Origin of the sequence: Brevibacterium sp. LE-L (assembly GCF_050214925.1) — a bacterium.
Lineage (GTDB): Bacteria > Actinomycetota > Actinomycetes > Actinomycetales > Brevibacteriaceae > Brevibacterium.
Genome location: NZ_CP189759.1, coordinates 3,208,047 through 4,130,792, shown reverse-complemented (window position 1 = coordinate 4,130,792; position 922,746 = coordinate 3,208,047). Strand labels below are relative to the sequence as shown.

Here is a 922,746-nt window from a genome sequence, read left to right as displayed (position 1 = left end):
GTGCTCGCATAGTGCGATTGCGCGGTCGTGATCACGCTATCGTCGTCGCAGTGCATGAGGACACTGAGGCAGTCGGCCGAGCAAAATCGGACTATTCCGAAGCTGATCTCGTGCTCGATACGGTTTCGAAGCTCCTGCGAGCATTCGAAGGATTCGAGTCGTTCACGATCAGCAATCGCAAAGAGGAATCGGCTCGACTGCTGAGAGATCTTGAGGCAGGAGTCTCTCCTGGTCGCGAATCCGTGATGTGGCGGGCGCTGGAAGATTTCGGATTCGTCAGCTACGAGCCGATCAGGGCTGTCAGAATTCGAACCGATGTGGAAGAGCCGGGCGGACGACGGAGAGCACCGTCGCCGGGAAAGGGCATGATCGTCAAAGACTCAGGTTATGTCAGTTCGGTGATCGAACACACGGCATTGTGCTTGACTGACTTCGACATTGTGGAGCAGTTCGATTCCGACAGCCTGATCGGAGTCGGCATCTCCGGGCCCTTCACTGCACTCAGCCAAGTGCCGGAGATGCTGCAGACCGCTGACGTTGCTCTGGCCTCCGCGCGAGACTCGAAGTTCATCTTCGTCGACGAGATGCGTCCGATCGAATGGGCGGCGGCTCGGATGAACTCGCGATTCGACCGGCGACTCGTCGAGCGCTTCCTACAGCCGATCTCAGACAGCAGCGAGGCGTGGGCGACCGTGACGACATATATACGATGCGGTGCAGTCATTGCCGAAGCGGCGAAGCAGCTCCAGGTACACGAAAACACGGTCCGATACCGACTGAGCCAGATCGAGAAGTCACTCGGCGCCAGACTGAGCGACCCGAGGACCATCGCCGAGGTGGTCCTTGCGCTCCGCTGCCGGGAGGCGGACGACGCCGTGCCGACAGACTCTCCGCGGCGATCTGGTGCCGTACGCTGAGACCATGCCCCGCCACCTGCTGACTTCGACCCCGCCGGACCCCTCCCCCCGCCGAGGCGGCCCCACCGGTGACGACGCAAATGGCGCGGTCAGGGCTGCCGCCCCCGAAGGCGCGCCCAACCGCCGTCCCGTCCGCGGCCGCAGGCCCCTCATCGTCCTCTTCGCAGCCCTGCTCGTCGCCTGGGTCGGCGTCGCCGGAATCGGTGGGCCGTACTTCGGCAAGATCTCCGAGGTGGCGACGAATGACCGCTCCACATTCCTGCCCGAATCGGCCGAGTCGACTCAGGCACAGGCGATCATCGACGATTTCAGCGATGATGATGCCGTTCCTGCGATCGTCGTCCTGGAGAACAGCAGCGGAGTCAGCGACGATGACTCGGCAGCGCTGAAGGATCTGGCGACGCAGCTCGATGATGAGGGTCTGCTCGCCGCCGAGGCCTCACCGGTCATCCCGTCGGAGGACGGAGATGCGCTCGAACTCATCCTTCCCGTGTCCTCGGATACGACTGCCGACGATGTCGAAGACATCCGCGCTGCCATCAGCGACACCATGGCCACAGGTGACAGTGGCAGCAGCGTCTCCGTCCACGTCACCGGGCCGGCCGGTTTTGCGGCTGACCTCTCCGAAGCCTTCGCCGGCATCGACGGCATCCTCCTGATCGTCGCGCTCATCGCCGTCTTCGTCATCCTCATCATCGTCTACCGTTCACCGCTGCTGCCGGTGATCGTCCTCTTCACCTCGGTGGCGGCACTGTCGGCCTCGATCTTCGTCATCTGGCACCTCGCCGATGCCGGCATCCTCCTCGTCAACGGCCAGGTCCAAGGGATCCTGTTCATCCTCGTCGTCGGCGCCACCACCGACTACTCCCTCCTCGTCGTCTCCCGCTTCCGCGACGTGCTCCTGACCGAACGCGACAGACTCAGAGCCGGATTGGCGGCGCTCAAGGGCGTGCTCGAGCCGATCGCGGCTTCGGGCGGGACCGTCATCGCCGGCCTTCTCGTCCTGCTCCTGACCGACCTGGCCTCGACGCGGGCGCTCGGTCCCGTGGCGGCGATCGGCATCCTCGTGGCGATGTGCGCGGCACTGACCTTCCTGCCCGCCGCCCTGATCATCATCGGCCGGGCCGTCTTCTGGCCGTTCCTGCCGAAGGTCGGCCCGGCCAGCGCTGGCGCGAAGCCCGGTCTGTGGTCACGCATCGCCGAGGTGGTCGCCAAGCGTCCGCGCGTGATCTGGATCGGTCTCGTCATTCTCCTCGCCCTGCCCCTGATCGCCTTCCCGCAGTTCAAGGCCTCCGGTGTGGCGCAGAGCGACTTCGTCCTCGGCGAATCCGAGGCCCGCGACGGCCAGGACGTCCTCGCCGAACATTTCCCCGGCGGCTCCGGTTCGCCGACTCAGATCGTCGTGGCCGAAGACCAGCTCGAGGACGCCGCGCAGGCCGTCGGCCGCCTCGGCGGGGTCGAATCGATGACCGTCGTCGCCAACGACGCCCCGAGCGGGACCGTCGCCATCGACGACGAAGGCACTCTCCAGGCGCCCCAGGGCGGGGGAGGGCCGGACGCGGCCGAGGCACCGCAGTCGTCCCCACCGGCACCCACCGAGGTGGACGGGCAGGTTCTGCTCGAGGTCACGCTCACCGATGCGGCCGACTCACTCGCCGCCGAGGACACCGTCACCTCGATCCGCGACGCCGTCCATGACGTCGACGCCGACGCCCTCGTGGGAGGGGAGACCGCCGTCGACCTCGACACGAACACCACCGCCGAGGCGGACCGGGCCCTGGCGATCCCGCTCATCCTGCTCGTCATCACCGTCATCCTCATCCTGCTGCTGAGGTCTCTGCTGGCCCCGCTGCTGCTTGTGGCGCTGACGGTGTTGTCCTTCGGCACGGCACTCGGCGTCTCTGCGCTGGTCTTCAACCACCTCATCGGCTTCGACGGCGCCGACCCTTCGGTGCCGCTCTACGCGTTCGTGTTCCTCGTGGCGCTGGGCATCGACTACAACATCTTCCTCATGTCCCGGGTGCGGGAGGAATCCCTGCGGTTCGGCACTCGCAAGGGCGTGCTCTCCGGACTCGTGGCGACCGGTGGGGTGATCACCTCGGCGGGGATCGTGCTTGCCGCGACGTTCGCAGCCCTTGCAGTCATCCCGGTGATGTTCCTCTTCCAGCTCGCCTTCATCGTCACCTTCGGTGTCCTCCTCGATGCGATCCTTGTGAGGTCTCTGGTTGTTCCGGCACTCGTCCACGACATCGGCCGCAATGTCTGGTGGCCGTGGAGGAAGCGGATCCCGCGGGACTGATCGGAGTTTCAGGGGCAGACCGGAGTCTGTGGGGCTGGGTAGCGGCCTGATGCGAAAAATGAGAGCGGAGGTGAGGTGGCAATACGATACCCCCGGCTCGTGATGAGTGGTCGTGGGGAGACCGTTCTCATCCGTGCTTGCCGGGGGTACGTAGGGGATACTCCGGTACTCCGACGAGGGGATCGTCGACGTGGCCCACGATCCGGGGCCGGGCACACTATTGAACTACGGTTTTGTTGACGGCGCAACAAATGTGCCGGGCGACACGTCAAAGGAACTTCGCATACGGATAGACAGGCTGATGGAAGACACGACCCCCGTAAGCAGCATGATCAGGAAGAACGGTCCGATAAAGATCGCGACCTGGCGTCTGATGATGGAGAAGCATCAAGATTTCATGCTCCGGTTCGAACATGAGTTCCGGACTCGTCACGGTCTGAGTGCCAACGAATTCGACGTGCTCATCAACGCTCGGTCCGTGTCCCGAGTGCGGCACCGCGATCTGCTGCGCAGCCTGGTGATCAGCCGCAGTGCACTCAGCCGGTTGCTTGGCAAGCTCGAGGCCCGTGGGCTCGTGGCGCAGGAGCCTGATCCAGGGGACCACCGCGGGGTCCTCGTCGCCCTCACCGAGGCGGGAGTGAAGCTCTGCGATGAAGCGGCGGAGACGAACGCCGAGATCATCTTCGCCGGATTTGCCGGAGTCACCGACGCCGAGGCGGAGGAGATCTTCCTGCTCGTATCAAAGGTCAGCCCGGTCGGGTAGGGGCGGGTTTCGGGAGCGAGCTCTCAAGAGCGCGGCCTCGGCATTCTGAGCGACATTATCCGTGTATGAGTTTCGGGAAGGCACGGATGTGAATTTCTTCCGGTGACAGGGCAGTCTCACCCCTCCGTTATCTGGTAGTCACAACATCGGTGATCCTCTAGGGTGGTTAACGGAGCATTCGTTCAAATGGCTGTCAGATCATGCTCAGGTTTCAAAGGAGAACACCATGAGGAATACCATTCGTCGGTCCAAACTGTTTACCGTTGCCGCTGGTGTAGCGGCATTGGCTCTGATCACGTCCGCGTGTGGTGGCGGTGGCGGCAGAGGCAGTGAAGAAGGTGAGGAGAGCGCCGACTTCATCACTATCGCCACGGGCGGTTCGTCGGGCGTCTACTACCAGGTCGGTGCGACGATGTCCGAACTGTTGGCGGATGAACTCGGCGCCGATACTTCGGTTCAGTCAACCGGAGCCTCGGTCGAGAACCTCACTCTGATTCAGGACGGCGGAGCGGAACTGGCATTCACTCAAGGTGACGCCGTGGACCAGGCGCTGAAGGGCGAAGGTGCGTTCGAGGGTAAGAAAATCGATTCGCTGCCGGTTGTCGCGAACCTCTACGACCAGTACGTGCAGCTCATCACCGTCGAGGGGTCGGGCATCGAATCCGTCGAAGATATCAAGGGCAAGGCGGTCTCCGTCGGAGACCAGAATTCCGGTGTGGAACTCAACGCCCGCACTGTCGTCGATGCCTACGATCTCAGCTACGACGACTTCAAGCCGGACTACCTGCCATATGCCGAAGCCATCGATCAGATGCGCAATGGCCAGCTGGACGCAGCATTCGTCACCAGCGGACTGCCGAACTCGGCGGTGACCGACCTGGCCACGAGCGACAAGGTCAAGATTATTCCATTCGACGGAGACGGACGCGACAAGCTTCTGTCTGAGCATGACTACTTCGGTGAGGGCGAAGTTCCCGCCGGAACATACGGTGACAACGAAAAGGCTGCGACGCTGACGATCCCGAATCTACTCGTCGTCAGCCCGTCGCTCAGCGACGATGCGGTCTATGACATCACCAAGACTCTGTTCGACAACCTCGACACGATTCAGGGCTCACACAATGCGGCCAAGGACATCACGGTGGAGAACGCCCAGGACGTCGCGGTCGGAGAGTTCGCCTCCGGAGCGAAGAAGTATTTTGACGAACAGGGTTGACAGATCAGGTCCCTGACACGTCGGTCCGCTGTCACTTTGTCGACAGCTGTGGGGCTGGGCATCGTTGTTCCTGCAGCGGTGTCCGGTCCGTCTCCGGCACGCCTGGTCATTCGCGAGCAGGCCGCAGGCCGAACGGTGTTCCGGTCTGTTCCGATCACCGAACATGACGAGGTCGCCATGACCTGGATGCATTCTGTCGACAAGACCCCGTGGTGGGAGTACTACCGCGCTGTCGGCAATGAACTCGTCCTCGAAAGAACCGAACTTGCGCTCATGGGAGCCGGGGCGCCGTTCGAGGCGCCGCGGACCGAGATCGTCGGAGACATGATCAGACTTTCAGGGATGAACGAACATTTTTCTGCCGTGCGCTGGATCCATTCGCATCGGGTCCATCACCGAATCTATCTCAATGACCAGCTGGTCCTGCCCACTCAGGCCATCGACCACCACATTCATGTGGAAATGATTGTGATCGGAGAACCAATGCCATGACGAACGATCAGCGCCACGAAGAGCTTCCTGCTGAGGCGTCTCCCGAAACGATTGAGAAATACGATCGAGAGTCCCGGACGCGCGAGGTCTGGTCGACACGTTGGGGCACTCCGCTGACGATCTTCGCGGTGGGGCTTTCGCTCTACCAGATCTATTACGCTCTCTTCGGTGGTCCTCCGACGCTTGTGCACCGCGGAATACACGTCGGTGCGATCCTCGTGCTCTGCTTCGCCCTGCAACGATTTCGAATCGGCGAGCAACGCAAGACCCCGCCTTGGTTCGACTGGCTGTTCATCGCCGGATCTATCTCCATCGCCGTCTATCTGGGCATCGCCTTTCAGAAGCTCGCAGTCAGCGGCGGTCGCTTCGACACCATCGACATCATCTTTTCTGTCATCTGTCTGGTGCTCGTGCTGGAGGCGGCTCGACGAGTCACCGGGCCTCTGTTGCCGATTTTGGCCATCATTTTCATCTTCTATGACTACTACGGGCGGTCGATGCCCGGTTTGTTCCGTCACCGCGGTTACGACCTCGACCGGATCGTCACCTTCATGTATGAGTCGACCGAGGGCATCTTTTCGACTGCAATCGGGGTGTCGTCAACCTACATCTTTCTTTTCATTCTCTTCGGCGCCGTTCTCCAGAAGTCGGGAATGGGCCAGTTTTTCAACGACATCGCCCTTGCGCTGGCAGGGCAGTCGCGTGGTGGTCCGGCGAAAGTCGCTGTCTTGGCCTCGGGATTCCTCGGCTCGATCAATGGGTCGGCGATTGCCAATGTCGTAACGACCGGTGCCTTCACAATTCCGATGATGAAGCGGGTCGGTTACCACCGAAACTTCGCCGGAGCAGTCGAATCGGCAGCCTCGGTCGGTGGGCAGATCATGCCTCCGATTATGGGTGCCGCCGCATTCATCATGGCCGAGACGCTCGGGGTTCCCTATACCGAAATCGTGCTCATCGCGATCATTCCCGCGGTCCTCTACTATCTCGCGATCCTCATCCAAGTCCACCTGCGCGCGACCAACCAGGGTCTGCGCGGCATCAGTCGGGAGAACCTGCCTGCTGTGATGGAAGTGATGAAGGAGCGCGGTCATCTGTTGCTTCCACTGCTGTTCCTGCTCTACATGCTCTTCTTCTCTGGAACGACGATTCTGTTCGCGGCAGTGACGACGATCTTTGTCACGATCATGGCGGCCATGGTTCGCAAGACCACCAGGATGTCACTCAAAGACATCGTCTTGGCTCTTCGGGACGGAGCGACGACGGCTGTCTCGGTAGCGGTCGCATGTGCATGCGTCGGAATCATCGTCGGTGTCGCCACCCAGACCGGGTTCGGGGTCAAACTGGCTGGAACCATCGTGACTATCGGTGGGGGCTTCCTTCTGCCGACGCTGCTGATGACAGCTGTCGCCTGCATCATTCTGGGAATGGGACTTCCGAGCATACCTGCCTACATCATCGTGGCTACTATGGCGGCACCCGCACTGGTGCAGCTCGACGTGCCACCTCTGGCTGCGCACCTGTTCGTCTTCTACTTCGGGCTCTTCGCCAACATCACTCCTCCTGTCGCCCTCGCGGCCTTTGCCGCTGCTGGCCTGTCTGGAGGGAGCCCGATGCGGACCGGCTTCCTGGCAATGCGCCTGGCCCTGGGCGGGATCATTGTTCCGTTCGTGTTCGTCTATCAGCCCGAGCTGCTGATGCTGAGCGGCACGGCTTGGGACACCGTTCGTGCCACGACCATCCTGCTCATCGGTGTCGTTCTCATGGCGGTCGCGGCTGAAGGACATTTCCTTGTACCGTTGCCCATCTGGCTGCGTCTGGTCGTCGTTGTGGGCGCGATCGGCCTGGTGACACCGAACTATCTGCTCGATATCGTCGGCGCGGGACTGGCCGTATTCGCGTTGATCGTCGCGATGATGATGGCCAAAAGCCAAGGCAAGCTTGCCTGGCGGGAGATCTGAAGCCGAGCGGTCAACGGTGCCTTGTCGACTGATCGGCCACGTGCGATCGCCCCTCCCCGCACTTATGGAAGACGACTACGATGAGGCCATGAGCAACGTGGAGACCCGTCCGCAACAGGTTGTCTGCAAGGCCGGCGGCCTGCCCGGCCCCGCGTGTGACCAGCAGGGACGTTCCCCAGTCGAGATCATCACCTCCCGCGACGTGCCGCTGGGCGGGCCGCGGGCGATGACCGTGCGCCGGACTCTGCCGCAGCGTCAGCGCTCCCTCATCGGCCCCTGGTGCTTCGTCGACCATTACGGCCCGGCCGATGTTTCGGTCACCGGCGGCATGGATGTCGCACCGCACCCGCACACCGGTCTGCAGACCGTGAGCTGGCTGTTCGAGGGCGCCATCGAGCACATCGATTCCGGCGGCAACGTCGGCCTCGTCCTGCCCGGCGAGGTCAACCTCATGACCGCTGGGGCCGGAATCTGCCATTCGGAGGTTTCGACCGACGAGACAACGATCCTCCACGGAGTGCAGCTGTGGCTCGCCCTGCCCGAGTCCTCGCGGCACCAACCGGAACGCGAGTTCGAGCACTATGAGCCCGAACCGGTGGCCTTCGATGGCGGTGGGATGCTCGTCTTCCTCGGCAGCCTGTGGGGAACTGCTTCACCGGTGCACACGCATTCGCCGCTGCTCGGTGCCGAGATCCGCCTCGATGCCGGGGCGAGCATCGACCTGCCCGTCGATCCGGGCTTCGAACACGGTCTCCTCGTCGACTCCGGGGACATCGCCTTAGAAAATGTCGACCTGCCGGCCGCCGCGATCGGCTACACGGGCCTCGGCGTCGATGAGCTGCGCATCGCCAACCGCAGCGACGAACCCGCCAGGCTCCTCCTCATCGGCGGCGAACCGTTCACCGAGGAGATCGTCATGTGGTGGAACTTCGTGGGCCGCACTCATGAGGAGATCGCCGCATACCGTGAGGAGTGGCAGGCCGAGGGCGACCGCTTCGGCACGGTCGAAGGCTATGTCGGCAAGGGCGGGCCCGGTCAGAACGCCGAAGGCATGGGGCGACTGCCCGCCCCGACGCTGCCCGCCGTGACGATCAACGCACGGAGGAACCCCCCGCCCCAGGTTCAGGGCGGGCCAGAGGATTGATCGCCGGGGAATAAGTCCGCACCGAGATCTGTCCTACACGGTGAAAGCCGTGTCCGCATCAGCATCCTAAGGAGCTCTCACCATGTCGAAGTCATTCCAGGACAAGACCGGCGCCGAGGTGGCCGTCACCTTCAATGAGACTGGCCGGTCCTACGACATCGCCGTCGCCGACGGCACGGTTGCCGGGCGTGCGCATTTCCTGCCCGGTCCCGAGGCCGAGATCGAACGCATCTTCTACCACACCGTCGTCGACGAGGAGTTCGGCGGTCGCGGACTGTCGAAGATCCTCGTCGCCGAGGCGCTCGATGATTCCCGTGAACGCGGGGTCACGGTGGTTCCGGTCTGTCCGCTCTTCGTCAAGAAGCTGCAGGAGACCGGCGACGACTATGCGGCGCAGGGCGGGAAGCACCGCAGTGCCACCGGTGCCGATCTCGACATCGTCAAGCGACAGGCGTGAGTGAGGGTATGGGCAACGCAAGTCGACCGTTCATCGACAAGATCCACCCGGAGAACTACAAAGCGCTGGCCCAGGCGGCCGCTTCCTCGCGGCAGGCCTCACGGGCGGCAGGACTGGATGACGGGCTGATCGAACTCGTCAACACGCGGGTCTCGCAGATCAACGGCTGCCGGACGTGCCTGAGCATTCATGCTCCGGCCGCCAGGAAGGCCGGGGTCGACCAGCTCAAGCTCGACGTGCTGCCCAGCTGGCATGAGGCCGAGATCTTCAGCGATGAGGAGTTTGCCGCGCTCACCCTGGCCGAATCCCTGACCGTGCTCGACAAGACCGCCGACCGTGATGCGATCGCCGCCGAGGTAGCTCAGCACCTGACGACGGAGCAGATCTCGGCGATCGAGTGGTCGGTCATCCTCATCAACGCGTTCAACCGCATCTCGATCGCCAGTGACCACCCGGTGTTCGGAGCCAAGCAGGGCTGAGACTCTGCGGAGACCGGCGGGCGTACGGGCCGGTGGCCGCAGCCTCCGGCAGTGATCTGTGCTCTACCCGATGCAGTCGGGGTGCAGGCGCGTTTCTGAGGGTCAGATTTCTCCAGTGAAATGCACCGTGAAGTAGTCATCCGAGGACCCCACGGTATAGGTGGCTGTCGCGGTGCTAGCGCCCTTCGGCATCTTGATGAGCAGCCTCACTGTTGCTTTCTGTCCGCGTCCGATCTGGCCGAAGAAGGGTTCGTCCTGGCTGCCGTCAAATACCTGCTCAGCCGATCCTTTGTCAGTAGTGATTGAGTCAAGGGTGCTGCTGTCGGCATTGAAAATGCTGTCTCCATTGTTCTCGATCATGATCTCGAGAATGTGAACCTTGACTCCGGGCTCCGTCCCGGTCTCATCGAGAGTCTTCGTTTCATTGATTCGAGCCGCCACCACGAGGTCCTCAACCTTGAGTTCCTCGCCGAAGTTGACTTCCACCGAACCGGATTGGATTGGAACCTCGCCCGGTTCTCCGTCTTCGAATTCTCCGTCTTGAAACTGAGCTGCCTCGGGTTGCGCTGTGACTGTGACGGTTTCGCGAGGCTCAGGTTCTTCGCTTCCGCAGGCCGTTAGGGTAAGGGCTCCGATCAGGCTCAGCCCGAGTGCAAACTTCTTCATGTTAGTTATTGTATTTTCAACAAAATGTGCAGGCTGACGAATCTGTTAACAGATTCATAACGTCTTGTTGCCACGGTTGCGTATGTTTTCTAAAAGTAGATCGCATCAGCAGTATCTAGGTCGGGAGCAAGCACTGAAGATAGTCAGTTGATGATCTCTTTGTCGTCGTCCTCGCGGATCGCGGCGAGCCGCTCGCGCCACATCTGCAGTTCCTGCGGACTCAGCCGCTTCCATTCGGGGACCTCACGGACGATTCGCAGCGGTCCGGTGCTGCGGTAAGAGCGGGTGGGGTTGCCCGGGAACTTCTTGTCCATGACGTTCGGGTCATCGACGAACTCGCCGAGGGGCTCGACCTCGTAGACGTGCGGTGATCCGGAGTTCAGCGCGGCCACCTCGGCGGCGAGCCCCGCCCCGTCGACAAGTGAGGTGAAGTAGATGTGGTTCATCGTCACTTCTGGCCGGTAGTTTGACGCGTATCCTGCGGTGAGCAGGTCACCGGGTTGGAGGGCGGCACGCGTGCCGTGGAAGAACGGTCCGTCATCGAGTGTTCCGGTCATGGCGTCGAATATACGCGCGAAGACTGCGGATCTCCTTCAGAATCGGCGACTAGAATGGGCCTTGAGCAAGCGGTTGATGATGAGCGTTGCGACAAAGGTGCTTCCCGGGTGTTGAGACTTCTGTCCCGGGATGCGGCAACCTCGGCCATACTCTCCTGAGCGAACGATGCCCCGAGTGAACGATTCCGGTGGCGTCGTCGACGTACCCACGTGAAGGAGCCCACCCCGCCTATGTCCGCCGATATGACGTCGCAGACGGATAACGCCGCCTCGGCGCCGAAGTCACTGACCGGACGCCTCCGACTGATCGGGCCGGGCATCGTCTTGGCCTTGGCCAGCGTCGGTGCTTCGGACATGATCACGACGATGAACTCCGGTGCCGAGTACGGACTGGCGCTCATCTGGGTCTTCACGGTCGGCATCATCCTCAAGTTCGTCCTCTCCGAGGCGGTCGCTCGCATGCAGATGAGCGGTGACCGGTCGCTGCTGTCCCACCTCACCGGGTTCGGCGGGCGGACTTTTCCGGCGCTCTTCCTCATCGCCGAGCTGCTCGTCGGGCTCTTCTTTGGGGCCGGCGTCGTCGCGGTGACGACGAACATCCTGCAGGCGATCTTCCCGGTCCTGCCGTTCTGGCCGACCGCGATCGTCGTCCTCGCCTCGGCGGCGGTGCTCGTGGGCATCGGCCGCTACGGGATCGTGGAAAAGGCGATGATGGGATTCGGCATCATCATGTTCTTCGGAATCCTGGCGTTGGCGATCTCCATATTCCAGGGGCAGGACGCTCAAGAGGTCGCGGTGGCGACGGTCGTGCCGACGTTCCCGAACACCTCGATCATCACGGTGATGTCGCTCATCGGCGGGGTCGGGGGAGCGACGGGCATCCTCGCCTACTCGTTCTGGATTCGGGAGAAGGCCTGGCGCACTCCTGACTGGAAGCCCGTCGTGCGTCTCGATCTGTTCATCAGCTACGGGCTCGTCTTCGTCTTCGCCGTGGCGATGAGCGCCGTCGGCGCCTTCATCCTCTACGGTCAGGGCTTCACGATCTCTGACAACGATGCGCTCTTCGCGATCGCCGACAACCTCGTCGGGCGAATCGGGGCGACGGGGCGGATGATCTTCCTCGTCAGCTTCCTCGCCGTGGTGTACACGAGTGTGCTCGGCGGGTTCTCGGGCATCGCGTATGTCACTGCCGACTGCATCCGCGTGCTGCGTCGCTACCCGCATCAGGACGAACCGGCGCACGAGATGTCGGCGAAGTCGGTCGAGTTCCGCGGGGCGCTGGTCTACCTCTCGATCGCCACGCTGGTCATCATGAGCCTCGGTAAACCGGTGACCCTCGTCCTTGTGTATGCGGCGATCAGTGCCTTCATCCTGCCGGTGCTCGCGCTCGCCCTGCTTGTCATCCTCAACCGGTCATCGGTGCCGGCCGAACTGCGCAACACCCCGTGGTCGAACGTGCTGCTGGGCGTGTGCCTGGCGCTGTTCGGGTTCCTCGCCGCTCTGCAGGTGCAGGAGTCGGTGATGGGGTTGGTGGGGTAGGAATACCCGCATCCGACAATTGTCGGGTGAGTTCTCGAAAAGCACGACAGTCTGGCGGTAGTGCCGAAGAGTCGGGGTCGGCATACTTGGTGGCATGACACAACGACGGTCACGATTCGACGCGGAGCTCGCCGCGAGTCTGTCCGTCATCGGCGGGGTCTTCCCGCCCACCATCACCCCCTCGCTCATCGAGTTCATGCGGATCTCCTATGCGTCGGAGCCGCTTGCCGAGATCCTCAGCGGTCGTCGGGTCGAGCATTCTGAACATGAGGTGCCCGGCCACCTCGGCGAGGACATCACCGTATCCGTCTTCAGACGACCCGGTGATACTGGCCGGCGACCGACGATCGTCTACGCCCACTCCGGTGGTTTGATGTTCGGCGATCGCTTCAGCGCGCTCAGTCTCAACCTCGACTGGGTCGAGCGAATCGGTGCGGTCCTCATCTGTCCGGAATACCGTCTGGCCCCCGAATTTCAAGACCCCTATGCGCGCGAGGACATGTACGCTTCGCTCCTGTGGACGGCGGAGAACTCAGATGCCCTCGGAGTCGATCCTGCCCGACTCATCGTCGCCGGAGCCAGCTCCGGTGGAGGACTGGCCGCCGGAATGGCGCTGGCGGCCCGCGATCGGAGAGGGCCGAGGCTCAAAGGCCAGCTGCTCATCTATCCGATGCTCGACGATCGCGGCATCACGCCGTCGACCGAGCAGTTCGACGGCGTCGGCGTCTGGGACCGAGTGAGCAACGAGACCGGATGGCAGGCGATGCTCGGCGATGGCTATCGCACCGAGGAAGTCTCTCCCTATATCGCACCATCGCGTGCCGGGGATCTCTCCGGTCTTCCACCCGCCTACATCGATGTGGGCTCGGCCGAGATCTTCCGGGACGAAGCCGTGGCCTATGCATCCGCTCTGTGGAACAACGGCAGCGAAGCAGAGTTGCACGTCTGGCCCGGAGGCTTCCACGCGTTCGACATCTTCGCCGCCCATACTCGCCTTGCGCAAGGAATGATCAACACCCGAATGGCCTGGATTGAAAAGCTCCTGGCCGACTGACCGAAAGGAACATCATGTCCGAGAACACAGCTGTCAATGACGCAGTTGTCCGCGTGGCTGCCAAGGCGGTCGAAAGCGGTGGAGTGCCCGGCGTCGTCGCCGGGGTGACGACCGACAGGGAAACGATCAGTCTGACAGCGGCAGGCGTTCGCTCCCTTGACGATCCGCAGCCGATGACCACGGACTCCGTGTTCATGATCTTCTCCACGACGAAGGCACTGACCGGCACCGTGGCACTGCAGCTGGTTGAGTCAGGTGAGCTTGACCTTGACGCACCGGCGAAAGAATATGCACCGGGACTGAACGACGTGCAGGTGATCGACGGCTTCGACGAAGGTGGAGAGCCGATCCTCCGGGCCCCCGCCAGCGAGCTGACGACCAAGCAGCTGCTGCTGCACACAGCCGGCTTCGGCTACGACTTCTTCAACGAGAAGTACGAGCGTCTCGCCCATGAACATGGTCAGCCGAGCATCGTCACCTCAACGCGAAAGGCTCTGGAGACACCCCTGCTGTTCGATCCCGGCACCCAATGGGAGTACGGGTCGAACATGGACTGGGTCGGCCAAGTCATCGAAGGGATCACCGGGTCGACTCTGGGAGAAGCCATGCAGGCCCGAGTCCTCGACCCGTTGGGCATGAAAGACAGTGCCTTCCGGCCGAGTCCGTCGATGCGAGAGCGCCAGGCGACGATGCACCAACGCACCGATGGCGAACTCGCAGCGACAGACTTCATGCTGCCCGACCCCGAGGTGGAGATGGGAGGTCATGGGCTCTTCTCGACCGTCGATGACTATCTGAAGTTCATCAGGATGTGGCTCAATGATGGATCAGCCGACGACGGCACCGTCGTCCTCCGACCGGAGACGGTGGACCTGGCCACGCAGAACCACCTCGGCGATCTTCGGGTGAAACTGCTGCCCGGAGTCATTCCGAGTCTGTCCAATGATGCGGAGTTCTTCCCGGGCATGCCGAAGACCTGGGGGTATACGTTCATGCTCAACGAGGAGGACGCCCCGACCGGACGACCGGCGGGTTCCGCGGCATGGGCAGGTCTTGCCAACCTCTACTACTGGTTCGACCGGCAGAACAGGATCGGCGGGTACTGGGCCACGCAGATCTTCCCCTTCGCCGACCCAGATTCCGTCGGTGGGTACCTCGAGATGGAGACGGCGGTCTACGATGCTTTGAAAGGCTGATTCGCGTTACGACGCGAATCACGACCTCGGTCGGCACTCGTCGACCGACCGGCGGGCGAGTAAGGAGGTGATGACGTGCAAGAGCTGCTCGGCAGGATTGCCAAGCTTGATCCCGAAGCGAGTCTCGGCCTGCGCGTCATCGCCTGCTTCGACGAACTCATGGTCGGCGAGGTCAATTCGCATGCCCTCGCCTCCGCGGCCGCGGCTCTGGCCGGCTGCCCGGCCGGCTTTTGCAGTGGGGATCGGACCAGACAGCTGCGAGTCGATCCGGGCGGAGTCTCGATTCCGGGAGCCCGACCCGCCGAGGTGGTTGCGCTCTCACTGCCGAACGAATCGGAAGTCTGGCTTGAACGAGAGGGTACTGCCCTGCCGAACGACGATCTCATCCTCGAACGGTTCGGTCTGGCTATCGGCGTAAGGTTCGGTCTCGAGCGGCAGCAGCTGGAGGTACCCCGGGACGTAGCGCTCGCCCTCGACTCTGCCGCAACGACCGCAGACCGGAGCGCTGCAGCTGCTCGCCTGGGGCTGATGCCCGGATCCGGATACCGGGTCCTCGTGGCTCCGCTGTTCGCAGTCTTCGACACACGACCGGTCGGCCCCACGGATGTCATCACCAGTGAGCATGGCACCTTGCAGGTGGTCATCGTGGCTGACCACGCCGAGGATATCGCAGTGTCACCGGCCGGACTGGGTCCGGTCGGGCCGATCGGAGAACTGCCGCGGTCACTTCGGGCGGCCGTGGTGGCACTACGGCTCAGCCGCCCGCCCGAGGAGGGGCTCGTGCGAGCAGAGAACTTCGGCGGACTCGTCGAATTGCTCGCCGAATCTTCGGAGGCGACCGACCCGGACGCTGCGCGGATCGACGAGATCATGGACTCGCCATGGGCGGAGTCCACGGTGCGTGTGCTCCTCGAGGCACCGACGATCAGACAGGCGGCCCGCGACCTCGGTCTCCATCACAGCACGGTGCAGAGCCGGGCCGAACAGATCGAACGCTGCCTCGGCTACGACCCTCTTGCGGGTTACAACCGCACCAGGTTGGGCATCAGCGTGCTCCGGTGGCGGCTGCGCAATTCCCGAGTGCTCGAATTGCCCGGCCCCGTGGGTTGAACTTGATTTCCGTTGGTCACACTTACTGCTGGAGCTGATCCAGGTCATCACGTTGCCGGGTTGGCGGCGGTTATTTGGATCCATCGCGGACGGCGGGCAGAGAAGACTGTTATTCATAACTACAAAAATAAGTATCGATTGCTATGATTTCAGTAACTAATGGTGAGAGCTCGCCGACGAGATCGACCGTGCGCCCGTGCTGATGGTGCGGGATGTGCAGAGACGAGCGAGCCCTCGCTCCGCGCTCGCCGGGAGGCGGCGCCTTCAACGTCCTGGGAGAGGGAAGCCCCGCATGGCAGTCAGCAGCGAAGAGCAGATGATGATCGACCTGGTGGCCGAGTTCATCGACGAGCAGGTCAAACCCACCGTCAACAGAGTCGAACATGCCAACGAGTACCCCGAATCGTGGATCGAGACGATGAAGGACATGGGCATCTACGGGCTCGCGATCGACGAACCCTGGGGGATGGGCAAGGTCTCGACCGAAGCCTATGCCCTCATCACCCAGGAACTCGCCCGCGGCTGGATGTCCCTGGCCGGGGCGATGGGCGGACACACCGTCGTCGCGAAGCTCATCCAGGAATACGGCACGACCGAGCAGAAGGACAACTACCTGCCGCGTATGGCCACCGGCGAGCTGCGGGCGACGATGGCATTGACCGAGCCCGGCGGGGGCTCGGACCTGCAGGCCATGCGCACTCATGCGGACAAAGACGGTGATGACTACGTCATCAACGGTTCGAAGACGTGGATCACGAATGCTCGGAAGTCCGACCTCATCGCCCTGCTGTGCAAGACCGACCCGAATGCCGAACCGCGACATAAGGGCTCTTCCGGTTTCAGAGTGCGTAGCAGGGTCTCTGCACCCAGTGTGTCGGTGATGAATGAGAGGCGGGCCTTGGGTGATGATGGAAATTCTCCAAGATCCCTCACACCCAAGGCCCTGCCATGCAATCTACCTCCTCAGCCCAGTCGTGTCCTGTAGCCGATGTCATCTGCCGCACCCTCGAACTCGGCATCCACATCACCGGCGCGCACATCACCGATGACGACGTCACCGTCATCGAAGCCACACCACGAGAACCGGCGGGATTCTGCCCTGACTGCGGGGCGGAAGGACGACTGCGTGATCACGTCATCCGTCACCTGACAGACGTTCCCATCACCGGCCACCCGACCCGTTTGCACGTACGACTGCCGCGTTATCAGTGCGTTCACCCCCAGTGCCGGCGTTCGATCTTCCAGCACCCACTCGAAGCCGCCGAGCCCGGGGCGAAGACCACGAAACGCGCCACGACCTGGATCCTCAAACGCCTCATCCACGATCAGATGAGCATCCAAGCGATCAGCAAGGCACTCGGACTCGGCTGGGACCTCGTCAACCACTTGGCCATCAACGCGGCGAAGTCGCTGGTCTATGCAGATCCTGACCATCTGTCGGGCGTCCGGGTCCTGGGCATCGATGAGCACTGCTGGAAACACGTGCGCGGACAAGGCGAAGACTCTTTCGCGACGATCTTCGTCGACCTGACCCCGCTCATCGACGGAACCGGTCGAGCACGTCTGCTGGATGTGAAAGCGGGACGCTCCGCCAGAGTCGTGACCACATGGCTGAACGAGCGCTCCCCAGCATTCCGTGCCGGAGTCGAAGTCGTCACGATGGACGGGTTCGCCGGCTACCACACGGCGACTATGGAGTCGCTGCCGGAATCGACGCCGGTGATGGACCCGTTCCACGTCGTGCAGCTGGCCGGGCAGAAGCTCACTGCCTGCAGGCAACGCTTGCAGCAACAGATCCATGGACATCGTGGCCGGAAGAAGGATCTCCTGTACCGGGGGCGACGGACTCTGCTGACCCGCCGATCCCTGCTGAACAAGCGGGCAACAGACCGGCTGGAGCGGTTGTGGGCCGAGCATGATGACCACGTCGCGTTGGAAGTGACGTACCTGGTCTACCAGGACGTCATCGATGCGTACGAGCATCCCGATCGGAAGACGGGCAGGCGTCTCATGCAGGCAGTGATCGAGAGTCTGCGCAGAGGCCTGCCGAAAGGGCTTGAGGAGCTTGCTCAGCTGGGGAGGACGTTGTGGCGGAAGCAGGCTCAGGTGCTGGCGTTCTTCGACCGTGGAGGTGCGTCGAATGGGCCGGTCGAAGCGATCAACGGACGCCTCGAGCATCTGCGGGGCATTGGTCTGGGCTTCAGGAACTTCGAGCACTACGTGCTGCGCTGTCTGCTCCACTCCGGGCAGCTATCGGCCCGGGTCAACGCACTCTGAAACCGGAAGAGCCGACATAAGGGCATCTCCATCATCCTCGTCGAGAAGAATGAGGGCTTCACCGTCTCCCAGGATCTCTCGAAGCTCGGATACAAGGGTGTTGAGACCTGCGAGCTGAACTTCGAGAACCTCCGCCAACCGCAGGCCCAGCTGCTCGGCGAGACTGAGGGTGTTGGGTTCAAGCAGATGATGAAGGGCCTCGAGATCGGCCGCATCCAGGTCGCATCACGGTCGCTCGGCGTCGCGCAGGCGGCACTCGATGACGCGGTGAAGTACTCTCAGGAGCGCGAGTCGATGGGCAAGCCGATCTGGAAGCACCAGTCGGTGGGTAATAAGCTCGCCACCATGGCCACGAAGCTCGAGGCTGCTCGTCAGCTTGTCCTCTACGCGGCCCGCACTTACGACTCGGGATCGCGTGTCGACATGGAGGCCGGAATGGCGAAGCTCTACGCCTCGGAGATGGCCGCCGAGGTGGCTCTCGACGCCATCCGCGTCCATGGCGGTTACGGATATTCCACCGAGTACGACGTCGAGCGCTACTATCGTGACGCACCGCTGATGATCGTCGGTGAGGGCACAAACGAGATCCAGATGAACGTCATCGCCAAGCAGCTCATCGGTCGCAATAAGATCTGAGATCACGCAGAGTTCGTAGGGGTGGCGAGGCTGTTGAGTGCGACGAGGCACGAAGGAGGACGCTTTGATGAGTGACGCGATCAATCTGCAGGACTGGGTGGGGCGGACGTCGACGGTTGAAGAAGTCGCGTCGGGGGAGAGTGCCGCACGATTGGCATCTTTGCTCGGCCGCCATGGCATTGACGAGGAAGCACCCTTGTTTCCTCTCGGGCACTGGCTGCACTTCTCCGAAGACGATGTGCCGATGAGCGAGCTCGGCGCCGATGGGCACGTCGAAATTGGCGGATTCATGCCGCCGGTGCCGTTGCCTCGTCGAATGTGGGCCGGCAGTGACCTGACATTCCATGCCCCGATCCTGCCTGGGCAGGTGCTTCGGCGGACGACTACGATCGAGTCCGTGACGGAGAAGGTCGGCAGTACCGGGCCGTTGTGTTTTGTGGTGCTCAAGCATGAGATTGCTGCGGATGGGGTCTTGGCGACGACGGACCGGCACACGATCGTCTACCGTCAGGCCGCCTCGGCGGCGGGAACGGCTGCGGAGGCGCCGCGGGCTGATTCGCCGGTGCCTGCGGGCTGGGACTGGTCGGAGTCGGTGAGGCCGAATGAGGTGATGCTGTTCCGGTATTCGGCGTTGACGTTCAACTCCCACCGCATCCACTACGACTATCCCTATGTCACGGCTGTCGAAGGGTATTCGGGCTTGGTGACGCATGGCCCGTTGACGGCGACACTGCTGCTGGATGCGTTCATGTCCACCCACGCCGAGGCGGCCGTGACCAGTTATCGGTTCACCGCGAAATCCCCGTTGTTCGCCGGAGAACAGATCCACCTCGTCGGTCGGCAAACCGACGCCGGTGTTCACGAGCTGAAGGCGATTGCCCCTGATGAGAAGGTTGCGATCGCAGCGACTGTGAGTAGCGAGGAGAACTAGGAAACATTGATGCCAGCCGCTAGCTGATTGGCGTGAGCACGAGATTTCGCACACGACCGATTGCGTGAGCCCCACGATAAGGTGCCCGCCCTCCCCGGTACGCGTTGGTCGGTTAGTCTGTTGTCGAGGTCTCCGGGTTTGTCGCGGCGCTTTAGGGCGATGGGCTTAAGCAGTTGAGTGCCGCCGTTATTCGTATCAACCCACTCAGCGGCAACACCGATGCCTACCAGTGGCCGATCAGTGACGACGGCAAGAGCATCTGTTGGGCGATTCTGAATCAGGGCAAACGTTCGGCCACGTTTGATTTCAAGTCTGAGGAGGCGCAACAAGAACGTGACCGATTTCGTCGCCGAGGTGGGCACGTTGATCACGAGTCTGCACGGAGCGGGCTGGGCGAGACGAAGGGGCTTTCTAAGTAGCTTGCGACGAACGAGCCGTTGTTAGACGTCGATCGGCCGACGAAGGACGGCCGGCTCGAGTTTCGGGAAGCAAATTGAAGTTGGGTCACACCTGTGGTTCGCGGCGCGCTAGGCCGCCGAGACTGCTGTTGCGGTCGGTCATGCGTGTGTTTTTCAAGGAGAGAGCTCCAGACCTTAAGGAGTTGGTGAACTCTGATCCTAGGTGCTGGCAAGGGAACCCGTTGTTCCTGCAGACCGGCCAGCAGAAAGTTGGAACTGTGATGGCAATCCCGATGCAGTTGCGGTTAGTCTGCGGCTGCATCAGTTTCCGCTCTGAGACTAGGTGAGGATACGGAGACCGTTTTGGCGTATGGCCCGTGGCCTGGTGTTGAGCAAGTTCTCGGGTCGAATGATGAAAGCGCACTTGACTGCGAGAAAATGATTCGAGGGCGGACCGGTCGTTATTGTGACAAAGTGAGTGAGAAGATCCCTTTTCATGATCCGACCGGAAACTGGAAATGACACAGAACTCTGAAGACCTCCGCGGTTCTTCCGGTCGGATCATATGCTCGGGAGAACCTTTTGACGGAAGTCGACGGTTTCATTCTCCAGGGTGAGGGGCAGGGATGTATTCTGCCATGTTAGGCATGACATATTCGTACTCAACGCCTGCAAAACTGTCGAGCAAGGCCTCGAAGATGATGCGTGCGCCTTCGACTGGCACCGCCATCCCGATTTGTTTTCGAACGGATTCTTTTGTTCCGTGGAATGCGAAGGTGTCAGGAAAAGTTTGAAGGCGAGCTCGTTCACGGTTAGTCAAAGCGCGAGGCTCCGCCCAATGATAGATGTGTGTACCGCCTCCACCAGAGCCTGTAACTGTGTATGAGGGCTTGGACGGATCGAGGCGTCGGTAGATCGATGAAAGTTTGGTTTTAGTCTTGATCTGCAAATGTTCCGGCACTTCTGCGTGCCAAGCGTTGCCGCCTGGAGGTATATAACCAAGACGCTCCACAACTGTATTCGACTGCCGTGTTGGTTCCTGGTTGGCAGCCCAATCCGGGATGTTCGCCAAGGCGGTTTCCGCGCTGACGTCGTAGCCAGCGTATCTACCGGGGCTCGGCACTTTGAACTCGACGTCGAGTTCCTTTCTGATGCCGATGACGATCATTCTGTGTCTCGCCTGCGGAACGCCGTATTGTTCAAAACGGTAATAGTGAGGAAAAATTCGATAGCCAGCTTCAACCATGTCGCCAAAAATTTGGCGTAATGCTACCCCGCCATCGGCACGGATTCCACCTACATTCTCGGCCAGAAACCAGTCAGGTGAGAAGCGCTTCAGCGCCTTGATTCCGTAAGTGTAAAGCGGGCCGAATGTACCATCAAATCCTTTTCGTTCTCCTACCTGACTGAAATCATTGCAGGGGAAGCCAAACGCGAGGCCGTCGATCCCACCAAGTTCTCCCAGCACGCCATAGTCCAGTGTGCGAATGTCATGGTGAACTACAGAATCGTGTTCAGGGTCATCGCAGATGTTCTGCGCGTATGTTCGGCATGTATCTAAGTCATAGTCTGTCGCCCACTGGTGTTCAATCGCGTAGCCGGGACGCATGGCTAGCTTTGCGGCAAGCCCTAGCCCTCCTGGGCCAGAGAACAGCTCTCCGAGGCGAAAGGTCTTGGTCGCGACCTCTTCCCGCTGTGAGGCGGCCTGCTCTGAATTGGTCTGTGTAGCCGGTGCAATCGTCATATCTCCAAGACTACGCTCAGCCACTGACATAAGCAGCTTCGCAGCGCGGCTGCCTAGGATTCGAGTAAGTCTGAGACATCCTGCGGCGTGATTTGTCTTCCGCACGACCATAGTTTCCGTAGGTCGTCGTGATTGAGGTTGCTTTCAGGGTAATGGGTGATCAGTCTCAGCCACGATTCCATGGAGATGCCTGAGCCGTTGACCCCTGAAGCTTTGATCACCTTTCTGAGATTGGGTTCGAAACTCGGCGCGAAATCCCCTGAGATATACATGAAGAACTTGAGTGGCGCCCCGTGGCTCACATCGACACGAGCCGGAATATAGTTGGTCTGCATTCGCAGCTGGTGGTCCGATTCGAGACGGTATGAAGGGTAAGCCTTCGTGTCGATGATGCCCGACCAGTCCTGATTCCAAACTTCTACGTCCGGCACTTTTCCGGTCTGCCCGATGTGGTTTGCCTCTAGATCGAAGATGGTGCGGAATACTTCTGCCGTTGCTTTCTCAAATTCGATTGCCTCGTCGGTTCCGGAGAAGGCCATTTGTCGGTAACGGTCGAGGAACTGGTTGAGACCCTGTTGAGGGGTTTTGATGAGCGTATTCAACGCGGAGCTGACGCTCTTCTCATCCAGTCCGGTATTGTTGACGACCGCACTGATGAGGCTCGGAGTAACTTGTGTAACTATCTTGGTCTGATACAGATGGCTGAGAGCGTGTGATACCAAACCAAACGTTTTGTCTCGTTGCGCTGCTTTTCGCACTGATCCAATGGCTCTATTGTCGCGCACTTTGTTTGGAGGTAGTCCGTAGCTGCGCTGATATGCGGCAGCCGCCTGCATTCGGTCGAATTCGCCATCAGGTTCAAGCCAGTCGAGCTTCCCAATGGGTGCTCCAAGCTTGAGGATCTCTGCGTCGATCTCTTCGAGCCGGGACTCGCTGATCGCGGTCACAGTCTTTGCTGAAGCGCCAACATCCTCGCCATTGATCGCCTGCGCATACCCTGTAAACCGCATCCATAACGCAATGGTGTTTCCGACATCTCTGGCTTTGCCCCCTGAAGCAAGCAGATCGTCTACGCACTTGTCGGACCCCCACATTCCTTGCCAATCCGATGGAAGACCACTGCGTCCAGACGTGCGAAATTCCTTGATCCTGTCTGCAATGCGGTTTGATTCTGAATCGGAATGCCGTTCTGCATAGCAGGCAACGCAAGTGGCGATTTCCTCATCAGTGAGGTAGCCGCCGAGATCGTCGCGGCGTAGGAGCTTCAACAACAGAATGAACGGTCGAAGACGGAACCGTCGATCGATATTCACCCTAGTTGCAATGCTGTACGCCGAGGGGAACTGGTAGGTAAGGATCTGTTTGCGAAGGATTGGCAAGGCATCTTCCTGATCCACGATGGCCTGACCAGCAAGAGTAAGGTGAACTTCCTGCTCCGATTGCGCGCTGTCGTTATGATAAAAGAACATCCCCAGGGAGTAGAGCAATGAGGCGTGAGTTCGACCCCCTCCGCCGCCGCGCCCCTTTACCCGATCTGTGTAATTGCCGCCGCGTTTTGCCTGAACAAAATCCAGCTTGGTTTCGTATTCGATGTGCTTATCGCGATTGCCAGTCCATTGCTCACCGGAAGCAACTGAGGCGAACACCTGCAAGGACTTTGGGATGCTGGTCAATTTTCGATGGGGACGGGTAACCCACCAATACTGTTTCGCGGCCAAGGTGGCGTGCCTCCTCAAATTTCCTTGCTCGTACATTGGCAAGTCTATCTCCGGTGCATCCTGGTAAGGGCGGTGTGTCGACATCAGATGTGTAAGCAGATCGAATCTGTGAAGTATGAGTAGCAGTCAGGGCGGAGCGTTCGAGACTCTTAACCTTGATCCACCGTCCGGGGCTTCCTGGCGCAGCACTGTCAATGTAGTTGATGTGTGGTCGTCAGCGGGCATGGCAAAGGACCAGCCCACTCGTCTGGTACTTCCACTGACTGTTTCCTCATCGGGCCCTGCAGGGCGACTCGTGCATGGTCTCAACTCCTGCTTACGGACTCGATGCCGTCGCCCATAACCGCGACCACTGGGCCTGCCATGGCCACGATCTCGGGAGATGAATAATCAGCTTCCGTCCTGTGCTGGCCAGCCGTGCCGGAATCGCAATAATCTTTCTCAGCAGAGTCTGCATTCGCACCATTCCCATCCCCGCGGCTCGGGCGGCAGCCCGAGCAAGATTGAACGCGATGACGGCGTAGGCGAGCCAGGCCTGGTTGGCCACAAACTTCCCCGACGGCATATGCGCCAACGGTCCCTGCTTGAGTTCAGCGATGACTTGCTCGACGATCGCGTGACCGCGATGCCGCCGATCAGCCTCCACCGTCGACAGGTCACTGTTGGTGATGAATGCGTGATGCCGCCACGTGGCAAACAGTGCTTCCTGCGAGTCGGGTTTGACCTTGACTCTGCGCACCACCAGTCGACACTTCACTCGCTCATTCTTCGGACGAGACGCGAACGCGGTGAACGAGCCCACTTCGGCGACTTCGGCGTCAGAGACCCATTGGCCGGTCTCGTCGTCATAGATCGCTTGCGGGTAGGAAATCGGCTCCCACTCATTCTCGCCGATGCCGCTGATCGCTGCAGTCACGGTCTTCCACTGCGGAATCGTGTACGACCACCAGGCCCCGGCCTGTTCGGCTGCGGTGATATTGACTCGCTGGCAGAAAGCAGCATCAGCACGAATGAGGACTCGTCGACCCGGGGCCATTCGGGAGATGGTGTTCAGTCCGCGGGCCAGGTGCCAGTCTGCGTGACCTCCGGAGCGAATATTGCCTCGCCGCAACTGAGATTCCAGCACTATCGGGGCCGACTGGTTCGTGCTGGCCGTGATCAGCAGTGCGTTCAGTCCCCTCACTCCGGAGTAGCCGAACGCGGCGGCTTGTTTCTGATATCCGTGGACACCACGAATGGTGTCGTCCATGTCGACCATGATCGGCCCATCACCTGCAGGGATCATCGTCGGCAGACGCCCCAATAGTTCTCGGTTCGTCTTCGCGATCTGGAGGACGTGGCCGTGAGTGAATGAACGCAGGAACGTACCCATCGTCGATGGTGCACGAACGGGCCCGATGAGACTTGGTGTAGCTCCGGCCCGTAGAAGGTCGAGATCATCAATGGAGTCTGCTCCTGCCAGCATTCCCGCGATGATCGTTCGGGACTTCACCAGATGGTTCGGTGATGCCACCGTCATCGTCGATAACGACTGGCTCAATCCGGCGTGTTCGGCAAGTTCGAGTACTGGTGCCAGACCGGCTGCGGAAACGAGGTTGGGTTCGTCGAAGATGGGTTTGCGGGTGTGAGAGACTGTCACTTGCGAGGTGTCCTTCTGACGCGTGGAGTTAGTGGCTTCAGCACTACTATTTTCCCACGTCAGAGGGGCATTTCCTATTCACGGGGCAAGTATGAGACACCGCTGGAACGGTGGATCAGGGCTTAAGCCGCAATCCAGCCATTTGGAGGTTCGGGTGTTTCGCACAATGGCAAACCGTGCCTGTGTCTCATGCCCCGTGACTTTGTAACTGGTCTTGTGCGACAAATCTTGATCTGAGAACCAGCAGAAGTGGTGGACTGCGCGCTTATATTTCCTCAGACGTCAGTCAGTCCGGCAATCGTCGAAGTTGTCTTCGGTGAGGGGTCTGCGGGCTCCGTGGCAATCGGTCGCGTGAGCATAGTGTCGGTTCTGCTGCATGGGTTCAGTTCGTTATCTTTCTGGTCGGCACAGTGTCTGTGGTTCACGATACGGTGAGAGGAATCGCCGGACGATCGGAGCCGGTAGATCAGCCTGCGGTGTTCGATCACCTGCGGCTTCGGAAGAAGTCGTTCTATAGGAGTAGCAATGACCAAAGAGCCTTCGCCCGTTGAAATCATCTTCAACAGCTTTCTTCAGAAGATGTCTCGTGAAGATGCCAGAAAGAAGACGAAGGTCTCGCTTGAAGCACTTCCCGGAATCGAAGACGAATTAGATGCCTTGGAGCGAGAGCACAAAGAAGAAGTCCTGACGCGGACCAAGCTGACGGAAGTCGGCACAGCGCGGCGGAGGGACCTTCGTGAGATCGGATGGTATTCGGGCGCCCCAGACGACGGCCTCTGGGCGGAGCTTCGTGAACGGATGCTTACGGGGGGTCTTGCCGGAGCCGTCGAGTCCATCGATCGCTCGACTGAAGAGATCGTTGCTTCTTTGGCCGAGCCTCGTGTAGAGAAGGACAGTCGGCTGGGGCTTGTCATCGGAAATGTTCAGTCAGGCAAAACGGCAAACTACTCTGCGGTCATAGCCAAAGCGCTGGACAGTGGTTATAAATTCGTCCTTGTCTTGTCCGGCGTTCACAACAATCTGCGAAAGCAGACTCAGGTACGTCTTGACCGAGATCTCGGAGTGTTCGAAGACAGGCAGTCTTGGTATCGATTGACGGATCCTGACGGCGACTTCGGCGACGCCCACACTGGAAACGCCAGCTCGATCGTTGCGAACCACGGTCGAGTTCTCGCGGTCGTGAAGAAGAACAGCCACAGGCTCAGAAAGGTCTTGGAGTTTCTTGCCAGTTTGGATGAAAGTACGAAGCGCGACACTCCTTTTCTCGTCATCGACGACGAATCGGACCAAGCGACTCCTGATGCTTCCGCGAAGATCGGCGACGAGCCTACCGCGATCAATCGCCTGATGCGACAGATCTGGGGTGAGGTTCGAAACGGTACATATGTGGGCTATACAGCCACTCCCTTTGCGAATGTGTTCATGGATCCTAATGTGCCTGAGACTTCGTTGCAGGAGCTCTACCCCCGGGACTTCATCCATGTGATGCCGACACCTTCGAACTATTTCGGGGCCGAGCGGATATTCGGTCTACATGACGTCGCAGATGAGGAGCGTGACGCTGAGCTTCCGGATGTTGTTCGGGCAATCTCCAGAGAAGAAGTCAGGGAACTTGTGCCCAGCGGAAGGAACATTGAAGGGTTTCGACCTAACGTCACGAAATCGCTTGGCGAAGCGATCCGATGGTTCATCGTCGCATGCGCTGTGCGGCGTGTCCGCGGGCAGCAGAAGAAGCATTCAACGATGTTGGTCCACACAACTCCGCGAACTGACCCGCACTTCGCAACGCGTGATGCCGTCGAGGAGTTTCTCGCGCCCCTGCGTAGGGCTTCTCTGAATGGTGATGTCGAAGGGTTCAAAGAGGTTTTCGAAAATGAGATCAACAGGGCGGCATGGCTGTATGACGGTGATGGATTGGCTCCAACTTGGCCCCGGGTGAGTGATGAGATTCCGAATGTGCTTCGGTATCTGCAGACGGTCGTGGACAACGGCCGAGAGGAAGATAGTGAACGGCTCTCATACTCTCATGAGCCCCAGACTGTGATCGTAATTGGTGGAAGCACCTTGTCGCGGGGCCTGACGCTTGAAGGTTTGTTCGTCTCGTACTTCACACGGACCTCTAACACGTACGACACGTTGTTGCAGATGGGGCGGTGGTTTGGGTACCGGGCAGGCTACGAAGATCTCCAACGCATTTGGGTGAGCCCGAGACTGGATGAAGACTACAGATTCTTGGCCACAGTTGAGGCCGATCTGCGAAGCGAGATCGCCCGAATGACTCAGGCGGGCATGACTCCAGCAGAGATCGGGGTCCGTGTGCGGTTGCACCCGGGAAGATTGCAGGTCACAAGTTCGGCGAAACAGAAGCATGCGCTGGAGGCTGAGGTCGATTTCGAAGGTTACAGACTTCAGACGACGCTCTTCGACTTCTCAAGCAACGACGCGGCCTTGGCCAATGTGAAGTTGACCGAGAATCTTCTGCGACAGATCCAGCCTTTCAGATCGCAGGAGGCACCAACCCTGTTCGAGGATGTTCCGCTGGAAGAGCTGCGGCCGTTTTTCGAAGAGTTCGAAATCCATGAGAACTATCGAAACGTCTTTTCGGATGCGATCAAATGGTCGAGCGAGAAGCTTCCGGACAAGCGATGGAATGTTGTTGTGCCTAGCGAGGGCAGGGGAGACGAACGGCTGAAGGTAGGAGAGCAGGTGGTCGGTTCGATACGGCGTGCGCCGATCGGCACCGAGACCGAAACATTGAAGAGCACAAAAGAGATCAACATTCGGGCGCTGATGTCTGGAAGGGACGTTATTCTCGACCTTCGACTTCAGGGCCGACTTCCGCAGAACAAGACTCTGGCCCAACTCAACAACGAAGCTCAATATGATTGGCGGAAGAACAGAGCAGGAGGCGACGGCCGAGGTCTGCTGGTGCTCTATCCGATCAGTCGTCACTCGGCCACATCTTCGGCAGATCGTATGTCTATGGATTCTGCGCTCCGTGCAATCGACCCGGTTCTCGTCGAAGAGGGGCAACCTCCGATTTTGGGCATGGCACTTGTAGCACCCTTCGACTCTGAAGAACGGCTTCAATCCAAGGGAAGCACTATTGCTGTGCGACCGATCTTCGACGATGCGGAGGATTTCGATGAGCCGATTGCAAGTGACACTGAGCGGGACTATCGGGGTGACTCATGAGCTCGGCTAAGAAGTTTTTCGAGGAGGCGATGCTAGACGGGGCTCCTTTGGTCTCGGGCGAAGCTTTTGTTGTGGTCGCCGATTCTTCTGGAACGCGACGTACCTGGTTGGGTTATCAAGAAGGTCAGTTTGCTGCCGCCTACTTCGAGATCGGCAGTGCGCGTAACATCAGCTTTTCGGTCAGCCAGGTGATCAGCGTGCAGGACGTTGAAGTCAACGACGACGAGACCGCTATCCGGTCGCATGCTTTGAAAGTTGTCTGCCACGAACCACGGCTGGACAATGTCTTCTTTGTTTTCATTGACGAAGTTCGTGCTGCGATCGGTGACGAGGCCGACGTGGTAGATGTTGTGCAATCGGCCGCTTCAGACTGGCGTCACCTCCTCCAGGTCGCGATGACGGAGTTGTCCGAGCCGGCTGCGGCCGGCATCTATGGGGAGCTTCGCTTTCTTGAAAGTGCTGTCGAGAGACTCGGTCCGACGGCAGCCGAGACTTGGCAACGGACCTCTCAAGACATGCACGACTTCACGGGCGATTCTGCAAGAGTGGAAGTGAAGACCTCGGCTTTTCAGGATAGATCAGCGGTTACCGTGCACGGGCTTCGGCAACTTGAGCCTCCGGTTAGTGGTACTTTGACTCTCGCAGTGGCTGAGATTCAAAGGCATGGAACAGACTCGCTTGATCAAGCGGCTGAACGGCTTAGGGAGCTGGGGGTCGATCGCGCAATTCTGACCAAGAAGCTTCGCGACGCTGGGTACGTCGAGGGAATGCCGGGTTCCGACGAATTCACTTTCAGCTTGCGATCTTGGCGTTTTTGGGAGATCGATGGGCAATCGCTTGTGCTTAACCGCTCGGCTGTAAGCGAAGCTGTAGCCGACGCAGTGTCGTCGCTCTCGTACGCGCTGAATCTTGGGTCCCTGGGGGAGTCCTCAATTAATTTCGACTATTCACGGCTGCGTTCCACTCGGAGGAGTGAGGTATGACGCTTTCTTCGCTCAAAAGATATTCAAAACCTCGCGGTGCAGGGGACCAGACGAGTGGCGGCCGCGGCAAACTCCTGCGAGCGACCAGCGCGCTTTCGCGGCTTGAGCTTCTGGTGAGAGAAACTCTGCAGAACTCGTGGGACGCCCGAGATGAGGAGTGGACTCCAGCCTATGGCGTGCGGGTCTATCGCATGGACCAGGCAGTCAGACAGATCCTACGAGGGCATGTCTTCACTGACCTCCCTGATTCGCTTGCCGACCTCTCCGACTGCCTTCATGCTCCTGATGTTCACGCGATCGAGATCTTCGATCGCGGAACTGTTGGGTTGAACGGTCCATTTCGTGCGTCTGAAGTCGCAAGAGACGGGGAAGAAAACAACTTCAATTCGTTCGTCTTCGACATCGGCACGACGAAGGCAACAGGACAGTCCGGAGGGACCTTCGGATTCGGAAAGACTGCAAGTTTCGAAATTTCCAATGCACACAGCGTTGTCTACTGGTCTCGATGCCGGACACAAGATGGCGATGTCGAGCATCGTCTGATCGCATGTTCACTACATAATCCGTATGAAGAGGGCAACGCACGTTTCACCGGAGCTCATTGGTGGGGCGATCCAGATGATGACGACATCGTCCCGATCCGCGGTGAAGAGGCGGCCACGCTCGGCGAGCAGATCTTTCGAACCCATTTCGGCGATACAGATGATGGCGATCCGGAGACTGGGACATCAATTCTCATTTTGGACCCGGTGATCACCATCGGCGTCGAAGACGGACTCGCCGAACGAGTGCCTGTGCGCACTGACGAACAGTCCGAGGTTCTGCTCCAACAGATTTCGGATGCTTTGGCCCATAGTGCTTGGCCCAAAGTCGTTCCGAGCGGTGAAGAGGTGCAGCCGATGATTGTCCAACTGTACGAGAACTGGACAGAACGGCCAGTCGTAGACGCCATACTGGCCCAGTATGGTCACTTCGCCTCGGGGCTCAACTCGGTGCGGAACGAGCAGGGACAGCTCGAGGAAGGATACTCGACTGCTCTCCCGCTCGGAACTGTGAGGTCGCAGTGCTTGCCGATCGTTTTGCGCCCCCGGGGTGCAATGGTCTCTTTGCGAAGCGAGCTGTTCGGCGGACGACAGGACGATACTGTCGGCCACCTATTTCTCATCGAGAGCGCTGAGACCTCGACGGAGGTTGACAGAGGAGCGCCCAAAGATGTGCTCTGCACCATGCGGTCTGAAGCCGAGCTCGTCGTCAACTACGATCCCGTGCTCGAAGCTGAGGGCGGCCTCCTGCAATGGCACGGAGTCTTCAAGCCGACACCGGAATGTGACCGGCACTTCGCTGCTTCAGAACCCCCGACCCATGATCGGTGGACACCTGATGCGGCTGAAAGCGAAGCATCGCGCTATGTGGTCAGAAGGACACTTGAACAGATCCGAACGAAGACTAAGAAGTTCCTGAGCGAAAACAGAATAAGCGCACCCGCTCAAGAGCAGTCGGTGAGGAAGGTCGCTTTGGGCCTGCGCAGCTTTGTTCCCCTGGGACTCCCTCAAGAGGAGGATGCAACCCGAAATTCACCCCGTCGACGAGCTCGTCGATCGGGCGGACCGAAGAAGGGGAACAAGACGGAAGCGACGATTCTTAACTCGACGCCATTGCCGGACGGCGGAGGACAGGTACTCGACGTGTTCCCTACCAGTCGTAACGGAGAATCAGTACGCCTTCGGGCTGATGTTTTCGCAATCACCTCCGATGGAAGGATGGCGCTCGACGATGATGAACTCACTGTCAGCTGGCGTTCAGGGGGAACTCTGCGGGAAATCGGCAAGGACTGCATCGCTCAGTCGGGGGTCGAAGTTGAACTGAGGTTGGAGACTCGGACGCCGGCCGCGCTGGAGATCGACCTCAAGACAGAGGCGGGCGCATGACCAAACAGCTTCTCTATCCTTTTCCCCGAATCCCGACGCAAGACCTCGAATGGGGAGAATGGGCTATCCGAATCAACGGTGTTCAGGTCTCTGAGACATCAATCGCAGATGAATGGGATGCGAATTCAGAACTCGTCCTCGGTGTATCCGTTCGTGTGAGAACAGATTCGTTCAGCCGCCTGGACGTTGGGAATCCGGTGCTGACGCTGACTGCAACCTGTCCAAGCACGGCATTCGTGACGTACGCCGAGGCAGAATTCCGTGCTGAAACATCGACAGCGGGTGCTGGCGCCGAGGTGCGGATCGCCGGTGCAGAAGTATCCCAGATATTAGTGGTTCGGCCTGAGATCATCGGTGATGATCAATCAGAGGCTTGGCTCCGCAGGAGAATCCTCGCTGAAGGTCCGTCGTTGCGACTTCCGCTTGATACAGAGCTTGACGGTTTTCCGACATCAAGCTATTCATTCACGCAACGGGGTATGCCAGACGCGCCCTGGCGCATAGTCGTTTCTGCCGACGGTTTGGAAGCTCCGTTCGCCCATTCGATACGGCTGGAGCTCAACGAAGACTACGCGCCGGTTCGAAAGCTGATCGCAGGACAGCCGGAGCCCCATCTCGCTCGCGAGCTCGACGCCACGATCGTCCGAGTTCTGGTTGGCACCGCGGCTCGACTGTCGTCGGGGTCAAGTGGGGAGCAGTCACCAGACAGCGTTGCGGCTGAATTTCCTGATTCGATTGCGGCCGCTGCACAGCGGGCAGCACAACAGTATCTGCACCTTTCACTGACGGCGGCGGTGAAATCATATCGACTCACGCCTGAGAAACATGAGTATGAAGTCGCCAACGGCACAAGACTATTCAAGGACTGACAATGTTAGGAACTGTACTCTACCCGCGGGTTGATGCGAAAGATGCGCATAGACTGCAGAGCGAGTTCATTTCGCGTCTTGACGCGAAGATCGAATTCAGCGATTCGGACCTCGACGCTGCGTTGAGCAGTCCGCGAGCTTTTCCTCCGACTGGTGGACGCCGGATCAGCGAAGCCGAACTGAGAGATCTTCGTCGGTCGTGCCTCGACGGGCTTGCTGATGCCTCGGCTAGCAATGATGTGGCTAAGACGTCATCATTCGACCTCGCCGTCGGCAGAGTTCTGCACCAAGCAGGTAAACAATCGTTTGGGGAGTTCGGTGATCCATATGTGTGGGATTTTCTGACCCTGATACTGTTGCCGGATCTTGCAGCGAAACGACTGGCGATGGGGAGTGCATCCGTCGGCAGTGGATCCTCTTTGGCGAAACGAGTCACCGGTGGCGACCGGAGGCATGTTTTCCAACGGCTGTGGAAGCGCTGGCTCATCTTTGGCCCCGACATCGTGGAGTCCGGGAAACTCACCGAAGATGACTACGTTGCGACGATAGAACGTCTTATCACCAACCGCCCCCGGCTCGCCCGAGTGGTGGCCGAGGCGATAATGGCATCAGACTACTCGGGCTCTGACCGGCGTGAGTATTCCCGCGTATTCATGCGCAAACTGCAACAGACATCTGGACTGGTCCAGATCCGTGACGATGATGAAGTCTATCTGCGGAATGTCGTCGAGGCTGTTCATAGTCAAACCGTTGATTTTCTTAACCTTGCAGAAACGAGCGGAAACCAATTCCGGCTGTTCGGTTAGAAGGGGGCCGAAATGGGTGGTACGTCCTGGGCGTCCTCTGACCATGCGCGACGAACGATGCGCGCCAACAAGCGCAGAGACACCAAACCTGAGTTGGCTCTGCGCTCGATTCTTCATGCTCGTGGTCTGCGGTTTCGGGTCGACACGTCGCCAGTGAAGGGTATACGCACACGAGCCGATATCGTCTTCTCCAAAGCCAAAGTTGCTGTGTTCGTCGATGGGTGCTTCTGGCACGGCTGTCCTGAGCACTTCATCATGCCGAAGACAAACACTGATTACTGGTCAGCGAAGATCGGCCGGAATAGAGACCGCGATGAGGCTTCTGATATTGCTCTTGCTGCCGTGGGTTGGAAACCGATCCGGGTCTGGGAACACGAGGACCCTGCCGCAGCAGCGGATCTGGTGGAATCGGAGTGGAGAGAAAAAGTACGAGGACGCGGACCCAAGGAGTGATCTGAACTCCGCCTCTGGCACGATCGCCGCTTATCGGCGCGTTCGACTCTTCTATAGATCCAGCGCTTCCCACGCGAACGTTGCCAGCCAGTGCGAGGACATGTACTCGTCCGAGACTGCGGCTTCAAGTCCCGAAGCCATGAGCACTTCGACTCGGGTGAGCATGCCCTTCGCCTGAGCCATGAGGTCGTCATCGCCCGTGTGCCTGGCTGTCTGTTCGAGCTTTGGTGCCAACCGCATCAGTGATGCCGCGACGGACAGTCCTAGCCCGTAGAGATGACTCTGTTGTCCGTCGGTGGGGTCAAGGACCTCGACCGGGGTGAGCGCCGGTGACTCGGGGGTGAGGTCGGCGAGGAAGACCGGCAGCCATTTGGCGAGTTCGTCATCGGTCAGCAGCTCAGCCATAAGATCGGCTTCGCACAGACCGGGAGACAAGAAATCGTGGCCGCTGCGCTCCTGGTGGAAGTTCCAGGTCCGGTCCTCGGCATAGAAGCGCCGAGTTGCGCCGGCGATGGCGTCGACGACATCGTGCCGTTCTTCGGCACGTGCGCCGACGAGGATGCGGCGCAGAGCGAACGCGGTATTCGAGTGCACGCCGTGCCGCACCGGTTCGGCGACCTTCGGCAGCCATTCGAGCACCAGCTCGAACACGGCATCGGCCAGCACTTGGGTGTTCTCCCCCAGGCCCTGCAGCTCAGGGGAATTACTGGCGTGGAGGACACGGTTGAGTTCGATTGCCCAAGCCCATCCATATGGGCGCTCCCAGCTCGGATTGGAGCGGAGGAAGTCCGCCTCGGCGAGCATATTGTCCTCGCTGAGGTGGGCATCGAGGACCTCGACGGCCTCGGTGCACCACGATGCTGCACGCCCCGCCTCGGTGTCTAGGAGGGAGACCAGCAGGTAGTGCATGTGCACGCTCGAGTGCCAGTCATAGGAGTTTGCGAATGCCGGATTCTTCTCGACCGCGGGGACGATGTCAGCGAGGCTGTGGGCCGTGTGGTGGGCTGCGAAAGGGTACTCACGGGTGATGTTGGCCAGGGCCACCTCGGCGAAAGGGTGGACGAACTGTTTTGGAGAGGTCATGGAGGTCTTTCCTCGATCTGTCGTTTGAAGGCACCGGCAGCCACCGGGCCCCACACAACGATTCTGTCATCCCAACCCTGCAGGTCTCTGAAACCGGATCAGCTCAGACGAATGGTGTCTTGGCCGTCCTCGGCGATCTCATGCACCCGATGGCGGCGCAGCCGCTCGAGCAGCCAAGTCTCCACCGAACCGAAACGCCGGCCACGATGCCAGATGAGGTCGACAGAGACGAGCCAATCAGTGAACGGATAGGCATCGAGTCGGAGTTCGACCAGTTCGCCGGAAGCGATCTCTGCCAAGACGAGCTGCCGGGGCAGAGTCGCCCAGCCGAGACCAGATCTGGCAAGTGCCGTGAGAGCCTCGTAGGAATCGGTGTGCCATGTCTGTGTCGACTGCAGGTATTCGCTCGTCGGCAGTGCGCTCGAGTGCGAGATGTAGGCGAGATGCCGGTAGCCGCGCAGCTCATCGAAGCTGGGAGTGGGAATCCGAGCAAGCGGGTGATCCCGATGCGCCACGTGGGTCATGAGGAGCTTGCCCATCTGATGGAAGCCGAGCGCATCAGGGTATTCGGGAAGGAGGAAAGCGATCCCGAGTTCCGCCTCATCGGCTAACACCAGCCGACTCGCGTCGCCGCGGTCAGGATTCCTGATGATGAGGTCGGTGTGCGGAAACGCCTCAGCGAATTCATCGAGCACCGGCATGATCTGCTGTGGGGGAATGCCCACGGCGAGTGTGATGCTCGCGGCCTGATCATCGGCGAGGGCGTCCCCGTGCCGCTCGAACGTCACAGCGCGGTCGTAGAGTGCGCGGGCCTCCAGGAGCAGGGCCTGACCGGCTTCGGTGAGCGTCGGTACGCGGGTGCTGCGGTCGAAGAGTTCGACATCGAGCGAGATCTCGAGATAGGCGATTGCTGAGCTGATCGTCGACTGGGTCCGCCCGAGGGCCCGCGCCGCTGCCGAGAAGGAACCGTGCTCGACAGTGAGCACGAAGGCTTCCACTTGTTCCAGGCTGAGTCGCATCATCCTAATTTATCGAATGGATCGATGGAAACTCATTTCTTCTATCGGCGTCAGCGCAATACTGTCGCACGTGTTCCCTCACTGAACAATGAAAGCAGGTGCACCATGAAACTCGCGGTCAACGATGTTCGCGTCGCCGTGGTCGACCCGGTCGATGAGATCCTGCCCGTACGGTCGATGCTGACGCTGGGTCTCCAACACGTTCTTGTCATCTACGCCGGCGTCGTGGCAGTTCCTCTGATCCTAGGCGGAGCGCTGGGGTTGGAGCAGCCGCAGATCGTCATCCTGATCAACTGCAACCTCATCATCGGCGGCCTGGCGACTCTGCTCCAGACTCTCGGGATCTGGAGGTTCGGTGCACGGCTGCCGCTGATCCAGGGAGCCTCGTTCATCGCCCTGGCACCGATGCTGCAGATCGGCACCGAGTACAGCATTCAGCATGTCTTCGGCGCAGTCATGATCGCGGGCCTCTTGGCGATCGGCCTGGCGCCCCTGTTTTCCCGCCTGCTCCGCTTCTTCCCACGGGTCGTCATCGGATGCCTCATCACCACGGTCGGAATCTCGCTCATGCCTGCGGCCGCCGGATGGCTCGGCGGCGGTGAAGGCAGCAACTCATTCGGTGCCCCCAAACATCTGCTCATCGGCTTGCTCACCGTGGTAGTCACCGTAGTTGTTTATGTGTGCTTCAAAGGCCTGATGAGCAGCCTGTCGGTCCTCATCGGAATGTCGGTCGGTACCGTTGCGGCGATGTTCTTCGGACTGAGCGACTTCAGCGGAATCTCCGACGCCGCATGGGTCGGCATCGCCGTGCCGATGAGCTTCGGCATCCCCCAGTTCGACCTCGTACCGATTCTCATCATGACCCTGGCGATGATCGTCATCATGGCAGAGACCACGGGAAACACCTTGGCGATCGGACGGATGGTCGACACACCCATCACCACCCGCCGCCTCGGAAACGCCTTCCGCGGCGAGGGCCTGGCAACGATGCTCAGTGCGATCTTCAACGGATTCCCCCTCAACGCGTTCAGCCAGAACACCGGCCTCATCGCCATGACACGGGTGCGGAGCCGTTACGTCGTCGCAGTCGCGGGCATGATCATGGTGGTCATGGGGCTGATCCCGAAGGCCGGTGCGATCGTTGCCGCCATCCCTCCCGCTGTCCTCGGGGGAGGCGCGATCGTCATGTTCGGAATGACGACTGCCGCGGGAATCCAAGAACTGGCCCGAGTGAAGTACGAAGGCACACACAATTCCCTCATCGTGGCGATCTCGCTGAGCGTGGGCGTGCTGCCGATGGCGATGCCTTCGCTGTTGGACTCCATCGAAGGCCCACTGTCACTGATCCTGGAAAGCGGCATCTTCCTCTGCGCCATCGTCGCTGTGCTGCTCAACGCGCTCATCAACAGAACAACCCCTAATGAGAACAATGAAGAAATGGATAGAGATATGACACAGACCCAGTCGGCAGCCACCGCCAGCGAAGCAGACCTCGACCAGCTGCGGAACGCCATCGCGCTGGCTGAAGACGCGAAGAACCGTGGCCGGCACCCCTTCGCCTCCACCGTCGTCGCAGCCGACGGGACGGTGCTGGCGTCCGCAGGAAACAACTCGATGCCACCCGAAGGCGACCCCACTCAGCACGCTGAACTGCGAGCCGCGGCCGAGGCGGCACGGCAGTACACTCCCGAGCAGCTGGCCGGGGCGACCCTGTACACCAGTGCCGAACCCTGCGTGATGTGCACCGGTGCCGTGTATTGGACGGGCATCGGCCGGATCGTCTACGCGCTCTCGGAGCATCGTCTGCTTGAGCTGACCGGCGACGACCCTGAGAATCCGACTTTCGACCTGCCCTGCCGCGAGGTGCTCTCCCGCGGGCAGCGGGAGATCGAAGTGCTCGGACCGCTGCTGGAGGACGAAGCCGCGGCCGCTCACGCGGGATTCTGGACCCGCAGGACGAACTGAGCTCGAAACGAAAGGGGGAGGCAGCACGGACTGCCTCCCCCCTCCGACGGTCCCGGCAGCATACATGACAGGCGAATCCTGCCACTGGATCAGAGACTAGGCTGAGGGAGAGCGCAGCGGATCGGACAACATGAGGCAGGTGGGTGACGGCGAAATCTCCTCACGTGTTCGGCAAGACGGATGATGACCACACCCGCTGCGAGCACTATGCGACAGAGCTTGATATCGACGTGGTCTGCTTCTAGTGCTGTGACAAGTACTACCCATGCCATCCGTGCCACGCCGAATGCGCCGACCACCCGGCGCAGCGGTGGCTCCGAGAGCAATTGAGTCAACCGGGATTCTTTGCGAAATGTGCTGGACCCAGCTGAAGATTGAGATCTGCCGGGCTGCGAACGGTTGTGGTGAACGGCAGACCTAGTGCGCGGACTGACGCATCAAAGTTTCGGCTTGGAGTTTCCCAACCTTTCGCGACGCTTTCGATGCCAGGTATTTCATCACCAGCGCGGTCATCATTGGATGAGCCGGGCGGGCAACGATGGCTCGATTCAGTCCGAATTCGAGAAGCCTTTTTTGCGATACCCGAGAGCAGCCGCCAACTCCGAAATCGTGATTCTTCCACTCGTGCAGAGCGGACAATCTGAAATTCAGACAGAGGGCATCCAGAACCACTATTGGAACCCTGGAAGCCCGCTCATTAGGCTCGAAGTACCGCTTCCACTAGCGGGTAGGCATAGCCGTCGAACGCAGATAGCTGTTTTCACATTCTGCTCGCCCAAGCCCCAACATGCCAAGGAAGTCATGTCTGAAATCAAGAGTCCTAACCCTGCAGAACCCACCGAACTGACTGCGGAGAATGCCGTACATACGTCCGAAGGCAAGCAACCGATAGGCCTCCTGACTCTCTCCTCCATCGAGATGTGGGAGCGCTTCAGCTTCTACGGATTGCAGGTCATCCTCGCTTACTACATCTATTACACGGCAGCCGACGGAGGCCTGGGACTGTCGGAAGGCGAAGCCTTGGCGATCACCGGCGCCTATGGTGGTGCCGTCTATCTTGGTCAGCCGGTCGGAGCATGGTTTGCCGATCGGCTCGTTCCGGCACGCACCATGGTCATGGTCGGCGGAATCGTCATCATGGCTGGTCACATCACTTTAGCGACGATTCCCGGTCTGGCCGGCCTCATCATCGGACTCGCCCTCATCACCATCGGAACGGGCGCCCTGACCCCGAACGTTTACACCCTGGTCGGTCGACTGTATAAAGAGCACTCGCCTCGTCGAGATTCCGGCTATGCGATCTTCTACACCGGCATCCTCGTCGGAGCGCTCGTCGGGCCTCTGGCCACAGGCTTCCTCCAGGCCGAATTCGGGTTCCACTACGGCTTCGGCGCCGCTGCCGTCGGCATGCTCATCGGTCTCGCCACCTATTTCCTCGGTCGTAATACAGTGCCGCAAGAAGCTCGCGTGGTTCCCAACCCGATCGCTTCATCCGGGAAGTGGAAAGCCGCTGGGGTGGGCATTGCGCTCGTGGCTTTAGTCGCCGTCATGGTGAGTACGGGTGTGCTGACCACCGGCAACCTCAACAATTACGTCCTGGCGACGATCTGTATCGTCAGCATCGCGTATTTTCTCGTCATGCTGCGCTCGAAGAAGGTGACCCCCGAGGAACACAAGCGGGTCAAAGCCTTCATTCCACTCTTCATCACCGGCACCGTCTTCTGGACGATGATCCTTCAGCTCTTCACCACATTCGCCGTATACGCAGATACCCGGGTCACGCTGACGATCGGCAGCTACTCTATGCCAGCCGCCTACATCAGCACTTTCGAAGTCATCGCTGGAATCATCTCCGGTCCGCTCATCGCCGCTTATGGGCAGAAAGTTGCCGGACGTCCGAACCGCGCTGTGCCGAGCACCTGTTCGAAGCTCGGCCTCGGCTTCCTCATGATGACGTTGACCTTCGCACTCTTCGCGGTCTATCCGATGATGTTCGACGGTCGAATCCCACTCATCCCCGTGATCGTCGGCATGATCGCCATGGGCGTCACCGAGGTGATGTACGCCCCGATTGGGTTGTCGGCAGCATCCCAACTCTCTCCCCAAGCGTTCAACGCCCAGATGATGGCGTTGTGGGGGCTGACGACAGCCGCGGGCGCCAGCCTCTCGGGATTCATGGGCCAACTCTACGGAGGCATGAGTGAAGTTGCGTTCTTCGGCCTGATGACCGGAATCAGCCTCGCCACGGCGCTCGTCCTCTACAGTCTTCGACGACCGCTGCGCGCGCTCGGACTCAAGTGACTCGACGTCGACCACGAAGACGATTCAACGCACAAACTTCCTGACCGCACCAACCGACAGCGAAAACGAAGGAGCGTCCGTGCCGAGTGCCGATCGCATCTACACAGGCGGAAACATCCACACGGTTGATTCCGAAAATCCGACCACCGATTCCGTAGCGATTGCCGACGGGCGGATCATCGCCCTCGGCGCCGCCGCTTGCGACCGAGTGGCCGACGCCGATACAGAAATGGTCGACCTGAACGGTCGGACGATGATGCCCGCCTTCCATGATGCGCACGCTCACCCGGTGCTCGGCGGAATCAACCTCGTCCATTGCAACCTCGACGATATCCACGGGTACCGGTCCTATCTTGAACGCATCGCCGAATACGCGCGTCATCATCCCGACGAGGATTGGATCATCGGCGCCGGCTGGTACGGTGACGTCTTTGACGGAGGGTTCCCCCACCGTAACGACCTTGATTCCGTCATCTCTGATCGGCCCGCGGTCTTCGACAGTCACGATGCTCACGGCTGCTGGGTGAACACGCGAGCACTCGAAGCAGCGGGCATCGACAGCGAAACACCGGACCCCGACGGTGGTCGGATCGTCAGGGACGAATCAGGCGAACCCACCGGCCTGCTCTTCGAGACTGCGGCAGACCTCGTCAAGAGTCTGCTGCCGCCGACCACTTCGACTGATGTGGAGCAGGCACTGGTCAGTGCCCAGGACTACTTCCACTCCCTGGGGATTGTCGGGTGGCAGGACGCAGGAGTCGGAGTGCTCACCGGGTCCTCGGTCGACACCTACCCTCCTTATCTGTCGATGGCCGAAGCAGTCGCATTCGACAGCAAAGTCACCGCGGCGCTCTGGTGGGATCGGGACGTGCCGTACGTCGAGCAGATCGAGACGCTCAAGGAGCGTCGAGACGTGCTCCGGCGGGTCGAGGGTGATCGGGCGTCTGGGGGCGTACAAGTCACCGTTGTGAAGATCATGCTCGACGGGGTCTGTGAGAACCTCACCGGAGCTCTCAAACGCTCCTACCGTGGCCACGATCATGAACACGGGCTGCTCATGTTCACAGCTGATGAACTCAACGAGATCACTCGTGGAGCTGAGGAGCATGGTTTCGACATCCATATCCATGCTGTGGGCGACGAGGCCCTCAAGCTTGCAGTCGATGCGTTGACTCAGGACGGTGGGCCAGCGTCGGGACGTCGACATCAGATCGCTCATCTGGACATTGCCGACCCTGAGGACCTCGCCAGAATGGCTTCCAGTGGACTGATCGCCAACGTCCAGCCGCTATGGGCCCGTCGAGATTCTGTTCTCGTCGAGACCAAACTCCCGCTTCTTCACGATGACCAGCAGGCTCACCACTTCACATTCGCAACAATGAGAGACGCCGGCGTCCGTCTTGCGTTCGGCAGCGACTGGCCGGTCTCGAGCCCTGACCCGATCTGGGGAATCCACGTCGCGGTGAACAGGACAGCGCCACCGGCTGACCCACACGGGCAGGACGAGGTGGCTCAGAACGAACCGCTGCTGCCGGGAGAGGAGATTGGCGTCGCCGAGGCGCTTCGAGCGTATACGCTCGAAGCCGCTCGTGCCAACAGCTATGAAGACGTCTCCGGAAGCATCGAAGTGGGCAAATCGGCAGACTTCGTCATCCTCGATTCCGATCCGTTTGAGGTTGAACAACGTCAGCTGGGTGACATCAGGGTCGAGGCGACGATCTCGGCAGGAAAAGTGGTCTATCAAAACGAGTGAGGTTCAGTAGACCGAGGTTGTCGCTGGGAAGACGAGAGTTCGACGTGGTCGAACCGTCGTTATAGGAAGGGGCCTCTTTCGCTCACGAAGGTTTCTGGACCGGCAGGAAGGGCTGATCGGGCAAACGAAAGGAGGGGCAGCGTCCGCTGCCCCTCCTTCGCGGTACTCTGGTGTGGACTTGCAATGCGGCTTTCCAGCCACAGTGCGCGGCTAGGGTCTGCTGCGCCGGCCTCCTGCCGGTCCAGCCGTCGGAAGGAAGATGAGCGTTGAACGGGTGTCCCCAGGTCTACGGCAAGACCGTCGACGAACGCACGCGGTGCGTCCACTACGCCACCGAACTCGACATCATTGCGATCCGTTTTCGTTGCTGTGACCGGTACTTTCCGTGCCACCTCTGCCACGCGGAGGCCGCCGATCACCCCGCCCAGCAGTGGCCGCGCGAACAGTGGGACCAGCCCGCGATCCTCTGTGGGAACTGCTGGACCGAACTGACGATCACCGCCTACAAAGCAACTGACGAGTGCCCAAAATGCGCCGCGGCGTTTAATCCACGCTGCGCGGCGCATTCGGATCTCTACTTCGCCGGCCAGTGAAGCAACCGGCCAGTGAAGCAACTGCTCAGTGAAGGAACTGCATCACCACGATCATTGCAGCCATCCCCCAGCAGTCGAGCGAGACCAGAGGGCGCCTGCGGACGATCTCGTGGACGGCGCAGACCACCAAAAGCACAGCGAGGACGACGACGGCCACAGTGAGGAATGAGCTGATGAGCGACATGTCACCGGCATGATGCCCATGCCCGCTGGCATGGCCCGAATCGTCCATGTGTGCCCCGTGGTTGAGGACCTGCCACGCCATGACCGGATAGGTGATGGCGGAGAGGACCGCGGCCGTCGGGCCCGAATGAGAATCTGCCCGTGACACGCAGCGGTCTGGCACGGTCGATGACCGAAGACCACGGTCGTCCTCGGGCTCCGAGGGGCCGCCCGCACCGCTCATGACGAGTGCGGGGGACGACCGCCTCGGCGAGGGAGCCCCTGACGACGATCGCAGGAAGATGGCCAGGCAGAGCCCGACGATGAGCAGCGCCCCCGACCAGATCACCGGCGGAGCAACGGCGGTATAGGCCAGGTCGACCATGGCGAGGGCCATCACCGCGGCCGCCATGATGGCCGGCAGCCCCTTCGCAGCGACGGCACCGGTCAGGCACAGTGCTCCCGAGGCGACCATGAGGAAGGACGCGAGGCTGCTCATCGTCCGCGCCCGTCAGTCGCACTCACACGAATGTCCGCTGGCGTCCGTACCGCAGTGGGCCGACTTCGGGCGCGGCACGTCGAGCGCGGGGTTGCGGTCGAAGAAGCCGTAGGGCTTCATGGTGAACCCGAGCCTGTCGACGGGCATGATCGGCCAATCCTCAGGTCGCGGGAAGTGCGTCATCGCGAACGACGCCCACACAACGATGTCGTCACCATCGACCGGACGCTGTTGCTCGACCCACTGCGTGATCGTGCCGTTGCCCGGATTCTGGTTGGGGTAGGTACCCGACGGGAACCGTTCGTCCGCGTCGAAATGCGTCAGCCACATGTGCTTCGCCCCGAAACCGGCGCGCTTCGAAATAGACGACCCCTCGGCAGCCATCATCGTCGGCTCATCGGGCACGCGCAGCTCGTATCCGACGGGGAAGCCGTGCCGGTTCGTCTTCTCCGGATTGATGATGTGCCAGACCCGTCCGGTCTCACCATCGGCTGTCCGTCCGCCCTCGGCGGTGAGCCGGGTGAGCTTTCGGGTGAAGGCGTTGCCGTAGGGATTGTCCTCTCCGAAGGGCACACGCACGGCTTCCTGCTCATCGACGGCGTTGGCGATGCCGTCGACCTGCATGTCCAGACGTGCACAGAACATGTGCTGGTGGAAGGGCATGCCCAGCCCCTCGTCGCCGAGTGGAGATGACCAGCGCTGACGCTGCGCCTCGTCACCGTAGGCGGCGGTGTAGACGATGCCGGTGGCCTTGCACTCGAGTTCGATCGTGCCGTCGAGGTAGAGGTACCAGTAGAAGCCGTAGTCGTAGTTGCCGACGGTGATGAAGAAGGAGATGACGAGACGGCGGTTGCGGCGCACGTCGACGGCTCCGGTGAATTCGTCGGTGTGCTTGTACAGGATGCCTGCATCCTCTTCATGGATGCAGATGGCGTTCGTGATCGTGTGCGCATGCCCCTGGTCGTCGGCGAGCACCGCATCCGAGTAATGGATCTCACCGAGGCAGTCGCAGCCGAGTTCGAGCGAGTTCGTGTTCTTGCCCATCGAGTACTCGCCGGCGTCGAAGTAGTTCTGCCAGAAGCGCACCGGGCTCGGGTCGCCGTAGGGTACGACCATCTCCGCCACGGAAGCGCGGTAGACGATGGGGCGGCGCTCGCCCTCGTCATCGAAGCTGATCTGGTGGAGGACCAGTCCTTCGACCGGATCGAAACCGAGGCGAACCTGCCACTTCTCCCAATCGAGGACGTCACCGTCGACGGTGAAGCTCGCTCCCTCGGGCTGCGTGATCTCGATGGGTTTCTGCGTCGTCCGCGGTTCGGGCAGCCAGGAGTCGAGGTGGTAATCGAAGCGTTCCTGGGGCACGGGGACGATATCGGTGTCGACGACCTCGACCACCTCACCGGTGTTGAGGTCGAGATAGGCCACGAGGCCCTCGAGAGGGTGGGCCCATGCGTTGTCCTGCGGATCCGATTGGATGAAGGATGAACCGCGCACCAATCGCCGCCCGGCCTCACCGGGAATATCGAAGCATCCTGCCGAAAGAGCGCAGATGCGCACGGTCTCGACATCGGTGATGCCGCGAGCCTCGACGGCAGCCCGCCACGTCGCGTCGTTGCGGATCATCTGCTCGGCTTCTTCATACTCGGTCATCGTGATCGGCGCCTGGCCCTCGGAGGCGACGTCGAGCACACGGGCGAGTAGGACCTTGCGCTCGGTCAGCGACACGAGAACCTCTGTCTGCTCCTCGGTGCCGCGGTTGATGAGGAGTGAGCGCACACGCCGGTCGAGGCCTGTTGCGCCCGAAAGAACATCGCGCTTGTCCGGTTCGACGAGTCCGACGAGAGCGAAGAGCGTCTGCTCGCTCACGTGACCCGCGTCGACGATGATCGAGCGGTTGAGTTCGATCTCTTCGGAGGTCAGGCGATCGAGCGGGTGGGTGGTCCCAATGCCGGTGGCAGTCGGTGTCATTGCAGTCATGGGTCTCACATGCCTTTCTGTGTGTCGAGTTTGCTGTCGAGCGGAGCGTCGAGTTCATCGAGCAGATCTTGAGGATCGGCCGGAGTCGGTCGGAACACGCGAATCCGGTGCCCACGGACGTATCCGAAGAGTGCGAGTGCAGCGAGTGCGCCGAGGGTGCCGAGAGTCAGCGCCGTGAATGGTCCCTGGGCGACGCCCCATTCGTCGAGGAAGTCGTAGTCGAGGCCGAAGAGCCTCTCCAGGGTGCCTGGGAAGATTGCGACCCAGGATCCGAGGAGAACCCAGAGGAACGCGATGCCGCCGAGGACGGTGAATCCGACATTGCCGACGGGCACTCGGAATGGGCGTTCGATGCCGGGATGCTTCCATCTCAGTTTGACGGCTGCGGGAATGATGAGCAGGTAGCTGAGCAGGAATGTCGAGATGGAGATCGAGAGTACGACTCCGAACAGCGCCCCGGCATCACCGCTCAGCTGCATGGCCGCAATGAGGAAGACCGTGGCGACGGTGCCGGAGAGCAGATTCACGTTGACCGGGGTGCCCAGGTTGCGGGAGATCTTGCCGAAGAACCCTCCGAAGAACGCACCGTCAGCGGCGGTCAGTGCCTGCATCCGGTCGCTCATGATCATCCACGCCGCGCCTTGAGAGGCGAGGATGATGACGAACATCAGCGCCGCGAGCACGACCATGACCTTGGATGCCGGACCGTAGACGGCGAACACCGTCTGTACGGCGTCGAGGAGCCCGCCGATGCCGGTGATGGTCTGGGTCGGCAGCACGAGCAGCATAGCCAGTACCGGCAGGATGTAGCACAGCGCGGAGACGAAGCCAGAACGGGCGATGGCGACGGGAATGTCGTGCTTCGGGTTCTTCATTTCGTCCGAGGCGCTGTTCGAGGCCTCGAATCCGAGGTAGGAGAAGAGCAGCAGCGGCACCAGCCCGAGGAAGCCGCCGAGGCTCGGACTGAAGTCCGAAAGGTGGAGGGGTTGAACGCCGTGTTGGACGGCGTAGATGATCGTGGTGAACAGGAAGAAGGCGATGAAGACGACTTTGAGCACGCCGCCGAGCGTGGGCAGCCACTTCGCTTTCGCCAGCGACAGAATCGCCGCGATCACGGTGATCCAGATGAACACGATCTTGAACGTCCAGTCGACGATCGAGCCTGCTTCGATCGGGCTGATGAATTGGTTCCATGTGCTGGTGGCGAGGAAGGCCATCGAACCGCCGACCCACACGGGCTGGGTGACCCAGCTGAGGATCGAGGCGATCGCGCCGAAGGGGCGACCGAAGGCCTGGCGGACCCAGATGTAGGCGCCGCCCTCACCGACGAATGTGCTTCCGGTCTCGGCGAAGATGAGCGCGTAGGGCACGAGGAAGAAGATCGCGAGCACTAAGGTCCAGGTGAAGGTTTCGGCACCGAACCCTGCAGTTTCGGCGAGGACTTCGATGCTCAAGACCGCCGACATGACGATGAGCACGATGTCGAATCGGCCGAGCGTCTTCTTCAGATGTTGCTTCTGTTCGTCCGCATATGCGGTTGTGCGTTCAAGTGAAGACACCATCCACCTCCTTGTGAGTGGGTGTCCGATAAAGTTCTTTGAGTTACACCCTAAAGAATTGCATGGACGGTCGCCGATTGACAGAGGTGCGGCCATACCGATCCGCGTTTGCCTGCATCACTTCAGGAGATAATGTCAGTATGGCGAGACCGAAGAATCAAGCGGGCCGTCGGGCACAACTGGTGCAGGCGGCGAAGAAGGCGATCGCAGAACGTGGACTCAACGGTCTGCGCGCGATCGATGTGGCTGCCCACTCGGAGGTCGGTGCCGGATCTGTGGCGTACTACTATCCCGACCTCGGCGATTTGGTGCGCGAGGTGCACGAAGATGCGGTGTCGCGTTTCTACTGGAACCGTCGCGGCCAGAGCGCGGAGGGGGAGTCACCGCAGCTCAAGTTGGCTCAGGTGATCCGCAGCGGCATTCCCGTTTCCTCCGCAGACATCGATTTCCAGGTCCTCAATGAGCTGCATACGCATGCCTTCAGGGACAGCTTTCACGCCGGGCTCATGGCCGAGCTCTACCGACTTGAGGTCTCCCTCTATGCCTCGGTGCTCACCGAGGGCGTCGAGGCCGGGGCCTTCACGATGACGTTGCCCGTGGACACGGCGGCGAGCAACCTCGTGGCCCTCGAAGACGCTTACGGTCTGCATTTCATGGGCGGAACCCCGCTCGACGCCGAAGATATCTTTGGGCTCATCGTCGCAAATGCCGAGGTGCTCACCGGGTGCCGATTGGCAGAGACGACAATGGCGCGGTGAACCGGCGGCCTCAGTGTTGCAGCCGGTTCACCGCGCCGACGAGGTGCTTCAGCGCGAGAGCACAGTGATTCGTCGAGGCGACTTCACCCCCACTGCATCCAAGTGGTCTTGAAATCCGAGTAGTTCTCCAGGGCATGGACAGACAGGTCACGGCCGAAGCCGGACTGTTTGAACCCGCCGAAAGGCGTCGTGAATCCCAAGGCGTCGACGGTGTTGACCGAAACGGTCCCGGCGACCAAGCGTGAGGACACACGATGTGCCCGGGCCATGCTGCCTGTCCACAGGGCCGCAGCGAGTCCGTACGGAGTTTCGTTCGCCTTCGTGATGGCCTCCTCCTCGGTGTCGAAGGGAGTGACGAGCGCGACGGGGCCGAAGATCTCGTGACTGTGCAGACGATGGTCGGCAGGCAGGTCGGTGACGATCGTCGGATCGACGAACGTGCGGCGGCCATTGATGGCAGGGCGGTTTCCGCCCTGGGCGATGGTGCCGTCGGCGCGGGCCTGTTCGATGCATTCCCACACCTCGTCGGCATGCCGTTCGGACACGAGAGACCCGATCGCCGTGGCGGGGTCGAGCGGGTCTCCGGGCTGGAAGTCCTCGGCTGCATCCTCAAGCAGGTGGAGGAACTCCTCGTAGACGGGGCGTTCGACGAAGATCCGTGAGGTGGCCGAGCAGACTTCTCCCTGGTTGTAGAAGATGCCGAAGGCCGCCTTTCGTGCGGCGGCGGTCAGATCGTCGGTGTCGGCAAAGACGAGGTTCGCGCTTTTGCCCCCGGCTTCGAGGGCCAGGCGCTTCATGTTCGACTCCCCGGCATAGACCTGCAGCTGCTTGGCGACCTCGGTGGACCCGGTGAAACCGAGCATGTCGACGTCTATGTGCCGGCCCAGCGCTTCCCCGACGACCGAGCCGCGCCCGGGCACGACGTTGAGAATGCCGGCGGGCAACCCCGCCTCGGCAGCGATTTCGGCCAGCAACAGGACCGAATGCGAGGCTTCGACCGGCGGTTTGACGACCAGCGCATTGCCGGCTGCCAGCGCCGGGGCTATCTTCCACGTCGCGATCTCGAGAGGATAGTTCCACGGCACGATGACCCCGACGACTCCGAGGGGCTCGCGCGTGACGAGCGCCGTCGATCCGGTAGGTGTCACGGGGATCTCGTCGCTGAGCTTCTCGATCGCCTCACCGTAGAAGCGGAAGAGTGCGGCGGCTCCCGGTGCGTCGATCGTCGAGGATTCTCCGATCGGCTTGCCCATGTCGAGGGTGTCGAGGAGGGCGAACTCGTCCGACCGCGCTTCGATGAGTTCGGCCAGGCGAAGCAGCACCTCACGACGATGCGTCGCCGAGGCGTGCGACCAGTCACCGGTCTCGAAGGCGGTGCGAGCACTTGTCACGGCCGCATCGACATCAGTGGCATCGCCGAGGTGGAGCTGTGAGATCACCTCGCCTGTGGCCGGATTCGTCTTCGCGTGGGTCTGTCCTGAGCGGGCGTCGACTCGTCGCCCGTCGATGACGGGCCGTCCGTCGATGGTCAGTGCCGCGGCCGCGGCCTGCCACTGCGCCAGTGTGGACGGTCGGGGCGTGGTGTCGGCGAGAGTTGCTGTCATGGAGGGTCTCCTTCGGGATGTGAAACAGGGAAGCTGGCGATCAAATGGGCAGCGGTCAGCGGTCGCCGGTCGGCTCGACGTGAGCTGGTGCGGGCGTTTCTGTGATGGTCGCTGCGTCGGCAGCCTGAGTGGAGGGGGACTCTTCGAGGTCGTCGGAGCGCAGCAGGTCGATGCCGCGGGTCTCGGGCAGGGATGCGACGGTGACGATGCCGATGATGCCGACAACGGCGAGGAACCAGCCGGGGCTCAGAGTGCTGCCGGTGGAATCGATGAGCCAAGTGAGGATATAGGGCGCGGTGCCCGCGAAGAGCGCAGCGGTGAGAGCGTAGGCGATGGACAGGCCGGTCTGCCTAGTTCGTGTCGGGAAGAGCTCGACGACAGTGGCGGCGTGGGTGCCGAGGATGATCGCGAGGATGAAGGCGAGTCCGAAAGTCGAGACGAACGACGCCCAGGGGTAGTCGGCACCCATGAGCAGGAACAGCGGAACCGAGAACACCGTGAGTGCGATCGCCGCGGTCATGAGCACAGGCTTGCGTCCGAATCGATCCGAGGCGAGACCCGCCAGCGGGACGATGACAAGGCCGAGTGCCGAGGCCAGGGTCGACAGCAGCGCTGCCCGTCCGGGTTCGATGCCGACCGCGGTTTCCTGATAGGTGAGCAGGTAGACGAGGACGACGTAGAAGGTGACGTTCATGAACGTCTCCATCCCGCAGGTCTGGAGGAACTGTTTGGGGTTGCGCTTGAACACCTCGCGCAGGGGAGCCTCGGCGACGGTCTCCATCTTCTGCAGGGCCGCGAATTCCGGGGTGTCCTCGATCCGGCGGCGAATGTAGAGGCCGATGAAGCCCAAGGGCACGGTGATGAGGAACGGGATCCTCCAGCCCCAGGCGTTGACCTGGTCGGGGGTGAGCGCCTGGTTGAGAGCGAAGACGACGAAAGAAGCCAGCAGGAACCCGGCCAGGGAGCCGACTTCGAGCCAGCTGCAGCCGAAGCCACGACGTCTGCGCGGTGAGAACTCGCCGAGGAAGGCCGCCGCGCTCCCGAACTCTCCGCCGGCGGCCAAACCTTGCACGATGCGAGTGACGATGAGAAGGATCGGCGCGAGTACGCCGATGGTTCCGTAGGTCGGGAGCACCCCGAGCACGAGCGTTGACAGGGCCATGGCGAGGATGACCAGCGATAGGGTGTGCTTGCGGCCGAGTTTGTCGCCGAGGCGGCCGAAGATGATCGCACCGATCGGCCGGACGAGGAATGATACGGCGAAGACCGCGAAGGTGGCGAGCAGGCCCGCGGTGCTGTCCTCCTCGGGGAAGAAGATCGCCGCGATCGTCGTGGCCATATAGGCGTAGACCGCCCAGTCGAACCAGTGGACGAGGACGCCGATCGAACCGGCGACCACGCTCTTGCGCAGGCCCTTCTGATAAGCCAGCCCATCGGTGGCCCGTGTGTCACCTGACATGTCCGAATCCTCCTTTGGAATCGTGGTGCGCTGAGTGAGTGCGCTCAGGCTCGTTGGATGCTCACGTCGGTGGCGGTCCACGCCAGAGCGGTGGCGCCGTCAATGAGCGTCTGTTCGGCCACGTCGCCGACACAGGACTCCGCGAATGCGGCCTGATGGTTGCTCGCTTCGCCGCCGACGCCGATATAGGGGTGGATGGCGTCGACGATCTGAGAGACGTTGCCCATGTCCGTCGAGGCGCGGTTCATCGTCGCGGCGACGGGGTCGACGTCGAAGTCCCGGCCCAGTGCCACGGCATTGGCCCGGTAGTGCTCGAGGGCGTCCTCGTCGGTGCGCATCTCCGAGTAGCGTCGGCTCTCCGGAGTGATCGTGAGTTCGGCGCCAGTGGCCAATGCTCCGGCCTCAAAGCAGTTGGTGACCTTCTCTTCGAGGGCCAGCAGCTCGTCCGTCGTCTCGGCGCGCACGTACCAGCGGCCCTCGGTCCTGGCCGGAATCGCGTTCGGAGCCTCGCCCCCGTTCGTCATCACCCCGTGCACCCTGGTTGTCTTCGGCAGCTGCTGACGCAGCAGGCCGAGTGCCATCTGGGCGACCAGGAAGGCGTCATTGGCATTGACGCCGCGTTCGGGATAGGCGGCCGCATGGGCGGCGCGTCCGGTGTATTCGATATGCCAGTGGGTGACTGCGAAGGGTTCCGCCTCGGCGACGTCGACGGGGGACGGGTGGGCCATGAGAGCGAAGTCGAGTTCGGTGAAGGCGCCGCGGTCGAGCAGCTCGATCTTGCCGCCGCCGCCCTCTTCGGCCGGGGTCCCGATGACCTCGACCGTGATGCCGAGCTCTGCTGCGACCTCGGCGAGGCCGATCGCTCCACCGACGCTCATCGCGGCGATGAGATTGTGGCCGCAGGCATGGCCGAGTCCCGGCAGGGCGTCGTATTCGGCGAGGAAGCCGATGGTGAACTCGCCCGATCCGAACGTCGCGCGGAAAGCGGTGTCGAGTCCGAGGTAGGGGTGCTCGACGGTGAAGCCGTGTTCGGCCAGGACGCCGGCGACGGCGGCCGAAGAGCGGAACTCCTCCCAGCCGAGTTCGGGGTCGTCATGAAGGGAGTTCGACAAGTCGACCAGTCGTGGTGCCACCTGCCCGATGCGGGCCTGCACTCGCGTCTTGTGCGCCGCGGTCGCTTCGGAGGGTTCGAGTCCCTCAGCAGCCTCGAGGTCGGTTTCGGTTGTTGAGTGATTCATCGGTCGTCTCCGGGAACACCGTAGGAAGGTGAAGCGGCGGGATCGAGGCCACGGGTGATGTAGTCGTCGCGCTGGGGCATCCAGATCTCGAGAAGGCGGCCCAACTGTCCGATCGGATCCTCATCGGTCCAATCGACGCGCAGGTCGGTGACTCTCCAGCCGGAGCCGTTGACCACGGAGAGACCGGCCGAGTGGACGGGCCCGGCTTCGCCGCCGGCGGCCATGGCGGCTTCGAACGCGGCGAAGAGCCGCTCTTCGAGGCGGCCGGTGGCAGACAGGGCGGTCTCGACGAAAGCGTCGAGGACATCGAGGTCGGCGAGCATATTGCCCCCGGCCACGGCGTTGGTCTCAGCGCGGGCGCCGAAGATGCCGAGTGCCTGCGCTCCGGAGTGTGCGGCGGTGTTCCCAGCCGCGTCGATGACAAGGAGCTGCCGGTAGTCGATCGCGATCGGATCGGCGGCGGCGACGACGGTGTCGAGGGCCGACTGCGCATTTCTGCCGGCGGCCATCTCATCGAGGATCGCCGGGCCCAAGCGAGGGTCGGTGATGTTCTGGGAGTTCACCCCGCCGACGCCGTCGGTGAGACTGATGCATCGGGCGGCAACGGCCGGAGACGACGAGGAGATCGCGGAGCCGAACTCCCCGGTCTCGGGATCATGGAGGAGGAGAGAGAAGGTCACGAGGTCACCTCGGCAGTGGAATTCGCGGCGGAGGCGTCGCTGATGACCGCGGTGGCGTCGATTTCGACGAGCCACTCGGGACGCGCCAGTGCCTGGACGACGATGCCGGTCGAAACGGGGAAGACGCCTTTCAGCCACTTGCCCATCGTGCGGTAGACGTCCTCACGGTAGCGGGGGTCGATGATGTAAACGGTGACCTTGACGATGTCAGCGAGACTGCTGCCTGCCTCATCGAGGAGCATCGCGATATTCGACATTGCCTTCTCGGTCTGCGCGGTGACATCGCCGATGCCCACCGATTCTCTGGTGTCGAGGTCCTGGCCGATCTGCCCGCGCAGGTAGACGACGCCGCCGGCGACCACGGCTTGACAGAGATCGTTGTCGAGATTCTGCTCCGGATAGGTGTCCTTGGTATTGAACATTCTCAGTCGTGTGTGCGTCGGCTCTGCCATGTCGGCGTCTCCTCGTCGAGTGAAGCGGTCGTTGTCTGCCACCCATTCTCGAGACATTCCATTCATCTGTGAAATAGTTATAATTTAGTCAGAGCATCTATAAAACAGATTCTTCATCGCAGGGAGCCGCAATGGTGCAGAGATTCTCGATCACGCTCACTCAGCTGTCGTACTTCGCCGAATGTGCGAAGACACTGAATATGACAGAGGCCAGCCAGGAGCTCCATATCGCGCAGTCGGCGGTATCGACGGCGATCAATCAGCTGGAGAGGGCTCTCGGCGCTCCGCTTTTCGTGCGACAGCACTCGAAGGGTCTCGTTCTCACCTCGGCCGGCGAAAGCCTGCTTCACGAGACCCGGGAGATCTTCGGTCGGATCACTGATGCCGTCGATTCGATTCAGGCCGGGCAGCGCGAAGTGCGCGGAACCATCGTCATCGCCTGCTTCCAGACGATCGCTCCCTTTTTGCTGCCGCAGCTGCTCCAGCGGCTGGGCGAGCGCCACCCCGAGCTGAGTGTCGAGGTCGTCGAGGGCGATCACGAGGAGAGCATCGACGCGCTGCGCAGCGGCCGAGTCGAACTCGCGCTCAACTACGACCTCACCGAATCTGACGGAATCCGCGCCGAGATCGTCGGGGAGGCCCGACCACACGTCATCGTCGGCACCGACCATCGCTTGGCAAGGCGAAAGAAGGTTTCACTGAGCGAGCTCGCTGAGGATTCGTTCGTCGTCCTCGACCTGCCCGACAGCCGCGAGTACTTCCTCAACATGCTGCGCTTGGCTGGAATCACTCCGCATGTGCGCTACCGCAGTTCGAGCTACGAGACCGTGCGCTCGATGGTCGCCATGGGCCTCGGCTTTTCCATTCTCAATCAGAGACCGCAGATCAGACAGACCTACACGGGGGAGCGGACGACGATCCTCGAGATCTCCGATCCCGTACCGACACTCCATGTGGCCGTGTCGACCCTGGCCCGCTCCGCACGAACGGCGAAGGCCGCGGCCGTGGCGGATATCGTCCGCGAGATCCTCGCCGAGGTGGCTCCCGAGTAAGCCGAAAGGCGGCGTCGAGTAGGGCGTTCTGTGGGGCGAAAACCAATGTTGTCGATGCCTCGAAGTGATCGATGATTGAACACTACATCTATTCATAAGATGTAGTGGACCGTGAAGAACTATTGGCAATGCCACTTCCACCTGCGGTTTGCTGGATGGCGTCAGGGCAACGTTGAAGTTGTGCCCGCCAGCAACGAAGCACATGCCGCAGCAATGCGGCACCGACGGAAGGGTGTCCATGTCGAACACAGCCGCAGAATCCACCGAAGTCGTCGTCATCGGCGGCGGCCAGGCCGGGGTCGCGATGAGCGAGCATCTTGATCAGCGGGGAGTGGACCATATCGTTCTTGAACGCGATCGGATCGCCGAGGCCTGGCGCTCTCGCCGATGGGACTCCCTCGTCGCCAACGGTCCGGCCTGGCATGATCGTTTTCCCACGCAGGAGTTCGCGCACACTGACCCTGACGGCTTCGCCACGAAGGAACAGGTTGCCGAGTATTTCCAGACTCTCGTGGAGGCTAAAAACCTGCCGGTGCGCACCGGGGTCACCGCCACCTCGGTGACGGAGAACGCGGGGTCCCGTGGCTTCCGCGTGACCACCGATGCCGGAGCCATCGACGCAGATTACGTCGTCGCCGCCACCGGTCCGTTCCAGACCCCGCGGCTTCCCGACATCATCCCCGCCGAGGCAGGACTGACGCAGATCCACTCGAACTCCTATAAGAACCCTGAACAGCTCGATGAAGGCGGTGTCCTCGTCGTCGGCGCTGGATCTTCGGGCGTGCAGATCGCCGCTGAAATCCAGCGCTCGGGGCGGCCGGTCCACCTCGCCGTCGGTCCCCACGACCGTCCGCCGCGTGCCTACCGCAACCGGGACTTCTGCTGGTGGCTCGGCGTGTTGGGCAAGTGGGACATGGCCACACCACCGGCCGGTGCCGAGCATGTCACGATCGCCGTCAGCGGCGCCCAAGGCGGACACACCGTGGATTTCCGCGATCTTGCTGACTCGGGCATCACCTTGCTCGGCCGGGCGAACGCCTATTCCGACGGAAAGCTGCATATCGGAGCTGATCTGCAGAGGAACATCGCGCGCGGGGACGAGAGCTACCTGTCGCTGCTGCGTGAGGCCGACGAGTACATCGAACGCAATGGGCTCGATCTGCCGCCGGAGCCCGAGGCACACGAGTTCGGCCCCGAACCGGACTGTGTCAGTGACCCGATCCTCGAGCTCGACCTCGCCGCCGTAGGCATCCGCACTGTGATCTGGGCGACTGGCTTCGGTGTCGACTATTCCTGGCTCGAGGTCCCTGGCGTGCTCGACGCACGCGGATACCCCGTGCAGCAGCGCGGAGTGACACCGGTCCCCGGCATGTACTTCCTCGGACTTCCCTGGCTTTCCCGGCGTGGATCGAGCTTCATCTGGGGCGTGTGGCACGATGCGAAGTATCTTGCCGACCAGATCGGCATCCAACGGATGTATCGCGACTACGCACCCGTGACCTCCCCGCTCGCAGCGGCAGCGTCCTGACCCGTTGGACCGTCTGATCCTTGAATGTGAGAGTCTGAAAACACTATGACTGAGTCGAACGCCTCCGCAGATCCCAATACCGCCTCTCTTCCCCTGACCTCGCCGACTGTGACGAACCAGAACCTCCCCACCCGCACCGAGACCGACTCGATCGGCAGCCTCGAGATCCCCGACACCGCGTATTGGGGCGTGCATACGGCTCGGGCGAATGAGAACTTCCCCATCGCGCGCCGTCCCGTCTCCGTCTACCCGGACTTCGTCCGCGCCTTCGCCTGCGTCAAGCAGGCCGCGGCCCGCGCAAATGCGGAGATCGGAGCGCTCGATGATCAGCGCGCAAACCTCATCGATGCCGCTTGTGAGGAGATCAAGTCAGGCAGACTCCACGACCAGTTCGCCGTCGGTGTCATCCAGGGCGGAGCCGGCACGTCGACGAACATGAACGCCAACGAGGTCATCACGAACCGCGCCCTGGAGATCGCGGGCCGGGCCAAGGGCGACTACGCGTTCATCCACCCGAATGACCACACGAACCACAGCCAGTCGACGAACGACACCTACCCGACGGCGATCAAGATCGCGCTCGCCTTCTCCCTGCAGAACCTGCTGAGCGAACTCACCCTCCTCGCCGATGCCTTCGCCGCGAAGGGCCGCGAGTTCTCCCATATCGTCAAGGTCGGCCGCACCCAGCTCCAGGATGCGGTGCCGATGACACTCGGCCAGGAATTCAACGCCTTCGCCACGACCCTGCGCGAAGACGTCCAGCGTCTCGAGGAAGCCGTCGCCCTCCTCGGCGAGGTGAACATGGGCGCCACCGCGATCGGCACCTCGATCAACGCTCCGGTCGGGTACAAGGAAGCGGTCATCAAGCATCTGCGTGAGATCACCGAGCTCGACCTGGTCACGGCCGGTGACCTCGTCGAATCGACCTCCGACACCGGCGTGTTCATCACCTTCTCCGGGGCGCTCAAGCGCAGCGCACTGAAGATGTCGAAGATCGCCAATGACCTGCGGCTGCTGTCCTCGGGACCGCAGGCCGGCATCGGCGAGATCAACCTGCCGGCCCGGCAGGCCGGGTCGTCGATCATGCCCGGCAAGGTCAATCCCGTCATCCCCGAGGCGGTCTCCCAGGTCGCGTACTCCGTGGCCGGCGCCGATGTCACCGTGTCCATGGCGGTTGAGGCCGGTCAGCTGCAGCTCAACGCCTTCGAACCGATCATCGCCCACTCCCTGTTCCAGTCGATCACGTGGCTCGAGCGCGCCTGCCAGACCTTCCGCACCAACTGCGTCAACGGCATCACCGCCAACGAGGCGGAGCTCGAGGACACCGTCGACCGGTCGGTCACCGTCATCACCGCACTCGCACCCGTCCTCGGCTACACTCAGGCCGCCCAGCTGGCGAAGCAGGCACTGGCGACGAATGAGCCGATCTCCGACCTCGTCGTCGAGCGCGGACTGCTCGACCGTTCTCAGCTCGGCGAGATCCTCCAACCCGAACGGCTGACGGGGCTGAGCACCGATCACAACGTGACCACGGACCCCGACTCCGCCGAGGCGGTCCCGCGCGACGAGATGACCGGAGAGCTTCCGACGGTGGCCGACCCCGAGGGGTGAGCAGAGCCAGAGCCCTGCCGTATCTGTTCAGAGGAGCTGGCGCAGAACGTAGGGCAGGATTCCGCCATGGACGTAGTAGACCTCCTCGGCGGGGGTGTCGACGCGGACCTTCGCGGTGAACTCCACGCTCCCGTCGCCTTCGCCGGCGCGCACGGTGACCGCGTCGGGGAGGGTATCCCGACCTTCGAGCCCGGTGATCGAGAACACCTCGTCGCCGGTGAGCCCGAGGCTCTCAGCCGATTCGCCGTCGTTGAACTGCAGCGGCAGGACACCCATTCCGATGAGGTTCGAGCGGTGGATGCGCTCGAAGGACTCCGCGAGCACCGCTTTGACCCCCAGCAGGGTGGTGCCTTTGGCGGCCCAATCGCGTGACGAACCCGAACCGTATTCGGCACCGGCGATGACGAGCAGGGGGACCTGCTCGTCGAGGTAGCGCTGAGAGGCCTCGAAGATGCTCATCTCCTCCCCGTCGGGCAGGTGCCTGGTGACACCGCCCTCGGTGCCGGGAGCCAGCTGATTGCGCAGCCGCACGTTGGCGAAGGTTCCGCGCACCATCACATCGTGATTGCCGCGCCGCGAACCATAGGAGTTGAAATCCGTCGGTTCGATCCCCTGCTCGCGCAGGAAGCGTCCTGCCGGTGAGGTGGGGCTGATCGTTCCGGCCGGGGAGATGTGGTCGGTGGTCACCGAATCGCCGAGGAGGGCCAGCACCCGGGCACCGGTGATGCGGAATTTGTCAAGGTGAATGAGACCAACGGGAGTTAGGCGGCTGGTTGCTCGACCAGTTGGTGGTCGTTGTCGTTCGTGCTCTCGACGGGCTTGTTGATCCAAGCAGCCGCAGGGAGGTCGAGGACCTTCGGGGGTGCGTTCGTGGCGAACCGCTGAGGATGAGCCGCCCGGGCCGCGGCGAGGACGTCAGCGCGTTCATCGGCCTTGGCCGCTGCGAGTCCGTAGTGGACATCGGCCGGCGTATGCAGACCGAGTCCCTGGTGGTGATGTTCATGGTTATACCAGGACACGAACTCGTCGATGAACCCTCGCGCCCCAGCCAAAGACCCGAATCGTTCGGGAAAGACCGGCGCATACTTCAACGTTTTAAACCACGCTTCGGAATAGGGATTGTCGTTGGAGACCTTCGGCCGCGAATGCGATCTGGTCACGTGAAGATCGGCCAGCAGTGTAGCCACGGACTTCGACGTCATCGACGTGCCCCGATCGGCATGGACCACCTGGGGGATGCCGTGGATACCGAACACCTCGGCCATCATCTCCTCGGCCAACGGTCCGGACTCACGCGCATGGACATGAGCACCAACGATGTAGCGGGAGTAGATATCGATCATCACATAGGCGTCGTAGTACACACCCCGGGTCGGTCCGGCCAACTTGGTGATGTCCCACGTATACACCTGTCCCGGCCCGTCAGCGACCAGTTCCGGCACCGCTCGGGCAGGATGCCTGGCCTGCCGTCGACGCTCTCTGACCTGGGCGTTGTCGGCCAGGATCCGATACATCGTCGAGATCGAGCAGAGGTAGACGCCCCGGTCGAGGAGCGTGGCGAAGACCTGCATCGGAGTGGAATCGACGAACTCAGCACTGTTGAGCACGGCCAGCACATGCGCTCGTTCAGTGCAGTCGAGCCGGTTGGCCGGGACCACCTCCCGCGCTACAGGCGGGCCTGAACGTCTGCGGCGGCGTGCCGCGGTCGACCGCGCGATACCGGTCAGCCCGGCTGCAGCCCGGGTACTCGAGCCGTGGACGGTCAGCTCGGTGTAGGCGTTCATCAGCGCTTCTTCCGCCTGGACTCGGTATCCGCGCTCTTGGAGGTCTCTTCCAAGAGCGCGCGTGCTTTTCCCATGATTTCCAATGCCGTCTCCGTGCGGTCCAAACGCTGCTGGGTCTGCTCGAGCTCGCGGCGCAACCGGGCAATCTCAGCCTGATCCTTGTTCGGCTTCCCGACCGCCTGACCGGGCTTCTTTCCCTCCAAGACACCGGCATCGCGCAGTCTGCGCCATTCGGTGATCAACGAGGAATACAGACCCTCACGACGCAGGTAAGCCCCTCCCTGCTGCTGCCTGCAGGCTTCTTCATAAGCGGTCAGGTGGGCGAGTTTCTGGTCGGGGGTGAAAGTGCGTCGGCGTGGACCATCAGAGCGCGGGTACGGAGGGTTCATGGTTCCATCATCGCTGACCGGAGTTGATGATGGGCAGAGAGTCGAGATACTCATCGTGATTGTTCCTGATCTCGCCCTGCGAAGGCGGACTTGCTATGAACCGGTGGACTCAACTCACCCTGACACGCAGGGATGTCATGGGCGGTATCGGGCTCAGCTGACATACCGTCGAAGTAGGGCGGACGGCGGACATAGGAGGAGTCCGGGTTCCACGCGAACTTGTCGCCGGCAGGCACGTCCATGCCCCGCCAGTTCTCGTCACCGGTGAAGACGTCCGAATACCCGGAGGTGAACATCTCGGCCTCGAGGCTCTCATCGACGACCTTCTTGATCTCAGCGGTGGTCGGCCAGATATCGCGCAGGAACACCTCCCGTCCGTCCTCGCCGACCCCGAGCGCCTCGGTGAGCAGGTCGGTGTGCATGCTCCCGGCGAGCGCATAGGCGATGACCAAGGGCGGAGAGGCGAGGAAGTTCATCTTCACCTCGGGGTGGATGCGCCCCTCGAAGTTGCGGTTGCCCGAGAGCACCGCAGACACGTTGAGGTCGTTGTCGTTGACCGCCTGACTCACTGCCGGAATCAGCGGGCCGGAGTTGCCGATGCACGTCGTGCAACCGTACCCGATGAGTCCGAAGCCCAGCTGATCGAGGTACTGGGTCAGGTCGGCCCGGTCGAAGTAGTCGGTGACGACCCTTGAGCCCGGGGCCAGGGTCGTTTTGACCCACGGTTTCGGCCGCAGCCCGCGTTCGACGGCCTTCTTGGCCAGCAGCCCGGCGCCGATCATCACCGAAGGGTTCGATGTGTTCGTGCACGAGGTGATCGCCGCGATCACGACATCACCGTGGTCGACGATCGCCGGGATGTCGTTGATGACGACATCGGCCGGATCGCTGGGCCACCCGAGTCGGGCGTTCGCGGTCAGCTGCGCGCGGTCGACGTGACGCGGAGGCTCATCGGGGACCGACGACGGTGAGACCGAGATCGGGTCGCTGGCGGGGAAGGAATCGGCAGAGGCATCATCGACCCCGCCGGGACGGACGGTCGACTTCTTCTGCTCGCCGGCGAGGAGGCCGAGCACGGTCGCGGGGGCGTCGCCGAGCTCGATGCGGTCCTGGGGCCGCTTCGGTCCCGCGATCGACGAGGTGACGGTGGCCAGGTCCAATTCGACGACCTGGGAGTATTCGGCAGGCTGGTCGGGGTCGTGCCAGAGCCCCTGCTCCTTGGCATAGGCGGCGACGAGGTCGATCTGCTCGGGAGCACGGCCGGTCAGTCGCAGATACTCCAGCGTCTCCTCGTCGATGGGGAAGATCGCGCAGGTGGCACCGTATTCGGGACTCATATTGCCCAGGGTGGCGCGGTTGGCCAAGGGAATGTTCGCCACGCCGGGCCCGAAGAATTCGACGAACTTTCCGACGACTCCCGTCTGACGCAGCAGCTGAGCCACAGTGAGGACGAGATCGGTGGCCGTCGTCCCCTCGGGCAGCTGGCCGGTCAGCTTGAGCCCGACGACCTCGGGGATGAGCATGCTCATCGGCTGGCCGAGCATGGCAGCCTCGGCTTCGATGCCGCCGACACCCCAGCCGAGCACGCCGAGGCCGTTGACCATGGGAGTGTGCGAATCCGTGCCCACGAGGGTGTCCGGATAGGCCTGAGGCAGGCCGTCGGCGGTCTCGCGGGTGAACACGACCCGGGAAAGGTATTCGAGGTTTACCTGGTGGCAGATGCCGGTGTCCGGTGGGACGACGAGGAAGTCCGTGAACGACTCCTGTGCCCAGCGCAGCAGCTGATAGCGCTCCTGGTTGCGTTCGAACTCCTTCTGCGCATTGATTCCGAAGGCATCCGAACGGGCGAAGACATCGGCGATGACCGAGTGGTCGATGACGAGTTCGGCGGGGATGAGCGGGTTGATCTTCTTCGGATCGCCCCCGAGCTCGGTGATCGCATCGCGCATGGCCACGAGGTCGACGACGCAGGGCACACCGGTGAAGTCCTGCATGAGCACTCGCGCCGGGGTGTACTGGATCTCGTGCTCGCCGACATCCGCAGGAGTCCAGTCGCGCAGGGCTGCGATCTGTTCGGCGGTGACCAGACGGCCGTCCTCACTGCGCAGGAGGTTCTCCAGCAGCACTTTGAGGCTGTAGGGCAGTCGCTGGGACCCTTCGATGCGGTCGAGCCGGTGGATCTCGTAGGTCTTTTCGCCCACTGTCAGCTGGTCTCGGGTGTTGAAGCTGTTGGAAGTCATGATCGGCCTTTCCGAATGGACGCACAGCGAATGAGTCGCGGGGTCATCCGAACAGATGCCGATCGGAATGGTGCCGACGTTGAGCACCAGTGCGGCCTCCATGCAGGCGGCCCGTTATCGACAGCATAGGCACGGGTGTGCTCAGAACTCCAGAGGTGATGGAGAAAGCCGTCGGCTCATCTGCGCCGAGGCGACCGCCCTCACGCCTTGCGGCTCCGCTGGCTCGCTTCGGTCAACTCGACATAGGCCAGGTGCTGGTCTGCCGAATAGCAGATGATCTTGCCCTTGTGGTTCTTGGTTCGTCGGAGAATCTTCGCCTCGGCGAGTTCGACGAGGGCGCGGTGGGCAGCCGCCCGAGTCACTCCGTGCTCGACCGAGACCGACTCGATGGTGATCACGGGTTCTCGTGCCAAGCTGTCGAGGATTTTCAGGATGACGGAACCGGTCCTCGGCCGAGCCGGTGACTTGCCGATCGCTCGGCGATGCTCGATGAGGTCCGTGCGAACCGTCTGGTCGAGTGCCTCGATATCCTCGGCGAGGAGGACGGCGCTTGCGGCGGCGGCTTCGACCGCCTCGGCGAAGGAGATGACCCAGTGGTCGAGATCGGCTGGGGCCTGACGATAGGCCGTGAGCCCACCGATATAGGTAGTCGTGTCAGAAGCGAAGACAGTGCTGATCGGCACGAGCACAGTGCGGAGGGCATCGGCGCGTTTGAGGACGGTGTGGACGAGCGCTCGCCCGGTTCGACCGTTTCCGTCGATGAACGGATGGATCGTCTCGAACTGAGCATGGGCGATGGCCGCACGAATGACGGGATTTCCCTCGGTAGCTGAGACGAATTCGGCGAGGTTCGCAACGAGCCGTTTCACCTCGGCGGCCGGAGGCGGGACGAAATCGGCGCGCAGAGGACTGTTTCCGGGGCCGCCGACCCAATTCTGGGTCGTCCGCAGTCCGGGCTCGAGCCGGGGCTCGATCGAGTGCTGCAGCTCTTCGATGTCACGGACCGTGATCGCTCGTGAGGGGTCAGCGATCTCATCGATCGCGTTCTCAGTGGCTCTCACATTGGCGATGACATCGAGTGCGACCCGGTCGCCGTGTTGGAGTCGTTCGGCGATCGCCAGCTTCTTCGGACTGAGGCGGTTGCCTTCGATCCACGATGAGGAGATGCTCTCGGACCGGATGAGCAGATGGTTGAGATAGCTGCTGCCCGAGGACCTGATCCGTTCATCGAGGCGGGCCAGCACGACGACTGCTTCCTCGGCTGCGCGCTGTGCTTCGGCACCGAGTGTGGGGAGAGCGGAGGAGAGCTCATCGGGCACATAGGCGTGGAATGTGCCTGAGGCTCTGTCCTTTCTGCTCAGCCCCGCGGGGTTCGGAGGACTCCAGTGGCATTCGACGCTGTAGGGCATGGGCGGGCCTTCTGTCGGGTGGGCCCCACGGTGAGAAATGGGCTCGTATATTTACTTTAGTCCATCTAAAGTAAATATTCACCCGTCCAGCAGCCCCCGGATGTCCTCGGCCGTGACGGTCTGGCTGAACGCCTGCCCACTGGGCCCGCGGCCCTCGAAGGTGCCGGAATCGGACATGAGGGAGTCGAAGAGTTCGGCCTTGCGTTTCTGCAGGGCCAGCACCTTCTCTTCGATCGTGCCCTCGGCGACGTAGCGGTAGACCATGACGGACTTCGTCTGCCCGATCCGGTGGGCTCGGTCGATCGCCTGGTTCTCGGTCGCGGGGTTCCACCACGGATCCATGAGGAAGACGTAGTCCGCCTCGGTGAGGTTGAGCCCGAAGCCGCCTGCCTTGAGGCTGATGAGGAAGACGGGGGCCTCACCGGACCGGAACGACTCGACCACGGCCCCTCGATTCCGGGTCGACCCGTCGAGGACGACATGGGGCACACCGCGGCGCTCGAGGACCGCGGCGACCTGGTCGAGGAACGAGGTGAACTGGCTGAACACGATCGACCGGTGCCCCTCGGCGATGACATCATCGAGCCGGTCCATCAGCGCCGTCAGCTTGCTCGAGGGCACCTCGGCGTGTTCGGCGTCGACGATGCTCGGGTCCAGGGCGAGCATCCGCAGCAGGGTGAGCGAACGGAAGACGATGAACCGCTGCTTGTCGTAGTCGCTGTCGATGAAGCCGAGGATCTTCTTCCGCTCCTTCTGCAGGATCCGGTCGTAGAGCTTCCGGTGCGCGGAATTGAGCTCGACGGTGATGACCTGCTCCTGCTTCTCCGGCAGATCCGCGGCCACCAGATCCTTCGTCCGGCGAATCATGAACGGTCGGATGCGTCGCTGCAACCGCTGCATCCGTCCCGGGTTCTCGCCGCTTTCGATGGGGCGGACGTATTCCTCGTCGAAGCGGTGCGGGCTCGGGAACAGTCCTGGTGCGGTGATGGAAAACAGCGACCACACATCGCGCAGCGAGTTCTCCATGGGGGTGCCGGTCAGGGCCAGACGGAACGGTGTCCGCACGGACTTCGCCGCCTGATGGGTCAGGGCCGTGCTGTTCTTGACGAACTGGGCCTCATCGAGGACGAGCCCGGCCCACTCGAGGCGAGAGATCGGGTCCTCGTCGAGGCGCAGCATCGCATAGGACATGACGACGATATCGGCACCGTCGACGACCTCGTCCAGCGGTGTCCGTCTCTTCTTCGTCGACTCCGCGATGACGCGAACATCGAGGTCAGGGGTGAAGGCGGCAGCCTCCTTGACCCAGTTGTCGACCACCGAGGTGGGGGCGACGACGAGGAACGGTGCCCTCGCCTGACCGGTGCCGGCCACGGTATCGCCGGCGTGCGCGGTATCGCCCGCGGGCGTAGTTTCGCGGGCAGCCGTGCGGCCGGCCTTCACATGGGCGATGAGAGCCAGCGTCTGCAGCGTCTTGCCCAGCCCCATATCGTCGGCGAGGATCCCGCCGAGGCGGCACCGGTAGAGCAGCGCCAACCACCGGAATCCCTGCACCTGATAGGGACGCAGCCTCGCCCCGCCCAGTTCGGGCACCTCGGTGGCCGGCAGCTGGTCGAGATCGGCCAGCGCCTGTGCGGACTCTCGCCAGGTCAGAGCCGGCTCGGACTCGTCGGCGACGTCCTCGAAGTCCGACCACAGGCCCACGTGCATCCGTGAGATCTTCGGTGTCTCGGGTTCCCATTCGGGGATGAGGTCCGCCTCGGCGAGCAGGGCCTTGAGTTTGTCGAAGACCGGTTTGCTCAGCGACAGGAAGGTGTCATCGGGGAGTTTGAGCTTCTTCGCGCCCCTGGCCAGTGCCTTGTACAGCTTGACGAAGGGGACCGGGTGCCCGTCGACGCTGATCTGGAAGCCGAGGTCGAACCAGTCGTTCTTCTCCGACTCCACCGAGGTGATTGTGACGTTCGGCTCCCCGCCGAGCTCCCGGTAGGGCTGCTTCTTCCCGCGGGTGATGACCTTGAGATGCTCGATCTCCTCGAGTCCGGGCAGCACGTTGACGACGAAGTCGGCGGTATCGGCATCGTCGAGCGCGGTGTCGACGACCTCCGTCAGCCGGGACCCTTCCTCGTGGGTGTCGGCCAGGACCCGTGCGACCGCAGAGAGCACTTCGGCTTCATGCTCGAGGTCGCGCCGGTCGTCCCGCTCCCACGCAGAGGCTGTTCGCGCCGGTGTCGTCTGTGTCGAGGTCGCCGATGCCGAAGCGGTCGGTGCCGAGTGCGGCGGTGAAACGGTCGGCAGCTTCGCGCGGGAAATGACCGGCAGGGTGCGTCGGGGTCCCGAGTACTCCCAGTACCAGCGCAGGTCGAGCCTGTCGCCGGCGCCGAAGGTGAGGAAGAGGACGAGGCGGGGCTGCCGGTAGGCCGGGAAAGTCACGGTGTCGTCGGTGCTGACCACCTCGGCGCTGGTGCGCAGCTGCGGATAGTACTCTTCGAAGAACTCCTCGGCCTCGGAATCGGGAATGGTGATCGGGCCGGCGGCTCTGAACACCGGCAGGGCTGACTCCCTGGTCGGCTTCTCCGCCGGAGCGAGAGTCACGGTGAAGCCCGAGGCCACATCGATGCCGAAGAAGCCATGCGTCCAGATCGGTTTGATCAGACCCGGAGTGAACTCGCGTTCGTCAATCGTCGCCCGCGGCTGGACGCGCAGCTGGCCCTGAGCACGCCTGATGTCGACGACGGCTTTCGCCACCCGCCCGATGCGCACGTCCATGCCCTGGTTAATGCCGACGAATTCGATGCCGAGCTGTGCACCCCGGTCGAAGTGCTCCCACAGCAGCGGGGTATGGAAATCGCCGAGGTGGTACGGCGCTCCGTCGGGCGTGAAGTCGGTCCTGTCCCGGGTGCGCAGGCCCGCAAGCTGGGTGAACCATTCCTGGTGGCGAGCGTCGATATTGTGCTGCCGGGCCATCCGATCGATGGTGCGCCAGGTCAGCGACTTCTTCACCCAGTTGCCGGATTCGCTGAGCAGCAGCGGCCGGATGGCCAGGGACGGGTTCGTGCCGGGGGAGACAGTGGCGCGTTCGAGCAGCACCGAGTGCTGGGGTTCGAACCAGGTGCGGGGGACGACCTCGACGAGCTCGAAGCCCAGGGACACGGGAGTATGCTCCTGCGGGGCCGCCTCGGCGAGTGGGGCGAAGGCCTCACGCCAGTCGGCGGGGGCGGCCGAGGCCGGGGGAGTGGTCTGTCGGGTTTCGGGCACGAGGCCATCTTCTCACTCGAGGCTGACTTGGGAGCTAAGGAACGAGAACGCCGCGGCCCTGGATCCGCCCCTGCCTGAGGTCATCGAAGGCGGTGAGTGCGTCGTCGAGCGAATAGCGTGTGACCTCGAGTGCGATCTTGTCCTGTTGGGCGAGAGCGATCGCCTCGCGTGCTTCGGAGCGGGTGCCGCCGTAGGCTCGTTCGATGTTCACACACCAGGGCAGGTCAGCGCCGTTGGAGGCCTCGTAGTCGAAGGAGCCTCCGCCGAGGCCGACGAAGCGGATTGCGCCCCCTCCGCGCACAACGCCGATGGCGATGTCCACGGTCGGTTGGACGCCGACGAAGTCGAGGACGACATCGGCGCCGATTCCATCTGTGAGCTCCAGGATCTTATCGGCTGCCTCGGCGTCGGACCTGATCGCGGTGGCACCGTGCTCGGCGGCGAAGGAGAGCTTCTCGTCATCGGTGTCGAGAGCGATGATGCGGGATCCGGTGATCGCCATGAGGATCTGCAGACCCACATGGCCCAGGCCGCCGAGACCGAGGATGACGGCGGTCGCGTCGCCGGTGAGGCGGTCGCGGACGGAGTTGATCGCATGCAGCGGAGTCAGGGCCGCATCGGCCAGCGGTGCAGCATCGACGGGGTCGAGATCGCCGAGGGGGCCGATGTGGTGAGAGCTGACGGCGATGTAGTCGGCCATGCCGCCGTCGACACCGATTCCCGGTGAGATCGGGCCCGTAGGGCTGCGACCGGTGATGACCTCGCATTGGTTGTCTCTGCCGGCGAGGCACTCGCGACATTTCCCGCACGAACGCATGAGTGAAACGAGCACAGGGTCTCCGAGGCTCCACCCGGTGACGTTCTCACCGATTTCAGCGATCGTTCCGGAGACCTCATGGCCGAGTGTGAAACCGATCAACGGACTGTCGTCTCCGGTTCCGATGATGGAGATGTCGGAATGGCAGAGGCCAGCCCCTGAGACTTTGAGGAGGACCTCGTCCGAAGCGATCTGCGGGACCGGCTTCTCCTGAAGTTCGACGGTGTCGTTCCTGACAAACGTCACTGCGCGCATTGTCGTGGCCATTGCTGTCCACCTTCCTGGCGGTGTCGGATGATGGTGCCTCTTCGCAGGCTACTCCATGGAAGGAACGGGTCGGCGAGGGTGGGACAGCGGTTGCAGGGGCCGGGACCAAGGGGGAATGGAGGAATGACTCGTTGCTCACGTCTGCGGATTGTCCGTTGCCGTTGAGTTCGGTCGTCAATAGGGTGGCCGCGAGAGCACAGAGAAGGAGCGAAAGCGATGAAGGCAGTTCGGTACTACGGCAAGGAAGACATCCGCATCGACGAGGTCGAGGAGCCGAAGACCCGACCGGGAACCGTGAAGATCGCGCCGGCCTTCAACGGCATCTGCGGAAGCGATCTCCACCTCTACCAGGACGGTCCGATCCGTCCTGCTCCGAGTGGTGAGGAAGCGCATCCCCTCTCCGGTGAGACCCTGCCAGTGGTCTTCGGACACGAATTCTCCGGAGTGATCGAAGACATCGGAGATGGAGTCGAAGGACTGGAGATCGGTGACTCCGTCGTCGTTGAGCCGCTCATGGTTGACGGCACATGCCCGGCATGTCGCCGTGGTGCCTACAATCTGTGCGAACAGATGGGATTCATCGGCATCTCCGGACGGGGCGGGGGCCTGAGCGAACACATCGTCGTCGAATCGCAGTGGGTCCACCCCGTCGGTGATATGCCGCTGGACCAGGCGGCGCTGATCGAACCACTGGCCGTGTCCCTGCACGGGGTCAAGCAGACTGCTGCTGCCGAGGGGCAGATTGCCGTTGTCGGCGGAGCCGGCCCCATCGGGCTCCTCGTCTCCGCCGTTCTCAAGGCCAAGGGGCTGACCACCATCGTCAGTGAAGTATCACAGGCTCGCCGTGCCAAGGCTCTGGAGTCGGGGGCAGCGGACGTCGTGATCGATCCGACGACCGAGAACCTCGGCGAGGTCGTGTCGGAACAGACTTCCGGTGCAATGGCTGATCTGGCTTTCGACGCGGCCGGCGCGCCGGCCGTGGTCGGCCAGCTGCTCGACGTGCTTGGCGCCACCGGCCGTCTTCAGGTCCTCGCCATCCACGGTGCGCCCGTCGAAGTGGACATCACTGATCAGCTGATGATGCAGGACCGCACGCTCGGCGCGAGTGTCGGTTACGCTCATGACCACGCCGAGGCGATCGACCTCGTTCGCTCCGGCAAGATTGACCTCGCCCCGTTCGTCACCTCGAAGATCCTTGCCGAGGACATCATCAGCGACGGGTTCGACCGGCTCACGAACAGCCAGGACGAGGTGAAGATTCTCGTCTCGATGAGCTGAATCTGATTGCCTCCGGGCGATCGCGGCTCATTGAGCGGTGCCCGCGTCTGGTCGATCCAAGTCGCTGGACTCGTCAGAATCGACTTGGATCGACCATCGCCTACGGCTGAGACTCAGTCCTCGGAGACCGCGGCAGCCAGATTGCCCAGTGAGGTTTCGAGGTCGTCCTCGCCGACGAGAGGGAAGCTGACCTGCTTCAGTACGTGCTTGTCGGTGACCGAGCTCCAGTCGTAGGTGACGGAGACGTCCGTCGAGTGACGGCCCTGCGGAATGAGCTCCCAGACCCACTCCCAGCCGGGTGGTTCCTCACCGGCCGGAGCGGTCTTCCAGGCCAGGAGTTTGTTCTCTTCGTAGCCGACGACGTGGTTCTCGGTCTTGTAGTCCCCACCCATCGGTTCGGAGTGCATGTTCATGGTGAACACTTGGCCGACGGCTGTGATGCGATCGGTCTTGTCATCGGAGACCACCATGTTCGAACCGTCGATGGCCGCGTGGCGCTCCGGGTTCGAGAGCACGTTGAAGATGTCCTCCGGCGCAGCATCGATCGTTCTGGAAGCGCTGACGTTCATCTCTGCCATGATCTTCACCTTTCATCAGGTGGTCGCGTGTGTGCCAGGGCGAATCGGCCGACCCGCCCTGTCGGGCCACGCTATACCCTCAGCCGGAATGCAGACAGGGGGTGCGGAATCGACAGCCAGCCGTGATCACCGAGCCGCCGAGTTACAGTGAAGGATGCCCGAATCTCCCGAGCTGTCGCCCACGGGTGACGAACGATGGCTGATCGTCAACGGCCGCCGGTGGCGCAGAACCGATCCCGAGCTGGATCAGAACGTGGTCGATGAGCTCAAGAGCCACCTCGGCGCGGCAAGGAATGCGGTGCGGACCGCGAAGAAGTCAGGCTCGGAGGGCGATCTCGCCGATGCCCGGCAGCGCGTGAACGTGGCCAAACACGGTCTGGGTGAACGTGGTGACTACTGGTGGCAGATGAGCCTCGCCGACAGACGCCAACGCGCAGAAGCGGCACTCGAGGAGCTGCGCTGACCAACACCGCTGACTAGCACCATCAGGTCATCTGAGCACTATCGGGTCAGCTGATCAGCGAGATCTTCGAAGTCCTCGGCGACGACGTCCCATGGTCCCTCCGGAACGAGGTCGACTGTCTGCCCAGGTCCGTGCTCGGTCGGACGGCGAACGAAAGCCGTGCGCAGACCAACCCGTGCCGCGGCGGCGAGGTCACTGTTGTGGGCGGCGACCATCATCACCTGTTCGGGGTCGAGTCCGAGGATCTCTGCCGTGCGCAGATAGGCGGCCGGGTCGGGTTTGTAGGCGGCGGCCACCTCGGCGCCGAGGATGGCGTCCCATGGCAGCCCTGCGCGTTTGGCCACGTCGAGGGCCAGTCGCACATTGGCGTTCGACAGCGGTGCGATGATGTGGCGTTGCTTGAGGCGAGCCAGTCCGGCGACCGCATCGGGCCAGGGATCGAGGCGATGCCAGCAGAGATTCACCTCCTCGAGGACGTCGTCGGAGATCGCACGCGGATCGACTCCGAATCGTTCGATGACAGTCTCGAGGTTCTCCCGATGGAGGACATCTAAGCGCACGAAGGGCCGACTGCCGCTGCGGACCCGCTCCATCGACGGCTGGTACTCAGCACGCCAGAGGTCCGCGAATTCGTGCGGATCTGCTTCGGACAGATACTCGTCGAGGAACGGTTCGACGCCGCTCGCCACGCTGGTTCGCCAGTCGACGACCGTGCCGAACATATCGAAGACCAGCGCCTCGACTGCGCCCAGATCAGCAACCATGCCTTCACACTATTCCGCTGACCACCGATCGCCAATACATCACACGTCAGGGCACGGGTGCAGATTCGGCAGCAACGACGTCATCGGCCGGACGGCGAATTCATCGGAACGTGACTTCACCCATGTACTTCTCACCAGGGCGAACCGTCCAGCACTGCGTCTTCACGATCACTTTCCCCCAGCTTTTGTAGAACAGCGCCCTCAAAGCTGAGCCCTGCTCGCATTTGGCCAGGGTCGGATAATAGCTGTAGGTCGCCTTGTTGCCCTCGGCATGAGCGGCGGTTGCCCCGAACACACTCATCGTTGCCAGCATCAGCGAAGCCGCTCCTATACCGATCACTCTCTTTGCACGCATCCGTCCTCCTCATGCAGTAACCGAGTTCCGGTCGTTCACCGGCGTCGGTTCTCACTCTAGATTCGCGGACCACCCAGGTGAGTCGGCCCGTGTTTCAGCTTGGCTACGGGCTGTGTCGAAGCCGCCACGTACAATGAGCGGTGATGGATGACACCGGATCGACGAAATCGCATACTCCCTCTCCGGCCGTGCTGGCAGCGCTGCTCTATCTTGCCGACCGAGCAGTGCCGACCGGCTCCGACGCAGCCGGGTCGAGTGCTGTTGCGTCGACTCAGGACATCACAGACCGTGACAGGGAGATGCTCGATGCGGTCGAGGGGGCTCTGGAGTCCCAGCTGCCCGACGCACCGCAGCTCGTGAGGTCAGCCCTCGCCGAGGTGGACGCTGCAATCCGATCCGTCCGCGCCCGGGCTGAGGCCCCGAGCCTGTCAGCATCGAAATATGATGCTCTGCGCTCCGAGGTGCTCGACCAACTCAGAGCGCGCTCGAGCAAGGGCGCGGCCGTGTGGCCGCCGACGAGCCAGACGGCCGTGCAGCGGTTCGGTTCTTGGAACGAAGCTCTCAAAGCCGCGGGCCTGGCGACGAACCGACTCGGCCGAGCGAAGGGCCAGCTGCGCTTCGACGCGGAGGCCTATGACAAGGCGATGTCCGTCTTCGTCGCCGACTGCGAATCCCGCGGAATCACGGCCACCTACAAGGCTTACACCGAGTACGCCGCCGAACATAAAGGTGAAGTTCCTTCCGCAGCCGCTGTGCGCAAGTTCTACGGTTCCTGGAACACCGCGCTCGCCGCGGTCGGGTGAGACTGAGCGGCCAGGTGGGCCGCTCCGATCCGTCTCATTTCAGCCCGGGCACGGTCTGCCTTCAAACGTCGCGCCAGCAGGGGCTGACGCCTCTCATATCACCGAAGAAGACGTCCTCCCTTGATGACGCTGTGGATGGCGTTGCCAGGATCGCCCAAGGCAGTGACGTCGTCCAAGGGGTTCGCGTTGAGTATCAAGAGGTCCGCGAACGCCCCCGGAGCCACAACTCCCAGCTCTCCCTTCCGCGTGAGCAGTTCTGCTGCCGTCGTCGTTGCTGACCGCAGCACCTGCTGTGAAGTTTGGACTTTCGCCCGAATGGCGAACTCCTGACTCTGATGAGGCTGCATTCCGCCCAGCAGATCGGAGCCGTACGCGATCTTGACATTGTGCTCAGTCGCCAGTTTCAACGCATCGAGGCCCGCGTACAGCACGTCGTCGATCTTCGCTTGGCTTGCCTCTGGCAGACCGAATTGAGCTCCGTCCTGCTTCAGACGCTCATATGTCACGAGTGTCGGAACGAGGAACGCACTCTTCTCGAGGAGGAGCTGGACGCTTCGCTGGTCGATCAGATTCCCGTGCTCGATGGACCGCACTCCCAGTTCGAGGCCGCGGTTGACCGACCTGGCGGTGTAGGCATGACCGAGAACATAGCGATTCGCTGCGGAGGCCTCTTCCACCGCCGCTCGAATCTCCTCATCTGAGAACTGAGTTGAGTCGACGCGGTCAGTCGGAGAAGCCACTCCGCCGGAGAGCATGATTTTGACGTGGTCGGCACCGGTGCGCAGGTTCTCCCGGGCGGCTTTCCTCACCGCGTCGGCTCCATCGCAGACGATGCCGATATTCGGGCAGCACATGTGCGTGTCCATGACGTGCGTGCCGGGACCCCGCATGTCTGCGTGGCCTCCGGTCTGGGACAGAGCCTTGCCGCCGAAGAAGAGACGTGGTGCGGGGAAGAGGTTTTCCTGTGCCGCTGCTGAAAGCCCGTAGTCGGCTCCGCCTGCGTCTCGGACGGTCGTGAAACCGCGGCTGAGCATATCGCCCATCAGACGCGCAGCCTGAGCACCCAGGTAGTACGGTGACTGATCACCTAGATTGCCCAAATTCGCTGTTGCAGCGAGGACATGGACGTGTGCGTCGATCAGCCCGGGGGACACGATTCTGCCTTCAGCATCGAAGCTCTGCGATCCGGCTGACACATTGTGGCCTCCGACCTCACTGACTCTCTCGCCGTTGATCGTCACCGTCGTCGGCTCGGAAACAGTGCCCGTCTCCACGTCGAGGACCCGTGCGTTGGTGACCGTATTGATTCCGACATCGAGCTGCATACCGTGTCTCCTTCATTGGATCCGCTTAGGATGATGGGCCTAGGCTAGACGCAATGCAACGTTCTTTGCAAAGGGAGTTCAGACTGTGACCAGCTTCTCCGAGTGGATCGCCGCCCTTCGATCGAATGCGCGACTGACGCCGTCGACGCAGGCGGTGCTCGCTGTCATCGACTCAGCGCCGGACGAAGCCGCGTACAGTTCCGCCCAAGCCATCGCGGACATGGCGCAGGTGAATGTCGCGACCGTCGTTCGCGCTGCCCAGTCGCTGGGCTATTCCGGGTGGCCAACGTTCTCTGCGGACATCCGCACCCGGTATCTGGCATCGCTGAGTTCACGCAATCTCTATCTGCACAACAAGGGGCAGGGTCTTCTCGCCACGTCTCTCGACAAAGACATCGAGATGCTCGAGCGGATGCGTGGAGAATTGGACGAAGACGCTTTGGCGCGGATGGCTGAGCGCATCATCGCGTCGGAGAACACCGGGGTGTTTGCGACCGGATCCTATGCCGCTCCGGGTCTGCAGCTGTCGCACGTGGCGCAGATGCTCGGCTTTCGAGTGCGGTTGCATTCAGGGTCAGTGACGGCGATGGTCAATGAAGCCAGCCTGCTGACCTCTGCTGACTGCTTCCTCGCGATCACGGTGTGGAAGTCCTCCCGGGCGGTCGTCCAGCTGGCGGAGGCTGCCCGTGAGCAGGGCGCGAAAGTGCTTGTCATTGCTGATCGTCGAACTGCCCTGACCGATATGTCTGATGAGTATGTTCTGGTGCCCGCCGAATCATCGGAGCTGATATCGTCCTTGGTCTGCGTCACAAGTGCAGTCCAATACCTGCTGGCGTGCCTTGCGCGACACGATGAGCAGCGAACTCAGGCCAAGCTGGGGCGAATCGATGACCTGTGGGGAGCAACCGGCGCAATCGCCGACGATTGAGTCGGTTGCAAAATTTATTGCATTCCGGGTGGGGTATCGGCGAGAATCGTGCTCAGCGCATTTGTGCTCCACGACACAAGGGATACCTATGAACCTCACATTCGTCATCGTCCTCGTCGCCTATGTGGCGCTGATGGTAGGCATCGCCGCCTGGTTCGGGCGAGCATCGGCCATGAAGGACGGGGAAGACTTCGTTCTCGCGGGGAAGTCTCTGCCGACATGGGTGCTTGCCGGGACTCTATTGGCGACCTTCGTCGGATCCGGCTCCATCATCGGGGGAGCGAACTTCATCTTCAGCAACGGCCCATTGGCGGGCATTCTGTTCTTCGCAGGTACGTTCTGCGGGATCATCGTTCTGTACTTCATCGCCCCACAGGTGCGGAAGAACGGCTTCCGCACCGTCCCCGAGCTGTTCGAGTCCAAGTTCGGGCGACCCGTTCGGGTGGCGGGTACAGTCATCATCCTCGTGGCCTTCGTCGGAATCACCGCGTACCAGTTCACCGGTGCCGGCTATATTCTCACTCTGATCACTCCCCTCAGCACGACACAGGCGACCGTTGTCGCGACAGTCCTCATCACCTTCCTGTCCCTGTCTGGTGGGCTGAAGTCCGTGGCCTGGACTGACTTCCTCTCGGCAGTCCTCATTGTGATCTCGCTGCTCGGAGCACTCATCTGGGTCTTCACACAAGACCTGGGCGGCATCGGCAGCTACGTCGACCGCCTGGATCCAGCGTTCAAATCATTCACCGGAGTTCTCACTCCATGGCAGATTCTGGGCTACTTCCTCCCGCTCTTCCTCCTGATCCTCGGCGATCAGAATATGCATCAGCGTCTTGCGGCAGCCCGGTCGCCCAAAGTCGCTCGCAATGCCACCATTCTGTTCTTCATCGGAGCTGCACTGATCGTTGCTCCGATCATCTTCCTGGCTTCCGGATCCTCCATCCTCATGCCGGAGATCAACCCGGACATGGCCATCCTCGCACTGGCAGAAGGCGAGTTCACGCCGGCCGGGATCGGGGCTGTGCTGCTTGTTGCGGCACTGGCGCTCATCGTGACCACGGGTTCGTCTTACCTGCTCACCTGCTCTGGAAACGTCGTCTATGATCTCGTGTTCATCAAGAACAAGGCTCGTGGAGATTCGAGGACCGGGGTTCTAGTCGGGCGGGTCTCGGTACTCGCTATCGCTGTCTTGGGATTCATCATGGTCCAGTTCTTCGAATCGGTGCTCGAGCTCCAGATGTATGCCTACACGATGTACGGCGCTGCCATCACTCCAGCGGTTCTGGCCGCTCTGTTCTGGAAGCGAGTGACCGCCGCCGGTGCTCTTTCGTCGATGATCGCAGGTGGAGTGGTGACAGTTCTCTGGGAAGTCAGTGGCAGATCCGCCGACATCAACTCCGTCATCCCGGCGCTGCCTGCGGCTGTGCTGGTGCTCATCGTCGTCAGCCTCGTGACCAAGCCGTTCTCGGGCAAGCCCGCGGACTCCGCTGACAGCGTGTCCGCTGGCGGTGCCTGAACACAACTTCACACCGACTCAATGCAGGAGATCGAGAGTCTCTGCCTGCTCGCAGCTTGTGGGCAACAGCGGAATATCGAGCCGGGGTCCGGAGGCACCGCGCTCGCCGCGGTGAAATGAGCGATTTTCGTCAAGTCCATCGGCACCGACTGCATCCGTGCTAGCGTAAATTCTCGAGAATGACGGAGCCGTCGGTATCGGCGACTGCGCCGGATACCGACGAGGGAAAGTCTTCCATTGTGAATTCGCGCAAGCTCAGCAAGGCCATCGCCGGTGCGGCTCTCTGCGTTCTGGCTGTGACGGGATGTTCCTCGTCGCCGGGCGACGGGTCGAAGGACAAGAACTCCTCTGCTCAGGGTGGTGGCAAGGACGCCGCGAAGGCCGGCGTCGAGAAGGTCGACCCCAACGATGTCATCGTCAAGCAGGACGTCAAGGTTCCCGGGTCGAACGAAGACAAGGTGACGGTCGCCATCCACTCGCTCGAAGTCGAGGGGAAGACACAGACCCTGACCTTGGTCGTCACACCGCACTTCCAGAGTGTGGAAGACGATGCTGCGATCAGCATCTATGACGCATGGGGTGAGAACGGGTTCGCCCCGCAGCTCATCGATACGGACAATCTCAAGGTCTATTCGCCGATCTCCGACACCTACGATGAGTGGACCTCGGATTCGGTCTTCACCGAGACGACGAACAATCAGCCGGTGACCGCGTGGGCGGTCTTCAAAGCTCCGGAGAACGACATCGACTCCGTCGATATCCGGCTGCAGGAATCATGGCCCAAGTTCACCGACGTTCCGATCACGGAGTCGTGATGAGGCTGGTCAGGCGGGGGCGTTGGACGTCCGCCTTCGGCGTGGTCACGGTCGGTGTCATGCTCGGCTCCGGTGTCGCAATCACGGCCGGCCCCGGTGCCGGAACAGCCTCCGAGGCGGAGGTGACCTCGCCTGCGGATCTGCCCGAGCCGAAAAAGGAGCAGCTGGATAAGTCTGTCCAGCGATGGGAGCCGGGCAGCGTCAAGGAGTGGAGCAGCGCCGAATCCGTCACCCCGCTGGTGACGAACAAGAAGGAAGGTGAGGACGCGGTCATCACTCTGGCCAGCGACATCCTCTTCGACTTCAACAGTGCCGAGATCTCCGATAAAGCCAAGAAGGCGATCACGCAGACCGTCGAGGGCGTGCCCGACGGTGCGAAGGTCACCGTAGCCGGTTATACGGACTCGGTCGGCGACGGGGCTGCGAACAAAAAGCTGTCGAAGAAGCGGGCGCAGGCCGTAGCCGATGTCATCAAGGACGGGTCCGCGGACCTCGAGCTCACGGTCGAAGGCCATGGTGAAGAAGACCCGGTGGCGAAGAACTCGACGAAGGACGGCGACAACCCGAAGGGTCGGGCGAAGAACCGACGCGTCGAGGTCAGCTACGACGACAGCTGACCGGCAGGGCCGAAGCCTCACCGAAATCGGCAAGGACCCTCACCGCCCGGCGGCGAACGCCTCCAGCCGGTCGCATGCCGTGTTGATGTCGTCATCGGAGACCGAGAACGTCAGCCGCAGGTAGCCCTCGCCGGCCGGGCCGAACGCAGATCCGGGAATGGTGGCGAGCTTGTGGTCTTCGAGCAGTCTCGTCGCCAGTTCCCAGGAGCCCAGGCCCCAGTCGCGGACACTGACGAAGGCGTAGAACGTGGCTTCCGGGCGGATCATGCTCAGCCCGTCGATGCCGTTGATGCGTCTGCTCATCAGATCCCGGCGGCGGGCGTAGGAAGCCACCATCCTCTCGACATCGGTCTGCGGTCCCTCGAGAGCGGCGACCGCAGCCTCCTGGACGAAGCCGGGCAGGCTCGAAGTCAGACCCTCCTGCAGCAGTGCCATGGGGGCAATGTAGTCGGTTGCGCCGATGACGAAACCGCACCGCCAGCCGGTCATCGCATAGGTCTTCGAGAAACTGCCGATGGCGAGGAACCGATCGAACCCGGGACGCACCTCGGCGATGGAGGTGAACTTCGCGTCGTCGAAGACCATCTCGTCGTACACCTCATCGGAGATCACCGTGAATCCGTGCTCATCGGCGAGGTCGGCGATCTGCTCGATGTCGCAGCGGTCCATGACCGACCCCAGCGGGTTCGAGGGGCTGTTGATGATCACGGCCGCGGTCTTGTCGCTGATGGCCGCGCGAACATCCTCGGCGCGCAGCTTGAATCCTTCGGATTCGCGGACGGGAACGGACACGGCCACCCCGCCGAGGCGGTGCACCTGACCCATGTAGTTCGGGAAGCTGGGGTCGGGGATGATCACCTCCTGACCTGGGGAGACAGTGACGTCGAGGGCGAAGGTCAGGGCTTCCATCGCGCCGAAGGAGACCATGACGTTCTCGGGTTCGACGGTGCGAGACCAGCGAGTCGAATACTTGCGAGCCAGGGCGCGACGCAGTTCGGGGATGCCGGCATTGGCGACGTAGCGGGTGTTGTCGTTCTCGATGGCCCTGATCCCCGCGGCCTTGATGTGCTCGGGCGTGTTGAAGTCCGGTTCTCCGACGGTGAGCTTGAGGGCGTCGGGATGGTCGAGGGCGAGGTTGAACATCTTGCGGATGCTCGAGGCCGGGTAGCTCGCGGCCATCGGGGAGATGCGGGAGGAGGTGTCGGTCATGGAGTGGTCCCTTCTACGTCGACTCTCATGCGTCGACGCGGCCGGCGGCGTCCTGTTCGTGCGGTTGTTCGGACAGCTACTCGTGCAACCCGGCAAGCCGCGAGCCGAACTGGGCGAGCAGGCTCGTCTTCTTCGCGCTCGTCGCGGTTTCCCACGCATCGGCGACGCCGAAGAGCTTGTACATCGAGCGTATCCCCAGCCAGCGGATCGGTTCGGGCTCCCACTGTCCGGAGAAATGATCGTTCCACGGCAGCCCGGTCAGCGGAGTCGCAGCACCGGACGCCCGGTCGAGCAGCGTCTTCGCGGCCAGATGCGTGGCCGTCACCCCGTGCCCGGCATAACCGCGCGCCACCCCGATGCGCTGGGCGGGATCGAAGAAGATCCCGGCACACCAGTCCCGAGTCACCCCGAGCGCCCCGCGCCAGGCGTGGGCGATGTCGAACTCGAGGTCCGGGAAGAGCGAGGACAGGCGCCCGGCCAGCAGGTCGACCACCTCGGCGGGGACTTCGCCGTCGCCGGGCAGCCCGGAACCGAAGGCATAGGGTGCCCCGCGCCCGCCGAGCGCGATCCGACCATCGGCGGTGCGTTGGGCGTAGATGAAGGTGTGCGCGGTGTCGCCGAGGCATTCCCGGCCCTGCCAGCCGATCGACTCCCACGCCTTCGCCGGCAGCGGTTCGGTCGCGATCATCGAGGAGAAGACCGGGATCACCTGCCGTCCCTGCAGGCCGGGCAGGTCCCCGGTGACGGTGTCCGAGTAGCCCTCGAGACAGACGAAGATCGTCTCCCCGCGCACCGGCCCCCGGTTGGTCGCCACCGTTCCCTTCCCGATATGACTCGCCGAGGTGGCTTCACAGATGGTCACGCCCTGCTGCCGAAGGGTGTGGGCGAGTCCGCGGGTGAGCAGTGCCGGGTCGATGGCCGCGGTGCCGGGGAAGAAGATGCTGCCCTGGGCGCCGTCGACGTTGATGCGATTCCGGGTCGCTTCGGCGTCGAGGAACTGCATGTCCTCGGGCCCGTAGCCGAACTGCGCATTGCCCTCGAAGAGTGCGTGCAGGCGCGACATCCCGGCCTCGGACTGGGCGATGTCGATATGTCCTCCGTGGACCTGGTGGGCGTCGATGCCCTCGGTCTCGCAGACGGCGAGGACCTCATCGACGGAGTCGAAGAGTGCGGACTGGAAGGACCGGACGCTCGAGACTCCGTCGAGTCCGGCCGAACCGACCGGGCCGGTGGGGTCGTTCCGCAGGGCGCGATCAACCGCCTCGGCGTACTTGGCCCGGTTGCCGGGGAGCAGGGTGGACAGCCAGCCGCCGTTGCGGCCCGAGGCGCCGTAGCCGATGTGCTTGGCCTCGAGGATCGTGATCGACCAGTCCGGGTGAGTCTGCCGGGCATAGTAGGCCGACCACAGGCCGGTCAGGCCGCCGCCGACGATGACGAGATCCTGTTTCTCGCTCGGCAGCGGGGTGGGGTTGATGGGAGCGGCGGGGGACTGGGCCAGCCAGTGCGATGCTTCACCATTGAAGTAGGACATGGATCAACTCCTGAAGACGAGACGCGCATGAGGCGGGTCTACGGAAACAGTTCTATCCCACGTCGGCCACGAAGTAAACAGTTGTCAGCGAATGTATCGTCTGCTGAAACCGGCGAGGTTCGGTGCTGATTGCGCGGAATGGTTCGCTTCCTCGGGCGGAGTCTGGCTACACTGATCGCATGAGTGCAATGGAGCCGATCGACACCCATGATCTTCCCCTCAGCCACGAACCCATCGAGACCTGGCAGGACCTGCCAGCGGCCGCCTCGGCGGGGCCTCGCGACGATGAGGGCGGGAGGACTGCGACGACGGGATTCGCCGAACTCGGCACCATCGGCGGGGCGGACTTCGGACTGTGGGAGATGAGCGCCGGGGCCATGCGCGATGTCGAAGGCGATGAGGTCTTCCTCGTCATCTCCGGCACCGGGCGCATCGAATTCGATGAACCACGGCGCGAACCGATCCATTTGGCGCCGGGTTCGCTGGTCCGCCTCGACGAGGGGATGACCACCCGCTGGTACGTCGACGAAGCGCCCTTGCGGAAGCTGTTCATCGCTCCGCACGAAGACTGAGCCAGTTACCCGAGCTTGGGTCGAAGACCGGGTTAGACTCGACAGACAGTCGGCCTTGGGTGAAGGGATCAATGATGATCGACCTGTCCTTTCCGCGCGATCTCGTGATGATCGGCGCGGTGTTCGGCCTCGCCGCGTTCATCTGGTCAGGATGGGCGCAGGAGGCTCCGCCCGATCGAGTCGTCTTCCGGATCCTCCTCGGCGGACTCTCAGCAGCCGGACTCGGCCTGGCGGTGCCGAGCATCTTCCTGGCCATCGGCCATTGGTCGGAACCGAGTGCGATCGCCACGGGCACGACTGCGTTCACGATCTATATCGTCGTGGTTTGGGCAGAGATCATCGCAGCCGCCGTCCTCAGCTTCTTCGCCGTCCGTTCCGGCCACGCCGAGGCGGTCGCCCCACTCATCCTCGCGATCGTCGGCATCCACTTCTTCGCGCTCGCCGTCGTCTTCGCCCAGCCGGTCCTCCATCTCGCGGGAGCGCTCATCACGATCATCGCAATCGCGGCGTACTTCATTCCGCGCAGCCTCGGCGCGCCGAGCTTCTGGTGCGGTGTCCTCGGTGCCCCGGTGCTGTTGGCCATCGGACTGTGGTGCCTATTGGCTGGGCGTGCAGCTCTGGCCGTGGACTGATCGATCGGACTGGCAGCCGGGGGACTAGCTGCCGGCCGGGGGACTGGACGCCGGGCTGTCGACCCGGCTGGCTAGTGGTCTGGCCCTTCGCCGTGCGGTCGACCCGACTGCAGGCGGGCCTGGCGACCGATCGTGCCCTGCGGCTGACCACCGCTGACATTCCGGCTCGCGGTGTTCTATCGTGTGTGAAGCGAGGGATGTTCTGCGTGCTCAAGGGCGCCGGAACCTCAGCCCGCAGTCGCTGCGGTCACGCTCTCGTTCTGCCCGACCCGATGAAGGAGCCGACAATGAAGACCGCTCAACGCCTGGACAACCTCGGCACCGAGACCGCGTTCCGCGTGGCCCAAGCCGCCGCCGAGTGGAAGGCGCGCGGAAACGAGGTCTTTCCGTTCCACCTCGGCGATCTCAATTTCCCCCTGGCCGGGCATATCGTCGAGGCGCTCGAGCAGGCCATCCGGGACGGCAAGACCGGCTACTGCCCCGGACCGGGCATTCCCGAGCTGAGAGAGGCGCTCGCCGATGACATCGGTGCTCGGCGCGGCATGAACATCGACCCCGCCGAGGTGGTTGTCACCACCGGAGGCAAGCCCGTGATCACGAAATTCCTCCAGGCCGTGATGGACCCTGGCGAGAGCGTGCTCTATCCGAACCCCGGATTCCCGATCTACGAATCCCAGATCAACTACCTCGGCGGCACCGCCTTGCCGTATCGGTATGTGCCCACCGAGACCGGGTTCGCCATCGACCTCGACCATCTGCGGGCATCGATCGACGAGACCACCACGGCCATCATCTACAACGACCTGCAGAATCCGATCTCAGCCGAATCGACGGCAGAAGAACGAGAGGCCGTGGCTGCGATCGCGCAGGAATTCGACCTGTGGGTGCTCTCCGATGAGGCCTATTTCGAGATGCGCTATCGGGGCAAGTCCCAGTCGATTGCGGCTCTGCCGGGGATGGCCGAGCGCACCGTCATCCTCTACACCTTCTCGAAGAAATACGCGATGACGGGATCGCGACTCGGCTGTGCGGTGGCTCCGAAGACCGTCGCCGAGGCGATCTCGACGATGAACACGAACGACGAATCCTGCACGAACCAGTATGTGCAGTGGGCGGGCATCGCCGCTCTGCGCGGACCGCAGGCTCCGGTGGGGCAGATGCTGGAGGTGCTGCGCAAGCGTCGGGACGCCACCTGTCGCATCATCAATGAGATCCCCGGCATGAGCACGGCGACGCCCGGCTCGACGTTCTACGTCTTCCCCGACGTCACCGAGGCGATGGCGGCCAAGGGGATCGCCACCCTGGCCGACTTCTCCACCGAGGCGCTGCACAACACGGGAGTCTCGTTCTGCACTCGCGAGCATTTCGGCGCACCGCAGCCGGGCGAGGACCGATCCTATATCCGGCTGGCCTACTCGGGCATCGACGAAGCCGCGATCATCACCGGCCTCGGTCGCCTCAAGGAGTGGATCGAGGCCTGAGCCGGGCGGGGAGCCGCCTCGGCGAGGGCGTGGGTCAGTCCTCGGCCGGCTGCGGTTCGCGTCCTTCGATGTACGGCGACTTCTCGGGTTCGGGGTGGCGCTTCCACTGGATGAGCATGATCACCAAGCCCAGGGCCACAGCACCGATCGCGCCCCACACGTTCGTGCGCAGGCCGAGGATGACGAAGCTCGGGTCGAGGCGGATGGACTCCCAGACGATGCGGCCGGCGCCGTACCACATGAGGTAGACGGCGAACAGGCGTCCCCATTGGAAGAAGAGATGCCGGCTGAGGTAGAGCAGGGCGAGCGCGCCGAGGCTGTTCCAGATGACCTCGTAGAGGAACGTTGGGTGGAAGAGCGTGTCGGCAGGGGTGCCCGGTGGGATGGCCGGGTTGCCTGGGGCGATCTCGAGGCCCCAGGGCAGGGTGGTCGGCAGGCCGAAGAGCTCCTGGTTGAACCAGTTGCCGAACCGCCCGCAGGCCTGAGCGAGGATGAGACCCGGTGCCAGCGCATCGAGCAATGTGGTGAGTCTGAGGCCGAGCCTGCGGCACATGATCCATGCGCCGAGGGTGCCGCCGATGAGGGAGCCGAAGATCGCGATTCCGCCCTCCCAGATCGCCCACACGGACCCGGGTTCGAAGGGGTTCCACGGGTTGCGGCCGGGACCGAAATAGTCCGTGTAGTGCGTGATCACGTGGTAGATGCGGGCGAAGACGATGGCCATGGGCACGGCCAGGGTCGCGATATCGAGCACCTGCCAGTCCTCGACTCCGCGCTTGGTCAGCCGACGGTTTGTCAGCACGATTGCGATGATGATGCCGACGAGGATGCACAGCGCGTAGAAGTGGATCGTCAGCGGGCCCAGTTGGAAGCTCGAGATGCTCGGGCTCGGGATCGCCGCCGAGATGTCGTGCGGAAGCGAGGCCACGCCGGAAGTGAGTGGGGCAGAGTGCATGGGGCCAGTCTATTTGCGGTGGCTGAGAATCCGGTATTCGTCGCGCTCATCGGCGTACGGGTCTGGCCTATGGGGCTGCATACCTCGGTCCGGGCACGGGCATGGGCACGGACACGGGCACGGACACGGGCACGGGCACGGGCATGAGTCGGCATAAGTCTATGGGGCTGAAAACCTCGACCTGGGCACAGCTGTGCCCTCTGTACCCAGGAGCCAGCTAATCGTCGAAGAGGCCTTCGATGATCTCGTCGGTGATGAAGCGCGAGTGCAGGACCAGTGCTCGAGAGGGATCGACGCTTTCCGGAGGCTGCCAGGCAGGGCGTCCATCGGTGAGCATGACCATCTGCCAATCAGAGCGGTCCATGAGGTGGTGGTGGAACGAGCAGAGAAGGCACAGGTTGTTGATGTCGGTGCGGCCACCGTCGCTGTGGGGAACCACATGATTCACGTCGCACCATCCGGCTGGTGCGTCGCAGCCGGGGAAGACACAGCCACGGTCTCGAGCGGTGATGATCGCCGTCTGCTTCTTGTTGGCGAAACGGTTCTCCGTGCGAACTTCCACGCTTTTGGCAGTTTCATCCATCAGGTGGAAGAAGACTGTGCCGTTGAGGCCGCGCCGGACGAGATCGTTCATGGGGAAACGTGCGCCCGAGCCTGTGGTGGCTTCGCCGATCTTGTTTGCGACGTCGGATGCCTTGGCTGTGACGACCAGCGCGTAGGGCGAGCCCTTCTGGGCCTCCTTCATGCTGATACGACCGATGAGCGTGGCGAAACGCTCATAGATCCAGTTCCTCGCGGTCGGCTGCTCGCTGACGAGATTGACTGTCGAACCGTCCTGACGGACGCCATAGCCACCTGGGAGTGACGTCGCTCCTGCCGCGGGATTCTGCTCGGGCCCGTCTCCGCGGTAGGCCTCGAACACGGCCCACGGCGGAGCATCGAAGCGATCGCCGGTGAGCACGGCGTCGACCGGTTCGAATCGTTCCTCTCCGGGAGCTTGGCCGAGCCCGCCGTTCGGAATGAACGGGACATCGGCAGCGACGTCGGTTTCGGCGCCGGCCTCCTCGGTCTCGGGAGTGGTGTTCATGTTCGTGTTTGTCGAGTCCGCGCCGGTGTGGCGCGCGGACTCGATGCGAGAGGTCAAGAGTCCGTGGAGTTCGGACCCGGCCACCGGGTCGAGCACACCCTCGAGCTTCCAATCGCCGTTTCGTTTGGGGCGTGCGGTGACGAAGTACGCCGACCGTTCCCTGGCGTCCAAGGGCTCGGCCCCATCAGGGTCGATCCGCACCAGCATCTGCCGAAAGATTTCGCGAAGCTCATTGACTGTCACAGCCGCCGCGTACTTGACGAGGTCGGCTTCCACCTTGTCTTTCGTCGCCTGATCGACCCATGCGGGAAGTGCATTGAGGCATTCTTCGAGAGTTGTGATGTGTTCGGTCGACAGAGTCCCGCGGTGGAACTGCTCGGCCACCAAGGGATATTCGGGTTCGAGGCGCTGGCCGTCGAGAGTGACCCGACCCCCGAGCTTCTCGGCGAGCCTGGCTCGACGATTGGCTTCGCGTCCGGTCAGGTTGAGGCGGTTCTGAATGAGGTCCTTGGGCGACTTCGCGCCACTGTCCTTCGGCGTGCCGACCCGTTCATAGACCGACAGAGCCAGAGTGGACAGAGATTCACTGAGTCGACGAAGCGCCTCGGCCCCGTCGATGACATGCAGCGCCTCATCCGGGCCCATTGGGCGGTCGAAGGTGCGCAGCGCCTCGTCCAGATCGGTCAGCGAGGCGATGGCGTCCGTGATCTCGGGTGCACAATTGACCAGATCGCTCCACGTGGAATCAGGCAGCAGCGGGTGGCGTGACGCCGGCCGCTGGAGACCCAATTTCGCTGCGAGGGCCTCCGGGCTGAGTGAAGCTGTGACTCCGTCTACAGCCGAGTCGTCCCAGACCGGCTTTTCGGCGGTCTCTGCAGCTTCGGTTTCCGACGCTTCAGCTTTCGCCTCGTCATGCTGCGTCTCTCCGAGCTTTGCATTGTCGCCCCCCGCGGGCGCGCCCCACGCGTCCCATGCATCATCCTCCCAGGCAGGAGCATCCTCGGCGAGGTCCGGGCTAGGTTCCCGAGATGGCGAAACGTCGTCGGCGGTCTCTTCCCAAGCAGGTACCTCGTCGCTCGGGTCGACAGCAGGTTGCTGGGCGGAGGCGATGCTCTCGGAGTCTTCTGTCCATGCGGGGACATCGGCGTCCTCTTCTGCAGCGACGCCAGCGTCGGTGGTGACCGGCTCAAGCGGCTCAGTGGGGACGGGGTCGAGGGCATCGAACACCTCGGCGAAAGGATGACCTGTGAGATCGAGACCGGCCGCTTTGAGCTGCTCTTTCAGGGACGAGAGGTCCTGGGTGGGGTTGCTCCGATCGGATTTCGGCCTCCTGCTCGCGCCGCCGCGCGAGTCGGAATCAGCGCGGCGGGCGCGCCGATCTGACTTACGTCGTTTGCGATCGGGAGTGTAGGTCACTGGTCCGAGTTCCGTTCTCCATTGAAGGTCTCTTTCTCAAATTATAGTCATCTGTCGAGTGGAAAGCAATAGAAGATTCGAAATAGATTTGATTGCAGAGAATAGATTCGATGATGTTCGAATAAATCCGAATTGGGATAGTGGCCTCGATTCTTGGGTGATGATGAGGAGCCGCTTGTCGACCGAGTAAAGGCTGACAATAGTCGCCGGCGATGACATGGCAGCGGGAAATCGGGAGCCCTGGCTCGTCGGCCGACGGGTCGTGTCGAAGCTCGGCGGGTCGGCCGACGGGTTGCGTCGAAGTTCGACCGGTCGGCCAGCGGGTTGCGTCGAAGTTCGGCGCAACGGTGGGAAGATGAGGGACTATGGCACTCGATTTCACGCTCGTGCAGCTGCGGTACTTCCAGGAAGTTGCACGTCGGGAGAACATGACCATGGCGGCGAAGCACCTTAACGTCACCCAATCGGCGATCTCGACGGCGATGGCTCAGCTCGAGCGGACCATCGGCCTCGACCTGTTCATCCGGCAGCGGAATCGCTCCGTCGTCCTGTCGCCGGCGGGAAAACGATTCCTCGCCGAGGTGACCGGATTCCTCGAGGCGTCCGATGCTCTCGGAGAAGCCGCGCAGGGTTTGTCCCGGTCGCTGAGCGGGCGACTGACCGTCGGGGTCTTCTCGCCGATCGCTCCGACTCGGCTGCCGCTCATCCACGACGAATTCGAGAAGCGCTACCCGGAAGTGCGGGTCAACTACCTTGAAGCCGATCTGGAAGAGCTGCAGCGGGCCGTCACCGCCGGAGACTGCGACCTCGCTCTGACCTATACGCTCGGACCGACGGATCGCTTCGACTCCTTCCTCATCAACGTCGTCGAACCACATGCGCTCGTGTCCCGGGATCATCCCCTCGCCCGGGGCGGGAAGCCGAAGCCGGTGCACCTGCGCGAGCTGGCCGAGGAGGACTACATCCAACTCGACCTGCCGTTCACCAGGCAGTACTACGACGAGCTGTTCCGCATCGCGGGGGTGGTGCCGAAGATCCGGCACTCGTTCTCCGGCTATGAGACGGTGCGGTCATTCGTGGCGATGGGGCACGGGTACTCACTGCTCAGCCAGAGTGTCTCCTCCGGCACCTATATCGGGTCGAAGGCCGTCGACGTGCCGCTCCTCGACGATTTCCCGAACATCGACTCTGCACTCATCTGGCCCAAGGAGCTGCGGCTGAGCCGGCGGGCCCGTGCCTTCTGCGAGCTGGCGAAGGACATCCTCGGTCCGCCAGGGGAGTGAGCGTCGGGCACGGGCGCGAGTGAGTCTTTCATGGATTGAGTTGATGACTGCGTTCAGCATTATCTGTTGGACTGATGTGATGGGGGCCGCAACAATGGAGGCCGGGCATCACGGCGGCAGGTGGTGTCTGCGCCCACCAGCGTGACAGAGCACGTGACAGAGCAAAGGAGCTTCGATGTCCATACCCACCACAGGTGAGGAGCGTACACCCGCTGCTCGAACACGACCGACGAAGAAGTCCTCGGGCATGCAGAAGAAGGTGCTCGTCGGCGGCAGCATCGGCCAGTTCGTCGAGTTCTACGACTTCACGCTCTACGGTCTTTCGGCTGTCATCCTCTCCGAATACTTCTTCCCGCAGGGTGACCGCGTCACCGGACTGCTCGTCATCTTCGCGACTTTCGGCGTCGCCTTCGTCATGCGTCCGCTCGGCGGTCTGTTCTTCGGTGCGCTCGGCGACAAGGTCGGCCGGCGCAAGACCCTGACCATCACGATCTTCCTCGTCGGTATCTGCACCGCCCTGATCGGCGTTCTGCCCGGCTTCGACCAGATCGGTTGGTTCGCTCCCATTCTGCTCATCCTCGCTCGTCTGGGCCAGGGTTTCTCTGCCGGCGGCGAATCCGTGGGCGGACCGTCTTTCGTCTACGAACACGCCCCTGTATCCAAGCGAGGCCTGTGGATCAACATCACTCTGGCCGCCACGGCGCTGCCTTCGGTCATGGCCGGCGGCCTTATTCTTCTGCTCTCGACCATGATGAGCGACGCCTCCTTCGACTCCTGGGGCTGGCGCCTGCCGTTCCTGCTCGCCCTGCCGCTGTCGGCAGTCGGGCTGTGGATCCGAGCGAAGACCGACGAATCCGAACTGTTCAAGAAGACGGCCGCCGAGCGACCCAAGGAATTCAGCCCGATCCGTGACTCGTTCCGGGAGAACTGGGTGGGCATGCTTCAGGTGTTCTTCGTCCTCGGCGTGACCGCACTCGGCTTCTATATGCTGTCCGCATACTTCGTCACCTACATCCAGACCACGGGCGACCTCAGCCGAGAACAGTCTTTGCTGACGAATGCCATCGCTATGGCCAGCTACACGATCTTCCTGCCGATCGCCGGGGCCATCGGCGACCGGGTCGGCCGCAAGCCCATGCTCGTCGTCGGTTCGATCCTCCTCGCCGTGGTGTCCGTACCGGCCTTCGGTCTCGTGACCAGCGGACACATGGGCCTCGCGTTCCTCGGACAGACGATCTTCGTGCTCGCCCTGTGCTGCTACGGCGGAGGCTGCTACACGTTCTTCTGCGAGCGCTTCTCGACGAAGACGCGGTTCACCTCGGCGGCCATCAGCTACAACATCTCCTATGCCGTGCTCGGCGGAACCGCCCCGTTCGTGGGCACCTGGCTCGTCGACATCACCGGCGTGAACACCGCGCCCGGCTTCTACATGGCCGCGTGCGCTGCCGTGTGCCTCGTGCTCATCGTCGTGACCCGCCTGCCCGAGACACGAGGGCGGTTGGGATGAGTGGGCGGCAAGCAGGTTGCGCATCTTTGCCCATCGGAGCCGGGGCCCTCGCAGCATCCGAGCCGGTGCGTCCAGGCAGGTGCGCTGGGCCGTGAGGTTTCACCCGCCGCACATCAGGTTTCGTGCACTCCGGCATCACGTTTCGTGCGCTCGGGCATCAGGTTTCGTGCACTCAGACCTACTTTTCGTACTGACCGTCAGTTCGCGTCATGATGAAATGAACGAAATCTGAATATGAACAGCAGGCACGACGCCTCACCTCGGGCCGCACCCTGGCGGCGCTCGACTTCCGGGTCGGTGCTGTCGGCGCTCGGCATCCGGCCCACGTGCTGACAACGCCCGGCAGCCGGGCCGCACCCTGGCGGCGTTCGGCCCCCACGCGGCCCACGGCCCACGTGCTGGCAACGCTCGGCAGCCGGGCCGCACCCCGGCGGCGTTCGGCCCCGCTACGCCCGCGGCCCCCGGGCCCCCCGTACCCCACCGTCCACCTCTTCTCCCAGAGAAAGCGATCTGCAATGAACCAACAGGCAGCCACCTCTTCCGACGCCGCCTTCCTCTCCGCCTTCCACCACGTCGCGACGATCGGCGCCACGGACAACAGCGGCGTCGACCGGCAGGCGCTGACGCCTGAGGACAAACAGACGCGTGACTGGATGCGCGAATGGGCAGTGGCCCACGGCTTCGAGGTCCGCGTCGATGCGATCGGCAACATGTTCGCCTGTCTCCAGCTCGTCCCCGACGACGCCGCCGGGCAGAACGACGAAACCCTCGCCGAGGCGACTTCCCCCGCCACCACTGACACCACCCCCACCGGTACCACACCCACCGGCACCAACCCCGCCAAAGCAACCCCCACCGACACCGCCCCCTACGTCCTCATCGGCTCCCATCTCGATTCGCAGCCGCTCGGCGGGCGTTTCGATGGCGCCTACGGTGTCATCGCCGGCCTCTTCGCGGCCCTGCGCGTGAAGGAGCAGTTCGCCGAATCCGGTCTCCAGCCCACGTTCAATCTCGCCGTCGTCAACTGGTTCAACGAGGAGGGCGGTCGCTTCGCCCCGTCCATCATGGGCAGCTCCGTCTACGCCGGCCTCTTCGACCTCGACGAGATGCTCGCCGTCACCGACCTCGACGGCACCTCAGTCTCAGAGGCACTGACCGCCATCGGCTATGCCGGCACCGACACCCCGCCCGAGGCGATCTCCTACGCCGAGATCCACATCGAACAGGGACGCATCTTGGAACGCGAGGCCACGGACATCGGCGTCGTCGAAGCCAGCTGGTACACACAGAAACTCGACATCGATGTCCTCGGCGAACAGTCCCACACGGGAGCGACCGCCATGGCCGACCGGCACGACGCTCTCGTCGCCGCCGCGAAGGTCGTTCTCGCCGTCGCCGAAGTCGTCGACGAGTTCGAAGAAGAGGCCCTCGTGTCGTCGGTCGGCCAACACGTCGTCGAACCGAACTCGCCGATCGTCGTACCGCGCCGTGTCCACATGGTCGCCGACCTCCGCTCCTCCGACCCGACCATCGTGCAGGCAGCCCGGGACTCACTGAAGAAGCAGATCGCCGAGATCGCCCGTGCCCACGACATCACCATCAATGTCGAGGACTTCGACATCCGCGACAAACGTCGATTCCCGACCGAAGGCGTCGAACTCGCCGAGAAGGCCGTGGCCAACGAGGGCCTGAGCATCCGCCGCCTCGAAACCATGGCCGGCCACGACTCCGTGGCGATGAACCACCGCGTGCCCGCAGTGATGATGTTCGTGCCCAGTGTCGACGGCGTCTCCCACTGCGAACGTGAGTTCACCACCGACGACGACATGCTCCGCGGTGTCCGCGTGCTCGCCTCCGTGGCCGGTGAGCTCGTCCACGGCGAACTCGCCGAGGTCTGCGACGGTGCCGTTTGGGTCGGATCCTCCGTCGCCGAGGTGCGCGCATGACCCGCGACGAGATCCGCACAGATTCGGCGATGCCCACCTCGACGTCGCCCGCCTCCACCGCGCCCTGGGCGCTCACCGCCGCCGAGGCGCTCGACCGGTTCCGCACGAAGCAGCTCTCCCCGGTCGAGTACCTCGAATCCCTCATCGGCCGCATCACCGCGGAAGATGAGCGCATCAATGCGGTCACCGAAGTCGTCGAGGAGGCGGTCACCTCGGCGCGGGAGGCCGAGGCGTTCTATGCGAACGCCACGGCAGACGAACTCGCCGAGGCGGCCGCCGACCGTCCCCTGCTCGGACTGCCCGTGATCGCCAAGGAGAAGCACGCCCTGGCCGGGCGCGGCCTGACGCAGGGGCTCCTCCACGAACGCGAGACCATCGCCGAGGCGGACGCCGCGATCATCCGTCGCATCCGTCGAGCCGGCGGCTACGTCCATGCCCGCGCGACCTCCCCGGAGTTCAGCTGCGCAACGATCACGCACTCACCGATGTGGGGTGTCACCCGCAACCCGTGGAACCCGGACCTCTCACCCGGCGGGTCTTCGGGCGGATCGGGTGCCGCGCTCGCCGCCGGGTTCGCGCCCCTGGCCACCGCCTCCGATATCGCCGGATCGACGAGGCTACCGGCCGCCTTCACCGGTACCGTCGGGTTCAAGGCCCCGTACGGTCGGGTCCCCGGTGCCCAGCCTCTGGCTGCCGACTGGTACCGCGGGGACGGGCCGATGGCGCGCACCGTCGCGGACACCGCTCTGCTGGCCCGGGTCATGGTCGGCCTCGACGCGAGCGATCACGCGACGATCGATTCAATCGGATTCCTCGCCGACTTCGACCCCGCCGAGGCGGCCGATCGACTCCGCGGACGCAGGGTCGCGCTGTGTGTGCGTTTGGGGGACTTCCCCGTCGGGAAGGACATTGAGGCGAATACCCGCGCGGTCGCCTCGGCGCTGGAGTCCGCAGGAGCCGTCGTCGAGGAGATCGAACTGCCGTGGACGTCTGAGCGGATCTTCGAGACCGCGTTCACGCACTTCGGGAACCTGCTGGCGCCGGCCATGCGCGCGGCGACCCGCGGCCACGAGGACACCCTGGCCGACTACACGCTGCGATTCATGGGCGACGCCGAGGCGGTCGCGGCGCGTCGCACTCAGTATGAGGGGCTGGCGATGGAAGCGCAGATCCAGGCGGAACTGGCATCTGCGATGGACGGATTCGATGTGCTGCTGGCTCCCACCTCGGCGGTGGCGGGATTGGCGGCCGACGGCAGCTACCTCGACGGGATCACGATCGGCGCGGACGGCGTCGGCCGGGAGGCCGCGGGAACAGGTGAGAGCGCAACCGCCGGGAACGGTGGGGCGGCCGGTTTCGCCGGGAACGGAGGGGCAGCCGGGAACGGAAGCGCCGCCGAAAGCGGTGGGAACAGTGGGAGGACGGGCGACGGTGTGCGCCTCGATCATTACTGGCAGGCGCACATGACGATGCCGTTCAACATCTGCAACCGGGTGCCGATCGTGGGTGTGCCCACGGGCATGGCTGACTGCGGCATCCCGACCGGCGTCCAGGTCATCGCCCACCCCTTCGATGACACCCGCGCCTTCGAGGTCGCCGCCGCGATCGAACAGCTGATGCCGTGGACGGGTCTGGCGCCGGAGTGACGGTGCGCGGCTGACCTGGTGGCAGGGATCGTCAGCCTGGTCATCGTGTATGGCTTCGACCCGTTGGGGTCCGGTGCGGTGGTCGGTGATGTGAGCTCGGCGAACGTGATGTGAATGTCGCCGAGGCGGCCCACCCCGGTGGGATGGACCGCCTCGGTGGGTGAGCCCATCCCCGGAGGGATGAGCCGCCTCGGCGAGGTGGGAGGTCACAGCCTCCAGCAGCTGTCGAGGGGAGCCTTGCCCGCGAACGTGCGACTGGTGAAAGTTTCGACGCGGGGCAGCGAGGCGATGTAGCCGCCGACGTGTGTGGGGCCCAGATTGTCCTCGAATGCCACCTTGTGGCCGGCGCGGCACCAGGTCGAGGCGAGCTCCTTGCCCTGTTCGAACGGGATGACGTCATCGAGGCGGCTGTGGTTGACCAGCAGCGGGACATCGGGCACGGGGGCCTTGCCCAAGCGCTGCCTGTCGGCAATGTCCATGAATTTCTCCTCGACGATCTCCTGGAGGGATCTGCCGTCCTTCGTCAGCGACTTCGAATCCGTGAACGCCGTCGAGAGCAGCGCCTCGACGGTGCACTGATTCGATGTTTCGGCGACCGTCTCCTGTCCCTTCTCGTTGAGGAATTCTGACAGATCGATGTCGGCCTGCGCGGCGAACGTGTCGACTCCGTACAGCGCGAATGCCGTATAGACGCTCGAGAGGCCGGACACGGTCTCGTACAGGTCCGTCGGAACTGCGCCCGCCGAGGCGGAGGCGACGTTGAGTTCGGGAGCCCATTCCTTCTGGAGCTCCAGGGCAGCAGTCGTGGCGTGACCGCCCTGCGAATAGCCGCGCAGCTGCAGCTGGGTCTTCTCATCGATCTCGCTGCCCTCGACCTGCTGGACGGCGCGCGCCGCATCGAGCACCGAGCGACCCTCCTCGGTGCGGTTGAGGTAGTGATGGGTACCTTCCGTGCCGAGCCCCAGATAGTCGACGACGATGACGGGATGCTTCGCGGCCAGGGCCGAGGCGACGGAGATGCCCTCGTACTCGGTGCCCATGCCCATCTGTCGGCTGGGGGCGCACTTGTCGGCGATGCCCTGAGTGCCCGGGGAGATGACGACGGCATCGTCTGCGGGGCCGCTCGCACCCTTCGGCGTGAGCAGGGTGGCGGTGGCGGCTCGCGCAGTGCCCTGCTCGTCGGTGGTCTTGTACATGAACGTCGTCGTCTTCGCGCTGTGCTTGATGAGTTTGACGGGGTCGAGGTAGAAGTCCGATTCGGCCTGCTTGACCACGGCGCCGTCCTCGTCCGGTAGCTCGTCCGGCGTTTCGTAGAAGTCTTCGGGGACACCATTCGCGGGGAGATCCTCCAGCGCCGCGGCGTATTCGACGTCGGCGGTGGTGAGCGCGTCGGACTTGTCGACGGCGGCCTTGGCCTGCTGGACGCTGACGCCTTGGGGCACGTTGCTCCGGTTCAGCGAATCGGAGTCCTCGGCCTGTCGGTCTTCGACGAGGTCCTTGGCCTCCTGCTCCGTCTGCGGTGCGAGCGACTCTGCGCTGGCGGGTGCTGCTGCAGTGCCCAGGGTCAGTGCCAGACCGGTGACTGCTGCGGTGCTCAGGACGGCGAAGCGCCGTGAGGGGGTGAGCGTTCTGTGACGAGACGTGCTCATACGTGTAGTCCTCTTCTGTCGTTTCTCTCGGCATTGAGCGTGCGCGGACAGTGGTTGCGTCACTGACCGCAGCAACGAGGGTGACGTCGGCGCGGTCGTCAGTAGTGCGGGGCCCGCATGGTGACGGACATCACGATCCTACTCGATAGTAGAACTTATCAGTAACTTACGGATTCGAACGCTGTTGTCGCGCGTGTGGAGGATCTCGGGTGGTGAGTGTGAAGGTCGGGAACGTCGAGATCGCGTTCCCGGCCTTCACGCCGCTTGACCCGGGGGTGCTTGGCTAGGGGCCGCTTGACCTGGGGCCGCTTGGCCCGGGACCGGGGCCCAAGTCCTCAGCTGAGCCTCGCCTCGGCCCCCTCGACCTCCGGGTAGATCGTCTCCTCGGGTGCGACTCCGTGGTTGCGGATGAGGACGTAGTAGAGCACGAAAGTCACCACGATGCCCACGAGCCAGGAGATGTCCGCACCGCCGAGCTTGGCGACGAGTGGGCCGGTGTAGAAGGACTGGGCGAGGAATGGAATCTGAATGAGCACGCCGACGCCGTAGGCCAGCAGTGCGCGCCAGTTCCATTCTCCGTAGCGGCCGCGGCGGTCGTAGAACGCCGGGATGTCGAAGCGGTCCTTCGAGATGAGGTAGTAGTCGGTGAGGTTGATGATGCTCCAGGGGGTGAAGACCATGAGCAGCGTGAGGACGAAGTTCTTGAAGTTCGCGAGGAAGTCCGCCGAGGCGAGCAGTGCCACGAGCACGGTGAGAGTGACGATGCCGACGACGAAGACCGCGCGCGTCCACCGGCGGATGTTCGTCTTGTTGCCGAAGGAGGTGAGGATCGTCAGCGTGCACATGAAAGCGCCGTAGGCGTTGAGCGTGTTGACGGTGAGCTTGCCGAGCAGGATGACGATGAAGATGAGCAGGGCGAAGACGCCCCCGCCGACGATGTCGCCGACATAGGCGACCTGGTTCTCGACGAACTCATTGCCGGTCTCCGTCATCGCAGCCGCACCGATGAGCGCTCCGAGCGTCATCGACCACTGCGAGCCGATGACAGAACCGCCGAAGGTGAACCAGAAGGTCTTCGATGCCGGGGTCGAGCGCGGCAGGTAGCGCGAGTAGTCGGCGACGTAGGGGCCGTAGGTCAGCTGCCAGCCCACGGACAGAGCGATCGCGGAGAGGAAGGCGGGGAAGGCGAACGAGGAATTTGAGATCAGTCCGGGGACGTCAACCTGAGTGATCACGCAGTACGTGATGAACAGGAATCCGAGCAGGCCCGTGACCGACGAGATCCGCCCGAGCACGTGGATGTACTTGTATCCGAGCAGGGCTACCAGGGCGGTGAGCGCGCCGAAGATGACGAGGCCGATCCACGGGGTCTGCGCGCCGATGATGAGGTTGACGGCCTGACCGGACAGCACCGCGCCGGTCGAGGCGAAGCCGATGTACATGAGCACGACGAGCACGAGCGGGATGATCGCGCCGATGATGCCGAACTGTGCCCGCGAGGAGATCATCTGCGGCAGACCCAGCTGCGGCCCCTGCGCCGAGTGCAGAGCCATGACGATGCCGCCGATGATGTTGCCGATGAGCAGGCCGATGATGGCCCAGAGTGCATCGGCGCCGAAGACCACGGCCAGAGCCCCGTCGACGATGGCGGTGATCTGAGTGTTCGCACCGAACCACAGGGTGAACTGGGAACGTGGCGTTCCGTGACGCTCGGCGTCAGGCACCATCTCGATGGATCGCTTCTCGATCCCCGAATTCGACGTACCGGCCATGAGTTTCTCCTTTGAAAGATGAACAGAAACAGTGTGGCACCCAGGTGCGCGGTGCTACGAGGCCCGATTCACGCTTTCTGTCCGATATTTCGGAAACACTCCGGCCGGCCGTCGAGGCAGACTCTGGCTGGCAAGCGGGGCGGAACCTGGCGGGCCGGCGGGGCAGAACCCGGCCGGCGGGCGAGGCAGACTCTGGCCGGCCGGCGGGGCAGAGTCTTCCTCGCCCGCCGTCGAGGCGGGCTCCGGCCAGCTGACAAGGCAGGCTCTGGCTGGCCGATGAGTCAGACGACGGCTCTGCGGTGCTCTGTCAGTCCGGTCCGCCGGAGCGGACTGCCGGCGCGTGTCGCGCCGAGGCGGGTTCCAGACGATTCATCCGGAAATTCGTCACCCGCGTCAAGGTGTTGCCTGCGTTTCGCAGCCGAGAACTGCGCTTCACGACCGAGAGGTGTGTTTCGCAACCGAGAACTGCGCTTCACGACCGAGTGCCGCGCGCCTCGGACGGCAGTGGGGCCGGAAGCCACGCAGATGCGGTTTCCGGCCCCACTGTCCGAGGTCGTTCAGAGACTCGGTTCGGCTCAGGCAGAGACGCGTTCGAAGACCGCGGCCATGCCCTGACCTCCGCCGATGCACATGGTCTCGACGCCGAAGCGCGACTCGCGGCGGTCCATCTCCCGCAGCAGGGTCGCGAGGATGCGGCCTCCGGTGGCGCCGACGGGGTGGCCGAGCGAGATGCCCGAGCCGTTGACGTTGAGGCGCTCGGCGAAATCGGTTTCCGTGAGCTTCCATTCGCTCGTGCAGGCAAGCACCTGGGCGGCAAAGGCCTCGTTGAGTTCGATGAGATCGATGTCGGCCAGGTCGAGCTCCGCGCGCTCGAGAGCCTTGGCGGTGGCCGGCACCGGGCCGATGCCCATCGTCTTCGGCGGCACTCCGGCCACGGCCCAGCTGCGCATGCGAGCGAAGACCCGCAGCCCCAGCTCGGCAGCCTTCGACGCGGTGGTGACGATGCACATCGCCGCTCCGTCGTTCTGACCCGAAGCGTTGCCTGCGGTCACCGTGGCCCCATCGTCGAGCTTCGCGCGCAGGGGAGTGAGCTTCGCGAGCTTCTCCACCGTCGATCCGGGACGGATGTGCTCATCCGTGGTGATGACCTGTTCCGGGGTCTTGCGGGTAGCCGGCAGGGTGATCGGCACGATCTCCTCGGCGAACTTCCCCTCTTCCGTCGCCGAGGTGGCCCGACGATGCGATTCCACGGCGTAGGCGTCCTGGTCCTCCCGGGAGATGCCGTATTCACGGCGCAGATTCTCCGCGGTTTCGATCATGCCGCCGGGCACCGGGTAGTCCGTGCCGCCGGCGGTGAGGCGGCCGCGGGCGAGGCTGTCCTTGAGCTCCACGTTGCCGCCCTTGACGCCCCAGCGGATCTCCTCATTGTAGAACGGTGCACGGCTCATCGACTCGGTGCCGCCGGCGATGACGAGATCGGCGAAGCCGGCCGAGATCATCGCATGCGCATCGGCGATCGCCTGCAGGCCGGAGCCGCAGCGGCGGTCGACCTGGCGGCCGGCAACGGTGATCGGCAGTCCGGCGTCGAGGGCGATGACGCGGCCGATCGCCGGAGTCTCCATGTGCGGGTAGCAGTTGCCGAGGACGACATCGTCGATGACCTCACCGGGCAGGGAGGTCTTCTCGAGCAGGGCGGTGAGCACCTGCCGGCCGAGTTCCTCATGCGGCACGTTCTTGAACTGTCCGCCGAAACCGCCCACGGGGGAGCGGAGGGGTTCGCAGATGACGATGTCTTCAGACACTTCGGTCTCCCTTGGATTTCGATCGAGCCGTCCCGCCTGGACGGCGAGTCGTCGACACATTCGGCATCACTACCGAATCTGATATCAATACGTTCTGATTTATGAACATATCCGAATGGATTGAGACTGACAAGGGTCTGTCTCAATGAATGAGTGCGAAGCGGGCCGGCTCAGCGGGCGGTCGGGAGGACCGCCTCGGCGACATCGAGGACGGTATCGAGCGCGGCATCCCGGTGGTCGAGGCGGTGGGCGAGGAAGAGCTGAGTCGCTTCCTGCGGGAGGTTGAGCGGCACGGCGGAGATCCGCGAATCGTATCCTGCGGCGACGGAGTCATAGGTGATCGTGATGCCCATTCCGGCTGCGACGAGGGCGGAGATCGACTGAGAGTCCGGGGCCTCCTGGATGATGTGGGGGTTGAAGCCGGCGTCGAGGCACAGGCGCATGGCGGTCTCGCGCAGGTTTGAGTTCGGCCGGGCCGGCAGCAGGATGAAGGGCTCGTCGGCGAGTTCGTCGACGTCGATGGTCTTCCGCTTGGCCAGGCGGTGGGTGTTCGGCATAGCCACGCAGGGGTGTTCGATCGCCACGGGGCGTCCGGCGATGAGGGGTGGGCGCTTCCGCCAGCGGACGAGCGCGAGGTCGAGGGTGCCGTCCATGATCCGCTCGAGGCCCTCGTCGGCGTAGACGGTCGACTCGAGGTGGAAGGTGATGCCCGGATTGCGTTCGTGTGAGGCCGTGACGAGGGTGGCAGCGAGGTCGCGGGAAGACGGATGGGAGTAGCCGAAGCGCACGCGGCCGACCTCGCCGCTGGAGGAGCGATGGACGGATTCGATGGCGGCCTGCTGGGTGGCGAGCATGTGCTTGGCCGGCTCGAGCAGGGCCTCGCCGGCTGGGGAGAGGCTGACCGAGCGGGTGGTGCGCTGGAACAGGGAGGCGCCGAGTTCGGTCTCGAGGGTCCGGATCGTCCGGCTCAGGGGCGGCTGGGCCATGCCGAGGCGTTCGGCGGCGCGGCCGAAGTGGAGTTCCTCGGCGACGGCGACGAAGGCGCGGATCTGCTGCAGCTCCATGAGTTCTCCCCTATCAGGCGGCCCCGCTGTGCGAATGCCCTCATTATTGCATGAATAAGCAATAATCGAGAGGAAATTTTTAAGAAATGGTATTTGCCGCGGGTCATCGCGTGCTGCGTCGGCATCGCAGTCACGGCGACGCTCGAGGAGTTCTCCCACCCTATCCCGTCCGCCGTCGAGAGCCTGAGCGGCTCAGCGTCTGACGCCGTAGCGCAGGTAGACGACCTGCGAAGCGAAAATGCGTGAGTCGAGGAGTTCAAGAGGCGAGTGCCGACCGTGGTGAGCGAAGAATGGGGTGCCGCCGCCGACGAGGACCGGGTAGAGGCGGATCCGGTATTCGTCGATGAGGTCGAGATCGGCTGCCGCGGCCGCCAGCCCGGCCCCGCCGATGCCGATCTCACCGTCGGGATGCTCAGTGCGCAGGCGAGCGACCGCCTCGGCGAGTGTTTCGGTGGCGAGTTCCGTGGTGCCGACGACCTCGGCCAGTGTGGTCGAGAAGACGAGCTTCGGCAGGGCGCGCCACAGACGGCCGAACCCTGCCTCGGCGAAGTCGAGCTCGGGGTCGCGGTCCGCGGTCTCCCAATAGACCATCGTCTCGTAGAGTCGGCGGCCGAGCAGATGGACGCTCAGGCCACGGACCTCGTCCATGGCCAGCGCGAAGACCTCCTCGTCGGGCACGGACCAGTCGAACCGGTCTGCGCCATCGACGATGTATCCGTCGAGCGAGGTGGACAGGGAGTAGACGACGCGGCTCATCGGGGACCTTCTTTCGTGGAGGTGGGCTGGAATGGCTCGGGTCGTGCGGGAACGACGGCTTGCCTCGGGTCGTGAAAGAACGACGGCTTGCCTTGGGTCGTGCGGGAACGACGGCTTGCCTCGGTGCGGGTGCGGGTGCGGGTGCGGGTGCCGGCGCCGGAGTCGGTGCGGGCGTGGGGCCGAGGCGAGCCGCGGAGGCCGGACGCGGGTGGGTTCAGTGTGAGCCTCGGAGGTCGGATGCGCCAGAGGTATCCGAAATATCGGACAGAACTTGGTCCGGACCACTACCGCAATCCTGTCCGGTCGTCAGAATGGATGGTGTAGTCAGAGCCGACAGCGCAGGGGAGTCCGCACCTCGGCGCGACGGCGAAGCGGCAGCCAAGCATCCGCCTCGTCGGACACAGCGACAAGGAGAATCCCATGACCACCAAGCCGTCGTTCACCCAACATGATCCGAGCCGCGTCATCCGCGCCGACCGCGGGACCGAGATCACCGCGAAGTCCTGGCAGACCGAAGCGCCCAAGCGCATGCTCATGAACAACCTCGACCCCGAGGTCGCCGAACGTCCCGAAGACCTCGTCGTCTACGGCGGCACCGGCCGGGCGGCTCGCTCCTGGGAGGCCTACGACGCGATCGTGCGCACCCTCGACGACCTCGAGGACGACGAGACCCTCCTCATCCAGTCCGGCAAGCCCGTCGGCGTCATGCGCACCCACGAATGGGCCCCGCGCGTGCTCATCGCCAACTCCAACCTCGTCGGCGACTGGGCGAACTGGGAACACTTCCGCGAGCTCGAAGCAGAAGGTCTGATGATGTACGGGCAGATGACCGCCGGTTCCTGGATCTACATCGCCACCCAAGGCATCCTCCAGGGCACCTACGAGACCTTCGGCGCCATCGCCCGCAAACGCTTCGACGGAACGCTGGCCGGAACCCTGACCATCACCGCCGGCTGCGGCGGCATGGGCGGTGCCCAGCCCCTGTCCGTGACCCTCAACGGCGGTGCCTGCCTCATCATCGACGTCGACAAGACCCGCCTCGACCGCCGCCGGTCCAAGCGCTACCTTGACGAGGTCGAAACCGACCTCGACACCGCCCTGGCCAAGGTCATCGAAGCGAAGAAGAACAAGCAGGCCCTGTCCGTCGGACTCGTCGGCAACGCCGCCGAGATCCTCCCGACGATCCTCGACCGCCCCGAGGCCGCCGAAGTCGACATCGTCACCGACCAGACCTCAGCCCACGACCCCCTGTCCTACCTGCCCGTGGGCGTGAGCGTCGATGACTGGAGCGATGAGGCCGAACAGGACGCAGAGAAGTTCACCCTCCGCGCCGAGGAGTCCATGGCCAAGCACGTGCGTGCCATGGTCGAATTCCAGGACCGCGGCGCCGAGGTCTTCGACTACGGCAACTCGATCCGCGACGAGGCCCGCAAGGCCGGCTACGACCGCGCCTTCGAATTCCCCGGCTTCGTCCCGGCCTACATCCGCCCGCTCTTCTGCGAAGGGCTCGGACCCTTCCGCTGGGTGGCACTGTCCGGCGACCCGAAGGACATCGAGGTCACCGACGCCGCGCTCAAGGAGCTCTTCCCCGACAACGAACACCTCCACACCTGGCTCGATGCCGCCAACGAGTATGTCGAGTTCGAGGGCCTGCCCGCCCGCATCTGCTGGCTCGGATACAAGGAGCGCCACCAGGCCGGGCTGCTGTTCAACCGGCTCGTCGCCGAAGGCAAGATCTCGGCCCCGATCGTCATCGGTCGTGACCACCTCGACTCCGGATCGGTCGCCAGCCCCTACCGCGAGACCGAATCCATGCTCGATGGCACGGACGCCGTGGCCGACTGGCCGCTGCTCAACGCCCTGGTCAACACCGCCTCCGGTGCCACCTGGGTGTCCATCCACCACGGCGGCGGAGTCGGCATCGGCCGCTCCATCCACGCCGGCCAGGTCTCCGTGGCCGACGGCACCGAACTGGCCGCCCAGAAGCTGTCGCGCCTGCTCACCAACGACCCGGGCATGGGCGTCATCCGCCACGTCGACGCCGGCTACGACCGCGCCGCCGAGGTGGCCGAAGACCGCGGTCAGCGCGTGCCGATGATCCCCGAACTGGATCAGCGCGACGAGGAATCCGCCGCGCAGTAAGCAGCCCCGCCGCGCCGGACGCTGAATAGCCCAGAAAAAGGTGAGTAGCCCAGGTTTGAAACTGGGCTATCCACCTTTTTCTGGGCTGAAGCGGGGATCAGCGCCGCCGAGGGGCCTTTGTGAACCGGGCTCTGGGCTGATGGGCGCCGGAGCCGTACACCCTATTCGTCGAGGAAGAGGTCGAGTTCGAGGTCATCGGGGCCGTGACCGACAGAGCCGGGCCGCGACGGATCATGTGCATAGACGGACAGGTCCGTGATGCCCCGAGCCTGCAGCACCTCGTCGTCGATGAAGAAGTTGCCCGTGACCTCACGCGGGTCTGCGGTGAGGATCGTCCATGCGGCCTCGGCCATGATCTCGGGCTTGCGGCTGCGTGCCATGAGCTGTTCGCCGCCGAGGAGGTTGTTCACCGCCGCTGTCGCGATCGTCGTCCTCGGCCACAGACTGTTGGCCGCGACTCCCTCCTCGCGCAGCTCTTCGGCCAGCCCGAGCGTGACCATCGACATTCCGTACTTCGCCATCGTGTAGCCCAGGTGCTTGCCTGCCCATGCCGGATTGAGGTTGAGCGGCGGAGACAGCGTGAGCACATGTGCGGCATCCGAGGCCTTGAGGTGTGGGATAGCGGTCTTGGCCAGCAGGAATGAACCGCGTGAGTTGATCGAGTTCATGAGATCGAACTTCTTCATCGACAGATCCTCGGTCGAGGACAGGTCGATGGCGCTGGCGTTGTTGACGACGATGTCGATCCCGCCGAAGGTCTCCGCGGTCTGCGCGACCGCCTCGGCGACGGATTCCTCGCTGCGGACATCGCCGACGATCGGCAGGGCACGTCCACCGGCCGCCTCGATCTCCTCTGCTGCCGTAAAGACGGTGCCCTCGAGCTTCGGATGAGGTTCCGCGGTCTTCGCCAAGAGCGCCACGTTCGCGCCGTCCCGTGCCGCGCGCAGCGCGATCGCCAGGCCGATCCCACGGCTGCCGCCGCTCATGAGGAGGGTTCTGCCTGCAAGCGTGCGTTCCGGGACGGCCGCAGATTCGCGGCCCTCGGTGAGTCTGAAGTCAGTGGTCATTGCGTCTCCTTGAGTGATTGTTTTGCGGCCAGATAGCCGCACATTCCATGTGCGCCCGGGCCCGGAGGCACCGCGGCCGAGCACAGGTATATCCCTGACCGACCGCCGCTCGGTGCGCTGAGTCGGTAGGGGCTGAACCCAGGTGTCGGACCGAGCACCAACTGTAGAGGGTCCTTGCGGCCGGTGAGGATGTCACCGCCGACGAAGTTCGCATTGAGTGATTCGATCGCAGTGGTCCCGCGAGGCGTCACCGCGAGGATCCGATCTCGGCATCCAGGGGCGAAGCGTTCGATCTGGGCGAGGATCGACTCGGTGGCGTCTCCTGTAAAGCCCTGTGGCACGTGCGCATAGCAGTCGATCGGAACGAGTGAACCCTTCCCACGTCCGGGGTCCGCAAGATGTTGCTGGGCGAGGAGGACGAATGGCTTCTCAGGCATCCGACCTTTGGAAGTCTCGCTCTCCGCGAACGCCGTCTCCTCGTATGACCCTGAGAGATGGACGGTTCCGGCACCCCGGGACGGTTCGTAGGTCCACGGGATCCCGCCGTCCACGGCCAGTGCGAGTTTGAACGCGGCCGGCCCGTTCTTCCACCGTTCCAAACTCCGCACCGCACGCACCGGCAGTGAGTTGCCCGCGATGCGGGCCGCCTCAGCGGGGCCGGTGTTGAGCATGAGCACATCCGGGTTGCCCAAATCCCGAACGTCCTCGACCCTTCGTCCGGTCTCAACCCGTCCGCCAAGGGACAGAAGGAGCGACTCCATTGCCGAGGTGATCCGACCCGATCCGCCGACCGCCACCGGCCAGCCGAAGTAGTGAGCGGCCGAGGCAAGAGACGTGCCGATCGCCGAAGAGAGCGGCGCGTTGAAGGGGCCGAAGGTGTGCGCTGCGACTCCCGACCATAGGGCACGGGCCTCCTCGGTGCGGAAGTACCTCGCAACGGCGGCCGCGGGCAGTGCCGCCCGCGCGCCCAACATCGCAAGATGGAAAGGGTGCCGGGGCAGATGGATGAGGGACTGGAGGAACTCGTCGGCAACCGTCGGCATGCGCGAAGCCACGGGCGAGAAGAACGTCCGGTATCGCTGGGCATCGGCACCGAGGGTGCGTGAGGTCTCCACCACGGATCGCACGGCGCTGGCTCCGCGACCGTCATCGAGCGGGTGCGCGAACTCGACTTCCGTGTGAGCCCAGTGAAGACCGTGCTGTTCCAGTGGGAATACGCGAGCAAACTCCGAGGCCAGTCCGAAGGGATGGTGGCTCGAGCAGTCGTCGTGCACAAGACCAGGAAGGGTGAGTTCGGAGCTGCGAGCGCCGCCCCCCACGTGATCATCTGCCTCGTACACAGTGACCGAGACGTCGGCAGCGGCCAGGGTGATGGCCGCCGCCAGTCCGTTCGGTCCACTGCCGATCACAGCAGCGGTCGTCATTCTCGGGCTCCTCGTCTAGTCACGCTCGGCGGCGTCCTGCAGGGCCGACTCCGTGGTGAGGTCGTGACGCTTCGCCGCAGACTCGGGTTTCTGGGCACCCGCGGATTGCGGAGCAGATTCCATTGAAGACACCGCGGCCCGGGAGGCTGAAGTGTAGTGCGGATCCCTCCACGTCACGTTGAGCGGAATCGGTCCGTTGGGAAGCCACGGCTGCTCCTTGACGCAGTCGGCAACGTTCCAGGTACCACGTTCCACGATACCCACGGCCGCGTCAATGACCATGTAGTTCTGAGTCGACTTGTGGATCGGCTGTGACTCAACCCAGGCGACGACGAACTCGCCGGGCTCGAACTGGCAGCGACGCTGGAGTTCGGCGATGAGGTGGTGGTTATGGAGGTGACCGTCACCGAAGTTGAAGCCCAACAGCGAGTTGCAGGAGAACTCCGCCTCACGGATCGTGGCCCGATCGACGTCGTTGACGTGATGGTGCAGAAGAGAGAACAGTCCGCGACCCTGACTGTGCATCGATCGCCAGCCCGCGGTCTGCAGCATCGTGATCTCCGCCGCCACTCGCGGGAACCCCATCTCCTGCAGCTGGTCGACCTGGTTCTTCGTCGGACGATTCACGGCATGCAGCTTGTCCTCGGCACCGGGTTGGAAGGCCCAGAGCGCCGAGGCCCAGTTGCCCGCATACTGTCGCATCGACGGGGTGAAGGCGACGAGGTCCGGGCGAAAATTGCCGAGCACGGGGAAGAAGAACAGACAGGCCACGGTGGCGACGATGAGCCATGGAGAGCTCGCATCGCCCAGCCCATAGCCGTCCCCATTGGGGTGGCCGAGGAAGAGGAACCCCGCGATGTACATGAATAGCAGATTCCATTCCAGGGGCACCGCCAAAGGGAAGGTGCTCGTGATGAACCCGTGGAAGAGGATCATCAGCAGTGTCCCGGCGAGGGCCAGGGTCCAATCCGTCGAGAGGAGGAGGACAAGCGGAGTGACGATCTCGACGAGAGTGCCGAGGATGTGCCCGATGCCGGAGGCCAGATGGGACGGCCTGACATCGTGGGGGTAGTTGCGATAGTGCAGACGCCTGATCGCCTTGCCCGGGATGATCGGCGCATTCGAGATCATCGGCGGGATCACGAAGGAGAAGTGCTTGCCGATCTTTGAGACTCCGGCCCCCACCCAGACGGAGAAGATGAGCAGCTTGAGCATGATGATCATGTCGACGAGACCGTTGCCGAGGAAGGGAACCAGCCCGAAGATGAGAACGGCGGGTCCGTACTGTTCGGCACGGGCGGCGATGAAGATCACCTTGTCGCGCAGTCCCATGATAACGAGTAGCACGAGTGGTACGAACATCAGCGGCGGGCTGATCAGGTTCCCGAGGTCCTCGGGAGAGCCGGCGGCCACGGTCGATCCGGTGGCCCCCGGCAGAATGATCGGGACGAAGAGCGCAACGAGCAGCAGCGCATAGAGGACCACATCGAATACTGTGCGGTTGAATCCGTTGGTTCCTGGAACCTTCCCGGGCCACGGAGGCATGCGGATGGTGCCGGGCCGCAGCCAGAACAGGCAACCACCCGTCATCGGCTTGAACTTCCCGGCCAAAGGCCCCCACGAACCGGCCACGCCGATGGTCTCAAGCAGGAAAGTCCAGAGCACGAGCTTCTGGAACACGATCGGCTCGTTCCACCACTGAGCCACCTGCCACGGGGCGCCGACGCCCGAGGTGAGCGTGGCCAGGGTGACGCCGATGCCGATGTAGAGAACGGCGAGCTTGAGGATGTAGATGATGTGGAACAGTTTAGGTGAGCCGAACCCGCAGTCGACCCAGTGGAGGACGACGGCCCTGATTCTCTCCGAGAGGGGGAGGGATTCGAATGTCTCAGCATCAACCGGAGGGGCATCCGGAGTTGTGAGTCCCATGTCGCTTCCTTTCACAGGCAGGTGCCCGACTCCGATGTCGAGCAAGTGGACCTGGAATCACCCTAGGGAGGATGTGTCTTGGATCCCATGGATACTCAGCCGAAGCTCCGCGAAGAATTTGTACTCCCGATACAACATGGTCCTTCACCCAGAAGCTCCGTGTGGCGAATGTCCCTCGGGCGGGTATCAGCGTGGACAGGGAGCCCCTTTCGCGTGTTTCCCTCTGTGGTGCTCGGCCACAGCCCAGGTGAGGCTGCCGCCTGTCAGCCCTCGGTTCCATAGAGATAATGGTGAGCATGCAAAGCGGACTCGATGTTCAAGCGGTTCTCTGTCAGACTCACTCCGAGGGCCGCCTCGGCCATCTCGACCCGGTACCGGATTGAGTTCTTGTGCATGGTCATCGAGGCCGCTGTCGCCGTGTAGCTGAGCTCATGGCGCAGAAAGGCCGAGAGAGTGTTCCGGTGGCGGGCATTCGCCTCGGTGTCATCGGCCAGCGGACCGAGCACCGATCTCACCCACACTCGAGCAGCCTCGACGTCCTGGGCCAGCAACGAGGTAACGGCCATACCCCGGTCGTCGTGTGATCTCAGCTCAGCGGGAGCGCGCCCGGCGATGCAGACGCGCTGCACGCGTTCTGCTTCCTGATGGGAGAGGCGAAAACCGGCGGACAAGGCGTGCGCGGAGCCGATCGCCAGATGGATCGAGCCCGACGGCGGCACACGCTGGCGAAGAGAGTTGTCGTAATCCCAGTCGGTCGGCACAGGGATCCACCCCCAGGCGGTGTCCTGGTCCCGGCCGATGATGAGGCAGGTACGCTGGGAGCCGAGCGCGCCAGCAAGGTCTCTGATGGCTGTGGTGAACCGATCCAGCTGACCGTTCGCGTCGGGGGCCGAGTGGTGGGTCCATGCGATGACTGCGACATGACGACCGCCGAGGCTGTAGGCGAGGATCCGCTCGGCCGCCGCGACGTCGATGTTCTCCCCGGCGATGATGCGTCTGACCTGGGTCTCCCTGGCCGTTGTGCGATTGGCCAGCCAGGATTCCCGTTCCTGCTCGTAGAGTTCAGCGACCTTCTGCGAAATCCAGTCGATGTACTCCGAAACCTCGTCGACGAGGTGCTGGAAAACCGCAGAGACGAGCTCCGCCGGCAGCTCCTCGTCCTCGATGACGAAATCGTAGGCGCTCTGGAGCATTCTCTGCTGCCCCAGACGATAGGCCCTGACCAGTGCATTGACGGAGATTCCGCGTTGGGCTAGCCGTCTGGCGTATTCAAACGCGGCGGTCGGCGGTTCCAAGTTGTCCGAGGAGATGCCGTGCTGAAGCGCGTGGAGGATCGTTTCGACATTGCCCTCGATGCTTGCACTGAGGAGATCGAGGAGAGCCGGTTCGGCACCGAGCTCGGTGATCTTCGTCGCCAGATAGTCGTAGACCCGTCGTGTGAGCTCGGGAATGTGCGGGGTCATGCCCGCAGCGATCCGCGACGCGTGGGTCCGCACCTCCGTGGTGGAGCTGTCGGCTTTCAGCCCGTCATTGGGCGGCCAGAGCAGATGATCGACCATGTCTGCACAGTACCGCCGATTGAGGCCCGTGGGGACGGCCGAGTCGACGAAAGCGCGAGCCGTGTTTGTATCTTTGACCGAAATGGCGATGGTGATTTGGTTACCGTGCCCAGTGAACGTGCGTCAACGCGTGGCTAGTGTGAGGCCATGATGACTTCGAATCCTGTCCCCATCGACGCGGAATCCTCCACCTATCCCGTCGCCGAGGTGATGGGGCTGCCCCTTGCTCGTGCCCGAACCAACCCCCACGGACCATGCCTCAGCTGGCCCGGAGGCAGTTTCGACAATGCTGAGTTCGCCGCCGCTGTCGCGGCCACAACCCACATACTGCGCTCGCGGTTCGGAATCGGTCGCGGTTCGGTGGTTGGTGTGTTGCTGCGCAATGTCCCCGAAATCATCACCACGATGTTCGCCACCTGGTCTCTCGGCGCCGGTCTCACTCCGATCAACCCTGCGCTCACTGACGACGAGGTGGTCTTCCAGCTCGACGACTCCGGCTGTGCCCTGCTCGTGGGGGACTCCCGCGCCGAGGCGCTCGCCAGAGGATGCGGGATCGGCTGCCTTCCGGTGACCGACGGCTGCTTCCGCGGTGACATGGAGCCCTGCGCTGGCGTCTCTTCGCACTGCCTCGATGACGTCCGGGATGACGACGTGGCGCTCATCGTCTACACCTCGGGGACGACGGGCAAGCCGAAGGGATGCGTTCTGGAGCAGTCGAACATCGCTGCCATGGTCTGGTCGATCTTGAATGGTCTCGACTTCGGTGAGAACGCCCGCAGCCTGCTGGTTCTCCCGCTCTTCCACTGCAACGGCCTGCTCGCGGGGACGGTCTCACCTCTCATGCTCGGCGGCAGCGTGCATATGATCCCGAAGTTCGATCCCGAGTCATTTTGGGACGTCGTGGAGGAAGAGCGCCCCACCTATTTCTCTGCTGTGCCGACGATCTTCTCGATCCTCGAGGCGACGACGACTCGGAATGTCGACTCGAGTTCTCTGCGCTTCGTCATCTGCGGTGCCGCCCCGATGTCCCCGGACGCGATCACCCGGTTCGAGACTCGTTTCGATGTCGACATGGTCGAGGGTTACGGTCTCTCGGAGTGCTCGGTGTGCGCCACGATCAACCGAAACGATGGTACGAGCAAGCCGGGAACCGTCGGGCCAGCACTGCCAGGAGTGAGCGTGGGAATCACCGATCCTCACGATCGACTGCTCGAACCTGGGGATGTCGGAGAGGTCGTGATCGCTGGGCGGACGGTGATGCGCGGGTACCTCGGCCGACCGGAGGCCACCGCCGAAGTGCTCAAGAACGGGTGGCTGCACACCGGGGACGTCGGATACCTCGATGAGGACGGCTTCCTCGTCCTCGTCGATCGGATCAAGGATCTCATCATTCGCGGCGGAGAGAACATCTATCCCAAGGAGATCGAGGATGCGCTCTTCGAACATCCTCAGGTTCTCGAGGCAGCGGTGGTCGGAAGCCCCGATGACACCTACGGGGAGATCCCCGTGGCTCATGTGGCTCTGCGTGAAGGAGCCGTCAATCGTGCAGAGACCCTGCGAGCCTTCCTCGAACCGCGGCTTGCGCGCTACAAACTCCCGGCGGAGATCCATATCCACGCAGGTCTTCCGAAGAACTCCGTGGGCAAGATCGTCAAGGGTCAGCTGCGAGAGAGCTGAGCGGTCGAGAACGAAGATCGTCCACGCCTGACGCCCGAGCGCTCTGAGCGCCCAATCACCATCTGTCCGAAATATCAGACAAATTCTTCCTGACCCGGTTCTGCCATACGCCGCGGCAGTTCATACTGAGGATGAACCATTCTCAACCGTTAAGGATCTTGTCGTGCAGCTCATCACGGGGATCAGCGAATTGGTCGTCAACGACCTCGACTCCCTCGGAGAACTCAGCGTCATCACCGACGCCGCCCTGCTCATCGACGACGGCCGAGTCGTCTGGTCCGGACCGTCCGCTGAGGCGGACACTGCGGTGGAGAACCATCGCGGTGAAGAACCGTCACCAGGTGTCAACGACGACGATATCGTCAACGGGGAAGTCACCTCGGCGAGTGATCTCGCGGGACTCGAGACCGTCGACCTCGGCGGTAAAGCCGTGATCCCCGGCTTCGTCGACAGCCACAACCACCTCGTCTTCGCCGGTGACCGCTCCGAGGAATTCGCCGCACGCATGGCCGGGCAGAAGTATTCGGCCGGCGGCATCGCGACTACGGTCGCCGCGACCCGGGCCGCCAGCGACGAGGAGCTCGAGGCCAACCTCGTCCACCTGATGGAGCAGGCGACTCGGCAGGGCACGACGACGTTCGAGATCAAGTCCGGGTACGGGCTGAGCCTCGACGATGAGATCCGTGCCCTGGACATCATCAACCGGCACACCGAGGAAACCACGCTCATCGCCGCCCATGTGGTCCCGCCGGAGTACAAGGACAACCCCGAGGGCTACGTCGACCTCGTCATCGACGAGATCATCCCGGCGGCCGCGGACAAAGCGAAATGGATCGACGTCTTCTGCGAGAAGGGAGCCTTCACCGAGGACCAGACCCGCCGCATCATCGACGCCGGCAAGGCCGCAGGCATGAAGCCGCGGCTGCACGCCAACCAACTCACCGAGGGCGGAGCGCTCAAACTCGGCGCCGAACTCGGCTGCGTCTCCGTCGACCATGCGACCTTCGCCTCGGACTCCGATCTCGCCGTCCTCGCCGAGGCGGGAACCGTCGTCACCCTGCTGCCGAGCATCGAATTCTCCACCCGTCAGCCATACCCCGATGCCCGCCGCTACGTCGAGGCCGGTGTGCGGCTCGCCATCGCCACCGACTGCAACCCGGGCTCAGGGTTCTCCAACAGCGTGCCCTTCGCGATCGCCATCGGTGTGCGCGATATGCACTTCACCGTCGAGCAGGCGGTGTGGGCGGCGACCGCGGGTGGGGCCCACGCTCTGCAGCGTTCCGATGTCGGCCACCTCGGCGTCGGAGCCCGCGCCGATCTGGCGATCCTCGACGCACCCAGCTATCGGCACCTGGCCTACCGGCCGGGAGTCCAGCTCGTCGAACGCGTCTACTCCAGCGGCGAACTCGTCGTCGACAACCGACCACGGAGCTGATGGGCGCGCAGAGGGCCTGAACCGGCCCGACCGTCGCCCCGGCAGCACCTCGAATACCACCGAACCTCCGGCGCCACAGCGCAGAGCAACTCAACCGAAAGGTCCGACATGTCAGACTTCATCGACCTCGATCCCGACACCCTCACCTTCGCCGAGGTGGTCGCGGTCGCCCGCCACGACGCGAAGGTGGAACTGAGCGCGGCCACGCTGGCCCGAGTGAACAAGTACCGCGAGGCCGTCGATGCCCTGGCTCAGGCCGAGAAGCCCGTCTACGGAGTCTCGACCGGATTCGGGGCGCTCGCCCAGCGCCACATCCCCGCCGAACTGCGCACCCAGCTGCAGAAGTCGCTCATCCGCTCACATGCGGCTGGAGTCGGCGAACCCGTCGAGCGAGAGGTCGTCCGCGCCCTCATGCTGCTGCGTGCCCGGACGTTGGCCACGGGCCGGGCCGGAGTCCGCGCCGAGGTGCTCCAGACCTATGTTGACCTGCTCAATGCCGGCATCACCCCGGTCGTCCACGAATACGGGTCGCTCGGCTGTTCCGGCGACCTCGCCCCCCTGTCGGCCTGTGCGCTCGTCGTCATGGGCGAAGGCGTCGCCGTCGGCCCCGACGGTGTGGCCGGACCCGCCGATGAGATCCTCGCGAAGGCCGGCATCACCCCGGTCACCCTGGCCGAGAAGGAGGGCCTGGCGCTGGTCAACGGCACCGACGGCATGCTCGGCATGCTCATCATGGCCCTGACCGATCTCGAGAACCTGCTCACCGCCGTCGACGTCTCTGCGGCCATGAGCATCGAGGGCCTCTTCGGCACCGACGCCGTCTTCGCCCCCGAACTCCACTACGCGCTGCGCCCCCACGATGGTCAGTCCGCCTCGGCGGCGAACATGCTCTCGGCCCTCGAGGACTCGGGCATCACCGCCAGCCACCGCGACTCGACCCACCTGGTCCAGGACGCCTACTCGATGCGCTGCGCCCCGCAGGTCAACGGCGCCGCCCGCGATGCGGTCGCCTTTGCCACGCAGGTCGCCGAACGCGAGCTGCGGGCGGCCATCGACAACCCGGTCGTGCTCACCAACGGCATGGTGTCCTCGAACGGCAACTTCCACGGGGCACCCCTGGCCCACGCCCTGGACTTCCTCGCCATCGTCGCCGCCGACGTCGCCTCGATGTCCGAACGCCGCACCGACCGGATGATGGATGTCGCCCGCAACCAGGATCTCACCCCGTTCCTCGCCGACGACGCCGGAGTCGACTCGGGCCTGATGATCGCCCACTACACGCAGGCCGCGATGGTCTCCGAAGCCAAGCGGGGCGCGGCTCCCGCCTCGGTCGATTCGATCCCGTCCTCGGCGATGCAGGAGGACCATGTGTCCATGGGGTGGTCGGCAGCACGCAAGCTGCGCAAGGTCGTCGACAACCTCGCCAGCGTCATCGGCATCGAGTTCTACGCCGCCGCCCGCGCCTGCGATATGCGTGAAGCCGCGCCGGCGCCGGTCACCGGTGCCGTGATCTCCGCACTGCGGGAGACCGTCCCCGGGCCCGGGCCCGACCGGTTCCTGTCCCCGGAGCTCGCCGAAACCATCGCGAAGGTCAAGGACGGAACACTCGTCACCGCCGCCGAGGCGGTCACCCCGCTGACCCACACCGTGACCAGCGACGCCGGCGCCTGGCAGCCCGTCGGCGGAGGACCAGCGGTGAACGATCCCGAGTTCACGGCACTGGGCAACCTCGACGCTGCCGCCGAAGCCTCGGGCACCGCGGCGGCGACCACCCACCAGAAGTGAAACCGGTTCGGGGCCCGTCACTGACTGGTCCCGAACTGACGGGACCGCTGCACCACCGGTCCCACCTTGAGTGAACGGAGTGACATGACCACCAGCGATGTCGTCTCGCTGCTGAGGCAGATCGAGGACACCGGCCGCGACCCCCGTGGACCCGGCTACCAGCGTCCTGGGTTTTCCGCCACCGAACGCGAGCTGCGTGACTGGTTCCTCGCCGAGGCAGACCGCCGCGGTCTCGACACGGAGATCGACGCCAACGGCATCACCTGGGCCTGGGCCACCCCGCCCGGTGACAACGCCGTCGTCACCGGCTCCCATCTCGACTCCGTCCCCGGCGGCGGCGAGTTCGACGGGCCCCTCGGTGTCGCCTCGGCGCTGGCGGCTTTCGACGAGCTCAAGGCCACCGGCGCACTCGAACGGGCCACCCGGCCTCTGGCCCTGGCCGTGTTCCCTGAAGAGGAGGGCTCACGCTTCGGCGTCGCCTGCCTCGGCTCACGACTGCTCACCGGCGCCATCGAGGTCGACCGGGCACTCGGACTCAAGGACGCCGCAGGCGACACCTTCGCCGACGTCGCGACGAGCTATGGCCTCGACCCGGAACGGGTCGGGCGTGACCAGTCTCGGCTGGCCGGTATCGGTTCATTCATCGAACTCCATGTCGAACAGGGCCTCGGCCTGGCGGGCACCGATCAGGCCGTTGCCATCGGCTCCTCGATCATCGGCCACGGCCGCTGGCACTTCGCCTTCACCGGACAGGGCAACCACGCCGGGACGACGCCGATGAGCCACCGCGCCGACCCCGTCGTCACCGCCTCCCGGGTGATCGGGGATGTCCCGACCCTAGCGGCCGCCACTGACACGAGCGCCGTGGCCACCGTGGGACGGACCCTCATCCACCCGGGCGGGACGAACGTCATCGCCTCGGCCATGAGCTTCTGGCTCGACATCCGTCACGCCGACGACGCCGTCGTGACACAGGTGCTCGAGGCCATCAGCCGCCGCGCCCGCGAGCACGCCGCCGACGCCGGCGTCGAGGTGAGCATCTCGCAGGAGTCCTACTCACCGACCACCCACTTCACCGCCGATCTCAACACCCGGCTGACCTCGGTGCTGCCCGAGGCACCCCTGCTGCCCTCGGGTGCCGGACACGATGCCGGCATCCTCGCCGGTCATGTGCCCTCGGCGATGCTCTACGTGCGCAACCCGACCGGCGTCTCCCACGCCCCGGAGGAGGCCTGCGAGGTCGATGACCAGCGAGCCGGAGTCGACGCGCTCGTCGCGGTGCTCGCCCGTGAACTCGGTGTCACGGGAACGCCCGGGCCGACCGGAGAGACAGGGGCGGGCGCATGAGCACCCAGTACTGGTGCGAAACCGCGTGGGTCGATGGAGCCGTGGCTCGCGGGGTGCTGCTGAGCGCCGATGACACCGGCACCCTGACCGCGGTCCAGACCGGAGTCGACGCCGCCCCGGCCACCGCCGAGGTGGTGCCCGGGTTCACCCTGCCCGGCGGAGTGAACGCCCACTCACATGCCTTCCACCGCATCCTGCGCGGACGCACCCACGGCGACGGTGGGACCTTCTGGACCTGGCGCGAGGTCATGTACTCCGTTGCCGCGAAGCTCGACCCCGAATCCTATGAGACCGTGGCCCGCGCCGTGTTCGCGGAGATGCTCGCCGGCGGGTACACCTCGGTGGGGGAGTTCCACTACGTCCACCACGCGCCCGACGGGTCGGCCTATGAACCGGCCCACGCAATGGAACGGGCGCTGGCCCGGGCGGCCGCCTCGGCGGGGATCCGGATCCGACTCCTCGACACCTGCTACCTCACCGGTGCCATCGACGCCGAACTCTCGGATGAGCAGGCCCGCTTCGGTGATGGCACGATCGACGGATTCATCGATCGGCACGCCGGACTGGCAGAGACCTTCGCCGCAGAGTTCCCCGTCAATGCCCCAGGTGAGAGCTTCGTCCACGTGGGTGCGGCCATCCACTCGATCCGTGCCGTGCCCGCCGCGAACCTGCCGCGCTTCGCGGAACTGACCGGCCCCGTGCACGTCCACCTGTCCGAACAGCCCGCGGAGAACGACGCCTGCCGAGCCGCCTACGGCGCGAGTCCCACCGAGGTGCTCGCACGCTCCGGCGTCGTCGACGAACGGCTGTCGGCCGTCCACGCCACACATCTGGATGATGAGGACATCGCGATCCTCGGCGGCTCACGAGCAGCGATCGTCATGTGCCCGTGCACCGAGGCGGACCTCGCCGACGGGATCGGCCCGGCGCGCGAACTCGCCGATGCCGGGGCCGTGATCTCGATCGGCTCCGACCAGCACGTCGTCCTCGACGCCCTGCGTGAGACCCAGAGCCTCGAAGCCGGAGAACGTCTGCGCTCGGGGCAGCGCGGCCGATTCTCCCCGGCCGAACTCATCACCGCACTCACCGAGGGCGGGGCACGCAGCCTCGACCTGCCCGTCGGAGCGCTCGAGGTCGGGAAGGCATGCGACTTCATTGCGCTGCGCACCGACAGCATGCGCACCATCGGCTCACTCGACGAGCAGATCGTCCTCACGGCCACCTCGGCGGATGTGCATCTCACCGTCAGCGGCGGCAGGGTGCGCGTCCGCGATGGCGTGCACGCGCAGCTCGGGGACGTCTCGGACCTCTACGCGAAGGCGTTCGCGGCGCTGGAGATGGAGGGCTGAACCGTGGCTGAGGTTCCCGCACTGCGGCGGGCGATCGCGATTCTGCGGCATCTGGCCGCGTCGAATCGGTCGATCACGGCCGGTGCTCTGGTCAGAGCACTCGAGATACCGCGCTCGAGTGCCTACGACATCCTCGGTGTGCTCGAGGAGCTCGGGCTCGTCGCGCGCACCGAGTCCGGGTACGTGCTCGGTGCCGGTGTGCATGAGCTCGGGGCCTCCTACCTGCGGACGAACCCCCTGCAGAGGCTGGCGCAGCCGATCGTGCGTCAGCTCGCCGAGGATACCGCCACGACCGCTCAGCTCGCCGTCATCCGCGGGTGGGAGACCGAGTACGTGCTCAAGGAGCAGTCGCTGAAGTCTGTCGCGGTCATCACTGCCACCGGGGTGCGCATGCCCAGCTACCTCACGGCGACGGGGCGGGCGATCCTCGCGCAGCTGCCGAAGTCCGAGGTGCTCGCGATGCTCCAGTCCGAGACGGGTTTCGTCACCCGCACGGGCAAGGGGCCGGCCTCGGTGAAGGCGCTCAACGCGATACTCGCCCAGGAGCGACGCACCGGCTGCGCGATCGAACACGGCGAAGTCACACCGGGGATCTCGACGATCGCCGCCCCCGTCTTCGACGTGCTCGGGCGTCCTGTCGCCGCAATCGGGCTGTCCGTGGTCAGCGACACCCTGCCCGAGGACTCCGGTCCGATGGTCGACCAGGTCCAGTCCGCCGCCGCCGAGGTGACCGCCAAGCTGCGGTGAGCCCTGCGGCGGCTGGCGAGCGCCGAGCGGACCCTGCGACGCCCGGCGAGCCTCGAGCGGACCCTGCGGCGCCCGGCTGGCCTTGAGCGCACCCTGCGGCGCCCGGCTGGCGCCGAGCGGGCCACTGAGCGCCGAGCGGACCAGTTGCAACCTGCGCGCTCGCTGCTCAGTGGTCCGCTCGGTGAAGTGGGCCGGCGCTGTCAGGGGCGCAGAACCCGCTTTTCGCGAGCGACCTCCTCGACGATCTGGTCGTCGCTGCGCAGCTCTTTGACAAGGGCGGCGCCGAGGACGACCACGATGACGGTGAACGGGACGGCTGAGAGCATCGCCGCCTGCTGGAGGGCCTGCAGGCCGCCGACGAGGAGCAGTACGATCGCGCAGGCACCGGTGAGGAATCCCCAGGTCGCGATGACCGGGCGGCGCGGTGCGAAGGAGCCGTGCGAGGACAGCGAACTGAGGACGAACGTGTTCGAGTCTGCGGAGGAGACGAAGAACAGGATGACCATGATGATCGTGAAGACCGACGCGAACAGGGACAGCGGAAGCTGCTCGAGGAGGCTGAAGAACGCGGTGTCGAGGTTGTCCTGAGTCGCCTCACCGATCGCGGCGCCGTCGATGTCGAACTTGATCGCCGAACCGCCCATGACGGTGAACCAGACGAAGAACACGGCGCTGGGAACGAGGAGGACACCGGCGACGAATTCGCGGATGGTCCGCCCCTTCGAGATCTTCGCGAGGAAGATGCCGACGAAGGCGCTCCACGACAGCCACCAGGCCATCATGAAGTACGTCCAACCGAGCATCCACTCACTGTCCTCGGCATTCGTCGGGGTCATGAAGCTGAGTTCGAGGAAGTCCCCGGCGAAGGCACCGACGGAACGGACGAACAGGTTGGAGATGAAGCCGCTGGGGCCGGTGATGAAGACGAACAGCCCCAGCAGCGTCGCCATGGTCAGCGTGATCTGGGAGATGTACTTGATGCCCCTGCTCACCCCGGTCAGAGCCGAACCGGTGAAGAGGAGTGTGAGGACGGAGATGACGATGATCTGCAGAGCGATCGTGGCGTCGATGCCGAAGACGGTGTTGAGACCCTCGCCGATCTGAGAGGCGCCGAGACCCAGGGAAGTCGTCGTCCCGAAGAGAGTGGCGATGATGGTGAGGATGTCGATGAAGCTGCCGACCCAACCGTCGACGAGGCGGCCGAGGACTGGCCGCAGCATTGTGGACACGAGTGCCGGTCGGCCCTTGCGGTGGGTGGAGTAGCCGATCGCGAGACCGAAGACGCCGAAGATCGCCCAGGCCTGGAAGCCCCAATCGAGGTAGGAGAACTGCATGGCGCGCACTGCGGCGTCCATGGTCTCCGGTTCGGCCAGCCCGTGGGGCGGAACCATGAAGTGGGACATCGGTTCGGCCACGCCGTAGCTGACGAGGCCGATGCCCATGACGGCAGCGAGGATCATCGCCAGCCAGGTGACAGTGCGATATTCGGGACGGGAGTCGTGTGCGCCCAGCCGCAGGCGACCGAAACGGCTGACGGCGAACCACACGAGCATGACGATCGCGGCGAAGGGCACGACCAGATAGATCCAGCCGAAGCCGGTGGAGACTGCGGTCATCGCCCGAGTCATGATGTCGGCCAGCGCCTCGGGGGCGATCGCCGCCCACAGCACGAAGGCGATGACGAGGCCGACAGCGCACACGAACACCTTCCCGACCCGGTTGGAGGAAGGGTCTGCAAGGGATGCGGTCTCGGCGCCGGCGGGGCCGGAGTCGGATCCGACCCCGCCGGGAGGGGGAGGGTCGTCGAGTCCGCCGGAGGAGGCGGATTCGGTGGAGTGCTCGGACCCGGTCGCGGCGGTGCCTGCAGGATCTGAGGAGGGGGAATTCAGCGTCGTCATCGTGGTCTCCGGGCTCACGGCCGCCTCGATGGCGGGCAGGAGCATGTATTCGGGGGCAGTGGGCGGGATTTCAGCAGATACACAACAGGCCCCGCGAACTGGGACGTTCGTGGGGCCGTGCAGCAGTCGAGTCTAGGCGCTTGTCGCCGAATCACCACATGGATTGGACCCGATGAGGCAGAGTGTGAGGCATCTCGCGGTGGTCAGCGGTGCTGCAGCACGACCGCGACCTCGAGGTGCTTCGTATGCGGGAACATGTCGAAGATCCGCGCCTGAGCCACCTCGTAGCTGGGCATCTGCGCGAGGTCCTTGGCCAGGGACACGGGATTGCAGCTCGAATAGACGATGTGCTCGACGCCGGAGTCCTCGAACGCGGCGGACAGCCGAGCACCGATCCCGCGCCGAGGCGGATTGACGATCACGCAGTCCGGCCGTTTGCCTGCGGTCAAGTTCCGTTCGGCGAACTCCGTGGCATCGCCGGCGAGGAAGCGGGCGTCGATGTCGAGCTCGGCGGCGCTGATCCTCGCCGATTCGATCGCCTGTTCGCTGACCTCGACACCGGTGACCCGGCGGGCCGTTCCGTCCTCGCCGCGCGCGCGTTTCCCCGCGCAGCAGAGCGCGAACCCTCCGACACCGCAGTAGAGGTCCCACAGGCTCTGTGCGCCGACCGCATCCACCCATGCGGTGACCTGGTTGTACAGTCCGATCGCGACTTGGGTATTCGTCTGGAAGAAACTCTGGGGACGCAGATGCAGATCGACCCGGTCGAGGTTCATTCGCAGGGAATCACCGTGGAGCAGCTCCTCGCGGCTGCCTTCGAGCACCGCCTTGTGTTCGGGCAGCAGATTCACCGACACCACTGAAGCCTCCGGCGCGAGCTCGAGCAGACCGGCCCGCCGCGACCGGAGCACATCGAGGCCATGCTGAGTGCGCACGACGAATCGGATCATCAGCTCACCCGATGGCGCCGCCGTGACATGGACGAACTTCAGCTCACCACGACGCGCGGAGACATCATAGGGTTCGAGCCCGGTGGCATCGAGGAAGTCTGCGAGCACCGGGATCACCGCCCGGATCGCCGGCGCCTGGACCCCGCATTCGCGCAGATCGACGCCGTGGAATTCCTGGTCGAGGATGCCCAGAGTGACATGACCGGCCCCACCGCCGACGGCGAGTTTCGCGCGGTTGCGGAAGCCGTCCACCCCACCGGCGAAGGTCGGCAGCCACTCCTGAGGGGCCGCCTCGGCGAGGATCTCCCGGCACCAGGCCTCCTTGTCTGAGATCTGCTTCAGATACGCGGTCTCGATGAGGGCGCAGGACCGGCACTCCCCGCGCTCGAAATATCCGCAGTCCAGGTGCTCGTGATCCGCCGAGGTGGGCGTGAGCGGCAGAGTCGGCATGGACCCATTTTACGGGCTCAGAGGCGAACCCCTCGACGCGAACCCAGGGGCGCGGACTCCTCGACGTGGGTGACTCGAGTCCTCAGCAGGGGAAACGCTCGTGGTCAGTCAGCCGGACCGCCCTCGGCCTCGGAGCTGCGAACACTCAGGGAGACATGTCCCAAAGCCCGCAGCGCTCTCATGAGGCGGTCGAACGCGATCGTGCCGGCCGCCGCTCGCATGACGACGACGTCGCTTGAGACCCGGCCTGCATCAGCGGGGCGCTGCTGGATGAATTCGATATCGCCCCGGGCGACTTCGGTCATCGGCACGGCATAGCGCATGACAGCGTCGATCTCGTCCGGCATCTCCCATGCTGCGAGGGTCTTGAGCGCCTCGTCGAGTGCTCGTCGTGGCACTGAGTCGATGTCGGGCCAGCCCATCTGCGACAACAGCCGACCCACTGTCGGGTGCTCGACATCGTCGGAATCGGTTGCCTCGCCGGTAGTCGGTGTGCCGAGGGCGATCGCTTGGGCTTCTTGGAGTGCTCGGATCTGCGGCACCTGGGGGTCATCGAGCAGTTCGGTGAGCCGACGGATCGCGCTGATGGGGGCATCCGCGACTTCGCGCATGACATGGATCAGCTGCAGTCTCTCGAGATGAACGCGTCCGTAGTCCTGCCGTGTCGCCGTGACGTATTCGCCGGGCGGCAGCAGGCCTTCACGCCGGTAGTACTTGATCGATGCCGCAGAACATCCACTCACACTGGCGAGCTGTTTGAGCAGCATGACACCTCCATCGTCGTCTGGGGGCCGGATAGCAGCCCGAGGCCGAACTATCTTGATGGCGGAAACCTGGATAGTGAAACTATCGTATACCTATGGATGCCTTCACTTTGGTCATCATCGTCCATGCCGTGGCCGCGCTGTACGTAATTCTTCTGGGGCCCGTGCAGATTCTGCGCCGGCGGCGGGATCGCGCCCACCGGCTGCTGGGCGCCAGTTGGGTGGCCGCGATGCTCATCGTCTGCTTCTCGAGCTTCTGGATCTCTCCAGACGGCTTCTCCTGGCTGCACGGTCTGGCGATCTGGACGCTCGTGTGCATGGTCGTTGCGATCGCCGCGATCCGACGTCGAGCGGTGGCCGTTCACCGCGGTTTCATGATCGGCTCCTACCTCGGCACGCTGACGGCCTTCGCCTTCGCCGTGTTGGTGCCCGAAAGGCTGATTCCGCAGCTGCTGCAGAGCGCACCACTGGTCGCGGTCGTCACGGTCACCGCCGTCGCCGCCACGGTCGCGGTGTTCGTCAGGCTCGCAGTACACGGGGCGATCCCTCGACGGACACCGGTGGATCTCGGCTCCGAAGAGCCGTTGACCCACTAGACTGCTCGCCGTAAACTGGCAGTAGCCAAATCGATTTGTCTCACCGGCAGGACCACGCTGCGGGCTATCGCCTGCCACGACGATCTGCAGGGTCGTCGAGGCTCCTGCGGCAACGAAGGATGACATGACTCAGCTGCGCACTCTGCACCAGTCCCCGACCGTGCTCGTCCCCGAGCAGGTGCTCCTTCCCGAAGGCCCGCAGTCAGGGCACGCGGTGCTCATCTCCGGCGGCCGGATTCTCGCTGCCGGCCCCCTCGCCGAGGTGACCGCCCACGCCGAATCGCTCCTCACTCCCACCGACGCCGCCGACCCGAATTCCGGTGCCGAACCTGCTCCCGCACCGACTCGCATCGACCTTCCCGGCCGCCTGCTCATGCCCGGCTTCATCGACGCCCATCACCACCTCACCCAGACCTTCGGCAAGTCCCTCGTCTTCGGCGAACCCTCGGAGATCTTCCAACGCGTGTGGGTGCCGATGGAGTCGAACATGGACGCCGAGGCCATCGACGTCGCCACCCGCCTGGCCGCCTGGGAATCCCTGCGCGGCGGTTTCACTACAGTCGCCGACGCCGGCACCCGCTCAAGCGTCGACGTCTCCGCGATCTCCGACGTCACCTCGGACGTCGGCCTGCGCTGCGTGCTCGGCGTGATCTGCAACGATCTCGGCGGGGGAGTGCGCACGGTGGAGCTCGCCGAGGTGGTCGCCGCCGCCGAAATGCACCTGAACAGGTGGGACGCCGAGTCCCTCATCCACCCCTCCCTGGCCGTGTCGATCCCCGAGGTCGCCTCCGACGAGGCGCTCGCGACGATCACGCAGATGGCCCGGGACGCCGGTGTGCCTTTCCAGACCCACCTCAACGAGCACATCGTCGCCGTCGAACGCTCCCTCATCTCCAGCGGTGAACGCCCGCTGGAGCGCCTTGCCCGCCTCGGCGCGCTCGGGCCCGAACTGCTCGCCGCGCATGCCACGCTGCTCACCCCGCGCGAGATCCGCCTCCTCCGCGACTCCGGCGGCGCGATCGCCTACAACCCGGTCGCGAGTTCGTGGAAGGGCAACGCCGTGGCTCCGGCCCTGCTCATGCACGAACTGGGAATGCGCATCGGGCTCGGCACCGACGGCACCCGCTCGGACGCCTTCCGGCTCCTCGACGCCGCCGAGACCGCGCAGCGGCTGACCGGAGGAATGGACGTCGTCGACTCCTCATCCGGCGGCGGCTGGACCTGGCTCGAACAGGGCCTGCGCGGCGGCGCCGACGCCGTGGGGCTGAGCGGCCAGATCGGTGAGATCGCCCCCGGCGCCCGCGCCGACCTCCTCGTCGTCGACATCGACACCCCCGAATTCGTTCCCTCCTGGGACCTGCCCTGGGAGCTTGTGCGCCTGGCCAACCGCGACCAGATCGAATCCGTCATCGTCGACGGCAGACTCCGACTCGACCGCGGCTGGCCCGTCGACTGGGACGGCTGCGCGTTCCTCGACCGCGCCAAGGAGGTCTCCCGCCGCGTCGTCGCGAACTCGCCGATCACCCGCATCGACCCCAACGCAGCCGAACACCGGGCGCGGTGGATGGCCGAGCGCGGGGCCGCCTCGGCGAGGGGATCTCACGCGGTGGGCGGGGCCGGCACAGCGGACAGGGCCACCTCGGCGGGCGATCGCAGCTGATGTCGATCCTCGCTTTCACGATCGTCGCTGCGGTCGTTCTCATCTCCGCTTTCGTGCAGGGATCGACCGGGATGGGGTTCGCGATGATCCTCGCGCCGGTCGTGACGTTCATCGATCCGAGTCTCATCCCGGTGATGCTGCTCGTGCTGATGATTCCGCTCAACCTCTACGTCGCCGCGCGCGAACGAGCGCACATCGATTGGACGGGCGTGAAGTGGATCAGCGTCGGCCGGTTCGCGGGCACCTTCGCGGGTCTGTGGATCCTCGTCATCGTCAATCTCCACCAGCTCGCGCTGCTCATCGGCTGGTCGACGCTCATCGCAGCGATCATCGCCCTGATCGCGCCGAAGTTCGCGCCGAATCGGCCGGTGCTCGCGACGGTCGGACTCATCACCGGTGTCACCGAGACCTCGACGGGCATCGGCGGGCCGCCCTACGCGCTGGCCTATCAGCACAGGCCCGGGCCGGAGCTGCGGTCGACGGTGGCCGTGTGCTTCCTCGTCGGTGAGATCATCTCGCTCATCGTGCTCGCCCTCAGCGGGCAGGTGTCGGCGGAGACGATGATGACGACCGCGTGGATGCTGCCGTTCCTCGTCGTCGGCTCGTTCCTCTCCCGCTATGTCCACCACCGCCTCGACGGGCCGGTGCTGCGCTACATCGTCCTCGGCTTCGCCATCGTCTCCGGAGCCATCGTCATCGTCCAGGCCTGAGGATGCGAGGGCGAGAGCGCCAGGGGACTTCGAGTAGTGGTCGCAAACGGATACTTGGGCCGAAAATATAGGTCGCAAACGGATACTTTCCGGCGCGAAAAATGTCCGATTGCGACCTATGTTTGGGGATTCGAATCTCGCGCGGGCCGGCAACAGGCAAATCTGCGGGCGCTGGATGCCGTTCGAGTCTCCGGTCGCTGGGTGAATCTGCGGGCGTCTTCGGCTGTCATCTCTGTCACGGCACAGTGAAGTAGGCTGATTCCATGTCCGACTTCCCGCGCACCCACCGCGTCACGATCGCTGATGTGGCGCGTGAGGCCGGTGTGTCACGGACGACCGTCTCGCATGCACTCAGCGGTCAGGGGAAGGTCAACGCCGCCACCCGGGACAAGGTCAAAGAGGTCGCCGAGCGGCTGAACTATCGGCCCAGCGTCCGTGCGCAGAGCCTGCGGTCGGGCAGATCGCAGACACTGGCTCTGCTCTCCTCCATGCCGGCGGCGGTGTCCGCAGGGCCCTCCCAGCTGGGATTCTTCACCGAACTGGCCATGGGGTGTGCGCGGACGGCGCTGCTCGAGGGCTACGTCTTCGTCCTCGCCCCACCCAACGAGGAGACCAATCCCGTCGACCTCCTCGATATCGACGGGGCGATCCTGCTCGAACCGACCCTCGACGATCCCCTCGCCGAGGCGCTGCGCGAGCGGGGCATCCCCTACGTCACGATCGACGGGCCGGGCTCCGGCGACGCGGAGCAGCGGGCCCGCGGGGCTGAGCAGCGGGCCCGCGCGGCGGAGCAGCAGGTCCGCGACACAGAGCAGCGGGTCGGCGGGGCGAGTCGCGGGGGTGCCGCGGGCAGCAAGTGGAGCATCGATCTCCACCATCAGGTGACGGCGCAGCTGCTGCTCGACCACCTCGTCGACCAGGGCGCCCGGCAGCCGGCGCTTCTCGTCAGCCGCAGTCGCCGCGGGGCACAGACGGCCGCCCGCGAAGTGTATGCCGCGACCGCAGAGGCCCGCGGCTTCGCCCCGCTTATCGCCGAGGCGGACGAGACGTCCGGAGAAGACGGTGCCTACGCGGCCACACAGGAACTGCTGGCCGCACACCCTGACATCGACGCCCTCCTCGCCCCCATCGACACCTTCGCCACCGGCGCGGTGAGAGCTGCCGAGGAAGCCGGACGAACCATCGGCGATGACCTGCTCATCGCCACCCGCTACGACGGTCTGCGCGCTCGCACAAGCAGCCCGCCGCTCACCGCAGTGGACCTCGGCCTCGAGGCGATCTCGAAGGCAGCGGTCGAAATGCTGGTCGCGGTCCTCGACGGTCACAGCACGGCAAATGATGAAATGACTGATTCGGTTCCGACCGCCTCGGCGGGTGCGCCCGGACCCAGGCTCGTCGCCCGGGAATCGACCACCGGTCCCAGCTCTTGACCGGGAACTCGACTACCGGTCCTAGCTCATGACCGGGGACTCGACTACCGGTCCTGGCTCATGACCAGGAACTCGACCACCGGACCACGGCTCATTACAAGTGACCAGAGAACCGGCCACCGGTCCGCGACAGTAAGTCGGACTGGCGTCTCGGTGTCAGATCCGAGTCAGATCCGATAGTCGGACGGGCGCTGTTCGAGCGTGCTCGGATCGTCGAGCGGTGTCCGAGACTTCGGGTGGCGGTTGCGCTTGCCGGTGTGGTGGAAGAGCAGATTGAGCAGCACGGAGACGAATGCGGCCATTGCCACACCGCTGCCGAGCAGGGACGCCGCGCTCTGCGGCAGCTGCGCGTACATGCCGGGGATGAGCACGGGCATGAGCCCTGCGGCCAGGCCGACCGTGGCGGTGATGAGGTTGCCGGTCTCGTTGAAGTCGATCTTCGCGAGCATCTGAATGCCGAGGACGGCGATGATGGCGAAGACGACCACGGCGGTTCCGCCGACGACCGCCGAGGGGATCCCGTTGAGAATGCGGGCGATGGGGCTGAAGCCGATGAGGATGAGGAGGCAGCCGGCGATGGCGGTCACGTACCTGCTGCGCACACCCGAAGCGCGGACGATGCCGACGTTCTCGCCGCTGGTGACCATGGCTGGAGTGCCGAAGAGCCCGCCGAGGATGGTGATGATGCCGTCGGAGCGGATGAGACGCGGCACCGCACGGCTGGGTTCGACTTCCTTGCCGACGATCTCACCGTTGATGATCGTCTGGCCCGTCGCCTCGGCCATGGAGGCCAGTGCCCACAGCAGCATCGGGATCGCGGCGATGAGGTCGAACTTCGGCGACCCGAACGGGAAGAGCGTCGGGATCGCGAACAGCGGGCCGTCGGTCTGGCCGGAGAAGTCCGTGGCTCCCATGAAGGCGCCGACGATGGTGCCGCCCACGAGGCCGACGGCCACGGAGAGCTTGCCGAGCATTCCGCGCAGGAACCGGAAACACAGGACCGTGATGCCGATGGTGATGAGCCCGAGCAGCAGATTCTGCGGGTCGCCGAAGTCGGGTGCATCCGCTTCGCCGACGATGAGCTTGCCGGTGATCTGGACGAGGTTGATGCCGATGACGATGACCATGATCCCGATGACCAGCGGTGGGAAGAACTTGAGCACCTTGACGAAGAGCGTCACCGCGAGGATGTAGAAGACACCGGTGAGCAGCACTGCTCCGACCGCGGTCTCGACGTCGGTGCCCTGGGCGATCGTGATGAAGAGGATCGTCGCCGCCCCGCCCGGGAGCATGACGAAGGGCAGTCGGACCCCGATCCTCCACACTCCGACCGACTGCAGGATCGACCCGAGGCCCGAGAAGACGAAGACCGCGGACAGCACCGCCGAGGTGGTTCTCGCATCCAGCCCGAGGGCAGTGGCGATGAGGAAGACCGAGGAGATCGGCGTCGCGACCATGACGAGCACGTGTTGGATGGCGAACGGGATGAGGGTGTGGATCGGCCGGAGCCTGTCGACCGGATGGACAGCGCTGTCCGTGCCGTCAGTTTTGTCAGCATCGGGTGTCGCGGTCATGGCACTGCTCCTCGAGGCACATCGTGATCGGCCTGGAACTCAGTGGCCAAATCGATTTGTTTAATCGTGCATCGTGAGGGAAGCGGTGTCAACAGGAGGCCCGGAATTCGGACAGCTGGCGGTGTCCACGCAGGGGCTGCGCGCCGAAAAACGGGGTGAGCACCGAGGAACGTGTGCGCGCACGTGTGTCTCGGCGCTCACCCCGTTTTTCGGCGGAGACGGGCCGGCGGGGAGGCGGGCCGGGGTGGGAAATGAGCGGCGGGTGCTGAGGGGCGTGGCGGGGAGATGGGTGGCGGGTGCTCAGGGGGATGCGGCGTCAGGCGATGGCGAAGATGAGGGCGATGAACGTGCCGAAGGAGACGAACGGAGCGACCGCCGCCACAGCGATGGCGACAATGCTGACAGTGCGACCCCGGGCAGTGACCGCCGCGGTGATGCCGAGGATGAGGCCGGTGATCCCCAGGCAGGTGCACAGGACCTGCAGTCCGACGAGCACGGCCGCCAAGGTCTGATACCAGTCCGGTGTATCGGTGAAGTAGTAGCCCGACGCGGCCTCAGCGGGGCCGACGGTGGCACCGAGGATCGCCGAGGCGGCCACGCTGAGAACGAGAGCGACGATCGAAAGCGCCATCGCCGCCTTGCCGAGGGCCGGCGACTTCGCCTCAGCCGCTTGCCTGCCGAGTGCGCCGGCTGTGTCGCCGGCTGAGGGGGTGGCCGTACCACTGGCGGAGGACATGCCGGAACCGCCTGCCGAGAACATGCCTGCGCCACCGGCTGAGGTCGTGGCTGAGGATGGGCGTGGTGCTCCGTCGTGGCTGTCGAAACCGGTGCCGGGGGAGGAGTCGATCAGCGAAGGGTGAGGGCCGAGAACCCGAGGCTGCTGTGCGGCGAGCTCATCATCGGTGGGCTGGGGGAATGAGAAGTCCGTCGAGGTCATAACTCGACGCTATCGAGGCCGGGCCGGTGCGACCCATCCTGCTTTCCCGTGCGCAGGGTCGGGAAAACCTCCCTCCTCTGCGCGCGCATCACGGCAGCAGGAACTCCCGGGCACCACGGGCGAGGCCGTGCAGCCGCGCCGGCACGGGCGAGGCCGTGCCGGCGCGCCGGGTTCGCGCGCAGGCCGTTTGCGGATGCTCAGAGTTTCCGGTTGCTCAGAGTTTGCGGGCGACGATGAGGAAGCGCTTCTGTGTGACCTCGATGGGGTCATTCGACTCGGCGAGGCGTTTGAGCACGCCGAGGTGGGGCATGACGGAGAACCCGGGCACATCCCAGGGAATGTAGGCGAGGTATTCGATGACCGCCTCGACGTCGGTGAAGGACATCGTGCCCTGCCACTTCCGTGCGGCTTCGATGTCGAACCCGTGACGTTCGGCTTCGTCGAGGCAGGGCTCGAGCTGCTGGTGGAGATCGCCGACTCCGCCGCCGAAGAAGTCCCGGAACTCCTGCGCCTCCGTACCGTCGACCTGCTGGGTGATGAAGAGTCCGCCCGGGGCGAGCACGCGAGCCACCTCGGCGGTGTCATAGCTTTCGTGCCGGTTCATCACGAGGTCGAACTCGCCGTCGTTCCACGGCATCTCCGGGTGGTGATCGCTGTCGTAGCGGGCGACGTCGACCCCGTAGTCCCGCAGCGCCGAGGCGGCCAGGGGCACGTTCGGCTCCCAGCCCTCGGACGCGGTGATCGTCGGCGAGGCTTCGCCGGGCGGGCGGGCCTCGTCGAGGCGGTCGATGAGTTCGATGAGGCGCTCGCCGCCTCCGGTGCCCATGTCGAGGCAGCTGTTCGCCTCGGCCATCGCGTCGAGGCAGATCTGGTCGAAGTCCCAGGGCGGATCGTCGGCGACGAGCCGTCCCGCGAGCGGGGAGAAGTCCCACCCGGTCATCGACGCCGTTTCGTGGATCCATACCCAGCGTTCGTAGCGTTCGTGGGGAGTTTCGTCGCGCGTGCGACTGCTGTCGGCGTATTCAGGCATGTCCACACTCCTCTGCCGGACGGCTGAGCGCCCCTGTCGGCGCCGGTGCCGTATCTCGACTCTAGGTCAGAACAAGTGGGGTGTGCACGGGTACGCGCCTGCAATTTGCGAATCTCGGCGCCGAGGATGAGGGGATGGCGGCGGAATCCGCCCGAATGTGCGGTGCTTGCCGTCCGCCTGCGCGGCACTCATTCGAGGAAGCAGAAGATGAGGACCGCCGCGCAGGCGAGGAGCATGCCCAGGCAGTTGAGCCAGAAGTCCCGCCCGACGTAGCGCGCCCGCCGATGCGCCGCGACAGCGCAGAGGAAATAGGCGACGAGCCCCGCCGCTGCGGCGGCGCCGAGACCGGGAATCCAGATGCCGGCGACCAGCCCCGCGGCGGCGAGGAACTTCACGATCGCGAGCACCCACCACCAATCGCGTGGGAACCCGACGCCGTCGAGGCAGGCGGCGATCGCCTGGGGCGGTCGGAAGGTCAGCAGTCCGTCGCCGAAGACGACGATCGCGAGGACGACGACCGGCCAGGTGGGGTCGGGCAGCAGAATCATGGCAGGGCCTCGGTGGAATCGTTGATGGACGGCCGGTTCACAGCGGGCTCCGGACGCGAGTATGGAAAGCGATGATGGCCAGGAGCGCATCCGTGGCCTCGGCGAGAGTCATCGTCGTCGCGGCCCACCGGAAGAGTATGCCCAGGTAGGAGTCGTAGAGCGCCGAGGCGCTGGCCCGCGCATGGTCCTCGCTGATCCCGATCGAGGCCAAGGCCCCGCTGAGGCGGTCCTGCAAGTCCGCCGCGAGAGCATTGAATACCTCGGGGTCGCCCTTGACCCGGATCATCGCCGCCGCGTAGTCCCGGGACAGGTCCTCGTGTGCGGCGAAGAATTCGAGGAACGGCAGAAAGAGATCAAGCAGGTGACGCTGCACCGCCGAGGTGGTCCTGGCCCCGCTCACCACCGACGTGCCCGCAGCATCGTGCCCTCCCCGCTTCGACAGACTGACCCGCCGAGGCGGAGGTGCCGTGTACGTCCCGTCCTGCAGTTGGCCGATCCACCGATCGAAGCAGCGGACGAGGATGGCGTCCTTGTCGCCCACGGACATCACCCGGCCGACGGACACCTCGGCGGACTTGGCGATGCCGCGCACGGTTGTGGCCTTGAACCCGTGTTCGAGGAAGAGATCGGCGGCGGCGCCGATGATCCGGTCTTCCGTGCGCCGGCGCTTTGCGGAGCGGAATTGAACATGTTCACCTGACATGGTCGAAGCATAAGTCCTTCCGTGTTCACTTTCCAGGCCGGTGCATCGCTCGCCGGCCGAGCGCCGGGTGCCGTGGGGCGGGTGCTTCCGGCCTCGCGCCGGTCGAGCGCAGCCGAGTGCTGCCGGACTCGCGCCATCGTGGACCCTCATGTTGCCCTCGACGGGAAAGTTTATGTACCTTAACTTCATGAACGTCGATTCCTCTGCCGTCGCACGCACGGGCGGGCACGGCCGGAAGAAACGCGACCGGAAGAAGATCTCCACACTCGCGCTCCTCGGCCCGGCCTTCGTCGCCGCCATCGCCTATGTCGATCCGGGCAATGTCGCCGCCAACCTCACCGCCGGTGCCGAATACGGATACCTGCTCGTGTGGGTGCTCGTGGCCGCGAACCTCATCGCCGTTCTCGTCCAATACCTGTCCTCGAAGCTCGGGCTCGTCTCCGGACGGTCGCTGCCGGGCATCCTCGGCGAACGACTGCGCCGACGCTCACGCCTGGCCTACTGGGGTCAGGCCGAGATCGTCGCCATCGCCACCGACCTCGCCGAAGTCATCGGCGGCGCCATCGCCCTGAAGATCCTCTTCGATCTGCCGCTCCTCCTCGGCGGAGTCATCGTCGGAGTGGTGTCTCTGCTCCTGCTCTCGATCCAATCCACCCGCGGTCAGCGCCCCTTCGAGTTCGTCATCATCGCGTTCCTCGCGATCATCGCCATCGGCTTTCTTGCGGGCCTGTTCGTCGGGGACGTGGATTGGGGGCAGGCCGCAGGTGGAATCGTGCCCAGGCTCGAAGGCACGAACTCCGTGGTGCTCGCCGCGAGCATGCTCGGCGCCACGGTCATGCCCCACGCGATCTACCTTCATTCGGCGCTCTCGGTCGACCGTCACCGCAGGGAAACAACCGCCTCGACCGGGCAGCTGCTGCGCGCGAGCCGCTGGGACGTCGTGGCCTCCCTCGTCGTCGCCGGATCCGTGAACATTGCGATGCTCCTCCTCGCCGCCGCTTCCCTGCGCGGCCAGGCCGGCACCGACACCATCGAGGGTGCGCACGCGGTCGTCACGGCCAACCTCGGCGAGATCGTCGGCCTCTTCTTCGGCATCGGACTGCTTGCTTCGGGATTGGCCTCGAGCGCGGTCGGCTCCTATGCGGGCGCATCGATCATGCAGGGTCTGCTGCGCGTGAACATCCCGATCGTGTGGCAGCGGGCGGTGACGATGATTCCCGCACTCATCATCCTGGGGCTCGGAGTCGACCCGACCTGGGCGCTCGTGCTCAGCCAGGTCGTGCTCAGCCTCGGCATTCCCTTCGCGATGATTCCCCTGGTCAGGCTCACGAGCAGTCGGAAGGTCATGGGCGAATTCGCGAATGCCCGGTGGATCACGAGCATCGCCGTGGTCGCCTCGGCCCTCATCATCGTGCTCAACGTCGTCCTCGTCGTCCTCCTTGCGCTGGGAGTCGATTAGCCCCCACCGAGGTGGTCACCCGGCGGGGGTCACCCCACCGAAGTGGTGAACCGGTGGGATTCGCCCCGCCGAGGCGGCCGGCGAGGGAGAATCACCCCGCCGAGGTGGTGACGCGAAGCCCCTGACCGGCGAAGATTCCGCGGTCGCGGGGGCCGCGGCGCGCATCACACTCGTGCCCGCGTGCGCTGCCGTCGCCGGGTCGCCACGCGCCGGCCGATGAGGCCGTGGCGAGGGGCGAAGAGGTAGACGAGCGCGAAGACCGCGCCCTGCGCCAGCACCACCATCCCGCCGGACGCGGCGTCGAAGTAGTAGCTCGAGTACAGGCCGATGATCGCACACGCGATCGAGATCGCCGGGGCGATGAGCAGCATCCGCTGGAACCGATCCGTGAGCAGGTACGCCGTGGCTCCGGGGACGATGAGCATCGCCACGACGAGGACGACACCGACCGCCTGCAGAGCGACCACCGAGGTCAGAGCGAGCAGGCCGAGCAGTGTGGCGCCGAGGAGCCGCGGGTTGATACCCAAGGCATGAGCATGAGTGGGATCGAAGGCGAAGAGGGTGAAATCGCGGTTCTTGGCCACGAGCACGGTCAGGGTCACCGCGCCGAGCACCGCCACCTGCGCCAGATCCGCGGCCGAGACGCCGAGGAGGTTGCCGAAGATGATGTGGTTGAGATCGACATGGGAGGGGACGACCGAGATGAGGACGAGGCCGAGGGCGAACAGGGAGGTGAAGACGATCCCGATCGCGGCATCCTCTTTGACGCGACTGGTGTCGCGCACCGCCCCGATGAGCCCGACGGCGAGGAACCCGAAGGCCACCGCCCCGAGCGCGAACGGAGCATCGACGACATAGGCGAGCACGACTCCCGGCAGCACGGCATGGGAGACCGCATCGCCCATGAGCGACCAGCCGATGAGCACCAGCCAGCAGGAGAGCACGGCGCACACGACCGAGGCGATGAGAGTCGTGGCCAGGGCGCGGAGCATGAAGTCGAAGCCGAAGGGCTCGAACAGGAACTCGAAGACGGTCATCGCGCTTCCTCCTCGGTGAGTGTGACCTCTGCGGGTGTGGCCTCTGTGGGTGTGGCCTCGGTGGGTGTGATGTCGAGGCCGAAGGCGCGGGCGAGGTTTTCGGGGCGGAGCACCTCGGCGGGGGAGGAGTGGAGGAGGACTCGGCGCATGAGCAGGACCGCCTCATCGGCGAGACCGGGCAGCGCATGCAGATCGTGAGTGGACACGAGCACCGTCGCGCCCGCCTCGGCGAGTTCCTTGAGCAGCCGGGTGATCGTGGCCTCGCTGCGTTTGTCGACCCCGGCGAAGGGCTCGTCGAGGAGCAGGATCGTCGCTTCCTGAGCGAGCCCGCGGGCGACGAAGGCCCGCTTCTTCTGTCCTCCCGAGAGCTGCCCGATCTGGCGATCGGCGTACTCGGTGAGCTCGACGCGCTCCAGGGCATGATCGACGGCCTCACGGTCGGCCCTGCGGCTCAGCCGCAGCGGGCCCATACGACCGTAGCGACCCATCATCACGACATCGCGCACGGACAGCGGGAAGTCCCAATCGACGTCCTCGCTCTGCGGAACATAGCCGAGGACACCGGCCCGTCGTGCCTGCCGCGTGGGGCCGCCGTCGATGCGCACTCGACCGGATTCGGGGTCGATCATGCCCATGATCGTCTTGAACAGGGTCGACTTGCCCGAACCGTTCATCCCGATCAGCCCGCAGATGCGTCCGTGCCCCAGCGACAGGGACGCCCGGTCGAGAGCGAGCGTGTCCCCGTAGTGGACGGTCACCCCGTCGACGCTGATCGCGGGGGTCTCGGTGTGCCCCTGACCGATCGCGGCGCTCATCCTCTGCCCCCGGTCAGGGCCTCGGAGATGACCTGCGCATCGTGGCGGATGAGATCGAGATAGGTGGGGACCGGTCCGTCCGATTCGGACAGCGAGTCGACGTAGAGCGTGCCGCCGAATTCCGCATCGGTGGACTCGACGACCCGGTCCATCGGCGCCGAGGAGACCGTGGACTCGCAGAAGACCGCGGGCACGTCGTTGTCCTTGACGAAGTCGATCGCCGAGGTGATCTGCCCCGGGGTCGCCTGCGCTTCGGCATTGACCGGCCAGATGTACTTCTCGCTCAGTCCGGTGTCCCGAGTCAGGTAGGAGAACGCCCCCTCGCAGGTGACCAGAGCCCGCTGGGATTTCGGCAGCGTCGAGAGTTCGTCGACGAGGTCGTCGTGGACCTCCTGCAGCTGTGCTCCGTAGTCCTCGGCATTGGCGGTGTAGTCATCGGCATGGTCCGGGTCGAGGTCGGCGAAGGCGCGAGCCATGTTCTCGGCGTAGATCTGGACATTGAGCGGGCTCATCCAGGCGTGCGGGTTGGGTTTGCCGGCGTCGGCATCCGCGGTGATCGACAGCTCCTCGACGCCCTCGCTGACGACGGCATGAGGGACGTCGATGTCATCGACGAACTGGGAGAACCACTGCTCGAGGTTGAGCCCGTTGTCGAGCACGAGGTCGGCCTTCGACGCCTTGCGGATGTCACCGGGCGTGGGTTCGTAGCCGTGGATCTCCGCGCCGACCTTCGTGATCGACTCGACCTCGAGATGGTTACCGGCGACGTTGTCCGCAATGTCGGCGAGCACCGTGAAGGTCGTGAGGACGACCGGTTTGGCATCGGCATCCTCGGCGGCCGGGGAGCTGCTGCAGGCGGCGAGCAGGAGCCCGAGGGCCGAAGCGGTGATCGCCGCGGCTCCGCGCGCGATCCGGCGGGAGGCAGGGTGGGCGGAGGGCTGTGGTTTGCGGTGGGGCATGGGGCTCCTGCTTCTGCGTTCGGGACCTCGGAACGAAAGTTAATGTACCTTAACTTTAAGATCGAGTGAGCAGGAACGGCAAATCCCGGAGGGCGCGGCAGGATATCTCGACGGGAGCGCGCCGTGACCGAGGTCGTCAGTCGCGACGCAGATCGGTCGGGGGCAGCAGAGTGCGCGGGTTCGAGCGCACCCACCACGGACGCGGCAATCCGGCGGCAGCGGCGTCCCGGCGTTCGGCGCGGGTGGCATAGCGGTAGGTGAAGACGCGGACGCGGACGAGTTCCGGGGCCGCGCCGGCGAAGGGATCGGGGCCCATGAGACGGCGGATCTGTGCGTCGCCGGAACCGATCTTGGCCAGCAGCTCGGTGAACCAGGTCTGGCGATAATCGCCCAGCGCGGCGAACCACATCAGCCAATCGAGACGCAGATGATACGGCGCAACGACGGGCCCGCGCCGGCACACATCGCCGGGTTTGCCCTTGAACTCGTACTCCCGCCAGCCGACATCGGCCGCGACCGTCGACTCCTCGAACGGCTCTGCGCCTCGGAACGGCTCCCCGTCCTCGAGCGGCTCGCGGCTCTCGGGGGCGTTTCCGCCCTCGGAAACGTTCTCGCCTTCGGGGGAGGTCCAGCCTTCGATGACGATCTCGTTGCGGGTCTCGGTCATCGACCCGAAGGCGCCATAGGCATTGCCGAGGCCGAGCCGATTGAAACTCGCATTCATCAGCTGATGTGAGGAGAAGAGGTTCTTCAGCGCCGGGAGGTTGAGCATGCACTGCCAGATCACGAAGGCGGCGATGAGGATCAGCCACCAAGTGGGCACAGCACCGGATGCGGCCCCGGACGCTGCTGCCCCTGAAGCCTCGGCTGCCGTGGACGGACTTGCCGCCTCGGCGCCGAACATGCCGGTCAGGCCCCAACCCGGCCAGGGACCGCCGACGACCCAGGCGAGGAAGGAATCGCTCATGCCGGCGAAGGCGAGGAGGATCGTCGCCCAATTCAGCCAGGCATAGTTGCCGCTGATGACGAGCGCGAGCTGAGTGAGGATGATCGCGACCGCGGCGAAGGAGGCGATGGGCTGAGGCAGGAACAGCAGCCAGGGGGCGAGGAGCTGGACGATGTGACTGCCCAGGGTCTCGCTGCGATGCCACCACCGGGGCATGAGATGCGCACGCCGGCTGACCGGATTCGGCATCGGCTGGGTCTGATGGTGGTAGTCCATGGCGGTGAGATCACGCCAGGAGCTGTCGCCGCGCATCTTGATCATGCCGGCGCCGAACTCGACTCGGACGACGAACCAGCGGAGGAACAGGATCATCAGCAGGGTCGGGGCCACCTCGTGGGAGCCGAGGAATCCGACGAGGAACCCGGCTTCGAGGAGGAGCGACTCCCATCCGAAGCCGTAGAAGCGCTGGCCGATGCTCACGATCGAGAAGTAGAGGCACCACATGGCGAGGAAGGCCGGAATCGTCGTCCACGCGGGTCCGGCCTGGGGAACTCCGAGCACGACGGATGCGGCGAGGACCATCCCGATGCCGCAGGCGATGCGCAGGCGTCGGTCGGTGTATTCGAAGCGCTTCCACCGGAACAGGGTCGGTGCCTGAGCGGCGGTGGTCAGGGCGATGAACCGCGGGGCCGGGGTCAGTCCCCTTTCGCCGAGGAGCGCGGGGAACTGGTTCCACGCGGACAGGAAGGCGATGAAGAAGAGCGCACCGAATCCGCGCTGCAGCACCTCACGCGCGATCGTGTAGTCATCGGCGGTCAGGATCTGCGTCAGTGTCCCGACGTCCACGGCGCACACCTCCCGGTTCGGTTCGCGGTTCTGATCCGACTATGGTCCGCTCGCCGAGGATGTGCAAGAGTTCGCGGGCCCCTGGGGCCGAGCCGTCCGGCGTCTCAGGGTGTGGTTCGCCCGGTTCGGGCCAGGCGTGTGAGAGCCTCGGCGAATCTCTGCGACTGTGCCGGGTCGCCGCCGAGGAGCCTCATCTCGGCACGGCCGCGGAAATGCGCCGTGGTCACGACTCCGCCGGCGTCGAATGTGCAGCTGCCGCCCATCAGCTGCCCGGGCTGCGCCTGATCGAGGACGACGCTGCGTCCTTGGCCGTTGACGGAGGCGCGCACGACGCGACGGTTCGTGGCGATGAGCATCTGCGGTTCGGGGGTGAGATCGCTGCGGAACTGCAGGAGCAGGGCCTCTCCCGGCTGGAGGACCTCTCCCTGCTGGAGCAGGTCAGTCGGCGGTGCCGCAGTCGCGTGGGGAACGGCGCTGCCCTGTTGAACGGCGCCGGCTCGGGGACCGCCGTTGTCCTGGTGCCGGGGATCGAACCTCTCCCTGCGGCGCTGCTGCCTCGGGCTGAGATGAGGATGCGCTGCGTCGCAGCGGGCGACTCTCACCACCGCCCACAGTCGAGTGCCGAACAGGGCGAGCAGGGACAACGGCAGCGTGATCGTGACGAGTGAGAGGCCGGAGCCGGTGCTCATCTCGGGAATGGGGAACATGAAGACGAAGGTGAGGCCGATGCCGAGGAGGAACATCGTCACGAGCATGATGATGAAGACCGCGGGGTGATCGCGGTTGAACGCCTCGGCGACAGCGGACAGTGTGAAGCCCAGATTGACCGCTGACCAGCAGGCGAAGAAGATGACGAGCGCGGGCAGCGGTGATGCGCTGTAGTCGCCCCAGATCGTGCCCGGGGTGCCTGTGCTCTTGGCGAAGGAATGCCAGATGAAGATCGATGCCGCGGAGAAGAAAGCCCAGATAGGACCGACGGAGAACACCTTGTACCAGGCCTGGCGGATGAAGCCGGTGTACGAATCGGGGGCCCTGGGCACATGATGATCGGGTGCCGGTGCGTCTTTGTCAGAGGAGTCGTCCTCGTTGAAGAAGATGATGGCAATCGTATGGTAGAGCCCGTAGAGCCCGATGCCGACGATCCCGGCGCCCGCGGGATCGAAGTCCCCGACGCGGTGGGCCCGCGGATCGATGCCGGCATTCATGAGGAAGAAGACGATCGTGGTGAAACCGGCGAGACCCACCCCGTAGACCACGTTCGTGCTCATCTTGTGCGTTCTGAACTTCATGCTTCGATTCTTACAGCTCTTTCCTCGGCCATGGCCCGGTTCGTGTTCCAGATCTGAAGGATCCCACCTCGCCGAGGCGGCCGGCCCTCTTTCGGCGGGCCGCCTCGGCGAGGTGGGATCGGGAATGTCGCGGACGGCGGGGTCCGCGCGAATCAGTGCTTGGGTTCCTCCAGCTCCTCGACATCGTTCGGCGAGACCGGGATCGCCGGGATCGAGTCCGTGATCGGCGGGTGCGGCGGCGTGACGACCGACTGGTAGGAGTGCTCGTGCGAATAGGCGAGGAACGACAGGTGCGTCTCGTAGCGGTCGAGGACGTCGTCGATGATCTGCTGAGAGCTCAGCCCCATGAGGTCGTAGCCTTCGGAACCGGTCTGGGTGAAGACCTCGATGCGATAGTAGCGGTCGTCTCCGCGGGGTGCGTTGCGGGCACCGAACGAGGGCACATTCGCCTCGACGGCGGCCGCCTCGTAGCGGAAGTCGCGCTGTTCGCCCATATCGACGTTGAGCGTATTCGAGGTGATCGCCGTGTCTTCGTCCATGGTCTGAAGGTGTTCGACGGAGTAGCCGAGTTCACGGAATTCCGCGGACACGGCTTCCAGGCACGGTCCGACCACCTCGGCGGCGAAGCGCTCGACGGAGGCCTTCGACGGATAGGACCGCAGGGTCGCGAGACGCTGACGCCAGGTCTTCTCCGGGGCCCGACCGCCATGGGCCGCAGTCGTGCGGCGCCGACGAGTCCGGCCCTCACGTTCGGCGCGCTCCATGCGCAGCACCTTCGAGAACGATGCCATGACGAGGTAGGCGATGACCGTGACCGGCAGAGCGAAGATCAGGGTCGCATACTCCATCGTGGTCACACCGCCGGCGACGAGCATGGCGATGGTGAGCACCGCGGTGACGAGGGCCCAGAAGATGCGCAGCCATTTCTGGCCGTCCTCTTCCGGGTTGGGGATCGAGGAGGAGAAGTTCGACATCACCATGGCACCGGAGTTCGCACTCGTGAGGTAGAAGAGCAGCCCCGAGAGTGTGGCCAGTCCGATGAGGAATGTCGCTCCCGGGAACATCTCGAGCAGGTCGTACCAGCCCTGTTCCGGTGAGGCGATGGCCGTCTTCGCGAACTCGCCGTTGCCGGAGAAGACCTCGGACAGGGCCGAGTTGCCGAAGATCGAGACGATGATGAAATCGCAGAGGACCGGTGCGGTGATCGCGGCGATGACGAACTCACGCAGAGTGCGTCCGCGGGAGATGCGGGCGAGGAAGAGCCCGACGAAGGGACCCCAGGCCAGCCAGAACGCCCAGAAGAACAGGGTCCATCCGCCCATCCATTCGGAGCCGCCGTCGACATAGGCGAACGTCGACAGTGTGCGTTCGGGCAGGGTGAAGATGAACCGGCCGACATTCTCGACCATGGCGTTGAGGAGGAACGCGGTCTTTCCCGTGACGAGGATGTAGAGCATCATCGCCGCGCACGACCAGAGGTTGAGTTCGGAGACCAGGCGGATGCCCTTGTCCACGCCCGAAGTGCAGGCGGCGACGGTCATGACCACGGCCACGATGACCAATGCGATCTGCAGTGCGAGTCCCTGCTCGAAGCCGAAGAGAGTGGCGAAGCCGACGTTGAGCAGGACGACGCCGATGCCCATCGAGGTGGCCACACCGAAGACGGTGCCGACGAGGGCGAAGATGTCGATGACGTCACCGGTGGTTCCGCGCACGCGCTTGCCCAGCAGGGGGTAGAGGACGGCGCGGATCGACAGCGGCATTCCCCAGCGGTAGGCGAAGTAGCCCATGGCCATGCCGAGCAGCGAGTACATCGACCAGCCGGCGATGCCGTAGTGGAACATCGTCCACACCACGGCGTCCTGGGCGGCCGCGGCCGACTCCGGGCTGGCATTGACGGGTTCGAGGTATTGGGTGATCGGCCCGGTCACCGAGTAGAAGAGCATATCGATGCCCACACCGGCGGCGAAGAGCATGGCGACCCAGGTGAAGAGGTTGTACTGGGGGCGGGAGTGGTCTGGCCCCAAACGGACCGAACCCTCCTTGGACAGAGCAACCCAGAGGACGAAGCCGATGACGACGGTAACGGTGACGACGTAGAACCAGCCGAGGTTCTCGGCGATCCAGTCGACGGTGGTCTTCATCGTCGACTGGGCTGAGTCCGGCATCATCATCGCCCACACGGAGAAGGCGAGGATGATGAGCGAGGCGACGATGAAGACTCGCCAATTGACGCGGGAACCGCGTTCGTCAGAGAGCTCCTCGGGGCCCCTGCTCATCTCTGTGCTGTCGATCGGTGCACGCTTGGCCGGATCGACACCCCGGCCGGTTCGCGTCGTTCGATCGGTGCCGCCGAACCGTTCTCGTTCGACGATCGGGCGCTTCAACTTCTCTTCGTTCGGATCGTGCACGCATCAGCCTCCGGTAGGAAACGTGGTCTGGCCCGAAAGCGAGCCTGCGCCAGTCTACTGATGGAGGAATTTCTGCCGACCATCACACCCCGTCCGTTCAGGAAACAGGGCGAGTTGTCAGGGGGCCGCGGGGACGGTCGGGGATCAGGCCCGGGATCGGGCAGCCGCCTCGGTGATGGTGTCGACGAATTCGTGCGCCTCGGCCGGGGCGGTCTCCTCGAGCCGCATCGACGATCCGACGTGCAGTTCCACGGTCACGGTCGCACGGTCGCGGAATTCCTCGGCGCGGGCGTGCCCGACCTGCCAGAGTGCAGTTTGGGAGAGCTGGGCGACGTGTCCGGCAGCATCGGTGCGCACCCGCATCAGTCGCCGGTCGGTGAGGATGAGGACGTCAGTGTCGAAGGGCGGGAGGCTGTAGAGCCGCGCGAATTCGATCTCGCCGGGCCGGAACAGCCCGATCGGGACATCCGGTGCGAGGTTCGGCCGATCGGCGGGGCTGCGTCGTGGAGAGCGCGGTGCCGGTCGATCAGCAGCAGAGCGGTGTGCACTCGAGGTTCGGCGGGCTTCTGCCCGCTTGCTGAGCGCGAGGAACGGGGCGCGGATGAATGCGAGAAATCGGACGCCGGCGGGTGCGGCGGCGGGTGGGCCGGATCGGGTGGGGACGGCGTCGTCGGTCGGGGGCACCGGATCGGAAGGGGAGGTCATGTCTGTGATTCTGGCAGGGCCGCCTCGGCGAAGGAGCGGTCAGCAGGTAATTGTTTCGCAACATCCGTGTCGGTTTGTCCATGGGATACTGGACGTATGCGTGCAGGTGAAGTCTCCGAGGTCAGTCAGGACTACCTCAAGGCCATCTGGTCGGCCCAGGAATGGGGCGGGGACCCGATGACGGCCACCGAGCTTGCGAACCGATTCGGAACGACGAAGGCCAATGTCACCGAGGTGCTCAAACGGCTCGACGAGCTCGGCCTCATCACTCGCGTGCCCTACCGCCCGCCGGTGCTCACCGAGGAGGGCAAGGCGATCGCCCTGTCGATGGTGCGCCGGCACCGGCTCATCGAGACGTTTCTCGTGAAGTCGCTCGGCTACGGCTGGGACGAGGTCCACGACGAGGCCGAGATCCTCGAGCATGCCGCCTCCGATCGGCTCATCGACCGCATCGACGCGTTCCTCGGCCACCCGACGTCCGACCCGCACGGCGATCCCATCCCGGGTGCCGACGGTGCCGTCGATTCCCATACTCCGACCCTCCTCGCCGAGGCGGCCGCCGGGTCCTATGCGGTGCTGAGGGTCTCCGACGCCGATCCGCAGATCTTGGGCAAGCTCGCCGAGGCGGGGGTGCTTCCCGACGTCGCACTCGACGTCGTTGACCGCACCGATGACGCGGTGACCGTGGACATCGGAGGGAAGCGGGAGACGATCGCTGCCGCGCTCGCCGTGGCCGTGTATCTGCGCACAGCCGGTTGATCCGAAGCGGGATTCCCGACTGATTCCGTTGATAACATCTGTTGTATGGGAAAGAGCTTCGGTCCCGGGAATGACCCCGACCTCGACATCGTTCGCTCAGCTGATGCTTCCGGCTCTGATCTGCAGAGGATCGCGGCGACCCGACCCGACCTGCTCGCTGACATCGCTGCCCATCCGAATGCCTATCCGGATCTGCTCGACTGGCTTGCCACTCATCAGGATCCGGCAGTCCAGGAAGCGCTCGCTCGACGAGGCTGGACTTCGGGCCAGCATCAGAACCCAGCACAATACCCCACCTACAACTATGGATCTGCTGCACAGGCGGGTGCTTCGCCTTCGCCGCAGACGGGGAGTCGCAGCAATCGGAAATGGATGTTGGGAATCGGCGCGGGACTTGTCCTCGTCCTCGCTGTGGCCGGCGGATTCTTCGGCGCACGATTCTTTTCTGGCTCTGACTTCGACAAAGCGCCCAATCAGAAGGTCGCCGTCGACCTCGCCGACGTCGGCCGCAATGCGCAGCTGACTCGGTTGCAGCCAGGCGATGACGCCGATGCTGACCAGCAGCTCGTCAACGTCGTCGGTCCTCGACAGTCGGTGATCATGGCCCTCCACGAGGAGACTCTGCAGCCGATGTGGATGGCCCCGGTCCCGCACACCGGTGTGAAGGAACCGGAACCCGAAGACGTCATCGATGACGGTGGAGCGGATGATTCTGCCGATGATGATTCGAAGAAGTCCGGTCCGAAGCTTGAGGGCACTCCAGTGGACTGCCAGTGGACGGCAGACTCTTTGACCTGCGGGGATCGCACAATTCGGTTGAAGGACGGAGAAGTCACCCTCAGCCCGGGTGACGACGCGAAGGGTTCGAAGTCAGACGGATCGACAGGCGGATCGTCAGGAGGCACGGAGGACGGCGGCACAGACCCCGCCGAGGTGGAAGACCCGGCTTCGGAGGCCGTGCCGATCACCGTCAATGACGACGGAAGCCTCAGCTCACCGTCTGGCGGCAAGTATTCCGACGTCAGCGTCGATACCGAGGCGACAGTGCGGAAGGTCGGCGCCGGCGAAGACGGACCGTGGGTGGTCTCGGACGGTCAGGTGGTCGTCGCAGTCGATGCCGACTCGGTGCTGTGGAAATCCGAACTGGGCGAGGAGGCGGCGACGGCATCTGGCCTCGGCGAGCCTCGCCTGCGACCTAACTGGACGATTGAGGACGAAGTGCTCGTCATCGCCGACGACGCCGGTGTGCACGGTCTCGCCGTTGACTCGGGTCAGGAACTGTGGCGCGTCGACGTCGAACTCGACAGCTTCACTGTCTCCGGTGACCGTCTGATGGTCATGTCCGAGGGTGTTCTCGAGGTCTTCGACTTCACCGATTCGAGCGACGTCGACACCGTCAAGGCCGACCCGGGTTTTGACGGCGGCTCCGATGGCGGCGCGATTGCGAAGTTCCCCGGCCGAGACGCATTCCTGAACCGGAAGCTGTCGGCGCCGCCGGCCTGCGCGGAATTCGGTCTCGCCTATGACGACTATTATCTTGGCGACGGCCCACTGGATCCGAAGCCCGAGCACGAGGTGGAATTCACTGACGGTGAGGCCAGCGGCGACGACGGCCGCTATTCCGGTATCTCCATGGAGAAGTTCACGACGTCTCGCATGGGTGACAAGGCCGTGACCGCCGTCGAATTCAGCTGCAACGGCGGCGGCTCCTATATCTACCCGTCGATCGGGATCTACGATCAGGATCTCAATCTGCTCGACTCCATCGAGCTCTGGGACGACGTCGACGATCGCGGCAACTCGGCCGATATCTCCGGATATATGCCCAAGCCGTACTTCAATGCGGTCAGCCCGCTGGGGCAGTATCTGGGGATCAGCGTCGGCGGCATCGGCGTCTACGGTGACGATGGATGCACCGCATGCCAGAAGTCCGCGAACGCCGATGTCCTCTACCGCTGGGACGGGAAGTCCTTCGCCCATCAGGACACCGTCTACCACGTGCCTTCCGGTGACATTCGTACGCCGGCTGTGGAACAGGTGCAGAAGTTCGCCGAGGCGGTCGCCGCCGGAGACGACGCAGAAGCGAAACGTTCGGCGACCCCCGAAATGATGTCATCACTCGATGACATCCTCGGTGATGGTCAGACGTCGAACCCGCCGACCGTCCGATCCGAGCATTTCCCCAAAGGTGTGAAGGTCGACCATTGCGAGCTCATCCAGCCGTATGAAGAGGGTGAATTCAGTGGTGGCGAGTACTTTTTCACCAACGGCAAGTCGATGTCGTATCTGTCGGCTCGGGATGAGATCCGGCCAGGTGACACAGTCTGCGGCGTGACAACGCCGGGGACGGGAAGCGACGATCAGTATTACTTCTACCTGCTCCTAAGAGGGACCCCGGATGGCAGCGTCACCGTCTACGAGGCGGGCCGGCAGTTCGGCTGAGCCGACAGGCCGTGCCGGTTGGGTTGGGCGAGGTCGGGAGATTTCGCCTCAGTCGCTGGTACGTGGGCGCGGAAACTTCGGTTCGGCGCGCAGCAGAGTCAGGGCCGTGGCCGTTCGGGCATCGAACCCGTCGGTGAGGAAGAGCTTCGGCCAGTCGCACCACAGCTCGGATTCATACGGGGTGCCGGGCACGTAGGTCTTGAACGTCGCCTGGCGGTGTCCCGGATGGGATCGGAATGACGCTTTCGGGATGGTGCGCAGGCTTTCGTGGAGTGCTTGATAGAGCACCGGGTTGAAGCCGTCGGCGCGAGCGGAGTCAGCGGTGCGCACCCAACCGGGCCCGGCGACCGGGATTCCGCGATCGATCGCTGAGTTCATCTGAGCCTTGATGCCGGCGCGCTGCGGGTCGGGGGAGTGGCGGAGGAGGACCTTCGACCAATGCAGTGCCTCGGCGGGGTCGAAGCCCGGCCACTGTTCGGCGGCCCTGCGGCGTTTGTCGGAGTCGTTGAAGTCTGCGGACATGGCGAACCGTCCTTCTCGGGCGTATGGGCCCGGATCGAAGCTTGCCCGAGCGGTCGGCGCGGGCCCGTTCTTCCCCTGGGGCACCCGGTCGATGACGGGTTGCCGTGTGGCCGGCCAGGTACCGAAGGCCACAACTCGCGAACGTGATTTCAGTGTAGTCGGAGGGCGGGGTGACACAGGTCAGCGGAGGCTGAGCCCGATCTGCGGCTGTGCAGGGTCTCCTCCGCTCTTACTGGCCGAAGAGCCACCGAGAGAGCTCGCCGTTGGACGATATCGTCACCAGCCAGGGAAATCCGATGATGATTGCGACGAAGAGCACGGTCGACCCGATCGACGACCAGGCGGAGCGGGCATTGAGCGCTTCGAACTTCGACGCCCGAACGATGACTCTGTGTTTTGTCGTCGCTCCGTGCTGAAAACCGAGATACGAGCTCCACGCGAAAGCCGTCGATACTGCTGACCATGCCCAAATCAGCGCGAAGATCATGGCAACGAGTGCAAAGACGCCGACCAGCGCCAACTGTGCGTCTGAGAAGAACATCTTGAAGGCAGGGACAACCGTCCTCGAACCGACCCAAGGTGCGGCGCCCTCGCTGAGTGCTGCCGGTTCCGTCAGGGATTCCAACTGAGTTCTCACATCGGCCATAGAGTATCCGCCCCATGTTCTGCCCACCGTCAACCACGATGCTGTAAGCAGAAGCACGATGGCACTGAGGATCCGTATGCATGCAGCCAGCGACTGGACCGCGAACAGCTCGGCTTTGTACGTACGGAAGATGAGGGCGATGAGAATCACTGTCAAGGCGATACTGACTCCAACAGCGAATCCGACGGCCACTTCGTACCCACGGCTGTAGACCGCTATGAGAGTGATCATGACGAGACCGATCAGCACGGCCCGCACACGTTCGTCTGGAGCGGACTGTGTCGTACCGGTCGACTTCGCCGATGACTCGATGTTCTGATGAATCGTCTGGTGGGTCGTCATGACTACATTGTTCTGAGTCGGGTTGATCGGGCCAGTGCTGTTGGGGGCGTAGACCTGCTGACCATTTTTGTTCTGCACCGACGTGCGGCTGCCTCCCGTCCATAGCGAAGGGCGGGTCCCGATCGGGATGGCCGCGACGATGAGGGCGCCGAGAACTGCTGAAATGGTGCTGATGGCGATGTCCGACAATGCGGTGAGCATATCGATCCCTTTCTTGTGCATGGCCGGCGACCTCGGCCGGCGGCCATTTTGATTAGTCAGTGATCAGTCGGTCGTCAGACTCCACTTGCCATCGGCATTGACGGTGAGGAGCGATGGACCTGCCGACAGGGGGACAGTGCCTTCGTACGCGCCGATCTCGTTGATGAGCAGCCCCATGGAGAATTCGTCGGTGTCTTCATAGACGACGAAGTTCGAGTCGCCGTTATAGGTGGCTGTCAGCTGAGTCGGCGGCCCGGTGTAGAGGAATGCGGCGTCTCCTGTGCCGGTCGGTTCGAGTTCGGGCGCTGCGGAGATCGGTTCGATCGTGATGTTCCAATTGCCGTCGGAAGTGACCTTGAGAGAGGAGGCCTCTCCGAAGGAGTTGATTCCATAGGCCGTTGCGCCTTCGTAGGTACCGATTTCATTGACCAGGAGGTCTCCGGTCGACTGATTCGAGTCGTCGAGGACATCGATGACGAAGTTGCCGCTGCCCGTATTGTTCGCAGTGACGAGCCCCGCGGTCGCGCCGGAAGGAAGCGTGATGATCGAGTCGCCAGTTCCGTCTTCGCTGACGGTGCTGAATGCTCCGTACTTCTCGTCTGCCCATGAGGCGTCGACCTCGTCTGCCGTGGGGTCCTCGACCGCCGGCTCTGCGGTTTCAGGCGCCTCTTGCGCAAGTGCCTCCTGCGCCGGCGTGTCCTTATCGGGCGACGTCTCCTCGGACTGCTGGTCTTCCGCGACGGCCGGTCCGGAGACGTCTTCGGTGCCGCTGGTGCCGGCAATGCTGCTCCCGATGATGCCGACTGCAACGAAGCCGGCAGTGACCGCGAACGCCACAGTGCGATGCTGCCGGTATCCCGACAGTGGTCTCTTGGACTTGTCAGTCGCCTTGCCGGCGAGGACGACGATGACGTCGACCAGCCACCAGATGCCGAATCCGGCGAGCGTCATCAGTTTGAGAATGCCGGTGCCGACCTTGCCGAGGTAGAAGCGGTCGACTCCGAAGAAGCCGAGGAACCACGCAAAGAGCCAGGTCAGGACGAAGCTTTTGTCTGATTCCGGCGGCAGGTTGTTGTACGAAGTGGCGAATCGGGTGGTCTGTTCGTGCGGGTTGTGGGACATGATTCTCCTTGGGTGTGTATAGCGGTGTGATGTGAATGGCGGTGATGGGCGGTTGGGGCGCCTCGGCTGGCTGTGCGCGATGCGCCGATCGGTGAGCGGCGTGCAGGCCACCGACCGGCGGCGGGCAGCGAGCAGTCAGGTGGACTGTTCGCGAAGGGTCACGAATCCGGGACGTACTCGAAGATCGCACCGAGTCCGTCATCGGGGTGGTAGTTCCACGACACTGAGAACGAATCCCAATCCGCGGTCTGTGTTCCGTCGAGCGCCCGTGTCTGCCCCATCCGGGAGCTCACAGAGTCGGGCATGCCCAAGGCGTCGCCAAGGCAGTACACGTCGGCAAGATCTGGGCCGAAGTACATCCCGGCACCGTCGAAGTCGACGCTCAACCTGTCGGCGCTCAGTGTCGCTCCATCGACCGAGCCGAGCGAGCATGTCTCGTAGCCGTCGGCCATGAGCTCTGCCCGAGCCGCCTGCGCGTCGGCTTCGGCAAGAGAACTGATCCCGACGATTCCCCCGACCGTTCCGACTCCGAGGAGCAGCCCGATCACCAGACCGCCGAGCCCGAACCAGATGTGCTTCGTGGACCGCTGCGGTGTCAGGGGCAACGGGGAGGATGGGGCACTGTAGGGCTGTTGGTGTTGATGTCCGCCGTCGTGGTGAGGGGGCGGATGTGGGAACGAGTTCATTCGGGGCCGTCCTATCGCTGGTCGGGGTGCATTGGCCGGCATGGTTCGGCCGGTCGTTGAGAACTCAGTTCACGACATCCGCATAGAATTGAGCAACGAATACGCCGTTAAGGGGGCTTAACGGTGAATGCATTTAACTCCTTGTGCAGGGTCGCTTAGGATCGGGGCACAACGGAAAACGCGAGTGCAACGGGAGGCACAATGAGCGACGCATTGATGTCGATGCAGGACATTGCCGACTTGGCAGGTGTCTCCCGGCCGGCAGTGTCCCAATGGCGCAGACGCACCACGGTCAGAGGTCGCGAAATCCCCTTCCCGGAGGGAACCGAGGGTCCGGACGGGCGTGAACTCTTCCATGTCGAGGCTGTCGTCGAATGGCTGCGGCGCACGGGTCGCGGCAACAATGCGGAGTTCGTCGAAGATGCTCCGGCCGCCGGCATTCCCACTGGGGTGTCGATCGACCACGCGCTGGTTCTTCTGTGTCTGAGGGACAATGCCGAGGACGATCTCAACAATCTCGGTGAGTCGATGCTCGTCGAGATCGCCGCCTCCCTTGACCCTGCTGATCGATTTCTCCTCAGTGAGGTCATCGACACCGAGTTCGCCGCTGCCGCTCTGGACTACGTCGACGACCTCTATGCCGCGTCGTTCGGTGCCGCTGATGCCCTGGACCGGTTGGAAACGGGGCGATTGAGCCGGAGGCAGGAACGACGAGGTTTCGATCCCGGACTCGTGGATGTCATCGCCTCAGTCGTCGAGGGAGTAGTCGCTGACGGCGAGACCGCATCCGATGGACGGGGATCCTCGGCGGCGGGGGAGCTCGTCCTCGAGTGCGAGGACGTTGACCTCCTCGCCGTGGCGGAAACGGTGGACGGCTTGGCCTCGCATGTGACCGCCGACTCTCCCCACATCCGTGACCTGCGAAAGAGGGCGCTCCTGCGGGGGTGGCTCGCCCTCGACTCCGAACGACCGACGGTGTCAGTCGTCGCCGTCTACGGCTTGGAGAGCGCAGAGGTGCTCGAAAGACTCGATCGGGTGATTCTCGATCTCAACCCCAATGAGTACGCGATCGTCGCCGGTCCTGCCGACCTGCTCTGCGGGAGACTGGACGGCACGTCCGAGCAGCGTCGTTCGGAATCACTGCGAAGCAGCCGTTCTGCGAACCACGGACCTCTCGTCTGTGCGCTGCGTCTGCCTCGCGGTCTGTGGAAACACGCTCCGCGACAGAGCAGCGGACTGTGGCTGCTCAAAGGAGGTGCCACTCTCGACCACCCGTGGGTGGCCGATCTCAGCGAAGCCCCGGTCGACCGGTCTGATCTGTCGGCCGATGTGGCCGGAGTGCTGGCCGCCGGAACCGTGCCGAACGAGCTGCCTGCTCGCGCGTTCCGCTATGTCAGGTCGCGTGATATTCGGTCGATCCTCGGCGGCGAGGCCGTTGTTCCGACCGGTACCCGAGCGGTGAGCTTCGCAACCGGGCAGCAGGACTTCATCGACGACGTGCGCGTCGCTTCGATCGAAACCGCCGAGGCGACCGAGGTCTTCGACATCTATGTCACTGACCGCCCCGCCTCGCTGGTGGTGGGATCGACTTCGCTCGGCACGATGATCGACAATGGAACGCTCACTCGTCACAGCGGCAGTCGGATCGACGAATCGCTGGCGGAGGACACCGGTGCGGTGTCGGTCGTCGATGCCAGGAGCGGTGGCGAAGTGTTCCGAATTGATGCCTTCGTTGCCGAGAGCTCGCTGCGTCGCAGTATGAGGACACAACCGGGGGACGTCGTCTTCTGCTCGAATCCGCCGACCGCGTGGGTTGATGACCGGGGTGGCTCGCTGGTGGTCTCGCCGAACAAGATCCTGCGGCGGGCCGATGGCACCCCGATCGGTTCGCACACCTTGTCCACGGTCATCAACGATGCGCAGTCGAAGGAGTACACGAACTGGCAGATTCCCCGCATTCCTGCCGACCAGGTCGACGCGGTCGAAGACGCGATGCGGAGATTAGCCGGATATCGACAACAATTGCAGGTGAAGGAACGTGCCGCGAAGACGCTGGGGCATTCGCTCTTGAGCGGTGTCGCGGCCGGGACGATGGAACTGATGGGCAGCAGCCTCGAGCCGCAGCCATCACAAGGAAGGTGACATGGCCACGAAGAAGAACGCCGTCGAACAGCCGACGACGATGAGCGAACTCAAAGCGACTCTGTGGAAGGCGGCCGACCGCCTGCGGGGCTCGCTGAGCGCGAGTCAGTACAAGGACGTGATTCTCGGTCTCGTCTTCCTCAAATACGTCTCGGACGCATTCGAGGAGGAACAGTCGGTGCTGCGGTCCGACTATGAAGAGCAAGGCATCGACGAGGAAGACATCGCCGAGCTGCTCCAGGACCCGGATACCTATGTCGGCGAGGGCATCTTCCTCGTTCCCTCTGCCGCGCGGTGGGATTTCCTGGCTGAGAATGCCAAAGGGCAGGCGCCCTCAGGGGCCGAAGCCGGCAGGACCATCGGTGCTCTCATCGATGAGGCGATGGATCAGCTGATGAAGGCCAACCCGTCCCTGCGGGGAACCTTGCCGCGCCTGTACAACAAGGACAATCTCGATCAGCGTCGTCTGGGTGAGCTCGTCGATCTCTTCAGCAGCACGCGCTTCTCCCGGCAGGGAGAGTTCCGGGCACGTGACCTCATGGGGGAGGTCTATGAGTATTTCCTCGGCGAGTTCGCCCGTGCGGAGGGCAAGCGGGGCGGCGAGTTCTTCACCCCGCGACCGGTGGTGCGCACGATGGTCGAGATCCTCGAACCGTTCAAGGGGCGGGTCTACGATCCGTGCTGCGGTTCGGGCGGCATGTTCGTCCAGTCGGAGAAGTTCATTGAAGACCATAACGGCGATCCACGAGACATCGCGGTCTACGGTCAGGAATCCATCGAGGAGACCTGGCGGATGGCGAAGATGAACCTCGCCATCAACGGGATCGAGGTCCAGGGTCTCGGCGAGAAGTGGGGAGACACCTTCGCCCGCGACATCCACGCCGATACCCCGATGGACTATGTTCTTGCCAATCCGCCGTTCAACCTCAAGGTGTGGGCACGCAGTGAGGAGGACCCGCGGTGGACCTTCGGCGTCCCGCCGGAGAAGAACGCGAACTACGGCTGGATTCAGCACATCCTGTCCAAGCTCACCGACGACGGCAAGGCCGGCGTGGTCATGGCGAACGGGTCGATGTCGTCGAACACCGGCGGTGAGGGCGATATCCGTGCTCGGATCGTCGAGGCCGACCTGGTCTCGTGCATGCTCGCGCTGCCGACTCAGCTGTTCCGCTCGACCGGTATTCCTGTGTGCGTGTGGTTCTTCGCGAAGAAGAAGGGAGCCCGGGCCGGCGAGGTGCTTTTCATCGATGCGCGCGAAATGGGGCACATGATCTCCCGTGCCGAGCGTTCGCTGTCCGATGAGGACATCGCCGAGATCGCGGGTACGTTCCATGCGTGGATCGGCTCTGAATCCGCCGAGGCGGCCGGACGAGAGTACGAAGATGTACCCGGATTCTGTCGGACAGTGCCGTTGGCCGAGATCAAGGAAGGCGGATATGCGCTGACCCCGGGCCGTTATGTCGGGTCGGCGCCCGAGCCGGAAGATCTGGAGCCGATCGACGAGAAGATCGCGAGACTGAAGGGGGAGCTGATCGACGCTTTCGATGAGTCGGCGAGGTTGGAAACGGTCGTCCGCGAGCAGCTGGAGCGTCTGGGATGAAATCAGTGTTGTTCAGTGAACTCTTCGAACGTCCGTTGCGAAATGGAATTACTGTTGCGTCGAGAGACCGTGGAGTTGGAATGCGGATGATCGGCATGAAGCAAATCTTCGGAACAGACAGAATTAGGGCGTCTGTGGGAGAACTCGTTCCTGAGGACAGAGTCGATCGCACGAAAGATGTGCTTCAACACGGAGACTTGCTTTTCGCCCGTCAGTCATTGACTTTCGAGGGTGCGGGGAAATGTTCAATTTTCGAATCGTCCGATGAAGATTGCACTTGGGAAAGCCACTTGATACGGGCCCAGCTTGACCCAAGGCTCGCGAATCCTCTCTTCTTTTACTACTACTTCGCATCTGACATGGGTAGACGGAATATGTCGACCATCATTACTCAAGTCGCAGCTGCGGGAGTAAAAGGAACCGATCTGTCTAAACTGTTAGTGCCCCTTCCTCCGTTGAATGTGCAAGCTGGAGTTGCTGAAGTCCTCGGCGCCCTCGACGACAAAATCGCCGCCAATGAGCGACTGTCCGGTGCGGTGCAAGATCTGTTGCAAGAACGCTTCGCATTACTGAGGCTGGATGGCTTCACGGGGGACGGCTCGTTCTTGACCGTCAGCGACCTATTCGACGTGAATCCTCGAACCTCTCAAAAACTGGCTGGTCAGGCTCCATATCTTGGCATGAAGGACCTTCCTGACTCTTCCATGACTGTGGGCTCGTGGTCCACTCGCGAAGCAAAGAGCGGTGCACGGTTCATTAACGGCGATGTGCTGCTTGCGCGCATTACTCCTTGCTTGGAGAACGGCAAAGCTGGCTACGTAGATTTCCTCGAGAATACGGAAGTCGGTGTTGGTTCGACTGAGTTCATCGTCTTCCGTGCTAGGTCGCCATTGCTTTCAGCGGTCCCGTTCTTTTTGACGAAGAGTGAGCGCTTTCGCGATTTTGCGATCAAGCACATGCAGGGGACCAGTGGTCGGCAGAGGCTTGCGGCTGCAGACGTTGCGGATTACCGGCTGGCCAAGGTGGACGACGAGAGTCTAAATCGCTTCGGAGAGCTGTCAATGAGCTTGCTTAAGCGTGTAAAGACGGCTGTGTCTGAGTCTCGGGCTCTCGCTCGCACTCGCGACGAACTTCTCCCGCTGCTGATGAACGGAAAGATCACGGTCAAGGATGCGGAGGCGGTAGTGAGCGACGCGGTCTGAGCCAGTCGAACCTGCATTCGTCTGAACAGCCGGCTTCGGAGCCGGGAGCGCCCACTTGGACAGCTACTTCGACAACTCTTTCACTGAATTGAAAAGGTGGTAAGGTTTCCGAAAAGGAGGGAAGGTCGGTGAAAAGGTGCAAGACGCTGAACTGACTGCAGCCGTGCATCGCCTCCGGACGCTCGGGGTCGAGCCGGCCGATGTCGAGGTCAAGGCCTCGGTCGGAAAGCTTCCGAAGACGGTTCCGGAGACCTTGAGCGCTTTTGCCAACGGCCAGGGCGGAACTGTCCTGCTCGGCATCGACGAGTCGGCCGACTTCACCGCAGCTGACGGCTTCGACGCCGCAGCGATACGTGATGCTCTCGCCGGTGCGTGCGCTGACAAGCTGACACCTCCGATTCGCGATGAAGTCGAAGTCCTCGAATTCGAGGGCTCCGCCGTTGTCCGCATTGTTGTTTCCGAAGCACTGCCCAAGGACAAACCCTGTCACCTCACAGACCGTGGCGCGCACCAGGGCTCTTTCATCCGCAGCGGGGACGGTGATCGGAAGCTGACCGGTTATGAGGTCACCCAGCTGCTGACGAATACAATTCAGCAGACTCACGACCGCGAACCGGTCGCGGAGGCAAGCAGAGAGCACCTTGATGACGAGCTCTGCACCGAACTCGTCAAGAGGGCTACAGAGCGCACTCCGCGTGCGTTCAAAGGTCAGAATGAGGACGAAGTACTGACAGGACTGGGGGTTCTCACGACCGCCGGCGGAGAGACTCGCCCCACCTTGGCAGGACTGCTGACTGTCGGAAAATACCCTCAGCAGTTCTTCCCTCAGCTGTTCATCTCGTTCGTAGTCTTTCCTGGACGTGATCGAGCGAGCCTGGGGCCGTCCGGGGAACGCTTCTACGACAACCTCAGCCTGGACGGCCCGATTCCCGATCAGCTTGACGCGGCTATAGACGCAATGCGCAAACACATGAGCCGAGCCGCGATCATTCACGGAATCGGACGTGAAGACCGCTATGACTACCCGATCGAAGCTCTGCGTGAGGTCTTCGCCAATGCCCTGCTCCATCGCGACTACAGTCCGGAATCCCGGGGGACCCAGATTCAGATTGAACTGTTCCCGGATCGACTGGAAGTCCGGAGCCCCGGAGGACTGTACGGGGAAGTGGCGGCAGAATCGCTGGGCACTGACGAAGGCGGCTCGACTTCCCGTAATGCCACTTTGGCGAAGCTCCTGTCCGATATGCCCGTGATCGGGGAGAAGGAGACCATCGTTGAAAACCGCGGAACCGGTCTGGTCAGAGTGACAGCGGCACTCAGAGCGGTCGGAATGTCTCCGCCCGAGTTCGACGTTTCACCAGGCCACCTCACAGTGACGATGCAGAGGACGGCACTGTTGTCGACACAGACGATGGACCGGATCAACCGACTGGGTCTTGCCGGGCTGTCGGACACTCATCATCTGGCGATCGCGATGATGATCAATGCCGGACGAACTAACGTCGCCATGCTCAAAGGCTGGAGCGTGCCCGGTGACGAAGCCCGAGCCGTCCTCAAAGACCTTATTGATCGACGAATAGCCGAAATCAAGGGCGGCAGACGATACGCCAGCTACCACCTTGTGCCCGGCGAACCGACCATGGCTGCTGCGATACCTTCACAAACGCAGTCTCGTCAGCCCGGGATCGATGGGCAACTCGATGCCGTGGTGCAGGCTCTTGGTGCAGGCCATGCGCTGACAAGTGAGATCGCATCGCAATTGGGCTTGAGTCATACCACTGTGTGGCGTCGGCTGAGAACCCTGATGGAACGAGGGATCGTCGAACGGGTCGGCACGCAGTCGAGTTCCAAACAGAGTTATCGCCTCATCGTCAGAAACGAGGAAGCATGATCCCCGAATCCGAATGGGAGACCTTTCACATCGACCGCTTCGTCGAGAACGGGTGGGAGCACGTACCGGGCCCGGAGGTCACACCCGGGCAGACCGATGGGCGGACGGAATGGGACGGCCTCGTCCTCAAGACTCGGGCAGCTCAGGCCCTGCGCACGCTCAACCCGGGCGTTCCTCCGCGGTACCTCGACGAAGCGCTGGGAGAGATCCTCGCGGCCGCCTCGGCGGATCCAATTGCGGAGAACTTCAGGTTCCACGGATACCTGACCCATGGCTATCGGGGCATCTCCTACATCGATGCTGACGGAACCGAACAGAACCCGACGATCCGCCTCTTCAGCCACCGTCCCGAGGACAACTCCTACCTGGCGATCAACCAGGTGACGATCCGCAACCGTGAGATCGAACGACGCTTCGACATCGTTCTCTACGTCAACGGGTTCCCGCTGGTGATCATGGAGATCAAACGGGCCGGCGACGCGAACACAGGCGAACGAGAGGCCTACGCGCAACTGCAGACGTACCTGCGGGAATTCCCCGACGCTTTCTCCTGCTGCGCCCTCACCGTCGTCAGCGACGGAGTGAACGCGAAATATGGGACCCCATTCACCCCCTTCAACCACTACTCACCATGGAATGTCGACGACGACGGCGCGGTGGTTGCACTCGGCCGCGACCACACGGATACGGGAGCGAGCCTCGGCAGCGAAGTGCTCATCGACGGGGTGTTCAATCAGGAGCGATTCGGACAGATCATCCGCAACTTCGTGGCCTTCGACGAAGGCGCGGACGGTCTGGCCAAACGGGTGGCCAAACCGCACCAGTACTTCGCGGTCACCAAGGCCGTGGGCACGACCGTCGAGGCGGTGCGCAGCGACGGTCGTGCGGGGGTCGTGTGGCATACGCAGGGATCGGGCAAATCCATGGAGATGGAGCTCTATGCCCACCTCGTCGCGATTCGACCCGAACTGAAGAACCCGACGATCGTCGTCGTCACGGACCGAACCGAACTCGACTCCCAGCTGTTCGAAACCTTCGACCGCTCCCAACTTCTAGCCGAAAATCCGGTCAAGATCTCCTCCCGGCAGGAACTGCGGGAGGCGCTGACCCATAAGGTCACGGGCGGAATCTACTTCAGCACGCTGCAGAAGTTCGGTCGCACCGACAGCGAACGCGCCGACGGGCTCGATCATCCGGAGCTGAGCAATCGCCGCAATATCATCGTCATCGTCGATGAAGCACACCGATCCCACTATGACGAACTCGACGGCTTCGCCCGACACATTCGCGACGCCCTGCCCAGAGCCTCATTCATTGCATTCACCGGCACCCCGATCTCCTTCGCCGACCGCAACACCCAAGAGGTGTTCGGCGACGTCATCGACACCTATGACCTGTCCCGGGCCGTCAGCGATGGCGCCACGGTCCCGGTCGTCTATGAGCCGAGGCTGATCGAGATGGGTCTGGGTCAAGAAGTCTCCGAAGACGACCTCAACACCTCGGCGGACGAGGCGACTGCGGGCCTCGACGATGTCGAACGCACCCGCGTGGAGCAGTCGGTCGCCGTGATCAACTCCGTCTACGGCAACCACGAACGCCTGCAGCTGCTGGCCGCCGATATCGTCGAGCACTGGGAAGAGCGCTCGGAATCGATGCGGCCCTTCATCGCCGCACCCGGCAAGGCGATGATCGTCTGCGCCACGCGTGAGATCTGCGCCCGACTCTACGAGGAGATCATCGAACTGCGCCCGGATTGGCACAGCGACGACGTCGACGCCGGCAAGATCAAGGTCGTCTACTCATCGAATTCTTCGGATTCCGGACTCATCGCGAAGCATCGCCGGAGGCAGGGGCAGAACAAGACGATTCAGAAGCGCATCAAAGACGTCGACGACGAACTCGAACTCGTCATCGTCAAGGACATGATGCTCACCGGCTTCGACGCCCCGCAGCTGCACACGCTGTACCTGGACCGGCCTCTGAAGAACGCGCTGCTCATGCAGACCCTGGCGCGAGTGAATCGCACCTATCGGGGCAAAACCGACGGACTCATGGTTGCCTATGCTCCGATCGCGAACAACCTGCGCAACGCGCTGGCCGAATACACGGCGCGTGATCAGGAAACCGAGCCGATGGGGCGCAAATTCGACGATGCGGTGCGAGTCGTTCACGAGTTCCTCGATGCTTTGGACACTTTGTGCGCCGGATACGACTGGCGGGCGAAACTCGACGGACAGCCCGGCAGTCACATCAAGGCTGCTCTAGGGTTGACGAACTATCTGCGCGATCCCGCGCATGCGAATGTGACCCTGGCACAACAGCCTCGAGGGCTCGGCGACGACGGCACCGAGAACTCTTCGGACACGGATGCAGCTGAGGACTCGGGGCTGGCCGAGAACTATCGGCGCCTGTCCGGAAGTCTGGCACGAGCATGGGCACTGGCCCGAGGTTCCGACGAACTCAAAGACAGGCGTGCGGATGCGCAGTTCTACGAAGAGGTGCGCGTGTGGATGGCGAAGTTCGACGCTCAGGAGCGGCAGGCCTCGGGACGCCCGGTATCCGAGGACGTCGAGCTGATGCTCGCGGGCCTGCTGGAGGAGTCGACCCATGCTGGGGAGATCGTTGACATCTACGAGGCCGCGGGGCTCGCGAAACCGTCGCTGCAGGACCTGACCCCGGATCTCACCCACCAAGCCCAGAAGTCTCCGACTCCCCACCTGGCCATCGAAGCACTCAGGGATGTACTCACCGACCGGGCGACGCAGCTGACGAAGAGCAACCTCGTGCGGCAGAAGGCATTTGCCGAGCGGATCCGAGAGCTGATGAACAGGTACACGAATCAGCAGCTGACCTCGGCCGAGGTGATCGCAGAGCTCGTGGAGCTCGCGCGCGAGGTGGCCGACGAAGGCAACCGTGGTCAGCAGTTCGATCCGCCTCTGGACTGGAAGGAGCTGGCCTTCTATGATGCGGTGGCGGAGAACGAATCCGCAGTGCAGAGCCAGGGCGCGGACACATTGGCGCAGATCGCCCGGGAACTCGTGGGAATCATGCAGCGTGATGTCAAGACCGACTGGACTGTGCGCGACGACGTTCGCGCCAAGCTGCGGACATCTGTGAAACTGCTGCTCATCCGGCACAAGTACCCGCCGGATCGGCGCAAAGAGGCGATCCAGCTGGTCATCGATCAGATGGAGGAGCTGGCTAAGGTGCAGGCGGCATGATCGACCCGGGGCTTGTCGGAGTCATAAGTATTTTGGTGACAACAGTAATTGCTGTGATCACGATGGTTCGGAGCGCAAGGGACAGTCGCGATCGTTCACGGCCGTATGTCACTGTCAAGTTTGTTGAAGCAATGGCTTCGAGTCGAATGTACTTTGTCGTGGAAAATTTCGGCCAGAGCGCGGCATATAACGTGACCATCGAATTCGACAGTTCCCTGAGTAGCGCTGAGCCGAATAGGAACAACTACGGTTCGTACATCCGACGGATGTATCAAGGACCGGGATTGACGTTCGGTCCAGGGGACTCTCGACGTTCCTTGTATAGGAACATGCTCGATGAGCATCGAAGGAAGGGCGAAGTGGTGGCGCCCGACCGATTGACCGGTACGATCCGCTATTTCGGTCCAGACCGACGAAAGCAGTATTGCGAATCCATCGTCCTTGACCTCACAGGACTTCGATACAGGGTTGACACGACACGAAGCGACCGTGACATCGAGCAAAGGCTGAAGAGGATCGGAGACCGGATTGGACAACTTCGCAGGCTCGAAAAGCGAGGGGTCGAAGCTCTCGAAGAACTAGCCTCGAGTTTTCATGATTAGGATCGACCGGATGGTGGACTGACAGAAGAAAAGTGCTCCTGACCAGGGATAATGGTGTTTGCGAAGACAACCAGAACCCGTTGGAAAAGGAGCACTCTCACAGTGAAGCCTACCCGCAGCTATCCTCGCTTGCACGTCGATACCGCGCTCAGCAATGCTGTCGGGCAAGCCGGCGGTATGCTGCTGACTGAAACCGTGCACACCAGCGGGCTTGGCCACTACCTGAAGCAGGCTCTGGCAGCGTGGAAGAAACCCTTCGCCATCCACGACCCCGCCAAGATCCTCACCGACATCGCCATCACCCTCGCACTCGGCGGCGACGCCCTCTCCGATAGCTCCGTCCTCCGCGACGAACCCGACCTCTACGGCCCAGTGGCATCGAACCCGACGATCACCCGCCTCATCCGCACCCTCGCCGCCGACGCCGATCGAGTACTGGCTGCTCTCAACACTGCTCGGGCGGCGGCGCGTGCCCGGGTGTGGGAACTCTCCGGGGCTCAGGCACCAAACCACGAGACAGATGCTTCGACTCCGCTGATCGTCGATATCGATGCCACCTTGGTCACCGCTCACAGTGAGAAGGAAGACGCGAAACCCACCTATAAGAAGGGATTCGGGTTCCATCTCCTGCTGGCGTTCATCGACCACGGAAGACCAGGCTGTGGCGAACCCGTTGCTGGGCTGCTGCGTCCCGGTAATGCGGGTTCGAATACCGCCGCCGACCACATCACACTGGTCAAAGAAGTTCTTGCTGGCCTGCCCGGCGGCAAACCTCGTCCGGGGAAATCGGTCCTCATCCGCACTGATACTGCTGGCGGCACCCACGCTTTCCTGAACTTCCTCACCAAGAGGCGTCTGTCGTATTCGATCGGATTCATGCTGCCGACGACGATGCCCGACCTCTACCGCCAGCTGACGAAACTGAAAGCGTGGGAGCCGGCCTACGACACCGACGGTTGTCCCCGTAAAGGGGCCGATGTTGCCGAACTCACCAGTGTCCTTGACCTCGATGATTGGCCGGACGGGATGCGAATCATCGTCCGCCGTGAACGTCCCCACCCGGGTGCCCAACTGCGATTTGACGATGTCGACGGATACCGACTGACCGCGTTCGCGACGAACACGACCGGTGGCCAGCTGGCTGATCTGGAAGTCCGTCACCGCTGCCGGGCCAGATGCGAGGACCGGATCCGGATCGCCAAAGACACCGGGCTGCAAAACTTCCCACTCAAGGGCTTCGACCAGAATCGGATCTGGTTGGCCATCGTCGCTCTCGCCGGTGATTTGCAAGCCTGGAGCGGACTGTTGGCCTTCGCCGATGAACAGATTCGCAGGTGGGAGCCGAAGAGACTGCGCATGCACATCTACACCGTGCCGGCCACGATCGCGAGGACCGCTCGCCGGGCCGTGGTGCATATGAAGAAAACTGCCCGGTTCGCTCAAGACATCGTCGCCGGCCTGAACCGACTGCGTACCTTGCCGGGACCCGAGCCGGGATAATCGTCCTGGTGTCAGTGTCCGTTCGAGTAGAGGAAACCACTGGGGGTTGGGTCCCCGCCGAACCGTGGCGAGACACGGTGGTCGCGTCATACCCGAATGGCACAACCGGAACCGAATGCGCTCCATAGCGCGAGAATCATGGGCGCGAGCCACACCATGAAAAATCGAGGCTAGTGGAGAGAACTCATGAAAGACCAGACCACAGATTCTTGATCGCCGAAGACGGTGAGAGAGCTGACAACCATACTCCTTAGCCGACGTAGGCAGAATACTGGCTAGGTCCAAGGAGACCGGGAACCTGAACTACGAGGGCGTTCTCCCAGTCGCAGGATCCGGCCCCGTCGAGTGGCGGGTACACGACCGCGCTGTGTGACTGAAGCAGCGTCCCGGCGCGAAGTTGGTACCTCGAACCGGGACGCCTTGCAGGGTTATTTCACCTGCGCGGGAGATTCCACCTCGGTTGAGGCTGCTGCGGCTTCTGATGCTGATTCATGAAACCGCGTTCGGCCTGCAGATGACCCTTGTCATGGCTCTTCGCCTTCGGATCGGCACCCGGGATGGACGCCTGCAGCTTCTCGGTCGCCTGTTCGGCGCCGATGATGGGCAGCTCCCCGGTGATCAACGGCTTCTCCGGGACCGCCTCGGTGATGGGGTTCTGATTGGGTTTTCTGTTCTTTCGCATGGTCTTTCCCTTCTTCGGATCCGTTCGGCGCTGTGCGGACTTCGCAGTCTTCTGCGAGGCCGTGGTCTCTGTGCGGCCGGAATCGGCGGTCAGCTCGGTGAACAGTCCGGTCCACTGGTCGGGGGTGAGGTCCTTGGGCAAGGTGTCTCCTCTGATGTCGTTGCGGTCCATGGTCGATTGCAGCGTGCGGTGATCGGTGATGCTCATCGTTGAGAGGATTCCTTTCATTCCTCGCCCGCGGCCGGTGAAGACCGACCGGACGAACTGTTGATAATCGGATCGAACACCGGCTGGGATCGATCCGGTGGGACAGCGATCGATGGTGAAGATGCCGCCATCGACGCTGGGTTTCGGGGTGAATGCATCCGCGGGGACGCGTGATACGAGGCGGAAGTCGAACCATGGTGCCCATTGGGCGGTCATCATGGTCGATCCGCCGACTCCGGCACGTTTGCGGGCCACCTCCCATTGGGTGAGCAGGATGGCCTGCTGCCACTGACTCGAGCGCAGCAGTCTGCGGAGAATGGGGGTGGTGAGGTGGAACGGCAGATTGCCGACGATGACCGGCCGGTCGAGCCGGGTGGTCAGGATGTCGGCGTGCCGGACCTCGGCCCGCGGGAATGAGTCTTCAAGGTGATCAAGCCTCGTTTCGTCGAGTTCGACGAGTGTGAGCTCTCGGCCGAGCCGGTAGAGCTTGGTCGTGACTGCTCCGTCGCCGGGGCCGATCTCCATGATCGGTCCGGAGGTGGAGCGAGCCAGGCTCGCAATCGTGTCGATAGTGGTGCGTGAGCGGAGGAAGTTCTGGCCGAGTTCGTGTCGCCCGCCGTGCTTCGACCGTGAATGTCTCGACTTCGAATGTGTCGAGTGTGTACGTGTCGAACGTGTGCGTGTCGTGTGGGGTCGCAATGGGATGTGCTCCAGAAAGAAGGTGGAGGCACCCGAGGCAGCGCAATGGTGGTGAGTCAGATCGGTCCGCGATGACCTGGTCGATCATTGACGATCAAAACGGTCAGTGGGGACGGAAAAGGATCAGCCGATTGCCGCAGCACCCGGATGCCGATGACGATCCGGGAGGACAACGCGCTTGCAGGAGGAGATCGAGGCGGCCGTCGTCGGTCAGCCGATCACAGAATCTTCGTCGAGCGCGCTGACAGCGCGGCGGTGACGAATGTAGAAGCAAGGCGCAGTCATTGCGCTGCTGTTCAATGTTCCCATGCCGAATAAGATAGCACGGGTCCTCTCGCGCCCACCAGGGTGTGGACGAAAAAATTACCCCGCCGAATTCTCAGTGAAGTCGGCGGGGCGTGTTCAGAACGGGTATCAGCCCATGAGGGTGCGCAGGACGAGCACTCCGATCGAACCGATGGCGGCCGCTGCCGGCAGGGTGATGACCCAGGCCAGGGCGATCGGCTTCATGAGCTTCCAGTTCGCCGACCGGTTGACCAGGCCGACACCGATGATCGCGCCGATGAGGATGTGCGTCGAGGACACGGGCAGTCCACTCACCGAGGCGGCCATGACGATTCCGGCGGCCGCGAGCTCCGCGGCGAATCCGGAGGCAGGGTGGATCTCGGTGAGGTTCGTTCCGACGGTCGCGATGACCTTCCGGCCGATGAACCAAAGACCGACGATGAGGGCGATTCCGCAGGTGAGCATGGCCGCGAACGGAACGGTCGCCTCGGCGTTGATGCTGTCGGTGCGGAGCACATCGAGGACGGCGGCGAAAGGGCCGACGGCGTTCGCGATGTCGTTCGAACCGTGGCTGAAGGCGAACGCGGAGGCGGTGAACACCTGCATCCAGGAGAACAGGATATAGGTCGCGCGGGGCACGGTCTGCTTGCGCAGGGTCTTGGCGAAGACGAACACGGCCAGCCACACGGCCACGCCGATCATCGCCATGACGAGGACTCCGCCGACGGTGGACACGCTCATGTCGAGATTCGTCAGACCCTTGAACAGCAGCATCGCGGTGATGATGACCGCGCCGGCGGCAGCGACGAGCGGAACCCAGCGCTGCAGAGCCGAGTGAGTGCCGATCGCACCCGTACCGGCTCCTGTGACGTCCGACCCGGTGGTCGCCGAGTCGATCTGGGCGTCGACGGAGCCTTCGGCCGGAGCGACGGCGGAGAGCATATGTGGCTTGAGGGTGTGTGACAGCGCATTGCCGAGCACGTACTTCTTGATCAGCCCGTAGATGAAGAACGCGGCGAGTCCGCCGAGCGCGGGCGACAGCACCCAGGAGATCGCGATCTGGCCGACCTCGGACCATTGCACCATGGAGAGCCCGCCGGTGCCGGTGACGAAGCCGATCGTCAGTGAAGCTCCGATGATGCCGCCGATGATCGCATGCGTCGTCGACACCGGCCAGCCCATCCGGGTTGCCACGAGCAGCCACAGTGCGGCGCCGAGGAGGGCGGCCATCATGATGAACGCGAAGTCCATCGGGTTGATCGCGACTCCGCTGAGGTCGACGATTCCGCTCTTGACCGTGTCGGTGACGTCGCCGCCGGCCAGCAGGGCACCGCTGACTTCGAAGACCGCAGCGATGAGCAGTGCCTGCTTCATCGTCAGTGTGCCGGCTCCGACGGAGGTTCCGAAGGCGTTGGCGACATCGTTGCCGCCGATGTTGAACGCCATGAAGGCGCCGAAGATGACGGTGGTGACGAGCACCATGCGCGGTGCGTCGCGACCGACGAAGTCGAAGGACCACAGGGTGAAGGCGATGAGGGTGATCGCGAGCAGGCCGCCGAAGGCCAGATGCCAGAGGCGATCATTGCTGCGGCCGAGGGCAGGCGGCGGAGTGCGGCGCTCCGGGGCCAGAACCTGGGTCATTCGAATCTCCTAGCGAAGGTCTGGATGCAGGCTGTGTCTGCTCCCATGATTCGCAGGCCGAATGACCGCCAGGTTACGGGAAAGGTGAACGGAAGGTGAACACCGAATCGGACGCGCGCGAAATGAACATGCACATTCGGTGCAATTCGCCTGAGGTTCACGCGAAATTCCAGGTCAGATGCTATGCGAGCGGGTTCGCGCGGGAGGTGGTGAGGTCGGTTGGGGCAGGAGGAAAGACCGGCTGTGACAACGGCCACGAAACCCCGAGACGGGGCCGCGGCAGCGGAAGCGGGCCCACAGACGTGACCGGGCCCGGACATGCGCGGGCCCGATCGCAGAAGTCAGAAGAGAGGGGAGAGGCTCGCCGAGGCGGCCGGACTCAGTCGATGATCTCGCCGCGGATGACGTCCCCGCCGCCGTCGTCGGGACGGTTGCGGTGCGGATCGGCCTGCATCTGCCGGGCAGTGCTGCGCAGGCGCCGACCGAGAGCGATGAGGGCGATGCCGACGAGGATGATGAACGCGGCGAGAGTGAAGATCAGCGCGGTCACCCCGGCGCTCGGGGCGAAGAGGAAGAACGCGCCGAGGATGATGCCGAGGATGCCGATGGTCGTGAGCACCCACCAGGACCCGACACCGATGCGTCGGATGAAGAAGGACACGGTGAGAGCGAGGATGCTGAAGAAGACGATCGCGAAGCCGGTGAGCACCGTGACCATCGAGGCGAACAGCATCGGGGTGAGGAAGATGAGCACGCCGAGGAGGATGAGCAGAACCGCACGCGTGACCAGGCTGCCGGTGCGTCCTCCTCGCGGGGCGAACACGAGGGAGGAGACGGCGATGACGGCGAGCCAGCAGGCGAAGATCCGCACGACCACCTCGGCGGAGGCACCGGGCCAAGCCATCATCAGCACACCCATCACGAGGGCGATGACGCCGTTGACGATGACTGTTCTTCCTGTGCGCTTGAGGTCCATGGCCTCAGCCTAATCCTCGGATTTGGACGGATGCTGAAGAGGACGGTCTCGATCAGGCGTGCCCGAGATGCTTCTCCGCCTCCGCGGTGTCCGAGGTCGTGCGCTCCTGCTCGGGCATGAGGCCGGTGAGTTTGAGCGATTCGGACATCGCTTGGACGATGGCGTCGAGGTCGGTGGTCGGTGCGGTGTTCGCCGCGGCCGCGTCCGGGGCGGACGTCGCCTCCGCCTCGGCGGAGTTGGGATCGGGCTTCGCCCCCTCCTCGGTGGTCGGAGGCGAGGTCGGAGTGTTGCCTTCGAGGAACCGGAGCAGTTCGACGGGGAAGGGCAGGACGAGGGTCGAATTCCGTTCGGCGGCGACTTCGACGATGGTCTGCAGCAGGCGCAGCTGGAGGGCGGATGGGGTGTGGGCCATCGCCTCGGAGGCCTGGGCGAGCTTGTTCGACGCCTGCAGCTCACCATCGGCGATGATGACGCGCGAGCGGCGTTCGCGTTCGGCTTCGGCCTGGCGCGACATCGACCGCTTCATCGTCTCCGGCAGGGCCACGTCCTTGATCTCGACGCGGTCGATGTGGATGCCCCAGTCGACGGCGGGATTGTCGATCATGATCGCCAGGCCCTGGTTGAGGCGTTCGCGGTTGGTGAGCAGATCGTCGAGTTCGCTCTGGCCGATGATCGACCGCAGCGAGGTCTGCGCGACCTGCCCGACGGCGAGCTGATAGTCCTCGACATCGACGACGGCCTTGCGCGGATCGACAACCTTGAAATAGATGACGGCGTCGACGCGGACGGTGACGTTGTCGCGGGTGATGCCCTCCTGAGCGGGAATCGGCATCGTGACGATCTGGAGATTGACCTTCTGCAGGTTGTCGACGAACGGGATGATCGCCGTCAGCCCGGGAGGTTTGGGCTCGGCATTCACTCTGCCGAGGCGGAAGACCACCCCGCGCTCATACTGTTTGACGATCCTCAGGCTGTTTCCCAGCGTGATGGCTCCGAGTGCGACAAGTGCGGCAAGGATTCCGAGCGCCAACATGTCGAATCGCCTCCTTTGACGACTGACGGTCCCCTCATTTTAGCACTCGTTTGCCTCTGATGGCAGGGTCGGTTATAATCACGAAACTTTTGCCGAGCGCGGGGTTTCGTGGGAGGGGCGTCGACGGCTCACCCTGAGAGGGGGTGGGGCGCTCAGCCCTCCTGCGACTCTCGGGCCAGCAGTCGTTTGCCGGCCGGGTAGGCCGCCAGTGAGGTGGGCAGGTTCACCCGGCGCCCGGAAGCGAAGGTGGCGAGCACGCGTCCGGTGCCCGGCTGTTCCTCGCCGATTCCCGCGGGTTCGAGGCCGATGCGGCGCAGTGTCTGTTTGGCCACCGGCATCGGGGAGTCGAAGACGGTGAGGGCGCCCGCGCGGGCGGCCATGATGCGGTCAGCGACGAGTCCGTAATGGGTACAGCCGAGCACCACGGTCTCCATTCCCGGCCCCATTTGGGTGAAGGCATCCTCGATGGCGGTGTCGATCTTCTCCAGGTCGGCGGCGTTGATCGCCTCGGCCAATCCCGGGCAGGCGACCTTAGCCACGTGCAGGTCGGCGGCGAAGGAGTCTATGAGGTTCTGTTGGTAGTCGCTGCCGGTGGTCGCCGGGGTCGCCCAGATCGCGAAGTCCTGTCCCGTGCCGGCGGCCATCTTCACCGCGGGGACGGTGCCGATGACGGGAATGCGCGGTTCATAGCGGGCGCGCACGGCCTCGAGTGCCTGCACCGAGGCGGTGTTGCAGGCGATGACGATGGCATCGGGTTCCCATTCGGCGAGCACCCCGGCCGAATGCAGGGCCCGCTGTTCGAGGGTCTCCGTGCTCAGGCTGCCGTAGGGAGAGAAGTCCGGATCCATGGCCAGGACGAGGTCCGCGTCGGGAGCGAGGTGGAAGAGTGCATCGGCGGTGCCGAGGAGTCCGAGTCCGGAATCGAGCAGACCGATGCGCGTCATGAAGCGTCCTTCGGGTAGGCGAACTCCCGGATCTCTTTGAGGTGGGCCTTCGTCAGGCCGTGGGCGAAGTGCGGGGCGATGAGTTTGAGTCGGTTCGTCGAATACCGGCTGAGGAAGTATTCGCGCGTGACCGGCCAGGCCAGGTCGTCGTCGATCCAGATCGCGCGGCCGTGTTCGTGCGTGGACAGCCAGTCCTCCATGGCGCGGGCCTTCCACCACTGCTGCGGATCGTGAGCGAAACGGTTATGGGTCTCATCGGGCATTTCGATGACGTCGAAGGAGTTGCGCAGACCGAATTTCGGTTCGAGTTCGGACTTGCACCGCTTTGACCAGGTCGAGAGCCAGACGACGTCGACGTCATGGGTTTCGACGATGCGATCGAAGAATTCGACGACGGCCGTTCGGTAGTGGAGCTCGTAGTTCCACGCCCGCAGCTTCTTCCGGCCTTCGGTCATGATGCGCAGTTTGGGCACCGGATAGGAGTTGAGGACGCCGTCGACGTCGAGGAAGACGGTGACATGGCGTGCTCGCCGGCGAGCCGAGACCGGCGACGGGGATGCGGCAGCCATCATTCCTTCCTGTTCGCTTCGCCGTCCGGCCGGACGCGAGACGAGCGCGCTATTCTGGGGGCAGACCGCTTCCGCCCGCACCAGATTTCGTCTCCGAGTTTACCGCCGACCGCCGAGGAGAGCCGAGTCCGTGTACCGACAGACCCACATCCCCCGCTTGCAGGCGAGCCTGTGGGTCTCGATCGGGCAGACGCCGGGGGAGTCGCTCATCGTCCCCGACGGATGCATGGACCTCATCCGCATCGGACCGACGATCATCATCGCCGGCGCCGATTCGACCGCTCGCGGCTTCGCCGGCACCCCAGAACCCGTGATCGGACTCCGCTTCGGTCCGGGTGTGCTTCCCCAACTGCTGGCCACCTCGGCGGCGGAGCTGGCCGATCGCGTCACCCCGCTCGAGGCAGTCGTCGCCCCGGGCATCGTCGCCGCCGCCCAAGCACGCGCGGCTGGGATCGACGAGCCGGGTTCGCCACGACGGCGGGCGGGGGAGGCCGCAGCTGAGCCGATGAGTGCGCACGCCCGTGAGCTGCTCGCGATCGCGACGGTCCTGACAGACCGCACCGTCTTCGACCGGCGCCCCATGGATATGGCCGGCCTCCTCGGTGCCGGGATGGCCTCACCGGCAAGGACCGTCGCCGAGGTGGCCGCGGACTTCGCGTACTCGCCCCGACAGCTGCGCAGGCTCTCAGCGGAGTGGTTCGGGTACGGGCCGAAGCATCTGACGAAGGTCCTGCGCTGGCAGGCGGCTCGCGCATTCCTCACTGCCGGCCACACCCGCACCGCGGCTGCGGCGCGCGCCGGCTACGCGGATGCGGCGCACCTGTGGCGCGATGAGCGCTCCCTGCTCGGGCGGTGACGGGGCCGGCGCGCCTACCCGAGACTCGCGAAGAGGTCGACCTTGTTGCCGTCGGGGTCGGAGACCACGGCATAGCGCTGTCCCCAGAAGGCGTCCCAGGGTTCGTGGACGACCCCGGCCACGGCGGGCCCCGCCGCTTCGCCGGTGAGTTCGGCGAAGGTCGCGTCGACAGCCTCGGGCGTGGAGCAGTCGAAGGCCAGGGACATCTTGTGGCCGCCGGTCGGCCACGTCCAGTCGGGGTCGATGCTGTGCATGACCGCCTCGGTGTCGAGGAGGATGCGGAGGCTGCCCGAGGAGAATTCGGTGTGTGGCGCCTCCGGACCGCCGTCGGTGAGCTCGAGTCCGAGCGCGGAGTAGAAGGTGACAGCTGTGGGCATATCGGCAGTGATGATTGAGATCGCGTCGAGTTTCATGCCTTCAGGCTATGCGGGAGCGCGGCTGGTGAGCATGAACAGATCGGCCATGTTCGCACCATCACGGTCCGTGTGGGCTCGAAGCGCCCGGGCAGTCTCGGTGAACCTCGGGCGAGCGGAGCAGTCGCCGCTGCGGCGAGGCTCAGTCCTGCAGGTACTCCCCGAACACGGCGCGCAGATCGGACGTCAGCGGGGTCGGTTCGGAGGTGTCCCGGTCGATGTGGACGAGCACGCAGTCATGGTCGAAGACCTGACGTCCATCCTGGTCTCCCCGGGTGTTGACGGTGAACGAGGAGTTTCCGAGCTTCTTCACCGTCACGGTCATCGTCAGCTTCGGTCCGTACATGACGGGCACGAGGTAATCGATGGACTGGTGGGCCACGAGCAGACCCCCGCCGGTGATGTGACCGGCCCGGATCCCATGCATCCACCGCACACGGCACTCTTCGACGATGGTGATCAGCCGTGCGTTATTCACGTGCCCGAGCATGTCCTGATCCGACCAGCGGACCTCGGGCGAGTATTCGAATGTCTTCACGCATGCCTCCATGTCCGCTGCGGCAGCCGTGAGCGCAGCGGTGCTCGAACTGAACGATCGTTCCACAGTTAATCAGGAGAGAGTTCCGAATGGGAAATCCCGCCTGGCCCGTGACGGCCCACATGGAGGAAGCGAGCCTCAGCCTCGGCGGTTGCGGATCTCCTCGTTGACGGCGCCGACGACCTCATGGAGATCGCCGATGATCGCGTAGTCCGCGCGCTGGACCATGGTCGCCTCTTCGTCGGTGTTGATCGCAATGAGGGTCTTCGCGCCCTCGATCCCGGCCATGTGCTGGATGGCCCCGGAGATCCCGCAGGCGATGTAGACATCGGGTGAGATCCGGCTGCCGGTCTGCCCGACCTGCTCGGCGTGCGGCCGCCAGCCGAGCCCCGTGACCACCCGTGAGACGCCCAGAGCTCCGTCGAGGTGGTCGACGAGTTCGAGGACCTCGACGAAACCGTTCTCCGAACCGACCCCGCGTCCGGCACCGACCACGGCCCGTGCCTGAGTCAGTCCGGAGGTGTCGTCGGCGGCCTCGGCCTCGGTCCGTGTCGCTCGGGTGCGCAGGTCCTCCTCGGTGACCTCGAGCTCGTAGTCGTAGATCTGCGGTGTCGTCGGCGCGGTCTCCTCGGGAGAGCAGGCGTGACCGGCGACCGTGAGGACCTGCAGGTCGCCGTCGAGCCGGAGCCGTTCGAACGCCGTCCCGCCGTAGACCTGCCGCAGCAGCCCCTCCTCGTCGACGGCGATGACATTCGCCGCCATCCGCTCACCGGTGCGCACCGCGACGTGGGCCATGAGCTCCATTCCTCGAGGTGTTCCCGAAGCCAGCAGTGTGCCGGACTCAGGGGCGATGTCGACGATGGCCTGCGCCCAGGCCGCCGCCGAGTACTCCTCGAGATCGGGATGCTGGAGGTGGTGGATGACGCTCACCCCCAGCCGCCCCAGCTCGTCGACGGCGGCGTCGCTGAGCGGCCCCACCACCACCCCTTCAGGACTACCCGACGGCGTCCCAGATACCTCGCGCGAGGTTGCTGCGCCGCCGTCGGGTAGCAAGGAGGTGAGGGTGGCGGCGTGGATGCGGGCGAAGGTGACCGCCTCGGCGGAAGTCAGCTGCACCGCACCGGTCTCATCTGTTTCGACGAATACGAGAGTCATCACCGAAGCACCCCGATCTCTTCCAGAACATCGACCAAGGCGGGTGCCGCATCGGGGCCCTCGCCGAGGATGGTCACCGCACTCGTCTTCTCCGGCGGCAGCTCGAGCCTCATCCGTGGATTGCCCGCTCCGGGATCGGGTGCGTCGTATTCGGCGATGGGCGCCTTCTTCGCCTTCATCCGCCCGGTGATCGAGGGGTAGCGGGGGTCGACTCCGCCCTCCTGGACGGCGATGACGGCGGGCAGGTCGACGGAGAAGAGCTCGGCACCGGCCGGCCCGATCCCGCGGGCCTCGATCCCGCCCGAGGCGGCCGAGCCATCCGTGGGGCTCAGTGTCTGGATGCTCGTGAGCACCGGGTATTCGAGTTCGTAGGCGAGCCGGATCGGCACTTGGAAGTCGCCGGTGTCGGCAGCATCATTGCCCAGCAGCACGAGATCGAACTCCTGGCCCTGTTCGGCACGATCGCGGACGACATCGGCGATGACCTGGGCGATGTCCTCGGGTCCGAAGGCATCGGGATCGGCCGTTTCGATGAGGATCCCGTCGTTCGCACCCACGGCTGCCGCCGCACGCAGCTGTTCGACCGCCTCGGCAGGGCCCAGGGTGAGCACGGTGACCTTGCCACCGGTGGCCGCGGCGGTCTGGATGGCGAGCTCGACGGCGCATTCCTCATGGGAGGACATGGTGTGGCCGAGACCGGATTCGTCGATGCCGGTCTCCGCACCGTCAAGGGTGACCTGCCCGGCGATATCGGGGATGCGTTTGATGCACACGAGGATGTTCATGGCTATCTCCTGATGCACTCGTTGTCGGGGTCGAACAGCGGCGTCGAATCGACCGCTGCCACGGTCACCGGGTAGAACTCCTCCATGTAGACGACCTGGAGACGGTTGCCCAGCACCGCCTCGGCGGGTGGGAGGAACGCCACGAGGACGTGCTTTCCGAGGCTCGGAGCCGAACCCGCCGAAGTGACATAGGCCCGGCGGCCGTGACCGTCGACCAGCGGCTGGCCGTCCGCGGAGACGATGGGTTCGCCTCCGAGCATGTAGCGCTTCTCACCGCTTGAACTCGTGTGATCGTCGACGGTGAGTGAGCAGAGCACGGTTTGCGGGTCCTCCTCGCGGTGGCGCAGGTGGGCGGCCCTGCCGATGAAGTCCTGGGACTTGACCTTCGGCCTGCTCATACCGACTTCGACGACGGTGCGTTCGGAGTCGAGTTCGGCGCCGAAAGCCCGGTAGCCCTTCTCGATTCGGCCGGTCGTACTGTAGACGCCGAGACCGACGGGCACGAGCCCGTGCTGCCCACCGACTTCCATGAGCGCGTCCCAGAGCTTCAGCCCCGACTCCATCGGCACATAGAGCTCCCAGCCGAGGTCGCCGACATAGGAGATGCGGGAGGCGAGCACCTCGAGCGAACCGACCTCGATGGTTCGTGCGGTACCGAACCTGAAGCCCTCATGAGAGACATCGGCAGTGGTGAGCGCGCCGAGGATGTCGCGAGAACGTGGCCCCCACAGTCCGATCGTCGTCCACGAACTCGTGAGATCGGCGATCTGCGCGCCGGTCTCGGGCAGCCGGTCGGAGAACCACTTCACATCGACCATGCCGTGGGCGGCACCGGTGACGACGCGGAATCGGTCGTGGGCCAGGCGCATGATGGTCAGGTCCGAACGGAAGCCGCCGCCCTCATCGAGGATGGGGGTGTAGACGACGCGACCGACGGATACGTCCATCTGCGCCAAGGCGATGTGCTGGACCGCATCGAGAGCGGCGGGTCCGAAGACGTCGAAGATGACGAAGCTCGAGAGATCGACGAGGCCCGCGCGTTCACGCATGGCCAGGTGTTCGGCGTTGATGATCGGTGACCACCAGCGGGCGTCCCATTCGGCCGTGCGCTCCATGACGGCGTCACCGAACTCGTCGAGCAGCGGCGCATTCGATTCGAACCACTGCGGTCGCTCCCACCCGCCGGCTTCGAAGAAGACCGCTCCGAGGTCCTTCTCCCGCTGCCACATGGGCGAGCGGCGGATATTGCGGTCGGAGGCCCACTGTTCACCGGGGTGGACGATGCCGTAGGTCTTGTTGAACGCTTCCGAGGTCCGTGCCCGCACGTGTGCGCGGGTGCGCTGGTGGGAATGGAAGCGGGCGATGTCGGCGGCTTGGACGTCGATCTCCGGCAACCCGGTCGTCATCCATTCGGCGACGGCCCGACCGACGCCCGGTCCTTCCTTGACCCACACGGCGGCCGCCGACCACAGGCCCTTGACCTGGGGAGATTCGCCGAGGATCGCGGGACCGTCGGGAGTCAGAGAGAGCAGTCCGTTGATGGCATAGCGGATCTCGACCTCAGGGTTCGACAGCACCTCGGGCATGAGTTCGAGTGCCTGCTCGAGCTGCGGGTCGAAGTCCTCGTCGGTGAAGGGCATCTCGGTGGGAGAGAGCTTCGCGGCCTCGATCGAGGGGATCTCATCGGGCTCGTGGAGGATCGCGCGGTGGGCGTAGGAGCCGATCTCCATGTCCGAGCCGTGCTGACGTTCGTAGCAGAAGGTGTCCATGTCGCGCACGATCGGGAAGGTGATCTCGCCGGAGGTCTCGGCCAGCTGCGGCACCGGACCGACACTGATCATCTGGTGCACTGCGGGCGTGAGGGGGATAGCGGCGCCGGCCATGGCCGCGATGCGCGGACTCCACACACCGCAGGCGACGAGGACGCGGTTCGTCTCGATGGCGCCCTTCGACGTGTGCACGCGGACGATCTGACCGTCCTCGACATCGATATCGGTCACCTCGGTGTTGGGTGAGACAGTCAGGGCGCCCTTGGCCTGTGCGGATTCGCGCATCATCGTCCCGGCACGCACGGAGTCGACGACTCCGACCGTCGGCGTCCAGAAGGCGCCGACGATGACATCGGGGTCGAGGAACGGCACCTTCTGAGCGACCTCGGCGGGGCTGACCAGCTCGGATTCGATTCCCCACGCTCGCGCCGAGGCCATGCGCCGTCGCAGTTCCTGCATGCGCTCTTCGGTGCGGGCGACCTCGAAGCCGCCGGACTCGGTGAAGACGCCGAGGTCCTTGTACTGGCGCATGCTGTCGAGGGTGAGGTCGGTGATCTCACGAGAATGGTCGACGGGAAAGATGAAGTTCGAGGCATGCCCGGTCGATCCGCCGGGATTCGGCAAGGGACCCTTGTCGACCTGGACGATGTCGGTCCAGCCGAGTTCGGCGAGATGATGGACGAGACTGTTGCCGACGATGCCGGCTCCGACAACGACGACGCTAGCTTGGGCGGGGACGGAAGCCATGGGCTGGCTCCTCTCTGAAGGCTACTCTGCCTTCACCTGCGATGTTGCGAACTGTGCAACTTGATGCGCTATGTGGAACTTCGTACCCTGATCGTCCCCCTGCCGAGACGAGCCTGTCAAGGGGTCGCGTTGACTCATAGAAAACCTCCGCGTAACCAGCATCGTTGCCTCATTTGAAAACCTCCGGCACGGACGAGTCGTTGACTCAATGAAAAACCTCCGCCACCGGAGTGGCTCCACACCATCGGCGTCGATGACGAGTACGCCTGATTTTCATGGAGTTGACAATGAAGCAACGACAAGCCGTGACGAAGAAGAAGGCCCTCGCCTACAAACACGCCGACCGTGCCGGCAAGTCCCGGATCCTCGACGAACTCGTCGACCTCACCAGTTGGCATCGTGACTACGCCCGCGCAGCGTTGAGGAACGCGCTGACCCCGACAGTCGTCAAACCCAAACCCGGCCGGAAACCGGTCTATGGCCCCGACCTGATGCCAGCACTGATCACGTGCTGGGCCGTGCTGCGAGCACCAGCAGGACGTCTCCTGGCCGCGATGCTACCGACTCTGGTGCCGATGCTGCGTCGCGACAAAGAACTCGACATCACCGACGACCAAGCAGACCTGTTGATGAAAATGAGCGCGGCGACCATCGATCGCAAGCTCGCCGGCGAGCGGAAGAAGATGCTGCCCAAGGGCCGGTCCCACACCAAACCCGGATCCCTGTTGAAGTCACAGATCCCGATCCGCACGTGGGCCGAGTGGGACGACGCAGTACCCGGATTCGTCGAAATCGACCTCGTCGGCCACGAGGGCGGAAACGCCGCCGGCGAGTACTGCTTCACCCTGACCGTCACCGACATCAGCACGGGCTGGACCGTGAACAGGTCGGTGAAGAACAAGGCCGCGAAATTGGTGTTCGAAGCCCTCGAGCACGTCATCAGCGTCTTCCCCTTCCCGATCATCGGCATCGATTCCGACAACGGGTCAGAGTTCATCAACGAACACCTGTTGGTCTACTGCACCGAACACGAGATCACGTTCACCCGGTCGAGGGCGGGCAACAAGAACGACGGTGCCCACGTCGAGCAGAAGAACTGGACCCGAGTCCGCGAACTCGTCGGCTACCTCCGCTATGACACCCCCGCCGAACTCGAGCTGCTCAACCAGATCTGGGAACTCGATCGGGTGTTCACGAACTATCTGCTACCACAACAGAAGCTCATCTCCAAGACTCGCCACGGAGCTAAAGTCTCGAAAAAACACGATCGACCGAAGACACCCCACCAGCGAGCGATCGCGCAAGAGAACATGCGCAAACGCCCGATCATCACGATGAATGCGGCGTTCAAACGGGTCAAGCCAGCGGCCCTGGAGCGACAGATTCTCGACCTCACTGGTCGGCTCGAGGCACTATCGGTGGCGAAGAGCCCGGCCCGGACCAAGCCTGTGCCCCACCGGTTCTGGGAGCACGGGTAAGCCTCCGGAGATTCTCCCATGAGGCAACGACCCTGCCGTGCCGGAGGTTTTCATCTGAGGCAACGATGTTTCTTTCCCGGAGGTATTGCAATGAGGCTTCAGGGGGGGGGTCCTCCGGCGGAAAGCGCGGTGCGTTTGGAGCGATTATGTGCCTCGAAATTTGCTTAAGAAAGGCGCTCGACGAGATCTGAGTGTTTAGTTTGCTCGCAGTCCTTGCGATAGTTTCGTATAGTGGCTCATCGTAATTGAGAGTGTAGAACCGGTCTGAAGCCACCGGACTCGAGCAGACACCTCGCGATGTAATGCGTGAGGTTGCGGAATCCCAGCGCGGACCCGCGTAGATGCTCGAGTCTGCCGTTGATCGCTTCAGTGGGACCGTTCGACGTTCCCGGTCGGGTGAAGAATGCGAGCACATCAGCAGCTCGACGCTTCAACGTTCGTCCTAACCGTTTGAGCTCGACAAGTTCGGGTGGCAGATTCGTTGTCAGGGCGTCGATGACCGTTTGCAAGAGTCTCTTGCCCTCTTTGCGGTCCGCGGTTCGGTAAGCGCTGACAATGTCTTGGTAGACGGCCCAGGTGACTTCGACTTCGGTGAAGTTCGGGTCAGCGAAGAGGTTCGCGATTCTTTCCTGCTGCTTGGTCGTGAGTAAGCTGCTGCCCGTGTGAAGAGTTCTTCTTGCCCGGTACAACGGGTCCTTTGCTCGTCCGCGATGGCCGGTTGTCTCCTGCTGAACTCGGCGACGTACCTCGTCGAGGGCATCACCGGCGAGTTTGACGACGTGGAAGGGGTCCATGACTTCGACAGCGTCGGGCAGCTCCTCAGCTGAGGCTGTTTTGAAGCCGGAGAATCCGTCCATCGCGACGACGTCGATGCCCTCACGCCATTCTTTCGGTCGGTCTTTCAACCATTGTTTGAACACCTGCTTCGAACGGCCAGCCACCATGTCGAGCAGACGTGCCGAGCCTGTTCCCTCGCTGATCGGGGTGAGGTCGATGATGACGGTGACGTACTTGTCACCACGCCGGGTGTGCCGCCATACATGCTCGTCGACACCAATGACGCTGACCCCGTCGAAACGGGTCGGGTCGTTGATCAACAACCGCTGACCTTCGGCGAGGACGGCGGAGTTCGCGGTGTGCCAGGACACGGCGAGTTTCGCAGCGATGACGGACACGGTGTCGTGATCGATCACGAGAGCACGCAACGCCCAGTCGAGGCCGGTTCGCGAGATCTTCGCTCGTGGTGGCGCCGCAGCTGTGGTGTCTTGACGCCAGACGCGGCCACACTCGACGCACTTGTAACGGCGGAGGCGAATGTGAAGCGTGGTTGGTCGGTGGCCGAAAGGTTCGTGGGCCAGCTGGCGGACGACGGTATCGCGAACGATCCCGTGACCACCACATCGTCGGCACCAGTCATCAGCAGTGTTTGGACGGCATTCCAGAATGGCTTTGTGCCCGGTGATGTGTTGGCCGGTGCAGGTCAGATCGAGGTCATTGAGTCTGCAGAAGGTCGTGAGGTCAGGCGTCGAGAAAGTAGGCTTGGCCACGTCGAGGTCTTTCGGATGGACGGTGTGAGAACTTCCATCATCGGAAGACCTCGACGCCTATCTGAGCAGCGACTCGCCGTGTCTGAAAATCCCTGACCCACACTCTCGATTACGAAGAGCCCGTATAGTCGCGTTGATAGAACCCAGTGTTGTTTGATCGGAGTCGCAAGTGGATATACATCGAATTGAACCATGGGATCCTCCCCGCCCGCCAAAGCGAAAAATGAAACGAGAGACCTGGGGTAAAGCTGTCGCAGACTCGCCGGATCATGGACCTCGGGCTGGTGCGCTTCCCGAGGATCTGGATGGCCTTATTGGCCGTGACCTGGAGTACCTCTTGATCAATGTGGAAAGTGAAATTCTTACTGCCAAGATCCTTTCGAGCGATGAAGACAAGGTGTCGGCTTTTCTGAAGAATCCAGGAATCGCTCTGTTTGGCGCAATGATTCCCCTGGCAATCGCTGGCGCATCTTCTAGCTTGATTGCTTTGACCGGCATGGCTGGGCTAGTGCTCTTTACGATCGGATCGCTCAACATCAGAGTAAGTAAGCGTGAAGCGGCCCTTCAAGCGCGCAACTTTGATCGAGAGCGCATTTTACGAGCAATTGAACGCAAGGACGGCGAGAGCGGGTCTTCAGCTGAGCGCAGGGGCGGTCAGGCCGGGCCGACCGAGTGAGACCTTTGAAAATCATTGCCGAACGAAGTGCATGCGGTCGATTGCGCTCGTTCTAATTATCGGAAGTTGTAGTTCGGCAAAGACTTATCGTCCGCTTTGCGGATCAGGCAGAGATGCCTGCCGAGTAAATTGAAGCTCGCTGTCAGCGTTCGCGCCAGCCGAGGCGGGTGGAGATGTCGGCGGCGGCCGAGGTGAGGAGCTCCCGGGCGGAGCGGACCTTCTCCTCGGTGAAGCGGAAGCTCGGCCCCGAAGCCGAAATGGAAGCGATGACATCGCCATGCGCATTGCGCACGGGAGCGGAGACTGCGGTGAGCCCGACCTCGAGCTCATCGATGACGACCGAGGACCCCCTCTCGACCACCTCGGCGATCTCTGTCATCAACCGGGGCAGCGAGGTCACGGTCTGGGGTGTGTAGGACTGGAGCCGGGTGCCGAGGACGGAGCGGATGCCGGCCTCGCTCAGGCCCGAGAGAAGGACCTTGCCGTTCGAGGTCGCGTGCAGGGGAATGCGCTGGCCGACCCAGTTGTGGCTCTGCACCGAGGACGTGCCTGAGGCCTGATCGAGATAGAGGGCGGCGCCGTCGGAGAGGACCGCGATGTTGATCGTCTCCCCGGTCTCCTCGGCGAGCATCTTCGTGATCGGTCTGGCCTCCTGGACGATGTCGAGGCGCGCGGTCGTGGCACCGGCCAGCCGCAGGATGCCCAGGCCGAGTCGGTACTTGCCGCGCAGCTGATCCTGCTCGACGAGTCCCCGGGCCTCGAGGGTGGAGACGATGCGTGAGGCCGTCGACTTGTGGACGCCGAGTTCCTTGGCGATTTCGGTGACTCCTGCCAGCCCGGTGCGGGCGATGATCTCGAGGATCGTCACCGCCCGATCGACGGACTGGACGGAGCCCGGCGCCGAGGCGGGAGTGGGCTCGGATGCGGGGTCCCGGGGAGATGCGCTGTTGCTCATTTCGAAACTGTAACGCACGTGGCACAACCCGAACAGACTCCCGCGGGCGTGGGGTAGGGTGAGTGCGGTCGGCAGGACGAGAGCCCGCCGGCCTACTTTCCCCGACGGAGTTGAGCACGATGACCAATGGGACCCAGTCGATCGACCGGGCGGCAGAGATCCTGTCGCTGGTGGTGAAGGCGGACGAACCGATCTCCTACACCGAGGTGGTGGGGGCCACGGAGCTGGCCCGTTCGACGGTCTCCCGTCTGCTTTCCGCGCTCGAGCGCAATGGTCTGGTCGAGCGTGACGGTGACGGCCTCTATCGCGGCGGCTCCCTCTTCGCCACCTATGCCTCGCGTTTCGATCGTGTGGAGAACCTCGTCTCCGCCGCCGATCCGACCCTGCAGCGTCTCAGTGAGGAGACCGGCGAGACGGTCAACCTAGCCGTGCCGAGCGCAGACGGGGTTGTGCAGATCGCTCAGGTCGATTCGACCTTCGTCCTCGGTGCGACGAACTGGGCCGATGTCGATGTTCCGCCGCACTGCTCAGCACTGGGGAAGGTCATGTACGCCTTCGACATCATTCCGCTGCCGACCGGTCGGCTCGAGCGTCGCACCGAACGGACCTTGGGTTCGCGCAAAGAGCTCACCGATGACCTCGCCGAGGTGCGTGAGCGTGGATACGCGATCGTGCACGAGGAATTCGAGATCGGCCTCGACGCCCTGGCGGCACCCGTGTTCGGTGTCGACGGCGACGTCGTCGCGGCCGTGGGGATCTCGGGGCCGACGATGCGCATCGCCGAGCACCATGACCGCCTCGGCGCTCTGCTCGCCGACGAGGCGGGACTGCTGTCCCGCAGCCTCAAACGCAAGGTCACCCACCATTAAGAGGGCGGCGCAGCCGATCCGACCCGCATCTACTGCAGGCTGGTGAATTCCTCTGCCCCGCCGAGGGGTGCGAGCTGTTTGCGCCGCCAGATCTCCGTGTCCTTGATCTGGTTGAACGTGTAGATGTGCAGACCCGCCACACCCATGGCCGGGTCATCGAGAACCGGAGCGAGCTTGTCGAGGAACTTCCGCGGGTTGTAGCCGCCGGGCTTGACCATCCGTGTGAAAGTCGCGGTGTTCTTCCGCAGGAACCGCGTGGACTCGCCCACCCCGATCTTCGTCGCCACCCGAGCGAGCTTCGTCAGCTCGACCTTGCCGGCGATGCCGAGCATGAGCGGCAGCTCGATGCCGCGCGCCCTCACTCTGGCCACCCATGATGTGACGACCGCCGGGTCGAAGCACAGATTCGACACGAGGTGCGTGGCGTAGTCGCGCTTGTCCCACATCGCCTGGATGGTCACGTCATCGGCGATGACCGGATGCGATTCCGGGTAGGCGCTGACGCCGATGTGCTGGAACGGGGCGGCCATGCTCGAGAGGTCGACGAGGAGGTCGTGCGCTCCGACGTACCCGCCGGCCGGGGGAGTGGCGTCACCGGCGGGGACGAAGATCCGGTCGACCCCCGCCTCGGCGAGTCGATCGACGATCTCGGTGAGCTCGGATCGGCCCTGGACCATCCGTGCGGCGATATGGGGGACGGCGCGAAAGCCGAGGGCCTGGAGCTGCTCGGCCGTCGACAGGGTCGCTTCGAGGGTCAGCCCCGTCGATGCGGTGACCGTGATCTCGCGGCCGGGCGCGACGTACTCGCCGACGCGTTCGACGATTCCCGCCGTGGGCAGTATTTCGTAGCGAGCGGTGCTGAGAAGTGTGCGCAGCGTTTCCTGTGACATCTTCGTCTCCTTCGCGGAGGTCGATTCATGAAACTCGGATTCCGAGTCCCTTGCGTCCCGGTGTCTTCGATCCTACACTCATTACACCCATGATATGGGAATTGAGTTCCATAATATAAAACTGTGCGAGCAGGGGGAACACCATGGACAACAACGTCCCCACAGTGGACCAAAGCGACAGACAAGTCCCGATCAACCTACGTCAATCCGGCCCGACCCCGGTCGAGATGCTTATCGACACCCGCGTCCGCAAGTCCCCGTACTGGGAACTGTCCATGCAGCAAGGATGCTGGCGGGCATCGATCTACAACCGGATGTACCACCCACGTGGCTACATTCCCCGCGAAGAGGGCGGGATGATGGCCGAGTACCAGTCCCTCGTCAACGATGTGACCTTGTGGAACGTGGCCGTCGAACGGCAGATCCAGGTCAAGGGTCCCGACGCCGAGGCGTTCGTCAACTTCGTCATCACCCGTGATGCGACGAAGATCCCGGTCATGCGTGCCCGTTACGTCATCCTGTGCAATGAGGCAGGCGGCATCCTCAACGATCCGATCCTGCTGCGGGTCGCGATCGACGAATTCTGGTTCAGCCTCTCCGACACCGATCTCATGCTCTGGCTGCAGGGGGTCAACGTCGGCCACCGCTTCGATGTCACGATCCAGGAGATCGACGTCGCGCCGGTGCAGGTCCAGGGTCCGAAGTCCGTCGACGTCATCGCCGATCTCGTCGGCGAGGAAGGACGGAACCTGCCGAGCTACGGCCTCATGGAGGCCCAGGTCGGCGGCCACGACGTCATCATCTCCCAGACCGGGTTCACCGGGGAGAAGGGCTACGAGATCTACCTCAAGGACGCGACGAAATACGCCGAGGACATGTGGAACGCCGTGCTCGACGCCGGTGAACCCTACAACCTCAAGGTCGTTGCGCCCAGCCACCACCGCAGGATCGCCGCCGGCATTCTGTCGTGGGGCCAGGACATGGACTTCGAGACCCTGCCGTTCCAGGTCAACCTGTCCTACCAGGTGCCGCGGAAGAAGGAGGCCGGCTACATCGGCAAGACCCGCCTCGAGGAGGTGCGTCGGCTCATCGAAGCCGGAACTCCGCCGTATCGCACGCAGCTGGTGGGTCTGCTGGTCGGTGGGAAACCGATCACGGACTATGCGCCGGACTTCTGGCACGTCAGTGCCAGTGCCGAGGGTGAGGCCGTCGGCTACGTGACCTCACCGTGGTACTCACCGGAGCTCGAGGCGAACATCGCGATGGCGCATGTGCCCGTCGAGGCGTCCGCGCTCGGCACCGAATACTGGGTGCATCTGCCGGAGCCGTTCGCAGACACCCCGGGGGTTCCGGTCCGCGCCGAGGTGGTCGAGATGCCCTTCCGCCCGAGCGTCAACCCCAACCAGCGCGAACGTCTGAAGATGCGCGGCCTCGACGCCGCCGTCTGAGGCGACTCTCGCTCTCGAGACCGAACGCGGTCGCCGTTGCGCACAGCCGGCGGCCGCGTTCGCATGCCCGCAGCCCCTTCATCGCTGCCGCCCAGCACCACTGGCAGACTGCGACTCCGCGACTCACTTGCCGCGCAGGGCCTTGACCTTCGCGAGGAGTTCGTTCTCCGCGTTCGGGCCGGCCTTGATGCCGGTGGGCAGCCGGAACATGAACCAGATGCCGACGAGGAGCCAGACGGCGAAACCGACCCACGACTGCCATTCCAGCTGTGCGGAGACCGGGGTGATCGGGATGTAGAGGATGAACAGGATGAAGGTGAGCACGGAGGAGATGACTCCGATGACCAATCCGCCGTTGCGCGCTCCGCCGATGCGCAGCGGACGTTCCATGTTCGGCTCGCGCTTGCGCAGGACGAGGAAGCCGATGCTGACGAGGAAGTAGGCGATGACGATGGCCGGTGAACCGGCGTCGACGATCCAGCCGAGTGCAGCGGTGCCGAAGAATGGGGCGATGGCGGAGAGGAGACCGATGAAGATGATCGCATTCGACGGGGTGCGGTACTTCGGGTGGAGCTTGCCGAACCACTTCGGGACCATGCCCGCGGCGGCCATCGCCCACATGAGTCGCGAGGAGCCCATGAGGAAGGCGTTCCAGGAGGTGATGATGCCGGCCAGGCCGCCGGCGATGACGATCTTGCCCCAGATGGGTGAGCCGAACATGACGGAGAGTGCATCGGCGGTGACCAGGTCGTGCGTGCCGAGCTGATCAGCGGGCATGGCCATCGACGTCGTCCCGATGATGATCACGTAGAAGGCGATGGCCATGACGACCGACAGCACCACGAGCTTGCCGATCTTGGCCGGTGGGAGTTTGACCTCCTCGGCGGACTGCGGGATGACATCGAAGCCGACGAAGAGGAACGGAACAACGGCCATCACGCCGATGAAGCCGGCTCCGCCTCCGGTGAAGAACGGTTCGGTGTTCTCGATCTTGCCGCCGACGAAGCCGCCGGTGAGAAGCATGAGGCCGACGATGATGAGGAACCACACGACGAAGGTCTGCACAAGTGAGGCGACCTTGACGCCGCGGATGTTGATCCAGGCGATGACGATCGCGGTGATCGTGCCGACCAGGGCCCACGTGAGGTAGACGTCGAAGCCGGCCACGTTCCAGAGTTTGATCTGTTCGAGGTTCGGGAACAGGTAGAGGGCGGTCTTCGGCACCGACACCGCCTCGAACATCACGACGCTGATGTAGCCGCCGGTGATCGCCCAGGAGCCGAAGAGGGAGACGCGTGGGCCCATCGCCCGGATGAGGTAGTTGTGCTCACCTCCGGCGTGCGGCATGGCGGCCACCATCTCGGAATACACCGTGCCGACGAAGCACATGATGATGCCGCCGACGATGAAGGCGAGGACCGCGCCGAGGGTGCCGGCGCCGTTGAGCCATTCCCCGGTGAGGACGACCCAGCCGAATCCGATCATCGCGCCGAAGCCGATGAAGAGGGCATCGACCGTGCCGAGCGCTCTGACGAACCCGTGGCCTCTGTCGTTCGCTTCAGTTTGGGTCTGACTCATGGCACGCCTCTCGCAGTCCGTCATCACTGAGATGCACAGTAGCAGGATTCTGAGCGTTTCCGGTCAGTTGACCTCACACTGTCTCGGTGGGCGAAAGCGCACCGGTCGCCTCGGGGGCAGGCGCGTTCTCTGCCCCGAGGCGGATGCGCATCAGTCGCCGAGGTCGACGACCTCGAACTCGAGGAGGTCGGCCTGCTCGGAAACCGGCTGCTTCCCCATGGATTCGTGGGCCGGCGAACGCTTGGCCTTCCAGTTCTCGAAATCCTCGCGGGTCGCCCACTGGGTGTAGACGAAGTACTTGTCGCCGCCGGCGACCGGTCGCAGCAGCTGGAAGCCTTCGAAGCCGGGGGCCTCATCGACCGAGTGCTTGCGGTCGGCAAAGCGCTTCTCGAGTTCGGCGCGGGCCGGTTCGGGGACGGTGAGTGCGTTGATGGCGACGACTGACATGGTTGCTCCTTTTCAGCAGTGTCTGCAGAGACGTCATTTGTCGGCGAGCTCGGGTGCTCGAAGGCTGCGATGGACGAGACGCTTCGGGTGAGCATCGAACTCATTTCGACCCTACGACCTCGACCCGAGTCCCAGCTGAGCAGTCCGGCAGTTCGCACGGGCTGTCTCAGAAGCGGTGCTGAATCGTGGACCGGGTCCCGGACGATCCGTGCGGGCAAACAGGTCGGAATCCATCACGGATCGACCGGAACTCCACGATCAGTCCTATTCGACGACCTCGAGCTGAGTGAACTGCATGCCGGGAGAGTGGATCTCGGCTGCACGCCGGATCCGTTCGGCAGTGAGTTCGCTGATAGTGGGGAAGGCACGGTCGGCCTTGTCGCCGCTGTCCGAGGTCGCCCGACCACCCGCAGGGCCACCCCCACCCGCAGGGCCACCCCTGCCACCCCCAGCGCCAGCCCCACCACCCGCAGCCACCACAGCGCGGGCGTTCTTCGACCGCAGCGGTTCCGGCGTCTGGACGAGCACGAACGACCGCGACCCGGAATCCCGTTCGTTCGCGGCCATCACCGCCTGCGCCGTCGTGCCGGACCCGGCGAAGAAATCGAGGACGATCGCCTCGGGGTCGAAGAAGGTCTGCGAGGCGACCAGGGCCTTCACCAGCTCGACCGGCTTCGGATAGCTGAACACCCCGCCGAGGCCCAGAGGCTCCAGATCGTTCTGCCCGCCGAGCGCCTTGATGATCGAATACAGCTTCGAACTCGCCTTCTCCGCCGGAGTCACTCGCACCACCGCGTGCTTGCCCGCTTTCCCCCACGGCCGCAGGATGTACTCGCCCGATGCCAGCTTCGCGTCTACCTCGGCGAGCTTCTTCGCGCCCTTGACCTCGAGGATGTCCTCGTACATCAGCCGCCGCTCCGAGCCTCGGGCGTAGCGGCCGAATCCTGCCCGCAGCACATCGGTCTCGACGAGCATGCGCCGGCCGTCGATCATCTCGAGCTTCGCAGGTGACTTCTTCTCCGTGAGGAAGGGCCCGACCCGGGTCGCATCGCGCCCCCACACGTGGATGTAGTCGTGTCCGCGCACGAATGACGGAGCATTGCCCCCGCCCTTGGCGCGCTGATGGATGAGCGTGCCCAGCGCATTGTCCTCGCCGAAGATCTCGTGCCCGAGCAGCTGCGCCCACGCGCTTTCGACATCGTCGAGGTGGAGGAAGAGCACCCCGTCTTCGCGCAGCAGCTCGCGAGCCAGCAGCAGCCTCGGCGCCATGAAGGACAGCCAGCTGGCATGGTCGTGCCCGTGGTCCTTGTACGTGTGCGCATTGCCCGTGTTGTACGGCGGATCGATGTAGATGACCTTGACCTGCCCCCGATGCGTGGCGAGCAGGGCGGTGAGGGCCGGCAGATTGTCGCCGACGAGAAGGAGGTTCTCACGCAGATCCGGGGTCTGAGGGGCGCCGTCACCGTCGCGCAGCTGCGCACCGCGATCACCGGCGCCGAGGCGGGGGCCCGGTCGGCGTGTGCCCTCGGCCGACGAACCCTCACCGAGGCTCCTGCTCATGCCCTCGGAGACGAGGCGACGACCGAGGGTGAAAGCCGCGTGCTTGCCGGGCCAATCCAGGACGGTCGTCATCCTTCTCCTTCGTCTCGAACGGTGACAAGATTGCTGTATGAGTATTTCACGAGTGGCCGTCGTCGGCGCCGGCATCCTCGGCGTCGCCACGGCGCGGGAGATCGCAGCGCGGTTCCCCGACGCCGAACTCACTGTCATCGACAAGGCGGATGACGTCGCTGCACATCAGAGTGGCCACACCACGGGAATCGTCGATTCGGGGCTCGACCGGATTCCCGGATCGGCCGAGGCCGAACTCGCGCGCCGAGGCGTCGAGCTGCTGGTCCCATTCGTGTCCGAACGCGGCATCCCCTACCGCGAGTGCGGGCAGCTCATGGTCGCCCAGAACACCGACGAGGCCGATCGGCTCGAAGAGATCTTCGCTCGCGCGAAGGACAACGGCATCCCCGGAGTGCGGCTGCTCGAGCGCAAGGAGATGAGCGAGGTCGAACCCGAAGCCAGGGGGGTGCTCGGACTGTACTCGCCGCATGCGGCAGTCACCGACTTCGGTGCCCTCACCGAGGCGCTCGCCTCCGACGTCAGCGCCGCCGGCGGCGCATTCCGCTTCGCCACCGAGGTCACCGGATTCGACATCATGAGCAATGAGGTGCGGATCCGAGGGCGGGCGATGGCTGCCGATGAGCAGGTGGACGAGGCGCCGCGGACCTACTACGGCAATGAGGATACGCGGCCGGTCGTCGACTTCGGCGAGGAGCTGCGCAGCCGATTCGGAGGCCAGGATTGGTTCCGGCAGGTCGAGGGCACCCTGCACGACTGGTCGGAGAAGTTCTTGAGCTCCTGGTCCGGTGGCGGACGCGGTGAGGACCATCGGGGCCCGGCTGACCAGGACGGACCCGGCGGGGGAGCAGGCGACGGCACTCGAGGCTCCGGAGACGATTCGACCGGATCGGGCAAGAGGGCGCGCCGCGAGATGCCCGAGACGACGATCGGCACCTTCGACCTCGTCTTCGTCTGCGCCGGACTGCAGGCCGACCGCCTGGCCGCAGCCGCAGGATTGGAGGCCGATCCGCGTATCGTGCCCTTCACCAGCGACTATTACGAGATCCCGGCGGCCTCCGCCGAGGCGGTGCGCGGCATCATCGGCTCCGTTCCCGATCCGGATGCGCCCTTCGCCGAGACCGGGATGGTCAGAGGGGTCAACGGCTCGCTGATGCTCGGGCCCAACACCTTCGTCTCGCTCGGTCGGGAGAAGTACGACAGGCGCGGCTTCGACCTCGGCGATATGGGGTCGACCGCGAAGTTCTCCGGCTTCTGGAAATTCGCTGCCCAGACCGCGCGCACCGCCGCGCACGGGGCGAAGACGACAGTCAGTCGGAAGGCATTCATCGACAGCGTCGAGAAGTACGTGCCGACGATCGACGGGGACTCCGTCGAAACCGGGCCGCGCGGCGTCCGGGCGCAGGCGATGAACTCCGATGGCGAGCTGCTCGATGAACTCATCATCGCCACTCGCGGGCGGCTGACCGCGGTCAGGGCAGTCCCACGCTGGGGAGCCACCTCGGCGCTGGCCATCGCCGAACGGATCGTCGGTGAAGCAGCGGGGGCACGCGGGCGCTGAACGTCAGGGTCTGCTGGGAGCGGACGAGCGCAGGTCGCTTCTATCAGTCGACCGATGAGGAATGGCGCGGACTGCGCTCGGTCTCGGCCCTTGCTCTGCCGGAGCTCGCGGAACCGATCGCCGCGAATCTCGAGAAGTCGACGAAGCGATGATGGGCAGACTGTGCTCCTGAACCGATCACGGCGATGACTGGTCGCTGCGCCTGAGCCTGCCCGCAGACGCGGACATCGCCGAGGCGAACGCCCCGTCTCTGAGGTCCGATCAGGACCTGTTCGCTGCTCTCAACGGCATCACCGACCGTCGGCGTGTGCCCGAAGGAGTCATGGCGTTCGAGCAGACGGACAGCGGTCCGGCCCACATCGTCGACCTCCGCGTCCCCCGTGGATTCCGGGGCAGTCTCACCTTCATGCCCGTGCCTCGCGGCATCGAGACCGCGGGCCGGGACACATGGCTGGCGGCCTACGGGAATGCGTTCCTCCCGGCCGGCACCGGGCTGCGCACGGTTGCGGACCTGTTCGGACGCCCCGTCTTCGAGGTCTCCGCACCCGATGCCAAACCCCTCATCTGGACTGCGGAAGCGGCCACTGACGCCGAGGTGGCCGGCGGAACTTCGGGCGGCGACGGGAGGCAGCCCCACCTCGGCGAACGGATCGAAGTGCTCGACGGCACCACAAGGTGGGTCCTCACGTACCAGCCGAAGCGGGCATCCGCCTCGGCGCCGGTGCTCGTCGTCTTCGACGGGAAGGCCTTCGTCGACGGCGGTCTGCTCACCACGATCGACGAACTCGTCGGCCCGCCCTCGCTCGTCATCGGGGTTGACCACGCACCGATCGACACCGCAGCGGACAGCGGGGCCGACCCGGGTGAGGCGTTCGCATTGCGGGCCTCCGACTTGGTGATGAACCCGAGATTCTGCGACGACGTCCTCACCCTCGTCGCTTCGCTGGCGCCGAATGCCCGCGATCGGACGATCGTGGCCGGGGCCTCCTACGGCGGACTGGCCGCGACCTACTTCGTCCTGAGGCATCCGGAGGCGTGCCGCGCGATCAGCCTTTCACCCTCGTTCTGGGCCTCGGATTCGGAAGGGAAGCGAATCTGGGAGCACTTCCGGGCAGGGACCAGTCCCGAATTCCTCATCCACCACGGCGCCTTGGAATCGGAGATCGCCCGTTCCGTCGCCGAGGCGAGAGCTGAGTTCGTCCGTCGCGGGCCCAGCCCACGATGCGACACGTTCTCCGGCGGCCACGAGTACCTGTGGTGGAGAGAGCTCCTCCCCGGCCACCTCGCCGAGCTGCTCGCCGAGAACCGCGATATGAGCACACTGTGAGTCTCGGCCGAGTTCAGTCGGAGTGCCGTTCGAGGAACTCGTAGACCTCGGTGTCGTCGACGCCGGGCACGGCACCGGGCGGGACAGCGGCCAGCAGCGAGGCGTGCATGCGCGCTGACGGCAGTGCCTGATCCTCCCATTTCTCCGCGAGGTCTGCCGGTGCCTGCCGGCAGCAGGAGGGGTCCGGGCATTCGGACTTCGAGCGGATCGACGATTCGCGGCCTTCGAACCACCGGACGTGGGCGAACGGGACGCCGACGCTGATCGCGAAATCACCGCCGGGCAGAACGCGGGCCGTGCACCAATACGAACCCTGCGGAGTGTCGGTGTACTGGTAGTAGGGGCTGAAGCGGTCGGCGACGCGGAAGACCGTGCGTGAGGTGAAGCGTTTGCACGCGAACTGACCCTCGATCGCGCCGAGCGGATCGGTGGGGAAGGGCAGGCCGTCGTTCGAGTACGCCTTGTGGATCGTGCCCGAGTTGTGCACCTTCATGAAGTGGACGGGCAGGCCGAGGTGTTCGGTCGCGAGGTTCGTGAACCGGTGGGCGGCCATCTCGTAGCCGACGCCGAACATATCGCGCAGGTGCTCGACCGAGAGCACCCGCTTCTTCTTCTCCTCTTCGAGGATCGGCACGGCCGCAGACTCGGGCAGGAGGATTGCCGCAGCCAGATAGTTCGCCTCCACCCGCTGCTGGAGGAACTCATGGAAGTCCTTCGGAGAGTCATAGCCGAGCACGTGCGGGGCCAGACTCATAAGCAGGTGGGAACGCGGGTCGAAAGCGGCATCGGAGTTGGGCAGGTAGAGCCGTTTGTTCCCGGTGTCCGAGATCGACCGGGTCGACTCGGGCAGATCCGAGACGTAGTGGAGGCTGAATCCGAGCTTCTCGGCGATGAGCGCCGTCTGCCGCTGCGAGACCGTGCCCGATTCGTAGCCGACGAGGTCGAGCAGCTCGGCGGCGGTGGCCTCGAGCTCGGCGAAGTAGTTGTTCTTCTCCTTCATCCGATCGCGCAGCTCACGGTTCGCCCGCCGCGCTTCTTCGGGGGTGGCCGCGCGACGTTCGAGGACCTCGCCGAGCTTACGCTGCAGACCGACGATCGCCTCGAGCGCATCCGCCGGCAGCGATTTGATCCTCACCTGCGGAAGCCCCAGGGAGGAGTACATCGGCGAGGCCTGATTGCGTTCGGCTTCGAGTTCGAGAGCCTGCCGGTCGTCGATCGGGGCGGGATCGATGAGGTCGGCGACATCGGTCTTCAGGGCCTTGGCGATGGCGGCCAGGAGCGTGACAGAAGTTTCTCGCTTACCGTTCTCGATCGTCGAGATCTGCGAGGCTGCACGCCCGACTTCCTGTCCCAGCTCATTCAGTGTCAGCCCGCGTTGTTTTCGAAAAAACCGGATTCTTCTGCCGATGCTCAAGGGATCGGTCTGCTGTTCCTCGTCCTCGACTTCCGCTCTAATGCTGACCAAGGCGGCTCCAATCGTTTCTGTGCGCTGGTTCACATGCGTGGAAATCAGTATGACAGAACGAGGAAATTTCTGAAACCGGAAATTTCGCACTTATTCATCCGAAAATCCCCTACCTGAACCCTTGCGGCCCCCGCAGACTGGATACATCAACAACCCCGAACGAAAGGGAAAGTGAAGGACAATGACTGAGAACACCACGCAGAACAGCTTGCACGATGCTGAGGCGATCCGCCGCGACTGGGCGACCAACGCCCGCTGGTCGGGAATCGCTCGCGACTACGAGCCCGAGGACGTCGTCAAACTGCGCGGATCTCTGATCGAGGAGCACACGCTGGCCCGTCACGGTGCCGAGCGCCTGTGGAAGCAGATCAGCTCGAGCGACATCAAGTCCGGCGAATACGTCAACGCACTCGGTGCGCTGACCGGCAACCAGGCCGTCGAACAGGTCAAGGCCGGTCTCAACGCCATCTACCTCTCCGGTTGGCAGGTCGCCGCCGACGCGAACGCAGCCGGCCAGACCTACCCGGATCAGTCGATCTACCCGGCCAACTCGGTTCCGCAGGTGGTTCGCCGCATCAACAATGCGCTCATGCGTGCCGACCAGATCGAGACCTCGGAAGGCAACAAGCAGGTCGATGACTGGTTCGCTCCGATCGTCGCCGACGCGGAAGCAGGCTTCGGCGGTTCGATCAACGTCTACGAGCTCATGCGTTCGATGATCAATGCCGGCGCGGCCGGTGTGCACTTCGAAGATCAGCTCGGTTCTGAGAAGAAGTGCGGCCACCTCGGCGGCAAGGTCCTCGTTCCGACCTCGCAGCACATCCGCACGCTGAACGCGGCGCGTCTGGCAGCCGACGTGGAGAACGTGCCCAGCCTCGTCATCGCCCGCACCGACGCCGAGGCGGCCACGCTCATGACCTCGGACATCGACGAGCGCGATCAGCAGTTCGTCACCGGTGAGCGCACCTCCGAGGGCTTCTACAAGATCCGCAACGGCATCGAAGCAGGCATCGCCCGCGGTCTGTCCTACGCTCCCTACGCGGATCTGCTGTGGATGGAGACCTCCACCCCGGACCTCGCCGCCGCGAAGGAATTCGCGGATGCGATCCACGCGGAGTACCCGGACCAGATGCTGGCCTACAACTGCTCGCCGTCGTTCAACTGGAAGAAGCACCTCGACGATGCGACCATCGCGAAATTCCAGCGCGAGCTCGGAGCCATGGGCTACAAGTTCCAGTTCATCACCCTGGCCGGCTTCCACGCCCTGAACTACTCGATGTTCGATCTGGCCCACGGCTACGCTCGGGAGCAGATGAAGGCCTACGTCGAGCTGCAGGAGCGCGAGTTCGCCGCCGAGGATCGCGGCTACACCGCAACCCGCCACCAGCGCGAGGTCGGCACCGGCTACTTCGACCTGGTCTCGACCGCGCTCAACCCGGAGTCCTCGACGACGGCTCTGGCCGGTTCGACCGAGACCGCTCAGTTCAGCTGAGTCCGACCGGCTCTTCGGAGCACCGCCCGCCCGGGCTTCGCGGCCCGGGTGCGGCACCGGCCATCGGCCGCTTGGAACCCGGCGCGGATCGGCAATGTTTTCACGGGGTTTGCATTGTCGGTCCGCGCCGTCACACCCACCGATGGCAGCGACCACTTACTTCACGGCACGAACCCCCGCAGCACCACACAAGCACCGCATCACTTCCACTGCAATGACACCTTCCGGCAGCACTGACACTCCGGCAGCACACTACGACGGGTGAGGAGAAGCCCATGTCTTACATCAAGATCAACGCGCCGCTCGAAACCGGCTTCGGCACCGTCCTCTCGGAGCCCGCTCTGACGTTCATCGCCACACTCCACGACGAGTTCGCCGGCACCATTGCCGATCTGCTGCGCGCACGCCGCAATCGCCAGGCCGAGATGAACGGCGGAACCCTCCCGCGCTTCAAGCCGGAGACCGCCCGCATCCGCGCCGACAGGTCCTGGACCGTCGCCGGCTCGGCAGGAGCTCCCGGACTCGAAGATCGCCGCGTCGAACTCACCGGCCCGGTCACCGAGACCGAAGTCGTGGCCGCGCTGAACTCGCAGGCGAAGGTGTGGCTGGCCGACCTCGAAGACGCCACGAGCCCCACCTGGGCCAACATCATCGGCGGTCAGCTCAATCTCTACCGCGCCATCCGCGCTCAGCTGCCCGGAGTGAAGAACCCGAACCAGCAGCCGACGATCGGGCTGCGTCCTCGCGGCTGGCACCTGCCGGAGAAGCACCTGCTCTACGTCGATGACAGCGGCAGCGAATTCGCCGCCTCTGGTGCACTGGTCGACTTCGGTCTGTACTTCTTCCACAACGCCCGCCACCTCATCGACGCCGGCTCCGGCCCGTACTTCTACCTGCCGAAGCTCGAGTCCTCGCAGGAAGCACGTCTGTGGAACAAGATCTTCGTCCGTGCGCAGAACATGCTCGGCATCGAGCAGGGCACCATCCGCGCCACCGCTCACATCGAGACGATCACCGCGGTGTTCCAGATGGAAGAGATCCTCTTCGAACTGCGTGAGCACTGCGCCGGTCTCGAGGCCGCCGGCTGGGACTACCTGTTCTCCGTGGTGAAGAACCTGCGCAACGCCACCGACTACGTGCTGCCCGACCGGGAGCGCCTGACGATGGACCTGCCGCTGATGAAGGCATTCACCGATCGTCTGGTGGCGACCTGCCACCGCCGCGGTGCGCACGCTATCGGCACGATGTCGAACCTCATGTCCGACCATCCGGACGAAGCGTTCGTCGCTGCCGAGTTCGAACGCATGCGTGAGGACAAGGCTCGTGAGGCCTGGCAGGGCTTCGACGGCACCTGGGTCGCCGACCCGGCTCTCGTGCCGGCCGCTCTGGCCGTGTTCGACGCGGCTCTCGGCTCGAAGCCGCACCAGCTGGAGAACATGCGACCCGATGTGCAGGTGACCAGTGAGAACATCCTCGACGTCACCGGTCTCGAGCCGATCGTGACCGAAGAGGGCGTGCGGGTGAACATCCGTGTGGCCATCGGGTACATGAACGAATGGCTCGGCGGCAACGGTCACGTGGCGCTGGAGAACCAGCTCGAGGATGTCTCGACCGCGGAGATCTGCCGCTCGCAGATCTGGCAGTGGATCCACCATGAGGTGACTCTCGACAATGGGCAGAAGCTGACCCGTCACCTGGCTGAGCGCTACCTCGGCGAGGAGCTGGCGGCGATGGATCGTCGTCCCGATGATCACCTCGACGAGGCAGTGGAGATCTTCCGCACGACGGCCCTCGACGAGCCCTTCGCGGAGTTCCTCACGATGCCGGCCTACACCGAGCACCTGGTCGACCGGGTGTCGAAGAAGGCCGCGACCGAGGCCTCCGTAGCCTGACCAATTACTACCCGACGGCGGCCCAGCAACCTTGCGCAAGGTTGCTGGGCCGCCGTCACGTAGTTCTGGGAGGGGCGAGTGGGGGCGTGAGCACTCAAGTGAGGGCGTCAGTGACGATGAATCTGACCTTGCGATGGTCCCGAAGTGAACGAATCATCGGAGAGTCCATATACTGGGGGCCATGACGATTCTCATTGGCTACCTACCTGCTCCCGAGGGTGAGGCTGCTCTGCGTGCGGGTTTCGCGGAAGCCAAGCTGCGGTCGAGCACTGCCGTCGTGATCAACTCGCAGCGACGAGGTGCCAGCGGGACGCCGACGGAGATCGGTGAGGACGAGATCAAACGGATCGTCGACCTCGGCAGGGAATCCGATATCGACGTCGAGGTGCTCCAGCCCGATCACGAGGACGATCTGCCGGGCACGCTCAACGATCTCGCCGTCGAACACGAGGCTCAGCTCATCGTCATCGGGCTGCGCAAGCGCTCGGCCATCGGCAAGTTCATCCTCGGTTCCCAGGCTCAGCGCATCCTCCTCGAAGCCGAGGTCCCGGTCCTCACCGCGAAGGCCTGAGCGCACTTCGCCGAGGCGGCGCCGCCGTAAGCGTCGAATCGACCATCCGCGTCGCCGAGGTGCAGATCCGCTCTCGCCGAGGCGGCGCTTCGCCCGCGCTAACGGCGCGGTTCCAGCCCCCACCCCCAGGCGATCAGCTCGGCCAATGACACGCCTTCGGCGTCGCTGAGATCCGTGATCTGAGTCCGGCACGAATACCCGTCGGCGAGCACGACCTCCAGCCGTGAGTCGTCCGTCCCCGCTTTGCCGCGCTTTCGCAGCGCCGGCAACAGTGCCACCTCGGCGACGGCGACCGAGGTCTCGTAATGCCCTTCCTCGACGCCGAAGTTCCCGGCCAGGCCACAGCAGCCGCCGATGAACTCGGTGCTGGCGCCGGTCCGGGCCAGCAGCTCTCTGTCCGCAGCGGTGCCGAAGATCGCCGACTGATGGCAGTGCGGCTGAACGAGTGCGTCGACCCCGGACAGATCCGGCAGTTCGGCACCGATGCTCAGCAGATACTCGGCAAGGGTCTGCACGCGCGCAGCCACCCGACGCGAGGTGTCATCGGCGAGCAGCTTGGCCGAATCGTCCTTGAGCGTGGCCAGACAGGAAGGTTCGACGCCGACGATCGGGACATCACCGGTGGCGTCGAGGGCAGTGATCGTCTCCGCGAGATTCGCCTTTGCCGCATCGAGCTGCCCGGTCGAGATGAGCGGCAGGCCGCAGCACACGGTCTGATCGATCACCCGCACTGTGACGCCGGCGTGCTCGAGCACGGCCACGGCTGCGGCGAGGATGCGCGGAGCAAAATGGTTCGACCAGGAATCAGCGAACAGGATCACCTCGGCGTTCGGACGCGGCACCAACCGCAACTCGTCCGACTGCGCACCCGATGACTGCGCCCCGGATGACTGCGCACCCGAATTCTGGGCCTTCGCGCTGGGCGCCGCGTCCGCGCCCGAACGCGACTCCGCCTCGGCGCTGGACGTCCACCATCTGCGGAACGTCGTGGCCGCGAACTGCGGAATCGACCGGCGCACATCGATGCCGGAGATCCGCTTCGCCACGGTCGACAGACCCGGCAGCCCCGACACCCGATTGAGCACCGGCGCCACCGGTGTGACCAGGCGCGCAAGCTGCGGAAGGAACCCGAGCGAGTAGTGCTTCATCGGCCGCAGCTTGCCCTTGTAGGACTGGTAGAGGACCTCGGCCTTATACGTGGACATGTCCGTTCCGGTGGGGCACTCGGTCCCGCAGGCCTTGCACGACAGGCACAGGTCAAGAGCTTCGTGCACCTCAGGCGAGTCCCATTTCGGTTCGAGCAGATCGCCCGAGACCATCTCCTGCAGCACCCGAGCGCGTCCCCGGGTCGAATGCCGTTCATCGCGTGTGGCCTGGTAGGACGGGCACATGATGTCGCCGGCGGCCGCCGAATCCGCGCGGCATTTGCCGACGCCGGTGCACCGATGCACCGCCGAGGCGAAGCCCGCGGACTCACCCTCATAGGCCATCGCCAACTGTCCCGGAAGCTCCTGCCGCAACGGCAGCTGCGTCAGTCGGAGCGACTCATTGAGCGCATCCGGGTCGACGATGACACCGGGGTTGAGCAGATGCTGCGGATCGAAGAGCTTCTTGACCTGGGCGAACAGATCGATCGCCGCCGGTGTGTACATGAGGCTCAGCAGCTCCGAACGTGCCCGACCGTCACCGTGCTCACCGGAGACCGAACCGCCGTAGCGGGCGACGAGCTTCGTCGCCGCGACCATGAAGTCGCGCATCACCTGCGGTCCGGTCGGGTCCTCGAGCGGGAAGTCGACCCGCATGTGCAGGCAGCCGTCACCGAAGTGACCATAGGGGATCCCCCAGAGGCCGTGTTCGTCGAGCAGAGCCATGAGATCGTGCAGATAATCGCCGAGGTGGTCGACCGGGACCGCTGAATCCTCCCACCCGGCGTGGGCGTCGCGACCATCGGGGGTGCGCGAGACCAGACCGGCGCCGTCGGCGCGGATCGCCCACACCTCGGCGGCGGCCGCGGCGTCGAGGACGGAGGAGTCCAGGGCCTGCGACTCGGCGATGAGGCGCTGGGTCTCCTGCTCGATTTCGGCTTCGTCCTCACCGGTGAGCTCGACGACGAGCCAGCCCGCGCCCTCGGGCAGCGTGGGGACCGCCTCGGCGCCCTTGGTGTCGATGACTCGGTTGAGCATGCGTGAGTCGAGGCCTTCGCACGCGGCTACGGGGAAGTCCTTGAGCAGCGGCGCATCATGGGCGGCCGCGACCATGTCCTCGTAGCCGAGCACCACTGCTGAGGTGAAGCTCGGGTCTTTGACCAGGCGTATCTTCGCGGCGAGGATGACACCCCAGGTGCCTTCCGTGCCGGCGAAGGCACGGCGGAGGTCGAAGCCGTTCTCCGGGAGGAGCGACTCGAGCCCGTAGCCGGAGACCTGTCTGGAGAAGGTGCCGAAGTTCGTGCGGATGGTGCCGAGGTTCTCGGCGACGAGTTCGTGCAGACGCGGGAAGGTCGCGGAGGCGTCCGCGTCGTCGAGGGTGACGACGGTGCCGTCGATGAGCATGACCTTGAGCGCGAGGATGTTGTCGCCGGTGCGTCCGTAGCCCAGGGCGCGGGGGCCGCAGGCGTTGTTGCCGATCATTCCGCCGATGGTGCAGCGGGTGTGCGTCGACGGATCGGGACCGAAGCGCAGACCGTGCGGTTTGGCCTTCTCCTGCAGGTGGGCGTGGATGCAGCCGGCTTCAACCCAGGCCGACTGTGCGTCGGGGTCGAGGTCGAGGACGGTATTCATATGGAGCGAGAAGTCGAGGACGATGCCGCGGCCGATGGCATTGCCGGCGATCGAGGTGCCGGCTCCGCGGCTGGTGATCGGCACGCCGAGGCGGCGGGCGATCGTGAGGACGCCACGCACCTCCTCTTCGTCGTGGGGAAAGACGATGGCGGCGGGCACAAGCCTGAAGAGCGAGGCATCGGAGGAGTAGGCGGCACGGTCCGTGTCGTCGATGCTGAAGTCGCGGATGCCGACTGCGCGGAACTCGGTCGCGAGGGTGGCGGGAAGCGTTGTCGTGGACTCGTCTTCGTCGACGGTCGCCCGATTCGCTCCGGTGGGATGGGCCATAGTCGTCATGTTCGCATTGTGCCACTTGGGTTGCCGGAACATCGAGACCCTTTCACTCTCGAGATCCTCCGCCCACACCTGCAGGGTCGTCAGGGTCATCGGGCAACACCGGAACCGTTATCGTTTCGTTATCAGACAAGCTCAGAACGACGGCTTTGTGGAGTTTGAGTTCCTATATCCGGGAATTCTTGGTGTATTGACATATTCGTGGTATCTAATGGGACTACACCAATTCGTGGCAAGGGGCCACTACATGAATGCAAGGGAAGAAGCCATGTCTCGTCGAGCTCGTGAATTGACAGTAGATCAGGCCGCATTAGTCGGGGCGGTCAGAAAGGTCGCTCGGCAGCGATCGAAAATCAACACCGACTATGTGATGGCGATTCTTCGGGCGCGCGAAGAGGGCGCGACTTTCGGGGCGATCGCCGAGGCGGCCGGCACCTCCTCGCAGGCGGTGCAGGAGATCGTGCGTCGGCACGGACCGGTCAAGCGCAGCGAACCGAAATCGGAGGTCGCAGACCCCGTCTGAGCCCGGAATCAAGGGGTCGAGGCAAGAAGCATCGACTCCCCGGACCTTCATTCTTCCCGCGCTCGAACAGGGGCGGTGATCCATCGGCGAGATGGGGTCACCGCCCTTGTGTATTGCATGGGCGGTACCTGACCGTTGTATGGCCGATTCTCGGAGCCGTTCGGCGACAGGAATTTTCATTGTGCTGACAATGGGGCAGGTGGTGTGTAATGACGGGAACCGGCAGTTCGGCCCATATGGATAATCATGTTTTGATTCGCTCGATCTGTCGATGCGAAACTGAAGTTCCCCGCGACCGACACCGGCAGCTGCGGGCGGGTTCGTGGGCAGGTCAATTGGTGAGCTCCCACGGCATGATGCGGCTATCAGCGGCTTAGATACAAGAACGACATACTCGCCGCAGTATTGCAGTCTTGTTACAGGCGGACCGGTTGTTCACGCCCCGATAGCGGGCGTTCGGCTGCACCGCGGGTCCGGGGCGTTCGGCGTGCGGCCGACCGGACTCCGGACCCGCAGGCGTGGTGAGAGGCGTCTTGTCTAGAGTGGCGATATGAACTCCGAGCCCGAATCACTGCCCGCTGAGATCGTCGACCTTCCCCTCATTCGCATCGCGTCCGACCTGTCTGTCATGGCCTGGGAGCAGATGCTCGCCTGGAGGTCACTGCTCGGAGCGAGCCTCGATGCGCGGGTCGTCGACACGAAGACCTCGCCGAACGACCTCGTCACCAAGGCCGATGCGCAGATCGAGGCACTCGTCCGCGGGTACCTCTCGCGGGTCAGGCCCCACGATCTCATGGTCGGCGAGGAGGGGGCGGACGCACTCGACCCGGTCGAATTCTTCTCGGCCGATATCCTTCGCCGGCTCCATGCCTACGATGCCGAGGCGCGGCTGCTCGCCGACCTCAGCGACGACGGCCCGGCGCTGGAGTGGCATGTCGACCCCATCGACGGAACCGTGAATTATGTCCGGAACATCGAACACCATGCTTTCTCTGTCGGTGTCTGCGAGAAGCCGGACACCGATCCCGGTCTCGGTCTCGGCGGCTGGCGCATCGGGCTCGTTGCCTCACCGGGGCTGGGTGCCACTTGGCTGGCGGCCGAGGGCCTCGGCGCCTACCGGGTCGAGGGTCGACTGGCCGACTACGGAACGGCCGCCTCGGCGAATATTCCCGCCCGCCGGCTGCGGGGTACGCCGAGCGGGCTGTCCGGACGGCTGCTCGCCACCGGGTTCGCCTACACCGGGAACAATCGCGGCCCACAGCTGGCCAAACTCGAGAACCTTATGAGCGGTTACGACGATCTCCGGCGCTGCGGCGCGGCCTCCATCGACCTGTGCATGGTCGCCGAAGGCCGCGTCAACGGCTACGCCGAACGGGGCCTGGGCATCTACGACTACGCCGGCGGTGCGGTCATCGTCGAAGAGGCAGGACTCAAGGTCAGCCGCGGGGGAGCAGGCGGTCCGACCGCCGCAGCCGACGCCCAGGCCGAGGTCGATCGGCTCGTCGCCGCCATCTGAACCGACCTCGCCCCGCCCGCGCCGGCCGAGCCGCGCTGGGCTCTCTGCGCCGCAAACCGCTCATCAGGTGTGATGCAGATAACGTCATATTTCTTTGACTTTATTTTCAAAGCATAGGCTAAGCTTACTTTCAGTGTGTGCACACGTTTCTCTGATTCGTTCATCCCAGGAAGTAGGACCCCATGGTTTCGACTCGCCTTCAACTGAGCGCCCTGGCAGGCGTTGTCGCTCTTGCTCTGGCCGGCTGCGGCTCCTCTGATTCCGATTCGGCACAGGCCGACGGCGCTGACACCACGATCGAGGTCGAAGACAACAACGGCAAACAGACCGTTGACTCCCCGCCGGAGTCCGTCGTCGCCACCGACAACCGCACGTTCCAAACTCTCAGCGACTGGGGCGTCGAACTCAGCGGCGGAGCCGTGTCCCTCATGAGCGACGACCTCGACTACACGAAGGACGAGTCGATCCTCGACCTCGGCAACCACCGCGAACCCGACCTCGAGAAGGTCGTCGAAGCCAAGCCCGACCTCATCATCAACGGCCAGCGCTTCGCCCAGTTCCACGACGATCTGGCCAAGCTCGCCCCTGAGGCGGTCGTGCTCGAACTCGATCCCCGCGACGACGAGGACTTCGACGACGAGCTGCGCCGTCAGACCACGGTGCTCGGCGAGATCTTCGGCAAGCAGGACGAAGCGAAGAAGCTCGTCGATGATTTCGACGCTTCCATCGACCGCGCCAAGTCCGCCTATGACGGTGATGACAAGGCCATGGGGCTGATCACCTCGGCCGGTGACATCGGCTATGCCGCTCCCTCGGTCGGACGCACCGTCGGGCCCGTGTTCGACATCCTCGACCTCGCCCCGGCCCTCGAGGTCGAGGACGGCACCGAGGACCATCAGGGCGACGATGTCTCCGTCGAAGCGATCGCGAAGTCGAACCCCGACCTCATGATCGTCCTCGACCGTGATGCCTCCTTCGCGCCGGAGAAGCGCGATGAGGGCTCGGCCCCGGCCGCCGAGGTGCTCGAGGACTCCGAGGCGCTCAAGGACGTCCCCGCGATCAAGGACGAGAAGATCGTGTACTTCCCCGAGGACACCTACCTCAACGAGAGCATTCAGACCTACACGGAGTTCTTCAACGACTTCGCTGAGAAGCTCGAAGACCAGAAGTGATGACCATCGCCGAGGCGGCCCGACGTCGGAAGGACTCCCGAGGCAACCGGCCGGATGAGTCTCCACGTGGGGCCGCCTCGGCGAAGGGACCCCTCTTCGGATGGCCGCTGCTGCTGGGCGTCCTCGGGGTCGCCCTCCTGCTCGCGGTCTCGCTGTTCACCGGTGTCTACGACATCTTCGGCGGTGACGGCGGTGCTCAGATGTTCCAGATCACGCGGATTCCGCGCACCATCGCCCTCGTCCTGGCCGGAGCGGCCATGGCGATGTGCGGGCTGGTCATGCAGCTGCTCACCCAGAACCGCTTCGTCGAACCGACGACGACCGGCACCACCGAATGGGCGGGCCTCGGGCTCATGCTCACCGTCATCGTCTACCCCGATGCCTCGATCGTCGCGCGGATGGTCGGAGCGATCATCGCCGCCTTCGTCGGCACCCTCGTGTTCTTCCTCTTCCTCCGGCGAGTGTCACTGAAATCCTCGCTCATCGTGCCCATCGTCGGCATCATGCTCGGCGCCGTCGTCGGTGCCGTGTCGACCTTCGTCGCCGTTCAGACCGATATGCTGCAGAGCCTGGGCATCTGGTTCGCAGGCAGCTTCACCTCGATTCTGCGCGGCCAGTACGAGACCCTGTGGATCGTCGCGGCCGTCGTCGTCGCGATCTTCATCCTCGCCGACCGCTTCACCGTGGCCGGCCTGGGCAAGGAGATCGCCACGAACGTCGGCCTCAACTACAACCAGATCCTGCTGCTGGGAACCGTCTTCGTCGCCGTCGCCACAGGCGTGGTCACCGTCGTCGTCGGCAACCTGCCGTTCCTCGGACTCATCGTGCCCAACATCGTCTCACTCGTCCGCGGCGACGACCTGCGCTCGAATCTGCCGTGGGTGTGCCTGCTGGGCATCGCCATCGTCACTGTCTGCGACCTCATCGGTCGGATCATCGTCATGCCCTTCGAAGTCCCCGTCTCCCTCATCCTCGGCGTCGTCGGCGCTGCCGTGTTCGTCGCCCTGCTGCTGCGTCAGCGGAAGGTCGGGTGAGTGCCGTGCGCGCAAAGGACGAAATCCCCGCAGACCCCATGACGAACACCGACGCCGAGGCGGCCGGCCGGGCCGCTGCGGACGTGCGGGACGGTGAGCCGCCTCGGCGAGGTTCCGCCGCTGCTCAGGGTGCCTCTGCTCAGCGTGCGTCCGGACCGCTGCCGACGGCCAGGTCGGTGCGCCGATATTGGACGATGATCATCGTCCTCGCGCTCGCCTCGGCGGGTATCGCCGGCGGCATCCTGGCGTGGGACAATCCCATGCCCATCAACGACCCCGGCTTCTGGCTGATCGCGAAGCTGCGGCTGACGAACCTCGTCGTCATCGTCATGGTGGCACTGTGCCAGTCCTTCGCGACCGTCGCCTTCCAAACGGTGACGAACAACCGGATCATCACGCCCTCGATCATGGGATTCGAGTCCCTGTACGTGGCGATCCAGACCTCGGCGATGTACTTCTTCGGGGTCACCGCGATCGTCGAACTCAAGGGGCTCGTCCCATTCGTCGTCCAACTGGCGCTCATGGTCGGGCTGTCGCTGGCACTCTACGGGTGGCTGCTGTCCGGTCGGCACTCGTCGGTGGCACTCATGCTGCTCATCGGCGTCGTCATCGGCGGGGGACTGGGCTCGGTCGCGACATTCATGCAGCGGACGCTGACGCCGAGCGAATTCGACATCCTCTCCGCACGGCTCTTCGGATCGATCTCGAACTCGGATTCGAGCTACCTGCCGGTGTCGATCCCACTGTGCGTGCTCGCGTGCCTCGGCCTCTACCTCAGCTCGTCGCGGTTGAACGTGCTCGCGTTGGGTCGGGATATGACGAGCAACCTGGGGCTGAACTTCAAGGGCGAACTGCTCAAAGTGCTCTTCTTCGTGTCCATCCTCATGGCGGTGTCCGTGTCGATGATCGGCCCGATGGTCTTCCTCGGATTCCTCGTCGCGATGCTCGCCTACCAGTTCGCCGACACCTATGACCACAAGCGGCTCTTCCCGATGGCGGCCCTCATCGGGTTCGTCGTCCTGGGTGGAGCGTATTTCGTCATGAAGAACATCTTCTACGCCGAGGGGGTCGTGTCGGTCATCATCGAGATCGTCGGCGGCGGCGCCTTCCTGCTTGTCATCCTGCGAAAGGGGCGCCTGTGATCACGCTGGACTCGGTCCGCAAATCCTACAGCGACGAGGTCTCGATCGGGCCCGTCGACCTGCAGATCCCGGCCGGAGGAGTGACCGCTCTGGTCGGCCCCAACGGCGCCGGAAAGTCGACGCTGCTGACGATGATCGGCCGGTTGCTGGGCTTGGACTCGGGGTCGATTTCGGTGGCCGGTTTCGACGTCAGTTCGACGAAGTCGAAGGACCTGGCGAAGATCGTGTCCATCCTGCGTCAGGAGAACCACTTCATCACCCGTCTGACGATCAGGCAGCTCGTCGGGTTCGGGCGCTTCCCGCATTCGCAGGGGCGTCTGACAACCGCCGATGAGGAGATCATCTCCCAGGCCATCGACTTTCTCGAGCTCGGTGAACTGGAGAACCGGTTCATCGACGAGCTCTCCGGAGGGCAGCGGCAGCGGGCCTATGTGGCGATGGTGTTGGCGCAGGACACCGACTATGTGCTGCTCGACGAACCGCTGAACAACCTCGACATGAAGCGGTCCGTGCAGATGATGCAGCACCTGCGCCGAGCCGCGGCCGAGATGGGCCGGACCATCGTCATCGTCCTCCACGACATCAACTTCGCCGGTCACTACGCCGACCACATCTGCGCGGTGAAGGACGGCGAGGTCGTCGAGTTCGGCACTCCCGAGAAGATGATGACCGCCGAGGTGCTGTCCAGGGTGTTCGACACCCCGGTCGAAGTCATCGACGGTCCGCGCGGGCCGCTGGCCGTTTACTACTGACACGTTCGGCTGGTCTGGCCGGTTAGCTGGCTGGTGGCTGGTGGCTGGTGGCTGGTGGTTGGGTGGGGCGATCCACAGCGGGGCGGAGTGTCACCCGGCGTCGGACGGCGACGGGACGGAACGTCACCCTGCAGCGGGCCGCACCGTCACCCAACGACGGACGGCGACGACGAGCGTGGTGACGAGGCCGATGATGAGGAGCCCGTCGGCGGCGATGTAGAACAGGTGCAGGGCCGATCCGCCGTCGTCGGTGCCGGCGAGCACGGCATTCGTGCGTTCATTGAGCAGGGGGCGGATGACGATGACCTTGATGATGAGGATGCCGATGAGACCGCTGGTCAGGGCTCGATAGACACGGTCGACACCGGTCTTCAGCATCGCCCACAGCAGGATCACCGCGATGACGAGCTCCACCCAGTTCATCGCCCCGAAGACCAGACGCCCGATGCCCAGCCCCAGCGGAATCGTGATCCCCGGGGCGGTGAACTTCAGCGGCGCCTCGATGAGCGAGATACCGATGATGAGCCCGAGCCACACCGCCGGCAGAAGGATGCGTGCTCCCGCCGCGAGCCGGGTGTCCTGAGTGCTGAAGAAGTTGGCCATGCCCAGCATTCTACTCCCGGTAGAAAGGCTGCTCGTGGGGGAGCTGAGGCGGCACTTAGACTGGTGCCCATGCGTCTGTTCTCCAACGCCGTTGTGCGCACCTTTGCGCCCGCCGCTCGCCCCGACAGTGCCGATCCCCACCCGGACGATGCCGCTCGCCCGGACGAATCCACTCACCCCGCGACCGCCGGCCACCCGGATAATGCCGCCCACTCCGACGATACCCGCCCATCCGTCGCACCCGATGCGATCCTCGTCGACGGTGAGACCATCGTCGCCGTCGGCACCCGGGCCGAACTCCTCGACATCGCCGCCGCGGAATCGTCGACGACGGCGGCGCTCGCCTCGGCGGGCGGGGTCGGAGCGACCACGGTCATCCCCGGCCTCGAAATCGACGAGATCGACTGCGGCGGGCAGGTCATCCTCCCGGGATTCGTCGACGGGCACATGCACTCGATCATGTACGCCGATTCTCTGACCGACCTCGATCTGTCCCAGACGAAATCCCTCGCCGAGGCGGTCACCGCCATCCGCGAACGAGCAGATTCCCTCCCCGTGGGCACTTGGGTTGTCGGCTCCGGCTGGGACCTCAACAAATGGGACGACCCGTCCTGCCCGGACCGGACGCTGCTCGACGCCGAGGTGCCCGACCATCCCGTGGCGATGTGGTCCCTCGACCTGCACACCCTGTGGGCCAACGCCCACGCCCTCGAGATCGCCGGCATCGACGCGTCGACCGAAGATCCCTCAGGCGGCAGCTTCGTCCGCGACGATGACGGGCAGCTCACCGGCCTCGTGCGCGAAGACGCCACCGACCTCGTCGCCCGCTTCATCCCCGAACTCAGCCGTGAGGAGCAGGTCGAACGCCTCGCCGTCACGCAGAAGCTGTTCCTGTCCCAGGGACTGACCGGCATCCACGACTTCGACGGCATCGCCTCGACGCTGGGATGGAACGACCTGCGCGAAGCCGACCGGCAGGACATGCGGGTCACGCTCTTCCTGCGCGGACCCGAAGTGCCGTGGGCGATCGAAACCGGCTGGCACACCGGCGACGGAGACGACTGGCTGCAGAGAGGCGGGCTCAAACTCTTCTCCGACGGCGCGCTCGGCTCCCACACCTCGCACATGTCCTCACCGTTTCCCGAAACCGACGGTGAGGCGGAGAACTTCGGCATCGCACAGATGACCGAGGACGAACTCTTCGACCAGGCCCGCATCGCCACCGAGGCGGGCATCTCCGTGGCCATCCACGCCATCGGCGACCAAGCCAACCACCACGTGCTCGAAGTCTTCGAACGTCTGCGCGAGATCACCGCGGCCGCCGAGGAACGCTTCGACCGGCCGTTCCGCCACCGTGTCGAACACGCCCAGTTCATCCAGCCGGGCGACGTCGCCCGCTTCGCCGAACTCGGAGTGCTCGCGTCCATGCAGCCCCGGCACTGCATCTCCGACCTGCACCTGCTCCACCTCATCGACGAATCCGCGCAGCTGGCCGCTTATGCTTGGCCGGATCTGCTCGCTGCGGGTGCCCAAGTGATCTTCGGCTCCGATGGGCCCGTTGAACCTGCCAACCCGTTCGCCGCGATCTACGCGGCGATGACCAGGGCGAACATCTCAGGGGACGCATCGACGAGCTTTCAGCCCGCGCGTCGGCTCAGCGCCGCCGAGGCCATCCGTCTGCACACGCAGGGGCCGGCTTTCGCCGCCGGTTTGGAATCGCGGCGCGGCTATCTGGCACCGGGCATGGACGCGGACTTCATCGTCGTCGACACGGATCCGTGCGCGGCCGACGGGCTCAACGCCGACTCCTGCCGGGCCGACGGGTTCAACGCCGACTCCTGTGCGGCCGAAGGGGTGAGCGCCGAGGCGGCTGTGCAGGGAACATCGACACGACCGGATCGGGCGGAGGTCGACGGAACCGACGGGCTCCTCGGCTACGATTCCGAAGAAGCGCTGTTCGCCCACGCCGAGGCGATCCGCGACACCCGTGTCGCGCTCACCGTCGTCGGCGGCGAGATCAAATACGAAGCCTGACCGCTGGCCCGGCCGCCCACGCCGAAACCGGCCCCGCCCGGCCGGGCCACTGATTCGGCCAGGCCCAAACCGGCCCCGGCCGCTGACCGTGAAGGATCCCCGCTCATGCCTCGTTCGTTTCTGGCTCAGGCTCTCAAGGTCGATGAGGCCACCCCGGATACCCGCAGCCGCGAAGTCGACTTCCTCCGCGCGGCCGCGATCACCGTCGTCGTCCTCGGGCATTGGACGATCATCGCCGTCAGCGTCGGCGGCGGCATCAACCCGCACGGTCTGCTCGATCAAGCCCGTTGGACGCACCCGCTGACCTGGGTGTTCCAAGTGATGCCGATCTTCTTCCTCGTCGGCGGCTACTCCAACGCTCTGTCGTGGCGCTCGGCGAGGCGGCGGAACATCGGGTATGCCGAATGGCTGCGAGCTCGCCTGCGCCGCCTCGGCCTGCCGCTCATCCCGCTGCTGCTCGTGTGGTTGGCTACCTGCGTCATCGCCGTGGCCGCCGGGGCCGAGCCCGGGGCCGTGCAGCTGGCCTCCCAGATGGCGTTGGTGCCGACCTGGTTCCTCGCCGCGTACCTGCTCGTCGTCATCGTCGCCCCACCCTGCCTGATCCTGTGGGAGAAATGGGGATGGTGGTCGATCATCGTCGGCATCGGCCTCGCCGGAGTCATCGACGTCATCAGCATCGCCACCGAGAGCACACTCGCCGGCTACCCGAACTACCTGCTCGTGTGGGCGAGTTTCCACCAGTTCGGCTACGCCTGGCTCGATGACCGCCTGACCAGCCTCAAACGCTGCGCGGCGCTCTTCGCCATCGGCGCGATCGGCCTCGGGCTCCTCGTCGGATTCGGCCCCTACCCGGTGTCGATGATCACGGCAGGCACCGATGCCATCTCGAATTCCTCGCCGACCCGCGTGACCATGGCCTTCCTCGGCATGGCCCAGGCCGGCATCGTCCTCATGCTGAGGCGCCCACTGGCGGCACTGCTGCGCAGCCCCGGTCTGTGGTTCGTCACCGTTATGGTCAATCAGCGCATCATGACCTGGTTCCTCTGGCACCTGACCGCGCTCACGGCACTGGCCAATGTGCTCATCGGCCTCGACGCCGACGCTGTGCTGCCCGAACCGCTGACCGGGATCTGGTGGCTGACCCGGCCGCTGTGGGCCATCGCGCTGCTGGCGATCACCGGAGTGCTCGTGGCGATCTTCGGTCGCTTCGAATCACCGCAGCCCGACGACCGTCCCGCACCCCCGACATGGATGCCGATCGCCGCTTCGGCCGCGATCTGCGCGGGCCTGGCGATCATGGCCGATACCGGGATGGTCGACGGGCACGGTGTGACCTGGATCTGGCCGCTGCTGCCGATCGTCGGCATGCTCGCCTTCGGCGTCGTCCGCCTGCCCGGCCGGCGGACCGCCGAGGACTGAGCACAACGAGACTGATTTCGCCGAGGCGGGACCGAACGTCGCCCCGCCTCGGCGAATCTCAGATGTGGCGGCCGCCGGAGATCTCGGTGACCGTGCCCGTGAGGTAGCTGGACAGGCCCGAGGCCAGGAACAGCACCACCGAGGCGACCTCCTCGGGTTCACCGGCACGCCCCAGCGGAATGTCGGCGAGCTTCGAATCGATGGCGTGCTGGGGCATGGCCGCGGTCATCGCGGTGTTGATGAAGCCGGGCTGGATCGCGTTGATGCGGATGTTCTTGAACGCGACCTCCTTCGACACGGCCTTCGTCATGCCGACGATTCCGGCCTTCGCCGCCGAATAGTTCGACTGTCCGGGGTTGCCGACCTTGCCGCTGATCGAGGACACGTTGATGATCGACCCGCCTCGGTCCTGTTCGCGCATGAGCGCCGTGGCGACTTTGAGGCCGTTCCAGGTGCCGCGCAAGTGGACGGAGATGACGTCGTCGAACTGTGCCTCGGTCATCTTCCGGATCGTCGAGTCGCGGGTGATGCCGGCGTTGTTGACCCAGATGTCGACGCCGCCGAAGATGCTGGTGGCCGCCTCGGCGAGTTTCTCGACGGCATCGAGGTCGGACACATTGCACACGACCCCGGCCGCGGAGCCCTCACCGCCGAGTTCGGTCACGGCCGCCTGCAGGTTCTCTTCATTCATATCGCCGAGGACGACCTTCGCGCCCGAGTCGACGAGGCTGCGGGCCATCGCCAGGCCGAGCCCCTGCCCGCCGCCGGTGACGACGGCGACCTTCCCGGTCAGCAGGCCGGGAACGGCGGTGACCCCGCCGGTTTCGGTGACGGTGATGCCGGTGCTCGCTGCGGTGGTGGATTCGGTCATGGTGATTCCTTTCGTCAGAGACGGGCTCGATCAGAGGTTGAACTGGGGCTTGTGCGCGCCGCTCAGCAGCTGCCGGGCGACGACGACGCGCTGGACTTCGGAGGTGCCTTCGTAGATGCGGAACAGCCGGGCGTGGCGGTAGAAGCGTTCGACCGCGGACTCGCGCATGTAGCCCATTCCGCCCTGGATCTGCACGCCCGTGTCGGCGATGCGGGCGAGTGCTTCGGAAGCGAAGAGCTTCGCCGAGGAGGGGCCGAGCTTGCGATCGGTGCCTTCGTCCCAGCGCTGTGCGGCCGAGAGCACGAGTGACTTCGCTGCGGCGGTGTCGGTGTAGATATCGGCGAGCATCGCCTGGACGAGCTGGAAGCGAGCGATGGGCTCCCCGCCCTGTTTCGCCTCGGCGGCGAAGCGGACGGATTCGTCGAGGATGCGGATGGACTGGCCCACGCAGATCGCGGCGATGTGCAGCCGGCCCTTGTTCAGTGAGGCCATGGCCGCGTAGAAGCCCTTCTCCTCTTCCCCGCCGATGAGGTTGGCAGCGGGCACGCGGACATCGTCGAAGAAGATCTCCGAGGTCCAGGCGCCTGCCTGACCCATCTTGTGGTCGTGCGGGCCGACGGTCACGCCCTCTGCCGTGGTGGGAACGAGGAAGACGGAGATGCCCTTCGACCCGGTGGCGTTCGGGTCGGTGCGGGCGAAGACCATGAGCACGTCGGAGGCCTCGGCGTTGGTGATGAAGCGCTTGGAGCCGTTGATGATGTAGTCGTCGCCGTCGCGCACGGCCTTCGTCCGCAGGCCCGAAGGATCGGAACCGGCCTCGGATTCGGTCAGCGCGAAGGACGCGACGACCTCGCCGGAGGCCAGGCGGGGCAGCCATGCGGACTTCTGTGCGTCGGTGCCGTAGTTGACGAGCACCTGCCCGGCGATGCCGTTGTTCGTGCCGAACAGCGACCGGAACGACGGCGTCGTGTAGCCGAGTTCCATGGCCAGGAGGGCATCCTGTTCGGCGTTGAGTCCGAGGCCTCCGTACTCCTCGGGCAGAGCCCAGCCGAAGAGGCCCATCTCGGCGGATTCTCTGATGATCGCCTCGGGGAACGCGTCCTCGTCCTCGACCTGCGTCTCGAGCGGGACGACCTTCTCGCGGACGAATTCGCGGACTGCGGCGAGGATGTCATCGAGTTCTGTGGTGTCCATGAGTGTGTCTCCTTCGAACGGTGGTCGCTGCGGTGCGGGTGTGTGGAGCTGCTGGTGTGCCGGGCGGGGTGCCGTCTAGAGGGTGTCGAGCCAGTCGCGGATGCGGTCGGAATCGGCACCGAGTTCGGGTGGGGCGAGATCGTAGGAGACCTCGGACTTCGACAGGGTGATCGGATTGCGCACCGTCGGGATGATGCGCTCGCCGCTGCCGGTCTCCACGACAGGTTCGAGACCGAGACTCTTCGCATGTTCGACGCCTTCGGCGATCGTATTGATCGGGGCGCAGGGCAGGCCCGCGGCCGAGAGCTTGTCGAACCATTCCTGTGCGGTGTGGGCTTGGAGGGCCTCGAGCAGCTCGGGTTCGAGGGCGTCCCGGTTCGCGTTGCGGTTCTTCGCGGTGGCGAACCGCGCATCGTCGCACCAATCGGGTCGTCCGACCACCTCGGCGAGGATGGCGAACTGGCCGTCATTGGCCGCGGCGATGATGAGCTCACCGGACTTCGCGGCCATCGGCTGATACGGGTACAGGCTCGGGTGGGCGTTGCCCATCCGGGTCGGAGTGACACCCGCGGCGGCATAGGCGCCGGACTGGTTGACCAGGCCGGACATGGCCGAGGACATGAGGTTGGTCTCGACGAGCTGGCCCTCGCCGGTCAGCGTCTTGTGTGCGACGGCGGCGAGGACGCCGATCGTGGTGTGCAGCCCGGTGATGACGTCGAAGACAGCGACTCCGGCGCGGTAGGGCGATCCTTCGGGGCTGCCGGTCACCGACATGAAACCCGACAGTGCCTGCATGAGCAGATCGTAGCCGGGAAGCGGATTCTGCGGGCCGAACCCCGTGACCGAGGCGAAGATGACGTTCGGATTGGACTCCGTGACGCTGTCGTAGTCGAGTGCGAACTTCTTCAGACCGCCCGGTTTGAAATTCTCGACGATGATGTCGGCACGGGCCGCCAGCTTCTGAGCGACCTGGAGATCTTCGGCGTCGGCGAAGTCGAGGACGATGTCGTACTTATTGCGGTTGACCGACAGGTAATAGGTGGCATCGTCGTCGCGCACCGGCGGCGCCCAATGTCGGGTGTCATCGCCCTTGGGCCCTTCCACCTTGATGACCGTCGCCCCGAGGTCGGCGAGCATCATCGTCGAGTAGGGGCCGGCGAGGACGCGGGAGAAATCGACGACGAGCTGCCCCGACAGCGGCCCGGACCCGTCGCGGGGGAGGAACTCCTCGAGGCGGTCGTGGGCAGGGGAGCGGACAGGGTCGTGGGCAGGGTCGTGGGCAGGGTCGTGGGCAGGGGAGCGGCGGTGATCGTCTGCGGCGGTGGTCGACTGCTCCATCGGCGAATGTCTTCCCGTCTATCGTGGTCTGGCGGAACCGGCCGCAACCGGCGTTCGGGCGGTGCCGGGTTGCAGCCGGCCGCGATCGGTGTCCGGGCGACCCCGGGCGGCGCCGGGGCTGCGCTGGTGTGGCACTGCGACGTCTGTGGCGTGTGTTCGGCCTCATCATATAACGCAAACAGCAATAATGTACATGCATTACTGCTGATTAGAGTATTGACGGTGTGCTGGTCAGGGGGTCCGGCAGACCCGGGAGCCCGGCGGCCCAGGGGTCGGCAGCCCAGGGAGCCCGGCAGCCCAGGGAATGGACCGATTCCGACCGCCTCGGGCGCGGTCGACCGCGAATCAGGGCGGCCAGCTCCAGGGAGAATTCGCAGGTGATTCGTATGATGAATGTGTGGACGAACAACCGAGCCTGACCGAACAGCGAGTTCTGCTGGTGCCTGGGACGCTGATGTCGGCGAAGTCATACGACGCTGTGAGGGCCCATGCCGATCTTCGCGCCGACGGGCTCGACGTTGACGGCGTCGAGTGGATGCTCGACGTCCCCCACTGCGACATCCCTCGTGCAGCAGACTGTGTGGCAGAGAGAATCCGGGGCGGCACAGGGCCGGCGATCCTCGTCGGCCATTCGACCGGCGGCACCATTGCCGCGGTCACGGCACTCAACCACCCTGAGCTGGTCTCCGGGCTGGTCCTCATCAACTCGGGTCCGAATGTGATCGGTCACGGCGCTGTGGACCAGATCCTTCAGACACTGCGCGAGAGCCCGACCGACGAGGTGTGGGAGCGCTTCGCGCTCAAGAACGTGGCGCCGGGAGCGCCTCGGCGCTGGATCGACGACATGATCGAGTTCAGCAGGCGCGCCGGAGCCGCTACGGCGGCCTCGATCCTGCGCAGTCAGGCGCAATTGGACCTGCTCGCCAGTGGTCAGTCGAGCGATCTGGTGGTCGAGGTGCTGCACGGCAGGCTCGATGAGAAGCGGACTCCGGCCAACGCCGAGGAGTGGGAGCACGTCTTCCCGAAGGCTGCGGTCACAGTGATCGACGACTGCGGGCATTCTCCGCACTTGGAGGCGCCGAGCCAGGTGGTCGCGGCCGTTCGCCGTGTCGTCGGGACTCTGCAGCGGACCGGCGTCTGAGCCGCGGGCAACGGTGTGGGGCTCAGCTGCGTCTGTGACGATCCAGGGTCGAGGAGAGCAGCTGCTTCATCCCCTCGGCGTACCGTGCGGCCATCATCCGCTGCGCCGCGACCGAAAGCGGGGAGAAGGCTCGGAGCAGCGGATGCCCGGGAGTGGAGTCCGAGGTGATGCTCAAGATGGTTCACTCCTCCATTGTCCCCGCAGTCGGTGCCGGGCGCGTCCGAGCATGCGCCAGATTCTCCTTGTCTTCGGTCGCAGACCTGCATACGATGAGACCAGGTCACTGAACGAACGCTCGCTTCACGGCGAGGGCCGCTCGTCGTCTACAGGAACATTGGAGTTCATCTATGTCAGATCGCACCGAAACCTCACCCCGCTCGGGCCGCCGCTTCGAGGGACAGGTCGCCCTCGTCACCGGAGCCAGCCGCGGAATCGGATTGGGCATCGCGCAGCGCCTCAACGACGAAGGCGCCACGGTCATCCTCACCGCCCGCAAGCCCGAGGCGCTGCAGGAGGCGGTCGCGCAGTTCCCTGAAGGCACCGCGATCGGCATCGCCGGCAAATCCGACGACCCGGCGCACCGAGCGGAGGTCTTCGACACGATCGCCCAGAAGTTCGGCCGCCTCGACGTGCTCGTCACCAACGTCGGCATCAACCCCGTCTACGGTCCGCTCATCGACCTCGACCTCGACGCCGCTCGCAAGATCCTCGATGTCAACGTGCTCGGCACGCTCGCATGGGTCCAGGGAGCCGTCCACCACGAAAAGCTGGGATTCCGTGAGAACAAGGGCCGGATCGTGAGCATCTCCTCGGTCGCCGGTGAGCGCCCGAGCCCAGGCATCAGCTTCTATGGAATCTCCAAGGCCGCCGTCTCCCATCTGACGAGGTCCCTGGCCGTCGAGCTCGGGCCCGATATCCGCGTCAACGCCGTGGCTCCGGCCGTGGTCAAGACGAACTTCGCCACCGCCCTCTACGAAGGACGCGAGGAGGAGGTCGCCTCGGCGTATCCAGTCAAGCGTCTCGGTACGCCCGAGGACATCGCCGCGGCCGTGGCCTACCTCGCCTCGGCCGATGCCGACTGGATCACCGCCCAGGTGCTCACCGCCGACGGCGGCGTCATCACCGCCGGCGGCAGCGCCTGACACACGGCTGCCTGACACGCGGGCGTCTGACGGCGCGGGCGCCTGACGGCGGGGCTTCCGACGGCGGGGCGTCTGACAGCGCGGACATCTGACGGCGGGGCGTCTGACGGCGCGGACAGCGCCTGAGGTCGCCGTTGCCGGGCCGCGGAGGCACGAAGACTCAAACAGTGGTCGCAATCGGATACATTTCAGCCCTTGAAAGTATCCGATTGCGACCATTTCTCTCTGTGGCTGACAGCTGCGAGGGTCAATTCATCGGCGAGTCCGCAAGCTCTTGCTTCGTCGTACTCGGCCGGCAGTCCGGTTACTCCGCCGGCAGTTCGGTTACTCGGCCGGCAGCCCGGCCGCATGCGCGCAGATCTCGCCGTAGCGTTTCGCCACCCCCGCCGGGTCGAGTTCGCCGTCGGGGCGATACCACTGAGACACGCCCGTGCAGATCGTCGTGATCGCCCGAGACGCATCGCGAGGATGCTCCGTTGTGAAGGTGCCGTCGGCGACGCACTCTTCGAGCACCTCGTCGAGCAGCTTCTGCTGCCGGTCACGGGCGGCGATGTGTGCCCGCCGGTGCTGACCCTGCAGGGCGCGGATCTCGCTGAAGGCGATGAACGCCAAAGCCGACTGGTGGGCGTGGAAGAGCAGCAGGCATTCGACGAGGCGGTCGAACCTCGCCAGCGGGGTCTGCGCACCATCGGCCAAGGCTGCGATGCTGCGTTGCCACAGGTCCTCCATGGCCAGCCGGTCGATCTCGGCGAGAATCGCATGCTTCGACGCGAAGTGATGATAGAGGCCGGGCACCGACAGGCCGGCGGCTCCGGCGAGCTGTCGGATGCTCGTCCCGTGGAATCCTCCGGTGACGAATCGCTCGAGTGCGGCGTCGAGGATCGGCGACAGCAGCGGTGTGTCGTAGTTGCGCCAGTGGGTCGCGGATGTGTCGCTCACGAGTCGTCCTTGCTCATCAAATGCATCGTCTGAAGTCATCTCTAATCTACGGGCAAATCAGCGGGGAGATGCCCAGTGGATCGCCGAATAGGTGCCCAGCAATCCTCGCACAGGCTCTCGCCTGATCGTCGCGACTGATTCGCGCCCAGCTAGTCGACCACACGCCCGCCTAGTCGACCATGCGCTTGCTCCGTCCGCCACGTGCCTGCCTGCTCGGTCGCCTCTTGCGCCCGAAACGTTTCGTGACCTACGATACATTCAATACCGAGCGAGCGATCGGTCGGGTGGGTCAAAGTGCCGGAAGGGCACCACCTGCCCGAGTACGACGAGGTACGAAGGACGGACACCTGATGGCAGTCGAAGACACCGCTTCCACGGCACATGTGTGGACGCGAATCTATCCCGCCGGAGTCGGCCAAGACCCGGAGATCCACGACGAATCCGCAGCCCACGCGTGGCGCGCCCGGGTCGCGGCCTCACCCAACCAGCGTGCCGTCCTCTACCGCGGTCGAACCTTCACGACTTCCGACATCGATCGCGAAGCCGAAGCGCTGGTCAGCGGATTCCTCGCCCGCGGTCTGCACAAATCGTCGATCATCGGCATCTACCTCCAGAACGTCCCGCAGTTCGCCGTGGCACTGCTGGCGGCGTGGAAGATCGGCGTCATTCCCCTCGTTCTCAACCCGATGTACCGCGGCCGCGAACTGCGCGCACTCATCGACGATTCGGCCGCCTCGGCGATCATCTGCGACGAAGGCGACCTCGACCAGGTCCGGACAACGCTGACCGGCAGCTCCGTGACCTGGGTGCTCACGACGAACGACGACGAATACGCCGGCGACACCACCGTCACCTCGACCGATGCAAGCGCGACCCCCGCAACGTCCACCGGCGCCGAGGCGGCCGGCCCCGAACCCGGAATCACCGTCGAGGCGTGGTCCGACGTCCTCGCAGCCCACCGCGCCGACGCATCGACCCACCGCACCGACCTGCTGCCCGGCCTCGACGATGCCGGCCTGCTCACCTATACGTCCGGGACCACCGGCCCGGCCAAGGGGGCGATCGCCACCCACCGCAACATCCTCGCTGTGGCACGTTCGTACGGGGCGTGGATGAGCCTTGGCGAGGGTGACGTCATGCTCGCGATCGCCCCGCTCTTCCACATCACCGGAGCCGTGGCGTGTGCAGCGACCTCACTCATCCACCCGATCACGCTCGACTTCATCGGCCGCGTCAGTGCGGAGAAGATCGTCACGGCCATGCGTGAAGACGAGGTGACCGTGACGATCGGGTCGATCACCGTCTACAACGCTCTGCTCGAACACGAGACCGCCACCGCCGACGACCTCAGAAGCGTCCGCTACCTCTACTCCGGCGGCGCCCCGGTGCCCCCGGCCACCGTGGAGCGGTTCCGGAACCGATTCGGCCTTTACATCCACAACATCTACGGCATGACAGAAACCGCCTCGGCGGTCATCGGTGTCCCACCGAACACCGAGGCACCCGTCGACCCCGCCACCGACACCCTGGCCATCGGGGTGCCTTTCCCGGGGTTGGAAGCGCGGATCGTCGACGTCGCCGACGGGTCCGTCATCACCGACACCACCGCCGGCGAACTCGAGCTGCGCGGACCGCAGGTCACACCCGGCTACCTCGGCCGAACCGAAGCCAACGAGGCGGCCTTCGACGATGGCTGGCTGCGCACCGGCGACGTCGGTGTCATGGACGACGCCGGCTGGATCTACCTCGTCGACCGCATCAAGGATCAGATCAACGCCTCCGGCTACAAGGTGTGGCCGCGCGAAGTCGAGGACGTCCTCTACGAACATCCGGCCGTGCTCGAGGCCGCCGTCGTCGGCCAACCTGACGACTACCGCGGCGAAACCGTCGTCGCCTACGTCTCCCTCCGCACCGGTCAGCAGGCCGCCCCCGAGGAGCTCATCGCGTTCACGAAGGAACGCCTGGCCGCCTACAAATACCCGCGCATCGTTCACGTCATGTCCGACCTGCCGAAGACGCATACCGGGAAGATCCAGCGCAGACTGCTGCGCAATTCCGGCACCGAGGCGGCCCCGCAGAACTGAGAACCGTGCCGACGCCGAGGCAGCCCACCCCGCCGTCACTGACAGGCAACCACCTCCACCGGCCGTGACAGGCAACCACCGACAGACAACCCGCAACACAGGAGAATCTATGAGCGAACAAGTGACCGGACGCCGCTTCGAGGGCCAGGTCGCCCTCGTCACCGGCGCCAGCCGCGGCATCGGCCTCGGCATCGCGCAGCGTCTGCAGGCCGAAGGCGCGACCGTCGTCCTCACCGCCCGCAAGCCCGAGCCCCTGGCCGAGACCGTCGCTGAGTTCCCCGTCGGCAGCGCCGTGGGCATCGCCGGCAAATCCGATGACGCGGCCCACCGCGCCGAGGTCTTCGACACGATCGCCGAGAAGTTCGGTCGCCTCGACGTGCTCGTCACGAATGTCGGCATCAACCCCGTCTATGGGGACACCGTCGACATCGAGCTCGACGCGGCTCGCAAGATCCTCGAGGTCAACGTGCTCGGCACGCTCGCCTGGATCCAGGGTGCGATCGGCCACAACGGACTGCACTTCAAGGAGAACAAGGGCCGGATCCTGTCCATCTCCTCTGTCGCCGGACAGAACCCGAGCGAAGGCATCGGTATGTACGGCGTCTCGAAGGCCGCCGTCGCCCACCTGGTCAAGACCCTCGCCGTCGAACTCGGGCCCGATATCCGCGTCAACGGCATCGCCCCGGCCGTCGTCAAGACCCGCTTCGCCACCGCCCTCTACGAAGGCAGGGAAGCTGAGGTCGCCGCCGCGTACCCGGTCGGCCGGCTCGGAGCGCCCGAGGACATCGGTGCCGCCGCAGCCTACCTGGCTTCGTCGGATGCCGACTGGATCACCGCCCAGATTCTCACCGCCGATGGCGGACTCATCACAGCAGGAGGCACAGCATGAGCCGGATCCCGGCAGAGGTCGAGCAGCTGCGGTCCCGCACCCGCACGTTCATCCACGAGGTCGTCATCCCGGCCGAGCCCCACCCCGGCGACTACCTCGACGAGGCGGTCCTGGCTGAGCTCAAGGCCAAAGCGAAGGATGCCGGTGTCTTCGCCCCGCATGTGCCCACGGAATGGGGCGGCCAGGGAGTGCCGACCGAATTCTGGTCTCCGATCTTCCAGGAAGCCGGATACTCGCCGATCGGGCCCGCCGTGCTGGGCTGCATGGCACCCGACGAAGGCAATATGCACATGCTCGCCCAGATCGCCACGCAGGAGCAGAAAGAACGCTACCTCGCACCCCTGGCAGGTGGCGATGTGCGGTCCTCCTTCGCGATGACCGAACCCCACCCTGGCACGGGTTCCGACCCCTCGGCACTGACTACTCGCGCAGTGAGAGACGGCGACGACTGGGTCATCACCGGGGACAAGCGGTTCATCTCCGGGGCCGAGCTGTGCAGCTTCTTCATCGTCATGGCCGCCACCGACCCCGAGGATGCCGACGGCTCCGCGACCGACGGCTCCGGTGCCGCGCAGGCGAAGAAGGGCCAGGCGGCTACGATGTTCCTCGTCGATCGGGACACTCCCGGGGTGACGGTCGGTAAGCCGATCCATACCGTCGACCGCACGATCGCCGGCGGCCACCCCTACGTCCACTTCGACGAGGTGCGCGTGCCCGCCTCGGCGATCCTCGGCGAAGCCGGCAAGGGATTCGCCTACGCGCAGGTGCGACTCGCACCGGCCCGGCTCACCCACTGCATGCGCTGGTTGGGATTGGCCCGCCGCGCCCTCGACACCGCCCTCGACCGGGCCGAGCACCGTGAAGCCTTCGGCGACATCCTCGCCCGTCAGGGGCTCGCGCAGGAGCTCATCGCACAGTCGGTCATCGACATCGAGACCTCCGATGCGATGATCACGAAGACCGCCGAGGTACTCGACACGGACGCGAAGGAAGCGAACTCCCGGTCCTCCATCGCGAAGGTCTACTGTTCAGAGGCCGTCTACCGCGTCATCGACCGTGCCATCCAGCTCACCGGCGGTGACGGGGTCTCCGACCGGCTGCCGCTCATCCAGTACCTCAATGACGTCCGCCCGTTCCGCATCTACGACGGAGCGACGGAGACGCACAAGTTCGCGATCTCCCGCCGCGCCTCGTCGAAGCGCCGTCGGCAGGTCGCAGCCGGAGCGCCGCGCCTCGACATCGTAGAGGAGGCCCGATGACCGAGAAGCTCATCGACGTCGTCGCCACCGTCGCCGAGGCGCGCGCACTGTCGGCTCCTCCGCTGCTCATCGTCGACGTCCTCACCGACTACCTCGACGCCCACGGCATCGGGACCGGCCCCGTCCGCTGGGACCGCATCGGCGAAGGCCAGTCGAATGTCACCTTCCGGATCCGCCGCGATGACATCGACGTGGTGCTGAGACGTGGACCCAGGCCGCCGATTCCGAAATCAACCCATGACATGGTCCGAGAGGCGAAGATCCAGCAGGTGCTGCGCGGCCAGGGCGTGGCGGTGCCGACGATCCACCACGTGTGCGAGGACGAATCGGTCCTCGGCGTGCCGTTCTACGTCATGGATTTCGTGCCGGGCACCGTCGTCACCGACACCCTGCCCGACTTCCTCGCCGAGACGGCCGACCGGCAAGCGCTGAGCGAGGCCCTCATCGACCGCCTCGTCGATCTCCACTCCGTCGACGTCACCGTTCCCGAAGTGGCCGCGCTCGGCCGCCCCGACGGCTACCTGCAGCGTCAGGTGAAGCTGTTCTCTGCCCTGTGGGAGAAGAACACTCAGCGTTCCCTGCCGCAGGTGAGCCGCCTCGGCGAGTGGTTGGCTGCGAACATTCCGGTCACTCAGGCTCATGCGGTCGTCCACGGCGACTATCGGGCCGGGAACGCCATGATCGAGTCATCCTCGCCGGTGAAGGTAGCGGCGATCCTCGATTGGGAGATGTCGACTCTGGGTGATCCGCTCGCCGATCTCGGATACTTCCTGGCCACGTATACGGATCGCGAGCATACGCGCACGGTCATGGACCTGACCCCCGTGACCGCGGAAGCGGGCTTCCTCAGCCGGGCCGAACTCGCCGCCCGGTATGCGGAGAAGACCGGGCTCGACCTGTCCGTGCTGTCCTGGTATGAAGCCTTCGCCCTGTGGAAGGCCGCGATCTTCAGCGAAGCGATCTACACCCGATGGCTGGCTGGGGAGGCGCCAGCGGCCGGCGGATTCACCGGGGCGTTGGAGACCGGAGTGCCCGAACTCATCGAGGCGGCCGACGCCATCGCAGGCGCCATCGCTTAGAAAAGAGCAGATCAGAGCAGTTCAGAACTACCACCCCGAAGAAGCAGTGGAAAGGAAGCCATGACCGTCACGACCGCAGAGACAAAGGTGCCTCTGCAGCTCAAGCGGCGATCCGTCGTCGCAAGCACCATCGGCAACGTCCTCGAATGGTACGAATGGAGCGCCTACGCGGTGTTCACCCCGTTCATCGCGGCAGCGATGTTCAACAGTGAGGACAAGGTCTCATCCGTCCTCGCAAACGCTCGGTGTCTTCGCCGTCGGATTCCTCATGCGGCCACTCGGCGGCATCGTGTTCGGCAGGATCGCCGACGTCAAGGGCCGGAAGTTCGTCCTCATCTTCACCATGCTCATCATGGCCGGCGGCTCGTTCCTCATCGCCGTCCTGCCCGGTTACGGACAGATCGGGGTCTTCGCCTCGCTCATCTTCCTCCTCGTGCGGGTGGCCCAAGGCTTCGCCCACGGCGGCGAATCGGCGACGGCGAACTCCTATATCGCCGAGATCGCCCCGGCACGCCGCCGCGGATTCTGGGGCTCCATCGTCTTCGTCGCCATCTACGGCGGCTCGGTGCTTGCCTACACGGTCGGCGGGGTCATCACGAATGTCTTCTCCGAGGCCGCTGTCAGCGACTGGGCATGGAGGATCCCGTTCGCGCTCGGCGGCCTGCTCGCTCTCGTCGCCCTCTGGATGCGCCGCGGCATGGTCGAAAGCGACGTATTCGAAGCCGATGATCAGGCGGAGGCCGTCGCGCCCGTGCCCGTCGACCGGGGGCGGGTCGCCCGCGCCATCGTCCTCGTCGTGCTCATGACCTCCGGCATCACCGCCGCCCACTACACATGGACGTCGTATGCCTCGACGCTGGCGATCACCGAACGCGGCATGGATGCCCAGACCGCCTACTGGGCGACAGTCGGGGCGCAGATCATCGCCCTCGTGTCGCTGCCGTTCTGGGGACTGCTGTCCGACCGGATCGGCCGTCGCCCGGTGCTCATCGGCTTCGGTGTGCTCATGGCGATCCTGCAGTATCCGCTCATGGGCATGATCACCGCCGCCGGCTGGTCTCTGTTCATCGCATCGACGCTGGCGCTGCTCGTCGTCTCGATGGCGGGCGCTCTGCTCTCGGCCGTGCTGTCCGAAGCCTTCCCGACGAAGGTGCGAACCCAGGGAATCGGCTTCGCCTACTCGGTGTCCGTGGCGGTGTTCGGCGGAACGGCGCCCTACCTCAACGGGCTGTTCAACTCGCTTGACCTCAGTTGGCTCTCCAGCGGCTGGGTGATCCTGCTGTGTCTGGCAACGATCGTCGCCGTGGTGAAGCTGCCCGAGACCAAAGGCAAGGACCTCAACGCGATCTGAGCCGGTCGTGGGCAGACGACACCTCTGCCGACAAACGGGTTGATGACCGAAGCACTCGTGCACGCATGCGTTTCTCGGCACTCACCCCGTTTCTCGGCGAGTGGGCGGGGCGCAGACCCGTTTGTCGGCGAGGGGGCGGGGCGCAGGCCCGTTTCTCGGCGAAAGGCCTATGCGCAGATCCGTTTGTTGGCGAGCAGACCCGTGCTTCGGCGCTCGCCCCGTGCCTCGCCCCGGGTCTCGGCGAGCGCCGATGCGCGGGCGATGCGCGGGCTGGCGGCGCCGCCGACCAGCGCCTGGGCCCGAGGTTTGTCGGGGGTGATTTCATTCACTAGAATCAGAGGCGCAGAGCCAGCAGGCGCGGTGCGGTTCCACACGGACATCGCCGCGAGTCCTGACCGGCGCTGCGCAGATCCGTGCAGGTTCTGCACACAACTTCATACGCCGCTAAGACATGACGTGGGAGAGCTGCCGGGCAGCCGCGACTGCGCGGGAACGGGCACGCCCCAGCCATCGCTGGAGCACCGGCCGACGCAGTAGCAGCAGACACCGAGCAGCGCCGTAGGTGCAATTCCCTCCCCGGGAAACTCTCAGGCCCAGTACCACCGATTGCAGGCAATTCTGAAGGAGCCGACCGGCCACCTCACCGAGGCGACACTCGCGAACGCGAAACGTCGTCGACAAGAGGACAGGCAGGCAGCAGCTCCGACAGATCGGGGAGGACTCTCAGTGATCGCTGCGTCCTCCGAACTCGGTGGGCGCGACACCGACCCTAGGACGGCAATTGACCAGTTCACTCGCCCACACGACGCAGGCAACAGGGGACACCGCACGCCCCTTCTCCGACCGCCACATCGGCCCGCGCACCGACGATGTCACGGCCATGCTCGCCGAACTCGGCTATGGCTCCCTGTCCGCGCTCTCCAGTTCCGCCGTCCCGGACTCGATCCAGAACGAAGAGCTCGACCTGCCTGAGGGCCGCTCCGAATTCGACGTCCTCAATGACCTGCGCGACCTCGCCGACCAGAACGTCATGCGCACCCAGCTCATCGGCCAGGGCTACTACGACACGATCACCCCGGCCGTCATCCGCCGCAACCTCGTCGAGAACCCCGCCTGGTACACCGCCTACACCCCCTACCAGCCCGAGATCTCCCAGGGGCGGCTCGAAGCGCTGCTGAACTTCCAGCAGGTCGTCCAGGACCTCACCGGCCTCGACATCGCCAACGCCTCCCTCCTCGATGAGGCCACCGCCGTCGCCGAGGCGGTCCTGCTCATGCGTCGAGCCGTGAAGAAGGGGACGACCGTCGTCCTCGACTCCGAACTCCACCCGCAGACCATCGCCGTCGTCCGCGCCCGCGCCAAGGCCATGGACTTCCGCATCACCGTCGCCGACCTCTCCGAAGGCCTCGTCGGCGAAGACATCTTCGGCATCGTCTGCGCTCAGCCCGGCACCACCGGTGCCATCCGCGACTTCTCCGAGGCGGTCACCGGCGCCCACGACCGCGGTGCGCTCGTCACCTTCGCAGCCGACCTGCTCGCGCTGACCCTGCTCAAGGAGCCGGGCAGCCAGGGCGCCGACATCGCCGTGGGCTCGGCCCAGCGCTTCGGTGTGCCCCTGTTCTTCGGCGGACCCCACGCCGGCTTCATGGCCGTGAGGTCCGGTCTCCAACGTCAGCTGCCCGGCCGGCTCGTCGGAGTCTCCAAGGACGCCCAGGGCAAGCCCGGCTACCGTCTGGCCCTGCAGACCCGTGAACAGCACATCCGCCGCCAGAAGGCGACGAGTAACATCTGCACCGCCCAGGCCCTGCTGGCCAATGTCGCCTCGATGTACGCCGTCTACCACGGCCCCATCGGCCTGACCCGCATCGCCTCCCGCATCCACCGACTCGCCCACGCGTTCGCAGGTGCCGCGGACACCGCCCCCGGCGCCGAGGTGGCCACCTGGGAGTTCTTCGACACCGTCGCCCTGCGTGTGGCCGATGCCGAAGCCGCCCGCGTCGTCGCCGACCAGGCCGGATTCAACATCCGCGTCATCGACAGCACGACCGTCGGCGTCTCCTTCGGCGAACCCCACACGGTCGCCGATGCCAACGGTCTGCTCGAGGCTCTGGGCATCTACGCCCGAGTCGATGAGTCCGAGTTCGAAGCCGCCTCGGCGGGGACCTTCGGCGCCAACGCCGTGCCCGAACCCGCATTCGACGCGACGTTCCACCGCGACACCGAATTCCTCACCCACCCCGTCTTCAGCGCCCACGGCTCCGAGACCTCGATGATGCGCTACCTGCGCACTCTCGCCGACCGGGACCTCGCCCTGGACCGGACGATGATCCCGCTGGGCTCGTGCACGATGAAGCTCAACGCCGCCGCAGAGATGGAATCCATCACCTGGCCGGAATTCGCCTCCATCCACCCCTTCGCCCCGGCCGAGCAGACGCAGGGCTGGCGCGCCCTCATCAGCCGCCTCGAGGACTCGCTCGTCGCTGTCACCGGCTACGACCGCGTGTCTCTGCAGCCCAATGCCGGCTCCCAGGGCGAGCTGGCCGGACTGCTCGCCATCCGCAGCTACCACGTCGCCAACGGCGATGACGCCCGCACCGTTGTCCTCATCCCGCAGTCGGCGCACGGCACGAACGCCGCCTCCGCGGTGCTCGCAGGACTGCAGGTCCAGGTCGTCGGCACCGCTGACGACGGATCGGTGGACATGGACGATCTCGATGCGAAGATCTCCAAGCACGAAGGCAAGATCGCCGGCATCATGATCACCTACCCCTCCACCCACGGTGTCTTCGAACCGCAGGTGCGCGAGGTGTGCGAGAAGGTCCACGCCGCCGGCGGCCAGGTCTACGTCGACGGTGCGAACCTCAACGCCATGGTCGGACTCGCCAAACCCGGTGAGTTCGGCGGCGACGTCTCCCACCTCAACCTGCACAAGACCTTCTGCATCCCGCACGGAGGCGGCGGGCCCGGTGTCGGACCGGTCGCCGTGCGCGAACACCTCGCCCCGTATCTGCCCGGCGACGCCACCTCCGCCGAGCTCGTCGCCGGGGATCCGAACGCCAAGGAACTGCCGATCTCCGGATCGATGTTCGGCTCCGCCGGCGTCCTGCCCATCAGCTTCGCCTACCTCGAGCTCATGGGCGCCGAAGGCCTGCGCGAAGCCTCCCGGGCCGCGCTGCTGGGCGCGAACTACCTCGCGAAGAAGCTCGGCGACGTGTACCCGATCCTCTACTCGGGGGAGAACGGCCTCGTCGGCCACGAAACGATCCTCGATCTGCGCGCGATCACCTCGGCGACGGGAGTCACCGCCGAGGATGTGGCCAAGCGTCTCATCGACTTCGGCTTCCATGCTCCGACGCTGGCGTTCCCGGTGCCCGGCACCCTCATGGTCGAACCGACCGAATCCGAGGACAAGGCCGAACTCGACCGCTTCATCGAAGCGATGCGCACCATCCGCGCCGAGATCGACGAGATCGGCACGTCGTACTCCTACGAGGAATCGCCGCTGGTCGGAGCCCCGCACCCGGCGACCGTCGTGATGGATGGCTGGGACGGCAAGTACAGCCGTGAGACCGCGGTGTTCCCGGCACCCGGGCTGCGCCTGACGAAGTACTTCCCGCCCGTCAGCCGCATCGACGGAGCCTACGGCGACCGCAACCTGGTGTGCTCCTGCCCGCCGCCAGAGGCCTTCGAAGAGTTCGAGGAAGAGGACAAGTGATGACTGAGAACACGCAGGGCGCCAACGCCCAGACCAAAGAGACCCCGCTGCACGCGATCCACGCCGAACTCGGTGCCTCGTTCACCGACTTCGGCGGCTGGGACATGCCGCTGAAGTACGGTTCGGAACTCGCCGAACACCGTGCCGTGCGCGAGGCCGCCGGCCTCTTCGACCTCTCCCACATGGGTGAGGTGCGCATCAGCGGTGCGGACGCCGCCGCCTTCCTCGACTACGCGCTCGTGGCGAAGTACTCGAAGATGAAGATCGGCAAGGCCAGATACGGTGTCCTCGTCAACGAGGGCGGGTACATCCTCGACGACCTCATCACCTACCGCATCGGCGAGGAGGAATTCCTCATCGTCCCCAATGCTTCGAACACGCCCGCCGTGGTCGCAGCCCTCAAGGACCGGGTCCAGGCCTTCGTCCGGGACGAGGCCCCCGGCGCCGATGTGCATCTCGTCGACGAGTCCGATGCCACCGCTCTCATCGCCGTGCAGGGACCGAACTCGGAAGCGATCATCCTCCGCGCCCTCGACGAGAGCGCTCATGGCGAATTCGGTCCGCGCACCGGGGCGGGCGACCCGGCGAAGGCCGAGGCCACCGGCGATGCCGAGGGGTCAGCCGCCTCGGCGGAGGCGGACACGGTCACCATCGGTGAGACCGTGCGCGAACTCAAGTACTACGCGTGGATGCCGCTGACGATCGCCGGGATCGACCTCATGCTCGCTCGCACCGGGTACACCGGTGAGGACGGGTTCGAACTCTATGCCCCGAACATCGGCGCCGCCCGCCTGTGGGAGACCCTGGTGACCTCGGGCGTCGACTACGGGCTCGTGCCGTGCGGGCTGGCCGCACGCGATTCGCTGCGCCTGGAAGCGGGCATGCCGCTCTACGGCAACGAACTCGACGAGAACACCACGCCCTACGACGCGGGGCTGGGCCGGATGATCGGGTTCAAGACGAAGGAGAACTTCTTCGCCCGTGAGGCTCTGGCCGCGCTCGGGCAGACCGAACCGCCGCGCGTGCTCGTCGGACTGACCTCGGAGGGACGCCGAGCCGCACGCTCCGGCGCCGCCGTGTCCGTCGACGGCACCGAGGTCGGCACCGTCACCTCCGGTCAGCCCTCGCCGACCCTCGGCCACCCCATCGCTCTGGCCTATGTCGACCGGTCCGCCGCCGAGGTGGGAACCGCTGTGACCGTGGACATCCGCGGCAAGGCGCACGACTTCACCGTCACCGAACTGCCGTTCTACAAACGCCCGTCGAACTGAGTTCACTCGGGCGAAGCCGGTGACTCGTACACTGGTCTCACCTGCCACAACAACGTCGCGGCCCCCGCTGTCTGCCGGGGGCCGCAGAGAAGGAAGAAACATGGCACAGCTGCCCCCACTCCCTGAAAAATACACCTACTCGGCCGAGCACGAGTGGGTCGACGGCGCCGCCGATGCGCTCGTCGGCACGACCGTCAAGGTCGGCATCACGGCGGTCGCCGCCGACGCCCTCGGCGAGGTCGTCTACGTTGACCTGCCCGAGGTCGGCGACACGATCACCGCTGGTGAGACCTGTGGAGAGGTCGAATCGACGAAGTCCGTGTCCGACCTCTACACCCCGGTGTCCGGTGAGGTCGTCACCATCAACGAGGCGGCCGTGGACTCACCCGGACTGCTCAACTCCGACCCCTACGGCGAGGGCTGGCTGTTCGAGGTCAGCGTGACCGAAGTCGGCGAAGTCATGGACGCCGCCGCCTACGCCGAGGCGAACTCTCTCTGAGCCACACCCCTACGCGGGGTACTCGGGGAAACCTCCCGGGATCGGCGGCGAGCACATGCGTGTGCACGCCCGGTCGCGGAAACACCCTCAGATCGGGGTCGGTCGAGGTCGGTGCGGGCGTCAGCGTCCGCACCGGCTCGCCGGGCATGTGAGCGTGCCCGGTCCTTCGGCCGGCCCCGTCGTCATCCCACCAGAAACGAAGTGATTGCCATGCCATTGAGTGTCTTCGACCTCTTCACCGTCGGCATCGGACCCTCGAGCTCGCACACCGTCGGACCGATGCGAGCGGGCTCGAGCTTCATCCACCTCCTCGGCGATGCGCTGGGATCCGTTGCGGACCTGCGCGTCGACGTGTTCGGATCCCTGGCCGCCACCGGTGCCGGCCACGGAACCTTCGACGCCATCCTCATCGGCCTCGAAGGCTGCCGACCGGACCTCATCGAAGCCAACGAACTCACCGCCCGCCGGACACGGATGTCCGAGACCGGGACGATCATCCTCGGCGATTCCACCGGCAACGGAGTCGAGATCGCCCTCACCGAAGACGACATGGTCAAGCGGCCGCTGACCGTCCTCCCGCGCCACACGAACGCCCTGACCATCACCGCCTTCGACTCCACGGGCCAGACCCTGGCCGAAGAGACCTACTACTCCGTCGGCGGCGGGTTCGTCACCTCGGAGACCGAATTCCTCGAGAAGGAGAAATCCGCCGAGGCGGGGGCAGAAGACGGTCCCGAGAGTTCGGAATTCGCGGTCGCCGATTCGGTCGTCGAAGCCGAACTCGAGTCCTACAGCGAAGAGCTGCCGTACCCGTTCCATTCCGGGGCCGAACTGCTCGAACGCTGCCGCGAGAACGACATGTCGATCGCCGAGATCATGCACGCGAACGAACTGTCGATGTGGGACGAGGACGAGATCCGGCACGGGCTGCTCCACATCTATTCGGTGATGGAGGAGTGCGCCTCGGCGTCCTTGGACCGTTCCGGCTACCTGCCCGGCGGGCTCAAGGTCCGCCGGCGCGCCCACGACTGGTATCTCAAGCTCAAGGCCGAGGACCCGAACCACGATCCGGGGTACTACCTCGAATGGGTCAACCTCATCGCCATGGCCGTCAACGAGGAGAACGCTTCGGGCGGACGCGTCGTCACCGCGCCGACGAACGGGGCAGCCGGGATCATCCCGGCCGTGCTGCACTACGCGCTCAACTACGTGCCGTCTGTGGCCGAAGGCGGCGAAGCCGCGAAGCACCGAGCCATCATCGACTTCCTGCTCACTGCGGCGGCGATCGGCGTCCTCTACAAGGAACGCGCGTCGATCTCCGGTGCCGAGGTCGGCTGCCAGGGTGAGGTCGGATCCGCCTCGTCGATGGCGGCCGGGGGACTGGCCGCGGTCATGGGCGGTACGCCCGAGCAAGTGGAGAACGCCGCCGAGATCGCGATGGAACACAACCTGGGCCTGACCTGCGACCCGATCTCCGGGCTCGTGCAGGTCCCTTGCATCGAACGCAATGCGATCGCGGCAGGCAAGGCGATCAACGCCTCCCGCATGGCGCTGTGGGGCGACGGCCAGCACCGGGTCAGCCTCGACGAGGTCATCGAGACGATGCGCCAGACCGGTGCCGACATGTCCTCGAAGTACAAGGAGACAGCGCTCGGCGGCCTCGCCGTCAACGTCGTCGAGTGCTGAGGGCCGCCGGGGCGTCGGCCAGCAGGATTCCTTGCTGTCCCAATTCGATGATGGTGACGTGGAACACGTGGAACCCAAGTTCCAGAAGTCGATAAATGTAACGAAACGATAACGAACATCCGGCCCGTCATGAGCGCGAAGGAGCCCCCCGTCACATCCCAGAGATGCCATGGGGAAGGCCGGGTCTGTTACATGCCGGCAGGCGGCGCTGATCGTTGTCAAAGTGCCCCTGATTAGACGGGTTCGGGGTTGACGCTCAATCTCATGCCGCTAGGTTTATTGGCGTGATTAACGCACTCGCTGAACCGAAGACGCAAACCGACGTCCGGACTCCCGAGCTGGAGGACGGACAACATCTATGGCGGCTCGCGAAAGACACAGCCGTGCTCGATCTGAACTCCTCGTACTCGTACCTGCTGTGGTGCCGCGACTTCGCGGAGACCTCGGTGATCGCACGGATCGACGGAGAGCCCGCCGGCTTCATCACCGGGTACACCCGTCCGGAGAACCCGGACACCCTGATGATCTGGCAGGTCGCAGTCGATGAGAAGTTCCGTGGTCACGGACTCGCCTCCACCATGCTCCATGAGCTGGCTGACCACACCGGCGCTCTCCGCCTGGAGACGACGATCACCGCGGACAACGCGGCGTCCAACCGCCTGTTCCAGGCGTTCGCCGAGCAGCGCGGGGCCGGTTTCGACCGTCGCCCGCTGTTCACCCCGGACCTCTACCCGGACGGCCACGACACCGAGTACCTCTACGAGATCGCACCGCTGTAACGAGCCCCACCACGGCGCTGCGCGGACCCCCGGTGCACGGGAGAGGCCGCGGCCGGCGTCAGGAGGCGGAAGAGATCGCTCGCCATGAGCGACTGCGACCACCGCCTCGGCGGCTGCACACGATGCAGCCGCACAATCAAGAAGTCGAAAGGACTCCAACGATGACCGAAAGCTCCACGACCACACCTTCTGGCAAGCCCGACATCTTCGAAACCCGCGAATCAGCCGTTCGCAGCTACTGCCGCTCCTGGCCGGCCACCTTCGCCCGCTCGCAGGGCGCGAAGCAGTGGGACGAGGACGGCAACGAATACCTCGACTTCTTCTCCGGTGCCGGCGCACTCAACTACGGCCACAACAACCCGGCAGTGATGGGACCGCTCATCGAATACCTGCAGTCGGGTGCCGTCCTCCACTCGATGGATATGAAGACCCCGGCCAAGCGTGAGTTCCTCCAGACCTTCCAGGACCTCATCCTCAAGCCGCGCGGACTCGACTACTCGGTGATGTTCCCCGGTCCGACGGGCACCAACACCGTCGAGGCAGCCCTCAAGCTCGCCCGCAAGGTCACCGGACGTCAGCACATGCTCTCGTTCACCAACGCCTTCCACGGCATGACCCTGGGATCGCTGTCGGTGACCGGCAACTCGATGAAGCGCGAAGGCGCAGGCATCCCGCTGACCAACAGCTCGAAGATCCCCTACGACGACTACTTCGATGGTGAGACGCCGGACTTCCTGTGGCTGGAGAAGGTCCTCGAAGACTCCGGTTCGGGCGTCGACAAGCCCGCCGCAGTCATCGTCGAGACCGTCCAGGGCGAAGGCGGCCTGCGTGCCGCTCGCGCCGAATGGCTGCGCGCTCTGTCCGAGCTGACCAAGAAGCACGACATCCTCCTCATCGTCGATGACGTGCAGGCTGGCTGCGGCCGCACCGGTTCGTTCTTCAGCTTCGAAGAGGCCGGCATCGAGCCCGACATCGTCTGCCTGTCGAAGTCGATCTCCGGTTCGGGTCTGCCCCTGGCTCTGACCCTGTTCCGTCCCGAGCTCGATGTCTGGGAGCCCGGCGAGCACAACGGCACCTTCCGCGGAAACAACCCCGCGTTCGTGACCGCCACCGCCGCGATCAAGAACTTCTGGGCCGACAACTCCTTCCAGAACGAACTCGCCGACACGATCGCCGAGCTGCACCAGCGCCTCGACGGCATCGTCGAGAAGGCCGAGGGCGCCACCATCCGCGGCCGCGGACTGCTGGCCGGCCTCCACTTCGAAGACGCCGAAGTGGCCGAGAAGGTTGCAGCATACGCCTTCGAAAAGGGCCTGCTCCTCGAGACCTCAGGGTCCCAGGACGAGGTCATCAAGATCATGCCGCCGCTGACGATCGACTCGCGCGATCTGCAGGCGGGCCTGGACATCATCGAGGCCGGAGTGGCCAAGTTCGCTCCCGCCGCTGCTGAGGCCGCACTGGCCTGACTCACCTCTGCCGGGCCGGCGCCGCAACCGTGGCGCCGGCCCGAGCTGTGGGCCGAACCGAACTCCGGTTCGATGGCTCAGCCGGGTCGGCGGGCACCGTCGAAACGCGACGGGAGTCCGTGACCCATCACCTGAACTTTCCCCGACCTTTCACGAAAGGACCACGAATGTACGTAGTCAACCGCGATGACCTCAATGACACCGACCGCGATGTGAAGTCCGAGACCTGGCGCAGCCGTCGCATGGTGCTCGGCAAGGAGCGCGTCGGATTCTCGTTCCACGACACCGTGATCTACGCAGGAACCACCTCGACGTTCCACTACCAGAACCACGTCGAAGCCGTGTACTGCGTGCAGGGCAAGGGAACGCTGACCGACCTGGAGACCGGGAAGGAATACCCGCTCCACGACGGCGTCATGTACCTCCTCGACGGAAACGAGAAGCACACCGTCGTCGCCGAGGAAGAGCTGCGCTTGGCCTGCGTGTTCAACCCGCCGGTCACCGGGCGTGAGGTCCACGACGAGAACGGCGTGTACCCGCTCATCGTCGAAGACGAAGCGGCACCCGCGAACTGATCGAGTTCCACTCGCCGAGGCGGCCGATCGTTGAGATCGACTGCTGAGGCACCGTGACGCCGAAGGGCGGCTCGGGCGATTGATCGCTCGAGCCGCCCTTCGTTTTGGCTCCACCCGGGGTGCCGGTGACGACGTCCTCCTGTTACGGTGGCGGCACAACCCGATCTGCGGGGGCGATGAGCGCTCACGCCATCACTCCGGCAGACGGCACATAGCGAAGGAAGGAGAATTGATGACCGCAGTGTCCACTGCGACCGCAGCCACAGATCTCTATCCGACTCGCTCCGGCGAGACCACTGAGGTTCTCCCGCGCACGGGTCCGATCGTCTTCGGTTCCCCCGAAGACGGCCCCCTCGAGGCGGCGGAGCTCAAGCACTTCGAGGACACGGGCTATCTGACGATCGATCAGCTCATCACCCCCGAAGAACTCAGACTCTTCACTGACGAGCTCCACAGGCTTTCGCACGACCCCGAGGTGAAGGCCGATGAGCGCACCGTCGTCGAAGCCGAGTCCGACGAGGTCCGGTCGATATTCGACATCCATCGCACCAATGAGATCTTCAGAAAGATCGCGAACGATCCGCGTCTCGTCGACCGCGCACGTCAGATCCTCGGAAGCGATGTCTATATCCATCAGAGCCGAATCAACTACAAGCCGGGATTCGTGGGTAAGGAGTTCTCCTGGCATTCGGACTTCGAGACCTGGCATGCCGAGGACGGAATGCCCGCTCCGCGCGCGGTGAGTCTCTCGCTGTCGCTGACGGACAACTACTCATACAATGGTCCGCTGATGATCATGCCCGGCTCGCACAAGCGCTACATCAGCTGTGTGGGAGGCACTCCCGAGGACAACTATCGGAAGTCGCTCATCATGCAGGGTGCAGGCACCCCGGATCGTCAGACTCTCACTGATTTCGCCGACGCATACGGCATCGACGTGCTTGAAGGTGCGGCCGGCGGAGCGATCATGTTCGACTCCAACTGCATGCATGCGTCGAACGGCAACGTCACTCCGTTCTCGCGCTCGAATATCTTCATCGTGTACAACTCGGTGGAGAATGCCTGCGTGGAGCCCTACGCCGCGCCGAAGCCGCGTCCGGAGTTCGTCGGCAGCACGGACTTCACGCCTGCCGGCCGTTGACGCCTCGCGCGCAAAGAATTCGGCCGCTGATGCCTCGCGCATGCCTGACACAGGCCGTGGAGTGAGCGCATCAGCACAAGTGGGGCCCGGTGCCGCAGTAGCGGCGCCGGGCTCCTTTGCACTCTCGGAGGAACTCGACGCATCGCGACTACTCGATGATCCTCAGGTCTGTCCCCCGCATCACCCCGCGGGATCCTTCGAATGATCCGATGGACCGGCCGTGACCGACCAGCCGGTCGCCTCGGCGAGGATGTCCGCCAATTCCGAGCGGTCAACACTCATCGGAACCTCCTGTTGAAATCCGGGGTGTGAATACACGTCGGGCGCTCCCGTGTACGGGGCGCCCGACGTGCTAGTTGGAGCAGAATGCTCGCGGCATCACTCGCTGTCGGAGCGTACCTTCTTGCCGCGATCCTGCCAGAATTTCGTCGTGGTGACCTCGTCCTCACCGTCCCAGGCGTCGACGTCGGTGTTGATGTACTTGAAGGTCGGCAGGTCGGTGCGCCGGAAGATCGGTTCCTGTCCGGCACGACGCTGGTCCGTGTAGTTCTTCAGGATTCGGAACACCAGTGGCGAGAGCATGAGCAGGGCGAACAGGTTGATCAGCGCCATGATCGCCATGAAGATGTCTGCCGCACTCCAGACGATGTCGAGCGCCGCGATGGACCCGATGAATACGGCCACCATGACAATGACCTGGTAGACGCGCAGCGCCGTTCTGCTCGTCGTCAGGTGCTCGATATTGGCCTCGCCGTAGTAGTAGTTGCCGAGGATCGACGAGAACGCGAAGAGGAAGATCGCGAAGGTGAGGAAGTGGATGGCCCATTGGCCAAGCTGTCCGCTCAGCGCGGTCTGGGTCAGCTGCATGCCTTCGGCCGAGCTGCCGTACTCGGGGTTTGACAGCAGGATGATGAACGCGGTGATTGAGCACACGAGGATCGTGTCGAAGTACACGCCGAGCGCCTGCACGAAGCCCTGCTTGGCCGGGTGAGAAGCCGAGGCGGTCGCCGCGGCGTTCGGCACCGAGCCGATGCCGGCCTCATTGGAGAACAGGCCGCGCTGCACGCCGACGAGCATGATCGAGCCGATCGCTCCGCCGGAGATCGAATGCATGCTGAATGCGTCGGTGAAGATGGTGCCGATCATCCCCGGAACGGCTTCGATGTTCATCGCCACGACGATGATCCCGACGATGAGGTACACGCCGGCCATGATCGGCACGAGGTAGGCGGAGACGTTCGAGATGCGCTTGGCTCCACCGGCGAAGATCGCATAAGCGCCGAGGGCGATGACCAGTCCGGTGATCGCGGTGAACATGAAGTTGGAATCTTCGACGCCGAATGATGTTCCCACCGCGTCGACGATGGAGTTCGACTGCACCGTGTTGAAGACGATGCCGTAGGTGATGGCCACGATCACCGCGAAGATCAGCCCGAGCTTCTTCATCTTCAGCCCGTGCCTGATGTAGTACGCCGGACCTCCACGGAAGTTCGGGCCGTCCTTGAGCTTGTAGAGCTGTCCGAGGGCGGACTCGGCGAAGGCCGTGGCACCGCCGACGATCGCTGTCAGCCACATCCAGAACATCGCGCCGGGACCGCCGAGCGAGATCGCCAGTGCCACACCGGCGATGTTCGCTGTGCCCACGCGGGAGGCAGCGGAGATGGAGAAGGCGCGGAACGGAGAGATGTTCCGATTGCCCTCGGGGTCCCGTCCACCGGGTTCGACCAGCGTGCGGAACATCTCGGGCAGCAGCCGCAGCTGGACCACGCCCGTGCGGATGGTGAAATACAGGCCCGTGGGGATCAGGACCGCAACGAGAATGTATGACGAGAATGTGTCGATACTGTCAAAGGCGCTCTGGAGCATCTCCATCGAACTGTGTCTCCTTCATCTGGCAATGCGTTGTGGGTCCTGCCCGGCGACAGCACGGGTTCCACCTGTCTTCCACCTCAGTCTGCCACTTATGCCCAACGCAGCCAGCCCTCAGGGGGTGCAAATCCATGATTCACGTCCCGTCCACCCGCCCATCATCGGGAACTTGCTCGCCGAGACTATTCTGGCCGCCATTGCACTCAATGCTCGGACGTCGTCACGACGCCTTGTGGCCACCCCGGAAGTCTCCGCAGAGGAGTTCTGAAATGCCCATCACCCTTCTCACCCCCACCGCCGAACCCGCGCCTCGCCGCTCGAGGGCGAGGACCCATCGCCCCGATGATCAGTCTGCAGCCGTGCCCGATCCCGCCCGGGTCCGCGTCCCGCCCCTGGTCATCGCCCACCGCGGCGCGTCGGCGAACTGGCCGGAGAACACGATCCCCGCATTCATGGCCGGCATCGACCAGGGGGCTGACATGATCGAGACCGACGTGCACATGAGCGCCGATGGTGAGCTCGTCATCATGCACGACGCGACCGTCGACCGCACCACCGACGCCCGCACGCTCTACCCGAATCGCACCGACCGGTCCATCGGCGGGATGAACGCCGCGCAGATCGCCACGCTCGATGCCGGCGGATGGAAGGGGGAGGAGTTCGCGGGGATCCGTGTGCCGCGCCTCGCCGAGGTGCTCACCCTCGTCCACGACACACGCACCGGCCTGCTGCTCGAGGTCAAACATCCCGAACGCTATCCGGGAATCGCCGCAGCGATCGTGTCCGCCCTGCGCGCTCTGCCGAACTATCTCGACCGGGCCCTGGCCGCAGGCATGCTCGTCGTCCAGTCGGCGAACTGGGCGTTCATCCGCGAATTCCACGCCCTGGCACCCGAGGTCCCCGTCGGGGTGCTCGGCCGCCCGTGCCCGGATGAACTCGAGGACTTCGCCGAATGGGTCGACCAGATCAACCCCGAATTCTGCGCCGCCGACCCGGAATTCCTCATGATGATCCACGAGCTCGGCATGTCGAGCCTGGTGTGGACGGTCGACGAGCCCGCGGGGATGGATCGTGCCATCGACATCGGTGCCGACGGCATCATCACGAACACCCCCGACCGCCTCGTCGACATCGTCGAAGCCCTCTGAACTCCAGGATGCGAGGGCTCAGAGCGCAGCCCTCAGCGCAACAGGACGCGAAGGCTCAGAGCGTCACGATGCGAGGGCCCGGCCACGGTCATTCGTGGGGTGCGCGGGCCACGTGGCTGAGCTCCGTCTCCCACGTCGAGGGATCGGTCACGGGGAAGGACCGCCCGGTGACCTCCTCGGCGAGGATCCGGATGAAGTGATTCTTCGTTCCCGGCTGCAGCGGGGACACGTCGAGGGAGACGGTGTCGCGCAGCTCGTCGGGAGCACTGATCGTCTTCGCATCGCCCTTGACGATGACGCTGAACGCGGTGCCCGCCTCAAGCCCGTCGATCTCGAAGGCGACGCGCGGGCGGCTGCGGATGGCGTCGACCTTGGTGCCCTCTCCGGTGCGGATGACGAGCGCGGAATGTTCGACGACGAAGTTCACCGGGAAGATCTCCGGGGCCTCGTCGACGATGACGGCAAGGCGGCCGACAGAAGTCGATCGCAGGCGTTCCCAGCATTCCTTGGCATCGAGCGTCCAGGTTGATTCGGCGTTCATCGTCGGCCTCCCGTTCGGCAGGGGCGGATACCGGAAGCGGCACCCTCACCACTGATTTCTACATATTGTAGAAGAATGTCGCGGGCAGGGGAAGAGGGTGCCGCCAATCGGATCGCACGGTCTCAGGAACGCGCTCACCCTCACCGAGGCGGCCCCGCCTCGGCGAGGTGCGTTCACTTCGGGTCGGCGGGGGCCTTCCGGCGCTGCGTCACCGCGTCGAAGGTGATGACCGCGAGACCGAAACTGCCGATCGTGAACACGAGCAGGCCCACCGGCCCGAATGGGTAGCCGCCGCCGAGGCCGGCGCCGAAGTCGACGGAGGTGATGGCGTACTGGCGGCAGAGGTAGAGGCCCGCGGCGATCGTGAGGAAGGTGAGGGTGTGCGCCAGGTGAGGGCGGGTGCGGCTGAGGTCGCGTCCCACGGCCGGCTGCTCTGCCGGCAGTGAGCGGGCGACCGCGACCGCGCGGAGAGCATAGACCGCGGCGACAGAGCCGAGGGCTGCGGCAACGGCGCCGATAACATCACCGGACTGCGACAGCAATGGTTCAGCCGTGATCGGCTGGCGCAGAATCCACACGACGATGATGACGGCGACCACGGCGAAGAGGACGATCGCGGCGGCTCTGCCGCTGCGGGCCGCACGCTGCTCGAGGCGTCCTGTGTCTGTGCCGGCGGAGTCCGCGTCGACGTCTGTGCCACCGAGCGCAGCCCCGACTCGTGAGACCGTGACGGCCAGAACCTGGGCGACGATCAGCGGATAGATGAGGTCGGCGATGAAGTGAACAAGGCGGACGATGGCGAAGAATCGTGATTCGACTTCGACGCTCGTGAACTGACCGGTGAAGACCGCGGCCAGAGCGGCGAACGCGAAGTAGAAGACGGTGATGACGAGGAAGACGCTGCGCGGAATCGACTTCAGGCTGCGCCCGAGGAGGACGGCGGCGACTCCGGCGACGAGGACGAGCACGATCTGGGCGAGACGGAGATCGGTCCCGCCGAAACCAGCCGAAGGCAGGGCCGTGCCCGCCATCTTCGAACCGATCCAGGTCGCGATGAAGACGACGAAAGCGCCGACCGTGATCGACAGAGTCTTGTCGTCCACGGGTGCGGGAGCGGTCTGCGGAGCCTCATCGTCTGCGGCTCCCGTGGCATCGTTCGGGGTTGGGCTCATGCCGTCATGATTCCATAAAGCCAGGTACCTTGCTATTTTCGATGGGCGGTTTCCGTGGTCGGGCCTCGCCCCGACCCGCGGGAAGTGAGACGCTGGGGGCATGCCGAACGAACTCGCTGCCTCAACCAGCCCCTACCTCCGCGCGCATGCCGACAACCCAGTGGACTGGCGGATGTGGACGCCGGAAACCCTCGCCGAGGCGGCCCGCCGAGACGTTCCCCTGCTCATCTCGATCGGGTACTCCACCTGCCACTGGTGCCACGTCATGGCACATGAGTCCTTTGAGGATGAGGCGGTCGCGAAGCTGATGAACGACCGGTTCGTTCCGATCAAGATCGACCGCGAGGAACTGCCGGACATCGACTCGAACTATATGAACGCGCTCCAGGCGATGACCGGGCAGGGCGGATGGCCGATGACGATCTTCGCCACGCCCGCCGGCAGCCCCTTCTACGCCGGCACGTATTTCCCGCCGGCTCCGCGCGGGAAACTGCCCGCGTTCACCCAGGTGCTCACCGCGGTGTCCCAGACGTGGACGGATCGCCGTGATGAAGTCGATCAGATGACCCGGCGGATGGACCGCGGACTGGCCGAGATGGCCGATGCCGTGACGAGTGCGCTGCCCGCCGAGGCGGCCGCCGAGTCCCTGAGTCCCGAGGAGCTCGATTCCGCAGCCGCGGCGCTCCTCGATTCCTATGACCCGGCGTGGGGCGGGTTCGGCGGGGCGCCGAAGTTCCCGCCGATGATGAACGTGCTCCAACTCCTGGCCGCGTTCGTGCGGTTGGGTGGGACAGCCTCGGCGAGCGGTTCGGGTGGCTCCGACCCGGCGGGCGGGGACGGCGGCGCCGCCTCGGCGAGGGAATCGGACGACGGAGACGATGCCCACCCGATGGATCGGGTGCGCGCGGAGGGACGGCTCGGTTGGCTCGGCGCGGATGGGCACCTGACCGGGGAGCTCGTCCTCGACTGCCTCATCGCCGTCCGTGGGACGCTCGCGCGGATCGCCAGCGGCGGCATGCGTGACCAGGTGCGCGGCGGGATCGCCCGCTACAGCGTCGACCGGCAGTGGTTCGTGCCGCACTTCGAGAAGATGCTCTATGACAATGCCCTCTACCTGCGCGCCGTGGTCGCGTGGGCGAAGGTCGAACGCCGCCTCGACCCGAAGTCGAAATGGCTCGCACTGGCCGAACGAGAGATCGCTGACACCGCGAACTTCCTGGTGAGCGACTTGACGACCGAAGGCGGCTGCATCGCGGCCCTCGACGCGGACTCGCTCAGCGAAGCAGGGGTGTCCGAGGAGGGCGCCGCCTACGTGTTCACCCCCGAGGAGTTCGCACAGGCCGGGCAGGCGGGTCTGCTCGGGCTCGTCGACTCGCCGGCCGGCGCGGAACTGTCCGGGCAGGTCGTCGCGGCCGTGCGCATCATCGACTGGCTCGGAATGGAGGACGTGCCCTTCGACGCCGATCATCCCGCGCCCTGGGACATCGAAGCGACACGACGCCAACGCGAAGTGCTCGCCGAGCTGCGGGCACGGCGTTCGCAGCCGGCCCGGGACGAGAAGATCATCACCGAATGGAATGCGCTGGCCGTCACCGCCCTCGCCGAGGCGGCGCTGTACACGGGTGCGGGTGCTGAGGATGCCGGTGGTGCGGATTCGGACGGTGCGGGCGCGGACGGTGCAGGGTCGGATGCTGCGGATCCGAGAGAGTGGGGCAGGACCGCACTGCGGTTCTGGGAAGCGATGCACGAACGGTTCGAGCGGACGGGGGCGTCCGATTCAGTGGACGCAGCCGGCTCGGCCGGGTTCGATGTGCGGCGCAGCTTCACCGACGGAGAGCCGGGCCCAGGACGGGGCGGGCTTGCCGATCGGGCGCAATTCATCACCGCTGGGATCACGGTCCGGCAATTGCCGGGCGGGGCCGCCTCGGTGCCGGTGAATGTCCTGGTCACAGCGAGTGCGCAGATGCTCGATGACTTCACCGCCGACAGTGAGGACGGGATCCTCGAGGTCGTCGATTCGCTCGGTGACGGAATCATCGACGTGAAGTCGGCGGACCCGGTGGACAACACCGTCCCCTCGGGTCGGTCGGCAGCTGCCGAGGTCGTGCTGCTGCTCGCCGAACTCGGCGTCGACGCGGTGGTGGGTGCAGATGCGTCCGCCGCGGCTGCGGGCGATGCGGGATCCGATGGCTCGGAGGCGACGAGCGGGAGTGCCCTGTTGGAGACGGGGAGGCTGCTCGAGCTGCGGGACCGACTCCTCGGCGTCTATCGGGCGCTGGCCGGTCAGGCTCCGCGCGGCTGCGGGCACGCACTCTGGCAGGCCGAACGGGCCCTCGGATCCGTGCGGGTCGCGACCACGGACGCCAGTCTGCGGGCAGCCGCGGCCCGGCACCCATCCCTCACCCTGCTCGCGGACTCGACCGGAGTGCCGGGACCGGACGGCGGCGAGGTCGCCGTCCCCGCGGGGACAGCGATCGTCTGCCGGGGTACGTCGTGCTCCCTGCCGGTTGGGACTGCTGCCGAACTCTCGGCACTGGTGGCCGGGTAACCGAGCCGGACGGGTAGCCGAGTTCAGCGGAAAGCCGAGCTCGACGGATTGCTGAGCCGGACGGATTGCTGAGTTCAGCGGAAAGCCGCGCGTCGCCTCGGGGACGGTCAGCTTTCCAGGCGGAGCTCGCGGTAGCGGTTGAGGGCGGCGGCGATCTCCTGCGCGCGGGGCCGGGTCAGATGGCCCGGGTGGTCGCGGTGGCCGGTGACTGCGTCGATGCCTTGGGCGTCGAGCATGCTCTCGAGCTCGGTGAGGGCTGTGGTCAGCGAGGTGCGTCCGTCGAAGACCTCAGCGAGGTGCTCGAGCGACTCGGCGACCCCGGCGGTCTGCTGGGCGTCGACGAGCTGAGCGACGGCGATGAGGTCGATGAAGCTGCGGCCGAACTGGATTCGATCGGAGCCCTTCGCACGGGCCGACTTCGTCTTCGACGATGGGCGCAGGGCCCGGGCCGTCGGTACGCGCGGTGACGTGACGAAACCGGGGTCGGACGCGTCCGAATCCGTGGCGAGGCCGTGGGCGGTGACACCGACGAGACGGTGCGCTTCTTCGGTGACCTCGCGGGGGACATAGGCATCGAGAGCGATGACGTGATCGGCGACCTCGAAGAACGCACTCGACCCGCCGGCGACGAGCACCGTGGAGACGCCCTGCCTGGTCAGCAGGGGGCGGACGCGGTCGACGAACGGGGTGATCGGCTCCCGCTCGGCAGGAATGAGGTTCCGCATGCGCTCGTCGCGGATCATGAAGTTCGTCGCCGAGGTGTCCTCGTCGATGAGCAGGGTCTGCGCCCCGGCTTCGACCGCTTCGACGAGGTTGGCCGCCTGTGAGGTCGACCCGCTCGCGTTCGTCGTCGAGAACGATCTCGTGTCAGTCCCCGACGGTAGGTTGTTGATGAACGCCGAGATGTCGTCGCCGGTCACGGCCCGACCGTCCTCGGCTCGGATGGAGGTGGCAGAAGGGTCGCTGATGACCCACTCGCGTCCGTCGCCCGCGATATGCGGGTAGACACCGCGTTCGAGAGCGCGCAGAATCGTCGACTTGCCGTGGTACCCGCCGCCGACGATGACGGTGACACCACGGGGAATGCCCATACCGGTGAGGCTGCGCCCGCTCGACAGATCGACCGTGTGCTCGAGTTCCGGAGGGGAGGTGAAGGAGACTGCAGTCTCGACATCCATCGGCCGGTCCGAATCCCCGGAGACACGCGGCAGGACCGCACCATTGCCGATGAATCCGACCAGCTCGACCTCGCCGAGGTGATCGCGCAGTTCCAACTGATCCCTGTGCAGCTGGACGTGCGCCTCCAGGGCGTGGGCGGACGGGGAGCCGGAAGCCGGCCAGCGGTCGAAGAGGAACAGTGCTTCGGCGAGCTTCGGAAGGTCGCGGGTGAGGATGTCGGCGGCCTGATGGCCGAGGATGCGCCGACCGCGGGCCGGCAGATTGACCAGCAGTCGTGCCTCGAAGCCGGCATCGTCGATGAGGATGTTCGTCCTCTCGAGGATCTCCTGGCCCGGCTGACCGAGGATGAGGGCGCGCTGTTTGAGGTCTGCGAGGATCATGTTGCCGGCCCGCAGAAGATAGTCGGCCGCAGCGATCCGGTCGGCACGATCGGTGGTCAGTTCCGGCGGGAGCTTGGCATCGGCCCGGTCGACTCGGACGCGGACCTTCGACGGTGACGCGAAGGGATCGGCCTGGACGCGGTCGATGAAAAGCGTCACCGGTCCGAAGCTGTAACGGCCGCGGATCTGCTTGAGATTGCCGTAGCTGCGACCGTCGAGGCTGTGCAGAGTGGATGCGAGATTCGACTGACGTGAACTCATTGGACACATGCTACTGGTCGGAGATGACTGCTTACTCGCCCCCTTCGGGTCCGATGCCGTAGAACTGCGCCGCATTGGACCAGAACACGGCATCGGCCTCGGAAGCGGTGAGGACTTCGCAGATGAGCGCGAAGTCGGCAGCGGCGAAGGGTCTGCGGGCACGGGTCGACGGCAGGTCCGTGCCCACCATCAGTGCGCCCGGGTCCGTGTCGACGATGCGGCGGACAACCTCGGCGGGATCGAGCTCCACCCGCCCGAAACCGGTGGCCTTGACCTTCACCCCGGCCTCGACGAGGCGCAGCAGAGTGGGCAGACCCTCGGCGTGCATGCCGAGGTGGTCGATGCTCACAGCCGGCAGGGAGGCGATGCGGGAGGCGAGCTCGGCATCGATGGTGCGTGCGTCGATGTAGAGCTCCGCATGCCAGCCGACGAGGTCGAAGACCCGGCGGGCGAAGGTGTCGAGAGCCTCGAGAGCGGTGGAACCGCCACGGGCGATGTTGAAGCGCAGCGCCCTGACGCCGGCGACGTCGAGGGCACGGATCTGATCGTCGCTGGTCTCAGCCGGCAGCTGGGTGACGCCGACATGGTTCGGGCCGAGTTCGCGCAGCGCGGCGAGGAGATACCCCTGATCGAAGCCCTGGAACGAACCGGAGACCACAGCACCGCCGGCGACCTCGACTCCGACCTCCGCCAGGCTCTGCAGGCGGGATCGGTAGTCGGCGACCGTGAACGGGTCCGGCAGATAGCCGTTGTTCTCGATCAGCGGATGATCCGGGTCGATGATATGCAGGTGCGCGTCGAAAGCACGCTGAAGCTCTCCCATGGAACCAACCTACCGAACCCGCGCCCGGGGGCCGACAGTCGGCTCGGGAAGATACACCGTGCCGCCCGCAGCGAGGAACTCGCGGCTCTTCTCCCGCATGCCTGCCAGCGCGGCCTGCGCCTCGGCACTGCCGTAGGTGTCACGGATGTCCTGGGAGATGCGCATCGAGCAGAACTTCGGCCCGCACATCGAACAGAAGTGGGCGGTCTTCGCCGGTTCCGCCGGCAGCGTCTCGTCGTGGAACGCCTCGGCGGTCTCCGGATCGAGGCCGAGGGCGAACTGATCGCGCCACCGGAACTCGAACCGTGCCTTCGACAGTGCATCGTCTCTGGCAGTCGCGCCTGGGTGGCCCTTCGCAACATCGGCGGCGTGAGCGGCGATCTTGTAGGTGATGACCCCGGTCTTGACGTCGTCGCGGTCGGGCAGGCCGAGGTGCTCCTTCGGGGTGACGTAGCAGAGCATCGCCGTGCCGTAGCGGGCGATTTCGGTCGCCCCGATCGCCGAAGTGATGTGATCGTAGCCGGGTGCGATGTCAGTCACGAGCGGACCCAAGGTGTAGAAGGGGGCGCCGTGGCAGAGCTTCTGCTGGCGTTCGACGTTCTCGCGCACCAGGTGGAGCGGAATGTGCCCAGGGCCTTCGACCATGACCTGGACGTCGTGGGCCCACGCGCGTTCGGTGAGTTCGGCGAGGGTGTCGAGCTCGGCGAACTGGGCGGCGTCGTTGGCATCGGCGATCGAGCCCGGCCGCAGCCCGTCGCCGAGTGAGAACGCGACGTCGTAGCGGGCGAAGATCTCGCAGAGTTCGTCGAAGTGGGTGTAGAGGAAGTTCTCCTCATGGTGGGCTAAGCACCAGCCAGCCATGATGGAGCCTCCGCGGGAGACCATCCCGGTGACCCTGTTGGCCGTGAGCGGCACGTAGCGCAGCAGCACGCCGGCATGGACGGTCATGTAGTCCACGCCCTGCTCGCACTGCTCAATGACGGTGTCCCGATAGATCTCCCAGGTCAGAGCGTTCGCCTCGCCGTCGACCTTCTCCAGGGCCTGGTAGATCGGGACGGTGCCGATGGGGATGGGGGAGTTGCGGATGATCCACTCTCGGGTGGTGTGGATGTCGTTTCCGGTCGAGAGGTCCATGAGGGTGTCGGCACCCCACTTCGCGGCCCATCGCAGCTTCTGCACCTCCTCGGCGATGGAGCTGGTGACCGCGGAATTGCCGATGTTCGCGTTGATTTTCACAAGGAAGGCCTTGCCGATGATCATCGGTTCGGACTCGGGATGGTTGATGTTGTTCGGGATGATCGCGCGGCCGGCGGCGAGCTCCGAGCGGACGAGCTCGACATCGCACTGCTCGCGCAGGGCGACGAAGCGCATCTCCGGGGTGATGATGCCTTCCCGGGCGTAGTGCATCTGGGTCACGGTCCGGCCGGGCTTGGCCCGGAGTGGGACCGGTTTGCGACCCCTCCACTGCTGTGAGGGCGCTCCGCGGCGCACGGCAGCGCGACCGTCATCGGCGATGCGGTGTCCGCGGGCGGCGTAGGTTTCGGTGTCGAGGCGGCCCTCGATCCAGGGGAACCGCAGTGCCGGCAGTCCTTCCTCGGGGACGCTGCCAGGGCCGACGGTGCGGTAGACGTGGACGGGAGCGTTGGTCCGTCCGTCGGAGTCCTCGAGTTCGATGCGGGTGACGGGAACGCGGATGTCGTGCTCGGCATCCTCGAGCCACGCCGGAGAATGCGTCGGATACTGCTCGATCGTGAAATCGTTCGTGGAGTTCTTCGCATTGGGCACGGTGGCCGAAGCCGTGGCAGGGACAGGTGTTTCAGGGGTGAACGCAGTCATCTGCAGTCCTCGCTTCCTACGCCGGTATCAACCGGATCAGGTTCTACGGTCTCGGACGATCCAGTCCGATCTCAGCCCTTCTGCAGGGCTCCCGTGGGGTCGTGCAATTCGTATCACGTCGACAGCGGTGAGGACAAACCCCGCCGAGGCGGGGGTGCTTCCACGGAGGGTGCCTCCACGGAGGACAACAGCTCCAGCGAAACGACGCTGCCGCATCAGTTCTGCAGGAGCATCAGCCTTGGAGGAACGTCGTCGCGGCTCTGCCGAGGGCGACGACATCGGCGACCGCGACCATTTCGCGGGCCGAATGCATCGAATACAGGGCCGGGCCCACGTCGACGGTCGTCATGCCCAGGCGTGTCGCCGTGAGCGGACCGATTGTCGACCCGCACGGCATCGCATTGTTCGACACGAAGTCTTGGTAGTCGACGCCGGCGGCCGTGCACGCCCGCGACCACACTGCGGTGCCCACAGCATCCGTGGCGTACCGCTGCTGAGCGTTGAGTTTGAGCAGCGGACCGCCGCCGAGGCGGGGACGCACATGCGGATCATGGCGTTCCGGATAGTTCGGGTGAGCGGCATGCCCGGCGTCCGATGACACGCACACCGATGCCGCCAGCGACGCCAGATAGTCGCTGCGCGTCGAGTCCGGCAGCAGAGAGGCGATGATGCGTTCGGTGACATCGGCGAGGAACGGTCCGCACGCACCGGAGCGTGAGTTCGACCCGATCTCCTCGTGGTCGAAGGCGGCGAAGAGCGCAATGCCTTCGACCGAGTCGGCGTCGAGACTCGTCAGTGCAGTGACCCCGGCATGGACGGACAGAAGGTTGTCCAACCTCGGCGAGGCGAAGAACTCCTCACGTGCACCGAAAAGCGCCGGCTCCTGGGTGGGGACGGTGTACACGTCGTGACCGACCACCGCCTCGGGATCGACCTCGGCGGAAGCGGCGAGCAGTTCGATGACGTCGGCCTCGGCGAGATCGGCCAAGCCGATCACGGGAGCGGTGTGACGCTGCTTGTCCAAGGCCAGACCGTCATTGACCTGCCGGTCGAGGTGGATTGCCAGCTGCGGAATGCGCGCGATCGGACCGGTGCGGGCGAGCACGACCCGGCCGTCGGCGAGGCTGAGGCGACCGGCGAACGCGAGTTCCCGGTCGAGCCAGGAATTCAGCAGCGGACCGCCGTAGATCTCCACTCCGACCTGGCGCATGCCCTCGGCGGTGTATTCGTCCCCGGGTTTGAGTTTGAAGGCCGGGGAATCCGTGTGGGATCCGAACACGCGGAACCCGGGGACTGCCTCGGCGGTGGTCGTGGGATTCATCCACGCGATGATCGCACCGTCGCGGACGACGAAATGGCCGGATCCGGGCGTCAACGCCCATGCGCTCGCCTCATCGAGGCGGGAGAAACCGGCCTGCTCCAAACGGGCGGCTGCGGTGGCTACGGCGTGGTAGGAGCTGGGGGAGGCACTGACGAAGTCGCCGAGGTCGGCCGCTGTCTGCGCGGCGACAACCGGGTCCGGGTGTGATTCACTCATTTCCCCAGCCTATCGTTTGCGGTAGTTTGGATGACAAGGAACAAGGCCTCAGGCACCGGTCAGACATCGGTTCCGAGGGTAAGGCGGCGGCAGGGATCCTGCGCCCGCAACAGCAACGGCAAGGAGTGTTCGACGTGAACCAGTTCGTGACGGAGTGGAACACCTGGCGCGACTCACGGAACTCGGCACTGGCGAAACCGTTCGGCTGGCTCAGCGTCGTCGGACTGCACTGGCTCGACGTCGAGTCCACCTGGCCCGATGCCCCCGGCACCTTCACCGTCGAGGACGGCTGGGTCACCGTCGCCCTCGACTCCGGAATCAATGCCGGTCCCGCTGCCGAGACCTTCGACCTGCTGAGCCAAGCCGCCGGCGGCGGTGCGGGTGCCGGGACAGGCGGCGGTGCGGTCCGAGCGACGAGCCCCTCGGTGCCCAGCGACACCTCGACCCTGCCTGCTGTGACAGACCACGCCGCCACAGGAGCTTCTGCCGCTGACAACGCCTCCGCAGATGCCGGTGCGGCCGAGGCCGGAACCGCGGGTCATGACTCGGCCCCAGCCCGACCGCAGGTGCGTGTCGAGGACAACGGCTTCACCGCGAAGCTGCCGGCCGGGGGATCGCTCAACTGGTTCACCGTCGGCAATGTCCTCTACGAGCTCATCGACCGGGGCGGCCGCCTCGGTGTGCGTGTGCGCGATTCGAAATCGCCGCTGCTGGGCAAATTCTTCGAAGTCCCGGTCTTCGACCCGAACCCAGACTTCGTCTTCCTCGCCCGGTTCACCCGGTTCGACCCGTTCCCGACCCATACGATCGAAACCGCGCAGGAGGATCTGCAGCTGCAGACCCAAGCCGCGGGAACCGTGACCTTCGAAACTCAGCAGGGCGAGGTCACACTGCTTGCCACCGGGTGCCCGAAGACCGGGCTCCACCTGGACTTCCACGATGGAACGAACGGGGCAACCACTTCGGCGTGGCGGACGATCGACCTCGGAGTGCCGAATCAGGACGGCTCGCTCGTCATCGATTTCAACCGCGCGGTCAACTACCCCTTCGCGTTCACCTCGTTCGCGACCTGCCCCGCCCCGATCGAGGGCAACGTCGTGCCCTTCGAGGTCACGGCGGGTGAGCGGCGTCCCCCGTTCTTCTTCTCGGAAGCCGGGATCAACGTGCCGTTCCTGTTCTACGTGTGGTGGGACGAAGAGAGCGCCGAGGTGACCCGGCCCTGGTACTCCCGGTTCGGCCTCGACATCACGGTCCTCAACCCGAACCACGATGACGGTCGGGTCTCGCTCGTCGGCTTCGACGGAGTCGCGATGTCCGGCGGCGACCTCAGCCCGCTGGGGCGCAAGGCCCGATCGCGGCTCATCGACGTCGCCACCGAAGCGCTGACCTCACGGATCCCGGTCATCGGCATCGGAGCGTACTCGGCGTTCGTCATTCAGGCCCAGCGGGAACTGCGCTCGCAGCAGGGCTACAACGACGGCATCGAGGTCGAATACCAGGCGCCGGACGATCGTCTGCTCATCGTGATGAATAACGAACTCGAACCGCAGCAGGCCGGGTTCGATGTCGTCCACACCGACGCCAGTGGGCTGCTGTATGTGGAGATGCCCTTCGACATTCCGCTCGAATCCGAGCTCACCGAGGTCGAGGATTTCGAAGCCGCGCTGCAGGCCGACGCTCCGATCACCAGCTGGCAGGAATTCGACTTCCGCATGGTCCACCTCATCCGCGGCCACCGCTGACCACCCCCAGAACTACCTGACAGCGGCCCAGCAACTTCGCGCGAGGTTGCTGGGCCGCCGTCAGGTAGCAATGGGAGGGGGAGTGGTTACCAGATGGTCACGCGCTCCTCGGGAGCCAGGTACATGCCGTCGCTTTCGCTGACGCCGTAGGTGTCGTGGAAGGCCGTCATGTTCTTCACGACCTGATTGCAGCGGAACTCCTCCGGCGAATGGGGGTCGATCGAGAGCCTGCGGACGCGCTCCTCGGTGCGCATCTTCGACCGCCACGCTTTCGCCCAGGCTTCGAAGAACGCCTTCGCCTGCTCCGGGCTCGGCGCCACTGGCACACCGGGAGTCCCGGCCCGCTCACCGAGTTCGAGTTCGAGAGCCTTCCACCCGATCGACAGACCGCCGAGGTCACCGATGTTCTCCCCGACCGTCAGCGCCCCGTTGACATGCTGGGCGTCATCGAGACCGGCCGGAACCAGTGCCTCGTACTGGGCGATGAGCGCGTTCGTGCGCTCCTCAAAACGCTCCCGATCCTCCGACGTCCACCAGTCGACGAGGTTGCCGTCCCCGTCGTAGCGCGAACCCTGATCGTCGAAGCCGTGCCCGATCTCGTGACCGATGACCGCACCGATCGCCCCGAAGTTCGCCGCCACATCACCTGCGGCATCGAAGAACGGCGGCTGGAGGATCGCGGCGGGGAAGACGATCTCGTTCATCACCGGGTGGAAGTAGGCGTTGACCGTCTGCGGGGTCATCAGCCATTCGGTCCGGTCGATGCCTCCGCCGATGCGGCGCACCTGCCGCACGTGTTCGGCCTGGGCGCAGCGGCGGACGTTGCCCACCAGATCCGAGGAATCGATCGCGGCCGGGTACTCCCGCCACACCTCGGGATAGCCGACCTTCGGGGTGAACTTCGAGAGCTTGACCAGCGCACGGTCCTTCGTCTCCTCGCTCATCCAGTCGAGCTCGCGGATCGACTTGTCGTAGGCCTTGATGAGCATGCCCACGAGGTGGTCGATGGCTTCCTTGGCTTCGGGCGGGAACTCGGCGGCGACATAGAGTTTGCCGACGGCCTCGCCGAGGAGGGACTCGACGAGCCCGACCCCGCGCTTCCAGCGTTCCCGCAGCGCCGGCGTGCCCGAGAGCGTGCGGGCGTTGAAGTCGAAGTTCTCCTCGACGAATTCATCGGCCAGCAGGGACGCGGTGTCGGAGACGACGACGAAGCGCAGCCAGGTCTTGAGGGTGTCGATATCGGTCTCGGCCCACACCTTGGCCATGCCGGTGACGAAGGACGGCTGAGAGACCACGAGGTATTTGAGGTCGGTGGCTTCGGCAGTGAGCAGCCCCAAATAGGAGTCGAAGTCGAACTCCGGGCCGAGGTCGCGCAGTTCGGCGATCGAGTACTTGTTGTAGGTCTTCTCGGCGTCGCGGCAGGCCACCCGGTCCCAGTGGTGGCGGGCGATCTCGGTTTCGAACGCCATGACCTTCGCGGCCACCTCGGCGTCGGAGATCCCGGACTTCTCACCGAGCCCGGCCAAGGCGGACATCTTCTTCACATGGGCGAGGAACTTCGCGCGCACCTCGGCGTGGTCGTCGTTGAAGTAGTAGTCCTCGTCGGGCAGGGAGATGCCGGCCTGGACGAGGTAGAGGGCGTAGACGTCGGAGTCCTTCGCATCGGCGGTGACGTACCCGCCGAGCACTCCGCCGATGCCTTCGATCTCGAGCCGGGCCAGCAGGGCCGCGAGCTCGGACTTGTCCTCGGCGGCGTCGATGGCGGTGAACGTCGAGTCCAGCGGGGTCACACCGAGTTCGTTGATGCGGTCGACGTCCATGAACGAGGTGAAGAGGTCCGCGACCTTCTGGCCCTCGGAACCGGGTTCCTGTGGGGCGTCGGAGACGGCGGTGATGATGTCGCGGACCTTGGTCTCGGCGGTGTCGAAGAGCTCGCGCATGGCACCGTCGCCGGCCCGGTCGTCGGGGATGGTGAACGCGTCGATCCACTCGCCGTTGATGTTGCGGTACAGGTCGTCCTGAGGGCGCACCGAGGCGGAAGAAGTTTCAGAAGTCATGGTGCAACAGTATCGTGATCAGCAGGGGTTCTGCGCTGGAGTTTCCGACGTCGTCCGTCGGTCGGCCGCCCGCCGCAGATCGTTGAGGAGGAACGAATGAGTATGGCATCCGTCGTGTTCGTGTGCACCGGCAATATCTGCCGCTCGGTGACGGCCGAACGCGTGCTCGAGCACCATCTGAGGATCAACGGCACCGAGGCGGTCGTCGATTCCGCCGGAATCAGCGACGAGGAGGCCGGCAATCCCATCGACCCACGTCAGGCGCGGGTGCTCGCGGCCGCCGGCTACCGCACCGATGATCACGCCGCTCGACAGATCACGGTCGACTGGCTGGCCGAACGCGATCTGGCCGTGGCGATGACCGCTCGCCACTATCGTGCGCTGCAGCGGCTGATCGAGCAGATCCCCGCCGAGGCGGCCCCGGAGCTGCGGATGCTGCGTGAGTTCGATCCCCGGCTGGCTCCGGACGGGTCCGAAGACGGGTCCGAAAGCGAATCCGTCGGTCGTGGACAGGGCCGCGGGATCAGTGGTGCGGCCGAGCCCGGTGCCCCCGCACCCGATGTGCCGGACCCTTGGTACGGCGAATTAAAGGATTTCGAAGAAACTCTTGAGACAATTGAAGTGTCCGTGCCGGGAATCACCGATCACCTGCACGCTCTGGCCGAGAAGTCTGCGTGATACTGGAAGCAGAATCGCCGATCGATGAACGAACGCCCTGAAGGAGAAACTCTCATGACTCGTACTAAGTGGTCCGCTTTCAAGCTGGGCTTCGCCGCCCTGCTGGTGGCTGCCTTGAGTGTCTTCGCGTTTGCGCCCGCCAGTGCTCACGACCAGCTCGTGTCCTCGAACCCCGAAGACGGGGCGGAACTGGATCAGCAGCCCGAGTGGCTCGAGATGACGTTCTCCGGGAACATCCAAGAGGTCGGCTCCGAAGTCACCGTCGTCGTCGACGGCAAGGACGTCTCGGCCGGTGAGCTCACCGTCGAGGGCAAGAAGCTCAGCGTGGCGCTGCCCGATGACCTCAAACCCGGCGACTATGAGGTGACCTGGCGTGTGGTGTCCCAGGACGGACACCCGATCTCCGGTGACTATGCCTTCACCATCAAGGACTCCGAGGGCGCAGGCGGCGCTGTCGAAGAGTCCACCAAGGCCGGCCTCGGCGGCGGAGTCGTCGACGAACCGGGCAAGGACACCGGAGAGCGCGGTGAGATCGGAGAGGCCAGCGGCAGCGATTCGGGCATGTCGACCCCGATGATCGTGCTGCTCTCCGTCGGCGGACTCGCGATCATCGTCATCGTCGTCCTGCTCATGCGCCGCAAGGCCCAGGGCCTGCCCGGCACCAAGGGCGATGATTCGAGTTCCGGCCCCGGTCCGAAGAACGACTGAGGTTCGCGGCACAGCGACACTCATCTGACGAACCGATGGCCGAGGCCCCGGAGGCGAGAGCTTCCGGGGCCTCGCTGCATCGTCGGACCGTTTGCGTGCGGGACTCGACCGGCGCGGGGGCCGCGGAATAGAACCGGACCGGGACGCTGTTGTCCTACAGGGCTGATCGCCTCACCGAGCATCGACGTCCGATCGCTCGCCACCACCCAGCTGACCGAAGGACGGCATCACATTGTCCATTCCTCTCAACATCCTCGACCTCGTCTCCATCCGTGAGGGATCCACGGCCCGCGAGGCCATCGCGAATTCGATGTCGACCGCCGCGCTCGCCGATGAGCTGGGCTACTCACGCCTCTGGTTCGCCGAGCACCACAACACGATGGGTTTGGCTGCCAGCGCCACGGCACTGCTCATCTCTCAGGCCGCCTCGGCGACGGAGAGGATCCGAGTGGGATCCGGCGGTGTGATGCTGCCCAACCACGCGCCGCTCATGGTCGCCGAGCAGTACGGAACCCTGGCGAACATCCATGGCGATCGCATCGACCTGGGCCTGGGGCGCGCCCCCGGCACGGACGGCATGACGGCCCAGGCGCTGAGCCGTTCCTCGGCCGAACCGCAGTCCTTCGCGCAGAACATCTACGACCTGCAGGGTTGGTTCAGCGAACGGGGTCAGGCCTACAGCGCGCCGATCAAGTCGGCTGTCTCGGCCGGAACGGACGTTCCGATCTGGGTGCTCGGGTCGACGATGAATGGGGCGTCGATCGCCGGTCAGCTGGGGCTGCCGTTCTCACTGGCCTCGCACTTCGCTCCCGATCAGATCGACGCGGCGATCAAGGTATACCGTGATTCCTTCACCGCCGATGCCCCGACCGCGCAGATCGACAAGCCCTACGTCATGGCCGGGATCAATGTGATGGTCGCCGACACCGACGCCGAGGCGCAGCGTGAGTTCACCCCGGTCAGGCAGATGTTCGCGGACATCGGCCGGGGACGCAGCCGGCAGCTGCAGCCGCCGGTCGAGCCGAGCGAATTCGCCGCTCAGGGCATGGGCGAGAACCCGATGCTCACGATCAGCGCCGTCGGCTCGCCGGACACCGCGACCGAGCAGATGGCCGAGTTCGTCGAGCGCACCGGTGCCGATGAGCTCATCACCGTCACCTACGCCTACGACACCGAGGTGGGCCAGCGCTCACTGCGCCTGTTGGCTGACGCCTGGTTCTGACTCGGCACCTCACCTCGTGAGCCGCACATGTGCCGCCAGCCCGGTGTCGTCGGCGGCCAGGACTCGTGCGGTGCTGAGGATCATGTCCTCCATCGCCGAGGCGGCCCGAGTCGGTCGCACATCTGCGCGAGTCGCGATGCTCACCGTCCGTGACAGGCTCGGCTCCACCAGTTGGGCCGAGATCAGCTGAGGTCGGTCGACGAGGACCATGGCGGGGACGATCGCCACGCCAACGCCGCGTTCGACGAAGCGCAGCACCGCGTCCATCTCCCCGCCCTCGACGACGACGTTCGGGTGCAGGCCGCTCGATTCGAAGGCCGCCGAGGTGGCCTCCCGCAGGTCGTATCCGTGATGGAACAAAACCTGGGGGAGTGCGGCCACCTCGGCGAGGGTGATCTGGTCGCCGCTGATCAGCGCTCCGTCGGCGGCCGCGATGACGACGAGATCCTCGCCGAGCACTTCCTGCATCTGCAGTCGGGGTGTCTGCGCGTCGAGGTCGACGGTGCGGGTGATGAGCGCGAGGTCGAGCCCGCCGGTACCCAGAGCCTCGATGAGCTCCCGGGAACCCTTCTCGACGAGTTCGAGCTCGACTCCGGGATGCTGATGGTGGAAACGACTGATCGCCTCGGCGACGAGGCTCACGCACAGGGTCGGGGTGGCGCCGAGGCGGATCCGACCGCGGCGCAGACCGGCGAGCTCGTCCATGTCACGGCGGATCGCCTCGGCGTCGGCGAGCATCCGACGGGCCGTCGGCAGCAGGGTCTCACCCGCCGCGGTCAGCGAGATGTGGCCGTGGGCGCGGTGGAAGAGCTCTGCGCCGAGCTCCTTCTCCAGGGTCGAGATCTGACGGCTCAGCGAGGGCTGAGCCAGGTGCAGGGTGGCGGCCGCCTTCGTGAAATGACCGGTGGCGGCGACCTCGACGAAACTCGCCAGCTGTTCCAGATTCATGGCAATAGCGTATCGCTATCAACTCGACTCAAACAATGCATTGGACGTATGTGGTGGGCGCTCTTAGCGTGGAAGCATGACCATTACACAGGGAACAGCACGTCGCAGAGAACGCTCCATCTCCACCTCCGTGCTCGTCATCGGCACCGGTGGATCGGGCCTGCGCGCCGCGATCGAAGTCGCCGAAGCAGGAGGCGATGTCCTCACCGTGGGCAAGCGCCCGAAGGAAGACGCGCACACCTCGCTCGCCGCCGGCGGCATCAACGCCGCACTGGCCACCGTCGACCCCGAGGACACGTGGCAGCAGCACGCGGCCGACACGATCAAGGAATCCTATGACCTCGCCAACCCCCGCACCGTCGAGATCGTCACCCAGGGCGCAGCCGAAGGCATCGCCGACCTGGAGCGATATGGAATGGACTTCGCGAAGGAGGACGACGGTCGGATCTCTCAGCGCTTCTTCGGCGCCCACACCTGGCGCCGCACCGCTTTCGCCGGAGATTACACGGGCCTGGAGATCCAGCGCACCCTCATTCGTCGTGCCGAGGCCCTGAACATCCCGATCCTCGATCGGGTCTACATCACGAAGCTCCTCGTCGCCGATGGTCGCATCTTCGGTGCCTTCGGCTTTGACGTCATCGACGGCACCGCCTACCGCATCCACGCCGACGCTGTCATCCTCGCCGCCGGCGGGCACAACCGCATCTGGCGGCGGACCTCCTCCCGTCGGGATGAGAACACCGGCGATTCGTTCCGCCTGGCCGTCGAGGCCGGAGCGCGTCTGCGCGACGCCGAGCTCGTCCAGTTCCATCCTTCGGGCATCATCGAACCCGAGAATGCCGCGGGCACCCTGGTCTCCGAGGCGGCCCGCGGTGAGGGCGGAATCCTGCGCAACGGCCTGGGAGAGCGGTTCATGGAACGCTACGATCCCGAGCGGATGGAGCTGTCCACTCGTGACCGCGTCGCCCTGGCCGCCTATACGGAGATCGCGGAGGGTCGGGGCACGGAGAACGGAGGCGTCTGGCTCGACGTGTCCCATCTGCCGCGGGAGACGATCATGAACCGGCTGCCGCGCGTGTTCGCCACGCTCATGGAGACGCAGATGCTCGACATCACGGCCAGCCCGATCGAGATCGCTCCGACCGCGCACTACTCGATGGGCGGGGTGTGGGTCGATCCCGTCGATCACAGCACCGATGTCGAGGGGCTGTGGGCCATCGGCGAGGCCTCGTCCGGTCTGCACGGGGCCAACCGCCTCGGCGGCAATTCGCTCATCGAACTCCTCGTCTTCGGTCGGATCGTCGGACGGTCCGCGGTTGCCTACTCCGAGGAGCTCGAAGCACAGGTGCGTTCGCGCGATGCCGTCGCCGAGGCGCGGGCCGAGATCGATGATCTGCTCGCCTCCGATGGCACGGAGAATGTCAGGGCGCTGCAGCGCGAGGTCCGCAACCTCATGACCGAGCATGCCGGCGTGGTCCGTGACGAGGCCGGGCTGCAGGCCGGACTGGAGAAGCTCGCGGGTATCGAGGCTCGGATGGAGAATGTGGGCATCCACCCGGACATCGCCGGCTTCGCCGATCTCTCGCACGCCTTCGATCTCAAGTCCTCGGTGCTCGCGGCCCGGGCGACGCTCGAATGTGCGCTTGAGCGCCGCGAGACCCGTGGCTGCCACAACCGCAGTGACTATCCGGAGCAGGACCCGAGCCTGCAGGTCAACCTCGTGTGGTCGCCGTCGACGGGAGTCGTGCGCGAGGACATCCCGCCCGTCGACCCCGAGGTCGCCGAGCTCATGCACGTCGGCGAGATCAGCCAGGAGGGCAAGCTCGTGGAGTGAGGCTCGCCCGCAACGACCCTCCAGACACACCTGACGGCGGCGCAGCTACCCCGCGCGAGGGTAGCAGTGCCGCCGTCAGGTGTGTCTGTGCGCTGAGGGTCAGCAGATCGACGACAGTTCCCGGCCCGCTGGAAAGTGGGTGGGAGAGTTTGCGGGGGCTTGACCGAACCTCAGAAGAGGTTGGGTGGGCACCCTTGCCGGGGGCTGTGTGTTTGCGCCTTCAGGATCTTGATGCATCTATCAATGCATGCATCTGTTAGCCTGTTGGCGTGAACGAACTGCTGACGCTTCCCTGGCAACGCACCGACGACACCTCCCCGATCGCCTCGCGGATGGCCGCCTGGGCGGCTCGAGAGATCATCGAGCGGCGCTTCGAACCCGGCGAGCTCCTCACCGAGGCTGACCTCGCCGAGGCGCAGAAGGCCAGTCGCACCCCGGCGCGGGAGGCGATGCTCCAGCTCGAGCGGTGGAGACTCGTCCGTCTCGTCCCGAAAAAAGGGGCGATCGTGACGACCGTGACGAGCAGGGAACGACGTGACCTGCTCGCCGTCCGTGCCATGTTCGAGACCGATGCCGTCCAGGAGCTGACTACACGCGGCGGCCTCGAAGCCCTCGCGGTCGACTTGCGGGCTCTCCTCGACGGGCAGCGGCAGGCCGTCGAGGAGGGCGATCCGCTCGACTTCGCGAGCTTCGACTACGCCTTCCACGCCCGACTCATCCGCGGCGGAGGCAACAGCATCGTCGAGGAGCTGCTGACCACGATGGGCCCGAGGCTGGCACGGCTGACCTACCAAGTCGCCACCGACCAGCCGGGCACGCTCGACACCCTCCTGAGCGAGCACGAATGCCTCACCGACTGTGCCGAGCACGGCAGCGCCGAGGAGTTCGGACAGCTCGTTCACGAACACATCGACGCCTCCCATTTCCCGCAGGGGCGACCGCTGTGACCGCCGGGTCCGATGCCGCGACCACCGATTCGACGACCTCGCCGATGGCCTCCGCTTCTCCTGCAGAGACCGCCCAGGTGCAGGCCGACGCCGCTGAACCTCGCGCGCGCCGAGGCGGTGCGTGGCTTCGCGTAGCACCGGCCATGTTCCTCCTTGCCTGGGGCGGCAATCACTTCACCCCGCTCGTGCACATGTACGAAGAGGACGGCGGCTATGCCGTCTGGCAGGCGAACCTGCTCCTGGGAATGTACGTCGGTGGACTGATTCCGGGACTCCTGGTCGCCTCGGCGCTGTCTGATCGTCGCGGACGCAAACCGCTCCTCATCGCCGGAACTGTCGCCGCGATCCTCGGCAGCGTGCTGCTGGGTCTCGGCTTCGACCTCTTCTGGCTGCTGTGCGTGGGCCGAGTGCTCGCCGGTGCTGGAGTCGGCGTTGCGATGTCCGTGGGCACGAGCTGGATCAAGGAACTCTCCGCCCCGCCTTTCGATCACCGGGCCGGCATCACCGCGGGCGCTCGCCGCCCGGCCCTGACCCTGACCTTGGGCTTCGCGCTCGGTGCGGCGGTGACCGGGTGCCTCGCCCAATGGGGGCCACTGCCCGAGGCGACCCCCTACGCGGTCCACACACTGCTGAGCATCATCGCCTTGGTCATCGTTCTCACCGCGCCGGAGTCCCTGGGCGGGGACCGCCGTTCGACCGAACACTGGTGGCGCGGACTGCGGATCCCGCTGGTCGGCCACCGGACCTTCGTGCGACTCATCATCCCCGCCGCCCCGTGGGTCTTCGGCGCCGCCGGCATCGCCTACGCGGTCATGCCCGCCCTCGTGCAGGACACGCTGGGGGAGTGGACGACGCTGTACGCGACAGTGCTCACCGTCGTCACCCTCGGTGCCGGAGCGCTTGTGCAGAACGCCGTTCCCCGGATCAACCGCTGGTCAGGAGGTCGGGCGCTCGTCGTCGGGCTCGGCCTGATGTCGCTCGGGATGGTGCTCGCCGTCGTGGCGGCACTGGTGGCCAGCCCGATCCTTGCCTTCGTCGTGGCCATCGTGCTCGGCATCGCCTACGGCACCTGTGTGGTGGCCGGACTCATCCTCGTCCAGGCCATCGCCGCACCGGACGACCTGGCCGGAATCACCGGCGTCTACTACTCACTGGCCTACTCCGGATTCCTCCTGCCGACAGTGCTCGCCGCACTGCTGCCGGTGATGCCCTACAGCCTGTCGCTGGCAGGGGTGGCCGTGATATGCCTGCTCTGCCTCGCCGCTGTCGCCCGCGCTTCGAGCAGGCGCTGGTGAGCAAGCGCCCGTGGCGAGGATACAACCACGGTGAGCAAGCGTCCGGGGTGTGGGAAAGACCATGGTGAGGGGCGCAGGGGAAGAACTAGGATGAAAACACTTCGCAACCACCTGATAGGGGTCGACATTCATGCTCGGTAATCAACGCACGAAGCCATCACCGGCGGTCAGCGCCTTCATCGACATCATGGGACCGCGCCACGTCCTCACCTCGGCGCGGGCCACTGCTCCCTATGCCAAGGGCAACCGCTTCGGCGGCGGCAGCGTCCTCGCCGTTCTGCGGCCGGGCAGCCTCGTCGATTTGTGGCGGGCCCTGCAGGTCTGCGTCGACGACGACCTCATCGTCATCCCGCAGTCGGCGAACACCGGCCTGACCGGCGGTTCCGGTCCCGGCGCGCAGGATTACGACCGCGAGATCGTCATCATCTCGACCCTGCGCATCAACCAGATCCACCTCATCAACGACGCCCGCGAAGCCGTCTGCCTCGCCGGATCGACGCTGTACGAACTCGACGAGAGGCTCGCCCCACTCGGCCGCGAACCGCACTCGGTCATCGGGTCGTCGTCGATCGGTGCGTCTGTCGTCGGCGGAATTGCCAACAACTCCGGCGGGTCTCAGATCCGAAAAGGTCCGGCATTCACGAAGCATGCGATCTTCGCCCGAGTGACCGAGGAGGGACGGCTGGAACTGGTCAACCACCTCGGCGTGAAGCTCGGTGACGATCCCGCCCACATCCTCGACAAGCTGCAGCGCGGTGACTGGGATCCGGCCGATGTCACGCCCCCTCCAGAGGACACGATGGAGACCGAATACGGCGAGCAGGTGCGCCGGATCGTCGACTCGCCTGCCCGGTTCAACGCGAACCCCGACTATTTGTACGAGGCCTCGGGGTCGGCGGGCAAGCTCATGGTCTTCGCCGTGCGCACCCGCACCTTCCCGAAGATCACGGACGCGACCACGTTCTATGTCGGCACGAACTCCCCGGCCGAGCTCGAAGCGCTGCGCCGCGCGATCCTGACCTCGGACATGCCGCTGCCGATCTCCGGCGAATACATGGGCCGGCCGTCATTCGACCTCGCGGAGAAGTACGGCAAGGACACGTTCGTATCGATCAAGCACGCCGGCAGCCGGGAGCAGATCAGGCTCTTCGCGCTGAAGAACTGGGCCAACGGGGTGTTCGCGAAGCTGCCGTTCTTCGGCGAGACCGTTGCCGACACCATCGCGCAGAACGCGTTCAATCTGCTGCCGCAGCAGCTGCCGAAGCGCATGCTCGAGTACCGCGACCGATTCGAACACCACCTGCTGCTCGTCGTCAGCGGCGAGGAGAAGGCGCGGATGGGTGCGTTCCTCGACGACTTCTTCGCCGAGGCGGCCCACCACGGTGCGTACTTCGTCTGCGATGCCGATGAGGCTCAGTCCGCGATGCTCCACCGGTTCGGTGCTGCGAGTGCGGCCACCCGTTACTTCAACCTCAACCGCGAGGACTCCTCGGACATGATCACCTTCGACGTCGCGCTGCGCCGTGATGACGAGGACTGGCTCGAGGTGCTGCCGGACGAGATCGCCGACCAGCTGCACATCAGCTCCTACTACGGCCACTTCTTCTGCCACGTCTTCCACCAAGACCATGTGGCGAAGAAGGGTGTTGATCCGGTGGCGCTGAAGAAGCAGATGACGGCGCTGCTCGAGGAGCGCGGTGCGGCCGTGCCCGCCGAGCACAATTTCGGTCGGCTCTATCAGGTGCCTTCGAAGATGGAGGCTCACTTCAAGGAACTCGACCCCTGCAACGTCTTCAACCCCGGAGTCGGAGAGACCTCGCCGAAGAAGAACTGGGCCTGAGCTCGGCTTCCCGCGCGTTCCTCGCATTCGTGCCGGCCTGCGCTGCCCTCGCGTCCGTGGCCACTCGCGCTTACGGTGCGTCCCTCGCCGCAAACAGCAAAACACCCCGGTGCGCCGGGGTGTTTTCGCGTGAACGATGAGGGATGCTCAGGCAGCAGTGCGAAGTGTCACTTCCGCGACGGTGTGCCGCTGGCAGTGAAGTGATGCCCACTGACCGCCCGACTGCCGGTTGAACGGATGCCCACACCACCGAGGCGGTCAGTCCTCGTCTTCGATGTCAGCAGCTGCGGCCGCCTCGGCGCGGGCCTGCTTGATCTTGCGTGTGCGAGAGATCGTCGTGAGGGTGATCGTAGCGATGAAGCCGACCGCCGCACCGATCACGATGGCGTACATGCTGGTTGGGGCGCCGAATGTGGCGCTCGTTCTCATGCCGGCATCGATGAGCGGCCGGCCTTCGCTCATGTGGAAGACAATCGCACCGACCCAGACGATGGCGAACACCGCGCCGACGATGTTGCCGACGATCAGCCGTTTCGGTGAGACGCGGGCCATCGACATCGAGAAATCCACATTCTCGCGCTTGCAGTAGCCCGAAACGACGCTGCTGGTCGCGATGGAGCCGAGGATGATGAACGCGCTCCACACTCCCGCGCCGAGAACGGCGAAGATGAGGCCGAGCGCGAAGAACACGTAGGTGGAGACGACTGCCCCCAACGTATACGCGCGCAGGATGACGTCGCGCTCGCGTTCATCGCCCATGGACGGGTCGTTGAAGCCGGCGATCTTGTCGGCGAGTTCGTTGCCGCGATGCTTCTTGTTGCTGATGTTGCTCATGGGGCTTCCTCCTGCAGTGAGAAGATCTCTTCGACAGTGGTGTTCAGCGTGCGGCTGATCCGTATGGCCAGGTAGACGCTTGGGGCGTAGTCGCCCTTTTCTGTGGCGATGATCGTCTGCCGTGATACTCCGGTCAGTTGTGCCAGTTGGGCTTGGGTGAGCCCGGATGCCTTGCGAACCTGTTTGAGGTTCGAGGTCTGTACTTCCATGGGGCTCCTTGGTGTCAACTTCGTTTTACATTTCAAAGTGAAGCATGGTTGACATTATGGTGTCAATGATCTTTGACATCGCCGAGGTGGTTCTGGCGTTCCGTGCCGCGTACCGGGCATTTCGCGGCGGTCTTTGCGCATAACCTCTCGTTGACGCGAAAACACCGCGGTGCATCAGGGCGTTTTCACGCTCGCGGTGATGGGTGATCAGGCGGGTATGAAGTGACGCGGCCGCGAGGGTGTGCCGCGAACGGTGGGTGATGGGTGCTCGTCGCGGCCTCAGCGACGATGGCGGGCGCCGGATCAGGGATTCGTATCGTCACCGGGGGATTGCGTGTGCATGTCATCGCCGGGGGCGTGCGTGTGCATGCGAATTCCCTCATTGTTGAAGATGCTCAGCACCTGGGCCGAGCGCTTGCCTGCTGCGCAGATGCTGTGCGGGATGCGGGTGTCGAATTCGGCGGCCTCCCCGTTGGTGAGGACGAGATCCTGACTGCCGAGGAGCAGGCGCAGTCGCCCAGAGATGACGTAGAGCCATTCAAAGCCGTCGTGGACCTGCGGCTCCGGGGGAGTGGCGACGGGCGGGTAGGTGATCCTGTAGGTGGCGACGGGAGAGCCCTCTGGTGCGAGGGGCGTGATGACCATGCCGTTCCTGCGGATGGCTCGGCGGCGAACCCGAGGGTCGGCAGCCTTCGGAGTCACGAGATCGTCGATGCTGATGCCGAACTGACGAGTGAGGGGGAGGAGCAGCTCGAGACTGGCTTGTCTCTTTCCGGATTCCAGGCGTGAGAGGGTGCTCGGTGAGATGCCGGCGCGAGTGGCCACCTCGTCGAGTGTCCAGTCTCGATCATTGCGCAGTGCGCGCAAACGCGGCCCGATGTGTTTGAGTTCCTCAGTCATGTCCGTCCCTGAATCTCCCGGATGCGGTGGTCTCCGACTCCTTGTCTTGCCAAATGTGCAAGAAGCATTGCGCACGGGCAAGGTCTGAGCTGACCATGAAAGCATGAGCGAACACTGGGAAGTCATCATCGTTGGAGGAGGCGTCGCCGGCTTGTCGGCGGCACTGACCTTGGGACGCGCGCGCAGGCAGGTGCTGGTGGTCGATGTCGGCGAGCCGCGCAACCGCTTTGCCGCGCATATGCACGGCATGCTCGGAAGCGACGGGGTCGACCCCAGCGAGCTGCTGCGGCGCGGACGAGAAGAGGTGAGCGCCTACGATGTCACGATCCGCCCGGGGGCAGTCGAGACTGTCGCAGAGGTCGATGATGGACTCGCCGTGACCTTTGCAGATGGCAGTACGGCCACGACGCGCGCCCTCATCGCAGCGAGTGGTCTCGTCGACGAGCTGCCCGAGATTCCGGGACTGACGCAGCAGTGGGGCGCCGGCGTCCTGCATTGCCCGTACTGCCACGGGTGGGAGGTGCGCGGGCAGCGTCTCGCCGTGCTCGGCACGTCTGCGATTTCGCTGCACCAAGCTGAACTGATCCGGCAGTGGAGTGACCAGGTGACCTTCTTCACCGCCGACTGCGGAGCCATCAGCCCAGACGTTGCTGCGCGCCTGCGCTCACGGGGCGTGAGACTCATCGACTCACCGGTGGCCGAGGTCCTCACCGAAGGTGAACGCCTGACCGGGGCACGCCTCGCCGACGGCAGCAGCATCGCCCTCGACGCGGTGTTCATCGCACCGTCGTCACGACCGCAGGATGAGTATCTTGCCCCTTTCGACCTCGACCGCGCCGAGAACCCGATGGGCAGCTTCGTCGCCGTCGACCCGGCCGGCCTGACCAGCCACGAGCGAGTCTGGGCGGTCGGCAATATCGTCAACCCCGCAGCGAACGTGTCCGTCTCCATCGGGGCCGGGTCGACGGCCGGCGGCATGGTCAACATGGCGTTGGTGAGCGAGGACTTCGACCGAGCCTCATCCGGGCACGCTGACGAACACGCCGGAGACGCGAACAACGCCGAGGTGCAGAAGACAGACGTGCCAAAGGCAGACGTACAGGGCACGGACGGGCAGAAGGCGGACGTGCAGGGCACGGACGTGCAGGGCACGGCATCGCCAGCGAATGAGTCGCCTGAGGAGTACTGGGAGGCCCTGTACGCCGAAAGTGCCCAACGATGGTCGGGACGGGCGAACGCCTCCACCGCCGAGGTGGTCGCGACGCTGGGTGCCGACCATGGCGCTGCCGCGCTCGAGCTCGGCTGCGGAGAGGGCGGTGACGCCGTCTGGTTGGCCACTCAGGGGTGGCATGTCACCGCTGTCGATGTCTCGACAACGGCGATCGAACGCGGTGCCGACAGTGCTCGGGAGTCCGGAGTCGCCGAGGCGATCACCTGGATCAGCCACGACCTGTCCACGTGGACGACCGAGGAGACCTTCGACCTCGTGACCGCATCGTTCTTCCACTCGACTCCTGAGATGCCGAGGACCGAGATCCTTCGCCGTGCGGCCAAGCGGCTGCAACCCGGTGGGCACCTGCTCATCGTCTCTCATGTGTTTGATGATCCTGAGGACATTCCGCCCTGGGTGCTGCGCTATTACGAGACCGACGACCCAAGGGACCCCGCGCTGCAGGACGAACTCAGCCACCTGCTGACCCCGACGGCCGAGCTCGCTGCTTTGGCGCTTGACGAAGCCGAATGGGAGATCGTGATCGAGGAGGTCCGTCCGCGTGAGACGGCCGGTCCAGACGGTAAGGAGACGGCCGTGGTCAAAGACGGCGTGCTCCTGCTGCGGCGACGAGCTGTCTGAGGGTGCTTCTCGCCGTCGCAGCGAAGCACCCCGCTCAAGCTGTCCCTGAACCCTGCCGGTCGCCCGGCAGTCGGGGCCGCATCTGAGCCTCTTCAGTCCTCCGCGATCTTCACGCGGCGACGGTCTTTCTCCAGCCGTACTTCGTGGCTCGACCGTGAGGGGTTGAGCAGCTTGAGCAGCGACAGCGCAATCGCAGCTCCGAGAATCGCGCAGCCGGCAGGCAGCAGCATCGCGGTCTTCGCGTCGAAGGCATCGATGATGTTGCCAGCGATCGCCGAACCGAAGGCGACGCCGAAGCCCAAGGAGGTGCCCAGCCAGGCGAAAGCCTCGGTCAGCCGCCTCGGCGGGGCCAGCTGCTCGATCACGGAGTTCGCGCCGATGAGGCTCGGCGCGATCGCAGAGCCGACGACCACGAGAATGATTCCGTAGGTGACCATGGACTGCGCGAGCAGCATCATGCACGCGCCGACGGCCAAGCCGGTCACGGCCACACCGAAGCGGTGGTGCACCGCGGTCTGCCAGTTCCGGGCCCCGTACAGGGCGCCCGACAGCAAGGATCCCAGCGCCAGGCACGACAGCAGCACACCGGCCGAGGACTTCACCCCGAGTTCGTCGGCGAACGCGACGGCGATGACGTCGATGGCACCGAAGTTCACGCCGAGGAAGATGTTGACGATGATGATCGCGAAGATCCCCGGGTTCGAGAACACGTGACCTTTCGCCTCGGTGGTGCGTTCGACGGGAGGCGGTTCGGTGGCCTTCTGAACGTAGAGCAGCAGCGATCCCACGCCCACGGTGAGCATCGAGAGGATGATGCCTGCAGGCGGCCACACCGCTGTGGCGAGCACCGTGGCGAGCACGGGTCCGGAGACGAACATCAGCTCATCCGCGACGGACTCCCAGGAGAACGCGGTCTGCAGCTTCTTCGGCGAGTCGACGATGTGTGACCAGCGTGAACGCACGAGCGAACCGACGGAGCCGACAGTGGCGCCGCCGATGCCGGCGAAGATGAACACGAAGCCGACCCACCAGTCGAGATAGACGGAGAAGATGAGCAGCGTCAGTGAGGCCAGGTGGGTGATGACGATGGGCACCATGACCCTTGCCTGGCCGTGGCGGTCGACGAGGCGTGCGATTCCGGGGCCGGCAAGCGCTTGGACGATCATGTACACGGCGGTGACGATGCCCGCCAGACCGTATGATCCGCTCACGCCCTGGATGAAGAGGACGATTCCCAATCCCAGGACTGCGATGGGCATGCGGGCGACGAGACCGGCCAAGGAGAACTTGAGCGCACCGGGAAGCGATAGGATTTCCCGATAGTTGTTGAACACCAGAGAAGTCTACCCAGCCCGCCCCCGCGCCGACCATACAGATCCGTGCCATTCCTGGTGAGTCCTCTCACCTCGGCGGGGGAGCGCCGTCGAAGTGCGCCTGGGTATGTAACAAAAGCTATACAATAAGCGAGATTGCCCACTTTCTCCCGGCGCATTGCGCCGACCGCCCGAATCCCGGAGTGCCGATGACGGACAACACCACCTTCGATGATCTCTTCGACAACCAGCACGAGGAACAGCAGCGACCGCGGAAGAAGAAACGCGTGTGGCGCAAAGTCCTCGTCATCCTGCTCATCATCGTCATCCTCGGCGTGCTCGGCATCGGACTCTACGTGTGGAGCATCGGCCGATCCTTCGACAGCAATTCGAACCGGCTGAGCGACGAGCAGGTCTTCGGCAAGCAGAAGGTCGGCGACAAGGGCGACGGCGGCACGAACATCCTGCTGCTCGGCTCCGACGAGCCGATGGACCAGGTCGACGTCAACGATTCGCGCGGTCTGCGCTCGGACACGATCATGGTCATGCACCTGCCCAACGACGGCGGCAGCGTCCAGGTCATGTCGATCCCGCGAGACAGCTACGTCGACATCGAGGGGCATGGGAAGGCGAAGATCAACGCGGCTCTGTCATACGGCGGTCTGCCACTGGCGGTGTCCACGGTGTCGGACTTCATCGGCACGGACCTCGACCACGTGGCGATCATCGACTTCGAAGGGTTCAAGGCTCTCACCGACAGCCTCGGCGGGGTGACCGTGAACTCGGAGCAGGCGTTCGAGAAGAACGGCTACACGTTCAGCCAGGGCCAGAACGACCTCAACGGTGACCAGGCGCTGACCTTCGTCCGTGAGCGCAAGCAGTTCAAGGACGGCGACTTCCAGCGGGCGCGCAACCAGCAGGCGTTCATCCGCGGGCTGACGAACGAGATCATCTCGGCCGATACGCTGTCGAACCCGAAGAAGATCCAGGACATGGTGAAGAACTTCGCGCCTTACATGTATGTCGACTCGGGCCTGGACGCGAAGTACATCTCCGGCACGGCCTTCAACATGCGCGATGTCCGTCCCGGCGACATCGAGTTCTTCACCGCCCCGGTCGCCGGCGTCGGCACCGCGCCGAACGGTGCGTCGATCGTCAAGGTCGACGATGACGAGCTGAAGAAGGTCCAGGACGCGTTCCAGAACGACACCGTCGACGAGTACGTGCAGAACGCCCCGGAGGCCCACCTGTAATCCTTCGCCGAGGCGGCCGATCCTGGCCAGTGCCCCGCCCACCATCGGGGCCGGTGACACATTACGTACGCTCCGAACCACTTTTCGTGCGCTGCGCAACACATTCCGTACGCGGGCGGACACTTTTCGTCCCCTGCATCTGGATCGATACAGATGACTGGCACCAAATGTGGTTGGCCGCCGGAGCGTAGAGACCTTGGCCCTCCCGGGGCCACCCCGGCCTGCTTCGAATCATGTCGAAGCAGGCCGAGTCGAAGCAGGCCGAGTGGTGCGCCTGCGGTGCGCTCCGTGGCGAGAGCCGCGCCGGAGAGTCACGCCGAGGCTTCAGCCCTCGAACTTGACCGAGTGCACGCCGTGGGGTGTGCCCCACTCGTTGTCTGGGTTGGACACGGCTTCGTTAGCGACTCCTAGAGTCATCGTCTCGCCGGTCACGGTGTTCTCGTAATCGACGTAGATCGTGCCTGCCGCTCCTTCTGCACCGACGCGGTTCCAGTGGGATCCATTGTCATCTCCGTGATTGGCCAGTGCCTTTGCGACCTTGGGCGAAGCGAAGGCTTCGACACGGTCCGTGGCACCCTGCCCCCATGCGCGCACGAGTTCATCGGCATAGGTGACGGGGACTGTCGGGTAGTACACCGACTGCGTGCCGACGCCGGAGTCTGACGTCTCGCTCGATGAATTCGCGGACGAGGTATCGGCGGCCATGGCCGGCCCGCCGACGAGCCCGATGCCGGCGAGACCGGCGACGGTGGCGATTCCCAGGGTTGCTGCGCGATTGCGAATGGTGGTCTTCATGGTGTCTCCTCTGTGTCGCCACCTCGCGGGAGCCGTTCGCTCGTTGCGTGGTGGCAGGTTAGCTGACGAGGATCAAGTATTGTGGCCGATTCTGAGGATGCAGCAACGATGGCTGGGAACCGACTTGGAAACGGTTACAGCATGCAGACAGGACTGTTGCAGTCATGCGACGGTGCATGTCGCGTGAGCATGAGTGACCGATTGACGGCAAAGAACCTTGGCAGTGGAATCGGTGGTGACGAAGCTATGACAGTGATGTTCTCAGATGATGCTGGGGCACTGGCCGCAGACGGGTGCCGCGTTGAATATGACAGAACCGTGTAGTCAGCGATACGTGATCGTGATTGGATTCTGCCTGCAGGGCTGCGGTCGTCTTCCCGAGCTTGGCCTCAGGCGTGCGGAGTAGTGTTGTCAGTGAAGCGATGGGAGGAAGGGGCGAGACAGTGGGCCATAGTTTCTCGGATCCGCTTTCGCTGCATTCGGCAGCGCCGGCCGCGTGCCATCACAGGATCCGCATTGAGGCGCTGGCCAACGCACCCATGTTCGAGGCGTTGCCTGACGAAGAACTTAAGAGCCTCGAACAACAGGTCCGTGCGCCCGGATACGTCGCTGGTGAGCGGATCTGTCAAGCGGGGGATCGGGCCAGTCATCTCTTCATTGTCGCCTCGGGGGCGGTCAAACTCCTGCGCCCGTCCCCGCGAGGTGACAGTGCTGGGACCGGGAGACAGCTTCGGAACGCTGACTCGCGTCGACCACTGCGGTGAGACCGCCGTCGCCATGATCGATTCCTGTGTCATCAGCATTCCTGTTCGCGCTATCCGCAGCGTCCTCGAACGGCATCCGAAGGTCGCGATGGCGGCCTTCGACGAACTCGCCGAGCGGCTCGAACAGTCCTACCAGGCGCTCGAACAGCTCTCTGTCGGCCGCGCTGATCAGCGGGTCGCCGCCGTGCTGCTGAGTCTGGCAGAGAAGCTCGGCCGGCCGGGAGGCGGGCGGATCGAACTGCCGATCCCGCTCAGCCGTGCCGATCTCGGCGCCATCGCCAGGATCGCGCCGGAGTCCGCGAGCCGGGCGCTGGGTCGTTTGCACGCAGCCGGCGCCGTCGATTTCGGCCGTCAATGGACGTCGATCGTGGACCAGGCCCTCCTGCACGAGATCGCACAGTCCTGACTCGTCCCGCAGTTCCTCGACGCCCGGCCGTGCCGGACCGGGGCCGCTTCTGCCGTACATGATCCCGATCATGTACGACCGAAGCGGCGGTCTCTTAGAGTGAGAAAGATCCGGGAAGCTGGTTCGCGCACAGTGCTGCATCGCGTTGCCGACGGTGCGCCGAACCTTTATGCCCGCGATGTGAGGAGACGTGAGAAAGGCGGTCGAACCTGATGACCTATGTGATCGCGCAGCCATGTGTCGATCTCAAGGACAGAGCCTGTGTCGAGGAATGCCCGGTCGACTGCATCTACGAAGGAGCACGCAGCCTCTACATCCATCCCGATGAGTGCGTCGACTGCGGCGCATGCGAACCGGTGTGCCCAGTGGAGGCGATCTTCTACGAAGACGATGTGCCCGACGAGTGGGAGGACTACTACAGCTACAACGTCGAATTCTTCGACGATCTGGGCTCGCCCGGCGGTGCTGCCAAACTCGGCAACATCGGTCGCGACCATCCCGCTGTGGCCGCCCTGCCTCCCCAGAACCAGGATTACACGGGCTGAGAGACCCCGCCGTTCAGAGCGCCGGCAGGGCGCTCACTTCAATACGCCGTCGACCAGCGTCCGGGCGTCGTGTTGGACCTGGCGCAGATGATCCTCATCGCGCAGTGATTCGGCGTAGATCTTGTACACGTCTTCCGTGCCGGAAGGACGCACGGCGAACCAAGCGTTGTCCGTGGTGACCTTGAGCCCGCCGATGGGCGCATTGTTCCCCGGCGCCGAGGTGAGCACCGCCTTCACGGGTTCACCGCCGACGGACTGTGCATTGACCTGGGAGGCGTCGAGCGCTCCGAGGCGAGCCTTCTGCTCGCGGGTGGCGGGGGCATCCTGGCGGGCGTAGGCGCTGGTTCCGTGGTTCGCTGCCAGACCCGCGTAACGCTGCGAGGGACTCTGCCCGGTCGTTGCCGTCATCTCGGCGGCGAGCAGGGCGAGGATGATGCCGTCCTTGTCCGTCGACCACACTTTCCCGTCGCGGCGGAGGAACGAGGCCCCGGCCGATTCTTCGCCGCCGAAGGCCAGCGAGGAGTCGAGCAGTCCGGGAACGAACCACTTGAAGCCGACGGGAACCTCGAACAGGGTCCGATCGTGGGATGCCGCGATGCGGTCGATGATCGACGAGGTGACCAGGGTCTTGCCGATGCCGGCTGCAGTCGGCCAGTCGGTGCGGGAATCGAGCAGGTAGTCGATCGCCGCGGCCAGATAGTGGTTCGGGTTCATCAGTCCGGCATCGGGGGTGACGATCCCATGCCGGTCGGCGTCGGCGTCGTTGCCCGTGGCGATGTCGTAGTCGCCGCGGGAGGCGATGAGGCCCGCCATCGCATGCGGCGAGGAGCAGTCCATGCGGATGTTCTCGTCCCAGTCCAGGGTCATGAATGACCAGGTCGGGTCGACGTCGGGATGGACGACGGTGAGGTTGAGATCGTAGTCTTCGGCGATCGCGGCCCAGTAGTCGACGCTCGCGCCGCCGAGCGGGTCAGCTCCGATCTTCAGCCCGGAGGAGCGGATGGCGTCGAGGTCGATGACGGATTCGAGGTCGTCGACATAGTTCGAGACGTAGTCGAAGTTCTCGGTGTTCTCCAGATGGAAGGCCCGCTGGAAGGCGGTGCGCGGAATCTTCTCCCACCCGTCGAGGAGGTAGGCGTTGGCGCGTTCGGCGATCCACTTCGTCGTCTCGGATCCGGCCGGGCCGCCGTGGGGAGGGTTGTATTTGATGCCGCCGTCGGCGGGCGGATTGTGGCTGGGGGTGACGATGATGCCGTCGGCTTGGGCATCCGTGCGCGACATTCCCGAGTTGAAGCCGAGGATCGCATGCGAGACGGCCGGGGTCGGTGTGAAGCCGTCGCGTTCGTCGATGCGCGCAGGCACCTCGGCGGCGGCGAGCACCTCGAGGACGGTGAGGAACGCGGGCTCACTCAGCGCGTGGGTATCCCGGCCGAGGAAGATCGGCCCGCGGATTCCCTTGTCCCTGCGGAAGTCGACGATGGCGGCGGTGATGGCAGCGATGTGCGCCTCGTTGAAGGATCGGTTGAAGCTCGAACCGCGGTGGCCTGAGGTCCCGAAGCTCACTGCTTGCGAAGGCACCGAAGGGTCGGGAACCAAGTCGTGATAGGAATCGAGAAGGGCAGGGATGTCTACGAGATCCTTGTCCTGGGCCAACTGGCCGGCGCGAGTAGTCATTCTTCTACCTTGCCAAATCCGGGCCACCTGTCACAGTTGTGTCCACGGAGTTCTTGCATCGTGGACTCGGCAGACATGACTGAGCGAGATTCCACGGTCGAGCCCTCGCCGTCGCAGACTCAGTCCGGCGGCTCCACGGAGTCGTCCTCTTCTTCCTTCGTGTCTCCACCGCTGATATCCCGGTCTTTGTCGGGGGAGGACCCTTCGGCTTTGGCCTGGGCGTCCTCAGGGTCTCGCTCGATGGGAACCTCGTGCTCGGCGGCGATGCGCTCGAGCCTTTCTTCAGGTGTCTGCGAGCTGCCTTCCGCGTCAGGGTCGGGACCGACTCCTACGGCAGAGCTCTTGATCTCGCGATCGTCGTCGGTTCCGTGTTCCTCTGTGTTCTCCGGCAGGTTCTTCTTCTCGTCGCTCATGGACTCCTACTCCTTTCGGAGGTGAACACCGGTACCGCGTTCCATCGTGGCGGCGGTGATTGTGAACAGAACAGTGCGTTCCGTGGTTCCGACGCTAGACCCCAACGTGGCGTGGGATCAAGACCCGTTCGGCTGCTGCCCCGGACGGGGATGAGACCCGCGGGACGAGCCGTGACGGGCATCGACCCTCACTTCACCCAGGGTTCCTCGCCGGTCTCCGAGACGATGGGCTTGCCGTTGTCGAGGTTCCAGGAACCCATGCCGCCGGCCACGTCGAAGGCGTCGAAGCCGTTCTGGTTGAGCCAGGCCACGGCCCGGTTCGAGCGTCCACCGGTGCGGCAGATGACGTACATGTCGTCATCGAGGGGCAGATCGTCGAGGCGGGTGGGCAGTTCGCCCAGCGGCACGTGGATCGCGCCTTCGATGTGCCCAGCTTCCCACTCGTCGTCCTCACGGACGTCGATGATGGCGGCACCTTCGGGAATGTCGTTGACGGTGACGGTAGTTTCTTCATCCATGGCCCCAGTCTAGGCACGGCGCTGCGGAGTTCGCACACGTCCCGAAGCAGACTGCGAACACCGTGGGGAGCCCCGCGCAGCCGTGTCGACAGTTCCCGGTTCGGTGGCTCCGCAGTCTCGAGTCGGCGTCCCCATCGTGCCGATTCAGCAGCCAGACCGCCCCGGTTTGACGCCTCCGCGGTCCCGTCCCAAGGGGGCTGTTGCCACTCGGGAAGTCGTGTGAGAATGACGGTGCAATCGCTCATGTCCGTTCCGATCACGGATCGCACGAGCGGCTGAAGTGCCAGGAACCGTCTGCGAAGGGAAATGGTCATGGTCAATAGGGATACAAGCGATGAGTCCACTGGCGAGAAGAAGGCCCGCGATATCGCGGCCAAGCTCGACAAGTCGACCGAGCCGCTGGGCGGAACCTCGAACGTGGATCAGGTAGCCGAAGTCGGCTACACCGAACGGAACGTGGAGGCACGCGCCCAGAACGCGGCCGAGGATGAAGGTGTGACGCTGCATCGCAATCCCGATGGATCGCACACCGCCATCGACGAATCGAGAGCCGCCGAGGCGACCCCGACGTCCGGTGCCGCAGGGACCCCGTCCTCTGGCGCCGCAGTTGCTCCCGGCATGGGCGCGGCGGTCGGAACCACCCCTGAGGCCGAGGACGTCGACAGTGTTCCCGGCATGGGAACGGCGGTCGCCAGCACGGCTGGAGGCGGTGCCGCGAGCGCAGCGGCTGCCGCTTCTGCCAGCGACGACACCGAGGGCGGCCCGACTCGCGGCGCTGGCAGCAGTCAGGCCGCAGGTGAGACGGCGACGAACGATCTCGGTCACGCCGATGTCGTCAAGATCCTCCGCGGTGCCGACACCGTGATGCTCGCGACCGCACTGCCTGATGGCAAGATCCTCGCCCACCCGATGGCCCCACAGGAGGTCACGGAGAACGCGGAAGTCTGGTTCTTCCTCACTCTCGACGGCGATCAGGCGAAGGCGCTGCGGACGAACCCGGAGGTCAATCTCAGCCTCGCCGAGGCGGGCAACTGGCTCTCCGTGGCCGGCCGCGTCGAGTTCGTCAATGATCGGGCGAAGGTCGAGGAGCTGTGGAGCGATTCGGCCAAGGCGTGGTTCGAGAGCCGGGAGGACCCGAACCTCGGCCTCATCAAGGTCGTCACCGACTCCGCCCAGCACTGGGGGTTGCCTGGTGGGAGGGCCTCGGGCCTGTTGAAGATGATCAAGTCCAAGATCACCGGAGACCGTCCCGGAGGCGGCACACAGACCACAGAACTCTGACACCACAGGCGCTGGCCACTGAGGCCACGCGCCGAATAACGCACGGAGCGCCGAGACACGCCCGCACGCCAGCGTGTCTCGACGCTCCGTCCGTTTTTGGAGGGAAGCAGCCGGTGCCCGGCACCCCGACCCCGTCGCGCCGCAGCAGGCACCCAAGGCGTTTCTCGGCGTGGGGAAGCGCGGGCATTAGCATGGAGACATGAGCAAGCGGATCGTCATCATCGGTGCAGGACTGGCCGGGACCACTGCGGCCAGGGAGCTGAATGCGCGCGGTCAGGCGGTCACCGTCATCGACCCGCAGGCCGGGGACACCTGCGAGCGGCCGCCCCTGTCGAAGCACCTCTTCGACGATTCCCGCCACCACCTGCCGTACCACCTCGAATCGACCGAGCACATCACCTTCGTCCGTGACTGGGCCGAAGAGATCACCCTCGCCGAGGCGTCCGCGGACTCCCGCTACACCGCCGAGTCCCAGCGACACCCCCATCCGCTGGTCGATCACCACGCCACCGTGGGGACCGTCCACTTGGCGTCGGGGGAATCCATCGGCTTCACCCACTGCATTCTCGCGACCGGGATGGAAGCCCACCGGCCGCAGATCCCGAACTATCCGGACGCTCTTCCCGTCTACGACCTCGGCGATGCCGAATGGGTCCTCGACCGGGTGGAGAAGGCGCACGGACCGTTCGACGTCGGCGTGCTCGGCTCCGGTTATCTCGGGATGGAGGTCGCCTCCTCGGCGGTGGCGGCCGGGCACCGGGCCACGGTCTATCTGCGCGGGGACGAGCCGCTGCGCAAACAGCTCTCGGCCCCCGTCCGGCAGGCACTGTTCGACAGGCACAGAGCTGCGGGTGTCGAATTCGTCACCCATTCTTCGAGCCCGGACGACATCGCTGCAGATGTTCACGATCTGTTCATCACCAGCGTCGGTGCCCGCCCGCGGCTGATCCCGATCGACGGTCACAGGCCCGCCTTGGCATGGGACGTCGATGAGAGCTTGGCAACATCTCACCGAGGCGTCTTCGCCGCCGGAGACTGTGCCATCGTCACTGCAGGACCCTATGCTCTCGACCATCCGTGGGCCTGCGAACCCGTGGCCGAAAGCCATGGGAAGTTCCTCGCCGAACTCCTCGGCGACGCCCCGGACGAAACCGCGAACGGCACCGAAGACACCCCTGCCGAGACCGGTGCGGACCCGACGGAAACGGGCTCGAAGATCTGGTCAGAAGTGCCTTGGCACTGGAGTTTCCAAGGCCCGGAGAAGGTGTTCACGGCGGGGCTGACCAGCCCCGACGCCACCGACACGATCATCCGGCACGACCCGAGCGGGAAGAAGTTCCAGGTCTTCCACTTCGCCAGCACCGACCCCGAGGCGAAACTCCGAGGTGTCGAGACGTTCAACTGGCCACCCATGCAGGCCGCCGCACGGCGGGTGCTCGGCGGCAATCACATTCCGACGAGAGCCCAGTTGGAGGACCCGGAATTCGACTTCAAGGCTCACAGCCGACTGTGAGTCTGCGCTAGTCTCATCACGTAGACTCTTCTTCTGTTCTATCCCCAGTCGCCGACGAGAGAATCTTCTGTTCATGGATATGGCCAAGCTTGCTGCCGAGCACGGACTCGACAGAGTGGGTGGACGGCCGTCTTTGCCCCAATACATCAAACAGCTGATCAGTCGCAGCGACTTCACGTACACGCTCGCGAAGTATCGGATGCAGTCCGAGAACGAGCGCAACAGGCTCGGCATGCTGTGGGTGCTGCTGCGCCCCGGTTTCTCCGCACTCATCTACGGCACGGTCTTCGGCTACATCATGAAGGGTGCGACCGCGCGCCCGGACGACTTCGCCCCGTTCGTCATCATCGGCGTCTTCGTCCTCGAGTTCTTCAACACCTCGATGAACGGCGGTGCGAAGTCGATCATCGGCAACGCCTCTTTGGTCCAATCCCTGCCGTTCCCGCGCATCGTGCTGCCGATCGCCAAGGTGTTCCAGAACCTGCTCGACTTCATCCCCACCTTCATCTTCATGGCGGTGCTCGTCATGCTGTGGGGCGCCCGACCCGATTGGGACTGGTTCCTCTTCATCCCCTTGGTCTTTATGTTCTGGATCTTCAACCAGGGCGTGGCATTCATCTTCGCTCGCGTCACCGTGCACTTCCGCGACCTGTCCCAGGTCACCCCGTTCATCTCGCGGATGATCTTCTACACCTCGGGCGTCTTCTTCGACCTCAAGGTCATGGTCGACAAGATCAACCCCGACCTGCAGCCGTTCGCCGATTGGCAGCCGATCAACAACGTGCTCGCCATCGCCCGCGGCATCCTCATGAAGGACGGGGTCATTCCCTATGACTACTTCTGGCACTTGGCCATCTGGGCCTTCGGCATCTTCATCTTCGGCTTCATCTTCTTCTGGCAGGCCGAGGAAAGGTACGGTCGCGATGAGTGAGAACACCGAACATGAGACGAGCGGCGTCGCCGAGGCCACCGAATACAACGAGCCCGTCGTCGTCTGCGACAACGTCCACGTCCGCTACAAGACTCTGGCCACCGGCAAGAAGCTCAAGCTCGGCGGCGGGGGCGGAATGCTCAAGCGCCAGCGCGGACTGCAGGAGGTCCATGCGCTCAAGGGCGTGAGCTTCGTGGCGCATAAGAACGAATCGATCGGCATCATCGGCACGAACGGCTCGGGCAAGTCCACGCTCATGCGCTCGATCACCGGGCTGACCCCGACGTCCGGGGGCGCGATCTATGCGAAGTCACGGCCGAACCTCCTCGGTGTCGGTGCTGCACTCATCCCGGATCTCTCCGGTGCCCGCAATATCATCCTCGGATCCCTGGCCTTGGGTCTCACCCGCGCCGAGGTGGACGAGAAGTTCGACGATATCGTCGAGTTCACCGGGCTCGAAGACTTCATCGACCTGCCGATGCGCACGTATTCCTCGGGGATGTCCCAGCGGCTGAAGTTCGCGATCGCCACCTCGGTCCAGCATGAGATCCTCATCGTCGATGAGGCGCTCAACGTCGGTGACAAGAAGTTCCGTGACCGTTCGGAGGGCCGCATCCGGTCGATCCGGGAGAACGCCGGTACCGTCTTCCTCGTCTCGCACTCGATGCGGTCGATCAAGGACACGTGCAATCGCACGCTGTGGATCGAGAAGGGCGAACTGCGTGCCGACGGCCCGACGGCCGATGTCATCAAGGAATATCAGGACTTCAACAAGGTGGCGAAGGAGCGGGGCGACTAAGAGCCTACCTATGAGTAACATGGGGGCATGCACTTCATGCGAATGCTCCTCCAGCTGCTCCGATCTCGTCGCCGCTCGGCTCAGGGGCTGTGGGACACCTACTCCTTGACCCTGCGCGTCCTGCCGACGGAGATCGACATCTTCCGGCACGTCAACAACGGCATGTACTTCTCGATCATGGACCTCGGCCGACTCGACATGATGGTGCGCAGCGGGGTCTGGAAGACATTGCGGGCTAGGGGCTGGAGCGGCGTCGTCAGTGCAGAGACGATCAGCTTCCGGAAGTCCCTCAAGCTCGGCCACCGTTATGACGTTGACACGAGAGTCATCGGCGTGGACGAACGCACCGTCCTCTTCGAGCACCGCATCGTCGTCGGCGAGGAGATCTTCACCCGCGCCTATGTCGCCACCAGACTGACCTCGAAGACCGGACGGATCACACGAGAGGACATGATCGAAGTCTTCGGACCGCCGCCGGAGGAACTCGAGTTGCCCGAATGGCTGCGAGACTGGCACCGGGCCAATGCTCTGCCGAGCCCCCGGCAGCCCGTGCTCCGGGACTGGTTCTGAGGCGGCGGGCCTCAAGTAGCCCGGAGTTCGAAGGCCACCCGGCCGAAGCGGCGGGGTCACGCGGCCCAGGGGTCGAAGACGGCTCGGCCGAAGCGACGGAGGCTCTCGAGGCCCGTCGTACCATAGCCAGACACGTGCACAGTCCCTAGACTCGGCCACATGGACAACAGTTCACACGAGCCGATCGACTCGAGCAACATCGGCGATCAGCCTTCGCTGCGCAGTTCGTCCGGCACCATCTGGATCGTTGCCGGCGGGATCTTCCTCGTCGTCATCTCGGGTGTCCTGGCCGCTGTCATCTCCTCCGGCGGCCAAGCCGTCCGCACTGCGATCACGACGATCATCATCGCCGCTTTCCTCTATCTCGTCCTGCTCATCGCCCGTTTCGCCGTTCGACCGGGAGCGGCCCGCCTGCGGGTGATGGCCGCGGCGATGATTGGCATGGCGGTGGCCGCACTCATCGGACTCGTCCTGTGCGTGGGTGCCGCCTCGGCGGGAGCCTGAAAATGGCTGCCATCCAGTGAGACGGGCCATTGCGTTCGCGTTCCATCGGATTAGACTCGACTGCTGACACTTCAGCGGCTCCAGGAGCCGCATCAACCCGGATGGCGAGCGAAGACGCATGCATCCTCGAACAGACACAAGAGGTGAGAGATGAGTGCATCGGCTGTTGAGTCCCGTGCGGAGAAGTCGCGGGCGAGGAAGGCCGTCTTCGCGGCCGGATTGGGCAATGCCCTCGAGTGGTACGACATCATTCTCTTCGGCTTCATGGCCACTTCCATCACCGCGGTCTTCTACCCCGGCGATGGACTCTCGGCGCAGCTGATGACCTGGGCGACGTTTGCGATCACGTTCGTCGTCCGGCCCCTCGGCGCGGTCATCATCGGCCGCTACTCCGATAAGCACGGCCGCAAGTCGGCTCTGTCGCTGACGATCGGTCTCATGACGCTCGGCGTGTTCATCATCGTCGTTCTTCCCGGCCAGTCCGTCCTCGGCGTGTGGGCCGCCATCGGCCTCATCATCGCCCGCATCATCCAGGGCATCTCCGCCGGCGGCGAGTTCGGTTCGGCCACCGCCTTCCTCACCGAGAACGCCAAACACGGCAAGGCCTACTACGCCTCCTTCCAGACGGCCACGCAGGGCATTTCGATGTTCCTCGCCGCCGGCATCTCCTGGATCTTCAGCTCGGCGCTGAGCGAAGAGGCGCTCCACTCCTGGGGCTGGCGTGCGGCATTCGCGATCGGTCTGCTCATCGGGCCTGTCGGCTGGTACATCCGCTCGAAGATGGACGACACTCCTGAGTTCGAAGCCGCCGAGAAGGTCGACAATCCGCTGCGCACCCTCCTCGGCGATCACTTCGGCCGCCTGGTCTCGGCGTTCCTCATCATCGCCATGGCCACGATCTCGGTCTACCTCATCACCTTCCTGCCGCAGTTCGCCGTCGGCAACCTCGGCCTCGACGCCTGGGCGGCTTTCCCCGGCGCCGTCGTCGCCGGCGTGATCACCCTCATCGGCTCACCGTTCGCCGGAAAGCTCGCCGACAGGGTGGGCGCGACGACCGTGATGATCCCGACGACCATCGTCGGCATCATCGCCGCGTGGCCGATGTTCATCCTGCTCACAAGCCATCCCTCGATCGCGATCCTCACCGTGTGCGAGGCGATCGTCGGCCTGTTCATGGTCTTCTACTTCGGCCCGATGCCGGCGCTGCTGTCCGAACTGTTCCCCGTCCAGGTTCGCAGCTCCGGCATGACCATCGCCTACAGCCTCGGTGTCGCGATCTTCGGCGGCTTCGCCCCGCTCATCCTCACCGCGCTGCTCAGCGCCACCGGAGAGCTGACCGTGCCCGGCTTCTACTACGCGGCCCTGTCCCTGCTCTCCCTCATCGGAGTCATCGTCGCCCGCAAGGCGTACAACCAGCGCTGACCCGACGGCTCGGATCGCACGTTGCGCTGGCCCCACGTTGCGCCGGCCCCGCGTTGCGCTGACCTCACGCCAGCGCTGACCCGGCGTCGGGTAACGCGAAACTCGAAAAACACGTCACTGGCGACGTGTTTTTCGAGTTTCGCGTTGACTGAGATAGGTGGATGGTGCGACGCGACCGCTGAGCCTCGCCGAGGTGGGGCGACGTCTTCGTGGGCCTGTCGTTCAACGCTCGGCCCGGTTATCGATGCGTGCTCGGATCGATAACCGAGCGCGCTGTTGATCGACGTGTCGGGCGGGCGGTCGGTGCTGTTGATCGACGTGCCGGTCCGGCGGTCGGTGCTGTTGATCGGCGCTTCGGGCCGGCGAACGGCGACCGACGACCGGCACCGCCGCCCGGGAGCTGTCATCCGCCGACGGGAACCTCGGTCGCGGCCTCTTCCGACTTGCGGGTCTTCGCTGCCTGGCGTTCGAGCCGCACGACGTGGGCCAGCAGTGCGACCCAGACGATGGCCAGACCGCCGACGACGAGCCACACCGACGAGCTGCCGATACCGAAGGTGAGGAGGATGGTGCGCACATTCGTGAGGATGATGATGCCGCCGGCGGCGATGGCGAGGACCTTCGCCGGCAGCAGTTTGACCAGCCACGCGGCGAAGGGTGCGGCGATGACACCGCCGACGAGCAGCGCGGCCACGATCGTCCACTCGATGCCCTGCGCCCCAAGCGCGAGAAGGAACCCGAGCGAACCGCCGACAGCGACGACGAACTCACTCGTGTCGATCGAGCCGATGACCTTCCGCGGCTCCAATCGCCCGGATGACAGCAGCGTCGTCGTCCCGACCGGGCCCCAACCGCCCCCGCCGATGGCATCGAGTGCTCCACCGAGGAAGCCGACCGGCACGAGCATCCCGGCTTTCGGCCGCGAACGGAACTGCGGGCGCTTCCCGCCCAAGGCGAGAAAACGCCAGATGACATAGACGCCGAGTGCGAGCAGTATGCCCGAAACCCACGGCGTGACGGCTTCCCCGTTCAGGTTTGCGAGGACCGTCGACCCGATGAGCGCCCCCACGAAACCTGGCCCCGCGAGAATGCCGACCGTGCGCCAATCGACATTGCCGAACCGGTGGTGAGAGATCCCCGAAACCAGAGTCGTCCCCAACTCGGAGAAGTGCACCGCCGCCGAGGCGGCCGCCGGTGCCGTACCCGCCGCGAGCAGCAGCGTGGTTGAGGTGACCCCATAGGCCATGCCGAGGGAGCCGTCGATGAGCTGCGCGATGAGGCCGACTATTCCGAGGATGATGAGCTGACGCATGTGCTTGCCTTTCGTGGATGACGCGAAGGATGGGGAGGCGCAGACGATAGAAATGACGTCGACGATGTGAATGACGTCGACGATGCGGGCGGTGTCAGAGACGCAGAAGTGCGTTGAAAACACACACTAGCGAAATTGTTGAGCAGACCTGAATGTCAGGCGCAATCCTACGAACTCGGTCGCGATGTGTCGAAAAATGACGGAGAATGGCGAAATTTCGCAGATGACTGGGCTGTGTGCGGTGTTGGGGCGGATCGGTTACGCTGTGCGAATGAATTCAATCGTGACGACCACTGCCCGCTCTGGCCGATCAGTCGTTGAGCAATCGACCTGTTCGGTGGCCTCGTTGTTTCCGGACCCTGCGGGAGAGCGGGCGCGGGGGTCTGCGCAGTGGAGCGCGCAGGGGCGTGGCCAGTGACGGGGCTGCCGTCGGTGGGACTGATCTCCCACGGAACCTCTTCACCCACGGGCCAGGTCCTCATCGAGGTGCTTGCGGCAGAGGTTGCTACTGATCTGCGCATCCGTGGGCTCGCAGACGAGGTGATGCTCGGTCATGTGGATGTCCAGAAGCCCGATGTCGACGAGGTGATCGCCCGACTGCCTGACGATCGTCCGGTCGTCCTCACGCCGCTGCTGCTCTCGCCGGGGTATCACGTCCATGTCGACCTCGCCGAGGCGGTCAGTCGGGCCGGAGCCGCCGGTCGCGACGTTCGTCTCGCCCCTACTCTCGGGCCCGACGCCCGGCTTGCAGGAATTCTCGCCGACCGCCTCCCGCCGCTGCGCGAAGGCGACGAAGTGATCCTTGCCGCGGCGGGATCGAGCGACGAGCGGGCGAACGAGTCGTGCCGTGAGATGGGCAGGCTGCTGGCCGCAGAGCTCGAACGTCCCGTTGAGGTCGGGTTCCTTGCCGGTGGGGGAGTGCTGTTGAAAGACCTCGTCGAGGAGAGTCGGAGCCGCGGCTGTCGGCCCGTGCTCGCGAACTATCTGCTCGCCCCGGGCTTCTTCGACGACCTCGCACGCAAGCTCGTCGCTGGGGGCGGAAGCGACCCGTCCGGCGTCCTTGCGCCACCCCTGCTCGCCTACGGCGGCAGCGCTTCCGCCGTGCCGCCCCGGCTCGTCGATGTCGTTCGCGACCGAGTCTGTGAAGGCAATCGCACCCAGGTCCAAGCCCGCACCGCCGCCTCGCAAGCGCTCAACGCCTGACCGCATCCTCGGCGGCCTGTGTCCTCATATGTCGCTCCATGACACAAACCCTTCGAGTATTTGTTGAGCAATCCGGCATTCATGTAGCGTGACTCATCACTGGTTCCCCTCAGCGTTTGGAGACAGCAATGTCCACTCAGGTGGAAGAGAACAAGGAAACAGCAGGTAAACCAGCCGCAAAGCGGCCCGCCCGCCCGAAGAAGCCCAATGGGCAGTGGAAGATCGACGGCCGTGAACCGTTGAACAAAAACGAGATCGACAAGGCCGAGGACAATGGCCTCAACGTTCGCGCACGCATCGATGAGACCTACTCGAAAGAGGGGTTCGCCTCGATCGCCGAGGCCGACCTCCACGGACGCTTCCGTTGGTGGGGGCTGTACACACAGCGCAAGCCGGGCATCGACGGCGGCCGCACCGCGAAACTCGAGCCGCACGAGCTCGAAGACGAATACTTCATGATGCGCATCCGCACCGACGGCGGGAAGCTCAGCCTCGAGCAGCTGCGCACGATCGCCCAGATCTCCAATGACTTCGCCCGGGGGTCCGCCGACCTCACGGACCGTCAGAACATCCAGCTGCACTGGGTGGAGATCGAGAACGTGCCGGAGATCTGGCGCCGCCTCGAGTCAGTGGGAATGCAGACCACGGAGGCCTGCGGCGATGTGCCCCGTGGGTTCCTCGGCTCACCCGTGGCCGGAATCGCCGCCGATGAACTCATCGACCCCACCTCGGCGATCGAGGAGATCACCCGCCGCTACATCGGGGACCCGAGCCTGTCGAACCTGCCGCGCAAGTACAAGACCGCGATCACCGGCCACCCCAGTCAGGACGTCGTCCACGAGATCAACGACTGCTCATTCGTCGCCGTCGACCACCCGGAGCACGGCATCGGCTACGACCTGTGGGTCGGCGGTGCGCTGTCCGTGGTGCCGCGCTTCGCCGAGCGTCTCGGTGCCTGGGTCCATCCGGACCAAGTCGTCGACGTCTGGCTCGGTGTCACGGAGATCTTCCGCGACTACGGCTACCGCCGCCTGCGCAACAAGGCACGGATGAAGTTCCTCCTCGCGGACTGGGGACCGGAGAAGCTGCGCGACGTCCTCGAAACCGAGTACCTCGGTTACCTCCTCGCCGACGGTCCTCCTCCGCCGAAGCCCGCGGTTGCCGGCGACCATGTGGGCATCCACCAGCAGAAGGACGGCAAGTACTACATCGGCACCACCCTCGTCGCCGGTCGGGCGTCGGGGACCCTGCTCCACCAGATCGCCGATCTGGCCGAGCAGTACGGACTCGACCGGATCCGCCTGACCCCGCATCAGAAGATCCTCGTCCTCGACGTCGACGAAGCCGATGTCGAAAAGGTCGTCGCCGGCCTCGACGCCCTGGGCCTGTCCAGCCGCAAGGATCTCTTCCGCCGTTCGGTGATGGCCTGCACGGGCATCGAATTCTGCAAGCTCGCCATCGTCGAGACGAAGCAGACGGCCATCGACGCCGTCACCCGGCTGGAGGAGAAGCTGGCCGACATCGACCTGCCCCATCCCATCAGCCTCCACCTCAACGGCTGCCCGAACTCCTGCGCCCGCATCCAGACCGCCGACATCGGTCTCAAGGGCCAGATCGTGACCACCGACGACGGTGAGCAGGTGCCGGGGTTCCAGGTCCACGTCGGTGGAGGACTGGCGTCGAAGGACCGCGACGAGGCCGGGCTCGGCCGCACCGTCCGCGGCCTCAAGGTCACCGTCGACGGACTCGAAGAGTACGTCGAGAAGATCGTGCGCCGGTTCCTCGACGGACGGTCCGAGGACGAGACCTTCTCACAATGGGCACACCGAGTCGACGAAGAGGAGCTGAAATGAGCACCACCGACCCGACGACGACCACCGACCCGACCACGACCGCACACCCGACCAGCGGCTCGACCACGACGGCCCACCGGAGTCGCCCCACGCCCCGCCCCATCGAGGAGCTCCAGGCCCTCGCCGAGGCGGGAGCCCGGGATCTCGCCGGTGACTCCGCGGCCGGGCTGTCCGAAGCGAACCCCGCCGACGTCATCCGCTGGGTCTCCCGACACTTCGACACCGCCGCCTGCGCCGTGGCCTGTTCGATGGCCGATGCGGCCCTGCCGCACTACGTCGCCCAGTACCAGCCGGGGGTCGACGTGCTCTTCCTCGACACCGGGTACCACTTCGCGGAGACCTACACGACCCGCGACGAGGTGGCCCGCCGTGTCGATGTCCACATCGTCGACGTCCTTCCGGAACAGACCGTCGAGCAGCAGGACGCCGAATTCGGGGCCGAACTCTTTGCCCGCGACCCCGGTCTGTGCTGTGCCCGCCGCAAGGTCGCGCCGTTGAAGAGATCACTTGAGGGCTACGAACTCTGGTTCACCGGGGTTCGCCGCGACGAAGCCCCGACCCGGGCGAACACCCCGCTGATCACCTTCGATGAGAAGAACGGACTGGTCAAGGTCAACCCCTTGGCCGCCTGGTCCTACGACGACCTCCTCGACTACGCACGTGCCTTCGACGTGCCCGTCAACCCACTGCTGTCGCAGGGCTACCCGTCGATCGGCTGCCAGCCCTGCACCCGCCCCGTCGCCGCGGGGGAGGATCCCCGCGCCGGACGCTGGGCGGGAACGACCAAAACAGAATGCGGACTCCACACATGAGCATCGACACCATCCCAACCGTCAACCCCACCGGCCCCGCCTCGGCGACCGAGGGCACTCCCGACCGGACGCTGACCAGCCTCGACGTCCTCGAATCCGAGGCGATCCACATCATCCGTGAGGTCGCCGCCGAGTTCGAGAAGCCGGTCCTGCTGTTCTCCGGCGGCAAGGACTCCGTGACCGTCCTCCACCTCGCGGCGAAGGCGTTCTGGCCGGCGAAGATCCCCTTCGGCCTCCTCCACGTCGACACCGGCCACAACTTCCCCGAGATCATCCGCTTCCGCGACGAGACCGCCGCACGCTTCGGCCTCGACCTCACCGTCGCGAAGGTCCAGGACTACATCGACGACGGTCGTCTGCGCGAACGCCCCGACGGCACCCGCAACACCCTGCAGACCCAACCGCTCATCGACGCCATCGCCGACGGCGGCTTCGACGCCGTGTTCGGCGGGGCCCGCCGGGACGAGGACAAAGCCCGTGCGAAGGAGCGCATCCTGTCACTGCGCGACGAATTCGGCGGTTGGAACCCCAGCAGCCAACGACCCGAGCTGTGGAACCTCTACAACGGCCGGCACCTGCCCGGCGAACACGTGCGGGTCTTCCCGATCTCGAACTTCACCGAACTCGACGTGTGGAACTACATCGCACGCGAAGGCATCGCCCTGCCGCAGCTCTACTTCGCCCACGACCGCGAGGTCTTCTCCCGCGACGGCATGTGGTGGGCCACCGGCGAATTCTCCACCCCGCGTGAGGACGAAACCGTCACCCGCCGCACGGTCCGCTACCGCACCGTCGGGGACATGAGCTGCACGGGCGCCGTCGAATCGGACGCCGATGACCTCGAGTCCATCCTCGCCGAGGTGGCCGCCACCACCGTGACCGAGCGCGGAGCCACGCGCGCCGACGACCGCATCTCGGCCGCGGCCATGGAAGACCGAAAGAAGGACGGGTACTTCTGATGACGACTACACCGACCACGCCTGCACCGAACCCCGCGAGCGCATCGCAATCGGCGACCCAGCCGAAGACGCTGCTGCGCTTCGCGACCGCGGGGTCCGTCGACGACGGCAAGTCGACGCTCGTCGGCAGGCTCCTCCACGATGCGAAGGCGATCCTGGCCGACCAGCTCGCCGCGGTCACCGCCACGAGCCGGGAACGCGGATTCCTCGGCGGCGAGTTCGACTTCGCTCTCCTCACCGACGGCCTGCGGGCCGAGCGGGAACAGGGCATCACCATCGACGTCGCCTACCGCTACTTCGCCACCGATCGGCGCTCCTTCATCCTCGCCGACTGCCCCGGCCACGTGCAGTACACCCGCAACATGGTCACGGGAGCCTCGACCGCCGACGCTGTCGTCGTCCTCATCGACGCCCGCACGGGCGCGACCGAACAGACTCGACGCCACCTCACCGTCGTCTCCCGACTGGGCATCCGCTACGTCATCATCGCAATCAACAAGATCGACCTGCTCGACTTCGACCGGCAGACCATCGAAGCGGTCGAAGACGAGGTGAGGACCCTGGCCGCCGAGATCGGCCTCGAGGTCCCGCACCTCATCCCGATCTCCGCTCTGGCCGGGGACAACATCGCCACCACCTCGACCAACACCCCGTGGTATGAGGGTCCGGCGCTGCTCGAACTCCTCGAAACCCTGCCGAGCACCGAGGCGGACACCGCCGACCGCGAACCCTTCCGCCTCGACGTGCAGACGGTGCTGCGTCCCCAAGGGGGACTGGCGCCGGGACTCGACGCCGAAGAATTCCGGGACTACCGGGCCGTGGCCGGTCAGATCACGGCCGGGCAGGTCCGCCTCGGCGATGAGGTCGAGATCCACCCGGCCGGGATCCGCACCACCGTGACCGGCATCGACACCGCCGACGGTCCGCTCGATTCCGCGAGCGCACCCCTGTCGGTGTCGCTGCGGTTGGCCGATGAGATCGATACGGCACGCGGCAGCGTCATTGCCGCCGCCGGCACCCTGCCGCCGCCGCGACGGGACCTGCGCGCCGAGGTGTTCCCCTTCACCGCCGAGGGTCTGCGCACGGGCCAGCGGGTGCTCGTGAAGACGGGAACGACGACCGTCAAGGGCATCGTCACGATCGCCTCCCGCCGCAACCTTGAGACCTCGACGCTCGAAGACGCCGAGGAGCTGGCCGGCAACGACATCGGCCTCGCGCAGGTGAGACTGTCCGCGGCGCTGCCGATCCCGGACTTCCGCGCCCACGGCCCGGCCGGTGCGTTCGTCGTCATCGACCTGCAGACCGGGAACACGCTGGCTGCTGGCATCCACACCCCCGAGGAGAACTCATGACCCACTTCCCACCGCAGGCCCCGGGCAGCGTGCTGCTCGTCGGGGCCGGGCCCGGGGATCTCGGGCTGCTCACCGTCACCGGCCTGCGCGCCCTCGAGCGGGCCGAGGTCATCGTCGCCGACCGCCTCGGCGCACGGACCGTCATCGATCAGCTCGAACAGGAGCGCGGTGCCGCCCTGGACGCGGAGATCATCGATGTCGGCAAACAGCCGGGCCATCACCCGGTGCCGCAGGATGAGATCAACGCGATCCTCGTCGAACAGGCCAAGCGCGGGCTGCGCGTCGTCCGGCTCAAGGGCGGGGACCCGTTCGTCTTCGGACGTGGAGGAGAGGAGATCGCCCACGTCCGGGCCGCCGGCATCGACGTGCACGTCGTTCCGGGTGTGACCAGCGCGAACTCCGTTGCCGCGCTCGCCGGGATCCCACTCACCCACCGAGGCGTCGCCACCTCGTACACGGTCGCGACCGGGCACGACCAGCTCAGTGAGCTCGGCGGGGGACGCGACCACACCGTCGTCGTGCTCATGGGCGTGGGCACCCTCGTCCACTCGGCGATGGTGCTTGCCCGCGGCGAACGCGGCAGCGACTGCCCCGTGGCGATCATCGAAGACGGATTCGGCGACCGGCAGCGAGTGACGATCGGGACGCTCGGCACGATCGCCTTCCACGCCGCCCGCCGCGGTGTGAGGTCGCCGGCCATCATCGTCGTCGGCGACGTCGTGACCCTGAGTCCCTACGCCGACGGGGCGTTCACCTCGGCGCTCGACCCCGCCGCCACGCACACTGCCGCGACGAACGTTGCCGCCACGCACACCGCTGCCAATCACTCTGCTGCCACGCACACAGCCGAACTGACGAGGAACACATGACCTACATCATCGCCCAGCCCTGCGTGGACGTGAAAGACCGGGCCTGCATCGAAGAATGCCCGGTGGACTGCATCTACGAAGGCACCCGCTCCCTCTACATCCACCCCGACGAATGCGTCGACTGCGGAGCCTGCGAACCCGTGTGCCCCGTCGAGGCGATCTTCTACGAAGACGATCTGCCCGAGGAGTGGGAGGACTACCACGCGGCGAACGTCGACTTCTTCGACGATATCGGCTCCCCGGGCGGGGCCGCCGCCCACGGAGTCATCAACAAAGACCACCCCTTCATCGCGGGCCTGCCCCCGCAGATCACCGACGACTGAACGAGGATTTCCATGACCACCACCCCATTCCGCGTGGCCGTCATCGGCGCCGGACCCGCCGGCATCTATGCCGCCGACCTGCTGACGAAGGCCGACCACGACCTCGACCTGAGCATCGACCTGTTCGAACGCCTGCCCTCACCCTTCGGGCTCGTCCGCTACGGCGTCGCCCCCGACCATCCGCGGATCAAAGGCATCATCAATGCGCTCATCAAGGTCCTCGACCGCGGTGACATCCGGCTGTTCGGCAATGTCGAATACGGTGTCGACATCAGCCTCGGCGAACTCACCGACCGCTACGATGCCGTGATCTTCTCCACCGGCTGCTTCACCGACGCGCCGCTGGCGCTGCCCGGCGTCGACCTGCCCGGCTCCTATGGTGCCGCGGACTTCGTCAACTGGTACGACTCGCACCCCGACGTCGCCCAGACGTGGCCGTTGGAGGCGGAGAAGGTCGCCGTCATCGGCAACGGCAATGTCGCCCTCGACGTCGCCCGGGTACTCGCGAAGCAGGCCGATGATCTCCACACCACCGAGATCCCCGACCATGTCTATGAGGGGCTCAAGGCCTCGAAGGTCACCGATGTCCATGTCTTCGGCCGTCGCGGACCGGCCCAGGCGAAGTTCACGCCGCTCGAGCTGCGTGAGCTCGGTCAGGTCAAAGACGTCGACGTCATCGTCTACCCCGAGGACTTCGAGTTCGATCAGGGATCGCTCGACGCGATCGAGTCGAGCAACCAGGTCAAGCAGGTTGCGAAGACGCTCACGGACTTCACTCTGCGGGAGCCGACGGGCGCGAAGCGTCGCCTCCATCTCCACTTCCTCCACGCACCGACGGCCATCCTCGGCGAGGATCGGGTGACCGGACTGCGCACGGAACGTCAGGAACTCGACGGGACCGGCGGCGTGCGCGGCACGGGGGACTTCCACGACTGGGACATCGATGCCGTCTACCGGGCGGTCGGGTACGCGGGCACCGAGTTGCCGCAGCTGCCGTTCGACCAGGTCAAAGGGGTCATTCCCAATCATGAGGGCCGTGTCGTCGATGCCTCTGAGCAGGCACAGGCCGCCGAAGCCGACGTCATCCCCGGCGTGTACACGACCGGGTGGATCAAGCGCGGTCCCGTCGGACTCATCGGGCATACGAAGGGTGATGCCTTGGAGACGATCGGGCACATCCTGACCGATCAGGCCGCCGGGGCGCTCACCGAACCCGTGTACCCGGACGAATCGTCGATCGTCGAGCTCCTCGATTCCAAAGGCGTGGACTTCACGGATTGGGAAGGCTACCACCGGCTCGAAGCTGCGGAGAAGGCACTCGGTGAGGCTGAGGGGCGTGAACGGGTGAAGATCGCAACGCGTGAGGCCATGCTCGCCGAGTCGCGGGCGCACCTCACTGCGGAGGCGAACGCCGGGAGCTGAGGCCCCGGCTGGTCCAGACGCGGCCACCGCCGAGGACTGGGAGGGGCGTCCGTTCTGGTTCGGCGGCCGCGTCATTCAACGACGAATCAGGTTATCGATGCGAGGCAGTATCGAAAACCTGACTCGTCGTTGAACGAGTTCTACAGCTTGCCCGATGCTTTGGTGAAAGAGCGAGCGGAGCAGATCTTCGGCGCTGTCCGAGTCACGACCAGGGCGGAGAACGCATCGAGCAGTGTTCGTGGGCCGATAAAAGCCGGGTCCCTCCTTCGGTCTCTGACTTCCAGTTCGTCGGCGGGTGCCTTCAGAAGACCGACAAGACAGCGCCAGCACAGCTGACAACTTCACATAGTGACCCGAAAGATTCCACTATTCGACCCCGAAGCCGAAAAAGACGGCCTCGGGGTCGTCTGCGTCCGTGACCTCGGCAGATAACCCGGCTATGTAATTGACATCACGAATCGACAGGAGAAAACTGGCCGCCGAGAATCTGACCTCAACCCTGGGAGGCAAAGGTGCCCTCACACAGTTCACTGTCATCGGGACCGCATACGAGCGTGACAGTCGTCCACGACAAAGGACTCAAACGCGATATCGGCAAGACCGGGCTGCTCTTCACCGGAGTCGGATCGATCATCGGCTCCGGTTGGCTCTTCGGCGCCTTCGACGCCGCGAGCATGGCCGGCCCGGCCGCGATCCTGTCCTGGGCGCTGGGTGCGGTCCTCATCATCTTCGTCGCCCTGAACTACTCCGAACTCGGTGTCATGTTCCCCGTCGCCGGCGGTGTCGTGCGCTACCCGCACTATGCCTTCGGCTCGTTCGCCAGCTACACCAGCGGGTGGATCACGTGGCTGTCGGCGGCGGGAACCGTCGGCATCGAGGTGCTCGCGGCCGTCCAGTACGCCTCGAGCTACATGCCGTGGCTGATGGAGACGAAGGAAGGGGTGCTCGTCCTCACTGTGCCGGGCATCTTCGTGAGCATCGCGATGGTCGCCGTCTTCTGCGTCATCAACATGTTCGGTGTGAAGTTCTTCGCTCAGTTCAACAACGTGCTCGTGTGGTGGAAGCTGCTCGTCATCGTCCTCGTGTTCGTCGGCCTCGCGCTGCTCGCCTTCAACCCCGGTCACTTCCACATGGCCGAGTTCGGCGGATTCGCACCCAACAGGCTCGCGCCGATCTTCGCCGCACTGCCGGCGGCCGGCATCGTCTTCTCCTACCTGGGATTCCGCCAGGGAGTCGAGTTCGCCGGTGAGACGAAGGACCCGCAGAAGAACATGCCGTTCGCCGTGATCGGCTCGATCGTCCTGACCGGCATCATCTACATCCTCCTGCAGGTCGCCTTCATCGGAGCCGTCCCCACCGAGCTGCTCCAAGACGGCTGGGGCGGACTGTCGTTCTCGAACTCGGCCGGTCCGTGGGCGGAGATCGCGATCATGCTGGGTGCGATGTGGCTGGCCATCATCCTCTGCGCAGCAGAATCGGCGCGACCTTCCACCTCGCCGAGGCGGCCGAAGCCCACCGGGCACTCGAGGCCGGACGAGTGCGGGGTCGGATCCTCATCCTCCCCTGACAGAGATCATCGCCTTCCCCGAACCGGACGCCCGCAGGCGGCGCCCGGTGGGACTATCGCTCTGCCTGTTCGGTCGGCACCACCATGACCGGTCCCTGCGCGCGGTTGAGGACTTCGCGGCTGATGGAACCGAGCAGTGCCGACCTGACCGCGCCGCGACCGCGCGTGCCGAGCACCGTCAGCTGCGCCGTGCGGGTCATCGCCTCAAGAACATCACCCGGGTCGCCGAGTTCGACCTCGACCGTGATGTCGAGGGAGGGATGGCGCTGACGCAGCCAGTCGATCGACTTCTCCAGCGTTCCCGTGAGATTGCTCCGACGAAGCTCTGTGGTCGTGTCGTAGACTTCGAGGTCCGGGTACCAGTACCTCCATTCCCGCAGGAGCGGCATCGCCGTGAGCACCTGCAGAGGTGCCTCGAGACGCTGCGCGTGCTGCGCGGCCAGCAGCAGGACCGGGCGGCTGCTTTCGGAGAGATCGACTCCCGCGACCACCGGTGCGGTGGTCCGCACGGGGGCGGAGGCTTCCGGATCCTGCCCGCCAGCCGGTCGGCTCTCCTCGGGGACGACGACGGTGGGGTACTGCGCATGGGCCGGCAGGGCCGCGGCCACCGAACCGAGCAGCTGACCGAGGAAACCGCCGCGGCCGCGGGCGCCGACGGCAAGCGTCTGCGCCCGGGCGCTGAGAGCGGCGAGCACTCCGGCCGGGCTGCCTTCGGCCGTTGAAAACGTCACCTCACCCGGGTAGTCGCGCAGAAGCTCCCGCGCGATATCGAGGAGCTGGTTGGCCCGATCCCGCTCGGCCCGAGCTTCGGGCGAGACGAGGACCGCGGGCTCACCGGTGTACATCATCGGCGGGAGCCGATACACGGTGACGACCGTGAGGCCGAACCGCTGCTCTGCGCAGCGACGGCGGCCCAGCGCAGTGCGGACCGGGCGGGCTCCGAACCGTCGAAGCCCACCAGAACACCGGCATCGCGATCGGCCGAAGCGAAGGGAACCGTGCCATTCATGACAGGACCCTCTCCTCTAGATGATCACGACTTGCGGGGCACGATCATCACCGCGCCCTGAGCGTTGTTGAGCACACCGCGGGAGACGGAACCGAGCAGTGCGCTGCGCACCGCGCCGCGGCCCCTGCTGCCGACGACGGTCAGCCGCGCTGTCGCGGTCCTGTCGGCGATGACGTCCATGGGCTCGCCGATCTCGACATCGATGGAGATGTCCAGGTTCGGGTGATCGTCGAACAGCCACGCGTGGTCGTCTCTGATCATCTTCTCGAGTTCGTTCTTGCGCCGCTGGCTCGACTCGTTCTGCAGCCGAACGTCGGGGTACCAGTACAGCCACTCCTCCATCAGCGGCATGATCATGAGGATCTTCAGCTCCGCGGCCGTCTCCTCCGCTGCGTGCGCGGCCTGCTTGAGCACCTCGGCGCTCTGGGCTGAGCCGTCGATCGCGACGACGACAGGACCGTCCTGCTGGTGGTCGACGAACTTCCCGGGCTCGGCGTCCGCCTCGGCGGAGTCGGTGCCGGGGAACACGATCGTGGGGCAGTGGGCGTGTGCCGGCAGGGCTGAGGACACCGAGCCGAGCACGCGGCCGACGAAGCCGCCGCGTCCGCGAGCACCGACGACGACCAGCTGGGCGCGCCTGGTGAGATCGGCCAGGGTGCCGGTGGGGTTGCCCTCGGCGACACCGAGGATGAGTTCACCCGAGTAGTCGCTGAGGAATTCCTTGGCCACATCGAGTGTCGCCTCGGCGAGCTCCCGCTTGGCACGGTCATCCGGCTGCGCCTGCAGCGAAGCCATATTGGGATAGACCGGGACAGGAACCGTATAGGCGGTGACGACGGTCAGAACCGTCTTCCGGCGAAGCGCTTCGGTCGCGCCGAACTGCAGAGCCGCTTTGGCATGGTCGGAGCCGTCGAAGCCGACCAGGACCCCAAGGTCACGGGAGCGCATGTCGGCGGCGGTGACATCGTCGTACATCTTGAACCTCCTGCCGGGGTTTCACAGATTCCGAGCGATGGCGACAACCCCGCAGCGAAAGCGCCATCGTCAGGATCCATTATAGCCTGTTTCTAAACTATGTAGAATTTTGCGCGGTCGATTCGTCACTGTGCGGTCTTGTTGGGCACGATCAGCACGGGCGACCCCGCCCGGTTCAGCATACTCCGGCTGACCGAACCCAGCAACCGGCCGGCCGGACCGCCGCGACCGCGGTTGCCCATCACGATGAGTGCTGCGCTGCGCGAGGCGTCAAGAAGCACGTCGGCTGCCGAGCCTTCGACAAGCTGCCGTCGAAGCACACCGTGGTCGCACCGCCCACCAGCGCCGAGGCGACGAGGTTCCACATCATCCAGTTCGTATTCGTGTACCAGAAGAACCGGTCACCCGGCCGGATGTCGAGGTGGAGACCCAGCAGACGCAGATGATCGATGACGACCCCTCCGTGGCTGTGCACGATCCCCTTGGGAATCCCCGTCGTACCCGAGGAATACAGCACCCACAGCGGGGTATCGAAATCGACGCGCGCGAACTCGGGTTCCACATCGCCGGTAGCAACATCGTCCCAGGTGGTGAGGTTCGTGATCTGCCCGTGTTCATCGATGAATTCCTCGCCGAGGTTGCCCACCCCGACCACGGCCCGCAGGCTCGGCATCCGGTTGGCCAAGTCCGCGACCTGGTCGCGGCGGTCGAAAGCCTGCCCGTTCCACAGGTATCCGTCGGCGGCGAAGAGCACCTTCGGTTCGAGCTGGCCGAGTTTCGTCCCGGCACCTTCGGCCGCGTAGTCCTGGGCGCAGGCGGACCAGATGGCACCGAGCGAGGCGGAGGCGAGGAAGGCGATGAGAGTGTGGTGGGTATTCGGCAGGTATCCGACGACACGGTCGCCTTGTTCGACTCCTTGCTCACGCAGCCAGGCGGCGACGGATCCGACCTGGCGTCGCAGTTCGCGCCAGGTGGTCTCGTGGCGTTCGCCGGATTCTTTGATGGTGATGATGGCCGGTTCGTCGGCGAGTGTGTCGTCGAGGCCGGCTCGCAGAGCGTGCTCGGCGTAGTTCAGCCGAGTGCCGGGGAACCAGGTGGCCCCGGGCATGGACCGGTCGGTGAGCACTTCGGTAAAGGGCTCGTCGGCGATGACATCGAAGAAGTCCCAGACCGCACCCCAGAACCCGTCGAGGTCGCTGACCGACCATTTCCACAGATCGTCATACCCTGCCATTGTTTGGTCGGTGCGTCGGTTGGCGAAGTCGATGAAGTCGGCGATCTGCGGTCGTGGGGTCTGGTCGGGGTCGGGCAGCCAGATCGGTTCAGCGGTCAATTCTTCTCCTCAGCACAGCGGTGGGCGGCAACGAAAGTGTTCTCCACCAGCCGAAACGAGGCGCACTCGTTCTGCAGTGGAGACTCTCAGTCCACCTTACGCTTGAGTGCCCTGCGGAACGGATGCAATTGCCCTTCCGGCTGAGTGTGTGCCGTGTGCACTGGACTTCCGCCTCCGTCACCATCGTGTTTCGTAACTTTCGTAACTAAAATGGCGGTAAGAGATTGGGGCGAGGAGTGATCATGGTCGAATCGGATACTGTCACGGTGCCGACAGGCGACAATGCCGAGGTCGGCAAGCTGGCAGCTGTCGTTGATTTCATTGCACACAAGCAACGACGGGAGGGCGGGTCTTCGGGTCGCTACTACCTATCCGGAGCTGACGGGGCTGACCGGGTGGAGTTGACAGAGGAACTGTTCGACGTGCTGAAGCGTGCTGCAGAAGGGCTTCGTCAAGGGCAATCGGTCAGCCTTCTCCGCCGCGACCAGGAGATCACTACCCAACAGGCGGCAGATCTGCTTGGGCTCAGTCGTCCTACTATCGTCAAACTCATCGATAAAGGCGAGCTCGAAGCCAATGTTCCTGGTTCGGTTCGACGGAAACTGCGGTTGGCTGATGTTGTGGCGTACCGGGACCAGCTTCATATCGAGCGGTCGGACTTCATCGCAGATAGCTCATGCGAATACCAGGACGTCAGCGAAGAGGAAAGCGCGGAAGCCCTGTCCGAGATTCGACAAGAACGCTGAACGCAACTGCGCCGCTGAGAATTCTCAGGGGCGCAGTCACCATTCGGGAGGAGGAGCCAGTCTCAGGCTCACGCGCCTAGAGTGTCGTGGACGATCTTCTGCGTGAGCAGAGTCTGCTCAGTCCAGCGTCGGCACGAACTCGCGCAGCCACGCTTTGAGGTCGTCGCCGAGGTCCTCCCGGTCGCAGGCAATCTGCATGACAGCTTTGAGGTAGTCGAGCTTGTCGCCCGTGTCGTAGCGGGCACCCTTGAACACGACTCCGTAGACGCCATTCCCGTCCGCGTTTCCGGCGAGCTCTTGGAGGGCGTCGGTGAGCTGGATTTCGTTGCCGCGTCCCGGCTTCGTGGTCTCGAGAACATCGAAGACCTCTGGCGCCAGCACGTAACGGCCGATGACTGCGAGATTCGAGGGAGCATCCTCGGTGGCAGGCTTTTCCACCAGGTTGTTGATTTTGACGACCTCGTCGTCCGAGGTGGTCTCGACTGCGGCGCAACCGTAGAGATGGATAGCTTCGCGCGGGACTTCCATAAGCGCGACGACACTGCCGCCGGTCTTCTCGGCAACCTCGATCATCTTCGGCAGGATGGGGTTGCGCTCGTCAATGAGGTCATCGCCGAGGAGCACGGCGAACGGTTCGTTGCCGACGTGCTGACGACCCTTGAGTACGGCATGGCCGAGTCCCTTGGGATCGCCTTGGCGCACGTAGTGGATGTCAGCGAGATCTGTCGAATGCTGAACAGCGGCGAGCTTCTTGTCATCGCCCTTCTTCGCCAGCGCGTCTTCCAGGCCGTCCACACGGTCGAAATGGTCCTCGAGTGGCCGCTTGTTGCGCCCAGTGATCATAACGACGTCTCGAAGACCAGCTTCTGTCGCCTCTTCAACGACGTACTGGATTGCCGGCTTGTCGACGACGGGGAGCATCTCTTTGGGGGTGGCCTTCGTGGCGGGGAGGAACCGAGTTCCTAAGCCGGCGACGGGGATCACGGCTTTGCGCACTCTATCGTTTTGTTCGACATTCATAGACTGATGTTATCGAATACCGAATGTAGTCCTAAAACGGAATGAGGAGTCGGTGATGTAACTGAACTTTCCGCCCACTGGGTACTCAGCCCCACACCCCACGCGTATCGTGGACGATCTTCTGCGTCAGCAGGGTTCGGTCGATGCGAGTGAACTCGTTGTGGTCGACGAGCAGCAGCACGATATCGGCCGCGCGAATGGCTTCGTTCACCTCAGTGAGAGCGACATTGTCGCGCTCTTCGAGTTCCGCGGGCAGGCTGTCGATGTTCGGCTCCACTGCCATGATGTTGGCTTCCGGGAGCGCATCGGCGAGCTGCCCGACGATCTGCCGGGCAGGGCTCTCCCGCAGGTCATCGATGTTCGGCTTGAACGCCAGGCCCAGCGCCGCGACCTGCACATCCTGGATGCGACGGGCCTGGGGGAGGAGTTTGTCGAGCACATAACCAGGCTTCGAATCGTTGACCTCACGAGCGGTGCGGATCAGTGACGACTGATCGGGTGCAGTGGAGACGATGAACCACGGGTCAACCGCAATGCAGTGGCCGCCGACTCCGGGGCCGGGCTGCAAGATATTGACTCGAGGGTGGTGGTTCGCGAGCTTGATGAGCTCCCAGACGTTGATGTCGAGTCCGTCGGAGATCACCGACAGTTCGTTGGCGAAGGCGATGTTGACGTCGCGGTAAGCGTTCTCGGTCAGCTTCGCCATCTCCGCAGTGCGAGCGTCGGTCATGAGGAACTCGCCCTCACAGAACAGCTCGTACAGGTCGCGAGCACGTTCGCCGGCATCGCCGTTGAGAGTGCCGACGATGCGATCATTCGTCCGCAGTTCAATCATGATCCGACCAGGCAGCACCCTCTCGGGGCAGTGTGCGAAGTAGACGGTCTGTGCGCTGCCGGGCTTGAGCGTAAGATCAGGACGTGCATTGATGATCGTGTCCGCCAGGAACTCGGTTGCTCCGGGAGGCGAAGTCGATTCGAGGATGATGAGCTCATTGCCTTCGAGTAGAGGAGCGATCTGCTTGCCCGCGGTCTCGATGTAGGACAGGTCCGGCTTGTGCCCGTCCTTGAACGGCGTCGGCACAGCGACGATGTAGTTGTCCGCGTGCGGGGTCTCGGTCGTGGCCCGCAGATAACTTTGAGAGACGACACCGGCCACTGTCGTAGCCATGTCCGGCTCGACGAAAGGAACCTGACCGGCGTTGATTGTGGCTACGGCATCGGCGTTGATATCGACCCCGACGACCTCTGCGCCCGAACTGGCTAGAACGGCCGCGGTCGGAAGACCGATGTATCCGAGGCCGATGACGGCGACCGAAGGGCGTTGAGAGGTGGCGGTGGGCGGCATGTGTGCAATGCTCCAAACTGAAGATGAACGACTTCTGATGTTACCTGAGCGAACGAATCGGCAACGTTACCGGGGCACCATGCGGTCACACCTATCATTATGGAAGCGCCGCAAGAAGGGCGAGAGACCTGCCAACTGAACTGGCAACGAGAATTTCCTAAGCAGGAGCGTGAAAGTGACCCCGACAGTTCTCACAGTATTCGGCACCAGGCCTGAAGCCATCAAGGTGGCTCCTCTCGTTCGAGCTATCGAATCGAGTGCGGCGTTACGGTCGCGAACCTTGGTCACGGCCCAGCATCGCGAGATGCTCGACCAGGTCAACGAGCTCTTCGGCATCGTTCCCGACAATGACCTCAATATCATGGCGAATGGGCAGACGCTGAATGGGATAGCGTCACGAGTGATTGGTGAACTCGACAGCGTTCTTGAAGCGGAACTACCGGATGCTGTTCTTGTTCAGGGTGACACCACCACTGTGATGGGAGCTGCGATTGCGGCTTTCAATCGGCGGATCCCAGTGATTCATCTTGAAGCTGGGCTTCGCTCGGGGAACCTTTCCAGCCCCTTTCCCGAGGAAGCCAACCGCAAACTGACCAGCCAGATCTCAGCACTTCACCTTGCGCCGACACGTCGATCCCGCGCCAATCTAGTGGCGGAGGGGGTTGCCCCGTCCGATATTGTGGTGACAGGCAATACCGTCATCGATGCTCTTCACATTGCGGTCGGCATGAACGTCACGCCGGCTGATGGTGCTGTTGCTGATTATGTCGCTGCCGATCGGCCGAAACTGCTGGTAACGACGCATCGCCGGGAGAACCTCGGATCAGCAATGGAACATATCGGAGATGCATTGGCCTCACTCGCCGAATCTCGTCCTGATTTGATCATCCTCCTTCCAGCTCACCGCAATCCTCTCGTACGTGAGTCGGTTCTGCCTCGAGTCAGGAACCTCGACAATGTGTTGGTCACGGAGCCACTCTCTTACGGCGAGTTCACGACGGTGATGGCGGCGTCGGACATCGTTCTCACCGACTCCGGCGGCATCCAGGAAGAGGCACCGGGTCTCGGTAAACCTGTGCTCGTCATGAGGGACAACACCGAACGCCCTGAAGCGGTCGAGGCCGGATCAGTAGCGCTCATCGGTACGGATACGAGACGAATCGTCGACGAAATCTCGAACCTCCTCGACGACGCGAACGCATATAGAGCCATGTCGAAAGCAATCAATCCGTATGGCGACGGAATGGCAGCCGCGCGGTCGGTTGCCGCTATCGAAGAGTTGTTCGGGGTTGGGGAACGAATTGAGGAGTTCACCGTCTCCGAGGACTGACTACCGCCATCCCGGCTGTCTGGGAAAGGCACCAGTGCCGATGCCTGGGTGCGTCTCTCCAATTCACGTCAATCTCGTTCGTAGATATCCCGCGTATAGATCTTCTCGGTGACGTCGGATAGCTCTGAAGTCTTGCGGTTGGTCAGAATGACATCAGATCGTCTCTTGAACTCGTCGAGGTCACGGATGACTTCGGAATGGAAGAAATCCTCGTCCGCGAGTTCGGGTTCGTAGACGATGACCTCGATTCCTTTGGCCTTGATGCGCTTCATGATTCCTTGGATCGCGGATTCCCGGAAGTTGTCGGAGCCGGCCTTCATGACGAGCCGGTAGACCCCGACCACTGAAGGCTGGAGCGAGAGGACATCAGCGGCGACGAAGTCCTTGCGCGTCGTATTCGACGACACGACCGCCTGAATGAGGTTCTGTGGGACCTCTTGATAGTTGGCGAGCAGCTGCTTAGTGTCTTTCGGCAGGCAGTAGCCTCCGTACCCGAAGGACGGATTGTTGTAGTGGTTGCCGATCCGCGGATCGAGACCGACACCTTCGATGATCTGAGCCGTATTCAGCCCGTGCGTTGCGGCATAGGTGTCCAGCTCGTTGAAATAGGCGACGCGGATCGCGAGGAAGGTGTTCGCGAAAAGTTTGATGGCCTCGGCTTCGGTCGCATCGGTGAGGAGGACCGGCACATCTTCGTCGAGCGCGCCCTCGACCAGCAGATCAGCGAACAGTTGACCGTCAGAACCCGTATCGCCGACCACAATTCGTGACGGGTGCAGATTGTCATAGAGCGCTTTACCCTCGCGCAAGAACTCAGGAGAGAACACGATTCGTGCGTGCGGACGCTCATCGCGCAGACGCTGTGTGAAGCCAACCGGGACAGTAGATTTGATGACGATCAGTGCCCCGGCGTTCACTGCAAGCAATTGGTCGAGCACAGATTCGACAGACGTCGTGTCGAAGAAGTTCGTGTCTTCGTCGTAGTTGGTGGGGGTAGCGATGATAACGACGTCTGCGGATGCATAGGCTTCGTCGCCGTTGGTGGTCGCAGTGAGGTCCAGCTTCTTGTTGGCGAGGAAATCGGAGATCTCCGGATCAATGATCGGTGAGATGCTGCGATTGATGAGATCTACTTTGCCATCGGAGAGGTCTACTGCAGTGACGCTGTGGTGTTGGGCTAGGACTATCGCATTCGACAGTCCAACATAACCAGTGCCAGCGACGGCAATCTTCATTCGCAGTCCTTCGTGCCTTATTGCATGGTGGCTGGGTCGCATATGGAACGACCGATACTATTGGCCCTAGGCGAAGTCTTCCAGCTCCATCAATTCTTCGCCTGTTTGTATTCGAGAATCAGTCTACGCGACTCCAGACGTTCTGACGTCTGAACTAGGTGCGGTCCCAAGGAGAGAACGTCAGTGCGAATAAGGCTTAAGGTTAGTCTGGTCCTAGCGATTGGTTTCACTTGTGTGCTTGCAATTCTGGGGCCAACTGTTGCCACGGTCGCTAGCGAAGAAAGCCGATTGATACTACTGGCCACCTGGGTATCGGTGATTTGCATCTGGTTGGTCATACTCGGTGTCGGCGCCGTGATCTTGGTCATGCGGTTGTTTGCGACTTTGACTAGAAAGGTCGACAAGCCGACAAGCCTTGTCCGTGAACTTCATGATATGCGGCAAAAGCAGTCGAGACACGAATATAAGCAAGAGCAGTTGCTCGCAAGAATTGATACTCAAGCCGCTACCCTCATCGGAGACTTGGACGCACTGGCCTCCGCGGACGACAGCTCTGGTGCCGCCCGAGTCGAGTGGACAGGCAATGACGGCAAAGGTCCCAAAATACTGTTCATTACGAGCAACGGATCAGGGATGGGGCATCTATCACGGTGTCTTGCTATTGCCTCTCAAGTTGAACGCGGCGGATACCGAACGGCAATTTTGACTTTGTCGACGGCCTATCGAGTGGTGCGCGAAGCTGGCTACCCAGTCATGTATCACCCAAGTTCCGCAGCGACCCCGTGGAGCATCGCGGTATGGAATAGAATCTTTGCGCGAAATCTGCATCGCATCGTGAAATCTGATCGACCGGATGTGATCGTGTTCGACGGAACCGCCGTCTATAAGGGTATCAGCCAAGTTAGCCGTCGATTGGAAATTCCGCTGGTCTGGCTTCGGCGAGGGTTGTGGAAAGAGGGCGTGTCAAGAGAACAGTACGACAACCCGTTCAGATTCGCTGATCACGTAGTTGTTCCGGGCGAAGTGCATGGACCGCTTACGAGTAATCAAACAGGCGTCAATTATGTAGGACCAGTCTCTCAAGCCAATCAACTGTCGATACTTAACTCAGCCGACGCAAAAATAGCGTTGGGCCTGGACCCGGTTCGGCGCTACCTTCTGGTACAGGTAGGTACCGCCAAACTTGGGGATAGATCTGCTGTAGAAGCGGCTCTAGAGGCCATAAAAGAATGCAAAATAACCCTCGAGCCGGTCGTGCTTGTTTCGCCTATCGCTGCTAATGACGCAGTTGTTCAAGAGGTGACAGTGATTCATAGTCGGTATCCGCTCGCACCATATTTAAAGGCTTTTGATCTTGCCATCTGTTCCGCGGGGTACAACTCGGTGCATGAAAATTTGGGTGTCGGACTGCCGGCCATCTATATTCCAAACTCCTCGACAGTTACTGACAACCAGGAAGCTAGGGCGCGAATGGTTGAGGAGTATGGGATGGGTAAAGTTGCAATGAACATGCAGGAGCTTAAGTCTGCGTTAGAGGAGGTTCAGCACCGTGAGCCCGCTTCCTTTGGTGTGACTGAAGCCGACAACCAGCCAGTAGCAGACGGTGCGGATGCTGTGGCAGAAATTCTGAGAAGTGTGGTTGAGAACACCAAATAGAAGATACGGAAGCTGGTGGTGAGGTTGCTGTGTTGAGGACCAGCGGACGCGCGCGGACTCGACTGAGCGGCGAATCTGGCACTTGCTGTCTCCCTGAATAATGAGTAATAAGTACTCAAAAATCAGCTAAATATTGCAAGATTTGAAATAGTGACAATCAAGGCATCGGATTGACTCACTTCTCTTGTGTTTTGACTAGTGGATCTTCGCTGTGGGTATTTGACTGCACAGGCTAGTCAGCCTCATGCAGTCACGAGCGAAAGACTAGTCTCAATGAGTAGAAATGGCTATTTCCGACCGGGCCAAAGAGTTCCTGAGGATAGAAAATGGCCAAATACGTTTTCGCGGGATACTGAAGAGTCATCATATTTGTATGATAGTTTGTGCACAGGAAACTCACGTAGAAGAGATCTGATTCGATTCTTTTGTCCCTCATATCCGTGCTTACGTATCGCCCAAATTCTCTGCCAGCGCATTCCGTCCATGAACACCGAATTCTCATGTTCACTGCGAAAATGTGGATCGCTCTTGACTAGCTCCGCGTAGATGTAGTGCGTTTGAAAGTAGGCGAACGGAGAATTATAGTTAAGCATATAAACTTGAAGAGCGGCCCTCATTGTGCCTGAAATGTAGCCACCTCGTCGCGACCAAATGAATGCAGTTGCGATGGGGCGGTCGGTTCGCTTTGGTGCGAAGAAGTCGTTCGGGGTGTCTTCCAGCTTAAGGAGGAATTCTGTATAACCGAGGCCAGGGTAGGTAGTGGCATCAATCCATGCTCCGCCGTGAGAATGGATGAGAGCGAAACGTAACCAGTCTGAGTATTGTGCCTTGTGGTTTTCGCTGAACGCGGCCGCACCTGGCGGTATGGGGACGTAGTCTTCGACCATACTGCTATCCAGCTCTATCAAGGAAGCATCCGCAATAGACCGCTTCCAGGCGGAATGGCACAGCTGCACTAGTGGAGGGGCTTTGGCGAATCCCTTGTCCCAGAAGATAAACGACTGAGAGTGGTCAGTGTGTTCAATCGACAGTAGGGTATCTTCAAAACGCCTTCTAGTTTCTAGAATCTCGTGCCAATGGGAGCGCAAGAACGATTCTGCGTCAATATTAGTGTTTCTCCTGACCTATCGCGGATGAAGTTACCATTGGAACTCTTAACTATGTCCAAGTATGCTGTCGCGCCTTGCTCGGGGGCACCTAGAATGAACTCAGGGAGAAGTCAACGTACGAATTCGAGTATTTCTCGAGACTTGGCTTTAAGGGACTGAAGCGCGAGTTCATCTTGTTCGGACCATTCGGCTTCCTGTGCGAGATCGATTAGTCTCCTTAGGTCATCGACAGTGGCGGTTTCGAGGTCCACTGCCCTTTCGGGCCTGTTGATCTGCTCATAGAAGCGCCGAGTTTTTTCGCGTACATAGAGTGAGAAGGTTGGTATGCGCTGCGAAAATGACGTTATTGCAAGGTGCAGGTGAGACGTGAAAATTGATCGCAGTCCGCCGAGCTTGGGCAGATAGTCTTCTAGCGTTGAGTAAACTAGTCGCTCAGCGTCTGGCGCGGATCCACTGAGGCCGGGGCGAGCCTTTCCGTTCTTGAGCAACATGACGCCGTTCTGATTACTGGCTACGTATGCCTCCAGGGTATGTATGATTTCAGCGAGGTTTGGATTATTTTGCACGCTGGGAAAGTTTGTGACGTCGAACTGGATTCCAAGTTTACGAGAATTCCCTTGAGGGAAATCAAGTAGTTGAGGAGTTAATAACGCAAGATCGGCTCCAAGCTTTAGCTTGCCTCTTCCTACGCCGAGCTTGAGGAGGTGTTCGTACGACTCAGCTTCCCGGACTCCAATCTTTTCTGCTAGAAGTGAAACACCAAATGCTAGCATCTTCGATTTGTCGAGATGCCATGGCCCAGCTCCGATGCTGGTGGCGTAGAGTGTTTTGCCTCGCAATGCTCCAGACATGCCAGCACGGGTAATGATTTCGAGATAGGAAGCCCCGGGTTTTGCTCCTGACGTGTCACTCATGATGCCTCCTCCTCCCAGCACAACCACGTCGGAGCTCTCGAACATGCCTTGATAGCTTGGTTCATGCTTGATTCCGAGCCACTCGCAATTTTCTTCGCCGAGCTTGGGGACTACCACTTCGTAGCCCTGCGTTTGAAGATGGCGGGTAAGGATAGCTCCGACAAGGTCATCGCCGAAGTTGTGTGTGCGGTATGGCCCGACAACGAGCGCGCGCTTCTTTTCAGGTGTCATCGTTTTCGAGTTTATAGCATTCCGCCGACGGTTTGGAATCGTCGGTGGTTGCGTGACTGTAAACTGATTCGGTTGTGCTGTGCTTCTTCTTGAGACTGGAGGCTTTTAAAAGTGAGTGAACGTTCGTCTTCTGCGGTGCCCGAGGTCTCGGTGGTGCTGCCTGTATTTAACGACGAGTCTTGGATCGGTCAGGCGATCGAAAGTTGCCGTGTTCAGTCGCTGAGCAATATTGAAATCATTGTTGTCGATGACGCGTCTACGGATGGCACTGTTGAGGTTGTCGAGTCACTACGGGCGGCAGATTCACGTATTCGGCTCATCCGACAGGCCGAAAACGGATCGGCACTTAAGGCTCGTAGGGCGGGCATCCTGGCGGCCGCGTCTGACTATGTGATGTTTCTGGATGGTGACGACGAGCTTGCTCTGAACGCGTGTGAAGCTGCCCGTTCTCTCGCAGTGACCTCAGGCGCCGATGTAGTTGGGTTTGGTAGCTACGTGGTGTCAGCGGACGGTACCACCGGTAGCTCTTATGAAGCTTCAATGCAACCTCGGTATCGTGAACTTGATGGTGGTCAGATACTTGAGAAGCTGTTTCCCTTAGGACAGACGGCGCAAGGTCAGCTTTGGCGGTACCTCTTCTCGAGAGAGGTCTTGTTGAAAGCCTACGCGGGCCTAGAAAGTGACCTTGAACTACCGCGAATGAACGATCTGCCACTTGCGTTTCTTGCAATGATGCATGCGACGCGCTACGTGTCGATGCCAGATCGGCTATATCGATACTACTTCCGACGCGGTGCGAGCGGACATCAGGTCTCCGATTGGTCTGACTACATTTTCAATGCGAGCGCGCTTGATTCTGTCCAAGCAATTGGGCGAGCTGTTGACTCCGAACTGAGTGTTCGGCCGGATCGTAGTGATCTTCAGGAAGTTTATGGGTCCGTACGGCTTAGTGTCGTGGGGCGCGTTCTCGACTATGTCAGCGGGATTCGCGCTGGCTCGCTGCGCGACAGAGCATTTGCCGACTTGAAATCGCGAGTGGGGTTCCGTTCCGTCGCACTCGCATGCGCTGATTTCTGTCCAAAGGCTTTACCAGCTGTTGCATACTATTGCAGCCCAGCGGAGCTTCGTGTGCCTGCAGCTGGACATGTTGTGCTCCGGACAGGAAATTTGCGCACTGGCGGAGTCCAGGGTGTAGTAGTATCTCAGGCAGAATACTTGCGTCGTGCCGGATATAAAGTGACTATTTTGCTCGATAGCGACAGCGGTACTATCTATGAATTGCCTGATGGAGTTGACCTCAGCTACCTTCATGGAAGCACCATAGGGCAGAAAGTCGCTTACTTATTGGACTTTTGCCAGGTTAACGGCGTCGATGCCGTTATTGACCATCACGTATTTTACAATGACCGATGGCCCTATTTCTCAACGGCACTTTCTGCGATCAATGTACCAGTTGTCGGCTGGATTCATAATTTTGCCATGCGGCCTCTCCTTGACGAGGTCAGCCGGATTTCATTCATGTCCAGGTATTTGCAGACTCTTAGCAATGTAATAGTTCTCTCAGAGTCGGACGTTGCATTCTGGAAGCTTCGCGGAGTCGAGCGCGTTGCATATCTGCCCAACCCACCTTCGCCGTTGGCAGAGAAGCTCGCGGGGGCTGTTGATCCGCGAAGCGCTCCAACCGAAAAGCTTGAAATAGTCTGGTGGGGGCGTCTTCAGCAGAGGACTAAGCAGGTGCTTGATCTCGTCGATATCGGGGCAGAGCTGCGTCAGCTGGGGATAGACTTTGGTATCACCATCATTGGTCCAGATAGTTCGGATCTTACTGCAAAGCAAATCCAAAGAAGGAGTCGAAGCCTGGGTATAAGTGAGAACGTCGTTCTTACTGGACCACTACATGGTGATGACTTGGTAGATAGAGCTAAGAGTTCGCATGTTTTCGTAAGTACAAGTATTATTGAAGGTTACCCGCTGGCGTTGGTGGAGGCCCAGGCCATGGGACTTCCGATTGCGATGTATCAGCTCCCTTGGCTCGAGTTTATTAAGAATAATCAGGGGGTCATCTGTGTAGAGCAGGGTGACCGACCAGGGCTGGCGTCCGAGCTGGCAGACTTGCTTTCGAATAAGCAAAAGTATGTTTCTTTGTCGCAAGGGGCCGTGGCTGCCGTGCGCAACGAGGCCTCAGACAATCTCGCAGCCGTCTATGCTGATCTGTTAAGCGGAGAACTGGATGAAAGGTTTTCGCCAGAGCCAACTATCGCGTCGATGCGTCTGCTTCTGGATCAGAATTCCCGTTTCGTCGAGCGAATGGACCGAGTTCACAGACGGGAATTGAATCGCAAGTCCGCTGAGGTCGATAAGCAAAAGCGGGAATTTCGGGCCGTATCTCAGCGGGTATCTCGGCCGAGTGCACTCGTCCAGAAGCCTCCAATGATTCCCCGTGTAAAAAGCCTATTGCAGAGATTCTTGCCGGCGACTATGAGGCAAGCTGCTTACTATGCCCGACATGACTACTCTGCGATGCAAAAGAGGCATGAGCAGGTCGTGAATAATCAATTGGCGCTAAGTCATCAAATCAATCAGCTGCAAGCTGAGATAAAGTCCCGGAAGAAATGATTGTCTTATTGACGTTTGGGTGTGAATAGGGTAGCAGTTAGGCTATTTTCCTTCTTCGATTACAGTGTGTACGAATTTAGAAAATATAGTGGCCCTTATTTAGCCCGAAACTACGAACCTGGCCCTGTGATATAAGTTCGAGCTCACTGACTTCCCATGTGTGGTTGTGGGCACCGCGTATTTGTATAAAGTTGAAGCGATCGGCAGAGTATATTCGCGCGCCTGCGTTTGTCAGCCGTTGCTGTAGTTCAGTGTCTTCCCCATTGGTACGGTCAGCGAACGGATTGTCTTGTAGTAGTGATCTTTTTGCCATCATCGTTGGCCCCATTACGAGATTGGTGTAGCGGTGTTCGCGTTCCGGGAAGCGGCAGATGACCATGTCTTTGCTGCGAATGTGCATATAGTGGGCTTGTTTTCCGACGAGTTCCGAATTTGAATAGCGCAGAGCCGCGAGCTGGTCACCCAGGTAGTGCGCCCCGTAGACATCGTCGTCGTCCATCTTCGCAATCACTTCGCCGGAGGCAGCTTCGACGCCGCGATTGAGACAGACTCCCAACGGCTGCGCAGAGTCGACCTCGACGATCTGGAGATGCTCGACACCTGCTTCTGCCGCACGCGATCGCAGATCGGCAGGTGCCGCGAACCCGTGGGCGACCAACACGAGTTCCTTGTCCGCGTGCAGCTGTGCGGCATGGGTCTGCAGAACCTCGCCGAGGTGGTCGGGCCGATTCGTCGACACCACCGCTGAGATGGACGTGGGGTATGGCTGCACATAATCCAGTCCGAGCGAATCCATCACTGTCATTGCCCGGTGCGTGTAGGTGTGCTCGGCCCAAATGCGCCGTTGGGCCAGGTGAACGGTGCGGTCTCTCAGTTCAGGGCTGCGCACATAGGCGCGCAGAGTCCATTCTGCTTCCTCCCGAGTGTTGGGCTGGGGAACCTCGTCCGTGGGGAAGAACTCTCGAGTCGCCGCACTCGGAGTTGTGACGACCGGGGTGCCGGCGGCACTGATCTCGAAGATCCTGCGGGCGCACATGCTCGGAGAGTCGGTGACGGAGTTGACGTTGAGGAAGACCTTGAAATGTTTGTAGGCGGTGAGCAGATTGCGGTACGGGAGCGACCCGACCACCCGCCCGGCCAGGTTGCCTGGGAACTGATAGCGCTCATCGTTGCCGAGGAAGCGGGAGAAGATCTCGAGTCCGTACTGCATCTTCGGCGATACGGCGTCAGCGGCTCCGAGCAGCAGGTCCATCTGCGTCCTGCGCTCCGGATACTTGTGGGCGAAGTACATGCCGGCGAAGGCGATGTCTCTGGCCGCGGCGTTCCGCGCAGGACGCGAAGGGTTGTGGACCGCAGGCTGTGCTGCGAAGGGCAGGGCTGCGACTCTGTCATGGCCCAGTCTGGAGCGATATTCGGGGATCAACCTGACATCGCTGGTGAAGACGACGTCGCACATCTGTGCCAGGGGCAGGAAATCCTCGAAGTGCGGGGGATCCTCTTTGTTCCAGAAGACGGTCGGAATGCCCCGGCGACGGCACTCGCCGAGCAGGTCGGTGATCTCTGGACTCGGACCCGACGGGCTAGTGAGCTTGAACTTCCACTGGCCGTCGTTTCCGCTCCAGGCGGATTCGATGAAGACGAAGTCGAGGCCATCGAGTTCGGTCGACCACTGTGTCGGCGACAGTGGTCGGATAGCCCACTCATAGCCAAAGCTCTCCGTCGAGAACTCGTCAAGGACGACCCCGACCGACAGCTGATCGAAGACCGGAGTGCGGTGAACCATCGGCAGGGGAGGGAACAGGTCCGCGAGCACCTCCGCTGACAGGCTTCCCGTGGCGACCTCGGCGGAGGCTTCTGCGGTTCCTTGGACCAACGAACGTCGACGTCGCCACTTCGCGACTTGGCTGATTCCGCCGTTGCGCAGATGCCACACAGCGGTCCTCAGAGTGCGAAATGGTGTTCGGGGCACGGATCGAGTCCTCTCAGAAGTGGACAGGCAGTGGGCGGCGAAGTGCGGCAGTTCAATTGCAATTGACCTTGTGGCAGACCAGGTTCGAAGGCGACGACCTGGAGCTACTTCACCTGTATATTGCAACCAATTCTTAATGCTCGCAGTGTTTGTTCTGACTGGAACCTGTTAGCTCCAATAGTACAATCGGGAAGTCGAATGAGGCTCGGTTCGTCTCAACGAGACGGACGTCACAGGAATGAGATTCCCTGAGCCTGACCAGTGCACATCGGACGAAAAGAGGACAGTGGGAAGCAACACAGGGCCCATTCCCTCACGGACCCCAATGAGACGGCACGGCAGAGCCATGGCGCTGTCACTCATCGATGGTCTCGTCTTCGCGTTCCTCGTCGTATCGATGACACTCGTGAGGTACGACTTCCATGCATCTCTCGTCAACGTGCCGGGAATGCTCGTCTGTTCGGCGGTCGGCCTGATCGTCTTCCTTATCGGCGGGCCCCTGGCGATCTACCGCGGTCGCTACCGACGTGGTTCGACCGATCAGTTCGCCGCAATCGTGGGAACGGTTGCTCTGGGTGTCGGCATCATGTGGGTTGCCGAATTTGCCTTCGCCAGTCGACTGCTCATCCCGACCAGCGTCCCCATTACGGCGGGAGCGCTCATGGTCGTGGTCAAGAGCCTCGAGAACTGGATTCGTCGCAACTTGAGGCAACGCAGCCTCACCACGTCCGGTGCATCCCGGCCCACAATCGTCGTCGGCGCGGGAAACCAGGGCATGCTCGCCCTCGATATGATCGCTCAGGACACGCACAACGAATTCGTCGCTGTCGGCATCCTCGACGACGACCCTGCCAAGCGTCATCTGCGCTACAACGGAATCCGCGTACTCGGACCGATTGCCGACATCGCCACCCATGTCGATCGCACCGGAGCCGGGGCCGTCATCATTGCGATCGCTGACCTGCCGCCCGAAGAGCTCTCCCGTATCGCGTCGAATCTCGAATCCCGGCCGGTCGAGATCAAGATCATGCCGAAACTCTCGGACTCCGCGTTGGCACGTCCCGAGCCGGACGCCCATGACGTCGCCGACCTGCGTCACCGCAGCTTCCGCGATGTCAGCCTCGAAGACCTCATCGGACGCAAACCGATCTCGACGAATATCGACGACATCGCCTCGGCGATCACCGGCAAGGTCGTCCTCGTCACCGGTGCAGGCGGCTCCATCGGCTCACAGCTGTGCCGTCAGGTCGCCCGGTTCGATCCGGCCCGACTCATCATGACCGACCGGGACGAATCCGGCCTGCACGCCACTGAGCTCGGCCTCGAGGGCTCAGCCCTTCTGACCAGTGATGACCTCGTCCTCGGAGACCTGCGAGATCCGGCATTCATCGATTCCCTCGTCGCTGAGGCGAAGCCGGACATCATCTTCCACGCCGCAGCTCTCAAACACCTGACTTTCCTTGAGCGCTTCCCGGAACAGGCGGTGCGCACGAACATCGGAGCCAGCCTCGACCTGCTCAACGCGGCCGTGGCTCACGACGTCGATTCCTTCGTCCACATCTCCACCGACAAAGCCGCCGGTGCGACCTCAGTGCTGGGGCGGACGAAGTTCTCCATCGAACGGGCGATCGCCTCTGTGGCCGCGGCAACCGGACGACGTTATATGTCGGTGCGGTTCGGTAATGTACTCGGATCCCGGGGGTCCGTACTCGAGACCTTTGTGGCACAGGTGGCGGCCGGCGACCCCGTCACAGTCACCGATCCCGAGGTCACCCGATACTTCATGACCGCCGATGAGGCCTGTGAACTCGTCCTTCAAGCCGCAGCGATCGGTGGCCCCGGAGAGACCTTGGTCCTCGACATGGGCGAACCGATCCGCATCGCCGCCCTCGCCAAGAGAGTGATCGCACTGTCAGGTCGCAGTGATGCGCAGATCGTCTACACGGGCCTGCGCCCGGGGGAGAAGCTGACTGAAGCCCTTCTGTCGCCCGGAGAGGTCGACAGCCGCCCCAACCATCCGCTGATCACTCAGGTGCCGATCGCTCCGATCGATCTGGAGAAACTCGGTGCCCTGGTCGCCGAATCACGTGACCCACAGGTTTTCACTCACAGGTCGGGCCTCGAAGAGCACCTGACGCGTCTCCTCGACTCAGAGACGGCACCGGCCACCGGTGACGCGACAGAGGCCATCGAGCCGGCAGCGACAACGTCAAGAGCCCCCGAGCCAGACGCAGACCCCCATGACACCGGAGTCGGCCTCTGATGGCTCTGCAGTCGCTGGTGATCCTGGTTGTGGCCGCGGTGGTCACGGTTCTCAGCGCCCTCATCGCCTTTCCGCTGCTGCGTCGAGCGGGGGTCGTCGATGTCCCTTCTCATCGCTCCTCGCATACGCTGTCGACCGTACGCGGCGGGGGAATCGCCATCGGCTGCGGCATCACCGTGGCGACGGTTCTCGCCATGGTGTGGACGGTCAGCGAAGACGGTGTCTTCGGCCTCGGCGGGATCCTCCTTCCGGTCGGTTTCCTGGTCCTGACCTGGTGCTATTCGGCCATCGGAATGAGCGACGATCTCGACTCCCTGCGCCCCGCCGGGCGGCTGATCGGACAGGTGATCCTGGCTCTGCTGTTCAGCGCGATCATCGCCATGTTCTCAACACAGGGAATCGCTCACGTCATCGCCTTCGCGGTCATCGGCGTGACCACTGTCAACGCCGTGAACTTCGTCGACGGACTCAACGGCTATGTCACCGAGTGGACCATCGTCACTGCCGGATGGTTCGCCTTCGTCAGCTCCTGGGTAGGAGAGAACGACATTGCACTGCTTGCTCTGGCGCTGGCCGGCGCTGCTGTCGGGTTTCTCCCGTTCAACCTCGGTCGGGCCAAGGCGTTCCTCGGAGACACGGGAAGCTACGGGATCGGAGCGGCCGTATTCGCTCTCGCGGTCTGGCTGTTCGTCCAAGGCGTCCCGATCGTCGTTATCATCGCACCGATGATCTTCGTCTTCTTCGACGTCGGACTCACTTTGGTCCTACGGCTCTTCCGGGGAGAGAATATTCTCTTGCCTCATCGTGAACATATCTACCAGCGGATCCAGCAGGCGGGCTGGCCACACAGTTCTGTTTCGCTCTTCCACGCCGCATTGAGCGTCCTCTCCTGCACCATGGCCGTCCCGACTCTCATCAGCGGAAACACGGCGACAACCTACCCGGCCCATGTGTTCTGGGTCGGGCTGCTCGCCCTCTATGCGCTGCTGCCGCTGTGGCTGCGGCGACGGGCGCTGAAGGAGGCGATGACCGCATGAGAATCGTTCTGCTCAGCCACTATTACTATCCCGAAGTCGGTGCACCGCAGCGACGGTGGCGGATCCTCGTCGACCACCTGCGCGCTGCCGGTCACGATGTCATCACGGTGGCGCCGCATCCCCATTACCCATATTCCGACCGCAACGGGTTCTTCGGATCGAAGGTCGGGCGGGGGCGTCGTCGAGTCGACGTGCGCCTCGGCGGCACATGGGACACCGGCGTCGACGGTGAGCGGATCCTTCGCGTGCCGTACCTGCACAGTGGATCGTCGATGGCTCGTCAGCTGCTCGATCAGACGGTATCGGCGACGGGTGCGATGTCGGCTGTCATTGACCGGCTGCGGGGCAGAATGCGTCCCGACGTCATCGTCTCCACGACTCCGGCACTGCCGTTTCTGCTGGCGGGCGACACCCTGTCGCGACTGCTGCGAGTGCCGCATGTCGCTGAAGTGCGCGATGCGTGGCCGGACCTCATTTCGGAAATGAACTTGGTGACGGGAGCGGTCGGGCGATATCTTCCCGTGACGCTGACACGCGGCCTCGAGCATCGACTTCTGCCGGACCTGCTCACTCGTGCCCAACGGCATGCGGCGGTCGTCGTCGTCACTACTGAAGGTTTCAAACGTCGCCTGGAACAGCGTGGAGTGACCGCCGAGGTCGTTCGCAGCGGAGTCTCACCGGCGGAGTTGGAAGGCGCGTCCGGCCTGACCGCCACGGGTGCGATCCCCGTTGTCCCTGTCCCAGATGAGACGGGCACCGCCGGCGACGTCGTCAAGGGCACGACTTCTGCCGATCGCCGAGGGCTCAACCTGCTGTACGTGGGCACTGTCGGTCGATCCCAGGATCTCAGCACCGCGGTTCGCGCCTTGGCCCGCACTGAAGGTGTGCGACTGCGCATCGTCGGTGGCGGCGTCGATACCGGCGAGCTCAAAACCACAGCCGCGGCGTATGGGGTGCCGGTCGAATTCCATCCCCAGATCGCAGGCGCCGAACTCGCTGCCCACTGGGAATGGGCAGATGCCGGATTGGTCAGCCTCAGCTCCCTCGATTCCTATCAATGCACAGTCCCGTCGAAGCTCTATTCGTTGATGGCCCGTCGAATTCCTGTCCTCGGCGTCGTCGCCGGTGAGGCCGCCGACATCATCACGCAGACCGCGGCGGGAGAAGTCGCGGTTCCCGGTGATGTCGATTCCGTAGCCGCGGCGATGTCGAGGATGAGAGAACGAGTCGAAGCCGGTGAGGAGTTCGGATCGAATCCGCCTGGAGATCAGAACCCGCGCGACTGGGTGATTCGACATGCTTCGGCAGCCGCAATGGGACGCACTTACGAACGCGTCCTCGAGCAGGTGGTGTCGTGAATCTGCGCTTCCTCGCCCGGCAGCTGACGAACGTCGTTGTGACGACTGTTGGACACATCAACGACGACCGCGTGTTCTTCGGCATGCAGCTGGCACGTCGCCTGCCGGGCCCTGCCTCGCGTTTCGTCGGACACGCGCTCGGACGCCTGCCGGGCGACGCCAGTCGGGCGGCATCTGCGTGGCTGCTCGGTCAAGAGACGATGGCGAAGTCATTGGTCTCAGGTTCTCCCTCGCCGTCACGCCTTCTCGGCGAGATCGCACTCAATCTGGGACTCCTCGACGAAGCCGAATCGATCGCCGCGGCTGTTCCCGGCGCCTGCGCACTGAGCTCACGTATCGAGTGGACCAAGGGACACATCGACGAAGCCATCGCAATTCTGCCCGACGGCGCACGCCGGACACGACTGATCGATGAACGACAGTGTCTGCAGCCTCAATGGTGGCCCGAGATTTCGAGCCATATCACGGCTCGTCGGATACGCGGCAATGCGGATCATGACCGAAGTCAGCAGCCGACGGCGCTGCATGTGCTGACTAATTCCTTGCCGCATACCCGCTCCGGCTATGCTTACCGCTCACATGCCATCCTCACCACTCTGTCGGAGGCGGGCAATCAAGCGGCTGCGATCACGCGGCCGTCGTATCCCGTGACCATCGGACGACTGAGCCAGGGGCCGGTCGAGGTCGTCGACGGTGTCGAGTACATCCGTGATGTGCCGTTGAGACCCCGTCCCACGCCATCCGAACGGCTGAGCGAGCAGGCGAATCGCATCGCTGGAGAAGCGCACCAACGTGGTGCTCAGGTCCTTCACACGACAACGCACTACGTCAACGGCTTGGCTGTTGGAGCGGCGGCGGCTGCAGCGGACCTGCCGTGGGTCTACGAAGTCCGCGGTGTCCTGGAAGAGACATGGGCGGCTGCCGGCGGCAGCCCGGAAGAGCGTTCTGCGCGCAGGGACAGTCAGCGCTTCGCGCTCATGCGGGCCAAGGAGATCGAAGTCGCATCGGCTGCCGACGCCGTCATCACCCTGGGTGAGACGATGCGTGAGCACCTGATCGTTGGAGGAGTGCCGGCAGAAACCATCACACTCATTCCGAATTCGGTCTCCGAAGCCGTCGTCGATGCCGATGTCAGCCGCACTCCGGCCGAGGTGAGAAATAGCCTCGGCCTGCCCGGCGACGGGGTCTGGGTCGGAACGGCGGCGTCGATCGTCGGCTATGAGGGTCTCGACGACCTCGTCGACGCCGTCATCCTGGCCCGGGGCCAAGGCACTGACCTACGTCTCCTCATCGCCGGCGCCGGTGTCGCTCTGCCGGAACTACGGGAACGTGCAGCGCCTCTGGGGGAGAACGCGGTTTTCACCGGACGGGTCTCTCAAGCCCAGGCAATTGAGTACCAACTCGCCCTTGATGCGATCGTCGTGCCGCGTAAGGACGAACCGGTCTGTCGTCTGGTCACTCCGATTAAGCCGATAGAAGCGATGGGTCTTGCGCGGCCAGTTGTCATCTCCGACCTTCCGGCACTGCGTGAACTGGTTCCGGACAGCGCGGGTTTGTGGACACCGCCGGAGAGCCCGCAGAAACTCGCGGAACTGTTGTCCGAGCTCGCCTCTGATGACCCAGCCAGGGCAAGAATCGGGGACAATGGACGAGCACACGTTCTTGCAACGCTCAGGTGGAAGGAAATCGGACGACGATATGGGCAGGTCTATTCTCAAATCGTGGGGAGTGATGCGCGATGAGTGAGACGAAGAACCCCCTTGGGCTGAGTTCGATCCCGTCCGTGTCGAGCGAGGGCCTCGTCCCCGTTGGTCGACGGACGAGCCTGAGCAGCTACCTCGCCGCCTTGTGGAACCGCCGGCATTTCATCATTGCCGAGTCTCGAGCCAAGATGTCGAGCTCGACGCGGAAGAACTTACTCGGATACGGCTGGCTGTTCCTCAATCCCCTGCTGTCAGTGCTCGCTTACTGGTTCGTCTTCGGATTCATCCTGCAGACCTCACGTGGAATCGACAATTTCGTCGGATTCCTCGTTATCGGGGTGTTCGTCTTCGGCTATACAGGCAAGTGCATGACCGGTGGAACCGGGTCGATTCGCTCTGGTGCGTCGATGATCAAGGGATTCCAATTCCCGCGTGCCGCGCTTCCGATCTCCACGGTAGTTCGCAATTTCCTTGACTTCATGCCGACTTTGCTCGTCATGGTCATCGTGCTGGCGGTCGTGCCCCCGCTTGAAGTGATCACCTGGCGTGTCATCCTCGTCATCCCGGTCATTGTTCTGCAGACAATCTTCAACGTCGGTCTCGCCTGCTTCCTTGCGCGCCTTGGTCACAAGATCCCCGATCTCACGAATTTCATGTCGATAGTCAGCCGATTCTGGCTCTACGGATCGGGAGTGTTCTTCTCCATCGAAGACCGATTGGGAAATCATCCGGCGCTCTTGGAGGCAATGCAGTACAACCCGATGCACGCCTATCTGACACTTGTGCGCAATTCACTGCTCTACGGAGTGGATACGGATCCGAAGATGTGGATCGTCGGCACAGTCTGGGCGTTCGGACTCCTCATCGTCGGCTTCCTGTTCTTCTGGAGAGGGGAGGAGAACTATGGTCGACTCTGAAATCCAGGAACCCAATATCATCGCGGAGAACGTCCAAGTCCGGTACACGGTCAATACCAACGATCCGAGCCAACGGGCTACGGGGCTGCGTCGACTTTCCAACGCAGTCGCCGGACGCGCAGGCCAGACGACTGTCCGCGCTTTGAGAGGAGTGAACTTCGTCGCGCGCGAGGGGGAGATGGTCGGTATCGTCGGAGCTAATGGCTCAGGCAAGTCGACGTTCCTCCGCAATGTCGCTGGCGTCGAGCAGCCCGACAGAGGCCGTATCCTGGTTCGTTACCAACCCCTCCTGCTCGGCGTCAGTGCGGCGCTCCAGCCAGCTTTGTCCGGCAGTGAGAATGTGCGCCTTGGGTGCCTTGCGATGGGGCTCTCGCCCGAAGAAGCCGAAGATGCCTTTGACTACGTGGTCGAGCTGTCAGCATTGGGAGCTGCGATTCACCGACCTATGGGCACGTATTCGTCGGGGATGGGCGCTAGGTTGCGCTTCGCCATCGCTTTGGCGGCTCGGCCGAAGATCATGCTCATCGACGAAGCCCTCTCGACAGGTGACGCAACCTTCGCCGAGAGAAGCGAACGTGCGATGGACGAACTCCTTGCCGAGGCAGGAACGGTTCTGCTCGTCAACCATGCCGCCAAAGTGATTCAGGAGTTGTGCACGCGCGCAGTGTGGATGCACCGAGGAGAGATCCTCATGAACGGCCCTGCCGAGGCTGTCGCCGAGAAATACCGCTGGTGGGCGTGGAATGTTGCCAAGGGCAAGGAAGATATCGCCGACAAACTCCTCGCCGATGTGATGAGCAACGCCGTCAAAGAGGAGATCAACATCCTCGAACCCGAGCTCATCAAAAATCCCATCCCGCGACATGCAGCGCGCCCGTCTAAGAAGAAGGCCGCTCGGGCCCGCCATGTGAAGCGCCAGGACACGGTCGAAGTAGTCGAAGAGACTCCGACCCCGATGTTGGCCGCCGCTGATGAACAGGTATGGCCGGAATCCTTCGATACCCAGATGCCGAAGGCCAAGTTCCCGGCTCTACCCAAGCCTGCATCGCAAGCAGTGAGCGCCCCTCGAATCTCCGATGCCCCGCCACTACGGATGAGCCCAAGTAAGAAGCGCGTGGTCTTGCGGGCCGCGAATCCTGACGATCGTGCGTCAGAAATTGCTGCCGCAGATGACTTCACCCGCCGTAGACTCGCATCGCGCGCACGCAAGATCGCGGATGAACGATACGAGGAGCGGCAGCGCTTGCGACAGGAAGACGAAGCATCTGTTGTGCACCAGGATTCGCGCCGATGAAGGTCGCGATCTTCGGTTCATGTGTGAGCCGTGATTCTGTGGAGTTCATGCCTGAAGCCGAAGTTGTGGCCTATGTGGCTCGGCACTCTGTGACGAGTTTGGAATCTCCGCACGGGGCAGATGGAATCGATCTGAGTGAACTGACCTCCGCTTTTCAGGAGCGAATGGTCACTAACGATCTCCATGGTTCAGGTCTCGAACGGATCGTTCACACCGCGAGCGACCTCGATGCCGTTCTCCTCGACTTGGTCGACGAACGACGGGGGTTCTGGGAGTTTCCTGACGGTACGACCATGACGAATTCGATCGAAGTCGAATCCTGTGGTGCTGCCCGCGAAGCACGTCGGGGCGGTGCGCGACTCATTGAATTCGGAGATGAAGAACACTTCGGTCGATGGAAGTCTGGCTTTATCCGCCTTGTTGGTGGGCTCAAGAGCACTGGGTTGTGGGAGAAGACAATTCTCCTCGACATCGAGTGGGCTGGAGCCGTTGACGGCGCCCAGCACCCGCAAAGCGACAGCCTGGCGAAGCTGGGTCGCAACTGGCGTCGGCTACAACGGGCTAGCCGCGAGGCTAACCGCAGACTGACGCGTGGGCAAGGGATTGCCGAAGCATTGACTAGCCTGCGAAACGTCAGACCTACAGAAGCAGAAGAATATGCGGATAGGGCCGTCGCTGCCAATGCAGACTATGTCCGGTACCGCAGATTCGCTCAGTCTATGGTGAAGTCAACAGTCACAAGGGCCAGCAGCCAAGTCCGGATCAACCGAGATCACAAATGGGGGCCTCAGCCGTTCCACTACCGGGATGAGGATTACAGGTCGATCGTGCAAAGCGTCCGCGACCTGGTGGAAAAGTGGGGCGCGTCGTCGACTACCGCCGAGTGAAACGGCGAATGCGAGACTGCACGTCTCAATACCCCAGAGAAACGAGGTAGCGGAAGAAGTCTGCGAGCTCGTTGTCGGCCAGAGCGTTCGTGAGTGCCGGCACCGCTTCGGGGTCGAAGTCGATGATGACTGTGCCGTCGTCTTCGCGACGTGAGTTCGTGGGCACGGTGACCACCGCGATGTCGTCCGTCTGCAGGGTGCGGAGGCCGTTGGCGATCTTGGCGAGCTCACTCGTGGTCAGCTCGGCGTTGTGCTGAATCCCTGAAGCGAAATGTGCGAGCACCGCCGCGCCTTTGTTCGGATCTTTGACCAGCCCACCTGACTTGAGTGTTTGAACGAGCGCACGCACGACAGCACGCTGATTGCGGGTTCGCGTCTGTCCGGCATCATCGACCGGGTCTGCCGCGGTGAAGATTGCCGATGTCGCCCCGTCGAGGTTGTTTGTCCCCTCGACGAAATCGGTGCCGCCGGCGCTGAACGCTGCACGGCTGTAGACCTGCAGGCCGCCGAGCTCGTCGATGACGCGACCGAGCGCGTCTGCACCCAGTTGCGCGATGTGATCGATGCGGATGCCGAGGAACTCCTCGACCATGGCGACGACGACCGGCCATCCGCCTTCGTCGGCGATCGCGCCGAACGTCTGACCTGCCTCGATCTGAGTGGAGGGATTGAGCACGAGCACGGCCGCAAAGTCGCCGGCGTCGGGAACATGGATGACAGCGAAAGTGTCACCTTGGCTCGATGACTGCGGAGCCGCCTCGGCGAGGTTTCCGGGATTCGTCACCCGAAGTATCAGGGTACGGGAGTCGTCCGCGGTGGGACGGACGTCTGCGGGCGGGAAGGCAGCTTCGGCGGGAATGGTCTTCGATGCGTCATCGAATTCGGCGCGGGCGGAGTTGAGGTCCTTGAGAGAACCGATGGCGGAAACCATCTTCGTCAGTTTGGCCATGGCAGTCCTACTTCCTCTGTCCGGTCATTTGGTGCTGGTCTCAATAGTAGCCGCGGGTGAGATCGGCTCGTGTACCGGTCTCACCCGCGGGATACGCAGAGCGGGAGGAGCTTTCAGCGCTCTCCACCGTGCCAACTGCAAGTCCCTTGGCCGGACGAATTGGAAACGGTGCCATCGTTGCACTGAGTTGGTCCGCCAGAGTTCCCCTCATACTCGTTGTACGGATCCAGGTATGGGTAGTCGGGGCCGGAACTGCCGTACTCGGGTGCTTCGTCCTCGAACGCGTCTGAACTGTCATACGGGTCGGGAGCGTCTGGCACCGTTGGATCTGACCTGTCGGACTCCGGCGGTGTATCGAAATCGTACCGAGTGATGAACAGCTGATTGTCGTAGTAGTCCGAGAAGTCCGCAGCCGACAAATTGGTGGGTCCGATGGCATTGACCGTTTCCAGAAAAGCCAAAGAGATCAGCTGTGCTTCCGAGCCGTACCTTTCGAAGTTCGTGCCGTAATCGTCGACTCCGCACCAGTACGAACCGATCACCAGAAAGACGAAGGACTCGAGCAGAAGGCCGGATCGCGGATCCTCGGCGAGGATCTCGGCGGATTCCGGACCATAGACACGAGTGCTGCCCGCTTCAGAATAGGAGTCACATTCCTTCTCTGCGAGCGACAGCCACTCATCAGGTTCCACGTCGATTCCATAGCGAAAGGCGAGCACTTCGCCGTAGTAGATGAGCTGTTCGTCCTCCGCCGAGTATGGGTCCAGATCCTCAGACACCGCCTCGGGCGCTGGTTCGTCAACGGCTGCCGGATTGACCTCCTCGATGGGGTCAGCGGAGGATCCGGTCGAATCACCGGTCTGCGGTGGCTTCTCGACTGTAGAGCAACCCGAAAGGGCGACGAGGGCAAAAACTAAGACCAGCGCGACAAAGGCGCGTCTTATATTCACTTGCCACAGCAAGGACCTCAACAGAGGTGAGCGATGCTTCACGGGACCCCGATTCGATTCTGACCGAAGCAGACGACTAATCGTAACTGGTTACTCGTGAGCGAGAATGCCTCTGGCCGGGGTGGAGGGCAACGGTTATCAATTCGTTGGAATGTGAGTGACTGCGTTGCCGGTAATGCGCTCATTCAACACATAAAACAACTTGACCGAGCAGCTCATAGCTACTCGGTCGAGTTCATTTGGTTTCAGCGGAGGCCGAAGATCTTTCCGAATGCGCTTCCGGACGACTGACCGTCCGACTTCTTGGTCTCGGGAGCCTTGTCCGCTGGCTTGTCAGCGGAAGGTTCGGCGGGCTTGACCGGCGGCGGGGGAGGGAACTCTGAGCCGGCGGACTCTGCCTTCGGGGCCACTGATGCTGCGCTCTCCGGGGCCTTCGGCGCGGGAGGAGCCGTCTCGGTCTCGTCGGCTGCCGGGGTCGGGGTCACCGACTCCGGAGCTTCGGGGACCGGCTGAGGGGCTTCCGGTGCGGGAGCCGACTCGGCGGCTTCTGGCTTCGGAGCGTCCGGCGCCTCAGGTGCTTCCGGTGTCTCCTGGACCGGGGCGTCAGCGGAGTTCTCCGGGGCTTTGGTCACGGGCGCTGTGGTCTGCGGGGCTGCGGAGCCAGCTTCGGGGGCGGAGGTCGCCTCGGTGGAAGGTGCCGGTGCCTCGGTGGAGGCCTCGTTCTCAACCGCGGTCTCGGACGAATCGGCGGGGGCCGCCTCGGCGAGGTTCTTGATGAGGGAGAGCTCGAACTCGAGCGTGATCTTGTCGCTGACGAGCACGCCACCGGAATCGAGCTTCGCATTCCAGGTCACGCCCCAGTCCTTGCGGTCGATGCGACGGGAACCTTCGAGGCCCGCGCGCAGGTTGCCGAAGGGATCGGTCTCGACGCCGATGAGCTCGAGCGGGATGGACACGGTCTTCGTCATGTCACGGATCGTCAGATCACCGGTGACGATATAGGAGCCTTCGTCCACCTCGTCGATGGCCGAGGAGACGAAGCGGATCTCCGGGTAGGCGTCCACGTCGAAGAAGTCCGCCGAACGCAGGTGCTCGTCGCGACCCTCGCTGCGGGTGTCGACGCTGGCGGTCTGGATGATGACCTCGGCCTTTGAATCGGCGAGGTCGTCGGCGATGTCGGCGGAACCGGACACATCATTGAACGCTCCGCGCACACGCGACACCATGGCGTGGGTGGGGTGACAACGGCGTCGCGGAATGAGTCGTGTCAGCGGTCGACGTTGCCGGTGACGACACCGACCAAGGTCAACGCCATGGCAATGGCCAAAGCGATCGCTGATGCGATGAAAGCAACGGCGATGTGCTCGCTCAGGGCCGCCGCGACGATGGCCGGTCCCACGATCTGACCGATGCTGTACCAGGACGTCAGCTTCGCCGAGGCGTTCGTGACACCCATCTGTGTGCCGATGCCGATCGTCATCATGACCACCCCTATGAAGGTGAAGCCGAAGAGGGCAGCGGCGATGATCAGCACGAACGGAGTGGAGCCGAAGACCGCGAGCAGGGCGCCGAAGACCTGGAGGCAGTAGCAGAGCGTCAACGCCTTGACCGTGCCGATGCGGGCCGCGACGGCCGACCACGTCAGGGGAGACGCTGCCGTGGCGATCCCGGCGATGAGCCACGTCGAGGCGGCCGCCGTCGCTCCGAAGACGGGACCGGCGAGCACGACGAGGTAGGTGCCGATGATGATGTAGCCGCCGCCTTGGAAGAAGTAGCCGGTGGAGAGGAGGGCCATGGCTCGGCGACGGTTGGCCTCGAAGGGAGTGGGCGTATCGGTGGATTCGTCGGTGGTGGTCGGTTCAGCCGCCTCGGCCGGGGTGTGCTGGGGGATCCGGGCGGGGATCGGCCAGGTCCAGGCGAGTACGGAGAAGATCGCGGATACGGCCGCGCAGATGAGCCACAGCTGCCGCCAATCGGCGATGCTGCCGGCGGCGAGCACGATGGCTCCGGAGACGAGGATGCCGAAGCCGACTCCGCCGTAGGAGATGCCGCCGTCGCGCGGTTTTCGGGAGTTCGAGGGAATCCGTTGGGTCACGCAGACGAAGATCAGCCCCGAGGCGATGCCGGCGATCGTGCGGATGCCGCCCTGCCAGATGAGGTTCGGGGTCAGAGCGACCGCGGCGAGACCCACCGTGGAGACGATGAGGCTGAGCCGGTAGACGAAGCGATTGGGTTCGACCCAACCTTGAGCGATGACGAGGGTGCCGATGAAGTAGCCGACGTAGTTCAGCGTCGCGATCCATGCGCCGGGAGCCGAACTCCAGTACAGGGCCGCGACCATGAGCGGCAGTGCCGGGGTGTAGAAGAACCGGCCCATGCCCATCGCCACCGACAGGCCCAAGGCCCCGCGGACGGGTGTGAGAGAGGGAGCGGCAGTGCTGTCGGGCACGATGTGTCCTCTCTTCGGGCGGTGCTTCGGGCGGATGTTCGGGTGGCGGTGTCTCCGACCCTACGATGCCATGAGAACGGGGCGGCCGCCTCGGCGGGAGGGGATGCGGACGTTCTCTGTGTGTCGGTGGGGTGGGGAGGTTTGGGATTGTGACTGTGGAAGTTGTTGTATCCGGGCGGACAGGGCAAAGTTATTTCCGTGAACATCAGGAGGAGTATTCAGGGCGGAGTGCTGGCGCTCGCCCTCGTGTTGTCGGGATGCTCGTGGTTCGATCCTGATGGTTCATCGCCGAGCTCGGACCCGAGCCCGACTCCGACCGAATTCGAGCAGTCGAAGGTCGACGCGTCGGGGGCACCTGCCGATGTCACTGTCACTGCTGACAAGACCGGGCCCAGTTTCAGGGCCGACAACATCGGGGTCTCATTCGAAGCCACCGATTTGGCAGACCCCCGACTCGATCCGGCGAATTCCAACCTCGATGAGCAGCTGAAGTCGCTCGGGTCGCCGGCGCTCCGGTTCGGCGGCAATGCCCTCGACCGGAGGACGTTCTGGACGTCGAAGGGAGAGAAGCCGAAGCACGGCGAGAAAGTCACCGTCACCCCCGATGACCTCAAGAGGCTGAAGAAGCTCGTCGATGTCACCGGTTCCACCGTCACCCTCGGCGTCCCACTGGGCACCTACGATCCGGAACGCGGAGCGGACATGGCCGCGCACACGATCGACATCCTCGGCGATTCCCTCATCGGTCTGGGGATCGGCAACGAACCGAACGGATACACCGTCGACGATGTTCCCGGTGGTGCGGTCCGCGGTGACGATTGGAACGAGGACAAATACGTCAAGCAGCTCGAAGCGTATGCCAAGGCCATCCATGCGAAACGGCCCGAGGCGCCGATCATCGGTCCCGATGTCTACGACGGGGCATGGATGACGGCCTTCCTGGATTCTGGTGTGAAGAAGAAGACCGCGCTCGCACAGCATTGGTACCAGCTCTACGACTGCGATTCTTCCTCGGTGCCTGGGCGGGGGCCACAGGCGCCGAACCTCATCGAGCCCATTGCGAAGGAGGCGGCGAAGAAGAACCTCGGCATCGGTAAATCCAAGGCCGACGACGCCGGGCTGCCGCTGTGGCTCGAGGAGACCGGGCCGACGAGCTGCCCGGGCACGAACGACACCTCATTGACGAACGCCTCGGCGCTGTGGGCCGCCGACTACACGTTGTATGCGGCGACCCTGGGCGTCGAACGCATGGCCATGCACTCGATGCTCGGAGCCTGCAACGGGGGAGCCCCGATGTCCCTCGTCTGCGACCCGGCCGACCACGGGGACCGGTCGAATGAGTTTCAGGTGAGGCCGAACATGCTCGGGCTCAGGTTGCTGGTGCCGAGTGTCGGCGGGGAGTTCACACGCACTGCTGTCGATGCGGGCGGGAACATGAGTGCCTACACGGTTTCGAAGGACGGCGGGCGCACCCTGGTCACGACGGTGATCAACGCGAACGACGCGGCTTCGGTGGGTGGGAATCCAGTGACGCTGTCGATGCCTTCGGGGTTCGGTGTGTCGACGGCGTCGCAGGTGTATGGGGCGTCGAATGATGTGAAGAGTGCTACGCAGGTGGTGCCTGCTAATCCGTTGCCGGATGAGGTTCCTTTTAGTGGGGAGGGGGCATCGGAGTCGGGTGGGCCGTCGGCTGGTGGTTCACCGTCGGGCGGGGCGAGTTCGTCGGCTGCGCCGAGCGGCGGCATGGGCGACGACGGGAAGCTGCGGATCGACCTTGCCGGGAGCTCGGTGACGGTGTTTATTATGCGCAAGGGGTGAGGGTCTGGAACTTCCGGCTGTTGATGTCCTATGTTGTTATGCCGTGTGATGCCGTAGCGTAATTCGCATGAGCACCGCAAAGTTTGATCACATAGAGCGTTTAGAAGCTGCTCTGAAACAACGGGGCAATCCGGTGAGCGCGGATACCTTCATGGACGTCCTCCGGGAGATCAACGACTTGGAGGGTGCGTCGAAAGGCATCCGAATCGATTCTGCGGAATCATAGTCCAGACGAAGAACTCGCTTAAATCGTGATCGACGTTGTCGGGCATTTCGCGAGGTCGGCGGAAGCAGCCAAGTTTCGACGCGTCTGTCTGGTTGAGGGAGGCGCGGGCCGGGGCTGGATGCTCTGGGCTCAAATTGTGATCCACGGCTCTTTAGTTGACCTGCACGAGTTGGCGTGTGACACTTGTGACACATGGAGGCGGTCCGCGTAGGGCTCGAGCCTCGAAGTGAACCATTAATGAATCAAACACTATCCTGGCGGAGAATATGTCTACCTTGACTGTCCCGTCCTCGGCGACTCCCGAGGAAACACTTGCAAAGATTGATGCTTTCGCCAGTTCGTTGTCTGACGGGATTGCTCGCGAGGCGCTCGAGGAGTTTGCCGGGACACTTCGTTCTGGCCGCGACATTGTTCTGGCCTCTTCCGGTGACACTGTCACTACCTCGACCGCTGCAAAGATTCTTGGCGTTAGCCGGGCACACCTATACAAGGTTTTGGACGCGGGTGCCATCCCTTATGTTGTTGTGGGGAAGCGCGATAGGCGCATCTCGATGGCGGATCTGACTTCGTATGTTGAGAAGACTGAAGCTGTACGTAGGGATGCGGCGCGTTCGGTTGCTAAGCGGCAGGAAAATCGTGCGTTCGCATTGGACGAGATGGAGTGACCCGGGTCCGACGTGTCAGGGGCTGACGCTACTATGAACCGGTGGACTATATACGTCGTGTGACAATTCGGTGCCTCTGTGAAGATCTCAATGAGGGCTGGGACGATGTTGCTCAGCAGCGGAGTTTCCAGACCCTTCGGGATCTATTGGAGGCGGGCAAGAGCGACAGCGAAATTGCACGTTCGCTGGAATCGGTGCCCACTGTAAGTAAGGCAGATCATCCACTCGTGCGTAGTTTCAGTGCAGCCTTTGAAGCGGGCGGGAGCGGTGTGCGTCGTGAGAGCATTAGCGGACTGACAGACCCCTATTGGTGGAAGCAGAAAGTTTCTCGTTGGCGAGGCGCTGCTACTGATGCCGAAACTGTTGGCGACGGCGAAGTATGGCTTTGCGCAGGCGGGTTACGGTCGGTAGGCGACGATCGAGACTTCTACAAAACGTTCACACACCAGGTTTCGGTAAATGGTTCGAGCAAGTTTCTGCCTAGCGAGTCCGATCGCAAACTCCAGGCGATTGAGGAGAAGATTTCACGCAAAGAAGCATGGAATCGGCAGGTGCAACTCTCCGCGCTTGTCTGCCTAGATCGTGCCTATAGCCAAGAGTCCGCCGTTTCGTTTCACGTACCAGGGCCCTCACCTACCCCGGTGGAAGAACCGCTGATGCACTTGGAGTTTGCGGTCTCGAAAGAGACCATTGACGGTGAGGAATTAGCCGAGCTTCTACTAAGCGTCTCATCGCAGGACACGTCTAAACCATATTTGGCAGAGGACGCACTCGGATCGATTCGAGAGATCGTGGAACCCGTTGTTGAGAGATGGCGATTGCTGCCTGGCCCGGGCGGAATGCTGATTTGGTCGACGATTCTGAGTGCGGACCTGATTGCCACGGCCAAGGGAGCGGTCGAGCTTGGGGAGCTGCCGGAGGGTGTATCAAAGTCTGGTTTCCGCTTTGCGGTACGCGCGCACTATGCAAAGGCTCATTCGCTAGTTGACGCCACAGTTGAAGGAGATCCTGTAAGAGGTCTATGCGGGACATGGTTCGTTCCAACTGCAGACCCGTCTGGGCGGGATATTTGTCCGATCTGCGCGGGTAGATATGAAGAATTGGATTCGGGTGGGCTAAGCCCGGGGCAGTAGTAGTTGTGGAGGTCGGAGCCGCAGATGCTGGCAACCGCCAGACGCAGCATTTCCGGGGAGGGCCGCCCGCCAGAAAGGTTATGCGGTGTGATTTAGTGGTTCTCCGGCAGAATGACGGCTATGCTGATCCCGCCCCTGAACCGGTCGGCAGGCATCCGCGGCTCGGGACTGAGCAGTGAGGGACCGGCACGTGGCCGGCGTGGCACGTCTCATTCAACAAGGAGGCTGACCCATGACAACATCGACAACGTCTCAGCCCTACAGCGGTGTTCCGTTCGACAACGCATCCGTGGCCGGACGCCTGGCAGAGCTACCTGCAACTGCCGACGCCGAAGCGCTGACCGTTTCCACTGACCAGGGGGAATTCGCCGCTTTCCGGGCAACGCCTGCGCACCCGAATCCTGATCTCGGTGACGCGGTCCTTATGCACGGGTGGCCTGAATTCGCATCGTGCTGGGAGAAAACAGCGGCGCTGCTCCTCGAGCAGGGTATGGGAGTGTTCGCCTATGACCAGCGAGGATATTCGCCGGGAGTACGCCCGGACTCGGTGGGGGAGTACGCAATCGCGCGCCTGGTCGCCGACCTCGACGAAGTCTCCCGCACGGCGGGACTCGAACGCTTCCACCTCGTCGGCCATGACTGGGGTGGACTCGTCGCGTGGCCCTTTGCCGCGAACCACCCACAGCGTCTGCACACCTGCACGATCGTGTCGACGCCGCACCCCAGAGCGCTGGGCAAACAGCTGAAGACGGACGACGATCAGTACGAACGCATGGGCTATATGCGGTCGATCCAAGATCACCCGGAGGGAGTGGCCCGAACATTGCTGCGCGATGACGGAAAGAAGCTGGTCGAACTCTACGGCGGCGCCGTCCCCGATGATCTCGCAGCCTCCTATGTTGCGCGATTCAGTGAGCCCGGGGCTTTTCTGTCCGTGCTCAAGTACTACCAGGCGATGGATGGCCGCGATCGGACGCCGAGCACTCCCATCACGGTGCCCACGAGTTTCATCTGGGGCAGCGAGGACATCGCATTCTCCCGAACCACTGCAGAGCTCAGCGCTCGCTACGTCGAAGGGCCTTTTAGCTTTGTCCCTCTCGAGGGCGCGTCTCACTGGCTCCCCGAATCACACCCGAACGACATCGCTTCCACGGTCATCAACCAGGCACGGGAACACGCGGAGGATCAGTAGCGTGCAGAGGCACGCACTACCCCATTGCGTGGTGTCTTATCCAACAAGCGTTGGCCCAGGGATTGGGCCAACGCTTGTAACCTGACTTGCACAGGTGACCGGTGATTTCACGGTGTCGTGGAATGTTTGTGCTGGTAAGGGAGTTATCACTCGCGCTTTTGGGTAACTAAATTCGACACTAAAATGGGTCCATGAGCCCATTCGTGCGTAAGGTCCCCACAGCGTCCGGGGCCACCGCAGTGCAGATCGCTGACAAAACAGGTGGACGCTACCGCATCGTCGAGCACCTCGGTTCTGCCCACACCCCCGAGGAACTCGCAGCACTCATGGCTCTTGGCCGCGACAAACTCTACCCCGGCCAAGGAATCCTCGACTTCGACCACACCGACAAACCAGCCACAGCACCCGCGGTCGTGAAGTCGAGTCGGTCGCAAGTCATCGTCGATACGATCCGCGCCGCCTACCAACGGTTAGGGTTCGACACTGTTGATGACGAAGCCTTCTTCCAACTCGTCCTCGCCCGCCTGATCGAACCCACCTCGAAATCCGATAGCGTGAGAGTCCTTTCCGAGCTCGGTGTTGATGTCGTTCACCGCAACACGTTCCTGACCTGCCTCAAACGCGCCCGCGACCACAACTATCGCGACCAGATCGCAGCGAAGTGTTTCGACTACTCAGTGGCTACGACCGGGATCAGTCTGTTGCTCTACGACGTCACCACCTTATATTTTGAGGCTGAAAAGGAAGACAGTCTGCGAAAGGTCGGATACTCCAAAGAACGCCGAGTCGATCCACAGATCGTTGTCGGACTCCTCGTTGATCGAACAGGGTTCCCGTTAGAGATCGGGTGCTTCGAAGGCAACAAAGCAGAGACCCACACGATCATTCCCGTGATCAAACGCTTCCAAGACCGCCACCAAGTATCGGACATGGTCGTGGCTGCCGATGCCGGAATGCTCTCGTCGAAGAATTTGACTGAACTCGATGACGCAGGCCTGCGGTTCATTGTTGGTTCCAGGCAGGTCAAGGCCCCGCACGACCTGGCAACGTTTTTCGCCTGGAACGGCGAGTGGGCCGATGACCAGACCGTCATCGATACGATCACTCCTCGTGGCCAGAAACGACTTGCCCCACACCGAACACAAACGAGGTCGGAACCCGTCTGGGACGCGGAGTCGTTTCCGGATGCGTGGCGGGCGGTGTGGCAGTACCGACGCAAGAGAGCGATGCGTGACGAACAGACTCTGAATCTGCAGCGCAACCGAGCTATCAGCATCATCGAGGGAGACTCGCAACCGAAATCAGCGAGGTTCGTCAAAACCAAGGGAGCGGAGAAGGTCTTCGACGAGAAGGCCTATGACCGGGCGATGAAGCTCTCCGGGTTCAAGGGATACGTCACCAATATTCCAAAGACCATCATGCCGGCAAGGGAGGTCATCGGCAGCTATCACGACCTCTGGCATGTCGAACAGTCGTTTCGGATGTCGAAAACAGATCTGAACGCACGGCCGATGTTTCACCGGACCCGGGACGCGATCGAGGCTCATCTGACGGTCGTGTTCACTGCTTTGGGTGTGGCGAGGTTTATGCAAGACGCGTCAGGGGTGTCGTTGAAGAATGGACTGTGTCAAGTTGTTTCGACAGGAGAACACTATTTCCTCAAGCAGCCCGGTCGGCTGCCGATGATTCCGTCTCGGTGCGATCGAAGAACGACTCCATCGCCCGGGCAGGGATCTCATAGCCCAACGCCGAGTGACGCCTCTTCCGGTTGTAGAACACCTCGATATACTCCGCGACCGCCAGCCGTGCCCTTGCGCGAGTAGCGAATCGCTGACGATGGAACATCTCATTCTTCAACGAAGCGAAAAACGCCTCCGCGACCGCGTTGTCCCAACACACCCCAGTCCTGCCCACTGACAAGCGAACCTGCATCAATCGTGCGACTTCCGCATACTCCGCAGAGGTGTACTGGCTGCCTCGATCCGAATGCGCTATTGCGCCCTCGGCAACGTATCCGCCCTGGTAGGCGACCTTAAGAGCATCGATGATCAGACTCGTGCGCATATGCTTCGCCGTCGCCCACCCCACCACCATCCGGGTCGTGAGATCGATGACCGTGGCCAGGAACAACCACCCCTCACCCGTCTTCAGATAAGTGATGTCGCTGACCAGATGCGTCGTGGGTACCGGCGGGTTGAACTCCCGCCGCACCAGATCCGCCCTGTCCTGGGCATCGGCGGCAGGGATCGTGGTTCGCTTCGTTGCCCGGGGTTGGACACCCGCGATCCCGAGCTCGCGCATGATCGCAGCGACCAACCCCAGCGAAACGGTGATCCCTTCGGCTGCGAGATCCTTGTGGATCCGGCGAATGCCGTAGACCTTGTTCGACGCCAACCACAGGGCGTAGACCCGGTCGGCGACGATCTGGCGGCGACCACGCCTGGACTCAGGGTCCGGTTCGGTGTCCTGCCGGTTCTTCCACGCATAGTAGCCGGTGCGCTCAATTCCCAGAATCTGGGTCATCAAGGTGACGGGGAAGGCGCCTTCTTCGGTGTGGATCAGCTCGTACTTCGCGCTCACGGCTGTTCCTTCGCGAAGAAGGCCGCGGCTTTTTTCAAGAACGCGTTCTCCTGCTTCAAACGAGCGATTTCCTTGGCCATCTCGGCCGGGTCATCACTGTTGGCGTCGGGAGCGCGTCGAGCTGATCCGGAGCCGGTTCCTTCAGTGCCAGTGGCCTTCGCGACCCACCGGCCCAGCGTCGACTCGTTGATGTCGAGGTCGCGGGCGACTTCGGCTCGGGACTTCCCGAGGTCGGTGACCATCGCGACGGCGTCGGCCTTGAACTCCGAGGTGAACTCTCTGCGGGGCCGCCGCGGGGATTGGTTGGTAGTCATGTGCAGCAGTTTCCTTTCATCGGGTTCTGCTGTCTACTCAAATCATGACACCCCAGAAGATCATCTCGACGTTGCGTCCGTTGCGGGAGTTCACTGGCGTCATTGGTGATCAGGAGATCACGTTCGCCCCGGATATCCCGCCGGCGGCGAGGGAACTCCTCGACGCGCTACCGACTGGCCAATCACCTTGACTCCGCCAGGGTAACTAAACCTGTGCAACTCAGGTGGGCCAACGCTTGTAAGGCTCCGAAACCGATCAACTACGAAAGGGCATGCGCGACGGTAGAGCACGGCCGTCTCGGCGAGGGGAGACGAAACACCACGGGTGCCGGCATCCTCATGATGAGGACGACGGCACCCGTGGTGGTGTGACTCGGGATGGCTCGAAAGGTCAGTTCCCGATCGTGGCCTTCGCCTGGTTGTCGGCGGCCACGGTGGTCTGCGGTTCGGGCAGGGCCGCGTCCGCCTCGGGGGCATTCGTCGGCGCACCATGGACATCAGGCTCGAGCGAGAGCTCGTCGAACGGGTCCTGACCGGACAGGGTGGCACGGGCCTGGTCGATGTCGATCTCGTGGGTCCACTTGCCGATGAGCAGGGTGGCCACGGCGTTGCCGGTGAAGTTCGTCAGGGCACGGCACTCGGACATGAACTTGTCGATGCCGACGATGACGCCCATGCCGTCGAGGAGTTCGGGGCGGTGTGACTGCAGGCCCGCGGCCAGCGTTGCCAGTCCCGCACCGGAGACTCCGGCGGCACCCTTCGAAGCGATGATCATGAACACCAGCAGCGAGATCTGCTCGCCCAGGCTCATCGGCATGCCCATCGCAGTGGAGACGAACAGCGAGGCCATGGTCAGGTAGATGGCGGTGCCGTCGAGGTTGAACGAATACCCGGTGGGCACGGTGATGCCCACGACGGGCTTCGAGACTCCCGCATGCTCCATCTTCGCGATCAGACGCGGCAGAGCCGACTCCGAGGACGAGGTGGAGAAGATGAGCAGGAATTCCCTGGCCAGGTACTTCAGCAGCAGGAAGATGTTGAGGCCGGTGACGATCTTGAGGATGGAGCCCAGGACGATGACGATGAACAGAGCGCAGGTGAGGTAGAAGGCTCCCATGAGGGTCGCCATCGCACCGATTGCGGCCCAGCCGGTCTTGCCGACGACTGCGGCGATGGCACCGAAGGCGCCGACGGGGGCGGCCCACATGATCATCATCATGAGCTTGAAGACGACGGCCTGGATGTGGCCGATGCCCTTAAGCACTGGTTCGCCGGCCTTGCCCATGGACTGCAGGGCGAATCCGACGAGGAGGGCCAGCACCAGGGTCGGAAGGACCGCGATGTCACCGGGGATGAGGCTCATGAGGAAGTCAACGGTGCCGTTGGATTCCCCACCGGCAGCAGCCTCGTAGGGTTCGAGCTTGAGGCCCGTGCCGGGGTGGATGAGGTTGCCGACGACGAGGCCGATGACCAGGGCGAAGGTGGCCATGATGAGGAAGTAGATGAGCGCCAGACCGCCGACCTTGCCGACGGTGGCCGCCCGCGCCACCGAACCGACGCCGAGGACGATGGTGCAGAAGATGACCGGGGCGATGATCATCTTGATGAGTGCCACGAATGCTGTGCCCAAGGGCTTGAGCGCGATGCCGGCTTCGGGGGCGATGAGCCCGATGGCGGCGCCGGCGATGACCGCGACGATGACCATGATGTAGAGCCAGTGTGTCCGGTCCTTCTTCCGCTGCGGTGCACCCGATTCGGGGGTGCTCGCAGCGGCGGCGATCTCCTTGTCGAAGGAGCCGCTTTCCTGGTGTGGCGACGTTGCCATGATTCCTCCATCTGCTTCTTCGCAACCGCACCCGCCAGCGGGCGTGATTGCACGCGACTGCTGGCCGCGGTGGTGATGTACGCGACAACTCTGTCAGCGGATGTGACCGGTGTCTCGGTTGCGTTCATAGTGTTCACGCAAGGAGTGACGCGAGCACCGAGGCGGCGAGCAGGCGGGGAGGATCAGGTGTGCGGCGTGTCTTTCTGCGGCTTTTCGACGTGGGCAGGCGCGTCCGCCTGTTCGAGGGTCTTGCGGGCGATCGGACAGGTGATGATGAGCTTGAGCCGTCTGCCTTTGACGTCTTCGACGGCCCTGCGCATGAGTTCCCGGCGGTGGCGATCGGCCTGTGTGGATTCGATGGCTTCGCAGTAGATGAACATGACCTCGTTGGCGTCACGCTCGAGCTTGTAGTGGAGTGCGGCGACGAGCTGACCGGGAAGGTAGAGGTCGTACTTCGAGGACTCCTGGTTGTTGAGCAGTGTGTACATTCGCGGCTCCTTGAATGCGAGGGTCGATGGGTTCCGCGTAGGTGTGCGGTGACGTGGAGTGGGCGCGCTCACCAGTCGGGCTTCATCGGCACCGAGGCGGCAGCGGTGGTGGGCAGGTCGGCGAGGAAGGTCTCCGCCCAGTCGCGCGCGTCGTGTGCGGCGACAATGTCTGCCATCGCATCGATGTGGGCGTGGGTCCCCTCGGCGGCGATCTCGGCGGCCCGACGGATCGCGTCTTTGAGTCCCGTCCGGTCGTAGGGGTTGACGATCACGGCTTGGCTCAGCTCGTCGGCGGCGCCGGCGAACTCGGACAGCACGAGGGCACCGGCCCGACCGCGGCGGGCAGTGACGAATTCCTTGGCGACGAGGTTCATTCCGTCTCGCAGTGAGGTCACGAGCAGCACATCGGCGGCCAGGTGCAGTGCCACGGCGATGTCGGTCGAATAGGAGCGATGCGAGTAGTCGATGACATTCCGGCCGAGGGTGGAGAACCGGCCGTTGATGCGCCCCACCGTGTGTTCGACCTCGTCGCGCAGCTCCCGGTAGGCAGGGACGCCTTCTCTCGAAGGCACGGCGACTTGGACGAGGCACGTCGTCGCCGGATCGACGAGGCCGTCATTGAGCAGCTCCTCGAAGGCGAGCAGCCGGTGGAGGATCCCCTTCGAGTAGTCGAGCCGATCGACGCCGAGCATGAGCACATCGGGGTCGCCGAGATCCTTGCGGATGCGCCGAGCGGCCGCCTGCGCCGACGGGGACTGCGCGGCAGCCCGGATCTTGTCGACGTCGATCGACGTCGGATAGGAGCCGATGTGCTTATCCATCTGCTCGGGGTCTGTGCCCAGGAGTCGATGCAGGCCACGGCGGAAGTTGAAGGCATCGTCTTCGCGTTGGAAGCCGATGACATCGGCACCGAGGATGCCGTTGAGGATCTCGTCCCGCCATGGCAACTGTGCCAGCTGCTCAACGGGCGGGAAGGGAATGTAGTCGAAGAATCCGATGCGGACGTCGGGACGCTGGGCGCGGATCATCTCGGGCACGAGCTGCAGGTGGTAGTCGTGGACCCACACCGTGGCATCAGGAGCTGCGGCATCGACGACGGCCTGCGCGAATCGGGCATTGACGTCCCGATACGCTCGCCACCACGAGCGATGGATCTGAGGAGCGACGAAGAGGCCGTGGTGCAGAGGCCAGAGGGTGGCGCTGCAGAAGCCCTCGTGATAACGACGATGCTCGTCGACGCTCAGCGGAATCGGGATGAGCCGCATGTCGTCGAAATCGAACGGTGTGCCGTCACCGTCATGCGATCCGGTCCAGCCGATCCACGCGCCACGGTGGTCGCGGACGACGGGCGCCACGGCTGAACTCAAACCGCCGAGGGAGAACTCCCATGTCCCGTCATTGCGATCCACGGGGAGGCGATCGGCCACCACGATGAAGGAGTGCTTTTCGGAATCCGGCATCTCTACTCCTCTGTAGTGGTCGAACGGGCGCGTGGCGGCTTGTCGGCCAGCCGTGTTTACGCTGTAATCAAATTAGCAGAGAGATTTACGGGCACGCAATGTCGATGGTCGCCGACCGCCTCGCTGACCTCGACGTCGACCGCGTGCTCGACAGTGTCATCTCTGCGGTGGATCGGGATGGGTGGGTTCGGGGTCTGAATGGTGCGGTGGTAGCTTAGGGCCTCGTGCAGTGTTTACAGTGTAATCAGATTCAAAGAACTTCTCTCGACGTGACTTCTCATCCGAGTAGACTGGTCGTGCAAACCGTCCGGTCTGCGTCATCTCCAGCAGGGGAAGGAAGGTGCACGTGGTTCAGCAGCGACTCGATCGTGCCCAGGTCGTCGAGTCGGCGATCGCCTTCGTCGACGCCTGCGGTCTCGATGAACTCACGATGCGTCGCCTCGGAACTGCCTTGGACGTAGAGGCGATGGCGCTGTATCGGCACGTCTCCGGGCGTGCGGACCTGCTCGAAGCGATGGTCGATGAGCTCATCGACGGACTCTTCGATGACGAACTCATGACAGAGGACTCCCAGTCCTGGGAGGAGTACCTGCAGCGGGTCGCCAATGCCACGCGCAACCTGGCCTGCGCGCATCCGCGGATCTTCCCGCTCATCGCGACGCAGCCGCCGGAGGCTCCCTGGCTCCGTCCTCCTCTGCGCAGCGTGCGCTGGGTCGAGGACTTCCTGTCGTCGCTGTTGCGCTTCGGCTTCTCCGATGCGCAGGCCGTGGCCGCCTACAAAGCCTTCACCAGCTTCCTCGTCGGAGCCCTGCTGCTCCAGGTCGCGTCGACGGCCCCCGAGGTCCTGGGGGAGGAGGGCGAAAGCCATTCCACGGATCTTGCCGAACACCCGACTGTGCAGCGTCTGCAGAACCTGCTCATGGAAGACCACGCCCAGCGCGAGTTCGACGACGCCCTCGACGATCTCATCGAACGGATCCGCATCAGTACGCAGAGCTGAGGCTGTGGCGCCTTCGGACCCTCACGGATAGTCTGGGCTCAGCGACAATCCCACAACGAAGGAGCAGGTTATGAAACTCAGCACAGCACTTCTGCGCGCGGTTCCCGGCGCTTTCATCCTCAACTCGGGCATCGGCAAGCTCGGCATGGATGAAGAAACCGCCGCGGGCCTCCAGCAGATGGCCGCCAACGGTGTGCCGATGGTCGAGAACCTCACCGCGTCCCAGTTCGGGAAGTTCCTCAGCTACGGCGAGGTCGCGGTCGGATCCGCTCTGCTGCTTCCCTTCGTGCCCACCCGCATCGCCGGTGCTGCGCTGACGACCTTCGCCGCCGGCCTGGTCGCGAACTATTTCTCCATCGACTCGATGACCGAGGACGACGGAATCCGCCCGTCCGAGGACGGCATCCCCGTGGCCAAGGACACCTGGCTGGCCGCGATCGGACTGGCTCTCCTGATCTCCGGCGGCAAGAAGAAGTGACGGTCGGGCGGAATCGGGATCGATTCCGCCCCCGTGGCGGCCCTCTGGCCCGGCGGCTCTTCCTCGTCCAACTCGTCCTCATCATCCTCGTCTGCACCGCCCTGTCGGTGACCAGCTATGTGACGACCATGGGCAATATCCGCCAGGCCACCGCCGAACGGGTGCTCAGCATCGCCGAGACCCTCGCACACGACCCGTTCGTGAACACGGCGGTGACCGGCGACGATCCTTCGGCACAACTGCAGCCCTACGCACTGACCGTGATCGACACCGCCGAGGTCGACTTCATCACGATCATGGATCGCGACGGCACCCGTTACACCCACCCGGACCCTGCTCAGCTGGGCAGGCACTACCTCGGATCCACCGACCGGGCCCGGGCCGGTCACAGCCAGACCGAGGAGTACGTGGGCACGCTCGGCGCCTCGGTGCGAGCGATCGTGCCCATCGAGGACGCCGACGGCGAGGTCACCGCAATGGTCGCCGTCGGCGTGACCCTTGAGACCCTGTCCGTGGCGCAGGCGGCGTCGCTGCCGCAGATCATCATCGTCGCGCTCGCCGCGATCGCTCTCGGCGGACTCGGCTCCTGGCTGCTCAGCCGCTATCTGCGCGACGTGACGCTCGGCTACGGTCCCGAGGAGCTCAGGCGGCTCTTCGCGTTCTACGATTCGGCCCTGCATTCGCTGCGTGAGGGGCTCATCCTCGCCGATGACTCCGGTCGCCTCGTCCTCTACAACGACGAGGCCGCCGCCCTGCTCGGCCTGCCCGAGCCGGATGAGTCCACCCCCATCGCCCTCGCCGAGGTGGCCCTGCCCGAATCCGTGCGCGACCTGCTGTCGAGCGGTCGAGTCGCCGTCGACGAAATCCACCTGACCGAGGACCGAGTCCTCGTCATCAGCCAGAAGACGGCGAGTCAGCCGCGCAGCAGCGGCACCTCCCAGGCTGCGCGCGGTCGCGGCAGACGCAGGGGGCACAGCAGACGCAGGGGAAGCAGGGGCCGCGGGGCCGGGCGCGGCGGCACGGTGGCGACCCTGCGCGATCGCACCGACATCCAGGAGCTCACCGGGGAGCTGGCGACGATGACGACCCTGTCCGAGGCGCTGCGGGCGCAGACGCACGAACATGCGAACCGGCTGCACACCGTCTCGACTCTCATCGAACTTGGCCGCGCCCAGGAAGCACTCGACTTCGCAGTCAAGGACGAACAGGCATCCCAACGCCTCACCGACTCCTTCGTCGGTGCGCTCGACGAACCCTTCATCACCGCGCTGATGATCGGCAAGGCCGCCCAGGCTCACGAACGCGGCATCGAACTCACCGTCACCGCCACCGGCGAACTGCCGCCCGGGCGCCTCGACGCCCGCGACCTCGTCACCGTCGCCGGCAACCTCCTCGACAACGCCTTCGACGCGGCCGCGGACTCCGAGGAGAAGCACGTGTGGGCCGACTTCGTCGCCGCCGACGGGGAACTCATCATCACCATCGCCGACTCCGGCGACGGCGTCGCCGCGGAGGACATCGACGCGCTCTTCCACCTCGGCGCCTCGGGCAAACCCCACAGCGGGGGAGTGGGGCAGCACGGATTCGGACTCGTCCTGGTGCGGCAGGCGGTGCGCCGCCTCGGCGGGGACCTCGATGTCGAATCCGATGGCGGTGCGATCTTCACGGTTACACTCCCACTGGGGGCAGGTGCCGATGGGGAAGGAGCCGACGATGGACAGTGACGCCGTGGAGGCGGGAGCGCAGCTGCAGGTCCTCATCGTCGAGGACGATCCCACCACCGCCGAGGCGCACGCCGACTTCGTGCGCCGCATCCCCGGTTTCGCCGTCGCCGGCATCAGCTTGAGCGGCCGGGATGCGCTCACGACATTCGATGACCTCGCCGAGGCGGGCCGTGCCGTCGACATCGTGCTGCTCGACATGAACCTCACGGACTCGCACGGACTCGAGATCGCCGGGCGGTTGAACTCCCGCGGCCGCGATGTCGACATCATCGCGATCACCGCGGTGCGGCATCTGCAGGTGATCCGCTCGGCGATCGCAACGGGCATCACACAGTACCTCATCAAACCCTTCAGCTTCGCCGCGTTCAGGGAGAAGCTGGAGAACGCACGGGAGTTCCGCCGCGGGCTCACGGGGTCGGGGTCATTGGCGACTCAGGCCTCGGTCGACAATGCGCTGTCGGCTCTGCGTTCGGTCTCGGCCACACGCCTGCCCAAGGGGCTGATCGCCGAAACCCTCGACACGGTCTCGGCCGAAGTGCGCAAGTCCGCGGTTCCCGTCTCGGCCACCGAGGTCGGACAAGCGCTCGATCTCTCACGCGTGACCGTCCGCCGCTACCTCGAACATCTCGTCGCGACGAAGCAGGCGATCAAGCAGCCCCGCCACGGAACACCGGGCCGACCGGAGTACGAATACCGGTGGCTGTGAGCGAGCGAAGGAATCGCTTCCTTCGCCCGCTTTGCAGATCACGCACTGTTCGGCGCGCGTGAGAGGCCGCGGCTGTGAACCGCCTCAGTCGTTGAGGTGTTCGATCGCGTAGTCGGCTTCCGAGCTGGTGAATTGTTCGCCATACTCGCTCGTGAGCTGGTCGTGGATGGCGTTGGGTGACATCGCCATGTCGTCCTGGTAGCTCCGGGCCTTCTCGAGGGCGTTCTGGTTCCAGTCGGCTTCGACGTTGTCGATGGCATACTGGGCTGCCTCGTCTGAGAAGTCTTCGCCGTATTCGCTCGTCAGCTGATCGTAGATGCCCTGCTTGCTCATGTGCATCATGTCCGAGTAGGTCTCGGCCTTGGTCAGAGCGGACGAGTACTCGGCGGGCACGCTCGAGTCGTCCTCTTCCGCGGCCGGCTCTTCAGCGGGCTCTTCCTCCGCGGGCTCATCGGCAGGTTCCTCTTCGGCGGCCGGCTCGGCCTCGGCGGGTTCTTCGGCAGGTTCCTCGGCAGGTTCCTCGGCCGGTTCGGCCACGGGCGCTTCGTCGGCGGCTTCTTCTGCTTCGGAGACGATCGACGAATCGTCGGTCTGTGGTGTGGGGGCAGTGGCAGCGGCTATTCCGCCGAAGATGAGCCCCAGGACGAAGAAGATGCACGTGATGATCCAGGCGGTTTTCTTGTGCTGGTCATAGCCTTGCAGCGGCAGTCCCTGCTTGTCCTTCCGGGCGCCGACCAGGGTGATGATCAGGTCGATGAGGGACCATAAGCCCAAACCGCCGAAGGTGATGAGCTTGAGAATTCCGGTTCCGATCTTCCCGAGATAGAAGCGATCGGCACCGAGTCCGCCGAGCAGCCACGACAGCAACCATGTAGCGAGAAACGATTTCTGCCCGACAGTGGGCTGGTTGTGTCCGTATGAGGGCTGGGCAGGGTTCCACTGGCTCGGGTAGTTCATCGGCGCTGGAGGCTGCTGGGTCATTATCACTTCCGGATTCTTGAAGAGGGGTGTTCCACCAATCAATTATAGGTTAAAATTTCAACTGAAAACGTCAGATGTTGTCTCGGTTGTGTAACGATCGAACTCTGCCATAATCTGAGAACGCACGCCCCTGACCATCCCCGCAGCTCCCCGGCTGCATGCCTCGGCTCTGGCCGAGATGAGAGAAGAGATCCCCATCTGTGAAAGCTGAACCCGCGAAACGACCCGAGAACCCGGAAGCGCCGGCCTCAAGGCGGCCCTCGGCGTTCGAGGCGCAATTCGGTCCCCGCGCCGCCTCGGCGGCGGAATTCGCTGCAGCCATCGAGGTCGGCGAGTCCCTGACCGACGCCGAAGTCGACCGGCTGCGCCACTCGACCGGCGGTCGGATCCGAATCGCCGGCGCCATTCTCAGAGGCCGCAGCGATGCCGGTCTCCCGGCAGCCGACACCGACCCGGACCGCACCTTCGCCATGCTCGGCCCCGAGTTCACACCCACCCCGGCCGGACCGTCGCGCGAATCCGGGGCCCTGTACCTGCTCGCCCTGTTCTCAAGGGCCCCGCAGATCACGACGAGCATGATCGACCTGGTCCATTCGGCCTTCGCCTCCGCCGAGGTGGAAACGACGGCTGCCCCCGCGGACCTCACCTCACTGCTGACTGCAGAGGGCCTGCTCACCGTGTCCACCGGCACCGATGAGGTGTTCGCCGTCCCCGCTGTCATCCGCGCCCTCATGCGCCGAGTCACCGAAGTCGATGCGGATCTGGCCGAGAAGAGCCCCCGACAGGCCCTCAGCGCGGCAGTGGCCGATGCGGTCGGCCGGCAGCGTTCGGAGAGTCGGGCCGGACTCGGTGAAATCCTCGACCTCGTCGTCGAGACCAGAGACTGGCGTGCCCTCGAACGAGGGTGGACGCGGCGTTCGGTCAACGTCTTCGTCGACGTTCCCGGCGCCATCGAGGCCCTCCTCGGCGTCCCCGAAGATGTGCTGGCCGGCAACCCCATCCTCACCCTGGCCCGCAGCGCGGCACGCCGCATCGACTCGACCCGTCTGCGGCTCGGCACCGATGACATGGCCCAGCTGCTGGCTGCGACCGACTTCGACAGCATCGTGCTGCCCGAAATGGCCGGTCGGCTGTCCGCCGATCCTGCGGATGCGCTCACCGCGAACGAGGTGAGCGTGCTGACGATGCTCGAAGCGCGCTCGCATCGGCTGAACCGCGAGAGCAAAGCAGCACTGGACGTGATCGACCTCGGGCGGCAGCGCCTGCGCCGGATCGCTGCGCAAGCACCCGAGCCGACGCTCATGCTGCAGGCCGAACTCGACCTCGAACACGGACGGAACCTGGTCGCAGCCGGGCGTTTTCCCGAAGCGATGAGGGTGCTCGAACAGGTCGTCCGGTTCGCCGAGATCTACACACCGAACTCGCCCCACCCCCTGCTCTCCGGACTGGTGGTCACGGCTCTGGCCGGAATGGGCCACGGCCACGGGGTGGACATGGATCGCAGGCTCGCGCAGGCGCGGGTCAACGCTCGTCGGTTCGGGATGGATTCGCTTCCCGATGAACACACCGCCCTCTGCGTCGAGATGATGCGCAGCCTCGACCGGATAGACGTCGACGCTGCCGTGCGCTGCATACCCGCGCTCGAGGCGGCACGGCCGACCCAGTATCTCGGTCCGGTCCCCGACCTCGTCCACAGCCTGAGCTATGTGTACCTCGACTACGCCTCGATCGCGGCGAAGCTGTTGGCCGAGAGCGAGGAGGTCGGGTTCTCGCCGCAGGCCGGGGTTTCCAATGCGCGCTTCTCCGGCATGGTCAACATCCTCGGTCTCGTCCTGGTGGCCGCGGGGGACACGAAGGGCCTGCAGGACCTCGGCGATCACATGGGCCCGGAGAGTCCCGGATACTCGATCATCAAGGCGCGCCTGGCCCTGGCCTTCGGTCAGCACGACCGGCTGTGGACCACCACCGGGCAGATACTCGATGGCGATCAGGGACCCCGGATCAAGAGCTGTGCGATGGCGCTGCGCGTGGAGATGCTCCACCACGAAGGCCGCGCGGCCGAAGCATTCGAGGCCTTCGGCCACATGCTCGACTACTGTGCGATCACCTCCTCGGCGCTCGCCGTCGCCCAACTGTCGAAGGCCGCCCGAGAGGCGCTCATCTCCGCAACGGCCGAATGCACGAGATGGCGCGTCCTGGCCAGATCCTTCTGCGCCGAGGAGGTGACGGCGGCCGAACTGCAGAGACGGTTGCGTGAACTTCCCGAGACGGTGCCCGTGCCACCTGACTTCCAGACCGACCTCACCTCGGCCGAGATGTCGCTGCTCTTCGCCATCGACTCCCCGAAGTCCGTGGCACAGATCGCCAGGGACTTCGGAGTCGTGCCCGGAACACTGAAGAACCGGCTGTCGGCGTTGTACCGGAAGCTCGGGGTGCGCAGCCGGGCCGAGGCTGTTGCTTACGCTCACCGGAACCAGCGGGGGTAGGGCTCCTCAGAGAAGGCTCAGTGACAGTGTTCCCACCAGCCGAAGTAGTGGCAGTGGGATCCCCCGTCACCGTCTTCGCCCACGGTATCCGAGGCGTCGGAAGAACCTGCGTCGGCGGAATCGTCCGAGTCGGACGGGGTGCCTGCGTCGGCGGAATCGTCCGAGTCGCTGGAACCATCCGAGGCGGCAGAGGTCTCTGCGTCTGACTCCGTGGGCTCCGGTCCCGGATCACCCGCAGTCGTCGGTCCCTCGGTCGGTGCAGGGTCGGCAGCATCGGTGATCGGCGGAGGCGAGGACTCATCCGCCTCCTCGGCGGGCTTCTGCTCTTCGCCCTCCTCTGCCGGCTCATCCCGATCACCCGGAGCCTCTGCCGGCTCATCACCCGGAGCCTCCGCACGTTTATCGCTCGGAGTCCCTGCCGGCTCATCGCTCGGTGCAGATGGCTGGTTCTCCGCTTCAGGGACCGGCGTTTGAGCGTCTTCCTGCGGGTCCGGAGAATGCCCATCGTGTGCGTCCGGCACCGCCGCCTGCGGCGAAGAGGTCGGAGGAGAAATCGGTAGTGGTGCGGGCGCGGGTGCCGAAGAAGCTTCCGCCGCAGCGGCAGGACGAGGGGCGGAATCGTTCTGCAGATCCACCAGAGTGACGGTGCCGGCGGCGATGGCAGCGGTGGCAGCGATGCTTGCGAGAGCGACTTTGAGTGTCGACACTCCGGCTGCGATCCCCGCACCGCCGCTCCCGGAGCTTCCCGCGCCTGCGGCGCCCACGCCGCTCTTCGAGCCTCCGATGAGTGCGCTCGAGTGTGGCTCAGAGGCGCCCGCTCCCATCTGAGCCCCGGATTCGGCCTTCAACGTGCTCGTTCCCGTCAGCAGCACGCCGCCCTTCGGGAAATGGCCGATCTCGATGAGCGCGGCGGCGAGTACGGCAGGCGTGATCCATGCCTGGAACGTCGTGTTGAGGCTGCGGAGTCTGAAGGACTGTCGACGGCAGTGACTGCACTGACTGAGATGAGCCTGGATCGCCTCGGCGCGTTTCGGGCTCAGCTGATGGCGCACGAAGCGCGCGAGGTCGGCGGAGAACTCCGCACATTCCGGTGGACTCGGCTCGACGTGCTGCTGCAGGTATGCGGCGCGAAGCCCTTCTCGGGCGCGCCGAAGAAGCGAGCTGAAGGAGTTCGGGGACAAGTCCATCGATGCGGCGGCATCGGCGGTCGGTACGCCGTCGATGTCGATCAGTGTGAGCGCGCTCTGCCACGCATCGGGGAGCCCTCTGAACGCACGGCCAAGCTGGTCTCGCTCAGCCACCTCGGCGGCGTGGTCGCTCGGTTCGGGGCCGGCGAGGAACGTCAGCACCTCGGGTTCAACGGTCGTGGTGGCACGGGTCGTCGCTGAGCGCCGGTACGACTCAGACCGCACAGCGGCCATGAGGTAGGGCTTGAACGACTCTTCGGGACCCGCACCCCGTCCCCAGGCGCGCCAGATCTTGGCAAAGGCTTCGGCGACGGCATCCTCGGCTCGACCGCGTTCTCTGTTGAGGCGCAGTGCGAAGTGCAGTGCGGGCAGTCGATGCCGGGCATAGAGCTCACCGAAGGCCGCCCGTCCTGCTGAGGAATCGGGCCGATGGTGACGGATGCGGGCACAGAGTTCGGCGTCAGTGAGTGTGCTGCTCGAGTGCGCAAACCCGGCTGAGGACGGGGAACCGTCGGCCTGAGACGACAACGCCTCGGTCATCGGCCCGGTGCCTCAAAGCAGCGGTACGGACGTCGTTTTCGAGTATTCATATCGGGGACCTCGACTGTGATTCGGGGAACAGTTCCGGGGTATTTCGGGGGAATGCTGAAACTGTACAGCAGGAATTCTCGGCTTCCCAAACACTGGCGCCTCGGCGGGCGGCGACAAGGTTCAGGGCCCGTGCGGCGGAGAAAAAACTTTTCTCGACTCGCGAACGAATGCGGCCGGTCACGGGTCTCAGTCTATGGAGAGGTCAAGACCCAAGGCCGCTCCATGCCCGAGCCGGCGGCTGTACAACAGCCGATTCGGGTCCCCTCCGAGTCCCGGACTCACCGAGGTGGCCCTGCGGAACCACGTGGCTGCAGGGCCACCTCACACCACTGCCAGTGCATCCCCTCGCCTGTCGTTCGCAGAACGCCGAGGCGGCGGGACCGTTCCGAAGGAGCAACTCCTTGTCCCTGAAACGACATCCCCTCACGAAGCACGGAGCCGCGATCCTCGCGTCGTCCGTTCTCGCTTCGTTCGCATTCCTCGGCGCGGCCGTCTCACCCGCGCAGGCGGCCCCCGAACCACAGCCGAACCCCTCCTTGGCAGACAAGTGCGGTCTCGACATCGGGGTCGTCCTCGACCTGTCGAATTCCCTGTCCGATCGTGATGTCGATGATTCGAAGGCTGCGGCCAAGGCTGTCACCGAGGGACTGGCCGGAACTCCGAGCAGAGTGTCCGTCAACACTTTCGCGACCTTCGGACCCGATGGCACCAATGACCCGATCGCCAGCACATCTGTTGCAACCTCTGACTCCGTCGGCGAGCTCAACGACCGGATCGATGCACTCCGGCGAGTTCCGCAGGACGCTGGAGGCACGAACTGGGACCGGGGGCTCGGACAGCTCGACGGAACGAGCCATGATCTGGTGCTGTTCGTCACCGACGGCAAACCCACGGCCTACGGTGTGCCGGGATCCGAGAGGGGCAACACCGACCGCGGTACGCGAACTGACCAGATCGACATCGACAAGGCCATCGATTCGGCGAACGCGCTGAAATCCGAGGGGACCAAGGTCGTCGGCCTCGGGGTGGGCAGTGAGATCAATGAGGACAACATCAAGTTGGTCTCCGGCCAAACAGCAGGCGACGACTACTACGTGATCTCCGATTACTCCGCACTGACCAAACAGCTGCGCGAGATCGCCACGAAGAGCTGCCGCGGCACACTCAATGTCACGAAGCTCATCGATCCCGGAGTCGGCGACCACGGAGAGACGAAGAAGCATCCCGGCGAAGGCTGGGCGATCTCGTCTCCGGATGCGGTGGACGGGGCCGAGAAGACCACGAACGCCGACGGTACCGTGAGCTTCAAACTGAAGACTCCTGTCGACGGAGTGCAGGCCACCGAAAAGCAGCAGGTAGGCTACCGGCTGCAACAGCAGTCCGGTGCGAACGCGGTCTGCACCGCAGACGGACGTGAAGTCGACGCGAAGAACATCGCTGATGGATTCCAGCTGACTGAAACTGTCGGCATGGACGCGATCGTCACCTGCCAGATCATCAATGAGCAGATTCCCGGGGCGCTGAGCTGGAAGAAGGTCGATGAGGACGGCAAAGCGCTCGCGGGTGCTGAGTTCATCTTGACCGGGCCGAACGGCAAAGACTTCGTCGTAACCGACAACGGCGACCTCGACGCCGACGAGGCTGCCGGACAGTTCGAAGTGTCGGACCTGGCCTGGGGCGACTACACCATCAAGGAGACCAGCGCTCCCGAGGGCTATGCACTCTCGGATGAGACGCAGACGGTGACGATCAGTGGCGAGAAGCGGGACGTGACGTTCTCCGACATCGTCAACACGAAGAACACCGGTGCCGATGCCGATCCGGACGGCGATGCCTCCGCAGATCCAGATGCAGAAGCGTCGACCGACCCGAACGGTGACGATGAGGCATCGCAAGAGTCTGACGCTGACACCGCGGCTGACCCTGATGCGGACACCGCGGCTGACCCTGATGCGGACACCGCGGCTGACCCTGATGCGCACACCGCGGCCGACCCGGATGCCGACACCGCGGCCGACCCGGATGCCGACGCCGCGAGCGACCCGGAGGCTGGTTCGGACGCGGATACCGCGAGCGATCCGGATGCGAAAGCATCGACTGATCCTGACGCTGATACCGCGGCCGATCCGGACGGGAATGTCTCGACTGACCCGGATGCGAAGGCATCGACTGACCCAGCGGCGGACACTGCGGCCGATCCTGACGCCGACACGTCGACCAATCCTGAGGGGAAAGCGTCGACTGACCCGGCGGGGGAGGCCTCAACCGATCCCGAGGGGCGTGAAGATGTCTCGACGAATCCCGCCGCGGACAGTAACGCGTCGAGCGCATCGGACGGTGGCACCACCTCGGCCGATGGGTCTGCGAGTGACAGTAACGCAAACGGTCACGGCAATGGCAATGATCATCTGCCGCGGACAGGTGCTGCCGGGGTTGTGACGTTCGGCCTCCTCGGCGTGCTTCTCATCGGGGGCGGAATCGCTGCTGTCCTCGTCTCGAGGCGACGGAAGACCACCCCGATGTGATGAAGTCTCGAACCTGAGATGAGAACGGGGGCGGAGCCGAACTGATATCGGCTCCGCCCCTGTGCACTCGGGGACCGTTGTCGGCGGCCCCGGTCGACGTTCGGTCCGGTGAGACTTTCAGCAACTCAGTCTGGTTGCGGTGTCCTACTCGGGGACAGGAATGACGCCAATCTGCTCAGGGTCTCCGCCTCCAGCGAGTAGTACGACCAGATTCCGCGCTTCTCGCGACGCAGGACTCCCGCGTCGACGAGGATCTTCAGGTGGTGGGACACCGTGGGCTGACCGAGACCGACAGGGTCGATGAGGTCGCACAGGCAGGCCTCCTGATCGTCGTGCGCGGCGACAAGGGACACCAGCTGGAGCCGGGTCGGGTCGGACACGGCTTTGAGTGTGCGGGCGAAGTCCTGGGCGTCGTCGCGGCTCAGAGGCGCAACGGTCAGCGACGGGCAGCAGGTGTCCGAAGCGATGTCTGGGTCGGGGTGTACAAGGCTCACACCACCATTATGCCTACATATTGACAGTTGTCGATGCGTTGTGTTTCGATCGTATCGATGAACTTCAATGTGTCTGCGGTGAGTCCCGCCGCCCGACCGACTCTTTCCCAGGGAGAGCGATGACCTCCACGACGACCGCGCATACAGCCTCGCCGGTGGCTGCGAAGCTTTCGACTCTTGATCGATTCCTGCCGGTTTGGATCCTCGTGGCCATGGGTGTCGGCCTCCTCCTCGGCAGGATCATTCCCGGTCTCGGGGCCGCACTGGACTCCGTTAGAATCGCTGATGTGTCTCTGCCGATCGCGGTGGGCCTGCTCGTCATGATGTATCCGGTCCTGGCTAAGGTCCGCTTCGACGAGACAGGGCACGTGCTCGCCGACAAGAGGCTCATGGTCACCTCGCTGATCATCAACTGGTTGGCCGCGCCCGCGTTCATGTTCGTCCTCGCATGGCTTTTCCTGCCCGATCTCCCCGAGTACCGCACAGGGCTGATCATCGTCGGTCTTGCTCGATGCATCGCCATGGTCTTCATCTGGAACGATCTCGCCTGCGGTGACAGAGAAGCCGCCGCGGTGCTTGTGGCGATCAACTCAGTGTTCCAGGTGCTGGCCTTCGGACTCCTCGGTTGGTTCTACCTGCAGTGGTTGCCCGAGCTTCTGGGTCTGCCGACGACCAGCAGCGAGTTCTCGTTCTGGGCAATCACTCTCAGCGTCCTCGTCTTCCTCGGCGTCCCTCTCATTGCGGGGTTCCTCACCCGCACGTTCGGGGAGAAGGTCAAGGGGCGGTCCTGGTATGAAGAGCGCTTCCTCCCCAAGCTCGGCCCGTGGGCGCTCTACGGTCTGCTCTTCACGATCGTCGTGCTCTTCGCGCTCCAGGGTGACGAGATCACCACTCACCCGAAGAACGTTGCTCGCATCGCCTTGCCGCTGCTCGTCTATTTCGTCAGCGTCTTCGCCATCGGGATGGTCGTCGGCCGTGTGCTGAGGCTCGGATACGAGAAGACAACGACCTTGGCGTTCACTGCAGCAGGCAATAATTTCGAACTGGCCATCGCCGTTGCGATCGGCACCTACGGTGTGACTTCCGGGCAAGCGCTGGCGGGCGTGGTCGGACCGCTGATCGAGGTGCCCATCCTCGTCGGTCTCGTCTATGTGGCGCTCTGGGCTCGTCCGCGATTCTTTCCATCCAGCGCTGAACGGCGAGCGATCTGAGCATGAGTCCAACACCGTCGAGGAAACCACGCGTGCTGTTCGTCTGCGTGCACAACTCGGGCAGATCGCAGATGGCGGCAGGTTTCCTCCACCACGCGGCCGGTGACCTCGTTGAGATCCGGTCCGCCGGCAGCGAACCGGCAGATTCGCTCAACTCCACTGCAGTTGCGGCGATGACCGAAGTCGGCGTCGACATCACGGACAACCGACCCGCGCTTCTTGCCACTGAAGACGTTCGCGCGTCCGATGTGGTCATCACCATGGGCTGTGGGGATGCCTGCCCTGTCTTCCCCGGCACGAGATACGAAGACTGGACGCTCGACGACCCCGCCGGGCAAAGTCTCGACGCCGTCAGGAGAATCCGCGACGAGATACGCTCTCGCGTTGAGGCTCTCGTGACCGAGCTTGCTCCCGAGGCCGAGATCGCTCCCGAGGCCGAGATCGCTCCTGAGTCCGTGCTTGCGCCCGTGCCCGAGCCTGCCGGCCCTGCCTCGGATGGCCATCGAAACACATCGACATCAAACGCCGAGGAGGCGCCTCATGTCTGAAACCACTCGCGATGAACTGCCGGTAGCCGTCATCGGCGCCGGACCTGTCGGGCTGGCTGCCGCCGCGCACTTGGTCACGCGAGGTCTTCGGCCGCTGGTGTTCGAATCGGGCCCTGCTCCAGCTTCGGCTGTCTCGGAGTGGGGACACATCGGGCTGTTCTCTCCGTGGAAGTACAACGTCGACCATGCGGCACGCGGTCTCCTGGAAGCCGCTGGTTGGAGCGAACCAGACGGAGACTATCTGCCTACCGGTGAAGAGCTGGTCACGGACTATCTCAAACCGTTGGCCGAGACTCCCGAGCTGCGCACGACCATCAATTTGGACTCTCGAGTCACAGCCGTGAGCCGAATCGGCAAAGACCGGACTCGAACGCCGGGCCGAGATGAGACGCCCTTCCTCATCCGCACTGAGAAATCGGATGGGACGGTGTCCGAACACTACGCGCGTGCGGTCATCGATGCTTCCGGTACCTGGCAGACACCGAACCCGATCGGGCGGGCCGGTCTGCCTGCCTTCGGTGAAGATCGGGCCCGCCGGGAAGGGACCGTCACCTCAGCTCTGCCAGACGTGCTCAACCGCGACCGTGCGTGGTTCGCCGGCAAGCACACAGTAGTCGTCGGTGGGGGCCATTCGGCAGCAAATACGCTGCTGGCTCTGGCCGAACTTCGCGAACGCGAACCGGATACTCGCATCAGCTGGGCGATCAGGGGCGCAGACCCAGCCAGTGTCTACGGCGGAGAGGACAAGGACGGTCTGCCTGCTCGCGGAGCTCTCGGCTCACGGCTGCGGCGCCTCGTCGAGACCGGAGTGATCGACGTGCATACGTCGATGACGATCACGGAACTCCGCGGTGATGATGGTGTCACGACCGCGGACCTCAGCGGTGATGACGGTCTCACGATCATAGCCGCGACGGACGAAGGCCCCGTGAAGCTCCATGCCGATCGGGTCGTCCCGGCCACAGGCTTCCGGCCCGACTTCGGGTTCCTTCGAGAAATCCGACTCGACCTTGATCCCGTCGTCGAAGCGCCACAGGAACTCGGCCCGCTCATCGACCCGGAGTTCCACAGCTGTGGCACCGTCCCACCCCACGGTGCTCGAATGCTCTCCCACCCGGAGAAGGACTTCTACATTGCGGGAATGAAATCCTACGGTCGAGCTCCGACCTTCCTGATGTTCACCGGGTACGAGCAGATTCGCTCCATCGTCGCCGCGATCGCGGGGGACCAAGACGCTGCCGACCGAATCGAGCTCGTTCTGCCCGAAACAGGCGTGTGTTCAGCCGATGTCGGTTCCTCGTGCGACAGTCCGTCGGAAGAGGAAGGCGTCGAGTCGACCGGATGCTGCGGACCGGCCGAGCCTGTCGTGATCGGAATCCCCACAGGACTGAGGCACGGTCGTTCGGGCGAAAGCGAAGCGAAATAGAGGTCTCGCCGACAGTTGAAGGCCCCGGACCAGCTCATGAGCAGAGACGCCCCGCCGGCCGGCTGCGCAACGACCGTGTTGACACTTCGATACTTCGGCGCCTCAGCACCCGGCACCCCGGCGCCCCAGCACCCCGGCACCCCAGCGCCTCGGCACCCGGCGCTTCAGCCTCAACGGTAGGTTGCGTCCTGCGGAGCCTGGTGGCCGTGGTCGTTGAAGGAGATGAGGCTGGTGCCGCCGCGGCCGGTGATGATCTTCGTGATGCCGGTGTTGATGGTCACCCGGTTGAACGCCATCCACTGGTCGAAGCCGGCACCGAGCAGTCGAGCGGCCGTCCACGCGATGGCGCCGGCACTGGAGACGACGACCGTCGACTCGCCCGAACCCATTGCGGCGACAGCATCGTCGAGGGCCCGATCGACTCGTGAGGTGAACTGAGTGTAAGTCTCCGAATAGTCCTCGTCATGCTCACCGGAGGCCCAGCGGGCACAGCCGCGTTCGAGTTCAGCTTGAAAGACTTTTGAGTCGTATTTCGCCCGCGGGTCGGTCTCGGGCAGAACCCCGGTGATCTCCCACGCACTGTATTCATTCCAGCCGGCATCGACACGGGTATCGATCGTCATGCCCAGTCCCTCGAGAAGCCCTTCGGCCGTCTGCCGCTGCCGCAGCATCTCACCGTGGATGAGCCTGTCGGGAGCTACACCTTGAGCCGCGAGGAACCGGCCGGTGACGCGGCTCTGCTCCTTGCCGAGATCGGACAGCCGATCGTAGTCGTCGGTACCGAACGAGGCCTGTCCGTGTCGGACCAGATAGAGCACACTCATCTTCACTCCTGCTTCATAAGGCAACACATCGAAACGTTTTCGGGGATGCTGATACTTCTCAACATATCCGCTGGCGGGAGTTCTTCTAGCCCAATCTCAAATTTGTGGTGCCTCCGCGAAGAAGATGCGCCAGATATTTCAGCGGTGCTTCGTCCCCGACCGCGCGTGCGCAGCTAGGCGAATGGGCCGGGCCAGGCGAATGGACCGGGTTAGGCGAGCAAACACGGCCAGACGAGCGGACAGGGCCAGACGAGCGGGCACAGTCAGACGAGCGGACACGGTCAGAACGGTGGGGGATCGGCCTCGAGGTCGTGGTCCCAGTTGACCTTCGTGGGGACATAGCGGTGGTCCCACGGGTCGTTCGCCCCGGAGACTTTGGATTTCGTCGTGCGCTTGGGCCGTGAGGCGACGGCGGTGGGGTCACTGGGCTCATGGGACCCGTTGGTATCACTGGGTCCGTTGGGGGCACTAGGTTTGTTGGGGTCGAAGTCGACATCCTCGTCGTCGATTCCTGAAAGACGGCGGCATTTGATGATTCGGGCATACCGGGCATTCCCGGTCAGCTGCTTCCTCGCCGCAGGGTCGGAACCGGCGGGGAGGCAAGGTTGGAAGACAGCACTCTCCCAGTTGAGGCAACGTTCGAGCATCAGCCGCCGCCGTGCAGCCTGACCGTTTTTGTAGGCCCGTGTCAGACGTTGCTGCCGTGCCTCTCGCTCCTCTTTGAGACGCTTCGCCTCGTCGCGCTGGCGAATCGTCGACTCTCCGGGCATGAGTTCGAGCACCTGTGGTGCTGGCGGAACCATGCTCTTGGGCAGACTCCACCGCCTGAGGCGGACCTGTGCCAAGGCTTCGAGTTCGAGAGCTTGGGCAATGTTGATCGGCTGGTCGGGAGCTGTCACCTTGGCCGAGACTCCGTGCCGGAACTTGTAGTCGACCTCTCCGGATTTGGGCATAGTCACGCCGTAGCGACCGGCGGTCTTCAACGCATGGTGCTTCTTGCACAGAGGATGAAGGTTGCCGAACCGAGTGAGCCCTCCCCTGCTGGGATTGAGGTGGAAGAACGGGATGACGTGGTCGATCTCCGCCTTCTCGGCCCGGCGCGAGCAACCAGGGACGGTGCAGACCGTCCATTGTTCGACCAGCGTCCTGCGCAGGTCGTTGGGAACCTGGTAGCTCGTCGCCTTTGCATCGAGCGGGGTGCCGGTGGCGGGGTCAGTGAGGATCCGTTGGATGGACTTCGACCGTCCAGCGATCATGCGTGCCACCTCGGCGGGCATGGGTGAGCCATCAGCGAAGGTGCCGGGCAGCTCTGAGTCTCCGGTCAGTGAGAGGAACGGTACGGTCGCGACCGTGGCGGCCTGACTGGCCAGCCACTGTTGGTTGGTGGGCATGCGCACCTTCACCCAGTACTCGGCCGGGCCGAGCTCGTCGACGCTGTCGCTGTCGCCGTTGCCGCCGCGGGTGGGGCTGGCGACGCTGTCGCTGTCGCCGCTGCCGCTTCCGCTGCTGTTTCGCGTGGGTGCGGCGGCGCGGAAAGCGGATCCGGTGGCACGGTCGGACGGGGAAGCATCGTCGTCCGCAACCTCATCGGCTACGGTCTTGGCGAAGTCGGCGAGGCCGTCCTCGGTGTCGATGCCGGGAATCATCTCGCCATCGGCGTCGAGCAGAGAAGCTTCTTTGGTCACCTGAAAACCGGTGACCGGGTCGATGGACACGACCTTGACGCTCAGCTCAGGTACGGGGCGGACGAACAGGTCGTACTGGAGCTGGTCGATGGACCGCTCATCGCTGATCGCCATGCCGACGGGCAGATTGAGAGCTGACCTGTTCTTCCCGTGGATGGTCAGCGCCATGGCCTGGATGCGGTTGTAGCAGGCGAAGATCTCAGCCGAAGGGCCGTTGACGGTGAGGCAGGCCGAGCCGTCTTTGAACCCCTCGACGTCGACGCGGCGTCGCTTCGCCGCAATCTCGGTCATGGCGACGGGAGGAACGAGCAGGCTGATCATCTTCGCCAGCGCCCGGCGGAGGGTCTCGCAGGTGATGTCCGCGCGCTTTGTGGCGAGGTACTCGTCGAGCTTGGGAAGGAATTCGAAGGAGACCGTCACGCACAGCTGGGTGACCACCTCGACGTGTGCTTGGGTGAATTCGCCTTTGCGGACGCGGTCAGCGAATCGGGGAAGACCGTAGAAGATCGTCATCGCACCCGACAGCTGACGGTACGTGCGCGCACTGTTCGTACCGAGGACCGTCGAGATCTCGACGAGGTCCTCCGACAGCACGTTGTCGTAGACCCACTGCGCGAACCACGCCTTAGGGTCGAACTCGGGGAAGTCGGGCAGCTCCTCCTCTGCGGCCTTCTCGGCTGCTTTCCGCTGGGCGCGGGCGAACTCGGCGTCATAGAGGTCGACTTCAGCCTTGGTGCAGGCGGCTGTTTTCCTGCGAGCGTCCCGTTGACGGCGACCCGCCACATCGCCTTCGGTCTGCGTCTCATGACGGCGACGTTCCAAGGTTCCGGCGATCGTTGCGCATCGGAACGGCTCCGAACCTTCGGGCACGGCGAACTCCGAGTTGAGAAGGACCTGCTCGAGCACCGTTGCCGAAGCCGATTCGAGGACTTCGAAACGGGCGCGATCGGAGGCCGCGGCCGCCTCGGCGAAGTGGGACATGTTCGATTCGAGCCGGATGGCATAACGCGGCGAGCAGCCGGATGCCGCTGCCTCGTCAGTGCTCGACGGAGCCGAGCCTGTGGTGCCCTTCATTGCGATTTCACCTGCCTCAGACCTCATTGTCGGAGAAGTGGAGCTGAATTGAAAAGCTGTTATTACTATGGTAAACGATCAAACAATGGTACACAATAGAAAAGTGAGAAATTGTTCGAATGTTTCTCGATTCCCAATGGCCAGTGATTCCGTTGTCCGATCATTTTCGCATCCGGCACTGACATGACATTGAAGCTGTGATCGACGCAGCCGCAGTCTCTGCCCGCCGTGCGCCCGGCCTGCTCGGCACCGCCGCCATCGCCCCCGGACCTCGGCCTAAAGGTCTAGAGAACATGCCACCGAAAAGGAGGGCAACCTCGGCGAGGGGAGGGATTTCAGGTGAAATGGGTCACCTCATCGGTTATGCTGATCGGGTTGCCGGATGCGACCCATGAGGTCGACACTCGCCCCCATGCGAGCCGTATCCGCACAGCGCGCACCTGCGGCGCCCTTCACCTAGGGTCTGCACCACAGGACGCGCCGACGTCACCGCACCATCCTTCACTGGTGACCAGTTCTTCGTCCGACCGCCTCGGCGAGCCCACTTCCGGCTCATCCGAACTCACCGTGGCTCAAGCGAGCCCGCACGGATTCATGTGAACTCATCCGAGTTCCGCCGACGCTGCGCCGCCACTGCCCGCGGTCAGACGATCACTGCCGGCAACGACGAATACGCCCTGTCGCCGCATCAACCACGAGGATCAATCATGACGACCACCGCCGAAAACTCCACCGCTTCGGGCCAGAACGCGCCGACTCCCATCACCGATCAGGAGATCTTCGCCGCGCACGAAGGCGGCAAGCTGTCCGCCGAGCTGACCAGCCCGCTGCAGACCCAGCGCGATCTCTCGATCGCCTACACGCCGGGCGTGGCCAAGGTCTGCACCGCGATCAAGGACGAGCCGCAGCTCGCGCGCACCCACACCTGGACGGGCCGCCTCGTCGCGGTCATCTCCGACGGATCGGCCGTGCTCGGGCTCGGTGACATCGGTCCGGCCGCCTCGCTGCCGGTGATGGAGGGCAAGTGCGCCCTGTTCAAGAGCTTCTCCGGCCTCAACGCGATCCCGATCGTGCTCGACACCAACGACACCGACGAGATCGTCGAAACCATCATCCGCATGGCTCCGACCTTCGGTGCGATCAACCTCGAGGACATCTCGGCCCCGCGCTGCTTCGAGATCGAGGACCGGGTCAAGGAGGCCCTCGACATCCCCGTCATGCACGATGACCAACACGGCACCGCCGTCGTTGTCCTCGCCGCGCTGACGAACGCGTTGCGGGTGGTGGAGAAGTCCTTCGACTCCGTCCGCGTCGTCGTCTCCGGTGCCGGTGCTGCCGGCGTGGCCGTGGCAAAGATCCTCGCCGACGCCGGGGTGAAGGACATCGTCGTTCTCGACTCGAAGGGCATCGTCGAAGCCGGCCGGTCCGACCTGTCCGAGACCAAGCAGGCGATCGCCGGGTCGACGAATCCGCGCGGGATCTCCGGCGGGATCGGCGAAGCCCTCGACGGTGCCGACGCCTTCATCGGAGTCTCCGGCGGCACCATCGCCGAGGCGCACCTGGAGAACATGGCCGACGACGCAGTCATCTTCGCGCTGTCGAACCCGAACCCCGAGGTGGTCCCAGACATCGCCGCCAAGTACGCCACCGTGGTGGCCACCGGACGCAGCGACTTCCCGAACCAGATCAACAACGTCCTCGCGTTTCCCGGGATCTTCCGCGGCGCGCTCGACGCCGATGCCGACGAGATCACCGATGACATGAAGCTCGTCGCCGCTCGTGCGATCGCCGATCTCGTCGGTGATGACCTGGCACCCGGTTATATCGTGCCCGGTGCACTCGATTCCCGTGTCGCTCCGGCCGTCGCCGAGGCGGTCGAGAAGTCCGCGCTCGAAGCCATGGCCACCCGCTGACGTCTGGTGGTTCAACTCTGCCTGTGCGGGTTGGTGACGGGTTTTTAGAGGGGCCTGACGCCAGCCCGCACTATTTCGCGTAGATTCCTTAGTTTGCGGGAACATGAATGAAGGGAGTTCCGTGATTCTGCCAGTAGTTGTGGGTGCCAGTGCGGCAGTAGCGCTCAAGGTCGTGTTCCTGGTAGCCAGGATGTCCTGGCCAGACAACTACTTCGACAGCTCTGATAGAGCGAAGCATTGGGTGGTCGAAGCTCCTCTAAAAGTTCTTGTGTGGCGCCTGGTGCCTTTTGGTCTTGCCGCCGTATTCCTAGTTGCAGTGGCCCACGAACTAGAGACTGACGTCAGCCTTGCGCTGTGGGTGTTTTACTTTGGCCACATCGCAACCACGAATTTTCTTTCACTGTTTTCGGCATACTCCAGACATTCAGGGTTTGTTGTCCAGGGTGTTTATTTGCTTGGAATATCCATCTCCTTGGCTGTAGTCGTGGGGGCTCTGGACTGGGGGCGTCCGAATCTTGACAGTGTTGTCCCAGAGGCGAAATCGCTGGTACAAGGGTTTTGGACGGCTGTATGTGTCGCCATTCTGTTTGCTGTGTTCAAGGCTATAACTCTGAGCCGTGGTACTGGTGGCGGGCGTGCCGGTTCGTTGAGTCAGCTCAAAATTGACGATTATTATATTGGGTATTTAGCAAAATGTGCTTTCGAAAATAAGGCAGATTTGCCGTTGCTTCTTGCTATGGTTGCGCATGAGTCGAGTAATCGCCCAAAATTTCTTCGACAAATTGAATTATTTCTGTTCAAGTATTCGTTTCCTGTTTTGGTCCCGCGGACACTGGGCATTGCGCAGCAGTCGATTGAAAGAGCGGGATCTTGGCGAAATCGTTGGCGAATTCGATTGAACGAAGTTGATCGCAAGTCTCTGGAGCGAGTCAGTAGACAATATTCGGGAGTTGTTATTCCGGATGGTGAAGTGAAATTTGGAGTCTACCAAGTGAAGGCCCTCGCGAATGCTCATAACGAAGGCTCGTCAAACATCTCTGCTGTCGCGAAAATTTATGAAGACTTCTTCCTCGGCGAAAACGCCGTGATGGCGGCCATTCAAACGACTTTCGAAGATGACGTGCATGGCGTAATTGCCGAGGGGCGTAACTTTCGTGGTGATCTAGAACCAGCGGCGTCTGTTGAAGTGAATGCTCCTTGGGCGGTACGTTATGGTGACAATTGCTACGTCCAGTTCAAAGTTTCGCGTTTTGATGTGGCGGCTGTGGTCGTTAGTTCAATTTCAAGCATTAGTTCGCGACCAAGTCCTATCGCCCATACATTTGGCGCAGGTAGCCGAGAATTCGAGAATGGCCTGTTTGAAATTCCAGCCGTTGGAATGGGAATGAAATTGAGCGTCGTTGACTACGAAAACCAGCGGCGGTGGGTCGCGGCCCTGTCGTTTGATGCCGATCGAGACTATGTCACTGTCTACGAATAATGGGCCGCTGATTGCGCTCAAGTCCTTGTCTTGAAGGTTTCCCCGACCTGGGGCGGGCGCGTGCCGCGTTGGCGGTGTCAAAACGCCGGAAGCCAGAATGTTGGACTGGGTGCGGAACGCTTTTAAATCTGTTGTTGGGCGTGTGGTCGGACAAAGTGGTGCGCCGGTTAAGGGGCTCTTCGTAATCGAGAGTGTGGGTCAGGGATTTTCAGACACGGCGAGTCGCTGCTCAGATAGGCGTCGAGGTCTTCCGATGATGGAAGTTCTCACACCGTCCATCCGAAAGACCTCGACGTGGCCAAGCCTACTTTCTCGACGCCTGACCTCACGACCTTCTGCAGACTCAATGACCTCGATCTGACCTGCACCGGCCAACACATCACCGGGCACAAAGCCATTCTGGAATGCCGTCCAAACACTGCTGATGACTGGTGCCGACGATGTGGTGGTCACGGGATCGTTCGCGATACCGTCGTCCGCCAGCTGGCCCACGAACCTTTCGGCCACCGACCAACCACGCTTCACATTCGCCTCCGCCGTTACAAGTGCGTCGAGTGTGGCCGCGTCTGGCGTCAAGACACCACAGCTGCGGCGCCACCACGAGCGAAGATCTCGCGAACCGGCCTCGACTGGGCGTTGCGTGCTCTCGTGATCGATCACGACACCGTGTCCGTCATCGCTGCGAAACTCGCCGTGTCCTGGCACACCGCGAACTCCGCCGTCCTCGCCGAAGGTCAGCGGTTGTTGATCAACGACCCGACCCGTTTCGACGGGGTCAGCGTCATTGGTGTCGACGAGCATGTATGGCGGCACACCCGGCGTGGTGACAAGTACGTCACCGTCATCATCGACCTCACCCCGATCAGCGAGGGAACAGGCTCGGCACGTCTGCTCGACATGGTGGCTGGCCGTTCGAAGCAGGTGTTCAAACAATGGTTGAAAGACCGACCGAAAGAATGGCGTGAGGGCATCGACGTCGTCGCGATGGACGGATTCTCCGGCTTCAAAACAGCCTCAGCTGAGGAGCTGCCCGACGCTGTCGAAGTCATGGACCCCTTCCACGTCGTCAAACTCGCCGGTGATGCCCTCGACGAGGTACGTCGCCGAGTTCAGCAGGAGACAACCGGCCATCGCGGACGAGCAAAGGACCCGTTGTACCGGGCAAGAAGAACTCTTCACACGGGCAGCAGCTTACTCACGACCAAGCAGCAGGAAAGAATCGCGAACCTCTTCGCTGACCCGAACTTCACCGAAGTCGAAGTCACCTGGGCCGTCTACCAAGACATTGTCAGCGCTTACCGAACCGCGGACCGCAAAGAGGGCAAGAGACTCTTGCAAACGGTCATCGACGCCCTGACAACGAATCTGCCACCCGAACTTGTCGAGCTCAAACGGTTAGGACGAACGTTGAAGCGTCGAGCTGCTGATGTGCTCGCATTCTTCACCCGACCGGGAACGTCGAACGGTCCCACTGAAGCGATCAACGGCAGACTCGAGCATCTACGCGGGTCCGCGCTGGGATTCCGCAACCTCACGCATTACATCGCGAGGTGTCTGCTCGAGTCCGGTGGCTTCAGACCGGTTCTACACTCTCAATTACGATGAGCCGGTTAAGGGTTTTCTGAGACTGAAATGGGCGGATGAAAAGCGTTTTCATCCGCCCATTCTGAAGGAACTGATCTCCTTGGTGGGAATGCACCGTGCGCCGAGGTGGGGCCGGCTTGGTTCTACTGCTGAGGGTTCTGACCGCGTTTGCGGTTCAGCCACTGCTGAGCGGCGGCCTGGACCGGTGAGTTCGGGGGTGTGTTCGGCTGCGGAGGAACTCCACCTTGACCGTAGCCCTGTCCGGAATCCTGCCCGTAGCCTTGCCCGGCGCCTGGACCGTAGCCCTGGCCCTGAGCCGAGCCCTGGTCCGTGGACGGTCCGGAACCCTGCCCGGAATGGCCGCCGGAGTTGCCTCCTGCGCCGCCATCGTGGCTGCGCCCGGAGTCTGCTTCGGAGCTGCGGTGTGAGCGATTGTCCGAGTCGTTGCGGTTGGTCGGCGCCGGCAGGTGCGAACCGTCCTGGGCGGCGTTGGCGGTGAACAGGGCGGTCCTGATCTCCTGGCCCATCTCACCCAGGCCGCCCGGGTTCGAAGGCATGAACAGCACGTTCGACCGGCCCTCCTGTGCGACGTTCTGCATCGTGTCGAAGTACTGGGTCATCATCAGCAGCTGCTCGGCGGTGCGGTCGATGCCGACCTCCTGCAGCAGCGCGTACTGCTCGGCGATGCCGTTGGCAATCGCCTTGCGCTGAGCGGCCACACCCTCACCGTGCAGACGCATCGCCTCCGATTCGGCCTGTGCCTGAGTCACGCGCTTGATCTTGTCGGCCTCGGCCAGGGACTGCGCTGCGACCTTGTCGCGCTGGGCGGCGTTGATCGAGTTCATCGATTCGCGCACCCGCGGATCCGGGGTGATGTCCGTGACCAGAGTGCTCACGATCTTGAAGCCGTAGCGCTTCATCGACTCGGACAGACGGCGCTCGACGTTCTCAGCGATGTCGTCCTTCGACTCGAACGCGGTGTCCAGGGTCAGTCCCGACAGTGCCGAGCGGACCGTGTCGAAGACATACGAGCGGATCTGCTCCTCGGAGTTCGCCAGGCGGTAGTAGGCGTCGGCGACATTGTCCTCTTCGACGACGTACTGGACCGCGACCGGAACGGTGACGAAGACGTTGTCCTTCGTCTTCGACTCGATGTTGACCTCGAGCTGTTGGACCCGCAGCGAGATCGGCTTGCTCGTCGTTTCGATGAACGGCACCTTCGTGTTCAGTCCCGGCCTCGCGACCTTCTTGAACTTGCCGAACCGCTCGACGACGACGTTCTCCTGCGTCTTCACCGTGAAGAACATGCTTGTTCGCAGCTTCCCGAACAGCAGAATGGCGATGACGACGATGACGATGACTACGGTGATGAAAACCGCCGCTCCAGTCATGAGTGCTCCTTGCGTCGTGATTGTCGGCCGCACGGCGACCGCTGATGTCTACCACCCTAGTTGTCATCTCTGGCCACGTATATGACAAGGCACGACGTATATGACAGGGCAATGCGCAGATGACAGAGCAGGCAGCGGACTCGGCAAGGCTGCCGGCAAGGGCACCAGGTGTCGGTCTGCCGGGCGGCAAGGACACCAGGTGTCGACCTGCCGGGCGGCAAGGACACCAGGTGTCGACCTGCCGGGCGGCAAGGACACCAGGTGTCGGTCTGCCGGCGCGGCCGGGCGGCAAGGACACCATGAGTCGGTCTGCCGACGCGGCCGGGCGGAGGCGGATCGACAATGGGACGGCCGACCGTATCGAATGTGAAACAGACCGCCAACACATCTGATGTCAGACGTATACTGGAGGCTCGGCAAAGAACCAACGGCAGAAGGTGCTCATGACGGAGGCGACAGCGGGCGATCGGAAGGTGACGACCTCCGACAGGATCAAGGATCTCATCCTCTCAGACGGACTGAGCCCCGGGGACCTCCTGCCCACCGAAGGCGAGCTGTGTTCCCGCCTCGGTGTCTCTCGATCGAACGTGCGCGAAGCCATCCGCAAACTCTCCACCCTCGACATCGTCGACGTCCGCCACGGGCACGGCACCTACGTCGGCGAGATGACCCTCGAGGCACTTGTCGAAGCCCTCGTCTTCCGCGGAGTGCTCAGCCCCGGTGACGACCTCGACGCGCTGCGCGATGTCGTCGAGGTCCGCAAGGCCCTCGACCATGGAATGTCCGAGCAGATCGTCAACGCCATGCGGGGAACTTCGAATCCGGATCTGCGGGCCCTGGTCGATGAGATGACCGCGCTGGCCGACGCAGGCAAGACTTTCCCGCACCAGGATCGCGCCTTCCACACAGGGCTGCTCGCTCAGCTGAGCAACTCGCTCGTCGGCCAACTCGTCGCAGCGTTCTGGGACGTCCACACCGCAGTGCTGCCGAAGCTCAACGTTGCGGTGGCCGCTGATCTGAAGCAGACGGCGGAAGCGCACGGACTCATGCTTTCCGCGGCGGAATCCGGGGACGCCGAGGCCTTCCGCGCCGCGATCACTGCCCACTACGAGCCGATCATGCGCGCCCTCGAGAAGAAGTGATTGACTGAGGACATAGAACTGTACTCGGGCGAAGACGTCGAAGCAGACTCACGACATCGCAGCGGATGCCGAAACCGAAGGAGACCTCATGGAAGTTGTCATCGCTGATGAGCACACGCTGGCCGGGCTGGCCGCGGACGCGATCGAGTGTCTGCTGCGCGAGCAGACCGCGCCGGTCCTCGGGCTCGCGACCGGATCGAGTCCGCTGCGCATCTACGATGAGCTGGCTCGGCGCCACGACAGTGAGGGCCTGTCCTTCGCCCACGCCCAGGCGTTCATGCTCGACGAATACGTCGGCATCGCCGCTGACCACCCGGAGCGCTACCGCAATGTCATCGATACGGAGATCGCAACCCGCGTCGACTTCGCCGAGGGGGCAGTCCACGGTCCCGACGGAACCGCAGATGACTTGGCGGCCGCCTCGGCGGATTATGAACGGATGATCGCCGAGGCTGGCGGAATCGACCTGCAGATCCTGGGCATCGGCACCGACGGCCACGTCGCGTTCAACGAACCCGGATCCTCACTGGCTTCGCGGACGCGGGTGAAGTCACTGACGAATCAGACGCGGGTCGACAATGCGCGGTTCTTCGACGGCGATGTCGAGCAGGTGCCGAAGCTGTGCCTGACGCAGGGGATGGGGACGATCATGGAGGCCAAGCACCTCATGCTCATCGCCACCGGCGGGAACAAGGCCGAGGCCGTGCATCAGATGGTCGAGGGGCCGATCTCGGCGATGTGGCCGGCGACCGTACTGCAGATGCATCAGCACGTTACGGTGATGCTCGACGACGCCGCGGCCTCGCGGCTGCAGCTCGGCGACTACTATCGCCACGCGTACGAGAGCAAGCCTGCCTGGCAGAATCTCTGAACAGGGCCGGCCTTCGACCGCTCGGCAGAGCCTGTGAGAGCCCTGACCCCGGTCAGAATTCTCCGCTCAGCCTTCTACGCTCAGCCCTTTCCGCTCAGCTTTCGAGCGCCTCGGCGAACCATGAGGTGATCGTGGTGGGGTGAGTGATCGCGGTTCCCACGACGACCGCATCGGCGCCGGCTTCATGCGCGGCCGCGGCATGGGCGGGGGTGTGGATCCGGCCTTCGGCGACGAGCATCGCAGGCAGCTCGGCGGAACGGATCTCGCTGATGAGTTCGAGGTCGGGGCCGTCGCTCGGTACGCGCTCGCCCGAGTATCCTGCCAAGGTGGTGCCGACGATGTCGGCGCCGGCCTCAGCCGCGGCGCAAGCATCGTCGAAACTGCCGCAATCGGCCATGACCAGGGCGTTCGTCTGTTCGTGGAGACGTGAGACAGTCTCGACCAGGCTCAGCCCGTCCGGCCGTTCCCGCCGGGTTCCGTCGATGGCGACGATGTGGGAACCGGCCAGCGCCACGGCATAGGCGTGCTGGAACGTCGGGGTGATGACGACCCCGTCCCTGCCGTCCTTCCACAGCCCGATGACGGGCACCTCGACGGCTGAGCGGGAGGCCTGAATGTCGCCGAGACCCTGCACCCGTACGGCCGTCGCACCGCCGGCCACCGCTGAGGCCGCGATCTGCGCCATCGTGGTCGGATTCCGCATCGGCTCACCCGGATAGGCCTGCACGGACACGATGAGTCGTCCGCGCAGCGTATCGAGGATCTCGATCTTCGACAGCATCAGTGAGTCTCTTCCTTCTCGTCGCTCCGTGGGACTCGTTCGGTGTGCTGCGGGATCGGTCCAGCACCCCACAGCCCGGCCGCGCCGATGAGGGCGGCATCCTGCCCCAACTCTGCTTTCCGCAGCTCGATCTCGGCGGTGGCGGGGATGAGCTCGACGGTCATGGCCTCGCGTAGGGGTGCCCACCACGTGTCGTCCATATCGGCGAGGCCGCCGCCGATGACGACGACCTCGGGGGAGAGGACATTGACGATCCCGCCGAGCGCCGCGCCCAAGGCTCGTGCGCCCGTGTCGAAGGCACACACGGCAAGTGTATCTCCCGCCGAGGCGGCCGCCGCCAATTCGCGAGTGCTGGCAGGGACGGACGGTGAAGGAATTCCAGCCGGGTTGTGGGCGGAAGCAGGGGAGGAGGGACCGGAGGCCGCAACTGCCGCCGAGGCCGGTGAGGCCGGTGAGTCGTCGCCTCGCAGGAGTCGCTGATAGGTGGCGAGGATCGCCGGGCCCGAAGCGATCGCTTCGAGGTGCCCGGTCCCGCCGCACGGGCAGAGCAGCCCGGCCGCGGCCGAAGATGGCACATGCCCGATATGTCCGGCTGCCGAATTCCGACCGGTGAGCAGACTCCCGCTGATGATGGCCCCGCCGCCGATGCCGGTCCCGGCCGCGACGAGCAGCGAACTGCTCATGCCGCGGGAGGCGCCGGCAGCAGCCTCACCGAGGGCATGGGCGTGGACATCGTTGACGGCCCGCACCGGCTGTCCCGTGCGGGATTCGAGCTCGGCGGTCAGCTCGGTGCCGGCCCAGCCGGCCAACGACTCCGTCGCCGAGACCACAACACCGGTCGCAGGGTTGATCACCCCGGCCGAAGCAACGCCGATCCGCCAGTCGAGGTTGACCGAAGAGCGTGCCACACGGGCCGAGTCGCCACCGACGGAGCCCGCATCGGCCAGCCCGCTGCCGGCGGCCGAGTCGGCCGCACGGGAAGCCTGCGCTTCCGCGATGACGGCGGCGACCACCTCGGCGACGGTGTCGAGCACCGCCGCCGCCCCCTCGGCTGCAGGCGTCGGCGCGCCGCGCACATGCCTGAGCACACCGCCGATGACGGAGCCGGCACGGATCTTCGTGCCTCCGATGTCGACGGCGACGGTGGCGGGCAGAGTCACAGCAGCCCTGCGGCGCTGACGAGCATGCGGACCTTCTCAGTCTCTGCGGCATTGAGCGACTCCATCGGCTCGGCCATCGTGTTCGAGGAGATGACGCCCATGAGCTGCAGCGCGGTTTTGAACCCGCCGAGACCCGCTGCGCCGGCCGACACCCGCCCCGGGGTCGCCGCACCGGTGATGTCGAAGAGTCGGGCCACACGATCCTGCTCGGCGGCCACGGTCGACCAGTCGCCGGACTTCGCCGCGTCGAAGATGCGCACGTAGCCGGCGGGGTCGACGTTGCCGAGGCCGGGGACGATTCCCGCCGCACCGCCGAGCATGGCCCCGTCGGTGACGACCTCGTGTCCGGTGAACACGGCAAAGTCCGGCAGGTGCTTCGTCGCCAGCAGCAGGCGACGGAAGCCCACGTCGTCACCGGAGGAGTCCTTGACTCCGGCGATGACGCCTTCCTCGGCGAGACGGACGAGGACGTCGAGCGGCATCTTCATATGCGTGCGCACGGGCACGTCGTAGGCGAAGACCGGCACGCTGACATGGGCGGCGATTGCCCGCAGATGGCGCTCGACTTCGGCGGCGTCGGACAGCGCGTAGAACGGAGTCGTCACGACGGCGGCGTCCCCGCCGATGGCCAGCAGCCGGTCGGCTTCCTCGAGTACGCGGACCGTCGTCTGTTCGCTGATGCCCACGAGCACGGGCACCCGCCCGGCCGCGGCCTCGAGTGCGGTTTCGAGCACGAGGTCACGTTCGGCGTTGGAGAGGTAGGGGACCTCGCCCGAGGATCCGAGCACGAAGATGCCGTGCACGCCGCCGGCGATGAGGTGATCGACGAGGGCGGCGAGTCCCGCCCGGTCGATGTCGCCGCCCGCGGTGCGCGGGGTGAGCAGCGGGGGGATGATTCCGTGGAAGTCAGTCATGGTCGTGTCCTTGCTTGTCGTTCGTTTTGACTGCCGTCGAGGCGGCCCTCGAATCGGTCGGATGCGATCCGATCGACGGGGCCGAGTTCGCGGTGGCCGCGGAGGCGGCGACCGCCTCGACGGGGTTGGTGGGGACCCTGCGGGTGTAGGCGGCGCGCTTGGCGTAGATCGTCAGCGGCAGCACATCGTGGCCGCTGCGGCGGCCGAAGGTGCCGGTGAGCAGCGAGATGAGGTAGCCGAAGATCATAGCGCCGATGAAGGCGACCGTGGAGACCGCAAACGGGGTCAGTCCGGCCCGCTCCTGGACGAACCAAGCCAGTCCTGCACCGACGACGAGCCCGGCGAGCACACCGGAGGTATTCGCGCGTTTGGTGAAGATGCCGAGTGCGAAGACGCCGGCGAGCGGGACGCCGAAGAGCCCGGTGATGGACAGGAAGAGATCCCAGGTCTGGGCCTGATCGGTTGCCGAGAGGTAGAGCGCGACGGACACGGACAGGGCGCCGACGATGACGATGACGGCGCGGGAGAAGCCGACGCCGGTGCGGGCCTGGCCGGTCTTGGGTGGGAAGAAGCGGTCGCGGATGTCCACGGTCACGCATGCGGAGATCGAATTGAGGCTCGAGGAGATCGTCGACTGTGCGGCGGCGAAGATCGCGGCGATGAGCAGTCCGGAGACTCCTGCCGGCAGCGCGGTGACCGCGAAGTACGGCACGAGCGCCGAGGTGTTGAACCCCTCGGGCAGGGCCTGCGAATGCTTGTAGAAGCTGAAGAGAACGGTGCCGATCCCGTAGAACAGGGGGATCGTCAGCAGGGCGAGGAAGCCGTTGACGATGAGCGAACGTGCTGTCGACTTCGGCGAATCCGTGGTCTGGTAACGCTGGACGACGTCCTGGCTGGCCGTGTACTGATGCAGGTTGTTGAAGACTGAGCCGAGGAAGACGATCGGGATCGCCGCGGCGGCTCCGCCGAACTTCCAGTTGTCTGCGGAGATGAACTTGTCGTTGGCGGCGGCGTCAGTGACCACGGTGGCCAGGCCCCCGTCGAGGGCCATGATGCCGAAGACGAGGATGACGGCGGCGCCGACGAGGAGGATGATGCCTTGGACGACGTCGGACCAGATGACGCCTTCGATGCCGCCGAGGAAGGTGTAGACGACCGAGAGCACGCCGACGGCTCCGGCGACCAGCGCTGGGTTGATGTCGGTGACCGAGCTGATGGCCAAGGTCGGCAGGTAGATGACGATGGCGACGCGGCCGATATGGAAGAGGACGAAGAGAACCGAACCGATCACGCGGATGCTTGGACCGAAGCGCTCCTCGAGATACTCATAGGCCGTGGTGACATCGAGCTTGCGGAAGAAGGGGATGTAGAAGATCACCAGCAGCGGGACGATCGCGAAGATCGCGATATTGCCGGCCGCATAGGACCAGTCGGCGAGAAAGGCCTGCTCGGGCGTGGACATGTAGGTGATCGCCGACAGCGTCGTCGCATAGATCGAGAAACCTGCCGCCCATGCCGGGATCCGTCCGCTGGCCTTGAAGAACTCCTCTGTTCCTCCGCTGGCTCGCCGGGTGAACCAGACCCCGATACCGAGGGTGGCCAAGAGGTAGATGATGATCACGGCCCAGTTGAGGCCGCCGAGTCCCGGAGCGTCCATGCTCCCTCCTCACGTGAAGTTCGTAGGGGACCGGTGAGAGCGTCGAGTCCCGACTGACACATAGGACGTCTGATGTCCTATGTTATGAATCTACGGGAATGTGCGGTACGGCACAACCCTCGCCGAGGTGGCAGCTCGGTTTCGCAGGAAGGCGCACCGGGCGATCGTGCCGTGGAGGTCCTGATGAGGCGCGAGTTGCTCAGTCGTGGAGACCCTGGTGGGGTGCGAGTCTGCTCAGCCGTGACGTCCTGGCGGTGTGCGGGTGTGCTCAGTCGTGGGGGACGTGGACGTCGATGGTCAGTTCCGGCTTCGTCTGCGGGCGTTCGTCCGCGGGGAACGAGTCGACGATCTGATCGACGAAGGGCTGGAGGAAGAGTCGGCCCATCTGGCGGACCATGACGGTGACGACCTGCTCGACGCGATCGCGATCCGTCGAGGCGAGCCCACTCGAGCGCATCGAGTCGACGCTCTGACGTGAGAGCCGGGAGAGGCGAGTGATGAGAGTGCGGGACTCGGGATCTTCGAGGAGCTCGCGACGCAGATAGCTGACGATCAGCGGATTCTGCTCCAGCATGCGCGCCACAGCTGCGTCTCGGCCGGCTGCCCCCGCCACGGAATCGTGCGCGGCGGCATCGGCGCCGGCGATCGCGGACTCGAACAGGTCGACGATCCAGCTCTCCACGGCCTCACGCAGCCCGTCTTTGGACCCGAAGTGGTGGGAGATCAGTCCGATCGCCACACCCGCCTCGGCGGCGATGGCGCGCAAAGGGGTCCCGGCGAAGCCGAAGCTCGCGAACTGATGCAGGGCGGCATTGCGGATGCGGGCGCGGCTGGTCAGGTCCGCTGTCGCGGGGTCGGCTTGCGTGGGAGCCGCTGCCGCTTGCGTGGGAGGGGTCGCCGAATCGGGGAATTCGGAATCGGCGTCAGCGTCTCTGCTGCCCGGATGCGGCGGCATACTCATGTCTTCACCCCTGTCGTCGGCGTCCATTCTCGCAGACCTCTTCCGGCCTCGATCTGCCGTGAAAGTATTGAACGTTCTTTCAATATCCTATACATTCATTCAAAAGCGCGGAACGGATTCGACTGAAGGGCTCTGGATGACTGACCACGATCCACTCGCCGGAATCACGGTGATCTCGCTCGCGATCAATCTGCCGGGGCCGCTTGCCGCCGCGCGGCTGAGCGCTCTCGGTGCCGATGTCATCAAGGTTGAGCCTCCGAGCGGTGACCCCCTCGATCAGACGGTCCCCGAGTACTACGGTGAACTGACCGCAGGGCAGGAGATCCGCACCATCGATCTCAAGGAGGCGGTGGGAGTCAAGGAACTCGAGACGCTCGTGGCCGGCGCCGACATCCTGCTCACCTCCATGCGGCCACGGGCCGCAGCCGCGCTCGGACTGCCTCAGCTCGTGGACAAGCATGGGCTCGTCCACGTCGAGATCGTCGGGTTCGCCGGCGACCGCGCCGATGTGCCCGGACACGACCTCACCTATCAGGCCGCGCATTCCACCCTCGTCCCTGGAACCATGCCCACCGTGCCGGTCGCCGATGTCCTCGGCGGTGAGCACGCCGCGCTGCGGGCGCTGGCCGGACTGCGGCGGCTCGAAGCCAAACGCGCCTCCGGTCAGGACGCCGGCGGAATCGTCGAACGCGTCGTCCTCGACGAGGCGGCCGGATGGGCGGCAGGACCGGCACGGCACGGATTGAGCTCACCGGGGGCCATCCTCGGCGGGGGACTGCCCGTGTATCGGACGTATGCCACGGCCGACGGACATGTCGCGGTGGCCTGCCTCGAACCGCATTTCGCGAAGGCCCTGGCGTCGCTGCTCGGATCCGATCATGAGGAGCTCGAGCGGGCCTTCGTCGTCGAGTCCACCGCGCATTGGATGGCGTTCGCCGACGAACATGATCTGCCGATCGAGAAGGTCGCGCTGGGCTGAGGCCCCGGCAGCTCGGATTCGCCCAAGCACCGGCTCGGCCACAACGGCCACTCGAAGAGACGACAGCACACCACAGACAGGAGACGAAGCAATGATTCTCGACGGATACCGCGGCGCGTGGGAGACCCAGGAAACAGATGATCTGCGTGATCTGGCGCGCGGATTCATCGCCAAGGAGATCGTGCCGAACGAAGCCCGCTTCGCCGAGCAGAAGCAGGTCGATCGCGAATTGTGGAACCGCGCCGGAGACGCCGGTCTGCTGTGCGTGTCGATTCCCGAGGAGTACGGCGGCGGAGGCGGCACCTTCGCTCATGAAGCCGTCCTCCTCCAGGAGCAGGGATTCGTCGGCGACACCGCGTGGGGCAACAGTGTCCACTCGACGATCAACGCCCACTACATCAACGCCTTCGGCACCGAGGAGCAGAAGCAGAGGTGGCTGCCGCGTATGGCCACGGGCGAGCTCGTCTCGGCCATCGCGATGACCGAACCCGGCACCGGCTCCGACCTGCAGAGCGTGAAGACCCGGGCCGTGCGCGACGGCGACGACTACGTCATCAACGGGGCGAAGACGTTCATCACCAACGGCACCCACGCCGACCTCGTCATCATCGTGGCGCGCACAAGCGATGAGCCCGGGGCGAAGGGGCTCTCGCTCATCGTCGCCGAGGTGGCCGACCTGCCCGGGTTCTCCCGCGGCCGCGTACTCGACAAGGTCGGCCTGCACGGGCAGGACACCCGCGAGCTGTTCTTCGAGGACATGCGAGTCCCGGCCGAGAACGTCCTCGGCGGGACGGAGGGTCGCGGCTTCCTCCAACTCATGCAGCAGCTGCCGCAGGAGCGTCTGGCCATCGCCGTCGGAGGTGCGGCGACCGCGGAGTTCGCCGTCCGCGAGGCGGTCGCCTACGCGAAGGACCGCGAGGCCTTCGGTCGGTCCATCCTCGACTTCCAGAACACGAAGTTCGTCCTCGCCGAATGTGCGACGGAAGCGCTGTCCGTGCGCACCTTCGTCGACCATCTCACCAGCGAACACATCGAGGGAACGCTGACGACCGAACGGGCCTCGGCCGGAAAGTACTGGGTCACGGACGCCCAGAACCGCGTCGTCGACCGCTGCCTGCAGATCTTCGGCGGGTACGGATACATGCTCGAGTACCCGATCGCCCGCCTCTACGCCGATTCGCGCGTGCAGAAGATCTACGGCGGCACGAACGAGATCATGAAGGAACTCATCGCCCGCGGACTGTGATCGGCAATCGCGAGTAGTGACCATCGCCCGCGGGCTGTGATCGGGCCGCCTCGGCGAGGGGATCTGCCTGTGTGCCCCCTCAAGGCCGGAAGGGCGGGGATATGGGAAGATTGAAGGCGTGTCGAAAGTACTTGAGATCCTGACCCCGGACGGGCTGCCGCCGCTGCCCGAGAAGCCCGGCGTCTCCTACATCATGCCGGTGCTCAACGAGGCCGAGCACATCCGGCAGGCGATCACGACGATCCTGTCCCAGGACTACGACGGGGACAAGGAAGTCGTCCTCGCGCTCGGACCCTCGACCGACGACACGAACGCCATCATCGAGCAGATGGCCGCCGCCGATCCGCGCATCCAGACGGTCGACAACCCGCAGGCCGCGACGCCCATCGGGCTCAATCTCGCCTTCGCCGCGACCCGTCACGAGGTCATCATCCGCGTCGACGCGCACTCCGGCCTCAACCCCGAATACACACAGCAGGCCATCGACACCCTGCGCGAGACCAGAGCCGCGAACTGCGGCGGACTCATGCTTGCCCGCGGCAAGACCGCCTTCCAGAAAGCCGTGGCCCGTGCCTACATGTCCCCGGTCGGACTCGGCGGGCCCGCCTACCATTCCGGCGACGAAGCCCAGGAAGCCGAATCCGCGTACCTCGGCGTCTACCGACGTGAGGTCTTCGAAACCCTCGAAGGCTTCGACGAAGGCATCAAACGCGGCCAGGACTGGGAACTCAACCTGCGCATCCGCACCGCCGGCGGCCGCATCTGGTTCAACCCGGACATGCAGGTGACCTACTGGCCGCGCGGAACCTGGTCGAAGATCGCCCAGCAGTTCTGGGCGACGGGAATCTGGCGGGCCGAACTCATCCGCCGCTACGGCGGGCAGAACTCGATCCGCTACTTCGCCCCGCCGGTGCTCGTGCTCGGCATGGGGGCGGCGGTCCTCGAAACCCTGCTCCAGCTCAGCGGCACGACGAAGAAGTGGCCGAAGTTCCTCCGCCGTTTCACCTCCCTGATCCACGTGCCGAGCTTCGGCTACATCGCCGGCATCCTGGCAACCGCCTCGGCGGCGAAGGACTGCGGCCGCAGGGAACGGTTCTGGTTCGGCATCGTCCTGCCGACCATGCACCTGTGCTGGGGTGCCGGATTCCTCAAGGGCCTGGTCACCGGGGCCGGCACGACGGAGGACAGCAGCCGATGAGCAAGAAGAAGCCGAGCAGGAAGCAGCGCAGCGGCATCGACAAGGACCGCTACGGCCGTGGCCTCACCGACCCGCTGCCGGCCGTCGATCCCGAATCCAATGAGCGCACCCCCGTGCCGGATCGGCCGGAGCCGAAGAAGTTCTACGCACCCCTGTGGGCCGGCGGAATCGTCGTCCTCCTCGTTCTCGGCGTGTTCCTCTTCAATGTCTTCGGCTCGAAGGACCAGCTCACCGTCGATTCCCTCAATCCGCCGGCCGTCGCCGCGCTCGACGGCGGATCCGCGGTGTACCCGGCGAATTCGAAGATCGCCTTCACCGAGAACGTGAAGTTCGGCTACCTGCCTGCCCCGACCCTGACCGCGCTGGGCGACGGGACGATTGTCGCCGCGAACCCCGAGACGGCGACCGAGCAGATGGGCCTGAAGAAGGACCTCGACGAGGTCACCGTCGACGAATTCCGTGATGCCTCGATCACGCCTCCGCGTAAGGACACGCAGGCCGGCGAGACCATCACCTGGGATGACCTCGTCGGCGAGGTCGGCGGCGACACCGTCTTCCTGCCCGCCATCGATTCCGCCGAGGTGGCCGAACCGGCCTTGAAGACCATCGCCGAGGCGGGGCTCGAGGAATCGACGATCGTGCGCACCGATGACGCCGAGGTGGCCCGTGCCGCCGCCGACGCCGGTGTCGATGCGATGTTCACCGGAGACTACTCCGGAAGCTCACCCGAGGACCTCGGGCCGGCCGGCTACACCGCAGTGGCGGTGAAAGCAGACGCGGCGGCGGACTGGACCGAATCGGACCTCGCCGTATGGGTGACCGGAGTCAAGGACAAGAAGGAACTCGAGACTCTCGCTGACGCCGGTGCCGTCGGCGCCCTGAGCACGAACCCGTACAAGGTTCTGCCCTCCGAAGTGAAGTCCGACTGAACGTGGAGCTGGGGCGGACAGCCGCCTCGGCGCATTGCCGTTGACAACCCCGACGATGACACCCTGACGAAGAAGGAGAATCTCAATGAAGTTGTCAAGTGCTTCACCCCGGTATCGGGGAGATTCCTTGACCGAACATTGTGCGGTCTCGCAGCATCGCCCAGAGCACGTTGATGCGTCGGCGTGCCAGGGCGAGGATCGCTTGTTTGTGGTTCTTGCCTTCAGCCCGTTTTCGGTCGTAGAACGCCTTCGATACCGGGCACCATCGCGATGCCACTTGCGCGGCGAGGTAGCAGGCCCGCAGCAGTCTGCGGTCGTAGCGTTTCGGTCGGTGGTGGTTACCGCTGATGCGCCCCGAGTCCCGGGGCGCTGGCGCCAGGCCCGCGACTCCGGCCAATCGGTTCGCGCTGTCGAACTGGTCGATTCCGCCCCCGGTCGCGGCGGTGAATTCTGCGCCCAGGAGGGGTCCGAATCCGGGCATCGACAGCAGGATCTCGGCATCAGCATGCTCACGGAACCGGTCCTCGATGCGGTTCTCGATACCGGTGATGTCATCAGCCAGTCGCAGGATCTCAGCAGCGAGACGAGCCACGATCATCGCACCCGCGTCCTGGCCGGGCACCGTGGTGTGCTGCTTATCGGCGACCTCGACGGCGATGTCAGCGACTCGGGCAGCCGACCTGGCTCCACGCTTCTTCAACCACGCGGTGAGGCGTTTGACGCCCATGCGGCGGATCGCCGCTGGGGTCTGGTATCCGGTGAGCAGGAGCAGGGCAGCCTTCGAAGTCGAGTAGTCGAACGCGGCTTCCAGGGCGGGGAAAAACTCACCGAGGCTGGCACGCATCCGGTTGATCGCCCGCGTTTTGTCGCAGGCCAGGTCGGTACGGTGAGCGGTGAGCAGTCGCAGTTCGGTCGCGATGTCATCGCCAAGTCGGATGGGTTGCAAGTCGCGGCGCATCCGGGCCTGGTCGGCGATGATTCCGGCGTCTTTAGCGTCGGTTTTCCCGTCGCCGCGGTAGGTGCGGGCAGCGTTGTAGACGGTGCGCCCGGGAATATAGAGCAGCGTCTGCCTGTGCGAGGCCATGAGCGCGATGAACAGCGCGGCTCCTCCCCGGTTGAGGTCAGTCGCCCACGTCACCGAACCCGAGGGATCGGTGAGGGTGTTGACCTCGTCGATGAGGTTCGTGATGACGGTTTCGTCGTTGGTGATCTTCTGCGACAGAAGCCTGTTGCCGTCGGTGTCGATGACGACGCAGTGATGGTGGGACTTGCCGGCGTCGATGCCGGCGAACAGGTCGGCCATAACGGTTCCTTTCGTAAGTGTGGACGTGTTCCACCCCGTGTTCAACAGCCACGCCGTCGTGTCCTTACACAGCGATCGTGTCGCGTTTCTCAATCAGCGGTCGAGCCGTTGCGGGATGCGAGGTGGCCAATCTCCTTCGACCATGCATCAAGCGGGTAACACCATGACAGCCATGCCCCGCATCCCCGGAGTGGTCGGAAACTTACCACTGCTCCCAATCCACATATAAGAAAGGTAAGGACGCCATGACACAGCCCATCGGAAACCCCTCACACATCGGCAACCTGGACGCGAGCCAGCTCGGACCGCAGCCGACCTACCTGCCTGAGGATCACCCGGATGTGGACGCGAAGAAGCGCATCGACGCCGGTGAGGAACCCATCGACGTCGCCGCAGCGCTGCCGGCCTCCTCCCTGGCCTGGGCCGAACTCGCCGATGAAGCCCACCAGGAGGGTCGCCTCGTCGACGCCTATGCCTACGCCCGCGTCGGTTACCACCGCGGACTCGACGCCCTGCGCGCCGCCGGATGGCGCGGCGCCGGCCCGATCCCGTACTCGCACGAAGTCAACCGCGGATTCCTCCGCGCCCTCTACGCGCTCGGCCGTGCCGCCGGTGCGATCGGCGAAGGCGAAGAAGCCGCGCGCATTGAGGAATTCCTCCGCTCGTCTGACCCGAGCGCCGCCGAAGCCATCGGCAAGGGGGAGTAGGCCCGCCCGACCCCGTCGGACACATCGGTCTCCGTGGCGCGTGAGCAAACGCACCACGGAGACCGATTGTGCTTGTCGGTGGGGCGGCGTAGAACTATATGAATGGGTAATACTTCCGAGACGGTCATGACAGCTGAGCAGCGCAAGATCCTTGCAGTGATGCTCGTCCCGATGTTCATGTCGCTGCTGAGCGTCTCGATCGTCAACGTCATCCTGCCCGATATGCAGCGCTCGATCGGTGCCTCGAACTCGGCGATCCAATGGGTGCTCTCCGGCTACACGCTGGCCTTCGGGGTGTTCCTCGTCGCGGCGGGCCGTGCCGGTGACCTCTTCGGCCGGGGCAGGCTCTTCGTCCTCGGCGTCAGCGTCTTCGCGCTCGGATCCCTCATCGCCGGGCTCTCGCCCGACCCGCTGATCCTCAACATCGCCCGCGTCGTCATGGGCGTGGGCTCCGGGCTGCTCAGCCCGCAGGGTGTGGGGATGCTCCAGCAGTACTTCCACGGCAAGGTGCGCGGTCGCGCCTTCGGGATGTTCGGCACGATCGTCGGCGTCTCCGTGGGCATCGGACCCGTCCTCGGCGGTGGGCTCATCGCTGTGCTCGGCGAGGAGTGGGGTTGGCGTTCGGCGTTCCTCATCAACGTCCCGATCGCTCTGACCGCGATCATCCTCGGCCGCTTCTGGCTGCCGAAGAGTGCGTGGGTCGGGTCCGGCACCGAGGCCGAACCGCACACCCGCAAGCGCGCGGACTTCGACCCGGTCGGCCTCGTGCTGCTGGCCGTCGGCACTCTGCTCATCATGCTCCCCTTCCTCGAGCGCAGCGCAGGAGCCTGGATCTATGCTCTCGTGCCCGTCGGTGCGCTCATCGTCGTCTTCTGGGTGCGCTGGGAGAACCGGTATGCCCGCCGAGGCGGATCACCGATGGTCGACATGCAGCTGTTCCGGACACGCAGCTTCGCCTATGGGGCCTCGCTGACGTCCATGTATTTCGTCGGAATGCCCGGCATCTGGGTCATCGTGGCGCTCTACCTGCAGAACGGTCTCGGGTTCCCCGCCCTCCATGCCGGCCTCGTCGGTCTGCCTTCGGCGCTGCTCTCGGCCATCGCCGCACAGGCCGCCGGCCGTGTCGTGCTCACCTTCGGACGGAAGATGGTCGTCCTCGGGGTCGGAATCGGTCTTGCCGGGGTCGTCGCCTCGGCGCTCCTCGTGCTGGCCCACGAGTCCTGGGGTGTCAGCATCTGGTGGCTGCTGCTCACGCTCGGGATCACCGGCCTCGGGCAGGGCATGGCGATCAGCCCGAATCAGACGCTCACGCTCGCCGAGGTCCCCGTCGACTACGCGGGAAGCTCCGGCGGCGTGATGCAGACCGGGCAGCGGGTGGGCACGGCCATCGGCATCGCGATCGTCACCGCCGTGTTCTTCGTCGTCCAGCCGCTGGCCGGATACGGCGCGGCCATCGTCGCCGGTTTCGGGTTCATTGCCCTGGTCATCGTCTTCGCCGGAGTCATCGGCATCATCGACCTGGCCCGCGGGCGGAAGAAGGACCGGCGGGAGAACGAGCCCGTGCGAGCGTGAGGCGACAGGACGGCGTCGTCACCGGAAGTAGCGACGGATCGTCCTGTTCCACGGGTTGGCCGGCAGCTCGGGGTTGAGCAGCGAGGCACCGACGCAGTACTTGCTCACCTTGTGTTCGCGGATGCCTGCCTGCTGGAGCAGATCGTCCCAGATGCTCACTCCGCCGGCGCTCTTCGTCTCGACGAGCACATCGCGCGGCCCGCCATGGGACCGTCTGCCATTGCGGGCCTCGATATCGAGATCGCAGGTCAGCCGCTGGTGATCGTGAGTGAGTGTCACCCGGTCGTAGACGGTCTCGAGCACCGGAGTGAGATCCGCGGCGGTGTACCGCGGTCGAGCCGAGGCCCCGGTCCTCGTGTCGAGGACGGAATCGACGAAGTTCTGTCCGCTTCCGGTCAGCTCCAGGGGCCGATCGAACGGGTGGGCGATGCGCTGCTTGACCGTCTGCCCCCGGTACCCCTTCGACTTCACTTCGAGATGGCTGGTACCGGAGTCGACATACGTGCGGGTGCGGACCTTGAACCGTTGGCGCCGGCCCTGCACATGATCGCGGAAGAACCGGAATTCGGGAGTATCGAAGTACACGGTCCGGTACTCGAAACGATGCTTCCCAGCGATCTCGAGGACCTTGAAGTCATCCTCGGTGGCGGAGAGCAGCTGCAGGAACAGCTCCCGCGGCACAAAGTACTTCCGGTCCACACGCGTCATCAGCCGAGCCTGAGCGTTGAGCTCGTCGAGGCTGATCGGCTCCATGCCCGCCAACTGGGCGTCGATGGCCGCTAGATCCGCGGGCACCGCGCCGGTCTGGATCCCGGTGTCGACCCCGGCGTCGAGCCCGGCGTCGAGCCCGGCGTTGATCCCGGTCTCGAGCACGGTGTCGGTCGGTGCCTCGGGCGTGACCCCGATTCCGGTCTCGCGTTCGGTATCGGTCAATGTGCGCATCTCAGCGCACCTCGGACGTGGTCGAATCCGGCATCCATGCCACGGCTCCGGTTCGCTGGGAATCGGCGGCCGCCTCGGCGCGGGTGGTCGTGGCGGACTTGCGGGCAGGCTTGGCGGTGTAGCGGACATCGACGAGCGTGGTGTCGCGGACCATATCGATGTCGAGGACTTCGACGCGCACGGTCTCGGCGGCGAAGACGTCCTTGAGGTAGGCGATGAGCTCGTTGCGGTCGGTGATCGCACGGTCGACGGTGAAGGTGTGACGGTGCGTCGACGACGCGACCAGCGGGCTGTCGAGGATCGCGATGGCGAAGATGACCAGCAGCGACAGCAGCGGGGTCAGCCACATCGGCTCCGGGTGCAGACCGGCGAGCAGACCGAGGGCCAGGGCGGTGAAGTAGTAGGCGATCTCCTGCTGCGTGATCTGATCCGAGCGCAGACGGATGATCGAGAGGATGCCGAACAGGCCCATGCCCAGACCGACGCCGACCTCGACCGAACCCAGCGCCGAGGTGACCGCGACGACGCCGATGTTGAGCGCAACATAGGACAGCAGCAGATCGCGACGGCGATGCCGGCGGAAGTACAGAACGTAGGCGAGCACGAAGATCGCGATGAGATCGGTGGCCAGAGCAATGGCGAATGACATGTTTCCTCCTTGATGTGTTCATTCACCACATTGCTAGCCGAGATTAAGATGATGATGAGGAGAAGATGAGAGTCTTCACATCTTCGGCACACGTAGCCGGTAGCCGACCCCGCGGACGGTCTCGATCGCGTCCCGACCCAGCTTCTCCCGCAGGTAGCGGACATAGACATCGACGACATTCGAACCGGGATCGAAGTCGAGCCCCCACACACGGCTGAGCAGCTGGGCGCGACTGAGCACTTGATCCGGATGCTTGAGGAAGACCTCGAGGAGCGTGAACTCCCGCGAACTCAACTCGATCGCCTGATCCCCGACCAGGGCCCGGCGGGTGCGGATGTCCACGGCGACGTCACCGGCGCGCAGCACCGTGGCCTCCTGCGCCTCGGCCGGTCGCAGCCGGAGCCGCACCCGGGCCAGGAGCTCATCGAAGGCGAAGGGTTTGCGCATATAGTCATCGGCCCCGCCCGACAGCCCGGCCACGGTGTCCTCGATGGACTCGCGGGCGGTGAGGATGATGACGGGCAGGTCATGACGTTCGGCGCGGATCATCCGCAGCACGCTGAAGCCGTCGAGGCCGGGCAGCCCCAGGTCGAGGATGACGAGGTCGAAACCGCCGCTGCGGACGAACTCGACGGCCATATGTCCGTCATCGGCGACCTCGGTGGCGAAGCCTTCGGCGGCGAGCCCCTTGGCGACGAACGAAGAGATGCGGTCCTCGTCCTCGACGATGAGAATGCGTGTCAACGGCTGTCTCCTTCTGTGCGGTGCCACGGCAGGGTGAGAGTGAACAGGGCGCCTTGGCCGGCAGCGGACCTCACGCTCACATTACCGTCATGGGCGCGGGCGATGCGGTCGACGATCGTCAGACCCAGCCCCGTGCCCTTGCGACCGCCACGGCTCGTCGACGCCGTGGCGAAGCGGTCGAAGATGCGCTGCTGGTCCGAGGCGGCGATGCCGGCCCCGGTGTCACGGACCCACAGGTGCACACTGTGCTCGTCGAGGCGGCCTCCGAAGGCGATGGTGTCCTCGGGCGTCGTGTGGTCGACGGCGTTCGCGGCCAATTGGAGCAGCGCCTGCGTGAGGCGCTCATCGTCGACGAGGCCGAAGCCCTCGGGTGCTGCGTCGATGATCCAGTTGCGCGGGGCCAATGCGCTGGCCTTCGAGAAGCTGCTGATGACGAGGTCCATGAGGTCGGTGTTCGTGCGGTCGAGGAAGTCCGGCCGTTCGCTGCGGGCAAGCATGACGAGATCGTCGACGAGGCGGGACATCCGCTGGAGCTCGTCGTCGACGAGCTCCAAGGTGTTCTGCCGGTCCACGGGATCATCGCCCATGACCTGAAGATGGCCGCGCACGACCGTGATCGGGGTCCGCAGCTCGTGGCCGGCATCGTCGAGCAGCTGGCGTTGGCCCTCGAAAGCCGCCTCGAGCCGGTCGAGCATTCGGTTGAAGGTGAGACTGAGCTGGGCGACGTCGTCATTGCCGGTGACCTCGATGCGGCGGTCGAGTTCGTCCTCACCGATGCCCGCGGCGGTCTCCCGCAGACGCCTGATGGGTTCGAGGACCCGCCCGGCGACGACCCAGCCGAGGAGTCCGGCGGCGATGAGCGCGACCACGGCCACCCAGATCATCGTCCAGATCGTCGTCCACGCCTCGTCGAGGTCGTCGGCGAGAAACTCGATGACGACGAGCTGAGCATGCTGCGGCTGCCCTTCGATCTCGACGGGGACGACCGCATAGGCGACGGGCCCGGCCGCGGTCTTCAGCTCCCCGGATGTCGGGGTCTTCGCCTTCGCCGCGGCGGCGACGAACTGGGCATCCTGATCGAGGCGCAGCGGTGGGGTGTCGGCGCTGCGTTGGTCCTCTTTGCCGTCGATGATGGAGAAGAAGGTCTCCGTGTGCTCGGGCAGGTTGTTCTGCAGATGACTCGTCATGAGCGCCCGCACCGAGGCATAGGGGTGGCCGTCGGTCGGGTCGGGTTTGGACGCGAACTCACGGAACTTCGCGACCTCGTGTTCGAGTTCGGCATCGGCATGGGCGCGGACCCCCGCGAGCTCGGCCCGAGCCGTGGTCACGACGATGATGGAGACCGCGACGGTGAGCACGAGCATGATCCAGGCCAGAATCCGGGTGCGGGCGGTGATTCCCTCACGCCGATCAGTCGTCGTCATCGTCGTCATCATCATCATCATCGTCGTCGGCGTCGTCCGCATCGTCGGCATCGTCGTCATCGAGGTCGTCGTCATCGTCGTCGAGCTCATCGTCGTCATCGTCGAGGTCGTCATCGTCGCCGGCCGAACGCGGTGGGGCGGGAGTGATGCGGTCGGCGCCTCCGGGACGATCGGAGGACGGCGAACTCGGCCCGGTGGAGGGCTCGGTCGACGGTTCGAGAGTCGGTTCGGTCGACGGGTCGTCGGAGCCGGGACCCGGCGCCGAGGTGTCGGAGGGGACGATGACGGGCGGGCCGAGCTCGGTGCCGTCGTCGTCGATCGACTGTTCGAGAGCGAACCATGCGAGCGCGGCGAGCACCACCGTGCCGATGACCATCAACCAACCGAATCGCCCCATGCCACCAGTATGGTCGAACCGGCGCGCGGTGTGCCGGGTGAAGCGATGAGAATGCTCTCATCCGGTGCTCGAAGGCGGCGAGTGAGCCGAGGAACAGCAGGTGCGGCGGATGAGACGGGAGCAGCAGGTGCGCCGGGCATCGCCGTGTTCGGACGGTGTCAGAACAGTCCGCCGACCCACAGGCCGAATCCGGCCGCGGCGGTGGCGAGGACGAGCGTGCCGAGCCCGCTGAGCAGGCTCGAGCCCCATCTGCGTTCCTCGATGAGGCTGATGGTCTCGAAGCTGGCGGTCGAGAACGTCGTATACCCGCCGAGGAATCCGGTTCCGAGCACGAGATGCCAGCCGTCCGGCAGCAGGTTCGCCCCGGCCAGGCCGGTGAGGACCCCGAGGACGAGCGAGCCGGAGACGTTGATGAGCAGCGTGCTCCACGGCGTCGACCGTGGGCTCCACGCCTTGTAGGCGCCGTCGAAGAGCATGCGCACCGCGGCGCCGAGGCCCCCGGCCACGGCGATGACGATGAAGAGCGGCGCGCTCACCGGACTCCCCTGTTCGCTCGCGTTGACGCGACCGCGATCCCGGCCCAGGTGGCGAGCCCGCCGATGACGACGGTGCCCAGACCGTAGGCCAGCCCCGCCCCGATCCGACCATCGCCGAGGAGGCTCGCCGTATCAGTGGCCAGCGCACTGTAGGTCGTGAACCCGCCCATGAAGCCCGTGCCGACCAGGATCCGGACCGTCCGCCGCAGTCCCGCATCACGGCCGAGCCGGGACAGACCGGACAGGAGGAGGCCGAGGCAGAACGCGCCGAGGAGGTTGATCCCGAGGATCGCCACCGGAATCCCCGCCCGGTCGGCCACGACGAGGCCGACCGCCTCCCGGGCGGCCGTGCCGAGGCTGCCGCCGATGACGGCCAGCCCCAGAGAGGGCAGACGCAGATGAAGGGGACGGAATTCGGCCATGGATACTCCTACCTTTCGGGCATGCTGACGCCGGTCGAGGTAGGGACTGTTGTCGGCAGCCCGATATCCGAGATGCGGAATCAGGAACCCGAGGTTGGGTACGGCGAGCCCCACCGCCGTGACGCGTGGGCGTCGCCCCCATTCTGCCATAGGCCGCCGGTGGCTCTCGGGACCGTGGGGCTGCGCCGAGGCGCTCGGGCAGGGGCATCAGTCCTGGGTATGATGCGGGCACCTCGGGGCTCGCATTAGCATGAGCCCCATGAGCAACCGAGAGTCGAGGGCACCCGCCCGCGAGAGTGAACTGCGGCAGGGAGACCCCGATCGGTTCGACCGCGTGCGCGGCTACCTCGCCGCACGTCCATGGATCGCCGACTCCCTGCTCTGGGCACTTCCGCTCGCATCCTTGGCGGTCATCTCCGCCGTCGGCACGGCCAAGCCGAACACCCTGACATCCATGCCGGTGCCCGTCCACGCCGCGATCGCCCTGCTCCAGACCGCGCCGCTGGCCCTGCGTCGGACGACACCGCTGCTGAGCACGATGGTCATTGCATTCGGCTGCCTGCTCAGCGTGCTCACGATGATCGGACCGAACTTCGGCATCGTCGCCGTTCCGCTCACCGTCTACTCGACGACCGCCTGGGGCACCCGCACCCACGGTCGGATCGCGCTCTGCCTCGGCCTGGTCGGGGCGCTGCTGTTCGGCGGATGGTTCTATCTCGTCTCCCTGCAGGCGACGATCGGACCGGACTCGCACCCCTTGGAGCTCGGGGAGTATCTGCTCATCGCCACGATCGTGGCCCTCTGCGCCGCGATCGTCCTCATCGCCTGGCTCCTCGGTGATGTCGGCTACCGCCGCCGTCGGGAGGTCGAAGGCATCTGGGAGCGCAATCGCCTGCTCGAACGGGAACGCGAATCCGAGACCCGGCTCGCCGCCGATGCCGAGCGGATGCGGATCGCCCGCGAGATGCACGACGTCATCGCCCATTCGCTCTCGGTCATCATCGCCCAGGCCGACGGCGGACGCTACGCGGCGAAGGCCGACCCGAACGCGGCCGTCGAGGTCCTCGAGACGATCGCCCACACCGGACGCGATGCTCTCGCACAGACCCGCTCGCTCCTCGGCTTCCTCCGCTCCGACGATGACGACGCCCGCTCGGCGGCACCGCTGCCGGGAATTGCGGACATCAGGACGCTCATCGCCGATGTGCGATCGGCCGGACTGCCGATTTCGATCACGGGTGTCGACAGTTTCGACGAGGAGCTGCTGCCCGATGGTGCCGCGCTCGCGGTCTATCGCATCGTCCAGGAGGCCCTGACGAATGTGCTCAAGCACGCCGGCAGCGGTGTCCGGGCACATGTGTCGCTGCAGGTCGACGGTGGCGAACTCGTCACCCGCATCAGCGATGACGGTGCCGGTGGTCCCTCCCATGCGAATGCGCACGGCGGCACTTCCGACCAGGGCGGGGGCATCCGCGCCCGCGGGCACGGCATCGTCGGCATGAAGGAGCGTGCCGCCCTCTATGGAGGGACCCTGACGGCACGGGCGATCCGGTCGAGGGGAGTCACCGATGGCAAGATCCCCGACAGCGCCTTCGGCACCGCGACCGGTTTCCTCGTCGAAGCGCGCTTCCCGCTGAGCCGCCGTGCGGGCGCCGTCGGCGCTGGCCTGGAGACCGGCACCGACGGTGCGGAACCGAGCAACCGGACTTCCGAGGCGAGCGATCGCGCCCCGGCGCTGAACGACCGCACCTCGGAGACGAACGACCGCGTCTCAGAGGCGAACGACCGCGTCTCAGAGGCGAACTCCGCTGAGGGGAACAGCCGGTGACCGCCGGCAGAGGTCAGGACACCGAATCCGTCCAAGGATGTCGAGACGCCCGGAACTCCCGAGACGTCCGTGATTCCCACGACGCCCGGGACCCCCACCACCCTGATCTGCTGCGAGTCGTCCTCGTCGACGACCAGGCCCTCGTGCGGGCCGGCTTCGCCATGGTCATCGACTCCCAAACGGATATGAGCGTGGCCGGGCAAGCCGGTGACGGCATCGCCGGACTCGACACGGTCCGCCAAGTACAGCCCGATGTCGTGCTCATGGACGTGAGGATGCCCCGCCTCGACGGCATCGACGCCACCGAGCAGATCCTGGCCCTCGCCGACGAAGGCCACATCCGCACCCCGAAGATCATCGTCCTCACCACCTTCGACGACGATGAGTACGCCCTGCGCGCCCTGCGGGCGGGAGCCTCAGGGTTCCTCCTCAAGGACACCCTCCCCGAGGTGCTCCTCGACTCGATCCGCACCGTCGTCGACGGGGGAGCGGTCATCGCCCCCACCACCACGCGACGCCTGCTCGACAGCGAAATCCTGCCCCACCTCGGCGCGGGGCAGGACGCTTCGCCCACGGCCACCTCGGCGGACTCATCACAGTCCCCGACGGCGGCACAGAATCTTCCTGCACAGAACCTGCCCGCACAGAACCTGCCCGCGCAGAACCTGCTCGATGCGGACGAGGTCCGGCGCCTCGAATCGCTGACACCGCGGGAGCGGGAGGTGCTCACCCTCATCGCCAAGGGGCTGAGCAACACCGAGATCGGCGAGCGGCTCTTCCTCGCCCAGCCGACGGTCAAGACCCACGTCGGTCGCATCCTCATGAAACTCGAGGTCCGCGACCGAGTGCAGGCCGTCGTCCTCGCCTACGAGGCCGGCCTCGTCGCGCCGGGAAGCTGAACACCGACTCCGGCACTCATCCCCAGGTATGACCCGGCCCCGCCGAGTCGGCCACCACCTCGGCGAAGACCATCCTCCGGTCCGATGTGCCCAGGTGGGGCGGGCGACGAAGCTGGAGTCATGAATTCCTCACCGACACACACAGACCCCCGACCGGCCCAGACCCCCTACCCGGCACCGAGGCTGGCCATCCAGGCCATCTCCCTGATGAAGACCTACGGTGAGGGGGACGCGAGCGTCCGCCCCCTCGACGACCTGAGCATCGACATCGAGGCCGGGCGCTTCACCGCGATCATGGGACCCTCCGGTTCCGGAAAATCGACGTTGCTGAATATGCTCGCCGGCCTCGACACTCCCGATTCGGGCGAAGTGATCATCGGCGAGACCCCGATCTCGAAGCTGAGCGACCGGAAGCTCACGGCGATCCGCCGCGACCGCATCGGCTTCGTCTTCCAGTCCTTCAACCTCGTGCCGTCGATGAACGCCGAAGAGAACATCCTGCTGCCCTCCCAGCTGTCCGGGAAGAAGCCGGACCGGCAGGTCTTCCGCCGCATGGTCGACCTCCTCGGGCTCGGCGAACGCCTCAAACACCGTCCCCACGAGCTCTCCGGCGGACAGCAGCAGCGCGTCGCCGTCGCCCGCGCACTCGTGTCCCAACCGGACGTCATCGTCGCCGATGAGCCGACGGGCAACCTCGACTCGAACGCGGGCGAAGAGGTGCTGAGCATCCTCCGCTCCTCCGTCGACGAACTGGGGCAGACCGTCGTCATGGTCACCCACGACCCCCGCGCGGCCGCCCGCGCCGACCGTGTCGTCCTCCTCGCCGACGGTCGCCTCGCCGGGGAACTGTCCCAGCCCGACCCCGAATCGGTGGCCACCGCGCTGATGAACGTCACCGCGGCCGCCGACGCGACGACCTTCGGGGGTGCCCGATGATCCGCATCGCATGGTCGAACCTCCGCAGCTCCTCGGGCCGACTCTTCGCCGCGATGATCGCCATCGCCGTGTCCGTGGCCTTCATCGTCGCCGCCCTCCTGTTCTCGCAGGCGTTCGGCGACACGCTCCGCAACCAAGTCCGCGCCGAATGGTCCGGCGCCGACGTCGCCGTCACCGAAACCGAGGCCTCGGACCCCGCAGACGTCGCCGACGGCTCCGCCTCGCTCGACGAATCGCTGACGAAGACCGTCTCCGCGGTCGACGGCGCCTCCAACGCCCAACTCACGCAGACCGGCTACGTCTCCGTGTCCTCCGACAGCGCCGAGGTCACGGGTCGGGTGACGAACCTCCCGCAGGGTCAGGACGAGGTCCTCAAAGGGTCGGAGCCCAGCGCCGATGACGAACTCATGCTGGGCGAGGCCGATGCGAAGACTCTCGGAGTCTCGGTCGGCGATGAACTCAGCCTCAGCGACTTCGACGGTTCCGGCCGCGGCGGTGACGAGGGACCGAGCTTCACCGTCACAGGCATCGCCGCGGGATCCTCCACCTCCGCGGGGCTGACGCTCTATCTCACCGACGCCGGGCTGGCGGCCGCACCGGCCGAGCTCGCCCCCGACGCCATCCGCGTCGTCGCCGACAGCGGAACCGACCGCGAACAGCTCGCCGAGGCGGTCACCGCCGCCGTCGACCGCTCCGGAGCCGGCGACGCGGTCGAGGTCAAGACCGTCGATCAGGTCGTCGAGGAGCAGCTCGAATCCATGTCCGATTCCTCCGACATGCTCTCGACCGTCGGTATCGCCTTCGGCCTCCTTGCCGCCGGCGTGGCCGCCCTCGTCATCTCGAACACCTTCAATGTGCTCGTCGCCTCCCGAACACGGGTGCTCGCCCTCTTCCGCGCCGTCGGCGCCTCACGGTCCCATGTGCGCGGGGCCGCGGTGCTCGAGAGCCTCACGCTCGGCATCGTCGGGTCGGCGTTCGGCATCGGACTCGGTCTGCTCCTCGGCTGGGGGCTGGCCGCGGCCGCGCGGGCGTTCTGGATGCCCGAGTTCGCACAGATGTCCTTTTCGCCGGCGGCGCTCATCACCGGGCCGGCGGTCGGCATCCTCGTCACGGTGGCCGCCGGACTCATCCCGGCGCTGCGCTCCTCGAGGGTCTCTCCCATCGAGGCGCTGCGTCCCGTCGACGTCCCGGCCGCGGCTCCCCGCTTCCGTTGGGTGCGGGCGACGATCGCCCTCGTGCTCGGTGCGGTCGGGGTCGCCGTCTGCCTGCTCGGTGCCTCCGGTCAGTCCGTGGTCCTCGGCATCCTCGGCTGCTTCGGACTCTTCGTGGCCCTGCTCATCGGCGCTCGCGCCTTCGTGCCGCCGCTGGTGGCAGCCCTGGCCCGGGTGGTCGCCGTGGTGGCCCGGCGCTCGCCGACGGTGAAGCTGGCAGGACGTTCGGCCAGCTCGGCGGGTGGTCGCACCGCCTCGACGACGGGGGCGCTGCTCATCGGCATCACCCTGGTCACGGCCGTGGTCGTCGGCTCGGCGAGCCTGCAGCGCACGCTCGAGCTCGCCACCGCCGAGGACACGCCCGTCGACCTCGTCGTCTCCGGGTCCGCGGACACGGTGACGACGTCCCTCGACGACGCCTCGATCGTCGACGACCGTGTCGAGGTTCCCGCACCGGCCGCCTCGGTGAGCATCGACGGGCTGGGCGGTTCGGGCGATCTGGCCGTGGCCAGCGCCGAGGATGCCGCAGACTCCCCGGTCATGCGCAGCGACGGCTACGACGTCGACGAGGGAACCGTGCTCATCGACCCCTCGAGCATCGGCCTCGACGAGGGGACTGAGGACATCGACGGCAAGACGGTGACCGTCGACGTCGGCGGTGACACGGTCTCACTCAAGGCCGTCGGCTCCTACAACGTTCCCCTCGGAACAGCACTGGTCAGTGGGGCCGACGAGGCGCGGATCGTCAAGGCCGCCGGTGGCGACGCCGAATCACAGACCTGGGTGAAGATCGCCGATGATGCCTCCGGCTCACAGATCGAGGCGCTGACCTCGGAACTCGAGAGCGCTGGGGCGCAGGCCGATGCCGATCCCGCCCAGACCCGGGCGGAGTTCGCTTCGATGTTCCAGGTGGCGCTGACGGTGGTGCTCGGACTGCTGGCCGCCGCGGTGATCATCGCGGTGATCGGTGTGAGCAACACGCTGACCCTTTCGGTGATCGACCGGCGGAGGGAGGGTGCCCTGCTGCGGGCGCTCGGCTTCACACGTCGGTCGATGTCGCGGATGATCACGATCGAGTCCCTGCTGATGACGGTCATCGCCCTGGTCTTCGGCGGAGCGGTGGGAACGTTCTTCGGCTGGGTGGGAACGGCCTCGATCACCCCGGAGTCGAGCGCCCCGGTGCTCAGCGTTCCGGGCGGGCAGCTCGGTCTCATCGCGGCCGCCGCGATCCTCGCCGCCGTGCTCGCCTCCGCGATTCCGGCCCGCGCCATGTCGCGGATCGTCCCGGCCAAGGGCATGAGCATGGAGTGAGTGCCGGATGCACTGCGCGCCGCGGCCCCGTCGAAATTCGGGGTCGCGGCGCGCAGTGTGTGCGGGAGTTGTCTCAGTCCTCCCAGTCGGTGCAGGTCATGGTTCCGTCGAGCACTGCCGTGCCGAGCTCGGTTCCGTCGAATGTCACGCTCTCGTCGCCGATGTCGACGCCCTTGGGGCGATTCGCCTTGAAGGGCCGTCCCTGACCGACCTTGACCATGACGAAATCGGTGCCTTCGGCCTTGACCAGAGGCAGCTCATTGTTCGTCTTGCCGATGATGTGTCGGAGACTGCCCGGCTTCCCGGAGCAGTAGACATCGGTGGGGTCGATCGTGATCGTCTTCTCCCCGGTGTCGAGCTTCAGGTGCGATTCCTCGGAATCGTCGGCGGAGCCGGAGTCCTCGTCCGTGCCGGACGAATCGTCCGTACCGGAGTCCTCGTCCGAGTCCTCGGTCGGGGCCTGCTGGCTGGGAGTCTCTTCGGCCGCTTCCGGGCTCTGGGACTGAGCGTCGTCGGTCGGAGCCTGCTCGGAGTCGTCCGAGGTGGAACCGGAGCATCCGCTGAGAGCGAGAAGACCGGCAAGGGCAACAGTGGTGATCGGTCTGATACGCATATCTCCATTATCGTCGACTGCCGAGGCCGCGAACCCCGGAATCGGGCACGCTCAACGTGTGATTGTGCACATGTCGGGCCGGCCGCCTCGGCGAGGGGTGGTGGGAGGTCAGCGTTCGGAACGGTACCGATCGACGGCGCGGCGGAGACGGTCGAGGCCGTCATCGATGCGGTCGGGCGTCGCCGAGGCGAAGCACAGGCGCAGCGCGTTCGAGAAGTTCCCGGCAGGGGAGAACGCGGGCCCGGGAATGTAGGCGACGCCTTCTTCGAGAGCGGTGGGCATGAGCTCTTCGGTGTTGATCGTCTCGTCGTCGAAGGTCACCCAGAGGAAGAATCCGCCGTCGGGATCGGTGGCTCGGATCTCGCCGGGGAAGAGTCGCTGAAGTCCTTCGGACATGGCGACCTTGCGCTCGCGATAGGCCTGACGCAGGACCTCGACGTGGGAGTCCGCGCCGCCTTCGGCCAGCCAGCGGGCGATGAGGTGCTGGTTGGGCACGGCCGCGCAGGAATCCATCGTCTGCTTCGCGTTGACGGCGAGTTCGCGGATCTCGGGGTCGACGTCGATCCAGCCCACGCGCAGTCCGGGGGCGACGAATTTCGAGAAGGTGCGGACGCCGAAGATGAGGGGATCGTTCGGGCTGAGGTCGCTGAGCGCCGGCAGGGATTCGCCGGAGAAGCGGAGCATGCCGTACGGGTTGTCCTCGATGATGACCGAACGGTGACGGTGGGCGAAGGCGAGCAGCTGTTCGCGGCGGGGCAGGGACATCGTCACACCGGCAGGGTTCTGGAACGTCGGGACGGTGTAGATGACCTTCGGAGCGCGCCCGGTTCGTGCGGTGTGCTCTTCGAGGGCGTCGACCTGCATGCCGTCTTCGTCGACGGGGATCTCGAGGATCTCCGCCTCGTAGCTCATGGCTGTGGCCGAACCGTTCGTGTAGGTGGGGGATTCGCAGGCGACGAGGTCGCCGGGGCTGACGAAGAGTTTGAACCCGAGGTCGAGGCCCTGCATCCCGCCCGAGGTGATGAGCAGACGGTCGCGGTTGCCCTGCTGTTCGGGTGGGATCTGTCCGCTGGAGGCGAGGTAGTCGTGAAGCGCCTCGATGAGGATCGGTTCGCCCTTCGTCTCCCCGTAGGTGAAGTTCTCCGGAGAGAAGACCTCGCCGGCGATGCGTGCGAAGTCCTTCGCCGGCAGCATGTCCGGTGCGGGTGCCCCCATCCCGAATTTGACGATGTCGTGGTCGTACGCGGCCAGCAGAGTGGTGGAGGCATCGATGACGGACCCGATGAGCTTGTCGTGTCGGCTGGCGTACGGCAGCGAGAGATTCTGCGACGAAGGCGAAGGGTTCTGCGATGAACTCGTGGCCGGGTGCATTGAGGTGGTGGACATGAGCGACCTCCTTAGAGCGGTGATGCCCTGAAGTCGACTGCTCCGGCGACGTTCAGAAGGCTCCTGCCCGAACGACGTGATACGTGGGTGACTTCAGCATAGGCCCGGGTGACGTGGCGAACAAGGACGACATCAGTTGTGTCTGCGCGGTCGGCGGCGTCACGATCGCCGAGTGAGTGAGTGGGGGAGTGTGCCAGGACGGGGCGCCAGGGGTGGAGCCGCCTCGGTGATCGGATGCTCCCGCTGGTGGTTGTGTCGGTGTGACCCAGTAGACTTAGCGCGTAATGACATCCCCTTTCACTTCGAGGTGAAGTACTCTCATGCCAGCAATCGTTGTCGTCGGCGCTCAGTGGGGCGACGAAGGTAAAGGTAAGACCACCGATATCCTCGGCACCAGCGTCGACTACGTGGTCAAGCCCAATGGTGGGAACAATGCCGGCCACACGGTTGTCGTCGGCGGCGAGAAGTACGAACTCAAGCTGCTGCCCGCAGGAATCCTCTCACCGAACGTCACCCCGGTCATCGGCAACGGCGTCGTCGTCAACCTCGAAGCACTCTTCGAAGAGATCGATGCCCTCGAATCCCGCGGTGCGGACACCTCGAAGCTGCGGGTTTCGGCCAACGCCCACCTCGTGGCTCCGTACCACCAGACGATGGACAAGGTGACCGAACGGTTCCTCGGCAAACGCGCCATCGGCACCACCGGGCGCGGCATCGGACCCGCCTACATGGACAAGATCGGGCGTCTGGGCATCCGTGTCCAGGACATCTTCGACGAGTCCATCCTGCGGCAGAAGATCGAGGGATCGCTGCGGCAGAAGAACGAACTGCTCGTCAAGGTCTACAACCGCCGGGCCGTCTCCGTCGAGGAGATCGTCGAGTACTTCGAACCCTTCATCGAACGGCTGCGCCCCTACGTCGCCGAGACCGAGCTCATGCTCAACGAGGCGCTCGACCGTGGCGAGGTCGTCGTCATGGAAGGCGGCCAGGCGACGATGCTCGACGTCGACCACGGCACCTACCCGTTCGTCACCTCGTCGAACCCGACCGCCGGCGGCTCCTGTGTGGGCACCGGCATCGGACCGACCCGGATCAACCGGGTCGTCGGCATCGTCAAGGCCTACACCACGCGTGTGGGTGCCGGTCCGTTCCCGACCGAACTCTTCGACGAGATGGGCGAATACCTGCAGAAGGCCGGCGGCGAATTCGGTGTCAACACCGGTCGTCCGCGCCGCTGCGGCTGGTACGACGCGGTCATCGCCCGCTACGCTGCACGCACCAACGGCTTCACCGACTATGTGCTCACGAAGCTCGACGTGCTCACCGGCATCGACCGGATCCCCGTCTGCGTGGGCTACGAAGTCGACGGGCAGCGTTTCGACGAGATGCCGATGTCCCAGACCGATTTCCACCACGCGAAGCCGGTCTTCGAGTACTTCAACGGCTGGAGCGAGGACATCACCGCGGCTCGGACCTTCGACGACTTGCCGGCCAATGCGCAGAAGTACGTGCTCGCGCTCGAGGAGATCTCGGGCTGCCGGATGTCGGTCATCGGCGTCGGCCCCGACCGCGAACAGTCGATCGTGCGCCACGATCTGTTGGACTGAGGGGCAACGGCCCGGTGGGGCAGGAAGCGCGTCTCGGACTGAGGGCAGGGCGCGCGTCGCTGTCTGAAAACGTGAGCACCTGAGGCACGTGACGAGTGAAGGGCGGGGTCGACAGTCATGTCGGCCCCGCCCTTCACTGAACTCCACCTTCGGCGGACATAATTTCTTCACTCTCAGGAATCTCATCTCATGTTCGCAAGATTCGTTGAGAATCGATATGGGAAAGTGCTAGCGTCTGAAACCATGTTTTCGCCGTCGCATACATGGTTGAGCGCTCTCGCTGACCGTCGTTCTCCTCTCGGCGCAGCTCGTGGGCTCGCGGCAATCGCAAGCGTTCTGCTCGTCGCTTCGACCACCGCATGCATGCCCGAAATCGACCGCGGGGAAGGGTTTCCACCGCCTCGGGTCACCGCGATCGCGGCAGGTTCCCCTGGCGGCGGCCTCGACCTGACGACTCGCATCACCAAGGACGGACTCGAAGACGCGGGTGTCGAAAGCTTCGTCACCATTGAGAACATGGGCGGAGGCGGTGGCAACCCTGCACGAGCGGCAGTTCTGCAACGGGAGAATGACGGGACGACGGTGGTGGTCGAGTCCAACCGTGTGCTCCTGTCGAACATCACCGGTACGACCGACATGTCGATCGACGACTTCACGCCGATTGCGCAGCTGACCACAGACTACGAGGTCTGGATGGTGAAGTCGGGGTCCGAATACGACTCAGCCGAGCAAGTGCTCGAACAGATCAAAGACGACCCGGGCAGCGTCGACTTCGGCATCGGCACCGTGCCCAGCGATGATCAGCTCAATGTCCTCCGACCCGCCGACGAATACGGAGTCGACGACCTCAGCGCACTGAATCTCGTGGCATTCTCCGACGGCGGTGACCTCAACAATGAACTCCTCGGCGGGCGCATCGATGTCGCCTCGACAGGAATGTCGGAGGCTGTGGAGCTGGTCGAAAGCGGGGACGTGGAGATCATCGCGGTCTCGGCCCCGGAACCCATCGAAGACGGTCCCGGCACAGGCGCGGCGACCTGGCACGACCTCGATATGGATATCACCATCAACCACTGGCGAGGAGTGTTCGGCCCGGCAGATATGCCCGAGGAGGCCGTCGCCTGGTGGCAGAAGGCGCTGAAGAAGGGCGTCGCTTCGGACGAATTCGTCAAACAGTCTGATGCACTCGGCATCAATCCCGCTTATCTGCCCGGCGACGAATGGCTGGAGACGGTGATCATGCCCGAGGAAGAAGAATCGCGAGAAGTGCTGGAGAAGGTAGGACTGAGCAAATGAGTTCCGAAGCCCAGGCTGACGGTCCGGCAGCCGTCGAAGGCCCGGAGACCGCTGCTGAGATCGAGCCGGGCAGCACAGCTGCGTCGAAGACCATCGCTGCAGTCGTCTTCTTGGGGCTGGCACTCTTCTATCTCATCAACGCTCTCCTGTTGCCGAGTGTCGAAGGCGAAGACGGAATCGGCCCCAAGACGTTCCCTGTCGTCGTCGGCATCGTGCTCGTAGGCACCACAGCGCTCGGCCTGTTCTCATTGCTGCGAGGAAAGGGCGAAACCAGACCTGTGACCGGCATCGAGCTGGTTCGAGTGCTCACGTGCATCGTTCTCTTCGCACTGTTCACAGTATCGATCTTCCTCATCGGATTCGCCGAGGCGGCTGCGGTCTTCTCTGTGCTCACGACGACGCTCGTCTTCGGAGTTCGACTCAGACCGCTCAAAGCGGTCTGGGTGCTCGTCCTCGGACTCGTCATCGGAATGATCCTCTTCCTCGTCTTCGATGTCTGGCTGAACGTGCTGCTTCCAGTCGGCTGGCTCGAGTACCTCGTGTTCGGAGGGCTGAACCTATGAATACCCTGTCAGATCTGTTGAGCGCTCTGGGAACGATCACCACGTCACCGACGCTGCTGCTCGTCATCCTCCTCGGAGTCATCCTCGGTACGGTCGCGGGTCTGCTTCCCGGTGTCGGCCCCTCCACGGCGATCGCGCTGCTGCTTCCAGTGGCGATGACCGTGCCACCCGAGCTGTCGCTGCCACTCATGGTTTCCCTCTACCTCGGTGCCGAATACGGAGGGCGCATCTCTGCGATCCTCCTGAACATCCCCGGCGATCCGGGCGCGATCATGACCACCCTCGATGGTCACCCGATGGCGTTGAAGGGAAAAGCGGCAAGTGCGCTGTCGATTTCAGCACTGGCCTCGTTCCTCGGCAGCATCCTTGCATTCCTCGGACTCGCGTTCATCGCCGGTCCCATGTCGGAGATGGGGTTGGCCTTCGGACCGGCCGTCTACTTCGCGGTAGTCGTCATGGCTCTCGTCCTCAGTGCCACTCTTGTCGGCTCAGCGCCGATGCTCGGTCTCACCGCAGTCGTCATCGGGGTGGCCATCTCCACGGTGGGAATCGAGCTGCAGTCAGGGCTTCCGCGCTTCACCTTCGGCACGTTCACACTCCTCGAAGGCATCGATCCGATTGTGGCGATCATCGGCGTGTTCGGCATCGGTGAAATCCTCGCGAGCACGAACATGGGCATGAACTCGCAAGCGGTCAAAGGTCTGTCGGGGCGGTTCCTTCCTACCAAGGCCGAACTCAGACAGGGAACGCTGCCGGGCATCCGAGGGTCGATCATCGGTTTCATCGCCGGTGTTCTCCCCGGAGCGGGAACAACCATCGCGGCGTTCTTCTCCTATGGGCTCGAAAAGCGTCTCGCCCCTGCTTCGGCAGGAATGGGAAAGGGAGCTGTCAGGGGGCTGGTCGCACCAGAGGCGGCAAACAATGCTGCGGTTTCCGGATCAATGGTTCCGCTGCTGACCCTGGGAATTCCCGGTTCAGGTACGACCGCAGTGCTGCTGGCCTATCTCATGATGTACGGGCTCAACCCGGGGCCGGGTTTCTTCGATGCCAATCCGGAACTGGGCTGGACGATTGTCGGAGCGCTCTTCATCAGTGCGATCCTCGGCGTCGTCGTCAATATCAGTGCTTCGTCTCTGCTCGCAAAGATTTTGGCCATTCCGATGCCCTTCATGGCACCGACGATCCTCATGTTGGCTCTCATCTCCTGCTACAGCATCCACAACTCCGCGACAGACGTGTACATTGCTCTGGCGTTCGGCGTTCTCGGCTATGTCATGCGTCTCGTCGGCATGTCTCCGGCGCTGCTCGTGATCGGCTTGGTCCTCGGCGAGATGCTCGAGCGGAACCTGCAGCAGGCGCTCGGCCTCTCCGGCGGCAACTTCTGGACCATGATCTCTCAGCCGTTGGTGCTGCTGTTCCTCGCCATCGCCGTCCTCGCACTGCTGACGGCCCTGCCGTGGAAGAAGATGGTGGGCACGAAGACCAGTGCCGATCATCAGCCAGCGAACGAACGACGCTGATGATTCGGTGCACTGATCTTCTCAGAACCTCAGTCCAGGTGCTGGTGGGTGGCCACTGCCAGACGGTTCCAGACATTGATGGCTGAAACGGCCATGAGCAGTTCGACCATCTCCTGTTCGGAGAACACCGCCGAGGCGGCCGCCCACGTGTCATCGGAGACGCCGTCGGAGATGCGCGTGACCTCTTCGGTCAGGCGCAACGCGGCCTGCTCGCGGTCGGAGTAGACGGAGGCGGCTTCGTGCCATCCGGCAAGGACATCGACCTTGACCTGGTCGACCTGGGCCTTGCGGGCTTCGCCGGCATGCATGTTCAAGCAGTACGCGCAGCCGTTGAGCTGTGAAGCACGCAGTTTGATGAGCGAGAGCAGACCCTCGCCGAGACTGCCGCTGTGGATGTACTTCTCCATCGCCACCAGCGGCTGGTAGGCATTCTTGTCGACAGCTTGGATGTTGAGACGCTGAGTGTCCGACATGTTCGTCATCTTCTTCTCTTTTGTGTGTTTCTTCTTTGCCTCCGCGGAGGGAACTCCTCGGAGAGGTGTCAGGCTCTGCGACCACCGAAGCACAGCAGCTGAGTCTGCGCATCGGCATCGGCCGGCGGAGTGATCTTGGCGGCGAAGAATCCTGGGGCGCGAATTGCATCGTCATACGGACGCAGCGCGTCGAGGACTGCGTGGCAGGAGGACTCGTCGAGGTTCTCATCCTGGCCGGTCGCGTGCGCAAGGTCCCAGGTGTGGAACAGTGTGTCACCGCAGAGCAGGGTGTCGGACAGCTGAGCGAACGTCATCGCGCCCAGTGGTGACTCCACCTGGGTGTCTGCGATGTCAGGGTTGATGAGAGCCTGAACGGCAGCTTCCCTCGCCTGAGCGAAACGAGCGATGAGCTCGGTGCCGGCTTCTGGTGCGAAGGACTGTCCGGCCACAGCGAGTATTGATCTGTGGGAACCGAGGACATGTTCGACGAGTTCTTCGACGGTCCAATCGGGACAGCTCGGAACGGTCTTCTGCCAATCATCGGAACCGATGCCGAGCATCCGGGCTTCGAACTCATCGGAAATGGCAGTGTATCGATCTGTGCTTCCAGACATGTTTCGACCATATACCCGCATCCGGTCCGCTGTCAGGAGAGAACAGACCCTCGTCGGTCTGCGTTCCCGGTGAAACGAAGTTCAGCTGCGAAGGTCGCGGATGGCCTCGATTCCTCCGTCGTACGCTGCGGAGATGTCAACGAGGTCGATCCGATCCGGCAGGTCTCCGGCGGCCTGATATTTGAGCATGAATACCACGGTGGCCCGTGCGGTGGCTTCGTCATTGCCCAGCACGCCGTCGGAGACGTCCTCGGCATCGGAGAGGATGAGCACGATCTCCTCCGTTCCGGTATCCGTATGGATGCTGGCCAGGAACTCTCCGGTGTCCTGCAGTTCGATGTCGATGTCCTCTTCAGCCATTCCGACCTCCTACGATGCGGCGCGAACGACGACTCTCTTCTCAGCATAGACCTCCTCGGCAAGCACTTGGGTCGAGGGTGGGAAGGTGGCATTGTGGCAGGCAGACCACCGAAATTCGCAGCAGGGGAGGGACGACCATGAACCAGAACGCACGCCTGACCGAAGCGGCCTACCAGGGTTCCGCACTCGACGTCGACGAAGACTTCTATGGACGGATCGGGAAGGATACGGACAACCGGGAGATCGTCGACGAGTTCACTGTGCCGATCCGTTCGGGCCAGGCGTGGGAGATCCCCGCCGGACATGTGTGTCGGATCTCGACCGTCGAAGGCCCGCAGGTCGGGGACCTCAACCTGTGGAACCGCCACGACCCCAGGGAGCGCTTCTGGGCAGCCAGGACCCGACAGCTGCAAGCCGCGCACGTGTCCACCTTCGACCGGCTGTGGTCGACGCTGCCGTTCCTCCGTCCCATGGCCACGATCGTCAGCGACACCCTTGCCGACTACGGCACCGACGCCGAAGGCGGCCGACTCCACGACACCTTGGGCACCCGCTGCGATCCCTATGTCTCACAGATGCTGAGCGGGGTCGACTTCGACTACCACTGCCACTCCAACCTGGTCCGGGCCGTCCTGCCCTATGGCCTCACGGAGTTCGACGTCCACGATGTGCTCAATGTCTTCCAATGCACAGGGCTGAACGACAACGACGAATACTTCATGAAGACCTGCCCGGCGACACCCGGCGACCACTTCGAGTTCTTCGCCGAACAGGATCTGCTCGCAGCGCTGTCGACCTGCCCGGGAGGAGACCTGTCCGCGCCGATGTTCGGCGAGGACAACGAGGACCCGGTGGACAACTGCCACCCGCTCAAGGTCACGGTCTACCGGCTGACGGAGGGCCTCCTCGGCGAGTGGACGGAACCGCAGTCACCGCGATATCGGGGACAGCACGGGCTGAAGCCACAGGTCTGGGGCAGCTGAGCGGACATCCGGGAATACGCGGCGGCCGCAGTCGACGGAAACCGCGGCCGTCACCCAGTCAGGCGGAGGGCGCAATCATTCGAGGACGTGGCCACGTAGCATGTGAACATGACTGGACACGGTGGTCCGGGCCTGTCGAGGAAGACAACGGTCCGATACGCGCTCGGTTCGCTGGGCACCGGCGGTTTCGCCACCCTGCCCGGTCTCGTGCTCATCTACTACCTCACCGACACCCTCGGGGTCTCCGCGCTTGCCGCGGGTGCTGTCATCACACTGGCGAAGGTGTGGGACGTCCTCATCGACCCGATCATCGGCGGGCTCAGCGACAGGGCCCTGCAGTCGAAGGGCACACGTCGCGGCCCGATGATCCTCGGCACTATCGGCCTGCCCTTCGCCTTCATCGCCACTTTCTCCGTCCCACCCGGCCTGCCGCCGGCCGCCGCAATGGTCTGGGTCTTCATCTCCTTCCTCCTCGCTGCCACCTGCTTCTCCCTGTTCCAGGTGCCCTATATCGCCCTGCCGGCCGAACTCACCCCACGCTATTCGGCTCGCACCCACCTGCTGACCTGGCGCGTCGTCGTGCTCACCGCCGCCATCCTCATCTTCGGCGGGGGAGGCCCGGAGATCCGCGGCCTCGTCGACAACCCGTACCTGGGGTACTTCGCCATGGCCGTGGCCGCCGGCGTCCTCCTCTTCATCGGCACCTGGGCGGCCACGACGATCGTGCCGGTCAGCCGACACGAGGACACACCGGCTCAGCCGGTCGGCGAACCCACGCGCACGCCGGGCATCCCGGTGCTCGAGCACTACCGCAGCGGCTGGCGCACGCTCAAGGACAGCCAACACTTCCGCGCGCTCCTGGCCACCTTCGTCATCCAAGGGCTGACCACCGGTCTCATGCTCGCCGCGGCCCAGTTCGTCGCCCGCTGGCTGCTCGGTGACGAAGGGGCGGTGACGCTGCTCTTCGTCAGTCTCATCGCCCCGGCGCTCCTCGTCGCCCCCGCGTGGAAATCCGTGGCCGGCCGCCTCGGCAAAGAACGCGCCTTCGTCATCGCCAGCGCACTCTTCCTCGCGGCCAACCTCGCCTCCATCCCGCTGATCTGGGCTCCCGGCTACTGGATCATTGCCCCGATCGTCCTCGCCGGTGCCGCCTATGCGGGCATGCAGACCCTGCCGATGGCGATGCTGCCCGATGTCATCTCCGTCGACGCTCGCACCCACGGCGATCGAGCCGGCGTCTTCGGTGGAGTCTGGACGGCAGGGGAGACCACCGGCATGGCGCTCGGGTCGACCGTGCTCACGATCGTCCTGGCCGTGACCGGCTACATCGAATCCACCGCCGAGGTCACCGTCGCCCAGCCGGCAGCGGCCCTGCTGGGCATCGCCTTGGCGTTCTCGCTCATCCCGGCACTGCTCATGGTCGCCAGCTTGGTGACCTTGGCCCGGTACCGACTGCGCAAGGACGAGGTCGACCGTGAGTGATCAGCCGCGCCGCCATGGGGAACCGGCCGGGCCGCCTCGGCGCGGGCCCCTCGATCCACGGGCCGAGGAGATCCTCGAAACGCTCAGCCGGATGCGCACCGCCGACGCCCCCACCCACGGCGGCCGCGTCCTGTCCTATGTCTACGACCCCGGTCACGAGGTCCTCGACACGTTGGCTGGGGCGGCGATGGAATCCGCCCGCCCCCTCAACGGGCTTGACCCGCTGACTTTCCCCTCGATCGCGCGGATGGAGAAGGACCTCGTCCGCTTCGCCACCGGAATCACCGGCGGGCCCCGGGGGAAGGTGTTCGGTTCGGTCACCAGCGGCGGCACCGAGTCCTGCCTGCTGGCCGTGAAAACTGCCCGCGACCTCTGGCGGCAGCAGAATCCGCACTCGGCTCGCCGGCCGCGGCTGCTCACCTCGGTGACGGTGCATGCCGCCTTCCAGAAGGCGGCGGCGCTGTTCGACCTCGATTGGGATCCCGTTCCCGTGCCCGCCGACGGCCGGGTGCGTGCCGGTGAGATCATCGACCGCCTCGATGACGATGTCGCCCTCGTCGTGCTCTCGGCACCGGCCTACCCGACCGGAGCGATCGACCCCATCGCCGAGGTGGCCGGCCGCACCCGTGAACGCGGGCTGTCGCTGCACGTCGACGCCTGCTTCGGGGGACTGGCACTGCCGTGGTGGTCGGGTACGCAGCCGTGGAACTTCGCGGTGCCCGGCGTCACGAGCATCTCCGCGGACTTCCACAAGTACGGGTACGCGCCGAAGGGCGTTTCTGTGCTGTTGCACCGCGGCCGCCGCCGGCACCGCGCACAGTTCTTCGCGACGAGCTCCTGGCCGGCCTATCCCGTGGTCAATCCCACGCTGTTGGGGTCGAAGTCGGCATCGCCGCTGGCCGCAGCCTGGGCGGTGATCAACTATCTGGGGCAGGACGGTTACGCCGAGGCGGTCGCCTCCTGCTGCCGGACCACCGAGGCGATCATCGCCGCGGTCGAGAACATCGACGGCCTGACCGTGTGGGGACGGCCGACCGGGCCGGCGCTCGCCCTCATCGCGGACCCGTCCGTGCCCGCCGGACGCCGGGTCGATCCGCACCGCATGGCCGACGAGGTGCGGACGACAGGGTTCATGCTCCAGCACCAGCCAGGCTACGCCCAGTCCGACGACACGTCTCTGCCCCGCAGCGTCCACCTCACCATCACCCCGGTCACGGAGACTGTGCTGCCCGATCTGCTGGCAGCCGTCTCCGATGCGGCCGATCGGGTGCGGGGAAAGAGACCGCACTCGGCGGCATCGATTGCGAGGATCGCACGGGCGCTCTATCCACGGGGCAATCGGCCGAGCCCGGCGATGTGCGCCCTGCTGCTCAGGCTGGCAGGCACCGGCGGTGGTGTCCCCGGCAGGCTCGGGCCGCTCATGGCGCTCATCGAAGCCCTGCCGACGGCCGTGACCGAGGCGCTGCTGACCGAGCTGCTCGCCCGCGCCAGCGAAGACTGAGCCGACGAACGCAGGGACTGAGCTCCACGGTCCGTTTCACACCAGCGACTGCTGATACTTCCCCGGACTCATCCCGACCAAGGAGGTGAACGCGAGGATGAACGAGCCGGGGTTCGCCCACCCGCATTCGGCGGCGGTGTCATAGACGCTCATCCCGTCGGCCAGTCGCAGCAGCGCACGGTGGACCCGCAGCTCGGCCCTCCACTGGCGGAAGGTCATCCCCGTCTCCTGCTGGAACAGGCGGGACAGCGTCCGCTCACTCGCGCCGACCCGGTGACCGAGTTCGGCCAGGGAGACGGGGGTCGACAGATCCTCCTCGACATGCTTCGTCACGGCCAGGAGTCGATCATCGTGCGGTTCGGGCAGGTGCAGCGGCTGTTCGCCGGTGGCCGAGAGCTCATCGATGACGACGAGGCGCAGGCGATCCGTGCTCGCCTTCTCCCGCCGTCTGGGGCCGGTGAGTGCGAGCATCGCCTCTCTGGCCAGCGGCGTCGTCGCCAACACCGCCGGATGCGGCACCAGTGATGTGGCCATCGACTCGGGCAGGAAGACGACGCGCATGTCGGTTGCCCCATGTGCGCGGTGCTGATGTTCGAACTCCGCGGGCACCCAGACGACGCGATTGGACGGAGCGATCCACGAGCCGTCCCTCGTCACCAGCGACAGCACGCCGGTCGCCGGGTAGACCAGGTGGCCGAGCGCATGGGTGTGCGCCGGGGTGCGCTCATCGTGGCCGAGCAGGTGGATGAGTTCCGGACTGAGCGATTCGTGGCTGAATTTGTTCATCTGCCGTCAGTTTAACGGTTCTCCGCCGAGGCGGTTCGCGATTGAATGGTCGAGCACTGACCGACTGCGCGACGACGAAGGACGACATGAAGAGATCCGGCCCGAATGCGAACGAGGAGCTCTCCCTCACCGAGCACGGCACCACGCTCACCGATCCACCTCAGCGGAGGATGACGAGCGGACGGGGCAGAATCTCCCTGCTCGTCCTGGGCGCCGGGCTCATCCTCATCGGTCTCAACCTGCGCATCGGCGTCGCCTCGGTCGGGCCGGTGCTCGGTGACATCCTCGGCGATCTTCACCTGAGTGCGACGGTGGGGAGTCTGCTGACGACGATCCCGGTCTTCGCCTTCGGTGCGTTCGCGTTCCTCACCCCGGGACTCACGCGCCGATTCGGCGTGCACCGGGTGCTCGGCCTCGTCATGATCATCCTTGCCGCCGGCATTGCTCTGCGTCTGCAGCCGAGCCTGCTGGCGCTGTTCTCCGGAACGGTGCTCGTGGGCGCGGCGATCGCCGTCGGCAACGTTCTGCTGCCCACGGCGATCAAGAGCGATTTCGCCCACCGGGTGGGCCTGATGATGGGCCTGTACTCGACGGCGCTGTTCCTCGGCGCCTCGGCGGCCTCGGGCCTGACCGTCCCGCTGCTGCCGATCGTCGGCGGCTCCTGGCGCTGGGCTCTGGGGATCTGGGCTGTTCCCGCGGTGCTGGCCGCGCTGCTGTGGATCCCGCAGATGCGTCGGCGCCCCGGCCGCCTCGCAGGGACAGTCGCCGGCCATGACGGTGCAGCAGACGCTGCCAGCGAAGCCGGTGAACCGCCGTTCCGCTCGATACTGACCGACCCGATCGCCTGGGCGGTCACCGGCTTCATGGGGCTGCAGTCGATGAGCTACTACGCCGCGCTGACCTGGGTGCCCTCGATCCTGCAGGACAGCGGGATGCCCGCCGACGAAGCAGGCTGGATGCTGTCCTTCTCCGCATTCCCGGCGATCATCACCTGCCTCTTCGCCCCTGCGGCAGCGCAACGGCTGCGGCCGCGCTGGCTCGGTGTTGCTGCCGCCTTCGTCCTCACTGCTGCGGGGTTTGCCGGGCTGCTGGTGGCTCCCACTGGCGGCGCCTATGTGTGGATGACGCTGCTCGGTCTGGGACAGGGTGCGACGATCAGTCTGTCGCTGTCCTATATCGTGTGGCGTTCGCCCGACGCTCATCACACCGGGCACGTGTCGACGATGGCGCAGGGCTTCGGCTACCTCTTCGCCGGCCTCGGTCCCATCGGCATCGGCTGGCTGCACACAGTGACCGGGTCCTGGACCGTCCCGCTCATCACCTTGCTGGTGCTGCTCGTGGTCCAGCTGGTCATCGGCGGTTTCGCCAGCCAGGACAGACACATTCGGGCACGTGGCGCGCATTCTCGCGAGGTCGTGCTGCGCGGGTGAATCGTCGCAGCCGGCAGGATGTGGGAGGGCCCTCGCCGAGGAGGCGGGCATACACTGGGTGCATGTCTGCGGCATCCGGCGACGACCTCACCCGCAGCCCGCATCCGCGTCTGCGGCCCTATGTCGGCGACTACGTCGGCTACGACATCTCAGGCGTCCCCGCGGGGACGCACCTGGGACTGCCCTCGGGGGCGATGACCTTCATCGTCTCGATCGGCCAGCCGCTGTGCCAATCGGATCCGGAAACCGGAGACGTCGAGGACTTCGATGTCCTGCTGGCGGGGCTTCATCTGCGGGCGACGCACATCCGGCACAACGGCACGATGGCCGGAATCCAGATCAATTTCACGCCCTTCGCTCCGCGGGTGTTCTTCGCAATGCCGGCGGTCGACTTCGCTCACCGCACCTACGACCTCGGCGAGGTCTCGGCTCCGATCGCCGCCGAGCTCCATGAGCGCGTCAACGACGCGACGAGCTGGTCCGCTCGGTTCGATGCCATCGACGAGGTGCTGCTGCGGGTCATCGATGAGGAAGCGCGGCCTCGAGCGGAGGTGCTCGAATCATGGCGGGAGATGGCAGCCAGCCGTGGACGGCTTCCGGTCTCGCTCCTCGCCGATCGCATCGGGTGGAGCAGACGGCATCTCAACGGCCAGTTCCGTGCCGAGTTCGGCATCGGGGTCAAGGAGGCAGCCCGTGTCATGCGCTTCGATCGTGCCCGGAGGATGATCGACCCTCCTGTTGCTTCGCTGGCCGAGATCGCGACGGTGTGCGGCTATGCCGACCAATCCCATCTCAACCGCGATTTCAAGATACTGACCGGAACGAGTCCTCGACAGTGGCTGAAAGAGGACCCGATGGTCAGTGGCGGCAGTTCCCATTTGTCCAAGACCTCGCCGAGGCGGTCGATCCACGATAGAGGCAGCGGGCAGCAGAGAGCTGTCCGCTGAGGATCGAACTCTAGGAGCTGACATGTCGAATGGAACCGCAGCGAACATCTGGCCGACGTTCCGCTATCGGGACGCGAAGGCCGCAATCGCCTTCCTGTGCGAGGCCTTCGGATTCGAGGTCGTGGTCGAGTACACGAACGCCGAGGATCCGCAACGGGTCGACCACGCCGAACTGGCCTGGCTCCAAGGCGGGGGAATCATGCTCGGCTCGGTCCGCGATGACGGGGGAGTGATGACGAAGACCGGTGTCGCCTCCGGCTCGGTCTACATCGCAACGGACCGTGTCGAGGAGCTTTACCATCGTGCGATCAGTGCCGGGGCCATCGAAGTCATGGGCTTGACCGAACAGGACTACGGGTCACTCGACTTCAGCGTCCAGGACCCCGAGGGCGTGCTCTGGAACTTCGGCACGTATCGGGGCGCTGGGAGGCAGTGATCACTCCACCCGCGCGCTGACTCCCTCGGCCCAGCGGTAGGGGCGGGTGGCGAGCAGTGCACCGATCGATCGTCGCAGCCTGGACACCTCGGCGCGTACCGTGACCAGCCGGTCGGAGTCACCGTAGAGCGTCCCGCTGAGTTCTGCGGCACTGATGCCGGCTGTCCCCGCCGAGGTGACCGCCTCGAGGATCTGTGCGTGGCGGGGCGTAAGCGGAACAGTCAGCGGATCCGCCCCTGAGTGGACCTCGAGCACGGCAGGGTCGGAAGAGAGCCGGAGCACCACTGCCGCCTGGCGGTCTCCGGAGGGCCGGAGCAGCCAGCCTCCGGTGATCCTCTCGGGCAGGCAGAGCCCGGCTCCCGGGATGAGGATCGTGCGGTCCGGTGAGGGCACCTCGATTCGGTCGCGGCTCCTCACCCCCTGCTGGTAGGCGACCCAGCCGGCGTCGTCGACGACCAGAGCAGGACCCTGAGAGCCCTGCAGCATCGTCGACATGCGATCACGGAGGCTCGACAGCTGTTCCTGCTGGATGATCAGCAGCCGCGCCTCGGCGAGACGAACAGCGGTGTTGACCAGGGTCTGCACCGTCGGATGCAGAGTCAGTGCAGGACCGCTGATGTCGACGATTCCCAGCAAAGTGCCGTCGGTGGGGTCATGGATCGGAACCGCGCTGCAGTACCACGGGTGCTGTGAGGATTCGAAGTGTTCGGCAGAGAACAGCTGCACGGGCGATTCCTCAGCCAAGGCCGTGCCGATGGCGTTCGTCCCGACGACCGATTCCGACCAGTGCGCACCCTCGACGAAGCCCAGACCATCGGCCTGGCGACGGGCGACGGTGGCTCCATCACGCCAGAGGATGACACCCTCGGCATCGGTGACGACGAGGATGAAAGTCGCGGCGTCCGGAGCCTGGAGGAGCACTGTCTTCATCTCGTCGATGATCAGGCGCAGCTTCGACCGCTGCCTGCGTGCCTCGACATCCGCCTCGGCGGCGACAAGCCTCCGATTGCCGCCTGCAGGATCGAGGCCCAGGCGCAGCATCCGATCCCACGAGCGCTTGACGAGCGCGCGCGGTTGCACCGGCGGCGAACCACCGGTGATCACGGCATCGTGAATGCGTGTCAGATCCCTGGCGAGGTGTGCCAGGTCGGGCTGAGGCATGTCTTGAGTATAGGGGCGGTCCTCGCGCATGGCCATGCAACTTGATGCAACTCTTCCTTCCGGGGCCGGCCGCACATAGCTTGGACTCACACAGCTCAACGAAGAGGAGTGATCATGACAACGACGATCGAACGCCGGCAGCTGACTGCAGACGACATCGCCACCGAGTGGTTGAACGAATTCGAATCGGCTCTGCGGGCCCGGGATATCCCGGCCGCGGCTGGACTGTTCGCCACGGCCAGCTACTGGAGAGACCTGGTGTCCTTCACCTGGAACCTCAAGACCGTGGAGAACCCCGAAGGGGTCACCGACCTGCTGACGCACAACCTCGAGCGCGTCTCGCCCATGAACTTCGAACTCAGCGAACCCGCCGCGGAAGCAGATGGGGTGACCGAAGCCTGGTTCACCTTCACCACCTCGGTGGGGCGGGGCAAGGGACTCGTCCGTCTCATCGACGAGGACGGCACCAAAGCGTGGACCGTCCTGACCTCACTGCAGGAAATCGCCGGACACGAAGAGCCGCGCGGCACCCGCCGCATCATGGGCGCGGAGCACGGAGTCGATCCCGAGCGGAAGAGCTGGTCGGAGAAACTCGCCGAGGAGGACGCCTCCTGGGGAAAGACCGCCGACCCGTACATCCTCGTCGTCGGCGGGGGACAGGGCGGAATCGCTCTGGGCGCTCGCCTTCGCCAGCTTGGAGTTCCCGCCCTCGTCGTCGACCGGTGGGAGCGGCCGGGCGACCAGTGGAGGTCACGGTACAAGTCGCTGTGCCTGCACGATCCTGTCTGGTACGACCACCTGCCGTACCTGAAATTCCCGGACAACTGGCCGGTGTTCGCACCGAAGGACAAGATCGCGGATTGGCTGGAGTTCTACACCAAGGTGATGGAGATCCCGTACTGGTCCTCGACGACGGCCAGCTCGGCGAGCTATGACGAAGACGCCGGTCAGTGGACGGTCGACGTCGAGCGGAACGGGGAGAAGCTCACGCTGCGCCCCACTCACCTGGTCATGGCCACCGGCATGTCGGGCAAACCGAACATCCCCACGTTCCCTGGCGCTGACGTGTTCAAGGGCGAGCAGCAGCATTCTTCGCAGCATCCCGGCCCCGATGCCTACGCGGGCAAGAAGGTCGTCGTCATCGGGAGCAACAATTCGGCCTTCGACATCTGCGGCGCACTGTATGAGAACGATGTCGACGTCACCATGGTGCAGCGTTCGAGCACGCACATCGTCAAGAGCGATTCGCTCGTGGATATCGCGATGGGGGACCTGTATTCCGAGCGCGCGTTGGCCAAAGGTGTGACGACGGAGAAGGCGGATCTCATCTTCGCCTCGCTGCCTTACCGGATCATGCACGAGTTCCAGATCCCGCTCTACGACCAGATCAAGGAACGCGACAAGGACTTCTACCAGCGGATGGAGAACGCCGGGTTCGAACTCGACTTCGGTGATGACGAATCCGGGCTCTTCCTCAAGTATCTGCGCCGCGGCTCCGGCTACTACATCGACGTGGGATCCGCCGAGCTCGTCGCCGACGGCAAGGTGAAGCTCGTCAAGGGGCAAGTCGACCACCTGACCGAGAACTCAGTGGTTCTCGATGACGGCACCGAGCTGACTGCCGACCTCGTCGTCTATGCCACCGGCTACGGCTCGATGAACGGGTGGGTGGCAGACCTCGTCGACCAGGAGACGGCCGACAAAGTCGGCAAGTGCTGGGGACTGGGCTCGAACACCGCGAAGGACCCCGGCCCGTGGGAGGGTGAAGAGCGCAATATGTGGAAGCCCACGCAGCAGGAGAACCTGTGGTTCATGGGCGGCAACCTCCACCAGTCACGGCACTACTCGCTCTACCTGGCCCTGCAGCTCAAGGCCCGTCACGAAGGGATCGACACCCCGGTCTATGGTCTGCAGGAGGTGCACCACCTGAGCTGAGGTGCAGTCGACGGCCGCGGGAACTTCAGGTAGTTCCGGACGATCTGTGCTGAAGTTGGCGCACAATTTCAGCACAGATCGTCCGGAACTTGATTTCGGCTCCCGTCGCGAGGGGTTCGGCTCCGGCGGCGAGGGCAAGGCGAACCGACGAGAACCCCGATGCCTCACCCCGATCGGCCACCGCCTGGACGAGAGCGGGACGCGAGCCCGAGGTGGTGCCGGATCTGAGTCTCAAGCTGTCGGTAGTCGACGTTGCTTGTCACGTGGAGGACGGTCCATCCCTCGGCCCGTAGCGCTTCATCGCGTTTGAGGTCGTTTTCCCTCTGTCGTTTCGACTGGAAGTGGTGACCGCCTTCGTACTCCAGAGCGAGTAAGGCTTCGGGGTACCCGAGATCCGGTTCGACGATGCGCCCGAGACTGCGGCTGGGGACTTTCGGATGGACGACTGGTTCGGGAAGGCCGACCGCAACGGCCCACAGACGCAGATCCGTCTCCGGTGGAGAGTCGACAGTCGGACGAGCGAGATCGACCGCCTCGATGAGGTGCTGTCGTTGGCGGACGAAGGGGCGTCCGCGAACAGAGACGCGAAGCTCATCGAGGCGGATCTGCGGCGGTCCGTGCCAATTGCCGGCGGCAGCGTCGATGACTTTCACTAGATCGCGTTGGAGCAAGTCGCCGGCGATACCGATGATGACGTCCTCAGGTGCGAGGATCGGCAGCCCGAACCACCGCTTGACCGACATCGACGTCATCCGACGCAGAGTGATCTCGGAGAGTCTGATTCGTGAGTTCGGGTTCGTGAGCGAGACGTGGAGGTGCGAATCCAGCCAGTTGGACGGAAGCGGCCATCCATAGAGCCTCGCGGCCAATGCGTGACTGGCAGCGATGGCGGGGTAGAGGAGGAGAGCAGCGCGGAGTCTCTGTGCATCGAAGCGCCATGCGGCGTCGGCCCAGACCGGTGCCGCGCACCGGTCGAACTTCTCGAGGTCCATCCTCACGCCCGGGAGCACCTCCTCGTAGCGCTTCGAATGGTAGAGACTGTGCCGGGTGATTCCCCGTTCTGCATGGTCCCGTGTACGGAACACCTGCGGAAAGTCATGCATCTGCCAGCGGACGTCATCGGACATAGACGACAGCATCGTCGACCGGGCGAGGAAACAGAATAGGAAGAATCTGGCCTGTGGATGAAGAATCACCGTCCACAGGCAACGCTGCGCGAGTCAGGAGGGAGCCGTCAGCCGAGTTCCGGACGATCTGTGCGGGAATTTCGGGCAGAATTCCGCACAGATCGTCCGGAACTCTTTGCTCGCATCGCAAAAGAGCCTGGGGGGGGGTGCCCCTATGGTTTTCGTCAAGGGGTGACCAAGATTTCTTCGAATAGTCTTGCCGGCTGATGCTGGGCAGGACTGATTGGTCCGGGACGCAGTCTCGGACTGGACGTGGGTGCTTCGGAACCTGTCTACGCGGCAGTGGCCTCCATCGGTACGTGGAAATAGGAACCGTCACGCAGCATCGCGAACAATACGTTGCAGCGTCGACGAGCCAACGCGATCAGAGCCTGGTTATGCTTCTTGCCCTGGGCACGTTTCCGGTCGTAGTACGTCCTCGACAACGGGTCTTTCAACGCTGCGAATGCCGAGAGGAATAGCGCCCGTTTGAGGACTTTGTTGCCACGGCGGGACGAATGATCACCACGGATCGACGTCCCCGATCGCCACGTCACCGGTGCCAAACCGGCGTAAGAGGCCAAGTGCCCGGCAGTGGCGAAGTCCTTGCCCACGACCTCGGTCAGGATCCTCGCCGCTGTCCTGACGCCGACTGCCGGCATCGATGTCAGGAGCTCGAAAAGAGGATGCGATTCCACCAACTCCTCGATCCGTGCAAAGACCTCGTCCCGCGACGACCTCGTCTGAGCCAAAGCTGTGGCCAGTTGCGGGAGAACGATCCCTGCCGCATCGGTGCCCGCGACCACCACAGTCTGCTCGTCCAAGGCGGCGAAGATCGCTGTCGCCCAGCGTTTCCACGCTCGTGGAGCGTGTTTGGCCAGCAGCGTCTCGACCCGGTGCTTGCCGGCCCGACGTAGAGCCTTCGGTGTCGGGTACTTCACCAGCAGCGCCGTCATTGCAGGATGGTCCAGGTGGGCACCGATGACGGCTTCTAGTCCGGGGTGTATCTGGGTGAGTAGGCCCCGGATCCTGTTCGACGTGGCCGTGGCTTGTTTGGCGAGGTCATCGTCGTAGCCACACAGCATCGACAGTTCCGCGACGTTTTCATCGCTGACCCGAATCCCGCGCAGGGTATGTGGCATGGTGCGGGCGGCTTCAGCGATGATCGCGGCATCCCGGGCATCGGTCTTTGCCTCTCCTGGGTGCAGGTCCGCGATGCGGCGCATCGCCAACCCGGGGAGGTAGGCCACGGTGACGCCGGCTGCTTGTGCGACGGCGACGGGTAGGGCTCCGATCGTGGCGGGCTGATCGACGACGAGCAGGAGTGTCCCGTGGGTGCGGAGCTTGTCGATGAGTGCTCGGAGTTTTGCTTCGTTCTGGGGCAGGGCCTTCGACAGTAGTTGGGTGCCGTCCCTGGCCAGCGCCACGGCGTGGTGGTCGTGTTTGCCGACATCGATGCCGATGAATACGTCAATGGTGTCGTGGTTGGTGATCATGTCACTCATCTTCTTCGACTGGTGTGACTGCGGTTGTGAGTGGTTCGGCTGGCCGGTGGTGCTGGGTGGCTCCGGGGTTCGGCATCCACGTTACGGTCGGGCTCGAGGCATGTGTTCTGCCAGTGGTTCTGGCCCCTATCAGCGATTTCCCTGGTGCCTTCGAACCTCGGTGACAACACCCCCCGGATCATGACGACTGGGGGCATGAATCATGCCGAGGTCCTCAGGCCAGCGACCCCTTCTATCCTGACGGATGTTGAGGCTACTTAAAAGGTAACGGGGGCGACAGCCTGGGGCCGGGATCCCAGATCAGAGTCCGAGGCGCGTGAGGACCCGTTTGACGTGGTCAAGCGCCTCGTCCTGTGAGAGACCGAAGTTCTGATTGAAGTACATGCCGTCGCCGATGAGTTGGATCGTCATCGCCAGGTCCGCATCGCCGAGGTGGTTGTTGAGCGCGTCGAACCACGCTTCCCGGGTTCTGCGCAGAGCCGCCTTCGCGCCCTCGTTTTCCAAGGCCAGGCACCCGGCCGCGATGAGGCTGCGGTCGAGGGGAGTGCCGACCTCTGCCGAGGTCTCGAGGTAGTAGTAATGGAGGCGCTCGCCGGCGGCCTTCATGTCTTCGACGTCCTCGGCGACGAGGCGGTCGAGTCTCTCGAGACTGCCTTTGATGAGCTCGGCCTTCGACCCGAAATGATAGAGCAGCCCGCCCTTGGAGACTTCGGCCTTCGCGGCCACCGCGTCGAGAGTCGCGCCCGAAGTGCCGAATTCGTCGAGCAGGGTCTCGAAGGCGTCGAGCAGCCTCTCCTTCGTTGCGGTCGGATTGCGTGCCATGACTATGAGCCTAGTCGATGGCGCGGTCGGGTGAATCGGTGCACCGGTTCGGCGAATACAGCCTGTGCACTTCCCGAGCATCTCGCTCCTAGCGCCGCCAACACTTCCCAACTGTACCGTCCAGACGGTACAGTTGGGTGAATGACGACGACGCTGATTCCACAGCTGCGCGCCGGCCGGCGCGAATGGGCCGGCCTGGCTGTGCTCATGATCCCCGTGCTGCTCATCTCCATCGACAACACGGTGCTCGGATTCGCCATCCCGGCCATCAGCGTCGGCCTGCATCCGACGGGAGTCCAACTGCTGTGGATCGTCGACATCTACGCCCTCATGCTCGCCGGACTGCTCGTGGCGATGGGCAGCCTCGGCGATCGGCTCGGTCGGCGTCGACTGCTCATCATCGGCGCGGCCGGCTTCGGGGCGGCGTCTCTGCTCGCGGCGTTCTCCATCTCGGCGGAGATGCTCATCCTCGCTCGTGCGCTGCTCGGAGTCTTCGGGGCCACCCTCATGCCCTCGACGCTTTCGCTCATCCGCAACATCTTCGCCCACGAGCGTGACCGGCGGGTGGCCATCGCCACCTGGGCGGCGATGTTCTCCGGTGGCGCGGCACTCGGCCCGATCCTCGGCGGAATCCTCATTGAACACTTCCACTGGGGTTCGATCTTCTTCATCAACATTCCGCTCATCGCCGTCTTCATCCCGGCGGCTCTGTTGCTGCTGCCCGAATCGCGGGACCCGAATCCGGGCCGCATCGACCCGGCCTCGATCCTCCTGTCGATGCTCGCGCTGGCTCCCTTGGTCTTCGCCCTCAAACACGCGATGACCGCAGGCGCTGACATCCTCTTCTGGCTCACCCTCTCGGTGGCCATCGTCGCGGGAGCAAGTTTCGCACTGCGCCAGCTCGCACTGCCGACTCCGATGCTCGATGTTCGACTGTTCGCGAACTCGGTCTTCACCTCCGCGGTGGCCTCGAATCTGCTGAGCGTCATGGGCCTGGCCGGATTCCTCTACTTCGGCACCCAGCTGCTCCAGCTCGTCCTCGGCCTCACCCCGGTCGAAGCCGCGCTCGTCCTCATCCCCGGGCTCGTGACCTCGATCGTCTCCGGCTACCTCGTCGTGCCGATCGTCACCCGCCTCGCCCCGCGCGTAGTCGTTCCCGCCGCACTGCTGCTCAACGCCGTGGGCATGGGCATCGTCGCGTTCACCGGCGAGCACACCGTGACCGGAATGCTGGTCGCGTTCCTCATCCTCGGCATCGGGCTCGGCGCGGCCGAGGTGGTCACCAACGACCTCATCCTCGCCGCGGTCCCGGCGAACAAGGCCGGGGCCGCCTCGGCGATATCGGAGACCGCCTACGAACTCGGTTCAGTCATGGGCACGACCGTCCTCGGCGGGCTCTCGACCTTCGTCTTCGGGTCGGCCTTGGCTTCGGAGATCGGTGCGAAAGCGGGCCAACCGCAATTCGACACCTTGGGTTCGGCTCTCGAATACACCGCCGAAACGGGAGGCGCGACCGCCCACCGCATCGCCGAGGCGGCCCTGTCCTCGTTCGAGACAGGAGTGCAGTGGGCCGCCGGTGCGGCCGTCGTCCTCGTCCTCATCGCCGCGGTGCTCACGAGCTTCGGACTGCGAGGTGCCGGACGGCTCCTGCCTGGAGCCGACGCCGAGGCAAACGACGAGGCGACCGCCCCGTAATGGGTCGGCCGCCTGGTCGCTGCGGGGAATGCGGCGAAGCCGCGGAGACGATCAGCGCACCGCATCCTTCGCGGAGGAGAGCATCTCCTGCGTCGTCTGCTTCTGGCGCCTGCGGGCAAGCACACGGCCGATGCCGGTGTAGAGCAGGGCGGCGATGAGCACGAGGTAGATGACGATCGTGATCGGTGAGGACACGAGCGTCGATGCCTCACCGCCGGAGGCCAGCAGCGCATCGCGCAGGTTCGACTCGGCCAGGGGACCGAGGACCATGCCGATCATCAGCGGTGCCAACGGCACTCCGTAGCGTTTGAGCACGAAGCTGATGATGCCGATGCCCAGGAGGACGAGCAGCTCGAACGTCGACGCCGAGGTCGCGTAGATGCCCAGACCGCAGAACACCGCGATGCCGCCGTAGAGGTAGGGATCCGGGATCTTCAGCAGCTTCGCCCACAGCGGAGCGAAGGGCAGGTTGATGATGAGGAGGACGATCATCGCCACGAAGAAGCTCGCGAGCAGACCCCACACGAGTTCGGGGGAGCGGTCGAAGAGCAGCGGACCGGGCTGGATGCCGTACTGACGGAATGCGGCGAGCATGATCGCCGCGGTCGCGGAGATCGGCAGCCCCAACGCGAGCAGCGCACCCATGGCGATGCCCGTCGTCGCCGAACCGGCCGCCTCGGGGCCGGCGAGACCGCGGATCGCTCCCTTGCCGAACTGCGGGTCGGCCCGCCGGGCATCGAGCTTGCGCTCGAGCCCGTACGCCATGAACGTCGGCACATCGGCACCGCCGACGGGGATGACGCCGAAGGGCAGACCGATCGCCGTGCCGCGCAGCCATGCCGGCAGTGCCTCACCGAACTCCTTGCGGGAGAGGAAGGGCCGACCCGAGGAGTTGACCGTGTTGTCCTTGGCCTGACGTCGGATGCGCGAGGCGATGAAGAACACCTCGCCGAGGGCGAGCACACCCACGGTCACCGTGACCAGGGAGACGCCGTCGAAGAGCTCGGGCACTCCGAAGGTGAAGCGTTCCGTGCCCGAGACCGAGTCGATGCCGATGACGGTGAAGCCGATGCCCAGCACGAGCGCAGTGAGCCCCTTGAGCACCGAATCGGCGACCACCGAGGAGGTGGCGACGAAGGCGAAGAGTGCGAGGGCGAAGAACTCGGCGGGACCGAAGCTCGTCGACAGATCCGCCAATGCCGGGGCGACGAAGACGACGAGGAAGCAGGAGATGAACCCGCCGATGAACGCACCGATCGCGGCGGTGGCCAGAGCCTGTGGGGCCCGCCCGGCCTTGGCCATCTTGTGGCCTTCGAAGGTCGAGGCGATCGCCGAAGCCTGCCCCGGAGTGTTCATGAGGATGGCCATCGTGGAGTCGCCGAAGAGCCCACCGAAGTAGACGCCGGCGAACATGATGAAGGCGCCGGTGGGATCGAGTGCGAAGGTCATCGGCAGCAGCAGCGCCACCGCCATCGACGATCCGAGGCCCGGCAGCACGCCGACGGCGGTGCCGAGGAAGCAGCCGACGAGGACCCACAGCAGGTTCATCGGAGTCAGAGCATGTGTGAAGCCCTCGAAGAGGGACATGAGAGCGTCCATATCAGAAGCCACCTCCCAGGATTCCCGAAGGAAGGTTGAGCCCCAGCATCACCGCGAAGGCGATGTAGACCAAGGATGAGAACGTCAGCGCCACAGTGAGGTCGAACAAGGGCTTCTTCGAGCCCATCGACCTCGCCACGCACCAGAACAGAAGCGCGGCGGCGATGATCCACCCGGCGAACTCGAGGATCAGCGCGAAGGCGGCGAAACCGCCGGCGCCCCAGGCCAGGGATACGAAGTCGCTGTGCGTGCGGTGCTTCGTATCGGCCGCCCGAGCTGCGGCCAGAGCCTTGCGGTCGCCTGCCGGTTCGTCCTCTTCGTGAGGGGACAGGCGCGATGCCGAGACCGCCGCGGTGACCGGGGTCGAGAACGCGGTGTCCTCCTCGACTTCGGTCGGCACCTCGTCGTCGACGTCGACCGGTTCCGGATTGCGCATATAGGCGATGACCAGCAGGATCGTCAGTGCATATCCGACGATCATGATGATCATCGGGAAGAACTGCGGCCCCGGTTTGTCCGCATCCTCGGCGACGTCCATCGTGAGGATGCCGACGAGGAGATAAGTCGAGAAGGCTCCCATGATGAGCGGAACGATCAGTCCCGATCGTCCCTGCCACCAGGTTCCCGCGCCGAGGCGGTTCGTCCGTTCCGTGTCCGTTGCTGTCTGTGCGCTCACAGTCCCAACTCCTTCAGCAGCTTCTCTACCCGGGAGCTGTCTTCCTTGATGAATTCGGTGAACTCATCACCGGTCAGCCACACGTCGGTCCACTTGTTCCGATCGAGGGCGTCCTTCCAGGCCGCGCTGTCGCGGGTCTTCTGCAGCACCCCGAGCAGCTGGGAGGATTCGGCGCCGGTGATTCCGGGCGCCCCGAGCCAGCCGCGCCAGTTCGTCAGCGTCACTTCGTAGCCCTGTTCGGACATGGTCGGCACATCGTCGAAGCCCTTGATCCGCTCCGGAGCGGCGACACCGATGGCTTTGACGCGTCCGGCTTCGATCTGGTCGGAGACTTCGTTGAAGCCGCAGGACGCGAAGTCGGTGGTGCCCGAGAGCAGCGTCTGGATCGCCTCACCGCCGCCGGACTTCGGAATGTAGGTGATGTCGGAGGCGGGGATTCCGCCGAGCAGTGCGAGCTGAGCGATCGTAAGATGGTCGACGGAACCGGCCGAGCCGCCCGTCCACACGAATCCCTTCGGGTCCTTCTTCCACGCACCGACGACATCGTCGATCGTGTTGTGCGGGGAGTCGGCTGCGGCGATGAGGACGTCATAGTCCTCGGCCACGCGGGCCAGCAGAGTGGTGTCAGCGAAGCCGACGGGCGATGCGTTCAGTGCGATGCCGCCGACCATGGCCGTGCCGGTGGCCAGGATCGTATCCGCCTGACCGTGCATGGTCGAGAACTTGCCGAGACCGATGGTGCCGCCGGCTCCGGGAATGTTGACGACCTGCGCGTTGTTCGCCAGCGCCTCGACGCGCATGGCCTGCTGAGTCTCCCGGGCGAACCCGTCCCAGCCGCCACCCGCCCCGGCCGGAGCGATGAGGGTGAGGTTCGATGACAGATCGCCCTGGGCCGAGGCGGCCTTGAACGAGTAGGTCGTCGCCGTGCCGATCGCCGCCAAGGCGATCGCCCCATAGGCGAAGCGACCGAACATTCGTCGTGAAGGATGGGAGGATTCGGCAGTCGAATCCTCGGGAGGTGGCGCCTGTGGCACGGACTTCTCCTTTGAAGGCAGGTGTGATGTGAGACTCACCTTAAGGTGGTGCGCTGACGCGGCGCCTGCTTATGCTCACTCTGCGCGTTCTGCTCATTGAGCGCGTTAAGCGCATTCTGCTCGCCCGGGGGCCTGCGAGGGCCGCGCGAAGGTGCCGCCGAGCACGCCTCGGTCGACGAGTCTGCCACTAGGGTGGACTCATGAGCGAAACTTCCGGTGCAGCAGCCCCCGAATCATCCGAAACTCCGACGGCCTCGTCCGTGTCTTCCAAGTCCGAGTCCTCGAAGCCCGCGAGCCCGACGCTGGCAAGCCCGACCTCGGCCCCGGTGGCGAAGAAGGTGCCCCTCGAGCGCACCCACCACGGGCATACCTTCGTCGATGACTTCGAATGGATGCGGGAGAAGGACTCGCCCGAGGTCATCGCGCACCTCGAGGCGGAGAATGCCTGGACCGCGGCGCAGACCGCTCATCTCGAAGGACTGCAGGAATCGATCTTCACCGAGATCAAGACCCGCATCAAGGAAACCGACATGTCCGTGCCCAACCGGCGCGGCGCCTACTGGTACTTCTCCCGCACCCGGGCCGGACTCGACTACGGCATCAGCGTCCGCGTCCCGATCTCCGGACCCGAGGACTGGACCCCGCCGACGGTCGGCGAGGACGAGCTGCCCGGTGAAGAGGTCGTCTTCGACTCGAACCTCGCCGCCGAGGGGCAGGAGTTCTTCTCACTCGGATCCTTCTCGCTCTCCGACGACGGACGGTGGCTGCTCTACGGCGTCGACACCACCGGAGACGAACGCTATACCTTGCGACTGCGGGATCTGGAGACCGGTGACGAACTCGATGACGTCATCGAAGGCACCTTCGCAGGAGCCTCGCTCGATCCCAGCGGCCGCTTCGTCTTCTACACCACGGTCGACGACGCCTGGCGGCCGGAGAAGGTGTGGCGCCACCGCGTCGGCACCGCAGCGGGGGCAGACACCTGCATCTTCGAAGAACCCGATGAACGCTACTTCGTCGGCTCCGGGTTCTCCCGTTCGGGCACGATGATGTTCGTCGTCACCGGGTCGAAGACGACCACCGGCTACTGGAGCATCAGCGCCGACGACCTCGAAGCCGAACCGCAGGAAGTCTGGCCGCGCGTCGAAGGCGTCGAATACCACGTCGAACACGCTGTCATCGGCGGTGAGGACCGGTTCCTCATCACCCACAACCGCAACCGCGACGACTTCGAACTCGTCGACGTCCCCGCCTCCGACCCGACGGCGGACCCGCGCCCCGTCCTCGCCGACATCGACGGCATGCGCATCGAAGACGTCGACGCCTTCGCCGACTTCATCGTCCTCAGCTACCGCCGTGGCGGCTTCGCCCGCGTCGGCACCATCGCGCTCACCCTGGACGCCGCCTCGCCCTATGGGGCACTGCAGGAGCTGCCCTTCGGTCGAGAGACCGGAACCCTGATGCTCTCGGCCAACCCCGAGTTCGCCCAGACCGCCATCCGGCTGCTCTTCACCTCCATGTCGACTCCGTCTGTGCTCTACTCCCACAGCATCGCGGACGGCACTGACACGGTTCTCAAACGGCAGCCCGTGCTCGGCTCCGTCGAACTCGACAAGTATGACGAGACCCTGCTGTGGGCTCGCGCCGAGGACGGCACCGAGGTGCCGATCTCGGTGGTCTACCGCACGGACCTGCAGCGCTTCGCCGATCAGGGCACGGCCGCCTCGGCGCCGGAAGAGCCGTCACCGCTCGTCCTCTACGGGTACGGCTCCTACGAAGCGAGCATGGACCCGTATTTCTCGGTCTCACGGCTGTCTCTGCTCGACCGCGGGGTCGTCTTCGCCATCGCCCACGTCCGCGGCGGCGGAGAGATGGGCCGACACTGGTACGACCAGGGCAAGACCACCGCGAAGAAGAACACCTTCACGGACTTCATCGCCGCCGCGAACCACCTCGTCGAGGAGGGATGGACACGACCGGACCGGCTCGTGGCCACCGGCGGATCGGCCGGCGGACTGCTCATGGGCGCGGTCGCGAACATGGCTCCCGAACTCTTCGCCGGAATCAGTGCGCACGTGCCCTTCGTCGACGCTCTGACCTCGATCCTCATGCCCGAACTGCCGCTGACCGTCATCGAATGGGAGGAATGGGGCGATCCGCTGCACGATGAGGACGTCTACGACTACATGCGCTCCTATTCCCCCTATGAGAACGTCACCGAGGCCGCGTACCCGAAGATCCTCGCCGTGACCTCGCTCAACGACACCCGGGTCCTCTACGTCGAACCCGCGAAATGGGTCGCCCGGCTCCGCGAAGTCGGGGCGAACGCCCTGCTCAAGACGGAAATGGTCGCCGGCCACGGAGGCGCCTCCGGCCGCTACGACGCCTGGAAGGAGACCGCGTTCGACTTCGCCTGGATCCTCGATGTCCTGGGACGAACGGATGTCGAGATCGAGCCCTGACGGGACGTCTGTCGCCGGAGATAACGATACTGGGACGATTGTCTCCAAAAGCCGCAATCGGCACCCGGTGTCAGTGCCGGGCAATAGAGTGGATATCATCACATTCGACGTGATGTGCGTCATGGTCTCAGAACGGTCTGAGGCCAGGTGACACATCATTCATCTGCATCGCCCTGCCCTCTCGCGTGCGAGGGGAGGCGGTGCCGAATGCAGAATTCGTGACGGATCCGCACCGGCGGACCGAAATTCCGAAAGGGAGAAGAATGCGTCTCAGGAAATTGGCCACAGCGATTGTGGCGGTCGGTTCGATTCTTGCGGTTTCGGCCTGCTCCGGCGGAGAGGGCGGTGACGGCGGGGGCAAGGACGACTCGTTCGCCATCGGTGTCTCGCAGCTCGTGCAGCACCCGGCGCTCGACGCCGCCACCGAAGGCTTCAAGAAGTCCTTCGAAGATGCCGGCGTCGACGTGGACTGGGATGTGCAGAACGCCCAGGGCGAACAGGCCAACGCGACCTCGATCGCCCAGACCTTCGCCAACGACGACCTCGACCTCGTGCTCGCCGTCGCCACCCCGGCCGCCCAAGCCGCGGCCCAGGCGATCACCGACAAGCCCGTGCTCTTCACCGCCGTCACCGACGCCGAGGAAGCCGGGCTCGTCGACTCCAGCGACAAGCCCGGCGGCAACGTCACCGGCACCTCCGACCTCAACCCGGTCGAAGAGCAGCTCAAGCTCGTCAAGGACGTCAAGCCCGATGCGAAGACCGTCGGCATCGTCTACAGCTCCGGTGAGGTCAACTCGCAGGTGCAGGTCGACCTGGCGAAGGAGGCCGCGAAGGGCCTTGATGTGAAGATCAAGGAAGCGACGATCGCGAACTCGAGCGAACTCGCCCAGGCCGTGGAGTCACTCGGCAAGGTCGACGCCTACTACGTGCCCACCGACAACAACGTCGTCTCGGCCGTGTCGACCATGGTTCAGGCGGCAGAGAAGAACAAGGCTCTGCTCGTCGGCTCCGAAGCCGGCCAGGTCGAATCCGGGGCAGCGATCACCCGCGGCATCGACTACACGAAGCTCGGCGAACAGACCGGCGAAATGGCTCTCAAGATCCTCCAGGACGGAAAGAAGCCTGCCGAGATGCCGGTCGAGACCAGCTCGAACCTCGAGCTCGTCGTCAACCCGAAGGCCGCCAAGGCCCAGGGCGTTGAAATTCCGCAGAAGCTCATCGACGAAGCCGACAACGTCATCGACTGACCCTCGTCGGCCACACCTCGTGACCCGGTGCGCGGAGTCCTGAACTCCTCAGCCTGAGGTCACCGGCGCCGAGGGTGCCGGCAGCACTGCCGGCCCCCTCGGCGCCACCACGAACCACACACCAGAAATGAACGGAAACCCATGTTCGGAGCATTGGAGCTCGGGCTCATCTACGGCGCGATGGCGCTCGGGGTCTATCTGACCTTCAAGGTCCTCAACTTCCCCGACCTCACCGTCGACGGAAGCTTCACCACGGGCGGCGCCACCGCAGCCTCCCTCATCATCGCCGGGGTCGACCCCTTCCTGGCCACCGCCGCCGCGATCGGTGCCGGACTCATCGCCGGATACATCACCGGTCTGCTCCACACCAAGGGCGGCATCGATGGACTGCTCGCCGGCATCCTCACGATGATCGGACTGTGGTCGATCAACCTGCGGATCATGGGCAAAGCGAACCTGCCGCTGCTGCGAGAGGACACCGTGTTCACCCCGCTGCGGGAGAACATGCTGTTGGGCACCTGGGTGTCGATCGCGATCCTGCTCGCCTTCGCCCTCATCCTCAAGTTCGCCATCGACTGGTTCCTCACCACCGATCTCGGCCTGGCCATCCAGGCCACCGGCAACAACAAGGAGATGATCCGCAGCCTCGGTGTGAACACCGACAATTCGACGATGCTCACCCTCGCCCTGTCGAACGGGTTCGTCGCGCTCTGCGGTGCCCTCGTCGCCCAGTACCAGGGCTTCTCCGACATCAGCATGGGCATCGGCCTCATCCTCGTCGGACTGGCGTCGGTCATCCTCGGCCAGGCCGTGTTCGGCAACCGCAACATCTTCATGGCCAGCCTCGGCGCACTGCTCGGCTCCGTGTTCTACCGGCTCATCATCTTCCTCGCCCTGCGCGCCGGGCTCGATACGAACGACATGAAGCTGACCACTGCGCTCCTCGTCGTCATCGCACTGCTGCTGCCCAGGTGGGGCTTCCTCAAGCGGATCCCGTCGCTGCGCGGCCGCGGCAACCGTGCGGCCACCTCGGTGCCGCAGGGCACGACCGACATCAAGGACCCGGCCGAGATCGCTGACATCCCTGCCGGGGCAAGCAGTGCACGCGCCGGGAAGGAAGGCTGAGTGGCATGCTCAAGATCAACACCATCTCGAAGACCTTCTTCGCCGGAACCGTCAACGAGCGCAAGGCGCTGCAGGGGCTTTCGCTCGAACTCGCCGAGTCCGACTTCGTCACCGTCATCGGCTCCAACGGTGCGGGCAAGTCGACACTGCTCAACACGATCTCCGGACGTCTGCCCATCGACTCCGGATCGATCACGATCGACGACGCCGAGGTGTCTCGGAAACGTGAACACAAGCGCGCGAAGTACCTGGGCCGGGTGTTCCAGGATCCCATGGCGGGCACAGCACCGGACCTCACGATCGAACAGAACCTGTCCCTGGCGCTCAAGCGCGGACAGTCACGTGGGCTGGGTCGGGGCACCACCTCGGCGCGGCGGGAGCACTTCAAGGACGAGTTGGCGACGCTCGAGCTCGGCCTCGAGAACCGACTGAAGACGAAGGTCGGGCTGCTGTCCGGCGGACAGCGGCAGGCGCTGAGTCTGCTCATGGCCGGATTCACTCAGCCGCGGATCCTGCTGCTCGACGAGCACACGGCGGCGCTCGACCCACAGCGCGCAGCGCTGGTGACGGCGCTGACGAAGAAGATTGTCGAAGCTGACGGGCTGACCACGCTCATGGTCACCCACAACATGGAGCAGGCGATCGCGTTGGGCAACCGGCTGATCATGATGCACGAAGGTCGCATCATCTACCAGGCCACGGCCGAGGAGAAGAAGGACCTGACGGTTGAGACTCTGCTCGGGGAGTTCTCGAAGCTCAAGGGAGCGACCCTGGGGGACCGGGCGCTGCTCAACTGAGTCGCAGGACCAATCCGCTGAACTCGCGGAGTGGCCGCATCGGCGAGCAGCTGGGCCGGTGAAGGCCAGGGCTGGCTGACTTTACCAACCGGTTGGTAAAGTCGCTGTATGGCTGGTGATGCGCGGACACGGATTCTCGAAGCGGCGAAGGCTCTCGCCGAATCGCACGACTCGGTGCAGGGTGTGACCATCTCGCTCGAATCGGTCGCCCACCAGGCAGGGCTGACGAAGCCGGGGCTGATGTACCACTTCCCCTCCAAACAAGCCCTCATGGTGGGAGTGGTCGATCATGCCGCCGAGCATTGGGCGCATATGCTCGCCGGGCAGGCCGGGAAACCGGTTGGGGAGCTGTCGAGCTTCGAGCGGCACCGCGCCTATGTCGCCGTCGCGACCACGGCAGAGGTCTCCCGCGCCGACTACTGGATCTTCTCCGATGCCCTCTACCACCCGACGTTGGCGGAGGCGTGGAGTGGCCACCTCGGGCCGTGGTTCGACACCGTCGGGCTCGACGCGCAGGCGGTGTCACTGCTGACCGCGGCCCGGTTCTGCGCTGACGGGGCATGGATGTCCGAAGCCACCGGAGTCTTCCGGTCGACCGACCTCGCCGCAGTGCGCGAACACGCCCTCGGACTCATCGACATGGCCGAAAGACTCACCGCAGGAAACGGCCGTGCTGCGGCGAACCGCCGTACCGGAGCCGAAGAGCCCGCAGCGGCAGGTGAGTGCTCAGCCGCCGAAGATCGCGCCGTTGCCGATGACGCCGGCACCGACACCGGCACCGCCACCGGCACCGGCACCGGCACCCGGGAGGTGACCGCATGAATATGACTCGTCTGCTCCTCCTCGCCGTCGCCATCCTCGCCGAGGTTGCCGCAACGCTGATGCTGCGCGCCTCCATCGCCGATCCGGTGTGGATCCCCGGCGTCGTCATCCTCTACGCCGCAGCCTTCTTCATCCTCGGCCTCACGCAGCGACTCGGGATGCCGCTGGGCGCCGTCTACGCCACCTGGTCGGCCAGCGGCGTCGCACTCGTTGCGATGCTCGGTGTCGTGTTCTTCGGAGAAGTCCTCAGCTTGGGTGCCGTGATCGGCATCGTCGTCATCATCATCGGTGTCGTCCTTGTCGAGTCGGGAACGCCCGGCGAATCAGAGACCGTGGAGGAGGTGACCGAATGAGTTGGCTCTGGTTGGTCCTGTCGATCCTCAGCGAAGTCGCGGGCACCCTGTGCCTGCGCGCCAGCGGGGGCCTGCAGCGCAGGATCTGGATCATTCCCGTCGCCATCGCCTACGGTGCTGCCTTCTACTTCCTCGGCCGAACACTGGCCGCCGGCATGCACCTCGGGGTCGCCTACGGCCTCTGGGCCGCTTGCGGAGTCGCCCTGGTCTGCCTGCTCTCACGCGTCATCTGGAAGGACCCGCTGACGCGGAAGGCACTTCTCGGCATCGGTTTCATCGCCGTCGGCGTCATGCTCGTCGAAGCAGGCTGAGCTCAGCGGCAAGCATTCCGGGCAGAGTGGCCTTGAGGCTGTGTCCAGCGGCCGTTGCCGTTTCCTTTGGGAAGACTGCAGAAACTGTTATCGTCTGAAGATATGACTCTTTTCGGAAGTGACGACCCACACCGTGGTGGTTCGTCGACTCCGAATCGTGAACGCCCGAGCTGTGGCTTCGCCGATGACTCCTGGGAACCTGCTGCCGTCGGATGGTGGGGCGGAGAGCCCTAAGCACCGTCCGCCGATCCGCGGAGCCCCCTGCTGATCGGCGACAGCCCAGTCGATCTCGAATCCTGAAAATCTCTGACCTGATGAGCCGCCGAGCTCATCGGGCGATAGCGGGTATGTCTGCTGGGCCTGTCGCCGTTCGACGAACAGTTGTCCTGACCGCCGAATGAAAGTGAACCGACACATGGCAGACGATTTCGAAACGAATCCCGACCGGACGGAATCGGACCAATCCACCACGTCCACCCGCCGCCCGCCGCGAGAACGGCTGAAGGCCGACGCGAAGCGCGTCGGTGCTGAAGCGGGACGGGTCAGCCGAGAGACCGGACGAGGCCTCGGCAAGCTCGACTACAGCCGCCCCGACCCTCGCAAGGCCGGTGCCAGCGAGGCGGGCGCCAACTACCCGCACGACACCCACCCCATCCTCGTGCCCGGCATCGCCATCGACGAGCAGCGTCGTCACTACTTCCTCGACAAGATCATCTTCGCGATCGCCGGGTCGCTGACCGTCGCATTCGTCATCTGGGGCATCGCAAGCCCCAGCAGCGTCGCCGGTGTCGCCCAGACGGCCTATGACTGGGCGACTCTGCACGTCGGTTGGCTGTTCAACCTCGTCGCCATCATCGTGCTCGTGTCTCTGCTCATCCTCGCGTTCTCGCCCTACGGCAAGATCCCCTTGGGCAAGGACGGAGAGAAATCCGAGTTCAGCACCTTCTCCTGGGTCGCGATGCTCTTCGCCGCCGGCATCGGCATCGGTGTGCTCTTCTTCGGGCCCTCCGAGCCGCTGACCTACTTCATCGCCCCGCCTCCGCTGACGAACGATCCGGAGACCACCGAAGCGCTTCACGGTGCGATGGCCCAGACCTACTTCCACTGGGGCTTCCACGCCTGGGCGATGTATGCCCTCGTCGGCGGTGCCATCGCCTACGCCGCCTACCGTCGCGGACGCTCCCTGCTGCTGTCCTCGATCTTCGTCACCCTCTTCGGCAAGCGCCAGACCGAGGGCTTCGCCGGCAAGCTCGTCGACATCTTCGCCATCGTCGCCACGCTCTTCGGCACCGCCGCGGCCCTGGGCATCGCGGCCATGCAGATCGGCACCGGAGTCAGCATCGTCTCCGGAGCGGGACCGATGACGAACAATATGCTCGTCATCATCATTCTCGTCCTCACCTGCGGATTCATCATCTCGGCCGTCTCCGGCGTCTCCCGGGGAATCCGCTACCTGTCGTCGATCAACATCGTGCTCACCGTCGGCATCGTCGCTCTGGTCCTGTTCCTCGGACCGACTCTGTTCCTGTTCAACCTGCTGCCGTCGGCGTTCATGGAATACCTCGGCTCGATGTTCGACATGATGGGCCGGTCTCTGTCCTGGGGCGATGAGACTCAGGAATTCCAGTCGCTGTGGACCGTGTACTACTGGGCCTGGTGGATCTCCTGGTCGCCGTTCGTCGGTACCTTCATCGCCCGCATCTCCCGCGGTCGCTCCATCCGTCAGTTCATCCTCGGGACGATCTTCATCCCCTCGACTCTGCTCTTCGTCGCCTACGGCATCATGGGCGGAACCTCGATCTCGATGTACCGTTCCGGAGCCGCGGGCTTCAACGACAGCATGGAAGCCCCCGAGGTGTTCTTCACCCTCATCGACAATCTGCCCTACGTCGAATGGCTGCCGTTCGTCGTCATCGTCGTCCTCGCGATCTTCTTCATCACCTCCGCGGACTCCGCCTCGGTGGTCATGGGCATGCTCACCAGCCGCGGTGATCAGGAGCCGAAGAAGTGGGTCGTCGTGTTCTGGGGTCTGGTCATGTCCGGCATCGCCGTGGTCATGCTCCTCCTCGGCGACGCCAGCGCGCTCGAAGGGCTCCAGCAGCTCGTCATCGTCACGGCCGTGCCGTTTGCGATCGTCATGCTCTTCATCATCGTCGCGTGGTTCAAGGAGCTGCGCACGGACCCGCTGGCTCTGCGCCGGCAGTACGCGCTCAACGCCGTCGACAATGCCGTGGTCGCCGGTGCCGACGCCTATGGCGACGACTTCGCCCTCCAGGTCGTTCCCACCGAACCCGGTGACGGCGCGAACTGCGGCATCGACTCCGAACACGAGGACTACACCGGCTGGTACCAGCGCACGGACGAGAACGGCGATCCGGTCGGCTTCGACTACGAAACCGGGGAATGGGCCGACGGCTGGACCGCCGATACCGAATCCGGTGATCCGGACGGATCCGCGGCAGCCGATGATGACCCCACCGACACCGAGGCTGAGGAACTCGCCGGGTCCGGAGCTGCCTCGGCGACCGATTCCGACTCCACCACCGATCACCGAGAGGACCGCTCATGACCACCCCGAACATCATCGTCATCCAGGCCGATCAGATGGCCGCGCAGGCCTTGGGCGCTTACGGCGATCAGGCCGCGCTGACACCGAACATGGATGCTCTGGCCGCCGATGGGGCGGTTTTCGATCGGGCGTACTGCAATACGCCCCTGTGTGCGCCGTCGCGGGCATCGATGATGACCGGACGGATGCCCTCGGACGTCGACTGCCTCGACAACGGCGATGACTTCGCCGCCTCGGTGCCGACCTTCGCCCACCGGCTGCGCAAGCTCGGCTATCACACGGCGCTCATCGGGCGCATGCATTTCATCGGGCCTGATCAGCACCACGGGTTCGAGCAGCGCCTGACCACCGATGTCTACCCGGCCGATCTCGACATGGTTCCGGACTGGCAGCGGCCGTTGGAGGAGAAGCTCCAGTGGTACCACGAAGCCGAACCCGTGTTCACCGCCGGAGCGGCGAGTGCGAACGTCCAGCAGGACTTCGACGATGAGGTGATCTTCAAGACCCTGCGGCACCTCAACGACCGCAAACGCGCGAATCAGGCGGCCGGATCCGACCAGCCGTTCCTCATGGTCACCTCGTTCATCCACCCGCACGATCCGTACGAACCGCCGAAGGCCAACTGGGACCGATTCGCCGAGGTGGACATCCCGGACCCCGCCCACCCCGAGGTTCCCGATGCGGCCGAGGACCCGCACAGCCACCGGCTGCGCACGATGTGCGGTTTCGACCAGCGCGAGCCCGGCATCGAGGACGTGCGGCGAGCCCGCCGAGCCTACTATGCGGCGGTGAACTACATCGACGACCATGTCGGGGCGATCAGGAAGCGGCTCGAAGAGCTCGACCTGGCGAAGAACACGGTCATCATCGTCACCAGCGACCACGGTGACATGCTGGGGGAGAAGGGACTGTGGTTCAAGATGTCGCCCTACGAGCAGTCCTCCCGGGTGCCGATCATCATCAACGGCCCCGCCGAGGTGGTCACTCCCGGCCGCTACGCCAACCCCGTCAGCCTCGTCGACCTCGCGCCCACTCTGCTCGAGATCGCCCGCACCGGCAGCGATGCGGCCTCTGCGGACGGTGGGGCTGACGCGCCGGCCGGGGCCGCCTCGGCGATCGATGAAGGGCTGGTGGGTACGTCCCTGCTGGAGTCGGCTCGGCGGGAGGCCACGGGAGAACTCGGACCCGAGGACCGGGATGTCGTCGTCGAATACTTCGCCGAAGGCACCTACCGCCCGCAGGTCACGCTTGTGCGCGGAGACTGCAAGCTCACGCTCTGCCCGGGCGATCCGGCTCTGCTCTTCGACCTCGCCGCCGACCCGGATGAGCTGGTCAACCGGGCCGAGGACCCCGCCTATGCGCAGACGCTGCAGGCGATGCGGGAGGAGCTCGAGTCCCGCTACGACCTCGACCACCTCGAGGAGCACGTGCTCGGGAGCCAGTCGAGCCGGCAGCTCGTTGCCGATGCGCTCAAGGTCGGAACGGTGAGGCACTGGGACTTCGACCCGGAACCCAACCACGGCTACGTCCGCGGCGATTTCTGGTCGGCGTTCCGATTCGGAAAGATCCCCGCCGTCGAAAGCTGAGCGACGACAGGCATTGTCACCGGCCGGTGGGCGCATCGCCCACCGGCCGGTGACAATTCATCTTCACTTGGGCGAGTTGTGCCTCACACTCTCAGGATCGAGTGGCATCATCTCAAGCAGGAGGGACGTCATGACGAAGTTCGAGTGGACATCTGAAGTTCCGCTGTCGGCGGAGACGACCTATCTCTGGCACGCCCAGCCGGGAGCGCTGACCCGGCTGTCGCCGCACTGGGCGCAGGAGATCGTCGAGGAGAGCTACCCTCCGATCTCGCCGGGCTCCGTCGCACAGGTGCGAACGAGCGTTCCGGGCAGCTACGGCCTGGTCCGCCGTCCCTTCAGCTCGGTGCACTCGGAGGGGCCGTCGAGGTTCTCCTTCGTCGACGAGCTCAAGAAGGGCCCGCTGAGCCAGTGGAAGCACACCCATGAGTTCACCTCGGTCGCCGGAGGGACGAAGATCGACGATCAGGTCGAGTTCTCCATGGCACCGCAGGGGTTCGACGCCATCGATCGCACTCTCATCCGCAACCTCGAGGCGACATTCGCGGCCCGGCACCGACGCATGCTCATGGACATCTCATTCATGGAGAGCACGAACGCACCCCTGCTGACGCGGAAGAAGGGCAAGCGGATCCTCATCGCCGGCAGCAGCGGGATGATCGGCCGCCAGGTGGCCGCACTGTTCTCCACGGCCGGTCACTTCGTGCGTCTCCTCGTACGGCGGACACCGACGCTGCCCTACGAAGTGCATTGGAATCCGGACCTCGGCATCATCAACCCCCGCGACCTGGCGTGGGCGGATGCGGTCGTCCACCTCGGCGGGAAATCCATCGCCACCCGCTTCACGAAGAGCGCGAAGCAGGAGATCCGGTCCTCACGGATCGATTCGACGCGGCTGCTGGTCGAAACCATGCTCAGCCTGCCCGAGGCCAAGCGTCCGGAGGTCTTCGTCTGCGCCTCGGCGGTCGGATACTACGGATCGGACTCCGACGAACCCGTGGACGAATCGGCTCCGGCCGGCCAGGGATTCCTCGCCGAGGTGTGCCAGGAGTGGGAGTCCGAGGCCGCACGCGTCGAGGAAGCCGGCGTGAGATGGGTGTCGATCCGCACCGGGGTCGTGCTGTCCACCCTCGGCGGGCTGCTGAAGATCCAGGCCCCGCTGTATCTCGCCGGTGCGGGCGGAAAACTGGGCAGCGGCGAACAGGCCCTGGCGTGGATCTCGCTCGATGATGTGGCCCGAGCCTACGTCCACGCTGTTCTCTACGACTATGTGCGGGGGCCGGTCAATGCTGTGGCACCGGACCTCGTCACTCAGGCGGAGTTCGCGGAGGCACTCGCCGCTCATCTCCACCGCCCGGCCCGTGTGCCCACCCCGGGCTTCGTCACCGAGCTGGTCCTCGGTCGCGATGGGGCCAAGGAACTCGCGCTGGCCGATCAGAAGGTGGTGCCCGAACGTCTGCAGGAGACCGGATACCAGTTCGCGCAGCCGACGCTGGCCGACTGCCTCGAGGAGGAGCTCGGAACCGGAGCCTGAGCCGCCGAGAGTCTCAGTCCGACTCGGGCGTCCACTGAGAGGGATGCAGGCTGCGGTAGTTGCGCACGACGGCGGCGATGAGCGCAGCCGCGAGAGAGACGAAGACGAACTGCTGCAGATGAGCGGGCACCGGCAGACCTGCCGCTGCCCAGAGATCCATCCACAGCAGTGCCGTGAAGAAGCCGCTGCACAGGCCGGAGAGGATCCGCAGGAACTCGAGCATCCTGGCATAGACATAGTCCGTGCGTCCTTCGGCGATCCAGAACGACTTGAAGAAGACGAAGGGCATCTGCACAAGAGACAGAGGCAGGGACTCCCATAGCGGCCGGATCATGAAGCCGACCGAGATGAGCAGGGAGACGGGAATGACCGCGGTGAGCACCAGGGCCTTCGACGACCAGGATCCGATGGTTCCGTTCGAGCCGATATGACCGGGGACGGTATTCGGTGCGAAGACGAAGATCGTGGCGAGGAGGACGCAGAGCATCACGGCTGCGAATCCGAACGCTCTGGGGTCGGACTCCGATCGATGATGTGGCGGTGTCATTGTTCGAGCCTATCGAGTCGCGTCGGTGCTGCCCCGGTGGCGTTGCCTGGGTGTGGCCGTTGGGGTCGCCTCGGCGGGTGCCGAATGAGCCGCGGGTGAATGCGGCGATCCCCTCCGCCGTTCGAAAAGGATCGGCGGAGGGGACCGGACGCACGCGGATCAGAAGCGCTGCGAAGCGATCTGCGCGCCTTCGGTCAGGGACTGCAGCTTCGCAACCGCGATCTCCGGGTGGATGCGTCCACCGAGACCGCAGTCGGTCGAGGCCACGACGTTCTCCGGCCCGACGAGCTTGGCGAAGCGGCCGATGCGCTCGGCGACGAGCTCGGGGTGCTCGACGACGTTCGTCGCATGGGAGACGATGCCGGGGATGATGTACTTGCCCTCGGGCAGCTTCGTCTCCTCCCAGATCTTCCACTCGTGCTCGTGGCGGACGTTGGCCGCCTCGAAGGTGATGCCGGCGGCGTTGATCGACAGCACCTGATCGACGATCTCGGCGAACGGCAGGTCCGTGACATGCGGTCCGTGCCAGGAGCCCCAGCAGGTGTGGATGCGGACCTGGGCCGGATCGATGCCGCGCAGGGCGTGGTTGAGGGCGTCGATGCGGACCTGGATGAACGCCCGGTAGTCGTGGAAGGACGGTTCGGGGTTGATCTGGTCGAAGTTCTCCGCCAGTGAGGGGTCGTCGATCTGGACGGTCAGGCCCGCCTCGGTGATGGCGAGGTACTCCTCGCGCAGAACATCGGCCCAGGCCCAGATGAATTCCTCATCGGTCTTGTAGTACTCGTTGGCCACGCGTGAGGCCGAGCCGGGGGAGAGCGCGTTGATGTAGCCGTCGCGCTCGTCGTAGCCTACGGCGGCGAGGCCGGCCTTGAGATTCGCGATGTCCTGAGCGACGGCCTTCTGGCCGATGTAGCTGATGGGTCCCGTCGCCTTGGGGAACTGCGGCTGTGCTCCGGTGTCGGTGCCGGCGTTGGCGTCCGCGTAGACGTTCGGGAAGAGGTTGCGATCGCGCCGATCGGAGAAGCTCGTGAGCACGATGTTGCCGGGAGTCGAACGGTTGGCCGGCTCTTCGAAGATGTTGCGGTCGTGGAGTTCGAGTCCGCCGGTGCGGGCGAAGGAATAGTGCCACCAGGCGCCGTAGTCGAGGTCGGAGGCCATTGCGTGACCGTATTCGCCGTCATTGGGCAGGGTGATGCCCAGATCCTTCTGGCGCTTGACGAGATCAACGACGCTGGCGGCGAGGAGTTCGTCGAACTCCTGGGCCTCGGTGTCGGAGACCGTCTCGCCGCCGAGGCGGGCTGCGGTCTGAGCGTGCTTGACCTTGTTGGCCTCGATGAGCTCAGGGGTGCGGGGTAAGGATCCGGCGTGCGAAGTGCGGATCGTGGCCATGGGTGACTCTCCTCAGGTTGTGCGGTGGCATATCAGCCGTATCGTTCCGTTTCAGACAATCACATCAGTGGTGACGCATGCATGGGCGCCGTCATGTTGGGTCACGTGCCGGTCGCCGCCACTTCCATCTTGGTACGGTCGAATAGCAAAGACTGATGGTCCTCCACGTTTGGAATCGGTGAGAAAGGGCAGCCGAGCAGAAGGAGAGGGGCGCTGTGGTCGGCTACATCCTCGGCGGCGAGGTCCTGTTCTGGGTCCTGCTGCTCGCCGGAGTCTCGTCACGGTACCTGCTCGGCTGGAGGGTGACCTCGGCCGGGCTGCTCCTCGCCACGCCTGTCGTCGACCTCGCGATCATCGCGCTGACCTATGTCGATCTGGCCGGCGGTGCACGCTCGGACTTCAGTCATGGACTGGCTGCGTTCTACGTCGGGTTCTCGATCGTCTTCGGCCCCGAGATCATCGCTCGCTTCGACAGGCGGTTCGCACGCAGGCACACAGGTCTGTCCGAGGAGCAGCTGCCTCCAGTGCCGATACGCACGGATCTGGCCTATCTGTGTCGCTGTCTCATCGCGTCGGGCATCACTGTGGTCCTCTTGGCGATCGGCATAGCCCTCGCCGGTTGGGCCGACTCCTTCTGGCTGATCTACTGGATCGTCGTGGCCGTTTCGACTGCAGTGATGTGGGCGCTCGTCGGCCCGATCCGCAAGCGCTGGGGTCGAGGTCGGAAGCAGGACTCGCCTGATCACCCGACACAGGACTCACCTGATCGTCCGACCCCGAGAGAGGAATAGCGTCACCGGCCGTTTACGAGCCGACGGCCTCGTCGGATCACGAGCATCCGCGACGGAGCGCAGGCTCGTGCCACGGTCCCTGGCGCCCGCCGACCTCGCGCCACCCGCGCCCGCCAAACGCCGAGAGGACCACTTCGCTTCGAGCGGACCAGTTGCAACTGGCACTCTCGAAGCGAAGTGGTCCTCTCGGTGAGCGACCGGGCCGTGGTGGCCCGACTCTGTGAATTAAACGGCGCTTGTCGCGACTACACGGCGCTTCTCAGACCGCGGTCTCGGTCACTGCGGCGACGCTTCCGCCGAAGCGATTGCGCAGAGTGTCTTCGTACACGCGACCGAGCTCGTCGAGGCCGATCGAGAAGTGGTCGACGATGTCGAGGCTCGGCTCCGGGTCGCCGGCATCGGTCATGCCGATGCGCACGAACGGGAACCGGCGGGCGGTGCACATGTCCTTGAACCGGACCTCCTCCGAGCGCGGGACGGCGACGATCGCACGTGCCGAGGACTCGGAGAACAGTGCGGTGAACACGTCGACGCCGTCACGTTCGCAGACTTCGTCGAGCCAGATCCGGGCACCCGTGCCGCAGCGCAGGCTGGACTCGACGAGCGCCTGCGACAGGCCACCCTGCGACAGATCGTGCGCGGCATCGATCATGCCGTCGCGCGAGCAGTTGATGAGGATCTCGCTGAGCTCCTTCTCCGCTTCCGGCTTGTACTGCGGAGGGACTCCGCCGAGGTGGCCGGCCGTGACGTCGGCCCACGCCGATCCGTCGAGCTCATCCTCGGTGGTGCCGAGCAGGTAGATGGTCTGGCCCGGTTCCTTCCACCCGCTGGGGGTGGCGCGGGTGACGTCGTCGAAGACGCCGAGCACACCGACGACCGGGGTCGGGTGGATGGCCACACCGCCGGTCTGGTTGTAGAGGGAGACATTTCCTCCGGCGACGGGGATGCCCATGTCCTGGCAGGCATCGGCCAGTGCCTCGACGGACTGCGCGAACTGCCACATGATCTCCGGGTCCTCCGGGGATCCGAAGTTCAGGCAGTCGGTGACCGCACGGGGGATGGCACCGGAAGTCGAGACGTTGCGGTAGGCCTCGGCCAGGGCCAGCTGGGCACCGCGCGCCGGGTCGAGGAAGCTGTAGCGACCGTTGGCGTCGGTGGCGATGGCCACACCGAGTCCGGTCTCCTCATCGACGCGGACGACACCGGCATCATCCGGGTACGCCAGCGCAGTATTGCCCTGGACGTACTTGTCGTACTGCGATGTGATCCACGACTTCGAAGCGAGGTTCGGCGAACCCGCGAGCTCGAGTACGGTCGAGCGCAGCTCCTCGTCGGTCTCCGGCTTCTTCAGCCCGGCGTTGTCGACGGTGTTCGCAGCCACCTCGGCGGTCCATGACGGCTGAGTGAACGGACGGTTGTAGACGGGGCCGTCGTGGGCGACCGAGCGCGGAGGCACATCGACGATGACGTCGCCGTGCCATTCGATGACGAGACGGTCGGAGGCGGTGACCTCGCCGAGCACGGAGGTCTCAACCTCCCACTTGCCGACGATGGCGAGGAACTCCTCGAGGCGGTCGGGACGGACGACGGCCATCATCCGCTCCTGCGACTCCGACATGAGGATCTCCTCAGGCGTGAGGGTCTCATCGCGCAGCAGCACATCGTCGAGCGCGATGTGCATTCCGCCGTCGCCGTTGGACGCCAGCTCCGAGGTGGCGCAGGAGATGCCGGCAGCGCCGAGGTCCTGAATGCCTTCGACGACGCCGGCGCGGAAGAGTTCGAGGCAGCATTCGATGAGCACCTTCTCTGCGAAGGGGTCACCGACCTGCACGGCGGGGCGCTTCGAGGGCTTCGTGTCGTCGAAGGACTCCGAAGCGAGGATCGAGGCACCGCCGATGCCGTCGCCGCCGGTGCGCGCACCGAAGAGCACGACCTTGTTGCGGAGTCCCGACGCATTGGCCAGACGGATGTCCTCATGCCGCATGACACCCACGGCCAGAGCGTTGACCAACGGGTTCGCCTGGTAGACGGAGTCGAAGACGGTTTCTCCGCCGATGTTCGGCAGCCCCAGGGAGTTGCCGTAGTTGCTGATGCCGGCGACCACACCGTGGACGACGCGGGCGGTGTCGGGGTGATCGATGGCACCGAAGCGCAGCTGATCCATCACGGCGACCGGGCGGGCGCCCATGGAGATGATGTCGCGGACGATGCCGCCGACACCCGTGGCCGCGCCCTGGTGAGGCTCGACATAGCTGGGGTGGTTGTGGGATTCGACCTTGAAGGTCACGGCCCAGCCGTCGCCGATGTCGACGACGCCGGCGTTCTCGCCGATGCCCACGAGCAGGTGCTTCTTCATATCCTCGGTGACCTTGTCACCGAACTTCGACAAGTGGACCTTCGAGGACTTATACGAGCAGTGCTCGGACCACATCACCGAGTACATGGCCAGCTCCGCCGAGGTGGGGCGACGTCCGAGGATCGTCTTGATCTGCTCGTATTCGTCGGCCGTGAGACCGAGATCGGCGAAAGGCTGTTCGACGTCGGGATTCGCCGCAGCGAACTCGACCGTCTCCTTGACCTTCTTCGAAGCATTCTGCGGGGAATCGACCTGCGTGGAATCCGCAGAGCTGAGGTTTGACGTCATGTCCTCTTCGGGGCCCTTTCATACGACACGGCACTCACGGCCAATCTTAGCCGTGTCCCGACCCGGGCCGCGAAGCGCGTCCACGATGGGCCGCCTCGACGAGGTCGCAGTGATGGCTCCGGTGGCCCCGCCGCGGCGACGCGGAGGGGATCGTTCCGGTGATCCCACCTCGGCGAGGACGGCGGCCTGCGCCGCCTTAGAATGGGAGTCATGGCAACTCCCAAGATCGTCCTGTTCTACGTCTTCACTCCGCTGGCCGACCCCGAAGCGGTCAAGCTGTGGCAGCACACCCTTGCCGAGAGTCTCGGCCTCAAGGGGCGGGTGATCGTGTCGAAGGACGGCATCAACGCCACCATCGGCGGGGACATCTTCGACGTCAAGCAGTACGTGCGGGCGACGAAGTCCTATGCCCCGTTCAAGAAGGCCGACATCAAGTGGTCCAACGGTGAGGGCGATGACTTCCCGCGGCTGAGTGTGAAGGTCCGGGACGAACTTGTCACCTTCGGCACCGCTGACGAAATCACGGTCACCGAGGATGGTGTCCGAGGCGGCGGGCAGCATCTCAAACCCGGTGCCCTGCACAAGCTGCTCGACGAACGCGGCGACGATGTCGTCTTCTTCGACGGCCGCAATGCGATGGAAGCGCAGATCGGGAAGTTCCGCGATGCCGTCGTCCCCGACACGGACGCCACCCGCGACTTCATCGCCGAGATCGAGTCCGGCAAGTACGACGATCTCAAGGACAAACCGGTCGTCACTTACTGCACCGGCGGAATCCGCTGCGAAGTCCTGTCGGTGCTGATGAAGAACCGCGGTTTCGAAGAGGTCTACCAGCTCGACGGCGGCATCGTCCGCTACGGCGAGACCTTCGGCAGCTCCGGTTACTGGGACGGTTCGCTCTACGTCTTCGACAAGCGCATGCACGTCGAGTTCGGTGACAACGTCGAATCGATCGGGCACTGCGTGCACTGCGAAGCGAACACTCCGGTGTTCGTCAACTGTGCGAATCTCGATTGCCGCAAGCAGTATCTGCGGTGCGAGGAATGCACGGACAAGGGACTGCAGCCCTACTGCACCGAGTGCGCGGACGCAGGAGTCGGCGCGGACGCGGTTGCCGGCTGAGATGGGCGGTGCCCGGAACCGACCTCAGACTCTGTCTGCGCTCTCCTTCGGCAGAGGCTTCATCCCGACGGCGATGTCGATCCCGACGACGGCTTCGCAACCGTTGATCGCCGAACCACAAGTGATGGGGTGATGAGGTTCTCCCGGCGGGGGGCCTCTGGGTCGGCGAGGATGTCGAAGACCGCTTGGGCCGACAGTCGCCCGATCAGTTGGTTCTGCGGATCGACAGAGGTCAGGGAGATCCGTTCGAGGCCGGACAGAGAGATGTTGTCGAATCCGACGACCGCGAGCTGATCGGGTACGCGCACTCCTGCCTCGTCGGCGGCGGCCAGGACCCCGATGGCGGAGATGTCGTTGACCGAGACGATGGCGGTCGGCGGCGTGCTCGACCGCAGAAGCTGCTGAGCGGCCGTATACCCGTCGTGCTCAGAGAACCCGGCCGACTGGACTCTCGGCACCAAGCCGCGGGAGCGCATGGCTTCGATGTATGCGGTCTCCCTCGATTTCGCGACCGCGCTGCCCTGCCCGCCGGTGAAGGCGATCTGTGCATGGCCGAGTCCCTGGAGGTGATCGAGCACCAGAGCGATTCCGCTGACGTCGTCCATGCGCACCGAGGAATAGCCGGAGCCAGGACTCGGAGCAGCACTGGCGTAGACGGTGGGGATGCCCGAGGACAGTGCTTCGTGCTCGATGACCGTTCCGACGACGATCAGCGCCTTCGGCCGCAGGTCCTGCAGCATTGCGATGACCCGGGAGTCGATGCGGCCGTAGGGCTCGGTCGGACTCCGATCGTTCGCGATCGTTGCACTGGTGATCAGGCCGTATTCGCCACGCGCATCGAGTTCGGACCGGACGGCATCGGCGATTTCGGCGAAGATCGGGTTGTGGAGATTGACGACGAGAATGCCGACGAACGGCGATCCGTCTGCGGCGAGTGAGCGGGCCAGGAAGTTCGGCTGATAACCCAGGGATTGAGCCGAGCGCAGAATCAGTTCGCGGCGGCGTTCGCTGACGCGCTGCGGTTCTTTGAAGGCAAGGGAGACCAGTGACTTCGACACCCCGGCAGCCGCAGCAACATCGCGAATCGTCGGCCGCGACCGCGCGGTCCTCGACCCGTCACTGTTGGAATTCGGCATATGCTCATCATCACACATGGGCAGGGGAGTCGAGCGGGGTCGGGTCCGTCCGGGCCGTGGAACACGAAATCTCAACCTGAGTTTCCAGAGAGTGCTTGACAATGTCGGCGGCGTCACATTAAGTTCGCATTGATCTCATTTTGAACCGGTCCAAATATTTGGACGAAAAACGATGAACTTCAAATTGGACCGGTTCAAAATGAGGCTTGAAGATTGTCGAAAGAGTTTGGAGTACGCAATGACGCGCAGCGAATTGCTGATCGGTGGAACCTGGCGAGCTTCTCGTGAGGGAAGCGGTCAGCTGAAAGACGTGGTGTCGCCGTTCGACGGACGCACCGTCGGACAGGTTTCGATCGCGGGTGCTGCGGACGTCGAAGCCGCCCTCGAATCCGCTTCTCGCGGTGCCGAGGTCTGGCGCAGGACTCCGGCCCACGAACGCAGCGAGATCCTGCTCAAGGCCGCGGCTCTGGCCGACGAGCGCACCGAACAGATCGCCCAGGTGCTCTCGGCCGAGAACGGCAAGACTCTGCGCGAAGCCCGCGCAGAAGCCGGCCGCTCCGGTTCGATCATCCGCCTGGCGGCGTTCGAAGGCACACAGCTGTACGGCCAGACGCTTCCCCTCGACGCGAACCCGGGCACCGGCCTCGACAAGGTCGGCTTCACGCTGCCCCAGCCGGTCGGCGTGGTCGTGGCGATCACTCCCTTCAACTACCCGGCGCTGCTGGTCAACCACAAGATCGCCCCGGCGTTGGCCGCAGGCAACTCGGTGATCCTCAAGCCCGCAAGCACCACGCCGCTGACGGCGCTGGCGCTGGCCGAATGCTTCATCGATGCCGGACTGCCCGAGGGCGTCCTCTCTGTGCTCACCGGATCCGGTGGGGACATCGGCGATCGCCTTGCCGCAGACAAGCGCGTCCGGAAGATCTCGTTCACCGGCTCCACGGGGGTCGGCGAGCACCTGGCCTCCATCGCCGGTGTGAAGAAGCTGTCCCTGGAACTGGGGTCGTCTGCCCCCGTCGTCGTCCTTCCCGACGCCGATATCGAGCTCGCGGCGAGTGCTGTTGCCGCCGGCGGGTACACGAACGCCGGTCAGGTCTGCATCTCGGTGCAGCGAGTCATCGTCCACGAAGACATTCAGGGTGACTTCCTCGATGCGCTGAGCGCCAAGGTCCGGGAACACCGGATCGGCAACCCCGACGATGACGCGACGACGGTCGGAACCCTCATCACCGAGTCCGAGGCCAAACGTGTCGAAGGGGCCATCCGCGAAGCCGTCGGCGCCGGAGCACGCCTCGAGCTCGGAGGCGACCGCGACGGCGCGATGATCGAGCCCGCAATCCTCAGCGGCGTCGATCCCCAAGCCTCGATCGCGCAGGACGAGATCTTCGGGCCCGCAGTGGCCGTCTCCACCGCCCCCGACGTCAAGACCGCCATCGAACTGGCGAACTCGACCGACTACGGACTCGCCGCCGGGATCTTCACGAACAACGTCGACGCAGGCGTCCAGTACATGCGTGAGGTCGATGCCGGAAACATCCACATCAACTGGACTCCGCTGTGGAGGGCCGACCTCATGCCGTACGGGGGTCTCAAGGCCAGCGGAATCGGCAAGGAAGGTCTGCGGGCCGCCGTCGAAGAGATGACCGAGTCGAAGACCGTCGTCATCCACGGCCGCCCCTGGGCCTGACTCTTCGGGACAGAAGAGCGCACAGACAGCGTTCGGTGCGGAACACACACCGACACACCAACCTCGGCGCCCATGATCACAGAAGGTCACGGCGCACCCTATCCGTTCGAAGGAGAACCCATGAGTCACGAACCGACCATCCGACTGACGGTGGCCCAGGCCGTCGTCAAGTTCCTCAGCAGCCAGTACTCGGTCCTCGATGACGACCGTCAGCGGTTCATCCCGGCCGCGGCCGGCATCTTCGGCCACGGCAATGTGGCCGGCTTCAGCCAGGCGTTCTCGCAGTACGCCGACGATCTCCCGTTCATCCAGGGCCGCAACGAACAGTCGCTGGCTCACGCGGGAAGTGCTCTGGCCAAGGCCAGCGGCAGGCGGCAGACGCTCGCGGTCACCGCCTCCATCGGTCCCGGAGCGATGAACCTCGTCACCGCGGCTGCACTGGCGACGGTCAACCGCCTTCCGCTGTTCCTGCTGCCCGGCGACACCTACGCGACCAGGCGCCAGGGCCCCGTCCTCCAGGAGCTCGAGAACCCTCAGGACCCGAACCTCACCGTCAATGACTCATTCCGTCCCGTCTCTGCGTTCTTCGACCGGATCACCCGCCCCGAGCAGCTGATCACCGCGCTGCCCAAGGCCTTCCGCGTGCTCGCGAACCCCGCGGAGACCGGAGCCGTCGTGCTCTCCCTGCCCCAGGACATCCAGTCCCACGCCTACGACTTCCCCGTCAGCCTGTTCCGCGAGCGGGATTGGCCGATCCGTCGCACCATTCCGCAGCCCAGCGACATCGAACAGGCGGTCTCCGTCCTCGCCTCGGCGAAGAAGCCCCTGATCATCGCCGGCGGCGGTGTCCACTACTCCGAAGCCCGTGAGGCACTGGCCGCATTCGCCGAGTCCACCGGCATCCCTGTCGCCGAAACCTTCGGCGGCAAGGGCGCAGCACTCACCGACGCCGATTGGGTGCTCGGCGGCATCGGACTCGAGGGCAACCCCGCGACCAACCGCCTCGTCGCCCAAGCCGATGTCATCGTCAGCATCGGCACACGCCTGACCGACTTCGCCACCGGATCGCAGACGATGTTCAAGAACCCCGATGTGCGCTTCGTCGCGATCAACATCGCAGAGCTCGACGCGATCAAGCAGGGAGCCGTCGCGGTGCTCTCCGACGCGAAGCTGGGAATCGAAGCCCTGAGCCAGCAGCTCTCCGACTACTCGGTGCCCGGTGACTGGACCGCCGAGGTCGCCTCGCAGAAGGCCGAATGGGCTCCGCAGCGCAGCCAGGCACTCGACCCGGACACTGCCTTCAACAAACACGCCCCGGAGCACGCCGCACTGGGAATCCCAGACACCGACGCGACCGTCACCCAGGGACAGCTCATCGGTCTGCTCCAGGAGCATGCACAGCCGGGCGACACACTCATCGCCGCCGCCGGTGGACCCCCGGGAGACCTGCTCAAGGTATGGGACGCCACCGATGACCGTCGCTGCCACCTCGAGTTCGGCTTCTCCTGCATGGGCTACGAGATCCCCGCCGGCATCGGAGTCCGGCTCGCGGACCCCGAGAGCACCGGCCGCGTCTCGGTCTTCATCGGCGACGGGACCTTCCTCATGAACCCGACCGAGATCCTCACCGCAGCGCAGGAGCACCTCGACATCACCTACGTGATCTCGGAGAACCACGGCTTCCAGGTCATCCGCCGCCTGCAGATGATGAAGTACGGAGAGCAGTTCGGCAACGACTTCCGCTACCGCGACGAAGAGGACACCGCCCGGCTCTCGGGCGACTACCTCCACGTCGACCTCGGCGAGATCGCCTCGGGCCTCGGCGCCAAGACCATCCGCGCCACGAGCGTCGACGAGATCCGGGCAGCGCTCAACGACACCCGCGACGTCCACGGACCCGTGGCCATCGTGGTGCCGACCATCCCGCTGGTCGACCTGCCCGGGTCCGGAGTCTTCTGGGATGTCGCACCCGCCGAGGTCGCCGAACAGGAATGGGTCTCCGGCCTGCGCGCCGATTACGAAAAGGGTCTGGAGGACCAGAAATGGCACGTGTGAACACATCGCCGACCCCGCTGGACAAGGGCGCGCTGGCCAGACGGATCCGTGCGGGCGAGACAACCATCGGCAGTTTCGCCGGTCTCGGCTCCACCATGGCCATCGAGGTCCTGGCCGCCGCCGGACTCGACTGGATCCTCGTCGACCTCGAACACGGCGGCGGAGACGAAGCATCGATCGGTGATGCGGCAGCGGCCGCCGGCGGATACGGGGCAGCCACCCTGGTGCGGGTGGAGATCCCGGACCGGATCAGGATCGGACGTGCCCTCGACGCCGGTGCCGCCGGAGTGATGCTCCCGCGAGTGAGCTCCGCCGCCGAGGTGGCCGAGATCATTCCGCACCTGCACTACCCACCGCTCGGAGACAGGGGAGTGGCCACCTACAACCGCTCCCTCCGCTGGGGAATGGACAAAGCGGGGCTGGAGACGAGCAACGACGAGGTGCTGACGATCGTTCAGATCGAGACAGCAGGCGCCCTCGCCGAGGTGGACGACATCGCCGCACTCGACGCCGTCGACGTCCTGTTCGTCGGGCCCCTGGATCTGTCGTATGCGCTCGGTGTGCCGCTCGACTTCAATGCGCCGGTCTTCCGCGACGCCCTCGACACGGTCGTCGCAGCTGCACGCAGACACGGAAAGTCGGCCGGAATCCTCAGTGCCGACTCAGCGGTGGCCACAACCCGAGCCGAACAGGGCTTCACCTTCCTGCCGGTCGGTTCGGATTCGACACTGTTGGCTGACACCGCTGCCGCGGTCGTGTCCACCCTGCGCGACTGACGCCGCAGAACATCGGGGCCAACCGCCCCACCATTGACTACTCAAGGAGCACCATGAGCAACAACCCCACGACCATCGGAGTCGGACTCATCAGCGTCGGCTGGATGGGGCAGCTCCACAGCCGCGCCTACTCCAACGTTCCCGTCGTCTACCCCGAGCTCGGCATCAGAACACGCCTGGTCATCGCCGCCGACACCAATGACGAGCGCGCTCAGTTCGCCCAGGACGTGCTGGGCTACGAGAATTCGACCAGCGACTACAACGACGTTCTCAACCACCCGGACGTCGACGTCGTCTCCGTCTGCGCACCGAACTTCCTCCACGAGGAGATCGGCACCGCCGTCGCCAAGGCCGGCAAATCACTGTGGATCGAGAAACCCGTCGGCCGTTCCGACGAAGAGACGGAATCCGTGGTCAACGCGGCCGATGCCGCGGAAGTCGTCACCGCTGTCGGCTTCAACTACCGCAACGCCCCGGCCATCGAATACGCGAGGAAGATCATCGCCGAAGGCAAGCTCGGACGCATCACGAACGTGCGGGGCGCATTCTTCGCCGACTACTCGGCCGAGCCGAACGGCGCTCTGTCCTGGCGCTTCATCCGCGGACTCGCCGGTTCCGGTGTCCTCGGAGACCTGCTCGGACACCTGACCGACCTCGCCCACTACGTCGTCGGACCGATCGACAAGGTCACCGGCGTGGCCAACACCGCCTACACCGAGCGCCCCAAGCAGCAGATGGGCAGCGGCACCCACTTCGACGTCGTCGAGGGCGGAGAGATGGCACCCGTCGAGAACGAAGACTACGCCGGACTGCTCGTCCACTTCGGCCCCGACGCTCAAGGAGCCGGCGCCGTCGGTTCGCTCGAAGCCTCACGAGTGTGCGTCGGGCCGCGCGCGGAGTACTCGCTCGAGGTCTACGGAACCGAGGGCTCACTGCGGTGGAACTTCGAACGGATGAACGAACTCGAACTGGCACTCGGACACAAGGGTCCTCATGTCGGGTTCACCCGTGTGATGGCCGGTCCGGACTTCGGCGACTTCTCGAAGTTCCAGCCGGGCGCCGGCACCTCGATGGGCTACGACGACCTCAAGGTCATCGAAGCGAAGAAGTTCCTGCTCGCCCATGTCGGCGAGGAATCCACCCACGCCGACGTCCATGACGCCCTCGCCGCCAACCGCGTCGTCTACGCGGGTGAGCGCGCGATCGCCACCGAGTCCTGGCAGACCGTCGAACAGGTCGAGGGCACCTCGGCATCGACACGGACCACGGACGACTCGAACAGGAAAGAGACTGTCGATGCCTGAGAAGACCACCGTCATCGGACTCGGACCGGTACCGAAGGACCTCGTCGAAGCAGAACTCGGACTCGGGGTCGACTTCGTCGAGAGCCCCGGAGCTGAGGACTACGCGAAGGCCGAGGGCGCAATCGTGCGCGCTGCCGTCAAGGTCGGCCCCGCAGAACTCGATTCGATGCCCAACCTCAAGGTCATCGCCCGCACCGGCGTCGGCGTCGACGACGTCGATGTCGACGCCGCCACCGAACGTGGAATCCCCGTGGCGATCACCCCCGGTGTCAACTCGACTGCGGTGGCCGAGGGCGCGTTCGCTCACATGCTTCAGCTCGTGAAGTCACTGGCACCGCTGACGGAGATCGTTCGCTCCGGGGGATGGACGGAACGCACCAGTGTCCCGGTCGGCGATCTCGACGGAGCGAGTCTGGGCATCATCGGATTCGGCAACATCGGTCGGCGGGTGAAGGCGATCGCCGAGGCCTTCGGCATGAGCGTCCTCGCCTACGACCCCGTCGCCGAGGTGCCCGAAGCCAATAGGGTCGACACCGTCGACGAGATCCTGCGCGCATCGGACATCGTCACTCTGCACGTGCCGCTCCTCGAGAGCACCCACCACATGATCAACGCCCGCACAATCGATCTGATGAAGGACGGAGCGATCCTCATCAACACCAGCCGCGGAGGACTCGTCGACGAGGACGCCGCTCTGTCGGGACTCGAGTCCGGCAAACTCGGGGGCGTCGGACTCGACTCGTTCGAATCCGAGCCGCCTCGGCCGCACCCCCTGTACCAGCACCCCCGCACAGTGCTGACTCCTCATGTGATGGGGCTCAGCGCAAAAGCCAGCCATGCCACCTTCGTCGCCGCCGCCCGTGCCGTGGACGCAGTCCTCAAAGGCGGGCGCCCGGGCGCAGCGGTCAACGAAGTGGATTCGCCGGCTGCACCTGCAGCCGCAAGCAAAGGAGACCCAAGGTGAGCAACGTCAAAATCGCCGCGGCCCCCATCTCCTGGGGAGTCTGCGAAGTCCCTGACTGGGGATACCAGCTGAGCCCTGAACGGGTCCTCACCGAAATGCAGGAACTCGGCTTCGACGCTACGGAATTCGGCCCCGAGGGGTTCCTTCCCGACGACGCCGCAGGCAGGGCCGAAACCCTGAAGAAGCACTCGATGCAGGCCGTCGGAGGGTTCTACCCGGCCATCATCCACGACCCCGACCATGATCCGCTGCCCGGGATCGAGCGCGAACTGGAAGCCTACACCGCAGCCGGTGCGGACACCCTCGTCCTGGCAGCAGCGACGGGCGTCGACGGCTACGATGCCAAGCGCCCTGAACTCGATGAGGCCGGATGGAAGACCGTCTACCGCAACATCGACCGCATCCTCGAAGCCGCAAAAGCCCAGGGAGTCACCGTCAGCCTGCATTCGCATGTGGGAACCATGGTCGAAACCCAGGACGACGTCGACCACATTCTCAACGGCACCGACGTCGACTTCTGCTTCGACACCGGACACATGTTCATCGGCGGAGTGGACCCGGTCGAATTCGTGCAGAAGCACACGGGACGCATCTCCCACGCACACCTCAAGGATGTCGCGCTCGACCGTGCACGCAGTGTCCAGGCCGGCGAACAAACCTACTACGATGCCGTCGTCGACGGAATGTACCAGCCGCTCGGCCAGGGAGACATCGACATCGACTCGATCGTCGGCACTCTCATCCGCGCCGGATTCGACGGCTGGTTCACCCTCGAACAGGACACCGTCGTCGCCGACGAACCGGCGCCCGGCTCCGGACCGATCGACCAGGCTCGCGCCAGCCTCAGCTATCTCAAGCAGATCATCGAGGAGAACCGATGAGCACACGGATCGGCGTCGTCGGCCTCGGCCGGATCGGACGGATGCACGCTCGCAACATCGCGCAGGAAGACGGGGTCGACGAGCTCGTGCTCATCGGCCGCACCGCAGGCAAGCTCGAAGACGCCAAAGCGCAGCTGCAGTCGGAGCTGGCCCCGGACGCGGGGCCGGACCTTCGAGGTGCTCACGCCCCCGCAGGTCCCGTCAACCGCCCGGTCATCAGCACAGTGCTGCTCACCGAGGACTGGACCGACGGACTCGACGGTGTCATCATCGCCAGTTCGACGCACACCCACCCCGATCTCGCTCGGACAGCACTGACCGCTGGGGTCCCGGTTCTCGTCGAGAAGCCGATCGGACTCAAGCTCGAAGAGACCGCGGCCCTGTCCGCGGAGTTCGAAGCGCTCGACGTGCCCATCATGGTCGCCTACCACCGCAGGTACGACGAAGGGTTCCAGACCCTCAGAGAACGGATCCACAGCGGTGAGATGGGAACCATCCGAGTCATCCACTCGGCCGGACATGATCACTTCCATGTCGATCCGGAATTCATCCCCACCTCGGGAGGGGTGTGGCGCGACCTGCTCATCCACGAGTTCGACACGATCCCCTGGCTCATGGGTGAGGCACCCGTATCGATCTTCGCCTCGGGCGGGGTGCTCGACGAGCAGGCCTATGCGGACAGCGGCGACCTGGATACGGCCACAGCCGTGATCACCTTCGAATCGGGAGTGCAGGCGCTCATCAGCGGTGCCCGCAACATCGCCTCCGGCCAGGACGTCAACACCGTCGTCTACGGCAGCGATGCGGCGTTCGCAGCCGGCATCGACTCACACTCGCCGGTCACCTCGACCGAACCGGGAGTCGCCCCACCGGAGTCGACCTACGCCGACTTCATCGAACGGTTCGAACCGGCCTTCAGACGCGAAGTCCGACATTTCCTGGCCGTCATCAACGGCGATGCCACCTCGCTGACCCTGCCGTCCGACGGCATCGTCGCAGCGAAATTGGCGTTGGCAGCCGAGGAATCGGTGCGGCGCGGCCGACCCGTCCGATTGGACGAAATCACCGCGTGAGCGCTCAAGCCGCGACACCGCACAAACCCACATTGACTCAACGCGAATTTCGAACGAGGAGAGAAGTTCAATGACGAATGAACAACTGCGCATCGGTCTCATCGGGACCGGCCGCATCGGCAAAGTCCATGCCGTCAACATCGCGGCACTTCCCGAAACCACCCTGACCTGGGTGATCGACCCCTATGTCGCCGGAGCCGAAGCGATCGCTGAGGAAAACGGCGCCCGCGCAACAGGCGACCCCGACGAAGCCTTCGCTTCGGGTGAGCTCGATGCAGTGGTCATCGCCTCACCGACGTCGACCCACGCCGATCTCATCAAGAAGGCCATCGAAGCCGGAATCCCGGTGCTCTGCGAGAAGCCGATCGACCTCGACATCGCCCGCGTCGACGAACTGGCGCCACTGGTCGAGAATTCCGGCGTTCCCTTCGCCGTCGGTTTCAACCGCCGATTCGACCGTGACTTCTCACTCGCTCGAGAACGCCTCATCGCCGGTGAGGTCGGAGACCTCGAGCAGCTGTCGATCATCAGCCGCGACCCCGCCCCACCAAGCGTCGAGAACCTCCGGACGACCGGCGGCATGTTCCGAGACCAGACGATTCACGACTTCGATATGGCACGCTATTTCGCCCCTGACATCGTCGAGGTCTTCGCGACCGGCTCACAGCTGTTCGACGACGGAGCCAAGGAGACTTCCGACTTCGACACCGCGATGGTGACGATGAGGACCTCGACCGGGGTCCAGATCTCCATCACGAACTCACGGCACAGCGCGATCGGCTACGACCAGAGGATCGAGATCTTCGGCGGCCAGGGCATGCTCGAAGTCGGGAACGCGGGGACGAGTCTGGTCAGCTACTCGAACGCGACTGCGGTGAAGACCACCTCGCCCTATCAGCACTTCTTCCTCGAGCGATACTCCGACGCCTACGTCGAAGAGCTGCGCGAATTCTGTCAGCTCGTCCGCGGAGAGGAGTCACGCTGCTCGTCCTTCGCTGATGGCCGAGCAGCGCTGATCCTGGCCAATGCGGCCCAGACATCCGCGGCAGAAGGACGGGTCGTCCAGGTCGATCTGACCGCCTGACCCTGAACCCAACCCAATGCGGCAACGCATATCAGAGTGCAACGATGCATATTTGTTAGGAGACCATCGTGGTTGCCAATTCAACAGAGTCACCAATCGTCAAAGACTCAGCACTGCCGGTGATGCCCAAGACCGGAGCCCATCGCAAACGGATAGGACTCATCTCTATCGTTGCCTGCTTCGGAGGGCTCCTGTTCGGCTATGACACCGGTGTCATCAACGGGGCGCTGCGCCCCATGTCCGAAGAACTCGGACTGACTGCAGTCAGCGAAGGTGTCGTGACGAGTTCGCTCGTCTTCGCTGCCGCTGTCGGCGCCGTTTCCTGCGGCAAGATCTGCGACATGGTCGGACGACGTCGAACGATCATAGTCCTGGCGATGTTGTTCTTCCTCGGCACGCTGGTTGCCGTCTTCGCCCCTAACGTGTCTGTGCTGGTCATCGGTCGGATCATGCTCGGCCTGGCCGTCGGCGGTGCCTCCATCGTCGTCCCGGTGTACCTGTCCGAACTCGCTCCACACGAAATCCGCGGATCCATCAGCGGACGAAACGAAGTCGCGATCGTCAGCGGACAGCTTGCCGCCTTCGTCGTCAATGCCATCATCGGCAACGTCTGGGGACATATCGACGGGATCTGGCGGGTCATGTTCGCCATCTGCGCAATACCCGCGGTCTGCCTGTTCATCGGCATGCTCCGGATGCCCGAATCGCCGAGGTGGCTGGTCGAACACAACCGCCACGACGAGGCTCTCGCTGTCCTGATGACGGTGCGCACCGAAGAGAGGGCACGTGCGGAGCTGGGATCCGTCGAAGAGGTGGCGGAAGCCTCAACCGGAGATCGTCGAGTCGGCTACCGGAAGTTCGTGTTCAACAAATGGCTGATCCGGATCGTGCTTGTCGGCATGGGCGTGGCGGTCTGCCAGCAGCTCACCGGAATCAACTCGATCATGTACTACGGGCAGATCGTCCTCATCCAGTCAGGGTTCGCCGCCAACGCCGCACTCATCGCGAACATCGCTCCCGGTGTCGTCGCTGTGTTGGGCGGACTCTTCGCCCTCTACATGATGGACCGTGTCGACCGACGCACGACCTTCATCACCGGTCTGTCCCTGACGACGACCTTCCACCTGCTCATCGGTCTGTGCTCCAAGTTCATGTCCGAGGACAACCCGCTGCGCGCATGGGTGATCCTCGCCCTCATCGTCGGATTCGTCGCCTCGATGCAGTCCTTCCTCAATGTCGCTGTGTGGGTCTGGCTGGCGGAGGTGTTCCCGCTGCCGATGCGCGGTGTGGGCATCGGAATCTCGCAGCTGTTCGGTTGGGGCATGAATGGTGCCATCGCTCTCGTGTTCCCATCGCTGGTGGCAGGGATCGGGATCTCCGGTGTCTTCTTCCTCTTCGCCGCAGTCGGAGTACTCGCCTTGATCTTCATTGCGACTCAGGTTCCCGAGACGCGGGGAATATCGTTGGAGAAGATGGAAGAGGGCATCGAATCGGGCCTGGCATACCGCTTCGGGGCATGGAAGAAGCTGCGTGACGAATGATGATCGAACCGGAACTGATAGCCACCTGCTGGACCAGCGCCGGCGACGCGGCTCCGATGCGCAGCAGCGAGCGGAGCCCGCTGGATCCGATCGAGCGGGTTCGTCAGATCGCCGCGACCGGCTGGATGGGGCTCGGCTTCGTCCTCGATGACCTGCGAGCCATCCGGGACACCATCGGCTACGACACTCTTGCCGACGAGATCACCGGATCCGGCCTGCAGCACGTCGAAGTCGAACTGTGCTCAGGATGGTGGAAGCACCCGAGCGAAGGTTGGCGCGGACACTGGGAAGAACTGCTCGAAGCCGCGCAGGCTCTCGACGCCGCCTTCATCAAGATCGGCACCGACAGCGCCCCCGCTCTCAAAGACGTCCGTCCTCTCGTCGCCCCTCTCAGGGACCTGGCAGAGGAAGCCGCCTCGTACGGGACCAAGGTCGCCCTCGAGCCTCTTCCCTTCGGCATGATCGCGTCGATGCCGCAGGGAGCCGAACTCATCTCCCAGGTCGACCACCCGGCGGCCGGTCTGATCGTCGACTACTGGCACGTGTTCCGGGCAGGCACCTCTTTGGACGAGCTGCGGGCCTGTCTGACCACGGACATGGTCTTCGGTGTCGAACTCTGTGATGCCCAGGAAGACGTCGTCGGATCGCTCTTCGAAGACACTCGCGACAATCGTGAGCTCATCGGAGACGGAGTCCAGGACGTCGCCGGCTTCATCCAGGCACTGCGCAGCATCGGATACGAGGGACCGTGGGGAGTGGAGATCCTGTCGGCGGCTCATCGCCGCCGGAGCCTGTCCGAGGCTCTGGACGCGGCACGACTCAGTGCCCTCTCGGCATTCGCATGAACGCGCCCATGCTCGAAGCCCAGCTTCCAGGAGCGCCGCTGTTTCAGGGCTCCTGGAAGGCTGCCTGTTCCCCGGCAGTCCGTGTGGTGGGTGTCACGTGGGGAATGGCGGGTTTGGATTTGCGTGGACGGGTTTGCCTGGTCTAGAGTTATATCTCGTTGCCCCGCCGGAAACACAGTCTGAAAGACAGGGTTTCCACCGGGCCTGACCAGGACAAACACGGTTTGTCACGGTGGTTGGGGATCGGGTGGGTGACGATAAATGAAACTGATGCCCCCAGTGAACACGCCCCTTTTTGTTGGGTTGTGGTGATGGGTGAGTGTTTGTGGTTTGAGAATCCAATAGCGTGTTTGTTTGAACAAGTTGTGATGCCAGAAACATTATTTTTCTGGTGAGACAATCACACGGTCGAACAGTCTGGTTCGCCTCCTTGAGGTGGGTGGTTCTTTGTTGAATCGTTCACTGGGGTGGCGGTTGGGGTGTTTGATCGTATTTTTTGAAGCCGGCTGGTCACCCCGTGACTGGTTTGGCTGTCTTGCTGGGATTCATACGCAACATAATTTTTTTATGGAGAGTTTGATCCTGGCTCAGGACGAACGCTGGCTGCGTGCTTAACACATGCAAGTCGAACGCTGAAGCCGGGTGCTTGCACCTGGTGGATGAGTGGCGAACGGGTGAGTAACACGTGAGTAACCTGCCCCTGATTTCGGGATAAGCCTGGGAAACTGGGTCTAATACCGGATATGACCGTTCCACGCATGTGGGATGGTGGAAAGTTTTTCGATCGGGGATGGGCTCGCGGCCTATCAGCTTGTTGGTGGGGTAATGGCCTACCAAGGCGACGACGGGTAGCCGGCCTGAGAGGGCGACCGGCCACACTGGGACTGAGACACGGCCCAGACTCCTACGGGAGGCAGCAGTGGGGAATATTGCACAATGGGGGAAACCCTGATGCAGCGACGCAGCGTGCGGGATGACGGCCTTCGGGTTGTAAACCGCTTTCAGCAGGGAAGAAGCGAAAGTGACGGTACCTGCAGAAGAAGTACCGGCTAACTACGTGCCAGCAGCCGCGGTAATACGTAGGGTACGAGCGTTGTCCGGAATTATTGGGCGTAAAGAGCTCGTAGGTGGTTGGTCACGTCTGCTGTGGAAACGCAACGCTTAACGTTGCGCGGGCAGTGGGTACGGGCTGACTAGAGTGCAGTAGGGGAGTCTGGAATTCCTGGTGTAGCGGTGAAATGCGCAGATATCAGGAGGAACACCGGTGGCGAAGGCGGGACTCTGGGCTGTAACTGACACTGAGGAGCGAAAGCATGGGGAGCGAACAGGATTAGATACCCTGGTAGTCCATGCCGTAAACGTTGGGCACTAGGTGTGGGGGACATTCCACGTTCTCCGCGCCGTAGCTAACGCATTAAGTGCCCCGCCTGGGGAGTACGGTCGCAAGGCTAAAACTCAAAGGAATTGACGGGGGCCCGCACAAGCGGCGGAGCATGCGGATTAATTCGATGCAACGCGAAGAACCTTACCAAGGCTTGACATACACTGGACCGTTCTGGAAACAGTTCTTCTCTTTGGAGCTGGTGTACAGGTGGTGCATGGTTGTCGTCAGCTCGTGTCGTGAGATGTTGGGTTAAGTCCCGCAACGAGCGCAACCCTCGTTCTATGTTGCCAGCACGTGATGGTGGGAACTCATAGGAGACTGCCGGGGTCAACTCGGAGGAAGGTGGGGATGACGTCAAATCATCATGCCCTTTATGTCTTGGGCTTCACGCATGCTACAATGGCTGGTACAGAGAGAGGCGAACCTGTGAGGGTGAGCGAATCCCTTAAAGCCAGTCTCAGTTCGGATCGTAGTCTGCAATTCGACTACGTGAAGTCGGAGTCGCTAGTAATCGCAGATCAGCAACGCTGCGGTGAATACGTTCCCGGGCCTTGTACACACCGCCCGTCAAGTCACGAAAGTCGGTAACACCCGAAGCCGGTGGCCCAACCCTTAGGGGAGGGGGCCGTCTAAGGTGGGACTGGCAATTGGGACTAAGTCGTAACAAGGTAGCCGTACCGGAAGGTGCGGCTGGATCACCTCCTTTCTAAGGAGCACACATTCAGATCCCCACCGTCAGGAACCGTTCGTGTTCCTGGGTGGGTTGCTCATGGGTGGAACATCACAACTTCCGCTCGTCCACTCAGCGTTGTCGGGGTGAGTGCCTCGTCGATGTATGGGTATGAGGATGGGCTAGGACGAACACGTTATTGGGTCCTGGAATCACAAACCCCAACAGTCGTTGGGTGTGGTTTCAACCAACAGGACCGACCCGCTTCACGGGCAGCCACAGCAGTGGTCTGGTTTGTGGGTGGTGTTTGGTAGTGGTTTGAGAATCGTATAGTGGACGCGAGCATCAATGCTGCAGCCCTTTTGGGGTTGTGGTGTTATGTAATGTGATTTTTCTTGTCATCATCTTGTGTGATTGAAAGACAATATTTCGCGTACACGCCGCCAACCCTTTTGGGGTGTGGTGAGTGTGTAAGAGCGCATGGTGGATGCCTTGGCATCAGGAGCCGATGAAGGACGTGGAAATCTGCGATAAGCCTCGGGGAGCCGATAAACGGGCGTTGATCCGAGGATCTCCGAATGGGGAAACCCCGCTGCCTGTGAGGGTAGTGACCCGTGCCTGAATATATAGGGTACGTGGGGGGAACGCGGGGAAGTGAAACATCTCAGTACCCGCAGGAAGAGAAAATAACAATGATTCCGGGAGTAGTGGCGAGCGAAACTGGATGAGCCTAAACCGTGTGCGTGTCAAGCGTGCTGGTGTTGCGTGCACGGTGTTGTGGGGTATGTACGGTCTGGTCCAGCATGGCCAGTCTGTGTTGGTGTTGGTGTAGTCGAACCTGGTGGGAAACAGGACCGGAGTGGGTGAGAGTCCCGTAGACGAAACAGTGACGCCGGCGTAGTGTGCGTGTGCCCGAGTAGCACGGAACTCGTGGAATTTCGTGTGAATCTGCCAGGACCACCTGGTAAGGCTAAATACTTCCTGATGACCGATAGCGGATAAGTACCGTGAGGGAATGGTGAAAAGTACCCCGGGAGGGGAGTGAAAGAGTACCTGAAACCATGTGCTTACAATCCGTCAGAGCAGTATCTAGATGACTGTGATGGCGTGCCTTTTGAAGAATGAGCCTGCGAGTTAGCGGTGCGTGGCGAGGTTAACCCGTGTGGGGTAGCCGTAGCGAAAGCGAGTCCGAACAGGGCGTTGTCAGTCGCGTGTCCTAGACCCGAAGCGGAGTGATCTAGCCATGGGCAGGGTGAAGCGTGTGTAAGAGCGCGTGGAGGCCCGCACCCACTTCAGTTGAAAATGGAGGGGATGACCTGTGGTTAGGGGTGAAAGGCCAATCAAACTCTGTGATAGCTGGTTCTCCCCGAAATGCATTTAGGTGCAGCGTTGCGTGGTTCTTGCTGGAGGTAGAGCTACTGGATGGCTGATGGGCCCCACCGGGTTACTGACGTCAACTAAACTCCGAATGCCAGTCAAGGTTCAGCGTGGCAGTGAGACAGTGGGGGATAAGCTTCATTGTCGAGAGGGAAACAGCCCAGACCATCAACTAAGGCCCCTAAGCGTGTGCTCAGTGGGAAAGGATGTTCAGTTGCGAAGACAACCAGGAGGTTGGCTTAGAAGCAGCCACCCTTGAAAGAGTGCGTAATAGCTCACTGGTCAAGTGATTGAGCGCCGATAATGTAGCGGGGCTAAGTACACCGCCGAAGTTGTGGCAGCACCACGTGTATCCGTAATGGTGTGGTGTTGGGTAGGGGAGCGTCGAGTCGCTGGTGAAGCTGCCGTGTGAACGAGTGGTGGAAGCGGTTCGAGTGAGAATGCAGGCATGAGTAGCGAAAGACGGGTGAGAAACCCGTCCACCGGATGACCAAGGGTTCCAGGGCTAGGCTAATCCGCCCTGGGTAAGTCGGGACCTAAGGCGAGGCCGACAGGCGTAGTCGATGGACAACCAGTTGATATTCTGGTACCGACACACAACCGACAGTACCAAAACACATGAAACTAACCATGTCCCTCGCCCTCTCGTACTTCGGTAGGAGGGTTTGGCGAGGTATGTGGGACCTGAGTGTGGAGTCGGTAAGCGTGTGGTGTGACGCAGAAAGGTAGCCAGGCCGTGCGATGGTAGTCACGGTCTAAGGTTGTAGCACGCGGGGGTAGGTAAATCCGTCCCCGCTTTGTGTGTGAGAGCTGATGGGCGCCCCACTGTGGTGGGGTGATCTGGTGATCCTCTGCTGCCGAGAAAAGCATCGACGTGAGGGTGTGTGTTGCCCGTACCCTATAACCGACACAGGTGGTCGAGTAGAGAATACTAAGGTGATCGAGAGAATCGTGGTTAAGGAACTCGGCAAAATGCCCCCGTAACTTCGGGAGAAGGGGGACCATCCTGGTGAACCGCACTTGCTGCGGGATGTGCTGGTGGTGGTCGCAGAGGCCAGAGAGAAGCGACTGTTTATTAAAAACACAGGTCCGTGCGAAGATGTAAGTCGATGTATACGGACTGACGCCTGCCCGGTGCTGGAAGGTTAAGAGGACTCGTTAACAGGTTACTGTGAAGCGGAGAATTTAAGCCCCAGTAAACGGCGGTGGTAACTATAACCATCCTAAGGTAGCGAAATTCCTTGTCGGGTAAGTTCCGACCTGCACGAATGGCGTAACGACTTCTCTGCTGTCTCAACCACGAACTCGGCGAAATTGCATTACGAGTAAAGATGCTCGTTACGCGCAGCAGGACGGAAAGACCCCGAGACCTTCACTATAGTTTGGTATTGGTGTTCGGTGTGGTTTGTGTAGGATAGGTGGGAGACTATGAGGCTTGGTCGCTAGATCAGGTGGAGTCGATCGGTGAAATACCACTCTGACCATAGTGGATTCCTTAACTTCGGACCCTGATCGGGTTCAGGGACAGTGCCTGATGGGTAGTTTAACTGGGGCGGTTGCCTCCTAAAGAGTAACGGAGGCGCCCAAAGGTTCCCTCAGCCTGGTTGGCAATCAGGTGTCGAGTGTAAGTGCACAAGGGAGCTTGACTGTGAGACGGACGTGTCGAGCAGGAGCGAAAGCTGGGACTAGTGACCCGGCCATGGCTTGTGGAAGCGTGGTCGCTCAACGGATAAAAGGTACCTCGGGGATAACAGGCTGATCTTGCCCAAGAGTCCATATCGACGGCATGGTTTGGCACCTCGATGTCGGCTCGTCGCATCCTGGGGCTGGAGTCGGTCCCAAGGGTTGGGCTGTTCGCCCATTAAAGCGGTACGCGAGCTGGGTTTAGAACGTCGTGAGACAGTTCGGTCCCTATCCGCTGCGTGCGTAGGAAATTTGTGGAGGTCTGTCCTTAGTACGAGAGGACCGGGACGGACGAACCTCTGGTGTGCCAGTTGTTCCGCCAGGAGCATGGCTGGTTGGCTACGTTCGGGATGGATAACCGCTGAAAGCATCTAAGCGGGAAGCCTGCTCCGAGATGAGATTTCCATCCATACATTTTGTGTGGGAGAGGTGTCCTATAGATGATGGGGTTGATAGGCCGGGTATGGAAGCACTGTGAGGTGTGGAGTTGACTGGTACTAATACACCGATCACTCATCAACTCTTTTGTTGGGGTTGGTGTGTGCGTGAGAGTCTTTTTGGGTTGCACGTGGTGTTGGCTTGAGAAGTCACCCTGTTGTGGGGTGCATGTTATGTGACTGTTGTTGGTGTTCGCGTTCGCTGTGCGGTTCTTGGACCATTACCGCCTGACCTGTTTGTGGGTTGGGTGTGGTGGTGGTCTGTTGGTTTTGCGGTGGTGATAGTGGTGGGGAAACGCCCGGTTAACCGTTCCGATCCCGGTAGCTAAGCCCATGCGCGCTGATGGTACTGCAACTTGGTGGTTGTGGGAGAGTAAGTGACTGCCGCAATATTTTTTGGTGGGGGTGGCCTCGTCTGATTCCTGTTTGTGTGGGGGTTGGGCGGGGCCTTCCTCGTATTCATGGGTCGTGTTGCTGCTGACCACAAACGTGCCCAGCACTCCGTCGCGTCCGGCACTCAGCCGCCTCGATCCCGTTGGGTGCGCCGCATGAGGGTCAATGATCGCCGGCCCCATCATCTCCGTGTTCGACCTCCGGGGTGGAGGGCTTCGCGGGGGAGAGGATGCGATTGCCGGTCCCTGGCCGCGCGGAGTCCCTATGTGCCCCGTGAGCTCTTGTCGGCTTTCGCAATGATGCGTATCCTAGTCAGTAATGACTATAGTGACTATTATCTGAGCCGTTAGGAGCAAAGATGGCCGTCACCCGACAGGTGGAGCGCCGCCTCGGCGAAGTCGGTTCATCGATTCGACGATGGCGACTCATGCAGTCACTGAAAGCTGCTGAAGTCGCTGAGCGTGCCGGGATCTCGCGATCAACTCTGCAGAAGATCGAACGGGGAGACGCCGGCGTCTCCCTCGGCGCAGTCATGTCGGTCATGCAGGCATTGGGACAGCTTGATCACGTAGCCGACTCCTTTGACCCGTTGAGCACCGATGTCGGAAGACTGCGCTCGTCCGAATCGCTTCCGGAGCGAGTTCGCCGATGAGTGAGCAGGTGCGTGTGGAAATGACCCATGACGGCAGACCTGTTCACGTTGGGACCGCCTATTTCCACATCGGACGAGGGCAGATCTCGACCACCTTCAAATACTCCGATGAATATGCATCGGCCAGGTGGGCGTATTCGATAGATCCTCAACTCCCTCTGTCAACGGCACCTTTCAGCGTCCCGGGTCTGCCTGGCGCTTTCGCTGACTGCGCCCCGGACCGGTGGGGACGTAACCTTGTTGCCAAGGAGCACCGGCGATTAGTGGCTGAAGAGGCCGTCAGCGACCGCCGACTCACAGATGTCGACTACCTTCTCGGGGTCAGCGACTGTACCCGACAAGGCTCTCTTCGGTTTCGTCGCGGTCCCGATGGTCCCCTTCTCAGCGACAACAGTCGAGTACCGAAACTCCTTGCCCTGCCCGAGCTGCAACACGCAGCGGATGGCGTCCTAGAGGGCTCCGCTGGGGCTGTGAAACGCCTCCTCGACGCTGGGACCGGATCACTGGGTGGAGCTCGGCCGAAAGCGTCCGTGACCGACGACGAGGGAGCGCTGCATATCGCAAAGTTCACGCGCCCTGCCGATGAGTGGGACGTCATTGCGTGGGAGGGGGTGGCACTCGAGCTCGCGCGAATGGCAGGGATCGAAGTCCCAAGGTGCAGAACGCTCACCATCGACGGTCGATCCGTGCTCCTGCTGGAAAGGTTCGACCGGGACGCCCAACAACGCATCGGATACATCAGCGCAATGACAGCGACCGGCCGACGCGATGGAGAAGCCGCCGACTACCTCGACATCATTGAGGCAATCGAAGACCACAGCCGGCGTTGGAAGCGCGATTGCGCGGAACTGTACCGACGAGTGGTCTTCTCCGTCGCAGTGCACAATACAGACGACCATCTGCGAAACCACGGCTTCGTTCGGTCAGAGGCAGGGTGGCAGCTGAGCCCGGCCTTCGACATCAACACCGAACCTGAACGGGCAGTCGAACGGCAGACAGCGATCAACGGAGTGGTCTCAGCAGACGATGAGGCCGGAGCACTTCTTGACTTCGCTTCACTCTGTCACCTGACCGCACCGGCCGCGCGGACCATCATCCACGAAGTCGTCGACGCAGTCGCCAATTGGAACCCTCTGGCGGCCGGCAGAGGAATCCGCCGCTCGGAGCGCGACGCGGTGGGTCCTGTCATCGAGACTCAAAGCGATCGCCTGCGGGCAGCAGCAGAGCCGGGTTTCTGACCTCCGTGGCGCACGACGCTCTCTGCCCCGACGCTAGACTTTCCTGCGCCTGTTCCCCGGCAGTCCGTGTGGTGGGTGTCACGTGGGGAATGGCGGGTTTGGATTTGCGTGGACGGGTTTGCCTGGTCTAGAGTTATATCTCGTTGCCCCGCCGGAAACACAGTCTGAAAGACAGGGTTTCCACCGGGCCTGACCAGGACAAACACGGTTTGTCACGGTGGTTGGGGATCGGGTGGGTGACGATAAATGAAACTGATGCCCCCAGTGAACACGCCCCTTTTTGTTGGGTTGTGGTGATGGGTGAGTGTTTGTGGTTTGAGAATCCAATAGCGTGTTTGTTTGAACAAGTTGTGATGCCAGAAACATTATTTTTCTGGTGAGACAATCACACGGTCGAACAGTCTGGTTCGCCTCCTTGAGGTGGGTGGTTCTTTGTTGAATCGTTCACTGGGGTGGCGGTTGGGGTGTTTGATCGTATTTTTTGAAGCCGGCTGGTCACCCCGTGACTGGTTTGGCTGTCTTGCTGGGATTCATACGCAACATAATTTTTTTATGGAGAGTTTGATCCTGGCTCAGGACGAACGCTGGCTGCGTGCTTAACACATGCAAGTCGAACGCTGAAGCCGGGTGCTTGCACCTGGTGGATGAGTGGCGAACGGGTGAGTAACACGTGAGTAACCTGCCCCTGATTTCGGGATAAGCCTGGGAAACTGGGTCTAATACCGGATATGACCGTTCCACGCATGTGGGATGGTGGAAAGTTTTTCGATCGGGGATGGGCTCGCGGCCTATCAGCTTGTTGGTGGGGTAATGGCCTACCAAGGCGACGACGGGTAGCCGGCCTGAGAGGGCGACCGGCCACACTGGGACTGAGACACGGCCCAGACTCCTACGGGAGGCAGCAGTGGGGAATATTGCACAATGGGGGAAACCCTGATGCAGCGACGCAGCGTGCGGGATGACGGCCTTCGGGTTGTAAACCGCTTTCAGCAGGGAAGAAGCGAAAGTGACGGTACCTGCAGAAGAAGTACCGGCTAACTACGTGCCAGCAGCCGCGGTAATACGTAGGGTACGAGCGTTGTCCGGAATTATTGGGCGTAAAGAGCTCGTAGGTGGTTGGTCACGTCTGCTGTGGAAACGCAACGCTTAACGTTGCGCGGGCAGTGGGTACGGGCTGACTAGAGTGCAGTAGGGGAGTCTGGAATTCCTGGTGTAGCGGTGAAATGCGCAGATATCAGGAGGAACACCGGTGGCGAAGGCGGGACTCTGGGCTGTAACTGACACTGAGGAGCGAAAGCATGGGGAGCGAACAGGATTAGATACCCTGGTAGTCCATGCCGTAAACGTTGGGCACTAGGTGTGGGGGACATTCCACGTTCTCCGCGCCGTAGCTAACGCATTAAGTGCCCCGCCTGGGGAGTACGGTCGCAAGGCTAAAACTCAAAGGAATTGACGGGGGCCCGCACAAGCGGCGGAGCATGCGGATTAATTCGATGCAACGCGAAGAACCTTACCAAGGCTTGACATACACTGGACCGTTCTGGAAACAGTTCTTCTCTTTGGAGCTGGTGTACAGGTGGTGCATGGTTGTCGTCAGCTCGTGTCGTGAGATGTTGGGTTAAGTCCCGCAACGAGCGCAACCCTCGTTCTATGTTGCCAGCACGTGATGGTGGGAACTCATAGGAGACTGCCGGGGTCAACTCGGAGGAAGGTGGGGATGACGTCAAATCATCATGCCCTTTATGTCTTGGGCTTCACGCATGCTACAATGGCTGGTACAGAGAGAGGCGAACCTGTGAGGGTGAGCGAATCCCTTAAAGCCAGTCTCAGTTCGGATCGTAGTCTGCAATTCGACTACGTGAAGTCGGAGTCGCTAGTAATCGCAGATCAGCAACGCTGCGGTGAATACGTTCCCGGGCCTTGTACACACCGCCCGTCAAGTCACGAAAGTCGGTAACACCCGAAGCCGGTGGCCCAACCCTTAGGGGAGGGGGCCGTCTAAGGTGGGACTGGCAATTGGGACTAAGTCGTAACAAGGTAGCCGTACCGGAAGGTGCGGCTGGATCACCTCCTTTCTAAGGAGCACACATTCAGATCCCCACCGTCAGGAACCGTTCGTGTTCCTGGGTGGGTTGCTCATGGGTGGAACATCACAACTTCCGCTCGTCCACTCAGCGTTGTCGGGGTGAGTGCCTCGTCGATGTATGGGTATGAGGATGGGCTAGAACAGGCACGTTATTGGGTCCTGGAATCACAAACCCCAACAGTCGTTGGGTGTGGTTTCAACCAACAGGACCGACCCGCTTCACGGGCAGCCACAGCAGTGGTCTGGTTTGTGGGTGGTGTTTGGTAGTGGTTTGAGAATCGTATAGTGGACGCGAGCATCAATGCTGCAGCCCTTTTGGGGTTGTGGTGTTATGTAATGTGATTTTTCTTGTCATCATCTTGTGTGATTGAAAGACAATATTTCGCGTACACGCCGCCAACCCTTTGGGGTGTGGTGAGTGTGTAAGAGCGCATGGTGGATGCCTTGGCATCAGGAGCCGATGAAGGACGTGGAAATCTGCGATAAGCCTCGGGGAGCCGATAAACGGGCGTTGATCCGAGGATGTCCGAATGGGGAAACCCCGCTGCCTGTGAGGGTAGTGACCCGTGCCTGAATATATAGGGTACGTGGGGGGAACGCGGGGAAGTGAAACATCTCAGTACCCGCAGGAAGAGAAAATAACAATGATTCCGGGAGTAGTGGCGAGCGAAACTGGATGAGCCTAAACCGTGTGCGTGTCAAGCGTGCTGGTGTTGCGTGCACGGTGTTGTGGGGTATGTACGGTCTGGTCCAGCATGGCCAGTCTGTGTTGGTGTTGGTGTAGTCGAACCTGGTGGGAAACAGGACCGGAGTGGGTGAGAGTCCCGTAGACGAAACAGTGACGCCGGCGTAGTGTGCGTGTGCCCGAGTAGCACGGAACTCGTGGAATTTCGTGTGAATCTGCCAGGACCACCTGGTAAGGCTAAATACTTCCTGATGACCGATAGCGGATAAGTACCGTGAGGGAATGGTGAAAAGTACCCCGGGAGGGGAGTGAAAGAGTACCTGAAACCATGTGCTTACAATCCGTCAGAGCAGTATCTAGATGACTGTGATGGCGTGCCTTTTGAAGAATGAGCCTGCGAGTTAGCGGTGCGTGGCGAGGTTAACCCGTGTGGGGTAGCCGTAGCGAAAGCGAGTCCGAACAGGGCGTTGTCAGTCGCGTGTCCTAGACCCGAAGCGGAGTGATCTAGCCATGGGCAGGGTGAAGCGTGTGTAAGAGCGCGTGGAGGCCCGCACCCACTTCAGTTGAAAATGGAGGGGATGACCTGTGGTTAGGGGTGAAAGGCCAATCAAACTCTGTGATAGCTGGTTCTCCCCGAAATGCATTTAGGTGCAGCGTTGCGTGGTTCTTGCTGGAGGTAGAGCTACTGGATGGCTGATGGGCCCCACCGGGTTACTGACGTCAACTAAACTCCGAATGCCAGTCAAGGTTCAGCGTGGCAGTGAGACAGTGGGGGATAAGCTTCATTGTCGAGAGGGAAACAGCCCAGACCATCAACTAAGGCCCCTAAGCGTGTGCTCAGTGGGAAAGGATGTTCAGTTGCGAAGACAACCAGGAGGTTGGCTTAGAAGCAGCCACCCTTGAAAGAGTGCGTAATAGCTCACTGGTCAAGTGATTGAGCGCCGATAATGTAGCGGGGCTAAGTACACCGCCGAAGTTGTGGCAGCACCACGTGTATCCGTAATGGTGTGGTGTTGGGTAGGGGAGCGTCGAGTCGCTGGTGAAGCTGCCGTGTGAACGAGTGGTGGAAGCGGTTCGAGTGAGAATGCAGGCATGAGTAGCGAAAGACGGGTGAGAAACCCGTCCACCGGATGACCAAGGGTTCCAGGGCTAGGCTAATCCGCCCTGGGTAAGTCGGGACCTAAGGCGAGGCCGACAGGCGTAGTCGATGGACAACCAGTTGATATTCTGGTACCGACACACAACCGACAGTACCAAAACACATGAAACTAACCATGTCCCTCGCCCTCTCGTACTTCGGTAGGAGGGTTTGGCGAGGTATGTGGGACCTGAGTGTGGAGTCGGTAAGCGTGTGGTGTGACGCAGAAAGGTAGCCAGGCCGTGCGATGGTAGTCACGGTCTAAGGTTGTAGCACGCGGGGGTAGGTAAATCCGTCCCCGCTTTGTGTGTGAGAGCTGATGGGCGCCCCACTGTGGTGGGGTGATCTGGTGATCCTCTGCTGCCGAGAAAAGCATCGACGTGAGGGTGTGTGTTGCCCGTACCCTATAACCGACACAGGTGGTCGAGTAGAGAATACTAAGGTGATCGAGAGAATCGTGGTTAAGGAACTCGGCAAAATGCCCCCGTAACTTCGGGAGAAGGGGGACCATCCTGGTGAACCGCACTTGCTGCGGGATGTGCTGGTGGTGGTCGCAGAGGCCAGAGAGAAGCGACTGTTTATTAAAAACACAGGTCCGTGCGAAGATGTAAGTCGATGTATACGGACTGACGCCTGCCCGGTGCTGGAAGGTTAAGAGGACTCGTTAACAGGTTACTGTGAAGCGGAGAATTTAAGCCCCAGTAAACGGCGGTGGTAACTATAACCATCCTAAGGTAGCGAAATTCCTTGTCGGGTAAGTTCCGACCTGCACGAATGGCGTAACGACTTCTCTGCTGTCTCAACCACGAACTCGGCGAAATTGCATTACGAGTAAAGATGCTCGTTACGCGCAGCAGGACGGAAAGACCCCGAGACCTTCACTATAGTTTGGTATTGGTGTTCGGTGTGGTTTGTGTAGGATAGGTGGGAGACTATGAGGCTTGGTCGCTAGATCAGGTGGAGTCGATCGGTGAAATACCACTCTGACCATAGTGGATTCCTTAACTTCGGACCCTGATCGGGTTCAGGGACAGTGCCTGATGGGTAGTTTAACTGGGGCGGTTGCCTCCTAAAGAGTAACGGAGGCGCCCAAAGGTTCCCTCAGCCTGGTTGGCAATCAGGTGTCGAGTGTAAGTGCACAAGGGAGCTTGACTGTGAGACGGACGTGTCGAGCAGGAGCGAAAGCTGGGACTAGTGACCCGGCCATGGCTTGTGGAAGCGTGGTCGCTCAACGGATAAAAGGTACCTCGGGGATAACAGGCTGATCTTGCCCAAGAGTCCATATCGACGGCATGGTTTGGCACCTCGATGTCGGCTCGTCGCATCCTGGGGCTGGAGTCGGTCCCAAGGGTTGGGCTGTTCGCCCATTAAAGCGGTACGCGAGCTGGGTTTAGAACGTCGTGAGACAGTTCGGTCCCTATCCGCTGCGTGCGTAGGAAATTTGTGGAGGTCTGTCCTTAGTACGAGAGGACCGGGACGGACGAACCTCTGGTGTGCCAGTTGTTCCGCCAGGAGCATGGCTGGTTGGCTACGTTCGGGATGGATAACCGCTGAAAGCATCTAAGCGGGAAGCCTGCTCCGAGATGAGATTTCCATCCATACATTTTGTGTGGGAGAGGTGTCCTATAGATGATGGGGTTGATAGGCCGGGTATGGAAGCACTGTGAGGTGTGGAGTTGACTGGTACTAATACACCGATCACTCATCAACTCTTTTGTTGGGGTTGGTGTGTGCGTGAGAGTCTTTTTGGGTTGCACGTGGTGTTGGCTTGAGAAGTCACCCTGTTGTGGGGTGCATGTTATGTGACTGTTGTTGGTGTTCGCGTTCGCTGTGCGGTTCTTGGACCATTACCGCCTGACCTGTTTGTGGGTTGGGTGTGGTGGTTTGTTGGTTTTGCGGTGGTGATAGTGGTGGGGAAACGCCCGGTTAACCGTTCCGATCCCGGTAGCTAAGCCCATGCGCGCTGATGGTACTGCAACTTGGTGGTTGTGGGAGAGTAAGTGACTGCCGCAATATTTTTTGGTGGGGGTGGCCTCGTCTGATTCCTGTTTGTGTGGGGGTTGGGCGGGGCCTTCCTCGTATTCATGGGTCGTGTTGCTGCTGACCACAACCGTGTTTCTTGGTGGTTTGTGGGCAGTGTGGCGTGGTGGTGTTCGGGACTGATGCAGGTTTTGGTGACATCTGATCTGGCTTGTTCACAGGCAAGCCTGGAAGGATAGACACCATGCCCCAGCCCTACCCGAAAGAGTTCCGCGATGACGTCATCCGCGTCGTCTTGAACCGCGACGAGAAGACCACGATCGCCCAGATCGCCAAGGACTTCGGCGTCCACGAAGGCACCATCGCGAAATGGCTCCGCCAAGCAGACATCGATGCCGGCAACAAGCCCGGCAAGACCACCGATGAGTCAGCCGAACTCCGAGAACTCAGACGTCGGACTCGCCTGCTGGAACAGGAGAACGAGGTCCTGCGCCGCGCAGCCGCCTACTTGTCGCAGGCGAATCTGCCGTCAAAAGGCTCTACCCGCTCGTGAGAGAGCTCGCCGCCGACGGTATCCCCGTTGCGGTGTCGTGTCGGGTATTGAAGCTCTCTCGCCAGCCCTACTACCGATGGCTGGCCGCCCCTGTCCCTGAAGCCGAGGTGAATGAGGCGTATCGGGCCAACGCCTTGTTCGATGCCCATGCCGATGACCCGGAATTCGGGTACCGGTACCTGGCCGATGAGGCCGAAATCGCCGGGTATCCGATGGCCGTGCGCACCGCGTGGCGGCTGTGCTCGGCCAACTCGTGGTTCTCCGTCTTCGGCAAGGCCCGAGCCAAGAACGGCAAACGGCCGGGCCCGGCCGTCCACGACGACCTGTGCGTCGTCACCGACGCCGATGGGCGCACCCGCCACGAGTTCCGAGCCGATGGACCGAATCAGCTCTGGCTGACCGACATAACGGAGCATCGCACCGATGAGGGCAAGCTGTACATGTGCGCGATCAAGGACGTCTACTCCTCGCGGATCGTCGGCTACTCCATCGGGGCCCGAATGAAGGCTCGGTTAGCTGTTGATGCCCTCGAGATGGCCGTGGCCCGTCGCGGTGGTGACGTGGCCGGATGCGTGGTCCATAGCGATCGCGGCAGCCAATTCCGGTCGAAGAAATTCACCCGTGCTCTGGCCCGCCACGGCCTGATCGGATCGATGGGCAGAGTCGGCGCGGCCGGCGACAATGCTGCCATGGAATCGTTTTTCGCCCTGGTGCAGAAGAACGTTCTCGACCGTCGCCGGTGGTCGAGCCGGGAGCAGTTGAGAATCGCGATCGTGACGTGGATTGAGCGGACGTATCACCGGCGTCGGCGGCAGGCCCGGTTGGGTCGTTTGACACCGGTTGAGTACGAGGCAATTATTGAGTCACCTGCAGTCGCAGCGTGACACCCGAATTGTCACCTCTCCTTGCATCAGTCCCTTCAGTCGATTCCGAGGAACCGACGGACCGCCTCGGCGCCGGTGACCTCGACAGGATCCGGAGGACGGACGATCTTGTCTGCACTGAGCACGGCGCGGTATTCCAGGTGAGCGTTGCCGTCCTGAGCGATGATGGTGTGCTCACCATTGGGCCGGTAGCCGACTTTCTCCGAAACCCGGCGGCTGGCGTCGTTGCCGATGAAATAGCCCGTGTGGAACGTCTCTGCTCCGAAGTGATCGGCGAATGCAGTCACCAGCGCCGCTCGCATACGGGTGCCGTAGCCCTTTCCGTGTTCGGAGCGGGCCAACCACGAACCCGTGGAGACAGACCGGGTACGCGGGAAACTGGTGCTGCTCACGCCTTGGACACCGATGATCCGTCCCTGTGCCCGGACGGCGAACTCGATCGTCCAACCCTCCGTGCTGAACTCTCCCCGAGTCCTCCAGTGATACTGTGCCAGCGAACGGGCTACCTGCTCAGCGGAACCCGTGTCCCAATCGACGAGGAACGCGAACACACCATCCGGCCTGACCCCTGCACCGGCGGTCTCAGCCAGTTCCGGATAGTCGGTCTCTCTGGACTGTGTCAAGTTGTTTCGACAGGAGAACACTATTTCCTCAAGCAGCCCGGTCGGCTGCCGATGATTCCGTCTCGGTGCGATCGAAGAACGACTCCATCGCCCGGGCAGGGATCTCATAGCCCAACGCCGAGTGACGCCTCTTCCGGTTGTAGAACACCTCGATATACTCCGCGACCGCCAGCCGTGCCCTTGCGCGAGTAGCGAATCGCTGACGATGGAACATCTCATTCTTCAACGAAGCGAAAAACGCCTCCGCGACCGCGTTGTCCCAACACACCCCAGTCCTGCCCACTGACAAGCGAACCTGCATCAATCGTGCGACTTCCGCATACTCCGCAGAGGTGTACTGGCTGCCTCGATCCGAATGCGCTATTGCGCCCTCGGCAACGTATCCGCCCTGGTAGGCGACCTTAAGAGCATCGATGATCAGACTCGTGCGCATATGCTTCGCCGTCGCCCACCCCACCACCATCCGGGTCGTGAGATCGATGACCGTGGCCAGGAACAACCACCCCTCACCCGTCTTCAGATAAGTGATGTCGCTGACCAGATGCGTCGTGGGTACCGGCGGGTTGAACTCCCGCCGCACCAGATCCGCCCTGTCCTGGGCATCGGCGGCAGGGATCGTGGTTCGCTTCGTTGCCCGGGGTTGGACACCCGCGATCCCGAGCTCGCGCATGATCGCAGCGACCAACCCCAGCGAAACGGTGATCCCTTCGGCTGCGAGATCCTTGTGGATCCGGCGAATGCCGTAGACCTTGTTCGACGCCAACCACAGGGCGTAGACCCGGTCGGCGACGATCTGGCGGCGACCACGCCTGGACTCAGGGTCCGGTTCGGTGTCCTGCCGGTTCTTCCACGCATAGTAGCCGGTGCGCTCAATTCCCAGAATCTGGGTCATCAAGGTGACGGGGAAGGCGCCTTCTTCGGTGTGGATCAGCTCGTACTTCGCGCTCACGGCTGTTCCTTCGCGAAGAAGGCCGCGGCTTTTTTCAAGAACGCGTTCTCCTGCTTCAAACGAGCGATTTCCTTGGCCATCTCGGCCGGGTCATCACTGTTGGCGTCGGGAGCGCGTCGAGCTGATCCGGAGCCGGTTCCTTCAGTGCCAGTGGCCTTCGCGACCCACCGGCCCAGCGTCGACTCGTTGATGTCGAGGTCGCGGGCGACTTCGGCTCGGGACTTCCCGAGGTCGGTGACCATCGCGACGGCGTCGGCCTTGAACTCCGAGGTGAACTCTCTGCGGGGCCGCCGCGGGGATTGGTTGGTAGTCATGTGCAGCAGTTTCCTTTCATCGGGTTCTGCTGTCTACTCAAATCATGACACCCCACTCGCACAGGAGTCATCTCAAGATCACCCGTGCGAATCGTCAGCCCGAACGGTGGCCAGATGTCTGCGAGATCCATGCGTCGATCCTAACCTCGCATTCCCCGAACGAGTCGTGACGGCGCCGGGATATCTGCTGACCGATGTCGGTGCCGCGGAAGACTCCCGTCCAGGACTCGGTCCGCGTTCATGATCGTGCTTTCTGGAAAACCCCAATACCAGCATGCAATGCTGTCGGTAACGTGGACTCCATGACGACTCCTGATACACACGGACCATCGGATGCTCAGGTTACCTCGGACGCCGCTGACGTCCCTGACAGTTCAGACGCCACCGGAACCGCTGCTCAGCACGCCTCAGAGCCAGCCGCGCCCGGCGGCGAGCGTCCACGGTGGACCGCAGTGCTCTGGGCACTCCACTGGCTGCTGCGCATGGGCTTGGCCGTCTCGCTCATGCCCTACGCCTGGACGAAGGTCTTCCACGTTCAGATGGGATACGCGGACTACGCCGACGCACTCGTTCAGTACGGAGAGATGAGCCCGATGGGGCTGCTGTGGCGATTCATGGCATTCTCCCCGACCGTGCAGCTCCTTGCCGGGCTCGCCGAACTCATCGCCGTCATCCTGCTGCTCTTCCGTCGTACAGCCTGGCTCGGTGCCCTCATCGCGGTGCTCGACATGAGCATCGTGTTCCTGCTCAACCTGACGTTCGACGTCCCCGTCAAACAGCTGTCGGGAGCAATGGCGGTGGCCGGCATCATCCTCCTCGTCCCCAACGTCCCCCGCGTCGTGAGGTTCCTGCTCGGCCGGAACACCGGGCCGGCTGTCAGCGGCCTGATCTGGCGCAACAGAGTCTTCGTGCGCATCACCCGCTGGGCCTCACCGATCCTCGCCGTGCTCCTCGTCGTCGGCGGCGGCCTCGCCTCCGGGGCGAGCTTCGGCTGGGGGCGTCTGACCGGTTCCGAAGAGGTCTCGGGCGTCTACACGGCAGCAGCCGGCGGTACTCCGGTGAAGATCGACGGCACCGAGCACACAACAGACGACATCACACAGATCGCTTTCGGACAGATCAACTCCGGCAACGGCAATCGACTGAGCATCCGCTACGCTGACGGCGACTTCCAGGACGGCCTGTACACCGTCGACGGCACCTCGATCACAGCCGAGCTCTTTCCCATCCGGAAAGGCGCTCAGACGCTCATCCGCGACTCGTCCGGCACCCTCGAGTTCGACTACGAGAAGAAGGGTGACGATTCGTTCTCACTGCGCATCGACGGCTCGGAGCTGACAATCGAGAGCGATGAGGAACGACGCTTCCTCTTCGACCGCGGTTTTCGCTGGGCTCCCGAGGCACCAGTGAATCGCTGACGCTCAATCGCTGAGGCCCAGTCACATGATGGAGGCCCCACATTCCGCGCAAGGACCCGTGCAACGTCACGGGCCCTCGCCCTCGAGTCAGCGTCCGAAGAGCTTGGAGAACAGTCCCTTCTTCTTCGGCTTGTCTTCCTTCGCCGCAGGCTGTTCGACCTCTGCCGCATCCTCGGCAGGAGTCTCCGGCGAGGAGACATCTGTCGGCTTCTCATCGGTCCAGGAACCGGTCGAGTCATCGGCCGCGGAGCCTTCGCCGACGGAAGACTCGATCGGGGAGTCCGCCCCCGCCGAGGCGGCCGCAGGCTCGTTGCGGACCGGTTCGGCCGACCCGGGGCCGGCGCCTGGGTGCTCGGTGCGTCCGGCTCCGGCGGAACCAGCACCGGTGTCGGCGGGCGCAGCGGTGGTGGGGGCCGCCTCGGCGGACGACGTCGACGGTTCGGCTGGGGAAGGCTGCGCGGCAACCGTCCCACCGCTTTCCCCACCGGCGGTCGCTGTTGTCGGGCTCGCGGCCGCTTCGGCGGAAGTGTGCCCGGCCGCAGCAAACTGTTCGGCGGCCTCGCCCTCCAGCGGGGTATTCATATCGCAATTGGAGATACGGCGTTCGGAATCGAAGGACAGGTCAGCGGAACCGTCGGCGAAGAGCATCCGCAAACCGCCCTCGGGCAGCTCACGGACGGGGATCCCGCGCTTGGCCACGTACGCGTCGATGGCTGCGCGATGATCGCTCACCGTCGTCTGCGTCAGACCCTGCATGAGCGCGCGCACGGACACCTTCACCTGCGGCTCGGGCAAGACGATCTCGTCGGCTTCGACGAGAAGCCACACGGTCGTGCCGGCACCGGCAGCGGCCGGATAGTGAGTCCATCTGCCGGTGGCCTCCTTCGCCGCCAGGGTCAGCCGCAGCGCAAGCTCCTCATCAAGATCGAGTTCTGCGGTCGTGAGCTCGGCGACCTCCTCGGCGGCACCGAACTTGCGGACGTCGTGAGAGAGTCCGACGACGGCGTCGGGGAAGTCGTTGACGTTCTCCCATCCCCAGAGCCAGGTCTTGTCCCGGCCCGATTCGGACCCGAGCAGATGCGGTCGTGCACGCAGCACGACACCCTCGGAGGAGCTGAACGTCAGGTGCGGGTCGGCGCCGAAATCGACTTCCCATTCGGCGTCGGCGATGAGACCACCGAAATGCGTCTGCACCTCGGTGGAGTAGAAGACGGCGCGATTGACCAGATCCTGCAGAGTTGAGCTCATATTTCCAGCCTAAGCCGGAGCGCCCGAGAAGCGAGGAGGCACGCGGTGATTCGCTCGTGTCAGTGCCGCATGGTGTGCTGAAGGCAGAAACGAGCACTGGAGGAAGGGGCAGGACCGAGAGGAGATCCTGTCCGTCTACCGCTGAAAGGGGAAGGTATGTAAGATAGTCTGTTGCGCTTCGCATCTCTCACGACTCATTCGTCAGTCACTCTTCAATCAGGACGTTCAACGTGGCCCTACTCCGCCTGTCCCTGAAATATGCCAAAGACTATTGGCTGTTCATCATTCTGGTCGTCATCCTCCAATTGGCGGCGACCATCGCCGCGCTGTACCTGCCGAGCCTCAACGCCCGGATCATCGATGAAGGCGTGGCCAAGGGCGACACCGACTTCATCTGGTCGACGGGCATGACGATGCTGCTCGTCTGCTTCGTCCAAGTCGTCACCGCGATCGCCGCGATCTACTTCGGCGCGCGCACCGGCATGGGCGTCGGGCGGGACCTCCGCCGCGCCATCTACCGCCAGGTCGACGAGCTGTCGATGCTCGAGGTCGGGAAGTTCGGCTCCGCGACCCTCATCACCCGCAACACCAACGATGTCCAGCAGGTCCAGATGCTCGTGCTCATGACCTTGAACTTCATGGTCTCCACCCCGATCATGTGCATCGGCGGAATCATCATGGCGCTGCGTGAGGACGTCGGTCTGTCCTGGCTCGTCTGGGTCGCCGTGCCTGTCCTCTTCGTCGTCGTCGCGATCCTCGTCTACCTCCTCATGCCGCTGTTCCGCCGCATGCAGGACCAGGTTGACGACATCAACGGCGTCCTGCGCGAGCAGATCACCGGCATCCGCGTCATCCGTGCATTCGTGCGCGAACCCTTCGAGACCGACCGCTACGCCGACGCCAACCGGGCCCTGACCGAGACCTCGGTCAAGGTCGGCAACCTCTTCGTGCTCATGTTCCCCGCGATCATGATGATCCTCCACCTCGCCACCGCCGCAGTGCTGTGGTTCGGCGGACACCGTGTCGACGCCGGTCAGATGGAAGTCGGTTCGCTGACCGCTTTCCTGCAGTACCTGCTGCAGATCCTCGTGGCCGTGATGATGGGCGTGTTCATGATGATGATGATTCCTCGCGCCGTCGTCTGCGCCGAACGCATCGCCGAGATCCTCGATGCCCGCACCACCATGACCATTCCGGAAGGAGTCGACGAACTCCCGCGCCGAGGCGAGCTCGAGTTCCGCAATGTCACCTTCGGCTACCCCGGCGCCGAGGTGCCCGTTCTCGAAGGTCTGAACTTCACGGCGGAGCCCGGCACCACGACGGCGATCATCGGTTCCACCGGAGCCGGAAAGTCGACGATCGTCAACCTCATCCCCCGGCTCATCGACCCGCAGATCGGAGAGATCCTCATCGACGGGATCCCCGTGTCCGCTTTCAACCGTCATCAGCTGGCGCGGCTGATCGGCCTCGTCCCGCAGAAGCCCTACCTGTTCTCCGGCACGATCGCGACGAATCTGCGCTTCGGCAACGAAGACGCCACCGACGAGGAGCTGTGGGAAGCCCTGCGCGTCGCCCAAGCCGACGACTTCGTGTCCGAGAAGGAAGACCAGCTCGAACAGGGAGTCGCACAGGGCGGCACGAACTACTCGGGCGGACAAAGGCAGCGACTGTGCATCGCGCGGGCGCTGACCGTGAAACCGCAGATCTACGTCTTCGACGACTCGTTCTCCGCCCTCGACGTCGCCACTGACTCCCGACTGCGGGCGGCACTGTCCGAATCGACGGAAGAGGCCACTGTCATCGTGGTGGCCCAGCGCGTGTCCACCATCCGCGAAGCCGACCAGATCATCGTCCTCGAAGCCGGCAAGATCGTCGGACGCGGCACTCACGAAGAACTCGCAGAGTCCAACCCGACCTACCGCGCCATCGTCGAATCCCAGCTGACAGCGGAAGAGGTGAACTGACATGACGAACGACACCTCGACCGAAAACGCCGTGTCCACGGACGATGAATACATGCCCAGCGGCGAAGAACTCGAAATGAGCGGAGGCACCCCACCGCGCAAGGCCAAGCACTTCTGGCCCTCGGTCAAACGCCTCTTCGGGCTCATGGCCAGCGAGAAGATGGGGCTGATCAACGTCGTCGCGCTCGTCGTCGGCTCCGTCGTCCTCACCGTCATCGCCCCCAAGGTGCTCGGCAAAGCGATGGACGTCGTCTACTCCGGCATCATCGGCGCGCAGCTGCCGGCGGGCGCGAACATCGATGACATCATCTCCGGAGCCCGCGCCGAAGGCCGCGACGACTTCGCCGATATGCTCGCCACCGCAGATGTGGTGCCCGGAGAAGGCATCGACTTCACAGCGCTCGGGCAGATCATCATCATCGTCCTGCTCATGTATCTCGTGGCCTCGATGCTCATGTGGGCGCAGGGCTACATCCTCAACGCTTTGGTCATGCGCGTGGTCTACCGACTGCGTGAGGACATCGAACGCAAGATCAACCGTCTGCCGCTGCGGTACTTCGACACTCGGCAGCGCGGAGACGTGATGTCGCGAGTGACGAACGACGTCGACAACATCCAACAGGCGCTGCAGCAGGCGTTCTCCCAACTGGTGCAATCGGCTCTGACGATCATCGGCATCGGCGTGATGATGTTCATCGTGTCCTGGCAGCTCGCGCTGCTGGCGCTCATCGCCCTGCCTCTGTCGGCGATCATCGCCGGGATCATCGGCACCCGGTCGCAGAAGCTGTTCAAAGCGCAGTGGAAGCACACCGGCGAGGTCAACGGGCACGTCGAAGAGTCCTTCTCCGGACTCGACATCGTTCGGGCCTTCGGTCGTGACGAGGTCATGCTCGAAGAGTTCGACCGTCGCAACGAATCGCTGTATGCGGCGTCGGCCGGAGCCCAGTTCGTCTCCGGCATGATCATGCCGTCGATGCAGTTCGTGTCCTACCTCAGCTATGTGCTCATCGCCGTCGCCGGCGGCCTCAAGGTCGCCACAGGCCAGATGACGCTCGGTGATGCGACCGCTTTCATCCAGTACTCTCGTGAGTTCTCGCAGCCCATCTCCGAGATGGCCGGTGTCGCGAACATGCTCCAGTCCGGTGTGGCGTCGGCCGAGCGGACCTTCGAACTGCTCGACGCCGATGAAGAGGACCCCGATGAGGTGGAACAGACGCTTCCTCCGCGGACCCCAGGCAAGGTCACGTTCTCCGAGGTCAGCTTCCGCTACGACCCGCAGACTCCGCTCATCGAGAAAGTGTCCTTCACCGCGGACCCCGGCCACACGGTCGCGATCGTGGGACCGACCGGTGCCGGCAAGACCACCCTGGTCAACCTCGTGATGCGCTTCTACGAGATCACCGGCGGCAGGATCATCCTCGACGGCATCGATGTCCGGGAGCTCAGTCGTGCCGATCTGCGGTCGCATGTGGGCATGGTGCTCCAGGATGCGTGGCTGTTCGAAGGAACGATCGCGGAGAACATCCGTTACGGTCGTCTCGACGCCACCGATGAGGAAGTCATCGCTGCGGCGCAGGCGACGATGGTCGACCGATTCGTCCGGCAGCTTCCCGACGGCTACGACACGGTCATCGACGCCGACGGAGGCAGCGTCTCCGCCGGTGAGCGACAGCTCATCACCATCGCCCGAGCCTTCCTGGCCGACCCTTCGCTGCTCATCCTCGACGAGGCGACCTCTTCTGTCGACACCCGTACCGAGGTGCTTGTGCAGCAGGCGATGGCGGCCCTGCGAACCGATCGGACTTCCTTCGTCATCGCGCACAGGCTCTCGACGATTCGCGACGCCCACACCATCCTCGTGATGGAAGACGGTGCGATCGTCGAGCACGGCAGTCACGACGAGCTGCTCGCGGCCGGCGGCGCCTACCACCGCCTCTATATGTCGCAGTTCCGCGGTGAGGACGCTGAAGAGCATTTCACCACCGAGGTGCTCGCCGAAACCGATGCTGATGCCGTTGACATCGCGGATACGGAGTCGCCGACGAACACGTGATGGGTTGACCCGGATAACGTTTTTCGGGCCCGGAATGGCGAAAGCGATGTATTCGAGACAATCTTCCGAAGTCCGATGCAGGCGAGTACGAGGTCGGTTTCGCGATGATCGTGCAGGTCAGAGAGCGAGGTCTGTCGGACGCACGCCGGGCACCGAAACGGTCGGCTCGGGCCAGGGTTGCGAAGTGGTAAATATTCGGCAATACCGCTCTATCACTTCTGTCATGACCACAATGACCTAAAGTTCTCTGCTCTCCTCCACCTGCGTATGGTCCGTACCACAGCTGACGACGGCAGCCGGTCAGCATTCTGGAAGGACCATCATGAAACGGTTGGCAATGGCGGCGACATTCGCCCTGGCTCTCTCCCTCGGCGGATGGAGCCCGGCGGCCGCACAGGCAGACAGCGACACGGTCCCGCAATCGGCAGATCTCCATGCCGCAGGTGATGCCGGAGACGGTGCTGCGGATGCTCCCGAGACTGAGAATCCGGCACCGGAGGATCCCGGCGATGGTGAGGACGCCACGGACCCCGGTGGCGGCGGTGAATCCACCGATCCCGATGAGGGAGATCACGGAAGCGATGCAGGTGAGGGCGAGGACTCAGCTGACCCGAACGACGGCGAGGACTCCGCCGACCCCGACGACGGTGCCGACGGCGGAGGCGAGGATTCGACTCCGATCGACGCGTCCTTCTCCCTCGACCAGAAGACGATGCCCGTCGACGAAGCGGCTGAGGCCATCCCCTATACGATCACCGGACTCACCGCCGGAGACAGAGTCACCGCCTCGCCCGGCGAAGACGGTCCGATCACCGTCGACAGCGATGGAACGTTCAACGGATCGCTGCGCGGCAACTCCGAAGTGAAGGTCGGCGATGTCCTCAGCGTCACCGTGACGGTCGACAGGGACGGGCAGGAGTCGAAGACCTTCACCGGCAGCGTGACCATCACCGCAGCCGATGACGATTCCGATGGCGATCTCAGCGTCGATCCGAAGACTCAGGGCCTCGACACCTTCCAGAAGAACGGTGTCGGCATCACCCTGAGCAACTGTGTCATGGACGAAGAAGTGACCTTCACGGTCACCCGCGAGGGAGAGGACACTCCCATCTGGGAAGACACTCAGTTCGCGGCGGGGGAAGACGCCGCCGGCTTCACCACCTTCATTCCGGACGCCGGAGGAGACGAGCTGGTCGGCGACTACGCGGTGAGCGCGAGCTGCGGTGACACGACCGAGGAGACGACGTTCTCCGTCACAGCAGACGATGCTGCCGACGCGGACCTCACCGTGACTCCGAAGACTCAGTCGCTGCGCGACTTCCTCGACAGCGGTGTCACCATCACGTTGGTCAACTGCCACGTCGACTCCGATGTCACCTTCCGCGTGAGCACCAAGCACGATCCCGACACCGAGATCTGGTCGGAGACGCAGAAGGCAGGTGAGGACGCCGCCGGATCCGTCCGGTTCACTCCCGAAGAAGGAGGTGGCGGATGGGCGACCGAATTCCTCGTCATGGCCACCTGCGGTGATAAGAGCGCCGAGACGACGTTCACCGTCACCGATGACGGCAGCGCCATCGACCCGAAGCTCTCGATCACTCCTGAACGGATCTCCGGAACCGACTTCATCGATCGGGACAAAGGCGTAGAACTGACGGTCACCGAGTGTGCTCCCGACACTGATGTGCAGTTCGAGGTGTATTCGGCAGGCATGGAGGACAAGCTCTATGAGCAGACGGCGGCGGCCGATGAAGAGGGCACCGCCGGAATTCAGGTCTACGGTCTCGGCGACGATCCTGCGCACTACGTCGGAACCTACAATGTGCGCGCCACCTGTGTCGATACGTCCCGGGACGGGCAATTCGTCGTCACCGGTTCGGAGACCGGTGGGGGCGGGAGCGGAGATTCCGACAATGCCGGCGGCGGAGCATCGATGCCGCGCACCGGTGCAGAACTCACCGGACTGGTGGCAGGCAGCCTGCTCATCCTCGGCGGGGGAGCGGCGATCGCCTTGGCCCGGCGCAGAAGCCTGAACTGACAGTGACCGGTGACCCGTCGGGTCGGTGACGATACCCGGTCCGACGGCGCGCCCCGGTCCCGGCAGACAGGCGATCGGCCCCGGTCCCTCGACACAGAGTCGAGGAACCGGGGCCGATCTGAGCCCGGGAGGATACCCGAGAGAGCCCGGTGAGGCGCCCAGCCTCGTGAGAGATTCAGCCCTTGCTGATGAGCGTCCGCACGGCCGAGGAGAAGAATCCCTGACCGTCGGTTCCACTGCCGTCTTCGGGACCGAACCCGGCTTCGACGGCGTGCTCGGGGTGCGGCATGAGGCCGACGACATTGCCCGCTTCATTCGTGATCCCCGCGATGTCACGCAGAGAACCGTTCGGGTTGAAGCCCTGGTAGCGGAAGACCACACGGCCGGTGGCCTCGAGCTCGTCGAGCACCTCGTCGGTGGCGACGAATCCGCCCTCACCGTTCTTCAGCGGAATGCGGATCGTCTGACCCTGGTCATAGTCGCTCGTCCATGCAGTGTTCGCGTTCTCCACCACGAGGTTCTGATCGCGGCAGATGAAATGCTGGTGGTCGTTGCGGATGAGCGCACCGGGCAGCAGGTGGGATTCGCAGAGGATCTGGAAGCCGTTGCAGATGCCGAGCACGGGCATGCCCGCGTTCGCAGCAGCCACGACGGACTCCATGATCGGGGCGAAGCCGGCGATTGCGCCACAGCGCAGGTAGTCACCATAGGAGAACCCGCCGGGCAGGATGACGGCGTCGACACCGGACAGCGACGAATCCGCATGCCACAGGTTCACCGGGTTCGCACCCGCAAGACGCACGGCACGGGCCGCGTCGCGGTCATCGAGCGTTCCGGGGAACGTGACGACACCGATGGAGGCTCCGGACTCGGCCGCCGCCTCGGCGAGGGTGGGATCATCGGCCACAGCGGTCACGAGGCATCCTCGGCCACGCGCACTGCGACGACGTTTTCGATGACGGGGTTCGACAGGAGCTTCTCCGCGGCTTCACGGGCCTGGGCGAGCACTTCCTCGGTGGCCTCGCCTTCGACTTCGAGTTCGAACCTCTTGCCCTGACGAACCTCACCGAACCCGGTGAAGCCGAGGCGATTCAGTCCGCCGGAGATCGCCTTGCCCTGGGGGTCAAGGATCTCGGGTTTGGGCATCACCTCAACGACGACACGTGCCATGCGTGTTCTGCTCCTTTGTGAAAGTGTTCGGGAGTTCCTCCCGCGCTCGCCCAAAGTCTATCAAGCATGGCCGGTGCTCCGCCCCGCGGTCCGGTCGAAGGACCGCCGGGCCGTCCGGCAGCGAGACCGCCGGTGAGCTCAGGAGTCGAAGCCCATGCCCACGGCGTCCAGGACCTTGAGCAGCGGACCGCGTCGGCCTTCGTTCTCGTCGGCCTTGATCATCGCGTTCGTCGTCATCGTGATCCCCAGCCAGGCGATCGGCTCGGGAGGGAACGGCAGCGGCAGCTTGCGGACCATCTCGAGCTCGGTCAGTTCGGTCCTCTCACCGCTGAGCAGGTCGAGCATGACCGTGCCGGCGAACCGCGAGGCACCGACGCCGAGGCCGGTGAAACCGGCCGCCATCGCCACCTTATTGCCGTAGGCGGTGGTGAAGAAGGAGAAGAAGCGTGAGCAGGTGTCGATCGCCCCGCCCCATTTGTGCGTGAACTTCAGCCCCTCCAGCTGCGGGAAGGTCTCGAAGAAGTGCTCGGCCAGAGTCTCGAAGGTCTCGGGCCGCTGATCGTACTTCCACGAGATCTGCCGCCCATAGTGGTAGACGGCGTCCCAGCCGCCGAAGAGGATCCGATTGTCGGCGCTGAGCCGGTAGTAGTGGAAGCGGTTGGCGCAGTCGCCGATTCCCTGCCGCCCGTCCCAGCCGATCGCCGCCAGCTGCTCGTCCGACAGCGGTTCGGTCATGAGCGCGTAGTCGTAGACGGGAACTGTGTGCAGGCTGACCCGTTTGAGCAGGGACGGGAAGACGTTCGTCGCCAAGGCCACGTTTCGGGCGGCGATGGTCGCCTCCGGAGTGGTCAGCCGCACGGTGGACTTCTCATCGCTGACCGCGGTGACCTTCGTGCCCTCATAGACCTCGACGCCGAGTTCGCGGATGACCCGCAGCAGCTCCCAGCACAGCTTGGCCGGGTTGAGCATCGCGACTTCACGGGAATCCCACAGCGCACCCTTGTAGGTCGGGGACTTGACCATCTGGGCAAGCTCCTGCTGGTCGTAGAAGATGAATCCCGCGTCCGGATCATGGGCTTCCCGGAGGTCGGCGACCTGGTAGTCCTCGGTCGCGACGTCGAGCTCTCCGGTGCGTTCGAATTCGCAGTCCATCGAATACCTGGCCACGGCGGCCTCGATCTCGTCGAGGTTCTCTCGCCCCAGCTGAGCGAGGCGATCGTTCTCATCGGGCAGATGATTCGCGCCGTTGTCATAGCCGTGGGTCAGGCTCGCAGCGCAGAATCCGCCGTTGCGACCGGAGGCGGCCCACCCGATGGAGTTCGCTTCGAGAAGGACCACGTGCCGCTCGGGATCGCGTTCCTTCGCCTGAAGTGCGGTCCAAAGTCCGGTGAACCCGCCTCCGACGATGACGAGGTCCGCTTCGATGTCCTCGCCCAGAGGAGGCAGAGGCTCGGGTCGCTGGTCGGTATCGAGCCAGAACGGAACGGTTGAGGCGTCGGCCAATGCGGCGTTGACGTCCATGTCACTTCACTTTCTGCCTTGCGGCATTCTTGAGGCGTTCGGCGGTGCCGTGCGCCTGGACCCCGCCTCGGCGAGCGGAGGTGCCGCCTCGGCGGGGTCCGGGTCTCTCATGTCTCAGGCGGCCATGGTCTTGATGATCTCGGTGGCATTGCCTCCGGCCTTGCGCAGCACGAAGCCGACGAAGCCCAGGGCGGCCAGGGTGAGGACGAACATCACCGTCGACATCGCCGCGACCTCGGGGCGCAGGGCCACGCGGACGGCCGAGAAGATGTAGACCGGCCAGGGCGTGTAACCGGGCTGCTGGACGAAGCTGGAGAGGATCGTGTTGTCGAGGCTGACGGTGAACGACATCAGTGCCCCGGCGAGAATGCCGGGAGCCGCGATCGGCAGGGTGATGTCCTTGAACCGGTTCCACGGGGTGGCGCCGAGATCCGCGGCGGCATCCTCGAGCTGGGTGTCGATTCCGGCCAGCCGGGCCCGGACGATGAAGGTCACGATCGCCATGGAGAACATCGCATGGGAGATGATGAGTCTGACCAGGCCGTTGTTGAGCGGGGTGATTCCCCAGTCGACGCCGACGGTGACGAACCACGGCAGGAATGAGATGCCGTCGACGATCTCGGGTGTGACCAGTGTCAGCCCGAGCACGGCGGTCAGGCCGAGCGCCCACCAGGCGCCCCTCGGCGCCCGTGCCAGTGCCACCCCGCCCAGGGTGCCGAAGATCGTCGAGACGATCGCCGTGCCCACAGCCGCCTGAAGACTCGTGACGATCGAGGAGATGATGATGTCGTTGTTGATTCCGCTGATGTAGGCGTGCAGCCCGAAGCCGCGGAAGTTCGCGAGCACCTTGCCGTTGTTGAACGAGTAGGCGATGATCACCGCGATCGGCACGAACAGGTAGACGAAGACGAGGATGCCCCAGATGTGCAGACCGATATCGGTCGGGGTCCGGCGGGCGAATGTGTTCTTCTTCGGCATCTCAGGCCCTCCCATCCTGCAGCGGCACACTGTTGAGTCTGGCCGTGATCGTCTGTCCGAGCTTGAGCAGCGCGAATCCGACACCGACGACGACCAGGGTGGAGATGATGAGGATCATCGCCATGGCCGCGCCGACCGCCCAGTTCTGGGCGGTGTTGAACTGGTTGGCGATGAGCTGGCCGACCATCGACCCGCTCGCTCCGCCGAGCACGGTGGCCGTCACATAGTCACCGTTGAGGGGGATGAACACGAGCAGGCAGCCGGAGACGACGCCGGGCATCGCCATCGGCAGGGTCACGCGCATGAAGGTCTTCACCTTTCCCGCGCCGAGGTCGTAGCTGGCCTCCCGCAGCCTCTTGCCCGAGGCATCGATGGCCACGAAGAGGGGCAGGATCATCAGCGGCAGATAGTTGTAGACGACACCGATCTGCACCGCTGTGCGCGTGTAGAGGATGTCGAGGGGCCCGTCGAGCATCCCGATGCTCTGCATCCAGTTCGAGAGGAAGCCGTCGGGAGAGAGCATGATCTGCCACCCGAGGGTCCGGACCAGGAAGTTCGTCCAGAATGGCACCATCACCAGAGCCAGTGCCAGGGACCTGCGGGCCGGCGAGACCTTCACCGCCAGCCAATAGGAGAAGGGCAGGGCGATGAGCAGACACAGGATCGTGCCGAGGATCGAGATCCGCAGAGTCGCGAAGAACGTCGATACGAAGCTGGCCGACATCGCCTCCGGGTAGCGGTCGAAGGACAATTTGTCGGTGGCGATGGCGGTGAACTCATCGGGTTTGTATCCGAAGCTGTAGAAGATCACCAGGGCCAGGGGAATGATGAAGAAGAAGACGACATAGGCCCAGGTGGGAAACGACAGCGCCGAGGCTCCGAAGAGCCGTGAGGCGAGCGGTTGCTTCGTGGGCGCGGTCTCCCGTGTCTCTGCGGGCGGCTGCTGTTTCGGTCGCGCGGTCGTGCTCATGCTCCACTCCTGGCCTGGGCATCGGTGAGAATCTTCGTCCGGATCTGATCGGCCGGGGTCTGCTTGCTGGGTTCGAGACGGTCGAGGACCTTCTGCGGGGGGAAGATGAGGTCCGGTTCGTCGAGGTCGGCCTTCTTCGCCTGTTCCTCAAGCCCCTTCGTGCCGATCGGGTAGCCGATGTAGTCGAGCTGCTCGACCGCGGTGTCCGGGGACAGCATGTGGTTGATGAAGGCGTGTGCCGAATCCGGGTGCGGGGCGCCGGTGGCGATCGCCCAGCAGTCCATCCACAGATTCGCCGAGGGGGTCGGGAATACGAACTTCCAGTTCTCCGGATCCTTGATCTCGGTCAGTCCCTGCCGGGCATCGCCGTTGTAGGAGTGCAGGAGGGTGAAGCTGCCTTGGATCATGCTGGTGGCGGCGCTGCCGACATAGGCCTTCACGTTCGGGGCCAGCTGGTCGACGATGATATCGCGAGCCTTGTCGAGTTCGCCCTCGTCTTCGGTGTTGAGGCTGTGGCCCGAAGCTGCCAAGGCGATCGCCGCGACCTCCCAGGGATCCTCGAGCAGCGCGGTCGTGCCGGCCGCTTCCTTCTGTGCAGTGTCGAGGAAGTCCTGCCAGCTCGTGAGCTCCCGGTCGATCTTCTTCGTGTTGTAGACGAACCCCGTGGTGCCCCAGGCCTTGCAGATCGAGTACTTGTTGTCGGGGTCGAAGTACTGATGCGTGAAGTTCGGGTCCATGTGCTCGAAGTTCGGGATCAGACTGAGGTCGAGTTCCTGGAGGAGATTGTGATTGAGCATCTGCGGGATGTTCGCCCCTGTCGGCACGACCACGTCATAGCCGGAGGTGCCGCGTGAGGTCGACAGCTTCGCCACGAGCTCCTCGTTCGACCCGTAGGAGTCGACCTGGACGAGGATGTCGTTCTGCGATTTGAAGGCTTCGAGGAGTTCCGGATTGTCGTAGTCACCCCAAGAGTAGAGGTTGAGCTTCGGTTCGAGTTTGCCGTCGGTCGGCGGTGACGCCGCCATCTTCGTCGTCTTCCCGCAGGCACTGAGCGCACCGAGGCCGACGACTCCGAATCCGGCCAGCAGCGCTCGCCGGGTCAGCCTCGCCGAGGCGGCCCGGGGAGCCAGGAAGGTCACATCGGGAATCGTTCGCGTCATCTCAGGCACCGCCTTCGAAACCGTAGACGGCGACCGCATCGGCGTCCCAGCTCAGGTCGACTTCGGCGTCGGCGGCGAGGAGTTCGTTGCCGGCGGCGGGGACACGGGCGAGGAGCTCATCGTTGTCGCCGACGACGATCATGTACTGGATGACATCGCCGAGGAAGGACGTCGAGATCACCTTCCCGCGAGCGGTGTTCGGTCGGCCGGTCTCCTCTCCGGCCGGGGCCACGCGCATCCGCTCGGGGCGGATGGCCGCCCGCACCCTGTCTCCGACGCTGAGCGTGCCGGCTTCCCCCGCCGCCGAAGCGGGGCGCAGGTCCAGCGACGGGGTCTCCATGACCGTGCTGTTGGCCGAGACCATCTGCGCGGTGCCGCCGTCGGTGGAGGTCACCTCGGCGGGGATGAAGTTCTGTTTGCCGATGAAGCCGGCGACGAAGCCGTTGTGGGGGTTCGCGTAGATGTCCTCACCGGAACCGATCTGCTGGATCACACCGTCGTACATGACGACGATGCGGTCGCTCATCGCCAGCGCCTCGTCCTGGTCGTGGGTGACGAAGACGAAGGTCGTGTCGAGCTTCGTGTGCAGACGTTTGAGTTCGAGCTGCATCTCCTCGCGCAGCTTCCGGTCCAAGGCGGACATCGGCTCGTCGAGGAGGAGGACCTGGGGTCGGTTGACCAGGGCACGGGCCAAGGCGATGCGCTGCTGCTGTCCGCCGGAGAGCTGCTCGGGTTTGCGCCCGGCGAAGTCCTCCATCTGCACGAGGGCGAGGACGTCGCGGACACGCTGAGCGATCTCGGGTTTGGGCACCTTCGCCTGCTTGAGCCCGTAGGCGATGTTGTCAGCGATGTTCATGTGCGGGAACAGCAGATACGACTGGAACACCGTGTTGACGGGGCGCCGGTGCGGCGGCAGCCCGACGATGTCCTTGCCGTCGAGGTAGATGTGGCCGTTGGTGGGATGCTCGAAGCCGGCGATCATCCGCAGCAGGGTGGTCTTGCCGCAGCCGGAGGGGCCGAGCAGTGAGAGGAACTCTCCCCGGCGGACGCTCAGGTCGAGGCGGGCGATGGCGGTGTTCTCGCCGAAGACCTTCTTCACGCCCTGGATCTCGAGGTGGTCGAGTCCGGTGTCGGGCGTCGTTTCGGCGGTGGCTGTGCTGGTCATGATGGCCTTTCGTCTCAGGCGGAAGCGGAGCTGGTCGTTGCGGGCGGCTGCGATGTCTGCGGCGCGGTCTGCGATGACAGGGCGTCGTGGACGAGGCGGCCGTTGCTGATGGTCAGATCGTTCGTGATGTGCGCGATTTCGTCGGCCGGGAGATCGAAGGGGTTCGCGCTCGCCAGGGCGAGGTTCGCCCGCTCGCCGAGGCGGATGACGCCATTGGTCCGTGAGCGCAGCAGGTGGGCCGATCCGGAGGTGTAGGCCCGCAGCGCCGTCTCCACGTCGAGGGCCTCCTCGGGCAGCAGGGGCGAGATGTCCGCGGCGGTGGGGTGGGACCGGTTGACGGCGACGTGGATGGCCTCCCACGGATTCGCGGTCGACACCGGCCAGTCCGAGCCCATCGCCAAGTGGGTGCCGGCCGAGGCGAAGGAGCCGAAGGGGTAGAGCCATCCGGTGCGTTCCTCGCCGAGGACCGGGATGTTGAGGTCGATCATCTGCTCGTCATAGCAGGCCCACAGTGCCTGCAGGTTCGCGGTGATCCCCAGCTGCGCGAAGCGCGGGACGTCGACGGGATCGACGACCTGGACATGGGCGATGTGGTGGCGGGCCTCGGCACGGGGCGAGGCGATCGCGGCGAAGGCGTCGAGGGCCGCTCTGACCGCGGCATCGCCGATCGCGTGGCAGTGGATGTCGAAACCGGCCGCGTCGAGGGCGGCGAATGAGGCTTCGAGGTGCTCGCGGGTGAAGTAGCTCGTGCCGAACCCGCCGCAGGTGCACGTGTATTCCGTGTTCATCGCCGCGGTGCGGGATTCGACGATGCCGTCGAGCATGAACTTCACCGAGGTGGCGCGGAAGCGGCCCTCGCTGCGGGCCCGGGCGGTGAGTTCGGCCACCTCGGCGTCGATGTCCGTGACCTCGCGCGGCCACCACAGGCTGCCGACGACCTCGGAGTGCAGTTCCTCGGAGGAGGCGGCGCGGACATAGGCGTCATAGGGGTCGCGGTGCCCTCCGTAGTCGCCGACGATGGCGTCCATCCACGCGGTGACGCCGAGGGAATTGAGGTAGTTCTGCCCGGCGAGCAGGCCTGCGTGGACCTCGGCATCGGTGGCCTCGGGAACGTGGGCGGAGACGAGGTCGATCGCCGATTCGTGAAGACACCCGGTCGGAGTGCCGTAGTCATCGGCGACGATGATGCCGCCAGCCGGTGACTCGGTCGCGGCGTCGATCCCGGCCACGGTCAACGCCGCTGTGTTCACCCACGCCGAGTGGTGGTCGGCACTGAGCAGGAGGGCGGGCCGGTCCGGGCAGACTGCGTCGAGGATGTCCGCGGTCGGAGCGCCTCCGGGGAAGTCGGCCATCGACCATCCGCCGCCGATGACCCAGTTGTGTGCAGGGGCGGAGTCGGCGTGTGTCGCGGCGATGTGGCCGCGGATGAGGTCGAGGGTTTCGGCGAGGCCGTCGGCGCTGCTGAGATCGCAGGACAGCGACTCCTGCCCGCCGAAGGTCGTGTGTACGTGAGCGTCGACGAAACCGGGGGTGAGGAGCCTGCCGGTGGCGGTGATGGTCCGGTCCGCCGGCACCTGTGCCGGTCCCGTGGCGATCTCGGTGATGATGCCGTCGCGGATGCTCACGCGATTCTCGGGCCGGATCGTGCGCCCGTCGAAGATCGTGACATCGAGGATGTCGAGGTCCACTGCTGCCTCCCGACTGCATTGTCGAAGCTTCGGCGGGGCCGCGGAGTCCGCGCCCGCCGAGTGTCATTTTCGGTCCGGCGGCACGAGAGCCGCAAGAGCCCGCGTCCAGCCGTTACCTGTTCGTTTCACTGTCGGTGACCGAGCCCAGCGTGTGGTCTGAGTCACTGATGAGAAACGATAGCGGAAGTTCATGCCGGAATCCACTGATTCCGTTGCGTGAGACAGTTCAGGCTGATTGTTTCTTTCTTCGATGTGCTGATGACCGCTGAATCAGTGTGAACGCGTGCGTTTTTCGAAAAGCGCGTGGTGCCGCGCGGGACGGTCGCTGAGCGCGCTTGTCGCCGGGCGGGGCGGGGATGAATGCACGAGTGGTCACAGTGCCGAAGGGGACCGAACGAATTCGTCCGGTCCCCTTCGGCACTGTGACCACAGGCGGTGTGCGCTGCGAGATCAGCCGGGGAAGGTCTGCCCGGTGAGCTTCTCGAAGGCTTCGATGTAGCGGGCGCGGGTCTTCTCGACCACTTCGGCGGGCAGCGCCGGGGGTGGAGTGTCCGAGGACTTGTCCCATCCGGACTCGTGGGTCAGCCAGTCGCGGACGAACTGCTTGTCGAAGCTCGACTGCGTCTGCCCGGCCTCGTAGCCCTCGGCGTCCCAGAAGCGCGAGGAGTCCGGAGTGAGCACCTCATCGCCGAGGACGAGCGTGCCATCGGGCAGTGTGCCGAACTCGAACTTCGTGTCGGCGAGGATGATCCCGCGTTCGCGAGCGATCGCTTCGGCGCGCTGATAGATCTCCACGGTCAGCTCCCGCAGCCGCTCGGCGGTGTCCTCACCGACGGTCTTCGCGACGGCATCGAAGCTGACGTTCTCATCATGATCGCCGAGCTCGGCCTTCGTCGCCGGAGTGAAGATCGGGGGTTCGAGGCGATCGGCCTCGACGAGCCCGGCCGGCAGGCGGATGCCGCACACGGATCCGGTGGCCCGATAGTCGGCCATGCCCGAACCGGTGAGATAGCCGCGGGCGACGCATTCGACGGGGAACATCGACAGGTTCTTCACGATGAGGCCGCGACCTCGCACGGGCTCAGGCACATCGGAGCTGATGACATGGTTGCCGATGATCTCGGCCAGCTGATCGAACCACCACAGGCTCAGGCCCGTGAGCACCTTGCCCTTGTCCGGGATCTCCGAATCGAGCACCCAGTCATAGGCGGAGATCCGGTCCGAAGCGACCATGAGCAGCGATTCGGCGGTGGCCGCATCGGCGGCATCTGCAGGAATGTAGAGGTCACGGACCTTGCCCGAATACACGTGCGTCCAGCCCGGCAGCTGCGGGGCCGAGGAGGGGGCGGGCTGCTCGGGAGCGGGGTAGATGTCGGCGAGGGAGATGCGGCCGGCGGCGGCCGCCTCGGCGATATCGGTGCGGTGCTGCTCACCGGGCCATTTGATCTCCTCGATCGCTGAGTACGCCCGCGCCCGGGCATCGTCGAGATCGGACCCGAGCGAGACGACGGAGAGCACGCGTCCGCCGGCGGTGACGATGTCACCGGCCTCGGCGATGTCCTTCGTGATCACAGCGTCTTCGGGAGCGAAACCGCCGCTGGAGCCGGTCGCAATCTTCGTGCCCGCGTGCTGCACGCTGATGTCCTCGAGCGTTTCCGCGGTGTCGAGTCCGCGGATGATGTCACCGGTGCTCGGGGCGCCCGGGTAGTTCTCCGCGGCCATGACCACGGTCACCGAGGCGCGCGGATCCCATTCGAGATCACCGACCTCGTCGAGGCGGCCCTCTGCGGCGGCGAGCAGGGTCTGGCCCAGGGGGCTGCGCAGGCGGGCGAGTACGGACTGGGTCTCCGGGTCGCCGAAGCGGACGTTGAACTCGACGACGCGCAGACCCTTCGACGTCATCGCCAGTCCGCAGTAGAGGAGGCCGGTGAACGGGGTGCCGCGGCGGGCCATTTCGTCGACGACGGGCTGGGCGACGGTGTCGATGATCTCCTCGACGGTGCCGGCAGGCAGCCACGGCAGCGGCGAATAGGCGCCCATGCCGCCGGTGTTCGGGCCGGTGTCGCCGTTGCCGATGCGTTTGAAGTCCTGCGCCGGTGCCAGCGGAACGGTGCGCTGACCGTCGCAGAGGACGAAGAGGGAGACCTCGGGGCCGTCAAGGAAGTCCTCGATGACGACCCGGTCGGAGACCTCGAGACACGACGAGGCGTGAGCGATCGCCGCATCGAAGTCGTCGGTGACGACGACGCCCTTGCCGGCGGCCAGCCCATCGGCCTTGACCACGTGCGGGGCGCCGAACTCGCGCAGCGCCGCAGAGGCCTCAGCGGTCGAGTACGCGACCACGGTGCGCGCCGTCGGCACGTTCGCGGACTCCATGATCTCCTTCGCGAACGCCTTCGAGCCTTCGAGCACGGCGGCTTCGGCACTGGGGCCGAAGACCGGGAACGAGGCTTCGCGCAGGGCATCGGCGACACCGGCGACCAGCGGAGCCTCGGGGCCGATGACGACGAGATCGACGTCGAGGGACTCGGCCAGGGCGGTCACGGCCGCGGAATCCGAGGCATCGACCGCCTCGGTGTGGGCGATCTGCGCGATCCCGGGATTGCCGGGCGCAGCGATGACGGCGTCGACCTGGGGGTCGCGCGAGAGAGCGAGGACGAGGGCGTGTTCACGGGCGCCCGAACCGATGACAAGAACCTTCACGCCACCAGCCTAAAGGGTCGTAGGCTGGAGTGCGTGACCAGTTCGACTTTCACCCCCACCGAGGCGGCCGAGCTCGCCGTCGTCATCCGTTCCGATTTCATCGAATCCCGGCACATCGGCTCCGCCGTGGTCGTCGACCCGCACGGATCGCCGGTGCTCGGGGTCGGCGCCCCCGAGGTCCCCGTGTTCACCCGCTCGAGCCTCAAACCGCTGCAGGCGATCGCGGCGATGAGCCTCGGGGCCGAACTGCCCGGGCCCGCGGCGGCCCTGGCCGCGGCCTCGCACAAGTCCGAAGCCGGGCATGTCGAGGTGGTGTCGAACATGCTCACGGCTGCCGGGCTGAGCGTCGCCGACCTGCAGTGCCCTTCCGCTCATCCCGCAGACGGTGCCTTTCGGCGTCAGCTCCAGGACGACGCTCGGGCCGCCGGGGCCGCGGACACCGATCCGCGCTCGCCGCTGTACTTCAACTGCTCGGGCAAGCACACGGCGTTCCTCGCCGCAGCCCGCGCCATCGGTGCCGATACGTCCACCTACCTGCACCCCGACCATCCGGTGCAGCAGAGAGTCGCCGAGGTCGTCGACGCCTTCGCTTCGGAGACGCCGGCCGCCGTCGGCGTCGACGGCTGCGGGGCACCCGTATTCGCGCTCAGCCTCACCGGCCTGGCCCGGGCCGTCGGCCGAGCGGTGCGCACCGGCCACGCGCGTGCCGACGAAGGCGCCGCCTCGGCGAGGGAGGAGGACTGGACCGCCTACGAACGCGAAGCGCGCACCCTCATGGGCGCGGTCTTCGCCGACCCGTGGGCCATCGAAGGCCACGGACGACCGAACACCACGGTCATCGAGCGTCTCGGAGTCTTCGCCAAGGGCGGAGCCGAAGGCGTGATCGTCATGGCTGCGAAGTCCGGGCACTCGGTGGCGGTGAAGTGCCTCGACGGGTCCTCCCGCGCCACCGGCCTCGTCGCTCTCACCCTGCTGCAGCGGGCCGGCGCATTCGACGGGGACGACGGCGCCGCCTCGGTCAGCGAAGAGGAGATCGCCGCGACGGTCGCCGCGATCACGGACCCGGTCACGGGCGGAACGGATTCCGAGGGGCGGACGAGCGTTGTCGGACGGCTGGAGCTCGGGGAAGATGTTGCCGAGATCGGTGAGAGGAAGAGGGACTGATGGCGATTCGCAGAAGGATCGACCCGGACCAGGGGCGCAGCGCACTGGAGATGTGGTCGAAGCAGACGACGCTCGACGCCGGCACGGTCGACAGGACGACCCTGGCGACCGCCGTGCGATTCGCGCTCGAGGAGCTCGCCGCCCGCGCCGAAGGCAACAGCGTCGAAGTCCGGGTTCCGCCGTTCGGGGTCACCCAATGCATCGCCGGGCCCCGCCATACTCGCGGGACCCCGCCGAACGTCGTCGAAACCTCCGCCGAGGTGTGGCTGGACCTTGTGACCGGTCGCACGGACTTCGCGTCCGCGCTCGCCGCCGGCGGCATCGACGCCTCCGGCACCCGAGCTGATCTCGGCGATCACCTTCCCCTCTTCACTCCGGCAGATCTCGAGGATCGACGATGAGCGCGCAGATCACCCAGACGACCTCCTTCATCGGCGGACGGCACGTGCCCTCGCTGATCACGTATCCGAACAGCGATCCGGCCACCGGCGGGCACCTGGGCGATGTCTCCCGCGCCGGTGCCGACGAAGTCGACCGGGCCGTCCGAGCGGCGGCGAAGGCGCAGAAGGAATGGAAGAAGTCGAGTCCGGGGCAGCGGTCCCGGCTGCTCGTGGCGACCGCGGCCGTGATCGGGGACCACCGCGACGAACTCGCTCGCCTCGAGTCCGAAGACACCGGCAAACCGCTCACCCAGGCCTACGCCGACGTCGACGTCTGCGCCCGCTACTTCGAGTTCTACGGCCACACGATCGAGTCCTACTACGGGCGCCAGATCCCCATGGCCGATGACATGCACGTCTACACCAGGCGCGAACCCTTCGGCGTCACCGGGCACATCGTCGCCTGGAACTACCCGCTGCAGCTCATCGGCCGAGCAGCCGCAACCTCGTTGGCCACAGGCAATGCCGCCGTGGCCAAACCCGCCGATGAGACACCGCGGTCGACGGTCCGGCTGGCCGAACTCATCCACTCCGTCGGCTTCCCGGCCGGAGCCTTCAACGTCGTCACCGGCCTCGGTGCCGAGGCCGGGGCGGCCCTGAGCTCGCACCCGGACGTGGCGCACCTCGGCTTCGTCGGATCGACGCAGACCGGATCGGCGATCGCCCACGCCGCGGCAGATCGGGTTGTGCCGACTGTGCTCGAACTCGGCGGGAAATCCGCGAACATCGTCTTCCCCGACGCCGACATCGACGCGGCCGTCCCGTCCCTGCTGCGCTCGATCATCCAGAACGCCGGGCAGACCTGCTCGGCCGGCTCCCGACTTCTCGTCCACCGCGACGTCCACGCCGAGGTGGTGGAGAAGATGACTGCGGCCATGTCGTCGGTGACCATCGGCTACGGCCTCGACGACCCGATGCTCGGGCCCCTGATCTCGGCCGAACAGCACGAACGGGTCCTCGGATTCCTCGCCGAGGTGGACACCGGATCCGGGACGGCAGGTGCCGGGTCCGCGGGGTCGGGTGAGATCGTCACCGGCGGTGTTCGTCCCGAGGGCCTGGCCGATGACCTCGCCGAGGGGGCGTTCATCACCCCGACCCTCATCGATTCCGTCGACCCGCAGTCGCGGATCGCTCAAGAAGAGGTCTTCGGCCCCGTCGTCGTGACGATGCCGTTCGCCGACGAGGACGAAGCCGTGCAGTTGGCCAACGGCACCGACTACGGCCTCGTCACCGCACTGTGGACGCAGAACATCTCCCGCGCCCACCGTGTGGCCGCCGAGGTCGACGCCGGACAGATCTTCGTCAACACCTATGGAGCCGGCGGGGGAGTGGAGCTTCCCTTCGGCGGGTTCAAGAAGTCCGGGTACGGGCGCGAGAAGTCCATCGAAGCCCTTGACGAATACACGCAGACGAAGACCGTCGCCATCAAGCTGTGACGGTGTGGGTGCCCGCTGACCGGAGACCGCCGGCCGACCGGGGCGGGAACGGGGTGCGTCGATGACCTTCCCTGTGCTCGGCCTCGTCCTCCTCGCCTCGGTCGCCCACGCCCTGTGGAACCTCGCGGCGAAGTCCGTCACCGGCAAGGGCTACGCTTTCGTGCTCGCCTACCATGGGCTCTCGGCGATCCTCCTCGTCCCGATCGCGATCATCATCATCGCCTCCGGGAGTCAGCCGCTGAACTGGACGCTGGTGGGCGCCGCCGGGCTGAGCGCGGTGTTCCACATCGCCTATTCGGTGGCCCTGCAGTCCGGCTACGATCACGCACCCTTGGGCGTCGTCTACCCGACGGCCAGGGGCACCGGGCCGGTGGTGACGATCATCATCGCCGTGGCCTTCCTCGGCGAACGTCCCACCCTCCTCGAGGCGGTCGGAGCCTTCACCGTCATCGCCGGCATCGCCGTGGTGACCATCCGTCCCCGCGGCGGAGGCAAGGCCCCCACGAGCGGATCCGGGCTGCGCCGCGGGCTCGCCTGGGGCGGGCTGATCGGGGTGTTCATCGCGTCCTACACACTGTGGGATGACTTCGCGGTCAATCACATCAGCGACTCCCCGCTGCTCTACTTCGCCGTCTCCGAAGCCTGCGTCGGGCTCCTCATGACCGCCGGCATCGTCGGCCTGCCGGGAGGTGCGAGCCGACGTGCCGACTTCCGCAGCATCCTCCGTGAGCACAAGCGTGCCCTGGTGACCGTCGCGATCCTCTCACCGCTGGCGTATGTGCTCGTCCTCTACGCGATGCAGCAGGCCCCGGTGGCGCTCGTGGCCCCCGTGCGAGAGACCTCGATCATCGTCGGCACGCTGCTGGCCTGGTGGTTCTTCGGCGAGAAGAACGTCGTCCTCAAGCTCCTCGGAGCGCTCATCGTCGTCTCCGGCATCGGGCTCATCGCCCTCGGCTGACGACCCGGCACCCACGTCCCCGGCACTCACCGGGTCCCGCCTCCACTGACTCGGCAGCCACCGGCGGAGCGCCGGAGCGTCCTGCACAGTGCCGTTCAGCGGCGGCGGGCGGGCTGTCGTCTCGTCACCCGCACAACCCGAACCGGGCACACGGCGTGCGAGAGCACTCCCTGCGAGGTCGAGCCGAGGACGGTCGAGACGAATCCGCCGCGACCACGGGAACCGATGACCACGAGTTCGGCGGTGTACGTGGCGGACACGAGCACCTCGGTGGCGGGGGCGTCGAAGATCGAATAGCGGACCTCGAGGTCGGGGAAGTCTCCCCGCAGGGACTCGGCGGCGGCTTCGTAGGCCTTCGCCGCCTCGTCGTACATCCTGATCAGGTGCTTCTCGCTCGGCATCCATTCGGGCGAGAGGATGTGCGTGGCGGTGACGCCGACGAGCCGCAGCGGAAGCTGGTAGACCGCCGCCTGCGAAGCGGCCGCCCGCAGCACCGGAGTGTCGGTTTCGAAGGGGTCGACGGCGGCGACGATCTCACCGGAGAAGTCCGGCCGCGCACGGATGTCCTCCGCGGCGGTTCGATGATTCTTCACCCGGACGGGATCGTCGACCGGCAGGGGAGTCGACGGCATGACCCGAGTCGGCCAAGTGCTCGGGACGACGACGGTGGGGCAGTGCGAATGCGCGGGCATCGCCAGTGCCACGGATCCGAGCAGGCGCCCGGCGAATCCGCCGCGACCGCGGGCGCCGACGACGGCGAGGTCGGCGTTCTTCGAATGCTCGACCATGACCCCTGAGGCGTCGCCGGGAACGATCGTCGTCGACACGGGGACTCCGGATTCGGTGACCGTGGAGGCGGCCGCCTCGGCGATGGTCTCAACGGTCTTCTTCACCGCCGCATCGAAGTCCGCGGGATAGACGATATCGGCCTGGCTCATGTTGACGCCGGGGACGGTGTAGGCGGAGACGAGTCGGATCTCGGCGGAGGTCGTCTGCGCGTGAGCGATTGCCCACTGCAGTGCGCAGTCCGCGTTATCGGAACCGTCGATGCCGACGATGATCGTGTGTGCCATGTCTGAACCCCTGTCTGCTGTGACCGTCCAACTGGATGTGTTCAGTTTATGGGAACCGGCATGAGACTGCCTGGGAGGAGGCTCAGGGTGACTCGACTAGAATGTTCGCGACCTGTTGTGCCGGGGCCCTCTCCGGTGAACCATCGGCCGTGAGCGGCCCCCTCGCCCAAGGAGATCATGAAGGACCAGATCGACGTTGCCGTCCGCCGCAGCCCCAAGTATTCGGTGTTCATGGGCATCGGTGCGGTGCTCGGCGTCATCGTCGCGGGAGTCCTCGCGATGTTCGTCGACCCGGCGGACATGCCGATGGGCTACACCGTGGCCAAGGGGGTGGGACTCCTGCTGCTCGTCCTCGGCGTGGGCGGGCTGTTCATCGGCGGGCTCATCGCTCTCATCCTCGACTGGGCCGGCAGGAAGCGGGCGAAGGAGTTCCGGGTCGACGCGCAGATCGACATGGTCGATGACCCGAAGGAGATCGCTCGCCGTCGCATCGCCGAAGCCCGCGGTGAGGACCCGGATGCGGCGGCCGAAGCCGCAGAGGATGCGGACGGCACGGTCGCGGTCGAGGGCGGAGCCGCCTCGGCGAATGCAGATGACGCACCCGAGGTCGAGGACACGACCGACAACGGGGAAACCGGGCGCGGAGCCGCCCCTGATTCCACAGTCTGAGTCGGAGGCAGAGCTCGGTCGCGGGTGTGAGACAATTTCACTCGTGGCAAGACGAGACGGGCAGCTGACACACGAAATCGACCCCCAGGACCGCGGACCGCAGGACGAATGCGGTGTGTTCGGAGTCTGGGCCCCCGGCGAGGAAACCGCCAAACTCACCTACTTCGGGCTCTACGCCCTGCAGCACCGCGGACAGGAGTCCGCCGGCATCGCTGCCAGCAACGGCAAGCAGATCCTCATCTACCGCGATATGGGTCTGGTCTCGCAGGTGTTCCACGAACGCGATCTCGAACTCCTGCAGGGACACATCGCCGTCGGGCACACCCGGTATTCGACGACCGGATCGCCCTCATTCGAGAACGCTCAGCCCACACTGGGACCGACCCCCTTCGGCACCGTGGCGCTGGCCCACAACGGCAATCTGACGAACTTCGACACCCTCGAAGCCATGGCCGACTCCCGTCGCGACCACGCGACGAAGGTCGTCGAAGAGGCGACGAAGAAGACCTCGCGCACTCGTCCCTTCCGCGACTCCTCGAACGACACCTCCCTGGTCACCGAACTGTTTGCGACCGAGCAGGGAGAGAACCTCACCGAGGCGGCGCTGAGTCTGCTGCCGCACGTCGAAGGAGCGTTCTCGCTGGTCTACATGGACGAGCACACCCTCTACGCCGCCCGCGACCGGCACGGGGTCAGGCCCCTGTCGTTGGGCCGGCTGGAGAACGGGTGGGTCGTGGCCTCGGAGACCGCGGCACTCGACATCGTCGGGGCGAAGTTCGTCCGCGACGTCGAACCCGGTGAACTCATCGCCATCGACGAGGACGGGCTGCGCTCCCACCGCTTCGCCGAACCCGATCAGGCACGCTGCGTCTTCGAATACGTCTACCTCGCCCGTCCGGACAGCCTCCTGGCCGGCAAGAACGTCCACGCCGCTCGGACCCAGATGGGCCGGCAGCTGGCCGAGGAGTACCCAGTCGATGCCGACCTCGTCATCGCCACCCCCGAATCGGGCACCCCTGCGGCCGTCGGCTACGCCGAAGCCTCGGGCATTCCGTTCGGTCAGGGGCTGATGAAGAACGCCTATGTCGGACGCACCTTCATCCAGCCCTCGCAGACCCTGCGGCAGCTGGGCATCCGGCTCAAGCTCAACCCGCTGCGAGAGAACATCGAAGGCAGACGCCTCGTCGTCGTCGACGATTCGATCGTGCGCGGAAACACCCAGCGGGCGCTGGTGCGGATGCTGCGGGAGGCCGGAGCGAAGGAGATCCACGTCCGCATCTCCTCCCCGCCGGTGAAGTGGCCGTGCTTCTACGGCATCGACTTCGCCACCCGGGCCGAGCTCATCGCCAACGGGCTGACGACGAATGAGATCTGCGAGAACCTCGGCGCGGACTCACTGGGCTACATCTCCTTGGACGGCATGATCGCCGCCACCCAGCAGGAGCGCAGCCAGCTGTGCACCGCGTGCTTCTCGGGCGAATACCCGATTCCCGTCAACAACACCACTGCCGACAAAGGATGCTGAGTTGAGTTCCGACGCGAACCCGCAGGCCACCGCGCCGAAGTCCACCACCTATGCCGCCGCCGGCGTCGACGTCGAGGCCGGAGACCGCGCCGTCGAACTCATGAAGGCCGCCGTCTCGGCGACCCACAATGCCAATGTCGTGGGCGGAATGGGCGGATTCGCCGGCCTCTTCGACGTCTCCGTGCTCAAAGACTTCGACCGTCCGCTCATGGCCTCGTCGACCGACGGAGTGGGAACGAAGGTCGCCATCGCACAGGCCCTCGATAAGCACGACACCATCGGCTATGACCTCGTGGGCATGGTTGTCGACGACATCATCGTCTGCGGGGCTCGCCCCCTGTTCATGACCGACTACATCGCCTGCGGCAAGGTCGTGGCCGAACGCATCGCCGACATCGTCCGCGGAATCGCCGATGCCTGCGCTTCGGCCGGAGTCGCCCTCGTCGGCGGCGAGACCGCCGAACACCCGGGTCTGCTCGGCGTCGACGAATACGATGTCGCCGGTGCCGCCACCGGCGTCGTCGAAGCCGCCGACCTGCTGGGGCCCGAGAAGGTCCGCGACGGGGACGTCCTCATCGGACTGCCGTCCTCGGGCATCCACTCCAACGGCTACTCCCTCGTGCGCCACATCATCGCCGAGGCGGGCTGGGGACTGGACCGACAGGTCGAGGAATTCGGCCGCAGCCTCGGTGAGGAACTGCTCGTTCCCACCCATGTCTACACCGGTGAACTCGCCGCCCTCTTCGACGCTCTGCCCGGTGCCGTGCACTCGGTCTCCCACGTCACCGGCGGGGGACTGTCTGCCAATGTCGCCCGTGTGCTCCCGCAGGGGCTGGTGGCGAAGATGTCGCGTGCCTCGTGGGAGATCCCAGCCGTGTTCTCCGTGCTCGGGGATCTGGGCGGAGTGCCGCAGGCCGATCGCGAACGCACGTGGAATCTCGGCGTCGGCATGGTCCTCGTCGTCGACCCGTCCGCGGTCGATGGTGTGCTGGCCGCAAGCCCCGGTGCCTGGGTGCTCGGTGATGTCACCGCCGATGACGGCGCACTGACCTCCGAGCCCGACTACGTTCAGGGTGCGAAGGGCGTCGACGGCGGCGCCGCGATCCTGCAGTAGGTCGACGCAGCCGTCGGTGTTCCGCCGACTGTGCGGCCGACTGTTGCGGCGAGACCGGCTACCTGTGCGGAGCATCCCACACCGTTGGCCTCACACCCGCGTGTTCCTGCACGACGGTGTGAGGCCGACGGTGGGCGGTGGCCGGAACTGTAGGCGGTGAGGGTAACGGTGAGGGATGCCTCGACGGGCGTCTGCCGGACTCGGCGGGCGATGACGGGGCGGGCCGCCTCGGCGAGGGACTGCCCCAGCGCGGAAATGCGTGCGCGTACGACAGAGGGCGGGAACCGAAGTCCCCGCCCTCAAAGAAGTCGTTTCAGCCGCTCGCGACTGGAGTCATCCGCACTCAGTCATCGTCGTCTTCGTACTCGTCATCATCGTCGACGTTGTACTTATCGGCGTAAGCGGAGTAGTCGGGTTCGTCGTCGTACGGATCGGACGACCCAGACTTGCGCGAGTCGGCGCCCAGCTCCTGCTGGAGTCTATTAAGGTCGGTATCCGGGCTGTAGTACTTCAGCTTCCGAGCTACCTTGATCTGCTTTGCCTTTGCGCGGCCGCGACCCACTGGCGTGACCCCCTCCGTCGTCATTGGGGCTCTGGCCCCGGACTAGATCTCTGCTATGCGCTTAAATCCTACCTGTTCGTACTGGGAAGTTCCATTTTGCGAACCGACCTTGGATAGGCTGAGTCCATGGCCTACCGTCGCGATTACGTCGTCACCCTGCGGATCTTCGAACCTCTTGTCGTGCATTCCGAATTGCAAGACAGGCAGGTAGAAAGCAACCGGCAGCGGGTCGAAGAACAGATCTCCCGAGACGCCGACAAGCGCCTGATCTCCCTGCCGCCGAGCCCCGTGGCCGATTCTTTTCGCCGCACTCCCGTCTTCCTCCCGGCGTCTCAGACATCGGACGGAGTCGATCGTTTCTGCCCCGCGCAGGAGGACATCCGCGGGTGGGAGGCCCTCGAGTCGCTGGCCGAACACACCTCGAAGGCGACCCTGGATATCATCGCCCCGAAGTCGGTGCGGCGGCGGGCGGCCAGTCGCCGTGCCGAATGGCTGCAGGACGCGAAGGACACCCGCATCTTCACCCGCGTCTCGGCGTGGGATGTGCCCCCGGCCTGGTGGCTGTACTTCTCTCTGAGCGAAGACCAGATCATCGCCGATGAAACCGAAGCAGGACTGCGTGTGTACATCCGCACGGACATCCTGGCCGCCTCGGCGCGCATGGAATGGGCCGCGGAGACGATTGCGGACAATTCGAAGGTCGTCGACATGGTCGAACAGACCTCGGCCCTGGCCGAGTGGGTCGACACCTTCGACATGAACTCGATCCTCGAGCTCGATCTCGGCGGAATGTCCGATGTGCTGTGGCCGACCGAGGCCCCCGAACTCGTCGACTCCTGGGTCACCGCGCTGAGCAACGACGATCACGAGTCCGCTGTCACCGCCTTCCAGAAGTACGCGGCCAGTTGGGAGCAGCTCAACCTCTACGCCCGCAGCTCCTGACCTCCCTTACTGCCTGACGGCGGCCCAGCAACGTCGCGCCAAGTTGCTGGGCCGCCGTCGGGATCCTTCTATGTCTGTCAAGCGGCTTGGCCGATCGAGTTCGTGGCCTCGAGAATGCGATACACAGAACGGGCCAAGTGACGCTTCATGCACCGGATGGTCTCCTTCTTCGTCTTCCCCTCGCCAAGCCGTTTAGCCATGTATGCCTGGGACCTCTTCTGGTGAGAAAGCCGCGTGATGGCCACCATGTACAACGCAGAATTCAACCGACGATCACCACTGCGATTAAGCCGGAACCTCACCACATTCCCCGACGACGCCGGTATCGGGCTGACCCCCGCCAGCTTCGCAAACGCAGCCTCTGAACGCACCCGCCCAGGATGCGACCACGCCAGGTAGAACACAGCCGCGGTGATCGGACCAATCCCCGGCTCAGCCAGCAACACCGCAGCCGGGCTGTCCTTGACCAAAGCTTCGATCCGGGTGGCGTAGTCCTTGATATCGGCATCGACTTCGACGACGCGTTTGGCTAACCGAATCGCTTCCCGACGAGCCTCGGTAAGTGCCACAGACTCGTTCCTGATCCGCCACTTCGCAACCGCGTGGATCTTGACGACCGACAGTTTCCGACGCGCATCCATACCGAGGTCATGAGTATGCAACAGCGCGGTGAGCGCATTGACAGTCCGGGTCTTCTCCCGGGTCATGGACTCCCGCGCCTTGACCAGGATCTGCAGTCCCTGACGCGGCCCATCAGCCTGCCGGGGGAACCGCAGCCGCGACTCATCCATCGACAGGACCGTGCCAGCGATCCGTCGGGCATCGATCCGGTCATCCTTGCCCGTGGCATGCCGGTCACGAGCATTCATGCTGGCGGCCTCGGCGACTGTGTACCCGTTGTCGGCAACATGGTCGGCAAGGATCGCCCCGTAAGTGCCGATACCCTCGATCACCCACAGGGTGTCGAGGTCCCCGCCGGTACGGCGACCGGCCCACAGCAGCGCCCGTTTCAGGCCAGCTTTCGTGGTCGGGAATGCAGCAGTGTCGACGTGCTCACCAGTGTTGGTGAGGACACTGTAGACGTGGTTCTTCGCGTGGGTGTCGACGCCAACGACAAACGCGTATAAATGCGAGATGATAGTCATGACGGTTCGTGATTCTCCTGTGTCAGAACGGATGAGGTCCGACCGTCGAACGGTCGGCTCCGGTCCGGGAGATAGTCACGTCGAAACACTACTGTGATGAGTCACGTTCGGTCAGGAACGGACAACCTTCTGATCAAGTTATCGATGTGGGCCGAGCCGGTGCCGACCGCCCACCGATCATCAGACAGATCCCGACGAGGACATCGTTCGAGTCAGTAGTTCTGCGGGTCATGATGATCGATGGGACGGTCAGTTCCTACTCTGCCAGCCAGTCCCAGACCAGCCACTATCAATACTCACAGTAGTTCTGGGCGGATAGGATTGTCTGCGAACGATCCGCACCCGAGAGGACGAGCCCGCAGCGTATGGACGAGAAGAAGCGTCGCCTCCTGACGAGACAGGACCCTGCCGCCGAGAGGTCGACGGCGGGCCGGTCCGTGGGCGGTCGGACGCTCTCCGAGAGCTCGGGCGCGGGCAGCCCCAAGCCGCCCACCCGGGTGAAACCGCTGTCGAAGCTCGGCATCGGCTGGCGCGTCATCGTCCCGGCTGCGGCCCTCGTCGTCCTCACGTGCGGACAGATCCTCAACACGAATGACTTCTTCCCACTCGGATCGCTCACCCAGTACGCCACCGCCAAAGACCTTAACGGCACCGTGAACTCCACGTGCATCGAAGCCCAGTTCCCCGGCGAGGACGAACCGCGCCGCCTCGGCTTCAACGCGGCGACCGTCGGCATCGAACGCGGTGACGTCGAATCCCAGCTCGACCGGGTCATCGCCCACCCCGAACTCATGCAGTCGATGGCCGATTCGTACGTGCGGCTGCACCCGCTTGAGCCGAAGCCGGAGACGATGATCCTCTGCCGGACCACCACGCAGCTGAAGAACGGCCTGAGCGTCGGCGAACCCGAAGAGACGACGCTGGCGACCTGGGAGGTCCGATGAGTCGCACCCCGACATTGGCGACCACCCCCGCCGAGGCGGGACCGCGCAACCCGTTCCTGCGCTGGTTCATGCCCGAGGTCCCCCTCGCCCGAGCGGCCGTGTTCCGCGTGTTCGTCTACGTCTTCATCATCATCGATGTGCTCACCATCTCCGGTGACGTCATCGCCCACGGGTGGACGCCCGAGTTCTACCAACCACTGTGGCTGGCACGCGTCCTCCACATTCCCGCCGTCGGCGTCCTCGGTGCGCAGCTCCTGCTGGCCGCTATCATCGTCTTCTCCCTGCTGGCCGCGGCCGGGATCGTCCAGAGAATCAGCGGTTGGGCGGTGGCAATCAGCTTCGGCGCGTGGATGTTCTACACCCAGGGCTACGGCTACGTCGCCCACGATCACATGGCGCTGGTCATTGCCGCCTTCGTTCTGCCGACGATCGGGCCCGCACGCTTCCGAGATGTCGCGACCACCTCGGCGCGGGCGGGTTGGGCGCTCAGGGTCGTCCAGATCTCGGTCGTGCTCACCTACTTCTACTTGGTGCTGATGAAGTGGATCGCCTCGGGCAACATCGCCCACTGGGGCAACGGCGCCGTGATCATCTGGGCGCTCATGCGCCGCGGTGCCGAATGGTCGAAACCCTTCCTCGAGATGCCGGGACTGCTCATCGCCGCCCAATGGGCGACGCTGGTCTTCGAATTCCTCTCGCCGATCGCGCTGTTCCTCAAGGGCAAGTGGCTCTACGGGGTCGTGGCCTTCTTCTGCCTCTTCCACCTCATGACCTACCTGGCGCTGGGCATCCACTTCCTGCCGACGGTCATCTGCTGGGCGGCGTTCCTGCCTCTGGAGAAGCTTGTGCCGAAGCGCTTCGCAGCGCCTCGAGCACGCGGGTGACGGCCATGCGCCCGGCGGTGTCCGGCCGCATCACCGCCACGACCCAGCGGGTGGTGGCGACTCCGGTCAGCGGGATCAGCTCCAGACCCTCGGTCGCGGTGGTGAACCGGGGCAGCAGTGCGATGTGGTCGCCGGCGGCGACGATGGCCTCGACGAGGCGGTTGTCGCGGATGCGCTGAGTGATCGTCAGCGGTGTCTCGGTGACGTGTTCGATCGAACCGAGGATCGTGTCGAAGGGGTAGCCGTGAGGCACACCGATCCACTGCGCATCGACGAGATCGTTCGGTCGCAGCCGAGTCCGCCCGGCCAGCGGATGGTCTTTCGCGACGGCCACGTCGATCGGTTCCGTGGCCAGCGGTTCGACCATGAGTCCGTCTGTGCCGACCGGCCGGGCCGAGATCAGGCTGTGGGCGATGACGAGATCGACATCGGCGAGCAGACCGGCGAACTCGTGTTCGGCCAGGTCCATGTCGAGGGTGTGCACGATGATCTGCGGACTCGTGGCCCGCAGCGTCGTCAGCGCCGTCGGGATGAGGTAGGTCAGGGCGCTGGGCAGACCCGCGATGCGGACCTCGCCGGTGGCCTCGCCGAGGTAGTCCTCCCAATCCGCCTGCACCTCGGCGATCGCCGAGGCCACCTGCCGACCGCCGGCGGCGAGCAGCCGTCCCGCGGCGGTCAGCCGTCCCGCGGCGGTCAGCCGCACACCTCGGCCCGCAGGTTCGACGAGGGCCCGGCCGAACTCCCGGGTCGCGGCCTTGAGCTGCTGGGACACCGCGGACGGAGTGCGGAACGTGGCCTGCGCGACGGCCGTGACGCTGCCGCGTTCGTCGAGCTGGCGGAGCAGCTCGAGATGACGGGGATCCATCCGCCCAGGATACGAGGGGTGCACATCCACTGTGAAGTGAGGCTTCATGGTTGTGTAAGAAGCTATCGATGGTGTTCAACGATTCCGGAATCGACAATGGGAGCATGTCTTTCAAACACTGTCTGCTGGCCGCCTCGGTGGCTGCGATGTGGGGATTGAACTTCCTCGCCATCGACCTCTCCCTCGAACAGTTCCCACCGTTCCTCCTCGTCGCGCTGCGGTTCGCGATGCTGGCGATCCCGGCCGTGCTCTTCGTGCCGCTGCCGCGGGTGCGCATCAGGTGGATCATCGGCTACGGGCTCGGCTTCGGCCTGCTGCAGTTCCTGTTCCTCTACTGGGCGATGGCCATCGGGATGCCCGCTGGTCTCGCCTCCCTGGTTCTCCAGGCCTCGGGGCCATTCACGGTGCTGTTGGGAATGGCGTTCCTGCGCGAACGGGTCCGTGGTTCGCAGATGGTCTTCCTGCTCGTGGCGATGGCCGGTCTGGCGGTCGTCGGGTGGCAGCGCTTCGATTCGAATGCGATCCTGCCGTTCCTCCTGACCCTGGCCGGTGCCCTCGGCTGGGCGATCGGCAATATCTGCAACCGACAGTCCCACAGCGTGGAGCCGATCAAGCTGACGATGTGGATGTCGGTCGTGCCCCCGGTGCCGATGCTCGTGCTCTCACTCCTCGTCGAAGGCCCCGACCGGGTGGGAACGTCGTTCCTCGGACTGACGAGCCCCTCGGGTCTGCTGGCAGTGGCCGGGCTGCTCTACACGGTGGTGATCGCGACGATCCTCGGCTCGGGCATCTGGTCCTGGCTGATGTCGCGCAACCCGGCCGGGGTCGTGGCGCCGTTCTCCATGCTCGTGCCCGTCGTCGGGATGAGCGCGGCGTTCGTCTTCCTCGGCGAGACTGTCTCTCCGGGCGAGCTGTGCGGAGCCGCCCTCGTCATCATCGGGGTCCTGGGCGCGGGATTGACGGCGGCGAAGGGGGCCAGGCTGCTGGCCGCCGACCGCCCCGCGGACGGGCCGGCCGACGTCCCCGCGGGGACGCCGGCCGCAGCGACTGTCACTCGCGCTCGACGGGCAGCCACAGCTCCGTCGTCGCAGTGCTGAAGTCCTCGGCCCGGTCGATGATCGACACGATCGACGGGCCGGGTCGCAGCCTCCAGGGGTTCGCTGGGAACCATTCGGCCGCGGTGGCGGCCCATGTCTCCTGCAGCGCTTCCGGGTACGGGCCCGAGGCCGTGAAGACCGCCCAAGGGCCCGCGTCGACCGCGATGACGTCGAGGTCGTCCGGCACCTGGGCGGTGGTCGAGACCGCGACGCCGTGCAGGTACGTCAGTTCGGTCCCTTCCCGATAGTCCGGGTCGACATCGGCGGTGACCTGCAGGAGCCCGGCAGGATCGGTGGCCGACAGCGACTTGAGACGGGTGTGCTCGCCCGCCGGCAGAGAGTCCACGAGTTCGCGGATATGCGGGTTCTCTCCCTCGTAGATGAGAGGCACGCGTATGGCGTGACCGATGAGTGAGAAGGCCGGTCGGTCGGTGATGCGAGTGTCCATGGACGAACTCCCTTCGATCGTCAGGCGCAGCCTGAGCTTCGGTTGACTGCGAAGGGGACCGCCGTTTCGCCGCACCTGGGACGGGCCTGCCCCGTGGACCGAGCGGAAGGCTCGGCCGAAGGCCTCGGTCGAACCGTAGCCGTACCGCACGGCCACGCTCAGCAGATCCTCACCGCCGATGACATCGCCGGCGGCGACGCTCATGCGGCGTCGGCGGACGTAATCGGACAGCGGCATCCCCGCCAGCGACGAGAACATCCGACGCAGGTGGTATTCGGTGGTGCCGAGCTCTCGTGCCAGTTCACCGACATCGAGGCACCAGCCAGCCATCGGGTGGGCGGGGTTCGCCTGCCCGGACAGGCGCGATTCGATGATGTCGATGAGCGCGTTGAGTTCGGCGATCACGGTGTCTCCCTTCGCTCAACCATGTTTCCGTCCCCGACGCGCCCACCGCCCGACAATCTGTGCCCGATTCGATCATGTGCAGTCACACGGCGGGCGGGGTCGCAGGAGCGGGTTCGGGCACTGGAGCCCCAGCGGACTCAGTCGCCCGGGGCCAGGCTCGGCGCCCGGTCGATGCCGAATCGGGTCTTGAGCGCGCGGCGGGCGGCGAACCAGCCGTTCATCCCGTGGACGCCGGGCGCCGGCGGGGTCGCCGCCGAGCACAGGAACGCGCCGGGCACGCCGAGGCTGTAGTTGTCCCAGCTCAGACGCGGTCGGGCCAGCATGCGGTAGAAGGAGACGACGCCGGTGGCGATGTCCCCGCCGATGTAGTTCTGATTGTGCGCGGCCATCTCCGAGGCCGGAATGGAGCTCGAGGCCACGATGGTGTCGCGGAATCCGGGGGCGAAGCGTTCGATCTGCCCGGTGATGTACTCGGTCGGGTCGAGCGGGCAGTCGAAGGGCACATGCGCATACGCCCACAGCGGCCGCAGCCCGCCCACCTCACGTGAGGGGTCGAAGACGGTCGGGTCGGAGACGAGGCACACGGGGTCGGCGGGCATGCGTCCGGCCATCACCTGAGACTCTGCCGCGGCCATCTGGGCGCGTGTTCCGCCGACGTGGATCGTGCCGGCGCGCCGGACGTCGGGATCGGCCCAGGGCACGGGACCGTCGAGGACGAAGTCGACCTTGGCCGCGGCATTGCCGTGTTTGAACCGCCGCAGCGAGCGGTCGACCTGGGACGGCAGGAGCCCGGAGAAGATCTGCGCGGCGTTCAGTGCCGAGGTGTCGAGCAGATAGGCTCCGGCGGCGGGAAGGTCCGAGACATGATCGATGCGCGCATTCGCGGTCACGGATCCGCCGTGGGCCTCGAGGTCGGCGACGAGTTCGTCGATGATGGCCTGGGAACCGCCGACAGGGGACGGCCAGCCCACGGCATGGGCGAGCGTGGACAGCATCGTCGCCGTGGCCGAGGTTCCCATGGCCGGCAGTCCGCCGATCGCGTGTGCGGCGACGCCGGTGAACAGGGCCTGGGTCGATTCGTGGGACAGGGGGACGTTCCACGCGGGGCCGGCTTGGCTCAGCAGACGCAGACCGAACTTCACGACGTTCGCGATTCCGGGTGCGTCGCGCAGAGTCTCGGGCACGGAGCGCTTGTCGCCCAGGGACAACCACACGGAATCGTCGATCCGGTCGAGCAGAGGGGCGAAGAACCGCCGCCACTCCGGTCCGGCCTCACCGAGGCGGTCGACCGTGGTGTCGAGATCGCGGAATGCCAGCGCGGCCGGCTTCCCGTCGAGGGGCTGGGCGTAGGAGATCTCGGGGGTGGTCAGTTCCATTCCGCGAGCACGCAGATCGAAGTCGACGAAGAAGGGGCTGGCGATGGCCAGTGGGTGGACGGCTGAGCAGACGTCGTGGGTGATGCCCGACGCCACACCCAGGTCGAGGGTGCGAGCACCCCCGCCGATGGTGGACTGAGCCTCGAAGACCTGCACCGAGAGCCCGGCGCGGGCCAGGGTCACCGCGGCAGCCAAGCCGTTGGGACCAGTTCCGACGACGACTGCATCAACCTCAGTGCTCATGTGGTCAGTCTAGGGGAGTGCGCCCCGCCGCCGGTGCTCACCGGGAAGCGGATCCGGCCAGGGGAGAGGTCTGTGGGGCCACCTCGGCGAGCTGTCCGGCCACATACGCAGCGATCCGGTCGACGGCCGGTGACCGTCCGGCCAGCTGTTCGGCGGATTCGACGGCGGGATTGTAGTTCGTGTTCGTGTTGATGTCGTAGACGACCCGGCGGCCGTCGCCGGTGTCGATGAACTCGACACCGGCGATGGCGATCCCCAGATCGTCCAACAGCTCCTCGAGGTGGCCGATGAGCGGGGTCGAGGCGGTGATCTCCTCCCGCCGGCTGAACGGGGCTGCGGCACCGGATCCGGCCTCGCCGCGTGGGATCTCGCAGGCATCGGCCGGGCACAGCTCGAAGGAGCCGTCGGAGACGTCGACGCGGACCGCATAGTGGAAGCGGCCGCCGATGAACTCGGCGCGGGTGATGAATGGCTGGGCCGGCTGCACGTACTCCTGGACGAGGCTGATGCCGTCGATCGATTCGTTCGCGCCGCCGGGTGCGAAGTCCTCGGCCGCAGCCTCGAGCTCGGTATGGGAGTCGAAGCGACGCACACCGAGGCCCTTGCCGCCCTGATTGTGCTTGGTGATGAATGGCGGAGTGAAGCCCCGAGCCGCCTCGACCAGAGCCCGGCTGCCGAACGCCGCCGCGGTCCGCGGTGCGTCGAAGCCGTGCCCGGTCAGCGCACCGTGCTGACGGATCTTGCTCACCTCGAGTTCGAAGACCCCACGACCGTTGATGACGCGACGTCCGGCCGCGGCCAGCCAGTCGAGGACCGCCCGGCCGAAGTCCTTCACATGCGGGTCCGTGCGCGTGTGCGCCGAGGCCGACAGGCGCGACCAGAAGAGCCCGGCAGGCGGTGCGTCGGTGAGGTCGATCCTCGTCTCGGGCAGCAGCCATTCGACATGACGCACGCCGAGGCGGTCGAGGGCGTCCGTGAATGGGGAGATCCAGTCGGGATTGTCATGAATGATGTAAACCGCCGGATCGTCGACGGTGGGCAGGACGTGAGAACTCATTGCGAACCTTCGCTGGTGGGGTACCGGTGCGGCTGCGCTCGACGGCATCGGTGGATCTGCTCAACAATTCTACGCCGCTTCCGCAGTCTCCTTCGCTCTGTGCGTCTCACGGCGTAGACTCGGGTGCATGGCTATCGCAAAGCAGCCCGTTGTCGTGCTCGACGCTCCCGACGCGGCCGAACTCGGGCAGTTCTACGGAAAGCTCCTCGACTGGAAGGTCGCCGTCGACGAAGACGGCACATGGGCCGAGGTCACCTCCGATTCCTGGCCCCCGATCTGCATCCAACAGGTCGAGGACTACCACGCGCCCAGTTGGCCGAGCCAGGATCACCCGCAGCAGATGCACCTCGACGTGATCGTCGAGGACCTCGATGCCGCCGAGGCGGCCGTGATCGAGATCGGTGCGGGCAAGGCCGCCGAACAGCCCGGAGAGACGTTCCGGGTCTTCCTCGACCCGGCCGGCCACCCGTTCTGCCTCTGCCGAGCCTGAGCCCGGGGCCGAGCCCGAAATCGGCGGAACCCGCCCGAGCCTGTCGCTCAGGCGGGTTCGACCTGACTGTTGAGCTCCTCGGCGTGGTCCTTCGCCTCTTCCTTCGAGGCCGCTGACGGAGTCGATCCCCACAGCGGTCGCCGGTTGCTCTCCGGCACGAAGTGGATCGCGACGAGTCCGATGATTCCGGCGGCGATGAGGTAGATCGCCGGCCACATGAGGAATCCGGTGGCGTTGATCAGCGATGTCATCGCCACCGAGGTGGTGCCGCCGAACAGTGAGATCGAGACGTTGAATGCGATCGCCAGAGCACCGGCGCGCACCATCGTCGGAAACAGGGACGGCAGGGTCGAGGGCATCGTCGCGCTGAAGCAGATGAGGCTGAGACCCATGATCAGCAGGCCCAGGAACACCACGACGTCGTTGTGACCGCGGATGAGCCACAGGGACGGGAACGACAGCACGATGAGAGAGATCGACCCGGCCCGCACGACGGCCTTCCGCCCGACCTTGTCCGAGAGCCTGCCGATGAGCGGGATGAGCGCCAGGCAGCAGGCCATGACGAGGATCTGCAGGATCTGAGAGGTCAGCTCCGAGACCCCGCCGCTGCCCTGGATGTCCTCGACCATCGGGAAGTAGAGCGGGATGAACGAGGTGAGCATGTAGTTCGTGACGTTCCACGCCAGCACGAGTCCGCAGCAGGCCAGCAGGTTCGGCCACAGCCGGAAGATGTTCTTGAACTCACCCTTCGTGCGGTGGTCCGCCTCATCCTGTTCGGCGAGCTTCTCCATCTCCTTGTAGGCGGGGGTGTCGGCGAGCTTCGTGCGCAGATAGACGCCGACGAAGCCCAGCGGCAGGGCGATGAAGAAGGGGATTCTCCACCCCCAGGCGGCGAGGAACTCCGGTGTCGAGGCGGTCTGGACGATCGTCGCGAACAGGGCGCCGAGCACATAGCCGGAGAAGGTTCCGACCTCGAGCAGGCTGCCGAGGAAGCCGCGCCGACGATCCGGGGCGTATTCGGCGATGAAGGTCATCGCATTGCTGTACTCGCCGCCGGTGGAGAAGCCCTGCAGCAGGCGACAGCCCAGCAACAGGAACGGCGCCCACAGTCCCACGGTCGCGTAATCGGGCAGAACGCCGATGAGGAAGGTGCCCGAGGCCATGAGGATCATCGTCATCGCGAGCACCTTGTTGCGCCCGATCTTATCGGCCAGGGGGCCGAAGAACAGGCCCCCGAGCGGCCTGACGAGGAATGCCACGGCGAAGAGTCCCGCGACGATGACATGGCCGATCGGGCCCGAATCCTTCGGCAGGAAAATCCCCTCGATGACGACCGCGAGATAGCCGTAGACGCCGAAGTCGTACCATTCTGTGATGTTGCCGATGGCTGCGGCCCCGATCGCTCGCTTCGTGACATCGGGTTTGGTCACTGTGATCTCGTCCGGGCGCCACCGCCGACGGACATTGTCCGGTCCGAACACGTCTTCACCTTCCGTTAGCGGGCATGAGAGACGCGAGACCGCCGTGCTCTGGAATCACACGCAGAAGATCTGTGCACGTCCCTCTCTGTTATGCGAAAGTTCGGTGCTCCTCGGCGGAAGGACCGTCGGACAGCACGAACTCAGGTTAGTCCTCTCAGCTCTCATGGCAAGCCCAGCGCCCGTCCTGGTCGATGCCGATGCGCCGATCGTCCCAGCCGGAGGAGTCTCACGAGCGGCCGTTCTCTCCGCTCCTGTGGGAATGGTGAGAGCCGATTGTCCCCGAGGTCACATTGGGCGATGAAACACCTGGTCAGGGCATTGCCGATGACGGTGTCCATCAGCGTTCTCCCAGGCTGGGGCCGGGCGGGTCAGGCTGCCCGAACCTTGGCGGACGATACTGATTCGAAGCACTGGTTTTGGGAGGAACATTGACGTCGAAACACGGAGAGTTGGACAAGCAGCAGAACGCAGCTGACCACGAGGACAGAACGACCCCACAGCAGCATTCGCAGACCCTTCCGCTGATCACCGAGGAACTCGCCGCCTCTCGCTGTGCGACGGAGACAGAACGGTGCCAGGCACCGAGCCAGCATGCGACCACACCGGTGATGCCGCCGAATCCGATTCGCCGTGACACGCCTTTGCAAGACACCGCTGTGCGCCAGCAGGACACCGCTGTGCAGGGGACACCGGGCGTGCAGGGAGCATCGACCACCGCCGCGGCCGCACACCAGACCGACACACGCGTCGCTCCCGCAGCCGCGCACGGCCCGGCTCCCGAGGACGAGAAGAAGTCAGAGGGGCGGATCTCGGCGACCCAACTGCTCGCCGGCGCCGGAGCCGCAGCGACCTCGTCGGTCATCGGCGGTCAGCTCGGAGTCGCCGGAACCGTCGTCGGTGCCGGTGTCGCCAGCATCATCACCGGCCTGGCCGTGACGATCTACGGACGCAGCCTGGACAAGGGCAAGGAGAAGATCAAGGAAGTCGGTTCGAAACTGGCTCCCGCAGTGAAGGCTCAGATGACCAAAGGCGGCCCGGCCGCCAGGGCCGGCACCGCTCAAGGCGTGCGCAGCGAATCCGTCTTCGCCTCCGCACCGGCGACCGATGACACCGCAGCGGCGGAGGCCGCGACGGCCCCGGCCGCAGCCGATGGGTCCACCGGCACCGCGGCAGAGACCTCGCAGACGTGGTGGCAGAAGCTGCGGCGCAAGCGCGTGCTCTACCCCGTCACGATCGGTGTGGCCGCCTTCGGGATCGGACTCGGCGCCGTGGTCATGGCCGAGTCCGTCACTGGGGCCGACATCTCCCCGGGCACGTCCCAGATCTCACGCGCGGTCTCCGGGAACACCGGATCCGCTGAAGAGACGGGAACGGACGGCGGCAGCGAGGGATCCTCGGATTCAGGTTCCTCCGGCTCCGGGGCCGGTTCCCAGTCAGGCACCGACTCGAACACGGGAACCGTGAACGATGGGTCGAACGAGGGCGGGGCCACCTCGGCGGGTGAGGGTGAGACCGAAGGCACGACCGGAGCGCAGACCGATCAGGGCTCAGACGCCTCGTCGAGCACGGGCAGCGATGCGAGCTCATCGACTTCTTCGGACGGAACGGACACCTCCGACGCGTCGAGCACCTCGAACGGCTCCGGAAGTCAGGGCCAGGGCGGGTCCGACGCATCAGGCAGCGGTTCGAGTTCCGACGGAGGCGCCGGGGGCGGGTCCGGCTCGGGAGGCGATTCGAGCGTCGGCGGCAGCAGCGGTTCGGGAGCCTCCTCGGCGCAGGGGTGAGCCGATCAACACGCTGCTCGGGAATCAATGCAGTGTGGCCTTGGTTGTAATGATTCAAGAATAGGGTTAGTTTGAAACCAATGCCGACAGCGCTCTGCCGAAGTCGGTGAAGCGAATCAATCGGGCAAGTGGTGCCGCATCCTACGTGGAAGCGCGGCTGCGGTGGCACAGCGCCCGATGCCAAGTGGTTAGGAGATGTGATGACGCAACATACAGATCATGAGTACCCCGGGCACGACAGCACCAAGCCATCGACGACCGAGTCCGGTGCGCCCAGGGAGTCCGATGCCCACTCGCTGAGCGTGGGCGCCGACGGCCCGCTGATGCTCCACGATGTGGCCCTGGTCGAGAAGCTCGCCCGGTTCGACCGCGAGCGTGTGCCCGAGCGCAGCCCGCATGCCAAGGGATCGGGTGCTTTCGGTCAGCTCGAGGTCACCGAGGACGTCTCCGCCTACACGAAGGCCGACTTCCTGCAGCCGGGCAAGAAGACCCCGATGCTCGCGCGCTTCTCCACCGTCGCCGGTGAACTCGGTTCGCCCGACTCGTGGCGCGATGTGCGCGGATTCGCGCTGAAGTTCTACACCGAAGAGGGCAACTTCGACATGGTGGGCAACAACACGCCCATCTTCTTCGTCCGCGACCCGATGAAGTTCCCGGACTTCATCCACTCGCAGAAGCGCCTTCCTGATTCGGGTCTGCGCAGCAACAACATGCAGTGGGACTTCTGGTCGCTCTCACCCGAATCCGCCCACCAGGTCGCCTACCTCATGGGACCGCGCGGTCTGCCCAAGACCTGGCGGAACATGAACGGCTACTCCTCGGACACCTACATGTGGATCAACTCCGAGGGCGAGAAGTTCTGGGTCCAGTACCACTTCCACACCGATCAGGGTGTGGAGAACATGACGAACGAGGAAGCCGGTCAGCTCGCCGGTGAGGACGCGGACATCCACCGTCGTGACCTTTTCGAGGCCATCGAGCGTGGTGAATACCCGTCCTGGACCTTCTACGTTCAGATCATGCCCTACGAAGAGGCCAAGACCTACCGGTTCAACCCCTTCGATCTGACGAAGACCTGGTCGAAGAAGGACTACCCGCTGATCAAGGTCGGCAAGTTCACGCTCAATGAGAACCCCTCGAACCACTTCGCCCAGATCGAGCAGGCGGCCTTCAGCCCGTCGAATATGGTGCCCGGCACCGGAATCTCGCCGGACAAGATGCTGCTCGGACGTGTGTTCTCCTACCCGGATGCCCAGCGCAACCGGATCGGCACGAACTTCAACCAGCTGCCGGTCAACGCCCCTGTCACGAAGACGAATTCGTATGACAAGGAAGGCCAGATGCAGTACAACCACTCGGGCAATGCTCCGGTCTACGCCCCGAACTCGTATGGACGTGCCTACCAGGACACGCAGGGCACGATCGACAACAGCTGGGAGTCCGACGGCGAGCTCGTCCGCAGCGCCTACAGCCTGCATGCTGAGGACGACGACTTCGGTCAGGCGCACACGCTGGTCCGCGAAGTCTACTCCGAGGAAGAGCGACAGGGTCTCATCGACACTGTCGCAGGCGGTCTGTCCGATGGTGTCGAGGAACCGGTGCTGTCCAACGCGATCCAGTACTGGAAGAACATCGACGAAGAGGTGGGTCAGGCCATCGAGGCCAGGGTGAAGGGCTGATCGACCGCTCCCGGTCCTGAGCCCGGCGCCTGAAGCGCCGATATCCAGACTGCGGCCCGGACACCTCCTGCGAGGTGCCCGGGCCGCAGTCTGCGTTGTCTCAGCGGCGCAGGTCGATCCCTGCGCTCGGACACTCGGACTTCGCCTCTCTGCCGGGCTCACGAGCGAAGATGCATGATCGCTTCGACAGTCCTAAGATGAGCGAGTGCCACAATCAGAACTGAAGAGCGAACAGACGTCCATCACGAAGACACGCAGTTTCTTCGGCCATCCGTGGGGCCTGGCGAATCTCGCCGGTGTCGAGATGTGGGAGCGGTTCAGCTTCTACGGGATGCAGGGCCTGCTCGCCTACTACATCTACTACTCCGCCACGGACGGCGGCCTGGGAATGTCCGAAGCGGTGGCAACGTCCATCGTCGGTGCCTACGGCGGACTGGTCTATCTCTCCTCGGTTCTCGGCGGCTGGGTCGCCGACCGCATCCTCGGTTCGGAGAAGACGGTCATCACCTCGGCCGCGGTGGTCATGATCGGCCACCTGGCCCTGTCGCTGCTGCCGGGAGGCCTCGGCCTCGGCATCGGGCTGGTCTGCATCGCTGTGGGCTCCGGTTCGCTCAAGGTCACCACGTCGGCGACCCTCGGTGACCTCTACGATCTCAAGGACAACCGGCGGGACGCCGCGTTCTCCATCTACTACATGGGCGTCAACATCGGCGGTCTCATCGGCCCCCTGCTGACCTCAGCGGTCTGGGGATGGAAGGGATTCCACTGGGGCTTCGGACTGGCTGCCGTGCTCATGGCCATCGGGCTCGTGCAGTACATGCTCATGCGCCGCCACACCGTCACCGAAGAGAGCAGCAAGCCGACGAATCCGCTGTCGCGGCGTGAAGCGACCCGCTGGTCCCTCATCGGCGCCCTGGGCGTCCTCATCATCATCGCGGCGACCATGTTGGGAATCCTCACTGCCGAGAACCTCTCGGACGTCGTCGTCATCGTCACGCTCATCGCGGCGGTCGTCCTGTTCATCGTGATCGGGATCTCGAAGCGGATCAGCGCCACCGAACGCAGCCGGGTCATCTCCTTCATTCCGCTGTTCATCGGCTCCGCCGTGTTCTGGTCACTGTTCCAGCAGCAGTTCACCGTGCTCGCGATCTACGCGGACCAGCGTCTGGACCGCACGATCTTCGGACTCGAACTCCCTCCGAGCGTCGTCCAGTCGATCAATCCGGCCTTCATCATCATCTTCGCAGCGGTGTTCGCTGCGATGTGGACCAAGCTCGGCGATCGGCAGCCGGTGACTCCGGTGAAGTTCGCGATGGGCACTGTCGTCATGGGCATCGCCTTCTTCATCTTCATTCCGCTCGCCGGCGGGGGTGCCAACTCCGTGCCATTCATCGTGATGGTCCTCGTGTACTTCCTGTTCACGATGGCTGAGCTCTGCCTCTCACCGGTGGGCCAGTCGTTGGCGACCAAGCTGGCGCCGCAGGCCTTCCACTCGCAGATGGTGGCCCTGTTCTTCCTCTCGGTGGCATTGGGCACCGCAGCCTCCGGTTCCTTGGCAGGTTTCTACTCCACCGACAACGAGGTTCCCTACTTCCTCACGATCGGGGCTGTGTCCATCGTCGTCGGAATCCTGCTCTTCGCCTTCCGCAAGCCCATCGTCAAGCTCATGGCAGGGGTGCGCTGAGCTCACACATCAGTGATGGCGGCCCTGCAACCACATGGTTGCAGGGCCGCCATCAGTCGGTCAGGGGCTCAGTCGCTGTGAGACTCAGCCGGTCTGAGACTCAGGAAGTCTGGGCCTCGTGCTCGGCGCGCTGCGCGATGCGTCCTCCGGCCAGGACCATCTCGACCTGGCGGGGTGAGAGACCGTGGCGGAATTCGAAGGTCCGGCCGTCCACCTCGGCGGTGACGGTCTTGCCCTCGGCCAGCTCATCGCGCAGTCCGAGGAAGACCAGCACATCCCCTTGGGACAGGTCCTCATAGCCTGACTCATCGGTGAACTCGAGGGCGAGGACACCGAAGTTCGCGAGGTTCTGCCAATGGATTCTCGCCAGGGACTTCGCCACGACCACCCGCAGCCCGAGGTAGCGGGGAGCGATGACCGCGTGCTCACGCGACGAACCCTGACCGTAGTTCTCGCCGCCGACGATGGCATGACCGCCCTCGTGCTCTGCCGCGCGGGTGGCGTAGGTGTCGTCGACCTGGATGTAGACGAACTCGGAGATCTTCGGAATGTTCGACCGGTACGGCAGGACGCGCGAACCGGCGGGCATGATCTCGTCGGTGGAGACGTTGTCGCCGACCTTGAGCAGGACCTCGAGGTCGATGTCGTCCGGCAGCGGTTCGAACTCCGGCAGGGTCGAGATGTTCTCACCCTTGACCAGTTCGACCTTCCGCGCCTCCTCGGGCTCGAGCGGTGGCATGAGCATCTTGCGGTTGGCCGAGAACTTCTCCGGCAGCCGCACTTTCGGGTAGTCCATGTCGAGGTCGCGGGGATCGGTGATCCGACCGGTCAGTGCCGCCGCGGCTGCGGTCTCCGGAGAGCACAGCCAGACGGAGTCCTCATCGGTGCCGGAGCGGCCGGGGAAGTTCCTCGGCATGGTGCGCAGGCTGTTGCGTCCCACGGCCGGTGCCTGGCCCATGCCGATGCAGCCCATGCAGCCGGACTGGTGGATCCGTGCCCCCGAGCTCACCAGCGATGTCAGCCAGCCGCCTGAGATGAGGTCGGCGAGGACCTCGCGGGAGGTCGGGTTGATGTCGAGTGAGATCTGCGGGTGGATCTGGTGTTCGCTCAGAGTCTCGGCCACCACGGCGAAGTCGCGCAGCCCGGGATTGGCCGAGGAGCCGACGACGACCTGGAACACCTCCTCGCCGGCGACCTCGCGCACGGGGGTGACATTGCCCGGAGACGATGGGGCGGCGATGAGCGGTTCGAGCTGCGAGAGGTCGATGGAGTCCGTGAGATCGTATTCGGCCCCGGCATCGGCGACGATTCGGGTGAAGTCCTCACCGCGATCACTTGCCTCGAGATAGTCGCGGACGGCATCGTCGGCAGGGAAGACCGTGGCGGTGGCACCGAGTTCGGCACCCATATTCGCGATGACGTGTCGATCCATGGCCGTGAGGTGCTTGAGGCCCTCCCCGTGGTATTCGATGATCTTGCCGACCCCGCCCTTGACTCCGTGCCGGCGCAGCATCTCGAGGATGACGTCCTTGGCCGAGACCCAGTCCGGCATCTCGCCGGTGAGTTCGACGCCCATCACCTGCGGGGCGGCGATGTAGAGGGGTTCACCTGCCATGGCCATGGCGATCTCGAGGCCACCGACGCCGATGGCCAGCATCCCCAGGGCGCCGGCCGCGCAGGTGTGCGAATCGGAGCCGATGAGTGTCGCGCCGGGTTTGCCGAACCGCGACTGGTGGACCGGGTGGGAGACGCCGTTGCCGGCGGCTGAGAACCACAGCCCGAATCGCTGGGCGGCCGATTGGAGGAACTCGTGGTCCTCGGGGTTCTTCTCATCGGTCTGCAGAAGGTTGTGATCGACGTACTGCACAGACAGGTCGGTGCGGATCCGGTCGAGACCCAGGGCCTCGAGCTCGAGCATGACCAGGGTTCCCGTCGCATCCTGGGTCAGGGTCTGGTCGATGCGGAGCCCGAGCTCGTTGCCGGGTGCGAACTCCCCGGACTCGAGATGCGATCTGATGAGTTTCTGGGCAACATTCTCGGGCATCGTCAGCCTCCTTCGGCAGGGTTCTGGACGATCCGTCGACGATCGCGGCGGATCGACCGTGTCCGTCCACGCTAGACCCGGACCGCGGGGTTCTCAAGACCCGTCGTCCCTGGTGCGCCATGCAACCGGAGGGCATAATGGACTCATGCCGGAACTGCCCGAGGTCGACGCCCTGGTGGAGTTCCTGCGTCCGCGACTGATAGGCGACTTCGTCACCGGTGCCGATATCGCCGAACTCAGTCTGCTCAAGACCGTCGAGCCGGACCTCGAGGCGCTCGCCGGCCTGGAGATCACAGAAGTCGACCGCGCCGGGCGGATGCTCATCATCGGATTCGACGGCCTCGAACTCGTCTGCCGGTTCGCACGCATGGGCTGGCTGAACTGGCACGATGCAGCCCCGAGCGGTCCGATCAGGATGGGCAGAGGGCCCTTGGGCATGCGGGTGAGTCTGGCCTCAGGAGCCGCTGTCGACCTTGTCGAGCAGGGATCGAAGAAGAACGCCGCAGTGTCGCTGGTCCGCGACCGCTCAGAGGTCGCAGCAGTGGCGGCACTCGGCCCCGACGCGCTGTCCATCACGGCCGAGGAGCTCGCTGCCGGTCTGGCGGGGTCGGCAGCGAGGATCAAGACCGTCATCGAGGATCAGCGAATCATCGCAGGCATCGGCAACGCCTACTCCGACGAGATCCTCCATACCGCGAAGCTCTCGCCGTTCGCCACGGCGAAGACCGTCGACGCGGACACTCTGGTCGATGCCATCAGGGCAGTCCTCACCGCCGCCCGTCAGGCGCTCAGCGGCCTGCCGCCGGGGAAGGTCAAAGCCGCGAAGAAGCGCGGGTTCTCGGTCCACGGCCGTACGGGCAGGACATGCCCGGTGTGCGGGACCACGATCGCCGAGGTGTCCTTCGCCGACCGATCGCTCCAGTACTGCCCGCACTGCCAGACGGGCGGGAGGAAACTGTCCGATCGGCGCATGGACCGACTCCTCAAATGAGGACCGGTGACGGAGAGGATCGGTGACGGAATAATCGCCCCCGAGGTGGCGTTATCCCTGATCGTGGCCCTGTACGGGCCGAGTCCATCGACATCGACCGTCAAGAGGAGAACGATGACGCAGGTTGAGATCCCCGGCACCGAACTGTCCATCTTTCCGATCAACCTCGGCACCAACACCTTCGGGTGGACCGCCGATGAGGCCGGTTCGCACGCCGTCCTCGACGCCTTCGTCGCCGCCGGCGGCAACTTCCTCGACACCGCCGAATCCTACCCGGCGTGGGTGCCGGGGAAGACCGGCCGCGAATCCGAGACCATCATCGGCACCTGGCTGGCCGCCCGAGGCAACCGCGACAACATCGTCATCGCCACGAAGGTCGGCGATCATCCCGATCACCAGACTCAGGATCCCGCCTACATCCGCACCGCCATCGACGCCTCCCTGGAACGCCTGCAGACCGATCATGTCGACCTCTACTATGCCCACCGTGACGATGAGGTGACCCCCATCGCCGAGGTGGCCCGGGTCTTCGATGAGATCGTGCGTTCCGGAAAGGCCAGGCACATCGCCGTGTCGAACTACTCGCCGGCGCGTCTGGCCGACTGGTTCGCCGCATGCGAGGACGAAGGGCTGGTCAAGCCGGTGGCCGTCCAGCCGCAGTACAGCCTGGTGTACCGGCGAGAGTTCGAAACGGACCTGCGCCCAGTGGCCGAGAAGCATGATCTGGCCGTGTTCTCCTACTTCAGCCTCGCCGCCGGTTTCCTCACCGGCAAGTACCGCACCGAGGCCGACCTGGAGGGGGCCGATCGCGGGGCAATGGTGCAGGGATACTTCAACGCCGAGGGACTCAAGGCTGTCGATGACCTTGTGGCGATCGCCGAATCCCACGACGTGGCACCATCGACCGTGGCACTGTCCTGGCTGCTGGCCAAGGGTGTGACAGCGCCGATCGCCTCGGCGCGCACGCCTGATCAGCTCGAGGCCATCATGGCCGCACCCGGTCTCGAGCTCAGCGCCGATGAGGTCGAACGCCTCGACCTGGCCTCGGCCCCGTTCGCCGAGGAAGAACCCTCCTGACGACCGGTTTCTCGGTCAGCGGCCGGGAGCGGTGATGCCCTCGACCGGGGACCCGACGAGTGCGGCCGCGGCCCGTTCGGCGATCATGATCGTCGGCGCATTCGTATTCCCGGTCGTCACCTGCGGCATGATCGAAGCATCGGCCAGGCGCAGCCCGGACAGACCATGGACGGCGAATGTGCTCGGGTCGATGACCGCGTCCCCATCGGTGCCCATCCGGCAGGTTCCGACCTGGTGGTGATAGGTCACGACTGAGCCGCGGACGTAGTCCTCGAGATCGTCATCGGACACCTCGGGGCCGGGATGGATCTCCGTGGGCTGCCAGGCCGCCAGTGCGTCCGCCCGACCGATCTCACGACACTGCCGCACGGAGGCGACGAGGGCGTCGACATCGGTCTGTGCGGTGAGCACCTGCGGGTCGACGATGAGCGGATCCTGCGGATTCGGACCGCTGAGTCTGACCTCGCCCCGACTTGCGGGACGGACCAGTCCGCCCTGCAGAGTGAAGGCGCCTCCGGGACCGGGCCCGTCCTGCGCCGCGGGGGCGGCGTCCTGAGCGTACATCGGCACGGAGAAGAACAGGGGCTGGGTGTCGGGCGCCGGCAGTTCGGGACGCGACTTCGCGAACAGGTGCACCTCGGCCGGGGCCACCTCACCCATCGGCACCTGATGGTTACCGGTGGAGAAGACCACGGGTGAGAGCCAATGGTCCTGGAGGTTCTTGCCCACTCCCGGCAGGTCGTGGATGGACTCGACACCGACCTCGGCGAGCTCTCCGGCCGGACCGATACCCGAACGCAGCAGCAGCTCCGGCGACGCCAGCGCACCGGCGGCGAGGATGACCTCATCGGCGGACAGTGTGCCGACACGACCGCGGAAGTCGACCTCGAGCCCGGTGACCGTCGTGCCCTCGACGAGGAGCCGCCGGGCATGGGTGGAGGTGAGGATCGTGAGGTTCTCGTCGCCGAGGCGGGGCTTGAGGTAGGCCCGCCACGTGTTCAGCCGTTTCCCGTCGCGGACATTGAGTTGGATCCGGCCGACTCCCTCGACGCTGCCCGAATTGTAGTCGGGGTTGAAGGGGACCCCGGCCTCTACGGACGCGGTGAGCATGTCTTCCTGCAGCCGGTTGCGTTCGTAGTCGAGGCGCACATCCATCGGACCGGTCGTGCCGCGGGTGTCGGTGATCTCCCCGTCATAGTTCTCGATCGCCTGGAACACCGGCCAGACGTCGTCCCAGGACCAGCCGGGGCAGCCGGATTCGACCCACTGCTCGTAGTCCCAGGCGTCGCCGCGGACCCAGATGACGGCGTTGAGCGCATTCGAACCGCCGAGCACCTTCCCGCGGGGCAGGTGGAGCCTGCGGTCCATGGCGCCGGGCTGCGGAATGGTGTAGTAGTTCCAGTCCTGAGCCGAATGCCAGATGAGTCCGAGGTTGTTCAGATGATCGATGTTCGGATTCGTCTCGTCCTCGCCGGCTTCGACGAGGCAGACCTTCTTGCCCGCATCGAGCAGGCGGCGGGTGAGCACGCACCCGGCGGAGCCCGCCCCGATGACGATGTGGTCGAATCGTTCGTCCGGGATCTCGGTCGGGAAGTTCTCCGGATGGGCGCTGATGCTTGCGGCGACGATGCCGGCGTCATTGGTGGTCATGGCGTCAGGCTAGAGAGGCAGGCATCGCGGTGGAAGAGACCTGCGGCAAGTCCGCACGCGTTGCCAAGCCGAGCCCGCCGCCCGCGCACGGATCGTCAATGCGCGGCACCGGCTGACGCGATCCTCGACCCCGGGGGCAGGTGTGGCTTGAAGCTGGGAGCACAGCAGCGACCGATCGGTCGGTGATTCTGTCCCCGACCGTGACTGCCCCGCCGCCAGGGGATAGAGTGACCGGACAACGGGCATCGACGAGGCGGTCGAAGCCGAGAGAGCTCCTGAGGATGACGATGTTGCTTGAAGACACCGCGAACGATTTCGACGGATGGCAGAGCCTGGTATCGGACTCATTCGTTCCGCTCGACACCGAACCCCAGCGCCGAGGCGGATTCACCGGGCGCATCAGTGCACGCGACTACGACTCGGTCGTGATGTCACAGATCAACGCCGATCCGCACGCGGTTCTGCGCACCCCCGGGCTGATCTCCCGGACCCGGTCGGACGAACACGGCGCCACGGCGAACTACTTCAAGGTCTCGCTTCAGCTCGACGGACACGGTCTGCTCATCCAGGACGGCCGTGAGATGGCTCTGGCCCCAGGGACGCTGGCCATCTACGACACCTCGCGGCCCTACACGCTCAGCTTCGATTCGGACTTCTCGTCCTACGTCATGATGTTCCCGCAGTCGCGGGTGAACCTGCCCGTCGCCGCCGTCGGCCAGCTCACTGCCACACCGATCGGTGCCGACCACCAGCTCGGTGCGGTCGTCGCCCAGGTCATCTCTCAGGCCGGAGTCATGCTGCCGGCTCTGAACCGGGCGACCGGAGTCCGGTTGGCCGGCAACGTCGTCGACCTGCTGACCACGGTGATGGTCGACGAGCTCACGGCCGCCGGCGGCGAAGCCGATGAGCGGCAGCGGATGCGGGACGACATCACAGACTTCATCGACGCGCATCTGTCCGACCCGCAGCTGTCTCCCTCGACCATCGCCGCCGCTCACTTCATATCGGTGCGGACCCTGCACCAGGTCTTCGAAGGCAGCGGTGAGACCGTGGCCGGAGAGATCCGGCGTCGCCGCATCGACCGGTGTCGGGCCGATCTTGCCGACCCCCGGCAGAGACAGACCCCGGTGGCAGCCATCGGCGCACGCTGGGGGCTGAGCGATCCGGCTCATTTCTCCCGCCTCTTCCGCAACGTCGTCGGTCAGCCGCCCGCCGAATTCCGCCGCAGCGTTCTGGCCACCCGAACGGTGTAGGCCGCGGTCGGCGTCGATGCGCGAATCGTCAAGAACTCCGCCTGCAGAGCCAAGACGCGGACCGCGAGACCTGTCCACACTGGCAGTGAACGCATTGACTGTTGAACGGATCACAGAACAGACCGGCGCAGTCCCGGCCGGCACCGTCCCGACGCAAGGAGCATCATGACCACCGACTTCACAACCACTGCCGCCATCCTGTCTGCGATCGAGGACCCCAACGGGCGCGAGATCCGCGATCCGGCTACAGGCGAGATCGTCGGACGCACCCGTCAGGGCAGCCCGGCAGAGATCGATTCGGCAGTCGCCGCCGCCCGGAGGGCCCAACCGGAATGGGCCGGGCAGACCGCGCAGGAGCGCAGCGACCGCCTCAATGCCGCCGCCGATGCGATCGAAGCCTCCGCCGAGGCGCTGGCCGAGCTGCTCTCCCGCGAACAGGGCAAACCGCTCAACGGGCCCAATGCGCGTTTCGAAGTCGGGGCCTGCGCCGCGTGGCTGCGCGCGAACGCGGCCTTCGAGCTCGACCCCGAGGTCGTCGTCGAGGACGGTGAGACCCACGCCGAACTCCACTACCGGCCGGTCGGCGTCGTCGGCGCGGTCGGACCCTGGAACTGGCCGATGATGATCTCCGTGTGGCAGTTCGCTCCGGCCCTGAAGATGGGCAACACCGTCGTCCTCAAACCCTCGGAGTACACACCGCTGTCCGTGCAGGCACTCGTGGCCGTGGTCAACCAGGCGCTGCCGGCCGATGTGCTCGCCGTCGTTCCCGGAGACGGGGCCGTCGGCGCCGCACTGACCGGCCATGCCGACATCGACAAGATCATGTTCACCGGGTCGACGAAGACCGGGCAGGCGATCATGCGCACCGCCGCGGACAGTCTGGCCAGGATCACCCTCGAACTCGGCGGCAACGATGCCGGAATCGTGCTCGCCGATGCCGACCCCGCCGCCATCGCTGCCGATCTGTTCTGGGGTGCATTCATCAACACCGGCCAGACCTGCGCGGCGATGAAGCGCCTTTATGTGCCCGAATCGCTCTATGACGAGGTCTGCCAGGCCCTCGTCGAGGTGGCCGGAGCGTCCCCGATGGGTGTGGGCCTCGACGAGGACAACGTGCTCGGTCCGCTGCAGAACAAACAGCAGTACGATATCGTCGCCCGCCTCGTCCAAGCCGCGAAGGACGGGGGAGCGCGCGTGCTCGTCGGCGGCGATCCGGTCGCCGAGCGGCCCGGGTACTTCTACCCCACGACGCTCGTCGCCGACATCGACAATGACAATCCGCTCGTCGCCGAGGAGCAGTTCGGGCCCGTGCTGCCGATCATCAAGTACACGGACCTCGACCAGGCCATCGAATGGGCCAACGGCCTCGAGGTCGGGCTCGGCTCCTCGGTGTGGGGCACGGATCTCGACGCCTGCCGACAGGTCGCTGCCCGTCTCGAGGCCGGAACCACGTGGATCAACAAACACGGTGCCGTGGATCCGCGGATTCCCTTCGGCGGCGTGAAGAAGTCCGGCTTCGGTCTCGAATTCGGTCTCGAAGGCCTGAAACAGGTCAGCGTCCCCCATGTGATCAGCTGGTGAGCGGCACCTGAATCGGTCACCGCGACTGACTCAGGCTCACTGCGCCCGCGGAAGGACCTCGCCGACGATGTCGACCACCCGGGCCAAGGCCTCCGACGGGTTGTTCCGCCGCCAGCCGAGCGCGAGTGTGAAGGCATCCCCACCCTCGGCGAGAGGAACATAGCGCACTCCGTCGATGCGGATGTGATCCGAGGACGCGACGACGACGGCCAGGCCGACCTGCGCTCCCACCAGGGCGAGGAGACTGTAGGGGTCCGGTGCCTCCTGGACGACGTGGGGGAGGAAACCGGCCTCGTCGGCCAGGCGCATCATCACCTCTCGCACCTGCGAACCATGGGACGGGGCATAGGAGATGAACGGCTGGCCGGCCAGCCCGGCCATACTGACCGACCCACGATCGGCGAGCTCGTGTCCAGCGGGCATGGCGATCATCACGCTCTCCTGACGGATGACGTGGACCTCGACACCGGCGGGCGCCGGGGGACTGATGATGGCGAGATCGATCTGTCCGTCACGCACAGCGATGGCCGCCTGTCCGCAGTACATCTGCGGGCGCAGGTCGAGTCTGATCCCCGGGTGCCGCTCGCCCACCTCCCGGGCCAGGCGGGAGAGGATCGAATAGCCGCTCGTGCCGCCGAAGCCGATGCGCACCCGGCCGGCCAATCCCTGCTGGGCGGCGCGGGCGATGCGCCGGGCGCCATCGACCTGAGTGCCGATCGCCGCTGCGGGCTCGACCAAAGCTTCGCCGGCCGGTGTCAGCCTCACCCGCCTGGTCGTGCGCTCGAACAGCTCGACGTCGAGGTCGGCCTCGAGGGCGCGGATGATCTGACTGAGGGCGGGCTGGGCGATGCGGAGTCTCTCCGCCGCCCGGCCGAAATGCAGCTCCTCGGCGACGGCGAGGAAGGCGGTGACCTGTCTGAACTCCATAGCTTCTCCTCAGTGCTGCTGATTGATAAGAAAATACAATCAATCAATGCGATATTACCTCTTGGACTCCGCTGAATTCCGGTGGCAGGGTTGAAGACGACCCCGACCGCCATGAGGAGCCGATATGACCGACACGACCGCTGCCACCACCGAGACCACCACTGCCACCTCCGACCCTTCAGATCTGCTGGACCTCGCCGGACTCCTCTCGGAGACCGAACTCGAGATCCGAGACCGGGTCAGGACCTTCGTCGACGACCGGATCCGCCCGAACATCGCCGACTGGTATGAGAACGCGGTGTTCCCGACCGAGATCGTCAAGGACATGGGCGACCTCGGCCTGCTCGGCATGCACCTGCACGGCTACGGCTGCCCCGGACGCACGGCCGTCGAATACGGTCTCGCCGCCCTCGAACTCGAAGCCGGCGACTCGGGGCTGCGCACCTTCGTGTCCGTGCAGGGATCGCTGGCGATGTCGGCGATCCACAAATTCGGGTCCGAGGAGCAGAAGAACCGGTACCTGCCCGGCATGGCGGCAGGCGAGCTCATCGGCTGCTTCGGGCTGACCGAGCCGACCGCCGGGTCCGATCCCGGATCCATGGCCACCACTGCCACCCGCCGAGCCGACGGCGGCTGGGTCCTCAACGGCGCCAAGCGCTGGATCGGCCTGGCCTCGATCGCCGACGTCGCCGTCATCTGGGCCGCCACCGACGACGGCATCCGCGGCTTCCTCGTCCCCACCGACACCCCTGGTTTCACGCCGACTCCCATCGAGGCGAAGCTGTCGATGCGCGCGTCCATCCAGTGCGATATCGCCCTGGACGAAGTGGCTCTGCCCGCCGAGGCGGTCCTGCCCGAGGTCACGGGACTCAAGGGCCCGTTCTCCTGCCTCAACGAAGCCCGCTACGGAATCATGTGGGGCGCCATGGGGGCGGCCCGGGACTCCTTCGACGTCGCCCTGGACTATGCGCAGAACCGTCTGCAGTTCGACAAACCGCTGACGGCGTACCAGATCACCCAGGAGAAGCTGGTGAACATGGCCCTCGAAATCCAGAAGGGCACCCTGCTGGCCCTGCAGACCGGGCGGCTCAAGGACGCCGGTCGCCTCGACCCGGTGCAGATCTCGGTGGGCAAGCTCAACAACTGCCGCGAGGCCATTGCGATCTGCCGCGATGCCCGGGCCATGCTCGGCGGCAACGGCATCACGCTCGACTACTCACCGCTGCGGCATGCGAACAACCTCGAATCCGTTCGCACCTACGAAGGCACCGATGAGGTCCATACCCTCATCCTCGGCCGTCACATCACCGGTCAGCAGGCGTTCCGCTGATCGATGTCAGGGCACGAGTCGATCGCCCGCCACCCACACCTCGGCGGGGGAGCGGAGTGCATCGAGATCGGTGAGCGGATCACCGTCGACGAGGAGCAGATCCGCACGGGCACCCTCAATCACACGACCGCGATCGCGAAGCCCGAGAGCATCCGCCGCCGCTGAGGTCGCAGCCCGAATCGCCTCGGTGCGGTTCATCCCCGCCTGGACCAGATAGGCGAGCTCGGTGTGCAGAGAGGGACCGTGATGGACCGGGGCGAACGCCGTTTCGTTGGCATCCGTTCCGGCGATGACGGTGACGCCCGCTTCATCCATCGCGCGGACATTGTCGAGGGCGAGGCCGAAGGCGGCATCGGCACGGTCGCCGAGGCGGCCGTCGATGATCGCCCGCATCATCACGAGCGTGGGGGACACGACGGTGCCGGACTCCCGCAGCCGGTTCAGTGTGGCCTCCGGAAGCGGGCGGTCGAACGGGATGTGGGTGAGCACGTCGACCCCTGGACTCGGCGGGGGACCCCATCATCTCGATCTGCGTGCTTCCCGGCGCCGAGGCGGCCGATCCGGCACTGACGATCGCCGGCAGCTCGTCGTCGGCGCGCAGCTGATCGATGAGTGAGTCGGGGTGCGTGCCGAGGTCGACGACCGATGTCAGGCCCGACCGCAGCGCGTCGACCAGCCGGGAGCGCTCGCCGAGGTGGACATGGGTGTCGATGAGACCGGGGAGCAGTGTCTTCGCCGCCTGCGGCGCGGGTTCTGCGGCCGGGCGGATCGACGTGATCGCCGCATCGAATTCGACGTCGACGGGTTGAGCCGGGCCACCGTCTCCGACGAGGCGGACATTGCGAAGAATCGTCATGGGGACACTGTACGGCCGATCACCGCACAGAGCCTGTCCCAGCACGCCTGAGAACCGTGTCTGCGGCAGTGGTGTTAGGGTAGCCTTTGTGCCGAGTTTTCCCTCCTCCGGTTCGTCCCTCCTGATCAGAGCCGCCCGTCGGCGCCTGTCACTGCTGCTGCCCGGAGCCTTCATGCTCTCGCTGTGGCAGGTCTGCGAAGCGCTCGTTCCCGTGGCGATCGGAATCGTCGTCGATCGCGCGATCATTCCGCTGTCGTGGCCGATGCTCATCGTCTCGATCATCGGCGTCGGGGCGCTGTTCACCGTGCTCAGCCTCGGATATCGCTTCGGGGCCCGCTCGTGCAATGCCGCTCGTGAACGCGAAGCGCATGCGCTGCGCGTCGAAATCACCCATGCGGCGCTGACCTCGGCGAACCTGCCCGCTGACCGGGCTTCGGGCGAGGTGCTCTCGATCGCCTCCGCCGACGCCGACACCGCCTCCATGTCCTTCCAGCAGGCCGGACGCGGCATCGCTTCGGTGCTGGGCATGATCACCGCCGCGGTCTTCCTGCTCGTCGCCGACCCCGTGACCGGTCTCGTCGTCCTCATCGCCGTGCCCATCGGCCTGATCATCGTCGCGCTGCCGGGCCGGTCGGTGTCCGCGAAGGCCACCGCCCAGCTCGAGGCCGTCGCCGCCGCGGGACGCTCGGCCTCCGACCTCATGCACGGGCTGCGGGTGATCAAGGCGATGGGCGGCGAGACCTGGGCGGTCGACCGCTACCGGCAGACCTCGGATGCCGCGGCCGTGGCCGGCATCGCCACCGGTGAACGCACCGGGCGACTGGCCGGCCTCGGCGCCCTGGTGATGTCCGCGGTCCTCGCGATCGTCCTCATCGTTGCGGGCCTGCGCCTCATCGACGGGCAGATGAGCGTCGGAGCCCTGATCGGCATCCTCGGCATGACCGCATTTCTGACCGAACCGATGCGGGCCCTGGCCGAGATCGTCGGCCTCTTCGCCCAATCCCACGGCGCCGCCGAACGGATCTCGAGACTGCTGGGCGATATCGACGCCGAGGCCGAGAAGGACTCGACCGCCCAGGCCCCGGAGGTCACCGTCTCGGACTCCGGCGTGACCATCACCGGCTGGCCCGGCGGCGACGAGGAGTTCACCACGGCCGGCGGGCAACTGACCTGCATCGTCACCGAGACCGCCGAGCACAGCGCCCGGCTGCACTCGGCGCTGTCCGCCCGCGCCCGCGGGCTCGGACCGGCGACGATGCTCGTCGCACCGCATGACGTCGACCTGTTCGAAGGCACCATCGGCTCGAACATCACCATGGTCGTCGGCACCGACGAGCAGTCCGAACCCGACGGACAGTCACGCACCGTCCACGCGGTCACCGACGAGGTCCTCGCGGCCGCGGGCGCCGACGAACTCCTCGGCCTCGTCGAAGGCGGACTCGACCATCGGATCCAGGAACTCGGCGGAAACCTCTCCGGCGGCCAACGTCAGCGCGTCGCCCTGGCCCGGGCGCTGAACGCCGCCCCCGAGATCCTCGTCCTCGCCGAACCGACCACGGCCGTCGACGCCGTCACCGAGGCCCGGATCGCCGAAGGCCTCACCGAGCTGCGTCGCAGCCGGCAGTGCAGAGCCACGATCATCCTCACCAGCTCCCCGGCCTTCCTCGCCGCCGCCGACACCGTGATCTACGCGCCGGCGACGGGCCCGATCTTCAGCGGGGCTCACTCCGAGCTGCTGGCCGCCGACAGCGACGCCGCCGAGTCCTACCGGCAGGCGGTGACCCGATGACGGCACCGAAGCACAGCACCCTGTCGATCGCCTCACGCCGCCGGTCCTTCGCCCACCTCGGCCCCCTGCTGCGCCGCCGGATCGGCTGGATCGTCCTCCTCACCCTCGCCGGTCTGGCCAACGCCGGGGCCGGACTCGTCGGACCGTGGGCGATCGGCCGCCTCGTCGACCGGCTGCCGGCAGGCGCCGGACCCGAAGAGGTCTGGTTCTGTGCTGTGGCCGTGGCGGTCGCCGGCATCATCATGGCCCTGGGCACGTGGATCGGGGGCTGGGCGCTGGCCCATATCGCCATGCCCGTCGTCGCCGGGCTGCGCACGGAAGTCGTCGACTCCGCGCTGAGCTTGGAGTCCCAGCGGATCGAAGTCACCGGCACCGGAGATCTCGTCTCCCGGGTCGCCGATGACTCCCGCAAGATCAGCGAGGCCGCCGCCCAAGTGCTTCCCCTCGTCGTCGAATCACTTCTCGTCGTCATCGTCTCCGCCGCGGGGCTGGCCGCCATCGATTGGCGGCTGGGCATCGTCGGCCTCGTCGCCCTGCCGATGTACTGGCTCACCCTGCGCTGGTATCTGCCGAGGTCAGAACCCATCTACAAGGAAGAACGCGCGGCATTCGGAAGGCGCGCCGGCCGGTTGCTGGGCGGTCTGACCGGGGCCGCGACGCTGCGCGCCTACCGCGCGGAGGCCGGGGAGCTGCACCGCATCGACGCTGCCTCCGGCCAGGCCCGGGACCTGTCGATCGACGTGTTCCGATTCGTCACCCGCGCCTTCGGCCGGAACAACCGCGCCGAGGCCGTCGTGCTCTCCCTGCTGCTGGTCGCCGGCTTCGCCCTCGTGTGGTTCGGCGAGTCCACCGCCGGAGCCGTGACCACCGCGGCCCTGGTCTTCCACCGCCTGTTCAACCCCATCGGCGCCCTCGTCGGGCTCTTCGACCAGATCCAATCGGCCGGCGCATCGCTGACGCGCATGGTCGGAGTCATCGACGAGGCGCAGGCGGCCCCGCAGCGGTCGACCGCCCTGACCGCGGACCGCCCGTGTCTGGTGCTCGAGGACCTGTGGTTCAGCTACGAGGCCGACCCGGACTCGGACAACCATGTGCTCAAAGGCGTCAACCTGCGCATCCACCCCGGTGAGCACATCGCCGTCGTCGGCACCACGGGGGCCGGCAAGACGACGCTGGCCCGGATCGCGGCGGGACTGTCCCCACCGAGATCCGGCCACGCCGCGCTCGCCGGCACCGGGGCAGCCTCGGCGAAGAGGGTGGAGCTGACCTCGGTGGACGAATCCGAACTGCGAGGCCACATCGCCATGGTCGCCCAGGAGGTCCACACCTTCTCCGGAACCCTGCGCGAGAACGTGGCCCTGCCGAAACCGACCGCCGACGATGCGGCGGTCATCGCCGCACTGGACACGGTCGGAGCCGGATGGGCGCACTCGCTGCCGAAAGGCCTGGACACGCAGATCGGGGAGGGCGGGATCCGGATGTCGGCCGTCCAGGAGCAGACGATCGCCTTGGCCAGGCTCGTCCTCGCCGACCCGGACTTCGCGATCCTCGACGAGGCGACCGCCGAGGCGGGTTCGGCCGGAGCCCATGTCCTCGAGACCTCGGCGGAGGCGGCCTTGGCCGGCCGCGGCGCCCTCATCGTCGCCCACCGGCTCAGCCAGGCCGAGAAGGCCGACCGGGTCCTCGTCATGGAGCACGGGCAGGTGATCGAAGAGGGCGCCCACGACGAACTCGTCGCCGCCGGAGGCCGGTACGCGGCTCTGTGGGAGGCCTGGTCGGCCTGAACCGACGGCCTCGCCGTCGACCGGCGTCGGGTCTCAGCGCAGCCCGAGCACCGTGGTGGCGATCGTGAAGTAGATGATGAGGCCCGTGGCATCGCAGAACGTGGAGATGAACGGGTTGGAGAACACGGCCGGATCCGCGCCGACCCTCTTCGCGATGATGGGCATCAGCCCGCCCACCGTGGCGGCCATCATGCACACCGACAACAGAGTCAACCCGATGACCAGGCCGATCGGCCAACTGTAGACGAGGCCGGCGATGACGAAGCCGAGGCTGCCGAGCACGGAGCCGAGGACGGCCCCGACGCGCAGCTCCCGCCAGATCACCCGGCCGAGATCGCGGATGCGCACCTCGCCCACGGCCAGGGCCCGGGTCACCGTGGTCGCGGCCTGGTTGCCGGTGTTGCCGCCGGTGCCGGTCAGCAGGGGGATGAACAGGGCGAGGACGACGACCTGGTCGAGGCGGTCCTCATAGACTTCGAGGACCTGGACGGTCAGGATCGCGGACACGGCGAGGACGAGCAGCCACACGATGCGGCTGCGGACCAGACGCAGGATCGTCGAGGACAGATACGACCGGTCCAGCGGTTCCGTACCGGAACCGCGCGCGATGTCCTCGGCATCCTCCTCGTCCATGATGTCGAGGACATCGTCCATGGTCAGGATCCCGACGAGGCGGTCCTCCTGGTCGGTGACCGGCATCGCGATGAGCCGGTGGGACAGGAACTCGCGTGCCGCCTGCTCACGGTCGGTCAGCGCATGGGTGCTGATCGAGTCGCGGACCATGTCCTCGACGATGGTGTCGGCATCGACGGCGATGAGGTTGCGCAGGGACACCACTCCGCGCAGCACCCGGCCGGGGCCGACCACGGGCAGGAGATAGACGGTCTCGGGACCGTCGATGCGAGCGCGCACGACCTCCATCGCCCTGGCGGCGGTCCAGTCCTCGTGCAGGGCGAGGACCTCGGGCGACATGTACCGGCCGATCGCGGACTTCGGATAGCCGAGGACCGCGGAGGTCATCGCCCGCTCCTGGGCGGTCAGCCCCTTCATCAGTCGGCTGGCCACACTCGCGGGCAGTTCGCCGAAGAGCTCGGCACGGTCATCGGGGTCGAGTCCCTCGACGATGTCGGCGACCTCGGGTTCGCGGAGGTTGCCGATGAGCTCGGCCTGGTAGGCCGGTGGCAGGTCCTCGAAGACGTCGAGGGCCTCGGCCTTCGTCAGGACCCGGAAGAGCATCGCGGACTGCAGCGGAGTCGAGGTGTGCACGAGCCGGCCGATCTCGGCCCGCGGCACCTGCCGGGCCAGGGAGGCGATCTCATCGAGGGTGTGCGGGTCGATTCTGCCGGTGAGCGCGGATTCGAGCCGGTCGGCCGCCTCGGTGCTCTCTGTCGTGTCGGCCACGAACTCCCCCTCGCCTCGTCACGGATTCTCCCGCAGACCACCTTATGCCATGGGCGGAAGTCGCCGGGCCACCGCCCCGGACGGGACCGCCTCGGCGAGGTCATCGAACGCACCGACGCCTATGCTCGGGCCGGCGCCGACGGGATCTTCGTTCCCGGAATCCACGATCAGGCGAGAATCGCTGCGATCGTCGAAGCCCGCCCGCTGCTTCACCGTTCGGCGCTCTCGGCGGCGGTGCAGTCCCTTGCCGTCCTCGACGACGACCGCCCGGCAGAGACGGCGGGTGTGCTGTCCTACCGGGCGGTCGCCGATCTGGGTGGTCAGTCCTCCTCGTAGGAGTCGTCGATGACCTCCGGCATACCGTCGATGACCGAGACCTCTTCGGTCCCGTCATCGGCCAGGGCATCGACGTTGAGATCGTCCCCGTCGAGCTCGGAGACTTCGAAGTCGTCATCGCCTTCGGAGACCATCTCGTCGCCGACTCGATTCCCCTGTTCCGCGGCCGGTGACTGGTCGGTGTTGAACTCGTCCGAGAGATCGGGCTCATCGTTCTCGTCATCCCGGTCGGCCCCTTCGAGGAGCACATCGTCGGCGCCCTCGACACCTGTGCCCTCGGGGCCGTGGGCCCCGGGCTCGACGTCCGGTTCGCCCGGCTCGTCATCGTCGATGTCGGTCTCGACCTGTTCGGCTTCGACCTCGGCGGCGTTGAGCTCCGGGTCGTCGAGTTCAGCGGCCGTCGGTTCGTCGAGCTCGGGGTCGTCGAGAATGGGATCCTCATCCGGCCGGTCGGTCATGTCCGATTCGAACTCGCTCATGGTCTCTCCTTCGCTCGTCGTCAGGATCGGGTCCTCATTCTTGCACGTCGATCGCGTGCGGGCTAGGTCACTTCCGATCGAAGCGGTCCTTCCAATCCTGCCAGTCCCAGTGGGTCAGGAACTTCTCAGCAGCGCTGCGGCCCGCGGCGATGAGATCGAGTTTGGCGTCGCTTGAGAGGCCGAAGTCCGTGCTGCTGTGGCCGGAGGTGTCGACGAAGATCGTCCGCTCGGTCACCGAAGGATCGTCGATGTGCCTGCGGTCGTGGGCGTTGATCATCGTCGACAGCAGCGACCGGGCGTACTGGAACGTCGTGGTGTTGGGTCGCCACTGCGCGGCGGGGGTGTGCCGGGCCGAGAGCATGACCCCGAACGTCGGCCACCGCGCGGGCTTGGCATCCTTGCGGTCGAAGACGTCGACGGGGAAGTTCGAGAGCAGACCGCCGTCGGCACCGAGCACGGAGGAGCCTCCGGCCGCTTTCGGCCGCGCAGGCAGGGATCGGGGGCGGAAGAAGAAGGGGCTGGCGGCCGAGGCGCACACCGCCTCGGCGACGGATTGGCTGTCGGCGTCGACGCCGAGGGAGTCCTCATAGTCCCAGGGCAGGCGCAGCATTCGGCCCCGGGAGACGTCGGAGACGATGACGACGAGCCGGTAGGAGCGTTCGGGTGGGATCGCCGATCCCGGATCGGTCAGCTTGAGGTCGCCCCAGGTGCGCACTCCCTGTCTGTCCAGCGCTTCGGCGAGGAAGTCATGGAGTGCGTCACCGAGGTACATGCCTTTGTGGAACAGCAGGCCCTGCACCTTGCCCAGCCACGGCGTGAACCGGAAGGCGGGGGAGAGGTCCTCGAATTCGGAGAAGTCCTGCTCGAGCACCCTCTGCGCGAGTCTGTCGGCGGGCAGCCCGGCCGCGCTCAGAGCCCCGACGATCGCCCCGGCCGAGGTCCCGGCGATGCGGTGGAAGTCGTAGCCGGCCTCGGTCAGGGACTGCAGTGCGCCGATGAGTCCGGGCAGCTTCGCCCCGCCTCCTTCGAGGACCAGATCGGTCGTGGCCATGACTGCTTCCTTCCGTGCGTCCCTGAGTCCATTGTGGACCCGAGCCGGGACGGCGGCCGGGACTCGGCGTCGACCGGCTCAGCTGCCTGCGGTCGGCTGCCGGCTGCGACCGGTCCTGCCGGTGAAGTGGTCCATGGTCTGATTGACTCCGAGGAAGTCCATGACCTTGTCGAAGGCCCGTGTGGGAAGCAAGCGCAGGGCCGGCACCAGACTCACGAGCGAGGGCATGACCAGCTGTTCGCGACCGGCTTCGACGGCGTCGAGGACGCGGGTGGCCACATCTGTCTCCTCGAGGATCGGCAGCAGGCGGGGGAACTTCGTGCGGACGCCGTCGAACATGCCGGTGTTGATGTAAAAGGGGCAGAAGGCGAGGGTGCCCACGCGGCTGCCCTCGGCACGCAGTTCGCTGCGCAGCGATTCGGTGAATCCCACGGCCGCCCATTTGCTCGCCGAGTAGTCAGTCTGGCGGGCCACCCCGGTCAGGCCCGCGGCGCTGGCGATCGTGACCACCGAACCTCGGTCCCGTTCGAGCATTCCCGGCAGGAACACCCTGGTCGTCCAGTACAGAGCCAGCGTGTTGACGTCGAAGACACGCCGGATCGCTGCCTCGTCGGCATCGAGGAGCTTCTTGCCGGTGACGATGCCGGCGCAGTTGATGAGGATGTCGACCGGTCCCGTTCGCTCGGCCACGGTCTCGACCTGGGCGGAATCCGCCACATTGACCTCGAACGCCCGAGCCTGCCCGCCGGCGGCCGTGATCTCATCGCGCACGGCCTCTCCGCTGTCGGCGGACAGGTCCCAGATGAGGATCTCGGCGGCTCCGCGCGCTGCGGCGTCGAGGGCCATGAGCCTGCCGATTCCGCTGCCTGCTCCGGTGATGAGCACCCGGGCGCCGTCGATCGTCGTTCCACGCTTCATTCGTTGCATCCTTGCAGTCGAGGTCAGTCCAGCGACTCTCGGATGCGGACGCCGCACCATGCGACGACCCACCCGAAAGTTACTCAACAGTACATCAGTATGACGTGAGTCACCGCAAGGGTGCGGCGGCGAATGAAGCGAACCGGGCGGATCAGCCCTCGGCGATGCCCTTCTGGATGAGATCCATGACCGAGGAGTCCGCCAGCGTCGTGACATCGCCGACCTCGCGGTTCTCGGCGACGTCCTTGAGCAGGCGGCGCATGATCTTGCCCGATCGGGTCTTCGGCAGATCGGGAACGAGCATGACCGACCTCGGCGTCGCAATCGGTCCGATCGTGCTGCGCACATGGCCCCGCAGTTCGTCCACGACGTCGTTGCCGCCGTCGGCGGCGCTTTCGCGGAGGATCACGAAGGCCTCGATGGCCTGCCCGGTCATCTCGTCGCGGGCACCGACCACGGCCGCCTCGGCGACCTTCGGATGCGCGACCAGAGCGGATTCGATCTCTGCGGTCGACATCCGGTGACCGGAGACGTTGAGAACATCGTCGACGCGGCCGAGGACCCAGAAGTCGCCGTCGCGGTCGATCTTCGCGCCGTCACCGGCGAAGTAGACCTCGGGATACTGCGACCAGTAGGTCTTCTTGTACCGTTCCTCATCGCCCCACAGGGTGCGCAGCATGGACGGCCACGGTTCCTTGATGACAAGGTAGCCGCCGTTGCCCGGCTCGACCGATCGGCCCTCGTCGTCGAAGACATCGGCGACGATTCCGGGCAGGGCCCGCATCGCCGAGCCCGGTTTGGTCGCTGTCGCGCCCGGCAGCGGGCTGATGAGGATGCTGCCGTTCTCCGTCTGCCACCAGGTGTCGACCACCGGGCACCGGTTGCCGCCGATCTGCTCGCGGTACCACATCCAGGCTTCGGGGTTGATCGGTTCGCCCACACTGCCGAGCAGGCGCAGGCTGGAGAGATCGAATTTCGCGGGGATGTCGCGTCCCCACTTCATGAACGAGCGGATGGCCGTCGGAGCGCAGTAGAGGATCGAGACCTTGTACTTCTCGACGATCTCCCACCAGCGCCCGCGATGGGGTGTGTCGGGGGTGCCTTCGTAGAGCACCGAGGTGGTGGCGTTGGCCAGCGGACCGTAGACGATATAGGAGTGACCGGTGACCCAGCCGATGTCCGCGGCCGTCCAGAAGACGTCGGACTCGGGCTTGATGTCGAAGACCGCCCAGTGGGTGAACGAGGTCCCGACCATGTACCCGCCGGTCGTGTGCAGGATGCCCTTGGGCTTTCCGGTCGTGCCCGAGGAGTACATGATGTAGAGCGGATGCTCGGAGTCGAAGGCCTCGGGGGTGTGGGTCTCGGACTGGCGGTCGACGACATCGTGCCACCACAGATCGCGGCCCTCCTGCCAGTCGACGTCCTGGCCGGTGCGCTGGACGACGAGGACGTTGCGCACCTCGGGGCAGTCGACCATGGCCTCGTCGACGACGGACTTCAGACCCGAGGCCTTGCCCTTGCGGTAGCCGCCGTCGGCGGTGATGACGAATTCGACTCCGCAGTCCTTGACGCGGTCGGCGATCGCGCTCGCGGAGAACCCGCCGAAGATCACGGTGTGCGGAGCGCCGAGGCGGGCGCAGGCGAGCATGGCGAAGACGGTTTCGGGGATCATCGGCATGTAGATCGCGACCCGGTCGCCGGTCTTGACACCGAGCTCGGTCAGCGCATTGGCGGCCTTGGAGACCTCACGCAGAAGATCGGAATAGGTGATGGTGCGTGTGTCTCCGGACTCGCCTTCGAAGTAGTAGGCGACACGATCGCCGAGACCGTTCTCGACATGTCGGTCCACACAGTTGTAGGCGGCGTTGAGCCTGCCTCCGACGTACCACTTGGCAAAGGGCTTGTCCGACCAGTCGAGGACCGTGTCGAACGGGGTGTCCCAGGTGATCCTCTTCGCCTGCTCCTCCCAGTATCCGATGCGGTCGGCAGCGGCCTTGTCGTATTCTTCGGCGGTGACGTTCGCATTGGCAGCGAACTCCTCTGGGGGCGGGAAGGTCCGGCCTTCGTGGCTGAGTTCCTCGATCGTCGGATTGTTCGTCATCGTGTGCTCCTTTCGCCATGCCTCACACCGACGTGGTGCATGGAATCGAACTCCCCTTCAACCTACTCCAGTGGCCGGTGAAATCAAGGGGCGATACGACGGGTGATCATGACCGGGAAGCGTTGACCGACCGAAGAGGCGTGAGTTCCCAGTAGGTCCCGCACCGCCACAGCCACTCGAGGGGGCCGTAGCGGAAGAAGTGCAGCCAGACCGTCGACAGGGCGCATTGGACGATGATGATGACTGCCCAGATCCCGAGACCGCCCAGGGCGGAGATGTGACCGGCCGAGGCCAGCGGCGGCAGAGTGAGAACGCAGATCACGGTCTGACCCAGATAGTTCGAAAAGGCCATCCTGCCGTACAGGCGAAGGAAGGACAGGCATGTCGCGCCGAGGCGGGTGCGCAGGAGAAGGATCAGACCGGTCACGTACATGAAGCCGGGCACCATTGCGGTGCGGAAGGCGATGTCGTGAGCGTCAGTCGATCCGATGCCGGCGGCGCTGGTCCAGAGCCAGAGCGGGACGGAGCCGATGAGGCTGAGGGCGAAGATGCCGGTGACGGGGAAGCGTGCCGCCGCGGAATACAGGCCGAGTTCGGCCAGCCGGAATCCGAGCACCATGTGACCGAGGGTCCGAGCAAAGGACAGCAGCGGCAGCAGCAGGGGAGGAAGCTGGAGGTCGACTCCGCCGACGCCGGTGATCAGCTGCAGCACATCGGGGACGATCGCGGCCAGGATGCCGAGAGTGACGAATGACCACCTGGGCAGCAGGCTCAGCGGCAGAAGCAGGAGAGCGAGGACACCGTAGGAGGCGAGCACATCGATGCCGCCTAAGCTCGAGTTGATGAGTCCTGCGATGACGAGGATGACCATCCGGCGGACGTAGACCCATGTCGATCGGCCCTTCGCGCGCAGCCGCGTGAGAAAAATGTGGACGCTGGTGCCGAAGAGGAAAGCGAAAACGAAATGGAATTTGCCCAGGGCGACATCGTCGACGAGCTGCCAGGTCACCGCGTCCGTGCCGACGGGATCCGCCGACTGACCGGCTTGAGACAGGAAGTAGCGGATGTTGATGAGCAGGATGCCTGCAATGGCGACTCCGCGGATGACGTCGATGGAGACGATGCGATCTGCCGGGTTCGACGGCTGTGTCCGATCGGTGCGCGTCTCCGGAGATCGGCGGGCCTGTTCGTGGATCATGCCGAGCCACGGTATCAGGCCAGGTCCCTTGTCGAATGGAGACTGCGATCAGGTTGGGGTTGAGGCGCACTCCGGATATGAGAAGACCCCCGCCGGGGCGGGGGTCTTTCGGGTGGTGGCTCCGACCGGCGTCGATCCGGTGACCTTTCGATTTTCAGTCGAACGCTCTACCAACTGAGCTACAGAGCCTGGTCGCCGACACGCTGCATGTGTGCCGAGAGAAACAAAGGCTCTTCCGAAGAAGAGCCTTATGCTCCGCGACCCTGACGGGACTCGAACCCGCGACCTCCGCCGTGACAGGGCGGCGCGCTAACCAACTGCGCCACAGGGCCTTGCTGTTGTGGTTTCAGACCTCTCGATCCTACACCGTACCCCCAACGGGATTCGAACCCGTGTCGCCGCCGTGAAAGGGCGGTGTCCTAGGCCTCTAGACGATGGGGGCCTAGTTTGTCCTCGGATTCCCCGTGGGCAACGACGTTAAGCTTATCCCACCCGATTCGGCGAATGCAAAACGAAACAGAGTGTCCTCGGTCACAAGCCCACAGGCCCGTTCTCGGCCCGTCGTCGTCCCGAGTCCGGAGCTGCGAGCGGACTAGAGTGGTGGGCATGGAGTCCCTGAGCGATGACGAGTTCGAGTCGATCCTCGATGAGGCCCTCGACCTGCTGCCCGCGGGGGTGACAGAACAGCTGGACAATGTCGCCCTGTTCGTCGAGGATCGGCCGGAGAGCGGAGACCGGCATCTGCTCGGCCTCTACGAGGGAACTCCGATGGGCGAACGGGGCATCTCGGGCCTCGAGATGCCCGACAACATCTTCATCTACCGTGACAACCTCATCGACTTCGCCGAGGACCGCGACCACCTGCGCGAGGAGATCGTCATCACCATCGTCCACGAGATCGCCCACTTCTACGGCATCGACGACGAGCGCCTGCACGAACTCGGTTGGGGCTGAGGGGCAGGCGCGCACGCGGGCGAGAAAGCTACCGGCAAGTCATTTTGCGCGGCGGTGATTGGCGCTCGCCCCGGCGCGTCGCCTATTCTGGGCGGGTAATCCATCAGCATCGATACAACAATTCCGTCCGTATCGACGCGGGAGCACAGGATCATCGACGGTCCCGGGCGGCAGCGCCCAAGGTCTCCCGCGGACCTGCGGGCAGGAGGCACTACCCCCTTATGACAGTTGCATCCAAACCGACAGGAGCGGCGACCCCGGCCGTTCGAGTGCTCAATCTGGCAGGCATCGACTACAGCCTGCGCAGCTTCGACCACGATCCGGCCACCCGCCGCTACGGCTCGGAGGCCGCCGACAAGCTCGGCGTCAGCTCCGACCAGGTGTTCAAGACCCTGATGATCCAGGTCGACGGCGCACCCGTGACCGCGCTCGTGCCGGTCTCCGGTCAGCTCGATCTCAAGGGGCTCGCCTCGGCGAGGGGAGCGAAGAAGGCCCAGCTGTCCGGCGTGGCCGAGACCGAGCGCCGCACCGGCTACCCCGTCGGGGGAGTCTCCCCCTTCGGGCAGCGCCACGCCGTGCCCGTCGTCATCGACCGCACCGCGCTCGAGCATGCGTGCGTGTTCGTCTCCGCCGGCCGCCGCGGCCTCGAGATCGAGATCCGTCCGGAGGATCTCGTCATGCTCACCAATGCGCAGGTGGCCAAGATCGCCACACTCGACTGAGTCGCGGCTTCGCCGAGCGATCGAGCCTGCGGCTCACACCCATTCGACCTCACCGACGGCCGGGGCTGCCCGACCGGCGGTGAGGTCGGCGTACATCGCCAGGGCCTCGTCCACCTCGGCGACGGGGACGAGGACGTCGAGTCCCACCTCGCCGCCGTAGTCGGCTCGCGTGATCCAGCCCCGGTTCCCGGCTGCCCGCTCCAGCGCATTGGCCTGAGCGTAATCGACGAACGCGCGCACCGGCACGCGTTCGCTGCGAGTGATGATCCGCGCCCGATCCACCGCCGCCGAGGTGGCCTGACCGTAGGCGCGCACGAGCCCTCCCGCGCCCAGCAGGGTGCCGCCGAAGTACCTCGTCACGACCGCGACGACATAGGTGAGTTCGTGCCCGGTGACAACGTCGAGGATCGGGGCGCCGGCCGTGCCTGCCGGTTCCCCGTCGTCGCTGAAGCGCTGCGTGCGCGAATCCGGGTCGAGGACGAACGCCGAACAGTGGTGCCGGGCCTTCGGGTGCTCGGCCCGACAGTCGGCGATGACCTCGCGGGCCTCGGCCTCGTCGGAGGCGGGGGAGAGGCGTGCGAGGAAGCGGGATTTCTTGATCTCGATCTCGGCCTCGACGCTGGTGGGGATCGTCCGGTACGACATGCTCGTCACTGTAGTCGAATCTGTTCTACGATGAGGCCACAGGCGCGGATCTCCTCCGCCGCCGGCCCCTCCTCGGCGAAAGGGTGACAATGGTGCACCAGTCAGACGATGTCGAACTCGCAGCGATCAAGGACGAAGCCGCCCGGGCCCATGCCCTCGACCGCGCGCACGTCTTCCACTCCTGGTCGGCCCAGCGTCTCATCGACCCTCCGACGGTGGTCAGGGCGCAGGGGTCGACGGTCGTCGACGGCGAGGGGCGGCAGTTCCTCGACTTCTCCTCTCAACTGGTGAACACGAACATCGGTCACCAGCACCCGGCCGTGGTCGCGGCGATCAAGGATCAGGCCGATCTGCTGTGCACGATCAGCCCGGCCACGGCCAACGCCGCCCGCTCCGAGGCCGCCCGACTGATCACCGAACGCACCCCGGCCGGGCTGGACCGCGTGTTCTTCACCAACGGGGGAGCCGATGCGAACGAACACGCCATCCGCATGGCTCGGCTGCACACGGGCCGGAACAAGGTGCTCTCACGCTACCGGTCCTATCACGGCGGCACGCAGACGGCCGTCAACGTCACCGGCGACCCGCGGCGGTGGGAGAACGAGACCGGCGATGCCGGCGTCGTCCACTTCTTCGGTCCCTTCCTCTACCGGTCCGAGTTCCATGCCACCACCGAGGCGGAGGAGACCGAACGGGCGCTGCACCACCTCGAGCGGACCATCCAGTTGGAGGGGCCGGCGACGATCGCGGCGATCATCGTCGAGTCCATCCCCGGCACCGCCGGCATCATGATCCCCAGCCCCGAGTACATGCAAGGGGTGCGGGCACTGGCTGATGAGTACGGGATCATCCTCATCGCCGATGAGGTGATGGCCGGCTTCGGACGCTCGGGCAAGTGGTTCGCCTTCGAGCACTTCGGCATCGTCCCGGACCTCATCACCTTCGCCAAGGGCGTGAACTCCGGGTATGTGCCGCTGGGCGGAGTGGTCATCAACGACGCGATCTTCGAGACCTTCGCTGAACGCGTCTACCCCGGCGGACTGACCTACTCGGGTCACCCGCTGGCCTGCGCGGCCGCCGTCGCCACCATCAACGCGATGGCCGATGAAGGCATGATCGAACATGCCGCCCACATCGGCGAGACCATCATCGGTCCCAGGCTGCGACAGATCGCGGAGAACTCGAAGCACGTCGGCGAGGTCCGCGGCACCGGCGCGTTCTGGGCGATCGAACTCGTCTGGGACAAGGAAACGAAGGAGCCGCTGGCCCCCTACGGCGGAGGTTCACCCGAGGTCGCCTCGGTGGTGGCCGCACTCAAGGAGCACGGCGTGGTGCCGTTCAACAACTACCACCGGCTGCACGTGGTCCCGCCGATCAACATCACCGAGGACGACCTCGAACGCGGCCTCGGCGTCTTCGAGAAGGTGCTCACCGACCTCGACTTCTCCCGCTGAGGCCGCACCGACCCCAGGCGGATCAGCGGGCGTCGTGGGTGAAATCTCCGCCGAGGACCGTGGCGCGGACGGGGACCTGCGAGATCTCGGTCGCCGCCACCTGCCCGGGATGGGCATCCAAGCCCACGAAGTCCGCGAGCTTCCCGCGGCTCAGCGTGCCCTTGTCCGCGCTCTGTCCCATCGCGGCCGCCGCATTCACGGTATAGGCGGCCAGAGCCTCATCGGCGCTCAGGCACTCGTCGGCCGAACCCATGACATCGCCGTCGCGGGTGGCGCGGGTGACGAAGGCTTCGATGCCGCGCAGCACATTGCCGTCGGCGCACGGCCGGTCGGAGCTGCCGGCGAGCAGGATACCGGAGTCGAGGAAGGACTTGGCCCGGTAGAGCAGCGGCCGGCGCTGCAGACCCAGAGAGGCGTTCATGCCGTCGCCGATGCCCTCGGCGAAGGCCGACTGCGGGGTGACGACGATGCCGGCCTCGGCCAGCGTGGCCAGGTGCTCGTCGTGGACCATTCCGGCATGTTCGATCCGGTTGGGCACCGGGCGGCGACCGTACCGCTTCTGAGCTTCGACGATATTGGCCACGGCCGCGTCGACGGCGGCGTCGCCGATCGCGTGCACGGCCACCGACCAGCCGGAGGCGCAGGTGTCGAGGATCTGCTGTCGCAGCTCCTGGGCGTCGGCCTGGAGATAACCGGGATGGTCCTTGCCCGTGTAGTTCTCCCGCAGCGCCGCGGTCTCACCGGACAGGGCCCCGTCCATGAAGAACTTCACCGGGCCGATCGAGATGAGATCGTCGCCGAGGCCGGTGCGCAGTCCCGCGTCCAGTCCGATGCCGAACCCGTCGGCCGAGTTCGCCGCGATCGTGTGCAGCCCATCGGCCTGCGGCATCAGCTGGGCCCGGGCCCGCAGCCTGCCCTCCTCCCGGGCGCGCAGATAGGCGCTGATCTCGATGGGGGAGTGGCCGATCCAGCCGTAGGCGATGCCGCATTCGCCGAAGGAGGTGATGCCCTCCTTCGCATAGTGGGCGGTGGCGAGGTCGATCGCCTCGACGAGGGTGTCGAGCGAATAGGGCCGGATGAGGTCCTGGACGAGGGACTGCGCGGTCTCCTCGAGCAGCCCGGTGGGATGGCCTGCCGGGTCGGTGACGACCTTGCCGCCGACCGGTTCGGTGAAGCCGGGTTCGAGGATGCCGGCCCGGCGCATCGCCTCGGTGTTGACGATCGCGGCGTGGCCGGAGGTCTGGCGCATGAACAGCGGGCGGTTCCCGGTGATCTCGTCGAGGCGGGTCAGGTCCGGGTACTGTCCGTCGTAGTCGCGGTGGGCATACCCGGTGGCGTTGATCCATTCTCCGGCCGGGGTCGCCGCCGCTGCCTCCTCCAATGCCGCGTAGACGTCGGGCAGGCCGCCCGGCAGCGCGGTGACGTCGACGGAGGCCAGGGTGAGTCCGAACCAGGCCGTGTGGCAGTGGGCATCGGTGAAGCCCGGCAGCACCGTCGCCCCGCCCAGCGATTCGACCCGATCGGCGCTGATGCCGTCGAGGTCCTCGTCGAAGCCGATGATCCGGCCGTTGAAGACCCCGATCCTGCTCGCCCTCGGCCGCTCGGAGTCGAAGGTGTGGGCGTCGAGGTCGGTGAAGATCGCGTCGATTCTCATGGGGCCACCTTAGTCAGGATCGTTCATGCCCGAGGCAGGCGGGCACCGCGGATGCTCGGATCGGTCAGGCAGTGGACGAGGGACAGGCCCTTGTGCCCCAGCGCCCGTTCGAAGGCGTCCCGGAAGTCCTCGGTCCTCTCGACCCGGATCCCGAGGCCGCCGAAGGCCTGAGCCATGGCAGCGAAGTCCGGGTTCTCCAACGCCGTGGCCGTGGCCCGGCCCGGGTATTCGCGGTCCTGATGGCCGCGGATCGTGCCGTAGACCGAGTTGTCGTTGACCACGACGGTGATGTCGAGACCGTACTGAGCCGCGGTGGCCATCTCCTGACCGTTCATCAGGAAGTCACCGTCGCCGGTGATGCAGAACACGGGCCGTTCGGGGTGGACGAGTCCGGCGGCGACCGCGGCCGGCAGACCGAAGCCCATCGATCCGTTTCGCGGTCCCAGCGCCGAGGGGAACCCGTGAGCGGGCAGGAACCGGGTCGCCCAGCCGGAGAAGTTCCCGGCCCCGTAGGTGATGATCGCATCCTCGGGCAGCAGCTGCCGGACATGGACGAACGCCTCATCCATATCGACGACGCCATCGGCCGACCCCGCCGAGGCGGATCCGGCCGAGGCGACCTGCGGAAGGCGCCAGTCGTCGAGTTCGGCCCGGGCCCCGCCCACCCAGTCGGGCAGCGGCACCGCCTCTCCGGCGGCCTCGGACAGGGCATCGCCGAGCGGCGGCTCGTCGATCGAACCATCGGAGGAGACCGAATAGGTCCGGGACCCGTCTTCGGTGAACAGAGCCTGGGCGAAGCGGCCCACCGACGTCACGATGTGCTGGTCGAGCCGACCGAAGTGCCCATGGGCATCGGGGTCGGGGCCGATGACGACGGTGCGCTGATCGGTGCCGAGCGTGAAGCCGGCGGTGGCGACATCGGTGCGGACGCAGCCGAGGAAGATGTGCAGATCCGCCTCGTCGAGGACCCGCTTGGCCACCGGCGCCGCGCCGTAGCCGAGGATGCCGAGGAAGTTCGGACTGTCGTGGTCGATGCCGTCATAGGCGCGGAACGTCCCGAGCACACCGAGGCCGCGATCACGCGACCACTGGGCGATGCGCTTCGATGTCGACGGCGACCAGTCCTCTCCGCCGATGATGAGGACGGGACGGTCGGCGGCGGTGATGCGGGCCCGCAGCTCCGTGAGGTCGCCGGCATAGGGCGAGGCCGAACCGAGCACACGCGGCGGCAGCACGGTTGCCGCGCTGGGTCGGACCAGCACCTCCTCGGGCAGTCCGATGACGACGGGACCGGGCCGGCCGGCCACCGCGGTGTGCATGGCGTCGACGACCACCTCGGCGGCCTTGTCGGGATCGTCGAGGGTGAGCACCTTCTTCGTCGTCGTGGAGAACCAGCCATCGAGATCGAACTCCTGGAACGACTCCCGGCCGCGATGGTCGATGGGCACGAGCCCGACGAAGACGACGAGCGGGGTGGCGTCCTGATAGGCGGTGTGGATGCCGACCATGACGTTGGCCGCACCCGGGCCGCGGGTGACCATGGCGATGCCGGGCACACCGGTCATCCGCCCTTCGGCGACGGCCATATAGGCGGCCCCGCCCTCCTGGCGGCAGACGATCGGGGTGATGGACGAATCGTGGAGGCCGTCGATGACGTCGAGATAGGACTCGCCGGGCACCAGATAGGTGCGGCGGACCCCGTGGGCTTCGAGCTCCTCGACGATGAGATGGCCGGCGGAAAGCGACGCGGAAGTGTCCATACACCATGCTTACCATTCTTTTGTCTCATGTGGTCTCCATCGAGCCCATCGAACCGCGGGAGGTCGTATGATCGTGCAACAACGGAATCAGTGCGGTCCCCCCGCCTGACCCCGCGAGCAGGGAACTGTCGCCACCTCGGTGGCGACCGACGACTGACAGCCAGGAGGCTCACGCATGACCGGCATCGACTCCGACCATCCATCGGCGCAGGCGATCGGCACCGCCGACGACGGCGCCATCGGCCGGCGAGGTCGTCCGGGACCCCAGTCGACGCCGCGCACGGTCGAACTCGAACGGGACCCGGGCATGCCGGCGAGCACCTGGCGGCTGCGCTCGGACGCCTGGGAGTACCTGAAGTTCGCGATCAAGCGGCTCTCGGCCAGCGGCGGGGACTTCTCGATGATCGCCGAGGACGGTGAGGTGTGGCGGTCCCTGCGCTCGCTGAGGACGATGGAACTGTACTGGGGCGGGTTCGGGCAGCGCTATGTCGAGGAGATCACCGACCTGCTCTCGAACGGCGAATTCGACCGGGCCCATGACATGATCACCCGTGCGGTCAATCGGCTGCGCGGAACCACCGTGCCCGATACCGGCGAAGAGGACCTGAACGAGGACGAACGCGCCGAACTCAGGGACCGGCAGGACACCCGCCCCCGCTTCGAGGTGCTCATCGTCGACGAGACCACCGAGGGCGGCCGCGACGAACTGCACTCCGACCTGCTCCGACTGCGCACCTCGTCCGACCAGTTCATCTACGACTACGTCGTCGTCCCGACCGCCGACGATGCCGTGGCCGCGGCGCTGACGAACCCGAACCTGCTCGCCTGCGTCATCCGGCCCGGCTTCACCGATGCGACCCGTGAGATCCTCAGCCGCGATCTGCGCGACGCCGTGGAGTTCGCCCACCGCTCGACGAAGGAATCGCCGACGGGTCCGATGAGTCCGCTCAATTCGGTCCGTCGGGTGCTGCGCTTGGCCGATACGCTGGCCGATCTGCGCCCGGAACTCGACCTCTACCTCATGGCCGGAGCCCACATCGAGAGCCTCGCCGGGGCGCTGACCCACCGGTTCCGGCGCGTGTTCCGCCGCGAGGACCAGTTCGAACTGCACCTGTCGCTGCTGCGCCGGGCCCAGCACCTCTACGACACCCCGTTCTTCGACGCGATCCGCGAACACGCCCGCCGTCCGGCCGGAGTCTTCCACGCCCTGCCGGTCTCCCGCGGTGGCTCCGTGGTCGGGTCGAAGTGGATCGGCGACTTCGTCGACTTCTACGGACTCAACCTGCTGCTCGCCGAATCCAGCGCCACCTCGGGCGAGCTCGACTCCCTGCTGGCCCCGGTGAACACGCTGAAGAAGGCGCAGCTGCTGGCCGCCCGGGCCTTCGGCGCCAAACGCACCTACTTCGTCACGAACGGCACCTCGACGGCGAACAAGATCGTCCACCAGGCCGTCGTCGCCCCCGACGAGGTGGTCATGGTCGACCGCAACTGCCACAAGTCGCACCATCATGCGCTCATGCTCACCGGCGCCCGCACCGCCTACCTCGAGGCCTATCCGCTCAACGACGTCGCCTTCTACGGGGCGGTGCCGCTGGGCAGGATCAAGCAGCTTCTGCTCGACTACCGGGCCGCCGGCCGCCTCGACGAGGTGCGGATGATCACCCTGACCAACTGCACCTTCGACGGCATCGTCTACGACCCGTACAAGGTCATGTCCGAGTGCCTGGCGATCAAACCCGACCTCGTCTTCCTGTGGGACGAAGCCTGGTTCGCCTTCGCCCGCTTCCATCCCGTCACCCGCAAGCGCACGGCCATGTACGCGGCCGAACGCCTCGAGGAGGCCCTGTCCACCGACGCCCACGCCGCGGCCTTCCGGGAGCAGCAGAAGCGTCTGTACGATCCCGAGACCGGGACCCCGGCACCCGATGAGGTGTGGCTGGACGAGGAGCTGCTGCCGCCGCCGGATGCGAGCATCCGGGTGTATGCGACCCAGTCGACGCACAAGACGCTGACGGCGCTGCGGCAGGGCTCGATGATCCACGTCTTCGACCAGGAGTTCGCCTCCGGCGCCGAGGAGGCCTTCCACGAGGCGTACATGACGCACACCTCGACGTCTCCGAACTACCAGATCCTGGCCTCCCTCGACCTCGGCCGCAGGCAGGTCGAGATGGAGGGCTTCGCGCTCGTGCAGAAGCAGCTCGACCTGGCGATGAGCCTGTCCTCGGCGATCGCGCGGCACCCGCTGCTGAAGAAGACGTTCAAGGTGCTCACCGCCGCGGATCTGATCCCCGAGGAATACCGGATCACCGACCGGACCATGCCGCTGCGCGACGGGCTGTCGACGATGTGGAACGCATGGGTCACGGACGAATTCGTCGTCGACCCCAGCCGCATCACCGTCGAGATCTCCGGCACCGGCGTCGACGGGGACACGTTCAAGCACGACCATCTCATGGACCGCTACGGCATCCAGGTGAACAAGACGAGCAGGAACACCGTGCTGTTCATGACGAACATCGGCACCTCGCGGTCGGCCGTGGCCTACCTCATCGAGGTCCTCGTCAAACTCGCGGGGATGTTCAACGACCCGCACGAGGCGCACGAACCGGACGCCCTGAGCGAACCGGCCGCGGTGATGCCGCCGCTGCCCGACTTCAGCGCCTTCGCCCCGGACTACGCCGCCGAGGTTCCCGCCGACGAGCCGTCCGAGCAGCTGCCCGACGGCGACCTGCGCACGGCCTACTATGCGGGCCTGCGGCGGCAGAACATCGAGCACGTCCTCCCGCACGAGCTGCGCCGCCGCATCGAGAGCGGTCAGCGGCCGGTCTCGGCCGGGTTCGTCACCCCGTATCCGCCCGGCTTCCCGGTGCTCGTGCCCGGCCAGATCATCACCGCCGAGGTGCTCGACTTCATGTCGGCCCTCGACACCCGTGAGATCCACGGCTACGAGTCGAGGCTCGGCTACCGGGTGATGCTGCCGAAGGACGCCGCGGAGGGCTGAGACCATGCGCGCGAATCGTCTCATCCAGACCGTCGAAGCCCACACCGAAGGGCTGCCCGTGCGCGTGGTCACCGGGGGAGTGGCGGCGCTGCCCGGTGAGACCATGGCTGAGCGGCGCGAGTGGTTCATCGAGCACTCCGATGATCTGCGCACCTTCCTCATGTGCGAACCGCGCGGGCACGGCTGGCTGTCCGGAGCCATCCTGCAGCCGCCCACCCGACCCGATGCGGACTGGGGTGTGCTCTTCATCGAGGTCACCGGAGTGCTGCCGATGTGCGGTGCCGGCACCATCGCTGTGGCCACGGTGCTCGTCGAGACGGGCATGGTGGCGCTTGTCGAGCCCGTCACGACCGTGCGCCTGGACACCCCGATCGGGCTCATCACCGCCGAGGTGGCCGTCCGGGACGGCCGCGCCGAGGCGGTCACGATCGTCAACGTCGCCTCCTACGCCCACGCCCTCGACCAGGTGATCGATGTGCCCGGACGAGGCGGCATCGCCTGTGACATCGGCTTCGGCGGGAACTTCTACGCCTTCGTCAGAGCCGACGAGGTCGGCACTGACGAAGGCGTCGGCATCGGCTTCGAACGCGACCGCGCCGAGGACTTCATCGCCGCCGGCCGCGACATCATGGCCGCCGTCAACGATCAGGCAGAACCGGTCCATCCCGTCTCCGGGTACAGCGGCTGCGAGCACGTGGTGTTCCTGGCCCCGGAGCCGGAAGGGGGGCCCGACGCCCGGCATGTGCTCATCAACCACCCGGGCTGGCTCGATCGTTCGCCCGGCGGCACCGGGACCAGCGCCCTCATGGCTGTCCGCCGCGCCCGTGGGCAGTTGGGGCTGAACACGGACTTCGTCAACGAGTCCTTCATCGGCACCTCGTTCATCGGCCGCCTGGTCGAGGAGACACAAGTCGGCGAACACGTGGCCGTCGTGCCGACGATCACCGGACGCGCCTGGCTGACCGCCACCTCACAGTTCATGCTCGACCCGAGCGATCCCTTCCCCGCCGGCTTCACTCTCTGACCCCGGCCCTGCTCAGGCCCTCTCCCGATCTCGCCCAGGAAGCGCGCAGGCCGGTATCAGAGCGACGATCGATATGCCGATCGCCGCCCAGAAGGACGCATGGTAGGCGCTGACGGTCGAACCGCTCGCGTCCGAATGGACCATGATGAACTGGAGGACGACGGCCACGATCGCAGTGCCGAACGACGCCCCCACCTGCTGCATGATGCGGGTGTGGATGCTGGCGTGCGCGATGCGAACCATCGTCGAGCGGACCCTTTTCCGCCGAGACCACCCCGACCTCGGTATATTTCAAGCTGTTTGTGACAGCTCGGTGTTTTCTGGGCTATTGATGCCGGCGTGGGTCGGTGGGCCAGCGGCTATGGGGCTGGTGTGGAATCGTTCCGGATGCGCGCAGTGACGGGCGTCCAGAGTGGCTTGGCGACGGGCCCGGACAAGCTCGGTACGTCCGTGATGGACATCGTCGGGAGTGTAATAATTCAGGCCGCTGTGGCGGTGGTTCGCGTTATAGTCAGCAATGAACCCGGCCATGTAGTCACGAGCATGATCGATGGATTCGAACCGGATGGGAAAGTCCAAGTGGTACTTGATGGTCTTGAACGTCGACTCACTAAACGCGTTGTCATTCGACACTCTGGGCCGGGAAAAGGACAGCTTGATCCCCAGCGACTGAGCGAACTGGACAGTCGTTGCCGCGCGCATGGGAGCCCCGTTATCGGCGTGTAGCACGGTCGGGCACTGCTGGTTAGTTGCCACAGCCTGATCGATCATGGTCTGAGCATGGACGGATTTCTCGGAAGTCTCGACCCGGTGGCCAACGATCTTGCGAGAGAAAACGTCCATGATGGCATAGAGACGATAGATGACCTTGCCGGGACCGCGCAGCATCGTGATGTCCCAACTCCACAGTTGGTTCGGTGCGCAGGCAGCGTGGACCGGCTTAGGCCGTTTGGGCTGGTTACCACGGCGCTGGGCGCGACGGTCTCCGTTCTGCCCGTGTGCGGCCACCACTCGGTGAGCCGTCGACGCGGAGAAGGGCACCTGCCCGGCATCGAGCATCCGCCAATACGCCTGGGTGACAGACAGGTTCTCATAGTCTTCAGAGTTCAACAGCGCCATGAACGCATCGGCCTCGGCGGTGGTGATCCGACTCGGGTAGTCGCGTTCTTTCTGCGGCACCTGCACCCCGGCCGGGACCGCCGGATTCTGGTGACGGTACCAACTCGTACGATGCACACCCATCAACTCGCAGGCAGCCGTGATCGACCAGCCGGCCCTGATCAGATCGCCGATGAACCTGAACCCGATTGCCTTTACTGTGGCGGGTTCATCCAGTCCGGCCTGGTCGCCTCGACCTCGGGCAGCGTCGGGTCTGTCGCGGTCGCGCTCTTGGACATCGCTTCCAAGAGCGCGGACGCTTTTCCCAAGATATCGACCGCAGCTTCAGACTTGGCCAGTTTGGCCTTCAACGCTTCGTTCTCGGCCTGGAGCTGTGTGAGTTGCTTCTTCTCAGCGGCTTTGAGCTTGTTGTCACTGGGATTGCCATTCAACCGATCCGATCGCGAGGTCAGGCAACCATTCTCTCTGTCCACGAACCACTGATAAATCGTTCTGGGATTGACCCCGACAGTCCGAGCCAACTGGGCTTTGGAACCCATCTCGATACATTTGTCATATTCGTCCAGGATCTCGAGTTTCTGGGCCGTGGTGAAATGCCCTCGGCTCGAGGAACGGGACGGAACTTCAAAAGACATAACAGACTTCTCTCCCCGCCAGTATTGTCAGATAACTGTCACAAGACAGCCTGACACAGAGGGCACGCGCAGTGGCCTCGGCGCTCCACCGTTGTCTCGACGCTCCGCCGGGGCACGCGCAGTGGTCTCGGCGCTCCACCGTTGCCTCGACGAGGCAGTGCTCAAGAGGTGGTCGTGTTCGGATACTTTTGGGCCGGCGGGCTCAGGGTTCTAGTGCAACACCGTGGTGCGTTTATCCTACGTTTTCCATCACGATGCCGGCGAGCACCTCAGCAGGAGTCGCGTACTCCAGAACCTTACGGGGCCGCCGGTTGAGCTGATCTTGCATCGCCTGGACGTCATCGTCGCTGACCGATTCATCGAATCGCGTCCCCTTCGGGAAATAGTCACGGATAAGCCCGTTCGTGTTCTCATTCGTCGGCCGCTGCCACGGCGAATGCGGGTCACAGAAGAACACCCCGCAATCCGTGGCCATGGTGATCCGGGCGTGCTCGGCCATCTCCGTACCCTGGTCCCACGTCAGTGTCTCGAACAACGCCTCTGGCAACGACTGGATCATCTCGGTCACCAACCCCGTCACGGTCTGGGAGTCCCGACATTCCGGGAGCTTGCGCACCAAGCAGAACCTGGACCGCCGCTCGATGACCGTGACCAACCCGCCCGTGTCGTTGTCAACGACGAGGTCGCCCTCCCAGTGACCCGGCACAGCCCGGTCGGCAGCCACCGGGGGCCGGTCCACCAAACGGACACCCTCGAGCCACGGGCGACTGGATCGGCGGGGCAGCTTCGACTGCGGTTTACGCCCCGTCCGCCCCGAACGAAGAGCCTTGACCACTTTGAGTTCATGCCGAAGACCTCCGGCTCCCTGCAGGTAAAGGGCTTGGTAAATCGTCTCGTGCGACACGTGCAGGTCCTTCCGGTCCGGGTACTCACGGCGGAGCCTACCGGCGACTTGCTGTGGGGAACACTTATCGTTGAGCCCATCGATGACGTGGGCACGAATCCACGAGTCATCAAGGCGTTTGCTCCGATGTCTCTTGCTGGCTCGGGTGGCCGCGGCACGGGTGTGGGCGGCCGCGGCGCTATAGGCAGCACCGGCCCCGGAGCCAGCATAGCCCTCGAAGCGGTGACGTTGGAGCTCTCTGGCCACTGTCGAGTAGTGCACCCCGAGCTGGGCGGCGATGGCCCGCGTCGACAGTGGCGGGCTCGATTGCGCACCGGCCTGGATCGTCATCCGATCCTCGAACGTCAAGTGGCGATAGGAACGATTGCCCGTCGGAGCGGGAGGTCTCGTGCAGATCGTGGCAGGCATACCTCCCAGCTTGCCAAACTGGACCGTGATTCCGAGGCGACGCATCCATCGCCTGGCTGTTTGATACCCGATCCCAGCGCGTCGCAAACTCTCCTTCACAGTGAGTCGGTCGACGAGGAGGCAGACGAAGAACGCGTCGAGGTGGTCGAAAGGGACTGGTCGCATGATGGGCTCCTTCTCAAGTGCTGTCCCGACCCGACCGTGCTGGTCAGGCCGGGTGTTGCACTAGAAGATAGAAACCGCCGCCGCGAGAGTATCCGAACACGACCAGTATTCGGCTGACTATACGATAAGGGCATGGACCATCCCGCGCAGAGTCGCTCCCATGCCCTGATCCATCGCCCGAAATCGCTTGCCCTCATGCTGCCGGCCGCCCTGGCCGTCCTCGCCCTTGTGCTGCTGGCCGGATGCGGGTCGTCCGATCCGGAGCAGGATTCCGGCAGCGACTCAGGCAGCGACTCCGCGGCAGCTGATTTCTCGACCGAGGCCGCCGCGGGCACCTGCTCCTACCCCACCGGTTCGCAGCCTGCGGCCAAGGATGTCGAGGTTCCGCCCCAGACCCCGCAGGCGACCGGTGAGGTCGAGGCCGCCATCGCCACGAGTGCCGGCGATCTGGCCGTGACCCTCGACGCCGAGGGCGCACCCTGCACCGTCAACAGCTTCCTGTCCCTGGCCGAGCAGGAGTACTTCGACGACACCGACTGCCACCGCCTGACCACCGAGGGCATCTTCGTCCTTCAGTGCGGTGATCCGACCGGGACCGGCAGCGGCGGACCCGGCTACTCGTTCGCCGATGAGCTCGACGGCTCCGAGACCTACCCGGCCGGCACACTGGCCATGGCCAACGCCGGTCCCGACACCAACGGCTCCCAGTTCTTCGTCGTCTACGACGACAGTTCCCTGCCGGCCGACTACGCCGTGTTCGGAGCCCTCGATGAGGCCAGCACGAAAACCGTCGCCGATATCGCCGCCGAGGGCACGGACTCCGGAGCCGGCGACGGTGCGCCGAAGGAGAAGGTGACCATCGAGTCCGTCTCCGCCTCTATGTGAGTCCTGGCAGAGGCTCGAGGCACCCGCAATGCTCGGACCTCCTAATAATCTCATTGTCTGAGACTCCGAGTGCACATTTCCTGAGACGGGCGTAGTGTCTATTCGTCGCCGTCGACGCTGTTCCTGCACAGCACCGACGGCCTTTTCCATTGACACGAGCACCACCCGCCCGTGCCTGCACTCACGAAACAGCGGAGCACACCATGTCCACCGAAACCCAACCGGGCAGTCCCCATCCCTCATCGGCCGCCACGGCCGATGCCATCGCAGCCACCAGGAAGAACAACACCCGGGGCAAGGTGCTGACCGCCTCGATGGTCGGCACCACGATCGAGTTCTTCGACTTCTACGCCTACGCGACCGCCTCGTCGCTGGTCTTCCCGGCGCTCTTCTTCCCCAACCAGACATCGACGACGCAGCTGCTCAGCTCGTTCGCGATCTTCGGCGTCGCCTTCGTCGCCCGCCCTCTCGGCTCGATCATCTTCGGCCACTTCGGCGACCGGATCGGCCGGAAGAAGACTCTCATCGCCTCGCTGCTCATCATGGGCATCGGCACCTTCCTCATCGGCCTGCTGCCGACCGCATCAACCCCGGGCTGGGTCGTTCTGGCTCCCCTGTGCCTCGTCCTCCTGCGCTTCTGCCAGGGAGTCGGCCTCGGCGGCGAATGGTCGGGCGCGGCCCTGCTGGCCACCGAGAACGCCCCGAAGGGCAAACGCGCCATCTGGGGGACGTTCCCGCAGCTGGGCGCCCCGGTCGGCTTCATCATCGCCAACCTGCTCTTCGTCGGACTCAACTCCTGGGCCTCGCCCGAGGCGTTCCTCGCCTGGGGCTGGCGCATCCCGTTCCTGCTCTCGGCACTGCTCGTGGCCGTCGGCCTCTACGTCCGCCTGTCCCTGATGGAGACCCCGGCCTTCCAGCTGGTCGCCCAGAAGCAGCAGATCTCGAAGGCTCCCATCGGTCGCGTCTTCGCCACCAGCTGGAAGCCGCTGATCCTCGGCACCTTCATCATGCTCGCGACCTATGTGATCTTCTACTTCATGACCGCGTTCACGCTGACCTACGGCACCTCCCCGGCCAGCCCCGAACAGGCACAGACCGCGGCCGAGGCGGCCGGCAAGACCTTCGACCCCACCGGGTTCGTCGCCGGGCTGGGCTATTCGAAGAGCGAGTTCCTCACCTACCTCATCATCGGCGTGGTGTTCTTCGGCGTCTTCACCGTCGTCTCCGGTCCGCTGGCCGAGAAGCTGGGGCGGCGGAAGATGCTCCTGTGCGTGACCGTGCTCATCGCCGCCTATGGCCTGATCGTCAACGCCGTGTTCAACGCCGGCACCGCCGGGGTCATCATCGCCCTCATCGTCGGCTTCACCCTCATGGGCCTGACCTTCGGGCCGATGGCCGCCTACCTGCCGGAACTCTTCCCGGCCAATGTCCGCTACACCGGCTCGGCCGTGTCCTACAACATGTCCAGCGTCATCGGCGCGGGCCCGGCACCCTTCGCCATGGTCGCGCTGTGGCAGGCCGAAGGCGGCACGATCTTCTACTGCGGCCTCTACATCGTCGCCGCAGCGGTCCTCACGCTCGTCGCCCTCTACTTGGCCAAGGACACCTCGGCCCTCGATATGGAGGACCAGCTCAGCTGAGCCTCCGCCGCCTCCGCACACACCGATCGACCCCGCTCGAGAACCGTTGACACCGGTTGGGAGCGGGGTCGCTCGCTCTCTCCCCCGGGTCGGGCGCGCTCGTGCCGGACGCCGCGTCAACACTACGATTGCGTCACAACCTCCGCAGTGCAGATCAGGGACCCCGAAATGTGATTCAGTTCACGGTCTGATTCCTCACAGACGCTGTTCAGAGTTCTGAACAGGCCGCTTGTGTGACGATCCCGTCACCGACTCACTGGAGGAACAATGAAACGACGCTCGAGTCTGGCCATCGCGGCCGTCGGCGCCATGCTCGCCCTGTCCGCCTGCAGCGGCGGCGGCGACTCCGAACCCGCAGCGACCGCCGAGGGCGGGGTGCCCCTGGTCGAGGAGGGCAAGCTGACCACCTGCACCCACCTGTCATACCAGCCCTTCCAGTTCGAGAAGGACGGCGAGGTCGTCGGCTTCGACGTCGACATCGTCGATGCCGTGGCGGAGAAGCTCGGCGTCGAGCAGGAGATCGTCAACACCCCGTTCGAGACCATCACCACCGGCGCAGCGTTCAACCAGAACCAATGCGATGTGGCAGCCGCGGCCATGACGATCACCCCCGAGCGCGAGGAAGCCATCGACTTCTCCGAGTCGTACTTCCCAGCCAACCAGGCCATCCTGACCACGGAGGACAAGACCGCAGACGACGAAGCCGGGCTCAAGGACTTCAAGGTCGCCGCACAGGCCGGCACCACCGGCCTCGACTATGCGAACGAGAACTTCAAGGACGCCGAGGTCGTCACGTATGAGGATCTCCCGCTCTCGCTCGAAGCGCTGAAGAACGGCCAGGCCGATGCGGTCATCAACGACAACGGTGTGCTCTACGACTACGCAGCCAACAACGACGGATTCACCGTCGGCTTCGACATCGACACCGGCGAGCACTACGGCATCGGCATGAAGAAGGGCAACGACGAGATGAAGACGGCCGTGGACGAAACCGTCAAGGAGATCAAGGACAGCGGAGAGTACGACAAGATCTACGAGAAGTGGTTCGGCGACGCTCCCAAGTGATCACCGCTGAAGGAGCGGCCGGCCGCGGCGCACAGACCGCGGGCGGCCGCTCATTCGGCTGAGCACGATTCTCACTGACACACACTGCATTCGGCGGTCACCACTGCCACCGCGTCAAAAGGACACCACCCATGTCATCACCCCATGCGACTGGCAACGGAGGCCGGACCGGCACCGGCATTCCCGTCGCCTCTGCCACCCCCAAAGCGAAGATGAGCAAGCGCCAGAAGGCGAAGATCTCGCGCGGGGTCCAATACGGCGTCCTCGTCGTCATCGCCGCCGTCATCGCGGTCGTGGCCGATTGGCCCACACTCATCGACACCTTCGGTCGCGTCGACATCGCAGCCGATATGTTTCCCGATGTCATCACCAAGGCACTGAAGAACACCGTCGTCTTCACCGGCCTCGGCTTCATCCTGGGGCTGGCCATCGCCATCGTGCTCGCGCTCATGCGACTGTCCTCGGTCGGTGTCTACCGGTGGATCGCCTTCGTCTACATCGAGTTCTTCCGCGGCCTGCCCGCCCTCGTCGTCTTCCTCGTGATGGGCTTCGGCCTTCCGGTGGCGTTCCCCGGCTTCATCCTTCCCCAGCTCGTGGTCATCATGATCGCCCTCGCGCTCGTCTCCTCCGCCTATATGGCCGAGACCATCCGCGCCGGCATCCAGGCCGTGCCCAAGGGCCAGGTCGAGGCCGCCCGGTCGCTGGGCATGTCGTCCTCACGCGCGATGTTCACGATCGTCCTGCCGCAGGCGATGCGGATCATCCTGCCGCCTCTGACCAACGAGCTCATCCTGCTGACGAAGGACTCCTCGCTGGCCTATATCCTCGGCTCCTCCGTCGACGGACGTGAGCTCGCGGCACTGGGGCGCGCCGAGATCGTCAACTCCGCGAACCTCACCCCCTTCATCGTGATCGCCCTGTGCTATCTCATCATCACGATCCCGCTGTCGTACCTGTCACGGGTGCTCGAGAAGAAGTACGGTTCCGCAGACTCAGGAGTGAAATGATGACGACCTCAGCAACCGCCTCGGCGCGGGCGACCGGAACACCGCTCATCTCGATCCGCAACCTGCAGAAGAGCTTCGGCTCGAACCAGGTGCTCACCGACATCAGCCTCGACGTCGACAAGGGCGAGGTCGTCTGCGTCATCGGCCCCTCGGGATCGGGGAAGTCGACGATGCTCCGGTGCATCAACACCCTCGAGGACCCGACAGGAGGGTCGATCGTCGTCGACGGGATGGACATGACCGATCTCGACCTCGACATCGATGCCGCTCGCACCCGCATCGGCATGGTCTTCCAGTCCTTCAATCTCTTCGGCCACCTCACCGTGCGGGAGAACCTCACGGTCGCCCAGACCAAGGTCCTGCGCCGGTCGAAGGCCGAGGCCGACAGGATCGCCGAGGAGAATCTCGCGAAGGTCGGACTGTCCGAGAAGATCGATGCCAAGCCCTCGTCCCTGTCCGGTGGCCAGCAGCAGCGTGTGGCGATCGCCCGGGCGCTGAGCATGGACCCCGACGTCATGCTCTTCGACGAGCCCACCTCGGCGCTGGACCCCGAGACCGTCGGCGATGTCCTCCAGGTCATGCGCAACCTCGCCGAGGCGGGGATGACGATGGTCGTGGTCACCCACGAGATGGAGTTCGCCCGGCAGGTCGCCGACCGCGTGGTGTTCATGGATGGCGGGGTCGTCGTCGAGTCCGGGCCCGCCCAGGAGGTCATCGGCGATCCACGGGAGCAGCGGACGAGGGATTTCCTCTCCCGAGTCCTTCACCCCGGGCAGCTGGGATAGCGGCAGGGCCCCTTCGCCCAGCCGACCCGTTATCGTCGAAACCACCCCGTGCCGCGGGTGGTCTCGACGATAAGGGGTCCGCTCGTGCCCTTGCCCGTCTGATGCGCTAGCCGCCCAGCGCTGTCAGAACCGCTTTGATCTGCTTGAATTGTTCAGCGCGGAACAGGTCGGCCCACACCAGATTGAAGACGCGGAACCCGGCGTTGAGCAGTCTCATGTGCCGCTCGTGGTTGGCCGCACTGGCTCGATCCGGACCATCTGCGCTCAGGTAGTATTTGCCGACGCCGTGGAATTCGACGATGACGTCCAGGTCCTCATGCCGGAAATCTTTGCGAGCGATCCACCTGCCAGCGGAGTCACACGTATCGACCTGAGGGACCATTCCGGTGATGCCGAAGCGATAGAATTTCACCGCGCACAAGGACTCCCCCGCCGACTCGTGCCTGGCATCGGCGAGTTCGAACGCCAGGCGCGCATCCCGGCAGCCTCGCCGACCGGCGACGATCTCGGCCGCCAGTTCATCCGCCGAGGCATCGCCCCGTCGGAGTGCCGCCGAGATGATCGGAACCGAGGTCTCCAGCGGGTAGTCGTATGCGATGTCAAGCAGAGTCCGGCGGATCGTCATCACCGGCAGGTCACCGACGACAGTTCGCTCTTCATCGGGAACCTCACGATCGCGGATGATGAGAGTCGGCCTGTCCTTGCTGATTCCACGTCTGATCACCTCGGCGCTCTCCGCCTCAGGAAACGGCGGGTCGAGACCATGGATGATCGCCGCCGATACATGCGAGAAGACCGTCTTCTCCGGGAGTTCACTAGCATGTGCGCGAATCAGGATCTTGAGCGACTCGGTTCGGTCGCGGATGTCGCCGTAGCTCAACGGGTAGGGTGTCTTCGCCGCCCGGTGGATGTCATGAAGCGGACCGTGCGTGTCTTTCTCGCAGGAACGTCGCAGCACGAACTGACCGCGCTTGACCTTCTCCAGGCAGCAGTCCAAGGCACCGACGATGTCCCCGTCGGAGTACCCGAGAACGTGAAGCTCATTCGCACTGAACACTGTCACCACACAACAATTATGCACATCAAACTGCATCTCACACAAGCAAACAGCATGGTCTGGTTGTGGACCGCCCAGCTTCTCGCATCCCTGCCAAACACTGAGCAGACCCTTTTCCGGCGAGACCACTGTGTGCGCCCTCTGTGTCAGGCTGTCTTGTGACAGTTATCTGACAATACTGGTGGGGAGAGAAGTCTGTTATGTCTTTTGAAGTTCCGTCCCGTTCCTCGAGCCGAGGGCATTTCACCACGGCCCAGAAACTCGAGATCCTGGACGAATATGACAAATGTATCGAGATGGGTTCGAAAGCCCAGTTGGCTCGGACTGTCGGGGTCAATCCCAGAACGATTTATCAGTGGTTCGTGGACAGAGAGAATGGTTGCCTGACCTCGCGATCGGATCGGTTGAATGGCAATCCCAGTGACAACAAGCTCAAAGCCGCTGAGAAGAAGCAACTCACACAGCTCCAGGCCGAGAACGAAGCGTTGAAGGCCAAACTGGCCAAGTCTGAAGCTGCGGTCGATATCTTGGGAAAAGCGTCCGCGCTCTTGGAAGCGATGTCCAAGAGCGCGACCGCGACAGACCCGACGCTGCCCGAGGTCGAGGCGACCAGGCCGGACTGGATGAACCCGCCACAGTAAAGGCAATCGGGTTCAGGTTCATCGGCGATCTGATCAGGGCCGGCTGGTCGATCACGGCTGCCTGCGAGTTGATGGGTGTGCATCGTACGAGTTGGTACCGTCACCAGAATCCGGCGGTCCCGGCCGGGGTGCAGGTGCCGCAGAAAGAACGCGACTACCCGAGTCGGATCACCACCGCCGAGGCCGATGCGTTCATGGCGCTGTTGAACTCTGAAGACTATGAGAACCTGTCTGTCACCCAGGCGTATTGGCGGATGCTCGATGCCGGGCAGGTGCCCTTCTCCGCGTCGACGGCTCACCGAGTGGTGGCCGCACACGGGCAGAACGGAGACCGTCGCGCCCAGCGCCGTGGTAACCAGCCCAAACGGCCTAAGCCGGTCCACGCTGCCTGCGCACCGAACCAACTGTGGAGTTGGGACATCACGATGCTGCGCGGTCCCGGCAAGGTCATCTATCGTCTCTATGCCATCATGGACGTTTTCTCTCGCAAGATCGTTGGCCACCGGGTCGAGACTTCCGAGAAATCCGTCCATGCTCAGACCATGATCGATCAGGCTGTGGCAACTAACCAGCAGTGCCCGACCGTGCTACACGCCGATAACGGGGCTCCCATGCGCGCGGCAACGACTGTCCAGTTCGCTCAGTCGCTGGGGATCAAGCTGTCCTTTTCCCGGCCCAGAGTGTCGAATGACAACGCGTTTAGTGAGTCGACGTTCAAGACCATCAAGTACCACTTGGACTTTCCCATCCGGTTCGAATCCATCGATCATGCTCGTGACTACATGGCCGGGTTCATTGCTGACTATAACGCGAACCACCGCCACAGCGGCCTGAATTATTACACTCCCGACGATGTCCATCACGGACGTACCGAGCTTGTCCGGGCCCGTCGCCAAGCCACTCTGGACGCCCGTCACTGCGCGCATCCGGAACGATTCCACACCAGCCCCATAGCCGCTGGCCCACCGACCCACGCCGGCATCAATAGCCCAGAAAACACCGAGCTGTCACAAACAGCTTGAAATATACCGCGCACACAGTGGCCTCGACGCTCCGGCGTTGTCGCGGCAGAGGCCTCTGATGCAGACCCGTTGTTCGCCGCAGCTGGGGGCTCAGCTCTCGACGACCGAGCGGCTGCTGGGATTGGGGGAGCCGCCTCGGCGCAGGAAGATCGCGACGGAGATGACGATGAGCCCGGCCAGGCACAGTCCGACGCCGACCCAGGCCGGCGCCCGGTAGCCCAGGCCCGCGGTGATGACGATGCCGCCGAGCCAGGCGCCGATGGCATTGGCGAGGTTGAACGCCGCGTGGTTCATCGCCGCCGACAGGCTCGGGGCGTCCTGGGATTCGCGGAACAGGCGCATCTGCAGGGCCGTGGTGATCATCGAACCCGAGACGCCGATGAGGAAGAGGGCGATGATCGCGATCGCCGCGATGTGGGTGAAGGCTCCGAACGCGGCCAGGACGAGGGCCGAGAGGATCATGCCGCCGGTGGCCGAGCGCTCGATGGACTTGTCGACCAGGGGACCGGCGATGAGCGAGCCGGCGGTCATGCCCAGTCCGTAGACGGCCAGCACCCAGGGGATGGCGACGGACGGGACCGAGGCGATCTCGGTCATGGTCGGGGTGATGTAGGTGTAGACGGCGAACATGCCGCCGAACCCGACGGACCCGGCCAGGAGGGTGAGGATGATCTGCGCGCGACCGAGCGCCTTGATCTCGCCGCGGGCCGAGGGCACTTCGCCGAGCTTCACCCGGGGCACGCCGACGGCGACCATGATGACGGTGAGCACGCCGAGGGCGGCGACGAGGGCATAGGCGCTGCGCCAGCCGAACATGTTGCCCAGCGCCGCGGCGAAGGGCACGCCGAAGATGTTCGCGATCGTCAGACCCAGCATCACCCGCGACATGGCGCGCCCGCGTCGGCCCACCGGCACGAGCGAGGCGGCGACCACGGCACCGATGCCCAGATAGGCGCCGTGGGGCAGTCCGGAGGCGAACCGGGCGATGTTGAACAGGGCCGCAGTCGGGGCGAGCATCGAGACGAGGTTGCCCAGGGCGAACAGGCCCATGAGGCACAGGAGCAGCAGTTTGCGATCCATGTGCGCCGCGATCGTCGTGATCAGGGGCGCGCCGATGACGACGCCGATGGCGTAGAAGGACACCGCGTGGCCGGCCTGGGGCACGGTGATGCCGAGCTCCTCGGCGATCATCGGCAGCAGACCCATGGTCGCGAATTCGGTCACCCCGATGCCGAAGGCACCGATCGCCAGGGCGAAGACGGCGAATTTGTAGACTCCGCGAGAGACCGGGGCTTCGCTCATAGGACTCCTTCGGAGACGGTGGGAACACGACCGCACCAGCCTATTGCCGATTTCGGCTCGTCGACAGTTGAGATGGCCCAATGTGACGATTCGAACAGGGCCCCGTGCCGGGTAGGGCTCAGGGGGAGCGGGTCACTCCTCCGCCTCGTCCACCTCCGCCAGGGCCTGAGCGGCCACGGAGAACGCGGTGTTCGCGCTCGGCACCGAGCAGTAGATGGCCGATTGGAGGAGCACTTCCTTGATCTCGTCACGGCTCAGCCCGTTGCGCAGGGCCGCCTTGACGTGCATGGCGAGTTCGGCCTCGTGGCCGCCGGCGACCATGGCCGTGAGCGTGATGGCCGAACGCATGCGCCGGTCGAGGCCCGGACGGGTCCAGATCTCACCCCAGGCATAGCGGGTGATGAGGTCCTGGAAGTCGGAGGTGAACTCGTCGACCTTCGCATTCGCCCGGTCGACGTGGGCATCGGACAGGACCTGGCGGCGCACGGACATGCCGGCCTCGCGCACCTCGTCCCGACTGGCCTCACGCGGGCCCGAGGCCGTGGGCAGCGCGACTGCCGGTGCGGACTCGCCGCTGACAGCGCCGCTTCCGCCGGCACCGCCGCCGAGTCCCTTCCCACGGAGGAAGTCGTCCAGCAGCCCGGCGGTCACGGCCGGGGCCTCGGCCGGAACGAGGTGGGCCGCACCCTCGATGACCTCGAGCAGGGCACCGGGGACCTCGCCGGCGATCTCGGCGAGCTTCGTCGCAGGCGTCGGCTGGTCCTCGGATCCGGCGACGGCCAGCAGCGGCAGGGAGATCTCGGGCAGACGACGGCGGACGTCGAACTCGGCCAGCGCGTAGCACAGGGCCGCATAGGAGAACCGGTCGGCGTCCTGCAGCGAGTGCAGCAGTGCCGCCGAAGCCTCGGGTTCACGGTCCATGAAGCCCACACCGAACCACCGCTGGGCCGAGCCGATGATCTGCGTGGGCGTGCCCGATGTCGCCACGGTCTGCGCCCGCTCCTCCCAGGCCGAGGCCTCACCGATCTTCGCCGCCGTGCAGAAGACGGCGACCCGACCGAAGCTCTCGGGGTGATCGAGGGCCAGCTGCAGGGCGATCGCCCCACCGATCGAATCACCGGCGAGGTCGACGGGAGTTCCCGGGGCGGCCGCATCGGGCAGGACCCTGTCGAGGGTGGACAGCACCGCCTCGGCGAGCTCGCGCACCGTCATCCTCGGCGCGACCGTGCTGCCTGCGGGCACGTCGATGGGACCCGACCGGCCGTGTCCGGGAAGATCGATGCCGATGACCGTCGATTCCGGGCTCAGCTGAGCAAGCTCGGTGGCGGTCTGCTGCCACAGGGCACCGACCGAGGTGCCCAGGGAGGGAAGGACGACGAGGACCCGGGCCTCACTGGTCGGGGTCGTCGGTGCGGCGAGAACGGATGCGGTCAGCTCCATGGATGTCACTTTCTCTGTGGGGATCAGTCGAAGGGCGGCAGGTCGATCTCCTGCGGCCCGGACTGGTCGATGGTGGCCAGGATGTTCCGGCGGATGTCCTCGGCCTCGCCGAGGTAGCGTTCGGGGGTGAAGAAGTCCTCGATGCCGTCTTCGTCGCCGACAGCCTCCCGCAGTGCGGCCACGGGGTCGGTGCCGTCGGCGACGATGGCGGCGAGTTCGTCCTTCGACAGTCGGTCGCCGTAGACGATGGCCAGCTTCTCGCTGAAGAGTCCGGGACCGGCGGCGTCGAGGTTCGCGCGCATGGCCTCGGCATCGACCTTGAGACCGGCGATCATCTCATCGAGGATGATCAGCGACGAGATCGCCAGGGTCATCAGTTCGGACAGGGCCGGCCATTCGGCGTGCCAGGCCCCGTCGGAGCGTTCCTCGACCGCCTCGGCGGCGGCCGTGGTCAGGGTCGACAGTGCCCCGGGAACCCGCATTCCGTTGCGGTGGAGCAGCACCGCCGAGGTGGGGTTCGACTTGTGCGGCATCGCCGAGGACCCGCCGGTCGAGGCCAGGGACAGCTCCCCGACCTCGGGGCGGACGCCGACGAGGACGTCGCGGGCGATCGAGGCCCCGACCGTCACGCACTGGGCCAGGTGGGACCCCCAGGTCAGGACCCGGACCCGGTCGGTGTGCCAGGGCACGGGGATCTGCGTCAGCGCCGCATCGGGGCCGACCATCTGCATGTGGAACTCGCGCAGCAGGGAGTCCGTCGACTCCCCGGCGAACCAGCGGATCGCCGCCCGGGTGCCGGCGGCGCCTCCGACCTGCACATAGTCGACGAAGGGGGCCAGGGTCTGGACCTCGATGACCTCGGCGGCCCAGGCCGCGGCCTTGAGCCCGAAGGTCGTCGGCAGCGCCGGCTGGGTCAGCGTGCGGGCCAGGCACAGAGTCTGCGCATGGGCTTCGGACAGCTCGACGAGAGAGGCGCCGATGACCTCGAGGCGGGCCTGCATCTGCCGGACGACCCGGGAGACGAGCAGTCCGATCGCGGTGTCGATGACGTCCTGGCTGGTCAGCCCCCGGTGCAGGCAGCGTGAGGCCTCCGGGCTCAGCCGGGTGCGGACGAGGCCGAGGAACGGGATGACGGGGTTGCCTCCCGCCTCGGCGCTCTCTCCCAGGGCCTGGAGTTCGGCGTGATCGGCCGTCAGCGACCTGATGGTCGCATCGATGGCCGCGGCGACCTCGGTGCGCACCTCCGACGACACCAGCCCCACCCGTGCCTGGGCGATGATCCAGGCCGTCTCGACCTGGCCGATCGCGGTGATGAGCGCGTCGTCATCGATGGCTTCGGCGCCGCGCAGATCGCCGGGGGCGAAGAGGAGGCGGGTGTGGGCGGTGTCGGTCATTGGTGTCAGTCCTCGTGGCCGGGGAAACGGAGGAAGGGTGTTTCCTCCTCACCCTGCAACCGTATGTCGAAACGCAGCGATCCGTCAGCCCCTCGGGTCGCGATCAGGCGATTCCTCTCCGACGGCGAGAGGGAGGACAGCAGCGGATCGGCGGCCAGGCCCTCCGTGTCCTCGGGCAGGTAGATCCGGGTGAAGAGGCGGTTGAGCAGGCCCCGGGCGAAGATCACGACGCTGATGAAGGCCGCCTTGCCCGCCTCGGTGGGGCCGGGGTCGACGGTGGAGAAGCTGTACTCGCCCTCGGGGTCGACCGCGGCGCGCCCGAAACCGGTGAAGGTGAAGCCGTTGCGGCGCAGCGATCCCGTTTCCCGGGCCACGGTGCCGTTCTCATCCGGCTGCCAGATCTCGAGGATGGCATCGGGGACCGGATCGCCGGCCCCGTCGAAGACGGTTCCGGTCAGCTGGACGGCGCGAGCCGAACCGGGTGGGACGAGCTCATTGTCATGGTCATAGGGCAGGGCGTAGCCGTAGAACGGTCCGACGGTCTGTCCGGGCGTCGGCGTCAGATCCGGGGTCGCGGTGAGATCAGTCATCGTCCTCTTCTTCCATCCAGGTCCGGTTGGCTCCGGTGAGCACGATGTCCCAGTTGTAGCCCATGAGGAACTCGTGCTCGGTGATGCTGTGGTCATAGGTCGCGACGAGGCGGTCGCGCGTCTTCTGATCGGTGATCGACTGGTAGATCGGGTCGAGCGCGAACAGCGGGTCACCCGGGAAGTACATCTGGGTGATCATGCGCTGGGTGAACTCGGATCCGAAGAGCGAGAAGTGGATATGGGCCGGCCGCCATGCATTGTGGTGGTTCTTCCACGGGTACGGGCCCGGCTTGATCGTGGTGAATGAGTACGAGCCGTCATCGCCGGTCAGGGTGCGTCCGACACCGGTGAAATTCGGGTCGATCGGGGCCGGGTGCTGGTCGCGCTTGTGGATGTAGCGGCCGGCGGAGTTCGCCTGCCAGATCTCGACGAGCTGGTTGCGCACCGGCCGGCCCTGGCCGTCGAGGACCCGCCCGGTGACGCGGATGCGCTCGCCGATGGGTTCGCCGTCGGCCTGGATGGTCAGGTCCGATTCGAGGGTGCCGATGTCACGGTGTCCGAAGGCCGGGGAGAAGAGCTCGATGGTCTCGGGATCGGCGTGGCGAGGGTCCTTCGTCGGGTGCCGCAGGATCGAGGACCGGTAGGGCCGGTAGTCCAGCCGCGGCTGGGTCTCCGGCTTCTTCCCGCCTTCCACGTCCTTTCTGTAGGCGGATTCGATGTCTGCGATCTCCTTCGACAGCGTCGCCTGGGACTCAGCGGCGTCATCGGGGCCTTTGGCGGTGTCCGAGGTCTGCTGTGGACTCATCGTCGAACCTTTCTTCGTCGGTTGGAATCACTGTGGGGAGCGAATGGGGTCAGCCGTTGGGCCATCCGGTGTAGCACTCGGCCAGGTAGCGTCGACCGTGCTCGGAATCGAGGATGGAATGGAGCTCGCCGAGGCTGCGCTTCGTCTCGAACGCATCCTGACCGGGGTCGGCGTGGAGCATCCGGGTCATCTGGTAGGAGAAGTTCTGGGCCTTCCACACACGTTTGGTTGCGGTCTGCGAATACCCGGCCAGAGCCTCGGTGTCGGAGTCCCTGAGCGCGCTGATCAGGGCCGGGGCGAGCACGGAGACGTCGGCGAAGGCGAGGTTGAGGCCCTTGGCCCCGGTGGGCGGGACCGTGTGGGCGCTGTCGCCGGCGAGGAACAGCGAACCGTGCTGCATCGGCTCGGTCACGGCCGAACGGAACGGCAGCACCGTCTTGTCGGTGATCGTCCCGGTCCTGAGTTCGAAGCCGTCGGGGCCGGCGACCCGGGATTGGAGTTCGGTCCAGATCCGATCATCGGACCAGTCGGTCACATCGGTGTCCGGGGAGGTCTGGAAGTACATGCGCTGGACGGTGTCGCTGCGCTGGGAGATGAGCGCGAATCCGCGTTCGGAGCGAGAGTAGATGAGCACCTCGTGGCTGGGCGGGGCCTCGCAGAGGATGCCGAACCACGCGAAGGGGTACTCGTGGAAGTACCGCTGCCGGGTGGTCTCGGGGATCATCGCCCGGCAGGGTCCGCGGGAGCCGTCGGAGCCGACGACGTACCGGGCGCTGATGCGAAGCTCCTCGCCGTCGACGGTGGTGGCCGCCACCCAGGGCCGTTCGCTTTCGATATCGCCGAGGCGGGTGTCGGACACCGAGTAGTGGATCGGCTGCCCGGTGCGCTCGCGGGCGGCGGCGAGGTCGACGAAGATCTCGTTCTGAGGGTAGAGCCAGACGGATTCGCCGACGAGTTCGGGGAAGTCGAAGGGGTGGGAGGTCCCGTCGACGCGGATGTTGATCCCGTCATGACGGTGGCCTGCGGTGTGGACGCGGGATTCGACCCCTGCGGCCTCGAGCATGCGCACCGATCCCGCTTCGAGGATCCCCGCACGGTGGGTGTGGGCGATGTCGTCGCGGCTGCGGTTGTCGATGACGACCGAGTCGATGCCCGCATTGTGCAGCAGGTGAGCGAGCATGAGTCCCGCGGGGCCCGCACCGACGATCGCGACGTCTGTCTGAAGTTCTGGCACTCCGGCCTCCTTGCCTGTTTAGTCCTCCTCAGTGTGCGCCCAGTCACGCGGGCGAGGCGATCTCGTTCTCAATGAATGGGAGGCAGGCGGGCACGGCAGAGGCGCCGACGGAATCCGTCGGCGCCTTCCATATGCCGGATCCGGCCGACTCAGTCGGCCGTCTCAGCTCACGGAGCCGGGTTGATCACCCGTCCCCAGGTGGACTTGTTGCCCCAGATGTTCTGGCGCAGGCCCTCGAGCTGGAGGATCTGCGAGTGGTCGACGAACAGGTTGCATTCGTTTCCGTAGTTCTTGATGTACCACTCGAAGACGGGCCCGTCGGCGGCTTCGAACATGACGTTCTCCAGGCCGAGACCGTTGATGATCGAGGCGGCGGCCGCCGTGTTCCATTCATCGACGTTCTCCGTGATGCCCTCGGACTCGATCATGATGATCGAGGCTCCGGCATTCAGCGCCCGCTGGCCGCGATCGACGAGGTCGCCGATGTCCTTCGCGGACTCGGCCGCCAGTTCGGCCTCTCCGGAGTCTCCGCCGGAGCCGATCTGGATGCCGAGTTCGGGCTTGGCCTTGAGACCGGCCTTGACGACCTTCTCGACGAGGCGCTCGAGACCCGAGGTCGGCAGCATGATGAAGCCGGTCGAGATCTCGATGACGTCGAACCCGACCTCTTTGGCCTCCTTGAGGTACTGATCGACCGCGTCATCGCCGTAGCGCAGGACCGTTTCGATCCATCCGCCCGAGGACACGTACGCGCCGTTGTCATGGGCGATGTCGCTGAAGGCCTTCACCTGTTCGGCCGGGACGAGCGAGAACGAGCCACCCGCCCATTTGATGCCGTCGACCCACTGCCCGGCGACGTCGAAGACGTCCTGCAGGTGCCGGGTGCCGAAGGTCGAATAGTAGGGGGCGCGGATCTCGGTCATCCCGAGGGTGCGGGGCTTGGCCGGCCGGTGGGCACGGGGAACGAAGTTCATGGACACATCGAAATCGATGGCGTTCGACATGGTATTTCCTTTCTTCGATGCCGGCTGACTGCCGGCGGGGTGCCGGGTTTCTCCGGCTGGGTGACGCAGCCTCAGCTGCGAGTCTGGGGGACGCGGGCGAGGACCTCGGTGAGTTCGCGGACCCGATGGTGCTCGAGATCGTGGACGAGCTCGGCGATCTCATCGCGCAGCTCCGCCTCGGCGAAGGGGGAGGTCAGCGCGTCGAACTTCCGCCTGGCACCGGCCCAATCGAGGGGATTGGTGACGAACCCCTCGTAGTCTTCGGTGCTCGCATGGAACCGCGTGCCGTCGTCGAGGGTGACGACGAGATCGGCGCACATGTGGTCGGGGAAGCGATCGCTGAACTCGTCCGACGGTGTGATCGTCACCTTGTGCATGAGGTCCTGCACGTCCTCTGCGGTGATCCGATCGGGGTCGTACTGCTCGGGATTGAGCTGCCCGTCGAGGAGGACGACGGCAACCATCCACGGCAGCGAGTGGTCGGCCTCCTCCTTGGTCCGGATTGTGCGCTTATCGCCCTCTTCGCCGCCGCCGATGATCGAATAGGCGACGTCGAAGGTTCTCAGTTCCACGCCGGCGATGGCATCGGCGCGGAAGCCGTCCTGGCCCCTGATCTCCTGGGCGGCGTCGAGGGCGGACTGGGAGTGGATCTCGGCATTGTGCTTCTTGATGATCGTGTCGGTGACTTTCTCGAGGTCCTCGGCCGACCAGTCGAGCTCGAAGTCCCCGGCCAGAGCCTTGAAGCCCTTGTTGCCTTCGAAGACCTCGGCCGGGCCGGTGATGCCGTGGGCGGCCAGCAGTGCCGCGAAGACGCCTTCCTTCGACACGTGCGGATAGGCCAGCCCCTTCCAGTGGCTGAGGTCACCGGTGCGCGTGACGCGCAGGGCGACGTTCGCGGTCCCGGCCATGGCGGCGGCGTTCGCGATCTGCTCGGGACCCAACCCCAGGGCCTTCGCCGAGGCGGCCCCGGCTGCGAAGGCCCCCTGCGTCGTGTGGTCGAAGCCGAGGTCCCTGACGGGAGCGACATCGGACAGGCGCGCGTGGATCTGGTAGGCCACGGCGAAGGCCGTGAGGAAGTCGGCCCCCGAGGCATCGGCCCGCTCGGCCGCGGCGAGGACCGCGCCCATGTTGTCCGAGGGATGATTCGTCTCGCCCTTGGCCAGGTAGGCATCCATGAAGTCGAGATACCGGCTCAGGGCCGAGTTGAAGAACGCCGCGTGATCGGGGCTGGCCTGGCCGCCGCCGATGAGGGTGGCTCCGCCTCCGGCATCGAGGCCCTCGATCAGTGCCCGAATCTCCTTGAGCGGCTGTGCGTCGAGAGCTCCGATGGCGACGCCGATCGTGTCGAGGACGCGGATCTTGAGCTGCTCGAGCGCGGTGTCGCTGAGCATGTCCAGCGAGGCCTGATCGACGAACTGTGCGAGTGACTGCACCTCTGTCAGTGCGGGATTCCTAGTCATCCTGACCCCTCCTCATTAGGTAAGGTATACCTAAATTATGTCCCCGGACTATCTTGACGTCAAGATACTTTTGAGGAGATGTGCATCACATCGCGCCACGGCGACCCACTGCGCTGTCGCGTATGACCGGATGTGACGGGCCGGCGTTGACTCGATGTTGATTGTTGAGCAAAATGGACTGCTGTTGCTCGTCTTGCACTCCCATCATCCAAAGGAAGCAGCTCAATGATCATCACTGGCCTCGTCGTCGGATTGGTTCTCGGATTCGTGTTCCAGCGCGGTCGATTCTGCGTCACCGGAGCGTTCCGCGACCTCACGCTGACGGGGAACACGCGCTGGTTCTCCGCCCTCATCGTCCTCATCGCCGTCCACTCGATCGGTCTGTTCCTGCTCAACAACACCGGAGTCATCACTCTCGAGGCGGAACCGTTCCCGTGGCTGGCCGCGATCGTCGGCGGGCTGATCTTCGGCGCCGCGATGGTCCTGGCCGGAGGCTGCGCCACCGGCACCTACTACCGGGCCGGCGAAGGACTCGTGGGCAGCTGGCTCGCGCTGATCTTCTACGCCCTCTTCTCGGCGTTCATGAAGCTGGGCCCGGCCGCCGGCTTCACCGAGGGCATCCGCTCGATCACTCTGGACAACGGCAGTCTGCAGGCGAGCACGGGGCTGAGTCCGTGGGTCTTCGTCGTCCTCATCTCGGCCATCGCCGTCTGGCTGACAGTCCACCACGCGCGCAAGCTCAAGACCCCGATGGCCGCGCTGCCGCCCCGGAAGCGCGGACTGGCCCATCTGCTCACGGAGAAGCGCTGGAATCCCTTCGCCACGGCCGTGGTCATCGGCATCATCGCCACGATCGCCTGGCCCCTGTCGGCGGCCACGGGGCGCAACTCCGGGCTGGGCATCACCACCCCCTCGGCGAACCTCACCGGATACCTGGCCACCGGCGACACCGAGCTCATCGACTGGGGCGTCATGCTCGTCCTCGGCATCCTCATCGGCTCGTTCATCGCGGCCAAGGCCTCCGGGGAGTTCCGGATCCGCGTGCCCGATCAGGCCACGATCATCAAATCGATCTTCGGCGGCATCGGCATGGGCGTCGGCGCGGCCATCGCCGGCGGTTGCACCGTCGGCAATGCCATGGTCTCGACCGCCCAGTTCGAATACCAGGGCTGGGTCTCGATGGTCTTCATGATCGCCGGCGCCGGAATCGCCGCCAAGGCCACCATCAAACCCACGACGTCGCAGGCGGCAGTGCCCGCGGCAGAAAGCAGGACAGTATGAAACAGGTACTCGAAACCGACGGCCAGGTCTGCCCCTTCCCCCTCGTCGAGGCCAAGGAGGCCATGACCGGCCTGACCGACGGCGATGAACTCGTCATCAACTTCGACTGCACTCAGGCCACCGAGGCGATCCCGCAGTGGGCCGCCGAGAACGGCTATCCGGTCACCCACTTCGATCGGGTCACCGACGCGAGTTGGACGATCACGGTCCAGAAGGCCTGACTCACAGCCGCACGATCGTCTCCGCGCCATTCGCCACGGTCAGCCGCATGATCGTGTTCTGCTCGATCAGGCTCCAGCCTCTGTGCTCGAGTCCCGAGGAGGACACGATCGTGGCACCGTTGGCGAAGCGCTGCCAGCTCATCCGGTAGTAGTGATCATGATGGTCCGGCGGCAGCGGGCCCTGCAGATAGGGCACCTCGGTGCCGGCCGTGGCGTGGACGACGATCATCTCCTCGGGAGTGAGCACGAGGAGGTTGATGCCCGGGTGGTCGAAGTCCGCCCGCAGCATCCTCACCGTGCCGGTGACCGCGTCGAGCAGAGGCTCGCCATGGCGGGCCCGGCGCAGAACGAGCGCGAAGACGATCGCCGAATCGGTCGTGCCGCCGATCTGATCGGCCTCCGCGGCACTGACGAACTCGCGCAGCCGCTGGACCGGACGCACCGAGCCGTTGTGCGCCAGCGCGATGCCTTCGGCGAGGAACGGGTGCGTGTTCTCCTCACGGTCATTCAGCCCCGTCGTGGCCATCCGCAGATGGCAGATCCGCGCTTCTGTTCTCTGGGCATCCAGTGCCCGGGTCAGCCGCGGATCGTCGGCACCCTCGCCGGGCGTGCGGAACCGGGTGACCTCCTCGGCGCCGGGATCGATCCACGCCGTGCCCCAACCGTCATCGTGGACGCTGCCCATCGCCTGCCACTGACGGCAGTCATCGACACCGATGAGATCCGCGGCCGTGGTCGGGGTGGGAGAGATGAAACCGAGCAGTCTGCACATGTCCGTCTGCCTCCTTCGCGCTGCCTCCAGGCTACGCCCGGTGTGCAACGCCGCGGAGTCTGTTTAGACTCGAGACATGAAGATCACGGTTCTCGAAGGCGATATCACCGAGGTTTCCGTCGACGCCATCGTCAATGCCGCCAATTCGTCTCTGCTCGGAGGCGGCGGGGTCGACGGGGCCATCCACCGCGCGGCCGGTCCCGCACTGCTCGAGGCCTGTCGCGAGGTCAGGCAGACGACTCATGTGCGGGGCCTGCCGCCGGGCCAGGCCTTGGCCACGACCGCCGGCGACCTCGACGCCACGTGGGTCATCCACACGGTCGGTCCGAACCGGCACGCGGGAGAGGCCGATCCGGAGCTCCTCGAATCCTGCTTCGAATCGAGCCTCAACCTCGCCGAGGAGGTCGGAGCCACCTCGATCGCGTTCCCCGCCATCGGTGGGGGAGTCTACGGCTGGTCGGCCAGGGACGTCGCCGAGGCGGCCCACAGCGTCATCGTCGAAGGACGCGGGCGCGGACGCTGGGAATCGATCGCGGAGGTCCAGTTCGTCCTCTTCAGCGAGCAGATGACCAGCGTGTTCTGCCAGGTCTTCGACCACGATCAGTGGTGAGTGAGGTCGCCTTGACGGCCCGTAGCACCGTCCCAAGGTCTCTGATCACACGGTGAATCACTGCCGACGACATCGTCGCGCACCCGGAGTGACGGACTCAGGTGGCCGAGCGACGGATGCTCCTTAAGAGCTTGGCCGTCACGGCCGCGATGGCACAGCCTGCGGCGATGAGCAGCGGCACCCCGGAGACGATCGACTCGACGACGAGTTCGGGGCCGGTCTGCAGGAGCGGACCGACGACCTTGACGAAGAGGAAACCGAGGATTGCGATGAAGAGGAAGAATGCCGCTCTCTTGCCGAGGCGGACCGGCAGGCTCTTCGGGTAGTCAGGGACTCTGGTAGTGCTCATCGTCGATCACCTTCGGCATCGTCAACGGTCCAAGCCGTTTGGACTCTGCTTCGAGGCTACTCCTCGAGGCAGAGTGTGCTCTGGGCGTTGGAAGGACGTTCGATGTGAGACGGCACCGGTCAGCGAGCGGACGAACCGCCCGGACGCACCAGACCGGTTTCGTAGGCGAGGACGACGAGGGCGGAGCGATCGCGAGCGTCGAGGCGGGTGAGCAGTCGGCTGACATAGGTGCGTGCCGTGGCCGGGCTGAGGAACAGCTCGGCGGCGATCTCGGCATTGGTCAGGCCCCGGCCGATGCAGCTGAGCACTTCGACCTCCCTTTCGCTCAGCCCCTCGAGCACGCCGGCGTCGAGGTCGGCAGTGCGGCCGTCGGCCACGGCGCGCATCACCGCGGCGGTGATCGACGGTGCGAGCAGGGCGTCGCCGGCGGCGACCGTGCGGATCGCTGTGCGCAGATCGACGGGGGAGACGTCCTTGAGCAGGTAGCCGGCGGCCCCGGCCCGGATCGCCGAATAGACGTTCTCGTCCTCGTCGAAGGTCGTGAGCACGAGGACTCGCACCCCGTCAAGAGCGGGATCGGTCACGATCGCCCGCGTCGCCTCGATGCCGTCCATGACGGGCATGCGGATGTCCATGAGCACGACATCGGGGCGCAGCTGGCGCACATGGGACAGACCGGCTCGGCCATCGGCGGCCTCGGCGATGACGGTGATGTCCTCATCGCGCTCGGCCAAGGGCCGCAGGCCGGCTCGGACCAGTTCCTGGTCGTCGACGATGATGATGCGAATCGGTGCGTTCGGGCTCATGTGCTCTCCCCTCCATCAGCGGGCGAACCCGCGGGCAGCCGGGCGCGGACGGCGAATCCGCGCTCGCCGGGACCGGCCGCGAAGTCGCCGCCCAGAAAGTCCACGCGCTCGCGCATTCCCCGGATCCCCGCCCCTTCCGCCGGGTCGTGGGCGAGCCCGGTGCCGTCATCGGCGATGTCGAGGACGAGCCCGGTCTCGTCGAGGCCGATGGCGATGGCCACATGCCTCGCCGTCGAGTGGCGGAGCACATTGGTCATCGACTCCTGCACGATTCGGAACGCCACGGCATCGACATCACGTGGCAGCCGGGCCGCATCGACGTCGACCTCCGCGCTCACCTCGAGACCCGCCGCTCGGGCGGACTCGGTCACCCGTTCGAGCGAGGCCAGACCCAGCACCGCAGCGGGAGCCGGTGTGTCCGGCGATTCGTCGCGGAGGACCTTGACCGTGCCCCGCAGCTCACGCAGCGCCTCCGAGGTGGCTGTGCGCACCCGTTCGAGGGCGGCCGCCGCCTCCTCCGGGTCGCGTGCCTCGGCGGCCACCGAGGTGTGCAGCGCCGCCACGGACAGGGTGTGACCGATCGTGTCGTGGAGGTCGCGGGCGATCCGCATCCGCTGGGACTGCATGCGTGAGGCCGCGGCTCGGGCCTGTTCCGCGGCGGTGAGCGCGGCGATGTGAGCGGCCTGGGCGCGCGTATGCCGGACCAGTCGGACCACGGATCCGAGCGCGATCGCCGCGGCGGCCAGGGCCAGTTCGGTGATGAATCCGTAGCCGGTGAGGTGGGCGCGGGGGTCGAGGTCGTCGAAGCGGAAGAAGGAGGACACGGCCACGAGGACGGCGGCGCCGACGACGGCCCAGGAGGTGCGACGCAGCTCGGCGGTCGAGTAGAGGGCGCCGACGGCCGGCAGCACCATGCCGATCGGCGGCAGGTCGAGGGCGTAATAGGCGAAGATGCCGAGGACGGTGACCGTGAGCACGATGATGGGCAGGTGCCGGCGCAGAAGCATCAGCGCCCCGAATCCGGCGGCCCAGACGAGGCCGGGAAACGGTGAGGTCTGCGACGAGTCCGCGGCGATGACCAAGGCGATGACCAGTGTCATCGCCACCGCCAGGGAAACGTCGACGAGTCGGGAGTCGAGCTGCTCACGCGTGCGCGCCGCCCCGCCCGTCTCTCCTGCATCGTCGATGGTCATGGGTCCAGAATACGGAGCTTCGAACACCGGCGCAGTCGTTCGGAGTCGATCGGGCGGTCGCCTGCAGGCGACTGCGACCGCGTCACGGGGCGAAGGCAGCTGACGATTCGGGGTCGATGTGCCGCAGCCGGGGGAGCAGGAGGGTTGAGGGTATGAATGACAAAACCCGAACACGAGACCCTCTGTCCTGGCCGCTCATCGTCGGTCTGTCCTCTCTGGTCCTGCTGTGGCCGCTGACCGGGCTGTGGCCGGTCCTCGGGGAGGGGCCGGCCCGGGCGCTCGTCCTCATCGGAATCACCGGCGCGGTGTGGATCGGAACCGTCGGCTTCGCCGGTGTCGGCCGACCCGTGCTCACCCTGGCCATCTGCGGCGCGGCACACGGGTTCATCACTCTCGCCCTCGGCGGCCTGCTTGCGGGCACCGGAGCGATCGGTGCCGGTCCGGCCATGCTCATGGCGTTCATTCCCAGCCTGGCGATGGGTGCGGGAGTCGGTGCCCTGGCCGGTCTGGCCGCCGCTGGCATCCAGGCGCTGCTCGGTCGGCGGGAGGAACGATGAGACTGCGCAGACCCGCGGCGGTCGCGGCCGTCTCGCTGTTCGTCGCGGCCGGTCTGGCTGCATGCGGGATCTCGACGACCTCGGTGACGGAACCTGAGTTCACGAACGAACTGGCCATCCCACCGCTTGCCGACTCGCACGTTGAGGACGGAGTCCGCACTTTCGACCTCAGCGCGCAGGAGGGCACGAGCGAGTTCGCCGGGCAGGACGGACCCACCCGCACCTGGGGGTTCAACGGCGATTTCCTCGGACCGACGCTGCGGGCCGATCGCGGTGAGGAGATCGCCGTCGACGTCGAGAACGCGCTGCCGGAGGCCACGAGCGTGCACTGGCACGGAATGCATCTGCCGGCGGACATGGACGGCGGACCGCACCAGATGATCGACCCCGGGCAGACGTGGACACCGCACTGGCAGATCGATCAGGCCGCCTCGACGCTGTGGTACCACCCGCACCCGCACGGACAGACCGAGGACCATGTGTACAGGGGGCTGGCCGGAATGTTCATCGTCGATGACGATGCGAGCAGGAAGGCCGAACTGCCGCATGAGTACGGCGTCGACGACCTGCCGCTCATCGTCCAGGACAAGTCCTTCGACGGAGACGGTGAGCTCGAGCTCACCCACGACGGGGCCGAACCCGGGATGCTCGGTGACACCGTCATGGTCAACGGCACCATCGGAGGAGTGCAGAAAGTCACGACCGAGAAGGTCCGCCTGCGCCTGCTCAACGGGTCGACGGCTCGCACCTATGCCTTCGAGTTCCCCGACCGGCCGATGACGCTGACCGCCGGCGACGGAGGCCTCCTCGACGAACCCGCCCAGGTGGACCGGCTTCGGCTGGCGCCGGGGGAGCGCGCCGAGGTGGTCGTGGACTTCTCCCCGGGCGAGACCGTGCGGATGCGTTCGGCCGAGGTCGACCTCGGCGGGGTTGCGGTTCCGTCGACGATGGGAGGATCCGATTCCTTCGATGTCCTCGAATTCCGTGCCGCCGATGACTTGGCGGCCTCGCCCGAACCCGCGTGGTCGCCGTCGCGGCAGGCCGAAGAGGATGCGATGGACGAGGCCGATGCGGTCAGGACCAGGAAGTTCGAGCTCTCAGAGCGGGAGATCAACGGCGAGAGGATGGACATGAGCCGCATCGACGAGGTCGTCCACGTCGGCGACACCGAGGTGTGGGAGGTCCGCAGCTCACAGCCGATTCCCCACAGCTTCCATGTCCACGATGTCCAGTTCGAGGTGCTTGATGTTGACGGTCAGGCCCCGCCGGTGCCGATGAGCGGGCGCAAGGACACGATCTACCTCGAGCCGAACCGCGTCTACCGACTCCTCATGCGCTTCGAGGACTACACCGACCCGCACCTGCCGTATATGTACCACTGCCATATGCTCCTGCACGAGGACGAGGGGATGATGGGTCAGTTCGTCGTCATCGACCCCGGTCAGGAGGACGAGGTCGGGGTGGCGGCCGGGCACGAGCACTGAGGCCGAGTCAGGCGAGCCCTGCCGCGAATCCTGTGACGTAGGCATTGATGAGATCGCCGGCCATCGCCGTGCGCATCTGTCTGATCAGCAGCGGCCGCTGGATCGGATCGCCGAGGATGTCGAGCACCTTCTGACCGTCATGACGGGTGAAAGGTCGGGCGGCGAGCCGTGCGTAGTAGTAGCTTGCAGCCGCGAAGATATCGGCACCTGTTGCCTCGAGCGCTTCGTCGTCGTTCCACACCGCGTCGTCGAAGGGGGATTCGGACATCGCAGTGAGGATGGTGGCAAGATCCAGCGCGTCCTTGGGGTTGTCGGCGTGGCGCTCTCTCCAGGCGAGGATCTTCAGCGCGGTCAGCGCTGCCGGCGACGCGACCTGCACCTCGGTTCCGTGCGGAAACCGCACCGTCACCGACGTCGAATGGGCCTCGGAGATTCCCGTGGCGTCGAAGACGCTGCCGTCGGAGAAGTTCACCGACCGATCGGCCTCATTGCCTCCGAAGGCAATGACGTCGACCTCGACGCCGTGCACGATGAACTTATGCGGTGCTCTGCCTCTGCGGTCAAGCACCTGCGTGAGCGCGCGGAAATCCTCGTCGCCGCGGACCGCGACAGCGATATCGATGTCCTTCGTGGCGCGGGTGGGTTCGCTCCGCTGGCGGGAGTGGATGACGAGGTCTCGTGCGGCCGCGCCGATGACGAGGAATTCGACCTCCGCTGTCCGGCAGAGCGCCGTCAGATCTCGGAGGACGTCTTCAGGCACCGGAACATCCATGCGACCTGTGAGGTCGATCATCGGTCGTTTCCATGGAACTCGGCACTGATCTCGTCGGTTCGAGGATCGTCTTCGAGCAGCAGATCGGCGCGGATGAGGAGGCGAGGGACGGTCTGACTCTCTGTCGGCACCGGTGGGATCCGCCACAGCGCCGGTCGGAGTCGGATCATGCCGTTCTCGTCTCTGCGGAGTCGCCCGTGTCGAATCAGTTCCCTTCGTGTGCGATCGTCTCCGTCGACGTGGATGAGCACTGAAGCCGGCCGGATCGACGCTCCGAGCCGTGCGGCAGCGACTTCCGAGCTGAACAGCGCGCCCTCTGGAAGAGGGATATTGAGGAGACCTTCGGGAATGGTCCAGACGTCGCTGGTAAAGCGCTCTTCCGGCCAGGCGGCGGGCTGCTGTGCCGAATACGCCGAGATCCATTCACGTTCGAGGACGTCTGGTCGAGTGAGGTCATTGCGTCGTCCCTCCAGGAATGGCGGAGTGCGCTCTCGAAGGGCGCGGAAGACTCGATTGACCGTGCCGAGCGAGACCCCCGAACTCTCCGCGGTCGCACGCTGGGTGGGAATGGTGCCGTGGAGGTCATGGGCAGCCAAGAGCGCGAAGGTCACCGGCAGACCCGCGCGGGTGAATGGGGCAGTTGTCGCGGGGGTCGGGGCCGACCCTGGTTTGCTTTGGCCCGCGATCTCGACAATCAGGCCTTCTCCGCGGAGGGAGGCGTTGCCCGCAGAATCCAGGTATCCTCCCCAGCCGCGGTCCGCGAGCTGTTGAGCACGGACCTGTGACACACGATCGGTGATGAGGATCGTCTGCTCGTCGTGGGGGAGCAGTGCGATGTCGGCTGCGCTCGCCGAAGCGTGGGCAATGGCGGGGAACTCGTGTGTGCTGTGGCCGTCGTCGACGATCAGCGTGCCGGAGGCGGCTCGGCCGAGATCGCTCGTCAGGGCCGACCAGTCTGCGCGCAACCCCACCCCCGCGAGTGCGTCGAGGGCGCGGGTGATGAACGCCGGGATGCGACCAGTCCAGTGTTCAATGATCGACATACGTTCAGGATACTTGAACACTGCGGAAAGTTGAACACGGGGTTGGTGGCAGTCGGCTCAGTGCCTCACACCGCTGTGTAGCTGCCGTCGATGAGGTAGTAGGCGCCGGTGACGAACGAGGCGTCATCGGAAAGCAGGAACGTCACGACCTTCGCGACTTCGTCGGCGGTGCCCAGGCGGCCGAGCGGGTGCTTGGCCTTGAGCCCGTCCAGCCAGAACGACGAAATGGCGGAGAACATTCCTCTGTCTGCGGGCCTGCTCGATCACACCAACCATTGATCGGACGTCGCAACGGTGGTTAACTGGTTGCATTATGCAATCACCGGCGAGAGGCGCCGCAGCTCAAGGGGGAGTGATGGGAAAAGTGGCATGGGGCTTCACCGCCTCGATCGACGGGTTCATCGCCGGGCCGGGCCATGACATGTCATGGCTTTCGGCCTCCGAGCCGAATGCCGAGGGCACCACCGAGGGCATGGCTGCGAAGGTCGCCGTCATCATCTCCGGCCGCCGCGGCTACGACGCGGCCAGGGCGCAGGCCGATGAACGCGACGAGATGACCTCCGAAGCGTACGGCGGTGCGTGGTCGGGGACGGAATTCGTCCTCACTCATCGTCCCGAGGAGCTGGCGGGAGATGCCTCGGTGACCGCGATGAACTGCACCATCACCGAGGCGGTCGAGACGGCACAGCAGATCGCCGGGGACCGCGATATCCAGATCATCAGCGCCGATATCGCCCGGCAGGCGCTCGAAGTCGACCTCATCGACGAACTCCAGGTCTATGTGGCTCCGGTCTTCCTCGGCGACGGGACGCGGATCTTCGACGTGCCCGGCGGGCGCCGGGTCGACTGGGAGCTCGAGACGATCGATGCGGCGAACGCGCGCAGCTTCGGTCGCACCTACCGCCCGAAAAGGTCTAGCCCTCCCGCCGGCTGAGGTCCCACAGGATCCGCATCGCTTCGTCGTCGAAGTCCTCGCCGGTGTCGACGGTCGGGGCCCCGTCGTGGACCTCGGAGTGCAGCTGCTCCATCCGTCGGTCGAGCTGGTCGGAGGCGTCGGCCGCCTCGGTGAGTTCGTCGATCAGCCGGTTGGGGACGTCGCCGTTGAACTTGTAGTGGATCTTGTGCTCCAGGCTGGCCCAGAAGTCCATGGCGATCGTGCGGATCTGGACTTCGCAGATGACCGGCACCGGTCCGCCGTGGAGGAACACGGGCACCTCGAGGATCGCGTGCAGGCTGCGATAGCCGTTCGGCTTCGGGTGGGCGATGTAGTCCTTGATCTCGACGACCCGGATGTCGTCCTGCGCGGTGAGCAGTTCGAGCACATGATAGGTGTCGGCGATGAAGCTGCAGGTGATGCGGATGCCTGCGATGTCCGTGATCTCCTTGGCGATGACATCGATCTCCAGCGGCAGACCGCGGCGGTGGATCTTCGCCAGCAGACTGCGCGGAGACTTCACCCGCGAGGAGATGTGCTCGATCGGGTTGTAGCTGTGCGCGTGGACGGACTCCTCGCGCAGGATCGAGATCTTCGTGAGCATCTCATCGACGACGAAGCGATGCTGCATGATCAGTCGGGAGAAGTCCATGCGCAGGGTGCGCAGGCTGTCGAGCTGTTCCGACGTCATCGCCGATTCCCCGGTTCTCATGATCCTCCCGCTGTCTGGATTCCTTCCGCAGTCTATCGGCCGCCCGGGCGCCACGCGCTCGCGGCAGGTCAGCCGAGCGCCCCGCCGTCGACAGCCAGGTCCTGGGTGATCCTCGCCGAGGCGGTCCTCAGGGCCCGCATGATCGCGGGCACGCCCTTCCTGTGCTCGGAGTCGATGACGACGCCGAGACCGGCGATCGCCATCCCGCCTCCGTCGAAGACGGGGACCGTGATGCCGGTCGTGCCTTCGTCGATGTGGCCTGACAGCTCGGCGAAATGATGGGACCGGATCGTCGAGAACATCTTTCTCAGCTCGGCCGGATCCGTCGTCGTCTTCTCCGTGATCGCCGCCAGCGGCCCCCGCAGATAGGCCTCGCGCACATGCTTGGGCGCATAGGCCAGCAGCACGAGCCCGCACGATGACGCATGCGCAGGCAGCCGCCCGGCCGTCTTCGAGCGGTGGACGACCGCGTTCGGTGCCGACATCCGCTCGATGATGAGCACCTCGCGCTCGCGGAGGATCCCCAGCTGGGTGTTCTCGCCGACGAATTCATGGACGGCCATCATGTGCGGCCTGGCCACCGAGGCGAGATCGACGGCGTCCGAGGCTCGGTTCGACAGCTCCCACATTCCCACCCCGATCCGGAGCCGTCCGCTGGGATCGCGCTGCAGCAGATCATGGCGCATCATGTCGCCGACCAGCCGGTAGGCCGTGGACTTCGGCAGTTCGGCGCGAGCGGCGATCTCCTCGGTGCTCAGACTCTGGTGATCCGGGTCGAAGGCGGCGAGCACGCGGACGAGGCGATCGATCATCGAGTCGCCGGATCGGGAGTTCGCCATGATTCCGATCCTAGCGGTGACGAGACAATATTCTCAATGAACGGGAACATTGTGGCCGATGGTGGTTCGGGTCACTACTGTGGCGAGATGTGCACCACAGTCCGCTGTCGAGGGTGCCCCAGATCCATCACTTCAAGGAGCATCGCGTCGATGACGACAGTCACGGTTCGCCAGGCAGTCCACGAACTCATGGCCTTTCATGGGATGACCACGATGTTCGGCAATCCGGGCTCCAATGAGCTGCCGTTCCTCAAGGATCTGCCCGCTCGCTATATCCTCGGCCTCCACGAAGCCACCGTCGTGGCCATGGCCGACGGTCACTCGCTCATCACGAACCGCCCCACACTCGTCAACCTCCATGCCGCCTCCGGCTCCGGCAACGGTCTCGGGGCGCTGACGAACTCGGTGATCTCGAAGTCGAAGCTCGTCATCACCGCAGGCCAACAGGTCCGCGACATGATCGGCCCCGAAGTGATGCTCGCCAATGTGCAGGCACCGAAACTCGCCGAACCTCTCGTCCATCAGTCGCTCGAACCCTTAAGTGCGCAGGACGTGCCCCGTGCCTTCTCCCAATCCGTCTTCGCCGCCGAAGAAGGCCCCGTCTACCTCTCCGTGCCCTACGACGACTGGGATGCCGAGGTGCCTGCCGAACGGATCCGCCAACTCTCCCGCAGCATCACCTCCGCTCGCACCGTGGCCCCCGCAGCGATCACCGAACTCGCGGACAAGCTGCGCGGAGCCGAGGCACCGGCCCTCGTGCTCGGCCCCGACGTCGACGACGAGACCGTCTGGGACACGACGGTCGCCCTTGCCGAGACGCTCGAGCTGCCCGTCTGGGCAGCCCCGTCACTCGCACGTCTGCCGTTTCCCAACCAGCACCCGAACTTCCGCGGCGTCCTGCCCGCGGGAATCGCGCCGATCGGCGAGATCCTCGGCACCCACGACCTGGCACTGGTCATCGGGGCACCGGTCTTCCGCTACCACCAGTGGCAACCGGGACAGTATCTGCCGGCGACCACCGAACTCATCCAGATCGGCGAGGACACCGCGGCCGCCGCTCGCGCACCCTTCGGCGATGCCCTCATCGCCGATCCCGTCGACACCATCCTCGCCCTCGCGAAAACCCTCGACATCGCTCCAGCGGGCACCAGCCCGGCCGGCACCGCACCGGAACGGGTCATGCCCGATCCGGCCACCTCGGCGACCGATGGGATCCTCCACCCCGAGGAGGTGTTCGCGGGCCTGCGCGAAACGATGCCGGATGGCACCCGCTACGTCGTCGAATCGACCTCGACGAACGCGGCCTTCTGGACCCAGATGGACCTCACCGGCCCCGGATCCTACTTCTTCCCCGCCTCCGGCGGACTCGGGTGGGGGCTGCCGGCGTCGATGGGCATCGCCCTGGCCGATGCCGACCGACCCGTCGTCGCGATCATCGGCGACGGCTCCGCACACTACTCGATCTCCGCCCTGCGCACCGCCGTCGAAGAGAGCATCGGCGTCATCATCGTCCTGCTGCGCAACGGCACCTACGGGGCACTCGACTGGTTCGCCGACATGCTCGGCGTCGACAAGGCACCCGGCCTCGACCTCGGCGACGTCGACTTCGTGTCCATCGCCACCGGGTACCAGATGCACGCCGCCCACGCCGGAACCTCCGCCGAACTCGCTGACCTGCTCCACGATGCGCAGGACCGGGCGGCCCGCGGACAGGCGAGCCTCATCGAAGTGAACACCGAAAAGACCCGCCCCGAGAAGAAGTAGAGGACACATCATGGCTGATTTCCTGGGAACCGACTGGCACGAGAAGATCTTCACCGGCACTTGGACCGCCGGGTCCGGCGACTCCTACGACGTCATCGAACCGGCGACGGGAGAGACCCTGGGCCGCCTCGGGGCCGCCAGCGCCGACGACGTCAACGCCGCCGCCACCCGCGCCGCGGCCGCGCAGAGGCAATGGGCGCGCACAACACCGGCCGACCGCGCGGCCGTGCTCCGCCGGGCCGGTGCCCTGTGGGCCGAACACGCAGACGAACTCTCTTCCTGGATCGTCCGCGAAGCCGGCTCCATCCCGGCCAAGGCCGCCCTCGAAATCGCCTCCGCCGAAGCGATCTGCTTCGAGTCCGCGGCCCTGCCCAGCCACCCCAAAGGCCAGGTCCTGACCTCGAACGAACCCCGCTGGTCGTTTGCCCGCCGGGTGCCGGCCGGAGTCGTCTCCGTCATCGCCCCGTTCAACTTCCCGCTCATCCTCGGCATGCGCTCGGTCGCGCCGGCACTGGCCCTCGGCAACGCGGTCCTGCTCAAACCCGACCCCCGCACCGCGGTGTGCGCGGGCGTATCGATCGCGAAGGTCTTCGCCGAGGCGGGACTGCCCGAAGGACTGCTCCAGGTCCTGCCCGGCGGACTCGACGCCGGTGAAGCCGTCGTCGCCGCCCCTGAGGTCTCGGTCATCTCCTTCACCGGGTCGACCGGGGCCGGACGCAAGGTCGGCGAAGCCGCCGGTCGCCTCCTCAAGCGCTGCCACCTCGAACTCGGAGGCAACAACGCGCTCGTCGTCCTGCCCGGTGCCGAGGTCGGTCCGGCCACCTCGGCGGGGGCCTTCGGATCATGGATGCACCAGGGCCAGATCTGCATGACCACCGGCCGCCACCTCGTCCACGAATCGATCTTCGACGAATACGTCGAGGGCCTGGCCGAACGGGCCCGGAATCTGCCGGTCGGCAACCCCGCCACCGAAGACGTCGCGATCGGACCGATCATCGACGAGAAGCAGCGCACCCACGTCCGCGACATCATCGACAAAGCCACCGCCGACGGTGCCCGCCTCGTCGCCGGGGGAGTAGGCGAGGGCGCCTTCGTCCCACCCACGGTGCTCACTGACCTCAGCCCGTCGAACCCGGCGTGGACGACCGAGATCTTCGGGCCCGTCGCCCCCGTGGCCCGGTTCTCCACCTTCGAAGAAGCCGCGGAGATGGTCAACGCCAGCGAATACGGCCTGTCCTTGGGCATCCTCGGTGATGTGGGTTCGGCCATGGAGCTGGCCGATCTCGTCGATACCGGAAAGGTCCACATCAACGAACAGACCGTCTCCGATGAGGCCAACGTCCCCTTCGGCGGGATGAAGGACTCCGGCAACGGTTCGCGCTTCGGCGGTGCCGACGCCAATATCGAGGCCTTCACCGAAACCCAATGGGTGACGATGCGTTCGACCATCGCGCCCTACCCGTTCTGATTCGCCACACCACCTGATTCGGAGACTCCGATGTCCTCATCCGCCCCGTCCGCAACCATGCCTGCCGTCACCCCGGCTGGTCGGTGGCCCGCCGTCCTCTGCTGGCTCGCCGTCGCCCTCGAAGGCTTCGACCTCGTCGTGCTCGGCGCGGTCATCCCCGAGCTCCTCGCCACCCAGGCGCTCGGCTTCACCCCCGAGGCGGCCACTGTCGTGGCCACGCTCAGCCTCGTCGGCGTCGGACTCGGTGCCGTCTCCGTCGGTCCCGTCGTCGACCGGATCGGCCGACGCCGGGCGATCATCGCCTGCGTCATCGGTTTCAGTGTCTTCACCCTCTTCGTCGCCTTCGCCCCGAACGTCGCCCTGTTCACGACGTTCCGGTTCATCGCCGGTCTCTTCCTCGGCGCCGTGATGCCCAGCGCCCTCGCCTACATCAGCGAATACAACAAGTCCGGAAAGACGGGCAAGGCCACGACCCTGACGATGACCGGCTACCATGCCGGCGCCGTTGCGATCTCCCTGCTCGCCGTCGCCTACTCCCACAACTGGCATCTCCTCTTCATCGCCGGCGGTGTCGCGGGCCTGCTCATGGTTCCGCTCCTGTGGTGGAAGCTGCCGGAGTCCGAAGCGTTCCTCATTGCGCAGGAGCTCAAACGGAACCCGGCGGCCGCCTCGGCGACGGTGGGAGCGGACGTCGACCCCGCCGGCGGGGTCGATGCGAAGGCGAAGACGGGCATGGCCGGCCTCTTCGAGGGCAAACTCGCACTCGTGACCATCGGTGTGTGGGCGGCGAGCTTCATGGGCCTCCTGCTCGTCTACGGCCTCAACACCTGGCTGCCGAAGATCATGGCCGACGCCGGCTACGAGGTCTCGGACTCCCTCGTCATGCTCTTCGTCATGAATATCGGAGCCGTCGTCGGGCTCGTCCTGGCCGGATGGCTGGCCGATAAGCACGGGACGAAGAAGATCGTCCTCATGTGGTTCATCCTCGCCGCGATCTTCCTCGCAGCGCTGTCCGTGCCGATGACCAGCCAGATTCTGCTCAACGTCGCCGTCTTCGTCACCGGTGTCTTCGTCTTCTCCGCCCAGGTCCTCGTCTACGCTTTCGTCTCAGCGATCTACCCGGCCCAGGCCCGCGGCACCGCGCTCGGCATGGCCTCGGGAATCGGCCGCCTCGGTGCCATCGTCGGACCGTTCATCACCGGTGCCCTCGTCACCGCCGGCATCGCCTACCCCTGGGGCTTCTACCTCTTCGCCGTCGTCGCGGTGCTCGGGTTCGCGGCCATGGCCATCGTGCCGAAGTCGGTGAAGTGATGTCCGGGGTGTTGGCTACTCTGGGGGTATGACCCGCTGGATCGATGCCGCTTTCGTGCGCGGCGGCACAAGCAAAGGCCTGTTCTTCCGTGAGGACGCTCTGCCGCCGTTGGACCCCGGGGGTGACACCTCGGAGCGGGACGCGATCTTCACTGCCGCCTTGGGAACACCGGACTCGTTCGGCCGGCAGCTCGATGGGATGGGCGGAGGCCTCTCCTCGCTGTCGAAGGTGATGGTCGTGTCCGCCTCGACCCGTGCCGGGGTCGACCTCGACTACACCTTCGGGCAGGTCGCAGTCGCCGAGGCGGTCGTCGACTATTCCGGCAACTGCGGAAACCTCTCCTCCGGGGTCGTGCCCTTCGCCCTGTCGTCCGGGCTGGTCTCTGCCGACGACGGGTGGCATGTCTTTCGCCTCTTCAACACGAACACCGAGAAGTTCGTCGACGTCGGCCTCGACGTCGTCGACGGGCAGGCCGCGGTCGAGGGCGACCTGAAGCTGCCCGGTGTCAGCGGCACGGGCGCGACGATCGAACTCACCTACCCCGACCCCGCGGGCAGTCGGACCGGTGCACTGTTGCCGACCGGAGTCGCACGCGAAGAATTCGAGGTGGGCGGATGTCGGTTCGAGGCTACGCTTGTCGATGCGACCCTGCCGCTCGTGGTCGTGCCGTCCTCGTTGGTGATGCTGCGTGGCACCGAAGCACCCGGGGCTATCGACGCAAACGCGCCGTCATTGCGCCTCATCGACGAGCTGCGGCGCAAAGCCGCCGTGCGCATGGGGCTGTGCGAGACTCCGGAGACGGCGCCGGAGGTCGTGCCGAAGGTCGCGATCGTCAGCAATCCGCAGGCGACGACACTCCTCGACGGCACCGGACTTGCGGCTGCCGACGTCGACGTCCTGGTCCGCGTCATCTCGATGGGACAGGCGCACAAAGCCGTCCCGGGAACCGCGGCGATGTGCCTGGCCGCGGCCGCACTTCTGCCCGAACGTGATTCGTTCGTCCGCGGAATCATCGAACGCAACAATCCCGAATGGACCGGCCCAGAGGTGCGACTGGGCACACCATCGGGAGTAGTGACCGCCTCGGCAGTGTGGGACGACGACGCGCAGACGGTGACGGCGACCTCCCTGTTCCGCACCGCACGGGTGCTCATGGTCGGGAAGGTCGCCGTCAGCGACTGAGGGGTGGCCGGCCTCAGCTCAGGCGGCGCCGACGAACGAGGAAGACGACGCCCGCGCCGATTGCGATGAGCCCCGCCGCGATCGCCATCATCACCGTCAGGTCGGTACCCGTCCGGGGCAGATGGCCTCCCGCGTCGCTGCCCGAGTCGGCGTCGCTCGCGCTGGCGTCGCTCGAGGCTGACGCGGTGCCGTTGTTCCCGCTGTCGCTGTCGCTCGCGCTGTCGGAGCCAGCGTCAGCGCCGTCGGCGCTGCTTCCAGCGCCGTCCGAACCGGCAGAGTCCGAACCGTCGGCTTCCTCTGACCCGCCATCTGCGCCGTCCGAGTCAGAGCTCGCACCATCCGAGCCCCCGTCATCGGAGTCCTCGTCGAAGAGCCCGACGATCACGGGATCGTGATCGGAGGCACGGAACTGATCCGGTGCGAAGAGGTCAGCCGCGTTGTAGTTGAAGCGGCTGTATTCGAGGGCCAGCGCCTCCACCGAGTTGATGTTCCAGATATCGGCCCCGGTGATCGCGTCGAATCCGCTGGAAGGAAGGGCCGCCTCGGTGCTGGTGTTCTGTGTGTTCGCCGCGTTTTCTGCGCCTCCAGCGGAATCGAGGGCGAGCACGTGGTCGAGACTGCCGGTGCGCGAACCGTAGACGTAGGTCGACTTATCCGTCTTCTCCGAGGCGACGTCCTTGAAGCCGGCCTCGTAGAAGACCTGCATCGGATCCTCCTGGGTGTAGGAGTTGAAGTCGCCGAGAAGGTAGACATAGTCGCTGTCGGCAGCCTTCTGCTGCTCACCGGCGAAGTCGACGAGCGACTTCGCCTGCTTGACGCGATCGGCGTTCGAGGCACCCTGGCCGTCGCCGCTGTCCTCATTGCCCGGACCTTCGCCCGAGCCCTTGGACTTGAAGTGATTCGAGATCGTCACGAACGTCTTGTCCTTCTCGACCTCACCGGAGTCGTCCTTCGGGGCGAACGCCTGAGACAGGGGTTCGCGGGCGTTCGAGAACGCATCCTCATCGTCAAGGATCGTGGAATCCTTCTGCGGGGCCACCTCGGCGGGTTGATAGATCAGGGCTGTGCGGATGACGTCCTCATCGGCCGGGACCTCTTCGGGTGAGGGCACGAAGTCCCACTTCTCGGTTCCGGCGGCCTCATTGAGGCGTTCGACGAGCGTCTCGAGCGCGACATCACGGTCGTCACCGAACTTCGCGGAGTTCTCGATCTCCATGAGAGAGACGACGGAGGCGTCGAGCTTGTTGATCGCCGTGACGATCTTCGACTCCTGCCGCTTGAGGCTCTCGGCATTCGCAGCCCCTCGAGCCTCGCAGCCACCGCGGACGGTGATGTGGTTGCCCTCGCGGTCGTCGTAGTAGGTGCATCCGGAGAGCTGGTCACCGGTGGTGGTGAAGTAGTTGAGCACGTTGAAACTGGCCAGGCTGATCTGACCGCCGACGGCCTCCGGAACCTCGGTGCGGTTGTCGGAGAAGCTGGCCGGCTGGACCGCGTCAGCGTTGGCCCCGGTCAGGCGGGTTGTGGGCTGGAAGCGCCACTTCTCGTGATCGAATCCGAGCACCACCGGCGAGGTGATCGTTGCCGTGGCGCCGACCCGGACGGGAGCGTCGTTCGAGACATAGGGCAGAGGCACATCCTTATCGTTCTCCAGGAAGTTCACGGTCGCTCCGTCGTCGAGGATGACCTCGCGTTCGAGGTTGTCCGCCTCGATCGCCTCGGCCTCTTCGGTGCCCGGGCGGGCCACATCCGTGGCCTGCGGGAGGGTTCCCTCACCGGTGGCCAACACGACTTCACCATAGGTGTTCGTGTTGTAGTTGTCGGAGACGGTGAGCTCACCGTTGGGCTGGAGGAGCATACCTTCGAGGGCCTCGCGTTCGGCCTCATCCGTGGGGAACGCATCCTCGACCGGTTTGACCGCCTCGGCGGGTTCTTCCAGAGTCGTCAACCCGTTCGCACCGACGGAGATCTGCGTCTGACCGTAGTGCTCGGACACGGCGCCGGTCAGTTCGAGGTGATCGCCGATGCTGATGCTGCCGACGGTGTCGGGGGAGTAGACGAAGATGCCGTCGGAGGCACCCGGAGTCTCGTCATCGGCCCCGCCGGTGCCAGGTGTCTGCACGTAGTAGCCATTGAGACCGCCGTCGGGGTAGGAAGCGGTGACGACGCCGCGGGTCTTCACGGTCTCACCCTCAAGGGGGCTCTCACTGCCCGTGCCCTGGATGTCAGCGATCGGAGTGACGTCCTCGGGGTCAGGGCCTGGATCCTCGCCGCCATCATCACCGGGCAGGGCGTTGGGGGTGGGGGCCGCGGATGTCCATGTGCCGTCGACGAGCTGGATCGACTGCCCGCCGGCCGCCGTGGCACCTGTGGGTTCGGCTTCCTCACCGACCACGGGTGCGGGCGTGTACTTGCCGTTTGCTCCGGTCACGCCCTTGCCACCGACGACACCGCCGATCTGTGCGAAGGACACGAGTTTGCCCTCGTCGTCGATGGCGTAGGCGGACGAACCGTAGCTGCCGTCGGCGGCGGGCCCGGAGTTCACGGAGTTGGTAATCGGAACCTCGACGGCCAGTGCGCCGGAATCACCGACGGTGCTGTCTTCGGGCAGCGTCGTCGTGTTCTCCTCGGCCTGGACACTGCCGCCGCGAGTGACGGACCCGATGGTCCACCCCGAAACGTCCGTGCCCGGTTCCGCGGCGATCTCGATGAAATCGGTGTCGAGGGTGTAGCCGATCTCGCTGATGTGGACAGCATCGGCAGCAAGCGCCGGGCCGGCGGGAAAAACAAGTCCGAGCCCTGCGACGAGGCAGAGAGCAGCAGCGGATGAGACCGTCTTGGAGACGTTCATAGGGGCCTTTCGTGGGAACGGAGCACCGCGCACGGAATCAGCGCAATCTCCTGCACGTTATCCGGCGACAGGTCGACAACGGTGTCGACCATGTGAATACGATGTGAACTGACTGTACTACGGACTTCTGCCGCTGTGACGTCTATGCGAGCGATCCGGGCTCGCCGTGTGGGCATCGCAGTACGGTGGAGTACCGTCGTCTCGGAATGCCGCCGAGGTGGCAGAGACTCAGACGAGGCCGAAACCGAAAGAGGTCAGTCATGGCAGTTCCCCGTCCCATCGCCGATGTCATTGCCCGTCTGGCGCAGAAGGGCCCAGGCGGTTCCCGCCGACCGTCGGAGGTCTCGTTCGCGGAGATCCCGGCGAGCACGGAGGACATCAGGATTCCCACGCGTCACGGCAGTCTGCCCGCGACGGTCTACTCCCCTCCGCAGGGGATGGAGGGCAGGGGCGTCTATGTGAATCTGCACGGCGGCGGCTTCATCCTGCGCCACCCCGAACAGGACGACCCGCTGTGTCGGTACCTCGCAGCTGAAGCGGAGGTGACCGTGATCAACGTCGATTACATTCCCGCGCCGCAGTGTCGCTTCCCCGGCCCTGTCGAACAGGCCTATGATGTGGCGCTGTGGGCGGCCGAGAAGAAGCGCCCCTGGGACGGCACACGATGCGCCATCGGTGGTCAGTCCGCCGGCGGCGCCTTGGCCGCGGGCGCGGCGCGGCTTGCGCTCGAACACGGCGGTCCTGAACTCGCTCTGCAGATGCTCATGTACCCGCCTCTCGACCTGAGCATCCCCGCCGCCCAGAAGCTGCGCGAGGGCAAGGAGACGTTCCTGGCGCGCATGGGCCCGATCTTCGACGTCGCCTACTGTCCGGATGCGACCGACCGTCGCAGTCGTCTGGCGTCACCGGCCGGCGACCACGACACTGCGCCACTGGACGGCATCGCCCCCGCCCTCATCATCACCTGCGGCAGAGACATCCTTCGTGATGAGGGCATCCGCTACGCCGAGCGTCTCGAACGGGCCGGGTCGCTGCGCGGGCACGTCGACCTGCCCGAGGTCGGTCATGGCTTCAACCTCATCGGCGCCACACGACAGACGGTGCTGCCCGTCTACAAACGGATCGCCGAGGAGGTCGGTCAGCAGCTGAAGCCCGGTCATTGAGTGCGATCGACAGCGTGACACCCCGCCGATCGCGACAGGATGATCAGCTGCGGAAGGCGAAGCTCGTCTCAACGAGCTGATGATCGGACGGGAAGCGGTTCTGCCGCTGGTTCGGGATGAGTTCACAGCGGCCGCCCACATCGACGAACCCGTCTTCGGTCAGGCCTTCGGCACTGCAGCCGCGCATCACGCTGTCGACGATGTCGAGGCCGCGGGAGAAGATGAAATCGATGCGATCACGAGGTTCGGCGCCGTCGGTGCGGCCCGGTTCGGGCTTCTCCTCATGACCGGCATGGGTGAGCGGTTCGATCGGAGACCAGGTATCGGCCGGCGCGGCGACGGGGTCGGGGTGGATCGCGCGGAAGGTGTCGGTGAACCCGGCGGCCAGCAGCGCATCGGGAGAGCGCCAGGCGATATCGGGTCGGTCGGTGCGCGCCGCCCAATCCCCGGTGGACGGGGTGTTGAAATCACCGCAGATGACCACCGGCAGGTCGTCCTCGTCGACCGCAGCGCTGATGCGGGCAGTCTCGGAGAGGATCTCTTCGATCTGCTGCAGACGAGGAGCCTCCTCGGCATCGGCGACCTCTTGCCCCTCACCCTGCAGCGCTCGGTAGACCGCATAGGGGTACGGCGCGAGGTGGACGGACCACACGAGGATCCGCGGCGAGTCCGGCAGCGGTCGCACGAGTGCGGCCTGAGCGTAGGGCAGCGTGCTGGTGTCCACCGGCGTCAGCTGCCCGGTGCTGACCACGGCTGTATCCCATCCGCGCTGCGCATGGTCTGCCAGGAGCTTCGGGGCCAAGTTCTCCGCAGCGCTGCCCCAGCACTCCTGCAGCGCCAGGACGTCTGCCGGGAACTGCGCTGCGATCGCGTACTGCTTCTCCTGGCCGAAGTCGACTTCTCGACCGCCGTACCAGACGTTCCATGTCTGCAGGGTGAAAGTGGTCTCAGCGGGCATGGGATCTTCTCCAATGATCGGCATCGGGTGGGTGGTCAGTAGTCGGAGTCGAGGAGGAGCGTGCGGGTTCGGGAGTCGAAGCGCAGCTGGGCGAAGTGCCGCAGCCGCACCTCGCCGGCCAGTTCGATGCTGGGATCGCTGTTGACTCCGATCACCGTGCATCCGGCCGTGTGAGCTGCCTGTGACCCCACAGGTGAGTCCTCGAAGGCGACCACCGCCGAGGCGGCCAACCCGAGTCGCTGTGCGGCCAGCAGGTAGGGGTCCGGCGCGGGCTTGCCCTGATCGACATCGTCGATCGTGATGATCGCGTCGAAGAGGTCGAGCATGCCTGCTCGCTCGAGGAGGCCGCGCACGTCGCCGCCGCGACCGTTGCTGGCCACGGCGATCGGGATGCTGCCTGACAGTGATGCCACGAGTTCGGGAGCACCGGGCATGGGTGCTGCGACGTGTTCCAGAGCGGCGCTGTAAGCGCGGTCGACCTCCTCGGCGGTCGGCGGTCGGACATCGCTGGGGGAGCCGAGGCTCTTATGCACCTGCTGCAGTCGCGCCACGGCTTCGGCTGCTGTGAGTCCGCGAAGATCCTCGGCTGCGATGTCGTCTGCGGCCAGCGACTCCAGGTAGTCTCCCATGAGTTCGATCCAGGGCGCTTCGGAGTCGACGAGGATTCCGTCGCAGTCGAAGACGGCACCGGAGAAGCCGGTGATGGAGCCGCTCATGCGCGGAGTCCTGCGGTGTCGTTGCGGCCCAGGCGCAGTGCGGGCTCGGCGGTGACGGAGGCGTCGATGCGCAGTCCCGGTCGCATGGCGTCGGCGTCAGCGGAGGCCAGCGATGCCGACCACTGTGCGCTGTGGTCGCCGGGCAGACCGAGGTGGACCATCGTGCGCTCGCCGGTGTAGGTGCTGTGCTTGACCTCGAGGAAGCCATCAGCGGCCGCGGTGATCGAGAGATTCTCGGGCCGGACGAAGACGGTGTCATCGGGTGCGGGTTCGACGGGCAGACGGTCCCGGATCGTCCAATCGCGGCCGACGGCGAACTCATTGATCGCTCCGACGAAGCGGGCGACGAACGCGGTGGCGGGGGAGGAGTACACCTCGTGAGGGGCGGAGTACTGCTCGATCCTGCCGCCGTTCATCACGGCCACACGGTCGGCGATCGCCAGCGCCTCTCCCTGATCGTGGGTGATGAAGACCGTCGTGGTGCCCAGCGCCTGCTGCACCCGACGGATCTCATCACGCAGTGAGGAACGGACCGAGGCGTCGAGTGCCGACAGCGGCTCGTCGAGCAGAAGGACCTTCGGCTGGGTGGCCAATGCGCGGGCCAGAGCCACGCGCTGCTGCTGGCCTCCCGAGAGCTGATGCGGGAAGCGGCCGCCCATGCCGGTCAGCCCGCAGATCTCGAGGAGTTCCTCGGTGCGTCGGCGCCGTGCTCCGACATCGACCTTGCGGATCCGCAGACCGTATTCGATGTTGTCGCTGACACTGAGGTTGGGGAACAGGCTGTAGCTCTGGAACACCATGCCCATGTCCCGGCTGTTCGGCGGCAGTTTCAGTACGGATTCGCCGCCGACGAGCACGTCTCCTCCGTTGACCGGTTCGAAACCGGCGAGGATGCGCAGAGTCGTCGTCTTGCCGCAGCCCGAAGGGCCGAGGAAGCTGACCATGCTGCCGGCCTCGATGTCGATGTTGAAGTCCTTGAGCACCTCGGTGCTGCCATAGGACTTGTCCACGTGCTCGAAGCGCACGGACTCGGGCTCGTTCGACTGCTCGGGGCCCGCGGGCGATGGTCGAGTGCGGTCAGAGATGGTCATGAGGTCACAGCGTCCTTTCTTGAGGCGGCGGCCGAAGCGGGGGCCGGGTCGTCGGCCTCTGTCTCATCGTCTTCGCTCACAGCGTTCGGTCGGTGACCGAACCGCGATGCGCTCACGGTTGCAGCGGCCAAGAGCAGCCACGTGGTGAGGTTGAGCAGCACGGACAGCGTGATCGAACCGCGGAAGTTCGTGCTCGAGAGCGTGTTGAGGAAGACCGGCAGGGTGTTGATCGACAGGGTCGCGGCCACCGTGTACTCCGCAATGGACAGAGCGAAGGTGAAGAAGAGGGAGAACATCACCGGTCCGCGGATGTTGGGGATGACGACCCGGCGGAGCGTGGTTCCCAGTCCGGCACCGAGGATCGACGAGGACTCGAAGAGGGTGCGCAGCGGCAGGGTGGACAGTCCGGCATCGATCGACCGGAAGGTGAAGGGAAGACACAGGATGACGTAGGTGCCGACGAGCACGAGCGGCAGATCCTGGGACTGCAGCATGGTGTTCAGCTGCATGCCGAGGCTGCCGCGTCCCTGGGATGCGAGGCTGCGCAGAACCGCCGAGAGCCCGGCGACGATCGCGATCGCCGGGACGACCAGCGGAAGGGTGCACAGGATGCTGAGCACCGATCGCAGGCGGGGCGCCCAGAGGTGGACGGCGACGACCGCGGGAACCAGCGTGAGGACGAGGATGACGGCGGCGAGCACCGACACGATGAGGCTGCGCATGAGCGGGGCCACGATCTTTCCTGAGTCAGCCAGACCGGTGAGCCCGGATGTGGTGAAGCTGCCGTCGGCACGGAAGAACGAGTAGGTCAGCGAGCTCAGCAGCGGTGTGAGGATGAAGATCGCCAGGGCCGCCAGTGGCAGCCAGGCCAAGAATCTCCTCATCCGCGGAGAGCTGTTCAGGTGTTGAGCCACTTGGCGCTCCTCTTCGTCAGTGCGTTGAAGGCGATGAGGACGATGACGGCGATCGCTCCCGTCGTCACGCCCAAGGCCATGGCCACTCCTTCGCCGCCGGTGGCAGCAGAGCCTGCGAGCTGGCCGGCGATCTCGAGGGGGATGAGGGGGAAGCCGCCCGTGCCGATGAGCACCGCCGCCGAGGCGTGAGTGCCGAAGGCGGAGCCGAACATCAGCAGCCAGGCGCCCAGCAGGGCAGGGGTGATGACCGGCAGTCCGACTCGGCGCCAGAAGGTCAGGTCGGTGCCGCCCAAGGAGGTGTTGGCCTCACGCCACTGCTGTCTGAGCGCGACGAAGCTGGGCAGCGTGAGCAGGATCATCGTGGGGATGAGGAAGTACTGGTACATGAGGATCAGGCCCTTGACACTGTAGAGCGTGAACGTCGAATCGACCGCAGTGATCAGCGCGGTGAAGTATCCGGTGTTGCCGACCGCAACGATGAAGGAGAACGCCAGAGGGACGCCTCCGTCGTTGGCCAGCACGCTGGAGGTGACCGCGGTGATGGAGTCGACGATCTTCGACTTCACGGTCGAGATCGCCCAGGCGCAGATGCCGCCGAAGACCGCGGCCACCGTGGCGGCGGTGAACGACAGCAGCAGGCTGTTGCCCAGGGCCATCGAGCGCGAACCCGAACCCAGTGCGGTGTAGTTGTCGAGGCCGAGGGTCTTCGTCCCCGGTTCGCTGCCCGGGACGAGGAACGATGTCGCCACCATTCCGCCGATCGGGATCACGAAGAACAGCACGATGATGATCGTGATCGGTGCCAGAGCCGTCAGGGCCGGTGAAGGGGTTCGCCTGCGCCGTGAGCCGGCCGGAGAGGAATCTTCTCCGGCCGGCCCACCGGTGTGCGGCAGCGACTGTGGGACTGAGGTCATCCGATCGCTTTCGCCCAGTTGTCGGCGAGGACCTTCTGCTGCGAATCCCGCTGTTCCTGAGTCGGCTGCGGTGCTGTCTGGTCCACCGCATCATCGAGCAGCTTCGACAGCGCATCGTCGTCGACCGTGTCGGATTCGACCATGGCGTCGAGTCGTCCGGGCATGACATACCCCTCGAGCAGCAGGTTCTGCCCCTCGTCACTGAAGACGAATTCCTGCCACAGGCGAGCAACTGCCGGGTGCGGTGCATCCTCGTTGATCGATGCTGCGTAGTAGGAGGCGACAGTGCCGTCCGACGGGATGGAGATCGACATGTCCACCCCGCCGTCAGCGAGGTCGTCCGCCCACTGCAGGAGCAGGTAGTCCCAGTTGACGGCGATCGGCGTCTCACCGGTCTCGAACGTTCCGGCCTCGGCCTCGGTCGGCACGAGGTTGCCCTTGTCCGAGAGCTCCGCGAAGTAGTCGATGCCCGGCTGGATGTCATCGAGTGAGCCGTCGTTGGCCAGGGACGCGGCGACGACGGCCATGAAGCCGGCCTCGCCCGTGGTCGGGTTCCCGCGCATAGCGACCTTGCCCTTGTACTCCGGGTCGAGCAGCTCTTCGAAGCTCGTGGGGCACTTCTTCACCGCTTCGGCGTCGCAGCCGATGGCCATGGTCCCGCCGAGGTGGTTGAACCAGGTGCCGTCCGGTGACTTCATGTTCTCGGGGATGTCATCGGCGGTTTCAGGGTAGTACTCGGCGAGCAGACCCTCTTCGGCGGCATCGACGGCAAAGGATTCGCCGGTGTCGAGATAGTCGAGAGAGGTCTCCTGCCCCTGCCTGTTCTTCACCGCGTTGATGAGGTCCTGGCTCGCGCCGGTCGAGGTGTCGTTGTCGATCTCGATGTCGTACTTCTCCGCGAACGCGTCGAGCAGCCCGCCGTAGTTGGCCCAATCGGGGTAGAGGCCCATGACGTTGAGCGATCCCTCCGCCTGAGCCGCTTCGACGAGAGCATCCATGCCCCCGCCGTCTTCGACCGACGTCGCCGATCGCCAATTGGCGGATTCCTCAGATTCCCCGCTGCCACCGCAGCCGGACAGGGCTGCCAGAGCGCCCACTGCGAGGACAGCTGTGAGCTTTCGTGTGTGTTTGAGCATCGTCGTACTCGCCTTTCGGACTTGCGCGTAAGCGCATGTTGTTCTTATTCGAAGTGCTTCGATCCCCATCCACGATAGGGAACAGATGAAGGATAGGCAATCTAGCTCACTAGTGAGGATGTGGAATTAAGAATAACCTCACCAGCGAAGTGTGGATGGAGAGTGACGCCGTCGCCCCTCTCGGGTGAACACTGGACGCCCGTCGACGTTGCCGCATCCGGATGGTCAGCATGCGGTGAGTGCGCTGTCATCGACATCTCGGTGCTTGCGGTAGCGTAGATGCACAGCACCGTATGCGGTGCTGAGCGTGCTGGCGGGACTGGAGGAATATCATGAGAGGACTGAAGGCGTGACCGAAGCGCAGCGGGAGTCAACCGGGGCGAGTGGCGCAAGGTACGAGCAGATCGCGGAGCAGATGCGGGAGTCGATTCGCACCGGGGCACGTCAGGTGGGGCAGAGCCTCGAATCCGAAGCGGCTCTGGCCGCCGAGTACCGAGTCGCTCCGGGCACGGTGCGCGAAGCCCTGCGTCTGCTGGTCAGCGAGGGCACGCTGGGAGGCCGCCGGGGCGCGCGCAAGACGGTGCTGCGACGTCCCCGTCCGGCGGCTGTGGCCGAGGAGTTCCGCAGCTTCGCGCAGTGGGCGAGTGCACACGGACGGACCCCCGGTGGCCACGTCATCGAACAGAACTGGCGCATCGCGGGGGAGGAGACGGCCGCGGCGCTCAAGGTCGACCCCCGTGCACGTGTGCTGCGGGTTCTGCGTGTGCGTCTGCTCGACGGGGAGAAGGTCATGGTTGAGAGGACGAGCTACCCCGAGCAGCTCGGCGAGATGGTCGAGAAGATTCCCGGTGATGCGGCATCGGTCAGCCGCAGCCTCGCCCAGCAGCACGGAATCGTGTTCGCCGGTGCCGATCATGTCTTCTCAGCCACCGTCTGCGGCCAACAGGACGCTGCCCTCCTGGGTGTCGCCCGCGGGCGACCGCTGCTGCGTCACCTCCGCCGCAGTCGTGACAGCGCGGGCCGGCCGCTGGAGATCTCCGAAGATCGCTATCTGGCCAACATCCTGTCCGTGGCGATGTCGAACGGCCGCAATGTCAATCCGATCAGCTGGCTGACCGCCGACGAGCCGAACTGGTTCTGAGGTCCTCGCGGGCTGCGTGAAGCCACAGACGAAGGCGGCCCGGCTCCCCTTGCGAGGAGCCGGGCCGCCTTCAGTGAGAGGTTCGCGTTCAGCCCTTGAGTTCGGCCGCAAGTTCGTGGAAGTCGCGACTGGGGTTGCCGAAGCGGTGCAGAGTCATCGACACCGCCTGCTCCTGCACGTAGTAGCGCAGCTCCACCCGGGCCGAGGAGGTCACCGGCTCATCGATGATCGCAACTTCGGGGCGAGGAGCGGCCGCGGCCAGCAGTTCGTCCTCAAGGGCGCCGAGCACGCGGATGCGGGCCCCGACCGTGTCGTCGTACCTGCCCGCGGCGACCATCTCGGCGAAGTCCGCGGCGGACTCGGTGCGTGCGGCGACCCCGGCGTTCGTCACGGCGATCTTCACCGCGGCGGGCACATCCTCGGCGACGGAGAGCTGAACCGTCGCCCCGACGGTCTTGGCCGCGTGAACCGAGCGTTCGAGGTCGAACAGCGTCGCCGTCGACGTCACCCGCAGAGTGACCGGACGAGGGCGGTAGCGGAAGATGTTGGCCTCGGAGGTCAGCCCGGTGTGGTCCTTGGCCGCCCCGAATTCGCGGGCCAGCCAGCGTTCGTCATCGGCCTTGGCCAGATCGAGGTCCTGCTCGGAGCCGACGGCGCCCGGCAGGCTCGCGGGATCGTCGGCGTAGTGGCCGAAGAGCATGAGGTAGTTCGGCCCGCCGGCTTTCGAACCCAGACCCACCGAGGACTGCTTCCAGCCGCCGAAGGACTGCCGGCGCACGATCGCTCCGGTGATGCCGCGGTTGACGTAGGCGTTGCCGACCTGAACACGATCGAGCCAGGTCCGCACCTCCTCCGGGTCGAGGGAGTGGATGCCGCCGGTGAGACCGAAGTCCACGGCGTTCTGGAACTCGATCGCCTCGTCGAGATCCTTCGCGTGCATGAGCCCGAGGACCGGACCGAAGACCTCGGTGAGGTGGAAGAACGACCCCGGTTTGACCCCGTCCTTGATACCAGGGCTCCACAGGCGTCCGGTGTCGTCGAGCTGCTTGGGCTCGAGCAGCCAGGACTCTCCGGGCTCGAGCGAGGTCAGGGCGCGACGGAGCTTGTCCGAAGGATCCTCGGTCAGCGGGCCCATGGTGGCTGCGAGGTTCGCCGGCCAATCGACGACCATTGAGGATGCGGCGTCGATGAGCTGGCTGCGGTAGCGCTCGGAGTCGTAGGTCGACCCGACCATGATGCCCAACGAGGCGGCCGAACACTTCTGCCCGGCATGGCCGAAGGCCGAATGGACGAGATCGGCCATGGCCAGATCACGGTCGGCTGCGGGCGTGACGATGAGAGCGTTCTTGCCCGAGGTCTCGGCGTTGACGTGGAGTTCGGGGCGGAAGGACTTGAACAGGGCCGCGGTCTCCGAGGCCCCGGTGAGGATGACCCGGTCGACATCGGGATGGGACACGAGGTGCTGACCGAGGTCCCGTTCGATCGGGGCGCACAGCTGCAGAACGTCCTTCGGGACACCGGCCTGCCACAGGCAGTCGACGATGAGCGCCGAACAGTGCGGCGTCGGCTTCGAAGGCTTGTGGATCACGGCCGACCCGGCCGCCAGGGCCGCCACGGTGCCGCCGGTCGGGATTGCAACGGGGAAGTTCCACGGCGGGGTGATGACGACCATCTCATCGGGGGTGAACTTCGCCCCGTCGAGCGAGTCGAGTTCGAGGGAATTCAGGGCGTAGTAGCGGATGAAGTCGATGGCTTCGGAGACCTCGGGGTCCGACTGCGCGGGCATCTTGCCGACCTCGGCGGCCTCGACCGCGATGAACTCACCGCGACGGGCGGCGAAGATGTCCGCGGCCCGGTGGAGGATCTCGGCTCGTCCGGCAGCCCCGAGCTCACGCCAGCCCTTGGCCGCGGCGCGCCCGGATGCGATCATCTCATCGAGCTGCTCGGTCGATTCGACCGTCGGCGCGTGCGGACGATCGTCGAGGTACCCGGGAGCGGTCGCCTCGGCGATGATCTTCCGGACCCACTCCTGGTTCGCCGGCAGTGAGGGATCGGTGTCGGGTTCGTTGAAGAATTCGGTCGGAACGACGGTCTCGCCGAGGACTTCGGCCGAACGGTCCTGGTGGCGGTTGGGAAGGGGCGCGGCTTCACCTTCGGAGTCGAGGATCGACTCGAGGTCGGCGACAGCGGCGGTGAACCGATCGGCCTCGCGCTTGAACACGTCGTTGCCGTTGGCGAGGTCGAAGATGCCGGACATGAAGTTCTCGGAAGCCGAGTTCTCCTCGAGGCGGCGCACCAGGTAGGAGATCGCGACGTCGAACTCCTTCGGGTGCACGGCCGGGACGTAGAGGAGGAGGTCGCCGACGTCCTCGGTCACGGCGGCGGCCTGCTCGCTGGCCATGCCCTGGAGCATCTCGAACTCGACCCGGTCGGTGACCGAACGGTCGACGGAGAGATGATGGGCGAAGGCGATGTCGAAGAGGTTGTGTCCGGCCACGCCGATGCGCAGGCCCTTCATCCGCTCCGGAGTGAACAGCCAGTGCAGGACGCGCTTGTAGTTGGCATCGGTGGACTGCTTCGAGTCGCACGTCGTCACCGGCCATCCGGCGATCTCGGCGTGCACGGTCTCCAACGCGAGATTCGCGCCCTTGACGAGGCGGACCTTGATCCCGACGCCGCCGTTGTCCACACGTTCGGCGGAGAATTCGCTCAGCCGCTGCACCGCGCCGAGCGCATCGGGCTGGTAGGCCTGAATGACGATTCCGGCCTCGAGGTCCTTGAACTCCGGTTCGGAGAGCAGGCGCATGAACACGGCGATCGTCAGTTCGAGATCCTGGTACTCCTCCATATCGAGGTTGACGAATTTCGCGCCCGTCGGGGCCTTCGCGGCCTGTTGGTAGAGGGGGCGGAGACGTTCGACGACATAGTCGACGGTCTCGTCGAAGGCCCACATCGAGATCTGCGAGGCCACCGAGGAGACCTTTACCGAGACGTAGTCGACATCCTCGCGGGCGAGGAGGCGGTGGGTCTCCTCGAGGTGGTGGTCGGCTTCGCCGTCGCCGAGCACGGCCTCGCCGAGGAGGTTGATGTTGAGCCGGTGGCCGTCGGCGGTGAGTTTCGCGACGGTTTTGCCGAACTGCTTGTCGCGGGCGTCGACGACCATGTGCCCGACCATCTGGCGCAGGCGGGTGCGGGCGGCGGGGACGACGACCTGCGGAGCGATCTTCGCCAGCGCGGCGCCGGCCTTGATCTGCGCGCGGTCGAGGGCGGACATCGTCTCCGGGGCGAGCTTGCCGACCTCGGCGAGGGCATCGGCGGCCGCATGCACATCATCGGTGCGGACCACACGATCGACGAATCCGACCGTGAAGTCGAGACCGTTCTCATCGGAGAGGACCGCGGAGAGGCGTTCGGCCGCCGGGTTCTTCGCAGCGGTCTTCGAGGTTGCCACCCGCAGCCATCTGCGGACGGTGTCGATCGACCGGGCCGTGAGCTGTTCGAGATCGGTATCGGTGTGCAGCAACTGCGCTCCCTTGCTTGTCGTGGATGGTGCCTTCGCGCATCGGCGCTGACCGCGTGGCGTCGATCTCAGTATGCTCCGCGGGAATCCCGGGGTGAAGAGACCGGAGACCATCACTGACATCTTTGAGTCAGAAATATTAGAATGACGGGATGTATTCCCCGGAGTTTCGTCGTCAGGCGGTGGCAGCGCTGGAGACCTCCACCCTCGCCGAGGTGGCGCTGGCCACAGGCGCGTCCCCGACGTCGCTGCGGCGCTGGGCGAGCAGATCCGACCTGAGTGATCGCCCGCGCAGCGGGCGCCCGCCGATCCAAGACACCGCCGACCGCGTCGTCGAGGCTCTTGTCGCAACGGCCGGGGCCCGGATCTCCGGACGAGACTATTCGACTCGGGCGCTGGCGGAGGCGACCGGTCTGAGTCAGAGCATCGTCTCGCGTTCCGTCCGCTCTCTCACCGTGCCTGTGGCCACGGTGACAGGCGGCCACGAGATCATCCTCGCCGCCAGCGGGTTCCCTCTCGTCATCGTCGGTGACCGGCGCGTCGTTGCTGGTGACGAGGGTGATGACGGGGGCGGAGGCCCGTCGGTGCCGCCACGACGGATTCAGCGTCGGATCGCCGGAATCGCGGCGGCGCTGCGCTCGGCCGGCGTGGGGCGGTGGCGGCAGCGCTTCGACAGCGAACACCGGCAGGTGCCGACCGGTCAGCTGCTCGACCTGTTGTCAGGCGAGGGCCGTTTCCTCGTCTTCGACCCGCTGCGAGAAGTTCCCGACGACCTCGTTGCGGGGCCGGATTCACGGGTGAGCGCATGCGTTGACTTCGAGGAATTCCTCGATGCGCTCAAGGTCATGTTGGCCGGATGCCAGGACATCCCCGGGTCTCTGCTCGATCTGCTCTCCGCGCGGGTCCGGCACGGACTCGAGGGGGTGCTGTGGCGGGAATCTGCGCCCGTCGAGCCCGTGAGAAGTTCCATAAGTTCTGACTCAATGGAGATCTCGTCATGGCTGCCGAAGGAGACCCGGTCGATCACCGAACACCTGGCGATCGCCCTGCGAGAGGAGATCATCGACTCCGGCTACGAACCCGGTGACCGAATCAACCCGCGCTTACTCTCTCGACGGATGCGCGTGCCCAGGGCCTCCGTGGACGCCGCCCTGCGCCGAATGGTCGATGACAAGCTGCTCGACGGTTCCCGAGGCGGGGCGCGGATCCCGCTCATCACCACCGTCGACGTGCTCGACCTCTATGCCGCCCGCATGGCCATCGGCGAGGTTGTGCTGAGATCGCTGTCCCTGCGCCCGCAGCGTTACCTCGTGCCCGTGCAGTTGGCCCTGCGGCAGGTCGAGGCCTCGGCACCGACTCGCAGCGGAATCGACGTCGAAGACGCCGACCTCCATTTCCAACAGGAGCTTGCCCGAGCCTCGGGACTGCGAGAATCCGCGCGGGCCTTCGAATCCCTGACCCTGCGGCTGCGCCTGTTCATCTCCGTCCTCCAGCTCGACTACTCACCGGCCAGCGACCGCATCGTCAGCGACGATCGGGCGATGTTCCGCGCGCTGAGCCGAGCGGACGCGAAGACCGCGATCGACGTCTGGCGCGGCAAAGTCGACAATGCGGTCCGTCATATGGCCGGTCTGCTCGGTCGGCGTCGCTTCGACCAGCAGCTGTGGACTCAGCTCACCCGCAGCCTCGGGTGAGGCCGGGCTGGGAGACGGTCGGCTCAGAGGCCGAGCAGCGCGATCGCGATGGTGAAGTACACGAGCAGACCGCTGGCATCGCAGAAGGTCGAGATGAACGGTGTCGACACGACCGCGGGATCGACCCTGCACGCCTTCGCCGCAATCGGAATCGAGCCTCCGACCACGGCCGCGATCGGGCAGTTGACCGTGAGCGTCAGCGCGATGACGGCACCGATCTCGAGGCCGTAGAGCGGGGAGGCGATCGCGAACGCCGGTACGGCCAGGAGCACACCGAGCAGCAGACCCGTCGTCAGTTCCTTGCCGGCGACTCGGATGAAGTCGCGCAGTCCGATCTCGTCCATCGCCAGTGCACGGGTCACCGTCGTCGCGGCCTGCGAACCCGTATTGCCGCCGATGCCGGTCAGCAGCGGGATGAACAGCGCGAGCGCAACCACCTCGGCCAGCGTCGATTCGAAGATCTCGAGCACGTGGACGGTGAGCACTGCCGAGATCGCGAGAACGAGCAGCCACACGATGCGGGTGCGGGCGATGGTGAGGACCGATGTGGGAAGGTACCGGCGATAGAGCGGCTGGGTGCCGCCGGACAGCGCGTAGTCCTCCTCGTCGGCCTCGGCGATGATGCGTGCGGCATCCTTGATCGGCAGGATTCCGACGAGGCGACCCTCACGGTCGCCGATGGGCAGGACGGTGACGTCCTCGCGCAGCGCGGTTCTGGCGGCGGTCTCCATATCGTCATCGGTGTGCGTGATCTCCTCGACGGGCACGGCCAGGCCCTCCACTCCGGTACCGGGCGCGTAGCGGAGGAGCTCGAGCGCGTCGAGGGTGCCGACGATCCGACGATCGGGGGTGAGGACGGGGATGAGGCGGACGTCCTCGAGGTCGACCTCGGTGTCGCGCAGTCGACCGGTCACCTCGGCGACGGTGTCGTTCGTCCACGCGATGACGGCCGTCGGCGACATCCGGCGGGCGATCGAATTCCGGCCATAGCCGGCGATCGCCATCACCGCGCCGAGGTCGGAGGCGGGGACGGCGTTGAGCAGCTTCGTCGTGACATTCGCGGGCAGCTCATCGACGAGTCGGCCCTGATCCTCGGGATCGAGGTCGCTGAAGATCGTGCTCAGCTCCTCCGTGTGGAGGGCATCGATGATATCCGAGCGCGTGCCGCGGTCGAGACCGTCGAAGACCTCGACGGATTCGTCTTTGGGCAGGAGGCGGAAGACGATCGCGGCTTCGGTGGCCGAGAGCTCGGCGATGAGCTCAGTGGTCGCATTGGGACCGAGATCGCGGATGGCGGAACCGAGGGCCGCGAGATCACGATCGTCGGTCAGCGTCCGGACAGTGGCGGCGTCGAGGACAGAGGTCATGACGTACTCCAAGCAGAGTCGGGTCGACGCGTGCGCGGTGGGGCAGGCGTCAGCGGAAGAGAGGGAGGGGGCACAATCGACTGTCGGAATCCATTGACAACCACCTCCCGGGAATCTGCTCGAAGAAACTTCTGCGCGCGCATCATCGGCGCGCGGTCCGAGTCTAACGGACGCCGGTGGGGCATCGAGAATCCGAGGCAGGGCGCTCCCAATCGGCTGGTATAGATTTGGGGAGGAGCGAAGCCGAGGAGGAGAAGCGAACCGTGGAGACTTTGGTTGTGGGTGTGGCCGGCGGAACCGGCAGCGGAAAGACGACACTCACACAGGCGCTGTTGGACAGATGCGAGGGCCCGCCCTCGGTGCTGTTCCACGACAACTACTACAAGCGACGCGATGAGCTCAGCTATGCCGAACGTGAGAAGGTCAACTACGACGATCTCGACGCCTTCGACAACGATCTCTTCGTCGAACATCTCACCACGCTGCGCGCCTCACAGGCGGTGCAGAGTCCGGTCTACGACTTCTCGATCCACAATCGCAGCGATGCCACGACGCTCGTCGAACCGTCGCCGGTGATCATCGTCGAAGGCATCCTCATCTTCGCGGAGCCGCGCATCTGCCGACTGCTCGACATCAAACTCTTCGTCGACACCGACGCCGATGTGCGTCTGCTGCGTCGGATCAAACGCGATGTCGTCGATCGGGGGAGGACCCTGCAGTCGGTCGAAGACCAGTACCTCGGCACGGTCAAGCCGATGCACGAACTCTATGTCGAACCCTCGAAACGCAACGCCGATCTCATCATCCCCGAGGGCGGCCACAACATCGTGGCCATGGACATGATCCTCAATCGGATCCAGAGGGGTGTCGGCGGAGCCGGCTGAGTCGCGGCCCCACATCCTGTGTGAGCCGGCATAGTGCCTGACTGGGACGTGTCTGAGCTGGACGTGTCTGACCTGGCATGCCTGACCTGGACGTGCCTGACCTGGACGAACGGCGTCTGCCGGGTTTGTTTCCGATGTCGTGTCAGTGCCGACGGGTAGCGTCTTCATATGGACGTCGACTCCGCACGGGAACCAGCGATGGCTCCGGATCCGCTGACCGAGATCACTCGGTTCGGCGAGTTCCTGCGCGGTCTCGACCAGGGCGACACCGAAGCGGAGACGCTGGCGCGGATCACTGCGCTCGAAGAACTCAGATCCGCTGTCGTCGCCGCACAGTCCAATGAGGCCGTGGCCTTCGAAGCGCTGCGCATCGGACGGGACCGGCTCAACCGGGTGCCGGCGATCGACTGCGGAAAGCGCGCCGGCGACGAGGTCGGACTGGCGAAGAAGGTCTCTCCCGGATCGGGCAGGAAGTTTCTCAGCACTGCCCGCACGATCGTCATCGGGATGCCCAACACCTTCAAGGCCCTGGCCAAGGGGGAGATCTCCGAGGACAAAGCGCGCATCATGGTCGACGAGACCGCGGTCCTCGCCGACGCCGATCGGCGCAAGGTCGATACGCGGATGAAGCGCAGTCTGGAGCCGACAGGACTGCGCAGCCTGCGCGCCGAAGTACGTGCGCTCAGCGCCGAGATGGACGCCGAAGCGGCTGCGAAGCGGGCAGCGAAAGCAGCGACCAATCGTCGTGTGAACCTGACCGTGATCGATGACGGGATGGCCAGGATCTCCGCGATCCTGCCGCTTCCACAGGCCGTCGCCGCCTATGAGAGCCTCCGGGCCGGCGCTGAGTCGATCACTGTCGCCGCTGATGCAGGCGGGCGGAACCGCCAGCAGGTGCTCGCCGACACCTTTGTCGAACGACTGAGCGGCCAATCGAGCGCAACGGCGGTGCCCTCGGAGATCCATCTGCTCGTCGAGGCCGAATCTCTGCTTTCTGACGGACTCGTACCGGCCTGGCTGCCCGGGTTCGGGCCGTTGCCGGCGAAGACGGCAAGGGAATTCGTTGCCGCGAACGAGGCGAAGATGTTCATCAGCAGGATCTTCACCCGCCCCGACGACGGACAGCTGGTGGGAATGGACTCGAAGAGCCGGGAGTTCACCGGACGACTGCGGCAGATGATCACGTTCCGCGACGATGTATGCCGAACTCCGTGGTGTGATGCCCCGATCCGGCACGCCGACCACGCCCGGCCGGTCGCATCGGGTGGAGCGACCACCTGGGAGAACGGTTCAGGCCTGTGCGCATCCTGCAACTACGCGAAAGAACACCCCGGATGGAAGCACGAAGCCACAGCGGAGGGCCTGCGGGTCACCACACCGAGCGGGCGCTCCTACGATGTGGCCACGCCCGCGGTGATCCGCCGCATGCGGTTTCCGCGCCCCGACGCGGTGTCCGAGCCCGGAGGTTCGCCGCCAGGGGTTGATTGGCGCCAAGCCCTCTCTCGATTCCTCGAACCGCAGCGGGAAGAAAAGCCACAGCGAGACCTCCCCCAACCACAGCCGGACCTCCTCGAACCACAGCGAGACCTCCTCGAACCACAGCGGGGCGAGTCGCCGCGCAGGGCTGAGGATTTTCCGATCGAGTTCCAGTCGATCGTCCCGAGCTTCGTACTGCCCGAGCAGTCGCCACAGCGGTATTGCCCCCGTGCCGAGAAGATCGCCGACTGGCGCAGACGCAATGCGCACCGGCGGCTGACAGCGACGGACTGCAAAGGCAGCCCGGTCGAGACGGAACTGGTAAAGGCAGTCTTCGGACCGGACTGAGTCGAATCTGCGTACCTGAGCCGAGGCTGCGTACCTGGGCTGAGGCTGCGTGTCGGATCTGGAACATCGGGAGAACACCCGTCACACGAATGCTGCAGACAATCGTGGGTATGGGCACGGCAGGTAGAAACGGCAGTACACGACGGACGACAGCGCGAGGGCGAAGTCTCAACCTCGCAGCGCGTGTGCTCCCGTTGGGATCGGTGGCCTGCTGGGTGATCACGGCCTTCGTGCCTGTCCTCGACAGCGGCGGGAACGGATCGATGCGGATCCGCGTGACGTCTCTCGGATTCTCCCCGATCGACATGAATGACCTCAATCCGGGGTACCTCGCGCTCTGGATCATCATCCTCACCTGCGCGTTCACTGCCTGGCTGCTGTCCGCATCGAAATGGTGGTCGATCGCAGCGATCGTTCTCGGTACGGTGCTGGGGCTGCACCTGCTGCAGATGGTCGCCGATCCGCCGATCCTGATGTGGGACGGACAGACCGCGAACGGGATGCTCACCGGGGGCATGGAGGTCGCCTATCCTGCGGCAGGCTTCGGTTTGTGGGTCCTCGGAAGCATCCTCTTCGTCGCCGCGGGAATTTGTGGACTGGTCGCCGAGGCCCAAAAGAATCGTCATCGCCGTGAACGAATCAAACGCTGCATGGCCAAACGCCATGGTCCCGCCGCGTGAGGCTGGTTCCGGGTCTTCGGACACATCGCTGCCGGCGTCGAGGGTTGGCAGCGCAAGCGAAATGCCCCCGACCACAGGTCGAGGGCACTTGAGCCTCAGCATTCTGAGAAGGGGCTGTTGCCTCAGTCAGCTGCTGCAGTCATTCGCGTCACTTCACGGGTTCGAAGACTCTTGCGAAGTAGTCGCCGATCTCGGAGTGCGCCTCGAGCGGGAAGACACCCGACACGTACTGATCGGGCCGGACCACGACGACGGCACCGTCACGGCTGATCTCACGCACGTCGAAGATGTCGTCGTCGGGCAGGGCAGCGTAGATCTTCTCGACGTATTCGAGATCGAAGGCGCCGACATGCGGGCGGAAGACCCGCGGCACATCGGGGAACGCGAACTCGGCGTGCTCCTGCTGGTAGATGACGCTGAGCTCGATGAGGGCGTCGAGGTCTTCGTCGGCGCGGCGGTAGGCGACCAGGGGAGAGGTCGGATCGGATTCGAGCCACTGCGCCAGTCCTGCCACCTTGGACTCTGCGGCGCCATCGACTGCTGCGGTGCCATCGACCGCTGCGGTCGGAGCCGCGGCGTCAGCGAAGACGTACACGCGCCAACGGCCGTCGGCCTTCGCCTCATGGCCGAGGTGGATGAAGTTCGCATCGCAGCTGCGCTGGACACGAGCGGATTTGAAGCGTTTGCCGATCGGGAACCCGGCGGCCAGCTCCTGATGCTTCGTCGACGTCGTGATCATCGACTCCGTGTACTCGGTCATGAACCCGGCGGGGAACTCCGCGGTCTTGACGTAGAACTCCTCAAGGTAGGCCTTGTCCGGCAGTTCCTCCTGCGGAGTCGCCATGAGCGTCGACCACTCCTTGTCGAAATCGATGAGGTTCTTCGCCGTCACCTGACGCTCGGCCGAATAGGTGCGCAGCAGCTCCGTCGACGACCGGCCCGTGATGACCTGGCCGAGCTTCCAGGCGATGTTGAAGCCGTCCTGCATCGACACGTTCATGCCCTGACCGGCCTTCGCCGAGTGCGTATGGCAGGCATCGCCGGTGATGAACACGCGTGGGCAGGGCGAACCCGGGTCGGTCTCATCGGTATCGTCGAAGGCATCGGTGAGTCGGTGGCCGACTTCGTAGACCGAATGCCAGGCGACATTCTTCACATCGAGGCTGTAGGGCGCGATGATCGCATTCGCGCGCCGGATGATCTCGTCGATGCTCGTCTGCCGGACCTTGCGAGCATCGTCTTCGGGCACCTCGCCGAGGTCGACGTACATCCGGAACAGGTGACCGCCCTCGCGGGGGATGTGGAGGATGTTGCCGTGCTTCGACGAGATCGCGCACTTGGTGCGGATGTCGGGGAAGTCGGAGTTCGCGAGGACATCCATGACACCCCAGGCATGATTGGCCTGGTCACCGGACATGGTCCGCCCGATCGACGAGCGCACCTTCGACCGGGCCCCATCGCAGCCGACGACGTAACCGGCACGGATGGTCCGTTCCTCACCGGCACGGTCACCGGCGGTGTAGCGGACGGTGACGGACACCGGATGGTCGTTGACCGGCGCATCCTCACCGGCGGAACCGACGGAGAGGTCGACGAACTCGATGCCGTAGTCAGGAGTGATCCGACCGGGGGACTGGACGGCGAACTGGGCGAAGTAGTCGAGCACGCGGGCCTGGTTGACGATGAGGTGCGGGAACTCGCTGATCCCGTGTTCGTCATCCTTGGGCCGTCCGGTGCGGATGATGTGCTCGGGGGTGTCCGGATCCGGATTCCAGAACGACATCTCCGTGATGTGATAACCCTCGCGCATGATCTCCTCGGCGAAACCGAAGGCCTGGAAGGTCTCGACCGATCGAGCCTGGATGCCATCGGCCTGACCGATGACCAGACGGGAATCGCGCTTCTCGATCATCCGGGCGTTGACCTCGGGATACTGCGAGAGCTGAGCAGCCGCGATCATTCCCGCGGGGCCGCTGCCGACGATGAGGACGTCAACCTCATCGGGCAGGTCCTCGCTGCGATCGATTCCGCAGCCCGCGGCTTCCTCGATCCGCGGGTCAGCGGACACATAGCCGTTCTGATGGAAATGCATGTCAACCTCCGGTTCTTGACACGTCGTCGTGATACTCGAATGCTATCAGTTCATATACGATCGAGCGTTTTCAGGGTGGCGCTCGTCACCGTCGTCGCAGATCACCGGCGAAGAGCCGCTTCGGTGGCGGAAGCCGCCTGCCGCCGCGAGCCGATCCCGATGATCGGACTCACGGCCTGCTCCTCCTCGTGGTCGGGGCCCAGCGGGATGCCGGTGCGATCGCGCAGCAGCAGAGTCGCGACCAGTGCGAGCGCGGCCACGACACCCAGATACACCGCCACCGAGGTGGTCGTGCCCGTCTCGGACACGAGAGCCTTCGCGATCGTCGGGGCGAAGGCGCCGCCGAGGATCGACCCGATCGCATAGGACACCGACACCCCGGAGAAGCGGACGCTGGAGGGGAAGAGCTCGGCGTACATCGCCGGCTGCTGACCGTAGGTGAAGCCGAGGCCGACGGTGAGGATGACGAGGCCGAGCAGGAGCATGCCCAGTGATCCGGTGTTGACCAGCGGGAACAGCGAGAAGATGCCCACGAGCAGGAAGGCCCAGCCGAGCAGGTAGGAGTTCCGCCGCCCGATCCTGTCCGACACCGCGCCGGCGAGGATCGTGAAGATCAGCCAGGACACCGCCGAGGCGGCCACCGCCCACAGCACGGGGCCGCGCTCGAGGCCGATGGGTCCGGCCGGATCCGTGGCGTAGTTCTGGATGTATCCGCCGGTGGTCATGTACCCGGCGGCGTTGTTGCCCATGAACACGAGCGAGGCGAGGATGACGAGCAGCCAGTGGCCCCTGAAGAGCTTGCCCAGCGGGTTCGACACCTGTTCCTTGCGTGCGGCGATCTCATGGAAGACGGGGGACTCCTCGACTCCGCGGCGGATCCAGTAGCCGATGAGGACGAGCGCGATGGACAGGAAGAACGGCACTCGCCACCCCCCACTCGAGGAAGGCGTCGCCCGGAGCGATCGAGGTCATCAGCGCGAGCACACCCGAGGACAGGAGCAGGCCGATGGACACGCCGATCTGCGGGAAGGAGCCGCGCAGTCCGCGGGACTCCTCGTCCGCGTGCTCGACGGCGAGGAGGACGGCTCCGCCCCATTCGCCGCCGGCCGAGATGCCCTGGATGATGCGCAGGACGATGAGCATGGCCGGGGCGATGACGCCGACGGAGTCATAGGTCGGCAGGGCGCCGATGAGAGCCGTGGCCGCGCCCATGGCGATGAGCGTGATGATGAGGACGGCGCGACGGCCGAGCTTGTCGCCGAAGTGTCCGGCGAGGAAGGCGCCCAGGGGGCGGAAGAGGAAGCTGATGCCGACCGTCGCGAAGGCGACCATGGTCGACAGGGTCGACCCGAGCGGGCCGAAGAAGAGCTCGTTGAAGATCAGCCCCGAGGCCGCGGCGTAGAGGAAGTAGTCGTACCACTCGATGCTCGTGCCCACGATCGTCGCGAACGCCACTCGGGTCTGAGTGTGCTTCTGTGCTGCCATGACTCCTGTGTCCTGTCGTGCGTCTGCGGTGCATCCCGACCGCATTCTCTGTGGTCTGGATTACTTGTCGCTGGGAACCGTATCATATACGATTCATCGTGAAGCCAATCGAAATGAGGTGTGAGATCGATGTCGACTCCAAGTGGTGTTCCCGTCCGTCCCGGCAAGATCATTGCCGTTCATGTGGCCTATGAGTCCCGCGCGGCTCAGCGCGGAAAGCGTCCCGCGCAGCCGTCCTACTTCCTCAAGGCCGCGAGCTCAGTCGCCGGAACCGGGGAGACCATCGAGCGGCCGGCCGGAACCTCGCTGCTCGCCTTCGAAGGGGAGGTCGCCATCGTCATCGGCACTGCCGCCCGCGGCATCACCGAGGCCGACGCTTGGTCCCATGTGGCCGGCGTGACCGCGTCGAACGACTTCGGCCTCTACGACATGAAGACCCCGGACAAGGGATCGAACGTGCGCTCGAAGAGCCGCGACGGCTACACCCCGCTGGGCCCCGAGCTCATCCCCGCCGCCGAGGCGGCCCCCGAATCCCTGCGCATCCGCACCTGGGTCAACGGCGAAGTCGTCCAAGACGACGGCACCAGTGCCGAACAGCTCATCTTCAGCCTGCCGCGCATCATCGCCGACCTCAGCCAGCACCTCACCCTCGAACCCGGCGACGTCATCCTCACCGGCACCCCGGCCGGATCCTCGGTCGTCGCCCCCGGCGACACGGTCGAGGTCGAGGTCACGGCCGCCTCGGCGAACGGAGGGGAACTGAGCTCCGGTCGTCTGAGCACCACCGTGGTCGAGGGCCCCGGCGGATTCGACGAAAGCCTCGGCAGCCTGCCTGCCGTGAACGAGACGCTGACCGTCGACGCGTGGGGCTCCCGCGAAGCCGCGGGGCTGCCTGTCGAGGACACCGCGGCGACCGTGGAGGGCGGACTCGGCGAGGATCTCGTCGCCAGGCTCACCGAGGCCCCGACCGCCGGGCTGTCCGCGCAGCTGCGCGCACGCGGACTCAACAATGTCGTCATCGAAGGCGTGGCCCCGCTGCAGCCGGGAGCGAAGGTCGTCGGGACCGCGAAGACCCTGCGCTTCGTGCCCAATCGTGAGGACCTGTTCAAGTCCCACGGCGGCGGCTACAACGCCCAGAAGCAGGCCTTCGACTCCATCCGCCCCGGAGAGGTCATCGTCATCGAGGCCCGCGGCGAATCCGGTTCGGGCACGCTCGGCGACATCCTCGCCCTGCGCGCGAAGTCACTCGGCGCCACCGGTGTCATCACCGACGGGGGAGTCCGCGACTCCGCCGAGGTGGCCGGCATCCTGCCCGTGTTCGCCACCGCGAAGAACCCCGCCGTGCTCGGCCGCCGCCACGTGCCATGGGAGTCGGACGTGGCTGTGGCCTGCGGCAACGCCACCGTCCTGCCCGGTGATGTCATCGTCGCCGACGACGACGGAGCCATCGTCATCCCGCGCGACCTCGCCGAGGAAGTCGTCGACGCCGCCCTGGCCAAGGAGATCGAAGACGGCTGGGTGGCCGACCAGGTCGCCGCCGGCAACCCGATCGAAGGGCTCTTCCCGCCCAAGGGCGAGTGGAAGGCGAAATTCGAGGTTTGGAAGGCCTCCCGGTGACGACCGAGACCCCGTCGCCCGCGTCCACCTCGTCGCCCGCGTCCGCCTCCTCCACGGCCTCGCTGAGCAAGGCCGAGACGGCGTATCGGTGGATCCGTGAACGCGTCGCCGACCAGACGTATCAGCCCGGGCACAAGCTCGTGCTCGCGCAGATCGCGCTCGCCCTCGACACCTCGGTGGTGCCGGTGCGCGAGGCGATCCGCCGGCTCGAAGCCGATGGGCTCGTGACCTTCGAACGCAATGTCGGCGCCCGCGTGGCCATGGTCGATCAGGGCTCCTACGCACAGTCGATGGACACCGTTGCGATCCTCGAAGGGGCGGCGGTCGCCCAGGCCAAGGACCACCTCGGCGCCGCTGATCTCGACGCCGCCGAGGAGATCAACGATCGGATGCGGGTGCTGCTGACGGACTTCGAGCCGTCCGAATTCACTCGGCTCAACCACGAGTTCCACGAAGCGCTCTACCGGCGCTGCCCCAACGAACGGCTGTGCACCCTCGTCGGACTCGAATGGGATCGGCTCTCGCACCTGCGGGATTCGACGTTCTCCTTCGTGCCCGAACGGGCGCTCGAATCCGTCGAGGAGCACTCCCGCATCGTCGCGCTCATCCGGGCCCGCGCCTCGGCTCAGGAGATCGAACGGGCCGTGCGCGAGCACCGTTCGGCCACACTGCACAGCTACCAGAACCTGCAGATGACCACCGCTTCGACCACAGAACCACGAAAGGACAAGTCATGACACAGTCCATCACCCCGCCGGCCGATATGCCGGAGAAGATCCGCCACTACATCGGCGGCGAGTTCGTCGACTCGATCGACGGGGACGAATTCGACGTCCTCAACCCGGTGACGAACGAGCCCTACATCAAGGCCGCCTCGGGTAAGAAGGCCGACATCGAGGCCGCTGTCGCCTCGGCGAAGAAGGCCTTCGATGAGGGCCCGTGGCCGACGATGCTGCCGCGTGAGCGCGCCCGCATCCTGGGCCGGATCGCCGACATCGTCGAGTCCCGCAAGGACGAGCTCGCCGCGATGGAGTCCTTCGACTCCGGTCTGCCCATCACTCAGGCCAAGGGCCAGGCGGCCCGGGCGGCGGAGAACTTCCGCTTCTTCGCCGACCTCATCGTCGCCCAGGTCGACGATGCCTTCAAGGTCCCCGGGCGGCAGGCGAACTACGTCAACCGCAAGCCCATCGGCGTGGCCGGACTCATCACCCCGTGGAACACTCCGTTCATGCTCGAATCCTGGAAGCTGGGACCGGCGATCGCGACCGGCAACACCGTCGTGCTCAAGCCCGCCGAGTTCACCCCGCTCTCGGCCTCACTCTGGCCCGGCATCTTCGAAGAGGCCGGACTGCCCACCGGTGTCTTCAACATGGTCAACGGCTATGGCGAAGAGGGCTTCGCCGGCGATTCGCTGGTCAAGCACCCGGACGTCCCGCTCATCTCCTTCACCGGCGAGTCGGCGACCGGGCAGACGATCTTCGCCAACGCCGCTCCCTGGCTCAAGGGCCTGTCGATGGAGCTCGGCGGGAAGTCACCTGCCGTGGTCTTCGCCGATGCGGACCTCGACGCGGCCGTCAACGCCACGATCTTCGGCGTCTTCTCGCTCAACGGCGAACGCTGCACCGCCGGTTCGCGCATCCTCGTCGAGGACTCGATCTACGACGAGTTCGTCGAGCGCTACGCCGCCCAGGCCAAGCGTGTGAAGGTCGGTCTGCCCGCGGATGAGACCACCGAGGTGGCTGCGCTCGTCCACCCCGAGCACTACGAGAAGGTCATGTCCTACGTCGAGATCGGCAAGACCGAGGCCCGCCTCGTCGCCGGCGGCGGACGGCCGGACGGCTTCGAGACCGGCAACTTCGTCGAACCCACCGTATTCGCCGATGTGGGACCCGATGCTCGGATCTTCCAGGAGGAGATCTTCGGGCCCGTCGTCGCCATCACCCCCTTCTCCTCCGACGAGGAGGCCCTGGAGCTGGCCAACAACACGAAGTACGGTCTGGCCGCCTACATCTGGACCTCGGATCTCAAGCGGGCGCACAACTTCTCGCAGGCCGTCGAGTCGGGCATGGTGTGGTTGAACTCGAACAACGTTCGTGACCTGCGCACCCCCTTCGGCGGAGTCAAGGCTTCGGGCCTCGGCCACGAGGGCGGCTACCGTTCGATCGACTTCTACACGGAACAGCAATCCGTGCACATCAACCTCGGCGAGGTCCACAACCCGGTCTTCGGCAAGCAGTGATCCCGCCCGCCGTCATTCCTTCGACTCACTGACCCTTTAAGGAAAACCCATGTCCACTGCCATCCCAACCCCGTCCGTCCCCGCTCCGGATGTCCTGCGCTGCGCGTATATGGAACTCGTCGTCACCGACCTGAAGAAGTCGCGTGACTTCTACGTCGACGTGCTCGACCTGCAGGTCACCGAGGAGGACGAGACCACCGTCTACCTGCGGTCGATGGAGGAATTCATCCACCACAACCTCGTGCTGCGGCAGGGGCCGGTCGCCGCCGCGGCCGCGTTCTCCTACCGCGTGCGCACCCCCGAAGACGTCGACCGCGCCGAAGCGTACTACCGCGAGCTCGGCTGCGAAGTCCGCCGCAGCAAGGACGGCTTCGTGCGCGGCATCGGCGATTCGGTGCGCGTGCAGGACCCGTTGGGCTTCCCCTACGAGTTCTTCTATGAGGTCGAGCATGTCGAGCGCCTGGCCTGGCGCTACGACCTGTACTCGCCGGGAGCGCTCGTCCGGCTCGACCACTTCAACCAGGTCACCCCGGACGTGCCGAAGGCCGTGGACTACATGGAGAAGCTCGGCTTCCGTGTGACCGAGGACATCCAGGACTCCGAGGGCACCGTCTATGCGGCGTGGATGCGTCGCAAACCGACCGTCCACGACACAGCGATGACCGGCGGTGACGGCCCGCGCATGCACCATGTCGCCTTCGCCACGCATGAGAAGCACAACATCCTCGCCATCTGCGACAAGCTCGGTGCGCTGCGACTGTCGGACTCGATCGAGCGCGGACCCGGACGCCACGGCGTCTCGAACGCCTTCTACCTCTACCTGCGTGACCCGGACGGGCACCGGATCGAGATCTACACCCAGGACTACTACACCGGTGACCCCGACAACCCGCGCGTGACCTGGGACGTCCACGACAATCAGCGTCGCGACTGGTGGGGCAACCCGGTCGTGCCCTCCTGGTACACCGATGCCTCGCTCGTGCTCGACCTCGACGGGGCGCCGATGCCGGTCCTCGAACGCACCGACGACTCCGAGATGGAAGTGACCATCGGCGCCGACGGGTTCTCCTACACCCGGCGTGAGGACGCGGACTCGAAGTTCGGTGCCCGCTCGGGAGCCGATGACGGCGAGGACGAGTTCAAGCTCGGTCACCAGCTGTGACCGACTGCCGGCCACAGCGCAGAGAGGATGACAATGCTCGATGAGACGACGATCGCGGCCATCGCCGACGATCTCGCGGAAGCCGAGCGGACCCGGTCGAAGATCGGTCTGCTCACCGCGAAGTTCCCGGACATGACCGTTGAGGACTCCTACGCGGTGCAGAACGAATGGCGCCGCCGCGGAGAGGCCGAGGGCAGACGGCTCTTTGGCCACAAGATCGGACTGACCTCGAAGCCGATGCAGCAGGCCACCGGCATCAGCGAACCCGACTACGGGGCGATCTTCGCCGACCAGGTCTATGACACCGGGTCCGTGATCGATCACTCGAAGTATTCGGGGGTGCGCATCGAAGTCGAACTCGCCTTCGTGCTGAAGGACGAGCTGCGCGGACCCGATGTCAGCCTCTTCGACGTCCTCCGCGCCACCGAATACGTCATCCCGGCGCTCGAGGTCCTGTCCTCGCGCATCGAGATGGAAGGGCGCACGATCGTCGACACCATTTCGGACAATGCGGCGTTGGGTGCGATGGTCCTCGGCGGGCGGCCGGTCGCCGTCGATGCCGTGGATCTGCGTCGGGTCAATGCGCTGCTCTACCGCAATGAGACGATCGAGGACTCCGGGGTCGCCGCCGCCGTGCTCGATCATCCGGCCCGCGGCATCGTGTGGCTGGCGAACAAACTCGCCGAACACGGCGATGTGCTGCAAGCCGGGGAGACGGTGCTGGCCGGGTCGTTCACCCGCCCCATGTGGGTCCATCCCGGCGACACCGTCCACGCCGACTACGGAGAACTGGGAGTCATCACATGTCGTTTCGAGTAGAACTTCCGCAGACCTTCGCCGACCGGGTCGCTGGCCTCGACGAAGGACAGCACCTGGCCGGGATGTGGGTGTGCTCGGGTTCGCCCGTGGCCGCCGAGATCGCGGCAGCCTCCGGAATGCAGTGGGTGCTCATCGACGCCGAGCATTCGCCGATCGGATTCGAGACCACGGTGAGTCTGCTGCAGGCGATGAACGGCTATCCGGCCACCGCCGTGGTCCGGGTGCCGGTCAACGATCGGGTGCTCATCAAGCAGTACCTCGACCTCGGTGCGCAGAACCTGCTCGTCCCGATGATCGACACGAAAGCCGACGCCGAGGCGGCTGTGGCGGCCATGCACTATCCGCCGAGGGGAGTGCGCGGGGTCGGTTCGGCCTTGGCCAGGGTCTCCCGGTGGAACGCTGTGGACGGGTACCTGACGCGGGCCGCGGAGTTCGTGTCTCTGACCGTCCAGATCGAATCGGCGACCGCGGTCGACAATGCTGCGGAGATCGCCGCCGTCGACGGCATCGACCAGATCTTCGTCGGGCCCTCCGATCTGGCGGCGTCGATGGGGCTGCTCGGCCAGCAGACGCATCCGGATGTCACGGACGCGGTGGCCAGGACCTTCGAGGCGGTGAAGGCGGCGGGCAAACCCGTCGGCGTCAATGCCTTCGATCCGGAGCAGGCGCAGAAGTACTTGGATGCCGGGGCCTCGTTCGTCCTCGTCGGCGCCGATGTCGGGCTGATGATGAACGGTGCCCGAGCTTGGGCGAAGACCTGGGTCCAGGACTGAGCACACCTCACCCCCGTCCGCGAACATGCGGTCGGGGGTGAAGTGCCTTTGCCGTCGGTCTCATTCCTTGTCGCGGCTGCGACCTGTCAGGAGCAGGACCGTGGAGCCGAGGCCGACGAGGACGATGCCCATGCCGATGAGCATTCCATTGCCCGTGGTGCCGGTGCGAGGCAGTTCGGCCGGTGGGCCCGGGGCCGCCGGGGTCTCGGCAACCGGTGCGACCGGTGGGGTCTGCGGCTTCTTCGGGGCCGCGGGCTGCTCAGGCTGCTCGGGAGGCGCTGGGGGAGTCGTCGGCTGCTCAGGCGGGGCCGGGGATTCCGGCGGAGTGCTGGGTTTCTCCGGTGGTGCCGGCGGGGTGCTCGGCTTCTCCTCGGGCGGACGGTGCACGGTCTCGGCCGGGACGCCCCAGTCGCTCGTCCACGCCGCGTTGACATCGCTGCCCTCGATCTCTGTCACATAGGTGACCCACCCGACCGGCATGTCGATGGCCTGGGTGCTCACCTCGGCGTGACCGTCAGCGTCGGCGACGACGGTGAAGTCCTGCACGGACAGTTCCTCGCCGTCGGGCTTCGCGGACTGCTCGGGCTCATCCTCCACGTGGTAGGCGGTGACGGTGAGCACGGCTTCGGATCCGGGGTGCAGCCCGGTCACGGCCACCTCGTCGTGGGTCGATGTTCCCTCGAGCACCGCCTCGGTGTCGGCCTGCGGAGTCCAGGGGACGAATCCGGTCTCGCGGGGCTGACCGTGGATGCCCTTCCATTCCTTCGTTGCCTTGTCCCCGGCGATCGTCTCGGTGAAGTACAGCCAGCCGCGGAAATCCTCCGGCACACTGATCTCATCGGAGGTGTGCGTGCCGTTGCCGACCTTCTTCGAGGTCACGGACCCGATCGCGCGGGCATCGTCGTTCTTCGTACCGAGTGTCGGTCGTGCAGCTGTCTGCCACAGAGTGTGTTCGACAGTGACGGTGTGGTCGCCGATGAGGCCGGAGACGGTGAACTCATCGGTGACGGCATCGCCGGGCGTCGGAGTCTGGTCCGAGATCTCGGTGGTCACCTTCGGTTGGGAACTCAGTTCGAGGGTCGCCTTGTCCGCGACTTCTGTAGGACTGTCGGGGGTGATGACCCGCTGGACCCGGGTGCCCGAAGTCGGTTCGAAGACGCGCACGGTCTGCGGGGCGACCTTCGCGGAGGCGGTGACCGACAGGGTGCCGGGTGCGCTCGCCTGCAGCGTCGTAGTCACGGCTTCATCCCCGGTGGTCAGCGTCGTCGGGACGTCTTTCGCCCCGGCCGCCTGGAGCGTGATGGGGACATCGGGAACCTGTGCTCCGGAGGCGCTGGTCAGCGAGATCGTCAGCGTCGCCTCGTCGGTGGGGGTGCCGAGGATCTTGCCCTTGTCGGTATCAGGCTCGGGTTCAGGCGTGTCGGAGTCAGGTGTCTCGGAGTCAGGAGAAGAGGAGGACTCCGCGACCGCATAGGGCTCGAGCACGGGCATCTGCAGGACTGGTTCGAGGCTGATATCGAGCGTGTACGGGCCCGCGTACTTCTTCGCCTTCGCAAGGATCGTCGAGTGCTGTTTCGCAGCACTGTCGAACTTCTTGCCCAGGTCGCCCGGTTTCTGTGGAGGCACCTTGTGATCATGGGGGAGTGCCTTGTCGAGACGGGCCATGGCGCTCAGCGCCGCCTGCACGTCCTTCGATTTCGAGTCGGCGTATTCGTGCAGAGCCCACGCGGTGCGGGCCGAAGTCACCTGTTCGGCTTCGGCGCCCTTGAAGTACTTCGCCAGCGGAGACTTCTTCCCCGCATCGATGCAGTAGGCCGAGGTGTCCGGGAAGGTCCGATACGAGCCGTACCAGGTCTTGCCCTGCTTCGCATGGTGCCAGATGCCCGGTCCGTAGGCGTTCGGCGCGGTGAGCACGGGAACCTCGCCGAGGCTGACCGGCGGGCCCGCGGCCATCGCCGGGCCCAGCCCGATGAGTGAGGCCACGGTGAGGACGGTGAGGAGCAGTGCGGTGCGCAGCGATGCGAGTCTGAGAGTAGTCATGGACCGATTCGACATGGCACGTCCGTCGCTGGGCCAGAGCTGTCGGAGCGCCTGTGGAAACGGGGTCCTGTGTCCACAGGTTTCAGCGTTCGAGTCGACGATGATCAGGGCGTCTCCGGGTGGGAGAGTGGGGTGGCCTGGGTCTGGCGCCTCCGGTCGGACTTCGCGCCGAAGCGGCCGCATCAGCGCCCGAAGCAGTCGCCGTCAAACCGTCTGCTGTCCACAGCCGAATACGTTCGAGTCGGATTTCGGCTGACATTCGCAATAGGTGGCAGTCGGCTGAAGTGTTGCTGGACGGATACATGGCGCGGGTCTCTGCCGACGACGTTCGACCATAGACTTGTGGGGAGCGGTACATTCCCCATCGAAGAAGGACGATCTATGTCGGCACAGAACGGTCCCGGAGCGCAGGGTCCGAACCAACCCGGAGTGCAGCGATCCCAGCCGCCCCAGGTGCAGGATCCACGGAACCCGAACGCTCCGTCCGCGCCCGAGCCGCAGGTGCCGCAGCAGGGCCAAGTGCCGCCGGGGCAAGTGCCGCCGCAGTCGCAGTCACAACGACCGCAGAACAACGATCGGTTCCGACCTCGGCCTCAAGGCACCCAGCAGAATCCGCAGCAGGTACCTGCCCAGGCACCACAGCCTGTGCCTGCACCGGGTCAACCGATGCCGGGCGTGCAGGCACCTCAGCCTGTGCCAGCACAGGGCCAGCCGATGCAGGGCCAGCCGATGCCGGGCCAGGGCAGTCCTTCCTTCCAAGGACAGCCTCAGCCCATGATGCATGGCCAGTCTCAGCCGGCTCACGGCCAGCCGATGATGCACGGCCAGCCGATGATGCCCGGGCAGCCGATGCCGGGCCGACCGCCGGTGCAGGCACGCGTCTACGCGCAGCCGCGCTTCGCCCCGACAGTCACCCAGGAGATGCGGGTCCGGGCCGGGATGCAGGCACCCCAACAGGTGGTCACCGAGACCCCGTGGACCGGAGCCGTACGGAAAGCACAGCCGGAGACCGCACCCGATTCGACCGGCAACATCATCAGGCTCGTCGCCGCCGTCCTCGTCCTCGTCATCCTCCTCGTCGGACTGGGCGGCCTTGCGCTCCTCGGCGGGCTGAGCTTCGGGGCACGCCTGTTCGCCCTCATCGGGCTCTCAGCGATCCCGCTCGTCGGCATCATCTCCTATGTGCTCTGGCTCGACCGGTGGAAACCGCAGCCGAAGCTCATCCTCGGCATCTGCCTGCTCTGGGGCGCCGTCGCTGCGGTCATCCTCACCCTCGGCTTCTCGCTCGTCGGCGACATCGCGCTCTACCTGGTCGGCATCAACGGGGTTCCCGACGTCATCGGTGCGGTCATCCAGGCCCCAATCCTCGAGGAATCGACGAAGACCGTCCTCCTGCTCGTCATCGTCCTCGCCGCCCGCCGGTACTTCGAGGGTCCTCTCGACGGGCTCGTCTACGGCGCCCTCATCGGCGCAGGTTTCGCCTTCACGGAGAACATCCTCTATCTCGGCCAGTCATGGAACGACGGTCAGCTCGATGCCCTGAAATGGACATTCCTCCTGCGCTGCATCGGTTCGCCGCTGCTGCACACGACGTTCTCGACCTGTGCGGGAGTGTCCATCGGCTTCGCCGCCCGCAAATGGCCCTGGTGGTCGCTGATCCTCATGTGGCTGCCCGGCCTCGTCCTCGGCATGGTCCTGCACGGTTTCTGGAACGCCTCGATGTCGCTGTTCAGTCTCATCGGACCGCTCATTCAGATCATCGGCCTCATCGTCATCAGCGTCATCCTCTCTGCCGCCTGGGTGGCGCTCGGACTCGTCCTGCGCCGCAGCGAACGCATCCACACACAGAACATGCTCGGCGACTACGCGAACTCCGGCTGGCTCACTCACGCCGAAGTCGACATGCTCGGCACCTGGAAGGGTCGGAAGAACGGCCGTCAGTGGGCGAAATCCTTCCCGGGCGGCAAGGATGAGATGAAGACGATGATCCGCACCTCGGGAAAGCTGTCGACGACCCGCATGCGAGTGTTGGCAGGCATCGGCGGCGATCAGGAGCGCAAGATCGAGCGGGCCGAACTCCAGCAGTTCGCCGACGCCCGAGACAGACTGCTCGCCGCCTCCAAGCGGACGGTTCGGTAAGTTCGTCCGGTGACAGTCCTCGACATCCTCCTCATCATCTTCGGCGTCGGCGCGCTCTTCGCCGGTTTCCGCCAAGGATTCATCACCGGGCTCGGCACCGCGGCAGGCTTCGTCGTCGGCTGGATCCTCGGTCGGCTGCTCTCCCCGCTCGTCGAAACGCTCAGCGAAGGCACGAGCGCCATGGACAACCCCGGCGTGCTCATGCTGCTGGCGTCCATGCCGCTGGTCCTCAGCGTCCTCTTCGCCTTCGCCGGCAGCGGCATCGGCGCATGGATCAGACGCTCAATGGATTCCGAGCTCGGACAGGGCATCGACGCCATCGGCGGCACCATCACCGCCGGTATCGTCTACATCCTCGTCGTCTGGCTCGCTGCCGGCTTCATCCGCACCACCCCGCTCGTCGACCCCAACCGGTGGGTCGCCGACTCGGCCGTCATCGCAGCCGTTGACCGCACCATTCCCTACTCCTCCCAAAGCGCCCTCGGCGGTCTCGCCAAAGGACTGAGCGCCTCGGGCTTCCCGCAGGTGTTCTCCGGCCAGACCGAGCAGATCCGCGGCGTCGGCGAACCCGACGAAGCCGTGGTCGACGTCGGCCGCGACGTCGAGGACTCGGTCGTGAAGATCACGACCACAGCGACGTCCTGCGCCACCGGTTCCGAAGGCTCGGGATTCGTCTATGAGGACGGACTCGTCGCCACCAACGCCCACGTCGTGGCCGGGTCCTCGGAGCTCGCCGTCCAGGTGGGAGGAAAGGGCCGGCCCTACCGCGCCGAGGTGGTCGGATTCGAGGCCGAAGCCGACGTCGCCGTGCTCCGTGTTCCGGGGCTTCAGGCTCCCGCCCTCGACTTCGGCGATGGACTCGGGCCCGGGGACGACTCCGTGGTCGTGGGCTTTCCCGCCAACGGTCCCTACACGATCTCACCGACCCGTGTGCGAGAGAAGATCAATGCACGCGGTCTCGACATCTACGATTCGAAATCGGTGGTGCGCGAAGTGTATTCGCTGCGTGGAATCGTCCGCGAAGGCAATTCGGGCGGCCCGCTCATCGATGATCAGGGCGATGTCGTCGGCATGGTCTTCGCCCGATCCGCCACCGATGATGAGACCGGCTACGCCCTCACGCGCGCCGAGATCGCCGACGAACTGCGGGCCGGTGCGAACAACCGCAGCCCGCAGCCGACCGGACAGTGCACGAACTGAAACGCGTGCACGAAATGACCCGTGGGCCCGAACAGAATTGCGGACCCGCACACAAGCGCGCGCTCGAACGGAAGCGCGCGACCCCGCAGACTACTTGAGGTCGAGCCCGGCCAGGACGGCGCGGTGATCGCTCGACCCGCGTTCGAGCACCTCGTCCGAGGTGGCAGCGAAGCCGCGGTAGAGGACGTGGTCGAGCCGGGTCACGGGGAACCGGGCGGGCCAGGTGAAGCCGAATCCGCCGCGGGCCTGTACGCGGGAGTCTTCGAGCGGGGGAACCAGGCTCTTGAGATTGTTGTCCGTCGATGCCGTGTTGAAGTCACCGGCGACGATGACATGCTCGGCGTCGTCGGTCTCGACGGTCGTGGCCAGACGACGCAGTGCGGCATTGCGCATCGATTCGTGTCCCGGCCGCACCGAGGGCATGTGCACAGCATAGAAGCGGATGTCGCCGTGGTCGGTCGAGACCGTTGTGGCGAACGCACGCGGCCACTGCAGACCCAGGTCGACCTCTTCGGGTTCGGACATCGGCCACTTCGACCACACGCCGACGGTGTCGAGGACCTGTGCGTGGGCGAATGAGGAGTCGAGCTCTTTGTGGATGATCTTGCCCGACAGGGATTCGAGCTCTTGGATCGTGACGATGTCCGGGTCGTGATCGACGATATTCTGTGCCGCCGCCGTGGGCTGAGGCATCCGGGCACCCACATTGTGGGTGGCCACGGTCAGATCCGCCTCACCGGAGTCCTCATTGGGCAGCAGCGCCGGACCGAACATTCCCGTCCACACCAGCGTCGGCACGAGGAACCCGATGGCCGACAGCCACGAGAACCGGATGAGGAACATCAGCAGCACGAGTGCGAGGAGGATCCCCGTCCACGGCAGCACCGATTCGACGACGAGAGCGATGCCCATTCGCGTCGGCAGCAGTTCGTGGAGAAGCAGGAACGCCGCATAGAGGATCCCGAAGATCAATGCGGTGATGCCCTTCGCGGGACTGTGCCGTCTGCGCGGTGAAGAATATGCCTGGTTCATCGATCAACGATCTTAACCGGGAAGTCTGGCCCCAGGCTGGGTGGGTGGTGCGATGCGTCTCACAGTCGGCTCGGGCCCGGTGCGGACGCTGCCGCCACCGCGTCAGTGACGCGCGGTGGCACTCCACACCGTGACATCCGGGTGGGTGTCGTATCGGTAGCCCGAACCCCGCATGGTGCGCACCACCGAGGCATATTCGCCGAGGCGGCGCCGCAGTCGCCGGATGTGGACGTCCACGGTGCGTTCGTCGGGGACTTCGCCGCCGGACCACACGGCGCTGATGAGGTCTTCGCGCGGCAGGGTCTCATCCGCATGCGTGACGAGGGTGGCGAGCAGGTCGAATTCCTTCGTCGTGACATCGACGAGGTCACCGTCGACGCGGACCTCCCGGCGGGGGATGTCGATGCGCAGACGTTCGGATGCGGCATGCGTGTAGGCGTCTCCGGCACGGCCTCCGAAACCGCGCGGTGCGGGAGCCGCCGGCGCAGTCTCGTCCCGCAGCGTCGGCGGGTGGATGCGGTTGGGAATCCGCGAGCGCACGGGGCCGTGTGTGGCGGCCGGGGCGCCGGTGGCGGCCGGGGAGCCGGTGGCCACGGCCCGGACGGCGTCGATGTCGCTGCCGCGGCCCTCCGGGGCCAAGGCGATGACGGCCTGGGTCTCGGCCTGGCTGGCCAGTTCCTTCGCATAGGCCTGCAGCTCACCGGCGATGGCCGAGAGGTTCGTGCCGTCGGCGGCGGCCTTGGACTCGTCGAGTCCGATGTAGACGATGATTCCGCGAGCGGCCTTCGGGGAGGGAACGACCCCGGCCGGCCCATAGGTGTGCGGGGGGTTCTGCGGGTCGACTGCGCTCAACCTGGCTCCTGCACGTCGAGTGGCCACGGCACTGCGTGGGTGGACGTAGGCGGGTTCTGGATTCGGCATGACTGTCCTTTGCTCCGATCATCGGATCGAGATGACTGAATGAGTCCGCTGCTTGCGTCTACTCGTTCGGGGCCGGACAGCGGGAGGGCGATCACCGACCACGAACGCAGGGCATGCACATGGCTGCCGCAGGCATTCGCTGTAGTTCGATCACTGAAGTCATGGCTTCATTATTTGTCACATTGCGCTGGCGCTGCAATGCAACGGCCGAAAATGAGACGACTGTGACGGTTTATGACGAAACGCTCGCCGAGGCGGCCCGTCGAACCCGTCATCGGCGGGCTCCTTCGCCCGCGGGGAGTCAGCCGACATTGCCTACGTGTGGGGTCAGTCGACGATTCCGTACATCCGGTCCCCGGCATCGCCGAGGCCGGGGATGATGTAGCCCTTCTCGTTGAGCTTCTCATCGAGCGCGGCCGTGTAGATCTTCACTTCCGCGGCATCTCTGTAATCGGCTTCGATGCGGCGCACCCCCTCGGGGGCGGAGACGAGACACACGGCGGTGACATCGCGAGCACCGCGGGCGAGGAGGAAATCGATCGCCATGGCCAGGGTGCCGCCGGTGGCGAGCATCGGGTCGACGACGAAGATCTGCCGACCCGTGAGGTCGTCGGGCAGCCGATCGGCATAGGCACTGGGCTCGAACGTCGTCTCATCGCGGACCATGCCGAGGAAGCCCACCTCGGCGGTGGGCAGGATGCGCAGCATTCCGTCGAGCATGCCCAGGCCGGCGCGCAGGATCGGCACGACGATGGGTCGGGGCTCGGCGATGCGGGTGCCGGTGAATGTCGACACGGGGGTCGAGATCTCCTTGTCTTCGACCGCCACCGACCGAGTCGCCTCGTAGGCCAGCAGCATGACGAGCTCTTCGGTGAGCTGGCGGAAGCGGGCGGAGTCCGCGTTCCGATCGCGCAGGGCAGTGAGCTTATGGGCGATGAGCGGGTGATCGGCTACGTGAAGATGCATACCCAAATGGTAGGGGAGAACTCGGTGCTCCCGGCAGTGGTCAACACGCGGCGAAGCGTTCACAATGGAGGCATGTCGTACTTCACTGAGATCCTGACCGATTCCGGCGATGGCTACCGTGCCCTCGATGTCGACGTCCGCGATGCCTCCGACCTCGACGATCTCGTCGACACGATGCGCGGAGCAGCAGGTGATGACGGCGAGGCCGTGGCCGTCATCGAACACGAAGACGAATGGTTCGGCCTCGTGCGCCTGTGCGCGGACAACGAGGTCAAGGTCTTCCTCTCCGATCTCGTCGCCGTCGAGGCGAGCCCGTTCGCAGAGATCTTCGCCGACTTCCTCGACTCCCGGCCCGACGCCTATGAGGCCGAGCCCGAAGAGGACTTCGGCATCGACGTGGATGAGGCCGCCGAGGATGAGGACGAGGAAGACGAGGTCGAGATGCTCGAGCTCGACCCCGACGCCGAATGGGGAGGGGACGCCGACATCTACGCCGATCGGGGAGTGTCTGCCCCGACCCTCATCGAGCAGGTCGAGGCGTACCGTTCCGACCCGGCTCGCGTCGTCGCCCACGTCGGTGAGACCGTCGGCTTCGCCGACCAGCTCGAGGCCGCACGCTGAACCCGGCTTCCCCAGACGCGGACGAGGCGCAGCTGTTCGAATGGATGGGACTCGCCCTCGCCGAGGCGGCGCGGGCGCCCGCTCATGACGACGTTCCTGTCGGGGCCGTCGTCCTCGACCGGGCCGGCAGTGTCATCGGGCGCGGTCACAACCGCCGCGAAGTCGACGCCGATCCGCTCGGCCATGCCGAACTCATGGCCATCGCCGAGGCCGCGACGATCACCGGTCGCTGGCGCCTCGACGACGCCACGCTCGTCGTCACCTTGGAACCGTGCGCGATGTGCGCCGGCGCCCTCGTCGGGTCCCGCATCTCCCGGGTCGTCTTCGGTGCCTTCGACGACAAGGCCGGCGCCGTCGGTTCGGTCTGGGATCTGCTGCGCGACCGTGCCGCGCTCCACCATCCGACGGTGAGGTCCGGGGTGCGGGCGGAGGAGAGCGCGGACCTGCTGCGGGAGTTCTTCTCAGCTCGGCGATGACCGGCTCCCAAAGGGTCCGCGCTGACGTGGCCCACCTCACGCTGACTCGATTTGGCCGCGGAAAGTGCACCGCTGTACAGTTGTCGGCGGTGGCGTGTCCGAGCGGCCGAAGGTGCGACACTCGAAATGTCGTGTAGGGCAACCCCCTACCGTGGGTTCAAATCCCACCGCCACCGCCATGTGGAACCCCTGACCGGCTCCGTCCGGTCAGGGGTTTTTCGTCTGTTCGCGGCCGGGTCGGAGGCGGGCTCGCGCCGAGACAGCGGGAAATGTGATGATTGACACACGATGGTCGAGCGGCCAGACTGGCTCGATGAAATAGAAAAAGCTTTCCAGGATGTGGAAATCCCGGCTTCGGTCCCGGACCGATGGCTTGTCTGCTTCATTGCGCACGTTCAAGGCGCAGGGTCGGCGACAATGATGTCGGCGACTGACCAAATCGAACAACCTGAGGTGGTCCATGAAAATGGCTGACAAAGACCAAGGGCGGAATACGACAACTGCCCCCGAGAGCACCGGAAGTCCCGGCCCGCTCGACAAGTTCTTCGAAATCACAGCTCGCGGCTCGACGATCAGACAGGAGATCCGCGGAGGCCTCGTCGCCTTCGTCGCGATGGCCTACATCGTTGTGCTCAACCCGCTCATCCTCGGCGGTTCCGAGGACGTCGCCGGCGGCAGCCTCGACTTCGCTCAGCTGACCGCGGTGACCGGCCTCGTCGCCGGTGTCATCACGATCCTCTTCGGCGTCGTGGCCCGGCTGCCGTTCGCACTCGCAGCGGGCCTGGGCATGAACAGCTTCCTCGCAGTCTCCGTGGTCCAGGAAGTCACCTGGGCCGATGCGATGGGGCTCGTGGTCATCAACGGTGTCATCATCGTCATTCTGGGGGCCACGGGCATCCGCACGGCGATCTTCAACGCCGTCCCGCATGCCCTCAAGGTGGCCATCACCGTCGGCATCGGGCTCTTCATCGCCTTCATCGGCTTCGTCAACTCCGGATTCGTCACCCGCACCCCGTCGGGTCCGCCGGTCCAGCTGGGTCAGGACGGGTCCATCGCCTCACTGCCGACGCTCGTCTTCGTCGTGGCGCTGATCCTCATCGGCATCCTCGTGGCGCGCAACGTCCCGGGCGGTATCCTCATCGGCATCGTCGTGGCGACGATCCTCGCGATCGTCATCCAGGCGTTCGCGAAGCTCGGCACCGTCGGTGACCCGGTGGACCCGGATCCGCTGGGCTGGAATCTCGCGGCTCCGGAGTTCCCCAAGCAGGTCGTCGCCGCCCCCGACTTCAGTCTCGTCGGGTCCTTCGACCTCATCGGCGGCTTCCAGCATGTCGGCGTCCTCGCCGCCACGATGCTCGTGTTCACTCTCGTGTTCACGAACTTCTTCGACGCTATGGGCACCATGACCGGACTGGCTCGCAGCGCCGGCCTGCAGACCTCGGACGGAATGTTCCCCCGCATCCGCGGAGCCTTCGTCGTCGAGGGCCTCGGCGCCGTCGCCGGAGGTGGAGCCTCTGCGTCGTCGAACACCGTTTTCGTCGACGCCGCTGCCGGCATCGCCGAAGGTGCGAGGACAGGGCTCGCTGCCTGCATCACCGGAGTGCTGTTCCTGCTGTCGATGTTCTTCTCCCCGCTCATCGCCGTCATCCCGATGGAGGCCGGAGCCGCAGCGCTCGTCGTCGTCGGAGCCATGATGGTCACCCAGATCCGCGAGATCGACATGAGTGATTTCCGCACCTCGCTGCCGGTCTTCCTCACCATGGTCACGATGCCGCTGACGTACTCGATCGCCAACGGCATCGGCGTCGGATTCATCTCCTGGGCGCTCATCCACGCCATGAGCAAGCGCGGTCGTGATGTCCACTGGCTGCTGTGGGTCGTCTCAGCCGGATTCGTCCTGTACTTCGTTCGCGGCCCGATTTCGGCTATCTTGGGAGGATGAGCACGATGAGTCAGATCACAGCCTGGCCGAAAGGGCAGATCGCCCACGGAGAATGACGAACATCGCCGTGGGCGGCGAGACCTGCCGCTGGCGACACGACGATGTTCTTCACTGCTGTTCGCATGGATAACCAGAAGTCTCGAAGAACATAGCAACCGCTCCAACCATGCACGGTGCGTCTCAGTGACGAGGCGCAGGAGGAAAGTGCGATGTCTGCGACGACGACAGACCGCTCGATCGCTGAGGTCTCGGTCAACGGAGAGACCCGCGAATTCGACGGACCACCACACACCAATGCCCTGGACTTCCTCCGGGGCCACGGCCTGACCGCGGCCAAGGAAGGCTGCGCGGAAGGCGAATGCGGGGCCTGCGCGATCATGATCGCCCGCCCCGACGCCGAGGGCACCACTCGCTGGACCTCGGTGAACTCGTGCCTGCTGCCGGCCGCCGCCCTCGACGGAGGTGAGGTCGTCACCGCCGAAGGACTCGTCGACGGCAAGACCGTCCACCCCGTCCAAGAGGAGATGGCCGTACGCGGCGGATCCCAGTGCGGATACTGCACCCCTGGCTTCGTCTCCTCGATGGCCGCCGAATACTACCGTCCCGAGCGCGCCGCAGACGCCGCAGACGCTGACGCCGCCGAGGCCGAGCACCACTGCGGACCCAACGGATTCGACCTCCACTCTCTGTCGGGCAACCTCTGCCGCTGCACCGGATACCGCCCCATCCGCGACGCCGCCTTCGCCCTCGGGCAGCCGAGCGCTGACGATGCGCTCGCCGCCCGCCGCGAACAGCCGGCCCCCGCGGCCGTGGCCACCGACTATCAGCGCGCCGACACCGCGACCGGCAGGATCGGCCGCTACCGCCGTCCTGCCACCCTCGCCGAGGCGGTCGAGATCCTCAGCAGCGAACCCGACACCACCGTCGTGGCCGGGGCCACCGACTGGGGCGTCGAGGTCAACATCAAAGGTGCACGAGCCGAGAACGTCCTCGCCGTCGACCGGCTCGACGAGATGCGCGGCATCCGCCGCAGCGCCGACCACATCGAACTCGGCGCGGCCCACACCCTGTCCGAACTCGAACGCGAACTCGCCGGCGACATTCCGCTGCTGGGCAAGCTGTTCCCGCAGTTCGCCTCCCGCCTCATCCGCAATGCGGCGACGATCGGCGGCAACCTCGGCACCGGTTCGCCGATCGGCGACACCCCGCCGGCGCTGCTCGCCCTCGACGCCGAACTCGTGCTCACCTCGGTGCGCGGAGACCGGAGCGTGGCCCTGGCCGATTACTTCACCGGCTACCGGCAGACAGTGCGGGAAGCAGACGAGCTCATCACCGCCGTCCGCATCCCGCTGCCGCTGTCGCCGCTGACCTCGTTCCAGAAGATCGCCAAGCGTCGCTTCGACGACATCTCCTCGGTTGCCATCGGCTACGCCGTCGATGTGCGTCAGGGGCAGATCGCCAAGGCCCGGATCGGGCTCGGCGGAGTCGCGGCCACCCCGCTGCGGGCGCGAGCCACCGAAGCCATGCTCGAGGGCCGGCCGTGGAACCTCGAGACCGTGCACGCGGCGACCGAGACCCTCACCGCAGAGGGCACACCGATGGACGACCACCGCGCGAGCGCGAAGTACCGCACCGCGATGCTGCGGTCCTCACTCGAACGCTTCTATGCCGAACAGCTCGGAAACACGGCAGTGACCAGCCAGGAGGTCCAGTGATGAGCCAGCTCTCCCAGCGCCCCGCCGACCCGGTCGTCGGCGAACGCCACCACCATGAAAGCGCCTTCGGACATGTCACCGGCTCCGCTCTCTACACCGACGACCTCGTCGGTCGGCTGACCGGAGTCCTCCACGCCTACCCTGTGCAGTCGACGACCGCGCATGCGCGGCTGCTCTCCCTCGACGTCGAGCCCGCCTATGCGGTGCCCGGAGTCGTTCGGGTCATCACCGCCGCGGACATTCCGGGAGTCAACGACCAAGGCGTCAAACACGATGAGCCGATGCTGCCGACCGACGAGATCATGTTCTTCGGTCAGCCGCTGGCCTGGGTGCTCGCCGACGATCTCGACGCCGCACGCGAAGGCGCGGCCGCCGTGACCGCCGAGGTCGACGAACTGCCCTCGCTGGTGACCGTCCGTGATGCCATCGCCGCGGAGAGCTACCACGGACAGCCGCTGCACATCGACAAGGGCGAGGTCGACGCGGCCTTCGCCGACGCCGCGCACGTCTTCGAAGGCGAATTCGAATTCGCCGGGCAGGAGCACTTCTACCTCGAGACGCAGGCCTGCCTGGCCCACGTCGACGAGAACGGACAGATCTTCGTCCAGTCCTCGACCCAGCACCCGACCGAGACGCAGGACATCATCTCCCACGTCCTCGGCATCCCCGCCCACGAAGTCACCGTGCAGTGCCTGCGCATGGGCGGCGGCTTCGGCGGCAAGGAGATGCAGCCGCACGGCTATGCCGCGCTCGCCGCTCTCGGGGCCACCCTCACGGGAAGGCCGGTGCGGCTGCGCCTCAACCGGACGCTGGACATCACGATGACCGGAAAACGGCACGGATTCCACTCTTCGTGGAAGATCGGGTTCACCGAAGACGGCAAGATCCTCGCCCTCGACGCGAGCCTGACCGCCGACGGCGGCTGGAGCCTCGACCTGTCCGAACCCGTGCTCACCCGCGCGATGTGCCATATCGACAACGCCTACTGGGTGCCGAACATCCGCGTCACCGGTCGCATCGCGAAGTGCAACAAGACCTCGCAGACTGCTTTCCGCGGTTTCGGCGGACCCCAGGGCATGCTCGTGCTCGAGGACATCCTCGGCCGGGTCGCCCCGCAGCTCGGGCTCAGTGCCCGGGAGCTGCGGCGGCGGAACTTCTACGCGCAGGGGCAGGACACTCCCTACTATCAGCCGGTTCGTCATCCCGAGCGGATCGAAGCCTGCTGGGACCAGCTCATCGACGAATCCGAACTCGAGGCCCGCGAACTCGAGATCGAGGCCTTCAACGCCGGCAGCGACCACATCAAGCGCGGACTGGCGATCACCCCGGTGAAGTTCGGAATCTCGTTCAACCTCACCGCGTTCAACCAGGGCGGTGCGCTCGTGCTCGTGTACAAGGACGGATCCGTCCTCGTCACCCACGGCGGCACCGAGATGGGGCAGGGACTGCATCAGAAGATGCTGCAGGTCGCGGCCACCACCCTCGGGGTGCCGCTGTCGACGGTGCGCCTGGCGCCGACCCGCACGGACAAGGTGCCCAATACCTCCGCGACGGCGGCGAGCTCGGGCTCCGACCTCAATGGCGGGGCGGTGAAGAACGCCTGCGATCAGATCCTCGATCGGCTGCGGCAGGTCGCCGCGGGCATCCTCGGCGCTCCCGCCCATGAGGTGGACATCTCTCGCGGAATCGTCTCCGCACTGTCCTCGCCGAAGACCGTGACCTGGGAAGAGCTCATCAACACCGCGTACTTCCAGCGCATCCAGCTCTCGGCCTCCGGTTTCTACCGGACCGAGGGCCTGCACTGGAACCTCAGCCAGATGCGCGGCGAACCCTTCAAGTACTTCGCCTACGGAGCCGCGGTCTCCGAGGTCGAGGTCAATCGCTTCGACGGTTCGTACACGCTGCGCCGCGTCGACATCGTCCACGATGTCGGGGATTCTCTGTCCCCGCTCATCGACCTCGGACAGATCGAAGGCGGCTTCGTCCAGGGGGCCGGCTGGCTGACCCTGGAGGACCTGCGCTGGGACGAATCCGACCGGCCCAGCCGAGGGCGCTTGGCCACCCAGGCGGCGAGCACGTACAAGATCCCGAGCTTCTCCGAGGCGCCGGAGGTCTTCAACGTCTCCCTGCTGGACAAAGCCCATGAAGAGGGAGCGGTCTACGGTTCGAAGGCCGTGGGCGAACCCCCGCTCATGCTCGCCTTCTCCGTGCGTGAAGCCCTGCGCGAAGCGGTGCGCGCCTTCGGCGGACCCGGACGCGGCGTGGAACTGGCCTCCCCGGCCACCCCTGAAGCGGTGTTCTGGGCGATCGAGGACGTCCGCGCCGAGGAATCGAGGGCGGCCGCCTCGGCGACGGAAGGACAACGAGTTCCGTCATGACCTGGATGGACACCGCAGCCGAGCTTCGCGGAGCTCGGGTGCCGGCCGTCCTCGTCACTCTCGCCACCGTGCGCGGGCACGCCCCACGCGAGGCGGGAGCGAAGATGATCGTCACCGCCGATGACCTGTTCGGGACCATCGGCGGCGGCAATCTCGAGATGACGGCCCTCACCCGTGCCCGCGAACTGCTCGCCGAGGATCAGCGCGCCCCGGAGATGCTCACCCTGCGGCTCAACGACAAGGCCCCGGCCAAGTACGGCAGGCAATGCTGCGGCGGGGAGGTCACGGTGCTGCTCGAACCGCTGCCCGTGCCCGCCTCGGTAGGGATCTTCGGCATCGGCAACATCGGACTCGAACTCACCCGCATCCTCGCCCGTCACGACATCGACCTCGTCGTGTCCGATTCGCGGCCCGAGCAGTTGGAGGCTCTCGATTCCCTCGAGGCACCGGTGGCGCGGCTGCGCCGCGAGTTCGCCGTCGTCGGGGAGGAAGTGCTCACCACGCTGCCGGCCGGATCGCACGTGGTCATCATGACCCACGACCATGCCGAGGACCTGCACCTGTGCGCGGCCGCGCTGGCCCGCGGCGACCTCGGCTCCGTCGGACTCATCGGTTCGGGCGCGAAGTGGCAGCGCTTCCGCAAGAACCTCACCGCCGAGGGCTTCGCGCCCGAGGTCGTCGACACCATCCGCTGCCCCATCGGACTGCCCGAACTGCCGGGCAAGGCACCGGCGACGATCGCCGTGAGCGTCGCCGCCGAGCTGCTCGGCCGCATCGGCTGAGGCCGGCAGGAGCTGAGGGCGCCTTCTGCGTCTGTGCTCCGTCGCAGCCGACCGACACTGTCTTCCACCCCTGACTCAAACAGTCTTCCACCCCCTGACTCAAGGAGAACCATCGTGGTCATCTATCGTGCGCGCGTCTTCGACACGCCTGACAACCCCTTCACCGGAGGGCAGCTGCGCTCCGAGACCGACATCGCCCTCGTCGTCGACGACGGGCTCATCACCGCCCGCACCGACTTCGCCGCCGCCCGGAATGCCCACCCCGACGCAGAGGTCGTCGACCTGCGAGACGGCGTGCTGCTGCCGGGGCTCATCGACACCCACGTCCACCTGCCGCAGGTCCGCGCCATCGGTCATCTCGGCAAGCCCCTGCTCGAATGGCTCGACCAGTGCGCCCTGCCCGAAGAGGCGAGACTCGGTGAGCCCGCCTACGCGGAAGCCGTGGCCGGAGAGTTCCTCACGGGACTGATCGCGGCGGGGACCACCTCGGCGATGGTCTTCGGTTCGCACTTCGCCGGGGCCATGGACATCTTCTTCTCTGCCGCCGCGCGGGCCGGACTGCGGGTGACATCGGGCCTGGTCACCAGCGACCGGAATCTGCCGGAGTCCCTGCTCACCGACGTCGACCGATCGGTGGCCGAAGGGCAGGCGCTCATCGACGCCTGGCACGGGAAGGGGCGGCTGCGCTATGCGGTGACCCCACGGTTCTCGTTCTCCGCCGGTCCCGAACTCCTCGCCGCGGGCGGTCAGCTCGTGACCGACAATCCCGGCATCTGGGTGACCTCGCACCTCAACGAGAACCTCGACGAGGTCTCCGGGGTGGCGGCGATCCACCCCGAATCGCGGGACTACCTCGACACCTACGACCGGGCGGGACTGCTCGGGCGGCGCACCGTGCTCGCCCACAATGTCCACCCGCAGGACCGGGAGCTCGAGCGCATGGCCGAGGTCGGGGCCGTCGCTGCACACTGCCCGACGTCGAACTCGGCGCTGGCCAGCGGCTTCTTCCCCCTGCGCCGCCACCTCGACGCCGGAGTCCGGGTCGCCTTGGGATCCGATGTGGGTGCAGGCACCGGATTCAACCTGCTCAAGGAAGGGGTGCAGTCGTACTTCATGCAGCAGCTCGACCCGTCCGGGGGAGTGGCACTGAACTCCGCGCACCTGCTGCACCTGGCCACGGCGGCCGGCGCCGAGGCGCTCGAACTCGACGAAGTCGGGGATCTGTCCGTAGGCAAGCGCTTCGACGCCGTGCTCGTCCGCCCGGCCGCCGGCGAGCCCCTCGACGTCGGCATCCGGCATGCCGCCGACGACGGAGACGCCTTGGCGACGATCTTTGCCATGGGCACTCCCGCTGACATCGCCGAAGTCTGGATCGACGGCCACCCCACCAAAAACTGACCCTCCCTTACTACCCGACGGCGGCCCAGCAACCTCGCGCCAAGTTGCTGGGCCGCCGTCGGGTTGTTTTGGGGAGGGGTCTTGACGCGGGCTTCGCCAACTGCCTATGCTTATTTCACTGAATGGAAATGAACTTCCGCAATACGGAAAAAAGAGATCCTCAAAGGAGAGCTCCATGACCCAGGCCTTCGACTTCACCGCTCCCGACAGCTACATCCTCAACTGCTCCACCCTGCTCACCGAACTGCCCGTCCTCGAACGCGCCCAGGCCGCGAAGGACGCCGGCTTCGACCGCGTCGAATTCTGGTGGCCCTTCGACGGCAACCCGCGCCCCACCTCGGCGGAGGTCGATGAGTTCATCGCCTCGCTCGAGACCGCCGGAGTCGAACTCGCCGGGCTGAACTTCTGGGCAGGGAATATGGCCGCCGGTGACCGAGGCATGGTCTCCGTCATCGGCGCCGAGGAGGACTTCGCCGCGAACGTCGACATCGTCGTTGAGATCGGCCGCCGCACCGGCTGCCGCGCCTTCAACGCCCTCTACGGACTGCGCACCGAAGGCCAGGACGCCGCCGGCCAGGACGCCACGGCCGTCGCCAACCTCTCCCTGGCCGCGAACGCGGTCGCCGCGATCGGCGGCACCGTCCTCGTCGAACCCGTCTCCGGGGCCGAGGCCTACCCGCTCAAGCGCTTCGCCGACGCCGCCGAGGTGGTCGCCGCCGTCCGCGCCGACGGACCATCGAACATCGCCGTGCTCGCCGACTTCTTCCACATGAGCGTCAATGGCGACGATGTGGCCGCCGTCATCGAAGCCGCGGCCGCCGACTTCGGCCACATCCAGATCGCCGACGCTGAGGGGCGCGGAGCACCGGGCACCGGATCGTTGCCGCTGCGCGACTGGATCAACCGTGCCTATGCGCTCGGCTACACCGGCTCGGTCGCGCTCGAATACAAGCAGGACCGTGCCACCGCCTTCGACTGGCTGGCCCACGCCGCCCAGTCCGCCTGAGAACCCCGAACTCCACACGAAGGAAACCCCATGAGCAAGACAATCGCATTCATCGGACTCGGCATCATGGGCCTGCCCATGGCCAAGAACCTCGTCGCCGCCGGCTTCGACGTCCGCGGCTTCAACCGCACCCCGGCCAAAGCCGATTCCCTCGCCGAGGCGGGAGGAACCGCCGCAGCCACCATCGCCGAGGCGGTAACCGGTGCCGATGTCATCATCACCATGGTCCCGGACTCACCCGACGTCGAAGCCGTGCTCACCGGCGACGACGGCATCCTCGCCCACGCCGAGCCCGGCGCCACCTGGATCGACTTCTCCACCATCCGCCCCGACGTGGCCAAGCAGCTCGCCGAGCAGGCGAAGGAAACCGGACTCAAACCGCTCGACGCTCCCGTCTCCGGCGGAGAGCCCGGCGCCGTCGACGGCGTTCTGTCGATCATGGTCGGCGGAGACAGAGCCGACTTCGACTCCGTGGCCGATGTCTTCGACGCCGTCGGCAAGACCATCGTGCTCGTCGGCCCCTCGGGCGCCGGTCAGACCGTCAAGGCCGCCAACCAGCTCATCGTCGCCGGCAACATCGGCCTGCTGGCCGAAGCCGTCGTCTTCCTCGAAGCCTACGGCGTCGAGACCACCCCGGCGCTGCAGGTCCTCGGCGGGGGACTGGCCGGATCCAAGGTGCTCGAACAGAAGGGGCAGAAGATGCTCGATCGTGAGTTCGGTCCCGGGTTCCGCCTGGCACTCCACCACAAGGACATGGGCATCGTCACCGCCGCCGCGCGAGAGGCCGGAGTCGCCATCCCGCTCGGGTCCGCCGTCGCCCAGCTCGTCGCCTCGACCGTGCAGCAGGGCAACGGAGGACTCGACCACTCGGGTCTCTTCACCGTCGTCGAACAGCTCTCCGGGAAGAACGAGAACTGAAACGGCCGCCTCGGCGAGGGTGATCAGCCCGTCGCGAGGCCACACCAGCCGGGCGGGGCCGTCGGCCCAACGACACCGACGGCCCCGCCCCACCACGAACCGAGCCGGCGACAGTGTCGTCGTCGGTTCATGAACAAAGGACGAACAATGACACGTATGCGCGCAGTCGACGCCGTTGTGCTCATCCTCGAAAAGGAAGGCGCGACGGAGACCTTCGGCCTGCCGGGAGCCGCGATCAATCCGCTGTACTCGGCGATGAAGGCCCATGGCGGCATCCGCCACACCCTGGCCCGTCACGTCGAAGGGGCCTCCCACATGGCCGACGGCTACACCCGTTCGGCACCGGGCAACATCGGCGTCTGCCTCGGCACCTCGGGGCCGGCCGGCACCGATATGATCACCGGCCTCTACGCCGCGGCCGCCGATTCCCAGCCGATCCTGTGCATCACCGGCCAGGCCCCGGTCGCCGTGCTCGACAAGGAGGACTTCCAAGCCGTCGACATCGCCTCGATCGCGAAACCGGTGACGAAGATGGCCAAGACCGTACTCGAAGCCGGGCAGGTCCCCGGAGCCTTCCAATCTGCGTTCCAGATCATGCGCTCGGCCCGACCCGGGCCCGTGCTCATCGACCTGCCCATCGACGTGCAGCAGACCGAGATCGACTTCGACATCGACACCTACGAACCGCTGGCGCCCGCAAAGCCGGAGGCCACCTCGGCGCAGGCGGAGAAGATCCTCGACCTCATCGCCGAGGCGGAGCATCCGCTCATCATCGCCGGCGGCGGAATCATCAACGCCGATGCGTCCGATCGGCTCGTCGAATTCGCCGAACTCACCTCGATTCCGGTCTCACCGACCCTCATGGGCTGGGGCACCATCCCCGATGACCATGTGCTGCAGGCCGGGATGGTCGGCATCCAGACGCACGTGCGCTACGGCAACGCCTCCTTCCTCGAATCGGACCTCGTCATCGGCATCGGCAACCGCTGGGCCAACCGGCACACCGGTGACCTCGGCGTCTACCGGAAGGGGCGGAAGTTCGTCCACATCGACATCGAACCGACGCAGATCGGGCGCGTGTTCTCGCCCGACTACGGGGTGGTTTCGGACGCCGGAGCGGCCCTCGAGGCACTCATTGCGGCCGCTCGCGACCGGGCCGGCTCTCTGCCGGACTTCACCGGCTGGGCCGGTGAGTGCACGGCACGGAAGTCGACCGAGCACCGGAAGACGAACTTCACCGAGGTGCCGATCAAGCCGCAGCGGGTCTACCAGGAGATGAACCAGGCGTTCGGCAAGGACGTCACCTATGTATCGACGATCGGGCTGAGCCAGATCGCCGGAGCCCAGATGCTCCACGTCTACCGGCCGAGGCACTGGATCAACGCCGGACAGGCCGGCCCCCTCGGCTGGACCGGGCCCGCGGCTCTCGGCGTGGCCAGGGGCAAGCCGGGCGAAACCGTCGTCGCCCTGTCCGGTGACTACGACTTCCAGTTCATGCTCGAAGAACTCGCTGTCGGCGCGCAGCACAAGATCCCCTACGTCCACGTCGTCGTCAACAACTCCTACCTCGGGCTCATCCGCCAGTCTCAGCGCGGATTCGAGATGGACTACGAGGTGTCGCTGGCGTTCGAGAACATCAACTCCGCCGGGTCCGGCTCGGCGGGGTACGGAGTCGACCATGTGGCCGTGGCGCAGGGGCTCGGTTGCAAGGCGCTGCGGGTCGAAGACCCCGAGCTCATCGGCGAAGGACTGCGCGTGGCCAAGGAACTCATGGACGAACATCAGGTGCCCGTGGTCGTCGAGGTCATCCTCGAACGCATCACGAACATCTCGATGGGAGCCGCGCTCGATGCGATCAACGAGTTCGAGACCCTGGCACAGACCCCGGCGGACGCTCCGACGGCGCTGACACCGATGGGAGAACTGGCCGCAGCGAAATAGGCTGGGCCGAAACGCCCGGGACGAGTAGGCTAGAACGGTATACCGAACCCGCATACACCGGCCGCCCGGGTCGGGCGACTGAGGAGGAACATTGAGCAATGACGCCAACTTCGATCTGATCATCCACGCCGAGAGGGCCCTGCTGCCCGACGGCACCGACTCCGTGAAGATCGGTGTCGCGGATGGAACGATCGCCGCGATCGCCCGCGGTGGCCAGGATCTGGATACGGCCGCCTCGGCGGGGGCGACGATCATCGAGGTCGGAGCCGATCAGGTGCTGCTGCCCGGGCTCGTCGACTCCCACGTCCACGTCAACGATCCCGGTCGTGCCGAGTGGGAGGGCTTCGCCAGCGCCACCCGCGCGGCCGCGGCCGGGGGAGTGACGACAATCGTCGACATGCCGCTGAACTCGCTGCCGCCGACGGTCAGCGTCGCCGCGCTCGACGCCAAACGCGAGGTCGCCGGCCCCAAGGCCTTCGTCGATGTCGGCTTCTGGGGCGGGGCGATCCCCGGCAACACCGCGGATCTGCGTCCTCTGCACGAGGCCGGGGTCTATGGGTTCAAGTGCTTCCTCGAGGACTCCGGGGTCGAGGAATTCCCTCCGCTGGAGCCGGATGAGATGGCCGCCGACATGGCCGAGATCGCCGCTTTCGACGGGATGCTCATCGTCCACGCCGAAGACCATGCGGTCATGGCTGAAGTGCCGAAGAACTCGGGTCCGAAGTTCGCTGATTTCCTCGCCACGCGTCCGCGCGAGGCCGAGAACGTCGCGATCGCCCGCGTCATCGACGCGGCGCGGGCGACCGGGGCGAGGGCGCACATCCTCCACCTGTCCTCGGCGGATTCGCTCGACCAGATCGCTGCGGCCAAGGCGGAAGGCATCAAGCTCACCGTCGAAACCTGCCCGCACTATCTCGTCTTCACCGCCGAGGAGATCCCCGACGGGGCGACGACGCACAAGTGCTGCCCGCCGATCCGTGAGGAGTCGAATCGGGAGGCGCTGTGGCGGGGACTCATCGACGGCACGATCGACTGCATCGTCTCCGATCATTCGCCGTCGACGGCCGAACTCAAACTGCTCGACACCGGTGACTTCGGTGCGGCCTGGGGCGGAATCTCCTCGCTGCAGCTGGGGCTCTCGCTCGTGTGGACCGAGGCGGCCAAGCGCGGCATCGACCTCGCCGAGGTGGTCCGCTGGATGTCCGCGGCACCGGCGGCCGTGGCCCGGGTGGCGAACAAGGGTGCGATCGCTGAGGGCAATGACGCGGACTTCGCCGTATTCGCCCCCGACGAGGAGTGGACCGTGCATGCCACGGATCTCTACCACCGCAACCAGATCAGCGCGTACGACTCCCGCGCCGTCCGCGGTCGCGTGGTGCAGACGCTGCTGCGGGGAGCCCCGGTCGACTTCGAAACCCCGACCGGCCACCTCCTCACCGCCCGCTGACCCTCCCTTACTACCCGACGGCGGCCCAGCAACCTCGCGCGAGATTGCTGGGCCGCCGTCGGGTAGTCCGGGGAAGAAGTTATCCACAGATTGCCTTCGCCTATTGCCGTTCGGAGTCGAATGATGCAGTTTGGTGTCATGTACTTGTGTATGACGACCGCGAAGCTGTATCGGCTGGGGTTTTCCAAGGACGAAGTCAGACGCGCTGTGCGCTGCTGTCTGAGACGCATCGCCCGTGGGCGGTATGTGGCGACCGGGTCCTGCGAAGACGCACGGCATGAAGCCATCTGGGCGGCACTGAGTGAGGAGGACTTCGAGGAGTTCGCCCACCGAGACGATATGCGCGATGAGATCGAACCCTTGCGGGTCCTCATCCGCACCCGTGCCGAACAGATCCACACTGCATCCGGGCGCTGGCGAGTGACGAAGGGTCGCGAGGTCTTCTCCCACCTCTCGGCCGCCCTCGTCCACGGTCTGCCGATTGCCTACCCTGCACAGACGCGGGTGGAGGTGTTCCGACCGAACGTCAGCCGCAAGTACCGTCACCTCTACGTCCGCAACCGGGAGATCCCCTCGGCGCATCGGAAGATGGTCGGCATCTACGCGGTGACGACGGTGGAGCGCACGCTCATCGATGTCGCCCGCGACTACGACCCTGATGTGTCCGTGCCGATGCTCGACGAGGCGATCCGCCGACGTCTGACAAGCCGGCTGCGGTTGGAGGCCGTCCTCGAGGAGTGCCCGGAATCCCGCGGCGACGCTGCCGTCCTCTGCGCGCTGAACTTGACCGACGGGCGCAGGGAGGCACCGTCGGAGTCCATCGCCGCCGTGCGGTTCTTCGAACACGGGGTCGCCGGCTTCGAACCGCAGGTCGAATTCTTCGGTGACCACGGCGAGGTCTTTGCCCGCGTCGACTTCTGCCATCGGGACGCCAAACTCATCGTCGAGATCGACGGCGTCGAGAAGTACACGATGAACGGCCGGACTCCCCGCGCGAGCATCGCCGCAGAGAAGGCACGGGAGGCCGCTCTCGAGGCCCGAGGCTACAAGGTCATCCGTCTGACCTTCGGCGAACTCTTCCGCACCGCGCCCTTCGAGCGGATCCTCGGCGTGCTCGCCTCACGGTTGCGCACCGGATGATCGCGGAAGCACCCGACGGCGGCCCAGCAACCTGGCGCGAGGTTGCTGGGCCGCCGTCGGGTAGCAATTAGGCACCGAGTTGGGTGCGGAGGCGGGCGACGTGGCCTCGCGCGTCGACATTGTATTCGGCGTGGGTGAGGGTGCCGTCGGCGCCGATGACGAAGGTTGAACGCTGCGTGCCCTGGAAGGTGTGCTCGCCGATCGTCTTCTGCCCGTAGCTGCCGTAGGCCTTCGCGACGGCAGCGCCCTCATCGGAGAGCAGAGAGAACGTCAGCCTCTCCTCGGCGGCGAATTCCTTGAGCGACTCCGTATCATCGGGCGAGATGCCGAGGACCTCGAACCCGGCGGCCGCGAGCGCGGAGAGATTGTCCCGGAAATCGCAGGCTTCGGTCGTGCAGCCCGGCGAGGCAGCCTTCGGGTAGAAGTAGAGGATGACGCGGCGGCCGGCGTAGTCCTCCTTCGACACGGTCCGCCCCTCGGCGTCGGTGAGGCAGAAGTCGGGAGCGATGTCCCCGACGGCAAGCTGAGTCTGAGTGATCATGGTGAATCCTTTCGTCATTGAGTGGTGCTTCCAGCGGCCACGAGTGCGCACGCATGCGCGGCCGTGTCCTCGATGAGCGCTTCGGCGCGCTCGGACAGGGTGGTCAGATCGGCCGGGCCCGGTGCGATCGACAGAGCGGCCGTGATCCCTGCCTCCCGGCACTGCGCGGGCGAGAGCCCGACGCGTCCGGCGATGACGATCACCCGCGCCGAGGCGGGGGCGTGGTGCCGCACGGCCGCGACGACCTTCCCGCCCAGGGACTGCGAGTCGAACGATCCCTCTCCGGTGAGGACGATGTCGGCCTCGGCCAGGGCCGCGGCCAGTCCCACGGTCTCGGCGACCATGGTGGAGCCGGGCACCACCTCGGCGCCGAACAGCGTCGTGAGCACCAATGGGATACCGCCGGCGGCCCCGAACCCCGGCGTCGCAGCCAGTGCCTCGGCCTCGGTGGGGGAGGCGGCGAGCACCTCGGCGAGGTGGCCGAGCCCCGTATCGAGCACGGTCACGGACTCCGCGTCGGCGCCCTTCTGCGGGCCGAAGACCGCGGCGGCTCCGCGGGGTCCGGTCAGCGGATTGTCGACGTCGACGGCGATGCGCCAGCGCACCGTGCGGGCGCGCGGGTCGAGATCCGTGGTGTCGACGGCGGCGACCGCGGCCAGCCCTCCGCCGCCGGGAGTGACGGAAGCGCCGCCGGCATCGACGAAGCGGGCGCCGAGGGCCGCGGCGATGCCGACTCCGCCGTCGGTGCTCGCCGAACCGCCGATGCACAGCAGGATCTCCTCGACGCCGAGATCGAGCACGGCCCGGGCGATGAGTCCGACCCCGAAGGTGTCGGCGCGCTCGGGCTGCAGCGGCACGTCTGAGACCTGGGGCAGTCCGTTGGCCTGCGCGGCCTCGATGACCGCAGTCGTGCCGTCGGGGGAGATGCCGAACGCCGCCGAGGCGGCCCTGCCCAGGGCGTCGACCGTGTCCACGGTGCGTCGCGGGGTTCCCCAGACCGCGAGCAGCGCGTCAAGGGTGCCCTCCCCGCCGTCGGCGAAGGGCAGCTCGGTCACGGCGGCGTGCGGGTAGGCCGTGCGGGCGCCGCGGGCCAAAGCGGCCGCGGCCGCCGGCGCGGATGCCGAGCCTTTGAAGGAATCAGGGGCGCAGACGATCCTCGGGTACGCGGCCGCAGCTGTTCGTGCGGCCGGTGCCGAGGTGCTGTGTGTCGAAGATGTGTCGCTCATTCCCTCATTCAACCTCATCGTCGGGAGTGGGATCGTCCTCATGTCATTATCCACGATTCGGAATAAAGTTTCCACAAAATGGTGTGAGCAATTTGACATTGCCGCGCAGGCCCAGCACACTCGAACCAGTTGTTCGGAAATGGTATTCCGAACCGTGAAAACCCGTCAGTGCACGTCAAGGAGGTCACCGTGGACCTGGCCGAGTTCAATCGACTCCCAGCCGACGAGGCCCGGAATGTTCTGCGCCCCTGCCTCGACGTCGACCGGTGGATCGACGCGGTCATCGCCGCTCGGCCGTTCCCCGACCTCGACTCCGCGCTGGAATCGGCACGCAATGACGCCACCCCGCTGCGCACCGACGAGATCGACGCCGCCATGTCCCACCACCCCCGCATCGGGGAGAAAGCGAAGGGACAGAGCGCCGAGGCGGCCCACTCGAGTCGTGAACAGGCCGGACTCGGCACCCTCGACGATGAGGTGCAATCGCAGCTGGCCGCCGGAAACGCCGCCTACGAGGAACGCTTCGACCGAGTGTTCCTCATCCGTGCCGCCGGGCGCACACCCGCAGAGGTCCTGTCCGAGCTGCAGCGGCGCATGGACAACACCGATGCGGACGAAACCGCCGAAGTCGGCGAACAGCTGATCCAGATCGCCGCCCTGAGACTCGAAGGAATCCTCGCATGAGCTTCATCACCGCCCACGCCCTCGACTCGACCGTCGGTACTCCTGCCGCAGACCTCGAAGTCACCCTCTACGCGGGCGACGAAGAGATCGTTTCGGCCCGCACCGACGATAACGGGCGCGTCTCCGACTTCGGCCCCGACCACCTCGAACCCGGTGACTACCGGATCGTCTTCGGCACCGGCGCCTACTTCGCCGCCCGGGACATCGACCACTTCCACCCCGTGGTGACGATCGACTTCACCGTCCAGGCCGGGCAGGCTCACTACCACATCCCGCTGCTGCTGAGCCCCTTCGCCTACAGCACCTACCGCGGCAGCTGAGCCGCCCCCACAGCGACATCAGGGGAAGCAGGCCCCCTGCAGGATCAGATCCTCAACAAACCGCCGAAGCCGACCGGAAACTCGCCGGCAGGCCTCGTCAATCGAATGGTCACGGTATGCGCATGCCCGCATGCCGACGAACTGGAGGAGCATCAAGATGAGCAAGGTCCGACTGACATCGAACCAGTACGGCAAGGCGGAGAACCGACTGATGCGGGTCTACCGCGACTCCGAACGCCACGAACTCCGCGATCTCAATGTCACCTCACAGCTGTGGGGCGACTTCGAGACCGCGCACACCGAAGGCAACAACGAACACGTCGTCGCCACCGATACGCAGAAGAACACGGTCTTCGCGAAGGCCAAGGAACTGGGCGTGAGTTCACCCGAGCAGTTCATCATGGGTCTGGCCGACCACTTCACCTCGAGCTTCGACTGGGTCACCGGCGGACGCTGGGAAGCCGAGGAGTACGGCTGGAGCCGGATCAACGATCACAATCACTCGTTCTTCAAGTCCGCCCCTGAGGTGCGCACCGCCGTGTTCACCCGCGACGGCGACAAGGACACACTGATCTCCGGCTTCAACGGACTCACCGTGCTCAAGACGACCGAATCGGGCTTCGTCGGCTACCCGAAGGACAAGTACACGACCCTGCCGGAGACCGAGGACCGGATCCTCGCCACCGACATCGCCACCCGGTGGATCTACAACTCCACCGATCTCGATTTCGAGGCCGTGTACAAGCAGGTCAAGGAGATCATCCTCGACTCCTTCACCGACCACTTCTCCCACGCTCTGCAGCACACTCTCTACCAGATGGGTGAGAAGGTCATCGAGGCCGTGCCGCAGATCGACGAGATCCGCTTCTCCTGCCCGAACAAGCACCACTTCCTCTACGACATCGAACGCTTCGGGCTCGAGAACCCGAACGAGGTCTTCATCGTCGCCGACCGTCCCTACGGCCTCATCGAAGCCACGTTCACCCGCGAAGGCGTCGACGAGAACAAGGACGCGTGGGCACAGATCGCCGGCTTCTGCTGACCCGGCGCACCACCTGCTGAGTCAGCAGAGCCGCTGCAGCAGGTCTTTCCGTCTCCGGGCTCCCGGCCGGGACACGGCTCCGGGAGCCCGGACCCCGTGAGAAGGAAACCCCGAAATGACACAGGACACCACCTCGGCGAGTCTGAGGAGCACCACCGACGAAGAGGTCGATGAATGGCTCGAGTCCTGGGAGGGACTCGTCAACGTGCGCGGAACTCTGCGCGCCGGCGAGATCATGGAGGCGCTGCGCCGTCGCGCGGCCACGAATTCCGTCGCCCAGCCCAAGGTCACCACCACCGACTACGTGAATACGATCCCCGCCGATCAGGAACCGACCTATCCCGGCGATGAGCGGATCGAACGCCGCTACCGGAAGTGGCTGCGCTGGAACGCGGCCATGCTCGTCCACCGCGCGCAGCGACCCGAGATCTCCGTGGGCGGACACATCTCTACCTACGCCGGAGCCGCAACCCTCTACGAGATCGGATTCAACAACTTCTTCCGCGGCCAGGACCATCCCGGCGGCGGCGACCAGGTCTTCTTCCAGGGCCACGCCTCACCGGGAATGTACGCGCGTGCGTTCCTCGAGGGCCGCCTCGGCGAGGCCGATCTCGACGGGTTCCGGCAGGAGGTCTCACGTGCTCCGCACGGGCTGAGCTCCTACCCGCACCCGCGGCTGATGCCCGAATTCTGGCAGTTCCCGACCGTGTCGATGGGGCTGGGTCCGATCAACGCGATCTATCAGGCGCAGATGAACCGCTACCTGCACCACCGGGGGATCAAGGACACCACCGATCAGCGGGTGTGGGCGTTCCTCGGTGATGGGGAGATGGACGAACCCGAATCGCGCGGGGCCCTGCAGCTGGCCGCGAATGAGGGGCTCGACAACCTCACCTTCGTCATCAACTGCAACCTCCAGCGCCTCGACGGGCCCGTGCGCGGCAACGGCAAGATCGTCCAGGAGCTCGAAGCGACGTTCACCGGCGCAGGCTGGGACGTCATCAAGGTCCTGTGGGGTCGAGAATGGGACGACCTCCTGGCCGCCGACCGCACCGGCGAACTCGTGCGGATCATGAACGAGACCCTCGACGGGGACTACCAGACCTTCAAAGCCGAATCCGGTGGATTCATCCGCGACAACTTCTTCGGCCGCTCCCCGGTGACCAAGGGCCTCGTCGAGCATCTCAGCGATGACGACATCTGGAACCTCAAGCGCGGCGGCCACGATTACCACAAGGTCTTCGCCGCCTATCAGCGGGCGGTGAACACCACGGGCCGGCCCACGGTCATCCTCGTCCAGACGGTCAAGGGCTACGGGCTGGGTACGAGCTTCGAATCCCGCAACGCCACGCACCAGATGAAGAAGTTCACCGCCGCCGACGTCAAGGCCTTCCGCGATCGGATGGACATCCCGATCTCCGACAAGGTCATCGACGACGACCCCTACGCGGTGCCCTACTACCATCCGGGCACCGAAACGGAGGAGATCCAGTACCTGCTTGAGCGGCGCCGCGAGCTCGGCGGGTTCCTGCCGGCGCGGAAGCCGGAGAACAGCAAGGTGACCCTGCCTGCGGTCAGCGACAAGGCGTTCGCGCAGACGAAGAAGGGGTCGGGCCAGCAGCAGGCCGCGACGACCATGGCCTTCGTCAGACTGCTCAAGGACCTCATGCGGGAGAAGGGACTCGGGGAGCGGATCGTGCCGATCATCCCCGATGAGGCCCGGACATTCGGCATCGACGCGTTCTTCCCGACCGCGAAGATCTACAACCCGAACGGGCAGAACTACCTCGCCGTCGATCGTGAGCTCTTCCTCTCCTACAAGGAGGCGACCTCGGGTCAGCTGCTCCACGTGGGCATCAACGAGGCCGGTGCCGCCGCCGGTTTTACGGCCGCCGGCACCGCTTACTCCACTCACGGCGAACCGATGATCCCGATCTATGTGTTCTACTCGATGTTCGGCTTCCAGCGCACCGGCGACGCCTTCTGGGCCGCCGGTGACCAGATGACCCGCGGGTTCATCATCGGCGCCACTGCCGGACGCACCACCCTGACCGGGGAGGGGCTCCAGCACGCCGATGGGCATTCGCCGGTGCTGGCGGCCACGAACCCGGCCGTACGCGTCTACGATCCGGCCTACGGATACGAGATCGGCCACATCGTCCGTGATGGGCTGCATCGCATGTACGGCGAGCACGACCTCGGCGAGGATGCGCGCAATGTCATGTATTACCTCACCGTGTACAACGAACCGATGCTTCAGCCGCCCGAACCCGATGATGTCGACGTCGAGGGCATCCTGCGCGGCATCCACCGGATCGCGGAAGCCGGTTCCGGCGCCGAGGCGGAACCGGGGTCCCGCCCGCAAGCGCAGCTGCTCGCCTCCGGCGTGGCCGTGCCTTGGGCGCTTGAGGCCCGCGAGCTGCTCGCCGCGGACTGGGGCGTCGATGCGGCCGTGTGGTCGGTGACCTCGTGGGCGCAGCTGCGCCGGGACGCCCTCGAAATGGAGGCGGCGAAGCTGCACGAGGTCGAGGCAGAACCGCGTGTGCCGTATGTGCGCCAGCGCCTCGGGGCCGAGGCCGGACCGATCGTGGCCACAAGCGATTTCGATTCGACCCAGCCGGACCTCATCCGGCCGTTCCTTTCGCACGACTTCGCGACGCTCGGTGCCGACGGCTTCGGCTTCTCCGACACTCGGGCGGCGGCTCGCCGGCACTTCAAGATCGACGCCCATTCGATGGTGGTCCGAACCCTGCAGCTCTTGGCCGAACGCGGGGAGGTCGATCCCGGCACCCCTGCCGAGGCGGCCCGACGCTACCGACTCACCGATGTCAACGCCGGGACCTCGGGAACCGCCGGCGGCGATTCCTAGGACCCCAGCCCTGGGCTGCTCTGGGATAATCCCCAGGGCAAGCCCCTGGGCTTCGGCACCGAAACACGGGCGCTGGACCGAAGCACGGGTGTACACCCGGGTCTCGGTCCAACGCCCGTGTTTCGGCGGAGACGACTGGTGGCGCCGACTACCGGTCGGTGCCCTGCATCTCCGCGGAGATGCGGTCGGCGGCGGCCCGCAGAAGCGGAACGGCGCGGTCGGCGAAACTCTTGTCGACGCGGCTGACCGGCCCTGACACCGAGATCGCCAGCGGTGCGGGGGAATCGGGGATCGCCATTGCGAAGCACCGCACCCCGAGCTCCTGCTCCTGCTCATCGATGGCATAGCCGCGTTCGCGGATGCGCTCGAGCTCGGCCTCGAGTTCGGAGACCGAACCGATGCTGAACTCCGTGGGTGTGGGCATGCCCGCGGTCGTGACGATGTGGCGGACCTGCTCGGAGTCGAGGCCGGCGAGGATCGCCTTGCCGACGCCCGTGTCGTGCATATGCGCCCGGCGTCCCACCTCGGTGAACATGCGCATCTGACGTTCGGAGGCGACCTGATCGACGTAGACGACCATGTCCCCGTCCATCGTCGCGACATTCGCCGACTCACCGAGTTCGGCGACGAGGTCGCGCAGGTAGGGGCGGGCGATGGCCCCGAGCTGGGAGCCGGCGAGGTTGCCCAGCCGCACGAGCCCCGGACCCAGCGCATAGCCGCGATTGGGCAGCTGCCGGACCACGCCGAGGTTGACCAGCGTGTTCAGCAGACGGTGGATTGTGGGCAAGGGCAGGTTGACGTCGGCTGCGATATGGCTCAGCGTCGCCGAGCCCGCGGAGTTCGCGATGCATTCGAGCAGACCGAACGCACGCTCGACGGACTGCACACCGCCCTTGGTCTGGCGGACTGCAGGAGTGTCCTTGCTGCTCATCGATCATCCTTCTTCCGGGGGATGTTTCGGCTGTGAAACTGGGTTCAGTCTAATCCCGAAATGGAAGAAACTTTCCGAATCGGTGAATAACCTCTAGAATTTCCACTAGGTAGAAGATAATGTCCGTAATACGGAAATTCAATATCAGAGAGGATATTGCCCATGGCTGCAACCAGTCCCGGATACTCCATCACCCTGCGCGTCGGCACGACCGTCGGAGAGTCGTCGACGTCCGACCTCATGGCCGCAGCCGCGGCCACCGGTGCGGGAGTCACGGCGCTCGACGTCGTCGAATCCACCCCGCACACGGTGACCATCGACGTCAGCGCCGACACCCGCGACGTCGCCCATGCCGGTGAGGTCTCCGACGCGCTGGAGAAGCTGCCCGGGGTCGAGGTCCGCAAGGTCTCGGACCGGACCTTCCTGCTCCACCTCGGCGGCAAACTCGAATCCGCCCCGAAGGTGCCCCTGCGCAACCGCGATGATCTCTCCCGCGCCTACACCCCGGGCGTGGCCCGCGTGTGCCAGGCGATCGCGAAGAACAAGGACGATGCCCGGCGGCTGACGATCAAACGCAACACCGTCGCCGTCGTCACCGACGGCACCGCGGTGCTCGGACTCGGCGACATCGGCCCCGAGGCGGCCATGCCCGTGATGGAGGGCAAGGCCGTGCTGTTCAAGCAGTTCGCCGGCGTCGACGCCTGGCCGGTGGCCCTCGACACGAAGGACACCGAGGAGATCATCGCGATCTGCAAGGCCATCGCCCCGGCCTACGGCGGCATCAACCTCGAGGACATCGCCGCCCCGCGCTGCTTCGAGATCGAGGCCCGACTGCGCGAAGAGCTCGACGTCCCGGTCTTCCACGATGATCAGCACGGCACCGGCGTCGTCACCCTGGCCGCACTGAAGAATGCACTCAAGGTCGTGGGCAAGAGGATCGAGGACCTGCGCATCGTCGTCTCCGGCGTCGGGGCGGCCGGAAACGCGATCATCCGACTCCTCCAGGTCGCGGGGGCCACGAATATCATCGCCTGCGGACGAGGCGGCGCGATCGGCCCGCACTCGACCGTCGACACCGAGCACAAGAAGTGGCTGCAGGCGAACACGAACCCCGAAGGCTTCGACGGACCCCTCAAGGAAGCCGTCGTCGGCGCGGATGTGTTCATCGGCGTCTCCGCCCCGAACGTCCTCGACGGCTCCGACATCCAGGCGATGAACTCCGACGCCCTCGTCTTCGCCATGGCCAACCCCGACCCGGAGGTCGACCCCGCCGAGGCGCTGAAGCACGCAGCTGTCGTCGCCACCGGGCGCAGCGACTACCCGAACCAGATCAACAATGTGCTCGCCTTCCCCGGCATCTTCCGCGGCCTGCTCGACGCCGAGGCGACCGACATCGACGAGAACATCATGGTCGCGGCCGCCGACGCCATCGCCTCGTGCATCCCCGAGGACGAACTCCACCCCGGCTACGTCGTCCCCTCGGTCTTCGACCCCGAGGTCGCGGCGAAGGTCGCCGAGGCGGTCGCGGCGGTTTCGTCCTGAACGGAGCGCGGCCGCTCCGAGAGTCGCCGTGCCCAGGTGCGGGGAATGAGAGACAATGAACACAGGCCCGGCATCGCCGCCCCGCCGTTGAATCCTGTGCAGAGAAAGAGAATGTGAAAGTGGAACGATCAACACTGGCTGATATCGACTCACTGCTGGGGGACACGGATGAGCTCCTGAAGCGGAGCTATCCGGGCGAACGGGATGTGCGCCAGCCCGTGCACACCGTCTACGTGCCCGGGGACCGAACGACACCGGACCTGCCGTACCAGTGGGGCCAGCAGGCGCTCGAATGCGTCGAGGCCCACGGGGGCATGCTCCAACTGGCCGAACGCGTCATCACCGCCGCCCGCAAGGAAGCCGGCCCCGGCCCCGCCGGGCAGATGCCCAGCCTCCACCAGGTCGCCCGGGAAGCCGAAATGCTCGCCGAGGCGGTCACCGCGAAGCTCGAGCGCGAACCGATCGAGGACCTGCGCCTGGACTTCGAAGACGGGTTCGGCGATCAGGGCGATGAGAACGAAGACCGGTGGGTGATCCAGGCCGCCCGCGACGCGGTGGCCGGGCGCAGCGAGACCGGGGCACCGGCGTTCGTGGGCATCCGCTTCAAGTGCATGGAGGAGGACACACGAGCCCGCGGGCTGCGCACCCTCGACCTCTTCCTCTCCGAACTCGTCAGGGCCGGCGGGCAGCTGCCGGACAACCTCGTCCTCACCCTGCCGAAGGTCACCACAATCGACCAGGTGCGCGCCATGGTGATCGCCTGCCGCAGCCTCGAAGCCGAACACGGCCTGGCCGAGGGCACACTGACCTTCGAGATCCAGGTCGAGACCCCGCAGCTCATCCTCGGCGCAGATGGCACCGTGCCGCTGGCCCCGGCCCTGCATGTGGGGGCGGGTCGGGTCACCTCTCTGCACTACGGCACGTACGACTATTCTGCGTCGCTGGGTGTGGCCGCGGCCTACCAGGCCATGGACCACCCGGTTGCGGACTTCGCGAAGAACCAGATGATGCTCGCCGTCGCCGGCACCGGGGTCCACCTCTCCGACGGTTCGACGAACATCCTCCCGCTGGGCGAACCTTCCGAGGTTCACCACGGGTGGGCACTGCACGCCAGCCTCGTCCGCCGCCATCTCAAGCGCGGAATCTACCAGGGCTGGGACCTCCACCCGCATCAGCTGCCGACCCGGTTCCTCGCGACCTTCGCCTTCTACCGCGAAGGCGGAGCGAAGGCCGCCCAGCGCCTGTACAACTATGTGTTCAAAGCGGACTCGACCGTCCTCGACGAACCGGCGACCGCGAAGGCGCTCGCCCGCTACCTCGACCGCGGACTCGTCTGCGGTGCCCACACCGAGGATTTCGTGACCTCCCGCACGAACCTCAGCCTTGCCGAACTCGGGCAGCTCGCCCGCACCGGATCCCTGGACTGAGAACACACCGACCGAAGGAGACCCCGCCCATGACGACGACCGATCCCTACACCTATTGGGCTCCGACCGGAGGCCACCCTCCGCAGTCGGATCTGCTCACCGACCGCGCCCTGGTCACCGAGGCCTATACGGTCATCCCGCGCGGAGTGCTGCGCGATATCGTCACCTCGAATCTTCCCGAATGGACCGGGACACGGTCCTGGGTGCTGAGCAAACCCGTGGCCGGGGGAGCGGTGACGTTCTCGCAGACGATCCTCGAAGTCACCCCCGGCGGCGGCTCCGAGAAGCCGGAACCGCAGCCCGAGGTCGAAGGATTCCTCTTCGTCATGGCCGGCCAGCTCGAGGTCACCTACGAGGGGCAGGCCCACACTCTCACCCCCGGCGGGTTCGGGTTCCTGCCGGCCGGTTCGACGTGGTCCGCGAAGTCCACCGGCACCGAGGCGGCCCGTTTCCATTGGGTGCGCAAACGCTATCAGCCCGTGGCCGGGCTGACCCCGGAGGCGAAGTTCGGAAACGAGGCCGAAGCCGAGCCCTCGCCGATGCCCGGCACCGACGGCCGGTGGCGGACGACGCGTCCGCTCGATCCGGAGAATCTCGCCTACGACATGCACGTCAACATCGTCACCTTCGAGGCCGGTGCGGTCATTCCGTTCGCGGAGACGCACGAGATGGAGCACGGGCTCTACGTGCTCGAAGGCAAGGCCGTCTACCGTCTCAACGGCGACTGGGTCGAGGTGCAGGAAGGCGACTTCATCTCCATGCGCGCGTTCTGCCCGCAGGCCTGCTACGCCGGGGGACCGGGGCGGTTCCGCTACCTGCTCTACAAGGACGTCAACCGTCAGGTCGAACTCTGAACCGAGCGTGAAAACGACAACTGCTTGCCGGAAGTGATTCCGGCAAGCAGTTGTCGTTTCCGCTGTTTCGGCGGCGCGCAGTTGAGTCTTGGAACGAACCGACTCAGATGAGCTGCAGGGTCCGCGAGGTGTACTCGGAGAGTTCCTTGAGCAGCGTCTCGTCGTCGGCGAGGTCGCGGCCGAGCGAGGGGATCATGTCCTTGAAGTTCTTCTCCCAGCCCGCGTACTCACGCGGGAAGCAGGTCTTGAGCAGCTCGATCATGATCGGCACGGCCGTCGACGCACCCGGTGAAGCACCGAGCAGAGTCGCCAGCGAACCGTCGGCGGACGAGATGAGTTCGGTGCCGAACTGAAGGACACCGCCCTTCTTCGGATCCTTCTTCATCACCTGCACGCGCTGACCGGCCTGGATGAGCTCCCAGTCGCTGGGGTCGACGGAGGGGATGAAGTTGTGCAGGGCCTCGAAGCGGGCCTTCTTCGTCGCGGCGAGCTCACCGAGGAGATACGTGACGAGGTCCGTGTTGTCCTTGGCGACATTGAGCATCGTGGCGATGTTGTTTCCGCGCACGGAGAACGGCAGATCGGTGAAACGGCCCTTCTTGAGGAACTTCGGCGAGAAGCCGGCGTAGGGGCCGAACATGAGATAGTCCTTGCCGTCGACGACACGGGTGTCGAGGTGCGGCACGGACATCGGGGGAGCATCCTGAGCGGCCTGGCCGTACACCTTCGCCTGGTGGCGGGTGACGAGATCCTGGTTCGCGGTGCGCAGGAAGTAGCCGGAGACCGGGAAGCCGCCGTAGCCGCGTCCCTCGGGGATGCCGGACTTCTGCAGCAGCGGCAGGGCTCCGCCGCCGGCACCGACGAAGACGAACTTCGCGCCCACTTGATGGGTCTCATGCGAGAGCAGATCCTTGACGGTGATCGTCCAGCCGTCGGAGGAACGGTCGAGGTCGGTGACCTGGTGGCTGGTGCGCACGGTCGCGCCCTTGTCGGCGACGTAGCTGAGCAGCTGACTCGACAGAGCGCCGAAGTCGACATCGGTGCCCTGCTGGATGCGCGAGGTGCCGTTGACCTGTCCGGGGCCGCGGCCTTCGAACATCAGCGGCAGCCATTCGGCCTGGGTGGCCGGATCCTCGGTGTACTCCATATCCGCGAACAGCGGGTTGCGCACCATCTGCTCGTAGCGGTTCTTGATGTAGTCGCGTCCCTTGTCGCCGCGTCCGTAGCTGACGTGGGCGATGGGGTTGATGAAGGACTTCGGGTCAGTGAGCACACCGGTGTCGACGAGGTGGGACCAGTACTGGCGCGAGTGATGGAACTGCTGGTTGATGTTCGAGGCCTTTTCCAGGTCGATATGACCATTGGAGTCCTCGGGGGTGTAGTTGAGTTCGCAGAGTGCGGCGTGGCCGGTGCCGGCGTTGTTCCAGGGGTCCGAGCTCTCCGTGGCCACATAGTCGAGCTTCTCGTAGACACGGATGTCCCAGTCGGGCTGAAGTTCGGTCAGCATGGCACCGAGCGTGGCGCTCATGATGCCGCCGCCGATCAAGACGACGTCGACCTTTTCCTGCGGTGAGGGCATTTGGACTCTCATTCCTCGTCACTGACTGCTTGTAGTTGTCTCTCAGCGTACTCTTCGGATGCCGCAGTGCCGTAACCAGGGCCGACCGGGGCCCGCGGTGGGAGAGCATTCTCACAGCGGATGGGTGTCCGCGAAAACCGTGCAGATCCGACCGATCGGACACTTTGGCAAGACAGTCTGTGTCGCGTGCCACAAGGTGTGCAAATATGGGCACATGTCCAAACGTTTCCTTCTCCGTGACGCGCTGGCCGAGTTCCCTCCGTATGCCCCCGGCAAGCCTCCCGTCAATTCCCCGGGCCTGACTCCGTACAAACTGTCCTCGAACGAGAACCACCTGCCGCCGCTGCCAGGCGTCCTCGACGCCGTCGCCTCCGCCTCGGCGATTCCGGGGAACTATCCCGACCCCACGTCGGCCGCGCTCGTGGCCGATATCGCCTCCCACCTCGGGGTCGAACCCGCTGAGGTGGTCCCCGGCGCCGGTGCCTCCGAAGTCCTGTCAGCGTTGACGAACATCACGCTCGAGGACGGCACGTCCGTGGTCTACCCGTGGCCGTCGTTCGAGATGTACCCGATCCTCGCGGCCGCCCGCGGTGCGCAGAAGCGCCCCGTCGACCTCCTCGACGACGGTCGCCACGACTTCGGTGCGATGGCCGCGGCCATCGATGACACGACCCGGCTCGTGCTGCTGTGCTCGCCGAACAACCCGACGGGTCCGACGATCACCGATGCCGAACTCGAAGGGTTCCTCACCGAGGTGCCCGAGGACGTCATCGTCGTTCTCGACGAGGCGTACCTCGAATTCGCCAGCGAGGCGGCCGATGGTCTGGCGGCGCGGCGGAAGCATCCGAATCTCGTCCTCGCCCGAACCTTCTCCAAGGCCCATGGGCTGGCCGGTCTGCGGGTGGGCTTCGGTATCGCCGATGCCGAGATCGCCTCGGCGCTGCGCCAGGTCATCGCCCCGTTCTCCGTCACCGCCGGTGCCCAGGCCGCGGCTCGGGAATCTCTGGCTCGGATCGACGAGGTGGCCGTGCGGGCCAAGCAGGTTGCGACGGTGCGCGACCGGTTCGCCGATGAGCTGCGCAAGCTGGGTCTCACGGTCCCCGAGGCACAGGGCAACTATGTGTGGATCGCCCTCGACCCCGAGGCGGCAGTCGCGTTCGAAGGCGCCTGCGCTGAACAGGCCGTAGCCGTGCGTCGTCTGCAGGGCGGTGTGCGGGTGAGCATCGGACCCGATGAGGCTCTCGAACGCGTGCTCAAGGTCGCTGCCGCTCTATGACGACGAGTGCGAACTCGACCGTGAGTGCGGATTCGACCGGGAGCGGGGATTCGACTGAGAACGGGGGCCCGATTGTGAACACGCAAGCGCCGCTGCCGGAGCTCGCCTCTGTGCTCAGTCCGGATGCGCTTGTGACCGACCGCGACGTCATCGACTCCTACTCGTCGGACAAGGCCTTGTTCTGTCCGGCCGGTGCTGCGCTGGCTCTGGTCAGGGCCGCGAACATCGATGACGTGGCGGCGGTGATGCGTTTCGCTGCGGAGCATCGGGTCCCCGTCGTCACGCAGGGCGCGCGGACGGGCCTGTCCGGAGCGGCGAACGCCGTCGATGGGGCGATTCTGCTCAATGTCGCCAAGCTCGATGCGATTCTCGACATCGATGAGGTCGATCAGACCTGCCGGGTCCAGCCCGGTGTCATCAACCAGGATCTCAAGCATGCCCTGGCCGAGCACGGATTGTCCTACCCTCCGGATCCGGGGTCGGTGGCGATTTCGACGATCGGCGGCAATGTTGCCACGAACGCCGGGGGCATGTGCTGTGTGAAATACGGGGTGACGAAGGACTATGTGCGGGCGCTGACCGTGGTGCTCGCCGATGGCACGGTGACGAAGCTGGGCCGTCAGACGGCCAAGGGCGTGGCCGGCCTCGACCTGGCTGCCCTGTTCATCGGCTCCGAGGGCACTCTGGGCGTCATCGTGGAGATCACCTTGGGGCTCAAACCGCTGCTGGCGCTGCCGGTGACCGGGGTCGGCATCTTCCCGGACATGGAATCGGCAGGCCGAACGGTGTCTGCGTACATGGCCTCCGGCGCCGCACCCTCGATGCTCGAACTCATGGACGGGGCGACGGTGGCGATGGTCAACGCCTATGGGGACTTCGGTCTGCCCGATGAGGCGGGTGCGCTGCTGCTCGTGCAGTCCGACGCTCCAGGGGCCTCCGGAGTGGCAGAACTCGAATCGTTCCAGACCATCGCCGAGGAGCAGGGGGCCAGCGAGGTCTTCTTCTCCGACGACCCCGCCGACTCCGAGCTCTTCGTCGCCGCACGTCGGGCCGTGTCGCCAGCGCTGGAGAAGTACGTGTCGACGATCGGTGGGGGCGAACTCATCGACGATGTGTGCGTGCCGCGGTCCCGCCTCGGCGAGTTCTTCGCACGTCTGGCCGAGATCGATGCCAGGCACACGGTCGAGGTGTCCACGGCCGGTCATGCCGGTGACGGGAACATGCACCCGAGCGTGCTCTTCGATGCCTCGGATGAGGCGAGCGTGGCCGAGGCGAAGGAGACGTTCGCTGAGATCATGCAGCTCGGGCTCGACCTCGGTGGGACGATCACCGGCGAGCACGGGGTCGGGTACCTCAAACGGGACTGGCTGGTCCGTGAGCTCGATGCGGGGGCGCGCTCCCTGCAGGATGGGATCAAGACCGCCGTGGATCCGCTGGGGATCCTCAACCCGGGCAAGATGCTCGGCTGAGACTTCAGGGGCCGGATCGTCGAGGACGTCTCGGCCGCTGTTCAGGGCTGAGTCGCCGGTCGATCACCGGTCTCCTATCGGTCCCGGCCGATCGCTGGTCGGTCTCCGGTGGCTGGTCGGTTTCCGGTCGATCACCGGTCGCCGGTCGGCCCTTGGCAGCCAGTGGGTTCCAGACCGCCGCTCAGCACCGCGATATCGGCGGGCCGAACCCGGCAGCAGCCGCCGATGATCTGCGCCCCGAGTCGGGCCCACTCCGCGACCGGCCACGTCTCGACCCCCGCCACTGGCGACGAGTTGGTTCCCGCCTCCGTGCGCTCACCGGCCCAGGCCAGTGCCGCTGCATCATAGGTTTCGCCCGAGTTCGGGTAGGCGACGAGCGGCAGCTGCGTGTGCCGCGCGAGTTCCGCGAGTGCCGGGGCGACGATCGAAGGACGCACACAGTTGACCCCGATCGCTTTCACCGCCACCGAGACGGACGCTGCCTCAGCGAGTTCGGCCAAGCTCGATCCGTCGGGCAGGGTGGGGCAGTCGTGCGGAGTCGTGTCCGTGCCTGCCTGTAGGGTCACACTCACCCACGCAGGAAGACCCACCTCTTCGGCCAGGTTCATGATCGCGCGGATCTCGTCGAGACGCGGCTGGGTCTCGATGGCGAGCAGGTCCGCACCCGCCTCGGCGAGGGCTTCGATGCGCGGACGGTGAAAGGACGCGTACTCCTCGGAGTTGAGACGGTAGGCACCGGTGTACTCGCCGCCGTCGCCCAGCGCGGCACCATATGGCCCGACGGAGCCTGCGATGAGTATGTGTGCAGGTCCGGCACTCGTGGCTGCAGCCGATGCCTCGCCTGCGTTCGCGTTCGCTGCGGCCGGCACCCTGTGCGGCGTCGCGGCGGCTGTGCCTGTGCCCTCCGATTCGATGCCTGCGGCTGCGGTCGCCGCAGCTCGGGCGATCCGCACGCTCTCGGTGACGATCCGACGGCCCTCGGCCGCACCGATTCCTGCCCGCTCGAAGCCGAGCGGCGTCGCCTGATAGCTCGCGGTCGTGAGGATCCGGGCACCGGATGCGGCGAAGGCGGCGTGCACCTCGGCGAGGGCGTCGGGGTTCCTGCGGATGAGTTCGGCTGACCACAGGTCGTGGTCGAGGTCGATGCCGCGGTCCTCGGCCGCGGTGCCCAACCCGCCGTCGATGACGATGGGGGCGGTCGCCTCGGCGTGGGTGCGTATCTGCGGAAAGGTCATGGACTTAGTTAAGCTTGTCCGGTGACTACAGACGAATCTCCGGCAGCATCCGAGACTGCGCCCATCAACGACCGTTCGCAGTTCGGCTTCGAGGTGGGTACCCGCATGGACACGGGTGGACGCACCGGGCTCCTCCGCACTCCGCACGGAGACATTCAGACTCCCGCGTTCATTCCGGTCGGCACGAAGGCCACGGTCAAGGCCGTCCGCCCAGACGAGGTCGCCGAGCTCGGCGGGCAGGCGGTGCTCGCCAACGCCTATCACCTGTATCTGCAGCCCGGTTCGGACCTCATCGACGAGGCCGGAGGACTCGGCAAGTTCATGAACTGGCCGGGGCCGACGTTCACCGACTCCGGCGGATTCCAGGTGATGAGCCTCGGTTCGGGGTTCAAGAAGGTCATCTCGATGGAGTCGACGGGGGTGCAGAACGACGAACTCGTGGCCGTGGGCAAGGAAAGGCTGTCGAACGTCGACGATGACGGGGTGACGTTCAAATCGCATCTCGACGGGTCGATGCACCGCTTCACGCCGGAGATCTCGATGCGGGTGCAGCACGAGCTCGGTGCCGACATCATGTTCGCCTTCGACGAGCTGACCACGCTCGTCAACACCCGCGGCTACCAGGAGGAATCGCTCGAACGGACTCGACAGTGGGCGATCCGCTGCATCGACGAGCACTTCCGGCTCACCGAGGAGCGTTCGCACCGGCCCTATCAGGCGCTCTTCGGGGTGCTCCAGGGTGCGCAGTACGAAGACCTGCGGCGCAAGGCCGCCAGGGACCTGGGGGCCATGGACTTCGACGGTTTCGGCATCGGCGGGGCACTGGAGAAGGAGAACCTCGGCATCATCATCCGGTGGGTGTGCGAGGAGCTGCCGGAGAACAAGCCTCGGCATCTGCTGGGCATCTCCGAACCCGATGACCTGTTCGAAGCGATCAAGACCGGTGCCGACACCTTCGACTGCGTCTCACCCTCCCGCGTGGCCCGCAACGCTGCGATCTACACCCGCGATGGGCGGTACAACCTCACCGGGGCGAAGTACCGCAGAGACTTCGGCCCGCTCGACCCCGACTGCTCGTGCTACACGTGTCAGAACTACTCACGGGCCTACCTGCGCCACCTGTACAAGGCGAAGGAGATGCTCTTCTCCACGCTGTGCACGATCCACAACGAGCACTTCGTCGTCTCACTCGTCGCCGAGATCCGGCAGGCGATGATCGATGGCCGCTTCGACGAACTCGAGTCCGAGGTCCTCGGCCGCTATTACTCGAAGTAGCTCGGGTCCGGCAGCCGTGGCCAGCAGGGCTTCAGCGTCTCAGGTCACGCGAAACTCGAAAACAACGCCGCTGGCGACGACTTTTTCGAGTTTCGCGTGACCTGAGCCTCGAGCGCCGGCCGGAATGCGACGGACGACGCCTCAGTGAGCGCCGGCGGGGTCGAGCTCGTAACTGGGTTCGTGGCGTTTGACGAGTTTGATGACCCGGTAGGTGACGGGCAGGAAGATGATCTCAACGGCGACCTTGTAGACGAAGCCGACGATGATGTAGTTGAGGAAGTCGAGGCCCGGGATGACTCCGGCGAAGGCGATGACGCAGAACAGCAGCGTATCGACGAACTCGCCGACACCCGTCGAGGTCAGCAGCCGCACCCACAGCTTCGACTCGCCCATCCGCTTCTTCACGGCCACGAGCACCCACGAATTGAGCAGCTGGCCGACGAAGTACCCGACGAGCGAGGCCGCGACGATGCGCGGGTAGAAGCCGAGCACCGCGGCGAAGGCTTCCTGATTCTCATAGCCGGGCCCCGGTGGGGAGATGAGTACGAGCCAGAACACGAAGGTCGCGAGGATCTGCAGGCCGAATCCGGTGATCACAGCCTTGCGGGCGGCTTTGAAGCCGTACACCTCGCTGATCACATCGCCGAGGATGTACGCGATGGGGAAGAGGAAAGCGCCGCCGTCGGTGACGATCGGACCGAAGCCGATGACCTTCGTGGCCGAGATGTTCGAGATGATGAGCACCGCGCAGAACACGGCGAGGAAGACCGCATAGTAGCGGCCCCGAGAGGAAGCGAAAGCTGCGAAGCGTGCAGCGGAGGTGGTGTCGGTGTCCGCCGAGTCGACTGCTCGACCCGGCTGCCCAGACTCCGCTTCGGAACGTTCGGACTCCGACGCCGAGCGCCCAGACTCCGCCTCAGGACTCTTCTGCGACAACGGTGATTTCCTTCCCTCCCGTGACGGTGAGCAGCTGCTCATACGTCAGGGGCATCATCGAATTCGGCGTCCCCGCGCCGGCCCAGAGAACAGGATAATCCTTGAGCGTGACATCGACGAAAGTGGGAATCGGGCCCGGATGACCGCAGGGGGCGACACCGCCGATGACGTGACCGGTCGCCTCACGGACGAGTTCCTTGCTCGCCCGGTCGAGCGAGTCGACTCCGATGAGTGACGCCACATGCGCGGTGTCGACGCGGTGGGCTCCCGAGGCCATGATGAGCACCGGGGAACCGGCCGCGGAGAAGATGAGGCTGTTCGCGATCGCCCCGACCTCGATACCCAGAGCTTCGGCTGCGGTCGCCGCGGTCGGCGTCGATTCGGTGAAGATTTCGATGCGCGGTTCGATGCCCGCGGCGACGAGATCGGCCGCGACCGCCTCATGGTTGGGGTGGATCTTCGTCTCCCCGCTCGACGAGGCGGCTCCGGGCCCGGACTCGGCAGTGACCTCCTCGGCGGGGTCCGACTCACCCACCGATTCCGCGCCGAGGCTCGCACCCGTGCCCGCGCCGGCCTCCGCGTTCGCATCCGCTTCAGTACCTTCAGCCTCAACCTCAGTCTCTGCCTCTGCCTCTGCCTCGGCCTCGGTCACGGGTTCGGCGAGTCCGCGGCGGCGCAGGAGCGGGCCGACATCGGGGCGGGTGCCGAAGAAGCGTTCGATCGCCGACATCGGGTCGACCGAATAGCCGGGAGCGAGAATGGCCTCGCGGAAGGCATCGCCGGCCTCGCGGCTGAGCCCGCCCTGCTCGTCGAACCATTCGCTCACCCAGGCGGCGATGACCTCGGAGTAGAGGTAGGAGTAGTAGCCGGATGCATAACCGGAGGCGAAGATGTGCCCGAAGTACGTCGACCGGTAGCGCGGCGGAACGAGCGGGGAGAACCCGGCAGCGGCAAGCACTTCGGATTCGAAGGACAGCACATCGGTGATGTGCTCGCCGGCTTCGAGCGAATGCCAGGACAGGTCGAGCATGGCCGCGGCGAGGTATTCGATCGTGTCGAAGCCCTGCCCGAACTTCTCACTGGCGATGAGGGCGTCGACGAGTTCGGCCGGCATCGGCTCACCCGTGTCGACGTGCTTGGCGAAGTGGGGGAGGACCTGCGGGTGGAAGCGCCACATCTCGTTGAGCTGGGAGGGGAATTCGACATAGTCGCGCGGTACCGCGGTGCCCGCAGTCGACGGGTATGTCGAGTTCGCGAACAGCCCGTGGAGGACATGGCCGAATTCGTGGAAGAAGGTCGTCAGCTCGGTCGGGTTGAGCAGGGTGGGCCGTCCCTGTCCCGGCTTGGCGAGGTTGAGCGAGAGAGTGACGACCGGCAGCAGCCCCGTCAGGCGGGAGGCCGGAACCAGCTGGTCCATCCAGGCGCCGCCGCGCTTCGTATCTCGGGCATACGGGTCGATGAGCACGAGTCCCAGGGGGCGTTCGGTGGTATCGGTGACTTCAAAGGCGCGGACGTCCTCGTGCCAGGCGCGGACTCCGTCATAAGGGGCGAAGGTGATGCCGTAGAGACCGGTCGCGGCGCGGAAGACTCCTTCGGTGAGCACGGTGTCGAACTCGAAGTACTTGGCCACTTCGTCGGGGTCGATGCCGAATTCGTCGGCCCGGAACTTCGCCAGATAGTGCTTGACGTCCTCGGCTGCGACCGCTTCGAGGCCGTAGCGGTCCTTGATCTGCGCGAGCTCCTCATCGAGTTGGGCATTCGCGGGATTGATGAGGGAAGAGACGATGTCCGCGGCGGCATCGGGGTTGCCTGCGGTCTGATTGTCGATGGCGAACGACGAATACGAGGGGTATCCGAGCAGGTGCGCCTGCAGGGCGCGCAGCGCCGTGGTGTCAGCGACCTGGGTGCGGGTGTCCCCGTCGCCGCCGCGGGACCCGCGGGCCATCGAATTGTTCAGCACGTGCCGACGGGTCTGCGCCGTGTTGAGGGATTCGAGCACGATCTGCTGCGTGAAGTTGTTCAGCGGCAGCAGGTAGCCGTCGATCCCGCGCTCGTTCGCGCGATTCGCCGCTGCCGCGATCTGGTCCTCGTTCATCCCGGCCAGGGCTTCGACCTCGACGAGGTGGACGGCCAGTTCCCGTGTATCGAGCTGCAGGGCGCGGGAGAAGGAGTTCTCCAGCGTGGTCAGTTCCGCCGCGATCGTGGCCATCTGCTCCCGGCCCTCCTCGCCGAGGCGGGCACCGGCCCGGACGAAGAGTTCGACGGTGAGCTCCTGCTGCCGTTTGTCCTCGGGGTTGAGGTCGGTGACCGAGACCTGTTCGATCCGGTGGAAGAGGTCGACGTCGAGCAGGATCTCGGTGCGGGTCGCGGACAGGACCTCCCACACCTCGGCGATGGCGTCGGTGAGTTCAGGACGCAGATGATTCGACTCGACGGCCGCGGCCACGGAGGCGATGCGGGTCATCGGCACGGACGCGGACTCGAACCTCACGGTGGTGGAGAAGAACGTGGACTCCGCTTCATCAGCGATGATGGCGGCCACCTCGGCGCGGGCGAAATCGGTCGCCGTGTGAACCGCGGTCAACAGGGCCTCCGGGGTCACCGCGGTGAAGTCGGGCAGCGAATAGTCGCCCTGCGGGTCGAGGAACGCCTCCCAGACATCGATGCTGTTCGGTTCTGCGTTCATTCTCGACATACCACTTTCTCTACGGTTGGGGTCTCCAGCCGATCCTAACGTGAGAGTGCCGACCGGCGCATGATCGCTGGTTACACTTGAGGTCATGGGCACTGGGCAGGGCAAATCCCTGACACTCAACAACGCATTCCGGGTCGGCTTCACCGGCGCTCTGGGTGTGGGACTGGCGATCGCGCTGATGACGGCGCTGCAGTCCGTGGCAACCCTGCTCATCTACGTCGGTCTGGCACTGTTCCTCGCCCTCGGACTCGACCCGATCGTGCAGTGGTTCGTCGCACGCAAGGTGCCGCGCTCGCTGGCGGTCCTCATCGTCGTCGCAGCCTTCATCCTCATCGTCGTCGGGGTGGCGCTGCTAATCGCCCCGGCCGTGATCAGTCAGATCCAGACGTTCATCGCGGATCTGCCCGGGATCGTGGCGAACCTCGCGGCGACGGGGTGGGTGACGGAACTCGAAAAGCAGTTCACCGGTGCGATCGACATCGATGCGGTGTTTGCGAACATCGGCGCATGGGTCTCGGATCCGAAGAATGTGCTCTCCGTCGGCGGCGGTGTCGTGTCGATCGGGGCGGGGATCCTCAGTTTCCTCACCGGCGTGATCATCGTCGTCATCCTCACCATCTACTTCGCCGTGACGATGCCGACGATCAAATCCGCAATGTTCTCCCTGGTTGCGGCCTCCTCGCGGCCGACGGTCGAATCCGTCACCGAGGAGGTCACCCGCTCCATCGGACGCTACGTCCTCGGCCAGCTGTCCCTGGGAATCGTCAACGGTGTGTGCTCGGCGATCTTCCTGTCCATCATCGGCGCGCCCCTGCCGGCGCTGCTCGCCTTCATCGCGTTCCTCGCCTCGCTCATTCCGCTCGTCGGCCCAATCGCGGGTGCGATCATCATCACGGCATCGTGCCTCATGGTCTCGCCGGGGCTCGGCATCGCCGCAGGCATCTACTACCTCGTCTACATGCAGGTCGAGGCCTATCTGCTCAGCCCGCGCATCATGAAGGCCGCTGTCGACGTGCCCGGAGCGCTCGTCATCATCGCAGCGATCGCCGGCGGAACCCTCGGCGGTGTGCTCGGTGCGGTCGTCGCGGTGCCGGTGGCCGCCTCGGCGCTCATCGTCATCCGCAAGGTCGTCGTGCCCGCGCAGGCGAAGAAGTAGGGTCAGGAAGGATCATCGTCGATGCGGGTGACGATGACGTGGATGATGAGCTTGACGATGTAGTACGCGGCGAAATACGCCACGGCCCCGAAGACGAGGTTGATGAGCAGATCCCCGTCGCCGCCGAGACGCGGCAGTGTGATGAAGACGGCCGCGGTGATCGCCGCGAGATACGGGATCAGACGGAGGACGGGGCTTTGGGGCTCACTCATGGACGTGAGTCTAACAACGCAGAGTTGACGGTTCTGTGTCGCACCTAAGATGGGGATCATGGCTCAGACACGATGGGCGGCACACCGCGACGAAGCGGTCCCCGAGGATGTGGAGCGTCTGCTTGCGACCGTGCCGGAATGGTTCGGCAGGCCCGAATCGAATGCAGAATACATCGACGAGGCACGCACCATGGAGACATGGACGGTGCGGGGGTCGGGACGGCGATGATGCGGGCGATCAGTGCCGATGCCCGGAAGCGTGGGGTGAAATTGCTGCAAGTGAAGACTCTCGGGTTTTCGCACAGCGATGCGAACTATGCGCGAACCCGGCACTTCTACGAGACGGCGGGATTCATTTCGCTCGAGGAGACCGACCTGTGGGGCGAAAGCACGCCCTGCCTGATCATGGTCAAGCCGCTGATATGACGAGCTCCGCAATTCCGCCCTGGCCGGCGACGTCTCCTGCTCGTGGTCGAGTTCGCCTGCGAGCGGTGGAAGCGCGAGACAGTGCAATGGCGCGTGAACTCTCGACCGATCCCTATGTGCCTCTGACGGGATCGCTGCCGAGCTGCGCGACGGAGCAGCAGGCGAAGGCGTGGCTGAGTCGCCAGCAGAAGAGGAATCGCGAGGGAACCGGTTTCTCATTCACGATAGCCAGACGGACGGATGACGACGCTGTCGGTCATTGCGGCTTGTGGCTGAAGGAGCTGGGGGAAGGGCGCGCGACTGCAGGGTATGCGATCGTTCCTTCGCAGAGGAAACAGGGACTTGCGAGCGAGGCGCTGGCACTGCTGACCGAATTCGCGTGGACGATTCCTGGTCTGTACAGAGTCACACTCTTCATAGAACCGTGGAATGTCTCGTCACTGCGAACGGCAGAACACGCCGGTTACGTGCGAGAAGGCGTGCTGGCAGGCCATCAGATGATCGGCAGGGAGCGCAGGGATATGGTTCTCTATGCTGCCATTCGGCGAACTGGACGCGGACGATGACGGATCCGATGGAAGCGGCAAGTCTCGACCTGGAGTTCCCCTTCACCGGTCGTTGGCTGGTACAGAACAGCCCGGCCGATCGCGTGCCGAGTCATGGTACAACGATGTTCGCGACCTCCTTCAGCATCGACTTCGTACCGGTCGACGATGCAGGGAGGTCGGCGGTCTTCACTCTCGGATCGCTGGTGCGGTCTGAGCCTCCAGAGAATTTCACAGGCTTCGGCCGTTCCGTGCTCGCCCCGACCGATGGCACGGTGATGACCGTCCACGATTCCGAATTCGATCATCCTGCCTATCGGGGCCTGCCCTCACTCGGCTATGCGCTGACTCAGCGCAGGCGTGCCGAAGCGGGGTGGCGGGCGCTGGCCGGAAACCATGTGATGATCAAGAGCTCCGGTGGAATCGTGGCTCTGTGCCATCTGCAGCGGGGCAGTGCTCGGGTTCGACCGGGTCAGGATGTGCATGTCGGTCAGGAGATCGGCCGCTGCGGGAACTCGGGCAACAGCACGGAACCTCATCTGCACGTTCAAGCGCTCGACGGCTCCGATATCGAGCGAGCCGCCGCTCGGCGAATATCGTTCAGAGGGTCCCTGCCCTCAAACGGTTCGATCATCGCGGTCTGAGGCGCGAGGAGACACGTGCAGAGCACCGTTCTGCCTGCGGACGAACTCTCTGCCGAGAACCGCCGACCTATTGTCCCGTCGGACAGTCCGGCCTATGGTGAGAGGACGTTATCCATCGACTCGGTGGACGCCGGTCAGTGCATCGGGCGTGACAGAGGAATCCGAGCGGATGGACTCACACGAAGGAGTGTCATGGCAGTCTACTCAGCACCCGGAACCGACGGTTCTCTCATCACGTTCAAATCGCGCTATGAGAACTACATCGGCGGAGAGTGGGTGCCGCCGAAGGACGGCAACTACTTCGAGAACATCACCCCCGTCACCGGCCAGGTGTTCACAGAGATCCCCAGCTCCACGGCAGACGATGTCGAGACCGCCCTCGACGCGGCCTGGGCGGCGGCCCCGGCCTGGGGCAAGACCTCGACCACGGAGCGGGCGAACATCCTGCTCAAGATCGCCGACCGGATCGAGAACAACCTCGAGATGCTCGCCGTCGCCGAGACCTGGGACAACGGCAAGGGCATCCGCGAACCGTTGGCCGCGGACCTGCCGCTGGCCGTCGACCACTTCCGCTATTTCGCCTCGGCGATCAGGGCGCAGGAGGGCGGAATCTCGCAGATCGACGACGACACCGTCGCCTACCACTTCCAGGAACCCCTCGGCGTCGTCGGACAGATCATCCCCTGGAACTTCCCCCTGCTCATGGCGACCTGGAAGCTGGCCCCGGCGCTCGCCGCCGGCAACTGCGTCGTCCTCAAACCTGCGGAGCAGACTCCGGCGTCGATCCTCGTCCTCGCCGAACTCATCGGTGACCTGCTGCCGGCCGGAGTCCTCAACATCATCAACGGCTTCGGAGTCGAGGCCGGAAAGCCCCTGGCGTCGAACAAGCGCATTCGCAAGGTCGCGTTCACCGGTGAGACGACGACCGGTCGACTGATCATGCAGTACGCCTCGCAGAACATCATCCCGGTGACCCTGGAGCTCGGCGGCAAGTCACCGAACATCTTCTTCGACGACGTCATGGACGCCGATGACAGCTACCGGGACAAAGCCCTCGAAGGATTCGCGATGTTCGCGCTCAACCAGGGAGAGGTCTGCACCTGCCCATCCCGTGCGCTCGTCCAGGACTCGATCTTCGACGACTTCGTGGCCGCCGGCGTCGAACGCGTACGCGCCATCAAGCAGGGCAATCCGCTCGACACCGACACCCAGGTCGGTGCACAGGCCTCGAACGACCAGTTCGAGAAGATCATGTCCTACCTCAAGATCGGCCGAGACGAAGGCGCCGAGGTGCTCATCGGCGGCGACAAGGCCGAACTCGACGGAGACCTCGCCGGCGGCTTCTACATCCAGCCGACGATCTTCAAAGGCACGAACACGATGCGTGTCTTCCAGGAGGAGATCTTCGGTCCGGTCGTCGCCCTGACTTCGTTCTCCGACTACGACGATGCGATCTCGATCGCCAATGACACCCTCTACGGCCTCGGTGCCGGAGTCTGGTCGCGTACCGGCAACACCGCCTACCGGGCCGGACGTGACATCCAAGCCGGCCGTGTGTGGGTGAACAACTTCCACGCCTACCCGGCCCACGCGGCCTTCGGCGGATACAAGTCCTCGGGCATCGGCCGCGAGAACCACAAGATGATGCTCGACCACTACCAGCAGACGAAGAACCTGCTGGTCAGCTACTCCGAAAGCGCACAAGGATTCTTCTGATGAGTGATACAGCCGAAACAGCCGTTCTCGAATCGACACCGACGATCGAAGGCGAAGGGAGATCGCGAGTGGCGATGACTCAAGCCGCCGTCGACCTGCTCGCCGGCCTCGTCGACAAGCACGGGCAGCTCATGTTCCATCAGTCCGGCGGATGCTGTGACGGATCGTCGCCGATGTGCTTCCCCGAAGGGGACTTCCTCACGTCGGAGGCCGACGTGCTGCTGGGCCACTTCGAATTGCCCATCGAAGATTCCGAGAAGGCCGGACTGGACTTCTGGATGTCGACCGAGCAGTTCGAGTACTGGAAGCACACGCATCTGACCATCGATGTGGTGCCGGGACGAGGAGGCGGCTTCAGCGTCGAATCACCGACGGGCAACCGCTTCATCATCCGCTCGACGCTCATGGACGTCGCCTGAGCTGAGACTCGGGAGCAAGCGGGCGGGCGCCCACGCTACACGGAGTCGGCCCGCTTCGGAGCCGCCCTGACGTGGGCGCGTTCGCCCTGCTTGCCGACGAGGCTGAGGAACTCGACCGGCCCTGAGCTGGTGGCTCCGAACCAGTGCGGGGTGCGGGTGTCGAACTCTGCGGCCTCCCCGGGCTCGAGAATGAGGTCGTGCTCTCCGAGGACGAGCCGGAGCCGACCGTTGAGGACGAACGCCCAGTCGTAGCCCTCATGGGTGCGCAGCTCGGGCTCGGCATCGTCTGATCCGGCAGGGAGGATGAACTTGTAGGCCTGGATGCCTCCCGCCCGTCGTGTCAGCGGAAGGATCGTCCGCCCGTCGCGGGTAGGGATCGGGCGCATATTCACGCGCGGGTCGCCGGTCGGCGGGGCGTCGACGAGTTCGTCGAGAGTGGCTCCGAAGGCGCGTGCCAGGGGCAGCAGCTGTTCGAGCGTGGGGCGTCGGTGGCCGGCTTCGAGCCGAGACAGTGTGCTGATCGAGATTCCCGTCTCGGCGGCAAGGTCACTCAACGTGATGTCGCGGCGCTGACGCAGCTGCTTCAGCCGTGGCCCCACGGCATCGAGAGTGCGATTCATCGGATCATCCATGACCCTGAGTTTGCCATTCGGAAAATCCAATTGCAATACCGCTCAGGTCTCGTCATGATCGGAACATCCGGGCGCCAGAGCGGCGGTCCCGGAACGATCGGGAGGACGAGATCATGGCAGAAGACACCGACGCGCTCCGAGACGTCGTCATCATTGGAGCAGGAGCGGCAGGACTGAGCGCCGCACTGACCCTGGTCCGCGCACGTCGGGCGGTGACACTCGTCGATGCGGGACAGCCCCGCAACGCACCGGCAGAAGCGGTCCACGGGCTGCTCGGCCACGAAGGCATCCGCCCCGACCGGCTGCTGGCGCGGGGACGTGAGGAGGTCCGCGGATACGGCGGGGAGATCGTCGATGACGAGGTCATCGGCGTCACGCGTGATGACACCGGGTTCACACTCACTCTGCGCGGAGCCGGTCCGATCAGGAGCAGGACCCTGCTCATCGCGACCGGGCTGGTCGACGAGCTGCCCGCGATCCCCGGGGTGCGCGAACAGTGGGGACACGGAGTGCTCCATTGCCCGTACTGCCACGGCTGGGAGGTCCGCGACAGCCGCATCGGAGTGTTGGTCACCGATCCGATGGCAGTCCACAAGGCGTTCCTGTTCCGACAGTGGAGTGCGAATGTCATGCTCTTCGCCGGCGACCACAGGCTGACCGAGGACGAGCAGACGAAACTCGAGGCTCTCGACATTCCCGTCATCGACGGCGGCATCGACAGTCTCGAGATCGTCGAGGACCGCCTCACTGGCGTGCGTCTCGACGACGGGAATGTCGTCGCCGTCGATGCCGCCGTCGTGGCCACGCCGATGGTCGCCCGATCAGAGCTGTTCTCCGGCATCGGCCTCGAACCCACCTCGCACCCGGCCGGCGCGTTCATCGAGACCGACGCCTTCGGACAGACCGCGATGCCCGGAGTCTGGGCGGCCGGCAACGCCACCGACATCGGCGCTCAGGTCAGTGGAGCCGCGGCCGCAGGAGCGCTCGCCGCCCAGCACATCAACTCCATTCTCATCAACGAGGACCTCGACTTGGCCGTGGAGCAGCTGGAGGCTCGCCGAGCAGGAAGGGTCGGCTGATGACGCACTCATTCGACAAGGACTACTGGGAAGGCACCTGGAGCGGAGAGCGCGGGGCGATGATGAGCTCCGGGGACCCGAATCCGCACCTGATCGACCAAGTCAGCGAACTCGAACCGGGAACCGCGCTCGACGCAGGTTGCGGAGCCGGCACGGAAGCGCTCTGGCTCGCGAGCCAGGGGTGGAATGTCACCGGCGCGGACATCTCCGACACGGCCTTGGACACGGCTCAGGACCGGGCTGCGGCCCTCGGACTGGAGCGCCACATCCGCTGGGTCCGGGCAGACCTGTCCGCTTGGCAGCCGGAGACCCGGTTCGACCTCGTCACCACCCACTACGCGCACCCGGCGATTCCGCAGCGGGAGTTCTACGACCGGATCGCGTCCTGGGTGGCACCGGGCGGAACCCTGCTCATCGTCGGCCACCTCCATCACGACCACGGCCAGAGTCCGAAGAACCACAACCACGACGAGCACGGGCATACCGCGCCGCCGGTCGAGGCCTCAGCGACCGCCGCCTCCATCACGGCCCGCTTCGACCCTGACGAATGGACGGTCATGACCGCCGAGGAATCCCGACGGACGATCCTCGGCCCCAGCGGTCACCCGACCACCGTCGACGATGTCGTCGTCCGTCTCACTTCCCCGGCTTCAGCAGCTCCGGCTCACCGAGCGAGAGCATGAGGCGATTCGCCCAGTTGAAGAACGCCGCGCAGCCGAGGACATCGATGATGTCCGCGTCGTCGAGCCCGGCCTGACGCAGCGTGGCAACGTGATCGGGTCCGAAGGACTGCGGGGTCAGTGTGAGCGCAACCGAGGCATCGACGACGGCATCCCACACCGGATCGCCGAGGCGGGACGTCGTACCGATGCCCTCATCGAGCAGCCGCTGCACGAGATCCCATCGGCCCGATTCCTCGGTGGCCCGATCCGCGTGGATCGAGGCGCAGAAGAGGCAGCCGTTGAGCCGCGAGGCCGCAGTGGCCGCGAGTTCGCGTTCGGCCCGACCCACACCGTCAGTGGTGTTGAAGAAGATGTCGAAATCGGTCAGCGTGCGCGCTTTCAACGCTGCCGGATCGCGGGCGAGGAGACGGAAATAGGGGTTCTTCGCCCGTCCCGCCTCGACAAGGGCATCACGTTGGGCATCGGTGAGATCCGCCTCGGCGACGGGGGCGATCCACGGCACCCAGCCGAGCCCGGCCTGCTGGAACAGCTCGGGCCGTGTGAGAGTCGGATGGGTCTTCACCCGGTCCCCGACGTGGCTCAGTGCCCGCTCCACCTGTGCCGAGGTGGAGGTGTCGTCCGACGAGCCCGGAGTCCGAGGTGCGGGAACGTCCGGCGTCGGAGTCGCACTGGTCAGTGCTGCCAGACCGGTGCTGATGCGGATCTGGAAATTGAGGAACGACACGAGCTGGGCGAGGGTGACGATGCCGTCCTCGTCCCATCCTGCCTCGAGCAGGAGCGCGAGATGCCCGGGACGGCAATCGCGCGGATGGAGCACGAGCAGATGAGCGAATTCGAGTCCGGCCACGAGCTTCTCGCCGAGACGGTCCGCCGTCGCCTCTCGCGCGGCGAGCCACGGACCCGGGACGCTCTCCTGTGCCAGAGCCGAGGATTCGTAGATGCCGTACGGTCCGTGCACGCCGGACATCGCAGCCGAATCGGACTCGTCGTCCGGGCCGGGTCCCGCAGCCGCTCCCGCACCCGCAGCCGCGGTCGCATCGTCGAGGAGTTCGGCGACCGCCCACGACGCGGACTCGTCTTCATCGCGGAGCAGATCACGGTAGAACTCCTCGGCGCGCGGAGCCCCGAGCAGGCCTGCAGTGAAGGCAGCGACCGCGTAGCGGTCGCGGTAGCTCACTTCGGCCGGATCAGCCGGTTCGAGCAGCGCTTCGAAGCTCAGCTGTGCGTTCTCCTTGGCCTGGGCCCGGTGGTCACGGAGGGCATCGAGAGGATCGTTCGCAGCGATCCCCGCGAGGAGGTTGATGATGTCGGCCATCTCAGTGCACCCGCTCCTTGGTCACGGCGAATCCCAGGGCGGGGGCCACCTCGGTGGCGAGCAGTTCGATCGATCGCAGAGCGGTCTCATTCGTCGCCGGCACCGAATGCACCTGGAAACTGACGTCCGTGGCCCGGTCGAGAACGCGGTCACGGTGGAGCCGTTCGCTCACCTGCTCGGGCGTGCCGAGGAAGGTGTCGGTGGCCTCGAGGAGCTCGTCGAGGCTCAGCCCTGAGGTGTCATAGCCGACGAGGCGGTCGGCCTCGGCCCGCAGCGCCGGTTCGGTGATCTCTCGCAGCCGCGGCAGGTCTGCGGCATCGGCGACCACGGCAGTGCGGGAGGCGAGGATGCGCGGTTCGACCCCGTCGGGCAGCTGGGAGAGATAGGTGTCGATGACGGGCAGCTGCACCTCGTCGAGGCGGGCCCCGGGATCGTCCTGCGGACGCGGCTGCGTCCGCGAGAGCATAAGCCCGTCCCCGGCGGCACCGGCCGCCCCGGCCCCGCCCGAAGAGAAGGTCGCCTGCCACAGTCGCCGGTCGAGATTCGCCCGGTCGGGACTCGAGGCGGGGTAGAGCCGGTGTGCGGTGGGAAGCGGCCCGCCGGCGAACAGGGTGCGCAGGGTCGCGAGATTGTCGGCGAACGTCTCCCGACGTTCCTCGAAGCTCGTGCCGAAGGCGGGGAAGGACTTCGGATTTCCGCCCGACCCCAGGCCGATCTCGAGCCGTCCGACCGAGAGTTCGTCGAGGACGGCGGCGTCTTCGGCCACACGGACCGCATTCTCCATCGGCAAGGTGATGATCGCGGTGCCCAGTCGGATCCGACGGGTTCGGGCGGCTGCGTGGGAGAGGAAGACGAGCGGGGAGGGGAGGCCGCCTTCGGTCGCGGAGAAGTGGTGTTGAGCGACCCAGGCGGAATGGAAGCCGAAGTCCTCGGCCGTCTCGATCTGCTCGAGGGCGAAGCGGTAGCGTTGCGCGGCCGGGGCGTCCTCGAGCAGGCGGGTGAAGAATCCGAGTTTCGGGCCCGTCGCCTGATGGTCGGTGGGGTGACTGGTCATGGGTCTCAGCTTTCTGCTGCCGTGGTGAGCAGGGTCGGGGTGAGCGGTCGATCGTCCGCGGGTGGTGAGTCCGACGACAGTGTCGCGGGACGGGGGATCGCGTCGAGCAGACTCCGCGTGTAGGACGTGCGCGGGCGGGCGAAGATCTCCTCGGTCGGGCCGGTCTCCATGAGATGCCCGCGCGACATCACGGATACCGTATCAGCGATCTGACGGATGACGGCGAGGTCGTGGGAGATGAAGACGTAGGTGAGGTCGAGCTGGCTCTGCAGATCGTCGAGCAGGGTGAGGATCTGTGCCTGCACGGTGACGTCGAGAGCCGAAACCGCTTCATCGAAGACGACGAGCTCGGGTTCGACGATGAGGGCGCGGGCGATCGCGACCCGCTGCAGCTGCCCGCCGGAGAGTTCGGCGGGACGGCGGTCGAGGAAGTCAGCAGGCAGCGCCACCCGGTCCATCGCCTCGGCGACGAGCCGGGGCCGGGAGGCGCGATCGCCGAGGCGGAAGCTGCGCAGAGGCTCTGTCAGGGTCGAGCGGATCGAATGCTTGGGATCGAGCGCGGAGAATGGGTTCTGATGCACGAGCTGGACGGTGCGCCGGAACTCTCGCCGCCGCTGCCGGGAGGGACGGCCCCGCCCGAACTCGGCGGCGTCGAAGTCGCCGATGCGCAGCTGCCCGGACTGGGGTGTGAGGAAACCGGCCAGGGCCTTGCCCGTGGTCGTCTTGCCTGAACCCGATTCGCCGACGATGCCGTGGGTGGTGCCGCGGGCCACCGTGAAGTCCACGTCTTCGACACCGGAGACCTGATCCCCGGTGCGGTCGAAGACGTGGGTGAGTGATTCGACGGAGACGAACGGGTGTGCAGACTGCGCAGCCGCCTCGGCGAGGGCGGGGCGGGCCTTCGTCTGCAGGGCTGGGGCATCGGTGATGAGGCGGGAGGCGTACTCGGTGGAGGGGTGGGAGAAGACCCGACCGGCCGGGCCCGACTCGACGATGAGCCCGCCGTGCATGACGGCGAGTTCGTCGGCTCGCTCCCCGGCGACGGCGAGGTCGTGGGTGATGAAGAGGACGCCCATCCCGGTCTCGGCGCGCAGCTGGTCGAGAAGGTCGAGGACCTGCTTCTGCACGGTCACATCGAGCGCCGAAGTCGGTTCGTCGGCGATGAGCAGGCGCGGGCGCAGTGCGATGGCCGCGGCGATGAGCACCCGCTGCCGCATCCCGCCGGAGAGTTCATGTGGGAACTGGTCGGCTCGTTTCTCCGGCCGGTCGATGCCGACCCGTGCCAGCAGCTCGATGACCTGGGCGCGGGCCTCTGCCCGGTTCGCACGACGGTGGATGCGCAGCGCCTCGGCGACGGACTTCCCGATGGTCTGCAGCGGGTTGAGCGAGGACCCAGGGTCCTGCGGGACGTAGCCGATCTGCGTCCCGCGCACACCCCGCCACCCGGCAGCGCCCAACGACAGCAGATCGAGATCGCCGAGGCGGATCCGCCCGGCCGTGACCTGCGCCGAGGACGGGAGCAGGCCGATGACGGCGCTGGCCGTCGTCGACTTCCCCGAACCGGATTCGCCGACCACGGCTGTCATCGAGCCGGGGCGGACCACGAGATCGAGCTCGCTCACGGCCGGGACGGAAGGGCCGCCTCGGTGGGTGTAGTCGACGGAGAGCCCGTCGATGCGCAGCAGCGAAGACCCGGTCATGATGTCACCTTTCGCAGGGTGTTGCCGATCTGATGGGTGGCGAGCACGATGGCCATGACCACGATGCCGGGCAGCACGGTCAGCCACCATGCGGTGGCCACGAAATTGCGGCCCTCGGCGATGATGAGGCCCCATTCGGGGGTCGGCGGCGGGGTGCCGTAGCCGAGGAACCCGAGTGTTGAGATCTGGAGGATCGCGGATCCGATCTGCAGCACCGCCAGCGACAGCACCGGAGAGATCGAATTCGGGAGGATGTGGCGGACGAGGACGGAGAAGAATGTGCCGCCGGAGCCGTAGGCCGCGGCCACGAAGTCGCTCGTGTTGATCTGCACCGCCTGGGAGCGGGCGAGACGGGCGAATTGGGCGATCGCCGTGACGCCGACGGCGATGGCCGCGTTGATCGTGCCGAAGCCGAGGACGACGACGATCGAGAGGCTGAGCAGGATCGCGGGAATCGACAGCAGCACATCGACGAGGCGCATGAGCACATCATCGAGCCAGCCGCGTCTGGTACCGGCGATGAGCCCGATCGTCGTACCGAGGACCAATCCGACACCGACCGCCACGAGAGCAGCCAGCAGGGATTGGGAGGCGCCGTAGACGACGCGGGTGAAGGCATCGCGACCGGTTTGGTCGGTGCCGAACCAATGCTCGAGGCTCGGTGCCAGCAGTGCCGGAGTGTCCCCGCCGTCGTTCGGATCGTAGTGGGTGAACAGGCCGGGGACGAGGGCCCAGGCGATGGCGATGAGCAGGACCAGCGCCGAGACGACGGTGGCCGGGGGAATCCCGGGGCGCGTCCGAGTTCCGTGCGCGCGGGCACGGTGCGGGCCGGCACCCTGACCTCGAGTGAAGACATCGGTGATGCTCATGCGTTCTTCTCCTTCGTCTCTCCGGAGGGCGCGGGATCGTCATCCCAGTCGAGGTCGACGCCGACGCTCGCCGCGGTTGCCGTCAGCGCCCGTCGTGTGGGCCCGTCGTGACTGCGCAGGCTCCTGCTCACCGAGGCGACGCTGCGTTTCGAGCGCAGCCGGACGTCGATGATGGGATAGAGGAGGTCGACGATGAGGTTGATGATGACGTAGCCGAAGGTGGCGATGACGACGACGGCCAGCAGAATCGGATTGTCGCGGTGGGTCACCGCCTGGGCGGTGATGAGCCCGATGCCGTTGCGGCCGAAGACGGTTTCGGTGACCACGGCACCGGCGACGAGCTCGCCGAAGACGAGCCCGATGATCGTCAGTCCCGGCAGCACCGCATTGCGGGCGACGGTGTGGACGAGGAGCCACAGTTCGGAGGCGCCCTTCGCGGTGGTGACCTTGACGAATCCGGAGGCCTGCACCTCGGTGATGGAGCGGATGAGCACCTGGGCGATCGGAGCCGAGAGCGGGACCGCCACGGTCAGGGTCGGCAGCACGAGCGCTTCGGCGGGGCCGGCATCGACGACCGAGACGATTCCGAGCTGGAAGGAGAAGACCTGGCTGAGCAGGATTCCGAGCCAGAACACGGGGATCGAGATGAAGAGACTGGGCACCGAGTCGAGAACCCGACGCACTCGCGACAGCGGCCCGGTGGCCGGGCCGTAGGTCGCGAAGACCGCGATGAGTACGGCGAGGACGAGGGCGGTGACGAACCCGGAGATCGCGAGCACCGCGGTCGAGGGCAGGGCCGCGGAGATGATCGTCGATACGGCGGCACCCGTCTGGACCGAATAGCCGAAGTTGCCGGTGAGGAATCCGGTCAGGCTGGTGATATAGCGTCCGAACCACGAGTCGTCGGCGCCGGTGGCCTCTCGGATCTCGGCGATCTGTTCAGGGGAGAGGCCCAACGTGGGATCGGCGAAGCGGGCGGTGACGCCGTCGCCGGGGATGAGGCTGAGCAGGATGAACGCCGCGGTGAACGCGAGGAGGAGGACCAGGACCGCTTGGCCCAGGCGGACGATGAGATAGCGGGTGTCGAGGATCATTTCTCTCCTGCCAGCCAGGTGCTGTAGAAGTCGGGCCGACCCACGGGTTCGGTGGTGAAGCCGTGGACGCGGCGGCGGAAGGCGAAGACCTGCGGCTCCTCGAAGAACGGCAGCACGTAGGCCTGCTCGACGAGGTAGTTCTGGACCGCCTCGGCGGCCTGCTGACGTTTCTCATGATCGGGCTCGGAGGCCAGAGCTTCGAGGAGTTCGTCGACCTTCGCATCGATCGAACCGTCGGCGGCGTCCGTGCGGTCGGCGCCGTTGAGGAAGACGTCGCGGTTGACCGAGGAGTAGTTCGAGCGCAGGTTGTCGAAGTCGGCACGGGCAACCATCGAGTGGTAGATCTGCACGGTATCGAGGTCGAGGGCGTCGAGAGTCTGCTTCGATTGGTCGCCGGGGTTGATCGACAGGCGCACGCCGACGCGGCGCAGCTGCTGTTGGATGAGGGTCTGGACTTCGTTCGAACGCGGCTGCGGCAGTGCGATATTCACCGTCAGGGCCAGTGGCTGCCCGTCCTTGACGCGGTAGCCCTGCCCGTTGCGTTCGCTCCACCCGGCCTCATCGAGGAGTCGGTTGGCTCTGTCCGGGTCGTATTCCCAGGAACCCGACTGATCCGTGTAGCCCATCGCGCCCTTGGCCAGCAGTCCGGTGGCCAGCGGGTAGTTCGGGGTGAAGAGCTTGTCGACGATCTCCTGGCGGTCGATGGCGGCGATGAGCGCCCGCCGGACGTCGAGATCGGCGAGCAGATCGTGGCGGAAGCGGAAGTTGATGCTGTTGTTGATCCCGTTCGTCGCTTTCGCGAAGAGGCGCAGTCCCTGCTCGGTCACGCGTGACTCGTCCGGTGCCTGGACGTCGCGGACGCCGTCGGCCTGCCCGGAGAGCACGGCTCCGATGCGCACCGAGTATTCGTTGTTGACGAGGTAGTCGATGCCGTCGAGGTGGGCTCGGCCCTGATGGTCCAGGTGCGGGGGCGCCCAGTCGTAGTCCTCCCGGGCGCGGACAGACAGCTTCGTGCCGATCGTCTCGGCGGTGATGTGGAAGGGGCCGCAGGTGTGGATCTGCGTGGCTCCGCCGGGGCCGAAGCCTTCGGCGTCGAGGGTGAGGGTGGAGTCGGCGAGCAGTCCTGCGTTCATCGTCGAGGTCGCCTGGGCGAAGCCGGGGGACGGGGCGGAGAAATGGAATCGCACTCGGTGGTCATCAAGGACTTCGCTGCGTTCGTAGTTCGAGATCTGTTCGGACACCGGCAGGGTGCGTGACTCGTCGCCACGGCCGAAGAGGTCGAAGTTCCTCGCGACGTTCGCCGGAGTCAGCGGCGAACCGTCCGAGTAGGTCACTCCCTCACGGATGGTGAAGGTGTAGGTCCTGGCCTCGGCGTCGATCTCCGGCAGCTCGGTGGCCAGCCAGGGGTGCAGGTCGAGCGTCTCGGGGTCCTGCCACAGCAGGCGGGCGGAGATGTTGTTCATGATTCCGCCGTTGGGATAGAAGCCGACCGACGGCGGGTAGAGCAGCGTCCAGGTCTGCGGTTCGAAGTAGGTGAGCACCCCACCGCGCACGGGTTCGCCGTCCGCGAGGGAACCGGCGTCCCGTGGTGTGCAGGCGCTGAGGGTGAGCAGTGTGCCGAAACCGAGGCCGAGTCCGAGGAGCGATCGGCGGTCGAGGTGACGCTGAGCGTGGCGCGTCGAGGTGGCGGGACGGTCGTCCGTCATGGAATGAGGTCCTTCGGGCCGGAGAGATGGAATTGCGAAACGTCAGTGTGATAGTTCAACAATATGCGGACATTGCCGGTGCGATGGAATGCAGGCAGAGGCGATGTCCGGAGCGGATCCCGAGGTGGAAGTGCATGGTTCGAGTTAAGCGCATCGTGATGTTCGCGGTCAATCCGGGGCTTCATATTGAGACATGTTGAGAAGATCGGATTTCGACCATCAGGTCATCGTTGCCCCCGACCCTCGAGAAGATGTTGAGCAATTCGAGGTCCTGGTCCGAATGAGGCTCACCGAGGGCGTTGCGCGCCCGGAGCTCGTGGGCGGTACACACCCGAGGCCCGGGATGCTGCTCGCTTGGTGGCTGGCACTAAGGCTGCCCCGGCGACGATTCGCACGGCCCGCGCCCTCTTCGGCATTGCCCTCGACGTCGAAGCGGGGGAGACTGAGGGTCTACGCACTCATCTGAAAGGTCCGGGTGGATCATGGACGTTCCGAACACCATTCCCGCTGAACTCGACCACCTCATCATCACGGTTCCCGACCTGGAAGCGGGGGTCGCCGCCGTCGAGGAAGCCACCGGTCTGCGTGCTGTCTCCGGTGGTTCGCACACGGGGATGGGGACCGCGAACTTCCTGCTCGGTCTCGCTCCCGCGCACTGGGCGGACGGTGCCCACACCTACCTCGAGATCCTCGGGCCCGACCCGCAGCAGGAACCGCCCGCTGATGGGACGCTCCCGCTCGACGCGCACCTGTCCACGGGGCTGACCCTGCAGACCTGGGCCATCCACCCGCGGGCCTTCCTCGCAAAGATCGCGGCCGCGAACTCCGCCGGAATCGACTTCGGCGAGGTCAAGGACATGGCCCGCGATACCGCTGACGGCGACCGCCTCGAATGGCGACTGACCACCCGCTCCCCGCTCCCGCACGCAGGTGCGCAGCCGTTCCTCATCGACTGGGCCGAGTCGGTTCACCCCGCCGAGGCGGCCCTGCCCACCCTCGAACTCCTCGAGTTCCGTGTGGAATCCCCGGAACCCGAGGCGGCCCGGCAGGTGCTCGAGGTGCTCGGAGCCGGCGACGCCGAAGTTCTTGAAGGACCAGAGTGCCGCCTGCGGGCGAAGCTGCGCGGCCCCGGCGGTGTCCTCGAGTTCTGATTTCGCCGAAACACAAGCGGAGCGCCGAGACACAAGCCGGGCGTCGAAACTCAAGCCGGGCGTCGAGACACGGGATGAGCGCCGAAGCACTGCCGCGTGCACGCGTGTTTCGGCACTCAACCTGTTTCTCGACGAGGCGGCGGCTAGACTCGCATGCGTGCTCAGTCGAAACCGCCTCGCCTCCCGCTCGCACCTCCGCGCCCTGACCTCCCTTGCCGCTGTCTCGCTGCTCATCGGTTTGAGCGGTTGTGCGCCCGCCGCAGACGAGGAGACCCGGCCGACCCCGAAGGCAGCCGAGACTGCCGTGGCATCGCCCGGCCCGAGTGACCAGACAAGCGGCCAGGCGAGCGACGACCCGACGGAGTCGCCTGCGCCGACCGAAACCGCGAACGTCGATGACGCCGGCGCGGCAGGAGTCAGCGAAGACGACATCGACGCTCACGGCAGCGGGAAATGGGATCGACCGGCCGAAGAGACCGGACTCAACCGCGACGGAGGCAAGACCTTCAAGGTTGCACTGCGCGTCGAAGACAACCTGCCCATCGACGTCGACGAAGCCGGCGACTTCATCATCAGGACCCTCCAGGACGAGCGCGGCTGGCAGGACATCGACGATGTCTCCATCGAACTCGTCGACGAGGGGCAGGACACGATGATCTCCATCGCCAGCCCCGACACCGTCGACGAAATGTGCCTGCCACTGCGCACCCTGGGCAAACTCTCGTGCCGCAACGGACCCAATGTCATCCTCAACGCCAAACGCTGGGTCGCGGCCACCGAGGAGTTCGATGACATCGTCCAGTATCGGCAGTACCTCATCAATCACGAGGTCGGACATGCACTGGGCCATGGTCACGAGTCCTGTCCCGGCCCCGGGGAGGCCGCACCGCTCATGCAGCAGCAGACCAAAGGTCTGCAGGGCTGCGAACCCAATGGATGGCCCTCGAAAGGCTGAGTGCGTCTGAGGCTGTGCTGCCGCTCCGTGGTGAAGGCGACTGCCGCTCCGTCCGACCGTCCGACCGTCCGACCGCGTCCGCTCCACCCGGCCGCCAGCCCCTCATCGGGGCCGTGGCGGCGTGTGACGGCGACCTCAGATTCGCGCGGGAATAACTGCAGCGGATCTCCTGTTGATTGAGTCGTATACGCTCAACTCTGAAAGAGGAGGTCGGCTTTGGCCACATTCTTCGGACCCGCAGGTTCGGGTGGAGACTCATTCGACGAGTTCCTCGCCCGCTTCCTCCAGGGACAGAACGGAGCCCGCCGCGGGCGAGCCGTCGACATCAACCGCCTGCTGAGCAAGCGCAGCCACGAAGTCATCGAGGCCGCCGCCGAATTCGCCGGCAGGCACGGACAGTCCGAGGTCGACGCACTCCACATCCTCCGCACGATGGTCGATTCCGAACCGGGAATCTCCGCCGTGCGGCAGGCAGGTGCTGACCCCGAGGCCATCGCTCACAGCATCGAAGAGCGCCTTCCGGCGAGTACCGACACCGAGGTGGAATCCACACCGACGCTGACCGGTTCGGCCCAGCGGGCGCTGCTCGACGCCTACCAGGTGGCCCGCGCCTTCGGTTCGACCTACATCGACCCGGAGCACATCTTCTTCGCCTTCGTGCTCAACCAGGAGATGCCTGCGGGCCGCATCCTTGCCCAGGCCGGAGTCACCCAGGCGGCCCTGCAGGCAGGAGCCGAAGCAGCCGAGGCCGCAGGCATGCACCCCGGTCAGGAAGCCGACGGTGAGGACGGGCAGGGATCGGTGCTGGAGAAGTACGGCACCGACCTCACGGCGCTCGCCGCCGAAGGCCGCCTCGACCCGGTCATCGGCCGTGCCGACGAGATCGAACAGACCATTGAGATCCTCGCCCGCCGGACGAAGAACAACCCCGTCCTCCTCGGCGAGGCCGGCGTCGGCAAGACCGCGATCGCCGAAGGCCTCGCACGTGCCATCCACTCCGGCGATGTGCCCAAGCAGCTGCACGGCAAACGCATCATCTCCCTCGACATGCCCGGAATGCTCGCGGGCACCCGCTACCGAGGCGACTTCGAAGAACGACTGACCGGGGCGCTGAATGAGATCGCCGAGGACGGAGACATGATCGTCTTCGTCGATGAACTCCACACCCTCGTCGGCGCCGGCGGCAACGGCGAAGCGAATTCGATGGATGCCGGCAACATCCTCAAACCGCGACTGGCGCGCGGCGATCTGCACATGATCGGCGCGACCACGCTCAAGGAATACCGCACGATCGAGAAGGATTCAGCTCTCGAACGCCGATTCCAGCCGGTGATCGTGGGCGAACCGAGCGTCGCCGATGCCGTGACGATCCTCGACGGACTCAAGGACCGCTACGCCGAATTCCACGAGGTCACCTACACCGACGAGGCGGTCCGGGCCGCCGTCGAACTCTCCAACCGCTACATCACCGACCGGTTCCTTCCGGACAAGGCCATCGACCTCATCGACCAGGCCGGTGCCCGGATGTCGCTCAAGCGCGGACCTGGTGTCGACATCGACGCCCTCAAGCTCAAGCTCTCCGAGCTCGAGGCCGAGAAGAAGTCCGCGATCGAGGTCGAGGACTACGAACGCGCCGGACGCCTGCGCGATGAGACCACCGAGGTGGCCGCCCGGATCGACACCGCGGAGAACCCGGGTGCCGACGCCGCGAAGACCGTTGCCGCCGAGGCGATCATCGACGACCAGGAGATCGCCCAGGTGGTCTCCCGTGCCACCGGAATCCCGGCGGCCCGGATGACGCAGAGTCAGAAGGTGCGCCTGGCGAACATGGAGGACGTCCTCCACGATCGTGTAGTCGGGCAGGACGAAGCGGTGACCGCGGTGTCACGCGCCATCCGCCGCAGCCAGACCGGGATGAGCGATCCCGACCGGCCGATCGGCAGCTTCCTGTTCCTCGGCCCCACCGGTGTCGGCAAGACCGAACTGGCCAAGGCGCTCGCACAGACCCTGTTCGATGACGAATCCGCGATGATCCGCTTCGACATGAGTGAGTTCGGCGAACGCCACACCGTGTCCCGTCTCGTCGGTGCCCCTCCCGGCTACGTCGGCTACGACGAGGCCGGGCAGCTCACCGAGCAGGTCCGCCGCCGCCCGTACTCGGTCATCCTTCTCGACGAGGTCGAGAAGGCCCACCCGGATGCGTTCAACCTGCTGCTGCAGGTCCTCGACGACGGACGGCTGACCGACGGTCAGGGTCGGACGGTCGACTTCCGCAACACCGTCATCATCATGACGAGCAACCTCGGTTCGGAGTTCATGTCCGGCACTCCGCTGGGCTTCGCCGCTGGTGCCGCCGAGGATGCGGAGAAGGACCTCAAGGCCAAGGTCATGGGTCGGCTCAAGGAGTTCATGCGTCCGGAGTTCATCAACCGCATCGACGACACCGTGATGTTCTCCCGTCTCGATCGTGAGCAGCTCCACGCCATCGTGGGCCATCAGCTCGAGGCTTCACGGCAGCGTCTCGAGGCTCAGGGCATCGGTCTCGATGTCTCGCCCGAGGCTCTCGACTGGCTCGCCGACGCCGGGTATGAGCCCGAATTCGGTGCCCGTCCGCTGCGCCGGGTGATCCAGCGCGAGCTTGATGACCGGATCGCCGATCTCCTCGTCACCGAGGCGGTTGGCGACGGTGGCCGGATCCGCGCCACCGTCGTCGACGGGGATCTCACGGTCACGCCCGAGGCCCGACAGGAGGTCATCACCGCCTGATCGCCGAGGCGGTCGTGCACCGACCGTCGAACCGAAGAGCCCGAGGTAGGAGGATCGCAGGTCCTTCACCCCGGGCTCTTCGTCTGCCGCGCGAATCACTGCGCCGCATAATGCGCGGTGCAGCACGAAGCGCTGCACCGCACCGCTGAGCCCGACGGACGTTCTCAGCTCTTCACCGGCTGTTCCTCGTTTGCGCCGAGGAGGCGGTTGAGGACGAGTCGTTCGCACAGCGTCCACGTGGTCGTCGTCGCCAGGTAGAGAGCGGCAGCCAAGGGGACGAAGAGCGCGATCACTGCGGTGATGAAGGGCATGAAGCTCAGGGTCTTCATCACTCCCGACAGGTCCGGCATCGCCGGGGACTCGTGGCCTGATCGGGCCGGGGGAGCTGCGGGAGTCTCCGGGGCGGCGGGGGTGAGCAGGTGGCGGGAGAAGCCGGCGACGACGGCGATGAGCACGACGAGGATGAGGTAGACGGTGATCGCCGAACCGGTCAGGTCTCCGGCGCCGAGCAGCTTGACGAAGCTCGTGCTCAGGGGTAGTCCGAGGAACGTGTGTCCGAGCAGCTCATTGGTGTGCCCGCCGATCGTCGCGTTGATGAATAGTCCGTAGACGGCCATGAGCACGGGCATCTGTGCGAGCACCGGCAGGCACCCGGCGAAGGGGGAGGCGTTCTCCTCCTTGTACAGCTCCATGAGCTTCTGCTGCTTGAGCTCGGGCTGCTTCTTGTACTTCGTCTGGAGCTCGCTGATCTTCGGTGCGAGCCGTTTGCGGGTGATCCCGGCTTTGACCTGGGAGACTCCGACGGGGATGAGCACCGCCCGCACCAGAAGGGTGAGCACGATGACGGCCAGTGCGGCGCTGAAGCCGCCGGCTAAGGGTTCGAGGAAGGAGCTGATGCCGGTGACCACGGTGTATGCGGCTTCGACGAGCAGGCGGATGGGGAGGAATTCATAGATATTCATCTGGGCTGTGTCCTAGGGACTGGGCGCACTGCGGCGCGGGTGAGTTGGGCCGAATGAGGCCATCACCGTGACGAGGCAGGAGGACACTTCGCGGACGGATGCACCGTCGGTCGGGGAGATTCCCCGCGCCGAGGCGGCACGCGGGTTCCGTGCGAAGGGCACCCGGGTCCCGTGCGAAACGACACCCGGGTCCTGTGCGAAACGGCGCCCGGGTCCCGTGCGACAGCGCGGGGGAAGCGTCGTTCAGGCGATGGCGTGAACGACGCCGGTCGGTGCTCTGGCCAAAGCCGTACCCGGAGTGCCGGGTTCTTCGGGCATCCGGAACTCGCGCACACTGCTGCGCATGTCCGGCAGCGACGGTGGACGCGTCGACAGCGACAGCACGCGCAGCAGAGCGATGCTCGCCCAGGCAGCGATCGGCGTCAGCAGGGCCGCGCCGAGGAGAGCCAGAACGATGAGATGAATGGGGGATTGGGGAACGACCGAGTCGAGATCGGAAGACAGCACGACGACGAGCAGCTGCAGAGTCAGCCACATATTCGCCATCATCTCGTCCCCTTTCCTGTGCGTCGATGCTAGCACGCGAGCCCGCGTGGCGGTCTCAGTCCTGCGCGTCGGCGGCGAGGTCCGGATCTCGGGCGAGACGCACGAGCGCGGCCGCGAACCCGGCGAGGTCCTCTTCGTCGACCAATGCGGCCAGCTTCTCGTCCTGCTCAGGCAGACCGGCCGTCTTCGCGCCCTTGCGGACGAGCGGGTCGAAGGCGGGCCTGACCGAGGGCCAGACCTGCTGGACCTCTCGGAGGAAGATGGACGCCCCGGTCGGACCGATCCCGGTGAATTCCTGCAGGAGCTTCGCAATCCGGCGAGGCTGCCCCTCGGCCTCATCGCGCAGCTTCCGCAGGTCCCCGTCCCAGCGGTCGATGAGCAGACCGGCGGCCTCGGACTGACGGGTGGCGGTGCTCTCGTCGTACCGCCGATAACCACCGCGTCCGAGCGCATCGACTCGCTGTTGCCACGTGCTCGCGTGCAGGCTCTGCGGAGTTCTCCACTTCGCCGAGAACAGTTCGCGCGCGCTCGCGAGGGCGATGCCAGAGCTGATGCGCGTCGACAGGAGCAGGCTGAGGACGAGCAGCTGCCACAGCGGGGCCGGCTTGTCCCGGAGAGTGATCGAGGCCTCCGCGGCGAAGGTGCGACCGTGCCCATCGAGGAGGCGGCCGGCCCGATCTCGCTGTGTACTCATGCGGCCGATCCTATGTCCGAGCCCGGTCGAAGAGTCAAGGGTCGCCGGAGCCTCAGCTGCCGGTGTTCGTCCGCTCACAGCGGCACCGTCCCGCTTCCAGCGGATTTGTGCCCGCTACGCCGTCGCCAGGTCGCACAGTTGAGGCATGCACACACGATCCGCAACCAGCCCACCGATGTTCTCCGACGCCGACGAGTCTCCGCCGACGACCACGATCCCCGAATCCCAGCGCATGCTCTACGCCTACCGATCCGTCGTCTTCAACGGAGAGCTGCGCGACGAGAGCGGAATGGAGATCATCTCCCGCCTCGTCCTCCTCTCCGCCGAGGATCCGCGTTCCGATATCCACCTGTGGATCAATTCTCCGGGCGGATCCGTGCCGATGATGCATGCGATCGCCGACACCATCGCCGCCCTGCCCAATGATGTGGTCACGATCGCCTTCGGGTGGGCCGCCTCGGCGGGGCAGTTCGTGCTCAGCATGGGCACGACAGGGAAACGTCTCGCCCTGCCTCACGCTCGTATCCTCCTCCACCAAGGCTCGGGTGGGATCGGCGGAGCCGCCGCCGACATCGAACTCCAAGGCGACGACCTCCGAGAGGTCCGGGACTCCGTCCTGCAACGGATCGCCGAGGCGACCGGGAAGACGCACGAACGCATCTTCGAAGACTCACTGCGGGACCGGTGGTTCACCGCCGAGGAGGCGATCGAGTACGGACTCATCGACCGGGTCCTCACTTCCCCGGCCGACCTGCATGCCCAGATCGGAGGAGGGCGATGAGCCAGTACACGATTCCCAATGTCGTCGACCGCTCCGGGGGCAGCGAGAAGATCGTCGACGTCTACTCGCATCTGCTCGGAAACCGCATCGTCTACCTCGGCGTGCCCATCGACGACGGAGTGGCGAACACGATCATTGCGCAGCTGCTCCACCTCGATTCGGGCAGCCGGGATCTGCCGATCAGCATGTACATCAACTCCCCGGGCGGGTCACTGACCGCGATGACTGCGATCTTCGACGCCATGCACCACATCGGCGCGCCCGTGGCCACCACCTGCGTCGGGCAGGCGGTCGCGGATGCGGCAGTGCTCCTGGCCGCAGGAGAGCCCGGTCAGCGGGCGATGCTCGCACATGCCCGCGCAGTGCTGCGTCAGCCGCATGCCGAAGGTGCACGGGGCACGATTCCCGACCTCATCGTCGCCGCAGACGAGATCGTCCGACAGCGCCGAGAAGTCGAAGAGATGCTCGCCGGCAGCACAGGGCGGACCCCGGAGCAGATCCACCGTGACTTCGATCGCGACCTCGTCCTCGACGCCCAGGCGGCACGGGACTTCGGACTCGTCGACGTCATCCTCTGACTCCCTGCTCCCGCCGAGGTGGTCGGAAGTACTCCCCGAGGATGACGACGGCGTCGGGTGCAATGATCGTACGCATCGGCACTGCGGTCGTCTCACCTGCGATCTTCTTCGCGGCGAGGCGGCCGGGACCGCGCGCGGCCGCACTGGCAGGACTTGTCCTCCTCGACATCATCACCCTCAACCGACGCCGGTGGCGGCAGGCCGGGGGACCGCCGTGGGCGTATGCGGCACGAGAGGGGACGAGGAGCGCCGAGGCGACCCTGGCGCAGCGTTTCGCCGAAGGTGACATCGAGGAAGCCGAATACCGCGCCCGCCTCGAGGTGCTGCGGGCGAATCGGCTCGAGGCCGGCAACGGCTGAGTCGTTCAGGCGGCCAGAGCGAGCCGCACCTGACCCGCCGCCGGCGGCGAGGGTGCGGCTCGCGTCATATCGGCGGCGGAGAGGAGCGTGGTCGCGGAGACTCCGGAGGTCATGCCGACAGCCGCGAGCACGAGGATCTGCGGCAGCTGCAATCCGAGGACCGCTGCGACGGCCTCGATGACCTCCGACGACGGGTCCTTGAGTCCGCGTTCGATCTCGGAGAGGAACTGGGTCGAGACCCCGGACCGTTCAGAGACCTGTGCCAGGGTGAGACCCATGTCGGTGCGGCGCAGTCGGAGTGCGCGGCCGAGCGCCTCACGCCACAGCAGCGGCGGGGTCGGACTGTGCGGGAGCATGTGGGTCATGTGGTGAGCCTACGATCTGCAGGGCCGCCTCGGCGAGAGCTTCTGCTCTCAGCAGAGAAGGAACTTCGACGTGAAGTGACTCACAGGCATTGCGGAATCGGCAGCCAGTTAAGTTAGGCTGTCCTACGTTAATGTCGAGGAGTCGCATCAGGCTCCGACCACTGTCGAAAGGACAGGAATGTCAGTTCCTCACAGCCGCCGGGCCGTCATCGCCGGAGCGCTCGTTGCGCTCTCGCTCACCGCCACCGCCTGCGGACAGGGATCGCAGTCCGCGGAGGAATCCGGATCTGCCGATTTCGAGACCGTGACGATCAAGCACGCGCTGGGGGAGGCGGTCATCGAGTCCGAGCCCGAACGCGTCGTCACCCTCGGCCAGGGATCGACGGAGACCGCGATCGCGTTGGGCAAGACTCCGGTCGGTATGGAGGAATATGCCTGGGGCAGCGACGACACGGGGTACATGCCGTGGATCTATGAAGCCGTGAAGGAAAAAGGAGAGGAGCTGCCCAAGCAGTTCCAGGGCGACACGGAACTCGACGTCGAGGCCATCGCCGAACTCGAACCCGATGTCATCCTCGCCCCCTGGTCGGGTGTGACCGCTGAGCAGTACAAGCAGCTCGATGACATCGCCCCGACCGTGGCCTACCCGAAGCAGCCGTGGACGATTGAATGGGATGAGCAGATCACGACGATCGGGAAAGCGCTCGGTCAGGAAGAGGAGTCCGAGGGCCTCGTCGACGACATCAAAACCCAGCTGAAAGAGGCCAAGCGGGACGAGTACAAGGACCTCACGTTCTCCTACGTCTACAACTCGGGGCCCGGCACACTCGGTGTCTTCTATCCCTCCGAGCAGCGCGTGGCGATGGTCTCCGCGCTCGGATTGACCCCGGACCCGGTCATCGACGAGCTGAAGAAGGACTACGACGAACCGGGCACGGACTCGGCACTCATCGGTCTGGAGAATGCCGACAAGCTCAACGACTCGGACCTCATCTTCACGTTCTACTCCGATGCGAAGAACAAGAAGGAAGTGGAGTCCCAGGGACTGTACGCAAACATTCCCGCCGTCAAATCCGGCGCCGTCGTGGCATCAGAGGACCAGGCCTTCGTCACCGGGTCCTCGATCATCAACCCGCTCACCGTCCCGTGGACTCTCGAGCGCTACGTGCCGATGATCGACAAGGCAGTGAAGAAGCTCGACAAGTAGAACAGGGGGCCGGCCGGGAAGCTGGGCGTGCTCAGTCGAGCGCGCTCAGCTTCTGCCAGTCTTTCCAGCTGTAGACCCAGTCGGAGATGTCGCTGTCCTGAGTCGACAGGCTCACGTGGGAGCCGGTGATCTCGACGGGGTCGCCGAAGATCGCCGAATCGAAGTACTGCTTCGCCCGTTGGGTCGAGAGGTTGATGCAGCCGTGGGAGACGTTCTGCGAACCTTGGACGCCGGTCGACCAGGGGGCGGCATGGATGAATTCGCCGTTGTTGTGGATGCGCACGGCCCACTGCACATCGGTCTCATAGTCCCACTGCTCTGACTTCATCGTGTAGTCGGCGGCCTTCGACATCACCACGTGGGTGCCGTTGTACGACGGAGATTTCGGGGCGCCGAGGGACGCGGGGAAGTCCATCACCTCTTTGCCGTCACGGGTGACGACCATGCGGTGGGTCTTCGCGCTTGCCTCGACGACCTGTTTGCGGCCGATCTCGAAATCGAGGGTGAGGTCGTTCTGCCCCACGCTGTTCTCGCCCGTGGGCACATTCTTCAGCGGCACGTCGACGGAGACCTTCGAATGGGCGGGCCAGAACTCCTTCGGGCGGAAGTGCAGTCGGGACTGCGGATCGTCGTACAGCCATCCCCAGGACCCTTCGACCTTGCGCTCCTTGCCGTCCTTGTCGGTGACCTTCACCGAGAGTCTGCGTTCCACATCGTCGCGGAAGTCTTCGGACACGGTGGAGCCGAAGCTGAGGATGATGGGGGCGGCGACGCCGACCGTCTGATCGTCGGCGAGCGTCGTGCGCACCGACATCGGCGCGGCGGTGGTGGCACCGACGGCCACCGTGGTCTTGAGCTCGGCTTCGTCCCCGTCTGGTGTGGTGGCGGTGGCCTCCACGGTGTACTCGCTGTCGGCGACGAGATCATAGCGGGAGATCCAGGCGGCGGACTCTGCAGGGGCGGTGACCGCCTCGGCGCCGTCCTTGTCTTTGGTCTCGCCCGAGGCGGCCTCGGATGAGGAGCTGTCGCTCGGTTCGGAAGACGTGGACGTCGGGGTCGAAGAGCCCGCCTGCGCATCGTCATCGGTGTCGAGGGCGGTGCCGGAGACGTCGAAGAAGGTGCCCGGGTCGGCGGTGATGCGGGGGTGCTCCTGCTCGGTGACGGAGACGTCGGTGAGGGTGGCGTTCTCGACGGCGATGCCGATGCGCTGCCCGGCCTCGAGATCGAGCTCGTCACCGGATTCGACGACCTCTCCGAAAGCGTCGCCGGTCGGGATGGCTGCCGGTGCTGATGCGCTCGGGGCCGCGGTGGATGTCGCATCATCGGTGGGCGGGGAAGACGGGGCCGCCTCGGCGGCGGTCTCGGCCGAGTCGTTCGTGATGGCACCGACGCGGAAGACGGGATCGGCGGCTGCCTCGGCGGTCTTCGCATCTTTGCGAGTCGCGTCGGGGTCGGAGCTCGACGGCGTGCACGCCGTGAGCAGGGCAAGCACCGAAAAGGCGGCAATAGCCCCTTGGATCTTCTTGGGCAACAGGGAACCTCGTTCGAACACAGGGATGAGAGCTGCGAACAATGGTAATGAAGTGAAATCACGAAAGTATTAACGAAAGCGCTTCTCAACCCTGGAAATAGGCGACCGCGGGGCATTGTCGGCGGGACTGACCTGGGCCGACGGGGGAAAAGGGGAGTTGTGAAATTGTGATCTTCAGGCAAAAAGGACTCCCCGTGCACCCGCCAGAGCTCGCTTACCCTTGCTGCCTTCCGGCCCTGGGGGAGTTCACAAGATGACGCCGCACGGGGAGCCAGCGACCAGTCTAGTCGAGAGCGACCTCGGCACACAAAACGAGTGGGCGGGGCCAGAAGCTCGCGAGGCAGCGGGACCTGCCGTGGGCAGGGTTCTTCACCCGCAGGACGTGGGATGGTTCACACTCGGCCACTGCGATTTCGCATTGTCGTCACGACTCGGATAAGCTGGCTCGCGGAGGATTCGCCTAGTGGCCTATGGCGCTCGCCTGGAACGCGGGTTGGGTTAACGCCCTCAGGGGTTCGAATCCCCTATCCTCCGCCAGAGAAGTCCCGGATCGTCGACACGACGGTCCGGGACTTCTGCGTTGCAGAGACTGCCGGCTCGCATGTCGGCCGGTCCGGCTTCGGCCGCCCAGGGCAGGGTCAGGCTGCCTGGCACACCGGGCACCAGAACAGGTTCCGGCCGGCGATCGTGGTCGTGAGTATCGGGCTGCCGCAGATCCAGCAGGGCTGATTCTGACGCCGGTAGACATACACCTCACCGCCGTGGTCGTCCTCGCGCGGAGGCCTGCCCATCGCCTCCGGCTCATGTTCGGGTCGGACGGTGTCGATGCGACCGCGCCGACGACCGATCTCCATGAGTTCGACGGTGTCGTGCCAGATCGCTTCTGCACGCTCACGTCCGAGCGATTTGCCCGGAGTGAGCGGATCGATGCCGAGGCGGAACAGCACCTCGGCGCGGAAGATGTTCCCCGTTCCCGCGATCACGGACTGGTCCATGAGCAGAGTGGCCACGGTCGAGCGTGACCTGAGCACTCTGTCGATGAATCTCTGGGGATCGGCATCGGCGCGCAGTGGGTCGGGCCCGAGTCGGTCGATGACGGCAGCGACCTCGGGAGGGTCGAGCAGCGCACAGGTGTTCGGCCCGCGCAGATCGGCCGTGTTCACTCCGTCGGTGATCCTCCACCTGACCTGTCCGACGACCTCGGGCTCGCCGGGCAGCAGCCGCATCGTGCCGTAGATTCCGAGGTGGATGTGGACCCGGGCATCGGTGGAGGCGAACCCGACGAAGAGATGCTTCCCCCAGGCGTCGGCACTCTCGAGCACATCGCCATCGAGCAGATGGGCACCGGTGAAGCGTCCCTGCGGAGTGGACGAGGAGAGGCGATGGCCGGAGAAGAGATCGACGAGGTCGCTGGCCAGATTGTGGATCACGTGGCCTTCCGGCATAGCTGTGCTCTCCTTCGTCCGAGGGGGCGCGGTCCCGATTCATGCCGCGCTGGTGTCTCCGGCCAGCATATGATGCCGCACTGTCGACGACAGACGGGAGGCTCTCGGACGGATCGTCCGGGAGCCTCCCGCGGGTCCGGCGCGCTCAGCGGCTCGCCGCGGTGGTCAGTGCTGCACCGTGCGGTGCTGACGCAATCAGCTCAACTTCTCGGCGATCGCGGCGTTGAAGGCCTCGAGATCACCGGGGTTGCGGGAAGTGATGAGATTGCCGTCGACGACGACCTCGGAGTCCTCCCACTGTGCACCGGCGTTGATGAGGTCCGTCTTCGTCGAGATGAAGGAGGTGAGCTTCCGCCCTTCGGCCACCCCCGCCTCGGCGAGGATCCATGGTGCGTGGCAGATCGCGGCCACCGGTTTGTCGGCGGCGAAGAACGCCTTGACCAGAGCGACGGCGTCCTCGTTCAGGCGCAGGGCGTCGGCGTTGAGGGTTCCGCCGGGCAGCACGAGCGCGTCGAAGTCCTCGACAGCGGCCTCGGCGACCGGAACGTCGACGTCGAAGGTCTGTGCATGCTCCCAATCGCCTTCCATCGCCTGCAGCGTTGCCTCGGAGGGAGAGACGATGGACGTCGTCGCTCCGGCGTCGTCGAGGGCCGTGCGAGGGCTGGTCAGTTCGACCTGCTCGACGCCGCGGGTCAGCAGGAATGCGATCTTCTTGTCGGAGATGGCCATGATGGTGCTCCTTAACTGTTGTGGATTCTGTCTGTTGGGATGATTGTCGTCGTGGTTGTCGTGCTGGTCGGTGGTGCGAGCGATGCCCGGCGACTCAGCGGAGGTGGGCCCGCTGCTCATCGGTCAGCGGCTTCGCGGGGAAGCGCAGCAGGACCTTGCCGGCCGGGTGGGCGGTGAGCAGGTGCCGGTAGGCGTCCTGGACCTCATCGACGTCGAAGACTCGGTCGATGGGCACGTGGATATGGCCGTAGGCGATCGCCTCACCGAGCCAGACCATGTCGTCTCGGCGAGCCGTGGCCTCACCAGCGATGTTCACCCCGTACGTCTCCGCGACGGTGGGACCGGCACCGATCGAGACGATGCGCTCGGCCGGGACGCCGGCGTCGAGCAGGCCGTCGATCTCGTCCTCGCCCTGGGTCGAATACGCGGCCTGGATTTCGTTCGGAGCGAGTGTGCGGACGTTGTCCCACATGCCCTCTCCGTAGGTCACGGGTTCGACGCCGAGGCTGCGCAGAAGGGCGTGATTGCCCTGACTGGCGCTGCCGATGACGCGCGCGCCGAGGTTGCGGGCGAGCTGGGCGACGATGATGCCGACGCCGCCGGAGGCCCCGGAGACGAAGAGCGTGTCGCCCTCGTTGAGGCCCAGGTCGCGGATCCCGGACATCGCGGTGCGCCCCGTGATGTAGAGACCGCCGGCAGTGTCGATCCCGAGGCCGCGCGGGACCCGATCGAGACGGTCTGCGGGATCCTCGATGAGCAGCTGCCCGGTCTGTGCCTGCTTCGGCAGCCCGCCGTAGACGAGGTCGCCGGGCGCGAAGTCCTCGACGCCGGAGCCGACCTCGGCGACGACACCGGAGAAGTCGACGCCGTTGCCCGAGCTGCCCTCGACGGTGCCGAAGCGACCGCCCTGGAGCATCTTCCAGTCCAGTGGGTTGAGTCCGGTGTAGAGGACGGAGACGAGGACGTGTCCGCGGCCGACCTCGGGGGTGGCCACCTCGGCGAGGTGAAGCTGATCGATGCCGCCGTTGGAGGTGTATTGGACCCGTCTTGTCATGCTTTGCTCCTGATCGGTTGACGAATCGGTGCGGTTGACGAATCGGTGCGCGGATCCCGGCCAGTGCCGACGCCCACAGCAGGGATAACGATGAAGGAGGCGAACTTGTTCCATCTCAGGAATGACCGCACTCCCCGGACCGGGCCGGCCAGGGGAGTGCGGTGGGGATGCGAGGTGCTCGAAACGAGCGGATCGCGGGACGCTCGAGGGGAGCGGTTCGGGGAGGCTCAGATATTCGGGAACTCGAGGCTGTAGCCGATGCCGGACTGCGACGCCGAGGTGATCTTCACCGTGCCGTAGTGGTTCTTGCCGGCTGCCGTGACGGTGCAGTTCTGCGAGCCTCGGCGGGCGGTGATCCGCAGGTCCGCGTAGCAGTCGACCGTGTCGACCGTGGTGCCCTGCTCGGCGTAGGCGTGCTTGATGTCCTTCTCGAGCGCATCCGCGGGGATCCTGCCATTGCCGTCCAGGTCGAGTTCGACTCCCTCTTCACCGATCCGCGGACCCTGGTAGTCCTCGCCCGCGGCGCTGCCGCCCGAGGACGACGATCCGCTCGAGGTGGAGGAATCACTCGCCGAGGATGAGCTGCTCGAATCCGTGGATCCGCTGCTGCTCGTGGTTCCATTCGCAGCCGATCCGCTCGATGATGTCCCGTTCGAGGTCGACCCGTCGGCAGCGGAGTCAGACGTCGAGGTGGACGAGGAGTGAGACTCCGAAGTCGGTTCCTCGGCGGCCTGGGTGGTGTCCGTCTCGGGGTTCTGCGCGTCCTCGGACTGTGCGGGCTGGCCCTGCTGTTCCTGGCCCTGACCTTCGGGCCCGAACGAGATGTGCATATCGCAGGCCGAGAGCGACAGGGTCGCTGCGAGGGCTCCGGCGACGGTGATGGTCTTGAGGAGTGTCTGGGTCTTCATGTCGGCTCCTGGACTCGTGGTGAAGAGGTGTCGGTGCTGCGTACATGACAAGCCTCTCAGCGCGGGTCGGCGGTCAGGGGACGGTTCGTGTTCGCATCCGGTGACGCATGTTCCAGGTCGGACACATCGGCCTATTCTGGAGTGGGATTCCGACACGGTGAGAGATTCTTCGCAGCCGATGTCGAAAACCCTCGTCCGGCTGCTTCCCAGTCATGTCAGCGAGCACAGCCCGTGCAAGCGACACCGGAGAAGGAGACACAATGGCCAAGTACCTCATGCTCAAGCACTACCGGATGCCGAGCGAATACATGGACTACACCCCCATGGATCAGTGGAGTCCGGCGGAGATCGACGCGCACGTGGCGTATATGAACGACTTCGCGCAGCGGCTCAGGGACTCCGGAGAATTCGTCGACTCCCAGGCGCTGTCACCCGAGGGGACCTTCGTCCGCTCCGGGGGAGAGGGCCGGCCACCGGTCACCGACGGGCCGTTCCCCGAGACCAAGGACCTCATCGCCGGTTGGATGGTCATCGACGTCGACGGCTGGGACCGCGCCGTCGAACTGGCCGGTGAGCTCTCGGCCGCGCCGGGGCTCGGCGGCGAACCGATCCGGGAGTGGCTCGAACTCCGGCCCTTCCTCGGACAGTCGCCGACCGTGACGGAATGACCCCATGACCGCCGCGGGAGCCTTCGACGAGGAGGGGCTGCGAGAGCTCGTCCCCGCAGTGATCGGCATCCTCCGCGGCCGGGGAGCAGATTTCCCGGCCGCCGAGGAGCGCTGCTTCAAGCATTGTCCGCATGGCCGGACGATCCTCCCCGCGACCGGCGCGGGTGGCTTGTGACCGTGGCCTGGCGGAAGTTCCTCGACGCTGTGCGCTCCGAGACGGCGCGCACGCGGCGCGAGCAGCGGTTCGTCGTCGAGCAACCGGCTCGAGTGTCTGGCCCGTCTGAGCATGTGACCAGCGCTGATGACACTCTGGCACTTTACTTTCTCTGCTCTCACCCGGACCTGTCTCCCGCCTCCGCCGTCGCAGTGACCCTCCGCGCTGTGGGCGGACTGACGACGCGGCAGATCGCCGCGGCCTATCTCGTTCCCGAGGCGACGATGGCGCAGCGGATCAGCCGCGCCAAGCGCATCATCGCCGACCGCGGACTCGACCGACCCGGCGATCTGTCGTCGGTCCTCCGCGTCCTCTACCTCGTGTTCAACGAGGGCCACTCCGGCGATATCGATCTCGCTTCCGAGGCCATCCGCCTCACCCGAACCCTGTTGACGATGACACACCATCCCGAGGCGTCCGGTCTGCTGGCTCTCATGCTGCTGCACCATGCCCGACGCGCCTCCCGGTTCGATGCCGAGGGCAGACTCATCGCGCTGGCCGAGCAGAACCGATCACTGTGGGACACGGACCTCATCGGCGAAGGCATCATGCTCCTGGACGCTGCGTTGGCTCGCGACCAGCTCGGCGAATTCCAGGTGCAGGCCGCGATCGCAGCCCTGCACGCGGATGCGCAGCGGGTCGAGGACACCGATTGGGGGCAGATCGTCGATTGGTACGACGAACTCCTCGAACTGACCGACACTCCGATCGTCCGCCTCAACCGGGCTGTCGCGGTGGGTGAGGCCCGCGGCCCCGCTGCGGGCCTGGCCCTGCTGCGTGAACTCGACGAGGATCTGCCCCGCCGCCAGGCCGTCGAAGCGCATCTGCGCGAACGCTCCGGTGATCTCCGTCGGGCCGCCGAGCTCTACGTCCGAGCCGCCGACCGGGCCGGCAGCTCCGCTGAACGGGACCATCTGCTGCGATGTTCGGCTCGGCTTCACGACGCACGCTGAGCCGACGCGAGCTTCGTCATTCTCAAGCGCTGCCGGCACGAGCGCCGCCGGGACCTCGGATACGATCGACACGACCACACCCCGCAGTCGAAGGAGGCCGGCCCCGTTTGAGCCACGTCCAGGAGTTCTTCCGCATCTCACCGGCCGAACGCGATCACATCCCCGCGTTCCGGATCGCTTTGGGAGTGGCGATTCCGCTGCTCGTGCTGCTCGGCGTCGACCGCCTCGATCTGGCCATCTACGCCGCCTTCGGCGCATTCACCGGCATCTACGCCCGGTTCGAATCCCCGCGCTCGCGGATCAGACGGCAGTCGATCGCGGCCGGTGTGCTCGTCTCCTGCGTCGGCATCGGAGCCCTGTTGGGCACGGCACAGACCAGCATCTGGGTGCTCATCGTCGTCACCGCCCTGGTCTCGGGGATCGGCGCGGTCATGGCCGTGCGCTTCCGCCTCAAACCCGGCGGGTCGATCTTCTTCATCTTCGCCACCGGGGCCGTGGGCTCGATTCCCGACGGGGCACCCGTCCAGGTGGCCGTGCCCGTCGCAGCCGCCTCGGCGCTGGTGTGCATCGGCCTCGGTGCCCTGGCCCACCGTGTCGGTGAGCGGATGCCCCGAGACAAGGAGACCTACGTTCGGGTGGGACTGTCACCCGTGGGCAAACGCGACCTGCTGGCCCATGCCATTCGCTTCACCATCGCCCCCTTGATCGCCGGCATTCTGGGCACCCTGCTCATCGATGTGCTGCCGCTGCTGTCCCACAGCTATTGGGCGATGGTCGCCGCGGTGGCACCGATCGCACCGCCGAGGCGCTCCGCCCGCCTCAAACGGGGTCTGCACCGTGTGGTCGGGACCCTCGGCGGAGTGATCGTCACCGCCTTCCTGCTGTCCTTCCCCGTCGAAGCCTGGCAGCTCGTCGTCTGGGTCATCGTGCTCCAGTTCCTCGCCGAGGTCTTCGTTCTGCGCAACTACTCCGTGGCACTGTTCTTCATCACTCCGCTGGCCCTGATGATGACGCAGATCGGACACCCGCAGCCGGTGGTCGAGCTGCTGACCTCGCGGGCCGTTGAGACCGTCATCGGCGTCATCGTCGGCATGATCGTCGTCCTCGTCGGCTTCGGCAGCGAACGCCGATCGACCGGGTCGGCGATTCTCGCACCGTCTGTCGATGACGACGACTGAGGCATTATTATCGGCGACGACCACGAGGAGAACCTCACCAAGCTGCCGGCCGTGGCCAAGCGCCGTCGGAACGAAACCTGATCCGACCGGCGCTCAGCCGAGAGTGCGATGCCGCCCGATCGGCAGCATGAGCGGCTGACCGGACACCGGATCGACGATGATCTGATTGGGCAGACCGAAGACACGCTCGACATTGGCCTCGGTGAGCACCTCGGCCGGTGTGCCCGAGGCATGGATGTTCCCATCGGCGAGCATGACGAGCCGATCGCAGTAGCGGGCGGCGAGGTTGAGATCGTGGAGGACCATGACGATCGTGACTCCGGAGCGCTGATTGAGCTCGGTGAGCAGATCGAGGACCTCCACCTGATGATTGACGTCGAGGAAGGTCGTCGGTTCGTCGAGGAGGAGGATGTCCGTCTGCTGTGCCAGAGCCATGGCGATCCACACCCGCTGCCGCTGACCGCCTGAGAGCTCGTCGACGGGACGATCAGCGAGCACAGCCGTGCCCGTGGTGTCCAGGGCGTCTGCAACGGCGAGGTCGTCCTCGGCGCTCCAGCGGGAGAAGGCCCCCTGGTGGGGGTGGCGTCCCCGACCGACGAGGTCGGCGACGGTGATGCCTTCGGGGGCGATCGGCGTCTGGGGGAGCAGACCGAGGATGCGGGCGAGTCGTTTGGCCGGCATCGAGTGCACCTTCCTGCCGTCGAGGACGACGGCGCCCGACCTCGGTGCCAACAGCCTCGACATCGATTTGAGCAGGGTCGACTTTCCGCAGGCGTTGGCCCCGACGATGGCGGTGATGCATCCGGCCTGAAGATCCAGATTCAGTCCCGCGATGACCTCGGCATCGCCGTAGGACAGGTGGAGGTCCTTCGCGGTCAGTGAGTGGTCCGTGGTCACAGGGAGCCTCCCGAACGGTTGATCCTGATGATGAGGTAGATGAGGTAGGGCGCACCGAGGATGCCGGTGATCACTCCCACCGGGTAGCGGGTGCCGAGGGCGAACTGGCCGACAAGATCGGCGACGAGCACGAGCAGAGCCCCGACGAGCCCGGCCGGCAGAAGCGGGGACGAGCCCGGACCGATGAGGCGGGCGGCGATCGGCCCGGACAGGAACGCCACGAACGCCACCGGCCCGGCCGCGGCGGTGGCGAAGGCGATGAGGCCGACTGCGGTGACGATGACGAGCAGCCGGGTGCGGGCCACCCGGACGCCCAGGGCCTCTGCGGCCTCGTCGCCGAGCTGAGTGATCGACAGGTTCTTCGCCTGACTGAGCAGGATCGGGGCGAGCGCGATGAAGGCGATGAGGACGGGCACCGCCGAGTCCCAAGCGGCGCCGTTGAGGCTGCCGGCCAGCCAGCGCAGGGCCTCCTGCAGGTCCCATTGCGCGGCTCGTGTCAGCTCCCAGTTGATGAGGGCATCGAGCATCGAGGCGATCCCGATGCCGACGAGGATGAGCCGGATCCCGGCCGCTCCGTTCTTATAGGCGAGCAGATAGATGAGCAGCGCCACGGCGAGACCGGCGGTGATGGCGACGACCGAGACTCCCGTGCGCCCCAGACCCAGGGTGATGATCGCGAACACGGCGGCCGCCGAGGCACCAGAACTGATGCCGATGATGTCGGGACTGGCCAAGGGATTGCGCAGCATGGTCTGGAAGGTGACCCCGCCGAGCCCGAAGCTCAGACCGACCAGTGCGGCGAGCACCGCCCGGGGCAGGCGCAGCCGACCGACCGTGAAGGAGGCTCCCGGCACCTGCTCGCCTCTGATCACGCCGATGACCTCGGCCGGCGAGTAGAACGTCTGACCGACCATGAGGCTGGTGAGGAAGACGACCACGACGAGCGCGGCGAGCACGGAGACGATGGTCGTGTATCGCCTTGCGCGCGATCTGCGCAGGCCGGCGACCGCCTCGGCGGTGGAACTGTGCTGGGTCAGACTCACAGGGACCTGACCTTCTGCCGACGGACGATGGCGATGAAGAAGGGGGCGCCGATGAGGGCGGTGAGGATGCCGACGTCGAGTTCGGCGGGGCGGGCGATGATGCGCCCGAGGATATCCGATGCCGTCAGCAGTCCCGCACCGGTGACTGCAGAGAACGGGATCAGCCACCGATGGTCGACGCCGATGAGCAGACGACAGGCATGGGGGATGACGAGTCCGAGGAAGCCGATCGGTCCGGCCACCGCGGTCGCGCCGCCGCAGAGGACGACGGCGCCGGCCGCGGAGACGAGCCGGGTCAGGCCGACGTGTTGGCCGAGTCCGGCGGCGAGTTCGTCGCCGAGGGCCAGGGCGTTGAGCCCGGGGGCCGAATAGATGCAGATGAGGAACCCGGCGAGGAGGAACGGTCCGACGAGGATGACCGCACTCATCGTCACTCCGCCGACCCCGCCGATCTGCCAGTCGCGGGCGAGGTCGGAGATGTCACCGCGGGGCAGAACGACGGCGCTGATGAAGGAGGTCAGGGCCGCTGCGGTGGCGGCCCCGGCCAGGGCCAGCTTGAGCGGGGTCGCTCCCTGCCTGCCCAAGGACCCGATCGTGTAGACGAATACCGCGGTGATGGCCGCGCCGATGATGGCGAACCAGATGTACTGGGTGGCGCTGGCCAGTCCGAAGTAGGCGATGCCGATGACCACGGCCAGGGAGGCTCCGGTGTTGACGCCGAGGATCCCGGGATCGGCCAGCGGGTTGCGGGTCACCCCCTGCATCACTGCGCCCGAGACGCCGAGGGCGGCGCCGACGCAGACGGCGAGCAGGGTACGTGGGATGCGTTTGGCCACGGCCGCCTGGTCGAAGCCGGTGGCCGAGCCGCCGTAGGCGGCGATGACATCGGCGAGGTCGACGCCGCGGGAGCCGATCATCGTCGAGGCGATGCCGAGGACGACGACGAGGGTGAGCGCGGCGAGCATCCACAGCAGGCGGACGCGAGTCGACCGCCGCAGCCGGGCGGCGGTCGACTCGATGGTGGTGAGTGCGGTCATCGCGATGAGCGGGTCCTACTTCTCGGCCGAGGCGGCCCCGTCGAGGGCGTCGAGGTAGTCGTCGAGGACGAAGGAGATCGACAGCGGAGTCGGATTCGCCGCGGTGCCCAGGGGGTCATCGCTGGTCAGGTTGACGATGGCGTCGTTCTTCACCGCCGGCATCTGTGAGAGCAGCTTGTCGCCTTCGAGGGTCTTGACGAGCTCGTCGTCGCCGTAGGTGACGATGATGTCGACATCGTCGAAGACATCGGCCTGTTCGGCGCTGACCGATGAGGAGAACTGATCGGTGTCGTCCGATGCCTTCTCGATGCTGGCCGGGGCCTTCATACCCAGGTCCTCGAAGAACATCGCACGGGTGTCGTGCGTGGTGTAGAAGTTGACCTCGGACAGATCGGAGGGATCGACGTGGGTGAGGAACATCGTCGATTTGTCCTTGATCGCCGGGTGCTCGTCCACGGCAGAGTCGATCTCGGATTCGAGATCCTCGACCAGCTGTTCACCTTCAGCCTTCATGCCGATGGCTTCGCTGTTGATCTCGATCATCTCCCGCCAGGGTGTGCCCCACGCCGTCTCCGGGTAGGCGACGACCGGTGCGATCTCGGACAGAGTGTCGTAGTCCTCCTGGCTCAGACCCGAATAGCCGGCGAGGATGACGTCGGGCTGGGTGTCGGCGACGGCTTCGAAGTCGATGCCGTCGGTCTCGTCGAACAGGGTCGGCGTCTCCGCGTCGAGGTCCTCGAGCTTGTCCTCGACCCAGGGCAGGACCCCGTTGCCGTCATCGTCGCCGAAGTCGGCACTGGCCATGCCGACGGGAACGACACCGAGGGCCAGGGGCACCTCGTGGTTGGCCCAGTTGACGGTGGCGACCCGTTCGGGCTTTTTGTCGATCTTCGTCGTGCCGAGCGCGTGTTCGATGGTCACCGGCTGCCACGAGCTGTCACCGCCGTCGGCTTCGTTGGAGGAGTCGGACGGTGAGCATGCGGCGAGCATGAACACGGCGGAGGCGGCTGCGGTGAGAACCAGCGCACGGTGTGGACGGGACATCGTTTCCTTTCGGCAGTGCTTGCCCGCGGGTCGAGGCTCCCGGATCGGATGAGTTCAGGGGCCCGGAGCATGCGTCGCAAGGACCGGTAGCTTAGGTGTGCCTAATCAAGGTATCCGAGGAGGCGGCCGGGCGCAATCAGGATATTCGGACACATGATTTCGCGGAACGGACAGGAGATTGCCCGACCCGGCCCAGCTGAGCGGTCGGCCCCGGCGGCGATCTCAGCGGCCGAAGAGACCCGGAGTGGTGCCGGTGATCCGCTTGAACGCGGTGGTGAAGGCGCTCGCGGACGAGTAGCCGACGTCGAGGGCGGCGGTCTCGATCTCATGGCCGGCGCCCATGAGGGTGACCGCATGTTGGATCCGAGCGGTCGTGATCCACCGGTTGAAACCCAAGCCGGTCTCGGCAGCGAAAGCGCGAGTGATGGTCCGGGAGCTCACGCCCAGCCTCCGGGACCACTCCTGCAGACTCGTCGGATCGCTCGGATCGTCGAGGACCGCGTCGACGATGGGTCTCAGCAGTGAGCTGCTCGGCTGGTGGACGAGCAGCTCATGACCGGTCGGTGCCATGACGTCGAGGATCATCGCCTCGGTCAGGGCATAGGACTCGCTGCTGACCTCGAGATCGAGCAGTCGATCGAGCAGAAGGCGGAGGAGATCGGTGACGGCGATCGCCGTCGGGGTGTCACTGACGCGGGGGCCGTCGACACTGAAATGGGCCGCGCGGAGGACGACACCGGCCGGGGTCCAGCCGGAGTGGGCGACGCCTGCGGGGATCCACATTCCCAGGGGTGCGGTGATCGTCCACGTTCGGGAGCCGACTGTGACGGTGCCGACCCCGGAATCGCGCCACAGCAGCTCATGCGTGGGGTGCGAGTGCTCGGCCCAGTACGTCTCCTCGCCCATGGCCTCCCGCGAGCCGAGGATCCTCGTCGGCATCGGGAGCTGGCCGGCCGCGTAGCGGGGAAGACGACGCTCCACGACGGACGAGGACGGTCGAGCCGTCGGGGAGCAGGGCTTGATCGTGGGCACGGATCAAGGATACTGCGGCATCAGTGCGCGACGAGGTCCGGATGCTCACGGTGGAAATCGGTGACCTGCTGCAGGGTGTGGCCGGCGGCGAGGAGCAGCTGCTCGTCGAAGTCCCCGGCGACGAACTGTGCGGCCACCGGGGTGCCGCGGTCGGTGAAGCCCGCGGGCAGGGTGATCGACGGCAGTCCGCAGCTGTCGATCGGCGCCGTGGGAACCGTCACGGCAGCAAACAGCTCGGGGCCGGTCGCGAGAGAGCTCATCTGGTCGATCGTCGGGGAGGCCACTCCGATGCCGGGCAGCAGGAGCAGATCGATATCGGCCATGAGGGAGCGCATGCGCCCGGTGAATGCGCGGCGGGACTCGAGCAGTCGGTGGTAGTCGACGGCGGTCAGTCCCTGTCCGATCTCGATGAGCCCGGACAGGTCGGGACCGTAGTCGCTCTGACGTGCAGGGTAGGTCGCGGCGTGGACCCCGGCGGTCTCGACACCGCACAGAGCCGTCCATTCCTGGGCCGCTTCGGGCAGGCCCGGAGTGCGGACGTCGAGAACGCGCCAGCCCAGTCCGGTGATCGTCTCGATCGTCGATTCGAGCATGGCGTTCGTCGCATCGTCGAAGTGCTCGGCGGCCAGCTCCCGGTCGAAGCCGACGACCGGGGTTCGCTCGAGTCTCAGATGCCGACTGTAGCGGGGCACCGGAGCCAGTGCCGAGGTCGGATCGTGCGGATCGTGTCCGGCGATGGTTTCGAGGATGAGTGCGGCGTCCCGGGCGCTGCGTGTCATCGGCCCGATGTGATCGAGGCTCGGGGCGAGGCCGAAGATGCCGTGGCGCGAGACTCGCCCCCAGGTGGGTTTGAGTCCCGTGACGCCGTTGGCCGAGGAGGGGAGGCGGATCGAGCCGCCGGTGTCCGAGCCCAGGGAGCCGAAGCAGAGGCCGGCGGCGGTGGCGACGCCCGAACCGCTCGAGGACACCCCCGTCCAAGTCTCGGAGTCCCAGGGGTTGACCGGCGTGGGCAGATCGGGATGGTGACCGGTGAAGGCGCCCTCGGTCAGGCGCAGCTTGCCGAGGATGATCGCCCCTGCCGCCCTCAGCCGAGCGACGACGGTGGCGTCGCAGTCCGGTTGGAAGTCCGCGTGGATGGTCGTGCCCGCCCCGGTCGGTGCATCGTGGGTGTACGCGAGGTCCTTGATCGCCAGCGGCACTCCGTGCAGCGGGCCGAGCCAATCGCCCCGGGCGAGGCGGTCATCGCGGTCGGCCGCCTCGGCGAGTGCCGTCTCGCCCATCACGGTGACATAGGATCCCAGCGCCGGATCAAGGTCTGCGATGCGGTCGAGCATCGCCGTGGTGGCTTCCCGGGCGCTCAGCCGTCCGGAGCGGATGAGATGGGAGATCTCGTGGAGCTCACGGAATTCGAGTCCGCTGTTGACCGAGGTGGTGCTCATCGTGCCTCCTTGCATCGGGGAGCCGGATCGCTCCGACTCCCCATGCTATCGACACGGGCGGGCCGGGTCACTCAGGCACACCCAGTTGCTCGACGAGGTCTCTCACCTGGGCAGACGGTTCAGCTGCCGGCAAGCTCCCGCAGCGCCTGAACGTGGGCGTCCAAGCGTCGCGTGCCTTCGTCGGTGATCGAGACCCAGGTCCGGGGGCGTTTGCCGACATAGCCCTTCTTCACCGCGACCATGCCGGTCGATTCCAGGGCCGTGATGTGCCGGGAGAGCACGGAGTCCGAGACGCCGAGCGAATCCCGCAGGAGTCGGAACTCTGCCCGGTCGCGGTTTTTGAGGCTGGCGACGATGCCCAGTCGGGTCGGATTGCCCAGGCCCGGATCGATCCGAGCCAGGGAATCGCCGAGGTCGGGGATCGTGTCGTCGGCAGCGTTGTTCTTCGAGGTCATGATCGGGTCCTTCGTCTCGGGCGGTCTCGCGGGTCTCGGACTCAGCGGCGCAGGCCGATGAGCGCGATGACCGGTGAGGCGATCCACAGGAAGGCGGCAGCCGCCAGCGGGACCACGGGCCCCGGTGAGATCGAGTCGGTGATGATCGCGGCCAGGGTGACGAGGACGGTCAGCGGCAGCCAGGTCAGCAGCAGAGCGGTTGAGCGTCGGCTCCAGCTCAGCGCCTTGACGAGGTAGACGATCATCGCCGGCACCAGCCAGGCCAGACCCGCACCGAAGATGATCAGCTGTGTCGTGTCGTCGTCGATGATGCCGATGGCGACGAGGCCGACGGAGATGCCTGCGGTGAGGACGAAGAGCATCGTCACCAGCGGCCAGGAGTCATGTGTTCGGGCCTGCTTCTGCGAAGCGTCGACCTGTGCGAGGAGTTCGTCGGCCTGCTGTGGGGTGGGGGTGGTCTCCATGCCTGCTCCTTCGGGTGGGCATCGCGGAGGCGATGCGGCTGAAAGTCATTTCAGTGTAACAAGTACTTTCCATTATGGAAAGTACTTTCATGCAGGAATCCCCAGGAGTTTGAGACAGGTGAAGGTGGACGCCCGGACGTCAGCCGGCCGAGGCGGCGACCGTAGCGGCGAGCTCTGTGGCCGCCTCGAGGTGGGAGTCGCTGACCTCACCGGTGAAGACGAGGGGGTCGAAGGCCAGCTTCCATCCCAGACCGGTGGTGATCTGACTCATCGCGGTCTCGGCGCCGGTCGTGTCATAGCCGCCGTGGATCCAGTAGGAGAAGGGCCGACCGGCCGTCGGCTCCCGCACCGCGTCATAGGTGGTGTCGAAGAAGTGCTTGAGCGCACCCGAGATGTACCCGAAGTTCGCGGTCGTCCCGAGCACATAGGCATCGGCGGCGAGGACATCGTCGACACTGGTGTCCAGAGCGGGTCGGACGGTGACGTCGATGTCGCCGAGCTCGGGCAGCCGCAGTCCGGCCAGAGCCGCCTCGGCGATCCGCTTCGTCGCCGTCGACGGGGAATGATGAACGAGCAGAACGTTGACCATGCCTCCACCCTAGCCCCGGGGACTGACGCAAGTCAGCCCCGATGTCTAAGGTGGGACCATGGCAGTCATCTTCGATCCCCTGCGCGACAGAACGCGTCCGGGGCCCAGCCACAGCGATGAGGAGATCATCGATGTCCTCACGACGCGTTTCGACACGTCGGAATGGGCGGTGCTCACGGGAGCGGGAATGAGCACGGACTCCGGTGTCCCGGACTACCGCGGGCCGGACGCGCAGCCGCGATCGCCGATGACCATCCAGACCTTCCTCTCCCACCCCGATCAGCGTGCCCGGTATTGGGCGCGGTCATGGATCGGCTGGCCGCGGATGCGCCGTTCCCGGCCCAATGCCGGCCATCTCGCCCTCGCGGGTCTTCCCGTGGCCGGCATCGTCACCCAGAACGTCGACGGACTCCATCAGGCCGCCGCCGAGGCGGTCGCACTCAGACGCGGCGCTGCGGGAGCCGGGCCGCTGCCGAGCCCCGTCATCGACCTGCACGGCAGCCTCGATCGGGTCATCTGCCTCGACAACGGCCACCTCGTCGATCGGGACTGGCTGCAGCAGAGACTGAGCGAGCTCAATCCGGGCTTCGCCCAGGAAGTCGGGATCGATCCCGACGATCTCGAGAGCGCCCCCGACGGTGACGTCGACCTCGATGACACCGCGGGCTTCGTCATCGCCGACTGTCCCGAATGTGCAGGCATCCTCAAACCCGATGTCGTCTACTTCGGTGACTCGGTGCCGCCGGCCCGACTGCAGGAGGCGAACCGGATCTGCGATGAGGCGTCGGGGATCGTCGTGCTCGGATCCTCGCTCGCGGTGCTCTCGGGTCTGCGCGTTGTTCGTTCCGCAGCGAAAGAGGACAAACCCGTCGTCATCGTCACCGACGGGCCCACCCGCGGCGATGAACTCGCGGACTTCCGCTCGGTTTCGCGCGTCGCGGACTTCATCAGCGCGTGGGCTTCCAGGTGAGTCCAAGCCGGGGATGGAAGACTGGCGGACATGAGAGAAAATCTGGCCCGCGCCGAACGCCTGCGTCTCGTCGACTCCGCCCGCCGTGCGGGTGAGGATGCGCCCACTCTGTGTGAGGGGTGGACCGTCAGGGATCTTGCCACCCACCTCGTCATCCGCGAACGCCACCCGTCCGCGGCGCTGGGCATCTTCCTATCGAGATTCGACGATCGGAGAGAGGCGAAGGAGGCCGACTACGCGCAGACGCCCTTCGCCCAGCTGCTCGGCCTCGTCGCGGCCCCACCGAAGTGGACTCCGGGCGCCTTGCCCGGAGTCGAGCCCGTGATGAACACGACCGAATTCCTCGTCCACCACGAAGACATCCGCCGTGCCGCCATCGAATGGATGCCGCGACAGCTCTCCCGTGCAGAGACCGCGACCGTCTGGGCGCAGACGAGGGTCGCGCTCCTGCCCTTCGCTGCCAAAGCCGAGGGCCCCGTGACGATCACGGCACCGGGCTTCGGGTCTCGCACCGCTGGGAAGAAGCAGGCGGGGGACGGTTCCACGATCACCGGGGCGCCGCTCGAGCTGCTCCTCTACCTCATGGGGCGAAAAGACCAGGCCCTCGTCGATGTGCGCTGAAGTGCGCGGCGGCGACCTGCGCTGAGTGTCGGGATTTCCTTCGCCGAGGCGGGGGATTGGTCCATATCGGCGGCCACCGTGTTCTTCCTAAGCTGGTCTCAACAGTCTTTCGGAAGGAGACCAGACGTCATGAACGCCGCCCCCACCCCACTGCCCGGACAGCACGACGACCCCCACTCGGGACAGTTGGACGCTGCACACGCAGGACAGGAACTGCCGCCCTATTCCCAGCAGAACCCGTCCGGCGTGTCCCAGACCTACCCGGGCGCTCCCCAGACCTACCCGGGCCAGCCCCCGATGGCCTATGCTTCGCGCACCGATCCGCGCACCGAGGAGGACCCGGGCAAGGTGCTCGGCATCGTCTCACTCGTCGCGACTCTGTCGACCTTCCTCGGCTTCAACTTCCTCGGCCCCGTCATCGGCATCATCACCGGCCACATGGCACGCAAGCGTTCTCAGGACGCCGGTCGGGCAGACAACGAGATGGGCAAATGGGGCTTCATCCTCGGCATCGTCTTCCTCGGACTCCTCGTCCTCGGTTGGGTGCTCGGCATCTCCTTCGGCCTCGTCGGCGGACTCGCCTCACTGCTGGCCGGCTGACGGGAACGGGTCATGCCCTGTTGCGGTCGACCCGACCCTCGAGCGCCGTCATCGTATCGGCGACGGTGAAGCCGAGGTCCCGGTTGAGCGCGAGCATCGGATCGTTGTTCGTCGCCGTGTACGTCTGCACCCACCGCGCGGAGGCCGTCGCCTCCACAGCGGGCAGTTGGCGGAGGTTCGCGATCTTGAGGGCCCGTCCGATGCCCCGATTCCGATAGGCGCGGTCGACGAGCGTGTCCTCCTGGATGACGATCTGCGGGTCATGGGCCGAGACCATGATCTCCGTATAGCCGACGGCGAGGTCGCCGACATGCGCCATCGAACCGACCAGGGTCCAGCCCTGCTCTTCCATCCGCTCCTCGTGGCTGCGGATGGCGGCGGTGCTGGCATGACTGACGGTGCGGGTGAGGTCGCCGACCGGGACGTCTTCGTCCATCTGCTCACGCAGCCGCGTCCAGGAGGCGAGGACCTCTTCCGGGCAGCCGCCGATCCACGAAGTGACCGAGAAGTCCGGGTCCTCCTTGATCACGGGAACGGTCGTGGCGGCACCGGAGTCCTTGTACCGATCGGCATCGGCCTGCAGATAGGCGGGCAGGTCGAGCAGCAGCCGGTGCTCCTCATTGCCGATGCGCATGTCTCGGGACTCGGCGAATGCGACGCCTTCGGGGCAGTAGGTTTCGGTCTGGACGATCACCGAGGGGCGGTCGCGGTCGGCCAGGATCTGTTCGACCGCCTCGGCGAGGGCCGTACCGCAGCCGCGTCGGCGGCAGGCCGGCAGGACACCGAGTTCGACCTCGGCCGGGGAATCGGCGGTGACGTTGATCTCGGCACCGCCGACGGCCTCGTCGCCGAGGTGGGCGATGAGCGCGAAGTCCTCCTTGTCGGTGCGCGGCGTGGCGAACTGGCTCAGCGTCGTCTCGGGGCTGCGCCACCACGCGGCCGTGCGATCTGAGGTGTAGGCGACGCGCATGAGCTCGTTCCAGGCGAGCAGGCCGTCCTCATCGGCGGAGTCGATGCGTGTGATCCGAATCTCGGTCATGGCAAGAGTCGATCACGGGCGGCCCGGGTTTTCAAGGATGCCGGGCCGTCGCAGATCCTGTGTTCACACCGGCTGCGCGATGTCAGGGACGCGATGCGGTGTCAGGGACGCGGTGTTCTCATCGACGGTCGGGTCCGCGAGGGCCGTTCCGATCCTCGCGGTCATCCGGGCTGTCGGGGTCGTCCGGGCCGTCGAGGAGATCCCGGCCGGCGGGGGAGTCCCGAGGGGACGGCTCGGTGGGGGCAGCCTCGGCGTCGGGATCCTCGGCGCTGTCGGGGTCGTATTCGGGCAGTCGGGAGCCGATGTGCGCGCCGGGTTTGGTCATCACCCGGTAGATGAGGAACGCGCCGAGGCTGAAGACGGCGATGATGCAGAAGGTGAGGAAGATGACCGCACCGAGTCCGGGTTCCATCACTTGGCCATTCGTCGCCGGTCGAAGTAGTTCGCGAAGCGGGCCTTGAACGAGCCCATTCCCACCGATCCGCTCATCCGCACGAGGGGACGGCGGCCGGTCGGGACCGCGTTGACCACGGATTTCACGCTGCCCCAGGTCTTCGACAGTGCGTCGACGTTGACGGCCCAGTCGTCGGGGATGACAACGGTGACCGATCCCAGGCCCGCGATGATTTCGACGTCGATGGTCTCTAAGGCGGTCTCGACTTCGAGGAAGTTGAGTTCGATGTTCGACATCGCCGGTTCCAAGCGGATGAATGGCGGAACGGCCCAATTGGCGCGGCGGACCTCGGACTCCCAACCGGCCCGAATGATGAGCGGATCTAACCGGTCCCGACCTTGGAGGGCCAGCGCGCGGTTGTCGATCGGTGAGACTGCCGAGGTGGGGCGGAAGCGATCGGACGGCAGTTCCGTGATGAGATCGGACAGGACTTCGTCGAGGTCGACCGGGAATTTCGCGGACTGGACCTTCTCCATCCGTTCGTCGAGTTCGTCGACCGTGATCCGTCCGTCCCCGGCCGCCTCGCGCAGAATCTCGATCGCTTCGTCACGTTCCCTGTGGCCGATGCGGAAGGTCTTCGCGGGGTCGTTCTCGTCGGAACCGGGGTTGGGGCGGGTCATGATCTCTATCGTGCCTGATCGCACGGCGGGCGACAAAGGCGGGGTGAGAGCGTGCCTTATCTCGTGTCAGCCGTTGGCATTAGGCTAGGGGACGTGTCCACCGCACTGTACAGAAGATACCGCCCAGAGACCTTCGACGAGGTCATCGGTCAAGAGCATGTGACCGATCCGCTGAAGGCCGCCATCGAACGTGGCCGCATCAACCATGCCTATCTGTTCTCCGGACCGCGCGGGTGCGGAAAGACCACCTCGGCGCGGATCCTGGCCCGGTGCCTCAACTGCGAGCAGGGACCGACGCCGGTGCCCTGCGGGGAGTGCCCGAGCTGTCGGGATCTGGCGAACGGGGGACCGGGTTCGCTCGACGTCGTCGAGATCGACGCGGCCAGCCACAACGGTGTCGATGACGCCCGTGATCTGCGTGAGCGCGCGATCTATGCGCCCGCGCGGGATCGTTACAAGGTGTTCATCCTCGATGAGGCGCACATGGTCACCTCGCAGGGCTTCAACGCTCTGCTCAAGATCGTCGAAGAGCCGCCGCCGCACATCAAGTTCGTCTTCGCCACGACCGAGCCGGAGAAGGTCATCGGCACGATCCGGTCGCGGACCCACCACTATCCCTTCCGACTGGTGCCGCCCGAGGCCCTGGGCAATTACCTCGAGGATCTGTGTGCTCGCGAGGATGTGAATGTCGCCAAGGGCGTGCTGCCGCTGGTCGTGCGTGCCGGCGGCGGATCCGTGCGCGACACCCTGTCCGTGCTCGACCAGCTCATCGCCGGCTCCGGGCCGGACGGAGTCGACTACGGGCGGGCCGTGGCTCTGCTCGGCTACACCCCGGACTCACTGCTGTCCGACATCGTCGATGCGTTCTCCGCCGGTGACGGTGCCGGGGTCTACCGGGCTGTGGAACGCGTCATCGAATCCGGTCAGGACCCCAGACGGTTCGTCGAGGACCTCCTTGAGCGCTTCCGTGACCTCATCGTCATCAACGCCGCCCCCGAAGCGGCCCATGCTTTCCTGCCCGAGGTGCCGCCGGACCGTTTGGAGCGGTTGACCCTGCAGGCCAACGGCTTCGGCCAGGGCGAACTCTCACGTGCCGCAGACCTGCTCAATGTGGGACTGACTGAGATGTCGGGAGCGACCTCGCCGAGGCTGCAGCTCGAACTCATGTGTGCGCGCATCCTGCTGCCAGGCTCCGGCCGAAGCCGCGATGCCGTGCTCAGCCGGGTCGAACGGATGGAGCGTCGCATCGGCATGTCCGCCACCGGCGTCGCCGCGAACGTGCCGCCTGCGCAGACTTCTGAACAGGGGCAGGTCCCCGGACAGGCGGCGGGGCCCGGGCAGGGACCTGTGCCCGGCCAGGGGCAGGGACCGGTGCCCGGCCAGGGGCAGGCACAGGGTCAGGCACCGGGTGGAACGGACGGACGAGGCAACGAAGCGCCGACGCAGAACGCGTCAGCGGGACAGCCCCGATCTGCCGCTCATGACGATTTCGACGACATCGCGGCCATGGCCGTCGCCGCCGAATCGATGCTCAACGCACCCGCTGAGCCGCCTCAGCGACCAGAAGAGCCTCAGCCGGCAGAACAGTCTCCACCGACAGCGTCTGAGAGGCCGGCAGAACAGTCTCAGCCAACGGCACCTGCGGAGCCGGACGCCGCAGAACCGGGTCCGAGCTCGCCGGAACCTGAGCCGACACCGGCCCAGGAGCCGGGCAACCAGCAGCCGGGCCCGAACTCGCAGGAGGCCGAACCCGACGTGGGGCAGGCCGGACCCGGCCCCCAGGATCAATCCGCTCCGACGGCGCAGCAGCCGAACGCACCGCAGCGGAACACGCACGAATCGGTGCGGGAGCAGACTGCGCCCGAGACTGCGCGCGAACAGTCGGCTCCGGAAGCCACCTCGGTGGCCGGCCCCGGCGATATCGGCGGAGAGATCGAAGCCATCCGTCGGGCATGGCCGAGCATCCTCGCGGCGGTGGAGAAACGCAGTCGACTGACCCGAGCGATCATCGCCGCCAATGCGATCCCGCAGTCGTTCTCCGACGGGACCGTCTACCTCGGCTTCAACAACCCTGGTTCGGTGCAGGGCTTCCAGCAGCGCGATCATGCGTCGAAACTGGCCGCGGCCATCAACGATGTGCTCGGCATCCAGGCGCGCATCGACATTGGAGAGGTCGGCCGCATCGGCGGCAACGCCTCGGGAGGCAGCCCTCAGGGCAAGGGATCCTCGGCGCCACCGATGAGCACTGGCGGAGGCAGCTACGGACCCGCTCCGACTCAGCGCCGACCCAGCCCGCAGGAAGTCGCCGCAGTCGTCGGCACCCGTGAAGTCGACAAACCGCAGGTCGACCATGAGAAGTTCTGGGAACCGAGCGGCCCGACCCAGGGCCCCTGGTCCTCCGATGACGAGGAGGGAGACCAGCCGGGGCGACCCAGCGAACCGAACTCTGAAGACAGCCGCCCCGGCTACGGGCACACCACGGAAGCCGAACCGGCCGGACCGGTGACAGACGATTCCCCACGACGCGACGAGCCCGCCCCGTCCGGGGATGTCGCCGATCCGGAGACTGCGCCCCAACCGGAGGCTGCGCCCGAATCAGAGGCTGCAACCCAACCAGAGGCTGTACCCGGACCGGAGACTGCAACTCAATCGGAGACTGCGCCCGAACCGGCGGGCCCGGTCGAACCGAATGTCGGTACGAATGACCCCGGACTCGGATCCGACGACCGTGAGATCGTCGTCCCCGACCTCTCCGATGATGACTTCTTCGGGGCATCGACCGACGAAGCACCCGAACCGGCGGGCGGCGACCGCTTGTCCGCTTCGACGCATGCGCCCTCGTCAGTCGAGCACACGCATGATTCCCATGGTCAGGCATCGTCGTTCGGCACACCGCCGCCTTCGTCGAGTGCACAGGAGTCATCGCCCACTGATGAGAACTCGCCGATGGAGTACGTCGAACCGCGGTGGGATGAACCGAACTGGCATGACGGGCCGACCTCCGCGCCGTTTGATGACGGCCCCACGGATGTCGACTCCACCAGTGCAGGCAGCGGAGCCGTCGACGTCGGAGCCGTTGTCGTCCCACCGCCGGACGATGATCTCGACTATCCGGACGTCACCGCGGCCCCCAGCGGTTTCGGGGGAGGACCCTCGGCACCGGACACCCCGCCGGCACCTCCCGTTCAGACCCCGTCGACGGCCCGGGGGAACGAGGCGAAGCCATTCAAATCCCGCTTCGCCGCACTGGCAGAGAAGCATGGGGTCAACACCTCCTCGCCGGGCGGATCCGGCTTCGGTTCCGACACCCCGACCAACGGCGGTGGCTACGGCGGGCAGGGCAGCGCCTCGGCGCCGGTGGCCAACCCGTACCCGCAGAATCCGGGATCGGATGAGGACGAGTATGATCCGGAAACGGACCTCGACGTCTCCGAGGCACCCCAGATGGGGGTCGACGTGATCGCGCGTGTCCTCGGTGGCGAAATCATTGACGAAAGAGAAGTATGAGCGCTGTCTACGAAGGTGCCCTCCAGGACCTGGTCGAAGAGTTCGGCAAGCTTCCTGGCATCGGCCCGAAATCAGCGCAGCGACTCGCCTTCCACATCCTCCAGACGGATGCGCAGGACGTCAACGCGCTCGCGCAGGCCCTCACCAACGTCAAGAAGCGGGTGCGGTTCTGCGAGATCTGCGGAAACGTGTCCGAAGAAGCCGAATGCACGGTCTGTCAGGATCCGCGTCGTGACCGGTCGATGGTCTGCGTGGTCGAAGAGCCCAAGGACGTCGTCGCCATCGAACGGACCCGGGAATACCGGGGTCTCTACCACGTCCTCGGCGGGGCGATCGACCCGATGGCCGGGGTCGGCCCGGACAATCTGCGGATCAAGGAACTCATGACCCGGCTGCAGGACGGCGAGGTCACCGAGACCGTCATCGCCACCGACCCGAACCTCGAAGGCGAAGCCACCGCCACCTACCTCGTGCGCCTGCTCGGCAGCCTCGGCGTGACCGTGACCCGGCTGGCCTCGGGCCTGCCCGTGGGCGGCGACCTCGAATACGCCGACGAAGTCACCCTCGGTCGGGCATTCTCCGGCCGCCGCGAAATCGACTGACCACCTCGGCGACGGACCCGGACCGTCGTCGCCCTGCCCGGATCGACCCTTTCGGACCCCCTTGTATAACAATTTCTGAACGGGGACTGAACGGTCGGTGGCCACCCCTCGCTTCGCCCATGTACACGGTGATCGGACGGGGTGGAGACGAGCGGCGTCGACCCCGGTCAGGCGGTGTCTGAATGGCGGGCGAAGGTGAACCGCAATGACCTACCTCATACAATGGTCGAGGTGCCGGGAGCCCGACACGGCTGAAATCCTGATCGATGAAGCACGAGACCTCCATGCGTGGAACCATGGAATCGATCGCCTGGCACGGAACTTATCAGCGATAAGGAAGATACTGCAGTGAGCATAGTCGTCCAGAAGTTCGGTGGGTCCTCGGTAGCCGATGCGGAATCGGTCAAGCGGGTGGCCAAACGAATTGTCGAGTACCGTCAAGCCGGCCACGAAGTAGTAGTTGTGGTGTCGGCCATGGGTGACAGTACCGATGATCTCATCGACTTAGCCCAACAGGTTTCCCCCATGCCACCCGCCCGCGAACTCGATATGCTGCTGACCGCCGGTGAGCGCATCTCGATGGCGGTCCTGGCCATGGCGATCGCCAATCTCGGCTTCGAAGCCCAATCCTTCACCGGCTCCCAGGCCGGAGTCATCACCGATGAGCAGTTCGGCAAGGCCCGCATCATCGATGTCACCCCCGGCCGGATCCGGTCCTCCCTCGACGAGGGATACGTTGCCATCGTCGCGGGGTTCCAGGGAGTCAGCCAGACCGCGAAGAACATCACCACGCTCGGCCGCGGCGGCTCCGACACCACGGCTGTGGCGTTGGCCGCGTCCCTCGATGCCGATGTGTGTGAGATCTACACCGATGTCGATGGTGTCTTCACCGCCGACCCGAGGATCGTGCCCTCGGCGCGCAAGATCGATGAGATCGGCTACGAGGAGATGATGGAGATGGCCGCCTCAGGCGCCAAGGTCCTCATGCTCCGCTGCGTCGAATACGCCCGCCGCTACAACGTGCCTGTGCACGTGCGGTCCTCATTCTCTCGCAACCAAGGTACCTGGGTGACCGATTCACCCATCCCCGAAGCCTTCCGACAGGGACGGGGTTCCTCGACCCCGGCAGCGGAATCAGAAACGGAGTCCACCATGGAACAGGCAATCATCTCCGGCGTCGCCCATGATCGCTCGGAAGCCAAAGTCACGATCGTCGGTGTCCCCGACGTCCCAGGCAAGGCCGCCGAGATCTTCAAGACCTTGGCGAAGCAAGAAGCCAATATCGACATGATCGTCCAGAACATCTCCACCCGCGAACCGGGCAAGACGGACATCTCCTTCACCCTGCCCATGGCCGACGGTGCGAAGGCACTCGAAGCCCTCGACGCGGTGAAGGCCGAGATCGGCTTCGACCAGGTTCGCTACGACGACCAGATCGGCAAGCTCTCCGTCGTCGGTGCCGGAATGCGGTCCCACCCGGGTGTGACCGCGACCCTGTTCGAGGCACTCAGTGAAGCCCAGGTCAATATCGACATGATCTCCACCTCGGAGATCCGCATCAGCGTCGTCACCCGAGCAGATCTGCTCGACGACGCGGTCCGTGCCGCCCACGCCGCCTACGGGCTCAACAGCGAAGACAACGAAGCCGTGGTGTACGGAGGTACCGGACGATGAGTGTGAATGTTGGAGTAGTCGGAGCCACCGGCCAGGTCGGAGGCGTCATGCTCGACCTTCTGGCCGACGATCCCGGATTCGAGATCGGGACCCTGAGGCTGTTCGCCTCGGCCCGTTCGGCTGGGAAGACCATCGACTTCAAGGGTCAGCCGATCACCGTCGAGGATGCCGCCGAGGCGGACCCGAGCGGACTCGACATCGCCCTGTTCTCCGCGGGTGGGGCCACCTCCCGGGCACAGGCCGAACGTTTCGCCGCCGCCGGCGTCACCGTCGTCGACAATTCCTCGGCCTGGCGTTCGGACCCGGAGGTCCCGCTGGTCGTCAGCGAGGTCAACCCCGAGGCCCTCGATGAGCTGCCCAAGGGCATCATCGCGAACCCGAACTGCACGACCATGGCCGCGATGCCCGTGCTCAAGGCTCTCCACGCGAAGGCCGGTCTGTCCCGTCTCATCGTGTCCACGTACCAGGCGGTGTCCGGTTCGGGACTGTCGGGAGTCGAGGAGCTCGCCGGGCAGCTCGAAGCCGGCATCTCCGATGCCCGCAAGCTCACCACCGACGGCACCGCGGTGACCCTGCCGGAACCGGACAACTACGTCGAACCGATCGCGTTCAACGTCCTGCCGATGGCCGGAGCGGTCGTCGACGACGGTCAGAACGAGACGGACGAGGAGAAGAAGCTGCGCAACGAAAGCCGGAAGATCCTCGGCCTGCCCGAGCTTCTTGTTGCCGGCACCTGCGTGCGCGTGCCGGTGTTCACCGGACACAGCCTGAGCATCCACGCCGAGTTCGACTCCGAGATCAGCCCCGAACAGGCGTCGGAGATCCTCAGCCAGGCTCCCGGCGTTGCCCTCGACGACGTGCCGACGCCGCTCAAGGCTGCCGGACAGAACGTGAGCTTCGTCGGTCGCATCCGCGCCGACCAGTCGGCTCCGGCCGGCAAGGGGCTCGTCCTCTTCGTCGCCAACGACAACCTGCGCAAGGGCGCGGCGCTGAACACGGTGCAGATCGCTGCGCTGCTGGCCGCCAAGCTCGAAGCGAAGGCCGCCTGACCGGCACTGTGACAACCGGCAACTGACTGCTGAAGGCCGAAGAAGCCGGCAGCGGACTGCTGAAGACTGAAGGCAACCGTCAACTGACCGCTGAGGGCCGAAGAAGCCGGTTGCTGGCCGGTGGAGGCTGAAGAAGCCGGTCGCCGAACGATGAACCGCCCGGGAGGAGACTCTCGGGCGGTTCTGCGTCTCGCGAGAGAGGAGTCTGGTCGCTCAGGTAGCGCGAAACGCGAAAAACGTTCCGCCAGCGGCGCGCTTTTCGGGCTTCGCGCTACTTGAGCCGGATTTCGCGCTGGTTGCTTCGAGCTTCGCGCTACTTGAGCTGGGATTTGCGCTACTGGAGTCGAGCTTCGCGCTGCTTGAGAGACAGAAGAGGGCAGGTGCGGACGAGACATCTCCCTGGCGACGGGTGACGCATAAATGCGTTGCTATATATAAATATTTATATTAGTGGCCGACCCTTCATCTGAGTATCGTCGACGATGTCGCAAACACACCACCGCCTCAGAAAGGCCCCTCATGCCAGCTTCCCGCATCGTTCTCACCACCGGAGCCATCGCGGCCTCCACGGCGTTGGTCCTCAGCGGCTGCGGGGGAGGCTCCTCCGACTCGGACTCGAGCCAATTGCGCGTAGTGACCTCGACGAACGTCTACGCCGACATCGTCTCTCAGGTCGCCGGCGACTTCGCCGACGTCAGCCCGATCATCGACGATCCGAACCAGGACCCGCACTCCTACGAGGCGACCACCCAGGACCGCCTCAAACTCTCGAAGGCCGACCTCGTCGTCGAGAACGGCGGCGGCTACGATGCGTTCATGACCACGATGCTCGAGGCTTCGGGCACCGAGGTCACGACCATCGACACCGTGGCGATCTCCGGTCTGCCCGGCTCCGAAGGTCTCGGCAATGAGCCGCACGACCACGACCATGGTGAGGGCGAGGAGGCCGAAGAGGCCCACGGCGGCGGACACACCCACGACGATGACGAACACTCGGAAGAGGGCCACGACCACTCCGAGGAAAGCGAAGATCATGAGGGCCACGACCACGATCACGGATCGTTCAACGAACATCTCTGGTACTCGGTGCCGACGATGACGAAACTCGTCGACGAAGTCGCGACCCACCTCGGCGAGGAATTGCCCGACCACAAGGACGAGTTCACAGCGAACGCGAAGGACTACAAGTCCGAACTCGACGAGCTGCAGAGCGACATCGATGCGGTGAAGAAGGACCACGGCGGGGAGAAGGTCGCGGCGACCGAGCCTGTGCCGCTGTGGCTCTTTGCCGACATGGGGCTGGAGAACGTCACCTCCGAGGAATTCCTCGCCGCCGTCGAAGAGGGCAATGATGTGCCGCCGCTGGTGCTCAAAGCCGCGCAGAAGCAGATCTCCGACGGGGAAGCCGTGCTGCTTGGATACAATACTCAAGCGGCCGGTCCGCAGGCGGAAGCACTCAAGGCCACGGCCGAGAAGTCCGATGTTCCGATCATCGACCTCGGCGAGACCATGCCGGAAGGTGAGCACTACGCGGACTGGATGGGCGATTACATCACAGAAATCTCGACAGCACTCGAAGGACACAAGCACTGACTATGGCCAAAGAATCCGACGCTTCCGCGCCCGCAATACCTCGGGAGCCGGTGATTCGACTGCGCGATGCCGAACTGCGGTTCGGCCCGCGCGTGCTGTGGCACGACCTCGACCTCGACGTCGCGCCGGGGGAGTTCATCGCAGTCCTCGGGCCCAACGGCACCGGCAAGACCTCCCTGCTCAAAGTGCTGCTGGGACAGAACTCCCTGTCGTCGGGGACCGCCGAGGTGGCTGGGGCCGCGGTGCATTCGGGGAATCCGGCCATCGGCTACATTCCCCAACAGCGCGGAATCGACCCGCACACACCGATGCGCGGCCGGGACCTGGTCCGAATGGGCATCGACGGCCATCGGTGGGGGATGAGCCTGTTCTCCCGGGGTCGGCGGAAGAAGGTCGACGAACTCCTCGCCGCCGTCGGCGCCACCGACTATGCGGATGCGCCCGCGGGCACCGTCTCCGGAGGTGAGCTGCAGCGGCTGCGGGTGGCGCAGTCCCTGGCCAATGACCCATCCGTGCTGCTGTGCGACGAACCGCTGCTGTCCCTGGACATGCACCATCAGAAGGTCGTCGCGTCGCTGCTCAACGAACAGCGGGTCCGACGGGAGGCCGCGGTCGTCTTCGTCACCCACGAGATCAACCCGATCCTGCCCTATGTCGATCGGGTGCTCTACATCGTCGGCGGGCATTTCCTCGTCGGCACCCCCGAGGAAGTGATGACCACCGAATCCCTGTCCCGCCTCTACGGGTCCCCGGTCGACGTGGTCAGGGTCGGCGGTCGCCTCGTCGTCGTCGGCGGGGAAGAGGAATGCGTCGACCACCACGATCTGCCCGATGACTCCTTCGACATCGACGGGACGGTGGTGAACCGATGAGCGTCTCCGAGATCTTCGCCAACCTCTTCACCTTCGAGGACTACGGCGAACTCGTCGCCCTCCTGTCCAACTCGCTCATCGCCGCGGCGCTGCTCGGCGTCGTCGGCGGACTCATCAGCGTCTTCGTCATGGCGCGGGACATTCCCTTCGCCGTCCACGGAGTCTCCGAGCTCTCCTTCGCCGGAGCTGCCTTCGCCCTGCTCATCGGCTTCGACGTCGTGGTCGGCTCGATAGTCGGATCCATCCTCGCGGCACTCATCATCGGCATCGGTGGGGCCAAGGATTCGGAGAAGAACGCCATCATCGGTGTCCTCATGCCCTTCGGCCTGGGGCTGGCGATCCTCTTCCTCGCTCTCTACGACGGGCGAGCGGCGAGCAAGTTCGGGTTGCTGACCGGGCAGATCGTCGCGATCACTCCGGGCCAGATCCTCACCCTCATCATCTGTGCCCTCGGGGTGCTCGTGGTGTTGGCGATCGTGTGGCGTCCGCTCATGTTCTCCAGCCTCGACCCGCAGGTGGCCCGAGCCAAGGGAGTTCCGGTCTCGGTGCTCACCATCGTCTTCATGCTCACACTCGGGCTGGCGGTGGCACTGAGCGTGCAGGTCGTCGGAGTCCTCCTCGTGCTCGCGCTGCTCATCACCCCGGCCGCCGCCGCTACACAGCTCTCGGCCTCGCCGGTGTGGGTGCCGGTGCTCAGTGTGATCTTCGCCGTCACGGCCTCGGTCGGCGGCATCCTCATCGCTCTGGGCTCACCGGTCGTGCCGATCAGTCCCTTCGTCACGACGATCTCGTTTCTCATCTACATCATCTGCCGCCTCGCCGGAGGCCGGCGGATGAAAGCCCTGCACCGTCGCCGCGCCGCGCGGGCCGCGAAGGAGCACAACACTCCCGTCACCACCCCCTAATTACCACCTGACGGCGGCCCAGCAACCTCGCGCGAGGTTGCTGGGCCGCCGTCAGGTAGTTCGGGGAGCGGATAGAGTTGGGGAAATGAAGAAGCGTGCTCTCCTCGCCGGTGCTCTCGCCGCTCCCACGGCCGCCGGCATCTGGGGTGCGGCCATCGAACCGCACCTCTTCGCGATCCGTCACCACACCCTGCCGCTCCTGCCCGCCGGGGCGGAGACCATCCGGGTCCTCCACGTCGCCGACCTGCACCTGGCCCCCTGGCAGAAGCATCGCGCTTCCTGGGTCAAGGCGCTCACCCGCCTCGAACCCGACCTGGTGGTCAACACCGGTGACAACCTCTCAGCCGACATCGTCCCGACCGTCCTCGATGTCTTCTCCGGACTCCTCGACGTTCCCGGCGTGTTCGTGCTCGGTTCCAACGACTTCTTCTCCCCACAGGCGAAGAATCCTGCGAAGTATCTGCGCTCACCATCGGAAGTCAAACACCGGGTCGAACCCGACCTCGACGTCAAGGCCCTCATCCGAGGATTCGAAGGCACGGCCGGCAGCCCGGTTGCCGACCCAGATGGCAGCGGCTCCGCGGTGGGGAGCGGTTGGCATTTCCTCGACAACGCCGAGGCGTCCCTGACGATCAAGGGCACCCGCATCGACTTCCGCGGACTCGGCGATGCCCATATCGATCGTGACCGAATCAGCTGGAGTGGGGGAGAGCCGGGCGAGGGGACCCTCGACTTTCCGCGCTTCGACTCCGCCGCCGGACTCAAGGTGGGTGTCACCCATGCCCCGTATTCGCGGACCTTGGAGGCGTTCGCCACGGCCGGGGCGGATCTCATCATGGCCGGGCACACCCATGGCGGACAGATCCGCGTGCCCTTCTGGGGCGCGCCCGTGACGAACTGCGATCTCGACCGGACACGCGCGAGAGGCGTTTTCGCCTACCGGGAAAGCCGCGTGGCGATCTCGGCCGGTCTCGGGTTCTCACCCTACTCACCAGTGCGTTTCGCCTGTCGGCCGGAAGTCAGCGTCCTCGAACTCGTCGCGAAGGCCTGACCCATTCAGCGGTTTCTGAAGATTTGCACAAGGCCTATTCGTTAAACTGGTTCGCATGGTGTCTCCTGAGTCAAATCCCACTCCGACCAAAATGGGCGCGTTCATGCAGTTCGTGGCCGTCAGCGCGGTCGCCGGCATCGTCGCCGCCGGTCTTGCCATCCCCGGAGTCGGCGTAGCCACAGCCAGTGCGAACAGTGCGGTCGAGATCTTCAATTCGCTTCCCGCCACCCTCGAGATCCAGGATCTGGGGGAGAAGTCGACGATGCTTGCCTCCGACGGATCGGAGATCGCAGAGTTCTACTGGCAGAACCGAGTCGAGGTGCCCCTCGATGAGATCTCAGACCACATGCAGGACGCGACGATCGCAGTCGAGGACTACAGGTACTTCGAACACGGCGGCGTCGACATCGAGGGCATCGCGCGTGCGGCGGTGCACAACATGGTGTCCTCGACGACACAGGGCGGATCAACGCTGACTCAGCAGTATGTGAAGAACGTGCTCGCGGAGAACGCCCACGCCGAAGCGGACAAAGAGGGTGTGTCGGCAGCCAAGGAGTCGAAGGGCACAGCCGGCTATGCGCGTAAGCTGCGCGAAGCCAAACTCGCTGTGGCAGTTGAGAAGAAGTACGACAAGAAGGACATTCTCAACCGCTACATGAACATCAACAACTACTCCGGTTCGCCCAATGCCTACGGAGTGCAGGCGGCCGCCCACAAATACTGGGGCATCGACGCCAAGGACCTCAATATTCCGCAGTCGGCGATGCTCGCCGGCATTGTGCAGAACCCTTCGGCGTTCAACCCGCAGCGGTCCCCCGACCAGGTGAAGAAGCGCCGCAACACTGTGCTGGGGCAGATGCTCAAGTACGACCACATCACCCAGAAGGAATACGACAAGGCGGTCAAGACCGACCTCGACCTCGACCTGCATGAGACCCCGAACGGCTGTTCGTCGGCGAAGAGCAATGCGCAGTTCTTCTGCGACTATGTCGAGAATGTCATCAAGAACGACGAGACATTCGGAAAAACCGTCGAGGAGCGCATCGCGTTCCTCCAACGCGGTGGTCTGACGATCAAGACCAGCCTCAAGCCGGACATCCAGAAGATCGCGGACAAAGAGGTCAAGAAGCGCGTCCCCGTCGGCGATCCCTCCGGCGCCGGTCACGCTCTGGTGACGATCGAGCCGGGCACCGGTGAGGTCATCGCCATGGCCGAGAATCGTGAGTACACGGTTGGCGACGTCAAGAAGAAGGATAGGTACAAGAAGACCTCGATCAACTACACGGTCGACAAGAGGCACGGCGGAGGCGGCGGTTTCCAAGTCGGTTCGACCTGGAAGCCCTTCGTGCTGACAACCTGGCTGAAGTCGGGCAAGAGTCTCAACGCGACCGTGAATGCGACGAAACGGAACTTCCCGGCCAGTTCGTGGAAGTACGACGGCTGCCCGAGCATGGCCGGAGATTGGGACCCGAACAACGCCGGTGACGGTAAGGGCAACGGGTCGATGACGGTGCTCGACGCCACGAAGCATTCGGTCAACACCGGCTATGCCGCAATCGGCAACCAGCTGAACATGTGCAAGATCATGGATACGGCCATGGACCTGGGCATCCGCTACGGCAGCGGCGAGTCGCTGGACTATGAAAACAAGTCCGGCTTCATCCAGGCGCTGTCGCCTTCATCGATCCTCGGTACGACGGAGACCACTCCGATCGCTATGGCCGCGGCCTACGCAACCTTCGCGAACGAAGGCGAGTTCTGCGGACCGAAGCCGATCACCGAGATCAAGGACCGCAAGGGCAAGAAGCTCGACGTTCCGGGTGAAGGCTGTAAACGTGTGCTCGACAAGGAGGTGGCCAAGGGCGTCGCCTACGCCCTGACCCAGACCTTCAACGGCGGTACGACGAGCTCGCTGAAGATCGGCGTTCCTGCCGGTGCCAAGACCGGTACGACGAACTTCGAAGTCGGCCACACCTGGCTGCTCGGATTCACCAAGACCCTGGCGACCGCGGTCTGGACCGGTGATCCCAATGGAACGCGGGACTGGAGAACCAACGGTGCCGGTGCGGTCCGTGGCCAGATCTACGGTGCCACGCTCTCCGGTAAGACCTGGCAGGCCTATATGAGCCAGGCAGCGCGAGAGACCAAGGGCAACACCGGCTTCCCGAAGCCCAGCAGCAAGTACTTCTCCGGTGGCGGCTCCGGCGGTGGAGGCGGGTCCTCGACCGGCCCGAACCGCAGCGGCGGCAACGGCGGCGGAGGCGGCAACAACGGCGGCGGAGGCGGCACTGGCGGCGGAGACAACGGCGGCGGAGGCGGCACCGGTGGCGATGACGGCGGCGACGGTGGGGACGAGGACGAAGCTCCCGGCCTCGGCGGCAACTGAGCCAGCGCAACCGAGTCGAGCCGCGGCAGCCCGTCAAAAGCCGGCTGAGATCCGTTCACACGATGTCTGAGGGCGGGGAGGATGAGATCATCCTCCCCGCCCTCAGGCGTGTTCGATCGGAGGAGTGTCCGCCCCTCGGCTGAGGTGCTCAGCTGAGACGGACTGGGTTAGTCTGGGGAACACAACCGCGTCGTCGACCGAGCCGGGACAGAGCCGGCAGAATCAGACCGCCGAGGCACCCGTCACCGAGGAGAATCATGACCAAGTGGGAATACGTCACCGTGCCGCTCATCGTCCATGCGACGAAGCAGATCCTCGATCAGTGGGGCGAAGACGGCTACGAGCTCGTCCAGGTCGTTCCGGGACCGGACAACAACGGACTCGTCGCCTACCTCAAGCGTCCGAAGGAATGATCTGAACCCGTCAGGCTTCCGCACCCCACGTCGAAAGAGGAACCATGTCCCAAACCCTTGACCGCATCGCCGAACTCGGCCTCGAACTGCCCGAGATCGCCGTACCCGCCGGCGTCTACGTCCCCGCCCTGCGCACCGGAAACTATGTCTACACCTCCGGCCAGCTGCCCGTCGTCGACGGCAAACTGCCGGCGACAGGCCACCTGGGCACCGACGTCGACGTCGACACCGGTTACCAGTTGGCCCGCACCGCCGGGCTCAACGCTCTGGCAGCGATCGCCGGTGTCATCGGTGACCTCGACAAGATCGTGCGCGTCGTCAAGGTCACCGGCTTCGTCAACTCTGCCGACGATTTCACCCAGCAGCCGGCTGTCATCAACGGCGTGTCCGAACTCTACGGAGAGATCTTCGGCGATCGCGGACAGCACGCTCGCAGCGCCGTCGGCGTGAACACACTTCCTCTGGGCACGCCCGTCGAGGTCGAGGTCGTCGTCGAGGTCGCAGGCGATGCCGCTTAGCGGACGCACCCTTGCCGTCTCGTCGGAACTGCGGTGGCTGCTCGACCACTGGCAGTCCGACGGACGGTGGCCCGTCCCCGAGGCGCCCCGACCCACCTCGGCGATCGTGCTCATCCGGGACGCCTCGGAAGGTCTGGAACTCTTCATCACCCGGCAGCTCGACGCCCGCGGGGTCGAGGACCGCAACCGGTGGGCGTTTCCCTCCAGCAGTCTGCGCCCCGGTGATGTGCGCAAACTGCCCCTGGCCGGATGGAACTCGGCCCGCTGCGCCCGTGCACTGAGCATCGAGAACAAATCTCGTGCTCTCCACCATTTCTCCGCCGCCGCCCGCATCACTTTCGCTGCCACCGGAATCCTGCTCGCCGAAGACATCGACCGGGAGATCGTGGCCGCCCCACAGGCGGACTGGCGCTCTACCCGATCTCGGCTGTTCTCCAACGAGGTCTCGTGGTCCCAGGTCCTGCGCGACCGCGACCTGCGTCTGCGCCCCGATCTGTGCAAGCCATGGCTGCGCTGGATCAACACTCCCACCCAGTTGCACCGCTTCGACACCACGTTCTTCATCGCCACCGTGCCTTTCGGCCAAGAGGTCGACTTCCTGTCACCGAACGAGACCTCCGGCGGATGGAAACGCCCGGGCCAGATCCTCGCCGAGGTCGGCGGCGATCCCGACAGCATCAGTGCCGCCACCCATCTCATCGTCGAAAGTTTTGCCGAGGTTGCGAGCGTGGGTGCGGCCATGGCCCAGATCCGCAACGCCCACCCGCTGCGGCCGGAGATCATCAACGACGACGGCGAATGGAAGGTCGTTATCCAGACCGGGAAGGATCCGCACAGCAAGGGTTCGCTGCGTGATCGGGCGATCGCCGTGGGCGAGATCGACAACGACCACAATCCCGGCTTCCTGACATTCAGCAGCGATGACGACGGTGACGACAGTACAGACGACGAAGACGAGGACTCATGAGAATCCGTGCGAACAATCCAGGCCCGATGACCCTGAGCGGGACGAACACCTACGTGCTCACCAGCCAGGACGACGGCTCCGCAGTGATCATCGATCCCGGCCCGGAGCTGGCAGAGCACCGGGGGGCCTTCCTCGCCGAGGTGGCTGATCGTGATCTGCGCGCCATCGTCCTCACCCACCAGCACGCCGACCATTCGGAGATGCTGGGAAGCATCGAACAGTGGGCCCCCGAAGAGCCCGTCTATGCCGTGCTCGGCCGCTTCGCCCGACACACGGATCCGCTGTCCGACGGCGACGAGATCCCCTTCGGCGACACCGCCGCCGACGTTCTGCGCGTCGTGGCCACCCCCGGCCACACGAGCGACAGCATCAGCCTCATCCATGCGGGGACGCTGTACAGCGGCGACACGATCCTCGGGGAGGGGACGACGATCGTCACTCATCCCGAGGGGTCCCTCCGCGACTATCTCGCGTCCCTCGACCGTCTCAGGGCGCTGCTCGACGCGGGGGAGTACGCGATCATCGAACCCGCGCACGGCCCGCGCATCGATAATCCCGCCGAGGTCATCGACTACTACCGCTCCCACCGACGCGAACGCATCGAGCAGGTCGAAGCCGCCCTCGCACGCGGTGCCACCACTGCTTCCGAGGTGTGCGACATCGTCTACCACGACGTCGACGTCAGCGTGCGTCCCGCAGCCGAACAGATCGTCAAGGCCCAACTGGCCTACCTCGACGCTCTGCCCGCCGCCGACGACGCCTGAGAGCACAGGCGGGACCTGCTCGCCGCACCCGCACAGCACGCGCCCCGAGCGCGGCGATACGCCCCGTACACGACGAAACGCCCCAACCGACCGGTCGGGGCGTTTCGTCGTGCTCGGCGCTCGGGCCGCTGAGAGGGTCAGCGGGCGCGGTTGCGCATCCGGTCCATGTCGAGGATGACGACGGAGCGAGCCTCGAGGCGGATGAAACCGCGGGCGGCGAAGTCGGCCAGGGCCTTGTTGACGGTCTCACGAGAGGCACCGACGAGCTGTGCGAGCTCCTCCTGGGTGAGGTCGTGGGCGACGAGCACACCGTCGGGAGCCGGCTTCGAGAAGCGGGCGGCGAGGTCGAGCAGCGCCTTGGCGACACGACCGGGCACATCGGAGAACACGAGGTCGCCGACGGTCTCATTCGTCCGACGCAGACGCTGAGCCAAAGCCTTGAGCAGGTTCATCGCGGCCTGCGGACGCTCGTTGAGCCAGGTGGTCAGGTCCTCGTGCTTGAGGCTGAGCAGCTCCGACTGGGAGACAGCGGTGACGGAAGTGGACCGTGGGCCCGGATCGAAGAGGCTGAGCTCGCCGATGAGTTCGCCGGGGCCGACCACGGACAGCAGATTCTCACGGCCATCGGAGGATTCACGGCCGATCTTGAGCTTGCCCGAGGAGACGATGTAGAGCTCGTCACCGGCATCGCCCTCATGGAAGAGCACGGTGCCCCGACGGAGACTCCGCGGGTTCATGAACTTCATCAATGCACTGGTGGCTTCATCGTCCAGACCTGCGAAGAGCGTCGCGCCCCGCACCATTTCAATATCCACTGGTTCCTCCTTGTCGTGATAATCACACACAAATCTACCTGGTCATCTGCATCGATACCAGCAAAGACGCGGGAGTAGGGCCCACCAAAATGAAAACCCGTCCCACCGGCCTCCAACGCCTGAGACGCTGAAGCCATTCCCACAACCCGTCCGCCCGCCCCACCCGATTCGCCCGGTCGGCCCGAGCCACGGATGTGAGCGGGGCAACTGCGGAATTCCTGGGTACGGATTAGGATGGTGAGCCGTGTTGACGGTGGCAGAGAAGAGCGCGCGGAAGTTCGCGAAGGAGACCCCGCTGGAGCGGACCCGCCGAGCCCGGAAGATCCATCGGATCCTCGCCGAGGTGTATCCGAACGCACAATGCGAACTCGACTTCGAGACCCCGTTCCAGCTGCTCATCGCCACCGTCCTGTCCGCGCAGACCACCGACATCCGCGTCAACGCGGTCACCCCGGGTCTGTTCGCCGCCTTCCCCGACGCCCATTCGCTGGCCGTCGCGAATCTCATCGAGGTCGAGGAGCACATCCGCTCCACCGGCTTCTATCGCGCCAAGGCCCGCAACATCGTCAGACTCGCGAACGAACTCGTCGACGAATACGACGGGGTGGTGCCGAACAAGCTCAGCAAGCTCGTCGAACTCGCCGGGGTCGGCCGCAAGACCGCGAACGTCGTCCTCGGCAACGCCTTCGACACCCCCGGCCTGACCGTCGACACCCACATGGGTCGGCTCGCCCGCCGCTTCGGATGGACCGAGGAGACCGACCCGGTCAAGGCCGAACATGAGATCGCCGCCCTGTTCCCGAAGAAGGACCTCACCCTTCTGTCCCACCGGGTGATCTTCCACGGCCGCCGCATCTGCCACTCCCGCAAGCCCGCCTGCGGGGCCTGTCCGCTGGCGGCCCTGTGTCCTTCCTTCGGAATCGGCGAACTCGACCCCGACAAGGCCCGCGCCATGCTCAGATTCGAAATGGCCCCGGAAGCCACCGTCGCCGAGGCGACCGCCCCGGCAACGACAGCCCGGACCACTGCCGACGCTTCCGAGGACGACCAGTGAGCACCGGCATCCCGGACCTGCCGCCGGAGTCCGCGACCATCGCCGACGGGGCGCTGCGCGGTCAGCTCGAAGATCTCGCGACCTCCCACGGTTCCCCTCTGTGGCTGCGCAGGCAGAAGAGCTCGCAGGCGGGCCAGGTCAGAGATGCCGCCGTGCTTATGCTCTTCGGCCGCGGGGGAGCACCCCGCACCGAGGCGGGTGAGGCCGAGACCGCGCGCCTGGCCGAATTCGGGGTCGATGATGTCGACATCGTGCTCCTGCAGCGGGCCGCGACCCTGCGCCATCATCCGGGGCAGGTGGCCTTCCCGGGAGGTGGACGTGACCCGGAGGACGATTCCATGGCCGCGGCCGCCCTGCGTGAGGCTGAGGAGGAAGCAGGGATCGCCCCGACCACCGTGGAGGTCCTCGGACAGATGGACCCCCTCTACATTCCCGTCTCGAAGTTCGAGGTCACCCCGGTCATCGGCTACTGGCGGCGGCCGGGTGCGGTGCAGGTGATGGACGAACGCGAATCCTATTCCGTCTACCGTGTGTCCATCGCTGATCTCGTCGCTCCTGCCAACCGCGGCACTTTCACCCGTCCCGACCTCAAGATCTCGACTCCGGCCTTCGATGTCGGTGTGCTCAAGGTGTGGGGCTTCACTGCCGGCATCCTCGATTTCGCGCTTGACCACCTCGGCTGGGCCGGGGACTGGGACAAGCAAGCGCCCATCGGCATCGATTTCTGAAACAGAGACAGAGACGGCGCTGGACTTCAAGTCCAGCGCCGCCTCAGTGTTTCAGTGATGGAGTGGTGTCAGTACCGGGGGCCCGAGGGGTTCTTCAGTGCGCGCTTGACCGAAGCGATGAGCGATTTGGCCGAGCCGATCGCGGTGCCCGGCACCGGATTGCCCTTCTTCAGCAGAGGGAGGGCGACGAGGACGAGGACGATCGCGAGAACGGCGAGGATGCCGAAGACGATGAGGAAGCTTCCCCACCACGGCCAGCCGAGTCCCTCATGGAACGCAGCCGCACCGGCGAAGATCACCATGAAGGAGGACAGGAAGAGGAAGAACAGGGCGACGATGGCCAGGCCGGCGCCGATGCCCAGGTTCTTCGCCCCGGCAGTGGCTTCGGCCTTGGCCAGAGCGATCTCTTCCTCGGCGACTGCTTTGGAGTCGTCGCTGATGCCTTTGATCAGTTCGCTGATCGACCGTTCGGCCATGGGGAGCTCCTATATCGAGAACGAGGACAATCTAACTTAAGAGTAGTCTGAAGGCGCCCTGCGGCCAAAGGCGAATCGGCGAGAATCCGAGGAAAACCCGCCGGATCCAGGCCGGAACGTTCCTCGAGAACGTCCGCTGTCACCGGCGGGTCTGCCCTGAATGTCTCAGGAGTTCGCCACCGACTTCTCGATGCCATCCATCACCGAGGCATCGGCGAGCGTCATCGTGTTGCCGACCTCCCGGTTCTCTGCGACGTCCTTGAGCAGACGGCGCATGATCTTTCCCGACCGGGTCTTCGGCAGGTCGGTGACGATGTGGACCTTCTTCGGCTTCGCAATCGGGCCGATGTCCTTACCCACATGCTGGCGCAGCTCCTCGGCCGTCTCAGCGGAATCCTCGACGCCGTTGGAGACGATGACGAAGGCGACGACGGCCTGACCGGAGGTGTCGTCCGCAGCGCCGACGACAGCCGCCTCGGCGACCTTGGAATGAGCGACGAGCGAGGATTCGATCTCCGCGGTCGACAAGCGGTGCCCGGAGACGTTCATGACATCGTCGACGCGGCCGAGGAACCAGATGTCGCCGTCCTTGTCGCGGCGGGCGCCGTCCCCGGCGAAATAGGTGTCCTCGAACCGTGACCAGTAGGTCTCCTTGAAGCGCTCCGGGTCTTTCCAGATGCCGCGCAGCATCGCCGGCCACGGCTGACGGATGACGAGGAGACCGCCCTCGGGGCCGGCCGGGTTCTCACCCGAATCGTCGACGACGTCGACGGAGATTCCAGGGATCGGGCGCTGGGAGGAGCCGGGCTTGGTCGAGAGCACTCCGGGCAGGGGAGCGATCATGTGTGCGCCGGTCTCCGTCTGCCACCAGGTGTCGACGATCGGGCAGCGCTCGGCACCGATGACACGGTGGTACCAGCGCCAGGCTTCGGGGTTGATCGGTTCGCCCACGCTGCCGAGCAGGCGGAGGCTGGACAGGTCGTACTTCGCCGGGATGTCCTCTCCCCACTTCATGAAGGTGCGGATAGCCGTCGGTGCGGCGTAGAGGATCGTGGCCTTGTACTTCTCGATGATCTCCCACCAACGGCCCTGATGCGGGGTGTCGGGGGTGCCTTCGTAGACGATCTGGGTGGCACCCGCGGCCAGTGGGCCGTAGGTGACATAGGAGTGCCCGGTGACCCAGCCGACGTCGGCGGTGCACCAGAAGACATCGGTCTCGGGTTTGATATCGAAGACGGCCTTCATCGAGTACAGCACCTGGGTGAGGTAGCCGCCCGAGGTGTGGAGAATGCCCTTCGGCCGACCGGTCGTGCCGGAGGTGTAGAGGATGAACAGCGGGTTCTCCGAGTCGAAGAATTCGCATTCGTGCTGGTCGCTGGCCTGACCGACGGTGTCATGCCACCACTGGTCCCGGCCGTCGACCATGTCGACGTCCTGACCGGTGCGCTGGACGACGAGGACATGCTCGACAGGGGTGTCGCCGGCGGACAGGGCCTCATCGACGGCGGGCTTGAGGCTGGTGGGTTTGGCGCGGCGGTAGCTGCCGTCGGCGGTGATGACCACGCGGGCCTCTGCGTCGATGATGCGCGAGCGCAGAGCGTCGGCGGAGAATCCGCCGAAGACGACCGAATGGGCCGCGCCGAGGCGGGCGCAGGCGAGCATCGAGATCATCGCTTCGGGGATCATCGGCAGGTAGATGGCCACCCGGTCTCCCGCTTTCACACCCAGGTCCGTGAGTGTGTTCGCCGTCTTCGACACCTCGGCGAGGAGTTCGGCGTAGGTGTAGGAGCGGGAGTCGCCCGGTTCGCCTTCGAAGTTGATGGCCACACGGTCGCCGTTGCCGGCGTTGACGTGACGGTCGAGGCAGTTGTAGGCGACGTTGAGCTTGCCACCGACGAACCATTTCGCGAACGGCGGGTTCGTCCAGTCGAGGACCTCACCGAAGTCGGCGTTCCAGTCGACGAGCTCACGAGACTGTTCGGCCCAGAAGCTCAAGTAGTCGGCATCGGCACGTTCGTACTCGTCGGCCTTGACATTGGCACTGGCCGCGAACTGCTCAGGCGGTGCAAAGGTCTCGGTCTGCTCGGCAGTGGTTTCGGTCATTCTTCCCTCCGACATCTTTGGTGGATCGAAATTCTAGTTGCACTGTATACCCGCAGACGGGGACGAAGACGGGCAGTTTCGGCCGATGAACGGTGGAATCGGGGGTAGCCATGACGACAATTGCGTGGTATAGGTCACAGGCAAGCCGGTGTGGTCGACGAGGACGGTGGGCCGCCTCGGCGAGGGGACGAGGACGGATCCGAGTGCAGTTCAGTATGCGCAGATGAGTGCGCAGGCACCCTGTGTTCTGCAAGGATGGGGGCAGAGTCTGTCGGGATTCGTCCCGTGCAGGCACCGCAACACTGTTCCTTTTCCCCAAGATCGAGTGGAGTGAGCGATGAGTTCGCCGCAGCATCCAACCGGGTCCGGGCCGCATCCGTGGCAGGATCAGCCCCCGCAGTACCCAGGCCAGAACGCACCGCAGGCCGGCGGCCAGCCGCCCGTCTACGGATCAGGTCCAGGGCCGGTCGCCTCCGGACCAGGTCAGGCCTACGGCTCCGCACCCGGGCCCTACGGTTCCGCCCCCGGCCCCTATGGTTCCGCACCCGGCCAGAACGCCGCGGCACCGGGACCCTATGGTTCGGCCCCGGCGCCGGCACCGGCACAATACGGTTCGGGCCCTGGCCCATACGGCTCGGCACCCGGTCCCTATGGTTCGGGTCCTGGACCCTATGGTTCCGCGCCCGGACAGTTCGGTCAGGCTCCTGCACCCAAGCAGAAGACCGGCCCGGGTCTCATCGGTCCGCTGACTCTGCGGGACCTCTTCCTCCTGTTCGCCGGTCTGCTCGCGTTCATCGCACTGTTCGTGCCCAATCGCAGCGATTTCTATTTCGGGTACTCTCACACCCTGTGGCACTGGCATATCACCACAATCGGCCCGCTCGTCTTCGAGGTGCTGGCGATCCTGCTGATCGTCGCGGCCGTACTCGTCAATAAGCTCGGCAACGGTCGGATGCGGGTGGGTTCGCTCAGCCTCGATCAATTCATCTCGGCGGTATCGGCTGTTGCGTTCGCCTTCGCGTTCGTCGATCTGATCACTTCGGTCATGTTGTGGCACGTCGGCGCCTACTTGACGTTCTTCGCCGCGCTGATCGCCTTCTTCGCCGGCGTCTTCACGATGATCCCCTTCTTCGCTCAGGAATTCGCCGTTCGCGAAGCCATCGAAACCCATCCGAAGGCACGTCCCGTCTCCAAGCACACGCCGCATCCGGCGCCGGTGGCCAATGTTCCCGGCGGCAACGCCGGCGGCCCCGGGTTCGCTCCTTACGGTTCGGCTCCTGCCGGGGCAGGTCAGCCGGGATCGGGTCAGCCCGGACAGGGTCAGCCGGGACCGGGCCACCCCGGAGCAGCCGCATTCGGTGCACCCGGTCAGCCGGGTCAGGCCGGTCAGCCGCATCAGACCGGGGGCGACCAGTTCGGTCAGAACCAGTTCGCCGCTTCCGGGCAGCCCGGCCAGCAGCCGGACCAGCAGCAGTTCGGGCAGCCGGACCAGCCGCGGTTCGGGCAGCCCGACGAGGCGCAGCAGCCCAACCCCTATGCGCCGCCGCAGCAGCAGGACGCTGAGCGTTCGGGCAATGCCTTCGCGGCCTCTCCGGAGCATTCGAACGCTGACGGACCGGTCCACAGCACCGGCGACGGACAGACCTACCTCGGCCGTCGAGATTCGCACGCTCCGCAGCACTCACAGAGCGAGCCGACTCAGACCTTCGGCGTCGGCGCCGGCCACGATCAGAGCGAGGCCCGTGCTGACCAGCCGACAGAATCCGATGACGAGACGCATTCAGGCGCCGGGGCAGCGGCTGCCGGCGCCGGTGTGATCGGTGCCGGCGCTGCGGCGGCCGGGGTCGCCGCAGCGCACTCGGACTCCGAGCGTCGCCGCGGCCGCCACGCCGCACCGGACTCAGACGCTGCTGAGACGAACGAGGTTCAGGGCTCCGCCGAACCCACTGCGACCGCGGACCCCGCCCCAGTGTCGGAGGACGAGGCACCGACGGTCGTCTCGCCGGCGGAGAGCAGCGACCTCGTATCGAAGGTCAACGCCAAGACCTCGGACACGAACGTTGGAACTGCCGAAGACGCGGCCATCGACGGAGGAGACACCGGAGCGAAGCCCGTGACGGACTCCTCGTCCGATTCCGCCTCCGAGTCTTCGTCAGACTCCGCACCGCAGTCGGACTCCGCAGAGCAGTCGGACTCCCCGCAGGAGTCGACCGAGCAGCCGTCTCCGACATCACAGCGGGAGTCGGCTTCACAGCCGGCCGCGGCCTCTGCGTCGGACGACGCCGAGGACAATGCCAGCATCGGGGTCTCCGAGGCGACTGTCGTGAACACCCCAGCCGGTGAGGACGTCGTCCCTGCGGCCGACGGGACTGCCACCCGTTCGGAGCGCACCGAGGCTCCCGAAAGCGAAGAGCCGACGCAGTACGTGCCCGTCGCCAGCTACCGGAACCGTCCCGAGGCCGAGAACCCGGCGAACTCGGGATCGGACCGCACGGACGACGACACCGTGGCTCAGACCGCCATCGACAATGAGCCGGTTCCGGCCGATGCCGGCCAGGGCAGCACCCACGCGGGCCAGGGCAACGACCAGGGCAACGAGCAGGACGGCGGCCGCACCATCGTCCAGGCGTTCTGGTTCGCCGTTCCCGAGCCGCGTGAAGCCGTGGATCCGACGACCGGGCTGCCCGTGTTCACGATCTACCCGGGCGACTGGTATCTCAGCCTCGAGGACAACGGTTCCTGGTTCAAGGTCCGCGACACCGACGGCAGCGAAGGAATCCTGCGCAACATCGAGGGAATCCAGCGCGGCTGAACCGGTGCGCATCCACTCACACACCGGTGCTGTGGATGAAACACGGACCGGCCGGCGCCCCCGGGCCCGGCCACGCGTGACCGGCTGCTTGGCGCAGCACGGCTGACCTGGGCGATGAGCCCAGCGGCACCGACAGGGGCGCCTCCTGTGACTCGAACTCACAGGAGGCGCCCCTTCGCCATCCCATCCACAGGAGGTTCTTGCAGCCTGGTCGGTGCCCGCGTGCTGCGGGCAGGCTTCACGCCATGCAGGTAGCCCTCATCACCGACCTCGGCGCGATCACCGAAGAATGCGCCCGCGTCGCCGAAAGCATCGGCATCGCCCTCACCGTTCTGCCACCCGACTCCGGAGGCTGGCAGTCAGCGTCACTGATCCTCCTCGGCGAAGACGTGCGAGAAGCTCCTGCCACCGACCGCGCCGACAAAATCCTCGTCGTCCTCGACGGTGACGAGCCCGGTTCGACCTGGGCGAAGGCGGCCCACCTCGGTGTGGACCAGCTGGCGGTTCTGCCCGCGGCAGCAGAATGGCTGAGCGGGCGGATGATCGCGGCCATCGAGCCTCCCAACGTCCCAGGCACCACGGTCGGCGTCGTCGCCGGCTGCGGGGGAGCCGGTGCCTCCGTGCTCGCCTGCGCCCTGGCCAGAAGAGCCGGGACCGATGTCAGCACCGTCCTCGTCGATGCCGACCCGCTCGGCGGCGGACTCGACCTCGTCCTCGGTGCCGAACAGGTGCCCGGGCCCCGCTGGACCGACCTCAGCGCCTCCCGCGGACAGCTGCGTCCGTCGACGCTGGCCGACGCTCTGCCCCGCCACGAAGGCCTCGCGCTGCTGTCCTGGGGACGTGACGACACCGTCGACCTCGACCCGGACGTCTTCGACGACTTCCTCGCCGCTGCCGGTCAGGCCTTCGACCTCGTCATCGTCGACCTGCCCCGCCACGCCCCACCGCAGTGGACCCGCCGCTGCCACCATGTCCTCCTCGTCTCCCCGGCGCGAGTCCGCTCCGCCGTCGCCTCCTCCCAGGTGGCGAAACGGCTGTCCCACGCCCACCCCGATGTCCGCCTCGTCGTCCGTGAGACCGGGGCCGGCGGCCTCGATGCCGACCTCCTCGCCGACTCGATCGGACTGAACCTGGCCGGAAGCATCCGTGACGACCGAGGACTCTCAGCCGCCGTCGACCGCGGCGAGGGCATCCCCGGCGGCGCCCACCTCGGCCGCCTCGTCGACCGTCTGCTGGGGGAGTGGGTGGAATGAGCGAATGGCTCGATGCCTCCCTCGTCGCCGACGTCCGCAAGACCCTGCTCGACAAGCCCGGACCGGTGACCACGGCCGCCGTCGCCGAGGCGGTCCAACGCACCGGACGGGTGCTCGGTTCTGCCGCTCTGCTCGAACTCGTCACTCGGCTTTCGGCCCAACTGTCCGGTGCCGGGCCCCTGCAGGCCGTGCTCGAGGTGCCCGGCACCACCGACGTCTTCGTCAACGGACCGCGGGAGATCTTCTCCGACACCGGTGACGGGCCCCGCCTGCTCGACCTGTCATTGGGGTCCGAAGACGAAGTGCGATCCCTGGCGGTGCGTCTGGCGGCACTCGGCGGACGCCGCCTCGATGACTCCAGCCCCTATGTCGACGTCCGCCTGCCCGACGGGGTGCGGATGAACGCGATCGTTCCGCCCATCTCCGGCGAGACCACGACGATCTCCTTCCGCGTGCCCAAACGCTCCGGGTTCCCCTTTTCTCAGCTGTGCGCAGAGGGATTCGTCCCCGACGAGGTCAGCCCCCTGCTCACCGAGGCGGTCACAGCACGGGCGAACATCCTCATCTCGGGCGGAACGGGCACGGGGAAGACGGTCCTCCTCGGCGCTCTGCTCTCCCTCGTCGAAGACGTCCAGCGCATCGTCATCGTCGAGGACTCCCGGGAGCTCATCGTCACCCACCCGCATGTCGTTGCGCTCGCCGCCCGGCAGGCCAATGTCGAAGGCGGTGGCGAGGTGACCATGGCCGATCTTGTGCGCAACGCCCTGCGGATGCGACCCGACCGCCTCGTCGTCGGCGAGTGTCGCGGGGCGGAGGTGCGAGACATGCTCACCGCACTCAACACCGGACACGAAGGCGGGTGCGCGACGATCCACGCGAACACCGCCGATGCCGTGCCCAGCCGAGTCGCTGCACTCGGCGCCCTGGCGAAGATGACGCCGGAGGCGGTGTTCTCCCAGTTCTCCACGGCCATCGACCTCGTCATCCACCTGCGCCGGACCGGTTCCCACCGCGGTGTCACGGAACTCGCGATCCCGACCCGCACCGGAAGCACCGGTGTGGTGATGGAACCCGTGTGGGGCCGACCGTCGCCGTCATCGTCGGGGACGGCCAACCGGCGTGCCTTGGCCCGGTTCGAAGCCGTGCTCGAACAGAAGTCCGCGGGATGATCATCCTCACCGCCGTCCTCGTGGCCCTGGGCATCGTCCTGGCCGCGCCCTTGGACGCGGGTGCGCGGCTGCATGAACTGCTCCACCCCGCCGCCGAGACCGAACCGCGACCGACAGCGACCGGAATCCTTCGCCGAGGCGGCCGGGCACCGGATGCGCAGACCGATCGATTGTGGGCTCTCGCGGCCGTGGAGAACTGCGCCCACCTGCTCAAGGTGGGATTGACTCCACAGGCGGTGATCGTGACATTGAGCCGGCAGAACGATGCCTTGGCACCGATTGCGCGGGCGATCGGCCTCGGGGAGGAACCGGGACGTGCCATCGCCGCCCACAGCGCCGACCTTCCCGGCCCCGCCGCCGAGGTGCTCTCCGGCATGGCGGCGGTGTGGACGGTGTCCGAACGCTCCGGAGCACCCGCAGCCGAGATGATTCTGCGCTACGCCGCCGCCCAACGCGACGCTCTCGACGCCGAACGCGAACGCCGGATCGCCATGGCCGGACCGAAGTCGACGGTGCGGGTGCTCAGCTGGCTGCCGCTCATCGGCATCGGCCTGGGTCTGCTCATCGGGGTCAGACCCCTCGAACTCATCACAGGACTGCCGGGACAGCTGAGCATCGGCGCCGGTCTGGCGCTGTATGTCCTCGGCCGGTGGTGGATGCGGACGATGATGCGGCGAGCCCAGAGGTGATGATCATGCTGCCCGTGCTCACCGGAGTCTTCATCGCCCTGGCGGTGCTGCTGTGGGCGGGCTCGACCGACCGCCGCCTGCGCAGCCTCCTCGGTGAGCCGGGAAAGGAACAGGATCCCACCATCACCGAGGCGGCCCCCACCGAACCGGGGGCTGGGCACTCCCGTGCGGGGACTGCTCGTGCCGTCGCCGATGACCAGCTGGCCTTCGATCTCGATCTGGTCGCGATCTGCCTGACCTCGGGCCTGCCGATTCCCGTGGCACTGACGCTCACGGCCGAAGCGACCGGCGACCGGTCGGGTCTGCGGCGGATCGGGCGGGCGATGACGATCGGCGGCCGCAAACTCGCTGACGACGACCGGCTGCTGCCGGTGCTCGAGGTCTTCGAATTCTCCGAACACTCGGGCGTCGGGCCGGCACCGCTCATCGAATCCGTGGCCAAGGAGCTGCGGGCATCGTCACGCCGTCGCCGGCAGGAAGCCGCCGCGGCGCTGGGCGTGCAGCTCGTGCTGCCGTTGGGTGTGTGCATCCTGCCGGCATTCCTGCTGCTGTCCGTCGTCCCCGTCGTCATCTCCCTCCTCTCCGACATCACGACCGTGTTCTTCTGAACGGCCGGATCTTCGGTCGCAGCCGGGGTGGTGAGTTGGTGGCTTTCAGGGTCGACCGATAGGGTCGACGAATGGCACCGGTCACACCTTTCAACCAGCTGTCCAATGTCGAACAGGCGGAAGAATACGCCGAAAATCTCTTCGTCGGTCGCTCCGTGCGACTGCGACCTCTGCGAGAGGACGATCTTCCCTACCTCGAACAATGGTGGTTCGACCCCTCGATCGTCGTGTTGCAGAACCACACGGTTCTCCCACGGCCCGAAGGCGGAGTCTCCGAGCAGTTCTCTCAGTGGAGCGCGAACACCTCGAGCGAGGCGGTCGGCTTCAGCATCGAACTGACGGAGACCGAGGAGTTCGTCGGGCACGTCACCCTCTATGGTCGCAACCCGATCAACCAGTCCGCGACACTCGCCATCGTCCTCGGCCCCGAATTCCACGGCCGCGGCTACGGTTCGGACGCTGTGCGATTGGCTGTCAGCTACGGTTTCCTGCAGCTGGGACTCAACCGCATCGAGCTGCAGACCTGGGCGTTCAACACCCGCGGCATCGCTTCCTATACGAAGGCCGGGTTCGTCGAGGAGGGGCGTCGTCGCGAGGCAGTGTTCTTCAACGGTCGCCGTCATGACGAAGTGATCATGGCCATCCTCAGAGACGACTGGGCCGGAAACACCTGAACCACCCGTGCACCGACCCGGCACCGGTCCCGGTGCGGACCTGCTGGTCGTCACGCCACTTCGGCGCCGATGACTGTGGACGGCCCGGCCACTCGTCCATGATCTCCCTGTGGACGGCGGCACGGTTTCCACAGGGAAGATTTCGACCCTCGACATCGCTGCCTCCTGGCTCCCAGGCTGAAGTTCCGCTCGCAGAGTGCGAACGGGTCTGCTGCCAAGGAGGAGAGCATGAGCACCACATCCCCGCCCCCGGAAACCGACGGCCCGCCCGTCGACCGGATCGACTCGGTCGATGACGATGAGAGCATCGAACAGTTCTGGGAGGCCGACACCGGAGCGACCACCGCCGAGTACGCCATCACCACACTGGCCGCCTGCGGATTCGCGGCGCTGCTCGTCGTGATCCTCAAGTCCGAACCGATCAAGGAACTCGTCACCGGGGTCATCTCCTCGGCACTCGGGCTGGGAGCCTGAGCCGAGATGGCACGCGGACGCTCCCGTCAGCGACACCGGGACCACGAGCGCGATGAGGGAACGGCAACGGCGGAATTCGCTGTCGTCCTCCCCGCCGTCGTGCTCCTGCTCGTTGTGCTCACGGGAGCTGCCGCGATCGGATTCTCCCAGCTGCGCGCCTTCGACGCGGCACGCTCGGCGGCCCGTGAGATCGCCCGGGGCGAACCCCAGGCGGCTGTCATCGCCGAAGCGAAGAAGCACGCCGGCAGCTCGGCGAATGTCGCCGTGCGCGCCGATGGAGGCTATTCGGTCGTCACGGTCACGATTCGCCTGCCTGCCGCGATCTTCTTCCTCGACACGGTCGATGCGAACGCCACCGCCCGATACGAAGGAGATCGGAGCGGGCCGTCATGATGAACATCGTCGTCGGACTCTGCTCGATCGTGCTCGTCCTTGTCACTGCCGTCGGCAGCCTCTCCCAGGCGTTCGCCGCCTACAGCCAGGCACAGAACGCCGCGGACCTGGCGGCGCTGGCCGCTGCAGACGCAGTGCGCGGACTGGCGACCGGCGAACCGTGCGAGATCGCGAAGGAGGTGGCCGAACGCAACGGCGGGTCGTTGAGCGACTGTGTGGCGTCGCTGAGTGAGCAGTCGGCGTATGTCGCTGTCGAAGTCGACATCCCGGGCCCGCTGCCGAAGGTCAGGGAGAAAGCCGTCGCAGGAAGATAGGACCCGGTCGACGGTGGCTGAGGACGACCGAAGCAGCGCCGCCGCCCTGCGGCTCACCGCGGATCCTCAGCGCAGGACGATGCGCAGCAGACGCAGAGCGGCGTCCTTCTCCAAGGGTTCGTTGCCGTTTCCGCACTTCGGCGACTGCACGCATGAGGGACATCCGTCGATGCACTCACACGCGGCGATGGCATCCCTGGTCGCAGCCAGCCAGTCCTCGAAGACCTCGGACCCGCGTTCGGCGAAACCCGCACCGCCGGCCAGCCCGTCGTAGACGAACACCGTGGCCATGCCGGTATCCGCGTGCAGAGCCGTCGAGACCCCGCCGATATCCCACCGGTCGCAGCCGGCGAAGAGCGGCAGCAGCCCGATGGAGGCATGCTCGGCGGCATGAACGGCACCGGGCAGATCCCCGGCTGCGACTTCGGCCTCGTCCAGCGCTGTCTGCGGAACCGTCCACCACACGGCCTTCGTGCGCAGGGTGCGCTCGGGCAGGTCGAGTTCGTGTTCGGCGATGATCGCCCCGCCCCGCTTCGCCCGCATCCGGTAGGCCACGACCTGGTCCTTGACGTCGACGGTGCCGCTGCACACCGCGATCCCCGACGGCAGAACCCGCTGCGCATCGGTGTCGACGATCTCGATCTCCGTCTGCGAACGCGGCTGCGTCGTGTAGTCGACCTCGGCTCGTTCGACCGCGACGATGTGGTCCTCGAGGTCGAGATCGAGCACGATGAAATCGATCCCCTGATGCGTGTACACCGCACCCGGGTGGGCTCCCGTGTGCGCCCCGGACTCATCAACCGTGCCCAACAGGGTGCCCGTGCTCGCCTCCACGAGACGGAACTGACCATCGCCGGATCCACGGATATCGGACAGGTCGGTCGCCGGCTGGTCCTTGGCCCAGAACCATCCGGTCGGACGGGCCCGCAGCAGCTTCTGCTCGACGAGGTCGTCGATGACTTCGGCCGAGTTGTCCGGGAAGTGCACGAGATCGCCCTCCTTCAGCGGCACCTCGGCGGCGGCTGCACACAGATGTCCGGAGAGCACATGCGGGTTGCCCGGATGGATGACCCCGGCGTCGACGGGGGAGTCGAAGATGACTTCGGGGTGGTGGACGACATAGGTGTCGAGCGGATCGTCACGAGCGATGAACACGGCCATCCACCGCTGTCCGGCCCGGCCGGCACGACCGGCCTGCTGCCACAGGGAGGCCAGAGTGCCGGGCCAGCCGGAGATGATGACGAGGTCGAGCCCGGAGATGTCGATGCCGAGCTCCAGGGCATTCGTCGACGCCACTGCCAGCAGCTTCCCCGAACGCAGAGCGGTCTCGAGCATCCGCCGTTCCTCAGCCAGATACCCTCCGCGGTAGGCGGCGATCTTTCCGGTCAGCGACTCATCGACCTCACCGACCTGATCGCGCACGGTCTGGGCGAGTGCCTCGGTGCCGCGGCGGGAGGCGATGAAGGTGAGCGATCGGAAGCCTGCGCACATCGCATCGGTGATGACGTCGGCGGCTTCGACGAGTCCGCTGCGTCTGTCCCCGCCCGGTGAGACGGGCGGCTCCCACAGTGCGAAGGAGCCTGAGGCCCGTGGGGAGGAATCCTCGGTCACGGCGTGCGCGGGCCGCCCGGTGAGCTTGGCGAACGCCGCATCCGGCTGGGCCATCGTCGCCGAAGCCCCGATGACGACGGGCGATGCTCCGAAGTGGGCGGCGATGCGCAGCAGCCGACGGAGGATGAGGCCGACATGGGACCCGAACACGCCGCGGTACCGGTGGGCTTCGTCGATGACGATGAACCGCAGATTCTTGAACATCCGCGCGAATCGTTCGTGCTGGGGCAGGATACCGCGGTGGAGCATATCCGGGTTGGTGAAGATGATGTTCGCATGCCGTCGCGCCCAATCCTTCGACGCCTGGGAGGTGTCCCCGTCGTAGGCGGCGGGCCGCATGCCCCGGATGATGAACCGTTCGAGTTTGGTCAGCTGATCGGCCGCGAGCGCCTTTGTCGGGGCGATGTAGAGCGCCGAGGCGGTGCGCAGCTTGTCTCGGGTGGCTTGGATGGATTCGATCACCGGCAGCCAGAACCCCAAGGACTTCCCCGAGGCGGTCGGGGTGGCGATGACGATGTCGGATCCGCTGCGAGCCGTGTTCGCGGCTTCGAGCTGGTGATGCCAGAGGGCGTCGACGCCGATGGCATGGCAGGCGTGTTTGAGTTCCTCGTCGATCCAGTCGGGCCAGTCGGCATCGTGCTCGAAACGCTGCGGAATGTCGCGGACGTGGACGATGTGCTCATCCCGGGCACCGAAAGCGGTGACGATATCGAGGAGAGCGGAGGAGGCCATGGGTCAATTATGGCGCAGTCGTTAGGATTCTTCTGTGACTGATCTTCCGTTGACCCGCCTGAGCGAGACCCTCTACCGTGCCGGCTACACCGAGCCGCGGCTGCGGCAGCTCTGGGGTGCCGCGACTTCGGAGGCTCTCGTTCGCAACAACGCCGCTCCGGCCATTCACCGCTGCACTCAGGTTCTCGTCGATGACTCGGCCACCGAATTCGACCGTGGCCTGGCGAATCTGGCCCTGCTGTTCCACTTCCACCGCAGAGTCGATCTCTCAGCGGTCCGCGCCGTGTTGGGTGAGGATGTCGACACCGCCGCCGAGGCGGGGCTGATCGAGATCACCGATGATGAGGTCAGCGCACCGTTCGCCCTCACTCCCTATGACCTTCCGGTGGGAGTTCCACGCGGTTTCCGCACAGGGGATGAGAACCTCTATCTCGTCGCCGATCACGGCACCCTGACCACGCCGGAGGCTCTCGACGGGGAGTTCGTCCTCGGACTCGGCGGGGCCGGACGCACGCTCGTGTCCATCACCCCACGCGACCGGGTCGAACTGGCCGCAGACATCGGCACCGGCTGCGGCATCCAAGCCCTGCTGCTGGCTCGCCACAGCACACGGGTCATCGCCACCGACACCTCTCACCGCGCCCTGCACCTGGCAGCGCTTTCGGCTGAGCTCAACGGTGTCGACACCATCGAATTCCGGCACGGATCTCTGCTCGAACCGGTCGACGAACCCGTGGACCTGCTTGTGTCGAACCCGCCGTTCGTCATCACCCCACGCAGCACGGACACGACCTTCGAATACCGGGACGGCGGAATGACCGGAGACGCTCTCGTGCGTACGCTGTTCTCCCAGATCCCTGCGGCACTGAACCCGGGCGGACGCAGCGTCTGCCTCGGCAACTGGGAGACCTCCTCGGCGAATGCGGATGGACCGGAGACCTGGGTCAGCGAAGACGACACCTCGGTTCTCGTCATCGAACGCGAAGCCCTCGACCCCATCGCCTACGCGGAGACCTGGATCCGCGACGGCGGGATCCCGCGCGCCAGCGCCGCATGGAACACCGCGGTCGCCGCCTGGCTCGCCGACTTCGCCACGAGAGCTGTGGACGAGATCGTCTTCGGGTACGTGCTCATGACACGGGCCGATAACGATGTGCCAACGATCGGCTCCGGGACGTTCAAGACCCGGGTGAGGACCACCTCGGCGCCGGCGAACAATCCGCACGGACTCGCCGAATTCCTCACCACGATCGTCGCGATCCGGTCCTGGCTGGCGTCGGTCGGGCCCGAGGAGATCGCCGCGACTGCGTTCACACGGTCACCGGACCTTGTCGAACACCGCCATTTCGTGCCCGGCGAATCAGAACCGAGCTCGATCACCCTGGAGCAGGGCATCGGCTTCGGGCAGGAGTTCGACCTCGACACGGCGCTGGCGGGATTCGTCTCCGTCGCCGATGGATCACTGACTCTGCGGCAGACGGCCAGCGCGCTTGCGCAGCTGCTCGACGTCGATGCGACGGCACTCGAAGATCAGCTCATCGCCCAGGTCAGAGCCCTGTCTGCAGCGGGTGTGCTGCTGCCGGACATCGACTCGACCGAGGGTTCGGCGATCCGGGACGGCGGGGGAAGGGGATAGGATCGTAAACCGTTGACGCCTTGTCCCGGTGAAGTCCGGGCAGGGTCAGGGCCGAACCAGCCGATGACGATCAGGGCCATTCAACAGTGTTACATTGGGCCGGATCGTCCGTTGCAGCGAGCAGCAGATGCCGTGAGAGGAATGTGAAAGCGTGACCACAACCGAGAAGAAGCCCCGTCGCCTCGTCATCGTCGAGTCTCCGACGAAGGCGCGAACGATTGTGGGATACCTCGGCGACGGTTATGACGTCGAGGCGTCGGTCGGGCACATCCGCGACCTGCCCACCCCCTCGGAACTGCCCGCCGATATGAAGAAGGGGCCCTACGGCAAGTTCGCCGTCGACGTCGACAACGGCTTCGACCCCTACTATCGGGTCGACCCGGGCAAGAAGAAGAAGGTCACCGAGCTCAAACGCCTGCTCAAGGATGCCGACGAACTCTATCTCGCAACGGATGAGGACCGCGAGGGAGAGGCCATCGCCTGGCATCTGCTCGAGGTGCTCAAACCGAAGATCCCCGTCAAACGCATGGTCTTTCACGAGATCACCCCTGAGGCGATCGAACGCGCTCTGGAGAACACCCGCGACATCGACACCTCGCTCGTCGACGCACAGGAGACCCGTCGGATCCTCGACCGTCTCTACGGCTACGAGGTCTCACCCGTGCTGTGGCGCAAGATCCGAGCCGGCCTGTCGGCCGGACGTGTCCAGTCCGTGGCCACCCGGCTCGTCGTCGAACGCGAACGCGAACGCATGGCCTTCGTGCCCGCCGACTACTGGGACCTCGACATCGACCTCGGGCTGCCCGACGGAACAAACCCGTTCGCCGCGAACCTCACCACCCTCGACGGGGCCCGTGTGGCCTCGGGACGTGACTTCAACGACAAGGGTCAGCTGAAGAACACCTCGGCGACGGTCGTCGACCAGGCCCGGGCGGAAGCTCTGGCCACCGAACTCAACAGCAGTGCGAAGAACGCTCTGACGGTGTCCGCGGTGGAATCGAAGCCGTACTCCCGCCGTCCCGCCGCCCCGTTCACGACCTCGACGCTGCAGCAGGAAGCCGGCCGCAAGCTGCGCATGAGCGCCCGCCAGGCCATGCGCACCGCTCAGTCGCTGTACGAGCACGGCTACATCACCTATATGCGTACCGACTCCTCGTCGCTCTCGGGCCAGGCCATCGCCGCAGCCCGGAAACAGGTGACCGAGCTCTACGGTCCCGAGTTCGTGCCGCAGTCACCGCGTCAGTACGCCAGCAAGCAGAAGTCGGCGCAGGAGGCCCACGAGGCGATCCGTCCCGCCGGTGACTCCTTCCGCACCCCGGCGCAGGTGTCCAAACAGCTCAACGGCGATGAGTTCCGTCTCTACGACCTCATCTGGAAGCGCACCGTGGCCAGCCAGATGGCCGATGCGAAGGGCAAGACCGCGACGATCAAGGTCAGTGCCGCGCTCGCAGACGGCCACGAGGCCGGATTCAGCGCCAGCGGCACCGTCATCACCTTCCGCGGCTTCCTCGCCGCCTACGAAGAGGGGCAGGACGCCTCCCGCTACGACACGAAGTCCGGCGAATCCCGCCTGCCGCAGGTCGAAGAGGGCCAGGCGCTGTCGGTCGTCAAGGCCGAAGCCGACGGACACACGACCGCTCCGCCGCCGCGCTTCACGGAGGCGAGCCTGGTCAAACAGCTCGAGGAGCTCGGCATCGGCCGTCCCTCGACCTATGCGGCGACGATCTCAGTCATCCAGGACCGCGGCTATGTGACCACTCGCGGCAATGCGCTCGTGCCCAGCTGGTTGGCGTTCTCCGTCGTCCGCCTGCTCGAGGAGCACTTCACCGGACTCGTCGACTACGCGTTCACCGCCGACCTCGAATCCGAACTCGACCGGATCGCGATGGGCGAAGAGGACCGCAACGACTGGCTGGCCGGGTTCTACTTCGGCGGCAAGACCCAGGACCGTGAAGGGCTCAAGACGATCGTCGACGACCTCGGCGATATCGACGCCCGTGAGGTCAACACCGTGGCCATCAGCGAGGGTGTGAACCTGCGTGTCGGCCGGTACGGTCCCTACCTCGAGGTCACCTCGGAGAAGGAAGGCGAGGACCCGAAGCGGGTCTCCGTCCCCGATGATCTGGCACCCGATGAGCTGACGGCGGCGAAAGCGGCCGAGCTCATCGAGACTCAGGGCGGCGAAGACCGCGAACTCGGAGTCGACCCGGAGACCGGGCACACCATCGTGGCGAAGAACGGTCGCTTCGGCCCCTATGTCTCCGAGGTGCTTCCCGAGCCGGAGGAGAAGCCCAAGCGCGGAGCGAAGAAACCCAAGCCGCGCACCGGTTCGCTGTTCAAGTCGATGAACCTCGACACCATCGATCTGGACACCGCGCTCAAGCTGCTCAGCCTGCCGCGTGTGGTCGGTCAGGACGAAGAGGGCACGGACATCACCGCGCAGAACGGCCGCTATGGACCGTACCTGAAGAAGGGCACGGACTCTCGGTCGCTGACGGACGAAGAGCAGATCTTCAACATCACCCTCGAAGAGGCGCTGAAGATCTACTCCGAACCCAAGCAGCGCGGTGGCCGTCGTGCCGCGGCTCCGCTGAAAGAACTCGGCGAGGATCCGATCTCGAAGAAGCCGGTCGTCGTCAAGGACGGTCGCTTCGGGCCCTATGTCACCGACGGTGAGTTCAACGCGACTCTGCGCAAAGACGACTCCGTCGAGTCGATGACTCTCGACAGAGCAGCGACTCTGCTGGCCGAGAAGAGGGCGAAGGGCCCGGCGAAGAAGAAGGCACCGGCGAAGAAGTCGACGGCGAAGAAGGCACCTGCCAAGAAGTCGACCGCGGCCAAGACCACGGCGGCGAAGAAGACGACGAGCACGACGAAGAAGACCACGGCCGCCAAATCGACCACGGCGAAGAAGACCACGGCCGCGAAGACGACGAGCACGACGAAGCCGAAGACTCCCTGAGGCTGAGCCTCCATGCCAGATGCCCTCTCGGTCTCCATCAGCCTCAACGACCCGGCCGATGACGACGCGTTCGCGCGATGGCATGCGGTGTACTCGGCGGCACGCCGTCATGATCGCGGTCCTGAGGCTCCGGTGTGGTCCCAGGCAGAGCTGGGGGCCCAGCTGCGAGTGGAGCGGAGCTCGTCGAGGACCGAACTCTATCTTGCACACCGACCGGCCGAGGAACGTCGCCCGATCGGTGCGATCGCGCTGACGGTTCCGCTCCGCGACAACCGCCACCGCGTCGATGTCGAGCTCTACGTCGATCCCGAATCCCGGCGCCGAGGTGTCGGTTCCGCCATGCTTGAATTCGTTCGGACCCGAACACGGGAACTGGGCCGCAGGGTGATCGCCTCGGAGGTCTTCCGACCCTACGAGGGTGCGGGCCGCACCTTCGTGGATGCGGACCGCGCCGCCGAGCCTGCCGATCTCAGCACCGGGGACTCACGGACGGCAGCGCCGGTTCCGGGAATCGCCTTCGCCGAGCACCACACGTTCGCCTTCGCCATCGGAGACCTGCGCAGCGAATGTCCTCTGCCTCTGGAGCCCACGCTCATTCGCGCGATCGCCGAGGAAGCACAACCCTTCCACGAGGACTTCGAGCTTCGCTCCTGGAGCGGAGATGTGCCGGAGGAGTTCGTGGCTCAATGGGCCCAGATGGAAGGGCTCATCGAAACCGAAGCGCCGACGGGGGAGCGCGAGATCGAACCCTCGGCGACCTCGGCCGCCGATATCCGCGAGCAGGAGGCCATCCTCGCGGCCCAAGGGCGCACGAGCTTCGCCGCGATCGCTCTCGACCCCTCTGGTGACATCGCCGCCTACACCCAGCTGGTCCACTCTTCGGCCGAGTCCATGGTCTACCAGTGGGGCACTCTCGTCCGGGCCGAGCACCGGGGCCATCGGCTCGGTGCTGCGGTGAAGGCCGCCGCCGCAGGCGAGTTCGCCCGATCGGAGTTGGCGGCGCGGGCGATCATCACCTACAACGCCGAAGAGAACGAGCACATGCTGGCGATCAACCGGCGGCTGGGCTTCCGCCCTATCGAGCGGCTCGAAGAGATCGAACTCAACCTCGACGCATGAGGTCGGCCTCGGCGAACGCTGTGAGCGCCACTCCATCGAGCCGGTAGGTCTCCCATTCGTCCTGAGCCTTCGCACCCAAAGACTCATAGAACCCGATCGATGGTGTGTTCCACTTGAGCACGCACCACTCGAGCCTGGCCAGCCCCCGCTCCTGACAGATCTGAGCCAGACGCCCCAGCAGCGCCTTCCCGGCACCGATTCCTCGGTGCTCAGGCGAGACATAGAGATCTTCGAGCCAGATCCCGTTCCTGCCCGTCCAGGTGGAGAACGAGTGGAACCAGATGGCGATGCCGATGACCTCCCCGTCGACCTCGGCCACGAGACCGTAGGTGTTCGGGTGACCGTCGGTGGGGAACATCACCGCGGCGAAGTCCGCCTCGGTGGCCTCGACGGCATCCGGTTCCTTCTCGTACACGGCCAGGTCATGGACGAGACGGAGGATGTCGGACAGATCATCCTCTCCGGCCTCACGGATCGTCAGGGACATTCTTCCTCCCGGTGGTGGATGTGGTTCACAGCAGGTGCTTGCCGACATAGTCCGGCAGCGCTGTCAGTTCTTCAGGCGTCGGTGATTCGGGCGTATGCGCATCGGCGTGAGCATAGTACGAAGCGAACGCCTCGGCGACGGCATCGACCGTCACCTCGGGATGGATCTCACTGATCGACCCACCCGTTGTTGGGTCCCAGTCGATGCCGAGGGCGGCTTCGACATCGGTGAGGACGGCACGGATCGGGTCCGGGTCCTCGACGACGACGGAGGAGGAGAACAGCCATGCTCCCGACACCACTCGCTGGGCGGTCCCGATGGCCTTGATCCGTTCGGCGACATTCACGCTGTGCTCACCGGGGCAGTATTCGCCGGGGATCTCGCCGAGGCGGGCGTCGACTCCGATGCCGCGCAGAACCTCGACGTAATCGAGACCGAAACCGGTGAACCGGGCGTTCGTGTTCGTGATGAAGGAATCGCTCGGTTCGATGTGATCGGTGACCAGCGATCCCGGATGATAGGCCGCCGCCCGGCCGCCGAGGCTGCGCAGCACGGGCGTGAAACCGTGGTCACGGGCCGCCTCGATCGCGGTGGTGAAGCCGGGCAGGAAGCGGTCGCGGGCACCGAAGGCCACGGTCGGTTGAGGGCGGTACATCCGCAGCGTTGCCCCGCGACGACCGGCCTTGACCGAGTCGAGGAGGACACGGGCGAAAGCGAGCTCGGCAACGGGCCCCAACCCCTCAGTCGCCACCGTGGTCATGGCCGGAATGTCTGTGTGCACGTGAACAAGAGTAGAGGATCGGTCGACCCCGGCGCGGTTCGGGTTGTCGGAGATCGCATCGGGTTCCAAGAGATATGTCAGTCGAGACCGATAGTCTAGAGCTGTGAGCATGTTGACGACTACAGGACACCGACTGCCCGGAGCACCCGGCCGGCTGGTCACCGAGACCGCCGCCTGGGGAGCACTGATCGTACTTGTCGCGATCAGCTATGTGGTGGCAGGGACCAGCGGACTTCTCGCCACGGTGGGCGGACGCGCCTTCACTGCGATGGGCGAATCCATCAGCGCCGGAGGCTTCGACAATCGGATGGGCACCCTGTCGCTGCTCATCGTCTTCGCGCTCTCATGCGCGGGTCTCTTCATTCCCGCGAAGGTCTTCGCCACCCGGTCACCGGCGGTGCGCAAGACCGCGCTGAGCATCGCCGCCGTCGTCGAGGCCGCCGTGCTCATCGTCCTCAGCTTGGCCCCCAGCGCCTGGCTGACCTGGGTCGCCGCCCTGTTCCTCGGGGCCGTGGTGGGTCTGCTCATGAGCATCAACCCGTTCACGAACGAGAAGCCGTGGCGTCGTGTCGGGATCCCCGCCGCGGTCCTCGTCTTCGTCTCCTGTGCCTTTCAGATCCTCGGTGGATCCACCGCCGGAACCCAAGCGCTCGGATGGACATCGCTGCTCGTCGGCATCGGCATGGCCGCCGGTTTCGTCATCATCTTCCTCACCCCCGAACGCGTCCTGCACGCGGAGACCGCGACCACCGGTTCGTTCCCGGAACTCAAAGCTCGCGTGGTCCGTCCCGCCGAGGCGATCGCCAACCCCTGGGTGTGCATCGGACTCTTCGCCGTGCTCGGCGCCACCTTCATGCTCGCGCAGCCGACGGCGATCAGTCACGGGTACGGGCAGGCCGGTTTCGCACTCATCATCGCCTGCTGCCTCGTCGGCTGGGCGATCGGCTTCGAGATGGGACCGACCTTCGCCCCCGGAATGTCCCGGCCCCGTGTGTCCACCTTCGCCCTGCTCGTCTCCGGTGTGCTGCTGCTGGCGACCGGAGCCATCAACGAGCTCTCCGGCAAGGTCGTGCTCTCTGCAGCGATCGCATTCCTCGTCGGCATCGGCGTGCGCGCCCAACCCTACGATTTCTCTCGCCGCTACGGTGCCGTTGCCGGTGCCGGTCTGGCCCTGGTCATCAACGCCTTCGACCTCGGCGGCACGGTCGAGGTCGGGTCGAGCCCAGACTGGGTGCTCGCGCCCAGTGACGTGGCGTTCCTCGTCTTCGGCATCGCCGCCCTCGTCGCCGGAATCATCGGCCTGTTCATCTTCGACCCGCACAAACTGCAGGGTCTGTCCGTCGACATCGTCCACGGGTTCCGCCCACCGAATCAGGCGGAAGCCTCTGCCGGCGGGCTCGGGAATTCGACTCAGCGCCTCGGCGCCGGTTTCTTCATCGCTGTCGAAGGCGGCGACGGGGCCGGGAAGACCACGCAGATCAAACGGATCTCCCGTGCCCTGGCCGACGACGGCTATCACGTCGAATCCACCCGGGAACCCGGCGGCACCGAGCTGGGCACGAAGATCCGCTCCGTCCTCTTCGACGCTGACCCGCCGAGCCCCCGCACCGAGGCGCTGCTCTTCGCCGCCGACCGCGCCCACCACGTCGCGTCGCTGGTCGACCCCAGCCTGGATGAGGGCGCCATCGTCATCACCGACCGCTACATCGATTCGACGATCGCCTATCAGGCCGCCGGCCGCAGCTTCGACGAGAAGACGATCCAGGCGCTGAGCCGTTGGGCGACCCAGGGACTCGTCCCGCACCTGACGATCGTGCTCGACATCGATCCCGAGAGCGCCGCCGAGCGGATGGGGCAGCGCGGGGAGAGCAACTACCTCGACGAGGAGAACCAGCAGTTCCACCAGCGTGTGCGCCAGACCTACCTGTCCCGGGCACGCAGGGAACCGGACCGCTATGTCGTCCTCGACGCCTCGGTCAGTGCCGATGAGCTCACCGCGCAGATGCTCGCCGCCGTCCGGGCGCGGCTTCCGCAGGCTCTGCTCTCTCGTGATGGCACCAGCACCGAGGCGGTCGCTGCCTCCCCGGAGACCAGCGACGACAACGACGCCACCGACACCGGAGCCGATGACGCCCCCTCCGAGATCGCAGAAGACTCCTCTGCCGGTGACGCCGACCGACATGAGCGCGGACCGCGCTTCGTCCCGGTGGCCGACGACCGGTTCATCCCGAGCGCGATCAGCGACGCGGAAGTGGAGACGTCCGGATCCGTTCCCACCGAACGGGTCGACCTCGGGGCCGACCTGCGCGTCGGCCCGGCCGCCTCGGCGAGCGATCAGAACTTCGCCGCGACCCCGGTGAGGCAATCCGAACCTTCGACATCGGATGACCGAGCGGACGACGCCGACTCGGACGATGCAGGTGCAGACGACGATTCTGATTCCACTGACTTCAGCGAAGATCCAGCCAACGACGAAGACGCAGAGACCCGAGTCGTCAGCCAGGTGACTGCGGAGGACGCTGAAACCCGCGTCGTCAGCCAAGTGACCCCTGAGGACGCTGAAACCCGCGTCGTCGAACAAGCCGATCCCATCGCCGAAGGGGAACCCGACGAGGGAGCCCCCGCTGGCGATGCAGAGACGACGGTGCTGCCGGCACGCAGCGCTCGCGAGATGAGCCGTGAACGTCTGCAGGCCCAGGCCGAGATCGAAAGGCAGGCTCGAGAGCGGCTGCGCAGGCAGCGCGAACGCAACAACCGTCGCTTCAACGACCCGGAGGGATCCTGAAGTGAGCGTCTTCGACGAACTCGTCGGCCAAGACGATGTCATCACCCAGCTCGGCTATGCCTTGGACGACCCGGCCGCGATGACCCATGCGTGGCTGTTCACGGGCCCACCCGGGTCGGGCCGGTCGAACGCCGCCCGGGCGTTCGCCGCCGCACTGATCTCCGGCGGCACCGAGTCGAATGACGTCACCGCCAGGGTGCTGTCGGGCCATCACGAGTCCCTGACGATCATGTCGACTCAGAAATCGGTCATCTCGATCGAAGAGGTGCGTGAGCTCGTGTCCAAGGCTCAGTCCGCTCCGGTGAATTCGAAATGGCGGGTCGTCATCATCGAAGACGCCGACCGGATGATGGAGCGGACGGCGAATGTTCTGCTCAAAGCCATCGAAGAGCCGCCTCCCGGAACCGTCTGGCTGCTGTGCGCGCCGAGCCCGATCGACGTACTCACGACCATCCGCTCGCGGTGCCGACCGGTGCGACTGCGGATTCCGTCTCGAGATGCCGTGGCGCAGCTGCTCATGCAGCGTGATCACGTCGACGAGGATCGCGCGAAGTGGGCGGCCGCCGTGGCGCAGAACCACATCGGCCGGGCGAAGTATCTGGCGCTGAGCGAATCGGCCGACGCCGAACGCCGACAGATCCTCGCGATCCCCGGCAAACTCACCTCGGTGGGGGCGACGATCCGCTTGGCCGGACGCATCGTCGATGCCGCGGCGGAAACGGCGAAGTCGAGGGTCGAGGAGCGCAACGCAGCCGAACGCGCCGAGCTCCTGACGACCCTGGGTATCGAGACGGAGAAGACGATTCCGCCTTCGGCCAGGGCGCAGATCAGGAAGCTCGAAGAAGAGCAGAAGAGACGGTCGGTGCGGGCTCGCAACGATGAGCTCGATCGCATCTTCCTCGAACTGATGAGCCTCTACCGCGACATTCTCATGTATCAGTTGGGGATCCGCGACGGTTGGATCAACGCCGGCGAGGTCGACCTCATCGCCGAGCAGGCGAACCGGGACGGACCGGATACCACCCTGCTGCGCATCGACGCCATCACCGAGGCCCGACAGCGTCTGCAGACGAATATGTCACCGGTGCTCATCGTCGAGGCGGCGTTCGTGCTGCTGTCGAACCCGTGGCTGCAGGAGGACCGCTCGGGAGCGATCTGACGCCTCGCGGTCCCAGAAGCCCCACGCGACAGCCGTCGGCCCGCGTGGGCCGACACTGGGGCGCGGCTGTGCCCTCAGCGTTTGCTGAGGAGTTCTGAGACGAGCGCCGCGGTGAGTTCGATGCGGCGGGGAATCCAGATCTGCAGGGCATGCTCGGTGCGAGCGTGGGAGCCTCCGCCGACGGTGCCGAGACCGTCGAGGGTCGGGGTTCCGACTCCGGCGGTGAAATTGCCATCCGATCCGCCGCCGACGGCAACGGAGCGCAGCGGAGGATGCCCGAGCTTGCCCGCCAGTCGTTGGGCACGGGCGTAGAGGCCCATCGCCATCTCCTCTTCGAGCGGGGCCCGATTGATCCCGCCCTTGAGTTCGATCTTCGCTCCCGCCACGGTGGGGGTGAGCGCGCGCAGGGCGTCATCGATGCGGACCTGTTCACTCGCCGAGGCGGCCCTTGAGTCGATGCCGACGACGGCTTTGGCCGGGACGGTGTTCGTCGTCGAACCGCTCGACATCACCGTCGGGACGACCGAGGTGCCGAGGGACGGTTTGTGCAGCTGGGTGATGTCGATGACCTGGTTGGCCACTTCGATGGTGGCATTGATGCCCTTCTCGGGTTCGACACCGGCGTGAGAGGCCAGACCGGTGACCTCGAGCTGATAGATCGCCACCCCTTTGCGGGCGATCTTCACCGCACCGTCGGCAGCGCCGCTTTCGAAGACGAGCGCGGCTTCGGCTCCGCGGGCTTCGTCCTCGATGATCGGGCGGGAGCCGGGAGAGCCGAGCTCTTCGTCGGCGGTGATGAGGAGGCTGACCCCGTCGAGGGTGCCGAGTTCGGCGCGGACCCGGGCCAGCGCGTAGATGGCGATGAGCAGCCCGCCCTTCATATCATCGGCACCGGGTCCGCGGACGACTCCGTCCTTGACCGAGTACGGGAAGTCCGAAAGCGTGCCGGTGGGCCAGACGGTGTCGTGGTGGCCGACGAGGACAACCTTGCGGGGTCCGGAACCGAAGCGCCAGAGCACATGCGGGTGGGCGTCGGTCTCGATGATCTGCGGGGCGGCACCGAGCATTCCGGTGCCGATGCGGGAGACGAGCTGTGCGCTGCGGGCCAGGGACGAGGGGTCGTTGGAGAACGACTCGCATTCGATGAGGGCTTGGAAGTCACTCATGAAATCGTCGGAGTCGAACTCTGCCACAGGTGTCTCCCATTCCTCTTCCTTCTGCTGTTCCTACCAGGTTAACCGGTTCCGAGGTGAGGTCAGACGCAGGCGGTGGGACCCGGCGCGATCAGGAGGTTCGCCCGGTGTGCTGGAGAGGACCGCGAGAGCGGACCTTCGTTTTGACGCTCGGCAGGAGAGTTGGCTAAAGTTAGTTCGGTTGCCGCCTTAGCTCAGTCGGTAGAGCGATTCACTCGTAATGAATAGGTCACCAGTTCGATTCTGGTAGGCGGCTCGGCAATAGCCCCTCCCACTCCAGTGCAGACACCGAGTGGGAGGGGCTTTCTGCGCTCGGATCCGTGATCGCACGGGTACAGGTGCCCTTGGCAGTCGCCGGGTGCGGATGTGACACTGAGGGCATGGTGGATGCAGATACTCCGGCGGGTGCCTCGACCTCTCGAAGGACGTTCAAGGACGAGCTGTTCGGTCCACCTCGCCACAACAGCGCTGCGAAGTTCTCTGTTGTCGCTTTCGGTCTGGTGCTGGCGGCCAGTCTCGTCGCCCCGTCGCTGTCGTGGGCCGAGGCCATGCCCGGAACATCGCTGACCACGGCAGGACTGATGGTGCTGTGCGGCTTCGCGGAGCTCATCGATGCCCATCATCGTCGACTGGTCGTCGCTCTTCGATTCGCGGGCCTGAGCGCAGCGCTGCTCGGCCTCCTTCTGCAGCTGCTCTGATTTCGCCCCGCCGCCATCGCCTTCTCTTCGACGGTGTCACCCCACTGCCGTCTCTCCACCGTCTGCATGTGTTGCCCGTCACCGGAAACCGGGGCACAATGGGACGTGCGAATGTTACTGAACGATCGATCAGATCTTGTGGTCGGTCTTCCATCCAGACTGTGAGGAACACATGAGCGAAGCGTTCATCTATGACGCGGTGCGAACCCCGCGCGGCAAGAACCGCGGCGGTTCTCTGCACAGCGTCAAACCCATCGATCTCGTGACCGGGCTCATCGACGCACTGCGCGAGCGCAACCCCGATCTCGACGACAAGGCCATCGACGATCTGGTCCTCGGCGTCGTTTCGCCAGTGGGCGAACAGGGCGGGGACATCGCCCGCACCGCGGCACTCGTGGCAGGACTCGACGAGTCCGTCGCCGGTGTCCAGATCAACCGCTTCTGCGCCTCCGGGCTCGAAGCCGTCAACCTCGCCGCACAGAAGGTCGGCAGCGGCTTTGAGAACCTCGTCGTCGCCGGCGGGGTCGAATCGATGTCGCGCGTGCCTCTCGGCTCCGACGGCGGAGCCTGGGCCCAGGATCCGGCGACGAACTACGACACCTACTTCGTCCCGCAGGGCATCGGCGCCGACCTCATCGCCACCACCGAGGGCTTCAGCCGCACCGACGTCGACACCTTCGCCGCCGAATCCCAGGCCCGTGCCGCGAATGCCTGGGAGAACGGGTACTTCGAGAAGTCGATCGTCCCTGTCAAGGACATCAACGGCATCACGCTGCTCGATACCGATGAGCACATGCGCCCGGGATCAACAGTGGAATCGCTGTCCTCCCTAAACCCGGCATTCACCAAGGTCGCCGCCCAGGCGGGATTCGACGAGGTGGCGCTGCAGAAGTACCACTGGGTGGAGGCCATCGACCATGTCCACACCGCAGCGAACTCTTCGGGGATCGTCGACGGCGCCAGCCTCGTCATCGTCGGCGACGGTGAGGTCGGCAAGTCGATGGGTATGAAGCCGCGTGCGCGCGTCGTCGCCACCGCGGTCACCGGTTCTGAACCGACCATCATGCTCACCGGACCGACTCCTGCCACGCAGAAGGCCCTCGACAAGGCCGGACTGACCGTCGATGACATCGACCTGTTCGAGCTCAACGAGGCCTTCGCCGCCGTCGTGCTCAAATGGATGCGGGATCTCGACATCCCCCACGAGAAGGTGAACGTCAACGGCGGAGCCATCGCTATGGGCCACCCGCTCGGAGCCACCGGAGCCATGATTCTGGGCACCATTCTCGACGAACTCGAACGGCGCGACCTCAAGCGCGGACTCGTCACCCTGTGCATCGGTGGCGGTATGGGTATCGCGACGATCATCGAAAGGGTCTGACATGACGAACACCGAATACTCCCACACCACCGACTCCGACGGTATCGTCACGGTCGTCGTCGACGATCCGAACGCCAAGGTCAACACCATGAACGACCACTTCGCGGCCGCCCTCGAGGGCACCGTGAAGTGGCTCGAGGCCAACGTCGATGACATCACGGGCGTGGTCATCACCTCGGCGAAGAAGACCTTCTTCGCGGGAGGCGATCTCAACAAACTGCGCGCGGCAGACCCGGAGAACTCCGCAGCCGAGGCCGCGCGGACCAACCATATGAAGTCACTCCTGCGTCGACTCGAGACCTTGGGCAAGCCCGTCGTGGCCGCCGTCAACGGCGCAGCCCTGGGCGGCGGGCTCGAGCTCGCACTCGCCACTCACCACCGGATCGCGGCGGAGGATGTCTCCAGCCTGCGCGTCGGGTTCCCCGAAGTCTCACTCGGACTGCTTCCCGGAGGCGGCGGCGTCGCCCGGACCGTTCGACTCATCGGTCTTCAGAATGCACTGCAGAAGGCGATTCTGCCCTCGACGAAGTTCAAAGCGGCAGATGCCCTTGAGCTGGGACTCATCGATGAATTGGCACCGGTCGGTGACCTCGTCGACCGCGCCAAAGACTGGATCAAGGCCAACCCCGAAGCGGCTCAGCCCTGGGACGTCAAGGGCTTCAAGATGCCCGGCGGATCGCCGACCTCGCCCTCGCTGGGTGCCATGCTTCCCGCTCTGCCGGCTCTCCTGCGCCGTCAGACCAAGGGAGCGCCGATGCCTGCCCCGCGTGCTGCCATCGCCGCAGCGGTCGAAGGCGCCTATGTCGACATCGACACGGCTCTGGACGTCGAGACCCGCTACTTCGTCCACCTCACCCACACCCCGGTGGCGAAGAACATGATCAAGGCGTTCTTCTTCGACCTCGGCCACATCAACTCCGGCGGCTCGCGGCCTGACGGGTTCGAACCTCGTCCGGTGAAGAAGCTCGGTGTGATCGGTGCCGGAATGATGGGTGCTGCGATCGCCTACAGCGCCGCGAAGTCGGGCATCGAAGTCGTGCTCAAGGACGTCGAGCTCGCCAATGCGGAGAAGGGCAAGGCCTACGCCGCCAAGCGTGAGGAATCCGCCCTGGCCAAGGGCAAGACCACCGAGGCGAAGTCCCAGGCCGTCCTCGACCGGATCACCCCGAGCGCCTCCGCCGAGGACTTCGCCGGCGTCGACTTCGTCATCGAAGCTGTCTTCGAGTCCGTCGACCTCAAGCAGAAGGTCTTCCAGGAGATCCAGGACATCGTCGAACCCGACGCGGTCCTCGGTTCGAACACCTCGACCCTGCCGATCACCGAACTGGCCAAGGGTGTGAACCGGGACAAGGACTTCATCGGAGTCCACTTCTTCTCACCTGCCGACAAGATGCCGCTGGTCGAGATCATCTGCGGAGAGAACACCTCCGACGAGGTCCTCGCCCGCACCTTCGACCTCGTGCAGCAGATCCGGAAGACACCGATCGTCGTCAATGACTCCCGCGGATTCTTCACTTCCCGCGTCATCGGCACGTTCATCGCCGAGGCGGTCGCCGCGGTCGGCGAAGGCGTGGAGCCGGCGACAGTCGAACAGGCAGCGCTGCAGGCCGGATATCCCACCGGTGCCCTGCAGCTGCTCGACGAGCTGACGCTGACGTTGTCGCAGAAGATCAATCAGGAGACCCGAGACGCGGTCGAGGCCGCAGGCGGCACCTGGGTCGCTCACCCCTCCGAGGCGGTCTTCAACTGGATGGTCGAGCAGGGACGCACCGGACGCAAGGACGGTGCCGGCTTCTACGACTACGACGAGGCTGGCAAACGCACCGCGCTGTGGCAGGGGACGCGTGAGAAGTACGACTCCGGGTCGAACGATCAGCCCTTCGCCGACCTGCAGGAGCGCATGCTCTTCGCCGAGGCGATCGAAACGATCAAGTGCCTCGACGAGGGAGTGCTGACCTCGGTGCCGGATGCGAACATCGGTTCCATCTTCGGCATCGGATTCCCCGCCTGGACCGGCGGCGTCCTCCAGTACGTCAACCAGTACGAGGGTGGCCTGGAAGGGTTCGTGGCGCGAGCGAAGGAACTGGCCGCGCAGTACGGCGAGCACTTCACCCCGCCGGCCTCGCTGGTCGAGCGGGCGAAGACCGGGGAGACCTACGAGTAAGTCACGTATCGACTGAGGACATCCCGCCGAGGCGGGGCGGTCCACAGGAATAGCCCGATGGCCTTCCGGTGTTGTCCAGTCACACTGAACATCCAGTGTCACTGACATCAACCGGAAGGCCATTGCTATGCGAGCCGCCGTCTACGACGCCTACACCGAGAACTTCGACGACATCACGGTCCGCGAGATGCCCGAGCCCAAACTCCCACCCGCCTCGGTGCTCATCGAGGTCAGGGCCGCGGGCGTCAACCCGGTCGACTGGAAGCTGGTCGGCGGCCACCTCGACCCGGTCATGCCCACGCAGTTCCCCGTCACTCCGGGCTGGGACGTAGCCGGTGTCGTCGTCGGACTCGGCTTCGACACCCCGGAATTCTCCATCGGAGACGAGGTCGTCGCCTATGCGCGCAAGGACGTGCTGGGCACGGGGACCTTCGCCGAGAAGGTGGCGGTCCCGGTGCGGGCTGTCGCAGCCAAGCCGAAGAGTCTGAGCTGGGAGCAGGCGGGCGGACTGCCGCTGGCCGGCGGCACGGCTCTGCGCACCCTCGAATCCCTCGGCACAATCGAGGGCCGCACCGTGCTCATCCATGGGGCCTCCGGGGGAGTGGGCAGCTTCGCGGTGCAGATCGCACGAGCAGCAGGCGCCCGCGTCATCGGCACAGCATCGGAGGCCAACCACGATTATCTTCGCGGCCTCGGTGCCGAGCCCGTGACCTACGGGGACGGAATGGTCGAACGCGTGCTCGACGCCGCCGGAGGGAAGGTCGACGGGGTCGCTGACTTCGTCGGGGAAGTCCTCGACGAGACCCTGGCTGTGCTCGCTGACGGCGGCAGCCACGCTTCGGTGGCCGATCCCAGCGTCGCCGAACACGGCGGACGGTACATCTGGGTGCGCCCCGACGGAGCCGAGACCGCACGACTGGGCCTCCTCGCCGATGAAGGGAAGCTCTCTGTCGAAGTCGCCAAGACCTACGGCCTCGACGAGGTGGCGCAGGCGTTTAAGGACAGTGCGACCGGGCATGTCCGCGGAAAGCTCGTCATCGTGCCCTGAGCCGTTCTTCGAGCCGCTTCCTCAGCTGTCGGCTCAGCCGACGGTCAATGCCGCGGCCGCGGCGGCACGCAGTTCGACCCCGACCACCTCGGCGCTGGAGCGTCGAGCCTGGTGCGGGGTCGAATTCATCATCCCGAACACCGCATGAACGCGTACCGTCGCCGCCTCGAGTGACCATCCGGGGTGGGCGGCAGTGACGACCTCGGCCCACCGGCTGACATAGGCGCGCTGCAGGCGCCGGACGGTCCGCCGCGAACTCTCCGGCAGGGCCGCAAGGTCGCGGTCCTGAATGAGAATGAGCTCGGGCTCGCTCATCGCGAAGTCGACGTGGAAGTCGATGAGGCGGCGCAGAGTCGCCTCCGCAGGCGTCGCAGCGGGGGAGGCCCCCTCGGTGCCGGTGCCCGACTCGGCGACGATCGCCTCCGCGCCGGACTGCAGGTACTCGGAGATGCCGACGAGCAGTTCCTCGAGCACTGCTTCCTTCGACGAGAAGTGACGGTAGACGGCCGGTGCCGAGATCCCGGCCCCTTTGCCCAGGTCATCAAGGCGCACCCCGTGGAATCCGTGCCTGGCGTAGAGCGTCTTCGCCACTGCGAGCAGCTGCTCGCGCCGCGCCGCCTTCGCCGCCGCTCGTGCCGTCGGCTTGGCCGTGTCGTCGTCGGGCATGCCCGTTCTCCTTCCTCGTCGCTGCTGCGCTGCCGAGCACCGTGATCCGGGCGTTGTCCCGACCGTGCATTGTCACTTTCGCTCGTGAGCAGTATCATAGCAGTCAGTTAATAATCGTTAACTGAAACGAGGATGGAATGAGAGCAGTGGGAACTGCGATCAGTCCGGCAATGGGGCAGGCCAATTCCGACGCCCACGCCGAGCTCATCGCTGAACTCCGGGAGCGCATCGCGGCCACCGCCCGCGGCGGCTCCGAGAAGTCCAGGCAACGCCACATCGACCGCGGCAAACTGCTGCCCCGGGATCGCGTCGAAGCACTGCTCGACCCCGGCACCCCGTTTCTCGAGCTCTCCTCGCTGGCCGCGAACGGCATGTACGACGACGCCAGCCCGGGAGCCGGAATCATCACCGGAATCGGCCGGGTCGCCGGACGCGAATGCGTCATCGTCGCCAATGACGCCACCGTCAAGGGCGGCACCTATTATCCGGTCACGGTGAAGAAGCACCTGCGCGCCCAGGAGATCGCGAAGGAGAACAGCCTCCCGTGCATCTACCTCGTGGACTCCGGAGGGGCCAACCTGCCCAACCAGGATGACGTGTTCCCCGACCGTGAACACTTCGGGCGCATCTTCTTCAACCAGGCCACGCTCTCTGCCGCGGGCATTCCGCAGCTGGCCGCCGTCATGGGCTCCTGCACCGCCGGCGGTGCCTACGTCCCGGCCATGGCCGACGAATCGATCATCGTCTCCGAGCAGGGCACGATCTTCCTCGGCGGCCCGCCCCTGGTCAAGGCCGCCACCGGTGAGGAAGTCACCGCCGAAGAGCTCGGCGGCGGTGCGCTGCACTCCCGGGTCTCCGGCGTCACCGACCACCTGGCGGCCAACGACTCTCACGCCCTGGAGATCATGCGCGACATCGTCTCCACGCTCGGGCCGAAGGGCGCGCCGAACTGGGACGTCGTCGAACCGCGACTGCCCGCGCACGCGCCGGAGGAACTGACATCCGTCGTCCCTGTGGACTCGCGCACCCCCTATGACGTCCACGAAGTCATCGCCCGCCTCGTCGACGGGTCCGAGTTCCACGAGTTCAAGGCCGAATACGGCACGAGCCTCGTCACCGGATTCGCCCACCTCGACGGACACCCGGTGGGCATCGTGGCCAACAACGGCATCCTCTTCGGCGAATCCGCGCAGAAGGGTGCCCACTTCATCGAACTCTGCGACCAGCGCAGCGTGCCGCTGGTGTTCCTGCAGAACATCTCCGGCTTCATGGTCGGCCGCGACTACGAAGCCGGCGGCATCGCCAAACACGGAGCGAAGATGGTCAACGCCGTCGCCACCGCCCGGGTGCCGAAATTCACCGTCGTCATCGGCGGCTCCTTCGGTGCCGGCAACTACTCGATGTGCGGCCGCGCCTACTCCCCGCGCTTCCTGTGGATGTGGCCCAATGCCCGCATCTCCGTGATGGGCGGCGAACAGGCCGCCAGCGTGCTCTCCACGGTCAAGCGCGACCAGCTCGAAGGCCGCGGAGAGACGTGGAGCGCCGAGGACGAAGACTCATTCAAACAGCCCATCCGCGACCAGTACGAAGCCCAAGGCAACCCGTACTACTCGACGGCACGCCTGTGGGACGACGGCATCATCGAACCCGGCGACACCCGCCAGGTGCTGGCACTGGCCCTCGAACTCGCCCGCTTCGGACCGATGGAACGCCCGCTCAATGCCAGCGGCTACGGCGTCTTCAGAATGTGAGCCCCTCCATGTTCAATACAGTTCTCATCGCCAATCGCGGAGAGATCGCCCTGCGCGTCATCCGCACCTGCCGCCGGCTGGGCATCCGCACCGTCGCCGTCTACTCCGACGCCGATGCCCAGGCCGCGCACGTCAAGGCCGCCGACCTCGCCGTGCACCTCGGTCCGGCCGCCGCTGCCGAGTCGTACCTGCGCATCGACAAGGTCATCGCCGCCGCCGAGGCGACCGGTGCGCAAGCCATCCACCCCGGCTACGGGTTCCTGTCGGAGAACGCCGAGTTCTCCGCCGCCTGCGAGAAAGCCGGAATCGTCTTCCTCGGACCCGGGGCAGATGCCATCCGGACCATGGGCGACAAGATCACCGCGAAGCAGGCCGTGTCCTCCCGCGGAGTACCCCTCGTACCCGGCACGAAGGACGCCGCCATGAGCGACGAGTCGCTCATCGCCGCATCCGCCGACATCGGCTTCCCCGTGCTCATCAAACCCTCCGCCGGTGGTGGAGGCAAAGGCATGCACGCGGTGTTCGACGCGGACAAGCTGCCCGAGGCGCTCAAGACTGCCCGCCGCGAGGCCGCGAGCTCCTTCGGCGACGACACCCTGTTCCTCGAACGTCTCGTCGCCACCCCGCGCCACATCGAAGTCCAGATCATGGCCGATGCGCACGGCAACGTCATCCACCTCGGCGAACGTGAATGTTCGCTGCAGCGCCGCCACCAGAAGGTCATCGAGGAGGCTCCGTCGGCGCTGCTCGACGAGGCCACCCGAGCCCGGATCGGCCAGGCGGCCTGTGAGACCGCGAAGTCCGTGGGCTACGTCGGGGCCGGAACCGTCGAGTTCATCGTCGGCGCCGACCGCCCCGACGAGTTCTTCTTCATGGAGATGAACACCCGTCTCCAGGTCGAGCACCCGGTCACCGAGGAGGTCACCGGGATCGATCTCGTCGAACTCCAGCTGCGCATCGGCGCCGGTGAAGAGCTGCCTCTGGTCCAAGACGACATCACGATGACGGGGCATTCGATCGAGGCCCGCATCTACGCCGAGGATCCCTCGCGCGGCTTCCTGCCCACCGGCGGGCGCGCCCTCGACGTCGTCTTCCCCGAAGGCGAAGGCATTCGCGTCGATGCCGGTCTCGAAGCCGGGCAGACCATCGCCTCGGACTACGATCCGATGATCGCCAAGCTCATCGTCCACGCACCCGACCGGGCAGCCGCGCTCGCTCGCCTCGACGCCGCGCTCGCCGCCTCGGCGGTGCCCGGCATCGTGACGAACATCGACTTCCTGCGCACGCTCATCACCATCGACGCAGTGATCTCGGGTGATCTCGACACCTCACTCATCGACAACCTCGACGAGAGCCAGCTGGCCCACGTGCCGAGCGAGATCGACAGACAGGTCGCCGCCGCGGCAGTCATCGAGACTCTAGGCCGCGCAGGGACCGCGATCACCGGTGCGGTCACGGCCCGGGATCTGGCAGGCGCAGCAGTCGGCGGAACCGCCTCGGCGTGGGGGAGACCGGCGGCCTTCCGGACGTCTCGTCCCGAATTCCGCCCCACCGTGCGTCTCGACTTCGCCGAGGCCGGCGAGATGACTGTCGACGACGGCGACGAGGTCGAATACGGCCCGGCACCGGCCGCCGCCATGGCACCCGGGGTCGAGGTGAGTGCACGGGCAGGCTCCGTGACCATCGACGACACGGGGCTGTGGCATCTGAGCATCGACGGCATCCAGTACACCGCCCGCATCTTCTCTGATGCCGGCAGCCGCAGCATCTGGGTCAGCAGCGACCGCGGCGTCCATGCCTTCAGCCGTCCGCGGGCCGATACCTCGCTGACGCCCGGACTCGACGGTGCGGAAGTGCTCGCCCCGATGCCCGGATCCGTCGTCGACATCAAAGTCGCCACCGGCGACCACGTCGAACAGGGCGACCCGATCGTCGTCGTCGAAGCGATGAAGATGGAGCACGTGCTCACCGCGCCCGCCGCCGGCATCGTCACCGTCACCGCCGTCGCAGGCATCCAGGTCGGACTCGACGAGGTGCTCGCCACCGTCGTCGACGAATCCGCCGCCGAGGGATCCGCGGCGACACCGTCCACCGACACCACATCAGAGAACTGAACCGATAACCACGCCGCAAGCGGGGAGGAAACCATGGAAACCTTTGTTCCGGGCATGTTGCCCGAAGAATACGAAGACCTGCGCCAGGGTGTTGCGAAATTCACCGACGAAGAGGTCGCACCCGTCTCAGCCGAACTCGATGCCAAACACGAGTTCCCCTACGCACTCGTTGCGAAGATGGGGCAGATGGGCCTGTTCGGTCTGCCCTTCGACGAGGAATACGGCGGCATGGGCGGAGACTACTTCGCCCTGTGCCTGGCCATCGAGGAGATCGCCCGAGTCAACCAGTCTCTGGCCATCACCCTTGAGGCCGGCGTCTCGCTCGGTGCGATGCCGATCTACCGCTTCGGCACCGAGGAGCAGAAGAAGGAGTGGCTGCCCAAGCTCACCGACGCCTCCGGACTGGCCGCCTTCGGTCTGACCGAGCCCGAGGCCGGATCCGATGCCGGGGGCACGAAGACGAAGGCCACGCTGGAGAACGGCACGTGGACGATCAACGGCAGCAAGTGCTTCATCACGAACTCCGGCACCGACATCACCCGGCTGGTCACCGCCACGGCAGTGACCGGGACCCGAACCTCGAAGTCAGGCCGTGAGGTCCCCGAGATCTCGACGATCATGGTCCCCACCGGGACACCGGGCTTCACCGCCGAACCTGCCTATGACAAGGTCGGCTGGAACTCTTCGGACACGCACCCCCTGACCTTCGACGATGTGCAGGTGCCCGAAGCCAACCTGCTCGGCGAACGCGGACGCGGATATGCGAACTTCCTGCGCATCCTCGACGAGGGCCGCATCGCCGTGGGCGCACTGTCCGTCGGTGCTGCTCAGGGCTGCGTGGACGAATCCGTGAAGTACGCGAAGGAACGCCAGGCCTTCGGCAAGCCGATCGCCGACTTCCAGGGCATCTCCTTCAAGATCGCCCGCATGGAAGCCCGCGTCGTCGCCGCCCGCTCGGCCTACTACCTCGCAGCCTCCCGGATGCTCGCCGGACTGCCGTTCAAGAAGGAAGCGGCCATCGCGAAGATGATCGCCGGTGAGGCCGCCATGGACAACGCCCGCGACGCCACCCAGATCCACGGCGGCTACGGGTTCATGAACGAATACCTCGTCGCCCGCCACTACCGCGACTCGAAGATCCTCGAAATCGGCGAAGGCACGACCGAGGTCCAGCTCATGCTCATCGCCCGCGAACTCGGAATCTGAACCGGATCGGTCCCTGAACCGGTTCGCGCCGGTCGCGTTCGCGCTCAAGCGCTCCTTCGGGGACCGACCCGCACCCCGCCCGCCGAGGCGGTCGTGCACATCCGTACGGACGTGGACGACCGCCTCGGCGGGCGATTCGATCGGGGTGATCGATTCGGCCGAGCCGGGCAGGCGATAGTCTGGGGCGACAGGACATCGAGGTGACCGGGCGACCGATTGTGGAGGTGAACGCGGATGGACCTCAGCGTGGTGGCTACGGTGGCGACGACGACCTGGATCGTCATCGAATACATCGTCAAGATCATCGCAATCGGCGTCGTGCCGGAGAACCGGCGACCGTCGTCCTCCTCGGCGTGGCTGCTGCTCATCCTGTTCGTGCCGATCGTCGGCATCCCCGCGTTCATCATGCTGGGCAGCCCCTCCATCAACCGCCGGAGGGCGGAGATCCAGGCCGAAGCGAACGAACTCATGCACGAAGGCGCCGACGACCTGCCCGATGTGCCGCCCTCGCTGGTCGCCGCCCCGGAATTCGTCTCCATCGCCCAGCTGGGGCGGGCACTGACCGCGCTTCCGATGGTCACCGGTGACAGCCACGGGGTGATCTCGGACTACGAGGAATCCATCGCCCGGATGTCGCAGCTCGTCGACGAAGCGCGCGACTACGTCCACGTCGAGATCTACATCATGGCCTGGGACTCGACGACCGACGTGTTCTTCCGCGCACTCGAACGAGCCTCGGCACGTGGGGTCGAAGTGCGCGTCCTCTTCGATCACATCGGGTCTCGGAAATACCCGGGATTCCACCGGCTGGGCAAGCGACTGACCGCCGCCGGCATCGAATGGCATCTCATGCTGCCGTTCATCCCGTGGCGGGGCAAGGCCCGGCGGATCGACCTGCGCAACCACCGCAAACTCCTCGTCGTCGACGGGGCGAAGGCGATGATGGGTTCGCAGAACATGATCGACTCGACGTACCTGAATAAGAAGAACGTGCGCATCGGTCGTCATTGGCACGACACCATGGTCGAACTCTCCGGCCCCATCGTCGCCGGGATCGAGGCTGTGTTCTCCACCGACTGGTACAGCGAATCAGGAGAGGCGCTGGGGGTCCGACCCTACGCTCGCGACGGCAACGAACCCGAAGTGGGCGGGGCGACGAGCGCGATGCAGCTCATTCCCTCGGGGCCCGGCTTCACCACCGAACCGAACCTCAAAGTCTTCACCTCGATGATGTACCTCGCGCAGAAGCGCCTGGCCATCGTCAGTCCCTACTTCGTGCCCGACGAATCGCTGCTCGCCGCGGTCGGCACAGCGGCTCGGCGCGGCGTCGAGGTCGAACTCTATGTCAGCGAGCAGGCCGACCAGTACATGGTCGACCGTGCTCAGTCCTCGTACTACCGGTCGCTGCTCGAAGCGGGAGTGCGGATCTTCATGTTCCCGAAACCGGCGGTGCTGCACACGAAGTGCTTCGTCGTCGACGACACCTATGCGGTGATGGGCTCATCGAACATGGATATGCGCTCCTTCGGCCTCAACTACGAGATCAGCCTGCTCACGACCGGTGGTGACCTCGTCGACGACATCGTCGAGGTCGTCGCCGGCTACCAGGAGGTCAGCCGAGAGCTGACACTCGAGGAGTGGGAGAAGCGGCCGTTGAGACGCCGCTACATGGAGTCGGCGATGCGTCTGACCTCCGCCCTGCAGTGAGCCTCCGCGATGTAGTGATCCTGCACCCTGCTGTTAGCCTCCGCGATGTAGTGATCCTGCACCCTGCTGTTAGCCTCCGCAATGTAGTGAGCGCGGCACCGTAGCCGGTGCTGAAACTGGCGCGCCGGCACGTCCTGGCGCGGACTTGTGGTCACTATCGGACACTTTCGCCGAAACATAGGTCACTATCGGATACGTTTCGCGCTTGAAAGTATCCGATAGTGACCTATGTTTTTGGGGGCATCGCGTCCTGGGCCAGCGAACCAGCGGGGCCAGCGAGTCTCAGGCGGAGCCGGTGACGTCCGGGCCGAGCTCGCTGCGCGCCTCCAGTGGGACGTCGAGGAGCTCGTGGACTCCGTCGACGATCTCGTTGGGGCGGAACGGGAAGGCGCGGACATCCTCGACGGTGGAGATTCCCGACAGTACGAGCACGGTGTGCATGCCGGCTTCCATGCCGGCGATGATGTCGGTGTCCATGCGGTCTCCGATCATTGCAGTGCTCATCGAATGCGCGCCGATCTTGTTCAGGGCTGAACGGAACATCATCGGATTCGGCTTGCCCACCACGTAGGGATCGCGGTTCGTCGCCTTCGTGATGAGAGCGGCGATGGCGCCGGTGGCCGGAAGGACACCCTCGGGGCTGGGGCCGGTGGCGTCCGGGTTCGTGACGATGAAGCGGGAACCGGCATCGATGAGGCGGATCGCCTTCGTGATCGCTTCGAACGAGTACGAATGCGTTTCGCCGACGACGACGAAGTCCGGGTCGTGTTCGGTCATGACGAACCCAGCTTCGTGGATAGCCGTCGTCAGCCCCGCCTCGCCGACGACATAGGCGGTGCCGTGATCGACCTGATTGGACAGGAAGTCCGCGGTGGCCATGGCCGAGGTCCAGATGTTCGCCTCGGGGACGTCGAGTCCGTTCGAACGCAGCCGGGCCGAGAGGTCTCGGGCGGTGTAGATCGAATTGTTCGTCAGCACCAGGTAGGGGATGTCAGCCTGCCGCCATTGGGCGAGCAGTTCAGCGGCCCCGGGCAGGGGGTTGTTCTCTTTGACCAGGACGCCGTCCATATCGGTCAGCCAGCATTCGATCGAATCGCGATCCATGTCTCTCCTCGAACTCAGGGGTGGGCCGAAACGGCACACTCCCAGCCTAGTCGGAATCGATGCCCCTGCCGGAAACGAATGCCGGGACGGATCCGGTCGGCCGAGACGGGGGGCGATCACGTGAACACTGACCGTGCAGAACCCTTGACACCTGCATTGAGGACTGTATTGTAGGCGGTACTTAATTAAGTAGGTGCTTCAATGACTTTGGATCTCGTTTTCGGGGCTCTGGCCGACCCCACGCGCAGAGCGATCATCGATCGACTCCGTGATGGGGATTTGAGTTCGGGAGAGCTGGCGGATCCGCTGCCGATCAGCCGGTCCGCAGTCTCCCAGCACCTCAAGGTGCTCGAGAGTGCCGGCCTGATCACGAGGTCGAAGAGCGCCCAGAGACGAATCGTGTCGCTGAACGTCGATAGGCTGTCCGCTGCAACCGGCTGGCTGCAGGCCGCTCACGACGAATGGCAGCAGCGATTCGACAATCTCGACCAGGTTCTGGCCGCCGACCAGCAGGCTGAGACGTCCTGAACCCGTGCAGTCCTATACGGAAGATGATCGACTCAAGGAGGAGCATCATGAACACGAATGACACCACCGCCGACACGAACCCGACCGAGACCGAGGAGCCCGGCTTCACCATCGTCCGCGATTTCTCCGCACCCCGCGCACAGGTCTGGCGGGCCTGGACCACCCCGGACGTCATGGCCCGCTGGTTCCACCCGGAGACCCTCGTCACCCCACGCGACTCGGTGAGCGTCGACCTCCGCGAAGGCGGCCTCTACGCGTACACGATGGTCATCGAGGAGACCGGTCAGGAGTTCCCGGTCGCCGGCAGATATCTGCGCGTCGAGCAGCCCCGGCGGTTGGACTTCACCTGGGGTAGTCCCGAGGAGATCGACGCATCGCCGCGGGTGAGCATCGAATTCGACGAGATCGACGAGGCCACCACCCGCATGACATTCTCCGTGACCGGCATCCCGAACGATTCCGGTTCCGAAGCGAGCGCCTACGACGGATGGAACTCTGCATTCAGAGTCCTCGATGCAGAGCTCGGCTCCTGAGCCGAGACCGGAAACAGCCTGCCTCGGCCCGCCGGGAATGAGGCAGCAGCGCTCATCCGCCCAACAGTCCGCAGCGTCCGCACGAAACATCACAACGACCGTGGATCGCCTCAGACATCGTCGAGGTGGTCCACGGCCGCCAGTGTGCGCAGAGTGCGGTTGCCGAACACGTCATCCTCGACCAGCTCGGTGATGCACCCCGGTGAGGCCGCGAAGGCTGCCCGTCCCATCGCCTCGAGCGGCAGCTGCAGCCAGCGGCCGACGACGAAGGTGTGCGAGAACCCATGAGTGACCACCACCTGGTGGTCACGCGGGCGCGTCAGAATCCGGTCCATCGCCGCATAGACGCGGGCACCCGCCTCACGCCGGGTCTCCGCGCCTTCGATGCCTTCGAAATGATCGAGGCGCAGATCGTGGCCGCAGGGCCCGGCCGGCACGGGAGGGAAGACAACCGTCGACATGGTGCTCGGACTCCGGGTGGGTGGCGACGTAGAGCGTGCGCACAATGGCCATGATGGGTGTGAGCCTACCGAAACCCGGCCCTGACTCGCAGCGGGCCGGAGACAGACGATAAGCTCAAATCACGACGAGTGAGGAGTGACACATGAGTGAGAAGGTCATCGAACAACGAGGTCTGTGGCTGGACGAGATGGAAGTCGGAGCGACCTACAAGCATGCGCCGGGGCGCACCATCACCGAGGCGGACAACACCTGGTTCACCGCCGTGACCATGAATACGCAGGCCCTCCACCTCGACGCGGCCTTCGCCGAGACCGAGCCCTTCGGCCAGCGCCTCGTCAATTCGATGTTCACCCTGGCCACCCTCATCGGCCTGTCCGTGACCCAGCTGACCCAGGGCACGATCGTCGGCAACCTCGGCTTCTCCGAGGTCAGCTTCCCGGCACCCCTGTTCCACGGTGACACGCTCTACGCGGAGACGACGATCCTCGACAAGCGCAACTCGAAGTCCCGTCCCGGGCAGGGCATCGTCACCCTCGAACACCGCGGCTACAACCAGGACGGCACCCTTGTGGCCAAAGCCGTGCGTCAGACCATGATGTTCGACTCGAGCCACGCGAAGGACGCGGGACACGCGACCGCAGACGACCAGACCGAATCAGGAAAGTGAGCACTCCCATGGCCCTCGAGTTCAAACCCGCCTGGCTCTTCTGCCCCGGCGACCGCCCCGACCGGTACACGAAGGCCGCCGAACGCTCCGACATCGTCATCCTCGACCTCGAAGATGCGGTCAACGACGGGGACAAAGCCGCTGCACGTGAGGCGATCATCGACTTCCCGCTCGACCCCACGCGTACGGTCGTGCGCATCAATGCCAGGGATTCGGACCACCTCGGCGAGGATCTCAAGATGCTCGCGCAGACCGAGTACACGGCCGTGATGCTGCCGAAGTCCGAACGGGGCACCGACCTGACGATCCTCGCCGACTACCAGGTCATCGCGCTCATCGAAACCGCGCTCGGGGCCGTCAACGTCGCCGAGATCGCTGCGGCCCCGAACACCTTCGCGCTCATGTGGGGCTCTGAGGACCTCATCGCCGATCTCGGCGGAGGATCCTCGCGCACCGCCGACGGCGCCTACCGTGACGTGGCCAAGCACGTGCGCAGCCAGACCCTGCTGGCTGCGCGTGCTCACGGCAAGTACGCCCTCGACTCGATCTGGGCCGACATCCCCAACCTCGAGGGGCTGGCGGACGAGGCCGAGGACGCCGTGCAGTCCGGGTTCTCCGGCAAGGTCTCCATCCACCCCAACCACGTGCCCGTCGTCCGGGACGCCTTCCGTCCCAGCGAGGAACAGCTGACCTGGGCGAAGTCCGTCCTCGAACTCGCCACCACGGAGAAGGGCGCGTTCGCGTTCGAAGGCAAGATGATCGACGCTCCGCTGCTCAAGCACGCCGAACTCATCGTCGCCCGCGCGGACTGATCCACGGAGGGACACGGAAGATGCACGAAGCCGATGCGATCATCGCCGACCAGATCCGCACCGTCCTCGCCGCCGCCGAGGCAGGCGGCGGGATCGCGGACATCGTCGAGGCCGGCGACCCGGCGCTGCGCGCTGAAACCCGTCCCTTCGACGGACAGGTCGACGACGCGGAGCTGGCCAAGCTCGCCGAGGTGATGCGGGCGACCATGCTCTCAGCCCCCGGCGTCGGCCTCGCCGCCCCGCAGGTGGGCATCGGCCTGTCGATGTTCGTCGCCGAGGATCCGGGAGCTCGGGACCCGGAGGTCGCCGCGGCACGCCAGCGCGAGCCGATGCCCCTGCGCGTGGTCCTCAACGCCGAGTACGAGCGGGCCACTGGTGAGGACGTCGCCTTCTACGAAGGCTGCCTGTCGATCCCCGGATACCAAGCCGTCGTCGCTCGCCCGCGTGAGGTCGAACTGCGCGGCACCGCTGTGGACGGCGAGCCCATCGCCGAGGTGGTGACCGGCTGGTCCGCCCGCATCGTCGCCCACGAGACCGACCACCTGTCCGGAATCCTGTTCCTCGACAAGGCCGAAATGCGGTCGTTGGCGACGAACGACTCTGTGGCGAAATTCTGGAATCAGCCCTCGACGCAGAAGGCCGCCGCCGAACTCGGCTTCGCCCTGCCCAGCGGCATGGTGATGTGAGGACGGTTCCCACCAATAACACAGGTGAACATGCTGGGATGAGGGCATGCGTCTTCCCGACATCCCCCAGCGTCATCACCGAATCGTCCGCACTGCCGCCACGCTGGCGGCAGCGTCCCTCGCGCTGGTCCGCAGGCGTGACGTCTCGGCCGAGAACCAGCGGTGCCTGCGGTTGGGCACCGCATTGGCAACCGGCGGTCTGACTTGGCTCACCGGAACCACCGCGTTCCTCGGCAAGGTCGGCGGATCGAGCGGCATCGATGAATTCCTCGAATCCTTCACAGGCCGGGGCACCGGGCCGGTGAGCTACTCCTATGAAGTCGACGCAGAGGGCCGCACCGGAGGGCGTGAGGGCGGTGTCGACCCCGAAGCGTGGTGGGATGAGCGCGCGGACCTGAAGTCACCGAGATTTCTCAATGCAGCCACCGCAGTGGCGGCCGGGGCAGCCGGCTGGGCATTGTGGCCTTTGACGGAGAACATCGCCGCGGCCGTCGACAAGCGGCTGCCGAAGGGCGTGGGCCGTGGGCTCAACGCCGTGGCCAGCGGCGGGCTCGTGGCACTGACCGGTGCGGTCATCGACACGGTCGGATCCTGGGCCGACGACGGCGAGGAGACGAACTGGGCCCCGGTCGAAATCGAGCTGCCCGCTCATATCCGCGAATCGGTCGAGCTCCTGCTGTCCCAGCCGCACCCGAATTCCCCTTCCACCGCCGAGGCGGTCCGCAAGCAGTTCGACTCCGCGCAGTTCTTCGTGTGGGTGACTTACCCGGACTCTCTCCATTCGGGGGACGAGCCGGTCCGCCTCGACTCCCAGCAGCTTGCGCAGGTGCTTGAAGGAGAAGACATCGTCTCGATCGAAGTTCGTCCCCGCACGGTGAGTCCTTCAATCGTGCCGGCCATGCAGACCTACCCGATCACCGGTCTCACCTGTGTCGCCGACCATGCCGATGACAGTGCGGACCGGGCAGCCGGTGGTGAGGCGAAGGGCAGCATGGAACTCAGCATCGAAATCGTCGACGGGCGCCTCAACCGATTGGACCTGGGCGAACCGATTGCGGACACCGACGCAGACATGCTCACCGCCGCGGCCCTGCGCGACTCCGTGCCGGGCACTCTCCACCCCGAGGAGACCGGCGACGAGGACGAAGCCGCCTACTGGTCGAGTCTCGAGATCACGGACGAGGTCTTCGACGAACAGGTGCACACGCTGGAGTCCTGGCCGCGACCGGAGGAACTGAGCATCCGCGTCGACGGGCAATGAGCCGGAGGGCCCCGTCATTTTCGAGAAGACGGCCATTTTCGAGCAGACGGCCGGCCCCGACGATGACCCGATCGAGAGTCGAAGGCAGGCGGAGTCTGCCGGGAATAACTCGCGTGTGTCATCGTTATACGAGTTATGAGCGATCTTCGTACCCTCACCCTCGGCGCCGGCTGCTTCTGGTGCCTCGACGCCGTCTACCAACGGACCACCGGCGTGAGAGAAGTGATCTCCGGATACACGGGCGGTCATACCGACGATCCCCGCTACCGTGAGGTCTGCAGCGGCACCACCGGTCACGCCGAAGCACTCCAGGTGACCTTCGACGCCGATATCGTTCCCGAAGAGGTCATCCTCGGGCTCTTCTTCACCGGACACGACCCGACGAGCCTCAACCGGCAGGGCTACGACGTCGGCACCCAATACCGTTCGGCGATGTTCTATCGAGATGAGGCCGAGAAGCAGCATTTCGCGCAGGCCATCGAATCCGCGCAGGCGCTCTTCGACGACCCGATTGTCACGACCCTCGAACCGCTCGGTACGTTCTACCCCGCCGAGGCGGTCCACCAGGACTTCTACACCGCGAACTCCGACAACGGCTACTGCCGTGTCATCATCGATCCGAAGCTCCACCGAGCCCGCACCGCCTTCGCCGAATGGGTGAGCTGATGGGCGGGCACAAGAAGGGCAAACACAAAGACAAGAAGCACAAGAAGTCCAAAGGCTCCACCGGCAAGGACACGGACCGTGCCTACGATGACGGTGCCTGTCAGGTGACGAAGGAACGCGTCCGCGCGCATTTCCTCGACGGCAACACCGGACCGTGGGCGAAGAACCTCGCCGCCGAGGAGGCGAAGAACGCCCAGCCCGCCGGGGCGGCCGCTGCTGCCGGGAACGGCAGCAGCGAATCCGGGCTGCCGACCCGGCGCGGGCCTGACTACTCCGTGCCGTCATCGATCGACCTCGTCGCCGACCCCGTCCTCCACGCCCTGTCGACGCGTCGTTCCATCTCCAAGGTCGATCCGGAGACCCCGAACGACGCCGACCTGCTCGAACTCATCCGCTCGATCTCCTCGGTCGCCGACCACAAGGGACTGCGCCCCTGGCGATTCCTCATCATCCGCGGAGACGACCGGCACCGCCTCGGTGAAGCCCTCGACGAAGCCGGGGGAGTCAGACGCAAACCCGGCGAGGTCAACCAGAAGCCCCTGCGGGCCGAGCTGCTGCTCGCGCTCGTGGCCTCACCGACGAAGCATGAGAAGGTTCCCGAATGGGAGCAGCACGCCACCGCCGCCGGAGCCGGTCATCTGCTCGAACTCGCCCTGTGGCAGGCCGGCTGGGGAGTGATGTGGCGCTCGGGCACCCTGGCCAACAGCGAACCGGTCCGCCGGCTCCACCGGCTCAAGGATTCCGAACTGCTCATGGGGTGGTTCTACATCGGTGCCGTTCCCGAACGGTACCGACAGCGCCTGGCCACGAGCACCCGACCGCTGCCGTCGCCCGAACAGTTCCTCGATACCCTGTGACAGGCCACGACGACCGGGACCACAGCGCCGTATCACCGGGAGCCGACACCGACTCAACGGCCCCCGCCCTCGAGGACGAGGCACGCCGGCTGCCCAAGGAGATCTACGTCCTCGTGGCCGCGGCATTCATCGTGGCACTCGGCTATGGCATCATCGCCCCGGTGCTGCCGCAGTTCGCAGCGAGCTTCGACTTCGGCGTCACCGCCGCTACGATCGTCGTCTCCTCCTTCGCATTCTTCCGGTTCGTCTTCTCACCGTCGTCGGGCCGCCTCGTCGACGCCTTCGGCGAACGCCGGATCTACATCACCGGACTCCTCATCGTCGCTGCCTCCACCGCGGCCGTGGCCTTTGCGCAGAACTACTGGCAGCTGCTGGTCTTCCGCGGCCTCGGCGGCATCGGGTCGACGATGTTCAGCGTCTCCGCGATGGCGCTCATCGTCCGTCTCGCACCGATCGATGCGCGCGCGAAAGCCTCATCGACCTACGCCACCGCTTTCCTCGTCGGCAACATCGCCGGCCCCGTCCTCGGCGGGGCCATGGCCGGTTGGGGCATGCGCGTGCCGTTCATCATCTACGCCGTCGGTCTGCTGCTGGCCGCGATCGTCGTGCGCGTCTTCCTCGCCTCGACCGCGGCGTTCGGATCCTCGACGAAATCCGGGCGTGCCCGCCTGGAGGCGACGAAGAATGAGAAGCAGCAGGAAGTCATGACCTTCCGCCAGGCGTGGAGCGACTCGGCCTACCGTTCGGCTCTCATCTCTGCCTTCGTCCAAGGCTGGTCGGCGATGGGCATCCGCGTGGCCATCTACCCGCTGTTCGCGATCCAAGCCCTCAAGGCCGACACTGCCGTAGCCGGACTGGCCCTGACCATGTTCGCCATCGGCAACGCCTCAGCTGTGACCGTCGTCGGACGCTTCGCGGACACGCTCGGCCGCAAACCCTTCATCCAATGGGGACTCTTCGTCCTCGGCGTGACCACTGCGGCGTTGGCGTTCACCGACGCGATCTGGGTCTTCTTCGTCTTCTCCGTCATCGCCGGAGTCGGCTCCGGACTGGCCAACCCCGCCCAGCAGGCGACCGTGGCCGATGTCATCGGCCGCGAACGCAAGGGCGGTCGAGTGCTCGCGCGATACCAGATGGCTCTCGACGGCGGTGCGATCATCGGGCCCATCATCGCCGGTGCGATCGTCGACCGCTTCGACTACTCGTGGGCGTTCCTGCTCACCGGCCTCCTCGGCGTCATCGCTGCGGGGCTGTGGTTCTTCGGTCGTGAGACTCGTCCGCGGCAGGTGAGGGAGACGAAGAAAGAGTCCTGAGGAGTCAGGTTTTCCTCATGTGCCGCCCAGCGGACATTCACTAGGATGGTGGAGTCGACGTGCTGCGTCGTCGCCCTGCCTACGACCAGAAAGTCCCCTCTGTGAGTTTCCTGACCCGGCTGAGCTTGAAGAACCGGGCGCTCATCGCGCTCATCTCCGTCGTTGCCGTGATCTTCGGCGTCATCGGAGCCGGTGCGCTCAAGCAAGAGCTCTTCCCATCCCTCGACAATCCCCAGGCGACGGTCACCGCCTCCTATGAAGGCGCCACCCCCGAGGCCGTCGAATCCGAAGTCACCGACCCGTTGGAAGGTGCGCTGACCGCCCTGCCCGAGGTCGAAGACATGACTTCGACCTCTTCTGCCGGCAGTGCGCAGATCACGGTGAGCACGAAGTACGGCGACGACTCCGACGATGTCGTCAGAGCCCTGCAGCGCGCCGTGTCCCAGGTGCAGCCGAGCCTGCCCGACGGGGTCGAACCCAATGTCATGATGATGGGCACCGACGATATCCCGGTGCTCGCCCTGTCGGTGACCTCCGACGCCGATGAGGACCATCTGGCGGCGAACCTCGAAGACATCGTCGAACCGGAACTGAAGAAGATCGACGGAGTCTCCCAGGTCCAGATCGCCGGGGCGAAGACCAAACAGGTCGAGATCAGCATCCGTCGTGACGATCTCGAGGATGAAGGGGCGAACCTCGACGAGGTGGCCGGAATCCTCCAGTCCAACGGTGTGCCCACCTCGGCGGGTGAACTCAAGGGCGCCGACGGTGCGGCCCCTGTCGAGGTCGGCACCCGGATCCGGTCGATCGATGCGATCAAGGATCTCGTCATCTCCGGCAAGGATGGCCCGATCAAGGTCTCCGACGTCGCGGATGTCGAACTCGTCGACGAACCGGTCGAGTCGATCTCCCGGACCAACGGCCAGCCTTCGCTGTCGGTGTCGGTGATGAAGGAGTCCGACGCGAACACCGTCGATGTCTCGCACGCGGTGGCCGACAAACTGCCCGAGCTCGAGAAGATGATGGGCGAGAACACGAAGTTCGTCTCCGCCTTCGACCAGGCACCCTTCATCGAACAGTCCATCGACGACCTGCTCCACGAGGGCGGACTCGGCCTGATCTTCGCCGTCCTCGTCATCCTCGTCTTCCTGCTCTCGGTGCGGGCGACGATCATCACCGCAATCTCGATCCCGCTGTCGCTGCTCATCGCGCTCGTCGGCCTGTGGATGGGCGGGGAGACGCTGAATATGCTCACCCTCGGCGCGCTGACGATCTCCGTCGGCCGCGTCGTCGATGACTCCATCGTCGTCATCGAAGCGATCAGACGACGGCACGCCTCCGGCGGTGACAAGTTCTCGAACATCCTCGCCGCAGTCTCCGAAGTCGCCGGCGCGATCACCGCCTCGACTCTGACGACGGTCGCCGTGTTCCTGCCGCTGGCGTTCGTCACCGGGCAGACCGGTGAGATGTTCCGTCCCTTCGCGCTGACCGCCACGATCGCTCTCCTGTCGTCGCTGTTCGTCGCTTTGACGATCGTTCCGGTGCTTGCCTATTGGTTCCTGCGCCAACGCGAGTCGAAGGTCAAGCTCACCCGGGCGGAGAAGGCGGAGATCCGCCGCAGCCGCAAGTCGATGCTCGCGCAGTGGCGGACGGAGAAGAAGGCCGCGAAGAAGGCGGAGAAGAACCGCGACATCGTCGCTGCCGGCGCCGACGCCGAAGACACCGCAGCCGTCGACGAGGCCGCAGGGGCACGCGCCGCTGGACCTGTCGGTGTGAGCGCCGACGGCCCGCGCTACGGCGAATCCGAGGACGGCACACAGGAAGTCGACGAGCTCGCCGGAATGCATTCGCCGGTGACACGTCTGCAGAAGACCTACATGCCGGCCATCGCGTTCTCGACGAAGCACCCGCTGGTGATGATCCTCATCGCCGTGCTCGTGCTCGCCGGCACCGGTGCGATGATCCCGCAGCTGAAGACCGAACTGTTCGGCGACACCGGTCAGGACTCCCTGCAGGTCTCGCAGGCCTTCGATCCGGGCACCGACCTCGACGAAGCGTCGAAACAGGCGGAGAAGGTCGAAGACGTCCTCGCCGACAACTCCGATGTCGACAACTACCAGCTGTCGCTGGGCGGGACGACATTCGGGTTCACCGATGACTCCTCGCTGACGGGCACCTATATCGTCAACACGAAATCCGGTGTCTCTGCGGAGTCGATCTCCACCGACCTGCAGAAGGACTTCGACGGTCTCAAGGACGTCGGTGAGGTCGAGGTGCTCAGCCAGAGTTCGACACCCGGGGCGCAGACGATCGACATCACGCTCTCGGCCACGGACGCCAAGGAGCTCGAGGCCGCGACGAAGAAGGTCACTGACCAGCTCGAGGGAGTCTCCAGCGCGCAGTCGGTGACCAGCGACATCGAGTCGGTTCAGCCCGTCATCGAGGTCAAAGTCGATCATAAGAAGGCCGCAGAAGAGAACCTCACCGAGGCGGCCATCGGCCAGTATGTGCAGCGTGCCATGCACGGTCAGCAGGTGGGCGAAGTCGTCATCGACGATGTCTCCCACTCGGTGCTGCTCTTCGACCGCAATGCCGATACGGTGAAGAAGCTGCGCGATCTGAAGATCCCCGGCAAGCCGAAGGAAGCGGCCCCCGCTCCCGGCGGGGCAGGGGCAGCCGGCGGTGCAGACGATGCCGGCGCAGCCGGTGATGCTGGAGCGGCCGGAGGCGCCGGAGACGCCGGAGCGGCTGGAGGTGCCGGAGACGCCGGTGCTGCCGGAGACGCTGGCGGTGCGGGCGGTGCCGGTGCGGCCGGCGGCGACCCGAACGCGGGTGCTCCCGCGGTGACCGGGGAACCGCGGTTCATCAAGCTCGACGATGTTGCGGAAGTCAAGGAGATCAAGACCGCTCCAACGATCCGTCACACGGATGCGCAGCGTTCGACGACCGTGTCTGTGACCCCGGAGGGTGATGACCTCGGTGCCGTGTCGACAGAGGTGCAGTCCGCTCTCGACGATGTCGACCTGCCCGAATCGGTCAGCGTCGACACCGGCGGTGCGACTCAGGAGCAGAACGACGCGTTCGCTCAGCTGGGCCTGGCGATGCTCGCTGCGATCCTCATCGTCTTCGTCATCATGGTCGCCACGTTCAAGTCGCTGCTGCAGCCGCTGATCCTCCTCGTCTCGATCCCGTTCGCGGCCACCGGTTCGGTTGCGCTTTCGCTCATCACCGACACCCCACTGGGGCTGACATCGATGATCGGTCTGCTCATGCTCATCGGCATCGTGGTCACGAACGCGATCGTGCTCATCGACCTCATCAACCACTTCCGTCTGCGTGGAGTGGATCTGCGCACGGCGGTCGTCCACGGTGCGAGGCTGCGTTTCCGTCCGATCCTCATGACCGCAGCCGCGACGATCTTCGCGCTGCTGCCCATGGCACTGGGTCTGACCGGTGGGGGAGTGTTCATCTCGAAGCCGTTGGCGATCGTCGTCATCGGCGGCCTGGTCAGCTCGACGCTGCTCACGCTCATCCTCGTGCCCGTGCTCTACCTCCTGCTCGAGGGAGTCAAGGAACGGCGTGCGGAGAAGCGGTACGTGAAGAACATGGCCCGCGGCGAGGTCCTCGACTCGGCCGAGGCACGTGCGGAAGCGCCCGATCGGGATTCGACTCGGCTGGAGGACGAGCCGCGGCCGACCGATTCCGGTGCAGCCGCCTCGGTGACGGATGAACCCACACCGGCAGCAGACGAAGGCGGAGCCGGAGCAGCAGAGTCCGACTCGGACGAACCCGGCACCGGTGAGCCCGGCTCGGACCAACCCGGCACCGGTGAGCCCGGCTCGGATGAACCCAGAACGGGCCGTCCCGAGGCAGCCGGACGCGGCAGCGCGGATTCGGACTTCACACTGCGCAGCCACAACCCGCGCCACGACGACGGAGGCAGCGAACCCAAGCACTGAGCCGACCCGGCTACAGTGGGGTGCATGATGACCGAGCTCGAACGGCAGGAGAGAAAGCGCCTGTGGTTCGAGCTCGGTGTCGTTGCGGCCCTGTCCCTGGGCCAATCGGCCGTCTACGCGGTCGTGCGGCTGGCCGATATCCTCACCCGAGGACCCATCGGCGAAGCCCAAGCCAAACTCAACACCTCGCAGTCCCAGCGGCCCGGCTTCGACCTCATCTACCAGATGTTCGACATCGGATTCAGCCTCGTTCCCGTCCTCCTCGCTCTCTACCTGCTCACCCGCGATGCCGGACATCGGAGCCTGAGCGGCCGCCTCGGCGTCGACGGGCACCGACTCCGAGACCTCGGGCACGGCAGCCTCATCTTCGTCATCATCGGCATCGGCACCCTCGGGATGTACGCGACCGGGAGGGCACTCGGGATCACTGCCGAGCTCCAACCGTCCAACCTCGGCGATCATTGGTGGACGATTCCGGTTCTCATCCTCGCCGCGGCGAAGAACGGCATCCTCGAAGAGGTCCTCATCTTCGGATTCGGCGCCGACCGTCTGCGGCGGCTGGGATATGGGCCGTGGACGATCATCATCTCTCTGGCGATCTTCCGGGCCAGCTACCATCTCTATCAGGGGATCGGGCCGTTCCTCGGCAACATCGCCATGGGCATCATCTTCGGCTGGTACTTCCTGCGCCGCGGTCGACTGATGCCGCTGGTGTGGGCGCACTTCATCATCGACGCGGTCGGTTTCCTGGCCCCGGGAGTGCTCACACTCATCGATTTCGGCTGAGGCCCGAACATGCACTCGTCCACACGGATTCATCCTCAGTTCACCGACGGGTCGTCACAGGGCTTCCTGCCGATGGAAGTCTCGATCGGGTGAGCCTTTCCGGGTCGTGCCGTCATCCGGTGCGGGCCGCGGAAGGGGAGAGACAATCCGATACGAGGAGAGAACCGATGAGAACCCTGCTGCCGATGGCCAACCACGTGCGCGGCAAGCGCAGCCCCGTCACCTGCGCTCTCAAGTGCGACAACGCGTGTCTCAAGGCCACCTGCAACACATCGGCGAACGGTTACTTCCGCGATATCGTCAATGCGAAGCTCAGCCGTCGCGCGGTCCTCGGCGCCTCCGCCGCCGGTGCCCTGGCGATCGCTGTGACCACTGCGCCCAGCCCGACCGCGCGCAGCGCCGCGGCCGCGACCGCCGGCAGCCTCGCCTTCACTGCCATCGACCCCGTCCAGCATGAAGTCGACGAATTCATCGTCCCCGACGGTTACACCTGGCACCCGATCGTGCGCTGGGGCGACCCACTGTTCCCCGACGCCCCCAAGTTCGATCCCGAGAACCAGACCCCGGAGGCCCAGCGTCGCCAATTCGGCTACAACAACGACTATCTGTCCATCCAGGTCGACGACAGCGATTCGAACCGGGCACTGCTGTTCTCCAACCAGGAGTACACGAACGACGCCATCATGTACCCCGACGACATGGATGGGGACGACCAACGAGCGATCAGCCGCGAAGCACACGGACTGACCGTGGCCGAACTCACCCGCAAGGACGAGAAGTCGACGTGGACGGTCGACGTCAATGGCAAGAAGAACCGCCGGTTCCTCATCGACACCGAATACGAGTTCACCGGTCCCGCCGCCGGAACCGATCTGCTGCGGACGAAGGACTACCCGAACGGCGACAAGGTCCAGGGCACCGTCGGCAACTGCTCTGGTGGGCTCACCCCGTGGGGCACCGTGGTCTCCGGTGAGGAGAACTTCAACTCGTACTTCAGAACACCGGGCACCTCGGCGGAGGACAAACGCTACGGCCTGAGCAGCGACGAATCGGCGAATGGCTGGGAAGCCGATCTCGACCGATTCGACACGAACAACGCCGGCTACGCCAACGAAGCGAACCGGTTCGGCTGGATCGTCGAGGTCGACCCGTGGGACCCGACCTCCACTCCGCACAAACACACGAACATGGGCCGGTTCAAACATGAAGGCGCGAACATCACGATCTCCGACTCGGGGCACGCCGTGGCCTATATGGGAGACGACGAGAAGTTCGACTACCTGTACAAGTTCGTGTCGAAGGGCACCTATGTCGAAGGCGACCGCGAACACAACAAGACCCTGCTGACCGCAGGCGACCTCTACGTCGCGAAGTTCACCGGCAACTCGCCGAAGTCCGAGATCGACGGGAGCGGCGAAGTGCCCGCCGACGGCGAATTCGATGGCAGCGGACAGTGGCTGCCGCTGCTCAAGGACGGCCAGTCCCAGGTCTCGGGATTCTCCGTCGAAGAGGTCCTCGTCCATACACGCCTCGCCGCCGATAAGGTCGGTCCGACGAAGATGGACCGGTGCGAAGACGTCGAACCAAACCCGGTCAACGGTCGCATCTACGTCGCCTGCACGAACAACTCCGATCGCGGCACCGACGGAAAGGCGGCCGCCGACGAAGCGAACCCGCGGACCGAGAACCGCGACGGTCACATCGTCGAAATCACGGAACGCTCAGGCGACCATACGGGCACCCAGTTCGACTGGACGCTGCTCATCGTCTGCGGTGACCCGAAACAGGGAGACGCCACCTACTTCTCCGGATTCCCCGAAGATCAGGTCTCACCGATCTCATGTCCGGACAACGTCGCCTTCGACACGGCCGGGAACCTGTGGATCTCCACCGACGGCGCTCCCGACGGCATCGGGTACTGCGATGGTCTGTTCAAGGTCACGATCGACGGCAGCCAGCGCGGACGGGTCGAACAGTTCCTCTCCGTTCCACGCGAGGCAGAGGTCTGCGGGCCGCTCGTGCACGACGATTACGATTCGGCGTTCGTCGCCGTCCAACACCCGGGCGAAGACGGGTCCTGGTCAGACCAGCATTCGCGCTTCCCCGACTATGTGGATGAGACCGATGTCGAAAAGGGGGTGGCTGCGCTGCCGCGACCGACCGTTGTCCAGGTGATCAAGGGAGACGGCGGCTCGGCGCCGGACCCGACGGATCCGCCGAAGGACCAGGACGCCGAGGCCGATGGTTCAGATGCCGGTGGTGCCGATGCCGGTGAGAACGGCAGCGCCGACGGCACCGGATCGGATGAGAACGCCGATGCGAAAGGTGACACGACCGGAAGCGGCGCTGACAGCTCGGGGTCGACGGCTGGATCCCAGGACGGAGCGAAGGACGCCGCAGCCGCGGGAGCGGCCTCGAGCGGAGGCAGTGACGCAGGCTCCTCCGCCGGCAGCGCAGGCTCCGGATCGAGCAGCTCAGGCGGCGGTTCGGGATCCGGCGGCGAGCTGCCGTGGACCGGTTCGGACAGCACGCTGCCTCTGCTCGGCGGGGGTGCCGGGCTGCTCGCCGTCGGCGGAGCCATGGCCACGGCCGCTCATATGCGTCGGAAGAATGCATCACCCGCGGACGGCACCGGGGAGTCGGTCGAGGAGACCCACGCCGAGTGACCCCAGTTCGGCCGCCACTTGGCTGAAAGATGCAGAAGGGCAGCGCGGGAGAAACCGCTGACGTCGAGTTCAGGACGGCCTGTGATGGAATCCAGTACCGGATTCAGCACAGACCGTCCTGAACTCCGTCGCATCACCGGTCTTCGGCCATAGTCGGCCGGCGCCGCGGCGTGGGGCCGGCGTCGCGGCCGGCACCGACGCCTCGAGGTCGGCCATCTCAGATGGTGACGGACCCGTTCTTCGTCTCGAAGCTCACCGACATAATGCCCGGCGTCCCGTGGGGTGCGGACCAGTCGATGTGGATCTCCGGGATCGGCTTCGCGTCCTGAGTACCCAGCCAATCACGCAGTCGATCACGGTCGCCCGCGATCTGCAGCGTGTCGATGGCGACAGCGGGATTCGTCTTATAGGTCGACGGATGCTGTGAGGAATCGGCAGACCACTTGATGAAGAACGGCAGCTGGGGGTCGGCGATGAGCCCCTTGATGCCGATCTGCAGCCACTTGAGTTCCAAACCGGACTCCGGTGTGCGGTTGCCGTCGACGGCTTTGCGCTCGAGGCGGGTTTCGACCGCGGCGAGATCTTCGACCGAGACGCACCAGCCCATCCAGCCGCCGCCGAGCTCGGAGCGAGCTCGCACTGCCTGACCGAAAGGGGTTGAGAGAGCGGCCGGGTGCTCCAAGGCTTCTACGACTTCGAGATAGTGGCCGTTCGCGAGGGGGAAGATGAGATTTCTGGTGCCGAATCGAGGATGCACACCGCCGTCGTAGGGAACCACACCGAGCTTCTCCGAGATCCGCTCGGCCGTCGCACGGTAGCCATCAGGTTCACTGGCGTATGACACATGATCGAGTTTCATGACTCGACGATGGCATAACCTGGCTCACACTGCCCCTTAGGGTGACCTAAGAAATCGTGAGCATCGTCACTCGTCGGTGCCGGTCAGCAGGTCACCCGCCCACATGACACGACCGCCCGGATGACATCATCCGGGCGGTCAGGTGCGTTTGAGGGGGGAGCGGCTCAGTGGCCCTCCGCCTTGAAGCGCTCGATGGAGGCGTTGACCTCGGCCTCGGCGGCTTCCCGGCCGGCCCAGCTCGAACCCTTGACGTACTTTCCGGGCTCGAGGTCCTTGTAGCGGTTGAAGAAGTGCTCGATCGAGTCGAGCATGAACTTGTCCACATCCGAGATGTCCGTGTAGGACTCCCAGCGGGGGTCACCGGCGGGCACGGCGAGGACCTTGTCGTCGCCTCCGGCCTCGTCCTCCATCTGGAACATGCCGATGGGGCGGACGTCGATGAGCACACCGGGGAACAGCGGTTCGGGCAGCAGCACGAGAACGTCGAGGGGGTCACCGTCGTTGCCGAGCGTGTCCTCGATGAAGCCGTAATCGGCGGGGTACTGCATCGAGGTGTAGAGATAGCGGTCGAGCTTGACACGACCGGTCTCATGGTCGACTTCGTACTTGATGCGGGATCCGCGCGGGATCTCGATTGTGGCCAACAGTTCCATAGTGCTCCTTCACGTTAGGGGTGCATCACTAGAATAGATGGTACAAGTCCCCGTCACCGTCCACCGACGGCGGCCTTCTCGGCCGTCGAGGAATGAGAAGCGCGTTTGAACGACATCCCCGATGAGCCGAAGACTGCGGACTCGACGGACTCCGATTCCCCGCGCTCCGATGCCGTGAAGCGTCGACGCCGCAGGGGAAGAGGCGGGGCGATCACTGCCGGGGTCCTCGTCCTGGCACTCGGTGCCTACGCGGCCGTCGACGCCTTCGACCTCGTCCCCGGGCTGCCCGGCGTGCTGACCACGGAGCCGCCGATCTCCGTCCAAGCTGTGCCGAATCCCCAAGCGCAGGCAAAGGAAGTGCCCGCCCCCGCCTCGGCGGTGGCAGACTCCGCCTCCGTGCCGACGAAGGTTGAGAAGAAGATCGCGCCCATCCTCAAGGATTCGAAGGTCAAGGGCTTCGGCCTCGAAGTCCGGGACGGACTCTCCGACGAGGTCCTCTATGCGAAGAACGAAACGAAACCGCGCACTCCCGCCTCGGTGACGAAGGTGCTCACCGCGGCAGCGGCGCTGAAATCCATCGGCGGTCAGGCGCGGTTGGCGACGACGGCGGACTTCGACGCCGATGCCAACACCCTGACCCTGACCGGAGGAGGGGACGTGCTCCTGGGAGCCGGGGACTCCGATCCCGGTTCGGTCAACGGGCACGGTGGGCTGCGGACCTTGGCCGAGGACACTGCGCAGGCCCTCAAAGACGACGACATCACCGAGGTGGCGCTCGCGCTGGACACGAGTAGGTACACCGGTGAGGACTTCGACTCCGGATGGGACCGCGCTGACATCGCCAAGGGTGTGATCACCCCGATCCAACCGCTCATGGTCGACACCGCCTACATCGGACCGAAGGACCGGGAATGGCGAGCCCGCAGCGAGCACCCGGCCGCCGACGCGCTGAAGGTCTTCGCGAAGGAACTGAAGAAAGCCGGGATCACCACGACCGCAGCAGACGACGACGCAGAAGCGAAGAGCAGCGCCGACAGTGATGCTGGTTCGCAGGAGTCCGAGGACGGTGCTGGCGCGAACGGGAAGGAGCTCGCACGGGTCGAGTCGGCGACGATCTCCGAGATCGTCGAATACGCGCTCGTCCACAGTGACAACGTGGTCGCCGAGGTGCTCGGCAACGAGGTTGCCATCGCCCAGGGCGAGGACGGCAGTCTCGAGGCCGGACCGCAGGCCGTGCTCAAAACCCTCGGCGATTCGGTCGACCTCGGCCGCACCCGCCTCGTGGACACTTCGGGCCTGTCCTATGACAACCGGATCGCCCCGCACGACCTCACGACGATCCTCCAAGCCTCCGTCGTCGCCGATGACTCCCTGGCCGGCCTCATCAGCTACTTTCCGGTCGGCGGTCTCACCGGCACCCTGCACGACCGGTTTGTGGACGAGAAGAACGCCTCCGGCAGTGTGCATGCGAAGACCGGGACACTGTCGACCGTGACCTCCCTGGCCGGTGGGGTCCTCGATGCCGAAGGCCGCTACCTCGTGTTCTCCATCCAAATCGACGACGTGGACAAGGACAAGATCTTGGAAGCCAGAAAGACCGTGGACGACATCGTCACCGCACTCGCGAATTGCGGCTGCCGATGATCGTCGATGAGAAGTTCGCCGCCCGCACCGCACGTGAGCTCGTCTCCGCGGCGAAGGTCCCCGATGCCCGCGTCCTCGACGAGCTCGTGGCCGGGATGAAGGACAATGCGCTGACCGCGCAGGACCTCGTGCTCGATTCGTTCCTGCTCGAACCCGCCCACGCCGATGACGTGCGGGCGCGCCTGGCGGCCGGGTCCGTGCTCGTGCTCGACCAGGTCGGCTGGGTCAAGGCCAATGCGCAATCCCTCAACGGGATGGTCGACGAGGCGGCCCTGCCCGCCCCCGTGACACCGGCCACCGCGAAGGGGGCCGCGGTCGAGGTCGCCGGTGTCCTGTCTCTGCTCTCGACGCGCGTGCTCGGCCAGTTCGACCCTTTCGCCGTCGAAGCCGGACGGCTGATGTTCGTCGCTCCGGCGGTGCTCATCGCCGAGGAGGCGATGGGCGTGGACGAGCGCGACTTCCGGATGTGGGTGGCGCTGCACGAAGCGACCCACCAGGTGCAGTTCGCCACCGCGCCCTGGCTGCGCGACCACATGCGCTCCCTGCTCTCCGGGGCGGTGTCGACCAGGGTGAAGATGCCCGGAGTCGGTGGAATCGTCGAGCTCTTCGCCACGCTCGGGCGGATCGTCAAGGGCGAAGCCAGCCTCGTCGATCTCATCCGCGATGAAGAGATGCGCGCGGCACTCGATGAGGCGACGGCGATCCTGTCCCTGCTCGAAGGCCATGCCGATGTCGTCATGGACGAGGTCGGTGCCGGGGTGATCCCGAGCGTGCGGAAGCTGCGCCGGAAGTTCGAAGCCCGCCGGGACGCCGGGCAGGGCGGACTGCTCACGAACCTGCTGGGGATGGATCTCAAACTCGCCCAGTACCGCGACGGGGCGAAGTTCGTCCGAGCCGTCCGCAGCGAGGTCGGACAGAAGGGATTCTCCCGCATCTTCGCAGCACCCGAGAATCTGCCGCGCACCGCTGAGATCCACGAACCGCAGCTCTGGCTCGAGAGGATCCATGGCTGAGCACTCTGAGCGCTCCTCGCCGAGGCGGCCCACCCTCGACCCGGCCAGCGGCGCCGTCCGCAACGCGGTGCGATCCGCTCTCGCAGCGGCCTCCGAATCGCGGAGGCCGCCGTCGGTTGGGAGCGCAACTGAGCCCCGGGCGCCCGGGATCATCGTCGCTGTCTCCGGGGGCGCAGACTCGATGGCGCTGCTGCATGCCTGTGCCTTCCTCCACCGGCGAGGCGAAGTGCGTGCCCGCGTCCTCACCGTCGACCACGGACTCCAGAGCGGTTCAGCCGAAGTGGCCCGTCACGTCGTCGACACCGCCGAATCCTGGGGCGTTCCCGCCGACCTGGTCCGTGTCGAGATCACCGCGGGGGAGGAGGGACTCGAAGCCGCGGCACGAACTGCCCGCTACGCCGCGCTCGAGACCGCACGGACAGCGGCAGGTGCCGACTGGATTCTCACCGCCCACACCCGCAGCGACCAGGCCGAGACCGTCCTCCTCGGACTCATGCGCGGTTCGGGCACCCGGTCGCTGGCGGGGATGAGCCCGCAGACGGGTCGGCTGCTGCGTCCCCTGCTCGGCCTCGACCGGGAGCAGACGGAAGCCTCCTGCCGGGCGCAGGACATCGAGGTCTGGAACGACCCGATGAACGTCGACACCGCGTTCACCCGGGTGCGGGCGCGACAGCTGCTCGCCGGCCTCGAAACCGAGCTCGGCCAACCCATCACGGCGAACCTCGCCCGCACCGCCGACCTGTGCCGTGCAGACGCCGACTGCCTCGACGCCCAGGCCGAGGAAATCAGCGCCGAGATCGGCGTCGATGCGCAGCTGCCGCTGGCCGACCTCACCGAGTGTGCGGATGCGATCCTGCACCGGGTGCTGCGGAACTGGCTGCTTCGCTGCGGAGTTCCTGCCCAGAACCTCGGCGCCGTGCGGGTGGCAGAGCTCGGCGCGCTCGTCCGCGGCAGCGGCCGCGGTCGACTCTCCCTGCCGGGAGACAACGAGGTCCTCGTCGAGCCGGGCAGAGCGGTGTTCCAGGCTGCCGCGAAGGCACGGTGAGACGGTCTGCGCCGTAATGGGCACGAGAGCTACGATGTCCCAGGTCAGCACCCTTCCCGACAGAAAGGTTCCTTGTGTTCCGAGTGTTTCGACGGCGAAGCTCCCTGCTCTGCGCTGGATCAGCGCTGGCTCTGGCTCTGGGGAATTCGCTTGGTTCCGTACCCGCAGCGGCTGCGGAGGCGCAGCCACCGCAGAAGCCCACCGACGAGATCACAGTGCTGCAGCTGAATATCTGGCATCAGGGGACTCAGATCTCCGATGGGATCGCGACCATCGCCGACATCGTCGAAGAGACCGAAGCGGACATCGTCATGCTCTCCGAGGCCGGCCCCGCAGCTGACTCGATCAGGCGTGAACTGAACAGGCGCGGCCACGACACCTCCAGCAGATCCTCCACGGACGCAGGAATCATCTCCCGGTTCCCCATCACCGAGTCGTCGGTGGCTGAGGGTTTCGCCCGAGCCGTCCTCGACGTCGGCGATCAGGAGCTCGCGGTGTATTCCGGTCACCTCGAGTACCGGTACTACGCGAACTACCTGCCTCGCGGATACGGGGGAGGGACTCCGCCCCCGCTGCCGACGAGCGAATACGGCTGGGACGAGATTCCAACCGGACCCATCACCGATCTCGACCTGATCACGAAGATCAACCGCGAATCGGGCCGCAGCGAAGCCGTGGCCCGAACGGTCGCAGCCGCCGAGGATGACCGCAGCCAGGACCGCTCAGTGCTCATCGGAGGTGACTTCAACGAACCCTCGCATCTCGATTGGACCGAACGGGCCAAGGACGAGCACGACCACAACGGCGTCGTCATGCCGTGGGATTCGACGCTGGAGCTGGAGAAGGGCGGATACGTCGACGCCTATCGAGACGTCCATCCCGATGAGATCACCCATCCCGGAGTGACCTGGCCTGCCGGCAACACCGACTTCCCCACATCCGAGCTGAGCTGGACTCCGAAAGCGGACGAACGCGATCGCATCGACTTCGTCTTCCATTCCGGCGATGACGACCTTCAGGCCACCTCTGCTCAACTCGTGGGACCGCGCACCTCGGTCGTGCGCGATGAGTTCGTCGAGGAGGAGTCGCAGGACGAATTCTTCACGCCCGAGGCCGACTGGCCCACCGACCACAAGGGCAACCTCATCACGTACAGCCTTGGGGGCGAAGACGAAGAGCCGACGCCCGGCGATGACGGGGACTCGACGGCAGAGGGTGCCGACGCCGACACCGGTTCGGACGGCGGCTCCGACCGCGGTGACGAGGTCGACGCCGATGCTGCCGCAGAAGCGGACTCCGCCTCGGCCTCGGATGCGAACAGCTCGAGCAGCACCGGTGGTGGCTCTGAGGCGTCCGACGCGGGGGCGTCATCGGAGGCTTCGGCGAAGGCCGTCGACACCGCGAGCTCTGCCGACAACTCGTCCGATGACACCTCGTCCGGCGGCACCGCGGGCTCGGATGATTCGGAGGCTTCTCGCCCGGTGGGAGACCTTCCGCGGACCGGAGGCGGCATTGTCGGTCTCGGAGTCGGTGCGGTGCTCATCGGTCTGGGCGCCGTCGCAGTCGCGATCGCCAGGCGTCCCGGCAGGATCTGATCCTCTCACCGCCCTTCGCCCGCGCGGCAGGTCGTGTTGCCGACCCGCCGCGCGGGCGAGTGGCCCTGGTCTGAAAGGATGAGCCCATGACGTCTTCGACCGAGCTCGGGTTCCGCCGCTCGCGGGGCCTGGACATCCTGGCCCTGGCCTGCCTCGTCCTCATCGCCGCCTCTCTCAGACCCGCGGCTTCGTCACTCGGCCCGGTGCTCTCCGAGGTCAAAGACGGCTTCTCACTCGCCGAATGGCAGACCGGCCTGCTCACCGCACTGCCGGGACTCGTGTTCGCGATCTGCGGCATCATCGCCGTGCCCCTGCTCAAACGCCTCGGCCTGTTCTCGGCTCTGGCCATGAGCGCGGCATTCATCGTCGTCGGCATCGGCCTGCGCGCCCTCGTCACCGAATGGGTGGCCTTCGCTCTGCTCACCGTCCTCGCTCTGGCCGGTATGTCGATCGGCAACGTCATCCTGCCCGTCTACGTCAAGTCCCGCTTCCCACACCGACCCACCCTCGGCTCCACGACATTCACCGTCTCCCTCGGCCTCGGTTCGATGCTGCCGTCGCTGTTCACCGCGCCCTTGGCCGAGAGTTTCGGCGGGTGGCGTGTCGGCCTCGGGTTCTGGCTCGTGCTGCCGCTGTCGGCCCTCATCACCTGGACGGTGCTGCGAACACTGAAGTCCGTGCCCATCCTCTCCGGCCAGGTCGCAGACCCCGGTGACGAACGGGAGGGACGGCCGCCTCGGCGATCGGTGCTCTCCTCACCGAAAGCTCGGTACATGGCGATGTTCTTCGGACTCCAATCGGCCAACGCCTACGTCCAATTCGGGTGGGTGCCGCAGATCTACCGCGACGCCGGGCTCGACCCCTTCCTCGCCGGAATCATGCTCACCATCGTGACCTTCGGCGGTCTGCCCGGAGGGTTCCTCGCCCCGCAGATCATCGTTCGGAACATCGCCCCACGCGCCTTCCTCGTCTCATTCGGTGTCAGCGCCGTCATCGGATACATGGGCCTGCTGCTCATTCCGGCCACCACACCATGGGTCTGGGCGGTCCTGCTCGGCTACGGCGGCTTCGCGTTCCCCGCCGCCCTGGCCCTCATCACCTCCCGCACCCGAGACGTGTCCGTCACCGCTTCGACCTCGGCATTCGTGCAGTCCTCGGGCTATGTGCTCGCGGCCATCGGCCCCCTGGCCGTCGGCGGGCTGCTCGGCTGGAGCGGGGGCTGGCAGGTGCCGCTGTGGTTCATGGTCATCATCTCCGCGCTCATGGCGATCACCGGCTGGCTCTCGGCCGGTCCCGGCAACGTCGACGAAGAGTTGGCTCCGGACACCCGGCACAGTGGCACCGGTGAGGCCAAGTGACCCATAATGGAATCTCCAGGACCCCATCTGAGGAGAATCGACACTCGTGGACATCAACGATCTCGGCAATGACATCGAAAAGGTACTCGTCTCGGAAGAGCAGATAGCCGCACGACTCGTTGAACTGGCAGCCGCCATCGATGAAGACTACAAAGACAAAGACATCCTCCTCGTCGGCGTCCTCAAGGGTGCTGTCATGGTCATGGCCGACCTCGCCCGCGCCCTGCACTCACCGGTGACGATGGACTGGATGGCCGTGTCCTCCTACGGATCGGGCACCAAGTCCTCCGGCGTCGTGCGCATCCTCAAGGACCTCGACACCGACCTCACCGACCGTCACGTCCTCATCGTCGAAGACATCATCGACTCCGGACTGACCCTGTCCTGGCTGGTCCAGAACCTGCGCACCCGCGGAGCCTCCACCGTCGAGATCTGCACAATGCTGCGCAAGCCCGAAGCTCTCAAGGTCGACATCGACGTGAAGTACGTCGGTTTCGACGTGCCCAACGAATTCGTCATCGGCTACGGACTCGACTATGCGGAGAAGTACCGCAATGTGCCCTTCGTCGCGACCCTGGCTCAGCACGTCTACAGCTGAGGCGGAACACCGCTGCAGCTGAGGTGGAATGCTGCCGCGAATTTACGCTTGCGGCGAACCTCACCTCGGCCCGGTGCCTGTGACGGAATAGATCAGCGGCGCATTCGGGCTGTACCGGTGTGAAGTACTAGGCTGTGGGGGATGTTCCCAGGCAGCCTCGGTAGCCTGAAACGGTTGCCCATATCTTTTTCCTGAGAGGACTTATGGCCGAGTCGAACAAACGTCGCCCCCTGTTCACCAAGGCGACGAAGGGCCCGTTGGTCTGGATCGTCATGGCGCTGCTCGTGGTGTCGATCGGTGCACTGCTGTTCAGTCAGAGCGGCTTCAGCCAGATCGACACCGAACAGGGTCTGCAGCTGCTGGATGACGACAAGGTCGAACAGGCCAAGATCGTCGACAAGGACCAGCGCGTCGACCTCACTCTCAAGGACGATTTCAAGGTCGACGGCAAGGACTTCGGCAAGAAGGTCCAGTTCTTCTACGTCGACCAGCGCGGAGAGCAGGTCGTCAAGGCCGTCGACTCCGCCCAACCCGATAAGGGATTCACCGACGAGGTGCCCAAGCAGTCCTGGCTGATGTCGCTGCTGGGCACGCTCATTCCGTTCGTCATCATCTTCGTCGTCTTCTGGTTCCTCATCTCCCAGATGTCGGGCGGGAAGATGATGAACTTCGGCAAATCGAAGGCGAAGCTCGTCAACAAGGAGAACCCGGACGTCACCTTCGGGGACGTCGCGGGAGTCGACGAGGCTCTCGAGGAACTCGAAGAGATCAAGGAATTCCTCGCCGAGCCCGAGAAGTTCAAGGCTGTGGGGGCGAAGATCCCCAAGGGCGTGCTCCTCTACGGCCAGCCCGGCACCGGCAAGACCCTGCTGGCCAAGGCCGTCGCGGGCGAGGCCGGAGTGCCCTTCTACTCGATCTCCGGCTCCGACTTCGTCGAAATGTACGTCGGCGTCGGCGCCTCCCGTGTCCGCGACCTGTTCGATCAGGCGAAGAACAACGCCCCGTGCATCATCTTCATCGACGAGATCGACGCCGTCGGTCGTCAGCGCGGCGCCGGCATGGGCGGCGGCCATGACGAGCGCGAGCAGACACTCAACCAGCTGCTCGTCGAGATGGACGGCTTCGACGTCAAGACCAACGTCATCCTCATCGCCGCCACCAACCGTCCCGACGTCCTCGACCCGGCGCTGCTGCGCCCGGGCCGCTTCGATCGGCAGATCCCCGTCGAAGCCCCGGACATGAAGGGCCGTAAGCACATCCTCGAGGTCCACGCGGCGGACAAACCGCTGGCCGAAGAGGTCGACCTCGGGCAGGTCGCCAAGCGCACCCCCGGATTCTCCGGTGCGGACCTTGCCAACGTCCTCAATGAGGCGGCCCTGCTCACCGCCCGTGAGAATGCGAAGGTCATCGACAACCGAATCCTCGACGAAGCGATCGACCGAGTCATCGCCGGCCCGCAGAAGCGGACCCGCCTGATGAACGACAAGGAGCGCCTCGTCACCGCCTACCACGAGGGTGGGCACGCACTCGTGGCAGCGGCGATGAATCAGACCGACCCGGTCACGAAGGTCACGATCCTTCCGCGCGGACGGGCGCTGGGCTACACCATGGTGCTGCCGAGCGAAGACAAGTACTCGACAACCCGCAACGAACTGCTCGACCAGCTCGCCTACGCGATCGGCGGTCGGGTCGCCGAGGAGATCGTCTTCCACGATCCGACCACCGGGGCCAGCAACGACATCGAGAAGGCGACGAACATCGCCCGGAAGATGGTCACCCAGTACGGCATGTCCGAGAAGCTGGGCATGGTCAAGATCGGCGATGACCAGTCCGAGCCCTTCGCCGGACGCGGCTACGGCGGCGGCGACGAATACGGAGACTCGACCCTGTCCTCGATCGACCGTGAGGTCCGCGGGCTCATCGACTCCGCCCACGCCGATGCCTACTGGGCGCTGACGCACAACCGCGATGTCCTCGACAACCTCGCATACCAGCTGCTGGAACGGGAGACCCTCGACCAGGCGGCACTCGATGCGATCTTCGCCGACGTCGTCAAACGTCCCATCCGCGAGGTGTGGCTGGCCCACGACGAACGTCCGGTGTCCGCACGCGGTCCCATCGAACCGCCGGCACCGCAGAACGATCGAAACGCCGGAGAAGGACCCGGCGGAGCCGAGGTCGATACCACCGACATTCCTGGTGCCGGTCCCTCGGGAGCGAGCGGGCCACAGGTTCCGCACAACCCACCCGGACCGCAGAACCCGAACGGACCCACCGGCCCGACCGGGCCGACGGGCGGGCCGACCGGACCCACTGGACCGAACGACGGGCCCGGCAGCACCGGACCGACGACGAACGATACAGACGAGAACAGAGGAAGCAACGACTGATGGCCGATATCGAAGAGGTCTCCGCGGGCCTCGGCCGTGCCCCCGCCGGGCGTGAGAACAACGTCGATCAGGAGCGGATCTCCGCCGCGGTGCGCGAAATCCTCATCGCCGTGGGTGAAGACCCCGACCGGGAAGGTCTCGTCGAAACCCCGGCACGTGTGGCTCGAGCCTATGAAGAGATCTTCGCCGGCCTGCACCGCGACCCGTCCGAAGTCCTCGGCGTCACCTTCGACATCAGTCACGAAGAACTCGTCCTCGTCCGTGACATCGACCTGTACTCCACGTGCGAACACCACCTCGTGCCCTTCCACGGCGTCGCCCACATCGGCTATATTCCCAGCAGGAACGGCAAGGTCACCGGCCTGTCGAAGCTCGCCCGCCTCGTCGAGATCTATGCCCGTCGCCCGCAGGTGCAGGAACGGCTGACCGCGCAGATCGCCGACGCGCTCGTCGAACACCTCGACCCGCAGGGCGTCATCGTCGTCGTCGAAGCCGAACACCTGTGCATGACCATGCGCGGGGTGCGCAAGCCCGGTGCCTCGACGATCACCTCGGCCGTGCGCGGTCAGCTGCGCGACAGCGCCTCCCGAGCCGAAGCGATGAGCCTGATCCTCGGGCGCTGAGGGTCGGCAAAAGGGGCAGAGCAGCCATGCAGAAGACCACGAACAGCACCGCGACGGCCACGAAGATCATGGGCGTCCTCAACGTCACGCCCGACTCGTTCTCCGACGGCGGACGCTACTTCGACCATGATCGAGCCGTCGCCCACGGCCTCGAACTCATGGCCACCGGAGCCGACATCATCGACGTCGGCGGCGAATCGACCAGGCCCGGATCGGCCCGCGTCGACGAAGCCGAAGAGCTGCGCCGAGTCGTCCCCGTCGTCCGTGATCTCGCGGCCGCCGGCGCCGTGATCAGCGTCGACACCATGCGCGCCAGCGTCGCCCGAGACTCTCTGGCCGCGGGAGCCCACATCATCAACGACGTCTCCGCCGGACAGTCGGATCCGACCATGCTCAGCGTCGCCGCCGAGACCGGCGCCCCGATCGTGCTCATGCACTGGCGCGGCTACCTCGACCAGGCTTCCGCGACCTTCCACTACGACGACGTCGTCGCCGAGGTCATCGGTGAGCTTCGGACCCGCATTGACGAAGCCATCGCCGTGGGAGTGAAGACGGAGAACATCATCGTCGACCCGGGTCTGGGATTCTCGAAGAACGCCGAACACAACTGGCAGCTGCTGGCCGCCCTGAATGAATTCGCAGCGCTCGACCACCGGCTCCTCGTCGCCGCCAGCCGGAAGCGCTTCATCGCCTCGCTCATCAGTCCCGACGATCCGAAACTCGCACAGCAGGCGGCGAAGGACCAGGCGACGGCGACGATCTCGGCGATCTCCGCGCAGGCGGGCGCCTGGGCCGTCCGCGTCCACGATCCGGCCACCTCGGCGATCGCCTGCAAGGTCATCGCGACCGTTGCCGCAGCGGGGGAGGAGCGGGCATGACCGGGCCCGAGGCGGCACCCGACCGCATCGAACTGCGCGGCCTCACCGTGCGCGGCAACCACGGGGTCTTCGACTTCGAGAAGCGCGAGGGTCAGGACTTCGTCATCGACGTCACCCTGCACACCTCGGTCGCCGCGGCCGCCGCCACCGACGACCTCACCGAGACCATCCACTACGGAGAACTCGCCGAGGATGTCGCCGCCATCGTCGAGGACAACACCTTCGACCTCATCGAAACCCTCGCCGAACGCATCGCCGAGCACTGCCTGAGCCTGTGCGCACACGTCGAAGTCGTCGTCCACAAACCCTCGGCTCCGATCCAACGCACCTTCGACGATGTGCGCATCCGAGTCGAACGCTTCCGCACCCCGGCCGGAGACAGCACGGGCCGCGCCGAGGCGTACCTCAACCTCGGCGCGAACTTGGGCGATGCCCGCGAGACCCTGGTCCAAGCCGTCGAAGCCCTCGACCGGCACCCGGACATCACGGTGGAGGCCCGATCCTCGTTCTACCGCACCGCCCCGTGGGGAGGCGTCGAACAGAACGACTTCCTCAACCTCGGACTGATCGTCGCGACCACCCTGCCGGCACTCGAGCTGCTTTCCGTGGCCCAGGGCATCGAGGTCGCCTGTGGGCGGACCCGGGAGTTGCGGTGGGGACCGCGGACCCTCGACATCGACCTCATCCGCTACGGCAGCGACACCGCCGAACTCGTCACCGAGACGAATCGACTGACGCTTCCGCACCCGCGCGCTCACGAACGGGCATTCGTGTTGGCCCCGTGGGCCGAACTCGTCGGCGAGACGATGGTGCGCACCCCGGACGGTGCGCGCCCGATCGGCGAGATCCTCGCCGAACTCGATGACCAGGACATCGCCCGGATCACATCTGGATAACCGACGCTGATCTGAGAGACTGGGAACCATGCAGAGAACCTCCTCGTCCACCCTCGCCGTCTGGGCCGTGATCGGCACGGTTCTCGCGGTCGTGGTCGATGTTGTGCTCGAAAGCCAAGGGTTCTCCCTTCCGGGAGTGCCGTGGTTCGCGATCATCGGCATGCTCGTCCTCGCCGCCGTCCTCCTGCTGCTGGGGTGGCCGATCAAGAAATGGAACGACGGCGACCGGACCAAGGAGATCGACCCTCTCCAAGCCGCACGAGTCGCGGTCATGGCCAAGGCCAGCGCACTGACCGGAGCCGGACTGGCCGGGTGGTATCTGGGCAACGCCGGCTACTACTTCCTGTCCACACCGGGCATCCGCAACGATCTGGCAGCAGGTATGCTTGTCGCCGTCATCTCTGCCGCGGTCCTCATGATCGTGGGCATCATCGTCGAGGGATTCTGCGAAATCCCACCCCAAGACCCGCCGGGAGCTGAAACAGCATGAACCGCGACCACTTCTTCACCATCGGTGCCGATGTGCCGTTCAACAGGGTGAGTCCGAAATATGGGGTGAAGGAAGTCCTTGCGAGCATGATCTTCCTGGTGCCGATGTTCATCGCGGCGCTCGTGTGCGCGATCATCTTCACCGCCGATGTGCCGTGGCTGCACCTGATCTGGATCGCGATTCTCGCCTACGGGATCGCCTCGACGATCATCGTCCTGCGCCAGGCTCGTGCGATCGGCTATGCCGAACGTGAAGACGACCTGCTCATCCGCCGCGGCATCATGTTCCACAAGGCCACCGTCGTCCCCTACGGACGCCTGCAGTTCGTCGACGTCGACGCCGGCCCGATCGACCGCATCTTCGGCCTCGCGACGGTCAAACTCCACACCGCTTCGGCCGCTACCGACGCCACCATTCCCGGGCTGCCCCGCGCCGAAGCCGATCGGTTGCGCGACAGCCTCGCCGGACTCGGCCAGGCCAATCTGGCGGGGCTGTGAACATGGCCGCAGACGAACCCGAGCAGAGCACCGAGGAAGCGGCCGCGTCGGCGCTGCCCGAGTCCGCCGAGGCCGGGCGCTCCGTGCACGCAGCGTCCCACAGTGACGTCTCCGATGCGCTGGAAGGCGCAGCGGCTCCGGAGATCTGGCATCGCGTCCACCCGCTGACGCCGATCATCGAAAGTCTTGCCGTCCTCGTCGGCATCTTCATCGCTGCCGCCTATGGGCTGCAGAATGTCTTCCAGAACGCCGTCGAGGATCTGGCCTCCGGCCGGGCGGTCGACCTCACGTTCGCCGAGTGGATCGGCGGTCACCCGCTGGCGATCCTCGGCATCGTCGGCGGCATCATCCTCGTCCTCCTGCTCACCGCGATGTTCAGCTGGCTGGCCTGGCGGGTCATGGGCTACCGAGTCGACGCCGAAGCGATCTACTACCGCCGAGGCCTGCTGTCGAAGAAGCTGCGCAAGGCCCGACTCGACCGAGTGCAGTCGATCGACCTGCAGCAGAAGCTGCTGCCCCGCGTGCTCGGCATGGCCGAACTCGTCTTCGACGTCGCCGGTGGCAGTGACTCGAACATCTCACTGAAGTACCTGTCGAAGAAGCGCGCCGAAGAGCTGCGTGACGAACTGCTGGCCGCGGTCAGGGCGAAGAAGAGGACCGACACTGCCGGGACGGCCGGACCCGACCGCCCCTCAGCTGGGGGTCCCTCAGCTGTGGGCCCCTCAGTCGCGGGGCCCTCGGGCAGCGGAGCGCACGCTGCGCAGGGCCTCCCCGAGGCCGAGCTCGCCGCGGACACTGCCGAGCCGGCGAGCTCCGGTGTCGACCGCAGCGTGCCCGAACGCCGTGACGACAGCATCGGCGTGAGGCTGAGCAAACGACTCGGTGCGATGGCCGATGATGTCTCCCACGAGGCCGAAGGCAGCCTCAACGAACTCCTTGCGCCGTACAATCTCTCGACCAGCGTCGGCAAGGAAGGTGAGATCATCCGTGTGCCCGTCCACCGGGTGGTCGTGGCCTCCCTGCTCAAGCCCGAGACCCTGATCTCTGCGGCCGTGGTCGTCATCGTCATCGTCATCGCGATCGTGCTCATGGCCATGGGCATCAAAGAGGCATTCATCCCGATGCTCGTCGGTGTCCTGCCGGGCATCTTCGCGGCCTTCTCCGTGTTCCGGAAGAACCTCGACAACGCGAACTTCGTCGTCCGCCTCGGCGAATCCGGTCTGGCCGTCAACCACGGGCTCTTCTCCACCTCGCGCAAAGTCATCCCGCTCGACCGAATCCAAGCGGTGTGTCTGTATCAGCCTCTGCTGTGGCGATGGGCCGGATGGTGGCAAGCCGAATACAACATCGCCAGCGCCGGCGGAGACCACGATACGAACCTGCTGCTGCCCGTCGGCGACCTCGACCAGGCTCTGCTCATGGTCGGACTGGCACTGCCCGATCCGCAGCTGGACGAAGGCGTGGGTGCCGACACTCTGGTGCGTTCGGCGATGTATGACCGGAAGTCCGCCGACCCGAACGCCGCCGCGGCGGAGGCGATGTTCCATCCGCAGCCGCGTTCCTCGCGGATCCTCGACCCCTTCGTGTGGAAGCGTCGCGCCTATGCCCTGACCGAATCGCTGCTTGTGCTCCGCCTCGGGGCATTCAACCGCCGCGTCGACTTCGTCCCCCATGTGCGGGTGCAGTCCCTGCGCTACCACCAGGGGCCACTGATGCGGGCGCTGGGACTGGGTTCGGTGGCCGTGCACTCGACCGCCGGTCCCGTCGACCCGCGAGTCACGCACCAGAGCGCCGAGGACGCCAAACGCTTCTTCACCGAACACGCCGAACGCACCCGACTGGCCCGGCAGCACTTCGATGCCGTGACCAAGGACGCGAAGACCGGACAGGCCGCTGTGCTCGAGCACAGCCCGAACCCCGCCGAGGAGGACGAACGATGAACCAGAGCGACGCCCCACGGCTGGGCATCGGCATCATCGGCTGCGGTCGAGTCGGAGCGAGCATCGGCGCCGCCTGGCGACAGGCCGGACACGCGATCGTCGGCGTCAGCGCCACCTCGCAGGCCAGCCGCGACAGAGCCGCTGACATGCTTCACGGAGTCCCCGTCCTCGACCCCGATGAGATCGCCGAACGCGCCGAACTCGTCCTCGTGGCTGTACCGGACGACGAGATCGCGCCACTGGTGACAGGGCTTGCGAACCTCGGACGCCTCCATCCCGGTCAGATCCTCGTGCACTGTTCGGGTCGATACGGCACAGAGGCCCTCGACGCCGGGACCCGCCTCGGGGCACTGCCCATCGCCCTGCACCCGTCGCTGACGTTCACGGGCACCGACGTCGACCTCACCCGCCTGCGGCAGGCGACGATCGCGGTCACCGCACCGGCACCGATCCGTCCGGTCGGCGAGGCGCTCGTCGTCGAACTCGGCGCCGAACCGATCGATATCGCCGAAGCCGACCGTCCCCTCTACCACGCCGCCATCACTCACGCCTCGAACCACTCGATCACGATCATCGCCGAAGCGATGGAGATGCTCACCGAGGCGGGGGTGAGCGATCCCGCCCATGTCCTCGGCGCCCTTGTCGACGCGAGTGTGGCCAACACCCTCCAGAACGGGCCGAAGGCCCTGACCGGACCGGTCAGTCGCGGCGATGTCGGAACCGTGGCCGCTCACCTGGCAGCGCTGAGCGAATTCAGTCTCAGCCGTTCCAACCCCGCCGCCCGCAACAGCTACATCGCGTTGGCCCGATCGACGACGTCGAAGGCGCTGGCGATGGGACGGATCACAGATGCGCAGGCACAGGAGATTCTGACGGTCCTCGAGTGATCGCCGAATTCCCCCGCGAGCCCGGTCCACGGTAGCCTTGAGGCATGGCGAACACCGACTCGAAGACACCTGAGAACGCAGACCTTTCACCCGAACATCTCGATCCGGAGCAGATCCGGTTCCGAAAGGAAAAGCGCCAGCGTCTCCTCGACGGCGGTACCGAAGCCTACCCCGTCTCGGTGCCTCGCACTCACAGTCTCGCCGACGTCCACGCCGCCCATGACGGGCTCGAAGCCGGTGAGGAGACCGAGGACATCGTCGGTGTCATCGGCCGTGTCGTCTTCGTCCGCACCACCGGCAAGCTCTGCTTCGTGACTCTGCAGGCCGGCGACGGAACCCGTCTGCAGGGGATGCTCTCTCTGCGCGAGGTCGGCCAGGACCGACTCGACGACTTCAAGTCCGATGTCGACCTCGGCGATTTCCTGTTCCTGCACGGCAAGGTCATCAAGTCCAAGCGCGGTGAGCTCTCCGTGCTCGCGGACTCCTGGCAGATGGCGTCGAAGGCCATCCGCCCTCTGCCGGGTCTGCACACCGAACTGGCCGAAGACACCCGCGTCCGTCAGCGCTACCTCGATCTCATCACCCGCGAACAGGCGCGGAAGACGATGCTCACCCGGGCGAAGGTGATGACCTCGCTGCGGCGGACCTTCGCCGAACAGGACTTCGTCGAGATCGAGACCCCGATGCTGCAGACCATGCACGGCGGTGCCTCGGCGCGTCCGTTCACGACGCACATGAACGCCTACGACATCGACATGTACCTGCGCATCGCGCCGGAGCTGTTCCTCAAGCGCGCCGTCGTCGGCGGAATCGAGAACGTCTTCGAGATCAACCGCAACTTCCGCAACGAAGGGGCGGACTCCACGCACTCGCCGGAATTCGCGATGCTCGAGTCCTATCAGTCCTTCGGTGACTACCACTCGATCGCGGATCTGACGAAGACTCTCATCCAGAACGCCGCGCAGGACGCGACCGGTTCGCTCGTGGTCACCCTCGAAGACGGCAGCGAATACGACTTCGGCGGCGATTGGGCCGTGGTGAGCATGTACGAATCCCTGTCCGCGGAATCCGGCGTCGAAGTCACCCCGGAGACCGGTCTCGATGTGCTGGACAAGATTGCCGCCGACAACGACGTGGACCTGTCCGGCGTCTTCCGCTCACACGGCAAATACGTCGAAGAGCTGTGGGAGCACTTCTACCAGGACCGGCTGTGGGCACCGACCTTCGTCACCGATTTCCCCGTCGACACCTCACCGCTGGTGCGTGAGCACCGGACGAAGAAGGGCGTCGTGGAGAAATGGGACCTCTACGTGCGCGGCTTTGAGCTGGCCACCGGCTACTCGGAGCTCGTCGACCCCATCATCCAGCGTGAGCGCTTCGAAGCGCAGGCAGCCGACGCCGCACGCGGCGACGACGAGGCCATGGGCCTCGACGAGGACTTCCTCATGGCCATGGAGCACGGAATGCCGCCGACCGGCGGAATGGGAATGGGACTGGACCGCCTGCTCATGGCATTGACCGGTTTGGGAATCCGCGAAACGATTCTGTTCCCATTCACCAAGCCTTTGGCGGCTTCACAGGAAGATACAGCTCAGGAGGGCTGATTACGATGCTCGATATCCTCAAAGCGCTTCTTCCATCGATCTGCGTGGCATTGCTGTTCTGGTATGTCTTCAAGAATATCGTGCGCGCAGATCGCAATGAACGCGAACAGGTCGATAAATACTATTCTGAAATTGACGTTAGCGAAGTCGACAATGCCCCGGAATCAGATGTTAAGATGACTGCGACAAATACTTCTGATTACGAAAAGAGTGAACATGGCAAGGGAAATGCGCCTCGTTCTCACGGATGATTTCGACGGATCCGAAGCGGCAGAGACCGTTCGCTTCAGCCTTGACCAGGCTACGTATGAACTCGAGCTCTCTACAGAGAATGCCGAAAAGCTCCGTGAGACGTTCGCCCCATTCATCGCGAAGGCACGTCGTGTAGCCAATACCGGCGGCCGCGGTCGGCGCGCCGGTTCGAGCGCCGGCCCCAAACGCGACACCGCGAAGATCCGCGAATGGGCTCAGAACAACGGATACCAGCTCGGTGACCGTGGCCGGATCCCACTGGAGATCGTCGAAGCCTACGAAGCCGCCGAGAAGTAAGAGGCCATTCGAAAGCTGAAATCAGCCAAACAGACCTGAGGGGTCAGCGAATTCCATCGCTGGCCCCTCAGGTCTTTTCATATTGGACCCGCAAGGGTTTCGCGAATGGAGCGGCAGCGACAATGCGATGAACCGGGAATGTCAGCAGTCACAGACAATTGCCAGGAAATCGCTGCGGCAAAGCGATCCACGCCAAACGAGACGCAAAGGGTTCGTCGAGGTCTGAAGTAAATCAAGGGGCCCTGTGTCAGTGGGCAGCGGTGAGTCAGCTTTCGAGGATCTTCCGCTGCGGAACGGCTGAAAGCGGGCTCGACGGAGGAGGCGAGTGCATTGCGGACGAAGGCGTTCGCGGTGCCTCTGCCGCCGAAGACCGGGGTCGCTGGAACAGTGGCGCGGATTTCGCCCTCAGCCAAACGCTTTCGGCTCATGGCGAAACGTGCAATAGAACCGCGCTCATGGTCGTTAGGCTCAGAAGAATAAGAAACCGAGGAGGATGAATATGTTCGAGCGGTTCACCGACCGAGCACGACGCGTTGTGGTGCTCGCACAGGAAGAAGCAAAACTTCTCAAACACAACTACATCGGCACCGAGCACATTCTGCTCGGCCTCATCCACGAGGGTGAAGGCCTGGCAGCGAAGGCTCTCGAGGGCATGGACATCTCCCTCGAGCAGGTGCGCGACCAGGTCCAGGAGATCATCGGACAGGGACAGCAGGCGCCGAGCGGACACATTCCCTTCACACCGCGTGCGAAGAAGGTTCTTGAGCTCAGCCTCCGCGAGGCTCTCCAGCTCGGCCACAGCTACATCGGCACCGAGCACATTCTGCTCGGCCTCATCCGTGAGGGCGAGGGCGTCGCCGCGCAGGTGCTCGTCAAACTCGGAGCCGATCTCGGTCGGGTCCGTCAGGAAGTCATCAAGCTGCTCTCGGGCTACCAGGGCAAGGAGCCCGTGTCCGCCGGCGGCCGCGAAGAGGGAACCCCCTCGGGATCGCTCGTGCTCGACCAGTTCGGCACGAACCTCACCGCTGCGGCTCGGGAGGCCAAGCTCGACCCGGTCATCGGCCGCCACGAGCAGATGCAGCGCGTGATGCAGATCCTCTCTCGCCGGACCAAGAACAACCCGGTCCTCATCGGCGAACCCGGCGTCGGCAAGACCGCCGTCGTCGAAGGACTCGCACAGGCCATCGTCAACGGCGATGTCCCCGAGATCCTCACCGACAAGCAGCTCTACACGCTGGACCTCGGCTCACTGGTCGCTGGTTCCCGTTACCGCGGTGACTTCGAAGAGCGCCTGAAGAAGGTGCTCAAGGAGATCCGGACTCGCGGCGACATCATCCTCTTCATCGACGAGATCCACACCCTCGTGGGTGCCGGTGCCGCCGAAGGCGCAATCGATGCCGCTTCGATCCTCAAGCCCATGCTGGCGCGCGGAGAGCTGCAGACCATCGGTGCGACCACTCTGGACGAGTACCGCAAGCACATCGAGAAGGATGCCGCGCTCGAACGTCGGTTCCAGCCGATCCAGGTTCCCGAACCCTCGCTGGCCCATTCGATCGAGATCCTCAAGGGACTGCGCGACAAGTACGAGGCACACCACAAGGTCACCGTCACGGATGGTGCCTTGGCCGCGGCCGTGAACATGTCCGATCGCTACGTCAACGACCGGTACCTGCCGGACAAGGCGATCGATCTCATCGACGAAGCCGGTGCGAAGCTGCGCATCTCGCGGCTGTCGGTTCCGCAGGAGGTCCGTGACCTGGAGGAGAAGATCCTCGAGGCCCGCCACCGCAAGGAAGCTGCGATCGACGCTCAGGACTTCGAACTGGCGGCCTCGGAGCGCGACTCCGAGATGAAGCTGGTCAAGGAGAAGGAAGAGCAGACCGAGGCGTGGCGCAAATCCGGTGCCGACACCTCGAAGGTCGTCGACGCCGATCTCATCGCCGAAGTCCTGGCCTCTGCCACGGGCATTCCGATCTTCAAGCTCACCGAGGAGGAGTCCTCGCGTCTGCTGCGGATGGAAGACGAGCTGCACAAGCGCGTCATCGGTCAGAACGATGCGGTCAAGTCGATCTCGCGAGCGATTCGCCGCACCCGTGCCGGTCTCAAGGATCCGAAGCGTCCGTCCGGTTCGTTCATCTTCGCCGGTCCCACCGGCGTCGGTAAGACGGAGCTGGCCAAGGCGCTGTCGGAGTTCCTCTTCGGCGACGAGGATTCGCTCATCAGCCTCGACATGTCGGAGTACTCGGAGAAGCACACCGTTTCGCGTCTGTTCGGTTCGCCTCCGGGATACGTCGGCTACGAAGAGGGCGGTCAGCTCACTGAGAAGGTCCGTCGGAAGCCGTTCTCCGTCGTCCTCTTCGACGAGGTGGAGAAGGCCCACTCGGACATCTTCAACTCGCTGCTGCAGATCCTCGAGGACGGTCGACTCACCGACTCGCAGGGTCGTGAGGTCGACTTCAAGAACACCATCATCATCATGACGACCAACCTCGGTACGCGTGATATCTCGAGCGGACTCCAGCTTGGATTCCAGGTCGAGGGTGACACGAAGACGAACTACGACCGGATGAAGCAGCGGGTCAACGAAGAGCTCAAGCAGCACTTCCGTCCCGAGTTCCTCAACCGTGTCGACGACACGATCGTGTTCCCGCAGCTGAGCAAGGAAGAGATCATCAAGATCGTCGACCTCTTCCTCGAGCGCCTCGATACCCGTCTTGCCGATCAGGGCATGAAGGTTGAGGTCACGGATGCGGCGAAGAACCTGCTCGCCGACCGCGGCTACGATCCGGTCCTGGGAGCCCGACCCCTGCGTCGGACCATCCAGCTCGAGATCGAGGACACTCTGTCGGAGAAGATCCTGTTCAAGGAGATCGGACGGGGCCAGACCATCAAGGTCGATGTCGAAGGGGAAGGAAAGGACGCCGAATTCACCTTCGACGGTGTCGAGACCGAGGGTGCCGTTGCGGGTGAGTCCGATGATTCTGACCCCGAGAACGAGCTTGCCGGCGCCGGATCATCCGGTTCCAACGGTTCGGGAGGATCCAACTCCTGACCGGCGACGGAGCCCCGCTCACCGAGGTGACTGACCATGGTCGCCGTCCTACGGTGAGTCCCGGGCCGAGAAGCTGAAGAGACACAGAGAAGTCCGAAGGGGCGGTTGCAGACCGCTTTCTTCGGACTTCTCTGTGTCTCCGGTGCCGTTCAGCCTCAGGTGAGTCTGTAGGCCGTGTATCTGACTCGAGAACTCTCTCGGATGTAGGACGCCACGAACACCGAATTCTCGAATTCCGAGTGTTGCGCCGACTCGATGGTCAGCGCCGCACGGAAATAGTAGTCGTCGGGGGCAATGTCCTCGCCGTCGAGAAGAGCAGCCAGAACGGCGGGCTCACCGCTGCGGACTCCGCGGGCATGGATGTCGAGCAGGTTCCCGTCATCGAGGCGTGCACTGTAGCGACCGTCGATCTCGATCGATCCGTCCGAGCGCACGACCTGCCAGTCGGCACCGCCGGGAATGATCTCACCCGCGACCGCTCCGCTGATGCTTCCTCCGATCACTGGGATGACCCGGCGATGCCCCGAGCGGGTCATCCCGTGGTCTTCGAGGGGGCCGAGCTCTGCGACCACGTCGAAGGACCTCTCCAATGTGGGAACTGGGGGTCGGAGAATCATCCGATCCGCTCTTCCTGTGGCGCGGCGGTCTTGAGCACCTCACTGAGGAAGGCGGCCCCGCGCCTGATCTGCGGCATCGGATCCGCCCCGAGGAAGACATGATCCGCTCCGGGAACCGTCACGAGTTCGACCTGCGCACCGACGGCCCGCAACGCATCACGAAGCTGTTCGCTCTGTGAAAAGGGGACCAGTGCGTCAGAGTCCCCGTGGACGAGGAGACAGGGCGGAGCGTCCGCACGCACATGGTGAACGGGTGAGACGAGGCGTCGAGCCTCTTGGCGGGGGAAGGGGCTGCCCGCGAGGAGGACATCGATCGGCTCGGCCGCCTCGGCATCACCCTTCTCCCGCAGATCGTCGGCCCATTCAGGCGGCATGGACTCGAGGAACGAGGACATCGGCGACCCCATAGAACACGACCGCGGCGTCGACCGCAGAACTGTGGTCAGTGATGCCCTCACTGCCTTCGAGTTCAGGAGCGTTGGCGAGCGCGAGAAATGCGGCGAGATGACCGCCCGCGGATTCTCCCCACACGCCGAAGGAATTCGCATCGATGCCCAATTCCTCGGCGTAGGCCCGCAGATAGCGCACCGCAGACTTGGCATCGTGGAGTTGCGCGGGGAACGGAGCCTCCCGAGAGTGGCGGTAGTCGATGGTCGCGACGGCGATCCCCGAATCGATGAGGGATTGGAACAGGCTTCCCGCCGGCCAGTACTCCGGGGGAGTGAGACGAGTGCCCAGCAGCCAGGCTCCGCCGTGGATCCAGATGACGCAGGGCACCGGACCGCTGCGCTCGGTCGGTACGAACAGGTCCAGCTGCAGCGGTCGATATCCGTCGGGCATGGAATAGGTGAGTCCCGGCCAGGCGGTCGCTCCGCTCGGATGCTGCGCCTCCGCGGTGCCCGGTGCCAGATAGGTCGGGGGCTGGAACACCTCCGGGTCGAACCCGTGGATGTCGGGCTCGTCGGCGGGGTGTGCTGAAGTCTGTGACAAAGTGTCCTCCTGGTGTGTCTGAGTTCGTGCCTGTTCGACGATACGCGCGTACACCTCAGCGCTCGGTCGGGGGATTCGTTCGAACGTCTCCCGGTCGACGGCGTGAAGGCCGAGGTGCCGCGAATAGCCGAAGATCCATTCGAAGTTGTCCATCAGCGTCCAGTGGCAGTATCCGATGAGCGGAACTCCGGATTCGGCGGCGGCCGAGAGTCCCGCGATCGCCCGGGTGAGGAAGTCACTGCGAAGCTCATCATCGTCGGTGCTGATTCCGTGTTCGGTGACCAATACGGGAACCCCGCTGGCCTCATGGGCGTAGACGACCGCTCCGGCCAGAGAATCCGGTTCCACCGCGCTGCCCATCTCATTGACTCTGCCTTCCGAAGCAGGCGGTTGGAGTCCTTCGGGGCCATAGGTCAGCCGCTCATAGTTCTGGACTCCGATGAAGTCATCGTCGGCCGCCAGTCGCAGCCAATAGTCATAGACCTCGGTGCGTTTGCGGTCGCGGATCTCTTCTCCTCCGGCCAGGGCGACGTCATCGACCACGGCGATCGACAGTCCGACAGGAAGCCCGGGTCGTGCTGCCGCGATGATCTCTTTGGCCACGAGATGCGCCTCGGTCATGCCCTGACGCATCCGAGAGAAGTCTTCGGGGAGCATGACGTTTCCTGTCCGGTAGCGTTCGACCCCGGCCGCTCGGGCGGCTGCTTCGAGCGTGGCTCTTTCGAGTTCGGCGACAACAGGCGGCAGGCTGCTCCAGGTGAGCATCTCGGGCAGATTGGGTTCGTTGAAGGTCACGACCGCCCTCACCCGGTCACCGAGCCGGCCGATGACCGCACGGACGAATCGCGAGAAGAGGGCCGGTGCCTCCGGATCGAGCCACGCCCCGCGCATTGCGAACCAATGCGGGGTGGTGAAGTGGCTGAGAGTGATCAGCGGTGAGAGCCCCCGCGCGAGGCATCCGCTGACGATCGCATCGTAGTGGTCAAGCGCCTCCTCGTCGATCTCGCCCGGGTTCGGTTCGATCCGCGCCCATTCGACGGAGAACCGGAAGGCGTTGAGCCCGAGCCCCTGTGCGAGGTCGAGGTCTGACTCCCACCTGTTCCATGAGTCGCATGCGGGGCCGGAACGCTCCTGGAACACAGTGGGGGTGACCTGCTCGAGGAACGAGGTGTCACTCGTCTCGTCGTGACCTTCGGTCTGGTGGCCGGCGGTGGAGACTCCCCAGAGGAAGTCGGGGGGAAAGGGACTGTTCATGGGCGGATCCTTCTGTGAGGTGGTGTCATCTGTCGGCGGAGGGCGAACGGCAGCCGGAGACGAGCATCCTGGAAGTCGTGCATCGGCCTATCGCACCTGTTTGATGGGAATAATGAACGCGGCTCCGAGCAGACCGGCGATGGCTCCGGTGAGGAAGAGGGCTGAGAAGTTCTGCTCTCCGTCGGCCGCGCCGATGGCCAACAGCAGCGGTGCGATGGCCGGGACGACTGAGGAGGGAAGGGTGCTGGCCAGCCCCATGATGCCCATATCCTTGGCGATGTTCGACTTGTCGGGCAGAATCTCGCTGATGAGGGCGAGATCGACGGCGAAGTAGACGCCCTGCCCGAGGCCGACGACGGCCATGGCGACGAGAAACATCGAATAGTCGGTCGCAATGGTGACGATCGTGAGACCGACGGCGAAGATCAGTGCCGCAGCGATCACGAAGGGTTTGCGTCGTCCGACCCGGTCAGAGATCTTGCCGGCGATCGGCGCGAAGATCAGTGCTGTTCCTGTGAGCATGAGAGTCGAGAGGAAGACCGCTCCTGACACCTCTGCCGGCGAGTATCCGAGTCGAATGATGAGGTAGAACGCCTGGTAGGCCTGCACAGCCGCGACTCCGAAGAAGATCAGCAGGCGGCTCCACCAGGCCCAACCGAACGACGGGTGGGCGAGGGGGTTGACCCAGAAGGTGCCGAGGAGGTCCCGGACCTTCATCGACGGCACTTCGGCCCGGGTGATCGCGCGGTCGGGCAGACGCGCTGCGAGCAGCAGCGCACTGAGCGAACCGATTCCCGCCGGAAGGAGGAACTGAGCGAGCAGCGATCCGGACACCAGCTGGGCGATGAACAGGCCCACCACGGCACCGACGGGCATGGCGAGACCGATGACCGCCGATGCGGGGCCGCGGCGATCGGGCGAATACTGGTCGGCGAGGATCGCTGTGCAGGCGACCGTCACGGCAGTGAATCCGAGCGTGGTGAAAATTCCTGCCAGTGTGAGCGTGACTGTGTTCGCCGCTGCGTAGCTGAGTGGAGCGCCGATGAGGAACAGGATCGCTCCGAGCAGCAGCAGGGGTCGACGACGACCGCCGCGCCAGGTGATCCGGTCGCTCACCCGGCCGAATGCCGGTGCGGCCACGAGTCCGAAGGCGGCGCTGATGGCGACGACCGTCGACAGAATCGTGGTCGCGTTCTCCGGGTCGAGTGCATTGGCCTTGAGCGAGAGGGTGAGGACTGCGGGCACGAGCTGGGCCATGCCTCCCGCAATGGCAGCCATGCCGAGGAAGAAGAGGAACCCGCGTCGTGGATTCTGCCATTCGCCGTCGATCGTGGAGGCGGGCGGCCCCTGAAGGGCGGTCTCGTCGGCTGTTCCGGTTGCTCCGTGCGTTCCGGGTGTCTCGTCGGAGGTGGGTGGTTCAGATGAACTGGATGAATCGATCGTTGTCATTTCCGCTTCCTTGCGTTGTCCCGACCGCTGTGGTCGGTGAGTGTGGATGATTCTGAGCCTGCTGTGGTGCAGATCGTGTGACACGGGGATGCGAGGTTCGGTCGAGTAGTGAATAGCTTACATGTAAGGTTTTCAGATTCAAGAGGGAAATCCTCCATGGCGGCGGGGGTCTATGGTGCGGTCGCTGTGTTTGCAATAGCCTGGGGGCTTCAGTAGCCTCACATTCGTGGAGCTGAGCGCGCGGGGATCATATGCAGTCGGGCGCAGACGGCGTGATCGAATCGTCGACGTCGCCACGGCCAAGTTCACCGAGGGCGGCTATTCGCGCACATCCTTGGCCGAGATCGCCCGAGAAGTGGGACTGACGACGCCGGGACTGACTCATCATTTCCCGACCAAGCAGCACCTGCTGCTGGCGGTCGCTGATCGACGACTCAACATCGCGACAGCGCTCGTCGAGTCCTCTCCGCCGGATGTCGACGGCCTGGGCCCGCTGCGGCTGATGCTGCGCATCTCGAAGCGCCTCGCCGAGGAGCCGGCCTTGGCTGAACTCTTCGTCCTCGTATCCGCTGAGGCCGCCGATCCGAACGGTCCCGCACATCCGCTGTTCGTCGAGCACTACACCAAGGTGGTCGAGGAGCTTGCAGGACTGCTGCGCGCCGGGGCCGACAACGGTTTCCTCCGCACCGACATCGACTATGTCGACGTCGCCAGAGAGTGCATCGCGGTCGCCGACGGGGTCCAACTCCAGTGGGTCATCACCCGCGGCGAAGTCGACCTCGTCGGCATCATCCGCAGGCATCTGGAGCGCGTCGGTGAGAGCATTACGGTCTCCGCCGAACCCGTCTGTCTGGAAGAGCAGTGATCGGCCACCGCCTCTCATGGTGTTGAATGGGCCTATGAGCTCAGCCGCAGAGGATTTCGACCACCGCCAGGTCTCTCGGAACCATCATCACACACACGAACTGCCCGGTGGTCTCTTCCTGCGCAGGGCCAGGACGAGCGACGTCAAGGGCATCGAAGCTCTGGTGGCGCCCCTGGCCGGCGAACGGATCCTGCTCGGCAAGGACACGGTGACCTATTTCGAGTCGCTGCAGGAGTTCTGGCTCGTCGTCGACCCGCAGCCCGACGGCTCGGAAGTGCTCGCCGGGTGCGGTGCGCTGCACATCATCTGGTCCGACCTCGCCGAAGCGCGCACCGTCGCGACCTCACCGGACTACCGGGGCAGGGGAGTGGGCAAGGCGATCATCCGTCAGCTGCTCGCCGACGCCCGTGAGATCGGTGTCGACCGCGTGTTCTGCCTGACCTTCGAAACCGGATTCTTCGGTTCTCTCGGCTTCGAACCGATCAAGGGCATCCCGGTCTCTCCCGAGGTCTACATCGAACTTCTGCACTCCACCGACGAAGGTGTGGCGGAGTTCCTCGACCTGGCCCGAGTCAAACCCAACACCTTGGGCAATTCGCGTATGATCAAATACCTCTGACGATCTCTCGGCTCAGCCCCGCTCCAGGTTCTTCTGCCCATTCGCACTGAGCGACTCCCGTTGAGCGTCGTCAGTGTCCCGGCAGGGCCAGCCTGCCCTCGTCCTCCTGCGCCAGACCATCGGAGACGAGGTCGCAGACGAGACGGGTGATCCTCTGCGCATCGGTGCTGAGCTCGCGGACCCGGGCCACTGCCGCCGCGGTCGGCTCGTCAAGCGAAGAGACGAGATCGGGGTCGAGCACCGCCACTGAGGTGGTGAGGAGGTCGAGGCTGACACCGGCGGGTTCGCCTCCCGCGGAGTGCGCGGTCTTGAGCACATCCATGATCGCCCCGCGCAGCTGTCGGTCCGTGCCCGCCCACTTCTGGACCTTCGGCTTCGTCGCCGAGGCGGGTCTGCCGAGTCGGTACCAGGTGCACACGTCCTGCAGCGGGCAGGTGGGGCATCCGGGGCTGCGGGCCGTGCAGACAAGGGCGCCGAATTCCATCACTCCGGCGTTCCATGCCACGTGGTCTCTCTCGGGTACGAAACCGGCGGCCCATTCGGTTTCGCGGCGGCCCGGTGACGTCGTGGGACGCTCCCGTCCGGCGAAGACGCGGATGAGGACCCGGCGCACATTCGTGTCCAGCACCGTCGTCCGCTGGCCGTGGGCGAACGAGGCGACGGCGGCGGCGGTATAGGAGCCGATGCCGGGCAGGCTCAGCAGCTCTTCGGCGGTTCCTGGCACCTCGTTGTCCAACTCTTCGGCGATGACGCGGGCCGCCTCCTGCAGGCGCAGGGCACGGCGCGGGTAGCCGAGACGATCCCAGCGGTGGAGCACTTCGGCGGTGGGTGCGACTGCGAGGTCAGCCGGAGTCGGCCAGGTCTCCATCCATGCCTGCCACCGCGGTTCGACTCGGGACACCGGAGTCTGCTGAGACATGATCTCGCTGACGAGGACGGCCCAGGCGCTGGTGTTCGGGTCTCGCCACGGCAGCTCGCGCGCCTCTGCGGAGAACCAGGAGGTGATCGTGTCCTGCACACGGGAGACCAGCGGCTCGGCGACCTCGGGGAAGGCCGTTGCCGACCCGGAGGGATTCGTTTCGGGGCTGACTCGGTGTGTCATTTGGATGCTCATTCGCTTCGGCCTAGGCTCAAAGCGATGACTCCTTCCAATCGTGGTTCGCAGCCGAACAGAGCTGCCGGACAGCCCCGCCAGTCTAGCGGGAAGCTGCCTGCTCACGTGTACCGCAGACGCCGTATCACCTTGAGCGTCCTGACCATCATCGTCCTCGTGCTGCTGGTGGTGGGCATCGTCGGCATCGTCAAAGCCCTCGGCAGCGGCAGCTCGGACGAAGACGAGACCACGGCCGAACCGGAGCAGACGAGCGAGCAGAGCACCGCAGCACCCGTGCCGGATGAGAAGGCCGCGAGCGGCAAATGCCCCGACGACAAAGTCTCGCTGACAGCGAAGGTCGACCCGAAGTCGGTCAAAGACGGTCAGGAACCCGAGTTCGGCATGGTCATCGGCAACAGCCACACCGCGACCTGCCTCATCGAGGTCGGCACCAAGCAGCAGGAGTTCGTCGTCGAGAAGGACGGCGATGTGGTCTGGTCATCGAAGTACTGCGCGGCATCGAAGGATGAGAATGCCGAGGTCTCGACCGAATTCGCTCCGCAGTCGGAGAAGACGGCGAAACTGAAGTGGACTCGGGTCAAGGTCGATAAGAACTGCAACCGGGCGAAGGATGACTTCGCATCCGGCGAGTACGACCTCATCGTCAAGCTCGACGACAAAGAGAGCAAGCCGACGAGCTTCGAGCTTGAGAAGAGCGACGCGGAGAAGGCCGAAGAGAAGAAGGCCGCGGACGAGAAGAAGAAGGCCGAAGAGACGAAGAAATCCGAGGAAGAGAAGTCCGAGGAACCGCAGGACTGAACCACGCGGCGCAGGATTGAGCCCGCCCGACCGAGCCCACTCGGCAGAGCATCAGGGGTGACTCCTCGGGGTGTGTCGCTCAGGTTCCGCGGTAGGAGCCCACACCCCAGGAATTGCCGTCATGGTCGCGGAAGTCGAATTCCCGACCGCCGTAGGACTGTGTCGCCACCGGTCTGACGATCGCATGCCCCATATCGACGATCTCCTGGTAGAGACGATCGACTTCGCGTTCCGTGTCGACGACGACGTAGATCGAGCTGCCGCCGACGGCGTCGAGTGCCGAACCGTCATTGCGGACGGAGCCGATCATGATCCCGCCGGTCTCGCCGAGTGCGTATTCGGCGTGGTCGACGAGTTCGGGGTCCTGCTCATTGCGGACCATCAGACGCTCAGTGAACCCGAGCGTGACCAGCAGTGCGATCGTGGCCGCCGCATCCGTGGTTCTCAGTGCCGGAAAAACTGTTGTGGTCATGACTCAAGGATGCTCTAAAACCGTCCGAAAGTCCCGAACTTTCTCTTCCCCGAGTTCTCATCCGCCGTTGAGCAGCAGGACCTGTACCGCCTCGGCGATGTGTTCGCATTCCCTGACTGTCATAGTGTCCGGTGTCGACACATTGCGCATGGCCTCCTTGGCCACGATGGCATGAGTGATGCCCAGACGTCTGGCCTCGTTGAGCCGCTGTCCGAGGTTGGGGACATTGCGGATCTCCCCGGACAGACTGATTTCGCCGATGCCGACGAACTTCTTCGCCAGCGGTCTGCCCGTGACCGCCGATGCCAGGGACAGGCAGATGGCCAAGTCGCTGGCCGGTTCGGACAGCTTCGCCCCGCCGACCGTGGCGGCGAACACGTCGTTCTTGGCCAATTGGACGCCGGGGATGTTCTGGCTGAGCACGGCCAGCATCATCGCCACTCGGGAGGAGTCGACTCCCGAGACCGACCGGCGTGACTGGCCGCCGGCGGATTCGGTGATCAGCGACTGCACTTCGACGAGCAGGGGGCGCTTGCCCTCCTGGGTCACCGTCAGGCAGGTGCCCGGCGGGTTGTTTCCGCTGCGGGAGAGGAAGAGTCCCGAGGGGTCTTCGAGGCTGTGGATGCCGTTCTCAGCCATATCGAAGCAGCCCACGTCGTCGGTGGGTCCGAAACGGTTCTTCACCGCCCGCAGCATACGCAGGCGAGAGTGCTTCTCTCCCTCGAAGGTGCATACGACATCGACGAGGTGTTCGAGGAGCCGGGGTCCGGCGATTGTGCCGTCCTTCGTGATGTGGCCGACGAGGACCGTGGGCAGGGACCGGGCCTTCGCTTCCCGGATGAGTGCGGCCGCGACCTCCCGGACCTGGGTGACACCACCGGGGACGCCTTCGACCTCGGAGGAGGCCAGAGTCTGGATGGAATCGACGATGAGCAGTTCGGGTTCCTCGGCCTCGATCATGCCCAGTACCGACCCGAGGTCGGTCTCCGCGGCAAGCAGGAGCGAGTCTGCCAGGGCGTTGATCCTCTCGGCCCGGAGCCGAACCTGGCCGGCCGATTCCTCACCCGTGACGTAGAGGACTTTGGCACCGAACATCGCGGCTTTCGCCGCGACATCGAGCAGCAGCGTCGATTTGCCGACGCCCGGCTCGCCGGAGAGCAGGACGACGGCACCGGGGACGATTCCGCCGCCGAGCACTCGGTCGAGCTCGGAGACATACGTCTCCTTCGCCTGCGCCAGCGTCGAGTCGATCTGGTTGATCGGTTTCGCCCCACTGGACTTCTTGACCTTGGTCTTCACCTTCGAAGTCTTCGCGCCCCTCTCCTCGAGGGTGCCCCAGGCCTGGCACTCGGGGCAGCGTCCGAGCCATTTGACCGTCGAATAGCCGCATTCGGCACACGTGAAAGACATACCGCAATTCTGGCACGAGACCATGACACGAGAATCTGCGGACGATGAAGGGGCGCCCGACGATCTCATCGTCGGACGCCCCGTTGACAGAAGTGCGGCGGCCGGGTCAGTCGAGCGCGGTGAGGACCCGTGGACCATCCTCGGTGATGGCGATCGTGTTCTCCGAATGCGCGCCGTGGGAACCGTCGGCAAGGCGCAGGGTCCAGCCGTCCTTGTCCACGGTGAGCTTCTTCGAAGTGAAGGACCACCACGGTTCGATCGCCAGCGTCAGTCCGGGTTTGAGGACGAGACCGCGACCGCCTTTGCCGCGATTGGGCACGTGCGGATCCTCGTGCATCGTGCGGCCGAGTCCGTGGCCGCCGAAGTCGAGGTTGACGGGGATGCGCTGGGCATCGGCGACATCGCCGATCGCCTTCGAGATGTCGCCGAGGCGGTTGCCGGCCTGGGCGGCACCGATGCCGGCTTCGAGGCCGGCCCACGTCGAATCGATGAGCTTCTGGTCCTCTTCGCTGCCGTTTCCGACGACGACGGACCGGGCGGCATCGGCGACCCAGCCGTCGATGGACACCGCGAAGTCGAGGGTGAGGAGATCGCCGTCCTTCATCACATAATCGTGGGGCTTGCCGTGGAGGACGCCGTCGTTGACCGACAGGCAGATGACGTTCCTGAAGGGGCCCTCACCGAATGAGGGTGCGTAGTCCCAGTAGCAGGAGACCGCCCCGGCGTCCTCGATGAGCTTCCGCGCGCGCTTCTCCAAGTGCATGATGTTCATGCCGGGCTCCGCGGTCGAAGACAATTCGGCCAATGTCTGCGCGACGAATCGGCCGGTGACCGCCATTTTGTCGATCTCGGCGGGTGTCTTCAGCTCAATCACGGGTGTTCTCCTTCAACGATGCGCAGGGGGTTCGTGTCGATTTTAGTCCTCGGCGGTCCCGAAGTCGCGGCCGCACGCGCATCTGTGGGCAAGGAGACAGCCGCAGGAAGAGAACCCGGCCCGCCGTGGGCGTGCTGGCGCTGCGGACTCTTCACCCCGCCGCGACCGGCGTCAGGTAACGCGAATCTCGAAAGAGTCGTCGCCGGCGACGCGTTTTTCGAGATTCGCGTTACCTGAGAGAAGTGACGCGCTAACTCTTCGGCTCGTGCGGCTGATCGCGATGCGCACTCACGGCCCTTCAGCTGAGGCCGCCGTTCTCCTTCTGCGGTCGCGCGACGAACCAGCAGATCGGCCCGACGACGGGCAGCAGCAGGACGATGATCGCCCAGACGAGTCTCACTCGGGCGTCGAGCCCCGATCGGGCGATGCTCACCATTGCCCAGATGAGCAGAACGACGAGCAGCAGGACGACGCCGGACCAGATCACATCATAGGCAGCTGGTAGCAGCGGATTCTCACTCACGTCATCAGGAAACCTTGTCCTGTTGTGGGCGTCCGGTTCGCTCAGTCAATGCGAAGCTCGAAAAGGTCATCACTGGCGACGACTTTTTCGAGTTTCGCGTGACCTGAAGGCGATTGCGCGTCACAGGGCCGCTGCCCGTTCGAGGTCAGCCGGACCGAGTGCCCGCTCGTCAGAGGAACTCCACTCCTTGGGCCAGGGGCAGCTCGCCCGAGTAGTTGATCGTATTCGTCGCCTGTCGCATATAGGCCTTCCATGAATCGCTGCCGGATTCGCGGCCGCCGCCGGTCTCCTTCTCTCCGCCGAAGGCTCCGCCGATCTCCGCACCCGAAGTGCCGATATTGACATTGGCGATGCCGCAGTCCGACCGAGAGAAGAATCTCTCCGATTCGGCCAGTTCGGAGGTGAAGATCGCCGAGGACAGGCCCTGCGGGACCCCGTTGTGGATCTCGATCGCCTCGTCGAGATCCGAATAGGTCACGACATAGAGGATCGGTGCGAAGGTCTCTGACTCCATCACCGCTGTCTGTGCGGGCATCCGCACCACCGCCGGTTCGACATAGTGGGCATCGGGCCGTTCCTCGGCGAGCACCCGTGCTCCGCCGCAGAGCACCTCGCCGCCTTCGGCCGTGGCCTGTTCGAGGGCGGCCTGCATGGCATCGAAGGAGCCTGCGTTGATGAGGGGGCCGACGAGCACACCGTCATCGGTCGGTGAGCCGATGCTCAACGTCCGATACGCCGAGACGATCTTGTCGACGAACTCATCGGCGATGGATTCGTGGACGATGAGCCGGCGCAGGGTCGTGCAGCGCTGCCCGGCGGTGCCGGCGGCGGCGAAGACGACACCGCGCAGAGCCAGTTCGATATCGGCGCTCGGCGCGACGATGGCGGCATTGTTGCCGCCGAGCTCGAGCAGGATCCGCCCGAAGCGCTCGGCCACGACGGGCCCGACCTCACGACCCATGCGCACCGATCCCGTGGCCGAGACCAGAGCCACCCGTTCGTCACGCACCATCGCATCACCGATGTCCCTGCCTCCGACGAGGACCGGGACGAGCCCTTCTGGTGCCCCCACCTCGGCGGCGGCCCGCGCCAGCAGAGACTGTGCGCCCAAGGCCGCGAGCACGGCATTCTCCGAGGGCTTCCACACCACGGAGTCCCCGGCCACCAGGGCCAGGGCAGTGTTCCAGGAGTACACGGCCACAGGGAAGTTGAACGCGGAGATGACGCCGACGACGCCGAGCGGGTGCCAGGTCTCCATGAGCCGGTGTCCGGGTCGTTCGCTGGGCATGGTCTTGCCCCACAGCTGTCGGGACTGGCCGAGCGCGAACTCGCAGATGTCGATCATCTCCTGCACCTCGCCGGCTGCCTCCGAGGGGGTTTTTCCGGCCTCGACGGTGATGATCTTCGCGAGATCCTCCTTGTGCTGACTCAGCAGCTGGCCCCACCTCTGGACGAGCTGTCCGCGCACGGGCGCCGGCACGTCACGCCAGGAGGCGAAGGCCTCGGCGGCGGCACCGATCTTCCCTGCCGCCGTCTCCGGGGTGTCGGCGGCGAGGGTGCCGAGCCTCTGGCCGGTGATGGGGGAGCGGGCGGGCAGATGCGCCGAGGCGACCGACCCTTCGAGTACGGATCGGTCGACGCCGCAGGCGCTGAGTCCGGCGGTGAGAAGGTCGGAGATGGTCTGGTCGGTGGGCAGTGCGGTCATTGCTGTCCTTTCGGTGACGGTGGTGCAGGAAGGTATGTGGGGTGGGGCGTTCAGACCACGTTGAGCTCCTTGCGCAGTCCGGTGGTGATGAAACGGCGTTTGTCCATCGGGGTCACGTCGACGAAGGGGGCGCGGCCGGTCATGAGGTCGGCGACGACCTCCCCGACGGCCGGCCCCATGAGGAAACCGTGGCCGGAGAACCCGCAGGCGTAGAAGAATCCCGTCAGCTCTTCGGCCTCACCGATGAGCGCATTGTGGTCCGGAGTCATCTCGTACAGTCCCGCCCACCCGCGTTTGGCCTCCACATCGATGAGCGCGGGCGTGCGGGCTTCGATGCGTTCGGCCAGGGTGGTCAGCCAATTCGGGTCCCGTTTGTCATTGAACGACCAGTCATCGACCTCATCGGGGCAGCCGAAGAGCAGACCGGGACCTTCCGGGTGGACGTAGTAGCTGGTCGTGAAGTCGATGGTGAAGGGCATCCCGGTCGTGTCGAAGTCGACCGGTTCCGAGACCATGATCTCCCGTCGCAGCGGCTTCACCGGAAGATCGACCCCGGCCAGGTCTCCGATGAGTCCGGACCAGGCACCGGCCGCGCACACGGCCTGGGTGCAGGCGATGGTGCCGTGGTCCGTCACCACCGCGGTGACCTCACGGTCGGGTCCGGCTGAGGTCTCGAATCCGGTCACCTCGCAGTCCTTGAGCACCTGCACGCCGCGTTCGCGAGCGGCCGTGATGTACCCGGACACGACCGCCTCGGGGGTGCAATGGCCATCACCGGGGTTGAACGCCCCGGCCACGAGCCCTTCGGTGTTCACGTACGGGGCGAGTTCGGCCACCTCAGCGACGGTGAGCATGCGCGAGTCGAGTCCCATCCGCTGCTGCAGGTCCACATTCTCGGAGAAGGCCTGCGCGGACTCCTCGGAGTCGAGGAGGAACAGATAGCCATTGCTCACGAGGTCGATGTCGACTCCGAAATCGGTTTCGAAGTTCCGCAGCACCTCGAGGCCGTGCGCGGCCAAGGCGATGTTCACTTCGTCGGAGAACTGGCAGCGCACACCTCCTGCCGCTTTCGACGTCGAACCGGAGCCGGGAGTGTCGCGTTCGACGATGACGACGTCTTCGACGCCTCGTTCGGCCAGGTGGAAGGCGATGGCCGCGCCCATCACTCCCGCGCCGATGATGACCACCGATGCGCTCGCCGGTACCCCTTCGGGCGTGGTCGGATCCGTGTTCGGTGCGGTCGGGATCTCCACTGTGACCTCCCTGTCTGCCCCCGCGGCGACCGCCTTTGGCCGCCGCAGAGGCGAAAGACGCCGACGTCGATGTCGGCGGACTGCGACTTTCCCCCATTGTGCTCGCCCTCACAGTTAAGGACAAGAGAGAGTTTGTGAACACTCTGTTGAGGAAACCTAAAGACAGCTAGGATGCCTCCATGACGTGGACACTCGGGCAGCTGCGCACCTTCGTCGCGGTGGCCGAACTGGGATCGATGACGCGCGCAGCCGACCACCTCGGCTACAGCGTGGGCGCGGTGTCCCAGCACATCGCCGCACTGCGCAAGGTCGTCGACTCCGAACTGTTCGTCCGCCGCGGCCGCGGGCTCATCCTCGCCGAGGCCGGGCGCACCCTGCTGCCGCGTGCACGGAACATCCTCGCCGCCCAGAAGCAGGCCGAGATGGCGATGCTCGGCCGCGACTTCCGCAGCGAAGCGATCGTCACCCTCGGCGTGTTCGGATCCGCATCGATGACAGCGCTGCCGCAAGTCGTGCACCGGTTGGCGCAGCGCCACCCGCACATCGAGGTCCGGGCACGGGAGATCAATGTGGAGTCGATGTCAGCGGCCGTCATCGACGGAGTCATCGATCTGGGGATCGGGATCAACTATCCGGCGGTGCCGCTGCCGCCGATGCGCGGGCTGAGCTGGGAGGCGGTGGCGAAAGAGGACTTCGGCATCGTCGTGCCCACCGGCCGGGCTCGACCGGGGGAGACGGAACTGGCCGAGGCGGATTGGATCCTCCCGCCGGCCGAGGAGCTCTTCGGCCGAGCGATGCGTCTGGCCACCTCGGCGCTGGGAATCAATGCGAAGGAGACGCACATCGTCACCGACACCGCGGTCGCCCTTGCACTCGCAGGGACCGGGCTGGGCCTGACCCTGGCGACGCCGATCATGATGTCCCTGAGCGGGCCCGATGTCGATCTGCATCCCGTCGCCGAGGCGGGAGGGCGTGAGATCATCGTGCTCACCTCCCCGGACCCGAGCGATCCGGTCAGCGCCGTGGCCGCGGTCATCGCCGAAGTGTTCGTGTGAGCACCGACCTCGACGTCGGGAGCTGTGAAATCGTCCTAGGATGAGGCCATGAGCTTCGATCACAAGTGGAACCAGGTCCGCAGGGTCAACCCCGAGCATTCGGCGAACTATGCCGAGATGTGGCGCAAACAGGTCGCCGCCGGGCACGACATCGGGGGAGAGGCCCGACTCGTCAACGCGATGGCTCCGCGCGAAGCTCGGATCCTCGACGCCGGCTGCGGCACGGGGCGGGCCGGCGGTCTGCTCATCGAAGAAGGGCACACTGTATACGGCGTCGATCTCGACGAATTCCTCATCTCCGTCGCCGAGGAGGACTACCCAAGCGGGGAATGGCACACCGGCGATCTCGCCGACTTCGATTTCGCAGGGACCGGGATCGATGAGATCGACGTGGCCTTCTGCGCCGGCAATGTGCTCGCCTTCCTCGACCCGGCCTCCCGCCGGCAGACCCTGAGCAACATCAAGTCCACGCTCAAGCACGGCGGCCGCTTCGTGTCCGGGTTCGGCGCCGGACGCGGCTACGATTTCGATGATTTCGCCGACGATCTCAGGGCCACCGGGATGTTCGTCGATCAGAGGTTCTCCACCTGGGAACTGCACCCCTTCGACGCCGGCAGCGACTTCCTCGTCCTCATCGCCACACGACTGTGAGGCGTTCTCGCTGCGTCCAGTCGATTCGTGCGGTCGACCGAACTAGGCTGAAGACGAACCATCCACCAAAGAGCTGAAGGAGAATCCCATGATCTTCATCGTTGTGAAGTACGACGTGAAACCCGAAAGCGTCGAGAAGTTCCCCGAGGCAGTGCGCACCTTCACCGAGGCGACCCGGGCCGAACCGGGCAATCTCTTCTTCGAATGGTCGAAGAGCCTGGAGAACCCGAACGAGTTCGTCCTCGTCGAAGCATTCACCGACGAGGGTGCCGAACCGCATGTCACGAGCGATCACTTCGCTGCCGGGCTCGAAGCGATGCGCCCGCACCTGGCCTCGACCCCGAAGATCATCTCCCGCAAGATCGACGGCGAAGGCTGGGACGAGATGGGCGAACTCAAGATCGACTGATCGCCGGACCGGCCTGAACCGTCGCTATTGGGCGCCGCAGAGATTAGACTTCTGCCATGGCGACCAGAGGGATGAACATTCCGGCGATCGAGACCGCCCTCGGCGAGAAGTGGGAGGACACCCGCGCTCGCCTCGAGGCGGCCGGGGGAGCGTCGGCGAGTCACAGAGAACTTGCCGACGCTCTCTATCCGCAGTTCGAAGGCCAAGTCGACAACCACGGCTGGTGGGTCCAAGGTGCAGTCGTCGCCTACGAGCAGGAGATCGGTCGGCGGGTGCCGGGGCAGCGTGCCGACGGCACCTTCGACGTGGCTGTCTCCCGCACGATTTCCGGTCAGCGCAGCGACCTCATCGCGAAGTTCGCCTCCTTCGTCGACGGCACTCTCAACGGAGCGGCCCTCGAGGGAGAACCCCGCACCTCCGAGACCGCGAAGCGCTCCTTCTGGCGAGCGGACCTCGACGGCGGGATCAAGGTCGAAGTCGCCGCCGAGGCGAAGAGCGACGACAAGACTCTCGTCGTCCTCACCACCTCGAAGCTGCCGAGCCCGGACGCTCTCGAAGACTGGCGGGCCTTCGGCAAGGACTTCCTCAGCCGGCTCGCAGGCCCGTCGGCCCGGGACTGAAGCGCTTCGGCTCAGCTTCAGCCGATGATCGGATTCCAGGTCCCCAGCAGGTGCGCGGCGACGATCGCCAGTGCACAGACGGCCAGGCTGATGAGCACGACCACGAGATCCCGGATCCCGAAGTGTGAGCGCCTGCGCCATGTCCGGCCGGGACGACCGAACGCACGGCCCTCCATCGCCATCGCCAGTGTGGTGGCGCGACGAATCGAGACTACGAGCAGGACGAACACCCCGCTGAAGAGGCTGTGAGTCCTCCGCAGCAGCGAACCTCCGGCCACACCCCTGGCTCGCCGCGCCATCGACAGCACCTGCCATTCGCTGACCAGGAGTCCGAGGAGCCGCGAGGCGGCAAGCACAGAGACCACGACCACCTCGGGCAGGCGCAGATGTTGGATGAGCGCATCGGACAGGTCGCGCGGATCGATCGTCGAGGCGAGCACGATGAGCGGAATCGCCAGGGCCAGAGCCCGGAGGAAGATCGCGGCGGCCGCGGACAGCGATCCGGTGGTGAATAGGATCGGTCCGAAGTCGACGACGACGGGTCCGGTCTTCTCCGCCAGCAAGGCGGTACCCCAGGCCGCGAGCAGGGCGCCGGCAGGCAGGAACCACAGTCTCTTCGCCGCGGCCGACAGGTCGAGACCCGTGGCCGGAAGGGCAAGAAGGCAGAAGACGAAGACGACTCCGGCCGAGACCAGATCGATGCTCAGCAGAGCCCCGACCATGAGGATGAGTGCCACGCCGATCTTCGTCAGCGGGTTGCACCGAACCACGAGGGTGCTGCGCATGACGGGAATGAGCTGGCCCGGATCCGGAACGGCCGCCTCGGTGGGGGAGGAGCGCACCCGCACGAGTCGTTTACTCACCGCGATCACCGGCCCTGACCTGGACGTCGGCGGACAGAGTCGTGGCCCCACCACCGTGGTCGCCGAGATCGAGGAGATCGGCCCCGATCGCCTCGAGGAACGCCTGATCGTGACTGACCGCCACGACCGCAGATCCGTGCGCGAGAGCATCGAGGAACATCTCGACCAGTCCCGCCCACGTCAGCGCATCCTGACCGAAGGTCGGCTCGTCGACGATGAGGACTCGCGGTCGAGGTGCCATCATGGCCGCCACCGACAGGCGCCGTTTCTCTCCTCCGGACAGGCTCTGCGGGTGCGTCTGCGAGAGTTCGGCCAGACCGAGTGACACGAGCAGGTCATCCACTCGTGTCGCGATCTCGGCACTCGACCAGCCGGCCAGTCGCGGACCGAGTTCGAGTTCGCCGGCGACGCTGGAAGCGAGGAACTGATGCGCGGGTTCCTGGAAGACCATCCCGATGCGCGGGGCCAACTGAGCAGAAGGCCAGGCGAAGGGGCGGGTGCGTCTGAGTCCGTCACGCAGCTCTGCCTCGGCGTGGACCGCACCGGCGAATTCGGGAATGAGCCCGGCCATGGTCAGTGCTGTCGTCGATTTCCCGGCCCCGTTCGGGCCGACGAGGCCGAGCGCCTGCCCGGCGCGCAGACTCAGATCGAGGCCGGCGACCGCGGGCGCGCGCATCCGCGGTCGCGCAACGCTGAGTTCCTCCGTGCGCAGCAGCACCTCGCCGAGGCGGTCGTCCGCCCGGTCGGACAGGACCCGTGACCGTTCGGGCTCACCATCGGTCCGGCCGGATCCGCTCAGCGACCGGGTACGGTCATCGCGGGATCGTGAGGGATCCTCGGGCACCCAGATCCCGCAGTCGATGAGAACGCTTGAGAGATTCGGATGACCGAAGACCCGACTCGGAGCGCCCTGGGCGAGGATTCCCTGCCGGCCGAGCACGATCACCCGATCGACGTGATCGAGCCACAGCCCCACGCGGTGTTCGACGACGAGCATGGTCGCCTGAGTCTCGGCCTGCACGGCAAGGACGGCATCACGGACGCCGGGCGCGGAAGACGGATCGATATTGGCCGTCGGCTCGTCGAGGACGATGACCTCCGGCGACATCGCATGGATGCCGGCCAGAGCTAGACGCTGCTTCTGCCCGCCGGACAGCGCCGCACTCGGATGCTCGGCGGGCAGGTCGAGTCCCATGGCACGCAGAGACGAGGGAATCCGAGCCTCGATGGTCTCGGCGGGCAGACCGAGGTTCTCCATCCCGAAGGCGACATCGTCGCCGATGCGGGAGAAGATCACCTGCGAATCGGGATCCTGCAGGACCAGTCCGGTGCCGCCTCGGCGAGGATTCGGAGCCTCGCCGCCGACGAGGAGCTCACCGCTGGATTCGCCGGACTCCTCGGGCAGGACGCCGGCGATGGCATGGAGCAGAGTCGACTTGCCGGCCCCCGAGGGGCCGAGGAGGAGGACCTTCTCACCCGCGGCGATGTCGATGTCGAGGGGCCCGACAGCCGGTGTATCGCGATCGGCATGCGTCCACGAGTATCCGCGTGCCGTGATCGGCAGTGCCATCAGCGCAGGCGACCGGAGGCGAACGAGCTCAGCGCCCCGGTGGCTGCGATCGCCCGATACGCGTACCAGGCGCCGATGCCGGAGAGGACGAGGCCGGAGACGATGGCGCACACCGCGTAGATCGCCTGATAGCCGAACTGCCATTCGGCGTTGTACATGATGTTCTCGCTCACAGCCATGAACGCCGCGGCCACGACCCCTGACAGTGCGGTGATCCAGAGCGTGAACCGCCTGTAGCCGAAGGCGGCGAAGACGAGTTCGGCACCGAGGCCCTGAATGAACCCGGACAGCAGCACGGTGGCTCCGAAGTGTGAGCCGAGGACCGCCTCGACGATGGCGGCGATGAGTTCGCACAGGAGCGCGGCTCCGGGCTTGCGGATGATCGCAGCGGCCAAGGGGCCGGCGAGGACCCACAGGCCGGCGATGAGCCCGATCGAGGGCGGGAAGGCCTGGAAGGCGAGTTCGAGGACCTTCCAGCTCAGCGCCAACACCCAGAACACGAGCCCGACGGCGATGCCGAGCACGGCGGTGGTGACATAGTCCACGACCCGCCACTGCTTCGATTTCGGAGCCCTGGTGTGTGCGGTCGCCGCGGCGGAGGTGGTTTTCGGTGTGGTGGTTTTCGGCATTGTGCCTCCTCATACAAGGAGGGGTGAAGAGTCTCGACTTCCTTCGGCGGTCCTAGCCGCATCAGGTTCGAGGGTCTGCAGCTTCTTCTGCACTCTCAGCGCCCCTGACGGCGCTCCCCTGTCGTAGCCACCACTGTACAACAGGGGAGAGCGGGCTCCGGCACGGAGCTGTCCGGTCCGCGGACCCTCAGGTGCCGCTGCGCTGTCAGGTGCCGTTGCTGTCAGCTCGGGACGACCATCACCGTGCCCTCGGCATGATTGAGGACTCCGCGTGAGACGGAGCCGAGCAGGACGCTGCGGAACCGTCCTCGTCCGCGCGTGCCCATCACCGTCAGCTGCGCCCTGGCGCTGATCTCGACGAGCGTCTGCGTGGGGTCACCGACCGGCACCGAGGAGGACACCTCGAGATCCGGGAACTGCTCGGACAGCTGCGCGATCTCTTCCTCCAGTCCGGCAGCGATCTGCTTCTGCCGCCGTCCCGTGACTTCGGAGCTGAGCTCGAGCTCGGGGTACCAGTAGAGCCATTCCTCTCCCGCCGGAAGCACCGCGACGACTTCGAGTGCTGTTCGGCGCAGGGCGGCTTCGGCGGCCGCGGTGACCATGGCGACCCGGCCGGTGTCCGAACCGTCGACGGCCACGACCACCGGTCCGTCCGCCTCGGCGTTCGCGGCATGGTGGGGGACGACGATCGTCGGACAGTGAGCGTGAGCCGGCACGGCGGTGGACACCGAGCCGAGGACGCGGCCCATGAAGCCGCCTCGGCCCCGCGCGCCGAGGATGATGACCTCGGCATCGGTGCTCAGCGCGATGAGCGAGCCGGCCGCATCGCCGGGCACGGTGCGGAAGCTCTTCTCTCCGGGATGATCGCGGAGGAGTTCGACCGCCTCGGCGAGGATCTTCTCCGCTTCCTGCTTCGCTATCGCGTCCTCGGGCTCGCTGGGAATCGACGCCATGTTCGGGTAGATCATCGTCGGCAGCGGATATGCGGTCACGACGGTCAACGTGGTCTTGCGTCGTTCGGCTTCCAGCGCGCCGCAGCGGACCGCGAGACCGGCGAGTTCGGAGCCGTCGAAGCCGACGAGGACGCCGAATTCCCGGTTGAGACCGGACTCGGACGGCCGGGCATCAGCCGGACGTGTTTCGGGGGTGTGGGACTCGGGCATTGGGGACTGGGCAGACATCTCGAACCTCTCCCTCGGGGCCTGGCCAACCCAGACGCCGACGACGGCCCCGACCAGCGGTATCGTCTGCGTCGCCACCAGTCTACCAAGGTTATTCTACGGAATGTAGAAAATGGTGTCTGTGAGAACCGCAGTCTCAGACCGGGAAGCCCAGATGGGTGAGCGCGGCCTTGAGGATGAAATCCTGACCGTGGCAGAGCTCGCTGGTGATGTCGGGGCGCAGGGTCTCCTCGGGGGTCAGCCAGTCGAGACTGAGGGCATCGGCTCGTGGAGTGCACTCGCCGCGGACCTCGAGGACGAAGCACATCGAGATCGCGTGCTGCCGGGGGTCGTGGAGGAGGCCGGAGCCTTCGGTCGGGAAGTATTCGGCGATGTGGAACGGGGAGATCGACGGCGGGATGACCGGCAGCGCCATCGGGCCGAGGTCGTTCTCGGCGTGCCGCATGAGCGCGGAGCGGATCGATTCGTGGAAGCGGATGCGCCCGCCCACGACCTCGCGGCCCAGGGTTCCGTCCTCGAGGCTGCGCAGCAGCAGTCCGATGCGTTCGACGTTGCCGGCCTCGCCGACTCGCACGGGGATCGCGTTGACGTAGGGGATGGGGATCCGTCTGCGCAGGCGGGCGAACTCCGCATCGTCGAACCAGTTCTCATCGAAGTCCAATGCAGTGCGGGTCATGAGGCAATCGTCCCATATCGGGGGTCGGTGCAGAAGAGGCATCGGACCCTGTTGGTGAACCAGCGCACACATCGGGTAAAATATCTTGATGTCGAGATAAATCTCCGACCGGCAGAGATCTGCCGAGTGCCGTGACCTACAGTGGGGTCAGCACCTGACGACCAGTTCCGGTCAAGGACTATGAAGGGGTATCCATGATCAATCATGAAGTCCGCACTCATAAGAGCTCAGAGAACCTGGCTCGCGAAGATCAGCTCGCTTGGAAGATCGCCGAAGTCGCATCCGACTCGACGCCGGTCGACGCAGACGTCACCGAGATGGTCATCAACCGCATCATCGACAACGCCGCCGTGGCAGCCGCCTCGGTGCGCCGCTCCGCTCCGACGCACGCTCGTGAGCAGGCGCAGGCTCATCCGTTCAACCCGGGTGCCAACATCTTCGGTCTGCCCGTGACCGATCGCTTCTCTCCGGAATGGGCCGCTTGGGCCAATGGTGTGGCCGTGCGTGAACTCGACTTCCACGACACGTTCCTCGCTGCCGAATACTCGCACCCCGGCGACAACATCCCGGCCGTCCTCGCGGTCGCCCAGCACAAGGGCATCGGCGGCAAGGACCTCATCAACGGCATCGCCACCGGCTACGAGATCCAGGTCGACCTGGTCAAGGGCATGTGCCTGCACGAGCACAAGATCGACCACGTCGCCCACCTCGGCCCCTCCGCGGCGGCCGGCATCGGCGCGCTGCTCGGCCTGCCCACCGAGGTCACCTTCCAGGCCGTCCAGCAGGCGCTGCACGTGACCACCGCGACCCGTCAGTCGCGCAAGGGCGAGATCTCGTCCTGGAAGGCTCATGCTCCCGCCTTCGCCGGGAAGATGGCCGTCGAGGCCGTCGACCGTGCGATGCGCGGTGAAGGGGCACCGAACCCGATCTACGAAGGCGAAGACGGCTTCATCGCCTGGATCCTCTCCGGCCCCGAGGCCCGCTACACCGTCCCGCTGCCGGGCCAGGGCGAAGCGAAGCGTGCGATCCTCGACACCTACACCAAGGAGCACTCGGCCGAGTACCAGGCGCAGGCGCTCATCGACCTTGCGCGCAAGCTCGGCGGACAGATCGAGGATCTGACGAAGATCAAGCGCGTCGTCATCCACACCTCGCACCACACCCATTACGTCATCGGCACCGGCGCGAACGATCCGCAGAAGATGGATCCCAAGGCCAGCCGCGAGACCCTCGACCACTCGATCATGTACATCTTCGCCGTGGCCATGCAGGACCAGGGCTGGCACCACGAGCACTCCTACGCTCCCGAGCGCGCCGGTCGTCCCGACACCGTCGAGCTGTGGCACAAGATCGAAACCACCGAGGACCCGGAGTGGACCCGTCGCTACCACTCGACCGACCCGAACGAGAAGGCCTTCGGCGGCCGCGTGGAGATCGAGTTCGACGACGGATCGACACTGACCGACGAGATCGCCGTGGCCGATGCCCACCCATTCGGTGCGCGTCCCTTCGCCCGGGCGAACTACATCGAGAAGTTCAAGACCCTCGCCGAGGGCGTCATCTCCGATGCGGAGCAGGCCCGGTTCCTCGACCTCGCTGAGAACCTCGAGAACCTCGATGCCTCGGGTGTGGGCGAACTCAGCTTCGTCGTCGACGGACTCGAGCACAGCGGATCGAAGGGCATCTTCTGATGCTCGGCGCACAGGCAACCCCGGCCGAGCGTCGCGCTGAGTTCCGCGAACTCCTCGCCGGCGACAAGATCGTCCAGTTCCCCGGCGCCATCAACCCGATCAACGCTCAGATCATCGAGCAGACCGGTTTCGAAGGCGTCTACATCTCCGGCGGTGCATTCTCCGCGGCCATGGGTCTGCCCGATATCGGGCTGACCACGCTCACCGAGGTGGCCGACCACGGACGCAACATCGCGCGAGTGACGAACCTGCCGACATTCATCGACGCCGACACCGGATGGGGCGAAGCCATGAACGTGGCCCGCACCGTCCAGGAGTTCGAGGACGCAGGGATCTCGGGCATGCACCTCGAAGACCAGGTCAACCCGAAACGCTGCGGCCACCTCGACGGCAAGGAGGTCGTGACCGCGGCCGAGATGTCCAAGCGGATCAAAGCGGCGGTCAAGGGCCGTCGCGATGAGAACTTCGTCATCTGCGCCCGCACGGACTCTCGCGCCGGAGAAGGTCTCGACGCCGCCATCGACCGGGCCAAGGCCTACGTCGATGCGGGAGCGGACATGATCTTCCCCGAAGCGATGCGCGACCTCGGCGAGTTCGAGACCTTCGCGTCGGCCGTCGATGTGCCGATCCTGGCGAACATGACGGAATTCGGAAAGAGCGAACTGTTCACAACAGAGCAGCTGGCGAATGCGGGAGTCAAGCTCGTGATCTACCCGGTCACGACTCTGCGCATCGCCATGGGTGCGATCAAGACGGGCCTGGAGACCATTCGGGACAAGGGCACTCAGGTGGACCTGCTCGAGGGCATGCAGACCCGTGCGGACCTGTACGACACGATCGACTACGCTGCGTACAACGATTTTGACGCCGCAGTATTCAACTTCTCACAGGAGGGTCACCAGTGACCGAAGAAATCAAGAAGGGCCTTGCCGGCGTCGTCGTCGACACCACGGCCGTTTCGAAAGTAGTCCAGGAAACGAACTCGCTGACCTACCGCGGCTACCCCGTCCAGGAGCTCGCCGCCAAGCGCAGCTTCGAGGACGTCGCCTACCTCATCTGGAACGGCGAACTGCCCACCGAGGCTCAGCTGGAGGAATTCCAAGAGCGTGAGCGCGCCCAGCGTGCCATCGACGACAAGCTCATCCAGCTCATTCTCGACCTGCCGAAGGACTGCCACCCGATGCACGTCGTGCAGACGGCCGTGGCCTACCTCGGCGCCGTCGACCCCGAAGCCGATGTCGAGGGCGAAGAGGCGAACCTGGCCAAGGCCGAGCGCCTCTACGCGCAGCTGCCGACGATCGTGGCCATCGACCACCGTCGCCGTCACGGTCTCGATCCCGTCGCTCCGAGCAGGGATCTCGGCTATGCCGCGAACTTCTTCAAGATGGTCTTCGACGAGGTTCCCACCGAAGAGGTCGTGCGCTGCTTCGACGTGTCGATGATCCTCTACGCCGAGCACTCGTTCAACGCTTCGACGTTCACCGGCCGCGTGATCACCTCGACGACGTCCGACCTCTATTCGGCCGTCGCTGGTGCCGTCGGTGCGCTCAAGGGCCCCCTGCACGGCGGCGCGAACGAAGCGGTCATGGCGATGCTCGAAGAGGTCGGCACCGCCGACAGGGCTTCGGCCTGGATCGACGAGGCGCTGGCCAAGAAGGCGAAGATCATGGGCTTCGGCCACCGCGTGTACAAGAACGGCGATTCGCGCGTTCCCACCATGCGCAAGGCCTTCGAGGACATGGTCGAGGCCAAGGGCGCCAAGGATCTGCTCGATCTGTACAACGCCTTCGAAGAGGACTTCGTCGAGCGCAAGGGAATCTACCCCAACCTCGACTACCCTTCGGGCCCGGCCTACCACCTGATGGGCTTCGACACCGAGCAGTTCACTCCGATCTTCGTGATGGCCCGCATCACCGGATGGACCGCTCACATCTTCGAGCAGCAGGCGAACAACGCCCTCATCCGTCCCCTGAGTGCTTACGACGGTGAGGACCAGCGTGAGGTCCCGGACAACCGGGGCTGAGAGGTCCGAAAGGCAGAACAGCATTATGGGACCTGACGGTCTGTACCGTCCGGTCGATCTCGAGGGTTTCGACTTCACCGTCACCGGTGGGGTCGGAACCCTCGTCATCGATCGGAGGAAGAAACGCAACGCGATCTCGCGTGCGATGTGGCGGGCGCTGCCGGAGATCATCGCCTCCGTCGACGCCGATGACTCGATCGGTGCGCTGATCATCACCGGTGCCGGCGGGCATTTCTCCGCCGGTTCGGACATCGCCGACCTCGATGTTCCGCTGGCCGACTTCTGGGAGCTCAACTCCTCCGCCGAGGCGGCCGTAGCGAATTCGCGGACTCCGACGATCGCGGCGATCGAAGGAAACTGCGTGGGCGGAGGCACCGAGATCGCTGCCGCCTGCGACATCCGCATCGCCGCCCCCGGGTCGATCTTCGGTGTGACCGCCGCGAAGCTCGGCCTTGTCTACCCGGCCGGGCCCACCCAGCGTCTGGCGCAGATCCTCGGAGACTCCTGGGCCAGGTACCTCTTGATCACAGCGTCGATCGTGAAGTTCGAGAAGATGGCCGAACTCGGCTTCTTCCATGACACGACGCCGACTCCCCTGGCTGCGGCGCAGGCACTGGGGGAGCGGATCGTCGGCCTGTCCCGGCTCAGCCAGGTCGGGGCCAAAGCGATCCTCGACGGGAATCTGCTTGCAGGTGAGGAGCCGCCTCGGTGGTTGGATTCGGCGTACCGGGAGGAGATCACGCGCGGGCAGGAGGCCTTCTTCGCCAAACGACCGCCGGATTTCGCGTTCGCGAAGTCCGCGTGGGCAACAGACGGCGAAGCCTGAAGACGGGATAAACTGAGCGAATGCGTCTTGCAGTCCTCGATATCGGCTCCAACAGCGTCCACCTCCTCGTCGTCGACGCTCACGTCGGAGCACCGCCCCTGCCTGCCACCTCGCACAAGGAGGTGCTGCGTCTCGCGGAGTACCTCAGCGACGACGGAACGATCGATGCGGAGGGCCAGGAACGTCTGCACTCGTTCATCGCCGAAGCCGTCGAGATCGCGGAGGACCAGGGGGCGGAGCAGATACTCGCCTTCGCCACCTCGGCGGTCCGCGATGCCCCGAACGGGGTGGCGCTCATCGAAACGATCAACGCTCAGCTCGGGGTCACCCTCAATGTGATGTCGGGCCGGGACGAAGCCCGCGTGACCTTCCTCGCCACTCGCCGCTGGTTCGGTTGGTCGGCCGGAAAGATCCTGCTGCTCGACATCGGCGGCGGCTCTCTGGAGATCGCGGTCGGTCAGGACGAATACCCGCAAGCGGCCGTGTCGGTTCCGCTCGGCGCCGGACGCACCTATTCGGATTTCCTGCCGGACCCCATCCCTTCGGCCGAGGACATCCACAAACTGCGCAAACACGCACGGGCGCAGATCGGACGCATCGCCGGTGACATCAACAGGGTCGGCGTGCCCGACCAGGTCGTCGGCTCTTCGAAGACGTTCCGCTCCCTGGCCCGCATCGCCGGTGCCGCCCCGAGCGGGGACGGCATCTACGCCCCGAGGAAACTCTTCCGTCGCGATCTCGAAGGCATCATCGATACCCTGGCCACACGCACCCCGGCGGCGCGGGCGACGCTGCCCGGCGTCTCCGAAGCCCGTGCCGGTCAGGTGCTCGCCGGTGCGATCGTCGCCGAAGCGGCATTCACGATCTTCGACATCGGCGTCATGAACATCTCGCCGTGGGCACTGCGCGAAGGCATCATCATGCGCAAACTCGACCTGCTGGATTCGGCCGAGCAGTCCTCGACGATGCGCGTCGAAGCGGTCGCCGCACTCGACTGATTCGGCCGCCTCGTCGTCGCTTGTTGTCTACCGGTCAGTATCGCACCTCAGAATTGCCTGCTAGTTTTTGACTATCCGCTTCCGGCTCGACTCATCGTCCCGAACCGGGATGACAATGGTGGATGTCCGAACGTCTGATAGAAAGCACGCTTCTGCCGATGCGAAATGGTGAGCTGTCCCCGCACTACCGCGAACAGGCCCTCGAGACCCTCAAGAACACAACGGCGGCCGATCCACTCGACGTCTTCGTCGTCGGCGGTGGTGTGACCGGCGCAGGCTCTGCCTTCGACGCGGCCACACGCGGTCTCAAGGTCGGAGTCGTCGATTCGAAGGACTGGGCCTCCGGCACCTCATCTCGGTCCTCGAAGCTCATGCACGGTGGTCTGCGCTATCTCGAGATGCTCGACTTCAAACTCGTCGCCGAGGCGCTGAGGGAACGTGACCTGCTGCTGCAGCACACCGCTCCTCACCTCGTCGAGCCCGTCGCCTTCGTCTTCCCCTTCGAGCACCGTCTCATCGACCGTGCCTTCATCGGCTCCGGCGTCCTCCTCTACGACACGATGGCCACCCGACCGGGCCGCAAACGAGCCGTGCCGATGCATCGGCATCTGTCCAAGAAGGCGCTGAGCGCACACTTCCCGGGGCTGGCCGACGATGCCGCCGTCGGTGCGCTCGAATACTACGATGCGAAGGTCGACGATGCGCGGTTCGTGATGACGCTCGTGCGTTCGGCTGTCGGCTACGGTGCGGCCGCTGCCAACCACGTCTCGGTCATCGGCTACCTCCATGACGGCGACCAAGTCACTGGTGTGCATGCCAGGGATGAGGTCACCGGAGAGGAATTCGATATCCACGCCCGTCGCACTATCCTCGCCGGGGGCGTATGGACCGAGGAGCAGCAGGACCTGGCGAAGGCCGATGCCGGACTCAAGGTGCTCGCCTCCAAGGGTGTGCACATCACCGTGGCCCAGGACAAGATCAAAGCCGACCCGGGAACGGGGATCATCTCGAAGACGGAGAAATCCGTCCTCTTCGTCATCCCCTGGGAAGGCTATTGGGTCATCGGCACCACCGACACTCCGTGGACCGAAGACGTCGACAGTCCCGTGGCGACCTCGAAGGACATCGAGTACCTGCTCGAGCATGCGAATGCGATCCTCGCCGACAAACTCACCCGGGAGGACGTCATCGGAGTGTACTCGGGTCTGCGTCCGCTGCTGCAGCCCGTGGTCAAGGAAGGGCAGGCCTCGACGAAGGTCTCCCGGGAACACACTGTGATGGAAGTCGAACCCGGACTTGCCGCGATCGCCGGCGGCAAATTCACCACCTACCGGGTGATGGCCGAAGACGCCGTCGACTTCGTCCTCGGCGACGATGCGAAGGACCGCAGGTCACTGACCGAATCCGTGCCGCTGCTCGGTGCCCAGGGCGTGGGCGCGCTGCGTCGCGGTCAGACCGGGATCGCTGAGAAGTACGGCTGGGACGAAGACCGGGTCAGTCGGCTCATCCGTCGCTACGGCACCCTCATCGAGAATCTGCTCGACCTCGTCGACGAGGATCCCGAACTCGGTCGGCCTCTGGACGGTGCCGACCGCTATCTGCGCGTCGAGGCCTACTATGCGGCCGCCGCAGAGGGGGCCGTCCACCTCGGCGATATCATCGAACGCCGCATGCGGCTGAACTACGAAACCCGCGATCGGGGCAAGAACGCCGCCGAGGCGGTCGCCGCCATCGTCGGCGCGGTGCTCGGCTGGGACGACAACCGGGTGTCGGCCGAGGTCGAGAAATTCAACGCCCACGTCGACGCCCAGGTCGCGGCCGAGTCCACCGATGACGACGCCTCGGCGGCGGCTCTGGTCGGTGAAACCCTCCACTGAGTCGTTCACAACGACGTGCGGGACGACAACCGAATATCGACCGCCCCCGGAGCATCGCCCGGGTCGACCATCGACCGGAACACCCACCGGAAAGACAAACAATAGGAGTTTGTGAGATATGGGCACTATCTTCCTTCACGAGATCGCTGGCACGGCGATGCTCATGCTGCTCGGCGTCGGCGTCGTCGCCAACGTCGTCCTCGGCAAGACCAAGGGCAACGGGGGCGGCTGGCTGCTGATCTCCTTCGGTTGGGGACTTGCCGTCTTCGCCGGCGTCTATGTCGCCTACAAGACCGGAGCGCACCTCAACCCGGCCGTGACATTCGGCATCCTGTTCAGCGGGGCCGCAGAGTACGCGGACGGGATCCCCGTCACCGTGAGCAACACCATCGCCTACCTCGCCGCCGAGCTGATCGGAGCGATGATCGGTGCGTTCCTCGCCTGGGCGGTGTACAAGAAGCACTACGACGAGGAGAAGGACCCCGGCAACATCCTCGGCACCTTCTCGACCGGCCCGGAGATCCGCTCATACGCCTGGAACTTCGTCACCGAGGTCATCGCGACCTTCGTGCTCGTCATCGTCGTCCTCCTCTTCGGCGGCACCCCGGACAGGCTCGGTCCTCTGGCCGTGGCGCTCATCGTCGTCGCGATCGGCGCGTCGCTGGGCGGCCCCACCGGCTACGCGATCAACCCTGCTCGCGACCTCGGGCCCCGCATCGTCCACGCTCTCCTGCCGATCCCGAACAAGGGCGGCTCGGACTGGGCATACTCGTGGGTGCCGGTCTTCGGCCCACTGGTCGGCGCCGTCCTTGCAGGTGTGGTCTCCCGAGCCCTCATCTGAGTACGATCACAGACAACCACCTCGACACAGGAGTCAGAATGAGTCAGGAAAAGTTCATCCTCGCCATCGATCAGGGCACCACCTCGTCACGGGCGATCGTCTTCGACCACGACGGCCAGATCGTCTCGTCCGGTCAGCTCGAACACGAGCAGATCTTCCCTCGCGCGGGATGGGTCGAACACGACCCGGTCGAGATCATCAAGAACACGAACGAAGCCATCGGCCAGGCGCTGACCCGGGCGAACATCAACCGCCATCAGCTCGAGGGCGTCGGCATCACAAACCAGCGTGAGACCACCGTGATCTGGAACAAGCACACCGGTGAGCCCGTCTACAACGCGATCGTGTGGCAGGACACCCGGACGCAGAAGATCTGCGATGAGCTCGCCGGCGATGACGGGGCCGATAAGTACAAGGACCGTGTCGGTCTGCCGCTGGCCACGTACTTCGCCGGGCCGAAGGCGAAATGGATCTTCGACAACGTCGACGGGGTCAAGGAATCCGCCGAGGCCGGTGATCTCCTCTTCGGCACGATGGACACGTGGGTGATCTGGAATCTCACCGGCGGGGTCAACGGCGGCCTCCACGTCACCGACGTCACGAACGCTTCGCGGACGATGCTGATGAACATCGACACCCTCGACTGGAACGCCGAGATCGCTGGGGAGATGGGCATCCCCGTCGAGATGCTGCCGGAGATCAAGTCGTGCTCGGAGATCTACGGCTACGGGGCGAAGAACGGACTGATCATCGACACCCCGATCTGCGGCATCCTCGGCGATCAGCAGGCGGCGACCTTCGGTCAGGCCTGCTTCGAGAAGGGGCAGGCGAAGAACACCTACGGCACCGGCAACTTCATGCTCATCAACACCGGCAACGAGCCGGTGGCGAGCAAGAACGGTCTGCTCACGACCGTGGCCTACAAGATCGGTGACGCCGATGCCGTCTACGCCCTCGAGGGGTCGGTGGCGGTGACCGGTTCGCTGGTGCAGTGGATCCGCGACAACCTCGGTCTGATCAAGGACGCTCCGGAGGTCGAGACCCTGGCCAAGAAGGTCGAGGACAACGGCGGCTGCTATATCGTGCCGGCGTTCTCGGGTCTCTTCGCGCCGCATTGGGAGTCCGATGCCCGCGGCACCATCGTGGGTCTGACCCGGTATGTGAACAAGAACCACATTGCGCGTGCCTCGCTCGAGTCCGTGGCGTTCCAGTCCCGCGAGGTCCTCGACGCGATGAACCTCGATTCCGGCGTCGAGCTCACCGAGCTCAAGGTCGACGGCGGCATGGTCGCCAACGAGACGCTCATGCAGTTCCAGGCCGACCTCCTCGGCGTGCCCGTCATCCGTCCCGAGGTCGTCGAGACCACGGCACTGGGGGCGGCCTATGCGGCCGGAATCGCGGTGAAGTTCTGGAACGGCGAGGAGGATGTCAAGGCCAACTGGCGTGAGGACAAACGCTGGGACCCGTCGATGGACGAGGAGAAGGTCGATCGCGTCTATCGCCTGTGGAACAAGGCCGTGGAACGGTCGAAGGGCTGGGTCGACGAGGACACCGACGCCCTCTCCTCCTAATTGCTACCCGACGGCGGCCCAGCAACCTCGCGCGAGGTTGCTGGGCCGCCGTCACGTAGCAATGGGGGAGGGCGAGGGAGAAAAGTCCGCGCTAAACTGTTGGCGATGAGCAAAATGTCGAAGTCCAAACGGAAGGTGCTGACCACCAAGAACTCTGCGCGCTCGAATTCGCGGCGCCACAGAGAGTACTTCGACAGCCATGCGGTCTACGAACACGACGCTCATCACGTCTCCGAACATCCCATCCGGCTCGGCCTGTCGAGTTCCTCCGTGTCCCCGATGACCGTCGAGGAGACTTTCACACAAGCGGCGAAGCACGGCTACGACGGTGTCGAGATCATGGTCACCCACAATGCCGAGACACGAGATGTCGACCTCATCAACGGACTTTCCGCCGAGACGGGACTCGAGGTCATGTCCCTGCACGCACCGACGCTGCTCTTCCTGCCGCGCGTGCTTCACAAAGACCATTGGGAGAAGCTGCGGATCACCGCGAACCTTGCCAAGGCAGTCAACGCCGAGACCGTCGTCCTCCACCCGCCGTTCAGGTGGCAGGGGGACTACGCGCTGGGATTCGTCGACGGCGTTCGGGAGGTCTCCCGCGAGACCGGTGTGAGCTTGGCTGTGGAGAACATGTATCCCTGGCGGGCGGGCCTGCGCGAAGTCCAGGTCTACTATCCCGACTGGAACCCGCTGGACGAAGACTATGACGACCTCACCTTCGACTTCTCCCACGCTTCGACGGCCGGTGTGAATGCGCTGGAGACCGTGGCCGAGATCTTCGACCGACTCCGCCACGTCCACCTCACCGACGGGTCCGGATCCCTCAAAGACGAGCACCTCGTCCCCGGCGCCGGCAATATGCCCGTGGCCGAGACTCTGCAGTACCTGGCCAAACACAACTGGGCCGGTGACGTCGTGGTCGAGGTCAACACTCGTTTCGTGCGCAAGCAGTCGACCCGTGAGAAGATGCTCGCCGAGTCCATCGCCTTTGCCCGCCAACACCTCGGACTCAACGAGGATGCCCCGCGGCGAAACGGACACAGCCACAGCCGCACCTCGGAACGCCCTCGCTCCTCCGGGAACTGACCCGCATCATCACCGACGGCGCCTGCCGCGACCGCGCACCCGCCCCACCGACGCATGACAATCACTACGAAAGGTTGGTTCGCTTTGACCACTCTCGCCTCCATCGGAACCGGCAACATGGGCACGGCGCTGATCCAGGGAATCCTCAGCGCCGACGCGACCATCGCTGTTCGCGCGACGACTCACTCGGCCGCCTCAGCACAGCGTCTGAGCCGCGACCTGCCGTCGGCGACGGTGACTTCGGTCGAAGACGATGCGGAGGCGAACCGGAAGGCCGCGGCCGAAGCTGATTTCGTCCTCCTCGGCGTCAAACCCTGGATGATGGCCGAGACCCTGGCCGCTCTGGCCCCCGAGCTGGAGTCGAACACGGTGCTCGTGTCCATGGCCGCCGGAGTCTCGTCCGCCGACCTCGCGAAGCTCGCCCCGAAGAATCCCATCGTGCGGATCATGCCGAACACGCCGAGTTCGATCGGCCACGGCGTCATCGCGTTCGCCCCCGACGCCGAGGTGCCCGCCGACAGCGTCGATACACTCAAGACTCTGCTGTCCGGGGCCGGGCTCGTCGTCGACCTCGACGAATCCCAGATCCCGGCCATGACCGGCATCTCCGGGTCCGGAGTCGCTTACTTCTTCCTCCTCGCCGAGGCGATGATCGCCGCCGGAGTCAAGCAGGGGCTGAGCGAGGACACCGCCCGCCAGATGGTCGTCGCCACCGCCGACGGCGCCGGGCGGCTGCTGAGCGCGAAGCCCGACCCGGCCGCTCAGCGGCAAGCCGTGAGCAGCAAGGGCGGTACGACCTTGGCGGGCCTCCAGCAGTTCATCGACGCGGGGATCTTCGACATCGCCGAGGCGGCCGCGCAGGCGGCAGCGAATCGTTCCCTGGAGATGGAACGGGAGAATTCCGAGACCATCAACGGCTGAACGGAACCGTCCCCCTGAGACGGAATCCGACCCCGGCAGGCACCGTGTGAGCGGCGTCGGCCGGGGTCGACTCGTTCGCGCTCAGGGCAGGACGTTCGACGACCGAGCGATCGACACCGCTTCATGCCGGGTGCGGGCCGAGAGCTTGACCATGGCGGTGTTGAGGTAGGACTTCACCGTGGACTCGCGCAGGCTCAGTGTTTCGGCGATGCGCGCATTCGACCAGCCCAGAGCCACATGGGAGAGGATGTCCGTCTCCCTGGGGGACAGGCGAACCGCCGGGACCGGTGTCTGGAAGTCATCCGGGTTGTGCCCGGAGAGGATATCGGCCAGCCGGGTCTCGACGACGGTGAGCTTCTCCCGCGTCTCCTCATCGAGGATGCCCGACCGGATGGCGCGCAGCTCGGCATAGGTATGGCGCAGCGCCTCCCGTCCCGAGGAATCCAAGTCGGGGTAGAGCCGCTCGGCGACGGGGACCGGCTGCGGTTCCCGTCGATAGCCGAGCCGAGCGAGATCGACCGAGAGCTGTCGGACTCGTCGGACGAGGTCTCCCGTCTGCGGGGCAGCGGCGTCGTAGTCCGTGCGGTGGCCGCAGTAGACCATGCCCGTGACCTCACCGCCGTGCAGGGTGGGGACGGCGACGAGGACCCGGATGCCTTCGCCGAGGACCTCCTCGTCGTAGTGGTGGGTGATGAGCGGGTCGACCTCATAGTCCCGGGTCAGCTGCGGAGTGCCTTCGGTCAGGGCTCGACCGCCGAGGCCCCGTCCGGTGCTGACGATGAGGGAGGAGAGCAGACCCTTGCCGGCACCGGCGACGGCTTCGACGTCGACCGCACCCCCGTCGACCATGCCGCCGAAGACGACATCGCCCGTACCGGCCTGATGCAGAGAATCGACGGCTTCGACGAATAGGCGGCGGGTCTCGGCCTTGAGAGCCCGCGTGTGCTTCGCATGCGCGTTCATGTGAACAAGCTACCAACTTTCGGTGGTATTCCCTAGTGCATGCTGAACGTTACCTTTGGACATGTGATTCAGGACACTGAAGTTCTGTCCATTCAAAGGAGAAAGAATGACTGACAATGTCAGCCTCGGGGTTGATTTCCTCGAGGAAGAGGAAAATCCTCAATTCAAAGCGCTCAAGCGCAAGAGGTTCTCGGTGGTGATCCCGCTGTCGATCGCGTTCCTCGTCTGGTACTTCCTCTACGTCATCCTCAGCACCTACGCCCACGATTTCATGTCCACCAAGGTGGTCGGTGAGATCAATGTGGGACTGGTGTTCGGACTGCTGCAGTTCGTGACGACGTTCGCGATCACGATGTTCTATGTCTCATTCGCCAACAAGAAGCTCGATCCTCCAGCGCAGGAGATCCGTGAGCGTCTCGAAGCCCAGTCGGGAGGACTGCATTCATGAGCACTCTGGCAATCGGCGACATGCTCGCCTCCGGCAAAGACCTGCTGACCGCGGCGACGACCGAGGTCGAGAACAACCCCGTCCTCAACATCGCGATCTTCGCCGCCTTCGTCGGGGTGACGATGTTCATCGTGCTGCGCGCCAGCCGGAACAACAAGACCGCCTCCGACTACTACGCAGGAGGCCGGTCCTTCACCGGTCCGCAGAACGGTTTCGCCATCTCCGGTGACTACCTCTCGGCCGCTTCTTTCCTCGGCATCTGCGGTGCGATCGCCGTCAACGGCTACGACGGATTCCTCTATTCGATCGGCTTCCTCGTCGCGTGGCTCGTGGCTCTGCTCATCGTCGCCGAACTCATGCGCAACACCGGCAAGTTCACCATGGCCGATGTGCTCTCCTTCCGGCTCAAGCAGCGTCCCGTGCGCATGGCCGCGGCCCTGTCGACCCTGGCCGTGTGCTTCTTCTACCTGCTCGCTCAGATGGCCGGCGCCGGCGGACTCGTCTCCCTGCTCATGGGAATCGACGGCAAGGTCGGTCAGTCCCTGGTCATCGCCGTCGTCGGTGCGCTGATGATCATCTACGTCCTCGTCGGCGGAATGAAGGGCACCACCTGGGTGCAGATCGTCAAGGCGATCCTGCTCATCGCCGGAGCCTTCGCCATGACCATCTGGGTGCTCGCACTCAACGGCTTCAACCTCTCGACTCTGCTCGCCTCGGCGGTGGAGAACGCGGCCGAAGGCGTCGGGGAAGGAGTCCTCAACCCGGGCCTGCAGTACGGTGAGAATCCGCTCGACTTCATCTCCCTGGCTCTGGCCCTGGTGCTGGGCACCGCGGGCCTGCCGCACGTGCTCATGCGCTTCTACACCGTTCCCACGGCGAAAGAGGCCCGCCGTTCGGTGGTGTGGGCGATCTGGCTCATCGGCGCCTTCTACATCTTCACCCTCATCCTCGGCTACGGCGCGGCCGCACTCGTCGGCGCCGATGAGATCAAGAACGCTCCCGGCGGCGTGAACTCGGCGGCACCGCTGCTCGCGCTCCACCTCGGCGGACCCATCCTCATGGGCTTCATCTCCGCGGTCGCGTTCGCGACGATCCTGGCCGTGGTGGCAGGCCTGGCGATCACCGCCGCGGCCTCGTTCGCCCACGACATCTACGCCAACGTCATCAAGAAGGGCAAGGTCGAGGACTCCGAGGCGGAGGTCAAGATCGCCCGTCGCACGGTCATCGTCATCGGTGCGATCGCGATCATCGGCGGAATCGGTGTGCAGGGGCAGAACATCGCGTTCCTCGTGGCCCTGGCCTTCGCCGTGGCCGCCAGCGCGAACCTACCCACGATCCTGTACTCGCTGTTCTGGAAGGGCTTCACCACCCGCGGAGCCGTGTGGTCGATCTACGGCGGCCTGATCTCGGCGATGGTGCTCATCACGTTCTCGCCGGTCGTCTCCGGGTCCGAGACCGCGATGATCCCCGGTGCCGACTTCGCGATCTTCCCGCTGGCCAACCCGGGAATCATCTCGATTCCGCTGGGCTTCCTCCTCGGCTGGATCGCTTCGATCACCGACCGGACGGTGGAGAGTCCCGAGCTTGCAGCCGAGATGGATGTCCGAGCCCATACCGGGTTCGGCGCCGAGGAGGCCGTCGAGCACTGATCCGAACGTGACCCGATCACGTGGCGGGGACTCGAGATCGGACGTCGCTGGGTGTCCGTCGACCCGACACGCAGGAGGAGGGGCGGCTGCGGCCGCCCCTCCTCGACTGCGTCGTGGGGGCCGGGCAGGGGAGGTGCCTGCGGTGAGAGACGGGGCAGGGGATGCGTGTGCGGTGAGACGAGGTACACTGGTTCGAGTCGCCGATCACGGCACGTCCTGACCGGGGTTCACCTGGGCAGACAGCTGCTGATCTGAGGTGACATGCGGGCGTAGCTTAATGGTAAAGCTTCGGCTTCCCAAGCCGATGACGCGGGTTCGATTCCCGTCGCCCGCTCTCTTTGTGCCCACTGCTCGGACGGTTTCCCGCCTCGTCCGTGACCGCAGTCCGTGACCGCAGAAGCGGCGGAATCTGCAGCCTACGGCCGACCGGCGAACCGTCCCAGCAGCTCCACGTGGCCGGCGACGATGAGCAGATCCTGTTTGCCCACCCGGGTCGTCGGGTCCGCATAGGTGAAGTCGCGGCCGGGACTCTTGATGCCCACGATCGTGACGCCGTATTTGTCGCGGACTCCGGATTCACTGAGCGTGAAGCCCTGGATCTCCCGCGGCGGACGCATCTTGACCACCGCGAAGTGGCCTTCGTCGAACTCGATGTACTCCATCATCCGCGAACTGACGAGGTGAGCCACACGGCGTCCGGCATCCGACTCCGGGTAGAGGACGTGGTGGGCTCCGATGCGGTGGAGGATCTTGCCGTGGGAGGGGGAGATCGCCTTCGCCCATACCTGCCCGACGCCGAGGTCGACGAGGTTCGCAGTCGTCAGCACGCTGTCTTCGATCGAGGTGCCGATGCCGACGACGGCTGTCGAGAAGTCACCGGCACCGACCTGGCGCAGCGCGTCGATGTTCGTCGAATCGGCTTCGACGACGTGGGTGAGCTTGCCGGACCAGTCCCTGACGAGCTCGGGGTTGTGCTCGATCGCCATGACCTCACGTCCCAGCCGGGCCAGGGTGGCCGCCGTCGAGGACCCGAAACGTCCCAGTCCGATGACGAGGATGGAGCTGTGTTCGTTAGCCAACGACGGGCCTTTCCTCGGGGTAGCGGTACAGGCGCACCGAATCCTGCATGGACAGTGCAGCCGCAAGTGTAATCGTACCGAGTCGGCCGATGAGCATGATCACCGACAGAACATAGAGCCCCGCATGCGGTGACGACGCGGACACCCCGGAGCTCAAACCCACCGTGCCGAAGGCCGAGATCACCTCGAACAGCACGCGGTCGAGCGGTTCGGCACTGATCTGCAGCATCGTCAGCGTGCCGACGAAGACGATCATCGCACCGGTGAGCAGGATCGAGATCGAGAGTTTGATCGTCGAGGAGGTCAGCCGCCGACCGAACACGTGGACATCCTGCAGGCCCCGGGCCTCCGCAAATGCGGCGAGGACGAGCACGGCCACGGTCGTGACCTTGATGCCGCCGGCTGTCGAGGACGAACCGCCGCCGATGAACATCATGAGATCCATGAGCAGGTGCGAGGCCTGACTCATGTCCGCGACGTCCATCGTCGCGAAACCCCCAGACCGGGGCATGACGGCCATGAACAGCACCTCGACGAAGGTGTGCCCGGCGTTCTTGTCGCCGAGCGTCGCCGGGTTCGCCGACTCGAACAGCGCCAACAGCAGCAGGCCGACCGCCAGCACCGTCGTCGTGGTCGTCAGCGTCAGCTTCGTGTGCAGGTCCCAGCGGCTCGGCCGATTCCAGAACATCGCGACCATGAGCACGACGGGAAAGCCGAGAGACCCGACGAACACACCGGCCATGAGCAGAGACAGGATCCACGGATCCGCAGCGAAATACGCGGCCCCGCCGGGGTGGATGGTGAAACCGGCGTTGTTGAATGCCGAAATCGAGTAGAACACCGAATACCAGGTCGCATCGCCGAAGGACTCCCCGCGCATGAGGAAGCGCGGGAACAGCAGCACAGCGAGGATCGATTCGGCCGTGAAGATCGTGATGACCACGGTCTTGAGCAGGGAGCCGACCTGACCCAGATTGAGCGCCGAGGTGGCCTGCTGGGCGATGAGCCGCTGACGGACCCCCAGCCGACGTGAGACCGCCATGCCCAGCACCGAGGCGAGGGTGAGGATGCCGAGACCACCGACCTGGATGCCGGCGGTGATCACCGAGATCCCGAAATCCGACCAGTACTCCTCCGTCACGACCGGGCTGAGCCCGGTCACACACACCGCCGAGACCGCGACGAAGACGGAGTTCGCGATGTGCGTGACCCGATCCACCGAGCCCGGGTCGCGCATGCTTGCCGGCAGGATCAGCAGGATCGCGAAGAGAGCGACGACGGCGATGAACGAGCCGATCGCCAACCGGGCGGGCGAGGCGACGGCGAGGTCGTCGACGAAGTCACGGACCCACCGTCCCGGCCGCAGCAGCCGATCGAAGCGCGGTGCGGAATTCTTGGACACAAGCACCATGGTAGATCCGCAGGCCCCGGAACCGGTGCAGGTGAGCTGTGCCATATAGCATGGTGGGCATGGCCGAAAATGATGTCTATGTCGTGTGGGACGAAACGGTGACCGGTTACAACTTCGGTCCCAGCCACCCCATGCACCCCTTCAGGCTCGACCTGACGGCGAAGCTTGCCCTCGATTTCGGGCTCTTCGACGCCGAGAACGTCCACGTCCACCCGATCGATGACATCGACGAGGCCAAGCTCGCCCGACTCCACGACTCCGACTTCATCGCCGCCGTCAAACAGGCAGGAACCCCCGAGGGCCTCAGCGAAGAGGACGCGGACCGCTACGGCATCGGCACCGAGGATGTTCCCGGCTTCGAGAACATGCACACCGCCTCGGCACTGCTGTTCCAAGGCAGCATCGATGCCGCCGACGCCATCATCTCCGGCGGCTACCGGCGCGCCGTGAACTTCTGCGGCGGAATGCACCACTCGATGCCGGGCAAGGCCAGCGGGTTCTGCGTGTACAACGATGCCGCCGCCGGAATCACCGAATTCCTCGACGCCGGCTTCGAGCGCATCGTCTACCTCGACCTCGACGCCCACCACGGTGACGGTGTGGAGACGTTCTTCTGGGACGATCCGCGGGTGCTGACCATTTCGATCCACGAATCGGGGAAGTTCCTCTTTCCCGGCACGGGCTATCCCGCGGACATCGGGGGACTGAAGGCGGCCGCCTCGGCGATGAATGTCGCTCTGCCCCCGCGCACCGGGGACGCGGACTGGCTGCGGGCCTTCGACGCCACGGTCCCGCAGGTCGTCGCTGCCTTCGAACCGCAGGTCATCGTCTCCCAGCACGGCTGCGACGGTCACCGCAGCGACCCGCTGACGCATATGCGGCTGAGCGTGGATGCGATGCGCATCGCCGCCGAACGGGTCCGGGACCTCGCGGTCGAACACGCGGAGGGGAGATGGCTGTCCGTCGGCGGCGGCGGATACGCGATCATCGACGTCGTGCCCCGCGTATGGACGAATCTGTTGGCCATCGCCGCCGGCCGCGACATCGAACCCGGCGCCCGCATCCCGGGTCGCTGGGCGAACTACGCACAGACGAAGACCGGACGCGAAGCTCCGCTGTCGATGACCGACGGATTCGACGGAGCCTTCGAGCCGTGGTCGAAGGGATTCGACCCCGAAGCCGAGCTCGACAGGACCGTGATGGGAACACGGAAGAACATCTTCCCCTTCTTCGGACTCGACCCGTACTTCGACTGAGCCGCGAGCCCGCAGCTCACGCCCCGACCGGGCCGGCACCCCGCGGTGACGCGGCTGAGTCTTCCGGCCGCTGTGGATCTCGACACAGTTTTGGGAAAGCAGGCCGGCAGGCGATAGAATTGCACGGTTAGTTCAATGGGTGGGCACCTGGTGTTCACCCTCCACCGACAAGCACAAGGGGTACCCGAGTGGGCTCAGTCATCAAGAAGCGCCGCAAGCGTATGTCGAAGAAGAAGCACCGCAAGCAGCTTCGCAAGACACGTCACCAGCGTCGCAACAAGAAGTAAGACCCGACGGTCCTACGCCCCCGCTCGAGTGATTTCTCGGCGGGGTTTGTTGCACCCGATGAGGAGTGAGCCATGGTCGAGCTGACCTTCCTCACGCGCGTCGACTGCCATCTGTGCGCTCAGGCGCTGCAGACCGTCACCGAGGTGGCCGCCGGCAGAGACGTGAACGTGACCGAGATCGATATCGACACCGATGACGACCTGGCCGCGCAGTACGGCTGGGACGTTCCGGTCGTGCTCCTCAACGGGCGCCAGCACAGTTTTCATCGAGTCGAGAAGGATCGGCTGTCCAAGGCCCTCACGGCACTGGGCGCATGAGATCGATTGAAGGAGTGAGACGGATTCGTGGGCGAGATTCTGTCCGCCAACAGGATTGAGGGTGTTGTTCGCAAGGACGTACCCGAGCGCGTGATCTCCCGACTTCCGATCTACCTGCAGACCGTCGAGACCATCGCCGCAACAGGCCAGGAGACAGTGTCTTCGGATGACCTCGCTGCTCGCAGCGGGGTGTCCCCGTCGATCCTGCGCAAGGACCTGTCCCAGCTGGGACGCTCCGGCACCCGCGGCGTCGGCTACTCCTGCCCGGAACTGGCTGCGACCCTGCGGACCTTCCTCGGTCTCGACCGGGACCGCAGCGTCGCCATCATCGGCGCCGGTCGTCTCGGCTCCGCCCTGGCCGACTACGCCGGATTCCGCCGACGCGGTCTGCGTCTGACCGCCATCTTCGATATCGACGAGGAGAAGATCGGCACCGCCATCGGCACACTGACCGTCTCCTCTCTGGACGAGCTGACCACCTGGCCCGAACACATCGACCTGGTGGTCATGGCCGTCCCCGCAGCCGCGGCACCCGCGGCGGCCCACACGGCCGTCGAAGCGGGTGTGCGCGGCATTCTCAATTTCTCACCCACCGTGCTCGACGCCCCGGACACCGTCCGTGTCCACCAAGTCGATCTGGCCAGTGAGCTGCAAGTACTCGCATACTATTCGGCGCTGGATACGGCACCGCTCAACCCTGGTTTTGAGGAGCACAGGAATTGACTCTCTTGGTTCTCGGCATTTCCCATCAGTCGGCCCCGATCGACATGCTCGACAAGCTGGCCTTCAGCGCCGGCGAGGTCGGCACCCTGCGAACTGATGCTCTGGCGGGAGACAACGTCGACGGACTTGCGGTGCTCTCCACCTGCAACCGGCTCGAACTCATCGCCGACGTCTCCGCCTTCCACGGGGGACTGGCCGACCTCGGCAACGCTCTGGTGTCCTCGATCGACAAAGAGTGGTCGGACATCGCCGGCCACTTCTATGCCCACTATGACAACCAGGCCATGGAGCATCTGCTCAAGGTCGCCTGCGGGCTCGACTCGATGGCCATCGGCGAGGCTCAGATCCTCGGCCAGCTGCGCTCGGCCTTCACCGATTCGCAGACCGACAAGGCACTGACCTCGGAACTGTCCCAGGCCCTCCAGCAGGCGCTGCGCGTGGGCAAACGCGCTCACTCGGAGACCGACCTCGGCGAGGTCGCCCGTTCGCTCTTCGGCGCGGCCCTCGAAGCCTCGGCCGGACACATCGGTTCGCTGCGCGCGGCCAACGCCCTGGTCATCGGCGCCGGAGCGATGTCCGGTCTCGTCGTCTCCGGGCTGCACAGGGAAGGGGTCGGACGCATCACCGTGCTCAACCGCACCCTGGAGAAGGCCGAACGCCTCGTGGCCGAAGTGGGCGGGCGTGCCCGCGAACTGACCCCGCGTGTGATGGCCGAAGAGATCGCCGACGCCGACCTCATCGTCTCCTGCACCGGTGCCCGCGGCGTCGTCGTCTCCCGCGACGACATCGTCGCCGGACTGTCGCAGAACCCCAAGGGTGCGGCGAACAAGGCCTTCGTCGACCTCGCCCTGCCGCACGACATCGACCCCAGCGTGCGCGAATTCGAACACGTCGCCCTGTTCGGTCTCGGCGAGATCCGGGAGCTGCTGAAGAACTCTGACAAGGAACGCGATGCGAAGGTCGCCGGCACCGTCGACGCGGTCCGCACCATCATCGCCGCCGAAATCGAGAACATCGCCACCGGCAACAAGGAACGTTCGGTCGCCCCGACGGTGACCGCTCTGCGCACCCACGCCAAGGACGTGCTCGCCGCGGAGACGCAGCGTCTGGAGAAGAAGCTCGGTGCGGCCGTGGACGAGAAATCCTTCGCCGAGATCCGCAAGTCCCTGCACCGGGTGGCCGAGAAGCTCATCCACACCCCGACCGTGAAGGTCAAGGAACTGGCTGTGACCGAGTCCGAGGTCGACTACGCTCAGGCGCTCATGCAGCTGTTCGATCTGCCCGTGAACAAGGTCGCCCACGCCATGACCCCACCGGAGACGAAGGTCGCGAAGGCCGCCAGCGTCCACCATGTCGAGGCCGACGGCATCCGCCCGGTCGCCGATCACACCCTCGACATCGTCGAACCCGAACACTTCAGCGGGCGCACCGTGCGACTGGGAACCCGCCGGTCGCAGCTGGCCCGCTCCCAGTCCACGGCGATCGCCCACCAGATCGCCGCGCTCACCGGCTGGCGGGTCGAGATCGTCGAAGTCGTCACCGAGGGTGATGTCAACATGTCCCCGCTGGCCGGCTTCGGCGGCACCGGGGTCTTCGTCTCCGCCGTCCGTCAGGCCCTGCACCAGGGCAAGATCGACCTCGCCGTGCACTCGCTCAAGGACCTGCCCACCACCCCCGAGGCGGGCATCCAGATGGCGGCCATCCCGCCGCGCGTCGATCCTGCCGATGTGCTCATCGGCCGTGACGGTCTGAGCCTGGCTCAGCTGCCGGCAGGTTCCGTCATCGGCACCGGGTCGCCGCGCCGAGCCGTGCAGCTGCGTGCCGCCCGCCCCGATATCGAGGTCCGCGGGGTGCGCGGCAACGTCGACACCCGCATCGCCCACGTCCGCGACGGACGCCTCGACGCTGTCGTACTCGCCGCTGCCGGTGTGCGCCGCATCGGTCGTCTGGCCGAAGCCACCGATTCGATCGACTTCGATGTCATGCTGCCCGCCCCCGGCCAAGGCGCCCTGGCCGTGGAGACTCGCAGCGCCGACAGCAACTTCGCGAACACCGAAGGCATCCTCAACGCCGATGCCGAAGTGCGTGCCGCGCTGCGGCGCATCCACGACCAGACCACGGACCTGTCCGTCACGTGCGAACGGGCGATCCTCTCCCGCGCCGAGGCAGGATGTTCGGCACCGATCGGTGCCCTCGCGAAGATCGAAGGCACCACGTTCATCGTCGACGCCGTCATGGCCGACGACGACGGCAAGCTCGCCCGCACCCGACAGAGCACCGAACTGCCTGCCGTCCCGGATGTCGACTGGTCCGCCGGAACACAGCAGCAGCTGACCGTGGCCGCGAAGGAACTCGCCCGCGTCGCCGACGAACTCGGCACCGCAGCCGCCGAAGACCTGCTCGATCGGCTCGGCATCGACCCGGCGGCCAGCGCCGATCACCTCACCCCCGTCAAGGCACAGGAGCAGGGATGACCAACGCACCGACCACGGGCCGGGTCCAGCCCCGCCGACTCCTGCCGGCCGCACCGCGTGTCGTCTTCATCGGCAGCGGCCCCGGCGAATCCGGGCTGATGACGATGCGCGGGGCAGAGATCCTCGCCACCGCGGAGACCGTCGTCTACGACGCCGATGTGCACTCGGAGATCGTCACCGCGTATGTGCCGCAGGCGGCGAAGCTCATCGACGCCGCCGATCTCGGTGTCGCCGCGTCGACCCGCGGCCGCCGCCTGGCCGGACTCGCCCGCCCCGACAACACGGTGGTGCGGCTGAGCTCGGATGACGGGATCATCTTCACCACGACGACCGCCGAGGCCGCTGTGTGCCGCAAGGAACAGGTCGAGGTGGAGATCGTGCCCGGCGTCGGACTGTCCGCCTCGACGGCGGCCTTCACCGGCACCGCGCTGACGACGAACCGGGTGCGTTCGGTGCGCTTCATCGAAGCCGGACCGCAGACGCATGTCGACGTCTCCCGTCACCGCAACACCACTCATGTGCTCACCGGCTCCGCTGCCGCTCATGAACAGGCCATCGAAGCACTGCTGGCCGACGGCTGGGACGAGGACACGAAGGTCCTCCTCGGCTGGGGGATCTCCACGATCGAGCAGACGAGTGTGGAGACCACCCTGAAGCAGGCGCTGTCCATGGCTCAGACAGGTTCGGATCGTATGGTGGTGATCATGGGACAGGGAGTGGAATCCAGAGGAGAACTCAGCTGGTTCGAATCCAAACCCCTCTTCGGCTGGCAGGTGCTCATCCCGCGGACGAAGGAACAGGGAACCTCCACTGCCGAGGCGCTGGCCGAGCTCGGTGCCGTCGGCACCGTCGTCCCCACCATCGCCGTGCAGCCCCCGCGCACACCGACCCAGATGGAGAAGGCGATCCGCGGCCTCGTCGACGGGTCCTACGAATGGGTCGGCTTCACCTCGGTCAACGCCGTGCGTGCGGTGCGCATGTGGTTCGAGGACTTCGGACTCGACTCCCGGTCGATGGCCGGAGTCAAGGTCGCGGCCGTGGGCGGCCGCACCGCCGCCGCGCTCGTCGACTGGGGCATCACCCCCGATCTCGTCCCCGACGGTGAGCACTCGGCGCGTGGCCTGGCCGCGGCCTGGCCCGACTTCGTCGATGACATCGACCCGATGAACACCGTGCTGCTGCCCCGTGCCGACATCGCCACCGAGGTGCTCGTGGCCGGACTGCTGGAGAAGGGGTGGGACCCCGACGACGTCACCGCCTACCGCACAGTGCGGGCCTCCCCGCCGCCGGCGCCGATCCGCGAATCGATCAAGGCCGGCGACTTCGATGCCTTCCTCTTCACCTCCTCCTCCACGGTGCGCAACCTCGTCGGCATCGCCGGCAAACCCGCCCCCACCTCGGTGATCTGCTGCATCGGCCCGGCGACCGCGAACACCGCGGAAGAACACGGACTGCGCGTCGACGTCCTCGCCGAGGAAGCCAACCTCACTTCGCTCATCGACGGACTCGTCGAATTCGCTCTCACCAAGCGGGCTGAAGACGTGGACGCCGGGGTCTCCCCGAAGCGTCCGAGCCAGAAGCGCCGCAGAAGGAAGGCCTGACATGTCATTGGTTCCCGGATCCGTTCGACCCCGCCGGCTGCGCACGACCCCGGCGCTGCGCCGCCTCGTCTCCGAGGTCCGCCTCCACCCCGCCGACCTCGTCCTGCCGATGTTCGTCAAAGAGGAGCTGAGCGAACCGGCTCCCTTGGGCGGGATGCCCGGAGTCGTCCAGCACACAGTGGACTCGCTGCTCGACGCCGCCCGCGAAGCCGTCGCAGCCGGAGTCGGCGGACTCATGCTCTTCGGGATCCCCGAACACAAGGATCCGATCGGTTCCCAGGCCGACGCGCCCGAGGGGATCCTCAACCGTGCGCTCGCGCTTCTCCACGAGCACCTCGGCGAGGACACGGTCATCATGTCCGATCTGTGCCTCGACGAGTTCACCTCGCACGGTCACTGCGGAGTCCTCGACGACTCCGGAGCCGTCGACAACGACGCGACCCTCGACCGCTACGCGTCGATGGCGCTGGCACAGGCTCGCGCCGGAGCCGAGGTGCTCGGACTCTCCGGCATGATGGACGGTCAGGTCGCCTACTGTCGGGAGGCACTCGACGCGGCCGGGTTCACTGACACCGTCATCATGGGCTACACCGCGAAGTACGCCTCCGCCTTCTACGGGCCGTTCCGCGAAGCCGTGGATTCCGAACTCCAGGGCGATCGCAAGACCTACCAGCAGGATCCCGCCAACGGCCGCGAGGCGATGCGCGAACTCGGCCTCGACCTCGCCGAGGGTGCCGACGTCGTCATGGTCAAGCCCGGACTGCCCTACCTCGACGTTCTCGCCGAAGTCGCCCGCGAATCCATCGTGCCCGTGTGGACCTACCAGGTCTCGGGGGAGTACTCGATGATCGAATTCGCGGCCGCGGCCGGAGCCATCGACCGTGAGAAGGCGATCGAGGAATCCCTCATCTCCTTCAAACGGGCCGGCACCGATGCGATCCTCACCTACTGGGCCACCGAGGTCGCCCAGCGCCTCCAGACCGAAGCCGCCGGCACCACCGCGTCGGGCGCAGCCGTCGGGGCGGCGACCGGAGCCCGGCGATGACCGAACCCCGCTGGCTCAATCCTGCGGACCAGAAGGCGTGGCGCAGCTACCTGAGCGGCTCCCAGCTGCTGAGCGCGCAGCTTGACAAGGAGCTGCGGGAGAAGCACGGCATCGGTCTGCCCGAGTACGAGATCCTGGTGCGCCTGTCCGAACACGCCGACAGAACGATGCGCATGGCCCTGCTCGCCACGGACACGACGATGTCGAGGTCCCGGCTGACCCACAGTGTGGCCCGGATGGAGAAGCGCGGACTGCTCGAACGCTCGGCCATCCCCGAGGACGGACGCGGAGTCAACTGCGTGATGACCGCAGCCGGATGGCAGCTGCTGAGCACCGCGGCCCCCGACCATGTCGCGGGAGTCCGCAACCACCTCGTCGATCTTCTCGAACCCGAGGAGATGGCGGCGCTGGGCCGCGTCTTCACCAAAGTCTTCGAGCATTTGAGCCACACCGGCGAGACCGACCACACTGGTGAGAACGTCCACACCGGCGAGACCGTCCACACCGGCGAGACCGGCGGCGCCTGAGGCGCACCGACCGCGTATCCGACCACGATCCGTGACGACACCGACCCGGCCAGACGCACCGACCCGGGCAGAAGCAGAGGAGACCCCATGACGACAGCACCGACGAACTCTCACCCCACCGATGAGTCAGCCGCCCTGTTCACCCGCGCCGAGGCGGTCATCCCCGGCGGAGTCAACTCCCCGGTCCGCGCGTTCAAAGCCGTCGGCGGCACCCCCCGATTCATCACCGAGGCGACCGGAGCGTGGCTGCGCGACGTCGACGGCAACGACTACATCGACCTCATCGGATCCTGGGGTCCGATGATCATGGGCCACTCACGCCCCGAGGTCGTCGCGGCCGTGCAGGAAGCCGCGGTCAAGGGCTTCTCCTTCGGCACCCCCTCGACCGGTGAGGTCGAACTCGCCGAGGAGATCGTCGCCCGCATCGACCCCGTCGACCAGGTGCGACTCGTGTCCTCGGGCACCGAGGCGACCATGTCCGCGATCCGACTGGCCCGCGGGTACACGGGCCGGTCCAAGGTCGTGAAGTTCGCCGGCTGCTACCACGGCCACGTCGATTCGCTTTTGGCCCAGGCCGGATCCGGTCTGGCCACGTTCTCCCTGCCCGACACCCCCGGAGTCACCGGAGCTCAGGCGCAGGACACCATCGTCGTCGACTACAACGATGCCGCGGGGCTCGAAGCCGTCTTCGCCGAGCATGGTGAGGACATCGCCTGCGTCATCACGGAAGCCAGCCCCGGAAACATGGGCGTCGTCCCTCCCCGCGACGGGTTCACCACCACCATCCGCCGACTGACGAAGGCTCACGGTGCGCTCATGATCAGCGACGAAGTGATGACCGGATTCCGCGTCTCCGCGGCGGGCTGGTACGGTTTCGAATCCGAGTCCCTGGGCTACCCGGAGGGACCGGCCGACCTGTTCACCTTCGGCAAGGTCATGGGCGGCGGATTCCCCGCCGCGGCCTTCGGCGGTCGCGCCGAGATCATGGCCCACCTGGCACCCGCCGGACCCGTCTACCAGGCGGGAACGCTCTCGGGAAACCCGGTGGCCACCGCCGCCGGTCTCGCCACGCTCAAACTCACCACCGAACTCGACGTGTACTCCCACATCGAACGGGCCGCGGACATCCTGCGCCCGGCCGTCGCGTCCGCGCTCGAGGCCGAAGGCGTCGCCCACGTCATCCAGTCCGCGAACTCGATGTTCTCCGTGTTCTTCACCGACAAGGACGTGACGAACTACGACGATGCCCGCAGCCAGAACGTCGACCGCTACTCCGCGTTCTTCAACGCCATGCTCGACCAGGGCATCCACATGCCGCCGTCCGCGTTCGAAGCCTGGTTCCTGTCCTACGCCCACACCGATGAGATCCTCGACCGGATCATCTCCGCCTTGCCCGCAGCGGCGAAGGCGGCTGCCGGAGTGCCGGAGACCGAGAAGGCGCAGTCATGAGCACCATCCACCTGGTCCGACACGGAGAGGTCGACAATCCCGAGGGGATCCTCTACGGGCGGCTGCCGCACTTCGGGCTGACCGACCGCGGGCACGCGATGGCCGCCCGCGTGGCGAGGCATTTCGCCGAGACGGCCACGACCCCCGTCGAACTCGTCGCCTCCCCGCTGCTGCGGACTCAGCAGACCATCGCGCCCTTGGCCACGAGCCTCGACCTGCCGGTGTTCACCGATGACCGGGTCATCGAAGCCGCGAACTCCTTCGAAGGACAGAAGGTGGGGGTGCGTCACCTCGCCGAGCCGAAGAACCTCGTGCGGCTGTACAACCCGCTCACGCCCTCCTGGGGTGAGCCGTACAAGCAGATCGTGCTGCGGATGCGCGCGGCGATCGCCAGCCTGCGTGCGAAGCTCTCCCACCACGGTCCCGACGCCGAAGGCGTCATCGTCTCCCACCAGCTGCCGATCTGGATGACCCGTCTGTCGGGGGAAGGCCGGTCCCTCGTCCACGACCCGCGTCGCCGCGAATGTGACCTGGCTTCTATCACGAGTTTCACATTCGATTCCTCCACACTGGTGTCCGTGAGTTACGAAAGCATCTGCGCCGATCTGCAGCCCGGCACCCCGGTGGCAGGAGCATGAGTTCCGATCGCCCACTGAACCGCCGCGCGCTCTTCACCTCGGCCCTCGCCGTCGGCTCGGCCCTGGTGCTCAGCGCCTGCAGCGAGAACGATGACCTAGCCGATCAGGCCGGCTCCGACCAGGGCTATGTGTCCGGTTCGGGAGTCGTCTCGCAGGTGGCTGCGAAGGATCGCGGACAGCCCCTGGACCTCGAGTTCGAAACCTTGGACGGCAAGAAGATGTCCCTGGCCGATCTGCGGCCGACTCCGGTGGTCATCAACCTCTGGTACGCGGCCTGCCCGCCGTGCCGGAAGGAAGCCCCGGACCTGAAGTCCGTGTCGGAGGGCTTCGGAGACAAGGCCCAGTTCATCGGCGTCAACGTCCGTGACCAGGCGGCCGCGGCGAATGCGTTCGTCCAGAACTACCAGATCCCGTACCCGAACATGCTCGACAGCGACGGGGACATGGTTGCCCTGCTCTCGGGAATCCTGCCGCCGCAGGCCACCCCGTCGACCGTCGTCCTCGACGGCGAGGGCCGTGCCGCGGCCCGGGTCGTCGGTGAGATCGATGCCTCGACGCTCAAGGGACTCATCGAGGACGTGCGAGCCGAGTGAGTGGGCTCGGGGCGGAGTTCGCCCAGACCATCCTCTCGGGCCCACTGCTGCTGGCCGCCGGTGCGGCGGCTCTGGCAGGTCTCGTCTCGTTCGTCTCCCCGTGTGTGCTCCCGCTCGTGCCCGGTTACGTCGGGTACGTCACCGGTCTGTCCGGATCCTCGCTGAGAGACAAAGAGACATGGCGCGTGGTCGTGGGCATCGGCTTGTTCGTGCTCGGCTTCACCGTCGTGTTCGTACTGCTGGGGACCGGCTTCTCCGCGCTCGGGGCGCTGTTCTCCCAATGGCAGTCGGTCATCATTCGCATCCTCGGCATCATCGTCATCCTCGCCGGCTTCGTGTTCATGGGCGGGTTCGGTCTGCTCCAGAACGAACACCGGATCCGAGCCAAGCCGAAAGCGGGGCTGTGGGGCGCACCTGTCCTCGGCGCGACCTTCGCCCTCGGCTGGGCCCCCTGTGTCGGCCCGACTCTGTCGGCCGTGCTGAGCATGTCGGTGAGCTTCGGCGGTGACGGGATGATCTGGCGCGGTGCCTTCCTCGCCTTCGTCTACTGTCTGGGACTCGGCGTGCCATTCATCCTCTTGGCGGTGGCGATCCACAAGGGTGCGGGGCGACTCGAATGGGTCCGGAAGCACCAGACCTCGATCGTGCGGGCCGGGGGCATCATGCTCATCGTCCTCGGTGTGCTCATGGCCAGCGGCGTATGGAATATGTGGATGACCTCTCTGCAAGGTCTGATCAATGGATTTGAAGTGGTGATCTAGTGACGGGCAGGACCGAAGGCTCGGAGAACACGCAGGCGGACGCGCACACGACCGCGAACGCCGGTGCCGAGCCGACCGCGAAGCAGGGGGCGAAGTCGTCCGCGAAGTCGACCGTGACACAGCCGCAGCTGGGCTTCTTCGGCATGTGCCGGTGGGCCTGGACGCAGCTGACGACGATGCGCGTGGCACTCATCCTGCTGCTCGTCCTCGCTCTCGCCGCGATCCCCGGTTCTCTGCTGCCGCAGCGCATCCAGGACCCGGGACGGGTGAATACGTTCCTTGAGGCCAACGGTGCGTGGGGCAGGTTCCTCGACACCATCCAGATGTTCGACGTCTACTCCTCCGTCTGGTTCTCCGCGATCTACCTGCTGCTGATGATCTCGCTCGTCGGCTGCGTTGTTCCGCGCACCAAGCAGCACTGGAAGGCGATGCGCTCGGCCCCGCCCAAGGCGCCGAAGAGGCTGACCCGGATGCCCGGATACGCCTCCTTCACCTCTGCGCAGGCAGACGCGGATTCGCGGGAGGACGCGGACGAGACGTTCCTCGACGCCGCCGAAGCTCGACTGAAGAAGTCCGGATACCGCATCAATCGGCAGGCCGACCATGTCGCCGCCGAACGCGGCTACCTGCGGGAGACCGGCAACCTCGTCTTCCACATCGCCCTGCTCATGGCCACCCTGACGATGGCGATCGGCTCTCTGTTCGGCTACGAAGGGCAGCGCATCCTCGTCGAGGGGGAGACGTTCACGAACTCGCTCGTGTCCTACGATTCGTTCGAACCGGGATCCTACTACGATGCGGACAATCTGCCGGATTTCCGGCTCAGACTCGACACCTTCACCTCGACGTTCGACGATCGGGCGGCGGGAAATCAGTTCGGTCAGCCGCGCAGCTTCGACGCGAAGGTCACGACCACCGTCGACGGGCAGCAGGACTCGCATGTGCTCAAGGTCAACGAACCGGTGCGGGTCAACGGCGTCGGTGTGTACCTCACCGGCAACGGCTACGCCCCCGAGGTGACCGTCCGTGATGCGCAGGGCAAGGTCGTCCATTCCGGGCCGCAGGTGTTCATTCCCGACGGCGGCGACCCGGGATACTCCTCCGAGGGTGTCATCAAGGTCCCGGATGCGGCCGGAAGCCAGATGGGCTTCGTCGGCGTGTTCCTGCCGACTGCCGCCCAGAACGAGGACGGCGAGCTGGTGTCGAGCTTCGCCGAACTGCGCAATCCGTACCTCGTGATGAGCGGCTACACCGGCGACCTCGGCCTCGACTCCGGAGCTCCGCAGTCGGTGTACTCCCTCGACGCGGACAACATGACCGAGATGACCGATGAGTCCGGCAACCCGCTCGTCATCCAGCTGGCCGAGGGTGAGACGCAGCAGCTGCCGAATGGTGGTTCGGTGACCTTCGACGGGGTGAAGAAGTACATCGCCGTCGACATCTCCCAGGATCCGACACAGGCCCTCATGCTCATCAGCGCCATCCTCATCCTGCTCGGACTCGGCCTGTCCCTGTTCATCCCGCGCCGTCGCGTGTGGGTGCGGATCAAGGACGGAAACGCCGAGGTGGCCGCCCTGGCTCGGGGAGAAGATCCCATGGTCGGACGCGCCGTCGAAGACCTGGTCAAAGACCTGCGCGATCGGCCGAACGAAGACGGGAGTCGATGACTGCGATCACGAAAGGTGAGTCGGACCTACTACGCGGAGTAGAATAGCCGCGGAGTGTGAGCAGCTCGCACGAGATCGACGGCGGCGGGCGCCTGCACCGGCACGAACAGCACACGATTTGAAGGCACCGAAGAGTGCGGAGGATGAATGGACGTCAACACTGACCTCGCAATGTGGTCGAACCAGTTGATCATCTCGGCGATGATCGTCTACGCCTTCGCCATGATCTTCTACGCTTTCGACCTCTTCGGCGCTCGTGAGCTCAAGACCGCTGAGACCAGCGTCGAGAGCACCGCCAAGGCGAGCACCGTCCGACGGACGAACCGGAAGACCGCGTCGACCGCGGTCCTCGACCGCCCAAACGATGATGACGCTTCCGTGCCGTCGGAGAAGTCGCGGACCAAACGGCATCGCGGAGCGCGCATCGGCACCTCGCTGCTCGTGCTTGCCGGTCTTCTGCACGTCGCAGCCGTGCTCACCCGGGCCCTGTCGGTGTCCCGCGTGCCGTGGGGCAACATGATGGAGTACGTCCTCACGGCCACGGCGATCACCCTCATCGTCTACCTCGTCGTGCTCACGAAGAAGGACGTGCGCTACCTGGGCACCTTCGTGTCCGGGGGAGTGCTGTTGTGTCTGGGACTGGCGATCACCGTCTTCTACACCCCTGCGGCGAAGCTCATTCCGGCGCTCGACTCCTACTGGATCGCCATCCACGTGCCGATCGCGATCCTTTCGACCTCGCTGCTCTACATCTCCGCGATCCTCGCGGTCTTCCAGATCCTCAAGAGCGTGCATGAGACCAAGGACCCGAAGTGGCTGCGGTTCCTGCACCGTCTGCCTTCGAGCACCGATCTCGAACGGCTCTCCTACACGATCGCGGCCGTCGGGTTCATCACCTGGACGTTCACGCTCATCGCCGGTGCGATCTGGGCTGAGGTGGCGTGGAGCCGCTACTGGGGTTGGGACTCAAAGGAGATCTGGACCTTCGTCGTGTGGGTCATCTACGCCGCGTACCTCCACGCTCGTGCGACCCGCGGCTGGGGCCCGACGAAGGTGGCCGTGCTCAACCTCATCGGCATCGCCTCGGTGATCTTCAACTTCACCGTCGTCAACATGTACTTCAACGGCCTGCACTCGTATTCCGGACTCGACTGAGCCCGACTGCAGCAACCTCGGATGCTCGTGGGCTCCAGCGAGCCAACCGCAGCAACCCCGAATGCTCGAGGGGTTGAGTGACGATGCTCGCGAGGCAGCACCTGCGATGGCGTCAGGACGCGGCGTTGGGATCTGGTGTCGCAGCGCCCACGTTCTTCAGCGGTTCTGCTGGGTGAGTGTCTCGGCGACCGGTGAGGAGGCTCCGTGTGCCCTGTGGGCGGGCAGTTTCAGTCCGAGCGGCCGCGGCCATCGCCCTTGTTGGTGCCGCGGTCATCGCTGTCGGCTGAAGTGTCGGCCGGACTTTCGGCGGAGGAACCCGCGGAATCGTCTCCGTCAGCGGGCGGTGCGGAATCCTTGTCCGGAGTGGTCGGCTCATCGTGACGCTCGGCTTCCGGTGCATGCTTGCCGAGCTTGACGTCGCGATCGACCTGGCGCAGGTATTCGACGTCGTCGTCGGGAGCCGAGGGTCCGCGCCGGCGTCCGGCTTTGGGAGGCTTGTCTTCGGAGCCGCGTCCGAAGAGGTACCAGAGGATGAAGCCGAGGACGGGGATGAAGAGGATGATGAGCGCCCACGCGGGTTTGGGCAGGACTCGAATCAGACCCCGATCGCGCAACAGGCAATCGAAGAGTCCGTACAGTGTCACCGCAGCCGCCAGGACGATCGCGGCTATGAGAAATCGAGCCATGCATCAAGGATAGTCCACGAACCTGAGCGCAGACCCAGGCGGGCGGTGACGAGACGGTCACGATCGGCGGCTAAAATAGGCTCAATGCGCACCTTCTGGCTTTACACTCTCGCACGCCTCGGCATCATCATCGCCGTCGGCCTCGTCCTGTTCCCGTTCCTCGGCTTCAACATGGTCATGGCACTTGCCGCGATCATCATCGGAGCTCTGCTCAGCTACCTGTTCCTCGGGCGGATGCGCGCCCAGGTGGCCACCGACATCGAAGAGCGCGTGGCGAAACAGGCCGCGAAGCCCAAGCGCAAGGGTGCCGATGAGGAAGCCGAGGACCGGATCGTCGCGGATCGCGTCGGCGACGATGACAGCACCGACGGTGACAAGCCCGAATAGGGCGACCGAGCCCAGACGGGCCTGCAGCGCCTCAGAGTGCCAGGCCCAGCCCCATCAGGGCGGAGAAGGCCAGGCCGGTCAGTCCCGTGGACTTGATCGGCGGGACCAGGCCCGGCCCTGTGGTGCCGCTGAGCACGGTCTTCAGCGGGCTCAGCGCAGGGACCATGGCAAGGATCGCCAACGCCACGGCCGGATGTCCGTCGAGGATCGCCAGCGCCAACAGCGCGAACGGCAGCAGCACGAGCACCGCGTAGGCGATGCGGGCGGCGTTGTCGCCGAGCCGCACGGCCAGAGTGATCTTGTCGGCCTCGATGTCGGTGGGGATGTCGCGGAGGTTGTTGACCATGAGCACCGCCGAGGCGAGCGAACCGATCGCCACGGCACCGGCCCAACCGCTGAGGCTGAGGTGACCGACCTGCATCCACATCGTGCCCAAGGTGGCGACGAGGCCGAAGAAGACGAACACGAACACTTCACCCAGCCCCATGTACCCGTAGGGTTTCTTCCCGCCCGTGTAGTACCAGGCCGCGGCGACTGCGGCAGCCCCGACGATGAGGAACCACCAGGCCTGTGAGACGAGGACGAGCACGATGCCGGCGAGACCGGCGATGCCGAAGAAGAGGAAGGCCGCTCGCTTGACCGCATGCGGCTCCGCCAATCCGGTGGCTGTCAGCCGAACCGGTCCGACGCGTTCGTCATCGGTGCCGCGGATGCCGTCGGAGTAGTCGTTGGCGAAGTTCGATCCGATCTGCAGGCACAGCGAGACGATGAGGGCCAGAAGACCGCGCAGCAGGATCTGAGCCATGCTGACGTGGTCGCTGCTGCCGGCGAGATCGTCGAGGATGAAGGCGGTGAAGCCGCCGAGCGATCCGATAGCGGCACCGGTGCCGATGAGGACGGGGGCGAGAGCCAGGGGGAGAGTTCTCAGTCGAGCTCCCGATATCCACTGGGCGGCATCAGCCATAGGTCTCGCTCACCTTCCTGTCATGTCCTCGAACCGTCTCATATTACCGATTGTTCACCGGCAACGGTATTCGGTGTCTCAAGGACCAGACCCGGCCTCGAGTTCGGCGGCGACTTCCGCTGCCGCCTTCCTGTCGGGTTTGCCGATCGACCGGCTCGGAATCTCCTCGACGGCGAAGACGAGCTGCGGCAGGAGCTGCCCGGTCATGTCCCGGTCGAACCCATTGAGGTGCCGTGCCAGCTGCCGCGGAGTCTCCTCCGCACCGAATGGGCAGTCATCGGCGAGTCGGACGAGGGCGACGATCTTCTTCCCCCACTCCGCGTCGGGCACCCAGGTCACAAGCATCTCCGTGACACCGGCGCGCTGCCAACTCGGCAGCAGCCCGGTCTCCAAGGCGTGCGGGGAGACGTTCTCACCGCCGGAGACGATGATGTCATCCGCGCGCCCGAGCACGCTGAGCACTCCGTTGTCGAGTCGACCGAGGTCGCTCGTGTGCATGAGTGCCCGCCCCTGCTCATCGGTGGTGAGTGCCGCCGACTCGATGGGAGTGATGGTCCCGTCGTCGTCGATGCCGACGTAGGCGTCGGCGACGACGGGTCCGCGCAGGTCGATCGTGCCCGCCTCGGTGATGGTGATGTCGACCCCGTCGAAGGGGACACCGTCGTAGACGCACCCACCCGCTGTTTCGCTCATCCCGTACGTCCGCACGATCGCCAGTCCGGCTTCGTCGGCCCGGTCGAGCAGTGCCGGTGAGATCGCCGCCCCGCCGAGGAGGATGTGGGAGATCTGCGCGGCCGCCCGCGTCGCTCGGTCATCGTCAAGGATCCGGTGCAGCTGAGTGGGCACGATCGAGGTGTATGTGGGCCGCCCGCCCGCCCGCTGCAGCAGCGAGTCGACAGCGGCTGCGAATGATTCTGCGGTGAACCTCGCCGAGGCGGCCCGCACGGGGGCCCGCCCCGCCAAGCGGGCTCGCAGCTCCACTTGGAATCCGGCGATGTGGTTGACCGGCAGACATAGGTGCCAATCTCCGGGTCCGGACAGGAACCGTTCGGTCGCTCGCGCCGAGGTGGTCAGGGCGTGGGAGGACAAGGCGACGGCCTTCGCCTGCCCGGTCGATCCCGAGGTGAAGAGGACGAGCGCCGGCGACGAGCCGGGACCGGCCCACATTCGGGGATCCGCTTCGGTGACGGCACCGGCCCGGGAGGCCGGGAGGATGAGGATCGACGTCCCCGCAAGGGCACGGTCGATGGCCTCGGGCAGTTCGGCGGCGCTGAGTTCGCGACTGGTCACGGTCGACCTCGGTGGCTCAGTAGTACCAGGGGAACGGGGACCAGTCGGGGTCACGCTTCTCGAGGAAGGCGTCACGGCCTTCGACGGCTTCGTCGGTCATATAGCCCAAGCGGGTGGCCTCACCGGCGAAGACCTGCTGCCCCATGAGTCCGTCATCGGCGAGGTTGAACGCGAACTTGAGCATGCGCTGCGCGTTCGGGGACTTGCCGAGGATCTCACGCGCCATCGTCAGGGCTGCCGATTCGAGTTCGGCATGGTCGACGACCTCGTTGACGGCGCCCATATCGGCCATCTGCTGTGCCGAATAGGTGCGGCCGAGGAAGAAGATCTCGCGCGCCTTCTTCTGCCCGACCATCTTCGCGAGATACGCCGAACCGTAGCCGGCGTCGTAGGAGCCGACATCGGCATCGGTCTGCTTGAACTTCGCATGTTCGCGTGAGGCGATCGTCATATCGCACACGACGTGCAGGCTGTGCCCGCCGCCGGCCGCCCAGCCGGGGACGACGGCGATGACGACCTTCGGCATGGTGCGGATGAGGCGCTGGACCTCGAGGATGTGGAGGCGTCCGGCCCGTGCCGGGTCGACGGACTCCCGGGTCTCACCGGCAGCGTACTGGTAGCCCGACCGTCCGCGGATGCGCTGGTCGCCGCCGGAGCAGAACGCCCAACCGCCGTCCTTCTCACTCGGGCCGTTGCCGGTCAGCAGCACGGCTCCCACGTCCGAGGTCTGGCGGGCGTGATCGAGGGCGCGATAGAGCTCATCGACGGTGTGGGGGCGGAAGGCGTTGCGGACCTCGGGGCGGTCGAAGGCGATGCGCACGCAGCCGATGTCGTCACCGGTCGTCGGGTCGATCGCCCGGTGGTAGGTGATGTCGGTGAAGTCGAAGCCGGAGACCTCACGCCAAGCAGAGGGGTCGAAGATGTCTGAAACCGTCATGATCCCAAGCCTAACCCGTGGCCCGGACGGTTCGCTGGTCTGCCTGGACGTGGTCCGCCGCGGGGCGGACGCTAGTCTGGGCTCATGTCTGAGACAGCGCGACGACTCTCCGCCACTGCGGCCGCACCGCTCGATCTGCCTGAACGGTTCGAAGACATGCTCGAACGGCTCCACGTGGTGCGGCTGCCGATGGTCACCCGGTTCAGAGGCATCACCGAACGCGAGGTCGCGCTCTTCGCCGGACCGGCCGGGTGGGCAGAGTTCTCCCCGTTCACCGAGTACGGCACCGCGGAGGCGAGCCGGTGGCTGCGGGCGGGACTCGAATTCGCAGGGTTCGTTCCCACCCTCGCCGAGGCGGCTCCAGCTGCCGCTTCTTCCCGCGGTTTCGTGCCGGAGAGGGTGAGCGTGAATGGGACCTTGCCCGCCTGCGCTCCAAACGAGGTCGAGTCGATTCTCTCCCGCTATGGAACGGTGTCCACGATCAAGGCGAAGGTCGCCGAACACGGCATCGACTCCCTCGACGAGGATCTCGAACGGCTGCGGGAGCTGAGGCGTCTGTTCCCGGACACGACCTTGCGCCTCGACGCGAACGCCGGGTACTCGCTTCCGGACGCACTGGAGGCGTGCGAGGCCTTCGCCGGTTTCGAACTCCAATACTTCGAACAGCCCGTGGCAGGGGTCGAGGGGCTTGCGCAGCTGCGCGAAGCACTCACCCGACGGGACATTCCGATCGTTCTCGCCGCCGACGAGTCGATCCGCAAGGCCGAGGATCCGCTGCGTGTGGCCGAACTCGGTGCCGCCGAGGTCATCATCGTCAAGGTCCAACCGTTGGGCGGGATCGGGCAGGCTCTGTCCGTCATTGCCGCCTCGGGCTTGCCCGCGGTCGTGTCCTCAGCGCTCGAATCCTCCGTCGGGCTGGCTGCGGGGGCCGAACTCGCCGCCCGGCTGCCGCGCACTCGGGCCAGTCGGGACATCCTCGGCGAGTCGGTAGCCTGCGGTCTGGGCACCGGGCGTCTCTTCACCGCCGATGTCGTGTTCGAATCAGCGAGCCTGACCCCGGTCGACGGGAGCATCCCCGCAGCGCGAATCACCCCGGATCCTGACCGTCTGCAGCAGCTGGCGGTGGATCCGGGGCGATTCGACTGGTGGACGCGGCGACTTCAACAATGCTGGACGTTCCTGCGCCGCGGAGGGACAGCAGAGGTCTAGACCCCCGGCCGGCCCATGTCTGGGCCACGGACTGCGGGGCCACCGACGGCCCGGACCTGTGCTGAGTGGGCGAGCTCAGCCGGCGTTCTTCACGGCCTCGACGAAGGCGTCGGCGGTCTTGGTCACCGTCGCCTCTTCGACATCGGCGACATTGGACACGGAGACGAGATTGTTGTCGACCTGAGCGTAGACCATCCTCATCTCCATCGCGGTCTGCCCGGCGGCATCGAAGGAGGCGACGACTCCGGCGGTCGCATCGGCCCCGGCGACCTCTGGATCGAAGGTCTGATAGTTCATCGTCATCTCCAGGCCCGCGGTCTTGAGCTTGACATCGCTGCACTCTTCGGCGATCTTCGACGGCCCATCGAGCTGGGTCTGCGGACCCTCAGGATCGTCGAAGCTCGTGATGCCTGCGGACAGGACATTGTCGGTGGAGGTGGCGGCCACTGTGGTGCCGTCCGAGGCAAGGTTCGCGTTGAGGATGTCGAGAGTGATGTTCTTGCACTTGGCCGGTTCGAACTCCGAGCCCTCGATGGCCTTCACCGACTCACTGTTGGCCTGGCCGGCCCCCTCGACGACCTTGAACGACTGGCCCTCGGCAGAGGTGGACTCGAGGATGTCCTTCAGCTGCGCCTCATCGAGCTTCTTCGCCTCCGGCGTCTGCTCGGCGGTCGGCGAGGAGTCTCCGCTGCCGTCGGGCTTGTCTGCACTCTGGTCACCGCCCGTGCATCCGGTCAGGGACAGTCCAGCGATGAGAGCGATGGCTGGGAGTATGCGTTTCATGTTGGGCCTCTCGAGTCAGCGTTCAGTGAAGATCAGCGTTCAGAGGAGTCAGCAGTCGTTGATTCATGACCGTTCTCAATATAGTCGCCGACGGTCTCAGTTGAGGCTGCTGTCTGTGTCGGATCTGGAACATCACCACTGACCTGGTCGTGGCCCACGTCGTCCGTGGGGTGTCGATCGTCGGTCACGGTTCGTTCGTCGCCGCTCGCGGCATTTCTGTCGTCGGCTGCCGCGTCGGCCAGCGCCGAGGTGATCCGCACCGCGGTCACCTCGTCCTGTCCCAGCGCGGTGAAGTGTGCGGTGCGCTTGCCGGGGATGATCGGGTCGTGCATGGCCGCGGCCAGCTGACCGGTGAACGTCAGCCGCCCCTTCTTGTCCGCCTTCTGCTGGTAGGCATTGCTTCCGCCGGGACCGGACACGCTGATGTCATAACGACGGCCGGGATCGAAGAGCCCGGGCGTTCGGACACGGAAGCTGCCGGTGCCGGTCAGGGAGAAACCCGCGGCGCTGACGCCGTCGAAGCGTACGATCTGTGGCCGACGCCGGGAGATCTCGACGCGCCACCCGTGAATGTCGAAGAGGGCGTGACCGGTGAGGTAGGTGAATCGGCCGCCATCGGCCACGCGATCGGTGAGGCCTCGATCCGAGCTCGCATAGTTCCGCCGTCTGGCAAGCGTCTTCAGCCACGCACCGAGCTCGCGTTCCCAACTGGTCCAGTTGTGCAGCCCGCTGGTGCGGGGGAACCAGGAATGACGGATGCCGAGTGCGTTGAGTCGGGCGGCGAAGCGCTCGCCCTGAGCGTTGATCATCTTCTCCACCAGGTCCCGATCCTTCGTGCCCTCGAGGCTGCCGGATCCGGCGCTGAACCACAGGTCGAGGCCGGCGAGGTTCTCGGCCAAGGCATACGGGGAGTTCGCCAGCCATTCGCCGCGATCGGAGACCGGATCACCGAAGAGCGTCATCGACCGAGCACCTTCACGCATTGCGATGATGTCGAAGGCCGGTACGGTCGACAGCGGGTCCAAGGGGGAGGAGAACGCGGCTGCCGCCCCGTATCGGTCGGGATGCCAGGCCGCGTATTTCATCGCTCCGTACCCGCCCATCGACAGTCCGGCCAGTCGTTGGTTCTCCGGGGCGAAGTCCACGGAGAAGTTCGCCTTGAGGAACTCGGGGATCTCCTCGGTGTGGAATCGGGGCCAATCGTGGACTTCGCTGCCGACAGCCAGCCGCGAGTACGTCCCGGCGCCGCCGTCGGGCATGACGATGAGGGAGGGGGAATCGAGAGTGAGCTCTTCGGCGGACCCGAGATCCGTCCACGACCGGAAATCGTCGCCACCCCCGTGGAAGAGGTGGATGACGGGGCTGACCTCGGCGGGAATGCCCGGCAGCAGCACCCGCACCCCGACGGTCCGGCCGAGAGCGGGGGAGTAGAGGAAGAATTCGCGCAGCCTCGGAGAGAGTTTCCGCTTGTCTCGGATGTGCCAGGTCCGTGCGTCCTTGCCGCGGGGTTCGGGTCCGAGGAAGGAGCTGTTCTGGTCGAGGGCGGGGTACAGTCCGCGTTGGGAGCGAGCCGCGGTCAGGGTGCGGATGGCACGAGCTCCCATCGCGATGATCAACGAGCGACGCATGCGTCGAGGCTAGAGGGTGGAGATGAACCGCAGGTGGGTAAGTGGTTGAATATCAGGTGATGTCGAATTCGAGCGCGGCGGCGCAGCAGATAGCCCGGAGCCTGATCCGATCGCGGGTCACGGACGTGGTCATCGCCCCCGGGTCCCGGTCGGCCCCCTTGGTCTACGCCCTGGCACCGCTGAACGAGGCGGGGCTCATCCGCACGCACGTGCGCATCGATGAGCGTGACGCCGGGTTCCTCGCCCTCGGTCTTGCGCGCGGTCTGCGCGTGCGGGGCGGGGAAGCGGCCGTGGCGATCGTGACGACCTCCGGCTCGGCCGTGGCCAACCTCCACCCGGCCGTTCTCGAAGCCTCCTACGGACACCTGCCGCTGCTGGCCCTGACCGCCGACCGGCCCGCCCGACTGCGCGCCACCGGCGCGAACCAGACCATCGACGACCAGTCCCAGGTCCTCAGCGATGTCCGCGCCCGCTTCGACATTCCCGCGGGTGAGAGTTCGGACGTGATCGAGCGCGCCGTGATCGAGGCAGTGTCCGCGACCGCGGGCACGACCGGTGGAACCGGCACCGAGGCGGCCGGTCCGGTCCAGTTCAACGTGCAGTTCGACACCCCGCTCGTGCCCACCGTCGACGAGCTGAAGGCGTGGGCCGAAGAGATCGGCACCCTGCGGGCCGGACCGATGCGAGCGCGTGAGCCCCTGTGTTCGGAGGTGCACGTCACCGTCACCGATGGAACGGTCATCGTTGCCGGGGACGCCGGCGGACACTCGGCCGAGACCGTGCGAGCGCTCGCCGCCGACCACCATCTGCCGGTGCTCGCCGAACCCTCGAGTCCGCTGTCGCGGTCCACCCAGGCGACCTCGACATTCGTGCCCGCCCATGCGCGTGTGCTCGGCGAACACATCGAGCTGCGGGACGCGATCCGCACCGTCATCGTCCACGGCAAACCGACGCTGACGAGGCCCGTCGCCGCACTGCTGGCCGACGATTCCGTGCACGTGCAGCATGTGCCCGATGACATCGACACGGTCGGAATCACCGTGTTCGACGAGGCAGCCGTCACAGGCGAGGCAATCGACTCGGGGTCGGCAGAAGCCGACGCCTCATCGGGACCCGCCTGGGTGCGGAACTGGGTCGAGACGGGGGCCTCGATCGTGGCGGACGTCCGGGCCGAACGGGCTGAAGAGGCGGGCGCATCCTCACCTGTGAGCCTGCCCTCGGCGGAGAGGTTCCAGACGACGGCGCGGAGGATCACCGAACACCTCGCCGAGCAGGAGATCACGCTGTTCGTGGCGAGCTCGAACTCGGTGCGCTACCTCAGCGACGCCGAGACCATCCGGGCCCGCATCCACGCCTCTCGCGGTCTGGCCGGCATCGACGGGCTCGTGTCGACCGCAACCGGTCTGTCTCTCGGGCTGGGGGAACCGGTCGTCCTCCTCATCGGCGATATCGCGATGCTCCACGACGTCGGCGGACTGCTCACTCCGACCGCTGAGGCAGCCGGTGACGTGACGATCGTCGTGCTCAACGACGATGGGGGCGCGATCTTCTCCGGACTCGAACACTCACAGCCCCACCTCGAGGCCCACCTCGAGCGATACTTCACCGTCCCGCACGGTCGCGGATTCGCCGAACTGGCAGCCGCCTACGGCTGGGACTACGCGCAGGTGAGCGACGCTCCGGGCCTGAGCGCTGCACTGGCAGCCGAGGGTTCCACGACCGGGCGGCGGATCGTCGAAGTGACACCTCTCGGCTGACGTCACACGAGTCCTCCCGATCGGATCATCCGTCCGACCGGGCCGGCAGCCTGACCGGATCGTCAGCCCGGCTCGCGTCTCAACTCAGACCGAGCGCCCTGCGCATCGGTTTGAGCTTCGCATTCGTCTCGGCCACCTCGGTGTCGGGATCCGAATCGGGCATGATCCCGGCCCCGGCGTACAAGCGGATCCGATTGCGCTCCTCGAGCTGGCCGCAGCGCAGGGCGATGCCGAACTGCCCGTTGCCGCGCCCGTCCATCCACCCGACAGGACCCGAGTACCGGCCCCGGTCGAGGGGTTCGAGCTCATCGACGTGGGCCACAGCGCTCGCCTGCGGATACCCGCCGACGGCCGCGGTCGGGTGGACGGCGGCGGCGACGTCGAGGGCGTTGAGACCGGAGTCGGCGGCCAGCGTCGCCTGCGCGTCCGAGGCCGAATGGATGACATTGGCCAAAGGCAGCAGGTGCGGGCGCTCATCGACGGTGACATCCTCGGCGACCGATCCCAGGCTGCGCTGCAGGGAGGCGATGGCGAAGGCGTGCTCGGTGCTGTCCTTGTGTGCGCTCAGCAGCTTTCTCGCCGCCGGCAGCTCGTCCATCGGGTCGGCCTCGACCCGGTAGGTGCCGGCGAGGACGCGGGAGGTCACCCGATTGTTCTCCACCCCGATGAGCAGCTCCGGGGTCGATCCGATGAGACCCGCGACATCGAAGGTCCAGCAGCTCGGGTAGCTGCGGTTGAGCGCACCGAGCACCGATCGGACGTCGATGTCGCCCTCGGTGGTCACGACTTCGTCGCGGGCCAGGACGATCTTGCGCAGCGAGGGATCGTCGGAGAACGCGTCGACTTCGTCGGAGGTCTCGACGGGAGTGAGCATGTCCGCGACCTGCGCGACGAGCTGCGACCACCGCGTCGGGTCGAGGTCACCGGGTTCGGCATGGGCCGATTCCACCCGTCGCAGCGGTTCGGGACGCAGCAGCGGGGGCAGGGGAGGTTCTGCGGCGGTGGTGATCGAGGTCAGCCACACGCGGCCGCCGCGGCGACCAAGGACGAATTCGGGGACGTGGATGATCGAATCGACCGTGGATTCGCCCGAATAGGCGACCGTGGCGAAGCACATCAGCCCGGATCCGAGGAGGTCGACCTCATCTTCGACGGTGGCCGCCTCGGTGATGGCCTTCCAGGCCTGGGACAGTTCGGCGAAGCGTTCAGGGCCGCTGGCGCGGATGCGCAGCACTCGGCCGAAGCCGATGAGCCCGGAGGTGTCACGCACCCAGCAGGAGAACCCGGAGGTGGGCAGCAGCTCGAGTGTCTGCTCGACGGTGGTCGGCAGGCCGGATTCGAAGGGGAAGCCGGGCCCGGGATCGACGTCATCGACGAAGCGGGAGCGCACGTTCAGGCGCGGGGCGGCGGCCAGGATGTCGGAGGTGCCTAGAGTCGTAGTCATGTCGCCTCGAGTCTAGACGAGGATGCGGGCTCGCGGCCTCCCCGCTGGAGTCGCGGTGAGCACTCGGGGCAGGGAGTGTGGCCATGTCCACACCGTCTGCCGCATGTCCGCGGTCGTGCGGATTCGCCCTCCCGCCGCAGGTGTTGAGACAATATGGTCATGAATCGTGCCAAGCTGGACAAGCAGCCCGCTGACGTCGCGTCGATGTTCGATGATGTCGCCTCCCGTTACGACCTCACGAACGATGTCCTCACCTTCGGGCTCGCCCGTGCATGGCGTCGCACCGTCGCCCATTCCGTGGCCGCAGGGCCCGGCGAACGTGTGCTCGATCTGGCGGCGGGAACCGGCACTTCGTCGATGACGTTCACTCACCACGGCGCCGAGGTGGTCGCCGGGGACATCTCCACCGGGATGCTCGCCGAGGGGCGCCGACGGCACCCGAAGATCGACTTCATCTACGCCGACGCGATGGATCTGCCCTTCGCCGATGCCAGCTTCGACGTCGTCACGATCTCCTTCGGCATCCGCAACGTCAACGACGTCGACACGGCACTGGCCGAGATGCTGAGGGTGCTCAAGCCCGGCGGCCGTCTCGTCATCTGCGAATTCTCCACCCCGACGCTCGACGCCTTCAGCCTCGTGTACAAGGAGTACCTGATGAAGGCGCTGCCGGCCATCGCCCGGGCCGTGTCCTCGAACCCCGAGGCCTACGTCTACCTGGCCGAATCGATCCGCGCCTGGCCGAACCAGGACGCTTTCGCCCACCAGATCCTCGATGCCGGCTTCGACCAGGTGAAGTACCGCAACCTCACCGGCGGAATCGTCGCTGTCCACCACGCCCTCAAACCCGCCGAGCCGGCAGCGAATGCCGGGGCGTCGGAGCCGACCGACCGGGCGGAGCACGGTGGCGAAGCGGAGACGCACACGCCTTGACGATGAATGAGTTCGATGCCGAGGTCGTCGTCGTCGGAGCCGGCCCCGCCGGATCGGCGATCGGCGCCTACCTCGCCCAGGCCGGCCACGAGGTCATCATCCTCGAGAAGTCAGGTTTCCCGCGCGACAAGATCTGCGGCGATGCCCTGACCCCGCGTGCGGTCAAGGAAGCCGGATTCCTCGGCATGGATCTGCCGGCCTCCGACGGCTGGCATCCGAACAAGGGGCTGCGCCTCATCGGCGGCGGGCACCGCCTCGAACTCGACTGGCCGGACATCGACGGCACCCCGAACTACGGGCTCACCCGCCCGCGCATGAGCATGGACGAGGCCTTCGCCCGGCATGCTCAGCGCAGCGGAGCCCGACTCTTCGAACAGGTGCGGGCCATGTCCCCGGACATCGGCGACGACGGGTGGATCAGGGGCGTGCATGCCTCCGGCACCGACCACCGAGGCCGCCGCGTCGGACCCGAAGCCCACTTCCGGGCCCCCATCGTCATCGCCGCCGACGGCGTGTCCTCCCGTCTGGCCGTGTCGATGGGGTTGGAGAAGCGCGACGACCGGCCGATGGGAATCGCCGCCCGTGCCTATCACACGACGCCTCGGCACGCCGATGACTACATCGAATCCTGGGTCGAGATGCGGTCGACGAACCAGGCCGGAGAGGCGGAGACCCTGCCCGGATACGGGTGGATCTTCCCCCTCGGCGACGGCACGGTGAACATCGGTGCCGGCCTCCTCGACTCCTCCCCGCAATTCAGATCCGTCGACCTGCGCAAGGTGATGGGGCAGTGGATCGCCGACATGGGCCACGAGTGGGGCATCGACGAATCGACCTCGCTGGGTCCGATCAAATCCGCCGCCCTGCCCATGGCGTTCAACCGCACTCCGCACTTCCACCGCGGTCTGCTGCTCGTCGGCGACTCCGGCGGTATGGTCAACCCGTTCAACGGCGAAGGCATCGACTATGCCTTGGAATCGGCGCGCATCGCCGCCGAGGTGATCTCCACGTACTCCCGTTACCCGCAGGCCGTGATGCGCCGCCGACTCGAGGAATACCCGGCACTGCTCGGAGACTCCTTGGGCGGTTACTTCACTCTCGGCCGTGTTTTCGCCGCGATCATCGGCCACCCTGCGCTCATGCAGTTCGGAATCAAGTACGGTATGGGTGTTGACGTTGTGATGGAGTTCGTCGTCAAATTGTTGGCGAACCTCTACCGCGACCCGAAGGTCTCCGAGGCCGATCTCATCGACAGGGTGATCTCCGCCCTGGCCCGAATCGTCCCGGCCACCAGCAATGTCTGAGCACATGGGCGAAGACTCTGAGCGCAAGGGCAAGGACAACGGCATGCCGACACCGACTACGACGAATGACGAGGACATGAGCCACCTAGCCTCTCCGGCCACCTTCACCGGTGACGACGCCCAGCTCGCGGCGGAGATCTCGACTCAGTTGGAAACCGTGGAGGCCAAACTCTACGAGGTGACCGAACAGACCCGCAGGCTCCCCGACGAGACCTCGAAGCACCTGTTGGCCGCCGGCGGCAAGCGGGCGCGCCCGAACCTCGTCCTGCTCACCGCCCGCCTCGGCGACGCCGAGAACGAGGACATCATCGATGCGGCCGTGGCCGTCGAACTCATTCACCTCGCCTCGCTCTACCACGATGACGTCATGGACGATGCTCCCGTGCGCCGCGGTGCGAAGGCCGCTCATGAGGTGTGGGGCAATTCGGTGGCGATCCTCACCGGCGATCTGCTCTTCTCCAAGGCCTCGGGGGTCACCGCGAAGCTCGGTCCCGAGGCCGTGCGCATCCAGGCCGAGACCTTCGAACGTCTCGTCCTCGGCCAGCTCAACGAATTCGCCGGACCGCCCGAAGACGCCGACGAGATCGAGCACTACATCCAGGTGCTCGCCGATAAGACCGGATCGCTCATCGCCACCTCGGCGCGGTTCGGTGTCATGTTCTCCGGCGCCGATCAGGCACTCGCCGAACCCGTCAGGATCTTCGGCGAACGCGTCGGCGTGGCCTTCCAGCTCGCCGATGACATCATCGACCTGACCACGACATCCTCGGAATCGGGAAAGACCCCGGGCACGGACCTGCGCGAACGCGTCCCCACCCTGCCCGTCCTCTACGTGCGTGCCGCTGCCGCCGCCGGCGATGACTCCGCGACCGAGGTGGTCCGACTCCTCGACGCCGACCTCACTTCCGATGCGGCTCTGGAGTCCGCTCGCGCGGCCCTGGCCGCTCATCCCGTGACCGAGCGAGCACGCACCGAGGCCGTGCGGTGGGCCGATGACGCCAAGGAGGCACTGGCCGCGCTGCCCGCCGGGCGGGTGAAGGAAGCGCTGTTCGCCTTCGCCGACTCCGTCGTCGCACGCAGCTCCTGAGCGTCCTCACACTTCTCAGTCTCTGCCGTTTCGGCCAGGCCGCAAAGGAACCTCATCGATGACCGTCGACTCGGCAGCCTCACCGTCTCCGAGTGCGAAGACACTCACACCGGCCGACTGGGTCGGCCTCGGCGTGCTCGCCGTGTTCCTCCTGGTGGGCCTGAGCTGGTCGAAGTGGCTGCCCTACTGGGACAAGGCGTGGGCGCTGAGCAGAACCTCCCTGTGGGACGGTGCTCCGCTCTTCGATGCTGCCGGGGAGGCCGTGTCGCTGTCGGGAGCCTGGGACTTCACTCTTGTGTACTTCACCGCAGTGTGGAAAGCCCTGCTCGTGGCGCTGCTCGTCGCCGCCGTCATCGACGCTCTCGTGCCGCGCGACTGGCTGCTGCGGCTGCTCAATCGGCGCAGCCATGCCGGTCAGTCTCTCGTCGGTGCCGCCCTGTCGATGCCGTCGATGATGTGCACCTGCTGTGCGGCCCCGGTGGCCGCGGGACTGCGTGAGACGGGGGTGCGTCGTTCGGCGGCACTGGCCTACTGGGTGGGCAACCCGCTGCTCAACCCCGCTGTGCTCATCTTCTTGGCCTTCGTCCTGCCGTGGCAGTACACGGCCGTGCGCCTGGTCTTCGCTGTTCTCATCGCTGTGGGTGCCAGCGCCCTCATCGGACGGTGGGTGACCGGACGCAACGATCCGGTGCCCGACCCGAGCCCCGCCTCGGCGACGGTGTCGTCTCTTCCCGTGCGCTTCCTGCGCTCCCTGGGGCGGTTCACGCTCATCCTCGTGCCCGAGCATATTCTGCTCGTCTTCCTCATCGGACTGCTCGCTCCGTGGCTGACCGGCGTCTTCGGTCTCGAAGCGCAGCTGGGCGCCGGTGCCGTCCTCGTCGTCGCGGTCGTCGGCACCCTGCTCGTCATCCCCACCGGCGGAGAGATCCCGATCATTCTCACCCTCGTGCCGCTGGGCGTCGGAGCCGGTGTCACCGGCGCCCTGCTCGTCGCGCTGCCCGCGCTGAGCATCCCGTCGATGGTCATGGTCGGCAAGGCGATGGGATGGCGGACGACCGCGGCCATGGGAGTCGCCGTCGCCGTCTCAGCGGTGCTCGCCGGTGGGATGCTGGCGCTGCTGAGCTGAAGTGCCGCACTGCCTCGTCGGGCTCGTCAGTCCTGATCCGATATCAGGTGGTCAGGCGACGCAGTGTGAGATAGGAGCCGAGGGCGAAGACCGCGCACAGCCCCAGCGCCCAGAAGGTGAGCCCGAGGGCTGAGGACTGAGCGAACCACATCCACACTTCGGCCCAGGCCCGATTGACGCTCACGATCGCCGCTGCTCCCATGAGGAGAAGCGCGATTGCCAGAAGCGAGATGGTGAGGACGAGGAACCCGAATCGCTTGTTGACGATGGCGAACCAGAAGCCGAGGATGAACGTCAGCATGGTGAGGACGAAGTAGGTCAGTCCCGCAGCCAAGGGCCCACCCTCCCAAACCCAGGGCAGGTAGGCGAAGTAGCCGTTGATGCCGTAGCCGTTCGTGGCCTGCTCGATGAGGCCGAGGAGGACGAAGACGAGGGAGATCCCGAACGCACTCAGCGCCGCGGCCAGGAGCGAGCCGAGGTAGAACTCGCGGCGGGTGAGGCTCATCGCCTGGGAGAAGTAGAAGGTCAGATTCATTGCTTGGGCGCCCACTACAGCGAAGTACCACAGGGGTGCCTGCGACCCACCGCTGTACATCGGCCCCTCGACACCCGAAGAGGAGATGATCCAGTAGACGCTCAGGGTGATGAGCCAGATCCCGCCGAGGACGAGGACGGGGACCCAGACGAAGGTCTGCGTATTGGTGAATTGGAGTCGGACGACACCCCAGGTCCGGTTCTTCGGCCCGGCAGCGGGTCGGATGCTGGCGGCGGAGGCGGTGGCGGTCATGGCTGAAGGCTCCTGTGTTCGGTGTCGGGCACGGATCGGCCGTCGGCCCCACTCTGAGTGGTGCGCACGACGAGCTGCTGCAGAGAGACGGGAGTGAGATCCAGGTTGGCCTCGGCGATGAATTCGCGGTCGAGGGTGCTGAGGTGTCCGAGCATCGTCACAGACGACACCCGCCCCAATGTCTCGCTGTGGATGACCTCACGTCCGGCGACAAGACGTCGGATCGCATCATCATCGCCGACGATGTTGACAGCGCGGCCGCGGACCGCCTCGGCGGATTCGTCCATGATGATCCGGCCGCGGTCGATGACGATGACGTTCTCGATGAGGTTCGCCACCTCGTCGATGAGGTGGCTCGAGAGCACGATAGTGCGCGGGCATTCCGCGTAGTCGGCGATGAGGCGGTCGTAGAAGAGCTGCCGGGCCACGGCGTCGAAACCCAGGTACGGTTCGTCGAAGAAGGTGACTTCGGCCCGCGAAGCCAGACCGATGATGACGCCGATGGCGGACTGCTGACCGCGGGAGAGCTTCTTGATCGGGGTCTTCAGGGGAAGGCGGAAGTCATCGACGAGCTCCTCGGCGAACGACCGGTCCCAGTGCGGGAAGAAGCGCCGGGCATTGGCAAGTGCGTGCTTGGCGGTCGCATCCTCCGGGTATTTCTGGCTCTCCCTGACGAAGCACATGCGGTTGAGTACGCGGGCGTTCTCGTACGGGTGCTCGCCGAAGACGTCGATGTCACCGCTGGTGGCGAAGTCCTGTGCCGTGAGGATCGACATCAGTGTGGTCTTGCCGGCTCCATTGCGGCCGAGCAGTCCGTAGATCGCGTCCTGTTCGATGGTGAGGGAGACATCGTCGAGTGCCTTCGTCTTCTTGTAGGTCTTCGTGAGGTGGCGGACTTCGATGACGGCATTCATGTCTCATCCTTTCGTGGTGACCGGATCGATGGCACTGGTCAGTCGGAGCTCTCGGGAGCGCTCTGTGATGAGCGCGATCACGTCCTCGGATCCCAGCCCCAGCCGATCGGCCTCATTGAGCAGGGGAGTGATGTAGGTGTCGGAGAACGTGGTGCGGTGCTCGTTGATGAGGAGGCCGCGAGCGCCTTCGGTGACGAACATTCCGATTCCGCGTCGCTTTTCGAGCACGCCCTTGGCGACGAGGAGATTGATCCCCTTGGCCGCCGTGGCGGGATTGATCGAGTAGAAGCTCGCGAGTTCGTTCGTCGACGGGGCCCGGGACATCTCGGACAGGGTCCCGTCGATGATCGAGTCCTCTACGCGCTCGGCGATCTGCGCGAACAGGGGTCTGCCGTCGTCGATCATATTCAACTCCATGTCTGTTGGTTAGTTACTCAACTAATGAACCATGGGGGTGAGGATGATGTCAAGGGCTTCCGGCGGAATCCGTTGGACTCTGAACCCGGCAGCCAGCGGATGGGCGCCGACGGGCTGGTGTTTGGCATGATCGGATCACGGGTTTCGGGTGGTTCCGAGGGGGCTGCCGACTCCGGCGGAAGTGGCGTCCACCGACTCCGGCGGAGGCGGTGTCACGGACGACGACGGCTTGTGCGCACGAGATCGGTGCAGAGCAGGATGACGGCGATCCAGATGATGAAGAAGCCGATCCACCGCGGTGTCGACATCAGCTCACCGAGCACCGTGACGCCGAGGATGAACTGGAGGGTCGGAGTGAGGTACTGGAGCATGCCCACCCAGGACAGGGGGATGCGGCGCGCCGCGGCGCTGAAGAGGATGAGCGGGATGGCCGTGGCGGGACCGGTGATGATGATGACGAACACGTGCCATCCGCCCAAGCCGCTGAACGTCTGCAGACCCAGCGAGCCGAGGACGATGAGGTAGATCGCTGAGGGCACGGCGAGGACGAGGCTCTCGACGGTCATGCCCTCGAGCGCACCGACACGGGAGCCGACCTTGTTCTTCACGAGCCCGTAGAGGCCGAATGACAGGGCCACCGTGAACGCGAGGTAGGGGATGCGGCCGAGGCTGACCCCGACGACGATCACAGCCAGGAGGCCGAAGCCCACGGCCGTCCACTGCAGCGGGCGCAGCTTCTCACCGAGGAAGACCACGCCGAGGCCGATCGACAGCAGCGGATTGAGGTAGTAACCGAGCGAGATCTCGACGAGCTGGTTGGTTTCGACGCCGTAGATGAACGTCGTCCAGTTGATCGCGATGAGCACCGAGGCGAGCAGCAGGAGCCCGAAGGTGCGCGGTGAGCGAAGGATCTGCCAGGTGCGGGCGTACCCGCCGGTGAAGACGAGGAGGAGGGCGCAGAACACCAGCGACCAGATGACTCGGTGGGAGACGAGCTCGAGCGCACCCGTGGGAGCTGCGGCTGCGAAGAGCAGCGGCATGACTCCCCACAGCAGGTAGGCGGAGAATCCGTTGATCAGGCCGGCACGGCGGATTGCGCTCTCATCGGGTCCTGGGTCTGTGCTCACTCGCCCCAGTCTACTGAGAGTCGGGCAGCGACCGGGCGGGGCCCCGCACATGAGACGCAATCGAACCCGGCGCGGCTGGTTGGGAGCCAGCTGGGTGCGAAGTGCGAGCTTGGTCACGTCATTGTAAGGATCACCTACATTGACGATAGACTCGCTGTGACTGAATAGAGAGGTGTGAGAATGACTCGACCCTTCCGGGTGGCCATCGTCGGCGCCGGTCCTGCCGGGATCTACGCTGCCGATCTCATGATGAAGGCGGAACGCGATTTCGATCTGAGCATCGATCTCTTCGACCGCCTGCCGACTCCCTTCGGCCTCGTCCGCTACGGCGTCGCACCCGACCATCCGCGGATCAAGGGCATCATCAATGCCCTGATCAAGGTCCTCGACCGTGGTGACATCCGCCTGTTCTCGAACGTCGAATACGGCGTCGATCTCCACCTCGAGGAGCTCACCGACCGCTACGATGCCGTGATCTTCTCCACCGGCTGCTTCGTCGACGCCGCATTCGACCTGCCCGGCATCGACCTGCCCGGCTCCTACGGGGCCGCAGAGTTCGTCAACTGGTACGACTCGCATCCCGATGTCAGCCAGGAATGGCCGTTGGACGCGCAGCGCGTCGCCGTCATCGGCAACGGCAATGTCGCCCTCGACGTCGCCCGGGTGCTCGCGAAGCAGGCCGATGACCTCCACACCACCGAGATCCCCGACCATGTCTACGAGGGACTCAAGACCTCGCAGGTCACCGACGTCCACATCTTCGGCCGCAGGGGACCGGCCCAGGCGAAGTTCACCCCACTCGAGCTGCGGGAACTCGGACAGGTCAAAGACGTCGACGTCATCGTCTACCCCGAGGACTTCGAATTCGACGAAGGCTCTATGGCCGCCATCGAATCGAGCAACCAGACCAAACAGGTCGCGAAGACGCTCACGGACTTCACCATGCGTGAACCGACAGGGGCGAAGCGTCGCCTCCACCTCCACTTCCTCCACGCACCGGTGGCCATCCTCGGCGAGGATCGGGTGACCGGACTGCGGACCGAACGAATGGAACTGGACGGTGCCGGAGGAGTCAACGGAACCGGAGACTTCCACGATTGGGAGCTCGACGCCGTCTACCGTGCCGTCGGCTACGCCGGCACGAAGCTGCCGCAGCTGCCCTTCGACGAGCGCAAGCGCGTCATCCCCAACCATGAGGGGCGCGTCGTCGACTCTGACGACCAGACGAAGGCGGCCGAGGCCGACGTCGTCCAGGGCGTCTACTCGACCGGGTGGATCAAGCGCGGACCCGTCGGGCTCATCGGTCACACGAAGGGCGATGCGCTCGAGACCATCGGGCATATCCTCGACGACCGGGCCGCCGGTGTGCTCACCGACCCCGTCTACCCGGACGAGTCGGCCATCGTCGAACTCTTCGAATCCAAGGGCATCGACTATGTCGATTGGGAGGGCTACCACCGGGTCGAGTCCGCTGAGAAGGCCGCCGGCGAAGCCGAAGGTCGTGAACGGATCAAACTCGCCACCCGCGAGGCGATGCTCGCCGAGGCGCGCGGCCACGTCACCGCCGAATCCGTGGGCCAACCCTCCGGCGGCCACTGACCACCCTGGGCGCGGATCACTCCGGGTGCTGATCACTCCGGGTGCTGAACCCCTCGGTCACTGACCTCCTGGGGTGCTGACGCCGCCGGGGCATCCCGCACCGCCGGCGTCACCGCCTCCCGGCAGCGTCACCGCCTCCGCTGAGCGGCCAAACGCCCCGGCAACGTCATCTCCTCCCGGCGCACCGAGAGGACGAGTCGCTGCCGGGGCGTGATGCGTCCACCGCGTAGAGTCGAATACAGCTGACCGGCACCGAAAGGGTCGCCGGCACGCACCGGAACCAGACCGTCGGCAGGCAGGGGAGACCTCGTGAGAAACGAATCGCTGCTCAGAGCGATCGTCGAACGTGCTTATGCCGAACGACTTGATGCCTGGCAGGCGGCAGCCGTGCGGATCAAGCACTGGCTCAAGGAGCAGCAGAAGGGTCTGCTCAAAGACAAAGACATCTCGCGCCTCGATGTCGATGGGCACCGGATCAAGGATGCCGCACGGACCCTGGCGAAACTCAGCGAGAAGTCCGAAGAGGACCCGCAGCTGACGGTCGACAGCGCCGAGGACGTCGAGGACCAGATCCGTGACATCGTCGGCATCAAGGTGCTGTGCAAGTCACCGCGGGACCAGCGGATGATGTTCGATGCTCTGCGCGACCCCGAACAGCTCGGCACCTTCGAACTCATCGAATCGAAGGACTATACGGACCCGCCGAAGGCCAGCGGCTACCGTGCCTGCCATGTCATCCTCCGCATCCCCTCCGACCTCGGACAGCCGGTGTTCGCCGAGATCCAGGTGAAGACCCGTCTGCAGGATGCGTGGAGCGAGCTGACCCACGAGGACATGTACAAGCCCGGTGCGGCGATGAAGCCGAGCAAGCTGCACGGCGAGTTCGCTCGTGCGATGGCGAATATGCTCGCCACCGTCGATGACATGGCCGACACCCTGGCCCTCGAGCTCACCGCGCTGACCAACCCCGAGCCGGTCCTCGAGCTCGACGAGCTGCGCGAACAGGACACCGGGATCGAGGTCCGGGTCCGCGCGACGGGCCCGAAGTATGCGCTCGCCGTCGACGGGGACGGGCGTCAGGGCCTGGTGCCTGCCTTCGCGATCCGTCGCCTCAGCGAGACGAAGGGCACGATCAAAGTCAACGACTACGTCCGCATCGACGACCGGCTGCGCGTCAGCGTCGAAGAGGATTCGAAGGGCCTGTACTACATTCCCCTCGATCTGCCGCGACGCTGACGCAGCAACCGTCACCCTCACCGAGGCGGCTGACCGGCTCCCACGAGGGCGTGATCTCCGCGTCCCCGATCGGCACGCGTGGTCAGGACTTCATCGCGCGCGGCGACGAGGTTGGCCAGCGCGGCACGCACCTCCGGATAGCCGCGCGTCTTGAGCCCGCAGTCCGGATTGATCCACAGACGGTCGGCGGGCACATGCCGCAGCGCAGCCTCGATGAGTTCGACGAGTTCAGGCACCGCGGGCACCCGTGGGGAATGGATGTCATAGACTCCGGGACCGATCTCGCGTTCAAAACCGTACTCCGCGATGTCATCGAGGACCTCCATTCGGGAGCGGGCCGCTTCGATGCTGGTGACATCAGCGTCGAGGGCATTGATCGCGTCGATGATCTCCCCGAATTCCGAATAGCACAGGTGCGTGTGGATCTGGGTGCGCGGACTCACCTGTGCAGCGACGAGCCGGAACGAACGCACGGACCAGTCGAGGTAGTCCGCGCGGTCGGATTCGCGCAGCGGCAACAGCTCCCGCAGGGCGGGTTCGTCGACCTGGATGACACCGATTCCGGCCGCTTCGAGGTCGAGGACCTCATCGGCGAGAGCCAGGGCGATCTGGTCGGCGGATTCGCGCAACGGCACGTCGTCGCGAACGAACGACCAGGCGAGGATCGTCACCGGACCGGTGAGCATGCCCTTGACAGTCCTCGACGTCTGCTGGGCGGTGTAAGCCGACCATTCCACGGTGATCGGATTCGGGCGGGACACATCGCCGAAGAGAATCGGGGGACGGGTGCATCGGGATCCATAGGACTGCACCCACCCGTTGTCGGTGGTCGCGAAGCCGTCGAGGTTCTCGGCGAAGTACTGGACCATGTCATTGCGTTCGGGTTCGCCGTGGACGACGACATCGAGTCCCAGTTCCTCCTGCAGACCGACGACTCGGTCGATCTCGTCCTTCATCAGCGCGGTGTAGTCGGTATCGTCGATGCGGCCCGACCGGTGATCTGCACGGGCGCGGCGCACCTCGGGCGTCTGCGGGAACGAACCGATGGTCGTCGTCGGCAGCTCGGGGATCCCAAGCGTCTGCTGAGCCGCATGACGCGTTGCGAAATCGGTGCGGAAGCCGGTGTGTGCCGCAGCCGCCTCGGTGCGGGCCAGAACCGCATCGTTGTGGACTCGAGCCGATTCGGACCGGGTGCGCCGGGCCCGGTCGGCGCGTTCGAATGCCGCTGCACGCGCCTCGGGAGCCTCGGTGATCGCCGCGGCGAGAGCCTCGACCTCGGTGACCTTCTCCTCGGCGAATGACAACCAGGACGCGACATCGACCGGCAGCGCCGTCTCCTGCTCCACCGTATAGGGCACGTGGAGCAGTGATGTCGAAGTCGACACGCTCACCGTCTCTCGGTTCAGTTCCCGGAGCACGTCGAGGCTGGTGCGCAGATCATCGGCCCAGATATTGCGGCCGTCGATGATGCCGGCGACGAGGCGGACGTGGTCCGGCACCTGTGTGCGCAGACGCTGCACATACTGCGGATCCACGGCTCGGGTGGCGGACGAGATGTCGACACCGAGGGCATCGATGCCGGACCCGGCGAGCCCGTTCAGACCTGCCCGCAGGCTCCCGTACGGGGCGGTGACGAACAGCCGCGGCCGGACCTCGGTCGCGGACAGGGCCGAATAGGTGTGCCGGGCCGCCTCGGCGAGTTCCTCATCGCTCGTGCCGGGAATGTCGGCGACGAGGGCCGGTTCGTCGAACTGGATCCAGTCGACGCCGGCCGCGGCGAGCGAGCCGATGATCTCACGGTAGACGGCGGTGAGCTCGTCGAGGCGGTCGAGCGGACGGGTGGTGGTGCCGGGAGCCGGTTTGGTCAGCGCGAGCAGAGTCAACGGCCCGACGAGTACGGGGCGGACGCGATGACCGGCCGCTTCGGCCTCAGCCACGAGTGCGAGCAGGTGCTGCGGGTGCGCGGTGAACGCGGTGTCGTCGGCGAGTTCGGGCACAAGGTAGTGGTAGTTCGTGTCGAACCATTTCGTCATCTCCAAAGGCGGCGTGGACGCGGTGCCGCGGGCGAGGGCGAAGTACTCCGTGAGGTCGAAGTCAGAGCCGTTGGAGGACGAAGGGATGAGACCCACCGTCAGCGCGGTGTCGAGGACGTGGTCGTAGTGGCTGTAGGAGGCCGGAATCGCATAGTCCTCACTCAGCCCCAGCCCCGCCAGACGGTGATAGGTCTCGATGCGGAGGGTGTGCACGGAACGGGAGAAGTCATCGGCGTCGATCCGGCCGGACCAGAAGCTCTCCAGTGCCCTCTTCAGTTCACGGCGGGCGCCGATGCGGGGGTATCCGGTGATGGTGGCGGTCGGGAATGGTGCGGTCATGAGCGGGTGTCCTTGTCTGTCGTCGTTGCGGTCGGTTGTGTTGGCGGCCATCGCCGAGGCGGTGGTGGTGGAAGAAGTGAGGTCACTGAGATTCCTTTCTCGTCGAGTGCGGTGAGCACGTCTTCGGTCGTGTTCTGGTCATTGAAGGTATAGAAATGCAGGCCGTCGGCGTCCTGGTCGAGGAGCGCAGCGGTGTGCTCCGCCGTGATCTCGAGCCCGATGCGCCGCGCCGAGGCGGGGTCGGAGATTCCGTCGAAGCGCGCAAGCAGGCCGTCCGGGATGGGCAGGCCCGAGAGGCGAGACATGGTGTGGAGACGGCGGGCGTCGGTGATCGGCAGGATGCCGGGGATGATCGGCAGGGTGATTCCTGCGTGCTCGGCGCGGCGTCTCAGCCGGGAGTACGCGGTGGGGTCGAAGAAGAGTTGGGTGATCGCGAAGTCGGCCCCGTTGCGCTGTTTGGCCGCAAGCACGTCGAGGTCCTCGTCGGGGCCGGCCGACTCCGGGTGGCCGGAGGGGTAGGCGGCGACGCCGATGCCGAGACGTCCGGCGGCCAGGCAGGCGACATTCTCGCTTTCGATGCGGCGCAGGAGGCCCACGAGGTCATCGGCGTGGGGCAGGTGACCGGCTGGAAGCGAGGTCTGACCTGCGGGGATGTCGCCGCGTATGGCGAGGAAACCGCGCACGCCGGCACTGAGGAGATGCTCGATCCAGGTGAGGAGCTCGACTTCGGTGCCGGCGGTGCAGGCGAGGTGCGCCAACGGTCTGAGCGAGGTGGTGTCGGTGACTTCGCTGATGAAATCGGCGGTGCCCTGCAGCCAGTCGCTGTTCGCCGAAGAGGTGACGGCCAGATAGTCAGGGTGCAGCGAGTCGAGGAACCTCAGCAGCTGCGGCATTCGGGCCGCCTGCGCCGCTGATCGGGGCGGGATGACTTCGAACGACAGCGCTCGCCGCAGCCGGCCGCGAGCGGGCGGGAGACCATCGGCGACGCTGTCGGGCGCCGAGGCCGAGATCCTTGGGGTGAGATGAGTGGAAGGCATGCGGCCATCCTGACAGCGGGGACAGGACGACTCGGTGTCAACGCCACATGGGCGTCACGACCCGTCATCTGAGGGTCAAGCAGCGTCCACTGACGTCAGACGGGGACGTGTTCCGTCATGTTCGCTGCGGCAAGGGTATGGGGACCGGCCCGGCTGCTGCCCGGTGAGGAGGGGGAGGAAGGAGGGACGGAAGGTGAGGGGAGGTGGCGGGTGAGGAGGGGAGTGCTGCGTGCCTCGGGTGCGGCGCGCGGATCAGCGGTAGTTCGTGAACTGCAGGTCGACCTCGAGGTCCTGGGACTTGAGCAGGGCGATGACTTCCTGCAGGTCATCACGCTTCTTCGAACTCACACGCAGCTCATCACCCTGGATCTGGGCCTTGACGCCCTTGGGGCCTTCGTCGCGGATGATCTTCGAGATCTTCTTCGCATTGTCCTTGTCGATGCCTTCCTTGAGGGACGCATCGATGCGGTACTCCTTGCCGGAGGGGTAGGGCTCACCGTCTTCGAGGGACTTCAGCGAGATTCCGCGCTTGACGAGCTTCGACTGGAAGACGTCGAGGATGGCCTTGACCCGGTCCTCGCTGTTGGCCTTCATCTGTACGGCTTCACCGCTCCAGGCGATGGAGGCGTCGGTGCCGCGGAAGTCGTAGCGTGAATTGATCTCCTTCGCGGCTTGGTTGAGGGCGTTGTCAGCTTCCTGACGGTCGACCTTGCTGACGATGTCGAATGAGGATTCGCTGGCCATGGATGCTCCTTCGTGAGTATTCGTTCGTGCCCGCGGGAAACGGGCGTGGCTTCTGTCGCCGAGTCTAGTCGAGACGCGAGAATGTGACCTGCGACAACCGAGTTGGCGAATCGGACTCGGGCCTTGTATTCTTTTCAGGTGCTCATCGAGCGCCTACTGCGGCAGATTGCCCGAGCGGCCAAAGGGAGCTGACTGTAAATCAGCCGGCATTGCCTTCGAAGGTTCGAATCCTTCATCTGCCACGCAGAACGAGAGAAGCTCCGTGACCGAACGGTCACGGAGCTTCTCTCGTCTCGCACACTTCCCACATTCCCTTGCCAAGCCTGAACCTCGCCTCTAACGTTGAAGGACACCACCCGGCGGACGCGGTGGAGGAGAGGCGAGACGATGGGCGACGATCCGACTGACGCAGGGCCGCCTCGGCGCCTGAATTCGCTGGAGGACCGCAACGCTGTGGTCGAATCCGCCCTCGACAAGGCCATCAGACGCGGTGATTTCGATGATCTGCCCGGCCTCGGCAAACCGTTGACAGGTCTGCACGGTTCGTCCGATCCCGATTGGTGGATCAAGCAGAAGATGGATACCGAGGGCATCAGCGGAGTCGCCCCGGCCGCGTTCCAACTCCGGAAGGAGAACGCTGTCCTCGAAGACACTGTCGACGCCTTCACCGAAGAGGCAGATGTCCGCGACTACCTCGCAGGATTCAACGCTCGAGTGCGAGATGCCGTGATGGACCTGCGCGAAGGCCCGCCGGTCTTCACCCCGCCGCGCAACATCGACGACGAGGTCGCGGCATGGCGCCAACGCCGTGCGCAAGCGACGACCGACATCGGCGCCGGATTGGGGCCGGGAGGGCGCGGAGCGGAACCGGGCACCACGGGCAGGTCTGCGGAAGCCGGCGGTGGCAGTCAGGGGCGCGGTGGCCGACAAGCCGACGAAACGAGCGCGGAGAGGAAGCAGCCACCTCGGCGATGGTGGCGCCGTCTTCGTCGGTGATAGCGGCCCTGGGGTGAAGCCTCAGCAGGCCGGCGCCGGTCAGGGCCAGAGCGGTGACCGTTGGGGGTCCGAGGCCGTCATGCACGTTCGCCCTATCAGGGCATAGGGTGAACCCATGAGCTTTCTGCAGTTCCTTCACGAACGAGGCATGGCCGAACGGCCCGGGGTCGGCAGCCGACCGCTGGTGATTGCGCACCGCGGATATTCGGCAGTTGTGCCCGAGAACAGTCTGGCCGCCGTCGATGCCGCGCGTGCGCTCGGGGTCGACTTCATCGAGGTCGACACATCGACGAGCGCCGATGGCGTGCCCGTGATCCTCCACGACCCTGACCTGGACCGGACCACGAACCGCAGAGGCCCCGTAGCCAACCTCACCGCCGAGGAGCTGTCGTTCGTCGACGCCGGGTCCTGGATGGGGCCCGGATTCCACGGAGTGCGGATCCCCACCCTGTCCGCCGTGATGCGCGACATCCAGCATCGAGGCGGGGAGCTCCTGCTCGAGCTCAAAGGGGAGTGGTCTTCCGGCGCGGTGGCGAGGATCTCCGAGCTCGTGGTCGAGACCGGCATCGCCGACCGGATGATCGTCCAGTCCTTCAACCTCGAAACCCTCGAAACCTGCCGCGACCTCCTGCCCATGGTCGCCCGATTCCTGCTGCGCATGGTGCCCAAGCCCGAAGACATCGAGATCGCCCGTGATCTCGGGGCGGTGGCGATCAATCCCTCCTATAAGGGCTTCACCATGCGGAAATCGGTCGTCACCGAGATCAGGGACAACGACCTCGGGGTGTTCGTCTGGACGGCGGATGAGATGAACGAATGGCGAGAACTTCTTGACGCCGAGGTCGACGGGATCATCACCAACCAACCGGGCCGTCTGCAAGGGTTCCTGGCGGGGCGTTTTGACCCGGTGAGATGATCGTTTCCACTGGTGACAGCTGTGACGGCAGAAGAATTGCGCCGGAACTCGCTGCCGAAACGAGGTCGTGTGAGTGACGTCACTCCGGGCCGATTTGCCCTGGCTGCGCGAACCCGTGTAAATTCTTACCTGTTGCCCCGATAGCTCAGTCGGCAGAGCATCTCCATGGTAAGGAGAAGGTCAAGGGTTCGATTCCCTTTCGGGGCTCTCGTGCCGCCTGGAATGCGGCGCTGGGGCGGGGTAGCTCAGCTGGTTAGAGCGCACGACTCATAATCGTGAGGTCGGGGGATCGAGTCCCCCTCCCGCTACTTTCAAGCCCCTCACCAGGGATAACGTCCCGGTGAGGGGCTATTTTTCTGCCCAGAGACGGCCACCGACACGGTTACGACACGCTTTGCATCCACTTGTCGAGCACCCCAACGACACCCTGCGGGCCAATGTTGAGCTTCTGCACGTAGTGCTTCGCCGTCACCCCGACCTCAGAGTGTCCAAGCTGCTTGGCGGGTGTTCGTCGGATTCTTCCCACCGTTTCAACCAGTCGTTTGCGAATGAAGCCAGAGTCGTCGTGCTCGAGGTTTCGCCGGCGATCGTTTGGCCCCGCAGGTCGGTCAGCGGCTCGAGGAGCGCGTTGCGTGCGGCTTCCTTTGCGGCACCGGTTCGGAACCGCGGCACAGTCTTGCCGTTCACCTGTTGGGATCGTGCTGTCGCCCGGTAGTTCTCGCGTTTTCCGGAGACGCTGGTGTTGCCCATGCGGACTGGCTGATGCCGTCACATGTGCGGTCGATCATCAAAGTCGAACGGAAGAACCGCCTGTCGAAGGTTGGGCCGATAAACCCGTCCCTGGCCGACATGAACGACGCCGGCACCGAACTGACAACGGCTCGGGAGCTCACGGCGGCGATCGCATCCGGGCAACTCACCCCCGACCAGCACGACGACTATCTGCACAGTGGCACAGCGTGGTCGGCGTACCGTCGCGGGACCCTCGCGCTGAGGGGAGCGGCATGATTCGCCCCATCGAGTACCTCATCACCCGCCGACGACTCACCCAAGCCCACCGAACCTCACCAAACATCGGGGCCAGAGCCGAACCTCACCAACCGTGTGTCGACACTAGGAAAAATCCCGTGAGGGAGGCGAAGCTCAGGGCATGAACTCACTCGCCGCTGCCAACGCTCCGTCACTGAGCGCGCACATCGACCTCCTCGAGCCGTTTGAACGGCGGCTTCGGCTGGTACTTGTGGGGGCCAAGCGTCAAGATTGCTCTGTGCCCGTCACGGCCACGTTCTTCGTCGAGGAAGCATTTGACGGTGCCGGCTTCGATGCCGGCCTGCCTGATGATTTCGACGACGGTGGAGCATTCGGGCCTGTCCTTGTCGAGATAGCCGACCTTCTCACCGTCGAGGGTCTTCACGTTGACGCGGTCGCCGGATGGTTCGAGTTTGACCCAAGCGTGCTTGAACCGTCCTTCGGGACTGATTTCGTCCCTGCCTTCGTAGCTTTCACAGAGCCAGGGTTTCAGGGCTCGTTCGATTGGTTCCCCTGCGTAGACGCGGGTTTTTGGTCCTTTGAAGATGTCGAAAAATCCCATGCGGGGATGCTAGGTGAGATTGGAGCGTTGGCGTGAAGACGTTCAACGGATGGTCGGAGGGACGAACAGGCGACGGCCCAGGGCGTGAAGGCGCCGGACGGTGAAGATGAGCGACACATTCAAGCGGCGGTGGAGGCTACAGGTCCAGTTCCGCAGCGATCTCAGTCGGCATAACCGCGATCGTGTTGCCCGCCCGACCCATGACCACTCCCACGAACTCTTTGCCGGAGTCGATAGGTTTCGCGAGACGACGAGCAAACCCCTTGTTGACATAGCCATAGATGTGTTTCGAACCGGGACGAGCGACAGCAATCGCGTTCGAATCGTACTTGTTCCCGGGCCGCCGGCGAAGATCAATGTGATCGCCGACTTTCAGCCGTGCGGCAGGGTAGTTCTTCCACCCGCGAACGTTCAGGTAGAAGATCCCAAGTCTTGCCAGGGCCAGGTTGCCAGGGGAGGGGTGCTTTCCGGACTTTTCACTGACGAACCGGTACTCGCCTTCTCGTCGTTCGACTCGAAAGGCGAGACTCCCGCATTCGTCGCGGACCAGCTCCGAATCGGCCTCCTCCTTCGACAACCAAGTCTGGCTCGAGGGTGCGGTGTCAGCGGTTGGGCCCGGGCTGAAGTCTTCTGGAGGCGCATCGATCGTCGGCGGCTTATGTGCAGCCGGCGACCGAACCTTTGCAAGCAGCCAGCATCCGAGCGCAATCACCAGAAGGATGCCGACTACTGCCCACATGAGGAGACCTCCATGTCTACCGTTGCCAGAACTTTAACTGAAGTAGTCGGGCAGGAGAAGCTATGAACTGGGACGAAAAGACTGAGGACCACGCGAGCGCTCATCACACCTACGAGCATCGCGGGTACCGCGAGAACAAGCGGTTCCACAAGATGTTCGTCAAAGGTGCGGAGTGGCAACGCGACCAACTCCGCACCGACGAAGCAGTCGAGCTTGCAGCAGAGGCCATCTGGTCCACCGACCCGGCACCCGCACTCGAATCATTCGACGGACCCGATACATGGGACGGGCAGGAACCCGAGATGAAGAACGACTATCGGAAAGCAGCACGGACAGTCATCTCCGTACTACTCGGGGAGGAACCATGAGGCCTGTAAGCAACGGTATGTTGCCTCGGGCGGTCGCGACCGCCCGAGGCAGATACTCGCCACTTCACGTCCGTTCACCATTTCAGGTTTTCCTAAGAGGACGGAACGAAAACCCCGCGAGGGGCACCGTTCAGGAAGTGGGGAGCAACCCCACCATACGCACCCGACATGTGAAAAGGCCGGGCAGACCACAGGCAGGAGGAAAGCTGTGAACCCGAACGAGCAGCCGACACGTCGCCTCGTACGCCCCGAGCCGGGTGAACGGGATCTGATCGAATGGGTCAATACCGACTCTGCAGTAGAGGTGCGAGCAACTGCTAGCGGTTCTTCCACCGTCCTTGCCGTCGTTCGAACGCGAACCGTTCCGCCCGTAACTGCCTGACTCGCTCGACAACATCCGGAGCGTAACTGTAGGCGGCGTCCGTATCCGCCAGCCCCTCGAGTGCAACGGTGTACTTCTCAGGCAGCAGATCGATGCGCCGGCACAACGAGTGACGGGCAGCCGCAGTGTGCGCGGTCTTCTCCAAATCGAGGATCATCCGATCATGCTCGGAGAGCTCGCTCACAGTGCCAGGAACCATGGAAGCCAGTGTGGCATAGGCGGCTGAACTTCATACTTACGTGCGATGCGATCAAAGGACAGTTTTCAGTAGTGTCGCGATGGTTGCCAGAGAATGGCAAAGCCCCTTGAATGAAGCCCGCAAGGAACATCCCCATGAAACTAGTGAAGTCGCTGGTAACCAGCGCCGTGATGGCTACTATGCTCGCCAGCTTCGCTGTAACCCCGGCCGCGGCCTCGAGCCAAAACGAGGTCACCGACCAAGAATTGACGAGCATGCAAGGGGCCTCACCGTACGTCGAAGCCGAGACGGAGGAAGAGGCCATGAAGAAGCTGGACAAAATCGAGCAGGAGAACCCCGGTGGGATATAGGCTCAGGTCGCCAGCGTCCGTTTCGGGCCGTGCGTTCTATACCCAGAAAGCTTCCACACCAGGAAATCGAGCGGTCATAAGTACGGCGGGGTCAAACCGGTCACTGTGTGCACGAAGACGGTAACAGGGATCAAGATGGCCTCCCAACTGCGCTACAAGAACGCGTTGATGTGGGTGAAGACCGGTGTTCAGGTCCCGCAAACTGCGACCGACAAGGACCTAAAGGCTGGAAAGTACCGGTACAAGAAGAAGGACTGGGTCGTTAAGTTTCAGCAGAAGAACATGAACTACCTGTGCAAAGGGACCAGAAGTCACAAGTGGTCGGCGAGCATGATCGGGCGTCTGCGCTATCAAGGTCGAACACTGTGGGCGCGAGTATACGCATCGCCAATCAGCGCAGAATGCGGACCACACTGATCGACAGGATGCGAGACTCAAGCAATGAGTAAGCAGAAATTGTACCTACTGTTCGCTGAACAGACGTCTCCGTTCGACCCAGACGACAAGATTGATCCGCTGGTCGGCATTTTTAGCGATGAGGCCGAGTGTGAACGAATCGAAAGGGAGCAGACGGGCTACAAAATCAGCTGGGAGGAACGCGACGTAGAGGATGCCGATGACCACACGATCGAACCCGGCGACACCGTTTACGCCTACCACTACATGGCGACCTACAGGCCGACACCAGACGGTGAGGAAGCAATCGAGCTCTTAAGCGACGCCGCAGTTGAGGATGTCTTCTTTCAAGAAGAGAACGCCCGGAAGAAGCTTGAAGTCGGTGATCTCCAGGTGATCACGGTCGGTGAACTTCGACTGAACGGTGATTTTCAGATTATCGAAGGCTAACGTGCCTGAGTAGGCTCCACCCTGAAGAGTGGCCCACGCAAACATGCTCGGGCCACTCTTCTTTTGTCACCCGCGTGTCGTCCCTGGTAACTCTCCCGTGCCCGGCCGCATGCTCCGTGCATGATCGTCAGACACCTCAACGCAAGCGACCTCGGCAAGACCGTCACCCTGCCGACCCTCGCAGCCCTCGGCCGGTGCCGTAGCGGCACACTCCACTCCATCACCCTCGAAACCGCCACCGACACCAGCGCACTCCGCATCGGCGACCACCTGCACTCAGTACCCAACGACGCGACCGTGTACGTCACCACCGAAGTGAGCGGACTCTGATGGTCGACAAGAGCAACTGGGACCCGAAGAAATGCCAAGCCACGTCGAAGAAGCGTGGCGATCAATACAAGAACTACCACGTCCGCGGTCTGCGCGTATGTCTCCGCCACGGTGGGGTATCCAAGAAGGCCCGCGCCGCTGCGACTCGCAACCTCGAGCAGGACCAGCTCACCCGCGTTGCCCGCCGCCTCGGCACACCCCACACCGACCTCGACCTGGCGCAAGCACTCCTGGATCTCGTTGCATCCAAAGCTGGCGAAGTCGAGTGGTTGCGTCACCAAGTCGAGCTCTTCGAGACTGACGGTGAACTGTGGTGGGGGACGACGAAGGAATCCGAGGAAGACATCCCCATGGGCGAGAAATGGGAGACTATTCAGGAAGCCTGCCAGCACATCGTGTACACGCTGTTGCACAAAGCGCAGGACCTGCTCGCGAAGTACGCCGGCGAAACGTTGAAGGCCGGTGTCGACGAGAGGCAAGTGCGTATCGCCGAGCAGACGGGCGCCCAGTTCGAAACCGTCCTCACATCACTCCTCACCGCCATCTCCGCGCCCCCGGAACAAATGCAGACCGCGGCCACCGAGATCCCACGGATCCTCAGCAACCTCGCAGGGGGTGGCAAATGAACGTCGAATACGTCAGATACCAAGAAGGCGAGAAGCAACGCCGCCGCATCCGCAACGCCTCCATCGAACTCGCCATGACCTACCACGCGATCGACCGCACACCGGACGGCGTGACGATAGGTGATCACGTCAACAGCATTGACACCAACGCCCTCGAGCCGACCGATAATGCGGCCGGCACGGGCATGTTGTGGGTGCAAACAGGGGCCCCTCCCGCTACCGATCAAGCCACTCACCAGGGATAAGGTCCCGGCGTGGGGGTCTTCTCTTATGCTCAGGGCCGGTCCGAGCGCGACGGATGTCCGTTCGACCGCAATTCGGCGGCGGGTATGGTCATCAGACGGTTCGTCACCTACTCTCATAGAGACTGTTCGACCGACGCGGGAGATCAACGATGATCAACGCACAACTGTCCGACTGGCTGCTCGATTCCGACCCGTCCTTGCGCTGGCAGGTCGAACGTGACCTCCTCGGTGCTGAGGACTCGACCTGGCAGTCAAGCAGAGCCGAAGTCGCGCACGTCGGATTCGGTGCCGAGCTGCTCGCCAGGCAGGACCCGGATGGTCAATGGGCCGGCGGAGCATATTTCCCCGCCGGCTTCGATTTCGACACTGAGCGTTCACAGCCGTGGACGGCGACGACTTGGGCGCTCAAGGACCTGCGCGAGTGGGGAGTGGCTGCGTCGGTGCTGGCAGGGACCGCAGAGAAACTGGCGCCCGTTCGGTGGGAATACGAGAACCTGCCCTACTGGGGCGGCGAAGTCGATGTGTGCATCAATGCGTGGACACTGTCGAACGGCCTCTGGCTGGGTGCCGATGTCGACGGGCTCGTCGACTGGTTCCTCGACCACCAGCTCGATGACGGCGGGTGGAACTGCGAATGGGTCGACGGTGCGAAGGTGTCCTCCTTCCATTCCACCCTCAACGCCCTCGTCGCGCTCCTCGATTACCAGAAGTCCACCGGCGACAGCGCACGCGTAGCTCAGGCCCGGGCCGGGGGAGAGGAATACCTGCTCGTCCGAGACCTGTTCCGCCGCCGAGGCACCGGCGAACCCTTCGACGAACGTGCCCTGGCGCTGTTCTGCCCCACACGATGGTTCTACGGGATCCTGCCGGCACTCGACTACTTCCGAGAAGCAGCACGAACCGATGGCACCGATCCGGATCCGCGCATGCGCGCAGCCGTTGAGATGATCCGGCCTCGCCGAGGAGCGGACGGACGCTGGCAACAGGAGCACCGCCTCGGCGGGGAAGTCTGGTTCCATGTCGACGCACCCGTCGGCGAACCCTCGAAATGGGTGACGCTGCAAGCCCAGCGGATCCTCGACTGGTGGGATGCCTCCGCCACCGCCCAACGCGGCGATTGAGCACACGAATGTCTTACCGGAGGTCGAATTCCCTTCCGCGATCCTCGGCCGGTCGGGGCCCACGGATCCAGCGGTCCGCCTCGGCGATGGCGACATCATTGATGCTTGCTTCACGGCGTGCCATCAGCCCCTGAGCATCGAACTCCCACAACTCGTTTCCATAGCTGCGCCACCACTGACCGCCGGCATCGTGCCATTCGTATTGGAAGCGGACGGCAATGCGGTTGTCATCGAATGCCCACAGATTCTTGCGCAGCGCGTAGTCGAGTTCGCGGTCCCATTTGCGGGTGAGGAACGCAAGGATCTCATCGCGGCCGGTAATGAACTCATCGCGATTGCGCCACACCGAATCCACGGTGTAGGCCGCGGCGACTGTCTGCGGACTGCGAGTGTTCCACGCATCCTCGGCGCCCTGGACCTTCTGCGCGGCGGAGTCCCGATCGAACGGCGGCAATGGGGGACGGTGCTCAGTCATGAGGGGTCCTTCCCGGCCGCGTCCGTGTCTGCCTGTCTGGAGGCGTGCCTGCGGCCTGGCCCTTCATGCTACTCGGTGCCAACCGCGGCGGGAAGGTCGATGCGCAGCCGCGGCACAGAGACCCCATCCCCGCCGAGTGACGGGGACGGGGTTGCGTCGGGGTGGTGCCTGCTGGAATCTGACCGAGTCAGTCCTTGAAGTCGAAGTCTTCCTTGTCGATGCCGGGGAACATGAGTTCGTACTTGATCATCTGACCTTTGTGGTCGACGATCTTCACCGTCCCGAAGTACTTCCGCTCGCCCTTGTAAGCCTCTTTGTCCTTGACGGTGACCTGGCAGGACTTGAATCCGTACCACTCTCGGAGCTCCATATCGGAGTCGCACTTGGCTTCTTTGAGCTTCAGCTCGAGCTTGTTCTCGAACAGATCGACGAGGTCAGCTTCGATCGACGAAGCGGGCACGGTGCCGTTGCCGTCCTTGTCGATCTTCATCCCGTCGTCACTGGCCCAGTTTGTCGTCTTCGCAGCGTCGGCGAACGGATCGGTCGATTCGGTGTCGGTCGGCTCCGCCTCGGCGGGTTCGGAACCCGGCGATTCCGCCGGTGTCGTCTCGACTGACCCTCCGCCGAATCCGCCTTCGGGGGACTCGGCGGCTTCGGACTGTGTGTCTTCGGCCGGCTTGTCGGCACCGGACCCGCCGCAGGCGGCCAGGGACAGGGCGAGGGCAGTTCCTGCGGCCGCGGTCAGCAGGCGGGGCATCAGATAAGTCCGACGAGTTGGTGTCATGGTCTCTCTCCTTCGCACGAACTGCGATCACAGAAGTTGTCAATACGTGAATGATTCTGCCATGGCCGTCAGCCTGCCGATGCGGCTGAGTGTGCGGATCCGGCGACAGCTGTGCCGATTCGGACACACGGAACCTGCGGAAGTGCCGGAACGCGGCCGACGAGACAGGCCGACCGGTTGTGCGGCAAGCATCAGTCACCGTCAGCGTCGCACTGCACCGTTGCACCGAGGTGGTGTGCCGCTGATGGTGACTGATGGTTCGGTACGTGGAGGAGAAGAGCCCACCGGCTCGGGGCGACTCGGTGTCGGTCGTTACCCGACTGCCGGGGCGGTCGTGTTGACGGCCTTCGCCATGGCCTCGAAGGCGCGGATCGTGGGGAACAGCTTCGTCGCATCCTGCGGCAGCCCCCAGCTGGAGAACTTGACGCCGACGATGTTCGCCCCTGGGTTCATGTAGATCATCTGGCCGTGGATGCCCAGGGTCAGGAACGCGTGGGAATCGGGGAACGGGAACCAGAACTGATTGTGATAGGCCCCGCCGGGCATCCGATTGTCGCCGGGTCCTTCGGCAAAGGCCCGCCGCACCTCCGCCGAGGTCGTCAGGGTGTCGCCGATCCACGTCGTCGGTGCGACCTGCTGGCCGGTCAGCGATTGGCCGCGATTGGCGTAGACGTGACCGAATCGAGCGAGGTCGCGCAGAGTGGTGTTGATGCCGCCGTCGAACATTCCGACGCCGTATTGGTCGGTGGCGATGAGCGCATCCTGCTCCGCGCCGATGTGCGACCACAGCACCCGCGACATCAGCGACTGCATGCTCTCTCCGGCAATCTTCTCGCACACCCAGCCGAGCACATCGGTCTCACACGAGCGGTATTCGAAAACGCCGCCGTGTTCGGACTTCGCCTCTAAGGTGGTGAGGAACTCGTACATTCCGATGCCCGGGTTCTCGCGCTTGGCCTCGGTCCAGCCGATCGACTCCTCGATCTGTCTGACCTCGGACTTCGGATCGAGGTAGTCCTCGGAGAACCGGATGCCCGAACGCATATCGAGGATGTGGCGCACCGTGGCTCCGGCATAGCCGGACTTCGCGAGTTCGGGAACGTAGTCGGTGACCAGGCGGTTCGGGTCGAGGTCGCCGGAGCCGACGAGCACGCCGGCGACCGTTCCGACCAGCGACTTCGATACCGACATGAGCAGATGTTCGGTGCCCGGCGTCATCCCGCCGAAGTACTCCTCGGCGAGCACTGTCCCGTTGTGCATGAGCAGCCACGCGTCCGTATCCGAAGCTTCGATGACGCTGCGGACGCTGCGCGCATCGGAGTGCTCGGTCGCCGGTATCTCGACCTCACCGAGGTCCTGCAGGTCGGCCGGGAGTTCGGCCACCGGCCCGGTCCCGCGCGAGATCGGCGTCGTGGGCAGAACCTCTTTCACGTTCTGGAATGACCACCGAACATTGCCGGGTTCCTGCCAGTTGTCCCGATCGACGCCCGCGGAAGGGTCCAGGCCCAGCGGCGGCGCGACCGCAGCGGGATCACCGCCGGCGGCGGCCGCGACATCGACGGACGGGTCGGCGATGGGCGGAGTGCCGACCCCCGCCGAGGAGGGGGTGGGTGTGGCGTTGTCCGGTGACGGTTCGGTCACGGTGCACCTTTCGGTCGGTTCGGAATGTTGCGCATCCAGGGCAGGCAGGAACCCCGCCGCATCAACTGTGACGAGGCTACCACCGGGGATCCGCCGCTCAGTCGCCCTTCGCACCGGGCCCGCCGAGGGCCGGTGCCGGGTCCTCCGCGGCGACCGGGACGCCGGCATACATGGCGCGGATCGAATCGATGAAGTGCTTGGCCCTGATGCTCAGCGAATCGGGTCCGCCCACATTGGTCTGCAGCGGGTTCTTCGTCACCAGCACTCCGAGGTCGGCGCCTTTCCACCGGTAGTCGCCGGCGCCGAAGATGCGCAGGAAGAACACTTCGTTGCCGTTCTGCAGCGGATGCCAGTCCAAGGCCGCCCGCTTATAGGTCAGCGTCCCGTACTGGTCGAGGTAGTACTGACCGGTCAGCGGCGAATGCGTGATGTATTCGGTGATCGGAGCCGTCTCCTTGATGATCATCTGGCTCCACTCGTCCGCACCGGAGAGCTCCTCCCACCGTTCGTTGATCTCGTTGACGTCGAGGTCGAATTCGACATCGAGGTACTCGAGCAGGTGGAACAGGAACAGCGGCACATCGGCGTAGGCACCGGCGGTGACGTTCGTGATCGCCGAGGCGCCGGAGATACGCGGATTGAGCTCACCGAGGTAGCAGACGTCGCTGTCGAGATCGACGAGGACATCGACTTCGAAGAACCCGCGATAGCCGCGTTTGCGCAGACCCTCACCCATTCGCCGAACGAGGTCGCGGGTCTGGGCCCGCTGTTGGGCGGTGAGGACGTCGGGCTTCATCTCGTTGCCGCACCATCCTCCCTTGTAGGGAGTGAGTTCGGCGAAACCGGCGAGCTCAGTCAGATACGGACCGACGACGACACCGCTGGAGGTGATGACCGCCTCGACGGCGACCGGAGTGTTGTTGATCCGCTTCATCACCTTGAGCTGCTCGCCGATGATGTCGTCCTTATGCTTCTCCCAGTCAGCGGGTCCGGAGATGAAGAACGTCGTCTTCCCCGAATCGCCGTAGGGAGTCTGTACGACCAGGTCGGTGCCCAGCCCCTCCTCGGCGGCCCGCTTGTTGAGCTCTTCGTACGCCTCAGCTGTGGTCAGCACGTTGGGGACGGAGAAGGCGCCGGCCTCGTTGCCGAGCTTCGTCGTCTCGATCTTCGAATCGAGCTGATTGCGCAGAGCCGCCGACGGCAGGATGAGATCGTAGCCGAGCTCGCGGCAGATCCGTTCGGTCTCCTCATCGAAGAAGACCATCGCCACCTTCACCCGCTCCCCGTGGGGAACGCTGCGCGTCATATGCGCGCGCACTTCGGCATTGAGCAGCAGCCAGTTGTTGATCGCCTCACCCGAGTCGAACTCGACATAGGGCTTGTAGCGGGGGGAGAACACCCGCGGGTGCGCGCCGTCCCACCCGTCGTAGTACGTGATGTAGGAGAAGTTGCGCACCCACCGGTCGAGACCGAGGAGGTTGAACGGGGTGGCCCCGACAAAGTAGATCGGAGTCTGATTCGTCCGGAAGAAGTGACGCACTTCGGAGACGTTGCGCAGCGGGCGGCGGATCTGGACGCGGTCGGCTTCTTTGCCTGTGTAGGCGGCGTCGGTGGCGACTGCGACCTCGACCTGCGGCTCGGCGTCCTCGTGCACGGTCGGCTCAGAGCTCGCGACGGCAGCGACTGCAGGGGGTGCAGCAGGCGTCGCGGCGGCCGGTCCGGCGGCCGCTGGAGAGCCTGGTCCGGGAGCATGCGGAGAGGGAACGGCGACTGCGTCCTTGACTCGGGCACCGGAATTCGCTTTCTGCGACTCAGGGATCGCTGGGCCTGCGCTGGGGGATTCGTCGGTCATCGCACTACTCCTTAGCAAACGTGATGTGGATAACATATACCAGTTTCGTAGTCCTGGGCCCGATGGTGCGGCAATTGTGTGAATCGGACGCGAACGAGCGGCCGAATGTTCGCCGATGAGCGTCGCGGCAGGCCTGTGCCTTAGGCTGGTGTCGATACTGACCACAGTGGAAGAGAGAGCGCATATGCCGGTGAATACCGAGAAGCAGGGGGCCTCGTTCTCCCTGCCGCAGCCCTATGAAGTCTCGCGGGAGGCGGTCGCGGAATTCGCGCTCGCCACCGGGGCCAAGGCCGAATACCATTTCGACACCGAGGCGGCCACCTCACTGGGCTACCGCGACGTCGTCGCTCCGACGACCTTCGCCGTGATCATCGCGCAGAAGTCCGAGGCGGCCTACATCTCCGATCCCGATTCGGGCATCGACTTTTCGAAGGTCGTCCACGGCTCCGAGCAATTCTCCTTCACCCGCCCCATCGTCGCCGGCGACGTGCTCTCCGCCGTCACCCATGTCGACGGTGTCCGTTCCGCGGGCGACAACGCCATGATCACCACCCGCACCGAGATCACCGACGCCGCCGAACAGCCCGTCGTCACCGTGACCTCGACCATTGTCGTGAGAGGAGACGGAGAATGAATCCCATCGACTTCTCCGCGCTGACCATCGGAGACACTGTCGTGGAGTCCGAGATCCCACTGTCTCGGGCCACGCTCATCGACTACGCCGCGGCCTCGGGCGACCACAACCCGATCCACTGGAACGAACGCTTCGCCCGCGAGGTCGGACTTGACGGAGTCATCGCCCACGGCATGCTCTCCATGGCCGTCGTCATCGCCCCTCTCGTCGAATGGCTCGGCGACCCCGGTGCGATCGTGGACTACCGGACGCGCTTCTCCGCTCCGGTGCCCGTCCCCGACGCCGAGACCGGGTCGCCGGCGACCCCGACGACCGCGCTGAAGATGACCGCCACCGTTGGAGCGGTCGACGCCGCCGTCGGCACCGCCCGCATCGACATCGCCGTGAAGTCCGGCGAAGCCGATGTCCTCAGCCGCACCCAGGTTCGGATCTCCCGGTGACCGAAGCCGTGAATGAGGATCTCTCGACATTCACCACCTTCCGCCTCGGCGGTCCGGCCGAGCATGTGACCATCGCGGAGATCCGCGAGGAGCTGCTCGACTTCTGTCACGCCCACCCGCTGGAGCTGACCGGCGACGACCGTTCCGACGTCCTCTTCATCGGGGGCGGGTCGAACCTGCTCATCTCCGATGACGGGTTCGACGGTGCCGTGTGCGTCGTGCGCACCACCGGGGTGACGACGACCGAGACCACGAGCACCGATACACAGGTCACTGCCGAGGCGGGGGAGGACTGGGATGCATTCGTCGCCCACACCCTCGACCTCGGTCTGTCCGGGCTCGAAGCGCTCTCCGGCATCCCCGGCTCGGTCGGGGCGACCCCGATCCAGAACGTCGGGGCCTACGGCACCGAGGTCGGTGAGCTCATCACCTCCGTCGAGGTCTTCGACCGTGTGGCCGGGCAGATCCGTCGTCTCAGCGCCGTCGAACTCGAATTCGGCTATCGCACCTCGGCGCTCAAACGCGCGCAGGCCGCGGTCGGAACCCCCCAGTTCGTCGTGCTGTCGGTGACCTTCGATCTCCAGCACAGCGAACTCTCCCTGCCCGTGCGCTACGCCCAACTCGCGTCCGCACTCGACGTCGAGATCGGCACCCGCGTTGCGGCGGCCCTCGTGCGCGACAGCGTCATCGCGCTGCGTCGGTCGAAAGGCATGGTCCTCGACGGGGACGATCACGATTCCTGGTCGGCCGGCTCCTTCTTCACCAACCCGATCGTCGACGACCCCGAGATCCTGCCGGCGGAAGCCCCGCGCTACCCGGTGACCGATCCGCTCAGCGGGGCGAAGATCGAAGGGAAGACGAAGACCTCGGCGGCCTGGCTGATCGAACACGCCGGGTTCGCCAAGGGCTTCAGCATCGGTGACGGACACGCCGCCTTGTCGAACAAGCACACCCTGGCGCTGACGAATCGAGGACACGCGAGGACGGCCGATGTGATCGATCTCGCCCGCACCGTCGTCGACGGAGTCGCGGACGCCTTCGGCATCACGCTCGAACCGGAGCCGACATTCATCGGCTGTTCGCTGGACCGCTGAGACCAGCCGTGGGCAGCCAGCACCTTCTTTAGACTGGTGGACGTGTCTTCACGTCGCAGAACCATCACTCTCATCATCACCCTGGCCGCGGTCGGTCTCCTGACCCTGCCGTGGGCGCTGTTCACCTCGCGGGCCGATCTCACCTTCGGTCCCCACGAAGCGCAGTACCAGGTCACCGCGGACTCCCGGCTGACCGTCGACTTCGGTCCTCTGGGGAAGCTGCTCGTCCCGGCCGAGGACTACATCCCGCTCGGCCTCGGGCTGCGGGTCTCCATCGGCGAGATCCCGGTCTCCGGTGATGCCAGTGATGAGCAGCGACCCGCCGCAGACCCCGACGCGGTCGACGATCCCGGTGGAGGAACGGTCGACGCCCTCGGCGGTGACGTGGCCTCCTACGCCTCGCTCTTCTCCGCCCCGCAGGCCCAGGTCGACCAGATCGTCCACGGACTCAGCCAAGCGATCCTCATCCGCTGGGCTCTGGCGGTCTGTGTGATCACCGGCGGGCTCGTCGGTCTCGCCGCCTTCCTCGGCCCGCGGCGCGTAGAGGCCATCTCGCGCGCCTTCGTCGGCAAGGAGCTCCTCGGCATCGGCCTGGTCGTCGTCCTCGTCCTCGCCGGTCTCGGCACCGTCGTGTTCAATCGGCCGAAGCCGATCTCGGCGGACCCGGCTTTCGACGGCACGCCCTTGGCCGGATCTCAGGTCACGGGCCGCCTCGGCGGGATCATCGACACCGCGGTCACCGCGGTGCAGGACTTCGCCGACGACAACGATGCGTTCTACGACAAGGTGCTCACGACCCTGCGCGCCGAATGGGATCAGCGGCCGATCTCGGGCAACTGGACGGACAGGGGCATGGTCCCGCCCGCCGGAATCGGAGGTCCGGGGGGAGAGGACGGGGACTCCGCCTCAGGGGCGGACGAGGATGCGGGCGTGACGACCTTCGTCTTCGCCTCCGACATCCACTGCAATATCGGTATGGCGCGCGTCGTCGGAGCCGTCGCCGGAATGAGCGGCGCCGATGCCTATATCGACGGCGGGGACGTCTCCATGACCGGCACGTCGGCTGAGAACTACTGCCTCGACGTGCTCGACGATGAGCTGCCTGAGAAGCTTCCGCGCATGATCGTCAAGGGCAACCACGACTCCGTGGAGACGACCAGGCATGCGAAGTCGACCGGGTGGAAGGTGCTCGAGGACTCGACGGCCGAGATGGGCGGGGTCACCTTCTTCGGAGCCGCGGATCCGCGTCGGACCGTCTTCGGCTCCGGACCGCAGCTCGAAACGGAGCTCACCGTCGACCAATACGCTCAGCGACTGCGTGATGAAGCGTGCGCGACCGACTTCGACATCATGCTCGTCCACGACCCGGCAGTCGGTGCCCCGGCGCTGCGTTCGGGGTGTGCCGACTACGCTCTGAGCGGACATTGGCACCGGCGAGTGGGCCCGGAGACCTCCGGTTCGGGGGTCCGCTACGTGAGCTCGACAACGGGCGGAGCGCTGGCGAATGCGCTCACCCCGGGCCCGCTGCGCATGGACGCGGAACTGAGCATCATCCGCGTGGACAACCGGACCAAACGACCCATTGACATGCAGCTGATCACGGTCAACCCCAAACAGGAAGTCCGCATCGATCCGTGGGTGCGCTTCCCCGAACCCCTGCCGCTCGCGGCTCAGCCACCGGCCGAGGAACCGGGTGAATGAGCGGGTGCCGGCACGCCTGAGGAACCATCCGGATGCTCGGTTCGACGAACGGCGGTCGGGCACGGTATGCTCGTTTCTCGTGGTCGGACACCACAGAGATCCGCACGGAACTCATCGTCCGGCCGAAGGGGTGTGGCGCAATTGGTAGCGCAACGGTCTCCAAAACCGTAGGTTGCAGGTTCGAGTCCTGTCACCCCTGCGCAGTTGACTCTGCCGAAGTCTCATCGGCCAGGCGCCGTCCTCGACCGGCATGAACAATTGTGAAGCCCCAACGAAACCGACCGAGTGAGGATGTGTGAGCGACACACCGGCAAAGAAGACTGGCAGCGCACCCAGCAGTGCCTCCGGTCCTAAGAAGCTCGGGTTCTTCGGACGAATCCTGCAGTTCTTCCGCGAGGTCGTGGCCGAACTCAAGAAGGTCGTCACCCCGACACGGAAACAGCTGGTCAACTACACGTTGGTCGTCCTGGGGTTCATTCTGTTCATGATGCTCCTCGTCACGGTCCTCGACCTGGTGTTCGGCAAGCTCGTCGGATTCGTCTTCGGCGGAACACCGCTGTGGCCTTTGTGGTGACTCGCTGTTCGCAGCGACGCACCTTATGCTGAACCTTCACTCCCATCCGGGAATCACAACACGCGAAGCGAGGAATTGATCGGTGTCGGATACCAACTCACCTGAGCAGGAGACCCCTGAGACCCAGGACGTCACTCCCGAAGAGTCGGGTGCCGCTGTGGTGCCCGAAACCGAAGCTTCGGACGTCGAGGCTGTCGCCGCCGATGACGCGGACGTCGAAACTGCTGACGACGAGCAGACCGCCGAGGCCGACCAGGCCGAATCCTCCGAAGACAGCGATGCTGCCGAAGCCGCTGCCGACGAAGTCGATCCTGCCGAGGAGTTCAAGGCCGAGCTGCGCATGCAGGAAGGTGACTGGTACGTCATCCACTCCTACGCCGGCTACGAGAACCGCGTGAAGCAGAACCTCGAGAACCGCACCATCAGCCTCAACCTCGAAGAGTACATCTTCGAATCGCAGGTGCCGATGGAAGACGTCGTCGAGATCAAGAACGGACAGCGCAAGCAGGTTCGCCGCGTGCGCATTCCCGGCTATGTGCTCGTCCGTATGGAGCTGACCGACGAGTCGTGGGGCGCCGTGCGCCATACCCCGGGTGTGACCGGATTCGTCGGCAACGCCTACGACCCGACCCCGCTGTCGATCGACGAGGTCTTCTCGATGCTCGCCCCGGTCTTCGAAGAGCGCCAGGCCGAAGCCGCCGCCGCTGAAGGTCCGGCCGCCGAAGCCGCTGCGAAGTCCGCCCCGATCACCGAGGTGGAGTTCGAGGTCGGCGAGTCCGTGCTCGTCAAGGAAGGCTCCTTCGAGGGCCACCCCGCCACGATCCAGGAGATCCGTCCCGAATCGCAGAAGCTCACCGTGCTGCTGTCGATCTTCGAACGCGACGTCCCCGTCGAGCTCGGCTTCGACCAGGTCGCGAAGCTGTGACATTGCACTTCTGAGCCGATCGTGCAGCCGCGCAGCGGCGGCGATCGCCGACGCAGGGGCCCGGATGATTCCGGGCCCCTGCGTCGTCTCCGGGGGCGCTGATGCAGCGGTCGTGTCCGCGGGGGAGGGGGCGGCCGCCTCGGCGATGGTGGCGTGCGGTGATCCGCCTCACGGGCATTTGCTCCCGGGACTGCCCGCATGGAATACTGGTGTGGTTTGATTGCGGCCCTTATCGGATGGTCGCCGTCGAACGATGTGCTGTATATGTCTGGCACATCGAAACTTCAAGATTAAGGACCGTACATGCCTCCCAAGAAAAAGGTAGCCGGCCTCGTCAAGCTCCAGATTCAGGCAGGTGCCGCTAACCCGGCTCCTCCGATCGGTCCGGCGCTTGCCCAGCACGGCGTCAACATCATGGAATTCTGCAAGGCCTACAACGCCGCCACAGAATCCCAGCGTGGAAACATCGTTCCCGTCGAGATCACCGTGTTCGAAGACCGTTCGTTCACCTTCGTTCTCAAGACCCCGCCGGCCGCTGAACTCATCAAGAAGGCCGCTGGAGTCAAGTCGGGTTCGGCCACTCCGCACACCGTCAAGGTTGCTCACCTGAGCGCCGACCAGGTGCGTGAGATCGCCACCACGAAGATGCCCGACCTGAACGCCAACACCCTGGAACAGGCCGACCGCATCGTTGCCGGAACCGCGCGTTCCATGGGCGTCACCACCGACATCGAGGTCTGAAGACCTCACCTCACACAGTGGCAGGGCCTGCGCAGCCCACACCACGACTGCAAGGAGCAAAGCAGATGGCAAAGCGTTCAAAGGCCTATCAGGCCGCGGCTGAGAAGATCGCCGCAGATGTGAACTACGAACCGGCTCAGGCAATCGCCCTGGCTAAAGAGACCACCGTGGCGAAGTACGACGCTACGGTCGAGGTCGCCCTCCGCCTCGGGGTTGACCCCCGCAAGGCGGATCAGATGGTGCGCGGCACCGTCAACCTTCCGCATGGTACCGGTAAGACCGCCCGGGTCCTGGTGTTCGCTGCCGGCGACCGTGCAGAAGCTGCCCGTGAAGCAGGTGCTGACTTCGTCGGCTCCGATGACCTGCTGGAGAAGGTGGCCGGAGGGTTCACCGACTTCGATGCCGCTGTTGCGACCCCTGACATGATGGGCAAGGTCGGTCGTCTCGGTAAGGTGCTGGGTCCCCGTGGCCTGATGCCGAACCCGAAGACCGGAACCGTGACCATGGATGTCGCGAAGGCCGTGACCGACATCAAGGGCGGAAAGATCGAATTCCGCGTCGACAAGCACTCGAACCTGCACTTCATCATCGGAAAGGTCTCCTTCTCCGAGGAAGCACTGCAGGCGAACTTCGATGCCGCGGTCGACGAGATCCTGCGACTGAAGCCGTCCTCCTCGAAGGGCCGCTACATCAGCAAGGCTACGATCACGACCTCGAACGGCCCCGCCGTTCCGGTCGATCACTCGGGCCTGCGCCTCTGATCGTCTGATCAGCGCGCTTGAGGGGCGGGAAGCGAGTTTTCGTTTCCCGCCCCTTCCCTTTCCCGCCCCCCTTGCTACCTGACGGCGGCCCAGCAACCTCGCGCGAGGTTGCTGGGCCGCCGTCAGGTAGCAAGGGGGGAGTCTCGGTGGGTGGGTGCGGTCTTGCCCGAATACAGGTTCGCGGTTAGATTATGAGCATTCGAGGCTCTCTTCCGATAACCGCCGATGGAGGTGGATCGTCCGCATGGATTCGACGCTTCTGCTCGAAGACGCGTATCAGCGCACCGTGCGTCGGGCCCATGAGCGCCTGGAGCCGCTGATACCCGGCCGACCGAGCGATGAGTCCCGGCTGCATGGTCATCTTCGCGGTGTGCGCACCTCAGTGCTCGAATCGTGGCATCGATCGCTCGACCGGCTGCGTGATCCCGCGGGTGCAAGGGTGCACGTGGCGTATGAAGCAGATCAGCTGACCGAGGTGAGACGTCGCCATCCTTTTCACGCGATCATGCCTCTGCTGCGATCGCATCTGCTCGAACCTGCGAAAGACTCGGGACTGCTGGCCGCGCTCGGTGATGAGCAGGGCCGTCTGCTGTGGATCGAAGGCGAGCGGAGCGTGCGCAATCGGGCTGAGACCATGGGCTTCGTCCCCGGAGCCGACTGGTCGGAGGAAGTCATGGGCACCTCGGCGCCGGGCCTGGCCCTGCAATCGGGAACTGCGGTGCAGATCAGCCGTGCCGAGCACTTCGCTCCCGACGTCCATTCCTGGAGCTGCAGCGCCGTCCCGGTGACGCATCCGCTGACCGGGCAGGTCATCGGCATCATCGACGTCACCGGCGGAGACGACGCCGTGTCCTCGATCGTGCTGCCGCTGCTCTCGTCGACGGCCAAGGCAGCCGCAGCCCGCCTGTCCGAGCTCTACACGCCGCAACAGGGACGAGACACCGGCACCGAGGCGGCTGGAACAGAGCTGACCGTCCTCGGTGCGGGGCCCGCCCTGCACTCACCCGGCCGGGCGGAAGTCGCCCTGACCCGGCGTCATGCCGAGATCCTGCTTCTGCTCCACCGATTCCCCGACGGGATCAGCGGATCAGGACTCGTCGAAAGACTGTGGCCGGTCGGCGGCAGCGAAGTCACCGTGCGGGCGGAGATCACCCGGCTGCGCAGGGCCATCGACGGAGTCGAGCATCTGAGCATCGAGGCGCGTCCCTACCGGTTGCGCGGGCAACTGGGCTCCGACCTCGAGCGCACTCTCCAGGCGCTGTCCCGGGGCGACATCGATACAGCGCTGGAGTTCTATCGGGGGAGTGTGCTGCCGGATTCGGACGCTCCGGGCGTACGCGAGATCGGCGCGGAGGTCGATGCGCTCATGCGCGAGACCCTTCTTCAGGACGGGACTTGGCAGCAGCTTTGGCGCTATTCCGAACTTCCGGACTTCCGCGGGGACAACGAGATCCTCATGGCTGTCCTGAGGCTGGCGCCTCCGGATGCTGCCGAGCGCAACTCGGCCGTAGTGCGGTTGGAATCCCTCGGGCACTGACGTCCTCAGGCGCTGACTTCAGGGAGAGTCGCGGGTCGATGAGCTTCTTGCCGCAGGGGTGCGGGAGGGGGCGGGAACCGATGACCCGACCGCTCACAGGCTGTGATGCAACCCCTATGCAACGTTGCCTTCAGTAGCGTCATTCTCACACGGAGAACATCCGGTGAAAGCAGACGCATCAAAGGAGTTGCAATGACTGTCTACGCACAGCCTGGTCAGGACGGATCGCTCGTCACATTCAAGTCCCGCTACGAGAACTTCATCGGGGGCCAGTGGGTGCCGCCGGTCAACGGGAACTACTTCGACAACCCCAGTCCCGTGACCGGCCAGGTATTCACCGAGATCCCGGCCAGCACCGCCGAGGACATCGAGCTTGCTCTCGACGCTGCGCACAAAGCCGCGCCGGCCTGGGGTAAGACCTCGGTCGCCGAGCGGGCGAACATCCTCAACAAGATCGCAGACCGCATCGAGGAGAACCTCGAGACGCTCGCCGTCGCTGAGACCTGGGACAACGGCAAGGCGATCCGCGAACCCCTCAACGCGGACCTGCCCCTGGCCGTCGATCACTTCCGCTATTTCGCCGGGGCCATTCGCGCTCAAGAAGGTGGGCTGTCGCAGATCGACGAGGACACCGTGGCCTACCACTTCCACGAACCGCTCGGCGTCGTCGGACAGATCATTCCCTGGAACTTCCCGATCCTCATGGGAGTGTGGAAGCTGGCACCTGCCCTGGCGGCAGGCAACGCCGTCGTCCTCAAACCCGCGGAGCAGACGCCGGCCTCGATTCTCGTGCTCGTCGAACTCATCGCAGACCTGCTGCCCGAGGGTGTGCTCAACGTCGTCAACGGCTTCGGCCTCGAGGCCGGAAAGCCCTTGGCCTCGAACAAGCGGATCTCGAAGATCGCGTTCACCGGTGAGACGACGACGGGCCGTCTGATCATGCAGTACGCCTCGCAGAACATCATTCCGGTGACTCTGGAGCTCGGCGGCAAGTCGCCGAACATCTTCTTCGAAGACGTGTTGGCCAAGAACGATGCGTTCGCGGACAAGGCCCAGGAGGGCTTCACCATGTTCGCGCTCAATCAGGGCGAGGTGTGCACCTGCCCGTCGCGTGCACTGATCCAGGATTCGATCGCCGACCCGTTCCTCGAGGCGGCCGTCGCCAGGACGCAGAAGATCGTTCAGGGCAACCCGCTCGACACGGAGACGATGATGGGTGCGCAGGCCTCAAACGATCAGTTCGAGAAGATCATGTCGTACCTGGACATCGGGCGGCAGGAAGGCGCCGAAGTACTCACCGGCGGCGGCAAGGCCGAGCTCGACGGAGATCTGGCCGGCGGCTTCTATGTCCAGCCGACGATCTTCAAGGGCACGAACAGGATGCGCATCTTCCAAGAGGAGATCTTCGGTCCCGTCGTCTCGGTGGCGACTTTCTCCGACTACGACGATGCTCTGACCACCGCCAATGACACTCTGTACGGCCTCGGTGCCGGAGTCTGGTCTCGGGACGGCAACACCGCCTACCGGGCCGGTCGCGACATTCAGGCCGGACGTGTGTGGGTGAATAACTATCACGCCTACCCGGCCCACGCGGCCTTCGGCGGGTACAAGGCTTCGGGCATCGGGCGTGAGAACCACAAGATGATGCTCGACCACTACCAGCAGACGAAGAACCTGCTCGTCAGCTACTCGGAGAACGCGCAAGGCTTCTTCTGATCCAATTGCTACCCGACGGCGGTCCAGATACCTCGCGCTAGGTTGCTGCGCCGCCGTCGGATGCTTCCACCACAGATCCAAACCCCGTTGTCACATGTATTCACGTCATCACAAAGGAGCGAATGATGTCCGAAATGAAAGCTGCAATGGTCAAAAGCCTGGGACAGGAACTTGTCGTAGGTGACAGCCCGATTCCCGCGCCCGGTCCCGGTCAGGCACTGGTCAAACTCATCGCCTCCGGCGTCTGCCACACCGATCTCCATGCCGCTCATGGAGATTGGCCGGTCAAACCGAAGGTCCCGCTCATCCCCGGCCACGAAGGAGTCGGCATCGTCGAGCAGGTCGGTGAAGGCGTCACCGAGGTCGAAGTCGGCCAGATGATCGGCAACGCCTGGCTGTGGAGCGCCTGCGGAACCTGCGAGCATTGCCGTCAGGGGTGGGAGACGCTCTGCGAGCAGCAGGTCAACGGCGGCTACGGAGTCGACGGATCCTTCGGCGAGTACATGCTCGTCGATACGAAGTTCGCCGCGGTCATTCCGGACGGTGCCGACCCCTACGAGATCGCGCCGGTTCTGTGTGCGGGAGTCACCGTGTACAAGGGACTCAAACGCACCGAAGTCAATCCCGGCCAGTGGGTCGTCATCTCCGGCATCGGTGGACTCGGCCACATCGCTGTCCAGTACGCGGTGGCCATGGGCATGCGTGTCGTCGCGGTCGACGTCGCCGAGGACAAGTTGGCTCTGGCGAAGAAGCACGGAGCGGAGATCACCGTCAATGCCTTCGCCGAAGACCCTGCCGAGATCATTCAGGAGAAGATCGGAGGATCCCATGGAGTCCTCGTCACCGCGGTCCACCCTGCGGCGTTCGGTCAGGCGATCGGTATGACCCGCCGAGGCGGCACCATCGTCTTCAACGGTCTGCCGCCAGGTGATTTCCCGGCCCCGATCTTCGACATCGTGCTCAAGGGCCTGACGATCCGCGGTTCGATCGTCGGCACTCGTCAGGACATGGTCGAAGCGCTCGAGTTCTACGCTGCCGGCAAGATCCACCCGACCTTCTCGAAGAGGCCGCTGGATGACATCAATGCGATCTTCGACGAGATGATCCACGGGAAGATCGACGGCCGCGTCGTCATCGAGTACTGACGGGCCAGGTTACCCAGAGAACTCCCTGACGGCGGCGCAGCAACCTCGCGCGAGGTTGCTGCGCCGCCGTCAGGTGGTGTGAGGGGGATCTCTGGGGGCGATTGGACTTGTTGCGAAAGACTTCGTTACACTGAAAACACCCAAGACCGTCGGTCTCTGTGGAACCACCAGGATTCACCATCGAATCTCGGTGTCTGCAGGCGAAGACTCCCAGAGAGTGACCCACGCAGGTGAGCTCGAGATTCTTCCGTTCGATTCCTTCCGGAATCCTACGGCCAAGCGTTTCACGCCTTCCTGCGTGAAGCGCTTTTTCTGTTGTCGGGACAGACCGGACGACTTATGAAAGGAACACCATGGCGAGGCCAGACAAGGCAGCCGCAGTCGAGGAGATCAAACAGCAGTTTGAGAACTCCGACGCTGTGTTGCTGACCGAGTACCGCGGTCTCACCGTCGCGCAGCTGAAAGAACTGCGCGTTTCTCTCGGTGAGAACGTCAGCTACGCCGTGGTAAAGAACACGCTGACCAAGATTGCAGCCAAGGAAGCCGGGATCACCGGTCTCGATGAGCACCTCAATGGGCCCACCGCGATCGCGTTCGTCAACGGCGAACCCCCTGAGGCTGCCAAGGCTCTGCGTAACTTTGCCAAGGCGAACGACAAGCTCGTGGTGAAGGGCGGCTACTACGATGGAGCCGCACTCAGCCCCGAACAGGTCAACCAGCTCGCCGACCTCGAATCCCGCGAAGTGCTGCTTGCAAAGGCAGCTGGTGCTATGAAGGCAAGCCTCCACCAGGCGGCTTACCTCTTCACCGCTCCGCTGGTCAAGGCCGTGCGCACTGTCGATGCACTCCGCGAGAAGCAGGACGACGCTCCTGCTTCCGACGCCTGAGCATCACCCCCAACCAACCCGGTCACACACCGTGACCATCACAGGAAGGACTAGCCACCATGGCTAAGCTCACCACCGACGAGCTCCTCGAAGCTTTCAAGGAGCTCACGCTCATCGAACTGTCCGAGTTCGTCAAGAAGTTCGAAGAAGAGTTCGACGTTGAGGCTGCCGCTCCGGCCGCCGCTGTCGCCGTCGCCCCTGCCGCCGGAGGCGGAGAGGAGGCTGCTGAAGAGCAGACCGAATTCGACGTCGTCCTCGAAGCAGCCGGCGAGAAGAAGGTTCCCGTCATCAAGGAAGTCCGTGGGCTCACCTCCCTCGGACTCAAGGAAGCCAAGGACCTCGTCGACGGAGCTCCCAAGGCCGTCCTCGAAGGCGCTTCGAAGGAAGACGCAGAGAAGGCCAAGGAGGTCCTCGAGGCCGCCGGTGCCACCGTCACCCTCAAGTGACTCTGTGCTGATTGCGGCCAGTGCCGCATTCTGAAGAACCCCACAGCATCAGCTGTGGGGTTCTTTGCGTCTTCACCCGTTCGGTCCCAGCCAGCCCCGGGCTGAGCGTGCGGCGTTCGAGGCTGCGGAAGAGGTGGGGCACGAGACCTCAGGAGAGGCTGAACTCCAACGGAACTCGGCGGTCATGATCCCCGGGCATCGTGCGGGCGGGCAGGGCCACCTCGGTGTCGTCCTGGTGAAGACGCATTCCATCGATGTCGCCGAGCTGACGCTGTACGAACCCGCGATCGACGGGCACGCCATGTCCGGGAATGAAGGTCGTCGCCTCCGGGAAGTCGAGGATCCGACGAAGGCTGTTCGCCCACTGACTGAGAGAGGAATCGGCGGCTGCCTGGGGAGGATCGCCCTCTTCGACGAGGTCGCCGACGAAGACGACACCCGACTCGGGCAGGCGGACGATGAGATCGGCTGTCGAATGGCCTCCGAGGACATGGAATTCCGCCCAACAGTCACCGAGATCGACGCCGCTGACATGCTGAGTGGACGAGTCGACCGCGGTGACGTCGACGAAGAGCTCGCTGGGATCGAGAGGCAGCTGTGAGGCGAAATCGGCGGTGGCGGGGTCGTGGCGCAGCGCATCGAGGGCAAGCCATGTGCTGGCCGCCTGATCCGTGGCGAAGGAGGACGAGGCGAAGGCTCGGTCGCCTCCCGCTTCGAGCAGCGCGGCGGCCCCGAAACAGTGGTCCCAATGATCGTGTGTGATGACCAGATCGGTTCGTGCCGGACCGCTGGTCTGCGCTTGCAGCTCTGCCGCCCGGGCGGCGAGGTGCCGGCCGGTGTCCGGACAGGGGCCGGCATCGACGATGAGGCTGCCGCTGCTGCCGGTGATGATCGCGCTGTTGACGGTCGCGGGATCGGTGCGAAGCACGCTGATAGTCGTCATACTATGAGTCTAGAGGGGACGAGCCTTGCTGCTGCGGGTGAGCTGAGGCACGTCGAGCACGACATCCGTCCTCCTCGGTGGCTAAGATCGCAGTCGGCGGCGACAACGCAGTCATCAGCTTCTGGGAACGAGGAGATCGATGGAGATCACGCATATTCGCTCCGGCACGCTGACCGACTCCGACGTCGACGGGCTCCTTGATGAGATCGTCGACTTCGATCGGAGGATCAATCGTGCCCTCGGGTTCGGTGAGGACTTCGACCCATTGCCCGGTTCGGTGCGCGGGAAACTCGTGCGCGCTGGCGAATTCACCTCTCATGAGATCTGGCTGGGCCGCGTCGACGGCAGACTCGTGGCGAAAGCGGGAGCCTATCTGAGCCTGTTCGACAACACCGACGTCGCCGATGTCTACATCGGCGTCCTGCCCGAACTGCGGCGGTCGGGCTTGGGCACCGAGCTGCTGACGGTCATGGAGCGGCAGCTGGCTGAAACCGGGAGGACACGACTGACTGCCTGGGCCGAAATCCCGGCAGCAGACTTCGACGCCGATCCGCGCAGACCTCGGATCGCCGCGGACGCCGGTACCGGCAGCCTTCCGGCCGAACGGGCCGAGGTCGTTTTCGCCCAAGGTCATGACTACCGCCTCCAGCAGGTCGAGCGATGCTCTGCTGCGGTCGTTCAGTGCAGTTCCGGCGGGGGAGTGGACTCGTTCAGGACCGAAGACGGATATGTCATCCGCACCTGGGCGGGACCGGTACCGGAGGAGCACATCGAGGCGATCGCGCTGCTTCACCAGAGGATGTCCACGGATGCTCCCGGAGCTGCCGACCTCCATGACGAGGAGACCTGGGATACCGCTCGAGTCCGGGCTCTCGAAGCGGACCGTGAATACACAGGAGGGCGCACGCACACGGCGTTGGCGCTCTTCGATGGCGAAGGGGTCGGCTTCACCGAGGTCGTGAGTTACACACAGCGTCCGCACGTGGCTTATCAGGGCGCCACTCTCGTGCTCAGCGAGCACCGTGGCCACGGGTTGGGAGCGCGACTGAAGATCGCCAATCATGAGGCGCTGTGTCAGTCCTCGCCGGTCGAGCGCGTCTACACGTGGAATGCGGCGGAGAACTCGTGGATGCTGGCCATCAACGATCAGGCCGGGTTCGAAACCGTGGGGTGGGTCGGTCTGTGGAAGAAGATTCTTGCATGACTTGACCAGATGCTATAAGGTTGATATTTGCATCGTTCTGCCTGTGGTGTGCCTTCATATAGCGGTGGGCACGTCATTTCCACTCAAGTGAACCACGTCGGTGCCGGGAGTCGAAATCTGACACACCCGGAAATTGCCGAAGGGAAGTCGAGTGGGCAGACGAGGTATCAGATGGTGAAGCACTCGGAAGGAACCAATTGGCCGCCGCCAACGACAACACCAGGACCGCTAATCCCCCCCAGAGAATTTCCTTCGCGAAGATTCGCGAACCTCTCGAGGTTCCCGATCTGCTCGGTCTGCAGACGGACAGCTTCGACTGGCTGATCGGATCGGAGGCGTGGCAGGACCGCGTCGCCGAAGCCATCGAGATCGGAGACGACTCCGTCGCAACCACCTCGGGACTCGAGGACATCTTCGAAGAGATCTCGCCGATCGAAGACTTCGGCGGATCCATGTCGCTGTCGTTCCGCGAGCACCGGTTCGAGGCTCCCAAGTACTCGATCGATGAGTGCAAGGAACGCGACATGACCTACTCGGCGCCGCTGTACGTCACCGCCGAGTTCATGAACAACAACACGGGCGAGATCAAGAGCCAGACCGTGTTCATGGGCGACTTCCCCCTCATGACCGACAAGGGCACGTTCATCGTCAACGGCACCGAACGCGTCGTCGTCTCCCAGCTCGTCCGGTCGCCCGGCGCCTACTTCGAATCCAGCGTCGACAAGACCACGGACAAGGACATCTTCACCGCGAAGATCATCCCCTCCCGTGGCGCATGGCTGGAGTTCGAGGTCGACAAGCGCGACCAGGTCGGTGTGCGTCTCGACCGCAAGCGCAAGCAGTCCGTGACCGTTCTGCTCAAGGCTCTCGGCTGGACCGAGGCGAAGATCCTCGAAGAGTTCGGCGAGTTCGAGTCCATCCGCGAGACGATGGCCAAGGACACCGTCAACACGCAGGACGAAGCGCTGCTCGACATCTACAAGAAGCTGCGCCCGGCCGAGCCCGCGACGGCTGAGGCCGCCCGCAACCTGCTCAACAACCTCTACTTCAACCCGAAGCGCTACGACCTGGCCAAGGTCGGCCGTTATAAGGTCAACCGCAAGCTCGGCGTCGAGGCTCCGCTGTCGGACTCGGTCCTCTCGACCGACGACATCGTGGCCACCATCCGCTACCTCGTGTCGCTGCACGCCGGAGTGGAGACCTCCAAGGGCACCCGCGACGGCGAAGAGGTCGAGCTGAGCGTCAAGCTCGATGACATCGACCACTTCGGCAACCGCCGCATCCGCGCCGTCGGGGAGCTCATCGAGAACCAGATCCGCACCGGTCTGTCGCGTATGGAGCGTGTCGTGCGTGAGCGCATGACCACCCAGGACGTCGAGGCGATCACCCCGCAGACCCTGATCAACATCCGCCCCGTGGTGGCTGCGATCAAGGAGTTCTTCGGCACCTCGCAGCTGAGCCAGTTCATGGATCAGAACAACCCGCTGGCGGGTCTGACCCATAAGCGTCGTCTCTCCGCGCTGGGACCTGGTGGCCTCTCTCGTGACCGCGCCGCGATGGAAGTCCGTGACGTGCACCCCTCGCACTACGGCCGCATGTGCCCGATCGAGACCCCGGAAGGCCCGAACATCGGCCTGATCGGTTCTCTGGCCTCCTATGCCCGCATCAACCCGTTCGGCTTCATCGAGACCCCGTACCGCAAGGTCGTCGACGGTGTCGTGACCGATGAGACGCAGTACCTGACCGCCGATGACGAACTCGACTTCAACATCGCTCAGGCCAACGCGCCGCTGACCGAAGACCAGCGCTTCGCCGAGGTCGAGGTCCTGGCCCGTCCGAAGGGCGGCGGCGGTGAGGCCGAGCTGGTCCAGGACGACCAGATCGACTTCATGGACGTCTCCGCACGCCAGATGGTGTCCGTGGCGTCGGCCCTGATCCCGTTCCTCGAGCACGACGATGCCAACCGTGCCCTCATGGGTGCGAACATGCAGCGTCAGGCCGTGCCGCTGGTGATGGCCGAATCGCCCGTCGTGGGCACCGGCATGGAATACCGTGCCGCCGTCGACGCCGGTGACGTCATCACCGCCGAGAAGCCCGGTGTCATCACCGAGGTCTCGGCCGACTTCGTCACGGTCCTCGCCGACGACGGAACCCAGCTGACCTACAAAGCGTCGAAGTTCAAGCGTTCGAACCACGGCACCTCGTACAACCAGCGCATCCTCGTCGACGAAGGCGATCGTGTCGAAGCCGGCACCGTCCTCGCCGACGGCCCGTCCACCGAGAACGGTGAGATGGCTCTGGGCAAGAACCTCCTCGTCGCGTTCATGTCCTGGGAAGGCTACAACTACGAGGATGCGATCATCCTCTCCCAGCGCCTCGTCCAGGACGATGTGCTGTCCTCGATCCACATCGAGGAGCACGAGGTCGACGCCCGCGACACCAAGCTCGGCGCCGAAGAGATCACCCGGGACATCCCGAACATCTCGCCCGATGCGCTGGCCGACCTCGACGATCGCGGCATCATCCGCATCGGCGCCGAGGTCACCGACGGTGACATCCTCGTCGGCAAGGTCACCCCGAAGGGTGAGACCGAGCTGACTCCCGAAGAGCGCCTGCTGCGCGCGATCTTCGGTGAGAAGTCCCGTGAGGTCCGCGACACCTCGCTGCGCGTTCCGCACGGTGAGATCGGCACCGTCATCGGAGTCCGCGTCTTCGACCGTGAGGATGACGACGAGCTCTCGCCCGGTGTCAACCAGATGGTCCGCGTCTACGTGGCTCAGCGCCGCAAGATCACCATCGGTGACAAGATGGCCGGCCGTCACGGCAACAAGGGCGTCATCTCGACGATCCTGCCGGTCGAGGACATGCCGTTCCTCGCCGACGGCACTCCCGTCGACGTCATCCTCAACCCGCACGGTGTTCCCCGTCGTATGAACATCGGGCAGGTCTTCGAAGTCCACCTCGGATGGATCTCGAAGCAGGGTTGGAAGATCGAAGGCAACCCCGAGTGGGCAGCCGAACTGCCGGAAGCGGCCCGCGAGGCTGAGGCCGGCACGAACCTGGCCACCCCCGTCTTCGACGGTGCACACGAGCAGGAGCTGCGCGGACTGCTGGATTCGACCACCCCGAACCGCGATGGGGACCGCCTCATCGATTCCTCGGGCAAGGCACAGCTGTTCGACGGACGCTCCGGCGAGCCGTTCCCGTACCCGATCTCGGTCGGCTACATGTACATGCTCAAGCTCCACCACCTCGTCGACGACAAGATCCACGCGCGTTCGACCGGACCGTACTCGATGATCACCCAGCAGCCGCTCGGTGGTAAGGCGCAGTTCGGTGGTCAGCGCTTCGGTGAGATGGAAGTCTGGGCCCTCGAGGCCTATGGCGCCGCCTACACGCTGCAGGAGCTTCTGACGATCAAGTCCGATGACATCCCGGGCCGTGTGAAGGTCTACGAAGCCATCGTCAAGGGTGAGAACCTGCCCGACCCGGGAATTCCCGAGTCGTTCAAGGTCCTCATCAAGGAGATGCAGTCCCTGTGCCTCAACGTCGAAGTTCTCTCTTCCGACGGCGGACATGTCGAGATGGGCGAATCGGAGGACGAGGTCTACCGTGCCGCCGAGGAACTCGGCATCGACCTCTCGCGCCGCGAAGCACAGACCGTAGAAGAAGTCTGAGGACTTTCACTTCAACCGACACAACTTTTTGGTGAACGATTCGTTCATCGCCAGGAAAGAGGATTTACGTGCCTGACGTCAATTTCTTTGATGAACTGCGCATCGGTCTTGCCACCGCAGAGAATATCCGCGGCTGGTCACACGGTGAGGTGAAAAAGCCTGAGACCATCAACTACCGCACCCTGAAGCCGGAGAAGGACGGACTCTTCTGCGAGAAGATCTTCGGGCCGACCCGCGACTGGGAGTGCGCCTGCGGAAAGTACAAGCGCGTCCGCTTCAAGGGCATCATCTGCGAACGCTGCGGCGTCGAGGTGACCCGTGCCAAGGTGCGTCGTGAGCGCATGGGCCACATCGAGCTCGCCGCTGCCGTGACCCATATCTGGTACTTCAAGGGTGTGCCCTCCCGTCTGGGATACCTGCTGGATCTGGCCCCGAAAGACCTGGAGAAGGTCATCTACTTCGCGGCCTACATGATCACCTCCGTCGACGAGGACTCCCGTCACCGTGATCTGCCCAGCCTGCAGAACAAGATCGACGTCGAGAAGCAGCAGATCGGCACCCGCCGTGACGCCGACATCGATCGTCGTGCCAAGAAGCTCGAAGAGGATCTCGCCGCACTCGAGGCCGACGGCGGCACAGCCCAGGCCAAGAAGAAGCTGCGCGACACCGCCGAGAAGGAAATGGACAAGCTGCGCAAGAACGCCGACCGCGAGGTCGACCGTATCGAGCAGGTGTGGGACCGTTTCAAGAACCTCAAGGTCAACGACCTCGAAGGCGACGAGAGCCTGTACCGCGAGATGTTCCACCGTTTCGGGCTCTACTTCACCGGAGCCATGGGCGCCGAGGCGATCCAGAAGCGCCTCATCGACTTCGACCTCGAGTCCGAAGCCGAGAAGCTGCGTGAGCTCATCGCCACCGGCAAGGGGCAGCGCAAGACCCGTGCGCTCAAGCGCCTCAAGGTCGTCAACGCGTTCCTGACCACCGACAACAACCCCGAGGGCATGGTCCTCGACGTCGTTCCGGTGATCCCTCCGGAACTGCGCCCGATGGTGCAGCTCGACGGCGGCCGGTTCGCCACCTCGGACCTCAACGACCTCTACCGTCGTGTCATCAACCGCAACAACCGTCTCAAGCGTCTGCTCGACCTCGGTGCTCCCGAGATCATCGTCAACAACGAGAAGCGGATGCTGCAGGAAGCTGTGGACTCGCTGTTCGACAACGGGCGTCGCGGACGTCCGGTGACCGGTCCGGGCAACCGCCCGCTGAAGTCGCTGTCGGACATGCTCAAGGGCAAGCAGGGACGTTTCCGTCAGAACCTGCTCGGTAAGCGTGTGGACTACTCGGGCCGTTCGGTCATCGTCGTCGGCCCGCAGCTGCACCTGCACCAGTGCGGTCTGCCCAAGACCATGGCTCTCGAACTGTTCAAACCGTTCGTGATGAAGCGCCTGGTCGATCTCAACCATGCACAGAACATCAAGTCGGCCAAGCGCATGGTCGAGCGCCAGCACCCGCAGGTGTGGGACGTCCTCGAAGAGGTCATCACCGAACATCCTGTGCTGCTCAACCGCGCACCGACTCTGCACCGTCTGGGCATCCAGGCGTTCGAACCCCAGCTCATCGAGGGTAAGGCGATCCAGCTGCACCCGCTCGTGTGCTCGGCGTTCAACGCTGACTTCGATGGTGACCAGATGGCTGTGCACCTGCCGCTGAGCCCCGAGGCGCAGGCCGAGGCCCGCGTCCTCATGCTCTCGGCCAACAACATCCTCAAGCCTTCGGACGGCAAGCCCGTGACGATGCCTTCGCAGGATATGATCATCGGTCTGTTCCACCTCACCTCCGAGCGCAAGGGACTGGCCGGCGAGGGACGTTCGTTCTCCGGTATGGGCGAAGCCATCATGGCATTCGACCGTGGGGAGCTCGACCTCGGTTCGCCGATCACCATCCGCCTGGAGGACGTGGTTCCCGGTGCGGACATCGAGGTGCCCGAAGGCTGGGAGGCCGGGGATCCGCTGGACGTGCAGACGACTCTGGGTCGGGCACAGTTCAATGAGTACCTGCCCGCCGACTACTCGTTCGTCAACTCGACGATCGACAAGAAAGCGCTGAGCCGGATCGTCAACCACCTCGCCGAGGAGTACCCGAAGGTCGAGGTCGCCCACACGCTGGACAACTTTAAGGCCGGCGGCTTCTACTGGGCCACCCGTTCGGGCATCACCATCGCGATGTCCGACGTCGTCTCGCCCGAGGCGAAGACGGAGATCCTCAACGAGGCCGAGGCCATCGACACGAAGGTTCAGCAGCAGTACGAACTCGGTGCGCTCACCGACGACGAGCGCCGCAACGAGCTCGTCAAGCTGTGGACCGAGACGACCGAGAAGGTCGACCAGGTCATGCGCACGAACTTCCCTGAGGAGAACTCGGTGCTGCGTCTGGTCGAGTCCGGAGCATCCGGTAACTGGATGCAGGTGCGTCAGCTGGCCGGTATGCGTGGTCTGGTGACGAACCCGAAGGGTGAGATCATCCCGCGTCCGATCGTGTCGAACTATCGCGAGGGCCTGGCAGTGCTCGAGTACTTCATCGCCTCGCACGGTGCTCGTAAGGGTCTGGCCGACACGGCTCTGCGTACTGCTGACTCCGGTTACCTGACCCGTCGTCTCGTCGACGTGTCGCAGGACGTCATCGTGCGCACCGCGGAAGCCGACTCGAACAAGGGCATCACCCTGCCGGTTGCCGAACGCGATCACGAGGGCAACCTCGTCCCGCACGAATTCGCGGAGACCAGCGTCTACGGTCGACTCACCGTCAACGACGTCACCGACGCCGATGGCAATGTCATCGTCCCGGCGAAGTCCGATGTCACCGCCGCCACTGTCGACGCCCTCGTGGCGGCCGGCATCGAGGAGCTCAAGGTCCATTCGGTGCTGACCGCGGACTCCGATACACAGATCTCCGCCGAGCACTACGGTCGCTCGATGGCGACCGGCAAGCTCGTCGACATCGGCGAGGCCATCGGCACCGTCGCTGCCCAGTCGATCGGTGAGCCGGGAACCCAGCTGACGATGCGTACGTTCCACACCGGTGGTGCGGCGGCCTCCTCGGGTGATATCACCCAGGGTCTGCCGCGTGTGACCGAGCTCTTCGAAGCTCGCACACCGAAGGGCTTCGCCCCCATCGCCGAGGCGACCGGTCGGGCGAAGGTCGACGACAGCCGCAAGACCCGCTTCGTCATCATCACCCCCGATGACGGCAGCGAGGAGATCGAGCATGCCGTGTCCAAGCGCGCCCGCCTCCTCGTCGAGGATGGTCAGCACGTCAAGGCCGGTGAGCAGCTCATCGTCGGTGCGGTCGATCCGAAGCAGGTGCTGCGCATCCGCGGTCGTCGTGAGGCCGAGCGTTTCCTCGTCGAGGAAGTCCAGAAGGTCTACCGTTCGCAGGGCGTGGGCATCCACGACAAGCACATCGAGGTCATCGTGCGGCAGATGCTGCGTCGCGTGACCGTCATCGAGTCGGGCGACACGAACCTGCTGCCCGGCGAGCTCGTCGACCGCGGCCGCTACCAGGCGGAGAACCGTCGTGTCGTCGCCGAAGGCGGACAGCCCGCATCGGCTCGTGACGAGCTGATGGGCATCACGAAGGCGTCGCTGGCCACCGAATCGTGGCTGTCGGCCGCATCCTTCCAGGAGACGACCCGCGTCCTCACCGAGGCGGCCATGGAAGGCAAGTCCGATACGCTCATGGGTCTCAAGGAGAACGTCATCCTCGGTAAGCTCATCCCTGCGGGCACCGGCCTGCAGAAGCACCGCAACCTTGTGGTGGAGCCGACCGAAGAGGCCAAGGCCGAGATGTTCACCAACAGCTACGGGGACTTCTACGCGGGCATCGGATCCGAATCCGGTTCCGCCATCCCGCTGGAGGACTACGACTACGGCGCGTTCAGCTGAGTCTCAACGGCTGAGCCGGGCCGGGCCGGGCGCGCACCGCACACAGCGGGCGCGGCCCGGGCCTCGTGCCCGACAGAGCTGACACAGAGGAGGGGCACTCACCATGCGGTGAGTGCCCCTCTTCTGTGTCTGCCTGGTCCTGAGCCCGTTGGGTGCTCAGCCGAAGAGCACCTGCGCTTCCTCCCACCGGTGCAGAGGCACGGACTTGAGACTGTGCACCGCCGATGACATCTCCACGGAGACGATATCGGTGCCCTTGAGGCTGGCCATCTTGCCCCAATGACCGTGCTGAGCGAGGTCGGCAGCCGCCATTCCCAGCCGGGTGGAGAGCACACGATCGTAGGCAGTGGGGGAGCCGCCTCGTTGCAGGTGCCCGAGGATCGTGGCCCGGGATTCGATTCCGGTGATCTCTTCGATCTTCGGTGCCAGATAGTTCGCAATCCCGCCGAGGCGGACTCGACCCTTGTTGTCCAGCCCCTGATCGGCGACCTGGGTGTCGAAACCCTCGGGGATGAAGCCTTCGGCGACGACGACGATGGGAGCGCGCCCGCGCTCCTTCGCCGAAGTCACCCAGTCGGCGATCTGATCGAAGGAGACGGGGAACTCGGGCATGAGGATCGCGTGCGCTCCGGCGGCCATGCCCGCGTGCAGTGCGATCCAGCCGACGTTTCGGCCCATGACCTCGATGACCATGCAGCGGTGGTGCGATTCGGCGGTGGTGCGCAGCCGGTCGATCGCCTCGGTGGCGATGGATTGGGCGGTGTCGAAGCCGAAGGTGTAGTCCGTGCTGCCAAGGTCGTTGTCGATGGTCTTCGGGACCCCGACGATGTGAAGACCTTCCTCGTTGACCAGGCGCGACGCCCCGGCCAATGTGCCTTCGCCGCCGATGGCGATGAGCGAATCGATGCCGTGGGCGGCCATGACTTCGCGCATCCGCTCCGGCCCGCCGTCCTCATAGGGATGGGTGCGGGAGGTGCCGAGGATGGTTCCGCCCCGACCGGACAGGCCGCGCACATCGAGCATGGTCATATCGAACATGTCGTCCTCGAGCAGTCCGCGCCATCCGTCGCGGATGCCGACGAAAGACGCCCCATGGGTGCGCATGCCCTTGCGGACGATGCCGCGGACGACAGCGTTGAGTCCCGGGCAGTCGCCGCCCGAGGTGAGTACACCGATCTTCATTCCAGCTGACCCTGATCCTTTGTTCGATAGCCTTTGGCGAGCCGGACATCGTGTCCGGCCATGAGAGAGAAGCCTTTGAGGATGACGGTGCCGTTCGACCCGTCGCCCCGCGCGGACTGGCGGACCTCGTTGCCCGCCATGATGTTGATCGTCTCGTCTCGGACGCGTACGCCCGGCGGGACATAGATGTCGTTGCCGGCCCACATCGCATAGGAGACCACTTCGACCGTCACTCCGGGCCCCATGACAGCGCACAGGTCGATGTTGTCCCCGCCCATGAGGGCGTAGGTGGTGACCTCCGCGGTGCCGGGTGGGACGTCGATCTCACGACCGGACATGATGGCCACAGAGCTCATCGGTCGGGCCGAGCCCGGTTCGGCGGTGGGCGAGAGTTCGGAGGGCCCGCGCCGTTGGAGGGCCGAACCCGGGACCGAGGAACCGGTGGCCGAGCCGTGGCCGGTCTGGCGGGCGAAACGGCGGTGGAGCTGTTCGCCCTCGGGCAGGTCGTCGAGGAGCGGCATGAGTTCGTCGACGAACTTCGCGGCGATCGCATCGTCTTGGCGCTCCGCAGTCTCCTCCGGGTCCAGCCGCCCGTTCGTGACCGCCTCGGTGATCACCGAGAGCGTATCATCACGGTCCTTGTCGGAGGCGCGAACGCGGCGTTGAGGAGGAGGGGAGTCATCATCGGCCATGCTCTCCAGTGTAGCGGGACTCGAAGCAGGGGACAGGTCGGTCTGCTGAGCGGATGAGTCCACAGCGGGACCACAGCAGCGACCAATCCGGGGCCCATGTGGTGCCGCGAAGGTGGAGGCTATGAGATACGAGACCGGCGCCCGGCGGCGAAACGGGGAATCAGACGTGAAATCATCTCCTGTTCTTGCAGCCGGCTGCTCAGGACCAGTCTTCGTGCCGGCTTCTCCGACGCACAGGGCCCCGGCTCCGTCTCCTCTGCGATCTCAGCGCGGAATGAGGGGGATAATCGACCTATGACATCGACAGCGGCGGCTCCGGCACGCATTCTCCTCGTCGACGACGAAGCGAACCTCACCGAACTGCTCGTCATGGCCTGCCATGTTCGGGGTTGGCAGGCCACAGGCGTCGGCACCGGACGGGAAGCGGTGGCGCTGGCGCGCAGTGAGCATTTCGATGCGATCGTCCTCGACGTGATGCTGCCCGACCTCGACGGGTTCGCTGTGATCGAGAAGCTCCGCGGGGAGGGGATCGAAACCCCGGTGGTGTTCCTCTCCGCCCGCGATGAGGTCGATGACCGACTCACGGGGCTCCGCCTCGGCGGGGATGACTATGTGACGAAGCCGTTCAACCTCGACGAGGTCATCGCCCGGATCGAGGCCCGTCTCCGCCGCAGCGTGACGAACGGTCCGGGCGACGAGGACGACGTGCTGCGGGTGGGGGACCTCGAACTCGACGAACGCTCGCACGAGGTCACCCGCGCCGGTCACCCGATCGAGCTGACGGCCCGCGAATACGAGGTGCTGCTGCTGTTCATGCGCAATCCGCGAGTCGTGCTGTCCAAAGCGCAGATCCTCGACCGCGTATGGGACTACGACTTCGGCGGCAACGGCAATATCGTCGAACTCTACGTCTCCTACCTGAGGAAGAAGATCGACGCTCCGTTCCCGGATCTGGAGAACCTCTTCCACACCAAACGCGGAGCCGGCTACATCATGCGAGCCGAATCATGAGACTGCGCCGGTGGCGGCTGCAGACGCGGCTGATCGTCCTCGCCGGACTCGTCCTCATGCTCGTCGGAGCCGGGATCGGCGCCGCCTCCTGGCTGAGTGTGCGCAGCTCCCTCATGGCGGACCTCGACGCACAGCTGACGTCGATGACCTCGCATGCGCGCTCGGCGGACGGTCCTGGTTCGGGCCGAGATGCGGCCGCAGGACCGGGCTCTGGCACCGGCACGGACGGCGGATCGTCCGCGGCCGTCGATTCGGCGCTGCGCTATCTCTTCCAGCCGGGCGTGGGAGACGGTGCGCTCGTCGTCGTTGATTCCGGCAGCGGGGGAGAAGGTCTGATCGCCGAGGCGGGGCTGACCCGACCGCGACCGCTGTCTGCTGAGGCGATCACTGCCCTTCTCGAGATCGAACCCGGCGACGAGGCCGCCCATGAGTCCGTGCGCGTGCCGGGGTTCGGCTCCTACCGGGTGGTCGCCTTCGCCGACGGCGACACCACCACCGTCTACGGTGTGCCGCAGGGCAGTGTCGACGAGGCACTCGACCGCACAGCCTGGACAACCGCGTTCGTCGTCCTCATCGGCGTACTCACCACTGCCGCGCTCATGGCAGTGATCATTCATCGTCAGCTGCGTGACCTCCGCGACGTCGCCCGCACCGCACGGGAGGTCACCGACCTCGAACTGGGGGCCGGCAAGCCCGAGCTCGCGCTGAGAGTGCCGAGCGAACTCGCCGTCCCCGGCACCGAAGTCGGTGATGTCGGGGCCTCGGTCAACCGGATGCTCGACCATGTCGGCTCCGCCCTGGAAGAACGGTATCGGGGCACGGAGCAGATGCGCCGGTTCGTCGCTGACGCCTCCCATGAGCTGCGTACCCCGATCGCGACGATCCGTGGGTGGGCCGACCTCACCCGCCCATACCGTGAGGAGCTTCCCGCCGAGGTAGCCACCTCCTTGGGCCGGATCGATTCCGGGGCGATGCGGATGTCGGTCCTGGTCGACGACCTTCTTCTGCTCGCCCGTCTCGAGGCCGGTCGGCAGCCGACGCGCAAGGACCCCGTCGATGTGTCCGCCCTGCTCATCGAACTCGTCGAGGACGCGCATGTGGTCAACCCCGACCATGCCATCGTCCTCGATGTGCCGCCCGAGGTCCTCGAAGTCCGTGGCGCTGTCGATCAGGTCCGACGCGTCGTGTCGATCGTGCTCACCAATGCGTGTGTGCACACGCCTCCGGGGACTCGAGTGCGTGTCGAAGCCTCAGCGCAGCGCAAACCGGTTGCCGGTCAGCTGCCCCGCGATGTCGTGGTGGTCCGCATCAGCGACGACGGTCCGGGCATACCCCCGGAGATCCGGGACCGGGTCTTCGACCGGTTCGTCCGCGGCGACCCGTCGAGGACTCGTCAGGACGGGGCGAAGGGCGGTTCCTCGGGCCTGGGCCTGGCCATCGCGTCTGGGCTCGTCGAGCTCATGCACGGCAGCATTTCGATGACGAGCACGGGAGAGGGCACGGCCTTCGAACTGCGGCTGCCGACCCCATGAACGGGGCTGTTGAGACGGACGCCTGACCCGGGTGGATCGCACAGCCCGAACACAGGGCCGGCCTGGGCGGACTGCAGTCCCGAGGCCGAGAGTGCCATCGGCCTCGCCGACCTCAACAGGAACGAATGATGACACGACGATGCCCCCACCGACTCCGGTGGGGGCATCGTCGTTGCGGGGCCGACTCAGTCGCAGACTCGAAGAGCCGTGGACCGACTCAGCAGCAGACCGGTCGAGTCACAGCTTCACTGCGGAGTCGCCTCGGCGGAGTCGATGATCATCTCAGCGGTGCAGATCGTAGCGATCGGCTTCGACGACCTTGGTCCAGGCCTTGACGAAGTCGGCGACGAACTTCGCGCCGGCATCGTCGGATCCGTAGACCTCCGCGATGGCGCGCAGCTCGGAGTTCGCACCGAAGAGCAGATCGACGCGGCTGCCGGTCCACAGCTTCTCACCGGCAGGGGAGAAGCACTCGTAGAACTCGGCGGTTTCGGAGTCGCCGACCGGCTTCCACACGTTGCCGAGCTCGAGGAGGTTGACGAAGAAATCGTTCGTCAACTCGCCCGGTCGGTCGGTGAACACTCCGAGATCGGAGTCCTCGAAGTTCGCTCCGAGGACGCGCAGACCGCCGATGAGCACGGTCAGCTCCGGCGGGGTGAGCCCGAGCAGGCTGGCCTTGTCGAGCAGCAGGTACTCCGCCCGGAGCGGAAGATCCGCGGTCAGATGATTGCGGAACCCGTCATGGGTGGGCTCGAGGAAGCCGAAGGAATCCACATCCGTCTGCTCCTGTGTGGCATCCCCGCGACCGGTCGAGACCGGCACGGTGACCTCATGGCCGGCCGCCTTCGCAGCTGTCTCGACTCCGACGGCACCGGCGATGGCCAGCACATCGGCGAACGACGCACCGGTCGACTCGGCGATCTCCTCGAGGACTGGCAGAACCTGCGCGAGCTTGGTCGGCTCGTTGGCCTCCCAGCTGCGCTGCGGTTCGAGGCGGAGACGTCCGCCGTTGATTCCGCCGCGCATATCCGAGACCCGGTGGGAGGACGCCGCCGCCCACGTGGTCGACACCAGCTGGGACACCGTGAGACCCGAGTCGCGGACGGCGGCCTTCACGGCCTCCAGGCCGGCGGCGTCGAGCGAGGTGCCGGCGGGAATCGGATCCTGCCAGATGAGCTCCTCGGTGGGAACCTCGGGGCCGAGGTAGCGGGTGGCCGGTCCCATGTCACGGTGAGTGAGCTTGAACCAGGCGCGGGCGAAGGCATCTTGGAAGGCCTTCTGATCGTCCTTGAACCGGCGGGAGATCTCCCCGTAGATGGGATCGTAGCGCAGGGCCAGGTCGGTCGTGAGCATGCGGGGCTCACGGCGGCCGGTGCCCTGTGCCATCGGCACCATATCGTCGCCGCCGCCGTCGATGGGACGCCACTGGAGATGTCCGCCTTCGTTCTCGAAGACTTCCCACTCGTAGGCGAAGAGGATGTGGAAGAACTCGTTGTCCCAACGGGTCGGGTGGTAGGTCCAGGTGACCTCGATGCCGCTGCCGACGGTGTCGTTGCCCTGACCGGTTCCGTAGTCGCTGCGCCAGCCCAGGCCCTGCTCCTCGAGCGGAGCCGCCTCGGGGTCGGTGCCCTTGTGGGATTCGGGCGCCGCACCGTGGGTCTTGCCGAAGGTGTGGCCGCCGGCGATGAGGGCGACGGTCTCTTCGTCGTTCATCGCCATCCGTGCGAAGGTCTCACGGATCTCGAGCGCCGACTTCAGCGGATCCGGCTCGCCCTCGGGGCCCTCGGGGTTGACGTAGATGAGGCCCATGGTGGTCGCGGCCAGAGGCTTCTGCAGCTCTCCGTTGCCCACATAGCGCTTGTCGGTGCCCAGCCATTCGGACTCCGAGCCCCAGTACACGTCATTGTCCGGCTCCCACACATCGGCGCGGCCGCCGGCGAATCCGAAGGGCTCGAAGCCCATCTGCTCGAGGGCGACGTTCCCGGCGAGGATGAACAGGTCGGCCCAGGAGATCTTCTTGCCGTACTTCTTCTTGACCGGCCACAGCAGACGGCGCGCCTTGTCGAGCAGGACATTGTCGGGCCAGGAGTTCAGGGGAGCGAATCGCTGCTGGCCTTCGCCTCCGCCGCCGCGACCGTCCTGGACGCGATAGGTTCCGGCCGAGTGCCAGGCCATACGGACCATGAACGGACCGTAGTTGCCGAAGTCCGCGGACCACCAGTCCTGGTTGTTCTTCTGCAGTGCTTCGATATCGGCTTTGAGCGCGAAGTAGTCGAGGCTGTTGAACTCGGCCGCGTAGTCGAAGTCGGGGTCCATGGGGTCGCGTGCCGGCTGGCCCTTGGCGAGGATCTTGAGGTTGAGGCGATTGGGCCACCACTGCGCATTGGCGTCGCCCTGGACGGGGTTGACCAGCTGTCGGGAATCCGGCGCCGTTGCCGGCTCCGTGGAGGTGTGGGCGACCGGGCAGCCGCCTGTGGTCGTCTGGGTCATCGTATTCCTTTCACAGTCGAGTCGACTTCGGCGACTCCGTTGAAGATAAGGGCTGACCTCGGAAAGAGGGCATAGGGGTGTCCTCGGAAGAAGACGGATGGAAATGAACGGAGCGTGGACTCACACGGCGGAACGACGGCCGACCTCGGGCCTCTCGGCACCGGAGTCCGCGCAGTCGGGACACAGGCCCCAGAAGGTGACTTCGGCCTGTTCGATGAGGAAGCCGGCATCGTGGGAGGGCGTCAGGCACGGTGCCTGACCGATCGTGCAGTCGACATCGACGATGAGATTGCATGACCGGCACACCAAGTGGTGGTGATTGTCTCCGATCCGCCGTTCGTACCGAGCAACCGAGCCGGATGGCTGGATGCAGCGGACGAGCCCGACCTCGGTGAGGGTGTGGAGCGAGTCGTACACGGCCTGGTGGGAGACCGCAGGCAGCGACTCGCGCACTGAGCGGATGACGGTGTCGGTGTCAGCATGCGGATGATCCCGCACGGCTTCGAGCACCGCGACCCGCTGTTTCGTCACGCGCAGAGACGTCTGCCGCAGAGCGGCGCCAGCCTCGTCGACGTGTTCTTGATTCGTCCCGTTCACACCACCAGAATGCACGCTTCTTTTGAATGAGTCAAGGAAACGATGAAAACCCCTCGCCGAGGCGGTCCGGCCCATCCGTGCCCCATTCACGGCGCGGATGTCGGTGGACGCCGTCGCGTCGAACCCGGGTGTCCGCAGGGCCGGGAGTCGAGGTCACAGGCGTGCCTCGCTGATTTCCGCGAGTTTGCAGGGTACCGTGGACGACCGTGATTTTGACCAGATACCGAAGTGCGGGATATTCTGGTAAGCGACTGATTGTGTTATCTGCGTTGTCGAACGCTCCTGCCGAGTCTTCTGTGAGTTTCGGATCCCTTGTGAGAATTCGTCGATGCAGGCCGCCGAGACGTCGAACCTGCGCCGCAGCGTCCTTGCGACACACCCGAGCGCAGGGGTCGGTGACTCGCGTGGTTACTGGCATCGGGAGCCAAGCTTCACCCGGTGTGCAGTCGGATATGTCCCACGGTTCACAGACATGACTGCGGTCATGGCCGGTGTTGGGAATTAGGTCTATCGAGAAGCAAATGGAGAACGCTTAGTGCCGACAATCCAGCAGCTCGTCCGCAAGGGACGGCATGTCAATTCAGCAGGATCTGACGCTCCTGCCCTCAAGGGCAGCCCGCAGCGTCGTGGAGTGTGCACCCGTGTGTACACCACTACCCCCAAGAAGCCGAACTCGGCTCTTCGCAAGGTCGCTCGTGTCAAGCTTTCGAGCCAGATCGAAGTGACCGCCTACATCCCCGGCGAGGGACACAACCTGCAGGAGCACTCGATCGTGCTCGTGCGCGGTGGCCGCGTCAAGGATCTGCCCGGTGTGCGCTACCGGATCGTTCGCGGTTCGCTCGACACCCAGGGCGTCAAGGGCCGTCAGCAGGCTCGCAGCAAGTACGGTGCGAAGAGGGAGAAGAAGTAATGCCACGTAAAGGTCCTGCACCCAAGCGACCGATCGTCGTTGACCCGGTCTTCAGCTCACCGCTCGTCACGCAGCTGATCAACAAGATCCTGCTCGACGGCAAGCGTTCGACCGCAGAGCGCATCGTCTACGGTGCCCTCGAGGGCACCCGCGAGAAGAACGGCAACGATCCCGTTGTCAATCTGAAGAAGGCTCTCGACAACATCCGTCCGTCCCTCGAGGTCCGTTCCCGCCGCGTCGGCGGAGCGACCTACCAGGTGCCGGTCGATGTTCGCCCGACTCGTTCGACCACCCTGGCTCTGCGTTGGCTGGTGGGCTACGCCCGTCAGCGCCGTGAGAAGACCATGACCGAACGACTCATGAACGAGATCCTCGATGCCGCCAACGGCCTCGGTGCAGCAGTCAAGCGCCGCGAGGACGTTCACAAGATGGCCGAGTCCAACAAGGCCTTCGCCCACTACCGCTGGTAATCGTCTTCCCAGCTGCCCGGCCGGCGGACAGCGTCCGCGCGAGCTGCCGACCGGGCCGCAGGGGAGTCGAGCAAATCATCGATTGAGAGAGAGATACCGTGGCACTTGACGTGCTCACCGACCTGAACAAGGTCCGCAATATCGGCATCATGGCCCACATCGATGCCGGTAAGACAACCACGACCGAACGCATCCTCTTCTACACCGGCGTGAACTACAAGATGGGCGAGACCCACGACGGCGCCGGCACGATGGACTGGATGGCGCAGGAGAAGGAACGCGGCATCACGATCACGTCGGCCGCGACGACCTGCTACTGGCACGACAACCAGATCAACATCATCGACACCCCGGGTCACGTCGACTTCACGGTCGAGGTTGAGCGCTCGCTGCGCGTCCTCGACGGTGCTGTCGCCGTGTTCGACGGCAAGGAAGGTGTCGAACCGCAGTCCGAGACCGTGTGGCGTCAGGCTGACAAGTACGACGTTCCGCGTGTCTGCTTCGTCAACAAGATGGACAAGCTCGGTGCAGACTTCTACTTCACCGTCCAGACGATCAAGGAGCGCCTCGGAGCCAAGCCGCTGGTCATTCAGCTGCCCATCGGTGCCGAGAGCGAATTCGCCGGTGTCGTCGACCTGCTTGACATGAAGGCCTACGTCTGGCCGGACGAGTCCAAGATGGGTCAGGACATGACCGAGATCGAGATCCCCGAGGATCTCAAGGAGAAGGCTGTCGAGTACCGTGCGCAGCTCGTCGAGGACGTCGCCGAGAGTTCGGAAGAGCTCATGGAGAAGTACCTCGAGGGCGAAGAGCTCACGACTGCCGACGTCAAGGCCGGAATCCGCGAGCTCGTCATCAAGTCGGAAGCCTTCCCGGTCATGTGCGGTTCCGCATACAAGAACAAGGGCGTCCAGCCCATGCTCAATGCGGTCATCGACTACCTGCCCTCGCCGCTCGATGTGCCTCCGATGATCGGACACAACCCGAGCAACGAGGACGAGGACCTCACCCGCAAGCCCGCCAAGGACGAACCGTTCTCGGCACTGGCGTTCAAGGTCTCCACACACCCGTTCTTCGGATCGCTGACGTATGTCCGCGTGTATTCCGGTCATGTGAAGTCCGGTGAACAGGTGCTCAACACCACTTCGGGCAAGAAGGAACGCGTCGGCAAGCTCTTCCAGATGCACTCCAACAAGGAGAATCCCGTGGAAGAGGCCTTCGCCGGCCACATCTACGCCTTCATCGGTCTCAAGGAGACCACAACGGGTGACACGCTCAGCGATCCGGCCAACCCGATCGCGCTTGAGTCGATGACCTTCCCGGAGCCGGTGATCTCCGTGGCCATTGAGCCGAAGACGAAGAGCGACCAGGAGAAGCTGTCCTCGGCGATCCAGAAGTTCGTCAAGGAAGACCCGACCTACCAGGTCGAGCTCGACGAGGAGACCGGTCAGACGGTCATCCGCGGAATGGGCGAACTCCACCTCGACATCCTCGTCGACCGCATGCGTCGCGAGTTCAAGGTGGAGGCGAATGTGGGCAAGCCTCAGGTCGCCTACCGTGAGACCATCCGTCGCACTGTCGAGAAATACGATTACACCCACAAGAAGCAGACGGGTGGATCGGGACAGTTCGCGAAGGTCCAGGTCACCTTCGAACCTCTCGAGGTCGATGGCGATACGATCTACGAATTCGAGAATGCCATCACGGGCGGACGCGTTCCGCGCGAGTACATTCCGAGTGTCGATGCCGGAATCCAGGATGCCATGCAGCTTGGCACACTGGCCGGCTACCCGATGGTCGGTGTCAAGGCCACCCTGGTCGATGGCGCCTACCACGATGTCGACTCTTCGGAGATGGCATTCAAGATCGCCGGATCGATGGTCTTCAAGGAGGCCGTCAAGAAGGCGAGCCCGGTTCTTCTCGAACCGGTCATGGACGTCGAGGTGCGCACCCCTGAGGAATACATGGGTGACGTCATCGGCGACCTGAATTCCCGGCGTGGACAGATTCAGTCGATGGACGATGCTTCCGGTGTGAAGGTCGTCAAGGCTGTAGTCCCGCTCTCGGAGATGTTCGGTTACATCGGTGATCTGCGGTCGAAGACCCAGGGCCGTGCGGTGTACTCGATGACTTTCTCCAGCTATGCGGAGGTCCCGAAGGCTGTTGCCGAGGAGATCATCCAGAAGGTGCGCGGCGGAGAGTAATCTCCGGAATCCGGTCGCCCCGGTGACCAAGAACATGGTCATCGGAATGAAAGATAACCAACAAAAGGTCTAAGATATGTACCGCATATCTTTTGACAACCACGAGGAGGAACCCAGTGGCAAAGGCTAGTTTCGAACGGACTAAGCCGCACGTCAACATCGGCACCATCGGCCACGTTGACCACGGAAAGACCACCCTGACCGCCGCGATCACCAAGGTCCTGGCGGATCAGTACCCGGAGCTCAACGAAGCTCGCGCCTTCGATCAGGTCGACAACGCACCTGAGGAGAAGGAGCGCGGCATCACCATCAACGTCTCGCACGTTGAGTACCAGACGGAGAAGCGTCACTACGCTCACGTCGATGCCCCGGGCCACGCTGACTACGTGAAGAACATGATCACCGGTGCAGCTCAGATGGACGGTGCGATCCTCGTCGTGGCCGCTACCGACGGTCCGATGCCTCAGACCCGTGAGCACGTGCTGCTCGCGCGTCAGGTCGGTGTGCCCTACATCGTCTGCGCTCTGAACAAGTCCGACATGGTCGATGACGAAGAGCTCCTCGAGCTCGTCGAATTCGAGGTTCGCGACCTGCTCTCGAGCCAGGACTTCGATGGCGACAACGCACCGGTCATCCCGGTCTCCGCTCTCAAGGCGCTGGAAGGCGACGAGAAGTGGGTCAAGAGCGTGCAGGATCTCATGGCTGCCGTCGACGACAACGTTCCCGAGCCGGAGCGCGATGTCGACAAGCCGTTCCTCATGCCCGTCGAGGACGTCTTCACGATCACCGGTCGTGGAACCGTCGTCACCGGTCGTGTCGAGCGCGGTGTGCTCCTGCCGAACGACGAAATCGAAATCGTCGGCATCAAGGAGAAGTCGTCCAAGACGACCGTCACCGCTATCGAGATGTTCCGCAAGGTTCTGCCGGATGCTCGTGCAGGCGAGAACGTCGGTCTGCTCCTCCGCGGCACCAAGCGTGAGGACGTGGAGCGCGGTCAGGTCATCGTGAAGCCGGGTTCGATCACCCCGCACACCAAGTTCGAAGCTCAGGTCTACATCCTGAGCAAGGACGAGGGCGGACGTCACAACCCGTTCTACTCGAACTACCGTCCGCAGTTCTACTTCCGGACCACGGACGTCACCGGCGTCATCACGCTGCCCGAGGGCACCGAGATGGTCATGCCCGGCGACAACACCGACATGTCGGTCGAGCTCATCCAGCCGATCGCCATGGAGGACGGCCTCCGCTTCGCAATCCGCGAAGGTGGCCGCACCGTCGGCGCTGGTCGAGTCACGAAGATCAACGCCTGATCTGACTCACCGAGTACCACAGGCAGGGCCGCAGTCCTTCGGGACTGCGGCCCTTGCCGCATTCACCGGCCCGATCGGCCTGCGAAGACTCCGGTCGGAGCGCAGGGCGGCCGTGAGAGATCCCTCACAGGAGCGATGGCTGGAATTGCGCCTGTGAAGTGCTATGTGACAAGATAGTGAAGTTGCGTTTTGAGCGTTGACCCCTGCACTGCGGTAGAGATACCGCGAACAGCTCAGAACACTATCGGATCGATGAATCTGCAGCATGCGGGTTCGGACCGAGCAGCCAATGAGTAGAAGCGCCGTCGGCGGCTGATGGGCAGAAGTGAGAATTTCTCCGTCAGGAACAGCCGACACGCCCGACCTCGGGGGTCGGTCATGGTCAGCCGGCACAGACGGCAGTCACCTTCGGGTGCTGCGGGTTGATGGCCGGAAGTAACTAAAGAAAGAGACGACGCCATGGCGGGACAGAAGATCCGCATTCGGCTCAAGTCGTACGACCACGCTGTGATTGACAGTGCCGCGCGCAAGATCGTGGACACCGTCACTCGTGCTGGTGCGACTGTTGTGGGCCCCGTGCCGTTGCCGACGGAGAAGAACGTGTACTGCGTCATCCGTTCGCCGCACAAGTACAAGGACAGCCGTGAGCATTTCGAGATGCGCACGCACAAGCGTCTGATCGACATCGTCGACCCGACGCCGAAGGCCGTCGATTCGCTTATGCGTCTCGACCTCGCTGACGACGTCAACATCGAGATCAAGCTCTAAGGGAGGCAGCAATGGCGAACACTC

General features: G+C 65.0%; 774 protein-coding genes, 11 tRNA genes, 6 rRNA genes, 1 other RNA gene, 8 pseudogenes and 3 riboswitches (1 of these 803 cut by a window edge). Of the genes and pseudogenes, 476 read left to right on the top strand and 324 right to left on the bottom strand.

Annotation, left to right across the window (positions count from 1 at the left end; all coding sequences use genetic code 11):
• Positions 1-50: 50 nt before the first annotated feature.
• The 9 genes from ACQE2J_RS18595 (at position 51) to ACQE2J_RS18555 (ending at position 9,728) form a co-directional block, all read left to right on the top strand.
• Positions 51-917: a PucR family transcriptional regulator gene (locus ACQE2J_RS18595; RefSeq protein ID WP_426936831.1), complete on the top strand. Its 867-nt coding sequence runs from the start codon at positions 51-53 to the stop codon at positions 915-917.
• Between the two features lie 4 nt (positions 918-921).
• On the top strand, positions 922-3,216 hold the full coding sequence (locus ACQE2J_RS18590; protein WP_425119236.1) for an MMPL family transporter: 2,295 nt from the start codon (positions 922-924) through the stop codon (positions 3,214-3,216).
• 190 nt (positions 3,217-3,406) lie between these two features.
• Entirely contained in the window at positions 3,407-3,979 is a 573-nt protein-coding gene (locus tag ACQE2J_RS18585) for a MarR family winged helix-turn-helix transcriptional regulator (protein ID WP_426936830.1), read from the top strand.
• A gap of 226 nt (positions 3,980-4,205) precedes the next feature.
• A complete protein-coding gene (locus ACQE2J_RS18580) occupies positions 4,206-5,195 on the top strand; it encodes a TAXI family TRAP transporter solute-binding subunit (protein WP_425119238.1) in 990 nt (329 codons plus the stop codon).
• Positions 5,196-5,231: 36 nt separating this feature from the next.
• The gene (locus ACQE2J_RS18575) at positions 5,232-5,687 is read left to right on the top strand and encodes a DUF1850 domain-containing protein (RefSeq protein WP_425119239.1); all 456 of its coding nucleotides are present in this window, start codon (positions 5,232-5,234) and stop codon (positions 5,685-5,687) included.
• Positions 5,684-7,648 (top strand): TRAP transporter permease, encoded by a 1,965-nt coding sequence (locus ACQE2J_RS18570; RefSeq protein WP_425119240.1) that lies wholly within the window; start codon positions 5,684-5,686, stop codon positions 7,646-7,648. The genes ACQE2J_RS18575 and ACQE2J_RS18570 overlap by 4 nt, the downstream gene beginning before the upstream one ends.
• 88 nt (positions 7,649-7,736) lie before the next feature.
• Positions 7,737-8,792: a pirin family protein gene (locus ACQE2J_RS18565; RefSeq protein WP_426936829.1), complete on the top strand. Its 1,056-nt coding sequence runs from the start codon at positions 7,737-7,739 to the stop codon at positions 8,790-8,792.
• A gap of 82 nt (positions 8,793-8,874) precedes the next feature.
• Positions 8,875-9,249: a GNAT family N-acetyltransferase gene (locus ACQE2J_RS18560; protein ID WP_425119242.1), complete on the top strand. Its 375-nt coding sequence runs from the start codon at positions 8,875-8,877 to the stop codon at positions 9,247-9,249.
• 8 nt (positions 9,250-9,257) lie between these two features.
• Entirely contained in the window at positions 9,258-9,728 is a 471-nt protein-coding gene (locus ACQE2J_RS18555; protein ID WP_425119243.1) for a carboxymuconolactone decarboxylase family protein, read from the top strand.
• Between the two features lie 102 nt (positions 9,729-9,830).
• Here the strand turns inward: ACQE2J_RS18555 and ACQE2J_RS18550 are convergent, their stop codons facing one another.
• Together ACQE2J_RS18550 and arr are read right to left on the bottom strand one after the other, a co-directional pair.
• Positions 9,831-10,394: a DUF4352 domain-containing protein gene (locus ACQE2J_RS18550; protein ID WP_425119245.1), complete on the bottom strand. Its 564-nt coding sequence runs from the start codon at positions 10,392-10,394 to the stop codon at positions 9,831-9,833.
• A gap of 143 nt (positions 10,395-10,537) precedes the next feature.
• Positions 10,538-10,951 (bottom strand): NAD(+)--rifampin ADP-ribosyltransferase, encoded by a 414-nt coding sequence (arr, locus tag ACQE2J_RS18545; protein WP_425119246.1) that lies wholly within the window; start codon positions 10,949-10,951, stop codon positions 10,538-10,540.
• A gap of 231 nt (positions 10,952-11,182) precedes the next feature.
• On the opposite strand from arr, the gene ACQE2J_RS18540 reads away from it, so the two are divergent.
• The 9 genes from ACQE2J_RS18540 to ACQE2J_RS18500 all read left to right on the top strand — a co-directional run bounded on the left by ACQE2J_RS18540 (position 11,183) and on the right by ACQE2J_RS18500 (position 20,113).
• Positions 11,183-12,490: an Nramp family divalent metal transporter gene (locus ACQE2J_RS18540; protein ID WP_425119248.1), complete on the top strand. Its 1,308-nt coding sequence runs from the start codon at positions 11,183-11,185 to the stop codon at positions 12,488-12,490.
• A 94-nt stretch (positions 12,491-12,584) separates the two neighbouring features.
• On the top strand, positions 12,585-13,544 hold the full coding sequence (locus tag ACQE2J_RS18535) for an alpha/beta hydrolase (RefSeq protein WP_425119249.1): 960 nt from the start codon (positions 12,585-12,587) through the stop codon (positions 13,542-13,544).
• Positions 13,545-13,558: 14 nt separating this feature from the next.
• Positions 13,559-14,740: a serine hydrolase domain-containing protein gene (locus ACQE2J_RS18530; RefSeq protein ID WP_426936828.1), complete on the top strand. Its 1,182-nt coding sequence runs from the start codon at positions 13,559-13,561 to the stop codon at positions 14,738-14,740.
• Positions 14,741-14,815: 75 nt separating this feature from the next.
• The gene (locus tag ACQE2J_RS18525) at positions 14,816-15,850 is read left to right on the top strand and encodes a helix-turn-helix domain-containing protein (RefSeq protein ID WP_425119252.1); all 1,035 of its coding nucleotides are present in this window, start codon (positions 14,816-14,818) and stop codon (positions 15,848-15,850) included.
• Positions 15,851-16,142: 292 nt separating this feature from the next.
• The gene (locus ACQE2J_RS18520) at positions 16,143-16,835 is read left to right on the top strand and encodes an acyl-CoA dehydrogenase family protein (RefSeq protein WP_426936827.1); all 693 of its coding nucleotides are present in this window, start codon (positions 16,143-16,145) and stop codon (positions 16,833-16,835) included.
• Entirely contained in the window at positions 16,799-18,127 is a 1,329-nt protein-coding gene (locus tag ACQE2J_RS18515; RefSeq protein WP_092105324.1) for an ISL3 family transposase, read from the top strand. The genes ACQE2J_RS18520 and ACQE2J_RS18515 overlap by 37 nt, the downstream gene beginning before the upstream one ends.
• Positions 18,128-18,151: 24 nt before the next feature.
• Positions 18,152-18,763 carry an acyl-CoA dehydrogenase family protein gene (locus ACQE2J_RS18510; protein WP_426937531.1) on the top strand — a complete coding sequence of 204 codons (612 nt, stop codon included), beginning with the start codon at positions 18,152-18,154 and terminating at the stop codon, positions 18,761-18,763.
• Between the two features lie 67 nt (positions 18,764-18,830).
• Positions 18,831-19,694, top strand: a complete 864-nt coding sequence (locus ACQE2J_RS18505) for an FAS1-like dehydratase domain-containing protein (protein ID WP_426936826.1) — start codon at positions 18,831-18,833, stop codon at positions 19,692-19,694.
• Positions 19,695-19,867: 173 nt separating this feature from the next.
• Complete coding sequence (locus ACQE2J_RS18500; protein ID WP_426936825.1) at positions 19,868-20,113, top strand: CoA transferase; 246 nt, start codon at positions 19,868-19,870, stop codon at positions 20,111-20,113.
• Positions 20,114-20,693: 580 nt separating this feature from the next.
• On the opposite strand, the gene ACQE2J_RS18495 is transcribed toward ACQE2J_RS18500, so the two are convergent.
• The 3 genes from ACQE2J_RS18495 to ACQE2J_RS18485 all read right to left on the bottom strand — a co-directional run bounded on the left by ACQE2J_RS18495 (position 20,694) and on the right by ACQE2J_RS18485 (position 25,193).
• Positions 20,694-21,836, bottom strand: a complete 1,143-nt coding sequence (locus ACQE2J_RS18495) for a DNA cytosine methyltransferase (RefSeq protein WP_426936824.1) — start codon at positions 21,834-21,836, stop codon at positions 20,694-20,696.
• 53 nt (positions 21,837-21,889) lie between these two features.
• Positions 21,890-23,554: a restriction endonuclease FokI C-terminal domain-containing protein gene (locus tag ACQE2J_RS18490; protein ID WP_426936823.1), complete on the bottom strand. Its 1,665-nt coding sequence runs from the start codon at positions 23,552-23,554 to the stop codon at positions 21,890-21,892.
• A 316-nt stretch (positions 23,555-23,870) separates the two neighbouring features.
• Positions 23,871-25,193: an IS1380 family transposase gene (locus tag ACQE2J_RS18485; protein ID WP_426936822.1), complete on the bottom strand. Its 1,323-nt coding sequence runs from the start codon at positions 25,191-25,193 to the stop codon at positions 23,871-23,873.
• Positions 25,194-25,718: 525 nt separating this feature from the next.
• Between ACQE2J_RS18485 and ACQE2J_RS18480 the strand changes: the two genes are divergently transcribed.
• Genes ACQE2J_RS18480 through ACQE2J_RS18455 form a run of 6 tightly spaced genes read left to right on the top strand, consistent with a single transcriptional unit; the run spans position 25,719 to position 33,427 of the window.
• Positions 25,719-28,388: a Z1 domain-containing protein gene (locus tag ACQE2J_RS18480; RefSeq protein WP_425120597.1), complete on the top strand. Its 2,670-nt coding sequence runs from the start codon at positions 25,719-25,721 to the stop codon at positions 28,386-28,388.
• Positions 28,385-29,371 (top strand): PD-(D/E)XK motif protein, encoded by a 987-nt coding sequence (locus ACQE2J_RS18475; protein WP_425120596.1) that lies wholly within the window; start codon positions 28,385-28,387, stop codon positions 29,369-29,371. The genes ACQE2J_RS18480 and ACQE2J_RS18475 overlap by 4 nt, the downstream gene beginning before the upstream one ends.
• Positions 29,368-31,299 (top strand): hypothetical protein, encoded by a 1,932-nt coding sequence (locus ACQE2J_RS18470; RefSeq protein ID WP_425120595.1) that lies wholly within the window; start codon positions 29,368-29,370, stop codon positions 31,297-31,299. The genes ACQE2J_RS18475 and ACQE2J_RS18470 overlap by 4 nt, the downstream gene beginning before the upstream one ends.
• Positions 31,296-32,168 carry a hypothetical protein gene (locus tag ACQE2J_RS18465; protein ID WP_426936821.1) on the top strand — a complete coding sequence of 291 codons (873 nt, stop codon included), beginning with the start codon at positions 31,296-31,298 and terminating at the stop codon, positions 32,166-32,168. Before ACQE2J_RS18470 ends, ACQE2J_RS18465 begins: the two co-directional genes overlap by 4 nt.
• Before the next feature lie 2 nt (positions 32,169-32,170).
• Complete coding sequence (locus tag ACQE2J_RS18460) at positions 32,171-32,974, top strand: hypothetical protein (RefSeq protein WP_425120593.1); 804 nt, start codon at positions 32,171-32,173, stop codon at positions 32,972-32,974.
• 12 nt (positions 32,975-32,986) lie between these two features.
• Positions 32,987-33,427: a very short patch repair endonuclease gene (locus ACQE2J_RS18455; protein ID WP_425120592.1), complete on the top strand. Its 441-nt coding sequence runs from the start codon at positions 32,987-32,989 to the stop codon at positions 33,425-33,427.
• A 51-nt stretch (positions 33,428-33,478) separates the two neighbouring features.
• Here ACQE2J_RS18455 and ACQE2J_RS18450 read toward each other — a convergent pair whose 3' ends face one another.
• The gene (locus tag ACQE2J_RS18450; RefSeq protein WP_426936820.1) at positions 33,479-34,510 is read right to left on the bottom strand and encodes a DUF2891 family protein; all 1,032 of its coding nucleotides are present in this window, start codon (positions 34,508-34,510) and stop codon (positions 33,479-33,481) included.
• 98 nt (positions 34,511-34,608) lie between these two features.
• Complete coding sequence (locus tag ACQE2J_RS18445; protein ID WP_426936819.1) at positions 34,609-35,508, bottom strand: LysR family transcriptional regulator; 900 nt, start codon at positions 35,506-35,508, stop codon at positions 34,609-34,611.
• Positions 35,509-35,634: 126 nt separating this feature from the next.
• On the opposite strand from ACQE2J_RS18445, the gene ACQE2J_RS18440 reads away from it, so the two are divergent.
• From ACQE2J_RS18440 to ACQE2J_RS18425, 4 genes are all read left to right on the top strand, one after another.
• Positions 35,635-37,494 carry a solute carrier family 23 protein gene (locus ACQE2J_RS18440; RefSeq protein ID WP_426936818.1) on the top strand — a complete coding sequence of 620 codons (1,860 nt, stop codon included), beginning with the start codon at positions 35,635-35,637 and terminating at the stop codon, positions 37,492-37,494.
• 801 nt (positions 37,495-38,295) lie between these two features.
• Positions 38,296-39,795: a peptide MFS transporter gene (locus ACQE2J_RS18435; RefSeq protein WP_426936817.1), complete on the top strand. Its 1,500-nt coding sequence runs from the start codon at positions 38,296-38,298 to the stop codon at positions 39,793-39,795.
• Positions 39,796-39,874: 79 nt separating this feature from the next.
• A complete protein-coding gene (locus ACQE2J_RS18430; protein WP_426936816.1) occupies positions 39,875-41,548 on the top strand; it encodes an amidohydrolase in 1,674 nt (557 codons plus the stop codon).
• Positions 41,549-41,814: 266 nt separating this feature from the next.
• Complete coding sequence (locus tag ACQE2J_RS18425; protein WP_426936815.1) at positions 41,815-42,141, top strand: CHY zinc finger protein; 327 nt, start codon at positions 41,815-41,817, stop codon at positions 42,139-42,141.
• A 25-nt stretch (positions 42,142-42,166) separates the two neighbouring features.
• On the opposite strand, the gene ACQE2J_RS18420 is transcribed toward ACQE2J_RS18425, so the two are convergent.
• The 3 genes from ACQE2J_RS18420 to ACQE2J_RS18410 are packed head-to-tail and all read right to left on the bottom strand — an operon-like array spanning position 42,167 to position 46,341.
• Positions 42,167-42,802, bottom strand: a complete 636-nt coding sequence (locus tag ACQE2J_RS18420; protein ID WP_426936814.1) for a hypothetical protein — start codon at positions 42,800-42,802, stop codon at positions 42,167-42,169.
• A gap of 12 nt (positions 42,803-42,814) precedes the next feature.
• The gene (locus ACQE2J_RS18415; RefSeq protein WP_426936813.1) at positions 42,815-44,779 is read right to left on the bottom strand and encodes a primary-amine oxidase; all 1,965 of its coding nucleotides are present in this window, start codon (positions 44,777-44,779) and stop codon (positions 42,815-42,817) included.
• A gap of 5 nt (positions 44,780-44,784) precedes the next feature.
• A complete protein-coding gene (locus ACQE2J_RS18410) occupies positions 44,785-46,341 on the bottom strand; it encodes an APC family permease (protein WP_426936812.1) in 1,557 nt (518 codons plus the stop codon).
• A 137-nt stretch (positions 46,342-46,478) separates the two neighbouring features.
• On the opposite strand from ACQE2J_RS18410, the gene ACQE2J_RS18405 reads away from it, so the two are divergent.
• A complete protein-coding gene (locus tag ACQE2J_RS18405; protein WP_426936811.1) occupies positions 46,479-47,096 on the top strand; it encodes a TetR/AcrR family transcriptional regulator in 618 nt (205 codons plus the stop codon).
• A gap of 83 nt (positions 47,097-47,179) precedes the next feature.
• Here ACQE2J_RS18405 and ACQE2J_RS18400 read toward each other — a convergent pair whose 3' ends face one another.
• The 5 genes from ACQE2J_RS18400 to ACQE2J_RS18380 are packed head-to-tail and all read right to left on the bottom strand — an operon-like array spanning position 47,180 to position 52,529.
• Positions 47,180-48,700, bottom strand: coding sequence for an aldehyde dehydrogenase family protein (locus ACQE2J_RS18400; RefSeq protein WP_426936810.1), 1,521 nt, complete (start codon positions 48,698-48,700; stop codon positions 47,180-47,182).
• Between the two features lie 55 nt (positions 48,701-48,755).
• Positions 48,756-50,159 carry an MFS transporter gene (locus ACQE2J_RS18395; protein WP_426936809.1) on the bottom strand — a complete coding sequence of 468 codons (1,404 nt, stop codon included), beginning with the start codon at positions 50,157-50,159 and terminating at the stop codon, positions 48,756-48,758.
• A gap of 44 nt (positions 50,160-50,203) precedes the next feature.
• Entirely contained in the window at positions 50,204-51,397 is a 1,194-nt protein-coding gene (locus tag ACQE2J_RS18390; RefSeq protein WP_426936808.1) for a M20 family metallopeptidase, read from the bottom strand.
• Positions 51,394-52,077 carry a DUF1028 domain-containing protein gene (locus tag ACQE2J_RS18385; RefSeq protein ID WP_426936807.1) on the bottom strand — a complete coding sequence of 228 codons (684 nt, stop codon included), beginning with the start codon at positions 52,075-52,077 and terminating at the stop codon, positions 51,394-51,396. The genes ACQE2J_RS18390 and ACQE2J_RS18385 overlap by 4 nt, the downstream gene beginning before the upstream one ends.
• A complete protein-coding gene (locus tag ACQE2J_RS18380; protein ID WP_426936806.1) occupies positions 52,074-52,529 on the bottom strand; it encodes a RidA family protein in 456 nt (151 codons plus the stop codon). Before ACQE2J_RS18380 ends, ACQE2J_RS18385 begins: the two co-directional genes overlap by 4 nt.
• Positions 52,530-52,660: 131 nt before the next feature.
• Here ACQE2J_RS18380 and ACQE2J_RS18375 point away from each other — a divergent pair, with 131 nt between their 5' ends.
• The 3 genes from ACQE2J_RS18375 (at position 52,661) to ACQE2J_RS18365 (ending at position 56,720) form a co-directional block, all read left to right on the top strand.
• Positions 52,661-53,581, top strand: coding sequence for a LysR substrate-binding domain-containing protein (locus ACQE2J_RS18375; protein WP_426936805.1), 921 nt, complete (start codon positions 52,661-52,663; stop codon positions 53,579-53,581).
• 238 nt (positions 53,582-53,819) lie between these two features.
• On the top strand, positions 53,820-55,109 hold the full coding sequence (locus ACQE2J_RS18370) for a flavin-containing monooxygenase (protein WP_426936804.1): 1,290 nt from the start codon (positions 53,820-53,822) through the stop codon (positions 55,107-55,109).
• Positions 55,110-55,154: 45 nt separating this feature from the next.
• Complete coding sequence (locus ACQE2J_RS18365; protein WP_426936803.1) at positions 55,155-56,720, top strand: aspartate ammonia-lyase; 1,566 nt, start codon at positions 55,155-55,157, stop codon at positions 56,718-56,720.
• Between the two features lie 27 nt (positions 56,721-56,747).
• Here ACQE2J_RS18365 and acnA read toward each other — a convergent pair.
• The 6 genes and pseudogenes from acnA to ACQE2J_RS18335 all read right to left on the bottom strand — a co-directional run.
• Positions 56,748-57,446, bottom strand: a pseudogene (gene acnA, locus ACQE2J_RS18360) (aconitate hydratase); the annotation flags it as partial.
• Positions 57,447-57,481: 35 nt separating this feature from the next.
• A protein-coding gene (locus tag ACQE2J_RS18355) for an IS3 family transposase (RefSeq protein ID WP_426936802.1) occupies positions 57,482-58,893 on the bottom strand; the annotation gives its coding sequence in 2 pieces (ribosomal slippage) (positions 57,482-58,545 and positions 58,545-58,893; 1,413 coding nt in all).
• A 131-nt stretch (positions 58,894-59,024) separates the two neighbouring features.
• Positions 59,025-61,136, bottom strand: a pseudogene (locus ACQE2J_RS18350) (aconitate hydratase); the annotation flags it as partial.
• A gap of 197 nt (positions 61,137-61,333) precedes the next feature.
• Positions 61,334-62,542, bottom strand: a complete 1,209-nt coding sequence (locus tag ACQE2J_RS18345) for a Fic family protein (protein WP_426936801.1) — start codon at positions 62,540-62,542, stop codon at positions 61,334-61,336.
• 78 nt (positions 62,543-62,620) lie between these two features.
• On the bottom strand, positions 62,621-65,797 hold the full coding sequence (locus ACQE2J_RS18340; RefSeq protein ID WP_426936800.1) for a DEAD/DEAH box helicase: 3,177 nt from the start codon (positions 65,795-65,797) through the stop codon (positions 62,621-62,623).
• A 34-nt stretch (positions 65,798-65,831) separates the two neighbouring features.
• Positions 65,832-66,881 (bottom strand): alcohol dehydrogenase catalytic domain-containing protein, encoded by a 1,050-nt coding sequence (locus tag ACQE2J_RS18335; RefSeq protein ID WP_240689906.1) that lies wholly within the window; start codon positions 66,879-66,881, stop codon positions 65,832-65,834.
• Between the two features lie 216 nt (positions 66,882-67,097).
• Here ACQE2J_RS18335 and ACQE2J_RS18330 point away from each other — a divergent pair, with 216 nt between their 5' ends.
• Positions 67,098-68,159, top strand: coding sequence for a 2,3-butanediol dehydrogenase (locus ACQE2J_RS18330; protein WP_135540527.1), 1,062 nt, complete (start codon positions 67,098-67,100; stop codon positions 68,157-68,159).
• A gap of 113 nt (positions 68,160-68,272) precedes the next feature.
• On the opposite strand, the gene ACQE2J_RS18325 is transcribed toward ACQE2J_RS18330, so the two are convergent.
• The gene (locus tag ACQE2J_RS18325) at positions 68,273-68,737 is read right to left on the bottom strand and encodes an SRPBCC family protein (RefSeq protein WP_205683357.1); all 465 of its coding nucleotides are present in this window, start codon (positions 68,735-68,737) and stop codon (positions 68,273-68,275) included.
• A gap of 154 nt (positions 68,738-68,891) precedes the next feature.
• On the opposite strand from ACQE2J_RS18325, the gene ACQE2J_RS18320 reads away from it, so the two are divergent.
• Positions 68,892-69,200: a biopolymer transporter Tol gene (locus tag ACQE2J_RS18320; protein ID WP_135540529.1), complete on the top strand. Its 309-nt coding sequence runs from the start codon at positions 68,892-68,894 to the stop codon at positions 69,198-69,200.
• A gap of 38 nt (positions 69,201-69,238) precedes the next feature.
• Here the strand turns inward: ACQE2J_RS18320 and ACQE2J_RS18315 are convergent, their stop codons facing one another.
• Positions 69,239-69,964 (bottom strand): haloacid dehalogenase type II, encoded by a 726-nt coding sequence (locus tag ACQE2J_RS18315; RefSeq protein ID WP_426936799.1) that lies wholly within the window; start codon positions 69,962-69,964, stop codon positions 69,239-69,241.
• A 100-nt stretch (positions 69,965-70,064) separates the two neighbouring features.
• Positions 70,065-70,319, bottom strand: coding sequence for a hypothetical protein (locus tag ACQE2J_RS18310; protein ID WP_135540533.1), 255 nt, complete (start codon positions 70,317-70,319; stop codon positions 70,065-70,067).
• A gap of 143 nt (positions 70,320-70,462) precedes the next feature.
• On the opposite strand from ACQE2J_RS18310, the gene ACQE2J_RS18305 reads away from it, so the two are divergent.
• A complete protein-coding gene (locus ACQE2J_RS18305) occupies positions 70,463-71,122 on the top strand; it encodes a homing endonuclease associated repeat-containing protein (protein WP_135540535.1) in 660 nt (219 codons plus the stop codon).
• A 98-nt stretch (positions 71,123-71,220) separates the two neighbouring features.
• Here ACQE2J_RS18305 and ACQE2J_RS18300 read toward each other — a convergent pair whose 3' ends face one another.
• Complete coding sequence (locus tag ACQE2J_RS18300; RefSeq protein ID WP_426936798.1) at positions 71,221-72,447, bottom strand: amidohydrolase family protein; 1,227 nt, start codon at positions 72,445-72,447, stop codon at positions 71,221-71,223.
• Positions 72,448-72,532: 85 nt separating this feature from the next.
• Between ACQE2J_RS18300 and ACQE2J_RS18295 the strand changes: the two genes are divergently transcribed.
• From ACQE2J_RS18295 to ACQE2J_RS18280, 4 genes are all read left to right on the top strand, one after another.
• Positions 72,533-73,375: a MurR/RpiR family transcriptional regulator gene (locus ACQE2J_RS18295; protein ID WP_425119936.1), complete on the top strand. Its 843-nt coding sequence runs from the start codon at positions 72,533-72,535 to the stop codon at positions 73,373-73,375.
• A gap of 88 nt (positions 73,376-73,463) precedes the next feature.
• Positions 73,464-74,891, top strand: coding sequence for a sodium:solute symporter family protein (locus ACQE2J_RS18290; RefSeq protein WP_135540541.1), 1,428 nt, complete (start codon positions 73,464-73,466; stop codon positions 74,889-74,891).
• Between the two features lie 179 nt (positions 74,892-75,070).
• A complete protein-coding gene (locus ACQE2J_RS18285) occupies positions 75,071-75,706 on the top strand; it encodes a hypothetical protein (RefSeq protein WP_426936797.1) in 636 nt (211 codons plus the stop codon).
• The gene (locus tag ACQE2J_RS18280; RefSeq protein ID WP_426936796.1) at positions 75,706-76,323 is read left to right on the top strand and encodes an OmpA family protein; all 618 of its coding nucleotides are present in this window, start codon (positions 75,706-75,708) and stop codon (positions 76,321-76,323) included. The genes ACQE2J_RS18285 and ACQE2J_RS18280 overlap by 1 nt, the downstream gene beginning before the upstream one ends.
• Positions 76,324-76,362: 39 nt before the next feature.
• Here the strand turns inward: ACQE2J_RS18280 and ACQE2J_RS18275 are convergent, their stop codons facing one another.
• Both ACQE2J_RS18275 and ACQE2J_RS18270 read right to left on the bottom strand, forming a co-directional pair.
• Entirely contained in the window at positions 76,363-77,532 is a 1,170-nt protein-coding gene (locus ACQE2J_RS18275) for a pyridoxal phosphate-dependent aminotransferase (protein WP_135540547.1), read from the bottom strand.
• 76 nt (positions 77,533-77,608) lie between these two features.
• A complete protein-coding gene (locus ACQE2J_RS18270; protein ID WP_426936795.1) occupies positions 77,609-79,063 on the bottom strand; it encodes an NAD(P)/FAD-dependent oxidoreductase in 1,455 nt (484 codons plus the stop codon).
• 179 nt (positions 79,064-79,242) lie between these two features.
• Between ACQE2J_RS18270 and ACQE2J_RS18265 the strand changes: the two genes are divergently transcribed.
• The 3 genes from ACQE2J_RS18265 (at position 79,243) to ACQE2J_RS18255 (ending at position 81,748) form a co-directional block, all read left to right on the top strand.
• Positions 79,243-79,635 carry a cupin domain-containing protein gene (locus ACQE2J_RS18265; protein ID WP_135540551.1) on the top strand — a complete coding sequence of 131 codons (393 nt, stop codon included), beginning with the start codon at positions 79,243-79,245 and terminating at the stop codon, positions 79,633-79,635.
• Positions 79,636-79,706: 71 nt separating this feature from the next.
• Positions 79,707-80,267, top strand: a complete 561-nt coding sequence (locus ACQE2J_RS18260; protein WP_135540552.1) for a hypothetical protein — start codon at positions 79,707-79,709, stop codon at positions 80,265-80,267.
• A 287-nt stretch (positions 80,268-80,554) separates the two neighbouring features.
• Positions 80,555-81,748, top strand: a complete 1,194-nt coding sequence (locus ACQE2J_RS18255) for a pyridoxal phosphate-dependent aminotransferase (protein ID WP_135540554.1) — start codon at positions 80,555-80,557, stop codon at positions 81,746-81,748.
• Positions 81,749-81,782: 34 nt separating this feature from the next.
• Here ACQE2J_RS18255 and lgt read toward each other — a convergent pair whose 3' ends face one another.
• On the bottom strand, positions 81,783-82,703 hold the full coding sequence (gene lgt / locus ACQE2J_RS18250; RefSeq protein WP_135540556.1) for a prolipoprotein diacylglyceryl transferase: 921 nt from the start codon (positions 82,701-82,703) through the stop codon (positions 81,783-81,785).
• A 217-nt stretch (positions 82,704-82,920) separates the two neighbouring features.
• The gene (locus tag ACQE2J_RS18245) at positions 82,921-85,206 is read right to left on the bottom strand and encodes an HNH endonuclease signature motif containing protein (RefSeq protein ID WP_135540558.1); all 2,286 of its coding nucleotides are present in this window, start codon (positions 85,204-85,206) and stop codon (positions 82,921-82,923) included.
• 365 nt (positions 85,207-85,571) lie between these two features.
• Between ACQE2J_RS18245 and ACQE2J_RS18240 the strand changes: the two genes are divergently transcribed.
• From ACQE2J_RS18240 to ACQE2J_RS18225, 4 genes are all read left to right on the top strand, one after another.
• On the top strand, positions 85,572-86,489 hold the full coding sequence (locus ACQE2J_RS18240) for a LysR substrate-binding domain-containing protein (RefSeq protein ID WP_135540560.1): 918 nt from the start codon (positions 85,572-85,574) through the stop codon (positions 86,487-86,489).
• Between the two features lie 175 nt (positions 86,490-86,664).
• On the top strand, positions 86,665-87,996 hold the full coding sequence (locus ACQE2J_RS18235) for an MFS transporter (RefSeq protein ID WP_167854444.1): 1,332 nt from the start codon (positions 86,665-86,667) through the stop codon (positions 87,994-87,996).
• Between the two features lie 515 nt (positions 87,997-88,511).
• On the top strand, positions 88,512-89,942 hold the full coding sequence (locus ACQE2J_RS18230) for a M20 family metallo-hydrolase (protein ID WP_426936794.1): 1,431 nt from the start codon (positions 88,512-88,514) through the stop codon (positions 89,940-89,942).
• Positions 89,939-91,588: an amidase gene (locus ACQE2J_RS18225; RefSeq protein ID WP_425119948.1), complete on the top strand. Its 1,650-nt coding sequence runs from the start codon at positions 89,939-89,941 to the stop codon at positions 91,586-91,588. The genes ACQE2J_RS18230 and ACQE2J_RS18225 overlap by 4 nt, the downstream gene beginning before the upstream one ends.
• A 206-nt stretch (positions 91,589-91,794) precedes the next feature.
• Here the strand turns inward: ACQE2J_RS18225 and ACQE2J_RS18220 are convergent, their stop codons facing one another.
• The 5 genes from ACQE2J_RS18220 to ACQE2J_RS18200 all read right to left on the bottom strand — a co-directional run bounded on the left by ACQE2J_RS18220 (position 91,795) and on the right by ACQE2J_RS18200 (position 98,631).
• On the bottom strand, positions 91,795-93,237 hold the full coding sequence (locus tag ACQE2J_RS18220; protein WP_426936793.1) for a lipase family protein: 1,443 nt from the start codon (positions 93,235-93,237) through the stop codon (positions 91,795-91,797).
• Between the two features lie 335 nt (positions 93,238-93,572).
• Entirely contained in the window at positions 93,573-95,009 is a 1,437-nt protein-coding gene (locus ACQE2J_RS18215) for a purine-cytosine permease family protein (protein WP_425119950.1), read from the bottom strand.
• 575 nt (positions 95,010-95,584) lie between these two features.
• The gene (locus ACQE2J_RS18210; RefSeq protein ID WP_425119951.1) at positions 95,585-96,811 is read right to left on the bottom strand and encodes an acetyl-CoA C-acetyltransferase; all 1,227 of its coding nucleotides are present in this window, start codon (positions 96,809-96,811) and stop codon (positions 95,585-95,587) included.
• 170 nt (positions 96,812-96,981) lie between these two features.
• Positions 96,982-97,875 (bottom strand): LysR family transcriptional regulator, encoded by an 894-nt coding sequence (locus ACQE2J_RS18205; RefSeq protein ID WP_135540566.1) that lies wholly within the window; start codon positions 97,873-97,875, stop codon positions 96,982-96,984.
• A 192-nt stretch (positions 97,876-98,067) separates the two neighbouring features.
• Positions 98,068-98,631, bottom strand: a complete 564-nt coding sequence (locus ACQE2J_RS18200; RefSeq protein WP_135540568.1) for a dihydrofolate reductase family protein — start codon at positions 98,629-98,631, stop codon at positions 98,068-98,070.
• 420 nt (positions 98,632-99,051) lie between these two features.
• Between ACQE2J_RS18200 and hutU the strand changes: the two genes are divergently transcribed.
• Positions 99,052-100,773 (top strand): urocanate hydratase, encoded by a 1,722-nt coding sequence (gene hutU, locus ACQE2J_RS18195; RefSeq protein WP_426936792.1) that lies wholly within the window; start codon positions 99,052-99,054, stop codon positions 100,771-100,773.
• Between the two features lie 161 nt (positions 100,774-100,934).
• Here the strand turns inward: hutU and ACQE2J_RS18190 are convergent, their stop codons facing one another.
• The 4 genes from ACQE2J_RS18190 to ACQE2J_RS18175 form a co-directional block, all read right to left on the bottom strand.
• The gene (locus ACQE2J_RS18190; protein ID WP_135540572.1) at positions 100,935-101,840 is read right to left on the bottom strand and encodes an SDR family oxidoreductase; all 906 of its coding nucleotides are present in this window, start codon (positions 101,838-101,840) and stop codon (positions 100,935-100,937) included.
• Positions 101,837-103,264, bottom strand: a complete 1,428-nt coding sequence (locus ACQE2J_RS18185; protein ID WP_135540574.1) for a phytoene desaturase family protein — start codon at positions 103,262-103,264, stop codon at positions 101,837-101,839. The genes ACQE2J_RS18190 and ACQE2J_RS18185 overlap by 4 nt, the downstream gene beginning before the upstream one ends.
• Positions 103,265-103,279: 15 nt before the next feature.
• Positions 103,280-105,193 carry a DUF3556 domain-containing protein gene (locus ACQE2J_RS18180; RefSeq protein ID WP_135540575.1) on the bottom strand — a complete coding sequence of 638 codons (1,914 nt, stop codon included), beginning with the start codon at positions 105,191-105,193 and terminating at the stop codon, positions 103,280-103,282.
• Between the two features lie 263 nt (positions 105,194-105,456).
• Positions 105,457-106,752, bottom strand: coding sequence for a PucR family transcriptional regulator (locus ACQE2J_RS18175; protein ID WP_135540577.1), 1,296 nt, complete (start codon positions 106,750-106,752; stop codon positions 105,457-105,459).
• 147 nt (positions 106,753-106,899) lie between these two features.
• Here ACQE2J_RS18175 and ACQE2J_RS18170 point away from each other — a divergent pair, with 147 nt between their 5' ends.
• The 6 genes from ACQE2J_RS18170 (at position 106,900) to ACQE2J_RS18145 (ending at position 115,092) form a co-directional block, all read left to right on the top strand.
• A complete protein-coding gene (locus ACQE2J_RS18170; protein WP_240689913.1) occupies positions 106,900-108,429 on the top strand; it encodes a class I adenylate-forming enzyme family protein in 1,530 nt (509 codons plus the stop codon).
• A gap of 163 nt (positions 108,430-108,592) precedes the next feature.
• The gene (gene hutI / locus ACQE2J_RS18165; protein ID WP_425119953.1) at positions 108,593-109,864 is read left to right on the top strand and encodes an imidazolonepropionase; all 1,272 of its coding nucleotides are present in this window, start codon (positions 108,593-108,595) and stop codon (positions 109,862-109,864) included.
• A 108-nt stretch (positions 109,865-109,972) separates the two neighbouring features.
• On the top strand, positions 109,973-111,649 hold the full coding sequence (gene hutH / locus ACQE2J_RS18160) for a histidine ammonia-lyase (protein WP_135540579.1): 1,677 nt from the start codon (positions 109,973-109,975) through the stop codon (positions 111,647-111,649).
• Positions 111,650-111,733: 84 nt separating this feature from the next.
• Entirely contained in the window at positions 111,734-112,996 is a 1,263-nt protein-coding gene (locus ACQE2J_RS18155; protein ID WP_135540581.1) for an allantoate amidohydrolase, read from the top strand.
• Positions 112,993-114,345, top strand: a complete 1,353-nt coding sequence (locus tag ACQE2J_RS18150) for a formimidoylglutamate deiminase (RefSeq protein WP_135540583.1) — start codon at positions 112,993-112,995, stop codon at positions 114,343-114,345. Before ACQE2J_RS18155 ends, ACQE2J_RS18150 begins: the two co-directional genes overlap by 4 nt.
• Before the next feature lie 3 nt (positions 114,346-114,348).
• Positions 114,349-115,092, top strand: coding sequence for an IclR family transcriptional regulator (locus ACQE2J_RS18145; RefSeq protein WP_135540585.1), 744 nt, complete (start codon positions 114,349-114,351; stop codon positions 115,090-115,092).
• Between the two features lie 200 nt (positions 115,093-115,292).
• On the opposite strand, the gene ACQE2J_RS18140 is transcribed toward ACQE2J_RS18145, so the two are convergent.
• The 3 genes from ACQE2J_RS18140 to ACQE2J_RS18130 form a co-directional block, all read right to left on the bottom strand.
• Positions 115,293-117,035, bottom strand: a complete 1,743-nt coding sequence (locus ACQE2J_RS18140) for a BCCT family transporter (protein ID WP_240689915.1) — start codon at positions 117,033-117,035, stop codon at positions 115,293-115,295.
• 158 nt (positions 117,036-117,193) lie between these two features.
• Positions 117,194-118,390: a methyltransferase domain-containing protein gene (locus ACQE2J_RS18135; protein ID WP_425119954.1), complete on the bottom strand. Its 1,197-nt coding sequence runs from the start codon at positions 118,388-118,390 to the stop codon at positions 117,194-117,196.
• Positions 118,391-118,494: 104 nt separating this feature from the next.
• Positions 118,495-119,157 carry a MerR family transcriptional regulator gene (locus ACQE2J_RS18130; protein ID WP_135540587.1) on the bottom strand — a complete coding sequence of 221 codons (663 nt, stop codon included), beginning with the start codon at positions 119,155-119,157 and terminating at the stop codon, positions 118,495-118,497.
• A gap of 92 nt (positions 119,158-119,249) precedes the next feature.
• On the opposite strand from ACQE2J_RS18130, the gene ACQE2J_RS18125 reads away from it, so the two are divergent.
• The 4 genes from ACQE2J_RS18125 (at position 119,250) to ACQE2J_RS18110 (ending at position 123,550) form a co-directional block, all read left to right on the top strand.
• Entirely contained in the window at positions 119,250-119,750 is a 501-nt protein-coding gene (locus ACQE2J_RS18125; protein ID WP_135540589.1) for a DUF2306 domain-containing protein, read from the top strand.
• A 124-nt stretch (positions 119,751-119,874) separates the two neighbouring features.
• Positions 119,875-121,410 (top strand): amidohydrolase family protein, encoded by a 1,536-nt coding sequence (locus tag ACQE2J_RS18120; protein ID WP_135540591.1) that lies wholly within the window; start codon positions 119,875-119,877, stop codon positions 121,408-121,410.
• On the top strand, positions 121,410-122,120 hold the full coding sequence (locus tag ACQE2J_RS18115) for a sulfite exporter TauE/SafE family protein (RefSeq protein ID WP_135540593.1): 711 nt from the start codon (positions 121,410-121,412) through the stop codon (positions 122,118-122,120). The genes ACQE2J_RS18120 and ACQE2J_RS18115 overlap by 1 nt, the downstream gene beginning before the upstream one ends.
• Before the next feature lie 263 nt (positions 122,121-122,383).
• Entirely contained in the window at positions 122,384-123,550 is a 1,167-nt protein-coding gene (locus tag ACQE2J_RS18110) for a LacI family DNA-binding transcriptional regulator (RefSeq protein ID WP_135540595.1), read from the top strand.
• A gap of 167 nt (positions 123,551-123,717) precedes the next feature.
• On the opposite strand, the gene ACQE2J_RS18105 is transcribed toward ACQE2J_RS18110, so the two are convergent.
• The 5 genes from ACQE2J_RS18105 to ACQE2J_RS18085 all read right to left on the bottom strand — a co-directional run bounded on the left by ACQE2J_RS18105 (position 123,718) and on the right by ACQE2J_RS18085 (position 128,342).
• A complete protein-coding gene (locus ACQE2J_RS18105) occupies positions 123,718-125,124 on the bottom strand; it encodes a uracil-xanthine permease family protein (RefSeq protein ID WP_135540597.1) in 1,407 nt (468 codons plus the stop codon).
• 316 nt (positions 125,125-125,440) lie between these two features.
• Positions 125,441-126,061: a hypothetical protein gene (locus ACQE2J_RS18100; RefSeq protein WP_135540599.1), complete on the bottom strand. Its 621-nt coding sequence runs from the start codon at positions 126,059-126,061 to the stop codon at positions 125,441-125,443.
• A 214-nt stretch (positions 126,062-126,275) separates the two neighbouring features.
• Positions 126,276-127,091: a class I SAM-dependent methyltransferase gene (locus ACQE2J_RS18095; RefSeq protein WP_135540600.1), complete on the bottom strand. Its 816-nt coding sequence runs from the start codon at positions 127,089-127,091 to the stop codon at positions 126,276-126,278.
• Between the two features lie 188 nt (positions 127,092-127,279).
• Positions 127,280-127,639 (bottom strand): DoxX family protein, encoded by a 360-nt coding sequence (locus ACQE2J_RS18090; RefSeq protein ID WP_135540602.1) that lies wholly within the window; start codon positions 127,637-127,639, stop codon positions 127,280-127,282.
• Positions 127,640-127,676: 37 nt separating this feature from the next.
• Positions 127,677-128,342: a TetR/AcrR family transcriptional regulator gene (locus tag ACQE2J_RS18085; RefSeq protein ID WP_135540604.1), complete on the bottom strand. Its 666-nt coding sequence runs from the start codon at positions 128,340-128,342 to the stop codon at positions 127,677-127,679.
• A gap of 187 nt (positions 128,343-128,529) precedes the next feature.
• Between ACQE2J_RS18085 and ACQE2J_RS18080 the strand changes: the two genes are divergently transcribed.
• A complete protein-coding gene (locus ACQE2J_RS18080; RefSeq protein ID WP_426936791.1) occupies positions 128,530-129,801 on the top strand; it encodes an Nramp family divalent metal transporter in 1,272 nt (423 codons plus the stop codon).
• Positions 129,802-129,965: 164 nt separating this feature from the next.
• Here ACQE2J_RS18080 and ACQE2J_RS18075 read toward each other — a convergent pair whose 3' ends face one another.
• The 7 genes from ACQE2J_RS18075 to ACQE2J_RS18045 all read right to left on the bottom strand — a co-directional run bounded on the left by ACQE2J_RS18075 (position 129,966) and on the right by ACQE2J_RS18045 (position 138,809).
• Positions 129,966-130,838 (bottom strand): metal ABC transporter permease, encoded by an 873-nt coding sequence (locus tag ACQE2J_RS18075; protein ID WP_135540608.1) that lies wholly within the window; start codon positions 130,836-130,838, stop codon positions 129,966-129,968.
• A complete protein-coding gene (locus ACQE2J_RS18070; RefSeq protein WP_135540610.1) occupies positions 130,835-131,653 on the bottom strand; it encodes a metal ABC transporter ATP-binding protein in 819 nt (272 codons plus the stop codon). Before ACQE2J_RS18070 ends, ACQE2J_RS18075 begins: the two co-directional genes overlap by 4 nt.
• Positions 131,650-132,612 carry a metal ABC transporter substrate-binding protein gene (locus ACQE2J_RS18065; RefSeq protein ID WP_135540612.1) on the bottom strand — a complete coding sequence of 321 codons (963 nt, stop codon included), beginning with the start codon at positions 132,610-132,612 and terminating at the stop codon, positions 131,650-131,652. The genes ACQE2J_RS18070 and ACQE2J_RS18065 overlap by 4 nt, the downstream gene beginning before the upstream one ends.
• 136 nt (positions 132,613-132,748) lie before the next feature.
• Positions 132,749-134,404: a lipase maturation factor family protein gene (locus ACQE2J_RS18060; RefSeq protein ID WP_135540614.1), complete on the bottom strand. Its 1,656-nt coding sequence runs from the start codon at positions 134,402-134,404 to the stop codon at positions 132,749-132,751.
• Positions 134,405-134,508: 104 nt separating this feature from the next.
• On the bottom strand, positions 134,509-135,693 hold the full coding sequence (locus ACQE2J_RS18055) for a hypothetical protein (RefSeq protein WP_425119961.1): 1,185 nt from the start codon (positions 135,691-135,693) through the stop codon (positions 134,509-134,511).
• 152 nt (positions 135,694-135,845) lie between these two features.
• Positions 135,846-138,104, bottom strand: coding sequence for a choline BCCT transporter BetT (gene betT / locus ACQE2J_RS18050; protein ID WP_425119962.1), 2,259 nt, complete (start codon positions 138,102-138,104; stop codon positions 135,846-135,848).
• Between the two features lie 144 nt (positions 138,105-138,248).
• On the bottom strand, positions 138,249-138,809 hold the full coding sequence (locus tag ACQE2J_RS18045) for a hypothetical protein (RefSeq protein WP_135540620.1): 561 nt from the start codon (positions 138,807-138,809) through the stop codon (positions 138,249-138,251).
• 96 nt (positions 138,810-138,905) lie between these two features.
• Here ACQE2J_RS18045 and ACQE2J_RS18040 point away from each other — a divergent pair, with 96 nt between their 5' ends.
• Together ACQE2J_RS18040 and ACQE2J_RS18035 are read left to right on the top strand one after the other, a co-directional pair.
• On the top strand, positions 138,906-139,568 hold the full coding sequence (locus ACQE2J_RS18040) for a metal-dependent transcriptional regulator (RefSeq protein WP_039211431.1): 663 nt from the start codon (positions 138,906-138,908) through the stop codon (positions 139,566-139,568).
• Between the two features lie 45 nt (positions 139,569-139,613).
• The gene (locus tag ACQE2J_RS18035; protein ID WP_426936790.1) at positions 139,614-142,010 is read left to right on the top strand and encodes a hypothetical protein; all 2,397 of its coding nucleotides are present in this window, start codon (positions 139,614-139,616) and stop codon (positions 142,008-142,010) included.
• Positions 142,011-142,058: 48 nt separating this feature from the next.
• Here the strand turns inward: ACQE2J_RS18035 and ACQE2J_RS18030 are convergent, their stop codons facing one another.
• The 4 genes from ACQE2J_RS18030 to ACQE2J_RS18015 form a co-directional block, all read right to left on the bottom strand.
• Positions 142,059-142,532, bottom strand: coding sequence for a hypothetical protein (locus ACQE2J_RS18030; protein WP_135540626.1), 474 nt, complete (start codon positions 142,530-142,532; stop codon positions 142,059-142,061).
• Between the two features lie 32 nt (positions 142,533-142,564).
• Positions 142,565-142,675, bottom strand: a riboswitch (SAM riboswitch).
• 86 nt (positions 142,676-142,761) lie between these two features.
• Positions 142,762-143,742, bottom strand: coding sequence for a hypothetical protein (locus ACQE2J_RS18025; protein ID WP_135540627.1), 981 nt, complete (start codon positions 143,740-143,742; stop codon positions 142,762-142,764).
• Between the two features lie 42 nt (positions 143,743-143,784).
• Positions 143,785-144,843 (bottom strand): TM2 domain-containing protein, encoded by a 1,059-nt coding sequence (locus ACQE2J_RS18020; RefSeq protein WP_135540629.1) that lies wholly within the window; start codon positions 144,841-144,843, stop codon positions 143,785-143,787.
• 158 nt (positions 144,844-145,001) lie between these two features.
• Positions 145,002-145,529 (bottom strand): hypothetical protein, encoded by a 528-nt coding sequence (locus tag ACQE2J_RS18015; protein WP_426936789.1) that lies wholly within the window; start codon positions 145,527-145,529, stop codon positions 145,002-145,004.
• Positions 145,530-145,730: 201 nt separating this feature from the next.
• Between ACQE2J_RS18015 and ACQE2J_RS18010 the strand changes: the two genes are divergently transcribed.
• The 6 genes from ACQE2J_RS18010 to ACQE2J_RS17985 all read left to right on the top strand — a co-directional run bounded on the left by ACQE2J_RS18010 (position 145,731) and on the right by ACQE2J_RS17985 (position 157,687).
• Entirely contained in the window at positions 145,731-147,671 is a 1,941-nt protein-coding gene (locus tag ACQE2J_RS18010; RefSeq protein WP_425119964.1) for a hypothetical protein, read from the top strand.
• Between the two features lies 1 nt (position 147,672).
• Entirely contained in the window at positions 147,673-149,271 is a 1,599-nt protein-coding gene (locus tag ACQE2J_RS18005; protein WP_425119965.1) for a type I restriction-modification system subunit M, read from the top strand.
• An 86-nt stretch (positions 149,272-149,357) separates the two neighbouring features.
• On the top strand, positions 149,358-150,473 hold the full coding sequence (locus ACQE2J_RS18000) for a restriction endonuclease subunit S (protein WP_425119966.1): 1,116 nt from the start codon (positions 149,358-149,360) through the stop codon (positions 150,471-150,473).
• Between the two features lie 136 nt (positions 150,474-150,609).
• Positions 150,610-152,364 (top strand): ATP-binding protein, encoded by a 1,755-nt coding sequence (locus ACQE2J_RS17995; protein ID WP_426936788.1) that lies wholly within the window; start codon positions 150,610-150,612, stop codon positions 152,362-152,364.
• Positions 152,361-155,585 carry a type I restriction endonuclease subunit R gene (locus ACQE2J_RS17990; RefSeq protein ID WP_425119967.1) on the top strand — a complete coding sequence of 1,075 codons (3,225 nt, stop codon included), beginning with the start codon at positions 152,361-152,363 and terminating at the stop codon, positions 155,583-155,585. Before ACQE2J_RS17995 ends, ACQE2J_RS17990 begins: the two co-directional genes overlap by 4 nt.
• 653 nt (positions 155,586-156,238) lie before the next feature.
• Positions 156,239-157,687, top strand: coding sequence for an IS1380 family transposase (locus ACQE2J_RS17985; protein ID WP_426936787.1), 1,449 nt, complete (start codon positions 156,239-156,241; stop codon positions 157,685-157,687).
• Between the two features lie 754 nt (positions 157,688-158,441).
• Here the strand turns inward: ACQE2J_RS17985 and erm are convergent.
• The 6 genes and pseudogenes from erm to ACQE2J_RS17955 all read right to left on the bottom strand — a co-directional run.
• Positions 158,442-159,275, bottom strand: a pseudogene (erm, locus tag ACQE2J_RS17980) (23S ribosomal RNA methyltransferase Erm); the annotation flags it as partial.
• Between the two features lie 414 nt (positions 159,276-159,689).
• Positions 159,690-161,201: an inorganic phosphate transporter gene (locus ACQE2J_RS17975; protein ID WP_426936786.1), complete on the bottom strand. Its 1,512-nt coding sequence runs from the start codon at positions 161,199-161,201 to the stop codon at positions 159,690-159,692.
• A gap of 379 nt (positions 161,202-161,580) precedes the next feature.
• A complete protein-coding gene (locus ACQE2J_RS17970; RefSeq protein WP_135540646.1) occupies positions 161,581-162,177 on the bottom strand; it encodes an HdeD family acid-resistance protein in 597 nt (198 codons plus the stop codon).
• Positions 162,178-162,229: 52 nt separating this feature from the next.
• The gene (locus ACQE2J_RS17965; protein ID WP_135540647.1) at positions 162,230-163,210 is read right to left on the bottom strand and encodes a slipin family protein; all 981 of its coding nucleotides are present in this window, start codon (positions 163,208-163,210) and stop codon (positions 162,230-162,232) included.
• 152 nt (positions 163,211-163,362) lie between these two features.
• Entirely contained in the window at positions 163,363-164,154 is a 792-nt protein-coding gene (locus ACQE2J_RS17960; protein WP_135540649.1) for a glutamate racemase, read from the bottom strand.
• Positions 164,151-164,726, bottom strand: coding sequence for an HAD domain-containing protein (locus ACQE2J_RS17955; protein ID WP_426936785.1), 576 nt, complete (start codon positions 164,724-164,726; stop codon positions 164,151-164,153). Before ACQE2J_RS17955 ends, ACQE2J_RS17960 begins: the two co-directional genes overlap by 4 nt.
• Positions 164,727-164,853: 127 nt before the next feature.
• On the opposite strand from ACQE2J_RS17955, the gene ACQE2J_RS17950 reads away from it, so the two are divergent.
• Positions 164,854-165,579, top strand: coding sequence for a helix-turn-helix domain-containing protein (locus tag ACQE2J_RS17950; RefSeq protein ID WP_135540651.1), 726 nt, complete (start codon positions 164,854-164,856; stop codon positions 165,577-165,579).
• A 14-nt stretch (positions 165,580-165,593) separates the two neighbouring features.
• On the opposite strand, the gene ACQE2J_RS17945 is transcribed toward ACQE2J_RS17950, so the two are convergent.
• From ACQE2J_RS17945 to ACQE2J_RS17925, 5 genes are all read right to left on the bottom strand, one after another.
• Positions 165,594-165,992 (bottom strand): VOC family protein, encoded by a 399-nt coding sequence (locus tag ACQE2J_RS17945; protein ID WP_135540653.1) that lies wholly within the window; start codon positions 165,990-165,992, stop codon positions 165,594-165,596.
• A 142-nt stretch (positions 165,993-166,134) separates the two neighbouring features.
• Positions 166,135-166,530 carry an acyl-CoA thioesterase gene (locus ACQE2J_RS17940; RefSeq protein ID WP_135540655.1) on the bottom strand — a complete coding sequence of 132 codons (396 nt, stop codon included), beginning with the start codon at positions 166,528-166,530 and terminating at the stop codon, positions 166,135-166,137.
• A gap of 138 nt (positions 166,531-166,668) precedes the next feature.
• Entirely contained in the window at positions 166,669-167,685 is a 1,017-nt protein-coding gene (locus tag ACQE2J_RS17935; RefSeq protein ID WP_240689923.1) for an electron transfer flavoprotein subunit alpha/FixB family protein, read from the bottom strand.
• Positions 167,685-168,470, bottom strand: coding sequence for an electron transfer flavoprotein subunit beta/FixA family protein (locus ACQE2J_RS17930; RefSeq protein WP_135540658.1), 786 nt, complete (start codon positions 168,468-168,470; stop codon positions 167,685-167,687). Before ACQE2J_RS17930 ends, ACQE2J_RS17935 begins: the two co-directional genes overlap by 1 nt.
• A 2-nt stretch (positions 168,471-168,472) precedes the next feature.
• A complete protein-coding gene (locus ACQE2J_RS17925; RefSeq protein ID WP_426936784.1) occupies positions 168,473-170,986 on the bottom strand; it encodes a GcvT family protein in 2,514 nt (837 codons plus the stop codon).
• A 287-nt stretch (positions 170,987-171,273) separates the two neighbouring features.
• Between ACQE2J_RS17925 and ACQE2J_RS17920 the strand changes: the two genes are divergently transcribed.
• Entirely contained in the window at positions 171,274-172,464 is a 1,191-nt protein-coding gene (locus ACQE2J_RS17920; RefSeq protein ID WP_135540662.1) for an integrase catalytic domain-containing protein, read from the top strand.
• Positions 172,465-172,700: 236 nt separating this feature from the next.
• Here the strand turns inward: ACQE2J_RS17920 and ACQE2J_RS17915 are convergent, their stop codons facing one another.
• Positions 172,701-174,011 carry an ISL3 family transposase gene (locus ACQE2J_RS17915; RefSeq protein WP_426936723.1) on the bottom strand — a complete coding sequence of 437 codons (1,311 nt, stop codon included), beginning with the start codon at positions 174,009-174,011 and terminating at the stop codon, positions 172,701-172,703.
• A gap of 223 nt (positions 174,012-174,234) precedes the next feature.
• Here ACQE2J_RS17915 and ACQE2J_RS17910 point away from each other — a divergent pair, with 223 nt between their 5' ends.
• Positions 174,235-174,687, top strand: a complete 453-nt coding sequence (locus tag ACQE2J_RS17910) for a hypothetical protein (protein ID WP_135540664.1) — start codon at positions 174,235-174,237, stop codon at positions 174,685-174,687.
• A 142-nt stretch (positions 174,688-174,829) separates the two neighbouring features.
• Here ACQE2J_RS17910 and ACQE2J_RS17905 read toward each other — a convergent pair whose 3' ends face one another.
• The gene (locus ACQE2J_RS17905) at positions 174,830-175,642 is read right to left on the bottom strand and encodes an IclR family transcriptional regulator (protein ID WP_426936783.1); all 813 of its coding nucleotides are present in this window, start codon (positions 175,640-175,642) and stop codon (positions 174,830-174,832) included.
• A gap of 119 nt (positions 175,643-175,761) precedes the next feature.
• Here ACQE2J_RS17905 and ACQE2J_RS17900 point away from each other — a divergent pair, with 119 nt between their 5' ends.
• The gene (locus tag ACQE2J_RS17900; RefSeq protein ID WP_135540668.1) at positions 175,762-176,511 is read left to right on the top strand and encodes an IclR family transcriptional regulator; all 750 of its coding nucleotides are present in this window, start codon (positions 175,762-175,764) and stop codon (positions 176,509-176,511) included.
• Positions 176,512-176,540: 29 nt separating this feature from the next.
• Here the strand turns inward: ACQE2J_RS17900 and ACQE2J_RS17895 are convergent, their stop codons facing one another.
• Positions 176,541-177,401: a methylenetetrahydrofolate reductase gene (locus ACQE2J_RS17895; protein WP_426936782.1), complete on the bottom strand. Its 861-nt coding sequence runs from the start codon at positions 177,399-177,401 to the stop codon at positions 176,541-176,543.
• 227 nt (positions 177,402-177,628) lie between these two features.
• Between ACQE2J_RS17895 and ACQE2J_RS17890 the strand changes: the two genes are divergently transcribed.
• Positions 177,629-178,849: a glycine cleavage T C-terminal barrel domain-containing protein gene (locus ACQE2J_RS17890; protein ID WP_205683362.1), complete on the top strand. Its 1,221-nt coding sequence runs from the start codon at positions 177,629-177,631 to the stop codon at positions 178,847-178,849.
• A gap of 123 nt (positions 178,850-178,972) precedes the next feature.
• On the opposite strand, the gene ACQE2J_RS17885 is transcribed toward ACQE2J_RS17890, so the two are convergent.
• The 3 genes from ACQE2J_RS17885 to ACQE2J_RS17875 all read right to left on the bottom strand — a co-directional run bounded on the left by ACQE2J_RS17885 (position 178,973) and on the right by ACQE2J_RS17875 (position 182,506).
• Entirely contained in the window at positions 178,973-180,427 is a 1,455-nt protein-coding gene (locus ACQE2J_RS17885; protein ID WP_426936781.1) for an APC family permease, read from the bottom strand.
• A 150-nt stretch (positions 180,428-180,577) separates the two neighbouring features.
• Positions 180,578-180,874, bottom strand: a complete 297-nt coding sequence (locus tag ACQE2J_RS17880; RefSeq protein ID WP_426936780.1) for an antibiotic biosynthesis monooxygenase family protein — start codon at positions 180,872-180,874, stop codon at positions 180,578-180,580.
• Positions 180,875-181,138: 264 nt separating this feature from the next.
• The gene (locus tag ACQE2J_RS17875) at positions 181,139-182,506 is read right to left on the bottom strand and encodes a DNA methyltransferase (RefSeq protein ID WP_426936779.1); all 1,368 of its coding nucleotides are present in this window, start codon (positions 182,504-182,506) and stop codon (positions 181,139-181,141) included.
• A 37-nt stretch (positions 182,507-182,543) separates the two neighbouring features.
• Here ACQE2J_RS17875 and ACQE2J_RS17870 point away from each other — a divergent pair, with 37 nt between their 5' ends.
• Both ACQE2J_RS17870 and ACQE2J_RS17865 read left to right on the top strand, forming a co-directional pair.
• Positions 182,544-184,064: an FAD-dependent oxidoreductase gene (locus tag ACQE2J_RS17870; protein WP_426936778.1), complete on the top strand. Its 1,521-nt coding sequence runs from the start codon at positions 182,544-182,546 to the stop codon at positions 184,062-184,064.
• 322 nt (positions 184,065-184,386) lie between these two features.
• Complete coding sequence (locus ACQE2J_RS17865) at positions 184,387-185,391, top strand: alpha/beta hydrolase (RefSeq protein WP_426936777.1); 1,005 nt, start codon at positions 184,387-184,389, stop codon at positions 185,389-185,391.
• Positions 185,392-185,404: 13 nt separating this feature from the next.
• On the opposite strand, the gene ACQE2J_RS17860 is transcribed toward ACQE2J_RS17865, so the two are convergent.
• The gene (locus ACQE2J_RS17860) at positions 185,405-186,856 is read right to left on the bottom strand and encodes a helix-turn-helix domain-containing protein (protein ID WP_426936776.1); all 1,452 of its coding nucleotides are present in this window, start codon (positions 186,854-186,856) and stop codon (positions 185,405-185,407) included.
• A 181-nt stretch (positions 186,857-187,037) separates the two neighbouring features.
• Here ACQE2J_RS17860 and aceA point away from each other — a divergent pair, with 181 nt between their 5' ends.
• The 3 genes from aceA (at position 187,038) to ACQE2J_RS17845 (ending at position 190,811) form a co-directional block, all read left to right on the top strand.
• Positions 187,038-188,348, top strand: a complete 1,311-nt coding sequence (gene aceA / locus ACQE2J_RS17855; RefSeq protein ID WP_135540684.1) for an isocitrate lyase — start codon at positions 187,038-187,040, stop codon at positions 188,346-188,348.
• Between the two features lie 275 nt (positions 188,349-188,623).
• Entirely contained in the window at positions 188,624-190,240 is a 1,617-nt protein-coding gene (gene aceB / locus ACQE2J_RS17850; RefSeq protein WP_426936775.1) for a malate synthase A, read from the top strand.
• Between the two features lie 181 nt (positions 190,241-190,421).
• Positions 190,422-190,811, top strand: coding sequence for a universal stress protein (locus ACQE2J_RS17845; protein ID WP_135540688.1), 390 nt, complete (start codon positions 190,422-190,424; stop codon positions 190,809-190,811).
• Between the two features lie 98 nt (positions 190,812-190,909).
• Here the strand turns inward: ACQE2J_RS17845 and ACQE2J_RS17840 are convergent, their stop codons facing one another.
• On the bottom strand, positions 190,910-193,924 hold the full coding sequence (locus ACQE2J_RS17840) for an FAD-binding and (Fe-S)-binding domain-containing protein (protein ID WP_240689927.1): 3,015 nt from the start codon (positions 193,922-193,924) through the stop codon (positions 190,910-190,912).
• Between the two features lie 244 nt (positions 193,925-194,168).
• Between ACQE2J_RS17840 and ACQE2J_RS17835 the strand changes: the two genes are divergently transcribed.
• The 6 genes from ACQE2J_RS17835 (at position 194,169) to ACQE2J_RS17810 (ending at position 200,060) form a co-directional block, all read left to right on the top strand.
• On the top strand, positions 194,169-194,444 hold the full coding sequence (locus tag ACQE2J_RS17835) for a hypothetical protein (RefSeq protein ID WP_425119714.1): 276 nt from the start codon (positions 194,169-194,171) through the stop codon (positions 194,442-194,444).
• A 550-nt stretch (positions 194,445-194,994) separates the two neighbouring features.
• Positions 194,995-195,960 carry an inositol monophosphatase family protein gene (locus ACQE2J_RS17830; RefSeq protein ID WP_135540690.1) on the top strand — a complete coding sequence of 322 codons (966 nt, stop codon included), beginning with the start codon at positions 194,995-194,997 and terminating at the stop codon, positions 195,958-195,960.
• A gap of 182 nt (positions 195,961-196,142) precedes the next feature.
• Positions 196,143-197,132: a siderophore ABC transporter substrate-binding protein gene (locus tag ACQE2J_RS17825; protein WP_135540692.1), complete on the top strand. Its 990-nt coding sequence runs from the start codon at positions 196,143-196,145 to the stop codon at positions 197,130-197,132.
• Entirely contained in the window at positions 197,132-198,166 is a 1,035-nt protein-coding gene (locus ACQE2J_RS17820; RefSeq protein ID WP_135540789.1) for an ABC transporter permease, read from the top strand. Before ACQE2J_RS17825 ends, ACQE2J_RS17820 begins: the two co-directional genes overlap by 1 nt.
• Positions 198,167-198,204: 38 nt before the next feature.
• Positions 198,205-199,308, top strand: coding sequence for an iron chelate uptake ABC transporter family permease subunit (locus tag ACQE2J_RS17815; protein ID WP_135540790.1), 1,104 nt, complete (start codon positions 198,205-198,207; stop codon positions 199,306-199,308).
• A complete protein-coding gene (locus ACQE2J_RS17810) occupies positions 199,305-200,060 on the top strand; it encodes an ABC transporter ATP-binding protein (RefSeq protein WP_426936774.1) in 756 nt (251 codons plus the stop codon). Before ACQE2J_RS17815 ends, ACQE2J_RS17810 begins: the two co-directional genes overlap by 4 nt.
• A 123-nt stretch (positions 200,061-200,183) precedes the next feature.
• On the opposite strand, the gene ACQE2J_RS17805 is transcribed toward ACQE2J_RS17810, so the two are convergent.
• Complete coding sequence (locus tag ACQE2J_RS17805; RefSeq protein ID WP_135540696.1) at positions 200,184-200,663, bottom strand: hypothetical protein; 480 nt, start codon at positions 200,661-200,663, stop codon at positions 200,184-200,186.
• 69 nt (positions 200,664-200,732) lie between these two features.
• Here ACQE2J_RS17805 and ACQE2J_RS17800 point away from each other — a divergent pair, with 69 nt between their 5' ends.
• Positions 200,733-202,697, top strand: coding sequence for an amidohydrolase (locus ACQE2J_RS17800; protein WP_135540698.1), 1,965 nt, complete (start codon positions 200,733-200,735; stop codon positions 202,695-202,697).
• A gap of 105 nt (positions 202,698-202,802) precedes the next feature.
• The gene (locus tag ACQE2J_RS17795) at positions 202,803-204,116 is read left to right on the top strand and encodes an acyltransferase family protein (protein ID WP_425119712.1); all 1,314 of its coding nucleotides are present in this window, start codon (positions 202,803-202,805) and stop codon (positions 204,114-204,116) included.
• 58 nt (positions 204,117-204,174) lie between these two features.
• Here the strand turns inward: ACQE2J_RS17795 and fabG are convergent, their stop codons facing one another.
• The 3 genes from fabG to ACQE2J_RS17780 form a co-directional block, all read right to left on the bottom strand.
• A complete protein-coding gene (gene fabG, locus ACQE2J_RS17790; protein ID WP_135540702.1) occupies positions 204,175-204,987 on the bottom strand; it encodes a 3-oxoacyl-ACP reductase FabG in 813 nt (270 codons plus the stop codon).
• A 30-nt stretch (positions 204,988-205,017) separates the two neighbouring features.
• The gene (locus tag ACQE2J_RS17785; protein WP_135540704.1) at positions 205,018-206,181 is read right to left on the bottom strand and encodes an acyl-CoA dehydrogenase family protein; all 1,164 of its coding nucleotides are present in this window, start codon (positions 206,179-206,181) and stop codon (positions 205,018-205,020) included.
• Positions 206,182-206,256: 75 nt separating this feature from the next.
• On the bottom strand, positions 206,257-207,519 hold the full coding sequence (locus ACQE2J_RS17780; protein ID WP_426936773.1) for a CaiB/BaiF CoA transferase family protein: 1,263 nt from the start codon (positions 207,517-207,519) through the stop codon (positions 206,257-206,259).
• A gap of 397 nt (positions 207,520-207,916) precedes the next feature.
• Here ACQE2J_RS17780 and ACQE2J_RS17775 point away from each other — a divergent pair, with 397 nt between their 5' ends.
• The gene (locus ACQE2J_RS17775; protein ID WP_426936772.1) at positions 207,917-208,660 is read left to right on the top strand and encodes an alpha/beta fold hydrolase; all 744 of its coding nucleotides are present in this window, start codon (positions 207,917-207,919) and stop codon (positions 208,658-208,660) included.
• Between the two features lie 22 nt (positions 208,661-208,682).
• Here ACQE2J_RS17775 and ACQE2J_RS17770 read toward each other — a convergent pair whose 3' ends face one another.
• Complete coding sequence (locus ACQE2J_RS17770) at positions 208,683-208,835, bottom strand: hypothetical protein (RefSeq protein ID WP_426936771.1); 153 nt, start codon at positions 208,833-208,835, stop codon at positions 208,683-208,685.
• A gap of 172 nt (positions 208,836-209,007) precedes the next feature.
• Here ACQE2J_RS17770 and ACQE2J_RS17765 point away from each other — a divergent pair, with 172 nt between their 5' ends.
• Complete coding sequence (locus ACQE2J_RS17765) at positions 209,008-209,802, top strand: SDR family oxidoreductase (RefSeq protein WP_426936770.1); 795 nt, start codon at positions 209,008-209,010, stop codon at positions 209,800-209,802.
• Positions 209,803-210,126: 324 nt separating this feature from the next.
• Here the strand turns inward: ACQE2J_RS17765 and ACQE2J_RS17760 are convergent, their stop codons facing one another.
• Positions 210,127-210,741, bottom strand: coding sequence for a TetR/AcrR family transcriptional regulator (locus tag ACQE2J_RS17760; RefSeq protein ID WP_426936769.1), 615 nt, complete (start codon positions 210,739-210,741; stop codon positions 210,127-210,129).
• Between the two features lie 350 nt (positions 210,742-211,091).
• Between ACQE2J_RS17760 and ACQE2J_RS17755 the strand changes: the two genes are divergently transcribed.
• From ACQE2J_RS17755 to thpD, 13 genes are all read left to right on the top strand, one after another.
• Entirely contained in the window at positions 211,092-212,825 is a 1,734-nt protein-coding gene (locus ACQE2J_RS17755) for a class I adenylate-forming enzyme family protein (protein WP_426936768.1), read from the top strand.
• Positions 212,826-212,934: 109 nt separating this feature from the next.
• Complete coding sequence (locus tag ACQE2J_RS17750) at positions 212,935-213,714, top strand: SDR family oxidoreductase (RefSeq protein ID WP_426936767.1); 780 nt, start codon at positions 212,935-212,937, stop codon at positions 213,712-213,714.
• Entirely contained in the window at positions 213,711-214,973 is a 1,263-nt protein-coding gene (locus tag ACQE2J_RS17745) for an acyl-CoA dehydrogenase family protein (RefSeq protein WP_426936766.1), read from the top strand. Before ACQE2J_RS17750 ends, ACQE2J_RS17745 begins: the two co-directional genes overlap by 4 nt.
• On the top strand, positions 214,970-216,052 hold the full coding sequence (locus tag ACQE2J_RS17740; RefSeq protein WP_135540720.1) for a phosphotransferase family protein: 1,083 nt from the start codon (positions 214,970-214,972) through the stop codon (positions 216,050-216,052). Before ACQE2J_RS17745 ends, ACQE2J_RS17740 begins: the two co-directional genes overlap by 4 nt.
• Before the next feature lie 208 nt (positions 216,053-216,260).
• Positions 216,261-217,403, top strand: a complete 1,143-nt coding sequence (locus tag ACQE2J_RS17735) for an MFS transporter (RefSeq protein WP_240689930.1) — start codon at positions 216,261-216,263, stop codon at positions 217,401-217,403.
• A 781-nt stretch (positions 217,404-218,184) separates the two neighbouring features.
• Positions 218,185-221,118: an aminomethyl-transferring glycine dehydrogenase gene (gene gcvP, locus ACQE2J_RS17730; RefSeq protein ID WP_426936765.1), complete on the top strand. Its 2,934-nt coding sequence runs from the start codon at positions 218,185-218,187 to the stop codon at positions 221,116-221,118.
• A complete protein-coding gene (locus ACQE2J_RS17725; protein ID WP_426936764.1) occupies positions 221,118-222,389 on the top strand; it encodes a glycine cleavage system aminomethyltransferase GcvT in 1,272 nt (423 codons plus the stop codon). Before gcvP ends, ACQE2J_RS17725 begins: the two co-directional genes overlap by 1 nt.
• A gap of 100 nt (positions 222,390-222,489) precedes the next feature.
• The gene (gene gcvH / locus ACQE2J_RS17720; protein ID WP_135540726.1) at positions 222,490-222,888 is read left to right on the top strand and encodes a glycine cleavage system protein GcvH; all 399 of its coding nucleotides are present in this window, start codon (positions 222,490-222,492) and stop codon (positions 222,886-222,888) included.
• Between the two features lie 210 nt (positions 222,889-223,098).
• Complete coding sequence (locus ACQE2J_RS17715) at positions 223,099-224,574, top strand: L-serine ammonia-lyase (protein ID WP_135540728.1); 1,476 nt, start codon at positions 223,099-223,101, stop codon at positions 224,572-224,574.
• 383 nt (positions 224,575-224,957) lie between these two features.
• The gene (ectA, locus tag ACQE2J_RS17710; protein ID WP_240689937.1) at positions 224,958-225,353 is read left to right on the top strand and encodes a diaminobutyrate acetyltransferase; all 396 of its coding nucleotides are present in this window, start codon (positions 224,958-224,960) and stop codon (positions 225,351-225,353) included.
• 161 nt (positions 225,354-225,514) lie between these two features.
• Positions 225,515-226,819 carry a diaminobutyrate--2-oxoglutarate transaminase gene (ectB, locus tag ACQE2J_RS17705; protein WP_135540732.1) on the top strand — a complete coding sequence of 435 codons (1,305 nt, stop codon included), beginning with the start codon at positions 225,515-225,517 and terminating at the stop codon, positions 226,817-226,819.
• A 167-nt stretch (positions 226,820-226,986) separates the two neighbouring features.
• Positions 226,987-227,394: an ectoine synthase gene (locus ACQE2J_RS17700; protein ID WP_135540734.1), complete on the top strand. Its 408-nt coding sequence runs from the start codon at positions 226,987-226,989 to the stop codon at positions 227,392-227,394.
• Between the two features lie 232 nt (positions 227,395-227,626).
• Positions 227,627-228,535, top strand: a complete 909-nt coding sequence (thpD, locus tag ACQE2J_RS17695) for an ectoine hydroxylase (protein WP_135540735.1) — start codon at positions 227,627-227,629, stop codon at positions 228,533-228,535.
• Positions 228,536-228,913: 378 nt separating this feature from the next.
• Here thpD and ACQE2J_RS17690 read toward each other — a convergent pair whose 3' ends face one another.
• Positions 228,914-230,407, bottom strand: coding sequence for an alanine/glycine:cation symporter family protein (locus tag ACQE2J_RS17690; RefSeq protein ID WP_135540737.1), 1,494 nt, complete (start codon positions 230,405-230,407; stop codon positions 228,914-228,916).
• 266 nt (positions 230,408-230,673) lie between these two features.
• Between ACQE2J_RS17690 and ACQE2J_RS17685 the strand changes: the two genes are divergently transcribed.
• Positions 230,674-231,552, top strand: coding sequence for a glycerophosphodiester phosphodiesterase (locus tag ACQE2J_RS17685; RefSeq protein ID WP_135540739.1), 879 nt, complete (start codon positions 230,674-230,676; stop codon positions 231,550-231,552).
• An 88-nt stretch (positions 231,553-231,640) separates the two neighbouring features.
• On the opposite strand, the gene ACQE2J_RS17680 is transcribed toward ACQE2J_RS17685, so the two are convergent.
• Positions 231,641-232,093: a pyridoxamine 5'-phosphate oxidase family protein gene (locus ACQE2J_RS17680; protein ID WP_135540741.1), complete on the bottom strand. Its 453-nt coding sequence runs from the start codon at positions 232,091-232,093 to the stop codon at positions 231,641-231,643.
• Positions 232,094-232,266: 173 nt separating this feature from the next.
• Positions 232,267-233,265: a hypothetical protein gene (locus tag ACQE2J_RS17675; RefSeq protein WP_135540743.1), complete on the bottom strand. Its 999-nt coding sequence runs from the start codon at positions 233,263-233,265 to the stop codon at positions 232,267-232,269.
• A gap of 100 nt (positions 233,266-233,365) precedes the next feature.
• Here ACQE2J_RS17675 and ACQE2J_RS17670 point away from each other — a divergent pair, with 100 nt between their 5' ends.
• Positions 233,366-235,813 carry a thioredoxin domain-containing protein gene (locus ACQE2J_RS17670; protein ID WP_135540745.1) on the top strand — a complete coding sequence of 816 codons (2,448 nt, stop codon included), beginning with the start codon at positions 233,366-233,368 and terminating at the stop codon, positions 235,811-235,813.
• A gap of 107 nt (positions 235,814-235,920) precedes the next feature.
• Here the strand turns inward: ACQE2J_RS17670 and ACQE2J_RS17665 are convergent, their stop codons facing one another.
• From ACQE2J_RS17665 to ACQE2J_RS17650, 4 genes are all read right to left on the bottom strand, one after another.
• Positions 235,921-237,633 (bottom strand): ABC-ATPase domain-containing protein, encoded by a 1,713-nt coding sequence (locus ACQE2J_RS17665; RefSeq protein ID WP_135540747.1) that lies wholly within the window; start codon positions 237,631-237,633, stop codon positions 235,921-235,923.
• A gap of 31 nt (positions 237,634-237,664) precedes the next feature.
• A complete protein-coding gene (locus ACQE2J_RS17660) occupies positions 237,665-238,456 on the bottom strand; it encodes an amidohydrolase family protein (RefSeq protein ID WP_426936763.1) in 792 nt (263 codons plus the stop codon).
• A gap of 9 nt (positions 238,457-238,465) precedes the next feature.
• Positions 238,466-240,292, bottom strand: coding sequence for a phosphomethylpyrimidine synthase ThiC (gene thiC, locus ACQE2J_RS17655; protein WP_240689940.1), 1,827 nt, complete (start codon positions 240,290-240,292; stop codon positions 238,466-238,468).
• A riboswitch (TPP riboswitch) is annotated at positions 240,288-240,396 on the bottom strand. (Overlaps the previous gene by 5 nt.)
• A gap of 128 nt (positions 240,397-240,524) precedes the next feature.
• On the bottom strand, positions 240,525-241,829 hold the full coding sequence (locus tag ACQE2J_RS17650) for a M18 family aminopeptidase (protein ID WP_135540751.1): 1,305 nt from the start codon (positions 241,827-241,829) through the stop codon (positions 240,525-240,527).
• Between the two features lie 134 nt (positions 241,830-241,963).
• Here ACQE2J_RS17650 and ACQE2J_RS17645 point away from each other — a divergent pair, with 134 nt between their 5' ends.
• Positions 241,964-243,571: a DUF1684 domain-containing protein gene (locus tag ACQE2J_RS17645; protein ID WP_240689941.1), complete on the top strand. Its 1,608-nt coding sequence runs from the start codon at positions 241,964-241,966 to the stop codon at positions 243,569-243,571.
• A gap of 86 nt (positions 243,572-243,657) precedes the next feature.
• Here the strand turns inward: ACQE2J_RS17645 and ACQE2J_RS17640 are convergent, their stop codons facing one another.
• The gene (locus ACQE2J_RS17640; protein WP_135540753.1) at positions 243,658-245,628 is read right to left on the bottom strand and encodes a M13 family metallopeptidase; all 1,971 of its coding nucleotides are present in this window, start codon (positions 245,626-245,628) and stop codon (positions 243,658-243,660) included.
• A gap of 96 nt (positions 245,629-245,724) precedes the next feature.
• On the opposite strand from ACQE2J_RS17640, the gene ACQE2J_RS17635 reads away from it, so the two are divergent.
• The 3 genes from ACQE2J_RS17635 (at position 245,725) to ACQE2J_RS17625 (ending at position 248,236) form a co-directional block, all read left to right on the top strand.
• Positions 245,725-246,306 (top strand): low molecular weight protein-tyrosine-phosphatase, encoded by a 582-nt coding sequence (locus tag ACQE2J_RS17635; protein WP_135540755.1) that lies wholly within the window; start codon positions 245,725-245,727, stop codon positions 246,304-246,306.
• A gap of 54 nt (positions 246,307-246,360) precedes the next feature.
• Positions 246,361-247,014: a copper resistance CopC family protein gene (locus ACQE2J_RS17630; RefSeq protein ID WP_135540757.1), complete on the top strand. Its 654-nt coding sequence runs from the start codon at positions 246,361-246,363 to the stop codon at positions 247,012-247,014.
• A 232-nt stretch (positions 247,015-247,246) separates the two neighbouring features.
• Positions 247,247-248,236 (top strand): LLM class flavin-dependent oxidoreductase, encoded by a 990-nt coding sequence (locus tag ACQE2J_RS17625; protein WP_135540758.1) that lies wholly within the window; start codon positions 247,247-247,249, stop codon positions 248,234-248,236.
• Positions 248,237-248,245: 9 nt separating this feature from the next.
• Here ACQE2J_RS17625 and ACQE2J_RS17620 read toward each other — a convergent pair whose 3' ends face one another.
• Entirely contained in the window at positions 248,246-249,184 is a 939-nt protein-coding gene (locus ACQE2J_RS17620) for a LysR family transcriptional regulator (RefSeq protein ID WP_135540760.1), read from the bottom strand.
• A gap of 76 nt (positions 249,185-249,260) precedes the next feature.
• Here ACQE2J_RS17620 and ACQE2J_RS17615 point away from each other — a divergent pair, with 76 nt between their 5' ends.
• From ACQE2J_RS17615 to dld, 4 genes are all read left to right on the top strand, one after another.
• Positions 249,261-251,018 carry an FAD-binding protein gene (locus ACQE2J_RS17615; RefSeq protein ID WP_135540762.1) on the top strand — a complete coding sequence of 586 codons (1,758 nt, stop codon included), beginning with the start codon at positions 249,261-249,263 and terminating at the stop codon, positions 251,016-251,018.
• A 269-nt stretch (positions 251,019-251,287) separates the two neighbouring features.
• A complete protein-coding gene (locus ACQE2J_RS17610) occupies positions 251,288-251,965 on the top strand; it encodes a GntR family transcriptional regulator (RefSeq protein ID WP_135540764.1) in 678 nt (225 codons plus the stop codon).
• Positions 251,962-253,260, top strand: a complete 1,299-nt coding sequence (locus tag ACQE2J_RS17605) for an MFS transporter (protein WP_240689942.1) — start codon at positions 251,962-251,964, stop codon at positions 253,258-253,260. The genes ACQE2J_RS17610 and ACQE2J_RS17605 overlap by 4 nt, the downstream gene beginning before the upstream one ends.
• Before the next feature lie 130 nt (positions 253,261-253,390).
• On the top strand, positions 253,391-255,100 hold the full coding sequence (dld, locus tag ACQE2J_RS17600; protein WP_135540766.1) for a D-lactate dehydrogenase: 1,710 nt from the start codon (positions 253,391-253,393) through the stop codon (positions 255,098-255,100).
• Between the two features lie 258 nt (positions 255,101-255,358).
• Here dld and ACQE2J_RS17595 read toward each other — a convergent pair whose 3' ends face one another.
• The 3 genes from ACQE2J_RS17595 to ACQE2J_RS17585 all read right to left on the bottom strand — a co-directional run bounded on the left by ACQE2J_RS17595 (position 255,359) and on the right by ACQE2J_RS17585 (position 257,043).
• Entirely contained in the window at positions 255,359-255,934 is a 576-nt protein-coding gene (locus ACQE2J_RS17595) for a hypothetical protein (RefSeq protein WP_426936762.1), read from the bottom strand.
• Positions 255,931-256,143: a helix-turn-helix transcriptional regulator gene (locus tag ACQE2J_RS17590; protein ID WP_135542524.1), complete on the bottom strand. Its 213-nt coding sequence runs from the start codon at positions 256,141-256,143 to the stop codon at positions 255,931-255,933. The genes ACQE2J_RS17595 and ACQE2J_RS17590 overlap by 4 nt, the downstream gene beginning before the upstream one ends.
• 303 nt (positions 256,144-256,446) lie before the next feature.
• A complete protein-coding gene (locus ACQE2J_RS17585; protein WP_426936761.1) occupies positions 256,447-257,043 on the bottom strand; it encodes a helix-turn-helix domain-containing protein in 597 nt (198 codons plus the stop codon).
• 103 nt (positions 257,044-257,146) lie between these two features.
• Between ACQE2J_RS17585 and ACQE2J_RS17580 the strand changes: the two genes are divergently transcribed.
• Positions 257,147-258,895, top strand: coding sequence for a bifunctional NAD(P)/FAD-dependent oxidoreductase/class I SAM-dependent methyltransferase (locus ACQE2J_RS17580; RefSeq protein WP_167854503.1), 1,749 nt, complete (start codon positions 257,147-257,149; stop codon positions 258,893-258,895).
• A gap of 92 nt (positions 258,896-258,987) precedes the next feature.
• Here ACQE2J_RS17580 and ACQE2J_RS17575 read toward each other — a convergent pair whose 3' ends face one another.
• A complete protein-coding gene (locus ACQE2J_RS17575; protein ID WP_135542528.1) occupies positions 258,988-260,229 on the bottom strand; it encodes an MFS transporter in 1,242 nt (413 codons plus the stop codon).
• 188 nt (positions 260,230-260,417) lie between these two features.
• Here ACQE2J_RS17575 and ACQE2J_RS17570 point away from each other — a divergent pair, with 188 nt between their 5' ends.
• A complete protein-coding gene (locus tag ACQE2J_RS17570) occupies positions 260,418-261,461 on the top strand; it encodes an LCP family protein (protein ID WP_135542530.1) in 1,044 nt (347 codons plus the stop codon).
• 324 nt (positions 261,462-261,785) lie between these two features.
• Here ACQE2J_RS17570 and ACQE2J_RS17565 read toward each other — a convergent pair whose 3' ends face one another.
• The gene (locus tag ACQE2J_RS17565; protein ID WP_135542532.1) at positions 261,786-262,256 is read right to left on the bottom strand and encodes a hypothetical protein; all 471 of its coding nucleotides are present in this window, start codon (positions 262,254-262,256) and stop codon (positions 261,786-261,788) included.
• A gap of 708 nt (positions 262,257-262,964) precedes the next feature.
• On the opposite strand from ACQE2J_RS17565, the gene ACQE2J_RS17560 reads away from it, so the two are divergent.
• Positions 262,965-263,426 carry a Crp/Fnr family transcriptional regulator gene (locus ACQE2J_RS17560; protein WP_135542534.1) on the top strand — a complete coding sequence of 154 codons (462 nt, stop codon included), beginning with the start codon at positions 262,965-262,967 and terminating at the stop codon, positions 263,424-263,426.
• A gap of 212 nt (positions 263,427-263,638) precedes the next feature.
• The gene (fdxA, locus tag ACQE2J_RS17555) at positions 263,639-263,971 is read left to right on the top strand and encodes a ferredoxin (RefSeq protein WP_135542536.1); all 333 of its coding nucleotides are present in this window, start codon (positions 263,639-263,641) and stop codon (positions 263,969-263,971) included.
• 33 nt (positions 263,972-264,004) lie between these two features.
• Here the strand turns inward: fdxA (ACQE2J_RS17555) and pgm are convergent, their stop codons facing one another.
• The 3 genes from pgm to ACQE2J_RS17540 all read right to left on the bottom strand — a co-directional run bounded on the left by pgm (position 264,005) and on the right by ACQE2J_RS17540 (position 266,576).
• Complete coding sequence (gene pgm, locus ACQE2J_RS17550; RefSeq protein ID WP_135542537.1) at positions 264,005-265,645, bottom strand: phosphoglucomutase (alpha-D-glucose-1,6-bisphosphate-dependent); 1,641 nt, start codon at positions 265,643-265,645, stop codon at positions 264,005-264,007.
• Positions 265,646-265,764: 119 nt separating this feature from the next.
• Positions 265,765-266,058: a hypothetical protein gene (locus tag ACQE2J_RS17545; RefSeq protein WP_135542539.1), complete on the bottom strand. Its 294-nt coding sequence runs from the start codon at positions 266,056-266,058 to the stop codon at positions 265,765-265,767.
• Between the two features lie 188 nt (positions 266,059-266,246).
• On the bottom strand, positions 266,247-266,576 hold the full coding sequence (locus ACQE2J_RS17540) for a rhodanese-like domain-containing protein (protein ID WP_135542541.1): 330 nt from the start codon (positions 266,574-266,576) through the stop codon (positions 266,247-266,249).
• A gap of 312 nt (positions 266,577-266,888) precedes the next feature.
• Between ACQE2J_RS17540 and ACQE2J_RS17535 the strand changes: the two genes are divergently transcribed.
• The 7 genes from ACQE2J_RS17535 (at position 266,889) to ACQE2J_RS17505 (ending at position 273,596) form a co-directional block, all read left to right on the top strand.
• On the top strand, positions 266,889-267,857 hold the full coding sequence (locus ACQE2J_RS17535; protein ID WP_346763100.1) for a pyridoxamine 5'-phosphate oxidase family protein: 969 nt from the start codon (positions 266,889-266,891) through the stop codon (positions 267,855-267,857).
• Between the two features lie 199 nt (positions 267,858-268,056).
• Positions 268,057-269,370, top strand: a complete 1,314-nt coding sequence (locus ACQE2J_RS17530; RefSeq protein ID WP_135542542.1) for an FAD-dependent oxidoreductase — start codon at positions 268,057-268,059, stop codon at positions 269,368-269,370.
• Between the two features lie 73 nt (positions 269,371-269,443).
• Positions 269,444-270,301, top strand: coding sequence for an ABC transporter permease (locus ACQE2J_RS17525; protein WP_135542544.1), 858 nt, complete (start codon positions 269,444-269,446; stop codon positions 270,299-270,301).
• On the top strand, positions 270,294-271,100 hold the full coding sequence (locus ACQE2J_RS17520; protein WP_135542546.1) for an ABC transporter ATP-binding protein: 807 nt from the start codon (positions 270,294-270,296) through the stop codon (positions 271,098-271,100). Before ACQE2J_RS17525 ends, ACQE2J_RS17520 begins: the two co-directional genes overlap by 8 nt.
• 27 nt (positions 271,101-271,127) lie before the next feature.
• Complete coding sequence (locus tag ACQE2J_RS17515) at positions 271,128-271,670, top strand: acyl-CoA thioesterase (protein ID WP_135542548.1); 543 nt, start codon at positions 271,128-271,130, stop codon at positions 271,668-271,670.
• 159 nt (positions 271,671-271,829) lie between these two features.
• A complete protein-coding gene (locus ACQE2J_RS17510) occupies positions 271,830-272,174 on the top strand; it encodes a hypothetical protein (protein WP_135542550.1) in 345 nt (114 codons plus the stop codon).
• Positions 272,175-272,324: 150 nt separating this feature from the next.
• Entirely contained in the window at positions 272,325-273,596 is a 1,272-nt protein-coding gene (locus ACQE2J_RS17505; protein WP_135542552.1) for an MFS transporter, read from the top strand.
• A gap of 403 nt (positions 273,597-273,999) precedes the next feature.
• On the opposite strand, the gene ACQE2J_RS17500 is transcribed toward ACQE2J_RS17505, so the two are convergent.
• The gene (locus ACQE2J_RS17500) at positions 274,000-274,908 is read right to left on the bottom strand and encodes a sulfite exporter TauE/SafE family protein (protein ID WP_135542586.1); all 909 of its coding nucleotides are present in this window, start codon (positions 274,906-274,908) and stop codon (positions 274,000-274,002) included.
• 414 nt (positions 274,909-275,322) lie between these two features.
• On the opposite strand from ACQE2J_RS17500, the gene ACQE2J_RS17495 reads away from it, so the two are divergent.
• The 9 genes from ACQE2J_RS17495 to ACQE2J_RS17455 all read left to right on the top strand — a co-directional run bounded on the left by ACQE2J_RS17495 (position 275,323) and on the right by ACQE2J_RS17455 (position 285,356).
• Positions 275,323-276,111 carry a sirohydrochlorin chelatase gene (locus ACQE2J_RS17495; protein ID WP_240690125.1) on the top strand — a complete coding sequence of 263 codons (789 nt, stop codon included), beginning with the start codon at positions 275,323-275,325 and terminating at the stop codon, positions 276,109-276,111.
• Positions 276,112-276,239: 128 nt separating this feature from the next.
• Positions 276,240-277,964, top strand: coding sequence for a nitrite/sulfite reductase (locus tag ACQE2J_RS17490; protein WP_135542554.1), 1,725 nt, complete (start codon positions 276,240-276,242; stop codon positions 277,962-277,964).
• Positions 277,961-278,776 carry a phosphoadenylyl-sulfate reductase gene (locus ACQE2J_RS17485; RefSeq protein ID WP_135542555.1) on the top strand — a complete coding sequence of 272 codons (816 nt, stop codon included), beginning with the start codon at positions 277,961-277,963 and terminating at the stop codon, positions 278,774-278,776. Before ACQE2J_RS17490 ends, ACQE2J_RS17485 begins: the two co-directional genes overlap by 4 nt.
• The gene (gene cysD, locus ACQE2J_RS17480) at positions 278,773-279,735 is read left to right on the top strand and encodes a sulfate adenylyltransferase subunit CysD (protein ID WP_135542557.1); all 963 of its coding nucleotides are present in this window, start codon (positions 278,773-278,775) and stop codon (positions 279,733-279,735) included. Before ACQE2J_RS17485 ends, cysD begins: the two co-directional genes overlap by 4 nt.
• Positions 279,735-281,087: a sulfate adenylyltransferase subunit 1 gene (locus ACQE2J_RS17475; protein ID WP_426936760.1), complete on the top strand. Its 1,353-nt coding sequence runs from the start codon at positions 279,735-279,737 to the stop codon at positions 281,085-281,087. Before cysD ends, ACQE2J_RS17475 begins: the two co-directional genes overlap by 1 nt.
• Complete coding sequence (gene cobA / locus ACQE2J_RS17470) at positions 281,084-281,956, top strand: uroporphyrinogen-III C-methyltransferase (RefSeq protein WP_135542561.1); 873 nt, start codon at positions 281,084-281,086, stop codon at positions 281,954-281,956. Before ACQE2J_RS17475 ends, cobA begins: the two co-directional genes overlap by 4 nt.
• Positions 281,953-282,279 (top strand): ferredoxin, encoded by a 327-nt coding sequence (gene fdxA, locus ACQE2J_RS17465; RefSeq protein WP_426936759.1) that lies wholly within the window; start codon positions 281,953-281,955, stop codon positions 282,277-282,279. The genes cobA and fdxA (ACQE2J_RS17465) overlap by 4 nt, the downstream gene beginning before the upstream one ends.
• A 12-nt stretch (positions 282,280-282,291) precedes the next feature.
• The gene (locus tag ACQE2J_RS17460) at positions 282,292-283,701 is read left to right on the top strand and encodes an FAD-dependent oxidoreductase (protein ID WP_426936758.1); all 1,410 of its coding nucleotides are present in this window, start codon (positions 282,292-282,294) and stop codon (positions 283,699-283,701) included.
• A gap of 554 nt (positions 283,702-284,255) precedes the next feature.
• Entirely contained in the window at positions 284,256-285,356 is a 1,101-nt protein-coding gene (locus tag ACQE2J_RS17455) for an APC family permease (protein ID WP_426936757.1), read from the top strand.
• Here the strand turns inward: ACQE2J_RS17455 and ACQE2J_RS17450 are convergent.
• From ACQE2J_RS17450 to ACQE2J_RS17435, 4 genes are all read right to left on the bottom strand, one after another.
• The gene (locus ACQE2J_RS17450; RefSeq protein WP_127362718.1) at positions 285,322-286,116 is read right to left on the bottom strand and encodes a universal stress protein; all 795 of its coding nucleotides are present in this window, start codon (positions 286,114-286,116) and stop codon (positions 285,322-285,324) included. The genes ACQE2J_RS17455 and ACQE2J_RS17450 overlap by 35 nt on opposite strands.
• A gap of 185 nt (positions 286,117-286,301) precedes the next feature.
• Positions 286,302-287,252, bottom strand: coding sequence for a universal stress protein (locus ACQE2J_RS17445; protein ID WP_101555650.1), 951 nt, complete (start codon positions 287,250-287,252; stop codon positions 286,302-286,304).
• Between the two features lie 125 nt (positions 287,253-287,377).
• Positions 287,378-287,533 carry a universal stress protein gene (locus tag ACQE2J_RS17440; protein WP_164743302.1) on the bottom strand — a complete coding sequence of 52 codons (156 nt, stop codon included), beginning with the start codon at positions 287,531-287,533 and terminating at the stop codon, positions 287,378-287,380.
• Positions 287,494-288,585: an AMP-binding protein gene (locus ACQE2J_RS17435; RefSeq protein WP_426936756.1), complete on the bottom strand. Its 1,092-nt coding sequence runs from the start codon at positions 288,583-288,585 to the stop codon at positions 287,494-287,496. The genes ACQE2J_RS17440 and ACQE2J_RS17435 overlap by 40 nt, the downstream gene beginning before the upstream one ends.
• A gap of 242 nt (positions 288,586-288,827) precedes the next feature.
• On the opposite strand from ACQE2J_RS17435, the gene ACQE2J_RS17430 reads away from it, so the two are divergent.
• On the top strand, positions 288,828-289,331 hold the full coding sequence (locus ACQE2J_RS17430; protein WP_426936755.1) for an excisionase family DNA-binding protein: 504 nt from the start codon (positions 288,828-288,830) through the stop codon (positions 289,329-289,331).
• 117 nt (positions 289,332-289,448) lie between these two features.
• On the opposite strand, the gene galU is transcribed toward ACQE2J_RS17430, so the two are convergent.
• A complete protein-coding gene (galU, locus tag ACQE2J_RS17425) occupies positions 289,449-290,351 on the bottom strand; it encodes a UTP--glucose-1-phosphate uridylyltransferase GalU (RefSeq protein ID WP_426936754.1) in 903 nt (300 codons plus the stop codon).
• 85 nt (positions 290,352-290,436) lie between these two features.
• Positions 290,437-291,696: a UDP-N-acetyl-D-mannosamine dehydrogenase gene (gene wecC / locus ACQE2J_RS17420; RefSeq protein WP_426936753.1), complete on the bottom strand. Its 1,260-nt coding sequence runs from the start codon at positions 291,694-291,696 to the stop codon at positions 290,437-290,439.
• A gap of 175 nt (positions 291,697-291,871) precedes the next feature.
• Here wecC and wecB point away from each other — a divergent pair, with 175 nt between their 5' ends.
• Complete coding sequence (wecB, locus tag ACQE2J_RS17415; protein WP_426936752.1) at positions 291,872-293,026, top strand: non-hydrolyzing UDP-N-acetylglucosamine 2-epimerase; 1,155 nt, start codon at positions 291,872-291,874, stop codon at positions 293,024-293,026.
• A gap of 68 nt (positions 293,027-293,094) precedes the next feature.
• Here wecB and ACQE2J_RS17410 read toward each other — a convergent pair whose 3' ends face one another.
• Positions 293,095-294,261 carry a nucleotide sugar dehydrogenase gene (locus tag ACQE2J_RS17410; protein WP_426936751.1) on the bottom strand — a complete coding sequence of 389 codons (1,167 nt, stop codon included), beginning with the start codon at positions 294,259-294,261 and terminating at the stop codon, positions 293,095-293,097.
• A gap of 234 nt (positions 294,262-294,495) precedes the next feature.
• On the opposite strand from ACQE2J_RS17410, the gene ACQE2J_RS17405 reads away from it, so the two are divergent.
• A complete protein-coding gene (locus ACQE2J_RS17405; protein ID WP_426936750.1) occupies positions 294,496-295,917 on the top strand; it encodes a glycosyltransferase in 1,422 nt (473 codons plus the stop codon).
• A 287-nt stretch (positions 295,918-296,204) separates the two neighbouring features.
• Here the strand turns inward: ACQE2J_RS17405 and ACQE2J_RS17400 are convergent, their stop codons facing one another.
• Both ACQE2J_RS17400 and ACQE2J_RS17395 read right to left on the bottom strand, forming a co-directional pair.
• Positions 296,205-297,005 carry a capsular polysaccharide synthesis protein gene (locus ACQE2J_RS17400; RefSeq protein WP_426936749.1) on the bottom strand — a complete coding sequence of 267 codons (801 nt, stop codon included), beginning with the start codon at positions 297,003-297,005 and terminating at the stop codon, positions 296,205-296,207.
• Between the two features lie 131 nt (positions 297,006-297,136).
• The gene (locus ACQE2J_RS17395) at positions 297,137-298,171 is read right to left on the bottom strand and encodes a polysaccharide pyruvyl transferase family protein (RefSeq protein ID WP_426936748.1); all 1,035 of its coding nucleotides are present in this window, start codon (positions 298,169-298,171) and stop codon (positions 297,137-297,139) included.
• Positions 298,172-298,282: 111 nt separating this feature from the next.
• Here ACQE2J_RS17395 and ACQE2J_RS17390 point away from each other — a divergent pair, with 111 nt between their 5' ends.
• Positions 298,283-300,787, top strand: a complete 2,505-nt coding sequence (locus ACQE2J_RS17390) for a glycosyltransferase (RefSeq protein WP_426936747.1) — start codon at positions 298,283-298,285, stop codon at positions 300,785-300,787.
• Positions 300,788-300,863: 76 nt separating this feature from the next.
• On the opposite strand, the gene ACQE2J_RS17385 is transcribed toward ACQE2J_RS17390, so the two are convergent.
• Positions 300,864-302,756, bottom strand: coding sequence for a glycosyltransferase family protein (locus ACQE2J_RS17385; protein ID WP_426936746.1), 1,893 nt, complete (start codon positions 302,754-302,756; stop codon positions 300,864-300,866).
• Positions 302,757-303,081: 325 nt separating this feature from the next.
• On the opposite strand from ACQE2J_RS17385, the gene ACQE2J_RS17380 reads away from it, so the two are divergent.
• The 7 genes from ACQE2J_RS17380 to ACQE2J_RS17350 are packed head-to-tail and all read left to right on the top strand — an operon-like array spanning position 303,082 to position 312,215.
• Entirely contained in the window at positions 303,082-305,019 is a 1,938-nt protein-coding gene (locus ACQE2J_RS17380; RefSeq protein ID WP_426936745.1) for a polysaccharide biosynthesis protein, read from the top strand.
• The gene (locus ACQE2J_RS17375) at positions 305,019-306,056 is read left to right on the top strand and encodes an MraY family glycosyltransferase (protein WP_426936744.1); all 1,038 of its coding nucleotides are present in this window, start codon (positions 305,019-305,021) and stop codon (positions 306,054-306,056) included. The genes ACQE2J_RS17380 and ACQE2J_RS17375 overlap by 1 nt, the downstream gene beginning before the upstream one ends.
• A complete protein-coding gene (locus tag ACQE2J_RS17370; RefSeq protein ID WP_426936743.1) occupies positions 306,053-307,414 on the top strand; it encodes a glycosyltransferase family 4 protein in 1,362 nt (453 codons plus the stop codon). The genes ACQE2J_RS17375 and ACQE2J_RS17370 overlap by 4 nt, the downstream gene beginning before the upstream one ends.
• Positions 307,411-309,156, top strand: coding sequence for a glycosyltransferase family 4 protein (locus tag ACQE2J_RS17365; RefSeq protein WP_426936742.1), 1,746 nt, complete (start codon positions 307,411-307,413; stop codon positions 309,154-309,156). The genes ACQE2J_RS17370 and ACQE2J_RS17365 overlap by 4 nt, the downstream gene beginning before the upstream one ends.
• Positions 309,153-310,034 (top strand): ABC transporter permease, encoded by an 882-nt coding sequence (locus ACQE2J_RS17360; protein WP_426936741.1) that lies wholly within the window; start codon positions 309,153-309,155, stop codon positions 310,032-310,034. Before ACQE2J_RS17365 ends, ACQE2J_RS17360 begins: the two co-directional genes overlap by 4 nt.
• Positions 310,021-311,328, top strand: a complete 1,308-nt coding sequence (locus tag ACQE2J_RS17355) for an ABC transporter ATP-binding protein (protein ID WP_426936740.1) — start codon at positions 310,021-310,023, stop codon at positions 311,326-311,328. The genes ACQE2J_RS17360 and ACQE2J_RS17355 overlap by 14 nt, the downstream gene beginning before the upstream one ends.
• A complete protein-coding gene (locus ACQE2J_RS17350; RefSeq protein WP_426936739.1) occupies positions 311,325-312,215 on the top strand; it encodes a DUF6270 domain-containing protein in 891 nt (296 codons plus the stop codon). The genes ACQE2J_RS17355 and ACQE2J_RS17350 overlap by 4 nt, the downstream gene beginning before the upstream one ends.
• A 25-nt stretch (positions 312,216-312,240) precedes the next feature.
• On the opposite strand, the gene ACQE2J_RS17345 is transcribed toward ACQE2J_RS17350, so the two are convergent.
• The 4 genes from ACQE2J_RS17345 to ACQE2J_RS17330 form a co-directional block, all read right to left on the bottom strand.
• Positions 312,241-313,164, bottom strand: a complete 924-nt coding sequence (locus ACQE2J_RS17345; RefSeq protein WP_426936738.1) for an LCP family protein — start codon at positions 313,162-313,164, stop codon at positions 312,241-312,243.
• A gap of 113 nt (positions 313,165-313,277) precedes the next feature.
• Positions 313,278-314,126: a hypothetical protein gene (locus ACQE2J_RS17340; RefSeq protein WP_426936737.1), complete on the bottom strand. Its 849-nt coding sequence runs from the start codon at positions 314,124-314,126 to the stop codon at positions 313,278-313,280.
• A 233-nt stretch (positions 314,127-314,359) separates the two neighbouring features.
• Positions 314,360-315,340, bottom strand: a complete 981-nt coding sequence (locus ACQE2J_RS17335; RefSeq protein ID WP_426936736.1) for a YceI family protein — start codon at positions 315,338-315,340, stop codon at positions 314,360-314,362.
• A gap of 41 nt (positions 315,341-315,381) precedes the next feature.
• A complete protein-coding gene (locus ACQE2J_RS17330) occupies positions 315,382-316,563 on the bottom strand; it encodes a YbfB/YjiJ family MFS transporter (protein ID WP_426936735.1) in 1,182 nt (393 codons plus the stop codon).
• A 198-nt stretch (positions 316,564-316,761) separates the two neighbouring features.
• Between ACQE2J_RS17330 and ACQE2J_RS17325 the strand changes: the two genes are divergently transcribed.
• From ACQE2J_RS17325 to ACQE2J_RS17300, 6 genes are all read left to right on the top strand, one after another.
• A complete protein-coding gene (locus ACQE2J_RS17325; RefSeq protein ID WP_426936734.1) occupies positions 316,762-318,381 on the top strand; it encodes a hypothetical protein in 1,620 nt (539 codons plus the stop codon).
• 67 nt (positions 318,382-318,448) lie between these two features.
• The gene (locus tag ACQE2J_RS17320; protein ID WP_167854105.1) at positions 318,449-318,607 is read left to right on the top strand and encodes a hypothetical protein; all 159 of its coding nucleotides are present in this window, start codon (positions 318,449-318,451) and stop codon (positions 318,605-318,607) included.
• Positions 318,608-318,873: 266 nt separating this feature from the next.
• Positions 318,874-319,272 (top strand): helix-turn-helix domain-containing protein, encoded by a 399-nt coding sequence (locus ACQE2J_RS17315; protein WP_114320173.1) that lies wholly within the window; start codon positions 318,874-318,876, stop codon positions 319,270-319,272.
• A gap of 41 nt (positions 319,273-319,313) precedes the next feature.
• Positions 319,314-320,405 carry a DUF3039 domain-containing protein gene (locus ACQE2J_RS17310; protein WP_135447630.1) on the top strand — a complete coding sequence of 364 codons (1,092 nt, stop codon included), beginning with the start codon at positions 319,314-319,316 and terminating at the stop codon, positions 320,403-320,405.
• A gap of 232 nt (positions 320,406-320,637) precedes the next feature.
• Positions 320,638-321,597 (top strand): alpha/beta fold hydrolase, encoded by a 960-nt coding sequence (locus tag ACQE2J_RS17305; protein WP_114320171.1) that lies wholly within the window; start codon positions 320,638-320,640, stop codon positions 321,595-321,597.
• Between the two features lie 191 nt (positions 321,598-321,788).
• Positions 321,789-323,420 (top strand): IS1634 family transposase, encoded by a 1,632-nt coding sequence (locus ACQE2J_RS17300; protein WP_426936733.1) that lies wholly within the window; start codon positions 321,789-321,791, stop codon positions 323,418-323,420.
• Here ACQE2J_RS17300 and ACQE2J_RS17295 read toward each other — a convergent pair.
• Positions 323,380-324,177, bottom strand: a pseudogene (locus ACQE2J_RS17295) (IS3 family transposase); the annotation flags it as partial. The gene ACQE2J_RS17300 and the pseudogene ACQE2J_RS17295 sit on opposite strands and share 41 nt — an antisense overlap.
• Positions 324,174-324,491 carry a transposase gene (locus tag ACQE2J_RS17290; protein WP_426936732.1) on the bottom strand — a complete coding sequence of 106 codons (318 nt, stop codon included), beginning with the start codon at positions 324,489-324,491 and terminating at the stop codon, positions 324,174-324,176. The pseudogene ACQE2J_RS17295 and the gene ACQE2J_RS17290, both read right to left, overlap by 4 nt.
• A 44-nt stretch (positions 324,492-324,535) precedes the next feature.
• Between ACQE2J_RS17290 and ACQE2J_RS17285 the strand changes: the two genes are divergently transcribed.
• Positions 324,536-324,682: a hypothetical protein gene (locus tag ACQE2J_RS17285; RefSeq protein WP_426937540.1), complete on the top strand. Its 147-nt coding sequence runs from the start codon at positions 324,536-324,538 to the stop codon at positions 324,680-324,682.
• A gap of 200 nt (positions 324,683-324,882) precedes the next feature.
• On the opposite strand, the gene ACQE2J_RS17280 is transcribed toward ACQE2J_RS17285, so the two are convergent.
• The 3 genes from ACQE2J_RS17280 to ACQE2J_RS17270 all read right to left on the bottom strand — a co-directional run bounded on the left by ACQE2J_RS17280 (position 324,883) and on the right by ACQE2J_RS17270 (position 328,264).
• Positions 324,883-326,316 carry a cation:dicarboxylate symporter family transporter gene (locus tag ACQE2J_RS17280; RefSeq protein WP_426936731.1) on the bottom strand — a complete coding sequence of 478 codons (1,434 nt, stop codon included), beginning with the start codon at positions 326,314-326,316 and terminating at the stop codon, positions 324,883-324,885.
• Between the two features lie 182 nt (positions 326,317-326,498).
• Positions 326,499-326,804, bottom strand: coding sequence for a hypothetical protein (locus tag ACQE2J_RS17275; protein WP_135542193.1), 306 nt, complete (start codon positions 326,802-326,804; stop codon positions 326,499-326,501).
• A 68-nt stretch (positions 326,805-326,872) separates the two neighbouring features.
• Positions 326,873-328,264: an alpha,alpha-trehalose-phosphate synthase (UDP-forming) gene (locus tag ACQE2J_RS17270; RefSeq protein WP_426936730.1), complete on the bottom strand. Its 1,392-nt coding sequence runs from the start codon at positions 328,262-328,264 to the stop codon at positions 326,873-326,875.
• A gap of 346 nt (positions 328,265-328,610) precedes the next feature.
• Here ACQE2J_RS17270 and ACQE2J_RS17265 point away from each other — a divergent pair, with 346 nt between their 5' ends.
• The 4 genes from ACQE2J_RS17265 (at position 328,611) to ACQE2J_RS17250 (ending at position 332,172) form a co-directional block, all read left to right on the top strand.
• Positions 328,611-329,264, top strand: coding sequence for a TetR/AcrR family transcriptional regulator (locus tag ACQE2J_RS17265; RefSeq protein WP_205683394.1), 654 nt, complete (start codon positions 328,611-328,613; stop codon positions 329,262-329,264).
• Between the two features lie 70 nt (positions 329,265-329,334).
• Positions 329,335-329,742 (top strand): hypothetical protein, encoded by a 408-nt coding sequence (locus ACQE2J_RS17260; RefSeq protein WP_135542189.1) that lies wholly within the window; start codon positions 329,335-329,337, stop codon positions 329,740-329,742.
• Positions 329,739-331,466, top strand: a complete 1,728-nt coding sequence (locus ACQE2J_RS17255; protein ID WP_426936729.1) for a sensor histidine kinase — start codon at positions 329,739-329,741, stop codon at positions 331,464-331,466. The genes ACQE2J_RS17260 and ACQE2J_RS17255 overlap by 4 nt, the downstream gene beginning before the upstream one ends.
• Complete coding sequence (locus tag ACQE2J_RS17250) at positions 331,456-332,172, top strand: response regulator (protein ID WP_135542187.1); 717 nt, start codon at positions 331,456-331,458, stop codon at positions 332,170-332,172. Before ACQE2J_RS17255 ends, ACQE2J_RS17250 begins: the two co-directional genes overlap by 11 nt.
• A gap of 84 nt (positions 332,173-332,256) precedes the next feature.
• Here ACQE2J_RS17250 and ACQE2J_RS17245 read toward each other — a convergent pair whose 3' ends face one another.
• Complete coding sequence (locus ACQE2J_RS17245; RefSeq protein ID WP_426936728.1) at positions 332,257-333,153, bottom strand: Ltp family lipoprotein; 897 nt, start codon at positions 333,151-333,153, stop codon at positions 332,257-332,259.
• A gap of 200 nt (positions 333,154-333,353) precedes the next feature.
• Between ACQE2J_RS17245 and ACQE2J_RS17240 the strand changes: the two genes are divergently transcribed.
• Positions 333,354-335,639: a LuxR C-terminal-related transcriptional regulator gene (locus ACQE2J_RS17240; RefSeq protein ID WP_426936727.1), complete on the top strand. Its 2,286-nt coding sequence runs from the start codon at positions 333,354-333,356 to the stop codon at positions 335,637-335,639.
• A 17-nt stretch (positions 335,640-335,656) separates the two neighbouring features.
• Here ACQE2J_RS17240 and ACQE2J_RS17235 read toward each other — a convergent pair whose 3' ends face one another.
• Positions 335,657-337,366 (bottom strand): sigma-70 family RNA polymerase sigma factor, encoded by a 1,710-nt coding sequence (locus ACQE2J_RS17235; protein WP_426936726.1) that lies wholly within the window; start codon positions 337,364-337,366, stop codon positions 335,657-335,659.
• 452 nt (positions 337,367-337,818) lie between these two features.
• Here ACQE2J_RS17235 and ACQE2J_RS17230 point away from each other — a divergent pair, with 452 nt between their 5' ends.
• Positions 337,819-339,942 (top strand): SpaA isopeptide-forming pilin-related protein, encoded by a 2,124-nt coding sequence (locus ACQE2J_RS17230; protein WP_426936725.1) that lies wholly within the window; start codon positions 337,819-337,821, stop codon positions 339,940-339,942.
• 125 nt (positions 339,943-340,067) lie between these two features.
• Here ACQE2J_RS17230 and ACQE2J_RS17225 read toward each other — a convergent pair whose 3' ends face one another.
• Complete coding sequence (locus ACQE2J_RS17225) at positions 340,068-340,436, bottom strand: ArsR/SmtB family transcription factor (RefSeq protein ID WP_425119799.1); 369 nt, start codon at positions 340,434-340,436, stop codon at positions 340,068-340,070.
• A gap of 119 nt (positions 340,437-340,555) precedes the next feature.
• Here ACQE2J_RS17225 and arsB point away from each other — a divergent pair, with 119 nt between their 5' ends.
• From arsB to ACQE2J_RS17210, 3 genes and pseudogenes are all read left to right on the top strand, one after another.
• Positions 340,556-341,647 (top strand): ACR3 family arsenite efflux transporter, encoded by a 1,092-nt coding sequence (arsB, locus tag ACQE2J_RS17220; protein WP_426936724.1) that lies wholly within the window; start codon positions 340,556-340,558, stop codon positions 341,645-341,647.
• A gap of 2 nt (positions 341,648-341,649) precedes the next feature.
• A pseudogene (locus tag ACQE2J_RS17215) lies at positions 341,650-342,054 on the top strand (arsenate reductase ArsC); the annotation flags it as partial.
• 133 nt (positions 342,055-342,187) lie between these two features.
• On the top strand, positions 342,188-343,621 hold the full coding sequence (locus tag ACQE2J_RS17210) for an FAD-dependent oxidoreductase (protein WP_135542181.1): 1,434 nt from the start codon (positions 342,188-342,190) through the stop codon (positions 343,619-343,621).
• Positions 343,622-343,791: 170 nt separating this feature from the next.
• Here the strand turns inward: ACQE2J_RS17210 and ACQE2J_RS17205 are convergent, their stop codons facing one another.
• On the bottom strand, positions 343,792-344,445 hold the full coding sequence (locus ACQE2J_RS17205; RefSeq protein ID WP_135542179.1) for a histidine phosphatase family protein: 654 nt from the start codon (positions 344,443-344,445) through the stop codon (positions 343,792-343,794).
• Between the two features lie 281 nt (positions 344,446-344,726).
• Positions 344,727-347,204, bottom strand: coding sequence for an HNH endonuclease signature motif containing protein (locus ACQE2J_RS17200; RefSeq protein ID WP_135542177.1), 2,478 nt, complete (start codon positions 347,202-347,204; stop codon positions 344,727-344,729).
• 707 nt (positions 347,205-347,911) lie between these two features.
• On the opposite strand from ACQE2J_RS17200, the gene ACQE2J_RS17195 reads away from it, so the two are divergent.
• The 3 genes from ACQE2J_RS17195 to ACQE2J_RS17185 all read left to right on the top strand — a co-directional run bounded on the left by ACQE2J_RS17195 (position 347,912) and on the right by ACQE2J_RS17185 (position 352,202).
• Positions 347,912-349,117: an NAD(P)-dependent malic enzyme gene (locus ACQE2J_RS17195; RefSeq protein ID WP_135542175.1), complete on the top strand. Its 1,206-nt coding sequence runs from the start codon at positions 347,912-347,914 to the stop codon at positions 349,115-349,117.
• A 121-nt stretch (positions 349,118-349,238) separates the two neighbouring features.
• Complete coding sequence (locus ACQE2J_RS17190; RefSeq protein WP_135542174.1) at positions 349,239-350,597, top strand: hypothetical protein; 1,359 nt, start codon at positions 349,239-349,241, stop codon at positions 350,595-350,597.
• A gap of 294 nt (positions 350,598-350,891) precedes the next feature.
• The gene (locus ACQE2J_RS17185; RefSeq protein WP_426936723.1) at positions 350,892-352,202 is read left to right on the top strand and encodes an ISL3 family transposase; all 1,311 of its coding nucleotides are present in this window, start codon (positions 350,892-350,894) and stop codon (positions 352,200-352,202) included.
• 122 nt (positions 352,203-352,324) lie between these two features.
• Here the strand turns inward: ACQE2J_RS17185 and ACQE2J_RS17180 are convergent, their stop codons facing one another.
• The gene (locus ACQE2J_RS17180; RefSeq protein ID WP_135542318.1) at positions 352,325-353,572 is read right to left on the bottom strand and encodes an SPFH domain-containing protein; all 1,248 of its coding nucleotides are present in this window, start codon (positions 353,570-353,572) and stop codon (positions 352,325-352,327) included.
• A gap of 443 nt (positions 353,573-354,015) precedes the next feature.
• On the opposite strand from ACQE2J_RS17180, the gene ACQE2J_RS17175 reads away from it, so the two are divergent.
• Positions 354,016-354,714 carry a FadR/GntR family transcriptional regulator gene (locus ACQE2J_RS17175; RefSeq protein ID WP_135542315.1) on the top strand — a complete coding sequence of 233 codons (699 nt, stop codon included), beginning with the start codon at positions 354,016-354,018 and terminating at the stop codon, positions 354,712-354,714.
• Between the two features lie 88 nt (positions 354,715-354,802).
• Positions 354,803-355,585, top strand: coding sequence for a glucosamine-6-phosphate deaminase (gene nagB, locus ACQE2J_RS17170; RefSeq protein WP_135542312.1), 783 nt, complete (start codon positions 354,803-354,805; stop codon positions 355,583-355,585).
• A gap of 94 nt (positions 355,586-355,679) precedes the next feature.
• Here the strand turns inward: nagB and ACQE2J_RS17165 are convergent, their stop codons facing one another.
• The 5 genes from ACQE2J_RS17165 to ACQE2J_RS17145 form a co-directional block, all read right to left on the bottom strand.
• A complete protein-coding gene (locus ACQE2J_RS17165) occupies positions 355,680-356,366 on the bottom strand; it encodes an N-acetylmannosamine-6-phosphate 2-epimerase (RefSeq protein ID WP_135542309.1) in 687 nt (228 codons plus the stop codon).
• Complete coding sequence (locus ACQE2J_RS17160) at positions 356,366-357,526, bottom strand: ROK family protein (protein ID WP_240690099.1); 1,161 nt, start codon at positions 357,524-357,526, stop codon at positions 356,366-356,368. The genes ACQE2J_RS17165 and ACQE2J_RS17160 overlap by 1 nt, the downstream gene beginning before the upstream one ends.
• Positions 357,523-358,440, bottom strand: a complete 918-nt coding sequence (locus ACQE2J_RS17155) for a dihydrodipicolinate synthase family protein (RefSeq protein WP_135542307.1) — start codon at positions 358,438-358,440, stop codon at positions 357,523-357,525. The genes ACQE2J_RS17160 and ACQE2J_RS17155 overlap by 4 nt, the downstream gene beginning before the upstream one ends.
• A complete protein-coding gene (locus tag ACQE2J_RS17150; protein ID WP_135542305.1) occupies positions 358,433-360,097 on the bottom strand; it encodes a sodium:solute symporter in 1,665 nt (554 codons plus the stop codon). The genes ACQE2J_RS17155 and ACQE2J_RS17150 overlap by 8 nt, the downstream gene beginning before the upstream one ends.
• Positions 360,098-360,365: 268 nt before the next feature.
• Complete coding sequence (locus tag ACQE2J_RS17145; protein WP_240690096.1) at positions 360,366-361,058, bottom strand: TetR/AcrR family transcriptional regulator; 693 nt, start codon at positions 361,056-361,058, stop codon at positions 360,366-360,368.
• A gap of 136 nt (positions 361,059-361,194) precedes the next feature.
• Between ACQE2J_RS17145 and ACQE2J_RS17140 the strand changes: the two genes are divergently transcribed.
• The 4 genes from ACQE2J_RS17140 to ACQE2J_RS17125 all read left to right on the top strand — a co-directional run bounded on the left by ACQE2J_RS17140 (position 361,195) and on the right by ACQE2J_RS17125 (position 365,410).
• Positions 361,195-362,037: a CoA transferase gene (locus ACQE2J_RS17140; protein ID WP_135542303.1), complete on the top strand. Its 843-nt coding sequence runs from the start codon at positions 361,195-361,197 to the stop codon at positions 362,035-362,037.
• A gap of 91 nt (positions 362,038-362,128) precedes the next feature.
• On the top strand, positions 362,129-363,283 hold the full coding sequence (locus tag ACQE2J_RS17135; RefSeq protein ID WP_135542301.1) for an acyl-CoA dehydrogenase family protein: 1,155 nt from the start codon (positions 362,129-362,131) through the stop codon (positions 363,281-363,283).
• A 118-nt stretch (positions 363,284-363,401) separates the two neighbouring features.
• A complete protein-coding gene (locus ACQE2J_RS17130; protein WP_135542298.1) occupies positions 363,402-364,481 on the top strand; it encodes a glycosyltransferase family 2 protein in 1,080 nt (359 codons plus the stop codon).
• Entirely contained in the window at positions 364,478-365,410 is a 933-nt protein-coding gene (locus ACQE2J_RS17125) for a hypothetical protein (protein ID WP_426936722.1), read from the top strand. Before ACQE2J_RS17130 ends, ACQE2J_RS17125 begins: the two co-directional genes overlap by 4 nt.
• A gap of 103 nt (positions 365,411-365,513) precedes the next feature.
• Here the strand turns inward: ACQE2J_RS17125 and ACQE2J_RS17120 are convergent, their stop codons facing one another.
• Entirely contained in the window at positions 365,514-366,713 is a 1,200-nt protein-coding gene (locus ACQE2J_RS17120; protein ID WP_426936721.1) for an IS110 family transposase, read from the bottom strand.
• A 245-nt stretch (positions 366,714-366,958) separates the two neighbouring features.
• Here ACQE2J_RS17120 and ACQE2J_RS17115 point away from each other — a divergent pair, with 245 nt between their 5' ends.
• Together ACQE2J_RS17115 and ACQE2J_RS17110 are read left to right on the top strand one after the other, a co-directional pair.
• Entirely contained in the window at positions 366,959-367,420 is a 462-nt protein-coding gene (locus ACQE2J_RS17115) for a DUF3151 domain-containing protein (RefSeq protein WP_135542293.1), read from the top strand.
• Positions 367,421-367,522: 102 nt separating this feature from the next.
• Positions 367,523-368,992, top strand: coding sequence for an MFS transporter (locus ACQE2J_RS17110; protein ID WP_426936720.1), 1,470 nt, complete (start codon positions 367,523-367,525; stop codon positions 368,990-368,992).
• Between the two features lie 18 nt (positions 368,993-369,010).
• Here the strand turns inward: ACQE2J_RS17110 and ACQE2J_RS17105 are convergent, their stop codons facing one another.
• The 7 genes from ACQE2J_RS17105 to ACQE2J_RS17075 all read right to left on the bottom strand — a co-directional run bounded on the left by ACQE2J_RS17105 (position 369,011) and on the right by ACQE2J_RS17075 (position 374,106).
• Entirely contained in the window at positions 369,011-369,934 is a 924-nt protein-coding gene (locus tag ACQE2J_RS17105; protein ID WP_426936719.1) for a polyphosphate polymerase domain-containing protein, read from the bottom strand.
• 1 nt (position 369,935) lies between these two features.
• Positions 369,936-370,583, bottom strand: a complete 648-nt coding sequence (locus ACQE2J_RS17100; RefSeq protein WP_426936718.1) for a DUF4956 domain-containing protein — start codon at positions 370,581-370,583, stop codon at positions 369,936-369,938.
• 75 nt (positions 370,584-370,658) lie between these two features.
• On the bottom strand, positions 370,659-371,327 hold the full coding sequence (locus tag ACQE2J_RS17095; RefSeq protein ID WP_135542288.1) for a response regulator transcription factor: 669 nt from the start codon (positions 371,325-371,327) through the stop codon (positions 370,659-370,661).
• Positions 371,324-372,841 (bottom strand): sensor histidine kinase, encoded by a 1,518-nt coding sequence (locus tag ACQE2J_RS17090; RefSeq protein ID WP_426936717.1) that lies wholly within the window; start codon positions 372,839-372,841, stop codon positions 371,324-371,326. Before ACQE2J_RS17090 ends, ACQE2J_RS17095 begins: the two co-directional genes overlap by 4 nt.
• Positions 372,738-373,148, bottom strand: a complete 411-nt coding sequence (locus tag ACQE2J_RS17085) for a hypothetical protein (RefSeq protein WP_426936716.1) — start codon at positions 373,146-373,148, stop codon at positions 372,738-372,740. The genes ACQE2J_RS17090 and ACQE2J_RS17085 overlap by 104 nt, the downstream gene beginning before the upstream one ends.
• A gap of 158 nt (positions 373,149-373,306) precedes the next feature.
• Positions 373,307-373,684, bottom strand: coding sequence for a fluoride efflux transporter CrcB (gene crcB / locus ACQE2J_RS17080; protein ID WP_426936715.1), 378 nt, complete (start codon positions 373,682-373,684; stop codon positions 373,307-373,309).
• A complete protein-coding gene (locus ACQE2J_RS17075) occupies positions 373,681-374,106 on the bottom strand; it encodes a fluoride efflux transporter FluC (protein WP_426936714.1) in 426 nt (141 codons plus the stop codon). The genes crcB and ACQE2J_RS17075 overlap by 4 nt, the downstream gene beginning before the upstream one ends.
• Positions 374,107-374,365: 259 nt before the next feature.
• Here ACQE2J_RS17075 and ACQE2J_RS17070 point away from each other — a divergent pair, with 259 nt between their 5' ends.
• The 4 genes from ACQE2J_RS17070 (at position 374,366) to ACQE2J_RS17055 (ending at position 380,291) form a co-directional block, all read left to right on the top strand.
• Positions 374,366-375,934: a sensor histidine kinase gene (locus ACQE2J_RS17070; RefSeq protein ID WP_426936713.1), complete on the top strand. Its 1,569-nt coding sequence runs from the start codon at positions 374,366-374,368 to the stop codon at positions 375,932-375,934.
• A 161-nt stretch (positions 375,935-376,095) separates the two neighbouring features.
• Positions 376,096-376,833 carry a LuxR C-terminal-related transcriptional regulator gene (locus tag ACQE2J_RS17065; RefSeq protein WP_426937530.1) on the top strand — a complete coding sequence of 246 codons (738 nt, stop codon included), beginning with the start codon at positions 376,096-376,098 and terminating at the stop codon, positions 376,831-376,833.
• Between the two features lie 120 nt (positions 376,834-376,953).
• Entirely contained in the window at positions 376,954-377,769 is an 816-nt protein-coding gene (locus ACQE2J_RS17060; RefSeq protein ID WP_426936712.1) for an ABC transporter ATP-binding protein, read from the top strand.
• A complete protein-coding gene (locus tag ACQE2J_RS17055) occupies positions 377,766-380,291 on the top strand; it encodes an FtsX-like permease family protein (protein ID WP_426936711.1) in 2,526 nt (841 codons plus the stop codon). The genes ACQE2J_RS17060 and ACQE2J_RS17055 overlap by 4 nt, the downstream gene beginning before the upstream one ends.
• Before the next feature lie 73 nt (positions 380,292-380,364).
• Here ACQE2J_RS17055 and ACQE2J_RS17050 read toward each other — a convergent pair whose 3' ends face one another.
• Positions 380,365-380,904, bottom strand: coding sequence for a hypothetical protein (locus tag ACQE2J_RS17050; protein WP_426936710.1), 540 nt, complete (start codon positions 380,902-380,904; stop codon positions 380,365-380,367).
• Between the two features lie 108 nt (positions 380,905-381,012).
• On the bottom strand, positions 381,013-382,290 hold the full coding sequence (locus tag ACQE2J_RS17045; protein WP_240690090.1) for a PLP-dependent aminotransferase family protein: 1,278 nt from the start codon (positions 382,288-382,290) through the stop codon (positions 381,013-381,015).
• 320 nt (positions 382,291-382,610) lie between these two features.
• On the opposite strand from ACQE2J_RS17045, the gene ACQE2J_RS17040 reads away from it, so the two are divergent.
• The 4 genes from ACQE2J_RS17040 (at position 382,611) to ACQE2J_RS17025 (ending at position 387,276) form a co-directional block, all read left to right on the top strand.
• A complete protein-coding gene (locus ACQE2J_RS17040; RefSeq protein WP_426936709.1) occupies positions 382,611-383,897 on the top strand; it encodes an adenylosuccinate synthase in 1,287 nt (428 codons plus the stop codon).
• A 363-nt stretch (positions 383,898-384,260) separates the two neighbouring features.
• Complete coding sequence (locus ACQE2J_RS17035; RefSeq protein WP_167854494.1) at positions 384,261-385,193, top strand: Bug family tripartite tricarboxylate transporter substrate binding protein; 933 nt, start codon at positions 384,261-384,263, stop codon at positions 385,191-385,193.
• Positions 385,190-385,756 (top strand): tripartite tricarboxylate transporter TctB family protein, encoded by a 567-nt coding sequence (locus ACQE2J_RS17030; protein WP_167854493.1) that lies wholly within the window; start codon positions 385,190-385,192, stop codon positions 385,754-385,756. The genes ACQE2J_RS17035 and ACQE2J_RS17030 overlap by 4 nt, the downstream gene beginning before the upstream one ends.
• Positions 385,753-387,276: a tripartite tricarboxylate transporter permease gene (locus tag ACQE2J_RS17025; protein WP_425119820.1), complete on the top strand. Its 1,524-nt coding sequence runs from the start codon at positions 385,753-385,755 to the stop codon at positions 387,274-387,276. The genes ACQE2J_RS17030 and ACQE2J_RS17025 overlap by 4 nt, the downstream gene beginning before the upstream one ends.
• A gap of 29 nt (positions 387,277-387,305) precedes the next feature.
• Here the strand turns inward: ACQE2J_RS17025 and ACQE2J_RS17020 are convergent, their stop codons facing one another.
• From ACQE2J_RS17020 to ACQE2J_RS17010, 3 genes are all read right to left on the bottom strand, one after another.
• On the bottom strand, positions 387,306-387,758 hold the full coding sequence (locus tag ACQE2J_RS17020) for a carboxymuconolactone decarboxylase family protein (RefSeq protein ID WP_205683399.1): 453 nt from the start codon (positions 387,756-387,758) through the stop codon (positions 387,306-387,308).
• Positions 387,759-387,817: 59 nt separating this feature from the next.
• Entirely contained in the window at positions 387,818-388,363 is a 546-nt protein-coding gene (locus tag ACQE2J_RS17015) for a TIGR03086 family metal-binding protein (RefSeq protein WP_425119821.1), read from the bottom strand.
• An 81-nt stretch (positions 388,364-388,444) separates the two neighbouring features.
• Positions 388,445-388,723 carry a hypothetical protein gene (locus ACQE2J_RS17010; RefSeq protein ID WP_426936708.1) on the bottom strand — a complete coding sequence of 93 codons (279 nt, stop codon included), beginning with the start codon at positions 388,721-388,723 and terminating at the stop codon, positions 388,445-388,447.
• 137 nt (positions 388,724-388,860) lie between these two features.
• Here ACQE2J_RS17010 and ACQE2J_RS17005 point away from each other — a divergent pair, with 137 nt between their 5' ends.
• The 3 genes from ACQE2J_RS17005 (at position 388,861) to ACQE2J_RS16995 (ending at position 392,689) form a co-directional block, all read left to right on the top strand.
• Positions 388,861-389,706, top strand: a complete 846-nt coding sequence (locus tag ACQE2J_RS17005; protein ID WP_426936707.1) for an urea carboxylase-associated family protein — start codon at positions 388,861-388,863, stop codon at positions 389,704-389,706.
• Positions 389,707-389,814: 108 nt separating this feature from the next.
• Entirely contained in the window at positions 389,815-391,188 is a 1,374-nt protein-coding gene (locus ACQE2J_RS17000) for an MFS transporter (protein ID WP_426936706.1), read from the top strand.
• Complete coding sequence (locus ACQE2J_RS16995; RefSeq protein ID WP_426936705.1) at positions 391,181-392,689, top strand: pyridoxal phosphate-dependent decarboxylase family protein; 1,509 nt, start codon at positions 391,181-391,183, stop codon at positions 392,687-392,689. Before ACQE2J_RS17000 ends, ACQE2J_RS16995 begins: the two co-directional genes overlap by 8 nt.
• 36 nt (positions 392,690-392,725) lie before the next feature.
• Here ACQE2J_RS16995 and ACQE2J_RS16990 read toward each other — a convergent pair whose 3' ends face one another.
• Positions 392,726-393,475, bottom strand: a complete 750-nt coding sequence (locus ACQE2J_RS16990) for an AraC family transcriptional regulator (protein ID WP_426936704.1) — start codon at positions 393,473-393,475, stop codon at positions 392,726-392,728.
• 86 nt (positions 393,476-393,561) lie between these two features.
• Here ACQE2J_RS16990 and ACQE2J_RS16985 point away from each other — a divergent pair, with 86 nt between their 5' ends.
• From ACQE2J_RS16985 to ACQE2J_RS16975, 3 genes are all read left to right on the top strand, one after another.
• Positions 393,562-394,905 (top strand): CynX/NimT family MFS transporter, encoded by a 1,344-nt coding sequence (locus ACQE2J_RS16985; protein ID WP_426936703.1) that lies wholly within the window; start codon positions 393,562-393,564, stop codon positions 394,903-394,905.
• Positions 394,906-394,967: 62 nt separating this feature from the next.
• On the top strand, positions 394,968-395,852 hold the full coding sequence (locus ACQE2J_RS16980) for a helix-turn-helix domain-containing protein (RefSeq protein ID WP_426936702.1): 885 nt from the start codon (positions 394,968-394,970) through the stop codon (positions 395,850-395,852).
• Positions 395,853-395,874: 22 nt separating this feature from the next.
• On the top strand, positions 395,875-396,288 hold the full coding sequence (locus ACQE2J_RS16975) for a VOC family protein (RefSeq protein WP_426936701.1): 414 nt from the start codon (positions 395,875-395,877) through the stop codon (positions 396,286-396,288).
• Here the strand turns inward: ACQE2J_RS16975 and ACQE2J_RS16970 are convergent, their stop codons facing one another.
• Positions 396,289-397,449: a GAF domain-containing protein gene (locus ACQE2J_RS16970; RefSeq protein ID WP_426936700.1), complete on the bottom strand. Its 1,161-nt coding sequence runs from the start codon at positions 397,447-397,449 to the stop codon at positions 396,289-396,291.
• Positions 397,450-397,563: 114 nt separating this feature from the next.
• On the opposite strand from ACQE2J_RS16970, the gene ACQE2J_RS16965 reads away from it, so the two are divergent.
• On the top strand, positions 397,564-399,384 hold the full coding sequence (locus ACQE2J_RS16965) for a flavin-containing monooxygenase (protein ID WP_135542253.1): 1,821 nt from the start codon (positions 397,564-397,566) through the stop codon (positions 399,382-399,384).
• 164 nt (positions 399,385-399,548) lie between these two features.
• Here ACQE2J_RS16965 and ACQE2J_RS16960 read toward each other — a convergent pair whose 3' ends face one another.
• The 3 genes from ACQE2J_RS16960 to ACQE2J_RS16950 all read right to left on the bottom strand — a co-directional run bounded on the left by ACQE2J_RS16960 (position 399,549) and on the right by ACQE2J_RS16950 (position 402,877).
• Positions 399,549-400,511 (bottom strand): endonuclease domain-containing protein, encoded by a 963-nt coding sequence (locus tag ACQE2J_RS16960; protein WP_240690081.1) that lies wholly within the window; start codon positions 400,509-400,511, stop codon positions 399,549-399,551.
• A 332-nt stretch (positions 400,512-400,843) separates the two neighbouring features.
• Positions 400,844-402,046, bottom strand: a complete 1,203-nt coding sequence (locus ACQE2J_RS16955) for an IS110 family transposase (RefSeq protein ID WP_426936256.1) — start codon at positions 402,044-402,046, stop codon at positions 400,844-400,846.
• Positions 402,047-402,355: 309 nt separating this feature from the next.
• A complete protein-coding gene (locus tag ACQE2J_RS16950; RefSeq protein WP_135542468.1) occupies positions 402,356-402,877 on the bottom strand; it encodes a TetR/AcrR family transcriptional regulator in 522 nt (173 codons plus the stop codon).
• A gap of 141 nt (positions 402,878-403,018) precedes the next feature.
• On the opposite strand from ACQE2J_RS16950, the gene ACQE2J_RS16945 reads away from it, so the two are divergent.
• On the top strand, positions 403,019-404,572 hold the full coding sequence (locus ACQE2J_RS16945; RefSeq protein WP_426936699.1) for an MFS transporter: 1,554 nt from the start codon (positions 403,019-403,021) through the stop codon (positions 404,570-404,572).
• Between the two features lie 51 nt (positions 404,573-404,623).
• On the opposite strand, the gene ACQE2J_RS16940 is transcribed toward ACQE2J_RS16945, so the two are convergent.
• From ACQE2J_RS16940 to ACQE2J_RS16930, 3 genes are read right to left on the bottom strand one after another with little or no spacing between them, the layout of a single operon-like run.
• Entirely contained in the window at positions 404,624-406,171 is a 1,548-nt protein-coding gene (locus tag ACQE2J_RS16940) for a tripartite tricarboxylate transporter permease (protein WP_135542472.1), read from the bottom strand.
• Between the two features lies 1 nt (position 406,172).
• Positions 406,173-406,847, bottom strand: coding sequence for a tripartite tricarboxylate transporter TctB family protein (locus tag ACQE2J_RS16935; protein ID WP_240690115.1), 675 nt, complete (start codon positions 406,845-406,847; stop codon positions 406,173-406,175).
• Entirely contained in the window at positions 406,844-407,881 is a 1,038-nt protein-coding gene (locus tag ACQE2J_RS16930) for a Bug family tripartite tricarboxylate transporter substrate binding protein (RefSeq protein WP_240690117.1), read from the bottom strand. Before ACQE2J_RS16930 ends, ACQE2J_RS16935 begins: the two co-directional genes overlap by 4 nt.
• Positions 407,882-408,081: 200 nt before the next feature.
• On the opposite strand from ACQE2J_RS16930, the gene ACQE2J_RS16925 reads away from it, so the two are divergent.
• From ACQE2J_RS16925 to ACQE2J_RS16880, 10 genes are all read left to right on the top strand, one after another.
• A complete protein-coding gene (locus tag ACQE2J_RS16925) occupies positions 408,082-410,343 on the top strand; it encodes a S9 family peptidase (RefSeq protein ID WP_135542474.1) in 2,262 nt (753 codons plus the stop codon).
• Positions 410,344-410,606: 263 nt separating this feature from the next.
• Entirely contained in the window at positions 410,607-411,590 is a 984-nt protein-coding gene (locus ACQE2J_RS16920) for an ABC transporter substrate-binding protein (protein WP_135542475.1), read from the top strand.
• Positions 411,591-411,731: 141 nt separating this feature from the next.
• Positions 411,732-412,715 carry an ABC transporter permease gene (locus tag ACQE2J_RS16915; RefSeq protein WP_135542477.1) on the top strand — a complete coding sequence of 328 codons (984 nt, stop codon included), beginning with the start codon at positions 411,732-411,734 and terminating at the stop codon, positions 412,713-412,715.
• Positions 412,716-412,720: 5 nt separating this feature from the next.
• Positions 412,721-413,512: an ABC transporter ATP-binding protein gene (locus ACQE2J_RS16910; protein WP_135542479.1), complete on the top strand. Its 792-nt coding sequence runs from the start codon at positions 412,721-412,723 to the stop codon at positions 413,510-413,512.
• A 108-nt stretch (positions 413,513-413,620) separates the two neighbouring features.
• Positions 413,621-414,334 (top strand): TetR/AcrR family transcriptional regulator, encoded by a 714-nt coding sequence (locus ACQE2J_RS16905; protein ID WP_135542481.1) that lies wholly within the window; start codon positions 413,621-413,623, stop codon positions 414,332-414,334.
• Positions 414,331-414,687, top strand: coding sequence for a DMT family transporter (locus ACQE2J_RS16900; protein ID WP_240690119.1), 357 nt, complete (start codon positions 414,331-414,333; stop codon positions 414,685-414,687). The genes ACQE2J_RS16905 and ACQE2J_RS16900 overlap by 4 nt, the downstream gene beginning before the upstream one ends.
• Positions 414,684-414,998 carry a DMT family transporter gene (locus tag ACQE2J_RS16895; protein WP_135542483.1) on the top strand — a complete coding sequence of 105 codons (315 nt, stop codon included), beginning with the start codon at positions 414,684-414,686 and terminating at the stop codon, positions 414,996-414,998. Before ACQE2J_RS16900 ends, ACQE2J_RS16895 begins: the two co-directional genes overlap by 4 nt.
• Before the next feature lie 415 nt (positions 414,999-415,413).
• Positions 415,414-417,567, top strand: coding sequence for a BCCT family transporter (locus tag ACQE2J_RS16890; RefSeq protein ID WP_205683403.1), 2,154 nt, complete (start codon positions 415,414-415,416; stop codon positions 417,565-417,567).
• Positions 417,564-419,153: a choline-sulfatase gene (gene betC / locus ACQE2J_RS16885; protein WP_135542485.1), complete on the top strand. Its 1,590-nt coding sequence runs from the start codon at positions 417,564-417,566 to the stop codon at positions 419,151-419,153. The genes ACQE2J_RS16890 and betC overlap by 4 nt, the downstream gene beginning before the upstream one ends.
• 130 nt (positions 419,154-419,283) lie before the next feature.
• Entirely contained in the window at positions 419,284-420,684 is a 1,401-nt protein-coding gene (locus ACQE2J_RS16880; RefSeq protein WP_135542486.1) for a TIGR01777 family oxidoreductase, read from the top strand.
• Between the two features lie 13 nt (positions 420,685-420,697).
• On the opposite strand, the gene ACQE2J_RS16875 is transcribed toward ACQE2J_RS16880, so the two are convergent.
• The gene (locus ACQE2J_RS16875) at positions 420,698-421,231 is read right to left on the bottom strand and encodes a hypothetical protein (protein ID WP_135542487.1); all 534 of its coding nucleotides are present in this window, start codon (positions 421,229-421,231) and stop codon (positions 420,698-420,700) included.
• 159 nt (positions 421,232-421,390) lie between these two features.
• Entirely contained in the window at positions 421,391-422,620 is a 1,230-nt protein-coding gene (locus ACQE2J_RS16870; RefSeq protein ID WP_135542488.1) for a cobalamin-independent methionine synthase II family protein, read from the bottom strand.
• Positions 422,621-422,835: 215 nt separating this feature from the next.
• Here ACQE2J_RS16870 and ACQE2J_RS16865 point away from each other — a divergent pair, with 215 nt between their 5' ends.
• A complete protein-coding gene (locus ACQE2J_RS16865) occupies positions 422,836-423,411 on the top strand; it encodes a hypothetical protein (protein WP_135542490.1) in 576 nt (191 codons plus the stop codon).
• A 259-nt stretch (positions 423,412-423,670) separates the two neighbouring features.
• Here the strand turns inward: ACQE2J_RS16865 and purL are convergent, their stop codons facing one another.
• Positions 423,671-426,055, bottom strand: a complete 2,385-nt coding sequence (gene purL / locus ACQE2J_RS16860; protein ID WP_426936698.1) for a phosphoribosylformylglycinamidine synthase subunit PurL — start codon at positions 426,053-426,055, stop codon at positions 423,671-423,673.
• Between the two features lie 210 nt (positions 426,056-426,265).
• Between purL and ACQE2J_RS16855 the strand changes: the two genes are divergently transcribed.
• Positions 426,266-427,177, top strand: a complete 912-nt coding sequence (locus ACQE2J_RS16855) for a rhodanese-related sulfurtransferase (protein ID WP_426936697.1) — start codon at positions 426,266-426,268, stop codon at positions 427,175-427,177.
• 59 nt (positions 427,178-427,236) lie between these two features.
• Here ACQE2J_RS16855 and ACQE2J_RS16850 read toward each other — a convergent pair whose 3' ends face one another.
• Complete coding sequence (locus ACQE2J_RS16850) at positions 427,237-428,313, bottom strand: LacI family DNA-binding transcriptional regulator (protein ID WP_426936696.1); 1,077 nt, start codon at positions 428,311-428,313, stop codon at positions 427,237-427,239.
• A gap of 238 nt (positions 428,314-428,551) precedes the next feature.
• Here ACQE2J_RS16850 and ACQE2J_RS16845 point away from each other — a divergent pair, with 238 nt between their 5' ends.
• The 20 genes and pseudogenes from ACQE2J_RS16845 to ACQE2J_RS16750 all read left to right on the top strand — a co-directional run bounded on the left by ACQE2J_RS16845 (position 428,552) and on the right by ACQE2J_RS16750 (position 455,683).
• A complete protein-coding gene (locus tag ACQE2J_RS16845) occupies positions 428,552-430,000 on the top strand; it encodes an aldehyde dehydrogenase family protein (RefSeq protein ID WP_425119841.1) in 1,449 nt (482 codons plus the stop codon).
• 120 nt (positions 430,001-430,120) lie between these two features.
• A complete protein-coding gene (gene iolD, locus ACQE2J_RS16840) occupies positions 430,121-432,055 on the top strand; it encodes a 3D-(3,5/4)-trihydroxycyclohexane-1,2-dione acylhydrolase (decyclizing) (RefSeq protein WP_426936695.1) in 1,935 nt (644 codons plus the stop codon).
• Positions 432,043-432,831, top strand: a complete 789-nt coding sequence (locus ACQE2J_RS16835) for an HpcH/HpaI aldolase family protein (protein ID WP_135542501.1) — start codon at positions 432,043-432,045, stop codon at positions 432,829-432,831. Before iolD ends, ACQE2J_RS16835 begins: the two co-directional genes overlap by 13 nt.
• Before the next feature lie 53 nt (positions 432,832-432,884).
• The gene (locus ACQE2J_RS16830) at positions 432,885-434,135 is read left to right on the top strand and encodes a Gfo/Idh/MocA family protein (protein ID WP_135542503.1); all 1,251 of its coding nucleotides are present in this window, start codon (positions 432,885-432,887) and stop codon (positions 434,133-434,135) included.
• The gene (locus tag ACQE2J_RS16825) at positions 434,128-435,099 is read left to right on the top strand and encodes an NAD(P)-dependent oxidoreductase (RefSeq protein ID WP_135542505.1); all 972 of its coding nucleotides are present in this window, start codon (positions 434,128-434,130) and stop codon (positions 435,097-435,099) included. Before ACQE2J_RS16830 ends, ACQE2J_RS16825 begins: the two co-directional genes overlap by 8 nt.
• A complete protein-coding gene (locus tag ACQE2J_RS16820) occupies positions 435,096-435,980 on the top strand; it encodes a sugar phosphate isomerase/epimerase family protein (RefSeq protein ID WP_135542507.1) in 885 nt (294 codons plus the stop codon). Before ACQE2J_RS16825 ends, ACQE2J_RS16820 begins: the two co-directional genes overlap by 4 nt.
• Positions 435,977-437,053, top strand: a complete 1,077-nt coding sequence (locus ACQE2J_RS16815; protein ID WP_135542509.1) for a Gfo/Idh/MocA family protein — start codon at positions 435,977-435,979, stop codon at positions 437,051-437,053. Before ACQE2J_RS16820 ends, ACQE2J_RS16815 begins: the two co-directional genes overlap by 4 nt.
• 70 nt (positions 437,054-437,123) lie before the next feature.
• The gene (gene iolG / locus ACQE2J_RS16810) at positions 437,124-438,137 is read left to right on the top strand and encodes an inositol 2-dehydrogenase (RefSeq protein ID WP_135542511.1); all 1,014 of its coding nucleotides are present in this window, start codon (positions 437,124-437,126) and stop codon (positions 438,135-438,137) included.
• A gap of 68 nt (positions 438,138-438,205) precedes the next feature.
• Entirely contained in the window at positions 438,206-439,678 is a 1,473-nt protein-coding gene (locus tag ACQE2J_RS16805; RefSeq protein ID WP_425119848.1) for a sugar porter family MFS transporter, read from the top strand.
• Entirely contained in the window at positions 439,675-440,523 is an 849-nt protein-coding gene (locus ACQE2J_RS16800; RefSeq protein WP_425119849.1) for a sugar phosphate isomerase/epimerase family protein, read from the top strand. The genes ACQE2J_RS16805 and ACQE2J_RS16800 overlap by 4 nt, the downstream gene beginning before the upstream one ends.
• Before the next feature lie 564 nt (positions 440,524-441,087).
• Positions 441,088-442,613, top strand: a 16S ribosomal RNA gene (locus ACQE2J_RS16795).
• Between the two features lie 424 nt (positions 442,614-443,037).
• Positions 443,038-446,158: ribosomal RNA gene (locus tag ACQE2J_RS16790) — 23S ribosomal RNA — on the top strand.
• 187 nt (positions 446,159-446,345) lie between these two features.
• A 5S ribosomal RNA gene (gene rrf, locus ACQE2J_RS16785) occupies positions 446,346-446,464 on the top strand.
• The 16S, 23S and 5S rRNA genes sit together here, the layout of an rRNA operon.
• Before the next feature lie 361 nt (positions 446,465-446,825).
• A complete protein-coding gene (locus tag ACQE2J_RS16780) occupies positions 446,826-447,119 on the top strand; it encodes a helix-turn-helix domain-containing protein (RefSeq protein WP_135542797.1) in 294 nt (97 codons plus the stop codon).
• Positions 447,116-447,364: pseudogene (locus tag ACQE2J_RS16775) on the top strand (HipA N-terminal domain-containing protein); the annotation flags it as partial. The gene ACQE2J_RS16780 and the pseudogene ACQE2J_RS16775, both read left to right, overlap by 4 nt.
• Before the next feature lie 18 nt (positions 447,365-447,382).
• Positions 447,383-448,357 (top strand): type II toxin-antitoxin system HipA family toxin, encoded by a 975-nt coding sequence (locus ACQE2J_RS16770; RefSeq protein WP_425120630.1) that lies wholly within the window; start codon positions 447,383-447,385, stop codon positions 448,355-448,357.
• A gap of 549 nt (positions 448,358-448,906) precedes the next feature.
• Positions 448,907-450,432 (top strand): 16S ribosomal RNA (locus tag ACQE2J_RS16765).
• Between the two features lie 423 nt (positions 450,433-450,855).
• Positions 450,856-453,976: ribosomal RNA gene (locus ACQE2J_RS16760) — 23S ribosomal RNA — on the top strand.
• Positions 453,977-454,160: 184 nt separating this feature from the next.
• Positions 454,161-454,279: ribosomal RNA gene (rrf, locus tag ACQE2J_RS16755) — 5S ribosomal RNA — on the top strand.
• Between the two features lie 211 nt (positions 454,280-454,490).
• Positions 454,491-455,683, top strand: a protein-coding gene (locus ACQE2J_RS16750) for an IS3 family transposase (RefSeq protein ID WP_426936694.1) whose coding sequence is annotated in 2 segments (ribosomal slippage) — positions 454,491-454,775 and positions 454,778-455,683 — 1,191 coding nt in all. Because the reading frame shifts where the segments join, the coding sequence is not laid out codon by codon here.
• Positions 455,684-455,718: 35 nt separating this feature from the next.
• On the opposite strand, the gene ACQE2J_RS16745 is transcribed toward ACQE2J_RS16750, so the two are convergent.
• Together ACQE2J_RS16745 and ACQE2J_RS16740 are read right to left on the bottom strand one after the other, a co-directional pair.
• Complete coding sequence (locus ACQE2J_RS16745; RefSeq protein WP_240690181.1) at positions 455,719-456,306, bottom strand: GNAT family N-acetyltransferase; 588 nt, start codon at positions 456,304-456,306, stop codon at positions 455,719-455,721.
• A gap of 28 nt (positions 456,307-456,334) precedes the next feature.
• Positions 456,335-457,569 (bottom strand): IS3 family transposase gene (locus tag ACQE2J_RS16740; RefSeq protein ID WP_425120641.1). Its coding sequence is split into 2 segments (ribosomal slippage): positions 456,335-457,284 and positions 457,284-457,569, totalling 1,236 coding nucleotides; the frame shifts between segments, so codons are not numbered across the junction.
• A gap of 302 nt (positions 457,570-457,871) precedes the next feature.
• Between ACQE2J_RS16740 and ACQE2J_RS16735 the strand changes: the two genes are divergently transcribed.
• Entirely contained in the window at positions 457,872-458,987 is a 1,116-nt protein-coding gene (locus ACQE2J_RS16735; RefSeq protein WP_240689545.1) for a DoxX family protein, read from the top strand.
• A gap of 87 nt (positions 458,988-459,074) precedes the next feature.
• Here the strand turns inward: ACQE2J_RS16735 and ACQE2J_RS16730 are convergent, their stop codons facing one another.
• Positions 459,075-460,235 carry a DUF6882 domain-containing protein gene (locus ACQE2J_RS16730; RefSeq protein ID WP_135537473.1) on the bottom strand — a complete coding sequence of 387 codons (1,161 nt, stop codon included), beginning with the start codon at positions 460,233-460,235 and terminating at the stop codon, positions 459,075-459,077.
• Positions 460,236-460,465: 230 nt separating this feature from the next.
• On the opposite strand from ACQE2J_RS16730, the gene ACQE2J_RS16725 reads away from it, so the two are divergent.
• The 3 genes from ACQE2J_RS16725 to ACQE2J_RS16715 all read left to right on the top strand — a co-directional run bounded on the left by ACQE2J_RS16725 (position 460,466) and on the right by ACQE2J_RS16715 (position 466,290).
• Complete coding sequence (locus ACQE2J_RS16725; RefSeq protein ID WP_135537472.1) at positions 460,466-462,199, top strand: ABC transporter ATP-binding protein; 1,734 nt, start codon at positions 460,466-460,468, stop codon at positions 462,197-462,199.
• A gap of 1 nt (position 462,200) precedes the next feature.
• Positions 462,201-464,252 carry an ABC transporter ATP-binding protein gene (locus ACQE2J_RS16720; RefSeq protein WP_135537471.1) on the top strand — a complete coding sequence of 684 codons (2,052 nt, stop codon included), beginning with the start codon at positions 462,201-462,203 and terminating at the stop codon, positions 464,250-464,252.
• A gap of 322 nt (positions 464,253-464,574) precedes the next feature.
• Entirely contained in the window at positions 464,575-466,290 is a 1,716-nt protein-coding gene (locus tag ACQE2J_RS16715) for a hypothetical protein (RefSeq protein ID WP_135537470.1), read from the top strand.
• Between the two features lie 175 nt (positions 466,291-466,465).
• On the opposite strand, the gene purQ is transcribed toward ACQE2J_RS16715, so the two are convergent.
• From purQ to purD, 9 genes are all read right to left on the bottom strand, one after another.
• Positions 466,466-467,206, bottom strand: coding sequence for a phosphoribosylformylglycinamidine synthase subunit PurQ (purQ, locus tag ACQE2J_RS16710; protein ID WP_135537469.1), 741 nt, complete (start codon positions 467,204-467,206; stop codon positions 466,466-466,468).
• Complete coding sequence (gene purS / locus ACQE2J_RS16705; protein WP_135537468.1) at positions 467,203-467,460, bottom strand: phosphoribosylformylglycinamidine synthase subunit PurS; 258 nt, start codon at positions 467,458-467,460, stop codon at positions 467,203-467,205. The genes purQ and purS overlap by 4 nt, the downstream gene beginning before the upstream one ends.
• 138 nt (positions 467,461-467,598) lie before the next feature.
• Entirely contained in the window at positions 467,599-468,981 is a 1,383-nt protein-coding gene (locus tag ACQE2J_RS16700) for an NAD(P)/FAD-dependent oxidoreductase (RefSeq protein ID WP_135537467.1), read from the bottom strand.
• Positions 468,982-469,095: 114 nt separating this feature from the next.
• The gene (locus ACQE2J_RS16695) at positions 469,096-469,959 is read right to left on the bottom strand and encodes an ABC transporter permease (protein WP_135537466.1); all 864 of its coding nucleotides are present in this window, start codon (positions 469,957-469,959) and stop codon (positions 469,096-469,098) included.
• 1 nt (position 469,960) lies between these two features.
• On the bottom strand, positions 469,961-470,929 hold the full coding sequence (locus tag ACQE2J_RS16690; RefSeq protein ID WP_135537465.1) for an ABC transporter permease: 969 nt from the start codon (positions 470,927-470,929) through the stop codon (positions 469,961-469,963).
• Positions 470,926-472,089 carry a polyamine ABC transporter substrate-binding protein gene (locus ACQE2J_RS16685; protein ID WP_135537464.1) on the bottom strand — a complete coding sequence of 388 codons (1,164 nt, stop codon included), beginning with the start codon at positions 472,087-472,089 and terminating at the stop codon, positions 470,926-470,928. Before ACQE2J_RS16685 ends, ACQE2J_RS16690 begins: the two co-directional genes overlap by 4 nt.
• 1 nt (position 472,090) lies before the next feature.
• Positions 472,091-473,254 carry an ABC transporter ATP-binding protein gene (locus tag ACQE2J_RS16680; protein WP_135537463.1) on the bottom strand — a complete coding sequence of 388 codons (1,164 nt, stop codon included), beginning with the start codon at positions 473,252-473,254 and terminating at the stop codon, positions 472,091-472,093.
• 14 nt (positions 473,255-473,268) lie between these two features.
• Positions 473,269-474,942 carry an amidohydrolase gene (locus ACQE2J_RS16675; RefSeq protein WP_135537462.1) on the bottom strand — a complete coding sequence of 558 codons (1,674 nt, stop codon included), beginning with the start codon at positions 474,940-474,942 and terminating at the stop codon, positions 473,269-473,271.
• 450 nt (positions 474,943-475,392) lie between these two features.
• On the bottom strand, positions 475,393-477,645 hold the full coding sequence (gene purD / locus ACQE2J_RS16670) for a phosphoribosylamine--glycine ligase (protein ID WP_425120189.1): 2,253 nt from the start codon (positions 477,643-477,645) through the stop codon (positions 475,393-475,395).
• Positions 477,646-477,678: 33 nt separating this feature from the next.
• On the opposite strand from purD, the gene ACQE2J_RS16665 reads away from it, so the two are divergent.
• The 4 genes from ACQE2J_RS16665 (at position 477,679) to ACQE2J_RS16650 (ending at position 481,643) form a co-directional block, all read left to right on the top strand.
• Positions 477,679-478,809: an asparaginase gene (locus ACQE2J_RS16665; RefSeq protein WP_425120188.1), complete on the top strand. Its 1,131-nt coding sequence runs from the start codon at positions 477,679-477,681 to the stop codon at positions 478,807-478,809.
• Entirely contained in the window at positions 478,809-479,210 is a 402-nt protein-coding gene (locus tag ACQE2J_RS16660; protein ID WP_135537459.1) for a sterol carrier family protein, read from the top strand. The genes ACQE2J_RS16665 and ACQE2J_RS16660 overlap by 1 nt, the downstream gene beginning before the upstream one ends.
• A complete protein-coding gene (locus ACQE2J_RS16655) occupies positions 479,207-480,685 on the top strand; it encodes an aldehyde dehydrogenase family protein (RefSeq protein ID WP_426936693.1) in 1,479 nt (492 codons plus the stop codon). Before ACQE2J_RS16660 ends, ACQE2J_RS16655 begins: the two co-directional genes overlap by 4 nt.
• 61 nt (positions 480,686-480,746) lie before the next feature.
• Positions 480,747-481,643 (top strand): EamA family transporter, encoded by an 897-nt coding sequence (locus ACQE2J_RS16650; RefSeq protein ID WP_426936692.1) that lies wholly within the window; start codon positions 480,747-480,749, stop codon positions 481,641-481,643.
• 95 nt (positions 481,644-481,738) lie between these two features.
• Here the strand turns inward: ACQE2J_RS16650 and ACQE2J_RS16645 are convergent, their stop codons facing one another.
• On the bottom strand, positions 481,739-482,716 hold the full coding sequence (locus ACQE2J_RS16645; protein WP_426936691.1) for a universal stress protein: 978 nt from the start codon (positions 482,714-482,716) through the stop codon (positions 481,739-481,741).
• A gap of 177 nt (positions 482,717-482,893) precedes the next feature.
• On the opposite strand from ACQE2J_RS16645, the gene ACQE2J_RS16640 reads away from it, so the two are divergent.
• The 3 genes from ACQE2J_RS16640 to purM are packed head-to-tail and all read left to right on the top strand — an operon-like array spanning position 482,894 to position 486,024.
• Positions 482,894-483,385 carry a hypothetical protein gene (locus ACQE2J_RS16640; RefSeq protein ID WP_426936690.1) on the top strand — a complete coding sequence of 164 codons (492 nt, stop codon included), beginning with the start codon at positions 482,894-482,896 and terminating at the stop codon, positions 483,383-483,385.
• 43 nt (positions 483,386-483,428) lie between these two features.
• Complete coding sequence (gene purF / locus ACQE2J_RS16635) at positions 483,429-484,910, top strand: amidophosphoribosyltransferase (RefSeq protein ID WP_135537455.1); 1,482 nt, start codon at positions 483,429-483,431, stop codon at positions 484,908-484,910.
• A gap of 1 nt (position 484,911) precedes the next feature.
• Positions 484,912-486,024, top strand: coding sequence for a phosphoribosylformylglycinamidine cyclo-ligase (purM, locus tag ACQE2J_RS16630; RefSeq protein WP_426936689.1), 1,113 nt, complete (start codon positions 484,912-484,914; stop codon positions 486,022-486,024).
• Positions 486,025-486,367: 343 nt separating this feature from the next.
• On the opposite strand, the gene ACQE2J_RS16625 is transcribed toward purM, so the two are convergent.
• Positions 486,368-486,586, bottom strand: a complete 219-nt coding sequence (locus tag ACQE2J_RS16625; RefSeq protein WP_135537453.1) for a DUF3073 domain-containing protein — start codon at positions 486,584-486,586, stop codon at positions 486,368-486,370.
• A 126-nt stretch (positions 486,587-486,712) separates the two neighbouring features.
• Between ACQE2J_RS16625 and ACQE2J_RS16620 the strand changes: the two genes are divergently transcribed.
• The gene (locus tag ACQE2J_RS16620) at positions 486,713-487,528 is read left to right on the top strand and encodes a hypothetical protein (RefSeq protein WP_426936688.1); all 816 of its coding nucleotides are present in this window, start codon (positions 486,713-486,715) and stop codon (positions 487,526-487,528) included.
• Positions 487,529-487,605: 77 nt separating this feature from the next.
• On the opposite strand, the gene ACQE2J_RS16615 is transcribed toward ACQE2J_RS16620, so the two are convergent.
• Positions 487,606-488,673: an IS110 family transposase gene (locus ACQE2J_RS16615; protein ID WP_426936687.1), complete on the bottom strand. Its 1,068-nt coding sequence runs from the start codon at positions 488,671-488,673 to the stop codon at positions 487,606-487,608.
• A 365-nt stretch (positions 488,674-489,038) separates the two neighbouring features.
• Here ACQE2J_RS16615 and ACQE2J_RS16610 point away from each other — a divergent pair, with 365 nt between their 5' ends.
• A complete protein-coding gene (locus ACQE2J_RS16610; RefSeq protein WP_426936686.1) occupies positions 489,039-489,617 on the top strand; it encodes a hypothetical protein in 579 nt (192 codons plus the stop codon).
• The gene (locus ACQE2J_RS16605) at positions 489,614-490,501 is read left to right on the top strand and encodes a hypothetical protein (RefSeq protein WP_426936685.1); all 888 of its coding nucleotides are present in this window, start codon (positions 489,614-489,616) and stop codon (positions 490,499-490,501) included. Before ACQE2J_RS16610 ends, ACQE2J_RS16605 begins: the two co-directional genes overlap by 4 nt.
• Here ACQE2J_RS16605 and ACQE2J_RS16600 read toward each other — a convergent pair.
• Entirely contained in the window at positions 490,425-491,366 is a 942-nt protein-coding gene (locus tag ACQE2J_RS16600; RefSeq protein WP_426936684.1) for a LysR family transcriptional regulator, read from the bottom strand. The two genes, ACQE2J_RS16605 and ACQE2J_RS16600, sit on opposite strands and share 77 nt — an antisense overlap.
• A 104-nt stretch (positions 491,367-491,470) precedes the next feature.
• Here ACQE2J_RS16600 and ACQE2J_RS16595 point away from each other — a divergent pair, with 104 nt between their 5' ends.
• Complete coding sequence (locus tag ACQE2J_RS16595) at positions 491,471-492,463, top strand: EamA family transporter (RefSeq protein ID WP_426936683.1); 993 nt, start codon at positions 491,471-491,473, stop codon at positions 492,461-492,463.
• On the opposite strand, the gene ACQE2J_RS16590 is transcribed toward ACQE2J_RS16595, so the two are convergent.
• The 3 genes from ACQE2J_RS16590 to ACQE2J_RS16580 form a co-directional block, all read right to left on the bottom strand.
• Positions 492,417-493,316, bottom strand: a complete 900-nt coding sequence (locus tag ACQE2J_RS16590) for an AraC family transcriptional regulator (RefSeq protein ID WP_426936682.1) — start codon at positions 493,314-493,316, stop codon at positions 492,417-492,419. The two genes, ACQE2J_RS16595 and ACQE2J_RS16590, sit on opposite strands and share 47 nt — an antisense overlap.
• Positions 493,317-493,453: 137 nt before the next feature.
• Positions 493,454-494,935, bottom strand: coding sequence for a phytoene desaturase family protein (locus tag ACQE2J_RS16585; RefSeq protein ID WP_426936681.1), 1,482 nt, complete (start codon positions 494,933-494,935; stop codon positions 493,454-493,456).
• Positions 494,936-494,972: 37 nt separating this feature from the next.
• Positions 494,973-495,992 (bottom strand): ATP-grasp domain-containing protein, encoded by a 1,020-nt coding sequence (locus ACQE2J_RS16580; RefSeq protein ID WP_426936680.1) that lies wholly within the window; start codon positions 495,990-495,992, stop codon positions 494,973-494,975.
• A gap of 127 nt (positions 495,993-496,119) precedes the next feature.
• On the opposite strand from ACQE2J_RS16580, the gene ACQE2J_RS16575 reads away from it, so the two are divergent.
• A complete protein-coding gene (locus ACQE2J_RS16575; RefSeq protein ID WP_426936679.1) occupies positions 496,120-496,482 on the top strand; it encodes a VOC family protein in 363 nt (120 codons plus the stop codon).
• 47 nt (positions 496,483-496,529) lie between these two features.
• On the opposite strand, the gene ACQE2J_RS16570 is transcribed toward ACQE2J_RS16575, so the two are convergent.
• Entirely contained in the window at positions 496,530-497,963 is a 1,434-nt protein-coding gene (locus tag ACQE2J_RS16570) for an MFS transporter (RefSeq protein ID WP_426936678.1), read from the bottom strand.
• Between the two features lie 428 nt (positions 497,964-498,391).
• Here ACQE2J_RS16570 and ACQE2J_RS16565 point away from each other — a divergent pair, with 428 nt between their 5' ends.
• The 3 genes from ACQE2J_RS16565 to ACQE2J_RS16555 all read left to right on the top strand — a co-directional run bounded on the left by ACQE2J_RS16565 (position 498,392) and on the right by ACQE2J_RS16555 (position 503,110).
• The gene (locus ACQE2J_RS16565) at positions 498,392-499,747 is read left to right on the top strand and encodes a hypothetical protein (RefSeq protein WP_426936677.1); all 1,356 of its coding nucleotides are present in this window, start codon (positions 498,392-498,394) and stop codon (positions 499,745-499,747) included.
• A 200-nt stretch (positions 499,748-499,947) separates the two neighbouring features.
• The gene (locus ACQE2J_RS16560; protein WP_426936676.1) at positions 499,948-501,426 is read left to right on the top strand and encodes a catalase; all 1,479 of its coding nucleotides are present in this window, start codon (positions 499,948-499,950) and stop codon (positions 501,424-501,426) included.
• Positions 501,427-501,631: 205 nt separating this feature from the next.
• Entirely contained in the window at positions 501,632-503,110 is a 1,479-nt protein-coding gene (locus ACQE2J_RS16555) for a peptide MFS transporter (RefSeq protein WP_426936675.1), read from the top strand.
• A 100-nt stretch (positions 503,111-503,210) separates the two neighbouring features.
• On the opposite strand, the gene ACQE2J_RS16550 is transcribed toward ACQE2J_RS16555, so the two are convergent.
• A complete protein-coding gene (locus ACQE2J_RS16550) occupies positions 503,211-505,154 on the bottom strand; it encodes an aconitate hydratase (RefSeq protein WP_426936674.1) in 1,944 nt (647 codons plus the stop codon).
• A gap of 145 nt (positions 505,155-505,299) precedes the next feature.
• On the opposite strand from ACQE2J_RS16550, the gene ACQE2J_RS16545 reads away from it, so the two are divergent.
• A complete protein-coding gene (locus ACQE2J_RS16545) occupies positions 505,300-506,145 on the top strand; it encodes a DNA-formamidopyrimidine glycosylase family protein (protein ID WP_426936673.1) in 846 nt (281 codons plus the stop codon).
• Between the two features lie 114 nt (positions 506,146-506,259).
• Complete coding sequence (locus tag ACQE2J_RS16540) at positions 506,260-507,222, top strand: aldo/keto reductase (protein WP_426936672.1); 963 nt, start codon at positions 506,260-506,262, stop codon at positions 507,220-507,222.
• A gap of 15 nt (positions 507,223-507,237) precedes the next feature.
• Here the strand turns inward: ACQE2J_RS16540 and ACQE2J_RS16535 are convergent, their stop codons facing one another.
• Positions 507,238-508,872, bottom strand: a complete 1,635-nt coding sequence (locus ACQE2J_RS16535; RefSeq protein ID WP_426936671.1) for a GMC family oxidoreductase — start codon at positions 508,870-508,872, stop codon at positions 507,238-507,240.
• Between the two features lie 287 nt (positions 508,873-509,159).
• Between ACQE2J_RS16535 and ACQE2J_RS16530 the strand changes: the two genes are divergently transcribed.
• Both ACQE2J_RS16530 and ACQE2J_RS16525 read left to right on the top strand, forming a co-directional pair.
• A complete protein-coding gene (locus ACQE2J_RS16530; RefSeq protein ID WP_426936670.1) occupies positions 509,160-510,125 on the top strand; it encodes a helix-turn-helix domain-containing protein in 966 nt (321 codons plus the stop codon).
• Positions 510,126-510,290: 165 nt separating this feature from the next.
• Positions 510,291-511,706, top strand: coding sequence for an aldehyde dehydrogenase family protein (locus ACQE2J_RS16525; protein ID WP_426936669.1), 1,416 nt, complete (start codon positions 510,291-510,293; stop codon positions 511,704-511,706).
• A gap of 36 nt (positions 511,707-511,742) precedes the next feature.
• Here the strand turns inward: ACQE2J_RS16525 and ACQE2J_RS16520 are convergent, their stop codons facing one another.
• Positions 511,743-512,633 (bottom strand): LysR family transcriptional regulator, encoded by an 891-nt coding sequence (locus tag ACQE2J_RS16520; RefSeq protein WP_426936668.1) that lies wholly within the window; start codon positions 512,631-512,633, stop codon positions 511,743-511,745.
• A gap of 124 nt (positions 512,634-512,757) precedes the next feature.
• Here ACQE2J_RS16520 and ACQE2J_RS16515 point away from each other — a divergent pair, with 124 nt between their 5' ends.
• Complete coding sequence (locus ACQE2J_RS16515; RefSeq protein ID WP_426936667.1) at positions 512,758-513,963, top strand: acyl-CoA dehydrogenase family protein; 1,206 nt, start codon at positions 512,758-512,760, stop codon at positions 513,961-513,963.
• A gap of 6 nt (positions 513,964-513,969) precedes the next feature.
• On the opposite strand, the gene ACQE2J_RS16510 is transcribed toward ACQE2J_RS16515, so the two are convergent.
• A complete protein-coding gene (locus ACQE2J_RS16510; protein ID WP_426936666.1) occupies positions 513,970-514,452 on the bottom strand; it encodes an amidohydrolase family protein in 483 nt (160 codons plus the stop codon).
• On the opposite strand from ACQE2J_RS16510, the gene ACQE2J_RS16505 reads away from it, so the two are divergent.
• Genes ACQE2J_RS16505 through ACQE2J_RS16490 form a run of 4 tightly spaced genes read left to right on the top strand, consistent with a single transcriptional unit; the run spans position 514,445 to position 518,392 of the window.
• Entirely contained in the window at positions 514,445-514,579 is a 135-nt protein-coding gene (locus tag ACQE2J_RS16505) for a hypothetical protein (protein ID WP_426936665.1), read from the top strand. The genes ACQE2J_RS16510 and ACQE2J_RS16505 overlap by 8 nt on opposite strands.
• A 6-nt stretch (positions 514,580-514,585) precedes the next feature.
• On the top strand, positions 514,586-514,870 hold the full coding sequence (locus ACQE2J_RS16500) for a hypothetical protein (protein ID WP_426936664.1): 285 nt from the start codon (positions 514,586-514,588) through the stop codon (positions 514,868-514,870).
• Between the two features lie 37 nt (positions 514,871-514,907).
• The gene (locus ACQE2J_RS16495) at positions 514,908-516,608 is read left to right on the top strand and encodes an ABC transporter transmembrane domain-containing protein (protein ID WP_426936663.1); all 1,701 of its coding nucleotides are present in this window, start codon (positions 514,908-514,910) and stop codon (positions 516,606-516,608) included.
• Positions 516,605-518,392, top strand: coding sequence for an ABC transporter ATP-binding protein (locus ACQE2J_RS16490; RefSeq protein WP_426936662.1), 1,788 nt, complete (start codon positions 516,605-516,607; stop codon positions 518,390-518,392). The genes ACQE2J_RS16495 and ACQE2J_RS16490 overlap by 4 nt, the downstream gene beginning before the upstream one ends.
• A gap of 33 nt (positions 518,393-518,425) precedes the next feature.
• Here ACQE2J_RS16490 and mgtE (ACQE2J_RS16485) read toward each other — a convergent pair whose 3' ends face one another.
• On the bottom strand, positions 518,426-519,793 hold the full coding sequence (gene mgtE / locus ACQE2J_RS16485) for a magnesium transporter (RefSeq protein WP_426936661.1): 1,368 nt from the start codon (positions 519,791-519,793) through the stop codon (positions 518,426-518,428).
• Between mgtE (ACQE2J_RS16485) and ACQE2J_RS16480 the strand changes: the two genes are divergently transcribed.
• Positions 519,719-520,129 carry an isocitrate lyase/phosphoenolpyruvate mutase family protein gene (locus ACQE2J_RS16480; protein WP_426936660.1) on the top strand — a complete coding sequence of 137 codons (411 nt, stop codon included), beginning with the start codon at positions 519,719-519,721 and terminating at the stop codon, positions 520,127-520,129. The two genes, mgtE (ACQE2J_RS16485) and ACQE2J_RS16480, sit on opposite strands and share 75 nt — an antisense overlap.
• On the opposite strand, the gene ACQE2J_RS16475 is transcribed toward ACQE2J_RS16480, so the two are convergent.
• From ACQE2J_RS16475 to ACQE2J_RS16440, 8 genes are all read right to left on the bottom strand, one after another.
• Positions 520,114-520,608 (bottom strand): hypothetical protein, encoded by a 495-nt coding sequence (locus ACQE2J_RS16475; protein WP_426936659.1) that lies wholly within the window; start codon positions 520,606-520,608, stop codon positions 520,114-520,116. The genes ACQE2J_RS16480 and ACQE2J_RS16475 overlap by 16 nt on opposite strands.
• A 67-nt stretch (positions 520,609-520,675) precedes the next feature.
• On the bottom strand, positions 520,676-521,659 hold the full coding sequence (locus ACQE2J_RS16470; RefSeq protein ID WP_426936658.1) for a patatin-like phospholipase family protein: 984 nt from the start codon (positions 521,657-521,659) through the stop codon (positions 520,676-520,678).
• A gap of 78 nt (positions 521,660-521,737) precedes the next feature.
• Positions 521,738-522,577 carry an SDR family oxidoreductase gene (locus ACQE2J_RS16465; RefSeq protein WP_426936657.1) on the bottom strand — a complete coding sequence of 280 codons (840 nt, stop codon included), beginning with the start codon at positions 522,575-522,577 and terminating at the stop codon, positions 521,738-521,740.
• A 151-nt stretch (positions 522,578-522,728) separates the two neighbouring features.
• Entirely contained in the window at positions 522,729-524,678 is a 1,950-nt protein-coding gene (gene acs / locus ACQE2J_RS16460; RefSeq protein ID WP_426936656.1) for an acetate--CoA ligase, read from the bottom strand.
• A gap of 106 nt (positions 524,679-524,784) precedes the next feature.
• Positions 524,785-525,876 (bottom strand): DUF418 domain-containing protein, encoded by a 1,092-nt coding sequence (locus tag ACQE2J_RS16455; RefSeq protein ID WP_426936655.1) that lies wholly within the window; start codon positions 525,874-525,876, stop codon positions 524,785-524,787.
• Between the two features lie 113 nt (positions 525,877-525,989).
• Positions 525,990-526,065 (bottom strand) — tRNA-Phe (locus ACQE2J_RS16450).
• A 69-nt stretch (positions 526,066-526,134) separates the two neighbouring features.
• Positions 526,135-526,208 (bottom strand) — tRNA-Asp (locus tag ACQE2J_RS16445).
• Between the two features lie 37 nt (positions 526,209-526,245).
• A tRNA-Glu gene (locus ACQE2J_RS16440) sits at positions 526,246-526,318 on the bottom strand.
• Between the two features lie 164 nt (positions 526,319-526,482).
• Between ACQE2J_RS16440 and ACQE2J_RS16435 the strand changes: the two genes are divergently transcribed.
• Positions 526,483-526,830 (top strand): metallopeptidase family protein, encoded by a 348-nt coding sequence (locus ACQE2J_RS16435; protein WP_426936654.1) that lies wholly within the window; start codon positions 526,483-526,485, stop codon positions 526,828-526,830.
• A gap of 221 nt (positions 526,831-527,051) precedes the next feature.
• Entirely contained in the window at positions 527,052-527,552 is a 501-nt protein-coding gene (gene ybaK, locus ACQE2J_RS16430) for a Cys-tRNA(Pro) deacylase (RefSeq protein ID WP_426936653.1), read from the top strand.
• A gap of 33 nt (positions 527,553-527,585) precedes the next feature.
• Here ybaK and ACQE2J_RS16425 read toward each other — a convergent pair whose 3' ends face one another.
• Positions 527,586-528,197, bottom strand: a complete 612-nt coding sequence (locus ACQE2J_RS16425) for a YigZ family protein (RefSeq protein ID WP_426936652.1) — start codon at positions 528,195-528,197, stop codon at positions 527,586-527,588.
• 89 nt (positions 528,198-528,286) lie between these two features.
• Here ACQE2J_RS16425 and ACQE2J_RS16420 point away from each other — a divergent pair, with 89 nt between their 5' ends.
• Complete coding sequence (locus ACQE2J_RS16420; RefSeq protein ID WP_426936651.1) at positions 528,287-529,651, top strand: aspartate aminotransferase family protein; 1,365 nt, start codon at positions 528,287-528,289, stop codon at positions 529,649-529,651.
• Positions 529,652-529,673: 22 nt separating this feature from the next.
• Here the strand turns inward: ACQE2J_RS16420 and ACQE2J_RS16415 are convergent, their stop codons facing one another.
• Together ACQE2J_RS16415 and ACQE2J_RS16410 are read right to left on the bottom strand one after the other, a co-directional pair.
• Complete coding sequence (locus ACQE2J_RS16415) at positions 529,674-531,305, bottom strand: amidohydrolase (protein ID WP_426936650.1); 1,632 nt, start codon at positions 531,303-531,305, stop codon at positions 529,674-529,676.
• Between the two features lie 23 nt (positions 531,306-531,328).
• Positions 531,329-533,065, bottom strand: coding sequence for a thiamine pyrophosphate-dependent enzyme (locus tag ACQE2J_RS16410; RefSeq protein WP_426936649.1), 1,737 nt, complete (start codon positions 533,063-533,065; stop codon positions 531,329-531,331).
• Positions 533,066-533,240: 175 nt separating this feature from the next.
• Here ACQE2J_RS16410 and ACQE2J_RS16405 point away from each other — a divergent pair, with 175 nt between their 5' ends.
• Positions 533,241-536,066 carry an aminotransferase class I/II-fold pyridoxal phosphate-dependent enzyme gene (locus tag ACQE2J_RS16405; RefSeq protein ID WP_426936648.1) on the top strand — a complete coding sequence of 942 codons (2,826 nt, stop codon included), beginning with the start codon at positions 533,241-533,243 and terminating at the stop codon, positions 536,064-536,066.
• A gap of 4 nt (positions 536,067-536,070) precedes the next feature.
• The gene (locus ACQE2J_RS16400) at positions 536,071-537,090 is read left to right on the top strand and encodes a proline racemase family protein (RefSeq protein ID WP_426936647.1); all 1,020 of its coding nucleotides are present in this window, start codon (positions 536,071-536,073) and stop codon (positions 537,088-537,090) included.
• Between the two features lie 12 nt (positions 537,091-537,102).
• Here the strand turns inward: ACQE2J_RS16400 and ACQE2J_RS16395 are convergent, their stop codons facing one another.
• The 4 genes from ACQE2J_RS16395 to ACQE2J_RS16380 all read right to left on the bottom strand — a co-directional run bounded on the left by ACQE2J_RS16395 (position 537,103) and on the right by ACQE2J_RS16380 (position 540,321).
• Complete coding sequence (locus tag ACQE2J_RS16395) at positions 537,103-537,333, bottom strand: hypothetical protein (protein WP_426936646.1); 231 nt, start codon at positions 537,331-537,333, stop codon at positions 537,103-537,105.
• 48 nt (positions 537,334-537,381) lie between these two features.
• Positions 537,382-538,383 carry an IS3 family transposase gene (locus ACQE2J_RS16390; protein WP_426937529.1) on the bottom strand — a complete coding sequence of 334 codons (1,002 nt, stop codon included), beginning with the start codon at positions 538,381-538,383 and terminating at the stop codon, positions 537,382-537,384.
• A 20-nt stretch (positions 538,384-538,403) separates the two neighbouring features.
• Positions 538,404-538,844 carry a transposase gene (locus ACQE2J_RS16385; protein ID WP_426936642.1) on the bottom strand — a complete coding sequence of 147 codons (441 nt, stop codon included), beginning with the start codon at positions 538,842-538,844 and terminating at the stop codon, positions 538,404-538,406.
• Positions 538,845-539,076: 232 nt separating this feature from the next.
• Positions 539,077-540,321, bottom strand: coding sequence for an IS30 family transposase (locus ACQE2J_RS16380; RefSeq protein ID WP_425120637.1), 1,245 nt, complete (start codon positions 540,319-540,321; stop codon positions 539,077-539,079).
• A gap of 132 nt (positions 540,322-540,453) precedes the next feature.
• Here ACQE2J_RS16380 and ACQE2J_RS16375 point away from each other — a divergent pair, with 132 nt between their 5' ends.
• From ACQE2J_RS16375 to ACQE2J_RS16355, 5 genes are all read left to right on the top strand, one after another.
• Positions 540,454-541,206 (top strand): peptidylprolyl isomerase, encoded by a 753-nt coding sequence (locus ACQE2J_RS16375; RefSeq protein WP_426936645.1) that lies wholly within the window; start codon positions 540,454-540,456, stop codon positions 541,204-541,206.
• Between the two features lie 203 nt (positions 541,207-541,409).
• Complete coding sequence (locus ACQE2J_RS16370; protein ID WP_426936644.1) at positions 541,410-542,846, top strand: MFS transporter; 1,437 nt, start codon at positions 541,410-541,412, stop codon at positions 542,844-542,846.
• A gap of 267 nt (positions 542,847-543,113) precedes the next feature.
• Positions 543,114-543,911 (top strand): transporter substrate-binding domain-containing protein, encoded by a 798-nt coding sequence (locus tag ACQE2J_RS16365; RefSeq protein ID WP_426936643.1) that lies wholly within the window; start codon positions 543,114-543,116, stop codon positions 543,909-543,911.
• Between the two features lie 212 nt (positions 543,912-544,123).
• Positions 544,124-544,918: an amino acid ABC transporter permease gene (locus ACQE2J_RS16360; RefSeq protein ID WP_426937528.1), complete on the top strand. Its 795-nt coding sequence runs from the start codon at positions 544,124-544,126 to the stop codon at positions 544,916-544,918.
• Positions 544,918-545,703, top strand: coding sequence for an amino acid ABC transporter ATP-binding protein (locus tag ACQE2J_RS16355; RefSeq protein ID WP_426937527.1), 786 nt, complete (start codon positions 544,918-544,920; stop codon positions 545,701-545,703). The genes ACQE2J_RS16360 and ACQE2J_RS16355 overlap by 1 nt, the downstream gene beginning before the upstream one ends.
• Before the next feature lie 106 nt (positions 545,704-545,809).
• On the opposite strand, the gene ACQE2J_RS16350 is transcribed toward ACQE2J_RS16355, so the two are convergent.
• Positions 545,810-546,796: a hypothetical protein gene (locus ACQE2J_RS16350; protein ID WP_426937526.1), complete on the bottom strand. Its 987-nt coding sequence runs from the start codon at positions 546,794-546,796 to the stop codon at positions 545,810-545,812.
• 164 nt (positions 546,797-546,960) lie between these two features.
• Here ACQE2J_RS16350 and ACQE2J_RS16345 point away from each other — a divergent pair, with 164 nt between their 5' ends.
• Positions 546,961-547,401: a transposase gene (locus ACQE2J_RS16345; RefSeq protein WP_426936642.1), complete on the top strand. Its 441-nt coding sequence runs from the start codon at positions 546,961-546,963 to the stop codon at positions 547,399-547,401.
• The gene (locus ACQE2J_RS16340) at positions 547,380-548,423 is read left to right on the top strand and encodes an IS3 family transposase (protein WP_426937525.1); all 1,044 of its coding nucleotides are present in this window, start codon (positions 547,380-547,382) and stop codon (positions 548,421-548,423) included. Before ACQE2J_RS16345 ends, ACQE2J_RS16340 begins: the two co-directional genes overlap by 22 nt.
• Before the next feature lie 90 nt (positions 548,424-548,513).
• On the opposite strand, the gene ACQE2J_RS16335 is transcribed toward ACQE2J_RS16340, so the two are convergent.
• The 9 genes and pseudogenes from ACQE2J_RS16335 to ACQE2J_RS16295 all read right to left on the bottom strand — a co-directional run bounded on the left by ACQE2J_RS16335 (position 548,514) and on the right by ACQE2J_RS16295 (position 557,652).
• The gene (locus ACQE2J_RS16335) at positions 548,514-549,725 is read right to left on the bottom strand and encodes an MFS transporter (protein ID WP_426936641.1); all 1,212 of its coding nucleotides are present in this window, start codon (positions 549,723-549,725) and stop codon (positions 548,514-548,516) included.
• 132 nt (positions 549,726-549,857) lie between these two features.
• Positions 549,858-550,274: a 4-carboxymuconolactone decarboxylase gene (pcaC, locus tag ACQE2J_RS16330; protein ID WP_426937524.1), complete on the bottom strand. Its 417-nt coding sequence runs from the start codon at positions 550,272-550,274 to the stop codon at positions 549,858-549,860.
• Positions 550,275-550,379: 105 nt separating this feature from the next.
• A pseudogene (locus tag ACQE2J_RS16325) lies at positions 550,380-551,165 on the bottom strand (alpha/beta fold hydrolase); the annotation flags it as partial.
• Between the two features lie 23 nt (positions 551,166-551,188).
• On the bottom strand, positions 551,189-552,559 hold the full coding sequence (locus ACQE2J_RS16320) for a lyase family protein (RefSeq protein WP_426936640.1): 1,371 nt from the start codon (positions 552,557-552,559) through the stop codon (positions 551,189-551,191).
• A gap of 5 nt (positions 552,560-552,564) precedes the next feature.
• Positions 552,565-553,149, bottom strand: a complete 585-nt coding sequence (gene pcaG, locus ACQE2J_RS16315) for a protocatechuate 3,4-dioxygenase subunit alpha (protein WP_426936639.1) — start codon at positions 553,147-553,149, stop codon at positions 552,565-552,567.
• Positions 553,142-553,954 (bottom strand): protocatechuate 3,4-dioxygenase subunit beta, encoded by an 813-nt coding sequence (gene pcaH / locus ACQE2J_RS16310; RefSeq protein WP_426936638.1) that lies wholly within the window; start codon positions 553,952-553,954, stop codon positions 553,142-553,144. The genes pcaG and pcaH overlap by 8 nt, the downstream gene beginning before the upstream one ends.
• 49 nt (positions 553,955-554,003) lie before the next feature.
• Positions 554,004-555,188, bottom strand: a complete 1,185-nt coding sequence (locus ACQE2J_RS16305) for a 4-hydroxybenzoate 3-monooxygenase (protein WP_426936637.1) — start codon at positions 555,186-555,188, stop codon at positions 554,004-554,006.
• Between the two features lie 167 nt (positions 555,189-555,355).
• Positions 555,356-556,192: a phosphosulfolactate synthase gene (locus ACQE2J_RS16300; protein WP_426936636.1), complete on the bottom strand. Its 837-nt coding sequence runs from the start codon at positions 556,190-556,192 to the stop codon at positions 555,356-555,358.
• Between the two features lie 71 nt (positions 556,193-556,263).
• Positions 556,264-557,652: an MmgE/PrpD family protein gene (locus ACQE2J_RS16295; RefSeq protein WP_426936635.1), complete on the bottom strand. Its 1,389-nt coding sequence runs from the start codon at positions 557,650-557,652 to the stop codon at positions 556,264-556,266.
• A gap of 225 nt (positions 557,653-557,877) precedes the next feature.
• On the opposite strand from ACQE2J_RS16295, the gene ACQE2J_RS16290 reads away from it, so the two are divergent.
• Together ACQE2J_RS16290 and ACQE2J_RS16285 are read left to right on the top strand one after the other, a co-directional pair.
• A complete protein-coding gene (locus tag ACQE2J_RS16290; protein WP_426936634.1) occupies positions 557,878-558,933 on the top strand; it encodes a YeeE/YedE family protein in 1,056 nt (351 codons plus the stop codon).
• On the top strand, positions 558,930-559,154 hold the full coding sequence (locus ACQE2J_RS16285) for a sulfurtransferase TusA family protein (RefSeq protein ID WP_426936633.1): 225 nt from the start codon (positions 558,930-558,932) through the stop codon (positions 559,152-559,154). The genes ACQE2J_RS16290 and ACQE2J_RS16285 overlap by 4 nt, the downstream gene beginning before the upstream one ends.
• A gap of 1 nt (position 559,155) precedes the next feature.
• On the opposite strand, the gene ACQE2J_RS16280 is transcribed toward ACQE2J_RS16285, so the two are convergent.
• Entirely contained in the window at positions 559,156-559,926 is a 771-nt protein-coding gene (locus tag ACQE2J_RS16280) for a class II glutamine amidotransferase (protein ID WP_426936632.1), read from the bottom strand.
• Positions 559,927-560,002: 76 nt separating this feature from the next.
• Between ACQE2J_RS16280 and ACQE2J_RS16275 the strand changes: the two genes are divergently transcribed.
• Entirely contained in the window at positions 560,003-560,536 is a 534-nt protein-coding gene (locus ACQE2J_RS16275) for an O-acetyl-ADP-ribose deacetylase (RefSeq protein WP_426936631.1), read from the top strand.
• A 97-nt stretch (positions 560,537-560,633) separates the two neighbouring features.
• Here ACQE2J_RS16275 and ACQE2J_RS16270 read toward each other — a convergent pair whose 3' ends face one another.
• The 3 genes from ACQE2J_RS16270 to ACQE2J_RS16260 form a co-directional block, all read right to left on the bottom strand.
• A complete protein-coding gene (locus ACQE2J_RS16270; RefSeq protein WP_426936630.1) occupies positions 560,634-560,885 on the bottom strand; it encodes a hypothetical protein in 252 nt (83 codons plus the stop codon).
• Between the two features lie 119 nt (positions 560,886-561,004).
• Entirely contained in the window at positions 561,005-561,691 is a 687-nt protein-coding gene (locus ACQE2J_RS16265) for a response regulator (protein ID WP_426936629.1), read from the bottom strand.
• Positions 561,688-562,884 (bottom strand): sensor histidine kinase, encoded by a 1,197-nt coding sequence (locus ACQE2J_RS16260; protein ID WP_426936628.1) that lies wholly within the window; start codon positions 562,882-562,884, stop codon positions 561,688-561,690. Before ACQE2J_RS16260 ends, ACQE2J_RS16265 begins: the two co-directional genes overlap by 4 nt.
• Positions 562,885-563,036: 152 nt before the next feature.
• Between ACQE2J_RS16260 and ACQE2J_RS16255 the strand changes: the two genes are divergently transcribed.
• A complete protein-coding gene (locus tag ACQE2J_RS16255) occupies positions 563,037-563,441 on the top strand; it encodes a hypothetical protein (RefSeq protein ID WP_426936627.1) in 405 nt (134 codons plus the stop codon).
• Positions 563,438-564,925 carry a multicopper oxidase family protein gene (locus ACQE2J_RS16250; protein WP_426936626.1) on the top strand — a complete coding sequence of 496 codons (1,488 nt, stop codon included), beginning with the start codon at positions 563,438-563,440 and terminating at the stop codon, positions 564,923-564,925. Before ACQE2J_RS16255 ends, ACQE2J_RS16250 begins: the two co-directional genes overlap by 4 nt.
• 7 nt (positions 564,926-564,932) lie before the next feature.
• On the opposite strand, the gene ACQE2J_RS16245 is transcribed toward ACQE2J_RS16250, so the two are convergent.
• The 3 genes from ACQE2J_RS16245 to ACQE2J_RS16235 form a co-directional block, all read right to left on the bottom strand.
• Positions 564,933-565,718, bottom strand: coding sequence for a nucleotidyl transferase AbiEii/AbiGii toxin family protein (locus tag ACQE2J_RS16245; RefSeq protein ID WP_426936625.1), 786 nt, complete (start codon positions 565,716-565,718; stop codon positions 564,933-564,935).
• The gene (locus ACQE2J_RS16240) at positions 565,715-566,740 is read right to left on the bottom strand and encodes a type IV toxin-antitoxin system AbiEi family antitoxin (RefSeq protein ID WP_426936624.1); all 1,026 of its coding nucleotides are present in this window, start codon (positions 566,738-566,740) and stop codon (positions 565,715-565,717) included. Before ACQE2J_RS16240 ends, ACQE2J_RS16245 begins: the two co-directional genes overlap by 4 nt.
• A 65-nt stretch (positions 566,741-566,805) precedes the next feature.
• Positions 566,806-566,979 carry an SDR family oxidoreductase gene (locus ACQE2J_RS16235; RefSeq protein WP_426936623.1) on the bottom strand — a complete coding sequence of 58 codons (174 nt, stop codon included), beginning with the start codon at positions 566,977-566,979 and terminating at the stop codon, positions 566,806-566,808.
• Between the two features lie 116 nt (positions 566,980-567,095).
• Here ACQE2J_RS16235 and ACQE2J_RS16230 point away from each other — a divergent pair, with 116 nt between their 5' ends.
• Entirely contained in the window at positions 567,096-567,674 is a 579-nt protein-coding gene (locus tag ACQE2J_RS16230) for a dihydrofolate reductase family protein (protein ID WP_426936622.1), read from the top strand.
• Here the strand turns inward: ACQE2J_RS16230 and ACQE2J_RS16225 are convergent.
• Both ACQE2J_RS16225 and ACQE2J_RS16220 read right to left on the bottom strand, forming a co-directional pair.
• Positions 567,655-568,386, bottom strand: coding sequence for a GTP pyrophosphokinase (locus ACQE2J_RS16225; RefSeq protein ID WP_426936621.1), 732 nt, complete (start codon positions 568,384-568,386; stop codon positions 567,655-567,657). The two genes, ACQE2J_RS16230 and ACQE2J_RS16225, sit on opposite strands and share 20 nt — an antisense overlap.
• Before the next feature lie 68 nt (positions 568,387-568,454).
• Positions 568,455-569,225: an IclR family transcriptional regulator gene (locus tag ACQE2J_RS16220; protein ID WP_426936620.1), complete on the bottom strand. Its 771-nt coding sequence runs from the start codon at positions 569,223-569,225 to the stop codon at positions 568,455-568,457.
• A gap of 150 nt (positions 569,226-569,375) precedes the next feature.
• Here ACQE2J_RS16220 and mdlC point away from each other — a divergent pair, with 150 nt between their 5' ends.
• Genes mdlC through ACQE2J_RS16200 form a run of 4 tightly spaced genes read left to right on the top strand, consistent with a single transcriptional unit; the run spans position 569,376 to position 574,951 of the window.
• Positions 569,376-570,989 carry a benzoylformate decarboxylase gene (gene mdlC / locus ACQE2J_RS16215; protein ID WP_426936619.1) on the top strand — a complete coding sequence of 538 codons (1,614 nt, stop codon included), beginning with the start codon at positions 569,376-569,378 and terminating at the stop codon, positions 570,987-570,989.
• A gap of 10 nt (positions 570,990-570,999) precedes the next feature.
• Positions 571,000-572,457: a benzaldehyde dehydrogenase gene (locus ACQE2J_RS16210; protein ID WP_426936618.1), complete on the top strand. Its 1,458-nt coding sequence runs from the start codon at positions 571,000-571,002 to the stop codon at positions 572,455-572,457.
• A 30-nt stretch (positions 572,458-572,487) separates the two neighbouring features.
• On the top strand, positions 572,488-573,768 hold the full coding sequence (locus ACQE2J_RS16205) for an MFS transporter (RefSeq protein ID WP_426936617.1): 1,281 nt from the start codon (positions 572,488-572,490) through the stop codon (positions 573,766-573,768).
• Positions 573,769-573,796: 28 nt separating this feature from the next.
• Positions 573,797-574,951, top strand: coding sequence for a PrpF domain-containing protein (locus ACQE2J_RS16200; RefSeq protein ID WP_425119276.1), 1,155 nt, complete (start codon positions 573,797-573,799; stop codon positions 574,949-574,951).
• Between the two features lie 13 nt (positions 574,952-574,964).
• Here ACQE2J_RS16200 and ACQE2J_RS16195 read toward each other — a convergent pair whose 3' ends face one another.
• Positions 574,965-577,799, bottom strand: a complete 2,835-nt coding sequence (locus tag ACQE2J_RS16195; RefSeq protein ID WP_426936616.1) for an ExeM/NucH family extracellular endonuclease — start codon at positions 577,797-577,799, stop codon at positions 574,965-574,967.
• Positions 577,800-578,059: 260 nt separating this feature from the next.
• Between ACQE2J_RS16195 and ACQE2J_RS16190 the strand changes: the two genes are divergently transcribed.
• Complete coding sequence (locus ACQE2J_RS16190; RefSeq protein ID WP_426936615.1) at positions 578,060-578,962, top strand: alpha/beta hydrolase; 903 nt, start codon at positions 578,060-578,062, stop codon at positions 578,960-578,962.
• 43 nt (positions 578,963-579,005) lie between these two features.
• Here the strand turns inward: ACQE2J_RS16190 and ACQE2J_RS16185 are convergent, their stop codons facing one another.
• From ACQE2J_RS16185 to ACQE2J_RS16160, 6 genes are read right to left on the bottom strand one after another with little or no spacing between them, the layout of a single operon-like run.
• The gene (locus tag ACQE2J_RS16185) at positions 579,006-579,920 is read right to left on the bottom strand and encodes an endonuclease/exonuclease/phosphatase family protein (RefSeq protein ID WP_426936614.1); all 915 of its coding nucleotides are present in this window, start codon (positions 579,918-579,920) and stop codon (positions 579,006-579,008) included.
• Positions 579,921-579,955: 35 nt separating this feature from the next.
• Complete coding sequence (locus ACQE2J_RS16180) at positions 579,956-580,636, bottom strand: HAD family hydrolase (protein ID WP_426936613.1); 681 nt, start codon at positions 580,634-580,636, stop codon at positions 579,956-579,958.
• Positions 580,633-581,727 carry an ABC transporter ATP-binding protein gene (locus tag ACQE2J_RS16175; protein ID WP_426936612.1) on the bottom strand — a complete coding sequence of 365 codons (1,095 nt, stop codon included), beginning with the start codon at positions 581,725-581,727 and terminating at the stop codon, positions 580,633-580,635. The genes ACQE2J_RS16180 and ACQE2J_RS16175 overlap by 4 nt, the downstream gene beginning before the upstream one ends.
• Positions 581,724-582,599, bottom strand: coding sequence for an ABC transporter permease (locus ACQE2J_RS16170; protein WP_426936611.1), 876 nt, complete (start codon positions 582,597-582,599; stop codon positions 581,724-581,726). The genes ACQE2J_RS16175 and ACQE2J_RS16170 overlap by 4 nt, the downstream gene beginning before the upstream one ends.
• Before the next feature lie 26 nt (positions 582,600-582,625).
• On the bottom strand, positions 582,626-583,555 hold the full coding sequence (locus ACQE2J_RS16165) for an ABC transporter permease (protein ID WP_426936610.1): 930 nt from the start codon (positions 583,553-583,555) through the stop codon (positions 582,626-582,628).
• On the bottom strand, positions 583,552-584,691 hold the full coding sequence (locus ACQE2J_RS16160; protein ID WP_135537381.1) for an ABC transporter substrate-binding protein: 1,140 nt from the start codon (positions 584,689-584,691) through the stop codon (positions 583,552-583,554). The genes ACQE2J_RS16165 and ACQE2J_RS16160 overlap by 4 nt, the downstream gene beginning before the upstream one ends.
• A gap of 349 nt (positions 584,692-585,040) precedes the next feature.
• Between ACQE2J_RS16160 and ACQE2J_RS16155 the strand changes: the two genes are divergently transcribed.
• Positions 585,041-585,832, top strand: a complete 792-nt coding sequence (locus ACQE2J_RS16155; RefSeq protein WP_205683268.1) for a GntR family transcriptional regulator — start codon at positions 585,041-585,043, stop codon at positions 585,830-585,832.
• 88 nt (positions 585,833-585,920) lie between these two features.
• Here ACQE2J_RS16155 and ACQE2J_RS16150 read toward each other — a convergent pair whose 3' ends face one another.
• On the bottom strand, positions 585,921-589,355 hold the full coding sequence (locus ACQE2J_RS16150) for a bifunctional proline dehydrogenase/L-glutamate gamma-semialdehyde dehydrogenase (RefSeq protein WP_426936609.1): 3,435 nt from the start codon (positions 589,353-589,355) through the stop codon (positions 585,921-585,923).
• 149 nt (positions 589,356-589,504) lie between these two features.
• On the opposite strand from ACQE2J_RS16150, the gene ACQE2J_RS16145 reads away from it, so the two are divergent.
• Positions 589,505-591,046 carry an FCD domain-containing protein gene (locus tag ACQE2J_RS16145; RefSeq protein WP_426936608.1) on the top strand — a complete coding sequence of 514 codons (1,542 nt, stop codon included), beginning with the start codon at positions 589,505-589,507 and terminating at the stop codon, positions 591,044-591,046.
• 23 nt (positions 591,047-591,069) lie between these two features.
• Here the strand turns inward: ACQE2J_RS16145 and mgtE (ACQE2J_RS16140) are convergent, their stop codons facing one another.
• Complete coding sequence (gene mgtE, locus ACQE2J_RS16140; RefSeq protein WP_135537379.1) at positions 591,070-592,413, bottom strand: magnesium transporter; 1,344 nt, start codon at positions 592,411-592,413, stop codon at positions 591,070-591,072.
• A 263-nt stretch (positions 592,414-592,676) separates the two neighbouring features.
• Between mgtE (ACQE2J_RS16140) and udk the strand changes: the two genes are divergently transcribed.
• From udk to ACQE2J_RS16125, 3 genes are all read left to right on the top strand, one after another.
• Positions 592,677-593,297 carry a uridine kinase gene (gene udk / locus ACQE2J_RS16135; protein ID WP_135537378.1) on the top strand — a complete coding sequence of 207 codons (621 nt, stop codon included), beginning with the start codon at positions 592,677-592,679 and terminating at the stop codon, positions 593,295-593,297.
• A 168-nt stretch (positions 593,298-593,465) separates the two neighbouring features.
• Positions 593,466-595,121, top strand: a complete 1,656-nt coding sequence (locus ACQE2J_RS16130; protein ID WP_426936607.1) for a DUF222 domain-containing protein — start codon at positions 593,466-593,468, stop codon at positions 595,119-595,121.
• 230 nt (positions 595,122-595,351) lie between these two features.
• Complete coding sequence (locus tag ACQE2J_RS16125) at positions 595,352-595,801, top strand: hypothetical protein (protein WP_426936606.1); 450 nt, start codon at positions 595,352-595,354, stop codon at positions 595,799-595,801.
• 148 nt (positions 595,802-595,949) lie between these two features.
• On the opposite strand, the gene ACQE2J_RS16120 is transcribed toward ACQE2J_RS16125, so the two are convergent.
• Together ACQE2J_RS16120 and ACQE2J_RS16115 are read right to left on the bottom strand one after the other, a co-directional pair.
• Positions 595,950-597,893, bottom strand: coding sequence for an FAD-binding monooxygenase (locus ACQE2J_RS16120; protein ID WP_426936605.1), 1,944 nt, complete (start codon positions 597,891-597,893; stop codon positions 595,950-595,952).
• A 101-nt stretch (positions 597,894-597,994) separates the two neighbouring features.
• Positions 597,995-599,378, bottom strand: a pseudogene (locus tag ACQE2J_RS16115) (MFS transporter).
• 129 nt (positions 599,379-599,507) lie between these two features.
• Here ACQE2J_RS16115 and ACQE2J_RS16110 point away from each other — a divergent pair.
• Genes ACQE2J_RS16110 through ACQE2J_RS16085 form a run of 6 tightly spaced genes read left to right on the top strand, consistent with a single transcriptional unit; the run spans position 599,508 to position 605,988 of the window.
• Positions 599,508-600,995, top strand: a complete 1,488-nt coding sequence (locus tag ACQE2J_RS16110; protein WP_426936604.1) for a fumarylacetoacetate hydrolase family protein — start codon at positions 599,508-599,510, stop codon at positions 600,993-600,995.
• Positions 600,992-601,732: a GntR family transcriptional regulator gene (locus ACQE2J_RS16105; RefSeq protein ID WP_426936603.1), complete on the top strand. Its 741-nt coding sequence runs from the start codon at positions 600,992-600,994 to the stop codon at positions 601,730-601,732. The genes ACQE2J_RS16110 and ACQE2J_RS16105 overlap by 4 nt, the downstream gene beginning before the upstream one ends.
• Positions 601,729-603,234 (top strand): 5-carboxymethyl-2-hydroxymuconate semialdehyde dehydrogenase, encoded by a 1,506-nt coding sequence (gene hpaE, locus ACQE2J_RS16100; protein ID WP_426936602.1) that lies wholly within the window; start codon positions 601,729-601,731, stop codon positions 603,232-603,234. The genes ACQE2J_RS16105 and hpaE overlap by 4 nt, the downstream gene beginning before the upstream one ends.
• A gap of 49 nt (positions 603,235-603,283) precedes the next feature.
• Complete coding sequence (gene hpaD / locus ACQE2J_RS16095) at positions 603,284-604,396, top strand: 3,4-dihydroxyphenylacetate 2,3-dioxygenase (protein ID WP_425119285.1); 1,113 nt, start codon at positions 603,284-603,286, stop codon at positions 604,394-604,396.
• Positions 604,397-604,429: 33 nt separating this feature from the next.
• Positions 604,430-605,215 carry a fumarylacetoacetate hydrolase family protein gene (locus ACQE2J_RS16090; RefSeq protein WP_426936601.1) on the top strand — a complete coding sequence of 262 codons (786 nt, stop codon included), beginning with the start codon at positions 604,430-604,432 and terminating at the stop codon, positions 605,213-605,215.
• A complete protein-coding gene (locus ACQE2J_RS16085) occupies positions 605,200-605,988 on the top strand; it encodes an HpcH/HpaI aldolase family protein (RefSeq protein ID WP_426936600.1) in 789 nt (262 codons plus the stop codon). The genes ACQE2J_RS16090 and ACQE2J_RS16085 overlap by 16 nt, the downstream gene beginning before the upstream one ends.
• 60 nt (positions 605,989-606,048) lie before the next feature.
• On the opposite strand, the gene ACQE2J_RS16080 is transcribed toward ACQE2J_RS16085, so the two are convergent.
• Entirely contained in the window at positions 606,049-608,028 is a 1,980-nt protein-coding gene (locus ACQE2J_RS16080) for an LPXTG cell wall anchor domain-containing protein (RefSeq protein WP_426936599.1), read from the bottom strand.
• Positions 608,029-608,802: 774 nt separating this feature from the next.
• Between ACQE2J_RS16080 and ACQE2J_RS16075 the strand changes: the two genes are divergently transcribed.
• Together ACQE2J_RS16075 and ACQE2J_RS16070 are read left to right on the top strand one after the other, a co-directional pair.
• Entirely contained in the window at positions 608,803-610,167 is a 1,365-nt protein-coding gene (locus ACQE2J_RS16075; RefSeq protein WP_425119288.1) for a PrsW family glutamic-type intramembrane protease, read from the top strand.
• A 9-nt stretch (positions 610,168-610,176) separates the two neighbouring features.
• On the top strand, positions 610,177-611,367 hold the full coding sequence (locus ACQE2J_RS16070) for a MarP family serine protease (protein WP_135537366.1): 1,191 nt from the start codon (positions 610,177-610,179) through the stop codon (positions 611,365-611,367).
• A gap of 90 nt (positions 611,368-611,457) precedes the next feature.
• Here the strand turns inward: ACQE2J_RS16070 and ACQE2J_RS16065 are convergent, their stop codons facing one another.
• From ACQE2J_RS16065 to upp, 3 genes are all read right to left on the bottom strand, one after another.
• Positions 611,458-612,399, bottom strand: coding sequence for an endonuclease/exonuclease/phosphatase family protein (locus tag ACQE2J_RS16065; RefSeq protein WP_426936598.1), 942 nt, complete (start codon positions 612,397-612,399; stop codon positions 611,458-611,460).
• A gap of 102 nt (positions 612,400-612,501) precedes the next feature.
• Positions 612,502-613,320: a winged helix-turn-helix domain-containing protein gene (locus ACQE2J_RS16060; RefSeq protein WP_135537364.1), complete on the bottom strand. Its 819-nt coding sequence runs from the start codon at positions 613,318-613,320 to the stop codon at positions 612,502-612,504.
• A 327-nt stretch (positions 613,321-613,647) separates the two neighbouring features.
• Positions 613,648-614,286 (bottom strand): uracil phosphoribosyltransferase, encoded by a 639-nt coding sequence (upp, locus tag ACQE2J_RS16055; protein ID WP_426936597.1) that lies wholly within the window; start codon positions 614,284-614,286, stop codon positions 613,648-613,650.
• Positions 614,287-614,358: 72 nt separating this feature from the next.
• Here upp and ACQE2J_RS16050 point away from each other — a divergent pair, with 72 nt between their 5' ends.
• From ACQE2J_RS16050 to ACQE2J_RS15990, 13 genes are all read left to right on the top strand, one after another.
• Positions 614,359-614,907: a tRNA adenosine deaminase-associated protein gene (locus ACQE2J_RS16050; RefSeq protein ID WP_426936596.1), complete on the top strand. Its 549-nt coding sequence runs from the start codon at positions 614,359-614,361 to the stop codon at positions 614,905-614,907.
• A gap of 44 nt (positions 614,908-614,951) precedes the next feature.
• Complete coding sequence (locus tag ACQE2J_RS16045; RefSeq protein ID WP_426936595.1) at positions 614,952-615,383, top strand: nucleoside deaminase; 432 nt, start codon at positions 614,952-614,954, stop codon at positions 615,381-615,383.
• Between the two features lie 88 nt (positions 615,384-615,471).
• Positions 615,472-615,562: transfer RNA gene (locus ACQE2J_RS16040), tRNA-Ser, on the top strand.
• A gap of 287 nt (positions 615,563-615,849) precedes the next feature.
• Positions 615,850-617,325 carry an NCS2 family permease gene (locus ACQE2J_RS16035; protein WP_426936594.1) on the top strand — a complete coding sequence of 492 codons (1,476 nt, stop codon included), beginning with the start codon at positions 615,850-615,852 and terminating at the stop codon, positions 617,323-617,325.
• A gap of 209 nt (positions 617,326-617,534) precedes the next feature.
• Positions 617,535-619,040: a xanthine dehydrogenase small subunit gene (locus ACQE2J_RS16030; protein WP_426936593.1), complete on the top strand. Its 1,506-nt coding sequence runs from the start codon at positions 617,535-617,537 to the stop codon at positions 619,038-619,040.
• Positions 619,040-621,418, top strand: coding sequence for a xanthine dehydrogenase molybdopterin binding subunit (xdhB, locus tag ACQE2J_RS16025; protein ID WP_426936592.1), 2,379 nt, complete (start codon positions 619,040-619,042; stop codon positions 621,416-621,418). The genes ACQE2J_RS16030 and xdhB overlap by 1 nt, the downstream gene beginning before the upstream one ends.
• Positions 621,415-622,200: a xanthine dehydrogenase accessory protein XdhC gene (xdhC, locus tag ACQE2J_RS16020; RefSeq protein ID WP_426936591.1), complete on the top strand. Its 786-nt coding sequence runs from the start codon at positions 621,415-621,417 to the stop codon at positions 622,198-622,200. Before xdhB ends, xdhC begins: the two co-directional genes overlap by 4 nt.
• 114 nt (positions 622,201-622,314) lie before the next feature.
• Entirely contained in the window at positions 622,315-623,598 is a 1,284-nt protein-coding gene (gene guaD, locus ACQE2J_RS16015) for a guanine deaminase (RefSeq protein ID WP_135537358.1), read from the top strand.
• 175 nt (positions 623,599-623,773) lie between these two features.
• The gene (locus ACQE2J_RS16010; RefSeq protein ID WP_135537357.1) at positions 623,774-624,604 is read left to right on the top strand and encodes a hydroxypyruvate isomerase family protein; all 831 of its coding nucleotides are present in this window, start codon (positions 623,774-623,776) and stop codon (positions 624,602-624,604) included.
• A 30-nt stretch (positions 624,605-624,634) separates the two neighbouring features.
• The gene (locus ACQE2J_RS16005) at positions 624,635-625,522 is read left to right on the top strand and encodes a 2-hydroxy-3-oxopropionate reductase (RefSeq protein WP_135537356.1); all 888 of its coding nucleotides are present in this window, start codon (positions 624,635-624,637) and stop codon (positions 625,520-625,522) included.
• A gap of 147 nt (positions 625,523-625,669) precedes the next feature.
• Positions 625,670-627,463 carry a glyoxylate carboligase gene (gcl, locus tag ACQE2J_RS16000; protein ID WP_426936590.1) on the top strand — a complete coding sequence of 598 codons (1,794 nt, stop codon included), beginning with the start codon at positions 625,670-625,672 and terminating at the stop codon, positions 627,461-627,463.
• Positions 627,464-627,554: 91 nt separating this feature from the next.
• Positions 627,555-628,910, top strand: a complete 1,356-nt coding sequence (gene allB / locus ACQE2J_RS15995; RefSeq protein WP_426936589.1) for an allantoinase AllB — start codon at positions 627,555-627,557, stop codon at positions 628,908-628,910.
• A 150-nt stretch (positions 628,911-629,060) separates the two neighbouring features.
• Positions 629,061-630,050: a DUF559 domain-containing protein gene (locus ACQE2J_RS15990; protein ID WP_425119293.1), complete on the top strand. Its 990-nt coding sequence runs from the start codon at positions 629,061-629,063 to the stop codon at positions 630,048-630,050.
• A gap of 67 nt (positions 630,051-630,117) precedes the next feature.
• Here ACQE2J_RS15990 and bcp read toward each other — a convergent pair whose 3' ends face one another.
• Together bcp and ACQE2J_RS15980 are read right to left on the bottom strand one after the other, a co-directional pair.
• Positions 630,118-630,591, bottom strand: a complete 474-nt coding sequence (bcp, locus tag ACQE2J_RS15985; protein ID WP_426936588.1) for a thioredoxin-dependent thiol peroxidase — start codon at positions 630,589-630,591, stop codon at positions 630,118-630,120.
• A 14-nt stretch (positions 630,592-630,605) separates the two neighbouring features.
• Positions 630,606-631,817 carry a glycerate kinase gene (locus ACQE2J_RS15980; RefSeq protein ID WP_426936587.1) on the bottom strand — a complete coding sequence of 404 codons (1,212 nt, stop codon included), beginning with the start codon at positions 631,815-631,817 and terminating at the stop codon, positions 630,606-630,608.
• 189 nt (positions 631,818-632,006) lie between these two features.
• On the opposite strand from ACQE2J_RS15980, the gene uraD reads away from it, so the two are divergent.
• From uraD to aceE, 4 genes are all read left to right on the top strand, one after another.
• On the top strand, positions 632,007-632,501 hold the full coding sequence (gene uraD / locus ACQE2J_RS15975) for a 2-oxo-4-hydroxy-4-carboxy-5-ureidoimidazoline decarboxylase (protein WP_426936586.1): 495 nt from the start codon (positions 632,007-632,009) through the stop codon (positions 632,499-632,501).
• The gene (gene uraH, locus ACQE2J_RS15970) at positions 632,498-632,821 is read left to right on the top strand and encodes a hydroxyisourate hydrolase (RefSeq protein WP_425119295.1); all 324 of its coding nucleotides are present in this window, start codon (positions 632,498-632,500) and stop codon (positions 632,819-632,821) included. The genes uraD and uraH overlap by 4 nt, the downstream gene beginning before the upstream one ends.
• A gap of 157 nt (positions 632,822-632,978) precedes the next feature.
• Positions 632,979-633,863, top strand: coding sequence for a factor-independent urate hydroxylase (pucL, locus tag ACQE2J_RS15965; protein ID WP_425119296.1), 885 nt, complete (start codon positions 632,979-632,981; stop codon positions 633,861-633,863).
• Between the two features lie 115 nt (positions 633,864-633,978).
• Positions 633,979-636,732, top strand: coding sequence for a pyruvate dehydrogenase (acetyl-transferring), homodimeric type (gene aceE / locus ACQE2J_RS15960; protein WP_426936585.1), 2,754 nt, complete (start codon positions 633,979-633,981; stop codon positions 636,730-636,732).
• Positions 636,733-636,880: 148 nt separating this feature from the next.
• Here aceE and ACQE2J_RS15955 read toward each other — a convergent pair whose 3' ends face one another.
• The gene (locus ACQE2J_RS15955; protein WP_135537347.1) at positions 636,881-637,663 is read right to left on the bottom strand and encodes an IclR family transcriptional regulator; all 783 of its coding nucleotides are present in this window, start codon (positions 637,661-637,663) and stop codon (positions 636,881-636,883) included.
• Between the two features lie 162 nt (positions 637,664-637,825).
• Here ACQE2J_RS15955 and ACQE2J_RS15950 point away from each other — a divergent pair, with 162 nt between their 5' ends.
• The 3 genes from ACQE2J_RS15950 (at position 637,826) to ACQE2J_RS15940 (ending at position 641,486) form a co-directional block, all read left to right on the top strand.
• Positions 637,826-639,205, top strand: coding sequence for an NAD-dependent malic enzyme (locus ACQE2J_RS15950; RefSeq protein ID WP_426936584.1), 1,380 nt, complete (start codon positions 637,826-637,828; stop codon positions 639,203-639,205).
• A 119-nt stretch (positions 639,206-639,324) separates the two neighbouring features.
• Entirely contained in the window at positions 639,325-640,632 is a 1,308-nt protein-coding gene (locus tag ACQE2J_RS15945; RefSeq protein WP_426936583.1) for a DUF6986 family protein, read from the top strand.
• Between the two features lie 29 nt (positions 640,633-640,661).
• Positions 640,662-641,486, top strand: coding sequence for a bifunctional allantoicase/(S)-ureidoglycine aminohydrolase (locus tag ACQE2J_RS15940; protein ID WP_426936582.1), 825 nt, complete (start codon positions 640,662-640,664; stop codon positions 641,484-641,486).
• 103 nt (positions 641,487-641,589) lie between these two features.
• Here the strand turns inward: ACQE2J_RS15940 and ACQE2J_RS15935 are convergent, their stop codons facing one another.
• Positions 641,590-643,065, bottom strand: coding sequence for a malate:quinone oxidoreductase (locus tag ACQE2J_RS15935; RefSeq protein ID WP_135537343.1), 1,476 nt, complete (start codon positions 643,063-643,065; stop codon positions 641,590-641,592).
• A 214-nt stretch (positions 643,066-643,279) separates the two neighbouring features.
• Here ACQE2J_RS15935 and ACQE2J_RS15930 point away from each other — a divergent pair, with 214 nt between their 5' ends.
• Both ACQE2J_RS15930 and ACQE2J_RS15925 read left to right on the top strand, forming a co-directional pair.
• On the top strand, positions 643,280-644,341 hold the full coding sequence (locus tag ACQE2J_RS15930; protein WP_135537342.1) for an aminotransferase class I/II-fold pyridoxal phosphate-dependent enzyme: 1,062 nt from the start codon (positions 643,280-643,282) through the stop codon (positions 644,339-644,341).
• Positions 644,342-644,415: 74 nt separating this feature from the next.
• Complete coding sequence (locus ACQE2J_RS15925; protein ID WP_240689536.1) at positions 644,416-645,810, top strand: FAD-binding oxidoreductase; 1,395 nt, start codon at positions 644,416-644,418, stop codon at positions 645,808-645,810.
• A gap of 131 nt (positions 645,811-645,941) precedes the next feature.
• On the opposite strand, the gene mmuM is transcribed toward ACQE2J_RS15925, so the two are convergent.
• Positions 645,942-647,045, bottom strand: coding sequence for a homocysteine S-methyltransferase (gene mmuM / locus ACQE2J_RS15920; protein ID WP_135537340.1), 1,104 nt, complete (start codon positions 647,043-647,045; stop codon positions 645,942-645,944).
• 21 nt (positions 647,046-647,066) lie between these two features.
• Here mmuM and tgt point away from each other — a divergent pair, with 21 nt between their 5' ends.
• Positions 647,067-648,320, top strand: a complete 1,254-nt coding sequence (gene tgt, locus ACQE2J_RS15915) for a tRNA guanosine(34) transglycosylase Tgt (protein WP_205683267.1) — start codon at positions 647,067-647,069, stop codon at positions 648,318-648,320.
• A gap of 141 nt (positions 648,321-648,461) precedes the next feature.
• Here tgt and ACQE2J_RS15910 read toward each other — a convergent pair whose 3' ends face one another.
• On the bottom strand, positions 648,462-649,256 hold the full coding sequence (locus tag ACQE2J_RS15910; RefSeq protein WP_240689535.1) for a queuosine precursor transporter: 795 nt from the start codon (positions 649,254-649,256) through the stop codon (positions 648,462-648,464).
• Positions 649,237-651,942 (bottom strand): M3 family metallopeptidase, encoded by a 2,706-nt coding sequence (locus ACQE2J_RS15905; RefSeq protein ID WP_426936581.1) that lies wholly within the window; start codon positions 651,940-651,942, stop codon positions 649,237-649,239. The genes ACQE2J_RS15910 and ACQE2J_RS15905 overlap by 20 nt, the downstream gene beginning before the upstream one ends.
• Before the next feature lie 94 nt (positions 651,943-652,036).
• Here ACQE2J_RS15905 and ACQE2J_RS15900 point away from each other — a divergent pair, with 94 nt between their 5' ends.
• Positions 652,037-653,107 carry an AI-2E family transporter gene (locus tag ACQE2J_RS15900; RefSeq protein ID WP_135537338.1) on the top strand — a complete coding sequence of 357 codons (1,071 nt, stop codon included), beginning with the start codon at positions 652,037-652,039 and terminating at the stop codon, positions 653,105-653,107.
• Positions 653,108-653,109: 2 nt separating this feature from the next.
• Here ACQE2J_RS15900 and ACQE2J_RS15895 read toward each other — a convergent pair whose 3' ends face one another.
• Positions 653,110-653,319, bottom strand: a complete 210-nt coding sequence (locus tag ACQE2J_RS15895; protein WP_135537337.1) for a hypothetical protein — start codon at positions 653,317-653,319, stop codon at positions 653,110-653,112.
• 58 nt (positions 653,320-653,377) lie between these two features.
• On the opposite strand from ACQE2J_RS15895, the gene ACQE2J_RS15890 reads away from it, so the two are divergent.
• The 6 genes from ACQE2J_RS15890 to ACQE2J_RS15865 all read left to right on the top strand — a co-directional run bounded on the left by ACQE2J_RS15890 (position 653,378) and on the right by ACQE2J_RS15865 (position 657,069).
• Positions 653,378-653,548: a hypothetical protein gene (locus tag ACQE2J_RS15890; RefSeq protein ID WP_240689534.1), complete on the top strand. Its 171-nt coding sequence runs from the start codon at positions 653,378-653,380 to the stop codon at positions 653,546-653,548.
• The gene (locus ACQE2J_RS15885) at positions 653,518-653,745 is read left to right on the top strand and encodes a GNAT family N-acetyltransferase (RefSeq protein WP_240689533.1); all 228 of its coding nucleotides are present in this window, start codon (positions 653,518-653,520) and stop codon (positions 653,743-653,745) included. The genes ACQE2J_RS15890 and ACQE2J_RS15885 overlap by 31 nt, the downstream gene beginning before the upstream one ends.
• On the top strand, positions 653,742-654,311 hold the full coding sequence (locus tag ACQE2J_RS15880) for a GNAT family N-acetyltransferase (RefSeq protein ID WP_135537336.1): 570 nt from the start codon (positions 653,742-653,744) through the stop codon (positions 654,309-654,311). The genes ACQE2J_RS15885 and ACQE2J_RS15880 overlap by 4 nt, the downstream gene beginning before the upstream one ends.
• Positions 654,308-654,934, top strand: a complete 627-nt coding sequence (locus ACQE2J_RS15875) for a M23 family metallopeptidase (RefSeq protein ID WP_426936580.1) — start codon at positions 654,308-654,310, stop codon at positions 654,932-654,934. Before ACQE2J_RS15880 ends, ACQE2J_RS15875 begins: the two co-directional genes overlap by 4 nt.
• 192 nt (positions 654,935-655,126) lie before the next feature.
• The gene (gene exaC / locus ACQE2J_RS15870) at positions 655,127-656,650 is read left to right on the top strand and encodes an acetaldehyde dehydrogenase ExaC (protein WP_135537335.1); all 1,524 of its coding nucleotides are present in this window, start codon (positions 655,127-655,129) and stop codon (positions 656,648-656,650) included.
• Positions 656,650-657,069 (top strand): DUF779 domain-containing protein, encoded by a 420-nt coding sequence (locus tag ACQE2J_RS15865; RefSeq protein WP_135537334.1) that lies wholly within the window; start codon positions 656,650-656,652, stop codon positions 657,067-657,069. Before exaC (ACQE2J_RS15870) ends, ACQE2J_RS15865 begins: the two co-directional genes overlap by 1 nt.
• A gap of 35 nt (positions 657,070-657,104) precedes the next feature.
• Here ACQE2J_RS15865 and ACQE2J_RS15860 read toward each other — a convergent pair whose 3' ends face one another.
• Complete coding sequence (locus ACQE2J_RS15860) at positions 657,105-657,701, bottom strand: helix-turn-helix domain-containing protein (protein WP_426936579.1); 597 nt, start codon at positions 657,699-657,701, stop codon at positions 657,105-657,107.
• Between the two features lie 113 nt (positions 657,702-657,814).
• On the opposite strand from ACQE2J_RS15860, the gene ACQE2J_RS15855 reads away from it, so the two are divergent.
• Both ACQE2J_RS15855 and ACQE2J_RS15850 read left to right on the top strand, forming a co-directional pair.
• A complete protein-coding gene (locus ACQE2J_RS15855) occupies positions 657,815-658,780 on the top strand; it encodes an NAD(P)/FAD-dependent oxidoreductase (RefSeq protein ID WP_426936578.1) in 966 nt (321 codons plus the stop codon).
• Positions 658,780-659,463, top strand: a complete 684-nt coding sequence (locus tag ACQE2J_RS15850) for a class I SAM-dependent methyltransferase (protein ID WP_426936577.1) — start codon at positions 658,780-658,782, stop codon at positions 659,461-659,463. The genes ACQE2J_RS15855 and ACQE2J_RS15850 overlap by 1 nt, the downstream gene beginning before the upstream one ends.
• On the opposite strand, the gene ACQE2J_RS15845 is transcribed toward ACQE2J_RS15850, so the two are convergent.
• From ACQE2J_RS15845 to ACQE2J_RS15820, 6 genes are read right to left on the bottom strand one after another with little or no spacing between them, the layout of a single operon-like run.
• Positions 659,417-660,778 (bottom strand): alkylhydroperoxidase domain protein, encoded by a 1,362-nt coding sequence (locus tag ACQE2J_RS15845; RefSeq protein ID WP_426936576.1) that lies wholly within the window; start codon positions 660,776-660,778, stop codon positions 659,417-659,419. The two genes, ACQE2J_RS15850 and ACQE2J_RS15845, sit on opposite strands and share 47 nt — an antisense overlap.
• 1 nt (position 660,779) lies before the next feature.
• Positions 660,780-661,832 carry a putative FMN-dependent luciferase-like monooxygenase gene (locus ACQE2J_RS15840; RefSeq protein ID WP_425119309.1) on the bottom strand — a complete coding sequence of 351 codons (1,053 nt, stop codon included), beginning with the start codon at positions 661,830-661,832 and terminating at the stop codon, positions 660,780-660,782.
• Between the two features lie 5 nt (positions 661,833-661,837).
• Entirely contained in the window at positions 661,838-663,532 is a 1,695-nt protein-coding gene (locus ACQE2J_RS15835; RefSeq protein WP_426936575.1) for a dipeptide ABC transporter ATP-binding protein, read from the bottom strand.
• A complete protein-coding gene (locus tag ACQE2J_RS15830; protein WP_135537330.1) occupies positions 663,529-664,401 on the bottom strand; it encodes an ABC transporter permease in 873 nt (290 codons plus the stop codon). The genes ACQE2J_RS15835 and ACQE2J_RS15830 overlap by 4 nt, the downstream gene beginning before the upstream one ends.
• Entirely contained in the window at positions 664,398-665,495 is a 1,098-nt protein-coding gene (locus ACQE2J_RS15825; RefSeq protein WP_426936574.1) for an ABC transporter permease, read from the bottom strand. The genes ACQE2J_RS15830 and ACQE2J_RS15825 overlap by 4 nt, the downstream gene beginning before the upstream one ends.
• Complete coding sequence (locus tag ACQE2J_RS15820; protein WP_426936573.1) at positions 665,492-667,201, bottom strand: TIGR04028 family ABC transporter substrate-binding protein; 1,710 nt, start codon at positions 667,199-667,201, stop codon at positions 665,492-665,494. The genes ACQE2J_RS15825 and ACQE2J_RS15820 overlap by 4 nt, the downstream gene beginning before the upstream one ends.
• Positions 667,202-667,683: 482 nt before the next feature.
• Here ACQE2J_RS15820 and ACQE2J_RS15815 point away from each other — a divergent pair, with 482 nt between their 5' ends.
• From ACQE2J_RS15815 to ACQE2J_RS15805, 3 genes are all read left to right on the top strand, one after another.
• On the top strand, positions 667,684-668,352 hold the full coding sequence (locus ACQE2J_RS15815) for a VOC family protein (RefSeq protein WP_425122900.1): 669 nt from the start codon (positions 667,684-667,686) through the stop codon (positions 668,350-668,352).
• Between the two features lie 157 nt (positions 668,353-668,509).
• Entirely contained in the window at positions 668,510-669,307 is a 798-nt protein-coding gene (locus ACQE2J_RS15810) for a DUF3152 domain-containing protein (RefSeq protein ID WP_135537326.1), read from the top strand.
• A gap of 216 nt (positions 669,308-669,523) precedes the next feature.
• Positions 669,524-672,073: an ATP-dependent Clp protease ATP-binding subunit gene (locus tag ACQE2J_RS15805; RefSeq protein WP_426936572.1), complete on the top strand. Its 2,550-nt coding sequence runs from the start codon at positions 669,524-669,526 to the stop codon at positions 672,071-672,073.
• 164 nt (positions 672,074-672,237) lie between these two features.
• Here the strand turns inward: ACQE2J_RS15805 and ACQE2J_RS15800 are convergent, their stop codons facing one another.
• The 3 genes from ACQE2J_RS15800 to ACQE2J_RS15790 form a co-directional block, all read right to left on the bottom strand.
• Positions 672,238-673,035: a YidC/Oxa1 family membrane protein insertase gene (locus tag ACQE2J_RS15800; RefSeq protein WP_426936571.1), complete on the bottom strand. Its 798-nt coding sequence runs from the start codon at positions 673,033-673,035 to the stop codon at positions 672,238-672,240.
• Positions 673,036-673,278: 243 nt separating this feature from the next.
• Entirely contained in the window at positions 673,279-673,584 is a 306-nt protein-coding gene (locus tag ACQE2J_RS15795) for a hypothetical protein (RefSeq protein WP_135537323.1), read from the bottom strand.
• 52 nt (positions 673,585-673,636) lie between these two features.
• On the bottom strand, positions 673,637-674,275 hold the full coding sequence (locus ACQE2J_RS15790; protein ID WP_426936570.1) for an endonuclease: 639 nt from the start codon (positions 674,273-674,275) through the stop codon (positions 673,637-673,639).
• A 145-nt stretch (positions 674,276-674,420) separates the two neighbouring features.
• Between ACQE2J_RS15790 and ACQE2J_RS15785 the strand changes: the two genes are divergently transcribed.
• The 3 genes from ACQE2J_RS15785 to ACQE2J_RS15775 all read left to right on the top strand — a co-directional run bounded on the left by ACQE2J_RS15785 (position 674,421) and on the right by ACQE2J_RS15775 (position 675,993).
• A complete protein-coding gene (locus ACQE2J_RS15785) occupies positions 674,421-675,056 on the top strand; it encodes a ClpP family protease (RefSeq protein ID WP_205683266.1) in 636 nt (211 codons plus the stop codon).
• On the top strand, positions 675,053-675,634 hold the full coding sequence (locus tag ACQE2J_RS15780; protein WP_135537321.1) for a ClpP family protease: 582 nt from the start codon (positions 675,053-675,055) through the stop codon (positions 675,632-675,634). Before ACQE2J_RS15785 ends, ACQE2J_RS15780 begins: the two co-directional genes overlap by 4 nt.
• Positions 675,635-675,696: 62 nt before the next feature.
• On the top strand, positions 675,697-675,993 hold the full coding sequence (locus tag ACQE2J_RS15775; RefSeq protein WP_135537320.1) for a hypothetical protein: 297 nt from the start codon (positions 675,697-675,699) through the stop codon (positions 675,991-675,993).
• 5 nt (positions 675,994-675,998) lie between these two features.
• Here ACQE2J_RS15775 and ACQE2J_RS15770 read toward each other — a convergent pair whose 3' ends face one another.
• Positions 675,999-676,358 carry a helix-turn-helix domain-containing protein gene (locus ACQE2J_RS15770; RefSeq protein ID WP_167854311.1) on the bottom strand — a complete coding sequence of 120 codons (360 nt, stop codon included), beginning with the start codon at positions 676,356-676,358 and terminating at the stop codon, positions 675,999-676,001.
• A 178-nt stretch (positions 676,359-676,536) separates the two neighbouring features.
• On the opposite strand from ACQE2J_RS15770, the gene ACQE2J_RS15765 reads away from it, so the two are divergent.
• Positions 676,537-677,565, top strand: coding sequence for an iron-siderophore ABC transporter substrate-binding protein (locus tag ACQE2J_RS15765; RefSeq protein ID WP_135537319.1), 1,029 nt, complete (start codon positions 676,537-676,539; stop codon positions 677,563-677,565).
• 31 nt (positions 677,566-677,596) lie between these two features.
• On the opposite strand, the gene ACQE2J_RS15760 is transcribed toward ACQE2J_RS15765, so the two are convergent.
• Both ACQE2J_RS15760 and ffs read right to left on the bottom strand, forming a co-directional pair.
• Entirely contained in the window at positions 677,597-679,096 is a 1,500-nt protein-coding gene (locus ACQE2J_RS15760) for an Ig-like domain-containing protein (RefSeq protein WP_425119315.1), read from the bottom strand.
• 180 nt (positions 679,097-679,276) lie between these two features.
• Positions 679,277-679,372: signal recognition particle sRNA small type (ffs, locus tag ACQE2J_RS15755), an RNA gene on the bottom strand.
• Between the two features lie 173 nt (positions 679,373-679,545).
• On the opposite strand from ffs, the gene ACQE2J_RS15750 reads away from it, so the two are divergent.
• Positions 679,546-679,633 (top strand) — tRNA-Ser (locus ACQE2J_RS15750).
• 101 nt (positions 679,634-679,734) lie between these two features.
• Here the strand turns inward: ACQE2J_RS15750 and ACQE2J_RS15745 are convergent.
• The 4 genes from ACQE2J_RS15745 to ACQE2J_RS15730 all read right to left on the bottom strand — a co-directional run bounded on the left by ACQE2J_RS15745 (position 679,735) and on the right by ACQE2J_RS15730 (position 683,232).
• Complete coding sequence (locus tag ACQE2J_RS15745; RefSeq protein WP_426936569.1) at positions 679,735-680,541, bottom strand: Fpg/Nei family DNA glycosylase; 807 nt, start codon at positions 680,539-680,541, stop codon at positions 679,735-679,737.
• Between the two features lie 195 nt (positions 680,542-680,736).
• On the bottom strand, positions 680,737-681,270 hold the full coding sequence (locus ACQE2J_RS15740) for a type 1 glutamine amidotransferase domain-containing protein (RefSeq protein ID WP_135537317.1): 534 nt from the start codon (positions 681,268-681,270) through the stop codon (positions 680,737-680,739).
• A 94-nt stretch (positions 681,271-681,364) separates the two neighbouring features.
• On the bottom strand, positions 681,365-682,324 hold the full coding sequence (locus tag ACQE2J_RS15735) for an NADP-dependent oxidoreductase (protein WP_167854310.1): 960 nt from the start codon (positions 682,322-682,324) through the stop codon (positions 681,365-681,367).
• A gap of 227 nt (positions 682,325-682,551) precedes the next feature.
• On the bottom strand, positions 682,552-683,232 hold the full coding sequence (locus ACQE2J_RS15730; RefSeq protein WP_135537315.1) for a hypothetical protein: 681 nt from the start codon (positions 683,230-683,232) through the stop codon (positions 682,552-682,554).
• A gap of 260 nt (positions 683,233-683,492) precedes the next feature.
• On the opposite strand from ACQE2J_RS15730, the gene ACQE2J_RS15725 reads away from it, so the two are divergent.
• The 4 genes from ACQE2J_RS15725 to ACQE2J_RS15710 all read left to right on the top strand — a co-directional run bounded on the left by ACQE2J_RS15725 (position 683,493) and on the right by ACQE2J_RS15710 (position 686,245).
• On the top strand, positions 683,493-683,900 hold the full coding sequence (locus ACQE2J_RS15725) for a YciI family protein (protein ID WP_135537314.1): 408 nt from the start codon (positions 683,493-683,495) through the stop codon (positions 683,898-683,900).
• 4 nt (positions 683,901-683,904) lie between these two features.
• Positions 683,905-684,075 carry a hypothetical protein gene (locus tag ACQE2J_RS15720; RefSeq protein WP_346763066.1) on the top strand — a complete coding sequence of 57 codons (171 nt, stop codon included), beginning with the start codon at positions 683,905-683,907 and terminating at the stop codon, positions 684,073-684,075.
• A gap of 191 nt (positions 684,076-684,266) precedes the next feature.
• On the top strand, positions 684,267-685,067 hold the full coding sequence (locus ACQE2J_RS15715; RefSeq protein ID WP_426936568.1) for an RNA polymerase sigma factor: 801 nt from the start codon (positions 684,267-684,269) through the stop codon (positions 685,065-685,067).
• 107 nt (positions 685,068-685,174) lie between these two features.
• Positions 685,175-686,245 (top strand): FUSC family protein, encoded by a 1,071-nt coding sequence (locus ACQE2J_RS15710; protein ID WP_426936567.1) that lies wholly within the window; start codon positions 685,175-685,177, stop codon positions 686,243-686,245.
• A 93-nt stretch (positions 686,246-686,338) separates the two neighbouring features.
• Here the strand turns inward: ACQE2J_RS15710 and ACQE2J_RS15705 are convergent, their stop codons facing one another.
• The 9 genes from ACQE2J_RS15705 to ACQE2J_RS15665 all read right to left on the bottom strand — a co-directional run bounded on the left by ACQE2J_RS15705 (position 686,339) and on the right by ACQE2J_RS15665 (position 694,245).
• On the bottom strand, positions 686,339-687,142 hold the full coding sequence (locus ACQE2J_RS15705; RefSeq protein WP_426936566.1) for an ABC transporter ATP-binding protein: 804 nt from the start codon (positions 687,140-687,142) through the stop codon (positions 686,339-686,341).
• Entirely contained in the window at positions 687,139-688,185 is a 1,047-nt protein-coding gene (locus ACQE2J_RS15700; RefSeq protein WP_135810838.1) for a FecCD family ABC transporter permease, read from the bottom strand. Before ACQE2J_RS15700 ends, ACQE2J_RS15705 begins: the two co-directional genes overlap by 4 nt.
• Positions 688,182-689,222 carry a FecCD family ABC transporter permease gene (locus tag ACQE2J_RS15695; protein WP_135537310.1) on the bottom strand — a complete coding sequence of 347 codons (1,041 nt, stop codon included), beginning with the start codon at positions 689,220-689,222 and terminating at the stop codon, positions 688,182-688,184. The genes ACQE2J_RS15700 and ACQE2J_RS15695 overlap by 4 nt, the downstream gene beginning before the upstream one ends.
• A gap of 15 nt (positions 689,223-689,237) precedes the next feature.
• Positions 689,238-690,266 carry an iron-siderophore ABC transporter substrate-binding protein gene (locus tag ACQE2J_RS15690; RefSeq protein ID WP_426936565.1) on the bottom strand — a complete coding sequence of 343 codons (1,029 nt, stop codon included), beginning with the start codon at positions 690,264-690,266 and terminating at the stop codon, positions 689,238-689,240.
• A gap of 222 nt (positions 690,267-690,488) precedes the next feature.
• Entirely contained in the window at positions 690,489-691,298 is an 810-nt protein-coding gene (locus ACQE2J_RS15685; protein WP_425119319.1) for a helix-turn-helix domain-containing protein, read from the bottom strand.
• 20 nt (positions 691,299-691,318) lie between these two features.
• On the bottom strand, positions 691,319-692,737 hold the full coding sequence (locus ACQE2J_RS15680) for an amidase (RefSeq protein ID WP_240688842.1): 1,419 nt from the start codon (positions 692,735-692,737) through the stop codon (positions 691,319-691,321).
• Positions 692,738-692,856: 119 nt separating this feature from the next.
• Entirely contained in the window at positions 692,857-693,192 is a 336-nt protein-coding gene (locus ACQE2J_RS15675) for a winged helix-turn-helix domain-containing protein (protein WP_135537307.1), read from the bottom strand.
• Between the two features lie 41 nt (positions 693,193-693,233).
• Positions 693,234-693,656, bottom strand: coding sequence for a hypothetical protein (locus ACQE2J_RS15670; RefSeq protein WP_135537306.1), 423 nt, complete (start codon positions 693,654-693,656; stop codon positions 693,234-693,236).
• Positions 693,657-693,795: 139 nt separating this feature from the next.
• A complete protein-coding gene (locus ACQE2J_RS15665) occupies positions 693,796-694,245 on the bottom strand; it encodes a flavodoxin family protein (protein ID WP_135537305.1) in 450 nt (149 codons plus the stop codon).
• A gap of 58 nt (positions 694,246-694,303) precedes the next feature.
• Here ACQE2J_RS15665 and ACQE2J_RS15660 point away from each other — a divergent pair, with 58 nt between their 5' ends.
• The 3 genes from ACQE2J_RS15660 (at position 694,304) to ACQE2J_RS15650 (ending at position 696,436) form a co-directional block, all read left to right on the top strand.
• Entirely contained in the window at positions 694,304-695,215 is a 912-nt protein-coding gene (locus ACQE2J_RS15660; protein WP_425119320.1) for a Sir2 family NAD-dependent protein deacetylase, read from the top strand.
• Between the two features lie 30 nt (positions 695,216-695,245).
• The gene (locus ACQE2J_RS15655) at positions 695,246-695,836 is read left to right on the top strand and encodes a TIGR03085 family metal-binding protein (protein WP_425119321.1); all 591 of its coding nucleotides are present in this window, start codon (positions 695,246-695,248) and stop codon (positions 695,834-695,836) included.
• 129 nt (positions 695,837-695,965) lie between these two features.
• Positions 695,966-696,436, top strand: coding sequence for a DUF4190 domain-containing protein (locus tag ACQE2J_RS15650; protein ID WP_425119322.1), 471 nt, complete (start codon positions 695,966-695,968; stop codon positions 696,434-696,436).
• A gap of 10 nt (positions 696,437-696,446) precedes the next feature.
• Here the strand turns inward: ACQE2J_RS15650 and ACQE2J_RS15645 are convergent, their stop codons facing one another.
• The 3 genes from ACQE2J_RS15645 to ACQE2J_RS15635 all read right to left on the bottom strand — a co-directional run bounded on the left by ACQE2J_RS15645 (position 696,447) and on the right by ACQE2J_RS15635 (position 698,549).
• Positions 696,447-697,475: a GNAT family N-acetyltransferase gene (locus ACQE2J_RS15645; protein WP_425119323.1), complete on the bottom strand. Its 1,029-nt coding sequence runs from the start codon at positions 697,473-697,475 to the stop codon at positions 696,447-696,449.
• Positions 697,476-697,593: 118 nt separating this feature from the next.
• Positions 697,594-697,890 carry a hypothetical protein gene (locus tag ACQE2J_RS15640; RefSeq protein ID WP_425119324.1) on the bottom strand — a complete coding sequence of 99 codons (297 nt, stop codon included), beginning with the start codon at positions 697,888-697,890 and terminating at the stop codon, positions 697,594-697,596.
• Positions 697,887-698,549 carry a DUF1707 SHOCT-like domain-containing protein gene (locus tag ACQE2J_RS15635; protein ID WP_135537299.1) on the bottom strand — a complete coding sequence of 221 codons (663 nt, stop codon included), beginning with the start codon at positions 698,547-698,549 and terminating at the stop codon, positions 697,887-697,889. Before ACQE2J_RS15635 ends, ACQE2J_RS15640 begins: the two co-directional genes overlap by 4 nt.
• Positions 698,550-698,642: 93 nt before the next feature.
• On the opposite strand from ACQE2J_RS15635, the gene ACQE2J_RS15630 reads away from it, so the two are divergent.
• The 13 genes from ACQE2J_RS15630 to ACQE2J_RS15570 all read left to right on the top strand — a co-directional run bounded on the left by ACQE2J_RS15630 (position 698,643) and on the right by ACQE2J_RS15570 (position 714,850).
• Positions 698,643-702,056, top strand: a complete 3,414-nt coding sequence (locus tag ACQE2J_RS15630; RefSeq protein WP_426936564.1) for a DNA polymerase III subunit gamma and tau — start codon at positions 698,643-698,645, stop codon at positions 702,054-702,056.
• The gene (gene recR, locus ACQE2J_RS15625) at positions 702,053-702,658 is read left to right on the top strand and encodes a recombination mediator RecR (protein WP_135810829.1); all 606 of its coding nucleotides are present in this window, start codon (positions 702,053-702,055) and stop codon (positions 702,656-702,658) included. Before ACQE2J_RS15630 ends, recR begins: the two co-directional genes overlap by 4 nt.
• 348 nt (positions 702,659-703,006) lie before the next feature.
• On the top strand, positions 703,007-704,332 hold the full coding sequence (locus tag ACQE2J_RS15620; protein ID WP_135537296.1) for an aspartate kinase: 1,326 nt from the start codon (positions 703,007-703,009) through the stop codon (positions 704,330-704,332).
• Positions 704,329-705,381: an aspartate-semialdehyde dehydrogenase gene (locus tag ACQE2J_RS15615; protein ID WP_426936563.1), complete on the top strand. Its 1,053-nt coding sequence runs from the start codon at positions 704,329-704,331 to the stop codon at positions 705,379-705,381. Before ACQE2J_RS15620 ends, ACQE2J_RS15615 begins: the two co-directional genes overlap by 4 nt.
• 519 nt (positions 705,382-705,900) lie before the next feature.
• Positions 705,901-706,974, top strand: a complete 1,074-nt coding sequence (locus tag ACQE2J_RS15610; protein ID WP_426936562.1) for a metal ABC transporter solute-binding protein, Zn/Mn family — start codon at positions 705,901-705,903, stop codon at positions 706,972-706,974.
• A 2-nt stretch (positions 706,975-706,976) separates the two neighbouring features.
• On the top strand, positions 706,977-707,846 hold the full coding sequence (locus tag ACQE2J_RS15605; protein ID WP_135537293.1) for a metal ABC transporter ATP-binding protein: 870 nt from the start codon (positions 706,977-706,979) through the stop codon (positions 707,844-707,846).
• Positions 707,843-708,751 carry a metal ABC transporter permease gene (locus tag ACQE2J_RS15600; RefSeq protein ID WP_425119329.1) on the top strand — a complete coding sequence of 303 codons (909 nt, stop codon included), beginning with the start codon at positions 707,843-707,845 and terminating at the stop codon, positions 708,749-708,751. The genes ACQE2J_RS15605 and ACQE2J_RS15600 overlap by 4 nt, the downstream gene beginning before the upstream one ends.
• Before the next feature lie 85 nt (positions 708,752-708,836).
• Positions 708,837-709,802 (top strand): metallophosphoesterase, encoded by a 966-nt coding sequence (locus ACQE2J_RS15595; RefSeq protein ID WP_135537291.1) that lies wholly within the window; start codon positions 708,837-708,839, stop codon positions 709,800-709,802.
• 55 nt (positions 709,803-709,857) lie between these two features.
• A complete protein-coding gene (locus ACQE2J_RS15590; RefSeq protein ID WP_426936561.1) occupies positions 709,858-712,188 on the top strand; it encodes a transglycosylase domain-containing protein in 2,331 nt (776 codons plus the stop codon).
• Positions 712,189-712,445: 257 nt separating this feature from the next.
• Positions 712,446-712,601: a hypothetical protein gene (locus ACQE2J_RS15585; protein WP_009883339.1), complete on the top strand. Its 156-nt coding sequence runs from the start codon at positions 712,446-712,448 to the stop codon at positions 712,599-712,601.
• Positions 712,602-712,645: 44 nt separating this feature from the next.
• Complete coding sequence (locus tag ACQE2J_RS15580) at positions 712,646-713,119, top strand: RidA family protein (protein WP_426936560.1); 474 nt, start codon at positions 712,646-712,648, stop codon at positions 713,117-713,119.
• Positions 713,109-714,086 carry a hypothetical protein gene (locus tag ACQE2J_RS15575; RefSeq protein ID WP_426936559.1) on the top strand — a complete coding sequence of 326 codons (978 nt, stop codon included), beginning with the start codon at positions 713,109-713,111 and terminating at the stop codon, positions 714,084-714,086. Before ACQE2J_RS15580 ends, ACQE2J_RS15575 begins: the two co-directional genes overlap by 11 nt.
• Positions 714,083-714,850, top strand: a complete 768-nt coding sequence (locus tag ACQE2J_RS15570; protein WP_426936558.1) for an MBL fold metallo-hydrolase — start codon at positions 714,083-714,085, stop codon at positions 714,848-714,850. The genes ACQE2J_RS15575 and ACQE2J_RS15570 overlap by 4 nt, the downstream gene beginning before the upstream one ends.
• A 137-nt stretch (positions 714,851-714,987) precedes the next feature.
• Here ACQE2J_RS15570 and ACQE2J_RS15565 read toward each other — a convergent pair whose 3' ends face one another.
• The gene (locus ACQE2J_RS15565; protein WP_426936557.1) at positions 714,988-715,665 is read right to left on the bottom strand and encodes a Crp/Fnr family transcriptional regulator; all 678 of its coding nucleotides are present in this window, start codon (positions 715,663-715,665) and stop codon (positions 714,988-714,990) included.
• A gap of 244 nt (positions 715,666-715,909) precedes the next feature.
• Here ACQE2J_RS15565 and nth point away from each other — a divergent pair, with 244 nt between their 5' ends.
• Together nth and ACQE2J_RS15555 are read left to right on the top strand one after the other, a co-directional pair.
• Positions 715,910-716,719: an endonuclease III gene (gene nth / locus ACQE2J_RS15560; RefSeq protein WP_426936556.1), complete on the top strand. Its 810-nt coding sequence runs from the start codon at positions 715,910-715,912 to the stop codon at positions 716,717-716,719.
• Entirely contained in the window at positions 716,716-717,447 is a 732-nt protein-coding gene (locus ACQE2J_RS15555; protein WP_135537284.1) for an NUDIX hydrolase, read from the top strand. Before nth ends, ACQE2J_RS15555 begins: the two co-directional genes overlap by 4 nt.
• Positions 717,448-717,515: 68 nt before the next feature.
• Here ACQE2J_RS15555 and ACQE2J_RS15550 read toward each other — a convergent pair whose 3' ends face one another.
• Entirely contained in the window at positions 717,516-717,923 is a 408-nt protein-coding gene (locus ACQE2J_RS15550; protein WP_135537283.1) for a phage holin family protein, read from the bottom strand.
• 165 nt (positions 717,924-718,088) lie between these two features.
• Positions 718,089-720,026 (bottom strand): acetate--CoA ligase, encoded by a 1,938-nt coding sequence (acs, locus tag ACQE2J_RS15545; RefSeq protein WP_135537282.1) that lies wholly within the window; start codon positions 720,024-720,026, stop codon positions 718,089-718,091.
• A gap of 337 nt (positions 720,027-720,363) precedes the next feature.
• On the opposite strand from acs (ACQE2J_RS15545), the gene ACQE2J_RS15540 reads away from it, so the two are divergent.
• From ACQE2J_RS15540 to ACQE2J_RS15500, 9 genes are all read left to right on the top strand, one after another.
• A complete protein-coding gene (locus tag ACQE2J_RS15540; RefSeq protein ID WP_425119333.1) occupies positions 720,364-722,838 on the top strand; it encodes a hypothetical protein in 2,475 nt (824 codons plus the stop codon).
• A 245-nt stretch (positions 722,839-723,083) separates the two neighbouring features.
• Entirely contained in the window at positions 723,084-724,091 is a 1,008-nt protein-coding gene (gene ssd / locus ACQE2J_RS15535; RefSeq protein WP_135537281.1) for a septum site-determining protein Ssd, read from the top strand.
• On the top strand, positions 724,088-725,260 hold the full coding sequence (locus tag ACQE2J_RS15530; RefSeq protein ID WP_135537280.1) for a TadA family conjugal transfer-associated ATPase: 1,173 nt from the start codon (positions 724,088-724,090) through the stop codon (positions 725,258-725,260). Before ssd ends, ACQE2J_RS15530 begins: the two co-directional genes overlap by 4 nt.
• Positions 725,257-725,949, top strand: a complete 693-nt coding sequence (locus tag ACQE2J_RS15525; protein WP_426936555.1) for a type II secretion system F family protein — start codon at positions 725,257-725,259, stop codon at positions 725,947-725,949. Before ACQE2J_RS15530 ends, ACQE2J_RS15525 begins: the two co-directional genes overlap by 4 nt.
• Positions 725,949-726,557 (top strand): type II secretion system F family protein, encoded by a 609-nt coding sequence (locus ACQE2J_RS15520; RefSeq protein WP_240689527.1) that lies wholly within the window; start codon positions 725,949-725,951, stop codon positions 726,555-726,557. Before ACQE2J_RS15525 ends, ACQE2J_RS15520 begins: the two co-directional genes overlap by 1 nt.
• 71 nt (positions 726,558-726,628) lie before the next feature.
• Positions 726,629-727,231 (top strand): GNAT family N-acetyltransferase, encoded by a 603-nt coding sequence (locus ACQE2J_RS15515; protein WP_135537278.1) that lies wholly within the window; start codon positions 726,629-726,631, stop codon positions 727,229-727,231.
• 228 nt (positions 727,232-727,459) lie between these two features.
• The gene (locus ACQE2J_RS15510) at positions 727,460-727,705 is read left to right on the top strand and encodes a DUF4244 domain-containing protein (protein WP_135537277.1); all 246 of its coding nucleotides are present in this window, start codon (positions 727,460-727,462) and stop codon (positions 727,703-727,705) included.
• A 6-nt stretch (positions 727,706-727,711) separates the two neighbouring features.
• Positions 727,712-728,098, top strand: coding sequence for a TadE family type IV pilus minor pilin (locus ACQE2J_RS15505; RefSeq protein ID WP_135537276.1), 387 nt, complete (start codon positions 727,712-727,714; stop codon positions 728,096-728,098).
• Positions 728,095-728,412: an Rv3654c family TadE-like protein gene (locus ACQE2J_RS15500; protein ID WP_135537275.1), complete on the top strand. Its 318-nt coding sequence runs from the start codon at positions 728,095-728,097 to the stop codon at positions 728,410-728,412. Before ACQE2J_RS15505 ends, ACQE2J_RS15500 begins: the two co-directional genes overlap by 4 nt.
• A gap of 66 nt (positions 728,413-728,478) precedes the next feature.
• Here ACQE2J_RS15500 and ACQE2J_RS15495 read toward each other — a convergent pair whose 3' ends face one another.
• Positions 728,479-730,755 carry a DEAD/DEAH box helicase gene (locus tag ACQE2J_RS15495; RefSeq protein ID WP_426936554.1) on the bottom strand — a complete coding sequence of 759 codons (2,277 nt, stop codon included), beginning with the start codon at positions 730,753-730,755 and terminating at the stop codon, positions 728,479-728,481.
• Between the two features lie 34 nt (positions 730,756-730,789).
• Between ACQE2J_RS15495 and ACQE2J_RS15490 the strand changes: the two genes are divergently transcribed.
• The 3 genes from ACQE2J_RS15490 to ACQE2J_RS15480 all read left to right on the top strand — a co-directional run bounded on the left by ACQE2J_RS15490 (position 730,790) and on the right by ACQE2J_RS15480 (position 736,472).
• Positions 730,790-732,391 carry a DUF7059 domain-containing protein gene (locus ACQE2J_RS15490; RefSeq protein WP_426936553.1) on the top strand — a complete coding sequence of 534 codons (1,602 nt, stop codon included), beginning with the start codon at positions 730,790-730,792 and terminating at the stop codon, positions 732,389-732,391.
• 151 nt (positions 732,392-732,542) lie between these two features.
• The gene (gene topA / locus ACQE2J_RS15485; RefSeq protein WP_426936552.1) at positions 732,543-735,353 is read left to right on the top strand and encodes a type I DNA topoisomerase; all 2,811 of its coding nucleotides are present in this window, start codon (positions 732,543-732,545) and stop codon (positions 735,351-735,353) included.
• A 12-nt stretch (positions 735,354-735,365) separates the two neighbouring features.
• A complete protein-coding gene (locus ACQE2J_RS15480) occupies positions 735,366-736,472 on the top strand; it encodes a GNAT family N-acetyltransferase (RefSeq protein ID WP_426936551.1) in 1,107 nt (368 codons plus the stop codon).
• Here the strand turns inward: ACQE2J_RS15480 and ACQE2J_RS15475 are convergent.
• Complete coding sequence (locus ACQE2J_RS15475) at positions 736,456-736,959, bottom strand: N-acetyltransferase family protein (protein ID WP_426936550.1); 504 nt, start codon at positions 736,957-736,959, stop codon at positions 736,456-736,458. The two genes, ACQE2J_RS15480 and ACQE2J_RS15475, sit on opposite strands and share 17 nt — an antisense overlap.
• Positions 736,960-736,984: 25 nt before the next feature.
• Positions 736,985-737,719 (bottom strand): lipoate--protein ligase family protein, encoded by a 735-nt coding sequence (locus ACQE2J_RS15470; protein ID WP_426937523.1) that lies wholly within the window; start codon positions 737,717-737,719, stop codon positions 736,985-736,987.
• Between the two features lie 130 nt (positions 737,720-737,849).
• Here ACQE2J_RS15470 and tmk point away from each other — a divergent pair, with 130 nt between their 5' ends.
• Both tmk and ACQE2J_RS15460 read left to right on the top strand, forming a co-directional pair.
• On the top strand, positions 737,850-740,525 hold the full coding sequence (tmk, locus tag ACQE2J_RS15465; protein ID WP_426936549.1) for a dTMP kinase: 2,676 nt from the start codon (positions 737,850-737,852) through the stop codon (positions 740,523-740,525).
• A gap of 1 nt (position 740,526) precedes the next feature.
• Complete coding sequence (locus ACQE2J_RS15460; RefSeq protein WP_426936548.1) at positions 740,527-741,684, top strand: DNA polymerase III subunit delta'; 1,158 nt, start codon at positions 740,527-740,529, stop codon at positions 741,682-741,684.
• 74 nt (positions 741,685-741,758) lie between these two features.
• Here ACQE2J_RS15460 and ACQE2J_RS15455 read toward each other — a convergent pair whose 3' ends face one another.
• A complete protein-coding gene (locus ACQE2J_RS15455; RefSeq protein ID WP_426936547.1) occupies positions 741,759-742,877 on the bottom strand; it encodes a M20/M25/M40 family metallo-hydrolase in 1,119 nt (372 codons plus the stop codon).
• 183 nt (positions 742,878-743,060) lie between these two features.
• Here ACQE2J_RS15455 and ACQE2J_RS15450 point away from each other — a divergent pair.
• The 5 genes from ACQE2J_RS15450 to ACQE2J_RS15430 all read left to right on the top strand — a co-directional run bounded on the left by ACQE2J_RS15450 (position 743,061) and on the right by ACQE2J_RS15430 (position 748,168).
• Positions 743,061-743,133 (top strand) — tRNA-Thr (locus ACQE2J_RS15450).
• Between the two features lie 124 nt (positions 743,134-743,257).
• Positions 743,258-743,575 (top strand): hypothetical protein, encoded by a 318-nt coding sequence (locus ACQE2J_RS15445; RefSeq protein WP_426936546.1) that lies wholly within the window; start codon positions 743,258-743,260, stop codon positions 743,573-743,575.
• Positions 743,576-743,747: 172 nt separating this feature from the next.
• Positions 743,748-744,956: an acetyl-CoA C-acetyltransferase gene (locus ACQE2J_RS15440; RefSeq protein ID WP_426936545.1), complete on the top strand. Its 1,209-nt coding sequence runs from the start codon at positions 743,748-743,750 to the stop codon at positions 744,954-744,956.
• Between the two features lies 1 nt (position 744,957).
• Positions 744,958-747,120: a 3-hydroxyacyl-CoA dehydrogenase NAD-binding domain-containing protein gene (locus ACQE2J_RS15435; protein WP_426936544.1), complete on the top strand. Its 2,163-nt coding sequence runs from the start codon at positions 744,958-744,960 to the stop codon at positions 747,118-747,120.
• Between the two features lie 127 nt (positions 747,121-747,247).
• The gene (locus ACQE2J_RS15430; RefSeq protein WP_425120586.1) at positions 747,248-748,168 is read left to right on the top strand and encodes an NADP-dependent oxidoreductase; all 921 of its coding nucleotides are present in this window, start codon (positions 747,248-747,250) and stop codon (positions 748,166-748,168) included.
• A 33-nt stretch (positions 748,169-748,201) separates the two neighbouring features.
• Here the strand turns inward: ACQE2J_RS15430 and ACQE2J_RS15425 are convergent, their stop codons facing one another.
• Complete coding sequence (locus ACQE2J_RS15425) at positions 748,202-748,834, bottom strand: TetR/AcrR family transcriptional regulator (protein WP_135537265.1); 633 nt, start codon at positions 748,832-748,834, stop codon at positions 748,202-748,204.
• 137 nt (positions 748,835-748,971) lie between these two features.
• Between ACQE2J_RS15425 and ACQE2J_RS15420 the strand changes: the two genes are divergently transcribed.
• From ACQE2J_RS15420 to cls, 4 genes are all read left to right on the top strand, one after another.
• Positions 748,972-750,585 (top strand): carboxyl transferase domain-containing protein, encoded by a 1,614-nt coding sequence (locus ACQE2J_RS15420; protein WP_135537264.1) that lies wholly within the window; start codon positions 748,972-748,974, stop codon positions 750,583-750,585.
• 8 nt (positions 750,586-750,593) lie between these two features.
• Positions 750,594-752,699, top strand: a complete 2,106-nt coding sequence (locus ACQE2J_RS15415; RefSeq protein WP_135537263.1) for an acetyl-CoA carboxylase biotin carboxylase subunit — start codon at positions 750,594-750,596, stop codon at positions 752,697-752,699.
• 33 nt (positions 752,700-752,732) lie between these two features.
• Complete coding sequence (locus tag ACQE2J_RS15410) at positions 752,733-753,905, top strand: acyl-CoA dehydrogenase family protein (RefSeq protein ID WP_135537262.1); 1,173 nt, start codon at positions 752,733-752,735, stop codon at positions 753,903-753,905.
• Between the two features lie 234 nt (positions 753,906-754,139).
• Entirely contained in the window at positions 754,140-755,612 is a 1,473-nt protein-coding gene (cls, locus tag ACQE2J_RS15405) for a cardiolipin synthase (RefSeq protein ID WP_135537261.1), read from the top strand.
• 282 nt (positions 755,613-755,894) lie between these two features.
• On the opposite strand, the gene ACQE2J_RS15400 is transcribed toward cls, so the two are convergent.
• A complete protein-coding gene (locus ACQE2J_RS15400; RefSeq protein ID WP_135537260.1) occupies positions 755,895-756,716 on the bottom strand; it encodes an HAD-IIA family hydrolase in 822 nt (273 codons plus the stop codon).
• Positions 756,717-756,917: 201 nt separating this feature from the next.
• Here ACQE2J_RS15400 and ACQE2J_RS15395 point away from each other — a divergent pair, with 201 nt between their 5' ends.
• Positions 756,918-757,244 (top strand): ArsR/SmtB family transcription factor, encoded by a 327-nt coding sequence (locus tag ACQE2J_RS15395; RefSeq protein WP_135537259.1) that lies wholly within the window; start codon positions 756,918-756,920, stop codon positions 757,242-757,244.
• 47 nt (positions 757,245-757,291) lie between these two features.
• On the top strand, positions 757,292-757,777 hold the full coding sequence (locus tag ACQE2J_RS15390) for an SRPBCC family protein (RefSeq protein WP_135537258.1): 486 nt from the start codon (positions 757,292-757,294) through the stop codon (positions 757,775-757,777).
• A gap of 110 nt (positions 757,778-757,887) precedes the next feature.
• Here the strand turns inward: ACQE2J_RS15390 and ACQE2J_RS15385 are convergent, their stop codons facing one another.
• Complete coding sequence (locus ACQE2J_RS15385; protein ID WP_135537257.1) at positions 757,888-758,238, bottom strand: histidine phosphatase family protein; 351 nt, start codon at positions 758,236-758,238, stop codon at positions 757,888-757,890.
• Positions 758,239-758,381: 143 nt separating this feature from the next.
• Here ACQE2J_RS15385 and ACQE2J_RS15380 point away from each other — a divergent pair, with 143 nt between their 5' ends.
• The 10 genes from ACQE2J_RS15380 to ACQE2J_RS15335 all read left to right on the top strand — a co-directional run bounded on the left by ACQE2J_RS15380 (position 758,382) and on the right by ACQE2J_RS15335 (position 771,912).
• Positions 758,382-758,906 carry a MaoC family dehydratase gene (locus ACQE2J_RS15380; protein ID WP_135537256.1) on the top strand — a complete coding sequence of 175 codons (525 nt, stop codon included), beginning with the start codon at positions 758,382-758,384 and terminating at the stop codon, positions 758,904-758,906.
• Between the two features lie 8 nt (positions 758,907-758,914).
• Positions 758,915-759,718 carry an HpcH/HpaI aldolase/citrate lyase family protein gene (locus ACQE2J_RS15375; protein ID WP_135537494.1) on the top strand — a complete coding sequence of 268 codons (804 nt, stop codon included), beginning with the start codon at positions 758,915-758,917 and terminating at the stop codon, positions 759,716-759,718.
• Positions 759,719-759,738: 20 nt separating this feature from the next.
• Positions 759,739-760,404 (top strand): peptide deformylase, encoded by a 666-nt coding sequence (locus ACQE2J_RS15370; RefSeq protein ID WP_135537255.1) that lies wholly within the window; start codon positions 759,739-759,741, stop codon positions 760,402-760,404.
• A gap of 46 nt (positions 760,405-760,450) precedes the next feature.
• Positions 760,451-761,665: a hypothetical protein gene (locus ACQE2J_RS15365; protein ID WP_135537254.1), complete on the top strand. Its 1,215-nt coding sequence runs from the start codon at positions 760,451-760,453 to the stop codon at positions 761,663-761,665.
• Between the two features lie 135 nt (positions 761,666-761,800).
• Entirely contained in the window at positions 761,801-762,331 is a 531-nt protein-coding gene (gene msrA / locus ACQE2J_RS15360; protein ID WP_135537253.1) for a peptide-methionine (S)-S-oxide reductase MsrA, read from the top strand.
• Positions 762,319-763,188 carry a nitroreductase family protein gene (locus tag ACQE2J_RS15355; protein ID WP_240689524.1) on the top strand — a complete coding sequence of 290 codons (870 nt, stop codon included), beginning with the start codon at positions 762,319-762,321 and terminating at the stop codon, positions 763,186-763,188. Before msrA ends, ACQE2J_RS15355 begins: the two co-directional genes overlap by 13 nt.
• A gap of 89 nt (positions 763,189-763,277) precedes the next feature.
• Positions 763,278-764,501, top strand: coding sequence for an MFS transporter (locus ACQE2J_RS15350; RefSeq protein ID WP_135537492.1), 1,224 nt, complete (start codon positions 763,278-763,280; stop codon positions 764,499-764,501).
• A 101-nt stretch (positions 764,502-764,602) separates the two neighbouring features.
• A complete protein-coding gene (locus ACQE2J_RS15345) occupies positions 764,603-768,460 on the top strand; it encodes an efflux RND transporter permease subunit (RefSeq protein ID WP_426936543.1) in 3,858 nt (1,285 codons plus the stop codon).
• Between the two features lie 24 nt (positions 768,461-768,484).
• Complete coding sequence (locus ACQE2J_RS15340) at positions 768,485-769,246, top strand: CPBP family intramembrane glutamic endopeptidase (RefSeq protein ID WP_135537252.1); 762 nt, start codon at positions 768,485-768,487, stop codon at positions 769,244-769,246.
• Between the two features lie 167 nt (positions 769,247-769,413).
• On the top strand, positions 769,414-771,912 hold the full coding sequence (locus tag ACQE2J_RS15335) for a PhoX family protein (RefSeq protein ID WP_135537251.1): 2,499 nt from the start codon (positions 769,414-769,416) through the stop codon (positions 771,910-771,912).
• A 217-nt stretch (positions 771,913-772,129) separates the two neighbouring features.
• Here ACQE2J_RS15335 and ACQE2J_RS15330 read toward each other — a convergent pair whose 3' ends face one another.
• Together ACQE2J_RS15330 and ACQE2J_RS15325 are read right to left on the bottom strand one after the other, a co-directional pair.
• Complete coding sequence (locus tag ACQE2J_RS15330) at positions 772,130-772,771, bottom strand: VOC family protein (protein WP_135537250.1); 642 nt, start codon at positions 772,769-772,771, stop codon at positions 772,130-772,132.
• A gap of 164 nt (positions 772,772-772,935) precedes the next feature.
• Positions 772,936-773,424: an inorganic diphosphatase gene (locus ACQE2J_RS15325; RefSeq protein WP_135537249.1), complete on the bottom strand. Its 489-nt coding sequence runs from the start codon at positions 773,422-773,424 to the stop codon at positions 772,936-772,938.
• Positions 773,425-773,529: 105 nt separating this feature from the next.
• On the opposite strand from ACQE2J_RS15325, the gene dacB reads away from it, so the two are divergent.
• The 18 genes from dacB to ACQE2J_RS15235 all read left to right on the top strand — a co-directional run bounded on the left by dacB (position 773,530) and on the right by ACQE2J_RS15235 (position 794,483).
• Entirely contained in the window at positions 773,530-775,068 is a 1,539-nt protein-coding gene (gene dacB, locus ACQE2J_RS15320; RefSeq protein WP_240689521.1) for a D-alanyl-D-alanine carboxypeptidase/D-alanyl-D-alanine endopeptidase, read from the top strand.
• The gene (locus ACQE2J_RS15315; RefSeq protein ID WP_240689520.1) at positions 775,053-776,081 is read left to right on the top strand and encodes a zinc-dependent metalloprotease; all 1,029 of its coding nucleotides are present in this window, start codon (positions 775,053-775,055) and stop codon (positions 776,079-776,081) included. The genes dacB and ACQE2J_RS15315 overlap by 16 nt, the downstream gene beginning before the upstream one ends.
• On the top strand, positions 776,074-777,126 hold the full coding sequence (gene tilS / locus ACQE2J_RS15310; RefSeq protein WP_135537248.1) for a tRNA lysidine(34) synthetase TilS: 1,053 nt from the start codon (positions 776,074-776,076) through the stop codon (positions 777,124-777,126). The genes ACQE2J_RS15315 and tilS overlap by 8 nt, the downstream gene beginning before the upstream one ends.
• A 215-nt stretch (positions 777,127-777,341) precedes the next feature.
• Positions 777,342-778,721 carry an endonuclease/exonuclease/phosphatase family protein gene (locus ACQE2J_RS15305; protein ID WP_167854309.1) on the top strand — a complete coding sequence of 460 codons (1,380 nt, stop codon included), beginning with the start codon at positions 777,342-777,344 and terminating at the stop codon, positions 778,719-778,721.
• Positions 778,722-778,807: 86 nt separating this feature from the next.
• Positions 778,808-780,079, top strand: coding sequence for a CynX/NimT family MFS transporter (locus ACQE2J_RS15300; RefSeq protein WP_425120284.1), 1,272 nt, complete (start codon positions 778,808-778,810; stop codon positions 780,077-780,079).
• A 46-nt stretch (positions 780,080-780,125) separates the two neighbouring features.
• On the top strand, positions 780,126-780,677 hold the full coding sequence (gene hpt, locus ACQE2J_RS15295; RefSeq protein WP_135537245.1) for a hypoxanthine phosphoribosyltransferase: 552 nt from the start codon (positions 780,126-780,128) through the stop codon (positions 780,675-780,677).
• A gap of 203 nt (positions 780,678-780,880) precedes the next feature.
• Positions 780,881-783,067, top strand: a complete 2,187-nt coding sequence (gene ftsH / locus ACQE2J_RS15290) for an ATP-dependent zinc metalloprotease FtsH (RefSeq protein ID WP_135537244.1) — start codon at positions 780,881-780,883, stop codon at positions 783,065-783,067.
• Positions 783,067-783,690 carry a GTP cyclohydrolase I FolE gene (gene folE / locus ACQE2J_RS15285; RefSeq protein WP_135537243.1) on the top strand — a complete coding sequence of 208 codons (624 nt, stop codon included), beginning with the start codon at positions 783,067-783,069 and terminating at the stop codon, positions 783,688-783,690. Before ftsH ends, folE begins: the two co-directional genes overlap by 1 nt.
• 26 nt (positions 783,691-783,716) lie before the next feature.
• On the top strand, positions 783,717-784,568 hold the full coding sequence (gene folP, locus ACQE2J_RS15280; protein WP_426936542.1) for a dihydropteroate synthase: 852 nt from the start codon (positions 783,717-783,719) through the stop codon (positions 784,566-784,568).
• On the top strand, positions 784,565-785,464 hold the full coding sequence (gene folK, locus ACQE2J_RS15275) for a 2-amino-4-hydroxy-6-hydroxymethyldihydropteridine diphosphokinase (RefSeq protein WP_135537242.1): 900 nt from the start codon (positions 784,565-784,567) through the stop codon (positions 785,462-785,464). Before folP ends, folK begins: the two co-directional genes overlap by 4 nt.
• A gap of 28 nt (positions 785,465-785,492) precedes the next feature.
• On the top strand, positions 785,493-785,954 hold the full coding sequence (locus ACQE2J_RS15270; RefSeq protein WP_135537241.1) for a DUF3180 domain-containing protein: 462 nt from the start codon (positions 785,493-785,495) through the stop codon (positions 785,952-785,954).
• Positions 785,951-786,451 carry a PH domain-containing protein gene (locus tag ACQE2J_RS15265; RefSeq protein ID WP_135537240.1) on the top strand — a complete coding sequence of 167 codons (501 nt, stop codon included), beginning with the start codon at positions 785,951-785,953 and terminating at the stop codon, positions 786,449-786,451. The genes ACQE2J_RS15270 and ACQE2J_RS15265 overlap by 4 nt, the downstream gene beginning before the upstream one ends.
• Before the next feature lie 2 nt (positions 786,452-786,453).
• Complete coding sequence (locus tag ACQE2J_RS15260) at positions 786,454-788,391, top strand: PH domain-containing protein (protein ID WP_426936541.1); 1,938 nt, start codon at positions 786,454-786,456, stop codon at positions 788,389-788,391.
• Positions 788,388-789,278: a Rossmann-like and DUF2520 domain-containing protein gene (locus ACQE2J_RS15255; protein ID WP_135537238.1), complete on the top strand. Its 891-nt coding sequence runs from the start codon at positions 788,388-788,390 to the stop codon at positions 789,276-789,278. The genes ACQE2J_RS15260 and ACQE2J_RS15255 overlap by 4 nt, the downstream gene beginning before the upstream one ends.
• Before the next feature lie 44 nt (positions 789,279-789,322).
• Positions 789,323-790,882: a lysine--tRNA ligase gene (lysS, locus tag ACQE2J_RS15250; RefSeq protein WP_426936540.1), complete on the top strand. Its 1,560-nt coding sequence runs from the start codon at positions 789,323-789,325 to the stop codon at positions 790,880-790,882.
• Between the two features lie 5 nt (positions 790,883-790,887).
• A complete protein-coding gene (locus tag ACQE2J_RS15245) occupies positions 790,888-791,133 on the top strand; it encodes a hypothetical protein (RefSeq protein ID WP_426936539.1) in 246 nt (81 codons plus the stop codon).
• A complete protein-coding gene (locus tag ACQE2J_RS15240) occupies positions 791,099-791,431 on the top strand; it encodes a histone-like nucleoid-structuring protein Lsr2 (protein ID WP_135537235.1) in 333 nt (110 codons plus the stop codon). Before ACQE2J_RS15245 ends, ACQE2J_RS15240 begins: the two co-directional genes overlap by 35 nt.
• A 499-nt stretch (positions 791,432-791,930) precedes the next feature.
• On the top strand, positions 791,931-794,483 hold the full coding sequence (locus tag ACQE2J_RS15235; RefSeq protein WP_135537234.1) for an ATP-dependent Clp protease ATP-binding subunit: 2,553 nt from the start codon (positions 791,931-791,933) through the stop codon (positions 794,481-794,483).
• A gap of 155 nt (positions 794,484-794,638) precedes the next feature.
• Here the strand turns inward: ACQE2J_RS15235 and ACQE2J_RS15230 are convergent, their stop codons facing one another.
• The 4 genes from ACQE2J_RS15230 to ACQE2J_RS15215 form a co-directional block, all read right to left on the bottom strand.
• Entirely contained in the window at positions 794,639-795,100 is a 462-nt protein-coding gene (locus ACQE2J_RS15230; RefSeq protein ID WP_135537233.1) for a DUF3237 domain-containing protein, read from the bottom strand.
• Positions 795,097-795,495, bottom strand: a complete 399-nt coding sequence (locus ACQE2J_RS15225; RefSeq protein ID WP_205683262.1) for an alpha/beta hydrolase family protein — start codon at positions 795,493-795,495, stop codon at positions 795,097-795,099. Before ACQE2J_RS15225 ends, ACQE2J_RS15230 begins: the two co-directional genes overlap by 4 nt.
• On the bottom strand, positions 795,464-797,344 hold the full coding sequence (locus ACQE2J_RS15220) for a family 1 glycosylhydrolase (protein ID WP_135537231.1): 1,881 nt from the start codon (positions 797,342-797,344) through the stop codon (positions 795,464-795,466). The genes ACQE2J_RS15225 and ACQE2J_RS15220 overlap by 32 nt, the downstream gene beginning before the upstream one ends.
• A gap of 87 nt (positions 797,345-797,431) precedes the next feature.
• Positions 797,432-798,793 (bottom strand): MFS transporter, encoded by a 1,362-nt coding sequence (locus ACQE2J_RS15215; RefSeq protein ID WP_135537230.1) that lies wholly within the window; start codon positions 798,791-798,793, stop codon positions 797,432-797,434.
• Between the two features lie 226 nt (positions 798,794-799,019).
• On the opposite strand from ACQE2J_RS15215, the gene ACQE2J_RS15210 reads away from it, so the two are divergent.
• Together ACQE2J_RS15210 and ACQE2J_RS15205 are read left to right on the top strand one after the other, a co-directional pair.
• Positions 799,020-799,658: a TetR/AcrR family transcriptional regulator gene (locus tag ACQE2J_RS15210; protein WP_135537229.1), complete on the top strand. Its 639-nt coding sequence runs from the start codon at positions 799,020-799,022 to the stop codon at positions 799,656-799,658.
• A gap of 34 nt (positions 799,659-799,692) precedes the next feature.
• Entirely contained in the window at positions 799,693-800,277 is a 585-nt protein-coding gene (locus ACQE2J_RS15205) for an amino-acid N-acetyltransferase (RefSeq protein ID WP_135537228.1), read from the top strand.
• A 70-nt stretch (positions 800,278-800,347) separates the two neighbouring features.
• On the opposite strand, the gene ACQE2J_RS15200 is transcribed toward ACQE2J_RS15205, so the two are convergent.
• A complete protein-coding gene (locus ACQE2J_RS15200; protein WP_426936538.1) occupies positions 800,348-801,379 on the bottom strand; it encodes an A/G-specific adenine glycosylase in 1,032 nt (343 codons plus the stop codon).
• A 141-nt stretch (positions 801,380-801,520) separates the two neighbouring features.
• Between ACQE2J_RS15200 and ACQE2J_RS15195 the strand changes: the two genes are divergently transcribed.
• Positions 801,521-802,189, top strand: coding sequence for a hypothetical protein (locus tag ACQE2J_RS15195; RefSeq protein WP_426936537.1), 669 nt, complete (start codon positions 801,521-801,523; stop codon positions 802,187-802,189).
• Between the two features lie 79 nt (positions 802,190-802,268).
• Here the strand turns inward: ACQE2J_RS15195 and ACQE2J_RS15190 are convergent, their stop codons facing one another.
• From ACQE2J_RS15190 to ACQE2J_RS15165, 6 genes are all read right to left on the bottom strand, one after another.
• Positions 802,269-802,661 (bottom strand): VOC family protein, encoded by a 393-nt coding sequence (locus ACQE2J_RS15190; RefSeq protein WP_426936536.1) that lies wholly within the window; start codon positions 802,659-802,661, stop codon positions 802,269-802,271.
• Between the two features lie 57 nt (positions 802,662-802,718).
• Positions 802,719-804,071: a DNA repair protein RadA gene (gene radA, locus ACQE2J_RS15185; RefSeq protein ID WP_425120292.1), complete on the bottom strand. Its 1,353-nt coding sequence runs from the start codon at positions 804,069-804,071 to the stop codon at positions 802,719-802,721.
• 106 nt (positions 804,072-804,177) lie between these two features.
• The gene (gene map, locus ACQE2J_RS15180) at positions 804,178-804,945 is read right to left on the bottom strand and encodes a type I methionyl aminopeptidase (RefSeq protein WP_135537224.1); all 768 of its coding nucleotides are present in this window, start codon (positions 804,943-804,945) and stop codon (positions 804,178-804,180) included.
• 298 nt (positions 804,946-805,243) lie between these two features.
• Positions 805,244-805,468 (bottom strand): PLD nuclease N-terminal domain-containing protein, encoded by a 225-nt coding sequence (locus ACQE2J_RS15175; protein WP_135537223.1) that lies wholly within the window; start codon positions 805,466-805,468, stop codon positions 805,244-805,246.
• A 169-nt stretch (positions 805,469-805,637) separates the two neighbouring features.
• Positions 805,638-807,173 (bottom strand): L-piperidine-6-carboxylate dehydrogenase, encoded by a 1,536-nt coding sequence (gene amaB / locus ACQE2J_RS15170; protein ID WP_425120293.1) that lies wholly within the window; start codon positions 807,171-807,173, stop codon positions 805,638-805,640.
• Positions 807,174-807,223: 50 nt separating this feature from the next.
• The gene (locus ACQE2J_RS15165) at positions 807,224-808,426 is read right to left on the bottom strand and encodes an NAD(P)/FAD-dependent oxidoreductase (RefSeq protein WP_425120294.1); all 1,203 of its coding nucleotides are present in this window, start codon (positions 808,424-808,426) and stop codon (positions 807,224-807,226) included.
• A 179-nt stretch (positions 808,427-808,605) separates the two neighbouring features.
• Here ACQE2J_RS15165 and ACQE2J_RS15160 point away from each other — a divergent pair, with 179 nt between their 5' ends.
• The 4 genes from ACQE2J_RS15160 (at position 808,606) to ACQE2J_RS15145 (ending at position 811,161) form a co-directional block, all read left to right on the top strand.
• Positions 808,606-809,481: a LysR family transcriptional regulator gene (locus ACQE2J_RS15160; protein ID WP_425120296.1), complete on the top strand. Its 876-nt coding sequence runs from the start codon at positions 808,606-808,608 to the stop codon at positions 809,479-809,481.
• A 48-nt stretch (positions 809,482-809,529) separates the two neighbouring features.
• Positions 809,530-810,132: a class I SAM-dependent methyltransferase gene (locus ACQE2J_RS15155; RefSeq protein WP_425120297.1), complete on the top strand. Its 603-nt coding sequence runs from the start codon at positions 809,530-809,532 to the stop codon at positions 810,130-810,132.
• Between the two features lie 88 nt (positions 810,133-810,220).
• Positions 810,221-810,541, top strand: a complete 321-nt coding sequence (locus ACQE2J_RS15150; RefSeq protein WP_135537219.1) for a putative quinol monooxygenase — start codon at positions 810,221-810,223, stop codon at positions 810,539-810,541.
• Between the two features lie 56 nt (positions 810,542-810,597).
• Positions 810,598-811,161: a hypothetical protein gene (locus tag ACQE2J_RS15145; protein WP_425120299.1), complete on the top strand. Its 564-nt coding sequence runs from the start codon at positions 810,598-810,600 to the stop codon at positions 811,159-811,161.
• A gap of 17 nt (positions 811,162-811,178) precedes the next feature.
• Here the strand turns inward: ACQE2J_RS15145 and ACQE2J_RS15140 are convergent, their stop codons facing one another.
• The 5 genes from ACQE2J_RS15140 to ACQE2J_RS15120 all read right to left on the bottom strand — a co-directional run bounded on the left by ACQE2J_RS15140 (position 811,179) and on the right by ACQE2J_RS15120 (position 816,080).
• Complete coding sequence (locus ACQE2J_RS15140; RefSeq protein WP_425120300.1) at positions 811,179-812,024, bottom strand: energy-coupling factor transporter transmembrane component T family protein; 846 nt, start codon at positions 812,022-812,024, stop codon at positions 811,179-811,181.
• Complete coding sequence (locus ACQE2J_RS15135) at positions 812,017-813,594, bottom strand: ABC transporter ATP-binding protein (protein WP_425120301.1); 1,578 nt, start codon at positions 813,592-813,594, stop codon at positions 812,017-812,019. The genes ACQE2J_RS15140 and ACQE2J_RS15135 overlap by 8 nt, the downstream gene beginning before the upstream one ends.
• Positions 813,594-814,223, bottom strand: coding sequence for an ECF transporter S component (locus tag ACQE2J_RS15130; protein ID WP_425120302.1), 630 nt, complete (start codon positions 814,221-814,223; stop codon positions 813,594-813,596). Before ACQE2J_RS15130 ends, ACQE2J_RS15135 begins: the two co-directional genes overlap by 1 nt.
• Positions 814,224-814,244: 21 nt before the next feature.
• Positions 814,245-814,353, bottom strand: a riboswitch (TPP riboswitch).
• A gap of 91 nt (positions 814,354-814,444) precedes the next feature.
• On the bottom strand, positions 814,445-815,404 hold the full coding sequence (locus ACQE2J_RS15125; RefSeq protein ID WP_240689515.1) for a universal stress protein: 960 nt from the start codon (positions 815,402-815,404) through the stop codon (positions 814,445-814,447).
• A 136-nt stretch (positions 815,405-815,540) separates the two neighbouring features.
• Complete coding sequence (locus tag ACQE2J_RS15120; protein WP_135537215.1) at positions 815,541-816,080, bottom strand: DUF4916 domain-containing protein; 540 nt, start codon at positions 816,078-816,080, stop codon at positions 815,541-815,543.
• A 194-nt stretch (positions 816,081-816,274) separates the two neighbouring features.
• Here ACQE2J_RS15120 and ACQE2J_RS15115 point away from each other — a divergent pair, with 194 nt between their 5' ends.
• From ACQE2J_RS15115 to proC, 10 genes are all read left to right on the top strand, one after another.
• Positions 816,275-817,771, top strand: a complete 1,497-nt coding sequence (locus ACQE2J_RS15115; RefSeq protein WP_135537214.1) for an MmgE/PrpD family protein — start codon at positions 816,275-816,277, stop codon at positions 817,769-817,771.
• Entirely contained in the window at positions 817,771-818,676 is a 906-nt protein-coding gene (prpB, locus tag ACQE2J_RS15110) for a methylisocitrate lyase (protein ID WP_135537213.1), read from the top strand. Before ACQE2J_RS15115 ends, prpB begins: the two co-directional genes overlap by 1 nt.
• On the top strand, positions 818,673-819,794 hold the full coding sequence (locus ACQE2J_RS15105; RefSeq protein WP_425120304.1) for a bifunctional 2-methylcitrate synthase/citrate synthase: 1,122 nt from the start codon (positions 818,673-818,675) through the stop codon (positions 819,792-819,794). The genes prpB and ACQE2J_RS15105 overlap by 4 nt, the downstream gene beginning before the upstream one ends.
• Before the next feature lie 25 nt (positions 819,795-819,819).
• Positions 819,820-820,620, top strand: a complete 801-nt coding sequence (locus tag ACQE2J_RS15100; RefSeq protein ID WP_425120305.1) for an enoyl-CoA hydratase/isomerase family protein — start codon at positions 819,820-819,822, stop codon at positions 820,618-820,620.
• 20 nt (positions 820,621-820,640) lie between these two features.
• Complete coding sequence (locus tag ACQE2J_RS15095; protein ID WP_135537210.1) at positions 820,641-821,618, top strand: Ppx/GppA phosphatase family protein; 978 nt, start codon at positions 820,641-820,643, stop codon at positions 821,616-821,618.
• Between the two features lie 158 nt (positions 821,619-821,776).
• The gene (locus ACQE2J_RS15090) at positions 821,777-823,495 is read left to right on the top strand and encodes a glycerol-3-phosphate dehydrogenase/oxidase (RefSeq protein ID WP_425120306.1); all 1,719 of its coding nucleotides are present in this window, start codon (positions 821,777-821,779) and stop codon (positions 823,493-823,495) included.
• Between the two features lie 118 nt (positions 823,496-823,613).
• Complete coding sequence (locus ACQE2J_RS15085) at positions 823,614-824,336, top strand: MIP/aquaporin family protein (protein ID WP_135537208.1); 723 nt, start codon at positions 823,614-823,616, stop codon at positions 824,334-824,336.
• 38 nt (positions 824,337-824,374) lie between these two features.
• Positions 824,375-825,907, top strand: a complete 1,533-nt coding sequence (glpK, locus tag ACQE2J_RS15080; protein ID WP_425120307.1) for a glycerol kinase GlpK — start codon at positions 824,375-824,377, stop codon at positions 825,905-825,907.
• Between the two features lie 105 nt (positions 825,908-826,012).
• Complete coding sequence (locus tag ACQE2J_RS15075) at positions 826,013-826,996, top strand: sugar phosphate isomerase/epimerase family protein (RefSeq protein WP_240689514.1); 984 nt, start codon at positions 826,013-826,015, stop codon at positions 826,994-826,996.
• Positions 826,997-827,080: 84 nt separating this feature from the next.
• Positions 827,081-827,917 carry a pyrroline-5-carboxylate reductase gene (gene proC / locus ACQE2J_RS15070; RefSeq protein ID WP_425120402.1) on the top strand — a complete coding sequence of 279 codons (837 nt, stop codon included), beginning with the start codon at positions 827,081-827,083 and terminating at the stop codon, positions 827,915-827,917.
• Between the two features lie 81 nt (positions 827,918-827,998).
• On the opposite strand, the gene ACQE2J_RS15065 is transcribed toward proC, so the two are convergent.
• Complete coding sequence (locus ACQE2J_RS15065; RefSeq protein ID WP_135537205.1) at positions 827,999-828,880, bottom strand: helix-turn-helix transcriptional regulator; 882 nt, start codon at positions 828,878-828,880, stop codon at positions 827,999-828,001.
• Between the two features lie 106 nt (positions 828,881-828,986).
• On the opposite strand from ACQE2J_RS15065, the gene ACQE2J_RS15060 reads away from it, so the two are divergent.
• The 3 genes from ACQE2J_RS15060 to ACQE2J_RS15050 all read left to right on the top strand — a co-directional run bounded on the left by ACQE2J_RS15060 (position 828,987) and on the right by ACQE2J_RS15050 (position 831,311).
• Positions 828,987-829,328 (top strand): DUF485 domain-containing protein, encoded by a 342-nt coding sequence (locus ACQE2J_RS15060; RefSeq protein WP_135537204.1) that lies wholly within the window; start codon positions 828,987-828,989, stop codon positions 829,326-829,328.
• A gap of 20 nt (positions 829,329-829,348) precedes the next feature.
• Positions 829,349-830,977, top strand: a complete 1,629-nt coding sequence (locus ACQE2J_RS15055; protein ID WP_135537483.1) for a solute symporter family protein — start codon at positions 829,349-829,351, stop codon at positions 830,975-830,977.
• A gap of 263 nt (positions 830,978-831,240) precedes the next feature.
• Positions 831,241-831,311, top strand: a tRNA-Gly gene (locus tag ACQE2J_RS15050).
• A gap of 82 nt (positions 831,312-831,393) precedes the next feature.
• Here the strand turns inward: ACQE2J_RS15050 and ACQE2J_RS15045 are convergent.
• A complete protein-coding gene (locus ACQE2J_RS15045; protein ID WP_135537203.1) occupies positions 831,394-832,056 on the bottom strand; it encodes a potassium channel family protein in 663 nt (220 codons plus the stop codon).
• Positions 832,049-833,467, bottom strand: a complete 1,419-nt coding sequence (locus ACQE2J_RS15040) for a TrkH family potassium uptake protein (RefSeq protein WP_425120401.1) — start codon at positions 833,465-833,467, stop codon at positions 832,049-832,051. Before ACQE2J_RS15040 ends, ACQE2J_RS15045 begins: the two co-directional genes overlap by 8 nt.
• A 59-nt stretch (positions 833,468-833,526) precedes the next feature.
• On the opposite strand from ACQE2J_RS15040, the gene ACQE2J_RS15035 reads away from it, so the two are divergent.
• The 14 genes from ACQE2J_RS15035 to ccsB all read left to right on the top strand — a co-directional run bounded on the left by ACQE2J_RS15035 (position 833,527) and on the right by ccsB (position 847,961).
• On the top strand, positions 833,527-834,723 hold the full coding sequence (locus ACQE2J_RS15035) for an acetoin utilization protein AcuC (protein ID WP_426936535.1): 1,197 nt from the start codon (positions 833,527-833,529) through the stop codon (positions 834,721-834,723).
• A gap of 188 nt (positions 834,724-834,911) precedes the next feature.
• Entirely contained in the window at positions 834,912-835,010 is a 99-nt protein-coding gene (locus tag ACQE2J_RS15030; protein WP_009882927.1) for a 30S ribosomal protein bS22, read from the top strand.
• 72 nt (positions 835,011-835,082) lie between these two features.
• A complete protein-coding gene (locus ACQE2J_RS15025; RefSeq protein ID WP_135537200.1) occupies positions 835,083-835,328 on the top strand; it encodes a glutaredoxin family protein in 246 nt (81 codons plus the stop codon).
• A gap of 27 nt (positions 835,329-835,355) precedes the next feature.
• Complete coding sequence (locus tag ACQE2J_RS15020; RefSeq protein ID WP_135537199.1) at positions 835,356-836,051, top strand: redox-sensing transcriptional repressor Rex; 696 nt, start codon at positions 835,356-835,358, stop codon at positions 836,049-836,051.
• Positions 836,048-838,525 (top strand): glutamyl-tRNA reductase, encoded by a 2,478-nt coding sequence (hemA, locus tag ACQE2J_RS15015; protein ID WP_426936534.1) that lies wholly within the window; start codon positions 836,048-836,050, stop codon positions 838,523-838,525. Before ACQE2J_RS15020 ends, hemA begins: the two co-directional genes overlap by 4 nt.
• Positions 838,522-840,126: a uroporphyrinogen-III synthase gene (locus tag ACQE2J_RS15010; protein WP_135537197.1), complete on the top strand. Its 1,605-nt coding sequence runs from the start codon at positions 838,522-838,524 to the stop codon at positions 840,124-840,126. Before hemA ends, ACQE2J_RS15010 begins: the two co-directional genes overlap by 4 nt.
• A gap of 1 nt (position 840,127) precedes the next feature.
• A complete protein-coding gene (gene hemB, locus ACQE2J_RS15005; protein ID WP_426936533.1) occupies positions 840,128-841,171 on the top strand; it encodes a porphobilinogen synthase in 1,044 nt (347 codons plus the stop codon).
• Positions 841,168-841,698 (top strand): MarR family winged helix-turn-helix transcriptional regulator, encoded by a 531-nt coding sequence (locus ACQE2J_RS15000; RefSeq protein WP_426936532.1) that lies wholly within the window; start codon positions 841,168-841,170, stop codon positions 841,696-841,698. Before hemB ends, ACQE2J_RS15000 begins: the two co-directional genes overlap by 4 nt.
• A gap of 87 nt (positions 841,699-841,785) precedes the next feature.
• Positions 841,786-843,147 carry a glutamate-1-semialdehyde 2,1-aminomutase gene (gene hemL / locus ACQE2J_RS14995; protein ID WP_426936531.1) on the top strand — a complete coding sequence of 454 codons (1,362 nt, stop codon included), beginning with the start codon at positions 841,786-841,788 and terminating at the stop codon, positions 843,145-843,147.
• The gene (locus ACQE2J_RS14990) at positions 843,144-843,785 is read left to right on the top strand and encodes a histidine phosphatase family protein (RefSeq protein WP_426936530.1); all 642 of its coding nucleotides are present in this window, start codon (positions 843,144-843,146) and stop codon (positions 843,783-843,785) included. Before hemL ends, ACQE2J_RS14990 begins: the two co-directional genes overlap by 4 nt.
• Entirely contained in the window at positions 843,782-844,378 is a 597-nt protein-coding gene (locus ACQE2J_RS14985; protein ID WP_426936529.1) for a TlpA family protein disulfide reductase, read from the top strand. The genes ACQE2J_RS14990 and ACQE2J_RS14985 overlap by 4 nt, the downstream gene beginning before the upstream one ends.
• Positions 844,375-845,139 (top strand): cytochrome c biogenesis CcdA family protein, encoded by a 765-nt coding sequence (locus tag ACQE2J_RS14980; RefSeq protein WP_135537191.1) that lies wholly within the window; start codon positions 844,375-844,377, stop codon positions 845,137-845,139. The genes ACQE2J_RS14985 and ACQE2J_RS14980 overlap by 4 nt, the downstream gene beginning before the upstream one ends.
• Positions 845,139-846,806, top strand: coding sequence for a cytochrome c biogenesis protein ResB (gene resB / locus ACQE2J_RS14975; RefSeq protein WP_240689511.1), 1,668 nt, complete (start codon positions 845,139-845,141; stop codon positions 846,804-846,806). Before ACQE2J_RS14980 ends, resB begins: the two co-directional genes overlap by 1 nt.
• A gap of 147 nt (positions 846,807-846,953) precedes the next feature.
• Positions 846,954-847,961: a c-type cytochrome biogenesis protein CcsB gene (gene ccsB / locus ACQE2J_RS14970; protein ID WP_135537190.1), complete on the top strand. Its 1,008-nt coding sequence runs from the start codon at positions 846,954-846,956 to the stop codon at positions 847,959-847,961.
• Between the two features lie 227 nt (positions 847,962-848,188).
• Here ccsB and ACQE2J_RS14965 read toward each other — a convergent pair whose 3' ends face one another.
• Positions 848,189-848,647, bottom strand: a complete 459-nt coding sequence (locus tag ACQE2J_RS14965; RefSeq protein WP_425120397.1) for a PLDc N-terminal domain-containing protein — start codon at positions 848,645-848,647, stop codon at positions 848,189-848,191.
• Positions 848,648-848,731: 84 nt separating this feature from the next.
• Here ACQE2J_RS14965 and ACQE2J_RS14960 point away from each other — a divergent pair, with 84 nt between their 5' ends.
• On the top strand, positions 848,732-849,034 hold the full coding sequence (locus ACQE2J_RS14960; protein WP_135537188.1) for a DUF4229 domain-containing protein: 303 nt from the start codon (positions 848,732-848,734) through the stop codon (positions 849,032-849,034).
• 31 nt (positions 849,035-849,065) lie between these two features.
• On the opposite strand, the gene ACQE2J_RS14955 is transcribed toward ACQE2J_RS14960, so the two are convergent.
• From ACQE2J_RS14955 to ACQE2J_RS14945, 3 genes are all read right to left on the bottom strand, one after another.
• Positions 849,066-849,998: a 1,4-dihydroxy-2-naphthoate polyprenyltransferase gene (locus ACQE2J_RS14955; protein ID WP_135537187.1), complete on the bottom strand. Its 933-nt coding sequence runs from the start codon at positions 849,996-849,998 to the stop codon at positions 849,066-849,068.
• A gap of 78 nt (positions 849,999-850,076) precedes the next feature.
• Positions 850,077-851,288: an AMP-binding protein gene (locus ACQE2J_RS14950; RefSeq protein ID WP_135537186.1), complete on the bottom strand. Its 1,212-nt coding sequence runs from the start codon at positions 851,286-851,288 to the stop codon at positions 850,077-850,079.
• A 16-nt stretch (positions 851,289-851,304) separates the two neighbouring features.
• A complete protein-coding gene (locus ACQE2J_RS14945; protein ID WP_425120395.1) occupies positions 851,305-852,225 on the bottom strand; it encodes a 1,4-dihydroxy-2-naphthoyl-CoA synthase in 921 nt (306 codons plus the stop codon).
• Between the two features lie 84 nt (positions 852,226-852,309).
• Here ACQE2J_RS14945 and ACQE2J_RS14940 point away from each other — a divergent pair, with 84 nt between their 5' ends.
• Positions 852,310-853,434 carry an o-succinylbenzoate synthase gene (locus ACQE2J_RS14940; protein ID WP_426936528.1) on the top strand — a complete coding sequence of 375 codons (1,125 nt, stop codon included), beginning with the start codon at positions 852,310-852,312 and terminating at the stop codon, positions 853,432-853,434.
• A gap of 75 nt (positions 853,435-853,509) precedes the next feature.
• Here ACQE2J_RS14940 and ACQE2J_RS14935 read toward each other — a convergent pair whose 3' ends face one another.
• Positions 853,510-854,217 (bottom strand): hypothetical protein, encoded by a 708-nt coding sequence (locus ACQE2J_RS14935; RefSeq protein ID WP_135537182.1) that lies wholly within the window; start codon positions 854,215-854,217, stop codon positions 853,510-853,512.
• A 32-nt stretch (positions 854,218-854,249) separates the two neighbouring features.
• The gene (locus ACQE2J_RS14930) at positions 854,250-855,845 is read right to left on the bottom strand and encodes an alpha/beta hydrolase (protein ID WP_426936527.1); all 1,596 of its coding nucleotides are present in this window, start codon (positions 855,843-855,845) and stop codon (positions 854,250-854,252) included.
• Positions 855,846-855,904: 59 nt separating this feature from the next.
• Here ACQE2J_RS14930 and menD point away from each other — a divergent pair, with 59 nt between their 5' ends.
• On the top strand, positions 855,905-857,602 hold the full coding sequence (menD, locus tag ACQE2J_RS14925) for a 2-succinyl-5-enolpyruvyl-6-hydroxy-3-cyclohexene-1-carboxylic-acid synthase (RefSeq protein ID WP_425120392.1): 1,698 nt from the start codon (positions 855,905-855,907) through the stop codon (positions 857,600-857,602).
• Positions 857,603-857,681: 79 nt separating this feature from the next.
• On the opposite strand, the gene ACQE2J_RS14920 is transcribed toward menD, so the two are convergent.
• The gene (locus ACQE2J_RS14920) at positions 857,682-859,046 is read right to left on the bottom strand and encodes an isochorismate synthase (RefSeq protein WP_135537180.1); all 1,365 of its coding nucleotides are present in this window, start codon (positions 859,044-859,046) and stop codon (positions 857,682-857,684) included.
• Positions 859,047-859,205: 159 nt separating this feature from the next.
• Here ACQE2J_RS14920 and ACQE2J_RS14915 point away from each other — a divergent pair, with 159 nt between their 5' ends.
• The 4 genes from ACQE2J_RS14915 to ACQE2J_RS14900 all read left to right on the top strand — a co-directional run bounded on the left by ACQE2J_RS14915 (position 859,206) and on the right by ACQE2J_RS14900 (position 863,496).
• Entirely contained in the window at positions 859,206-859,979 is a 774-nt protein-coding gene (locus ACQE2J_RS14915) for a demethylmenaquinone methyltransferase (protein ID WP_135537179.1), read from the top strand.
• A 2-nt stretch (positions 859,980-859,981) separates the two neighbouring features.
• On the top strand, positions 859,982-861,283 hold the full coding sequence (locus ACQE2J_RS14910; RefSeq protein ID WP_135537178.1) for a geranylgeranyl reductase family protein: 1,302 nt from the start codon (positions 859,982-859,984) through the stop codon (positions 861,281-861,283).
• Between the two features lie 76 nt (positions 861,284-861,359).
• The gene (locus tag ACQE2J_RS14905) at positions 861,360-862,370 is read left to right on the top strand and encodes a polyprenyl synthetase family protein (protein WP_135537481.1); all 1,011 of its coding nucleotides are present in this window, start codon (positions 861,360-861,362) and stop codon (positions 862,368-862,370) included.
• A gap of 58 nt (positions 862,371-862,428) precedes the next feature.
• Complete coding sequence (locus tag ACQE2J_RS14900) at positions 862,429-863,496, top strand: permease (protein WP_135537177.1); 1,068 nt, start codon at positions 862,429-862,431, stop codon at positions 863,494-863,496.
• Between the two features lie 43 nt (positions 863,497-863,539).
• Here the strand turns inward: ACQE2J_RS14900 and ACQE2J_RS14895 are convergent, their stop codons facing one another.
• The 4 genes from ACQE2J_RS14895 to rarD all read right to left on the bottom strand — a co-directional run bounded on the left by ACQE2J_RS14895 (position 863,540) and on the right by rarD (position 866,741).
• Positions 863,540-864,283 (bottom strand): hypothetical protein, encoded by a 744-nt coding sequence (locus ACQE2J_RS14895; protein ID WP_135537176.1) that lies wholly within the window; start codon positions 864,281-864,283, stop codon positions 863,540-863,542.
• On the bottom strand, positions 864,280-865,197 hold the full coding sequence (locus tag ACQE2J_RS14890; protein ID WP_135537175.1) for an ABC transporter ATP-binding protein: 918 nt from the start codon (positions 865,195-865,197) through the stop codon (positions 864,280-864,282). Before ACQE2J_RS14890 ends, ACQE2J_RS14895 begins: the two co-directional genes overlap by 4 nt.
• A 3-nt stretch (positions 865,198-865,200) precedes the next feature.
• A complete protein-coding gene (locus tag ACQE2J_RS14885; protein ID WP_135537480.1) occupies positions 865,201-865,602 on the bottom strand; it encodes a GntR family transcriptional regulator in 402 nt (133 codons plus the stop codon).
• 224 nt (positions 865,603-865,826) lie between these two features.
• Complete coding sequence (gene rarD / locus ACQE2J_RS14880) at positions 865,827-866,741, bottom strand: EamA family transporter RarD (RefSeq protein WP_240689509.1); 915 nt, start codon at positions 866,739-866,741, stop codon at positions 865,827-865,829.
• A 180-nt stretch (positions 866,742-866,921) separates the two neighbouring features.
• On the opposite strand from rarD, the gene ACQE2J_RS14875 reads away from it, so the two are divergent.
• Complete coding sequence (locus ACQE2J_RS14875) at positions 866,922-868,340, top strand: FAD-dependent oxidoreductase (RefSeq protein WP_425120391.1); 1,419 nt, start codon at positions 866,922-866,924, stop codon at positions 868,338-868,340.
• A gap of 309 nt (positions 868,341-868,649) precedes the next feature.
• Positions 868,650-869,576: a GTP pyrophosphokinase gene (locus tag ACQE2J_RS14870; RefSeq protein ID WP_135537173.1), complete on the top strand. Its 927-nt coding sequence runs from the start codon at positions 868,650-868,652 to the stop codon at positions 869,574-869,576.
• A gap of 17 nt (positions 869,577-869,593) precedes the next feature.
• Here ACQE2J_RS14870 and metE read toward each other — a convergent pair whose 3' ends face one another.
• The 3 genes from metE to ACQE2J_RS14855 form a co-directional block, all read right to left on the bottom strand.
• Positions 869,594-871,948, bottom strand: coding sequence for a 5-methyltetrahydropteroyltriglutamate--homocysteine S-methyltransferase (metE, locus tag ACQE2J_RS14865; protein WP_425120390.1), 2,355 nt, complete (start codon positions 871,946-871,948; stop codon positions 869,594-869,596).
• Positions 871,945-872,985, bottom strand: a complete 1,041-nt coding sequence (locus tag ACQE2J_RS14860; RefSeq protein WP_425120389.1) for a methylenetetrahydrofolate reductase — start codon at positions 872,983-872,985, stop codon at positions 871,945-871,947. The genes metE and ACQE2J_RS14860 overlap by 4 nt, the downstream gene beginning before the upstream one ends.
• A 252-nt stretch (positions 872,986-873,237) precedes the next feature.
• Positions 873,238-873,729 carry a YajQ family cyclic di-GMP-binding protein gene (locus ACQE2J_RS14855; RefSeq protein WP_425120388.1) on the bottom strand — a complete coding sequence of 164 codons (492 nt, stop codon included), beginning with the start codon at positions 873,727-873,729 and terminating at the stop codon, positions 873,238-873,240.
• A gap of 160 nt (positions 873,730-873,889) precedes the next feature.
• On the opposite strand from ACQE2J_RS14855, the gene ACQE2J_RS14850 reads away from it, so the two are divergent.
• The 5 genes from ACQE2J_RS14850 to ACQE2J_RS14830 all read left to right on the top strand — a co-directional run bounded on the left by ACQE2J_RS14850 (position 873,890) and on the right by ACQE2J_RS14830 (position 875,949).
• Positions 873,890-873,971: transfer RNA gene (locus ACQE2J_RS14850), tRNA-Tyr, on the top strand.
• 145 nt (positions 873,972-874,116) lie between these two features.
• Complete coding sequence (locus tag ACQE2J_RS14845; RefSeq protein ID WP_425120387.1) at positions 874,117-874,725, top strand: DUF1992 domain-containing protein; 609 nt, start codon at positions 874,117-874,119, stop codon at positions 874,723-874,725.
• Positions 874,726-874,840: 115 nt separating this feature from the next.
• Positions 874,841-875,641 (top strand): glycerophosphodiester phosphodiesterase, encoded by an 801-nt coding sequence (locus tag ACQE2J_RS14840; RefSeq protein WP_135537168.1) that lies wholly within the window; start codon positions 874,841-874,843, stop codon positions 875,639-875,641.
• 134 nt (positions 875,642-875,775) lie between these two features.
• Positions 875,776-875,848, top strand: a tRNA-Thr gene (locus ACQE2J_RS14835).
• Between the two features lie 27 nt (positions 875,849-875,875).
• A tRNA-Met gene (locus ACQE2J_RS14830) sits at positions 875,876-875,949 on the top strand.
• A 160-nt stretch (positions 875,950-876,109) separates the two neighbouring features.
• On the opposite strand, the gene ACQE2J_RS14825 is transcribed toward ACQE2J_RS14830, so the two are convergent.
• On the bottom strand, positions 876,110-876,391 hold the full coding sequence (locus ACQE2J_RS14825; RefSeq protein ID WP_135537167.1) for a hypothetical protein: 282 nt from the start codon (positions 876,389-876,391) through the stop codon (positions 876,110-876,112).
• Between the two features lie 12 nt (positions 876,392-876,403).
• Between ACQE2J_RS14825 and ACQE2J_RS14820 the strand changes: the two genes are divergently transcribed.
• Positions 876,404-876,649, top strand: a complete 246-nt coding sequence (locus ACQE2J_RS14820; protein ID WP_135537166.1) for a hypothetical protein — start codon at positions 876,404-876,406, stop codon at positions 876,647-876,649.
• A 172-nt stretch (positions 876,650-876,821) separates the two neighbouring features.
• On the opposite strand, the gene ACQE2J_RS14815 is transcribed toward ACQE2J_RS14820, so the two are convergent.
• Positions 876,822-877,232: a hypothetical protein gene (locus ACQE2J_RS14815; RefSeq protein ID WP_135537165.1), complete on the bottom strand. Its 411-nt coding sequence runs from the start codon at positions 877,230-877,232 to the stop codon at positions 876,822-876,824.
• 136 nt (positions 877,233-877,368) lie between these two features.
• Positions 877,369-877,971 carry an HIRAN domain-containing protein gene (locus ACQE2J_RS14810; protein WP_135537164.1) on the bottom strand — a complete coding sequence of 201 codons (603 nt, stop codon included), beginning with the start codon at positions 877,969-877,971 and terminating at the stop codon, positions 877,369-877,371.
• Between the two features lie 62 nt (positions 877,972-878,033).
• Here ACQE2J_RS14810 and ACQE2J_RS14805 point away from each other — a divergent pair, with 62 nt between their 5' ends.
• Entirely contained in the window at positions 878,034-878,339 is a 306-nt protein-coding gene (locus tag ACQE2J_RS14805; protein WP_135537163.1) for a hypothetical protein, read from the top strand.
• 317 nt (positions 878,340-878,656) lie between these two features.
• Here the strand turns inward: ACQE2J_RS14805 and ACQE2J_RS14800 are convergent, their stop codons facing one another.
• Positions 878,657-878,920 (bottom strand): DUF3263 domain-containing protein, encoded by a 264-nt coding sequence (locus ACQE2J_RS14800; protein WP_135537162.1) that lies wholly within the window; start codon positions 878,918-878,920, stop codon positions 878,657-878,659.
• 134 nt (positions 878,921-879,054) lie between these two features.
• Here ACQE2J_RS14800 and ACQE2J_RS14795 point away from each other — a divergent pair, with 134 nt between their 5' ends.
• From ACQE2J_RS14795 to ACQE2J_RS14770, 6 genes are all read left to right on the top strand, one after another.
• Entirely contained in the window at positions 879,055-879,270 is a 216-nt protein-coding gene (locus ACQE2J_RS14795; RefSeq protein ID WP_135537161.1) for a hypothetical protein, read from the top strand.
• A 441-nt stretch (positions 879,271-879,711) separates the two neighbouring features.
• Positions 879,712-880,116, top strand: a complete 405-nt coding sequence (locus ACQE2J_RS14790; RefSeq protein ID WP_135537160.1) for a hypothetical protein — start codon at positions 879,712-879,714, stop codon at positions 880,114-880,116.
• 120 nt (positions 880,117-880,236) lie between these two features.
• A complete protein-coding gene (locus tag ACQE2J_RS14785; RefSeq protein ID WP_135537159.1) occupies positions 880,237-880,446 on the top strand; it encodes a hypothetical protein in 210 nt (69 codons plus the stop codon).
• On the top strand, positions 880,446-881,072 hold the full coding sequence (locus tag ACQE2J_RS14780; RefSeq protein WP_135537158.1) for a hypothetical protein: 627 nt from the start codon (positions 880,446-880,448) through the stop codon (positions 881,070-881,072). The genes ACQE2J_RS14785 and ACQE2J_RS14780 overlap by 1 nt, the downstream gene beginning before the upstream one ends.
• Complete coding sequence (locus ACQE2J_RS14775) at positions 881,069-881,317, top strand: hypothetical protein (RefSeq protein ID WP_135537157.1); 249 nt, start codon at positions 881,069-881,071, stop codon at positions 881,315-881,317. The genes ACQE2J_RS14780 and ACQE2J_RS14775 overlap by 4 nt, the downstream gene beginning before the upstream one ends.
• A 149-nt stretch (positions 881,318-881,466) precedes the next feature.
• Complete coding sequence (locus ACQE2J_RS14770) at positions 881,467-882,438, top strand: squalene cyclase (protein ID WP_425120262.1); 972 nt, start codon at positions 881,467-881,469, stop codon at positions 882,436-882,438.
• A gap of 13 nt (positions 882,439-882,451) precedes the next feature.
• Here the strand turns inward: ACQE2J_RS14770 and ACQE2J_RS14765 are convergent, their stop codons facing one another.
• The 4 genes from ACQE2J_RS14765 to ACQE2J_RS14750 all read right to left on the bottom strand — a co-directional run bounded on the left by ACQE2J_RS14765 (position 882,452) and on the right by ACQE2J_RS14750 (position 887,190).
• Complete coding sequence (locus tag ACQE2J_RS14765) at positions 882,452-882,913, bottom strand: DUF1348 family protein (protein WP_426936526.1); 462 nt, start codon at positions 882,911-882,913, stop codon at positions 882,452-882,454.
• 187 nt (positions 882,914-883,100) lie between these two features.
• The gene (locus ACQE2J_RS14760; RefSeq protein WP_425120264.1) at positions 883,101-883,697 is read right to left on the bottom strand and encodes a hypothetical protein; all 597 of its coding nucleotides are present in this window, start codon (positions 883,695-883,697) and stop codon (positions 883,101-883,103) included.
• 312 nt (positions 883,698-884,009) lie between these two features.
• Positions 884,010-885,338 carry a serine hydrolase domain-containing protein gene (locus ACQE2J_RS14755; RefSeq protein WP_426936525.1) on the bottom strand — a complete coding sequence of 443 codons (1,329 nt, stop codon included), beginning with the start codon at positions 885,336-885,338 and terminating at the stop codon, positions 884,010-884,012.
• A 97-nt stretch (positions 885,339-885,435) separates the two neighbouring features.
• Complete coding sequence (locus ACQE2J_RS14750; protein WP_425120266.1) at positions 885,436-887,190, bottom strand: biotin carboxylase; 1,755 nt, start codon at positions 887,188-887,190, stop codon at positions 885,436-885,438.
• Between the two features lie 184 nt (positions 887,191-887,374).
• Between ACQE2J_RS14750 and ACQE2J_RS14745 the strand changes: the two genes are divergently transcribed.
• From ACQE2J_RS14745 to rplL, 14 genes are all read left to right on the top strand, one after another.
• Entirely contained in the window at positions 887,375-887,824 is a 450-nt protein-coding gene (locus tag ACQE2J_RS14745; RefSeq protein ID WP_425120267.1) for an FAS1-like dehydratase domain-containing protein, read from the top strand.
• On the top strand, positions 887,821-888,264 hold the full coding sequence (locus ACQE2J_RS14740; RefSeq protein WP_135537151.1) for a MaoC/PaaZ C-terminal domain-containing protein: 444 nt from the start codon (positions 887,821-887,823) through the stop codon (positions 888,262-888,264). Before ACQE2J_RS14745 ends, ACQE2J_RS14740 begins: the two co-directional genes overlap by 4 nt.
• Positions 888,261-889,358 (top strand): UDP-N-acetylmuramate dehydrogenase, encoded by a 1,098-nt coding sequence (locus ACQE2J_RS14735; protein WP_240689508.1) that lies wholly within the window; start codon positions 888,261-888,263, stop codon positions 889,356-889,358. The genes ACQE2J_RS14740 and ACQE2J_RS14735 overlap by 4 nt, the downstream gene beginning before the upstream one ends.
• Before the next feature lie 42 nt (positions 889,359-889,400).
• Positions 889,401-891,059, top strand: coding sequence for a metallophosphoesterase (locus ACQE2J_RS14730; protein WP_240689507.1), 1,659 nt, complete (start codon positions 889,401-889,403; stop codon positions 891,057-891,059).
• Positions 891,060-891,185: 126 nt separating this feature from the next.
• Positions 891,186-891,258, top strand: a tRNA-Trp gene (locus tag ACQE2J_RS14725).
• Positions 891,259-891,354: 96 nt separating this feature from the next.
• The gene (gene secE, locus ACQE2J_RS14720; protein ID WP_135537149.1) at positions 891,355-891,633 is read left to right on the top strand and encodes a preprotein translocase subunit SecE; all 279 of its coding nucleotides are present in this window, start codon (positions 891,355-891,357) and stop codon (positions 891,631-891,633) included.
• An 82-nt stretch (positions 891,634-891,715) separates the two neighbouring features.
• On the top strand, positions 891,716-892,558 hold the full coding sequence (gene nusG, locus ACQE2J_RS14715; RefSeq protein ID WP_135537148.1) for a transcription termination/antitermination protein NusG: 843 nt from the start codon (positions 891,716-891,718) through the stop codon (positions 892,556-892,558).
• A gap of 303 nt (positions 892,559-892,861) precedes the next feature.
• Positions 892,862-893,299, top strand: a complete 438-nt coding sequence (gene rplK / locus ACQE2J_RS14710) for a 50S ribosomal protein L11 (protein WP_135537147.1) — start codon at positions 892,862-892,864, stop codon at positions 893,297-893,299.
• A gap of 65 nt (positions 893,300-893,364) precedes the next feature.
• Entirely contained in the window at positions 893,365-894,060 is a 696-nt protein-coding gene (gene rplA, locus ACQE2J_RS14705; protein WP_135537146.1) for a 50S ribosomal protein L1, read from the top strand.
• 244 nt (positions 894,061-894,304) lie between these two features.
• The gene (locus ACQE2J_RS14700; RefSeq protein WP_135537145.1) at positions 894,305-895,597 is read left to right on the top strand and encodes a helix-turn-helix domain-containing protein; all 1,293 of its coding nucleotides are present in this window, start codon (positions 894,305-894,307) and stop codon (positions 895,595-895,597) included.
• A gap of 192 nt (positions 895,598-895,789) precedes the next feature.
• Positions 895,790-897,313 (top strand): acetaldehyde dehydrogenase ExaC, encoded by a 1,524-nt coding sequence (gene exaC / locus ACQE2J_RS14695; protein WP_135537144.1) that lies wholly within the window; start codon positions 895,790-895,792, stop codon positions 897,311-897,313.
• 125 nt (positions 897,314-897,438) lie between these two features.
• Entirely contained in the window at positions 897,439-898,458 is a 1,020-nt protein-coding gene (gene adhP, locus ACQE2J_RS14690; RefSeq protein WP_135537476.1) for an alcohol dehydrogenase AdhP, read from the top strand.
• A gap of 353 nt (positions 898,459-898,811) precedes the next feature.
• A complete protein-coding gene (gene rplJ, locus ACQE2J_RS14685; protein WP_135537143.1) occupies positions 898,812-899,345 on the top strand; it encodes a 50S ribosomal protein L10 in 534 nt (177 codons plus the stop codon).
• Between the two features lie 59 nt (positions 899,346-899,404).
• Positions 899,405-899,791: a 50S ribosomal protein L7/L12 gene (gene rplL / locus ACQE2J_RS14680; RefSeq protein ID WP_135537142.1), complete on the top strand. Its 387-nt coding sequence runs from the start codon at positions 899,405-899,407 to the stop codon at positions 899,789-899,791.
• A gap of 148 nt (positions 899,792-899,939) precedes the next feature.
• Here rplL and ACQE2J_RS14675 read toward each other — a convergent pair whose 3' ends face one another.
• Positions 899,940-900,734, bottom strand: coding sequence for an MBL fold metallo-hydrolase (locus tag ACQE2J_RS14675; protein ID WP_135537141.1), 795 nt, complete (start codon positions 900,732-900,734; stop codon positions 899,940-899,942).
• Positions 900,735-900,873: 139 nt separating this feature from the next.
• Between ACQE2J_RS14675 and ACQE2J_RS14670 the strand changes: the two genes are divergently transcribed.
• The 3 genes from ACQE2J_RS14670 to ACQE2J_RS14660 all read left to right on the top strand — a co-directional run bounded on the left by ACQE2J_RS14670 (position 900,874) and on the right by ACQE2J_RS14660 (position 909,556).
• The gene (locus ACQE2J_RS14670) at positions 900,874-901,938 is read left to right on the top strand and encodes a GNAT family N-acetyltransferase (protein WP_135537140.1); all 1,065 of its coding nucleotides are present in this window, start codon (positions 900,874-900,876) and stop codon (positions 901,936-901,938) included.
• A 197-nt stretch (positions 901,939-902,135) separates the two neighbouring features.
• Positions 902,136-905,615 (top strand): DNA-directed RNA polymerase subunit beta, encoded by a 3,480-nt coding sequence (gene rpoB / locus ACQE2J_RS14665; RefSeq protein WP_135537139.1) that lies wholly within the window; start codon positions 902,136-902,138, stop codon positions 905,613-905,615.
• Positions 905,616-905,683: 68 nt separating this feature from the next.
• Entirely contained in the window at positions 905,684-909,556 is a 3,873-nt protein-coding gene (locus ACQE2J_RS14660) for a DNA-directed RNA polymerase subunit beta' (protein WP_135537138.1), read from the top strand.
• A 156-nt stretch (positions 909,557-909,712) separates the two neighbouring features.
• On the opposite strand, the gene ACQE2J_RS14655 is transcribed toward ACQE2J_RS14660, so the two are convergent.
• Complete coding sequence (locus ACQE2J_RS14655) at positions 909,713-910,738, bottom strand: ATP-dependent 6-phosphofructokinase (RefSeq protein WP_135537137.1); 1,026 nt, start codon at positions 910,736-910,738, stop codon at positions 909,713-909,715.
• Entirely contained in the window at positions 910,735-911,430 is a 696-nt protein-coding gene (locus tag ACQE2J_RS14650; protein ID WP_135537136.1) for a DUF1707 SHOCT-like domain-containing protein, read from the bottom strand. Before ACQE2J_RS14650 ends, ACQE2J_RS14655 begins: the two co-directional genes overlap by 4 nt.
• 294 nt (positions 911,431-911,724) lie before the next feature.
• On the opposite strand from ACQE2J_RS14650, the gene ACQE2J_RS14645 reads away from it, so the two are divergent.
• Positions 911,725-912,441: a response regulator transcription factor gene (locus ACQE2J_RS14645; protein ID WP_135537135.1), complete on the top strand. Its 717-nt coding sequence runs from the start codon at positions 911,725-911,727 to the stop codon at positions 912,439-912,441.
• Positions 912,438-913,973 (top strand): sensor histidine kinase, encoded by a 1,536-nt coding sequence (locus tag ACQE2J_RS14640; RefSeq protein WP_135537134.1) that lies wholly within the window; start codon positions 912,438-912,440, stop codon positions 913,971-913,973. The genes ACQE2J_RS14645 and ACQE2J_RS14640 overlap by 4 nt, the downstream gene beginning before the upstream one ends.
• Before the next feature lie 282 nt (positions 913,974-914,255).
• Here ACQE2J_RS14640 and katG read toward each other — a convergent pair whose 3' ends face one another.
• Positions 914,256-916,463 carry a catalase/peroxidase HPI gene (katG, locus tag ACQE2J_RS14635; protein WP_425120274.1) on the bottom strand — a complete coding sequence of 736 codons (2,208 nt, stop codon included), beginning with the start codon at positions 916,461-916,463 and terminating at the stop codon, positions 914,256-914,258.
• 120 nt (positions 916,464-916,583) lie between these two features.
• On the bottom strand, positions 916,584-917,060 hold the full coding sequence (locus tag ACQE2J_RS14630) for a Fur family transcriptional regulator (protein WP_425120275.1): 477 nt from the start codon (positions 917,058-917,060) through the stop codon (positions 916,584-916,586).
• A gap of 535 nt (positions 917,061-917,595) precedes the next feature.
• Between ACQE2J_RS14630 and rpsL the strand changes: the two genes are divergently transcribed.
• From rpsL to rplC, 6 genes are all read left to right on the top strand, one after another.
• Positions 917,596-917,970, top strand: a complete 375-nt coding sequence (gene rpsL, locus ACQE2J_RS14625) for a 30S ribosomal protein S12 (protein ID WP_092015674.1) — start codon at positions 917,596-917,598, stop codon at positions 917,968-917,970.
• Positions 917,970-918,440 carry a 30S ribosomal protein S7 gene (rpsG, locus tag ACQE2J_RS14620; RefSeq protein WP_426936524.1) on the top strand — a complete coding sequence of 157 codons (471 nt, stop codon included), beginning with the start codon at positions 917,970-917,972 and terminating at the stop codon, positions 918,438-918,440. Before rpsL ends, rpsG begins: the two co-directional genes overlap by 1 nt.
• Positions 918,441-918,538: 98 nt before the next feature.
• A complete protein-coding gene (fusA, locus tag ACQE2J_RS14615; protein ID WP_425120276.1) occupies positions 918,539-920,644 on the top strand; it encodes an elongation factor G in 2,106 nt (701 codons plus the stop codon).
• 116 nt (positions 920,645-920,760) lie between these two features.
• Complete coding sequence (tuf, locus tag ACQE2J_RS14610; RefSeq protein WP_135537130.1) at positions 920,761-921,954, top strand: elongation factor Tu; 1,194 nt, start codon at positions 920,761-920,763, stop codon at positions 921,952-921,954.
• Positions 921,955-922,413: 459 nt separating this feature from the next.
• The gene (gene rpsJ / locus ACQE2J_RS14605; protein ID WP_009379191.1) at positions 922,414-922,722 is read left to right on the top strand and encodes a 30S ribosomal protein S10; all 309 of its coding nucleotides are present in this window, start codon (positions 922,414-922,416) and stop codon (positions 922,720-922,722) included.
• A gap of 11 nt (positions 922,723-922,733) precedes the next feature.
• Positions 922,734-922,746: the 5' end (the start) of a 50S ribosomal protein L3 gene (rplC, locus tag ACQE2J_RS14600; protein ID WP_135537129.1), read on the top strand. It continues 662 nt past the right edge of the window; the window shows 13 of its 675 coding nt (coding positions 1-13); it begins with the start codon at positions 922,734-922,736; its stop codon lies beyond the right edge, outside the window.

Excerpts from the sequence above, each read along its gene's own strand:
- ACQE2J_RS17700 (WP_135540734.1), top strand. The coding sequence starts at position 226,987 with ATGTACGTAGTCAACCGCGATGACCTCAATGACACCGACCGCGATGTG.
- ACQE2J_RS16905 (WP_135542481.1), top strand. The coding sequence starts at position 413,621 with ATGGCTGGTGATGCGCGGACACGGATTCTCGAAGCGGCGAAGGCTCTC.
- ACQE2J_RS16900 (WP_240690119.1), top strand. The coding sequence starts at position 414,331 with ATGAATATGACTCGTCTGCTCCTCCTCGCCGTCGCCATCCTCGCCGAG.
- ACQE2J_RS15840 (WP_425119309.1), bottom strand. The coding sequence starts at position 661,832 with ATGACCAGTCACCCCACCGACCATCAGGCGACGGGCCCGAAACTCGGA.
- ACQE2J_RS15060 (WP_135537204.1), top strand. The coding sequence starts at position 828,987 with ATGACTGACAATGTCAGCCTCGGGGTTGATTTCCTCGAGGAAGAGGAA.
- ACQE2J_RS16525 (WP_426936669.1), top strand. The coding sequence starts at position 510,291 with ATGACCACCGACTTCACAACCACTGCCGCCATCCTGTCTGCGATCGAG.
- ACQE2J_RS17750 (WP_426936767.1), top strand. The coding sequence starts at position 212,935 with ATGAGCGAACAAGTGACCGGACGCCGCTTCGAGGGCCAGGTCGCCCTC.
- ACQE2J_RS15825 (WP_426936574.1), bottom strand. The coding sequence starts at position 665,495 with ATGATCCTCGACACCCGCTATCTCATCGTCCGCCTGGGCCAAGCGGTC.
- fdxA (WP_426936759.1), top strand. The coding sequence starts at position 281,953 with ATGACCTACATCATCGCCCAGCCCTGCGTGGACGTGAAAGACCGGGCC.
- ACQE2J_RS17140 (WP_135542303.1), top strand. The coding sequence starts at position 361,195 with ATGACTGACCACGATCCACTCGCCGGAATCACGGTGATCTCGCTCGCG.
- pcaH (WP_426936638.1), bottom strand. The coding sequence starts at position 553,954 with ATGAGTCCACAGCAGACCTCGGACACCGCCAAAGGCCCCGATGACGCC.
- ACQE2J_RS16715 (WP_135537470.1), top strand. The coding sequence starts at position 464,575 with ATGAAACGGTTGGCAATGGCGGCGACATTCGCCCTGGCTCTCTCCCTC.
- ACQE2J_RS18115 (WP_135540593.1), top strand. The coding sequence starts at position 121,410 with ATGTCGATCCTCGCTTTCACGATCGTCGCTGCGGTCGTTCTCATCTCC.
- ACQE2J_RS18205 (WP_135540566.1), bottom strand. The coding sequence starts at position 97,875 with ATGGAGCTGCAGCAGATCCGCGCCTTCGTCGCCGTCGCCGAGGAACTC.
- ACQE2J_RS16855 (WP_426936697.1), top strand. The coding sequence starts at position 426,266 with ATGGCAACTCCCAAGATCGTCCTGTTCTACGTCTTCACTCCGCTGGCC.
- rpsG (WP_426936524.1), top strand. The coding sequence starts at position 917,970 with ATGCCACGTAAAGGTCCTGCACCCAAGCGACCGATCGTCGTTGACCCG.
- ACQE2J_RS15160 (WP_425120296.1), top strand. The coding sequence starts at position 808,606 with ATGACGTGGACACTCGGGCAGCTGCGCACCTTCGTCGCGGTGGCCGAA.
- ACQE2J_RS16210 (WP_426936618.1), top strand. The coding sequence starts at position 571,000 with ATGGCTGATTTCCTGGGAACCGACTGGCACGAGAAGATCTTCACCGGC.
- ACQE2J_RS17900 (WP_135540668.1), top strand. The coding sequence starts at position 175,762 with ATGACCAATGGGACCCAGTCGATCGACCGGGCGGCAGAGATCCTGTCG.
- ACQE2J_RS15595 (WP_135537291.1), top strand. The coding sequence starts at position 708,837 with ATGAAGAAGCGTGCTCTCCTCGCCGGTGCTCTCGCCGCTCCCACGGCC.
- ACQE2J_RS18515 (WP_092105324.1), top strand. The coding sequence starts at position 16,799 with ATGCAATCTACCTCCTCAGCCCAGTCGTGTCCTGTAGCCGATGTCATC.
- ACQE2J_RS16370 (WP_426936644.1), top strand. The coding sequence starts at position 541,410 with ATGTCCACCGAAACCCAACCGGGCAGTCCCCATCCCTCATCGGCCGCC.
- ACQE2J_RS17590 (WP_135542524.1), bottom strand. The coding sequence starts at position 256,143 with ATGGAAGTACAGACCTCGAACCTCAAACAGGTTCGCAAGGCATCCGGG.
- ACQE2J_RS16730 (WP_135537473.1), bottom strand. The coding sequence starts at position 460,235 with ATGAGCTCAACTCTGCAGGATCTGGTCAATCGCGCCGTCTTCTACTCC.
- ACQE2J_RS17005 (WP_426936707.1), top strand. The coding sequence starts at position 388,861 with ATGAACCAGAACGCACGCCTGACCGAAGCGGCCTACCAGGGTTCCGCA.
- ACQE2J_RS18300 (WP_426936798.1), bottom strand. The coding sequence starts at position 72,447 with ATGCAGCTCGATGTCGGAATCAATACGGTCACCAACGCACGGGTCCTC.
- ACQE2J_RS17235 (WP_426936726.1), bottom strand. The coding sequence starts at position 337,366 with ATGACCGAGGCGTTGTCGTCTCAGGCCGACGGTTCCCCGTCCTCAGCC.
- ACQE2J_RS15600 (WP_425119329.1), top strand. The coding sequence starts at position 707,843 with ATGAGCGTCTCCGAGATCTTCGCCAACCTCTTCACCTTCGAGGACTAC.
- ACQE2J_RS17250 (WP_135542187.1), top strand. The coding sequence starts at position 331,456 with ATGGACAGTGACGCCGTGGAGGCGGGAGCGCAGCTGCAGGTCCTCATC.
- ACQE2J_RS17290 (WP_426936732.1), bottom strand. The coding sequence starts at position 324,491 with ATGACTACCAACCAATCCCCGCGGCGGCCCCGCAGAGAGTTCACCTCG.
- ACQE2J_RS15815 (WP_425122900.1), top strand. The coding sequence starts at position 667,684 with ATGGACGTTCCGAACACCATTCCCGCTGAACTCGACCACCTCATCATC.
- ACQE2J_RS17795 (WP_425119712.1), top strand. The coding sequence starts at position 202,803 with ATGCCTCGTTCGTTTCTGGCTCAGGCTCTCAAGGTCGATGAGGCCACC.
- ACQE2J_RS16515 (WP_426936667.1), top strand. The coding sequence starts at position 512,758 with ATGACCGACACGACCGCTGCCACCACCGAGACCACCACTGCCACCTCC.
- ACQE2J_RS16580 (WP_426936680.1), bottom strand. The coding sequence starts at position 495,992 with ATGAGTTCTCACGTCCTGCCCACCGTCGACGATCCGGCGGTTTACATC.
- ACQE2J_RS15730 (WP_135537315.1), bottom strand. The coding sequence starts at position 683,232 with ATGAAGACCCAGACACTCCTCAAGACCATCACCGTCGCCGGAGCCCTC.
- ACQE2J_RS18550 (WP_425119245.1), bottom strand. The coding sequence starts at position 10,394 with ATGAAGAAGTTTGCACTCGGGCTGAGCCTGATCGGAGCCCTTACCCTA.
- ACQE2J_RS17505 (WP_135542552.1), top strand. The coding sequence starts at position 272,325 with ATGAGTGCATCGGCTGTTGAGTCCCGTGCGGAGAAGTCGCGGGCGAGG.
- ACQE2J_RS17010 (WP_426936708.1), bottom strand. The coding sequence starts at position 388,723 with ATGGCTGAAGAGGACATCGACATCGAACTGCAGGACACCGGAGAGTTC.
- purL (WP_426936698.1), bottom strand. The coding sequence starts at position 426,055 with ATGACGTCAAACCTCAGCTCTGCGGATTCCACGCAGGTCGATTCCCCG.
- ACQE2J_RS18150 (WP_135540583.1), top strand. The coding sequence starts at position 112,993 with ATGAGCACCCAGTACTGGTGCGAAACCGCGTGGGTCGATGGAGCCGTG.
- ACQE2J_RS16470 (WP_426936658.1), bottom strand. The coding sequence starts at position 521,659 with ATGGCCACGACCGATCTGGTCCTCGAAGGAGGCGGGGCGAAGCTGCCC.
- ACQE2J_RS17835 (WP_425119714.1), top strand. The coding sequence starts at position 194,169 with ATGAATGCAAGGGAAGAAGCCATGTCTCGTCGAGCTCGTGAATTGACA.
- ACQE2J_RS16300 (WP_426936636.1), bottom strand. The coding sequence starts at position 556,192 with ATGTCGAACGCCATCGATTTCGATGTGTCCATGAACTTCGTTCCCCGT.
- ACQE2J_RS15905 (WP_426936581.1), bottom strand. The coding sequence starts at position 651,942 with ATGAACGCAGAACCGAACAGCATCGATGTCTGGGAGGCGTTCCTCGAC.
- uraH (WP_425119295.1), top strand. The coding sequence starts at position 632,498 with ATGAGCTTCATCACCGCCCACGCCCTCGACTCGACCGTCGGTACTCCT.
- ACQE2J_RS15040 (WP_425120401.1), bottom strand. The coding sequence starts at position 833,467 with ATGGTGCTTGTGTCCAAGAATTCCGCACCGCGCTTCGATCGGCTGCTG.
- ACQE2J_RS17840 (WP_240689927.1), bottom strand. The coding sequence starts at position 193,924 with ATGACGACTATGGCCCATCCCACCGGAGCGAATCGGGCGACCGTCGAC.
- ACQE2J_RS15665 (WP_135537305.1), bottom strand. The coding sequence starts at position 694,245 with ATGGTCAACGTTCTGCTCGTTCATCATTCCCCGTCGACGGCGACGAAG.
- ACQE2J_RS16825 (WP_135542505.1), top strand. The coding sequence starts at position 434,128 with ATGCCTGAGAAGACCACCGTCATCGGACTCGGACCGGTACCGAAGGAC.
- ACQE2J_RS15375 (WP_135537494.1), top strand. The coding sequence starts at position 758,915 with ATGGCCCTCGAGTTCAAACCCGCCTGGCTCTTCTGCCCCGGCGACCGC.
- ACQE2J_RS16225 (WP_426936621.1), bottom strand. The coding sequence starts at position 568,386 with ATGAGAACCGGGGAATCGGCGATGACGTCGGAACAGCTCGACAGCCTG.
- ACQE2J_RS17685 (WP_135540739.1), top strand. The coding sequence starts at position 230,674 with ATGCCCATCACCCTTCTCACCCCCACCGCCGAACCCGCGCCTCGCCGC.
- ACQE2J_RS15100 (WP_425120305.1), top strand. The coding sequence starts at position 819,820 with ATGGGACCTGACGGTCTGTACCGTCCGGTCGATCTCGAGGGTTTCGAC.
- ACQE2J_RS15720 (WP_346763066.1), top strand. The coding sequence starts at position 683,905 with ATGACCGCCGCGGGAGCCTTCGACGAGGAGGGGCTGCGAGAGCTCGTC.
- ACQE2J_RS17335 (WP_426936736.1), bottom strand. The coding sequence starts at position 315,340 with ATGGTGTCGCGTGTGCGCGGAGCGTTCAATGATGTGTCCGGTTCCGCC.
- ACQE2J_RS15200 (WP_426936538.1), bottom strand. The coding sequence starts at position 801,379 with ATGACACACCGAGTCAGCCCCGAAACGAATCCCTCCGGGTCGGCAACG.
- ACQE2J_RS17930 (WP_135540658.1), bottom strand. The coding sequence starts at position 168,470 with ATGAACATCCTCGTGTGCATCAAACGCATCCCCGATATCGCCGGGCAG.
- ACQE2J_RS14780 (WP_135537158.1), top strand. The coding sequence starts at position 880,446 with ATGGTCGACAAGAGCAACTGGGACCCGAAGAAATGCCAAGCCACGTCG.
- ACQE2J_RS16185 (WP_426936614.1), bottom strand. The coding sequence starts at position 579,920 with ATGCCCGCTGAGACCACTTTCACCCTGCAGACATGGAACGTCTGGTAC.
- ACQE2J_RS16290 (WP_426936634.1), top strand. The coding sequence starts at position 557,878 with ATGATCATCACTGGCCTCGTCGTCGGATTGGTTCTCGGATTCGTGTTC.
- ACQE2J_RS15495 (WP_426936554.1), bottom strand. The coding sequence starts at position 730,755 with ATGGCCTCCTCCGCTCTCCTCGATATCGTCACCGCTTTCGGTGCCCGG.
- ACQE2J_RS15130 (WP_425120302.1), bottom strand. The coding sequence starts at position 814,223 with ATGCCGAAAACCACCACACCGAAAACCACCTCCGCCGCGGCGACCGCA.
- ACQE2J_RS18580 (WP_425119238.1), top strand. The coding sequence starts at position 4,206 with ATGAGGAATACCATTCGTCGGTCCAAACTGTTTACCGTTGCCGCTGGT.
- ACQE2J_RS18135 (WP_425119954.1), bottom strand. The coding sequence starts at position 118,390 with ATGCCGACTCTGCCGCTCACGCCCACCTCGGCGGATCACGAGCACCTG.
- ACQE2J_RS17075 (WP_426936714.1), bottom strand. The coding sequence starts at position 374,106 with ATGGCCGAATTCCGTCCCCTTCATCTGCGTCTGCCCTCTCTGGGGCTG.
- katG (WP_425120274.1), bottom strand. The coding sequence starts at position 916,463 with ATGACCCAGACGACCACAGGCGGCTGCCCGGTCGCCCACACCTCCACG.
- rplK (WP_135537147.1), top strand. The coding sequence starts at position 892,862 with ATGCCTCCCAAGAAAAAGGTAGCCGGCCTCGTCAAGCTCCAGATTCAG.
- ACQE2J_RS17175 (WP_135542315.1), top strand. The coding sequence starts at position 354,016 with ATGACGGAGGCGACAGCGGGCGATCGGAAGGTGACGACCTCCGACAGG.
- ACQE2J_RS16045 (WP_426936595.1), top strand. The coding sequence starts at position 614,952 with ATGGGACTCGCCCTCGCCGAGGCGGCGCGGGCGCCCGCTCATGACGAC.
- ACQE2J_RS15220 (WP_135537231.1), bottom strand. The coding sequence starts at position 797,344 with ATGAACAGTCCCTTTCCCCCCGACTTCCTCTGGGGAGTCTCCACCGCC.
- ACQE2J_RS15205 (WP_135537228.1), top strand. The coding sequence starts at position 799,693 with ATGAGCTCAGCCGCAGAGGATTTCGACCACCGCCAGGTCTCTCGGAAC.
- hemL (WP_426936531.1), top strand. The coding sequence starts at position 841,786 with ATGACGACAGCACCGACGAACTCTCACCCCACCGATGAGTCAGCCGCC.
- betC (WP_135542485.1), top strand. The coding sequence starts at position 417,564 with ATGACCACCCCGAACATCATCGTCATCCAGGCCGATCAGATGGCCGCG.
- ACQE2J_RS18170 (WP_240689913.1), top strand. The coding sequence starts at position 106,900 with ATGATGACTTCGAATCCTGTCCCCATCGACGCGGAATCCTCCACCTAT.
- ACQE2J_RS14905 (WP_135537481.1), top strand. The coding sequence starts at position 861,360 with ATGAGCCACCTAGCCTCTCCGGCCACCTTCACCGGTGACGACGCCCAG.
- ACQE2J_RS16720 (WP_135537471.1), top strand. The coding sequence starts at position 462,201 with ATGACGAACGACACCTCGACCGAAAACGCCGTGTCCACGGACGATGAA.
- ACQE2J_RS15695 (WP_135537310.1), bottom strand. The coding sequence starts at position 689,222 with ATGACCGCACTCACCACCATCGAGTCGACCGCCGCCCGGCTGCGGCGG.
- ACQE2J_RS17110 (WP_426936720.1), top strand. The coding sequence starts at position 367,523 with ATGGGTAATACTTCCGAGACGGTCATGACAGCTGAGCAGCGCAAGATC.
- ACQE2J_RS15660 (WP_425119320.1), top strand. The coding sequence starts at position 694,304 with ATGGCAGTCATCTTCGATCCCCTGCGCGACAGAACGCGTCCGGGGCCC.
- ACQE2J_RS18110 (WP_135540595.1), top strand. The coding sequence starts at position 122,384 with ATGTCCGACTTCCCGCGCACCCACCGCGTCACGATCGCTGATGTGGCG.
- ACQE2J_RS15230 (WP_135537233.1), bottom strand. The coding sequence starts at position 795,100 with ATGATTCTCCGACCCCCAGTTCCCACATTGGAGAGGTCCTTCGACGTG.
- ACQE2J_RS17955 (WP_426936785.1), bottom strand. The coding sequence starts at position 164,726 with ATGATGGCTGCCGCATCCCCGTCGCCGGTCTCGGCTCGCCGGCGAGCA.
- pucL (WP_425119296.1), top strand. The coding sequence starts at position 632,979 with ATGAGCAAGGTCCGACTGACATCGAACCAGTACGGCAAGGCGGAGAAC.
- ACQE2J_RS18075 (WP_135540608.1), bottom strand. The coding sequence starts at position 130,838 with ATGACCGTCTTCGAGTTCCTGTTCGAGCCCTTCGGCTTCGACTTCATG.
- ACQE2J_RS16950 (WP_135542468.1), bottom strand. The coding sequence starts at position 402,877 with ATGGCACGCAATCCGACCGCAACGAAGGAGAGGCTGCTCGACGCCTTC.
- ACQE2J_RS14855 (WP_425120388.1), bottom strand. The coding sequence starts at position 873,729 with ATGGCCAGCGAATCCTCATTCGACATCGTCAGCAAGGTCGACCGTCAG.
- ACQE2J_RS15655 (WP_425119321.1), top strand. The coding sequence starts at position 695,246 with ATGAGAGAAAATCTGGCCCGCGCCGAACGCCTGCGTCTCGTCGACTCC.
- ACQE2J_RS14645 (WP_135537135.1), top strand. The coding sequence starts at position 911,725 with ATGACATCGACAGCGGCGGCTCCGGCACGCATTCTCCTCGTCGACGAC.
- ACQE2J_RS17035 (WP_167854494.1), top strand. The coding sequence starts at position 384,261 with ATGCCCGAAATCGACCGCGGGGAAGGGTTTCCACCGCCTCGGGTCACC.
- ACQE2J_RS15035 (WP_426936535.1), top strand. The coding sequence starts at position 833,527 with ATGGCCGAAAATGATGTCTATGTCGTGTGGGACGAAACGGTGACCGGT.
- wecC (WP_426936753.1), bottom strand. The coding sequence starts at position 291,696 with ATGCCGCCCACCGCCACCTCTCAACGCCCTTCGGTCGCCGTCATCGGC.
- ACQE2J_RS18130 (WP_135540587.1), bottom strand. The coding sequence starts at position 119,157 with ATGCTGCTCAAACAGCTCGCCAGTGTGAGTGGATGTTCTGCGGCATCG.
- ACQE2J_RS18270 (WP_426936795.1), bottom strand. The coding sequence starts at position 79,063 with ATGTCCTACTTCAATGGTGAAGCATCGCACTGGCTGGCCCAGTCCCCC.
- ACQE2J_RS17260 (WP_135542189.1), top strand. The coding sequence starts at position 329,335 with ATGAAACTCAGCACAGCACTTCTGCGCGCGGTTCCCGGCGCTTTCATC.
- hutU (WP_426936792.1), top strand. The coding sequence starts at position 99,052 with ATGACCACCAAGCCGTCGTTCACCCAACATGATCCGAGCCGCGTCATC.
- ACQE2J_RS14845 (WP_425120387.1), top strand. The coding sequence starts at position 874,117 with ATGGGCGACGATCCGACTGACGCAGGGCCGCCTCGGCGCCTGAATTCG.
- ACQE2J_RS15690 (WP_426936565.1), bottom strand. The coding sequence starts at position 690,266 with ATGTCCCGTCCACACCGTGCGCTGGTTCTCACCGCAGCCGCCTCCGCC.
- ACQE2J_RS14675 (WP_135537141.1), bottom strand. The coding sequence starts at position 900,734 with ATGACGACTATCAGCGTGCTTCGCACCGATCCCGCGACCGTCAACAGC.
- ACQE2J_RS17055 (WP_426936711.1), top strand. The coding sequence starts at position 377,766 with ATGATCCGCATCGCATGGTCGAACCTCCGCAGCTCCTCGGGCCGACTC.
- lgt (WP_135540556.1), bottom strand. The coding sequence starts at position 82,703 with ATGCACTCTGCCCCACTCACTTCCGGCGTGGCCTCGCTTCCGCACGAC.
- ACQE2J_RS15800 (WP_426936571.1), bottom strand. The coding sequence starts at position 673,035 with ATGAATATCTATGAATTCCTCCCCATCCGCCTGCTCGTCGAAGCCGCA.
- ACQE2J_RS18020 (WP_135540629.1), bottom strand. The coding sequence starts at position 144,843 with ATGTCCCACAACCCGCACGAACAGACCACCCGATTCGCCACTTCGTAC.
- ACQE2J_RS17965 (WP_135540647.1), bottom strand. The coding sequence starts at position 163,210 with ATGTTGGCGCTCGGAATCCTTGCCGCACTTGTCGCACTCGGAGCCATC.
- fdxA (WP_135542536.1), top strand. The coding sequence starts at position 263,639 with ATGACCTATGTGATCGCGCAGCCATGTGTCGATCTCAAGGACAGAGCC.
- ACQE2J_RS14875 (WP_425120391.1), top strand. The coding sequence starts at position 866,922 with ATGACTCGACCCTTCCGGGTGGCCATCGTCGGCGCCGGTCCTGCCGGG.
- ACQE2J_RS17785 (WP_135540704.1), bottom strand. The coding sequence starts at position 206,181 with ATGGACACCACAGAACTCGATGACATCCTCGCCGCAGTCCGCGAATTC.
- ACQE2J_RS14760 (WP_425120264.1), bottom strand. The coding sequence starts at position 883,697 with ATGACACCAACTCGTCGGACTTATCTGATGCCCCGCCTGCTGACCGCG.
- ACQE2J_RS16835 (WP_135542501.1), top strand. The coding sequence starts at position 432,043 with ATGGCACGTGTGAACACATCGCCGACCCCGCTGGACAAGGGCGCGCTG.
- ACQE2J_RS18435 (WP_426936817.1), top strand. The coding sequence starts at position 38,296 with ATGTCTGAAATCAAGAGTCCTAACCCTGCAGAACCCACCGAACTGACT.
- ACQE2J_RS15145 (WP_425120299.1), top strand. The coding sequence starts at position 810,598 with ATGGCGACCAGAGGGATGAACATTCCGGCGATCGAGACCGCCCTCGGC.
- ACQE2J_RS15340 (WP_135537252.1), top strand. The coding sequence starts at position 768,485 with ATGATGACCGAGCTCGAACGGCAGGAGAGAAAGCGCCTGTGGTTCGAG.
- ACQE2J_RS16395 (WP_426936646.1), bottom strand. The coding sequence starts at position 537,333 with ATGGTTCGCATCGCGCACGCCAGCATCCACACCCGCATCATGCAGCAG.
- ACQE2J_RS14945 (WP_425120395.1), bottom strand. The coding sequence starts at position 852,225 with ATGACGGTTTCAGACATCTTCGACCCCTCTGCTTGGCGTGAGGTCTCC.
- rplJ (WP_135537143.1), top strand. The coding sequence starts at position 898,812 with ATGGCGAGGCCAGACAAGGCAGCCGCAGTCGAGGAGATCAAACAGCAG.
- ACQE2J_RS17445 (WP_101555650.1), bottom strand. The coding sequence starts at position 287,252 with ATGTACGACGATGTCACCGCCGCCGACATGCGCTCCCGTGACCTTGGG.
- ACQE2J_RS15270 (WP_135537241.1), top strand. The coding sequence starts at position 785,493 with ATGCAGAGAACCTCCTCGTCCACCCTCGCCGTCTGGGCCGTGATCGGC.
- ACQE2J_RS18025 (WP_135540627.1), bottom strand. The coding sequence starts at position 143,742 with ATGCACAAGAAAGGGATCGATATGCTCACCGCATTGTCGGACATCGCC.
- ACQE2J_RS16800 (WP_425119849.1), top strand. The coding sequence starts at position 439,675 with ATGATGATCGAACCGGAACTGATAGCCACCTGCTGGACCAGCGCCGGC.
- ACQE2J_RS18320 (WP_135540529.1), top strand. The coding sequence starts at position 68,892 with ATGCCCGAATCTCCCGAGCTGTCGCCCACGGGTGACGAACGATGGCTG.
- ACQE2J_RS16060 (WP_135537364.1), bottom strand. The coding sequence starts at position 613,320 with ATGCCGAATCCAGAACCCGCCTACGTCCACCCACGCAGTGCCGTGGCC.
- ACQE2J_RS17285 (WP_426937540.1), top strand. The coding sequence starts at position 324,536 with ATGACACCCCAGAAGATCATCTCGACGTTGCGTCCGTTGCGGGAGTTC.
- ACQE2J_RS15900 (WP_135537338.1), top strand. The coding sequence starts at position 652,037 with ATGGGCACTGGGCAGGGCAAATCCCTGACACTCAACAACGCATTCCGG.
- ACQE2J_RS15445 (WP_426936546.1), top strand. The coding sequence starts at position 743,258 with ATGGTGGATGCAGATACTCCGGCGGGTGCCTCGACCTCTCGAAGGACG.
- ACQE2J_RS16575 (WP_426936679.1), top strand. The coding sequence starts at position 496,120 with ATGGCTATCGCAAAGCAGCCCGTTGTCGTGCTCGACGCTCCCGACGCG.
- ACQE2J_RS16110 (WP_426936604.1), top strand. The coding sequence starts at position 599,508 with ATGTCGACTCCAAGTGGTGTTCCCGTCCGTCCCGGCAAGATCATTGCC.
- ACQE2J_RS15745 (WP_426936569.1), bottom strand. The coding sequence starts at position 680,541 with ATGCCGGAAGGCCACGTGATCCACAATCTGGCCAGCGACCTCGTCGAT.
- ACQE2J_RS16245 (WP_426936625.1), bottom strand. The coding sequence starts at position 565,718 with ATGATCGACCTCACAGGTCGCATGGATGTTCCGGTGCCTGAAGACGTC.
- ACQE2J_RS16660 (WP_135537459.1), top strand. The coding sequence starts at position 478,809 with ATGGCGATTCGCAGAAGGATCGACCCGGACCAGGGGCGCAGCGCACTG.
- ACQE2J_RS15470 (WP_426937523.1), bottom strand. The coding sequence starts at position 737,719 with ATGACCACGGTGGCGACTGAGGGGTTGGGGCCCGTTGCCGAGCTCGCT.
- rplL (WP_135537142.1), top strand. The coding sequence starts at position 899,405 with ATGGCTAAGCTCACCACCGACGAGCTCCTCGAAGCTTTCAAGGAGCTC.
- ACQE2J_RS17020 (WP_205683399.1), bottom strand. The coding sequence starts at position 387,758 with ATGACGAACATGTCGGACACTCAGCGTCTCAACATCCAAGCTGTCGAC.
- ACQE2J_RS15890 (WP_240689534.1), top strand. The coding sequence starts at position 653,378 with ATGGCTCAGACACGATGGGCGGCACACCGCGACGAAGCGGTCCCCGAG.
- ACQE2J_RS16890 (WP_205683403.1), top strand. The coding sequence starts at position 415,414 with ATGGCAGACGATTTCGAAACGAATCCCGACCGGACGGAATCGGACCAA.
- ACQE2J_RS16610 (WP_426936686.1), top strand. The coding sequence starts at position 489,039 with ATGGACGAGAAGAAGCGTCGCCTCCTGACGAGACAGGACCCTGCCGCC.
- ACQE2J_RS16295 (WP_426936635.1), bottom strand. The coding sequence starts at position 557,652 with ATGACTAGGAATCCCGCACTGACAGAGGTGCAGTCACTCGCACAGTTC.
- ACQE2J_RS15480 (WP_426936551.1), top strand. The coding sequence starts at position 735,366 with ATGCCAGATGCCCTCTCGGTCTCCATCAGCCTCAACGACCCGGCCGAT.
- ACQE2J_RS16915 (WP_135542477.1), top strand. The coding sequence starts at position 411,732 with ATGTTCGGAGCATTGGAGCTCGGGCTCATCTACGGCGCGATGGCGCTC.
- gcl (WP_426936590.1), top strand. The coding sequence starts at position 625,670 with ATGACACGTATGCGCGCAGTCGACGCCGTTGTGCTCATCCTCGAAAAG.
- ACQE2J_RS14800 (WP_135537162.1), bottom strand. The coding sequence starts at position 878,920 with ATGGTTCCTGGCACTGTGAGCGAGCTCTCCGAGCATGATCGGATGATC.
- ACQE2J_RS15370 (WP_135537255.1), top strand. The coding sequence starts at position 759,739 with ATGCACGAAGCCGATGCGATCATCGCCGACCAGATCCGCACCGTCCTC.
- amaB (WP_425120293.1), bottom strand. The coding sequence starts at position 807,173 with ATGACCGCACTGCCCACCGACCAGACCATCTCCGACCTTCTCACCGCC.
- ACQE2J_RS17475 (WP_426936760.1), top strand. The coding sequence starts at position 279,735 with ATGACGACTACACCGACCACGCCTGCACCGAACCCCGCGAGCGCATCG.
- ACQE2J_RS14790 (WP_135537160.1), top strand. The coding sequence starts at position 879,712 with ATGAGTAAGCAGAAATTGTACCTACTGTTCGCTGAACAGACGTCTCCG.
- ACQE2J_RS18185 (WP_135540574.1), bottom strand. The coding sequence starts at position 103,264 with ATGACGACCGCTGCTGTGATCGGCAGTGGACCGAACGGACTGGCGGCG.
- ACQE2J_RS17450 (WP_127362718.1), bottom strand. The coding sequence starts at position 286,116 with ATGATGTACACCGGTGAGCCCGCGGTCCTCGTCTCGCCCGAAGCTCGG.
- ACQE2J_RS16960 (WP_240690081.1), bottom strand. The coding sequence starts at position 400,511 with ATGTCCGATGACGTCCGCTGGCAGATGCATGACTTTCCGCAGGTGTTC.
- ACQE2J_RS14885 (WP_135537480.1), bottom strand. The coding sequence starts at position 865,602 with ATGATCGACGACGGCAGACCCCTGTTCGCGCAGATCGCCGAGCGCGTA.
- ACQE2J_RS15505 (WP_135537276.1), top strand. The coding sequence starts at position 727,712 with ATGGCACGCGGACGCTCCCGTCAGCGACACCGGGACCACGAGCGCGAT.
- ACQE2J_RS16490 (WP_426936662.1), top strand. The coding sequence starts at position 516,605 with ATGACGGCACCGAAGCACAGCACCCTGTCGATCGCCTCACGCCGCCGG.
- ACQE2J_RS16535 (WP_426936671.1), bottom strand. The coding sequence starts at position 508,872 with ATGACCACCAATGACGCCGGCATCGTCGCCGCAAGCATCAGCGCCCAT.
- ACQE2J_RS15135 (WP_425120301.1), bottom strand. The coding sequence starts at position 813,594 with ATGGCACTGCCGATCACGGCACGCGGATACTCGTGGACGCATGCCGAT.
- ACQE2J_RS15980 (WP_426936587.1), bottom strand. The coding sequence starts at position 631,817 with ATGAGCGACACATCTTCGACACACAGCACCTCGGCACCGGCCGCACGA.
- ACQE2J_RS17500 (WP_135542586.1), bottom strand. The coding sequence starts at position 274,908 with ATGCGTCAGCTCATCATCCTCGGAATAGTCGGCCTCATCGCGCAGCTC.
- recR (WP_135810829.1), top strand. The coding sequence starts at position 702,053 with ATGAGCGCTGTCTACGAAGGTGCCCTCCAGGACCTGGTCGAAGAGTTC.
- ACQE2J_RS18305 (WP_135540535.1), top strand. The coding sequence starts at position 70,463 with ATGGATGACACCGGATCGACGAAATCGCATACTCCCTCTCCGGCCGTG.
- ACQE2J_RS17680 (WP_135540741.1), bottom strand. The coding sequence starts at position 232,093 with ATGAACGCCGAATCAACCTGGACGCTCGATGCCAAGGAATGCTGGGAA.
- ACQE2J_RS15515 (WP_135537278.1), top strand. The coding sequence starts at position 726,629 with ATGGCACCGGTCACACCTTTCAACCAGCTGTCCAATGTCGAACAGGCG.
- ACQE2J_RS15265 (WP_135537240.1), top strand. The coding sequence starts at position 785,951 with ATGAACCGCGACCACTTCTTCACCATCGGTGCCGATGTGCCGTTCAAC.
- ACQE2J_RS14745 (WP_425120267.1), top strand. The coding sequence starts at position 887,375 with ATGCCGGTGAATACCGAGAAGCAGGGGGCCTCGTTCTCCCTGCCGCAG.
- ACQE2J_RS16700 (WP_135537467.1), bottom strand. The coding sequence starts at position 468,981 with ATGGACGTCAACGCCGCATTGGCCGACGCCTCAACCGTTCCGTTCTGG.
- ACQE2J_RS16940 (WP_135542472.1), bottom strand. The coding sequence starts at position 406,171 with ATGGACGCTCTCATGTCCCTCTTCGAGGGCTTCACACATGCTCTGACT.
- ACQE2J_RS17155 (WP_135542307.1), bottom strand. The coding sequence starts at position 358,440 with ATGACTGACTTCCACGGAATCATCCCCCCGCTGCTCACCCCGCGCACC.
- aceA (WP_135540684.1), top strand. The coding sequence starts at position 187,038 with ATGACTGAGAACACCACGCAGAACAGCTTGCACGATGCTGAGGCGATC.
- ACQE2J_RS15645 (WP_425119323.1), bottom strand. The coding sequence starts at position 697,475 with ATGACCGAGATTCGGATCACACGCATCGACTCCGCCGATGAGGACGGC.
- ACQE2J_RS15610 (WP_426936562.1), top strand. The coding sequence starts at position 705,901 with ATGCCAGCTTCCCGCATCGTTCTCACCACCGGAGCCATCGCGGCCTCC.
- ACQE2J_RS17885 (WP_426936781.1), bottom strand. The coding sequence starts at position 180,427 with ATGAGTCAGACCCAAACTGAAGCGAACGACAGAGGCCACGGGTTCGTC.
- ACQE2J_RS15830 (WP_135537330.1), bottom strand. The coding sequence starts at position 664,401 with ATGAGCATCACCGATGTCTTCACTCGAGGTCAGGGTGCCGGCCCGCAC.
- ACQE2J_RS16080 (WP_426936599.1), bottom strand. The coding sequence starts at position 608,028 with ATGACTACTCTCAGACTCGCATCGCTGCGCACCGCACTGCTCCTCACC.
- ACQE2J_RS15330 (WP_135537250.1), bottom strand. The coding sequence starts at position 772,771 with ATGAAACTCGATCATGTGTCATACGCCAGTGAACCTGATGGCTACCGT.
- ACQE2J_RS15385 (WP_135537257.1), bottom strand. The coding sequence starts at position 758,238 with ATGTCGACGGTTGTCTTCCCTCCCGTGCCGGCCGGGCCCTGCGGCCAC.
- tilS (WP_135537248.1), top strand. The coding sequence starts at position 776,074 with ATGGCTGAGCACTCTGAGCGCTCCTCGCCGAGGCGGCCCACCCTCGAC.
- menD (WP_425120392.1), top strand. The coding sequence starts at position 855,905 with ATGTCGAATTCGAGCGCGGCGGCGCAGCAGATAGCCCGGAGCCTGATC.
- ACQE2J_RS17355 (WP_426936740.1), top strand. The coding sequence starts at position 310,021 with ATGGTCGACTCTGAAATCCAGGAACCCAATATCATCGCGGAGAACGTC.
- ACQE2J_RS15025 (WP_135537200.1), top strand. The coding sequence starts at position 835,083 with ATGGTCGAGCTGACCTTCCTCACGCGCGTCGACTGCCATCTGTGCGCT.
- ACQE2J_RS15415 (WP_135537263.1), top strand. The coding sequence starts at position 750,594 with ATGTTCAATACAGTTCTCATCGCCAATCGCGGAGAGATCGCCCTGCGC.
- adhP (WP_135537476.1), top strand. The coding sequence starts at position 897,439 with ATGTCCGAAATGAAAGCTGCAATGGTCAAAAGCCTGGGACAGGAACTT.
- ACQE2J_RS14805 (WP_135537163.1), top strand. The coding sequence starts at position 878,034 with ATGAACTGGGACGAAAAGACTGAGGACCACGCGAGCGCTCATCACACC.
- ACQE2J_RS16620 (WP_426936688.1), top strand. The coding sequence starts at position 486,713 with ATGGCCTACCGTCGCGATTACGTCGTCACCCTGCGGATCTTCGAACCT.
- ACQE2J_RS18180 (WP_135540575.1), bottom strand. The coding sequence starts at position 105,193 with ATGGGACTCACAACTCCGGATGCCCCTCCGGTTGATGCTGAGACATTC.
- metE (WP_425120390.1), bottom strand. The coding sequence starts at position 871,948 with ATGACCGCACCATTCCCGACCGCCACCATCACCGGATACCCCCGCATC.
- fabG (WP_135540702.1), bottom strand. The coding sequence starts at position 204,987 with ATGACCGAATCCACCACCGCAGCGAGCACCGGCATCACCGTCACCGAA.
- ACQE2J_RS15380 (WP_135537256.1), top strand. The coding sequence starts at position 758,382 with ATGAGTGAGAAGGTCATCGAACAACGAGGTCTGTGGCTGGACGAGATG.
- ACQE2J_RS16180 (WP_426936613.1), bottom strand. The coding sequence starts at position 580,636 with ATGAGCGGCTCCATCACCGGCTTCTCCGGTGCCGTCTTCGACTGCGAC.
- ACQE2J_RS17540 (WP_135542541.1), bottom strand. The coding sequence starts at position 266,576 with ATGGATGAAGAAACTACCGTCACCGTCAACGACATTCCCGAAGGTGCC.
- ACQE2J_RS15365 (WP_135537254.1), top strand. The coding sequence starts at position 760,451 with ATGCGTCTTCCCGACATCCCCCAGCGTCATCACCGAATCGTCCGCACT.
- ACQE2J_RS16780 (WP_135542797.1), top strand. The coding sequence starts at position 446,826 with ATGGCCGTCACCCGACAGGTGGAGCGCCGCCTCGGCGAAGTCGGTTCA.
- ACQE2J_RS18405 (WP_426936811.1), top strand. The coding sequence starts at position 46,479 with ATGGCGAGACCGAAGAATCAAGCGGGCCGTCGGGCACAACTGGTGCAG.
- thpD (WP_135540735.1), top strand. The coding sequence starts at position 227,627 with ATGACCGCAGTGTCCACTGCGACCGCAGCCACAGATCTCTATCCGACT.
- ACQE2J_RS15635 (WP_135537299.1), bottom strand. The coding sequence starts at position 698,549 with ATGACCCGCCCCAACCCCGGTTCCGACGAGAACGACCCCGCGAAGACC.
- ACQE2J_RS17620 (WP_135540760.1), bottom strand. The coding sequence starts at position 249,184 with ATGAATCTGGAACAGCTGGCGAGTTTCGTCGAGGTCGCCGCCACCGGT.
- ACQE2J_RS17025 (WP_425119820.1), top strand. The coding sequence starts at position 385,753 with ATGAATACCCTGTCAGATCTGTTGAGCGCTCTGGGAACGATCACCACG.
- cysD (WP_135542557.1), top strand. The coding sequence starts at position 278,773 with ATGAGCATCGACACCATCCCAACCGTCAACCCCACCGGCCCCGCCTCG.
- hutH (WP_135540579.1), top strand. The coding sequence starts at position 109,973 with ATGTCAGACTTCATCGACCTCGATCCCGACACCCTCACCTTCGCCGAG.
- ACQE2J_RS17305 (WP_114320171.1), top strand. The coding sequence starts at position 320,638 with ATGACAACATCGACAACGTCTCAGCCCTACAGCGGTGTTCCGTTCGAC.
- mgtE (WP_135537379.1), bottom strand. The coding sequence starts at position 592,413 with ATGACCTCTGTCCTCGACGCCGCCACTGTCCGGACGCTGACCGACGAT.
- arsB (WP_426936724.1), top strand. The coding sequence starts at position 340,556 with ATGACCTCCACGACGACCGCGCATACAGCCTCGCCGGTGGCTGCGAAG.
- exaC (WP_135537144.1), top strand. The coding sequence starts at position 895,790 with ATGACTGTCTACGCACAGCCTGGTCAGGACGGATCGCTCGTCACATTC.
- ACQE2J_RS17150 (WP_135542305.1), bottom strand. The coding sequence starts at position 360,097 with ATGGACGCTCCGGGACTCGGCGGCCTCAACTGGGCCGTGATCATCATC.
- ACQE2J_RS18530 (WP_426936828.1), top strand. The coding sequence starts at position 13,559 with ATGTCCGAGAACACAGCTGTCAATGACGCAGTTGTCCGCGTGGCTGCC.
- ACQE2J_RS15785 (WP_205683266.1), top strand. The coding sequence starts at position 674,421 with ATGCACACACGATCCGCAACCAGCCCACCGATGTTCTCCGACGCCGAC.
- ACQE2J_RS17845 (WP_135540688.1), top strand. The coding sequence starts at position 190,422 with ATGACGATTCTCATTGGCTACCTACCTGCTCCCGAGGGTGAGGCTGCT.
- ACQE2J_RS14765 (WP_426936526.1), bottom strand. The coding sequence starts at position 882,913 with ATGACTGAGCACCGTCCCCCATTGCCGCCGTTCGATCGGGACTCCGCC.
- ACQE2J_RS16985 (WP_426936703.1), top strand. The coding sequence starts at position 393,562 with ATGAAGAGATCCGGCCCGAATGCGAACGAGGAGCTCTCCCTCACCGAG.
- ACQE2J_RS18365 (WP_426936803.1), top strand. The coding sequence starts at position 55,155 with ATGACTGAGTCGAACGCCTCCGCAGATCCCAATACCGCCTCTCTTCCC.
- ACQE2J_RS18260 (WP_135540552.1), top strand. The coding sequence starts at position 79,707 with ATGATGATCGACCTGTCCTTTCCGCGCGATCTCGTGATGATCGGCGCG.
- ACQE2J_RS16350 (WP_426937526.1), bottom strand. The coding sequence starts at position 546,796 with ATGCAGTTTGATGTGCATAATTGTTGTGTGGTGACAGTGTTCAGTGCG.
- tmk (WP_426936549.1), top strand. The coding sequence starts at position 737,850 with ATGTTGACGACTACAGGACACCGACTGCCCGGAGCACCCGGCCGGCTG.
- ACQE2J_RS16540 (WP_426936672.1), top strand. The coding sequence starts at position 506,260 with ATGACGCAGGTTGAGATCCCCGGCACCGAACTGTCCATCTTTCCGATC.
- ACQE2J_RS17580 (WP_167854503.1), top strand. The coding sequence starts at position 257,147 with ATGAGCGAACACTGGGAAGTCATCATCGTTGGAGGAGGCGTCGCCGGC.
- ACQE2J_RS16965 (WP_135542253.1), top strand. The coding sequence starts at position 397,564 with ATGACAACGACGATCGAACGCCGGCAGCTGACTGCAGACGACATCGCC.
- ACQE2J_RS15150 (WP_135537219.1), top strand. The coding sequence starts at position 810,221 with ATGATCTTCATCGTTGTGAAGTACGACGTGAAACCCGAAAGCGTCGAG.
- hemB (WP_426936533.1), top strand. The coding sequence starts at position 840,128 with ATGTCATTGGTTCCCGGATCCGTTCGACCCCGCCGGCTGCGCACGACC.
- ACQE2J_RS17050 (WP_426936710.1), bottom strand. The coding sequence starts at position 380,904 with ATGCGTATCAGACCGATCACCACTGTTGCCCTTGCCGGTCTTCTCGCT.
- ACQE2J_RS15550 (WP_135537283.1), bottom strand. The coding sequence starts at position 717,923 with ATGGCCGAACGGTCGATCAGCGAACTGATCAAAGGCATCAGCGACGAC.
- ACQE2J_RS14810 (WP_135537164.1), bottom strand. The coding sequence starts at position 877,971 with ATGTGGGCAGTAGTCGGCATCCTTCTGGTGATTGCGCTCGGATGCTGG.
- nagB (WP_135542312.1), top strand. The coding sequence starts at position 354,803 with ATGGAAGTTGTCATCGCTGATGAGCACACGCTGGCCGGGCTGGCCGCG.
- ACQE2J_RS17545 (WP_135542539.1), bottom strand. The coding sequence starts at position 266,058 with ATGAGCGACGAGAAGAAGAACCTGCCGGAGAACACAGAGGAACACGGA.
- ACQE2J_RS18570 (WP_425119240.1), top strand. The coding sequence starts at position 5,684 with ATGACGAACGATCAGCGCCACGAAGAGCTTCCTGCTGAGGCGTCTCCC.
- ACQE2J_RS16260 (WP_426936628.1), bottom strand. The coding sequence starts at position 562,884 with ATGACCATCGACGATGCAGGAGAGACGGGCGGGGCGGCGCGCACGCGT.
- ACQE2J_RS18225 (WP_425119948.1), top strand. The coding sequence starts at position 89,939 with ATGACCCGCGACGAGATCCGCACAGATTCGGCGATGCCCACCTCGACG.
- ACQE2J_RS15675 (WP_135537307.1), bottom strand. The coding sequence starts at position 693,192 with ATGACCTCGAAGAACAACGCTGCCGACGACACGATCCCCGACCTCGGC.
- ACQE2J_RS18220 (WP_426936793.1), bottom strand. The coding sequence starts at position 93,237 with ATGAGCACGTCTCGTCACAGAACGCTCACCCCCTCACGGCGCTTCGCC.
- ACQE2J_RS16605 (WP_426936685.1), top strand. The coding sequence starts at position 489,614 with ATGAGTCGCACCCCGACATTGGCGACCACCCCCGCCGAGGCGGGACCG.
- ACQE2J_RS16030 (WP_426936593.1), top strand. The coding sequence starts at position 617,535 with ATGTCTGCGACGACGACAGACCGCTCGATCGCTGAGGTCTCGGTCAAC.
- pgm (WP_135542537.1), bottom strand. The coding sequence starts at position 265,645 with ATGACTACTCGCGCCGGCCAGTTGGCCCAGGACAAGGATCTCGTAGAC.
- ACQE2J_RS17780 (WP_426936773.1), bottom strand. The coding sequence starts at position 207,519 with ATGGAGCAGTCGACCACCGCCGCAGACGATCACCGCCGCTCCCCTGCC.
- ACQE2J_RS15120 (WP_135537215.1), bottom strand. The coding sequence starts at position 816,080 with ATGACCCGCACTGCATTGGACTTCGATGAGAACTGGTTCGACGATGCG.
- ACQE2J_RS16420 (WP_426936651.1), top strand. The coding sequence starts at position 528,287 with ATGGTGCACCAGTCAGACGATGTCGAACTCGCAGCGATCAAGGACGAA.
- ACQE2J_RS16355 (WP_426937527.1), top strand. The coding sequence starts at position 544,918 with ATGACGACCTCAGCAACCGCCTCGGCGCGGGCGACCGGAACACCGCTC.
- ACQE2J_RS15260 (WP_426936541.1), top strand. The coding sequence starts at position 786,454 with ATGGCCGCAGACGAACCCGAGCAGAGCACCGAGGAAGCGGCCGCGTCG.
- ACQE2J_RS17870 (WP_426936778.1), top strand. The coding sequence starts at position 182,544 with ATGAGTATTTCACGAGTGGCCGTCGTCGGCGCCGGCATCCTCGGCGTC.
- ACQE2J_RS17585 (WP_426936761.1), bottom strand. The coding sequence starts at position 257,043 with ATGACTGAGGAACTCAAACACATCGGGCCGCGTTTGCGCGCACTGCGC.
- ACQE2J_RS18505 (WP_426936826.1), top strand. The coding sequence starts at position 18,831 with ATGAGTGACGCGATCAATCTGCAGGACTGGGTGGGGCGGACGTCGACG.
- ACQE2J_RS16830 (WP_135542503.1), top strand. The coding sequence starts at position 432,885 with ATGAGCAACAACCCCACGACCATCGGAGTCGGACTCATCAGCGTCGGC.
- ACQE2J_RS17715 (WP_135540728.1), top strand. The coding sequence starts at position 223,099 with ATGCCATTGAGTGTCTTCGACCTCTTCACCGTCGGCATCGGACCCTCG.
- ACQE2J_RS14655 (WP_135537137.1), bottom strand. The coding sequence starts at position 910,738 with ATGAAGATCGGTGTACTCACCTCGGGCGGCGACTGCCCGGGACTCAAC.
- ACQE2J_RS17825 (WP_135540692.1), top strand. The coding sequence starts at position 196,143 with ATGGTTTCGACTCGCCTTCAACTGAGCGCCCTGGCAGGCGTTGTCGCT.
- ACQE2J_RS15300 (WP_425120284.1), top strand. The coding sequence starts at position 778,808 with ATGACGTCTTCGACCGAGCTCGGGTTCCGCCGCTCGCGGGGCCTGGAC.
- ACQE2J_RS18080 (WP_426936791.1), top strand. The coding sequence starts at position 128,530 with ATGAACGTCGATTCCTCTGCCGTCGCACGCACGGGCGGGCACGGCCGG.
- ACQE2J_RS15955 (WP_135537347.1), bottom strand. The coding sequence starts at position 637,663 with ATGAGCAGCAAGGACACTCCTGCAGTCCGCCAGACCAAGGGCGGTGTG.
- ACQE2J_RS17690 (WP_135540737.1), bottom strand. The coding sequence starts at position 230,407 with ATGGAGATGCTCCAGAGCGCCTTTGACAGTATCGACACATTCTCGTCA.
- ACQE2J_RS16640 (WP_426936690.1), top strand. The coding sequence starts at position 482,894 with ATGAAGGACCAGATCGACGTTGCCGTCCGCCGCAGCCCCAAGTATTCG.
- ACQE2J_RS16410 (WP_426936649.1), bottom strand. The coding sequence starts at position 533,065 with ATGGACACTTCCGCGTCGCTTTCCGCCGGCCATCTCATCGTCGAGGAG.
- ACQE2J_RS17665 (WP_135540747.1), bottom strand. The coding sequence starts at position 237,633 with ATGAGTTCACGTCAGTCGAATCTCGCATCCACTCTGCACAGCCTCGAC.
- arr (WP_425119246.1), bottom strand. The coding sequence starts at position 10,951 with ATGACCGGAACACTCGATGACGGACCGTTCTTCCACGGCACGCGTGCC.
- ACQE2J_RS18315 (WP_426936799.1), bottom strand. The coding sequence starts at position 69,964 with ATGGTTGCTGATCTGGGCGCAGTCGAGGCGCTGGTCTTCGATATGTTC.
- hpaD (WP_425119285.1), top strand. The coding sequence starts at position 603,284 with ATGTCCACTGCCATCCCAACCCCGTCCGTCCCCGCTCCGGATGTCCTG.
- mdlC (WP_426936619.1), top strand. The coding sequence starts at position 569,376 with ATGACGACAGTCACGGTTCGCCAGGCAGTCCACGAACTCATGGCCTTT.
- ACQE2J_RS17920 (WP_135540662.1), top strand. The coding sequence starts at position 171,274 with ATGAAGCAACGACAAGCCGTGACGAAGAAGAAGGCCCTCGCCTACAAA.
- ACQE2J_RS18420 (WP_426936814.1), bottom strand. The coding sequence starts at position 42,802 with ATGAGCAGCCTCGCGTCCTTCCTCATGGTCGCCTCGGGAGCACTGTGC.
- ACQE2J_RS16695 (WP_135537466.1), bottom strand. The coding sequence starts at position 469,959 with ATGCCGAAGAAGAACACATTCGCCCGCCGGACCCCGACCGATATCGGT.
- radA (WP_425120292.1), bottom strand. The coding sequence starts at position 804,071 with ATGTCTTTCACGTGTGCCGAATGCGGCTATTCGACGGTCAAATGGCTC.
- purS (WP_135537468.1), bottom strand. The coding sequence starts at position 467,460 with ATGGCACGTGTCGTCGTTGAGGTGATGCCCAAACCCGAGATCCTTGAC.
- ACQE2J_RS15940 (WP_426936582.1), top strand. The coding sequence starts at position 640,662 with ATGACGACGACCGATCCCTACACCTATTGGGCTCCGACCGGAGGCCAC.
- ACQE2J_RS15585 (WP_009883339.1), top strand. The coding sequence starts at position 712,446 with ATGACCAAGTGGGAATACGTCACCGTGCCGCTCATCGTCCATGCGACG.
- ACQE2J_RS17210 (WP_135542181.1), top strand. The coding sequence starts at position 342,188 with ATGTCTGAAACCACTCGCGATGAACTGCCGGTAGCCGTCATCGGCGCC.
- ACQE2J_RS16175 (WP_426936612.1), bottom strand. The coding sequence starts at position 581,727 with ATGACCATCTCTGACCGCACTCGACCATCGCCCGCGGGCCCCGAGCAG.
- ACQE2J_RS16200 (WP_425119276.1), top strand. The coding sequence starts at position 573,797 with ATGACCCGCTGGATCGATGCCGCTTTCGTGCGCGGCGGCACAAGCAAA.
- ACQE2J_RS15255 (WP_135537238.1), top strand. The coding sequence starts at position 788,388 with ATGAACCAGAGCGACGCCCCACGGCTGGGCATCGGCATCATCGGCTGC.
- ACQE2J_RS14890 (WP_135537175.1), bottom strand. The coding sequence starts at position 865,197 with ATGAATGCCGTCATCGAAGTCCGCCACCTCACGAAGACCTACAAGAAG.
- folE (WP_135537243.1), top strand. The coding sequence starts at position 783,067 with ATGGCCGATATCGAAGAGGTCTCCGCGGGCCTCGGCCGTGCCCCCGCC.
- ACQE2J_RS14920 (WP_135537180.1), bottom strand. The coding sequence starts at position 859,046 with ATGACTACGACTCTAGGCACCTCCGACATCCTGGCCGCCGCCCCGCGC.
- ACQE2J_RS15795 (WP_135537323.1), bottom strand. The coding sequence starts at position 673,584 with ATGATGGCGAATATGTGGCTGACTCTGCAGCTGCTCGTCGTCGTGCTG.
- ACQE2J_RS16270 (WP_426936630.1), bottom strand. The coding sequence starts at position 560,885 with ATGAGCACTACCAGAGTCCCTGACTACCCGAAGAGCCTGCCGGTCCGC.
- hpaE (WP_426936602.1), top strand. The coding sequence starts at position 601,729 with ATGACACAGTCCATCACCCCGCCGGCCGATATGCCGGAGAAGATCCGC.
- ACQE2J_RS15355 (WP_240689524.1), top strand. The coding sequence starts at position 762,319 with ATGGGTGAGCTGATGGGCGGGCACAAGAAGGGCAAACACAAAGACAAG.
- lysS (WP_426936540.1), top strand. The coding sequence starts at position 789,323 with ATGGCGAACACCGACTCGAAGACACCTGAGAACGCAGACCTTTCACCC.
- ACQE2J_RS16285 (WP_426936633.1), top strand. The coding sequence starts at position 558,930 with ATGAAACAGGTACTCGAAACCGACGGCCAGGTCTGCCCCTTCCCCCTC.
- ACQE2J_RS16545 (WP_426936673.1), top strand. The coding sequence starts at position 505,300 with ATGCCGGAACTGCCCGAGGTCGACGCCCTGGTGGAGTTCCTGCGTCCG.
- ftsH (WP_135537244.1), top strand. The coding sequence starts at position 780,881 with ATGGCCGAGTCGAACAAACGTCGCCCCCTGTTCACCAAGGCGACGAAG.
- ACQE2J_RS15780 (WP_135537321.1), top strand. The coding sequence starts at position 675,053 with ATGAGCCAGTACACGATTCCCAATGTCGTCGACCGCTCCGGGGGCAGC.
- ACQE2J_RS16425 (WP_426936652.1), bottom strand. The coding sequence starts at position 528,197 with ATGTCGTACCGGACGATCCCCACCAGCGTCGAGGCCGAGATCGAGATC.
- ACQE2J_RS18565 (WP_426936829.1), top strand. The coding sequence starts at position 7,737 with ATGAGCAACGTGGAGACCCGTCCGCAACAGGTTGTCTGCAAGGCCGGC.
- ACQE2J_RS16415 (WP_426936650.1), bottom strand. The coding sequence starts at position 531,305 with ATGAGAATCGACGCGATCTTCACCGACCTCGACGCCCACACCTTCGAC.
- ACQE2J_RS18390 (WP_426936808.1), bottom strand. The coding sequence starts at position 51,397 with ATGAATCACTCAACAACCGAAACCGACCTCGAGGCTGCTGAGGGACTC.
- upp (WP_426936597.1), bottom strand. The coding sequence starts at position 614,286 with ATGCATCTTCACGTAGCCGATCACCCGCTCATCGCCCATAAGCTCACT.
- ACQE2J_RS17800 (WP_135540698.1), top strand. The coding sequence starts at position 200,733 with ATGCGTCTGTTCTCCAACGCCGTTGTGCGCACCTTTGCGCCCGCCGCT.
- folP (WP_426936542.1), top strand. The coding sequence starts at position 783,717 with ATGCAGAAGACCACGAACAGCACCGCGACGGCCACGAAGATCATGGGC.
- ACQE2J_RS14955 (WP_135537187.1), bottom strand. The coding sequence starts at position 849,998 with ATGGCTGATGCCGCCCAGTGGATATCGGGAGCTCGACTGAGAACTCTC.
- ACQE2J_RS15065 (WP_135537205.1), bottom strand. The coding sequence starts at position 828,880 with ATGAACGCGCATGCGAAGCACACGCGGGCTCTCAAGGCCGAGACCCGC.
- ACQE2J_RS17925 (WP_426936784.1), bottom strand. The coding sequence starts at position 170,986 with ATGGCTTCCGTCCCCGCCCAAGCTAGCGTCGTCGTTGTCGGAGCCGGC.
- ACQE2J_RS15875 (WP_426936580.1), top strand. The coding sequence starts at position 654,308 with ATGACGGATCCGATGGAAGCGGCAAGTCTCGACCTGGAGTTCCCCTTC.
- ACQE2J_RS17535 (WP_346763100.1), top strand. The coding sequence starts at position 266,889 with ATGGTCAATAGGGATACAAGCGATGAGTCCACTGGCGAGAAGAAGGCC.
- ACQE2J_RS18455 (WP_425120592.1), top strand. The coding sequence starts at position 32,987 with ATGGGTGGTACGTCCTGGGCGTCCTCTGACCATGCGCGACGAACGATG.
- ACQE2J_RS18380 (WP_426936806.1), bottom strand. The coding sequence starts at position 52,529 with ATGGCAGAGCCGACGCACACACGACTGAGAATGTTCAATACCAAGGAC.
- ACQE2J_RS16910 (WP_135542479.1), top strand. The coding sequence starts at position 412,721 with ATGCTCAAGATCAACACCATCTCGAAGACCTTCTTCGCCGGAACCGTC.
- ACQE2J_RS17765 (WP_426936770.1), top strand. The coding sequence starts at position 209,008 with ATGTCAGATCGCACCGAAACCTCACCCCGCTCGGGCCGCCGCTTCGAG.
- ACQE2J_RS18475 (WP_425120596.1), top strand. The coding sequence starts at position 28,385 with ATGAGCTCGGCTAAGAAGTTTTTCGAGGAGGCGATGCTAGACGGGGCT.
- ACQE2J_RS18590 (WP_425119236.1), top strand. The coding sequence starts at position 922 with ATGCCCCGCCACCTGCTGACTTCGACCCCGCCGGACCCCTCCCCCCGC.
- ACQE2J_RS18560 (WP_425119242.1), top strand. The coding sequence starts at position 8,875 with ATGTCGAAGTCATTCCAGGACAAGACCGGCGCCGAGGTGGCCGTCACC.
- ACQE2J_RS18555 (WP_425119243.1), top strand. The coding sequence starts at position 9,258 with ATGGGCAACGCAAGTCGACCGTTCATCGACAAGATCCACCCGGAGAAC.
- ACQE2J_RS18290 (WP_135540541.1), top strand. The coding sequence starts at position 73,464 with ATGAACCTCACATTCGTCATCGTCCTCGTCGCCTATGTGGCGCTGATG.
- ACQE2J_RS15765 (WP_135537319.1), top strand. The coding sequence starts at position 676,537 with ATGTCAGTTCCTCACAGCCGCCGGGCCGTCATCGCCGGAGCGCTCGTT.
- ACQE2J_RS17755 (WP_426936768.1), top strand. The coding sequence starts at position 211,092 with ATGGCAGTCGAAGACACCGCTTCCACGGCACATGTGTGGACGCGAATC.
- ACQE2J_RS18055 (WP_425119961.1), bottom strand. The coding sequence starts at position 135,693 with ATGAAGTTCAGAACGCACAAGATGAGCACGAACGTGGTCTACGGGGTG.
- ACQE2J_RS17650 (WP_135540751.1), bottom strand. The coding sequence starts at position 241,829 with ATGAGTGAATCACACCCGGACCCGGTTGTCGCCGCGCAGACAGCGGCC.
- ACQE2J_RS18125 (WP_135540589.1), top strand. The coding sequence starts at position 119,250 with ATGGATGCCTTCACTTTGGTCATCATCGTCCATGCCGTGGCCGCGCTG.
- ACQE2J_RS15605 (WP_135537293.1), top strand. The coding sequence starts at position 706,977 with ATGGCCAAAGAATCCGACGCTTCCGCGCCCGCAATACCTCGGGAGCCG.
- gcvH (WP_135540726.1), top strand. The coding sequence starts at position 222,490 with ATGGCACAGCTGCCCCCACTCCCTGAAAAATACACCTACTCGGCCGAG.
- ACQE2J_RS17635 (WP_135540755.1), top strand. The coding sequence starts at position 245,725 with ATGAGTATGGCATCCGTCGTGTTCGTGTGCACCGGCAATATCTGCCGC.
- ACQE2J_RS15775 (WP_135537320.1), top strand. The coding sequence starts at position 675,697 with ATGATCGTACGCATCGGCACTGCGGTCGTCTCACCTGCGATCTTCTTC.
- ACQE2J_RS14820 (WP_135537166.1), top strand. The coding sequence starts at position 876,404 with ATGCCGTCACATGTGCGGTCGATCATCAAAGTCGAACGGAAGAACCGC.
- ACQE2J_RS17675 (WP_135540743.1), bottom strand. The coding sequence starts at position 233,265 with ATGAGCCCAACCCCGAACGATGCCACGGGAGCCGCAGACGATGAGGCT.
- ACQE2J_RS17270 (WP_426936730.1), bottom strand. The coding sequence starts at position 328,264 with ATGCCGGATTCCGAAAAGCACTCCTTCATCGTGGTGGCCGATCGCCTC.
- ACQE2J_RS17890 (WP_205683362.1), top strand. The coding sequence starts at position 177,629 with ATGCTTATCGACACCCGCGTCCGCAAGTCCCCGTACTGGGAACTGTCC.
- ACQE2J_RS15590 (WP_426936561.1), top strand. The coding sequence starts at position 709,858 with ATGGTGTCTCCTGAGTCAAATCCCACTCCGACCAAAATGGGCGCGTTC.
- ACQE2J_RS15855 (WP_426936578.1), top strand. The coding sequence starts at position 657,815 with ATGGCAGAAGACACCGACGCGCTCCGAGACGTCGTCATCATTGGAGCA.
- ACQE2J_RS16240 (WP_426936624.1), bottom strand. The coding sequence starts at position 566,740 with ATGTCGATCATTGAACACTGGACTGGTCGCATCCCGGCGTTCATCACC.
- ACQE2J_RS17280 (WP_426936731.1), bottom strand. The coding sequence starts at position 326,316 with ATGGCAACGTCGCCACACCAGGAAAGCGGCTCCTTCGACAAGGAGATC.
- ACQE2J_RS17975 (WP_426936786.1), bottom strand. The coding sequence starts at position 161,201 with ATGACCCAGGTTCTGGCCCCGGAGCGCCGCACTCCGCCGCCTGCCCTC.
- ACQE2J_RS18140 (WP_240689915.1), bottom strand. The coding sequence starts at position 117,035 with ATGCTCCTGCCCGCCATCGAGGCGGCCGTGAGCCCGGAGACCACGATG.
- ACQE2J_RS18005 (WP_425119965.1), top strand. The coding sequence starts at position 147,673 with ATGGCCACGAAGAAGAACGCCGTCGAACAGCCGACGACGATGAGCGAA.
- ACQE2J_RS17880 (WP_426936780.1), bottom strand. The coding sequence starts at position 180,874 with ATGTCAGTCGTCGCCATCAACGCACTCACCGTCCCCGAACCGGCCCGC.
- ACQE2J_RS15075 (WP_240689514.1), top strand. The coding sequence starts at position 826,013 with ATGAGCAAAATGTCGAAGTCCAAACGGAAGGTGCTGACCACCAAGAAC.
- ACQE2J_RS18010 (WP_425119964.1), top strand. The coding sequence starts at position 145,731 with ATGAGCGACGCATTGATGTCGATGCAGGACATTGCCGACTTGGCAGGT.
- ACQE2J_RS15930 (WP_135537342.1), top strand. The coding sequence starts at position 643,280 with ATGTCCAAACGTTTCCTTCTCCGTGACGCGCTGGCCGAGTTCCCTCCG.
- ACQE2J_RS18325 (WP_205683357.1), bottom strand. The coding sequence starts at position 68,737 with ATGGCAGAGATGAACGTCAGCGCTTCCAGAACGATCGATGCTGCGCCG.
- ACQE2J_RS18090 (WP_135540602.1), bottom strand. The coding sequence starts at position 127,639 with ATGATTCTGCTGCCCGACCCCACCTGGCCGGTCGTCGTCCTCGCGATC.
- ACQE2J_RS14750 (WP_425120266.1), bottom strand. The coding sequence starts at position 887,190 with ATGACCGACGAATCCCCCAGCGCAGGCCCAGCGATCCCTGAGTCGCAG.
- ACQE2J_RS15650 (WP_425119322.1), top strand. The coding sequence starts at position 695,966 with ATGAACGCCGCCCCCACCCCACTGCCCGGACAGCACGACGACCCCCAC.
- ACQE2J_RS15235 (WP_135537234.1), top strand. The coding sequence starts at position 791,931 with ATGTTCGAGCGGTTCACCGACCGAGCACGACGCGTTGTGGTGCTCGCA.
- ACQE2J_RS14915 (WP_135537179.1), top strand. The coding sequence starts at position 859,206 with ATGAATCGTGCCAAGCTGGACAAGCAGCCCGCTGACGTCGCGTCGATG.
- ACQE2J_RS17345 (WP_426936738.1), bottom strand. The coding sequence starts at position 313,164 with ATGGCCAAACTGACGAAGATGGTTTCCGCCATCGGTTCTCTCAAGGAC.
- ACQE2J_RS17060 (WP_426936712.1), top strand. The coding sequence starts at position 376,954 with ATGAATTCCTCACCGACACACACAGACCCCCGACCGGCCCAGACCCCC.
- ACQE2J_RS18200 (WP_135540568.1), bottom strand. The coding sequence starts at position 98,631 with ATGAGCCGCGTCGTCTACTCCCTGTCCACCTCGCTCGACGGATACATC.
- ACQE2J_RS15520 (WP_240689527.1), top strand. The coding sequence starts at position 725,949 with ATGATCATGCTGCCCGTGCTCACCGGAGTCTTCATCGCCCTGGCGGTG.
- ACQE2J_RS18520 (WP_426936827.1), top strand. The coding sequence starts at position 16,143 with ATGGCAGTCAGCAGCGAAGAGCAGATGATGATCGACCTGGTGGCCGAG.
- ACQE2J_RS16680 (WP_135537463.1), bottom strand. The coding sequence starts at position 473,254 with ATGACCAGCACAGCCACCGCCGAAACGACGCCCGACACCGGACTCGAC.
- ACQE2J_RS18120 (WP_135540591.1), top strand. The coding sequence starts at position 119,875 with ATGACTCAGCTGCGCACTCTGCACCAGTCCCCGACCGTGCTCGTCCCC.
- ACQE2J_RS16375 (WP_426936645.1), top strand. The coding sequence starts at position 540,454 with ATGGACCATCCCGCGCAGAGTCGCTCCCATGCCCTGATCCATCGCCCG.
- ACQE2J_RS18255 (WP_135540554.1), top strand. The coding sequence starts at position 80,555 with ATGAAGACCGCTCAACGCCTGGACAACCTCGGCACCGAGACCGCGTTC.
- ACQE2J_RS17395 (WP_426936748.1), bottom strand. The coding sequence starts at position 298,171 with ATGACACCTGAAAAGAAGCGCGCGCTCGTTGTCGGGCCATACCGCACA.
- ACQE2J_RS16655 (WP_426936693.1), top strand. The coding sequence starts at position 479,207 with ATGAGCGCGCAGATCACCCAGACGACCTCCTTCATCGGCGGACGGCAC.
- ACQE2J_RS15850 (WP_426936577.1), top strand. The coding sequence starts at position 658,780 with ATGACGCACTCATTCGACAAGGACTACTGGGAAGGCACCTGGAGCGGA.
- ACQE2J_RS14795 (WP_135537161.1), top strand. The coding sequence starts at position 879,055 with ATGAAACTAGTGAAGTCGCTGGTAACCAGCGCCGTGATGGCTACTATG.
- ACQE2J_RS17100 (WP_426936718.1), bottom strand. The coding sequence starts at position 370,583 with ATGTCATTCGCCATTGCTCTGGCCACCGATCTCATCGCGATCTTCGTG.
- ACQE2J_RS16925 (WP_135542474.1), top strand. The coding sequence starts at position 408,082 with ATGAGCGAAACTTCCGGTGCAGCAGCCCCCGAATCATCCGAAACTCCG.
- ACQE2J_RS16265 (WP_426936629.1), bottom strand. The coding sequence starts at position 561,691 with ATGAGCCCGAACGCACCGATTCGCATCATCATCGTCGACGACCAGGAA.
- ACQE2J_RS15725 (WP_135537314.1), top strand. The coding sequence starts at position 683,493 with ATGGCCAAGTACCTCATGCTCAAGCACTACCGGATGCCGAGCGAATAC.
- ACQE2J_RS17105 (WP_426936719.1), bottom strand. The coding sequence starts at position 369,934 with ATGCGCACATTGACCGATACCGAACGCGAGACCGGAATCGGGGTCACG.
- ACQE2J_RS14740 (WP_135537151.1), top strand. The coding sequence starts at position 887,821 with ATGAATCCCATCGACTTCTCCGCGCTGACCATCGGAGACACTGTCGTG.
- ACQE2J_RS15420 (WP_135537264.1), top strand. The coding sequence starts at position 748,972 with ATGAGAGCAGTGGGAACTGCGATCAGTCCGGCAATGGGGCAGGCCAAT.
- ACQE2J_RS16735 (WP_240689545.1), top strand. The coding sequence starts at position 457,872 with ATGACGACTCCTGATACACACGGACCATCGGATGCTCAGGTTACCTCG.
- ACQE2J_RS17045 (WP_240690090.1), bottom strand. The coding sequence starts at position 382,290 with ATGTCCACCACCTCAATGCACCCGGCCACGAGTTCATCGCAGAACCCT.
- ACQE2J_RS16255 (WP_426936627.1), top strand. The coding sequence starts at position 563,037 with ATGAATGACAAAACCCGAACACGAGACCCTCTGTCCTGGCCGCTCATC.
- ACQE2J_RS18370 (WP_426936804.1), top strand. The coding sequence starts at position 53,820 with ATGTCGAACACAGCCGCAGAATCCACCGAAGTCGTCGTCATCGGCGGC.
- ACQE2J_RS15770 (WP_167854311.1), bottom strand. The coding sequence starts at position 676,358 with ATGACCCACATGCTCCCGCACAGTCCGACCCCGCCGCTGCTGTGGCGT.
- ACQE2J_RS15575 (WP_426936559.1), top strand. The coding sequence starts at position 713,109 with ATGCCGCTTAGCGGACGCACCCTTGCCGTCTCGTCGGAACTGCGGTGG.
- iolG (WP_135542511.1), top strand. The coding sequence starts at position 437,124 with ATGACGAATGAACAACTGCGCATCGGTCTCATCGGGACCGGCCGCATC.
- ACQE2J_RS15540 (WP_425119333.1), top strand. The coding sequence starts at position 720,364 with ATGAGTTCGCCGCAGCATCCAACCGGGTCCGGGCCGCATCCGTGGCAG.
- ACQE2J_RS17165 (WP_135542309.1), bottom strand. The coding sequence starts at position 356,366 with ATGCTGTCGAAGATCGAGATCCTCGATACGCTGCGCGGACGACTCATC.
- ACQE2J_RS17040 (WP_426936709.1), top strand. The coding sequence starts at position 382,611 with ATGCCAGCAATCGTTGTCGTCGGCGCTCAGTGGGGCGACGAAGGTAAA.
- ACQE2J_RS18460 (WP_425120593.1), top strand. The coding sequence starts at position 32,171 with ATGTTAGGAACTGTACTCTACCCGCGGGTTGATGCGAAAGATGCGCAT.
- ACQE2J_RS18450 (WP_426936820.1), bottom strand. The coding sequence starts at position 34,510 with ATGACCTCTCCAAAACAGTTCGTCCACCCTTTCGCCGAGGTGGCCCTG.
- ACQE2J_RS18070 (WP_135540610.1), bottom strand. The coding sequence starts at position 131,653 with ATGAGCGCCGCGATCGGTCAGGGGCACACCGAGACCCCCGCGATCAGC.
- ACQE2J_RS18275 (WP_135540547.1), bottom strand. The coding sequence starts at position 77,532 with ATGACCGACACCTCCTCCCGCATCTCCCCGATGGCCGCGAGCTACCCG.
- exaC (WP_135537335.1), top strand. The coding sequence starts at position 655,127 with ATGGCAGTCTACTCAGCACCCGGAACCGACGGTTCTCTCATCACGTTC.
- ACQE2J_RS16065 (WP_426936598.1), bottom strand. The coding sequence starts at position 612,399 with ATGAACCAGGCATATTCTTCACCGCGCAGACGGCACAGTCCCGCGAAG.
- ACQE2J_RS16955 (WP_426936256.1), bottom strand. The coding sequence starts at position 402,046 with ATGATCACCAACCACGACACCATTGACGTATTCATCGGCATCGATGTC.
- ACQE2J_RS15000 (WP_426936532.1), top strand. The coding sequence starts at position 841,168 with ATGACCGAACCCCGCTGGCTCAATCCTGCGGACCAGAAGGCGTGGCGC.
- ACQE2J_RS16275 (WP_426936631.1), top strand. The coding sequence starts at position 560,003 with ATGAAGATCACGGTTCTCGAAGGCGATATCACCGAGGTTTCCGTCGAC.
- ACQE2J_RS15430 (WP_425120586.1), top strand. The coding sequence starts at position 747,248 with ATGCGAGCCGCCGTCTACGACGCCTACACCGAGAACTTCGACGACATC.
- acs (WP_135537282.1), bottom strand. The coding sequence starts at position 720,026 with ATGACCGAAACCACTGCCGAGCAGACCGAGACCTTTGCACCGCCTGAG.
- ACQE2J_RS18040 (WP_039211431.1), top strand. The coding sequence starts at position 138,906 with ATGCGTGCAGGTGAAGTCTCCGAGGTCAGTCAGGACTACCTCAAGGCC.
- ACQE2J_RS14990 (WP_426936530.1), top strand. The coding sequence starts at position 843,144 with ATGAGCACCATCCACCTGGTCCGACACGGAGAGGTCGACAATCCCGAG.
- ybaK (WP_426936653.1), top strand. The coding sequence starts at position 527,052 with ATGACAGTTGCATCCAAACCGACAGGAGCGGCGACCCCGGCCGTTCGA.
- cobA (WP_135542561.1), top strand. The coding sequence starts at position 281,084 with ATGACCCACTTCCCACCGCAGGCCCCGGGCAGCGTGCTGCTCGTCGGG.
- galU (WP_426936754.1), bottom strand. The coding sequence starts at position 290,351 with ATGAATGTCGAACAAAACGATAGAGTGCGCAAAGCCGTGATCCCCGTC.
- ACQE2J_RS17815 (WP_135540790.1), top strand. The coding sequence starts at position 198,205 with ATGACGAACACCGACGCCGAGGCGGCCGGCCGGGCCGCTGCGGACGTG.
- ACQE2J_RS16880 (WP_135542486.1), top strand. The coding sequence starts at position 419,284 with ATGACGAAGTTCGAGTGGACATCTGAAGTTCCGCTGTCGGCGGAGACG.
- ACQE2J_RS14840 (WP_135537168.1), top strand. The coding sequence starts at position 874,841 with ATGAGCTTTCTGCAGTTCCTTCACGAACGAGGCATGGCCGAACGGCCC.
- ACQE2J_RS16595 (WP_426936683.1), top strand. The coding sequence starts at position 491,471 with ATGTCTTTCAAACACTGTCTGCTGGCCGCCTCGGTGGCTGCGATGTGG.
- ACQE2J_RS17640 (WP_135540753.1), bottom strand. The coding sequence starts at position 245,628 with ATGACTTCTGAAACTTCTTCCGCCTCGGTGCGCCCTCAGGACGACCTG.
- ACQE2J_RS16650 (WP_426936692.1), top strand. The coding sequence starts at position 480,747 with ATGACCTTCCCTGTGCTCGGCCTCGTCCTCCTCGCCTCGGTCGCCCAC.
- ACQE2J_RS17530 (WP_135542542.1), top strand. The coding sequence starts at position 268,057 with ATGAGCAAGCGGATCGTCATCATCGGTGCAGGACTGGCCGGGACCACT.
- ACQE2J_RS14770 (WP_425120262.1), top strand. The coding sequence starts at position 881,467 with ATGATCAACGCACAACTGTCCGACTGGCTGCTCGATTCCGACCCGTCC.
- ACQE2J_RS17520 (WP_135542546.1), top strand. The coding sequence starts at position 270,294 with ATGAGTGAGAACACCGAACATGAGACGAGCGGCGTCGCCGAGGCCACC.
- ACQE2J_RS18330 (WP_135540527.1), top strand. The coding sequence starts at position 67,098 with ATGAAGGCAGTTCGGTACTACGGCAAGGAAGACATCCGCATCGACGAG.
- ACQE2J_RS18230 (WP_426936794.1), top strand. The coding sequence starts at position 88,512 with ATGAACCAACAGGCAGCCACCTCTTCCGACGCCGCCTTCCTCTCCGCC.
- ACQE2J_RS18235 (WP_167854444.1), top strand. The coding sequence starts at position 86,665 with ATGTCCATACCCACCACAGGTGAGGAGCGTACACCCGCTGCTCGAACA.
- ACQE2J_RS15895 (WP_135537337.1), bottom strand. The coding sequence starts at position 653,319 with ATGAGTGAGCCCCAAAGCCCCGTCCTCCGTCTGATCCCGTATCTCGCG.
- ACQE2J_RS16970 (WP_426936700.1), bottom strand. The coding sequence starts at position 397,449 with ATGCCTCAGCCCGACCTGGCACACCTCGCCAGGGATCTGACACGCATT.
- ACQE2J_RS14650 (WP_135537136.1), bottom strand. The coding sequence starts at position 911,430 with ATGGCCGATGATGACTCCCCTCCTCCTCAACGCCGCGTTCGCGCCTCC.
- ACQE2J_RS18280 (WP_426936796.1), top strand. The coding sequence starts at position 75,706 with ATGAGGCTGGTCAGGCGGGGGCGTTGGACGTCCGCCTTCGGCGTGGTC.
- ACQE2J_RS14940 (WP_426936528.1), top strand. The coding sequence starts at position 852,310 with ATGTCTGAGACAGCGCGACGACTCTCCGCCACTGCGGCCGCACCGCTC.
- ACQE2J_RS16600 (WP_426936684.1), bottom strand. The coding sequence starts at position 491,366 with ATGGATCCCCGTCATCTCGAGCTGCTCCGCCAGCTCGACGAACGCGGC.
- ACQE2J_RS17485 (WP_135542555.1), top strand. The coding sequence starts at position 277,961 with ATGAGCACCACCGACCCGACGACGACCACCGACCCGACCACGACCGCA.
- ACQE2J_RS16845 (WP_425119841.1), top strand. The coding sequence starts at position 428,552 with ATGACGCGCAGCGAATTGCTGATCGGTGGAACCTGGCGAGCTTCTCGT.
- ACQE2J_RS15440 (WP_426936545.1), top strand. The coding sequence starts at position 743,748 with ATGAGCGAAGCGTTCATCTATGACGCGGTGCGAACCCCGCGCGGCAAG.
- ACQE2J_RS17570 (WP_135542530.1), top strand. The coding sequence starts at position 260,418 with ATGACGGACAACACCACCTTCGATGATCTCTTCGACAACCAGCACGAG.
- ACQE2J_RS15245 (WP_426936539.1), top strand. The coding sequence starts at position 790,888 with ATGCTCGATATCCTCAAAGCGCTTCTTCCATCGATCTGCGTGGCATTG.
- ACQE2J_RS18085 (WP_135540604.1), bottom strand. The coding sequence starts at position 128,342 with ATGTCAGGTGAACATGTTCAATTCCGCTCCGCAAAGCGCCGGCGCACG.
- ACQE2J_RS17205 (WP_135542179.1), bottom strand. The coding sequence starts at position 344,445 with ATGAGTGTGCTCTATCTGGTCCGACACGGACAGGCCTCGTTCGGTACC.
- ACQE2J_RS18095 (WP_135540600.1), bottom strand. The coding sequence starts at position 127,091 with ATGCCTGAATACGCCGACAGCAGTCGCACGCGCGACGAAACTCCCCAC.
- ACQE2J_RS17595 (WP_426936762.1), bottom strand. The coding sequence starts at position 255,934 with ATGAGCAACATCAGCAACAAGAAGCATCGCGGCAACGAACTCGCCGAC.
- rplA (WP_135537146.1), top strand. The coding sequence starts at position 893,365 with ATGGCAAAGCGTTCAAAGGCCTATCAGGCCGCGGCTGAGAAGATCGCC.
- ACQE2J_RS15115 (WP_135537214.1), top strand. The coding sequence starts at position 816,275 with ATGATCAATCATGAAGTCCGCACTCATAAGAGCTCAGAGAACCTGGCT.
- ACQE2J_RS18240 (WP_135540560.1), top strand. The coding sequence starts at position 85,572 with ATGGCACTCGATTTCACGCTCGTGCAGCTGCGGTACTTCCAGGAAGTT.
- ACQE2J_RS17370 (WP_426936743.1), top strand. The coding sequence starts at position 306,053 with ATGAGAATCGTTCTGCTCAGCCACTATTACTATCCCGAAGTCGGTGCA.
- ACQE2J_RS15865 (WP_135537334.1), top strand. The coding sequence starts at position 656,650 with ATGAGTGATACAGCCGAAACAGCCGTTCTCGAATCGACACCGACGATC.
- ectB (WP_135540732.1), top strand. The coding sequence starts at position 225,515 with ATGACCGAAAGCTCCACGACCACACCTTCTGGCAAGCCCGACATCTTC.
- ACQE2J_RS17805 (WP_135540696.1), bottom strand. The coding sequence starts at position 200,663 with ATGGCCAACTTCTTCAGCACTCAGGACACCCGGCTCGCGGCGGGAGCA.
- ACQE2J_RS17970 (WP_135540646.1), bottom strand. The coding sequence starts at position 162,177 with ATGGACCTCAAGCGCACAGGAAGAACAGTCATCGTCAACGGCGTCATC.
- ACQE2J_RS16475 (WP_426936659.1), bottom strand. The coding sequence starts at position 520,608 with ATGAGCGAGTTCGAATCGGACATGACCGACCGGCCGGATGAGGATCCC.
- ACQE2J_RS17090 (WP_426936717.1), bottom strand. The coding sequence starts at position 372,841 with ATGAGCTCGACGACGATGACGACGACCTCGATGACGACGATGCCGACG.
- ACQE2J_RS14900 (WP_135537177.1), top strand. The coding sequence starts at position 862,429 with ATGACCGTCGACTCGGCAGCCTCACCGTCTCCGAGTGCGAAGACACTC.
- ACQE2J_RS15225 (WP_205683262.1), bottom strand. The coding sequence starts at position 795,495 with ATGTCCTCGTTCCTCGAGTCCATGCCGCCTGAATGGGCCGACGATCTG.
- ACQE2J_RS18495 (WP_426936824.1), bottom strand. The coding sequence starts at position 21,836 with ATGACGATTGCACCGGCTACACAGACCAATTCAGAGCAGGCCGCCTCA.
- ACQE2J_RS16945 (WP_426936699.1), top strand. The coding sequence starts at position 403,019 with ATGACGACGACGCTGATTCCACAGCTGCGCGCCGGCCGGCGCGAATGG.
- ACQE2J_RS15240 (WP_135537235.1), top strand. The coding sequence starts at position 791,099 with ATGGCAAGGGAAATGCGCCTCGTTCTCACGGATGATTTCGACGGATCC.
- ACQE2J_RS15680 (WP_240688842.1), bottom strand. The coding sequence starts at position 692,737 with ATGAGCACCACCTCGGTCAACAGCGGACTCGAATTCCGTGAGCTCCAC.
- ACQE2J_RS18375 (WP_426936805.1), top strand. The coding sequence starts at position 52,661 with ATGGTGCAGAGATTCTCGATCACGCTCACTCAGCTGTCGTACTTCGCC.
- ACQE2J_RS15860 (WP_426936579.1), bottom strand. The coding sequence starts at position 657,701 with ATGGATGATCCGATGAATCGCACTCTCGATGCCGTGGGGCCACGGCTG.
- ACQE2J_RS15835 (WP_426936575.1), bottom strand. The coding sequence starts at position 663,532 with ATGACCGGGTCTTCGCTGCTGCGCATCGACGGGCTCTCCGTCGACTAC.
- ACQE2J_RS18410 (WP_426936812.1), bottom strand. The coding sequence starts at position 46,341 with ATGGTGTCTTCACTTGAACGCACAACCGCATATGCGGACGAACAGAAG.
- ACQE2J_RS16435 (WP_426936654.1), top strand. The coding sequence starts at position 526,483 with ATGGAGTCCCTGAGCGATGACGAGTTCGAGTCGATCCTCGATGAGGCC.
- ACQE2J_RS17320 (WP_167854105.1), top strand. The coding sequence starts at position 318,449 with ATGAGCACCGCAAAGTTTGATCACATAGAGCGTTTAGAAGCTGCTCTG.
- ACQE2J_RS15410 (WP_135537262.1), top strand. The coding sequence starts at position 752,733 with ATGGAAACCTTTGTTCCGGGCATGTTGCCCGAAGAATACGAAGACCTG.
- ACQE2J_RS16230 (WP_426936622.1), top strand. The coding sequence starts at position 567,096 with ATGGGAAAAGTGGCATGGGGCTTCACCGCCTCGATCGACGGGTTCATC.
- msrA (WP_135537253.1), top strand. The coding sequence starts at position 761,801 with ATGAGCGATCTTCGTACCCTCACCCTCGGCGCCGGCTGCTTCTGGTGC.
- ACQE2J_RS17315 (WP_114320173.1), top strand. The coding sequence starts at position 318,874 with ATGTCTACCTTGACTGTCCCGTCCTCGGCGACTCCCGAGGAAACACTT.
- ACQE2J_RS16280 (WP_426936632.1), bottom strand. The coding sequence starts at position 559,926 with ATGTGCAGACTGCTCGGTTTCATCTCTCCCACCCCGACCACGGCCGCG.
- xdhC (WP_426936591.1), top strand. The coding sequence starts at position 621,415 with ATGACCTGGATGGACACCGCAGCCGAGCTTCGCGGAGCTCGGGTGCCG.
- ACQE2J_RS15325 (WP_135537249.1), bottom strand. The coding sequence starts at position 773,424 with ATGGAACTGTTGGCCACAATCGAGATCCCGCGCGGATCCCGCATCAAG.
- acs (WP_426936656.1), bottom strand. The coding sequence starts at position 524,678 with ATGACGAACAATCCGACGATCGAGGAACTCAGCCACGAAGGCCGGACC.
- bcp (WP_426936588.1), bottom strand. The coding sequence starts at position 630,591 with ATGATCACTCAGACTCAGCTTGCCGTCGGGGACATCGCTCCCGACTTC.
- ACQE2J_RS17865 (WP_426936777.1), top strand. The coding sequence starts at position 184,387 with ATGGCGTTCGAGCAGACGGACAGCGGTCCGGCCCACATCGTCGACCTC.
- ACQE2J_RS17745 (WP_426936766.1), top strand. The coding sequence starts at position 213,711 with ATGAGCCGGATCCCGGCAGAGGTCGAGCAGCTGCGGTCCCGCACCCGC.
- ccsB (WP_135537190.1), top strand. The coding sequence starts at position 846,954 with ATGGACGTCAACACTGACCTCGCAATGTGGTCGAACCAGTTGATCATC.
- ACQE2J_RS18415 (WP_426936813.1), bottom strand. The coding sequence starts at position 44,779 with ATGACTGCAATGACACCGACTGCCACCGGCATTGGGACCACCCACCCG.
- ACQE2J_RS18440 (WP_426936818.1), top strand. The coding sequence starts at position 35,635 with ATGAAACTCGCGGTCAACGATGTTCGCGTCGCCGTGGTCGACCCGGTC.
- ACQE2J_RS17275 (WP_135542193.1), bottom strand. The coding sequence starts at position 326,804 with ATGTACACACTGCTCAACAACCAGGAGTCCTCGAAGTACGACCTCTAC.
- ACQE2J_RS15580 (WP_426936560.1), top strand. The coding sequence starts at position 712,646 with ATGTCCCAAACCCTTGACCGCATCGCCGAACTCGGCCTCGAACTGCCC.
- ACQE2J_RS15820 (WP_426936573.1), bottom strand. The coding sequence starts at position 667,201 with ATGACGGACGACCGTCCCGCCACCTCGACGCGCCACGCTCAGCGTCAC.
- ACQE2J_RS14860 (WP_425120389.1), bottom strand. The coding sequence starts at position 872,985 with ATGCCTTCCACTCATCTCACCCCAAGGATCTCGGCCTCGGCGCCCGAC.
- ACQE2J_RS16160 (WP_135537381.1), bottom strand. The coding sequence starts at position 584,691 with ATGCTCAAACACACACGAAAGCTCACAGCTGTCCTCGCAGTGGGCGCT.
- ACQE2J_RS16850 (WP_426936696.1), bottom strand. The coding sequence starts at position 428,313 with ATGCCGAATTCCAACAGTGACGGGTCGAGGACCGCGCGGTCGCGGCCG.
- ACQE2J_RS17510 (WP_135542550.1), top strand. The coding sequence starts at position 271,830 with ATGGACAACAGTTCACACGAGCCGATCGACTCGAGCAACATCGGCGAT.
- ACQE2J_RS16035 (WP_426936594.1), top strand. The coding sequence starts at position 615,850 with ATGGCTGACAAAGACCAAGGGCGGAATACGACAACTGCCCCCGAGAGC.
- ACQE2J_RS17615 (WP_135540762.1), top strand. The coding sequence starts at position 249,261 with ATGACCATTACACAGGGAACAGCACGTCGCAGAGAACGCTCCATCTCC.
- ACQE2J_RS15475 (WP_426936550.1), bottom strand. The coding sequence starts at position 736,959 with ATGTCCCTGACGATCCGTGAGGCCGGAGAGGATGATCTGTCCGACATC.
- ACQE2J_RS14985 (WP_426936529.1), top strand. The coding sequence starts at position 843,782 with ATGAGTTCCGATCGCCCACTGAACCGCCGCGCGCTCTTCACCTCGGCC.
- ACQE2J_RS17960 (WP_135540649.1), bottom strand. The coding sequence starts at position 164,154 with ATGACGCGCATCGGTCTGCTCGATTCCGGACTCGGACTCCTCGGCACC.
- ACQE2J_RS17740 (WP_135540720.1), top strand. The coding sequence starts at position 214,970 with ATGACCGAGAAGCTCATCGACGTCGTCGCCACCGTCGCCGAGGCGCGC.
- ACQE2J_RS16585 (WP_426936681.1), bottom strand. The coding sequence starts at position 494,935 with ATGAGCACTGAGGTTGATGCAGTCGTCGTCGGAACTGGTCCCAACGGC.
- ACQE2J_RS17135 (WP_135542301.1), top strand. The coding sequence starts at position 362,129 with ATGATTCTCGACGGATACCGCGGCGCGTGGGAGACCCAGGAAACAGAT.
- ACQE2J_RS16990 (WP_426936704.1), bottom strand. The coding sequence starts at position 393,475 with ATGAACAAATTCAGCCACGAATCGCTCAGTCCGGAACTCATCCACCTG.
- ACQE2J_RS16010 (WP_135537357.1), top strand. The coding sequence starts at position 623,774 with ATGACCCAGGCCTTCGACTTCACCGCTCCCGACAGCTACATCCTCAAC.
- ACQE2J_RS16320 (WP_426936640.1), bottom strand. The coding sequence starts at position 552,559 with ATGACCGACACCGCCCACACCCGCCTCCTCTTCGCCCCCGGCGATCTG.
- ACQE2J_RS18215 (WP_425119950.1), bottom strand. The coding sequence starts at position 95,009 with ATGGCCGGTACGTCGAATTCGGGGATCGAGAAGCGATCCATCGAGATG.
- ACQE2J_RS14960 (WP_135537188.1), top strand. The coding sequence starts at position 848,732 with ATGCGCACCTTCTGGCTTTACACTCTCGCACGCCTCGGCATCATCATC.
- ACQE2J_RS16075 (WP_425119288.1), top strand. The coding sequence starts at position 608,803 with ATGATGCATGGCCAGTCTCAGCCGGCTCACGGCCAGCCGATGATGCAC.
- ACQE2J_RS14965 (WP_425120397.1), bottom strand. The coding sequence starts at position 848,647 with ATGGCTCGATTTCTCATAGCCGCGATCGTCCTGGCGGCTGCGGTGACA.
- ACQE2J_RS16050 (WP_426936596.1), top strand. The coding sequence starts at position 614,359 with ATGTCGTACTTCACTGAGATCCTGACCGATTCCGGCGATGGCTACCGT.
- rpsJ (WP_009379191.1), top strand. The coding sequence starts at position 922,414 with ATGGCGGGACAGAAGATCCGCATTCGGCTCAAGTCGTACGACCACGCT.
- ACQE2J_RS15395 (WP_135537259.1), top strand. The coding sequence starts at position 756,918 with ATGACTTTGGATCTCGTTTTCGGGGCTCTGGCCGACCCCACGCGCAGA.
- ACQE2J_RS15885 (WP_240689533.1), top strand. The coding sequence starts at position 653,518 with ATGGACGGTGCGGGGGTCGGGACGGCGATGATGCGGGCGATCAGTGCC.
- ACQE2J_RS17300 (WP_426936733.1), top strand. The coding sequence starts at position 321,789 with ATGAGCCCATTCGTGCGTAAGGTCCCCACAGCGTCCGGGGCCACCGCA.
- iolD (WP_426936695.1), top strand. The coding sequence starts at position 430,121 with ATGAGTCACGAACCGACCATCCGACTGACGGTGGCCCAGGCCGTCGTC.
- ACQE2J_RS16195 (WP_426936616.1), bottom strand. The coding sequence starts at position 577,799 with ATGAACGTCTCCAAGACGGTCTCATCCGCTGCTGCTCTCTGCCTCGTC.
- ACQE2J_RS17905 (WP_426936783.1), bottom strand. The coding sequence starts at position 175,642 with ATGAGCAACAGCGCATCTCCCCGGGACCCCGCATCCGAGCCCACTCCC.
- ACQE2J_RS17000 (WP_426936706.1), top strand. The coding sequence starts at position 389,815 with ATGACTGGACACGGTGGTCCGGGCCTGTCGAGGAAGACAACGGTCCGA.
- ACQE2J_RS17375 (WP_426936744.1), top strand. The coding sequence starts at position 305,019 with ATGGCTCTGCAGTCGCTGGTGATCCTGGTTGTGGCCGCGGTGGTCACG.
- ACQE2J_RS16690 (WP_135537465.1), bottom strand. The coding sequence starts at position 470,929 with ATGAGCACGACCGCGCGACCGAAACAGCAGCCGCCCGCAGAGACACGG.
- ACQE2J_RS15950 (WP_426936584.1), top strand. The coding sequence starts at position 637,826 with ATGGCTGCAACCAGTCCCGGATACTCCATCACCCTGCGCGTCGGCACG.
- ACQE2J_RS18480 (WP_425120597.1), top strand. The coding sequence starts at position 25,719 with ATGACCAAAGAGCCTTCGCCCGTTGAAATCATCTTCAACAGCTTTCTT.
- ACQE2J_RS14785 (WP_135537159.1), top strand. The coding sequence starts at position 880,237 with ATGATCGTCAGACACCTCAACGCAAGCGACCTCGGCAAGACCGTCACC.
- ACQE2J_RS17660 (WP_426936763.1), bottom strand. The coding sequence starts at position 238,456 with ATGGGAGAGCTTCAGCGTGCTTTCGACGCGCACCTGCATATCATCGAC.
- ACQE2J_RS17085 (WP_426936716.1), bottom strand. The coding sequence starts at position 373,148 with ATGGGGCGATTCGGTTGGTTGATGGTCATCGGCACGGTGGTGCTCGCC.
- ACQE2J_RS17180 (WP_135542318.1), bottom strand. The coding sequence starts at position 353,572 with ATGACTGGAGCGGCGGTTTTCATCACCGTAGTCATCGTCATCGTCGTC.
- thiC (WP_240689940.1), bottom strand. The coding sequence starts at position 240,292 with ATGACTGCGTTCACCCCTGAAACACCTGTCCCTGCCACGGCTTCGGCC.
- ACQE2J_RS16815 (WP_135542509.1), top strand. The coding sequence starts at position 435,977 with ATGAGCACACGGATCGGCGTCGTCGGCCTCGGCCGGATCGGACGGATG.
- dld (WP_135540766.1), top strand. The coding sequence starts at position 253,391 with ATGCTCGGTAATCAACGCACGAAGCCATCACCGGCGGTCAGCGCCTTC.
- ACQE2J_RS14815 (WP_135537165.1), bottom strand. The coding sequence starts at position 877,232 with ATGGGATTTTTCGACATCTTCAAAGGACCAAAAACCCGCGTCTACGCA.
- ACQE2J_RS18395 (WP_426936809.1), bottom strand. The coding sequence starts at position 50,159 with ATGTCAGGTGACACACGGGCCACCGATGGGCTGGCTTATCAGAAGGGC.
- ACQE2J_RS18105 (WP_135540597.1), bottom strand. The coding sequence starts at position 125,124 with ATGACCGCGACACCCGATGCTGACAAAACTGACGGCACGGACAGCGCT.
- ACQE2J_RS16235 (WP_426936623.1), bottom strand. The coding sequence starts at position 566,979 with ATGTTCTCCGCCATTTCGTCGTTCTGGCTGGACGGGCTCAAGGCCAAG.
- ACQE2J_RS17195 (WP_135542175.1), top strand. The coding sequence starts at position 347,912 with ATGACGACCACCGCCGAAAACTCCACCGCTTCGGGCCAGAACGCGCCG.
- ACQE2J_RS15215 (WP_135537230.1), bottom strand. The coding sequence starts at position 798,793 with ATGACAACGATCGATTCATCCAGTTCATCTGAACCACCCACCTCCGAC.
- ACQE2J_RS16145 (WP_426936608.1), top strand. The coding sequence starts at position 589,505 with ATGTATTCCCCGGAGTTTCGTCGTCAGGCGGTGGCAGCGCTGGAGACC.
- aceB (WP_426936775.1), top strand. The coding sequence starts at position 188,624 with ATGTCTTACATCAAGATCAACGCGCCGCTCGAAACCGGCTTCGGCACC.
- ACQE2J_RS17895 (WP_426936782.1), bottom strand. The coding sequence starts at position 177,401 with ATGTCACAGGAAACGCTGCGCACACTTCTCAGCACCGCTCGCTACGAA.
- ACQE2J_RS17725 (WP_426936764.1), top strand. The coding sequence starts at position 221,118 with ATGACTGAGAACACGCAGGGCGCCAACGCCCAGACCAAAGAGACCCCG.
- ACQE2J_RS15125 (WP_240689515.1), bottom strand. The coding sequence starts at position 815,404 with ATGTCTGCCCAGTCCCCAATGCCCGAGTCCCACACCCCCGAAACACGT.
- ACQE2J_RS18035 (WP_426936790.1), top strand. The coding sequence starts at position 139,614 with ATGGGAAAGAGCTTCGGTCCCGGGAATGACCCCGACCTCGACATCGTT.
- aceE (WP_426936585.1), top strand. The coding sequence starts at position 633,979 with ATGACACAGGACACCACCTCGGCGAGTCTGAGGAGCACCACCGACGAA.
- ACQE2J_RS17525 (WP_135542544.1), top strand. The coding sequence starts at position 269,444 with ATGGATATGGCCAAGCTTGCTGCCGAGCACGGACTCGACAGAGTGGGT.
- ACQE2J_RS18535 (WP_425119249.1), top strand. The coding sequence starts at position 12,585 with ATGACACAACGACGGTCACGATTCGACGCGGAGCTCGCCGCGAGTCTG.
- ACQE2J_RS17065 (WP_426937530.1), top strand. The coding sequence starts at position 376,096 with ATGGTCATCGACTCCCAAACGGATATGAGCGTGGCCGGGCAAGCCGGT.
- ACQE2J_RS18540 (WP_425119248.1), top strand. The coding sequence starts at position 11,183 with ATGTCCGCCGATATGACGTCGCAGACGGATAACGCCGCCTCGGCGCCG.
- ACQE2J_RS18155 (WP_135540581.1), top strand. The coding sequence starts at position 111,734 with ATGACCACCAGCGATGTCGTCTCGCTGCTGAGGCAGATCGAGGACACC.
- ACQE2J_RS18175 (WP_135540577.1), bottom strand. The coding sequence starts at position 106,752 with ATGGTCGATCATCTGCTCTGGCCGCCCAATGACGGGCTGAAAGCCGAC.
- ACQE2J_RS16685 (WP_135537464.1), bottom strand. The coding sequence starts at position 472,089 with ATGACGCGAACGATTCCCGATGTGACCTTCCTGGCTCCCCGGGCCGCC.
- ACQE2J_RS14825 (WP_135537167.1), bottom strand. The coding sequence starts at position 876,391 with ATGGGCAACACCAGCGTCTCCGGAAAACGCGAGAACTACCGGGCGACA.
- ssd (WP_135537281.1), top strand. The coding sequence starts at position 723,084 with ATGCAGGTAGCCCTCATCACCGACCTCGGCGCGATCACCGAAGAATGC.
- ACQE2J_RS14700 (WP_135537145.1), top strand. The coding sequence starts at position 894,305 with ATGGATTCGACGCTTCTGCTCGAAGACGCGTATCAGCGCACCGTGCGT.
- ACQE2J_RS15880 (WP_135537336.1), top strand. The coding sequence starts at position 653,742 with ATGACGAGCTCCGCAATTCCGCCCTGGCCGGCGACGTCTCCTGCTCGT.
- prpB (WP_135537213.1), top strand. The coding sequence starts at position 817,771 with ATGCTCGGCGCACAGGCAACCCCGGCCGAGCGTCGCGCTGAGTTCCGC.
- ACQE2J_RS16380 (WP_425120637.1), bottom strand. The coding sequence starts at position 540,321 with ATGCGACCAGTCCCTTTCGACCACCTCGACGCGTTCTTCGTCTGCCTC.
- ACQE2J_RS17670 (WP_135540745.1), top strand. The coding sequence starts at position 233,366 with ATGCCGAACGAACTCGCTGCCTCAACCAGCCCCTACCTCCGCGCGCAT.
- ACQE2J_RS14670 (WP_135537140.1), top strand. The coding sequence starts at position 900,874 with ATGGAGATCACGCATATTCGCTCCGGCACGCTGACCGACTCCGACGTC.
- ACQE2J_RS18265 (WP_135540551.1), top strand. The coding sequence starts at position 79,243 with ATGAGTGCAATGGAGCCGATCGACACCCATGATCTTCCCCTCAGCCAC.
- ACQE2J_RS18465 (WP_426936821.1), top strand. The coding sequence starts at position 31,296 with ATGACCAAACAGCTTCTCTATCCTTTTCCCCGAATCCCGACGCAAGAC.
- ACQE2J_RS17935 (WP_240689923.1), bottom strand. The coding sequence starts at position 167,685 with ATGACTCTCGTATTCGTCGAAACAGATGAGACCGGTGCGGTGCAGCTG.
- ACQE2J_RS16400 (WP_426936647.1), top strand. The coding sequence starts at position 536,071 with ATGCGCGCGAATCGTCTCATCCAGACCGTCGAAGCCCACACCGAAGGG.
- ACQE2J_RS17245 (WP_426936728.1), bottom strand. The coding sequence starts at position 333,153 with ATGACCCAGCAGCCTCCAGCGCCGATGAACTACCCGAGCCAGTGGAAC.
- ACQE2J_RS18345 (WP_426936801.1), bottom strand. The coding sequence starts at position 62,542 with ATGCCCTACAGCGTCGAATGCCACTGGAGTCCTCCGAACCCCGCGGGG.
- ACQE2J_RS15735 (WP_167854310.1), bottom strand. The coding sequence starts at position 682,324 with ATGACAAGACGGGTCCAATACACCTCCAACGGCGGCATCGATCAGCTT.
- ACQE2J_RS15845 (WP_426936576.1), bottom strand. The coding sequence starts at position 660,778 with ATGGCCGACATCATCAACCTCCTCGCGGGGATCGCTGCGAACGATCCT.
- ACQE2J_RS18285 (WP_426936797.1), top strand. The coding sequence starts at position 75,071 with ATGACGGAGCCGTCGGTATCGGCGACTGCGCCGGATACCGACGAGGGA.
- ACQE2J_RS15090 (WP_425120306.1), top strand. The coding sequence starts at position 821,777 with ATGCGAAATGGTGAGCTGTCCCCGCACTACCGCGAACAGGCCCTCGAG.
- ACQE2J_RS16465 (WP_426936657.1), bottom strand. The coding sequence starts at position 522,577 with ATGAAGCGTGGAACGACGATCGACGGCGCCCGGGTGCTCATCACCGGA.
- ACQE2J_RS16345 (WP_426936642.1), top strand. The coding sequence starts at position 546,961 with ATGTCTTTTGAAGTTCCGTCCCGTTCCTCGAGCCGAGGGCATTTCACC.
- ACQE2J_RS17430 (WP_426936755.1), top strand. The coding sequence starts at position 288,828 with ATGGTCGAATCGGATACTGTCACGGTGCCGACAGGCGACAATGCCGAG.
- ACQE2J_RS16530 (WP_426936670.1), top strand. The coding sequence starts at position 509,160 with ATGTTGCTTGAAGACACCGCGAACGATTTCGACGGATGGCAGAGCCTG.
- ACQE2J_RS16615 (WP_426936687.1), bottom strand. The coding sequence starts at position 488,673 with ATGACTATCATCTCGCATTTATACGCGTTTGTCGTTGGCGTCGACACC.
- ACQE2J_RS16250 (WP_426936626.1), top strand. The coding sequence starts at position 563,438 with ATGAGACTGCGCAGACCCGCGGCGGTCGCGGCCGTCTCGCTGTTCGTC.
- ACQE2J_RS15615 (WP_426936563.1), top strand. The coding sequence starts at position 704,329 with ATGAGTGTGAATGTTGGAGTAGTCGGAGCCACCGGCCAGGTCGGAGGC.
- ACQE2J_RS15510 (WP_135537277.1), top strand. The coding sequence starts at position 727,460 with ATGAGCACCACATCCCCGCCCCCGGAAACCGACGGCCCGCCCGTCGAC.
- ACQE2J_RS15530 (WP_135537280.1), top strand. The coding sequence starts at position 724,088 with ATGAGCGAATGGCTCGATGCCTCCCTCGTCGCCGACGTCCGCAAGACC.
- pcaG (WP_426936639.1), bottom strand. The coding sequence starts at position 553,149 with ATGACTGATCTCACCGCGACCCCGGATCTGACGCCGACGCCCGGACAG.
- ACQE2J_RS16550 (WP_426936674.1), bottom strand. The coding sequence starts at position 505,154 with ATGCCCGAGAATGTTGCCCAGAAACTCATCAGATCGCATCTCGAGTCC.
- ACQE2J_RS16870 (WP_135542488.1), bottom strand. The coding sequence starts at position 422,620 with ATGGCCACGATCCGCACTTCGCACGCCGGATCCTTACCCCGCACCCCT.
- ACQE2J_RS15740 (WP_135537317.1), bottom strand. The coding sequence starts at position 681,270 with ATGGCCATCTCCGACAAGAAGATCGCATTCCTGCTGACCCGCGGCGTC.
- cls (WP_135537261.1), top strand. The coding sequence starts at position 754,140 with ATGGACCTCAGCGTGGTGGCTACGGTGGCGACGACGACCTGGATCGTC.
- ACQE2J_RS16980 (WP_426936702.1), top strand. The coding sequence starts at position 394,968 with ATGTCTGCGGCATCCGGCGACGACCTCACCCGCAGCCCGCATCCGCGT.
- ACQE2J_RS14935 (WP_135537182.1), bottom strand. The coding sequence starts at position 854,217 with ATGAAACGCATACTCCCAGCCATCGCTCTCATCGCTGGACTGTCCCTG.
- ACQE2J_RS15190 (WP_426936536.1), bottom strand. The coding sequence starts at position 802,661 with ATGACCACAACAGTTTTTCCGGCACTGAGAACCACGGATGCGGCGGCC.
- ACQE2J_RS15335 (WP_135537251.1), top strand. The coding sequence starts at position 769,414 with ATGAGAACCCTGCTGCCGATGGCCAACCACGTGCGCGGCAAGCGCAGC.
- ACQE2J_RS17125 (WP_426936722.1), top strand. The coding sequence starts at position 364,478 with ATGAGCAAGAAGAAGCCGAGCAGGAAGCAGCGCAGCGGCATCGACAAG.
- ACQE2J_RS16130 (WP_426936607.1), top strand. The coding sequence starts at position 593,466 with ATGGACGTCGACTCCGCACGGGAACCAGCGATGGCTCCGGATCCGCTG.
- ACQE2J_RS17490 (WP_135542554.1), top strand. The coding sequence starts at position 276,240 with ATGTCCACTCAGGTGGAAGAGAACAAGGAAACAGCAGGTAAACCAGCC.
- xdhB (WP_426936592.1), top strand. The coding sequence starts at position 619,040 with ATGAGCCAGCTCTCCCAGCGCCCCGCCGACCCGGTCGTCGGCGAACGC.
- ACQE2J_RS17070 (WP_426936713.1), top strand. The coding sequence starts at position 374,366 with ATGAGCAACCGAGAGTCGAGGGCACCCGCCCGCGAGAGTGAACTGCGG.
- ACQE2J_RS16520 (WP_426936668.1), bottom strand. The coding sequence starts at position 512,633 with ATGGAGTTCAGACAGGTCACCGCCTTCCTCGCCGTCGCCGAGGAGCTG.
- ACQE2J_RS16190 (WP_426936615.1), top strand. The coding sequence starts at position 578,060 with ATGGCAGTTCCCCGTCCCATCGCCGATGTCATTGCCCGTCTGGCGCAG.
- ACQE2J_RS16360 (WP_426937528.1), top strand. The coding sequence starts at position 544,124 with ATGAGCAAGCGCCAGAAGGCGAAGATCTCGCGCGGGGTCCAATACGGC.
- ACQE2J_RS15525 (WP_426936555.1), top strand. The coding sequence starts at position 725,257 with ATGATCATCCTCACCGCCGTCCTCGTGGCCCTGGGCATCGTCCTGGCC.
- ACQE2J_RS15790 (WP_426936570.1), bottom strand. The coding sequence starts at position 674,275 with ATGAGTACACAGCGAGATCGGGCCGGCCGCCTCCTCGATGGGCACGGT.
- ACQE2J_RS17120 (WP_426936721.1), bottom strand. The coding sequence starts at position 366,713 with ATGGCCGACCTGTTCGCCGGCATCGACGCCGGCAAGTCCCACCATCAC.
- mmuM (WP_135537340.1), bottom strand. The coding sequence starts at position 647,045 with ATGACCTTTCCGCAGATACGCACCCACGCCGAGGCGACCGCCCCCATC.
- ACQE2J_RS15010 (WP_135537197.1), top strand. The coding sequence starts at position 838,522 with ATGACCAACGCACCGACCACGGGCCGGGTCCAGCCCCGCCGACTCCTG.
- ACQE2J_RS17200 (WP_135542177.1), bottom strand. The coding sequence starts at position 347,204 with ATGAAGGGCACCACAGGCTCGGCTCCGTCGAGCACTGACGAGGCAGCG.
- ACQE2J_RS16090 (WP_426936601.1), top strand. The coding sequence starts at position 604,430 with ATGCTCGATGAGACGACGATCGCGGCCATCGCCGACGATCTCGCGGAA.
- ACQE2J_RS18335 (WP_240689906.1), bottom strand. The coding sequence starts at position 66,881 with ATGGCCACGACAATGCGCGCAGTGACGTTTGTCAGGAACGACACCGTC.
- glpK (WP_425120307.1), top strand. The coding sequence starts at position 824,375 with ATGAGTCAGGAAAAGTTCATCCTCGCCATCGATCAGGGCACCACCTCG.
- ACQE2J_RS17515 (WP_135542548.1), top strand. The coding sequence starts at position 271,128 with ATGCACTTCATGCGAATGCTCCTCCAGCTGCTCCGATCTCGTCGCCGC.
- ACQE2J_RS16645 (WP_426936691.1), bottom strand. The coding sequence starts at position 482,716 with ATGGCACACACGATCATCGTCGGCATCGACGGTTCCGATAACGCGGAC.
- ACQE2J_RS14930 (WP_426936527.1), bottom strand. The coding sequence starts at position 855,845 with ATGCGTCGCTCGTTGATCATCGCGATGGGAGCTCGTGCCATCCGCACC.
- ACQE2J_RS16205 (WP_426936617.1), top strand. The coding sequence starts at position 572,488 with ATGTCCTCATCCGCCCCGTCCGCAACCATGCCTGCCGTCACCCCGGCT.
- ACQE2J_RS16365 (WP_426936643.1), top strand. The coding sequence starts at position 543,114 with ATGAAACGACGCTCGAGTCTGGCCATCGCGGCCGTCGGCGCCATGCTC.
- ACQE2J_RS17945 (WP_135540653.1), bottom strand. The coding sequence starts at position 165,992 with ATGAAACTCGACGCGATCTCAATCATCACTGCCGATATGCCCACAGCT.
- ACQE2J_RS17630 (WP_135540757.1), top strand. The coding sequence starts at position 246,361 with ATGACTCGTACTAAGTGGTCCGCTTTCAAGCTGGGCTTCGCCGCCCTG.
- ACQE2J_RS16920 (WP_135542475.1), top strand. The coding sequence starts at position 410,607 with ATGCGTCTCAGGAAATTGGCCACAGCGATTGTGGCGGTCGGTTCGATT.
- folK (WP_135537242.1), top strand. The coding sequence starts at position 784,565 with ATGACCGGGCCCGAGGCGGCACCCGACCGCATCGAACTGCGCGGCCTC.
- ACQE2J_RS15570 (WP_426936558.1), top strand. The coding sequence starts at position 714,083 with ATGAGAATCCGTGCGAACAATCCAGGCCCGATGACCCTGAGCGGGACG.
- ACQE2J_RS17115 (WP_135542293.1), top strand. The coding sequence starts at position 366,959 with ATGACACAGCCCATCGGAAACCCCTCACACATCGGCAACCTGGACGCG.
- ACQE2J_RS18100 (WP_135540599.1), bottom strand. The coding sequence starts at position 126,061 with ATGACCTCGACGGACTTCTCATTCCCCCAGCCCACCGATGATGAGCTC.
- ACQE2J_RS16335 (WP_426936641.1), bottom strand. The coding sequence starts at position 549,725 with ATGAGCGAAGCCCCGGTCTCTCGCGGAGTCTACAAATTCGCCGTCTTC.
- ACQE2J_RS16220 (WP_426936620.1), bottom strand. The coding sequence starts at position 569,225 with ATGGCGAACTCCCGATCCGGCGACTCGATGATCGATCGCCTCGTCCGC.
- ACQE2J_RS18310 (WP_135540533.1), bottom strand. The coding sequence starts at position 70,319 with ATGCGTGCAAAGAGAGTGATCGGTATAGGAGCGGCTTCGCTGATGCTG.
- ACQE2J_RS14895 (WP_135537176.1), bottom strand. The coding sequence starts at position 864,283 with ATGACCGCCACCGCCTCCGCCGCCAGCATCCGACCCGCTGCCGGGCCG.
- ACQE2J_RS18000 (WP_425119966.1), top strand. The coding sequence starts at position 149,358 with ATGATCGGCATGAAGCAAATCTTCGGAACAGACAGAATTAGGGCGTCT.
- ACQE2J_RS15055 (WP_135537483.1), top strand. The coding sequence starts at position 829,349 with ATGCTCGCCTCCGGCAAAGACCTGCTGACCGCGGCGACGACCGAGGTC.
- ACQE2J_RS15155 (WP_425120297.1), top strand. The coding sequence starts at position 809,530 with ATGAGCTTCGATCACAAGTGGAACCAGGTCCGCAGGGTCAACCCCGAG.
- ACQE2J_RS17875 (WP_426936779.1), bottom strand. The coding sequence starts at position 182,506 with ATGACGACCGTCCTGGATTGGCCCGGCAAGCACGCGGCTTTCACCCTC.
- ACQE2J_RS15670 (WP_135537306.1), bottom strand. The coding sequence starts at position 693,656 with ATGGAGACCACCCCCACCCCACAGCAGGCCGACGAACTCCTCGCACAG.
- ACQE2J_RS15400 (WP_135537260.1), bottom strand. The coding sequence starts at position 756,716 with ATGGATCGCGATTCGATCGAATGCTGGCTGACCGATATGGACGGCGTC.
- ACQE2J_RS15390 (WP_135537258.1), top strand. The coding sequence starts at position 757,292 with ATGAACACGAATGACACCACCGCCGACACGAACCCGACCGAGACCGAG.
- ACQE2J_RS17380 (WP_426936745.1), top strand. The coding sequence starts at position 303,082 with ATGAGACGGCACGGCAGAGCCATGGCGCTGTCACTCATCGATGGTCTC.
- ACQE2J_RS17410 (WP_426936751.1), bottom strand. The coding sequence starts at position 294,261 with ATGAAGATTGCCGTCGCTGGCACTGGTTATGTTGGACTGTCGAATGCG.
- ACQE2J_RS17460 (WP_426936758.1), top strand. The coding sequence starts at position 282,292 with ATGACCACCACCCCATTCCGCGTGGCCGTCATCGGCGCCGGACCCGCC.
- ACQE2J_RS16120 (WP_426936605.1), bottom strand. The coding sequence starts at position 597,893 with ATGCATTTCCATCAGAACGGCTATGTGTCCGCTGACCCGCGGATCGAG.
- ACQE2J_RS18015 (WP_426936789.1), bottom strand. The coding sequence starts at position 145,529 with ATGAACTCGTTCCCACATCCGCCCCCTCACCACGACGGCGGACATCAA.
- ACQE2J_RS15935 (WP_135537343.1), bottom strand. The coding sequence starts at position 643,065 with ATGCCCTCACCGCAGGAAAAGGTCGACGTCGTCTTGATCGGCGGCGGC.
- ACQE2J_RS17990 (WP_425119967.1), top strand. The coding sequence starts at position 152,361 with ATGATCCCCGAATCCGAATGGGAGACCTTTCACATCGACCGCTTCGTC.
- ACQE2J_RS18045 (WP_135540620.1), bottom strand. The coding sequence starts at position 138,809 with ATGACCTCCCCTTCCGATCCGGTGCCCCCGACCGACGACGCCGTCCCC.
- ACQE2J_RS16085 (WP_426936600.1), top strand. The coding sequence starts at position 605,200 with ATGTCGTTTCGAGTAGAACTTCCGCAGACCTTCGCCGACCGGGTCGCT.
- ACQE2J_RS16455 (WP_426936655.1), bottom strand. The coding sequence starts at position 525,876 with ATGATCCACGAACAGGCCCGCCGATCTCCGGAGACGCGCACCGATCGG.
- ACQE2J_RS18470 (WP_425120595.1), top strand. The coding sequence starts at position 29,368 with ATGACGCTTTCTTCGCTCAAAAGATATTCAAAACCTCGCGGTGCAGGG.
- ACQE2J_RS18400 (WP_426936810.1), bottom strand. The coding sequence starts at position 48,700 with ATGACAGCAACTCTCGCCGACACCACGCCCCGACCGTCCACACTGGCG.
- ACQE2J_RS14775 (WP_135537157.1), top strand. The coding sequence starts at position 881,069 with ATGAACGTCGAATACGTCAGATACCAAGAAGGCGAGAAGCAACGCCGC.
- ACQE2J_RS17830 (WP_135540690.1), top strand. The coding sequence starts at position 194,995 with ATGAACTCCGAGCCCGAATCACTGCCCGCTGAGATCGTCGACCTTCCC.
- ACQE2J_RS16560 (WP_426936676.1), top strand. The coding sequence starts at position 499,948 with ATGACGCAACATACAGATCATGAGTACCCCGGGCACGACAGCACCAAG.
- ACQE2J_RS16385 (WP_426936642.1), bottom strand. The coding sequence starts at position 538,844 with ATGTCTTTTGAAGTTCCGTCCCGTTCCTCGAGCCGAGGGCATTTCACC.
- ACQE2J_RS14640 (WP_135537134.1), top strand. The coding sequence starts at position 912,438 with ATGAGACTGCGCCGGTGGCGGCTGCAGACGCGGCTGATCGTCCTCGCC.
- ACQE2J_RS15095 (WP_135537210.1), top strand. The coding sequence starts at position 820,641 with ATGCGTCTTGCAGTCCTCGATATCGGCTCCAACAGCGTCCACCTCCTC.
- ACQE2J_RS16405 (WP_426936648.1), top strand. The coding sequence starts at position 533,241 with ATGACCGGCATCGACTCCGACCATCCATCGGCGCAGGCGATCGGCACC.
- ACQE2J_RS17985 (WP_426936787.1), top strand. The coding sequence starts at position 156,239 with ATGGTGTTTGCGAAGACAACCAGAACCCGTTGGAAAAGGAGCACTCTC.
- ACQE2J_RS17350 (WP_426936739.1), top strand. The coding sequence starts at position 311,325 with ATGAAGGTCGCGATCTTCGGTTCATGTGTGAGCCGTGATTCTGTGGAG.
- ACQE2J_RS16165 (WP_426936610.1), bottom strand. The coding sequence starts at position 583,555 with ATGACCTCAGTCCCACAGTCGCTGCCGCACACCGGTGGGCCGGCCGGA.
- ACQE2J_RS17015 (WP_425119821.1), bottom strand. The coding sequence starts at position 388,363 with ATGTCTGGAAGCACAGATCGATACACTGCCATTTCCGATGAGTTCGAA.
- ACQE2J_RS18030 (WP_135540626.1), bottom strand. The coding sequence starts at position 142,532 with ATGTCCGCAGACTTCAACGACTCCGACAAACGCCGCAGGGCCGCCGAA.
- ACQE2J_RS17145 (WP_240690096.1), bottom strand. The coding sequence starts at position 361,058 with ATGAGTATGCCGCCGCATCCGGGCAGCAGAGACGCTGACGCCGATTCC.
- ACQE2J_RS17910 (WP_135540664.1), top strand. The coding sequence starts at position 174,235 with ATGAAACGAGAGACCTGGGGTAAAGCTGTCGCAGACTCGCCGGATCAT.
- ACQE2J_RS17030 (WP_167854493.1), top strand. The coding sequence starts at position 385,190 with ATGAGTTCCGAAGCCCAGGCTGACGGTCCGGCAGCCGTCGAAGGCCCG.
- ACQE2J_RS17820 (WP_135540789.1), top strand. The coding sequence starts at position 197,132 with ATGACCATCGCCGAGGCGGCCCGACGTCGGAAGGACTCCCGAGGCAAC.
- ACQE2J_RS17360 (WP_426936741.1), top strand. The coding sequence starts at position 309,153 with ATGAGTGAGACGAAGAACCCCCTTGGGCTGAGTTCGATCCCGTCCGTG.
- ACQE2J_RS15425 (WP_135537265.1), bottom strand. The coding sequence starts at position 748,834 with ATGCCCGACGACGACACGGCCAAGCCGACGGCACGAGCGGCGGCGAAG.
- ACQE2J_RS15435 (WP_426936544.1), top strand. The coding sequence starts at position 744,958 with ATGACGAACACCGAATACTCCCACACCACCGACTCCGACGGTATCGTC.
- ACQE2J_RS18065 (WP_135540612.1), bottom strand. The coding sequence starts at position 132,612 with ATGCCCCACCGCAAACCACAGCCCTCCGCCCACCCTGCCTCCCGCCGG.
- ACQE2J_RS16895 (WP_135542483.1), top strand. The coding sequence starts at position 414,684 with ATGAGTTGGCTCTGGTTGGTCCTGTCGATCCTCAGCGAAGTCGCGGGC.
- ACQE2J_RS17565 (WP_135542532.1), bottom strand. The coding sequence starts at position 262,256 with ATGAAGACCACCATTCGCAATCGCGCAGCAACCCTGGGAATCGCCACC.
- ACQE2J_RS16975 (WP_426936701.1), top strand. The coding sequence starts at position 395,875 with ATGTCGAATGGAACCGCAGCGAACATCTGGCCGACGTTCCGCTATCGG.
- ACQE2J_RS14910 (WP_135537178.1), top strand. The coding sequence starts at position 859,982 with ATGAATGAGTTCGATGCCGAGGTCGTCGTCGTCGGAGCCGGCCCCGCC.
- ACQE2J_RS16875 (WP_135542487.1), bottom strand. The coding sequence starts at position 421,231 with ATGACACCGCCACATCATCGATCGGAGTCCGACCCCAGAGCGTTCGGA.
- ACQE2J_RS15500 (WP_135537275.1), top strand. The coding sequence starts at position 728,095 with ATGATGAACATCGTCGTCGGACTCTGCTCGATCGTGCTCGTCCTTGTC.
- ACQE2J_RS15990 (WP_425119293.1), top strand. The coding sequence starts at position 629,061 with ATGACGACCGCGAAGCTGTATCGGCTGGGGTTTTCCAAGGACGAAGTC.
- ACQE2J_RS18190 (WP_135540572.1), bottom strand. The coding sequence starts at position 101,840 with ATGACCACTGACTTCAGACTCACCGAGGGCCGCGAATCTGCGGCCGTC.
- ACQE2J_RS16005 (WP_135537356.1), top strand. The coding sequence starts at position 624,635 with ATGAGCAAGACAATCGCATTCATCGGACTCGGCATCATGGGCCTGCCC.
- ACQE2J_RS15085 (WP_135537208.1), top strand. The coding sequence starts at position 823,614 with ATGGGCACTATCTTCCTTCACGAGATCGCTGGCACGGCGATGCTCATG.